The following is a 922,746-nucleotide window of genomic DNA, read 5'->3' as shown; positions in this document are numbered from 1 at the left end:
GGGGGACATATAGCGAAATAGGCCCGAAGCGCGCGCACGACGTCGGGTGAGAGTGCCCAGGCGCGTGGGTCATCCGTCTTGTTCTCGTCGAGCACCACGGCGCCGCGCTCGAGATCGAGGTCGGACGGCTCCAGCCTTCCGGCCTCGTCCGCCCGCATTCCCTCGCGAATCAGGAAGCCATAATAGATCCGATAGGACAGCGGAATATTCATCGCCGCCATGAGGCGCCTATCCTCGTCGGGATAGAGGGAGCCTTTGGCCTTGTTGTCCTCTGCCTTGGGGATCCATCCACGCGGCAGCGGATTGCTGGCGATGATGCGCGCCGGATAGGTCGCGAGCGCGAGTATCCGATGAATGACCTTTGCGACTCCTTGGCGCGAGGAGTCCTCAAGATGTCCTGGCAGCATGGAGATCGCGCGATCCGCATGATCGAGCGTCAAACGAGAGAGAGGAACGGGGCCGAGTACCCCTAGAACATGATTGAGCTTATGCCGGTATTGCTCCGGATGGCGAAGCGCTTTCACATGCAGTGGGTATTGCTCGGCGAGCCTTCCAGAAACAACCAACTCGGCGAACTCAGCGAAGGTTGTTTCCCCGGACGCGCGAGCACGCGCTTCGCCCCTGCAGAGCTGCTCGATTGCAAGCCGGACGTCGCGGAGCGCGCTGCCCTCGCGCGCAGCAGCCCGCTCCAGCAGCGGCAAGCCGAGAACGATCTGGCCGGCTGCGAGCAGGCGCCCGGCGAGGTCGGCCAGCACCTCCAAGCGCGCGTTGGCTTCCTGCTCGGTCCGGCACGTCGGCAAGCTGAACGTGGATCGACCGGCCTCGCCGAGGCTGAGGCGCGCGGTCCACGTCTTCCCGCGCAGCCGGACGGACCCGGAGCCGTTGGCGCGCTTTTCTCCTGCTGGACTGCCAGGGGCGCGGGCGGTCAGCTTCGGGCGATCCGTCGTGCTCGCCGAACTCGGTGAGTCTGCGACGGGCACAGCTGGCTCCGCGGCCGGAGAGGGGCGCCCGCCAGAGCGGCCCGAACGCGGACGCCGGTCGGTCGACGCCGGTGCAGGATGGGATGCGGTGGGGAACGAAGCCGAGCGCTTGGCGCGCGCCCGTCGCTGGGGTACGTCGGTCATGGATCGGTCTCCGGTGATGCGGGGGTCGATCAAGGGCCCGTCCGGCGTTGGTCGCGCCGAGCGGGCCCGCTCTACTTCGGCGGCAGCCTAGCACGGCGTGTTCCTGCGGGAGGAGCGCTCGCCCGGTCGGTGTTCGGGCATGGGACAGACTCTAGGCCAACAGAGGCCAGCACCGCGGCAACCCGTGTGCGCTCATCCACCTCTGCGTCACCGCGCAATGGTGGGTCACTGGCCAGCGCCTGGAGGTAGGCGACGAACGCTTCACGCTGGACGAGGCGCAGCTTGCCAAGCCTCGTGACCGGCAGCGGGAAGCCCGGTCCTCGGATCGTGTCGAGGAAGACGCGTGCCGGGATCCCGGTGACCGACTCAACGTTCTTCTGCGAGAGCATCTCCGGGTGCGGCGCTGTGAGCGTGAGCCCGTCCAGCGGGATCGCGAGCGTCGCCGTGGCCGTGGTGGGCTGGGGAAGCCCCCTCGGAGGGCGCGCTCTTCGGGCTGGCACGTCCGGGAATGTCCTCTCGACCACGCGCGTGCCGTTGTCCGCCTGACGAAGAGCAAGGGGTGCCGATACACGGGCGAGAGCCGCTCGTGTCATGATGTACCTCCATCCGTGTTGGGTTCGTTCGCAACCGTGACCGACGCCGCCAAAAGGTGCCCGAAACGGTAGTTCTGCGCTCCCGGTAGTTCGCCGCGAACTACCGGGGTACGCGCCCGGAGAGAACATCGAGCCGTATCGCGGGGTTAGGTGTTCTGGGAAGCGTCGCTGAGGGGCCGAAAACCGGGGATAACGAAGGGCTCGATTTGGTAGTTCTGAGCGCCCCCTCGGCGTCGCTCGCGGAGGTGACACCGAGGGGTGCACCGGGACCGGCTGCGATCGCGGGTGCGGCCGTGCCGTGGCGGTGGGGCCATCGGCGGCACCGAATCATCTCCATCGCACATCGGCGCACGCTGCTAACGGAACTGCGTCCATTCCGTGCGGTGTCGGCCGTGGGGCGCTCCTCGTCGGCAACGAGCTCGGGCGGCCTCCAAGCGCCCGGCGCGCTCGGCGAGCACCTCAGCCGCCGGTCGGCTCCGCCCTCGGTCCGGCACGCCGCGGTGGGGTTCAGCGTCGGCGATGCCAGGGCGCGGAGGGCGAGGCGAGCGCCGCCGCACGTTCGTCTGCCGGTCGGGCTCTGGTCCATGCTGGTGGCGAGCGCTGTGCTCGCGTGACTGTCAAGGCTCGGCGTGCCCGCGGCGCGCGTCGCGCTCGCGGGCGACGTCGTGCAGCCCAAGCCGCGCGGCGGCTAGCCCGCTCGCACGGCGACCTGCACCGGCAGCCGATGCCGGCAGGTTGACGAGGACTGGAGCCGCGCAGGCAGCGGCGCACTGGCGCACGCTCTGGACGGTACGACCCACGTCCATGGCTGTGTCCTTGTCTAGATTCCGTTTGACGCCCAATCCTGTCCTCAGAAGAATGGCCCGCGTCGCCACGTTGCTCGTGTGTTTCGGAAGACGGGGGGAGAGACGATGAGGACGACAGGCTGGCAGCTCTCATCGTGGGCGGTGTTCGCGCTCCTGCTCAGTGTCGTTCCGACACAGGCAGACGCATCCGAGCTGAGTGCCGGAATAAGCCTCGGGTGGCTCCAAGCCGGTACCGTTCCGCGCCTCGCGGTGGGGCCGCACGCTGGCATATCGTGGCCCATCCAGCGAGATATCCTGTTCACGGTGCACGACCTGTGCACGATCCTACCCCCGACCCAGGAGGACGGGCCCGGGGTCTACAACCAGACCTCGGTTGACATCGGGTACGCGTGGAAGGACGGCAACATCAGCGCGGGGCCATCGGTCGCGTTCTACGTCATGCCGGCGTGCGGCGTCACCTTGTGCGGCCACGTCGCTGGCTTGGCCGTAGGCGGCCATGCGCAGACCAACGCGTACGTTGCTGGACCGCTGGGCGTGTCGGTGAGCGTCAACGTGGATTGGGTCGGTCGGGGCAGCCTGGTGCTCCCGGGCTACGTGTCCGTCGTCGTTGTTGCTGGTCCTGTGCTTCGATGGAGTGAGAAATGAACGCGAGAAGAGTTCTGTTGCTGATCGTGACCATATCGGTTTGGACGCTGGCGGCGTGCAACTGGACGTTCGGCGACTGCTATCCTGTCGAGGAAAGGACTTCGGGTGCAGGTGCCGGTCCAGGCTCTGAGCCCCGCCCCATCTACACCTCCGCCGCATCCGGTGACTTCGGGGCCGACCCGCAAGGTGGCGGCGAGCGCAAGATCGCGTGCAACGAGTCGGATCTCGAAGACGAAGACGACGACGACGAGGAGCGCCCGAGCGACAGCTCGGAGAAGCCGACAGCTAGCCCGACGAGCCCGCCAGACCCCTGCCAGCAGAGCGGCGCTCCGACCATGGGGTGCACAGGCAAAAAACTAATCGACCCGCGGGCTTTCGATTTTGTTACCATCGTTGCCTACGATGGGGCAGTCGCGGGTGGTTGGCAGGAGGCAAAGGCATATCTGTTCTTCGGCCACAATCAAGAGGGCGACGATGCGTGCATGGTTCACATTGGGATGCCATTGCAAAGCGTGGTTTGGGGGAAGATCTCGGCGGAGAGGGCGGCCACTATCAGCGCTGATGTGGCGAATTGGTCAGCGGATGAAGTGTACAAAAAGGATGATGGCGAGAACCTCCCTCCTGGTATATTCTGTAGGACGTTCAAGGCTAGAATAACAGAGCAATTTGAGAGCGATTTTTACAAGCCCCTCGGCGCCAGACTCCAGAATCCATGAAACACAGCCTTGCCGAACTACTGGACATTGTCTACCGATACTACCCCCGTGGGGTTGGAATCACCGACGATGTCGACGAACAGCTCCGCAACAAGACCGAAGAGCACGCCCGGCTAGTGGCCGCGCGGATCCAGGCTTCAAAGGACGAGCGCTGGCACGCCATGCGGCGTCGGATCGGAGAACGCTTCCCCGGCATGCTCACGGATCAGTCGCTACATCTCCACAGCGGCGGCTGCGATGGTTGCTATTCCTTCACGATCAATCTGCCACAGTCTGCCGGCCGAACGCTCTCGTTTGAAGTGAGCTTTCTGGCTCCTTACTACATCATCCACAGTCCGCGCACGATCGAAATAGTGAAGGAGCTAAGGGAATCTTTCACGGTCTCCTTTCGGGGTATGCTATTCATTGTGTCTCGAAGCCCGCTCGATCCCTGGCTCATCTCGAACCCGGACCATGAAAACCCAAGGACCGTCACCATAACCCGGCGATACGTCACCTTCGATCTGTCGCCTGACGAGCAGCCGTACGCGGACTGGATCGCCCACGAGATCGAAGCAACGTTTGGTTGCGAGCGCATGCCGCCAGAGGTCGGAACCGTACTCGTGCCGGAGGTGGCGACGAACCTGCGGATTCCGGGGGAAGTCAGGCTATACGACTGCCTGTTTTCGGATCGCTACACATGGGTGAAACCATCGCCGTCCGAAGTGCCGGCACCTCGCGCAAAGGTCGATGAGAGCAGCCTTACAGATCGGTTTGTTGCGGTGCTTGCTGTGCTCCGGGCGCATCACCAGATTGGATGGACTCTCAGGTGGCCTGCGATGGTTAGAAGATTGCCGGAGTCAGAACGACAGTCGGCGGCGGTTTTTTTGTCAGCGTCGACGGATGGCTTTCTGCACAAGGACAAGATGCTGGAGGAGCTTGCGCGCATGCGCCCGCACGACGAATCGCCGGAGACTCTCCGCGCCATGGCTGCCAAGCGTGAGCTCGAAGCGCTGGTCGCTTCGTGGGACGGTGAAGGCGAGCCGCCGGCCTCCATGGTCGCTTGGGCCTCCAGCCTCCTGGATAGCTGGCTCGTGGACTCGGATTCCGAAGCTCCCTCGTAGCCGTCGTGGAGCTCTGCGCCGTCCTCGCCGGGACGTGACTTCGGCTATTCGGGAAAGCGAAGGGTCGGGTGGGCCTGGCCGCTCTCTCCCACCGTCGTGGTGCCATCGTGGTTCCAGCTGGTGCCGCCCTTGCCCGGCTGTCCGGTCTCGATGGAGACGCCCTCGAGCGTGAACTGGTCCTCGTCGAGGTAGGCGATGCCGATGGAGTCGCCGCCGCGCCCTGGGCCGCCGTAGCCGCCGGGCCCACCGTCGCCTCCACGGCCGCCGAGACAGGAGTAAAACCCGTCCCCCAGCGCTCCGCCCCGTACGCCTCGGCCGCCTCGGCCGCCTCGCTGGGGTTCCCCGCCGTCGCCACCGCTGCCGCCAAAGTCCGCCGTGATCTTGGTGTCGCGCACGGTCACCCGGGCATGAAGCGCGAGGACGGCGATGGACGGCTGTCCGTTCGCTCCCCCGCGGCCTCCTCGGCCTCCGCAACCTCCGGCGCCTCCCGAGCCTCCTCCCGGGCCTCCCTTGGAGGCCACGTCGCACAGGGCGAGCCCGCCCCGACGGCCGCCGCCGCCGCCGCCGCCCTGGCCTGGCGTGCCCCAGGTCCCTGCGCCCCCCGTGTTGCCCTCCCATCCTGTCTCGGTGAGGCGTCCGATACCCTTGCCGGGCGCGCCCGGCTTCCCCGGAGTCCCCGGGCCCCCCTTGGATCCGACGTAGCAACTGGCGTCGTCCTGCTCTGCGGTACCACCGCGTCCCGAGGGCGAAGCGTCGGCGGGCTCCCCGTCGCCTCCATCCTCGGCGCTGTCGGGCAGCCCATCCCCTCCCTTGCCGCCAACGCTCGTGAGCCCGCTCTCGCATTCGTTCACGACCGCAGGCCCGCCGGCAACGACGACCGCCGAGCACGCGTCGCCACCGAACATGCCGTCCGGTCCGTCCGGTTGGCTGTACTGCTGCCACTTCGCGCCAGGACTGCCTCCATTTCCTCCGCGGGTGGAGATCTCGCTCCGCAGGATCTCCACTGCCGTGTTGGACTGAATGATCACGCCGACCTCGCCCGCCGAGCGAACGTAGAGATCGGCGAGCGTCGACACCCCGTCCGCGGCCCCCCTGTCCTCGGGGCCCGCAGGCTCGACGATCACCATGGGGCCGAAGACCGTCTTGTGAGTAAACGAGGACAGCGGGATTCGGGGGTCGCGATTCCATCGCCGGCAGTCGAAGCCCCCGAGCAGATCCACGCCGGAGGGCATCCTGATCTGATTCACCTCGAATCCGTCGTTGCAGATGAACACGCGCCCTCGTCCAGTGCGCGCGAGCTCGACGGCGCGCTCGACGGTGAACACCGGCTTCGCCTTCGTGCCGGGGTTCCCGTCGTCGCCCCCACCCAAGGCTCCGGCGACGAACACGCCGCAGCCGTCGTCGATGATATCGGCCGCGACGTGCTCGACGCAGACCGACTCCGGCGGCGGCTCGCCCACGCACGAGGTGCCTTCACAAGGCGTCACGCCAGGGTCGTTCACGCCGGGCGCAGTTCCGCAGCCGATCGCCCACGGGGACAGCAGAAGGACCAAGGTCGCCGCGGTGCTCTTTTTCATGTGCATCTCCTGACGTGCGCCGACCGGCACAGTGCGGTTCACTGAGGCGGTTCCGGGGCCGGCGCATCGAACCGGTACCAAAACACCTTAGTCCCGTCATGCGCCTGGCCGGAGTGGCTTTCCGGGGTTGCATTGCCGCCGAGCCCCCCGGTGCCGGCTTGGCCGGGCGAGACCGTCGCATTCGGCAAGATGGTCACGGCGGCGCCCACGGAAGCGATGCCGAGCGAGTGGCCACCGAGACCGCCGCCGGCATCGCCCCCGCGACCTCCGTGGCCGCCATCGCCGCCGGCACACCCTCGCGACGTGTCGGTCAGAAGCTTGTTTCCGCCGAGGCCGCCGCCGACGCCAAGGCCTCCCCACTGGCCCGTTCCGCCGACCCCGCCATTGCCGCCCTTGGCCCCGAGGACCGTGCTGTCGTCATCGACCGTGAGGTCGCTCCCTTGCAAGGCCACGATCGCGATGCTCGCGCCGCCGTAGCCGCCCCCCTGGCCCCCCTTGCCCCCACAGCCGCCGCTGCCGCCCGATCCGCCGGCCGCGCCGCCCTGGGGTCGACCTGCCGGACACGCGTTCATGTCGTCGCGCCCCTTGCCGCCACCACCCCCGCCGCCGCCCTGACCGGCGCCGCCCTTCGCCCCGTCCTTCCCGCGGACGCCGACCCATCCGTCGAGGCTCAGACGACCAGGGTCAACCGCTCCGGCAGCGCGCTCCGCATCGGCGCCGTCTGCTCCCCTCTCCCCATCCTTGCACGGCATGCTGGAAGCGCCGCTGCCAGCCAGGCCGCGATTGTCCGGAGTCCCGACCGGTTCCGGCAATCCTGACGTCCCGTCACCGCCCGTCTCGAGGCCTCCATCGCCCCCCTGGCCACCCGTCGACTCGATGCCGTCATCGCACACGGTTACGACCGGAAGGGCGCCCAGCGCCACGTCCGCGGTGCAGGCGTCTACGCCGTTGTTCCCCACCACGCCGGCGCTCGCGCGGAAGCTCGGCGCGTCCTCGCCAGGCTCCCCATCCTTTCCGTCGCCTGCGAAGATCTCGCTCGCCCGCACGATTGCCCTGGCCCCAGGGCTCAGAAGCATCGCGATCGACGACTTGCCGTCGCTCGCGGAGGCGTCGGCTGCCACCGCGCGCACGCCGAAGATCACGGACGTCGTAGCGTCCGTCGCGATGACCGCATCCTCCCCCCCGAGGACCCGCACCGGGATCCCCACGGGCGGCGCGATGACGGTTAGCGCGCTCTGCCCGTCGAGCGGCCCTCCGTAGGACCAGTCACCGCCGGCACACAGACGGCCGCCCCAGAGGTCGACTCCCTGGGGGAGCGAGATCGCCTCCTTGAACGCCCCACCACAAGCGTACACGCGCCTGGTCGCAGTCTCGCCGTTTCCTCGTCCGCTTGCGGCGAGCCCGACCGCATGTTGCAAGGTCTTCACCGGCGCGTCCTTCGTGCCGGGGCTCTTGTCGTCGCCCTGCTCGCTGACGAACACCCCGCATTCGTCGTATGCCACTGCCGTTGCGGGGTCGCCGTCACAGACAGACTTCGGTGGTGTGAGGCAGAGGCGTTCTTCATAGCAGCTATCGTCGTAAGCGCACCCGGAGAGGCCGCCCGCGCCGACCGTGGAGAGGATGCCCACGGCCAACAGCAGCCGCATTCGTTGCAGTTTGCGAAGAGGCATGTCCTTGCTCCCTGATCACCACGCGCCGTAAGCCACGAAGCCGGCCTGTGTCGGTGCAATCGTCGGCGCCAGCCCGAGCCGAGCTTTGGTCGGTTCGGCGTGCAGAAAAGAGAAGTCCGTGAAGAACGAAGCCAGGGTCGCAGCGCCCACCACACCGCTCGTTACCACCATAGCCGTTCCGACCCCGGCGAAGAGATCTCGCTCTCGTCGTAGACCCGACAGCTCGGAGCACGCGGAAGGTTTCGGCGTTTCCCGACACGCCCCCTGAGAGACCCCCGCGGCGTCGAGCCTCGCGTTCCGCTCGTACAGGTCTCCGTCGGCAGTCCTCGCGCGGACCATGAAGACCGCACCGAGCGAACCTGTCGCCAAGGTCAACCCGATACCGGCGGTGCGCAGGGTGCCTGGCCAGGATGTCCAGGGGCTGGGTGGAGGGCGCCTCACAGCAGGCGAAGAGCCCACGGCCTGCAGCGTTTCCTTCGGTGATTGCGGCGCCGTCTCCTTGGGGCTGCTCGCCTCCTCGGCGCTCCCCGCCGCCGCGCGGGATAGCTCCATCGTCATCTCGTGCTCCACGCCCGCCACGCCAAGAAACCCCTGAAACGCGTCCGCGTGGCCCGGTGCACGGCCCCGCACCATGTGTTTGTCCCCCGGCTCGAAGAAGAGCGTATAGGTGCGCGCGGTCCGTCCGACGCGCTCGCCGTCGATGAGCACCTCGGCGTCGGGCGGATCCACCGAGAGCACGAGCGTAGCGACGCGCTTCACTGCCTCGCGCTGGCCTGCCTGGAATCGCCGCTCGAGCGCGTCCGGCAGCGCTTCGCGCTGTTCGAGGCTCTTGGCAAGGTGCTCGGCCGCATCGCGATACTTGTGCAACGCGACCTCGCAAAGGCCGAGCTCGCCGGCGATCTCCGCCCGCTCTCGCTCGGTGCTGGTCGTCGGGTCTGCGGCGTCGAAAGCAGCCTTGTAGGCAGCATATGCCTCGCTCAACCGCCCGGCATTGCGCGCTCTCTGACCACGGCGAACATGGTCCTTCACCGATGAGCTGTCGTTCGGTCCCGCCTTCGGGGGCGACATCGACGGCGCTGGCAGACTTCGTGAAGTCGGTTGCGCCTTCGGGGGGACATCATCGGCGCTGGCCGAGGTCGGGAAGCCTGTTGCGACCCCGAGCGTGAGAAATATCGAGAGCGAATGCGCAATGCAACGCATCCAGGGACGGTACTGACGCCGGCCGTTCGGCGTCAACCGCCGAAAATCGCGACGCCTCGGCCGTTTGGGCGAGAATTGGCGGTCGTATGACGGAATGTGCTCAGTCGTCCGCTAGACCCGCTTCCGCGTGGTCAAAGATGATGCCTTGGCTTACATTGTCCGACCAATATTGCTCGTTGGTTCTTTTTTGTGAAGCAGTTTGGCCGGCTCAAGTGTGCTGCTTACCGTGGGCAAGCCACCGACCGTCTTCCCCGGCTTCGAGCTCTTCCGGCGGCTCGCCAGGCGCCACGGCGTGCCGGAGCGAAACGCCGAGGATATCGCTCAGGAAGCGCTGCTGCGCGGGCTGGAGGCCGACAAGCGGCTCGAACCAGGGGGAGACCCAGCGCCGTACCGCGTCACGATCGCCATCAACCAGGCGCGTAATCACGTCCGTGACGCACGCTGCCGCGGCGAGGTGCTGACGTCGTTCGATAAGTGCGATATCCGAGACGAATACCCCACGCCGGAAGAGCTGCTCCGGAGACGGCAGCGGGAAAAGTTCACGCGGGAGCTGATAGACCAACTTGATCCCAAGTACCGGGATCTCGTGATCAAGCACGATCTCCAAGAGGTTCCGCTCGCCGAGATCGCGGCCGAGCAGGGACTTCCGCTGGACACGGTGAGGACGCGACACAGGCGGGCGCACCAGGAGCTCCGGCTGCAGCGGGAGCGGTGGCAGGCGCAGGAGCGCTCGCAGGGAAGGGACGATCGCCTCTGCGTGCCGCTCGCACTGGGCTTCGGGCGCCGCGCGTCGTGGGTGGCCTCGCTACGCCGCCTGGCCGTGAGGATCGTCGTTCAGGGTGCGCTCGCCGTGCTGACCGGCGCGCTCGTCTCCTCGGTGTCGTCCCTGCCCGACCTGCAATCATGGTACGGGGCGGCGGCGGGCCCTGCCACCCCGCCCGCTGCGCAGGAGGCTGCGGCGTCCCCTGCGCAAGGTGGCGCGCACAGCGCCGTAGCGCCCGCCAGCGGAGAACGCGCGCACAGCGCCGCAGCACCGGCCGCGCCGATAGCGCGCGGGATGTCGTCGCCGAGCGAGCAAGGAAGCGCGCGCGTGCAGGCGGTGGCGAGCAGCACGCCCGTTCCCTCAACGACGACAGATCGCCGGCCCGCGTCTCCGGCGAACGCCGCTCGGCCGACGACCGGCGAGGAGCGCGAGCGGAGCCTGATCAACCAGGCCCGGAGGGCCATTGAGGCGCGCAGTGTCACGGCGAACGTCGAGGCTCTCCGGCTGCTGAACACCCATGCGCGGGAGTTCCCCCGTGGGCGGTTCGTTGCCGAGCGCGAAGCACTCCTCCGGCAGCTTCGCTGAATCCTCGGCTGTCCTTCGGCAGCTCACAGGCGGCCCCTGGTGACGTCTTCGAACAGCACAAGGCGAAGATCCGCCTTGCATCCCGACATGAGCGATCACGTCCAGGAGACGAAACGCGATGAATACGATGGAGGATCTACTTGGTGCGATGTGGCTCATTTCGCCGCTCGGGCTCGCGATGATAGCCTGTGTCGCGATCGGCTTCGCGGTCACCGCGCGCGAAGCGCTGGGACGGGAGCGCGGGCTTCGCGAGGCGCGCGAGCACGCGCATGATGACGACGAGGCAGCCCTCACCGATGCGAAGGAGCAGGCCGTGGGGGACCGGGATCGATACCGGCGCCTTCTGGACTGTCACGTCGACGCGGCGCTCGCGGAGCTGACAGACGCCCGTGCGCGCCCCGTCCCCTGGCCAGGAAGGATCCTCGAGTCGTTCTGCGCAACGACGGCTTCGTGGAGGAGGAAGCTGGCCGAGAGCACGGGGTTGGAGCCGAGGGAGGTGGAACGGTTGCTGAGGAGCGACCTCCCGATGACGCCGGGCCTTGCCAGGCAGCTGGAGGCCTTCACCGGTACGCCGGCGCGGTACTGGGAGCGCCTCTGGCGGCTACACGACGACCACCGATCGGACGCGGAGGAGACCGTGGTGATCCAGGTGGGCGAGCCAGTCACCAAGCGCGAGAGCTCGGCGCGTCCGGCGTCGTCGCCGGCCCCGAGTTCGGCGCCGCCGACTCCGCCGACGGTACCTCCCCGCGCGCTCGACGTTCCTCCGCCCGTGGTGCCGTCTCCCGAGCTTGTGGCCACGAGCCCGCGGGCGAAGCTCCCGCCGCCTCCACTGCCGCGGCTTCGGTCGCCGCGCCCTGTCCGTGCCGTCGCGGGGGAAGAGCTCGCCCGGCGCGCTGCGACGCTGACGAGCTTCCCGGTACAGCGTGACGAAGGCGGGCCGGTTTCCGCAACGGCGGCCGATTGGGCGGACGTAGCGCGCTCTCCGCTGAACACGACACTTCCGGGAGTAGGGAGCCATGGGTGAGCGCCGCCGCGCCTCGCAGCTACACGCCATCAGGCGCTTGCTGGCGAGCATGCCGGCGCTATGGGAACTGAGCAGCTGCGGGTGACGTCTTCCTTTGGTAGCGGAAAGCGAAGACCGCGAACCGGTGCCGCATGAGTGCGGACACGCAGCATCATCAGATTACGGGCGGTTGTCCGAGGGGGAGGGTAAAGCCTTGGGTCGTCCGTCGAATGAAGACGAGCGCGTCGCCGCGTGCGCGCGCCTGTTTTGCCCCGCGGTGGTATGTGCCGTGCTGCGCTGGCTGCGGAGGCTGGGGATCCCACGGTGCCATCGTAGCGACGTCGCAGGCCAAGTCTGGCTCAACGCCTGGGAGAACTGGCCCAGGTTTGATCCGAAGCGTGGCAGGCCGGAACGCTGGTTGAACGCGATCACCGTACACGTTGCCTCGCACTATCAAAAGCGTATGCAGCACCGCAGGGAGGAGCTCGTCGATTCCATCGATGTAGCCGATCCAGCACCGGATACCGCTGCGGCGTTGGAATCCGACAGCATCAGATCGGGCGTCATCGACGCAGTGAACGAGCTCGATCCGCAGCTGCGCTTCGTTCTCGTGGCACACGATCTGGATGGGATCCCGATGGCCCAGGTGGCAGAAGACGCGGGGCTACCACTCTCCACGCTCTACAAGCGACGCACAAAGGCCATGGGTGCGCTGCGCGACATCATCGGACTCCGGGTCGCCATGGAGGACTTCGCCCGGGGAGTGGGGTCGCAATGAGCATCAAATGCCTGATCGTTCGCTTCCGGCGCGACTTGGACGACCATGAGGCCGAGCGAACCATCGACGCTCTCATGATGATCACAGGGATCATCATGCTATTATCTGTCGCAGCCGGTGACGAGGAGGACCTGAACCGGCAGCGGGTCAAGCGGGAGCAGCGCGACAAGATCCTCGCGCTTCTGGGCGAAGAATAGGCGTCGGGCTCGGCTCGAGCGCCGCAGAACCGAGCTCGTTCGGCCTCGGACGGCAGCGGGAAGAAGTCTCCGGTGACGCGGCGCAGCACCAGACTCTCGAGCCGATCCATGTGGCGAGCCCAGAGTGCTCCGCGATCCGCACCGCGGCGAGCAGCGGCGCGCACGGGTAGCCACGCATCATGACCGCCAGCCTGCGCAGGGTGCGCAGCGACCGGCCGCGCCGCTGGATCCGCGCGACCTACGCGATCACCTCGTCGCCGCTGCGCGAAAGCCCGCGCTCCTCGGGACGCGGCGCGTCGCGCGCGAAGACCTTCTCGCTGCGCGGCGGGCGGTGCTCGGGCACGGTAACCCGCGCGTCAAGAGCTTTGCGCCGGCGGCGACAAACTCCTCGTGCACGCACACGAGGTTGTGCTTGCACAGCGGCATGAGCTCCAGGAGCCGCTCGCGGTACGGTTCGGCCTTCTCAGCGCGCGTGATCTCGGGCACGTCCGCGGTGCCCGCCTTTTACTGAGCACCTCCTTGACCGGGCCGCGCGAGATCTCGAGCGCTCGCGTGATCGCCCGCGTGCTGTGGCCCTCTTCATTCGGCATTCGCGCCGAGCCACGTCGCGTGTACGATCGCCATCTGCTGCGTCGTCAGCCGCAGCGACGCTACCGCGTCCGCGAGCCGCTCGCCGTCAGCGCGGTTGGCGCGCGCCAAGCGCACCTGGCATTTCATGGCCGCGTGCGCTCCTAGTGTGCCCGCGCGCACATGCGCCTGCACCAACTCGCGCAGCTCCGCGACCGGCGATAGACGCCGGCTCACCCAGCTCAGCGTCCAGCCGAGTCGCTTGCTCAGCTCCTTGCCGCTGAGGCCGAATCGCTCCCGCAGCTCGCGCGAAACCAGCCCAGATCGAGCGCGTTGTCCGCGTCGCCCGCGCGCAGCATCCGCTCGAGCAACAGCGCATCCGCCTCGCCCAGAGCCCGCACCATGTCCTGCCCCAGGCGACGAAACAGCCGCACCCGCTTGTAGCCGTCGATCACCGCGGGCCGCTCGGACGAGGCCGGATTCACCACGACGATCGGCGCCTGCTGTCCGACCTCCGCGAGCGACGAGAACAGGCGCCGCTCCCGTGCCGGGATGCGGCTGCGAAGCTCTTCGTAGCCGAGGTCGAGGTGGTGGAACTCCAGATCCCATCGGGCACCGGAGCGCCGCTTCTCCGGGGCGCACGCCGACCCTCTCACACCCCGGCTCGGGTCTTCTCGGCGACCCCCGGGGTGTCCGCCCGTTTCTCATGAAGTATCCATGGCTTGCGCCTGCCTCTGGTCCTGCGCGGCTCCCACCAGGACTCGGCCGAATACCCCCAAAAATCAGCGCCTTGAACCCCGAACTCGTCTTGCGCGACGTCGCAGGGAAGTCGGTCCAGCGGCGGCACCCGCAGCGGCGCAGGCGGCGGCCACGCCATCGCCGACCGCTGCTTCAGCCGCCGCGCTACGAAGTAGTCAGGGTTGCGCTCCGGCCACGACCCCTGCGTCTTCTTCCGCCTCGCCACCTGGCACGACGGCGACGAGCACACGTGCTGCCGATCGCCAACGCGAGGATCAAACTGGAACCACCGACGGCAGACCCGGCACGGCCGCGCGCGACGCATCCCCCGAGCGCCGCACCTCGCCCGCCGTTGCGGCCCGCGCGCTCACCACCGGCTCGATATCGAACGCGCCGGCGGCGCATTCGACGCAACCACCGTCGGCCGGCGGGTGGACCAGTTTTCGCCACCCGAGGCGGGTCAGTTCTCGACGATGAAGCACGCGCTGAACTGCGGCGGCCTGGCCGTCCGCAGCCCCCTCGACGGCCCCTTCGGTCCGAGGTTGTGAACGGACCGGTAAGTGTCCGAGAACCTCCCGATGAGGCGGCTCGCGCCGTGTCACCCATGCGCGACGCCTACGGCTGCCCGTCCGCCGCACCCCCGGCCCCGCCCGGAAAGGCGGCGACTTCCGCCGGTGTTAGACGAATCTACCCTATGGCGCGGGACGCCGTTTGGGCCTTGCGACGCCGAGCCGATCCGTGAGACTTTCCGTGGGAGAGGTTACAAAAGGCGACGGTCTAGACAGACCTGGTCCGACGGCTTCCGTTGACCACTCGATTTATAGTTAGGCGGCACATCCTGCTTCGGCAGGACTTCACAAATCTCACGGAGAAGACCAACGATGGCTTGGTATGTGGACGAGAGCAACCTGAATAAGAGCGATGGCAACAAGGACTGGTGGAAACACTGGTACGGCCCATCCACGAAGGCACCTGTGTCCGGCATCTACAAGTGCTTGGGGTGCAAAAGAGAAATTACGAGCAATGCCGATGATCCGTTTCCCCCTCAAAACCATCACCAGCATTCACAAACACAAGGCGACATCCGTTGGCACCTTATCGTCAGAACCGACACTGAAGGCACCGCCTAGCAATCCATTAAATCCGATGCCGCTTTGCGGCGCGACTAAACTCAAACGTTAGGCGGATAGCGGCGGCGTCAACTTCCTGGGGCAGGAGATGGCGATATGCGGAACAACTCGAATAGCCTAACCATTATCGGAGCTCTATCGGGGCTAGTGGTCGCCATGGCTCTCCTCGGACAAGGACCGCTACCGTCCGCCGAGACAAGTTCGTCCTGCAACGCAGGGTTCGAGTGCGACTCCGGATGGTGCAACGATGGCAAGTGCTCCGCCACGAAGAGGTGACTAGGATCGCATGCAAATTGAAATATGGCTATCGCCTAACAACGGGCTCCAGCGGACAATCACCCTCCTTCGACTCGCTCAGTCGGCTGTTTGCAGCTGAGCTCCCGCCGTTGGGCGGGTAGAGCGTGGAGGGAACTTCGTATGGGTCATCGAGAGCACCCTGCGCCTGCTCGGGTGTTCCGAATCCGTCGGTCAAATGGCAAACCTCGGGACATTAACTCCCTTGACGATGCGTGTAGTTCCGTGAGATGATTGGGCACAGCGAGAGTGCAACCCCAGGATGGTGTTCAAGTCTATCAGTCGGCGTAGGGGCGGCAGATGAAGGATACGGACCGTAGGATTCAAGAAGCCATCGAAATCGGCCACGCGAACAAACGGGTCGTGGAACTGGTTGAGAATTGGTGTACGCACGTCAAAATTGAGCGGTCTGGCGGAGTTGGCATCGTCGAGCAGCAGACCGGGCTACCGATCGGTATGCGCCACCTCACCTGCCCTTACGCTCAGAACGGTGGATTCGGCGCAATGGATTTGGAAGCCGTTGCAATCGACTTTCATGATCGCAACTGCGTTGGTTGTAACCACCGCCAGCCGGTTCGTCTCCCGAACCTGTCGGAGCTTATTGGAAAACGCGATGACCGGCGGGCTCTAGCGCAGGAGCGCGCTCAACGAGAACACGATGCTGAACGTGCCGCTGTCGCTCAGCGAGCTGGTCGCCGCGTTACACTCTCGCAAGCAGGCGATGCGGCATGCCGTGGGATTCTTGCTCGAGTAGGTGAATTTGATACGGATCCGACACCTGAGCGAGCCGCGCTTCTGGTCGAGAATGCCCGTACAATCCCTGACAAGTTCGACAGTGCAATACGAGAATCCCTGATCGCTCTCATCGAACCTGGTGGAGCACGGGCGCGCACGGCGCTCGAAGTGCTCTCGATAGTCGCAAAAGGCTCAGAAGAGCTCGCTGACGCTGCGCTTCGAATGCTCGCCATGCGGGAGGCGCCGGCACTTGCAGCGGAGGCTCTCGGAGATCGCCTTAAAGAAGCTTCTTCGGACCAGATCAAAGCTGCCTTGCCGGCATTGTTCGAGCTCGCGGTGCCGCTTGATGGCTTCGGCAGATCACGCGATGGTGTACCTGAGCCGCTTCTCGCTGCTTGGGTTGCGGCTCCGGATGCCGTGCGCGATTTCATAAAATTATTCTTGCGCTCTGACGCAAAGCACTCTCGCATTATCGGATGCCGAATCGCGCTTATTCTTCTGGAACAAGATGCTGGAATAGCAACTGAATTCGCAAAAGTTGCCTTGCTGTCGGTCGGTAAGCCTGACGATTCGTATGGACCTGAAGGATCCGCCACTAACAATGTCGTGGCATTTCTCGGCGCATCATTATGCGAGCGCTTTGATGACGTTGATGCACTGCTCCAGGCGGAATGGACGACTGCGACCGAGGAACAGCGTTCCGCAGTCGTCGGGGCATATCTGAATGCGCTGAAGCATGGCAAGCACGAGGCTCCTCTCGCAGTGACAAATGTACACGAAAAGAGCTTCGAACGTGTTGTAGCAGTTGTCTCTGCGCGCATCTTGGACGATGGCTTCCGTCGCACGATTGAATTCCTAAGGTACGGAGCAAAGCAACACCCGGGGCTTGTGCAACGTCACTCTGCAGCCTTGCTGGGTGCGGCCGCACTGCTCATCAATGATATTAAGGATCGATACAGCCCTTTGCTTGATCCACGCCCCACGATGCTCAAGGCGATCGAGGCCGACAGCCGAAGGACCCGGTTGCGCTCCGCTGTTGATGCCATCATGGATTTGCTTGGCCACGCTGGTGCTGCGCGACCGGACATTGTAGGCGAACTCGTAATCAAGACGTTTCAGAATCTCCACGAGGGGCAAGAGGATCTCCGAGCGGCGCTGATGAAGTGCCTCGGTCAGATTGGGCAATCCCGGGACGGCCTTGCTCCCGTGTTGCCAGCCGTATACTCAGGGATGATGGCGCGCGAGCAGGTCGTGCGTGCCGCAGGTGCATCCGCCTACGCTGATCTCGCCGAACGCGCGGTAGCTGACCTGCCGCGACTCATGCATGAGACATTTCTTCTACTCATTCAGGATCCATTTGTAATCGTACATGCTGCTGCCGTCCACGCGCTCAGGAGGACGCAGTTGCCGAAGGACCTTAAGCCAGCGGCAATTGCGGGCGTCTGGTTGCTAATCGATGTCCATGGCAAGAGCCGCGAATATGACTGGCTCACGGCAGACTGCATCGAGACATTTCTTAAGCTGATTCACGGCCAACAATTGCCTGATGCGGCTCGATCGATCCTTAACCCGATCTTGTCCAGGATGCCTTCATACATTGCCGCACGTCTACTCGTGTCAAACGCACGCGAGCTTGCAGGCGTGCCCGAGTATGGTGATGCCGTTATCAGAGTTTTGCTAGCTGAGGACACGATCGACTCAGACCGCGATGACCTTCTCATGTGCATCGGTCACATTTCGGCTGGGGACATCGCCCGGCTCTCTAGGGATCTTGTCCAAGTAGCGCTCATGAATCATCCCGACCCGTCGGGACCGATCGATCACATGCTCGAGTTGGTGATCCCTGTGGCCGGGTGGGATGTCGGCGTGCAGATTGCCAAGGCACCATTGAGAAGACTTTCAGATGTTCCTCGGGATCGACCTCTTCGTAGGCTCGCGAATGCGCGTCTGATCACCGTTCAGTTTGAGGCCGCGATCGCAAGAGGTGCGATCGCGGATGCACTGGCGCTCCTTCCAGACTGGAGTGGAACATGTGCGGATATTGAATCCGAGTATCCCACCATGGCTGATCAGTGGTCCCTGTTGCGCGGCTTTGGTGCACGTGTTCGAGCCGTAATAGCCCTTGACGGTGTTCTGCGCGGCCATACAAATTCGGTGGACATTGCCGCTGCAGCTGCCGCAATCAAATCGGTCGCAATGAGCTTTGGAGAAACGGATGCGGCCCTGGCCTACGGAATCTATGGGAAAGTGCTCGCGGCGACGGGACTTTTGCTCGATTGGGCACAAGCAGTTAGAACTGCCGAGCAGGATGCCGACCGATATCTCAGAGCGGCAAAACAAGCGTGCAAAGATCTCCGGTCGAGTCTTGATAGAGAGAAAGCTGCGCCTTGGCACACGAAGACTCTCGGCGTGGTGGCTTCGATCGGTGCTGTTGCTGAAATCGAAGCCATTCAATCCGTTGCGGCCGCGGTACTCGCCATCGGATTGCCACTGCCGCTTCTTGAGAACAATGCCAAGACGGTCGTCCACAAGCCCCACAAGCAGGGCAAGGTTGTCGCGCCATGCGTGGTGTTCGTGTGTTTTACTGTCGATGGGGTTGGGCTAAGTGACCCCCATGTCATCACCCCAGACGAGTTGCACGATCTCGACGTGACGGTTCGCGTTTCGCGCTGGCCTGCGGGCGCGCACCTCATCCTGGATGCGCTGACCGTCGAGCCGCAGCCCGCCATCGGCGAGTTGCCCAAATTCCGGTTTGAGCAACCTCAGACAGCAACGCCTTATGAGGTGCGACAGAATGGGCGCATGCTCATCCGCGTCCGCCAACCGATCGCGGCTCGGCCGCTTGAGTTTGTTTACCGAGCATATTTCGAACCAGAGCAGCGTCATCTCGATGTCGTCGTAGAGGGAGAGCGACGCATTCGCGTTCGGAGTTATGATCCGGCGCGAAACCCGGTTACAGGGTATCAGCAGGTTGACCTGAAACTGTTGGAGATCCGGGACAAGGTGCGCTCGTTCGTCGGCGTGCAGGATAAGGAGATTGATGCGTTTCTGCTTGTGCTCGCGGCGCTCGGTCAAACCGCAGGAGAAGCCCTGCAGGACAATACATTCCCCGGACAGAAGACGGAAGCCGAGTTCCAGCAGCAGCTTCGTGGGAAGTTGCGTGCAAATCCTCGGATTGGGGCAGACCTTCAAGAGCATGCGCAAGTTGCTGGTGGGATTACAGACTTTTCGTACGGCGGAATTCCAGTTGAGCTGAAAGTCGAACCCAAGGCTCTTGTTGTCGCTGACGGCGTTGAAAGATACTCCCAGCAAGCGGCGCAGTACACGGCAGGCAACGATCGACGAATGGGGATACTTACAATCTTGGACTGTTCCCCGAAGACGTCGGCACCTGGTTCGGCCACCAACGACATATTTCTTCGGGTCGTGCAACCGCCGGGAGGCGGTGCGGGTGTCCCTCTACTCCTCGGGGTGGTGATTATTCGTGGAAATCTCCGACGCCCTAGTGACTTGTCGAAATGAGCGCAGGAGCAGGCGGCACGCTTGCGAGTACGACTCGCGCCATCGTCCGACCACAGCGTGCACTATCAGGAACCCAGGCTTTGGAAACATTGCGGCGTCGGCTGGAAGTACCGCCCAACTGCGCGCCCCGCGGGTGAGCGCGAGCGCGTTAGACTGAAAACTCGCAGTAGCGGGGTTTCCAGATGATCGTCGACGCCTTCGAAGTTCTATCGCGCGCAACTCGACGCGAACACCCGGCTTGCCGATACCACACCGAGCGTGACGAGCGCGATCTCGATCGGCTCCGGCGCGACGGCCGATGCGTCCGTCACCACGTGGACCGGCAGAAAGCGCGGTGCTTCGTAAGCGCTGCATGAGGCGCCGTCGACCCCAACGCCGGTCGGCCGGTGCAGGATGGGGGCGATGGAACCGGCTCGGTCAGCTCGTCGCGCGCTGCTCCTCCGCGGGAAGCGGAGGAGGCACGGTGATCGGCCCGAGGGGAACCTTCAGCTCGTCGACGACGAGCCGGGCGCGGGTGCGCGCCCAGTACCTGGGGGCGAGTTCGAGGTAGCGCTCGCGCGACCAGTAGGGCATCACACGGATGACGTCGGCCAGGTAGGCCTCGGGGTCGAGGCCGTGAAGCTTACAGCTCGCCACCAGCGAGAAGAGGTTGGCCGCGGCAGAGGCGTGGTCGTCGCTGCCGAAGAAGAGCCAGGACTTTCTCGCGACGGCAATGGATCGCAGAGCTCGCTCGCTGGCGTTGTTCTCCAAGCGCAGGCGGCCGTCGTCGAGGAAACGCCGCAAGGGCTGCTCCTGGTTGAGGGCGTAGCCGAGCGCGGTGGAGACGAGGCCGCGCTCGCGGGGACGTGCGTGCTCGGCCCTCGCCCAGGCAAAGAACGCGTCGACCAGCGGGCGGACGACGGTGTCACGGCGCACCTTGCGCTGCGCGGGCGCAAGATCCGCGAGCTTGCGATCGGCGGCAAAGAGGGCGTTGATACGGCGCAGCCCCTCGACACCGAGCTCGTGCTTGCAGACCGCCGCCTCCCAGAAGTTGGTACGGCAGTGCGACCAGCATCCGACTTCGGTCGGAGGCGGACCGCGCTGCTCGTTGGCAGCAGCGCCCCTCGGGGGTGTGCCGCGAAAGAGGGCGTCATAGATGGCGTGGGCGTCTGCCTGAATATACCGCGAGAAGCCGCGGAACATCTCGCAGACCGCAGCGCTGGTATGCTTGGGCTGGTATTCGAAGAAGACGTGATCCTTGTCCGCGAGGACGACGAAGAAGTGACCTTTGCGGCACGGTCCGGGCTTCTTGTCCTTGCGCTCCTGGATGGATCCAGGCTGTATAGAGACCCCAGTGGCGTCGGTGGAGAGGCAGAAGGCGGTCTCGAATGCCTCGTTCCGCGCCGCTTGGACGATGGCGCCCAAGGTCGCGCCCGCGTCTTCGGCGTAACGGCACATCGTGCCGCGATCGAGCGGCGCCCCCTGAAGCTCCAGCTGCTGTTCCAGTCGATAGAACGGGACACCGAGCAGGTACTTGCTGGTGAGGATGTGCGCGATGATCGACGGTGCGAGAAACGACCGTCGGAACAGCTCCTTGGGAAGCGGCGTCGTGATGAAGGCGGTGCACGTCTCGCCCATCGGCGCCGGCTGCGGCGTGTCCAGAGTTGTGGAGGAAGCGCTCAGCTTGCCGGCCGCCGCCCTGTTCTCCGCGCTGACGCTCGCATCGGGCGTCGGCGTCTGGACTTCCTTCGCGACGACCTGCAATGGGGCGGTTTCCACTTCCCCAGAGCTGCCCACGTCCGTGACGGACCTCTCGACCTTGTACACGACACGTGCGAGCACGATGCGGCGCATTCCGCCGCGCTCGTAGCCGAGTCGCGAGGTCTCCTCGACGCCGATGCGCGTCGCCGTCGCATCGAGCTCGGGGCAGGAGAGCTCAATGCGGACGACGGGCAGGTCCGACTCGGACAGGTCGCGACGGCCCTTGCCGCCGGACCTTCGTTTCGGCCCCTTGGGGTCGTCGTGCTGCCGCTCTTCGCCGCTGTTGCGCTCGGCAGCGTCGAGCGCTTTCTCGAGACGCTGAACCTCGAGGAACATCGAGTCGAACGCGAGCTGCTCCGCGCTCACCTCGGCGCGCTCCGCCTTTGCCACGAACAGTCGATGTCGCAGAAGCTGGAGCTGCTCGAGCGCACGGGTGTAGGCGCGCCGAAGCTGCGCGAGTGCATCGCGCGCTCCCACGAGCTCGCTCTTTGCCGCGGCGAGCTCTGCTTCGAGCTGCGCGATGCGCTGCTGCTCGGGCGTCGGCCTCGACGTGTCGGCGGCGTCGTGCACGACGCCGCTCTACGAAAGTCGGGCGTCGTTGTCGAGCGGATTCGTGCGGCTCAGTGAACGCGGCGCGGTGCGCGCTTTCGCGGTTTGGACGTGGGCGCGATCTCGATGCCGTCGAGCAGCGTCTCGAGCGTGGCGTCGTCCACCTCGACGTGGGTCGCCCCCTCGGCTGGCGGGTCGGGAAGCGCGAACATGCCGCGATCGAGGCGCTTTGAAAACAGGCAGAGTCCGCTGCCGTCGAAGAAGAGAATCTTGATGGTGGTCCGCCGCTTGCCGATGAACGCGAACAGCGCCCCGCAGCGCGCCTCGTACCCCACGCGCTCACGAATGAGACCCGAAAGCCGCTCGAAGCCGTAACGCATGTCCACCGGCTCCAGCGCCACGAACACCTGCACGCCCGCCGGGATCATCGCGCCGCCCCGCCAAGGGCGCGGACCACCTCCGCCAGCAGCGTGGGGTCGAATCCCGCGGCGACTCGCACGCGCACGCCGCCGACCTCGACGACAAGCTCCGGAGCGCTGCTCGTCACGGCGGGCGCCTTCGGCACCAGACGCAGAAAGCGCGGGGGCTCGGCCCGCGACAGTCGACTCGACCAGCCGTGCAGCGTCGAGGCCGCAAAGCCGCGGCTCCGCGCAAACGCCTCCGCTGTTTCACCGCTGTCGCGCCACGCCTGAACGCGCTCGGCCCACATCGCTTCTGTCGTTCTCGTACTTGTCATGCACACCATCATGAACTGGAGCGCGCGTCCTGGGTGAGACGGCGCTTCACGCAGCGCTTACGGTGCTTCGGTCAACGACGACGACGAGGGCTGTGCGGGCCGGTCAGCTCGCAGCTTCCAGCGCCACCAGTACAGCTGCTTGATGCGATGGGCGCACCTGGCTAAACCGGCCGGACAGGGGGATCGCATGCTCGATGTTGATCTGGCTGCCCGTCACCACGACGCGTTCGATCAAGAGCCGGACGATATGCTGCCGGTCCGCGAAGTCCAGCGTGTCCAGCCCGACGCGTAACGTGGCAGCGAACGCATCCAGGTCCTCCGCCAGCCGATCGAGCCGAGCCTGATCCTGGTCCTGCACCGCGAGCTCCTCGATGCGTGCGCGCGTGGCCTGCTTGCTGGCTTCCAGCCGTTCGCGCCTCGCCTTCAGCTCCGGAGCCGTGATCGCGCCCGCCATGTACGCGTCCACGAGGCGCTCGACTTGCGCCGCGAGTTGCCTCTCTGTCTTCTCAAGGCGAGTACGATCGCGTGTCCGCTGCGCTGCCCCTTGCTGACTCGTGCGCCACGTCTCGATCTCGTGCTGAAGCATCTCGGGTTGCTGGAGCCATGCGACGACCGCCTTCCAGACCACATCGTCGAGATCATCGCGCCGCACGTTGCGCGCTGGACATCGCTGAAGCCGACCTCGGTCTTCGGGGGCATCGGGAGGACATACGTAGTAGTCGTACGCGTGGCGACCAGCGCGGGGCGCCTTATGAATGCAGTTCATCCTTCGGCCGCATTCGCCGCACACAACGAGCGTCCGAAGCAGGTACTCCCATTGTACGTTCCGGGTTGACGTGATCTTGTTCTTCGCCAGCGCACGCCTGACCTGCTGCTGGGTCTTTTCTTCGATGAGCGGCGGGATCGGCACGATGACCCACTGGTCTTCGGGACGCCTACGCATGGAGCTCTTCTGGCGCTTGCGATAACTTCCGGGCTTCTTCGGTCGATTGGGCACGCAGGACTCCCATTTTCCGTAGCCAGCTTGCCCGATGTAGCAGGGGTTGGTCAGCACATTGTAAATGCCGCTCCAAGTCCAGAACTCTGCCTTGCGAGGAGCCACGCCATCTTTGTTCAATCGCCTCGCGATCGCGCGTGTACTCAACCCTTCTTCGATCACCCAGCGGAACATGTCCCGCACGTGCTGCCCCTCAACTTCGTTGATCACCACGATCGGTGGCACGTCTCGATCGCGCTCGAGGATCGCGTAGCCGTAGGGCGGGTTGCCTTGAAAAGGTAGCATCTGCCCGGTGCGCAGCTTGTGCAGCCGGCCGCGCCGGGTGCGTTCGAGGATCTTAGCGCGCTCGTACTCCGCGATCACCCCTTGCATCTGCGCGAGCAGTCGATCCTCGGCGCGCTCGCCCAGCGGGTGCTCCACAAAGTGCACAGCGACGCCATGTCGGTTCATCTCCTCGATCAGGACGTGCTGGTGGACGTAGTTGCGTGCAAGCCGGTCGGGGCAGTACACCAGCACCTCATCGATCAGCCCATCCGCGGCCGCATCACGAAGGGCGTCGAGACCAGGCCGATCGAGGCGCGAACCGCTGATCCCCTCATCGAGGTAGCGTCGCTCGGAGGGCACCGTCACCCCCATCGCGGCCGCAGCATGCTCCAGGGCCGCGATCTGTGAGGCGATGGTCTGCTCCTGCTCTTGATGCGACGTCGAGACGCGCGCATACAGTGCCATCCGCTCGCTCATGATCCCCCTCCCCTCCGTCGGTCTCCACGTTGCTCTGCGCGCTTGTGTATACCGCTTCCGCTTCGTTCAGTCCCAAGGGTGAGATCGCGTGGCCGATCACGATCCGCACGGCCATGCCGAGCCGTTCGTTGCCCTCGGGCTGAGGTCGAGCGGTCCACTCGACTGTCCAGACGTGCTTGCTCACAGCGCCCGGCCCTCCCTCCAGGCGTTGCTTCATGCGGGCGAACCAGCGTTGGCAGAGGAGTGGGCCGAGTGGGCGCGCGCTTGCTCAGCGGCTGAAGCTGCCGGCGGAGCACAAGCCTCAGGACAGGTTTGTCGATCGTGCCCAGAGCCTCTTCGGCTTGTACCCTTCGCGCCGCGAGAACTTCTCGGCGCTCAGCCCGCTGCGCCCCCATCGCTCCACCCGCTCGGCCCATTCCGCCCTCGTCGCCATCGCTTCCTCCTTCGTCGCGATGGGGACTGGTAACCGGCCCCGACGGGCTGGTCACGATGGCGTTGGCCGGGCGGTTACGGCGGGCTGGCCACGGGGTCGGCTCGTGCTGCCCGACGCATGGGCGAAATCGTCGCTCGCTGCTCCGAGCGCCAGCGACGCGGACGCGACCTGGACAACGCGAGCCTCGGTCGGCGACGGAGGCGGAGGTTGCCGTACCGTGCCATCTTTCAGGACTGCCTGTGCCCGCGCCGGGTCGTGGGCCGACGCCCCCCGCGCTCAGCCTCGTCGACCCCGGCGAGAGCCGCAAGGGCGGTGCCCATGGCGATGGCCGGGCGCTTACGGCTGGACCCCCGGTGGAGCCTCCTACAGCCACAGCGGAACGAGTCAGGTGCTGCTCGCCTGGAGTGCGGCCGGCTGGACGCCTCCCCTGCGGGAGCACCGGAAACATGCTCCACTTGACACGGGACGGCATCTCCGCTGGCCTCGCGGGGGATAGTTGGGGCTGCTCAGCAGACCCCGACCGCTCTGATTACGACAAATGCCCGACATGTACGGCCTACAAGATGACAATCACGGACACGGCGCCCCCCGGACCCAAGCGCGAAGCCCTCGATGGACCCGTACGAGACTTTCTCATCGACATCGCACACCGCCACTACTCTCTACCACCGCTCCACTTCGCGAAGATCCGCGGCGGAACCTGGGACCGTTTCTCGCTCGCTGGATATGTCGGCACCCTTACAGTGGCCGACTCCTCGCTCAAACTCGTCGTCGACGCATACGATTGCGAATTTAATGAACTTTACGAGATGTTGGAGCTTCGCAATCGACCAATAGTGCTCCAGCTTCAGGATGGCACCGAAGTCCACGCCGAAATTGGCCACATGAAAAGCCTCGGCGCCAACGCTGACATCTCAGTGCATCATTGGATCTGGACTGCGCCAACTGCGCCATTCGTATGGGCAGGTCGCTTGGTCGGAAAAATTCCAATGTTTGGCAACCTCACGCTCAGGGAGCACGGAGATAGAGATAGATGGTTCGTGAATCGCGAAGGATTCCGCTTCGCTGGGCGATACGTCTGGTACATCCTGCCCAAAGTGGCAGACAACTACGCCATTGCAGTGGTCGACGCCAGCGGAGATTCGCTATCCAGAGACGCACTACTCAACGACTTTGGCGCTCTGCAGTTTACACTGGGCGGCGGTTTGCGACTCGACTATCTCACCGGTGTTGATCGCGCCAGAAACGTCGCAGGGGCCATGTCTTTAGGAAGTCTTGAGCGCCCGCGTACAAGCTACCGTCCACCAGTGGCGCACGAGCTCACTGAGACTAACGTGTGGATGCCGGAATTCTTTCGGCTCCTGGCTGCGAAACTTAGCACTGACAGCCACGAAGCGCTTACTGTTGCGATCACGTCATACCTGGACGCCGAAAGCGATCATGTAGACGGAGCCTACTTAAAAGCACAGGTTGGACTCGAGGCGTTTGCTAGGCGAATCGTCAACGAGACGTCGCCGGAGCTTCTGGTTAAGGACAAGCTCGACTGGAAGCGCTGGATTTCCGAATTGGAACCCACGATCAGAGCTCATCTACTCGACCCCAAAAGCATCAGCGTTGTCAAGGGCAAAATCATCGGCGCCATGTACGCCCCCTCCGGCGACCTTGTGCGAAAAGCACTTGAGTTGTATGGCATCTCGCCGCCCGACTATGTACTGGAAGAGATTAAGAATCGAAACTATCCAGCGCACGGTTTTTTGATGAACAAGACGCTCGACTACGACATCGATAGGGATGCTCGTCGGCTCGAAATGATTCAAACGGTGCTCGTCGCCCTCGTTGCGTGCCACATTGGTTACGGTGGCCCGATTCATGGCTACGATGTGGCCGACAACGGCGGGAGACTTCTGCCGACTTGGTGGCCGATGCGAAGTCACCGAGAGGACGTGTGGGTTCATTACGTTGGTAAGAGGCATGTCGCGGGACCTCCGCCTCAGGAGCTATGTGGAGCTGCTGGCGCGGCCAAACCGGAACGCGAGCAAGCAATCCGCGAGCGAGCATACTTCCTCTGGAAAACCAGGACCGGATCCTCGTGGTGGGACCCGACGTCAAATTGGCTTGAAGCTGAGAATGCTGAGCCCACGCGCGACAACGAAGGTCAAACCTGAAGCCAGCGGCACTTCGCGGCGCGACGCAAGCTGCGTCAGATAGGCGCGCGGCGCCACCTCTTGAGCACGTGCGCAAGGCGCTTCCGTCCCCGTCGGAGCCGCGAGAACGCGGTGCCGATGGGCACCCCGAGGTTCCGGGCGACCTCCGACACCTGCTCGCCCTCGCCGACAAGGATCAGCACCCGGCGCTCCCGGGGCTCCACCGAACGCGCTCGCCCCTTCGGTGCCGCCGACAACCGGAGCCGCTGCCCGATCGCCTCGTGCACGACCCGGGCTGCGCCCGCGTCCCCGATAGCGACGGCTCGGCTCAGAGTGCCGGCGAGCGAGGCGACCACGGCCGCCCGAGGCGACGGATCGACCATCGCGAGCTCCCCCGGTCCAGGCCTCGGCGGTTGGGCCTGGGTTGGGCCCTGTTAGCGCCCAGCCTCAATAAGGCTTCAGGCCGACATCTCGCTCAAGCTCCTTGATGGAGGAGGGTACGCATCCCCGCACGAGGCATCGTCCACCGTGAGTGCAGGGGCGCCTCCTCGTGCCCGCCGGCTGCATTCCCGCGACCTATCTCAAATTCTCACGCCGTCTGCTCCTCCCTGCGCTTTTTCTCAGATCATGGGGAACGCAGACGTTCGCGTCGCCGCCCGGGCTCGCCACGCCGAGATGCATTGCTTCGTCCCGACCGAAATTGTCATGCTCATCAACACTTTTCCCGCCGCCCACGGGTGTAGGAGCGGCCGCGGAGTGGGAGCGGAGCATCGGCGCGGTGCCAGCCACAAAAGGCGACGAGGAGGCCCAGTCTTGGCGGACAACCTCCTCGTCGTGCTCCGGTTCGCGTGTCGAGGAATCGAAGCGGTCACAGTCTCGTCCACAGCGCGCTCGATATCAAGAGCTGGCAGCAGCAGTTGCCCACGGTCGAGGCGGTGCGCCCCGCTCGCTGCCCTGCGTGCGGAGCGGCGAGCCACCCCGTCGGGGGACCTCTTGGCCTCCACGGCCATGGCCTTCGCGAGCGGCAGGTGCGTGGCCCGGCCGGCCCGAACGCGCCCGCCCTTCTTCTGGTGCTCAAGCTGCGCCGTTACCGCTGCCTGCCCTGCGGGGCGGTGATCCTCGTCGGTCCACGCGAGCTTGAGCATGAGCATAAGGATGGAGGTACTTTCGCCCCGTCAACGCCAAATTGATTGAGGGACGCTCCGCGTCATTCCGCTGTGCGTCCGCACGGTCGCCCGATAATTGACGCACCTCGTCGATCGTCCCGACCTCGCTAGCAAGAGCACGAGTTCGCGGGACGCTACGAATTCGCTGGAACGTGAATGTCAAGGAGCTTGTTCTTTGAGGGCTCGGACGGCGGCCCTGCCGCGCTTCGCGGCGGGGCCGACGGCGAGCATCGCGCCGGGCGAGCCGGGTTCGGCGCGACTCGACGCACTTCCGGCGCGAAGTCTGAACATCCGCTTGTGATGTGCGACGCAGTGCATCCCTCAAAATTCGTGCTCCGAGCCCCCTCAAACTTCGAGGCTACGCTCAAGCTGCTGCCGCGGCGGCACTACAGCGCCGCGGCGATCGGCTTCGCCCTTGCGCTCTACGGGCTCGTGCTGGCGACCGCCCGCGAGGTGCGCCGGCGGATCAGCCCGCAGACGATCCTGGGCGCCACGGCTTGCACCGGCTGGGCCACGCTCCGCCGCTGGACGCGCGCCGTCGCGCATCGACGCCTCTTTGCCGCACTGCCGTCGTCTGCTCCCAGCGCGATGCTGCGCCGCGTGGCAGCGAGCGCGGCGGCCTCGCTCGCCGCCTACGCGGATCCGACCTCCCGGGGCGAAGCGCTGGAGCACCGAGCGTTCCTCGGCGCCGCGCACGCAGCGTGAGGGCGGCTGTCAGCGACGAGCCCAGAGAACAAGGCCCACCCGAGAGGATCCCTCCCTCGACGAGCCTCGGTGGCGCACAAGGGCCCCGCGCCGCAGGGCGCAGAAAGGACCCTTCGATATGGATCTCGGACCTGCCGATCACGCCGAGGCCGTCGCGATCTTTCGCGCTTCGGTCATCGGCCCCGTCATGCACCGCGAGCTCGGCCGCGGACGGCTCGCCACCGAGCTGCGCGCCTTGAGCGCCCAGCGCTTCCGGCCGCCGGGCGCCGACAGCACGCGCACCTATTCGGTCCCCACGCTCGAGCGCTGGCTGTACGCGTACCGCGCCGCAGGCCTCGCCGGCCTTCGTCCCGAGCCGCGCTCCGATCGCGGCTTCGCGCAGGAGCTGCGTGCCGAGCTGCGCGAGCTCTTGCTCGACATCCGGCGCGAGCATCCCGCGGCATCGGTGTCGCTCATCCTGAGCACGCTCGTCGACGAGGGGCGCATCGATCCGGGCCAGGTCTCGGCGCCGACAGTGCGACGGTTGTATGCGGCGGCGGGTCTGTCGCGTCGGGCGGAGCGCTCGGAGCAACAGCCCAAGACACGGCTGCGCTGGCAGGCCGAGCGGCCTGGAGCGCTCTGGCACGGTGACGTCTGCCACCTGCCGCAGTGCAAGATGGGCGGTAGGACGGTGCCTGTCCGCATCCATGGCTTGCTCGACGATGCCTCTCGCTACGTCGTCGCGCTCGAAGCGCACTCGACCGAGAGGGAGGTCGACATGCTCGGGCTGCTCGTGGACGCGCTTCGCCGTCACGGCAAACCGGATGCCCTTTACCTGGACAATGGCTCCACCTACCGGGGCGAAGTCCTCCGGACGGCGTGCTCGCGACTCGGTATCACCCTACTGCATGCGAAGCCGTATGACCCGCAGGCGCGCGGCAAGATGGAGCGCTTCTGGCGGACGTTGCGCGATGGGTGCCTGAGCTTCCTCGGCGAGGTCGCGTCGCTCAAGGACATCAACGCACGGCTCAAGGCCTTCCTCGAACGGCGTTATCACGCGGCGCCGCACGCCGGGCTGATGGGCAAGAGCCCCGCGAAGCTGTACGCGCAAAAGCCCGCCGGCGAGGGCGCGGTCGAGGAGCGGGCGCTGCGCGCCGCGCTGACCGAACGCAGCCGGCGGCGCGTGTCCAGCGACAATGTGATCTCCATCGACGGCGAAGCGTGGGAGCTCGACCAGGGCTACCTGGCTGGCCAGGTCGTCACGGTGGCTCATTGTCACGTCGCTCCGGACGCGACCCCGTGGGTCGAGCACGAGGGCAAGCGCCTGCCGCTCCGCCTCCTCGATCCGGCGAAGAACGCGCGGCGCCGGCGGCCGCCGCGCGGCGGTCCGCTCGCACAAGGGCCGAGCCGCCCCACCGACTTCGCTCCGACGAGGGCGCTGCTGCGGGCTGGAAGCGAAAGGCCGCAGGCCTCCCAGCCCGACGACAGCTCCGAGGGAGGTGCTCGATGAGCGAGTCCTTCGTCCGATTCTTCGGGCTCTCCGAGTCGCCCTTCTCCAAGGAGATTCCGGACAGCGATCTCTGGCTGCCGCCCTCGAAACATGAGCTCGTCGAGGAGCTGTGCGACGCGGTCCACGAGCGCTCCCAGGTGCTGCTCGTCGGCGAGCCGGGCGCCGGCAAGACGTGCGTGCTGCGCGCGCTGCGCCATCGCTTGCCGCAGGCCGGATTCCGCCTGACCTACTGCCACAACGCCACGCTCGGACGCCGCGACTTCTACCGGCAGCTCTGCCAGGCCCTCGGCCTGACCCCTGCCGCGACCGCGGCCGCCGTGTTCTACGCGATCAGCGCGCACGTCGAGAACCTCGGACGAGAACGGATTCACCCGGTCTTTCTGCTCGACGAGGCGCACCTACTTCATCAGGATACGTTGGACCATCTTCACATCTTGGCAAATTACGAATGGGACAGCCGGGCGCTGCTGAGTCTGATTCTGGTGGGGCTGCCCGACCTCAAGGACCGGCTTGAGCTGCGCAAAAACCGCTCCCTGTACTCGCGGATCGACCGGCGCCTGTCGATCGGACCGATGACGGCGGATGATACGAGCGAGTATGTCCGCCTGCGGCTCGGCCGTGCCGACTGCGAGCGCGATCTCTTTACCTCCGAGGCGCTGACCTCGCTGCACGAGGTCGCCGGCTCGAGCCTGCGCGAGATCGACCGCGTGGCCACCGCCGCGCTGCGCGAGTCGGCTCGGCGGAAAAAGAAGCTCGTCGAGAGGGACGTCATGGCCCGGGTGATCGGCGACGTGAAGAGTGACGCCGACTGAACGGCGTCTACGCTCACCCGTGGCAGGCGCCGGCAGCCATCGCGCCGTCGGCGCCTACGAGTCATCCGACGCGATGGCCATCGCGCGTTGAGCGCCCCCGTGCGCCGGAGATGGCCATCGCCCAGCGGCGCGGCCCGTGCAGGCGGGTGATGGCCATCGCCCTCCTCGACCTCGCCCGCGCAGGATCGTGATGGCCATCAACCAGCCGGCGCGCGACGCCATCAATCAGCCTGAGCGTCAACAGGCCCACGCCTTCCGACGGGCTGCGATCCGTCGTCGCGCTCTCCCAAAATCCCCGAGGAAGCGACGGATCGCACCGGTTCGCCCCCACGGATTCGTCCCGCCAGAAACACCGGTCGATGGCGAGTGGTCGCCGGAAACAGCAGCGATTTCCATAGCTTTCGCCTGTTTCGCCTCCGAGGGGGGCTTCGGTGTGGCCCAACGGGGCGCCCTCCGCCGCCGCATCGCCCGCGGTTAAGGGCCCGCGGCATCACCGATCGGGGTCGGCGCCTGGCCCGGCGGAAGAGCGCCGAACGAGTCTCCTTCGCTCGCCGCCCCGTTGCCGAGCCCTTCGATGCGCTGCCGCCTGTGTCGGGATCGTGCCTGCGTTCCCGCACTCTGCCGGCCAAACGCCCTGCCCATGAGCCGCGCCGCGAAGCGGCGCCGGCGCCATCGACTTGTTGGGCAGCATACCGCAATCGGGCGCGCCTTTACACGACCCACGGAAGCGTGGCGAAGGTGGAGAGGAACTGCCGTGGCAGCTTGGCATTACCGGCGGGAAGACTGAAGAGCGCGAACGCTACGTCGATGCTTCGTTGCACCTGCCGCGCGCTTTGTCCCAGTGTGAAAACGCTCCAAAGCTGCGGTCGAAAAAGACGAAGCGAGATCCGGTCCAACCAATTTGGCCCCAGCTTTGACGCTGCCTCGAACGCCAAGCGCGCTTCATTCATCGGAACCACCGGAAGCGCCGTACGAATAATTCCTTGGCCGAGGTCCAGCGCCGCGCCGCGTACACTCCCAGACCGCTTCGAAAAGTCGTTGATGTCGCCAAGGAGTGCACTAACCAACGGTGTGGTCTCTGACGCATCTCCACGTGCAAGCGCGCGCTCCGTGTCCGCGCGGCGTCGACGAACGTATGCTGCTTCGGCGCGTAGCGAGTTTATTGCCTCAGGGAGATCGGATCGGTTTTCGGTTCGTGCCATCAACGCGTCAAACCAGAATGGCATTTGGACCGGAATTTCTCGCTTCTGGTATGCCTGGGCCCACCGCTCCTGGAGCCACTGCTCTAGGAGCGGCGAGGGCATCAGCATTTCCGCGGCAGCCCGTTCGCGAGCAATGCGCATGGGCGTGCGCAGGCATCCGCCCACATAGCGCACGGGCGGGCCCTCGTGTTCCGGCCAGAATACGACGGACAGGAGGTGCGCCAAACGTTCGTAGAACAGCGCGCGCACGTCGTTGTCGAGGATCATATCATGAAGCCGCTCTGTGGATCGGGGGAGGTACCTGATTCGATTATAGTCGAAAATCATGCGACTGCCGCTGTGTCGTTGCGGCGAGCACGAGTAGCTGAGTCGCGTATCGATCTCTCGATAGTCAAGCGTGTCCATGCTGGGGACCAGCTGCTGCCACAGCTTCGCTAGGTCATCTAGCCAGTTGGGATGATAGCTGCCGGTGTTTATTATCTCGGCTAATGCAGAAGCGAAGAGCGCATCGAGAATGCGTTGCCACCTTCCCTCGGCGCGCTCTGCACCTGAGTACATATCCAACGGACGAATGACGTCGTCCAGCCACATGAGCTTGTTCGCGCGAGCTGCGGTCTCTCCGCCATCGTCCAGAACGACGACGCGATCGTAGAAGATTAGCGCGTTGGTGACGGTTGCGAGATCGAGTAGCGCCACGAATGGATCGGCGACATCATCACCCGATAGCAGCCGACAAGAGTTGTCCAACGATGTCCAGTCGACGAGTGCTACGCTATTGAAGGCGTCGGTGCCTGGACGCCCTTGCTTTCGCAGCGATGCTCTCAGAGCGGGAAGTCTGCTAAGTTCACGTGCTCGCGCATGGGGCACATATGGGGGGCCGGGATCCCAGTTTACCGTTCCAAGGAGCTCCAGAGACCATTGCGTTTCCGCGAACCGGTTGGCGACGTCAAGCCGACGGGCAAGACCGTCGTCATCGTCGTCATTGCTCATCGCGCACCCCCCATAGTGTCCTTAGTTACCGCACATCCTCAGCGGATGGAAGGGGCCTCATCCAGGCGGCGGCAACCTTCCGTCGTCGGGACACTGGCCCGAGTCTTGCTCACCGAGACATGGCTCAAGCTGGGACACGTCCGGCTGCCCAACGCCTTGCCGGTCTGGCGCGGGCGGCGCTGTCGGCGGACTCACAGCCGGAGGTGTCGCGCCGCGTCGTGCCTGGGTGACACGGCGCGGCTGCCTCATCGGGACGTCGCCGGACACAACCCGGTTCGCTCACAATCTCGGACCGAAGGGGCCGTCGAGGGGGCTTCGGACGGCCAAGCCGCCGCGGTTCAGCACGTGGGTGGTGATCATCGTCGTGCTCACGTCGCGATGGCCGACGAGTTCCTGCATGGTGCGGATGTGGTAGCCGGCTTCCAGCAGGTGAGTGGCGAAGGCGTGACGCAGGGTGTGGCAGCTCGCGTGCCTCGATAGACCGGCGGCGAGGGCGGCCTCTCGCACCGCGCGCTGGACCACCGTCTCGTGCAGATGATGCCGTCGGAGCGCACCTGTCTCCCTGTCGCGATAGGGGCGCGTCGCGGGGAAGACCCATTGCCAAGGCCATTCCCGGCCGGCGTTCGGATACATCTGGGGTGGATGTCCGCGAAGGGATGGCACGTCCGTGTCCAGGACTCGTTCGCGTTGGATTCAAAGAATCCGGCAACGAGCCCGTCCGGGCAGAATATAGCGGCAATACTGGGGATGGCGGGTAATAGCGGTTATTGTGTGGCAAATGTGCTTTATCGCGTGCCAGATGCCCGAGCAGATCGCTTCTCGGGCGCCAGCGGCTCCGCAGAGTAGCCGAGCTCACTGTTTGAGGCGCTTCTATCTGGAGGATGATGATCCCCTGGCCGAGGGGCGCGCCCATGCCGCCGACGCCGGCCGCTCCTCCTTCGGCGGCGACGTGGCCAAGCTCGACCAGGTGGATGGCCATAGCCCGAGCTCGCCGACATGCGCCTCGACCTCCGCGTCCGCGCTGCCGCGGGAGGGGAAGCTGCCGAGCTGCCTCAGCGGGCGAGCGTGACGACTTCTGCGGTGGTCATGGTGATGGCTCGGCGGTTACTTTGGATCAGCAGTCCGACCGGTGACTGCTTATCGGCATGCAGCCACTGCGCGCGGGCGATCTCAGCAGAGCCCGCGGGCGCTGGCGAGCGGCAAGGCTCCGGCAGCGGAGTCCGCGCGAGCGGCGGGCTCGACGTTCGGCCCAGACCTGCTCACCCCTCCGGTGCCACCGGCAGCCCGAGCAGCCGACCGATCGCTTCGTGAACGACCCGTGCCGCCACCGCATCCCCGAGGGCGACGGCGCGGCTCAGGGTGCTGGCGAGCGAGGCGACCACGACCGCCCGACGCGACGTCTCGATCACGGCGAGCTCCCCAGCCCCAGGGCATGACGCTTGGGCCTGGGTTGGGCCCATGCCTCCCGAGGGGGCGCGATCCGTCGTCACGCTCTCCCCAAATCCCCAGGGAAGCGACGGATCGCGACGGTTCGCCCCCGCGGAATCGTCCCGCCAGAAAACCGGGCGATAACGAGCGGTCGCCGGAAACAGTAGCAATTTTGATAGCTTCCGCCTGTCTCGCCGTCGAGGGCGGCTCCGGTGTGGCCCAACGGAGCGCCCTCCGCGGCGGCATCGCCCGCGGTGACGGGCCCGCGGCATCACCGGTCCCACAGTACAGCCACGCTGCGCGCGCTGGTTGACATACAACACCTGTAGAGGAGATCCGGGCGGAGACAGGGAATGCAGGGAGTCCGGTGGGGTGTGCACGAACAACGCGGATTGCTGCTCGGACAGCGACGTGTGCTTGAGCGGCGTGTGCCAGCCGCTCGATATCCCGCGGTGAGCAGGCTCGCCCGGCGCGGGCGCGGCCGCCCGCCGTGGGCCGGGCGCGAGGGGGGAAGGCGGGCGTCCTGAGGGTCTCCACCAGCGCGCGTGTCCTGGGCTAGAAGGTCGCCATGCTCACGCTCTTCGCTCGGTGAGGGGACCGCCCCCGACCGGCGCCGCGCAGCGTGCAGCCGAAATTGGCCACGTCAAAAACGCGCTACGCGGAGCGGCTACGTCGATGACGCTCGGCGCCCTCTTGCAAAAGCGCACGGGCGGCGAGGCCGACCTGCGACCTGCGGGGCAGTGCCGTCGTCCAGTACATCATAGCTGCCCTCGTCACCTTGCCGATGGTGCTGCTGACCGAAGGGCGGCGCTGCGGGAGGGGGGCGGCGCCGGCCTTGATCAGGTCGCCGCTGCGGCGCCGGCGAGGCGGGCAAGCCCGGCGCACCAGTCGAGCACCTCGGCGAACCGGCGTGTGATGAGGACGCCGAAGAGCGGATCGCGCGCGAGCTTGGCCTGGGTGGTCGCCGGGCTCGAGAGGCCGCAGAGGAAACGCGCCGCCTGGCGAGGATGGCCCAGGGCGCCCGCGTGCGCCGCGCGCAACGCCGTGAATGCGGCGACGTCGAGCCCCGCCGGCATCGGCGGCGCGTGCGCCGGCTCCAGCAGCGTCACGGCGACGCCGGTGCGGCAGAAGGTGCAGCGCCCGCACGCGGCGTCGAGGCGTTCGCCGAAGTACGCGGCGAGCGCGGCGGCGTGACAGCGCTCCGAGGTGAGCAGCTCGATCACCTGCAGCACGCGCGCGATCTCGGCGTCCTCGCGCTTCGCGAAGCGCGCGAGGAGCTCGCCAACGAGGGCGCCCGCGTCGTCCGTCGAGGCGACGCGCACGAAGCGGTGCCGGATGTCCGACGCCTTGAGCTCCGCGAGCCCCTGCCGCTCGAGGTACTCGAGCGCGCGCACCACCCGCTCGCGCGGCTGCTCCAGCGCGGCGGCGGTGGCGGCCGGGTCGACCGCGTACAGGACTCGCCCCTTCTTCGCATGGCCGAAGAGCGCCTCGAGGAACCGCGCCGGCTCGCCCTTCACCGACGCGATGACCTCCTCGAGCCTGCGGTGGAGCCGCACCTCGTAGCCGGCGTAGTACGGCGTGAGCTGCCGGACCGCGCCCATCAGCTCGAGGTAGGTCAGCGCGGTGCGGAGCACGAGCGGCCGGACGTCGTGGCGCGTCCCCAGCGCGTGCAGGCCGAGCTCCACTTGGGGCGCGGCGAGCACCGCGCCGACCACCCCGTGGAGCGCGTCCTCGGTCGGCGTATCGCCGTAGGCGAAGTTCTCGAGGACCGGCAGATCGTCGCCGCACACGAAGACCTCGACCACCGAGTGCGCCTGATCCCTGCCGGCGCGGCCGATCTCCTGGCTATAACTCTCAAGGCTCTTCGGAAGATTGTAATGATCGACATAACGCACGTCGGGCTTGTCGATCCCCATCCCGAACGCAATGGTGGCGACCACGATGCCGCGGTTGCTCTGCATCCAGTCGTCCTGCACGCGCGCGCGCTCCGCCGCCTCCATCCCGGCGTGATACGCGCGCGCCGGCAGCCCCGCAGAAGCGAGCTTCTCGGCCACGTGCTCGGCGGTCTTCTGGAGCGTGACATAGACGATACTGGAGCCGGGCGGCCGGGATCGCAGGCGCTCGATCAGGACCCGGTCGCGCGCGGGCGCGCTCACCGCCGTCGCGCGGAGCTCGAGGTTCGGTCGGTAGAAGCCGGTGATGACCGTGTGCTCCTCGCGGATGCCGAATGTGGCGCAGACGTCGCGCACGACCCCGGGCGTCGCGGTGGCCGTCAGCGCGAGCACGCGCGGCACGCCGAGCGCCCGGGCGGTGTCCGCGAGCCTCAGGTAGTCGGGGCGGAAGTTGTGTCCCCACTCGGAGATGCAGTGGGCCTCGTCCACCGCGAAGAGGGCGATCTTGAGCTCTTTCAGCAGCGCCATGAACCGCTCGCTCACGAACCGCTCGGGGGCGACATAGAGCAGCTTCGTCTTACCCGAGCGCAGATCCTTGTGCGCCTCCGCCGCGTCGTCAGCTGACAGCGACGAGTCGAGCCGGACCGCGGCGATGCCGCGCGCGCGGAGGAAATCGATCTGATCCTTCATCAGCGCGATCAGCGGAGAGATGACGATCGTGACCCCGTCGAGCAGGAGCGCGGGGAGCTGGTAGCAGAGCGATTTGCCGCTGCCCGTCGGGAAGACCGCGAGCGCGCTGTGGTCCGAAAGCAAGGCATCCATGACCGCGCGCTGGCCTGGGCGGAGCTCGCGGAAGCCGAACCGCGCCTCGAGGACGTCGAGCAGATCGGGGCCCGATGGCGTGGGCTGCTTCAAGGGGGCATCCTACACCTCGCGCACGCCGAGGAACACCCTGCCGTCGCGCGCAGCGCGCGACGATCGACGCGGCGCTGTCTCAAGGAGGACAGCCGGGCGTTCGGCGGCGAGGGAAGCATTCTGGGCTCCCTTCTGTTCTCCCCCTCGCATCGGCCGACGTTCCCCTGATAGCCGATCCTGAATCGGCAACGGACGAGCTGAGCACCGGCCGCAGGCTCGCGGTCGACCCCGGGTAGGCGGAGGACCTCCACCTGCTGGGCCGTCCTCGGCGTCGCCCCGCGATCGCCCTGGAACGCTCCTCGGGCGCTCGCTCGTGGGCACGGTGCGCGTGGCGGCGCCGTCGGATCTCGCGCGCAGCGTGCTCTTGCCCTGGCTCGACGAGTTCGTGGCGGCCCATCCGGGCGTGCGCTTGGCCCTGTCCGTGACCGATCGCGTGCAGGACGTGATGCGCGACGTGGTGGACCTGGCCTTACGTTACGGCGAGCTCAGCGATTCCCGGCTGGTGGCTCGGGCGCTCTCCACGACGCGCCGTGTGCTCTGCGCTTCCCCCGCGTACCTTGCGCGGCACGAGCCGCCGCGCTCGCCCGAGGACCTAGCCCAGCACAACTGCCTGACCTTCCACGTCAACCACAAGCGGCACGTGGCCTGGCGTTTCGAGAAGGACGGCGCATGGACCGAGGTGCGCGTCGACGGCGACCGCGACGCCGACGACGCGGCCATCGCCCACCAATGGGCCCTCGCCGGCGCCGGCCTGCTCTACAAATCCGAGCTTGATCTGGTGCACGATCTGCGCGAGGGCCGCCTGGTTCGCCTGCTGCCCGGCTGGCAGGGTGAGCACTATCCGCTCAACGCCATCCTGCCGAGCCATCGTTTCGTGCCGGCGCGGGTGCGCGCCCTGGTCGACTTCCTCGCGGCGAAGCTCCGCGACCTTTCACCTCAGAAGCCCGGTGTGCCCGGCGCCAGGGGCTTGAAGCGATAGACCAGGTAGGGCGGCTCGTTCCTGGCCACTCCGTCGGCCTGGAGCGCGCTGGTGAGGGACAGCTGCGCCGCGCCGGTGTACATGGCGCCGTCGCTGTTGTAGGTGACGCCGTCCGGCCAGACCATGTCCAGGTCGCTGACCAGGCGCTCGTATTTGCGGGTGTCGGACGGGATGACGCCCACGGCGCGCTCGCCGACCTCGGTGAGGTACAGGTTGTCATCCTGGTCGATGGCCAGGCCGCCGTTGAAGGGCTTGTCCGCGTAGGTCTCCACCTTCGCCCCGAGCTGCGCGGCGGTGAGCGACGTGTCCAGAAGGTCGCTCATCCGGACCCGGTACATCTTGTAAGCATTGAGCGGGGCGAAGTAGAGCCACTCGTTGTTCGTGTCGAGAGCGATGCCGTCCACGCCCACGTACAGGTCGACGGCGCCGCTCGTGGGTCGACCCACGTCCCAGCGGATGGGCTCTTTCAGAGGCATCACGCTGTGGTGGCCTTGCAAGAGGCGCCGGCTCTCGCCGGTGGATAAGTCCACCACCACGAGCGCCGCCTTGTCGCCAACGCCGCCCGAGCCTTCGCCGATGGCCTCATCGGCGAGCACGATCACCTCGTGCTTCAGGTCCACCACGAAGTCGTTGTGCTGCGACTCGGTGAGGGTGGCTTCCGGTGAGATGGATATGACGCGCTCGAGCTTGTTCTGGTGGGTGTTCCACCCAACGAGCTTGGGCACCAGGCCAGCGGGGCGCCCCGCCGCCTTGTCCGTGGATTTGGCCGAGTCAAGCAGCCAGAGGACGCCGTTCTGGTCCGTATGCAGGCCGAGCACCCAGTCCAGGCAGGCGTTGAAGTCGGATTTCCAGCTGCCGTCGGCGTTCTTGCAGCTTTGCCACTCCGTGCTCGGGTACGGTGTGGTGGACTCCCGGTCTGGGTTGAGCAGCGCGACCTGCACCTCGGGCTTGTAGAACGGGTGAAAGCCGATGATGACCCGGCCGTCGGGCATCTGGGTGATGCCGCCGACGCCGGTCGAGTCGAGCCGAGCGTAGACCTCGAGCGTGGGCTGCGGCGGCCGCGCCGGGCTGGCGCTGTCGCCGCAGGCCGTCGCGCCTGCGACCAGGGCCGCGCCCGCGGCGAGGGTCAGGCTCGCGAGCTTGAGCTCGAGATGGGAAAACCGATGCATGCTTGTCTCCTCGTCGTGGTGGTCCTCCATGCTTGAGGAGCGCGCCCTGGCGGACAAGCGGCGGCACGCGGAAACAGTTTCAGCGTTTCGTTGAAGGTGGCTTGACCCGCGCGAGGCCACGTGGCCACGACGCAGGCTTGCCGCTCGCCGACACCGCTTTCCCGATGGCCTCCGGGCGCTTCGGTATGCGGACACCGCGCGTGGGCGATCTCAGCAGAGCCTGCTCACCCCACCGGTGCCACCGGCAGCCCGAGCAGCCTGCCGAGCGCCTCGTGAACGACCCGGGCCGCCTCCTCATCTTCGAGGGCGACAGCGCGGCTCAGGGTGCTGGCGAGCAAGACGACCACCGCGGCCCGACGCGACGTCTTGGTCACGGCGAGCTCCCCAGGCCCGGGGCTTGACCGCTGGGCCCGGGTTGCGCCCATGCCGCCCGAGGGGGTGCGATCCGTCGTCACGCCCTCCCCAGATCTCCGGGGAAGCGACAGATCGCGACGGTTCGCCCCCGCGGAATCGTCCCGCCAGAAACACCGATCGATGACGAGCGGTCGCTGAAAACAGTAGCGATTTTCGTAGTCTCCGCCTACTTCGCCGCCGAGGGCGGCGCCGGTGTGGCCCAACGCGGCGCCCTCCGCCGCCGCGTTGCCCGCGGTGAAGGGCCCGCGGGATCACCGTCCCACCGTACAGCCCGCTGCACGCGCTGGACCTGCAGCCGTGGCTGGAGGCGTTCTCACGATCGCTTTGAGCGTGCTTTCTTCTTCGCCACCGTGGGTAGATCGTACGTAGGAAGTGGGCGCGCAACCGCGGCCGCGACAACACGAATCCACCTGAGACGCGGTGACGCGCGGACCCGCCGCGGGCGACCCCACGCGGGGCCTATCAGGGGTTCCGGCGCGTGCCCGAACGCCGATCGCTGGTGCTCACCGAGATGACGACACGGCGGCGTGGTCGCGACGCCGCCTGCGGCTCCCCTTGCTGCGGCGGCCCTTGCATCGCCTGGTGCTGTTGGGGCCTTTGCGGCGCCTCGTGGTGCTGCGGCTTGTGCGGCGCCTCGTGGTGCTGCGGCCTGTGCGGCGCCTCGTGGTGCTGCGGCCTGTGCGCGGACTGGCGCTGCGCGGGCCGTTGCGCCGTCGCATGCTGGGCCGGCCGATGGTCTGGCCCATGCTGCTGTGGTCGCTGGCTCGCCTCGTACTTCACCGGCGGTTGTCCTGATGGGTGCTGCGGTGGCCTTTGGCCAGGCGCGTTGCCCGCGTACTGCTGCCTCCGGTCAGGCCCGGCGTTTTGCGGCCTTTGACCTGGTCCGTGTTGCTGCGGCCTTGGCCCGCCCTCAATCCCGGCATGCGCAGCCGGCCTCTCCGCCTGCCGCGGTCGGTCCCGCGGATCGGTCGTTCGCCCCTCGGTAGTGGGCGCCTCGGGGGCGGGCGCGGGCGATTGGGCGGTCTTCGGCGCTCCCCGCATGCTGATGCCCTGACGCTCGCGGCGCTTGCGCTCGTCGTAGTTCGCGTCGCCGATGAGGTCGAGCACGGCGCGGGTATCCACCCTTCGCTCGGAGACCCGATGGCGGCCGGTCAATCGGGTCTCAGGGGTGAGCGCGCTGTTGGCGTAGAGCTCCCACATCTCCTCGCCATAGGCGGCTCGCCGTTGCTCGGGCACGAAGCGCGTGAGGAAGCGATGGAGGTTGTCGACGTCACGGAGCAGGAGCTTCTTGGCGTTCTGGTTCTTCGCGGCGTCCACCGATTGGGGGAAGTCGATGATCACCGGCCCGTCGGCGCTCATGAGCACGTTGAAGTCCGACAGATCGCCGTGCACAACGCCGGCGCACAACATCCGCACGACCTCGGCGATCAGGCGATGGTAGACCCACGTGGCCTGATCTCGGTCGAGGCTCGTCTCGGCGAGACGAGGCGCGGGGCTGCCGTCGGCGTCGGCGACCAACTCCATCACGAGCACGCCGTCGATCGCGTGGTACGGCGTCGGCACGCGGACGCCTGCGTCGCGCAGGCGGTAGATCGTGTCGACCTCGGTCGAGCGCCAGGCGGCTTCGTCCTGAGCCCGGCCGTGGCGCGAGCGTTTGTCCATCGCGCGCTGGTCGCGGCTGTTGCGCACCTTGCGGCCCTCGGTGTACGCCGCGCGGTTCTTGAAGCTGCGGTTCTGCGCTTCTTTGTAGACCTTCGCGACGCGCAGCTCGCCGCCCGACCGGACGAGGAAGACCACCGCTTCCTTTCCGCTCATCAGCGGCCGCACAACCTCGTCGATGAGCCCTTCGTCGACCAGCGACGTGAGGTTGCTCGGAATTTGCATGTTCTCGTGTATCTTCGTTTCGTCGGAGGAAGAAGCTCCCGGCGTCCTCTTGCCGCAAAAGATGGTGCGCTGCAAGGTGCGCTGCAACCGCATCGCATACTTCGGCGGCTGCGTCGCGCTCTGGCCGCCGCGGCGCGCCCACCGTCCGCGGTCCGCACGCTCACCCTCATCGAGCCCGCCATGCAGCCGCTCGCGATCCGAGAGCCGGCGGTCATGTGGTTCCTCCTCCGCACGATCACGACGCTGAAGCTGTCGTTCTCGGCAGAGACGGGCGTCAAGCGGTTCGCACGGCTCATGCACATCCCCGACGAGATCCGCGGAAGTGGTTCGCCCGCCGAGTCCGCGGCGATGGGGCGAGGCATCGCCCGCCTGAAGGTCCCGACGAAGGACCACGCTGGAGCGCGAGCTCCCGGGTGCAACGGGCGGCGTGCTGGAGGGCCGCTCGGCCTATTCCTGCCGCGGGGCCCCGGGGGCGACGGCGGCGAGGGTGGCTACGGCGGCCCGGGGCGCGGCGGCGACTCGATCGTCATCGCCTACCTCGACGAGGACCGGCTCACGGTCGAGGGCGTCACCTCCACGCTGGGGCCGCCGGGCAAGGGCGGCATCAGCTGGGACGACCAGGGCAAGATGATCTCGGGCGAGGACGGCGTCGCCGTGGAGACGCTCCGGTAGCTAGATTGAAGCTCGCCCGCGCCCGCGCAACGGCTACCCGCTCACCCGCGGGGCGTCGTGCCAGCCTACGGCCGGCGCGGGCACACTGTCGGTGTGCAGCGGGTTGTTGGCCAGCCGCATTCGTGCGCTGCCGCGCCGAGGGCACGATCATGAGAATGGTCCCCAACTGAAGGACATGAGAGAATATGTAATTCCAGCGGGTCCAGGCAAGGGCTCGCGCGCGCAATCGTGGCCCGCTGTCTGCCCCTCGATTGCCCACGATCTGATGGCTTCGACGAACGAAGACCGCAGTCCATCGAACCCGCCAACGGCGGTACCATGATCTCTGAGCCACTTTCGCAAGAAGTCGCTCGAGTATTTCTGCGTCAACCCGGAAGGCGTCACAGGCGGCTCCACAGCCAGACATCGCCGTCCTGCACCAGCAGCCCGAGCCCGAGGCCCATCGGCCCGCTGTCGAAGCCGTCGTAGTCGATGTAGCGAAACCGCGGGTCGCGCCGCCGCGCCTCGGGGAGCTCGCCGTAGAGGCGGCGCAGGTACGCCTCGATATCGACTCGCGCCAGCGCGCGCGCTCGTGGTCGACGAACGCGCGCAGCGCCGACTGCGCGTCGGTCGTGGGCGCCACCGGCTCGTCGACGGGACGGAGGTGCAGGCCGCGCAGGAAGCCGTCGACCACCGGGTCGGCCGAGGTGGTGAGCGCGGCAGCGTACCGGCAGCCCAGGCGCGCACCGGCGGCGACCAGCAGCTCGCCGAACGGCAGGTCCTCGCGGATATCGCACCAGCGCAGGAGTGCGCCGCCGTGCGACCGCCAGATGGAGCCCCGTACCCCCGCGGCGGGGGGGCGCGTTGGCCCGGCGAGGCGGGGTGGCGGCGCCGAGCCGCATTCCGTTGTCACTGCAAATGGTCGCAAATTTCTGAATCAAGTCGGCTCGCGACGGAGCACGCGCTCGATCTCCTCTTGCAAGACGCCGATTCGCGCGTTAGATACTGAACCACATGGTTCAGTATTCGAGTACCCGCCTCGATGCTTCGTTCGCCGCGCTTTCCGACGCGACCCGTCGCGGCGTTCTGGAGCAGCTCGGACGAGCCGACGCTTCGATCACGGACCTCGCCGAGGAGTTTCACATGACCCTCACGGGCATGAAGAAGCACGTCGGCGTCCTCGAGCGGGCCGGGCTCGTCACCACCGAGAAGGTCGGCCGCGTGCGTACCTGCAAGCTCGGCCCGCGCCGGCTCGACGAAGAGACGGCGTGGATCGAGAGGTACCGCCAGCTCTGGGCCGCACGCTTCGACGAGCTGGACAAGGTCATCGAGGAACTGAAACGAAAGGAGAACGTCGATGGACGCAAGTAAAGAGAGTGAGCCCCAATTGACGAGTAATCGCACGACGGTGGAACCGAAGTCCGATCGCGAGATCGTCGTCACACGGACCTTCGATGCCCCGGCGCGCATCGTGTTCCAGGCGTGGACCACGCCGGAGCTGTTCAGGCGGTGGTGGATACCGAAGTCGATGCCCGTGCCTCTACTTTCCTACGAAGCGGATATTCGCGCCGGCGGCAGCTACCGCCTGGTCTTTGGTCACGATGCCGCGCAGCCGATGGCGTTCTTCGGCACGTACCTCGAAGTGACACCGCATTCGCGCATCGTGTGGACGAACGACGAAGCGGGCGACGATGGCGCCGTCACGACCGTGACCCTCGAGGAAAAAGGCGGCAAGACGCTGCAGGTGCTGCACGAGCTCTATCGATCGAAGCAAGCGCGCGACGCCGCCCTGGCCTCGGGCGCGTACAGCGGGATGGGCGAGACGTTCGAGCAGCTCGATGAGCTTCTCGTCTCGCTTGGTACGACGGCGCGATCGTCCTGAAGCCATCGCGCGGGAGGGGCGCCGGGGAGCGCGACGAGCGCGGTCCTCCTTCTCGGCGCCGCGCATTCACGCGGGCGGCGCGAGGCGCACGAGGGCCGCCGCCTCGGCACGCGCGCGAACAGGGCGCGGAGCTCGGGCGGGATTCTCTGCAAATGCACGCGTCGTCACCGCGTTCGTTCGAGTGGATCCTCTTACGGCCACGCGCAACCGACCCGCGCTTCCAGATGGATGGGCGGTCGGGCGTTTGCGAGAACGTCGACCGACTCGCCAGGGCGGCTTCCGAGAAGGCTTGCCTCCTCCGGACCTCCTGCACGCGGACGCCAGAAGATGAGCCCCCGAACGCTTCTCGCCGCGGCCGCGCTCGCGCACTTCGGTCTCTGAGTCAGCGCGCGCGCCGGTAGTGCATCGCCACCGCGCCGCAGCGGAGCGGCTTGGCCGAGACCAGCTCGAGCTGCCGCGTGGCGGGCAGCCCGCTCTGGTACAGGGTCGGGCCGTGGCCGGCGAGCCTGGGGTGGACGAGGAACTTGTACTCGTCGATGAGATCCAGCCGATCCAGCTCGGTCGCGAGCTTGCCGCTGCAGAGGAGCACGCCGGCCGGGGTCGCGTCCTTGAGCTTCTGCACGCCCATGCGCAGATCGCCGGCGATGTGGTGGCTGTTGGTCCACGGGAAGTCCTTGCGCGTGGACGACACCACGTACTTCGGCTTGTTCTCCAGCTTGACCGCCCACTCGCGCCTCGCCGGAGGCGCCTCCTCGTCGCCGCGGGCGACCGCCGGCCAGTAGCTCTCCATCATCTCGTAGGTGACGCGGCCCCACAGCATCGCGCCGCTCTCGTCCATGAGGCGGGTGAAGAGGGCGTGCGTCTCGTCGTCGGCGATCCCCTCCTGGTGGTCGACGCAGCCGTCCAGGGTGACGTTGATGGTGAAGGTCAGCAGTCCCATGCGGCGAGTCTCCTTCGGAACGAGGCATCGGTCAATGTTCCGGTATTGCAATGCGCACCGCGAGGCTCTCGGCTTTGTCATCTCGCAAGACTCTCGAGTCCGTGGTGTCGCAAAGCACAGGCCCAATCTGGCGTTCTGGCAAGATGTGCAGCTGCAGGGATTCCTGCGAGGATGGCGAAGATCCGCTCGACCCTTCGACAGACACGGGCGATCCCATCGCCTCCGACACCTTCACCGGCCGCCGCGCGAAGGCGAGCCCCTGAAGGCGGGTCAGAGTCCGTTGGGGATCACGGTGAGGGTGCCGGATCCCCCGTTGGTCAGGATGAGATCGTCGTACCCATCGGCATCCAGGTCTGCGACGGCGATGGCGTTGGGGCCGGGCGAGGTGCCGGTCGGGACGACCGAGCCCGCGGTGAAGGTCCCATCGCCATTGCCGGTCATCGGGCGGACGCCGCCCGATGAGGTGGTGACCAGGATGTAGGCGTCGAGCTTGCCGTCGCCGTTGAAATCACTGGCCACGACCCCCAGCGCCGAGTTGGCGATCGCGCTGGATGACGCGGTGGACTGAACGCCGCTCGCGAACGTGCCGTCGCCGTTCCCTTTGAAGAAGAAGAGGAACCGGCCGGCCGCGCCGTTCGAGAGGATGTCGAGCTTGCCGTCGCCGTCGGCGTCGCCGAAGGCGATGCCCGCCGTCTGGCCGTTGGCGGAGTTGGTGTAGGCGAGTGGCGCGGCGAACGAGCCGTTGCCCTGGTTGAGGAGGATCGACAGGCGTGCGGAGCCGGGGCTCGTCACCACGAGATCGGAGGAGCCGTCGCCGTTCAGATCGCGGCAGGCGATGCTCGACTGCACGCCCCCGGTGCCCGCGATGGCGATGAGCGTGGGCGCGCCGAAGCTGCCCCCGCCGGTGCCCATGATCACGCTCACCTGGCTCAGGGCCACGCTGGTGGTGGCGATGTCGGCCACCCCGTCGAGATCGAAGTCCGCGGCGCAGAGGTGGACGGAGCCCGGGGTTCCGGTGGTGAAGCTCGTCGGCGCGCCGAAGATTCCGGGCGCGCTCGGGCCCTGGTTTCGGTAGACGCTGATGCTCCCGTTGCTGGCGGGCAGGTTGGTCTGGCCGTCGACGGTGACGGCGTCGAGCCACCCGTCGCCGTCCACGTCCACCGCCACGACCGCGTTGCTGGAGAGCGGGGCGCCCGTGGTGTAGAGCTCCGGCCGGACGGTCGCGTCGCCGTTGCCGTGAAACACGGAGAGCGACCCGGAGGGGGTCGTCGACGACCCGGATTCGGCGTTGGCCACGAGGATGTCGAGCTCACCGTCGTTATTCACATCGGCGACCGCGGGAGCCAGCGGGTTGTGGGGCACAGAGACGCTGATCGGTGTGCCGGGGACCTGGCCGGAGGGCGGGTCCTGGCAGCCACCGTTCGAGCAGATTTGACCCGCCGCGCACGCGTTGTCACAGGCATTGCAGTGGGAGGCGTCGCTCTGGAGGTTCACCTCGCAGCCGTCGGACGTGAGCCCGTTGCAGTCCGCGAGGCTGCCTTCGCACGCCTCGCAGCTGGTGCCGTCGTAGGTGGGCAAGCACTCACAGATGTAGCTGTTGATGCCGTCGACGCAGGTCCCGCCGTTCTGGCACGGGCTTTCGGCGCACTCGTCGATGTCGGTCTCGCAGTTGTCGCCGGTGAAGCCGGGCAAGCACGCGCAGGTGTACCTGTTGATGCGGTCGATGCAGGTCCCGCCGTTCTGACAGGGGCTTTCGGCGCACTCGTCGATGTTGGTGCAGGTCACGCCGTCGCCCTCGTACCCCGCGTTGCAAGCGCAGGTGAAGGAGCCCGACGTATCGATGCATGTAGCGTTCGCGTCGCAGTCGCCGGTGCCCAGGGCGCACTCGTCGACGTCGGTGCACGTCACGCCGTCGCCGGAGTACCCTGCGTTGCAAGCGCAGGTGAAGGAGCCCGCCGTGTTGGTGCACGCCGCGTTCGCGTCGCAGTCGTCGGTGCCCAAGGCGCACTCGTTCACATCGGTGCACGTCACGCCGTCGCCGGAGTACCCTGCGTTGCAAGCGCAGGTGAAGGAGTCCGCCGTGTTGGTGCACGCCGCGTTCGCGTCGCAGTTGTCGGTGCCCAGAGCGCACTCGTTCACATCGGTACATGTGCCGCTATGGCAGGTGAGGCCGTCGCAGCACGGCACCGTGGCGTCGCACGGTGCGTTCACGGCCAGGCAGCCCTGGCCGCCCGCGTCCCCGTTGTCATCGCCGTCGGCCACGGAGGGGCCGGCGCTGGTGCAGCTCGCGAGCAGCAGGCTGGAGAACGCGGGGATCGCCAGACAGCTGAAAAGAGAGCTCTTGCGATAGCTCATGGTTTGTCCTCTGTTTTTTTGTTGAAGCCCCGGGGGGTGCCGCGCGAGCCCCCGGATCCCGCGCTGAGCTCGCGCGAAATCAGTGTACACCACCTCATCGGGCCTGTTTGCCCGGTACCGCGCACATCACGGGTTCAAGCACGAGCAGCCCCCCCCGGGTCCAGGCGCGCTCCGCTGCTACTGCTGCTGCCTGAATGCCTCAGCTGCAGAGCGCGCCCCTCATCGTGCGACTGCGTACAATCCGCCGTCGATGGAGGAGTTTTCAGCTCACGTAGGATGCTCCAGCCAGGCGAGCTCACGTAGGATGCTCTGACCAGGCGAGCCACGTAAACAGAAAGGGGCGAAAAGGCGGGTCAGAGTCCGTTGGGGACCACAGTGAGGGTGCCGGATCCCCTGTTGGTCAGGATGAGATCGTCGTACCCATCGGCATCCAGGTCCGCGGCGGCGATGGCGTTGGCGCCGGGCGAGGTGCCGGTCGAGACGACGGAGGACGCCATGGCTCGGTGAGAAGGGCGAGGGTTTCTGGGGCGGAGAACATGGCCCAGTGCCTCGGTTTAGAGCGTCTAACAGAATCTCCCGTCGCCGGCCTTCGGATACGCGGCGCTCGCCGTCGTTGCTCGGGCTCCAGCGTAGCATCACTACGCTTCCGCCCTCGCGCCTAGGCGAGCTTGCGTCTCCTCGGCCGGCTCGGTCCGATTCTGTTAGGCGCTCTCAGTTCGGCAACCCAAACGCATAGAGCTTGTTGTTGGGCGTTCCGCTCCTGTAGCCAGACCCCCAGTAGAGCATCCCGTCGGATATGGCGGCCCCAGACAGGCAGGAACCACCGCTGGCGAAGTCCCACAATATGGCCCCGTTCGCCGCATCGAGTGCATACATGTGCCCTCGAGGGTCGAGCGAGCAGCCAAACACGATGCCGTTGGCCGTGGTGACTGGACCCGAGGTGCCGCCGCCCCATGGAGGGGTGATCTGCCAGAGGAGTTTACCGGTCCGCGCATCGAGCCCGCTCCACATGCCATCGGTCGTGATGGTCCCATCCGGGAGCGTCCACGGCACGAAGTTGCTGTTGGCGTTCGCGGTATAAATGCGGGTGCCATCCACGGCGGAGCCCCACTGGAGACCGCCCGCGGTGCCGCCGGGTCCTGCCTGGGTGACCCACCGGAGGTCCCCGGTATCGGCGTCGAGTTGCCAGTACTGGCCGCTTTTCTGCCCGGCTCCCACCACGTCCACCGGCTTGCCGTGATCAGCCTTCACCGTGAACAGGGCAGGCGCCTGGCCGAAGTCGAAGTCGGGGCCCGCCGGCTGCGGACAAAGGTCGCCGTCCGCACCTGGGAACGGAGTGCAGTCCACCGTCCACGCATCGTATGGAATGGCCCGAGTGGCCCAGCGGATGGCACCCGTGTTCATATCGAGCGCTACAACGCTGTCGAAGTGGTTGTCGGGCGCCGAGCACGCCGCCATGGTATCCGGATCCCCCGCATTGGCCACGCAGGCGAGAACGTCCTCTGGCACCGAGTAGTTATTGCCCGTAGCGATGTAGATCTGCTTGCGCTTCGTGTCGATCGCCGGAGAGCTGCCCCACACGGCATTGCCGGTATATCCCGCCGGGGCCAGGTACGTCTTCCAAAGAATCGCACCGGTGGCAAGGTCCAGGGCGAGCATGCTCCCCCGGAACGACAACTCATAGCCGGGCACGACTGCGGCGGCCAGCTCTTCCTGTGAGGACACGCCGACGTACACTTGCCTGCCGAACACGGTGGGTGACTGGGTGATGATGGCGGCCAGGTGTGGATCCGCCACGGTATTCCAGACGAGCTCACCTGTGAACTTGTTGAACGCGAGCACCCTGCCCCCCGGCCCGCCGCCGGGCGTGAGGACCGATCCCGGCGTTCCCTGCGTTCCGACAATCACCTTGTCCCCGGTCACCGCAGGAGTCACCCGGGCCACGTCCAAGAGCACTCCACTTGCGTCAGGAATACTGGCGACCCACTTGATGGCGCCGGTCAGCTTGTCGACAGCGTACAGGCTCCCGGCCCAGTCGGGGACGTACACCGTGTCGGCATCGACGGCCGGAGTCGCCGAGACGTCGCCCCCGGTTTCGAGGACCCACCTCGGCACGAGACCGCTCACGTTCTCCACCGTGAGCGTGTGTTCGGACTGCTGGTATCGAGTGTTCTGCCGGTTCCCGCCCGCCGATGTCCACTCAGCACCTTGCGAAGCCGACGCAGTGTCAGACACGAGCGGCACTACGGCCAGCGCTGCCAGAGCGATCGCCGCAAGCGTTCTTCTCTCCGCGTTCATGTCTCCGAGCTCTTTCCAAGCCATATCCCCTCCCCATGATTGGGTGATTCCCTAATTCGATCCCCCTGTATTCCTCAGCCCGCCCGTCAGCTGCGAAAGGCGACGGCATACGGTCGTCGCTCGTCGGCACATCAGTCATCGGAACGGCTCGAAAGGAATGTTTACCAGTAAGAGCGCCTAACGGAATCGGACCGAGCCGGCGGAGGAGGCGCAAGCTCGCCTAGGCGCGAGGGCGGAAGCGTAGTGATGCTACGCTGGAGCCCGAGCAACGACGGCGAGGGCCGCGTATCCGAAGGCCGGCGACGGGAGATTCTGTTAGACGCTCTAAAATTCGGGGGAGAGAGTGTTCTCTGGAATAGCCCCGGTCAAGCGAATTATTCGCCCGACCCCGTCCCTGCCAAACCCTTGCAAGTCACCTCCGCCGTCGGCGCAACTCGACGCGATTTCATTGGACCTGCACATGCGGGGCGTATTGAAACGTCACCTTCATGCCGAAGGCTGGCCGCGTTCCTGCGGGAAGGAGCATCGCTCAAGCCAGCGCGTAGGTAGAAGAAGCCGGATCGCAGCGCGAGGAAGTGTAGCGCGGCAGAGCGAAAAGGTGGGACCGCGAGCGTCATGATGGCTCGGTCCTGGGTCGAAAGAGCGTGGTCCGGGCGGCGCCGAGCGCTACGGGGCGCATCGGCGTGCCTTGGGCACACGTGTCCGTCCGGGCGTTGGTCTGGCCCGGGATGCGCGTCGCGAGACGCTATGCGGCGTCACCGGGCGCCTTGCGGCGCACAACGGTGCTTTTCCAGTACGGTGGTCGCCGCGTGGATGCTGGGAGAGCGTGCTGGAACATCGGTCGGCTCGCCGAGCGCGGAGAGGAAGCGGACGATGTTCCGGGGCTCAGTGACCATGGCGACGAGCTTCATCCGCCCCTTGCAAGTTGGGCACTCGAGGACATCGATCGCAAATGTGCGGCGCAAGAGTTCGGCGCGGTTTGTCGACCGCCCGATAGCCGCCACGCTTGCGTTTCGGAGCGGCGTCATCGTCCGCCGCCCTTCCCGACCACCACGATGGTGTTGTTGCTTCCGCTGTTGACGACGTCGGAGGCGTTGAAGACTTTCGCCGTGCAGGACTGCGAGCCAGGGCCCAGCAAGATGGGCTGCCCGCTGAAGTTGGCGAAGTGGTTCAGCGTCAGCAGGTCGTTCGTGCAGCGCAGCGGCGTGCCCAGGATGATGTTCGGCGCGCCCACGCTGATGCCCAGCGGAGCGCTGCCCGACAGCACGTTGTGGTCGGCCACCAGGCCTTTGCCCATCAGGTGCTCGATGAGGCTGCTCCCAAAGCCCGGCGCCGCATCGATATGGTTGTGGCGCACCGAAGGCTGGAGGTACGGAGGCGCCCCGTCGAGCTCGCTGAGGTCCGCGATGAACAGGGACGACGCGTTGAAGCCGCCTGTCGCCACCGCCTGGATCTCGTTGTGGGCGAAGCTCACCGTCGAGGGCTCCTTGGGCCAGCCGTCCGTCAGGGTGAGGCTCTGGCCCGCGATCACGCCCGCGGCGTGCGCGTTCGAGTTGAGGAAGCGGTTGTGCTTCACCGTCACCGGCGCGTTCGACGGGCTCAGCAGCAGCGTCCCGAAGGCAATCTGAAAGGGATCCGTTGCCACGCCGCGCCCCGAATCGTCGAAGACGTTGTTCTCGATATCGGCGAACGCCTGCGGGTAGACGTCCTGCGGCGGGAACGGGAAGCGGAAGGCGCTTTGGGCCTCGAAAGCCGCCAGGGAGGCGGGCGGCGACAGGAGCGTCTCCACGGCCACCGAGTGCAGCTGGGTATGCTCGAAATCACAGTTCTTCACCGTCACGAGCCCGTTCACCGGGATGTGGTCGAACTCATTCCAGCCACCGACGGCGGTGCCGGGCGTGACCGGCAGCCACTGTTCGCCGCCGATGAACACCAGGCCCGCCATCAGATTGCTGCCCAGCGTCGGGCTCAGGATCTGGCCGTACACGCCCACGTTTTTGATCGACACGTTGTAATGCTCCACCTCGAAGTCCTGCGCCGGATCGTAGCTGCCCTTGGATCCGGTCACCAGCACGGCCGCCCACACCGGCCTGACCTCGGTGCCGTAGTAAGTCAACGTTGGCCCCTCGCCCTCGACGGTGAACGACAGATTGCGCAGCGTGAGGTTCGTGCTGGTCAACTGCCAGGGCGTCTTGCACGAAGGCGGCTTGTTGAAGACCGCCAGGATCGGCGGAAAGCCCGGTGGGAACAGCTGTTTACGATACGCTTTATTCAGCATGGGGAACACGTACGTGCCGTTCGCGGCGCGGCCGCGCGCCACCAGCACGGTATCGTTCATGCCGGCGCCATGCACCTCCGCGTCCAGGCCCTCGGCCGCCAGCGTCTCGCTCACGTGGAACGTGCCGGCGTCCAGCGCGATGCGGCCGCCGCGCGCCACGTTTTTCAGCGCCCATTGCAGGTTCCTCGTGTCGGTCGCCATGCGCCGGAAATCATCTTGCAGCCCCACCGGCGTCACCCGGATGACCCTGCCGTTCCCCACCACCTGCACGTGGTCGGGATCGGGAGGCACGGGTCGCGCCATGGCATGCGTCGTGGCAGCGGTGAGCAGCACGAAGAGCGCCGCGCCGACGGCCTTGGGGGTACCTTCGTTGACTCTCGCCATTCTTCTTCCTCGCGGTGCTTTGCCGGATGCTCCCGGCTGCGGACGGGCCCAACGATGCCACTCGGCGGCGCCTGCGCCACGCCACCCTCGCCGTACTTGCCGGTCGTTCGCCTCCTGCTCCGGGTGCATTCGGAGCCTGACGGGACGTCGGGATCGTCAATTGAACGCGAAATGGCTCCGTGGCACGAAAGCTCCATGTGCTCGGTCACCTTGACAACGGCGTCCGATCGCGCGCCGCGACCTCGACCCGTCGGGCACCTTCGCCAACGCCCCCCGGGGGGCACTCCTCTCGGGGGCCTAAACTCTATTTGCGCGCTATCGCAGCCAACAGCTTACCGACCGCTGCGTGTGCGTCGCGGGCAGCCTCGATCGAGGGATTTCCAACGGGCATCCCTTGGAGCAATCGCGTCGCCGCATCGTGCGCGACGACTGCAACGTCGTGGTCGCTGGTCGTGGTGGATAAAACTTTGGCCTCGATCAGCACAGCGAGAAGAGGCGCCCGCGTGTCGCCCCCGGAAAGGGCGGCCAGGGGGCTTGAAGCGCGTAGGCAAATCAAGCCGGATCGCAGCGCGAGGAGGTGTAGCGCGGCAGAGGCGTGTAGGCAAATCAAGCCGGATCGCAGCGCGAGGAAGTGTAGCGCGGCAGAGCGAAAGTGTGGGACCGCGAGCGTCATGATGGCTCGGTCCTGGGTCGAAAGAGCGTGGTCCGGGCGGCGCCGCGCGCGCTAAGGGGCGCATCGGCGTGCCGTGGACACACGTGTCCGTCCGGGCGTTGGTCTGGCCCGGGAGGCGCGTCGCGAGACGCTATGCGGCGTCACCGGGCGCCTTGCGGCGCAGAACGGTGCTTTTCCAGTACGGTGGTCGCCGCGTGGACGCTGGGAGAGCGTGCTGCAACATTGGTCGGCTAGCCGAGCGCGGAGAGGAAGCGGACGATGTTCCGGAGCTCAGTGACCATGGCGACGAGCTTCATCCGCCCCTTGCAAGTTGGGCACTCGAGGACATCGATCGCAAATGGGCGGCGCAAGAGCTCGGCGCGGTTTGTCGACCGCCCGATAGCCGCCACGCTTGCGTTTCGGAGCGGCGTCATCGTCCGCCCTGGCGCGTTCGATGTTTTCGCGCGGCGCCCATAGGCCATTCGAAAACGCCTTCCGGCCTTTCTTCTCGATGATGGCCCACGACGGCCCGAGCTCCTTCACTCGCCGGGTGAGGCCCGCGTCGCCGGGCGGCAGGCATGCCCAACCGAGCGGTGCGCTGCGTCGGGCGCCATCTGGCGCGACGAACACGGTGGGTTCCGAGGTGGGCGCGAGCACGAGCGTCTCGTGAGACACGTCGCCGCTCTAGCTCACCGTGCGGGCCGGAATCAAGGCCGCCGCGTGAGGTCGTTCGGATGGCGCTAGGGGGCCGCGAGGAGCCCACTCGCCGCGCTCGCGCCGCTGATGGTTACAGCGGCGTCCGCGAACCAGCCACGAGCTCTCGCTCGCGTTCAGGGCTCGCCACTCTGGTTCATGCACACCGCGACGTCGGTGGTGTCGGGCGCGAAGCAGGGAACCTCTTCGCCGCCTCCTTCTTCGCCGCAGTCGTGATAGTAGATGCTGACGAAGCCGTACTTCGGGTCGAACTCGATTTCCCGCAGGTCGCAGCGGCGAGCACCTTCGGCGGCGTCGAACAGGGCTTGGACGGGATCGCCCACACGCGGCGAGTCGCCGGTTTCTTCCCAGTCCTCCGGCTCGGCGAAACGTTTGATCGAGGTGTACTCAGCGATGATCGTGTCGGCGGACACCGCGTACAACATGTGGCTGCCGGCGACACCCGTGAATCGGGTCTGAATCACGTATTCTTGCGGGCGCGCGGACGCCCATTGTTCCCGCTTCGCCTCGAAGTCCGGATCGGGATCCCCACAAGCTAAAAGACCCAACGACGACACCATCAGCAGCGAACCCAAAGCTCTCATGCCCATGACCCGTCTCTAGCAAAGACCAGGCCGGCGCAGAAAACGCGCTGAGGTCGCGCCCTGTCTAGCTTTCACCGTGATCGTCGGATCATGACGCCGTCGTCGAAACGGCACGGTCAAGGCCGCAAGAAGCCGGTCCAAACCAATGGGTCATCGGATTGGTTGAGCGCGCAGGCTCTCGTCGCCGAAGCGGTCGACCGGCCTTTCTGGCCGCAGGAGCCCCCGCCGTGCAGATGCTGCCGGACGCCGCCGGGCTACGAGACGCGCTGAGTTTCCGCGCGGGGCTTGGTCGGTTGCAGCGTGACGGCGATCGGCAGTGCCACGCCGAGCAGAATCAGCGAGCCGCCCTCGAGCTCGCGCGTGCTCGGTAGCTCCGCTAACAGCGCGAAGTCGAGCAGCAAGGTGATCACGGGAATCGCCAGGGAGAGGAGCGCAGTGGTACGCGCCGGGAGGTCGCGGGCGGAGAGCAGCAGGCAGACCCGCGCCAGGAAAGGGCCGAAGAAGCCGGCCATTCCGGCGTAGAGGAGCAGCGGTGCGCTCAGCATGCCAGGCCCTGGAAGGCGCTCCACCGCGAACCACAGGCCCACACTGATCCAGAGCCGAAGCGCGTTGAGTACGACGGGCTGGACGCGCCGGATGTAGCGGCGCGAGAGCACGGTGATCGAGCCGACACAAAAGGCCGAGCCGAGCCCGAACAGCACGCCGGCCGGACCGAACGCGCGCGCGTCGAGCTCGGGCGACTGCAGCACCACGAGCCCGCCGCCGGCGATCAACGTGCCCACCCAGAACGAAGCGCGCACCTGCTCCCCGAGCAGCAGCGCCCCGAGCAGCGCCACCCAGATCACCTCGCAGCGTTGCAGCACCGCCAGGCCGGCACCCGACATGCGGCTCACCGCCTCGGCGCTGGCCCAGCTTCCGGCCAGCGTGAAGAGGGCAAGGATCGCCGCGAGCAGTGTCATCTCGCGGATCGAAACCGCCGTGAGCTGCCCAGGATTGCGGGCGAGCGCCAGCAGCGCGCTCGCGCTGTTGAGCACGGCGGCAGAGCTCAGCATCACCAGCACCGCCGCGCTCGGGCTGGCGTGCCGCACCGATTCCTTCCAGGCAACGAGGAAACAGGCGCCCAGCACGGCCCCGAGCAAGGCGAACGCGAGGCCGCGTCTCGCTTGGCTGGATGAAGTGAAGACCATCGGGCGTGATTTTCGATTGCTTGGTGCCGAGTGCAACGTCTTTTCAAGCCGAAGCTCGCGTGTTATCAAGGCCTTGCGCCGAGAGGCGCGCGCAGGCCGTCCGGAGGAAGTTGTGAAGAGTGTCGTCGCTGCCCGGTCATCGCGGTCCTTCACCTTCGGACCCTTCATGCTGCTCCCGGAGCGGCAGCTGCTGCTCCGGGACGAGAAGGCGGTTCGCATCGGGGGCCGCGCCCTCGACATCTTGACTGCGCTCGTGCAGCGCGCGGGTGACCTCGTGACGAAGGGCGAGCTGCTCGCCCAGGTCTGGCCGGACACGACCGTCGACGAGAGCAACCTGAAGGTCAACATGGCAGCCCTCCGGCGCGTGCTCGAGGGAGGCCCGGACGCTGTCCAGTACATCGCCACGGTCATCGGGAGCGGCTATCGGTTCGTGGCTCCCGTGCAGGTCATCGCACCGGTCGATCTCCCGCTCGAGGCAAGCCCCCCGTCGACCCCGAACCACAACTTGCCGTTCTCGACGACGCGCATCTTCGGGCGCGCCGATGCGATCGCCGCCATTCGACGCGATCTCGAGCAATCCCGGCTGGTCTCGATCGTGGGCCCCGGCGGCATCGGAAAGACCACCGTCGCCCTCGCCGTCGCCGAAGCGGCGCTCGAGGCGTTTGGCGACGGCGTCTGGCTGGTCGACCTGGCGCCGCTGGCGGACGCGGATCGGACGGTCAATGCCATCGCCGAGGTATTCGGCCTTCAGGGCCACTCGGCGGACATGGCCGCCGTTGTGTGCGAGTACCTTCGCAACCGACAGATGCTGCTCGTGCTCGACAACTGCGAGCACGTCCTCGAGGGCGCGGCTGCGAGCGCAGATCGTATCCTGTCGAGCGCGGCCGGCGTGAAAATCCTCGTCACGAGCCGGGAGCCGCTTCGGTTGGCGAAGGAGCGTGTTCAAAAGCTGTCTGGGCTCGAGATCCCGCCGGACTCCTCGTCTCTCGACGCACGGAGCGCCCTCGATTTCGCGGCCGTCCAGCTCTTCGCCGAGCGCGCGACCGAAGCCCAGGGGGACTTCCCGCTGAGCGACGCCGACGCGCGCATCGCCGGCGAAATCTGCCGGAAACTGGACGGACTCGCGCTCGCCATCGAGCTGGCCGCCACGCGCGTCAGCGCGTTCGGCGTGAGCGGTCTGTTGCGCCAGCTCGACGATCGATTCCGCCTCCTCGGCGGGCGACGCGCGGGTCCGGAGCGGCAGCGCACGCTCTGGGCGACGCTCGACTGGAGCTACGGCCTTCTCGAGGAACACGAGGCCGCCCTCTTGCGCGCCGTCTCGGTGTTCGCGGGCGCGTTCGACCTCGACGGTGCAGCGGCCGTATCCGCGGCGCGCTCGGTCGCTGTGCTCGACGCGCTCGCGAGCCTGTCTGCGAAGTCGCTGCTCGCCGTGGAGCCCGAGGGCGATGGCGTGACATGCCGCCTCTTGGAGACGACGCGCGCTTACTCCGTCGGACGCCTCCGTGACAGCGGCGAGGAGCAGGCCGTGCGGAGGCGCCACGCCGAGCACGTCTGCGCGGTGCTCGACAAGGCGAAGGCCGAGTGGGCACGGCGTTCGGCACGCGAGTGGGGCGCGGCCTATGGTCCGCTGGTGGACGACCTCCGCAGCGCGCTCGCGTGGGCCGGCTCCGATGCGGCGCACCGATCGCTCCTGATCGAGCTGACGGTCGCCGGCACGTTGCTCTGGAACCATCTGTCGCTGACCGTCGAATGCCGGGCTCACGTCTCGCGCGCGCTCGAGGAGCTGGAGCACCAGGGACTGGTCGGCACGCCGAGCGAGATGCAGCTCAGGATGTCGCTCGCCGCGGCCACGTTGTTCACGCGCGGGCCAATCCCCGATGTACTCGTGGCGCTGCAGCGCACGCTCGAACTCGCCGAGCGATGCGGGGATGTCGACCACCGTCTGCGCAGCCTCCGCACCATCGGCTCCTATAACAGCTTCAGCGGCCAGTACGCAACCGCGATCGCCACGTACGAGAGGTTCGCCAGCGTCGCCTCCGAGCACGATCCCTCCGCCTTGCCGGACGGCGAGACGCACCATGGCATCGCCGAAATCTTCGTCGGTCGACTGCAGAGCGCTCGCAGGCGGCTGGAGCGCCTGGAGCAGCAAAGCTTGCTGGGCTTCGACGACTCGCGGCTCGCTCGCTTTCTCTACGACCGCAACGTCGACATCGGCAACGTCCTGTCCTACGCCCAGTGGCTCACCGGCTCCCCGGACACCGCCGCACAGACGGCCGAGGCCACGGTCAGACAAGCGCTCAAGGTCAAGCACGGGTTGTCGCTGAGCAATGCCCTCGCCGTCGCTGCCTGCCCCACCTTCTTCATGAGTCGCCGCTACGAGGAGTGTGGCCGCTACCTCGCCATGCTCGACGATCAAGTCCGGCAGCAGGGCATCGTCATCTGGTCCCGGACCGCCCGCTTCTATCGCGGCGCGCTGGCATGCGCTCAAGGCGAGCCTTCTCGGGGGGTCGAGGACCTCGAGCGAGCCGTCGTGGAGTTTCGCGCCATCAGTCAGCTGGATCGGATCGCCTGGCAGCTCGCCGTCCTGGCCGACGCGCTCGCCAGGAGCGGCCGCCTCGCCGACGCGGTCACGACGATCCAGGAGGCGGTCGACTCGGGGCGCACGCGCGATGAGCGCTGGTGCATGCCGGAGGTCTTGCGCATCCAGGCCTCCATTCTGACTGCAACGGGTCGCCCGGACGAAGCCGAACCGGTTCTCCTCGAGGCGCTGGCGGTGGCCCGCGACATCGGTGGGCTGTCGTGGCTACTCCGCGCAGCCATCGACCTTGCACGCCTCTGGCAGCTGCGCTCGCGGAGCGCCGAGGCACACGCGCTGCTACTGCCCATCTACACCGAGTTCACAGAGGGATTCGCGACCGGGGACCTCGTCGACGCCGCCGAGCTGATCGCGGCAACGGCCCCCTCCAGGAACTGACAGGCCGGGGGGAACTGGCAGGTTAATTGAGGTAAATCCCTGGCAGCGTCGCGCGCTCGCCATGGACGTGCCGGAAGCCACCTGCCAGAGTCGGTTGGCCTGACCTCGGGCATCGCGATGTATTCTCAGTTACCGAAACCTTGCGCGCGGAATTTGCCCGCTGAAGGGGGGGCTGCCGGGTCCTTTGCGTTCGGTCAGTTCGTGCTGATCCCGGAGCGTCAACTCTTGCTGGAAGACGGCGCTCCAGTCCGGATCGCCAGGCGTGCTCGCGATCTTCTGACGGCCCTCGTGCTGCGCCCGGGCGAGCTCGTGAGCAAAGACGAGCTGATCGCGCACGCCTGGCCCGAGCTACCGGTCGACGAAGGCAACCTCAAGGTCAACATCGGCGCGCTGCGGCGCGTCTTGCACGACGACCCCGACGAACCACGCTACATCGCGACCGTGGTCGGAAGGGGGTACCGCTTCGTGGCGCCTGTGCGGCGCTCCGACTCCCCCGATCCAGGGTCCAGCGCTGACGCGCTCCCGAAGCCCGCCAGCGCGTTGCCGGCACGTAGCGCGCCCATCTTCGGGAGGGCGGCGATGATCGCTTCCATTCTGCGGGACCTGGCGAGCTCGCGCCTCGTCTCCATCGTGGGCCCCGGAGGAATCGGCAAGACGACCGTCGCGCTCGCCGTGGCTCGTGAGGCCGCGGACGTCTTCGAGGGTGGAGCGTTCTTCGTCGATCTCGCCGCCGTCGACGACAACTCGCGCGTCGTCGATGCGGTCGCCGCGGCGCTCGGCCTCAACACACTTCGGGCTGAAAGTCACGCCGGGCTCGGCGAGCTCCGCGACCGCAAGCTGCTGCTTGTCCTGGACAACTGCGAACATCTGATCGACGCAGTCGCGGGTTGCGCTCATCAGATCTTGACGAGCGCGAAGGACGTTCGGCTGCTCACCACGAGCCGAGAGGCGCTCTGTCTCAAAAACGAGAGAGTGCGGCGACTCACCGGCCTGAGCACCCCTCCAGCCGCGAGTCAGCTTCGAACGGAGCAGGCCCTGGATTTCGCAGCCATTCAGCTGTTCGTCGATCGCGCGACCCACGCGAGCCCTGCGTTCACGCTCAGCGACGCGAATGCCGCCACGATCGCTGAGATCTGTCGCCGTCTGGAGGGGCTCGCTCTCGCCATCGAGTGCGTCGCGCTGCGCATCGAGACGCTCGGCCTGGATGGGATGCTCGACTGCATCGGGAACCGCTCTCTGATGTTCGTCGCCCATCCTGCCGACCCCGAACGGCACCGCACCATGACGGCGCTGATGGACTGGAGCTACAAGCTCCTGTCCGATGACGCGAAGGTGGTCATGCAAAGGCTGTCGACCTTCGCGGGCTCCTTCACGCTGCAGTCGGCCTGCGAGGTGGCTGCCAGGGACGGCGTCGACCCCATTCGCGTGGTCGAGGAGGTGGCGAGCCTTGCCGCGAAGTCCTTGCTTGCCACCGAGCCGCGCGACGGCGAGGTAGACTACCGTCAAAGCGCCGTTGTGCGCGCCTTCGCGCTCGAGAAGCTGGCGGCTCACGGCGATCGCGACGACGCGCAGCGACGCCACGCCGAGCACTTCCTACGCCTGGCAGAGGAGGCCGAAGCCGACGGCGAGACGCTGCCGAAGCTCGCCTGGCTCGCGCGCCACGGCGCGAAGCTCGAGGACATTCGCAGCGCCCTGAGCTGGGCTCTCGACCACCGCGCGAGCGCCGACCTCGCCGTCAGGCTGGCTGTCACTGCGATCCCGTTCTGGAAGCAACACGGGCTGACCAAAGAGGGTCGAGCTGCGCTCGAGCGGGTGCTCGGCGATGGCTTCAGCGCGCATCGGAGCGCGCACGATGACCAGAGGCTGAATGCAGCTCTGGCAGAGATGCACAAAGGGCAGGCAACACCATGACTGACCGCGACCGTGCTCAAGCTGGCAACAACCTCCCCCTCATGACGACGCGCATCGTCGGGCGGGGCGAGACCATCGAGCACATACGACGTGATGTGATCGAAGCGCGGCTCGTGTCGATCGTGGGCCCCGGCGGCATCGGCAAGACCACCGTCGCCCTCGCGGTCGCGGAGCAGGTCCTCGCATCCTTCGAGGATGGCGTGCGGCTTGTCGACTTTGCGCCTCTGAAGGAGCCCTCGCTCGTGCCCCACGCGATCGCGGCCGCGACGGGTCTCGTGGTGCACTCGGCGACCATCATGGCTGCCCTCTGCAGGTTTCTGCGCGACCGCCATACGTTGCTCGTCCTCGACAACTGCGAGCACATGCTCGACGCCATCGCGCCGTGCGTGACGCGGATCCTGGAAGAAGCTCCAGGCGTGCACGTTCTGACGACTGGCCGGGCGCCACTGCGCGCGGCTGGCGAGCAAGTGCATCGCTTGACTGGGCTGGCCGTGCCGTCGAACACGTCCGTCTTGACGGCGAGCGATGCCCTCAGCTTCCCCGCCATCGAGCTCTTCGTCGAGCGCGCCACCGACCGGCTGGAGTCCTTCACGCTCAGCGATACCGACGCGCCCGCCGTGGCCGAAATCTGCAGGAGCCTCGATGGCATCGCGCTCGCGATCGAGCTCGCCGCGATGCGCGTCGACGTCTTCGGGGTGCGCGGTCTGCAGAAGCAGCTCGGGGATTCGTTTCATCTCCTCGGAGAACGGCGCGCGGGCCTGGAGCGGCATCGCACCCTGGCCGCGACGCTCGCCTGGAGCTACGGACTCCTGCCCGCGCACGAGGCCGCCTTGCTGCGCGCCGTCTCCGTGTTTCCAGGCGCCTTCCGTCTCCACGACGCCTCCGCCATCGCGAACCTTGCCCCGGACGACGTGGCGACGATTCTGGCCGAGCTGGCCGCACAATCGCTCCTCTCGGCCGACGGCGATGCCCGCGACGGGATGTACCGGCTGCTGGAGACGACCCGCGCATACTGCCTGGAGAAGCTGGTCGCCAGTGGACACGATCAGCCGGTGCGGCTGCGGCATGCGGAGTACCTGTGCGAGATCATGCAGGGCGCGGCTCTCGAGCTGGCACGGCGACCTGCACGCGAGTGGGGCGCGGCGTATGGACGCTACGTCGATGATCTGCGCGTCGCCCTCTCGTGGGCCGGCGCGGATCCGGCCCGTGGGTCGCTGCTCGTTCGTCTCACGACTGCCGGGACGGTGTTCTGGAATCACTTTTCGCTCACGGGCGAGAGCTGCGCTCACCTCGAGCGGGCGATCATGGCTCTCCCTGAGACGGGCGCCGTCGGGACGGCCGTGGAGATGAGCCTGCAGGCCGCGCTCGCTGGCGCGTTTCTGTACACGCGCGGCATCGTGCCCGAAGCGCGGGCGGCCATGGGGCGAGCTCTCGAGATCGCGCTGCAGCTGAGCGACACCGAGTATCACCTCCGTTGCCTGCGGATGATTGGGACCTACGAGCTCTTCAGCGGAGACAACCAGGCAGGAATGCGGACGCTGGAGGCCTTCGTCTCCATGGCCACCGCTGCAGACCCTTCCGCCCTGGCGGAGGGCGAGACGCACCTGGGCTGCGCCGAGGTGTTCACCGGCCGTCTCGAGAGCGCCCGGCAGCGCCTCGAACGCCTCTACGCGCAGGGTCTGCAGGACCTGAACGACAGCAACTCGCTGCGCTTCTCCTACAACAACAGCATCAACGTGATGATCGTGCTGTCGCACGCGCAGTGGCTGACCGGCTATCCAGAGGCTGCGGCCAAGTCGGCAGCCAGGGTGGTCGAGTACGGCCTCAAAGCCAACCACGAGCTCTCGCTGAGCATCGGCCTCGCCTGGGTCTGTCTCGTGTTCGTGTGGGCCGGACGTGACGAGGAGTGCAGTCTCTATGGTGCGATGCTGGATGACCTCGTCGAACGCCACGGTATCGTCACGTGGCGTCCGATCGCGACGTTCTGCCGCGGTGTTCTCGCGAGCAGGCGCGAGGACACCCTGTGCGAGGGGATCGCGGATCTGGAGCGAACCGTCGCCGAGTGCCGCGCGATGGGGCACATGGCGCGTCTCCCTTACTACATGGCCGTGCTGGCGGAGGCGCTCACCAGGCAGGGCCGTCTCGCCGAGGCCGAGGCGATGATCCTCGAGGCGCTCGCCATGGCGAGGGAACAGAAAGACTACTGCAATTTACCCGAGCTGCTTCGCATTCAGGCGTCCGTGCTCGCCGCGCAGGGCCAGCTGGAAGAGCAAGAGGCGGCGCTCCTTGAGGCGATGTCGCTTGCCGAGAAGTTCGGTGCAGCGTCGTGGCGGCTTCGCGCAGCCAATGATCTCGCGCGTCTATGGCAGTCGCAAGCGCGCACACGCGAGGCGACGCGCATGCTCCAGGCGGTCTTCGACACCTTCACCGAAGGGTTTGGCACGCCTGACCTCGCGACCGCCAGAGCGCTGCTCGACGCGCTCAAGTAAGAGCGTTTTACCTGGCTTAACTCGCGGTCGCTGCGCGCCCGCTCCATGGTTGTCTGCAGACGGCAGCAGCGGCGGGCTCAGCCCGCGGTTGAGCTGGCCGTCTGTCTCGCGGACAAGGAGCGCGCAGCCATGAATACAGATCCCATTTCCAGGAGCATCGAGTCGGTCGTCCCCTTCCGTCGTTCATCCGAGGTACGGGAGGCGCGCGAGGCGGCCGTCACGGGCGAGTTGCCCGAGTGGCTGCACGGCGAGCTCGTGCGGACGTGCCCGGCCGTGTTCGAGGGAGCCCAGTGGCGAGCCCACCACTGGTTCGACGGCCTCTGCATGATCTACGCGTTCCGCATCGGTGCATCCTCGGTGAAGTTCCAGTCGCGGCTGCTCGAGAGCGAGGCGGCCCACGAGATCGCGGAGGGCCCGACGAGCATGAGCTCGTTCGGCACGCCGACGGGCCGGACCTGGTGGCAGCGCGCACTCCAGCCGATACAACGCATCACGGACAACACGAACGTCAACCTCGTCAAGTTCGGTGAAGACCTGGTGGCGCTTACCGAGGGCGACCGGCAGCTGCGCATCGATGCGGCGTCGCTGCGCTCTCTGGGCGCGCTCTCGTACGCACGCGATGCGCTGACCGGCTCCGTCGCCAGCGCTCACCCTCACTTCGACTTCCGCCGCCAGAAGGTCGTCAACTTTGCGACGACGTTCAGCGCGAACGGCCTCGTGTCGATCTACGAGCACGGCGGGGCGGAGCGCAGCCGGCGAGTCATCGGCTCGTGGCGAACGCGCCGGGTGCCTTACATGCACTCGTTCGGTCTGACGCCGACGCGCGCGATCCTCGTCGCGCACCCGCTCCTGGCCAAGCCGCTCGACATGCTGTGGTCGAACCGCGGCTACATCGACCACTTCGAGTGGCGCCCCGAGGAGGGCACGCGACTGGTCGTGATCGACCGCGGCACCGGCAGGGTCGTGGAGTACGAGACCGATCCGATGTTCGTCTTTCACACCGTCAACGCGTTCGAGCGCGACGGTGCGACCGTCCTCGACCTGCTGGCGTACCCGGACGCCGGCATCATGTACGCCCTTCGCGTGGAGCGCATGGTCGACAAGCTGCCCGATCTACGGCCTTCGCTGCTGCGTCTGGTCATGCGTCCCGGCCGAGCGCGTGCCCACGTCGAGAAGCTCAGCGATGTGGGCTTCGAGTTTCCTTCGACGAACTACCGGCGCGTGAGCGGCAGCGACTATGGGTTCGCCTGGGGCGCCTCCGACGGCCCGCATACCGACCGCAAGTATCCATCCAGCATCGTCAAGGTCGACCTTCGGGACGGCAAGTCCAGTGCGTTCTCGGATGGCGAGCACGTCTACGGCGAGCCCGTGTTCGTGGCGCGTCCCGGCGCCAGCAACGAGGACGACGGCGTCCTGCTCTCGGTGGGCACGTCGCAGCGCGCAGAGACCTCGGCCATGGCGATCATCGACGCCAGGACGATGACGCTCGTGGCCAAGGCCGCCGTACCCCAGGCGATCCCGCTGGGCTTTCACGGCTCCTTCATCCGTCAGGACACCTGAGACGCTCAGACCTGGAGCAAATCATGTCCAATCGAATCTCCATCGGGTGTCTGCTCGTTCTGTCGCTCTTCTCGACGGCTGAGGTACGCGCCGCGGGGCCTGGCCTCGAAGTACGTGTGAGCGGCGCGCGCAACGGCGCGGGCCAGATCGGCTGTCTGCTCTTTACCTCCGCGGACGGCTTTCCGGGCGACATCAAGAAGGCTCGCCGGGCCTTGCTCGTGCCGATCGTCGGCGGCATCGGCGTGTGCCATTTCGACGCTCCCGCCGGAACCTACGCGGTCGTCGCGATGCATGACGAAAACGCCAATGGCAAGCTCGACAAGAGCTTCATGGGCGTGCCCAAGGAAGGCTACGGCGCATCGAAGGGTGCGCGAGGCGCCTTCGGCCCCAGGTTCGACGACGCGCGTTTCGCATATGACGGCGGCAGCATGTCGATGCCGATCACCCTCAGGTACTGACCTTGGCACATCTACTGCGCACCGCGGGGCTCTCGTTGCTGGGAGTCGCTGCATACCTCTGCCTCTGGCCCGTTCCCGCGGAGCCCGAAGCATGGCAGGCCCCGACGCCGCCCGGCTTCAGCGGGGCCTTCGCAGCCAACACACGGCTGTCGGGACTGAACATGATCGATCTAGGCGACGAGGTCGGTCCAGAGCACATCGCGGCGGGACCGGACGGCAAGCTCTACGCGGCGATGACCAGCGGAAACCTGCTGCGCATCGACGTCAAAAACGGGCGCCGGGAGGTCTTTGCGAGCACGGGCGGACGCGTGCTCGGCTTCGACTTCGACGCCGCGGGCCGCATGATCGCGGCAGATGCCATGAAGGGGTTGCTCGCGATCAGCCCCGACGCGCGCATGACGGTGCTCGCCGATCACGTGAGCGAGCAGGACCCCATCCGCTATGCCGACGCCGTCGTGGTGGCACCCGATGGGGCGATCTACTTCACCGATGCGTCCACACGCTTCGCTCCCAGGGATTGGGGCGGAACCTACGAAGCGAGTGTGCTCGACATCATCGAGCAGTCCGCCACGGGTCGCGTGCTCGCCCATGATCCCGCGACCCGGAAGACCCGCGTCGTCGCCCATGGCTTCTCGTTCGCCAACGGCATCGCGCTGTCTGCAGACGGTCATACGCTGTTCGTGAACGAGACGGGGCGCTACCGGCTCTGGAAGGTCGACGGCCGCGCGAACGGCGTCGACGTGCGAAGCGGCGCGCCCGAAGCCGTCGTCTTGCTCGACAACCTGCCCGGCTATCCCGACAACCTGATGCGGGGACGCGATGGCCGCATCTGGGTGGGGCTCTTCAAGCCGCGCAATCCGGCCGCGGACTCGCTCGCGGAGTGGCCCTTCGCGCGCAAGGTGCTGCTGCGCCTGCCACGGTTCCTCCTCCCGCTGGGCGAGTCTTACGGGCACGTCTTCGCCATCGACGAGGCCGGCCACGTCACCGAGGACCTGCAGGACCCGAGCGGCGCCTATCCGGAGACGACCTCCGCGACCGAGACCGCGGACCGTCTCTACATCCACAGCCTGCACGCGCACGCCATCGGCTGGCTACCGCGCAGCCCATCGAAGGCCAGAGACCCCCTGGAGGAGATCTACGTCCTTCGCAGCATCCGCGAGCCGCACGAACCAAGCGCCGAAGGGTGCTCCCCGGCGGAGATCGGCTTCGCGCCCTTCCCATCGGACGCCGAGCGCTTCTTCTCGTTCTGGAGCGTTCGATCCGAAGCCGGGAAAGTCGCGGACGCGAAGGAATCGCGCGTCGCCCAGCTGCGCGGCTGCTTTGGCCCGACCAGCGAGCCCGCGCGCCAGAACTTCTACGCGGAGGTCGACCTGGGCTCGATCTCCTTCCGCGGCAACGGCGAGTGTCAGGCGCTCAGGGTCGACTTCCCGGAGAGCGGGCTCTATCCGGTTCGCTGCCAGCTCGTGCTGACCGGAACGTCGGCGCCCTACGTCGGAGGCCTCCTGACGACGAACACGCTGACGAGCAAGGCAGCCTTCGGCCCCGACACGGATCCGCCCGGGTACACCCAGGCTTCGATCGCGACCATCCGTCTGTGGAGAGCCCGCTGACGGATCAACAACCCAGAGTGAGGAGAATGACATGAGCGACTATCGAGACGACAAGGACATCAAACGGCGCAGAATGCTTCAAGGCGCGGGGGCTGCAGCGCTCGGAGCGCTATCGGTCTCCGCGGCGGCATCCGCGCAGGCGGAGGAGGCGCGGCGGATGAGCCCGGCGGCACGAAACAGCGGACCGCTCGGCGCGCGGCTGCAAGGTGTACAGCACTTCGGTCTCACCGTACAGAACATGGGCCGCGCCTTCGCGTTCTACACCGAAGTGCTCGGCGGCACGGAGGTGATGAGCGACGGCGACTTCTACGGCGAGCCCATCCACAACACACTGCTCACGGATCAAGACATCGAGGCCCGCGTGCGCAACGTCAACCCGCGCACCATGGGTATCCCGGACCTCCGAAATGGCGCACAGCGCCTCGATGTTCGCTTCATCCAGTTCGACAACGTCGTGATCGAACTCTTGCACTATCGCGATGCCGGGCAGCCCGCGGGCGGCGGCAGCGCCTTCGCCGAGCCGCTCGATCCCACGGGCCCGGCTTTCCCGCGCATGATGCACATCTGCTTCCACATCCGCGACGATGTCGACTTCAACAAGTTCATCGCGGACCTCGAGGCGGAGTCGGCGCGGCGCGGCATGACGCAGGTCAGAGCCAATCGGGTGCTCACCGTGACGACCGAGCAGGCGCGTCGCGCAGCACCGATGACTGCGAACAGCTACGGCATCACGGCCGGCAAGTCGAATGGCTGGAGGCTGATCTATTGCAAGGGCTGCGAAGGTGAGCAGCTCGAGTTCGTGCAGGCGCTCGGTCCGGTGAAGCGAGTCTTCGATGGGGCGCGCGAAGCCCGCCGGAAGCGCGTCGGCTAACGACGAACGAAAGGACAAGGCACATGAAGAGCCAGTTAGTAAGGGACAACCGACTCTACTTCCTGCACGAAGATCGCGAGACCCCCGGGCACTTCATCTTCTACGAGATCTTCGCCATGCGCGCGGACTTCGAAGCCCACAACCAGACGCCTCACGTGCGGAGCTGGTCTGCCCAGCTGTCGAAGCTCGCCGAGGGCGACGTCACGGTCAGGCGCATGCAGATCCTCGGCAACGAAGGCGGGGTACCCCAATGAGTCCGCGTACACGAAGCATCGTGGCGCGCGTCGCCGTCTCACTCTCGTTCGTCACGGCGCTGGTGCTCGGTGGCTGCGGCGCACCCACTGAAGCTCAGGAGAATATCGGCATGAAGAACATCGTACTCGTACACGGCGCGTGGGCAGACGGCTCGGGATGGCAAGGTGTGCACGACATCCTGACCGCGCGCGGCTACAGCGTGAGCATCGTACAGAACCCCGTGACCTCGCTGGCCGACGACGTGGCGGCCGTCGACCGCGTGCTGGCGCGTCAGGACGGGCCGGCCCTGCTCGTCGGGCACTCCTATGGCGGCGTCGTCATCACCGAGGCCGGCAACGCGGCGAACGTGGCGGGCCTCGTCTACGTCGCAGCGTTCGCGCCCGACGTGGGCGAGTCCGTCTCCTCGCTGATCGGGGGAGGTGAGCCACCGCCCGTGCAGCCCTCGGAAGATGGCTTCTTGTTCTTCGATCCGAAGGTCTTCCCGCAAGCGTTCGCGCAGGACGTTGCGCCGAAGCAGGCCGCCTTCATGGCGACCACTCAGGTCCCACCCGCTGCGGCCGCCTTCGAGGCCAGGATCTCGCAAGCGGCCTGGAAGACGCAGCGCAGCTGGTACGTGTTGGCCAAGGACGATCGCATCATTCCGCCTGCCGCCCAGCGCCAGATGGCGATGCGCGCCGAGGCCGCGATCATCGAAGTACCCGCAGGCCATGCGGTGTACGTCTCGCAGCCACAGGCCGTGGCCGACGCGATCGAGGTTGCCGCGCGCGCCGTCGACCGCTGAACAGGGACGCGGCGCGTAGGTAAAATCAGCGGACGCACGCTGGGCCGCGCCTGCGGGTGGTGAGGGAGCTTGGGGTGCTCACCGGAGGGGATGGAGTGCAGGCGAGCCACAAAAGGGGCTCGCCGGAACGCAAGCTCTCTCGCGACGAATGCCAGGCCCGCCGCGCGTCGATTTCGTGAGCCGGGGGACGCGTTCGGGTAGCATCGCGGCCGTGGCCCTGCTGCGTCCGCTCGCCCCGCCGTACGATCCGATCGACTGGGCGAAGCGGCCGTTCCCCGAGCGCGCACGCATGGTCTGCGAGGCGTGGGCGCTGCAGGGCTCCGGCGCGCCGCTCGCCGTCTACGTGCTCCATGCGGTCAAGCTCGCCCTCTATGCCGGCGCCTGGGTCCTGTTCTGCAGCACCTCACCGAGCCTCGGCGGCCTCTCGACGATCGGCGACTGGTGGCTGCACCCGCTCGCGTTCCAGAAGGCGATCCTGTGGAGCATGCTGTTCGAGGGCCTAGGCTTCGGCTGCGGGTTCGGTCCGCTCAGCGGGCGCTACGCCCCGCCCGTCGGCGGCGCCCTCTACTTCCTCCGCCCCGGCACCACGAAGCTCGCGCTGTTCGCGCGCGCGCCGCTCCTCGGCGGCACGCGGCGCACCCCGCTCGACGTCGCGCTCTACGTCGCGCTGCTCGCCCTGCTCGTGCGCGCGCTGCTCGCCCCCACGCTCGGCGCCTCGCACCTCGTGCCGATCGCCGCGCTCGTGCCGGTCCTCGCCGTCGCCGATCGCACCATCTTCCTCGCGCTGCGCGCCGAACACTACTGGACCACCGTCGTCGTGTTCGCGGCCACCGCCGACTGGATCGGCGGCGCAAAGGCGGTCCAGCTCGCGCTCTGGCTCTGGGCCGGCGTCTCGAAGCTCAACCACCACTTCCCGACCGTCGTGTGCGTGATGACGAGCAATAGCCCGTTCGCCCGCTTCGCATGGCTGCGGCGGCGCATGTACGTCCACTATCCGGACGACCTGCGCCCCTCGCGGCTCGCGATCGCGATGAGCCACGCCGGCACCGCGCTCGAGCTCGGCGTGCCCATCGTGCTCGCGTGCTCGACCGGCGAGACGGCGATCGCCGTCGGCATTGCGATGGCGCTCGCGCTCCACGCCTTCATCACGAGCAATGTGCCGATGGGCGCGCCGATCGAGTGGAACCTGATGGTGGTCTACGGCGTGTTCGCGCTGTTCTGGGCCCACCCCGGCGCGTACCCGTTCGACGTCGGCCCGCCGCGGCTCGGCGTGCTCCTCGCGATCATGCTTGTCGCTGTTCCGCTCCTCGGCAACATCGCGCCAGGGCGGATCTCGTTCCTGCTCGCGATGCGGTACTACGCCGGAAACTGGCCCTATAGCGTGTGGCTGTTCCGCGGCGACAGCTATCGAAAGCTCGACCGGCTCGTGAAGGCCGCGCCGTGGATCTACGACCAGCTCCACCGGTTCTACGACCACGCCACGTCGGTCGGCCTCGTCGGCAAGGTGCTCGCGTTCCGCCTCATGCACCTCCAGGGCCGCGCGCTGCCGGTCCTGCTGCCGAAGGCGATCGAGGGCCCGCTCCACGAGTACGAGTACCTCGACGGTGAGCTCGTCGGCGGCCTCGCGCTCGGCTGGAACTTCGGCGACGGCCACCTGCACCGCGATGGCTTGCTGCGCGCGATCCAGGACCAGTGCGGCTTCGCCCCAGGCGAGCTGCGCTGCATATTCGTCGAAAGCCAGCCGCTCGGCGGCGCGAAGATGGCGTATCAGATCCACGACGCTGCCTCCGGCCTGCTCGACGCCGGCGAGCTCGACGTGCGCGAGCTGCGTGGGCGCCAGCCGTGGGCGGGCCCGTGAACGACGTGGACGCCGCCGTCGTCGGTCCGCGCAGCTGATTGCGATCCTATGGGCTCGACTAGCTTTCACCCCTATCTAGCCAAGAGGCTGCGACTTTCGCTCCAGTCGCGCGGCGAGCCCTGCGGCGAGATGCTCGGTCAGCGCGCGGACCGTCGTCGATGAGAACCGTCCAGGTGGGCTCAGCGCAAAGACGGGCGCCGGCGGCGTCACGAAGTCCTCGAGCAGCGGGACCAGTCGGCCGCGCTTGATATCGTCGCGCACGAACCAGTCGGCGAGCAGCGCCACGCCGAGGCCCTGTCGCGCCATGAGCGCCACTGCCTCGCTGTTGTTCGCGGCGAAGCGACCACGGACCGGGACCGGGACACCTTTGCCGGGATCCATCCCAAAGCGCCAAACGGTCGACGCGTTCGCCTCGCCGTGAACGAGGCACTCGTGGGTCCGTAGGTCGCTCGGGGCGTTCGGGCGGCCGCGCGCTCTGAGGTACGACGGCGCGGATGGGCGCCTCCGTCGAGTCAGCACCAGGGGTGCGGGGCGCCGGCAATTTCGCTCGCGAGAGGATTCAACGTGCGCCTGAACACAACGTGGTACCGAGCAAGAAGAATGCCCCTGTCGGCGATGGCGCTGGCGATCGTCGCCGCGATTGCGTCCCCCGCTCGGGCGGACAACCCGATCGTGCAGACCTCCTACACGGCCGACCCCGCTCCCATGGTGCACGAAGGCAGGTTGTACATCTACACGTCCCACGACGAGGACGTGTCGGTGAACAACTTCTACACCATGAACGACTGGAGGTTGTACTCCACAACGGACATGGTCAACTGGACAGACCACGGCTCGCCCGCGGGCTACAGGACCTTCAGCTGGGGAACCGGCGATGCGTGGGCGCCGCAGGGGATCGCCAGGAACGGCAAGTACTATCTGTACGTGCCGCTGAACAACGCCACCGGCGCGAAGATCGGCGTGGGCGTCTCGGACAATGTGGCGGGCCCGTTCATGGACCCGCTGGGAAGGGCGCTGGCCCAGAGCGGATCCGGCAACATCGACCCGACGGTGTTCGTCGACGACGATGGACAGGCCTACATGTACTGGGGGAATGGCACCCTCCGTTACGTGAAGCTGAACTCGGACATGACCAGCACCTCGGGGAGCATCACCAACGTGTCGTTGAGCGGCTTCACCGAGGGGCCGTGGTTCTACAAGCGAGGGTCGCTGTACTACCTCGTCTACGCCGCCATCGCCGGGAGCGAGAAGATCAGCTACGCGACAAGCAACAGTCCGACGGGGCCCTGGACCGTCCGCGGCGACATCATGGGCGCTGGCTCAACCTTCACCAATCACCCAGGCATCGTCGACTACAAGGGGCGCTCGTATTTTTTCTATCACAACAACGCATTGCCGGGCGGCGGTGACTTCAAGCGCTCGGTGTGCGTGGAGGAGTTCACCTACGGCGCCGACGGCAGCATTCCGAGGCTCACGATGTCCATGAATGGACCGCCCGCCATCGCCACGCTGGATCCGTTCAAGCAAGTCGAGGCCGAGACCATCGCCTTCTCGTCCGGGCTCAAGACCGAGGTGTGCACCGACACCGGCGCCGGCATGAACGTCACGTCCATCAGCAATGGTGACTACATCAAGGTGAAGGACGTCGATTTCCTGGACGGCGTGACCTCCTTCGAGGCTCGGGTATCGTCCGCAGCCAGCAACGCGAAGATCGAGCTCCACCTCGACAGTCAGACCGGCACGCTGCTCGGGACGTGTGATGTCTCGGGCGCGTCGTCCTGGACCACCAAGACCTGTGCGGTGAGCGGGGGCAGCGGGAACCACGACTTGTTCCTGAAGTTCGTCGGTGGCAGCGGCGACCTCTTCAAGTTCAACTGGTGGCGGTTTACCGGACCCACCATGCCGGATGACGGGGGCGATGGAGGAGGCGGCGGAGGCGGCTCGGGCCAGGGAACGGGCGGCAGCGGTGGCAGCGACGGCGCCGGGGGCACGACCTCGGCCAGCGGCGGCAGCCCCGGCGCCGGGGGCACGACCTCGGCCAGCGGCGGCTCGGTCACCGGAGGCACCAGCGGAACGACCGGCACCGCTGGCTCGGGCAGCGGCGGCAGCGCCGGATCCTCCGGTGGGAACGAGGCGGCCGGCGACGACGCAGATGGCTCGTGCGCTTGCCGGACGGGCGCGAGCCCTGGGGACGGCGGACGCGCCGCCGCTCTCTGGCTTGTCGCTTCTGCGCTCGTTCTTCGGCGTCGGCGCCGGTAGGCGCTCGCGATCCGGCCGCGCTGTCTCCCCGGATCGTCCGCCGGCGCTCACCGACCTTCGATGATCAGATCGCGGAGCGTGTCGTCGAGCTCAGCGCGCGCCATGGCCACGTCCTCGACGCGCTGGGTGATCTTCTCGCCGATCTCCTCCGACTGTCGGGCCACCTCGGCGAGCCGGTCGAGCAAGGTCTGGCGGAGCTTGCCGGCCTGGGGCGTGCGCTCGATGGTCCTCAGGCTCTCGCGCAGCTCGGCGGCGCGGTCGATCAGCTCGGCGCGCCTCCGCCGCAGCGGGTCGAGCTCGTCGTTCGCCGCGTCGAGCGCGCGCCGGAGCGCGAGCGCGCGGTCCAGCCTCGCGCGGAGCTCGGCCGGGAGGCTCGAGCCCTTCAGGTAGAGCGAGAGCCGCTCGCTGTCGGCCTGGACGAGCGGGATCTCGCGCTGAGACAGCCGCGTCTCCTCGACCACGACCTTCTGGGGCGCGCCGGGCGCGAGCTTCTCCTCGACGAGGCAGGCGTCCGGCGTCGCGTCCGTGCACCCTGGGAGGCCCTGCGGCTCGAACCCCGTCGCCCTCGCGTGGCGGATGAGCAATGTCTCCGGCACGTCCCGGCCAGGCCTCACATCGTAGACCGTCACGCGCCGGTACCGATCCTCCACGCGCAGCGCGCCGCGGGACAGCGACACGACCCGCACCGGCACCTCCGTGGTCATGCTCGTCGCGCGCACCTCGGTCGAGCTGTCGATGGCGTACGGGATCGTCGCGCTCTCCCCGGGCAAAAGGCGCGTGAGCACCCCCTCGCCCACGAAGGTCCCGCCGGAGAAGATCGACACGGATCCTGGCTGGAGACCGAGCGCGCTCCGGTTCTCGATCTGCGCTGCGCGGAAGGGGTGGGTCGCGCTCGCTCGCGCCGCGGGATCGGGGCGGAACAGGAGGACGTCCTCGCCCGCGACCGGGCGGTTGATGAGCGTGATCAGCGCCGACGACTTCTTCGGGAGCGTCACCGGGTTCGCGATCGCGTACCGGAAGGCCCCGGCCACGGCGTCCACGCTCGCCGCGCCCTCCGGCGCCTTCTCCATCGCCTCGGGCGTGACGGCCGGCGCCTCGCGCCACGAGCTGGGGGCCTGCGCCTGCCTGACGTCCAGGGCGCGCAGGACGACGCGGCGGTTGCGCTGCCGGGCTTCCTCGGTGTGGTCGGGGACGAGGGGCATCTCGGCGCCGTGCGAGCGCGTCACGAGCTCGGCCGTGACCCCGAGCTGGAGGAGCGCCGCGCGCACGGCAGCGGCGCGCCGGGCCGCGAGATCCGCCGCGCCGGCCTCGTCGGACGACGCGTGCCCCTCGACCTCGAACGCGCGGAGGTGTGGGACGCTCTTGAGCGTGCGCGCGATCTCCTCGATGACCGGCCTCGCGCGCGGCGAGATGACGTCCGAGCCCCTGTCGAAGGGCACGGCGGTCAGGATCTGGATCTCGCTGCTGCTGACGACGCGGACCGCGTGCGGGCAGCCGCGCCGGTCGGGTTGCGGGCTCTCCGAGCCGGGCTCGCGCGGGCAGGCGTCCTCGTGGTCGAGCACGCCATCGCGGTCGGCGTCGGACCCGGGCGAGCGCTCCGCGAGCACCGGGGCGAGCGCGCCGCCCTCGCCGTCGTAGACGCCCTTCAGCTCCGGCCTGTCGAGCATCGCCGGCGCGCGCAGGTTCGAGACGTAGGAGAGCGGCGCGCCCGTCGCGAGCGTCACGTTGACCTCGCTCCAGTCCTCGTCGCCGATGTTGCTGATGAGCGCCCAGGCCTGGAGGAGCGCCCGCTTCTCCTTCTGCCCCTTGGCTGGCAGGATCACGCGGTAGGTCGCCTTCCAGGCGGCGGTCGGCACCGCGTACGCGATCGACACGGGCCTCCTCGCGGCCGGCGAGAAGACGAGCTCGATCTCGGTGGGATCCTCGGGCCCGCTCGCCTGCCCGGAGCGCGGCAAGAGCGCGCTCACGGTGGAGGGGGTGTCGTTCGGCCCGAGGTTTTGCTCGACGACCACCATGCTCTTCAGCACGTCGTCGACCTCGCGCTCCCGGAACCGGAGCGTGAGCCGCTCGCCCGACATGACGCCGGTGCGCTCGAAGTAACCGAGGCCGTTCTGGTACAGGACGACGTGCCGCAGGCGGAGATCGACCGACGGCCCTTTCGCCAGCGGCCCGGCGCACGCGCTGAGGGCTAGCGAGAGCGACGCGAGGAACGCGTGCTTCATGGGGGGAGCTTTCTGTGGAGAAGGAGGAAGGAGGTGGAGGCGCTGGTGCGCCGGCAGTGTACCCGACGCAGATCGACCGCAAGCGGTGGAGCACGGCGGCGGCGCAGCGGCTCCCCGTTCGCCCGGCCGCGGCGAAGGCGCATACCGCTCGGCCTATACGCCGGTCATGCGATCCAGGAGAGCGCTCACCTCGGTCCCATCGTGAGGCGCGCCCGCGGTATGCTCCTCCCCTTCCAGGAGCCCTTGCTTGTCCTCCGAAGGCCACCGACGCCAGCCATCCTCCGGCGCCGCGGCCGACGCCGCGCAGTCCGCCAGCGCCACGGCCGACACCGATAGCCTCTCCGGCGGCGGCTCCACCGCTTCCTCGCCGTCCCTCGAGTTCCTCCGCCAGATCGCCCGCGTGCCCGAGGTCGTCCCCGTGGCCTCCATCGAGGCCGACGAGAGCGGCGCCTTCCTCGCCGCCGGTGAGGATCCGCAGCGCTTCGCGCTCCGCCGGCGCCTCGGGAGCGGCGGGTTCGGCGCCGTGTACGAGGCCTTCGACGGAAAGCGCGGCGCGCTCGTCGCGCTCAAGGTGCTGCGGCGCTCGGACGCAAGGGCCATCTACCTGTTCAAGCAGGAGTTTCGCGCGCTGGCCGGCATCGTCCACCCGCGCCTCGTCCGGCTCTACGAGCTCCACCGGGACGACACGCGCTGGTTCTTCACCATGGAGCTCGTCTCGGGCACGGACGTGATCACGCACGTGCGCGGCGCGGAAGGCCCGGACGAGGCGCGCCTGCGCGCCACCTTCCGGGGGATCGCCGAGGCGCTGGACTTCCTGCACGGCGCGGGCAAGCTCCACCGCGACATCAAGCCGTCGAACGTGATGGTCGACGCGGCCGGCGCCGTGAAGGTCCTCGACTTCGGGCTCGTCGCCGACCTCGACGCCCCCACGGCCCCCGTGCGGGCGGGGACGCCGAGGTACATGGCGCCGGAGCAGGCCGCGGGGCTCGCGGTCGGGCCGGCCGCCGACATGTACGCGGTCGGCGTGATGCTCCACCAGGCGCTCACCGGCCGCCTACCCGCGCAAGGCGGCCTGGCGCCCGCGCAAGGCAGCCTGGCGCCCGCGCAAGGCGGCCTGGCGCCCGCGCAAGGCAGCCTGGCGCCCGCGCAAGGCGGCCTGGCGCCCGCGCCGCGACCGGCCGCGGCGACCGTGCCCGAGGATCTCGACCGCCTCTGCCGCGAGCTCCTGGCGCACGATCCCGCGGTCCGCCCCGCGGCCCGCGAGGTCGCGGCGCGGCTCCTCGGCCGGGCCGCCGGCGCGCCGATCGCGCGGCGCCACCCGCCGCCGGCGGCTGCCTTCGTGGGCCGCGCGGGCGAGCTGGGGCGGCTCCACGCGGCCCTCGACGAGGCGCGCGCGGGGCGCACGGTGGTCGCGCTGCTCCGCGGATCGTCGGGGCTCGGAAAGAGCGCGCTCTTGCAGCGGTTCCTGGAGTCGGCGGGAGGTGGGCCAGGGGCCCTCGTCCCGCTCGCGGGGCGCTGCTTTCAGCAGGAGTCGGTGCCGTACAAGGCGCTGGACGGCGCCGTCGACGAGCTCGGCCGGCTCCTCGCCCGCGCGGCGCCGGAGGACGTCGCCGCGTGGCTGCCCGACGACGTGGTCGAGCTCGCGCACGCCTTCCCGGTGCTCCGGGAGGTGCCGGCGATCGCGGCGGCCGCGCCGCGGGAGGGCGCGGCGCCGGACGCGGCGGAGCGCAGGCGCCGGGCCTTCGCCGCGCTGCGCGGGCTGTGCGCGCGCCTCGGCCGCGCGCGCACGCTGGTGCTCGCGGTCGACGATCTCCAGTGGGGCGACCTCGACAGCGTCGCGCTGCTCGTCGAGCTGATGCGCCCTCCGGCGGCGCCGCCGCTGCTCTTCATCGCCTCGTACCGCGTGGAGGAGGCCGCCACGAGCCCCGTCCTCCGCGCGCTGCTCGAGGCGCTGCGCGCAAGCCTCGCGGCGGACGTGCGCGTGCACGAGATCGACGTCGGCGAGCTGCCTCCCGCCGACGCCGTGGCGCTCGCGGGCGCGCTGCTCGCGGGCGCGGGCGCGCCACGCGGCGCGGCGGCACGGATCGCGGCGGAGGCCTACCACAGCCCGCTCTTCATCACCGAGCTCTCGCGCCTCGCGGGCGAGAGCGGCGACCTGGGCGGCGCCGCGCCCGACCTGTCCGCGTTGCTCGCGGGGCGCATCGGGCGGCTCCCTGCGCCGGCGCGGCGGCTGCTCGAGGTGGTCGCGGTGGCGGGGCAGCCGATCGCGCGGCGGACCGCGGCGCGCGCGGCGGAGGTGGAGGGCGAGGCGCTGGACGAGCCCGAGGCGCTCTCGCGGCTCGTCGCCGCGCAGATCGTGCGCGTGCGGGAGGCGCACGATCGCGAGGAGCTCCTCCCGTACCACGATCGCGTCGGCGAGGCCGTGCTCGCCGCGCTGCCGCGCGCGCGTCACCACGAGCACCACCTTCGCCTCGCGCGCGCGCTGCAGGGCCAGGGCGGCGCCGAGCCGTCCCTGCTCGTGCACCACCTCCGCGGGGCCGGGCTCGACGCGGAGGCCGCGGCCTGCGCCATCGAGGCGGCCGCGCAGGCGCAGGCGGCCCTCGCCTTCGATCAGGCGGCGCGCTTCGCGCGCGAGGCGCTCGCGCTGGGCGAGCGCGAGCGGCCGGCGCTCGCCCGCGACGCGCGCCTCGCGCTCGCCTCCGCGCTGGCGAGCGCCGGCCGCTCGCGCGAGGCGGCGGAGGCGTACCTCGATCTTGCGTCGCGCGAGCCGCCGCGCGAGGCGCGCGCCCACCGGCTGCAGGCGATGCAGCTGCTCCTCGCGGGCGGGTACGTGGACGAAGGGCTGTCGGTGCTCGACGGCGTCCTCTCGGAGCTGGGGCTCTCCAGGCCGGCGTCGGCGCTCGAGGCGCTCGCGCAGGCGGCCGCCCTGCGCGCGCGGCTGTGGGCCCGCGGCCTCGCGTTCCGCGAGCGCGCGGAGAGCGAGATCCCCGACCGTGACCTGCTCGTCATGGACGCCTGCCACTCGGCCGCGAGCCTGGTCGTGACGGCGCCCATCCAGAGCGCGCCGTTCTCGGCGAGGCACCTGCTCCTCGCGCTCGACGCCGGCGAGCCGCACCGCCTCGCGCGGGCGCTCACCTTCGAGGCGATCCACGCCGCGCTCCGCGGCGGCCGGCGCGACGGTGGCCGGCGCGCCGCCGCCTTGCTCGTGCTCCTCGAGCGGGTGGCCGCGCGCTCACCGCGCCCGGAGGCGCGTCATTTTCACCCGCTGGCCGAGGGCGTGGCCGCGTTCGCCCGCGGAGAGCTCGAGCGCGCCGAGCGGCTCCTGCGGCAGAGCGGCGCGGCGCTCGGGGCGCACGGCGGCGAGAGCGGGAGCGGCGCCAGCTTCGCGCACGCGCTCCTGGCGACGGTGCTCTGGCTCCAGGGCAAGATCCCCGACCTCGCCGCGACCACGGCCGATCTCCTCGCCGAGGCGCGCGAGCGCGGCGACCGCTACCGCGAGACCATGATCGGCCTCAACGGCGCGTACCTGCTCGACCTCGCCGCCGATCGGCCGGCCTCGGCGCGCGTCACGGTGGACGCCGCCATGGAGCGCTGGTCGCGCGCCGGCTACCACCTCCAGCACTTCCGCGAGGCCGTCGCCCGCGGGCGAATCGCGCTCTACGAGGGCGACGCGGACGCGGCCCTGCGCTTCATCCTGGCAGGGACGCCGCCGCTCCTCGGCTCCGGCGTGGTCGCGGTCCCGCTGGTGCGGGGCGAGCTCCACTACCTGCGCGCCCTCGCGTCCCTCGCGGTCGCCGCGCGCGGCGGCGCGCGGGCGATCGCCTTGCGCGCCTTCGCCCTCGCCGACGCGCGCGCGCTCGATCGGCGCGACGTCTTCTGGGGCCCGCCCGTGGCCGCGATGCTCCGGGCCAGCGTCGCCGGGCAGCGCGGCCGCGCCACCGAGGCCGCCGAACGCATGCGCAGCGCCGAGGCCGCGCTCGACCGGCTGGGCGCCGCCCTCCTGGCGGTCGCCGCGCGCCGCATGCGGGGGATCTGGCTCGGCGGCGACGAGGGGCGCGCGCTCGTCGCCTCGGCGGACGCGTGGATGGAGGCCCGCGGCGTGCGGCGCCCCGCGCGCTTCGCCGCCACGCTGGTGGGGTAGTACGGCGCTTCAGTTCCTCCCGGGCTCCTCGCTCCCGCGACGAGCTCCGGAAGCAGCCTAGCCGTCACCCCTCGCCGAGCAGGCCGGCGCGCCGGCCCGCCTCGACGAGCTGGTCCTTCACGACCTGAAAGCGCTTGCGCAGCCGCTGCGCCTCCCGCTTCAGCGCGGCCTCCTCCACCATCTCTTCACCGAGCATCACCCGCGCCACGTCCCTCCACTCCAGCCCCTTGTCGAGGCGCAGCACGAGCAACATCCGATCGTCCGGCGGCAGCGCCTCGCGCAGCTCCATGAGCTTGTCCTTCGCGTCGGTGCGCAGGTACGGCCGCGTCTCGGTGCGCACCTGCTGCTCGATCGCGCTGATCTCCGTCGTCCCGAGCGAGGGGCGCACCCGCCTCTCGCGGGCGCGCCTGTCGCGGGCGTGGTTCTTCGCCGCGTTCCGCGCGATCGTGTAGGCGAAGGTGCGCAGCGAGCATTCCCACGCGAAGGTCGGCAGCCCGCGCAGGATGCGCTCGCACCACAGCGAGAAGACGTCGTCGGGATCCTCTTCGCGGCGGAGGAGCGCGGTCAGGAAGCCGAGGATCTCGGGCCCGTAGCCGCGGATGGCGAGCTCGGCGGCCTGCGTGACGGCGCCGCGCTCGCAGCGCTCGCGGACCTCGCGCTCGAGGTGCTCTCGATCGACCGACATCGCGGCGTCGAGGATATCACCGTCCGCCGGCGTTCCGCGGCCGACGCTCCCGCCGCCACGCGGCGGCGCTGCATGTCCTCACGGCGCGAGCGCGCACCAGAGGCCGTCCGGCCCGCGGCCGCACAGGTCGGCGCGGCCGTCGCCGTCGACGTCGCCGAGCTGCACCGTCGCGCCGTACCGCGCGGCGAACCACCCCTGGGCATTGCCGAAGGCGCCGAGCGAAGCGGGGCGCGCCGCGCCGAAATCGAGGCGGTTCGACATGGCGCACAGCGCGCCGGAGACGCCGCGGCCACAGAGGTCGGCGTCGCCGTCGCCGTCGACGTCGCCGAGGTCGAGGCTCCCCCAGTAGCCCGGCGCCGTATCGAACTCGGACGCGTCGCCGTAATCGGGCGCGCCGCCGGCGCTGTACGACCAGACGTGCGGCCGCACGAACCCGGAGCCTGAAGCGCTCGCCACGGCGCACACCACGCCCGACGGCCCGCGGCCGCAGGCGTCCGCCGCGCCGTCGCCGTCGATGTCGCCGAGCTGGATCGTGGCGCCGTACGGCTCCGGCAGCCAGCCGTTCGCGTCGGACATCTCGGCGAGCCAGAGCGTCGCCGTCCCGAAGCTCCCGGCGGTCGTGTTGAGCGCGCAGCGCAGGCCGTCGGCGCCGCGGCCGCACACATCGGCGTAGCCGTCGGCATTGACGTCGGCGAGGTGGATCGAGCGGTAATGGCTCGGCGCGCCGGCGAACCCCTCCGCGTCGGAGAAGCTGTAGGTCCACCAGACGTCGCCGGAGGTCACGAAGGCGTCGCCGGCGGCGTTCGCGACCTGGCAGAGGATGCCCCAGATGCCGCGGCCGCATACGTCGGCCTTGCCGTCGCCGTTGATGTCGGCGAGCTGGATCGTGTTGCCGTATTTCGCGGGCTGCCAGCCGTTCGCGTCAGAGAACTCCGTCGTGTACCGCCGCGCGGGGAGGAACCCGCCTGCGCCGTTGCTGCGCGCGCAATACACGCCGTCGGCGCGCCGCACGCACGCGTCGGCCTTGCCGTCGCCGTCCACGTCGCCGAGCCGGACCGTGCGGGTTGTGGACTCGCTCGTGCCGATCTGGGCGTCCGAGAAATCATTACCGTACGACCAGCGGGTAGGCGCCGCGAGCTGGATCGCGAACCGCTGCGCCTCGGCGCCATCGCAGTCGACCATCTGCACCGGCGTGCCGTTCGCGGTGTTGCCGCCGGCGACCGCGAGGCACCTCCCCTCGAGGCCGCGGATCTGGCCGCCGTCCAGCATCGTCCACGCCTGGCCTGCGGTCTCGGCGCAGCTCTCGAGCACCACGAGCGCGCCGTTCAACGTGCTGCCGCCGGACACGCCCAGGCAGCGGCCGCCGGGGCCGCCGATGCGGTCCTCCTTGACGCTCCATTGCTGCGCGGAGGCCATGGAGCAATCGGCGAGGACCACGGGCGCGCCGTTCGACCCGCCCGCGGCCGCGAGGCATTTGCCCCCAGGCGCGCCGAGGCGGCCGGAGACGCCCGCGATCGCCGAGCGCACGTACCGGCGGTGCGCCCAGGCGCGATAGTCCGAGTTGTCCGGGTCGCAGGTGGTCCCGGTACCGCACGCGCTCATGCTCGTGCAGGTGAACCGGTCGCATTGCGCATACCACCGGAACGCGTCCCAGGTGATGTCGAACTCCTCATCGGAGACGTTCGCCTGCTCGTTCGACATGTCGTAGCCCCGGTAGGTCTGGAACGCGTGCGCGGCGGCGTAGGCCTGGTGCGCGGCGAACGCGAACATCGATGTGTAGTAATGGTCGGTGTGGTCGCCGGCGTGGCCGTGATCGCTGTTCAGCGTGCCGACGCGGCTCGCGCGGAAATCGGACATCAGGCGCGCGAGGACGTCGATGAGCTCCTCGCGCGTGTAATCGACGGGGACCTCGCCGGCGGGGTCGTCATCGACGCAGTCGTCGTCGCAGCTGTAGTCGCATGCGTGGCCGGTGCGGTCGACGCGCGTCACGGCCGGCGCGCCGCCATTCCAGAGGTCGCTCAGGAGCGCCGCGTCCGGGTACGACGGGAGCCGCAGGAACACGAGCCCGACGCGGCCGGCGCTCCCGTCGAGCGCGCAGCGCACGAGCTCCTTGCCCAGCACCGGGGCCTCGGCGCAGCTCCAGTCATTGGCGAGGCCCGCCATCGCCGCATACGCGGCCTTGATCCCGGCCTCCCGCTCGTCCATCACGTCGAGGCAATTGCCGCCGAGGCCCGCGGTGACGTAGACGGTCTGCACCGAATTCCCCGTCTGGATCGAATTCGCGATGTCGGGGTTCATGAAGAGCAGATCGTCGTCCTGGTGCGCGACCACGTAGAGATCGCGCTCGGGCGCGGCGAGCGCCTCCCGGGCCGTGGTGGCGACGCTCTCGCGCTCCACGAGGAAGATGTCCTGGGCCTCGCTCTGCCCGGAGGAATAGAGGCTGTCCAGCGTGGTGTCCGTGAGCGTGCGGACGGCGGCGGGCGGCGCCCCCGGATCGATGCGGCGACCGGCGCCGGACCCGGCCCAGATGCTCACGGTGGCGCTGTAGCGGCCGCCCGCATTGGCGGGGCCGAAGACGTATCGCGCGAGCCACGTCTGCTGCGTGGTCGCGGCGATGGCGCTCGTCGGGCCGGCGTCGTCGACGAGCAGGCCCGCGGGGCTCGACGTGTCGAAATGGAGGCCGTGGTGCTGGTGGGCTGTCGTCCAGGAGCTGACGCCCATGGGCACGTGGTACGCGTAGCCGGCGGGGGGCGCGGCCATGCGCCCTGTGACGGCGATCCACCGGGTGGCGTGCGCTGCCGACAGCGGGGCAGCGAACCAGCGGCGATGGTAGCCGCTGGTCTGCACGAGCTCGCCGTCCGCCCGCGCGAAGGGCCAATCGTTCGCCCAGCCGACGGCGCCGCCCGCGTCCCCGTCGTGCTCGTCGTAAGCGAGGATCTCGGCGCGCGCGCTGGCCGGGGCCGCCGCGGCGGCCAGCAGGCCGCCCAGCGCCGTCAGGGTCCGCGCCGCCTTGCTCCACACGTGTGCTCTCGGATCGATGCGATTCATGGCTCCGCTCCTCGGGTGAGGCCGGCCCTCCGCCGGCGTTCCCCGAGGCAGACCCGCGCCGGCGCGGGTGTGAACCGAAATCGAACGCCATGGCCGCGAGCGTCACGGCGAGCTCCCCAGGCCCGAGGCTTGAGGTCGTCCCAGTCCACCTGTGCACCGTTGCACAGCGAATCTGCCGATTCAATCAGCGCCTGAACGCGAACGACCCGCTACGTTGACTGCATGCAGCACACGGAACGCACGATCTCGACGCCGTCCGCCTCCCTCCAGCCGCCGCCTCGGGACATGAAGCGCCTCCTCTCGGCGCTGTGGGTCTTCGCGATGTTCAACTACCTGTATGCCGACGTCATGGGGCTGATGGACTCCACCCTCCTGACGCAGTACCTGCGCGGCCAGGTCGACTCGCTCCGGATCACCGGCGAATTCCTCTTCTACGCCGCCGTGCTCATGGAGATCCCGATCGCGATGACGCTCTTGTCGCGCGTCTTGCCACATCGGGCCAACCGGTGGGCCAACATCGTCGCCGGCATCATCAAGACCGCGGCCGTCGCGGGGTCGCTCTTGATCGGCGCCCCTACCGGCTATTACCTGTTCTTCGCGACGATCGAGATCGCGTGCACGATGCTCATCGTGGTCCTGGCCTGGCGGTGGGTGCCGCGCGACGAACCTGGGACAATTCGACCTTCTGGGGACGATCGAGGACGGGACGTCCTGCGAGGTGCTCTTGGCTGATGGTGAGGAGTTGGCGGACAGCGCGAAAGGAGCTCCGAACCCTACCTCGCTTGACGGCGTGCTGTTCCAGCCACCGCGTCGCGCGACGACACCGCCAGGGTGGCTCGCTTCCATCCTACCAAGGAGCGTTCATGCGACTGTCATCATCTTCGGCACATTGGGTCCTCGCCTTGGTCACCGGGCTCACGGGCATGCTCGGGTGCTCGGACGACCCTGGTGCGGGCAGCAGCGCGCCCGACGCGGGCGCGCCCAGCGATCCCGACGCGGGCGCGCCCGACGGCAGCCCGCCCTCCTCCGCGACGTTCGGTCCACTCGGCGATCGGCCGGATCTGCCCGTCGACGGGCGGCTCACCATCGACGGCCTGCTCTCTGCGGTCGATGTCGTCCAGGACAGGGACGGTAGGCCCCATATCTATGCCGAAAACCTCGTGGACGCGATGCGCGTCGAAGGGTATCTGACGGCGCGCGACCGCGCGCTTCAGCTCGAGATCTTGCGGCGCACCGCCGAGGGGAGGCTCGCAGAGCTCTTCGGCGACCTCGATCCCACCACCATCGATCAGGACATCGCTCTCCGCCACGTCGGGCTCGGTCGGATCGCCAGGGCCCAGTACGACGCGCTCCCCGAGGGGGAGCTCCGCCAGATGCTCGACGCGTACGCGGACGGGGTGACCCAGGTGTTCAGGAAGATCCGCTCCGGGGACATCCTCCTCCCCGAAGGCGCGACGGGGATACCCGCCAAGGCGTTCACCGACTGGAGCGGCGTCGACTCGCTCGTGATCAGCCGCTTCCAGAGCTACCTCCTGTCGTTCGACGCCGAGCTGGACATCACCATGCAGCAGTTCTTCGACGCCGCCCGGACGACGTTCGCGTCGAGCAGCGCCGATCCGCTCGCGAAGAAGCGCGCCGGCTTCGAGCGGGACTTCCTGAGGTTCGCCCCCTCCGAGCCCGCGGTGACCAGCAGCGGCTATCCGGCCTCCCCGGCGCGGGAGAAGGCGCAGAAGGCGGAGGACAAGGCGGCGAAGAGAGCGCCTCGCGCGCGACGACCGGGCCGCGCCGCGCCGGGCCGCGCGAAGCTCATTTCGTCGCTGACCGGCTACCTGAGCGCGGTCCAGCGCGCCAGGAGCAAGGTCGCCCCGGAGGGCTTCGGCTCGAACAACTGGGCCATCCACGCGAGCCGGAGCGCGACGGGACACGCGCTCGTGGCCAGCGATCCCCACCTGTCGCTGAGCGCGCCGGCCGTCTGGTATGCCGTCTCGATCCATGTCACCGCGCCCGAGGGCAAGGACGCGAGCCGCGATGTTCACGTCGGGGGCGTCACCTTCCCCGGGATTCCGGGGATCATCCTGGGCCACAACGAGCACGTCGGGTGGGGAGCGACGGTCGCGATGTACGATGTCACCGATGTCTATGCCGAGACGCTCACGCCCGACGGCAAGGCCGTGCTCTTCAAGGGCAATCCAGTGCCCCTCCAGACGGTCGAGGAGGTCATCGCGATCGCTGGCAGGGAGCCCTATACCTACCGTGTCCCGATCGTGCCCCATCACGGCCCGCTCCTGCCGACCATCGTCGACCACGCGGTGGTGGATCCTGACCCGGCCGTGGGCGCGCTCAGCGTCCGCTGGACGGGGCTAGAGCCAACGAAGGAGCTGGAGGCCATCTTCGGCCTGCTGCGCGCTCGCTCGGTCGATGATGCGCAGGAGTCGCTCTCGAAATTCAGCGTCGGCGCGCAGAACTGGGTGATGGGCGACGCCGCGGGCGACATCCTCTGGACGACGCACGCGGCGATCCCGACGCGGTCTCCTGAGGCGTTCGCCTGGGACGCGGCCACCTCTACGGGCGTCCTCCCCTGCATGGTGCTCCCCGGCGACGGGACCGCCGAGTGGACCGGGACGCTCCCCGAGCACCTCATCCCCTGGGCGAAGAACCCGCCGGCGGGATACATCGCCACGGCGAACAACGACCCCATCGGGGACTCCCTGGACAACGATCCATCGAACGGCACGCTCCCCGACGGCACCCCCATGTACCTGGGTTGCAGCTTCGACATCGGGTTTCGCGAGGGCCGCATCCAGGAGCGGATCGATGCCCACGAGGGACCTCTGTCGCCGGAGGATTGCGCGGCGATCCAGGGCGACATCAAGTCGGCGCTCGGCGCGAGGCTCGTGCCTCACCTCCTCCGCGCCATGGACCGCGCCGAGGAGGAGCGCGCGACGCCCGGTACTCACCCCGAGCTGAGCGCGATCGTCGCGGACGCCGCCTACGACCCGCAGCGCCTCGCCGCTCTGCGGGCGCTCCTCGACGGCTGGGGCAAGGAGGCGGACTACAAGGCGGCCGCCGGCATCGATCTCGATACCGCCACGCCGCTCGCGGACGAGGGCGAGGGCCCCGGCGCGATCGACGCCCGCGCCTCGGAGGCGACCCTGGTCTTCAACCTCTGGCTCGTCCGGGTGGTGCGCCGGGTGCTGGGCGACGAGCTCGGCCAGATGGGCTTCTCATCGTTCTCCCGGGAGCTGTCGGCGAAGGCGCTCCTCCACCTGTTCTCCGCCGATCGGGAGCAGCTCGCCACCTTCGATCCGGCCGTGCAGGACAGCACGCTGTGGGACGACATGGGCACGCCAGCGGTCGAGTCCAGGGACGAGCGCGTGCTGCGCGCCCTGCTCGACGCCCTCGCCTGGCTCCCCCAACAGGGCGGCTCCGGGGGTTTGGCGCCCCGCTGGGGCGCCTTTCACACGGTCACCTTCGACGCGCTCCTCCCCCTCTTCAGCAGCCTCAGCATCCCTCCGCCGAGCGATCCCCTCTGGAGCGGCGGCTTTCCGCGCGGCGGCGACGAGTTCGCGGTCGACTCCTCGGATTACCGCCTCTCGTGGGCGCTCGAGGAGTCACCGGATTTCCGGTACGTCCACGGCCCGTCGCAACGGCTCGTCGTGGAGCTCGACCCGGCGGGGCCGAAGGCGTGGAACGCCATTCCTGGAGGCAATGTCTGGGACGCCGAGAGCCCACATTTCCGCGATCAGGCGGAGCTCTGGCGAAAGAACCAGACGCACCTGGTGCCGTTCCTGCTCCCCGACGTGATCCAGGCGAAGGAGTCGCGCACGGTGGTCGAGGCGCCGTAGCCGGCGCGTCCTCCGAGGCCCACCCCGGCATGGTCCTGCAGAAGCGCAGCACATCCAGGCGCGTGGATGTCGCACACGTGCTATCCTCTGAAGACCCCTCGATGGAGGCCGGCCTACCATGACCCGCAGCGAGGACGAGCGCGCCATCGACGCCGTCGTACACGCCTTCTTTCAGGCCTTTGGAAACAAGGGTGGAGTCCGGCCGGACTTCGACGCGCTGCGCGCGCTCTTCCTCGCGGAGGGCGTGATCATCAAGACCTGCGGAGACACACCGACGATCTACGACCTGCGCTCGTTCATCGAGCCCAGGGAGAAGCTCTTGACGAGCGGGGAGCTGGTCGATTTCTCCGAGGAAGAGGTCTGGGGGAAGACAGACCTCTTCGGGAACATCGCGCAGCGCTTCTGTGGTTATAGCAAGTCCGGGCTGCTCTCGGGGCATCGCTTCGAGGCGAGGGGCACGAAGTCCATCCAGCTGGTCAAGACGCCCGCCGGCTGGAAGATCAGCGCGGTTGCCTGGGACGACGAGCGGGAAGGGCTGAGCGTCCCTCCGGCTCAGGACGTCACACGAGGCAGCCTGTAGCCGACAGGCGCGCTCGCTCCGCGGAAGGCCATGGCGAGGTCAGGAGCCCGTCCCTAGAATGCCGAAGCCATGCCCTTGCGCCAGCAGACACCGCCCGGCGGAGACCGGCGCGCCGCCGGCCCCGGGGCGCCCGGGCGGCTCGCCTGCCCGAGGTCCCCGTGATCCGGGCCGCTCGCCCCGAGGAGGCTGAGCTCCTCGGCGCGCTCGCCCTCCGTTCCAAGGCGCACTGGGGCTACACGCGCGAGTTCATGGAGGCGTGCCGCGCAGAGCTCTCGATCTCGCCGGCGTACGTGGCGCGGCATCCGACCTTCGTCCTGGTGCGCGGAGACGAGGCGCTCGGGTTCTACACGCTCGAGGCCCTGAGCCCGACCCGGGTGGAGCTCGGCCACCTCTTCGTCGAGCCGGAGGAGATCGGGCGCGGTCATGGCCGCGCGCTCCTGGCGCACGCGCGCGACGAAGCGCGGCGAAGAGGGTACCGCGTCCTCGTGATCCAGGGCGATCCGAACGCCGGGCGGTTCTACGAGGCCTGCGGCGCGCGGCGCGTGGGCGAGAAGGGCTCTGCCAGCATCCCTGGCCGGCTGCTCCCGCTCTTCGAGCTCGACCTGTCGCCTTGACGCGCCGCCGCTCGCGCAGGCCGAGCCTCCACGATATCGGCCACGTAAATCGATCTCCGGCGAACAGCTCTGACCGTTCGCGCCTTGCGGCACTACGACGAGATTGGCCTGCTGGTGCCGTCCGGAAGGTCCATGGGACTGGCTCGCTTTTGGGCCTGCTGGCGCTGGTTCTCACCTGCTCCGGTCCTGTGCCACCTCGGCCGCCATCTCCGATCGGACGTCGCGCGACGCGCTCACAACGCGCTCGCCGCCACGTTGATTCCAAGTGCGAGGATCGTGGTGTTGAAGAAGAAGGAGAGCACGGTGTGTGCGATGACCGTGCGACGGATGGTAGGGCTCGTGACTTGCACGTCGGAGATTTGTCCCGCAGCGCCGATGTTGATGGCGACGTACGCGAAGTCGAAATAGTCGAGGTCGCGGTCGGGTCCGGGAAACTCCAGGCCGTTCTGGCTCGACCCGGCGCCGTAGTACTCGTGCGCGTAGTGCAGGGTGAAGCTCAGGTGTACGAACGCCCACGAGCAGAACAGGGTGCCGCCGGCCAACGCCAGGTGGAGTCCGCTCGCGCTCGCTCCTTGCTTGACGGTGCTGAGCTCGAGCGCGATCGCGGCCAAGCTCGCCAACGCCGCGAGCGAGCTTGCGACGAGGATCACCATCGCCCCATCATCCTGGTCGGCCGCTCGCTTGCGGATGCGCTCCACGTCGGAGCGCAGCATCAAGACCACGACGGCGCTGAGCCACAGCACCATCGCTGCGTCCCACGCGAGGAGTAGACGCGTGGAAAGCGGGAAGCCAGCGGGCAGGAGCCAGCCTACGGCCAATCCGACGAGGACGGAGAGCAGCGTGCGCGGGTGCTTGATCACGCGTGTACTCTCGCACGAGTCCAGAACGGCGTTGACACTCTCGGTGCGCTTCAAGGTTGTTGTCGCATTCGCCTCGACTCAAGCCGCGAGCGCCTCTTTGCCTGAAGTGCCCCTGAGTTCGCCGGGCTTGCGCGGCCCGAGGCGCTGCTGCACGTGGAGCGCTGAGGCGCCCTCGAGCTTCGCCTCGGGGAGCAGGAGGATGACGCGCCCGCAGGGGATGATGCGGCCGGATCCATGAGACCGGCCGCCGGTCGCGGGTGGAAAATTATTGGCACGCCGGAATGGTTCTGCGCGGGCTATCCTTCGCAGGCTGTTGACCGTGACGCCATTTGGTTAAAGTAAGCGCTCCAACGCCGAGTCATGCGCAGCCGACGAATTTCAAATGTGATTGGGTTCGACGATGCGCCGTTCGAGCGGGGAGAGGGTGGGAAGGTAGCGCTCGTGGGGACGGTTTGTTCGGGGACGCGGCTCGACATCGTGGTGCGTGGGTACGTCGAGCAAGATGGCAGCGACGCCACGGGGGTGATGGCAGCGCTCGTGAAAGAGAACAATTTGGTTCACGTGCGCGGCGTGCTGATGCAGGGCATCACGGTGGCGGGGTTCAATGTCGTCGACATCAACGCCCTGGCGGAGGAGCTCGGGGTGCCGGTGATGGTCGTGATGCGCAAGCGGCCAAAGCTACAGAAATTCCTCGAAGCGCTCGAACAGGTGAAGAGCGCGCATGAGAAGCGGAGCGTGCTCGAGCGAGCCGGACCGATCGAGCCTTGCGCGGGCTTGTGGGTGCACCGCGCCGGCTTGTCGCTCGAGGAGGGGCGCGAGCTCATCGAACGGACCACGTTGCACGGCGCCATCCCCGAGCCGCTGCGCCTCGCGCACATCATCGCGGGAGGGACGACGCGTGGAGTGAGCCGTGGTCGAGCTTGAACGCCCACTCGGCCGGAAGGCTTACTTCAAGATTCCGCACCTGCCCGGCTCTCGCACTGGCTCGTCCGACCGCACAGCTCCGCTCGAGCTTGCCGAGCGCTGTCTGGTCGCGTCGCGCCCCGGAGAAGAGGTGCTCGTGCAAGAGAAGCTCGACGGCTCCTGCGTCGCGGTCGCGCGCCTCGGCGACGCCGTGCTGGCGCTGGGCCGTGAAGGCACGCTCGCCGCGCGCTCCGAGAACCCCGGGCGCCAGATGTTCGCGGCCTGGGTCGAGCAGCGCGCGACCTCGTTTCGCGAGCTGCTCCACCCCGGTGGGTGGCTCGTCGGCGAATGGCTCGCGCTTGCGCATTCGACCCGTTACGAGCTCCGCCACGAGCCATTCGTGGTCTTCGACGGCTTTCATGAGGGCCGACAATGGACGTTCGACGAGCTCGACGCTCGGTTGCAAGGCGCATTTCCTCGTCCGGCGCTCTTGCATCGAGGTGGCGCGCTCGGCATCTCGGCCATGCTCGAACGGTTGGGCAGAGGCGGCCACGGCGCCATCGAGCCGCCGGAAGGCGCTGTTTGGCGGGTCGAGCGCGCCGGGCGCGTCGTCGGCATGGCGAAATACGTGCGCAGTGACAAGATCGACGGTGCGCTCCTCCCCGAGAATTCAGGGCATGAAGCGGTCTGGAACTGGAAGCCATGAAGACGGTCACGTTCGTCACCGGTAACGGCTGGCGGCACGACGAGGCCAAGCGCCTGCTGTCGGGGCTGCACGTCAAACGCGCGCGCATCACGCTCGCCAAAGGCGACTCCGACAAGCTCGAAGAGATCGCCGAGGCGCGCGTGCTCGACGCCTTCAGACAGCTCGAGACACCTTGCTTCATCGAAAATACGGGCATGTACCTGGAGTCGAGCGAGGCCTTCGCGGGGGCGCAGGTGAAGCAGCTGCTGCAAGAGCTCGGGCCCGCCGCTTTCTGCGCTCGCTTCGGTGGCCTGCGCGGCGTGACCCGCGTGGTGGTGGCGTACACGGCGGACGGCCGCAGCGTGAAGCTCTTTGCAGGTGAAAACTCCGGGAGCGTCGCGAAGGGACCGCGCGGCGAGCAGGGCTACGGTTGGGACCCTGTGTGGATCCCGGACGGCTTCGAGCGCACGTTGGCCGAGCTCCGGAGCTCGAAATACGTCGTCAATATGCGACTCTTGCCTTTTCTCGAGCTCGCCGCCGAGCTGCGTGGCACGGGCTTCGAAGGCGTGTTCGAGTCTCACGTGACCGTCGCCGCCTGCGACGAAGCCGCGTTCGCCAGGACCTGCGACGCGCTCGGCGTGAGGGCGCTGTTCATCTCGCTGCCGCGCGGCCGAACGCCGCGTCAGCCGATGACGGGTGCACACCACCGCGGCTCGCTGCAGGAGGTCCTGCTGGTCGTACATCAGCTGGCTCGCGATCTCGCGCAAGCCGGCTTCGAGGTCATCCGCACCAAGGTGGAGGCCGTCGGCCCGCATCGCGATCTGCCGCTCACCGACGATGTGGCCGCGCGGGCGCCGCGCACCAACTATTTCGAGCACCACGCCAAGGTCGTGCTGCCTTCGCCGGATAGCGAGGCCGAGGTTTCGCGCGCGTTTGCCGAGCTGGGGGCCTACCTGTCGCGCGGCGCGCCGCGCGCGGACGGCATCGAGCTCCGCTTCGTCACGCTGCGCTCGTGGGGCCTGGGGCAAGCTTCGGCCGACGCGCGCTTCGATCAGGTGCTGGCGCTCGCAGCGCGGCTCGGTCTGCCTCTGCGCAATCGTACGCGTGAGTACACCGTCTATGATTCGGCGCTCGACGTGGACACGGGGTGGATGGCATGAGCCTGATCCGTTCGTGGCTCGAGCTCATGCCGCGCACCGAATTCGGCGCCGACGCCGTGCTGCGAGGCAGCCAGCTCACGGCGAGCTGGGTCCCCGGGCGCGTCGCGGCGGATCTCGACTTCGTTCTCATGGGCGACTGGAGCCTCGACCGCGCCACGCGCGTCGTGAATCGGCTCTTGGGTTCGAGCGAGCTGCCGGCTGAAGGCGTCGTCGCTGACCTCTGCGTCAAGGCGTGGGGCATCTGGCTCGAAACGCCCTGGCCTGGCCTGCGGCTCGAGCTTTCACGCGGCGAACGAAAGCTACAGGTCGACTTCGGTTGGGGCGAGGTGCTCGGCGTCGCTCCGCGCCCGTTCGAGCTAGAAGGCTTCACGCTGCCGGCCGTCGCCCCCGAGGTGATGTTCGCCTGGAAGGTTCACTCGCTGGTGGAGCTCGGTCCGCGTGGTCGCTGGCACCCGAAGACGCTCATCGATCTGGTGCTCCTGGCCCGGCACTGCACGCTCGATCCCGTGGCCACCAAGCGTTGTATCGAGAGCGCCTTCGCCAGCCGCGAAATGAGCCTCAGCGCGCTCGACGCCTTCTTCACGGCCGAGGATTGGGGGTCCGGCCGCAGCAGCCGTCACAAGTGGAAGAAGTACGTGGCAACGGCGCCGTGGGTCACCTTCTCGCGCACCGACGCCATCAGCGAAGCGCGCGAGGTCGTGCGGTCGTTCCTGCACCCCGTCAGCTGACGAAGCCGCGCCGAACACCGAGCGACGTGGACAGCCAGCGCGCCGCTCACTGCAGCTTCGGGTAGGTGACCCGCTGATCGTAGGGCTTGTACGACGCGATCGTCGTCGCATCCCACACCGTGACCTGATCTTCGGGCGTCGTGAACTTCACGAGCGGCCCCGGCTGCTGCTTGCCCTCCAGCACGTCGGCGACGATGTTGCCGAGCCGGACACCGATCTCCGTCGGCTGGATATCCCACGTGACGCTGATCACGCCCTGTTTGATGCCATTGACCCCGTTCGTCTCGCCGTTCATGCCGGTGACGATGATCTTCTTCCCTGCCGCCTTGACGGCGAGGCCAGCTCCGAGGGCGGGAGCGTCGCCCATCGCCCAGATGCCCTTGATGTCAGGGTGCTTGATCAGGATCTGCTCGGCCAGCGCGCGGGCGGTGGGGGCGTCGTCGGGAATGGCGCGCTGCCTGTCCACGATCTTCACGTCAGGGCACCCCTTGTTCAGCTCCGCCTCGAACGAGTTCCAGCGCTCGGCGAGGACGGGGATCTCGATCGCCATGATCATCGCGATCTGGCCGCTGCCGCCGGTCTTCTCGCACATGTACCTCGCGGACAGCGCGCCCATGGTGGTGTTCGGGAGATCGGCCTCGGCGATCACGCCCTCGACGCCAGGGAGCGGGCCGCCGAGGGAGAAGATCTTGATGCCCCTCTCCTTCGCCCGCTTGATCGGGCCGGCGACCGCGTTCGGATCGCCGATCAGGTTGACGACGATGGCGTCGACACCGTCGCTCGTGAGCTGGTCGATCTGCGAGACCTGCTTGTTGATGTCGAGCGAGGCGTCGGCGAACCTGAACTTCATGCCCCGGTCCGCGACAGCCCTCGCGAGCCCCTCGTACTGGGCACGCGCGCTCTCGATAGCGTAGTTGCCGCCCGCGATCCCGACGGTGAACGTCTTGCGCACGGCGCCTGTGGCGGCCACCGCGCTGCCGGCCGCGGTCGGGGCGGCCTGCGCAGGAGCGGCCTTGTCCCCGGCGGTCGCGGTCGACGCGTCCTTGTCGCCGCTGTCGCAGCCGGAGATAACGACGGCCGTCGCCAGGAGGCCGGCGGCGAGCCGGCCCGAGCGTTCTCTCTTCCCCCAGTGGTTCATCATCCCCCTCTCCCTCCGTTCCGGCATGGTTCCGGCGCTCGATGCGCTCACGACCGCTCGTCAGTGTCTTCGAATCCTGTCGAATCCGATAGCTATCACGAGGATGGCGCCGGTGGCGATACCCCTCCAGTAGGACGGGACGCCGGCGATGGTAAGGCCGTTGTCGATGACGCCGATATAGAGGACGCCGACGGCGGTACCCACGATGCTTCCCTGGCCGCCGGAGAAGCTCGCTCCGCCGAGCAGCACCGCGGCCGACGCCGAGAGCTCCAGGTTCAGGGCGGCGCTCACCGGCTGGGAGGACGTGAGCCGGCCCGTGAGCATGACGGCGGCGACGCCGGCGGTGAGGGCCGAGATCGTGTACACGGCGAGGCGGACGCGCCGCACGTTGACGCCGGACAGGCGGGCGGCAGCCTCGTTGCCGCCGACGGCGTAGACGGTGCGGCCGAACCGGCTGTACGTGAGCGCGACGTGCCCGACGGCGCCGACGGCGATGGCGATGAGCACCGGTATCGAAAGCGCGCCGAGCTTGCCGTCCCCCAGCTGCTGGATCAGATCGTGCTCGATGGTCGACCTGGGGGTGCCGTCGCTGATGACGAGCGCGACGCCGCGGAAGACCTGCATGGTTGCGAGCGTGACGACGAAGAAGTTGAATCCGCCGTAGGCGATGAGGCCACCGTTGACCGCCGCGCCGATCGCGCCGCAGGCGAGGACGGTCAGCGCGACCGCGAGCAGCGGCGGGACGCCGGCGCCGGTGAGATCGGCGAGGAGCACGCCCCCGAGGGCGGTCAGCGAGCCGACCGAGAGATCGATGCCCAGGCTGATGACGACGAACGTGAGGCCGACCGCGATGACGAAGAGCACCGCGTTGGTCCGCAGGATGTTGTCGAGGTTGTCCCACGTGAAGAAGCGGTCCTGGGTCACGCCCAGGTACGCGAGGAGGAGCACGAGCGTCGAGCCGACGCCGAGGTTCCGCCGCACGACGTCGCGCGCCCGGCCCAGCGCAGACGGGGGTGCGCCGGGAGGAGGCCTCCCCGAGGCGCGGTCAGCGGCGGTCGACATCGGCTCCCAGGACCTCGTGCGCGCCGGTGCTGTAGTACGCGATCCGCTCCTCGGTCGCCTCGTGCCGCGGCAGCTCGGCCACGATGCGGCCGCGAAACATGACGTAGATGCGGTCGCATACGCCGAGCAGCTCGGGGAGCTCCGAGGACACGACAAGGAGGCCCATCCCTGCGCGGGCGAGCGCCGCCAGCTCGGCGTAGATCTCGGTCTTCGCGCCGACGTCGATTCCGCGGGTCGGCTCGTCCAGGATCAAGACCCGCGGCGCGATCGCGAGGTTCTTCGCGAGGACGACCTTCTGCTGGTTGCCGCCGCTGAGCCGGCCGACTGGCTGATCGACGCTCGCCGCGCGCACGGTCATCCCGCCCGCGCCGCGCTTGAGCGCGGCCAGGTCGAATCCTCGCGAAATGAGCGCCCACGGGGCGCGCGCGCAGAGCGCGACGAGCGACGCGTTCATCCGGACCGGCCACTCGGGGACGATGCCCTGCGCCTTGCGATCCTCCGGCACGCACGCGATGCCGAGGCGCAGCGCGTGGGCGGGGCTCTCGATCTGCACGCGCTCGCCGTCGACCAGGATCTCGCCGGCCAGCGCGCGCCGCTCGCCGATCAGCGTCCGCACGAGCGCGCTCCGGCCTGCGCCGACGAGCCCAGCGAGGCCGACGATCTCACCCTGTCGCACGGTGAGGTTGATGTCGCGGAGAACGCCACGCCGCAGTTCGCGTACGACGAGCGCGGGCGCGCCTATCGGGACCGCTTCCTTGTGCCAGAAGCTCGCGAGATCGCGGCCGACCATCATGGAGACAAGGCAACGCTCCGTCGTGTCCGCCACCGCGACCGTTCCGACGACGCGCCCGTCCCGGAGGACCGTGGCCCGATCCGCGAGCTCGAAGACCTCCCGGAGACGGTGCGAGATCAGCGCGATCCCCACCCCTTCGTCGCGCAGGGCGCGGACGACGCCGAACAGCCGCGCCACGTCATCGTCGGTGAGGGCGCTCGTCGCCTCGTCCAGCAGGAGCACGCGCGGCTCGATCAGGAGCGCCCGCGCGATCTCGATGAGCTGCCGCCGGCCGAGCGGGAGCTGCCCCGCGGGCGCATCGACGTCGAGGTCGACGCCTATGCGGGCGAGCACCTCGGCGGCCCGGCGGCGGAGCTCGCGCCAGCGCACCCAGCCGAGCCGCGTCGGCCACGCGCCCATCATCACGTTCTCGGCGACGCTGAGCGCCGGGGCGATCTGCGGCTCTTGCTGCGCGTGGGCGATGCCGGCCGCGCGGCTCTCGGCCGGATCGCCAGGCTGGAGCACGCGGGGATTCCGGCCGCCTCTCGCGACATGGCCGCCGTCCGGCCGGATCGCGCCCGAGATGACGCCGAGGAGCGTCGACTTGCCCGACCCGTTCTCCCCGACGATCGCGTGCACCTCGCCGGGGAGAACCTCGAAGTCAACGCCGTCGAGCGCGGTCACGCCCGGGTAACGCTTCACGATGCCGACCGCCCGCACGAGAGGCTCGCCCGACATCGATCAGCTTCGCCGGATGCCGCCGTCCAACGAGATCACCGCGCCGGTCATGAAATCGGACACGGCGCTGGCCAGGTAAACGGCGATGGGGCCCAGCTCGCTCGCCATGCCGAGGCGGCCCAGCGGCGTCGCCTGTTCGACCGCGCGGCGGAAGCCAGGCGAGGCGAGCAGCTCGCGGTTCATGTCTGTCTCGAAGGCGCCTGGCGCGAGCACATTCACAGTGACGTGCGGCGCCCACTCCCAGGCGAGCGATTTCGACATCGTGATCAGCCCGCCCTTGCTCGCGCTGTAGGCCGACCAGCCCGCGCCCCCTCGGATCCCGAGATCGGAGGCCATGTTGACGATCTTCCCCCCGCCGCGCGCAAGCATGCGACGACCGAAGGAGCGACAGCAGAAAAAGGTGCCAGTCAGGTTCGTGCGGAGCACGCGGTCCCACTCGGCGTCATCGACGGCGAGCGCCGGCTTGTGCACCATGACACCGGCGTTGTTGACGAGCACGTCGACCGGGGTCTCCGACCAGATCCGCTCCGCGGCTGCCTCGACGCCATGCGAGTCCGTGACGTCGAGCACGACAGATACGCAGTCGCCGCCGGCGCCCCGGATCGCGGCGACCGTGGCCGTGAGCGCGCCCTCGTCGCGACCGCAGGCGACGACGTGCGCCCCGGCCGCGGCCAACGCTCTGGCCATCTCGCGACCGAGCCCGCGGCTCGCGCCCGTGACCACGGCACACACCCCATCGAGGGACATAGCGAGCGCGCCCATCAGGTAACCGCCAGCCAGGCCAGCGCGCGTCGCGTGCGCGCGGCGCCAATCGAGCTGCAACCACATGCGAAGCTGATCATCCGCGCCCCCATCGACGTCAACCGTTCACAGTGCGGAGTCGGGTTTCATCTGAGGCAGCGACCAGACATAGGCCAGATCGCACGCTCGTTGCAAGGGCACCGAGCGCGCTGCGCTCTCGGGCTCGTTAGGCGGCGCCCCGGCGCGACTCCCCCTCTCGCCGGAGCTACTTGGCCGATCCGACCCTTTCTGGCATCGTGGCGCCGGGGGAGGCTCCCGCGATCGCGGAGTCCTGGCCCCTGCCTGCGACGTCGCGGCCAGCCGACGCGCAGCTTTCGCCAGATTTTGCCGTTTTCTGGAGAATTCGCTCATGTTTCCACACCACTACACCGTAACGAGCGAGGTGTATGCTGGATCGCTCATGGTGCTTCATCGCGCGGTTCGGAACGCCGACGAGCTCCCGGTTCTGGTGAAGACCCTCACGGCCGACCTTACGAGCCCTGAGAACGTCGCCATGCTCAGGCACGAGGTCGCGCTCTCCCAGCGCCTCGCCGTGCCGGGCGTGGCTCGCGCGATCGCGGTCGAGGAGGACGGGGCGCGCGCCTCGCTCGTGATGGAGGACGCGGCGGGCGAGCTCCTGGCTCGCATCCTGAGCGGGCGGCCGCTGGAGCTCCGCGCCGCGCTGCAGGTCACTGCAGGGGTCGCGCGCGCGCTCGCCGCGCTCCACGAGAAGGGGATTGTCCACAAGCAGGTCAGGCCCGACAACATCCTGTTTGACACCGCCACAGAGCGGACGACGTTGATGAACCTGGGGCTCGCCACGAGAGTCCATATCGAGCCGCAGCGGGCGCGGAGCCCCGAGCTCGCCTCCGGCATGCTTGCCTATATCTCGCCGGAGCAGACGGCGCGCACGAACCGGGTCCTCGACCATCGCACGGATCTCTACTCGCTCGGCGTCACGCTGTACGAGATGCTCGCTGGCGCGCCGCCTTTCTGCTCGTCGAGCCCGATGGAGATCATCTACAGCCACATCGCGCGCCGCCCCACGCCGGTCTGCGAGATCGTGCCCTCCGTGCCACCTCTGGTCTCGGACATCGCGATGAAGCTCCTGGCCAAATCGGCCGAGGATCGGTACCAGACGGCGCTGGGGCTCGCGCTCGATGTGGAGGCGTGCCTGTCGCAGCTCGCGCAGGGCGATGCGATCGAGCCGTTCTCGCTCGGCCTCTGCGACCAGAGCTCCGAGCTCCGATTCTCACAGCGGCTGTACGGGAGAGAGCGCGAGAGCGAGATCTTGTTCGCGGCCTTCGATCGCGCAGAGCGCGGCGGGGTGGAGCTGCTGCTCGTGGCCGGCCACTCCGGGGTTGGCAAGTCGGCCCTTGTCCACGAGGTCTACAAGAAGATCGGGCAGCGCAGCGGGGCGCTGCTCTCCGGGAAGTTCGACCAGCTCAGCCGGAGCGCGCCGTACGCTCCCATCGCGCATGCGCTCCGAGAGCACGTGCGTAATTTGCTGTCAGAGCCTGAGGCGAAGCTCGCCGCATGGCGAACGCGCTGTCAGGCCGTGCTCGGCGCGAACGCGCAGATCATCATCGATCTCGTCCCCGAGCTCGCGCTGATCCTCGGCGAGCAGCCGGCCGCTCCCCACCTCGGGGCGCTCGAGGCGCAGAGCCGGTTCACGATGACGTTCATTCGCTTCCTGCACCTCCTGGTCGCGGACGCGGCGCCTCTGGTCCTCTTCCTGGACGACCTCCAGTGGGCGGACTCGGCCACGCTCAGGCTGCTTCAACATGCGCTCTCCGATCCCGAGACGCGACATGTGCTGGTCGTCGGGGCTTATCGCGACAACGAGGTCGGCGCGGCGCACCCCATGTCGCTGATGCTCAATGAGATCCGGAAAGCGAAGGTCGTCGTCACCCAGTGCGAGCTGAGCCAGCTCGATCTGCCGCACGTGACCGCGCTCGTGTCCGACATGCTGAGCACCCCCGAGGAGCGGGTCGCCCCGCTGGCAGAGGCGATCTTCGCCAAGACGAACGGGATGCCGCTGTTCGTGAACCAGCTCCTCGCCTCGCTGGCCAGGGACGGGCTCGTCGCGTTCGATGGTTCGACCCGCTCGTGGACATGGAATCTCGACGCGATCGAGCGGAGCGCGGTGAGCGACAGCGTCGTCGACTTCATGGTCCAGCGGCTGCGGCGGCTGGACGATGGAACACAGCGGGTGATCAAGCTCGCCGCGTGCATCGGGCACCGATTCGATCTGGAGACGCTCTCGATCATCGACGGGCGCGACACCGCCGTGACCGCGGCGACCCTCTGGGCGGCGGCGCGGGAAGGCTACGTGCTCCCGCTCGACGCGGAGTACAGATACTTCGACGCGGAGCTTCACCAGGGTGCGCCTGGAGGCTCGCTTAGGGTGACCACGAACCTCAGCTTCAAGTTCGTCCACGACCGCATCCAGCAGGCGGCATATGCCCTCATCGAGGACGGGGAGGAGCGCGACGTCCACCTGCGCATCGGGCGGCGGCTCCTCGCCAGCAAGGGGCCTTCGCCGCACGACGACGATCTCTTCGACGTCGTGAACCACCTGAACATCGCCGCCGCGCTGATCGTCGACCCCGCCGAGCGCACGGAGCTCGCGCGGCTGAACCTCGCCTCGGGACGGCGCGCCCGGGAGGCGGCGGCGCACGACGCGGCCGCGCGGTACTTCGAAGCGGCCGCGGAGCTCCTGGGTGACGCCGGCTGGGCAGACCAGCACGATCTCACGTTCGCGGTTCACGTCGACCTCGCGGAGTGCCGGTATGTGCTCCTCGCTTCGGACGAGGCCGAGGCGCTGCTCGCGACGCTGCTCGCGCGTGCGAAGAGCGCGGTCGAGCGGGCGCAAGTCTACAACTTGCGCGTCGTGCGTCACACCACCGTGGGCAACTTCGCCTCTGCGCTGGATGCGGGAAGGGAGGCGCTCGCGCTGCTCGGCTCGAGCTGGCCAGCGACAGAAGCGGAGATCGAAGCGGCGCTCTCGGCGGAGCTCGCTGGCATCGAGCAGGAGCTGGCCGGACGCCCAATCCAGAGCCTCGCCGCTCTACCTCTGGCCACGGACCCAGCGAAGATCGTGGAGATGCGGCTCCTCACGAGCATGATCCCGCCAGCGTTCCTGACGAGTCCGCTGCTCCATATCACGGCCGGTCTCAAGATCGCCAATCTCTCCCTGCGGTACGGCAGCTCGCCGATGTCGGCGCCCGGGTACATGACGCAAGCGTGGTACCTCGCCGTCCTCGGGGGGAAGAGGGAAGAGGCGTACGAGGTAGGGCAAGCTGCGCTCAGCCTGAACGAGAGGTTCAAGGACGTCGGGCTGAGCGCGCGGCTGCATTTCGTCCTCGGGGTCATCGGCTTCCTCTTCAGGCACCAGACGTTCGTCATCGAGCATCTGGAGCGGGCGATCCAGGAGGGGAGCGAGATCGCAGACTTCGTGTCTGTGTCCAACGCGATCATCCACCTGTTCTACGCGCGGTTCAGCATCGGCGAGGACCTCGGCTCCCTCGGGGATGAGCTCGAGCGTTCGCTGATCCTCCTGCGGCGAACGAACGACACCCTGAACGAGCTCCTGGTCCTGTTCGCCCGTCAGCTCGTGGCGGCGCTGATGGGGCGCACGTCGGATCGACGCTTGCTCCGCAGCGCGAGCTTCGACGAGGACGACGCGCTGGCGCGCGCCGAGAGCGGGGGATCGCGCTTTCCCGGGTGCTGGTATTACCTCATCCGGCTCCGCCTTGCGTATCTCCACGGAGACCTCGACGGGGCGCTCCGCGCCATGAACGAGGCCGAGGCGCGGATCGCGAGCGCGCTCGGCCAGCAGTTCTCGCTCGATCTGCCTTATCTGGGGAGTCTGACCATCCTGGCCGCCTACCCCACCGCGGAGCCGGCGCAGCAGCAGGAGCTCCTGGCCGCGCTCGCCCGGTACGAGCGGCAGATCGAGGGTTGGGCGAGGCAGTGCCCAGAGAACTTCGAGCACCGGCGGCTGCTCATCGCAGCCGAGCGCATGCGGGCCTTCGGCAGGAGCGCCGAGGCGGCCAGCTGTTACGATCAGGCGATCGAGGCGGCGCGCGCGGGGCATTTCCTGCCGGACGAGGCGCTCGCGTACGAGCTCTGCGCGCGCTTCTGGCTCGGCGAGCGGCGGGTCGCCGCAGCACGGCTGTCGATGGAGGCGGCTTATCAGGCGTACTCGCGGTGGGGTGCGACAGCGAAGATGAAGCACCTGCGGGAGTCCTACCCAGACCTCGTCCTCGGCGCGATGGAGCGGGTGACGGCGTCTCCGCCGCCGCTCTCCGCGGGCGCGGACACCCTCTCCGGACCCGACGTCGGCGCGAGGCCGGCCTCCGCGGAGCTCCTCGACATCGAGACGGTGATGCATGCCGCGCAGGCGATCTCGAGCGAGCTCAACTTCGATAGGCTCCTCGATCAGCTGATGCGGATCGTGATCAAGAGCGCCGGCGCGCAGCGGGGTTTCTTGATCTTGCCCGACGAGGACAGGCTCGTCATCGAGGCATCCATCGTCGTGGATCCGGACGTGGTGCGCGTGCGCCTGGGTTCTCCCGTCGAGGGCAGCCCGGAGCTGTCCAGCGCGATCGTGCAGTATGTCGCGAGGACCAAGGAGCCTGTCGTCCTTGGTGACGCCAGCCGGAGCGGCGCTTTCCCGGGCGACCCGTACATTGTCTCTCAGAATCCGAGGTCGATCCTCTGCGTCGCGATGACGCACCTTGGCCGCCTGGACGGGGTGTTCTACTTCGAGAACAACCTCACCGCGGACGCCTTCTCGCCGGTGAAGGTCGAGCTCTGCCGGCTGATGGCCGCCCAGGCGGCGATCGCGGTGGCGAACGCGAAGCTCTACCAGGACGTGGAGCAGATGACGCACGCGCTCCGGCGGTCGAACGAGGAGCTGGAGCAGGAGGTGTCGCGGCGAACGGAGCAGCTGCGGGACACGAACGCGCGCCTCGAGCAAGAGCTCGCCAACAACGTCGAGAACGAGCAGCTGCGGGCGGCTTTGCAGGAAAGGATCATCCGCGCGCAGGCCGAGCGGCTGGACGAGCTCTCGACGCCGGTCATTCCCATCGCCGAGGGGGTCATGGTGATGCCGCTGATCGGCACGGTCGACCGGCGCAGGGCCGAGCAGGTGCTCACGGCTTCGCTGGAGAGCGCCCAGGCGAACGCGGCGCGGGTGGTCATCCTCGACGTCACCGGCGTGAAGAACATCGATGAGAGCTTCGCGAGCAGCCTTGTCGCGACGGCTTCCGCGCTCCGGCTGATCGGGACCCAGGTCATCCTCACCGGCATCCGGGCGAACGTCGCGCAGGCGCTCGTCGATCTCGGCATGGAGCTCCGATCGATCATGACGATGAGCACGCTCAAGAGCGGCGTCGCCTACGCGCTGCGGGTGAGGACCGGCGCCGCGGGATGACGCGACACGCCGTGTCATCACCCTGTCACCACCCATCAACGACCTGAGGAGCGCACGTCGCGCGCGCCACGCGGCGCGCTCGGCGTGAGGCGCGCTGGCCGCTCCGTGCGCTCGCTCCTAGGGTCGCTCGATGAGGAAGCTGCGGGTCTTGTCGTCGAAGTTGTTTGGCGCGAGGTTCGCGTCTGTCGTGAAGACGCGCGACTCGGACGAGTATCGCCAGAGCCCGTTGTAGAGCGTCAGCCTGAAGCCGGAGGGGACCCGGACGGAGCTGACCCTCTGGTCCCATGGCGTGCTGAAAAAGAGGGAGGAGCCGAGCCCGTACACGACCGAGCCGCCCGAGAAGTTGGCGTTCTCGTACAAGGTGACCACGTCCAGCTGCGGGTCCGAGGCGTGCGAGACGACGATGCTCGAGATCGTGTCGCTGAAGCCCGCCGCCACGAGATCCGTGTCCGAGGTGAAGACGCGCGCCTCACCCCCGAAGGTGCCGTGCATGAAGGCCGTGACCCGGAGCCCGGCGGGGACCCTGATGGCGCTCGCGCGGTTGTCTCCGATGATCGTCGTGTTCGGGAGGTCGTGGCGGCCGATCCCGAAGCCCTGTGAGATGCCGGAGAAGTTCGAGAGATCGTGGAGCACCACCTGGCCGCTGGGGTGGACGGTGGGGCCGCCGGCGATCGTGGCGTCGATCCACGCGCGGTGGCGCGCGACGTCGACGCCGAGCTGCCTCGCGTGCAGGTTCGTGCCGTCCTGCCCGTTCACGCCCGAGAACACGGCGACCTGACGCCCATCGACGAACCACGGGCCGCCGGAGTCGCCGTTCCAGCCCGAGCCCGTCACGCCCGTCGCCAGGAGCTCCTCGGCGGAGTACCAGCTGTCGATGTGGAGGGTCGCCTTCTTGAGCGACGGCGCCATCACCAGCGGCGTGCCCTCGCTCCCCCAGCCGTAGGCCGTCGCGTCCCTGCCGATCGCGACCGACGTCGCCTGGGCCAGCTGGACGAACGGGCCATCGGCGTTCTCGGCCAGGTGGAGCAGCACGATGTCGGGGACGGCCGAGGGCACCTCGACGGCATCGACCGCGATGCGCCGGCCCTCGCGGTACGTGTTGCTGCCGACGCGCACCGCCGACGTCTCGCCCTCGTCCGCGATGCAGTGCTGCGCGGTGAGCACCCAGCGCGCCGCGACGAGGGTGCCTGTGCACTGGAAGAAGTCGCCGGTGCTCCCGCGCACGTCGAAGACCTGGACGGCCCAGGGGCTCGCCTCGGCGACCTGGCCGCCGACGATCGCGGACGAATGCGACTCGAGCGCCTCGAGCGGCTCGTCCGACGCGCCTTCAATCGAGCAGCCCGTGGAGAGGCCGAGCGCGGCGCCCGCGCACACCGCGAGACCAAGCTTATGACCAAGTTCTCTCTTCTTCATTCTGCCTCCACACCATGATTCTATTCAGACGATCGTTCGCGCCGAGGGAGCCCGCCTCCGCAAGGCGGCTGCCAGCGCCATTGAGGTCAAACCAGCATTCATTCGCAAGCAGATGAACGGGGCCTGTGATCACGGCGTTCCCGGCTCAGCGACGGCGTCTCCGAGGAGACCCAGGGGCGCACCGGGCCGAATACGTTGAAGGGACCGCCGGAGCGCGAGACCTGAGGCGGGCGTACGAAGCCCGCCCGCGACCGCTCAAGGATCACGTCCGGAACATGCCGCGCGACTTGGAGCGACGCCAGGCGGCGTTCTGGAACGGCCGCGTTCGAGGCGTCGAACAACGCGCCATCCCACCGTTCGCATCGAGCTGCATCTTTATGATGAGCGCGCCGACCTGTCAGCGCAGTCCACGGCGTGGCCGTCGCGTCGAGCCCGAGCGCGACGTGATCCTCCGTCGATTGCAGCAGCGTCTGCGGCGAGGTGATGCTGCGGGCGCGCCGAAGGCGATATCGCGCTCGGGCGGCGAGAGATCGCCCAGCAGGGAGAGGTGAGCGCGCGCGCGACCGTGGCGGCCCGCGCGCGCAGGTGCCACACTCGCGAGCGCGCGCGGCCGTGCACACGCCTGTCGCTGCGCCCACGCGCCATGTCGCAGAACGTCAGCCTGCAGCTGCTCCACCTCGCGCAGCGCGTCCGCGCGCGCGAGGTGGACGTTGCGCGGGCGCCCGACCCCGCCCTGCAGGCCCTCAGCCCCGCGGCGCCGCTGCGGGAGCTCGTCGCGGAGCGCGCGCGCGCCGGTGGGCTCGGCGCCGTCTTCGCGCTGGGCGACGGGCTCGACACGCTGACCTTCTCGCCGACGCTCTACCTGCTCGAGAGCGCCGCGAGCGTGGCGCAGCTCGCGCATCGCTGGAGCGCGCTCGAGCGCGCGTGGGGCGTGCGCCACCAGACGCGGTTCGCGCTCGACGGCGCCGGCGCCCTGCAGCTCGCGGCCCAGCCGTACGCCGGCGCGCTCGCCCCCGCGAGCCAGACCGTGATGATCACCGGGGTGCTCGCCGCGTTGCTGCGCCGGATGGGCCACAGCGCGCTCGTCCTCGCGGCGCGCGCCGCGCGCGGACCGTGGCGCGAGCTCGCCTGCGACGCCCGCTGGCTCGGGCCCGCGTCGCTTGCCGAGCCGCCGGTCGCGCTCCGCCTCGCGTGGTCGCGCCGGACCGCGCCGGCGCCGTCCGCGCGCCTGACGTTGCACCCACCGAGCGCCGCGGACGACCCGGTCGCCGCCACGCTCGCGGCGATCGCGCGCGAGCCGCACGCGCCGTGGACGCCGCAGGGCCTCGCGCACGCCACGCGCCAGTCGGTCCGCACGCTGCAACGCCGGCTCGCGGCGCACGGCACCACGGCCTCGGCGCTCGCGCGCCGCGTGCGCGCGCGCGACGCCACCGTCGCGATCGCCGGCTCGCTTCGGCCGCTCACCGAGATCGCGCACGCGTACGGGTTCAGCGACGCGGCCCACCTGGCGCGCGAGTTCCGCGCCGCGTCGGGCATGCCGCCGAGCGCGTACCGCGCGGTCGCGCGCACGCGCTAGCACGCGCCCACGGCGCGGTGCGGCCGACGATTGGCGCGCAGATTCAAGCCCGCCGCGCGCCCCGCTGCGAGGGTGTGCATGCACCGGCGAGCGACCCTGCCCCCCGGTGCAGAAAGGCACGCCCCCTCCGTATGAACCCCGAACGCAACAAGCAGATGCTGCTCGAGCTGTACGACGCCGTGGTCGGCAAGCACTGGGACGCCGTCCGCGCGCTGTTGACCGCCGACTTCGTCGACCACAACCCCGGCGCGCGCGCCGCGCCCGGGGCGAACGGCTGCGAGGCCTTCATCGCCTATTTCCGCGACGGCGAGACGCCGCTTCACGGCGCGCAGGTCGAGATCCAGCGCATGATCGCCGACGCCGAGTACGCCGTTGTGCACTACAAGCTCGTGAACCCGCGGCGGCCGCGCGGCGTCGCGGTGGTCGACATCTTCCGCGTCGCCGACGGGCGCTTCTGCGAGCACTGGGACGTGCTGCAGGACATCCCGGCCGACGCGCCGAACCCCCGCGCCATGTTCTGAACGCGCCGCCTCGCCCCCGCGTCCCCTCGGCGCCGCCGAGAGCGCGGCCTCATGGCTGGGGGACGACCTCGTTCGTGGGGTTGCCGTCGATGTCGCCGACCACGTTGTTGGACCAATCAGCGTACGTACACGTCGCGCACGACGTCGTGTAACCCCAGTGGCTCGGGCCGAAGACGTTGTTGCGCAGGATCATGTCCTCGCCGTTCTCGGGGTAGAAGTCGTAGGCGCCGAGCGAGACGAAGTTGTCGTGAACATCGTAGTTCTGCAGCGTCGAGCCATCGACGCCCTGGGTGAAGAGCACGGCAGTGATGGCTTGCCAGTAGTTCGGCACCTCGTTGCCCGTCGCGGCGTCGACGCCCGGCTCGAGTCGGTTGTGGCTGATCTCGAGCGGCCCGCTGCCCCCGTACGGGAAGACACCGCCCGTATGCGCAAGAGAGGGGTCCGCCAGGTGCGCGATGTAGTTGTCGTGCAACCAGCTCTGCTCGATGATGGTGTTCTGGCCGCAAAGGCACATGCCACCGGTATTGGCCACGTCCACCCGGGTCATGCGGATGGTGCACGTCGCACAGGCGTTCACGGCATGCTCGGTGAGGGCGGCGTTCGTACCTCCAAGGCCGACCGGCTCGGGGCGAATGGTGGTATCGCTGATGTTCAACGTGAGCGGCGCGGACTCGTCGGCGTTGACCAGAATGCTGCGGTTCGTGGAGCCGGGCGGCGGCGCGATGATCGAGTTGGTGATGTTGACCGTGCCGTGGCAGCCGGTGCCGATGTAAATGAACGCGTGGAAATACATGTGGTCCAGATTGACAGTGCCGTCGCAATCGTACAGATCCCACTCTTTGCTCTGGTCGTCGCTGGGCCACACTTCCGTGTATCCGGGCGGCACCGGGAGCTGGGGATCAGATTGGGCGTAGGTGCCCACGCCGGGTGCGCCGACGGTGAAGCGATCGGGGTAGCCCTTGGTGCTTGGCGCGTCGCCGCCTCCTGCTCCACCACCGCTTACGCCGCTCGTGCCTCCGCCGCCGCTCGTGCCTCCGCCGCCGCTGCCTCCGGTGCCTGAAGACATGGATGAGGAGCTCGACTTCGTCTCGCCGTCACCGCACCCTGTGAGGAGGGCGCTCAGCAAGACCACCCCCGGCAAGCTCGGTCCGAGGCCTGCTGCAGGACGATGGGTCGCTCTCTTCATGAGATCTCCTTCGCTTTCGGGGACGTCACGTCGCTCGTGATCGGAGCTGCAGCCCGAGCAGTCCGCGGCCTGTTGCACGCCGGTTCTCACCCTCATGGGCCACTCGTTTTCGGGGTCAGGGGGTCCGGAGGACGGACCGAAACGGCCGCCCGTGAACGTGCCGCGTATCGAGGGCGGCGTCGAGCCAATTCATCAACGCCCGGTGCCTCGCGGGGGTCGCGACAGAAAGCCCCGCCGGTCGGATCGAAACCCCCGCCATGTCGAGGCTGCGCGAAGGGTGATACTCCTCTGCTGAAGGCGGTCCGGGCGACCGTCCGCCGAGGAGAAGGCGTGATGAAAACGGACGAGCACGGGAAACACGCAGCGAACTTCGGGCGCGAGCGAGCATTGAGCTACGACGACCAGGTGCGCCGCTTCTGGCCGGGTTATGGCGTCATGCAGCAGGTCATCGCCGAGGTGATGGTCGCTGCGCTCCCCGACGAGGAGGCCGCGTCGCTGCTGATCGTCGGCGTCGGGACCGGGAGCGAGGTGAGGCCGTTCGCGCGCTACGCGGGGGCCGGCGTCCGTTTCACGGGCGTCGACCCCTCGCCGGAGATGCTCGCCGTCGCGAGAGAGAAGCTCGCGGCGGAAGGCCTCCTCGAGCGGACGAGCCTGCATGCCTGCGAGCTGCGCGATCTCGCGCGCGGGCCCTTGTTCGACGGCGCCCAGATGATCGGCGTCCTGCACCACGTCCCGGGCGACGAGGCGCGCCTCGAGCTCTTGCGGGAGGTCGCCGGGCGCCTGAAGCCGGGGGCGCCCTTCGTGATCGGCTGTCGAATTGGAGACGATCCGCTGCTGAGGGCCGTCGAGGACCGGCGGGCCCTCGCGGAGGGGCGGCCGCCCGAGGCGGCGGAGCAACGACGGAAGGCCATGGCGTCGTTGAAGATGCCGGCCTCGGACGCCGAGGTCTTCGCGCTCCTGGCCCAGGCAGGCTTCATTGAGCCTCGCCTGATCTTCTGCGAGCTGCAAATCAAGACGTGGGTGACGCGCTACGAGCCCTCCACGCTCGGCGCGTGACGCGGCGACACGCGGGGCCGCGCTCCGCCCGATGTTGCTCCTGGTCAACCCGGAGGTGCCTGAGCCAACACACGTTCTCCGCGGAAGCGCGTGGCGGAATGCCGCAGTGAGGCACGCGTGCGGTTCGCGCGTGGACGTGGAAGGGAATGACAGGCGATCAGGTGCGCCCATCGGGCGCAAGCGCGTTCACGCAAGCTCCTTCCGCGGGTTTCTCTCGACGAACGCTCAGCCCGCACGCCTGGACCGCGCTTTGCAATTATACAAGACATGCTACAAGACATGCTGCAAGACCTACATCAACACGCTGCGTTCATCGTGGGCGTCGTGGGTGTCTCGCTGACGCTCGGCTGCGCCGGCGAGCCTGAAACAGCCGAGGCGCTCGAAGAGAGCGCCGATGCGTTTTCAACGGCGCCGGGTGAGCCGAACCACGAAGAGATCACCAGCGCCGCCCTGTCGTTCCTGAAGCCTGCGGTGATCAGCGCTCTGAAGATCGGCAATGTGTCGACGGACGCCGAGCTCCACTTCAGCAATGCTGCCCACTTCGATGACTGCAACTTCAGCGGAGGAGCCGCCTTCATCGCCGAGGAGCAAGCCGAGGCGGTGAAGGCGCTGGGCCCGGGCATCGCGCAGCTGGATGGCGATGCGCTGGCATTGCTGGCGTTTTCCCGTTCGCTTCACGCGGTGCAGGACTTCTACGCACACACGAACTGGGTCGAGCTCGGCGGCGACGTCCTCGTGGACCAGTCGCTCACTGCGTTCCCCACATTCACGCCGTACTCCGCGGTGCCGTCGACGGGCTTCATCGTCGTGCAGGGCAAAAAGCCGAGGGGGACGGCGGTGACGCGCGACGATGATGCGCCGTACCCGGAGTACGCGATCGTGACCTTCCGACAGCGGCGGACGACCGCCTATGGCCTTGTCTCGGGCACGGTCGACTACGAGCCAGGCGACTACTGTCCGCCCCCGGTGGCGATGACCCACGATGAGCTCAGCAAGGACAAGACCTCCTTGACCGACCGCGTCGAGCAGCACCTCGCGGCGAAGTCGCTCGCGATCCAGCAGACGCGTCATGAGTGGTGCCGGCTCAATCAGCTCGCTCACGATGCGTGGGGCGACGCCGGGACCGCGCGCCTCGCCGCGTGGGTGGCTGACCCGAGCTCGGCGCCCGACTGCACCGCCGAATGAGGCGGAGGCGTTCTGGCGCTCGACCCCTTGACGGGAGCCCGGGCCGGGGTGTGCCATGGTGCCGCCGCCATGTTCAACGCCCGCCCCGATCGACCCTTGCTCCCCGCCGAGCCCTCGGAGCGCCTCATCCGGGTGGAGCTCACGGCACCCCGGCCCGAGGGCAGCCAGGCCCGCAAGCCTGTCCACCTCTCGCTGGTGATTGACCGCTCCGGCTCCATGAGCGGCGAGAAGCTCCGGCTCGCGCTGGAAGCGGCTCGCCAGACCATCCGCACCCTCCAGCCCGGCGACCGCTTCAGCGTGGTCACCTTCGACCACCAGGTCGAGGTGCCCATCCCCTCCACCGAGGCCACGCCCGGGGCGCGGCTCCGCGCCGAGGCCGCGCTCGACACGGTGACCGCGCGAGGCAACACCGACCTGGGCGGCGGCTGGCTCCGCGGCTGCGCCGAGGTGGGCGCGCACCTGCCCGAGGATGCCATCGGCCGCGTCCTCCTGCTCACCGACGGCCAGGCCAACCACGGGATCACCTCGCCCGACGAGCTGACCTCCCGCGCCCGCTCCCAGCGGCTGCGCCGGGTGACCACCAGCACCATTGGCCTGGGCGAGGGCTTCAACGAATTCCTCCTGGGCCGCCTCTCCGAGGAGGGCGGCGGCAACTTCTATTTCGCCGCGCGCGCCGACGAGCTCCCCGGCTTCGTCGGCCGGGAGATCGGCGAGGTGCTCTCGGTGGTCGCCCGCGACGCCGCGCTCCTGATCCGCGCGCCCGAGGGCGTCGAGGTGGAGTCGCTCAATGACTACCCCTGCACCCGCGACGGCGGGACCCGCTCCTTCTCGCTCGGCTCGCTCCCAGGCGGGATGGTGCTGGCCCCGATGTTCCGGCTGCGCTTCCCCGCCGGCGCGATCGGTGAGACGCTCCTGGTCAACGTCGCGCTCACGGACCGGGACGGTGCGCTGTCGAAGGAGCCCTGGACGCTGGCATGGCCTCGGGTCGCGGAGGAGCAGGTCCGCGCCCAGCCGGTGGATCGGGAGGTGCTCCGGGCCGCGGCTGCGCTCGATGCCGCCCGCGCTCGCCGGGTGGCCCTGGGGCTCAACGACGATCGCCGGTGGCAGGAAGCCGCGTCCACGCTGGCCGACGCGGCCAACCGGCTCCGAAGCTACGCCGACGGGGATCCCGAGATCCGGACCGAGGCGGACCGGCTCGACGCCGAGCGGGACTCCTATTCCAGGCCGATGTCCTCCCTGAGCAAGAAGAGCCATTATTCCGACGCGATGATGGCCATGAAGATGGGCGGCCGCGGCCGCGCCAGGCCACCGGGCCCTCGGGTCCTCGGGGTCCCCACGGCTGCCCGGCTGGCCCCGCTGCTCTGGACGGCATCCCAGGCGCTCGGCGGTGTGAAGGGGGCGCCGGCCTTCGACGTGGACCTGTCGTTCCAGGGGTCCCCGCTCCGTGCCGATCCGCTCTCGCAGCGCGACGAGGACGAGCTGGTCGCCGGCGCGGACTCGCTGGACCCCGGCGCCCTCAAGGTGGTCTTCGTGGAGCAGCCCCTGCCGGACCGCTGGTTCTCGCACTGGCATCGGGGACACCGGACGGCGGTGATCTCGCTGGCCGGCCTGGATCAGCTCATCTCCTTGCCAGCCGCGTCCTTCGTGGCCTACGAGCTGCTCCTCTACGGGCTGCACGCCCTCTCCGCCGAGTATGAGCCCGCGAAGCTGTTGCACACCGAGACCCTCGCCTGCCTCTTCGACCTCTGCCAGCAGAAGGCCGAGGTGGGGCTCAAGCTCCAGGCCGGTCACCTCTGCGCCGGGTGCCTCGGGAAGCTCTCTACGGTCGGTCTGGATCGCGACGTGGTGACCCAGCTATGGCGAGCGGTCCAGGCGCTCGCTCAGCCGGGGACGGGCCCGTAGTCGCGCCTCTCCAAAGGCGAGTAATCTGTTTCCGAGATAGCGAACACAACATGAGCACGTACGAACTTCTCCAATGGTTGGGGCTCGGGGCGGGCGCCCTGGTCCTTGTCGCGATCGTGGCGGGCGCGATCAAGCTCTCGCGCGCGACGGACGCGGTCTGGCCGAACTGTGCGACCAGGTACGGGCTGACCTTCGATCAGCAGAACGAGGGCAACGCGCTCACGTCACAGCGCAGCGTCAAGTCGCTCACCGGCGCCGTGCAGAACGTGCCGCTCCGCGTCGTCTCCACCTGGAGCATGGTGGGCAACACCAGAACCACCTCCACGGCCTTCTATGCGCGCTCGTTGTATCCGGCGCCGCATCGCTTCTCGCTCCAGATCACGCGCGGCGCGGGCGGCCCGCAGCACCACCTGGTGCCGACGGGCGACCCGAACTTCGATCGCATGATTTCGCTCAGGAGCGACTCGCCCGCCCTCTCTCGTGCGCTCATGAACTCGGCGGTGCAGGCAGCGCTGCTCAGGCTGCCCATGAATCAGGTCGGGCTCTCTTACGACAACGGCGAGTTCTGTCTCTCCTACGGCGGTCAGCCGCTGAAGCCGGCCGAGCTCGAAGCCCCCATCGACGCCCTGGTCGCCCTGGGTCACTCGAGGCTCGCATGATGGGCTCACCCTCCGACCCGCGGCAGGCGTACCTCCGAGACCTCGGAGCGGCCCACGGCTTCACGCTCGAAGAGCTCGAAATGAACCGGCAAGGGCGCCTTCATCCGGCGCAGGCCAAGCGCGGGAAGAGCTCCGGCATCGGCTGCGGGGTGTTCTTGCTCCTGCTCGGGTTACTCGTCGCCGCCGGGGGTGTCGGAGGTGCGCTCTACCTCCACGACGACTACTCGAAGCCGATTTCCGACACCGACATGAACGGGCTCTACGCGCTCGGCGGGGGCGGCGTCGTGCTGGGCGGGTTGCTCGGTATCGGCGCGCTGTTGATGTTCCGGAAGGTCAGCGCGAGGCGCAAGGCGTTCGCCCAGAGCCCCGCGCTGGTCGCCCAGGGTCCGCTCCAGAAGGTGCACGTCGACGGCCGCGGCGGCATGCCGAGCCAATGGCGCTACAGGATCGGCGGAGTCGCCTTCGTCGTCTCGCAGAAAGCGTGGGAGCTCACGACGCACGGCGCCCACTACCGCGTGTATCACCTGGCGGGCGATCTTCTGAGCATCGAGCCGCTGTGAGAGCTCGGGGCGGCCTCAAGTGTTCTCCTCGATGTCGAAGGCTTCAAAGAAGCGTGCAATGAACCTATCGAGGCCACAAGCGTCGCTCATCCCAGGCCCCGAGCGGCGGTGCTAGGGCAGGGAGTCGACGAGGGCGAGCGAGGACGCCCGGAAACCGGCCACCTGCGCGTCCACCTCGGCCTGCGACAGGAGGACGTCCTTCGCGAAGTAAACCCAGTCGACGTCCTCGGCGTACGTCCGCGGGTCGGTCTGTCCGGCGGCGAGCTCGTCGAACCATAGGTTGAAGTCGAGGTGCTGGTCCGTCTCGGGGACGTAGGTGGCGTCGTGCGTGCAGAGCCGCGCGCCGTCGATGTAGTAATGGATACCGGACGCGTCGATCTGGAGGAGGAGCCTCTTCCAGCCAGACTGGTCCCCCGCCACCTGGTTCGACTGCGTATTCTCGAGCGTGGCCGTCTCCCACGAGGTCAGCCACAGCGTGCTTGTATCGCCCTGCCCCCACCCGCCGTTGGGCATGTACTCGAAATCCTGCTCCGAGTAGTTGGGATCGACCTCGGGGTCGTTGATCCAGGGGCTGATCGTGAAGAACGTCTCGACCAGCTTGTCGCCGAGGTGCCGGGTCCCGGCCAGGGGCGTGTTGCGGAATCTCACCCTGGCGGAGTAAGTCCCGAGGCGGAACCTGTCGTCGTTGGACTGGATCTCCGCGTGCGAGGTGCTCGCGCCCGATCCGCGCGCGGTCGCTTCGAGCCGCAGCAGCCTGTTCGAGGCGAGATCGGGATCTTCGATGAACGACACATTGGACGAGAGCCATTGTGCGCCGTCGACCCCGGGCGCTCCGTCGGTCGTCCGTACCCACCACCGGCTCTTGAGACCGTCATCGGCGACGCCGGTGTAGCTGAAATCGTCGAAGAACTCGGCCGACACCGTAACGCCGCCGCCAGCGCCGCCAGCGCCGCCAGCGCCGACGCCCTCGCCGCCAGCGCCGACGCCTTCGCCGCCAGTGCCACCAGCGCCGACGCCCTCGCCGCCAGCGCCGACGCCCTCGCCGCTGCCGCCCTCACCGCCCTTGCCGCTGCCGCCCTCACCGCCGCTCCCTCCGCCAGCGCCGCTGCCGCCATCGCCGGCAGGGGCGTCGAGCTCGCTCGAGCAACCCACCAGCGCGTGCACCGCAAGGAGCGCCGCCCCCGCGGTGTGGAGGAAGCGCGCGCCGCGGGGCGCCTCGTTCGAAGCAGCGATCCTCTGGCCTTCGCGATCCGTTTTCATCGAGACTGTTCCTTCCGGGACGAGCGTTGCATCGCGGGCAGCTGCGAGGAGATCATGATGATGCTCCACCCCCGCTTCGCGAGGTCCGCGAGGATCGCATAGATCTCGTATCCAAACGCGATCTGCAACCCTCCTGTCAAAGGAGGTGCGACGAGGATTCGCGCGAGCGCGCCGGCGAGGACGTCCTCCGGCGCCGCCCTCGCCGTTCGCGCGCAGGCCCCGAGGGTGAGCTCACAGGAGCTCTTTCGGGAGCTCGCTCCCGCTCATCACCTGCCGCACCTCGATCGCCATGTTGAGCGGCTCGCCGCCGAGCCCGGGCGCGGCGGACGCCTGCGCGGCGAGCTCGTAGGCGCGCTCGGGGCTCCCGACGTCCACCATCCAGAAGCCGGCGAGGAACTCCTTGGCCTCGGGGAACACGCCGTCGGTGATGGGCCTGCCGTCCTTGCCGGCGCGCACGAGCCTGGCCTGGTCGGGCCCGGTCAGCGCTTCGATCCCCACGAGCTCGCCCGACTCGCGGAGCTTCTGGTTGAAGCTGTTCAGGAACGCGAGGTGCGCCTGCAGGTCCTTCGGCGGCCAGCTCATCAACTTGTAGGGCTCTCGGGTCGGCACGTGCATCATCAGGACGTATTTCATCGTCAGCTCCCTTTCAGCGTGCGCGCCCCGCGTCGGGCGCGCGTTCACAGAGGGGTCGGAGCCCAGGCGGCGTTCTCGACATCGCGGAGGACGATACTCGAAAAATTTCCTGGCGGCCGGCAGACGACGCGGGGGAGAGGAAGGTGAGCGCCGGGCGGAGCGTCGACCGTCAGCGCCAGTGGAAGTCCCACTCCTGGTTGGCTGCGTCCGGCCGGCACGCGTACACGCCCACCTGCGCGCCGGGAAACGAAGCGCCGCCGAGGACATCGACGCACTGCCCGAGCGACTTGATAGGACCGTTCAGGTAAAAGTACTCGTTGTAGAGGCCTCGGCCGCAACCGTCCCACAAGATGATGGGGGAGCCCGGCGCTGGCATGCCCCCGGATACGTTGAGGCAGCGGTCGACGGCGAACGTCGCCTTGATCTCGCCGGCGAGGAAGCTCAACGTCTGGTACGATGCGGTGTTGATGCACGGCTTCAGCGTCGGCCGCGTGCCGAGCGGCGGGGTGCCGGGCGGCACGTCGACGCACAGATCGGTGCCCGTCAACTGCAGCCTGCTCGCCGGCGTCGCCGTCCAGCGCTCGCGCGTCGACGGCACCTCGCCGCAGCGGCGCACCTCGAGCATCGCGCCGGCGGTCGTGCCGGTGGCGACGACGCACATGTTGCCCATGGCCCGAAGGCGCATGCCTTCGAACGAGAAGAGCTCGTTGGGCGCGCCATCGATCAGGCCCCACGAGATGAGCGGCGTTCCGGACGTCGGCGAGACCACGCCGCCGCCGACGTTCATGGCGAGCATCTCTCCGCCGATGGTCGCCCGGAGGTGGTGCCCGCCGGACGCGTGCGGCAGCTTCGACCAGGTGTCGTTGGGGGCGTCCATGCACTGCCACGCGACGATGTTCTTGCCCCACTCGGTCGTGCCACCATCGATGTTCAGACAGCGGCCTCCGAGCCCCACGATCGAGCCGCCGTGCTTGCGCCCATAGACGTTCTGTGCGCCGATGACGTCCCAGGGAGACAGCACCCGATTCGTGTCGGCCAGGTTGCTGCAGTAGGTGGCCGCCATGATCGAGTCGGTGTCGGCCACCGGCGTCGCTTTGCTGGCCCCCGGGTGGGCGACGCCGCAGTAGCCGCTCGGCAGGCAGACCTTGCCGTCACCGCTCGCACACTGGGCATCGGACGTGCATTTCATGCATTGCCCCGTCCAGTCGTCGCGATCGAACTCGTGCGAAAACCCGAGCGCGTGCCCGAACTCGTGCATGGCGACGACCTCGACGCGGCCGTCGGTCGTGTCGAGCGTCATGTGCTGCGCGCCGCTGGGCCCCGGGTAGCCCGCCCCGCTGCGGCTGCCACCTCCCGCGGTGAGGTGGACGATGAGATAGCCATTCGTGTTCGAGCCGCAGGGGCCCCAGTCTTCGAGCTTGATGTCTGCCGCGCGCTGCCACGAGTTGTCGACCGCGTCGCGGGCCCGAGCGAAGTACTCGAAGCGCCGCTGCCGCTCGCCGCTGGATACCAGATCATCGATGCGATAACACACCGGCACCCAGCCGCCGGGCCAGGGGGTGCCGACCAGCTGGAGCGCGTCGTGGGTCGACGCGATCGGCTCCTCGTTCGCGGCCGCTTCGTCGCCCGGTTCGCTCGGTCCGCAGCCGGCGAGGGCGGCGGAGACCGCGGCGATGGAGACAGCTGAATGGCGTAGGACGAGCGATGCGAAGCTGCGTTTCATTGAATAGGTTCCTTCGTTCTGCGGGCTGCATGAAATGTCGAATTGAATCACACGGACCAGCGAGCGCTCGGATGCGTTGCGCGCCCCAAGCGCCTCGCTGTCGTCGAGAGAGGCTTATGCGCGCCGCCCGCCGCGGCTGACATCACGTGTCGTCTCGTTCATCGCTCGCTCCCCGGCGGCCGCGCCGCCGCAGGCCTGAGGCGCCCCGTCGGAAGCAGGGTCTCCTCGGTGGGGTTGCGCTCGCAGGTTCCCTTACAGCCCCCGACGCGCGCAGACAGCCGACAAGGACGCGCGACCCGGCCGTCGGCGAGGCGTCCTGGCAACGCGTCGATGCGCCTGGCGACCGGCCTTGCTACGCGCCGCTCGATCCGGGGCAGCCCGATCCCAAGGATACGTCAGCCCTCATCCCACCGGCTTCTCGAGCGATCTGCCGCTCGTGAGATTCTCGGAGCCGTCCCTGATTCGTGCCGTCAGACGGTCCGGCGGGGCTCCCGCTCCGCCCAGGCGAAGCGCTCACGCCGCCGCGCGGACCGGCGGCAGGCCGAACGCGGCCCCCTCGGAGCGGCTGCGGCGGCGGAACGCGCCCGGCGCCTCGCCCGTGTGCCGCTTGAACGCGCGGCTGAACGCGAACTCCGAGTCGTACCCGACCGCGGCCGCCACGGCGGCCAGCGAGCCGTCGCCCTCGGCGAGCAGCTCGGCCGCCCGCTGCATGCGGAGCTCGGCGAGGTAGCGGAGCGGCGGGACCCCCAGCTCGGCGAGGAACCGCCGCGCCAGCGCGGCGCGGGAGAGGCCCGCCGCCTTCGCGAGCGCCTCGACGCTCCAGCGCTCGGCCGGCTTCTCCTGCATGAGCCGGAGCACGCGCGCGACGCGACGGTCGAAGACGCGCGCGCCGCGGCGATCGAGCCCGCGCGACCCGCGCCCTTCGCGCGCATGCTCGTGGCAGTGCAGCGCGTAGGCGAGCAGCGGCTCGAGGAGCGAGCGCGCCAGCTGGGCCTGCCCCGGGGAAGCATCCGCGAGCGCGGCGCGCAGCAGGCCCACGACCGCAGAGAGCCCCGGCGCGCGCCGCACCTCGCCGGCAGGCAGGTGGACCACGGGCGCGAGCGAGGCGATCGCCCCGCCGGGTGCGGCGGCGTAGGTCGCCGAGATCAGCTCCGCCTCGGCGGGAGCGCGCCCGGGCGGCGGCGCGACGCAGCGGAGGCTCTGCTCGCGGGGCCCCGCGCCGCGCGGACCGAACCCGAGGAGCACGACGTCGCCGGCGTCGAGCTCCAGGGCGCACACGCCGTCCTGCGAGAGGCGAAAGGCGCCCTGCACGACGACGTGGAGGCTCGGCGGATCGCCCGCGCTCGCGCGCCAGGGCGCGCCAGGATGGCCGTGATGCCGGGAGACCACCACGCCGCGGGGAAGCAGCCGCTCCATCTCGTCCGCCATGCCTCATGGTTGCCCCCGCCGAGGTCGCTCGTCCAGCGCTCGCTCGCGGATCGAGACGCGCGAGCATGACTCCGCGCCTCGCGGTCATGGCGCGCGGGCGAGGGCGACCGGAAGCTCGGGGCCATGACACGCCTCGATTCCACGCCAGATTCCACGCCGAACGAAGAACCGCTCCACCGCGCGCTGCCCGAGAAGGTCCAGAGCAGCCTGCTGAGGAGCCGGACCGTCCTGATCTTCGGGGAGATCACCAGCGAGCTCGCGCAGGCGACCACCGCGCAGCTCCTCGCCCTCGCGAGCGATGATGGCGAGAAGCCGATCCGGATCCTGATCCACTCGCCGGGCGGGCACGTGGAGTCGGGGGACACGATCCACGACGTGATTCGCTTCATCCGGCCCGAGGTCAAGGTGATCGGCACCGGATGGGTCGCCAGCGCGGGCGCGCTGATCTTCGTCGCCGCGCGGCGGGAGAACCGGTTCGCGCTCCCGAACACGCGCTTCCTCCTGCACCAGCCGCTCGGCGGCGTGCGCGGCCCCGCGTCGGACATCGAGATCGAGGCGGCCCAGATCCTGGCCGCGCGCGAGCGGCTCAACCGCATCTTCGCGGAGGCGACGGGGCAGGCGCCCGCGAAGATCGCGCAGGAGACCGAGCGCAACCTGTGGATGACGGCGCGCGAGGCCCAGGAGTACGGCCTCGTGCATCGCATCGTCGAGAGCGCGCTGGAGGTCTGAGCGGGCCGACGTGCTGGTCGCGGATGATGGGCATGCTGCACCTCGCTCCGTGCGGCCGCGCGGCGCGGTCAGTGGAAGTAACCCTCAGAGGCTGCCGGGGCCGGGGAAGTCGACGCCCCACCAGAAGTGGTCGCGGAACTCGTTCCAGAGCGCCGCGCGCGTCTGCCCGGTCTCAAACAATGCATGCTTGCAGCGCGAAAAAACTTGCGCGATTGTACAGAGGTGTCGAACGATCCCTTCTCGGATATCCTGCGACTGACGGAAGCGAAGTCCGTCATGTCCGGCGGCTTCGCCGCAGGGGGAACGTGGGCATTCCGTGTTCGGTCGCACGGAGAAATCAAGTTCTACACTGTCACGCAAGGAGCCTGCTGGCTGCGGGTGGATGGCCAGAAGAAGGCGGTGCGGCTGGAACAGGGAGACGCCCTCCTGCTTTCAGGGCGAGGCGGCTTCGTCCTCGCAAGCAGCTTGACGGCGTCTCCGCAGGACGCGTGCCCGGTGTTCGAAACCGGCGGCACCTTCGCAAAGATCGGCGACGGTTCCGAATGCGTCTTGCTCATCGGGATGGTCTCGCTCCATCCGTCGAGCGCAGCTCTCCTCCAAGACGTCCTCCCCGCGCTTGTCCTCGTGCACGCCGCATCTCCGGACGCGGCAGCGTTCCACTGGATGGTCGAGCGGCTCCAACAGGAGCGGAGCTCGACGCTGCCGGGCGCCAGCATCGCGTCGGCCCAGCTCGCGCAGCTCATCTTCATCCAGGTCCTGCGCGCTCACCTGGCAAGCTCGGGGGCGCTGCGTCCCGGATGGCTCCGCGCGATCAGCGACGATCGGATCAGCCGCGCGCTGCGCCTCATGCATGGTGAGCCAGGACGCGCCTGGAGACTGAGCGAGCTCGCGAAGGCGGCGGCCATGTCGCGCGCGAGCTTTGCGGTGCGCTTCAAGTCTGTCGCCGGCGTGGCACCGCTCGCCTATCTCACCGAGTGGCGGATGCGACTCGCACAGAGGACCCTTCGCGAAGAGGACACCTCCATCTCCGAGATCGCCGAGTCTCTCGGCTACGCGTCGGAGAGCGCCTTCAGCCATGCGTTCAAGCGCGTCACCGGCACCGCCCCGCGCGACTACCGAAACGCAGCGAACAACCGCGTGGCGTCTGCGCAGCGGTAGCGCTGGCAATCCACGGGTCGACGAACGCGACGAGCGCGCAAGTCCTCCGTGCCTTGGCGGGATCCGTGGTCGTCACGTCGAGACGATCGCGCAAGTTTCTCATACTCTCGCGCATCCGTGGCCGCCTCGCACGATCTATGGTTCTGGTCGTGGGCGCGGCGCCGAAGCGGTCGCCCGGATCGGCGCAGCCCGCGGAACGAGCGACATGCGAGGATCCATCACCGGTGGGAGGGGACTCACCGGCAAGGGATGCACTCCCCGAACGACCCAAACAAGATGGGAGACACAGGAGACATCAATGGCCAGACTCGAAGGCAAACATGCTCTGATTACCGGCGGCACCAGCGGAATCGGATTGGAGACGGCCAGGCAATTCCTGGCAGAGGGGGCGGAGGTCGCGATCACGGGTCGCTCTCTGGACGGGCTCGATCGGGCCAAAAGCGATCTCGGCAGCGGCGTCCTGACGTTCAGGAGCGATGCGTCCGATATCGACGATCAGGAGAGATTGGCCGGCGAGCTGAAGCGCGCTTGGCCGGCCATCGATATTCTCATGTGCAACGCTGCCAGCGCCGCGCAGCTGCCGATCGAGGATTGGACCCCCGAACGCTTCGACGCCTTGATCGCCACCAACCTCAAGGGGCCCTTTTTCCTGATCAAATCCTTGCTGTCGCTGTTTTCCCGACGATCCTCGATCATCCTCATCGGCTCGATCTCGGCCATGATCGGACATCGCCACTCCGGCGGCTATGGTGCCTCCAAGGCTGGGTTGCTGGCGCTGGCGTGCGGGTTGTCCTACGAACTCAAGGACCGGGGCATTCGCGTGAACGGGATCAGCCCGGGACCGATCGTCACCAACGCCTTGAAGGCGTTCGGACCCGAGGTCGAGGCCGCGCTGCACGAAGAATTTAGAAACCAGGTTCCGATCAAGAGGCTTGGCCAGGCCGTGGAAGTCGCCAAAGCCGCCGTCTACCTTGCCTCGGATGAGTCGGCTTTCACCGTCGCCCAAGTCATGCGCGTGGATGGCGGCCTGGGCAAGGTGGCCGTCGACTGATCTGGCTAAGGATTGGGGGGTCGGTCCGCTGCGCCGCCCAGGTGTTCGCCATCACTCACCGCGGGATGGGCTTTCTTTGTCTTATCCGCCGAGATCGTCTCTCACTTTGTCGCGAGCCGACACGTATCATCCTTTGTGCAGGCGTACGTTCGCAATTCTACGAACTTTCCGTTCTGCACCTTGTAGACGGCGATGTCCCCCTTGACATTGCCAACCGAATCGAAGTCGCACGGGCCTGATGCCCCTTCATAGTTGATGGATTTTCCGGCGGCGATGGCTTCGATCGCTTTCTTGAACTCCTCCGTTCCGGTTCGCACGATCGTCCCGGAAGGGTCATTGATCTGGTCCAACGCCACGTTGACGTCGGATCCCGTCACCTTCGACGGATCGTCCAGAGCCAGGGCTGCCTTCACGGTACCCAGAAGCGCCACCACCATCGAATCATACACCGACGAGTCATAACCAGCGGGATCGGCGCCGGTCTCTTCCGCAAAGGCCTTGGCGAAGTTGTCTCCGGATGCGTCGGCGGTCCAGCAAAGGTTCGAGACGCCCTCCTGGCCCTCGGCCATCGTCCCCAGGGTCTGCAGCATGGCGGCGCGGCGGAACGACGAGCTGTTCAACATCGGCACGGTATAGCCTGCCTGCTTATAGGCTTTGGCGACACCCACTGCGAACGTGGGACCGACCCAATTGACGATGAAATCGGGCGGCCCCTTCGGCTTACTGGAATCATCCGCGTTGATCTCGTCGAATGCCCCTGCAACCAGTCCAGCAAAATCGATGCTATTGGGATCTGTATGGGTATCCACCGCGAGGAGCTCGTAATCGACGATGCCCGGGGTGGGAGGATGCTGAGCGGACCTCAGCTCACCCGTGTACGCAACACGGTCGACGTCGGAGATAATAGACACATTGACCGTCCCATCGCCATCGAGATCTCCATCGCCCTCGGAGCCCCGGGAGAAGATATCTCTGAACATGGTTTCGGCATGCCTACTGGCCGTGATGGTGGTCCTTCTCAGCCAGTTATCCAGGTCTTGATAGCCAGGCGCGTCCGTCGGGGGCGTGGGGGCGGCGTCGGGATTGTTCAGATTCATGTTGGTGCAAGAGCCGCACACGACCGGGACCTTTGCCGGGGAATCGGCGACATAGTTCATGTTGTTGACGGTCATGCTGGTGACGCTCGTGGCCGTCACGAGCACGGGGCTCCCCAAGCCGAGCAACTCGGTGGCAAGCGGCTTCACCGTCGTGGGGTCGCTCTGGTCGTCGCGCTTCTCGAGCTTGAAGCGAAGACCTCGACTCGCGGACGTCCCCGCAAGGGCCTCATTGAATTGTTCAAACGCCATCTCGGCAGCCTGGATGAAGTAGGGGTTCGCATTCAGGCCCGTGTCCGGGAGGATCGCTCCGATGACGACGGTAGACTCCTCTGTGGAGTCACCATTGCCAGCACAGCCAGACATCGCAAGACACGTTCCCAGGATGATGCATTTTCGCACAGGGCCCCCTTTGATGTGGACTGAACGTATAGACCAAGGTCTGAACAGAAGGCTCGACCTTTCATCACCTAGACTATGGGCGGCCAGCGGCTGAACTGAACCAAGGCGGCGCTATTTTTGGTTGCAGGTTCCGTTTACTCGACCGTCTGGTCAATCGACCTGAGCGCAGACTCCTTCAAGCCGTATTGCTTGCGAGCTCTTTCGAGCGCGACGATCGTCTTGATCTCCAACGGCAGCTGGATGGCGGGGCGACGGATCTGCCAGCCGCCGTCGGCCAGATCGAACACCATGTCCGCCGTCTGAACCGCCAACGCGGCATAGTCAGGCACCATCGCGAACGTGCCCAGATGAACCGGCGTCAGAAGCGATGGGACGCCGACGATGACCGGAATGGGGCATTTCTTGCCCACCTTTGGCAACCAAATGGAGGCCAGCCATCGCGGCTTCAGTAGAATGTTGTCATTGAGCACCCAGAGAGCATCGATCTTTTCGTCTTCCACCAGCGACTCTAACGCTGTGGCGACCTCGGTGCGGCGGGGGTCCCGACCGACTTCCTGGCCGACGATCTCGATCTGCTCCACTTCTGCCAACTTCTTCTGTCGGGCCATGAATCCCGCGAACGGAGCTCGATAGACGACTCCTACACGTCGCACCGGGCGGTTGATGATGGATCGGAGCTTCACAAACTGAGTGACGCCGGGAATCTCGTACGCAATGCCGGTGGCATTCTGCACCCTGTGGTAACTGTCTTCCAAGAACGACGTCATCGTGATGACCGCAGGCGGAAACTGAGTCCCGGCCGGCTGAGCGTTCTGATAGGCGCGGTAGAGCCGCACCGCTGCATTGTCCATCAAGATCACGCTTGCAGGCCTGATCGCTCGAATATCGTTTGCCAAGAGCTCCGGGCCCGACTCTTCATTGATGCGTTGCTCGAAGACCGCGAAGTCGCCCGAGAGTTCATCCCTCAAGCCCTTCCAAACGCCTTCGACGTGCTCGCTGGCTGGCATGACGACGAGGATGGTGGGAGCGTTCGCGGGCCGGTGCATCCCCCGACTGCGATCGGACGGAGCTGCTGGGATCAGCGGAAAGAAGGCCTTCGTGGCACAAGAAAGGCCACAGCCTACCAACAGCAGGGCGGCGAGCATCATCCGCGCTCTTATCGGTTTACCCCCGGTTCTGTGTTGACTTTGGGGTCGACTTTCTGGCGAGCGCGGCATCGGGCTTCTCCTCCAAGGCGCTTTCGAAATCCCGAACTCGAATCCGACGAATCGTGGCACCATTCCCGGTCGCAGGCGGTCGTCTCGACCTCACCACAACTCCTGTGCTAATTGCATGGTGAATGTTCGTCCCAGTGTGGGCAGGTCCATGCCGACGGGGCCGGGTTCCGAATAACGGGCGCCGGTGAGGTTACGGATTGCCAGCGAGACCCGGGTTTCGCCGAGCGAAAGCGGCTTGAAGTCGTGGCTAGAGACCACCAAGTCGACTCGCATGTAGGCGGGTAGCGCATATGGCTTTCCGTCATTGAGGCGGAGGTTCTGTTCGGTCGGTCCGCGCTCGCCCACCCAACGCGCCGTGGCCGTCATCTGAAGGTACGCCTCCGGGATATCGAGCCCGAACGACGACATCCCCCAGACGTTGGGGAAGAGCGGTGGCGCCGCGAGGTCTTTGGTCGGGTCCGTTTCATCCGATTTCAGCTGCTTTTGATACGCAAGCCCAACCTCCCCATGGTACCTTCCGCCAGCCAGTCTCATGGCCAGCTCGGTGCCGACGAAGTCGCGAGTAGGCCCGTTTTTCGCAATATAGCCGAGCCCGTTCGTCGCGAAATCGATGCTGCGCTCGAGCTGCTGGTAGAAGAGCGATGCGCTGATCTCAACGGCCTCGAATGCACGGATGTTGAGAATGAACTCGCCGCTTTCGACCACCTGTGGCAAGAGCGGAAGCTGGCCCACGGCGGAACGATTGCCAATAATATTCCCTGTCGTTCCGAAGCCGGGGTTAGCAAACAGGAGCAACGCCGACGGAGCTTGGAAGGCGCGACCCCCCACCGCTCGCACCGTGACGTCCTCGAACAGTCGATATCCGACAGCTGTCCGCCAGCTCGTCGCGGCGGGGTAAAGGTTCGACTTGTCTAGCCGGAAATCGCCGAGGACAACAAGGTCCGGCGCGATCTTGAGGTTCTGAATGGCGACCTGGCCGTGCACCGCCATGTTGGTGATGTGCTGAAACTCGGCCGTGCCATCGGGAAGGAGAGACTCTTCGTAGCCTGGCGAGTGTCCTGCCGCTGGTTGACGATAAATTTGAGTGTAGAACGGAACGCGATGTCGTTCGATCGCCGCATCGAAGCCTAGCGCGGTGCTGAGCCACTTCACAGGATCGAACGCGAGTCCCAGACGCCCGTCGAAAGCGTGGTAAGAGAAATTGCGGTGGTAGGCATATTGCTGACTCCCGGACAGATACTGCAGGTCGTCCGCCGCTGGCGCCCCCTGCGACCACCCCAGCGAAGCCCATGTCGAGAACTTCTTCGACCATTTGCGCTCGCCCGTGGCGGAGGCCCAGTAGTTGTCGATGACGTACTTCGAGTTGTGCGTGAGCGCCGAGAAGGACTGGAATTCGCCATAGGCATCGTGGTGTTGCGCTCCGCCCTGCACCGTCAACTCGCCGAGTCCCTCGCGCGATAGTCGAAGATTCGCGTAGAAGCTCGCCGGACGTGCCAGATCGCCCTTGGATCTCGCTTCAAAGAAATCCTTGTACTGGACGCTTCCTGGGTCTTGCTTCGGAAACGTCTGTTGCACGGCCAAGCCTGAGCGATCGAGATTCGAATCCGATGTGGACATGAGCAAGCTCAGATGTTCCGAGCTGTAGGTGACGGTAGCCCACCGATCGAGCCCGCTCGCCCCGGACGTCGAGTAGCCCAGACCAGCAGCGCCGTGGCCCCCTTCGGTGGGTTCGCGGGTGATCACGTTGATCGTCGCGATGAAGGCGTTCGTGCCATACACCGCCGACAACGGACCACGCGCGATGTCTACTTGCTCGACCGCGTCGATTGGTACGTACTCGGGGCCGAGAAACGCCGTCATGTCGGGGCGAAATGAGACCTCGATCCCGTTGATCATGACCTTGACGATGCGGGTGGCGGACGCGAGTCCACCAGTGGTGCCGCGCACGCTGATGGTAGGCGTAACGAGATCGTCGATCACGTAGAGACCTGGGACGTGCGCCAGCACTTCCGCGAGCGAGCTCCAGCCATGTCGCTTGATGTCTTCACGCGTATAGACGAAGACGTTCGCTGAGGACAGGTCCTGCGATTCTGCCTTGCCGCCGCTCGCGGTCGTCACTTCGCGAATGTCCAGCAAGTTGGTCAGCGAGAGCTGATCGAGCGCGGTCTCGTCGAAATCCCCTGCGGGAACGGCCGGCTGCGAATGGGCTACGCTCGGCGCCATGAGCCACAGAAGACCGGCGGTCACGGTCGCCCTGTTGCGCAAGCGCTTCTGGGGTAGGTGGCTGTGTGTCCTGGTCGTCATGATTCCATTGCAACCATTCCGGAAGCGGGGGCGCGTCGACCTCATCTCCATTCGTCGACCCCCAGATCCGCCAACACGTGTTTTGGGAGCTTCCGGATCGCGCTCTCGATGACTTGACGATTGCTCAAAAACGTGACTGCCACCAGCCCGACCTTCGCCGTCGAGAGGCTGAGGAATACGAAGCGCATCGTGCTCTTGGACTCGAAATCGGAGCGAAACCGCTCCGGGAGGAGCACGGCGTCGGCCGTCTGGAACTGGAGCAGCGGCAGCAGAGCCTCGATCTTCGTGACGCGCTGGACCTCCGGCGCGTCGCTCACGCCCAGGAGCCCGGCGACGAACTTCGGGAGCGCTTTTCGCTCGACCAGGTCGATGATCCCGTACCTGTGCGATGAGAGCATGTCCTTGGTCAGCGCCTTCGTCGAGACCAGGAGGTATTGCTCCGCGTCGCTTCCCCCCTTCAGGCCCTGGAGGTCGGCTGTCCGGTTGAGCGAGGCCAGGACCGGTCTCGGCGAGAGCGCCGCGCTTGGCGGGGTGGCCTCGAGCGCCGTCCTGAAATCGCTCAGCTTCCCGAAGACCGTGACATCGACGCCGGGCATCGCCTCCTCGATCTCCTGCTCCAGCGCTCGAGCGCGGAGCGGCGTCACCGCGTAGACATAGAGCGTGGCCTCGGGGCCGGCCGTGGTCGGGGGGCTGAGCAGCAGGAGGCAGCACCCGAGCAGCAGAGCCGCCGCGAGCAGGACCGCCGACGCGCGCGCGGACCGCCGAGGTCGCCAGGGCCAGAGACCGGCCGTCCCGCTCCGAACACGCGCGGCCAGCTCCTCGACAACAGGGTGAGATGCTCCGGGTCGAAATGGAGAGATCAAGTCGTTGTCTCGCCGCGTACGCTCGTTGTCGCGCCGCGTCCATGACGGTATCCAGCGGTGCGTGGCCTGCGCTTGCTTCGCGAGGTGCTCCAGGGCAACCACGGCCGCTGACCGCTGTCCCCGCGTGGAGCGCGCGCGACACCTATCCACCCCCCTCGTGCCCTCCCGGTCATCGTGAACAGTCAGCGTATCCGAGGATCGACCCTCCTTGTCAAGCGCCCCTGGTCATGGCCGCACGAAGCGCGGTCAGGGCCAGGCGGCCGTGAAGCGGACGCGCGGTTCGGAGCGAGGAGGCGCTCCGCGGCTAAACAAGCCTCGTGCCCCGCGCGCGCCGCGAAGCGATGGTCAGCGAGCCGACAGGATCTCTGAGGCGCGGCATCGAGAGACGGCCATGTCGGGTCGAGGCGCGCCAGGCTTTACACCGGTCGCTGGCCCGCTTTCGGCGGCCTTCCTGCCCGGCGGAAGCACGAGATGGTAACTGGGGTTGCCGACACATTCTGCGTTGTTTGCACACATGTAGAACGGCGGTGCGCGTGAGGCTTGATGTCGCCACCTGCGACCACAGGAGAGGGTCGCACGGCAGCGATGACACAGGGTGGTTCGCTGCTGCGACATGAGCTGGAACACCGGCGTTCTGACCGATCCTGGCAGGGCGCTTTGACCACTTGCTCTGTCCTGCGACACCCAGGCTGCCGTGAAGTAATTCCACTTGCCGCTGGCGTCGGCGTTGAACCCGGTGAAGCCGTCGTCGAAGTTGAGCGCCCACGCCGCCGACGGGTTCCGCGCGGCCGCGTGGGAGCCCCAGTACCAGTCGTTGCTCCGGGCACCGCGCTCGCCTCGTCTCCTACAGCGGGGAGCAGGTTCGTGCGCTACGGGCTCATCCGCGTCGTTCGGCTCCCTGCGGCGTACTTTCGTATGCCTCACTCGCCTGCCTAGCGGCTGAGCCCGTATCACACGAACCAGCTCCCCGCTTTAGACTATTCCGCCAGGTCACAAAATTCTACTCCTGCGGCTCCTCCGGGATGCGCCTCAAAAAATCGAGAGGACACCTCAGAGTGGTGACCGAAAGCCAGCACCTCATCCCACATACCCGTCGAGTTCTGGAAACGGTGATCTCGGACGTTCCGTTGCGGCGGCTCAGCGGCCGCTCGGTCGAGGGGTGATCCGCGCTCAGCTCACGCACGCCACGTCCGGCAGCGCCGACGTCGGCGTTCGGCTTATTTTCGATTGGCTTGAAAGGCGAGTACTATAATGAGAGACATTGCGTACGGGACCATGGCCCTGGTCGTGGCGGGAGCCCTGAGTGCGTGCAGCGGGTCCGAGTCGGGCGATGATGGTTCCGGTGGCGCTCCGAATGCAGGCGGCGCATCGGGACAGACGTCCAGCGGCGCATCGGGGCAGACTTCCAGCGGCGCATCGGGGCAGACTTCCAGCGGCGCATCGGGGCAGACTTCCAGCGGCGCATCGGGGCAGACGTCGAGCGGTGCAGCGGGCGGTGGAGCCCCCGGCACGGGCGGCACCGACAACCCAGGCGAGTCGATCTGCGGCGTGACGCCGGCCGCCGCGGCCGGCCACGTCACGCTGGAGAACCTGTGCCGCGGCGTGGTGGCCGTGCGCTCGGGCGAAGGCAACTTCATCAGCTGGCGGTTGATGGGCTACGAGGATCCCGAGATCGGGTTCAACGTCTACCGCGACGGCGCCAAGGTGAACGACACTCCCATCACCGACTCGACCAACTACTTCGACTCGGGGGCCCCCGGAGGCGCGAAGTACACCGTCCGCGCCGTGCTCGATGGCGCCGAGCAGGGCGACTCGGCCAACACGCGTGGCGGGGACTCGGGCACACCCACGTGGCAGCAGAACTATCTGACCATCCCGCTCAAAACACCCGACAATTACGAAGCCGGGGACGCCTCTCCCGGCGATCTCGACGGCGACGGCGACTACGAGCTCGTGGTCAAGGAGCAGGACACCCCGCGCGATCCGTCGCAAGACGGCCGCACCGGCCAGCCCAAATTCGCGGCCTACGACACCGACGGCACCTTCTTGTGGCGCATCGACCTGGGCGTCAACATCCGTGAGAGCGAGCACACGACGCCCTTCGTCGTGTACGACCTGGATGGCGATGGTCGCGCTGAGATCGCCGTCAAGACCGCGCCCGGCACACGCGATGGGAAGGGAGCGTTCCTGCACACCGGTCCCGCCGCCGACGATGACGACTCGCGAGACTATCGCAACGGGGCGGGCAAGATCTTGAGCGGGCCGGAGTATCTCACGATCTTCAGCGGCGTCGACGGCTCGGAGCTCGCGACCATCGCGTACCACGCTCCCATCACGAGCGGCAGCTTCGGCGACAACAACGGCAACCGCTCGGATCGCTACAACGCCACGCTGGCGTTCCTCGACGACTCCGGCCAGCCGAGCGTCGTCATGCAGCGGGGCTACTACGCCCGAACGACGTTCGGAGCGTACAACTACCGCGACGGCAAGCTGAGCCTGATGTGGAGCTTCGATTCGTCCGCGAACGGCAACGGTGCCTACGCCAGCAAGGGCACTCACAGCGTCATGGCAGCGGATACGGACGGCGACTTGAGACAGGAGATCATCCCTGGTGGCGCGACGATCGGCCCCGACGGCAAGGGCAAGTGCGCCGTCAACTTCGGCGCGCACGGCGACGCGCTTCACATCACCGACCTGGTCCCCTCACGCCCCGGGCTCGAGGTGTTCCAGCCGACCGAATCGAACGGCGTGCCCTCCTACTTCCTCCGAGATGCGGAGACCTGCGAGATCCTGTGGCGCGGCCCCAACAGCGACGGCGAGGGACCGGGCCGCGGCGCCGCCGACGACATCTCTCCCGACAACCCCGGAGGTGAGGCCTGGACCAACACCGCCGGCCTGTTCAACGCGGCCGACGGTCGCAACATCGGCTCCCGTCCCCGCCAGGTGAATTTCCTGATCTGGTGGGACGGCGACGAGAGCCGCGAGCTGCTCGACGGCAACACCGTCACGAACTTCGACGGCGAAGGTCGGGGCTTCACCGCGAACGGTTGCACCTCGATCAACGGCACCAAATCGGTGCCGACGCTCAGCGCAGATCTGTTCGGCGACTGGCGCGAAGAGGTCGTGTTCCTGTGCGGCGACAGCCTGCGCATCTACACCACCGATCAGATCACCGAGCGCCGCATCTACACGCTGATGCACGATCCTCAGTACCGCGCGAACGTGTCGGCGCAAAACGCGACCTACAACCAGCCGCCGCACACCAGCTTCCACATCGGCGACGGCATGAGGGAGCCCCCCAGACCCGACATCACGGTGCGGTGATGCCGGAGCGCCGTCGTGCGGCCGGAGCGCTGCCGTCAGCGGCTTCGCTCCGCCGCATCGACGGGCCGAGCAAAAAAGAATAGATTCGTGCCGTGACGCGTGAGGGCTTCAGCGCCGGGCAAGTTATGCTGCCTGCGCGGGTTGAGCCGCCGGAAACCACAGCCGGAAGGTCGAGCCCTGGCCCGGCGGGCTCTCCACGGCGATGCTGCCGCCGTGCGCCTCCATCAGCCCCTTGACGATGTAGAGGCCCAGGCCGAGCCCCGTGTTCTTCTCGCGCGCCCGCGGGGCCTGGAAGAAGCGATCGAACAGCCTGCCCAGATCCGACGCCGCGATACCCGGGCCGCGATCCTCGACCGCCAGCGCCGCGCCTCCCGACTCCGGACGGAGGGTCACGCGGATCGGCAAACCGGCACCGGAGTACTTGGCGGCGTTGTCGAGCAGGTTCGTGAGGATCTGCGACAGCCGGGCCGGATCGACGAAGACCTCCGGCACACACCCCTCGACGTCGAGGGTCACCGGGTGCTGCCCGAGGGTCGGCTCGATTTCAAGGAGCAGCGCGCGCGTCGCCTCCTCCAGCGACACGGACTGGCGCTCGAGCGAGAGCCGCCCGAGCTCGATGCGAGAGACGTCGAGCAGGTCCTGGCTCATGCGCGAGATCCGGCTGCCTATCCGGCGCAAACATTGGAGTTGCTGAACCGACACGACGACCGAACCGTCCTCGCGTTTCGCGAGCAGCCCGTCCAGAAGCAGCGTCATGGCCGCGACGGGGTTGCGGAGATCGTGAGCGATGACAGCCGCGAACTCGCTTCGCAGGCGGTCCATCTCGCGATGAGCCTCCTGCGTGCGCTCGACCTGCTGGGCGTAGGCGATGGCCAGCGCCGACTGCGCGGCGAAGAGCCGGACCATACGCTCGTCCTCCTCCGCGAACTCGGCGCCACCGTCCTTGTCGCAAAGATAGAAATTGCCGAACACCTTCTGCCCGATGAGCAGCGGGACGCCGAGGAAGGACGTCATCGCGGGGTGATGCGCGGGGAAGCCGACCGACCGCGGATCGGCGTGGATATTCGCCACCCGGCTGGGCCGCGGGTCGCGGATGAGCGCGCCCAGGAGCCCGCGGCCATGGGGTAAGCTGCCGATGTCGCCGGCGACCTTGTCGGCGACGCCCACGTGGATGAAGTCCGAGAGCCCTGTGCCCTCGGCGTCGAGCACCCCCAGGGCGCCGTAACGGGCGCGGGTCAGCTCGCAGGCCTGCTCCACCAGGCGGCGCAGCAGCGCGCGCAGGGGCATGGCGGCCTCGATGTCCATGGCCACGTCGCGGAGCAAGCGCAGCCGGCGGGCCTCGCGGCGCTCGGCGTCGCGCAGCCGCGCTTGCCGCAGCCCGAGCGCGCAGGCGCCCGCCACGCCCCGGAGCAAGCGGCGCTCGATCCTGCTGAGTTTCCCCGGCTTGCGCCGCGCAAGCCCTAGCACCCCGACACGCTCGCCCCCTGCGCTCAGGGGGAACGCCGCCACCGCGTGGAGCCCGAGCTCGAGCAGGTGCATGCCGCGGAAGGCGCCCTCTGGCAGATCCTCGATGCGCGCGACCTCCTGGATGTCGCCGGTCTCGATGGCCAGCGCCATGACGCTGGCAGCCAGGTTCAGGTTGTCATCTTGCGCGAACGCCTCGGGAAGGCCGACCGAGGCGACCAGCCTGAGGCGCTCGCCGCCCTCGTGGGCGACGAGAAACACCGCGTCGGCGCGAACGGCGGCGGCCACCTCGTCGAGCAGCCCATGGGCCAGGGCCGAGGGCTCGTCCGCGCTGGGCAGCGCGGAGCCGATACTGGCCACGAGGTCGGCGAGCCGGATCGCGAAGGGCTGATCGGCGACGTTTTCGAACACGAGCAGCGCCTCGCCGGCCGACGCGCGGCAGCGCACCAGCAACAGCAGGCTGCGGCCGGTCGGTCGATCGTACCAGACCTCCTCGTCGCTGAAGGACTCGCCGCGAAGGGCGCGCCGCCACGGCAACTCTCTCTCGGCGAGGACCGCCTGGCTCCCGAGCCGTGATATCTCGAAGCGCTCCGAAAGGCGTTCCGGGGTCGGTGCCTCCATCTCCAGGAGCTCGCTCAAGGACGCGCTCGCCTGGACTCCGCCCGTGCTGGTCAGCCTCATCACTGGCCAGGGGAGCAACGACTCCACGATCATGCGGAAGCACTTGGTACGCCCGCGGGCGACCGTCGAGGTCACGCCGGCTGCGAGCGCTGGGCGCATCGAGATCGATGACGTGAGGTCGAGCGGCGGCTCCGCCAGGTCGCGCTCGGCAGGAGTTTTGACCCGCGGACCTACGGTGCCTTGGCGCAGCGGAAGCCGATGCTCCAGCCGCGCGCCGTGGAGGCGCTCGGGCGGCGATGAGCGGAGCGCACATACTGGCTCTCGACCGTGTCCCACCCGCCGCCGCGGAGCACACGGCGGGAGTCGTCGCAATCGTCCCTGTCGTAAGGGCAATAATGGCTCTCGGTCCACTCCCAGACGTTGCCGGCCAGGTCCAGGGCTCCGGCAGGCGACTTCCCGGCCAGCGATCGCCCGACGGGGGCGGTCGCCGGGGCCGCGTCGCCGTCGTTGTACATGCGAGGCCACGGCCCCTTCCCCACCTTCTCTAGCCGCTCCGTCAGCATCTGGCTGCACTCCGGTCCGCAGGCGTTGAGGCGTTCGCCCGAGGGAGGCGCGTGGCCCCAGGGGTAGGTCCATGCGTCGTTGCCGCGCGCCGCCAGCTCCCACTCCGCCTCGGTGGGCAGCCGCTTGCCGGCGGCGGCGCAATACGCCTTCGCCTGGTACCAATCGACGCAGTTGATGGGGTGGTCCAGCGCCTCGGGGCCGTTGCAGAACTGGCTCCAGAAGGAGCGGCCGCTGGGCGTGAGCCCCTCCGACTCGACGGTTTGCCGCGGGCGCTCGCAGGCCGCGCAGTCCGAGTAGGCCTTCACTGTCACCTCGGTGACGTCGAGGCAAAACCGACTCACGGTCACGCCATGTCGCGGCGTCTCGTCGCTGGGCGTCTCCGCGTCCGCCTCGGAGCCCATCTGGAACTCGGTGCCTTCGATGAGCACCATGCCGCCCGGGCAGCCGCCCGAGCCGGCCGACGGCGCGCGCAGGAAGAGGTACACCCCCGCGCCCGCAGCACACGCGGCGGCGGCGAGCGGCACGGCGCGCCGGAGGCGCGAGGCGCGCGCGCCCGAGGGGCCCCGCGCCGCGGGCCGCTCCGCGGCGCGCTGGTGGAGCACGGTGTGGCCGGCCGCAGTGTCAGGGACAGGGCTTGCCGTCCCGGCGTCGCCCGCAAGCGCGCCTGAGCTCGTGAGCGCGCCTGTTGTGACAGGCTCTCTCGCGCGCTCGTCGGCGTCGTGGGGCGCGCCCAGAAGAGCGACCGGCGCGGCCACGGTCGTGGCGAACGCGGCCGGGTGATGGCGGCCCGCGGGGGCGTCGACCTCCACGGTCCAGGCCTCCAGGCCCAGAAAGGCATCGACCATCTCGCGCGCCGACTGGAACCGGCAGGTCGGATCGACGGAGAGCGCCTTGGAGAACCAGTCGTCGATCGACGCCGGCAGGCCTGGCCTCTGCTCGCTGGCGGGGCGGAACCTCCCCTTCAGGACCGCCGCGCCGACGGCGACGAACGAGCTGCCCTGGAACGGCAGCGCGCCGGTCAGCGCCTCGTAGAGAATGACGCCGAGCGACCAGAGATCGGAGCGGAGATCGACGTCCTTGCTCCCCTCGAGCTGCTCGGGGCTCATGTACGGCGCCGATCCGATCACCATCCCGGTCTCGGTGAGCGCGGGGTTCGCCGCCGGCACCGCCGCGTCGCCCGCGACCTTCGCGACGCCGAAGTCGAGCACCTTGACGAAGAGCGGGTATCCCTGGCCCCCCTCCGTGATGAAGACGTTGTGGGGCTTGATGTCGCGGTGCACGATGCCGAGCTCGTGGGCGCTCTCGAGCGCGCTCCCCACCTGCCGCACGAGCGACCTCGCGGTGGCGAAGCTGAGGCGGCCGCCGCGCTCGAGGAGCTCGGCCAGCGAGAACCCGCGCAGGAGCTCCATCACGAGGTACGGCACGGCGCCGTCGACGACGCCGTAGTCCATGACCTGCACCACGTGCGGGTGCGCGATCCGCGCCGTGGCCCTCGCCTCGCGCTGGAAACGCGCGACGAGGGCAGGACGCTCCGCCGCCCGCTCGGGGCGGATGAACTTCACCGCGACGTCGGTGTCGAGGGCGAGGTGCCGCGCGGCCCACACGACCCCCATCCCGCCCTGCCCGAGAGGCCTCAGCAGGTGCAGCTTGTCCGCGATGACGGCGTCGGGTCGGAGCTCCACGAGGACCAGGCGGATGGTACCACCGGCGCGCCGGCGGCTGCACGGCGGCCGGCGGAGCCTGCCGTCAGGCGGTGGGGGAACTCCCCCACTCTTCCGGAAGGATGGAACCGCCAAGGCGCCATGAGACGCCAAGATTTTTGTGTTGTACTTGGCGTCCTTGGCGCGCTTGGCGGTTCAAAAGACCCCGCCTTCGGCCAACGCGGCTACGGCTTCGCCTTCTCGTCGAGGAAGCCGGTCACCCACGCGAACGGCGCGTTCCAGTTGATCGTGATCTCGTTCACGCTCCAGGCCTCGATGTTGTCCACGAAGCACCGCTCCGCGACGCACCCCTTGAGGCCGGCGCTCTGGACGTGGGGATCCTGGAGCGAGGAGTTCGGCCCGCCGGAGACGGCGCCGGGCGGCGCCTTCGGGTACTTGCTGTTCGCCTGGTGCGACCAGAACCGGTGGTGCGGATTCTCGAGCGGCTTGTCGCCGTAGCCGGTCACGTACGACTGCCCGAGCGGGTTGCGCCCGAGGAGGTAGTCCATGCCCAGCACCACGCCGTCGAGGTATTTCGGCTGCTTGGTGAAGTCGCTGGCGAGCGCCAGGACGAGCATGTTGTTCAGCACGAACGAGTTCGAGCCCCACTCGTACTTGCCCGCGGGCGTCCGAGCGACGAGCGTCCGGTACCCCTCCTTGTCCGCGATGGCGAGGTACTGGTCGGCCGCCTTCGCGATGCGGCCGCGGATCTCCTTCTGCCACGCCGCGTCCACGTGGCCGGGCACGATCGCCATCGAGATCTGGCCGAGCCCGTCCGTGATCCGCCAGTTCAACGACGAGACGACCCCGTCGACCTCCATCGGGAAACGGGCGTTGAGCGGCGAGTCCTGCAGGAACTTCTTGTACTCCGGCTTCCCCGTCGTGACGAAGAGCTCCGCCGCGGCCCAGTAGAACTCGTCCTTGACGTCGGTGTCGTCGTACGGCCCGCCGCCCTTGTCGCCGCCGGGCGGCGCGTAGAGGGCCGGGTTCTGCTTCGCCGCCGCCCACGCGCGCTCGGCGGCCTTCAGGCACTTGGCCGAGAACGCCGCGTCCACCGTCTTCCAGATGCGCGCGCACTGCGCCCCCGTGGCCGCCACGTTGAGCGTCGCCGCGGTGCTCGGCTTGTGGAGGAAGCGCGCCAGCTTGTCCTCGTGCGGCGCGAGGCCGAGGCCCGTCCACGACTCGTCGTGCATCTTGTGGTGGACCATGCCGGCGAGCGGCTTGCCTTCCGGCACCTGCATGCCCAGCAGGAACTCGAGCTCCCAGCGCGCCTCGTCGAGGATGTCGGGCACGCCGTTCTTGCCCTCGGGGATGTTGAGCTTGCCGTCCGCGAAGTCGGCGCTCGAGGCGCCAAGGTGCTTCGTGCGCTCGTACCAGTTGAGCAGCGTCCACACCGAGATGCCGCCGTTGACAACGTACTTGCCGTGGTCGCCGGCGTCATACCAGCCGCGGGACGCGTCGAGCGCATAGTCGCAGCCGCTGTCCTTCAGGCAGCGCGTGCTCTTGTCGTGGAGGTGCCCCGCCGGGCGCGCCAGCTCGGGCTTGCCGGCGAACGGCATCTTGATCTCGATGCCGCTCCGGTTGTGGTAAAAATACGCGAGCGCGTCGTACTTGAGCTTCTGGTAAAGGCCCGTTCCAATGTCGAACGGGAAGCTCTTCTCCTCCCCCACCTTGAGCACGTAGCCCTGGCCCGGCGCCTTGACGGCCGTGAAGTCGACGAGGTGGACGTGATCGCCGGAGGCGCCGTCCTTTCCGAAGACCTTGGTCTGGCCGTGGGCGACCGACTTGCCGGAGGCGTCGAGCAGCTCCCACGCGACCGGCGCGGTCGCCGCGCTGTTCACGCTGGCGATCTTGATGGCGCCAGGCAGATACCCGATCTGGTTCACGGCGACCTTCGGCGCCGCCGACTCGGTCACGGCCGCCGCGGCCTTGAACTGCGGGTCGTCCAGGCGGATGTCGTCGATGCAGACCTCGAACGGCTCCTTGGCCGACGCCATGGCGCCGCCGATGTGGAACGCGAGCTCCGCCGTGGCGTCATCGGCCTTCCCCATCGAGAACTTGCCGGAGAAGGTCTTGGGCTCGGTCCCGAGGATCACGGTGTCCGACCAGTACTCCTCGTAAGGCGGCCCCGACATGCCGACCTTCGGTCGCGCCTTCGTGGGCGAGGACGCCCACGCCTTGTACTGGAGGGTGTAGCTGTGCCCCTTCTGGATCACCATCTCCCGGTGGCGGAACTGGGCGTCCCAGTTGTTTGACCCCTTGTTCGTCACCGTGACGCAATAGGCCCCCTTCTTCACCTCGGCGCTGCCCGCGCCAGGCGCGGTGAACGAGGTGGTCCAGGGCAGGCTCTTGTTGTCGTCGAAGTTGGATGCCTTGAGCAGGTTGGTCTGCGCGGGCTCGGAGCCCCCCGCGGCGCTCGCGTCAGCGCCCGCGCCGGGGTTCGCGCCGCCAGGAGGGGCGGCCCCCGCTCCGGGGCCCTGCGTGACCACGCATCCAGCGCTCAGCCCGAGCGCGAGTGTCAGCGCGGACACCCGCCCCGCTCGGCGGAGGATCGACTGCTTGAGAAGAAGGTCGTTCATAAGTCCTCGGTTCACGGCTGGGAGCAATCGGCGCATAGAAAGCGGCGATTCCGTCCGTCTTGTCAAGCGCAATCCTCGCCGGCGCGCCGCTCGTGGGCGTCGCGCGTCGCGCGTCGCGCATCGCGGCGCCGTCCCGTCATCGTTCGCCGGCCAGCGTCCGGGGCCAGCCATCATCAGCCATCCCGCGCGGCCTGCGGCGCGCAGCGCTCCCAGGCCGCGCGGGCTGCGGCGCGCGGAAGGCCCGGCAAATTCGCGCTGGTGCCGGTGGCGAGGCCGCACTAACCTCCGCCGCACCTCGCGCCGTACCAAGACGGCGACCGAGCACCCCAGGAGACGACATGGCAAAGCACAGCTTCTCAGTCCCCTTCAACGGTCCCTCTCAAGACATCGTCGCGAAGGCCAAGGCGGCGATCGAGAAGGCCGGCGGCAAGTTCACGGGCAACGAGGGCAAGGGCGACTTCTCGGTGCCGACGCCGGCGGGGACCGTGAAGGGGACGTATGCCGTCTCGGCTCAGAGCTTCTCCGTGGACATCACGGACAAGCCCTTCATCGTGCCCGGCAGCGCGATCGAGTCCCAGGTGCGCAAGTTCCTCGAGACGGCCTGAGCCCTCTCGGAGCGCACGCCGCCGAGCGCGCCCGCCCCGGAGCGGGTGCGCGGTGGCTCGGAGCAGGAGCGCGGTGACATCGAGTCGCGACGGTCTGGTGACGGTGACGCTCAACGCGGCCGTGGACCAGACGCTGGAGTGCCCGGGCTTCGCGGCCGGCGCGGTGAACCGCGTCGCGGCCCAGACCTTCACGGCGGGCGGCAAGGGCATCAACGTCGCCGCGTTTCTGGCCGGACGCGCCGGTCGGGTCACGGCGACGGGCTTCCTTGGCAGCGACAACGCGGCGCCCTTCGAGGCGCTGTTCCGCGAGCGCGGCATCGAGGACCGCTGCCTGCGCCTGCCCGGCGCGAGCCGGGTCAACATCAAGGTGGTCGACCGCCTCGGCCCCGAGGGCCCGAGGGTCACCGACATCAACCTGCCGGGCCTCGTCGTGCCAGACGCGGCGCTCTCGCGCCTCGTGGACGAGCTCGACGCGCTCGCCCGGGAGAACCGCTGGTTCGTGCTGGCCGGCAGCGTCCCGGCCGGCGTGCCCGACGACTTCTACGCGGAGATGGTGTGTCGGCTGAAGGCGCGGGGCTGCTCGGTCGCGGTCGACGGAAGCGGCGCGCCGCTGCGGCGCGCGGTGGCCGCGCGGCCCGACCTGATCAAGCCGAACCAGCACGAGCTCCGCGAGCTCCTCGGCGGGCCGCTCCTGGAGGAGCGCGCGCAGGTCGTCCGCGCAGCGCGCGAGATCCAGCAATCGGGCGTCGGGCTGGTGGTCGTGTCGCTGGGCGCCGGGGGCGCGATGTTCGTCGACGCGGAGCGGGCGCTCCTGGCGGTGCCGCCGCCGATCGAGATCGCGAGCACGGTCGGCGCCGGCGACGCGATGGTGGCGGGCGTGCTGGCGGCGCGGCTGCTGGCCGAGGGCGGCGATCTGGAGGCGTGCGCGCGCCTCGGGACGGCGTTCGCGGCCGGCAAGCTGGCCGAGGTCGGGCCGGTGCTGCCGCCAGACGAGCGCCTCCAGGAGCTGCGTGGCGCCACGCGGATAGAGCCTCTCGACGGCACCGCGTGAGGGTTGGCGACGTGCTGGAGGCGAGAATTCAACGCAAAGGCGCAAAGACGCAAAGGCGCAAAAACGAAGAGATAGAGTTCGGGGATCCCCACGTGCTGGCCGCTGACCACGAGGACGCGCCAACCTGAGCCATCTCTCTCTGGCTCGCTCAATCCCTGTCTTTTTTGCGTCTTTGCGCCTTTGCGCCTTTGCGTTAAAATCCGCTCCGTGACCGCCGCGCTCAAGGCGACGGCGCCTGGCCCGTCAGACGCCCTCGCCGGCGAGGTGGACCTTGAGAACGCTCTCCTCCGCCGGCACGCCGAGCCGGAGGGGAAACCCATAGTGCCCTGTCCCGCGGTGGACGTAGAGTCGATCGGGGCCCCGGGCCCACAGGCCATGATCGGGCATCTTCACGAAGAGCTGGAGGGCGGTCCAGGAGCCTCCCAGGCTGACCAGGCCGAGCTGCCCGCCGTGGGTGTGGCCCGAGAGCACGAGATCGCCCTCCCCCTCGCCAAGGTGGCGGAACGCGCCCGGATCGTGGAGCAGGACGAGCCGGAGCGCTCCCTTCATGCGCGGGTGACGGGCGCAGACCGCCGCCATGCGCTCGGCGCGATCGCGGTAGTGGAAGTCCATCCCGAGGACCTGGACCGGCCCGGCGGCGGTCTCGACGAGCGCCGCGTCGTCCACGAGCAGGCGCGCCCCTGCGCGCTCCAGCGCGGTCGCGACGTGGCGGGGCGACTCGTGATCATGGTTGCCGTGGCACGCGAACACACGCCCCTCCAGGGCGCGGAGCGGGGACAGGGCCTCGGCGAGGTGATCCGCGGTGTCCTGCGACTCCATGGTCAGGTAATCGCCGGTGAGCACGACGAGATCGGGATCGCGCTCCACCGCTCGCTCGCAGATGCCGCGGAGCCGAGCGACCGACATGAACGGACCGAGGTGCGGATCGGTGATCTGGACGATGCGGAGGGGCCGGCGCGCGCCGGGCGCCCGCTCGCGCGGGAGCGGGTGGCGGCGCAGCCCGTCGACGGGGGCGCGGTCGACGATGAGCTCGATCTCCTCGCGGCGGGCCGTGAGCGACTGGAGGATACCGACGACGGCGAGGGCGAAGGGCACCCAGAGGCCGTACAGCGTGGCCCCGAGCCCGCTCGCGATGGCCCACGGGAATGACAGGAAGATCGCCGCCACGAAGTAGGACGCGGGGATGCTCACGAGCGCGCGGTAGGCGAGCGGCCGCATCCGGGGGCGCGAGAGCAGGAGGAAGTGCAGGTACACCGCGCCCTGGAGGTACGCGAACCCCGGCGCGAGCGGGCCGACGTGGCGGACGAGCGCGCACGAGATCAGGGTGTGGATGCCGAGCAGCACGCCGACGAACCGCGCGTAGAGCCCGCCCCGGCGGCGCCTCGCCACGACGATGACGACGAGCCAGGCCAGGACGGAAGCGGCCCAGAACAGGACGATGGGGGACACGAACTTCAATCGACGGCTCCAGGCGACCCAGGCGCACAGGACCACCGTGGTCTGCTCTGCCTGGACGGACGCGGAGTCTCCCGCGTCCAGCGCGTCCGCGCCAGGCGCCACCGGAGGCCGACCGCCTGATTTGCAGGGCGCCGGGGTGGACGCGCCGATCGGACGCCCCGCTCGCGACGCCCTCCGCCAGGCGCGCGCCCGGCAGCGCTGCGGCGCGAGGACTGGTACGTTCGATGAGGGGCTGAGGCCTCTTCACGTCCACGGCTCCTCCCGGCGCTCCGAGAGGGCATCGCCACAAGGGTCGCCCCGATGATCCCCTATACCAGGCGCAGTTGGCTTCCGATGCTGGTCTCGCCACGAGGCTCCTTGTCGCCGGGCGTGATGCGCCGCGTGCTGGCCTTCGGGGTCATCGCCGCCTCGCTCTGGCTCGCGCACCGGTCCATCCCCCGCGTGTCGCTCTCGATCGGCATTCATGAGGTCGCCGGCGCGGTGATCGCGCTCATCCTCGCGTTCCGCACGAACACGGCCTATAACCGCTTCTGGGAGGGCCGCACCCTCTGGGGCTCGATCGTGAACGCGAGCCGCAACATCACGCGCATCGTGAACGCGCACGCCGCGGTGGACCCGGGCGCGGCGCGCGAGGTCGCCGTCTGGGTTGTGGTGTTCGTCCACGCCGCGCGGCGCTCGCTGCGCGGGCAGGCCGAGCGCCCGGAGATCGACCGGCTGCTCCCGGCAGAGCAGATCGAGGCCCTGACGGAGCACCCTCACCCGCCGCTCCGTGCGGCGCAGCAGATCTCCGAGCGCCTCGCGGCCTTCGTCCGAGCCGGCAGCCTCGAGCGCAACATGGCGGTGTGCGCCGAGGAGCAGCTGAGCGTCCTGGTCAACTGCCTGGGGGGCTGCGAGCGCATCCTCAAGACCCCCACGCCGCTCGGCTACATCCTGCTGCTCCAGCGGGGCGTGGCGCTCTACCTGGCCACGCTGCCCCTCGCCCTCGTCGAGGCGCTCGGGGTGCTGACGCCCGTCGTGACGATGATGGTGGCGTATCCCGTCCTGATGATCGAGGCGCTCGGCGGGGAGCTCGACGACCCGTTCGGCCACGAGCCGAACGACCTGCCCCTCACGCGCATCTGCGACACCATCGAGCGCGACCTCCTGGGGTCGTCGCCGCTCAACCTGGTGATGGCGTCGAAGGCGGAGAGCTACCAGGACTGAGCGCGGCGCGGCGATGGGGGCGCCTTTCTCGCCTCTTCCCGAGGAGGGCGGTGGCAGGCGTTCTGCATCTCGGCCGCCATGGCGCCGCCGCGCGCTCCTGGCAATTGGCTGGACACTATCGTAGATCTGCGGCGCTCGCGGGCGTGGCCCCGCGTTGCTGAGGGCTGGACGCTACCATGACTGACCGCTACGCCATCATCGGCAATCCCATCTCCCAGACCAAGTCGCCGGCGCTGCAGACCGCCTTTGCCAAGCAGTGCAGGCAGGACATGGTGTACGGCGCGATCCTCGGCGAGCTGGATGGCTTCGCCGCCGCCGTGCGCGAGTTCCAGAAGAGCGGCGGCAAGGGCATGAACATCACCATGCCCTTCAAGCTCGAAGCCTTTGCGCTGGCCGACGAGCTGACGCCGCGCGGCCGCGCCGCTGGAGCGATCAACATGTTCACCTTGCGCGCCGACGGCACCATCCTCGGCGACAACACCGACGGCTTCGGCATCGTGCGCGACATCACCCACAACCTCGGCCGCTGCCTCAAGGGCGCGCGCGTGCTGCTCCTCGGCGCGGGCGGCGCGGTGCGCGGCACCTTGTTGCCGCTCTTCGATGAGCAACCGGCCGAGATCTTCGTCGCCAACCGCACCGCCAGCAAGGCCGTGGAGCTCGCCGCCGAGTTCGGCCCGCATGCCGGCGCCATCCAGCTCGCCGGCGGCGGCTTCCCCGACATCGCCGGGCGCTTCGACGTGATCATCAACGGCTCCGCCTCCTCCATGACCAACGAGGTGCCGCCCCTGCCCGCCGGCGTGTGGAGCGAGGGCTCACTGGCCTACGACATGGCCTACAAGAAGGAACCGACCGCCTTCGTGCAGGCCGCACGCGCGGCCGGCGTGGGTCAGACCACCGACGGCCTCGGCATGGTGGTCGAGCAGGGCGCAGAGTGCTTCACCCTGTGGCGCGGCATGCGGCCCGACACCGCGCCCGTGATCGCTGCGCTGCGGGGAGCCTGAGGGGCGCGCCCGAGGCGTCAGGGTCGCGCTCCGGCGCACGTTGACACAGAACACTCCACATCTCGCCGCGCAAACGCCCGAGATCACGCGATTCAGGCTCGGTATGCGCCGTGCGTTGCAGCATGCACGGCCGCGTCCGACGTCGGCACGTGCCGACCCTGGCGGCCAAGGAGCCCCCAATGCACACCCGTTTCCGCTTCGCTTTCATGGTGGGAAGCCTTCTCGCGCTGGGAGCGTGCTCGAACGCCGGAGACGCAAGCGGCGGATTCGAACTCGGCATGGCCAGCGCCGAGTCTGACGTCGAGCCTGGCACGCTCACCGCTGGCGTCTGGGACGACAACCGCAACTTCGACTTCTTCCTCTCGTACCGGAGCACGCTTTATTCGCAGCAGCTCCCGGGCGCCTTGCCCTTGACCGAGGCCGACCACCAGGCCGCGCACAGCCTCTTCGCGGCGCCTCCGGGAACAAAGGAGACGCTCGACGTCGCGCTCATCATCGACACCACCGGCAGCATGAGCGACGAGATCACGTATCTTCAGACGGAGTTCATCGCGCTCTCCGACTCCATCTTCGCCAAGTACCCGAACGCCCAGCAGCGCTGGTCGCTCGTCCTGTACAGAGACACCGAGGACGACTACGTCGTCCGGTCGTTCGACTTCCACACCGATCTCGACGAGTTCCAGGAGAAGCTCGCCGAGCAGGCAGCCGACGGCGGCGGCGACTTCCCGGAGGCGCCGGACATGGCGCTCACCAAGACGGCCGACCTCTCCTGGCGCACGGACGGCGCCACCGCGCGGCTCGCCTTCTGGGTCGCGGACGCGCCCCACCACGAGAACAACGCGGCGGCGATGGCGGGCGGGATACGAGCCCTCAAGGACCTCGGGGTGGCTGTCTATCCCGTCGCGTCGAGCGGCGTGGATGAGCTCACCGAGCTCAGCATGCGCTCTGCCGCACAGCTCACGGGCGGCCGATACCTCTTCTTGACGGACGACTCCGGGGTTGGCCAAGAGCACAAGGAGCCGACGATCCCCTGCTATTACGTGACCAAGCTCGATCGCGCGATCCTGCGAATGGTCGACATCGCGCTCTCCGGCGTCTACCGCGAGCCGGAGCCGTCCGAGATCCTCCGCACCGGCGGTGATCCCCAGGACGGCGCGTGCCAGCTCGCGTCAGGCGGCGAGGTGCTCGTGTTTTGATCCAACCGCCGCTCGCCGCCCCCGCTGCAGCAGCTGACGGCGCCCGCAGGCCCTGGAGCCAAGGCGGCTCCCGCGGGCCGCGGAGTGAATGCGGCCCCTTCGATCGCCGCAGAGACGCACGAGGTTGCACGCATCGCGTCTTCACGAGAGTGGGCGGACCGGATAAAAAATGGTCTGCGAACCCGGCGCAGATCCCGCAGTTGTGGCTTGACGCCTCCGAAACATTTGGGTTTCCTGTTCCCCGTGGACATGGGTGCGCCGCGATGACGGTGAAGGGCTTCGACGTCGTATTCGGCCGTCCGCCGAAGGTCCTGGCCGAGGCGCCGGGGCGCGTGAACCTGATCGGCGAACACACCGATTATAGCGGCGGCTACGTGCTGCCGACGGCGATCCCGCAGAAGACGCGCGTCGAGATCGCGCCCCGGGAAGACAGGCTCATCCAGGTCGCGACGGCGAACGTGGACGGCGGCGCCCAGCTCTCGTTCCGCGCCGGCGAAGAGGCGCGCCGCGGACTGTGGCTCGACTACATTCAGGGCATCACCGCGGTCCTCCGCAGCCGGGGCGCATCGATCCCCGGCTTCGACGCGAGGATCGAATCGACAGTACCGCTCGGAAGCGGCCTGTCGTCGAGCGCCTCGCTGCTCGTGGCGCTCGCCCGCGCCCTGCGGACGATGCTTGGCCTGTCCATCGACGATGTGGAGATCGCCCGGATCGCACACGCCGCGGAGCACGACTTCGTGGGCGCGCCGGTCGGGACGATGGATCAGATGGCCGCGAGCCTCGCCGACGAGAGCACGGCGCTCTTCATCGACACGAGGACGCTCGCGTTCGAGCGCATCCCGCTGCCCGCGGAGGCCGAGCTACTCGTGGTCGACTCCGGGGTGGCTCACCAGCACGCGAGCGGCGACTACAAGACGCGGCGCGCGGAGTGCGAGCGCGCGGCCGCGGCGCTCGGCGTCCCAGAGCTCCGGGACGTCGACGCGACCGTGGAGTCGCGCATCCCGTCCCTGCCGGCGCCGCTCGACCGGCGCGCGCGCCACGTCGTGACCGAGAACGCTCGGGTGCTCGCCGCTGTGGCCGCGCTCCGCGCCGGGGATCTGGGCCGCCTGGGCGAGCTCTTCGACGCGTCCCACCGGTCGATGCGCGACGATTTCGAGGTGTCCGTGCCGGCGGTCGACGAGCTGGTAGAGAGCGCGCGGGCGCAGCCGGACGTCTTCGGCGCCCGGCTGACCGGCGGCGGCTTCGGCGGCGCGATCGTGGCCCTGGTGAAGCGCGGACGCGCAGCGAGCGTGGGCCGGGCCGTCGTGGAGGCCTACGCGCGCACGCCGAACCGCCGAGCGACGCTGCTGGTAGGCGGGCCCGTCCCCTAGCAGCGAAGCTCGGCGTCGACGTGATCGCCAGGCTCGTCCACCACGGGAAGGGGCCGCCGTGGGGAGGCAGGGCCCATCAACCGGGGTACCAGGTGACGCGAGGGTCGTCGGGCGCGCGCACGTAGTCGAAGGCGGCGTCCGTGAGCCGCGCCAAGTCGTACTGCGGCCGCCAACCGAGCAGAAACTTCGCCTTCGAGTTGTCCAGCCAAGTCGAATGGAACGGCGTCTTCACCCTCACGCTCGGCAGGCCCCGCGTCGCCTCCAGGTAACGCGCCAGCTCCCCGTAGTCCACCGGCTCGTCCATGCAGATGTTGAAGGTCTGCTGGCGAGCCTTCTCATGATTGATGGCCTGGAGGATCGCGGTGACCAGATCCTCCACATGCACGAAGTTACGCTTCACCGGCTCACCGCCAGGGTCGAGCATCACCGGCACGGCGCCCGAGCGGACGTAGCCCTCTGCCGCCTCAGCACCGACCAGATCGCGCCACCTCGGCCCTCCGAACACGTCGTCACCGAAGGATAGCTGCGCCTTGAAGTCGTCTTTCTCCATGATCCACGGCGCGCGCAGGCAGCATCCGTTCAGCCCGTATTGAATATAGTACTGCTCGAGCATGACCTCCTCGAGCACCTTGGACAGCGCGTAACAGCCCGGGTAGGCGCTGTGCCGCTGCGCCTCCGTGACGGGGACGGGGTGCGGATAAAAGAAGTGGCCCATTCCGGCGTCGCCCCCGACCAGGATGAATTGCTTGAACGCAGGGCTGACGCGGCATGCCTCCAGCAGCCAGAACATGCCTTTGACGGCCACGTCCATGATGCTCTCGGGGGTCTCCTTGCTGGTCGCCAGGTGCAGCACGTGGCTCACCCCCTCGGTCGCCTCGTTGACGACGGCCCTGTCCTCGATGGCCCCACGCAGCACCTCCACGCGCGCCGACCGCTCCAGCATGCGGTTGTGGCACAGCGCACGGACCTTCCACGCCTCGAACCCGGGGTTCGACAGGAACCTGCGGATGAATGCCTGGCCGACCTTGCCCGCCGCCCCGGTGACCAGAACTCGCTTGGTCTCGATCATTCTATCGCTCCTCGCTCTCGAGCATCATCAATGACGACCGTACTCCACCCCCCTGGCTGCGGGGGCTGAGCGGATCAGGACCTGCTGCATGACGATGAAGACGAGCAGCAGCAGCCCGATGCTGATGTGGTGCCAGGGCGACGGCAGCCGTCCATCCAGGTTGATGACCGCCCGCACGATGCCCGTGATCATCACGCCCATCACGGTGCCGACGACGCTGCCAGCCCCCCCGGTCAGCAGCGTTCCACCGATCACCACCGAGGCGATGGCCTCGAGCTCCAGGCCAGCGCCGATGTTCGGCTTTCCGGCGCTGTCGATCAGCGCCGTCGTGACCCCGCCGAGGCCCGCGCACAAGCCGCACAATGCGTACAGACACACCGTCGTGGCGCCCAGCGGCACCCCCATGAGCAGCGCCGCCTGCCTGTCCCCGCCGATGGCCAGGACGTTCCGGCCGAAGCTCGTGCTACGGCCAAGAATCACGCCGAGCACGACGACGATCAAGAACAAGAGCGCCGTCGCCGGGACCCAGGTTCGGTCCAGGCCCGGGATCGTCAGCGCGAAGCCGAGCCCATCGACGAACCAGTCCAGCGCAGGATGATCGATGCCGATGGGCTGCATGCTGACGAGGAACGCCGCGCCGCGGGCGAAGAACATGCCCGCGAGCGTCACCAGGAACGGGGGCAGAGAGAAACGATGGATCAGGTGCCCCGTCATCGCGCCGAACGAGACCGACACCGCGAGGCCGATACAGAACGCCAACAGCGGGTGGCAACCACCGGCTACCAGCGTCCCCACGAGGACCGTCGTGAGCGCGACGACGGAGCCGACCGAGAGGTCGATACCCCCCGACAGGATGACGAAGGTCATGCCCACCGCGCAGAGGCCCATCGCCGCGTTACCCTTGATCAGGTCGACCAAGAAACGCAGGCTGCGCGCCGCGTCGTAACAGACCAGCACCCCCGAGTAGAGCGCGAGCAGGAGGACCGCGGTCACCATGAGCGGCAGATCCCGCCGATCCCAGCGGAGCATCGCTACTGCCACCGCTTGAGCCCGAGCAGCTCGACGAGCCGCCGGCGCGACTCCTCCGAAACCAGCAGACAGCTGAGCAGCATCACGCCGGCTTTGGGCATCGGCTCGATCTCCGAGGGGACGTGCTGGATGTACATCGTGGTGGAGAGCGTTTGTATCAACAACGCTCCTATCAGGGTGCCCCCCAGATAGAAGCGCCCGCCGGTGAGCGCCGTACCACCGATCACCGCGGCGAAAATGGCATCCAGCTCCCGCAGGCGCCCCACGCGATCGGGGTCGGCCGTGGAGATGTACGAGGCGGCCACGAGCCCGGCGATGCCGGCGCACAGGCCGGAAAAGCCGTACAACCAGAGCTTGATGCGGCGGTCGCCGACGCCTGCGAGCCGGCTCGCCCGCTCGTTGTCGCCGATCGCTTCCATGAACAGACCGAGCGCCGTCCTCCGGCAGAGCAGCGCGGCGACGACGAACACGGCGGCCACCAGCAACATGGAGAACGGCAAGCCACCGACGTGACCGTTGCCGATGAACGCAAACGTCGCATCCGTGTGCGTCACGGGCTCGGCGCGGGTGATGAGCATGGCGACGCCGCGAACACCGACCATGCTGATCAAGGTCACGATGATGGGCTGGATGTTCAGCGCCGTCACCAGCGTGCCGTTGAACAGACCGACACCGCCGGCGACGGCGAGGGACAAGAACGCAGCCAAGAGCGGCGCGCAGTGAGCCTCCTTCATCAGGATCACGCAGGTGGCGCCGGACAACGCCATGACCGAGCCGACCGACAAGTCGATGCCCCTGACGGCGATCACCAGCGTCAGTCCGATCGCGAGGAGCATCACCTCCGAGCCCTGGTTGAGCAGGTTGATGGGCGTCCCGTAATAAGCCCCGTCGCGCTCGACGATGGAGAAGAAGTTCTTGGACAGGACGGAGTTGAACAGAAGGAGCGCCAGGAGGCCGAGCAAAGGCCAAGCCTCGCGGCGCCCGCGCATGAGCAGCAGGGCGCCGGCGCACCCGGTGAAGAGGAGGATCCCGATGCCCGTGAGGTTGGCGTTCGTGCGCGCCGCTTCCGTGATCTTCTCAAGCATCGGGCGGCGCCTCCTTCTGATGGGCGATGGCCTGGATGATCGACGAAGGCGTCACGGCCTCCCCCGCGAGCTCGCCCTGCTGCTTGCGGTCTCTCAAGACCACCACCCTGGAGCAGTTGCGCGCGATCTCCTCGAGCTCCGACGAGATCAAGACCGTGGCGACCCCCTTCTCGCTGAGCGACTTCACCAGCGCCTCAATCTCCAGCTTGGCGCCGATGTCCACGCCGCGCGTGGGCTCGTCGAGCAGCATGATCCGTGGCTGCATGGCCATCCAACGCGCGAGCAGCACCTTCTGCTGATTGCCGCCCGATAGCAGCTTGACGGGCGTCTCAGGGGACGGTGTCTTGATGCTCAGGGCCTTGATGTAGTGCTGGACCAGACGATCCCGCTCGTGGCGCGGGAGCACCCGCAGCGCCCCCTGGGAGGCCTGCAAGGCGAGCACGAGGTTCTCTCGCACGGAGAGGTTCGGGATGATGCCATCCACCTTGCGGTCTTCCGGGCAGTACGCGAGGCCGGCCCGGATCGCGTGCCGTGGCGTCTTGATCTCGGTCGCACGTCCGTTCACCACGAGCTCGCCGCGATCGGCGGGCTCGATCCCGAAGAGCATCCTGGCGGTCTCGCTTCGGCCAGAGCCGAGCAGCCCCGCCAGCCCCACCACCTCGCCGGGCCGCAGGGCGAGCTCGATCGGCCCGATGACCCCCTTTCTTTCGAGGCCGCGCGCGGTGAGCGCCGGCTCCGCGGCGCTCGCCCCGCCTCCGGGACCGACAGGGCCGCCTGGCGCGGCCCCGTCTTTCGCGCCGAGCTTGACGCCCAGCATCGCCTGAACGAGCTCCAGGCGAGGCAGCGCGCTGCTCGCGTACTGCCCGACCAGGCAGCCATTCCTGAGCACCGTGATCGTATCGCTGACCGCGTAGACCTGATCCAGGAAGTGAGTCACGAAGAGGATCGCCAGCCCCTGCGCCTTCAGCCTCCGCATCACGTCGAAGAGCCGCAGCGTCTCCGCTTCATCCAGGCTGGAGGTGGGTTCATCCAGGATCAGGATCCGCGCGTCCACGGCGAGCGCGCGGGCGATCGCGACCATCTGCTGTAGCGCGGTGGGCAGCGCCGCCACCGATCGCGACACGTCGAGGTCCAGCGAGAGGCGCGCGAGGGCCTGACGAGCCTTCGCGCAGACGGCGCGCCGGTCGATCAAGCCGAAGCGCCGAGGCTGGCGGCCCAGCATGATGTTGTCCGCGATGGAGAGGTGCGGGATCAGGCTGATTTCCTGGTGTACCGCGCTGATCCCCAGCGATTCTGCGTGGCGGGGAGAGGTCGGCCGGATCACCGTACCGCCGAGGCGCAAGGTCCCGGCGTCAGGAGGATAGACGCCGGTGAGCAGCTTGATCAGCGTCGACTTGCCGGCTCCGTTCTCCCCCATCAACGCCTGGATCTCGCCGGCGCGCGCTTCGACGTGCACGTCGTGCAGAGCGCGAACTCCGGGGAAGGACTTGCTGAGGCCCTCGACAGAGAGCAAGGCTTTCGAAACAGGCATGCTGCTGCTGCTCCGTACGTGAGCGCCGCGCGACGAGCGAGCTCACGAGCGTGATGGTGCTCGCGCCGCCGCAGCGGGACGCCGGCGCCGATCCCTCCTCAGTAGGGCCGCGAGCCGATGGCCGTCGCCGCCTGCTCGCGTTCGAAGATCTGGCCAGGGACGATCGTGCGCTTCGGCACCTTTTCACCACGCACGATCTTGTCGATCGTATCGAAGAGCAGGGGGCCGTGCATGGGGTTGCACTCGACCGTCGCGTTCAGCTTCCCCTCCATCATGGCCTCGAACGCCGGCTTCACGGCGTCGATCGATATCACCAGGATATCCTGCCCGGGCTTCAACCCTGCCGCCTGGATCGCCTGGATCGCCCCGAGCGCCATGTCGTCGTTGTGAGCGTAGACGGCGTTGATCTCGCCCTTGTGGGCCGGGAGCAGCGTCTCCATCACGGCTTTTCCCTTGGTGCGCGTGAAGTCACCGCTCTGGCTCGCGATGATCTTCATGTCCGGATGCTTCGCGATGGCCTCGGCGAAGCCGGTCTTGCGCATCACCGCAACGTCCGCCGCCGGCGTGCCCACGAGCTCGATGATCCGCGCGTTGCCGTTCGTCTGCTTTGCGAGCCACTCCCCTGCCCGGCGCCCCTCCCAGACGAAGTCTGCAACCATCACCGTCTCGTACAGATCTTCCTCCGCGTCCACGCCCCGGCTCGTGAGCACTACCGGGATCCCGGCGCGCTTGGCCTCCTTCAATGTGGGCTTCCAGCCCACGGATTCTTGCGGCGCAATAACGATGATGTCGACGCCCTTGGTGATGAACCCGTTGACGGCGTTGACCTGGTTGTTGTGCACGTTCTGACCGTCTGCGAAGAGGAGCTGCACGTGGCGCTTCTCCGCTTCCTCCTGGATCGACTTGCTGTGCGCGATCCTCCACGAGCTCTCGGCGCCCGTCTGCGAGAAGCCGACCACGATCTCGGACAGCGTCTTCGGCTTCCGCCCCGCGGTATCGGCGCCCGACGCCGGCTTCTGGGCGGCGCGCGCGGCGTCGCTCTCCTCGCGGGAGCAGCCGGCGGCGACGGACGCCGAGCCCAAGATGGCCAGGAACATCCTCCGTGACACGTGGTTTTGAGGGTTCATGCTCTTCAACATAGATTACGCCGCCTTCAACTCTTGTCATCCGGCGCGTCGCCAGCACCGCCGGATCTTTGAAGGAATCATCTCCGGTGAACAGCACTCGAGACTTCACGACAGCCGCCGAACGAGCGCGGTATGCCGTGTTCTCTGGGAGAACCCTCGGCCCGATGCCAATCCCCATCGCTCAGCGATCGCTTCCGCGACGACCGAGCGAACGGAGTTGGTGCAAAAATTCGATCAGACGACGAACGCCTCGGTACGCGTGGCGACCCGAGCAAGGCGCAGCAACAAGGATACCCCTCGGCGACAATGTGAACGAGCACACGGGCACCGTCAATTCCAATCGACCGGCCCGCAAGTATCCCGAGCCCGAGGGAGCACGAGGCTGGCGGGGCTCCTCCGGAGCGCCGCGGCAAGGGGGGCGGGCGCTTTGCCGCGATCATCGCCGGCCCGCTCGAGGAGCGCGAAGCCGATCAGCGCATCGGCGGCTGGCGCGCGACGCGGGGGGTGGCGGCCGCATCGCCAGCTCGACGTCGCTCCGCCGGGCGCCGGTGGTGGCGGCGCTGCACCGCCTGTGGGATCGCGGCCCGATGCCCGCCCTCTTGACGCGGCGCTCCGGAGGACGCCTGTCTGCCATCGCCGCGCAAGGACGGTCGCTGGCGGCCGTTTCGAGTTGACATCGAAAGTTGAACGCTCACATGCCGTCTCCGGGGCCCGCTTCGGCTTTGCCCAGGACTGGGACCGTCATGAGCACCGGGACCCTCATCGTCCGGACCGACCTCGCCACCCTGCCTTGGGGGCCTGCGAGCGCATCCTCAAGACCCCCACGCCGCTCGGCTACATGCTGCTGTTGCGGCGGGGCGTGGCGCTCGACCTGGCCACGCTGCCCCTCGCCCTCGTCGCCTTTGCCAGGCAATGCAGGCAGGACATGGTTTACGGGGCGGATGACTCCGGGGTTGGCGGGGCGCACAAGGAGCCGACGATCCCCTGCGATTGCGTGGCCACACATGCCAATTGCGTACCAACGACGGAGTCCGCGTCCGGCCGGCATTTTCGCCACCACGGCGGCGCGACGCTGCTGCCTGGGAAGCAGCAGATCAGCAACTCCGATGCTCAAGGCGCAAGACGGTCATGGAGTGACCGGTCATCTGGACCGAGCGCCCGTCGCTGGACACTGAGCCCATGGCGAGGCGGCGCCGCCGCCACCAGCTCGAGAAAGGCATCGCACGCGACAAGTGTGCTTGCCAAGGCGAGAGGAGGAGAGTACTCCACACGCCAAACGCAGGAGGAACATATGTCACGAGCTACAGTCACGCTGAAGACCCGGGATGGCCAGACCGAAGCGTCCGTCTTCCGGCCCGACTCTGGCAAAGGTCCCTGGCCCGCGGTGCTGGTGTACCAGGATGGCCGCGGCATTCGGCCCGCTCTCTTCGAGCTGGGGGAGCGCATCGCGCAGGGCGGCTATCTCGTCCTGTTGCCGGATCTCTTTTACCGCGGCGGCCCCTACCAGGCGCCGGACGCCGAGGCATTCAGCCGAGATCCGGAGTTCCGTAAGCAGTGGCAGCAGAAGTACATGGCCACGGCCACCAAGGCCAACGTGCGCTCGGACACGGAGGCGTTCCTCGCCTTCCTGGCCGCCGAGCCCGATGTCCGATCGCTGTCGATCGGCACGACCGGCTATTGCATGGGAGGTGGGTTGTCGCTCGCGGCGGCTGGCAATTTTCCGGATCGCGTGATCGCGGCAGCGTCTTACCACGGCGGCAACCTGGCGACCGACGATCCAGACAGCCCGCACCTCCTGGCGCCGCGGATCCGCGCGCGCGTGTACGTGGCGGGCGCGATCGAGGACGCCTCGTTCCCTGACCAGCAGAAACAGCGCTTGACCGACGCCCTCCAGCAGGCGGGCGTGCAGCACACGGTCGAGACGTATGAAGGCGCGAAGCACGGCTGGGTCCCCTCCGATTCAGCGGTGTACAACAAGGCCGCCTCCGAGCGCCACTACCAGACATTGCTCGCGCTGTTCGACGCGACGCTCAAGTCGGCACCTCCGAAGAGCTGAGCGCTGAACCCCGAAGGTCGACCACGAGCGTGGTGTTCTCCAAGGCTTTTTTCGACCTGCAGCTCTCGTTCGCGGAGAAGGTGCGGACCTTGTCGGGGATGTCCCTGGGAAGCGCCCTCTTCGAGTACACGAACCTCTATGTTCGGTTCGGCCTCGGGCGCGAGTTCGACGCGCAAAACGAGACGTGGCAGGCCTATGTAGCCGGTCTGCCCGACACAGAAGGCGGGGAAGCCGGCCGCGAGTGGACGTACCGCTTCTATCTGAAGGATCCCGAAGCGACGACGGCGCCGGCTGTCGTCGCGACCTCTGGATGCTTTTCCTACGCCCTGTCGAGCGTCGATCGCGCTCGTTTGCACTTCCGGAATGCGGAGACGGACAGCAGCTCGCCTCTCTGCGCCGCGCGAGCCGAGCGGCGACGGGCTGACCTGTCAGCGCTCGTCGAGCACATGAAACGAACGGCAAACGAGGTCAGCCTGGTGACCGGTGGTTCGTGGCTCTACAACCTCGACGCGTACCGCCGTCTGTTCCCGCCGGCGTACGGCTCGTCTGCTCGCGCGGTTCCCGGCCGATACCAAAGCATGACGCTCTGGGGTCAGTTCCTTGATCATCACGGCCAGGTCAAGGAATCCATGACGCGTCCATTCCTGAGGTCTCTTGCGCAGCACACGAGCCTCGATCGCCTGGAAGAGTGCTTCCCGTTCCAGGTGCTCGCAGTCCAGGCTCCAGCGCAGGAGTTCTACGATTTCTACGGGGTCTGAAGCGGGGAGCAGGTCCCCCGCGCGGCGCCGTGCGGGCGGCTCGGCCTGCTGACCGGCGTTCGCCGTGTGCGCACGCAGCGCAGTGCGTCACATCGACATCACCCACAACCTCGGTCGCGACCTCAAGGCGCGCCCGAGCCGTCGGGGTCGCGCTCCGGCGCGCCTTGGCACAAAACGCATCACGTGCATCCGCGTAAGTAACTGATATCACTCGGCTTCGCCTCGGTACGCGCCGTGCATCGCAGCATGCCTGGCCGCGTCCGACGTCGGCACGCGACGCCCCTGGCGGCCGAGGAGACCCCGATGCACACCTGTTTCCGCTTCGCTTTCATGGTGGGAAGCCTTCTCGCGCTGGGAGCGTGCTCGGGCGGATCGAGCTCAGCAGAAGGCGGCGACGGGGAGATCCCGGGCAGGGGCGGCGGCGCTGACCCCGAGGCGAGCTTCGACTCAGGCGCCGCGGTCGGCTCAGCCGCTTCGGGAGGTGTGTCGGATGGAAGCGGTCCTCCGAGCGAAGGCTCCCCCGGCGGAAGCCTGGGCACAGGAGGCGGCGGAGGCGCAGGCGGCGCAGGCGGCGCAGGCGGCGCAGGCGGCGCAGGCGGCGGAGCCAGCATCGAGCCTGGCACGCTCACCGCGGGCGTCTGGGACGACAACCGCAACTTCGACTTCTTCCTCTCGTACCGGAACACGCTCTATTCGCAGCAGCTCCCGGGCATCTTGCCCTTCACCGAGGCCGACCACCAGGCCGCGCACAGCCTCTTCGCGGCGCCTCCAGGAAAAAAGGAGACGCTCGACGTCTCGCTCGTCATCGACACCACCGGCAGCATGGGCGACGAGATCACGTATCTCCAGACGGAGTTCATCGCGCTCTCCGACTCCATCTTCGCCAAGTACCCGAACGCCCAGCAGCGCTGGTCGCTCGTCCTGTACAAGGACACCGAGGACGACTACATCGTCCGGTGGTTCGACTTCCGCTCCGATCCCGACGAGTTCCAGGAGAAGCTCGCCGAGCAGGCGGCCGGCGGCGGCGGCGACTTCCCGGAGGCGCCGGACATGGCGCTCTCCAAGACGGCCGACCTCTCCTGGCGCACGGGCGGCGACACCGCGCGCCTCGCCTTCTGGGTCGCGGACGCGCCCCACCACGAGGAGAACGCCGCGGCGATGGCGGGCGGGATACGAGCCCTCCAGGACCTCGGGGTGGCTGTCTATCCCGTCGCGTCGAGCGGCGTGGATGAGCTCACCGAGCTCAGCATGCGCTCTGCCGCACAGCTCACGGGCGGCCGATACGTCTTCTTGACGGATGACTCCGGGGTTGGCGGGGCGCACAAGGAGCCGACGATCCCCTGCTACTACGTGACCAAGCTCGATCGCGCGATCCTGCGCATGGTCGACATCGCGCTCTCCGGCGTCTACCGCGAGCCGGAGCCGTCCGAGATCCTCCGCACCGGCGGTGATCCCCAGGACGGCGCGTGCCAGCTCGCGTCAGGCGGCGAGGTGCTCGTGTTTTGATCGGACCGCGCCCGGGGCAGGCATGTCATTGCGTGGCGGTGAGCTCGTCGGCGCCGACATCGTACGCGCCGCTCCGGGGCTCGCCGTCGATGTCGTCGGCGACCTCTCCCGCCGACAGGGCCACGCCCTTGTCGACGGCCCCGTCCTGCCCCGCGACCAGATGCAAATCGCCTCCCTGGGCGTCCGCGAGCAGGGAGGCAGGCGCCATCTCCAGGTTGCCAGCGAGCGTCGCCTTCGCTCCGTCGCGCTCCCTCAGCTGATGGCTCACGAGGTTGTTGGTGATCGTCGCGCTCGTGTGGCTGAACCGCCACTCGATCGAGGAGAAGGGTGCCTGCGTCGACACGACCGTGTTGTGAAGCACGCGCGCGCCGCACGCCTGCTCGATCGCGATCCCCGAGTCGAAGCCCGACTGCGACGCGAACAGCGCGGCGCTCCCCGCGAAGACCGTGTTGTTCCGGACGATCCCTCCGACATGGCCAACGGTCGAGGCGCCGGGGCACGGGTCGTCCGCGTACGTCCGCCCCTCGGTCGTCTCGCCGAGGCCGAGGCCCACTCCCCGCGCGCAATCCCGGATCGCGTTCCGCTCGACGATCGTATCACGGCTCCCTGTCCAGACGTGAATTGCATGCTCGGACAGCCCTGATTCGCACCAGAAACCCTCGATCGTGTTGTCGTGAATCCGCCAGCCGCGGGCCCTGTGGATGTCCACGCCGCCTGTGTAACAGTCGCTCACGTGCGCGCGCCCCTCGTCGGTGAGCTCGACGTGCGAGCAGCCGATGACGCCCTCGTCGGCGAACGTCGTCTGGTCTGCGCCTGCGTTCACCTTGATGCCCTGCTGGCCGGGGTCGATCACGCGGACGTTGTAGATGTGCGTGCCCTTGGTGTCGCCGGCGTCGCCGCCGATGACGTGAACAGGGTGGTTGTATGCCCGCGCGAGCGTCACGTCGGCGATCGTCACATCCGAGGCGACGATCTGCACGATCTCCGCGCTCGCATAGCCCCCGTCCAGGATGACCTTCTCCCGATTGCCGCTCTTCGAGCGGAGCGTCACCCCCGGCGCGGCGAACCGGAGGTAGGAGCCGTTCAGATCGTATGTTCCGTCGAGGAGCACGATCGAATCGCCGGTCTCCGCGCTCTGCGCGATGCCCTGGAGCTCGTCGGCCTGCGAGGGGCCGACCTCGATGACATTTCCGCTCGGCGGCGGCAGCGGCCGACAGAGCGCCGCGGGGCTGCCGCCCCCGCCGCCAGCATCACCTCCGCCGCCGGCGGGGCCGCTACCCGGCCCGGCGCTGGGAGTGCCCGCGCCGCTCGCACCTGCGCCGCTCGTGCCCGGGCCGCTCGTGCCCGCGCCGCCGCTCCCTGCCGTGCTGACCACAGCGCCGTCCTCCCCGCCGCATCCGATGGGGCTCGCTGCCCCGCCTGCGACCACAAGAACAAGAAGAAGAGCCCTGTCCCCTGTCGATCTTCGCGCCCACATGTCAGGGAACTCTACGGGCTATCTGGTGAGTTGAAAATGGCGGCCGGAGGTCCGATGCCACTCCGCAGAGCCGAGCGCACGGCGCGGCGCCAGGCCGGGCGGCTCGGTCTGTCGACCTGCGTTCGCCGTGCGCTCACTCCGTGCAGCGCGTCACGTCGCTCGTGTCGGGCTGGAAGCAGGTGACTTCCTCGCCGCCCCCTTCTTCACCGCAGTTCCGATAATAGTCCGCCACATAGCCGTAGCGGTCGTCAAAGCGAACGCTGATCGGCTCGGCGAGCCCGCCTGCGAGGCTCCCGTCGCCGAGGTCGCCGAGCGGGCCTCCCTAGAGCGGCGGGAAGCGCTCGTCGAGCCAGCCGCGGATCGCTGCGTACGCGGTGGGCGCGTTGATCTGGAGGTTCAGATCGTGGCCCGCGTTGGGCACGACCACGATCTCGAGCTCCGCGGCCGGCGAGTAGGCGGCGGGCTCCAGCGTGGTCCCGCCAAGCAGGGTACCGCACGGCGCGATCCCGCAGAATATCGTGTCGTGCCGGCCCACGACGGTGAGCACCGGCGCGTCGACCTGGAGGCTCGTGAGCGCGGTGTTGACCAGCGCAAACTCGGCGAGCTCGCCGGACGTGCCGAGCCCCTTGGTCGCTTCGTCCAGCGCGATCACCGCCGGATCCGCGTTCGGGAGGTAATAGAACGTCGGGCCGCGGGTGCCCGGCCGTGTCGTCAAGTAGCCGAGGTCGAGGCCGGAGCCCGCGAAGCTCGAGTCGAGCGTGGCCGGATAGACGTTCAGGAGCAGCTGCGGCAGGCCGGGGCCGTAGGTGTGCAAGAACCCCGTGGCCACGACGCCATCCACGTCGTGGTACGTCGCAGCCTGCTGGACGGATATGATAGATCCCAGCGAGTGGCCGACGAGCACCACCCGGCTCCATGCGTGCCCGAGCTCGCCGCTCCGGAGCGCCTCCGCGAGCTGGTGGTGGACATAGGCCTGCGCGGTCGGTGTGACGTGAAGGGAGGGCGGCCGGTCGCTGTCTCCGGTGCCAATGCGGTCGAAGTTCAGCGTGGCATAACCAGCCGCGTTGGCGTAGCGCACGAACGAATAACGCTCCGGCTGATACGGGAAATCCCAGTACACGCTCGAGTACGTGGCGCCGTGCACGGTGAGCAGCACCGTGTCCCGCGGGCTCTCCTGCGGCACGCAGAGCTCGGCGGCGACCTCGTAGTCTGGCGGCGCCCCAGGTGCGAGCGCGACTGCAACCCGGAAAGTCGTACACACCCGCGAGAGGACCGCGGCAAGAGGAGCCATATCCATGGTTCCTGCGTACCATGCCTTCTGGCGCGCCGGAAGCCCGCGGCGGAGAGGATGGCGGTGCCGTCAGACTGTCCACGAGAGCTGGGAGGAGCAGTGGTCAGGGCGGTACACCATCGTTCAAGCGAGGACGGCCCCCCTCACCAACCGCCCCGCGCTGGAGGGGTGCATGCGGAGCCGGTCGATCCCGCTGTGCTTCGAGCGACGGGCAACGAGGTCTCCTCGCAGGAAACCAGGGATACGCTGGGCCGGCGAGGCGCTCACCTCGGTGGTGGCTCGCCCCTCACGCCTGCAGCACGCGCAGCGACCCTCGCACCACCCCGTAGCTGCCCTCGGCCCGCAGCCCGCGCGTGACCTCGGCCGGCGCCACCTCCCCGGCGAGCAGCCGCCGGTACGCCTCCACCACCCGCCGCGCCCCCTCGGCGTCCTCCCGCACCAGCTCGATCCGGAACCGCCGCACGCCGCAATTCGCGAGCCTCGGCACGAGGTGCGCCGCGCTCTGGGGCGCCGCGTGGAACACCGTGTTCCGACACCCCACGTCCGCCTCGAGCGGGTGATCCATGCCCGCCCGGTCCCGCAGCGACAGCGCGTGCTGCTCGCACGGGCGGCCGCAGGTGAGGTGATCCTTGCCCTCGGACAACGTCGCCGCGATCACGCAATGCTCCATGTGGAAGAGCGGCATCGGATGGTGCACCACCACCTCGGCGAACGGCCCGAACGGCGAGTCCAGCAGCGACTCGAGCTGGGCGGCGTCGAGGTCGAACGACGGCGTGAACGCGGCGAGCCCCCGCGAGAGCACCTCGCGCGCGGCCAGCTTGTTCGTGACGTTCAGCGAGAAATCGCCGATCCGGGGCACGCCCGGCGTCTGGTCAAGCAGCGCGCCGAGGCTGCGGACCAGGATCGCCGCCGGCCCGAGCGAGAGCAGGTACCGGTCGATCTTCTCCTCGCCCGGCTTGCGGATCCGCGGCGGCGCGACCCCCACGGAGGCCCCGGCCGCCATCAGCTCGCGCGCCGCAGCGCCGAGGCCGACCATCTCCAGGAAATCGAGGTAGACGCCGCTCGCGCCGGCGTCGAGCGCCGCCCGGGCCTGCGCCACGTTGCGGCACAGCACGAAGAGGCCCGGCGCCGGCGGCGGCGCGTCCGGCGGAGCGACCCCGGCGACGAGCCCCTCGGCCGCCAGCGGCGCCGACGGATGGGGGCGGTGCGACGCCTCGATCAGCGCCGCGACGAGCGCCCGGCGGGCGCGGTTGAGCGCCGACGGCGGCACGAGCGCGGGCCCGTCGAGCGACAGCCCGACGCCGCGCAGGGCGAACGGCGTGTCGCCCAGCCGATCCAGCTGCTTCCGCAGCGTGGCCTCGTCGAGCGGCGATCGATCGGCGCGGCCGAGCGGGGTGTCGACCTCGACCGAGGCCGACGCCCCGCCCTCCGTCGCCGCCGAGAGCCGCGGGCGCTCGCCGAGGCGGCCCTCCAGGCGGACGTCGATCGCCACCCGGCGCTGGGCGCGGTCGAGCGCGTCGCGGACCTCGCGCGCGCCCGCAGGGTCGCTCGTGCGAAAGACCCGGCGCCCGCGCAGCCCCCGCGCGCCGCTCAGCACGTCCTCTGGCAGCCGCCGATCCGGCCCGAGCCAGACCTCGACGTCGCCCCCGGCCGGCGCGCGCTCGACCTCGCGGCCAGCGACCCACAGGCCCCAGATGCGGCCGCCGATCTCGCCCTCGCCGGCGAACCCGCCCTCCACGAGGATCCCCTCGCCGCGCGCGAGCGGCCGGGCGGCGCGGACGACCACCACCTCGTGGCCGCGCCGGCGCGCGGCGCTGCGCGCCTCGCCGACCTCGATGCCACGGTGATCGCAGGTGCGGCCGTCGACCAGGCGCTGGTGGTCGACGCCGCGCAGGAAGCCGGGGCCTGAGCCCCGCGAGAACGCCTGGAGCGCCGCCTCGCGCTCCGCGGGCCCCGGACCCGCCCCCGCGCCGACCGCCGCGTCGATCGCGGCGCGGTAGAGCCGCGCGGTGGCGCCGACGTACTCCGGGCCCTTGAGGCGCCCCTCGATCTTCACCGAGGCGACGCCGAGCGCGACGAGGTCGGGGATGACGTCGGTGGCGTCGAGGTCCTCCGGCGACAGGAGGTAGGCCGCGTCGCCGAGGTCGCGCAGCGCGCCGTCGACGACGAGGCGGTACGGCAGGCGGCAGGCCTGGGCGCAGGCGCCGCGGTTGGCGCTTCGACCGCCGATGGCCTCGCTCGTCAGGCACTGCCCCGAGTAGGCGATGCAGAGCGCGCCGTGGACGAAGACCTCGAGCTCGACGTCGGTCGCGCGGCGGATGGCGGCGATGTCGTCGAGCGAGAGCTCCCGGGCGAGGATGACGCGCGCGGCGCCGAGCGATCGCGCGAGCTCGACGCCGGCCGCGTCGGTGCAGGTCATCTGCGTGGAGGCGTGGATCGGGAGCCCGGGCGCGAGCGCCCGCGCGAGGCGCATCACCCCGAGGTCCTGGACGATGACCGCGTCGACGCCGGCCGCGGTGCACGCCTCGATCGCGCCGCGGACCGCCGGGAGCTCGTCGTCGAACACCAGCGTGTTCAGGGTGACGTAGCCCTTCACGCCGTGGGCGTGGAGGAAGCGCACCGCCTCCTCGAGCTCCGCCGCGTCGAAGTTCGCGGCCCGCGCGCGGGCGTTGAAGGGCGACGCCGCGCCGCCTCCCGCGGCGCCCCCCCGGAGGCCGAAGTAGACGGCATCGGCCCCGCCGCGCACGGCGGCTTCCATGGCGGCGCGATCACCGGCGGGAGCGAGGACTTCAGGGCGCGCGGGCCGCAACATGCGGGCGGTTCTAGCAAGGGGTGGCGCCGTTGTCGCTCTCTACCACCTGGCGCGGGCCAGCCCTCCCGAAGAGCCTGCCAGACGGCGCGCCTTGACCTCGCTTCGCGACGTGAGGCACGATCCGTGTAGCGGCCTACCCGGCCGAGGTGCGGTCGGGTCGACGCCGGCCGGCGCAGCGAGGCCTCGATGGCAGGGTCGGATGAGCGGAGCGACCACGTCAGCCATCAACCACCAGCGCGGAGCCCGGGAGCCGAACGCCGGAGAGGCGCTCGCCTTCTCCGCCGGCTCGCGCGCGTCGACGGCGCGTGCCGCAGGGGGATGCGGATGAACAGACACGGATTTCGCTTCGGGCACGCGCTCTCGAGGGCCGCGCTCTGGCTGCCTGCCGCGGTCCTCTCGGCGACGCCCGCGTGCGGCAGCGACGACGCCCTGGCGCCGCGCTGCGAGGCTCCCTACTCGGTCTGCGACGGGACCTGCGTGGCGCTGCACGCCGATCCGGAGCACTGCGGCGCGTGTGGCCAGGAATGTCCGGCTGGGGCGGCGTGCGTGCAGGGCGCCTGCGAGCCGCTGGGGACCGGCGGCGACGGCGGTGGCGGAAACGGCGGCGGCGGTGACGGCGGCGGCAGCGGTGACGGCGGCGGGCCATCCGAGTGCCGCGAGGGCCGCTACGTGAAGCGCTGCGGCGACGATTGCGTCGACACGCGCACGGATCCGAACCATTGCGGCAAGTGCGACGCGCAGTGCCTGCCGGGCCGCGCGTGCGCCGGCTCCATGTGCCGGCAGACCTGCCTCCCCGGCCTCACCGACTGCGCCGGCAGCTGCGTGGACCTCGCCGCAGATCCGCAGCACTGCGGCCGGTGCGATCGCGCCTGCGACCCCGGGCGCCCCTGCGAGGGCGGCACCTGCGCGTGCAGCGCGGAGCCCTCCCAGGACATCGGCTCCGCCGTCCCGCAGCGGGTGAGCGGCACGACGATCGGCGCTGACGACAGCCGCTGGCTGACCTGCTCGGAGCCTGGCGCGGCGGATCAGGCGTTCCTGTTCACCGCGCCTCACGCGGGGACCTACCTGTTCGACACCTTCGAGGCCTCGTACGACACGACGCTCGGCGCGCTGCGGGCGGACACGTGCGACGAGCTGGCCTGCAACGACAACGCGGGGAGCGTCCAGTCGCAGATCTCCGTCGATCTCGCCGAGGGCGAGCGCATCCTCGTGGTGGTGAGCGGCGCGCGCGGCGCGCAGGGCGACTTCACGCTCCGCGTGGCCGAGCCCGGGCCGGTCCAGTGCACGCCGACCGCCCTCGATCCCGTCGTCCCGCAGACGGTGACGGGCACGACCGCCTTGCGCGAGGACACGGTGTTCGCCACCTGCGACATCAGCGCGACGCCGGACGCCACGTACACGTTCACGGCCCCATCGAACGGCACCTATGTGTTCAGCGCGCACGCCCCGTCGGACCTGATCGTCGAGGTCCTCGACGGCGGCACGTGCACGGGCCCCTCGCTCAACTGCCGTTACGGCGCCGGCGAGTCGAACGCGTTCGCGACGCTCGAGGCCGGTCAGACGGTGCTCGTCGCCGTGGCGGACCCGACCGGCCCGCTGGCGAGCTTCACGCTGGAGCTCTTCGAGGCCCCTCCGTGCCCAGGCGTCCAGATCGGCGCGACCCTGCCGCAGACGGTGACCGGGAACAACGAGCACCTCCGCAACCTGATCTCGGCCTGCGCGACCTTCTCGACCGGGGGCGAGGCGACCTACGGCTTCACCGCGCCGCGCGAGGGCATCTACACGTTCGACGCGACCGGTTCGAGCTTCCCCGTCCTCATGGAGGCGCGCCACGCCTCGTGCGCCGGCGATCTCATCGCGTGCGTCGACGGCCTGTTCGAGCCGCCGCTCATCACGCTCTCGCTCGCGGCCGGCGAGACCGTCATCCTCGTGGTGGACACCGCGGGCCCGACGGGCGACTACCGGCTCGTGGTCGACGAGGTGGTGTGCCCGTTGCTCGATCTCGGCTCGACGGTGCCGCAGACGGTCACGGGCACCACCGCGGGGCTCACCGATCACCTCGCGCCAGACTGCGCCGCTCGCGGGGCCCCCGAGGCGACCTACCGCTTCACCGCCCCGGCCGACGCGCTCTACATCTTCGACACGGACGGCTCGGCGCTCGATACGGTCCTGGAGGTGCTGGACGGCTCGTGCTCTGGCCCCTCGCTCAGGTGCAATGACAACGTGGACCCCGCGGGGATCGTCACCCACTCACGAGCGAGCCTGTTCCTCTCCGCCGGTCAGACGGTGATCGTCTCCGTGGACAGCGTGTCGGCGAGCGGCGATTACACGCTCAACATCACCCAGCGGGAGACGCCGGCGTGCCCGCTCTTCGAGCTCGAGTCCACGGTCCCGCAGTCGGTCACGGGCAACAGCGAGGGGTATCCCGATCTCCTGGCGCCCTCCTGCGCCTCGGTGCCCGGCGGCGAGGCGACGTACAGCTTCACCGCGCCAGCAGATGGGTTCTACCGCATGAACACCGTGGGCTCCACGGTCGATATGGTCCTGTCCGTGCGCGACGGCGGGTGCGAAGGCGACGAGATCGCCTGCGTCAACGATAGCAGGGACTCGAGCAAGCTCGTGTGGTTGGACGCCGGCCAGACCGCCCTGATCAGCGTCGACAGCCACGGCGCGGAGGGCGACTACATGCTCAACGTGGACCTGTTCGACGGCACCGGCACGTGCGATAAACCCATCGAGCTCACGCCCCTCGCCTCCCAGACCGCGACGGGGACGACCAAGGGGAGCCTCGCCGAGGTGGACGCCAGCTGCGGCGGCTTCGACGCGCCTGAGGTGGCCTATCTGTTCACCGCGCCGGAGGCGGGGACGTACACGATCGATACGGTCGGCTCCGAATACGACACCGTACTCGCCGTCTTCGACGGGGACTGCTATGGCGAGGAGATCGCGTGCAGCGACGACGTGCTCGGGGAGGACCTGCACCTGTTCACGTCGGAGGTCACGGTGTCGCTCGACGCAGGGCAGACCATCGTCATCGTGGTCGACGGCGCGTTCGAGGAATCCGGCCTCTACCAGCTCAACATCCACCCCTGACCGCGCACCGCCGCGGTCGAGCCGCTCCGCGTATCTCCTCGAGAGAGGGAGGCTCCGTCGGACGAGCTCCTGTTCAGGAGCAACGTCCGTAGGAGCGCTACTGGTTCCGGCTTCCCTTGAGCCCCGCCGGAGGCTGGAGCCGATAAACCGATGGGGCGATGCATCGCACGCGAGGGTCCGTCCCGTGAAGGCCCTCGGCGTGCCCGAGGAACAGGTACCCTCCGGGCGCGAGGCTGGCGATGAGCTTCGCCACGATCTCTGCCTTCGTCGCGGCGTCGAAGTAGATGAAGACGTTCCGGCAGAAGATCAGATCGAACAGGCCGAATCGCTCGGGCGCCGCGTCGAGCAGGTTGAAGCGCCGGAAGGTGACGATCTGCCGTAGCTCCGGCCCGGCCTTCATCAGGCCCGCGCTTGCGCCCGTCCCGCGGAGCATGTAGGCGCGCAGGCGCTCGTCCGGGATCTCCGAGGCCCGCTCGATCGGCCACACCGCGCGTCGCGCCTGCTCGAGCGCACGGACGGACAGGTCCGTCGCCAGGACGCCGATCCCCGGAAAGCCCGTCGACGCGCCGCCTGCCCAGCGCGGCGCCCGTCCCGCCGCGCCGCTGTGATCGGGGGGGGACAGGCTGTCGAGCAGCGTCATCGCTATCGAGTAGGGCTCTTCCCCGGTCGAGCAGGCCGCGCTCCACGCGCGCAGCGGGCGGCGGACGCGCGCGCGGGGCGCTCCGCGGTCCGGCGCGCCGTGACCCGCGCTCTTCTCCCACGCCGGGAGGATCTCGCGCTCGAGGAGCGTGAACTGCTCGCGTTCCCGGAAGAAATGGGTCTCGTTGGTGCAGATGCAGTCGAGCATGTGCACGAGCTCGCCCTCGCCGCCCGCCGCGGTCACCCGGCGGTAGTACTCGCCAAAGCTGCGGAGGCCGAGCGCGCGGAGCCGGGGCCCGAGTCGGCAGAGCAGGAGCGGCTTCTTCTGGGGGCCCAGGGAGATGCCCGAGAGGCGCTTGACGAGCCTCTGGAACAGGACGAACTCGTCGTCGCTGAGCGTGCGCGTGCCCGGCTCGGCAACCGCGATCATGGCCTGTCCCCTTCCCCGGCCGGCGCGGGCTCGCTCACAAGTTCACCACCACCCCCCCTGACAACATGACCTTACCACGGGAGTCTGTGGCAGCTCCATGCGGAACTGCGCAGCACGTACACGTGCGCTCCCTGGTCCATTGTCCTGACCCCGGTCGGTCTCGGCGCCTTCCCGACACGCGCGGAGCACCTGGCATCCTCGGTGCGGGTCAACTACCTTGGGGCCATGATCAGCGGCGTGGTGGAGCCTGCCCGGCTCGGGACGACCGCGCTCCCAGACGGCCGGCGGCTGGGCTGGGCGGAGTGGGGACCGGAGGACGGCATCCCCGTCATGCTCTGCCCCGGCGGCGCCACGAGCCGGTCGATGGGGTTCGGGGGCGACGTCGTCGACGGGCTCGGCGTGCGGTTGATCTCCGTGGATCGCCCGGGGATCGGGGCGTCGGACCAGGCCCCGGGCCGCACGCTCGGCGACTGGGCGCAGGACATACGGCGCTTCCTCGAGGCGCGGCAGCTGTCCGGCGTGGCGGCCGTCGGGTTCTCGGCGGGCGCGCCGTTCGCCCTGGCCTGCGCGGCGGCCAGCGTCGTGGCTGGCGTGGCCGTGGTCGCGGGGACCGATGAGCTGGCGAATCCGCTGTTCGCTGATGCGCTGGCGCCGGACGTGCGGCGGCTCGTGGAGCTGGTGGCGATCGACCCTGGGCGCGCAGAGGCGTTCTTCGCCGGGTTCAGCGCCGAGGCGATGTGGAGCTTCGTCATTTCGACGCTCGCGGACGTCGACCGCGCGGTGTACACCGCCCCGGTGTTCGAGCGCGCTTACCGGCGCGCGATGGCTGAGGCGTTCTCGCAGGGGCCCGCCGGCTATGCGCGCGACACGGTACTGACGATGAGCGCGTGGCCGTTCGATCCGGAGATCATCCGCGCGCCGGTCGACCTGTGGTACGGCGCGCGGGACACGAGCACGGTGCACTCACCGGACTTCGGGGTGTCGCTCGCCGGCCGGCTGCGCGCGGCAGAGCGGCGTGTGCTCCCGGAGGCGGGAGGCTCGCTGCTGTGGACGCATGCGGAGGAGATCCTGCGCTCGCTGCTCGGGCGCACGCGCGGGCGGTGAGCCCCTGGCGACGCTCGGAGATGACCCCGGCCGCCGTGGCGGTCGCAGCCGAGAGGAACATCCTGCGCGCGCGGCTGTCCCGCCGGTCCATGCCTCGTCCGGTGGCCCGGTTCTTCCTCCTCGCCTACGCCATCACATGGCTCTGCCAGCTGCCCCTGCTGCTCCAGCAGTGGGGCGCGGGCATCCCTCCCGGCGTCGCCATGGCGCCGCTCGTGCTCGGCGCCGTCGGCCCCTCGCTCGCGGCCGTGGTGTGCGCCTGGAAGGAGGGCGGCCGAGCGGGGCTCTCGGGGCTCCTGTCACCCCACCGCGCCCCGACGGGCTGGGGTTACGCGCCGCTCGCGCTGTGCATGCCGGCGGCGCTGCACCTCCTCGGCCTCGCGCTGCTGGCGCTCGCCGGCGGGAGCCTGCCGGCGACGCTCCTGTACACGCCTGTCACGCCGGCGCACCGCGGTATCGCTGTCCTCGCCCCGCTGGGTGAGGAGCTGGGATGGCGCGGCTATGCCCTCCGGCGGCTCCTTCCGGCGCAGGGGCCCGTGCGCGCCAGCCTCGTCCTCGGCGTCGCGTGGACCTTCTGGCACCTGCCCGCCATGTGCCTGCCGGGCGTCCCGTGGTGGTCATGGGCGCTCAGCCTCCTGTTCATCACGTCGCTCAGCGTGCTGATGACGGCGCTGCACCTCCGATCCGGCGGCAGCATGCTCGTCGCGTGGGCGGCGCACCTCGGCATCCATTTCGATAACGTCTCTCGCGCGCACATGTCCGGCGACGGCGCCGCGCCGCTCCTGGTCACGACGATCGTCGCGCTCGTGGCCGCGGTGATCACGGCGCGGTGGATGCAGATACAGACACGGGGTGCCGCCACGGCGCAGCCCGCGCCCTCCCCGGGTTGACACGTCCGGGGTGCTGGGCTCGGGCTCGCCCGCTCGGCGACCAGCTCAGGCGCCCGAGCCGCCAGAGCAGGCAGCGTCGGCGACGTCGACAAGGAGATTGCAGTCGTTATCGATGCCGTCGTCGCAGATCTCGGCGGCGTCCGGGTGCACCTCGGCGTTCGCGTCGTTGCAGTCTTCCGACGCCTCGTAGCCGTCGCCATCTCGATCCGGGCCCGCCTCGCACGCCGTGACGAGGGCGCAGCCGAGGACGATCACGAGCCCTCGGAGAGCGTCAGTTGCCGCTGAAATCACTATAAAAGTCTCCTCGCGGGGCGTCCGCCTTCATGAGGTCCAGGAGCGCGGGCCAGAACGCCGCCTCCGCGTCGATGCCGGCGTCTCCTATCGCCGCAGCGTCGGCCGCGAAGCGCGCCAGCGCGGGCTCCAGGGTGGCAATCGCCGCCGCGCGGTCCGAGCCGTACTCTTGCGCCGCGTCGTGCATCGCTTGCACGAGGAGCGCGAGCGCCACTGTCTTGTCGACGCTCGCCTGCGGCATCACCACGCCGCGCTCGTCGAGCGCCTCGCCGTCATAGCGCGCCGAGAGGGAGCTCGTGACCGGCTCTCCCGAGCGGTCGACGTAATTCAGCGCGATCTCCACCTCCGACCCGGCGATCTCCTTCGGCGACGCCGGCGTGAGGGAAAGGAGCAGCGCCCCCTTGCGCTTGCTGAGAAACACGCTCGCCACGTCGAGCGAGGCGATCGACGTCGCGCCGGCCTCCCCCGTGGGGAAGCCATACGCGTGGGTGAGAGAGAGGCCCGGCGAAGGGGTGGCGACGAGGCTGAGATCATGGGCGATCGGCGTCGCCATCCACGGCCAGTTGTCTTGCATGAAGAGCCCTACATCGTCGGCGTGCATCAGGCTGAAGGCGTTGGCTCCGCGCAGGTGCGACATCCGGTTCATGACCTCGGCGCCGAGCCCCAGGCCCAGGCCGAAGACGGTGATCCCGATGCCGTCGTGCGCGCCCTCCGCGACCAGGCGCTCGAAATCGCTGCCGCCGGTGGCTCCCACGTTCGGCTGAACGTCGGTGAAGAGCATGACGCGGACCTCGTCGGCCGCGCCCTTCGCCCCGCGCGCGAGCTTGTACGCCTGAAGGAGGCCCGCCTCCATGTTGGTGGAGCCGTCCTCCGAGAGCGCGCCTATGGCTTCCTTGATCTCGGGGTCGTTCCCTCGCGTCCAGTCGAGCGGCGTGTCGACCGACGAACCATACGTGACGAGCGCGAAGCGATCGTCCGCGCCGAGGTGGCTCGCCACGTTCCAGAGGAGTGAGTGGGCGATCGCCGCCGGCATCCCGCCTCCGCCATCGCCGTAGCTCCACGACATCGAGCCGGATACGTCGACCGTCGCGACGATCGCCATCGACGGCCGCTTGAACGTCTCGGGATCGATGGTCGACGACATGCCGACCTGCACCCACGCGGCGCTCTCGCCCTGCGCGTCGGGGGCGATCCCCATCGCGGCGCGCACGCAGAGGAGCGTCGCGCACGGCGCGCCCTCGAGCGGCAAATCGTGCTCCGAGAACATCGCCTCGACGAGGAACGCCTCCGGCGGCGGCACCTTGCCGTTCTCGACGAGGCCCCGTGCAAAGCCCATATCCTTCACGCCCCCCGGCGTCGCGCCGAACTCGCCGGAGCCGCCGAAGGAGCTCATGTCGTTCCCGATCTCTCCGCAGCCGACCATCACGATGCTCGACGCGGCCGCCATCATGAAGCCAAAGAATCGATCCATGCCATCCCTCCTTCGAACGCCCGGGCGGACAGGTCGCGCAGGATCGCGACGCGTCCTCACCCCGCGTCCTGCCGCGGAGGGGTGCAGCTTCAGTGCCAGCGCATCGACGCGCACTTCGTCTGGTTGCAGCGCGCGTCGATGCGCCGCGCCGGCCTGATCCATGACAGCCGCGTCAGAGCGCAGGCACGCTCCGGTTGCCCTCCGAACAGCGCCATCATTCCAGCGTTGGGGCTTGCCAGTCCACCCAGTCCGCCATGCTGAGTGAGCCGCCCGAGCCCACGACGATTTCTCCGGGCGCCTCGCCCTCGTGCTTCAGAAACTTCGTGATATTCTTGACGAGGAGATCGGTGTATTCGTTTTTGTAAGAGCAATGCGGCGTCTCGGCGACCTTCGAGTGGTAGCTGACATTCTTCTCCACGCCCAACGCCTTGTAGACCGCTGCTCCGGCCACTGTCGCTGTATGACCGGCCGGGGCGCCCATCTGAGCCTGGTGCGGGTTCTCGAGGACGAGCAGGCCGCGCGGCGCCATCATCGCGATCAGGGCGTGAGTGTCAATCGGCAGCTTGACGGCGTTCGAGACATTGTTCTTGAAGACAAATGGCTCGAAATTGTTGCTGAGCCAGTTCAGCCCGAAGTAGTTGTGGTCCGTCCTCTCCTTGCCCAGCACGTCGGCGATGCGGTAGGCCGGGACCCCGGCGGTGCTCGTCTCGTGGGGGATCGTCAGGGCGATCCGATCATCGAAGACGCCGATGGCAAATGCTCCCTTACCGTTGCGCGAGCATCCCGTGACGCCGATCCCGGTGGGATCGATGATGTCGCCTCCGGACGCCTGTATGACGTCGAGGATCCTGCTGGCGCCCCAGGCCCATGCCATCAAGAGGCCCGCGGAGTGATTGCCGCCGTAGATATCATAGAACTTTCCCGGGTTGGGTTTTCCTCTGGATTGCTCCGCGGTGCCTTCCCTGCCGATCTCGTTGTGGTTGTAGTAGATGACAGCGACACCTTGATCCAGGATGCGGCTTTCACCCAGCGTGATGCCGCCGAACCCGCCCTTTCCTCCCACGTTGATGATTGCAGGAAAGGGCGCTTCCCCCTTGGAGGGCAGCACGATGTCGGCGCTGAAGTCGATCGTCTTGCCCTGGGCCTCCACGTGCACAGAGACTTTGTTCTCGGTGACGGTGCCGGTCACCACGTCAGGCGTGGGCTTCTCGCCGTAGATGTACTTCTCAGCTTGCTTGCGTATCTCCTGCCTTCGGCAATGCCATTCTGCTTTTGTGGAGACGCTGCTTCCGTCGAGCTTCGTGAACGGGTTGGGCAGCTTTGAGATCTTGGGTAGAGCGCTTGCTTCCGGCAGGGCAGCGACTTCGCAATCCGCGCTCTCGTTCTCGACAGGGGTTTCGTCCGGACCCGTACCCGAGCTGGAGCTCGACGTCGTGTCGCCGCCCGAGCTCACGCTGGAGCTCGACGTCGTGCCGCCGCTCGAGCTCGCGCTGGAGCTCGACGTCGTGCCGCTGCTCGAGCTCGAGCTCGACGTCGTGTCGCCGCCGCTGGTAGCGCTCTCGCCGCCCGAGCCGTCCGAGCCGCCGCCCGCACCTCCTTGCCCGGATAGGTTCGGCTCAGCCTGCCCGCAGGCAGCGGCTGTGAGGCAAAGACCGAGGGCAACGCGGGCGGTTCGAGTGGCAAGCGTTCGCATGGATGGACCTCCTGGAGCGAGCATAATCAACGTTCATCGGTTGGATTTGCACTCACCGGAACGGCAGCTGGGTTCGCGGCGCAATAAGACGTCCGAACGCGCTTTGATGTCAAGCACAGGGTGGTGCAACTATTCAGCTCACCGCGCAACGGGACGGCGGCCGATCCTGTCCGATGAGTCCCGGTCGAATCGCAGCTCCGGAAGATTCAGTGACAATGGCTAACTTTAGCCCGGATGACGTGCCGCCTTCACCCCACGTCCAGCGGGGCGGCCGAGCTACGTCGCAGCGGTGAGCGCCCGCGCCTGAGCGAACAGGTCGGGGCGCGGCCGGTCGTGGGACCAGCCCTCGGGGTACGAGGCCACCGCCGAGGGGCGACCTCGCACGCGGCGCTCGTAGGCGTCGAGCGCCGGATAACCGGCGAGCGACAGCCCGCGCCGCTGCATGTAGGCGAGCACGGGGTAGAACGCGCAGTCGGCGAGCGTGAAGGCGTCCGACGCGATAAACTGTGTCCTCTGAGCCCGCGTATCCCACAGCGCGAGCTCCCGCTCCACGCCCGAGAGCGCGGCCAGGATGGCCGCTCGCCGGTCCGGCGAGATGGCGTCCGCGCCGGCCTCGAAGAGGCCCTCCAGCGGATCGTAGACACACGCCGTGGCCTCGGACTCCTGCGCGAAGGCGAGCGCGCGGGCCAGGGCGCCGGGCTCGGCGCGCGGCGGGAGGAGCGGCGGGTCGGGATACCGCAGCTCGAGGTACGTCAGGATCGCCAGCGACTCATTCATGACGGTGCCGTCGGGCTCGACGAGCACCGGGGCCTGGCCCCGCGGGTTGAGGGCCAGAAACTCCGGGGTGCGCGTCTCGCGGGGCTCTCGCATCACGCGCAGGCGGCGTGGCTCGAAGGCGAGGCCCTTCTCGTGAGCCGCCATCAGGACGCGCCAGCTCGAGATCGAGCCGTTCACGAAATACACCGCGCGCTGCGCGCTCATCGGTCGCCCTCGGGCTCGTGCGAGGCGCGGAGCGTGCGAAAATTGAGCGCCTCGAAGCCCGGGCGGTAGACGGCGGCGTCGAAGGTGGGGTCGATATTCTCCGCGCGGAAGAGCTGCAACATCCGCTCTGCCTCGACGCGCTCCGCCGCCCCGCGCTCCGGCTCGGGGACCGCGGACCGGGCTCGGGCGCGCGACTCGGCCTCGGCGCGATCGGACGCGGGCGCGCCGACGCCCCAGACAGCCCCGGTCGCCGGATCGTGAAGCGTGCCGATGTGCCGGAACGTGAGCGAGATGCGCGATGGCGACATCGAACCGTCCCCCTCGCCCTCCGTGTCCCCCTCCTGGCGGATCGCATGATAAAATCGGCGATTGGTCTCCAGATCCATGACGAGCAGCGAGCCGTGCGGCAAAGGGACCTTCTGGACAGCACCCCCGTCCTCGGCGCGCTTGGGCCGGAGCACCATGGTGCGCTGTCGTCCGAGGGAGACATTGACGATGAACGACGGGCGCACGAGGTCGAGCGTCTTGTCGGAGTGCTCGCTGATCCAGTCGCGCCCCGTGCGGTAGAGCTGGAGCAGGCAATGGTTGAGCGGGTGTCCGACGCGGCGCTCGACCTCCCTGCGGATGCGGTCGACGGCGGGGGTGAAGGGGCAGAGCTCGGGCTGCTCGTCGACCGGGTGCCGATAGAGCGGCATGGCGCCGTCAGGCGAGCGCTCGCCCTGGATCGCGACGAGGCGAGGCACCTCCCCGCCGCGGTGGCGCATCGTCGTCCAGGCGACCTCGCGCTCGACAGCGGCGAAAGCGCCCGCGTCCCCGGCGACGCGCTCGTCGAGGGCGCCACACCACAGCGCCGTCTCGCCCGCGCCGATGCCAGCGATGTGCACGGGCCCGGGTCCGTCGGAGAGGAGATCGGCCCAGCTGCGGCGCCGGCCGCCGAGGCCCTCGATCTCGCGCAGCGCCACGGCTTGTTTGCCCGCGGTCCCCGCCGCGGTCGCGTCCCCGAGGATGTCGACCTCGTAGCCGAGGCGGCGCGCGTCGCGGGCGGCGGCGAGGACACACACGTTGGTCGCGACGCCGCACAGGACCACGGCGGTCACGCCCGCCTGCTCCAGCCGGGCGTGCAGCTCGGTCTCGCGGAACGCCGAATACCAGCGCTTCTCGACATGCCATTCCGCGGTCCCCGCGGGGCGCTCGGCCCGCACCGGGACGAGCGCCGGGAACAGCTCGGCGCCCCACGTGCCGCGGGCGCAGCACGCGCTGCCGGTGTGCGTCTGCCCGTGGAGCGCGTCCGGGGCCGCGTCGAGCTCGCCGTAGACCGAGGTCACCCACACCACGACCCGCCCCTGCGCGCGCGCCGCGCGCGCGAGCCATGCCACGGTCTGCGCGAGCTGGTGCGGATCGCAATGACGCTTCGAGAACGCGCCTCCCTCGGCGAGGAAGTCGTTCTGCATGTCGATGATCAGCAGCGCCGTGCGCGCAGGATCCTGGGAGGGCCGCCCAGCTCTCACGTCCATCGTGTCCTGGTACCACCGGTCGGTCGCTCGGCCAAGCTCCGGGGCCGCGACGCAGGGCGCGGAGCAGAGCACGCCAGGCCGAGCTCACCCAGGATCACCGAGGTTCCAACGTCGAACAGGGTCGCGTCGGCATCAACGACGATCGAAGAGGTCGACGCTGAGACTCGACAGCTCGTCGAGGGAGCCAATGACACGGATGTCGTGGTCTTCGCGGAGCGCGAGGCGGGTTTTGCAGCAGATGTGGCGCTGGCTTGGCCCTTGCTTCAGCTCGCGCCCGAGCTCTAGGATGAGGACGTGGTGAACACCCGACGGCGGAGCGCCTCGCGAAGGGGGGTCTTCTGGCACCTGAAGTGCCTCGGCTTGATCATGAGCGCGCGGTCGTTCGCTCAGGCGCCCGACTCGAGCGCCATGGAGCCGGCCCCCGCGCCCCCTGCACCGGCACAGCCCGCGCCCGCGCCGCCTCTACCGCCACAGCCCGCGCCCGCGGAAGCCCCGCCGCCCGCCCCCCCACAGCCTGAACCGGCGCAGCCCGCGCCGCCTCCTCCGAGCGCCACCCAGCCGTATCCGTACCCGTATCCAACTCCGTATCCGTATCCAACCCCGTATCCGTATACCTATCCATCCCAGCCTTACCCGCCCGGGCCTCCACCGTTCATGCCCCCGCCGGCCCCCACCGCCGGCGCGCCGTCGAAGCCAGCGCCTCCGGTCAAGAGGAAGCCGCGGAGCGTGCCGTTGTCCGTGTTTCGCTTTGGCTACGGTGCCTATGGGAGCGGCACGCTGGACTTTCAGGGCCAGTGCGCCGGCAGCTGCCCGCTGTCCTTGCGCTCGGGGGAGGAGGACATCGACGATCACACGCCGGTGCTGCTCGGCTTCGATCTGATGTTCGGTCCTGAGCCCGTGAGCCTCGGGTTTGGCTTCTGGTTCACGACGGGCACGACCCTGGAAGGACGAGAGGCCACCGTGCCGGAGCGGGGCATCGGCTGGGAGTTCGCGACCCCCTTCATGCTCGGCGCGGCGGTCCCCGTGGCGGAGTCCCTCGCGCTCCGATTCGGCGCCTTCGCCGGTCCGGAGTTCCTGTTCGCGCACGACGGCAGCGCGCAAGGCCGGGACGGCGATGCCTACGAGAGCTTGTGTGATGACTTGCGGGCGCGCGGGCAAGTCAGCGAGTGCGACGTGACCTATCCAACCCGCTTCAGCTGGATCTACGGGTTCCAGGTCGGCCCTGTTTTCCGCACGTCGCGCCTCAACACCATCGGCGCCGAGCTCCTGGTCCAGCATGTCGACTATCGCCTGTTCGGGATCGACGCGGAGGGACCGAGCTGGCGAGCCAAGCAGACGTACGACTACAGCGCGTGGAGGTTCTGGCTCATGGTCACCGTCGGGATAGGGAAATGACGTTGCGCTACGGGCTCTGGGCGACGGTCCTGGCGCTGGTCGTCGGGTGTGGAGACGACGGCGGCGAGTCCCCGCCGTCCAACTGCGGCCAGGGCCGCGTCTGCACCTGCGCAGCGGGAGACGACCGGCCTGAATGCAATCCATGCCAGGAGGGCTACCGGCCCGCGCTGGTCGGGTCCGACTGTGTCCCGACCTGCAACGCCCCGGACGTCGACTGCGGTGAGTCCGGCGTCTGCGAGGAGACGGCGAGCGGGGCTGCGTGTCGCTGCGATCCGGGGCACGCGGGCCCCCGCTGTGAGAGCTGCGAGCTCGGGCTCACGCGGAACGACGCTGGTCAGTGCGTCGCCGCGCTCTCGGCACCAGCGCTGCTGACGCTGTCCGTCGTCGGCTCCGAGCGCGTCCTCGGTGCGCTCGTCCCGCCCGAGTGGTCGTTCCGCCCTCTGGCGAGCGTGCCGACCACCGTGACGGACGTCGCCTATGACCCGGGCTCCGGTCGCGTGTTCGCGCTGAACGGCGGGCGCCTGGCGACCCTCGATCTCGCTTCCGGTGCGGTCGTGGATCTCACGGGCGCGGACGCCGATCTGGGGAGCGCGCTGTCGCTGGATCCAGCCGGCGGCAGGGCGCTCTCCGCGTCGGCGGACGCCATTTACGAGATCGATCTCGAGACGTTCCAGGCCGAGAAGCTCTCCGCGGTAGGCGCTCGCGGTCTCGAGTACGACCCGAACCGCGCGAGGATCCTCGGGCTGGACGGGGCGGGCGCGACCTTCGAGCTCGCGGATTCCGCACCGGAGCTCGTCGGCCAGACGCAGGGCTCCGTCTGGCTCGCCATGGCATTCGATCCCGGAATCGCGCGCGCCTACTTGCTCGGCAGCGAGGCGGAGAGCCGTGAGGACCGACTCCTTCGTTATTGCGCTGGGGCCCTGGCGCGCTTCGGCGCCGTCCCGGCGTGGCACGCGAACCTCGTCGTCGATGCCAGCGGCGGGAGCACGGCGCCGCTCACGCTGGCGTACGAGGGCGCGGATCCGGCGCTGATCGTCGCCGATCTGGGCACCCAGCCGATCGACGCGGTGACCATCGCCGTCGACCACCCCGACGCGGCCGTGTGTATCGTCGACGACGGCGGCTCGACGGCCGAGCTCGCGATCGCGCTGTCGTCGAGCCTCCGGGCGGGCTTCCTCCTGGTCGCAGCGCCGGGCCGAGCGGTGAGCGTCGACGCGACGGCGCGCCCCGCCGACGCGAGCTACAGCTTCATCGTCCACACCGACGGGGGCCTCAGCGTCTCGGGGCCGAGCGAAGGCATCACCGAGCACGACACGCCCTCGTGGGAAGCGCTGGCCCTCGACAGCATCGCGAACTTTCCCGAACGGCGCGCCGCCACCCTCGCGCTGATGGACTGGGCGTCTCAGGCCACCCTCGAAGTTCGCCTCGCGCACGAGCCTGCGGGCAAGGCGCTTGCGTGGGTAGCGGAGGTGCCATGAGGGTCCTGCGCGCCTCGTGGCCGCTCCTGCTCCTCTCCCTTCAGGGGTGCGAGGACTCGGTCTCGGGCTTTCTGAGCTGCGGCGTCGAGATGTGCAGCGCCCGGCAGGAATGCGTCAGCTCGGCTCTGGGCCCGACCTGCGTGTGCACCGAGGGGTTCGCCGGCACCGAGTGCACGACGTGCGCGTCCGGTTACCAGCTGGCCGGCAACCGCTGCTCGCTCATCCCGCTCGACTGCGCTGTCAACCCGGAGCTGTGCGGTCCGCACGGCACGTGCGTGGCGACCGCCGGCGCAGACGAATGCGCGTGCGAGGCGCTGTACGAAGGTCGGCTGTGCGATGAGTGCGAGAGCGGCTACCAGGACAACGACGCGAACGGCGACTGCCGCCCCACCTGCGCGGAGGCCCAGCTCGACTGCAAGGCGCCGAGCCGCTGTTCGGACGCGGGCGGCACGGCGCTGTGCGAGTGTCCGACGGGGTTCACCGGGGACGACTGCTCGCGCTGCGCGCTCGGCTATCGGGACAGCGGGACCGGCTGCGTGCCCACGTGCGCCGCATCCGGCTTCAACTGCAGCCCGAACCAGATCTGCGTCGACACGGAGACGGGCGCCCGCTGCGAGTGCGCCGAAGGTTACAGCGGGATCGGCTGCGCGAGCTGCGCCGAAGGCTACCTGCAGGATTCGACGACGGGCGCTTGCCTGCCCTCCTGCGATGGGACCGGCGTCCGCTGCGGCGAGCACGGGAGGTGCGACGATTCGATCGGCTTCGCGCGCTGCGTCTGCGTTCTCGGATACACGGGGGAGAGCTGTGACCTCTGTGCCCCGAACTTCGAGCAGGGCGAAGGCGGGAGGTGCGGCCGTACCCCCACGGCGAGCGAAGCCCTGGTGATGGCGGGCTCCTTCGAGGGGCGTTCGGTGCTCGCCACGCTCGATCCGGCCTCGGGCAGCGCGCTGCCGCTGACGGAGCTCGAGGTCACGGGGCTTTCGGGCGGCGCGACCCCGCAGGCGCTCTTCGTCAACCGCGCCGGGTTGATCTCGTCCTACTCGCTCGCGACCGGCGCCATCGAGGACGCCGTGGATGGCAGCGGCGCCGTGGGTCCGCTCACCTGGGATGAGGCGACGAATCGGCTCTACGCTCTCGGTGGACCGAGGTCATTCTCTCTGCTCAGCATCGATCCCGCCGCGAAGACGGTGGTGCCGCGGTTCGAGACGGGGCTGGCCGGGGCGGCGGATCTCGCCTTCGACGCCGCAAACCAGCGGGTGCTCGTGCTGCGCGACACCTTGTTCGCGGTGAGCCTCGCCGACGGCGCGCTGACCGAGCTCGCGCCGCTGCCCCCGGCCACGCTGGGCATCGAGATCGGCGCCGACGGCGCTCTCCTCGCGCTGTCGGCGACGGATGCGGATGAGGCCGCCGCCCGCGTGCAAGCCTGTCGCTCGACCGCGGCCACGCTCGGTCTCGACGGCTATGCGGGCGCTACCGGCCGCTTCGTACAGCCGGACTCCGACGTGGACCAGGTGACCCTCGCGGCCGCGACGCCGGACAAGCTGGAGGTGCAAAGCTATCTGGGCCGAGGCGGCGACAGCGCCCCGCGTACCGTGCAGATCACCGCGGACAACCCCGACGCGTTCCTCTGCCTGGCCCTCGAGGAGGCGACGCTGGTCAGCGTGGCGGCCGGGGCTAGCTTTCGGGCGCTCGTCATCTACGCGGCGGACGACCCGATCGAGCTGCAGATCGAGGACGGATTCGCGGGCAGCGCAGTGCCCCTGATCCATCTGGGCGGCTACGCTCCGGCCTTCACGCACCCGGATCGAGAGGACATCGTTGTCTACACACCGCAGGAGTGGGCCGCGCGCGGGCTGGCCGTCGATCCGCGCTTCCACCGCCCGGGGCCGGGCGTCCTGCACACGCTGGACGGCGCGTTCGCCGTGAGATCGAGCGTGCCCCTCTCGGGAGGCGTCCTTCCCAGAGGGCCGCTGGCCCGCTGGGAGCCGGTCGCGCCATGAAGCGGGATCACTCATGACGATGGAAGAAGTCGACGCTGCGACTCGACAGCTCGTCGAGAGAGCCAACGCTGCCAGGCACTGCCGTGAGGCGACGCGAAGCGCGCCTGCTCTATCGCCTCCGCCCCTGACGGCTCGCCGCACACGTGCGCCTCGCGAGCACGTCCACGTCGAACGCTACAACTGACCGCCTGCGCTCACCAGAGAACACCGTCTCCCGACTCATGGGAGCCGGGAGCTCTGGCGTGTCCGCCCACGTCGTAAGCGGTCGTACAACACCGGTGACTTTGTTGCGTCCCCTTCCAAAGGGTCTTTGCGCCTCCGCCAGACACCGACGCTATCGCCGTGGCGTCCGGCCCTCGCACCTGCGCTGTCGAGAAGGTTGAGTCCGGCGGGCCGACCCGCCGACCCGCCGGCCCGCCGGACCAATAGAAAGATGCTGTATGTCCGAGTGTTCTTGCCTCGATTGATGTTTACTTGGGGCGTGACCCGAGCGTACCTTGAGCAAAGGCGACGCCGCTTGGGGAGAGGTGGCGGTCGAGCCGCACGGGCAAACGCTCGAGTGGCCTTCGTTGCCTGCGAGGGGAGGCGGCGGTGTCTCGAAAGAAGATCCTGCTGGTGGATGACTCGGAGACCGTCCTGATGATGGAGCAGATGATCCTCAGGAAGAGCTATGACGTCGTCACGGCCAAGGACGGCGGCGCCGGGGTGGTCAAGGCGCTCGCCGAGCGGCCTGATCTGATCCTGCTCGACGTGATCATGCCGGCGATGGATGGATTCGAGGCCTGCCGGAGGCTGCGATCGGAGGAGGCGACGCGGGAGACGCCCATTGTCCTCGTCACGAGCCGAGGCGAGGTCTCGCACAGGGAAGAGGGGTTTCGCTGTGGCTGCTCGGACTACATCACGAAGCCCATCGACTCCCTGGAGCTCCTCGAGAAGGTCAAGAGCTGTCTCGGCGAATGAGGTGAAGACCGACATGTCGCGTGATGGACAAGCTGAACGCGGGGTGGAGCACGCGGTGCGCCGCGGGCGATCGCCGAGAGCGCACCTGAGCGCGCTCGAAGGGCAGAAGAAGCGGCTCGCGCGGCGCGCCCGCGCGCTCGTCCGGCTGCTCGTCCGGGTTCGGAGGGCCCGTGGGCGCCTCGAGGCCCGCGCCGTCCGCGCCGAGGCGGCGCTCTCGCTCGCCGAAGGCCGATGCGCCGAGGAGGAACAGCAGCGCTCGCAGCTCGCGAGCCTCTATGTCGCGAGCCGCCGGCTCCTGCCGCTCCGGACCCGTGAGGAGGCGTGCCGCGCCCTCCAGGACATCATCGCGAACCTCGTCGGCTCGGAGGAGATCGCCGTCTTCGAGATCGATGGCAGCGGGGCAGCGAGGGTCGTCGCGGCCTACGGCGTCGATCCATCGTCCGCCGTCCTGGTGGCGCCGGAAGAGGGCATCGTCGGGCGCGTGGCGCGGAGGATCGAGCCGTATTTCCGGCAGGGCGCCGCGCTCGGCAGCGACCCGGCCGCCCCCCAGGCGCCCTGTGCGCGCGGCGAGGGCGATGTCATGGCCTGTATCCCGCTCACGATGGACGAGCGCGTGGTCGGCGTCATCGCCGTCTTCCACCTGCTCTCGCAGAAACCCGAGCTCGGGCCTCTCGATCAGAGTCTGCTCGAAGCGCTTGGCACCCTGGCCGCCGGGCCGTTCTGCGCGGGGCGGGAGCGCTGCGGCGCCCTGGAGATGCGATGACGATGCTCAAGCCCCCGTCGCAGCGGTACGGCGCTGGAGGAGCGCGGCTGAGCGCGCCCCCCCCGAGCAGCCCGCAGCCCAACTACCTCACGCCGGGCAACGTCTTCGCGTCGGGCGAGCCGACGATCATCACCACGATCGTCGGCTCGTGCGTCGCGATCTGCCTCTGGGAGCCGGCGCTCGGCGTGGGCGGCATGAATCACTACGTGCTCCCCAGCTGCCCCAACCTCAAGCTGCCGCTCGGGCGCTTCGGAGACACCGCCTTTCAGCAGCTCCTCGATCGTCTGGCGGCCCTCGGCGCCACACCCCGCTCGCTCCAGGCCCGGATCGTCGGCGGCGCCTGCATGATCTCCGCCTTCCGGGAGCGGGACTCGCACCTCGGACACCAGAACGTGGCGGTCGGGCTCATGATGCTGCGCGCCGCCGGGATCCGGGTCGTCCAGCAGGACACGGGCGGCAGCCAGGGCCGGAAGCTCATCTTCCGCACCGACGACGGCAGCGCCGCCATCCAGCCCCTGTGATCGTGATGGATGCCGAGCGGGCCGCGCTCATGCAGATGTTCGCCGCCGAGACCGCGGAGCACCTCGACGAGCTCGAGGGCGCGCTCCTCGAGCTCGAGCGGCGGCCCGACGCCGGTCACCTGCTGGAGCGCATCTTCCGCGTCGCTCACACGATGAAGGGCAATGCCAGCTCCGTCGGCGCCCACGGGCTGAGCGAGCTCACCCACGCCGCCGAGGACGTGATCGAGGATCTCCACCGGGGCACGCTGCCGGTGACCGGCATGGTGGTCTCGCTGCTCCTCGAGACGGTCGACTCGGCGCGCCGCCAGCTCGCGGAGATGGACGGCGGAGAGGAGCCGCCGGGGTCGACCTCGCCGCCCGCGGGCGTGCTCGAGCGGCTCAGGAACGCCCGGCGCACCGAGCGCGAGGGGACCTCATCGACGCCGAAGGGGGCCACCTCGAGCGCCGCGGACGAGGGCGAGCGGAGCTCGGGCGCGAAGACCGTCCGCATCACCGTCGAGAAGCTCGATTGCATGGTCGATCTCATCGGCGAGGTCGCGATCACCCGGAACCGGATCGCGCGCGAGGTCCAGCTCGCGGGCGGCGCCGTCGGCGCGGCGCTGCGGGACGGCCTCGAGGAGCTCGACCGGCTCAATACCAAGCTCGAGGAGGCGATCCGCCGCGCGCGGATGGTGCCTGTCGGCCCCTGGTTCCGGCAGTACGAGCGCGCCGTGCGCGATCTCGCTCGGTCGCACGGCAAGCTCGCGCGCCTCGTGGTCGTGCACGGCGACGTCGAGGTGGACACCGCGGTGATCGAGCGCCTCCGCGACGTGCTGACCCACCTCATCCGCAACGGCATCGATCACGGCCTCGAGCCGCCCGAGGTGCGGAAGGCGTGCGGCAAGGACCCGCGCGGGACCATCACCCTGCGCGCCACCCACGAGGGCGGCGGCATCGCGCTCCGCGTCTCCGACGACGGCGCGGGGATGAGCCGCGCCCGGATCGCGGCGCGGGCCAGCGCGCAGGGCAGGTGCCCCGACGCCGATGCGCTCTCCGACAGCGAGCTCTACAACCTGGTGTTCGAGCCGGGCTTCTCCACCGCCACGACCGTCTCCGACCTGTCCGGCCGGGGGATGGGCATGGACGTGGTGCGGCGCCGCGTCGAGTCGCTGGAGGGCTCGATCGGGATCGAGAGCGCCGCGGGGGTCGGCACCACGCTGATCCTCCGGCTCCCGCTCACCCTCGCGACCATCGAGGGCTTCTCGGTGAGCGCCGCCGGCGAGCGTTATGTCATCCCGCTCCGCGCGGTCGTCTCTTGCGTCGGGCTCCCGCGCGGCGCCTCCGCCACGGGCCCTGGCGGCATCCTTCACGTGCACGGGCGCGCGCTGCCGTGCGTGCGGCTCCGCGACCTCTTCGCGCTCACCGGGCCTGCGCCGGCCCGCGAGAGCGTGGTCGTGGTGACCCACGAGGGGGTCCAGGCCGGCCTCGTCGTCGACTCGCTCGACGGCGAGGGCAGAACGGTCATCAAGCCGCTCGGCCGGCTCTTCCGCCGCACCCGTGGGATCACCGGCTCCACGGTCCTCGGCGACGGCAGGCTCGCGCTGATCCTCGATGTGGACGCTCTGATGAACGACCTCACCCGCGGCCGCGCCGTCGGCGGCGAGCTCGCGCCCAGGGATCGATGGCGGCGGGCTACCCCCTCGGAGGCGCGGGTAGGGGCGATGGATCCGGAGGGAAGGACACGATGAACCGACTCAGGATAGCGCTGCGTCTCACGCTCTCGCTCGCGTTCATGGCGATGCTCATGGTCGCCATCGCGATCTCGGGGCACCTCGGCCTGACCTCCGTCGCGGAGAAGACGCACACGATCCTGGTGTCGGACGTCCGGGAGCTCGCGATCGCGATGCAGCTCGAGCGGGACCTCATGGAGCTCCGCCGCTACGAGAAAGACTGCTTCCTCACCATGGGCGATCGCCCGACCCAGCAGGGCTATCAGGAGAAATGGAACGAGCTCGAGGTGCAGATCCAGCGCCGGCTGGACGATCTCGACCGCCTCGTGACGCTGCCCCACGAGCGGGAGTCGGTCGCCTCGATGCGGCGCGACCTGGCGAGCTACGTCATCGGCTTTCGCCGCGTGATGCAGGACGTGCTCGCCGGACAGCTGCCCACGGCCCAGGCGGCAAACGCCCTGATGACCGGCTTCAAGGACGACATCCACCGGTTCGAGGAATCGGCCGAGGGCTTCGCCCAGGGGAGCACGAGGGACATGGAGGCGCTGCAGGCGTCCCTGAGCGGCGACGCGCAGCGCGCCTCGCGGGAGATGGGCCTCATCGCCTTCGCGGCGCTCGGGCTCGGCGTGCTCGTCAGCGTCGTCGTCTCGCGCAGCATCACGGGGCCGCTGAGCTCGGCCGTGGGGCTCGCCAGGCGGATCGCCGACGGTGATCTGCGGCACCGGGGCGTGGCCGCGGGCCGCGACGAGCTCGGGCAGCTGGAGGAGGCGATGGCGGAGATGGCGGACAAGCTCTCGACCGTCCTCCTGGAGATCCGCACGGGCGCCGAGTCGCTCGCCGCGGCCTCGACGCAGATCTCGGCCACCTCGCAGAACCTGTCGCAGGGCACGAGCGAGCAGGCGGCCGCGGTGGAGGAGACGTCGGCGAGCCTCTCCGAGGTGAGCGGCTCGATCCAGAAGAACGCCGCGAGCAGCCAGCAGACCGGCGAGCTCGCCACCGGCGCCGCGGCGGCCGCGGAGCAGAGCCTCTCTGCGGTCCAGCGCACCGTGGCCGCGATGCGCGACATCGCCGAGAAGGTCTCGATCGTGCAGGAGATCGCGTACCAGACCAACCTGCTCGCGCTGAACGCGTCGATCGAGGCGGCCCGGGCCGGCGAGCACGGCCGCGGCTTCGCCGTGGTCGCGAGCGAGGTCCGCCGCCTCGCGGAGCGGAGCCAGGCCGCCGCCAAGGAGATCGGCGCGCTCGCGTCGACGAGCGTGCAGGTCGCCGATCGCTCGGGGCAGCTGCTCGAGGAGATGGCGCCTTCGATCCGGCAGACCTCGGCGCTCACGCAGGAGGTGGCGACCGCGTCTCTCAGCCAGGCCGACGCGGTCGGCCAGGTGAACAGCGCCATGCGCCGCGTCGACGAGGTGACGCAGCGCAACGCCGCGATCAGCGAGGAGCTCGCCAGCACGGCCGAGGAGCTCGCGGCGCAGGCGGACGCGCTCTCGGGCATGCTGCGCTTCTTCCAGGTGGGTGACGAGCTCGCGTTCCCCGAGCGCACCCGCGTGCCGCGCGCCCCTGGCGCGGGCGACGCGCGGCGCCTCTCCCCGCCCTCCCGGGAGGGCTCCCTGGCCTCGCAGGGCGCCTCGAACGGCGCCGCCGTGCTCGCGACGCTCGCCCGGACCAGGACGAACGGGGCCCTGCGCGCCCCCTCGGCGCTGCACGAGGACGCCGAGTTCGAGCGCTTCCCGGCGCGGGGCGCGGATCGGGCCCCCTCTGCGCGCGCGGAGGTCCCGTGAGCGCCGCGCCGGAGGCTCGAGCGTCGCAGTACATCTCGTTCTTCGTGGGCGCGGACGAGCTCGCGGTGGACATCCTCCGCGCGCGGGAGATCGTCGAGATCACCGCGATCACGCGGGTGCCGAGGATGCCGCAGGCCGTGCTCGGCGTGCTCAACCTGAGGGGGCGCGTGATCCCGGTCATCGACCTCGCCGTCCGGCTCGGGCTCCCGGCGTCGGTGATGACGCGGCGGAGCTGCATCCTCATCGTCGAGACGGAGTTCGACGGCGAGCTCACCCGGATGGGCCTCTTCATCGACGCCGTGGGCGACGTCGTGGACCTCGACGCAGCGGCGATCGAGCCGCCGCCGCCGTTCGGCACGCGGGCCCGCCTCGACCACCTGGTCGGCCTCGGCAAGGTGGGCGACAGGCTCCTCTTGCTGCTCGACATCGACCGGATCCTCTCGCCGGAGGAGCTCTTCGCGGCCGCGTCGCTCGAGGCCGAAGGCGGCGCCCGCGCGGCGCTGCCGGGCGCGCTCGCGCAGGGCGAGCCCGCGGGCGTCGGCGCGCTCGGCGCCGGCGAGGGCAGGCCTCGGCCTTCCCCGTAGGCGTCCGCCGCCAGAGGGGGGAGATCAGCCGTAGCTGCTCAGTTCCCGATGCGGTGGCATGCGCGCCGCTCATCGTGAGCGACAACGTTCGCGCTCAGCGGCGAGGGCGGTGCACAGCCCCGGCCTCGTCCGCCGCAGCGGGTTGTCCGGCCACACCGGCCGCCGCGGCACGCAGCTCGGACATCGCCTCGTTGTATGCAGGACTACCTGGGGCGCAGAGCGCTACACTTCGCGGACCCGACAACGGATTGCTCTCCAGTGCGCGGATGGCGCTGTCGATCGTGTCGAAGTGAGAGAACCACCGCTTTGCGGCTGCCACGACCCGAGGGGCGAGTAGCCGAAGGACCTCGACCTGCTCCGATTCCGACAGGCGAAACGACCAGGGTGTATCCTCCCAGTCGAACGAATGCGCCGGCTGCGTGCGGAACCGGCAATGCCAGGGAGCCGGATTGTTTCGGACAGCTTGGCGCAGCCCACAGCCAAACTCGACCTGGAAGATGCCGGCGCGAGGGCAATGAAACCAGACGACGTCAACGAAGTACGGGCGAAGCCGCCACATGGCACGGCCTGGGTTGTGGAACCCGAGATCGGCCAGCCGCGGGCCGACGATCTGCGAGATCAGCCGCTTCACTTCAGCCCATGAAAGCATCGCCTCCCCTTTCCTGCCGAACGACGGGGCGGTGCACCGCCGTCAGCCATCAATGATTGGCCCTCACGTGCGCTTTGATGAAGGCAACAACCTCATCGATCCCCTGCTGGGCCTCAGGGACCCACGGGGCGAAACATTGAAATGTATGCCACATACCGGGCCAGATGCTCAGACGAGCCTCGCCGCCAGCCTCCGTCAACCGGCGCTCCAGTCTCTCCCAGTCGCCTCGGAGAACCTCGTCGCCCCCGCCTTGAATGAATGTCGGAGGTAGACCGCTCAGGTCTTCGTTCAACACTTCCGATCCAGTGCGGCGCCCGTACAGGGCGGCATAAGGTCGCATGCTCTCAACGCTGTTCATTCGATCCTTGGACGCGACCTCCTTGTAAGAGTCAGCCGAAAACTCCAGATCGAGCCCCATCGGGCACAGCAGAAACGCCGCCGCCGGCATGGGCTTTCCTCGCCCTCGCAAGCGGATGAGCGACTCGAGGCACAACGTCGCCCCGGCCGAGTCACCACCAACAATCAATCGTTCTGGAGGCGTTTCGCGGAGCAACCATTCGTACGCCGCAACGCAATCGTCGATGCCGGCCGGATACGGGTGCTCCGGCGCGAGCCGGTACCGAAGGGCAAATGTCCGCGCCCCCACCCCTACTGCGAGGCGCGCCGCGAGGCCACGATGTGGCGCGCCGTATTCAAGGCAAAAACCGCCCGAATGTACATAGAGTATGGTTACTCCCTTGTCGGCCCCGGCTTGAAGCCACTCGCCCCGGATTTCGCGGTTATCGAACGCGCAGCTGACATCGGATATCTGGACCGTGGTCGGCGGCTTGGAGCGCTCGGTCATCCGCGCCCCGATCGCGCGCATTCGCTCCAAGGGGGTCGCTCGCAAGTCGAACGACTTCCTGTTCATTCCCAGCACCCACCTCATAACCATCGCGCGCATTGAAACCATCGGAAATCCAGCAGCTTTTCAGAACGGGTAGCCTCAGAGAAGCACCACAAGAACCACTGCAACGCTCGACTGTCTCACGCTATTCCAATCGCCTTCGCCCGCCCAGCGAGCGGGGCCTCTGCCGCGAGCGGGGACGCCGTGCGCGCCCGAGAGCCCCCGGGATGAGGTCGATCTGGCGTTCGGCCGGCGCGAGCACCAGGCGATCGGGGCCCGTGGTGCGCTGGAGATCCCACGCATCCGGGTACCGATGCTCGACCCAGCGGTTATCGGGTGCCAACGAACCGAGCTTGTAGGGTTGTACCTTCATGGCTAACGGCCTCAATCGAGCACCGCCGGGGCGCTCACGTAGACGTGTTCGATCGGGATCCCGCGCGCCTCCAGCTCGACCAGCAGCCCACCAAGATCGGCTGCCGACCCGGGCAGGCGCTCGATCTCGCGCCCATCCAGCGCGAAGAGCCCCAGCGCATCCTCCAGCATCTTCGACTCCGTCCAGTTGTCGTTCCGCGCGAAGCGCGCGCGCACGATGATCCCCAGCGCATGGCTCGAGCACGTGTCGCCTCGCCTGACATGGAGGGCCCCGTCCGAGAGCGACACCACGCACGGGACCCGGCTCCGGGGAATGAGACCGCGATGCTTGGCAATGAAATGCCACGGAATGAGAGCCAGCAGAGGCAGGAACGGTCCTACAACCGCGAGGACGTAGACGCCTGCGCGGAGCCAGCCCGGTGAGCGATCATTCAGGACGATGGCGAGCCCAGCCACGCTGATCGTCAAAGCGGCAAGCACCTCCTTCCAGCACCACGAGGACTCTCTGGCCATTCGCACGTCTCCCGGGACACCGATACGTTCGCCGGCCTCCTACCGTGGCTCCTCTCGCTCCCGCTGCGTCGCGTTCGAGCGCACGTCATGTTGGTCCGCCCGACGCTCGGCTACAGCGGCGGTGCGAAGCGCCGTCCGCCGCAACTCGTCGTCAGGCGCTCCACCCGTCAAGTCTGTGGCTTCTGGCATCGCGGATCCCATCTTCGATCCTCTGTTCCGTCGAGGTCGGCTCTAACCTCCCCGGACTCGTCAAATTGCCACGCTGAATATCCATAGAAGAACCACTTCTTGATCGGGATCGGTCGCATCCCGCGAAGCTCCTCTGGCGTGTGATGCCAGTGAGGGGGAATCACCGAGAAGAAGAGGTCGTTCGCAATTCGCTTCGTTCGAAGGGACATCGACAGGAAACAGTGCTTGAACGTCCCTCGCGGTGCGGCATCATCACAGTCCGGATGAGAGTAGAAATACCGGACGCCTTGCATCACTTGCCCGATGTTGAGCGCCGTGTGCTTCGCGTACTCCTCCAGAAAGATCGTCAGCCTCATTTCTCTATCCTCGAACAAGCGGCGCAAAGGTCAGCAGATCTATCCTAGAAGGTGCCGCCCCATGGGCGCCTAATGCCATCACGGATTTTGAGTCCAGCGACACATTGATTTTCGCTCATTGCTTCTACCTCCCGCTGTTCCCTCAAGACGTTGGACATCTAGCCGCGCCATCGAACTATCAGTCGCTTGGTCAACCGAAGCCGCAGGACCAGGTCTGTCTAGTTCGTTGCCTTTTGGGACCTCCCTCACGAAAAATCTCACAGATCCGCTCTGCGCCGCAAGGCCCAAATGTTGTCCAGCGCCGTAGGGTAGATCCGTCTAACACGGGCGGCAGTCGCCGCCTTTCCGGGAAGCCTGGGGCGCCTGGAGGGGGCGCCGCGGACGCGCTGCCGGGGGCGCCGCGTCGCGCCTGGCTGACACGGCGCGGCCGCCTCATCGGGAGAGCGAAGCGAGGTTGCCTGCACGGTCAGCGGCACCGAGCTGTTAGCCGGTATCCGGTCGCCCGCTGGAGCCCGGCTGGAACGCAACGCGAATGTATCCTTGCGTATGGAGCGTGATCGCCCAGTGTTCGTCAAGCCTGGATAGGCCAGCCCACCACACGCCTCGGTCCATGCGCTCGATATGCACTCTGCAGTCCTCGGCGTGAAGTGCGTCGAGGGAGCCATCAGGCGCAACGGTGACGCGCACCCATTCAGGAGGGTCGGGCTGAGGGTCAGCATAGACCCTGCCTTTCTTGGACGTCCACAGATTGAATTCGACGCACTGGGCTCCAACCAGCGTCCAACGGTACCTTGCATCACCAGTTCGAACGACGTCGACGCCCACATGGTCGACGACGAGGTCATCGAGGTTGTTGGGCCCAGAGGGTCGCGACGGTGCCGGCGCGGCCGCTGTACCCCGTTGGGACCGCCTCCAGGCGAGCAGTACCGTCCAAGCGCTCTGCCGAGAGCGCTGCGGCAGGCGCCCATCCGAACGTGCGGCGACGATCAAAGCTGCGATCTCGTCGTCGATCGGGAAACCTTGTTCCAGCCAGGCGACCGCGGCGGAGAACCAGTACGCGGAGCAAGACTGCAGTCCCGTCACCACAGCGTCCCGGGGCGTGCCCACAGGGGCGCCTTCGGGTCGAGGCAACCTGGTGACGAGCTCCTCTGCGTCGACAGAGGGGCCCTCCAGCGCTGGCAGGAGCCAGATAGGTAGTCTTATCTCGGTCACTCTCGCACCGTCTCTATCCGGCTAGCGAGCGGGGCCTCTGCCGCGCATCGGGTGCACTACGCGCACCCACGCGTCGGTCAGCAAGCCCCTGTTGGCCAGCGCGTCCATGCTCACGAGTCTCCAGTGAAGTGACCGAGCAACGAAGCATTGCACCGCACAAACGCGGCGAAAGCGCCCCGGACCGCAGACGATACTGCGCGCTTGGCTTCGGGCGTGGTCAAGCGGCTCTTCGTCGGTTCACCGTAAATAGGTTCGTGCAGCCTCACACATACGATGGCGTGCAACCCGCGGTTGACCGCCTCAGTTGCCTTTTTCTTGGGTCGGGCCTTCCAGGTGGGGAGCGCGTCTCGAAGCCCCTCGGCGAGACCTTCGACGAGCCCTTGGACGTGCGTGCCGCCGTCGGTGGTCCGCTCAATATTGGCGTAGCTCTCCACCGTCGACCAGTTACACGGGAGCCACTCGACGGCAGCCTCTACGCGGATCTCACCGACGATCTGTTCGACGAACAGCGCATTTTCAATTGGCACCAGCCCCCTTCGCGTACGTTCCAGAAAGACAACCAGTCCGCGCGGCTCGCGAAATACGTGCTCTCGGCGGTCTTGAAACGAAAGCGTCAATGTGGGCAGAAGCCACGCGAGCTCTCGCAAACGAGCGGCGATCGCACCAGCGTTGAACCAGGGGTCCGAAAAGATCGCAGGGTCTGGTTGGATCGATATACCGGTGCCGGTGCGCGTGGAGGGTCCCACCTTTTCCAGACGGCTTACCGCAAAGCCTCTCTCAAATCGCTGCGTATGGTGAAAGCCGTCTCTGCGCACGTCGAGGGTCAGGCGCGAAGACAGGGCGTTTACGACGAACATGCCAACGCCCCAAAGACCGACGTGCTCGTGGGGCGCGTGCCCATCGAACGTCGGCGTCGCGTGAAAACGAGTCAACGCCACCTCCGCGAAGGGCCGGCCGTCGACATCGACGAGAGGAATGCCCGGCCCGTCGTCCTCGACGAGGGCAGAGCCGTCGTGCTGCAGGACGACATCGATCCGACTGCAGCGCCCGGCGAGATGTTGGTCCAGCGAGTTGGCGACGAGCTCCCAGATCAAGTGAGCCAAGCCGCGCCCGTCGGCGACGTCGCCGATGTACATGCCGGGCCGCCTGCGGATGGCGTCTGCATCGGTGAAGGGGTGCTCGATCGTCATTCGTGGGTGCTCCAGGGGGTCGTCCGTGCTTCCAAGTTGGCCTCGCCAACTAACCGTCGATTGGTCAACCGACGCCGCCGGACCGGGTCTGTCTAGCTCGCCGCCTTTTGGGGCCTACCCCACGAAAAATCTCACAGACCAGCTCTGCGCCGCAAGGGCCCCATGCTGTCCAGCACCGTAGGGTAGATCCGTCCAACACCGGCCGCAGGCGCCGCCTTTCCGGGGTCGGGGGCGCCCAGAGGGGGCGCGGCGGACGCGCAACCGGAGGCGTCGCGCCAGGATGACACGGCGGCCGCCTCGTCGGAAGGTTGCCGAACACCTGCCGGTCCGTTCACAACCTCGGGCCGAAGGGGTCGTCGAGGGAGCAGCGGACGGCATTGTCCCGAAGCGCCGGAAGGACGTCCGTCCTGTCCTTGCGGCGCGGCTCCGCCCCGTTCAGCCTCGCTTGACCTCCGCGGGTCACCCGGGGACCATCCCCGCAGCCACCGGCACGGGTGCGGAGGGCACCGCCGATGGGGAGGAGAGCCAGATGATCGACCTGTACACGTGGACCACGCCGAACGGCTACAAGCCCGTCATCCTCCTCGAGGAGCTCGGGCTCGCCTACGAGATCAAGCCGATCGACATCGGGTCCGGCGCGCAGAAAAAGCCGGAGTACCTGCGCATCAACCCCAACGGCAAGATCCCCGCGCTTCAGGATCACGACCCTCCGAACGGCCCAGTCACCGTCTTCGAGTCGGGCGCGATCCTCATCTACCTCGCCGAGAAGACGGGCAAGCTCTTGCCCGCGAGCGAGCCGGGCCGGTCGCGCGTCATCGAGTGGCTGATGTTCCAGATGGGCGCGGTGGGGCCGATGCTCGGCCAGCTCGGCCATTTTCGCAGCGCCGCGCCCGAGAAGATCCCCTACGCGATCGAGCGCTATCAGCAGGAGCAGGACCGCATCTACAAGGTGCTCGACGGCCGTCTCGCCGAGTCCGAGCACCTCGCCGACGAGTACTCCATCGCGGACATCGCCACGTTTCCGTGGATCTCCGGGGCCGCACGCATGGGGGTAGCCCTCGAGCCCTATCCGAACCTCGCGCGCTGGGAGCAGGCGATCAAGGCGAGGCCGGCGGTCACGCGAGCGTTCGCGGCGAAGATCAAGCCCTGAAGGCCGCGCGCAGGTAAAACCTGCAGCGGATCGCGCGGCGCTCGCGTACACTCCGGGCGCTCGGCATGGATCAGCCCGTCCCCGGGGACAGCAGGGCGCAGCAGGCAGACGTCGCGGGCGCGCTCGCGGATCGGGCCTTCGACGCGCTCGGCGTCCTGCTCCGCGGCTTCGAGGACGCGGCCGAGCGCGACGGGACGGGCGCCCTCGAGGACGCGCTCGCCCGCGGCCCGGAGCACCTCCACGGCGGCCTGCTCACCGCGATCCTCCGGCTCGTGTTCCTGCTGCACGCGGAGGACCGCGGGCTCCTGCCGGCCTCGGACCCGTACTACGCGGCGCACCTCGGCGTGCGCCCGGGCGCGCTGCGCTGGCTGCCCCTGGGGCGGGGCTGGCAGCGATTCCCGGCGATCGTGGGAGTTGCACAGATGTGCGGCGGTCTCTTTTTGTGGTGATCCATGAGAATTTTTCGCGCGCAAAGGCAATGCGGCAACTGAGGTCGCGCGCGGAGATTAGGCTGCGTCCGCGTTCGCTCCTGTTGCAACATGGTGTAGAAGAGCAGCGCCGCGCTGGTGCTGTAAGCGCTGCATCTTTGTCCCCTTCATGCCGGCACGGTGAACGGTGGGTGCTCGTCTCCTCTTCGTCCATGCAGCGCGAGCCACCACCCTGTCCGTGGTCCTTGCCAGCGCCTTGCCTCTCGGGGCAGCGGAGCCTCCACCGCGGTCCCGCGAGGTCCAGGAGCTCATCGATGAGGCGGAGAAGGCCGCCAAGCGGCTCGAGCTCGCTCGCGCTCGCGAGCTCTGGGCGCGGGTCAACGCGATCGCTCCCTCGACGATGGCCGTGTGTCAGCTAGGGCAATACGATCTGCGCCTCGACCGCCTCGAGGAGGCCGCGGCCGAGCTGGAGAAGTGCGTCGAGCAGATGCCAGCGCCGACCGATGACATCGAGCGCCGCCGCTACGAGGTGAGGCACGCCGATCTCGCAGCGGTGCGGCAGCGCGTGGCGGAGCTCCATGTGAGCCCCCCGCCGGGCACGGCACGGCTGCTCGTGGACGGTCGCGAGGTGAGCGCGGGCAGCCCGGTCTTCGTCGCGCCTGGGCAGCACGAGGTCACGGCGATGGGCGAGCAGGGGCAGGTCGTCCGTGCGCTCGTGAAGGCCGCGGCGGGGCAGTCGCGCCGCGTCCCCCTCCCCCTCTTCGAGGCCCCGAAGGCTCCCGCCACCAGCACCCGCGACCCCTGGATCATCACCGCCGGCGCCGCCGCCTCGGTGACCCTGCTCCTCGCCGCCGGCGAGCTTCGCGAGGCCGGCGACTTCGCCGAGCGCGAAACGTCCACCAAGGTGGCCCGCCTGTCGGACGGCTCGATGGCCCCGAGCAGCGCGCAGTTCCGCAAGGTCTACGACGAAGCCAGCGCCGCCGACTCACGAGCAAGCCTGTTCCATGGCTTCGGCACGGCTGCGCTCGTAGCCGGCGCAGCGCTCGGCGCCGCGACGGTCGCGTACGTCGTCTGGCCGCGGAAAGCCGAGATCCGCCCGCGATGCGCCGGCGCGGAGGTCAGGCTCGTATGGTAGCCGCCGGCGAGATCTGGGAAGGCCACGAGCTCCTCAGAGAGGAGCGCGGCATGGTCCGTCACTTCCTCGCTCGGCAGCTCGGCGACACGGGAGCCCTCGTCTGGTTGCACGTCCGCGAGGGATCGGGCCTCGATGAAGGCGCGTTCACCGAAGAAATGGCGCGCCTTCAACGCCTCGCCGACGACGTCCCAGAGGTCGTCCGCGTGCTCTACGGCGGGGTGAACGGCTCGGTGGCGTGGGCAGCGACCCCGGTGCTCGGCGGCGCGATCCCGCTCATCGACGCCGTGCGCGGGAACGACCTCGGGCCGGCCGCGCTCAAGGTGCTGATCGACATCGGCCGTTGCCTCGTGCGCGCGCATGAGCGCTCTGTCATCCACGGCGCCATCAGCCCGGACAGGGTCTTCGTCGTGGGCGATGACCGGTACGCGATAACGCACTTCGGCTTCGTTCGTCTCTTTCAGCTTGGCGCGGAGGAAGCCAATCAAGATCCGTACGGGTATGCGCCGCCGGAGCTCATCGGCGGTGGACGCGTGGGACGCCGGACGGACGTCTACGGCTTCGGCACCATCATGTACGAGCTCTTGTGCCAGCGCCCCCTCTCGACATGGACCTGGCCCCCGAGCCTTCCCGCCGGGATGCCTCCGCTGCTTCATTGGATGATCAAGATCTCCCTCGCGGAGAACCCCGAGCGACGCCACCCGAGCATCGAAAAGATGCTCGCTGCGCTGGCTCCCTTCGCCCGGGCGTGGGAAGAGCTCGGCGAGCCTCCGGGGCCTGCCCGTGACGTCCCTGCGGAGCCGTCCGGCGCGCGATGCGAGCTGGACGAGGGCGCGCCGATCGCCGTGGAGGACGAGGCGGAGGCGTTCGCCTCGGGTGAGGAGGGGGGACGAGCCGTCGCGCCGCCCACACCGCGCCCTTCCGACGCGCCCGATACGGTCAAGAGCGCGATACCGCGGGACACGCGGGCCGGCGTCACCCACGCGCCTCCGGTCGCCACGCCGCGCTCTTCGGAGGCGCCCGACACGCTCCAGAGCGCGGTGCCACCACGGCACGCGCGGGGTGACGTCGCCCACCCGCCTCCGGTCGCACCGCCGTCGCCTCCGGCGCCCGACCTGCCGGACCCTGATCCGATGCTGCCGGTACCGCCGCCGCCTTCGATCCCTCCGCGTCCGAGCGGCACGCCAGCGCGGCGCTCCAGCGCACGCTCGATCGGCGCGGTGCTCGCGCTCGCGCTCTTGCTGGGTAGCGCGGCGGCGGTCCTCCTCTGGCGGACGCAACCCCCCCGCGCAGCCGCGCTGCACCTGGCACGGGGCGTCCTGGTAGCCGCCCTCCGAGCCAGCCAACTGCCCTCTCCTCCGCCTCCCGAGCGGCGCCCCGAGCCGCCACCAGCGGCTGCCGCGCCGCCTGTGGCGCCGCGGCCCCGCACGACCCGCCCCGCCGCTCCCCCACCGCAGGCCATGACGCCGTCGGCGCGGGAGTTCGATCCCTGCGACGGCATCATCCCTTGTCAGAAAGTCGATTACTGAGCAGCGGAAGGGCTTCACGATGCGATCCACCTCTTGTCTCGTTCTCAGCGCGGCCGCGCTGCTCGGCTGCGGGGATGACATCGAGATCCCCCAGCCCCGGACCGATGACAACCTGGTGGTGTTGTGGGTGGGCGACACGCCAGCTTTCCCCATCTGTCCGGGAGGTCGACTCGACTATTGGGATGGCTGGGCCGATGTGTCCATGAATCCTCAGTACCAGAACGCCTGCGGGCCGTGCGCCTGCGGCCCTGCCGCGTGCGCGCTGCCGGACGGGATGCTGGTGCACGAGGCGCCTCTCTGCGCGGACCAAGGTATGGACATCGACTTCGCCGGTGCAGCCGACCCGCCAGGGCACTGCGTCGAGATCTCGTCCCCTATCCCGAGCGACGCGTTCACCGCGGTTACCCTCAAGCCACCTACGATGGCTGACAAGTGCCATCCCTCAAAGGACCTTAATCCGCCGCCCCTCAGCGGGAAGTTTGCACGAGCTTGCCCGTGGACCGGTGAGTATGTGACAGACTTCAAAGGGCTCGCGTGTATTAGCCCTGAAGATGATGGCTCGTGCCGGCTGGGCTTCGACTCGCGCTTCGAGTTTCAGGAGAAACTCCGAGACGCGCGTACCTGCACGCCCTGCGAGTGCGGTAAACCCGTCGGTGGAAGCTGCATAGCGGACGTGCTGCTCTTCAGCGACGCGAGCTGCTCGAACATGATGGCCTCGTTCAACGAAGTCCGTACAGAAGATGAAATCTGCCGTGAAGCACATGAGGCTTCAGCTCTGGCCGCGGTGCGTGTGGTGTTCGCGCAGGACGAGCCGGGAACGTGCTCGCCAACAACCGATGTCTCCCTGGTTGACGGCACGATCGAGAGCGGCGAGACCCGAATTTTCTGCTGCTCCAGGGTGGAGCTTGTGGAGGTGATTCATGCCAGTGCTGACAATTGACGAAGGCCGTGGGGTAGCCGCCGCGCTGCGTTCGGTTGCGCTCTCCATGCTGGCCGCATGGGTACCCATCGGCTGCTCCTCGACGCCCCCCACCAGCGATCTGCCTGAGCCAGATCCGAGCCAGCTCATCCTGCTCTATAGCGGCTCGCCCGAGTATGCTCCGCGATGCGACCCGCACGGCGACGGCAACCTCTTGTGGGAAGGGTGGATGGGGACGCCCGGGCAGGAGGAATGCGAGCCCTGCACGTGTGGACCGTCGCGATGCGTCCTCCCTCACACAGTGCGCGTACACTCCTCGTCCGTTTGCGCCCTCAGCGACGCCGTGGCCACGATCGATCCGGGCAGCGCCTGGAATGGGACCTGTTTTCCTCTTCCCGAGCCCATTCCCAGCGATTCCTATGCCTTTGTCAGCTTCGACTATCCTATTGCGACGGACTGCCAACCTATCCCCGAGGTTCCTGCGCTGCGGCACACAAACATGCACTTCGTCCGGGCTTGTGGCCCAGACATGGAAGTCGTGTTCACGTCGTTCAGCCGCTGTTATCCGCCGCAGCCGAACGGGGAGTGCTGGGCCGGCCACGAGATACAGTGGGAGTTCCCCCTCTACAACGACACGCGCAAGTGCAGCCCGTGCTCCTGTGGCGAGCCGAGCCTCGGCGATTGCCGCGTGCAGACCAGTTTGTACCGACAGGCAGACTGCTCTGAAGATCTCGGATCCATTCTCATCTCCGGGCTGGATGAGCCGCTCTGCACGAACACGATTCAGGGGCGAATCGGCGCGGTGCGGTCCATCTTCACGAAGGACGAGCCTACCTGCGCCCCCTCGACCGACTCCACGGTGGTGAGCGGCGAGATCGTACCCGGTGACACGCACGTGCTCTGCTGCAACCGTTGAGACGAGCATCGGCCACCCTTACGCCGCGCGCCGCCGCCGGCTCACGGCCGCCGGTAGCTGCGCTCGATGGTGTCCATCCACTTCAGCACGCCGAACGGATCGCTGAGGATCGCGTCCGCGTCCATGCCGGCGCGCTCCGTCGCGCCGCGTGCGGTCATCCGGCACGGCCCGCCCAGTGTCTGACGCTCTGCTGCGAGTCGAGGCGTCGTGCGCAGCGCGGCCGCCCGACTCATCAGCAGCAGCGGCTTGTTCGGCGGCAATCGCCACAGTGGGCCCCTGTGCGAGGGGCGACGGCTGCAAATTCGGCCACGGCACGCGTCCCCAGAAGCAAACAAAATCACGGAATGGCTGCAACCTTAAGAATACCGTGACCATGATCGCCGATGGAATATCCCACGATAGACGCCGTGTCAGCGTTCAGCTGAAGATGCGTCAGAACCGAATTCCGCTTGGGCATAGGGTATTTGGACGAAAACATGAGTGCGATCGCGCCTGATGCATATGCGGTCGAGAACGAAGTCCCCCACTGATCGGCTGGAGGATTCTTCGTGGTGCCGACCGTCTCAGTTGCAGTCGGAGGCGATGCTCCGACTTGTGTTTGTCCGCCTGGAACAAGGTAGAGATGCGAATGGGTGCCTCCGTCGGCGTTCACAGCACCATAGTTACTAAAATTCGACAGAGTGCTCGAGGAGTCGATTGAGCCCACCGCGACAACCTCGTCGAACCGGGATGGAAATCGCAGTTCGCGGCGTCCATCGTTTCCCGCAGCGGCCACCACTACGACGTATTCATTCTGGAGAACATATGTGAGCACGTTCTCAAAAACAGCCGACCGCGCCGACTGAGTCTGTCGTCCGCATGCGCCGCAAATTCGATCGCGCAGGCCGAACCCAAGGCTCATATTGATGACGTTCGCGTTCTTGGCAGCAGCGAGAGCGGTGAGCACATCCCACTCGTTAATCTGGGAACCTTTTCCAGCGATCTTGTAGATCCACAGATCTGCGTCGGGGGCCAAGTCGTGAACGATTGAAGCGAGGATCGTCCCGTGTCCACGTTCATCTGCAACATCAGTATTCTTCGTTACATCGAAAACATTTAACGACTTAGTCACATTGAAGTGGGTCCCGGACTCGATGCCACTGTCGATAATGGCAACCGAGACCCCCGCGCCAGTTCCGGCCCCAAATCCACTGCTACCAATCATGCGCGTATATTTGCTGTGCGACGCGGAGAAGGTAAAGTCCACCGAAGTGAAGGAGAGGCGCGAATTCGGGAGGACGATGAAGTCGTCCGTGGTTGCAGAGTCGCTGGACGCAAGATGGGGCGCGTGCAGCCTCGATCTGGCTGAGCGTTCCGTGTAGAGCTTGTGCAGGAGATTAATTTTCCAGATCTCCTCTCCGAGAGGCACCCCGATGAGATGGATCTCCCAGGGGAGATCCTCGTGGACCTGCAGCTGCTCAAGTCGCTCTTTCATGCTCGCCAGATGGCGCACGCGAGGAATCAGATCCTTGCGAATCTCTTTGACGAGTTCGGCTGCAACGTGATCTGTAACATGATGGCTTAGAATCAGTTGCCCTTCGACGAAGTCACACATTGCCGCCCACCTTTCCGGCCACCCACTTTGCGGTGACCTTTATGCTCGCCTCCCCCGATACCTTAGTCAGCATCGGCACGCCACCTTCACCTGCCAGCTTGATGCCGAACTCCAATGTGAATTCGGCCGGCCTGATATCATTCATTCCGGACACGACCTTGCCGTATAAGGATCGACATGCCAGCGAAATCGAAGAGCCCATCTCCTCGAGTTTCGCGAGAGCTTGGTCGGGCGAACTTCCTGACTGGAGCTCTCCGTCAGCCTGAGGGGCGCCCCCACGCTCCACGATCTTCTCGTTGTCGGTCTCGATCAGAAGGACAGTAGTTCCGGACTGGATTTTAATGGCCTCTTTCACGGTGTTTGCTCCCTTTTGCACTGCGGCACTGAACAGATACGTCTGACGAAGGCGATGCTGCCCTGAGGACCCCCTCATTTTTCCCTAGTTTTCGCGCATTTTGAGAATAACCACGCCCCCTCCGGAGAGATCGGCGACTCAGCCTCGAAATGAGGGAATTCCTCAGGATGCTGCCCACAACCGATAGGCAACGCTGGAACGTCGCCCATGTCAAGTCCCGGGGGGCATTGGGCGAGCGCCCGGGAGTCTGTCTGCTGCGCCTCCGCGCTCCGCGCCGTTCGCGTCACCAATGCCCTCTCTCGCCGGAAGCGTCGCCCCTCCGGTTCGAGGCTGGGTCCGCATTGCAGGCGAGGCGACCTCGCCTCGCGCCTGGCCCATTCTCGCACAAGCCCCGACCGCCGAACTATCATTCGATTGATCAACCGAGGCCGTCGGAATAGGTTTATCTAGCTCGTCGCCTCTGGTAACCTCCTGCGCAAAAGGTCTCACGGATCGGCTCTGCTCCGCAATGCCTCCATTCTGTCCAGCACCCTCGGCAAGTTCGGCCTAACACCGGCGGCCATGGCCGCCTTTCCGGGGGTCCGGGGACGCCCGGAGGGGGCGCGACGCACGCTGGCGGAAACATCGCGCCTGGGTGACACAGAGCGGCCGCCTTTTCGGGAGGTTGCCGGACACCGACCGGTCCGTTCACAACCTCGGACCGAAGGGCTCGCCGCGGTTCAGCAGTGGGTACAGATCATCATCGTCGTGCTCACGTCGCCGTAGCGGACGCCTCCTGGATCGTGCGGCCCCCACGAGCCGCGAAGGACCTGGTTGCCCTTCAACCTCGTCAGAGCGTCGATCGCTCGCTCCGCCTCAGGGTCGCCCGGCCGCGCCGGCGTTCGTCAGGCAGAACCTGCAGCGGAGCGCGCGGCGCTCGCGTACACTCCGGGCGCTCGGCATGGATCAGCCCGTCCCCGGGGACAGCAGGGCGCAGCAGGCAGACGTCGCGGGCGCGCTCGCGGATCGGGCCTTCGACGCGCTCGGCGTCCTGCTCCGCGGCTTCGAGGACGCGGCCGAGCGCGACGGGACGGGCGCCCTCGAGGACGCGCTCGCCCGCGGCCCGGAGCACCTCCACGGCGGCCTGCTCACCGCGATCCTCCGGCTCGTGTTCCTGCTGCACGCGGAGGACCGCGGGCTCCTGCCGGCCTCGGACCCGTACTACGCGGCGCACCTCGGCGTGCGCCCGCTCTTCCTGGAGCTCGCGGCAGAGCGCAGCGCGCGCCCGGGTGCGCTGCGGCGGCGCTTCGGGGCGTGGCCGCGCCTCGTCGCGCTGTTCCGCGCCATGTTCCACGGGCTCCGCCGCCCCGAGCTGACCCTGCCGGCGCGGGGAGGACAGCTCTTCGACCCCGAGCGATACCCGTTCCTGGAGCACGCGGAGCCAGCGGAACGCGCGAGGCCGCCAGAGCACCGCGCGATGTCGGCGGAACACGCGGGGCCAGCGGAACGCGCGAGGCCGCCAGAGCACCGCGCGAGGCCGAAGAACCCCTCGGCGCCAGACGACCCCGCGACGCCGCGCGCGCCGTCGGTGGACGACGGCACGGTGCACGCGGTGCTCGAGCGGCTCCTCGTGCTCGACGGGCGCCCGCTGTCGTACCGGGCGATCGACCTCGAGCAGCTCGGCGGCCTCTACGAGGCGCTCATGGGCTACCGGGTCGAGCGCGCCGCCGGGCCGACGGTGTGCCTCCGGCCCGACAGGGTCTGGGTGGGCGTGGCCGAGGCGCTCGCGCAGCCGGCGGCGCGACGGGCGGCGTGGCTCGCGGAGCGGGCGGGCATCTCGCGGCGGGAGGCGGGGAGGCTCGGGGAGGCGCTGGTCGCCGCGCAGACCGCGGCCAGCGTCCTCGAGGCGCTCGGACCGCTGCGCGCGCGGGACACCGACGTGCTCGGGACGGGGCGGCTGTTCCTCCAGCCGATCGCCGAGCGGCGGCGGACGAGCTCGCATTACACCCCGAGGGGCCTGTCCGCGCCGATCGTCGCACGGACGCTCGAGCCGCTGCTCCGGCAGCTGGGCGAGGAGCCCGCGTCGGAGGCGCTCCTCCGGCTCGCGATCTGCGATCCGGCGATGGGCTCCGGCGCGTTCCTCATGGAGGCGTGCCGGTACCTGGCCGACCAGGTGGTGGCCGCCTGGACGCGCGAGGCCGCGCGCGGCGACGCGGCGGCGGCCGCGCGGCTCGCCCTGCCGGGCGAGGGCGCCGTGAGCCACGCGCGGCGGCTCGTCGCGCGGCGCTGCCTGTACGGCGCCGACAAGAACCCCTTCGCGGTGAGCCTGGCGAGGCTGTCGCTCTGGCTCGTGACGCGCGCGCAGGACGAGCCGTTCACGTTCGTCGATCACGCCCTCCGGCACGGCGACTCGCTCGTCGGGCTCGACCTTGCCCAGCTGCGCGGCTTCCACTGGAAGCCCGCGGCGCCGGCGTCGCCGCTGTGCGAGGCGATAGACGCCGCGGTGGCGCAAGCGCTCGAGCTGCGGCGGCGGCTCGCCGAGGAGACGGAGCGCCCGGCAGGCCTGCAAAACCCGGGAGGGCCGGACGTCCCGGGAGGCGACGACGCCGACGCCGCGCGCCGGCGAGCGCGGCTGGCCGAGGAGGCGGACGAGGCGATCGCCCGGGCGCGGCTGCTCGGCGACCTCGTCGTGGGCGCGTTCTTCGCGCACGAGAAGGACCGTGACCGGCTGAAGGAGCGCGATCGGCGGGCCGAGCTCGCGCTCGCGTGGCTCCGCAGCGGCGGGCCGCCTTCGGAAGAGCTCCTGTCGATGCGGCGGGCGCTCCGCGAGGGGGCGCCCGGGGGGCCGCCGCCGCTGCCTGCGTTCCACTGGCCCCTGGAGTTCCCGGAGGTGTTCCAGGAGCCGCGCCCAGACGAGCCCGGCGGCGCCCGCGAGCCGCGGCCGGCGCGGCTCGGCGCGTTCGTCGGGAACCCGCCGTTCCTGGGCGGGAAGCGGATCTCGACGGATCACGGCGAGCTCTACGCCGGGTGGCTCGAGCAGCTGCACGGCGCCACGAAGAACACCGATCTGGCCGCCCACTTCTTCCGCCGCGCGGCTGCGCTGCTCGGGCGCCGCGGGACCGTGGGGCTCATCGCCACGAACACGATAGCTCAGGGCGACACCCGGCGTTCGGGCCTCAGGCCGCTCGTCGAGGCGGGGGGCGCGATCATCTACCACGCCGTGCGCAGCGTCCCGTGGCCAGGAGACGCCGCGGTCCACGTCGCCGTCGTCCACCTCGCGCTGGGCATGTCGCCGGGCGACGGTCTGCCGCCGCCGCGGCTCGACGGCGTGCCTGTGGGCCACATCAACTCGCACCTGCGCGCGATGCCCGAGCGCCCCGACCCGCGCCCGCTCGGGGCCAGCCGGGATCTGTGCTTCATCGGCTGCTTCCTCCGGGGCGACGGTTTCGTCCTGACCGACGGCGAGGCGCGGGCGCTCTTCGCAAGCGATCCTGCGGCCAGCGAGGTGCTCCGCCCGTTCCTCGGCGGCGAGGAGGTCAACTCGTCCCCTTCGCACAGCCCGCACCGCCACGTGATCGACTTCGGCGAGCGCGGGCTCGCGGAGGCCGGCCGGTGGCCCGCGCTGCTCTCGATCGTGCGGAGCCGGGTGAAGCCGGCGCGGGATCGCCTGAAGGGCACCGGCATCGACGCGGGCCACCGGGCGCGTTGGTGGCAGTTCGCCAACACGCGGCCTGAGCTCCGGCGCAAGATCGCGCCGCTCGAGCGGTGCCTCGTCGCGGCGCGGGTGACGAAGCACCTGTGCTTCGCCTTCCAGCCCGCGGGCCGGACGTTCTCGGACCAGCTGTGTGTGTTCGCGATCGACGACCATGCGCGCTTCGCGGTGCTCCAGTCGCGCGCACACGAGACGTGGGCACGGCTGCTCTCCTCGACGATGGGAGAGGGCCTCCGGTACGCGCCGTCGGACTGCGTGGAGACGTTCCCCTTCCCTCGCCCGGACCACCTCGCCGAGGGCGGCCGCGTCGAGGCCGCCGGCGAGCGCCTCTACGCGGCCCGCGCGCGGTGGATGCTGGCGTCACGGCTGGGGTTGACCGAGACGTACAACCTCATCAAGGACCCGAGGTGCAAGGAGCCGAGCATCGTCGAGCTGCGCGGCCTCCACGAGGAGATGGACCGGGCCGTCCTGGCGGCCTACAGGTTCGACAACGTAGAGGTCCCCCCGTACGTCGAGCCCGCGACGCCGGGAGAGCGACAGGCGCGGAGCGCGTTCGAGGACGCGCTGATCGACCGGCTGTTCGCGCTGAACGAGGCGCGCGCCGCGGAGGAGAAGCAGGCCGGAGCAGAGGGCGAGCCGTAGCCTGAGAAGAGAGCCGAAGCGCAGAAGCAAATCTCGTTCGGCTTCCGACAGAGAGCTCTTGTCCCCGCTGGATTGACGACGAAATCGCTCTGCAATATAGCCCACAATCATGGATCTGGTCACCAACGGGGGTCACTTCGTATCGGCGCCTGGGTGTACCTAAATGAAGACAATCTGACGCAAGAAGAGCGAATTAAAATTGATGAAGCAAAATTCAACCGCGCAGTCAGAACCAGGAAGCGTTTGATCGGATACATGCAGGAGATGCACCGCAGGTGCCGCAAACGATTCAGGCTGCCCGACGAATGAACGGACGTGTTCATAACGTCATCTCCCAGGCCGTCTGGGTGGGTGGGGCGGCTTTGATGGGTGAGCGGACCAAGTCGAAGGAAGGCCAGAGGGTTTACAAGCGCCGGCACCCGTGGAAGCCCCTCGCAGACATAAACGACTGGCTCAGTCGCCGCAACGTTGCTGCAGGTATTGTCGAGCTCCTCAACGACATTGCCGTCGCAGCCGAGGCACACTTCGGAGTGCGCTAGCGTCGTCGCGCGCCGCCGCGCCGGCCGCCACGCGCTCGGCAGCGGTGCCCACCTCGCAGCCTGTGAAGCGCAGACGGGAGTCGGGCACTGCAGCCGCTCGCCTCAAGGATTTCGCCAAGATAGAATCCTGCATTGCGTATTCCGGCGCGATTCGGCCATCGATTCCGGCGCCCCGGCCACCGACGTCTGACGCTGTGTGCCAAACGCAAGCCCTGCGAGAGATCAAGAACCGCGTAGCACGCTTCCGGCGCCCGCACTCCCGACCGTTCCCCTAGCACCGCTTTCTTTTGCCCACACCACACGTACCCGCAGCCACACGTGCGCATAGTGCGCCCAAGACACCGCGAGGGCCGATCGCCGCGCGCGTATCGATGCTCGCGCCTGTCCGGCCGGTAGCGCATGGGGCGACTCTCACGCCGGAGCTATCGCGCGCGGGCTCGCGCGGCTGGAACTGGAAATCAAGCAGCCTGTAGCGCTTCGGGTGGAGAGCCTCCCCCATTTTGGATCTCCAGCCAGGCGCGGGAAGTGGTAGTCTCAGGGATCATGACAAGACTTCATTTCGCGACGCGTTGCTGCGCTGTGCTCGCAGCCATCTGGCTGCCCGTCATCGCCTGTTCATCGGGCGGCAACGGCAACACCACGGGGACTGCCGAGGTCGGCTCGGGCGCCGGCGGCTCCGGCGGCGCCAGCAGCAGCGTCAGCAGCGTCAGCACCACCAGCACCGGCGAGGATCCCGGCGGCGACATCGGGCTGAACAGCGCGGGTCCGGGCGGCGAGCCGCCGCCTGACGCCGGTCACCAGACGACCTGCGACGACGCGGGCAACTGCACCTGCATCAACATCGCGTCGATCGGCCGCGAGGGCGTCTGGGGCCCGTGCAGCAGCGACAGCACCACGGCGCTCCAGGATTGGCTCAACACGCAGAGCACAGCCCAGGTCGACAACTACGACAGGGAGAAGCCGGCGCTCACGCCGGAGTTTCTCGCCAAGTACGACGTGATCCTCCTTCAATGGATGGTGACGAAGGGCGCGCAGAACGACGACGGGGCGCCCTGGCAGTTCACGCCGGACGAGGTGAACGCGCTCAAGGACTGGGTCAACAACGGCGGCGGCCTCATCGCGCTGAGCGGTTATCAGTGCAATGGGCAGGGATGCACCATCCACGACATCACGGCGACGAACCAGCTCCTCTCGTTCACCGACATCCAGTTCAATGCCGACGGCCTGCTGGATCCTGCGCGGAACGGCTGCGCGAACTGCAACTGCTGGGGCGGCTCGCTGCCGCTCGGCGGCGACCTCCCCGTGGCCGTGGGCACCTGGAACCAGGACACGCCGATCGGCAGGAACATCCAGAGCGTGGGCGCCTACATCGCGCGCTCGATCAAATCGACGACCGCGATCGTCGATGCCACCGACGGCAGGAACAATTTCGCGGTGCACGAGGAGATCGGCAAGGGCCATGTCGTCGTGTTCGGCGACGAGTGGGTGACCTACTCGGGCCAGTGGCGCGGGACGGCGGCGTGCCTCAATCCGCAGATGTACACGGACCCGAACAGCCCCTGCTATGAGCGATCAGCGGCGCAGGCCTTCCAGATCTCGCAGTTCTGGTACAACGCGATCAAATACGCGGCGTCGTCGGTCGAGTGCTTCACGATCGAGGACCCGGCCATCATCAATTGACGCCACGCGGCGAGCGCGAAGACGGCCGCGACCGCGAAGACGGCGGCGGCTCATCGAGCGCGCCGCCCGTCGCGGACAGCCCGATCACACAGCGTGGAGCGTCATCTTGAGCCCATGGCGCGGCCGGAGGGTGGTCAGCGCCTGGGGCGACACCGGGTGACCGGGCACGAGTCGCATGCGGAGCCGCCTTAGCAGGACGGCGATCAGGATCTGCGCCTCCATGATCGAGAACAGGTTGCCAATGCATTGACGCGGGCCGCCGCCGAACGGCATGTACGAGTAGCGCGGGCGGGAGGCCGAGCGCTCGGGCGTGAAGCGCTCGGGGTCGAACTCCGCGGGGGCCTCCCAGAACGCCGGGTCGTGGTGCATGACGTACTGGCTGAGGATGACGGTCGCGCCGGCGGGCACGGGATAGCCGCAGATCTGGTCGTTCTCCTTCACCGTGCGCGGGACGATCCAGGAAGGTGGATACATGCGCATCGCCTCCTGGATCACCATCTTCGTATACTCCATCCTCGACAGGTCGGCGGCCGTCGGCCGACGGTCGCCGACGACCTCCTCGATCTCCGCGCGCAGCTTGCGCTCGATCCCGGGGTTCCTGTCGAGCAGGTAGAAGAGCCAGGTCATCGTGATCGCCGTCGTCTCGTTGCCGGCGATGAACATGGTGACGAGCTCGTCGCGGAGCTGGCGGTCGTCCATGCCGGAGCCGGACTCGTCCCTCGCGCGCAGGAGCAGCGAGAGGAGGTCGTCCCGCTCCTCCTTGTTCCTGCGGCGCTCCCGGACAAGGCGCAGGATGGCCTCGTCGATCCTGGCAATCGCGTCCCTGAGCGCGCGCTCGCCCGGGAGCAGGCGATCGGGCATGAAGTAGAGGAACATCCTCGCGTTCAGCGCCTGGAACGCGACGAGGATCGCCTCACCGAGGCTGTCGGCCTCCCGGGGGCTGATGCTGACGCCGAACATCGTCGCCAGGATGACGCGCTGGGTCAGCTGCATCATCTCCTTATCCATGTCGACGACGGCGCCGGCGCGGGCCCGCTCCTCGAGCCGCGGCAGGTCGCCCTCGACGACATCGAACATGAGATCGACCAGGCCCGCGAGCTGCCGCGACGAGAAGAGCGGCTGCATGCGCCGGCGGTTCCGGAGCCACTCGTCGCCCCCGGCCGTGACGAGGCCGTTGCCAAGGAGCCGCCCGATCGGCTTCCACATCCCGCCTTCCTTGCCGAAGTTGCGCCAGTTGTCGTGGAGCACGTACTGGACCTGTTCGGGGTGCGTCGCCAGATAGGCCCGGGTGAGCCCGAGGTCGAGCTCGATGAGCTCGCCCGGGTGCTGCCGCGCGAGCTGACGGAGGACGCTCGGCGCGTCGCGCGCCAGCGCCGGGAGGAGCCCCACCACCGGATAGCCACGGGCGCGCGGCGATGGCTTGCGCGCCGAGGGTGGGGCAGCTCGGGACAGAGGTTCGAGTTGTTCGAGCATGGTCGCGCTCTCCTGGCCCGCAGCGGGAGGTCTGCGATCGGCCAGAGAGCATCCTACGATGGTGCGCGCCGAGCGCTCCAGACCCGAGTCCGATGAGACGATGTCGCAGGATCGGCGGAGATATCGCCATACCCGCTCATGAGTGGCAGTAATCCACCCGCCGTTGGCCGGCCCCTCGACCAGCCATTGGCCGGCCAAGACAGCGCTCGTGAGTGGCAGTGAGCCGACCGCCAGTGGCCGGCCCCTCGACCAGCCGTTGGCCGGCCAAACTGGCTCGCTGCGGCGGTAGAAGCCTGCGAATCGCGGGGATCTGCGGGCTCGGCGGTTCACCATGGACGGTATGAGCATTGCCATGTCGTGGTCGAGCGCCGCGACACGACTGGCGCTCGACAGGAGACAGCACGATGCCCGTTCCCGCGGCTTCCGAGATCGTCATCCCGAAGGACATGACGCCCGCTGCCCGCCAGCACCTCGCCGACACGCTGTACGATGTCCACTGCCAGATCTTCACCGGCGTCGAGAAGCGAGCGTTCGTGAGGTACGTGATCGAGTCCAAGGCCGAACACACCTGGATCCTGCTCCACAAGGACGCGGCAGGGAACATCGTCGGCTACATCGCCCTTCACATCTTCGAACGGGTCGTCGATGGGGAGCTCGTGGCCATTCTGCGCGGCGAGGCCGGCATGCTCAGCGCCTACCGCGGCGGCAACGTGAACGCGCCGTTCGCGATCGAGCGCGTCCTCCGCTACATGGCGGCTCACCCGGGCCGCCGGATGATGCTCCTCAGCACCCTGGTGCACCCCTCGAGCTACGCCCAGATCTCCCGCTACGCAGACCGCGTGTATCCGAGCCCCGCCGCCGAGACACCGGCCGACATCGCCGGGTTGATGCGCGACCTCGCCGAGGAGTTCCACCTCGATCGCGTCGACGAGGCCAACCCGATGATCTACAAGGTCGGCTGGCGCACCATCGATTCGAGCCGCGATCGAGCCCGGTGGCAGGCGAGCGAGAACCCTTCGGTCCGCTACTTCGTCGAGGCGAACCCGGGCTTCGCCGAGGGCCATGGGCTGCTCACGGTCGTACCCGTCACCCTCGGCTGCGTGGTGCGCGCTGGCGGGCGATTCGCCGCCTCGAAGGCGTCGGCATGGCTCCGCAAGGCGACCGCCTGGGCGGGCGCGCAGGCGCCGGCCAGCGCGTGAGCCTTTCTCGTCGGCCCGGACGAGCCCTGAGCGACAACCGGGTTTAGACCGCCAGAGAAGCGCAGAATTTGGGGCCGCCAAGGCGCGAAGGCGCCAAGATAAGCTTCCGTACTTGGCGCCCTGGCGCCTCCATCATTCCGGCAGGCTGGGGACACTCGCCGTCACGGCGCCTTCGGGCGCGAGGCGAGGACCCGCGCCTTCAGCCAACCGTCGATCGCGAGGTCGATCTCCTCGAGCACGCTCTCCCTGGTCCGCCCCGCGGACTTGAGGAGATCGAGCGAGTGGTCGCCGCCCTCGATCACGCGCAGGCTGGCCCGCTCCCCGAGGCGCTTCAGGACGGGCCGGAGGAGCGCGAGATCACACAGCGGGTCGCGCGTGCCCTGAAGGAACAGGAGCGGCGCGGGGATCGCGGGCAGGTGCGCGTCCCGGAGCGGCGAGCGCTTGCCCGCGGGGTGGAGCGGATAGCCGAGGAACAGCAGCCCGTCCGCGCGGACGCCGCGGGCCGCGAGGAGCGACGCGATCCGACCGCCCATCGATTTGCCGCCGATCACGAGGCGCTCTGGCCGGTCCGCGAGCACCCTCTCGATCGCCGCCTCGAACGCCTTCTCGAGGAGCGGCTGCCGATCGGGCGCCTTCCGGCCGAGCTCCTTGTAGACGAAATTGAAGCGGAGCACGGTGTGCCCGCGCGCCGCCAGCCGCCCGGCGACATCGACAACGAGCGGCGCGTTCATGTCGTTGCCGGCGCCATGGCCGAGGACGACGGCCACGCCGGAGCGCTTCGCCCGTGTCCTCGGGGCGTGGATCACGCCCGAGACAGGACTGCTATCGACGATCGGGATCGAGATGGAGCGCTCGGCCATGGGCCCATCCATGCCATGGACCGGCGCCGCTCGTCGAGACGCACGCCGGTCGAACGCCCGGAGAGGGCGCGGCCGCGTCGTGCTCGGCAGGATTCCGACCTTCATCCCCCCGGATTCCAGGAGGTGCGCTCGCCTCGATCTGGTAGGCTGCGGCGCATGCGCGCTGGCGCGAGGGTGTTCTGCATCATCCACGCGATCCGTGGTCGCGCTGAGGATCGAGAGTACATGCAATCTTCACAGCCACTCCGCGCTTCACACGCGGCGGCAGGCGCAGGCCGTCGAGCGCGCGCAAAGGCCCTCTTCCTGCTTCCGGCGCTCGCCGCCGCCGTGTCCATGTGCGGCGGTCGGAGCGACATCCTCCTGGAGCGAGGCACCGAAGAAGCAGGCCCGGAGGAGCCAGGCCCCGGCGAGCCAGGCCCCGGCGAGCCAGGCCCCGGCGAGCCAGGCCCCGGGTGCGTCCCGGCGCCGGAGGCGTGCGACGGCCTCGACAACGACTGCGATCGGATCGTCGATGAAGGCTGCGCTTGCGCGGAGGGGGAAGAACGGAGCTGTTACTCGGGCCCTCCGGGCACCCAGGGCGTCGGGGCGTGCAAGGCCGGCGTTCAGGTCTGCTCCGGCAATGCCTGGGGTCCGTGCACCGGCGAGGGCGCGCCGGCGCCCGAGGATGGGTGCGACCTCGTCGACAACGATTGTGATGGGCAGACCGACGAGGGCACATGCCCCGCTGGAACCGCCTGCGGCGTGAGCCTCGCCGCGGACATGGCCTCACCGCCGGAGGGGTGGATCTTCAATGGAGACGCCTTCTGGGATGCCGACAGGCTGACTGGCGTGCTCACCGAGGATAGAGGCGGGCAGGCTGGCACCCTCATCTACCGGAATCCCATCGCCGCCGACGCCTTCACCGCAACGTTCGAGTTCCGTCTCGGCGAGGGCGACGGGATGGGCTTCATGCTCCAGACGACAGGAGAGACGGCCGTGGGCGACGGTGGCGGCGGCCTCGGTATGGCCGGGCTCGCCGGCTACGGCGTCGAGATCGACACCTACCACAACCTCGGTTGCACAGACTCCAACAAGAACCACGTGGGCGTGGACGATCTCACGCAGCCTTGCGACGCGGGAGTCCTCGGCTCGCTGGGCCAGGGGACGAGCGGCGTCGCGCTCGGCGACGGCGCGTTCCATACGGCGCAGATCGAGCTCAACAGCGGCGAGGTGAGCCTGAGCATCGACGGCAAGCGCCAGTTCCAGGGGTTCGCCATCCCCGGCTTCCCCGTCGGGTCGAAGTTCTTTTATGGCTTCGCCGCCGGTACGGGCGCCGCCTTCGCTCGCCAGGAGATCCGGAATGTGAAGATCACGTTCCCCTCTCCCCGCTGCCTCTGAACGCCGGCGCCAAAGGACGTTTCGTCGCGCGATCGTCGAGGTCTGCGGCGACCTCCTGCTCGTTCCGGGGAGCAGGTGCGCCCCAGGAGCACGGCGAGCCGCGTGTGGGGCGCCCTACCGACTCGGTCTCGGGCGCACATTATCCCCATGTCAAAATTCTCGAACGGCCCTGGAATTCCCGTCCGAAACCCCTTATCCTTCGGGTCCGCCTCGTGAAGCTGTATGCTTGGGAGACAGCGGCCGATATACTGCCGGTTCGGCACCACCTCGGGTGCCGCCCGCGCGCGACGTGGACCCGCGGATGATCAAGGCACCAGGTCGCGTGAGTTAGTAAATACATTTTACTTTGGAGCATGCGAGCATGAGATCAGCACCCATCACACTTCTCCTCTCGGCATTCCTGTTTGCAGCCGGCTGCTCGGACAGCGGTGACGGCAATGGAGAGGAGACGACCGGCAGCGGCGGCGCGACGGGCGGCACCAGCGGCGGCACGACAAGCGGCGCCACCAGCGGCGCGACGACCGGCAGCGGCGGCGCGACGAGCGCCAGCAGCGGCGCGACGAGCGGCAGCGGCGGCGGCGCGACGAGCGGCAGCGGCGGCGGCGCGACGAGCGGCAGCGGCGGCGGCGCGACGAGCGGCAGCGGCGGCGACGGCGCGGGCGGCAGCGATGGTGCGGGCGGCGGCGCCAGCGCCAGAGTCCCTGCGGCGAGCGCCAGCACGCTGCGGGAGGCCGGTGAGAAGGCGAACCCCCCGCTCTTGATCGGAGCGGCCATCTCCGGTGGTGGTCTCGGCAACAACGACTACAAGCGCGTCGCCGCCGCTGAGCACAGCTACGTGACAGCGGAGAACGAGATGAAGTGGGACTCGCTCGAGCCCAGCGCGGGGAACTTCAGCTGGGGCTCCGCGGACAACATCGTGAACTGGGCGCGCCAGAACAACATGAAGGTCAAGGGCCACACCCTGGTGTGGCACAGCCAGCTGCCTGGCTGGATGAGCTCCATGACCGGGAAGGCCAACGTCGAGGCGGCCATGCGCAGGCACATCACCCAGGTCATGGGGCACTTCAAGGACCGGCTCGACCACTGGGACGTCGTCAACGAGGCCGTCCAGACCGACAGCGACACCGGGGTCGGCAATCCCCGCATGAGGCCCACGGTGTTCTACAACCAGATCGGGGACAACTACATCGACCTCGCCTTCCAGATCGCGAGAGAGCAGGATCCGAAGGCCAAGCTCTATTACAACGATTACAGCATCGACGCGCGTAACGCGAAGGTCGACTTCGTCTACAACATGGTCAAGGGGATGGTCGATCGCGGAGTCCCGATCGACGGCGTCGGGTTCCAGATGCACATCGGTCCGCCGAACAACGAGGCCACTGGAGCGGATGTGGCGGTGAACCTGAAGCGCTTCACCGACCTGGGCCTGGAGGTGCTGATCTCCGAGATGGACATCAACCGCTGCGGCGGCGTGGTCACGGCGGAGGAGCAGCTCGCGTACTACCACGACATCGTCGAGGCCTGCTTCAAGCTGCCCAAGTGCACCGCCATCACCTTCTGGGGGATCAACGACGGCAGGTCGTGGCTCAACAGCTGGAGCGGCGCGCTGTGCAACGGGCAAAGCTCCCAGTCGCTGCTCTTCAACGACCAGTATGGGAAGAAGGAGACCTACAACAGGGTGATGGACGCCCTCCTGGGCAAGTAGCATCCTCCGTGAACCGCGGGCAGCGACGGCTCGCCGTCCGAGCCTGACAAATCCCCTCATCTTGTTGGCATTTTCAGGGGGGATATTGAACAGGGAGGCGGGGAGACGGGGAGATTCATGGGATTGTACTCCCCGTCTCCCCGCCTCCCTGTGAATCTTCCCGAAAAAAGCACCAGCCCTACGCCTCGCGACCTGCAGCGCGCAGCGCCTCCCCGAGGGACCAGACCGAGATCGCCAGCAGGGCCACGTCCTTGATGAGGAACTGACCGAGCGCGCCGATCGCGGGGAACCCGCCGATCTCATCCGCCCACGCCCCAGGCGTCGTGATCAGGAAGCTCAGCGTGCTCAGGAACGTGAGCACACCAAGCAGGCTGCCGGCGGCCGCGATCCGAGCGAACCACGGGCGGGACAGGATCGCGAGCCCGATCGCGATCTCCGTGACGCCGAGCAGGTTGGACATCCCCTGGATACCCAGCACAGGATACGTCCACGCGAACAGCGGGCTGTTCTCGATGAACGGGCGGATCGCCTGCGCCTCGATCCCCGTGAACTTCATGCCCCCGATCCACAGCAGCGTGAGCGCCAGACCAGCGCGGAGCAGGCGGCCGGCGAGGGCCTCGATCCGGGCGCCCCACTCGGCTAGGCTGGGCTCGGTGCGGTTCGTAACCTGGATGTCGGCGAGCTGGACGGTACGATCGGTGGTCGACATGGTGGCCTCTCCCTCGTGGATTCGGTCGCTCGGGGCTGCCTCGTCGGCGGCCCCGTCTCCGTCCCTGAGACGCCACGGGGGCTCCGGCTCTTACTTCCGGAGGGAGAATCTTCTCGAGGCGGCCGGATGAGCGAGCGGATGAACGAGGAGTGGCTGCGGCTCCTCCGCGAACCTGGCGCGCAGGCGAGCGCCGCTATCCTCGAGCTGCGACACATCGTGCGGGGAGGCCTGCAGCGGGCGCTCGCCGGACGCGCCGGCGTAGGCGACGCCCAGATCGACGATCTGACCCAGGACGCCACGCTGAAGGTGCTCGGCGCGCTCGATTCCTTCCGGGGCGCCAGCCGCTTCACCACCTGGGCGATCACCATCTCCATCCGCGTGGCGCTCACCGAGCTGCGGCGGGCCCGCTGGAAGGACGTGTCGCTGGATCAGCTCACCGAGAGCGCGGGCGAGCCGAGCGCTGTCGCGGCCCCTGACGCGAACGCTCACGTGGCCAGGGAACGGATGATCGCCGCCCTGTACCAGGTGCTCGATACCGAGCTGACCGAGCGGCAGCGCCGGGCGTTGATCGCCGAGCTCAAGGGGATGCCTCAGGTCGAGGTCGCCGAGCAGCTCGGGATGAACCGGAATGCCCTGTACAAATTGACCCACGACGCTCGCCGCAAGCTGCGACAAGGCCTCGCCGCGGCCGGCTTCAGCGAGGACGACGTGAGAGAAGCGTTCGAACTCCCCTCCCAGGAAGGGATGCCCCCGAGAGGAGCGCCATGAAGCGCCTGTCCCAGGAAGAGATCCGCGATCTGGCCACGGTCGTCCTCGCGACGAAGCCCGACGAGCTGACCTGCGATGAATGGCTGGAACACGCGCCGTGGTACGCCGAGCTCGTCGCGGAGGGCGCGCCGGTACCGGAGGCGCTGCGCGAGGCCGCGCAGCACCTCGACCTGTGCCCCGAGTGCGCCGAGGAGCTGCGCGCCTGCCTCCTCGCGCTGGCCGCGGGCTGACCGTCGAGCGTCTCGCGCCTCCTACCGTCACGCCAGGAGCCCGAGCATCTCGTGCTGCGGGCTCCCCTCCGGGGCCGGATGCGAGGACCATGACCTCGCTCGTCGGCACCTCCCTGGCGCGGCCGCGCCGGTGCCGGGGATCACCGGCTCACTGCGGGATCACGATCTGCTGGCACACCCCGCTCAGGCACACATCGCCGTCCGAGCAGCAGTCCGTGTTGGCCGTGCACTCCCCACCCGACTCCTTGCATTCCCCGCCTCCGCCAGGATCCTCGCCTGCATCGCCGCCCCCGCCGCCGGCGGGCGGGTCGTCTCCCTCACACGTCGGCGTGGGGCACGGCCCCGGCGTCACGGTGACCGTGTCCGACGGGTACTTGCTCGGAGAGGCGTGCACGTAGCTGATGGTCGCGTCGCCGAAGCCCGCCGCGCCGAACGCCGAGGCGCTCACCCACACGTCGTACACAACGCGGTAATCCCAGTCCGGTGTCTCCGAATTGGGGGTGTAGTTCTCGTCCGTCTCCGGGGAGTCTTCGAGGTACGCGCCGTACCCGCACGCGTTGAGATCGCGGTCGAGCGAGGTGGTCGCCGCGACGACGGCGCCGGCGTCTCCGAGGAGCATCTTGCCCTCTCCGCCGAGCACGCCGAGCGACGCATAACCCGAGGGGCTCGCCTCGTCTTCCGAGAGGTAGTCGACGTAGAAGTCGAGCACGAGCTCTCCCTTCCCGTCCGTCAGCTGGAACTGGGCCTTGTCGCTGCCCACGAGATCCTTGAACGTGTGGCCTCCGTGCCCCTTCGGCTTCGGCCCGTCGCCGGGCTTCGGGCCGCCGGGCTGCGGGCCACCGGGCTGCGGGCCGCCGGGCTCCTGGTCGCCGCCCCACCCGATGGCCGTCTCGCCATACGTGTTGTCGACGAACGCGGGGTTGAGCGTCAGCCGCACGTGCACGAGCTCCTCGCTCTCGGCGATCTCGACGACCCGCTCGACGAAGGCCATCGGGGTCGTCGGGTTGCTGTTCGTGTAATAGCAGTCGACCTGGGCGGTGCTGTCCACGGGGACTCCCAGAGAGCTCGCGCCGCACGACAGCGGATCGAGGTCCGCGGTGATGGGATCGCCGGCGCCCGACATGCCGGATCCCGGGAAGCTCGGCGCCGGCGCATTCCCCTCGTCGTCCGACGGGACGCAGTCTTCCCCGGGGTCTTCCCCGGAGACGATATGGCCGTCGGCGTTTCCTGTGCCCGATAGGGTACAGGCCGAGCCGAGGGCCGCGAGCGACAACAGCCCACCACAGAACCACCCTGTCAACGCGAATGAACGCATCGGGATCCTCCCAATTCGAAAGCAAGCACGACCTGGAGCGCAGCCGGCGAACCCGATCGCCGGCGCGATGATCTCCTCGATGAAGTGGAAGTCGCCGGAGGCGGCGGGAGCAGGCAGGGGTTCGTCAAAAATCGAGACGGCCTCGCGGGCGGGCGCTCACGGGCGAGCGCCGCCGGGGCGGGAGGCGGACGTGGCCTCCTCGCGCCCGAAGCCCTGCGGGTAGTCCTTGAGGTACCGGCGCGCCTCCGCCGCCGTCCGGTCCTTGTCGCCGAGCATCTCGATCGCGCGCAGGCGCTCCACGCGGGCGATCTCGGCGAGCGGCGAGTCCGGGTAGCGGCCGAGGAGGAGATCGAGCCGCTCGATCGCCCGCCTCGGCTGCCCGCGCCTCCGCGCCGCCATCGCGCCCTGGAGCAGCTCGTTCTCGGCCGTGAGCGAGGCGCGCGACGGGGCCTGGCGCGCGTCGCGCGGCGCGCGCGGCTCCCCCGCGCCGCCGTCGCCGGCCCCGTCGCCCCTGCCGCCCTCGCCGGCGGCGCTGTCCTGTCCGAGGTCGCGAGGCGGCGCCGGCGCGTCGTCCGGGCGTCCCTCGGCGGGCCGGTCCGACCGGCGCTCCTCGTCGCGGGACGACCACGTCTCGCCTGGGCTCAGGAAGCGCTCGACCTCGCCGCGGTGCACGGCGACCCGCCCTTCCACGACCGACACCCGCGTCTCGGCCGGCTCTCCCGCCGCGTCGGGCCGCCGCTCGACGGAGAAGCGCGTCCCGTGCACCGTGACCACGGCGTCCGACGTGCGCACCGACAGGCTCATGCCTGCCGGCAGCGGCGGCACCTCGACGGCGATCCTGCCCTGCTCGAGGGCGACAACGTCGCCTGCCCGGTCGCGCCCGGCGCCCGCCGGCGCGAACCTCACGCGGGTCGAGGGCCCGACCTCGACGGTGGCGCCCGTCGCGAGCGACGCCTTTGCCCGCGCGCCCTCGCCGGTCCGCAGCTCCTCGTCGCTCGCGAGCGGCACGAGGGCGAGCGACGGCGGCGAGCGGGTCGCGCCCCCGGCCGCGATCTCGACCGAGCCCTGGAGCGCCGTCACCTGCGCCGCGGCGGGCGGGGCGTCGCGCGCCCGGACCACGATGAAGACGCCGGCGGCCGCCGCGGTCAGGGCAGCCGCCAGCGCCGCCGCGGCCAGGGCGGTCCGCTTCCGCCGGGCGGCGCGGGCGCGCCGCTCCACCGCCTCGGCGGCGAGCTGGTCGATGCGGCCGGCGATCCGCTGCTGGAGGTACCTCGCCTGGACCGTGGGCAGCAGCGGCACCGGCTGCTCGACCAGCGCCCGCAGCGAGGCCTCCACGCCGTCCACGCCGGCCGCCGTGGCGCGATCGTCCGGGGTGGTGTCAACGTCGTCCTGCTTCATCGTGGCTCCTCGGGTCGAGCGGGGTCGCGTCGCGCCGCCGCCTCGGGTTCACAGCGCGCCTGGAGCTCCCGCCGCCCCCGCGACAGCCGCGACTGGGCCGCGGCCACGGAAACACCGGTCAGATCCGCGATTTCCTTGAGCGAATAGCCCATGGCGTGGAGCAGCAGCGCGGTCGCGCGGTCGCCGTCCATCGCCGCGAGGTGCCGGCGCAGGGCCTCGAGATCGCGCTGCGCGCTCACCTCGCGCTCGGGGTCGGCGCCCTGCGAGGGCGGCTCGGGCTCGGCGCCGGGATCCTGCGACCCCGGCGTGCGATCGATGACTTTCCGCTCGCGCCGGCGGGCGCGCAGCGCGCTCAGGCCGACATGGCAGGCGATGACGGACGCCCATCCCGCCAGGCTGCACTCCCCCGCGAACCGGCGTTTGGTAAGTGTGCTCACGATCTGCTCGAACGCGCCCTGCACGAGGTCGGCGTGGTCCTGTTCGCGGCAACCCAGGATCCGGTACAGGGTCCGGTCGACGACCGGCAGGAGGTGCTCGTAGAGCCGCAGGCCGATCCCTCGTTCGCCCCGCTGGAAGGCGAGCAGGAGCTCCTCGTCGCTGGCGGGCGCGGGCGAGGGCTGGCCCCCGGCGCCCTGAGAGGAGACGAGCCTGAGCCGGCGGCTTGCGGGGTGTGGCTCGGCGGTTCCCATGCTCGTGGAGTAGCCGATCCGCCCGAAAGCAGGCTGAGCGGCGGAGGATCGTCGTCGATGCCCGCCGCGCCCCTGTTTCCCCGCTTCCCTCGCTTCCCTCCGCATGGAGCCCGAGTTCCGCCGGCCGCGCCCGCTGGCCGGCGTCGCATGGAGCTCGCCTGCGTTGTTGTTGCTCGCCGCGCGCGCCTGGCGCGCTCCCGTGGCCTCCCTGCTCCGCGCACCCCTCGCTACAGCCTCTGCGGGAGGAACGGATGAAGCCCCGGCGGAAGGGGGCTCCCCGCCCGCCTGCCGCACGACATCCCCGGAAGCGACCGATGATGGAGGCGATCCTCGCCGAGCGCCGCAATACGGCGCCTGCTCTGCGTCGCCGGTACTCTCCAGCGACGTCGCGCTGGCCGCGGTCACCGCTCGCCGGCGCTGGCGACGCGCCACGGCCTGTCCGCCGCCCATCGCCGGCGCGCGCCGCTATGTGCTCTACCGAACGCGTACTGCTGGATCAGGATCATCCGGCGGGGGTGAAGCGAGGGCACATCTGGGGTTTCGTCGGGGCCGATCTCGTGGCCTTCGTGTACGCACCGGACTGGAGGGCAAAGCATCCCGCTGCGTTGCCGCAGGGCTTCACCGGCTACCCTTCGCGCTGCGATCCGGCTTCTTTTACCTACGCGCACGCGCTCCGTGGCTCACCGGATCTTGCAATAGGCCGGGAAGCTCGACGGGATGCTCGAGGCGTAGGGTCTCGGTGTGACCTTGTACGGGTGGTCCTTCAGGAATTGCCAGCCCGAGGGGGCGATGCCGGACGGGATGGTGTGGCCGCCGCCGCTGTCGCAGTCGATGACGAAGCTGCCTTTCGCCTTGATGTCGTTCTCGAACGCCGCGGTGGCTTGCGCCAAGTCGATCACGGAGACGTCGGAGCCCTCCGCGCCGTGGACCCCCATGACGGCGGGCGGGTTGGTGGTGTCCTGGAGGGGCGGTGTGCCGTAGTAGGCCGTCGTGCCGCCCGAGTACGTCACGACGCTCGCGACATAGCTCGATCGCGCATACGCCATGTGCGCGGTCTGGAAGCCGCCTGCGCTGAACCCGAGCGCGTGGATGCGGCGTGTGTCGATGTTGAGCTGCTGGATGGCGCACGCGAGCGCCTCATCGGCCGTGTTGAGGTCGCCCACGTACCACACGTTGTTGCACGTGGTCGGCGTGCCGTCCTTGCCTCCCTGACCGTCGTACGCGTTGGGCGCGAACACGACGCCTCCGCGGCTCGTGATCTCGTCGATGGCGGCCTGTCCGAGGCCGGACAGCGCCTCTATCGGCTTGGAGCTCGTGGCGTGCCAGTAGATGACCACCGGAGCCGGCGTGGCGGACCGGGCGCCAGCCCACACGCGCACTTCGCGGCCGAGGAACGTCATCGTCCCGGTGGCGATCGTCGGACACGCCTCCCGGGCCGTGGGCAGGGCGCTCGGCGCGCTCACCCCGCCCGAGCCGCTGCCGCCGCTGCCGCCGCTGCCGCCGGCGCCGCCGCTGCCGCCGGCGCCACCGCTGCCGCCGGTGCCGCCACTGCCGCCAGTGCCGCTGCTGGTCGTGCTGGTCGTGCTGGTCGTGCTGGTCGAGCCGGACGAGGTTCCGGTTCCGGTTCCGGTCACGGACGAGATCGTCGGGCGCGTGCTGCCTGTCGCGCAGAAGTTGAATGTGATCGAGGCGCCAGGCGCGATGCGCGCGTTGCTGGCGGTCGGCGTGGCTGTCAGGAGGGTGCCGCTGCTCGAAAACACGGCGCCCCAGGATCTGGTCACTTTTGCGTTCTTCACGTCGGTGACGACGCGCCATGACGTGGTCGCGTTTGTGCCGCCGTTCGACACCCTGACGGCGGCGCAGTAGCTGCCTCCCCGGAACGGCTGATAGCTCAGCTCGGCCGAGAGGCCGCTCTCGGCTGCCATCAGCGATTCGTCGCCCGGCTCGGCGTCGCTGTCCTGTCCCGCGACGCACGCGCCGAGCGTCGCGAGCAGCCCGGCCAGCGCGATCCGCTTCAGGGGATGCGTGCCTGCGAAGCTGGCCTCGATCGGGCGCGCGTTCGACGAGCCCGCGGGTCGCTCGTCCCTTGTTTGGCGCTGCTCATTGCTCCCGCTCCGGGATTGCCGACGTCGCTGCAACGAGAGCTTCTGCCGAGGTGCGAGGTTCATGAGAGTCTCCTCCATCGTTGTGATGTTGAGAGCGCGTGGCTGCGCCGGGCGCTGAACGGCCTGCGCGCGAGGAGCAACGCAAGCATCCCAGGGTCAGCCGCGCGCTTCTTGCGAGAGAAGCTGGCTCAACGGCCGCGATGACCACACCATAACAGATGCCGAATCGTTCGCGAAACGGACATGTGTTTGCGAGGTCGGAATTATCCGCAGCTATGTCTGAAATTTCCGCGGCTCATGCAAGCCACTCGCACGGTGTGAGATGCGGCGTCCGGCGGTGCTGCGCTGGGCGAAGCCTGGTTTCGTGGTGGCCAGTTGGATCCGCTGGAATCTCCGTCGGATGGAGATTGTACCGTTATTTCCTGCTATCCGCGTTCGCGTCGGAGCTGCGCCTCTTCGGGCACGCGCGCGCAGGCCTCGAGTTCGCATGGTAGCTCACGTTCGGCGTTACGCTAGAGTCTGCTTTCCTGCTTCCCTCGCACTCGCTCTCGACGTGGATCGGCGCGCATCCGTAGCTTCCGTTGCCCGGAGCACAGGATTGTCCCCTGACGACATCAGCGCTTCGAGATCCGGATCAGCTCGCCTCTCGTTGGCAGACCCGAAGCGGCTTCGTGGCGAGACCGTAGGCCCGAGGAGAGGCAGCTCGTCGCGCGGTGTTGTGGAATACCGTAGGCCCGAGGAGAGGCAGCTCGTCGCACGGTGTGGGGGAAGGGCCGATGTCTGAGCCGTCGAGTAGGGGCCCCCGGTCACCCAGGGGCCTCTCTCACGGAACCGGACTTGTGGGCCTCACATCCGGCTCCTCGGGACGTGCGTATTCCGGGCGGACGTGACGGCCGATTCCGAGCGCACGTCGCGGCGGCCGTTGACGACGACCAGGACCGATGCCGTCGCCGTGGCTCGTGCGCGCGCTCGCTGGAGGGAGCTGGGTCGCGGCGGGAGGTGGCGCCGCCGCTCACTTCACGCAGGTGCGCTTGTCCTGGTAATCACAGCTCGGCACGCCGGCGTTCACCACCGTCTCGGTAAAGCCAGGGTAGCAGATCGGGTCGCACGTCGCGTAAGTCCCGCTCGGATACGGCACCGCACCGCACGAGATCCGATCGTAGATCCCGGCGCAGTAGCTCGGCCCGCTCTGCGAGCTGCTCACGTACCAGCCGGGCGGACAGGCGACGGACGCGCCGCAATGCGCGAAGGACGCCCGCGTGGCCCAGGGGATGAGCTCACAGCGGTAGGCCTCGCCGTTCGCGCAGCCGAGCGCGCTGCCCTGGCTCAGCGACACGGAGTGCGTGTATTCCCCGCTGACGCACGCCGCGCACTGCCACCCGGTCAGCGCTTGCGCCCCCGCCACGATCGGCTCGGCCTGCGCTGCGTCCTCCCCCTCGGCCGTGCCGAGGCAGCCGGCGCCTCCCGTCAGGGCCACGATCAGCCCGAGCCCAGACACCCCCATCATCCACCGCGAGAAGCTCTCCATGCTCGTCCTCCAATGCGATCCCCCGCCACCAATGACGTGATCCAGGGAGAGGACACCGCAAGAGCGCAAGGGACGCAAGGGAGAGTGAGCGGGCGCGCGGTCGGCGGCCGGCCGTGAGGCGAGGCCGCCGGACCGCCGCTCACTGCTCCGGGCGATCGTCGCTGGCGAGCAGCGCGGCGGCGTTTCGCTCGATCTCCGCCGGCGTGAGCGCCTTCGCGTAGAGCGCCGCATAGTACAGCGCGCCCGCGAAGCTCCGCTCGCCGATCTCGCGGTTGCCGAGGACGAGGTGCCGCCCGTCGGGGAAATCGAGCGTCGTGCCCAGCGGGGGCACGCTCGCGTGCATCGCGCAATAGCCGCTGACCGAGCTGCTCCGCCGGGCCGGAATACCGTTGATGTAGAGCCGGACCCGATCCTCCGCAGGCGCCTGGATGGTCGAGTCGAACACACCGTGCACCACGGCGCGCTCCGGGAGCTCGGCGTCCCACGCGCCGCCGCAGGAATCGCCGTTCCACCAGAGCACGATCTGGCCCGCCGTCTCCGAGCGGAGCGTGAAGCGGCCAGCCTCCGAGCCCGTGCCTATATGAACGATGCGCGAGCCCTCACTGACCACCTCTGTGATGCGGAGCACGGCCTCGATCGTGCCAGCGATGGCGCCCTGGAATGCGCTCTGGACCTTGGTGCCGTCGATCAACGCAGAGGCCCGGCCGTCGGCGCCGGCCGCAGTCCAGGAGAGCCCGCTGTGCGCCGCGCCGTCCGCCGCGAAGCTCATCTCCGGCCCGTAGGTCAGCGGGAGCGGCATCGGCACCTCGGCGGCGTCCTCGACCTGCGCGGGCACGCTCCCGGTCGTGGCCTCGTCGAGGAAATACCGCGCGACGAGCCCGTCGTCGGTGAGGCAGGACCGGTCGCGCGCGCAATCGACCTCTCCGCCGCCAGCGCCGCCGCCGGCCCCCGCGCCGGAGCCAGCGGTCCCGCCGCCCGCTGCGCTGCTCGGCCCGCCACCGGCCTCCGCGCCGGCGCCTCCGCTGCCCTCTGCGCTGCTACCCCCGCCGCCCGATCCAGGACCGGAGCCCGGGAGCTCACCGAGCCGCAACTCGGGGGCACACGCCGCGAGGAGCTGGAACGAGACAATCAGCAGGGACGCCCTCATGTAGCCGCATCCTACCGCGCCGAAGATCCGCTTGAACACGAAGTCGGTCCTGGGGTCGGCGAAGACGGGGTGCACGGTCAAGCTCTACGCCCGCCGGGTACAGGAGGCCGCGCGGCCGCCCGGTGCGCCCGGTGCGCCCGGTGCCACGGAGCGGGCAGAGCACGGGGGGAGCTCCGAGCCGCGCGCCTCCGCAAGCGCTGGAACGCTGGCGCTTCGTGCTGAACCATCCGCTCGCGCAAGGGAACGTGGCCATGCGCCGGGGTCGGCACTGCGGACGCCGAGGTGGGCGGCGGCACGCCGCCGGCCGACCTGCAGGAAAGGTGGAGGCTCGGCGACAGCGCGGCGTATCCTCGGCGGCCATGGAGAGGGATCCGGCGCTGGAGGATCTGCGAGCGGCCATCGCGTCTGCCAATCCGGATGCTGCCGAGGAGTGGCTCGGCAGCCGGCGAGCGCAGGAGCGCGAGGTCGAGCACCCGGAGCGCCTCGCGTTCGCGCGCTCGCTGGCCCGGGAGCTGTTCGCCTCGGGGCGGGAGGCCGCCACCTACGAGGAGATCGCCCGCGTCATGGTCGACGTGCTGAGCGGCGAGGCACCGGATCCCGCTCCCGCCGAGGACGAGATCCGGAAAGCGGTCTTTCTTGCGTTCGACGCGGATCAAGGGCGGTTCCGCTTCGTGCATCGATCATTCCTCGACTACTTCCTTGCGGTCGACATCGCCGAGCGGCTCGACGCCGGCCGGCAGGACGCCCTCGACCTGCCGCGGATCACGCCGGAGGTGGTCACGTTCCTTTCAGGCATGGATGGCTGGGCGCGCACCAGAGAGGCGATGCGCGCGGCGCTGTCCTCGGGCTACCGGCGGCGCGTCAGCGAGAATGCCTTGCTGGCCATCTACCACGCGACGCGCGCCGAGGTGGGTGAAGGCGAAGCGCTGGGCGAGGCGCTGGACAAGGCGCTACCAGGCGAGTGCAAGCTGGCCGGCGCGGACCTGGCCGAGGTGGAGCTGCCGTGGCTCTCGCTCGCCGGGGCTGATCTCGCCGGGGCGAACTTGTCGCAGGCGAGGCTTCGGTGCGCAGACCTCCGCGGGGCGAGACTGGACCGCGCAAAGGCCGATCGTGCGGTGCTCGACGGCGCTGCGCTCGATGGGGCGTCGCTGCGAGAGGCCGATCTCTTCGGTGCCTCGCTCGTGGATGCATCGACCGCGGGCGCCCGGTGGGAGGGCGCGGACTGCGAGGGGGTGCTCCTGCTGGACGATGGGTCCGGGCCCGGGGGGTTCGCGCGGAGCGACGGCGGGGCCGCCGCCGCGCCCACCACGGTGTACCAGAGCCGCGGTGATCGCGCGATGCTCGCCTGGTCGCCGGATGGCAGATGGTTGGCCTGCTCCGCAGAGCGCGCGATCGATCTGCTCGACGCGGCGACCGGCGATATCCGCCTCGTCCTCCACGGCCATCATGGGGATGTGTACGCTGTTTCGTTTTCACCGGACGGCGTCACGCTCGCCTCCGGTTCGTCCGACCGCTCCATTCGCCTCTGGGACGCGCGCACCGGCACGCTCCGAAAGACCCTCTCGGAGCGTCGACTCACGTTCTTGGATACTTGCGAGGACGAGCGGCTCCATACCCCACACACCCCGATCTGGTCCGTTGCATTTTCCCTCGACGGCACCGCGCTCGTCTCCGGTTCGTCCGACAACTCGGTTCGCCTCTGGGACGCGCGCACCGGCGAGCTCCGAAAGACTCTCTCGGGGCATCGAACGTCGGTCCCTTCCATTGCGTTTTCCCCCGACGGCACCGCGCTCGCCTCCGGTTCGTCCGACGACTCCGTTCACCTCTGGGACGCGTGCACCGGCGAGCTCCGAAGGACTCTCTCGGGGCATCAAGGCATGGTCAGGTCCGTTGCGTTTTCCCCCGACGGCACCGCGCTCGCCTCCGGTTCGTCCGATAGCTCCATTCGCCTCTGGGACGCGCGCACCGGCAGGTGCATCGCCGTGCTCTATGCGCTGGGAGACGCCGCTCTCGCCTGCGTCGAAGGGACGCCTTTCTTCACCGGCAGCGGCGACATCTCCCCGCTCGTTCGCTTCGTCGCCGGCTCTTGCGTCATGCCGGCGGCTCTCTGGGCTCTGCTCTTCGAGCGTCCCGACCTCGTGCAGCGCGCGATCACCGGTGAGCTCCCCGATCTCGCCGCGCTCGGCCTCGCGACCTACGCGGACTGCGCCGCCGCGCTCACGGCGGAGCGCGCCCGCCGCGGCCTGGTCCGAAGGCGGCGCCCCGGCGCCGCAATCTCCCAGGCGCCGCCACCGACGTCCCGATGCCCGGCCCCGCCGTCCTCTCGATCACGGTGACCACGCCGGACGGCAGCAGCTCGCACACCGATCCGTCCAGCGTCACGTTCGTGACCGACAACCAGAATTGCTACTGTCTCCGGCGACCGCTCGTCATCCACCAGTATCTCTGGCGGGACGATTCCGCGGGGGCGAACCGTCGCGATCCGTCACTTCCCCGGGGATCTGGGGGGAGCGTGACGACGGATCGCACCCCCTCGGGAGGCATGGGCCCAACCCGGGCCCAGCGGCCAAGCCCTGGGCTTGGGGAGCTCGCGGTGACCGAGACGTCGCGTCGGGCCGCGGTGGTCGCCTTGCTCGCCAGCACCCTGAGCCGCGCTGTCGCCCTCGGGGACGAGGCGGCGGCCCGGGTTGTTCACGAGGCGATCGGTCGATTGCTCGGGGTGCCGGTGGCATCGGACGGATGAGCTAGGCTGGACGGGGCGCGGTGCATCTTGCGCCGGCGCCGGCGACCACCCGCGCGCCGACATCGAACCCCCCGCCGCCGGGGCGGGTAGCACGTCATCGCCTGAGTCTCCCGCGACAACGCGTGTTGTGCCTGGAAAAATCCATTATGAAAGGAGTCCCGTTCGATGATGCTCCAGCGTCTCGCGCGGGCTTCCTGGGCCGCGTCTGGGCACCCAAGCTCTCATCTTGACAGGGGTGAGAATCGCTGGGGAGCATGCCTGAATGGCGCGCACGGCTCCGGTCCCGAACATCCCTGCGATCCCTGGAATGAACCCTGGCGTCTGGATCATGGGCGGTGGAGGCGGCGGTGGTGGCAAGGGCGGCAGGGGAGACAGCGGGAATGGAGACGGTCAGGGCGGGAGCGCTAGCCATGGCGGCAACAACCCTGACGGCGGCGGCAAGGGGGCCAACGGTTGCGGAAATGGGCAGGGGGCCGGTGCTTGCTCCAACCCGGTCCACGGCGGCTCTGGTGGCACCTCCGCCGGCGATCCGGTCGACGTGGTCACCGGTCGCGTCTTCACGCTGCCGACGCTCGACCTCGGCCTGCCCGGTCCGCTGCCGCTCGTAGTGCAGCGGCGCTACTCGTCCTCTGCGCGCGATCGCGACATGGGCCTTGGCTTCGGGTGGAGCCACTCGCTTGCCTGGGAAATCGAGCTCTCCAGGCGCGCCGTGCGGATCGTGCAGGACGACGGCACCGTGGTGACGGCCCCGCTGCTGGAAGAGGGCGAGACGCGCCCGCTGGTGGGACAGATCGTGCTGCGCCGCGCGGCCTGGGGATTCGCGCTCACGACCGAGGACGGGCTCACGCTGTTGTTCAACGAGCGCCATCAGCTGGGGTCGCGCTATCGCCTGACCGCGCTCCTCGACCGCAACGGCAACTGCATCGAGCTGGGCTACGATGTCTCCGGCCTCGCCTGGATCCGCGATTGCGTTCAGCGCTTCGTGCGCGTCCGGCGGGAGCGCTCGGGCCGCATCGCCGCCTTCGAGGTGCGCACGGCGACGAGCCCCTCCGGCTGGCACGCCTTCTTCACGTATCGCTATGACGAGCGCGGGGATCTTGTCGAGGCTACGGACGCCGAGGGACATGTGTGCCGGTACGCCTATGACGAGGAGCACCGCCTCGTCACCCACGCATACCGCAGCGGGCTCGTGGTCCACTACCGGTACGACCGTGAGGGACGCTGCATCGAGACCTGGGGTGAATACCCCGCTCAGGAGGACCCAAGCCTCGCGGCCGGGGTGCCTGTGTTCCTCGCGGACGGCGTGACGCGAGCGCGTGGCATATTCCATTGCAAGCTGGAGTTCTCGGGAGACGGCTACTCCGAAGTAGCGGACTCGCTCCGTGTCCGGCGCTTTTTCGGTAACAAGCATGGCAAGGTGGATAGGTCGACATGGGGCGCGGGCGTGCTCTCGCATGAGTATGACTCCCTCGGAAACATCGTCGCTTTTCGGGACGCAACGGGCGCGATGACGCGCTTCGAGCGCGACGCGGCAGGGCGCGTCACAGCGGTCGTCGATCCGCTCGGCCGCCGGACGCAGTATGCCTTCGATGATCGCGGCGCGCTGACCGAGCTCGTGCGCGCGGATGGGAGCGCGCTCCGGTATACACGCGACGATCTGGGCAATCTTCTCGCGGTCGAGGACCGGCGCGGCGCCATCGTCATGTACGATTACGACGAGCGTGGGCTCGTGAGCGTGGCAACGCTTCCGAACGGGGGAGTGACCCGCTTCGACCACGACGCGCACGGCAACCGCACCGCCGTGATCGAGCCGAACGGCGCGAAGAAGACGATCTATTACGACGACCTCGGCCGCGTCGTGGGATACATCGACGCGCTCGGCGCCGTGACGCGCTACGCGTATGACGCGCGCGGCCTGCTGCGCACCGTTTCCGATCCAGCGGGCGGGGTCACCACGTTCGAGTTCGACGCCGAGGGACGGCTGGCGCGGATTGTCGATGCGGCCAGGCGCGTCGACAGGCTCACCTGGGGCGGGCTCAACGTGCTCTGCGAGGTGCAGCACGATGGTGCGGGGCCCATCCGGTACCGCTACAACCGCGAAGGCCACCTCATCGAGGTGCACAACGAGCGCGGGCAGGTTCATCGCTTCGTGCGGAGCCTCGCAGGACACGTGATCCGCGAGGAGCTGATGGACGGACGCACGCACGACTTCCGGTGCGATCTGTTCGGTCGGCTGACGCAGTGGCGGAGCAGCACCGGCGAGCTGGTCGAATACGAGTACGACTCAGCCGGGCAGTTGATCAAGCGGATCTACGACGGCGGGGTGGAGGAGTTTGCCTATGACGAAGTGGGGCGGCTGATCGATGCGCGAACGCCTGACACGGAGTGCTACCTGACATACGATGAGCGGGGCTGCCTCGTGAAGGAGGAGCAGATCACGCTCGGCGTCCGCCACACGATTGAAGCGGTCTACGACTCCATGGGGCGGAGGACGCGGCGCGTCAGCTCGCTCGGGTACGTCGAGCACATGCATCGAGACATCATGGGCAAGATCGCGCGGGTGGCGCTCGGCCGGGAGGTTGTGGACTTCCACTACGACGCGCTCGGTCGCGAGCGGCAGGCCGTCCTTCCGGGCGGCGGGCGCATTCAGTACGACTTCGATCCGGCCGGTCGCCTCGCCCAGCGGCGCGTCTTCTCCGCGACAGCGCGCACCGCGGTTGGACCGGGCGAGCCGGAGTGGGTTGGGCCCATCGCGCACGGGGTCGTTTCGGACACGCAGTATCGCTACTGCCCTGCAGGTCTTCTCGAAGAGGAGCTCGACGCGCGTCTCGGCGCGACGGGATACCGGTACGATCCTATGGGACAGCTCCTCGCCAAGATCCCTGCCCACGGGAGGGCGGAGCTCTTCGGCTTCGACGAGGTCGGCAACCTCTACGCCACCGAGGCCGGCGAGCACGCGTACGATCGCGGCGGTGCCCTTTTGCGGCGGGGGGAAACGGCCTACACCTACGACGAGCGCGCGCGCCTCGTCGAAAAGCGCCTCTCCGACGGGAGCCGCTGGAAGTACACCTGGGATGGACGCGGGCGCCTGGCCTCGGCCGTCGCGCCCGACGGGCGCCTCGTGGAGTTCATTTACGACGCGTTCTGCCGGCGGCTGGCAAAGCGGGTTCGCTCCAGCAAAGGACAGCTCCTTGCCCTGACTCGCTTCGTTTGGGACGATCAGCGCCTGCTTCACGAGGTGCGTGTGCGCGACGCGTCCCTGGACGTCCCGGTGACCGAGACGCGAACGTACGTTTTCCCGGATGGGAGCTTCGCCCCGCTGGCGCACATCGATGACGGCGGCGCGCCCCGGTTCTACGTGAGCGCGCCGAACGGATTCCCCGATCTTCTCGTGACGTCCTCGGGGCAGATCGCGGCCGAGCAGCGGGCGCGCGCGTTCGGCGCGGTGCAGGGAGAGGCATTCACGCCGCTGCGGTTTCCTGGCCAGTACGCGGACGAGGAGACCGGCCTTTGTTACAACAGGCATCGCTATTACGACCCCGACATTGGCCGCTACATCAGCCCGGATCCCGTCGAAATCGTCCGCCGCTACGGCTTCGCCGACAACTCGCCGCTCAACACGGTGGACCTCGACGGCTTGCAAGCGATGACCACGAACATCCAGCGCTCGCAGATCAACCCGGACGGCAGCCGCACGCCGTTGCCAAACGCGAGCGGTGTAAGCCAAGGCGGGCGCGATCCCGACAACCCGGTCGATATCCACCCCGCGGTCTGGAACAACATGGCGCCGCAGGTGCCCGTTCAGGCCGCAAACGGCTCGACCAACGGGCAATTCCCCCAGGCGACGCGCCATCCGGCGAACTGCTCCGAGCCGGCGGCGCTGAGCGAGCATCTCCATGATTATGAGCGACGCAACAACTTGCCGCGCGGGACATGCGGCTCGGCCAGCGATCCGAACAACCAGCATCTCCGCGGCGCGCTCCGAGAGATCGATGGGATCAGCTCGACGCAGCAGGGCGGCGGAGCGCGAAATGCCTGCCCGAACTGCGGCGTGCTTTTCCGCAACCTCCAGAATCAGGCGAACCAGGGCGCACCGCCGAACGAGCTCGTGGATCTGGTGGGCCGCACCACGCCGGGCATCGACAATCCGAGCCCCGGATGGCAACAAGCGATGAACCAGGGCGCACCGACGAGGAGCGCGAGGAGCCTCATGAACCCACGCAATGCAGCGAACATGCGGGTGCAGATGCCGCGCTGAGGGCCCACCATGGAGATTTCCCCCTTTGCCATCGAGACCCTCGCCCGCCGTGGCATCGTCCGCAGCGAGGCGCGTCGTGCCGGACGCGAACAGCTGGAAAAGTTGCTGCGTCTGCGCGGGCTTCCCACCCACGAGGCGCTGTTCGCCGCCGAGACTGCGATCGGCGGCTTCGCCGGCTCGGATCGCGCGCGGGACCCGCTGGAGCTCGCGAGCGGCGGTTCCTTCGGTCCCCCCTCGCGAGATTGGTGGGAGATCCTTCTCGGCCCAGCGGCGCTGCTGGAACGCAACATGACGAGGACGCTGTCCCGCGATGGCTTTTGGCCCATCGGGATCAGCGCCCCCTTCGCGGCGTTCGCGGGGCTCGACCCGTACCTGCACGTCTCTCATGACCGCGCGGAACGCGCCCAGGGATTGGTCGATCTCCTGGTGGCCGAGGACGGCACCGTCTCCGTGGAAGGCTCCTCGACGGGGAACACGCCGGTGCCCTACGCGGCGTCCCCCGTGATCCTGGTCGAGAAGCTCGCGCGCTTTCTCGACATCGCGCAGCGCGGCCTCCACCACCTGCGCCTCGAAGCCCGCCCGCGCGCTGGCGCCCGGCTCGCGGAGGCGCTCGGCGCTCGGCTCGCGGCGGCCGCGAGTGATGCTTACCACACGATCTGGGACGCCGAGGATCTCGTCATCGTCGACGGGCACCCTTCGGGCGCCGCGCCGGACCGGACGCTCGTCTTCGCCAGGTCGGTCGAGCGGCTCGCCCGGGCGGTCGAAGCGCTCGCGGGCTCGCCGGTGGTCGCGGCGATCGCCTGCGACGAGGTCGCTGTGGCTCTCCGCGATCCGGGCGAAGCCCCCGCGCCGGCGAGCCGCGGGCTCGTGCCCATCGGCCTAGATCGGCCCGAGCAACGGGGAGCGCTGCGCATCGATCGCAGCGCGTCAGGCGTCTCCCTCGTCCAGGAGCGCGACTTCGGCGGGCGTGTGCTCGAGCGCTACGACCTCCCGCAGGCGGGCGACCGGCTGGTGCACACGCGATGGATGCTCGCCGCCGAGGGGTTCCGGGGCGTGCTCACCGACCGCGCGGTAAACGCCCTGCGCGCGCGGGGGGTGCTCCGGGATCCGCAGCTCGCCGCCTCGCGCGCCCGCCTCGCGGAGTTGCTCGCGCCTCACGGCGTTGCGGCCAGCGAGCCGCTGTTCGCGTTCGAGCAGCACGCGGGCGGCCTCTGTGTCTCCCGCGACCACGGAGAGCACACCTGGCTGGGCCCTGCGCTCGAGCTCGAGGGCGGCGTCCTGCCCCGCAACGGGTTGGTGCCGATCGGCGCCTTCTCCAGGGGCCTGTACTTCATGGCCGCCGACGGCGCGATCCTCGCCGACGACGGGGTGGTAGAGCGCTTCGTCTTCGCGGATTCGTGGCGCATCTTCCTGGAGCGGTTCGCCCTGGGGCACGAGGCTCCGGACGTGACCCCGGGGTGGCCGGCCCGCCATAGCGCGAGCCTCTCCGAGGACGTGGGCGAGGCGCTGGCGCGGGCCCTCGGCGTCCCGCGCGCGCCCGAGCTCAGCGACCGGACGCAGTCGTTCTGGACGAGCGACGACCTGGTGATCTGGTCGACGCCCGCCTACCTCGAGTTCTGCGTGTCCCCCTGCATCCTCTACGCGGACGAACTTGCGGTGATCGAGCAGGCGCTCGCATGGATCCAGACGAACCATCCTGAGCTGAGCATCGAGCGGAGCGAGGGTTCGCGCTGATCGAGCGCCGGCACCGGCGGCCCACCCTGCTCCGGGTGCCCTGCCTGCTCCGGTGGGTGCTGCGTTTGCCCCGCTCGCCCCATTGTGGATTGAGGCGCTTGGGGCAGACGCGCGCAGCGCCGCGACGCTCCTGCGGCGCTGCTGGGGGATGCATGGATAAGTTGTTGATACAGCGTCGCTTTTTCTCGAGGGATGCGGATCGCGTAAGGTTCTCTATGTCAACCAGCGCGTGCAGCGTGGCCGTACGGTGGGACCGGTGATGCCGCGGGCCCTTCACCGCGGGCGACGCGGCGGTGCAGGGCGCTCCGTTGGGCCACACCGAAGCCACCCGCGGCGGCGTAAAAGGAGGAAACTATTAAAATTGCTGCTGTTTCCGGCGACCGCTCGCCATCGAGCGGCTTTTCTGGCGGGATTTCTGACCCGCAGATCAGCGCCCCCGGCGCAGGACCCGCGCGATCTTGCGAGACAGCGCGTCCGGCGCGACCGGATAACGCGCCACGTCCGCGGCGCCCGCCGCCACGAGCGCGTTCATCCGGTCCGAGGAGAGCCCGGACGCGCGACGGCATCCGACGGGATCCGCATCGCCGAGCTGCTGGCGCCCGCCCTTCCTGACCTGCCGCCGAGGGTCGTGTGCGCCAAGCCGCGCATTCGCTCATGACCAGCCCCACGACCGCCTCAGCGCCGATGGGCCCCGCGCGGCTGAGGGCTATCGCCCTGCCGGGGACGGAGCTGGGCACGTAGTGTGCGCGGTTCGACAGATCGCGCTGCCGACGTCCCTACGATGCCTTCTCCCTCAGAAGCGCAGGCCCAGATCGAGCGCTGCCGACGCGTAGACGTTGCTCTCGTCGGCGGCCTCGTACAACTGGGCAGAGCTACCCCCCGGCAGATCGTCGACGCGGGACGCGAGCTGGAAGGCGTAACCGGCGCCCGCGCTGCCGTCGATGTAGAAGCTGCCGAAAGGCAAGCGGTACCCCACCTCGATGTGCGGCACGCCGTAGAACGAGTGCGTCACCACGCGCTCCGCGGCCTGCTCGACGTTGGTGGCCAAGAGCTCGGCCGCGACGCCCAGGTGCAGGCCGCGCTGCGCGGGCTGAAGGTAATAGCGCCCGCGCAGCGCGACTCCATAGCTGAAAGCGAACGACCACTCCTCCTGGAGGAACAACGCGCGGCTTATCAGACCCCAGTGAAAAACGCGCGCGCTCGCGCCCACTGTCCAGCGCTCACCGCCGAGCTCCCCGCCCACACGCGGGCCGAACAACAACAACCCCGCAGGATCCACGAACGCCGAGCCGAGCACCGCGCGCTCGGGCTCGTCGCGCAGCGCCGTCTCCTCTCGTGGCGCAGCGCGCGCGGCTTCCTCTGCTCGCGCCTCGCGTCCTGTCGAAACCCCGATCGAACACACCACGACGCACGACCACGTTGCGATCCGCCGATTCATCGCGTTGCTTGCTCCTCTCGTCGCGAGCGCGAGGCACGATCGCCTGCGCGCGGCCCCTCACCCGTGCGAACGCAGCCGCAAGCGACGTGCCAGCTACTGAACCTCGCGTACACGCGGTGCTTTCAACGAGGCGCGCGCGACCCGAGACATTGCTGTCGCGGTACGCTCGAGCACACCGGCAGGAATAATCTGCCAAAGTTGCGCGCGCCCTCGCGGTGAGTCCAAGTCGGTGCCCGCAGGTCTCGGCGCGTTCGGGAAGGAGGTTGCTTTTGGTGCTGCACATGGGGCTACTTCCACGGACCAATCTGTGCCAATGTCGGGTGAGACAGGCTCGCCTCTGTGCCAAAAGATGCCAACGCCCGGTGAGACAGGCTGCCCTGGAAATCTGTGGCGAGAGGCGGAGAATGGCCCTGAGCCGTGCCGAAGCCGTCCCATCTCCGATCCGTCGATCTACCGCGCCCCAGCGGCGCGGGGCGTCGCTCCATCCGCACGATGTACCGGCTGCTCGCGGCGTCCGGCGAGAGCGGCGCGCGACGCGCACTGCGTGGGCCGATGAAGCATGCGAAGCCGACCGAGGTCCACGTGCACAAGCCCTCTTCGACACGAACTTCTACGTTCTGGACGAGGCCGGTCGATGGCAGCCGGACATCGTCGACGATTGGGTCTCAAGCGTGACACCGCCCGGCAACCTGCGAACTCCGCAGTCGGAGCAGGACCCAATGCAGCCGTTCCAGCGAGCGCACGTCATTACAAGCGACACCCGACCGATCGGGTTCGTGTGTGTCGGCCTACGACCGTTCAGATACATGCCGAACGACGTCGATTTCAGCATCGCGGAGCTCTTTTTGATCCACGGGAGCCGTGGCACCGGCGCAGGCCAAGTTGCGCTCCAGGTACTGTTCCATCGGTATCCAGGGCGGTGGCACCTCCGTGCTATACGTGACAACGCTCGAGCGATCCGATTCTGGACCAAGACGCTGCCGCTCCTTGGAGTGCGGGATCTAGGAACACAGCACGAGAGCGGCGATGTAGCCTGGCGGTTCGTGGCAGAGGGTTGACGTGCGCGGGACTGCCGAACTCTCTGACACGCGGAGCGACGTGCGCAAGGCCGAGGTCGACGACCTTGGCGACGCGCTCCCCGTCCTGCTCGGCGAGCAGCACGTTCTCCGGCTTGAGGTCGCGATGGACGATGCCGCTCGCGTGGCTGGAACGCCCTGCTCGTCTATGGAGGTTACACGAACGACGCCATGAACGGGACCGGCCTGTTCACGCCGGAGAACTACCTCGGCGACCTCTGGTGGTTCGACCTCGACACGGAGACCTGGGATCAGCTCGTCTTCGACGAGGCCGGCGGACCGGGCCACCGCGACAACGCGAAGCTGATCGCCGATGAGCACAACGACCGCATCTGGCTGTTCGGAGGCAGCCAGTTCGACGGTACCACCCTGTCCGATGTCTGGTACTTCGATCTCCACACCGGGACCTGGACCCGCGTGGACACCGCGATGACGGGGCCGGCGCCGGCGCCGAGGTTCGGCCAGTTCTACTTCACTCGCACGACCGCCACGGTCTACGAGCTCTACATCTTAGGAGGAGCGACCGCGGAGTTCGCGCCGGTGCTGCTCAACGACATGTGGAGATTGACGATCCCCCTCGCCTGCGGCGGCTGATCGCGAGCGTCGTCACCGGCCGAGCCGGACCGCACCACGCCCCGGTGCACAAGCTGACCGAAGCGGAACGCCGGCGCGCCGTCGAGACGGCCAACAGGCCCGAGTTCCGCAATCTCTCGCCCAAACAGATCGTGCCGCGCCTGGCCGATCGCGGCATCCATCTCGCTTCGGAACGGCCAGCTATCTTGACACTCCCCGCTCAGGCTTCTGGTCGAGCTGCGCGACGAGAACACGGCGCTGTCAGTATGCTCGCTTCATTGTCTCGCTCTCCCCGTCAATGCTGGGGGAGTGGTCGGCCCTCGCGCTCGATGTGCTTGCCGCTGTAGCCAACAGGGTGACGAGCGGCGGGCTGCGCCTCGGCGGGCCCTACCGGCGAGAGCTGCCTCACTTACGCGCCCGCTGTGTGCGAACAGGCGAGTTTACTCGAGGAACAGCGTGCATGGGCGACCATGACCAAAAGAAGAGATCTGTCCAAGACAGCTGGGGTTGAACGCCATTTCGGCATCACATCGCCTCGTCAAGCGCGCAGTCGATTCGCGCTTGACGCGAAGCAAACAATCTCCGATTCTGTTCCTTGAGCGGCATCCATCGGTGGCGACTCTTGACGAGGGAGGGCTTCGGTCATCGCGTAGGTCAAGTGCATGTCTTTCCTTGGGCAAGAGCTCCTGACCCTAGAGCACCGAACAGGTTGAACGTCAGCCAAATTCAACAGACTGGGTCACCTTCCGGATCCGCCGAGGAGCAAGCTGGAAGAGCACGGCATGCAGCAAGAGGAGAGGCAGCAAGGGGACAGAGATGGAATCATGTTCTTCTCTCCCCCTTGCGTCCCTTGCGATCCTCTTCTCATGAATCGATCTTCGCCGCATTTCAACGTGATCGGCGCTCTATGGGTTCCAAGGGTAGTCCGCGGGGTCCGTGGTTTCATCCACCCTGAACAAAGATCAATCTCTCGGAGGAGTCTACCATGAAGAAGCTCAACTGCTGGGCGGTCGCGCTCGGAGCTGTCATCTCGATCCCTACAAACGCCATGGCGCTGATTGGGGACAGCATTCACGCAGCATCCATCATCAACGGCCTGAGGAGGGTACCTGTCGGCACCTGGCGGTTCACGCTGGAACAGAGCGTGGCAGACGGCTTCGACGCGGCGTGTGTGTATAGCGTGCGGTGGAGCAACAACGCCGTCGAGCCATCCGACGCGAGTCTCACTGTCGAGGAGCTTGCCACATCAGGGAACATGGATTGCGAGAAAAACGCGCTGTCTCCTTTCTCGACGTCCGTTCAGCTCCGCAGGCGCGGCGTCAACACGGGTTTCGATAGCCGCCTGCAGAAACACCGCATTTCTCAGCTGCAGCTCGGAGAGGATGGCGGGTCTGGCGTGCTCAACGGCATCATTCAGTTCCATCCGGCGAGCGTCCCCTACAGTATAAGTCTGACCCCGATGTAGCGCCACGGGGCCAGCGGGCACGCCGCGACCAAGCCGACCAGGCGGTGTTCCCGCGAGGGCGGGCCGGAACATGACACCGAACGGGACAGCGCCCCCTTCCCGCGCCGGTGTCCCTGAAGAGAGAGGGACCATGCATCAGGTTGACTCGCAACCGAGAGTTTTGCGGGCGAAATCACGGCTCATGCGCTGCCTTCTCCTCGTCGCCCTGCTCGGCGCCGTCGCCTCTCTGGCGCTCCCACGGCATCGTGATGCGGATGCGGTCGCGGAGGCCGCCGAGCCCTCCGTCGATCTGCCGAAGAAGTGGCTCGCCCATAGGAGCAGAGCGATCGTCACGCCACCAGCAACGGCGAAGGAGGCAAAGGCGATGACGCGGGTGATCACCGGGTATGTTTATGGAGTCGATGGATCAGCCCTCGAGGGCGCCACTGTGGTCGCGGCGAGCTTCGAGGTCGCCGGCAACGTGCTCTCGACGGCTGCCACCTCCCGGACCGATGAGGATGGACGCTTCGAGCTTGAACTCCCGGACAATACCTACCAGCTCAGCGCCAGCAGGGAGGGATACGGCGCCGCATCGGCTGCCGCGCACAGCGGCGAGATCGTCAGCCTCGTGCTGCCGAAGAGCGGGATTATTGAGGGTCGTGTGCAGGACGAGCGCGGCCAGCCAGTGGCGCGCTTTTCTATCGACGTCATCTCGGCCGTGACCGCGGACACGCCTGCGACGCCTACCCCGCTGTCCAAAAGGTTCGAGAGCCACGATGGCTCATTCCGTGTCGAGCAGCTGCCGTCTTGGGAAATCGTGGTCCGGGCGACCGCAGAAGGGTTCGCGCCCGCATTCTCGGAGCCCTTCACGGTGAACGCTGCGGAGTCCGTCGAGGTGACCCTGACGCTCGCGAAAGGCTGTCTCATCGCCGGTCGCGTCGTGGATGCGACGGGAGCGCCTCTACCCGGCGTCTTTGTCGATGCCGAAGCGCTCCTCGTCGCTGGTGAGATGAGCGAAGTGTCTCTGGAGGCCGCGGCCCAGGCGACGAGCGAGAGCGACGGCTCCTTCATCCTTGGGGGCGTCCCGAAAGGAACTGTCGTCCTCCGCGGCTATGACGGATTGAACGCCGTCAGCTCGATTCATCTGCAGATCGCGGAGTGCGATCGCGTGCAGCCCGTAACGCTCGTGATGGCTCCCGGCGGCGGGGTCGCCGGCGTGGCGCGAGCCCCTGACGGCAGCCCCCTGGGCGGCGTAAGGCTCACGCTGCTCCACCGGGCGATCGGCTTCGTGAACACGACGAGCGACGATGACGGGCGCTTTCGATTCGACCAGATACCGGCCGGTCCAATCCGCTTGATGATGCAGCGCGGGGAGCAGGTCGTGGTCAGCGGGATTGTTATCCAGGAAGGGAAGACGATCGACGCGGACATCAGGCTTCCCCGTCAGGGTCGGGGAGAGCTTCGGGGCCGCGTCGTGGCCGGCGGAAAGCCGCTCTCCTCGGTGCGCCTCATGGTGGCGAGCTCCACCGCCGACGGCGGCGTGGAGATCCATTACCCGATGACAGCGGAGGACGGGAACTACCGAGTGTCGTCGCTCCCACCGGGCCCCTACCTGGTGAGCGTCGTGTCGACGAGCATCGGCCGGGGGACGCGGCTTCGACCGGGCGAGGTCACGACGCTGGACCTGGAGGTCGACCCCTCGGCAACGTCCACGGCCGGGGACGCGCATGACGCGTCGCCGATGTGAGCCTGTGCCCGCATGAGCCGCCGCGAAGCGGCGCAGACGTCCGGCCATCCGTGGCCGGACCTCTGGCGGGCGGAGCGAGAGACCGACGCGGGTTTCCGGGCCGAAGCACGTGACCATGCGCAGCTCGCTCGTGTAGCGCTGCCCGTCCGCGTCGACGAGCCAGCGCTGGTCGGGCTGCGGGAGCATTGATGCCGCGAGCCCTTCACCGCGGGCGACGCGGCGGCGGAGGGCGCGCCGTTGGACCACACCGGAGCCGTCCTCGGCGGCGAAACAGGCGGAAGCTACGAAAATCGCTCCTGTTCCCGGCCGCCCGGCAGGGCGGTCTCGATCGGGTAGTGGGCGGAGAGGCGTTCCATGGTCAAAGGCGGTAGAGACGGCAGGCGTTGTCGTGGAAGAGCTTGGCGCGGTTCCCCGCGGGCTCGGCTACGAGGAGCTCGTCGAGGAGCCGCACCCTGTCGCCGAGCGAGGACGTGAGGTTGCACACGGGCCAGTCACCGCCCCAGACAATCCGGTCCCAACCGAAGCAGGCGACGGCGTGCTCGACATAGGGCCGCAGCGCGTCGGCGGTGACTGCGCCCGGCTTGGCGTAGGTGACGAGGCCGGAGATCTTGCAGGCGACGTTCGGGCGGCGGGCCAGCTCGCGAAGGTCCGCCCGCCACGGGTCGAGCCCGCCACCCGCGATGTCCGGCATGCCGCAGTGGTCGAGGATGAGCTGGGTTGCCGGCGCCGCGTCGGCCAGCGCCGCCGCCAGCGGCAGCTGGCGGGCCCGCACGCAGATGTCGAAGGTCAATCCGGCCGCGCCGAGCGCGGCGACGTGGCGCCGGAAGAGCGCGCCTTGGGAGGTGGCGTCGGGCGCAACATACAGGATGCGGCGGATGGTAAGCGCTGCGTGAAGCGCCGTCTCACCCAGGACGCGCGCTCCAGTTCATGATGGTGTGCATGACAAGTACGAGAACGACAGAAGCGATGTGGGCCGAGCGCGTTCAGGCGTGGCGCGACAGCGGTGAAACAGCGGAGGCGTTTGCGCGGAGCCGCGGCTTTGCGGCCTCGACGCTGCACGGCTGGTCGAGTCGACTGTCGCGGGCCGAGCCCCCGCGCTTTCTGCGTCTGGTGCCGAAGGCGCCCGCCGTGACGAGCAGCGCTCCGGAGCTTGTCGTCGAGGTCGGCGGCGTGCGCGTGCGAGTCGCCGCGGGATTCGACCCCACGCTGCTGGCGGAGGTGGTCCGCGCCCTTGGCGGGGCGGCGCGATGATCCCGGCGGGCGTGCAGGTGTTCGTGGCGCTGGAGCCGGTGGACATGCGTTACGGCTTCGAGCGGCTTTCGGGTCTCATTCGTGAGCGCGTGGGGTACGAGGCGCGCTGCGGGGCGCTGTTCGCGTTCATCGGCAAGCGGCGGACCACCATCAAGATTCTCTTCTTCGACGGCAGCGGACTCTGCCTGTTTTCAAAGCGCCTCGATCGCGGCATGTTCGCGCTTCCCGACCCGCCAGCCGAGGGGGCGACCCACGTCGAGGTGGACGACGCCACGCTCGAGACGCTGCTCGACGGCATCGAGATCGCGCCCACGTCCAAACCGCGAAAGCGCGCACCGCGCCGCGTTCACTGAGCCGCACGAATCCGCTCGACAACGACGCCCGACTTTCGTAGAGCGGCGTCGTGCACGACGCCGCCGACACGTCGAGGCCGACGCCCGAGCAGCAGCGCATCGCGCAGCTCGAAGCAGAGCTCGCCGCGGCAAAGAGCGAGCTCGTGGGAGCGCGCGATGCACTCGCGCAGCTTCGGCGCGCCTACACCCGTGCGCTCGAGCAGCTCCAGCTTCTGCGACATCGACTGTTCGTGGCAAAGGCGGAGCGCGCCGAGGTGAGCGCGGAGCAGCTCGCGTTCGACTCGATGTTCCTCGAGGTTCAGCGTCTCGAGAAAGCGCTCGACGCTGCCGAGCGCAACAGCGGCGAAGAGCGGCAGCACGACGACCCCAAGGGGCCGAAACGAAGGTCCGGCGGCAAGGGCCGTCGCGACCTGTCCGAGTCGGACCTGCCCGTCGTCCGCATTGAGCTCTCCTGCCCCGAGCTCGATGCGACGGCGACGCGCATCGGCGTCGAGGAGACCTCGCGACTCGGCTACGAGCGCGGCGGAATGCGCCGCATCGTGCTCGCACGTGTCGTGTACAAGGTCGAGAGGTCCGTCACGGACGTGGGCAGCTCTGGGGAAGTGGAAACCGCCCCATTGCAGGTCGTCGCGAAGGAAGTCCAGACGCCGACGCCCGATGCGAGCGTCAGCGCGGAGAACAGGGCGGCGGCCGGCAAGCTGAGCGCTTCCTCCACAACTCTGGACACGCCGCAGCCGGCGCCGATGGGCGAGACGTGCACCGCCTTCATCACGACGCCGCTTCCCAAGGAGCTGTTCCGACGGTCGTTTCTCGCACCGTCGATCATCGCGCACATCCTCACCAGCAAGTACCTGCTCGGTGTCCCGTTCTATCGACTGGAACAGCAGCTGGAGCTTCAGGGGGCGCCGCTCGATCGCGGCACGATGTGCCGTTACGCCGAAGACGCGGGCGCGACCTTGGGCGCCATCGTCCAAGCGGCGCGGAACGAGGCATTCGAGACCGCCTTCTGCCTCTCCACCGACGCCACTGGGGTCTCTATACAGCCTGGATCCATCCAGGAGCGCAAGGACAAGAAGCCCGGACCGTGCCGCAAAGGTCACTTCTTCGTCGTCCTCGCGGACAAGGATCACGTCTTCTTCGAATACCAGCCCAAGCATACCAGCGCTGCGGTCTGCGAGATGTTCCGCGGCTTCTCGCGGTATATTCAGGCAGACGCCCACGCCATCTATGACGCCCTCTTTCGCGGCACACCCCCGAGGGGCGCTGCTGCCAACGAGCAGCGCGGTCCGCCTCCGACCGAAGTCGGATGCTGGTCGCACTGCCGTACCAACTTCTGGGAGGCGGCGGTCTGCAAGCACGAGCTCGGTGTCGAGGGGCTGCGCCGTATCAACGCCCTCTTTGCCGCCGATCGCAAGCTCGCGGATCTTGCGCCCGCGCAGCGCAAGGTGCGCCGTGACACCGTCGTCCGCCCGCTGGTCGACGCGTTCTTTGCCTGGGCGAGGGCCGAGCACGCACGTCCCCGCGAGCGCGGCCTCGTCTCCACCGCGCTCGGCTACGCCCTCAACCAGGAGCAGCCCTTGCGGCGTTTCCTCGACGACGGCCGCCTGCGCTTGGAGAACAACGCCAGCGAGCGAGCTCTGCGATCCATTGCCGTCGCGAGAAAGTCCTGGCTCTTCTTCGGCAGCGACGACCACGCCTCTGCCGCGGCCAACCTCTTCTCGCTGGTGGCGAGCTGTAAGCTTCACGGCCTCGACCCCGAGGCCTACCTGGCCGACGTCATCCGTGTGATGCCCTACTGGTCGCGCGAGCGCTACCTCGAACTCGCCCCCAGGTACTGGGCGCGCACCCGCGCCCGGCTCGTCGTCGACGAGCTGAAGGTTCCCCTCGGGCCGATCACCGTGCCTCCTCCGCTTCCCGCGGAGGAGCAGCGCGCGACGAGCTGACCGAGCCGGTTCCATCGCCCCCATCCTGCACCGGCCGACCGGCGTTGGGGTCGACGGCGCCTCATGCAGCGCTTACGGCGGATGCCTTTCAGCTTCGGATGACGGATCGCTTCGAGGTGCGCGGGGAAGTCTGCGTTCTCCGGCCGGCCCGACGCGACGACGCCGCGGATGCCGCTGGAGGGGTCCTCGGCGAGGGCGCAGAAGAACTTCGCCTCGTCCCCGGCATGCGCTTCGGGCACGTCGACCTCCATGAACACCGTCCCGGTGATGTCGCAGCTCGCAGCGGCCGCGCGGTACTCGGCGAGGGTGAAGGGCGCCGTCGCGAGCGCCGGTAGGCTGGCGGTCCACTTGTACGGAAAGCGGTCGCGGTAGACGAGGTGCTGGTGGCTGTCGATGCGCGGCATGGCGGGACGATGTCAGTGCGCGGCCGGCAGGGCCGCGACGCAGTTGCCGTAGCCGATAAGCCCGACGGCGCCCTGATAAGCCCGACAGTGCCCAGCAGGAACGCGATGCAGTCGAGGACGAGGAACCGGGTCGCCGCGCGGGCGGATCTCCATTCGCCGATGGCGACGCCGTAGCCGCAGCTAAGGAAGATCCTGTAGATCGTCCAGTGGAGAACTCGAGGCGGCCCATGCGCACGTGCCAGAGGCCGTAGAAGAAGAACTGGCGGGACGATTCCGCAGCGGCGAACCGTCGCGATCCGTCGCATGCCCCGGGATTTGCGCAGGGCGTGACGACGGATCGCAGCCCCTCGGAAGGCGTGGGCCCAACCCGGGCCCAAGCGTCAAGCCTCGGGCCTGGGGAGCTCGCCGTGACCGGGCCGTCGCCTCGGGCTGCGGTGATCACCTCGCTCGCCAGCGCCCTGAGCCGCGCCGTCGCCCTCGGGGATGAGGTGGGGGCTCGGGTCGTTCACGAGGCGCTCGGTCGGCTGCTCAGGCTGCCGGTGGCACCGGAGGGGTGAGCAGGCTTGGGCCGAACGTCGAGCCCGCCGCTCGCGTGGACTCCGCTGCCGGAGCCTTGCCGCTCGCCAGTGCCCGCAGGCTCTACTGGGATCGCCCGCGCGCTGCGGTTGCGTGCCGAAGCGCCCCGGAGGCATCCGGAGAGTGCGCCCATGCATGCAGGCAAAAATCTCAGACCATATCAAGATTTCAATCATGGCCGCAACGTAAAGAACGTGTTTCCAGCCAACGTACGAAATCTCGCGAATCTGGGCCCTGGACTTCCAGTCCCTGCGGCTCTCCACCCGAACAAGCCTGTTGGAATTGGGTCCCGGATGGCGACCCTCAACCGAGCCACATCAATAGCATTCTGTATAAAATTTCGAAAATCCGGCTGCGCTCGATCATTGTCATTGTTCGCAATATTAACCATCTGCTGCAGCCGACGACGAACCCCCTGATCGCAGTTCGGATAATCGGAAAACCCATCAAACTGATTGGCGGCGCGAATGATGTCGATCAAATTTTTCGCCCCGCGTGCCCCGAATTGAGAAGGATCGTGCGCCAATCGATTCTCCAGAACCCGTTGCATCCACCCCATACTATCCAATGTGTCTGCTGCCAGGTAGTCGGCGTGGGAAGGACTGCGGGCCTCCGACATCAACAGTCTGGCGACAGCTCCAGCTTCAGTAGCAGGATCCGGCAACTCTATCGCAACGTCAACCACAACCCCTAGTGTCGCCTGGATTCCGGACCGTGTCGCCGCAGTCACCGTTACAGCGCCACTGCCTGATGTTGTAGCAAGCGCGCTGAGGTAAAACGAAAAATTGCCAACGGCGCGTATGCGAGGTTTGCCATCGACGCTAACCACATCAGGATCACTGCTCGTTATTCTGGGAACACCATCCGCGCGTGGAACATCCGCGAGCTCGATGCCGGCCGAAGAGTTCCCTTCGGTACTCGATATGTGAATAGTCACAGCCGTGACATCTGCTCCATGTCGCCGAAAACGCATAGTTCACCTTCATGTAGCGCAAGGCCCAAATCGACGCTTTGCTACTGCACCACTCTCCAGACCTGTGCAAGGCCAGGGTCTCTACCAGCGACTCGCAATCCCGCGGCAACGAATCAACCCGCTTCTTCGTTACGAGATAACTGCTACCTCTCGAAGCGGCTTCGTCGGGTGAGCGAATCTGGGATTCTGTGCAACGCAAAACAACATCCGATCGAGGCTCTTGAGCTTCTTGAGTGCGCACGGGGGCACAGCCTACAGACGGCAGGCAGAACAAGAGCGCAACCCAGATGGAGCCACCGAGCGCACGGGCGAACTTATGGAGTTTGAATTCGCCGTTCCATAGACAGCGATTTATCATATTCCATTGAATAAAATTAACGCCGAAGACAGGAGGGATCCGGGTCGATAAACAGGTCAGCCATGCAATCGGATTTGTCGCCTCACTTCGATGCGGACTATCCTCCAACGAGGAGCTGCGCCCCTCCTCGACCGCCAGATTGCCCCCTGGCAGCATCTCCCTGCAGCGCTGCGATCGCGCCTCTCCGGGGAGACGTCGCCGGCTTCGCAGCCTCATGTTCCCGAACGAGTTCGACGTCTCCCCAGTATTCCCCGCCACCATCCAACGCCCCCTGTCGCGAACGGATACGCGAGCCTATCGTAGGACAGCGGCAGGGGGAAGGCAGGAGCTCCGACGGTCTCGATGCTGGCGGATAATTGGAAACATGACCGTCCGTAGCGCAAGCGCCCGACCAACGCCAGCGTGATCGTCGGCGCAGCGCCGGTTACCTGTCCCCCTTCGCGACGAAGGAGGAAGCGATGGCGACGAGGGTGGAGGGGGTCGAGCGATGGGAGCGCAGCGGGCTGATTGCCGAGAAGCTCGCGCGGCACGAGGGGTACAAGCTTTACCAGCTGTACTGGTGCCGCTGGAAGCTGCGGGCCTACGGACCTTCGCAGCCCCTGCCGTGGGCCTCGACGGAGGCGCCGCGCTTCCTGCCGGTGCAGTGGTGGCCGACGCCTCGCCGGTCGTGGCGGAGCCGCTCGAGATCGCGCTGTCCAAGAGGCGGGTGGTTCGCGTTCGGCCTGGCTTCGATCTCGCCACGCTCGAGCGCCGCGTCGGAGACGTCGTGCTGACGCTGCCGGACACCGCGGCGCTCCTACGGCGCTCGCCGAGGCGCTCCGCTCCAATCCTTCTGGGCGCTCTAGAGCGGGGAGCAGGTCCGAGGGATACAGTACCCGCAGTGGTTGAACCAGCCGCGAGCGTCCACCGGAGTGATCGCGCCGATCGCATGTCCCATCGACTTGTAGACGGCTGAGGGCGATCGAGGCGCATCCGCTCGGATCGACTCTTTGATCTTGGAACCACAATTCTCGACCGGAGAAAAGTCCGGGGAGTAGGGCGGCAGGTACATCAGCTTCGCGCCAGCACCTTCGATCGCTTCGCGAACGCCCCGCGTGCGGTGCGACCCGAGGTTGTCTGCGATGACGACTTGGCCTGGCCTCAGCGCCGGGACGAGCTGTCCCTCGACGTACGCGCGGAAGGCTACGCCGTCCGTCGTGCCTTCGAACGCGAAGGGAGCGACGGCACCATCGAGGGCCAGCCCGATCGTGAGCGTGATCGTGGGGTCGGTGTTGATCGGCACCGCACCGTGGGCACGGACTCCCCGTGGCGCCCATGCGTACCTCCGTGTCATACCCAGATTGGTCCCAAATTCGTCAATAAAAACCAGCTCTTGTGGATCGAGTCGAGCGAGCTTCTTCGCGAAGGCCTTGCGAGCCGCTGTCACACCTTCCGTGTCGCGCTCGGCTGCGTGGAGCGCTTTTTTTTCCGGGTGATGTTCAGCCGCCGCAACGCCCGGCCGACGGTATGGCGGCTGGCTACGATGTGATCACGGCGCGCGAGCTGGTCAGCCAAATCGTCCAGGGTCGCGTCGGAGGACGTCGCCACGAGCGACCTCAGGTCATCCAGGGCTTGCCCGTCGATCCTCGGTCGCGGCCCGTTGGCGCGAGGACGCGGCGCAACGCTGCCGGTCGTCCGGTAGAGCGTGAGATAGGACTGCACGGTTTTCGGTGCGACTTCGAACTGCTCGGCCAGGTCGCGTACCGATCCTGCCCCATTCTCGTACGCCTTGACGATGCGCTCTCGAAGGTCGAGTCCGCAGGGTCGCATCCTTGCTGCCCTCCCGCCATGGGGATGCAAGCAGCGTGCACCTCGGACCTGCTCCCCGCTCTAAGCCCCAGGCATCTTGAGGCCGCGCTCGTCCATCACGGCTTTGTTGCGCGCCTCGCTCTTCGCGTACGCCGGGCGGGCTTTGACCCGCTCGGCATATCCGGTGAAGCTCGGGCGCGGCTCGAGCATCTTGAAGTCGAGCATGTACGCGATGGTGCCGCCGAAGATGACGTCGGCCATCGAGAACTCCTTGCCGAGGACGAAGTCACGGCCAGAGATGGCCGATTCCATCGTCGCGATCATGTCGTCGTAGTTGCCCCAACCGGCGGAGCCGGCGCGGAACTCCCAGTTGCCGGCCTTGGCCATCGAGCCGGGCTCGATGACCGAGGGGGCGAAGAGCGACCAGCGAAAATAAGTGCCGCGCGCCGCGTCGTCGAGCTTCGGCGCGAGGCGGCCCGAGGCATAACGATCCGCGAGATAGAGGCCGATCGCCGCGGATTCGGTGACGACGGTGTCGCCGTCGACGAGCAAGGGCAGCTTGCCCATCGGATTGAGCTTCGTGACGTCCTCCTTCTTCTGGTCGCCGGCCATGATGTCGACGAACTTGAGCTCGTACTCGACGCCGACTTCCTCGAGCATCCACACCGTGTTGGCGGCGCGCGAAAACGGGTGGTGGTAAAGAACGATGGCCATGGTGGTGTCTCTTTCTCCGTTCGTTTCCGCCGGTCGGTCGGCGGCGCAGCGGAGGCTACCAGAGGCCGGCCCCGTTGGGCGCGGCGCCAGGTGCGGCAGAGTTGAATTCCTCTGCCCGCCGCGTTCATGGCTCCCGCCTCGGCGCGTGGCGACCTCGACCGCTACCCGGCGATGATCACCGGCTCGAGCCGCGGCCACACGAACGAGAGCGCGCAGGCGCCGCGCCGGCGCCTCCAAAGCTCGCTCAGCGGGCCGAGCACGCGGGCCTGCGCCGCAGGCTGCTTCGTTCAGGCGGCCCCCTGGATGGGATGAGGCAGCCCAAGCGGCGCCTGGACCCATCATGCCAACCACACCGGTGATGCCACGGACCCTTAACCGTGGGCGATGCGGCGGCGCAGGGCGCCCCGTTGGGCCACACCGGAGCCACCCTCGGCGGCGAAACAGGCGAAAACTATCAAGATTTCTACCCGGAGGACCTGCGCACCCGCTTCGACGCCGAGCGGCCGACGGTCACCCTACCGCTCACGGACGCGCCAGCTGGCGCTGCCGCCCTTCTCCTGCTGGACGCCACCGACGGGACGAGCAGGAGGAGTCTCCTTCAGGCTTCGCGCGCAGCGGGCATCAGAGCCTCCGCCTCGTCGCGTCGCCTCGTTAGCCGGGCGCGGTCGACCTCGAGGCCTCCGGCGGGTAGGAAGTCCAAGCGCTTTTGTGGATATCAAGAAATCCCACAGTTTCTCCAGCCTTTGGGTCGGGTCGAGTGGACAGAATCTCCCCCTGTGCGCTCTCGCTCGCGTGAGGAAATCCCAGAAGAATCAATATGTTATATGACCTTGTGATGAGCGAAGTCACCACCGTGAGCTACCGTGGCCCACCGAAGCCCATGCCCAGCTCCCCGTGATCGGATCGTAGATCTCAGCATCGGAGCCGCCGACGACGGCGCGATGTCGTCAGCCAGCATTCCTCGGCGCTCTGCGCGACGTACCTCTCCGTCGCCACCGCAGGCCTATCAGGGCGAACGTCGAGAGCAGGCCCGCGTGGGGTGTGGAGCTCGGCATCGTGCGGCTGAGGCTACAGCCACCCCCGCTCGGTGCGGATCCCCCGCTCGGTGCGGAGGACGAGGAACTGCTGCCGGTCACGCCGGCGCCCGCCGAAGCAGCACTGGAGCCCCCCACTCCAGCACTGCCAGCGCTCGCTCCGCCGCCGCCAGCGTCCGTATCGCCGCCAGTACCCGCTCCGCCGCCGCCAGCGCTCGCTCCGCCGGCGCCCGCTCCGCCGCCCCCAGCGCTCGCTCCGCCGGCGCCCGCTCCGCCGCCCCCAGCGCTCGCTCCGCCGGCGCCCGCTCCGCCGCCCCCAGCGTCCGTATCGCCGCCAGTGCCCGCTCCGCCGCCCCCAGCTCCGCCGCCAGCACCCGTATCGCCGCCGCCAGCGCCTGCTCCACCGCCGCCAGTACCCGGGCCACTGCCGCCCTCACGGGTCCCGCACCCGTCTGCCTCGCCTTGAGTGCCCCTGCAGACGCCGCCGCTGCAGCTATCCCCCTGCGTGCACGCATCGCCGTCGTCGCACACAGGGCCCGTGAGCTGCGCACAGACTCCATCGAACGCCGCGCCCGCGGCGACCGAGCAGGCATCGCATGGGCCTGCGTCACACGCCGATCCGCAACAGACGCCGTCGACGCAGAAGCCGGTTGCGCACTCGGCGGCAGACGCGCAGGCAGCGCCTCCCACGATGAAGCGCTCGGCGCTCGTGGTGCGCCCTTCATCCGGGTAATACGTCGGCAAGACCTGACCGCCCGCGACGAGCACGCTGCCGTCGAGGAGCAGCGTCGCCGCATGGTAGCTGCGCACGGTGGACATGGGCAGCCCGGCCGTCCAGCTGGCGCTCGACGGATCGTAGAGGTGAGTCACGTTCGTGTGCTCCTCGGTGTAGAAACACCCCTGGCTGATGCCGGGACGGCAGTCTTCCCAGAATGCCTCGAACCCTCCGGCGACGAGCACGCGTCCGTCCGGCAAGAGCGTGATCGTCCGCCCCTGGAGGGGCCTGTCCACGTAGCCCCCTTCGCCGGAAGGCTGCCGCAGGATGTGAGGCAGCCCCGGGGCGAGGGTCCACGTGTCCGCGGCGGGGTCGTAGACCTCCGCGTTGCGGTCGTTCCAGGAGGTCGCCACCACGAGGACCTTTCCATCGTGGAGCAGCGTCGCCTCGTAACCGTCTCCGTGACGAGCGTTCATCGTCGCCGCGGGCGCCCACGTGTCGTCCGCCGGGTCATAGATCGCGGCCTGATTGGCGCCGTGCGCGCCTGGTGACCCCGTGACGAGGACCTTCCCGCCCGGGAGCGGCGTGCTGGTAACACAGCACCCCGCGATGCCCGGCGTGGACCTGACAGTCCACGTGTCGACGGCAGGCTCGTAGATCTCGGCGCCGGAGGGGCTGAAGGCCAGGACGCTCCCGTCTTGAAGCAAGAGCGGCGCGTGTCCCGATCTCACGCTGGGCATCGACGCCACGGCCGTCCAGGTGCCCGCCGCCGGATCGAAGACCTCCGCCGTGTCGACGAGGGTGGAAGCATTGGCCGAGATCCAGCTCCACCCGCCGGCGACGAGCACCCTGCCGTCCTGCAGCAGCGTGGTCGAATGGCCGCTCCGGTCGTCCGTCATCGTGCCCGCGGGGGTGAACGTGTCCGTCGCCGGATCGTAGAGCTCGGCGGAGTCTGCCCTCGGCTCTTCGCCGAAGGCCTTCAGGTCTCCGCCGATGAGGAGGGCCCGGCCGTCCAGGAGGCGAATCGCCTGATGCCCTGCGCGCGGGCGGTTCATCGATGCTGCCGCGACCCAGCTCGGGTCCACGAGCAGCGCCGCCCCGGGCGCGGCGTCGACCCACAGGGCGATCGATCCGCCCTCGACGCTGAGCCGTGTGGCGACAGGCCGCCCTCCCGCCGCGTACGCGGCCGGCGCGGCCACGCGGACGCGCGCCGCGCCGCTCGCGTCGACCACCTCCACGATGTCGCCGCGCAGCCGCGGTAAGCCCCCGCTGACGCTCCACCGCGCGGCCGGCCGCCCGCGCTCGACTCCGGCGCTGAAGAACAGCCACTCTTCATAGCCGTCCTCCGTCGCCATCCAGAACGACGCGCCCCCCGGCAGCGCATACGCGACGCTGCCCTCCTCGATCCGCCCCGCGCCGTGCGCGTTCGCCTCGCGGACGTCGATCGCGAGCCCGTCGGCGAAGGCGAAGCGAAGAGCGCCCTCCCCACGCTCCGGGAGCCGCAGCCGGAGCCCGCGCCGCGCCTCCTGCCCGGGGAGCTCGAAGCCGCTCCCTGGGACGGCGACGAAGCGCTCGGCGCCTTCGAGGGCCGCCGCCGCCTGCTCGGGGAACGCCCCCCGCAGCGCGGCATGCGCCTCCGAGCCACCCTCGCCGGTGCCGGCGCAGCCGAGGCTCGCCCCGAGCGCGGCCAGCAGCAGGAGCGCCGGGCCTGCCGCCGCGGCCCTCCGGGTACATGCCCGAGCCCGCGCCTCCCGAGCTCCGCTCGCCGGCTCGTCAGGCTCCTGTCCGTCTACGGCTCTTCGCGTGCGCTCCGGCAGACCGGCTCGATCGTGCCCCTTGCGGACTCGGTGGTGACGCATCGCCATCTCCCGGAAAGTAAACGACGCTCGACTCGGAGGTTCGGGCCTCGCGAGCCGAGGGCGGGTTGCGCTCTGATTAAGCCCTTGGATGCCCGGAGCCCACGTGGCATTCACGGGACCGCGCCACCCCCTCCGGTCGTCGGGAGCGCCTTGCTTTCACCGGTCGGACTGGCGGATCTACCCTATGGCCCTGGACAGCATCTGGGCCTTGCGGCGCAGAGCCGATCCGTGAGACTTTTCGTGGGGGAGGTCACAAGAGGCGACGAGCTAGATGGACCTGGTCCGGCGGCTTCGGCTGACCAATCGGCTGATAGCTGGGCAGACTCACAACTTCTCATTGCCTTCTGTGTCCCGATAGCTGATCGGTGTTTGTACGTAGTACTCGATGGATTCATAGCCGATGGACAAGCAAGTCGATGTCGTGGTTGTAGGCGCCGGGCCGGTAGGGCTCCTGCTCGCGATCGAGCTCAAGCTGGGCGGCGCCGGTGTGATGGTGCTCGAGCGGCTCACTGCGCCAAGCGTCGCCCTGAAGGGGACTGCAGTCGGACCGCTCGGCGTGGAGGCGCTCCACCGCCGGAGCATGGGCCCAGCGCTCGCCGAGGCGGAGGATCGCCACTTCGCGGCCATGGGATCGGTGGGCGTAGAGAGGCGGGCGCAGGCACACAGGTCCAGGGGGCATTTCGCCCTTCTCCCTCTCCGATCAGAAGCAGTGGGCGAGCCCGAACGGCGCATGCTCTGGGTGAACCAGCAGGGCGTGGAGGCGATCCTGGGCGCGCGGGCGGCCGCGCTCGACATAGAGGTACGGCGCGGGTGCGAGGTCACGGGCTTGGACCAGCATGACGATGGCGTCGCGCTCCACTGGGCTTCCCCGGACGGGCCGGAGCATGCGCGCTGCGCCTGGCTGGTCGGATGTGACGGAGGGCGCAGCTCGATCCGCAAGATGGCCGGTTTTGCCTTCCCCGGTACGCCGCCGAGCCAATTCATGTACCAGGCCGTGCTCGACCTCGACCACCCCGAGCGCCTGCCGCGCGGGTCGACCCGCACGCCGGAGGGCGTCGTCATGAACGGACCTCGGCCTCGCTGGCTTGCGATGCACGACTTCAGCGGTCCGCCGGCTGATCGCGATGCGCCCGTCACGCGCGAGGAGATCGAAGGCGTGCTGCGCCGAATCAGCGGCGCGGATGTCCGCGTGACGGCGATGGAGCAGGCGAATCGCTTCACGGACAGCGCACGTCTGGTCGACACGTACCGCCGGGATCGCGTCCTGCTCGCGGGTGACGCGGCGCACATCCATTCGCCTTTGGGCGGCCAGGGGCTGAGCCTTGGGCTGGTCGACGCGGCCAACCTCGGCTGGAAGCTCGCCGCCGTCGTTCGCGGCGACAAGCCGGACAGCCTGCTCGACAGCTACACGTCCGAGCGGCGGCCCGTGGCCGAGGACGTGCTGGCCAACACGCTCGCCCAGGTCGCGCTCACGCGGTCCGACCCGCAGTCGAGCGCAATGCGGCAGATCTTCGCGAAGCTGATGGAGATCGACGCCGTGAATGGCCATCTCGACGGACTGACGAGCGGTCTGGCCACGCGCTACGACCTCGGCGCGGAGCGAGACCTGGTCGGACGCCTCACCGGCGATCGCCCGGTCGGCCGCGCCGACGCTCGAACATCGCTGTTCGCGGAGATGGCGGAAGGCGAAGGCATATTGCTCGACGCTTCTCCTGACGGGCACGCGGCCGGTCTCGCCGCCGGGTTCACGCGGGTGCGCTGCTTACCGGCCGACGCAGGCCCGTCGATGCTGATCCGGCCCGACGGGTGCATTGCCTGGGCCGGCGACGTGGGAGACGTCGAGGGGTTAGTGGACGCGCTTGAGCGCTGGTTCGCGTCCGCCGCTCCCCGGCCATGGGGCGGCGAGCGAAGGAGACTCGTTCGGCGCTCTGCCGCCAGGCCAGGCGCCGACCCCGATCGGTGATGCCGCGGGCCCTTCGCCGCGGGCGATGCGGCGGCGGAGGGCGCTCCGTTGGGCCACATCGGAGCCGCCCTCGGCGGCGAAACAGGCGGAAGCTATCAAAATTGCTACTGTTTCCGGCGACCGCTCGTCATCCACCGGTTTCTCTGGCGGGACTGTTCCGCGGGGGTGAACCGTCGCGATCTGTCGCATCCCTGTGGATTTGGGGAGGGCGTGACGACGGATCGCAGCCCCTCGGAAGGTGTGGGCCCAACCCGGGCCCAAGCGTCAAGCCTCGGGCCTGGGGAGCTTGCCGTGACCGGGCCGTCGCCTCGGGCGGCCGTGGTCGCCTCGCTCGCCAGCACCCTGAGCCGCGCCGTCGCCCTCGGGGATGAGGTGGCGGCCCGGGTCGTTCACGAGGCGATCGGTCGATTGCTCGGGGGGCCGATGGTATCGGACGGGTGAGCTAGAACAACGATCACGTTGTTCTAGCGAGAAATGAACCGCCAAGACGCCACAAGACGCCATAAAATAAAACAAATATCTTGGCGTCTTGTGGCGTCTCATGGCATTTTGGCGGTTCGAAACTCTGCGCATTTCGGGCGGTTTCAACCCGATTGTCGCTCTAGGTCGATGGGCAAAGACCAGCGACGAGCGCCGGGGTCGCCACATGCGGTCGTAGCGCTGGCGCGGCGGCTGTCGGGTGTGCTGTGGGCCATGTGGCGCGACCGCGTGGTTGACCTGCGCCTGGCGCGCCTGCCGATCCTTTGGGCGGGCCGCGTCCACGAGCGCGAGCCAGCCATCCGCCATGTCCGGGAGGTCGGTGGCATCAGGGTCAGCCTTGAGCGTGGCGACCGTGAAGAGTACCTCGTCTTCAGGATCCTCGAAGGTGCCCCGCGGATCGCGCGCCACCTCCGAGCGAAGCGCGCTTCGGAGGCGCGAGCGCCCGCGCGGCCGCGAACGAACGTCGCTTCGGCTCCTCTGCTCGAATCCCGCGGTGCCGCGTGGCACGTGCCATGCGTTATGGCGCTCGAAGTCCCACGCACCCAAAGGAGACTCCGAGATGCCAAGCAATGCCGATGGTCACGTTCTAGAGCTCTCGCCCTCACGCCTCGACGCCATGATCTCGCTCGGGAGCGCCCGAGGAGCGTCACGCTACCTCGGCGTGCCGTTGCACAATCCTGCGACCGCGGTCGATCTGCTCGCGCGGCGGGCCCGCGCTCTACTCGAGCGGACCACCCTCGCGGGCCACCTCCGGTCCGGCAGCATCGCGCTCCCGGTCTTTGTCGCGCACACGCCGCGTCGCCTGTACCGCGTGATCACCGGCCCGCTGGAGGGCGGCCGGTACCGGGTGCTGACGATCGACGTGTCGCCGGCCGCCGCGCCGCCGCCGAGCTACCTCGGTGAGCTCGACACGCTCGAGTACGATAGTCGCAACCAGCGGCCCCTGCGCCTCCGGGGGGCTCGAAGAGATCACCGACGGATGATTGACCGTGCCAGGAGAGCGGGGGTAAACACCAATGATATAGTCTATGGGCCCAGACACCGCGGGCCGCCGGACTTCTATCGCACAGGCCGGGGGGCCACATTGGTGCCAAGAGCTGTCACAGCCAACGGAAGGACGGCGACCTTGCCAGGGCTTGTTCCTGGTGACGATGCCCTTTTTCGAACGAGGATCCGGTATCACGGAACCCGACAAGGTGATTTTGCTAGCGCATGGAGCAGAACCCCGGGTCGAGTCCGACGCCGAGGCTTCAATCATCGCGGACTACGTTTGCGCCCCGACCAGCTCGTCTGGCATCATGTGCACGACTACAGACCTTCGCACGCGGGGGGCCTCGGAACCGGTACGATGGCTCTTATGCGGCGTGACGTTCACGACAACATGGCGCACGCCGGGGGCGTTTGGCAGGCGCAGCAGTACGGCCACGGAGCCTATTGATGAACCACGACGCCGTGACATTCACATCGTGAACATCCCCCGAGAGCGCGCCCGCGCCGCCGCAGAGGCCTGCGCCCGCGCCCGCTTCCCCCGGTCCGTCGCCGATCTCGCGGAGCTGATCCGCTTTCCCAGCGTCAGCGCCGACCCGAAGCGGCGCGCCGCCGTGGCCGGCTGCGCGCGATGGCTCGCGGGCCACCTCGAGGGCATCGGCCTCGACGGGGTGCGCGTGCTGCCGACCGCCGGCAACCCGATCGTGGTCGCCGAGTCGCGCGCCGCGGTGCCCGCGCCGACCGTGCTCATCTACGGCCACTACGACGTGCAGCCGGCGGAGCCGGGCCCGCCCTGGACCTCGCCGCCGTTCGAGCCGAAGGTCCGCGACGGTGTGATCCACGGCCGCGGTGCGTCCGACGACAAGGGCCAGATCATGGCGCACGTGAAGGCGATCGAGGCGTGGCTCTGCGGCGCCCGGCGCCTGCCCGTGAACGTCAAGCTGCTCGTCGAGGGCGAGGAGGAGATCGGTAGCCCGAGCCTCCCGGCGTTCCTCCGGCGCCACCGCCGCGCGCTCGCCGCCGACGTCGCCGTGCTCTCTGACATGCCGCTCCCGGACGTCGACCGGCCGGCGCTGACGTATGCGCTCCGCGGCGCGTTCGCGGCCGAGATCATCGTCCACGGGCCGCGCGCCGATCTCCACTCCGGGATCTTCGGTGGCTTCGTGCCCAACCCGCTCGAGGCGCTGGCGCGCATCCTGGGCACGCTCCACGACGCGCGCGGCCGCGTCGCCGTGCCCGGCTTCTATGACGCTGTGGCGAGCGTGAGCGCCGCCGAGCTCTCCCACCTCCGCCAGGTCGGCCCGCGTGACGAGGATCTGCTCCGCCGCGCCGGCGCCCAGGCCACCCACGGAGAGCCCGGCTACAGCGCGCACGAGCTGGCCACCATCCGCCCCACCCTGGAGATCAACGGCGTGAGCGGCGGTTACCAGGGCCCCGGCCCGAAGTCGGTCATCCCCGCGCTCGCCACGGCCAAGCTGAGCGCGCGCCTCGTCCCCGATCAGGATCCGCGCGCCGTGGAGCGCCTCCTCCGCGATCACGTCGCGCGCCACACGCCGCCCGGCGTCCACGCCGAGGTCCGCGCCGTCCTGCACGCGGCGCCGGTCGTCGTCGATCCTCGCCACCCCGCGATGATCGCCGCCGACCACGCCTACCGCGCGGCGTTCGGCGTCGCGCCGACCCACGCGCGCTCCGGCGGCACGGTGCCAGCAGCCAGCCTGTTCCAGGAGATCCTCGGAATCCCCCCCTTGCTCATGGGATTCGGCCTGGCGAGCGATCAGGCGCACGGGCCCGACGAGGGATTCTCGCTCGAGGCCTATCAGCGCGGGATCGCCGCGTCGATCCACCTCTACGCCGAGCTGGACCGACTCCCCTTCAATCGAGGTGCCGCCGCGCGGCGCGCCGCATCTGCAACGCCCGGTCGGTGACCCCTAGGCGGAGCGCGGCGCGCTGGAGGTTGCCCGCCTCGTCGTTGACGGCCACGCGCACCGCCAGATCCTCCGCCGCGCGTCCGATGTCCTTGAGCCCGGCGCCCCGCGCCAGCGCGCCGCGCACGGCGTGCTCGAGGTGCCCCTCGCGCCAGTCGCCCGCGGCGCCTGCCACAGGCCTCTCCTCGTCGGGGAGGTCTCCGACCGTGATCGGGCCCGGGCCCACGTGCCGGTGGAACATCTGGGTCACGAGCTGGCGCAGGTCGCGCACGTTGCCTGGATAGGAGCGGTTGCGCAGGTGGGCGCGGACATGCTCGTCGAGCGCCGGTGGCTGCTCGCCGGGGCGGAGGCACTCCATGAAGTGGCGGGCGAGGAGGACGACGTCGTCGGCGCGCTCGCGCAGCGGCGGGAGCTTACAGCGGGCGTTGGCGATGCGATAGTAGAGGTCCGCGCGGAAGGCGCCCCGCTCGACCTCCGCGAGAACATCGCGGTTCGTCGCGCACACAAGGCGAAAATGGGTCTTGTTCCAGGTGTTCCCACCAACGCGCTTGTAGGTCTTTTCCTGAACGACACGAAGGAGCTGGGCCTGGAGCCGCAAAGGTAGCTCGCCGGTCTCGTCGAGGAAGAGCGTGCCCCCGTCGGCGATGGCGAAGGCGCCCTCGCGTACCCCCACGGCGCCGGTGTAGGCGCCCTTCTCGTGGCCGAAGAACTCGCTCCCGGACAGCTCGGGGACGATGGTGGTGCAGTCGACGACCACGAGTTCCTTCTTGTCGGGGCGAGGGTCGAGCGCGTGGATGAGCTGGGCCACCAGCTCCTTCCCGGTGCCGCTCTCGCCTTCTATGAGCGCCGGACCGTCGGTAAACCTGGCGATTTCGACGATGCGCCGGAGAGCAGCCGTCCAGGCGCGGCTCTTGCCAATGAGGTTCTTCTCGACAAGGTTGGTGCGTAGTATCTCGTCAATGCTCGCCCAGCGCTCGGTGCGGGCCACGATCTGGCGGGCCATGATGGGGCTGTGGTCCCAGGCGAGCACGTCGGCGGCGCCGGCGTTGAGCAGCATCCAGGCATCGTCCCCCATCACGGCGTCACTCGAGACGGCCAGGGCCAGCACCCGATCGAGCCCGCTCCGGCTATGCTCCCGGAGAAACTCGCATAGATCGGGCGTGACCCGCTCGAAGGCCACGAGGCCGGGCTTCTGCGGCGCCGCCCCCAGCGGGACGAGCGAGAGTCCCGCGCTCGCCAGCATGTCCGCCATCGGCCGCTCCGCGCCCGCGCCCTCGGGACTAAAAACATGGAACCAGGCAGTCCGCATGGTTGATCCCCCTGTTTTCAAATCTACTTATTTCAGTAATACCCCAACGGACGCAGGATGTTCAAGAGACGCCATGCGGCCTCCTCCGACAATGATTGGTTATTTCGTTATCGGGATGCGCCGTCCTGGTCGGCTCACTTGCCGGGGTGACGGCGTGAGTCACGGCGGCGCGGCGCGCTCTCCGGATGAGCCGGAGCAGGTTCTCACCGAGGACGAGGCGCTGCTTGTCCGGCGCGAGACGCAAAGCTCGTACTTTGGCCAACTCGACGCCGGGATGGAGCCAGGGCCCGTCGCTGCCGAAGATGATCTTGCCGGCGCCGCCGCGGCGCACCGCTTGCTCGAGCATGTCGAAGCGGCGTACACCGGCGGTGTCGGTGTAGACGTTGGGGTGGCGCGCCAGCACGTCGACGAGCCCGAGCTGGGCGCGCCAATCGTCCGCGAAGCTGCCCAGGTGCGGGATAATGAAGGCGACGTCGGGGTACTCGGTGGCGAGCAGCTCCACCACGTGCACCTCACCCATCACGTCATAGAGGACGGGGAGCGCACGCCGCCGCGCCGCCTCGCAGACCTCGCGGGTGATACGGCCGTCGTGACGGTGCACCTTGACACCGACGAAGCCGTGCTCGACGACGGCCTCGGACAGCATCGCGTCCACGCGGCCGCGATCACGGGAGGGATCGACGAAGGCGAAGCCGTAGAGGCGCGCGGGAAGGCGCGCGACCAGCGCGGCGACCTGCCGGTTCGCCGCGCGGTAGTCGGAATGGAACGGCGCGAAGATCACGGTACGATCGATGCCCGCCCGCGCCGCGCGCTGGAGGTAGGCGCCGAGCGGCGCGGAGGTGTCCCACGGCCCGTTGAGCCCGTCGCCTTTGCCCGCGTGGCAGTGGCCGTCGATGATCATCGCGCCTCCTCCGGCACCACCGCGACGGCGCGCACGCGGCGCACGATGCGCGAGGGCTCGACGCGCGGCGCCGAGCGCGCGGCGTCCGCCGCGAGCCCGAGATCTTCGGCCGCCCGGCCCAGCGCGCTCGCCGCGCGCGCGATCGCCGAGGCGGGGTGCAGGGCGGTGATGACAAAGACCACGCGGGGCCCTTCCGCGCATGCGCCGCCGGCGAGCACCGCGCGCACGCCCAGATCGGCGAGGCGCGCGTGCAGCGCCTGCGCCGCCGCGCCGGCGAAGCCGGCGATCGGCTGCACGGGGAAGATGCGCCCCGCAGCCCGGAAGCCATGGCGACGGAGGCGCGCCTGGAACAGCGCCACGTTGTCCGCGAGGCGACGGCGCAGGGCCGCGCCGCGCTCCCGGTTCTCGGCGAGGGCGCGCTCGACGGCGCGCACGAGCGCCATCGAGGGCGGGCTCGTGTACACGCGTGTCGCGCTCTCGCGCTCGAAGCGCGCGACCGCCGCGCGGCTCCCTGCGAGCACCGCCCCGGGCACGCCGAATCCCTTGGCCAGCGAGCTGGCGAGGATGACGCCGGCGGCGCCGGCGAGCCCGTGCCAGCGGAGCGATCCTCCGCCGCCCACGCCAAAGGGCGAAGCGCGCGTCGGGCCGCCGCCCAGGACGCCGAGCATCTGGGTGTCGTCGACGACGACGATACCGCCGCGCGCTCGCACGGCCGCGAGGTAGTCGCGGAGCGGCGCCGCGCGGCCGCAGTCGGTGCAGAAGCCGTCGGTGACCACCACCGGCGGAGGCGCGCCCGGCGCGCGCCCGGCGAGGTTCTCCTCGAGCGCCTCCGCGTCGAAGTGTGGCACCACGTGGACCCTCGCCCCGAGCGCCGCCGCGCGCTCCACCCCCCAGCCCCCCACCGCGTAGACGCCGGCGTCTGCGTGGATGTCGATGGGGCGCGCCGCCAGCACGCCGAGCAGATCCCAGAACAGGTGCAGCGTCGACGGCGCGAGGGTGGCCCGCTCGCAGCCGCACAGCGCCGCGAGCGCTTCCGCCGCGTGCTCCGCCTCGGGGGGCAGGCCGAGCGCGGCCGGCCTCCCGGTGGTGAGCGAGGCCCACGCCCCGAGCGTGCTGCTCGGGTGCGTGAGGCCGAGGTAGAGGGCTGAAGTGAAGTCCAGCACGCGCCGTGCCTATCGCGGCAGCATCCGGCCGCGCTGCTGCTCGGCGAGCCGCGCGCGCAGGTGGTGGGAAGGGGGCATGAAGCGGAGCCCGCTGTTGTGGCCGTCGGTTGGGACCGCCGTGAGGTCGACCCCGGTGACGGCCCGGTAGGCGTGGATGTAGCCCTGGACCTCGGCGCGCCAGTAGCGGGCCCAGTTGGCGGCCTGCTGCGGCTGGATCACGCTGTTCCAGTTGCCGAAGCGGGTGGAGAGCAGGATCTGCTCGCCGAAGACGCCGAGGTCGCGGAAGTGCATGACGTTGGTGTTCGTCCAGCCCTGGAGGGTCTTCATGGTGTCGACCCGATCCATCCACGGCTCCGGATAGGCCACCATGGGGCGGCCGCCGATGAACTCTCGCATCTCCGGCCGCGCCAGGATCCACTGCATCATCAGCATCTCGAGGCGCGCGTTCCAGGGCAGGTCGCCGTACTGGTTATGACCCCCCTCGGTGAGGAGGATGTGCACCTCCTTGAGGCTGTTGAGGACCGGGAAGCCGTCGGCGATGCGGGTGGTGTCGTCGTCCTCGTTGTAAAACTTCATGCAATGAAAGAGCAGGTTGTGGAAAGCCTCCAGGAACTTCGAACGGCTGTCGGCAGAGCGGACGGGCGGGATCGCCTTGCCGTGCAGGCCGAAGCCGTAGTGGTGCTCGTACTCGTACGCGCGCCGGGCCACGCTGAGCCGGTGCTGCTCGTCCTGCACCCAGCCCCAGAGAAAGGAGTTGAGCGGGCGAAGCGGGTCGACCTCCATGTTGGCGAGCGGATCGCGGGCGCCCATGCGGCGGTTCTGGAAGCGCATGGAAATCGCGCTCAGGGTCTGCGCGAGCATCGCCTCCTCGTGCCAATACGACCAGATGAGCTCGATCATGGTGGGCTTGATGAGCTTCTGCTGCAGGACCTCGAAGCAGTCGCCGCTCGACATGTACGGCATCTCCTCGTAGCCGCGCGGCACCTGGTACGTGGTGGGGACGCCGAGCCTCTGACGAATCACGTCGAGGTACGGGAGGATCTTCTCGCCGTTCCAGTCGCTCGAGTAGTTGGCCCAAGCGTTCGTGAGGTCCTGGGCGCTCCAGGTGTCGCCCAGGCGGGCCATGCGTTCGGGATCCATCGTGGCCATCAGCTCGAGCACGCTCTGCTTGCGCTCGAAGGCATCGGTGACGGGGTTGATGCCGACGGAGGCCATGAGGAAGACCTCGGTCGACGCCTTGAGGAGGGCATATGCGTCCACGCCCGGAAACGGCAGGCCATGGCGCCGGTTGTCGATCTTTCGCGAGGTGGAAGTCACCTGTTCGGCCTTGTTGGCGCTGCCGTTGATAGCCCCCGTCATCACCTGTTCCATGAAGTACGCGTACGGCTCGAAGGCGATGGCCTGGGAGCTGTAGCGGATCAGCACCCAGAGCGCCTGATCGTCCGTCCGATCGTTCGCGGTTCGCTGCAACACCACCTTGGACGGTTGCACGTCCTGGCCGATAGGGCGCGCCGCGGGGAGCGTGCCGTCGCCCTCCAACTCGGATACAACAGGCTTTCCAGTGTCACTCGTAACCATGACATTTGCTCCTTTTTCACATCGCCAGTTAATCGTCATCAAGCCGCCGCCGATCGGACCCGCGGCAGCGCGGCGCAGGACGCCGAGGTCTCGAGGGCGCTCTTCAACGCCCACGACGTGAGGAGGCCCCCGATCGCTCGGCTGTCCTCCTCCGGGTTCATCACTCCATCGGCCCGGGCCTGTCCGAAGACCGCGAACACCAGGGTCGGTGTGGCGCGGTGCACGAGCGCCGGCGACGCCTTCCAGGTCTGGTAGAGAGCCGCGAGCTTGCCCGGTTGGCGCAACGCGACGGGGAACGCTTCGGCGAGCATCTTCCCTCGGAGCGCGCGCGGCCGGTGTGATAGGAGCAGCGCCACGAAGGCGGGCATCGTGGCCTCGATGGCGGCGAGTCGCCCCCGCACGGCCACGGGCAGCCCGCCCGTCGGATAGAGCTCCTCCCAGACCCGAGCGAGCCGGTCCCACTGGGGGTGCGGGAACAGGGCCTTGCCCATCGCGACGCTCAGCTTGACCCGGATCCACGGAGTGGGATGAGGGTCGTCGGCGTTCTCGCGGAAGACGAAGGCCTGCGGGAGGCTGACCACGGCCACGAGCCCCATCGTGGCCGCGACGCCGATGGTAGCCACGGACCAGAGATCGGCGACGATCTCGGAGATCCATCGGTACCAGTTCGACCACGCCTCCGCCGCCGCGCCCGTGTGCTTCCCCCGCTCGGCGTCGAGCGCCGTGCGCAGCGCGGGGAGCAGGCCAAGCAGCGCCGCGCCCTGGTGGCCGACCTCGTGGATCAGCGAAGATGCGATCCCCGTGCCCACCATCCGCTCGCGGGGGACGCGGATGATGGCGACCGGGCTGAGATCGCCCCCCGGCAACCGCGTGCGCGCGCGCCGGATGGCCGCCCCCATGCCGCGATCCAGGTAGCAGATCACCGGCGGAGTGGCGTAATACTCCCCGCGCAGCGCCAGCGCATCCCAGCACACCTCGTCGAGGCCGGCCAGCCACACGCCAACCTCGTGCTCGCTGCGCTGGCTGGTGGCTTGCGCGAAGATGTCGAACTGCGACAGCACCGCGTTGAAGCGGAGGCGGAGGAAGGTGAACCTCCGCTGCATATCGGCCGGCGTCGCGGCTCGTCCCTCGGGCTCGGCGAGCCAGCGCAGGTACCCTCTCACGTCCGCGTCGAGGCGCCGCTTGCCATCGACCATGTGGGCCTCGATGGCCGCCTGCGCAGGGCTAGAGATGGCCGCTGCCCGCACCATCGTCTCGTGGAGCGCGAAGGACCGCACCCCCGCGATGCGCGTGAGCAGCGCGCGGGCCTCGTGGGCCAGGATCCGCGATGCGAGGTGCCGGGTGTTCACGGCCGCCTCACGCTCCGACCAGGACGATGGCGTTGCCGCGGCGAAACCAGCGACCCTGCGGGTGGCGCACGCGCGGGCGGCCGCCGGAGACGACGTCCGCGGGACGGGGACCGGCCGGGACCGGGCTCGGGACAGACACGCTACGGGCCAGCGCCGGGACGATGCCAGGCGCGTAGACCTTGGCGGCCTGGAGGAGCGCCTGGCGCGCCACGGCCGATGGAGCGCCGCAGGTCGGGCTCTGCGCGGCGGTCAGGGCCGCAGCGCCGGTGAGGTTGACGAGCTGCTTCGCTACCTCGAACTCACGATCCTCGGCGGAGAGGCCCTCGAGTTCGAGGCCGAGGAGCTTGCCCGCGCTCCACGCGCGCCGCGGGCCGATCCTGCGGCCCGCCCCCGGCGCGACCGCTTTGCCGACCGCGACACGGAACCGCGGGATAGCCTGCCTGGCAATCAATCTGAGGAGGCCGATGAGCGAACGGCCGACTCTCGACGCCGCGAAGCGCCTGGTCGGCCCCGACGCGCTCCTTCTGCGCTTGGTCGTTTCCCCTACGTGCTTTCCGCGACTGGGCGCCCCCCACACGCTCCTGATGATGTTTCCAAACAAGTGGCTCAGCTCCTGCTCATTGGAGGCGGTGAGCAGCTCGGCCGCAAGCTCCATGGCCTCGTTCTCGTGGATGGGGCTCTCAGCGGCCATCTCTTGCTCGAACCCGTAGCCTTCCTGCTCGCCCTCGCCCTCGAGTTCCTGGCCTTCGAACTCGTGGCCCTCCTGCTCGTTCGCCTCGAACTCGTGGCCCTCCTGCTCGTTCGCCTCGAACTCGTGGCCCTCCTGCTCGTTCGCCTCGAACTCATGGCCTTCCTGCTCGTTCGCTTCGAACTCGTACCCTTCCTGCTCGTTCGCCTCGAACTCGTACCCTTCCTGCTCGTTCGCCTCGAACTCGTACCCTTCCTGCTCGTTCGCCTCGAACTCGTACCCTTCCTGCTCGTTCGCCTCGAACTCGTACCCTTCCTGCTCCAGCGTGGTTCGATCCAGGTTGTGCATGACCGGCGTCCTCCATATCTCGTTAGGGGCCCCGGCAAAGCGCGAGGCCGTGTGCGGGAGGGGGCATTGCAGGAGCGGTGCCAGGCTGAAACCCGTGGGGATGGCGTGGCGGGCGAAGGTGGCTTCGGAAACACGGGGGATCGACCGTAGGCGGGCGAAAATTGTTTCAGCGCGCACCGCACGGGCAGCGCGCGCCGGCTCGAGGCGGCCGGCGGCGGGCAGGCAGCCGAGGAGAATGCGGCTTCGGGGCGAGAGGCTCACGCCGGGACGGCGGGAGCTCGGGAGCCTGAGGAGGGAGGGAGCGGCGGGAGGCGGCGCGAGCGCCGTCCTACTTCTTAACTTCTTCGAGGGCGTTCTGCAGCCTTTTGAGGGCGCTTTGGACGTTATTCCAAGCCGATGGGCCCATGGTATTGGCGGCTACCTTGAGATCTTGGAGCTCGGTACTCACGACGTTCTTGAAGCTGTCGAGCTTCGCCTTGAGCGTGGAGCATTCCGTCTGGAGCTCATCATCCTTGGTCGGCGGCGGGGGCGGCTTCGGTGCGGGCGAAGGCGCCTGGCCGCACACCGACTCGGAGAGCTTGCCGATGGCGCAGACGAGGGCCTGCTCCAGCGCTTTCTGCACGCCGTTCATCGCGTCACGTCCCACGTACTGCCGGAACTCGGGCTGCTCTACCACCGCGTAGGCGACTTTGCCGGGGGACAGGATCACCACCCGATCTGCGGCCGTCGTCGCCGACGCGACGGCGACGGCCTCCGGGACCAACACCAGGAACGCGGGCCCGCTGTCGGCCTCTGTGGCGAAGCCGAGTTCGCCGAGATCCACCGAGGCATTGGCCTTGAACTTGAGCTCGACCTCAGCGGCCGCCGTGGGCCCGACCACGGGGCCCCCAGTGTCCACGCCCGTGGTCGGGTACGGGGCAGCCGCGTTCCGCTGCTGAAACTGCTTGATCATGTTCCGACTCATCATCGTTCTCCTGTTCAGGGTTCGAGCGCGGTGCGAGCGGGTCTGACGTTTGGAACGGCGCGACCCCGTGCGCACAGGGAGACTCGAAGCAACAGCTGGTCCAATAGGTCGACCGGGGGCAGGGCGTGGGCTTGACCATGAACGCGTCGGTCCCGCCGATGGCCGTGAGGTTGGCGCCGTCGAAGGACACGGCTCCGTTGGAGCCGCCGGTCACGACCTCGTGTTGCAAACGTTCGAAGCGGATCTGCACTATGGATGTTATCGGCGTCTCGACACTGCCGCGGACATGAGCCTAGTGCTGGAGCAGCCGGCGCCAGAGGTTGTCGGTCATGCCGTTGCTGAAGACGCACCCACCCCGGCTCATGGCATAGATCCCGGGCCAGATCCCCGCGTTGTTGATGGCCTATTGAAAGGACATCTCTTGCTCCACCTCGATCCCGGCCTCCCGCCGCGCGGTGCAGGCGCGGCACGCGGTCACGCGCGGGCGCGTGCCCGTGTCCTGGCGCGGCTCCCCGAGGACGCGGCCCTTGGGCGTGGGCAGCGTGGCTCCGCTGTCGCCGGCAGGGCGGCGCGACGAGGCAGCGAGCGTCGCGCTGAAGATCCGGCCGGCGCGCGGTTGCGGCAGGGGGCTGCCGGAGTCAGCCGGCCGGCTGCGGAGCGAGATGGCCACAACGGGCAGGGTGGGGAGGAGGAAGGGCGCTTGCCGGCGCATCGCGCTGACGAGGCTGCGGAAAACGATGCGGCGCACGGCATCGAGCGAGAGCGGCGCCCCGCGCCGGGCGACGCGCAGCACGGCCACGGCCACCGCCGCGCGCCGCGAAGCCCGCCGCATCGCGCGCATGAGGCGCAGTGACATGGCGAGCTGGATGTCGCGCGGGCTCGATTGCTGGAAGCTCGCGCCCCAGAGCCGCCTGCCGTACGTCCCTGAGCCGCCGAAGTCGACTTCGCCCTTGCCGCCGCCCTGGCCCCCGCCGCCGCCCGGACCGCCAGGGGCGTCGTTCGTCACCTGGGCGACGTCGGGCAGCTTGTTCGCTACCCCCTTGGAGATCTCGGGAATGGCCTTGATCGCTCCCACCGCCACCTTCTTGAGGAGGGGCGCGGCCACCTTCATCACCAGCGGCGCCACCGCCTCGAGGCCCGTCAGCGCAGGCGTGATGAGGAACGGGAGAAAGCGATTGATCTCGGCTTCGTGGGTGATCTGAAGGAGCTCGCGGGCGAGTGCCATCTCTTCTTGTTGTTGCACGGTCATGGTAGGTTTCCTCTCCGATTGCGCCGGGCGCCACGCGACGAAGACGCGCCGTTCTCCCCAGGCTCGTGGCTCCGCTGCAGCCGACGTGCCAGGGCGCGAGCCTCGTTGGCGGCGCGCTTCGGCGCGCCTCTGGCGAAGCTCGCTTCGCCGTCATAACACTTCGCGTCCCTCCGACCGCATCGGTCCTCGTCCTCGCCCCGTCGAACCAGCCTCGATTCCTCCACCAGCCCGCCTCCGGCACCGGACTTGCAACGCGCTGCCTATCAATCGAACCGGCATCACGCCGTCACTGCGAGGAGCTGACCATGAACGCGACCGAGCTGAACTTCGAATCACCCCAGGCTACGCGGCCGGCGCCCTGCGGGTGCGCGACCTGTCTGACGCGGAGGAGCACCCTGAGCGAGCGTGCGGCCAACGCGCTGGCCAACGAGCTGCTTGAGGTCACCAGTGAGGCCGAGCTAGACCGCTTCTTGGGGAAGATCTTCCGCGGCATCAAGCGCGGCATCGCTAAGATCGGCAGGTTCGCCAAGAGGGGCATATCGTTCCTCGGGAGGGGGCTCAAGGCCGTCGGCAAGCTCGCGCTCAAGGGCATCGCGAAGATCGGGTTGCCCACGCTCGGCAGGGTCGTTGGCAGCTACTTCGGCGGCTCGGCGGGGGCGCTGCTCGGGAGCAGGCTCGGCTCCTTCGCTGACAAACTCATCAGCAAAGATGAGATGGAGATGGGGGGCCTCAGCCAGGAGCAGTACGAGCACGAGGTCGCCCGCCGCTACGTACACTTCGTCGCCGACTCGACCCGCAACCTCATGCGCCGGGACGCGTCGGGCGACCCGGAGCGGGACGCGCTCGACGCGATGACGCTCGCGGCGCGGCGCTCGGCCTCCGGGCAGCCGATCGTGCGCGCGACGAGCCCCGCCGGGCGCTGGTTCCGCCGCCCCGAGGGCCTCGTGCTCGTGGGCGCGTGAGGGCCCGCAGGCTGTGGAATGAACGCGGCCCCTTAGATGCATGGATAAGTTATTGATACGACCATGCCGCGTCACAAGTAGGCGCAGAGCATCGTGTGATCGTCCCTCTCGAAGTCCGTATCACCCGTGCCGACGGCCAGCAGCGCTGAGGTGAGCACAGCGGGGCCGCACGCGCCCTAGATGTCAAGATTGTTGAGATCGGGATGAAAATCCGGCTTGTCGAACCGCTCTACCACTGATCACAAGGCAGGATCCACTGAACCGCTGGCCGGGAGGCCATCTCTCCAAATGGAGGGAAAGCTGCCAACTCATTGGCAAGGCGCCACGCGCACCCACCGGGGTTGCTACGTTGCCGCCGAACCCGGCGACGTGGGGCGGCTGTTTGGCCGCAAAGCGTGGACGTTCGATCCGTCGCTGGAGCGCCACCCGAAGCTCTTCGCCGAGCTACTCACAACGGGCTGCGACGAGCGCGTAGGCAGACGCAGCCCGCGAGGCCACCCGCGTTGCAGGGGCCCGTTCCGAGCCCACGCAGGCTCAGTCACCCCGAGCGGCAAGCCGTGCTCGATGTGTTGCACAGCGACGAGCTCGTCGACCAGCCCCCGCCGGAGGTCTACGCGACGCTGCTGTCGCGCGGCGTCTACCTTGCCTCCATCCGCACGATGTACCGCCTGCTCGCGGCGTCCGGCGAGAGCGGCGAGCGACGCGCGCAGCGTGGGCCGATGAAGCATGCCAAGCCGACGCTCACCGCCACAGCCCCCAACCAGATCTGGATGTTGGATATAACCAAGCTGCGCGGGCCGCTGCCCGCGGTCTTCCACTGCCTGTACGCCGTCCTCGACCTGTTCAGTCGCATGACCGTTGGCTGACTGCTCGCCGAACGCGAGAGCGCGGAGCTCGCCGAGCACCTCTTCGCAGAGACGGTCGCCCGCCATGGCGTCGAGCCCGGCTCGCTCACGGTGCACGCCGACCGCGGCTCCGCGATGAGGTCGGAGGGGCTCGCTCAGCTCCTCGGCTCGCTCGACGTCGTTCGTAGCTTCAGCAGGCCTCACGTCAGCGATGACAACGCCTTCTCCGAGTCGCAGTTCAAGACGCTCAAGTACCAGCCCGACGATCCGGACCGCTTTGCCTCGCTGGCGCATGCACGAGCGTGGTGCCAGGAGTTCTTCAGCTGGTATAACGACCTTCACCAGCATTCTGGTCTTGCTCTCTTCACACCTGCTGATGTATTCTACGGCCGCGTCGAAGATATCGCGGCTCGGCGCCAGGTCGCCCTCGACACGGCCTACGCCGCGCATCCGGAACGCTTCTCGAACGGTCCGCCCGTCGTCCGCAGGCCGCCCGCTTCGGCAGCCATCAACCCGCTGTCCGTCGACGACGCTGCCGACGAGGCCGCGGCGCCGCCACACACGGCAACGACCAGCGTCGCGCCCGAGCCCGTCGCTGCGCCAACCGCCGAAACGCAGCGGCCGCGACCGCTCGGGTACCAGAGCCGGAACGCGTCCCTCAATGTGATCCACTCATAGAATTCTCGTCCGGCTTGTCTCAAAGCTGTTGGCATTTTCCGGCCAGGCGCCGACCCCGATCGGTGATGCCGCGGGGGCCCTTCACCGCTGGCGATGCGGCGGAAGAGGGCGCCGCGTTGGGCCACACCGGAGCCGCCCTCGGCGGCGAAGCAGGCGGAAACTACGAAAATCGCTGCTGTTTCCCGCGACCGCTCGTCGTCGACCGGTTTCTCTGGCGGGGTTTTTGATACGCGGAATCAGCGCAGGCGCAGCTGCACCCCCAGCATCCCCGTGACGCCGCCCTTCGGCAGCGCCGTGTCGGGCTTCGGGTGGACGTGGAGGTCGGTCTGGTGGATCCGCACGAACGCCTCGGCGCTCCCGAGGAGGGCCACGCTGCCCTCGGCCGGCCATACGAAGTCGATCGCCGTGCGCGTCCCGAAGGCCCACCCGTGCCCTGTCTCTTCCGGCTTCTTCGGGTCGCCCGGGGAGGCCATCACCCAGTCGGCGGCGGCCTCGATCCTCGCCCGGACGAGCGCGTCGAGCGGCGCGATGGGCGCGGCGATGCCGCCGCCGCCCCCGAGCGCGAGCCACTGGACCGACAGCCCCGGGGCCGGCTCGCGCAGGGCCGTGGCATAGGACGCCGAGAGGGTCCCGAGGAACCCGGAGCGCCAGTCGAGCGCCGTGGCCATGACCCAGGCGCCGGCGCGGGCGGGGCCGGCGGCGCCGGCGGGGCCGCGATCGAGCCCGTTGCCGACGAGCCCGCCGGCGGCGAGGAACCAGCCCAGCGGGCGCAGCGGCGGCGCGGCGGCGGCCGGCTCGATGCCGGCCGGCTCGGCGCCGGTCGGGACGGGCGGCGTCGGGACGCCGGCGCGCTCCGACGCCAGGGCCGCGACCAGGAGCCCCGCGGTGCGGTAGCGGTCGGGCAGCGGATCCTCCTCGCGGAACTCGATCTCGCGCGACGACAGCGTGCCTTCGGGGGCGCCGAGGGAGGCGACGTCGACCCGCAGGCGGCGGTAGTCCGGGCCGTCCAGCCAGACGACGGCGAGCGCCCGGACCGGGGTCCCGGCGCGCTTCGGATCGCCGAGCGCGCACCCGCCGCCGCCGGCGGCGCGGGAGCACGCCTCGACGAGGAGCGCCGGGAGCTCGCCATGCACGGCAGGGCCCGACGCGATGTCGACGACGATCGGGGCCGGCACGAGACGTCTACCTGGGACCGACGCTACCGAGAGGGAGGGGCGAAGGCAAGCCGGAGGCGCCCTCCGGCGCGGCGCTCCCCGTTCTTCCGCGTTCACAGCCGCAGCGTGGCATGTCACGGCCGCCACGTGGCATGTCACGGCCGCCACGTGACATGTCACGGCTGCAGCGTGACATGTCACGGCCGCAGCGTGACATGTCACGGCCGCAGCGTGACAATCTCAGCTCGCTCATCAGCGCCATGGGAGGAGCGCCGATGCCCCCCTGCGCCCGACGAATGAGCTCACTTCAGCTGGATTTGCCGCATCTCTGTGCCGCAACGGATCACGCGAACACGACCGAAGCGGCGACGGAGACCAGGTTGCGCCCGCTGGCGCAGACATTGCTCGGTGTCGGGGAGGGCACGATACGAAGGAGAACAATCCCATGTCCAACATCGATATCATCCGCGCCTGGAAAGACGAGTCCTACCGCCTGAGCCTCAGCGACGCCGCACGTGCGCTCCTTCCGGAGAGCCCGGTGGGTCCTGTGGAGCTCAGCGATGCAAACCTGATGGGTGCAGGTGGCGCTGGCCCGGACCCGATGGCAAAGATCACGTATCCGTCGTCGTGGTGTCTCTGTTCGACCAAGAGCATCTGCGTCTGCTAGGTGTTCTGCTGACCGCGTTCGGCAGGGCATAAGCCATGTGTCGGATGGGCGCCGCGGCTCACGCGGCGTCCATCCGACACGCTTTTCTTTCGCACTTTGCCGGAGGATCTCCGTCATGACCCCGCGACTGTTCGATGTCCCCGACTGGCACCAGGCCACAGCCCTGAATGAACGGCTGGACCTCCTGCGCGCGAACCGCGGCGCCGGCGCAGCAGAAGATCTGCTGGAGTCGGAGCGGGCGCGGCGCTGGCGCGCGCAGGCGCCGTTCACCGACACCTCCCTCTTCGCGCAGAAGCTCGCCTCCGAGGGACTGGCCGAGGAAGAGTGGGAGCGCCTCGTGGGAGAGCCGGCCTCCATGGTGCACGAACGCGCCGGCGGGCCGCCGGCGTTCCTGGCGGGCCTCGTCGCCGCCTACGAGCATCCCGCCGATGTCTCCGTCGAGGATATCCTCCCTGGCCCCGAGCGACTCGACCATCGTACCCGCGGCGCCGCGGGGCTCTTGGTCGCCGTGGAGCCGCTGCTCCGGCAGACCCGCGCCCGCCTGCGCGAGGGCCTCCATGCGCTCGTCAAGGTGGCCCCGTTCGTGCCGTTCGATCCCGCGGTGGCCGAGCGGCTGTGGCTGCTCGATCTGGCGAGCGCGGTGCTGGCCGTGATGGATCGGACATTCGTGCTGGAGATGCACGTGGCCCGCGTGCAGGGCCTGCTCTCCGGCGACACGCCCGAGCAGCGGTTCGCGAGCTTTCTCGAGCGGCTGCGCGACCCTGCGGTCGTGCTCGCCATCTTCCGGGAGTACCCGGTCCTCGCGAAGGACCTCGTCGTTTGCGTCGATCAATGGGTCGCCTACGGCCTCGAGTTCTTCCGCCACCTGATCACTGATTGGGAGGCGATCCGCGCTGCAATCTGCCCATCCTCCGACCCTGGCGAGCTCGTCGCCATCGAGACCGGCGCGGGCGATCCGCACCGCCAGGGCCGATCGGTCGTGCTGCTCCGCTTCTCGTCAGGCCTCAAGCTCGTCTACAAGCCCAAGGCATTGGCGGTCGATGTCCACTTTCAGGAGCTCGTGGCCTTCCTGAACGCGCGCGGCCTCGATCCCGCGCTGCGGGAGCTCACGGTGCTCGATCGCGGCACCTATGGCTGGCTCGAGCACGCGACGCCCGCCACGTGCGCGTCCGAGGAGGAAGTGCACCGTTTCTATCGCCGGCAGGGCGCGCTGGTGCTCCTGTCCTACATGCTGGAGGCAACGGACTTCCATTACGAGAACGTGATCGCCGTGGGCGAGCACCCCGTGCTCATCGATCTGGAGACGTTGTTCCATCCATATCCCAACCCACCCAGGGATGTGCCCGTGCCCACGGAGGGCTCCTTCTACAGGTCCGTCCTGCGATCTGGCCTGTTGCCCTCGGCGAGCACCGACATCGGCCTTTCGGGTGTGGACATCAGCGGGCTCGGCACCCCGCCCGGACAGAAGACCACGGTAGGAATGCCCACCTGGGAGGAGGAAGGCACCGATGGGCTGCGCTTCACGCGCAAGGTCATGGGCCTGAGCGCTGGCCACAACCGGGCGACATTGAACGGCGCCCACATCGACGTGATTGACTACATCGACGACATCGTCGCTGGCTTCTCGGCGGCGTACCGGCTCGTGGTCGCGCTGCGCGACGCGCTGCTCGCCCCGGACGGCCCGATCGCCCGCTTCGCCCATGACGAGGTGCGCGTGATCGTCCGCAGCTCGCAGCGCTACGGCGTGATGCGCTACGAGTCTCGCCATCCGAACCTGCTCCGCGATGCGCTGGATCGCGATCGCTCGCTCGACAGGCTATGGAACGACGTCGTGAGCATGCCCTCCCTCGCAAAGCTCATCTCTTCCGAGCGCGAGGATCTGTGGCGCGGCGACATCCCGATGTTCTTCACGACGCCGAGCGAGACGACGCTCCGCGACAGCATGGGACGTCCGATCGAGGGCGTGCTCGACGAGCCTAGCTACCAGCAGGTCGTGCGGCATCTCCGCAGCTTCGACGAGCGCGACCTCGACCGGCAGATCTGGCTCCTGCGCGCCTCCCTCTCGACGTTGGAGACGCGCACGAGGGGGGGCCGCCGCCACCCGCGCCGGCCGCCCGCGGACACGGCGGCGCCGATCGAGCGATCGCGCTTGCTCCGGGCCGCGCGCGGGCTCAGCGAGCGTATCGGCACGCTCGCGCAGGTGGACAACGAGCTCATCTACTACGGCGTGACGCTGCGCGGCGACCGCTGGAGCTTCGGCTCGGTGGACAACAATCTCTACAGCGGCGCCACCGGGATCGCGCTGTTCCTCGGCTATGCGGGCGCGATCACGGAGGATTCGCAGGCGACCGCGCTCGCGCGCGCGACGCTCCGGCAAGCCCACCAGAGCATGGAGCGCGGCGCGGCGAGCCTGCGGGGAATCGGAGCGTTCGAGGGCTGGGGCTCGCTGCTCTACGCCTCGACGCACCTCGCGGTCCTGTGGGACGATCCCGCGCTCCTCGCCGAGGCCGCCGCGATCGCCGCGCGCATCGAGACGCTCGTCCCCGAGGACAAGCACCTCGATCTGGTGGGCGGCGCGGCCGGCGCGATCGCGGCGCTGCTCGGCCTGCACTCCGTCTCGCCGTCCGAAGCGGTGCTGCGGGCGGCGGTCGCGTGCGGCGCACACCTGATCGAGCGCGCACAGCCCGCCGGCAACGGCATCGCGTGGCCTTGCCCCGAGGAGGTCCTCGCGCCGCTCACGGGCTTCGCGCACGGCGCGGCTGGCGCGGCGTGGGCGCTCCACGCGCTCGCGAGAGCGACGGGGCAGGCCCGCTTCGAGGCGGCCGCGCAACAGGCGCGCGCCTACGAGCGCGGCACGTTTGTGCCTGGGAAAGGCTGGCCCGACTTGCGCAAGTCCGAGGGCGCGTCGCTGTCACAGCCGAGCTACGAGACGGCGTGGTGCCACGGAGCGCCAGGGATCGGGCTATCCCGCCTGCCGATCGTCGCGGCGAACGGCGACGAGACAGCGCGCGCCGAGGTGCTCGCCGCGCTGGAGGTGACGTTCCAGCAACGGTACGCGCCGGATCACAGCCTCTGCCACGGCGATCTCGGGAACATCGAGCTCTTCACGGAGGCTGCCCGTGTGCTCGACGAACCGAGGTACCGGGCCGAGGCCGATCGCCGCGCCGCCGTGCTGCTCGACAGCCTGGATCGCGACGGGCCGATCTGCGGCCTGCCGCTCGCGGCCGAGGAGCCGGGGCTGATGGTGGGTATCTCCGGGATCGGTTACGGGCTGCTGCGGCTCGCCGAGCCCACGATCGTGCCGTCCGTGCTGCTCCTCGCGCCGCCTCCCGCGCGGGCCTCCTGAGACCTCCTATCGCGTCGTTTTCCCAGGAGGCGCGCGCTGTGGAGTGAAGGCGGCCCCTTCGATGCATCGACAATTTATCAAGATAGCGTCGTTTTCCAGAAGAGCCGGATCGCATCGAAGAATAGGCTCCCCACCCAGGGCAGGTCCCGCAGTTGGGGCTTGACGCCTCCGAAACCTTTGGATCTCCTTCTCCCTCGACATGTGCGACGCCACCGAGGACGTCGGCGGCGGCGCCGTAGCACCGCAGAGCCACGACCCCGGTGAGTTCGAAGCGTTGAGGGCAACCTGAGGAGTCGGAAGGTCATGAAACGACCGATCAGCCGCAGAATTTTCCTCCGAGGCCTGGGCGGCGCGTGCGTCGCGGCGCCGTTTCTCGGCTCTCTTGCGGGCCGATCCGTCCAGGCGCAAGCGGCGACGCCGCCGCGCCGGTTGATCGCGATGTTCACGCACTACGGCTGCATCACGACTCGGTTCTTTCCGGTGACGTCCCACGGCGCCCTCACCGCCGAGGATCTCACGCGCACGACGCTCCGGCATCTCGCGCCGTTCGTCGACAAGCTGCTCATGCCCCGCGGCATTCGCGGGATGAACGAGTGGACGCCGAAGATGGAGCGGGGGCAGGGGAACGATCAACACACGCAAGTGTGCGGGTCGTACTTCACCTGTCACCCCGTCACGCCCAACAGCGACGATCCGTTCAGCTTCGCCAAAGAGACGAAGTTCAACGCCATGCCCATCAGCCGCTCGCTGGATCACGTGATCGCCGAGCAGCTGAGCCCGGGTCGCACGCCCTTGTACGTTCGGGTGGGCAACGCGACCGAGGGCGCGACGTCTCAAGTCTCGTACTCGGCAGCGGGGGTGCCGTACGCGGGGCTCGGGTCTCCCTCGCAGATTTATAGCACGCTCACTGGCCTCTTCGACGGCGGCGAGCTCACGCCCGACAGCTACCAGGCCGTGCGGGGCAAGAGCGTCATCGACCTGGTGCGGGCGGATCTCGAGACCCTCCAGCGCTTCGACATGAGCCAGGCCGATCGAGACAAGCTCGAAGCGTGGAAGGCGCTGCTCCACGACACCGGGCGCATCATCGGCTCGGCGCAGTGCACGACGGCGCTCGCGTCGCGGCTCGGCGCCACGCAGCAGACCGTGGACGCGGCCTCGGCGATCACCCCGGGCGAGGACGAGGATCTCCTCACGATGAAGATCACCGCGTCCCTGGACGTGGCCGACCTCTACTCGAACCTCGCGGCGCTGTCCGCGATCTGCAACGCCAACCCGGTCATCGTCCTCAAGTATCCTCCGATGTACACGTTCAAGGGGCTCGGGCTCAACTACGAGTCGCACTCCCTCTCCCATCGCATCACCAGCCCGACTGGACAGTGCACGACGGCGGTCATCGACATGCTGTTGACGATCGACGACTACTACGCCCGAAAGTTCGCCTACCTCGTCGGGGTCTTGAACGAGGTCGTGGAGGGCGACGGGCGGCTGCTCGACAACACCGCGGCCGTCTGGTTCCCCGAGATGTCGGACGGCAACGCGCACAACTTGAACAACCTGCCGATCGTCCAGGTTGGCAGCGCTGGCGGCTACTTCAAGACGGGCTGCGCCGTGAACGTGGACGACGGGTCAGCGACCCTCACGCAAGGGGCAAGCGAGCACTTCTGCTCGAACACGCCCTCGACCGATCAGGTCGTGAGCACCGGGACGGATCCCGCGCTCGCGAATGCGCCGATCAACAAGTACTACTGCAACTTGATGAACGCCCTCGGGGTGAAGGCAGGCGAGGATGGCTTCCCGAAGCTCGGTGGTTCGGGCGAAGTGACTCACTTCGGCATGTACGACCGGACGGAAGACTTCGTCGGCGGTGGCACCAATCCCGCCAGGATCCACAGCCCGGGCGAGTACGACGCCCTCAAGGCTTGAGCGGCCGCCCGTTCGGCGGAGAGGAAGAAGGAGAGATTCACAGGGAGGCGGGGAGGCGGGGAGGCGAGAGATGGGGCTCAGTCGTTCGAACCATCAGGTTGATGGTCTCCACCTCTCGCCTCTCCACCTTGGTCAGGATACATCTCTCGCCTTCCCGTCCCCCCTGTGTGATTTCTCCCCTCCCCGCCTCCCCGCCTCCCTGTGTACTCTCTCTTGCTCTGCCTCCGACCGCGTGTTCTGACCATCCCAGGAAAGCACCTTGACGCTCGCGTGCGTTACGGGTTAAATGGAAGGTTGTCATGAACGCGAAGCACCTCGTGGCCTACGTCGACGTTGACGATACGCTCGTCCGTTCCTTCGGCTCGAAACGGATCCCGATGTCGGCGGTGGTCGAACACGTCCGCCAGCTCCATGAACAGGGATTCGTGCTGTATTGCTGGAGCACGGGTGGCGCCGACTACGCCGAAAACTCCGCGCGCGAACTTGGCATCGAGCGTTGCTTCACGGGCTTCCTGCCCAAACCCAACATCCTCATCGACGATCAGACGCCCGCCGACTGGCGCGGGCTCGTATGCGTGCATCCGAACGAAGCGGTATCGAAGAGCGCGCACGACTACGCCGTCCTCGTCGCCGCCGGGAGAGGCGTCTGACACGGCGATGAAGGCGGACGGGCTTCGCCCGACGCTTATCGCCTGGCGCGCGGCCTCAACCCACACATCTACTGGTAGACGTTCCCGCGGGAGACTCCGATGAACGAAGCCTCGATCACCCGATATATCACCGACACGTTTGAGGGCGTCGATGTCATCGTCGCCTCCCGCGAGGCCGGATCTCCCGAGCTCGCCTGGGGCGACACCTTTTTCAGCTATGACCCCGGCCGCCAGCTCCCGCCTGCTCGCCGGTTCCCGTTCGCCACGATCGTCACCAAAGATTATGGCGATTTTGACCGCGCTTCCCAGCTAGATCGCCCGGGAGTCTTCCGGCTGAACATCGGCGTCAGCAAGGAGACGTACCGCACTTTGTTTGGCCCCCAGCCGTCTCCTCCTCCGGTTGGCAGAGCTGTGGAGACCGGCCATGACTTCACCGCCTTGGATCAACTGCTGCCGCATCCCGTGTATGCACCGCAGTCCTGGGTGTGCGTGCTCAACCCCAGCGAGGCAACCTTTGAGGCGGTGCGGCCATTGCTGGCCGAGGCCTATCAACAGGCTGTCAGCAGGTACGCGAAACGCGAGACCCGTGAATGAGGTCGAACCAACCGTTGCGCTCGACCGGACCGGCATGATGCCCTGGCGCAGGACCGCCCGCAGCGCGTCCTCCGACGCCCACTCCCGCTCGCCCAGGGAGCCCGGGTACAGGAAAAAGCACGCGGCCAGCGAGCTCACCAGCAGACAACGTCGTCGAAGGGCCAGGCGGGAGCCATCCGGGTGAGCTCGACGCCATCAAGGCGTGAGGCGACGAGAAGGCCCGCACGGCGACGATCAGGCGCGCGATCTTCCCCGGGCAAGCTCGTCGAGGCCAGGCTCCTCGCCTTCTTGGTCGGTCGCGGTGGCACGCTGTTCGACGACGACGAGGAGGAGCAGCAGCGGTGACGGACCGTGGCCCCGCGACGTGGAGACGAGGGCACCGCGAGGCAGGTTGCGGCAGCGGCGGCACCGGTGGATCGCGACGTTTCCCCCCGCAAATTCGTCCTCGTGAACACCCACGTCGAGCTCGATCCGTCCTACGGAACCACCTCGATCCACACCGACGCGCGCACAGCGGCATCAGACGCCGGATCCATCCGGAAGAGGCTCGCTCCGAGGACGCCAGTCCGGCGGTTCCGGGCGAAGGTCACGGTCGGGGCCGGGCCCGCCCGTCCTCGGTCGCGCCGCGCTGGTAGATGCGCTTGCCGCGCCGGGCGGCCGGCGTGAGCTCCTCGCACGACGCCGCCTCGCCCGCAGGCGCGTGCGCCCGGGGCGCACGTTCGTCGCGGCCGAGCGCCCACGCCGCGACCGCGCAGAGCCCCACCGCCGGCGCCACGACCAGGAGGCCGCGCCGCGCCCAGCCAGGACGGGCCCTCCGCCTGGCCACCGCCCGCGCTCCGCGCCGCAGCCCCTCGCGACGGAAGGAAGGCCCGGACCTCTTCCGCGAGGCGCCCCGGCGGCGCGATGCCCTCGACCCGTGTCCAGCGGCCCTCCGCCTCGCGCCCGATGAGCGTGATCGGCGCGCGCCCCCCGAGCGCCTCCAGCACCCGGTTCACTCGCTCACGGCCGCCCGTCAGGAACGACCAGCCCGACCGCCGGCCGAATTCCTCCGCATAACGGTTCAGCCGCTCCGGCGTGTCCATCGTGGGGTCCAGCGATGGAGACCGGCCGGACGTCCCGCTCCAGCGCGTCGCCGAGCTCGGCCTGGAGCCTGCCGAAGACGACCATCATCGGCGAGCAGAAGAGGAGCGCGCCGCGGAGGAGCGGCGACACGTGCAGGCTCCGTCGCTGCCCACCTGACAGCCCACCTCCCGTATTGCCCGGCGCCAGGACAGGCGGGACGCTCCTTGCGTGCTCGCGGGCGCCCTACACGGACGTGAAGACCCGAGCACGACAAAGACGGCGCAGCATCGCCATGGGCGCAACGATATCTATCAGCAGGGAACTCGAAAAACGCACAACCAACGAATCTCTCGCGTAATGAACAAATCCCCACAAATATAAACTCATGGCGCAAATCGAAACCACATGTCAGGAATGGGCCACTTGGGGGGGTGGCGCGCCGCGCGCGCGTTGGTCGAGAGCGGCGCGACGATTCGCGCCTCACCAGAGCCGCGACGCGTCCGCTCCCGGAAAAGAGGAACCGCGAGCATGAGCTCTCTTCTCGAACAAAGATTGTTGTCCATGACGCCCCCTCCCGCCATCTCTCGCTACCTCTCCGGGGCGGAGCAGGCGGACGGTCTCTCGCCTGAAACCCTGGCGCGATATCACGCGGAGTCGCTCAGGACGATCGTCCAACGAGCATACCGCAAGTCGTCGTTCTACCGGACCAAGATGGGCGAGGCAGGGATCGCCCCCGGCGACATCCAGAAGGCGTCTGATCTCGCCAAGCTCCCGTTCCTGACGAAGGACGAGCTCCGCGGGCATCCCTTCCGCCTCTTGACCTGCGACAGGAGGGACATCGCGCTCATCCAGGTCTCCACCGGGACCACCGGCGGCGAGGAGATCTACATGGCGTACACGTGGAACGACTACCTGCTTTACGATCTGGCGCCCCGGTACTCCAGGCTGTTTCCCGTCGGCCCCGGCGACATCTGCCTGAACGCGCTCCCGTACGAGATGAGCACCGCGGGGCTCGCCTTTCACAAGACGTTCATGGATGGCTACCAGGCCACCGTCGTCCCCGCCGGCAAGGGCGGGGCCTATTCGACGCCGCAGAAGACGGTCAAGACGATGAAGGACCTGCGCCCGAACATCGTCGTCACGAGCCCCTCGTGGGCCATCACCCTGGCCGAGGAGGCCCAGAGGAGCTCGTTCGACCTGACCAGCCTGTGCCTCAAGAAGATGTGGCTCACGGGGGAGGGGTGCTCCCCCGCCCTGCGCGGGCGCATCGAGAAGATGTGGGGCACCACGGCCAATTTCTTCTACGGCTCGCTCGAGTGTGGGGCGCTCGGGATCGAGTGCGACCATCACGACGGCTATCACGTGCCAGCAGCGCACGTCATCATGGAGATCGTCGACCCCGAGACCGGCCGCGTCCTCGATCCGGGCGAGACGGGCGAGATCGTCATAACAGGGCTGCTCCGCTACGACAGCCCGATCCTCCGCTTCCGGACCGGAGACCTCGGCTGCCTGAACACGGCCCCGTGCCCGTGCGGGGTCGCGATGCCTCGGTTCCACATGAGGGGCCGCGCCTTCGACCAGATCCGGTTCCATGGCAAGGCGATCTCGCCCATCCACCTGGAAGAGCACTTGATGCGGATGCCGGAAGTCGGGAACTGGTTCCAGTTCGTCATGCCGGCTTCGGACCAGGCGCGCATCAAGGTCCGCTGCGAGCTCGCGAGCGGCGTGGAGGCCGGCGCGCAACTGGCGGAGGCGCTCGCCACGAGGCTGCAAGCCGCGACCTCCTTGCCCTTCGACTTCGAGTTCGTGGATGCGCTACCGCGCGCCGGCGTCAAGGCGATGCGGGTCGTACGGGAGTGACAGGCAGCCAATCTGGAGATGGAGGCTATCCGATGATCATCGATGCTCACGCGCACGTTTCTCCGACGAGCTACGGGTCTGTCGAGAACTACCTGGAGCAGCTCCAGCAAGGCGGTATCCAGAGGGGCGTCGTCTGCCCCGGCGGGATGCTGGATGTGCGGCAGTTCAATGCATACGTCACCGGCAAGAGCAAGCCGGATGCGGTCCCGAAGAACGACTACGTCGCCGAGTCCGTGAAGGCGAACCCCGCGCTCCGCGGGCTCGCGTGCGTCGACCCGTGCGATCCGAGGGCCGTGGACGTCGCGGAGCGGTATTTCGACGAGGGGCTCCGCGGGCTGATGGTCACGCCGCTGGTCCACAAGTTCTCGTTCTGCGATGACGTCATGGCCCCTCTGGCCCGCCTCTGCGGCGAGCGTGAGGTGCCCATCTATTCGCATGTAGCGTTCAGGCCGGGGGCGAACACGTCCGATTACGTGGAGCTCGCGCGGCGGTTCCCGACGACGAACTTCATCCTGGAGCACATGGGGGCCGGCCACGTCGATAACGACGCGTCATCCGCCGCCGCCAAGCTGGACAACTTCTTCCTGGAGACCTCCCTCAGCAGCTATCTGCAGATCCTCCTGTCGGTGCAGCAGGCCGGAGCGAGCAAGGTGATCTTCGGCTCCGAGTACCCGCTGTCCCATCCGGCCGCAGAGATCCAGAAGGTGCTCCTCTTGCCGATCTCCTCGGGCGAGCGCGAGAAGATCCTGGGCGGGAACATCCGCGCGCTGCTCCGCCTGGAGAGCGCCTGAGCGAGGGAGCCGACCATGGTACTTCCTGATCGACTGGCGGCCATCAATCAGGTGCTGGAGCACGCGCGGAGCTCCGATTTCCATCGGCAGCGCCTGCCCGGCGCTCCGCTCCGGACGTGGGAGGAGTGGAAGAGAATCCCGCTCATGACGAAGAGCGATATGCTCCAGCGGTCGCTGTACGGCATGACGTGCGCCCCGAACCGCGAGCTGCTCCAGTACCACGAGTCCTCCGCGACGACTGGCGCTCCCGTATCGGTGTGGTACAGCAGCCGGGACCTCGCGGAGATCCGGGAGCGGTTCGCCCGGTGGGGAGTCGGGTTCACGGACGAGGACCGGGTGCTCATCCGGTTCCCCTATGCGCTCTCCACCATCGGGCCCTTCGTCCAGATGGCGGTCCAGCAGAAGGGCGCGTGTGCGATCGCCGCCGACAGCCGGACCACGATCACCCCGCTCCGGCGCGTGGTGGATCTGATGGGGAGGCTCGACGTCACCGTCCTCGCCACGATCTCGCTCTCGGCGGTGATGATCGCCGAGACGGCCGAGATGACGGGCCTCGACCCGCGCCGAGACTTCCCCCGGCTACGCGCCATCTGCTGCGCCGGCGAGCCCCTCAGCCCGCACCGGCGGAAGCTCGTCGAGGGGATCTGGGGAGTCCCCGTGTACGACAACTTCGGGATGACCGAGACGGGGCCGCAGGCCATGGATTGTGCGGAGCGCAGGCTGCACCCGTGGCAGGACTGCTTTTTCATGGAGGTCCTCGACGACCGGCTGGAGAGGAGCGTGACGCCGGGGGAGATAGGGCAGCTCGTCGTCACGTCGCTCACGCGGCGGGCCACTCCGATGGTCAGGTACGTGACGGGAGACAGGGTGAGGTGCCTCGGAGGGCCCTGCGCGTGCGGTGAGAGCACGACGCTCGAGATCCGTGGCCGGGCGGACGACACCCTGTGGGTGTGCGGCAAAGCGTTCGACCTTTGGGAGCTCGACGCGATCGTCTCCGCGCTGCCCAGCCGCCGGTTCTGGAGGGTCTCGCCGAGAGATGACGGGCTCCACTTCATCGTCGAGCGCGAGAGGGAGGACGACCGTATCGAGCCGGGGCTCCTCGATGAGCTATCGCGAGCGCACGGCGCCCCCGTGCGGGTGGCGCTGGTCCCCAAGGGGACGCTCTATGACAGGAGCGAACCGGTCTCGTTCGGGATGATGGGCAAACCGATCTATGTGAGCAAGTCCATTGCGCGCACCTGAGCGCGATACTCATCAAAAGAGAAGGGGAGGATCGAGCATGAGCATGGCACCTACGAGCAACGGCAGCGACGTCATGGCCAACGGCAACAACAAAAGCCTCGCTGTCACCATGGAGAAGCGCGAGCACATCCGGCTCGAGCGCGTCGAGGGAGATCGCAACCGGATCGCGGAGTCCGACGCCCTCGTCGTCTGGTTCGACTCGGCGAAGATCGCGACGCCGGGCGACTGCGACGGCATGGTTGAGCGGGTGGTCAACGTGGCCTATACCGGCGTCGTCCTCTATCCGGAGAACCTGTCCGCGCTCGCGCCCGCCATCCCGTCGCGGATGCTCAAGGTCCTCCACGCCGAGCGCGCCGAGGATCTGGCGCGGCTCGCGCCGCTGCCGAACGGCGGCAAGGACGTGGTGATCGCCAGCCCGGACGTGCAGCTCCTCGGGAAGGCTGCGGAGATGGGGCACAGGACCTGCTTCCGCGCCTACGTGGATGATGGTGAGAGCCTGCACAAGTCCATCGCGGAGGGGCAGCGTCACGCCTACCTGATGATCCGCTTCCGCGACCCCACCAACATCCCCTTGGAGCTCGTGATCGCCACGCTTCAGGCCACGAAGACGGTGCTCATCAAGGAGATCAACTCTCCCATCGACGTCGACGACGCCATCGTCACGTTGGGAGTGATGGAGGTCGGAGCGGATGGAGTGCTGTTCTCGCCGCGCTCCCACGGAGCGCTGAGCGAGTTCGTCTCGCGGCTCGGCCGGCTGGAGCGCGCGGCGGTGAAGCTCGAGGTCGCCACGATCGTGAAGAGCACCCCGATCGGCATGGGCGAGCGGAGCTGCATCGACACCACCACGCTCTTCTCGCCCACCGAGGGCATCATCGTTGGGTCGACCTCGCAGGGCGGGATCCTGTGCTGCCCCGAGGTCTTCTTCCTGCCTTACATGGAGCTCAGACCCTTCCGGGTCAACGCGGGGGCCGTCCACAGCTATGTCTACAACTTCGGAAACCGGACGGATTACATGAGCGAGCTCAGGGCGGGCTCCCCCGTGATGATCGTCGACCGCACCGGCACCGCGCGCCGGGGGAGCGTCGGGCGCATGAAGACGGAGGTCCGGCCGCTGCGCCTCATCGAGGCGGACTTCCAGACGGGCGAGCGTATCAACGTCATCATGCAGGACGACTGGCACGTGCGCATCTTCTCGGAGGACGCAAAGCCGCTCAACATCACCGAGCTCCGTCAAGGCGACAAGGTGCTCGGACATCCGGCCAAGCCAGGCCGCCACGTGGGCATCAAGGTCGACGAGCACATCATCGAAACGTGAACGCTCGAACAAGCGTGCGCTCAACAACCGAGAGGCTTTCGCCATGATTGGATTCTCCAAGAAGTTCCGCTGGTCTCGCTTCCTGGATCGGCGGTGCGGCCGTGGCATCATCGTTCCCATCGATCACGGGCTCACGATCGGACCGGTGGAAGGGCTGGACAGCATTTCGCAGGTGGCGCGCTGGATAGGGCACCCCGGGATCACCGGCATCCTCGCCCACAAGGGCATGGTGGAGCGGCTCGCGAGCTACGGGCTGCTCCGGGGCGCGGGCCTCATGATCCACCTCAACGGCATGACGTCGCTCGCTCAGAACCCGAACACCAAGGAGCGGCTGACGTCCGTGGAGGCCGCGCTGCGCCTCGGCGCGGACGCGGTCTCGCTGCAGCTCAATTTCGACGGGACCAATGACGCCCACAACCTGAGCCAGCTGGGGGCGGTCGTGGACGAGGCCCAGCGCTTCGGCGTACCTGTGCTCACCATGCTCTACGACAAGGTCCCGCCCGAGGGAGACCAGCAGCGACTGGCGCGGATGCGCCACCTGATGCGCGCGTGCGTGGAGCTCGGGACGGACGCCCTCAAGATCGAAGCGCCCACCCAGTTCTCGCACATGAGCCAGCTGCTCACGGGCGTCGTGGAGCACACCGCTGTGTTCATGGCGGGCGGGGCGGTGCGCTCCGAGGACGAGGTGCTCCAGCTGGCCCAGGAGGTGGTGGCCCACGGCGCGACCGGGCTGTGCGTCGGGCGCAACATCTTCCAGCGCGAGTCGGCGCCCGCCGTCCTGACCCAGCTGCAGAGGGTGGTCCTCGGCGCCGGCGACGCGCCGGCATCCGAGCCCCCCCGGTCGTCCGCGCGCGCCGGCACCAACGGCTCCGGCGCTCACGGCAAGCTTCCGTACGCCACAGGGGGGTCGGCGAAGTGAGACCTTCGTCCGATCGGCTTCCGAGCAGCGCCGACCACCGCCCGCTGCTCGTCAAGAAATTCGGAGGGACGTCGGTGGGGAGCATTGAGCGCATGCGCAACGTCGCGCGCATCTCGCTCGAGAGCCAGCGCGCGGGCAACGACGTCGTGGTGGTGGTCAGCGCCATGAGCGGGGAGACAGACCGCCTCTTGTCGCTGGCGCAAGGGGTCCTCCCGCTCCCGGACGGCCGGGAGCTCGACGTCCTCGTCTCGACAGGAGAGCAAGTGTCGGTCGCGTTGACCGCCCTCGCCATCCACGCCGAGGGGGGGCAGGCCTGCTCGTTCCTGGGGCACCAGCTGCCCGTGCTCACCGACAGCGCCTTCACCAAGGCGCGGATCCAGGCGGTGAACGACGGCCCGATCCGGAGGGCGCTCAGGCGCAAGCAGATCGCGGTGGTGGCCGGGTTCCAGGGGGTCGACGCCTCCCGGAACATCACCACCCTGGGCCGCGGCGGCTCCGACACCACGGCGGTGGCCCTGGCGGCGGCGCTCGGCGCGTACGCCTGCGAGATCTACACCGACGTGGACGGCATCTACACGGCCGACCCCCGCGCCTGCCCGGCCGGCCGGAAGCTCCAGTCCATTCCTTATGAAGAGATGCTCGAGCTCGCGTCCCTCGGGGCGAAGGTCCTGCAGGTGCGCAGCGTGGAGATAGCCATGAAGTACCAGGTACCAGTGCATTTACGCAGCTCGTTCACGGATGAAGAAGGGACGTGGGTCGTCGACCGCGAGCGCGCGCTCGAGGGCAGGGCGCTGATGGGCCTCGCCTGCGCTGCGGATCAGGTGCGGGTCGAGCTCGTCGGCGTGGCGTGCCGCCCGAACCTGATCGCGGAGGTGACAGGCATCCTGGCAGAGCTGAACGTCTGCGTGGACATGCTCTGCCATCCCACCGGCGTCCCCGAGGAGCCACGCGTGGACATCACCTTCACGCTCCCCGCGGTGGAGCTGCGGCGCGCCCGGAGGTGCCTGGAGCAGTTCGTCGCGAGCACGGGGAAAGGCGAGATGCGGGTGTCGGGCGGCCTGGCCAAGGTGTCGCTGGTGGGCATCGGCATCCGTTCGCATCCGGGAATCGCCGCCCACCTGTGCCGCAGCCTGGTCCAGCACGGCATCGCCGTGTCGGGCCTGACCGTGAACGAGCTGCGGATCAGCTGCCTCGTGGAGGAGCGCGCGGCGGACCAGGCCGTCAACATCCTGCACGAGGCGTTCGGGCTCGCGCCGACGAAGGAGTTTCCCAAGGCGCTCGACCCGGAGGCGACCCCACCGCCCTCCGCCGCCGCGAGCACGTCCCGTCGAGGCGCGGCGCGCGGGCTCAACGGCACGCACGCCGGCACCGATACGCCGGATCGGTAAGCGAGACCGAGCTCGCGTCCGGCACGCCCCGCGCGCCGATGAGAGCGCGTCGCGCCCACCTCATCGGGCACACCGACAAGCTGCTTTTACCCGACCAGGCCCGGATCATCGGTGTGCGCCGGATCGGGGGACTTCGCCGAGGGGACGACTTCCATGAAATGCGAGAGGATCTTCATCGCGCTGGTCGCGGCCAGCACCGCGTCACCGATCGTGCTTCATGCCGTGTGGCGGCCGCTCGGCACCGCGGCCGGAGCCTTCGAGGCCGTGCCGGCGCCGCTCCTGACGCTGATCGCGGTCCTGAGCCCGCTGGCCTGCGCGATCGTGCTCGCGGCCTTCGCAGGCCGCCCAGCCGGCGCGCGCGCGACGCTGGGAGCAGCGATATTCCTCGCCGGCGCTGCGGCGGTCGCGGTGGGCGCGCCTCGCGGCGCCCTGCTGCCGCTCGTGCCCCCGTTCGCCGCGGTGCTCGCGATCTCCGGCCTCGGCCTGCCCTGGGTCGCGCGCCGCCTGCCCGCCTCGCTCGACGGCGTCGCCCGGAGGCGCAGGGTCGCCGCCGGGCTGTGGGCGGTGCTCGGCCTCGTCGTGGTGCTCCAGACCGCCCGGTTGAGCGTCTTCATGGCCGACCCATCGATCACGGGCGCCTCGCTGCTGCCAAGGAGCGTGTTCTTCGTGCGCCACGCCTGCCTTGGTGCCTACGTCAACGCGGCCGAGCTCAGCCGCCAGGGCGTCGCGAACGTGTACCGGGAGCCGCGCGCGTCGAGCGGCCCTGCGGCCTCGCAGCTGCCGCCGACCATCGATGTCGGGCCGTTCATGCTCGAGGCCTACCAGTACCCGCCGCCCTTCCTGCTCTTGCCGCGCTTCGCGCTCCTCTTCACGCGAGACTTCTTCATCCTTCGCACCGCCTGGTTCGCCGTCCAGGCAGGGCTGCTCGCCTTCGCGCTCCTCCGTCTGGCCCGCTGGATCGGCGGAGAAGAAGGCAGAATCGCGGCGCTGCTCTCGCCGCTCGCGTGGATCTCGCTCCCGAGCTTCCTGGGGATGCAGCTTGGCAACTTCCAGATCACCGCGATCGCCCTGTCCATCCTGGCCATGATCGCCTTCGAGGCTCGCCGTCCGGGGATCGGGGGAGCGCTGCTCGCGTTCTGCGTCCTGTCGAAGCTCTGGCCCGGCCTGCTCGTGATCTACCTGCTCGCGCAGCGGCGCTGGCGCGACGCCGCCTGGGTCCTCGGCTCCGCGCTCGTCCTGGTCCTCGCCTCCCTCGCCGTCCTCGGACCAGGCCCCTTCGCCGCGTTCATGAGCTACCAGGTGCCGCGCCTCTCCAGCGGCGAGGCGTTCGGGTTCATGAGCAAGTCGATTGCAGCGCTGGTGGGGAACTATTCGGTCTTCGGGATCCCCTTCAAGCTGGCGGCGCTCGGCGTGCCCGGGATGTCGCCGTCGATCTCCTCGTCGCTCTCCTGGCGCTACACGCTCGTCGCGCTCGGCCTCGCGGTGATCGCGGCCCGGCGGATCGACGATCGCAGGCTGAAGGCGTGCGCCTGGCTCGCGCTGCTGAGCCTCGGCGCGCTGCGCGCCCCGTTCGCGCCCGGCTACGTGCTCGTCTCGACGCAGTGGCTCATGACGCTGCTCGCGGCCGAGGCGCGCAGCCGCCGCGCCGTGGTCGCTCTCGTCGTGAGCTGGCTCGCGATCTCGACCATGGTCCCCCCGACCGATCCGCGCGTCGCGCTCCCCCTCTCCATGGTGGCTCAGGGCGCGGGCTTCGCGCTTCTCTCCTGGAGCATCCTGCGAAGGCGCCGTCCGGTCACGGCGTCGCGCCCCGCCGACGCACGGAAGGCAGCGCTGGAATCTGCGGCGTGAAGCCCGCGCTCGGACCGCCAGGGCCCCGAGACGCCCAGGAGAAAAGAGGTCTACTGGGCGCCCCTCGCGGCTGCTCTCCTCGAACGGATCGGCGCGCTAGCGAGCCTCGATGAAGCTGGCGCCGGGGAACTCGCGCACGTACTTGAAGTACATGGAGAGGTACCGGTCAGCCGCCACCAGCGCGCCCTGGCGGAAGCGGATGGTGGAGAGGACCCTGTCGTCCTCCTCCAGCAGCCTCGCGGTGTACGCGGCGATCACGTCCAGCTTCCGCTCGAGGGCGGCGCGGTCCTCCTCGGACCGCGGGTGCGTGTTGCGCAGGCCGACCACCGAGAAGACCATGGTCTCGCCGGGCCGGAGCGGCGTCCCGCTGAACAGCGTGCCCGTCTCGTGGCCGCTGTCGTCGCGGTAGAGCGAGAACGTGTTCGTGCCCGTGACGAGGCCGTGCCGCTTCTTGTGATGCTCGGTGATGGTGTATTCGATGCTGTACTCCTTCACATCGATCCTGTCAGGCTCCGTGATCGCGATGCCGTGGAGCGCGCGGAGGTGCTGAAAGTCGAGCCCGTTGGACACCGGCAGCCACGGCTCGTAGGACACGACGCCGTTCATCTGGGTCCGATAGATCATATCGGACTCCTTCATCCTGGGGATGTACGGCAGCTCGAAGAGCGGCTTCTCGCCGGTGAACGCCCAGACGAGCCCCCACGCCTCGGCGCTGGGGTACGTGAAGACCCTGGCCCCAGGCGGGATCTTCCCCTCCGAGGGGATCCGGACGCATGTCCCCGTCGCGTCGAAGCTCCAGTGGTGGAACGCGCACCGGACCTGCCCGTCGCAGAGATCACCGACGGACAGATCGGCGCCCAGGTGCGGGCAGTAAGCGCTCTGGACGACGGGCTTACCCGAAGGGTCGCGGTAAAGGACGACGCGGCCCCCGAGGAAGTCCCGGCCGATCAGCGCCCCGACGCCGAGCTCGCTCGACATGGCCAGCGGATACCAGCCCTGATGATAGACGTGCTCGTCAGAGCGGACACGCCCGCGCTTGTTCAGATTCGCGCTGATGATGGTCATGGATCCTCCCTCTGCAGGTACAGGCGCGCTCGTCGCCACCAGCGCGCGCCCGCGAACGTTGGCGGCCGGCGCGCGCAGCCTCCCGGCCTCGATTCCACTGGAACAACCCGAGCAGCGACATCGCCGTAATAACTGGAAAGTGCCACTCTCGCAACACATTCATGACGGCCTTCAGGAAGGCGCGACAAGGTCGCAGAGAGCATACCGCACGGGCAGATCGGCAGTTCGCTCACCGTACCGGCCTGGACGCGCAACAGGATGGAGGCTGGCCGGCGCAGCGCGCATGCCTGCGACGTGAAGGCGATCGCGCCGCAAAGCGAATGGTCTTGCAAACCCTCACTGCGTTGCTAAACAGGCATATCGACATGACGTGAAACATCCGTGGAGCGTGCTCGCCTGAAGCCGCTCAGCTGATCTTTCCGCGGCACGGTGCCTTCCGGGACGCCGCCCCTCGCGACCCAGCCATCATGCGCTGGTACCGGGAGGGCGCCTCCGACGCAGCGTCGCGCCGCCGCTCTCGCGGCGAGACAGACGCTCATCCTCCGATCCGACGGACAGGAGCGCGCCAGGTACGCCGCGCGGCTGTCCAGATTGATGACGCGATCCCGCGCCGGCGCGCGGCGACGGCGAAGCCGGCGAGCCCTGACCTGAGCATGGGATCTCTGGGTGAACCACGAGGCGTGGTGGGGCAGCCGGAAGCCAGCCCGCCTCCGTCTGCTCGCCGCGGCGAGCCTCCCGGAAGACCGGACCGGCTCGCGCGCAGCGTGGCGGGCCCCACTCCGGGGCCATGAGCCGGTAGGCGCCGCGCGTGAACAACACCAACCCCGTCGCGAGCAAGCAACGCCTGCGCTTCGGTGCACGAGAGATCGCGTCTTCGAGAAAGGGTACGATGTATGGCTTCCTCCAGAAACCGAATTGTCCTGATGTTGCTCGCCCTCGGGCTGCTCATCGGTGTTCCTGCCTGGTTACCGATCACGACCTCCGCACGCTCAGTCGGCCCGCTGGAGCTCGTTCAGCCTTTCCTCATCACCTACGATCGGCATGATCACCACGTGGTCGTCTTCCTCGCCGATCACCCCGACTACAGCACCATTGAGGCGATGATCACCCTGCGCCGGGGCCAGCCGCCGCGGATCCGGGCGGTCATCAGCCAGCGCGACGGCCTCCAGGTCGATCATTTCAACGACGCGGAGCTCGCCCGCGACTGGGCAGGGATCTTCACTGGCCGGCAGACGGTGTATCGCCCCATCCATTTCGAGGCCCGAAACGTCCACGGGCTCCCCAGGCTGCGGCTGCGCTTCACCTCCTACCGCGGCGAGGACATGGACCTCTACTTCGAGGGGGCCGCGCCGCCGAGCCCCGAGGTGGGCGGGTTCATCAATCCTCTTGGCAACTCGCAGGGCGCCTCCCTGCCCCTCATGTGGGCGAACGCCAGCGCTGCTTCCACCGGCGCGACGGTGTTGACCATCGACGAGGTGCCCTTCGCGCTCGGCGGCCCGGTGCCGGGGGTTCCGGGGGGCTTCTATACGAGAGACTTCCGCATCGGCGTCTTCCGCGCCGGGCGCCTGGAGCTCGATCTGCTCAGCGCCCCGAGCCGCCTCGAGGCAGGGGAATACTGGGTGTACCGGGATCAGCTCGAGAATTTGCACCTCTACGAGATCGTCACCGTGGAAGGGGATGAGCTCACGCTCCGCAAGACCACCACATCTCCCGTCTTGACCGAGGAGGTCGTGACGGCCGAGCGGGTGGGAGAGCGGCTCGAGCTCCGCTCGGTCGGGGCCACGGGTCGCCGGGGTTATGAGTATCCGGCGTCTCCCCCGCCCCCCGCGGGGATCACGCTCAACCTGTCCACCCCCGGCCGATTCTCCGTGTCTCTCGACGAGCACGCCGACGTCGTGACGGGCACGGCCTCTCGAGAGGAGCATGCCTCCACGGAGGTATGGACGCTCGAGCCCGTCGAGCCGTCATGGGCCACGAGCCGCCAGGTGACAGCGGCGGCGACCCGAGACGGGGACGTCTATCTCATCGATAACGAGATCGGCAATCCCTGATCCGCTCGACGCGTCGACGCTGCCCGGTCGCCCTCATGACGGGGAGCGGCCGCGCTCACCGCGCCCCGTGCAGCGATGGCCAGGGTCTCTTCCGGCAAGCGCAACTTCACAGAAGAAGCCACGGGAGATCGTGCTCCGAGAAAGAAGGTCGACCCGTGCGTGTCTACAGAGACCGTTTTGCCCTGCTGTTGCTCCTCCTCGGCATCGCCGGCGTCTCCTCCGCTGAAGCCATGAGAGCGGCGCTGCCCCCGGGCAGCTCTCGCCGGGCGTTCCCTCCAGGACCTCGGCTGTCGGCGACATAAGGCTTGTCCGCCGCGAGGGATCGCCGCGACTTCATCGATGAACAGACGCCATTGCTGCTGTTCGGCGCATCTGTCGCAAGCAAACCACGTCTTCCCACGCTGACACATCGATCTGTCGCAACGCACATTGCAGCTATCCCGCGAGGTATATACAGTACAAGACGCCGCATTCGGCGGAACAGCGGGAATGAGGGGGGGATACGCATGAGGCACTACGAATCGCATCAGGCTCTGGAATGCACCCGGCTGCTCGTGGCGCTTGGCCTTGGGCTTTGCGCCGTCACGGGCGGCTGTATGGAGTCGACGGCGCCGGGGGACGCCGCCTCGTTGCTCACGGCGGAGCACGGGGAAGCCGCCACGCGGAGCACCGGCGTGGGCGACGAGCGCTGCGCCCCGCGCGGATCGGGCCAGGAGAGGTCCCCGTGGCTGGAGGCGCTCGCAGAGGACGGCCCGTACGGGTTCGCGACGCGAGATTTCGTCTTCGTGGACGAGACGCGTCCGACGCCGGCCAACGGCACCTTCCCGGGGGCGCCGACCAGGACGCTGCCGGCGCGGGTCTGGTATCCGGCGCGCCCGCTGACGGCCGTATCCCCTCCTCCAAACGAACGCGCGCCGGTGGTGTGCGGAGGGCCGTTTCCGCTGCTCGGGTACGCGCATGGGCTCACCAGCCTGGGCGACAATGCTCGCTTCTTCGCCGAGCACCTCGCCACGCACGGCTACATCACGGTGGCGCCGCTGTTTCCTCTCACGAACGCGAACGCGCCGGGCGGGCCCACGATCGGGGACGTGCCCAATCAGCCAGCGGACCTCTCGTTCGTGATGCAACAGGTGGCAGCGCTCGGCGGCGCCGACGCCGATCTCGCAGAGGCCGTCGATCCGGAGCGCAGGGGCATCATGGGCCTGTCCGCAGGAGGGCTCACCGTGCTGCTGGCCGTCTATCACCCCGTCCTGAAGATCGAGGGCATCCAGGCCGCCGTGGCCATGGCCCCCTTGTCGTGCTTCCTGGGAGCCCCGATCTACAGCCGCCCGCTGTCATCGCTCGTCCTCGCGGGCACCTCGGACGAGCTGGTGCCCATCGCGGGGCCGAGGGGCGTCTTCGAGAACGCGCCAGCGCCGGTGACGCTGATCGAGCTCACGGGCGGAATCCACACCGGGTTCATGGCCCGGGAGACTCCGTTCGTGGCGAACACCGATACGCTGGAGTGCGAGCGGCTGTTGAGCGCCGGCCCGGGCAGAGGCGGCGCCGCGCTCGCGGCGGGCATCATCAACGGCGTCGGGCCCGGAGCGTTCAACCCGACGGGCTGCACGCCCCTCTGCAGCCAGCGGTATACCCAGACCATGGGGGCGACGCGGCAGCTCAAGCTGGCCCGGGCAGCGACCCTGGCGCACTTCGAGGCGAGCCTGAGAGGGCGAGAAAACGTGGTCCGCCTCCTGACCCGGGAGCTCGCCGAGGAGGCGCAGGACGTCGAGGTCCTGACGAAGCGCTGAGCAGGCACGCGCCCGGCCGCGCCGGCTCAGCGCGCCACGGCAGGAGACCTGCGCGCGGAGAGCCGGAGCGCGACCACGAGCCCGGCGACGTTGATGCAGGCGGCGACGAAGAACGGCGCGCCGGGAATGTAGAAGTCGGCCGTGGCCGTGGAGAAGCGCGCGAACAGGCCGGCGCCGAGCAGCGGACCGGCGACGGCGGTCAGGCTCGCCAGGCTGGCCAGCGAGCCCTGAAGCTCGCCCTGCCCGGAGGGGCCGACCTCGCTGGAGATGAGGGCCTGCGTGGCCGGCACCGCGATGCCCCCGAGCGCGTTGGGCAAGATGAGCGCGTACATGGCCAGCCCGCTCCCCGCCAGGCCGAAGCCGACGCAGCTGACCGCGGCGGCCGTGAGCCCGAGCGCCAGACAACGACGCTCGCCGAGGCGCGGCATCAGGAGGCGGACCAGCGCTCCCTGGACGAGGGCCATGCCGACGCCCGCCACCGCGAGCGATACCCCGATATCGAACGGCTGCCAGCCGAAGCGCTGCTCCGTGAACAGCGCCCACACGCCCTGCACGATCTGCTGCGCGAGGTAGCTGCACACCAGCGTGCCCGTGAGGCCGAGTACGACGGGAGACCGCCCGAGGCTCGCGAGCGACGCGAGCGGGTTGGCGCGACGGAGGGAGAAGGGACGGCGGCGCTCAGGCGGGAGCGACTCGGGGAGCACGAGAGCGCCATAGGCGAAATTGAGCAGGTTGAGCCCGGCCGCGACGGCGAAGGGCAGGCGCAGGTGCACGTTGCCGAGGAGCCCGCCGAGCGCCGGTCCGATGATGAAGCCGAGCCCGAACGCGGCGCCGATGAGGCCGAAGCCCTGCGCGCGCCGGCCCGGCGGCGTGACGTCGACCATGTACGCGCTCGCCGCCGAGAAGCTCGCGCCGGTGATCCCCGCGACGATCCGCCCGAGATAGAGCCAGCCGAGCCCCGGCGCGACCGCGAGGAGCGCGTAGTTGAGCGCGGCGCCGAGCAGAGAGCTCAAGATCACGACGCGCCGCCCGAAGCGGTCGCTCAGCCCGCCGAGGACAGGCGCGAAGACGAACTGCATCGCCGAATACACGGCGACGAAGGCGCCGTAATGCCGCGACGCGGCGCCGAGATCGCTCCCGAAGAAGCTGCTCACGAGCTTCGGCAGCACCGGGAGCATCACGCCGACGCCCAGCGTGTCGAGCAGGAGGGTGATCAGGATGAAAGCGACGCTGGCATTGCGGTCTCGGCTCATGTGGTGTGCTCGCAGCGACGCCGAGGACCCCGTCCTCGGCCTTGTCTCGAGGAGAAAAAAAGACCTCGGCCCCGGAGAGAGCCCGCCAGGGCGCCGGGAGCGTCCAGGAGCTCACCGTCGCTCTCCCGGCGTCCCCGCCCGGACGCTCCTCGCCGTCCGCAGAGGCGCGGCGAGGCGCCGGTCACCGCGCCAGACAGGAGATCTGGGCGGCAGCGCTAGAAGCCGGCCGGATACCTGAAGGTGCCGCGCATGAAGCCGTTCGGGCACTTGTCGGTGCGCAGATCGATGTAGTGCTCCCCCGGCTCATACATGACCTGTTGGGCCAGGGCTTTCAGGCTCATGGTGGCGGTCGCCGTCATGCTGTATCCGAAGCCCATCCGCCCGTCGCCCGCGGCGTCGGCGATGAAGGTCCCCAGCGGCTCCCCGACCGTCGGCCCCTCCGTGGCCTCGGACAGCGAGCCGACGAGCATCGGCGGCTCGATGGGGCTGGTCTCGTCAGGCGCCCCCCTGCGGATGTCCCCCTTCGTGAACAGGAGCCTCATGTTCGGCAGCACGTGGAGATCGCTGAGGGTGACCAGGGCGGCGAAGTTAGACCTCGTGGTGTCCGTGATGTACCGGAAGGTGGTTTTGCCCGTGGGCGGCGTCGCCCCCGGCCAGGTGGCCAGACATTCAGCAGGCATCGTGAGATCCGCCTCGAGCTGTCTCGTCCGGCGCAAGGCGCCGTCCGCCGTGTCGACGAGCTCCTCGCCTTCTTCCGGCTGCCCCGGTTGCTCCGCGGCACACCCGCTCATCGTCGCGGAGATGCCGATACCCGCCAGCGCGACGAGCATATTGATACGAACGCTGTACCTGAAACCGCTCATGATGTCCTCCTGACCGGCCAGCGACGGAACCGACGAGGGGTAATCTGCCCCGGCTCGACCTCTCCCCCGCTCCGAGCCCGGCTCGCAGGAGCTCGCTGCCCGGACACGGGCGCGAGGCCACGAGCGGACGACCAGCGAAGACCGGAAGCCAGCCGGAGGCCCGCGCCGTGTGATGACCGGGCCGCGGACTCACCGTGAGTTGAGCTCAACGCCCCTCTCGTCGCCCCCGTGTCGTGAGCCCGTTTGGCTCAACTCCGGGCTATTGCCCAAGCGGCGGCAGAGGAAGGTGTAGTCTCGTGTACCCTGAAGTCAAGATAACGAAACGGAGCTCACCGCGTCTACCGCCGGAGCGGATACCCCCTTCGCGGCTCGTCGATCCACCACACCATCACGAGCCGTCCATGTGCCTGGAGCTGTCGTGGGATGGGCGTTATGGGACAACATCGATCCACCCGGACACGCGCACGGCGTCGCCAGACGCCGGCTCCAGGTGGACGAGGCTCGCTCCGAGGACGCCGGTCCGCCGGTTCCGGGCGAAGGTCACGGGCGGGGCCGGGCCTGCGTCGAAGTCGCGCAGCCGCTCGAGCGCCGCGATCAACCCCTCCCGCGTGGCGTGGGCGCCGGTGCGCTTCAGCGCCTCGATCAGGATCCGCGCCGCGACGTAGGCGCTCGCCTGTGCCCCGAGCGGCCCCGGCGCCACGCCGGCCTGGCGCAGGAAGGCCCGCAGCGCCTCGCCCGACGCCCGCGCTCGCTCGCCGAGCGGGCCGGAGTACAGGAACAGAACGCGGCCGGAGAGGAGGCGCGGGAGAGCCCCGGCGTGCTCGGCGATCGATCCCAGGGGGGCGTAGAGCGGCGCGGCGGAGCCGGCGGCGTCCAGCGCCGCCCGGGCGCTCGCGAGGTCCGCGCCGGAGCCCCAGAAGAGGATCGCCCGCGCCCCGTGCGCCCGAGCTGCGTCGGCGACGTCGCGCGGCGAGATGTGGCCGGGCTCGAAGGACAGCGCCGGCGGCGCGGGAAGGCCGCGGCTTGCGGCCTCGGCGCGGGCGCCCGACGCCCATGCCCCGCCGGCGCGGTCGCGGGTATGCACGATCAGGGCGGCGGCCGTCGCGTTCGATGAAGCGCCGGCGAAGTGCTTGATCGCCACGCGGGCCAGCACATCAGGCCCTGGTAGTACCTGGAACACCACGCCGCCGTCGCGCGCCACGCCGGCGCCCGCGGCGTCCCGCGCTGGGCCAGGGGCTCCGCCGCCCAAGCCGGGTCCGCCGCCCAAGCCGGGTCCGCCGCCCAACCCGGGTGCGCCCGCCGTCGGCCCCACGAGAGGCGCCCGCTCCTCCGAGAGGAGCGCCTTCAGCGCCGGATCCCCGCTCCAGACGCTCCCCACCAGCGCCAGCACGCCCCGGTCCAGCAGGCGCGCCGTCGCCCCGACCTCGCCCGCCGGCCCAGCGCTGTCCTCCACGCGGAGCGCGAGCCGCCGCCGGTAGATGCCGCCCTGAGCGTTGACCTCGGCAAACACCGCAGAGAGCACGTCGCGCACGGCGGCGCCCACCGCCGCGTCCGGCCCCGTCAGCGGCAGCGCCGCGCCCAGCGCCACCGAGTCCGCCGTGACGCCCGCGTCCAGATCGCGCCCGACGCAGCCCAGATATGCAATGAGATCCGATAGATCTGCGTCCGCCAGCCGGAAGTGCGGCATCGCCGGATTCAGCTGCCGGTCCGCGGACCCACGCCCCTCGCGGATCGCGGCCGCGAGCGCCCGCGCGGTGGTGGCGCCCCGTTCGCGGCCGGACGCGGCGAGCCGCTCGGGCGTGAGCGCCGGCGCCGCGATGCCCCCCTCGTCCGTCCCCTGCCCGCTCGGACCATGGCAGCTGGCGCAGGCGGCCTCGCGGCCCGACAGCGTGACGGTCCCGTCGGCGATCGCCCCCTCGACGGCGCGGCCGTCCGCGGTCGCGCCTCGCTGGTAGATGCGCTTGCCGCGCAGGGCGGACGGCGTGAGCTCGGCGCACGACGCCTCTTCTTCGCCACGCGCGCGGGGCGCGGGCGCGCGATCGCCGCTGCCGAGCGCCCGCAGCGCGAGCACGCAGAGCCCGATCGCGGTCGCCGAGGCCAGCACGGCGAACCGCAGCCGCGGCTCACCCATCGTGCGCGCTCCCCGCCGCCGGCCCTCGCGGAAGGAAGGCCCGCACCTCCTCGGCCAGGCGCCGCGGCGGCGCGATGCCGTCAACGCGCGTCCAGCGCCCCTCCGCCTCGCGGCCGATGAGCGAGATCGGCGTGTGCCGCTCCTTGATCGGCGCGCGCCCCCCGAGCGCAGCCAGCACCCGGTCCACGCGCTCGCGGCTGCCCGTCAGGAAGACCCAGCCCCGCCGCCGGCCGAACTTCTCCGCGTAGGCCTTCAGCCGCTCCGGCGTGTCCATCGCCGGATCCAGCGAGATGGAGACGAGCCGCACGTCCCGCTCCAGCGCGTCGCCGAGCTCGTCCTGGAGCCGGCCGAAGATGGCCGTCATCGGCGAGCAGATCGTGCTGCAGGTGGTGAAGATGAAGTTGACCACGAGCACGCGATCCTTCGAGAGCTCGCGGAGGCGGACGGGCGCGCCGTCCTGATCGACGAGCTCCTCGTCTGGCACAACGACGCCCTGCGCCGGCGCCGAGCGCACCGCCGCCGCGCTGTCGACGGCCGGGAGCGGCGGCGCCGCGGAGGCCTCGCCTGCGCGCTCCTCGCCGGTGCACGAGGCGGCCGCGAGCGCGCCGGCGAGGAGCAGGGCCTTTGACGCATGCAGTGAACGAGAGCGCATATCGGCCTCACTCCGGATCGTTGATGTGCTGGGCGAGGTGCGCGAGCACCTCCGGCCGCTCGGTGGCGAGCGTCTTCAGCCACACGCCGGTCGACGTATCGCCGAGGAGCAGCGTCGTCGTGTGCTCGTCCGGCCTCCGCACCTGGCCGCCGAGGCGCCGCAGCACCGCGGCGACGTTCGCGGGAGTGCCGGTCAGGAAATACCAGCCTTCGCCCACATTGAACTTCGCCGCATACTGCTTCAGCACGGCCGGCGTGTCGTTCTCCGGGTCGACCGTGATCGTCAGGATCGTCACCCGCTCTCCGCGGGCCCGGAGCAGCGCCTGCACGCGCGCGAGGTTCGCCGTCATCGTGGGGCAGGCCCCCTTGCACGAGGTGAAGGCGAAGTTGATGAGCACCTTCCGGCCCCGCAGCAATCCCTCGTAGAAGCGGTGCGCGCGGCCGCTCTGATCGACGAGCTCGACGTTGGTGAAGTACTTCGCTGCGGCGGCGTCCTCCTCCCTGGACACGCCCCCGACCCTCATCCGCTCGGGGCGAGGTGCCTTGTCCTCCGCGGGCGCGGCGCGAGGTGCCTTGTCCTCCGCGGGCGCGGCGCGAGGTGCCTTGTCCTCCGCGGGCGCGAGGCGCGCGAGCGAGAGCGAGAGCGCGAGGGCGCCCGCGGCGAGGGCGGCGCCCGGCCTCATCGCGCACCTCCCTCGGGAGCGCCGCCGCGCGCGGACACGCGCAGCGGGACGAAGGGGAGCGCGCCGAAGGGCACGCCGCGCTGCGGGACGGCGGCGAGGAAGCGGTACTGGCCCGGCGCGGGCGGGGTGAACGCGACCGAGAAGATGCCGTCTCCCTCCGGCAGCGGCGCGCCGCTCCAGCGATACCCAGCTGGGAACCGAACGATCATGATCTCCATCTCCTTCGCATCGAGAGCAGCGGCCGTATCCTTCGCAGTCGCCCTGAAGCGGAGCGTCGCCGGCTCGCCCGCCGCGAGCCGCAGGTCGGGCTCGAAGAGCGGCGAGAGCGCGATGCCCGGCGCTGGCTCCTCACCGCAGCCTCCCTGGCCGGCGTAGCCCTCGCCCTCGGCGCAGCGCGCGGGCGCCACCGTGGCCTCGAGGCACACCGCCGCGCGGGGTCGGTCGAGGAGGAGCTCGACGTCGTAAAGCCCCTCCGCGCCGAGCCGCACCGTCGTCGCGTACACGCCCTTCCGCACCTCCTTGAGCGATCGATCCTCGACGAGGATCGATATCGGCTCGCGGCCGTAGGTCGAGAAGGTGCCGCTCGGGGCCATCATGCCCTCCGTATAGAAGTAGAGGGCCTTGTCCGCCGGGCTCGCGATGAGGGCGCCGTTGCCCTCGGGCATCGGGGCGATGGGCGCGGCGAGCCCGCCCGGCCCCGTCGATGGACCTCGGCCCGCGGCGGCCGGCGCGTCCTGGCCGACCGCGACGTCGACGACCGGCGGGACCGCGGGGCCGCCGAGGCGCGCCCGGTCGATGAGCGAGACCTTCCCCGCGCCGAGGTTGCGGACGTAGGCGAAGGCGTCAGTGAAGGTCACTGCGTCCGGCGCCGCGAAGCCGGCGAGCGTATGCGCCACCGCGCCCGTCGAGGCATCGACGATGGCGACCTCGCCCGCGGCCGGGTTCAGCGCGAACGCGAAGCGCCCGCCCGGATCGAACTGCAGCGCGCCGAGCCCCGGCTTCAGGGCGACGCGCCCGGCGACGGCGCGACGCGCGGCGTCGAGGATCACGACCTCGCCGCGCGCGCCGTTCGCGACGTAGACCACCCCCGCCTCGTCGCTCGCCGCGATGGATACGGCCCCTTCACCGACGGAGATCGCTCCGAGCGGCTCGATCGCTGCGACGTCCACCACGGTCACCGCGTCTCCCCGCTGGCTCGTGATCCAGGCGGCGCGGCCGCCGCCGGTGAAGGTGATCTCGTGGTGCCCCGGGCCCACCTGCAGCGTCTTCAGCACGTCGGTCGAGCGCGCGTCGATCACGCTCACGGTGCCGTCGCCGTCGTTGCCCACCCACACCGTACGCCCGTCGGGCGCGACCGCGACCCGGGCCGGGTCCTGGCCGACGGGGACGTTCGACCGGACGAGCCCCCGCCGCGTATCCACGACGGCGAGGCCCCGGCCGCCCCGGAGCGAGACATAGAGGCTCTCGCGGTCGGGGTGCAGGGCGAGCGCGACGCCGGGGCCCGCCAGGCTGACGATGCTCCGGAGCTTCGTCTTGCCGAAGGCGACCTGCGGGTTGATGACCGACAGGGTGCTGTCCTGGTTGAGCGTCCAGAGGAGGTACGCGTTCATGTCCACCTCCGGGCGCACCGACAGGAGGCCCCCCATGAAGCGCTTGATCCTCTCCCGGCAGCCCGCCTCGTCCGGCGCCGCGCCCGCCGCGCTCGCGGCGTCCCCCCCGGGCAGGCCGTCGGCTCCCCCGGCGTCCCCCGCGCGCCTCGACATCCACCCGAGCGGCGAGAGGCCGCTCAGCGGCGCACCGGTCTTCGCATCGGTGATCGTGAACTCGGCCACCACGTCGGCGAACGCCGCCGCCGCGGTCGACTCCGCGGCGGCGGCCGCGCCGCGGCCCTGCTCGATCCGGCGCAGGGCGAACGCGATGGAGAGCCCATCGCGCTCGACCCGGCTCGCCTGCAGAGGAGGTGCCTCCAGCTGCGCAGGCGCAGGCGCGGGCGCTGCGCTGTCTCCCTGCGAGGTCGCGAGGGATGCCCTTCGCCCGCAGCCGAGCGCCGGACAGACGCTGAGACAGGCCAGCGAGAGGTAGAGTCCGTGCGTGCGAGGGAAGGTCCGTCTCATCACCGATCTCGTCCTTTCGCTCACTCCGTGACGCGCACGATGCCCCAGAGCCCGCCGGCGAGCTGGAAGCTCGCCTGATCGAGGTACAGGCGGTCACCGGGGACCTCGAACATCCCGCCTGCCCGGAAGAAGGGATTCACGTTCCAGGCGGTCATGGGGCTGATACCGCTCTGCGCGCCGATCGCGAACGACGCCGGGTTCGGGCCCATGACCCGGGAGGACGAGCCCTGCGCCCACGGGTTGTGCGCCCACTCCGCGCCCCAGAGGCTGAAGGAGTGCTGGCGCCGGTGCCCCGAGGGCTGCAGCACGCGGACGCGCAGGGTGTCGTAGCGCCCCACCGTGAAGAGCGGCGTCGCTGGATCGCCGTGCTCCACCGAGCTGAAGATGTCGCTGATATCGAGGTCCGGAAGCTCGCCGATCCGCCGCTCCGGGCGCACGCCGAGGCGCGCCCACAGCGGCTCAGTGCGGTAGTTGAATGCCTTGTGGCCGGTGCCGTCCGCGTCGGCCTCGCCCACGATGTTCCGGAGCGCGGTGCCGCAGCTCTTGGACGCATCCTCGCACTGGAACCGCGCATCATCGGAGTGCAGGGCCACCTCGTCCTGGTAGAAGAGCACGACCTCGCGGAACCACCGCTCGACGCCGGCCTGGTCCCGGTACGACACAAACAACGACGCGCGCGTGTTCGGCTTCGGATACCAGGTGGCGTTCGCGGGCTCGACGATCAGCGCGCCGATCGCGCCGTGCATGCCGTGGTTCACCACGTCCGCCATGTCCTTCAGGTTGATCGCGCCGAACTCCACGGGTTGCCACTTGACGTCGCCGAGGGGCGAGACGGAGACGTCGCCCGCGTACCACGTGTATGTCCGCCGCCCGCCCGGCGCGACCGTCTGGTCGGGGTTCTGGCCCACGTTGGCGCCGTCGCCCTTGTTCACGTCGTAGGCCACGAGCTGCGGGTGCAGCGAGACGCGGTTCGAGGTCCTCACCTGGTTGACGTTGAAGCCCTCGACGATGGGAGGGTTGTAGTTCCAGTGAGGCTTCTTCGGCGGGCTTACGGGCAGGTCGTTGACGAGCGTGACGTTGACGCACTCGCCGGCGGCCGCGCGCAGGATGAGCGGCTCCGGCGCGAGCTGGCCCGACCGGAGGGCGCCCAGGTCGGCCTCGTGGACGAACAGGATGGCGTCGGGATCGTAGAGCCCGTATTCCTTGTTGTAGGTGAGGCGACCGTCGGGCAGGTTGCCTGCCGCGGAGATCGCATGAACGACGTACGCCCTCACCTTCGCGTCCGGCGGACACACCGCGGGCGGCGAGCTCGGGAGGCGCCGCGACGCGGCGTCCGGGAGCGGCAGGAGGTCGTGGACCGGCTCGCCGTGGACGCGCATGAGCCCCCACATCCCTTCCCACAGGTCGTCCGTCGTGGCGCTCTGGTACAGGTAGTCGGCGCCGCCAGCGCTGTTCTTCGCGAAGAGTGGATCCGCGACGAGCTCGACATCCATCTGCTCCGAGACGCCGATCGGCTGCCCATTCGAGAAGCCGCTGTCCGGATCGGAGCCGTCGCTGAGCCACTTCTTCCCGTGCAGGGAGAAGACGTGCTGCTCCGACTGCGCGCCCTGGGTGAGGCGGATCACCGCGCGGTCCCCCGCGTAGGCGCGGAGCAGCGGCGTGAAGGGATCGCCACTCACCTTCGAGCTGAAGACGTTGTGCATCTCGCCGGCGTCGCCGGCTTTCGGCGTGGTCGCGCCCGTCGCGCAATCGCGGTCGGCGATGCGCAGCGGGATGGGCTCGTGCCGGTAATTGATCAACCCCGCCCCAGGATCGCGCCAGGAGACGGGCTCGCGGAGGAGCCCTCCGTGGGCGATCGCCTGCGGCAGCGGCGCCGCGAACGTGGCCGGCGAGTTTACCGGCTTGCCGCACTCGTCGTAGACGATGGCATAGTCGGCGAAGCTCAGGTTGTACTCGCGGAACGGCGTCCGCTTGTCCCCGGACGGAAACAGGATATCGGCGCGGTAGCTCGTCGGCCCGCCGTCGGAACGCGTGCCGAAGAGATCCCCCGTCGTGGGGTCGCGCCAGGTCGATCCGTCGGGCTCGACCACGAGGGCTGCATACAGGCCATGGTGCTGGTGGGAAGAGGCGGCGAAGTGATCGTGGGTGAAGGCCGTGCCGAGGGGGCGCTCCTTCCCCGTCGCGGTCACCACCGGATCGGCCCACCAGCGCTGCGTCGTGATCTGCGCCCCGAGCGGCACGCCGGCGAGGCGCGGGTGCCGCGTCGCCTCGAGCGTCACGCGCGCGCCCGACTCGCGCACCGTGCCGTCGGCGGCCAGCGCGCCGCCGAGGGCGTTGGCCGCGTTGATGCGCGCCACGACCTCCTCCGGGGCGAACGTCCCATCCTCGTAATTGAACCCGTTGGCCCCGCCGTCCGACGAGGTGACATCGTACTTCACGAGATGGATGTGCTGACCGACGATGTCGGTGGGCGTGAACATCTGGAAATCGTCCGCCTGGAGCGCATCCGGGATGGTGTTCGTGGCGTGGAAGACGACGCACTCGCCGGAGCGGGCGCGGATGAAGAGCGGCTCCGGCGGCCTCGTGCGTTCGACCGTGGCCGCGTAGTCCTGCTCGAGGACGATCATGCGCGCCTGGGGATCGTGCCAGCGGGCGCGGTTCACCATGGCGTCGACCTGGACGTAGGCCGCGCGGTAGGTGCGCACCTTCGCGTCCGGCGGGCAGGGATCGGCGAAGGGCGCGCCGGCTGCAGGGGGCTGGCCGTTCACGAGGAAGAGCGCCTCATCGCCGCCAGGGGTGAAGGCCGGATAGCCCTTGACCGGGAAGCCGTAGCGGGCCGTGGTCGAGACAGCGCCCGGGAACAGCCCCGCGTGGAACTCGGCGGCTGCGACCTCCGCCCCGGTGCCGTCGGGCGGCAGGAGCTTCACGTTGGCCCGATGGATCTGCACGTCGAAGATGCCGCGGGCGCCGCGCTCGTCGCCGCCCGGCGGGACGCTCGTGATGAGGTGGCGCGGCAGCCCGCCGTCATGCTCGATGTCGAGCGGCGGCTGCGGCGGACGGTGCCCGGCCAGCCCGGCGACGTAGTAGGGATAACCGGGCATGGCCTTGCGCACCACCTTGCGTCCATCGGGCAGCGAGACCGACGTCGGCTCGTAGGTCGGCATGGGCGCCATCGCCAGCTCCGGGATGGGCACGACCGCGGGCGTGGGCGTCCCGATCGCGATCTCGCCGTCCGGCAGGTTCCGGTCCGGCGTGCCCGCCTCGAAGACATCGTGGTTGCGCCAGAGCCCCCACATCCCCTGCACGAAGTGGGGATACAGGTGGCAGTGATAGATCGCGTCTCCCGCGGCGAGATTGCGGTTGCCGCCCCCGCCGTAGCTCATGTCGTAGGTGAAGGCCGCCCTGGGGCCGATGGTCTGGGAGTCGATGTAAGCGCTGTCGTCGTTGTTCGGCGAGCGCAGCCACTGGTGGCCGTGGGCGTGGAAGACGTGCGTCTCGGTCGGGCCAGCGTGCAGGTTCCGGATGCGGACGGGGTCGCCGAGGTAGGCGTGGGAGACGTTCGAGGGGTCGTCCGGGTAGAGGGCGCGAACCGCGTTGCCTCCCTCGTCTCGCTCGATGTTCAGCGCCGGGTCTCCGTTTGCCCATGAGCTCAGGAAAAACTCCTCGAACTTGCACTCCGCGCAGGCTCTGGTGGGACCGATCTTCCTCCGGTTGGCGAGGACGGCCCCGCCGAGGCTGGCTGCGCCGTAGTTGATGCCGAAGCCGCTGCGCACGCTGTGATAGGTCGGGTCTCTCTGGAGCTCAGGGAAGGCCTGGACGGAGCCCAGATCGTCGTGGAACATCACGGTGAACTCACGGAAGTAACCACGGCTCGCGGACCCGGCCCGGACCTCGGTCTCATCGAAGCCGGTGATGATCGCGTTGAGATCGCCGTGCACGATCTTGCCTCCATCGTTGATCATCCGCAGGATCGGCTCGCCCGACGCGTCGCGCGCGTCGTAGTTGATGCGCGGCGTGCCGTCCCGGTTCGGGGGCCCGCCCGAGGCGGCCTGGAGCTCTTCGGCCGTGACCTGAGAGCGGTACGCGACGGCGCCCTTCGGCTCGACGATGACGGCGCCGAACATCGACTGGGAGATCTGCCGCAGCGGCCTTCCGGTGCCGTCCGCGCCGGCCATGGCGCCCCCGCTGTGCATGAGGAACGCGCCCTCGCGGCCGGCGACGAGCTCGTAGGTGCGCGTTTCGCCCGGCGCCGCCAGCGAGCTCTTGTTCTGCCCGACGCTCCCTCCGAGCGCGGCGATGTTCCGGATCTGGAGCCCGACCACGTGGATGGACGCGTCACGCGTCGTCGGGGAGAGGGCCGGGAGCGCCGCGCCGCTCGGCGTGAGCCAGTTCGTGAACGACAGGACGAGGTTGTCGCCGGCGTTCACGCGCAGGACGAGCGGCCTCGGGCGCTTGTCCGGCCGCAGCACGGCGTTGCCCGGGCCGACCGGCTTCGATGGATCGGCGGCCTCGACGTCCCTCCGGAGCGCATAGACCATCCCCCCCGGGTTGAACGCGTCATAGCGATCATAGACGATCAGCTGGTCTATCGCGACGACATCGGCGTAAATGGTCCTCCCCGAAGCTGGCACATACGACGAGTCGACGATCGCCTGCTCGTCTTGCCCCGACTCCTCGTCGACGAACGGAGCATCGGCGTCCGCGCATCCCATGGCGACGCTCATCACCGCGGCCCACCTGAGCCCTCGCAAACGCCTCATCAACACGTGTGCCTCCCTATTCCGAACCGAACTAGAGGGAATCGCTCGCGCCGAACGCGCACCGTCCGGGCGCCACGAGTGGATTGCAGCATGCCCGAGATGGAATATGGTGCGATGCGCGCGATGTGCTGAGCCCATCAGCACGGGTGCTGTTCTGACCCCACAACCCTCTTAAATCAAGACTATTCCAGACTGCACGAGATTACACAGGCTCAACAAGACCTGTTCTGGGCGAATACATGCGTGTTCGACATACGCGTTTTGCCCTCGCCGCCGCTGAACATCCCGGAGAGCGACGCGAGAAGACAGCGCATCTACCGATCGATTCAGTCCGCCGACCGAGCGCTGCAGGGCAGGTGCGGCGTGAGGCGCGGATACATCGCTGGAGGATGACACGGTGGGGCGTCTTGGGCGCAGGCCGGGCGTCTGCGATGTTGGCTCTCGGCGCCCGGGGTCGCGGGTCCGCCTGAGACACCCGTCGACTCGCGAAGGGGAACCGCGCGTCACGGGCGCCGGCAGCGAGCGGGTCGAGGAGGTCAGCCCCGGGGAGGGTGCGCGGATGGCGCGCTGGCGCGGTGCGCGGGGGAGGACGGCGAGGGAGCCTCGCGATAGAGAAAGGCCCTGCTCTCCTCGGCCAGGCGCGCGGGCGGTCCGCCGTCAGAAATCGACGCAGACGGGCTCGTCGATCCGCAGCACGGACTCCTGGTTGAAGCGCCGCTTGTACTCCTCGCGGATGGCCTCGATGCTGTCCGAGGCGACCTGGCCGCCGTCGTGGAGGAGCATGATCAGCCTGCTGTCCTCCCGGATCAGCTCCTCCGTCGTCGCGAGGTACTGGCCGTCGACGTCGAACTGCGTCAGCCCGTCCCTGAAACGCGGGGTCACGACCGTATCGACGAAGTCCTGCCACTCCTCCTGCGTGACCGGCGGCTCATCGAACCGATCGAGGCCGAAGAAGAGCTCGGTCCGGATCATCAGCTCCCCGCTGTCGCAGGTCATCGCGGGCGCGCCGGGCGCGGGCTGCGTGCCCTCGTCGTCCGAGGAGCTTCCGCAGCCGGCGATCGCGAGGAGCACGGTGAGGAGGGCGCAGGGGATCGATCGGTCGGGCATGGATGCTCTCTCCGAGGTGGGGGCGTTCGGGCGCACGACGGCGCGCTGCCGCAAGCTACCACAGCCACCGCCGCGGATTAGCTCATGTTGTACGCGACCATCGCGATGCCCGCCGCGATGAGGACGATGCCGCCGATCTGCAGCGTCGTGAGGGTCTCGCGCAGGTAGTAGACGGAGAAGACCGAGATGATCAGGAAGCCGCCCGAGGACATGATCGGATAGGCGACCGACAGGTTGATGCGCTTGAGCGCCAGAACGTAGAACAGGATGTTCGAGGCGAAGAGCACGAGCCCGAGCACGAGGTGGTAGTTCGTCGCGAGCGCGAGCCCCTTCTGGACGAGCGAGAGGCCCTCCATCGGAGGGACGCGCCGCGAAGCGAGCTTCATGAGGATATTCGCGGTCGCGTTGAAGAGGAGGGCGATGATGAGGAAGAGGTAACCTTGAGCCATATCTGCTGTGCGACGAGCGCCGGGGCCCGGGGGCTCGCCATTCCCGGGAGACCTCTGGCGCAGCGGGCGGCAAGGATCAACCGTGAAGCGCGCGAGCCTTCCTCGCGCAAGATTCGGTGAAGCCGGGGAGCCCCTGACGGCGAAATCGCCGTGGTCGGCCGCCTGCCCCGGTGCGGGACTGCCGCCGGCCATGAGCGCCCAACGCGCTCGTGCTCTCGGTGCGCATCCGCGCCGAGGAGGAGGCGCTCGGGCCCTCGTACGCGGCGCAGATGGGCGGCCTTCCGCGGCGACGGCGCGGGGCAGCGGCCCGCTCGAGCGGGCGTCGGCGCGGCTCCACGACGACCGCTTCGTGCTGGTCGGCGACGCGGCGGGCTACATCGACGCCATCACCGGATCGACGCCATCACCGGCGAGGGGATCTCGCTCGCGCTCGCCTCCGCGGCGGCGCTGGTCGGCGCGGTCCTGCGCCCGCGTTGAGCTCGGCCCGTGCCTTGTAGGACCAGGACCGCTCGGATAGGCTCCCGCCGCTCAGCGCACCGGCGCGAGGAGGATGGATCCGGATGATCCGGCGAGAAGGAGCCTGCCAAGTGCAATTGCCTGCTTTGGGTGTCACAGAGGTGAGTGTGAAGGGAAGCGCCGGGGTCTCCCCTGCCCTCCGCGTCCGGACGGCGGGCGCCAGGCGCCTCCTGACCGCGCTGCTCGCGCCCGCGCTGCTCGCTGGGTGCGGCTACACCGAGTTCGAGATGCAGGCCCAGCTGGACAGGTCCGAGCGCCTCCAGCGCGAGCTGCAGCTCAGCCAGCAGCGCGTTCGCCGGCTGGAAGAGGAAACCGCGCGCGGAGGAGCGCCGGCGCGGTCGCTGGAAGATCCACTGGGCGCGGAGGGCATCGATCTCGGCGCGCCGCCTCCCGCGCGCGGCGAGGCGGCCGCGGCTCGCCCGGCGTCCGAGCGCGACAGCGGCGTGCTCCGGGCGTTCCTCCCGGTCGCCGCCGGGGAGGTCACGGTCGCGCCGCGCGACGGCCGCGTGGTCATCTCGATCCCGACCCGGGTCCTGTTCAAGGGGAACCGCGACGCGTTCTCTCCGGCCGGAGAGAAGATCCTGCGGGACATCGCCGCGATCATCCGCAACAACGAGCCGCTCAAGGGCCTCGGCTACCAGGTCGTCGGCCACACAGCGAGCGGCACGCCGGGCGTGGCGTGGCGCAACGGCTGGGACGTGACGGTCGCCCAGGCGCGCGCCGTGCTGCTCTTCCTGGCGCAGCCCAAGGAGGCCGGCGTGCCTCTCGCGCGGCTCAGCCTGGCGAGCTTCGCCGATCTGCCGCCTGCCGACGCGGGCGGCGGCGCAACCGCGCAACCGCAGGAGCCGCGCGTGGAGATCGTGATCGAGGGGACAGCGCAGCTCCCGGAGGGCCCCGCTCGCCCGGCTGGCGCAGCCCCGACGGGTGCGGCACCGGCTGGCGCGGCCCCCGCTGGCGCAGCCCCGACTGGAGCGGCACCGGCTGGAGCGGCACCGGCTGGCGCAGCCCCGGCGGGCGGCGCGGCCCGCCCGGCTGGCGCGGCCCGCCCGGGAGCCGGCACGAAGGGCGGGGACGACACGTATCCGTGAGGGCGGCGCGAGGGCTGCCGCGGCCATCCGGCCGCGGCGCGCTCGTCATGCGCCGCGCAGCGCGTCGACCTTTCTCCTGAGCGCCGCAGCGTCCCCGAGCTCGCCCAGCAGCGCGCGCACCGCCTCCGGCGCAGCGGCCGCCACGGCGTCGCGGACCTGCGCCCGCAGCCGCCGGCCGCTCGCGGCGAGGTAGGCCGCCGCGAGCGCCGCGGCCACCTCCCCGTCGGCGCCGCCGCGCTGGAGGAGCGACCCGGCCAGCGCGCAGAGCGCCTCGATCGCCTTGGCGACCTGGGCGCCGTAGATGGGGTGGGCCGAATCGACGCCCTGGTCATGGCACGCCGCGAGGCACAGGGCCGTGCTGGAGAGCCGGCCGAGATCGGTCGCGTCGCCGCGCTCCCAGAGCCCGGACGCGAGCTGCTCCTCGAAGAGGCGTCCCAGGCCGTCGCCCTGGGACGGGCTCCCCTTGGACACGACGCTCGGCGCCGGCGCGGCGGCCGGGGCCGGCGGGGGCACGAGGTGCGGCGACGCGGGGCCGCCCGGCGCGGCGGCGGCCGGGGGCGCGCCCAAGCTCACCGACCGTTCGTCCGAGCCGCCCGCGGCCGCGGCTCCTGCGCTCGGCTGGAAGAGCTGCTTGGCGCGCGCCAGCAGGCCGCCCGCGGCCGGCGCCGGCCTGGGCGGGGCGGCGGCCGCCGCGGGAGCGGGCGCGGCGAGCCTGGGCTTCATCACGACCGGGCCGCCCCGCATCGGGCCGCCCCCGCCCACCGGCATCGCGGCGTACACGGCGGCGGGTGCCGCCGGGCCGCGGTGGCTCGACATCCCCCACCCCGCCGGCGCGCTCACCGGCACGGGCCGCGCCTCGGGCTGCCCGTGGGCCCGCCGATCGCCCGTCCGCCGCTCGATCACCACGAACGACGCGTGCTTCGACGCCACCCGGTGCCGGACCGCGAGGTCCACGATGCGCTTTCGCATCGCCTCGGCGCGCTTGCCGGAAAGCCCGCGCTCCGACTCCTCTAGCTCCCGCACCCGCGCGCCCGCCCACAGCGCCTCGAGCCCGGGCCGCGACGCCTCGGCCGCGAGCTCGACCGGCACCTCGAGGTGAAAGCGCTCCCCGCGCAGGGTCCCGCGCAGCGAGAGGCGGCCCATCCCCGGCTGCCCGTAGCGGCCGTAGAGCACCCACGGCTCCCCGTCGACGAGCGCGGGGCGCTCGGCCGGCGCGAGCTCGCCAACGTCGATCCCCTCGAAGCGCGCCTCGAGCCCCGTGACCCGGACCGCCGTCGCCCGCGCGAACTGGGCCGTGACCTTCTCGTCGATGCGCTCGCCCGGGTGGATGAACTCCGCGGCGCCCTCCGTCCTGCGCGCGAGATCGCTCACCAGCACATCGCTCACGTTCGTGCCGATGCCGAACGTGTAGATCCGCACCCCCTTGCCCTGCTTGACGACGCGATCGACGATCTGCGCCTCGTTGCCCACCTGGCCGTCGGTCAGCAGCACGACCACGCGGTCTCGCTCCGCGTCCACGAGCATGCCCACGGCCGCGAGCAGCGGCTCCAGCATCTCCGTCCCGCCGTCCGCGTGCAGGCCGTCGACGAAGGCGTCCGCGGCCTGCAGGGTCCTCTGTGTGAAGGGGGTGAGGGACGGATCGAGCGCCTGGAAACCGTTGGAGAACGCGATCACCCCGAACCGATCCCCCTCGGCGAGGTGGCGGAGGCACAGCCGGAGCGCGCGCTTCGCCTGGTCGATCGACTCGCCCTCCATCGATCCCGATACGTCGACCACGAACACGACGTCGCGCCGGGAGGACGCCCGCTTCGCGTGTGCATCGAAGAGGTCCGGCACCACGGTGAGCGCAAAGGTCCCCTCCTGGCCAGGGGTCCTGTCGCACACCATGCCTGCCTGCACGCCTGGCGCGCCGGCCGCGAGCAGCACGATGTCCCGATCGAGCGCGGCCTTGTCGTTCCGGAGCGAGACCCGCTGGCGATACCCCTCCTCGCGGCGCACCGAGAGCGCGTGCGAGGGGCTCTCGATCGCGACGTCGCGCCCGAGGTCGAAGACGATATCCACGGTGATCCCGTAGTTGACCCGCGCGATCTCGGGGGAGATGCGGTCGGCGTCGGGCACGTCGCCCGTGGGCTCCTGGACGCCGTGCGCGGTCCGGTCGCCCCCTGTCGCGCCGGGGATGTAGCGGGGCGCGACGAGGGTCGGGATCATGAGCCGCAGCGCCCCCTCGTCGGCCGTGAGCGCCTGCACGAACGTGACCTCGACGACCGTCTCCTCCCCGGGCAGGAGGTTGCCGACGCTCGCCGTGAACACGTTGCGCCGCTCCTCGTCGAGCAGCGCCGCGCCATGACCGGTGGCGATCGCCTCGTCGTAGGCCTGGAACGCCTCCTCGCGCTCCTTGACCTCCCCCTCGAGCCTGCGGCCGGCGCACTCCATGGCAAAGCCCGCGATGCTCGCCTCGCCGGGGAGCGGGAAGGTGTAGATCGCCTCGATCGGCCGGCGCTCCTCGTTCCGGTAGCGCTGCCGCACGACGAGGCGCGCTGCGCCGCCGAGGACCTCGCCCGAGAGGGAGACGCCGAGCAGCGGGACCGGGTGGCCCTCGGAGGTGCGAAGACACGACATCGGCGACGGGTGCGAAGGATCGTGGGAGGGGTTCATCGCGAGCCTTTCGGGGCAAGGGTTGTGTAACGAGACTCGATATCGAGGGCGATGCGCCGCGAGCTCTCCGGGGCGTCGGTCCGCACGTGGAGCTCCACCCCATCGGCGATCTCGATCCGCTCCCAGCGCGCGCCGCGCAGCGCGCCGGCGCGCGGTGTGGAGGCAGGCAGCGGCGCGGCGGCCTCCTCCGGCCCTGCGCAGCGCACCTCCAGACCGCGCGGCGGCGCCCCCGCGGCGATGCGCTCGATCTCGTCGAGGCCCGCGCCCGCGAGGCGCGCCTGGATCTCTTCGAGCGGCAAGTGCGCCTGCTGGAGGACCTTGATGGCGCGCAGCCGTGCGAGGTGCTCTCGCCCGTAGGAGGTGTCCTTCCCGCGGAACTCCGGCGCCGGAAGTAGGCCGCGCTGCACGTAATAGCGCACCGTGCGCGGCGCCACCCCCGCCTCGCCCGCGAGCTCGTCGAGCTTGTACGTCATCACGAGGAGCATCCTGCATCGAGACACTACAACTGTCAAGTATACATCTTCAGTTCCTCTGCACCCCGGCATCTTTGGCGGAAAATTGAACAGGGAGGCGAGGAGGCGGGGAGATCTGGGATTTTACTCCTCGTCTCCTCGCCTCCCTGTGAATTCTCCCGAAAATTCGAGGAGATGCTTCAGAGCAGGTACTTGACCCCGAAGCCGAACTCGATGAACCCGAACCCAGCCGGGTCCGAGACGACATCGTCCTTCTTGTTCCAGAGGAACTTGTAGCGATAGCAGGTGCCGTCGCACCCCTCCTGCTCCTTCTTCTTGAAGGGCGCCGCCAGGCGCAGGGAAGCGCCGCCGGAGACGACGAGGTGCTTCGAGAGGGCGGGCACGCCGACCATCACCTCGATCCGAGGGGTCACGGCGTTCAGGAGGACGCGGCCCGAAGCCTCGTACTCGACCGCCTCCGATCGCCGGAGCGCGAGCTCGCTCAGCGGGGCGAGGAGGTCGATGAAGGAGGGTTGGAGGGCGAGATAATAGGCATCCGTATAACGCACGACGCCGCGCAGGTTGATGGTGTTCGCGGACGGCACGATCCTCGGCGATCCGCCCTCGCCGTCGATGTAGCTCGGGCTCCACGACACGCGCAGCCCCATGTCGGGCCTGTAGAAGGCGTGACCCCACGGGCGATCCATCCCGCCCCCCGTGCCCAGCTCCCGGAGCACCTCGACGGACGCGTCCCGGAACGCGGCCCGGTCGGCGTCCGAAGGTATCTTGTCATTGACCGTCGCGAGGACGTAGACGATGACCGACTCGGCGAAGCGCCGGTAGATCTCGACCTGATCCCCCTCGCCTCCGGGCCGCGAGGAGAAGAACGTCCTGATCGCGCGGCTCGCTGCCTCCCCGTACTCTCCCTGGCTGGCGAGCCGGATCGCCGGCCAGAGGTCCGCCTGGAGGTCGCCGATCTTCGTCAGCGCCGAGGACTGTCGCTCGATCTGAGCGCAGACCTGGCCGATCAGGTCCTTGTCACAGAGATCGCGGAGCGCGCCGCCGGCAGCGCCGATGACGTTCACGAAGCTCACAATATCCAGGTTGTTCGCGCCGCCCCGCGTGCCGATATTCCACTGGACCCGGAGGCGATCGAGGTTGGTCAACCTGGCGCGCAGCTCCCGGGCCCGAGCGGCTGCGTCTGCCTCGGCGGCGCCTGGCGCGACGGGCGCGGCAGGCGCGGCGGGCGCGGCAGACAAGAGGACAGGGATGATCTCGTCGAGCTTCTTGCCGCCGCGCAGGACGTCTCTCGTGACAAGGACCGCCTCGTCCAGGAGCTTCCGCTTGGCGGCGTCGTCCGTCACCTCGAGGGCCTCCGCCGCGGTCGCCCCGACAACGACCGCCGCCGCCCTGATGAAGTGCTCCTCCGCCAGGGCGTCTTTCCTCTGGAGAATGGCGCGAACGGCGAACGCGAGCTCACACGCGTAGCTGGTCCCTGACGCTGCGCTCGCGCCGCAGTCCTTCTCGAGCGGCGACGGTGCGCCAGCGTCGGTGACGCCCGACGCGAGATCCTCCTTGAGCACGGACACACAGGTGTTCAACGACCGCGGGTCGAGCCTGGTCCACGTCAGCTTGCTGGGCGCGGCGCGCTCGGCGCGAGCGTCGTCGGCGCTCGCGAACTTGTGCAGGAGCTCGATGCTCTGCGTACCCTGCGGCCTTCTTATCTGGCCCTCGTTCGACGTCAGCCCGACATAGACCATGTGCCCCGCGAAGCCTGCGGCCTCGTCCGCGACGCTCGTCCGGATCGCGTTGAACTGCCGCCGGAAGAGCCGCTGGAGCGTCAGAGGGAAATAGGTGAGGATCGGGAACCCCCTCCGCAGAATGGGCCTCAGCTCGTCGCGCCGCTTCTCGAGCGCGTCCTTCTCGGGGCCCGCCGCCGCGTCATCGAGCTTGTCGACGATCCCTGCGTATTCTTGCAGGTGGTGATCCACGCTCGCCAGGCGCGCCGTCTGGCACACCAGGTTGGGGGCGACCGCCTCGGCGACCTCCCGCTGGATCAGATCCTCGATGATGTCCCTCACGTCCTCGTAGACCGCGTCAGCGATCTGCGCGCGCGCCGTTCCCGCGAAGCCGGTCACCGCCATCGCAGCAGCGGCAGCGCACGAGGTCGCGATTTTCCGGTGGTGTCTTGCCATGGCGCTACAGCTTCCCCAGCGACGCGCGCACGTGCCCGATGAACACCTTGATCTTCGGTATCTCCGACAGCGCCCCCGGCACGCTGAGCCGCACAGGCCGCTCCTGCCCCACCACGTCGGGCAGCACCGGCACGAGCACGTCCGGCCCCACGTCGGGGTCGGCCACGAGCGCGTCGGGGACGAGGCCGATGCCCAGGCCGGAGATGCAGCAGTGCCGGATGAAGTGGATGTCCGTCGCGATGAGGGCCGGCTCCACGGTGAAGGGCGCGCCCCGCCATGTCCGCCAGGTGCGCGCGTCCTCGCCCGGGGCCTGCCACGCGAACAGCTCATGGTGCTTCAGATCGTCGATCGTCTGTGGCGTGCCGCGCCGCTCCAGGTACGCGCGGCTGGCGATGAGCCACTCGCGGACGCGCAGGACGACGTGCGATATCCAGTGTCCGCTCGGCGCGTCCTCGCCGAAGTGGACCGCGATGTCGATGTCCGTGAGCGCCTCCCCCAGCGGATCGTTGCTGAAGCGGCAGTGGACGTGGAGCCTCGGATACGCGGCGCGAACGGCGGCGAAGAGCGGCGTCATCATGTGCGGCGGCAGCCCCACGGGCAGGATGACCCGCAGGGTGCCCGAGGGCGCGTCGCCCACCTCCCGGATCGAGGCCAGGAGCGCGGCCGCCTCCTGCACCATGCCGCGCCCCTTCCGGGCGAGCACCTGCCCGGCCTCCGTCGGCACGACGCCGTTCCGCACGCTCTCGAGCAGGAGGACGCCGGCGCGCGCCTCCAGCGACGCGACCTGACGCCGGAGCGTCGTGCGCGACGAGCCGAGCGCGCGCGCCGCGCCCAGGAAGGAGCCGGCCTCGACCACAGCGAGGAAGGCGCGAAGCTCTTCAAGGTCCATACACCCTGCCACTGTCCGCATTCTAGCCAGGGGTGACCGTCTTCGGCCATCCACATGCGGCGCCGCTCGATAGTGTCGCGAAAGGAGGAGACAAGTTGATGGCACGAGACGATTCGCACGCGCTCACGCGCACAGGCTCGCTCGCGGCGCTGGCCCTCTCCCTCGCGGCGCCCGCAGGCTGCGGTGGAGGCGAGGAGACGAGCACGACGAGCACGACGCCGCAGACGACGTCCACGTACGAGGACCCCCCCGAGCTCCAGCCAGGCGCAGATGGAGCGTACGAGCTGCGTTTCGGCCCGAGCGAGGTCGAGATCGACGGGCGGCGGTTCTGTCTCCGTGCGTACAACGGAATGACGAGCGGCCCCACGATCCGCATTCCGAAGGGCGAGGATCGCAAGGTCCACGTGAACCTGCATAACGACTTCACGAAGAGCGACTTCCGCGAGATCGCGAGCATGATGGGCCATGGCAACAGGTCGTGCCACGACTTCAACCTGACGAACTTGCACGGCCACGGCCTGCACGTGCAGCCCAACTTCGCGACGGACGATCCAGCGGACCCGTGCGAGGGGGACGGCTGCGCGCCCGAGGCGAGGTATTTCGGCGACCACGTGCTGCACGAGGTGGGGCCGGGCGAGAGCGCCCGGTACCGCTGGGACCTCGACGAGGACGGGATCCACCACGAGGGCACGGACTGGTACCACCCTCACATCCACGGCTCCACGGCCATCCAGGTCATGGATGGGGCCGCCGGGGCGCTCATCATCGAGGGCGCGCTCGACGAGCTGCCCGGCATCGCCAAGGCCAGAGAGCGGGTGATGGTCATGACGCAGGTGCCCATCGATCACCAGAACACGGTGCCCTTGAAGGAGGGAGAGGCCTGCACCGAGGACAACCTGTCGGTGACCGACTTCCTCGCTGTCGAGTCGCTCCGGGCCACGCTGATCAACGGCAAGCTCAGGCCGCGGCTCACGACGCCGCCCGGGCAGGTGGAGCGCTGGCGCATGGTCTACGCGGGCAGCCCGGACGAGATGGGGATGAAGCTCCACGTCGCGAAGGACGCTTCGTGCTCCGATTTCGACAAGGCGCCCATCGAGACGACGCAGATCGCGCGCGACGGGCTGACGCTCCCGCAGTTCTACAGGAGCGACACGGTGTGGGTCTCCCCCGGGTACCGCGCCGACGTCATGGTGAAGATGCCTGAAGGCAAGCAGACGCTCTGCCTCGTCGGGCGCCGGCCGAACGATCTCCTGGGGAGCGTGATCGCGATCGTCGATGTGGACCCGAGCGCGGGCGAGCCCACCGAGGTGAACCTGCCCGCGGAGGCGGACGTGGCCGCGCTCGCGCCGCCCACCTCGTGGACCGGCACGGTCGACGGCGAGGAGATGGAGGTGAGCTGCGATTCGGTCGAGACCGTGCACCAGAAGGTGGTGCTCCTTGTGCCCACGCCGGGGAGCAAGCCGCCGGATCTCAGCAGCGATGTGGCGCTCATGTCCTGTGACCCGGGAGAGCACCCGCACGAGGTCGATCCGGACGCGCCGGTGTGCATCTGCCCGGATCCGAACATCAGCTGCCGCAAGTTCGACGAGCGGCGCGCCCGCGGCTACCGGAGCGATCGGGTCATGACCGTCGGGAGCTCGGAGCGGTGGGAGATCCGCGCGTTCGACGGGCACCCCTTCCATATCCACATCAACCCGTTCCTTGTGTGCCCCAACAAGTCGAACAAGGAGCCCAACTTCGCCCACTGGCGAGACACGATGTGGGTCCAGGTCGAGGACGGGCCGCGCGACGTGATCATGAACCCCCGGAGGTTCACGGGACAGTTCGTGCTGCACTGCCACAAGCTGAACCACGAGGACGAAGGGATGATGGAGCTCGTGGAGATCTGCGACCCGGGAGATGAGGAGTGCCTGTGTCAGGGGACGGACGAGAGCGGCGCGTGCATCTCCCAGGCGGGGTGTCAGCCGGACGATCTCGCGTGCCAGTTCGCGAAGACGGCGACCGACGCGTACCCGGCGCCGCCGCCGCCGAACCCCGAGCTCTGCGGGCCGTGAACTCGTAGCGGCGCGCGAGCCCATGGCGGCGCCTCCTCACGTGAGCCGCCCCGCCTGCCTGCGCCCGCGCGCATAGCGCACGCTCGCACGCGCAGCCGCGGCACGCAGCGCGCGGCGCCGCGAGGCGGCACGTTTGTCGCACGGCGCGCAGGGTCGAGCTCACGTACGAGCTCGGACTGGGGGAAATCATGGGCCAGACCGTCGGCGAGTTCCTGCTGAGGCGCCTCGTCGCGTGGGGTGTCCGGCGCGTCTATGCCTATCCAGGCGACGGCATCAACGGGATCGTCGGGGCGTTCCACCGCGTTCCGGACCTCCGGTTCATCCAGGTGCGGCACGAGGAGATGGCCGCGTTCATGGCGTGCGCCCACGCGAAGTTCACCGGCGAGGTCGGCGTGTGCCTCGCGACCTCGGGGCCCGGCGCCATTCACCTCCTGAACGGGCTCTACGACGCGAAGCTCGATCATCAGCCGGTCGTGGCCATCGTCGGCCAGCAGGACCGCGCCGCGCTCGGCGGGCACTACCAGCAAGAGGTCGATCTCCTGACGCTCTTCAAGGACGTCGCGCACGAGTACGTGCAGATGGCGTCCTCTCCCATGCAGCTCCGCCACCTCATCGACCGCGCGATGCGCATCGCCAGGGCGGAGCGCACCGTGACGTGCGTCATCGTCCCGAAGGACGTCCAGGAACTCGACGCCGTCGAGCAGCCCCCGCACGCGCACGGGACCGTGCACTCCGGCATCGGATACGCCTCGCCGCGCGTGGTGCCGAAGGAGGAGGACCTGCGGCGCGCGGCCGACGTGCTCAACGCCGGCAAGCGGGTCGCGATGCTGATCGGCCAGGGCGCGCTCGGGGCCGCGCCGGAGATCGTGCGCGCCGCCGAGATCCTCGGGTGCGGCGTCGCGAAGGCGCTGCTCGGCAAGGCGGCGCTCCCCGACGACCTGCCCTGGGTCACCGGCGCGATCGGCCTGCTCGGCACCAAGCCGAGCTGGGAGATGATGGCCAACTGCGACACGCTCTTCATGGTCGGCTCGAACTTCCCCTACCCGGAGTTCCTGCCGGAGGAGGGCAAGGCGCGCGGCGTCCAGATCGACATCGACGGCCGGATGCTCGGCCTGCGCTACCCGATGGAGGTCAACCTGATCGGCGACAGCGCCGAGACGCTGCGGGCGCTCATCCCCTACCTCAAGCTCAAGACGGACCGCTCGTGGCGGCGCAAGCTCGAGGAGAGCGTCGCCGACTGGTGGAAGGTGCTCGAGGCGCGGGCGATGAACGACGCCGATCCGCTGAACCCGCAGCGCGTCTACTGGGAGCTGTCGCCGCGGCTGCCCGACAACTGCATCCTGACCGCCGACTCCGGCTCGTCGGCGAACTGGTACGCGCGCGACATCAAGATCCGGGCGGGGATGATGGCCTCGCTCTCGGGGACGCTGGCGACGATGGGGCCCGCGATGCCGTACGCGGTCGCGGCGAAGTTCGCCTTCCCCGATCGCCCGGTCGTCGCGATGGTCGGCGACGGCGCGATGCAGATGAACGGCATCAACACGCTCATCACCGTCGCAAAGTACTGGCGCGAGTGGAAGGACCCGCGCCTCGTCGTGCTGGTGCTCAACAACCGCGACCTGAACCAGGTGACCTGGGAGCTGCGCGCCATGAGCGGCGATCCCAAGCTCGAGGCGTCCCAGACGCTGCCCGACTTCCCGTACGCGGCCTACGCCGAGGCGCTCGGGCTGCGCGGCGTGCGGATCGACCGCCCTGACCAGGTCGCGCGCACCTGGGACGAGGCCTTCCGGGTCGACCGGCCGGTGGTGGTGGAGGCGATCACCGACCCGGAGGTCCCGCCGCTGCCGCCGCACATCACCCTGAAGCAGGCGACGATGCTCACGTCGGCGCTGCTCCGGGGCGACCCGGGCGGGCGCGGGGTCGTCCGGCAGGCGTACCGCGACATGATCGAGAGCTGGATCCCGCACCGGGGCTGACGATGGCCGGCGAGGTGCATCGCGCGTCGGTCGGCGCGCTCGCTCGACCTGTCGGCCCACTGCGCCCCGTCGTTGCACCTGCACCCGGCGTGCGCGGCGCAGCGGCTCGCGCACCTCGAGTTCTTTCATGACCACGTCCGCATCGAGCGGATGCTCTTCGACGGCGCGGCGGCGCCCGCTGGCGGCGCGCTCGCCCCGGACCTCGGGCGCACCGGCATGGGGCTCTCGCTGAGGCGCGCCGACGCAAAGCGCTTCGCGGTGTGAGGAGAGATCATGCAGCACGTCGAACAGGAACAGGAGAAGGAGCAGGAGCGAGAGAGGGCGCCGGCGGAGGGCAGGCCCACCGAGGCCGTCCAGCGGGAGATCGATCGCGGCGTGATCCGCTTCCCGGGCGAGCGGCGGGTGCGGCTCGCGCCCGCGGCCGGCCCCGAGGTGGAGGCGCTCGCGGACGACCTCTCGCGCGCGATCGAGGGCGAGGTCCGCTTCACCGCGGGCGACCGGGCGCTCTACGCGACCGACGGGTCGAACTACCGGCAGCTGCCCATCGGCGTCGTCGTCCCACGCCACAAGGACGACGTGATCGCCGCCGTCGCCGCGTGCCGCCGGCACGGCGCGCCCATCCTCGCGCGCGGGGGCGGCACGAGCCTCGCCGGGCAGACGTGCAATGTCGCGGTCGTGCTCGACTTCTCGAAGTACATGCGCGGCGTCCTCGCGCTCGACCCCGCGAACAAGCGCGCCCGGGTCCTGCCGGGCACGGTGCTCGACACCCTCCGCGGCGCCGCGAACGAGTTCGACCTGACGTTCGCGCCGGATCCCTCGACCCACGAGTACTGCACGCTCGGCGGGATGATCGGCAACAACTCGTGCGGCACGCACTCGGTCCTCGGCGGGCGCACCGCCGACAACGTGCACGAGCTCGAGGTGCTGACCTACGACGGCCTGCGGCTGCGCGTGGGGCCGACGAGCGAGGGGGAGCTCGACGCCATCGTCCGCGAGGGCGGGCGGCGCGGGCGCATCTACGCCGAGCTGCGCGCCATCCGTGACACGTACGCCGATCTCATCCGCGCCCGCTACCCGCGGATCCCCCGCCGCGTGTCGGGCTACAACCTCGACGAGCTCTTGCCGGAGAACGGCTTCCACGTGGCGCGCGCCCTGGTCGGCACCGAGGGCACGTGCGTCACCGTGCTCGAGGCGACCCTGCGCCTCGTCGGCTGGCCCAGGTTCCGGACGCTCCTTGTGCTCGGCTACCCGGACGTGTTCTCCGCGGGCGATCACGTCCCCGAAGTCATGCGCTTCCAGCCGATCGCGCTCGAGGGGATCGACGACCGCCTCATCACGGACATGCACAAGAAGGGGCTGCACGAGCGCTACCTGCGCTACCTCCCGGAGGGCGGCGGCTTCCTGCTGGCCGAGTTCGGGGGCGACACGCGGGAGGAGGCCGACGCGCGGGCGCTCGACGCCGCGCGCGCCCTCGAGCGCGGGCCGAACCCGCCGACGATGAAGATCTACGACGACCCCGACCAGGAGAGCGCGCTCTGGGACGTGCGCAAATCCGGCCTCGGCGCGACGGCGCGCGTCCCGGGCGAGCCCGACACGTGGCCCGGCTGGGAGGACTCGGCCGTGCACCCCGACAACCTGGGAGGGTACCTCCGCGACCTGCGCGCGCTGTTCGATCGCCACGGCTACCGGCCCGCGCTCTACGGCCACTTCGGGCAGGCCTGCGTGCACTGCCGCGTCGACTTCGACGTGACGACGGCCGAGGGCATCCGCGACTGGACCCGCTTCCTCGACGAGGCGACCGATCTCGTGGTCCGCTACGGAGGGTCGTTCTCCGGGGAGCACGGCGACGGCCAGGCGCGCGCGCAGTTCCTGCCGAAGATGTACGGCGAGGAGCTCATCGCCGCGTTCCGCCGCTTCAAGGCGGCGTGGGATCCTTCGTTCCGGATGAACCCCGGCAAGGTCGTCGACCCGTACCGCGTCGACGAGAACCTCCGCCTCGGCGCCGACTTCCGCCCCGCGGCCGTGGAGACGCACTTCCGTTTCCCGGACGACGACGGCGACTTCACGCGCGCGACCCTGCGCTGCGTGGGCGTGGGCAAGTGCCGGCGCCACGACGGCGGCACGATGTGCCCGAGCTACATGGTGACGCACGAGGAGGAGCACACAACGCGCGGGCGGGCGCGCCTGCTCTTCGAGATGCTGGAGGGGAGCGAGCTCCAGGGCTTCCGCGATCGCGAGGTGCGCGAGTCGCTCGACCTGTGCCTCGCCTGCAAGGGGTGCAAGGGCGAGTGCCCGGTCCACGTCGACATGGCCACCTACAAGGCGGAGTTCCTGTCCCATTACTACGCGCGGCGGCTGCGGCCGCGCGCCGCCTACACGATGGGTCTCATCCACTGGTGGGCCCGCCTCGGGCAGCTCGCGCCAGGGCTCGCGAACCTCGTGACGCAGACGCCCGCGCTCGCGGCGGTGGCGAAGAGGATCGCGGGCATCGCACCCGAGCGGAGCATCCCGCCGTTCGCGCGGACGTCGTTCAGGCAGTGGTTCCAGGGGCGGCCACGGCGCAACGCCGGCGGGCCGCAGGTCGTGCTCTGGCCCGACACGTTCAACGACCACTTCTTCCCCGAGACGGCGATCGCCGCGACCGAGGTGCTCGAGTGGGCGGGCTACGAGGTGATCGTCCCGGAGCGCCAGCTCTGCTGCGGCCGGCCCCTCTACGACTTCGGCTTCCTGAAGACGGCCAGGCGCCTGCTGCGGGACGTGATGGGCGCGCTGCGCGACCCGATCGAGCGCGGCGTGCCGGTGGTCGGCCTCGAGCCGAGCTGCGTCTCGGTCTTCCGCGACGAGCTCTACGGGCTCTTCCCCGACGACCCGCTGGCGACGAAGCTCCGGCAGCAGACGCACATGTTCGGCGACTTCCTGAAGGGGGCGGCGGGGGGCGATCCCGGCCGTCCGTCGCCAGGCGCGCGCGGGCTGCCGCGCCTCGATCGGCGCGCGGTGGTGCACGGCCACTGCCATCACAAGGCGATCCTGGAGATGGACGCCGAGCGCGACGTGCTCCACGGCATGGGCCTCGACGTCGAGCTCCTGGACTCGGGCTGCTGCGGCATGGCGGGCGCGTTCGGCTTCGAGAAGGGCGCCAAGTACGACGTCTCGATCCGGTGCGGCGAGCGCGTGCTCCTGCCCGCGGTCCGGTCGGCGCCGGCGGACGCGCTGGTCGTGGCCGACGGCTTCAGCTGCCGCGAGCAGATCAAGCAGACGACCGACAGGCAGGCGCTGCACCTCGCCCAGGTCGTGCGCATGGCGGCGCTGCACGGCCCCGAGGGGCCGTCGGGCGACTACCCCGAGCGCGCCTACCTGCCTGCGCCCGCGGACGTGTACGTGACGCCGCGCGCGACGCTGGCGGCGTTCGCCGCGGCGCCCGCGGGCGCCGCGCTGCTCTGGGCGGGCGGCCGGCGGCTCGCGGCCGAGCGGCGGCGGGCCCGACGCGAGCGCTGGCTCCCGGCGGCGGGCGTGGCCGCCGCGGCGATCGCGGCGGTCGGGTTGCTCGGGCGGGTGGCGCTGCGCCGTGGAGCGCGATCGGACGCCGCGGGGCGCGCTGCGACGAAGGCCTCGCCTTGAGCAAGCCCGCGCGAGCCGAGCGCCGCGAACCGGCGAGCGCGCCGGTGCGCCGAGGGGGAACGGCGATTGCAAACGCAGAGCCCATGGAACCATCCGGTGTGATCCGGTTCGATCTGGAGAGGGTCGCCCGCTCCCTCGGCGAGCGCGGTCATGTCTGCGCCGAAGGCGTTCCCGCGGCGCCGCCGGGCCTCGCCGAGCGGATGGAGCGCAGCGAGGAGCGGCGCGCGCGCGATCGGGTCACGGCGAAGGCGAACCTGCGCGTCATCCAGGGCGGCGCCGCGCCCACAGCCAGGCGCCTCGCCGCCGCGGCGGCCGTCGTGGTCGCCCTGGGGACCGCCGCGGCCATGGCGGCAGGCGCACGTCGCGAGCGCCGGCGCCTCTGGTGAGGGCACGAGGCTCAGACGACATCAGGGAACGCGTGCTCGCCGGCTCCCAGGCCAAGACGGACCGCCGCGCAGACCTGTCACGACCGCGCGCGCACGTTCGCCAGCGCCCTCCGCCCCTCCGGGAGCGAGAGCGCGAAGGCATGGGACCAGGACGCGCAGGTCGCCCTGGGAGCCACAGAGAGTCGCAAAGGGGGCGTGTGATGGGAGCTCATGAGTCGACTCGCCGTGCCGAGCCAGGGAGCGAGCGCCGGCCGCGGTCCGGCGAAGGGATGGCCGAGCGTTCACCGGGCGAGCGCCAGGAGCGCAAGGAGCGTGTGCTCACCCAGGGCACCTCCTCGATGGCGCAGAGCATCGCGGATGCGGTCGTCCTGAAGCAGGGCGGCGTCTTCCTGCTCACCGAGCAGAGCGGCGCGATCCCCCTGCGTGGCGCGCACGGCTTTGGCCTCTACTACCATGATTGCCGGTTCCTGAACGGCTATACCATCGAGCTCGACGGCGCCCAGCCGGAGGCGCTCGCCTCGACGTCGGAGGCGGGTCATACAGGCGTCTTTCAGCTCGCGAACCCCCGGACCCAGATGCGCGACGGGCACATCATGTCCCAGCACGAGGTCGGCCTCCGGTGGGAGCGCGTCATCGACGGCGACGCAACCGCGGTCTACGAGGACATCACGGTTCACAACCACGCTCGCTCGGCGGTCGATCTCGAGCTGACATTCACCTTCCGCGCCGAGTTCGAGGACGTGTACGCGGTCCGCGGCCTCCTGCCCGAGGCGCTGGGCGAGCTCCGCGTCCCCGCCTGGGACGCCGACGAGCTGCGCTTCTCTTACGATGGAGCGGACGATCTCCAGCGCGCCGTGACCATCCGCTGGGGCCTCCGCCCGGACGCGACCGACGGCACGTCCGCCCGCTTCCGCGTCCGCCTGCCGCCGGGGGGCAGCCAGCAGATTCCCCTCGTGATCACGCTCTCCGAGTCCCCGGGCGCGGCGCCCGCCGCCGGGCGCGCGCCGGCGTGTTCGGGCGTGGACGTCGCCGCGGTGAAGCGGCGGGTCGACGAGCGCATCGCCGCCCAGGCGGCAGAGCAAGCGAGCGTCGAGACGGACAGCCTGCTCGTCAATCGCGTCCTCTCGCGATCGTTCGCCGACCTGCGCCTCCTGCGGACCCCGCTCGAGCACGACGTGTTCTTCGCGGCCGGCGTTCCGTGGTTCACGACGCTCTTCGGCCGCGACAGCCTGATCACGGCGCTCGAGGTGCTGCCCTACCGGAGGGCTGTCGCTGTGGATACGCTGCGGCTCCTCGCGCAGTTCCAGGCGCGCGAGCGGGATCCGTGGCGCGACGAGCAGCCGGGCAAGATACTGCACGAGCTCCGGGTCGGCGAGCTCGCGCGGGTCGGGGAGATCCCCCAGACACCGTATTACGGCACGGTGGACGCGACCGCCCTCTTCCTGATCCTCCTCGCACGGCACGCGGCGTGTGCGGGTCGACTCGACGTCTTCCACGAGCTCAGGGGGAACATCGATGCTGCGCTCGCGTGGCTGTCGAGCCCCGACGCGCATCCGGAGATCAACGGCTACCTCGCCTACGACTCGACCTCGACCTCGGGCCTCGTCAACCAGGGGTGGAAGGACTCCGGCGACGCGATCGTCGATGAAGAGGGGCGGATCGCGGCGCCGCCGATCGCGCTGGTCGAGGTGCAGGCCTATGTGTACCTCGCCAAGTCGGGGCTCGCCGACCTGTTCGAGCGCGCGGGCGAGCCCGAGACGGCCGCTCGGCTCCGGCGCGAAGCTGCGGACCTGCAGCAGCGCTTCGAGCGCGATTTCTGGCTCCCGGAGCGAGGGATCTACGCCCTGGCGCTCGTGGACGGCGGCCGCCGCGCGGCGGTGTGCTCGTCCAACGCCGGCCACGCGCTGTGGGCGGGCATCGCCGAGCCGTCCAGGGCGCGGAGCAGCGCCGAGCGGCTCATGTCGGAGAGCATGTATTCGGGCTGGGGCATCCGCACACTCGCGGCGGACGAGAAGGGCTATAACCCGATGTCCTATCACCGCGGGACGGTGTGGCCCCACGACAACGCGCTCATCGTGGCCGGGCTGCGCCGCTATGGCCTCGACCGCGAGGCGCGCGCCCTGTTCGGCGGCATCGTGAGCGCCGCCATGCGCTATCGAATGCACCGGTTACCGGAGCTCTTCTGCGGCTTCCCGCGCGCCGAGCAAGGCGCTCCGGTCCGCTACCCGGTCGCGTGTCACCCGCAGGCGTGGGCCGCGGGGGCAGTCCCGTACATGTTCGCCTCGCTCCTCGGGCTCGAGCCCGAGGGCTTCGACCGGCGCCTGCGCATCGTTCGCCCGGTCCTGCCCCGGCTCGTGCGCCGCGCGACGGTGCGCGGGCTGGCGGTGGCGGACGGCCGCGTCGATCTGGAGTTCCGGAGGAGGCGGGGCGGCGCGGTCGACGTCGACGTGCTCCGGGTCGAGGGCGACGTCGACGTCGTTGTCGAGGAGCGCTGAGCCGGGGTCAGACCGCCGGCGGCTCGGTCTGGCGTTGCCACGCGCGGTGCATGGCGATCGCCTTGATGAACGCCGGCGCCGCCGTGGCCACCGCGTCGTCCGGCAGGACGAGCAGGCCCGGGTCGGCCCCCGCGGTGGCCTTGATGCCGGCGGCCTTGGTGAGCGGCGCGGCCGACGCTGGCACGAGCAGCGGCTTGCAGTGGCGGTACTGGAGCTGGACGAACTCGACCGCCAGCCCATCGCGCGCCAGCGCCGCCGCGCCTCCGCCGGGCAGCAGCGCCGCGGCGTCGAAGAGGACGCTCGGGGCCGCCTCGATCGTGACCTCGACCGGCAGCTCATCGCCCTCGGCGGTGCGCACCCCCCCGAGGCGCGCGCCGACGTAGCGGGGCACCGCGCCCGCCAGCAGCAGCGCCTCGTAGAGCGCGCCCGCCTCCGCCCCGCTCACGCCGTCGGCGACGACGAGCGCGACGCGGCGGCCGAGGATGCGGCCATCGCCGGGCCGGGCGAACAGCGACAAGGCAGGCGACACAGCGACTTCAGGGTCCTTGACGGGCGGCGCCACGATCGAGAGCGGCTCGGGGAGCGCCATGCCGAGGTCGGCCGCGACGCGCGCGGCCAGCCCCTCGTCGACGTTCCGCAGCATCCGGACCATGCGCTCGCGGATGGCCTGCGTCTGCACGCGCGTCAGCTCGAAGCGGAAGGCGCGCGCGATGTGCTCGCGCTCGACGGGCGCCTGGCTCGCCCAGAAGAGGCGCGCCTGGGTGTAATGGTCCGCGAACTTCTCGGGCTTCGCGCGCAGCTTGCTCGGCTCGGTCGCGGCCTGCTGCGCCAGGAGCCGCTCGGCGACCGAGCCGAAGCCGCGCGCGCCGGCCTGGAAGGGACAGCCGCCAGCGAGCGAGTTGGGCTCATAGTTCACGCGGCCGCGGTTGATCGCCTGGCGGTGGAGCCCGTCACGCTGGTTGTTATGCACCTCGGCGATCGGCGCGTTGATCGGGATCTCGTGGAAGTTCGGCCCCCCGAGGCGCGAGAGCTGCGTATCGAGGTACGAGAAGTTGCGCCCCTGAAGCAGCGGGTCGTTCGTGAAGTCGATTCCGGGCACGATGTGCTGCGTGCAGAACGCGACCTGCTCCGTCTCGGCGAAGAAGTTGTCAGGGTTGCGGTTCAAGACGAGCCGGCCGACGGTGCGCAGGGGCGCGAGCTCCTCCGGCACGATCTTGGTGGCGTCGAGCACGTCGAAGCTCCACCGCTCGGCCTCGGCCTCGGTAAACGTCTGGATCTGCAAGAGGTACTCGGGGAACGCGCCGCCCTCGATGGCCTCCCAGAGATCGCGACGGTGGAAGTCGGGGTCGGCGCCCGCGATCTTCACCGCTTCGTCCCAGTCGAGCGAGTGTGTGCCGAGCACGGGTGTCCAGTGGAACTTCACGAGCGTCGCCTCGCCGGCCGCGTTGACGAGCCGGAAGGTGTGCACGCCGAAGCCCTGCATCGTGCGGAAGCTGCGCGGGATCGCCCGATCGCTCATGTGCCACAGGATCATGTGCATCGACTCGGGCATGAGCGAGATGAAGTCCCAGAAGGTGTCGTGAGCGCTCGACGCCTGCGGCATCTGGTGGTGCGGCTCGGGCTTGACGGCGTGCACCATGTCGGGGAATTTCATCGCATCCTGGATGAAGAAGACAGGGATGTTGTTGCCGACAAGATCCCAGTTGCCCTCTTCGGTGTAGAACTTCACGGCGAAGCCGCGCACGTCGCGCACCGTGTCGGCGCTGCCGCGCTCTCCCGCCACGGTCGAGAAGCGCACGAAGACGGGCGTCCGCTTGCCGACCTTGGCGAAGGGTGCGGCCTTGGTGAGCGAGGTGATGTCTTCGGTGCACTCGAAGTAGCCGTGCGCGCCCGAGCCGCGCGCGTGCACCACGCGCTCGGGGATGCGCTCGTGGTCGAAGTGGGTGATCTTCTCGCGAAGGATGAAGTCCTCGAGCAGCGTCGGGCCACGCAGCCCCGCGCGCAGCGAGCTCTGGTTGTCGCCCACGGGAACGCCCTGGTTCGTCGTCAGCGCCCGACCGAGCGAGTCGACCCGATGCTTCTGCAGAGGCCCCTGGTTCGGATTTTCGCCCGGCGCCGCCTTGCCGCCGTTCTTCTCGGACTCATTGCTCTCGGTGATCGTGCTCGCGGTCGCGTCGAGGTTCTCGGGCTTCGCCGTGGCACCTTGCGGCGGCTGTGGCATTTTGCCGCGTAGCGCGTACTCAGCGCGCTTGTTCACGTTCTCGGGGATCGCAGCGACGAGCGCTTCGGTGGCGTCGACCTTCGCGTCGAGGCGGTCGGCTGCCGCCACGTGGCGCACCCGGGCGTCGTCGCTGCTCGTCCCGCTGCCGAGCGCGGTCGCCGCGCGCTCGAGCAGGCTGCGTTTCGGCCGTGCCGCTCGCGGCTTCGCCGACGGGCCGCCCATCGATTGCTTCGCGCTGCCCGCGCCCTTTTCGGTCGGCGCCGGCTCTCTGGACGACAGCTTCGTGGGGTCTTTGCGATCGGTCATGACATGTCCTCCGGGGAGCCGGGGTTTCAGCAAAGGGCGCACCAACACGCGAGCTTCAGGCAAGCGCAGGCGACCGACGCGCGGCCGAGCCCGCTGCGGCGCCTCGGTCAGCCCGCCGTGAGCGCCCGACCAACGCCATGAATAGCCAGGCTGTCGCCGTCTCGCGGTGAGACGCTCGTGGCGAACGGCGTGTGTCGAGGGAGCTCGTGGCGGAGGCGTGGAGGTCCCCGTTCGGAGTGGCCACGGCAGAGGTGTCGCGGTCGGCACGCCCGCACACTCCGCGAGCACCCCAGATGGGGAATCGGCGCACATCGGATCGCGCTCGAGAGCAGCGAAGGCAAAGTCGAAATGCTGCTGCAAATCATCCGCGAGACGCTGCCCATCGCCGCAGACGCAGGACAACCGAAGTAAGCGGCCGCGGTGTGGCGCCCCGTTCACGCGTCGCGTCTCGCGCCGCAATTTGGGCGAAAAATCCACATGGATCGGGGAGGTACGAGCTTTGCTTTCCACCGCCGTCATGAGGTACTACCTTCGTTCGCTGGTTCTCGTGGGGGCTCCTTTCATCTTCGTCGCGGGCTGCGGCGGATCGGACGACGACACGATCGCTGAGTCCACCGCGGTGCCGGCAACCCCGTCGACTCCGGCGGAGGTAGACACCACCTATCAACAGATCGGGCGCGGCTGCGGCGACAACGGCTCCCTCGTTCGCTCGCTGACGCACGTCCCCGCGCTCACAACCGACAACCTCTGGATCGCCCCAAACAACGACGCCGCCGGCCTGGCCGCGTCCAAGAACGACAATGGCTGGGGAGCGAGCGTGGGCGTCTACGAGCTCGGGTTCGAGTCGACCGGGGACAACCTGGAGAGTCACTCCGCCGAGCAGGCCGCACGATGCGACGCGGTCAGCGAGATCTTCGACCCCGCCGGGGACGGCGCGCGGCAACGCTTCCTCAACGTCCTCGTCTACGCCGGCGATCACCCGCACGCCGAGGCGATGCCCGCCGAGGGTCTCCCCGCCGCGGTCGAGGCGCCGGTCCGCCTGAAGGGCTATCTGGACGTGGCCGCGGGCACGCGCGAGGAGATCAAAGACGGCGTCGTGTACCGGGACGCGCACCACCAGTACCTGCCCATCTACGTCCGCTGCGAGAAGCCCATGAAGATCACCTACGAGGAGGGCCTGTTTTCGCGCGCGGAGGTCGAGGTGCTGAAGATCGACACCCGCATCTGTCGCCCCGTCGCCGAGGACGGCTACAGCTGCCTCTTCGAGCGCCAGCAGCCGATCGAGGGTGCGTGCACGTTCGTGGCGGCCGACGCGAAGTACGTGGCGACGAGCGGCGAGGAGCACAACATATCGCTCGGCGGCCGCATCGAGCGCGGCGAACAGCTCAGCTACAAGATCACGGTCGACCGCTTCGCCTTCCGCTGAACGAGGGTCCTCGGTCAGGGAGCGTGACGTCGGAGCGCGTGCACGTGCACCGGGGTGCGCTCGAGGGCGCACCGACGAGCAGGCGTTTCACGAGTGGAAGGCCTGCCTGATCGCATAAGGCCCGTTCTGTCAATGAGCTCGTACGGTCGGACGTTCACCGCAATCGGGTACACCAGGCGGCATGGAGCCTGCGTCCTGCGCCGTTGAAGTGCAGCACCCTCGCACGTCCACCTCGCCAGCGCGCGCCGCTGCCGCCGTCAGGCTCGGCCCGCTCGGCGTGCAACTGCACGTTGTAGGAAGGGTCGAGCGCGACGTCGGCCCCGATGCTGGCGAGGGCGAGGTTGAGCGCGGCCTTCTGGCGCCACCCGACGTCGCGGCGCCCATGCACCCATTGCACGATCCCGGCGGATGAGCGGAGCCACCCATCGACCGCCTCCAGACCCACGCGGTCGGCCACGAAGAGCCCGTCGTTCACGACGTGGGGATACGCCGCGAGGGCGGGGTCTCCGCGCGTCAGTGAAGCGATCTCCCCGGCGGTTCCATGGTAGATCGACGTGAGGGCAGCACCGAGGCTCACAGGGCGGCCGGGCATGGACTCGGGCGCGATGAGCACTTTCCCGGCCGGCAGGCGAGCGTGCTGCTCGAAGAGCTCGGCAAGTGAGTCGAGCACGAGCAGGTCGGCGTCGAGGCAGAGGTACTGCCGCGCATCGACGGCGCGAGCCATCGAGTAGAGCGCGCCTTTCAGCGCGGGGGACGGCGCGCGCGTCGCGCGGCATCGCACGACCTCGGCGCGGTGCTGCGCGGCCACCCGCTCGCAGCCCGGCGACACCCCCTCGATGAACACCACCTTCAGCGCGTCCGGGATGCAGCCGCGGCGTTCGATGGAGTCGAGAAGCGCATCGAGAAGGCGCGCCTGCCCCTCCCCCGCGACGACGGCCACGCAACGCTCCGCGCGGAGGGGCGCGTCGGGGAGCGTCACGTTCGCGGCGTCGAGGCAGTCGCGGAAGGCGTCGCGCCCCGCCGGTGGCGGCACATCGCGCGCACGTGCTGCCCCCGAGGCTGCGGCGCGGTACCGCTCGACAGCGGCGTGCGGCATCGTCGGCGGCGCCTCGACGCGGCGCCAGCCCGAGATATCGAGGAAACGGCCCGCGTCGAAGCGCCACGCGTTGCGCCCGTGGCGCACATACACGAACACGCCGCCGTTCCCCACGCGCTCGAGCCGAGCCCCGCGGGTCGTGAGCGCCCGGAGCAGGGCGGCGTCCTCAGCGAGGTTCGCGTCGGGATATCGGACGCCGCCCTCGAAGAGAGACCTGCGGAACATCAGTGTCCCTCCGTGCACGTCTTCCACGAACATCCGCTGATGGAGCCGCCTCGACGTGCCCCAGAACTCCCCCTCGGGCAGCTTCAGGGTGTAGGCGTTCTCGAGCCCCGTGACGTCCGCGCGCCCCGCCGCGATGGGCTCGGCCTGGAGGCGCAATCGCTCGGGGCCGTACCAGTCATCGTCGTCCCAGTGGGCGATGAGCGCCCCCGTGGCGCTCTGGCACGCGACGTTGCGCTTCGCGCCGATGGACATCTTCTGCGGAAGGCGCAGATAACGCACGCCCGGAGCGCCCTCGCAGAGGTCGCCCACCGGATCGTCGCCGTCGTCGACCACAACGAGCTCGCGATCCAGCAGCGTCTGCGCGGCAAAGAGCTCGAGCGCGAGCGTCACGAAGGGCCTCCGGTCGGCCGTGGGCATGATGCACGACACGCGAGGCAGCCTCGGTGAACGCTGCGGCTGCCCGTCCGCGCCCCTCGCCGAGGGCAGCGCGTCGGGGTCCACCCGCGTCCACGCGCTGCTCGCGGGGCGCTTGGGCGACACGTTGCCCGGGTGCACCGTGGCGACGCAGAGGCCAGGGTCCGCGAGGTCGACGAGGCGTCCGCGCGGCACCGAGCGCACAAAGCGGGTGTCCTCGCCCACCTGCACCTCGGCAAAGGGGTTCTGCTCCCAGAAGGCCTTTCGGTACGCGAGGGTGTTGCCGGTGACGTACGCGTCGGCGCCGCGATACTCATAGCGCCACGCGCGCCCCGTCGCGGGCTCGTGGTACCAGGTCGTGCGGCTGCCGCACGCGTCGGCGTCGCGCGAGCGCAGCGCCTCGAGCTGTACGCGCACGCGCCACGGGGGGTACCAGTCGTCGTCGTCCCAGTGCACGATGACCGCGCCCCGCGCCTCGCGGCCAAGCGCGTTGCGCTTGGCGCCCAGCGAGAGCTTCCGAGGATGGCTCAGGTAGCGTATCCGCGGGTGCTCGGGCACGAGGTCTCTCACCGCGTCGGCGCCGTCGTCGAGGATCACGAGCTCGATCGCGTCAATGTCCTGCGAGAGAAAGCTATCAATCGCGCGCGGCACGAAGGCGCGTCGATCGTGCGTGGGCATGATGCAGGTGGCGAGCATCGGTCGGCAGCGTCGGCGCTCCGCTCACGGCGGCGTGGCGGCCTCACGGGTGCGGCGGTTCTCGATCACGGCGAGACCCAGACGGTCATCTTCGTGCATGCCGGAGTCCGCCGTCCACAGGCGCGTCACATCATACCCCGCGGCCTGGATCCGCAGGAGGGCTTTGCCGACCGTGCCGTGCGCATAGGTCGCGTCGTGGATCAGGATCAGGCCTCCTGGGCACACCAGGCGTGACGCCAGCTCGAACTCGGCCCAGACGTGCTCCTCGGTGTGGATCGAGTCGAGCAGCGCAGCCTCGTACCGCTCCCCGGCCTCCAGCGCGGCGGCCATCCCCTCGAGCGAACCCACCGTGCGCTCCTCGATGCACCGACGGATGGATTCGGGCAGGATCTTCCACAGCTCGCTCCGCTCCGCGTGGCGGTAGGGGTCGAGGGTGACCACCCGGCCCTCGGCGCGGTGAGCCACCGCCGACGCGAGGCAGGCGGCGGAGATGCCGCGGGCGGTGCCCGTCTCGAGGACGCGCACGCATCCATTGGTGCGCACCAGGTAGTGGAGCAGCGCCAGCAGAGGGAACGTCGAGGGGTCGGCCACCCGAGCGGTGGTTGCGTCGGTGACGCCGTAAAACGACCAGGCGAGCGATGCCAGTCCGAAGCGCCCGATCCACGCGCGCAGCGCGTCGAGAAACGCCCCGTAGTGGTCGCCGCCCCCTGGACCCGTGAGGGGGTCGGCGACCCGCACGAACTGGTTGCGCTGCTCCGGGTACTTGCGCCTGCCCACGCCGCTGAAGTGCAGCACCCGCACCGGCCGGCCGTGCCACTCGGCGCGCGCGCGGCCGTCGCGCTCGGCCCACTCCACGTCCTGCGCGTGGAGCTGAAGGTTCCAGGTTGGATCGAGCTCGACGGCGCAGTCCATCCGGGCCAGCGCCAGGTTGAAGATGAACTGGTTACGCCACCAGTTGTCGCGTCGCTGGTCCACCCACGCGACCGCTCCGGGGAGCTCTCTGATGAAGCCGTCGAGCGCTAGCATCGTCGAGCGTTCGGCCGCGAATAGCCCGTCGTTGACGGCCAGCGGATACGCGAGCTCGGCGTCGGTGATCTTCAACGCCTTGAGGTCGTTCGCGTTGCCCCAGTACGCGTCGCGGAACGCGTGGCCGAGGTTCGCGAGCCCTCGACTGTTGGCCTCGCGGCACACCAGGATGCTCCCGCAGGGCGCCGCCTCGAGCGCGGCGAAGATCGGGCGCAGGTCGCCCAGCACGAGCATATCGGCGTCCAGGCAGAGGTACCGCTCCGCGTCGACCACACGTGCGACCGTGTAGAGCAGCGCCTTGCTCGTCGCGTTGATGCGCGCGTGCGACCGGCATGGGATGAGCGTCGCGCCGTACTTGCCCGCCACCCTCACGCACTCCGCGTCGGCGTCGAGCGCGAACACGACGAGCAGCGCGTCCTGGCAGCCGCCGTGGGCGTACAGCGACCCGAGCATGTCGTCGAGCAGCTCGGTGTACCCCGGAGACACCACCGTCGCGATGCAGCGCCGCGCGGACGGCACCACGCGAGGCAGGGTGATCTCGGCGCGTCCCAGGCAATCGAGGAGGTGCTCCGCGGCGCGCGCCGGCGGCGCCTCGTCGAGCACCGGGTCGAGCCAGACCGCGTGGCAAAACTCCCAGCGGCTCGTGCGGATCTCGAGCTCCAAGGTGTTCGCGCCGCGCAAGTCGGCGACGAGCTCGCGTGGCGGCGCTCCCGCGCGCACCTGAGGCACGACAGCGACGAGGCGGCCATCGGCGAATACCGAAAAATCCGCGTAGGAGCGGCCCGGCGGCACGTCGTCGTTGAGCGCTACGTGGCAGCGGAGAGCGCCGTAGCGCCCGTCGAGCGCGAAGCGCACGCGCGAGGGCGGGTGCGCGCTCAGGGCGTGCGCGTACGAGCGGTCGGCGACGCGCACGGGCTTGTTCTCGTAGCCGAGGCTGCCGTGAAGACCGAGCTGGCCATAGCCGACACGAACTTGGGTAGGCGTGAGGTCGGTGAGATACACGGGAAGGGGCTCCATCGCCGCGGGGCGTCTCCTGACGCCGATGGTCGTTGAAATGCCCCTCGCGTTCAAGCCACAAGGTGGCCTGGGCCAGAGTTTGACCGCGGGCGTGACGATGCCTCCCACGGGCTTCGGCGACGGAGGCAACAGCCGCGCGGCGCCGGGTCATGCGCCAGCGCCAGATGCCGTTCGGTTGGTGGGTAGGTTACTATGTGGCGGAGGTTGCTTCATGCATAAAGAAAACCGACAACCTCGATCTCCACTCCATAACGCTGGCGTGCGCGCTCGGTGCTGGCCGGATCTTCCGTGGCATTGACCGGATCGATGCTGACGCGATGCACCGTCTTTCGTTCGGTGCGCGCCCTCACGAGGCGGGTCCAGGCGTCGTCGCCGATCGTGGCTCGCACCTGCGCCCAGCCGGCATCTACGTGGGCGAGGAAATGAAATGCGTCGACGTCGCTGTCGAGCAGGAGGGGAGCCTGCCAGCGCACGCCCATGTAATGATGCACCAGGACCGACTCAGCGGTGAGCTCGACCGCATCGAAGCCAGGTACTTCGGTGACATCCTGGCGCCACACGCCGTCGGAGGTTCCGCCGCGCCGCTCGTAGCAGAGCTCGCGTGGCCGAGCGTCGCCGCCTTGTCTGATGAATGCTCCCAAGACCTCAAGATCCGGCGCAGTCTTCCCATGGGCCAGAGCCTCATAGGCGAGCGGAACTACGCAGCCGAACAGCCGGCCCCAGAGCGGCCCGTCGGGGACGAGCGCCACCTGCGCCGGAACAGGCGGAGCCGCGCGCTCCGCGAGCTGCCGGAACTCGGCTTCATCTTCGGGATATCCGGTCGCGCTTGGCTGGTCGCGCGCTCTTCGCACGGCGAGGATCCGCTGAAGCGCGGCTTGCACGACCCGCGTTGATGCCTCTTTGTAGCCCTTCAGGTTCGCGAGCTTGGCGAGCTCCCCGTCGACCTCCTCACCGCTGCAACGCCGAAGCAAGAGCGATGCAGCCAAGGTACGGAGCAAAAACTCTGGCGGGTGCGCGAGCATCCGCGGCGTTAGGTGTGTAGGTCGCATCAGAATGGCAATCTCATCTCGAATCGCCTCGACGCCACCGCCGATACACGCCGTGATGACATTCAGCGCGTTGAATTCGGTGACACCCGAACGCGCACGCTCAGCTCGAACCTCCTCGATGCGGCTCGTGAAGCGCTCTCGCGCCGCCACGACTGATATCCATGCCATCGCCGTGCTCCCGCTTCCGTCTTTAGGGTGGATCCCACTCGACTCGGATACTCTTTACCACTTGCTCGACCTTTAATCCGGCATAGTTCGCGACCAAGAAATCCTTGAAGTTCTTTCGGATCGCCCGCTCGATCTTCGCCCTTGTGGAGAGCTTCCTCCCGGCTGCCTGCTTGCCCACCTGCACTCCGCCGGTCAGCTTGATCTTGATGACGACGTTCCCTGACTTGAGCGCGCCTTCGACGTGGCTCGCCTCGGGGCCGGCAAGCAGGCCTTCCAGATTGGACTGAAGGCTCGTCGTCAGCGCTGTGAACTTCTCCTTCGGGACGTACTGCGTGCCTTGAGTGGGTGCCGATCCCTTGACTTCTCCGATCACGAGCTGCGACTGGGCCGGAGTCGCGCCAGGGACGACCCCAGCGGCGTCGAAGCCCGGTGCATTCGCGGGCTTCGATGCGTCAACGAGCTCCTTGTAGCCTGGAATCTGGCTGGCCAGTTGCTGGCGAAGATCCTGCTCGGCCTTCTGAATGGCGGTGTCATCTTTGAGGGGATGCCACCGTGTCTGCTTCACGACGTAGACGAAGCGCTTCCCGCCCTTCAACAGCGCATACAAGCGCTTGTTGCCACGCTCTGAGGCAAGGAACTGCTTGGAGTCCACTCCATCGGGGGGCGGCGGGGCCTTTGCCTGCTCCGCGATCGCGACCGGGTTCTTGTCGTCCTCGACCGGCTTCTTGACCTTGGGCTTGTTCGCAACAGGGTTGACCTCTCCGTGAACGTGGTATTCGGCGTCACCCCCACTCTCACCGTCCTTGACGATATCAAGGGCGGTCATCTTGTAGCGCTGCTTGATCGGTGAGAGCTGCGATCGGACCTTGTCGACCTCGGTGTCCTGGCGCGCAAGCAGCGCCTGAGCTGCATCGAGGCCAGCATCGAGATCTGCCTGCTTCTGTCCCTCGGTCCGCGTGTCGTCCTTCTTCTTGTCCTTTCCTGTGACCTTCCCGATGATCTTCTTGACGACGTTGAAGACCTTGTCGATCACGAAATCCACGGCCTTGCCGACCTTGGCCTGCACCTTCGTGATAAAGCTCTTCACCTTCGCCGCAAGCCCCCCGAGGCCGAGCAGGCTCGCGAGGAAGCCGATGAGGATCGGGATCATCCTTGCGAGCGCCTGCTCGATCCACGCCGCGGCGCCCCCCACGTCGCCGTTGGCGATGCGGTCGACCGAGTTCACCACCGACTCGATGAAGTCGAGGATGCGGCTGAGGTTCGCCGCCAGCCACGCCCCGACGTTGTAGACCATGATGATGGCCTGAATGATCGCGCCCGCGGGGTTGAACATCGACGCGATCTTGGTGATCGCCGACGTGATCACCTTGGTGATCACCCAGTCGAGGATGGCGTCGATCACCATCCCCTTCAGGTCGCCGACGAACGCCTCCATCTCCGCCCAGAGCGCGGCCGGGCCGGAGGTGAAGAGCTTCATCAAGATCTCGACGACCTTCTCGAGCACCGTGACGGCGCGCTCGCCGATCTTCTTGACGATCTTCGGCCGGATGTTCGCCCACGTCAGGCCGAGCACCCCCAGCACCAGCTTCAGGATCGACGGGAGCGTCAGGTCCGACGGGATCTCGACGCCGGCCTTCGTCAGCTCGCCGAAGAGCCATGTCATGAAGCCCTTCTTGATGTGCGTCCAGATGTTGCCGACGAAGCGCGAGATACCCTGTTTGATCGCGGAGAGCAGGTTGCCGAGGAACCCGATGGGGTCGGCGACGATCTTCTTGACGACGCCGGCCGCCTTCTTGAACAGCGACACCACGCGATCGGCAAACTCCGCCAGGATCTTGACGATCTCGCCGATCTTGTCGGCCAGGCCCTTCAACGCGCCCTTGTTGGCCTCCTCCATCTCCTTGGCCGCGGCGTCGGCCTTCTCCGAGGCGTCCTTGTATTTCTGCGCGAGCTTCTCGGCGAGATCCTGCGCCTTGTCGTCGATCGACTGCTTCAGCTCGTCGAACCTCGACTGCACGTCCGCCTGGGCCTGCTGCCCCACGGCCCGGAGGCTCGGCGACAGACCCGCGACATAGGTCTTCACCTCGGCCTGACCCGCGGCCACGATGGCCTTCGCCTCGGCGAGGCGCTGGTCGACCATGCCGGCCACCCGCACCGCGAGCGCGTCCATTTGCGTGGTGAAGCGCTGGCGCGCCCGCGCGATGATCGCCTTGATCTCGGGCGGCGTGTCGCGGAACAGGTCGGCGATCCAGCGCGCCCCGCCCGTGATCCCGCTGTAGCGGTCGGACTTGAAGCGGTCGATCTCCGCGTTGGCGCTGCTCTTCATCGCCGCGAGCGCCGCGTCGGCGCCGGCGTCGAACACGGCCATCACGTCGGCCTCGAGCGTGCTGAGCTTCGACTCGACCTTCGCCTTGGTCTTGTCGAAGATCGCGGCGATCGTGTCCGTGACCTTCTTGCGCTCGGCCTCGTCCTTCTCCTTGGCGAGCTGCTGCCGCGACTTGGCCTTGTTGCCCGTCGACCCCTTCGTCGCCGTCAAGGCCGCGAGCCCCTTGCCCGAGTCGCCCGTGGCGCCCGCCTTCGCCTGCACCAGCGCCTTCTGCTCGTTGGCGCGGTACTTCGCGGGCCCCGCTGCTGCCGTCTCCTTGGCCTTGTCCCGCGCCGTCAGCACCGCGCTGAAGCGAGGATCGTTGGCCTTGGTCATCTGCTCGGAGGAGAGCTCCGCGTCCTTCATCTTCTGGTCGGCCGAGGCCGACGCGTCCTTGGCGGTCTTATCGACCTGGGCCTGCGGCTTGGGCGCGGGCATCGCCTCGGCGCCCGCCACCGGCGGCGCGACGGTCGCGGGCTCCGACGGGAGCGGCGTCACCTCCTTACCCTCGACCTTGCCCGTGTCGGGCGGCGCCTTCGTGGCCTGCTCCGTCGGACCGGAGGCGCCCTCCTTCTGCTGCTTGACGTTGCTCGCGACCGAGCCCTTGATCTGCCCGCTCTCGCCGCCCTTCATGAACTTGTCGGCGTCGTCGAGGTTCTTGGGCATCACCTTCTCGATCTCGGCGCGCAGCACGGCGAGGAAGCCGCCCGTTGTGGGCTTCTCCGCCTTCGCGTCCTTGATCTCGTCGACCTGGTTGGCGCGCGCCCCTGCCACCTTCTCGTTCGCGGGCGCCTTCGCTGCGGCCTGCGCCTCGGCCGCCAATCTCGCGGCCGGCGGGCGCTGACCGACCTTCTTGGCGCTCGCCTGCAGCTGCGCCATCACCTTCACGAAGCGCGCGTCCTTCGCGGCCTTCGCGACCCGGACGCGAGGCGAGCGCACCGCAGGCGTGACGATGCCTCCCGCGGGCTTCGGCGACGGAGGGAACAGCCGCGCGGCGCCGGGCATGAGGTCAGCGACCCCCTTGCCTTGCGACGGCCGAGAGGTGCCGCAGCGGGCACTGCCCGCCCGACTTGCGGTATTCGCGCACCACCGCGGCCTCGAGGTGTGGATTGCTCACGACCGCGCCGCCCTCCGCCGCGAGCAGCGTGGCGTGGAGCACCGCGTTCCGGATCTGCCCCCCCGTGAGCTGGCACCGTGAGGCCACCTCGGCGAGGAGCGCCCCGTCGACCGCGTGCTCGATCGGGAGGTGAAGCTGCCAGAGCGCGTGACGCTCCGAGGCGTCGGGCGCGCGAAAGTCCACAACGACATCCATGCGTCGCTGAAAGGCCGTGTCGATGTGCGAGCCCGCGTTGGTGGTCACCACCACGATGCCCTCGTACGCCTCCAGTCGTTGCAGCAGGAAGTTGGTCTCGAGGTTGGCGTAACGATCGTTGGAGCTCTGCACCCCCGTGCGCTGCGCGAGCAGGGCGTCGCCCTCGTCGAGCAGGAGGATCACGTCGAGCTCTTCGGCGAGCGTGAACACCTGGTTCAGGCTCTTCTCGGTCTCGCCGATGTACTTGTTCACCACCGAGGCCAGGTCGACGCGGTAGAGCTCCATGCCGAGCTCCGCCGCGAGGACGCGCGCCGCGAAGGTCTTGCCCGTGCCGCTCGGCCCCTGAAACATCGCGCGCACGCCCGGGTTGAGCCCGCTGCGCAGCACCGGCCCCACGCGCTCGCGGATCGTCTCCCGCTGGCGGCAGCGCGCCTCCAGATCGCGCAGATCGCGCAGCGTCTCGGGAGGCAGCGCGAGCGACGTCCACGCGCCCTCGCACGTCACCCTGGCGGCGAGCGTGTCGAGCGCCTGGCGGTGCAGCGTCTGCGCGGCGCGGCGCACGTCATCGAGGGCGACCTCGCGGCGGCCGTCGAGCCGGGCGAGCGAGCGCGCCACCGGGGCGGCGCGGCGGATGTGCCCGCTGGTCATGCGGAAGCGCGACGCGAGGTCGTCGAGGGCGGGACAGGGCGCGTCGCCGAGCGCCGCGCGCCAGTGGGCGCGGCGCTCGCCGGCCGCAGGCATCGCCAGCGTGAGCGTGAGCGCGCCCTCGACGCCGGGGCCCCGCGCTCCCCCCTGCCGCCCCATGACGACGCCGAGCAGGTCGCCTCGCTCGGAGAGCGACGGTACATCGATGGTCTCGCCGGGCCCCGCGTCGAAGACCGCCACGGGGACGGCGTTCAGGAGCGTCGCGAGGGACCCCAGCGTTCGCCAGCGGTCGTCGTCGCGGGCGAGGCCGCGCGCTTCGAGCACGCCCCGCCCCACGGCGTGCGCGACCGCGCCGAGGAGCGTCCGGCGGCCGCAATGGCGAGGGCCCCGGACGAGCAACGCCCTCACCTCCCCCGACGCGAGCAGCTCGGGCAGGCGCGCGAGCTCGCGGCGCAGCGCCTCGGGTGCAATGAGCCCTCCGAGCGGCACGAGCGCCTCGCGAGGGTGATGCGTGAGCCACGCCGCGACGCCGTCGCTCGCCTCGCCGCGAAGCGCGTCCCACACGGGAGCATGCACATGAAGCTGCCATTGCGTGCGCGGCGCGTCCGGGTTGAGCACGCCGACGAGCCCGAGCTCGCGCAGGCGCCGGAGCCGGGCGCGCACCTCTCCGCGATCGACCTCGCCGCGCCACCACGCATTGACGAGCCCGAGCGTGGGGCGCTGCTGCCCGGAGGTGCCCTGCGCGGCGTCGAAGAGCAGACCGAAGCGCGGATCTTCTTCTTGAAGGCCCAGCGCAAGGAGCAGCGTGAGGGCGTCGTGATCGAGCCCCGCGGCCTCCCGCAGCGCGCGCAGCGGCAGGTGCTCGCCCGTGCCGCGCTCGAAATCGGCGATGGCCGCGGGCCACCACGCGGGATCCTCGATCGACCCCTCGGGGAGCTCGTCGCGGTACCCCGCGAGAAAGGGGAGCTGTTCGAGGAGCGCGTCGACGCTGTCGAAGCCGCGGGCGGCCTCGCCGATCACCCGCGCGACCGCCGCGAAGAGGTGCAGCCGAAAGTGATCTGCGGCTCCCTCGCTCAACATCGATTCCGCTACCCCTCCGACCTGCGCCGGGCGCTGGAAGCGCCGTCGTTATGCCCCGTCATTCTACGACCGCACGCGCTCCCAAGGCCATCAGGTTCATCGCCGCGGGTCATGAAACTGATTGACCGGGCGCAATCGAATGTGGCACGGTGACGGCCGACATTCAGTAGGTGAAGAGGGTTCTGGGGCTTCACGACCTTCGCCGGGTGCTGCACCTGCAACGAAACGCAGGCGACGAGGTGTCGATCGCTCGGGACCACCGGAGCCTCCTCACGGAGTGCACGGTTTCAGCTCTTGCGAAGGAGACGAGCGAATGGCCACGGTGTTCCCGCGCGTTCGGCCGGGCGATCTCATCACCGCCCAGCAGTTTAACCTCCTCCTTGATGCGTTGGAAGCCCTGGCCTCACGCGTTGAAAAGATCGAAGGGGAGGAACCGACGGCCGTGCGCATCGACGCGTTCGAGCCCGCCGGGCAGCAGGAGGTCGGGCGCAACGTGACGATCCGCGGCGCCAATTTTGTGGTGCCCATGTACGATCCGGTCCTGGGCACGCTGCGCAATATCATCCGCATCAACGAGACCCCGATTCCCGTGGAGAGCTATGTGTTCACCTCCACGGGAACCAGCGCGTCGAGCCTCACCTTCCGCGTGCCCGATACGGTGCTGTCCGGGGTGGGCGCGTCGGGCGCTTCATTCGCCATTTCGGTCGAGAACGAGAACGGACGCTCCTCACGCAACTACGCCTTCGTCCGATCGACTTCGACGCAGCCCTCGCCGACAATCAGCGAGGTGAGGGGCCCCGGCTCGGGCACCAACCTGATCATCGGCCAGCCGGTGACGGTGCGTGGGGCGAACTTCATCGGCAGCCAGACGCGGATCGAGCTGCTCTACGTGGACGGCTCAACCGAGGTCGTCTACCCCAGCGCCACAGGCGAGCAGCCCATCGCAGTCACCGGATCGAGCACAGAGCTCAGCTTCACTTTTCCGGACACAAGACCACGGATTGGCGTCAACCTGACGGGTCGCGAGGTGTCCGTGCGGGTATCGGTCACCGGTGCACCGCAATCCGCCCAGGCAGACGCACGGGTCTTCCCTTCAGGCTAGGACACCGATCACGTTGATCGAGCGAGAAATGAACCGCCAAGACACCAAGGACGCCAAGATAATTCTCCGTTCTTGGCGTCCTTGGCGGCTTGGCGGTTCGAAATTCTGCGCTTTTCAAGCAGTTTCAACCCGTTTGTCGCTCTAGGAGTTCACGAGGTACCATGCGGTCGCTCAAAAAGTTCCTCGTTCTCACGCTCTCGTTCCTCGCGGCAGCCTCGGGGGCTGCGTGCGCCAAGAATCTCCTCAGGGTCACAGTCCCTGCGCGCGCTGCGAACAGCGCGTCGATTCACGCGGTCGACATCTGGATCGACCAGACGCCCATCCGATATGAAGATGGTGGGCCCTTGAGCACGGGCGACGACGGCACGCCGTTCGAGGGCCCGCTCAGCATGGAGATCAAGGACCATACGGGGAGCGGGCCCACGCAGTTCCTTCCTGGGGGCTCCGACTTCGCCGTGAATTATGGCGCCCCGACGGTCACGGCGCTCTTCGCGAGCGGCGCGAGCGCGGTGTTGATCCCTCCCGCGAACATTCCTGCAGATAGCCCGACCAACAACACCCGCCGCAACCGCTACCGCCTCAGGCTCACCCTGGCTCACGCCGCGCGCAACGCAGCGACGTGCGAGATCACCGACCCAGCGCCCCCTCAGAACTGGGAGATCGTCCTGAAGAGCACCGTCCCGAGTCGGTTCTGCATCGTGAGCATGGCGCCCGCCGGACCGCCCTGCGCAGGTACGCCTGCGGTGCTCACCAGCGGGAGCCTCGCCGGGCTCCAGGTGATGCAGCTCGAGAACAGCAGCGGCCCCATGCCCACGATCCAGAGCGTGAACGATTGCCAGGACGTTCTCGCCGACAATCCGCTGCCCCCCTGACGCTCACGCCTCAAACCAGAACGCCACGTACCTCCCCGCCGCGGGCACCCAGCCCACATCGCGGTCGATCCCCGCGCGCCTGACCTCGATCGGCAGGTCGGCGAGCGACATCGTCACATCCACTCGGCTCGCCGTCGCGCGCACGCGAGCCCTCCGCAAGAGCATCACCTCGACGACCTCGCCCCGCGCCACGCCCAGCGCCTCGGCGAGCCGCGCGCGCACGTGCGGGATCAGGCCCGCGATCCAGCGGTCGATCGCGCGCCCTCCCGCCGCGCTCGAGCGCTCCGCCAGCGTCACGCCGTCGTCCACGAGCCACTCGTCGGGGAGCGTCCACCCCTCGGGCGCATCGAAGCCCTCCCCGGGTGCCTCTCCATTTGCGCGCCCCGCGAGCGCCGCGAGCAGACCCCACAGGGGATCGTCTTCGTGCCCCTCCCCGAGCAGCGCGCGGCCGGCGAGCGCGAGCCAGTCCCACAGAGGGAGCGAGATGCCCGGCTCTCGCGGCGTGAAGCAGTCGCCATAAAGGCCCAGCCTGATACCCACGTAGACAAGGAAGAACACGCCCCCAAGCGCTGTCTCGATCTCCCATGTGTCGATGGCCTCGTAACTCGGCTCCTCGTCGCCGCGCTCGGCGTGCTCGGCGCGCTTCTGCCCGCGCGCGGGCCTGGGGCGCGGCTCCGCGGGCTCCGCACCCCTCCCTGCTGCAACGTCGTCTCGCGCCCTCTCGCGAGACCGCGAGACGCCCGCGGCGGCCTCGACAGCATCGCTCCTGGGCGCCTCCCGGACGCTGCGCGCGTCGCTGGTCTCTCGCGCGCCGGCCGCCATCGGCGGCGGCGCCGCGGCCGCCTGCTCCGAGCGACCGCCGCGCGGCGCGAGCTCGCGCGCCCGGTCGACCTGCGTCGGCGCGGTGGTGCCCGGCGCCTCCTCAAGAGCGCTCGCGGCCGTCCGCCCGTCCGTCGCCGTGGACCGCGCGCCCCCGCTCGAATCGCCGGGCTCACGCGCCTCCGCGCCCGCCTCACCCGCGGGGGAAAGAGCGCGCACGGCGACGCCCGCGCCGCGCTCCGGCCGCGCGCCGTGCACCCACCGCCGCGCGGCCTCTGCAAAGGCGCCGCTGCGCACCCGCGACGGCGCGCGCACCAGCATCAACCCCACCAGCACCAGCGCGTCAGCGTACGTCTCCCCGGTCCTCCGCTCCGGCACCACGGCACGCCACGTGAGTTCGCCCAGGTCCTCTCCGGGCGCACGCTCGCTCGTAGCGCCTTCCGGCGCCGCTTCGAACACGGCGCGCAGCGCTGGAAGTCCGTGCACCTCGAGCATCGGGAGCAGCACCGCCCGTCGCTCTTCGACCGTCAGCGCCTCGACGAAGCGCACCGCGTCGCCGCTGCGCGCGAGCACCGACAGCGCTCCAGGGACGTGCTCTGGCGCCTCGCGCCAGGCCCCCGCCACGAGCCGCTCGGCGCCGCCGGCGTGGAGCCGCCCAGCCCACCACCAGCGCTCCGCGATCACCCCATCACACGCGTCGCGCGCAAGGCACGCGAGCATCTCGGCGTGGTCGTTGAAGAGCACCGCCTCGGCCCCTGCGGGCACGGCCTCGCGCGCGGGCCGCGCCGCGCCGCGCGCCACGCGATCGACCTCGGCCTGGAGCGCCCGCTCCCAGGCGCGCAGCACGGACGCGTCGATGCCGCGGTCGAAGACGGCCGACGAGCGCACGCGCAGCGAACGCACGATCAGCACCGCCGTCGGGGGCAGCCACGAAGGGCGCAGGTCCACGGCCCCCAGCAGCGACTCTGCGCGAAGGCGCACGGCGAGCGGATCGCGGGCGCCCCGCACCCGCATCCGCTCGACCGTAGTGGCATCTCCGCGCAACAGGGCCATATCCCCCCGAGATCAGGAGTACGTGGCGTAGCCCCAGTGAGACACATTGAATGGCGCGCCACCGTGGTAGGGCACGGCTCCGCGCGCGAAGATCACGTAGGGCTGCACCGCGCTCCCGGGCGCGCGCACCGCCTGGATGTTCTCGCGCACCTGGTAGATCCAGAACATCTCGTCGGTGGCGGTCGACACGGCCGCGTGGCGCAGCGCCTCTTCGAGGAGCCCGCGGACCCGCGAGCCTTCGATCACCGTGTGCGCCTCGAACGCCGGCGGCCCCTCGGGGATCGCGCCGCCCGTCGGTCGGAGCGTGAGGCCATGGAAGAACTCCGCGACGGAGAACCCTCCCCGGGAGGGATTGCCCACCACAGGCAGCACGCCCACCGGCGGGAGGTGCGTGAAGAACCGCGACGCCCTGAGCTCATCGGCCCGCACCTTGCGCTCCGCGAGGCTCATGTGCAGTAGATCGTCGATCTGCTCCTGAAACTGCACGAGCAGCGCCTCGGACTCCGCCCTCGACGCGTCGGAGAGCAGCGGGCTCCAGCGGTCGCCGCGGTCGCGGAGCGCGATCCGCCTGCGCACCGACCATCGGTCGACGAAGACGAACCCCACCCCCGCCTTCCAGTAGAAGACCGCGAGCGGCACCTCGGCGTCGGGGATCACCCCCTCCGCGCGGAGATCGTCGACCAGCCGCTGTCTCGTCGGCGTGCCGAAGGGATCGCGGGCCATGTCGAGCGCGTGCTCGTGGTCGAAGCACCGTGACGCCAGGCGGCTCCGCAACCTGTCTTCCTCGTCGGCGCCGAAGGCGCTGGCCGAAAGGCGCCTCGTGATGCAGCGCGTGCGGAAGGTCACGCCGTCGATGAGATACTTCGCGTTGCACGCGCCAGCGCTGCTCCCGAGGCCCGTGACCGGCGCCCGGCCGCGTGTCCCTTGCGCCGGCCCGATCGTGACGATCCAGAGGTCACGGCCGCTGAGGTAGTCGCCGCGCGCGGGCTCGTCGCATACGTGGAACAGCCCCGCGCCGCTGCCGCCGGACACGGGGCTCCCCGAGGACTGGGACGTGGGGGAGAGCGAGATCTCCAGGGCCTCGGGGACATGAAGCGGCACCCCCTCGCGGTTCACGGCCAGGCCTGCCTCGACGCGCAGCACGGGCTCGGTCGCGGCGCCCGCGCGCGAGACCTCGAGGCCGTGCACGAGGCCGTCGCCCAGGGCCACGCCGAGCAGCGCCCGCGCCTCCCGCTGCGCCTGCTGCTCCTGCTGCAGGTCCTCGGCGGAGAGCAGACGCCCATTGAAGAACTTGATGGACTGGATCCCGCCATCGAGCAGCGGTTGCAGCAGTTGCGCGGTGTTCATGACGCTGGTTGCCTCCCGCTAAGGCGCGATCCTCCACGCCACGATGTCGATCTGTAAGACGAGCTTGGTGACGTTCTCGCCGTTGCGCTGGCACCGCAGCAGGAACCTTCCGGCGCCCCGATTGGGTTCTGTGAACGGCTCAGCGATGTTCACGACGATGTTGGCGCCCCGGTCCTCAGGATTCAGCACCGGCATCGCATGCACCGCGAAAAAGAACTGCGCCGGATCGATATCGGGCATCTTGAAATCGATCTGCACGAGCGGCCCCAGTAGCCCGCCCGCGATGGAGATGGCCCGCATCCCATTCACGTCCGGTCCATCCACGATGACGTTGCCAGCCGTGATCGTCACCGTGCGCGAATCCCCAGCTGGACCGGTTGCGCCCGTAGCCCCAGTGGGTCCAATGGGCCCCGTAGGTCCAGTCGCTCCAGCGGCCCCTGGCGCGCCGTTGGCTCCGGTAGGCCCCGTGGCCCCGGCAGCCCCCGTCGCGCCGTTGGCTCCAGCAGGCCCCGTAGGTCCAGTGGCCCCCGCAGGCCCCGTCGCGCCGTTGGCGCCGGCAGGCCCCGTAGGTCCAGTGGCCCCGGCAGGCCCCGTCGCGCCGTTGGCGCCGGCAGGCCCCGTAGGCCCAGCGGGACCCGTAGGGCCAGTGGGCCCCGCAGGTCCAGTCGCTCCAGCGGCCCCTGGCGCGCCGTCGGCTCCGGCGGGCCCAGTGGGCCCGGCAGGCCCCGGCACGCCCGGCCCCGCGGCGCCCTCGCGCATCACGTCGGCCGTGCACAGCAGGTATTCCTTGTAGAAATCCGAGTGCAGGAGGAACGGCCGCTCGCTCTCGTCGATCGTCACGGAGAGCGGGTCTGGCGACAGCTCCCAGCGCGCCGCGGCGTCGAGCACATTGCGCACCACCTGCACGTGCAGCGTCGCGAGCAGGATCCCCGAGGGCACGTTGCGCTCTCGCGAAGGGGGCTCCCCGGTCGCGTCCTGCCCCAGCGCGAGCCAATCGGCGTTCGACCGCAGCTCGGTCACGTACAGCCTCAGCGCGGCCCGCAGCCAGCGCTCGGCCTCGCTCCGCGGGATGGTGAGGCTGGCGGGCGGCGGCGCTTGCATGAACGGCGGTCCCGGAGGCGAGCTCGCGGCCGCGGCCGCGCGGATCTCATCGAGGAAGTCCTCGAGCTGCCCGTCGACGGGCGACGTGTCGACGATGGGGACCCTCGCGAGCCAGCACGCGAAGCCGTGCGCCCCCTGAAGCTCGAGCTGCTGCGGTGGGCGGAGCGAGAGCGTGAGCGAGAAGGCGTCCTTGATGCGCGAGTCGACGAGCACGTCGTCCTCGCTGCGGCAAGGCTCGCCTGGGATGGGCCGCTTGTCGGTTGTGCACTCGGCGTAGTCGAGCACCACGTGAACGGTGAGCGTGCCCGTGTCGGCGGGAGAGGCCGCCACCACCGCCTCCGCCACGGCATTGCGGTGCGCGCTCCGCTCTCGCTCCGACGCATACCCCCCTGACCCGAGCCAGGTGTCGAGCTGCGCGCACTGCTCTGCGGCCACGCGCACGATCTCGCCCCGGGGCGTGGCCGCGACCCCCGGGCGCACGACCACCTCGAGCGCGCTCGCCGCGCCCCGGGTCGTCACCTTGAGCCCGCGCACGGTCCCGTAGCCCAGGAGGTCGCGCACCACATGGCGGAGCGACTCGGCGTGCCAGGTCTGCTCCTGCACGAAGTCGTCGACGCCGAGCACCATCCCCAGCGTGTAGTTCACGCGTTTGTGGGGATCGATCACGATGGGCCTGAGCCTTGACGACGGTTCGAACACACTCATGCGCTCGTCTCCTGTGAAACCCCTTGAACCTTCTGAAGCGTGCTCTCCGAGATGCGCCTGCGGTCGACGGCGCCGTCGGGCAGAGCGGTGGCGACGTACGCCTGCGCCAGGTAGCTCCTGCCGGCCACCGCGGGGGGCAGGAGATCGGGCGCACGCCCGCCGAGGTCGACGAGGGTGTCGTACCCGAGCCGCGCGCGCCCCACGCGGAACATCGCCCAGTAGAACATCACGTTGAAGGTCGTGTGGGCGGGCTTCTCGAGCGCCACGACGCGCTCCGCGACCCTGAGCCGCTCCCGGAGCGCGGCCTCGTCCGCGGCCCCACCCGGCGGCACCGGGACAAGCACCGTGAAGCGATGGGCTGTCCTCCGCGTGGGGCGCACCGCGGACTCGTAACGATACCAGTCGTCGAGCAGCCGCGCGTTGCCTGCCAGAGGGTCGGGGTACATCACCGCATCGAAGCCCGCGACGTCGGTGCCATGCGCAGCGCGGAGCGCATCGATGCTCCGGTACCGGCTCTCGAGGTAACCGCGCCAGCCAGGCTCATCGACCCCATCGGGCAGGTCGGGCAGCGCCAGGACACCGCGCACGAAGGCTCGCCACCCGTCGGCGTCGGCGTCGCCATCGCGCGCGCGCGTGGGAAAGGTCTCGGGGATGGGCGCCTCGGGCTCGCCCGCGCGGCGCGTGCCGTCGGACGGCTCACCTCGGCGCCAGCGGTCAAGGAAGATCCCATAGCGCTCCAGGAGCGCCCCGAGGCCATCCGAAGGCTTCCAGTGCTCTCCCGGGGCCACGACGGCGAGGGTCTCTTCGGGGTCGCGGCCGCTCGCGTCGCCCAGCAGCGCCCCGGGGAACTCCCGTGCCCTGAACTGCTCGACGACCCGCACCCCGAAGGGCCCATACGCGTCGGCCCCCTCGTCCGAGAAGAGCCGCTCATCGACGCATTCGCTCGTCGCGAGCGCGACCGCCGCGCGCAACCCCCGCACCGTGCCCCGCATCTGAAAGAACTGCATCGCGTGGCGGATGAAGAGCCGCCGGCGCTGGTCGTCCCACGTCGGGTCGAGCAGCACGCCGAACCATGAGGCGAGCCAGTCGAGCGCGTCGGGCGGGCACGAGCGCACGTCGAAGAGCATCTGCCCGGCCGCGATGCGCCCCTCGATCGCGGTGAAGGTGCCCTCGAAATTCGCCATGAAACGCTCGAGGAACCCGCTCACGTCGTGATCGCGGTACACCCCAGGAAGGTATCGGTCCCGGTAAGAAAATCGCGGGTACCATACCCGCAGCGCGCGCAGCGAGGGCGACCGCACGCCGTCGCCCGAGAGGCGCAGGCGCAGCTGAAGGTACCGCCCCCGGGCGTTCTGCAGGAGCACTTCCCAAGTCCCCTCGCCCTCGCGCTTGCCCTGCGGCACGAACGGCAGCTCGGAGCCATCGCGCCGCTTGTACGTGAACGCTGGCTCGCGCTGCCACGCGCCGAGCGCGAGCGCGTCAGGCTCATCGTTCGCCCGGCTCCACACCTCGACCGAGGCCCCGCCTGGAATGGCCCCGTCGAGGTCCAGCTTGTGCCACACGCACCCAGGCTCACGGCTGTCGAAGCTCCGGGTCTCGATCTCACCCTCGGATTCGAAGCGCGGCCGCTGCTGGATCACCAGCGGGATCCAGCGCCCGCCAGAGTCGTAGTGCACCCGCCCCGCGGCCGTCACGAGCCCGAGCCCCGCGTGGAGGCGCATCGGCACGTAATCGGTGTGCGCCACGAACCGCACAGGCGGCGGAGCGTCAGGGGCGTCGGACAGAGCGCCCTCGGGTTGGATGACCTCGAGCCTCACGCGAAACGCCTGGTTTCCATGGCTCGACGTGAGGAACACGTCGCCTGTCCACGGCCACGGGCAGCCCGCGTCGGGGACGAAGGCCACGTCGAGCGCGTGCGGCGTGAGCTCGGGCACGTCACCCGGCGATCCCATCGCCTCGTCGCGCGTGCCCTCCCAGAGGAGCTCCTGAAAGCGTGAGATCGAGAGCTCGGCCACCTGGGCGCTCGTGACGGCGCCCCCGGTCGTCATGTGCCGAATCAGCCTCACCCGCGACTCGGACCCGCCATGGTCGAGGACCATCACCGACCCGTCGGGCAGCCCCTCGATCGCTATTGGATCGGCCGAGAGCGCGTCGAACGCGTCGCTCGCGTCGACAGGGCGCGCGGGCTCGACGCTTTGTTCGCTCGATGCCGGCGCCGGTGTCGACGGCGAGAAGCCCCCCGGCGCCGAGGCCGTCGAGGAGGCGCGCCGCACGACGCGGACGTGGCGGTCGAGGCGCCAGTAACGGCCACCAACCCCTCGACCGGGATCGCCCCTGTCGAGGATCCACAGGCCTCCTTGGGGCGCGAGCGCGATATCCCGGATCCGGAGCGGCAGCGCGCTGGGCCACAGCATCTGGATCGGCTCGCCGCCGCCGAAGAGGTCGAACACGAGCAGCCGCACGGAGCCGTCGTCGCCGTGCGCGCCCACGACGAGGTAGTGGTCGTCGGTCACCGCGAGGCCCGACAGCAGCCAGCGCGGCGGCGCCGCGTCGGAGGCCGCGGGTCCGAACGCGCCGGTCTCGCGCTCCGCGCGCGCCTCGGCGGGTACGGGCCAGAACGTGGCTGTCTCGCGGCTGCCCGACGAGGTCACCACGATCGCGCGCTCGGAGGGATCGATCCAGTACCAGTTGCCGTGATGGTCCATGGCGGCGCCGCGGTGGTCGCTCACGCTCGGGATGCGGTCGCTCCGGCCTGTACGAAACCTGAATGTCTTCGCCCGGAGCGAGACCTCGTTGCGCGCGCCATTCCACACGACCCGCTCGTTCGTGAGCGGCGACGACTCGGTGCCAGGGACGCCCCAGTCGTCCTGCCCGAGAAGGAGGTGGTACCTCGTTCCGTTGACGTCCTTCATATCAGCCGCACACCTCGGGCACGACGGGCACAGGCAGGTAGTCGCCGCTGGTGGTCGGCCCGCCTCGCAGCTCGCTGAGCGGCAGCGGATCGCCGTCGATCACCGAGAGCGCCGCGAGCCTCGGGAGCTGAAGCCCCACGAGATCCACCGACGGCGCCGGCGTCGTCTCCGCGCCTCGCCCGAGCACCACGGGCTTGACCAGCAGCACGCCGGGAACGCGGCTCGCGACCGCCATGATCTCGAGCGCCAGCACCGATTTCCGCAGCGGCCAGCCGCGGCGCACCTGCAGGAACGTGGGCTCGGGGGGCGCGAGCAGCGCCACTTCCTTCTCGATGTTCTCGACGCCGGGCGCCGGCAGCGGCGAGAGGAAATCCCTCACAGCGAGCCGCACGGCCTCGACGACATCGTGGACGCTCGCGCCGGGCACCGCCTCGATACCGATCGAGACGGTCACGTCCACGTACTCGGGGCCCCTCAAGATGAGCTCGGTCGTGACGAGCCTCCGCGGGTCGAGCCACGCGCACACGGCGTCGATGAAATCGCTCGTGGCTTCCGGGGCGTCGGCGTGCAGCGGGTCGAAGCGCGGCACCACCATGACGGTCACCACGCCGGGCGCGTCGGTGATCGGCTCGCCGCCGCGCACGGGGCGGAACGACGGCAACACATCGACGCGGCCTATCGCGACGCCCGGGGTGCGCCACGTGATCGCCTCGAAGTCGGCCACGGTGACCAGGCGGTCGCGGTGCTGGAGGTACCGCGTGATCTGCTTCTCGCCGTCGTCGACGCGCTCGGCGTCGGCGCCCCCCCAGGTCGCGACGGGGTTCGAGACGGTGACCCCCGCCGGGAGCGCGGGCGCGCTGCTCACGGCCGAGGCGCCCACGTTGCCCGCGGCGCCGACCGAGCACTCGTAATCGACGACGAGCCTGGCGCCGCGCGGCGGCCTCGCGCCGCGCTGGCCGTCCCCGAAGCGCAGCTCACCCGCCTCGGCGTCCTCGACGAAGACCTTCGACGGCGCAGGCGTGACCTGCCGCCGCCCAGGCGGGAGCCTCGGATCGGGCGCCGGCACCTCGGGACCTGCAGCAAGGAGGTCGTCGATGGACGCCCACGCCTCGAACGCGCTCGCCGTCGGGGCGCGCACGCGCAGCCGCACGCTCCCCGGAAGAAAGGGCCTGCGCGCGACAGTCACCGCCTGATCGGGCTCGCCCGTGCCATCGGGCAACGCCTCGTTCAGCACCCGCTCGCGCTGCGCCACAGGCACGGTGTTGACCCCGGCCCACAACACGCGCGCCGCCGCGGAGCCGACCATACGCACGCGGAGCCAGGTGATGAGCCGCTCCTCGAGGGTTGTGTCCTCGAGCGACGGCGGAAATTCCCCAACACCGGCCTCCGTGGGCTCGATGTCGTCCCACATGCCGAAGCGGCCCTCGGGCGGGAGCATGACCTCGACGACCCCGGGCTCGAGCAGCACGTTGCCCGACGGGCTAGCCGTCAGCGGCCTGTACTGCGGGGTGCGGAGACCGCCGACCGTTTGCACTGACCTGTTGGTCTCGTCGATCCACGGCACCTCGTAAAGGAGCCTCGCCGTGGAGGCGGCGCCCGCGCCCGTCATCGGCGTCACCGCGCGCCCTGCGTCGTCGACGACAGGCACCCAGCCCAGCGTGAGCACCTTGCCTGCGATGAGCCTTCGCGCCTGCTCGACGTCGTCCTTGGGGCGCGCGAGGAGGGCGATCCAGAGCGCGTGGCCCACGGTGCCCCCGAGGTCGACGCCGGAGGGCCCCGCGGTCTCCAGCGGCGTCGTGCGGTAGAAGCGGGCCGCGGCGCCCGCTCGCTCCTCGGTAGCGGATCGGTAGAGATCTTCGTAGTACCCCTTCGCCTCGGCGGAGAGATCGGTCACGTCGGCTTTGTAAAAGGCCTTTGCTTCGATCGGGAGCACGTCCACGCCGCGCCCCGTCACGAAGGGCACCGCGCCTGCGCGCACCTCGACGCCCCGGGTGAGCGTGTGCACCGCGAGGGGGCCTTTGTCGTTGGCGAAGGCCACCAGGCCCTGCGCCGCCGACGCGGGCTGGAGCGGCACCCCGAGGAGCGACAGGAACTTCAGTCGATTGCGCTCAGGGATGAGGTTCGCGCGATAGAGCAGCGACTCCGTGAGGAACGCGAAGACCTCGATGAGCGTGACGCCGGGGTCGCTCTTGTTGAAATTGGTCCACTCGGGGTTGTGGACGGGTACGCGCGCGAGCGCCTCGTCAACGAGGTCCTGGAACTTGCGTTCATCGATCGTAGGAATGCGAACAGGCACCGCGCGCCTCCTCTTATCCAGCCACGCCCACGCTGAGGCTCACGCGCTCGACCGCGCTGGTCGCCACGAGCCTGTAAGTCACCGTCGCCAGCACCGCGCGCGGGTCGTCGGGCTCTTCTTCCACGATCACGGACTCCACGGCGATCCTCGCCTCCCAGTCCTTGAGGGCGGTGGTGATCGCGTCCTCGATGGCTCTGCGGGTGGTGACGGTGTTCGGCTCGAAGAGGAAACGCCTGAGGCCCGCGCCGAAGTCGGGCCGAAGGAGCCTCTCGCCGGGCTCGGTCAGGAGGATCACCCGGATCGCGTCGCGGATGTTCTCTTCCCCCGCGGACCACGCGACCCTCCCGTCCTCGCCCACGCGAGGCGGGAACGAGATGCCACGACCATAGAGTTTCCCTGCGTCCATGACCGTCGTCACTTTCTCTTGATGATGGGGAAACAGAAGCGCAGCAGCGGGAGCCACCAGAACACGAAGTTCAGGAGGATCATGAAGATCATCAGCACGATGAAGGCGCACAGCGTGATGATCGGGATCGAGAACGAGCAGATCTCGCCGAGCGTGAAGGGCTCCTCGGAGCCCGCTTTGCCGTCGAGGAGATCCTTCATGTTCGACGCCTGGCTCATCTGCTTGCGGAGCTGATCGGACAGGAGGAAAGCCACGCCCTTCCTGAACTTTCGCAGCCCCTTGAGCGACGTGTCGACCGGCAGCGCGATGCGCACGGCCCGCGCTGGCGCGTCGGGATCGAAGAAGGGCGCGATGGTGAACTCCGCCGATCGCGCGCTCACGAGGTCGGGGTGCGGCGGCCGGCACCTGGTCCGCCGGTACACGCAACGGAGGACGTAACGCGCTTCGCTGTCGTCGAGCTGCGGCAGCTCCATGGCCCCGGGGCGCGCCGGCTCGCCCCCAGCGGGCGTCGGCGCCGGCGTGGCCGCGAGGTGCTCCTTGATCGCCTCATCGAGCGCGCGCGCGAAGGTATACACATTGAGCGCGACGTTCCGGAGGTTCACGGTGATCGAGCTCGTGCCCTCGCTCTCACCGGTGATCTGCGCCCACTGCGAGAGCGCCGCCGCGAGCTGATCGCGCACCCCGGCCGCGGGGAGCAGGTTATAGAGCGCCCGGGCCTTCGGGGCCGTGGAGGGGGGTAGTGAGGAGCCCATCACCGAAGGCGCGTACCTCGTGAGCAGGTCGGCGAGGTCGAGGAGGAAGAAGCGCGTGACCTCCTGCTCCATGAGCTCCTCGGCGTGCCGCTCGGCGGAGGTCTGCGCGAGCGTCGTCCGCGGGGTGACGAGCGCCTGGAGCCCGCCGATGACACGCGCCCGCGCCTCGACGAGCTCGGGGTCCGTGAAGGGCGGCTCGGGGACGTTGGGATGCGGCGCGCCGGGCGCCGGCGCGGCCTCATCCGGGAACACCTCGGGCACGGCCTCGCGCGTCGCCACGAACGTCTCGCGGCTCGACGTCGGGATGAGCCCCGCCCACAGCCTCCGCGTGCGCCCGTTCTCGGTGAAGGGCACCATGAACAGCGGCAGGAGCTGCTCCCCCTCGGCCACCTCGCCGAGCTTCGCGTCGCCCGCGATAGGCGACCACACATGGCGCTTCTGCGCGTCGGTCACCCAGGCCATCTCGCGGGCGTCGCTCTTGCGGAGCCGCCGGAGCACGAACCACGCCTCCTCGCCCTTCGCCGGGTCGACGCCGTGGTCGGGGAGCCCCGGCGTATGGCACACGAGGCTCGCGATCACGAGGTTGAAATGCCCGTGCACAGGTTGATAGAGCCTCAACGCGGCGGGCGTGGGGGGCCAGCCCTCCGGCGCCCCGGGCGGCCTGGCGCGGTAGGTCTTCTTCGTGGCGATCTTGCCGGCGAGATCCGCAGGGCGCTTCGCGAGGAGCGCCGTGAGATCGTCCATGAAATCATCGGAGTCGAAGCGCAGGAGATCGGGGGCCGCGATGACCCCAGGCGCCACCGCGCGGCCTCGCCACAGGGGCGCCGCGGTCACCCAGCCGATCTCATGCTTCGTCGTCACGCGCGCCTCACCAGATGTTCCCCGCGCCGGGCGTGTACGACGCGCTCACGGTGGCGTTGGTGATGTTCGTGTCGGACTGAACTACCCCGCTGAACTTCGACATCCCTGCGTTGACGTTCACCATCCCTGCGGTCACGTCCATCTTGGCCCCCGCGTTGATCGTGAGCTTGCTGGCCGTGAGGGTGACCCCGCTCGCTTCCATCTTGAGGGTGTTCCCGTTTCCGTCCGCGATCTCGACGGTGCCGGGTCCATCGCGCATCGTGAGCTTGCACCCGCCGGGGGTCTCGAGGATGAGCTTCTCCTGCCCATCGGTGTCATCCAGGGTGACCTTCACTCCGTTGCGCGAGCGGAGCACCTTGAGCGGGTTCTTCCCCGCGCCATCCATCGACTCGGGCGGGTCGTCCTTGCCGTTCCAGAGCCCGCCGATCACGTAGGGCCTGCGCGGGTCGCCGCCCTCGAAGGCCACGAGCACCTCGTCGTCGAGGTCAGGGATCCACCACGCACCTCGTTGCTTCCCCGCGCCCATCGCCGCGATGCGCGCCCATGCCTCGTAGCCGTCGCCTCCCGACGGATCGGGCGACCATGGGAGCGCGACCTTGACCCGCCCCTTGCCCGCAGGGTCCTTGATGTCGCGCACCTGCGCGGGGTAGACGCCGTACCACCGACCGCCCAACCCCGAGGGGATGCGCTCATCGATCGTCGACTCCAGCGGGTCACGTTGCGACATCGGTCTATGGCCTCCCAATCCCAGCGCGCTCGGCGCGAAACTCCACCCTGAGCCCGCCCTCATCGAAGAGCCATCGCACCTCGGCGAGGTGGTAGGTGCCGTTGAACAGGGCCCCGAGGCCATCGAGCTTCACCCTCGCCCCTGCGCGGAGCTGCGCGTCGGGCGCGGCCACCCCCTCGCCGACGACGAAGCGCCTCGCGCCATGGCGAAAGTGCGCTTCGGCGCGCGCCTGGGTCTCCCCGTCGCTCCAGGTCACCCCATGCGCGACGACCTCCTTGCGCTCCGAGAGCTTCGCGCGCAGCACGCTCGCGCCGCTCTCGTCGTTCCCGAGCTCGGCCTGGATGGCGCTGTCGGTGGCCTCGTACGAGAGCGCCCGCTTGTCCTCTGGATCCCACCCGGTCGCCTTCACCGCGGTCCGCTGGTGGGCGAGATCGGCCGTCACCCTGAACGACCGGAGCGCCGCCCCATAACTCAGCTCCACAGGGCTCGACGACGCGCGCGCGCGCGACTTCGCCCGCAGCGTTCGCCCGCCGACGTGAAGCTCGGCGTCGATCGCGCGGGCGCGCCCCTGCAAGAACGCAAGATCGCTCTGGTTGACCTGCGCGAGCACCTTGTGGGTTGGCCCCTGGAGCTGCACGTCGGGCTGCAGCCCGTGGTCCTGCGCGACGCGCTGGAACACGGCGGCGTCGCTCATGTCCTCGAACACCCGCGAACGGCGGGTCATGCGGAGGTCCTGGAGCCTGTCGTCCGCGAGCACGACGATCTCGGGCGCCGAGCCCTCGGGGAAATGCCCCTCCAGCGCCATGATCCGCCCGTCAAAGACAGTGTCGGTCCCGTAGCGCACCTGCATCCCTTTGCCGAAGTCGAGCGTGCGGCGATCGAAATACAGAAAGTCCTTCGTCTGATCCTTCGTGCCCCAGTTGCCGAAGGTGGCCTCGCAGCGCGAGGGGCCGCCGGCCTCCTCGATGATCGAGAGCGCGATGAGCCCCCGGCCGAGCTCCACCTCCTCGCTCCCCTCGATGAGGAACGTCGGCCGAGCATCCTTGATCGTCGCAGGCGCGTTCATGGCGGCTCAGTACGCCCTCACGCGCAGCGCCCGCCGGGCTTGCCAATGCAGCGCTCGCCGCAGCTCGTTCGGGTCGACGGGGGGCGGCTTCCCGGGCGGCGCCGCCTGTGACGTCGGCGCGGGCGCAGCAGGCGCGGGGGCGACCTCGAACTCCTTGATGACGACCGACATCAGCGCTCCCTCCTCAACGCCTCAGCCCCACGCGCGGCGGCTGCGGTAACAGCGGCTGCGATACCGTGATCGACGGTGGCTGCACCGAAGGCACACGCACGTTCAGGTCGAGGAGCGTCCCTGGCGCGAGGCTCCTGGGATTCTCGATCTTGTTGGCCGCCGCGATCGACTGCCAGTCGTTGCCCTTGCCCTTCGCCGCCGCCATCTGCTGCACGGACCCGTTGCTCGGCGCCGCGTCGAGCGGCTTTTGACCCAGGTTGGGCGCGCCCGGGGGCGCCGACGCTGCCTTCGCGCTGCCGAAGACGAACTTCGTGATCCGTTGCTGCGACAAGGTGAAGGTCACGCTCGCCCGGAGCGGCCGCCCGTCGTTGGAGAAGAACTCCAGCGACTCTTCGAGCGACTCCATGATCCCGTCGTATTGAAAGGTGCCCCACCCGAAGCGCGCCTTCGGGGGCACGAACTTGTTCTTGTCGCTCTTGTCCTGTTCGGGCGTGATGAAGGCCGCGACCTTCTCGGTCAGCTTGCGCACGTCGTTGACGCCATCGGTGCGCACGGTCACGTCGAACCAGAGCTGCACAGCGAGCTTCGTCGTCCCCGCGCCGACGAACTGCTGCGGGTCCTTCTCGCTCTGGTTGCCGCCGCCCTGGGGCTGGGCGATCTGGTTGGCGAAGCTCACCTTGAGGCTCTCGGGGTTGAACTGCACGACGACCCGATCGCCCTGCTCCTTGCCCGCCGTGTCGACCGCGACGAGGAAAGCCTTTTCGAGCACCACAGGCGCTGGCATCGCTCAACCTCCTCCCTGCCCTCGCGGCCGGAGCCGCAGGGACTCGTATGCGAGCTGGAACTCTTCGATCGCGACCATCCCATCGCGCGCGTTGAGCGGCGGCGCCTTGAGCTTCACCGGCACGCAGCGCGACAGCTCCCACGACGCGCTCACGGCCCGCTGGGCCTGCGGGCTCTCGGTCTGTCCGGCGGCGTAGAGCACGACAACGGCGTCGGCGCGGAGCCCGGGGGTCTCGACCAGCTTGTCGAACCACGTCCACAGGTCGAAGTTCGCGGTCATCCCGCGCTTGAGGGTGAGCGTGCCGAAGCCCATCGGGCCGGTGAGGCGCACCTGCCGACCATTGTCGCCGCCCTGGCGGATGGTCTTCACGTCCATGGTCATCTCCAGCCCGTCGCACTCCGCGAACGCTGCATTGCATACGCGCGGCACCGTGCCCGGCACCGAGATCTCGATGGCGAAGGCGAAGCCCATGAAGGGCCGCGCAAGGGGGTCGGTCTCGCGCTCGGCCATGGCGTCAGCGCACCTCCGCGACCGCGGTGACGTCGCCGCGCTGCGTGAGTCGTACAGTGATGAAGCTCAGGGGGATCGACGGCGCGACCTTGAGCTCGATCACGAAGCGCCCTTGATTGACGGCCGCTGGCGGGTTGAGCGTCGTGTCCGCCCGCACCTGGTACGAGCTCTCGGGGGTCCGCCCCGCGAAGGCGCCAGCGCGAAAGAGCTCGGAGAACAGCCGTTCGAACGAGCCGATCACCTCTCGGCGAAAGAAGTCGTCGTGCGGCTCGAACACGTACTCTGCGCCCTTCTGGAGCGCTACGCGGCGCAGGAAGCAGAGGAGCCTCCGGGCGGTCACCGACACGAGGTCGGGATCGTCGGAGAGCGTATCTGCGCCGAGCGCCACGAACCCGCGCGCCTCCTGGCGAAGGACATTGACCCGCGCGTCGAGGAGGGCCTCCCATCGCGACGGGGAGAGCGCGGGCGAGAGGGCAACCACGTCGGCCAGGGCCTCGTTCGCAGGGGAGATCCACGCTCCCCGGCGGATCGCGCGCGAGGCCAGCACGCCGCACGCGGCGCCGTCGGGCGGTGTGCGCCGGGCGTTCCCCCGGTGCGTGGGCTCGAGCACGACGGGCCAGGGGTGGACGAGCATGCCGTAGCTCAGCGCTTCGGGAGGGAGCCCGGCGCGGTCAGCGGGGTCGTCGTAGGAGCGCAGCCGCGCCGCGTGCTCGATCGCCTCCGCCTCGCGGAAGCGCTCGGGCAACGAGAGCACAGCCAGCACGTCGCCGCGCGCCGCGCACATCCTCAGGAGCACGCGCTGCACCCGCACGAGCCCGTTCCCCCCGTCGTCGACGTCGCTCAGGAGCGCGCGTTCGGGGGTTGTCACCCTCACGGAGACGATGCTCGACCAGCGCCCTGCGACGCCATCGACCACGGCCCGCACCTGATAGTGCCATATGCCCGGCGAGCGCCCGAATACGGGGAGAGCGCGCACGTGGGCTGTCGCATCGACCCCCGCGCCGGGTCCCTCGTACAGGACGATCGGGTCGTGGAGGCGGATCTCCCCGCTCCCACGCTCGAGCGTGGTGCTCTCCCGCACCACATACGTCGCACCCTCGGTATGCGTCCAGCGCAGGGTGAACGCGCGCGCGCCGACAGGGAGCGCGACCGGACCTTCGGGCGGGCCCTCGCGCGGCTCGACCGTGAAATTCTGGGGGGCGGCGGGCCCGCGATCGGACGGGCCGAACGCGCCAGCGGGGGCCTCTTCAGGGGGGCATCGCGGCGGGGTCGGCAATCGGCTGTCGTCGCAGCCGCAGCGCGCGACGACGGGCGGCTCGCTGGGCGCCGCGACGTCGAAGCCGAGCGCGAGGTCGTCGGGCGCGGAAGCGGCTTCCCAGCCGCGGTGAGCCGCGTCAGGCGCCGCGATCAGCGTCACCTCGTCAACCGCCCAGACCGCGTGCACGCCCTGAAACGGTGCGCCTTGCGCGCGGTTGTGCACGCGGAGCACGTGTTCGGCCTCGATCGCCACCTGATGGGGCAGGAGGTCCGCGAGGCCCTGAGCGACGAAGATGGCGGCGTCGAAGCGCGCGAGGCCATCGCGTGTGAGCGCTGGTGCGGCGTGCTCGAGGGGGGCGCCGTACGTCGGCCACGGCCCCATGGCGAGGGGGAGAGCGGCCGTGTCCGTCGCGCCGACATCACACGGGCGGCTCGATGCGAGCGGGAACCTCGGCGCGAGGAGCTCGCGGCGAAAGGTGGCATGATGTTCGAAAGGCCACGGATCATCCCGCTGGAGCAAGTCGAGATCGCGCGGGAGCGCCTCCCACCACCGCGGGTGCGCGCGGTGGAACCCGAGACCACCGAGCCTGAAGCGCTCCTCGCCTTCAATACGCACCCTGAGCTCCATCTCGATGCGGTCGATGCGCACCACGGCGCCGGACGGCAGCTCCGCCGGGGCGCCGGAGAGGGTGGTTGTCGTGGGCGCGTCGCCGCTCGCGGTCGCGAGGCGGGTGAGCCACCGCGCGGGCGTGGCGCCCACGATCTCGATCCTGCGCGAGCCCCTGGCCGCGCTGCGGTCTTCCTCGATGCGATCGACGAAGAGCCACGCCTCCCAGCTCGACGTGGCGCCGGGCCAGTGCGAGACGGTGACGCGCACGAGGTCACCCGCGGAGACGCCCGACGCCGCGTCGACCACGAGCGCGAGGCGGGGCGTGGAGGCGGCGATGGCAGCGAGCCATGAGGCCGTCCCCGGGGCGTGGGCGGGGTCCGGGCGCAGCGCGGTGGCCTCGAGCGAGGCGCCCACGACCACCCGGTCGGACCAGCTCCCCGGCGAACGCGCCTGGAGGGTGATCCCTGGGCCCGCGGGGTTGTTCGTGTCGATGAGCCCCGGCACCACAAACTGGTTGGTGACGGCCTGAGCGCCTGCGACGCGCACCACCCAGCAGCGCTGGCCCCCATTGCGGAAGAAGTCGCGCACGGCCGCGCCGAGGCGTGACGTCACGACCTCACCGCGACGGCCGTCCCACGCGAGCTCGAGGTCGTCGCCGAACAGGTCGGCGAAGCGCCGCGGGTCTTCGATGAGCACGGGGAGGTCGCGCGGCCCCGACGCCGCGAAGCCCACGAACGCCGCCACGTCCATGCGCGGTAACGCGCCCGGGCGGGGAGGCGGCGCTTCGAAGCGTACGCCGGGCAGACGTCGGGGCGCGCGGGAGCTCATCCTCGGGTCAGGACTCCAGCACGAGCTGTTCGTAGGCGAGGGTCATCTCTTCCATCGCCACATCGCCGCCCTTGGCGTTGAAGGGCCCCGAGACATACTTGATGATCCTGGCGTTCTTGAGGGTCCAGGTCATCACGGTCTCGTGGGCCTCGTTCTGGAGGCTGATGGTGATGGACGGGCGGACGGCCTCCTTGTCGCCGCGGCGCACCTGCTCGACCCAGTCGTAGAACGACCGGTACCCCACGATGCCGCGCTTGAGGGTCACGTCCGTGGCCTTGTTGAGGCCAGTGTACTTCCGGACGTTGTTTTCCTTGTCGTTGCCCGCGCGGTACTCGGCCACGGCGAACTCGGTGCCGAGGTTGCTCACCTCCTGGAACGCGGCGTCAGGCCCGTCGGTGCCCGTGCCGAGGTCCACGAGGAAGTTGAACTGCATGTACGGTCGTTCACGCTGCACTGGCATGGATCTCACTCCCTCCGTTGCGAGCTGGCATCAGACCTTGCGGTCGCCCGTCCACTGCCCGATGCGAAAGATCACGAACTCCGCGGGCCTGAGCGGCGCCACGCCGATGAGGCACACGAGCCGCCCGTTATCGAGGTCGTTCTGGGTCATGGTCGACCGGTCGCACTTCACGAAGAACGCGCGCTCGGGCCGGTCGCCGAGGAGCGCGCCGTTCTGGTACTCGTTGAAGAGGAAGTCCTCGATGGTGCGCCGCACGTTGGCCCAGAGCCGCTCGCCGTTCGGCTCGAACACGGCCCACTGCGTGCCCTTGTCGATCGAGTGCTCGAGGTAGGCGAAGTAGCGCCGGAGATTGACGTACTTCCACTCCGGGTCCGAGCTGATCGTGCGAGCGCCCCAGAGCCGGTTGCCGCGGCCCTCGAAGAAGCGAAAGCAGTTGACGCCCTCGGGGTTGAGCACGTCCTGCTGGCTCTTGTTGAGGGTGACCTCGAAGCCGAGCGCGAGGCGAACCACCTCGTTGGCGGGGGCCTTGTACACAGCGCGCTCGACGTCGTTGCGCGCGTAGATGCCGGTGACGAACCCGCTCGGCGGGAGCGCGATGGGCGCCCGCGTGATCGGGTCGAGCACCTTGACCCAGGGGTAGTAGAGCGCTGCGTAGGTCGAGTCGAAGCGCGCACGGTACGCGCGCACGGCGCCGATCGCCTGGTTGTTCATGCTGTCGAGCACCGCGATGCGGTAACGCATGGTCGCCGCGTGCGTGACCAGGTGGCCTGCGATGGTCGCGGCGACGTCCGAGTCGGTGCCAAACGAGGACCCCGGCGCTGCCACGATGGAGATGTCGTCCAGGTCCTCGAACTGCTTGAGCCCCGTCTTGCGCGCGTTGGCAGCGTTCTCGACGCCCTCGTACTCTCCGGGCTCGGGCAGCGCGCCATCGTTACCGCCCTCGAGGGTGACCTCGAGCGCGCCGTTGTCGGCAAGCGCGTTGACGTATGTGGTCACGGAGGCGGCCGCCGCCAGCGCGGAGGAGAGGCCGAGGTTGCTGTTGATCAGGGCCTCGATGATGCCGACGCCGTGATCGAGCGCAGCCCCTGCGGTGATGACGATAGGCAGCGCGCGCAGCGGCGACGGGTCGTCGGAATCGAAGCCGAAGCGCGAGGTGAGCGAGTCTGCCGCCCCGTCGCGCTGGTGCGAGGGGTCGAGGGCGAGGCCGTCCCAGGTCTCGTCGGCCCCGGTGCCGTACGACACCTGGACGCTCACGGTGGCCAGCCGCACGTCGCTCGTCGCGGTCAGCGACGTGAGCAGGATCTCGCCAGCCCCGCGCTCGCCGTCGCGCGTGAACGCCCACACCCCGTCGGCGCTGCGGCGGGCGACATAGAAGGGGCTCTGGCCCGGGGAGAGGGGCGCGCTTGCGTCCTGCCACAGGAGCACCACGTCGCGGTCGGTGGCGCCGCGCAGGCGCGCGTCGGCGCCGCTGCCGGTGCGCACGTTCTGCCCGGCGCGCAGCGTGAGCCGAACGCGGACGTTGCCGCCCGATCCGGGGTACCGCGCGCGGATGGTGAGATCGTCGTCGACGGGGCTGCCCGCGGCGAGGGTGGCATGCGCGATGCCGTCGTCGGTCGTGGACCTGGGCCTGAAGATGCGGGAGACGTAAAGCCGCCGGCCGCCCTCGGCGAAGAACGCCCTCGCCGCGTGCCAGAGGAAGTTGTGCCGCTCGTCGCCGCCAAAGTCGAGCTTCTGGCCGTCGCCGTAGATGCGCTCGAACTCGCCCAGGCTGGTGACGATCTCGGGGACGAGGTCGAGCGGCCCATAACGCGAGGGGCCGACGAAGCCCGCGGTCGAGGTGCTCACGCCCTCGATCGACTTCGACCGGAACGATGTCTCTTCGACATAGACACCGGGTGACAGGTACTCGGGCATCTATTCTTCTCCCTCGTCGATGAATGGTCAGATCACGGTTCGAATCCAGAGCCGCCCGTCGGAGGCGCCTTCGGTGCGCAGCACCTGCTCGTCCCTGTGGCGTAACTCGAAGTCTCTCAAGGGCTCCTCAGGGCTCAGCCGGAGGAGCGCCGTGGCGGGCGGCTGCGCGAACACCGCGGCGAGCTCGGGCGCATCGGCGCGGCGTGCGCCGGCGACCGCCGGCGCGTAGCGCACCACCACCTCGATGTTCCAGCGCCATTCGGACGGGCTCGCGCCCGCCGAAGGCGACCCGAGCGGAGAGCCCGACGACACGACGAGCGTGTCGGGATACGGGAAGATCACGGCCACGCGGCCGCGCTCGTCCGACATACCGCGCCCCACGAGGCGCCCCGAGGCGAACACCTCGACGAGGGCGCTGGCCGCGGGCTCATCGCCGTCGACCGCAAGCTCGGCGCGCACCACCGCGAGCGCGCGCACCGAGCGCGAGGGCGCGACCGGCAGCGGGATCACCCCGGGCGGCGCCCCCGCGGAGAGGGCGCGCGCCTCGGCCGCGAGCCCCGCCGCCGCAGGCCAGTCATAGAGCCCCCGCACGGGCAGCGTGACGCGCAGCCGCACGGGCAAAAAGCGCCTGGCGGTGTCGCGCACCTCGACGACGAAGGGCCTGCGCGGGGAGAGCGCGGGGTCGGCTCCCGACGCTACCGCCTCCCAATACCTCGCGTCGCCCGCGCCTCGCTCGAACGCAGCCATGAGGGCGAGATCGTGGAGGGCCCACACCCCCGAAGCATTCACGCTGGCGGACCGAGGGCGCGAGGGCAGCGACTCGGGCCACGCTGAGACGGCGAGCCCGTCGCGCACGAGATCGCGATTCACCTCATCCCAGAAGCGCAGGCCAAGCGGGGCGACGCGGGTCACCACGTCGGCCGTCACGGCGACACCTGCGGCCCTGCGACAAACTCCCTGGTTTGCACCGGGCCGTGCCGCGATTCGGTCTCGGTGGTGTCGATGGGCACCGCGCGCGCGACATAGGCCGCGGAGGTCTGCATGCTCGCCTTGGCGACCTCCCAGACGTTCACGTGGTCCTGGAGGGTCAGCGGCTCGAACGTGACCTGCACCTCTTCGTCTTCATGAAACGGGGCTGCGGTGGTGCCATAATGGTGGTTCAGCACTGCAGCGCGGAGCGGGCCGAGGTCTTCGAGCTGCCGCATCACCCACACGAGCAGGGCGCTCTGCTCCCGCGCGTCGCGCCCCCAGGCCGTCACCAGGTAATGGAAGTCGATCGGCAGCGGCGCGCGGAATCGCTGCCCCTGGGCGTTCGTGCGTGCCTGAAAGTTGTGCCGAGACGGGCTAACAGACACGCGGTAGAGGTACACCGTCGCGCCCTGCGCCGGCGGGCTGCGGAGGTCACGCACGAATGTGAATGGCGCACGCTGAAACGTCTCGGAGCTCTGGAGGGCTGCGCCCTCAAGGAGCTTCGCGAGCGTCTCGCCAATCGCGGCTGCAGCGTGGTGCGTAGCCAAACCAGCCCCGCCTCCCAGAGAAAGGACTACCCCCTCGGCGAGGTCTCCCAATGACCTCGCACACACACTCAGAGCTGTCCGCAATGTAACGTGGGGGGCGCGCTTGGTGTCAACCAGGAAATCGTCAGGACGGACACCCGTGAGTCGATGACGATGACATCCGCCGCCCCGAGCGGGTCAGCGTCTCCGCAATCGCAATCGCAATCGCCAGCTGGCCGCTGTCGGGTTCAGGTAGGTGATTTCCGATCCGCTGCCTGGGCGAGGACGCGAGGGCCTGCCGCATTCGGGGTCGCGATCGGCTCGGCATGCTGACCTGGATGGGCGCGTTCGATGTCCGTCGCGGCAAGCTGCTCGGCTTCGTCTCCGAAAACCACAGCTGCATGACGTTCGTCGCTCTGCCCGACGTCGCCGATGCGTATTACCCCGAAGGCGACGGCCACATCCTCCGCGACGAGCAATGCGCTCACGATACGAACGACGTGATCGACTGGATCGACGAACACCCCGGTGAAAGCGCGACTTCGGTGCGCGCCTGCAGGCGCAGCTCGCTCGTCAGGCCGCCCCCTGGCTTGCTCCGCCGGCTCGAAGGCGGCGGCAACACGCGCTCGAGCGCCACGGCGACGCGCGCTGCACCTCGGCGATCGGGTCCTCCCAGGCGTAGCGGTTCCCGCTGGGCCCGCGAGGAGAGCGACGGCAGGCAACGAAGGCGCCGCGTCGCTGGAAGAAGCACCTCACCGCCGCGGCGGGCCATGGGCAGATCGAGCAGCCCACAATCGGCCCATGGCACGTGGGCTCATTCTCGTAAGTGCCCGAAATCCTTCGGCACCCCCGGCAAGAATTGAACTTGCGACCTTCGGTTTAGGAAACCGCTGCTCTATCCACTGAGCTACGGGGGCAGGGGCAACAGCCGCTACGGGCGCCGGACCCTGGCACACCTCGCCGCACGCATCAAGCCAGATCCCCCGCCACGCCCTCGTCCAGCCCGCTCTTCCGCCGCGCCTCGCCGGCCCGCGCTCCTCCGCTGGCCGAAAGCCCGCGCTCTTCCGCCTTCCGCCGCCCTCCGCGCGCATCGATCACATCCACACCTCGCCCCAGAGCGCCGCCCCGATCACCAGCGCGCCCGCGCCCCGCATCAGCCCTGCCCGCAGCGCCGCGACGGCGCGCTCGCGGTTCCCCAGCACCACCCGGGCGATCTGCTGCGCCCCGCGGTACGCGTGGGTCGGCCTCACCACGTCGACCTGCACCTCGTCCCCGAGGCCGAGATCGATCCTCTCCCCCGTCCCCTTCCCCCCGGCCCGCGCAACGCCGCTCGCCCCGCCGTCCTCTCCGGCCCCCGTCGCCCCCGCCTCGATCTCCGCTGCGATCCGTTCCGCGACCTCGTCCCCCGCCCCGCTCCGCTCCCGCGGCAGCTTCAGCACCCTCGCGATCTCCAGCGCGTCCAGCGCGCACAGCCCCGCCATCACGGCGAACCCCATCACCGCCACGAGGCGCCCCGCGTCGGGCGCCGCCGCCCCCGCCAGCCCCGACCCCAGCTGCAGCGCCACCGCGATCACCGCCGCCGTCGCCGCCCACACCGCCCGCCGATCCGAGAGCGCCACGATCGAGCCGGCGCGCGCCCGCCCGACGCGGTTCGCCGCGATCAGCACCACCGCGAGCGCCGGAACGAACGGCAGCGCGAACACGGCGCCGAAAGCCGCGCCGATGATCATCCCTGCCGGCCCCGCCACGAGCCCGATGGTCATCCCGTTCACGACGCCGGCCACCACGATGGCCCACAGCGCCAGCATGCCCGCCATGAACGGCCCCCGCCGGGTCCACTTCCCCGGCGCGTCGACCCACGGCGCGCCGTCCACCGGCGCCTCGCCCGCGCCGAACGCCGTCGATCCATCGCCCCTGACGCCCCCGATCCGCGGCGTCAGGTAGTGGCCCAGCAGCGCGGCGACGATCGGGGTAACACCCGCGAGCAGGAAGCGGGGCACGAGCTCGTCCATCTCGAGAACGTCGGCCGTGAGCCAGCCCCCCACGAGCCCGATCGCCCCGCAGGGGAACACGAGCGACACGGGCACATCAGGCGACATGGAATCGGACGTTGAACGCGGCATCTTGAAACCCTCCGGCTCGTTCGTTCCTCTTCGACGCGCAGGCCCTCGAGCAGCTTCCAGCTCCCTGTCGCGCCGCCCGACCTTCCATCATCTCACCACGGCGCTCCACGCTCACTGCACACGGTCCGCGCCCTCAGCCCGGCCCCGCCTGCGGGTAGTGGCTGAGCGCCACCAGGTTCCCGTCGGGATCGCGCGCGTACATCGTGTAGGCGCTCTCCCGCTCGACGATCACGCCCCCCGCGGCCAGCCGGCGGCGCCATGTCTCCCGCTCGGACGGCGCGATCCCCAGGGCGACGCAGTGCCAGCCTGGCGCCTCGTCCGCGCGCATCGGCCCGGCGGCGCCCGCCCGCTCCACGGCCAGAAAGGCGCCGCCCCCGAGCTCCAGCCACACCGACCGAGGCGCTCCGGCCTCGTCCGTCCAGCGCCGCACCACCGGCAATCCGAGGACGCCAGCGTAGAACGCTTCGGCCCGCGCCAGGTCGCGCACGACCACGGCCAGGTGATGGACCGACAGCGACGCTACCGTCCCGCTCATACTGCGCCCTCATCTCAGCGCCTTTCATGAGGCGGCGCACCTGAAAAGCCACGCGGGCGCCGCGCGGCCGACGCCTCGCCGACGCCGGGCGCTCGTTCGGCCGACGCCGGGCGCTCGACGCGCTCGGCGCACTCGATGCGGTCGACGCGGTCGACGCGGTCGACCATCGATGCGACCTGTCTTGCCCCGGCAGGGCGCCTCGTCTATGGTCCCGCTCGCGGACGCGCTCTGCCCGGGGAGTCGCACAGTCCGGTAGTGCACGAGCTTTGGGTGCTCGTTGTCGCGGGTTCAAATCCCGCCTCCCCGACCCTCTCCGACGATCCTCGCCCCTCGCAGGCCCGGCGGCCCCGGAGCCCGGTGGCCCCGGCCCTGCGGCTCAGCTGGATCGCCGCTCGCGTCGCCATCGCCCCCGCCGCGCGCATCGAACTTGGCCTCCTCGGGTCCGCTGCGCATAGTCCCGCCGATGTCGACGCCCGTAAGACTCCTGCTCGGCGCATGCCTCTCCTTGTCCGTCCTCGCAGGGTGCGGCGGGCCGCAGACGGCCGCCCCGGCAGCGGGTCCGGCGCCGCGCGCGCAGAGCGCGACACCGCCCACGCAGGCGGTGCCCGCCGGGCAGCTCGCCCGCGCCGACGTCGACCGGGTGCTGCTGCAGGGGCCGCCCTGGATCCTGCGGCGCGTGCCGGTCGAGGAGGTCGTCCGGGCGGGCGCATTCATCGGCTGGAAGATCCTCGCGCTGCCCGCGGACTGGAGCAGCATCGAGCTCAAGACCGGCGACGTCGTCACCCAGGTCAACGGCACGACCCTGGAGCGTCCGGACGACCTGTTCGCGGCCTACCGCGCCCTGGCCAGCGCCAGCGAGCTCAAGATCGCGTACGAGCGCGAGGGCGCCGCGCGCGAGCTCGTCATGCCCATCTTCGGGGCCCCGTCCAAGGAGACCGTCGAGGCCTTCGCGAGCGACAGCCCCCCGCGCCGCGCGACGACCGCCCGGCCGCGGGGAACGACGGTGATCGAGGAAGATGACGGCGGCGCGCCGCTCGACGGCAGCGCGCCGTGAAGCGCGTACCGGCGCCGCGCGTCCATCGCGCGGCGCCGCGCCTCACATGTCGAAGGCCAGCCCCAGGATCCACGTCGAGGTGCCGACGTGCATCTGCGGGCGCGAGCCTAGCCCGTCGAGGTTCGCGAACATCCACTCGCCGAACAGGTACGTGTGGTTGATGCCCGTCGTCTCATCGAGCTGGGAGGCCGAACGGCGGTCCAGCCAGTTGAGCGCGAGCATCCCGCCGAACGCGAGGTGCGTGCCCCACGTGATGCCCTCGCCCCGGACGCCATCGGGCACCGGCGTGACAGGGCCCGACGTCGTGCTCCATAACCCCATTCCCAGGCCCACCTTCGCGTAAGGCACGATCGGGACGCCCGTCTTGCGCATCAGCTCGTCGGCGCGGAGGACGGCGGACAGGTGCATCGGCATGATGGTGAGCGAGGTCTCCTCTGCCTCGGCCCTGTCGTCGCTGCCCGCCACGAAGGCCTTCGCCGACGCCGACGTGTACCCCCAGCCGAACCCTGGGCCGATCGCGCCGACATACGGGATCCGGAGCGGCAGCCAGTCGACCTCGACCCCGAAATAGAAATTCTGGCCGTCGCCGAAGGTCTTCCCGTAGGGGCCCGCGCCGGAGAACTCCTCGTCGACCTGGGGAGAGTACGGGGCGAAACGGAGCTCGAACGCGAAGCTCTGAGGAGACGCATAACGCTCCTCTCGCTGGATCCTCGAGCGATCGTGCTGCCGCCAATCGCCCATCCCGTAGCTCGATTGCGCGCCTGCGACGGAGGCGGTGAGGAGCGCCGCGCTCCCGGCGAGGAAGGCGGCCGCCTGATGACGGAGATGACAGCTCATTCGCTCTCCTGCGTGAAGGAACACGCGTGCGCGTGCGCGTGGCGTCGACGACGACGGCTCCTGCGCAACAACCCGAGCGCCGCGCCTGCCGCTACGGCGGCGAGCGGCGCAGCGGCCCACCGGCCCGCCCCAACCGGCCCTTCGATGCTGCAAAAGCCCCCACCGGCTTGCCCGCCGGCGTCCCGGTACTGCTCGAAGAACCCGTCGACGTCGGTCGCGGTCGCACAGGAGAGCGCCGACAGCGGCCCGGCATTGCCCACCAGGTCATAGGCCGCGACGCCGACGACATACGACGTGCCGTTGTCGAGATCCGTGGCCTCGCCACGGCTGGCCCTCCCCACGCTGCCGCACCGGTACTTGGCGTCCGGGATCTCCCCTGGAACCAGGAGCGACGACTGGCACCCGGCGCTGCCGCCGCTCGTTGCGCCGCCGCTGCCGCCGGCTCCCCCTGTGCCGTCGCCGCCTCCGGCTGCGCCGCCGCCAGTACTGGATCCCCCTGCGCCGTCGCTGCCTCCGGCGGCTCCGCCGCCGGCGCTGGATCCCCCTGCGCCGTCGCCGCCTCCGGCTGCCCCGCTCGAAGCTGCAGCGGACTGCCCCCCATCATCGCAGTAGAGGTAGTAGCCCTGCACGTCCTCGTCCTCGTTCTGCTTATAGTCGACGAGGAGACGACCATCCCCGGGGTGCGCCGCCACGCCGGTCGGCGGCTTCGGGCCCTGGAGGTCCATCTTGCTGGTATCCCACTTGGCGTGATCCGGATTGTCCTGGTCCGAGGATTCGAGCCGCAGGAAGTAGATGTTCAGGGGGACCGCGCCGGTGCTGGCCCTCGTGCTGTCGCAGCCCTCCGCGCCGAGGGCCTCCGCGATCGCCTTCGCCGACACCTTGACGACCATCGTGTCATCCAGGTTGGACTCGGCCGACACCTGCTTGCACCGCGTGCCGGTGTCGCGGTTCGAATACGCAAGGCAGTCCAGCGACTCGCTGACCCAGACGGCGAGCGTATTGCTGGTCGAGAAGCCGCTCAGCGTGAGCGTGAACTCGAGATCGTTGTTCGTCAGGCAGTCCTCGCGGCTGATCCAGAGCGGGTACTGCGCGTCTGGCCGCTGCGTCTCGGTGCGCTTCACGTCGGTGCTGATGGTCACCGTCGCGCCGGCCTGTCGCGCGCCTCCGGCGAGCGCCACCGCCGCGAGGGCCACCGCGCACAGCCGGGGGAGGTGCCGCCGCCCTCGCGGCCGGAGCCGCACGGGATACCTTGTTGAGTCCATGGGCGCGTCCTTTCAGCACAGCTCGTACCACGCCGCAAATGCCTCGCACAGCCCTTCGAACGGCGGGGAAAACGGTCGTGCGCCCGCGTGCGCCCAAGCCGGAGGCCGCGTCGAAAGCGCCCTCAGAGGCCCCTGCGGTCCCGTCGGAGGCGTCCTTGGAGGCGTCCTCGACGCTCACCTCGGAGGCGCGCTGCAGGCGCGCTGCATGACGAGCTGGCCATGGTCGCCGTCCGTTCCTGACAAGTTGGCATCGACGCCGCGGAGCAGCAGGGTGATCGGACCGCCGCGCGGCGCCATCGCGCCGACGGGCGAGCTGCGTGGCCCGAAACACGCGCTCTTCGAGAGAGCTCGGCTAGCTTGAGGAAGGTGGACTCGACCGACGCCGCTCCCCCAGAGCCGGGCTCGAAGGCAGGGCCGAGCGCGAAGGAGCGCGCCACGGCGCCGGAGACGGCGCGCGCAGGGCAGCCCAGCGCGCGCCCGGAGGGCACGCCCGCGTCCCCAGCGTCCGGCGCCACCCCGTCGGTGCGCCCGGCCTCGAGCCGGCCCAGCCGGCTGCAGCCGAGCGGCGCCGCTCCTGACGCCGACACCGCCGTCCTCGGCGTCCCCCTCACCCGCGTCGAGCTGCACCGGACCGCGCTGCTCTTCTGCCTGCTCTTCCTGGCCGCCCTCCTCTTCGTCGTCGGCCGTTCCGCGCGCGACGCGCTCTTCCTCACCAGGTTCCCCGTCACCTGGATCGCGCCGATGTGGATCGTGTACGGCGTCGCCTCCGCCGTCGCCGCGCTCGTCTACGACCGCATCGCCCGCCACCTGCCGCGCGCCCAGCTGTGCGTCGCCTTCGCCCTCTTCGGCGCCGCCACGTTCGCGCTGCTGCGCGTCCTCATCGGCCAGGAGGTGCGCGCCGCCTACCTGGTCTTCTACATCTGGTCCGAGATCATCGCGAACTTCACCGCCGTCCTCGTCTGGGCCGTCGCCCAGGACCTGCACGACCCGCGCAGCGCCAAGCGCCTCTTCGGCCTGATCGGCAGCGGGCGCGTCGTCGGCACCGTCGCCTGCGGCCTCGCGACGGGCGCCGTCGTCCGGTGGATCGGCACCGAGAACCTCATGTTCGTGCTCATCGCGGCGCTCCTCGCCATGGCCGCGCTCACGAGCGCGCTGGCGCGGCGCCACCCGCTCGGGCGGCCCCCGTCCGGCGACGAAGAGCTCATCCAGGCCCGCCTTCCGCGCATGGAAGTGTGGCGATCGCGCTACGCCCTCACCGTCGCGCTCCTGACCTTCCTCCTCTTCACGGTCCTCACGATCGGCGACTACCAGTTCAAGGCGATCGCCCTCACGGCCTACCCCCACGTCGACGACCTCACCCGGTTCATGGGGTTCCTCTACGCCGCCGTCGGCGTGGTCGGCCTCCTCGTGCAGCTCATCGCGACCCCCCGGGTCCTCCGGCGCCACGGCGTGCTCGGCGGGCTGCTCGCCATGCCGGCCGCGTTCACCGCGAGCACCGTCGCGCTGCTCGCGGCGCCGTCGCTCGCCTGGGGCGCGATCCTCAAGCTGAGCGACAACGCGCTGCAGCTCACGATCTACGACGCGACGATGCAGCTGCTGTTCTTCCCGTTCCAGCCGGCGCTGCGGGAGCGGGTGCGGACGCTCGTCTCCGCGATCGCCAAGCCCCTCGGCTACGGGCTCGGCGCGCTGATCCTGCTCGCCGTGGCGCCCACCGCCGCGACGGGCCCCGCGCTCGTCGAGGAGGCCGCGTGGATCGGCGTCTACTCCCTCCCGCTCTGCGTCGCGTGCATCACCCTCCTCCCGCTCGTGCGGCGCGGCTACTTCGACGCCATGCGCCGGACCTTGATGCGCCGCCAGATCGAGCCGGACAGCGTCGCGTACGGCCCCCAGACGCGCGCGATCCTCAAGGAGGCGCTCTACAGCCGCGCCATGATGCAGGTGCTCTTCGCGGTTGAACAGCTCCAGCAGCTCGACCCGCCCCTCGTGCGCGAGGCCGTGCCCGCGCTCGCGCGCCACGGCTCGGCCAGGGTGCGCGCGCTCGCTGTGCGCCTCGCGGCCGAGCTCGAGCACGAGGAGGGCGCCAGCATCGCGCGCGCGGCGATCCACGACCGGAACACCGACGTCCGGGTCGCCGCCGTCGACGCGCTCGCCGCGCTGCTGCGGGAGGACGCCCACGACGAGCTGCTCGCGCTCGCTCGGGAGAGCGCCGCGCCCCGCGCCGCCGCGGACGCGACCGGCGGCGAGGAGCTCCGGGCCGCCGCGATCGCCGCGCTCCTGCGCTACTGCGGCCTCGACGGCATGCTCGAGGGCGCGCCGCGGCTGCGCGCGCTGCTCGACAGCCCGTCGCCCCGCGATCGCGTCGCCGCCGCCCGGATCCTCGGCCTGATCGGCCACGCGTCGCTCCAGCGCGCGCTCGCGCGGCTCATCGGCGATCCCGACCCCGCGGTGCGGCGCGCGGCCGTGCGCTCCTCGTCGAGCGTCGCCGACCCGCGCCTGCTCCCCCTGCTCGCGGACGCGCTCGCCGAGCACGCCCTCGCGCCGGCCGCGGCCCGGGCCATCGAGGCGCTCGGCGACGACGCCATCCCGGAGCTCGCGGCGCGCCTCGGCGACGACGGTACCCCGCGGGCCGTGCGGCTCGCGATCCCGCGGGTGCTCGCGCGGCTCTGCAGCCACGACGCGCTCGACGTGCTGCTCGCCCGGATCGACCACCCGAACGAGGCCCTCCGCCAGAAGGTGCTCGCGTCGGCGTCGCGCCTGCGCCTCGCGCTGCGCGCGCCGCCGGCGCCTCTCCGCGTGATCCGCGCCTGCATCGACGACGAGACGGTGGAGCACGTCCGCACGCGCGAGGCGTACATCGCGGTGCGCCCCCGCGTCGCCGGCGCCCTGCTCGATCAACACCTGCTCCGCCGCCTGCGGAAGGGGCTCATCCGCGTGCTCCGGCTGTGCGAGCTCGCCTACCCGCGCGAGGTCGTCGCCCTCGTGCGCACCCACGTCTTCGGCCCGGATCCCGCGCTGCGGGCCAACGCGTTCGAGGTGCTGGAGTCGCTCCTCGACCGCCCGCTGCGCGAGCGCCTCGTCTCCCTCGTCGAGCGCCTGCTCGAGCTGTCGGCCGCGTTCCCGCGGAGGCCCGTACCGCCGGAAGCCGGGGTCATCTCCTGGATCCGCCACGAGATCGTGCGCGGCGACCCCTACAGCGCCGCGCTCGCGCTCGACGCCGTCGCCCGGAATTCCATCTCCGGCGCCTTCGGGGACGCGCTCGCCGCGACCTACGATCCGGACCCGCTGGTCCGCGAGGCGGCCGCCATCGCGGTCGCCGTCACGTCGCCGCCGGGCGCCCGCGAGCGGCTGGACGCGCTGCGGGCCGATGAGGATCCCGCGGTGGCCCGTTACGCACGATACTGGGCGGTCACCGGCGGCACCGGCATCGATCCCGAGGACGAGATGTACACGACGATCGAGAAGGTCTTGTTCCTGCAGCGCGTTCCGCTCTTCTCCCGCGTGGCCGGCGACGATCTGGTGGCGCTGGCGCGCGGCTCGCTCGTGGTGTCGCTGGCCCAGGGCGACGTCATCTTCCGCCAGGGCGAGCCTGGCGGCGCGCTCTACTCGATCATCTCGGGCGAGGTGAGCCTCACCCTGGACGGCCGCGAGATCGCGCGCCTCGGCGCGAACGACGTGTTCGGCGAGATGTCGCTCTTCGACAGCGAGCCGAGGGCCTCGACCGCGGTGGTGACCGAGGACGCGGAGCTGCTCCGCGTCTCTGCCGAGGATTTCCACGAGGCGGTGCGGGAGACGGCCGAGATCGCGGACGCCGTGATCCGGGTGCTGAACCGGCGCCTGCGCGAGGCCGACCGCAAGCTGGCCGACGCGCACGCGCGGCTGTCGCTCCTTCCGAGGCCGCCGGCGCTGCCCGGGAGAGCGTCGCCCCCGGGGGACGAGACGCCGGCGCTCGACGACAGCGACCTCGACTGAAGAGCGCCGCTCACGGCTTCGATCGAGCGAGCGCTGCCGGGCCAGGCCGCGTGGAGCGCCGGCGCGGGCGATGCGGAACATCGTTTGCAGTGCGGCTGCAACGATCGAGCACCCAGGGACGTCCAAGGGCGGCCGAAGAGGTCTCGGGACCCCCGAGGCCAGCCTGACCTCTCCCTGGCACCTCTCTCCAGAAGGACCCGCATGGTATCGATGTATTTTCCGCTGTTCGCTTCCCTTTCGCGCTCGTCGACCGCGGCGCCGCGCCTCCTCGGGGCGCGGCTCCGCCGGCTCGGGGGCGCGCTGCCGCTGGCCGCCGCGCTCCTTGCCGCGCCCGCGTGCGCCGCCGCCGAGGGTACTCCGCAGGGCGCGAGCTACGCCCCGTACGGCGCTTACGAGACCTTTCCTTCACAGCCCGCCGCGACCCCGCCGGTCCAGGTCGAGGTTCGCGTGGGCGCGCAGACGCCGATCGAGGCGAACGAGTACTACGAGGACACCGATCCGAGCGCCCTGATCGAGTTCTACCGGCCGCTCGCCCCCTACGGCACGTGGGTCGACGATCCGAGCTACGGCACGGTCTGGGTGCCTTCCTGGTCCGAGGTTGGCCTCAATTTCGCGCCCTACCAGACCGACGGGCGCTGGGCGCTGACCGACGAAGGCGAGTGGCTGTGGGTCAGCGACTACGCGTGGGGTCACATCCCCTTCCACTATGGCCGCTGGATCTGGACGACCGGCCACGGCTGGGCGTGGATCCCTGGGCGCGCGTACGCCCCGGCGTGGGTCGTCTGGCGCGTCGGCGGTGACGGCTACGTCGGCTGGAGCGCGATGCCGCCCACCTACTCCTGGCGCAACGGCGTCGCGGTCTCGCTGAGGCACGTTCCCGCTGAGGCGTATGTCTTCTGCCCGACGACGTACGTATTCCACGATCACGTCGACATGCATGTCGTCCGCGATCGCGATGAGATCCGGCGCATCACCAGGCGCTCGCGCACCTACAGGCCGGCGCTGCCGACCGCGGGCAGGCCCGAGCGCAGCTGGACCCGCCCTGATGGGGCGGAGCGTTCGAGCTCGTCGCATGGGATCCGTGCTGGCAGCTATCGCCCGGCGTCGCCGTCGCTCGTCGAGATCGGCATTCCGTCTTCGGACGCGCCGAGGTTCCGCGGCAGGCCGGACCCGCGCGCTCTTGCCTATTCGCGCAAAGCGGCGACGCCGAACGCGCACGTCGCGCCCGCGCCGGTGCCGCGTCTCTCGGCGCCCCCTGCGCCCTCGGGCGGCGACCGGCCCCAGGCGCCGACGCTGCGCGCCCCGAGGAGACCCGCGTCTCCTGCCCCGACGCCGGAGCCGCGGGGCTTCCAGCAGGAGCCGCGCGTCGGCGCCACGCCGCACGTCATCACGGCGCCGCCGGCTGCCGCCGCGCCGCGCGTCGGCGCCACGCCGCACGTCATCGCCGCGCCGCCCGCTGCCGCCGCGCCACGCATCGGCGCCACGCCGCATGTCTTCACGGCGCCGCCCGCTGCCGCCGCGCCGCGCGTCGGTGCCACTCCGCATGTCTTCACGGCGCCGCCCGCTGCCGCTGCGCCGCGCGTCGGTGCCACGCCGCATGTCTTCACGGCGCCGCCCGCTGCCGCCGCGCCGCGCGTCGGTGCCACGCCGACCACGTCGCACGCGGTCCCGCATCGCGCGCCGTCGGTCTCGGCGCCGCGGCCGGTGCGACAGGCGACACCGCCGCCGCAGCCGAGCGCGACGGTCGCGAAGCCGCCCGCGCTCCCGAGCGCGCCGTCATCGCCGGCGCGCCCCAGGATTCACCTCCCGTCAAGCCCGGCTGCGGAGAAGGCAGCGCCGGCGCCTGCATCCGGCCGCCCGCAGTCGAGGTGACGCGTGGTCTACGTATTGCGACGTCCGCGCGCAGGAGAAGAACCGATGACTGCTTCCGCCGACTTTACGAAGCGTCGTTCACTGGGGCTGTGGTCGTTCCTGCTCGTCGCTGCGCCCCTCGGCTCGGGCGGCTGCGTTCTCGCCGACGACGAGAATGCCCGTCGCGATGAACCCCCGCTGCACAACGGCGACGAGGACGAGGGGAACAGCCGCGTCCCTCCGCCGCGTGCACGTGCGGGCGAACCCCGGCTCGTCGCCATCGACACGGGCGCGGTCCTGAGCAGCCCGCCGGGCGAGGGCATCGGCATCTTCATCGAGTACACGACCGGCGGTACGTGGAAGCTCTGGACGACCTGCGACACCAACACCTCCAAGGTCATCTGCAGCTTCGATCTCTATGTCTCGGTGGACACGTCGTCCCAGCTGTTCGACATCGTGGGGATCGAGCTCGAGACCAAGGACTCGACGCGCCTCGTGAGCGATGGCGTCGCGCATCTCCACGCCGAGACCGGCTCGGACATCGACGCGATGGAGTTCACCACGACCCAGGGCGCCATCATCCGGCTGGAGGCCTACGTCGACGGGGTCCTGCAGCCTCGCTTCGTCTACTGGTTCGGCAACGGCGTCCTGCACCAGGGCGCGCCCAGCAACCCGCTCGACTTCAAGCCGACCGCACCCTGAAGGCGCGATCCCGCCGCTCCTCCCGCTGCCCGCACGGCGGGAGGAGCCCCCGGCGAGGGCGCGCGCCGCTGCCTCAACCTCGGTCGGGCGCCGACACCTCAACCTCGGTCGGGCGCCGACATCTCCGCCGACACCTCAACCTCGGTCGGGCGCCGACATCTCCGCCGACACCTCAACCTCGGTCGGGCGCCCCGACGCCTCAACCTCGACGCCTCAACCTCGGTCGGGCACCGCTGCCTCAACCTCGGTCGGACGCCCCGACGCCTCAACCTCGGTCGGGCACCGCGACGCATGGCACGCCAGCGCGATGTTCCGGATGGTGGCCTGCAATGTGCAACGTCGGGCGCGCAGGGACGTCTGAAGAGATCTGAGGGCGCCCGAGGCCAGCCCGACCTCTCCCTGGCACCCCCCTCCAGAAGGACCCATCATGCTGCCGATGCCTTTCCTGCTGTCCGCTTCCCCCTGGCGCCCTGCACCCGCGGCGCCGGGCATCCCCGGGGCCCGGATCCGCCGGCTCGGCGGCGCCCTGCCGCTGCTCGCCGCGCTCATCGCCGCGCCCGCGAGCGCCGCCGCCCAGCCCGCCGAGGCCCCGCCGGTCCAGGTCGATGTCCGCGTGAGCGCCGAGATCGAGGCGGACGAGTACGAAGACACCGACCCGAGCGCCCTGGTCGAGTTCCAGCAGCCGCTCGCCGCGTACGGCACCTGGATCGACACCCCAGGCTACGGCACGGTCTGGGTGCCTTCCGCGGTCGTGGTTGGCTCCGATTTCGCGCCCTACCAGACCGCGGGCCACTGGGCGCTGACCGACGACGGCGAGTGGCTCTGGGTCAGCGACTACACATGGGGCCACATCCCCTTCCACTATGGCCGCTGGGTCTGGATCTCCTCCCACGGCTGGGCCTGGATCCCGGGGCGCACGTATGCCCCGGCGTGGGTCGTCTGGCGCGTCGGTGACGCCGGCTACGTCGGCTGGGCCCCGATGCCGCCCACCTACTACTGGAGCAGCGGCGTCGCGGTCTCGCTCTGGACCGTCCCCCCTGCGGCGTACGTCTTCTGCCCGACGACGCACGTGTTCCACCGCCACGTCCACACGCACGTCATCCGCGATCGCGAGGTCGTCCGGCGCGTCGCCGCGCACTCGCACACCTACAGGCCGGCGCGGCCGACCGCGGGCAGGCCCGGGCGCGCCGACGTCCGCCCGGGCGGCGATGGGGGCGGGGGCCGCTCGAGCCCGCCCCACGGCATCCGTCCTGGCGGCTACCGCCCGGCGTCACCGTCGCTCGCGGAGGCCGGCGTTCCCTCCTCGGCCGCGCCGAGACACCGCGACAGGCCGGATCCTCGCGCCCTCGCTTACTCGCGCCGGAGCACGACGCCGAGCGCGCGCCTCGCGCCCCCGCCGGCGCGCCGTCTGGCGTCGCCCGCAGGCGACGACCGTCGCGCAGCGCCCTCGCTGCGCACGCCGCTGCACCCGCGGGGAGCGCCCGACGGCGGCGCTCCGGCCCCGGTCGCCAGGCCCGGCCTCCCGGCGCGGGGCGTCTCCGATGCGGGCGCGCTGCCCCGCACCGGCGCGAGCCCATCGCACCGGCCCTCGCGGCCGACGGTCACGCCGCCGTCGCCCGTCCCCGCCCCGGAGCCGCCGGCCGCCACGCGTGCCCTCCCGCACCGATCGCCGTCGGCCACGGCGCCGCGGCCGCTGCCGCAGGCGACGCCGGCGCCGCAGCCGATCGCGAAGCCGCGCGCGCTCCCGAGCGCGCCGTCGTCCCCGGCGCGCCCCAGGATCCACATCCCATCAGGCCCGGCTCCGGGGAAGACGGCGCCGACGTCCGGTCGCCCGCGGTCGAGGTAGCGCTTGGTCCACGTCTTGCGACGTCCACGAGCAGGAGCAGATCCGATGACTCTTTCCGCTGACTTTGTGAAGCGTCGTTCACTGGGGCTGTGGTCGTTCCTTCTCGTCGCTGCGCCCCTCGCCTCGACCGGTTGCATCATCGTCGACGAGGATGGCGACCACGATGGCCATCACGTCCACGATGACTGGGACGACGGCGACGACGAAAGCGTTCCCCCGCCGCCCGCGGACGACGTGCGGCTCGTCGCCCTCGACACGGACGCCACCCTGAGCACCGAGCCGGGCGAGGGCGTCGGCATCTTCGTCGAGTACACGGAGGGCGGGACGTGGACGCTCTGGACGACCTGCGACACCAACACCTCCAAGGTCGTCTGTAGCTTCGATCTCTATGCCTCGGTCGACACCTCGTCCGAGCTCATCGACCTGGCGGGGATCGAGATCGAAAAGACGGACGCGACGCGCCTCGTGGACATCGGCGTCGCCTATTTCCACGCCGAGACCGGCTCGGACATCGACGCGATGACGTTTGCCACCACCCCGGGCGCCATCGTCCGGCTGGAGGCCTACCTCGACGGGGCGGAGGAGCCCCGCTTCGTCTACTGGTTCGGCGACGGCGTCCTGCACGAGGGCGCGCCCAGCAACCCGATCGACTTCAAGCCGACCGCGCCCTGAGGGCGCGATCCTGTCGCCCGCTCCTCCCGCTGCCCGCGCGGCGGGAGGAGCGCCCGCCGAGGACGCGCGCCGCTCAGGGCTCCTTCTTCGGCGGGATCGGCTGCCCCTCGACGTCCCACGCCTCCGGCTCGCCGAGGCCGATCGCCTGGAGTTGCGGCAGGATCTCCTGCCGCGGTCCGACGACCACGACGGTCGCTCCCTTCGGATCCACGGCCCTCGCGAGCTCCGCGAGGCTCGCCAGCGTCGCGCTCTGCCGCGCCTTGCTGGCGTCGCCATCGAACGTCTCCGGCAGCTTGAGCCGCGCCAGCGTCCCGAGGCGCTGGGCGGTGCGGTTCACGGTCTCGTAGGCAGAGACGAGCTCCGCGCGGTCCTGCGCCTGCACCTTCGCCAGCTCGTCCCGGGTCAGCCCGGAGTCTGCCATCTTGGCGAGCTCGGCGAGCATCTCCTTCAGGGCGGGTCCTGTCGCCTCGGTGACGACGGAGGCCCGCGCCACGAAGGCGCCCGGCAGCCTCGTCTCGGTGAACGCCGAGGCGGCGCCGTAGGACCAGCCGTGATCCTCGCGCAGGTTCTGGTTCAAGCGCGACGTGAACGAGCCGCCGAGCGCGGAGTTGATCAGCTGCAGCAGCGGCCGCCGAGGATCGCTCGCGGCGACCCCCTCCCGCACGGCCGCGATCACCGACTGCGGCGCCCCCGGGCGGTCGACGAGCACCAGCCGCGGCGGCTTCCACGCCGGCGCGGCCGCCGCGCCCTGCGCTGCCGGCGCGCCCTTCGTGGCCGGCGCGGCGCTCGCCGTGGCGCCCTTCGCTGACCAGGTCCCGAGATCGCGCGAGAGCGCCTGCTGCAGCTCGTCCCGGGTGATGTCGCCGACCACGGTGATCACCGCGCGGTCCGGGCGCCACACCGCCTTGTAGAACGCCTTCACGGCCGGGAGCCCGATCGACTTGGCGTCCGCGACCAGGCCGTCGACGGGGTGCCCATACGGCGTGCCCGGCCCGTAGAGCGCGGCCATCGAGACCAGCCCCGAGACCCGCGTCGCGTCGTCTCCGCGCTTCCTGAGGTCGTTCTGCCAGAGCTCGCTGACGCGCTTCCACTCCTTCGCCTCGAACCGCGGGCGCGCGACCACGTCGGCGAGCAGCGAGAACGCCTTGTCGAAGTTCTTCTTCAGCACGGAGAGCGTCGCGACGCTGCCGTCGGCGCGCGCCCCGACCGAGAGCGTCGCGCCGAGGTCGTTGATCGCGCTGGACAGCTCCACCGCGCTCCGCGTCCCCGCGCCCTCGTCGAGCATGTCCGCGGTGATGTGCGCGAGCCCCGCCGCGCCCTTCGGATCGTCCGCCGATCCCGACGCGACGCCGATGGACACGGACACGATCGGCAGCGTGTGGCGCTCGAGCAGCCACACCTTCGATCCGTTCGGCCCGTCGAGCACCACCGGCGCCGGCGGCGTGAACGGCTGCGGCTTCGGCAGCTCCGGCTTGGGCCCGAGCGGGTCCGCGGGCTTCGCGGCCGCCGGCGTGGCGCTCGGACGCGGCGCCTCCGCCCGGGCTGCGGACTGCGCCGGCGTCCTCGGCTCGCAGCCGAGGGCCGCGGCGACCAGCGCGATCATCGCGCCTGCGTGTGTCGCTCTCATTTCGTCACCGCCTTCTTCGCCTCTTCGCTGCCCTTCGGCACGACCCGCAGGATCACCCGGGCGTCGGGATCCAGCGTGCTCTTCGCGTACGCCTGCAGCGACTCTGCGGTCGCGTCGCGGTAGCGCTTCAGATCCTGCTCCACGAACCCGGGCTGGCCCTTCGACGTCTCGTACCGGTTGAGCATCGAGGCCCGGCCGGCGACCGACTCGAGCGCCGTCACGAAGGCGGTCTCGTACTGGTTCTTGGCCCGATCGAGCTCCTCGCGGCTCAGCTTCGCGTCCCGCACCTTGGCGAGCTCGGCGTCGATGGCGGCCTCGACCTTCTCGAGCGGCACGCCTGGCCGCGCGATCGCCTCGACGGTGAACGTCGAGCCGAGATCGCCGGAGTGCTGCACGGCGCTCACCTCCTGGGCGAGCTGCTTGTCGTAAACGAGGGCCTTGTAGAGGCGGCTCGCCTTCCCCTGATCGAGCGCCGTGGCGAGGAGATCGAGCTCAGCGTCGCCCGGCGCGAAGTGCGCGGGGCTGTGCCAGGCCATGATCACCTTGGGGAGGTTCACGTTGTCCTCGATCGTCTTCCGCACGACGCCGCTCAGCTTCACCGGCGAGGGCGTGGTCGCCGCGGGGACGGGCCGCTCCGGGATGCCGCCGAAGAACCGCTCGATGTAATCGCGCGTCTTCTGCGCATCGAAGTCGCCGGCCACGACGAGGGAGACGTTGTTCGGCACGTACCACCGCCGGAAGAACGTCGTGACGTCGTCGACGGTCGCGGCCTGGAGGTCCTCGTGTGAGCCGATCACGGGGTGGTGGTAGGGGTGTCCCTGCGGGTACATCAGCGAGGGCATGAGGAGGTCGACCTTGCCGTAGGGCTCGTTCTCGCTCGTCTGGCGGCGCTCGTTCCGCACGACGTCGCGCTGCGCGTTGAGCTTCGGGAGGTCCATGCTGTCCGCGAGCGACGCGAACCGATCGGCCTCGAGCCAGAGCAGGAGCGGCAGCGCGTGCGCCGGCGCCACCTCGTGGTAGGCGGTGCGGTCCTCGCTGGTCCACGCGTTGTTCCAGCCGCCCTCGGCCTCCATCCAGGCGTCGAACTGCTTCGTGGGGACGCGGCGCGTGCCCATGAACATGAGGTGCTCGAACAGGTGCGCGAAGCCGGTGCGACCGGGTTCCTCGAACCGTGAGCCGACCTTGACCATGAGGTTCAAGGCGACCATCGGCAGGGCGCGGTCCTCGTGGAGGATCACGGTGAGGCCGTTCTTGAGGGTGTACTTGGTGAACGGGATGTCGAGCTTCGGGGGCTGGGAGGCCGCGGACTGAGGCGCGGTGGGCGCGGAAGCCGGGGCCGCGGCTAACGCGGGCGCCGGGGCCGTGGCTGGTGCGGACTTCGGCGGCAAGGGCGTGGTCTCGGGCGGCGCTGCTGGTGCGGGCTTCGGCCCGGACAGCGAGAGGGCCACGGCCACGGCGGCCAGGATCGGCCCGGTGGAGCGCGGGAGCGGCGAGTGACGCGCGCGGGTCTGCATGAACCGGAGCGTTGCGCCGGTCTCGGGCGGGGCGCAAGCGGGCGGGAGCATGGATGCGGAGGCGCGCCCGGCCAACGGGTGTGGTTGTCAAGTTGTCACGGAGGACGGACGCGCCGCAGATGCGAAAGGAGCGCGCGGCGCGGACGGGGGATGGCGGGGCTTACGCGGGCTGAGCGCCGACCGGCGGCGCGGACGCCGCGGGCGGAGGCGGAGGCGCTGCCCCCAGCCGGTTGTCAACCGCCTTGCCCGCTGCGGTCTTGCGGGCCTTTTCCCGCCGCGCTGCAGCGCGGCGGCGCCGCTCGTAGGCGCTCGTGACCTCGCGGACGATCTCCGGATGGCGGCGGAAGACGTGCGCCGCCGTCTTCCGGATGGCGCCAACGCGCTCGATCATGAGGTGAAGGAGCTGATTGCGGATCGCGGTCGCGGCGGCCGAGGTGTCGCCGTCGGGGATCGTCTCCAGCGCTCGCCGTTGCAGGTCTTCCGCGAGCTTCCTGGCCTCGACGATGAGGCGGACGTCGAACTCCTCGTCTGCCTCGACCAGGCGTTCATCGAGCGACACCGCGAGCCCCGCGTAATCGCGGAGCGCCTGGGAGAGGGCGCTGGAGCGCTGGCCGTCCTGCGCGTGAAACTCCTTGATGCGCGCGAGCTGCGCGTCGGCGGGCTCGTCGACGTCATCGTCGAGCAGGAACTCGAGGGCCGACTCGAGCTCATCGATCACGAACCTGGCGCGCTCTCCGAGGTCGGCCACGGCGGGGTCCACGATGAGGAGCAGCCGGGTCTGCGCCTCCTGCACGGCGTGGACGATGGAGAGCAGATCGTCGCTGCTCGAAGCGGGCAGGCGATTCTTGACGCGCTTGAGGCCTGGGCGCTCGCCGTCCGGATCCCAGTACTTCTTCACGAACGCCGCGGCGGCGACCGCCTCGCGCACGGCGACGTCGTACGGCAGGCTCAGCGGGTTATCGGTCCGCCCCTGCTCGGCGGCAGCCTCGACCCACCGATCGTAGTCCTTCCCCTGCTTTGCCATGATGATTGCTCGACCTCTCCTCCTGCGTCCCTCGCCCTCTCCGGGCGCGGCGCGGAGACGCGAAGATGAGTCCGCTCGAAGCGCTGTCCAGAGCAGACGCACGATCCGGACGCGATCGAGGTGCACCGGAGGGAAAAGGGTCGGGGTGGGATGTCCTGATGGCCGGCTGCGTGTCCTGATGGCCGGCTGCGTGTCCTGATGGCCGGCTGCGTGTCCTGATGGCCGAGTGCCCTGTCCTGATGGCCGGGTGCCCTGTCCTGATGGCCGAGTGCCCTGTCCTGATGGCCGGGCCAGGCGCAGCTCAGAAGGGCGATGGGCTAGTTCAACCGCACGAGCCGCCCTACGAGACGGAAGAGTCCCCGCGACACCACGTTGACGGTGCTGCCGACCAGCTCGATATCGCCGCTCTCCTGGATTCGGAGCGCACCGAAACCCGAGCGGAGCAACACTTCCTTGCTGCCCTCGATCGAGATCTTCTCCCCGCGGAGGCGGAGCTCGCGCGGCCGCCGCGTCCTGAGCGCGGCGATTATCAACGGCGGCTCATCTTCGCAGATCTCGACGAGCACGGCGTCGCCGTTAGCGCGCGCGCCCTCGATCACCTCGAGATCGACATCGGGTGCGATCTCGGCCAGCACGGGCATGTTGGCGCCCCGGGCGAGGATCGACGCTCTCCGCGTCTTGCCCTCCATCGATACGACGCGCGCCGTGCACATTGAGACGGCGGCGATCGCCGGCGCCTGCCGTTCCGGGAGCACCGCCGCCGTCGTCTCGACGATCTCGTCCAGCGTCACGCCGGTTGTCGCGAGCTCTCCGGCCGCTTCCACCTTGCCCTCGGTCTCCGCAGCGCCCGGCGAGACCTGCTCCGCCTTGGAGCGAGTGTTCCAGTTGCTCATTCCCCTACCTTGAAGGCACGCATCAGCAGCTTCAGTGCCGACGCGGCAACGCCTGCGCCAGCGTACAAGGCCGTATCGCTACCGGACACGGCCACCTCACTCCTGCCGCATCGAACCACAGCCTCTACCGTTGGCCAGCCGTTCGGGTCGCCGGGCCACCGGTGTGCTTGACAGCTCGGAGGAGCTCGGGCCTGCTCCGAGTTCCTTACCAGAGGTGCTCCCTTGGCGCGAACCGCTCCCGTACCCAACATCCCCGCGATTCCCGGCATGAACCCCGGCATTTTCGTGATGGGCGGAGGGGGCAACGGAGGCGGGAGCGGGTCGGGCGGCGGCAAGGGGTCGAAGAACGGCCAAGGCTCCGACGGCAGCGGCGGAGGCAGGGATGCTGGTGGTGGCGGCAAGAGCGCCTGCGGCTCGCCAGGGAAGGATGGCGGCGGATGCCCGCAGCACCACGGCGGCAAGAACAGCGGCGCGGCGTCGCACGGCGACCCCATCGACGTGATCACCGGCCGCGTGTTCACCGCGCCCGTCGTGGACCTCGACCTGCGCGGGCCGCTGCCGCTCGAGATCGCGCGCTCCTACTCCACGACGAGCCGCGAACGGGACATCGGCCTAGGGCACGGCTGGACGCACACGTTCGCGTGGGAGGTGGAGCTGAGCCGCGGCGGGAGCGCCAAAGTCTGGACGGAGGACGGACTCGACGTACCCTTCGGCGTCGTCGAGCGGGATACGGGCGTGATGGGGCCGCACGGATGGGTGCTCCACCGGCACGAGGAGGGGTTCGCGCTCGACATGCCCGACGGCACGCGGCGGATCTTCGAGCCGGACCTGGGCGAGCCGACGCGCCGGCGCCTCCGCCTCACGGCGGTCGAGGACCGCGCCCGGAACCGGATCCAGCTCCACTACAGCGGGGCATCGCTGTCGCGCATCGTGGACTGCGTAGGCCGGACGATCCGTGTCCTGACGACCCGCGAGGGGCGGATGGCGGCGCTCGAGGTCGTGTGCGCCTCCGGGCGCGTCGTTCGCTTCGCGACGTACGAACACGATCCAGCAGGAAACCTCGCCAAAGTGACCGACGCAGACGGGCACGCGACGGCATACGTGTACGATGACGACCATCGCCTCGTCTCTTATCGCTTGCCGACTGGCCAGGTCTTCTTGTTCCGCTACGATGACGAGGGCCGCGGCGTCGAGTCGTGGGGCGAGCATGAGAGCGGCATCGACCCCTGCCTCGCGGACGACCTGCCCGAGTTCCTCGCCGACCGGCGCACCAGGGCCAAGGGCATCCACCACGTCAAGGTCGAGTATGGCCCTCACGGCTACAGCGAGGTCGCCGACGCCGCGTGCACATTCCGGTACGTCGGCAACGAGCACGGCAAGGCCGACAAGGCGGTAGCGAACGGGCGCGTCTTCGCCCGGACCTACGATGCGCGCGGCCACCTGACCTCGTACACGGACGCGATGGGCGCGACCACGCGCTGGGAACGCGATCTGTTCGGCAACGAGACGCGTGTCGTCGACGCGCTCGGGCAGGTGACGTGCATCGAGCGCTTGCCGAACGGGGACATCACCCGGATCCTCGATCCGGACGGCGGCGAGACGGTCGTCGAGTACCTGAAAGACGCACTGCTCATCAAGGAACCGACGGGCGCGCTGTTCGAGGTGCGCTACGACAAGCGCGGGTTGCCCATCGAGACGTTCGCGCCAAACGGGCGGGAGCGGCGCTATCGGTACGACGACCACGGCAACGCCGTTGAGGCCTCGGACGAGCGCGGCGTGGCGCTCTGGCAGGCGACATACGACGAGCTCAGCCGATGCATGTCGGTGCGCGATAAGGACGGCGCGGTCACCCGCTACCGGTACAGCGAAAAGGGGCTGCTTCTCTCCGTGGAAGAGCCTGACGGGCGCATATGGCGGTTCAAGCACGATGGTCTGGGCAACATGATCGAGGAGGTCGATCCCAGTGGGCGACAGACGGTCCTCGTGCGGGGAGGCACCGGCTCGCTCGCCGAGGCGCGGCTGCCCGGCGGGAGCACCGTCCGGCTGCGGTACGACCGCAAGGACCGGCTCGTCCGCATCGTCAACGCGCACGGAGAGGCGTATGCGTTCGAGCTAGGGCCGACCGGCCTAAAGCTGGGCGAGCGCACGTTCGATGGGCGCGAGATCCGCTACGACCACGACCTAGCGGGCCGCGTGGTACGCGTCTCGTTCGCGAACGGTCACGAGGTGTTCCTCGAGCGCGACCTCCTCGGGCGAATCGTGAAGCGGACGCGAGCCGACGGCAGCGAGGAGACGTTCGAGTACGACTTCCGTGACGACGTGCTGGCCGCCGAGAATGCGTCCGGGAGGGTGGAGTTCGTGCGCGACGCCACGGGCGCGATCGTCAAGGAGCGGCAGATCGTCGACGGCGAGGGGTTCGAGGTCCACGTCGAGAACGACGCCATCGGCCTCCCGGTGCGCCTACGGACGTCGTTCGGCCACAGCGCGGAATGGCGGCGGGACTACGCGGGGCGTCGCTTCACGGTGCGGCTCGACGGAGCCGAGGAGATGGCGGTGCGGCTCGACCTCGCAGGGCGCGAGATCGAGCGCGCGCTCTCGCGCGGCGGGCGTGTGCTGCTGCGCTACGATCTCGCGGGCAGGCTCGCCGAGCGATGCGTGACGTCGCCGGCGTTGGAGCAGCGCGCGCGCCCAGGGGAGCCCACGTGGTTGGGCGCGCCCGAGGCCGGGGCGACCATCCATCAGCGCATGGAGTACAACGGGTCGTCTGAGCTCACAGCCCTGTGGGACGCGCGCTTCGGATTGACCCGCTATCAGCACGACGCGCTCGGACAGCTCGTCGCCGCGGTTCCGGAGGGCGCGCGCGGCGAGCTCTTCGCGTACGACCCTGCGGGCAACCTGCACGACGCGAACGGGACGGGCGCGGGCCGGGAATACCGCGGCGGCGACGTGCTCCTACGCGCGGACGCGACGGCGCTTCTTTGGGATGAGTTCGGAAGGCTCGTCGAACGGCGCACCCAGACCAGCGCGGGCGAGCGCGTCACATCCTACAGGTGGGCGGAGGCGGGCACGCTGTCCGAGGTGATCCTGCCCGACGGGAGCGTGGTCAAGTCCACCTACGACGCGTTCGCGCGGCGGCTCAAGAAGGAGGTGTACCGGAGAGCGGTCGACGGTCGCTGGGCGCTGCTCCGGCGCACACGCTTCTACTGGCACGGAAACACGCTGCTGCACGAGACCGTCAAGACCGACGCGGTGAGCTTCGAGCGGCGCTACAACTTCGGTCCGGACGGCGAGCCGTGGGCGCACCGGGAGATCGTGCGGCGCGGCGGCGAGGTCCACGAGGGGGCGTGGGTCTACTACGTGAACGATCTGGCGGGTTTCCCGGAGCGGCTCGTCGACGGAGACGGCCAGATCCTGGCCGAAATCGCAAGGACGGCGTGGGGAGCAGCCGCGATGCGGGAGGGGGCGCAGGCGGCGACGCCGCTGCGGTTCCTGGGACAGTACGCCGACGCGGAAACGGGGCTCCACTACAACCGCTACAGGTACTACGACCCCGCGCTCGGCCGGTACATCTCGCCGGATCCGGCGGGACCGCTCGGCGGACTCAACGCGTTCGCCTACGCCAGGAACAACCCGTTCGACTACGGGGACCCGTGGGGGCTCGTCTATACGCGCATCGTCGACAACAGCACGCGGCCGGCGACCGTGCTGTATGAGGGGTACAACATCGACGAAGCAAGGCACAAACGACCTGAGGCGGGCGGACAGATCCCGCACGACTACCACAAGAACTCGTGCGCAGAGACCCAGGCGCTCCAGCGCATGAAGAACGACATCAAAGCCGAGGTCGAAAGCGAGCAGAACGCGGCGAAAAAGAAGGGAAGCAGGAAGAGCCCGTTCACACCGATGACCCCTGAGGAAAACGAAGCAGAAGTGAACCGCCGGCTCAAAGCGAAATTCGACAACCCCAACATAGCGATCGAAACGTTTCAAACAAAAGGGGGCAATCGCGTCAACCCCTGCGACCTCTGCCAACAAATGTTCGCAAACCTCGAGATCAGCCATGCGGTCGTCGGCGAGGAGGGGAAGCGCGGCAAATTCGGCAAGTACAGACGAAGATGACGATGCATCTTTCTCATGCTGAGGAGAGCCCGATGGTGGGACGGTTCTTGGGAGAAGGCCAGTCCAGAGCGCTGAGCGCTCTCCGTTCCTGGCACGAGGCAGGGCGTCCAGCGGCGTGCGTCGTCCACGGCCCACCCGGCGCGGGAAAGAGCACGATCGTTGAGCGCTTCTTTGGCTCGATCACGGATCCTGGGACGTTGAAGCTCCTCGTGCACGCCGGACGCGTGTTTGACGCCGCCTTCGAGGAAGAGGCGCTCGCGCGGCTCTCGGCCGGCCCCTGGCCCGAAGGAACAGGGTTTGACGAATTTCACTTCGGCGTTCGATCGAGCCTCAGAAATCGGATCATGAACTGGGATGGCGACGACGGCCAGCCGCAGCTCCTGATAGGTCTCATCTCCCCCGACGCTTGCGTGGACTGGCCGGATGACGCCCGCTGCTCGGTGCTTGGCGAATTGGGGCCAGCCGCCCGTGTCGTGGTGGCCGTCTCTGGCGCGCGAGACGTCGCTGAGCGGTGGGCAGAACGGTGCGGTTTCCACCCCGAGAGCGTGGCGTATGTCTTGGTCGACGGGTTCCGCATGGACGAGATCGACCCGCCTCTCCGCGACCAACTCGCCTGGGCGGCGATCGATGGGCCAGGTCCAAGCGCCTATGTAGACACGGCGGCGACGTCGCTCGGCGACCGCGGCGCCGAGCGGCTGGCGATGCCCGTATCCCTGGTCGCGTGCGCGTTCGCACCGCTCGACATCGCCGAACTTGCGTCGCTCCTCGACATACAGTCAGACGAGGTAGCCAGATGGCTCGACGCGCACGGCGACATCATCGGCTCGGTGCTCCAATGGCGCACGGAGGATCACCGGCTCCGCTTTCATCACGAAGCGTTGCGCGCCGCGTGGGTGGCAGCGAGACCGGAGCAAGCCGCGCTCGCCGCGCGGCGGTTCGCAGAAGCTGCCCGAGCGTTCGTCGGCGCCTGGGAGAACATCCGCTCACCTGAGCTCGGCGCGGCCACCTATCTCCGCCGTTACGCCGGCGACCACCTCGTCGGATTTGGCGCGCGGGACGCCGATCTCCTCCCGCTCTGCGATCCGCGGTGGGCCTGGCCGCGCTCACGAGAAGATCTCGCGGCGCGCCGTACGGAGCTTGTGCGCGCGCGACGCTCGATGGCAGCGCAGCTTCACGCGTCGGGCGCACTGACGCTCCCGCCCGAAGCGGTGACCAGCGTCGTGAGGCTCGCGATCGCGCAGGGCGCGCTCGCAACCCTGCATCACGCGTGGCCCCCTGGAGCGGACCAGCCCGACCACGAGGCGTGGAACGACACACAGCGAGCGCTCTCCGTCGCGCTCTTCGGGCTCGCGGCGCACGCGCCTCCGCCGATCCGCGAGCGTATCACGGGGCGCGCGGTGGGCGTGGTGCGGCGAAACGGCGCGTCCTGGTGCGGTGATGGATGGGAAGACGCGTCTGCATTGCTCACTGCGGCGCGCGCGGCATCGGGCGATGAGGCAGCGATGTGCGCGCGGTGGGCAGTCTCGGCCACGTGGCGCGCAGAGAAAGGGCCCGACATCTACTTGGATGCGTGGCTCACTGCCGCCAACATCCTGCCGCCATCCGAAGCCGAAGCCCTCGTCCAGCAAGCCATCGAGCGCGCGCTGTCGAGCGCGAAGCCAGGGCACGCGCTCGCGCGCCTCGCCGCAGCGGCGGGGCTCGACCAGGACCAGGCGCTCGCCCTCTTTCGCGCGGCGCTGCCTCTTCCACCGACATCGCGAGCGAACGCGCTGGCGCCGCTTTTGCGAGTACTTCCCAACGAGGAGCGAGTCCTCGCGGTCTCGATGTCGCTCGATGCGTTCTTCGTCGACTACGACGAGGACGCCGAGAGGCACGACACCGACGCGTGCACCGCGGCGCTGCTTCCGTACCTCGGGCTCGCCGAGCTTTCCAGGCTACTGGAGGAGGCCTCCCCTCTCCCCAGCGCCGTGGCTGTGCGCTTCGCCGAGCTCGGCGCCACGGAGCGCGCGCTCGACGTCATCCGACAGCTCTGTGGCGGCGGCGTTCACGGCGCTCGCCCGCTGCTCTGCGCGGCGGCGACCGAGGGCGGCCGCTCCCTCGTGCAAGCAGCGCGCAAGGCGGTGGCTGCGCTCGATCCCGCATGGGTCGCCGCGAAGCTCGTCCGCGAACACCCAGCCGAAGCCATCCAGGTGCTCGGCCTCGATGCTGCGGTCGAAATCGCTGAACGAGCAGGCGGAGATGGCTCCGAGGCCGCGCGCATCATGGCCCTCGCGGCGCTCTGCCGCGCTGGTCCGGAGCCGTCGCGCCCCGCGCTCGCCGCGCGTGCCGTCGCTGCCTACCACGACGATCGAGATACCGACGGGCTGGAGAGCGTGGTGCGCTGCGCACCCTGGATGTCACTGGCGGACGCAGCGAAGCTGTTCTCCGTGAGCCTCGGGGACGCAGCCGAGCAGGTCACGCTCGTCGCGACCCTGAGCCGCTGGGGCGGCGTGGAACAGCTCGCGCCCCTCATCGCGCGCATCGGCGGGGAGGACGCGCTCGCCGCCGTCGCCGACGTCCTGCCCGAGGCGCTCCGGTGGATCTCGTAGGCGGAGGCCGGCTAGAACGTCGACTCGCACCCGCAACCCTCGCTTCGGGTCCGAGGTGGGCGATCCGCTGACGGAATGGAGTAACAACCTCGTCTACAACCGGGCGTTCCACTGCGGATACACCTCGGAGAATCAGAGGTTCCACTGGAACCTGCGCGGCAACTACCACGTCGCCGGTCCCTCGACGCCGGTGGCTCGACCCGAACGACGCGAACCGCAACCGCCGATGGCGAAGCGCCCGCAGCCTGCTGTGAAGAACCCTGCGCGCGTGGGTAATGCATTGCTCCCCATGCAGCGGTCGCCGCGCTGACCGCTTCGCACCTCGCCCTCGCGAAGAAGTCGGTACATTCTAAATTCTCGGAATTTTCGGCATGCGCGGCGCGCGCTCCGACACCGTGTCGCAGGGCACGACGCGTGCTTTATCGCCGCCGGCGCCCGCGAAGCGCCTGGTGAATCGCTCGCGTACAGCGCGGGCGGCTTTGCCGCCGTGGAGCTCCTTTGCCTCGTGAGGGTGCTTTGAGACAGCGTCTGCCTCGAATTCACGCGTTGCTCGCCCCCCTGTCGGCGGCGATGCTCTGGTCCGCGCCTGCTCGCCCCGGCGAGCCGCCGCAGCTCTCCTGGGACAAGCCGGTTCGCTGCATCCGGTCGCCAGACGGCGGCGCGGTGCGCGTTCAATGCGAGCCAGGCCCGGAAGGCGAGCGCTGCCTCGTCGCGCCCGATCACCTGGCCTACGACGGCGGCGCGCTCGACAAGGTGCAGCCGTGCAACGTGGTTGAAGACGCCTCGGCTTACCGGGCCCTGACCGCGCGCGGCGCCCGCCTCGTCGCCGCGATCCCCGAGGCGCCGCCGGGCTACGCGCGCTCGGCCGACGGCAAGGCATTCCAGGTCAAGTTCGATCTCCTGAACCGGCTTTACCTGGGCGCGTCCTGGCTGCCCACGTTCCATGGCAACAACGGGCTCCCCGTGCCCGCGAGCTTCCCCCTGGGCCGCGGGAGGGCCGAGGCCGGCATCCACGTGAGCGTGCTCTCGACGCGCTCCCGCGCCCGCCATGACCTGCGCATCCTCGAGGGGACAGCCACGTTCGACGATCTCGAGCTCTCCGGGGTGCTCCTCAGCTACGATTACCAGCACCTGCACCGGCGGCCGGCCCACTGGCTCAGCACCTTCGTGGGCAAGCCGCGGCTTTATCCGATCTCGCCGCGGATCGGCTGGGGCTTCCGGGTGGTGTCGGTGAACGACCGCCCTCCCGCGCGCCGCGACACGCTCGACGTGGAGTTCGGCGAGGTCCATCTCGCGTGGAATCCGTGGCAGTCGAACGACATGTACAGCCACATCCGGCTCGAGGCCGGCGCTGATCTGGGGGAGTACTGGGAGCATCGATCGGAGATCGACGACGGCCTGGACACCGGCGCTCTGTACGTCGGCCCGACGAGCGCCCTCAAATCGCGCTTCAGCCTCGGCGAGGGCGGCCTCCACGCGCTCTCGACCGCGTTCACCTACCGGCGCCCGAGCATCGCGGCCGGGAGCGGGAGGGGAGAGGTGATGAACCGAATCGAGGCCACGATCGCCTACGAGGGCATCCTCCTCGCGATCAACGATCAGCCCATCTCGCTGCGGCTCGCCGCGATGGGGGTGAGCCGCAACGACCTCGACAGCGACATTCGCGACGTGGAGGTCAAGGCCGCCGCGGGCCTGCGGGTGTCGTTCTGGGCTCCGCCACGGGTGTTTGAGCCGATGCCCGTCTTCGAGGACCCGTGACGGCTCGGCGCCGCCTCGCCGCGCTGCTCGTCATGGCGGCGGCCGCGGCGCTCTCCCCGCGCGCCGGCCGCGCCGAGCCGGCGCGCGAGGAGAGCGAGCGCGCGGGCGGCGGCGATACCGCTGTTTCCGAGGAGGGGCGGCGCTTCCGCGTGCGATTCGACCCGGCGAGCCGGGTGTGGCTCGGCGTCGCGTCCGCGCTGCACCGGGGCGCGGGCGGGGCGATCGAGATCGAGCCCGAGATCGACGCGGGCCTGTCCTACCGCACACGCAGCGTGACGGGCTCCGGGCCTGGCCGCGTGATCTGGCAGTCGGATCACCGCGTCCTCGCCGGCCGGGTGTCTCCGATGGGGCAGGCGCTCGACGGCGTGCCCGCGCTCGACGCGGCGCTGTACGGCGCATCGTTCTTGCGGCACGACGAATCGCCGCGGGTGGTCTTGCCGATGTCGCCGCCGATCGCGGTCCCCTTCCCCTTCGACATCGGCGTGGAAGCCGAGGTGGGCCGGGTGAGCATCCCCTCGATCCCGCAGCGCCAGGGCGATGGATCGCCGGCGCCGCTGGTCCGGGTCGGCGTGGCGCGCGCCACGGCGATCCTCGATCCGTGGCGCACGGGCGAGGCGGGCCGCAGCTTCGAGATCGGGCTCGGGGTCCGTTACGACATCGACGCTTACGCCGAGTCCCCCGCTCCCCAAGCCGCGCCCGCGCGCCGCACGCTCGGTGAGCCCAGGGTGGTCCACCGGATCGCCCCCATGACCGCGGGCTCGCTGCGGCTGCGCCTCCAGAGCGGCGACGGGCTGACGGTCTTCGATGGTCGAGGCGACGTCGTCCCACACTGGACGAGCGAAGAGCGATGGCGTGTCCTGGTGCGCTCAGCCGCGCACGTCGAGAGGATCCTGGCCGCAATCGACGATCAACCCATCGCTGCGGTGCTCGAGGGCGAGTACCGGCTGCTGCCGCCCGCCCTGAATGTGCAGGCGGTCCATGATCTGCGCGTGAGCCTCGGGCTCGCGTTCACGCTGGCGCTGCGCTAAGGCGACGACCGGGTTGAAACCGCCTGACGACCGCGTCTCGCCCCCGCGCCCGTCCCCCGCGGCGCGCCGCGGGCGATCCTTTGCAGCTCACCGCCGCACACCTCGCGTCGGATGAACCATGGCGCTCGCGCTCGTCGTGGGGTTCCTGCTCGGTTATCTCGGATCGATCCCGGCGGCGGGGCCGCTGGCCGTCCTGCTCGTGGCCGCGGCGCTCGCGGGACAGCCCCGGCGCGTCTTGCTGCTCGCCATCGGAGGAGCCTTCGCGGAAGGGCTCTGGGCGCTCGCCGCGGCGCGCGGGCTCGGGTGGGTCCTCGAGGCGCACCCCGCGATCGATCGCGCCCTGCGAACAGGCGGCGCGGCGCTCGTCGTGGGGATGGGCCTCGCCCTGGCGCTCGCGCCTCGGCGCGTCTCGGAGGCTCCCTCCTCGGGGCGAGCGACATCGGCGCTCCTGACCGGGTTCGTCCTTGTCGCCTTCAATCCGTCTTTTCTGGCGTCGTGGATCGCGTCGTGCGCCGTGCTCCGCGCGTACCCTGCCCTCGCGCCCGCGGTCGCGCCGGGCCACGCGGTAGCGCTCGCGGTGGGCGCAGCCGTGGGCGTGGTGAGCTGGTTCGCAACGCTCGGGCGCTTGCTGGCGCGCTACCGCGAGCGGCTCGGCGCATGGCACGGGCACCTGGTGCGCGGCCTTGGGTGGGCGCTGGTGGCGCTGGGGCTCGCAGGGCTCCTGCAGCATCTCGCGTGAGATCCGTGCCCTGTGTGGACGCCGGTCACGCGCCCGCATAACGTCGATCGGATGCGGGTAGGCGCCGGCAGCCTGCGTCGTCCGGTCGTATGAACGCCCTTCATACTCCGGCATCGGACCGCGCAGCGAGCCATCGGTCGCACGCCTCGGACGCGTCGCCGCGCGCAATCTACCGCAGGCTGCGGGCCGGCTCGCCGGCCCCGGAGGATCTCGCGGACGAGCCCGCGCCGGAAGCCTCAGCCCCCGGCAGCCTCGACGCGTTCTTTGCGGCCCTGACCGCGCTCCGCGACGAGGACGAGCGATGCGGCGCGCCCAGCTCCGAAGGCGTCGACCCCGCGCGGGTCCTGCTCGGCTATGCGCCGACCGCGCTGCTCGACGGGTGCTGGCTCGCTGCGGCGGTGCGCGTGCGCCACGCGGACGGCGCGCTCGGCGCGGCCTGCCTCGACGCGTTCTATCTAGAGTGCGGCGAGGGCGACCCCGCGCGGCACCACGGCGCCCTGTACGGCGCCGCGCTGGCCGCCGCGGGGCTCGCGCTGCCCGATCTCGCGAGCCCCGCATTCGAGCGCTCCGCCGGCCTCGCCGACGCGGATTTCGCGCTCGCGATCCCGGGGCTCCGCGCCGCGCACCGCGGGGCCGCGAGGTTGCCCGAGGCGCTGGGCCACCACGCGGCGGCCACGGTGCTGGGCCCACCCGCCGCGGTGCGCCGGGCCGCTGCACGCGCGCGCTGCGACGGCCTGTATTTCGCCGAGCACGCGGAGGGCGCGGAGACCGCTCGCCGGGCCCGCGAGCTCGCGCGGCGGTGCCTCGAGGCGCACGCCGCGAGCGGAGCGCCGGACTGGTCGCGCGTGTGGCGCGGTGCCTGGTCGCTCTGGGCCGCGCGACGCGCGTGGCTCGCGTCGCTCCGTCCCGCCGCGGCGCCGTCCGCGTGGGAGGCGATGCTGGCGCTCGTCGAGGCGAAGGCGCGCCACGCGTTCGGATTTCACGGCCGCGTCCGGATCGACGGACAGGCGCTCGACGACGCGCTCGATCCGGCGCGGCTCGATGCGCGCCGCATCCTCCTGCGCCTCGCGCGCTCACCGTGGATCGTTCCGGGGAGGCCCGACGAGAGCCCGCTCGTCACGCGCTCGGTGCAGTTCGGCGGGCCGATGTTCGGCGTGTTCACCGACGCAGAGGTCGACGTGATGCGCGCCTGGATCCGCGCGCTGATCGAGGCGCCGGAGCCTCCGGCCTCCGCCCGCGCGACGCACAGCGCGGAGGAGCGTGAGGGCTCGCCGCGCGTCGATCACGAGGGGCCCTCGATCGACGGGAATCGCCGAGGAGGATCCACCCCTCGCGCACAGCCGCGCGCAGAGCTCCCCCTGCCAGAGCTGTACCACCGGCTGCTCTGCGCCCGCGGTCCAGGGGACGCGGACCGCGAAGCGGGCGAGCTCGCACAGGCGCACGTCGAAGGGGTGCTCCAAGAGGTGCACGGCGAGGCGTCCCCCGCCCGGCTCGCCGCGGATGGGCGCTGGCCCTGGTCCGCCGCGGGGCTCTCGCGCTGGGTCGACGCGCGGCTGCGCGAGCAGATCTTCGAGGAAGGGCACGCCCACGCGCACTCCACGGCAGGACCGCATTCGGCCCCACACCCCGCGCGCGACCACACGCAGCCCACCGGCGACGCGGGCATCGCGCGCGAGATCACGCGCGACGAGGCCGTCTGGCTGCTCACCCAGCTCGCGCCGGCGGCCGTGATCGACGGCGCGTGGCTCCAGGGCGCGACGGCCCCCGGCGCGTTCCACACACCGGTCGCGGCGCTCTTGCTCCGGATCTACCGCGACGAGCTCGGGGCGGGCGTGCCCGCCCAGCACCACGGCAACGTGCTGCGCAGGGCGCTCGCGGAGCAGGGTGTGACGCTGCCGCCGTGCGACGCGCGCGCGTTCATCGAACGGCCCGACTTCCTCCCGCAGGCGTTCTCGATGCCCGTGCTCTGGCTCGCGTTCGCGCAGCGATCCACGGAGCTCTTGCCCGAGCTGCTCGGCCTCAACCTGGCGATCGAGATGGCCGGCATCGGGCGCGGGTACGCGATGGCCGCCGCGATCCTGCGGCGCCACCGGATCGACCCGTACTTCTTCGACCTGCACAACACCATCGACAACGCCGCGTCGGGCCACACCGCGTGGTCGATCGAGGCCATCACCCGGTTCATGGACGCCTGCGCGGCGCCCGGCGATCCGCTCGCGATCGAGCGCGCAGCGCTGCGGATCTGGCGCGGATACGCCGCCTACGCGCGCGCGAGCCGGCCGCTCGTGCGCGCCGTCGCGGTGCGCCTCGGCCCACGGATCGGCTGGCGCTGGCTCCGGCGACATCTGCTCGGGGACACGGGGAGGTAGCGCTCGATCATGTGCGGCATCGTCGGAGCGCTGGATCTCGCCGGGCAACGCACGTTCGATCCGGCGCGCCTCGACCGCATGGCGGCGAGCGTGCGGCACCGCGGCCCGGACGACGGCGCCTCCTTTTCAGCGCCAGGGATCGCCATGGCCACGCGGCGCCTCGCCATCGTCGACGTCGCGGGCGGCCGCCAGCCGATGGCCGACGCGGGCGGCCGCGTGTGGGCTTCGTACAACGGCGAGCTGTTCAACCACGCCGAGCTGCGCCGCGAGCTCGCCGCGCGCGGGCACACGCTGCGCACGCGGTGCGACACCGAGCTGTGGCCCGGGCTCTACCTCGACGCGGGCGAGGGCGCCTTCTCCCGCGCGCGCGGGCAGTTCGCCGTGGCGCTCTGGGATCGCGAGGCGCGCACGCTGCTGCTCGGCCGCGACCGGATCGGGATCTGCCCGCTCCACTACGCGATGGCCGACGGCTGGCTCCTCTGGGCCTCGGAGATCAAGGCGATCCTGGCGAGCGGGCTCGTGCGCCCCGAGGCCGATCCGGCAGGGATCGACCACGTCTTCTCGCTGTTCGCCGCGGGCACGCAGCGGACGTGCTTCCGCGGCGTGCGCTCGATCTGGCCCGGGCACTACCTCCGCGTTCAGGGCGGCGCGGTGGAGCAGCGGCGCTACTGGGACCTGGATTTCCCGGCCCAGGGCGAGGAGCGGCGCGTCGCCTCGCTCGATGCGCTGATCGAGGAGACGCGCGCCTGCCTGCGCGACGCCGTACAGCGCCGCCTCGTCTCCGACGGCCCGGTGGCGACGTACCTGAGCGGCGGGCTCGACTCGACGCTGGTGCTCGGCCTCACCCGGGAGGCCCGCGGCGACGCGCCCATCGCCTCGTTCACCGTCGGCTTCGACGGCGCCGGGCCCGACGAGCGAGGCCGCGCGACCCGCAGCGCGGCGCGCCTGGGCGCGCGGCTCGAGACCCTGGTGCCCTCGCCGGCGGAGATCCTCGAGGCCCTCCCGCGCGTGGTGGAGGCCGCCGAGGGCCCCGTGATGGACACGGCCGACGGGTGCGTGCTGCTCCTGGCGGAGCGCGCCGCGCGCCGGGGGTTCAAGGTCGTGCTCACGGGCGAGGGCGCGGACGAGGCGATGGGCGGCTACGTCTGGCACAAGACCCACCGCGCCATGGAGCGCCTCGCCCGCGTCCACCCAGCCCTGCCGCGCGCGATCCGCACAACGCTGGCCGAGCTCGCGGCGCCCGGCACACCCGCGCCCACGTTCCAGGAGCACTTCGGCGACGTTCGCCCGAGCCTGCTGGACCTGTACGAGCCGCTCTCCCGCGCGCGCTGGCTGTTCTATTCGGATACGATGGGCGATCGCGTCGCGGGCCACGATCCGTTCTCCGAGCTCGACATCGCGCCAGCGCGGATGCGCCGCTGGGATCCGCTGAATCGGTCGCTCTACGTGGAGTACAAGCTGATGCTGGCCGGACACCTCCTGGTGGGCAAGGGCGACCGCGCGGCGATGCGCTCGGGCGTGGAGCACCGCTACCCCTTCCTCGACGAGTCCTTCGTCGACCTCGCTAGCGGCCTCTCGCCCCTGTACAAGCTCCGCGGGCTGCGGGAGAAGTGGCTCCTGCGCGAGGTGGCGCGGCGGGTGCTCCCGCGCGACGTCGCCGACCCGCCCAAGGGGATGTTCAAGGCCCACGCGCTCTGCGCGCTCGGGCCCCAGCCCCGCTGGATCGCGCAGCTCGTGAGCCCCGAGTCGCTGCGAAAGACGGGCTACTTCTCGCCCGCGAAGGTCGCTCGCGAGCAGCGCTTCCAGCGGATCCTGCCCGCGCTCGCCCCGCGGCGGATCGTCGCCGATGGGAGCTACACCGCCGTGGTCACCACGCAGCTGTGGCACCACCTCTTCCTCGGCGGAGGGCTGTGCGAGCTGCCCACGTGGTCACCGCCAGCGCCCGCGGCCGGCCCAGCGCCCGCGGCCGCAGACGAACGCGCGGTCGCGTCGACCGAGAGGATGGTCCCATCGTGAGCCTCCAGCTCTCCACCGATCCCGCGCTCCCCGGCCACGAAGGCAGCCCCCGCACGCCGCCCCACGACGGAGCGGCCGCCGCGGGCGAGGATCGGCTCCACGCGGCGGTGCGCCGGCGCTGGGACCGCATCGACTGGACGCGCCCGATCCCGCCCGAAGCGCTGGTGATCCCCGAGGCGCACTACATGGACGTCGCGGGCCTCGGGCTCACCGAGCGCCAGCGCGTCGCGATCAACCGGCTGTTCGCGTGCTTCACGTGCGAGCTGTTCATCCACTTCGAGGGCTACGTCATCCGGTACCTCGAGCGGTCGGCCCACCGCGCGCCGTACCTGTCCGCGCCCCTCGTCGCCCGCTTCCTCGCCGAGGAGCGCACGCACGCGGAGATGTTCCGCCGGCTCCTGCACAGGCTCCGGCCGGATCTCTATCCGACCGACGCGGCCCCGCCGCGCTTCCTGCGCTGGGGCCGCGGCGACGACGCGGCGCTGCGCCTCGCCCCGGCCGGCACGTTCTTCCTGCTCGCGTGGTACTTCGAGGAGATCACGCTCTTCGTGCCACGGGCGATCGAGGCCCGGCCCGATCAGAGCGCGGCGCTCGTCGCCGAGATCATGGCCCTGCACGCGCGCGAGGAGGCGCCGCACGTCGCCATCGACGAGCGTGTGCTCCTGCACCTGAACGAGCGCTGTCCGCGCTGGCTCGCCGCGATCCAGACGGCCCTCGCGCTGCCCTTCCTTGTGTACGTCGACGGCGTGGTCGGCGGCGCCTGGCGCCGCCTGGTGGCCTCGGCCGGGAGCGAGCTGGGCCTCGACGCGGCGCAGCGGCGGCGGCTCGGCGCGCGCGCCCCGACGCAGTCCGATCGCTGGGGCACCGAGAGCTTCACGCGCAAGCTGGAGGGCCGCGGGCTCGCGGGGGCGCGGCCCCTCTGCTGGGCGCTGCGCCACGCGCTGCGCACGGATCCCGCGTGAGCTCCGGGCTCGCGTACATCGGCGACAGCCACGGCATCCTCTCCGCGTGCCGCGACCTCATCGAGGCCGCCGAGCGGAGCGTCGTCCTCCAGATGTACCTCTTCGCGGCAAACGGCGACCAGACAACGCTGCTGCCGCGCCCGGGCGCGTTCCCCTACGCCGACACGGTCGCCGACTGGCTGATCGCGAAGAAGCGCGCGCGGCCCGACGTGACCGTCGTGGTGATCCTGGACAGCAACACGCCCGCGAACCCCGCCCTGACGCGCCGCCGCGGCGCGCTGGTGCGGAGGCGCCTTGCGGACGCGGGCGTCCTCGTGCTGAACGCTTGCCTGTTCGGCGCGCGGTTCGACCGGCGCCGCCGGCTCCTGCCCCGGATGAACTTCCACCTCGACCACGCGCGCGTGCGCGTGCCGATCGAGGACTGGGTCGAGCACCAGAACCGCTGGCAGGTGCTGCACAACGTCGAGGATCACCGGAAGAACCTGGTGATCGACGGCGGGCGCGCCGGCGCGATCACGTCGCACAACTTCATCGACGCGGCGTTCGACTGGCACGAGAACCTGTTCTGGCTCACGGGCGCCGTGGCCCGCCGGCTCTGGCGTGTCGCGGTGGCGGCGATCGACGAGGCGCTCACCCTCCCGCAGGCGATCGGCGACGAGGGCCGCGCCGCGCTCCACGCGCTCGTGTCCGACGCCGCGCGCGCCGCGCGCGGGCCCGACGATCCCGGGACGGAGGGCGCCTCCCCGACGCCCACGCTCGCGCCGGTGCCGGGGTACGCCGGCGGCCTGCGCGTCCCCCTCCCCCCGCCCGGCGCGCTCACCGCCGCGGGCGACGAGACGTGCGCGCTCGTCGAGCACGAGGCGATCCGCGCGCGCCTCGCGGACCTGTTCGACGGCGCGGCGGCCGGCGACGAGCTCCTCGTCGCGACCACGTACCTCTCGGACCTGCCGGTGCTCGAGGCGCTCGAGCGCGCGGCGGCGCGCGGCGCCCGGGTGCGCGTGCTGATCGACTCCATCGACGCGCTCCCGCTGCCGCCCGCGGCCGCCTGGCTCATCCGCAGCCTGGTCAACCACCACGGGATCACCCGCGCGATCGAGGCCGAGGCGCGATGGCCCGACCGCTTCGCGCTGCGCGTGCATGACTCGCGCGGCGGGGCGATGATGCACCTCAAGACCGCGGCGCGGCTGGGCGCTCGGCCGATGCTCGTCGGCGGCCAGGCCAACTTCACGCCCAACTCGTTCTCGCGCGCGTGGCTCGAGACCGACCTCGAGACCCGCGATCCGGCCTTCGTGGCCGCGTTCGCGGCGCACTTCGAGCGGCTCTGGGATCTGCCTGCCTCGCGGCGCACGTCGGGCGGCCGGGGGTCGTGGGCGCGCTCGGCGCTGCTGGGCGCGTTCGAGCTGCTCGGCCTCCGGCCCTGACGCGCTCAGCGGAGCATGCCGATCACCAGGGCGGCGATCGTCGCGTCCGCGACGATGTGCGCGAGCACGGGCGCGAGGAGCCCGCGGGAGTGCTGCCGCAACAGGCCCAGCATCACGGCCCAGCTGCCCGCCAGGAAGACGCCCAGGAGCCCCCGCGGGAACCCGTGCGCGTGCTGCGCGCCGAACGAGGCGGCCTGCAGCACCACCGCGATGCGCGCGCCCCACGCCGCCGCGAGGCTGGGCTGGAGCACGCCGCGCCAGATCACCTCCTCCAGCGTCGCGTTCAGCACCGCGAAGAGCGCGCCTCCCGCGATGAGCACCGGCGTCGCCACCTGGAGCAGCGCCGAGCCGGTGATGTCGCGGAGATCGGGCTGGGCAAACGCGAGCCACCCGACGAGCGCGACAGGCGTGACGCCGCCGACGAGCGCCGTCCAGCCCTTCGGGAGCCCGCCGGCCGCGCGCCAGCCGTCGGGCGGACGCAGCGCGGGCGCGAGCCGCGCGAGGCCGCCGTAGGCCGCGAGCGCCAGGATCATGGCGAGCTGCCAGACGACGCCGAGGCGCATCGCCACCACGATGCACGCCGCGAGCGCGGCGACGGCGCGCGCCGGCCCCTGCGCCACGCGGGCCGCGAGCAGCGCGACCAGGGCCGCGGCCCCGGCGACGGCGAGCGTCGCGCGCGGAAACGCGGGCGCGTCGAGCGCGGCCTGGAGCGCCAGGAGGCCGAGGGAAACCAGGCTCAGCGCGCGGTCGGCGTGCGCCTTCGGCTCGGAGAGGGCCATCGAGGACTCTTGCATCAGGACCGCGATGATGCCTCTTTCCCGGGTTCAGGAGAGCGCGATGGTGGGACGGTTCTTTGGAAAAGGTCAGTCCAAAGCGTTCGAAGCGCTGCGATCCTGGCACGAAGCGGGCCGCCCGGCGGCGTGCATCGTCCATGGGCCGCCAGGCTCGGGAAAGAGCACGGTCGTCGAGCGCTTCTTCGGCTCGATCACGAGTCCTGGGACGCTGAAGCTCGTCGTCCACGCGGGGCGCATCCATGGCGCAGCCTTCGAGGAAGAGGCGCTCGCGCAGCTCTCGGAAGGCCCGTGGCCCCAGGGCACGCCGTATGACGCGCATCACTTCGGCGTCCGCACGAGCCTCGTGAACCGGATCATCAACTGGGACGGCGAGGACGGTCAGCCACAGCTCCTGGTCGGCCTCATCGCGCCCGACACGTGCGTGGACTGGCCGGACGATCCCGGCCGCTCGGTGCTGGACGAGCCAGGGCCCGCCGCGCGCGTGCTGGTGGCGGTCTCCGGTAGCCGCAGCGTCGCCGAGCAGTGGGCAGAGCGGCTCGGCTTCGGCCCCGAGCGCGTGGCGTACATTCCGGTCGACGGGTTTCGCCTCGAGGAGATCGACCCGCAGCTCCGCGAGAGGCTCTCCTGGGCCGCGGTCGACGGTCCAGGTCCACGCGCCCAGGTGGAAGCGCTCGCGACCTCGCTTCGGGATGTCGGCGCAGCGCGGTCAGACATGCTCATGGCGACCGTCGCGTGCGCCTTCGCGCCGCTCGACGCCACCGAGCTGGCGCCGCTCCTCGGCGCGCGGGTCGTCGAGGTGACCGAGTGGCTCAACGCGCACCGCGACGCCGTCCATGCCGTGCTCGAGGGGTGCGAAGAGGGTCGCCGGATCCGCTTCCGTCACGAAGCGCTGCGCGTCGCCTGGACGCAAGCGAATCAGGAGCACGTCGCGCTCGCAGAACGACGGTTTGCCGAGGCTGGTCGAAAGCTGGTTCGTGCATGGACGAGCGCCGACACAGCCGAGCGGGGCGCAGTCACGTACCTCCGTCGCTACGCCGGCGATCACCTCGTCGCCGCGGGCGCGCCGCACGCCGACCTCCGCCCGCTCTGCGACCCACGCTGGGCGTGGCCGTGCTCACGCGACGATCTCGCTGCGCGCCGAGCGGAGCTGGCCCGCGTGCGGTGCACCCTGGCGGCGCCGCTCGACGTGTCGGATGCGATCGAGGTCCCGTCCGAAGCGATATCCAGCGTCGTGAGGCTCGCGATCGCGCAGGGCGCGCTCACGACCTTGCACGACGCATGGCCCCCACAGACGGACCAGCCCGACCAAGGTGCGTGGAACGATACGGAACGCGCGCTCGCCGTCGCGCTCTTCGCGCTCGCCGAGCGTGCCTCTCCATCGATCTGCGAGCGCATCGCCGGGCGCGCGCTCGACCTCGTGAGGCGGACCGGCGCGGCATGGCGCGGCGATGGCTGCGAAGATGGGCGGGCATTGTTCGCCGCGGCGCGCGCTGCATCCGGGGACGAGGCAGCGACGTTCGCGCGATGGGCGGTGTCGGCCACATGGCGCACGGAGGAAGGGCACGACATCGACCTGGCCAGGTGGCTCACCGCCGCCAACTTCTTGCCGCAACCCGAGGCCGAAGCGCTCCTCCAGCAAGCCATCGAGCGCGCGCTCTCGAGCGCGAGGCCGGGGGGCGCGCTCGCGCAGCTCGCCACGGCAGAACGGCTCGGCCCGGACCAGGCGCTCGCCCTCTTTCGCGCCGCGATGTCCCTTCCATCAACGTCGCGCGCGAACGCGCTGGCGCCGCTCCTGCCACAGCTGGTCAGCGAGGAGCGCGCCCGCGCTGTCTCCGCGTCGTTCGATGCGTTCCTCGCCGACCACGACGAGGGCGCCGAGCTGCACAACATCGATGCGTGCACCGCGGCGCTGCTCCCCTTTCTCGGGGTGGCCGAGCTCCGCAGGTTGCTGGACGAGGCCCTCCTGACCCCCGGCGCCGTGGCCGTGCGCTTCGCCGAGCTCGGCGCGCCCGGGTGCACGCTCGACGTCATCCAGGAGCGCTGCGGAGGCGGCATCTTCGCCGCTCACCCGTTGCTGCGCGCCGCGGCGACCGACGGCGGCCGCTCCCTCGTACAAGCAGCGCGCGAGGCGGTGGCTGCGCTCGATCCAGCCTGGGTTGCCGCGGGGCTCGTGCGCGATCACGCGGCCGAGGCGATCCAGGTGCTCGGGCTCGACGCAGCGGTGGACGTCGCGGAGCGCGGCGGAGGCGGCTCGGAGTACACGCGGATCACAGCGCTCGTGGCCCTCTGTCACGCCGCCCCCGAGCCGTCGCGCCCCGAGGTCGCGGCGCGCGCCGTCGCTGCCTATCACGAGGATCAGGACACCGACGGTCTCGCGAGCGTGGTGAGCTGCGCGCCCTGGATGTCGGTCCGGGACGCAGCGAGGCTGTTCGCCATGAGCCTCGGCGAGGAGACCGATCGGGTCGAACTCATCTCGACCCTGAGCCGCTGGGGCGGCGTGGAGCAGCTCGCGCCGCTCATCGCGCGCATCGGCGGCGACGATGCGCTCGCCGCCGTCGCCGACGTCCTCGCCGGCGCGCTCCGGTGGAGCTCGCGGGCGCGCGCCGGATAGCGCGGTCCCCTCCGGCCCCCGCCGCGCTACTCGCGCGGCACCAGGCGCGACAGGACGACCCCGGGGATCGACGCCGCGAACGCGATCGCGAAGAACGCCGTGAACCCCGCGCTGGCGGCCAGGTAACCGCTCACGCTGCCGGCGAACGTCGCGGAGACCGACATGAGCGCCGACCCGATCGCGAAGTGCGACGACTTGTACCCGTCCACGCAGCGCCGCATCAGGAACACCGCGAGCACCGCCGTCCCGACGCCGGCGGCGAGCTGCTCGAGCGTGACGAGCGCGACGACCCACGGGAGCGCCGGCCGCGCCCACGCGAGCGCCACGTACAGCAGGATCGCCAGGCTCTGCACGAGCGCGATGGGGAAGATGGTCCGCGCGAGCCCCCACCGCTTGATGATCACCCCGCCGAGGATCGAGCCGGCGATCGAGGCGACCGTCCCGACCCCGCCCACGTTGCCCCGCGCCGCCGTGTCGAGGCCGAGGCTCTTCAGCAGCGGCGACGACATCGCGAACATGAGCGCGTCCCCTGCCCGGTAGCAGAGGATGAACGCCAGGCTCGACGCGATCCGCGGCTGCCGCAGGTACGCACGGAACGGCTCGATGTAGCGCCGCAGCCCGGTCGCTCCGGGCGCGGCGCCGGCTCCGGGCGCGGCGCCGGCTCCGGGCGCGGCGCCGGCTCCGGGCGTCGCGGCCGGGCGCGGCAGCCCCGCGGCGTGCGCGATCGCGAGCAGCGCGAGCCCGCCTGCCGCGACGGCGAACGCCGCGCCAAAGGACGCCCAGCCCGCGAACGCGACAAGCAGCGCGCCCGCGAGCAGCGCGAGCCGGTACGCGCCGACCCGCAGCCCGGAGAACGCCGCCTGCGCGTCCTTGTCGAGCGCCTGCAGGTAGAAGCCATCGACCGCGATGTCGTGCGTCGCCGCGGCGACGGCGACGACCCCGAACAGCGCCGCCACGAGCCAGATCGCGCCGCTGTGCGCCGCCGCAGCGAGCCCGAGGACGATCGCGGCGAGCGCGATCTCGGCCCCCACGAGCCAGCGCCGCGGGCTGCCGTGGAGGTCGACCAGCGGGCTCCAGAGGAACTTGAGGTTCCACGGGAGCCCGTAGAGCGACGTCAGCCCGATGATCTCCAGGCTCGCCCCCGCCGCCGTGAAGAACTCCCCCGCCACCTTGTGCGCGATCGCGTAGGGCAGGCCCTCGGCAAAGTAGGTCGACGAGATCCACAGGCCCCGGCTCGCCCCTCCCGCCGCCGCGTCGGGCGCCGCCGCCACGCCGGACGACGCCGCCTCACCGGGCGCCTCCGAGGAGGCGCCACGCCTCGGCGCCTCCGCTCCCTGCTCGGGCAGCGCGGCGCGCGCCGGGGCCGCGGGCTCGACGGGCTTGTGGGATGTAACGGCAGCCTCCACGCCTTCTCCGCACCCTTACACGATGCGCCCCGGGACGGAGCAAGTTCCGGGACACCCGACCGCCGCGCCCGACGGCGGAAGCAAACACGACGCCGTGAGGCCGCAACACCGCACCGCCGTGAGGCGGCGAGGACGCAGCGGACTCCATCGCGAGCGACGCTGTGGTATCGGTCCGGCATCTGGTTTAAACGGTGAACTGCATGCGACGGGCTCACGCTCCCTCGGTGTCCCCCTGCCGTCACGGCGGCGACGCCGATCGTGGCGCTTCGTGCCGCTCCGGCCGTGCGGCCGCGCTCGCGCGCGCCGACCTCGCGCCGAACCGGCCGGCGCCTTGCTCATCTCCGGTCTTTCCGAGGGAGCCAGCGTGAACGAGTACACCCGGCGCGAGGAGGTCCGCGCCACCTTCATCGCCTCGGCCATCCTCGTCCTGTGCATCGCCGTGGCGGTCCTCCGGCTCGTCACCGTGGAGGGCAGGCTCGTCCCCGACCCGGGCGCGCGGCGCCAGGCCGAGGAGGCCGAGGCCCGCGTCGCGCCCGCGCGGGCGTGCGCCCTCGCCGGCGAGAAGCTGATCGTCGAGATCGACCTGTTCAAGGCGGCCGCGAAATCGGCGCGCATGCCCGACCCGGGCGAGGCGCCCCCCGCGCCGCCGCCGCCGGCGACGTCCACGAAGGGGCGCCCGCCGCGCAACGCGCCGCCGCCGCCGAAGCCCAAGGAGCCGGACAAGCAGGGCGCGTGGGCCTCCGCCCAGCCGCTCTACAAGCAGGTCAAGACGCTGTCGGGCTGCCGCGAGGCGACCGAGGCGCTCCTGGGGGCTCGGGTGAACGCCATCCCCGCCTGGGAGGCCATCGCCAAGGCGGCCGCGATCACGCCGCCAGGCGCCGCGGAGGCCGAGCAGTTCGAGGCGGCGAAGCAGCTGCTCTCGCTCGTCGCCGACATCCCGGCCGACAAGGTCGCGCAGGCCACGAAGGACGCCGAGGCGGCGTTCAAGGCGAACGCGGAGCGCGACCGGGAGCGCGCGCTCACCGCGATGGTCCGGGAGCCGCTGCCTCAGGGCGTCTTCTCGCGGCGCGTGGCCGTGAGCGTCGGCGTCGGGCTGACGGTCTGCGCCCTCTTCATCAGCTACCTGGGCGTGCGGGCCGCCTCGATGCGCCGCCTCGCGACGCTGCTCCCGCTGCGCGACGCGGTCCGCAGCGGGCGCCCGGGCATGCAGGCCGCGGAGATCCTGAAGACCGCCGCGGCGCACAACAGCGGCGAGCCAGGCCTCGTGATCGGCGCGGCCATCGGCGGGTTCTCCGCGGCCCTCCTCGCCCCGAGGGACGCCGACCTGTTCGTCGCGGGCGTGATGGCGGGCCTCCTCATCGGCCTCGGCGCGCAGTGGGCCTTCCGCCTCGCCCTCGGCGCGGGCCGCTGGCGCGCCCGCACCACGGAACTCGCCGAGGTCGAGAAGCCGGCCATCCCCATCGTGCTCGTCCTGAGCGGCGTGAAGCCCGGCCTCGAGCTCGAGTTCATCCAGTTCCTCCGCTCGCTGCCCCCCGCCGACGCCGCCGCGGCGGTCGAGAAGCTCGCTTCCCAGGCCGAGGAGCGCATCCTCGCCGCCGCCGACGCGGGCGCCGCCCTCACCCACGGGAAGCCGCCGCCAGGGTGACGCCGGCCGGCGCAGGGGGGCGCGCCTGCCCCCTGCACGGTCACGGAACTCCCGCGGGGTGTCGCCGCGAACACAGCGCGGCGACGGCCCTGCACCGAGCGCTCGATCCGCACGCCGTTCCATGGAATGGAGGCGCTCCCGACATGAGACACCCCCTGCAGGCCCGCCGGCCGTCCGGGCGATGGGCGCTCCTCTCGCTGCTCGCCGCCACCTGGTGGCTCGCCGCGCCCCCTGCAGCGGCGCAGGACACGGCCGCTCCGAAGGCCGCCGCGCCGCAGGCGGACAGCCCTCCGCCTGCGACGCACGCCGCCTCGCTGCAGGCCGACAGCCCTCCGGCCGCCGCGCAGGCCGCCGCGCCGCAGGCCGACAGCCCTCCGGCGGAGAGCGGCGCGCCCCCGACGGACGGAGCCGCCGGGGCCGGCGCGCCGTCGAGCGGCGCGGGCGGCGCCGGCGGCGCGGCCTCGGACGCGCGCGATCCGGCCGAGCGCAGCGCGGCGCGGCGCGACAGGCCCGGCGCGACGAGCAGCCGCGCCACCCCCTCGAAGAAGCGCCGCGGGGACATCAACCCGTGCATGACGCCCGATCCGGGCTGGGGCGTCTACGACCGGTGGTCCCGCGCGCCCTCGATCGGGCAGATGATCATGCCCCACCGGGGCGGGGTCACGAAGCGCGGCGGCTTCGACGTCATCATCCACTTCCACGGCCACGAGGCGCTCCGGAAGGAGTTCGTGAAGACCGCCGAGGGCGCCGTCCTCGTCGGCATCGATCTCGGCATCGGCTCGGGCGCGTACTCGAGCGCGTTCTCGGCGCCGTACGTCTTCGAGAACCTGCTCGACAGCATCGAGCGCGCCGTCGCGAAGAAGACCGGCAAGAAGAAGGCCTACATCCGCAAGCTCGGCCTCTCATCGTGGAGCGCCGGCTACGGCGCGATCGAGCAGATCCTGCGGCAGCCGGCCGGCAAGCGGGTCGACGCCCTCGTGCTGCTCGACTCGCTCCACGCGGGGTACGCCGACGAGCAGCAGCACAAGCTCAAGGTCGCGCAGATCGAGCCGTTCATCGCGTTCGCGAGGCGCGCCGCGGCGGGCGAGGCGTTCATGTTCATGAGCCACTCCTCCATCCTGCCGCCCGGCTACGCGTCGACGGCGGAGACGGCGAACTTCGTCGTGCAGCAGCTGCGGGGCAAGCCGCGGGGCACCTCCCGCGCCGACGTGCTCGGCCTCGACATGATCCAGCGCTTCGACCGCGGCGATTTCCACGTCCGCGGGTACACCGGCGACGACAAACCCGATCACTGCGCCCACATCGGCCTGATGGCGGACGTCGTGCGGATCCACCTCAACCCGCGGTGGAAGTCGCCGCGAGGCCGGCGCTAGATGGGCGGCATCGGCGTCATCATCAACCCTCGCTCGCGCCAGAACCTGAGCGATCCCCGCGCAGCGGTCCGGCTCGCGCGCGCGCTCGGCGACCACGGAGTCGTCCGCGCCGCGCGCTCCCGCGAGGACCTCGCCCGCATCGCGGAGGACTTCAGGAACCTCTCCATCGACGTGCTCGGCATCTCCGGGGGCGACGGCACGAACCACGTCACCATCACCGGCTTCCTCGACGTCTACGAGAACGAGCCGCTGCCGCCGATCGCCTTCCTGCGCGGCGGGACGATGAACACCGTGGCCAACGCCGTGGGCGTCCCCCGCGGGCGCCCCGACGGCCTGCTCGCCGGGCTCATCGCCCGCTACACCGACCGCGGCCGACAACCGCTGCGCTGGATCGAGCGCCACGTGATGCAGATCGGCGCCCACTACGGCTTCATCTTCGGCACCGGCTGCGTCCACGGCTTCATCGCCGAGTACAACCGCAGCGAGGAGCGGAGCGCGCTCTGGGCCGCGAAGGTCCTCGCCCGCGCGAGCGCCGCCGTGCTCCTCAACACGGGCACCCAGGTCGCGGCGCGCTGGCAAGGCCGCGTCCACTTCGAGGACGGCTCGTCGTTCCCGGACCGCGACTACCTCGCCGTCGCCGCCGGCACGGTGGACCAGATCGGCCTCGGGTTCCGCCCGTTCCACCGCCACGACGAGCGCCCGGAGAGCTTCCACATGCTGGGCATCCACACCTCCGCGCTCGGCTTCGTCAGGAAGCTGCCCGATATCTGGCGAGCGCGGCCGATGGGCGAGGCGCACACGTTCGAGAACATCGCCCAGCGCGCGGTGCTCGAGGCCAGGTCGGGCGTGGTCCACTATGTCTGCGACGGCGACGTGCACGAGCACGCAGGCCCGCTCACCGTGCGCATCGGCCCGCGGGTGAAGATCCTCGTGGAGCACAAGTCCGGCCATCGCCCCGCCCGCGCTCGGCGCACGTCGCACGATGTGTGCGCCCGCGGCGAGCACGCGCATCCCTGCGGAATCGTACGCTGATCATGCATGGATCACGCGCTGACCATGCGCCGCCGGCGCGCCGGCGCGCCGGCAGGCAGCGGCGCGCGGACAGGCAGCGACGTACGGGTGCGCGAGACCATGGCTGTGGGAGGCCAGCAAAGTTAGACTGCGATCGCTCCATGCCGCCGCGCTCCTCCTCCGCGCCCGCCTCGTCGACGGACTCGACCCCGCGGCCCGAGAGCGCGAACCGCTCGTTCGCCGCTTCTGCGGCGTTCCCGCGCGGCAGCGCTCCGGACTCGCTCGACCCGGAGCTGATCGATCCGTCCCTCGTGACACCGCCTCCGGAGGCCAGCGCGCCGTCGCCCGCTCCGGGGACGGCGGCGCGGCGCATCTACCGCGAGGGCGACGTGATCGGCGGCAAATACCGCCTGCGCTACGTCCTCGGCGAGGGCGGCATGGGGATGGTGTGGCTGGCCCACAACGACGTCCTCAACATCGACGTCGCCATCAAGTTCATCCGGCGCGAGGTCAACTCGACCGAGGCGACGGTGCGCCTTCACCAGGAGGCGCGCGCCGCCGCGCGGATCGATCACCCCTCGATCGTCCGCGTGATCGACTTCGGGGAGTCCGAGCACCGCGACCCCTACATCGTGATGGAGGTGCTCCGGGGAGAGCAGCTGGTCGAGGCGATCGAGCGCAGGAAGCGCTTCTCGCCCACGGCGGCGCTCCGCATCCTCCTGCCCATCGCGAGCGCCGTCGCCGCGGCGCACGACCGCAGGATCGTCCACCGCGATCTCAAGCCCGAGAACATCTTCCTCGTGAAGAACGATCGCGGCGACATCACCCCGAAGATCGTCGACTTCGGCATCGCCAAGGTGTGGAGCGAGACGGCGAGCGGCGAGATGACCAAGGCGGGCACGGTGCTCGGCAGCCCCGACTACATGTCGCCCGAGCAGGCGCGTGGCATCACCGACGTCGACGGGCAGACCGACGTCTGGGCGTTCGCCGTCGTGCTCTACGAGACGATCACCGGCCAGAAGCCGTTCCAGGGCGGCAACTACCACGACCTCGTGGCGGCGATCCTCGTCAAGGATCCGACGCCGATCACCGCGTTCGGCGTGGGCGACGAGGCGCTGTGGGCCATCATCGCGCGCGGCCTCGGGAAGGAGCGCTTCAACAGGTGGCGGACCATGCGCGAGATGGGCGTTGCGCTCGCGCGGTGGGCGACCGAGAACGGCGTCGTGGAGGACGTGACCGGGACTTCGCTCGCCGTGCACTGGCTGAGCGACGGCGAGCAGCGGCCCCTCTCCGAGCGGCCGGCGGTGCGGGCGCAGAGGAACAGCGAGGACCATCAGGAGGTCGCTGTACACCCTGTACACCAGGAGGCCGCTCGCCCGACCGGGGACCGGCGGCGCGTCGCCGTCGTCGCGGCGGCGGGGCTGGCGACGCTCCTGATCCTCGGCGCCGCGCTGTTCTCCCTGCGCGCCATGACCGCGCGGGACGGCAGCGCCGAGCCCGCGCCTGCGGCGCCGCCCGCGGCGTCGCAGGGCGCCGCCGCACCATCGATCGCACAGGGCCCCGCGCCCGAGAGCCGCCCCGAGCCGGCGCGCACGGCCGAGCCGCAGCCCTCCGCCGGCGCGCCCCGCCGCAGCCCGGCGGAGAGCCCCACCGCGAGCGCCAACGTGCGGGAGCCCGCTCCGGCCTCCCGGAGCGCCGGCTCGCGACGGACCGCGCCCCAGCGGGCGGGTACGAAGACCTCTGGCGCTGCCTTGCCGGTCCCGGCGCGGCCGAACTTCTAGCGTCGCGATGTCTCCCCAGGAAAGCTCCGCGCGCGAGACGCGACATCGAAGGCCCACGACCGGCGCGCGCTGGCCGCTGCTGCTCACGCTGGCCGTGCTCACCGGGGCCTGCTCGCTGCTCGCGGAGAGCGCCCTCTCCGACAAACGTTCCGAGGGCGGCCTGGACGCGACCGCGACGGGCGGCGGCTGCGCGCCCGACTGCCCGGACGGCGCCTGCTGCGGCGGCACGTGCGTCGCGCTGGACAAGGACCGGGAGCACTGCGGCGCCTGCGGCAACGCATGCGGTGACGGGGAGTCGTGCTGCGGCGGGACGTGCACCAACGTGCTGAACGATCCATCGCACTGCGGCGCGTGCGGCGGGACGTGCCCGAACACCCTCTGCGTGGGCGGCCACTGCTCGTCCGAGTGCGTCTTCGGCTTCGACAACTGCGACGGGAACGTCGTCACCAACGGCTGCGAGGTCGATCTCACGAGCGATCCCGAGCGCTGCGGCGGTTGCTCGCTCCGTTGCGCCGCGGGCGCCATCTGCAACGCGGGGGAGTGCGCCTGCGCGCCGCCGCTCCTCGACTGCGACAACCTCCACGACACGGGGTGCGAGATCGACGGCTCCTCGGATCCCGCGAACTGCGGCGCCTGCGGCGTCACCTGCGGGCCGAACATGGAGTGTCAGGCCGGCGTGTGCGGTTGCGCTCCGGGATACGCCGACTGCAACCGCTCGCCCGACGACGGCTGCGAGGCCACGCTCGGGACAGAGGTGGACTGCCGGGGCTGCGGGGATACCTGCGCGAGCGGCATGATCTGCGATGGCCGCAGCGGCTGCGCCTGCGCGAGCGGGCGCCTCGACTGCGACGGCGCGCCTGGCTGTGAGGCGATCGCCATCGACCCGACGACCTGCGGAGCGTGCGACGTGCGGTGCGCGCCGGAGAAGCCCTACTGCGACGGCGCGGCGTGCGCTGCCGGCTGCGCCGGCGGCCTCGCCGCGTGCGACTACTCGTGCGTCGACACGCAGAGCAGCCCGTTCCACTGCGGCGCGTGCGGCGTCGCCGCGGGGCTGCACCAGCGCTGCGACCGAGGCGAGCTGGTGTGCGACGAGGGCTTCGCGGACTGCAACCCGAACGTCGCGGGGTGCGAGTCCGACGTCTCCAGGGATCCGCAGCACTGCGGCGCGTGCGGCACCGCCTGCAAGCCGGGCGCCGTGTGCGTCTCCGGCGCGTGCACATGCGGGGCGCTCACGCCGCACGACTGCGGCACGGCCTGCCGCGCCTGCTGCTCGGACGAGGATTGCTCGGACGGCGACGGCTGCACCATCGACGTGTGCGAAGGCGGGACGAGGTGCAAGAGCACGGGCTGCGCCGACGGAGAGCAGTGCTGCAGCCTCGTCGCGTGCCGCCAGTGCTGCACCAGCGCCGACTGCAGCGGGGGCGAGATCTGCTCCGGCGGCGCGTGCATCGCGCCCTGCGGAGGCGGCCTCGTGGCCTGCGAGGGCGAGTGCGTCAGCCTGGGCTCGACCGATCACTGCGGCGCGTGCGGGAACGCCTGCCTGAGCGGGCGCGATTGCCGCAACGGCGAGTGCACGCCCGCGTGGGCCCCGATGACGGCGACCGGCGCGCCCGCGCCGCGGCAGATGCCCGCGGCGACATGGATCGGGAACGCGCTCTTCCTGTGGGGCGGCCGCACGTCGGCCGGGGACGTGAGCGATGGGGCGCTCTACGATCCGGCGCGCGACACGTGGTCGACGCTGGGCAACGAGGGCGCCCCGTCGCCGCGCGTGCTCGCGGCCGCGGCGTGGACGGGCTCCCGGGTGCTCGTGTGGGGTGGCGGCTCGTTCGGGAGCTTGCTCGGCCTGTCCACCGGCGGCGTGTACGACCCGGCGGCGCGGACCTGGCGCGCGATGAGCGCCACGAACGCCCCCACGGCGCGGCGGATGCCGATCGGCGTGTGGACCGGCACGCGCCTCCTGATCTGGGGCGGCTCCGCGGGCGGCGCCCCGGTCGCCGGCGGCGGGCTCTACAACCCGGTCGCGGACGCATGGACGCCGGCCTCCAGCGCCGGCGCGGCCCCCGCGCGCGAAGGCGTCGCGTGGGCCTGGTCGGGCACGGAGCTCTACCTGTTCGGCGGGCGAGCCGGCGAGGCGACCACGAACGAGGGGTACGCCTACAACCCCACGACCGACGTATGGCGGTCGCTGCCCAGCGCCGACGCGCCGAGCCCGAGGACCGAAGCGTTCGCGGTCTGGATGGGCGATCGGCTGCTCGTCTGGGGCGGGCAGGACCAGGAGGGCACCGCCCGCAAGGGCGGCGCGATCTACGACCCGGCGGCCGACGCGTGGCGCGGGATCGACGACAAGGGGGCCCCCTCGGATCGCAGCCGCGTCGAGCGGCGCACCGGCTGGACCGGGTGGACCGGCGCGCAAGCCCTCATCGCCGGCGGGCGGAGCGGCGTGACGCTCAGGCGAGACGGGAAGCTGTACGATCCGATGATGATGGGGTGGGACGCGGGCATGTCGGCCGCGAGCAAGCAGCACACCTACGGCGTGGGCGTGTGGACGGGGACGGAGCTCATCTTGTGGTCCGGGCTCGACGGGTTCTCGCTGGTGCCCGACGGGGAGCGGTTCAGGCCGTGACGCCGCGACGGAAGCGCGCGCTCTCGGGCGTCCTGGCGCTCCTCGTCGCGGCGGCGATGCTCGCCGCACCCGCGCCCGCCGCGGCCCAGAGCGCCGCCGACGTCGCCGTCGCGCGCGAGATCTTCATCGAGGCCTCCGAGCTCGCCAGGCAGGGCCGCTGGGAGCAGGCGCGGGAGCAGTACGAGCGCTCGCTCGCGATCAAGCGCGCGCCGATCACCCTCTACAGCCTCGGGGTGGCCCAGCAGCAGACGGGACAGCTCGTCGAGGCGCTCGAGAACTTCCGCGCGTTCCTTGTCGAGCCGTCCGCTCCGGCGACGAAGGCGTACGAGAAGCTCGCGCGGCAGGCGATCCAGGAGCTCGAGCGAAAGGTCGCGGCGCTCGAGCTGCGGCTCTCCCCGGGCGACGCCGCCGGCCTCGAGGTGAAGATCGACGGCGTCGTGGTGCCCACGGCGGCGCTCGATCGTCCGCGCCCGGTCAACCCGGGGGATCACACGGTGACCGCGAGCGCGCCGGGCTACCGCGCGGCGGAGCGGAGCGTCGCAGCGGCGCCGGGGAGCCGCGCCGTCGTCGTGCTGAGCCTCGAGCGCGAGCTCGTCGCGCCGGCAGCGCCCGCCGGGCCGCGGGTGTCCTCGACGAGCGCTCCAGCGGCGAGCGTCGCTCCGGCCAGACCGGTCCTGCGCGGCGCCCCGCCGAGCGCCGCGCCCGATGCTGCGCCGAGCCGCGTGGTGCCGATCGTGCTGGTCGCCGGCGGTCTGACCACCGTGGCGGCCGGCGCGGCCATCGGGTTGCTCGGGGTCGCGAGCGCGTCGGACGCACCGACGAGGGACGGGGACGCGGCCGACGCCGCGCGCGCCCAGGCGCTCGCGGGCGACATCGTCGCGGGAGCCGGCCTCCTCGCGGCGGGCGTCGGCGTGCTCGTGATGGTCTTCGACCGCGATCCCGCCGGCGCCCCGCGCAAGCAGCCCTCGCCGCGCGCCGACCTCGACCCGTTCCGCCTCACCGTGCGCTTCTGACTTCTGACGCGGGAGCTAGGCCTTCGGCATCTCCCTGCGGTCGAGGTTCACCACCACGAACGCGCCGTAATTCAGGACCGTGAGCGAGTCCTCGTCCACGATGAGCACGCGGACGCACTGGGGCGGAGATGGCGCGAGCAGATCGACATACGGATCGAACGGCGCCTCATCCGTGGGCGGCAGCACGGCGTGCAGGAACTCGTGGAGCCGGGCGCGGTGGCCGACGATGACGCTCGCGCCCGGCGCCTCCGCGCTGCCCCGCGCGTCGATCCGGAAAAACGCTCGGCGCGCCGCCGGGGACACGACGAGGATCGCCGCGTCCGTCACCTCGATCTCGCTGGACGTGCACAGCCGCTCCACGCGACGGCTCACGGCCTCCTCCACCGTCTGGAACAGCCGCAGCCGCCGGCGCTGCCCTTCCGTCAGGCCCGGCTCCTCGATGTAGGCCTCGAGGCTGCACCCGCGCATGTTCCGCTCGCACCCGTACGTCATGCGTCTGCACCGTGGCTCGGTCTGCTCCCCCGCCTCTGGCAGCCGGGTCGGACAGCCGTCACGCCTCCCCGCACGGGCGCTCATGCACGGGATTAGCCAACCCCCCCTGCAGCGCGGCGCCGCTCCAGGGTTGGCCGCGGATGCCATGGTTTCCATGGCTCGCGGGCAGCGACCGGGACGCACACCTGCGTCCTGGAAGGCAGCGCGGCAGCGCGGCGGGAGATGCAGGCGCGAACGCCCGCACCTTAGTGCACAGCCGCCAGGGCGATGCGCTCACACCGCCCGATGCGCGAGAGCCGTCCTGTCTGCCCCGGGCGGCAGGGCGTGTCCCTGGCGAGGGCACCGCGCCCTCGCCCAGCGGACCGGCGCTACTGCGTCGCCGGCGGCGCGAACTTCGCGGAGAGCTCCACCTGGGCCACGCTGCGCTGAGCGGCCTGCTGAGCGGTGGCCCCGGGCGGCACCAGCAACGCCTGGAGCCGCTGCGAGGCGTCGGCGACGCCGGGCACGAAGCTCGAGGGCGACCAGGTGAGCGTGCCCTTTCCGGAGGAGTCGAGCCGGTCGATGGTCATCGTGATCTCCCCGTTCGGGCCCGGCAGCTTGAGGTCGGCCCCTTCCGCGTACTGGCGCGTGTCCACGCTGAGCGAGACGACGCCTCCCTCCACCTTCTCGATCTTGAAGACCCGGTACCGAAGCACCGGCAGCTGCGCGCCCGACGCCACCAGGCGATCGGTGACCATCCAGTAGGCGCCTGCGCCGACGGGCTTGTCCGGGAGCGGCGGCGTGAGGAGCGCGACGGCCTCCCCGAGCGCGCCGATCAGCGGCTGGAGCCCTGGATCGGCGTCCTTGGAGAGCTCGAATTGGAGGTTGCTGACCGCGTTCGCCGGCGAGAGCTCGTACCGCAGCGCGCTCCCCTTCAGCTTCGCGAGCGCGTCCGCGAGCTGCTTCGGCGGGCCGCCGATCGACATCGAGGCGAGCGTCGCCGACGTGATCTTCGCGATCACCTTCGTCGGAGCCGCGCTCGCCGTCGACGCCTCGCGCGCGGCCGCGCCCTCCTTGGGTGCGTCCGCCGGCTTCTCCGCCTTGAAGCTCACGCCGAGCTCCAGGTTCGGCAGCCCCTGCGGCCCGCCCAGGCGCAGCCCGAGCGTGATGTCGAGCTTCTGCTCGGATTTCGGGTCGATCTTCGAGGCGAGCCTGGTCCGCGGCTCGCTGCCGTCGCCGATGACCTCGATCTTGTAAGGCACGTCCTTCGGCAGCGCGGCGGCCGCTTCGGCGACCGAGAACACGCCGCTCTCCGGCGGCCCGTCCGCCGCGCCGCCCGCCGCTGGCCCCTTCTTGCCGGTGCCGCCCGCCGCCACCTCCGCGAGCGCCGCGCCGAGCTCGCCGCCGACGACAGGCAGCGGCGGGCCGGCGTCGAGCGCGCCGGCGTCGGCGGCGACCTGCGCCTTGCTCTTTTCCCCCTCGCAGCCCGCGAGCCCCGAGAGGGCGACCGCCGCGAGCGTCGAAGCCATGACCCAGCGCCACCGAGTGTGCATGACGGCCGGGTGTAGTCAAAACGGGCGCCATCTTCCAGCGCTCCGTTGCATCGCGCCGGACGGAAGGCTCCCCTCGGGGCGGGGCCCCGCTTCAGGCCCGCCGCGCGGCCTTGAGCCCGCCGATGTGCTCCAGGAGCTCGAGGGGCCGGAACGGCTTGGCGTAGTAGGCGGTCGCGCCGAGCTTCAAGGCGCGGGCGCGCGCCTCGTGATCGTCGAGGGCGCTGATCACGATGATCGGCAGGCTGGAGGTGCCCGGGTGCGCGCGGAGGCGCTCGCAGACCTCGAAGCCATCCATGCTGCCGGGCAGCATCAGGTCGAGCAGCAGCACGTCGAAGGGCTCGGTCAGGGCGCGCTCCACCGCCTCGCGGCCGGTGCCCACGCCGATCACCTCGTGACCACTCGCTCCGACCAGCGCCTCGATCATGCGCCGGATCGCGTCCTGATCTTCGCAGAGGAGGATTCGCATGGTCGCGAGCACGGGGAGCGTTGCACCCGCCCCATCGCGCGGTCAAGCGGGAACGCTACGCGCGGCGAGGGCGGGCCTCGCCGTCTGCTCTGTCTGCTCTGTCGGCTCCGTTTGCTTCCCTGTCGCGTCGCTGTGGGCGCGCGGCGCTGGTTGGCGGACGCAGCGCGAGCTCGATGCCGACGCGCGCCCCGCCGCCCTCGCGGCGCTCGGCGAACGCGCGGCCCCCGTGCGCCTCGGCGATGCGCTTGCACAGCGCCAGGCCGAGGCCGAGCGAGCCGCGCTCGGCGCCGCTCTCGCCGCCCTGCGCCCGCTCGCGCCGGAAGAAAGGCTCGAAGATGCGCGTCTCCTCCCCCTCCGTGAACCCGGGCCCGCGGTCCTCGACCTCGAAGACGACGCCGCCCTGGCCGCCGGGACGGACCCGCAGCCGCTCGGCCCCGCCAGCGTGCGCGCGCGCGTTCTCCAGCAAGTTGGCGAGGGCGCGCGCCAGCAGCGTCGCGTCCGCCTGGAGCGCCGGCGTCCCCTCGACGACCTCCAGAAGCGTCGGATCCAGCCCGGCGCGCTCCAGGGCGCGGATCCCGGCCTCGGCCGGGTCGAGGCGGGCCACGGTGAGGGCCGCGAAGTCGAGGCGCGAGCTGGCCAGGAGGTCGCCGACGAGCGCGTCGATCTCCATGACCTCGCGGTCGAGGTCGTCGAGCACGCAGGCGCTCGGCCCGCCGTCCCCGCGGGCCATCTCCGTCAGCAGGCGGATGCGGGCGAGCGGCGTGCGGAGCTCGTGCGACACGGCGGCGAGGAGCTCCCTCTGGTCGGCGATCTGGCGCTCGATGCGCGCGGCCATGTCGTTGACCGCCTCGGCGACGATCCCGACCTCGCCCTGCTGCCCGTGGCAGTCGAGCCGGACGCGGCTCGACAGCTTGCCGGCGCCGATCTCGTGCGCGACGTGGGCCAGATCGACGAGCGGGCGGGCGAGGCGGCGCGCGATGAGCCCCGAGGCCCCCCACATGACGATGGCCACGGCGAGCAGCGGCAGGGCGAACCGGAGCGAGCCGCCGGAGCGGCCGCGCGCGGGGCAGAGGAGCACGGAGCCGAGCGGCCCCCGTTCATCGCGGACCGGGGAGACCAGGGTCTGCGCCCGGCAGGGCTGGCCGTACCTCGCGAGCCGCCGCCCGGTCGCGTCGACGAGCTCCAGGTCGATGTCGAGATCCTCGGCGAACCCGCGGGCGAGGGCGTCGCGGGCCGCAGGATCGGCCCACACCCGCTCGAACTCGTGCGCCACGAACGACTGGGCGCGGGCGTGCTCGCGCCGCCAGCCGGAGTTGCCGACGCGGTCGATGGCCCCGATCGTCGCGACCGCGGCGAGCGCGGTGATCAGGATGGTCGCGCCGAACCACATGAAGAGCCGGCGGTGCAGCCGCGCGCTCAGGAAGCGGCCGATCGAGACCTTGCGCCCGTTCTCGTAGAGCCAGGACCGGTACCTCCTCCTCACACGCGGTCCTTGGCGAGCACGTAGCCGACGCCGCGCACCGTCTTGATGAGCCTCGGCGACCTCGGGTCGTCGGACAGCTTCTGCCGCAGGTGCGAGATGTGCACGTCGACAGTCCGCCCGCCGACGTTGACGTCGCCGCGGCCGGCCTCCTCGAGGAGCGCCTCGCGGGCGACGACGCGGCCGGCGCGCCGCGCGAGGGCGACGAGGATGTCGAACTCGATGCCGGTGAGATCCGTGGGCTTGCCCGCGACGGTGACGACGCGGCCGGGCACGTCGATGGCGATGTCGCCGGCCACGATCCGCTCGCCGGCGGCGTCGGGCGTGGCCCGCCGGAGCACCGCGCGGAGGCGCGCGAGCAGCTCGCGCGGGCTGAAGGGCTTCGCGATGTAGTCGTCGGCGCCGATCTCGAGGCCGACCACGCGATCGGCCTCGTCGCCGCGGGCGGTGAGCATGAGGATCGGCATCGAGCTCTTCTGCCGGATGCGGCGGACGACCTCGATGCCGTCCATGCCCGGCATCATCACGTCGAGCAGGACGGCGTCGAAGGTGCCCGCGGCGAGCGCCGCCAGGCCGCGCGCGCCGTCGCACGCGACGGTCACCGCGAACCCGTTCTGCTCGAGGTAGCTCGCGAGCAAGGCGTGGAGCCGAGTGTCGTCGTCGATGAGCAGGAGCCGCAGCGCCATGGAAGGACCCGGGGGGCAGGTGCGGCAGCGACCGGCCGCCGCTCACCCCTTGTATAGCTCAGGGACCCGCGCCGGTGTCGGCGTCGGCCGCCGCGGGCGCGTGGTCAGCCGCCGCGGGCGCGTGGACAGCGCGCGCGGCGCTCCGCGGCCAGGAGCGCTCGGCGTCCCGCGCGGCGTCCACGCAGATGGACGCGACGTGGCGCTGGAAGGCGTCGCGGCGGGCCTCCGCCCGGCAGCGCAGCGAGGAGAAGCCGGAGGCGAAACCGGCGACGGTGCCGAGCGCGAGCAGCGCGATGGTGATCTGGCGTCGCATCATGGTCTTATCGCCCTCCTTCACGCCCACCGGCCGTGGGTCCTGTAGGGATCGTCGCCGCGCCACCCGGCCCTGCCGGACCACATGTCGCGGAACGCGGCCGGCCCGATCTCGATGAGATCGGCGAGCTGCTCGCGCTGGCGGTCCTCGAGCACGGCGTGGACCTTCCCGAGCGCGCCGACCGCGGCCCTGCGCAGCGACTCGATGGCCGTGTCGTGGCGCGCGAAGAGCTCGCCGAGGCGCGTCTCGTCAAAGCTCGGGCTCCGCATCGCCGCCGCGACGTCCGCGCGCGTGCTGCGGATCTCGCTCCGCTGCGCCTCTGCAGCGGATCGGAGCTCGTCGATGGCCGCGACGATGACCTTCTCCTGCGTCGGCGTGGTGCCGAGCCGATCGAAGAGGAAGGACAGGAAGAAGCGACGGCGGAAGCCGTGCCCCCCGAAGCCGCGCCGCCCGAAGAAGCGCGGCCCAGCGCCCCAAGGCGCCCCGCAGTCGTACCTGCAGCCGCGCTTTAACGTCATGACAAGGCCTATCAGACAGGCCGTTCCAACCACGAATCCCAACATGATGCGTACCCTCCGTGAGCGTCTCCGCCGTCGATCCGTGCACGGGGCGTATGCGCGCGGCTTCGGTTCGTCCGAACGCGGGCGCCGCCCCGGGCAGCAACGACCGGAGCCGCAGACGCGCGGCTCCGGGACACCTCGAAGCTGCGCAGCGCGTGTGAAGGATGTTCAGGAGCGTGTGTGAAGAAACATGAAGGCTGCCGCGGGCAGCGCGGCGCGGCGCCATGACGGAGCGGCGCGCCCAGCGGGTGCGGAGCGGCGCGCCATCCGCTCGCGGACGGCGCTTCGCGCTCCGGCTGCCCTACTTCACCGACTCGACGTCGCCGATGTCGTCGAGGTCGTCCTTGGGTTTCCCGTCGCCCGAGGTCGCCCACGGATTCGTGCGCTCGCTCTCGGGTGCGCCGCCGCGTCCGTCTTCGTCGTCCTCCTCCTCTTCGAGGTCGTCGAGCGACTCGACCTTGGCCCCGGCCGGCGAGGCGCTCGGCGCGGGCGGCGTCGACGCGCGCGGCGCCGGGGGCGCAGGCGGCGTCGACGGGCGCACCGCCGGGGGCGCGGGCGGCGTCGACGGGCGCACCGCCGGAGGGGGCGGCGTCGACGCGCGCGCCGGCGAGGTGCCAGGGTCGCTCGGGAGCCTGCTGCGCGGCGCCTCACCCCCCTGCGGCGAGACCGACGCCGCGGCGGCGGCCGCCGCTGCAGGCGGCCTCGCGGCGATCGCGCTCGGCGGCGTGACGCTGCCGGCGGCCTTCGGCCCCGCGGGGGAGCCGGCCGGCGGGCTGCTCACCGACGCCGCGAGGCCTCCCTGCGGCGAGCCGGCCGCCCCGGAGGGCGCGGCGCTCGCGGCGGCCTTGCCGGCCTGGGCCGCGTCGGGCGCGCCGCCGGACGAGCCGGAAGCAGGCGCCGACACGGGCCCGCCGCCGGACGACACGGGGGCCGACGCCGCCGGCGCCGACACAGGCCCGCCGGAAGCCGCCGACGGCTTCGACACGGGAGCGGAGGCCCCCGGCGCCGATGCAGGCGCCGCCTGCGGAGCGGCGGCGGGCGCGCCGCCGCGGCCGGACGACAGCTCCACCGGCGCCGCCGCCTTCGGCGTGGCGGCCCGCGGCCCGTCGAAGCGCATCGCCTTCTGCGCGAGCTGCACCACGGGGAGGATGTCGCGCGGCGGGATGTTCGCGGCGATGACGTCCGGCCCGGCGATCGCGAGCTCACCGTCGGCGTGGAACGGCACGCCCGGGCGCTCGCGCTCCTGCTTGAGCCGCGCGTTGTCGATGGCGACGCGGATCTCGAGCGGGATGCGGGTCTGCCACAGCCGACCGTCGATCGCCGTGCGCACGTCCCACGGCGTCAGGATCGGCGTCCTGCCAATGCCCTCGAACGGGCTGCGATCTGCGAGCAGCGCCTTGAGCAGCCAGGCGACGATCTCCTGGAGCTGCGGCGTGTCCTGATCCCACGGCACCGAGTCCCGGAAGAACTGCCAGTAGCCGCCGGCCGGGCCGTACACCGCGAGATCGCGCGGATCGAACGCGTCCTCGAACGCGCGCAGGGGGATGTCGCCCTCGTCGATGACGGAGTCGATGAGCGCGCCCTGGAAGTCGGGCGTCTTGCGGCGGGCGGCCTTGGGCGAGAGGCCGGTGAGGGACGTCGTGATCTGCTGGCGCACGTCGCTCCGCTCGCGGAACCAGCCCATCCGCTCGACCGCGCCGAACTGCTCGCGCAGCTTGACCGGCGTCCACCACGGCAGATCGAGCTCGCGCAGGCGCGCGATCAGCTCGGCCACGAGCTGCAGCGCCGGCTCGCTCGCGAGGTGCACACGCGCCTCTCTCCTCAGCGTCTCGTCGTCCTTGCTCTCGGGATCCCGGTGCTGCAGCGATCGCTCCGCCATCGTTCCTCCGTGCTCCCCCGGCCGCACTGCTCAATACCAGAACCGGATCCGCGGCGGACAGCCAGCCCACGCGCGGCCACGCAGAGCGATCCGCGCGCCGAGGCGGCGCGCTCGACGCGACACGGCGCGCGCCTTCAGCGGACCGTCAGGATGTCGTTCTGCAATGGCACGCGAACAGCCCGTCCGCGTGGCCGAGCCAAGCGCCCGGGATCACCCGACCACGTCGCGCGCCGCCTTGGACCTCGGCGCTGCGTCGATCCGGGCTAGGCTCTCGCGGCCATGCAAGAGGACGGGGGAGGGAGCGCGCCCGAGCGCGCCGCGCGAGGGATCGAGCGGTGGGAGCGCGCCGGGCGCGGGCTCTCGCCGTGGGCGCGACGCGTCGCGTGGGCCGCCGCCGAGGCGATGCTCTGCGACGAGGACGAGCGCGGGGAGCTCGCCCCGCCGGGCGCCGAGGTGTGCGAGCGCGCGGTCGCGGCGCTGGATCTCTCCCTCGGGCAGAGCAGCCCCGAGACCCGGCGCAGCTTCGCGCTGCTGGTCGTCTGCCTCGAGCTGTTGCCGCCCTTCGTGATCGGCGCCTTCGGCCGGATGAGCCGGCTCTCGCTCGGCCGGCGGCTCGCGTACCTGGAGGCGCTCGAGTCGAGCCGCTCCGGGCTCCTCGCGATGCTGCTCCTCGCCTTCAAGGTGCCGATGTGCATCGCCGCCTTCGAGGAGGGCGCGGAGCTCGCGCTGACGGGCTTCGACCGCGAGAGCACGGCGGCGCGGCGCAGGCTGCCCGGGCTCGGCGCCGGGGGCGGCGCGTGAACGGCGGCATCGCGTCGAGCGAGCCGATCGTCAGCGGGCGCGACCTCCCGGCGGGGTTCGACGAGGCGTGCGACGTCGTCGTGGTCGGCTCCGGCGCCGGCGGCGCGGTCGTCGCCGCGCTGCTCGCCGAGGCGGGGCGGCGCGTGATCGTGCTGGAGGAGGGCCCCTACGTTCGCCCTGACGACTACCAGCGCTGGAAGCCCAGCGCGTCGGTGCGGCGGCTGTTCCGCGAGGCCGGCCTGTTCACGGCGTTCGGCGTGGGCCAGACGCCGATGATCTCGCTCACCCTGGGGCGCGCCGTCGGCGGATCGTCGGTGGTGACCGGCGGGGTGTGCTTCCGCATCCCGGGCAGCGTCCACGCGCGGTGGACGCGCGACCTCGGCCTCGATGAGCTGTCAGAGCGCGCCCTCGAGGCGGCGTACGAGAGCGTCGAGCATCGGCTGCAGGTCCGCGAGGTCCCCGAGGCGATGCGCTCCGCCTCGACGGCGCGGCTCGTCGAGGGCGCGAGGCGGCTCGGCATCCCGATGCGCCCGCTCCGCCGCAACACCGGCGACGCGTGCGAGGGCAACGGCCGGTGCAACTTCACCTGCCCCGCCGGGGCGAAGCGCTCGGTCGACGTCGCCTACCTGCCTTCGGCGACCGCGCGCGGCGCGCGCGTGGTCGCCGACGCGCTGGTCGAGCGGATCGCCGTGAAGCGCGGGCGCGCCGTCGGCGTCGAGGGGAGGCTGCTCGGCGGCGAGCCGGGGGCCCCGCCGCGCCGGTTCCGGGTGCGCGCGAAGGCCGTCGTCGCCGCGTGCGGCACGCTGCACACGCCGCTGCTCCTCCGCACGACGGGCGCGTTCGAGGCGCGCTCCGGGCTCGGCGACGGCGTGACGCTGCACCCCGCGGTGCGCGTGGTCGCCCGGTTCGACGACGCGCTGAACGGATGGGATGGCGCGCTCCAGAGCGTCTACTCCGACCACTTCGACGCCGAGGGGATCAAGCTCGTCGGCGTCTACTCGGCGGTCAACGTGCTCGCGGCGGGCCTCCCCGGCGTCGGGCCCGCGCTGCGGCGGCGGGCCTCCGCGCTGTCGCGCTGCGCCGTCTTCGGCGCCATGATCCACGACGAGGGCGGCGGCCGCGTCCGCCCCGGCCCCGGCCGGGAGCCGCTCGTCTCGTACGCGATGGCGCCGCGCGACCTCGCGCGGCTCCGCCGGTCCATCACGATCCTCAGCGAGATGGCGCTCGCCGCCGGCGCGCGCGAGGTCTACACCGCGCTGCTCGGCGCGCCGCCGGTCACGTCGATGGACGCGGCGCGCGCGGCCGAGCGCGCCCCCATCGACGCGCGCCGCATCGAGTGCATGGCGTTCCACCCGCTCGGGAGCGCGCGCGTGGCGAACGATCCGCGGCGCGGGATCGTCGATCAGAGCGGCGAGTGCTTCGCGCTGCCGGGGCTCTTCGTCGCCGACGGCTCGATCCTCCCCACGAGCATCGGCGTGAACTCGCAGGTGCCGATCATGGCGATGGCGACGCGCATCGCGTGGCGGATGGCCGAGCGGTTCCCGCGGCTCGCGGCGGCGAGCCCCGCGTAGGGGGCGCGGCGCGGCGCGGTGCTACAACGTCGGCCGACGCCGACAGCCGAGGTTCCAGGATGCAAGCGACGATCGATCTCCGCTCCGACACCGTCACCCGACCGACCGCGGCCATGCGCGCCGCCATGGCCGCGGCCGAGGTCGGCGACGACGTGTACCGGGAGGACCCCACCGTGCGGGCGCTCGAGGAGCGCGTCGCGGAGCTCACGGGCAAGGAGGCGGCGCTCTTCGTGCCGAGCGGGACGATGGGCAACCAGATCGCGCTCCTCTGCCACACGCAGCGCGGCGACGAGGTGATCGCGGGCGAGGGCGCGCACTGCGCGTTCTACGAGAGCGGCGCCGCGCCCGCCTGGAGCGGCGTGCAGTTCGCCTTCGCCGGGCGCGGCGGCCTGTTCAAGGCGGCCGACGTCGAGGACGCGATCAAGCCGCCGCAGTACTACCTCCCGCGCACGCGCCTCGTCGCGATCGAGAACACCCACAACCGCGCGGGCGGCCGGGTCTTCCCGCAGGAGGACGTGCTCGCCATCGCGTCGGTCGCGCGCGCGCACGGGCTCGCGCTGCACCTCGACGGGGCGCGCCTCTGGAACGCGGCGGTCGCCACCGGTCGAACGCCCGCCGAGCTCGCCGCGCCGTTCGACACGGTGAGCGTCTGCTTCTCGAAGGGCCTCGGCGCGCCCGTCGGCTCCGCGCTGTGCGGCAGCGCCGACGTGGTCCGCGCCGCGCTGCGCTTCCGGAAGATGCTCGGCGGCGGCATGCGGCAGGCCGGCGTGCTCGCGGCCGCGGCCCTGTACGCGCTCGCGCACCACCAGGGCCGCATCGCCGAGGACCACGAGGCCGCGCGCGCCATCGCGCGGGCGATGCGCGCGGCGGCCCTTCGTGCGATGGCGCCGCCCGCGACGATCGAGGAGCCCGAGACGAACATCCTCTACATCGAGACGCCCGGCATCCCGGCCGAGCGGCTCGTCGAGGCCGCGCGGCGGCGCGGCGTGCTCGTGGGGGCGACGGGCCGAAGCGCCGTCCGCGCCGTGACCCACCTCGATCTCGCGCCGGAGCAGGTCGCGCCCGCGGCGAGCGCCCTCGCCGAGGCGCTCGCCGAGGTGCTGGCGCTGCCGCGCGATCGCGGCGCCGAGGGCGCGCGCGCATGAGCCGCCGCCCTGCGAACGCCCCCGCACCAGCGCTCGCCCTCGCCCTCGCGATCGCCGCGCTGCTCGGCCCCGCGTGCGCGCCGACGCGCGGCGACGCCTACCTCGCCGCGATGACCGCCGGCGAGCGCGCCTACCATGCGGGGCGCTACCGCGATGCGGCCCGCTCGTTCGACGACGCCGCGTCGCAGGCGCTGCGCGTGAAGGACCGCGACGAGGCGCGCCTCATGCAGGCGCGCTCGTTCGAGCGCGTGGAGTCCTGGGGCGAGGCGCGCGCGTCGTACGAGCGGCTGCTCGCCGACTCGCCGCGCGGGCCGCGCTCGGAGCGCGCGGAGTTCGAGCTCGCCGATCTCGCGATCGAACACGGCGACGCGGACGCGGGCTACGCGATGCTGCTGAAGGCGACGCTGCGCCACCCGTCGCACGGGCTCGCGCGCAACGCGCTGAAGCGGCTCATCCAGCGCGAAGACGAGCGCGCCGGCGCGGCGGGCGCGCTCGCGTGGCTGCGGCAGCACGGCCCCGCGCTCCGCGGGACGGAGCTCGATCAGGACCTCGCCTACCGCACCGCGCTCCTCCTCGAGCGGAGCGGCGATCGCGAGGCCGCGCTGCGCGCGCTCGTCGCCGCCGCGCGCGCGCACCCGTACCCCGTCGGCAGCTTGACGGACGACGCCCTGTTCCACGCAGCGGAGCTCGCCGCGTCCCTCGGGCGCCCCGAGGAGGCCATCGGCTACCTGAGGGAGATGCTCTCCGCGCGCGAGCCGGCCGTCACCGGCAGCTACGACCGCGAGAAGTTCGACGACGCGCAGCTCGAGATCGCGCGCCTCTACCGCGACGCGCTCGGCGATCGCGCGGCCGCGCGCCGCGAGCTGCGCAAGCTGTATACGGACCACCCCGCGTCCATCCTGCGCGACGACGCGCTCTGGGCCGAGGCGAAGCTGTGGCGCGAGGAGGGTCGGAGCAAGGAGGCGTGCGCCACCGCAGCCCGGATTGTCCGGGAGCTCCCCGACTCGCGCTACGCGCGCTGCGCGCACGCGCTATGTCCGTCGCTCCCGGCGGCGCCTCGCCCGTGCGCGGACTACATCCTCCGCGAGCTCGACGGCGGGAAGGACCCCTGACGCGGGGACGCCGCGCGGCGCACCGCCGCAGCGGCGCGCCGACCGCGCTCAGTCGTCCTCGTCGTCCTCGGGCTCGAGCTCGGCGTCGTCGTCGTCGCCGTCCTCATCCTCGTCGTCGGCGAGATCGTCCTCGTCGGCCTCGTCGAGGTCGTCGTCGTCCTCGCGCGGCTCGTACTTCAGGTCGATGCCGATGTCGCCGAGCTGGGTCTCGAGGAGCTCGAAGAGCTCGTCGACGTCGTCGCCCCCCCACTCGTCGAGCACGTCGGTCAAGAACTCAAAAAAATCACCGCTGTCCAGACGACGCTCGATCTCTTCGACCTGCTCCTCCGAGAACGCCTCGAGGACGTCCTCGCGCAGCGCTTCGGTGTCGCCTTCCTCAACGGCATCCGCCGCAGAGAGGCGGATCTGCTTTACGGCACGCTTGTCGAGGTGAATCTCCATGAAGGTGGCTTCGTTTAGGCGACCCTCGCAGCTGCCGTCAAGCGGCGTATGGTGTCGAGCTTCAAGAGACCGCTCGCCTCCCCCTTCCGTCGCGTCTTTTCCTGGGGAGCGCGGCGGGGGCGCGGCGAGACGCGAAGGGGGCGCGGCGGGCACGCAGCGGCGCGGAGGTGCCCCAGGCGGCCACGCGCGCGCCCACGTCGGAGGTCGGCGCCGGTGCGCCCCCGCGCCCGCGCGTCGGAGGAGCGTTGCGGGCGGCAGATCTCTCGCGTATCTCAAACAACTCGTGCGTTTGCGATCTCCGCCCGGCGCGCTCTCGGCCGCGACCATCGCGGCTGGCGCCCTGCTGTCCTTGACAGCGTGGGCCGCGCCTCCGGCCCCTCAAGCCGACGGCGCGCTCCACGTCGCCGCGCCGGGCGCTCCCGCCGGCGGCCGGACGAGAGGAGGCCCCGGCGAACGGGCCGAGGACGGCCGCGCCACGCCCGCCGGGAGCGCTCAGCTCGACGCCGCGGGGAACGAGGCCGCCGCCGAGCAGGAGCCATCGCCTGCCGTCAAGCCGCGCGTCGAGCTCGCCTCCCGACCGCCGCCGCTGCACGTCGAGTACGTGCAGTACGGCGTCGCGCTCGTGGCGGAGATGAGCCTCGATCCTGGCGCTGCCTGCCCGCGCTCGGGGCCCTTCTACGCGTGCATCCTGGGCAGCGGAGGCGGGCTCGCGATCCGCGGTGGATACCGCTCGCCAGGCCCCTGGTACTTCGGCGGCGCGTACCAGTTCACCAAGATGGACTCGAGCAACCTCTACCGGCTTGGAATCTTCCAGCAGCTGCGGGCCGAGATGAGGTACCTGCCGGACATCGGCTACCGGGCGGCTCCGTACTTTTCCGCCGGGATCGGGGGCGTCGCGTACGGGAACGAGTGGGGCGTCGAGACGGGCGGCGCGCTCATCTTCGGCGGCGTCGGGGTCGAGCTGGAGGTCTCGCGCCGCGCGGTGCTCGGCGTCAGCTGCGTGTACCGGCCGGTGCTGCTCGCTGGCTGGAGGGACACGGCCAACTACGAGCGCGCCACCGCCATCGCGCAATTCGTCGGCTTCGAGCTCCTTCTCGAGGTGCGGACCGAGGTCGGCCGGCGCTGAGCGGTTCCCCTGTCCGCTCGAGAGAACGCACCGGCTACTTGACTCGACCGTCGCTCCGCGGTCCCCTCGGCAGCGTGATCTGCGATGTGTGCGGTCGCGACAACGCTGGCGATCTGACGTTCTGTCAGGATTGCGGTCGACGGCTGAAGGCTCGAGAGGCGCGGGTCGTCCCGCCGACGCCGCCGAGCGGCTTGCCGCAGGTGTCGCTCCCGGCCCTGCCGGCGCCTGCGCAGGCCGAGACGCCGCCCGCGAACGACGCCCGCGCGGCCGCCAGGTCGCCGGGGCCTCGCGGCGTGCCGGGGCGCCTTCGCCCGGAGGCGCCCGTGTTCTCCTTCAGCCCGCTCAGCTCGGCGAGGACGGAGCCAGCGATGCCGGCGGTGCACGGCCGCGCGGAGGGCGCCTCGCGCCCGGCGCGCGAGGGCGCCGCGACGCCGGCTGCTGGCGCGCTGGACAGCGCGATCCAGATGGTGCCCGCCCTGCAAGGGCCGAGGGTCACCGAGCGGGGTGACGCGCCCGCGACGCCCGCGACGCCCTCGATCACCGACGCGATCCTGGGGCTCTCCTGCCCGAACTGCGACGGGGAGAACCCTCCGGGCTACCGCTTCTGCGTGACGTGCGGCGCGCCGCTGAACAGGCGAGATGGCGGAGCGCCGGCGGGCGCCCCGCAGCCGGTGAGCCAGGTGTCGAAGCGCGCCAGGGCAGAGCGCGGCGAGCCAGGCGGAGCGCTCTCCCCTGGCGCGCCGTACATGGCGCCCCCGCCCCACGAGGAGATCGGGACGACCGCGCGAGGCCTCCACGACATCACGCACGCCGCGCCCCGGCACGCACCGCCGGCGGAGGCCGCGCCGCCGTCGGCGGCGCGCGACGAGCGCTCCGGTGCCGGAGACGCGCAGCAACGGGTCGGCGCGCCGGCCAGGCCGGCTCCGCCCCCGCTGCCGCCGGTCGCCCTGCCCCCAGCGCGGCTGCCCCCGCCCGCGGCCAGCGGGAGCAGCGCCGACAAGATCGTCGGCTCGCCGGTGGTCGACATCGCGTCGTCGCAGCGGGCGCCCGTCCCGCCGGTCGAGTGCGCGCGCTGTCGCGGTCAGTGCCTGGCTGGCACGCGGTTCTGCAAGTATTGCGGCGCCCCGCTCGACGGCGAGCGACCCGCGTCCGAGCGCCCGGCCAGACCCGCCTCCGAGCGACCGGCCAGACCCGCCACCGACCGCCCGCAGCCAGCGCCCGCGCTCGCCCCGGACGCCCGACGCGACCCGCAGCGGCCCCCGCAGACTGCCGAGCCCGCCGGGCCGATCTCGGCGGAGGCGAGCAGCCCGCCGCCGCCCTCCCAGCAGGCGCTCGCGCCGCTGCGCGCGTCCCTCTCGGTTCGCCCACCGGCGTGGGTTCCGGCTGACACCCAGCCGACCCGAGCGCCCGAGGGCAAGCTCATCGTGATCGTCGAAGACGGGACCGAGGGGAAGAGCTTCCCCCTTGCGGGCCCGCAGATCGACATCGGCCGCACCGAGGGGGATATCGTCCTCGAGGACGACCAGTACGTCTCGCCGCGGCACGCGCGGATCATTCCGCAGGAAGGGTCCTGGGTTCTCCGTGACCTGGGCAGCGTCAACCGCATCTACCTTCGCATCCGGAAGACGCACCCCCTCCGAGATGGCGACTTGCTCCTCCTGGGCCTCGAGGTGTTACAGTTTCAGACCGTGAACGACGGCGAGCGAGGCCTCGGCCATGCCATCCAGCATGGAACGTTGCTGTTTGGCTCGCCCGCCATCCACCGCCGGGCGAGACTCTGCCAGCGGACGGTGGAGGGCGTGACGCGGGACGTGTACCACCTCTACCGGGATGAGACGGTGATCGGACGGGAGACGGGAGACATCGTATTCACGGCCGATCCGTTCCTCTCGCGACGCCACGCCGCCATCCGGAGGAACCCGGCCACGGGGGAGTTCACGCTCAGCGACCTGGACTCGTCGAACGGGACCTACGTCGCCATCCGCGAGGACGTCAGCCTCCTCGATCGCGATTTCGTGCGCATCGGGCAGCACCTGTTTCGCGTGGATCTCCCCCGATGAGCGACCAGACCGTCCGCGAAACGCCGACCGAGGCGCTGGAAGTCGAGGGGCTCCCCGGCGCGGCGTCGGCAGGAACCGACTCGAGCAGCCACGCCGGCAAGGCGCTTCATGACTCCCCGCACGGCGCCGCGTCGCTCGAGTCCGGCAAGGCGGGGTCTGTGGAAGCAGGCAAGCCCGTGAACTGGAAGCCCCCGACGCCCAAGACGCGTCCGGCAGCGAACGCCACACAGAAGGCTGGCATCGCCGTGAAGCCCGTGAAGGCGCCCAGCGCATCGAGCCAGGCGAAGGTCGGGCGGAAGCTCCCCCCGCCGCCGCGGGTGCGGCTCACCGCCGGCGGGTCGCGCGAGGAGGACACGGATGGAAGCGCCACACGCTCGGACGATCTTGGAGACGCTGTGACCCCCGATGCGCCGCCGGCCGCCGCTCAGGCGCACGCCTCCCTCGCGGCCGCGTCGTACGACGGCGCGCTCGACGAGACCCCCGCCGCGGAGGCCGCCCACGGCGACGCGGCCGGGCGCTTCGCGGGCGAGGCGCCGGGGGGCGGCGAGCCGGACGAGGGCGGGCAGCGCCCCGACGGCATGGACGGCGCGGCGACACCGCCCGACGAGCCGCGTCGCCCCGAGGTCGTGCTGCGGCTGTTCGGCCGGACCGACGTGGGCCAGGTCCGCGAGCACAACGAGGACAACTTCATCGTCGCGGATCTCACGAACGCGAGCCGCGGCCTGATGGAGATGGACCGCTACCAGGTCGTCGGCGAGCGGGGCGCCCTGCTCGGCGTGTGCGACGGCATGGGCGGCGCCGCGGCCGGCGAGGTCGCGAGCCAGCTCGCGGTCGACATCATCTACCAGCGGATGAGCGCCGCCGGTCCCCCGGAGGACCACGACGAGCTCGCGGCGCGGCTGGTGCAGGCGATCGAGGCGGCAGGCCTCCGGATCTTCAGCGAGGCGAAGCTCGATCGGACCCGGCGGGGGATGGGGACCACCTCGACCATCGCCGCGCTCATGGACGATCACCTGTTCCTCGGCCAGGTCGGCGACAGCCGCGCGTACGTCCTCCGCGGCGATCGGCTCGTGCAGGTGACGCGCGACCAGTCGCTCGTGAACCAGCTCATCGAGGCAGGCCAGCTCACCGAGGAGGAGGCCGAGACCTTCGAGCACAACAACATCATCCTCCAGGCGCTCGGCACCGCGGACTCGGTGCAGGTCGACCTCACCTACGTGGAGCTCAAGCGGGGCGACACGCTGATGCTCTGTTCCGACGGGCTCTCGGGCATGGTGCGGAACGAGGAGATCCGCGAGGTGCTGCGGACCGTCGACGATCCGATCGACGCCTGCAAGGTGCTGACGGATCGGGCCAACCAGGCCGGCGGGCACGACAACATCACGGTGGTGGTCGCGAAGTTCGACGGCGACGGCCTGGCCCTGCCGGAGCTCGAGGACATCGAGGACCTCCGCTACCAGAAGTACGCGCTGCCTGAGCACCTCCTGGCCCAGAACGCCGCCGCGTCCGAGCCGGCGCGCAAGGTGAAGGAGCTCGACGAGAAGAAGATCTCGCAGCGCCCGCCTTCGCCGAAATCGTGGCTGAGCAGCGCGGACAGCGACATGGACGATGACGGGGACGACTACGACCACGTCGCCTCGCCTCCGCCGGCCGACGACGCGCTGGACGAGCGGAACGCCCGCGCGCCCGTCCAGGGCGACGAGCCGATCATGATCCCGACCGACGGCGCGCCGCAGTGGCTGGTGATCTTGATGATCGTGAGCGCCGTCGCGTGCGTTACCATCGCCGGCTACTACCTGCTTCGTTAGGGTGCGCGTAGCGCACGTGCGCGCGCCCCCCACCGCGATGCTGCGCAGCAACGACAAGCGTGGCCGGCAGACTCCGGCCGCCCCGCAGGAAGAGTGGCCCCCCGGGCGCCCTGGCGCGGACGGCCGCGTCGACGTCGAGACCGCGCAGCGCATCGTCAAGGATGCCGTCGTGCAGGCGATGCGGCGCGAGGAGAAGGCGCTCGCCCTCGTGCGCGCCAAGGCGGACGAGGCGAGGCGCAAGGTGTCGCGCCACAACCTGATCCTCGGGCTAGGCGTCGCCGCGGCGCTCGTCGCCGTGGCCGTGGCGTTCGTGGTCACGTACCGGTCGCGCCAGGCGGCCGACGCGCTGGCGCGCGAGGTCGGCCTCGGGATCGCGCCCGCGGCGCGCCCGTCGGGCGCGATCCCGGAGCAGGTGCTCTCGGGGCGCGCCATCTTCGAGCAGAACAGGCTGGCGCTCTACGTGATGGGCTACAAGGTGGACAACCGCATCGGCGGTTGCTGCTCGGCGTTCGCCATCGCGCCCGATCTGCTCGCGACGAACGCGCACTGCGTCCGCGACTGCCGCGCCCGCGGCGGCACCTCGATCGTCACGCAGAACGACTCGATGGGGAAGATCCGCTTCCCCATCGTCGCGATGTCGGCCCACCCGGCGTACAAGCCGGGGCAGGCGGGCGCCGGCTCGCCGGACGTCGCCCTGCTCCGGATAGCCGGCAAGGCGACGCCCACGGTGAAGCTCGCGAACGACGCCGAGCTGCGGGCCATCGGGCCGGGCGACGACGCCTACGTCATCGGCTTCCCCGGTCGCCTGATGGACCCGCTGAGCCCCTCGGCGACATTCCTGGAGGGCCGCATCGGGCGCGTGACCGGCATCGACGAGCAGGCGACGACGCCGGACCGAGCCGTCCTGATCCAGCACGACGCGGTCACGCGCGGGGGCAACAGCGGGAGCCCCATCTTCAACCAGTACGGGCACGTCATCGGCATCCACGCAGCGCACATCGACGACGAGGACGACGTCACGATCGACGGCCGGAAGGCGACGGTGACGCAGAGCTCGCCGTTCCGCATCGGGATGCGGATCGATCTGCTGCAGGGGGTCCCCGCGCCGTGATGCTGCGCGTCGTACACACCTTCGGGCGCAACGCCGGTTCTGTGGAGATCCATGACCGGCGCGCGGTGCGCTTCGGTCGAGCGCCGGACAACGACGTCGTCTTCGACCCGAACCACGATCGCGACGCGAGCAGCCACCACGCCGAGGCGCGCCTCGAGGCGGCGGGCTGGGTGCTCTACGACCTCGACAGCCGCAACGGGACCTACGCGGGCGGGCAGCGGATCAAGCGGCACCCGATCGCGTCGGGCGACGAGATCACGTTCGGCGCGAAGGGCCCGCGGGTGCGGATCGAGCTCATCGAGCGCCGCACGTCGGGTCCGCCGCAGGCGCACGTTGTGGCGCATCACCCCTCTCCTGCCGCGGCTTACCCTGCGCCCGTGACGGGCCATCCCGCGCCCCCTGCGTACCCCGTGCCTACTGCGGGCTACCCCGCGCCCGGTGCGTACCCTGCGCCCGCTGCGTACCCTGCGCCCGCTGCGTACCCTGCGCCCGCTGCGTACCCTGCGCCCGCTGCGTACCCTGCGCCCGCTGCGTACCCCGCGCCCGCTGTCGCCCCCCCTGGGCACGTCCCGGCCGCGCCGCCGGCCGGCGCTCGGCGGGTCGGCGAGCGGACGATCGCCATGATGATCTCCTCCGCCGTCTCGGCCGCCACGGGGCGCGCGAAGCCTCGGGGCACCGTCGAGATCAACGCCATGCTCCACAAGGAGGTGCACGCCGCGACGGCAGGCCAGCGCCGCACGACCTACATCCTCGCCGCGCTCCTCGTGATCGCGCTCGCCAGCCTCGCCGCGCTCATCGTCTACAACCGCTCCTCCCACGACGAGATCAGCCAGCTGCGGGAGGAGCTCGCGGGCCTCTCGCCGGAGGATCCCCGGCGCAAGGAGATCGAGCGACGCCTCGGGACGCTTCACCCCTCGAACGCCAACTTCGGGCGCAACCTCCACGACCGCTCCAGGAAGGGGATCTTCATGCTCGCCGCCGGGCGCGAGGGGTTCTGCACGGCGTTCGCGGTGCGGCCCTCCGTCCTCGTGACGAACGCCCACTGCATTTCCGCGGCCAAGCGCCGCGGCGGCGCGATCGTGGCGCTCGAGAACGAGGGCCGGGGCCAGATAAGCTTCGCCGTGACCGGCATGCGGACGCACCCGCAGTACCGCGACAGCGCGGATCAGCTCACCCCGGACATCGGCACCGTGACGATCGCGGGGCGCGCGGCCGCCGTGCTCGAGCTCGCGACGCGGGAAGAGCTCGCCGCGGCCGGCGCCGGCGACGACGTGTACCTGATTGGCTTCCCGGAGCGGCTCACGGACACCGCGAACCCCGTCGCCACGTTCCTCGCCGCCAACATCGGCCGGATCACGGGCGCGAACGGCCGGCCCGCGCCCGCGGCGGAGGCCTGGCTGATCCAGCACGACGCCCGCAGCACGAGCGGCATGAACGGGAGCCCCATCTTCAACGGCCAGGGCAGGGTCATCGGCATCAACGCCGGCGGGTACCTCGAGGGCAACGACGAGACGATCTCTGGTCAGAAGATGGAGGTGGTAAAGGCCTCCCCCTACAAGTTCGGGATGCGCATCGACCTGCTCGACGCCATCCTGCGCTGACTGCCGGCCGAGAGAGATGCTCCGCCACGCGCTCCGCAGGCTCCTCTGGACGCTGCCGACCCTCGTCGGCGTCTCGCTGCTGACCTTCTTCGTGCTCTCCTTCGTCCCGGATCCGACGGACGACCCGCTCCTCGCCAGCTCGCTCTCCAGCGCGGAGCTCGCGCGGCTCCGCCGGGAGCGCTTCCTCGACCTGCCGCGCTTCATCAACCTGGAGCCGCGCGACGTGCGCCTGCGCGCCCTCGCGGCCGCGCAGGCCATCGCGGCCGGCGGCGATGACGCTGCCGCCGCCGCCGACGAGCTGCGTCGCCTCGGCGGCGCCGCGCTGCCGCACATCCTGCCGCTCGACGCGCTCGCACCCGAGCCGCGCACCCGCGTCGCGCTCGCGCTCGCGCCCGTCGCGGCGCGGATGGGCCTGCCGCGGGCCGACGACGCCGCGGACCCGGCGCACGCGGTCGCGTTCTGGACGCGCTTCTGGGATGACCGCGGCATCGAGTTCCGGAGCGCGTCGGTCCGGAGCGCCGTGCGGCGCCTGGTCCGCTATGGCTCCGCGTCGCGCGCCGCCGAGCTGCTGGAGCTCGACACGTTCGCCCTGCAGGCGGTGATCGGCGCGCTGCAGCCACCGCGCGACGCCGAGACGCTCGAGCAGGCGCGCGCGCTCGTCGACGTCGCGGCCCACATCGCGGAGATCGACGACCGGATCGCCCCGGGCGACGACCTCGCGGAGGCCCGCGCGTGCGTCACGCGGTGGAAGTCGTTCTGGAACGTGTACCGCAGCGACTTCGAGGTGTTCACCGGCCCTGCGCAGCTCGCGGCGACCGTGCTCGAGACCCGCTACGGCAAGTGGGCGCTCGGCGCGGTCACCCACCGGCTCGGCGTCGCGGCGACCGGAGAGCCGGTGCTCGATGAGCTCGCGCGGCGCGCGCCCGTCACCCTCGCGCTCGTCTTCGGGGCGATCGCGCTGGCCTACGCCGTGGCGATCCCGCTCGGCGCGCTCAGCGCGGCCTCGCAGGGCCGGCGGAGCGACTCCGCGATCGCGGCCGCCGTGCTCACCGCCGCCGTCCTCCCGACCGCCGTCGTGGCCGTGGCCGCCGTGCTCCTCTCGGGCGGCGCGCGGTCCCTGCTCCTGCCGACGTGCCTCATCGCGCTCTCGCTCGTCGCCGCGCCGACGCGGCAGCAACGCGCCGCGCTCGTCGCGGTCCTCACGCAGGACTTCGTCCGGGCCGCGCGGGCGCGCGGCGCCGGCACCGCGCGCGCCATCGCCGTCCACGGGCTCCGCAACGCCGTGCTCCCGGTCGTGACGCTCGCCATGCTTGAGCCGCCGATGGCGCTCGGCGGCGCCTTCGTCGTCGAGCGCGTCTTCGAGCTCCACGGGCTCGGCGAGCTCACGCTCCTCGCCGTGCAGGCGCGCGACGTGAGCTGGCTCATGGCCATCTCGATCGGCGCCGCGGCCATCGCCGCGCTCGGCGTGATCGCGACCGATCTCGCCTATGTGCTCGTCGATCCGCGGCTCGGCCCGGCGGTGCTCTCGCGGAGGAGCGAGGCGTGACCCACGCGACGGCGTTCCTCCGCCGGATGGTGGGCAGCAAGCGCGTCGCCATCGGCGCCGTGCTGCTCGGCGTCCTCGCCCTGCTCGCCATCTTCGCCGAGCTCCTCGCCGCCCCTGCGCCCATCGCCTGCTTCGGGCCCGACCGCGCGGAGATCCTGCCCGCGGTCACCGAGGGCGCCGCGCTCGAGTCGCTCACCGAAGCCGAGCTCCGGGTGCGCTTCGAGGGCTTCGCGATCTGGCCGCCCATCCGCTACGGCCCGGAGCAGCGCACCGACGCCGGCCCGAACGCGTCGCCGTCCCTCGACCACCCGCTCGGCACGGACTTCGAGAGCCGCGATCTCGCCGCGCGGCTGATCTACGGCGCGCGCACGGCGCTCGGCCTGTCGCTCAGCGCGGTGCTCGTGGGCATGTTCCTCGGCGTCGTGCTCGGCGGGCTCGCGGGCACGCTGCGCGGCTTCTGGAACGACGGCCTCGTCCGCCTCGTCGAGACGGTCGACACCTTCCCGGCGATCCTCGTCGTGGCCATCGTGCGGGCGATCGAGCGCGAGCCCTCCGCGCTGTCGCTGGTGCTCGCGGTCGCCTTCGTCCGCTGGGCGGAGATCGCGCGCCTCGTGCGCGCCGAGGTGCTGCGCGCGTCGAGCGAGGAGTACGTGATGGCCGCGCACGCGCTCGGCAGCACCCGGCTGCGCGTCTTCTACCGCCACATCCTCCCGAACGCGCTCGGCCCCGTGATCGTGAGCTCGGTGCTCGGCGTGGCGTCCGTGGTCCTGCTCGAGGCGGCGATCTCGTTCCTCGGGATGGGCGCGCCCGCGCGCGTGGCCTCGTGGGGGGAGACACTGGGCCAGGCGGCGCGGCACCCGAGCGAGATCCGGCTGCTCGTCTTCCCTGGCGTGCTGCTCCTGGCGACGGTCGGCGGCTCTTACCTCATCGCCGACGCGCTGCGCGACTCCATCGATACACGCACCGTGCGCGCGCGCGTCCCGCGCTGACGGGGCGGGACGCGAGGGCCGTACGTCCGCGCGCCAGCCGCCGGCCGTGCAGCGCTCTCGCGCGCCGAAATTGCGCCGAAATCACCTTCATCTCCGCGATCTCGGCGGCGGAGCCCTCGCGCCGCTCGATCTCGCAGGAAAGGCCCGCTATGAATTCGCCCGCCATGGCCGTTCCCGAGATCAACGAGCAGGAGTTCGAGCGCGAGGTGCTCCGCAGCGAGTTGCCCGTGCTCATCGATTTCACCGCCACCTGGTGCGGACCGTGCAAGACGGTCGCCCCGGAGGTCGACGCCATCGCGCGCGAGCTCGAGGGCAAGGCCAAGGTGGTCAAGGTCGACATCGACCGGTCGAAGCGCATCGCCACCACGCTGCGCATCCAGGCCGTCCCGACGTTCATGGTCTTTCATCGAGGCCGCCCGGTGGCCGCCGAGCAGGGCGTCCTCAACCGCAAGCAGCTCCGCGAGTTGCTCGATCCGTTCCTCCCGCGCGCCGAGGGCGCCATCCGGGCGGCCGAGCTGGCGCAGCTGATCCGGGAGGGTCAGGTGGTCCCCGTCGACACGCGCGAGACCCCCGCCTACGGCCGCGCCCACATCCCGGGCGCGGTGCACATCCCGATGGAGGAGATCGAGGGCCGGCTCGCCGAGCTCCACATGCTGGCCGGCGCGCCGGTCCTCTACTGCCGCTCCGGCGACAAGTCGAAGGACGTCGCCGCGAAGCTCGCCGAGGAGGGCGTGCCCGTCGCGTTCCTCGAGGGCGGCTTCCTCTCGTGGGAGGCCGAGGCGCTCCCGATCCAGCGCCCCGACTGACCGCTGCCGCAGGGTGACGCTACGCCGCTCGGCGAGCTCGGCGCCGAGCGGCAGCACCTGCACGGCGCGGCGTCACCCCTTGGCGGCCGACAGCGCCGCCGAGACGACCTCGCGCACCGGCACGCCGTGTGTCCTCGCCGCCGCGGCGCAATCGTCGAACTCCGGCTTGATCTGCGGCGGCCCGAACGGCCCCTCGCTGATCTTCACCCGGATGGCTCCGTACGCCGTCTGCACCGTGATGATCCGCCGCGGCCGCTCGGTGCGCGCGACCGGGATCTTCCGTAGCCCGATGCTGGTCGTCTCGCGGAGCAGCGCCGTCGCGACGGCGTCGGCCTGGGGGGCGGCCGCGAGCGCCGCGATCGTCAGGGCGGGGCGCCCCTTCTTCATGGTGATCGGCGCCGCCCAGGCGTCGAGCGCGCCAGCCGCGAACAGCGCCTCGATCGCGTGCCCTGCCACCTCGCCCGTCAGATCGTCGACGTTCGCCTCGACGATCACGTGCGACGCGCTGCCGAGGCTCTCCTCGCCACCCGTGCGCGTCCCGAGCACGACCCGCAGCAGGTTGGGGCGGTCCGGCAGCTCGCGCTGGCCGGCGCCGAAGCCGATCCGATCGGGGGCGAACGTCGGCCAGCGCTCGAACCGGGTCGCCAGCGTGGCGATGATGGCCGCGCCGGTGGGCGTGACCAGCTCGGCGTCGAGCTCGACGCCGTAGGTCGGGACGCCGCGGAGGCACGCGACCGCCGCGGGTGGCGGCAGCGGGAGGATCCCGTGCCGCGCCTTCACGAACCCGCGCCCCATGGGCAGCGGCGATCCGACGACCTCCGCCCCGATGTGCACGATCGCCGCGGCGGAGCCCACGATGTCGACGATCGCGTCGACGGCGCCGACCTCGTGGAAGTGCACGTCTTCCAGGCGGATCCGGTGCACGGCGGCCTCCGCCTCGCCGAGGCGCCGGAAGATCCGGCGTGCCAGCGCGGCGACGGGTGGATCGAGCGGCGCGGCGGCGAGCATGGCGTCGATGGATCCGTAGGTGCGCTCCGGCTGCGGCGCCTCGACGTGCACGTCGAACGAGGTCGCCACGATGCCGCTCCGATGGGCGTGCCCTCGGTGCAGGTGGAACCCATCGAGCGGCAGCGCGGCGACGGCGCGCTCGATAACGAGGAGAGGCACCCCGAGATCGAGCAGCGCGGCGATGGTCATGTCGCCTGCGATCCCGCTGAACGCATCGAAGAACAGGACCTTGCCCGTGCCCGCGCCCTCCTCGAGGAGCGGCGCGCGCGGATGGTCGTGCCCGTGGTGGTGATGGCCCCCGTGCGCATCCCCGTGCTCGTGGTGGTGATGGCCCCCGTGCGCATCCCCGTGCTCGTGGTGGTGATGGCCCCCGTGCGCATCCCCGTGCTCGTGGTGGTGATGGCCCCCGTGCGCATCCCCGTGCTCGTGATGGCCCCCGTGCGCGTGCTCGTGGTGGTGATCGTCCCCGTGCGCGTGGTCGTGATCGTGCCCGTGTCCCATCTCTCGCCTTCTCCGTTCCCCGGGCGCCTTCGCGGCGCGGCGCTCCCGCGGTCGCGCTCGTTCCGCGCTACTCCTTCGGCAACATGCGATGCACCACCATCGCCGCGCCGAAGCCGCTGTCGATGTTGACCACGGCGACTCCGGAGGCACACGACGTGAGCATGGAGAAGAGCGCGGTGAAGCCGCCCAGGGCAGCGCCGTAGCCGACCGACGTCGGCACCGCGATGACCGGCGCCGCCACGAGCCCGCCGACCACGCTCGGCAGCGCGCCTTCCATGCCCGCGACCACGATCACGGCGGACGCCTTGCGCAGCTCCTCGACGCGATGAAGGAAGCGGTGCAGCCCCGCGACCCCGACGTCGTACAGCCGCTTCGCCTCGAGGCCCACCGCGCGCAGCGTCTCGATGGCCTCCTCGGCGACAGGGAGATCGCTCGTGCCCGCGGTCACGACGGCGACCGCCCCGGCAGCGCGCTTCGGGAGCGGCGCGACCTCGATGCTGCCGGTCCGCGCGAGGGGCACATAGCGGAACGCGGGCAAGAGCGCCGAGACCGCCGCGCCCTTCGCGGCGTCGACCCGGGTCACGAGCACGTTCTGCCCCGCCCCCGAGATCTCCCCGGCGATCAAGGCGATCTGCTCGGGTGTCTTCCCTTCGCCGAAGATCACCTCGGGGACGCCCTGCCTGAGCGCGCGGTGGTGATCGACGGTCGCGACGCCCAGGTCCCGGAAAGGCAGCCCTCGGAGGGCATCGAGCGCCTCCTCGACGGCAAGCTCGCCGGTCCGAACGCGCTCAAGCATCTCCCGGACGAGGCGCGGCTCCATGTGCGCAGCCGCTTAGCGCGGTGGCGTCCCCAGAGCAAACGTTCCGCCCCGCCTGCCCAGCCGCGCCCGGAAGACCCCTGGTGTGGGCCGATCGAGCCGCCCTGGTCAGGAAAAGGTCCAGGCACTTTGCGCAGGAGGGGGCGACAGGACTACTTTCGGCGTCGCGTGCCCGCCTTCGTCGCTCCCCTCGTCGGCTTTGCTCTCGGTGCGCTGCTCGCCTGGTTCAGCGCTGCAGCCCCTCACCGCCTGGGCGCGCTGCGCGCGGCGGAGCGGCTAGCGCCTGGCGCGCGCAATCGGCCGCTCGCGCTCGTCTCCTTGTTCGCCTGCCTCGTCTTCGCGCCGGTCTGCGCGTACTTCCTCGTATTCGCCCCTGATTGGAGCTTCGCGTACCTCGTCGACACGCGCCGCATCCCGTCCGCCGTCGACCTCGTGCTCGTCCTCGTCAACGCCGCCTCGGTGCCGGCCGGGTTCACCGCCGCGAATCGCTTCGCCGGGAGCGCTGGCGGCAGGTGGACCGCGCAGCGCGCGGTCCGCGCGCTCGCCGTCCTCGCCGGCGCGCCGCTGTCGATCGCCCTGGTCGCCGTCCTGGCCCTGTCCCGGCGGCTCGCGCTCGACGGCACGTACCGGCAGGTCGAGGGCGACTTCGGCGTCCACCCGGTCGCCGGCGGTCCGCTCGGTTATGCGCTCCTCTGGATGTACACCATGCTGGCCGCCGGCTTCGCGGTCACCGTGAGCGCCCTCCTCCGGCGCGAGCCCGCGGGCGCCGCGCCGAAGGCCGAGCCCTCCCCCGGCGCGCGCCCCCGCGCCGTCCCGAGTGAGCCTGCGCCTGAGGTCGTTCCGCCCCGGCCCGCCTCGACACGCCCTCAGCGGCGGCTCGGCGTCGGCAGCGGCGGGCGCTCCAACCGGCCGGGCTGAGACGCCTCTTGTGCGCGCGGGAAGGCCACCGCGTCACCGCGTTGACGGAGCCAGCCCGCTCCACCACCCTGTCGCCCCATGTCCGAACGAGCCCGCGTGGAGCAGCAGGTCGAGGAACTCATGGAGCTCGCCGAGCAGGTCGTGACGCGCGCCAGGAAGGGCGGCGCCGACGTCGCGGAGGCGATCGCTCGCTCCGGCTCCGAGCTCACCACCAAGGTGCGCCTCGGCGAGCCCGAGCTCGTCGAGGAGGCCGTCCACAAGGGCCTCGGCATGCGGATCATCAAGAAGCAGCGCGTCGCGCTGACCTCGACGTCCGACCTCACGCCCCGCGGCATCGATCGCTTCGTGGCGGACGCGCTGGAGCTCGCCGACATCTCCCAGGAGGACGCGTTCGCCGGCCCCGCCGATCCCGAGCTCATCGCCAAAGGGCCTCTTCCCGCGCTCGATCTCTACGATCCCTCGGGCGGCGAGGTCACGGCCGCGCAGGCGATCGACATCGCGCGCCGAGGCGAGCAGGCTGCGCGCGACGCCGACCCGCGGATCACGAACAGCGAGGGCGCGACGTTCTCGCGGAGCGCGGGCGCCTTCGCCCTCGTCCTGTCCGGCGGCTTCCGCGGCGGCTTCGCCGGCTCCTACGCGCAGCTCGTGGTCTCCCCGATCGCCGACGACAGCGGCGACAAGAAGCGCCGCGGCTTCTACTTCACCGGCCGCCGCCACCTCGCCGACCTGGACGCCCCGGACGCCGTGGGCCGCGAGGCGGCGCGCCGGACGCTGCGCAAGCTCGGCGCCCGCAAGGTGGCGACCTGCGAGGCGCCCGTCGTCTTCGACCCGGACGTCGCCCGCTCGATGCTCGGGTTGCTCGGCTCCTGCATCATGGGCAGCTCGATCTGGCGCAAGTCGAGCTACCTCGTCGGCCGCGAGGGGACGCGCATCGCCAGCGATCTCATCACGGTCGTCGATGACCCGCTGATCCCGCGCGCGCCCGGCTCGCGCCCGTTCGACGGCGAGGGCCTCCTCGCCCGGCGCAACGTCGTGGTCGAGCAGGGCATCCTGAAGACTTACCTCTGTGACAGCTACAGCGGCCGGAAGCTCAAGCGCCCGCCGACCGCCAGCGCCTCGCGCGGCGCTGGCGGCGGAGTCGGACCGTCCACGTCGAATTTCCTCCTCCAGCCCACCTCCACGCCGGCGGCGGAGATCGTGCGTTCGACGCCGCGCGGGCTGTACGTCACCGAGATGATGGGCTTCGGCTTCAACGCCGTGACCGGCGACTTCTCCCGGGGTGCGTCCGGCTTCTGGATCGAGAATGGAGAGCTCGCCTATCCCGTGAGCGAGGTGACCATCTCCCTGAACCTCGACGAGCTCTTGCAGCGGATCGATGCCGTCGGAGACGACCTGGATCTCCGGACGTCGACGTGCTCGCCGACGTTCCGGGTCTCCTCCATGACCATCGCTGGAAGCTGAGGCGCCTCCGTCCGAGGGGCCGTGCTCCTCGGGCGCGCCTTCCTGCGGAGACTCAGAAGCGGACTCGACAGCGGGGTTGCAAGCGACCCATCAACCGGCCCCGGGTTGTGCTGCAGGAGGGGGTTCTGACCTCAGCGGCTCGCTTTGCAGTGCTGCGGCTCCTGGCGGAGTCTCCTCGGGCGCGGCCGGCCGTCCCAGCCCAGCCTCTTCTGCTGGGCGTAGGACGGCCGGGGCCCTGGTTCAGCGCGACGACCCGCCTGCAGCGAGGCTCCGCGGCGGCTCTTCCGACGCCGGACCGCTCGCCGCCTGGAGGGGCGTCGCCGTTTGCGCGGCCGCTTCGGGCACGAGGAAGCCCTTCAGCTGCTGCGCGTCGCTCCGGCCGATCCGGCCGACGAACGACGGCAGGCTGATCGGCTCATCCGACAAAGCGACGAACGTCCCCTGCGAGTTCGCTCGGTGGAGCGCCTCGAAGAGGGAGGGGACGTCCACGTCGCTGGACACCGCCCGCACGTCGACGATGTACACGTCCGCGGGGTCCGCCCCCGCGAAGATCAGCGCGTCATACGGGTGGCTCGCGTGCCGGATGGGCACGCCTTCCCCGAGGGCTCGCGCCACGTGGGCCATCGTATCCTTGGTGCCGATGGCCATCATCGACTTGGAGGTCGCCTTGGCGAGCTCCCGGGGCACCGAATAGCCCCATGCACGGAGGAACTCGGCCACGTCCGCAGCCTTGAAGCGCAAGTGTCTCCCCGGCGTACGGAAATGGGCAATCCTCCCCCGATCTACCCAGTTATGGATTGTCTTCAAGTCGACCTCGCACAAGGCTGCGAGGTCCGATGCCGTCAACAGCTTTTCACGAACACCAGCCATCGCCGAACTCCACGCGAAAGGCACCTGCCGCACAGCTCGCGTTCACAGCGCGGCAGCGTCTCCTCAGGTGGCGGCCCCCCCACCCGTCTGTCTACTCGATTGAAACCTAGCTCTCATAGACGGGTCCGTCACCCGCTTTGCTCGAATTTTCTCGGCCCCATGGCGAGTTCGCCCCGCGCGGAGGCAAACTCCCCATCCTTCAGGGGATCTCCTGGTTCATTATGTTCACGCGACCGGGCGTCGGCCAGCTGGTCGCGAAGGAGCCAGCCGAGCCGTCTGGAGCGTGCGAAACGACGCGGGCCAGGCTCATTCCCGGCTTTGGCACGGGCGCGGCGGGCGACCTGGACAAGACAACACCTCCTCGATCCTTCAATTTGAGCGGTTCTCCCGAGTTCGACAGCCCGTGGTTGCCAAGTTTTGGCACGCGGAGAAGAAGCGTCTCGGGAGGAGACGGAGGGTCGAGCTCATCATCAGAAACGTAGTCCTCGTTGACGACCAGAGCATACGCGCCGGGCATGAGGGAAATAGGGGGCAATTCGGTCTCGCCACCCACATCGGCGAGTACAACCCCTGTGAGCTCAGCAGGGACATCACCGTCATTGTAGAGCTCGACCCACTCCTGTCCTGGCTCTGGCCCGACGGGGTTTGCCAGCACCTCGTTGATGACCACATGGGGCATGGGCGCCAGCGTCATGGTCGAGAACGTCCGGCGCTCCACGACCCCGGCGTTGTCGACGGTGGCAATGGCGAGCTCCACGGGGCTCAAGGGCGGCAGGGGAGCCAGGACGAACAGCTCGCCCGGCGGCACCGCGAGGACTTCGTCGAAGCCCGCGCCCGCGATCGCCCAGAGCAGCGGCGCATCCGCCGATCGAACGAGGATTCGATCGTCGGCGATCTGAGCACAGCCTGGCCCGATGGCGAGCTCGTCCGGCGCGCATGCCGCCGCGATGGCTGGAAGCGGAACCGATTCCAGCACAAACGGACGAGGATCCAGGCTCACCGCCGTCGGCTCGCCGGGGAGCGCGTCGGGAGGCCCCACGAGGCGCACGCCGTCGGCTTCGGGCGGCGCCGTGGCGGTTGGCTCGCCTTCGAAGCGCAGGCAGCGCGCGCCGATGTCGTCGACGGCGCCGCGGCGCAGCTCGCCCGCCGGTCCGCCAGGCGCGAGTGTCGCCGCAGCGACCACCTCCGGGAGGGGCGCGTCGCCGCACCACACCCCCAGGCCGAGGGTCGCGCCGGCGTCGGGCGGCGGCCAGAGCCGTGAGAGCACGGGCGGCGAGCCCTCCGTCGCGATCTGGATGTGATGCGAGAACACAGGGCTGCCGCTCGCGATGGCGTAGGTCTCCCCGGGCGCGAGCGGGGCGAGCGGCGCAACGGTCAGCGAGAGGTCGCCAGGGGGTGTCCCGTTCAGCCAGGCGATCGAGGGGACGACGCGCTCCGACAGCGCCGTCGACAGCTCGCCTCGCTCTATCTGCCGGAGGTGCGCCGCGCTGAGCTTGCCGCGGACGACCAGCGCACGGGCGGGATCGACGCTCCCGAGAGCGGCGCCAGGGAGGAGCACGCGCACCCGCAGCACCGGAGGCGCGGCGTCCAGCGGCGCGGCGGGCTCGATCTGGAGCTCGGGGCCCGCGTCTGCAGGGCCGGCGACCCCGGCGTCCTCTTCGTCGCCGCCCTCATCGAGCTGCGGGGGGACGACGAGCTCTGGCGCGCAGGACAGGGGTGAAGCCACGAGCGGCGTGAGCGCGAGCGCAAGCGGCAGGGCGCGGAGCGCGCGGGGAGTCCACGAGGGGCGAATCGGGCAACAATGGGTCATGACGCGGAGTTCGGCGGGAGCTCGCTGCCGGTTGCTCGACGTCGCTTTCTTTTTTCGAGGCCGCTACCCTCGCCCCGCATGGCCCCCGAGGACATCAAGAAGCTCCGGCAGGAGCTCAGCTGCACGGCCCGCGAGCTCGCCGGAGCGCTGGGCATCGAGCAGGAGACCGTGCTCGCGTGGGAGCACGGAGATCTCTTTCCCACGAAGCGCTTCGTGGGAATGATGGAGGAGCTGCGACGAAAAGGTCCGGAGGCGATCCCCCGCAAGAAGCGGAGACAGGTCGCCACCTCGCCGCTCCAGATACTCGCCGATCCCGAGCTCTGGAGGCTCTTCCGCAAGCTCCTCGCCCACCCCGAGCTGAGGAGCGCCGCAACGAAGCTGGCCGAGGCCTATCCGGATCCGACGGATGCTCCGCCGCCGTAAGCGACGGGGCGACGCGCTGGACGTTCAGACAAGGGTGAACGTTCAGTCCTCGTCGTCTTCGTCGTCCTCGTCCTCGTCGTCTTCGTCGTCCTCGTCCTCTTCGTCGTCTTCGTCCTCGTCATCCTCGTCTTCGTCGTCTTCGTCCTCCTCCTCGTCCCCATCCTCGTCTTCGTCGTCCTCGTCCCCGTCCTCGTCCTCGTCGTCTTCGTCCTCCTCCTCGTCCTCGTCGTCTTCGTCCTCCTCCTCGTCGTCCTCGTCGTCCTCGTCGTCTTCATCCTCGTCGCGCCGTTCATCCGCGACATCGTTGGCGTGCTGGAAAGCGTCCTTTTCAGCAGGCTCATCAAGCGCTGCGTCCGCTCCCACGACAGAGATCTCTTCAGGCATTTCGTCTTCCCTTGCTTCCATCGCGACCTCTCCCTCCCGCGGCGCAGCAGACGACGCGCCGACGTCTTCCGATAGGTTCTCCCCCGCACTGGCGACGCTCGTCCGGATCGATCCCTCCGCGCCGGCGAAGCTCTCTTGTCCCGATGTCACCACCCCCGTCTCGGGCGGCTCTTCGCCGAGCTCGCGCTCATAGGCACGGCGCGACTCATCGGTCAGCTCGGTGAACTCGCGCAGGGTGGGCAGCTCGCCGAGCGCCTTCAGGCCGAAGAACTCGAGGAACTGTGCCGTCGTGCCGTACAGCATCGGGCGCCCAGGCTCGTCCTTCTTGCCCAGGATCCTCACGAGATCACGCTCCAGGAGCGACTTGAGCGCCGCGCCGGAATCCACACCGCGGATCTCGTCGATCTCGGGCCGCGTGATCGGTTGCCTGTACGCGACGATCGCGAGCGTCTCGGTCTGGGCGCGAGACATCTTGACCGGCTTCTGCTCTGTCACCTCGCGAACGAAGGGCGCAAATGCAGGGCTCGTTCGAAAGACGTACCCTCCGGCGACCTCGTCCAGACGAAATCCTCGTCCGTCGTACTCCGCGATGAGCTCGGCCAGCAACTCTCGCACGACGCGGTGCTCTGCATTCGCCGAACGCGCGAGATCACGGGCCGGCACCGGTCGCTCCGCCACGAAGATGAGCGCTTCCAACACGCCCTTCAGGTGCTTGCGCGCGACGGCAGAGAGCCCGGGCACCGTGGTTGCGCTCCGGACAGGAACGTCGGCGCGGCGCGCCGGATGACCGAGCTGGTCCCATGCGCCAGCGCGGAAGCGAGCGACCGGATCTTGCTTCGTCCCTCTCGGTGCGCGCGGCTCCTTCTTCCCGCCCCTCGGCCTCTTCGTTCCGCCGAGCCACGCGTGCGCAGATGCCCTCAGCCGCGCCGGTGTGGCCTGCGCGCTCGCCCTCGCCGGCGTGCCCTGCCCTGCCGTCTTCGGTGCGCGCGGCTCCTTCTTCCCGCCCCTCGGCGTCTTTGTTCCACCGAGCCACGCGTACGCCGCTGCCCTCAGCCGCGCCGGCGTGGCCTGCGCGCCCGCCTTCGCCGGCGTGCCCTGGCCCGCCGTCTTCGGTGCACGCGGCTCCTTCTTCCCGCCCCTCGGCCGCTTCGTTCCGCCGAGCCATGCGTGCGCCGCCGCCCTCAGCCGCGCCGGCGTGGCCTGCGTGCCCGCCTTCGCCGGCGTGCCCTGGCCCGCCGTCTTCGGTGCGCGTGGCTCCTTCTTCCCGCCCCTCGGCCGCTTCGTTTCGCCGAGCCATGCGTGCGCCGCTGCCCGCAGCCGCGCCGACGCGCCCTGTCCTGTCGTCGTCTTTGCTATGCGCCGCCGCTTCGCCGCGGCATCAGCCACCGTCACGGCCACTCCCTGCGTCTACCTCATCCACCTCTGTCGGCGGCGATGCGAAGTCCTCTGCGGTCGAGTGCGCGTTCGGGCCCACAACCGCATCTCGCTCCGCCTCTTCCGGAGCCGGACCGGCATCGGCTTCCGCCGCGTCCACCGCAGGCTCGCCCCCGGCGACGTCGTGCGCACGGCTCGTCTCCTCCGCGGTCCCGGGAAGCTCCGTCCCCGATGCTTCACCGCTCGATTCCTCAGTTGGCTCGGCCAGCTCCGGGCCCGTCGGTTCGCCGGTCGGTGGCTCCACGGCCTCCGCGAGGTCCACGTCACGCGCCTCGACGTTGCGCTCTTCCACGGGCTCCGCCAGCTCCGACCACGCCGGTTCGCTGCTCGACGCCTCCGCTGCCTCCGCAGGCTCCGGTTCTGCCTCCGCGACGCTGACGTCCTCCAGCCGCTCCACGGGCTCTGCCAGCTCCGACCACGCCAGTTCGCTGCTCGACGCCTCCGCTGCCTCCGCAGGCTCCGGTTCTGCCTCCGCGACGCTGGCGTCCTCCACCTGCTCCACAGGCTCCGCCAGCTCCGACCACGCCAGTTCGCTGCTCGACGCCTCCGCTGCCTCCGCAGGCTCCGGTTCTGCGGCCTCGGCGCTGATGTCCTCCGCCTGCTCCACGGGCTCAACCGGCTCCAGGCTCTCCGGTGCGCCGCTCGGCGCCCCCGCTACCTCCGCAGGCTCCGGTTCTGCGGCCTCGGCGCTGACGTCCTCCGCCTGCTCCACGGGCTCAACCGGCTCCAGGCTCTCCGGTGCGCCGCTCGGCGCCCCCGCGAGCTCCGCTCCCGACGGTTCTTCGTGCGTCGGCTCAGCCGGCTCGACGAGCTCCGGCCCAGCCGGCTCGCTTCGCCCCACCTCGACGGCCTCCGCGACCTCGCCCTCAGCGGCAGCGGGCGGCGCTCCTGCCTCCTCGCTCCCCGCCGTCTCGATCCGCTCCGCCGCCGGCGCGCCGTCCTCGAATCCGTCATCCGCCACCGGCGCGCCATCGGCTACCGCGAGCTGGATGTGAATCGGCGCCAGCGTGTCCGTCTGATGGACCCGGATGAGCCTCAGCTTGCACATCTCGAGCACGGCCAGGAACGTGATGACGACCTCGAAGCGAGGGATCACGCCCCCCTTCGAGACGCTGTCGAGCAGCAGATCCTCGAAACGCATGGCGCGCCGCACCGAGAGCTTCTCCGTGAGCTCGACGATGCGATCCGTGATGCTGATGCGATCGAAGACGACCTCATGATCAATCTGGACGTTCGTCCGCTTCAGCACCCGCTCGAACGCGTCCAGCAGGCTGAAGATGGCCGTCTGCGCGAACGGAGCCGGGCCCTTTGGCACCTCGCTCTCGCTCATGCCGCGCGTGAACACGTCGCGCCCGAGCGTCCCGCGCTCGGCCAGGTCGGCTGCGGCGACCTTGTACTTCTGGTACTCCAGGAGCCGCCGGACGAGCTCCGCCCGCGGATCCTCCTCCTCACCCGGCATCCCGTCGTCGTCCTGCCCCGCAGGCACGCTCGGCAGGAGCATCTTCGACTTGATGTGCGTCAGCGTCGCCGCCATCACGAGGTACTCGCTCGCGAGGTCGATCGACAGCGAACGCATGATCTTCAGGTACTCGAGGTATTTTTCCGTGACGAAGCTCACGGGGATGTCGAGGATGTCGAGCTCGTGCTGCTGGATAAGGTGCAGCAGCAGGTCGAGCGGCCCCTCGAACGTGGGAAGCGTGACGACGTACTCGCCCTCGCGCGGCCCTGCATCGGCCGCCGGCGAGGCGACCTCCCGGGGCGGCGAGGCGGCTTCCCGGGCCGGCGAGGCGGCGGCCTGGCGCGCGGCGGGCGCAGGGGAGGCACCCGCGTTGCCGCGCCCTTTCCCGTTGCGCGCCCGTGCTGCACCCGCCTTGGAACCGCTCACGCCGCGACCGTAGTCGCAAGGCGCCGGTCGGTCCACGTCCGAGCGTCCTCGGGCGCTGCGGCGCGCCGAAACGCCGCTCCCTCCGAGAATTTATGGCGGGAGCGGTGCTAGGATCAGCGCCGTCGATGGAGCCGTCCCCCGCGAAGAGCTGCCCCTCGTGCGGCGAGCGCTACGACGCGGGCGTTCTCTACTGCCCGCGCGACGGCACCCCGCTCGCGAGCTCGCGCAAGAGCCCCACGTTCGGCGCTGCGGAGCGCGACCCCTACGTGGGCATCACGCTCGGGGGGCAGATCCAGACCCGCCACCTCATCGGCATCGGCTCGATGGGCCGCGTCTACCGCGCTTTCCAGGCCGGGATCGAGCGCGACGTGGCCGTGAAGATCCTCCACCGCGAGCTCAGCAGCAACGCCGAGCTCGTGAGCCGCTTCCACCGCGAGGCCAAGATCGCGAGCCGGCTCGTCCACCCGAACGTCGTCCAGGTCCTCATGACCGGGAGCGTCCCCCCCACGACCGACCCCCGGATCGGCGGGGAGCTCTACCTCGTCATGGAGCACCTCGACGGCATCTCGCTGCTCTCCGCGCTCGCCGCGGCAGGGGCAGGCGGCGAGAGCGAGGCGCTGCCGCTCCCGAGGGCGCTCCACATCGCCCTCCAGGTGTGCGACGCGGTCGGCGAGGCGCACGCGCAGGGCATCGTTCACCGCGATCTCAAGCCCGAGAACATCATGCTCGTCCGCCGCGGCGAGGACCCGGATTACGTGAAGGTGCTCGACTTCGGCATCGCCCGCCTCGACTGGGCCGACAAAGCGATGACCACGCAGGCGGGGCTCATCTTCGGCACCGCCAAGTACATCTCGCCCGAAGGCGCCGAAGGGCAGCGGGTCGGTCCGCCGGCGGACGTCTACTCCATCGCGACGATGCTGTACCAGTGCCTCGCGGGGCGCGCCCCGTTCGAGGGCGACTCGCCCGTCGCGCTCCTGGTCCAGCACACGCACGCCCCGCCGGCGGACCTGCGCAGCATCGCGCGCTCCAGCTACGTGCCCGAGCCCATCGCGCGGATCGTGATGCAGAACCTCGCCAAGAAGCCCGCGGACCGGGCCCCCGACGCGCGCGCCCTCGGCCGCGACCTGGCCCTCGCCGTCCGGGCGAGCGGGCTCGACCCCGATGAGATCGCCGCCCAGCCCGGGCTCCTGCGCGCCAGCGCGGTCATGAAGCTGGCCTCGAAGTCGCGCACCAAATCGCTCGATCTCTCCCCCGCGCTCGCCGCCCAGATCGGCGGGATCGCCGCGCCGACGCTCGAGAGCGCCCACATCGGCGACCTCGAACCCCGCCTCCCGGGGGGCGAGGCAGCGCGCTACAGCGACCCCGCGTCGTACCGCCGCGAGGAGGAGCGCTCCTCCTCCAGCGGCGTCGACCGCGCTTCGTCCAGCGCGATGAGCTCGGCGCCCTCCTGGACCACGCCGCTCGCAGCGTCGTCCCAGGCCGAGCGGCCTTCGAGCGGCGCGCGGTTCGGCGGCGCGCTCGTCGAACCGGTGGAGCGGCTCGACGCCGGAGCGCGCGCATCGTGGAGCACCGCTCGCCACGGCGTCGCGGCGGACGAGCCCGCGCGCACGGCGATCGGCCTCGGCATCGATCCCATGCGCGACGCTGCGCCCGTCCCGTCGACCATGCAAGGCGTCGAGTCCGCCACGCGGCCGCTCCCCCGTCGGGCGATGATCGCGCGCGCGACCGCCCTCCTCGCGTGCGCCAGCGCGGTGGGGTTCGTCGTGTTCCTCGGCGGGCGGCACCTCGGCGCCTTCGGGGGGCCGACCGCACACGACACCCTCGAAGAGCACATCGAGCGCGCGCGTGACTGCATGGGCAGGCACGCCTGGGACACCCCGCCCCGCGAGAACGTCAAGGAGATCGTCTCGCAGGCGCTCGCGCGATGGCCAGGAGACGCGCGCCTCGCCGAGCTCCGCCGCGAGTCGTCCGAGCGCATCGTCGCCGACGCCCTCGGGCGGAAATACGCCGGTGACAAGGCCGGCGCCATCCGGCTGGCGAAGCTCGCGCTCGAGCTGCAGCCGGCGCTCACCACCGCCCAGCACCTCGTCGCCGAGCTCTCCGGCGGCCCGCCGGGCGCCTCCCCGGCGCCGCCCCCTCAGGTCGCTCCGCAGAGCTCGGGGCCACAGGCCGCAGTCCCCGACCGCAGGCCTGCGCCGCGCCGCCCCGCGTCGGCCGAGGTCCGCGGTGCTCCCCAGGGCCAGCCGCCAGCGCCCGTCCCCCGGGGCGCGCCGGCCCCGTCCCCGACGCCGGGCGGCGCGGGTTCGCCCGACAGCACAGGCGCCGCCTCGCCGCCGGCCAGCGCCGCACCTGCGCCGGTCCTGCCGCCCTCGCCGCCGCCGCTGCCCACGGACGCCGCCTCGCCGCTCCCCTCGTCGACGGGTCCTTGGCTATAATCCAGAGAAGGTGAGTCGAGACGGCCGGTACCCGACGTCGCAAGCCTCCGCCAACGCCCGCGCCGGGCACGGCGGCCGGGCAGCGCTGGCGGGCCGTGACAGCGCGCGATCGACGAGCGCGCACGGCGCCGCGTGCGCCGCCGCGCTCGCCGCGCTCCTGATCTCCGCCCCCGGCCGCGCCGACGAGAGCAGGGCCGCCCGCCGCGCTGTCGCCGCGCGCGAGCGCGGTTTCCCTTACACCATGGTGGAGGTGAGCAGCGGCGTGATGACGCTCCCGGGCGCCGACGTCTGCCCTGTCGCGGCGTCTCCGAGCGCCTGCGAGCAGGGCGAGACGAGCGTCTCCCTCGGCATCCACAACCTCTACCGCTGGCGCGACATCGGCTTCGGTGCAGGCATCTTCTGGGCGGCGACGCTGACCTCCGACGCCGCGCGCGGCGCGCGCAGCCTCGAGCGCGATCACGCGCGCAGCTACTTCATGCTCGATGGGCTGTTTCGCTACTACGCCCTCCGCATCCACAGCTCGGAGTGGTGGGCCGGCGTGACGGTCGGCGGCGTCGTCGTCAACGATTCGTGGTCGGTCGAGGCCGATCGCAACCCGTACTCGGACACGGCGTATGTCGGGCCCAGGGCGGCGACGATCGGCACCGAAGGTGTCGCCGCGGGGCTCGCGTTCGGCGGCGACTGGGCCTTCGCCGACAACTGGAGCGTCGGGAGCCACATCCGCTACTCGAGCTGGTTCCTCCCCGAGCAGCGCAAGGTCTCGCCGACCGGCGATCTCGCCTCGCTCTCCGAGCGCGTCGACATGTTCAACATCGGCGTCCTGATCGCGTACCGCCTCGCGCTCTGACGCCGCGCCAAGGCGCCGCTGGCGGCACCGCACGCTCGGACCCCGCGCTCCGCTCGGCGGGCGGCAGTTGACGCGACATCGCCAGGTCGGTACGCCTGCCCGGCCGTTTCCATCCTGCGAGGAGCCCCCGATGCCGCTGAATCTCTCGAAGGTCGGCTACACGACCCAGCCCAGCGCGTTCACCTTCAACTGGAAGACCCTGGCGACCTACGCGCTCGGGATCGGCGCCAAGCGCGAGGAGCTCGAGTACCTGTACGAGGGCACGCCGGGAGGCATGAAGGTCTACCCCACGTTCGGCGTGATCCCCTCCCAGGGGACCGTGTTCGAGGCGCTCGAGGTGGCCGGGGCCGAGCTGGCGCTCATCGTCCATGGAGGGCAGACGCTCCGGGTGCACCGCCCGCTCCCGACGAGCGGGACGCTGTTCACGAGCGCCACGCTGAGGGGTATCTACGACCTCAAGAAGTTCGCGCAGGTGATCGTCGAGACGAAGACCACGCTCAACGACGAGCCGCTCTTCGACACGGTGTGGTCGATCATCGTGCGCGGCGTCGGCGGCTTCGGCGGGCCGCGCCCGCCGCACGCCGAGTCGGAGGCCCCCGTGCCGAAGGACCGCGAGCCCGACTGGGTCGTCGAGCAGGCGACGACGCCCGAGCAGGCGCTGCTGTACCGGCTCTCGGGCGACGACAACCCGCTGCACGCCGATCCGGAGGTCGCGGCGAAGGCGAGCTTCACGCAGGGCCCCATCCTGCACGGCCTCTGCACGTACGGCTTCGCGGCGCGCGCGATCATCCAGAAGGCGGCGGGCGGCGACGCGAGCCGGCTGCGGGCGTACGGCGCGCAGTTCCGCAAGCCGGTGTGGCCGGGCGACACCCTCATCACGCGGGGCTACGCGCTCGACGGCGGCAAGGTCGCGGTGGTCACCTCTGTCAAGGATCGCCCCGATCCGGTGCTCACGAGCGCGTGGGCGGAGATCGGCTGACGGCCGGCGTGGTCGCGTGCTAAGGGCCGAGGCCCGGATCAGGGAAGCGTTATGAGCAAGACGAGCGAGAAGGACAGGGCCAAGGACGACGAGGACCTCGACGACGAGGCCGGGTCGACCGACGAAGGCAACGACGACGGCGAGGAGGAAGAGGCGAAGGCCACCGCGCCCCGCGGCCGTGGACACGGCCACGGCCATGCGCACGACGACGACGACGACGCAGAGGACGACGGCGCCGAGCCGGAAGATCCGTACTGGTGGGCGCCGCACGCCGTGCTCAGCGCGCTCGTGCTGATCGGGCTCCTCGGCTTCTTCGGCATGTTCAACAAGACGCCGCTCGCTCGGCTCGCGGCCCCCGTCGCACCGGAGCCCGACGAGCACGAGCACGCCACCGCCGCCGCTCCGCCGCCCGCTCCCACGCCCCGCCCGGCGCAGGCGGCGCAGGCGCCGAGGGAGATGTTCGGCGCGAAGCACCTGCTCGTCATGTACAAGGGGAGCCGCCGAGCGCCCCCGACCGTCGAGCGCACGAAGGACGAAGCCAAGGCCCGCGCGACCGAGGCCATGACGAAGGCCAAGGCCGATCCGAGCAAGTTCGCGGACATCGTGAAGGAGTACTCGGACGAGCCGGGGGCGGACAAGCGCGGCGGCGACCTCGGCAAGTTCCCGAAGGGCGCGATGGTCCCGGAGTTCCAGGCGGGCCTCGAGAAGATCAAGGTCGGCGAGGTGAGCGAGCTCGTCGAGACGGCGTTCGGCTACCACGTCATCCTCCGCACGCAGTGAGCGCACGGCGCCGCCGGGGCCGCGGCGCCGCAGCGTCGCGAGCCCCGGGCGGCTCGACCCCGCCCGCTGCGGTCAGCGCGCCGGCGCGGTGACGAGCTTCTTCAGCCTCGCCGTCTTCTCTTCCTTGGTCAGCGTCAGCTTGGCGTGCTCGTCGGCCGTCATGCCGTTGCGGAGCACGCGGGCCTCGTCGCCGATGCCGTAGACGGTCTTGTCGGCGCGCGCGAACACCCACTCGGTCGCGGAGCCCTCGCCGTCCTTGTTCATGAGGCGCACCGAGCCGTCGCCGATGCCCTTCTCCCTGGCCGCGCCCGGCAGCTTCGCCAGCGTCGACACCACGTCCTTGGCCTGGTCGACGTCGTCGCGAACGATCGCGACCACCCGGTAGCGCTTGTCGACCTCCTTGTAGTAGCCGAACGCGCCGGGCCCGGCGCCATCCACCCCGAGCACGTCCTTGGTCTCGTAGCGGATCCCGAGCGGGATCATGTTGTCCCTGGGCAGCGCCGCCGCGGCAGGCGGCAGCGACGGCTCGCCGGGCAGCTTGGCGCCCATCTCCTTCACGAGCCCAGGCAGGACCTTCTCGCTCGACGACTTGAGCGCCGCCTCGGCCAGCGCCTCGTCGTTGTAGGTGATCTCGGCGAGGTACTGCCCGCGCCAGAGGTACACGTTCCCGACCCCCATCGCGGCCGCGCCGCCCCCCTCGATCGGGCGCGGCGTCGCCTCATCGGCGGGGTCGCCGTCGCCCACGGTGCGCTTCGTGAACATCCCGTAAGCGCCCTCCGTGGATCCGAATTTCGAGAGATGCACGTCGACGGTCGCGGAGCCGCCCTCGCCGCTCACGTACCGCGCCTCGACCACCCGCCGCACGCCGAATCCCTTGTAGATCTCGCACTCCCCGTCGAACATGTCGCAGATGCTGTCGAGCGGCAGGGGCGCCGATTCGCCGAACGTCTTCTCCCCGCCGTTCGGGTCGAGGCAGAACCCGCCCGTCGTGCGCGGGAAGAACGGCGCGCTCGCCGCGTCGCTGATCGTCCCCCCGCCGCCGGCGCAGGCGGCCGGCTTCGCGGCCGGTGGAGGCGGCGGCGGCGCGCCGAGGGGCTCTTCCTTCTTGCTGCAGCCCGAGGACAGCGCGGCCACGAGCGCGCCAGCGAGCAGCGCGCAGCTCCACGCACGGGAGCGCAACGGCCTCGCGGGGCGCGCGCGCGTCGTCGCAGCAGGCGCGCTGTGGTCCAATGGGCCTCTCGGTGAACACCTTTCGGGCGGGAATCGCATGGCCTGTTCGCCTTGCACCTTTTTTCATAGCGCCGCAATCGTTAGCGCCCGCGGCGAATCGCTTTGAGAGATTCACCATGAAGTTCAACGACTTAGCGCCACCCGTCGAGGGCATGCAGCTTGCCTTTGCCGAGCCTTTGGTGCGCCCTCCCTCCTGTTCGCGACCTCCTCCTCGTGATTCCGATCGACCGCGGGCTTGCTCTCCGGGGCAGCGCGCGCTGCGCCGCCGTGGCGCGCGCGGCTTCACCCTGCCGGAGCTGCTCGCGGTGGTGGTCCTCATCGGCATCCTGGCCGCCGCGGCGTCGCCGAGCTTCGTGAGCGGCATGCGCGATCGCCGCGTGAACCGCACCGCGATGGAGATCAGCGGCATCTACCGGCTCGCGCGCTACCAGGCGATCGGGCGCGGGACAGCGGTCCTCGTGCGGTGGACCGCCTCGACAGGCGAGTTCCAGGTGCAGCAGGCGCTGGTCGATAGCACCCCCGCCGGCCCGCTGATCGCGAAGAGCTGCCTCAGCGTCGTCGACTGGATGAATCCGGCCGAGACCGAGCCGGTCACGACGTTCCACACCCAGGGCATCGATCTGGCGGCGATGCAGCTGCTCGATCCCACCGGCGTGGCGCGCGCCAACGCCGACGTCTGCTTCACGCCGCGGGGGCGGACGTTCGTCCGCTACGACACCGCCGCTGGGTTCGCGCCGCTGCTCGGTGCGCTCCGGGTCGATGTGACCAACACCAGGACCGGCCTCCTGCGCTCGGTCTTCGTCCCGCCGAACGGCGTCGCGAGGCTCGGGCTGTGAGCGCGGCGCGTGCGAAGAGGGCGGCGAGCCGCGGCTACACGCTCATCGAGGTCATGGCGGCGCTCGGCGTGCTCGCGATCGGCGCCACCGGGGTGCTCGCGCTGCAGAAGGCGACGCTCATCAGCAACACGAACGCGCGCAACCTCGCGATCGCCAACAGCATCGCCATGACCTGGGCAGAGCGGCTGCGGGTGGACGCGCTCCAGTGGAACGATCCCATGCGGGTGCCCGACATCAACAGCGACACGGACTGGCTCGCGCTCAGCACCACCGCCCCGTTCACGAAGGTGACCCCCACGGAGATCGCCGCGCTCGGGTCGCCGAGCGCCGACGTGCTCGGGGCCGACATCTACACGGGCGACGCGTCGCCGTCCGCGTTCTGCACGCACGTCCGCTTCCGCCAGTTCACCGATCCCGTGTCGGGCGTGCTGATCTGGGACAGCCTCATCCGCGCCGAGATCCGCGTCATCTGGGAGCGCAACGGGGACCCGATCAACTGCGGGATCTCCCCGATCGACGTCGACGAGCATCCGGAGCGCTTCGGCGCGGTCTACCTGACGACCGGCGTGCTCCGGAACACGAGCGAGGACAGGCGATGACGACGAGCCGACGCACCACCCGCCCGCGCGCGCGGGCATCAGGACAGCGAGGCTTCACGCTCGTGGAGCTGCTCGTGGCGATGGCGGCAGGCCTCATCGTGTCGCTGGCGGCCTTCCTGCTCTCGAAGAACGCGACGCGCTTCTTCCAGAACGAGGCGAGGGCCTCCGCCTCCCACCTCGCGGCGACGCTCGGGATGAACCGGCTCACCGCGGACCTGCAGCGCGCGGGCTACCTCTCGTCGCCCAACATCCTCCAGGATCCGGAGGTCTGTCAGGTCCCGGCCTCGCCGGTCGGCCTGAGGCGCCTCGCCGGAATCTCGATCCTGCGCCAAGGGTCGGAGCTCCTCCATGGAACGGAGCTCAGCCAGAGCTCGGTGGCCAATGACCTGCATCCTGACTCCATCATCATCGGCGGCAGCTTGAACAGCACCGAGCTGTTCGAGTTCAGGAAGATCAGCGATGAGTCAGGCGACTGGGTCGTCGAGCTCAACCCGAGCAGCACCGCCGTGCAGCGCACGCTCGAGCGCGCGCGGGGCGGCGGGCAGAGCCTGACCCAGATCTTCGCTCCTCGCCGCTTCCTGCGCATCATGGTCCGCGGTCAGGAGAAGTTCCTGTATGGCGTCATCGATCAGGTCAACGTGATCGGCGATCCGCCCATCCAGATCTCCATCACGCTGAAGGCTGATCCCGGCCTGCCAACGCTGGTCGGGCTCGCCGATTGCGGCGTGACCCCCGGCGGCTCCACCGGCGACGGAGGATGGGTGAACGTCGTCTCCCGCGTCCGCTACGACATCCGGAGCCTCGTCGGCAAGGCGACGGCCTACGCCCCGCTCGTGGCGCCCGTCACGCCGGCGCTCACCGGCGACAACGGCCGCACCGAGCTCGTGCGGGTCGAGCTCGACGAAGAGGATCAAGAGCTCCCGGACACGCTCGAGCTCATCGCGGAGTACGCCGTCGATCTGAAGTTCGGGATCTCCACCGCAACGGCGGGCGCCGTGCCCGGGGTGACCAATCCGCAGATCACGCGGTTTCCGATCACCACGATCGACAACGCGTTCGTGTACAGCACCGCCGCCGCGATCGATGCTGGACCGCCCGGCACGCCGCAGCGCGTGCGGTCGGTCCAGATCCGGCTCTCGACCCGCACCCGCGCGCCCGATCGCGACGTCGGCTTCCCCTTGGGCGCCGATGGCCGCAGGCTCAGGTTCCTGATCCCTGGCATCGTCGCCAGCGCCAACACCCTCGGGGACACGGCGCCCTCCGGATCGCCGCCCGTCTATGCCCGGATGCGCACGCTCTACGCCGACATCGCGCTCCCCAACCAGGCCTACGTCCAATGGTGAACGCAAGCATCGCCCGGTCCCGCCGGCGCTCCCGCGAGCGGGGCGCCGCCGTCTTCATCGTGGTGCTGGTCATCACGATGCTCACCGCCATCGGCCTGTTCGCGGCCCACGCGGCCACGCTGTCGACCATCGCCAGCGGTCACGAGCGCCGGATGACGCAGACCCACTATCTCACCGAGTACGCGATGCAGCTCGCGATCGCCGAGATCGAGCAGAAGGGAGGCCTGGAGATGATCCCCAGGTCGACGAGCTGCTCGGTCATGGCCGACGAGTGCTGGCCGCTCCTGCCGCACACGTTCGACGCGGCAGAGCCGCTCCTGGAGCTGCCCACGGCCGGCCCCCCAGAGACGCCCGGGAGCCTTGGTCGCGCCCCCGTCCAGTGGATCGCCAAGGTGGAGATCACTGATAAGATAAGGCCTGCGATAGGGAACCGCGCCGGCAGCGACATGGGCGGCCCGAACCCGGTGAGCGTCGATTACTGCACGGTCACCATGAGCGCGCGTCTCATCGCATGGCCCGGCGGCTCCGCCATCGCGACGGCGGGCAGCCAGGAATCCATGTCTGTAGTTGCCGATATCCTCTGCTCGAAGTGACGAACCGGAGCGCACGATGCGAAACCTGACGAAGGTCCTTGTCACCATGAGCTCCGCGGCGACGCTCGGCCTCGTTGCGGGGCGCGCGCGCGCGCAGGCCATGGATGTGGAGCCGCCGCTGCCCAACGTGCTCTTGCTTGTCGACACGTCGGGCTCGATGGAGAAGACGGTGGCGGGCGGGGAGCCGGACTGCAACCCAGGCACTCCCCCTGCCTCTGAGGCCCTGAAGAGCCGCTGGACGAAGCTGGTCGAGTCGCTCACGGGCCCGATCCAGAACTTCAGCTGCGTCGCGCAGCCCCGCACGGGCACCGCGTTCGTCAGCGAGTTCAGCCTCGGGGGAGAGCCGCCCTACGACCGGAACTACTACATCCCGTTCCATCGCATGATCTCGGGCCACTGCACGAAGGGCCCGGGGGCAACCTACGATCTGGTGGGAGAGCATCGCTGGGACAACGCGGCCACGCCTTGTACGACGCCGTTCACGCAGCTCAACGCCGGCCTGCTCGACGTCTATCAGGACCGGATCCGGTTCTCTCTCATGACGTTCGACACGCTCCCCGACGCGAGCACCGGGCTCCTCTCCGGCGTCCCCGATCCCGTGGGCGGCATCGAGGGGATGTGGAGCTACTTCCTCGGGTTCGAGAGCGGCGCAGGATACCCGGCGCGGGGCAACCCGCCCGCCTGCGCTGCCGCGGACATGGAGGTCGGCGCCAGGAACCCGGGCGCGCCGCTCTGGGAAGGGCCGCTCATCCCCTTCCCGTCCTACACGGCGGACAACACCGAGATCCGCAGCGTGAACGACAGCATCCAGAACGCGCTCATCGCGGCGCGCCCCTACGGCGCGACGCCGCTCGCCGGCATGCTGTCGGACGCGCGCGACTACATCCTGAACGAGGCCTCGACCTGGAAGAGTCGGCCGCTCGGGCCGCGCGACGATCCGTTCATCAGCGGCGGCTGCCGCAAGACCTCGATCGTGCTCATCTCCGACGGCGAGCCGAACCTCGACCTGCGCCCGACCTGCACACAGGGCGCCGGCCCCGGCCCGGAAGGGACGGGCTGTCCCTACGAGGAGCCGCAGGTCATCGCCCACTCACTCAACACGCACGTCAACCCGAACCGGCGCGTGCCGACCTATACCGTCGGGTTCGGCCTCTCCACGGAGGCGGGCACCGACTGCTCGACGATCTCCTCGTCCGATTTCCTGGCGGGCGGGCGCTGCGACGGCGCGTCCGGCGCGCTCAAGGCGTGCTGCACGCTCTCGCGCATCGCCATCGAGGGCGGGACCGACCGCGGCTACTTCCCGAACGACGCCAACGAGCTCTCCGCGGTGATGTCGCGGATCTTCGCGCAGATCGCCGCGAACTCGACGAGCCGCACCCTCCCCGTCTTCGCCAACGCGGTCACGGACACGAACACCGGCAGCACCGCCGCGGGGGTCGCCTACCAGTTCGCCTCGTCGTTCAGCCCGCCGCCGGACGGCTCGCTGTGGAGCGGCAACCTCGAGCGCAAGCGCTTCGTCTGCGAGTCCGTGAGCGGCGTCATGACGACGCAGCTGGAGGACATCGACCCCGGCAAGGGCGATGACTTCGCGGCCAACGTCAACTCGAACACCGGGCAGCCGCGGCGGTTCTTCACCGTGATCGGTGATCTCGACACCACGGCGCAGCGCATCTGGTCGAGCCGGAGCATCCGCCCCGCCACCGTCGCCACGGACGGGCTGGGCAGCTACACGGGCACGATGACCAACAGCGGCGCGCTCGCGCAGGGGTCGATCTTCGCGAACGCGTTCTCCAGCGCGTCCCGCGCGCTCGACCTCGATCCCAGCGCGGCAGTCCCGCCGCAGTGCTCGGGCGGGCTGCAGGCGACCAACGCCGCGGACTGCGCCCGGCGCCTCATCGAGTGGGAGGTCGGCGAGCCGATGCCCTCGGGCGTCGCCTCCCGCGACGGCAACGAGCTCGGCAGCATCTATCACTCCACGCCAGTCGTCGTGGGGCCGCCGAACGACTACATCCCCGACGAGTCCTACCGGGCCTTCGCGGAGCACCCCGATCAGGCGACCCGGCCGCTCGTGCTCTACACGGCGACGACCGACGGGCAGCTGCACGCCTTCCAGGTGACCGCGGCGACCGCGTCGGACCCGCTCAAGGTGGACGAGGTCGAGAACAACGAGCTCTGGTCGTTCCTGCCGCCCCACGTGCTCCCCCGGCTCCTCGCGACGTTCAACCAGCAATCGCTGCTGCTCGACGGCGCGCCCGTCGTGAAAAACGTCGTCTTCGAGCGCACGTCGGCGCAGGTGAGCAGCGCCAACGCGACCTGGAACACCGTGCTCCTCGCCAGCGGCGGCGCGGGCGGCAGCTTCTACTACGCGCTCGACGTGACGAACCCCCGTGCTCCGCGGTTCCTCTGGCAGCTCTCCACGGACAGCAGCGGCGCCCCGCTGTTCGGCGAGGCGGCGCCGACGCCGGCGATCGGCATGGTGGAGATGGAGTCCGGCGGCGCGATCAAGGAGATCGCGGTCGCCATCCTGCCCGGCGGCTCTGCTCCGCTCGACACGAGCCAGCCCGCGTGCAACCGGAAGAACACGACGCACCCGCTCTTCTATCCGACGGGCACCCTGGCGGTCCGCGACTCGGTCCGGTGCTGGGGCAGCGCGGGCACCGGCGGCCCCGTCGGCCCGTCGCGCTCGCTCACGATCGTCCGGCTCGACACGGGCGAGATCCTCCGCACGTTCCGCGGCCTCCCCTCCGAAGCCCCAGCCGGGCTCGCCTCGCGGACCACGGAGGTCGACTTCGACTCGCCGATCACCGGCGTCCCCGTACCGTTCCCGGCCGGCGTCGGCGAGGTCGCGGAGCGCATCTACGTCGGCGACGCCGACGGGACGCTCTGGCGCGTCAGCCTGACGAGCACCAACCCGGACAACTGGACCGTGGACCTCGCCTGGGACGCGTACTCGTTCCCGACCGACAGCGCGGCGAGCAGCCAGCCGATCCAGACGACGCCGATCGTGAGCACCGATCCGCTCGGCAACAAGGTCATCCTGTTCTCCACCGGCGATCAGGAGGCGTTCACGGCGAGCGGCGCCATCGAGACGCGGGTCTGGTCGATCACCGAGCGACCGCACAACACAAGCCTCCGCTTCAGCGAGAACTGGGCCGTCCCCCTCCCGGGCGGCCAGCGCGTGACCGGGCCCATCTCCCTCTTCAACGGCTGCGCGTACTTCGCGACGTTCACGCCCGTCGCGCCCGGGACCTACGCGTGCGCGGACGGGCGCGGCGCCATCTGGGGCGTCGACTACCTGCTCGGCGAGGCGGGGACGTCGCCCGCGCTCCCGAACGGCTGCCTCGTCGTCGATCCGCTCGCGCCTCCGGAGCGCTTCGAGCTGCAGTCGCCGGGCACGATCGTCTTCGGCGTGGCCGTGACCCAGAAGCCGACCTGCACGGATACGGAGAACTACACCGATCCGTACTTCGGCCCGCAGACGATCGTCCGGCAGTCCACCCCGCCCGAGTACCAGCTCGTGTTCCACACCGGCGCCGCCGGCGACGCGGACGCCCAGGGGGGCGCGACGCGAACAAGCACGAGGACGCTGCAGCGGCCGCGCAAGGTCGTTAAGATCGACTCGTGGGCCACCCTCATCGAATGACGCGAGCCGGCCTGTCGCGCGCCGCCGGCGCGCTCGCCGCGCTGGTCGCGTGCGCTTCGGCCGCGCCCGCCTGCCGCAGCGACGCCAGCGCGCCAGCGCCGGCGCCGCAGGCGAGCGAGGCCTCAGCGCCGAAGCCGCCGGTCGACCAGGCGCTGCCGGGCGAGCTCGCCGAGGGGGCGGAGCAGGCGTTCGGCTTTCCCATCCCGCGTCGCATGAAGGTGAGCGCGCGCTTCTCCGATGCCGTCTTCGCCGTCGGGGAAATCCCTGCCGAGCGGGTGGCGAACTACGTGCGCACGCGCGTCCTCGCCGGAAATGTCGAGACCGGGCCTGCGAAGACGATCTTCTCGCGCGCCACGGTGAAGAGCGCGCCGCAGCGGATGATCCGGATCGAGGTCGTCTCGCGCGCGCACATCTCGGAGCTCGTCGTCCGCGACGAGACCCGGCCGCCTGCGGAGCAGGGCCTGTCGGTCGAGGAGCGCTGGCGCCGCAGCGGGCTCACGCCGGACGGCAAGGTGATCGATCCCACCCGCCTCGAGTGAGCGCGGCGGCGGCGGCCTCGACCTCCAGCGCCGCGGGGCCGCTGCGCCAGTCGGCGCCAGTCGACATCTCCGACCTTTCGAAGTAGATCGCGGCCGTGTCGACCAAGCCGCTCCCCACCGCTCCGCTCCGAAGGACGCCGCTCTACGACGAGCACATCAAGCTCGGCGGCCGCATGGTCCCGTTCGCCGGCTGGGAGATGCCGGTCCAGTACCGAGGCGTCACCGAAGAGCACAAGGCGGTGCGCTCCGCCGCCGGGCTGTTCGACGTCTCGCACATGGGCGAGATCATCCTGAGCGGCGAGCACTCCGGACAGGTTGTCGACTACCTCGTCACGAACGACGTGAAGAAGCTGGAGGACGGACACGCGCTCTACACGTGCGCGTGCAACGAGGCCGGAACGATCCTCGACGACCTCATCGTGTACCGGATCGACGCGCGCCAGTGGCTCATCGTCTGCAACGCATCGAACCGCGACAAGATCGCCGCCCACATCCGGGGCGCGGCGCAGGGCCACTGCAGCTTCGAGGACGCGTCGGATCGCACGGCGATGATGGCGCTCCAGGGGCCGAAGGCGCTCGACATCGTCGCGCTCGCGGGCGGCGACGGCCCTGCGCTGCGCGAGCTCGCGCCGTTCCACTTCCGCGACGCGACGCTCGCCAACGTGCGCTGCACCGTGGCCCGCACCGGTTACACCGGCGAGGACGGCATCGAGATCTTCTGCTCGCCGTCCGACGCGCAGCGGCTCTGGCGCGCGCTTGTCGAGCTCGGCGGTCCGCTTGGCATCGAGGCGACGGGCCTCGGCGCGCGCGACACGCTCCGCCTGGAGGCGCGCCTGTCGCTGTACGGCAACGACATCGACGAGACGACGAACCCCATCGAGGCGGGCCTCGGCTGGGTGGTGAAGCTCGACAAGGGCGATTTCGTGGGGCGCGCGGCGCTCCAGCGCATCAAGGACGAGGGCCCCGCGCGCAAGCTGGTCGGCTTCGAGATGACGGGGCGCGGCATCGCGCGCCACGGCTACCCGCTCCTCGACCTGAGCGGCGCGAAGGTCGGCGTCTGCACGAGCGGCAGCCCGGGGCCGACCGTCGGCAAGAACATCGGGCTCGGCTACCTGCCGGCGCCGATGGCGGCGATCGGGACCGCCTTCCAGGTGGACTGCCGCGGGCGCTCGGTCGAGGCGGTCGTGGTCAAGACCCCGTTCTACAAGCGGGCCTGACCCGCGCCGAGGCGCGCCGCGGCGGGTCGATCCGAGCGACACACACGCGGCGACCAGACGACCAGAGACCCAGGTTGGCAAAGGGAGAAGAAGTCACATGGCGAGCGACAATGTCCGAACGGACCGGCGGTACACGAAGGATCACGAGTGGGCCAAGCAGGAGAACGATCTCGTCGTGATCGGGATCACCGCCTTCGCGGTCGAGCAGCTCGGCGACATCACGCTGGTCAACCTCGACGTGAAGCCGGGCGACACGATCACCGCGGGCACGGCGTTCGGCACGATCGAGAGCGTCAAGACGCTGAGCGATCTGTTCGCGCCGGTGAGCGGCAAGGTCCAGCGCGTGAACGCGGATCTCGAGAACCGCCCCGAGCTGGTCAACGACGACTGCTACGGCAAGGCGTGGATGATCGAGGTCGTGCCCTCGGACCAGGGCGAGCTCGGCACGCTCATGGATCCTGAAGCGTACAGCGAGCTCCTGAAGACCGCGGCGCACTGAGCGCCGCGCCCCTCCGCATTCCGCATCACCCTTCCCGCTTCCCGCTGCACAAGACCATGCGCTACCTGCCCCACACGCCCGAGGAAATCAGCGAGATGCTGCAGGCCGTCGGCCTGTCGTCGCTCGACGAGCTCTACAGCGCGATCCCGGAGGAGGCGCGCCTCACGCGCCCGCTCTCGATGGAGCCTTCGCTCGACGAGGCCTCGCTCATGCGGCACCTCGAGGAGCTCGCCCAGAAGAACCGCGCAGGGCGCATGCTCTCGTTCCTGGGGGCCGGCGCCTACGAGCACCATTTCCCGCCGGCCGCCGATCAGCTGCTGCTCCGCAGCGAGTTCTACACCGCCTACACGCCGTACCAGCCCGAGGTCTCCCAGGGCACGCTCCAGGTGATCTTCGAGTTCCAGACGATCGTGAGCGAGATCCTCGGGCTGCCGATCGCCAACGCGTCGATGTACGACGGCGCGAGCGCGCTCGCGGAGGCCGTGCTGATGGCCCGCCGGCTGACGGGGCGGGAGCGCACGGTCCTGTCCGGGGGCGTGCACCCCGACTACATCGGCACGGTCGAGACGTACGTGCACGGCATCGGGACCGGCAAGGCGTCGCTGGTCGGGATCGACGTCGGCCGCGACGGCACGGTGGACGTCGAGGCGCTGACCCGGGCGATTGACGAGACGACCGCCTGCGTGGTGGTCGGCTATCCGAATTTCTTCGGCGTCGTGGGCGACATCCGGAAGGTGGCCGAGGTGTGCCACCAGAAGGGCGCGCTGCTGATCACGGTCACCCTGGACCCGTACGCGCTCGCGCTGCTCGAGTCGCCGGGCGCGCTCGGCGCCGACATCGCGGTGGCGGAGGGCCAGCCGCTCGGGCTGCCGCCGCAGTACGGCGGCCCCAACGTCGGGCTGTTCGCGTGCCGGAACGACCGCAAGTACCTCCAGCAGGTGCCCGGCCGGCTTGTCGGCGAGACGGTCGACAAGCACGGGACCCGCGGGTACGTGCTGACGCTCGCGACGCGCGAGCAGCACATCCGCCGCGAGCGGGCGACGAGCAACATCTGCACGAACAGCGGCCTCTGCGCGACGGCGGTCACGATGCGGATGTGCATGCTCGGCAAGCGCGGGTTCGTGGAGGCGGCGAAGCAGTGCCTCGCGAAGGCCGAGCACCTGAAGCGGGAGATCGCGCGGCTCGACGGCTACTCGCTGCCGATGTCGGCGCCGACGTTCCACGAGTTCGTCGTGAAGGTCCGCGGCGGGGACGCGGGGAGGCTCACGAGGGCGCTGGCCGAGCAGGGGATCATCGCGGGGCTGGATCTCGGGCGGATCGACGCGCGGCGGCGGGATGAGCTGCTCGTCGCCGTGACCGAGCGGCACAGCCGCGCGGATCTCGATCGGCTCGTGGAGGGGCTCGCGGGGTTCACGCCCTGAAGCGGAGGAGGCGGTTCCGAGCCAAGCGTGGCGGCGGCTGAGCGGAGCGAGACGCGGCCGCGAGAGCGTGTGCCGGGCTGCACGGCGCCCGGCGAGAGGGAGCCCCGCGCGTGGCCGAGGGCACGTCGGCCGGTCGAGAGGCACGCCGGACGGTTCTGAAGGCCCAGGGGCGCGGTGTTGCGGGCATGTCGGGCAGGCCCGAGGGTCTCGCTGGCCGGCCGGAGGGCTGGATGGCCGGGATCTGAGCCGGATTCGGCGTTCTGGAGGGCATGTCGGCCGGACCGACATACCTCCGGAGCGACCGACATGGCCTCCGGACCGCGGCGGGTGGCCGTCTGGACCGCCCGACAAGGCTCCCGGAACGTCCGACATGCCTTCGAGAACGGCCGACATGGCCTCCGGACCGCGGCGGGTGGCCTTCCGGAGCGCCCGACAGGGCTTCCGGAGGGTGACGGCGGCCCTGCTGTGCGGGGCGGGAGCGCCTTCAGACCGATCCGCCGGGCATCGCCTGCCCAGCCGGGTTACGGTCAATCGCAGGTCCTGCTGACCGGATTGCAGTAACACGAGATGCAATCGCCGTCTCTAACGCACGTCTCGCCGCCCAGGGAAGAGCCCGGCGTACACGAGGGGTCGACCGGCGCCTCGGGGCAGAGGGCTTCACCGATGGCGGCGGCGACCGAGCAGCCGCCGCACGCCAGGTTGAGGCAGTCCGCCGTCGCACCCGAGGTGAACGACGCCGCGCCGCAGTGCTCGGGGCTGGTGCACGTCTCGACCGAGTTCCCCTGGTAGAGGCAGCCGACGAGGCAGGAGCAGTTCGTATCCTGGGAGCATGCTTGGTACTGCTCGCAGCAAAAGCCCTTGGCGCACGCCACGCAGCTGTCGTCCGCCGCGGTCAGATCGCAGGACGTGACACCCTGCGGTCTGTACTTGGGCGGCTTGAAGTTGAGCGGAGCCGTCGTGTCTCCGGTGTCCGTGCACGTCGTGCCGACGATGTTCTGGTCTTGCGGCTTCAGTCTCAATATCGCTTCTTTGTTCGCCGCAACAATCGCAGTTTGCATGTCGGCGGCGCACACGTAGTTAACATAGGCCATGTGACACGCAGTCGCCCGAATACTGCATTGCCATCTGGTTTGACCCTCGGGGCAATATGGCATCATGTCACACGCCGAGAAGCTCGACAACGCGATGACAGCCAGGCTCAGGGCAAACCTGCATCCACCAGGTCCGCTCGCTTCAATCCATCTCGCTGACATACACAGACCCCCTCCTGTATCCTTTTGTGCCAGACGCATAAGACTCCATTGGGGGGCGGACAGTCCATCGAAAGGCACTCCGCATCGGAGAGACACCTGGGATTGTCACGAGTTCGATGCCAGAACCATTCCCGCTCGGCATTGCACCCGAACAAGGCCAGCGCAACAGCGGCGAAGACGGTATAGCTTCGACGGCGCATCGCCAGCTTGTTTAGCCCTCGGGGCACTGTGGAACCATGTCGCGCGCCGGCAGGGTCGAGAGCGCGATGAGAACCCTGCTCAGGGCGAACCTGCATCCACCAGATCCGACGGCTTCAATCCCAGCCCATTCTCCTGACACACACAGACTCCGTGCTGTATTCTTTTGTGCCAGACGCATAAGACTCCATTGGGCGGTGGACAGCCCATCGAGAAACACTCCTCGTGGTAGTAACACCTGGGATTGTCCCGGGTTCGATACAGGAGCCACTCCCGCTCGCCCTGGCACCTGATGGAGGGCAGCATCACGGCGGCGAGGAACGCGGCGCATGCTGGCGCCTTCCGCGCGGCACCTAGCAATCGCTTGCGGAGCTGCCTCTCGGCGCCCCGCCCGAACGCACGAGAGAACGCCCTCCGCAAGCCGCCCGCCGCGGCGAGAATGCCTGACAGGATCCTCTGCTTCAGAGCGAGGCGGGGGAACGGTGCGCCGCGGACGGGAATGGGCGCCGTTCGGTACTTCCCTACCCACGCCAGCACGTGTCGCCGCGCGCTTGCCCCGTGCGCCTCCTCCTTCTCGTCGACGACCCGCCGCACAGGACGTCTCATCGCGCGGAGGGCGTCGAGCGCCGCGATGACTCCCCATGGCGACCTCTCGGCTGCACGCTATCGGGGAGCGCTTTACCGGTCAAGCGGCCTCCGCAGCGCCAGCGCGCTGTAACACGCCCGGTTCTCGACAGCTCACCTTCCTAATCGAGCGGCCCGCCGTCGTGTCAGGAGCGAGGCTCCGGCGCGCCCCTCAGCGCGAGGCGACGTCCTGCCCGCGCTGCTGCGCGGGGAACGGGTTCGGCCACAGCGGCAGGAGCGACTGCCGGTAGACGGTGAGGCGCAGCAGGTCGATGCCCGCGATGGCGGCGAACGCCATGGCGTTGTCGGTCCCGTAGCTCCCCTGGAGCGAGAGGCTGATGCCGAGCGGCGCCCCCAGCGTGAGCGCGCCGGCCACGCCTGTGGAGCCTGCGCCCCAGAAGCGGCGGTAGCCGCCCGCGTCGAGGGCGAGGCCCAGCTGGCCAGCCTGGAAGCCGCGCGTCGCGACCCGGGCGAGCAGCGCGAGATCGATGCCGCTGTCGAGGATCGGCGTCGCGCGCATCAAGCCGCCGACGATGACGGGCGCCTCGGGCGTGGTCCCGACGCCGACGTCGCACGACAGCGCGCCGTCGAAGACGAGATCGCTTTCCCCCTGCTTCCAGCCGACCGCGCCGGCGCCCACGAACGTCCACGCGGAGGCGTCCGCGCGCGACGGCGATGACCAGGCGAGCGGGGCGAGCAAGGCCCCGAGGGCGGCGAGGCAGGCGATGGGCGAACGCACGCGAGCGAGCTACCACGAAGCGCCGAGCGGCGATAGGTCAGCGCGCCTTCAACGCAAGGTGCCGCGCCGCTCGACGATGTGCCGCGCCACGAGCGCGGCCACCTCGGGATCGAAGAGGAGCGTGTTGTGCCCCCGCCCCTCCATCACCCGCACCTCGCCGCCAGGCAGCGCGTGCGCGATGGGCGAGCGGACCAGCGTGTCGGCCCCCGCGACGATCGACAGGTGCGGGATGCTCGACCGCGCGGTCCCGAGGAGGACGCGCCGGAGGACCGGGCTCGACGCGTCGAGATCGCGCGCGCCGCCGAAGCCGAGCAGCGCCGCGCGCGGGATGCCGCCGAACGGGCTCGCCATGGAGATGGTCTGCACGATGCGCGGATCGCCGGCCTCCTGCGCGAAGAAGCGGCACACGATGCCGCCCATGCTGTGGCCGACGAGGTGCAAGCGCGCCCCGTCCGGCAACGCCGCGACGAGCGCCGCGAGGCGCGCTGACAGCGCCTCGACGCCGGGCCCCGGCGCGTAGGACATCGTCGCCGTGTGGACCGACCACGACGGCTCGGCGCGCGCCGGGTCCGTCCGACCACGCGCCCGCGAGGCGCGAGACATCGCGGCGTGGCGCTCGATCGCCGTGCGCAACGGCCGGAGGACGCCGGCGGAGGCGAAGAGCCCGTGAAGGATGACCACCACCTCGTCGCCGTCGCGCGCCCCGTCAGGGATCACCGGCGCGAGGGTGTCGTACGGCAGGAGGACCGCCTGCCTCGCGAACGAGGCCACCTCCCTGCCAGCTGTCGCCGCGAAGGCCGACGCACGGAACCACCTCGCCACGTGGTGGCTCTTACCATGGATCCGTCGCGCGACGTCCTCGTGGCTCGCGACGCGCTGTGTCGCGGGCGCGCGCCACGAGGACGCCGCGCGGGCGGCAAGGAGGCCGATCACGGCCGCAGCAGCCAGACATGGAAGCTGCGGAACGTCCCCCGAAGCGCGCGGATCCGGACCAGGTCCCCCGGCGCGACGTCGCGCAGCGGCACCCGGATCTCGGACCAGCGGTCCAGCGGGCGCTCTGGCACCTCGACGCGCGCCTCGTCCGCGGCGCGCTCGACCGCGACGCCGATCGCGATCGGACCGCCCCCGTCGGTGCGCAGCGCGAGCACGGCGGGCCCGCGGGCGCTCGCGGCGACCGCTCCGATCGCGAACGACTGCTCGCGCCCCTCGGGGATGATCCTGCCGGCGTCGAACCGCGGCGCACCGCCGCCGTCGCTCCCGTCCTGCAGCACGGCGCCGACGACCCAGCCGCCGCGCGGCGACGGGAACGCGTAGCCGTGCGCTCGCTCGTCGACCAGGTCGGCGATGTCCACCTCGTCGATGGCCCCGTCGCGGCGCTCCCCCGGCAGGGCGAGCGCCGACCAGTCCGCCTCGTAGATCACCTTCTCGTCCGCGGCGCACATCACGTTGTCCTCGATCTTCACCGCATCGACGCGCCGGCCGAAGACGTCCGCGAGCCCGCCCCACCACGAGGGGTACAGGGCGAAGACGTCAGGCCGCTCGGCGGCGTCGAGCCGCTCGATGAGCTCGACAACGGCCGGCACCCCGTGCACCGAGGCCCGCGCGAACGGCATCCCCCGGTACCCGCCGAGCCCGAGCCCGTCGATGGCCGGGATCCCCGACAGGTACGGGATCGCGCCCGCGTCGCCGAGCAGCACCCGCCGAGGCCGCGGCACACGCGCGGCGAGGCGCCGCGCGACCTCGACCTGCTGCCCGGCGATGTTGGCCGAGGAGCGGGCGAAGTGGTCGATCTGCCGCGCGAACCACGCGGAGGGCGCCGCGAGCGCCGCGAGCGCGAGCGCCGCGGCGACGCCGGCCGCGAGCCGCCCCCGCCGCGCGAGCGCCTCGGTCCCGAGGGCCGCCGCGACGAGCAGCATCGCGAGCGCCGGGGCGGCATAGCGGAGGTTCTGGTAGCGCGCCGTCGCGTTGAGCGCGACGAGGAGCAGCGAGCCGTAGGCGCCGATCAAGAGCGGCACGGCGACGCGCCGCGCGCGCCGGTCGAGCGCGGCGATCGCGCCGAGCAGCGGCAAGAGGAAGGCGTAGGACGGACCGCCGAGCGCGCTCTCCAGCGCCTGCACCCGCAGCGCAGCGAGGTTCTTGATCACCTCCACCGCCTTCTCGAGCGGCGCCGGATACGGGTTCGAGAGGATGAGCTTGCGCACCGCCCCCGCGGCGCTCCACTCCCCCGTGAGCGCGCGGTTCGCGGCGGCCTGCGCTACGAGGAGCAGCGCGGTCGGCAGGGACGCGCGCGCGAGCGACGCCGCCGCGCCCAGGGAGCCCGCCGCGTGGGCCACGGCGACCGCGAGCGGCGCCGCGAGCGCGACGGCCTCGGGCCGGGTCGCGACGAGCAGCGCGGCGAGGAGCCCTGCCCGGAGCTGCTCGGCCGGGCGCTGCGTCGGCGGGGCGAGCTCGGCGCGCCGCACCGCGACGAGCGCCCGGCCCATCACCGCGCCGAGCAGCGCGAGCTCCATCCCGGAGAACCAGCTCCAGTCGAGCAACGGCACGGCCACGACGAAGAGCGGCGCGGCCCAGGCGACCCAGCGGGAGGAGGCGGCGCCGGGTCCGCCGCGCGGATCAAGGAGCTGCCGGAGCGACCGGCAGAGGTCCAGCAGCGCAGCGCACGCGAGGAGCGCGGCGAAGAGGCCGAGCCACGCGCCGCGAAACCCGAGCAGGTACCCGGGCGCCAGGACGAGGGGGTACACCAGGCTGGTCCCGCCCGAGGAGTAGCCGTTGCCAGGGATCCACGAGAACGGGTGGCCCAGGGCCGCGGCGCGGGCGAACCCGAAGTGGATGTAGACGTCGTCGAGGGGCGCCGGCCAGACGCCGCCCGTCCTGGCGAGCGCGGGCCCGTAGAACGCCGCGGCGGCGCCGAGCACCGGGATCGCGGCGCTCGCGTGCCACAAGAGCAGCCGGATCCGCGGCAGGCGCCTCACCGCCCGGCCGGTACCACGAAGGAGCCCAGGACGGCGCGCCGATTCTGGCTAGACTGCGGGCCATGGTGCTCAGAGCCGTGGTGGACGAATCGATCGACGCCGCCCACTGGGAGGCCGTCGAGGAGGCGGCCGAGCTCCTGCAAGAGGAGCAAGTCCAGGAGGCGCTCGTCGCGCTGCGCGACGTGATCAAGGCCTCCCCGTCGAACCCGTACGCGTACAACCTGCTCGGGCACGCGCTCTACGAGCTCGGCCAGCTCGAGCCGGCGCGCGATGCGTACCGCGCCGCCGTGCGGCTCGCGCCGAGCTTCCTCGGTGCGCGGGTGGCCCTGTCGCACGCGCTCCGTCGGCTCGGCGACACGGAGGGCGCGATCGCGCAGGCGAAGGAGGCGCTCCGCCGGTTCCCGAAGGACGGCGAGGCGATGCACGCGATGGGGCTGGCGTACGCGGCCCGCGGCAACCGCGCGCTCGCGCGGAAGCACCTCCAGGGCTTCCTGGACGCGGGCCCTGAGGTCGAGGCCGCGATGGAGGTGCGGCAGATCCTCGAGATGCTCGGCGTCGGGAACGACGACGAGCCGCTCCAGTTCGAGTAGCCTTCTCCGGCGCGCGCGGCGCGCCGGAGGCAAGGAACTCGATGGTGACCACCCCGCACTTCGATCTCATCATCATCGGCACGGGGCCGGGCGGCGAAGGCGCCGCCATGACGGCCGCGAAGCACGGCAAATCGGTCGCGGCGATCGAGCGCTACACGCGGGTCGGCGGGGGCTGCACCCACTGGGGGACGATCCCCAGCAAGGCGCTGCGCCGCGCGATTTACCACATGAACCTGATCAACCAGAGCCCCATCTACAAGCGGATGGATGTGGTTCCGGAGTACCCATTCGCCGAGCTCCTCGCGACCGCGAACCGCGTCATCGACGAGCAGGTCGACCTGCGGGAGAGCTTCTACGACCGGAACCGCGTCCAGCTCATCCCGGGGCAGGCCAGGTTCGTCGATCCGCGCACGATCGAGGTGGAGAGCGACGGCGGCCAGCGCCGGCGGTACACGGCCGACAGCTTCGTCATCGCGACCGGCTCGCGCCCGTACCGGCCGGCCGACATCGACTTCAGCCACCCGCGCGTCTTCGACAGCGACACGCTGCTGCGCATGGATCACACCCCCCGGAGCATCACCATCTTCGGGGCGGGCGTCATCGGCTGCGAGTACGCGTCGATGCTGCGCAACATGCAGGTCGCCGTGAACCTCGTGAACACGCGCTCCCATCTCCTGGAGTTCCTCGACGACGAGATCACCGACGCGCTCGGGTACCACTTCTGCGACAAGGGGATCCGCGTCCTGAACGGCGAAGAGCACGAGACGGTCGAGGCCACGAAGGAGGGCGTCGTGCTCTCCCTGAAGAGCGGGAAGAAGCTCCGGAGCGAGGTCTTCCTCTGGGCCAACGGGAGGTCGGGCAACACGGCCGAGCTCGGCCTGGAGAGCGTCGGCATCACGCCGAACAAGCGCGGTCAGCTCGAGGTGAGCGAGACCTTCCAGACGAGCCAGCCGCACATCTACGCGGTCGGCGACGTGGTCGGCTTCCCGGCGCTCGCGAGCGCGAGCTACGACCAGGGCCGGTACGCGGCCAGCCACATCTGCGGCGACGCCGACGACAAGCTGGTCCGGGACATCCCCACGGGCATCTACACGACGCCCGAGATCTCGTCGCTGGGCAAGAGCGAGCGGGAGCTCACGGCGGAGAAGGTGCCTTACGAGGTGGGGAAGTCGACATTCAAGACGCTCGCGCGCGCGCAGATCACAGGCCAGCAGGTCGGGATGCTGAAGCTGATCTTCCACCGCGAGACGCTCGCGCTGCTCGGGATCCACTGCTTCGGCGAGAACGCCGCGGAGATCATCCACATCGGGCAGGCGATCATGTCGCAACCTGCGCCGCACAACACGATCCGGTACTTCGTGAACACGACGTTCAACTACCCCACCATGGCCGAGGCCTACCGCGTCGCGGCGCTCGACGGGCTGGGGCGCGTGTTCTGAGGACGCGGCTCCCGAGCGCACCCGGGCCCGCCCCTGGCAGCGTCCGGCGAGTCCATGGCGCGCGTCAGGGCCGTCCAGCGGGGCGGCGGCGCGTGGGCGCTCGGATCGGCGGTTGCCAGCGCGCGGCGCGGGGGTGATACTCCCTGGAGGAGCACGCTGTCATGGCCGCCGCCGCACCCCTCCTCGTCCCCCCTGCCGGCGCCGCCGACGCGGGCGCGGCGAACGGCTCGGAAGACCAGCTCTTCGTCGTTCATGACGTCTCGTGGGAGGCGTACGAAGCCATCCTGGCCGCCCTCGGCGACCGGGCTGGCGTGCGGGTGACGTACTGCGAGGGAGTGCTGGAGCTGATGAGCCCGGGCGGACCGCACGAGGGGCGGAAGAAGATCCTGGCCCGTCTCGTCGAGGCCTATGCGGAGGAGGCGGAGCTGCCTCTCAGCGGGTACGGCAGCATGACCGTCCGCAAGAGGCTCGCGGAGCGGGGGGTGGAGCCGGATGAGTGCTACCTGCTCGGGACGGTCGAGGACGGGGAGATCCCGGAGCTCGCGATCGAGATCATCGAGAAGAGCGGGACGATCAACAAGCTCTCCGTCTATGCGGGGCTCGGCGTGCCCGAGGTCTGGTTCCTGAAGAAGGGGAAGCTCTCCATCCACCTCCTCGGCCCGGACGGCTACGCGGAGGTGGGGCAGAGCCGGCTCCTGCCGGGGCTCGACGTCGCGGGGCTGACGGAGTTCATGCTGCGCAAGGGCGATCAGACGACCGTGGTGCGCGCGTGGCGCGCAAGGCTCCGGGAGCGGGGCGCCCGGTGAGCTCGGTCCGCTGAGCGACGAAGCGCCGTCGACCGAGGCGCTTCGAGGCCAGCCCCCTACCTCCCGCCGCTCGCCCGCGCCACGCACACCGCCGCGATCACCTCCGACCCCGCCTCCCGCGCCGCGATCTCGCACGCGCGCCACGCCGCGAGCCGCTCCGGCCCCGCGGCGCCCCGCGGCGCCGCCGCGACCCGCGCCTCGACCGAGCGCGCGAAGGCGTCCAGCGCCGCCTCGTCCCCGCGCGCTGACAGGAGCCCGCCCAGCGTGAGCGCCGCATGCGCGACCTGCCGCTCCGCGCCCGGGTACATCTCCTCCGCGAGCGCCTCGACGAGCGCCGGGAGGTCGCGGCGCGCCGCGGCCTCGCGCGCCCGCACCTCGGGCGCCGCGGCCTCGGCCCCTGCGACGCCGAGGCGCCGCTCCAGGTAGCCGACCACCGAGCGGGCGACGCGCTGGAACGAGGCCAGCCCGTCGGTCGGCGCCTCGAGCACGCCGCCCCCGGCGCGCGCGCCCGCGACGTCGAGGTCGAGCACGATGACGAGATCCTCCCGCTCCCCGATGACCAGGAGGTCGTGCGCCCAGTCGAGCGAGCGCTCCTCCGCGAGCCACGCCGTCGCCCGCGCGACGTCGCCGCGCGGCAGGATCAGCGTGCCGTCCGGGAGCGCGATGCCGTCCGCCGCCGCGTAGAGGGCCGCGAGATCCGGCGGCTCGGCCAGCGCGAGGGACCACGCGCCTGCCCCTGCCGCCGGGGGCCGCGCCTCCACGCCGGCGCATGCGAGCAGCGCGGCGACGCGCGACGCGAGCACATCAGCCGCGCTCATGGCGCCGGCACCCGCCCGCAGGGGGCGTCCGCGAGGTTCTGGAGGAAGCCGTGGGCCTGCGCGGCCGCCGCCGGCACGTCGAAGATCACGAAGTGACCGTCGCTCCCCTCGGGGACCGGCCACTGCGCGAGCAGCCCCGACGCGCGGCCGCCGGCGAGGTTGCCGGCGAGCCCTCCGGGCGGCACCTCGACGGGCGCGGGGCCGCCGAAGCCGTACTCCCGGATCGGACGCTGCGCAGGCAGCTGCAGCGGCAAGCCCATCGCCAGGGCGTGCATCTCGATGCCGCGAGGCGGCGCAAAGCTGTCGCCGGTGCCATCCGGGTTGATGCCCTCGGTCATGTAGATGCTCTTCGGCGCGAAGCCGTCGCGGGGCGCGACGAACAGGCGCGCAGCGTAGTGGATCGGATCGACCACGTCGACGATCGACTGCGCGAGCGAGATCGCGGGGTGGAACTCGTTCACCTCGCCCTCCTCCTCGCCCATCAGCCCGAGGAAGACCGACTTGACCAGCGCCGCGATGTTCGGCGGCGGGTTCGTCTTCTCGAGCAGGGTGACCGACATGACCGCCGATGCCCCGGAGAGCACCCCGCCCCGCGCCGAGTCGTCCGCCGCGAGGTAGAGCGGGCCGTTGAGCCCGCCCTGGGAGTGCCCGAAGAACAGGATCTTCGACGGGTCGAACCGGATCTCCTCCCCCGTGGTGGACACGGCGGCGGGCACCATCATCCGTGACTCGGTGAAGAGGCGCGCCCGCTGCACCTCGTCGAGCGCCGACTGCCGCGCGTTCGTCCGCGCCGCGGCCACGTTCTGCACGTTGTAGTAGAGGAGCCCGGCCTGCGACGGATCCTGCGGCGCCTCCGGGCGCGTGCCGTGGAAGATCTGGTCCACGCCCATGACCGCGAGGCACCGCTCCGCGAGCTCCTGGCCGGTGCCGCGGCGGACGTAGGAGCGGTAGTCGCCGCCGGTGCCGTGGGCGAAGAGCACGACGGGGTAGCCGGCCTCCGGCATGGGGCAGCGGCTCGCGGCGGGGACCGTGAGCGAGAAGCGCAGGTCGAAGTAACTCGCGATCACCGGCTCGCCGGCCTTGCTCCCGAAGCCGCCGCCGTCGTCGTGGCTGAGGTACGGCGCCCGGCCGATCTGGTAATTCGGCGACGGGCCGTACACGCCGGTGTACTCGTCCCACGTCGCCTGGTGGCTGAGGAGCTGCCAGAGCGCGGGCCGCGCGTCCGGCGGCGGGACGCTCGCGAGCAGGTGGTCACGCAGCGCGAAGAGCTCCGCGGTGGGGTCGGAGGTGGTGAACACCGTGAGGTGAACGATGCGCTCCCGGTCGACGCCCGCGGCCTCGATCTCGTCCACCGCCGGCGCGAGCGCCTCCCTGACGGCGTCGGGCGTGACGCTGGCCTGGCCGATCCCGAGCGCCTCGCGCAGCTCCGGGCTCGCCTCCACCGCGCCGCCGCCCTCGCCGCGCACCGCGTCCGTGACGACGAGCGCGTACCGGGTCCGCGGCCGGAGCGGGAAGCCCATCACGGGCATGATGGCGAGGGTGTTCGCGGGCCAGTAGACGCCGGCCTCACGCCGGAAATGGATCGAGATCGGCCGCCGCGCTCCGCGCTCCGGCGAGCCCGGATCGACGTCGATGAGCTGCACCGTCCCGAGGGGGCTCATGGCGAGCGCGGGCGTCGACGGGAGCGAGGACACGTCGATCGGCCCGGCGAACCGCAAGAACCCCGCTGCGGCCGGAGAGAAGCCGTCAAGGACCGAGTCCATCTCGCGAATGTACTCGTCCAGGATCCTGAGGCGACGCGGGTTGTGGTAGCCGTCGAGCCGGACCGCGCCGCCCTCGCGGCGCAGATCGCTCGGCCACGGCGCGTCGAAGAACCGCTCTCCGCGGAGCTCGCCTTGCCGCGCAGGCGAGACCCAGATCGACGAGACGCTCGGGGGCGCATCGCCGCAGCCGAGCGCCGCGACGAGCGACGATGCCGCGGCCGCCATCGCAGCGAGGGAGGGGCGCATGAGGGCATGGTGGCGCACGCGTTCGTCGAGATCGACGGTCCGAGCTCGCGCTGAAGCAGGCAGACCGCCGCGGCGCGCGCGGCGCTTCGTCACGAACACGCTCGCCTTCGTCGCGGGCGCGCACGCAGCTCCGTCGCGGACGCGCGCGAGCCGGAGCGCACGGCACGCCCGCTCTGGTCGTAGTCGATGCTCCCCGCCCACTACGTTCCAGACGACCACGCGTAGCGTACGCCGAGCGCGGCGAGCGCGGCGAGCGCGGCAAACGCGGCAAGCAACCAAGCGCCAGACGAGCGAGGAGAGCGAGGAAACCAGGGCCGAGCCGCGCGTTCCGTCGCGAGATGGCCGGCTCCGACCTCAGCGAGCGGCCGCCGCAGCGAGCGCCGACGAGGGTGACTTCGGCTTGTGCTTCATATATATATGATTTAGGTGCTCCGGATGTCGCTGGAAGGCAGGATCGCGCTCGTCACGGGTGGGGGTCGCGGCATCGGCCGGGCGATCGCCGAGCGGCTCGCGCAGGGCGGCGCCCGCGTCGCCGTCGCAGGCCGCACGCAGGCCGAGATCGAGGAGACGGCGGCGGCCATCGGGGGCGTCGCCGTCCGGCTCGACGTCGGCGATCGCGAGGGCGCGCCGTCGGCGATCGCCGCGCTCGAAGGCCAGCTCGGGCACATCGACGTGCTCGTCAACAACGCGGGCGTCGCCGAGAGCGCGCCGTTCGACAGGACCAGCGACGCGCTCTGGGACCGCATGCTCGCGGTCAACGTGACCGGCGCCTTCGCGCTCTGCCGCGCCCTGATCCCGAAGATGATCGCGCGCGGGTTCGGGCGCGTCGTCAACGTCGCCTCGACCGCCGGGCTCGTCGGGTGCGCCTACTCGACCGCGTACTGCGCGTCGAAGCACGCCATGGTCGGCATGACCCGCGCCATCGCGCTGGAGATCGCCCGGACGCCGGTGACCATCAACTGCGTCTGCCCCGGGTGGGTCAACACGAAGATGGCGGACGAGGCGATCTCCCGCATCGCGGAGAAGACCGGGCGGGGCGAGGATGCGGCGCGGCGGTCGCTCGAGTCGATGTCGCCTCAGGGCCGGATGGTCGAGCCCGCCGAGGTCGCGCTCGTCGTGGCGATGCTCTGCAGCGACGAGGCGCGCAGCATCCATGGCCAGGCGATCCCGGTCGACGGGGGGCAGGTGATGCGGTGAACGGCGATCTCGAGATGGTGCAGCCGGCCGGGTGGCCTGCGCCGCGAGGCTACACGAACGGCGTCGTGACGCGCGGCAGGACGCTGCACATCGCGGGGCAGATCGGGTGGGACCCCGCGTCCGGGCAGTTCCGGAGCGACGATCTGGCCGAGCAGTTCGCCCAGTCGCTCGACAACGTGCTCGCGGTCGTCGCGGCCGCCGGCGGGGAGCCGGCCGACGTCGCGCGCATGACCGTCTACGTGACCGATCTCGATGCGTACAGGAGCTCGCTCCGCGCGATCGGCGCCGCGTGGCGGGCGCGGTTCGGCAAGCACTTCCCTGCGATGGCCCTCGTCGGCGTCGCGGGGCTCGTCGAGCGGCGCGCGCTCGTCGAGATCGAGGCCGTCGCGGCGCTCGGCGCGCGCGGCGAGGCCGCGGCCCAGGGCGCGGTTGTGGAGATCGACGCGGCCGCGGCGGCGCCGCCCTCCACGAGCGCGCGGGGTGGGGGCGAGGGCGGCCCGTGAGGCGCGGGGCGCCGGCGAGGCGGCCGCTCGCCGTGGTCCCCCCGCCGGAGAGCGCGCGCGGCGACCAGGCGGCCGTGCGCGCCTGGGTGCGCATCCTCGCCGTCCACAAGCGCGCTCTCGCCGCCATCCGCGAGGACCTGGAGCACGAGATGACCCTCCCGCGCTTCGACCTCCTGGCGAACCTCGTGCGCAGCGACGGGCAGACGCTCGCGTCGCTCTCCCGCAGCATGCTCGTCACGGCGGGCAACCTCACCGGGCTCGTCGATCGCGCGGCGCGCGACGGCATGGTCGAGCGGCGGGCCGACCCGAGCGACCGCCGCGCGTGGCGGGTGCACCTGACCGCCAAGGGGCAGCGCGCGTTCCGCGACGCCGAGCGGCGGCACGCCGCGCGCGTGGCGAAGGTGTTCTCCGGGCTGAGCCCGGCCGAGCTCTCCACGCTGACGCGGCTGCTCGACAAGCTGCGCACCACGCTCCGCGAGCCGGACATGCCCGTCCCGTCGCGCCCCGGCAGCGCCCGCGCGCACGCCGAGCGCAGCGCGCGGAGCCCCCCGCGGCGCACGCGGACGAAGCCCTGATCGCGCGAGGCTCGCGTCCGGCGCGCACCGGACCCAGGAGACCCCCATGACCCTCACACCCCGCTCCTTCCAGCTCGAGCTCAGCCGCGGCGTCGCGGAGATCACGCTGAGCCGCCCCGACCGCCTGAACGCCCTCACCTTCGAGGTCTACGGCGAGCTCACGGCGACGTTCCGCTCGCTCGAGCGCTCGGCCGCGCGCGCGGTCGTGCTCACCGGAGCAGGGCGGGGCTTCTGCTCGGGCGGCGACGTCGAGGGCATCATCGCCGAGCTGTTCGCGCGCGACGCGCGGGGGCTGCTCGAGTTCACCCGCGTGACCGGCGCGCTGATCCAGAGCATCTGCGAGCTCCGGCGCCCGGTCATCGCCGCCATCAACGGGGTCGCCGTCGGCGCGGGCGCGGTGATCGCCGCCGCCTGCGACCTGCGCATCGCCGCGGCGAGCGCCCGCTTCGGGTTCATCTTCCCCAAGGTCGGCCTGTCCGGCGCCGACATGGGCGCCTCGTACCTCCTGCCGCGCATCGTCGGCCAGGGGCGCGCCGCCGAGCTGCTCTTCTTCGGCGATCTCATCGGCGCCGACGAGGCGCTCCGCATCGGCCTCGTGAACCGCGTCGTCGCCGACAGCGACGCGCTGGGCGTGGCGCGCGGCTGGGCCGAGCGCCTCGCGCGCGGGCCAGCGTTCGCGCACGCGATCACCAAGCAGATGCTCGAGAGCGAGCGCACGATGCCCCTCGCCGCCGCGATCGAGGCCGAGGCGCAAGCGCAGGCCATCTGCATGGCCCACCCCGACTTTCGCGAGGCCCACGAGGCGAACAGGGCGAAGCGCCCGCCCCGGTTCGAGGGCGCCGACCTGGGCGACGCGCCGGCCGCTCCCGGCGACGCCGACGCGCCCCCCACCCCGCGGTCCACCGGCCAGGAGACGCCCCGCGTATGAGCAGGCTCGCGCTCTCCTCCGCCGAGCTCCCCGTCTTCTTCGAGGAGCGCCACGCCGCCCTCGCCGCGCGGCTGACGCCCGAGGCGCTCGCGCCCCTCGCGCGGCTCGCCGAAGCGCACGACACCGCCGCCGTGGCGCGCAGCATGGGCGAGCCGCTCGGGCTCTACGCGCACCTCGTCCCCGAGGCGCTCGGCGGCGCGCCGAGCGGCAGCGGCCTCCCCGCGGACGCGACCGCCATCGACGTGCGTTCCCTGGTCCTCATCCGCGAGGCGCTCGGCCAGGTCGCCCCGCTCGCCGACGCGATCTTCGCGGTGCAGGGGCTCGGCTCGTACCCGATCGTGCTGGCCGGCAGCGACGCGCAGCGCCGCGCGATCCTGCCCGACGTGCTCTCGGGGCGGCGCATCGGGGCCTTCGCGCTGACCGAGCCCGAGGCGGGCAGCGACGTCGCCTCGCTGAGGACCGAGGCCTGCCGCGAGGGCGACGGATGGGTCCTCGACGGCGAGAAGGTGCTGATCTCGAACGTGCCGCTCGCGCACCACCTCGTGGTCTTCGCCCGCACGGGCGCGCCGCCGCGCGACAGCGGCGGCACAGCGGGCGAGCGCGGCGGCGGGCGCGCCGCGATCACGGCGTTCCTCGTCGACAGCGGCGCGAAGGGCGTCGCCTCGGAGCCGCTCCCGATGTCGATCCCGCACCCGATCGGCCGGCTCCGCTTCGAGGGCTGCCGCGTGCCGGACAGCGCGCGGCTCGGCGAGGTGGGCGGCGGCTTCAAGCTCGCGATGCAGACGCTCGACGCCTTCCGGATCTCGGTCGGCGCAGCGGCGAACGGGATGGCGGCGCGCGCGCTCCGCGAGGCGATCGCGCACGTCACGCGGAGGAGGCAGTTCGGGGCGCCCCTGTCCGAGCAGCAGATGGTGCGCGCCTACCTCGCCGAGATGGCGACCGAGCTCGACGCGGCCCGCCTCCTCGTCGCCCGCGCGGCCCACAAGCGCGACACGGCTGCGGCCGGCGCGGCGGCGCGCGTCTCGACCGAGGCGGCCATGGCGAAGATGTTCGCCACCGAGGCGGCGCAGCGGATCATCGACCGCGCGGTCCAGCTCCACGGCGGCATGGGGGTCATCGAGGGGACCGAGGTCGAGCGGCTGTACCGCGAGATCAGGCCGCTGCGCATCTACGAGGGGACGACGGAGATCCAGAAGCTCATCATCGCGAAGGGGATCCTCGAGCGCGCCGCCGCGGAGCCCCCGGCCGACGGGCCCGCTCGCGACGGGGCGCGGTAGCCATGTGGAAGCCGCCGGAGCGGATCCGCCACGCGCTGCCCCGCGAGGAGCCCAAGGCCGCGGGCGAGGCGGCGCGCGCGCGCCTCTTCTCGCCGCTCCGCCTCGCCTCGGGCCTCGAGCTCGCCGAGCGCTCGTGGGTGCCCGCGATGGTCCCGTGGCGCGCGACGGAGGAGGGCGTCGTCACGCAGGACGTGCTCGACTGGTACGGCCGCTTCGCCGATGGCCAGCCCGGCGCCCTCGTGGTCGAGGCGACCGGGATCCGCGACGTGCCGAGCGGTCCGCTGCTCCGCGTCGGACACGATCGGTTCGTCCCGGGGCTCCGGGAGCTCGTCCGGACGGTCCGCGCGCGGAGCGCCGGCCGGACGCGCGTGTTCCTTCAGCTCATCGACTTCCTCCGCATCCGCAGGCGCCCGGCGAAGGACAGGTTCCTGCGGGAGTTCCTGGAGATCACCGGCGCGCACCGGCGCGCCCTGTCCGAGGCGCTCGGGGAGCCGCCGCTCGGGGACGCGCCGGAGCTCGAGGTGCGCGCGCGGCTGCTCGCGCTCGACGACGCGCGGCTCGAGGCCGTGCTCGCGCCTCGCGAGCTCGAGGCGCTGCGCTTCGGCGAGCGCGAGCGCGTCACCGACGTCGCGCTCCCTCACATCCGCGACCTGCCGCGGACGCTGCCGGGCCTCTTCGCCGAGGCCGCCGTGAGGGCGCGCGAGGCGGGCTTCGACGGGGTCGAGCTCCACTACGCGCACGCCTACACCATGGCCTCGTTCCTGTCCGCGCTGAACACCCGCTCGGACGGCTACGGCGGCGATCGCGAGCGCCGCGCGCGCCTCCCGCTCGAGGTCTACGCGGCGGTGCGCGCCGCCGTCTCCGCTCGCTTCACGGTGGGCTGCCGCTTCCTCTGCGACGACATCATCGCGGGGGGCAGCCGGGTCGACGACGCGGCGTTCTTCGCGCTCGCGTTCGCGCGCGCTGGCATGGACTTCCTCTCGCTGTCGACCGGCGGCAAGTTCGAGGACGCGAAGCAGCCCAAGGTCGGCGAGGCCGCGTACCCCTACACCGGCCCGAGCGGGTACGAGTGCATGCCGACCGCGCTCTCGGACGCGGCGGGGCCGTTCGGGCGGCAGGTGCCGAAGCAGGCGCAGATCCGGCGCGCCCTGCGCGAGGCCGGCCTCGGCACGCCGGTCGTCGTCGCGGGGGGGATCTGCACGTTCGCCCAGGCCGAGGCGATCCTCGCGCGCGATGAGGCCGATCTCATCGGGGCGGCACGGCAGACGCTCGCGGATCCCGACTGGTTCCTGAAGGTGCGGCTCGGCCGCAGCGGTGAGGTCCGGCGCTGCATCTATTCCAATTACTGCGAGGCGCTCGATCAGCGCCACCGACCGGTGACGTGCCAGCTCTGGGATCGCGAGGGGCTCGACGAGCCGGGGGTCGCGACCACGGAGGGCGGAAAGCGGCGGCTCACGGCGCCGCGATGGAGGCGAGAGGAGGCGTGACGATGACCGCACCGACGTTCCCTGACGAGTTCAACCTCGCCGACTACTTCCTGTTCGATCGGCTGCGCGAGGGGCTCGGCGACAAGGTCGCGCTGCTCTTCGGCGATCAGCGGCACACCTACGCCGACGTCGCCGAGAAGGTCCGGATGCTCCAGGCGCACCTCGCCGTCGAGGGCGTCGCGCTCGAGCAGCGGGTGCTCATCGTCCTGCACGACTCGCCCGCGTTCGTCTGGGCCTTCTTCGCGGCGCTGAGCCACGGCGCGGTCGTGGCGATGGGCAACCCCGAGGCGCCGGCGCCCGACCTCGCGCACCTCGTCGAGTACACGCGGGCCGCCGCGGTCGTCACGATCCCGCGCGTGGCCGAGGCGCTCGCGCTTCAAGGCGCGCTCGAAGCCACGAACGTCCGCACCGTCGTGCTGGTGCCCGAGGTCCCGACCGGCGGCGATCTCGAGGCCGACCTCCCGGTGTCGCCGGCCCTCGCGGCGCTGCGGGGCACCTCGCTCCGCGGCGCCCTCGCGCAAGGGCGCGCGGCGCTCGCGGCGAAGCGCGCCCCGGCAGGCCCCCGCCCCACCCGGCGCGACGACATCGCCATCTGGCTCTTCACGTCCGGCTCCACCGGCAGGAGCAAGGCGGCCATGCACACGCACCGCGACTTCGCCTTCAACACCGAGCGCTACGCCAAGGCGACCGTGGGCTACCGCAAGGACGACATCACCGTCTCGGTGCCGCGCCTCTTCTTCGGCTACGCCACGGGCACCAACCTGATGTTCCCCTTCGCCGTCGGCGCGACGTCAGGCCTCTTCGTCGAGCGGCCGACGCCGGAGTCGCTCGCGCGGTACATCGAGCGCTATCGCCCGACGGTCGTCACCAACGTCCCGACGATGATGGGCAAGCTGCTCGATGACGACGACGCCCGCGCGGCGCGCGGCGAGCCGCGCCTCGATCTCTCCAGCGTCCGCTTCCACCTGTCCGCGGGCGAGGCGCTGCCGCCGGCGCTCCTCGAGCGCTTCCGCGCGCGGTTCCACGCCGACATCTATGACGGCATCGGCTCCGCAGAGATGTTCCACATCTACTGCACGAACCGCCCTGGCGATGTGCGCCCGGGGTCGCTCGGCCGCGTCGTGGAGGGGTACACGATCAAGATCCTCCCCTCGGACGCGGCCGGGCCGGGCGCGCCCGAGCTCCCGCCCGGCGAGACCGGTGTCATGTGGGTGAAGGGCGACTCGGTCGCGCTGGGCTACTTCCAGGATCGCGAGAAGAGCTGGGGCACCTTCCACGGCCACTGGTGCCGGACTGGCGATCTCTTCCGCATGGATGCCGAGGGCTACCTCTGGTTCAGCGGGCGCGCCGACGAGCTGCTCAAGGTAGGCGGCGTCTGGGTCGCGCCGGTCGAGGTGGAGGAGTGCCTGACCGAGCACCCGGCCGTCAGCCTCGCCGCCGTGATCGGCGCCGAGGAGGCGGGCCTCGTGAAGCCGAAGGCGTTCATCGTGGTCCGCGACGACGCGCGCGGCCGCGTCGCCACCGACGAGGGGAGGGCCGAGCTCGCCCTGGAGCTCAAGGCCTTCGTGAAGGACCGGCTGAGCAAGCACAAGTACCCGCGCTGGGTCGCCTTCGTCGATGACGTCCCCAGGAACGACCGTGGCAAGGTCGATCGCAAGGCGCTCCGGCAGCGCGAGGCCGCTGGCGAGAACCCGGCGGGCCTGTAGCCCATGCAGGCCGCGCCGCGCCTCGCGGAGCTCACGACGGAGGAGCTCGCTGCGCTCCTGGTGGCCGGCGCGCCTTGCGTCGCGCTCGTGCCGGTCGGGTCGGTCGAGCCGCACGGCCCGCACCTGCCGCTCGGTACGGACACGCTCATCGGCGAGGCCGCGGCCGAGCAAGCTGGCCGCCGGCTATGGGCGCGCGGCGTCGCTGCGCTCCTCGCCCCGCCCGTCGGTTATGGCGTGACCGACTTCGCGGCGGGCTTCGCCGGCGCGATCTCGATCCCGGCGCCCGCGCTCACCGCCTTTCTGCGCGCCGTCGCCGAGGCCTACCTGTCGGCGGGCCTGTCGCACGTCTGCTTCATCAACAACCACCTCGAGCCGGAGCACGACCGCGCCGTGCGCGCCGCCACCAGCGACCTGCCCCCGGGCCGCGCCTCGGTGGCGTGCCCGCTCGCGCGCCGCTGGGCACGGACGCTCTCCGCGGAGTTCCGGAGCGGCGCCTGCCACGCGGGCCGTTACGAGACCTCGCTCGTCCTCGCCGCGGCCTCCGCGCTCGTCCGGCGAGACATCGCCCAGGCCCTGCCCGACCTCGGCCTGAGCCTGTCGGAGGGCATCAAGGCAGGAGCGAAGACCTTCCGCGCGCTGGGCATGGACGCCGCCTACACCGGATCTCCGCGCGAGGCGTCCGAGGACGAAGGCCGCGCGTTGCTGGATCTGCTCGCGACGATGATTGTCACCGAGGTCGAAGAAGGCCTCTCCAGCGCTTCCGGCCACGAGCCCGCGCCAGGAAAAAGCCGCGGGTAAGCCAACGAGCGGCCAGGTAGACAAAAGCAGGCATCTCTGCTCCAGCACCACCCCCCTCACGCTCGCCTGAACGGCAGAATCCGCCATCGACTCACGCGCCTCGGCAAGCTGAGCAGGTCACTCAGGCCGCCCGTGCCGCGCGAAACGCAACGCAAACGTGAGCGGCAGCACAAATGCGCTTCACGGCGCTCGACAATCACCATCGACTTGAGCAATAATATTTAGTTTTGCTCTGACACCACAAGCAAGATCATCAGATTTTTGACAACAAACCTCGATTCCCAATTGACGCGTTCAATTCCAAGCCGTACAACGGTATCGTTTTCCTCGCGCGCTGTTTAACGCCAGAACGATCCGACGGCTGACCTGATGAAGGTGATGCTTTACGGCGCGCAGGCAGATGGTGGTTTTGGCGGGGGCGCTCTCTGGCGTTCCTGCGCGACGGCATCACATGCAGCCTCGCGGGCGGAGCTGGCCCGACGACGCGGATCGGAGAGCATCATGAGGAATCGAACGATCATGAGAGGGTCTCGGCATCTGCTCCTGGCCTCTTTCGCCGCCGCCTCCGGCGCGGCGCTCGCCGGGTGCGTCGGCGCACAAGACGAAGGTGGCGAACTGCTCGGTGAGGCGCAGCAGGCCGCGACGGTCTGTGTGACTCTCCAGCGCACCGGGACGACGGGCGTGGTCAAGGATGCCCTCATCAATTCGACCTATCCCACCTACACCCCCACCGGCGCCGACATGTACGCCGGAGAGAGCTCCGGCTCCACGCTGCGTGGGCTGATCGCGTTCGATCTCTCGTCGATCCCTGCCAATGCCACCATCGTCTCGGCGGATCTCAACCTCAACATGGGCGCCTCGACCCCCGACGTGATGCGCGTGCACCGGGTCACGACGGCCTGGGACGAGAACACCGTGACGTGGAACTCGCACTCGACCGCCTGGGATCCTACGGTCCTGGGAACGCTCACGGCGAGCGCGGGATACACGTACGCTTACCACACGCTCAGCCTCACGAGCACCGTACAGAGCTGGGTGAACGGCACCGTCCCGAACAACGGCGTGTTCTTCGAGCAAACCTTGAATCGCACCCACATCCGAACGAGCGAGAGCTCGGCGGATCGGCGGCCGTATCTCCGCGTCTGTTATGACAGCGCGACGGGCGGCACGGCGTCGACGTCAAGCAGCTCAAGCTCCACGACGGCCTCCAGCTCAAGCTCCACGACGGCCTCCAGCTCAAGCTCCACGACGGCCTCCAGCTCAAGCTCCACGACGGCCTCCAGCTCAAGCTCCACGACGGCCTCCAGCTCAAGCTCCACGACGGCCTCCAGCTCAAGCTCCACGACATCGGGCTCCGGTGGCGCGGGCGGCGCCGGTGGCGCGGGTGGTGCCGGCGGCGCGGGTGGCGCGGGTGGTGGGGGCGGCGGAGGCGTGCCTGGCCTGCCGATCAGCTGCAACAGCAGCACGCCAGGCGCAGGTGCCAATTGCGGCGTCGAGGGGAGCGATAGTTGCTGCTCGACCCTTCCGGTCCCGGGCGGCACGTTCAACCGGCTCAACAATGCGGGCCTGCCGGCGACGGTCAGCAGCTTCTACCTCGACAAGTACACGGTCACGGTGGGGCGCTTCCGGCAGTACCTCGAGCAGACCGGCGGCCCGACCCAGGCCAACCCGCCGGCCGCCGGCGCGGGTGCGCACCCGAAGATCGCGAACAGCGGCTGGGACCCGTCGTGGAACGCTCAGCTCACGGCCAACACGAGCGCGCTCAAGACGGCGCTCATCTGCGATCCCTATGGATGGCCGTCATGGAGCGACACGCCGGGAGGCAAGGAGAAGAAGCCGATCGTCTGCGCGACGTGGTACGAGCTGTTCGCGTTCTGCGCGTGGGACGGCGGCCGGCTGCCGACCCAGGCGGAGGTCAACTACGCCTCTGCGGGCGGCAACGAGCAGCGCCTGTACCCGTGGGGCGGATCGAGCGTCTATGATATCACGCTTCAGGACGCGTCCTGGTGCTGCCAGGGCGACGGCTCGGTGGCGGGCGACTGCGTCACGGGGTATCCGTCGCTCTATCCCTGTTCGCAGACGGACCTCACGGACGTCGGCAAATTCCCCCATGGCGCAGCGCGGTGGGGTCACCTCGACCTGGCCGGCAACGCGTACAAGGCCACCCGCGATGGCTCGGATATCTATCAGCTGCTGACGCCCTGCAACGACTGCTCGCGACTCGACAACAGCTCGAACACGCGCTTCATGCACGGCGGCAGCTTCCTGGCCGCCGCCTTCAAGCAGACGACGGACTATCAGGTCTCCTACGCGGGCAGCTCGCGGCGCTACTACGTCACGGCGACGTGCGCGCGCGATCTCCCCACGCCGTGACGCCGCTCCAGCCGGCGGCCCGGCGAGGCGACTGCGCGCCGCCCTGGTGAAGCCGGCGGGCGCGGATCCGCCGCGCACCGCGCCAAGGCGCCCGCCGGCCCTGCTGGGCCTCCAGGCGGGCGCCTCCTGCCGGCGAGCCGCTCGCTCCCGTGCCCTCCCGCTCTCCTGAACTCCCCTTGAACTTGGCCCCCGCCGGCGCCTCCTGATACGCGCGCTCCATGCGCGTGAGAGGCGTCCTCCTCCTGCCGGCGATAGCGCTCGCGACGCTGAGCGTGAGCTGCCCGCGCCCTGCCTCCGAGCCCGCCGCGACGTCCCCGGCCCCTGCGCCCGCCTCCGCCGTCACCGCGCCGCTCGCCGCAGCCGCGCCCACCGTCGCTGCCCCGGCGCCCGCCGCCAGCGCGGAGGACGCCGCGCCGCCCAGCGCGGAGGCCGCGATGCCGCCGGGCGCTCTCGCCGCGGCGCCGGGCGGCGACCCGCTCGCGTTGCCGGCGCTGCCGCCGGAGCTCGTCGATGACGGATCCGACAAGCTGCCCGAGATCGATCCTCCCCCGGCCACCTCGCCGACGGCGGCCGAAGAGGAGGTCCACGAACTCGCGAGCATCGCCAGAGAGACGTGGATCTTCGCCGAACCGCGCTGGACCAGCCGGCGCATCGGGTACCTGCGCGCCGGCGCCGTGGTCGCGCGCAGGCCGGAGCCGTCCGGCAGGACATCGTGCGCCGAGGGCTGGTACCACATCGAGCCGAACGGCTACGTCTGCATCGGCGCCAGCGCGACGCTCAACATTCACGACCTGGCGGTCGAGGCATCGTCTCGCCGTCCAGTCCGTCGGTTCGCTTCGCCCACCCTGCCGGTCGTTCGTGGCGAGGCCGCGCCTGCCGCGACACAGGCGGGCGAGGCCACACTTGCCGGGACGCAGCCGGGCGAGACCGCACTTGCCGCAACGCAGCCGGGCGCAAACGCACTTGCCGCAACGCAGCCGGGCGCAAACGCACTTGCCGCAACGCAGCCGGGCGCAAACGCACTTGCCGCAATGCAACCGGGCGCAAACGTACTTGCGGCAACGCAGGCAGGCGACGCGACAACGCTGCTCGGCGGCCTGCCCTACGCGTACGTGATGTCTCGCTCCCCCACCCCACCGCTCTATGCGCGCCTTCCCGACGAGGACGAGCAGCGCGGCGCCGAGCCCGACCTCGCCGCGCACCTGCTCCGCGCCGCGACCGCCGCGCGCGCTCCGGACTTCGTCGCGCCGCCGCCTCCGGACGCGACCCCCTCGGTGCTGCTCTACGGGCGGCCGGCGCCCGGGCTCGCCGGCGATCGCCGCTCTCCCGACGCGCTCGTCCTGGGCCGCGCCCGGACGCGCTCCGGCTTCGCCCTGCTCTCGACCTTCGACCACGACGGGCGCCGCTTCGGCCTGACGACCGACCTCGCCGTCCTGCCGCTCGACCGCACCCGCGTCATCCGGCCGAGCGCCTTCGCCGGGCTAGCGCTCCCGGAGGACGTCACCTTGCCCGTGGCCTTCGCCAGGCGCCGCCACGCCGCGCGCCTCGTCCCAGGCGAGCGCGGCGGCGTCACCCGCGCCCCGCTCCGCTTCCGCGAGGCGATCCCCCTGTCCGGCGCCTCGCGGCGCCTCGGCGGCATCGACTACCTCGAGGCGCGGGACGGCTCGCTCGTCCGCTCGGACGAGGTCGTGCGCGTCGACCCGCTCCCCCGGACCCCCGCGTGGGCGGTGCGCGGGCGGAAGTGGATCGACGTCTCCATCGACAAGCAGAGCCTCGTCGCCTACGAGGGCGCCCGCCCGGTCTACGTGACGCTCGTCTCGACGGGGGCGGACGGCCTCGGCGATCCCAAGACGACGCGCTCTACCATCCAGGGGCTGTTCCGCATCCACACGAAGCACGTCACGGTCACGATGGACGGCGACGAGGAGGAAGAGGATCCGTTCGACTTCCGCGACGTGCCTTTCGTCCAGTACTTCACGGAGGGCTTCGCGTTCCATGCGGCCTACTGGCACGACGATTTCGGCACCGCGCGCAGCCACGGCTGTGTGAACCTCTCTCCGCTCGACGCCGCCTGGCTGTTCGAGTGGACGACCCCCGAGGTGCCGGCCGAATGGCACGGCGCGCTCTCGCTACGGAAGGGCACGCTCGTCTCCATCCGCCCCTGAGCCGGCGGCCTCCCGGCGCTGCCCCTTCCGCGCCGCGCGAAGGCACGCTACACGCTCGCTCCATGGCCACCCAGGAGCCCCTCTCGCTCGATCAGCTCATGGCGATCGATCCGCTGCTCTCCGAGGAAGAGCGCATGATCCGCGATGCCGTCCGTCGCTTCGTGCGCGAGCGGTACCTGCCGCGCGCCGCGGACCTGTTCGCGCGCGAGGAGTTCGCGACCGACCTGATCCCCGAGATCGCCGCGCTCGGCCTGCTCGGTGGCTCGCTGACCGGCCATGGCTGCGCCGGCATGAATTCGGTCGCTTACGGCCTCGCGCTGCAGGAGCTCGAATATGGCGACAGCGGCCTGCGCAGCTTCGTGAGCGTCCAGGGCTCGCTGGCGATGTTTCCGATCTGGAAGTACGGCTCCGAGGCGCAGAAGCAGCGCTGGCTGCCGAAGATGGCCGCCGCCGAGCTGATCGGGTGCTTCGGCCTGACGGAGCCCGACAGCGGGTCGGATCCGAGCTCGATGAAGACCCGCGCCCGGAAGGACGGGAGCTCGTACGTGCTGACCGGCACGAAGATGTGGATCACGAGCGCGCCGATCGCAGACCTCTGCGTGGTGTGGGCCAAGGTCGATGACGGAGGAGCCGAGTCCATCCGCGGCTTCGTGGTGGAGCGCGGGATGAAGGGCCTGGAGACGCCGCTCATCCACGGCAAGATGAGCCTGCGCGCCAGCCCGACCGGGGAGATCGTGCTCAACGAGGTGCGCGTCCCGGAGGAGAACGTGCTCCCAGGCGTGGTCGGCCTGAAGGGCCCGCTCGGCTGCCTGACGCAGGCGCGCTTCGGGATCGCGTGGGGCGCGCTGGGCGCCGCGCGCGCCTGCTACGAGACGGCGGTCTCCTATGCGCGCGAGCGCACGCAGTTCGGCCAGCCGATCGCGTCACGGCAGCTCATCCAGTCGGAGCTCGTCGAGATGGCGATGGAGATCGCGAAGGGGCAGCTCATGGCGCTGCACTTCGGGCGGCTGAAGGACACGACCGGCATCAGCCCGGTGCAGGTCTCCCTGTGCAAGCGGAACAACGTGGGCTGGGCGCTCAAGATCGCGCGGACCGCGCGGGGCGTGCTCGGCGCCAACGGGATCCTGCTCGATTACCCGGTCATCCGGCACATGCTCAACCTGGAGAGCGTGTACACGTACGAGGGCACCGACGAGGTGCATTGTTTGATCCTCGGCAACGCGATCACGGGACACAACGCGTTCTGAGCGATGCCGCCGGCCCTCAGGGAGCGACGTCAGTCGAACTCTGCTCCCGGGGCGGCTTCCAGCGACGTGCGCATGTAGTTCAGCGGCGAGTGGTGACCCCAGGAGAATGGCAGCCTCACCCCCTGCAAGGGGATCACGTCCTGCATGAACCAGGCCAGGACGCCGATGAGGTTGCTGAGCCCCAGGGTGATCGCCTGGCGCACGGGCCTCGTTCCATGGATCCAGCCGGCGTCCGACGAGTCGTACCGCTGACCGAAGTGCGCGAAATCACCCATGATGCGCGGCGGTAAGCGCGGCACGATGTCCCGCCCGTAGACATGGCGGAAGAGCTTCTTCCCGAGCTCCTCGTTCACGCGCTGGAAGGCCGTATCACCCACCATGGGCTGGCCGTACGTGTACACGCCCCGGAGCCAGCTCCTGACGGTTTGACGATTCCTGTCGAACACCCCGGCGTCCGCCTGCGCATAAAGGAGCGCCGCGGCGAGCGCCGCCAGCGCGCCGCCGAGGCTGTGGCCGGTGATGTACAGCGCCGGGGTCAGCGCCCGCTCATCCTCCTCGGGGAACGCAATCGTGGATGCGAGCGACGCCGCCGACTCGCTACCTCCAGGCTTCGCCACACCGCACTGCGACAGGTACTTCTCCTGCGTGCTCTCGAGCTGAGCACAGATCGATTGCCCCCCCAGGCCTGCCTTGAGGAGGTCCTGGAGCAGCGGCCACACCGAGCGGAGGGCGCGCTGGAAGCCGCCATGGACCCTCCCGCCGGCCGTGAAGTTCTCCGCTCGGGCGCTCACGTCCGTCAGCCAGTTGATGGCATTTTGTGGTTGTGTCCCCCGGAAGCTCAGGATGGTCAATTTCCTGCCGGGGCTCTGGATCAGGAGGGCAGAGGTATCGAAGAAGAGCGCGTCGTTCCTGGTGACGATCTCGACGCAGTCACACCCCTCCAGCCCACGACGCGACATCGCTGCGCAGAACGTCCCCGCGTCTGAATACGTCCAGGCCGACAGGAAGGAGAAGGTCCGAGCGTGAGCGCGATCGTACACGCCCTCCTCGGTCCTCAGGAGGCGAAGGATGTTCTGCTTGGACGCCTCGGATATGGGCTTTCCAGACTCCGCCCCCGTGGCGCCGATGCCCATCGCGTGAATGCCTCTGACGATCATGATCTCTTCGCTCCTTCTGGATGGCTCGAGCCGCTCGACAGCGAGGCGCCGGGGCGCCCCGCAGATCACAGGGAAGATGTGTCCCGGCCGATTCGGGAGCCGCGGGCCGCTCCGGTGGGCGACCGGGGCAGCGCGAGCAGGCCTCTCGCCTGCCGCCGCCCCCGGTTGCGTCCGCCTCCGGCAGCGCTCGTCAATTCAACAGGACGATCGCTTGCTAAGACTACCAGTCTGGCAATTCCATTCAATGTTGGAGCACCACGTCGAGCCTCCTTCGAGGGTTTCCGACGCCGGCGATCTCCAGGGGGGCACGCTCGCCGCGCGCCGTCGATTCCGGCGCGAGCGTGCCCGACATTCCGGACGTCCGCCGGCCTGCAGAGCCCTCGGGCAGAATCGGGCCGCGTATCGCGCTGCGCATCGCGAACGGCGTCACGCGGGCGTCGAGCGAGCGGCCTATGAGGCGCCGCCGGCGAGCTTTCTTATCCATTGCCGACAGCGGCGCCGGACTCGCGACGAAGAGAACCACGAGAAGCCTGCTGCTTCGGGGCTGGTCGTTCGGATACGAACGATTGGGAATAGACCGTGATGTCCATCCGCTCGAATCCCGGACACCGGCCTCGCGGCGGGCGAATGGGGCTGCGGCGGCACGATGGGTTGGATGGGTTGATCGAGCGCTGACCCGTGCGGCGCGGTGCGCCGCCCATGACATCGATACGGAGCCTGGGGAGAGCGGCAGCCCGATCTGGCTGGATCAATGCGCGCGGAGGTTCGTGGCCGTCGGCATCCACACAGGGTTCGCCGACAGCGGCGAGTCACCAATCAACAGGGGAGTCCGGGTCACGCAGGAGGTCGCCGACACGCTGACCTCGCTCATCCGGGAGGTCGAGTGCGGGACCTCCGACGAATGGATAAACCGGTACTGGTGCGACGGCGTGAAGCGGTGACGACGAGGCGCGCAGCGCGGGCCTCCCCCGGGACAGACAGGCCGCCGAGCCCTCCTACCCCGCGTTCCCCGACCCCGCCGCCTTCCGCTTCAGCCCCACCAGGAAGATCTCCACGCTGTTCGCCCGCGTCCCCTCGGGCCGGATGCTCCGGACCTCCTCGCAGAGGTTCCGCAGCGCGTCCCGGGCCTTCACGAAGTCCTCGCTCATGAAGATCTTGCCGACGAACGCCCCGCCCGGCGCCAGCAGCGCCTCGGCCACGGCCACGGCGCGCATGAACAGCTCGTAGCTCCGGGCCTGGTCGGCGATCTTGCTGCCGCTCGTCGCGGGCGCCATGTCCGACAGCACCACGTCGTACGGCGCGAACTGCGCCAGCGCCTCGTTCGTCAGCGACAGCGCGTCCCCCTGCACCACCGTCGCCTGCGGGCCGAACGCCGCCGTGATCGGCGACAGATCCACCGCGAGCAGCTTGCCCCCCGCGCCGATCCGCTGCGCCGCGTACATCGACCACGAGCCGGGCGCGGCGCCCAGGTCGAGCACCCGCTGGCCAGGGCGGAGCAGCCGCACCCGGCGATCAATCTCCTCGAGCTTGAAGACGCTGCGCGCAGGATAGCCCTGCGCCTTCGCCGCCTTCGTGAAGGCGTCAGGCCGCTTGTAGGGGTTCTTCGGCTTCTGCGACACGGAGGGACGCTCGGCGGGCACGACCGGCGGGGCGCTCGCTCATGGGAGCTGCCCCGCCGACGGCCGGGATCAGCCGCCCTTCTTCTTGGTCGGCTGCTGCACCGGCACGATCCCCTTGCCGCCGCGCTTCTTCACGGCGCCGCGGATCGTCACCACCTGGTTCTTCGGGCCGGGGACCGGACCCTCGATGAGGATCAGGTTGTCCTCGGGGAGGAGCTTCACGATCTTGAGGTTGAGCGCGCTCACCGTCTCGTCGCCGTAGTGGCCGGGCATCTTCAGGCCGGGCAGCGTGCGGCCGGGGGTCATGTTCGTACCGATCGAGCCGCCGTGGCGGAAGTACTCGTGCGTGCCGTGCGAGCTGACCGCGCCGGCAAAGCTCCACCGGCGGATGACGCCGCTGAAGCCGCGGCCGCGCGAGCGGCCCTGCGCGTCCACCCGCTGGCCCACCTCGAAGATCTCATCGACCTTGAGCGTGCTCCCGATCTCGTACTTCGCCGCGTGCTCCGGGCTGCAGCGCAGCTCGCGCACGATCCGCTTCGGCGTCTGACCCGACTTCTTGAACGCGCCGGCGACCGGCTTCGTCGTGTGCTTCTCCGCCCGCTCGCCGAGGCCGAGGATGAGGGCGCTGTAGCCGTCCTTCTCGAGCGTGCGCTTGCCGATGACGACGCAGCCCGCCTGCACGACCGTGCAGCGCAGGACCTCGCCCGTCTCGTTGAAGATCTGCGTCATGCCGATCTTCTTGCCGATGATGCCGGGATGCTGATTCATGATGGGATCGCCTTGCTCGCTCCGTCTGGGGTGGCTGGGACTGGGCTCCGCGCGGCGCGCCGCGAGAGCGATCCCCTCGGCGCGCCTCGTCACGAGCCGGTTCGGAGCGAAGAACCGGGGCGGTTTCCCGCCGGGCACGTTGGGGGGCGCAGAGCTTACTCACGGGGGCCTCAAAGGGAAGCGAAAACCACCACCACAAATGTAATTCAGACCACATAACAACGAGACGCATCGCGTCGCGTCCGCTCGGACATTGTCCTTCTGGGCGGACATTTCCTGTCTCTCCCTGGCATCGAAGTTCAGAGGAGCGGGCCTCACATTGCATCATCGGAGGTCATGGATGACAGACATCATCGCTCACGGGGAGCCGCACGACGTCGAGCGCCTCATGGATCGTTACTGGTTCCTGCTGAGAGGCGAGGCGCACGGCGCCGCTGAGGACAGCGCGAGCGCGGCCCGGACCCGGGTGGTCCGCGACGGCGAGTTCGTCGTGGTGAGCATCGAGGCGTCGGCGCTTGGGTGGCCCGAGGGGACGCTGCTCTTCAGGTTCCGATCGGAGGTGGCCCCCTGCGCCGAGTGCATCGAGCGCGCGGCCGCGATCGCGCGCCACCGGACGCGCGGCATGCTCGGCTCGGGCGACGTGCGCGAGATGCTCCGCTTCGCCGTCGCCCGCTGCGCCGCCTCCGGCATCGACCTGGCCCACGCCGGCGCGCGCGTTCGAGGCGACGGAGCGCGCCAGGACGGCGAGCCCGCCTCTGGGAGGCGCCGCGCGGCGCAGGACGCGGGCGGCGGCGCGAAGCGCTACGACGCCGAGCTCTGGCTCATGCTCTGACAGCGCGCGCGCTCGCCCCACGATAGGCGCGGCATCGTCACGAGCCGACCACGTTGATGGTCGCCTTGACCATCGCCATCCAGCACTGAAGCACCATCTTCCCCTCCTTCTGCGGGGTGACGGCCACCTCGACCGGCGTGTTCAGCGGCAGGTCCTTCTCGATCTTCAGATCGGGAATCGCGATCGCCTTCAGACACTCGCTCTTCGTCGTCCGCGTGAAGCGCAGCACCACGGGCTCTCCCTTCTTCAGCTCGATCGTCGACGGGGAGAAGCCGCTGTCGTTCACCGCGATGTCGATGCGCTTGACGTTCGCCGGCGCGGCGAGCTCGGCGGCCGCCACCGCGGGCACCTCCTCGGCGGGCTTGCTGCAGGCGAGCGATGAGAGGGAGAGGGCAAGCGCGGCGACGAGGAGCTGCAGGCTCATGGTCAGCGCGTTCTTACTCGGCCCAAATGGCGCGTCAAGCCGCCCTCCGGCCGTCCGCCCCGGGCAAGAGACCCGAGGACGGTCAGCGCAGGAGCGCGCGCGCCGTGAACGCGGCCGGTTCAGCCCGTCAACCGCGGCCCGAGAGGATCTGCAGAATCGACGAGAAGAGGTTGATGAAGTTGAGGTAGAGGTCGAGCGCGCCGCCGACGGGGTCCTCTTCGTTCGAGTGGAGCAGGCGCGACGTGTTGTAGAGGACGTATCCGCCGAACACGAGGACGGACACGCTGGCGATCGCGAGGCCGAGGAGCGTGCTCCCGAGCAGGACGTTCAGCAGCATCGCGCCGAGGACGACCATGGCGCCCATCACCAGCCCGCTGGCCAGGAACGACAGGTCCTCCCTCGAGAGGAAGACACCCAGCGTGAGGCTCCCGAACGTGAGGACCGTCAGGATGAAGGTGTCCCGCACCGGGGCCGACGACAGGGTGCCGCCGAGGCCCGCCGCCGCCTGGGCCATGTAGAGCGCAGGCGCCGTGGCGACGCCCAGGATGGCCGCCATCCCGAAGAGCGCGAGGACGTTGACGCCGGGGATGTTGCGCACCGCGCGCGCGCCGAACATCACGCCGAACACGACGCCCATCGAGAGGATCGGGTGTTGCGCGAAGAGCTCGACCAGCGGCGGCATCGCGCGCCCCAGCGTCTCCTCCTCCACGTCCGGCGCCCCGATGTACAGCGCGCACATGGCGCCCAGGGCGGAGACCACCAGGCTCGCCGTGAAGAGCCCGTAGACCTTCTTGAGAAAGTCGATCCGCAGCGCCAGCTTCGGGCTGGCCGCTACGCTCGCCCCGAGGGGACTCGCCTGGCGTGAGTTCATCTGCTGCGCTCCTCCTTCAGGGCATTTCGCCGCGGCTGCACGAGCGCCTAGTCGTGCACCATTCACCACGGACATGCAACACCGCCATGGCGACGCCCGCGGGCATCTGCTGCCCGCAAAAAATCACGTCCCCGCGGCATCGCACGCGCTACGGAGAGGCCGGCGCGGCGTGAGCGGCGCGCCGACATCGTGCTCGCTTCCGGCGAAGAGCAGCCCGGATCCAGAAAAAAACCTCTTTCTTCCGGCTAAGTGTAACCTGGTTCCAGAGAACAAACTCGCATTTTCAGCTAAAGTAAGCCTGATTCAAGAGAATTAACTCTCGATTCCGGTTAAATACAGCCTGGATCTAGAGAAACATCTCTCGATTGCGGCCAAGAGCAGCCCGGATCCAGAGAAAAACTCTCGGTTCCGACGACAACCCGCTCGGCTGCGACGAAAACGCGCTCGGCTGCGACGAAAACGCGCTCGGCTGCGACGAAAACGCGCTCGGCTGCACCGCCGGGACCGAGGGCAGCGCCGTCGACCTGGCTGCCCGCGCCCGCCATGGGAAGGATGTGAAAAAGGTCCAGAGCTCGTCTCAGAGGTCCGGAAGCACGACCGCACACGCCTCCCAGCGGACCCAGAGCACGACCGATCACGACCCATCGCCAATCGATGGCTCGAGACAAGCACCTTGCCGGGCCCCGGCGCTCACGCCGGACAGCAGAAATGTGCCGCGCCCGGGCACGCTCCTTCCCATGCAGTGACGCCGCGGTGGGCGCCTGCACGCGGCCCGTTGTCGCGCGCGGCACGCTCGTGTACGAAGGACAGCGAAGGATCACGAGCGCGCCGCGCAGCCTGGGGAGGACGAGGTTTCATGAACGTCACGACGATCGCCGTTGCCGACGTCGAGCCCGCAACGGCGCCGTTGCCGGGATTCGGTAGCGAAGCTGCGGTGCAGAGCCTGCTCGTCTCGCAGATCGAGGCCTCCTACCGCCACCGCTTGCCCCTCGTGGGACGCACGGATCTCCACCCGCTCGTCCAGGCCGCGTATACCGCCTTCACCCAGCGCTATCCCCTCGTGCTCTCGCCCGACGTGGTCTGGTTCTGCCTCGCGCGCGGCTTCACGTTCCACCTCGCCGCGAACGACCAGCATCGGCGCCGCTTCCTCCCCGACGATCACGAGTTCGCGCTCGTCGTCGATCGCCCGGACTTCACCCCCGGCGAGGTGAACCCGTGGCCAGCTTTGTTTCCGGACTTTTCCAGGCAGGTTTCGGCGCGGGTCGGCTCGCTGCGGGACCTCGTGACCTCCAATTTCTCCACCACGGGGCCTGTCGAGCGGGTGTCGTCGGAGTTCACGGTCGCGACCCCGCTCGCGCCGCACTACACGTGGGAGCCGCCGTTCCCGGGCGACATGGTGTTCCCGCAGCGCGGGATCCCGCGCGTGTACCTGCTCGGCACGTCCGACGACTGGCGCTGGGTGCGCCAGCGCGTGGCGATGCTCGGCTCCGTCGGGCAAGATCGCTGGACCCGCGCGCTCCTGCCCGTGCTCGACCAGATCGCCGCCTCGGCGGAGGGGCGCGCCGACACGATGTTCTGGCGCGCGTTCTTCAGGTACGAGAACTCGGCCGACGAGCTGACCGGGTGGATCCACGTGCTGTTTCCCTACCTGCGCGCCTGGCCCAACGACTACTTCGCCCCGAATCCCTATCTCGAGAGCTGGCACGAGCGATGGCTGACGGCGGAGGCCCGGAGCGACGCGCTCGGGGGCCTCGGGAACCCGCAGGGACCGGGGCTCTCCGAGATGCCGCCCGGCCTGACCAGCGCCCAGCTCCGCTTCATCGACAGGAGCAGGCGCGAGCACCCGATGGAGTTCATCAGCGGCCTCATCGGCGTCACGCAGGATCCGCACTCGCTCGCGCTCCTCCCGGAGTTCGTCTGGGCCATCGCGCACCAAGCCCCCGAGTCGGCAGCGCAGCGCCCCGCCGAAGCCTCATGATCCACGCGGCCCCGTGAGCCGCGCGCTCGAGCAGCACGACCGCGGCGAGCGGTTCGGCGTGGACGGGCGGCTCACCCTGACATAGGATTGTGCGGTCCGCGACACGGCGACGCCTTGCGTCGTCCATCACGCTCGGAGGCTCCAGTGTCCGGAGGCAAGTTCGCGCTCCTCGAAGTACCGGATCTGAATGGCGGGGAACCGTCCTACCTGCGCCTCGGGGCCGCCGCGCCGCTCGGCGAGAGCGCGGGCGACGATCTCGCCGAGCGGATTCAGACGTTCACCGACGACGACCGCAAGCGGGACGGCTCGCCCAATTTCGTGCCTGTGGGCGAGCGAAAGGCCGAGACCGCGAAGCTGCACACGAAGGGCGGCTGGCGCGATCACACCGACGGCAACCGCATCTCGACCACCAAGGGCGACAAGGTCGAGGTCATCGGGGGGAACTACCGCCTGCTCATCCTCGGCCGCGGGGAGCACCAGGCGGGCTGGGACGTGTCGGGAGGGCACGTCACCGAGGTCAGCGAGACCTTCGGCGGCGGCACCACGATCGAGTGGGTGCAGAACTACGGCGGGACGTGGAAGGTGGTCGAGACGACCATCAAGGGCGAGGTGCACACCGTCTACCACGGCGACGTCTACGACTACTACTTCGGAAAGGTCAAGGAGAGCCAGACCGGCACCGACACGTTCCCCACGCTGAATGTCACCGACGATTTCATCGATGACAAGAATCCGCCCTCGCCCCAGGCGATCCCGACGGAGAACCCCACGATCGTCGACAGGACGTGGGCCAAGAGCATCTCGTCCTATACCGGCTCGGAGAAGCTGCCGGTGCCGTCGATCACGGACGAGACCTGGGCGGAAGTGATGGTGACGAAGACGAACGCCACCTCGATGACCGACGAGACGACCGTCAAGGAGGAGTCAAAATCCACCATGCACGCCGCGTCGATCACGTCCTCCACCAAGGTCGACGGGACCATGGATGACCACACCGAGGCCGACATCATCAAGAGCTATACGAAGGCGAGCAAGATCATCTCCGAGACCCACGCCGACACCGAGGACAAGATGTACGGCGACGCGGACTCCTACACGCAGGGCAACAGCAAGACCGTCGTCGATGGGATCGAGACGACGATCAACCTCGGCATGGTCAACGAGGTCGTCCTGGGGGGGATGATCGAGGCGACGCTCGGCGCGGAGGTGACCTTCACGGCCGGCGGCATCGTCGACGTGACCGTCGGCCTCAAGGCGGATTTCAGCTTGACCGGGAGCATCGACGTCTCCGCCGGCCCCACGCTCGAGATCAGCCCGGCGGGCGTGGAGCTCCACATGAGCAAGACGGAGATCGCGCTCGCGAACAAGATCGTCTCGGCGTTCAACCTCTTCGTTTGAGGGCGCGAGCACCACGCTCCACGCGCCACCGGATACGGAGCTCCCATGGCCGGTGATGGCAAGTACGGTATCCTCCATGTGCCTGATTTCGGCGACGGCATGTCGTCGTACCTGCGCATCGGCGCGGCCGAGGGCGACGAGTACAGCTGGCGAGATCACACCGACGGCAACCGGGTCATCACCACGCGGGGCGACAAGGTCGAGGTCATCGGGGGCACGTACAAGATGACCGTCCTCGGGCACCGCGAGTTCGAGAGCGGCTGGAAGGCGGAGGACGGGCAGATCAACGAGAAGAGCATCACCTTCCACGGGTCGGGAGAGTTCGACTTCATCCAGGGCCCCCGCGGCGAGAAGCGCCTGCGCGAGAAGACCGTGAAGGGCGAGGTGCACACCACCTACCACGGCGATGCCTTCGAGTTCCATTACGGCAGCAAGCTGGAGAGCGTCACCGGACACGACAGCCCGCCGCGCGACCTGGACGCGCTCACGGCGCCCTGGGGTCTCCCTCCGTCAGGCGTCCTCGGGGAGAACCCCACGATCGTCGACAGGACGTGGGCCAAGAGCATCTCGTCCTATACCGGCTCGGCGAAGCTGCCGGTGCCCTCGATCTCCAACGAGACCTGGGCGGACAAGATGGTGTCGAAGACCCACGCCACGTCGATGACCGACGAGACGACCGTCAAGGGACCGTCGAAGTCGACGATGAAGGCGGGGTCGATCACGACCTCGACCACGGTCACCGGGACCGTGGATGACCACACCGAGGCCGACATCATCAAGAGCACTACGAAGGCGAACAAGATCATCTCCGAGACCCACGCCGACACCAAGGACGAGAAGTACGGCGACGCGGACTCCTACACGCAGGGCAACAGCAAGACCGTCGTCGACGGGATCGAGACGACGATCAACCTCGGCATGGTCAACGAGGTCGTCCTGGGGGGGATGATCGAGGCGACGCTCGGCGCGGAGGTGAGCTTCACAGGCGGCATCTCGGCCAGCGCCACGATCGGCCTGGAGGCGTCCGTCACCGTCGCCGCGTCGCTCGAGGCCAGCATCGGGCCCACGCTCTCGATGGGGACGGAGAACTTGAAGGTCACCCTGGACCGGGGCAAGGTCGCGCCCGTCCGCACGAACATCGCTGCAGTCCACCTCATGACGTGACGCGCAAGCGCGGCGACCCTCACGGATGGCGAACAAGAATCTCACCCCGTTCCTCTTCGGCAGCAAGGTCACCTCGCGGAGGCCGCCCCAGCCGGAGATGACCCTGATCGTCCGGGCAAAGTTCATCCTCGAGCCCGGAGCGCCGCTCTCCCTGCCCGAGGGCCACCCGGCGCTCGCGCAGGAGACGCTGCGCGGCGACGTGTTCCACGACGACGATCACGAGCATACCGGCGAGTGCCTGTACCCGAGCGATCTGGCGGACTTCAAGCCCCACGCCGACGTGCTCCTGATCGGCACGTGCCACACGCCGGGCAAGGCGCGCATGACCGAGTGTCCGGTGCGGTTCGGCGTCGGGTCCTGGTCGAAGATCCTGCGCGTGGTCGGCGAGCGCGTGTGGATGGATGGCCTGCTCGGGCCCGCCATGAGCGATCCCGTGCCGTTCGACCGGATGCCCCTCGGCGATCGGCGCAGCTTCGGAGGGCCGGGGCACCCGCTCAACCCGGCGGGAAGGGGCCACGGGACGCGCGAGCTCCCCAACGTCGAGGGCGCGGACGATCTGCTGCTCTCGCGCTCGGATCGGCCGGCGCCCGCGGGGTTCGGGCCCCTGTCGCCGAACCGGCCCGATCGGCGCGCCCGGGTCGGGAAGAACTACGGCAAGGCGTACCGCGAGAAGCGAGCGCCGTACTTCGCCGACGACTTCGACTGGACGTACTTCAACTCGGCCCGGCCCGACCAGTGGCTCCCGTACCTGCGCGGCGACGAGGATCTCCTGTTCCAGAACCTCCACCCGGACGCGGAGGTCTTCCGATCGCGGCTGCCGGGCCTCCGGATCCGCGTCTTCGCGAACGACGCGGAGCGCGGGTTCCGGGAGGTGCCGATGCACCTCGACACGCTGCTCGCCAACCTGGACGAGAAGGCCCTGTTCCTCACGTGGCGCGGCCTCACGGAGGTGACCGACGACGACCTCTCGCGCGTCACCACGCTCGTCGCCTCCGAGCCGCTCGACGGGCCGGCGCTGCCCGAGGAGCATTACCGGGAGATCCTCGCGCGCTTCGAGGCCGATCCGCTCGAGATCGAGGAGCAGCTCGCGCCGGAGCTCAAGGAGGAATGGGGGGCGCTGCAGGCGCTGCAAAAGAAGGGCGACGGCGCCGACGCGGCGGGGCTCGACCCGCTGTCGGCGCTGCTCAAGGCGCGGCTCGGCGACGTCGCGAAGCCGCATCAGGAGAGGATCGGCCGGGCGATGGCGGGGCTCGCGGGCGTCGCGTTGCCGGGGGGGAAGGTCCTCGGTAGCGTCATCGCGGAGGCGCTGCGCAACCTGCCGAAGGCCTCGCAGGCCCTGCCGCCGATGAGCTCCGCCGCGTCGCCCATGCTGATGGACGCGGCGCTCCGGACGGCCTTCCGGCGCGTCGCGCGGGCGGTGGAGGAGGCGAAGGCGCTCGCGACCGCGCGCGGGACGCAGGTCCCGGCGCTCGCGGCGTGGGACAAGCTCGCCGCCGATCCGAAGCTCGCGTCGATGGGCCTCTCCACGGCCCCGCCGCGGCCGCCCGGGCAGATCGGGCCAGGGAGCGACCTCCGCGACCAGGACCTGAGCGAGCAGGACCTGAGCGGCCGCGACCTGAGCGGCGCGAACCTCACGGGCGCCATCCTCACGGGCGCCAACCTCCGGGGCGCCAGGCTCACGCGCGCCATCCTCAAGCAGGCCGTGCTGTTCGACGCCGACGTGCGGGAGGCGGATTTCACGGGCGCGGACCTGACCCTCGCGACCCTGCAGAGCGCCTCGGCAGAGCGCGCCGTCTTCCGCGGCGCCACGCTGGAGAGCGCCACGTTCGACGGCGCGCGGCTCATGGAGGCCGATCTCTCGGGCACGCAGGGGTCGAACCTCGTCTTCTCGAGGGCGGACATGACGGGGGCCGTCGCGCGCGGGGCGGCGTGGGCCGTGGCCTTCCTGGAGGACACCGTGCTCGAGCGCGCGGACCTGTCGCAGGCCTCGCTCACGCGGTGTTTCGTGTCGAAGGTCAAGGGCGCCTCCGCCACGTTCGCGGGCGCGACCCTCGCCGGCACGAGCTTCTCCGGGTCCGACCTCACCGGCGCGGTCTTCGCTGGCGCCCGGGGCGACGGGAGCGTGTGGATGGGCGCGACCCTCACCGGCGCGGATCTCAGCCTCGCCGTGCTGACCGGCGCCCTCTTCATCGAGGCCACGGCCGACGGCGCGAGCTTCTTCGGGGCCAACGTGCGGGGCGCCCGGTTCGATCGGGCAAACCTCACGCGCGCCGACTTCACGCGGGCGAACCTCTTCGAGGCGGACCTGCTCAGGGCGCGGGTCCCGGAGGCGAAGTTCGTCGACGCAAACCTCTACGATGCAAAATTCTACGAGACCTCGGGATCCGGCTGTGACTTCAGAGGGGCGAACCTGAAGAAGTCGACCCTGGAGCGAGATCGATGACCCCGGACGAGCTGAGGGCGCTGCTCCAGGCGGGCGAGGCGCTCGAGGGCAGGACGCTCGGCGACATGGATCTGCGGGGGGCCGACCTCCGCAAGGCGCGGCTGCGCGGCGTGAAGCTCGGGCGGGTGCAGCTGGAGGGCGCGGACCTCTCGGGGGCCGATCTCCGCGGCATCAAGGTGGCCTGGTGCGCGCTCCGCGGCGCGGACCTGTCGGGCGCCGATCTGGAGGGCGCGGCCATCGCCCAGAGCGACCTCTCGGGCGCGAACCTCGCCGGCGCGAACCTCACAGGCGCGAGCCTGATCCGCGGGCAGCTGACCGGGGCGAACCTGCGCGGCGCGCGGCTGCAGGAGGCGAACCTGGCCGAGTCGAAGCTCGCGGGGGCGGAGCTGTCCGGGGCGACCCTGAAGGGCACGCGGCTCGACCTCGCCGACCTGTCGGGCGCGGCGCTCGACGGCGTGACCGTCTCGCAGTCGTCGTTCACGCGGGCGGACCTCTCGGGCGCCTCGCTGTCGCAGGCGCGGATCGAGGGCTCGTCGTTCGCCGAGGCGAACCTGACGCGGGCCGATCTGTCGGGCGCGGAGCTCGACACGGTGGTGTTCCTGAGGGCCGATCTCCGGGAGGCCGTGCTCCCGAAGAAGCTCACGAAGACGGTGTTCGACGGCGCGCGCCTCGGCCGGCTGGACCTCTCCGGGGCGGACCTCGCGGGCGCGGCGCTGGAGGGGATGGACTTCGCCGGGGTGAGCTTCGAGAACGCGAACCTCACGCTGTCGTCGCTCCAGGGCACGGACCTCCGGGGCGCGAGCTTCCGGGGCGCGACGCTCGACCAGACGGTGCTCGCGAACTGCGACCTCACCGGCGCGGACTTCCGGGGCGCGACGGTGAGGTCGTGCATGCTGTACCGGGCGCGGCTGCCGGGCGCGGATCTCTCGGGCAAGGACCTCGAGATGGTGGTCTTCAAGGAGGCCGATCTCTCGGGCGCCGACCTGTCCGGTTCGCGGCTCGTGCGCTGCGTGCTGGAGGGGGCCAACCTGACGGGCGCGAACCTGACGCGCGCGCTCGTCTCGCAGACCACGCTGCGGACCGCGGTCGTGGAGGACATCACCTTCGAGAAGGCGATCTTCGACTGTGTGGACTTCTCCGGCGTGGACCTGACGCGGGCGTCGCTCTCCGGGCTGACCATCTCGCGGTGCTTCTTCGCGCTCGGGAACCTCTCGGGGATGGACCTCTCGGGGTGCAACCTGTCGAACTGCGACTTCACCTCGTGCAACCTGGAGCGGACCCGGCTCGACGGCGCCATCCTGGCGAACGCGAACTTCAAGGGGGCGAACCTGCGGCAGGCCTCGCTGGCGGGCGTGATGGCCAAGGCCGCGTTCTTCGGCGAGGGCGTGCTCGCCGGCGCCGGGCTGACGCAGGCGATGCTCCGCAATGCGATCTTCGTGAAGGCCGATCTCTCGGGGGCGAACCTCGCGGGGGCCGATATCCGGGAGACGGTGATGCACGAGGTCCGCGCGGCCGAGGCGCTGTTCGTGGGGGTCAAGGCGCACCACGCCGATCTCTCGCACGCGGACATCTCGGGCGCCGACTTCACCGGCGCGGATCTGCACTGGGCGAACCTGCACCACGTCCGCGACGAGAAGACACGTTATCTCGATGCCAATCTCGCCACGGCGAGGCGCACGGACGTGGATCGCCTGGAGGCCGAAGCATGGATGCCGCCCGAGCGGCGCTCGCAATGAAGGAGGAGCGATGTCGATGGGAGCCATGAAGGAGAGCGATCGCGCGGCGGCCGTGCGGGTGGATGCGCCGGCGGGCGAGGAGCAGACCCTTCGGCCGCGCGGCGCGGACGTGCTGCGGATCGGCCTCTCGCGGGCCGGGGTCGCGGCGGCCGACGACGCGGGGCAGGACGGCGCCGTGGCGCTCCCGAGGGAGTACCTGGGCCCGGGCCGGGTCACGGCGGCGGAGGGGGGCGCGATCGCGGTGGAGCTGCCGGGCGGCCAGCCGGTCGCCGTCGAGATGGCGCTCGCGCTGCCCTACGAGCCCGCCGTGGGCGACACGCTGCTCGTCATCGGCAGGGAGGAGCGCTACTACGCCATCGGCGTGCTCCACGGCGCGGGCCGGACGGTGCTGTCGCTCCAGGGAGACGTGGCGGTGCACGCGAGGGACGGAGAGCTCTCGCTGTCCGGGGACAAGGGCGTCGCGATCCGGGGGCCGGAGCTCGAGGTGCAGGCCGGCAAGATCCGGATGGTGGCCGACGCCGTGGTCCAGAAGTTCACCTCGATGTACCAGCGGGTGAGCGCGCTGCTGAGCGTGCAGGCGAGCGAGTCGCACACGGTCGTGGAGAAGACGGCCTTCACGAAGGCGAAGAACGCCACGATCCTGACCGAGGAGACGGTCACGGTGAACGGCAAGCAGATCCTCTTGGGATAGGAGGCCGGCGCGATGCTCCCTGCAAACAACAAATGTACCGGAATGAGCGCCGGCTACCCCGACGTGTGCCTGTCGCCTGCGTTCGGCCCGTTCCCGTTCCCCAATTTCGGCCCGAACGCGGTGAAGTTCCCGTTCTCGTTCAACGTGTGGTTCTCGATGGGGCCCGCGCTGAGCCTCCTGGCGCGCGCGATCATCACGATGGGCGACTGGCTGGGCACGCTGCACTGGACCTTCATGGGAACAGGCCAGTACACGTTCGGCAACGTGAAGGTCTTCGTCAACTTCGTCCCCTCCACGTCGCTGCTCTCTCCGAGGTCCGGCAACAATTACAACTGCTTCATCGGCGTCCAGGTGTTGCCGAGCGTGACCAACGTCTTCATCACGTACAACGCGGGCAGGGCCGAGGGCGCGCGGCCCGCCGGCGCACCGATGCTGGCGGATCTGGACGCGCTGGTCGCGTCGCTCCACCCGTGCGGCGGCGCCTCGCCGGTCGAGAGCGTCCAGCTCGAGCCGGGGGTCGGGTACGTGAAGATCCGCACCTTCTCGCTGGACGTGCCCGCCCGGGTCCACACGGCGGTGAGGGCGCTCGAGGCCGAAGGGCTGGAGAAGCTCGTGCTCGATCTGCGGGGCAACCCCGGTGGGGAGCTGACGGCCTTTCTCGAGCTCGCGGGCGACTTCCTGGAGCCGGGGAGCGTCCTCGGGAGGGCGATCGACGCGGACAGCGATGAGATCGTGTACCGGTCGAGCCACCGGGATCCGTGCCGCGTGCCGCTATGGATCCTTGTGGATGGCGGGACGGCGTCGGCGGCGGAGCTCTTCGCCGGCTGCCTCCAGTGGCACGGGAGGGCGGTCGTGGCGGGGGAGCGCACGTACGGGAAGGGGACGGCGCTGAAGGTCGCGGCGGATCCGGAGGATCACGCGCCGGTGCTCGCGCCGGCGGCGAGAATGGTCCTGCCGGGCGGAGAGCCGATCCAGGGGACGGGGATCCGGCCGGATGTCGAGCTGGGGGCGATTGAAGGGGCTGATCGCGGCGGGGAGCGGCGATCGCTGATGGACTTGATCGCCGGCGCAAAGGCCTGAGCGCTAGTTCCGCCCGCCAGAGGTCCAGCCAGGGATCCGGAGAGAGATCTCAACGCAAAGGCGCAAAGGCGCAAAGACGCAAAAAAGAATAGAATTGTGTATTTTGGCGTCTTTGCGCTCTTGGCGTCTTTGCGTCAAATCTCTCTTCTTTTGCGAGACAGATCCCTGGCAGGATTTGCGACACGCGGAGCTAGCCGCCGCTCGGCTCAGGGGCGTACCGCGAGGTACACGGTGCTCCAGAGCTGCACCGCGTTCGACTCGTCGTGGTGCAATCGCTCCGCGCCGAAGGGCACCAGCTTGTAACAGCCGTCCTCGAAGGCCCAGCTCCAGAGCTCCCGCGTGCTCGCCTCGCGCGTCGCCGCGATGACCTCCCAGAGCGCGCTCCGCGCCCGCTCCAGCGCGCCCCGCGCGCGGGCCGGCAGGTCGCCGCGGCCGAGCTGCCGCTCGACGCCCGCGGCGAGCATCGCCTGCTGCCACGACCATGTGACCGTCCCGTGGTAATGGGCCGCCGTGAACTCCCTCCAGAGCGCTGGATCCTGCGCGAACGCGGGGTTCGCGACCAGGATCCCCACCGGCGTCCGCAGGCCGGCCGGGAACGGGCGGATCAGGCGGCCCGCGATCTCCTCCAGCGCAGCGGGTGGCGGCTCCGTGAACAGGAGGACGAAGCTGTCGTCGGAGTGCATGATGGGAATCGGCTTCCCGCCGCTGTCGAGCGCGACGGCAGGAAACGAGAGCGTCCCCGAGAGCGACGCGAGCGCCAGCGCCGCGTCCAGGCCCAGCGACGCCGCATAGGACGACACGCGCCGCCTGGCCTCGTCCTCCGGCAGCTCGACCTGGAAGAACACGCCGGCGTCCTTCCACGCGCGCGCGAGCCGCTCCGCCCGGCCGGCGCGCTCCGCGTCCGCGCCGAGCAGCGGGCTCGCGAGCAGCCGCGCCGACGCGCGGAGCGCGGCCGGAACCAGCGCGGCGTTCACGTCGTAGGGGATCCGGCCGCCCGCGAGGCCCTCCTCGCTGTCACGCCACTCGCCGACCTTCGTGCCCGCCTTGAGCCCGATCAACTTCATCGGATCCCCCGTCTCGGCGAACGGGGCGGCGAGGTGGAGCACGAGCGCCACGTTCCGAGCGAGCGCCTCCGCATACGTGTCGCCCGCCGGCGTCCGGCGCGACAGGAACTCGGCGGCGCGCTCCCGGCCGGCCGCGCTGCCGAGGAGATACTCGGCGGCGACGGGCGCGAGGAGGAAGTCGCCGTCGATCATCTTGTAATCGTAGATGGGCTCGCGCAGCGCCCCGGGGATGCCCGAATCGAGGTGCATGAGCGCCGCGTACTCGCCGATCGCCTCCTCGTGCGCGACCTCACCGGCCAGGCTCAGCCGATCGAGGACCGAGCCGAGGCCCGCCTCGACCACCGCCGGATCGAGGACGGGCAGGAGCATCCTCACCGCGAGCAACGTGTCCCGGCCGAAATACGTAAGGAAACGCCAGGACCCGGCCAGCAGCTTCTCCCGGTATGCGAGGAAGCCGAGCGCCTGGCGGTGGCGCAGATCGTCGCTGGCGCGCTCCGTCACGAGCTCCTCGAGGGGCACCGGCGTGAGCGGCGCCTCGTCCGAGAGCGCCGTCACCCTGACACGGAGGCCGCTCGGCCCTGCCGCCAGCTCGATCCGTCCGTCGTCCCCGACCGCGGCCGTCGTGCCTTCCTGCGGCTCGATGAGCAACTCGAGATGGTGCTCGCCGTCCAGCGTGGTGCGCCGCACGGCGATCGCCGCGCCCCGCGGCGAGGCGATCGCCTCGACGTCGTTCCCGAGCCAGGCCGGAACCTCGGCGTCGCGCCCCACGTCGCGGAGCGTACGGACACTCCCGAGGAGCACCCGATGGACACGCAGCGCCGGCGCCGCGCTCGCGAGGAGCGCCGACACGCCGCGCATGACGCCGGGCCGCTCCACGCGCTCCACGCCAGCGACGTCCCCCTCCACCGAGAGATCGACCGGCGCCGGCAGCTCGTCGAACCACACCGCGATTCCCATGTTACCTGCCGGAAACGCGACGATGAGCCGCGGCGAGACGCCCGACGTCGTCAAGAGATGGGCTGCGATATGACCACGACGGAAGAAGTGGTTGTCTATCTGCCCTTCTTGCAGATCGAAGGCCAAGAGCTCAGCAGGTGGCGGCGCGGAGGGCGCCTCGCCGTGCGGTGCGCCGGAGACGCAGGAGGCGGCAAGAAGCGTGGACAAGGTGGTTCCCCTCAGAAATCGCTCGATCTTCGTGGGCCTCGTGGGCACCGCGGGACCGTACCCAGCCGAGGCGCGCCTGCCAAGGACCAAGGGCCTTCGGTGGCCGCCAGCTTACGTCTCCGACGCGCTGGCCGTTTATCGCGTATTTTCAGCCAAATTTACCGAGGTAGAGAGGATTCGGCAGGACGCCTGGGAGGGCGCCGCCACGGCCTCACTCCGCGCGGCACGTCTGGCCCCGGGAACGGACGCGACGAACGCAACCAACGCGACGAACGCGACGGACGCAAGATGATGCAACGGACGCGACGGACACGACGGATGCAACGGACGCGACCGACGCGACCGACGCGACCGGCCAGAGCACCAGAGGGCGCGATCGCGAGGACGAGATGACAAAGAAAGAGTTCACGCCTTTGTTGCCCTGTGATAACCCATCCGAGAACTCAGTTGTTGATAGTAGGTTCGCAGCAGGCGAATGGCCTGCGAGCCAATTTGAGGAAGGGGGTTCGAGATGAACGAGAGCATCTCCGGCCAGGCCGCGGCCGGCAGCAATGGTTCTGAGCGCGCGAAGCTCAGCATTCCGCAAGAGGGCCTGATCTACACCTGGGTTGATGGCAGCCTCGGCGTCGTCGAGGAGGTCGTGCGCGCGGGGTTCGGCTTCCTCGAGGACGTGCGCGTCGAGACGCAGGAGCGGCTCGGCGCCACACTCGACCTGCTCGAGGGGGTCGATCGCAGCGTGTTCCGGGTCGCGCGCAAGGCGCTGGCCCGCGTGGACGGAATCAGCGAGCGCGCCATTTCGAGCAGCCAGATCGGCTGGTTCGCGTTGCTCGGCACGATCCGCCGCACGTCGCAGGGCGCGGCGGGGCTCGCCTCCGAGACAGTGGTCGCCGTCGTGGGCGAGCGCAAGGCGACGCAGCAGCTCATCATGCGGTCATCGTGAGTCTGGCGAGCCCACAACGCTGCTCGATCCGTCGGCGATAGAACCCTCTTCAAAGAGAGCGGGGTGCAGGTTCGTGGGATACGGGCTCAATCGCTAGGACACCGATCACGTTGAACGAGCGAGAAATGAGCCGCCAAGGCGCCAAGGACGCCAAGAACAAAACACAATCTTGGCGTCCTTGGCGCGCTTGGCGGTTCAAATTCCTGCTCTTTTCTGGGGTTTCAACCCGTTTGTCGCTCTGGGCAGGCGAGTGAGGCGTACGGCGGTCAGCGCCCCTCGGTCCCCCGCCCTGGCTTCCCCCGGCGGTAGAGCCCGATGACCAGCACGAGCACGGCGGCGCCCAGCCCGGCGGCGGCGATGAGCCGCGCCGTCGTGCTCCAGCGGCCGAACGGCCACGGGCTGGCCTGTCCTGCGCTGTCCGCCTCGCCGCCCGCGCGGGGGAGCGGGACGAGCGCGCGGCGGGCCGCCGCCGCCTCGGCGAGCGCGCGGCGGACGCCGGCGGCGTCGAGCGAGGCGTCCGCCGGGATCAGGGCGCGCAGCGCGGAGCGCGCCCTGAAGAACGGGGCGCCGTCGCTGCTCCACGCGGCGGGCGCGCTGTCGAGCGCCTCGTCAAGCGCAGCCGGGATCACCTCTTTGACGATCGCGTCCACCGCGCCGGGCGACGCCGACCTCGCGAGCGCGATGTAGCCGGCGTCCTGGATCCCGCGGCGAAGGCTCTTCAGGCGCATCGAGGGGAGCACGCCGGGAAAGCCGACGGATCGGGAGGAGAACGCGCCCCGCTGCGTCCCGGGATAGAGCAGCATGCCGTCGCCGAGGCACGCGTCGCCGTCGCGGTTGTGGAAGTTCTCCGCGACCGTGAACGGGTCGATGGGCCCTTTGCCGCCGCGGTTGCCGTCGTGCCAGAACGCCGTCTCCCACAGGAACCAGCGGCCCACCTCGTGGGAGGCCGCGATCCAGCCGTCGGCCATGAGCCCGGTGAGCGGCGCGTCGATCATGAACGTGCCGGTCCGCGGCAGCGCGCCGTTGTACACCCAGAGCCGCTGGCCCTTCTCGCGCGCGGCCCGCGCCCACGTCGAGTCGAAGCGGTTCGCCGGCGTCAGCACGAGGTCGACGTCCTGCTCCACCGGAGGGACCTCGCCGCACGAGTGCCCCACGAGGACCCGCGACGACAGGCGCGAGCCGCGGATCAGCCGGCGCCAGCCGGGCCCGCGGGGGCTCTCGCACTGCTCATCGACCGCGTAGAGCATCACGTCGTCCACAGCCGGCGGGAGGAGGTCCGCGACCGCCTCGACGCGGCGGAGGGTCGCTTCCCCGGGATCGCCGAAGCTGCCATAGGCGCCGAGCGCAACCGCCCCGGGCGGCACGCCCGCGCCCGGCCCCCGGTAGCCGCGCGCCTCCGTGAAGAGCGAGCCGTCGATCGCCGCGCGCAGCCGCTCGACCTCGTCGGGGCTGCGGACCGACGCGAAGCCGTCGACGTGGTGCTCGTGGAGCAGCTGCCAGAGCTGCTGCTCGACGGCGGGCCCGTCGCCGACCCGCTCGGTGACGCTATCGACGTCGTAGAACGCGATGAAGTCGACCGCGCCGTACGGCAGCATCGCCGGGGCGACGTCGAGCTTCAGATCGAGCGACGCGAGCTCGCCGTGCGACGCCGATCCGACCACCACCCTCCCCTCGTAAGCGCCGGGGATGGCGCCCTCCGGGACGTGGAGATCGATCCAGACCGCCCGGGTCTCGCGAGGGCCGACCTCGATCGGGTACGGCGCCCAGGGGGGCGCGAGCTCGACCGGGATGAGCGCGTCGGGGAGGAACCCGAGGTGCACGTCGTCGGGCGGCCGCGCCGCTGGGCTCCACCCGAGCGACTCCCGGGGGCGCTGCTCGTTGCGCGAGCGCTGCGTGATCTCGACGTAGTGCTCGACGAAGCGGCGGATCGAGATCGCCCCCGCGGGCGCCGCTCCCTGCCCCTGCGCGGGCTGCTGCGGCGTCGGCGGTGCCTTGGCCGGCGCGCCCGGGCCGGCCGCTGGGCGGAGCGCGGAGAGCTCGACCGTGACGCCGCGCACGGGCTCGGCGCCGGCCTCGATGACGACCTGGAAGGCGACGACCTCCGCGCGGAGCGCGCCGAGCCGGATCGGCTCGCCCGGCCGGAAGACCGCGTTTCCTTCGCCGCGGGAGAGCGGCAAACCGACGTCCTCCCGGCGGATACGCGTGCCGTCGTCGGCCACCCAGACGCGCGCGGGCCCGGGCTGCCCCTCGCCGGCGGCAGCCGCCGGAGCGAGCGCGCCGCACGCCATGGCGGAGAGCAGCGCGGCGGGGAGGTGCGGGAAGGATCGCGGCATGTCGCTCGGCTCTCCGAGGAGGAGCGACCGCCAGGGTCGGCCGCAGCGCCATCCTAGTCCAGAAGGCCGGCCAGGGATCCGGAGGAGGGAGAGTTCAACGCAAAGACGCAAAGTCGCAAAGACGCAAAAATGCACGAGATTTGTTCTTTTTTGCGCCTTTGCGTCTTTGCGCCTTTGCGTTGACTCTCTCTCCGCTCGCGAGACAGATCCCTCAGGATTTCTGACCCGCGGTACCGGGGCGCTGCGCCCGCCTCCTCAAGCGCAGCGTGGCCAGCGGCGCGGCCGTTGACAGGCCGGCGGGGCTCGGGCGATCTCGCGCCGTGGATCTGACCAGAGCGGCACTCCTCGCCGGCGGCGCCGCCGTGGCCGGCGCCATCAACGCGGTGGCCGGCGGCGGCACGCTGGTGTCGTTCCCCGCTGCGATCGCGGCGGGGCTGCCCCCGCTCGCCGCGAACGCGACGAACGCCGTGGCGCTCACGCCGGCGTCGCTCGCGTCGGCGTGGGCGTATCGCCGCGAGCTCTCGCGGGACTACCGGGTCCTCGGCGTCCTGTTCCTGCCGTCGCTGCTCGGCGGCGTCGTGGGCTCGGCGCTCCTGCTCGTGACGCCGCAGCGCGTGTTCGACGCCGCGGTGCCGGGGCTCGTGCTCGTCGCGACGCTGCTCCTGCTCTGGCAGAACCTGCGCCCGGCGAAGCCCTCCGCAGCGCCATCCTCCTCGGCCGATCCCGGCGCGGAGCGCTTCGCGCTGCCCTCCCGGCCGTGGCTCGTGTTCCTCCTCCAGTTCCTCGTGAGCGTCTACGGCGGCTACTTCGGCGCCGGGATCGGCATCATGATGCTGGCGCTGCTCTCCTCGTTCGCGGGCAACGTGGACATCCACCGGCTGAACGGGATCAAGACGGTGCTCGCGAGCCTGATCAACGGCGTGGCGGCGCTCGCGTTCCTGTTCGCGGGCGCGGTCGACGCGGTCGCCACGCCGATCATGATGGCGGCGGCGGTGGTCGGCTCGCTCGCTGGCGCCGTGGTCGCCCGCCGCATCGAGCCCAGGAAGGTGCGGTGGTTCGTGGTCGCCCTCGGCCTCACGCTCACGGCCAAGCTGGCGTGGGGCCGGTTCGGCGGCTAGCTCGGCGGCTAGCCCGGAGGTTACGCGACCCGCGGCGCCTCTAGGCTCATCATGAAATGGGAGGCGGGCATCCTGAGGGTGTCGCCCACGAAGCGCTCCTCGATCCGGCCGAAGGACCGGTCGGCGAGCCGCCGGAACGCCTGCGGGGTGCGGATGTAGTCGCCGCGATCGTTCTTCGCGATGAGCCGCGCCAGCGAGGACTGGCCGTCCCAGAAGGCGGTGTCGAGCGTGATCACGCGGCCCGAGGGGCGGATCGAGCGCGCGACCAGGGAGAGCAGCGAGCTCGCCACCTCGTCGTCCACGTGGTGCAAGAGGCCCAGCATCAGGACCCGGTCGAAGGGGGCCAGCGCGCGCGCGTGCAGCTCGCCGAACGGCTCGTCGTAGAACCTGGCCCGATCCCCGTGGCGCGCGCGAGCCGCCGCGATGTGGCGGCGATCGGTGTCAAACCCGTGGTAGTCGACCGGCGGAAGGCGATCGAAGTAGTACGCAGGGCCGCAGCCGATATCGAGCACGCGATCGCCGGGGCGCAGATCGAGCGCCTCGAGGCACGCGCGCCGGGCCAGGTCGGCCCCGACGAGGCGCTGGGAGAGGACGTACAGGGCGGCATGGCCGCGATCGAGCAGGTGGGAGGAGAGCGCCATGAAAGGGCGGCGAGCCTAACCCGCGCCCGGCGACGAGGGTAGCCCCTGCGGCCTCACGTCCTCGGCTGGATTTTCCGCGAACGCCTGGCTCAGCGGCGCCCCCTCCACCGCGAGCGCGATCGCGGCGAGCAGCACCACGAGCCCGACCTGCAGCGAGTAGGTCAAGAAGACGAGCGCCGAGCCGGGGCCCATCACGACCTCCGGCGCCAAGTAGAGCGAGAGCCCCGCATAGACCGCCATCTGGAACGTGCCGAAATACCCCGGCGCGTTCGGGAGGAGGACGCCGAGGTGGAGCACACCGACGAGGACGGCCGCCCGCGGGAAGTCGATGGGCAGAAGGCCGCACCCGAAGGCCACGATCTGCATCGCCCACACGTTCAGGAGGAAGTACCCCGCCGTCGCCAGGAGGAACGGGGCCGTGTACCGGAGCCGGGGCAGGAAGCCGAGGCCCGAGGCGACCCGCTCCACGGCGTCGGCCAGGCGGCCCGCGAGCTTGGTTGAGACGAGGCCGACCACGCGCTCGGTCGCGCGCCGCGCCCAGGCCCTGCGGAAATAGAAGACGCCTATCGCGACGAACGCGGCGCCGAAGACGGCGAGCGCCAGGTAGGCGGCGCGCGGGACGGCGGCGGCGGGGACCGCGAGATCGCCGATCCGATCCGGGAGCGGCTCGCGGGGGCGCGCGAGCGCGAGCCCGGCGAGGAGCAGCGCGCTGAGGAAGAGGCCGTCGATGATCCGCTCGGCGGCCACCGTGCCCGCCGCCGCCCACGCGGACAGGCCGCGGCGGCGGATGAGCAGCGGGCGCACCGCCTCCCCGGTGCGGAACGGCATCAGCACGAGCGCGCCATAACCAATGAAGGAGACGGCGATGACGCGCCGGAGCGGCACGGGCTCGATGGGCTCAAGCAACCACGTCCAGCGGTGAGATCGCAGGTAGAGCGCGCCGACATAGAGCACGCCGTGCAGCGCCACGGCCCACCACGTCACGCCCGCGAACGCGGCCCTGTCCGGCACGACGGGCAGCCCCCCGACGCGCAGCACCCACGCGCAGCCGAGCGCGACGAGGAGCGACGCTGCGATCGCGAGGCGATGCCTCTGCAAGCTCTGGGACCGGAAGAGGCCTCGCAGCGACGCCGGCTTCGCCATGCTCATGCGGCCGCGTCTACCACGGCCCTGCTGCCCGAGGTAGCGAAGCACGATCGCCCACAGTTCGCGCCGTGTAAGTTCTGTCGTTCTGATCTATCCTCCCGCGCCCCATGGAACCCATGAAGGTCGTCCTGCTCGCCGGAGGCTTTGGAAGCCGGCTCGCCGAGCATACCGAGGCTCGCCCGAAGCCGATGATCGAGATCGGCCCGTATCCGATCCTCTGGCACATCATGCAGATCTACGCGGGCCACGGGTTCAACGATTTCGTCGTGGCCTGTGGCTACAAGGGCGAGGTCATCAAGGATTACTTCCACAACTTCTACGTTCGCAGCACGGACTACGTGGTGAATCTGCGAGACGGCGCCCAGCGCTTCGTCCGGAGCGCCGCGCCGGACTGGACCGTGGCCCTCGTGGACACCGGGCTCAACACGATGACGGGCGGCCGGCTCCGGCGGCTCGACGCCTGGCTCGACGGCCCGCGCTTCATGTGCACCTACGGCGACGGCGTGGGCGACGTGGATATCCGCCGCCTCGTCGAGTTCCACAAGTCCCACGGCAAGCTCGCCACGGTCACGGCCGTCCGCCCGCCGGCGCGCTTCGGCGGGCTCTCGCTCGAGGGCAACCTCGTCCGCGAGTTCTCGGAGAAGCCCCAGTCCGGCGAGGGGTGGATCAACGGCGGGTTCTTCGTGTTCGAGCGGCGCGCGCTCGATTACATGACCGACGACACCACCGTGCTCGAGCGCGAGCCGCTCGAGCGGCTCGCCTCGGAGGGCCAGCTCGCGGCGTACCGGCACGACGGCTTCTGGCAGCCGATGGACACGCTGCGGGAGAAGCGGCTCCTCGAGTCGCTGTGGGAGTCCGGCAAGGCGCCCTGGAAGACCTGGGCATGACCGGCCGCGGCGGCTCGTTCTTCGCCGGGCGCGCGGTGCTCGTCACCGGGCACACGGGCTTCAAGGGCAGCTGGCTCTCGCGCTGGCTGACGCTCATGGGCGCGCGCGTGGTGGGCTTCTCGCTGCCGCCGGAGGGGCGGCCGAACCTGTTCGAGCTCGCGGGCATCGCGGGCGACGTCACGTCCGTGACCGGCGACGTGCGGGATCTGCCGGCGCTGCTCTCCGTGGTCGAGGAGCACCGGCCGGAGATCGTGCTCCACCTCGCGGCCCAGCCGCTCGTCCGGCGCTCGTACCGCGAGCCCGCGGAGACGTTCGCGACCAACGTGCTGGGGACGGTGAACGTGCTCGAGGCGTGCCGGCGCGTGGGCTCCGCGCGCGCCATCGTCGTCGTGACCTCGGACAAGTGTTACGAGAACCGCGAGTGGGTCTGGGGCTACCGCGAGGACGAGCCCATGGGCGGGCACGACCCGTACAGCAGCAGCAAGGGCTGCGCCGAGCTCGTCACGGCGGCCTACCGGCGCTCGTTCTTCTCCGGCAACGGCGCGGCGGTGGCGTCCGCGCGGGCGGGGAACGTGATCGGCGGGGGCGACTTCTCCGAGGATCGGCTGGTGCCCGACATCGTGCGCGGCGTCGCCGCCGGGGAGACGATCGTCATCCGCAACCCGCTCGCGACCCGGCCCTGGCAGCACGTGCTCGAGCCGCTCGGGGGCTACCTCCTGCTCGCGCGGCGGCTGTGCGAGGCGCCCGCGGCCCACGAGGGCGGGTGGAACTTCGGGCCGCGCGACGGCGACACGTGCGCGGTCGGCGGCGTCGCCGAGCGGCTCATCCGACAGCTCGGGCGCGGCGAGCTCAGGCTCGTGCCGCCCGAGCACCGCACCGGCCCGCACGAGGCGCAGCTGCTGCACCTCGACATCAGCAAGGCGCGCGCCCGGCTGGGCTGGACGCCGCGGCTCACGCTCGACGAGACGCTCGCGCTGACGGCGCGCTGGTACCGCGCGTACCTCGACGACCCCGCGTCGAGCCGCGCCGAGCTCGACGCGCAGATCCGCGCGTACGGGGTCGACTTCGCATGAGCGCCGGGCTCGGCGCGGTCCTCGTCACCGGCGCCACAGGGTTCATCGGCGCGGCGCTCGCGGCGCGGCTCGCGGCGACGGGAGCGCGGACGGCGTGCATCGTCCGCGCGGACAGCCCCCGCCTGGCGCGGCTCGCGGGCATCGCCGGAGTGGAGATCACGCCCGTCGCGTCGCTCTCGACGCCGGAGCTCGCGCGGGCCGTCGCGGCGATCCGGCCCGAGGTGGTCTTTCACCTGGCCGCGTCCGGGGTGAACCCGAGCGAGCGGGATCCGGAGCTCGTGGTGGACGGGAACGTGGGCTTGACCACGCGCCTGCTCGCGGCGCTCGAGGCGCACCGGCCGGCGCGCTTCCTCCACGTGGGCTCGTGCTCCGAGTACGCCCCGGCCCCGGAGCCCGCGCGCCTCCGCGAGGATCACCCGCTCGAGCCGGCGTGCGTCTACGGCGCGGCCAAGGCGGCCGCCTACCTCTGCGGCAAGGCCGTCGCGGCGCGGCTTCAGATCCCGTTCGTCGCGCTGCGGCTCTTCGGCGTCTACGGCCCGGGCGAGGGCCCCGCGCGCCTCATCCCTCACCTCATCGCGCGCTTCCGGGCGGGTGAGGCGCCGGCCCTGACGCCGGGCGCGCAGGCGCGCGATCTCACCTACGTCGACGATGTGGTCGAGGCGCTGATCGCCGCCGCGACGTCGAGAGGCCTCGAGTCCGGTGTGTACAACGTGTGCTCGGGCGCGCCGGTGCGCGTCCGTGAGGTGGCTGAGCGCGTCGCGCGCGCGGCGGGCTGGCCCGGCGGCGATCTGGGCCTCGGGCGCCTCCCCTACCGGGACGGCGAGCCCATGTGGATCGTCGGGGATCCATCCCGCTTCGCGGAGGCGACCGGGTGGCGGCCCCGGGTCCCGCTCGACGAGGGGGTGCGGCGCATGATCGAGGCCGCCGATGCAGGGGGGGCGCCGTGAGCGACGCGGAGAGCGGGCGCAGGCTGATCTCGATCGTCGTGCCGGTCTACAACGAGGAGCGCAACGTGGCCCCGTTGTACGAGGCGGTCACCGCGGTGATGGGCCGCATCGCGGATCGGTACGACCACGAGCTCGTCTTCACCGACAACCGCAGCACCGACGCGACCTTCGACGAGCTCGTGAAGCTGGCGGCGCGGGACGAGCGGGTCCGCGTCTTCCGCTTCTCTCGCAACTTCGGCTTCCAGCGCTCCATCTACACGGGGTACATGAAGGCGCGCGGGGACGCGGCCGTGCAGATCGACTGCGACCTGCAGGACCCGCCGGAGCTCATCCTCGATTTCGTGAAGGAATGGGAGGCGGGCGCCCAGGTGGTTTACGGGATCCGCCGCAGCCGCAAGGAGGGCTATCGCATCACCCTGCTCCGGCGGGTGTTCTACCGCCTGATCGATTTCCTCAGCGAGGATCACCTCCCCCACGACGCGGGCGACTTCCGGCTGGTGGATCGCCGGGTGCTCGAGGTGCTGCGCCAGGTCGACGACACGAAGCCCTACCTGCGCGGGATGCTGGCCACGCTCGGGTTCAAGCAGAAGGGCATCGCCTACGATCGGGCCGCGCGGGAGCGGGGCGAGAGCAAGTTCCGGATGAAGGATCTCGTCGGGCTGGCGCTCGACGGCATCCTCAGCCACTCGACCGTACCGCTCCGGGTCGCGACCTACACGGGGCTCGCGGTCTCGGCGCTGACGCTCCTCGCGATCGCGGGCTACGCCGTCGGCAGGGTCATCTATGGCGCGGACTGGCCTGCTGGCTTCGCGACGACCACGCTGCTCATCCTGCTCTCGCTGAGCATCAACGCCCTGTTCCTGGGGGTCATCGGCGAGTACGTGGGCCGCATCTACCAGCAGGTGCGCAGGCGCCCGCTCACGATCATCGACCAGAGCGTGGACCGGGCGCCGCCGCGCGAGGCGGGCGCGGCGCCCCAGGCCGAGATCCGCTATTCGCGGACGTCGAGCACGGTGAACCCGCTGTTGGAATAGACGGTCTTGTACCGGCCTATCTCCTTGTTCTGGCCGCGGCGCAAGACGACGTAATCCACGCCATAACGCTCCCGCAGGGTCTGGACGCGGGCCTCGTCGAGGCTGTCATAGCCGTCCAGATCCTTCTGGCCGCGGACCTTGCGCCCGGTGACGTCCTGAAGCCGGCGAAGCCACTCGAGCACGTCGGCCGGGACGATGGGGTTCGACTTCCAGTCGACGACGATCGGCCGCTGCCCGTGGAACCGCATCTGCGCGCTCTCCGGCGGCGTCAGGAAGATCGCGTCGACAGGGGTGCTGGCCTGCATCCAGGCGTACAGGGCCCGCTCGTCGGCGCGCAGGCCGGAGAGGACGCTGGAGTTCCGGCGGATCTCCTGGAGCTTCGGCACGAGAAAGACGAGCGCGATGGCTAGCGTGCCGGCGAGCCCCACGAGCGCGCCGCCGCGCTGCCAGAGCGCGCGGGCGCGGGCGAGGCCGGGCTCCGGCGCGAAGCGCCGGGCGGACTCCGAGGCGAGCCGCGACAGCGCGGCGGCGGCCACGACCCCGACGGCCAGCGCCGGGACGCGCGCAGACTTCTCGACGCTGCCGTACAGGGCGAGGACGCCGAGGCCGCCGACGACCAGGGCCATCGCGGTGACGCTGTAGCGACGCCCGGCGGAGGGATCGAGGATGACGCGCACCGCGCCCGCGCACCCCAGCGCCGTGAGGAGCAGCTCCGCGTGCGGGGCGACGCGCCACGCGAAGAGCTGCGTGACGGGGCGCAGCCCCGCGAGGGCGGAGAGGCCGACGCAGGTCCAGATCACGAGGAGGAGCGCGAGGATCAGGGTGACCAGCCGCGCCGCAGGGCTCCTGCGGTTCCTGGTGAGCGGCAAGGCCGCGCCCAGCCCGAGCAGGTGCCACGCGATGAAGCTGAAGAACTCGCGCTCGCGGCCCTGGATGACGAAATGATGAGGCGCCCGGATGGTGGTGTAGATCTCCTGTGCGAGCTTCGCGTCCTTCGCCCCGGCGGTGGCGAGGATCATCGGCGCAAAGAGCGCAAGGACGGCGAGCGGCGGCAGGAGCTGCCGCGCTGCGCGGTGAAAGAGCTCTTTCCGGTCGCGCACGCCGAGCCCGAGGTGCGCGAGCGCGTAGGCGCCGAAGAAGAGGATCAGGTAGTTGGCGTGGAAGAGGCCGCTCGCCGCGAGCGCGATGCCGGAGGCGAGCCACTGGCCCCGCACGAAGAGCGGCACCGAGATCAAGAACGCCGCGGAGCCCAGCGAGGAGGGCTGGAGGATGAAATCGAAGACGTAGGTATCGCAGGGACCCCAGGTGCGCGTGAGCGTGGCGAACGCGACGAGCAGCAGGAAGCTGGGCAGCGCGAGGCGGCGATCGACGAGGGTGCGCAGCAGGAAGTAGACGGCTGTCGTGCCGACGCCGATGACCACGGTCTGGGCGATGCCGACGCCCCACCCCTTCTCATCGAGCGCGAGGAGCCCGGCAGCCAGGTACTTGAACGCGGGGTGATAGTGGGTCGTGCTGGTCGCAAACCAGTCCCGCGCGAGGATGTCGGGGTGCACGAGCCGCAGCGACCCGAGCATGTACACGACCTGATTGTTGACGCCGCAATTCCACCCGAACGAGGCCCCGAACAGCAGCGATACCACCGCCGCCAGCGTGACCTCAGCGCGATCCCTGATGCGTTCCAGCACGGACATGGCGGCGCGAGACTACCGCGCGGTCGAGCGCACCGCCAAGGGGCAGCTCGCTCGCTCTCGCGGCGTGTCTGCCGGCGCCTTCGTCGGCCTCGTCTGCTTCATCTGCTTCGTCCCCCTCGTCCGCCTCGTCTGCCTCGTCTGCCTCGTCTGCTTCGTCTGCTTCGTCCCCCTCGTCAGATTGCGGGCGGCGACGTGACGACGGCCCGGCCCGGCCTCGGGCCCACGAGCACCGGATAGAGGACGCCCGCGAGCACGCCGCCGGCGAGCGGGGCGAGCCAGAAGAGCCAGAGCTGAGACAGCGCCCCTCCGCCGACGAACAGGGCAGGACCGGTGGAGCGCGCCGGGTTCACCGACATGTTCGTGACCGGGATCCCGATGAGGTGAACCAGCGTGAGCGCGAGCCCGATGGCGATCGGCGCGAACCCGCGCGGCGCGCCGTGATCGGTCGCGCCGAGGACCACCATCACGAAGCCGAACGTGAGGACGATCTCGGTCAGGAGGCTCGCGAAGAGCGAGTATCCGCCGGGCGAGCGCCCGCCATAGCCGTTCGACGCGAAGCCTGCGTGCACGGCGAACCCGGCAGCGCCGCTGGCGATCGCATAGAGGATCCCGGCGGCGACGATGGCGCCGGCGATCTGGGCGAGGACGTACGGCAGGAGGTCTCGCGCGGGAAAGCGCCCGCCGGCGATCAGGCCGAGCGTCACGGCGGGGTTGAAGTGCGCTCCCGAGATGTGGCCCACCGCGTAGGCCATCGTCAGGACGGAGAGCCCGAACGCGAGCGCCACGCCGTGAAAGCCGATCCCCAGCCTGGGATACCCCGCGGAGAGCACGGCGCTCCCGCAGCCGCCGAGAACGAGCCAGAACGTTCCGAGAAACTCTGCGGCCGTACGCCTGGACAACGACATCTCCATCTCTTCATCTCCCCCTGCGGCAGGCCCCCTCGGCGTGGATCGGGGCGCGGCAGCGGCCGCGCCCGACCGTGGAGCCATCCCGACGGCTGGCGCAGGCCGCACGGTCGACCGGCGGGCACCCCGCTCAGGCGACGCTCCACCGGCCCTTCGTCGTGATTGGATGAGCCCCGGCCCGCCGCGTTGCGGTCGGACCGTTTCGGGTCGGTTCACCTGGTCGAGCGCGCCTCCCCGGCGGCGGCCGGGCGGGCCGCGCGGCCCAGATGACATGAGGCTCTCGCCGGCGGCGCCTTCGGGAGCCTCGCGCTGCGGACGATCGCCGCAGCGACCTCGCGAGATCGAGGGGTCTTACAGACCGACGAGCTGCGGCGGGCAGCTGTACGCGTTGCCCATGTGGGTGACGTCGGTCTGCTGGCCAGAGATGCTGCCTCGGTCGCCGGAGATGGTGGTCCCGGCGTTCGTGTTCTCCAGGACCACGTAGTTGCCGCCCAGGTCATGGGCCTTGTTCTTCATGTCGTTGACCGCGCCCTCCTGCAGGTTCGCGTTGCTTGTGAACGCTCCAGACACGGAGCCGCCCTGCTCCCCGACCACCGTCCCCAGGAACCGGCACCCCTGCGGGGCCGACTGCTTGGTGACGATGACCCTCTCGGCGCCCGGGTTGAGCTCGACGGCGGCACAGGCGGGCAGGGTCAGGCAACACAGGAGGAGAGCAAACGCACCGTAAATCGATGTCTTCATGGCAAGCACCTTGTGTCGATTGCTACGTGTGCAGGCGAGCGCTTCTTCCTCGCTGAACCGCCGGGCCGGCAGGATTTCGACAGGCCTCGTCCTCCGCCGGCCTTGTGTCGAGCTCCCGCGTGACGTCGCGGGTCGAGCGCCCCTCACCGGTGCTCGATCTTCCGCAGCCGGTACGCCCGCGCGTCCCACAGCGAGAACGCCCGCTCGCCGCTCGCCAGGACGTCGAACCCGTGGCGGGCCGCGAGCCGCGCTACGTCGGCCGCGTCGCGCGCGGGGTCGCCGCGGTACGAGTAGCCCAGGATGACGAGCTCCCCGCCCGGCCGCAGCGCCCGGCGCGCCTCCGCGACGAGCCGATCCACGACCTCCGCGCCCGCGGCGACGGCGTACGGGAACGAGTCGACCGCGTACACGAGATCGAAGCGGGCCGACGGCGCGTCGCCCAGGTCGACGCCCGACGAGACCGCGAGCACGACGTTCGAGCGCCCGGCGCAGCGGCGCCGCGCGGCCTCGATCATGCGCGGCGAGACGTCGAGCCCCCACGCCTCGCGCACCCTCGGCGCGAGCGCCGCCTCGAAGCGGCCGATCCCGCAGCCGATCTGCAGGATCGCGCGGTCCTCCCCGATCGCGCCCCACCGCTCGAAAAGCCCGACCACCTCCCGCGTCGCCCGCTCGAGGATCTCCGGATCGCCGAGCGAGTACGCAGCGACGCTCGCCTCCTCCGACCGCTCGCAGAGCTCGTCGAACAGCCGCGCGGCGGATTGACAGGCTCCCCGCGCGTCCTCCCCGGCGACGCGCGCATCCCGGTGCGCGCCCAGCATCGCCGCCACGGTCGCGCACGCGGCGCGCCGCTCGTCCAGGCACCGGCGCAGCGCCTCGAGGCGCGCCGCCCGCTCCCCCTCCCCCGCCGCCGGCCGTGCGGCGTCGATCGCGCGCGCGGCGGCCGCGAGGTCCGCCGCGGCGCCGAGCAGCCGCACCAGGCCGACCTCCGGCGACGCCTCGCCGGACATCACGGCCTGCACCGCGCCCTCGCCCTCCCCGACCTCCCGCCCTGGCCCGCGCGCGCCCCGACGCCGTAGCCGCCGGCGGAACGTCCAGCGGTCGACGGCGCCCCAGTCGTACTTGTACGGCTCGCGGCCGCGGAGGAAGTCCACGTTCCGCGCGCCCTCGCGCGCCGCGTGCTCGATCGCGCTGGCGAGCATCACGAGCCCCGGGCTGTACCACGCGAGCTCTGGATCGAAGCCGGTGATGTACGACGCGAGCCCGCCGCGCTCGGCGAACCCGTAGAGCGACGCGATGATCCGCCCGTCGAGCCGCAGGCCGAAGAGCCGCAGCGCGCCCCGCCCGCACAGCGCGCGCGCGGCCTCGCGGTGGAACGGCCGGAGCGCCTCGTCGAGCACGCCCCCCTCGCCGCGCGAGCGCCAGCGCGCCTGATGGTTCGCGAACAGCGCGTCGAGCAGCTCGTCCACGCTCGCCGCGTCGGCCACGTCGAGGCGCAGGTCCCCGGCCCGCGCGAGCCGCTTCCGCGCGCGGGCGACGCGCGCGCGCATCCCCGGCGGAAACAGCTCGTCCGGCCCGGCGCCCTCCGGGATCGTCACCGCCGGACACGCCTCGTGCTTCTCGACCTCGTCCGACCAGCCGGGGGGCGCCTCGGCCAGGAGCAGCGGCGACGACGCGCGCAGGTCGTGGAGATCGGCGACGTCCCACGCGTCGGCGCGCTCCTCGAGGCAAGCGAGCGCCGCGCCCGCGACCGCGCGCTCGTACCCGGAAGCGGCCAGGACATCGTTGTAATCGGAGATCCCGGCGCCGAGCAGCGCGACGACGCGCTCGTCGCCGATGCGGTGAACCGCGAGGGGCGCGAGGCCGACGAGCCCCTCGTCCGACCGGAAGACCAGGGCGAGCACCTCCTCGGGCCCGAGCGCACGACACCACGGGATCAGCCACTCCGGCCGCTGGAACACCGTCGCCGCCGGGCAGCGCTGCCACAGCGCGCTCCACGGCTCCCGCAGCGCCTCGAGCTCCTCGCGGCGGCTCAGCACCTCTACGTCGAGTCGTTCGCTCACCTGCCCTCCGAGCGGCGGGCTCAGCGCTCTTCGGCGATCCTCGGTCCTTGTCGAGCGCGCGCGGGCGCTCACCGGGCTCCCCGCCCCTGCCGGTGCCGTACCCTCGCAGAGGCGCGCGGCCACGCAACCGGCGCGCGCCATCTCGCGAGGACCACGGGCTCCCCGCGCTACGGCGTTTACCTCATGCGCACCGTCCGGGTCGGGCGCGGGCGGCTCGCCTTCCGACGCAGACCACACGGCGAGCACGGGCGGGGCACGGCGGCGCCTCAGCTGTGGCCGAGCACCGGGTGCGGCCGGTACGGCTCGGCGAGCGCGCGCAGCTCCTCGGCGTCGAGCTTGAGCTCCACCGCCTTGGCCGCGTCGTTGACGTGCGACAGCTTGGTCGCCCCGACGATCGGCGACGTCACCCCCGGCTGCTGGAGCAGCCATGCGAGCGCCACCTGCGCGTTCGGCACGCCGCGCTTCGCGGCGATCTCGGTCACCTTCTCGACGACGGTGAAGTCGGAGTCCTGGAAATAGAGCCGCTGCGCGAACTCATCGCTCTTCGAGCGGACCGTCTCCCCCTTCCCGTCCTTGCCCCGGTTGCCCGCCAGGAACCCGCGCGCGAGCGGGCTCCACGGGATGACCCCGATGCCCTCGGACTTGCAGAGCGGGATCACCTCGCGCTCCTCCTCGCGGTAGACGAGGTTGTAATGGTTCTGCATGGCCACGAACCGATGGAGGCCCAGCCTGTCCGAGGCGTGGAGCATCTTCGCGAACTGCCACGCGAACATGGACGACGCACCGAGGTAGAGCGCCTTCCCTGCCTTGACGACCTCGTTCAGCGCGTCGAGCGTCTCCTCGATGGGCGTGTTCGGGTCGAAGCGGTGGATCTGATAGAGGTCGACGTAATCGGTGCCGAGCCGGCGAAGGCTGTCGTCGATGGAGTGCCGGATGTGCTTGCGCGAGAGCCCGCGCTGGTTCGGGTCGTCGCCCATGGGGCCGTTGACCTTGGTCGCGATCACCAGCCTGTCGCGCGAGGGGCCGAGATCCTTGAGCGCGCGGCCCAGCACCGACTCGCTCTCGCCGAGCGAGTAGACGTCGGCCGTGTCGAAGAAGTTGATACCGAGGTCCAGCGCTCGCTTGATGAGCGGGCGGCTCGCCGGCTCGTCGAGCACCCAATCCCGCCATTTGGGCGAGCCGAAGGTCATGGCGCCGAGACAGATCCGCGAGACCTTGAGACCAGTCGAACCGAGATGGGTGTACTCCATGGGCGAGCTCCTCGTGCCGCCGCATGGGGAAGGATGTCCGGAAGGCAGGGCGGCGGCGGCGCGGCCGAATGCAGGGGCTGTGCCCGAGTCGCCCCGGGATGCCCGCGCCGCGCTGATCGCGGTGGCTCGGGCTGCTGCTCCGGGGGCAGCGCTTGCTGCTTCGATGGTGCTCCGAGGGCAGCGCGTGCTGCTCCGATGGTGCTCCGGGAGCAGCGCGGGGGCGCGCAGCGGCCGGCGTCCCTCGCGCGGGCGTGGTCCAGCATTTGGATGAGCTCGCGCCGAGGGAGATCCATCCATGGCCGACGCTCCGATCACCTTGCTCTTGAACGCCGAGAGCCCGTCGGCCGTGGTTTCCCGCGTGCGCGACGTCTCGCCTCGGGTGCGGGTGGTCACGGCCGCGCAGCACCGCGCGCGGCCCGAATGGCTCGCCGAGGCGGAGGTGCTGCTCACCTCGGTCGCCGACGGCCGCCTCCTCGCCGGGGCGCGGCGGCCGATCAGTCGTCGGCGCGCGCCACGGCGAAGATCAGGTGGCGTTGCAGCCGGATCCCCTCCGGCGCGCGGCGGCGCTCGAGCTCGGCCGCGAGCGAGGCCTTGACCCGCTCCGCGTCCGCCGGAGCGAGGTTGGACAGGAAGTTGCCAAAAGAGCTGGCCAGATAGAACGCGACCACGTCGTCCGTGGCCGGGAAGTGGTCCGTGAAGGAGCGTATCTGGAGCTTCGGATCCTGGAAGCCGGCGCGCACGAGGGTGAGCTTCAGATCGTCCGAGGTCACTTTGTAAGTCGTGCTTCCGAACGTCTCCGCGGTGCCGGTGAGGCCGAGAGAGGACCGCACGCCGTCGAGCACCACCTCGAACTCGTGCGGCCGCTCCTTCGCGGCCGAGGTGATGCCGATGCGCCCCCCTCGCGCCCCCCCTTTCAGCACGCGGCGCGCCTCGCGCAGCGGACCGAGCTTCTCTGGCAACCAGTGGAGCACGCTGTTCAGGAAGACGACATCGAAGCTCCCGCCCGCGAACTGCGATAGATCCTCGGCGTTGCCCACGCTGGCACGGAAGTTCGACGTGCGCTTCGTGTTCGCCAGCTCGACGCGGAGCGGCAGCGGATCGACGCCGATCACCTCGCCGGAAGGGCCGACCCGCTCGGCGACATGGACCCCGAGCCGGCCGGTCCCGCACCCGACGTCGAGGACGCGCTCTCCTGGAGAAACCCGGAGATCTTCGATGAGCAGCTTCCCGTGGTTGAACTGCCGATCACTGACACGATCGTACGTCTCGGCCAGAGCAGCCGAATCGAGCGCAAGGCTGACCATCATGGCTCCTTGTGAGAGGAGGTGGAGCTCGGCGGAATCGCCTCCGAGCGCCACATGTCTGTTATCGAGGACAATAGTCCGCCATAGCGGAACGAGCAAGCGAGATCTCGGCCACTGCGCGCAGGGAAGGCGGTGTGTCTGAGGCGCCCGGCGAACCACGGAAGAAAACGGAGAGGCAGGGGGGGCAAGGAGGGCGAGGCGAACCCGGGATCACCGGGCAGCGCGCCGCCGGCCGTGCTGTCGCGCCTGGCTCGCCGCCCTGACCTCGACGAGCGGATTCCGCGCCTCCGCGGCGCGCAGCCGCTCGAAGCGCTCGATCCGCGCGCGGTTGCCGCTCTGCCGCAGCGTCCGCGCGAGCACCACGCTCTTGGCGAGCCGGATGAACCGCAGGCGGTGGGCCGAGTCCACGTCCTCGACGTCTCTCCTGCCCGCCCGGGGCCCGAACTCGCGATCGTAGGCGGCCCGGAGCCGATGCTCGCCGTGGAGGCCCAGCGCATCCGAGAGCCCCCCGAGGGCGGCCCGCTCCGCCGGGGTCGACCACGAAAGGACCCTGGAATAGGGCGTCGCCATGGTCTCGTGATCGGGCTTGTTGACGAAGCGGCGCAAGAACACATCGGACGTCGCGACCGGCACATCGCCCGTCTCCTGGTGGAGGAGGGCGTACGCGAACGCCTCGTTCATGCCCACGAGCTGGTTCCGGTCGTAATCGGCGCCGTCGACGCGCTTCCCGAGGCGATCGACGCCCGAGAGGGCGGCAAAGAAGAAGCTGCTGAAATCGGTGTAATCCGCCTCGTCGATCTCGGGCGTGCAGCCCGACGCGGGGCGGTCCCGGGTCGCCGCGAAGAAGCCGACGACGTCACGCTCGACCAGCTCGCCGTCGGGCCTGCCGCCCTCGAAGAGGAGGTTCGCGAAAGAGCCGGAGTAGCACTGGGCCATGACGAGGACGACGGGGGTGCCGGCGGGCAGCTCCTTCATGCGGGCAGCGAGATCGCGCACGGACAGCGCGCCGCCGCCCCAGAGGTCAAATACGTTGTTGTCGAGGTCGTGCCCTGGATCCGGGCTCCCGTGGCCGGCGAAATAGAGCAGCAACGGGTCGGCGGGGCGCGCGTGGACGAACCTGCGCCAGATCGCGTCGAACCCGGGGCGGGTGGTCGCCCCGTCGATGCGCGGCAGCCTGGGCGCGCGGTAGCGCGTGAGCTCGCCGTCGAGGAACTGCACGCTCCGCGTGCCCCGGCGCCCGTCGGCGAAGAGGACGCGCCGCTCCGCCGCGGCCGGGAGCAACGACTGGAAGTACCGGATGTGGCCTTCGATGGCCACCTGGTTCATGGGCGGCCTCGGGCCTCCGCCCACGACGAGCGCGCGCCAGGCCGCGGGCTCAGGGGAAGCCGGGGCAGGCAGGGCCGGGGGCGCCGGCGGGGCGGCTGGCGCAGGCAAGAGGGCCTGCGGGGCGGCCGGCGCAGGACGCGGCGGGCGCCCCGGCGAGGGGGCTGGCGCGGGGCGCGGCGGGCGCCGTGGCGAGGCCGCCGGCGCAGGGCGCGGCGGGTGGGCCAGCGAGGCCGCCGGCGCGGGGCGCGGCGGGCGTGCGCCCGCGGTCGCGGCGGTCGCCGTGGCGACGGCGATCACAGCGACCCTTAGGAGCAGATGGTGCGCGGCGGTCACGTCCTCGGCCTCGGCAGCGCGCATCGCGGCGCTCGAACTTAGGTAGCACGACCGGCTCCCCCGCGTCGACACGCGCTCTCTCGATCTCTCGGCCGCGCCGCCCACCCGGGTTTGGCCCAGCCCACGTGGGTTACATCGAGCGCGAGCTACAATGGGGACGCCTGGTTCCGTGGCGAGCGCCACCGGGATGCCCTCGCAACCCACGCGTGTGCCTCCGTGAGAGCGCAGCGCGTCGCCTGTCGGTCTGTTTCTGTCAGCCAGGAAGTCTGTCTGTCTGCCGTCAAACAGGCTTTCTACCAGGCAGTCTGTCTGCCTGTACGCGTCAAGTTCAACCTGATCCAGGGTAACGCGATCGTCTTCGACGAGGACCTGCGCCAGCTGGCAGCATTTCGCCGCAGGCGGGGCAGATTGCATCGCCGAGCCCATCCTCGACCACAGCAGAGCTCCCCTTCTTTCACAACGGCCTCGGCCTGGTGACCGCGACGCGTCGCATGCACGACAGCACGGCTCGGTGGCGGGCTCCGCGGCGCGCCGCGCCCGGTCCAGGGAGCAGGCGATGGCCGAGGTCGGCCATCGCCTGCTCGGATCTTCTCATCGACCTCTGGCACGCAGATTGCCGTTCCCCACGGCATCGATGCACGAGCACAGGAGGGAAGACCATGTCGGCCAGCTCATCAAAGACGACCATCGTTCATGACGAGATCCGCCAGTGGGCCGAATCTCGCGGAGGCCGCCCGGCGACGGTGAAGAGCACCGAGGAGGGCGGCGAGCCTGGCATCCTCCGCATCGATTTCCCCGGGTACAGCGGGGAAGACACCCTGGAGGAGATCTCGTGGGAGGACTTCTTCGACAAGTTCGAGGAGTCGAACCTCGCCTTCGTGTACCAGGAGAAGACAGCGGACGGGCAGCCGAGCAACTTCTCCAAGCTGGTGAGCCGCCCGGACGACATGGTCCAGCAGGGCGAGCCGACGTCGCGCGCGGCGAAGGGCAGCACGGAGAAGGCGAGCAGCGCCAGGAGCACGAAAGAGGAGCGTGAGAAGGCCGAGCTCGACGTCGAGGTGGAGGTCCAGCTCGATCTCGACGAGGAGCCCGGCGGCGCCGACCAGCGTCCTCGCGGGAAGCAGGCCCGCCCGAGAGGCGCCGAGGGCGAGCACGCGTCCCACATGACCATCGACCATGACGAGATCCGCGCGTGGGTCGAGGCGCGCGGCGGCCACCCGGCGACGGTGGCGCGCACCGAGAAAGAGGGTGAGCCCGGCGTCCTCCGGATCGACTTCCCAGGGTACAGCGGGGAAGACACGCTGGAGGAGATCTCGTGGGACGATTTCTTCGACAAGTTCGAATCGTCACACCTGGCCTTCGTGTACCAGGAGGCCAAGGCGAGCGGCGAGCCGAGCTACTTCTCGAAGCTGGTGAGCCGCCCGGAGGACATCGGCGGCAAGAAGGCGAAGCAGAGCAAGCAGAAGTCGAGAAAGGCGGCCTGAGCCCGGAAGCCAGAATCCGGGAGGGAGCCGGCAGGCGGCAGGAAGAGCGATGCTGAGGCTCAGCGCCGGCGCGCCGGCGCTGTCGGGGCGGCGTCGGGCGCGCTCGACACGTCCGACGCGCTCGACGCGCTCGACGCGCTCGACGCACGGCTTCTCTGCCACCCCGCGGCGTGCGCGAGCAGCGCGTCCCGGAGCTCCGCGGTTGCGCCCTGGAGCTCGCCGCCGCGCCGGCGGACGAGATAGAAGACCTTGCGCGGCAGCTCGGGCAGCGGGCGCGCGACGAGGCCCCGGGGGAGGCGGCAGCAGGCGTTGACCACCGCGATGCCGACGCCGAGCTGGACGAAGTGGAGCATCAGCTCCCAGCCGTTCGCCTCGACCGCCGGCTCCCAGGGGACCCCTGCCGAGAGCAGCGCCTGAGCGAGCAGGGCCCGGTGGGGCCGCGACGGGCCGGGGACGACGAGCCGCGCCCCCTCGAGGTCCCGCAGCCGGACCTGGCGCTTCCGGGCGAGCGGGTGGCCGTCGGGGACGACAAGGACCTGCGCCACCTCGGTGAGGCGATCGGCGGCGAGCCCGTCCGGCGCCCCCTCGAGCGGCGCGACGCCGAGGTGCGCCTCGCCCGCCGCGACGGCCTCGAGCGTGCCCTCGCGGTCGCGCGTGAGCAGCCGGAGCGGGGCGGCGGCGCGCGCGGTGAAGGCGCGGATCCCCTCGCCGAGCAGGTAGAGGTACGAGCCCTCCCCGGCGCAGAGCACCACCGGCTCCCGGCTCTCGCCGTGGCGGAGGACGTCGAGGAACGAGCGCGTCCGCTCGCCGACCTCGCGCCCGAACGCGGCGACGCGCTTGCCGTCGGCCGTGAGCTCCAGCCGCTGCCCGCGCCGCTGGTAGAGCGTGACGCCGAGCGCCTCGCCCAGCTTGCCGATCTGGGCATGCAGCGCCGGCTGTGAGACGTGGAGCGCCCGCGCCGCGCGCGTGAAGTTGAGGTGCTCGGTGAAGACCACGAAGGCGCCGAGCCAGTCGAGGTTGAGCATGGCGGGAAGCTATCGCAAAACGCGATAGCGACTCCAGAAATACTTCTTCCGGATGATAGCCGGGCGTCTATTCTTTCCTCGTACCGATTCCCTTCACGGTTTCGGTCCCGATCCCTGCACCGTCCAGGGACCCTCTGGAGTCTTCTGCCCGCGCCGATCGCGGGCCGTGACTCCGGTTCACGCGACGAGAATGGAGCTTGACGATGGGCCGCGATCGCTTGACCGACACGAGCAAGAAGCTCTCCTGGCTGCTCCGCCACGCGGCGCCTGCGCAGGGCGTCGCCATGGACGATGCCGGCTGGGTGGCCGTGGACGACGTCCTCAAGGCGCTCCGGATCTCCCGGCCGGTGCTCGACGAGGTGGTGGAAAACAACACGAAGAACCGCCTCGAGGTCCGCGGCGACCGGATGCGCGCCTCGCAAGGGCACTCGCGCGACGGGATGCCGGTGACGCTCGCGGGCCTCGAGGCGTCGTGGGAGGAGGTCCACGGCGACGCGTCGATCTGGCACGGCACCAGCGTGGACGCCGTGAGGGGCATCGCGCGCGAGGGGATCCGCCCGGTGGCGCGCACGCACGTCCACTGCACCGACGCGCTGGGCAGCGCGGTGGGCAAGCGCGCGAAGGTCGACGTGATGCTCGAGATCAGCCCGGAGAGGCTCCGGGCGCGCGGCGTGCGCGTGTTCCGCAGCCAGAACGGGGTGATCCTGGTGCGAGAGGTGCCGGTCGAGTGCCTCGTGGGGCTCTTGCCGATCGCGGCGCGGGCGCAGCGGGAGGCCGAGGCGCTGCGGGCGCTGATCCTCGGGGGGTGAAGGCGGTGCTGGTTCGGCCCGTCAGAGGTTCGGCCAGGGATCCGGCGAGAGATTTCAACGCAAAGTCGCAAAGACGCAAAGGCGCAAAAAAGAACAAGTTCTGTGCATTTTTGCGTCTTTGCGCTCTTGGCGCCTTTGCGTCAAAATCTCTCTTCGTTCGCGAGACAGATCCACGGCAGGATTCCTGACACGCGGAACTAGCGTGCAAGCGCCTCCCGCATCTCAGCGTCCCCCTGTCAGCCTCGCCGGGGCTTCGTCGCCGCACTTGCTGCTGACGCCGAGCAGCTCGCAATACCTGTCGCCGATCCACCGCTTCTCTTTGTCCTCGCAATTGCACAGCGAGAGCGTGGGCACAAAACTGAAGTCGTGCTCCTGCACCTCACGATGGCAGCCAAGGCAGCTGGACGACCTCGCCACAGGTTCGATGTCGCAGGGCCCTCGCGGGGCGTCCCCGCGTGACGCGCTCGATCCCACGATATAGGTCTCGATCACCGAATTCCGCAGCGTCGCCGGCTCCGGCTTCGATCCCTTGTGCGGCTTGTACTGCACGCCGATGAGCTGGTAATGCTGGAGCACCGTATTGTTGGACTTCAACCAATCGCGCGCCTGCGCGTTGAGCTTCTGCACTTCCGGCGTTATGGGGTCGACCCGCGTGATCTGTGTCCTGCACACGGCGAAGCCGTTCACATGCACCTGCTTGCTCGTGTTAGGACGGCACGTCGACGCGTCACACCTGGGATCGTTGAACGAGGGCCCGCTGGGCGCCTCGGCAGGCGTCAGGTTGTCCACATGTTCGAACGTGGACCAGATCCAGTCCCCGTAGGGCTTGGATTTTTGCATGATGTGAAATCCGATCAGGCCCAAGCTGATCTTCCCGTCCCCGGCTCCCGGGCCGGACGGCCGCGGCGAGGCGAGCCTCTGGAGGAATCGACCGCTCTTGCTCTCCGCTTCGGACAGCCTCTTCCAGGCGAGCTTGATCGCGATGGTGCCGACGAAGTCGAAGGTATCCGCCCCGGAGTCGGGACCTCGGGACTTGCACTGGCCCGTCCTGAAGTCGACATAAGAAGCAGTCGCACCCGTAGGCGGCGCAGACGCCTTGGCCTCCAGCGCATTCATGAGCGTTTCGTGCCACCTGTCGTCCAGCCTGACTTCATAGAGCACCGTTTGCCCGTTCTGATCGTACACGACCCGGTGCGGCCCGGAGGCCTCGCCCGCGCCCCGTCGGAGCGCGTCCGTCAGGCAATCGCCATGGCAACTCCATCCCAGCGGGTCGTCCAGCTCCGGCGAGTCGTCGTCGGGATCATCGTTCAGACTCGTGTAAATCTGCTCTGGCGTGTACCAGCTATTCCAGCGGGGATAGACATCCCGAGCGTTCAGCGACTTGAGCTCACGCTCGGCCGTCCAGCCGCCCGGATAGGGAAGCCGGCCAGGCCAGTTGAGCGCGATGAACAGGCGCCAGGCGAAGAGCTCCATTCCTCGACGCTCCTGGCCGGGATCCGCGCTCCATGGCGAGACGCAGTACCAGGTGGCGGGCAGGTTGATGAGCTCATAGCCGCTCACGAAGGGGAACCCTGGTGCTCTTTGCACGGTCGCCCCGCCGGCGGCCGCCCCGGGGCCCTTGTGGTCGGTGGGGAGGCTGCCCCCACGTCCGCTCACCGTCAGGCACGCGCTCCCGGCGAGCAGGGTGAACAGTGCACTTACGATCGTGATCGCGCGCATGTAAAACCTCTGTCTCTGCGTTTCTTTGTCAGAACACCGAAAGAATCGGCGCGAAGCCCAGATACCCCTTGGCGCCGAGGCCTTGCCCCGCATGAAGCGTGATCTTTACGTCAAGCCAGCGATGAATACGGGCCTCGGTCGAGACGGAAGGGCTCGACTCGCGAGCGCTCCCCGGCCAGGCCTGTAGCGCGCGCCGCTTGTCGGGAGCACAGAGCCCATGCTCCTCGAGCAGCTCCAGCAGCGCGCGTCGCTCGGGGTCCAGCCGCGCCGGGTGGTCCATCTGAAGCTGCGAGAAGGCGACCGCGGCGTAGGGCAGGAGCGCGTCGTCAAGCGCGAGATCGAAGTATACGGTGTCGTCGGCCGTCTCGTGAGTCGAGAACGTGCTCATGAGCTGCTGCAACGAGTCGAGCGGACCGGGCCAGCCGAGATCCTTCAAATAATCTACCAGCTGCGCCCTCGGGACGACACCGTAGAGCTTGATCGTCGCCGGCTCTCTGGCCAGCATGAACGATACGTGGATGATGCGACCCGAGAGGGGGAGGCCCCGGAAGCAAGCCTTCATCGCGCGCCGGTTGCTCGCAGACAGCACCCCCTCGAAGGCGCGAGGGAGCGCAGGCGCCAGGAGATCCAGGCAGCTCTCGTAGGAATCCTGAGGGTCCCAGGGAGCCGAGGAGGGCTCCGTGCTCAGGTACCCAGGGTCGACGCAGACGCAGAGCGATGGGGACTGCCGCGCCGCCGGGCGCGTATTCACATGGTCGAACTCGAGCCACAGGAAGGGCATCCTGCTGGGCCCTTCGTGGGCGAGCGTCGACCAGCGACGGATGACCTCCCAGGTGAATTGCCAGGCCGGGTCGCGCGTGAGCTCGTCCGGTGGCCGGTCGGCCACGGCGCGGATCCGCCGCAGGGCGTCGTCGTCGCGGGAAGGGGCCACGCAGGCCAGGAAATCGACCTGGTCCTGCTCCGCCGAGAGGCGACACTCGATGTAGTACGAAGCGAACAGGTCGGGGAGCCGCGCCGTGAGCGCGCCGATGTTGGACCTCACGGCGTGGTCAACACACGCGCCGGGGATCCTCGGCGCGATCAGCTCGCTGATGTCATGAGTGGACCACATATTGGCTCCGAATCCGTCCCGTGGTGAGGTGTCACGGCGCTCGAGACGTGCACGTTGCGGCCAGGGTCACCAGATCGGCGGGATCGGCTCTACCAGCTCCTCGACCAGGAACTTCTGGCAGAGCGCCTTGAGCGCGCGCTCGTAATCCGCGGGGCTCGTGCTCACCTTGGCGACCTTCACAATCTCCGTGGCCACCGCGCTCCCCCTCGGGATACCGAACTGGCTCTCCATCGTGGCCAGCATGTCTTCGTGAAAACGCGCACGAATCCTGGCGTCGTTCTTCACCCAGTACATCAGAGAGAGCAGCCCCTTCGGCTTCTTGCCAGGACCAACCACCATCTCTTCGCGCTTGGCATCACCATGATTCGAATCACTCACGGCAGACCTCCATCCTGTCAGAATCATCCACTCGGAGAGACGAGCTCTCCGGAGAGCTCATCGAGCATCGCCTTGGCCGATCTCAGGTGCGAGGTGTCGAACCCCTCCGTGAACCACGTATGGGATTCGACCAACAGCTGTCGAGCGGCCGCGCCTCTCCCCTGACGATGCCAGAGACGTGCCAAGCTGAGCGCGGCGCGCAGCTCCAGCGATCTGGAGTGAGCGCGGCGAGCGATCTCGACGGCCTTGAGCAGGGACTCTTCGGCTCGGTCCGCCCCCGACGCGGTCGGGTCAGCGCGCAGGCTCAGGTCGCCTCGGAGGCGATGAAGCTCGGCTTCGTAGAGGAGGCCCTGGGTCTTGACCGCTTGATCGAGGGCATCGTCGACGGTCGCCAGCCCTTCTTCAACCTGGCCGAGCTCCCCGAGGGCCTCGGCCAGCCCTACCGCGAACTCGGGGTAGCCGCAGCGCTCGCCCGTATCCCGTATCCTCTGGAGCCCCGTGCGGAGGTCCTCGATTCCACGGGTCGCCTGCCCCTCCAGGCACAGGGCCCGGCCTCGCAGGAAGATGCTCGCGGCGTGCCACAGCGGAAACCCTTTCTCTTCGGTGAGCGCGAGGAGCGACGGGATCTCCTCGAGCACCGCGCCTCCTTCGCCGCGCAGCGCGGCGATCTGGAGGGCGCGAAACAGGCTATGTACATAGCTGTGCACGTGCCCCCGTGCCTTGGTCTGGGCGACCGCGGTGCGCGCCTTCTGGATCGCTTGATCCGGATAGCCCAGAAACCAGAGGGTCATGGCCAGGTACGCCATGCTCGCCGTTCCGGGATCATAGGAGTAGACGGCCGCCAGGGGGCCGTGCGCAGCGGCGTCGTAAAATGACATGGCTCGCTCCAGGTGCTCCTGCGCGGTCTGGAGCTCGCCCCGCCACATGTGATTGCCTCCGTGCAGCAGGTGGGCGGGCACGAGGAGCGCCGGATCGCGCTCCTTCTCGGCGACGCTCAGGGCGCGCACCGAGAGCTGGACAGCCGTGTCCAGCTGCGCTCGTACGCAGTTGAACGCGCTGAGCCCCCAGATGACCGGGAAGTTTTGCCTGGAGTCGCCGAGCTCGTCGCACAGCTCACGCGCCCTCTCGAACGCCGCGCCCACCGCCGGCGCGCCATAGCCATGGGCCCCCATGAGGGCCACCGACAAGGAGAGCCGCAGTCCGAGCTCCTGAGCGGCGCGGGCCGGCGTATCCGGCTGGGTCGCCAGCAGCTCGAGCGCGCGCTCGAAATGCCGGATCGGCTCCAGGCTGGCAGATTGCTGGAGGGCCTTCTGCCCTGCCTGGCTCCAGTACGGGATCGCTTGCTCGACGAGCTCGGCCTCGGTGTAGTGATGAGCGACGAGCTCCGGATGGTCGGTCGCCCACTGGGGATAGCTCGACTCCAGCACCCCCGCGATCCGCGCGTGGACCTCCCTCCGCATCTCCCGTGGCAGCGACTCGTACGCCGCGTCCCGGACGAGCACGTGCTTGAAGGCCCACGCCTGAGCCTTCATCCGGCGCCTGCGTATCAGGAGCCCCACGTCGACCAGCTGATCCAGGTGCTCCTGGAGCGCAGCCGCGTCGAACGGGCTTATCGCCGAGAGCACCTCCACGCTGAATTCCCGCCCCAACGCCGCAGCGAGCTGCGCGGTCTTCTTGGCGCGACCCAGCCGGTCCAGGCGCGCCATCAGGAGATTTCGTAGCGTGCTCGGGATCTCCTCCCGCGCGAGCGGGCGCGCCAGCTCGTAGTGTTCGTCCCGCTCGATCAGCACGCCCGACTCGACAAGCATCTCGGTCAGCTCCTCCACGAACAGCGGCACCCCGTCCGTTCGGGTCACGACCTGATCGATCACCTCGGAGGGCAGCGGCTTTCCGCCGAGGAGCGCGGTGACCATCTCCGCCGCCTGCGCACGCTCAAGGCGGCTCAAGGGGACCTGTTGAACGCCGGAGGTCGAGAACGGGGGAGAGAATTCAGGTCGTGCGGTCATGAACACTGACACCGGTGCGGAAGGGGCCTCGTGGACGAGATGCGTGAGCAGCTCGAGGGTCGTGGTATCCGACCAGTGCAAGTCCTCTGCCACCAGCATCAGCGGGCGCTCCTCGGACATCCCGAAGAGCAGCACCAGGACGGCGTTCAGGGTCAGCTCCTTGAGCCGCTGGGGAGAGACGTCGAGCGGGGCGTAGGGCGGCCCCATGGGCAGGGAGAAGAGCGGCAGGAAGAGCGGCATCGCGTCTGCCAGCGTGAAGGCGTGGTCCGAGAGGAGCCTTTCGAGCCGCGCGATCCGGCCCTCGGGCGAGGCCTCTTGATCGAGACCCAGCGCGCGCCCGAGCATCTCGACGACCGGGAAGAGCACGCTGTTCTGCGTGTCCGGCGCGCAGCGGAGCTCCAGGAAGGTGTGGGGATCGTTCGCCAGCCTGGCGCGCAGCTCGCGCGCGAGGCGGCTCTTGCCGATGCCAGGCTCCCCCGTGATCAGGGTGCATTGCCCGGCGCCTGCGCGCGTCCGGCGCCAGCGCTCGAGGAGGATCGCCATCTCCTGCTCCCTGCCGAGGAGGGGCGCCCCGCGGCCATCTTCGTCCGGCGTCGGCCGAGCGACTCGCTCCGAGCGCAGCAGGAACATCTCGCGGGGCGCGCCGTCCCCGCCGGCGCGCCGCGGCCCCTCGCCGTCGAACTCGAAGGCGCTCCGCAGCAGCCGGTGGGCCTCAGCAGAGACAGCCACGCCGCCTGGCGGCGCGAGCGCCGCGATGCGCGCGGCTTTGCTCGGCGTCGCGCCCACGTTGAGCCCGATGTCGGTGCCGAGATCCTGGGCGACGAGGACGCCGGTGTGAACCCCGAGGCGCGCGTCGAGCCGCACGCCTCGGGCGGCGAGCCGCTCGCGCTCGGCCTGCGCCTCGGCCGCGATCTCCAGCGCCGCGCGGGCGGCGCGCCGCGCGTCGTCCTCCTCGGCCCGCGGATAGCCGAAATAGATCAGCATCCGATCGCCGAGCGCGGCGGCCACGTACCCCCCGTAGCGGGACGCGATCTCGGCGCAGCGCCCGAGCTGCGCGCGCAGCAGCTCGTCGGTTCGCTCCACATCGAGCGCCTGGGGCGCGTCAGCGAGCACCCCGATCGTGCAGCACACCGCCGTGAGCTGCCGCCGCTCCCCATCGTATGCGAGCCGGGGCGGAGCGCTGGACCGGGCCACGACGGTGGCCTCGAAGAGGGCGTGCGCCCGCCGCGGGCCTCCGTGGAGGCTGCCACGGAGGGGCGCGCCGCCGCCGACCATCATCTCCCGCGACAGATCGTCGAGCTCGCAGGCCTCGAGCGCGGGGACGAGCGCCGAGGCGCGCGCGTCGCGCGCGTTTGCGTTCTTGTCGGTCACGTGGCGGAGCAGCCCGCCCAGCCAGTGCCCCACGAGGGCGGGAGGGATCGACACGGGGTCCGGGCTGAACTGCGCGTACAGGATGTCGGCCGGTGAATTCCCGGTGAACACGGGCTTTCCGGTCAGGCACTCCAGGAACACCAGCCCCCACGAGAACAGGTCCATACGAGGCGTCGGGTCCAGGCCGCGGAGCTGCTCGGGCGCGGCATAACCCACCGTGCCCAGCGCCTCGCCCGTGCCGGTCAGCTGGACCATCTGCTCGGCGTCGGAGCCGACGAGCGCGCCGATGCCGAAGTCGAGCACCACCGCGTTGCGGCGCGCGCCCGAGGGGAGCACCATGATATTGCGCGGCTTGAGATCGCGGTGGATGACGCCTTGCGCGTGGGCGCACGCGAGCGCGTCGAGCACCTGCAGCATCAGGTGCCGCGCCTCCCGCGGCGCGAGCGCGCCCTCCCGGGCGAGCACGTCCGCCAGCGTGTCGCCGGGCACGAAGGAGAAGACCGTGTAGAGCAGGTGCTCGCCGACCTGCCCGAAGTCGACGAGCTGGACGATGTTCGGGTGGTGGAGCTGCGCGCAGAGCCGCATCTCGCGGATGAACCGCGCGATCCGCCGCTCGATCTGGGCTGCTCCGTCCTGCTCGGGCAGCCGCATGATCTTGAGCGCCACCTCCTGCCCCGTGGTGAGCTGCCGCGCCTTGTAAACCGCGCCGAAGCCGCCCACCCCGAGCTCCGACAGGAGCTCGTACCGATCGGCAAATGCAGCTCCGCCCGCGAGCAACGACTTGCTTGGATGCATGCCCGTCTCTTCCGTGGTTTGTCGTCCGCGATTCCCGCGCGACGCGACACGGCGCGCAGCGCATCCGCCAACGCCTCAGCATCGATGAAACCGCCGCGCTTCCTCGAGCGTCAGCTCGGTGCGCGGCCCTCTCCTCCCCTCCCCTCCCGCCCAGCGCGGCGGCGCGTGGGTCAGCGCCCCTCCGCCGGCGTTTCGACCTCCTCGTTGAGCAGCGCGGCGAGATCGGGATCGATCTCGTATCCCAGCTTCTCGGCGAGCTCCCGGACCCGGTCGAGCTCCCGCCGCAACGCTCGGTGGTGATTGCGATTTTTGAGGAGCTGCTGCTGGCCGAACAGGGTGAATGCCTCCTCGCGGCTCCCCGTCCGCCGCACCGCCGCGCCCAGCACGAGCCCTCGGAACGCCTCGGCGAGCTCGAGCGGCAGCGGCGTGCCTTCGCGCGCGCGCCGCTCTGCCTCCTGCACGAAGGCGTGCGCCGCGCGCCAGAGCTGCGTGAGCAGCGCGCCTTTGTCCGGCGCGCCCTCGTAGGCGAGCGCGCGCTCCAGGTGGCCCCGCTGGAGCACGAGCTCGCCGCCCGGGCCGCCGCGCTCGGCCAGCGCGAGCGCGTAGGCGCGGCGCAGGATGTTGTCGAGTTGCCGCAAGTTGCCCGGCCAGGGGACGTCGCGCAGGAGCGTCACCGCCTCGGGCCCGATGCGCGCGACGCCCTGGCCGCCCCCTTCGCGGTGGCGCCGGCTCAGCATGTAGTCGGCCCAGAGCGGCACCTCGTCGAGCCGCTCGGCCAGGGGCGGGAGCCGCACGGGCAGCACGTTGATCCGGTAGTAGAGATCCTCGCGGAATCGGCCTGCGCGCACGGCCGCGCGCAGGTCGGTGTTGGTGCCGATGATGAAGCGCACGTCCGCGCGGCGCTCGCTCCCCTCGTCGCCGAGCGGCCGGTAGCGCCGCTCCTCGAGCACGTGGAGCAGGCCCGCCTGGGCCTTCAGCGAGAGCTTGTCCACCTCGTCGATGAAGAGCGTCCCCTGCGCGGCGCGCGCGATCGCGCCCGGGTTGTCGCGGATCGCGCCGGTGAACGCGCCGCGCTTCCAGCCGAAGAGCTCGGCCATCTGCAGGTCCTCAGGCACGCTGAGCAGGTCGAGCGTCTCGAACCGCTGCCCGCGGCGCGCCGATTGTTCGTGGCACCAGCGCGCGAGCCGGGACTTGCCGGCGCCGGTCGGACCGCTGATGAGGATCGTCTCCTCCTGCCGCGCGAAGACGCGGAGCAGGTCGATGAGGCTCGCGGTGGTGGGGCCGACGACCGGCAGGAACTCGTCCGCACGCGCCACGCTGGCCGGCCGAGGCGGCAGCGCGCGCAGGTAGGGCGCCGCGGCGCTGGCGAGGAGCTCGAGGAGCTCGTAGCACCCGCCCCAGACGAGCTCCCCCCCGACCGCCTGCTTGCAGCTGACCTCCAGCGCGATCATCCCCTCGACCGCGCCGCCCGGCGCGCGCAGCGGCACCACATGGACGTGCGTGGCGTCGCGCCCGAGCATCCGCTCGCGCGTCTCGCTGCCGGGCAGGCCGGCCCCCTCGCGCCGCTCGACGTGCGCGGGCGCGCCGTCCGGCAGCCAGGGGCGCAGCACGCCGAGCTGGACGTCGATGGAGACCGAGCAGCGGTGCTCGACGAGCCAGCGCCAGACGCTGCCCGAGGTGAGATACCCGGTGCCCTCGACGCGCGCTCCGCTCCGGTGCTCGAGGCCGAAGAGGCGCTGATAGCCGCCTTCGGGGCGAAGATGCACCACCCCGCGGAGCACGCGCCCCTGCCCGATGAGCGGGCTCGCGGCCAGCGCCGCTTCGGCGCCGGTGAGCATGTCCTTCAGCACCGCGGTTGCGGCGTCCTCGAAGCAGCCGGCCCCCATGAGGCTAGTGATCAGCTCAGGGAGCAGGTCATGGAGCATGAAGACGTAGGCCAAGGTACACGTACTCCCCCCGGCCCGGACGAAAATTCATGGCGGTCCTCTGGCACCCGGGCTGGCGCATTCGGCAAACCGGAGTGCACGTCCGGAGCCGCCGGCGTCTTGAGGAGACGCTTGCGCGTCCCGCCGGGACACATGCGCTTGCCCGGGCAGCTCGCGCGTCGCGAGTCAGGTCGACCCCGGCTCGTCCTCGGGGAGGAGCGTGAGGTTCAGGGCGGTCGATGCCGCCGCGTCCCCGCGGGACACGCTGCCTCCTGTGGAGACGCGAGCAAATGTCATCTGGCCAGCAAATCGATCGGGCCCGCCCGGGGCGAAGGTCAGGTGAAAGGCGCCCCGCGCCTATCCCACCTCCGGCATCGGCTTTGCCTATGTTTCGTGAAACGATCGTGAAACGATCGAGGTTGTTGCCATAGAACCTCACCACCTCCCCTGACGGAAGCTCGATTGCGCTCCAGCGAAGCGGGTTCAGGGCTCGCGATCGGAACCCTCGTTCCGATCGTGTTCCCTATCCCTTGACCGTGACCAGCGGCCACAACCGCGCCACGCGCCGCGCAATCCCTGCGTCCTCCACGGAGCGCACCACCGGTGTGATGGGCTTGTAGGCATAGGGTGCCTCCTCCTTCATCCGCTGGTGGTACTTCGCGAGGATGTCACGCCGCCGCCGCACGTGGGGCGCGTCGGGGTCGAGCGGCGTCACGACATGCAGCTTCTCGACCGCGCGCCGGTAGAGGTCCTCGTCGGCGTGCGCCGAGCGGCCGCGCGTGAGGCTGCGGCCCGCGCCGTGGCACGCGCTCGCGAGAAGCGCCGCGTGCCCTGCGCCAGCGAGCACCCAGCTCGAGTCGCCCATCGAGCCGGGGATGATCACCGGGTGACCGGTGTACGAGAACGCTCCGCCCTCGCCATCGGGTCCCCCGGCGGGTGTCGCGCCCTTGCGGTGCAGGTAGCGCGGCTCGGTCCCGTCGGGCTCCCAGATGAGGTTGTGCGGCGCATCGTACACAAGCGTGCTCGTGACGTGACGGCCAAGGACCTCCCGCAGCGCCCGCACCACCATGAGGCCCAGGAAGAGGCGGTTCGCGAACGCGAAGTTCGCGGCGTTCCGCATCGCGTCGAGGTAGACGGAGGCCTCGTGGGCGTGGGGGCCCACCGCCGGCAGCACATAGAAGCCGTGCGCCGGATGGGGCACCCCCGCGGGGTACAGCGCGCGGGCGCGCTCGTTGAAATAACCGCCGACCGCGTGTCCGAGCCCGACGGAGCCCGCATGGGCCATGATCGTGACGGCGTTCTTCGTCAAGCCGAACGAGCGCGCCGTCGCGCCGTCGACGAGCTCGTCGACAGCCTGTATCTCGACGAAATGATTGCCGCCGCCGACCGTGCCGATCTGGATGTCACGCCCGTCCGTCCGGCCCGACGCCTGGATGTACGCGTCGAACGCGAACGTCCCACGCGCGGGCAGCCCGCCGTGGAAGTGCACGCGATCGAGATCCGCGCGCTGGGCCCGAGGATCGTAGTGCGCCCACAGGCCGGTGCGGGCGTTGTCCGCCGCCGTCTCGTGCAGCCCGGACAGGCCGTCACGGAGCATGGCCGCGCGCTGGCGCGGTGACATGGGGATATCGCGCTGCCCCTGGAAGAAGATCGCGCGGAGCCGCTGCTTCAGGGCGCCGACGTGCGGCGCGAGCTCGTCCCGGTCCACGTCCGTCGCGAGCAGGCGCATGCCGCAACAGACGTCGTTGCCGACGGCCTGCGGCACCACGAACCCGCGCGCATCCACGACAGTGCCCACGGGGATGCCCGCGCCCTTGTGAAAGTCGGGCGTGAGCACGATGGAACGGATCTCGCCGGCTGTGCCGCCCCAGAACGGGGCAATCCTGCCGGCCTTTTCCCATGTCTGAAGATCGCGGAGCGTGCCTTCAAGCGAGGCGAACCGGAGGAGCTCCTCGATGCCGTCGGCCTCGACGACGACATCCTCCCTCGCCACGAGGGTGATCGGAATACCGAACGGATTGTCGATGCGGGCCGTCGCGCCATCCAGGCGACGCACCACCGCATCGAGATGCAATTTGCCAACCATGCTGCTGTCCAATCCACGAAGACGCACGCGTCCGGCGCGATCACGCGACGGGCCGCGGCTCACTCTCCCCCGATTTGGACCCGGTGCGCGAACGAGGGGATCGCACACCGCAGCAGCGGGGCTCACTATAGACGAGGAACGCCGATCGTCAAGCGGCGCCGGCCGGTTCCACCTGCCCGGCTGGCGCGGGGCCCGGGCGGCGCGTTCGATCGCCGCCGGCCCCGCGCTCATCGCGATCAGTGGACGCTCAGCAGCGGCAGCCGCAACACCTGGAAGGGTGGGATTCCAACGTGGAACGAACACGACTGGTTCGCGAGGCTCGCGAGAGCCTGCTTGCGGTTGTCCATCTCCGCGAACGAATGGCTGAGCCCACGATTGTCCGTCACCGTCAGCGGACCTTGCAGGAAGGCCGAGATGCTGGGAACGGCGCCGGGCCCCGCGGGGCGAATGTGGTAGAAGAGCGTATCCGTCTCGCCCGTATGGCAGCCGCTGCACGTGTTGGAGGAGAACCGAAAGCGCGCTTCGAGCTCCGCCGGCGTGTCCAGGTCCTCGTGATCCCAGAAGGTCCCGGCGTTGTAGGTCGACGCGCCGCCCATGAAGGGCACGCCCCCGGGGGCCTCGGGCATCGTGTAGCCGGGGCTCATGGAGGCCAAGATCTCCGTGAGCAGCGCGTCGCTACCGTTCAGATCGATCGGCGCCGGGGTCGTGCCCGGAACCGACGTGAAGCTCGCCTGGTGCTCGCGGGGGTTGTTCTTGGTGGTGGTCTGCTGCAAAGGTCCGCTCCCGGGGCGGATCACGAACTCGCGCATCTGCCAGATCCCCGTGAGATCGATCTCGTTCGTGCGCAGCTGGTTGAGCGCGTTCTGGTTGGGGTTGCCCGGCGCGGCGCCGTTCCTCACCACCTGCTCGGTCAACGCCTCGAGCGCCGTGCCGTAGGCGGGGTCACCGGGGAGCAAGGCGCTCAGGTTGACCCACTTGTTCGCCCAATCCTTGATGTCGCCGCAACTCGTGATGGGCACTCCGTACTCGAAGATCGCCGCGGCCTCGATCGACTGGCAGGTGTCCACGCCGTCTCTCGCGTCGCCGTCCCGATTGCCGTCGCGAACCTCCATCAGGCCGAACACGAAGCGGAGCTCGCCTCCGTTGTTGCCGGCAGCCCCGCCGAGGTAGGGCGAGCTCTGCGCGAGGTCGGGGCGATACAGGATGGCCTGCAGCCGAAACGGCGCGATGCTGAGGTTCAACGCGCCTCCGCCGCTCCTCTGGCGCCAGGGGTTGATGATCATGCTGTCCACGTTCGCCGCGGCGGCCGCGCTCGTGGCATCGAGGACCAGGCTGCCCGAGCTCGCGTTGACGATCTGCTGGGTGCGCCAGGAAGCCAGCCACTGCTCGACGAACTGGCTCGCGGTGAGCCCGGACCCGATGGCCATCTGTTCCATCAGGTAGCCGAAGGTCCACTTCTTGAGCGGGGCGTTCGCGGCGCTCGAGTCGCACGGGTTCATGGTGCGCCCCGGGTCCTCGATCACCGGTAGTGAACGGATCAACAGCGATTTCTGCGGGTTGATGGCGGCCGTGGTCACGCCGCCGAGGGTGCGCAAGGGGCCGAGCTCCGCGAGGTTGGGCAAACGGATGGTCGCGCCCTTCTTCAACGCTTCGATGTCGATCGCGTTGGTCTGCGGGATTTCGACGGGCTTGGAGGCGAAACGCGACCCCGGCTCGAACGTCTGGAGCGTGCGGGTCTTGAGCTTCGAGATCTCGCTGTTGATCTGGCTCAGCCGTTCCAGGTCGATGGGGACCGCGGCGGAGAACAAGCCGTCTCCGGCCTTGAGATCCGGCTTCGTTCCCGAGTCGTTGAAGGTGACCGCCTTCTCGCGCGCGTCGAGGCTCAACTGGAACGTCGCGCCTTTGTTCTCTTCGATCACACGCTTACGGTCGCTCGGCGCGAACTCGAGCGAGAGCACCCCGACGCCATCCGACGTGAGCCGCAGGTGCAATTGATCGACCTTGGGCGCCCGCTTGGAGGGCGCCACGATGAGCGAGTCGCTGTTCGATCCGGCGAGCTCCGGCTCTTCCGGCTCGGTCCCGCAGGCGGTCAACAGCAGGGCGCAGGTCAACGCCGCGCCTATCGATCGATTCCTCATGACATTCTCCATCGCTGGTTGTTGGTGCGCGCGAGGTGAAGGGCCTCCGCGCATGAGAAAGAAATCCAGACGTCTCGGCACGTGGAGCCCCAGCTGCGGGGTCCTCCCAGGCGCCTGACAGCCCGGGCGGGGAGACGCTCGCCCGCACTGCAGCTCCGGTGCCAACCGGACGATTGCTCGCACGTGACCAGACCTGGCCCTTCAAGCTCGTGGCAAGTGCGGACGCCCGCGCCTCGACGAGGTGATGCCGGAGGCTGGACGTGCCCTTCTATGGCGGCGCATCGTTCGTGGCTTCACGCCGAAACGGATCACCGGCCCGGCGCATCCTTACCGTCGGCCTCCTGCAACGCCCCCCTGGCTCCGCGCCACGCGATGCAACAGCGGGGCGCCCGACCTGTTACGGGGAGACGCGCGCGGCGCGGATTTCCGCAGCGCAACACGGTGTATCACCGGTGTAACATCCCGCTTTATCGCGGGCGCTGGGCGTGGCGAGCCCGGCTCACCGCGCCGGCGCTCTGGGCTGCCTCGATGGGACGGCGAACGTGCCGCCCGCGGTCAGAACCAGGCATCCCGCCACGCTTGTGGACAAGGGCGCGCAGCGTATGCTATGGCACAAAAGGTGCCTCCGCGGCGGCCAATGCCAGTCCGCATCGATGGGGCCTGCTGGTCAACGCCTGCACGTCCATGTCAGGATGCGCGCCACCAGCAACGCTGATCTCGCGACTCAAGTTCAGGAGAAGGAGAATACCTGTGGCCATCAGCCGCTTGTACATGGCGCTTGCCTGCATCGGCGTGGGTTCTTTCCTGGGGTGCGGCGGATGCGTCATTGTGACGACTCCCGGCGGGCCTGTGACGCCACCGCAATCCGCTGGGCAGACAGCGCCGGTCGCTCCCCCGGGGCAGCTGCCTCACAACGGCATGCCCAAGAACGGCATCAGCGCAGAGGCGCTCCGCGCGAACAGCGAGCTGCTCGAGCGACTCAGGACAAGCAAGCTCAACAGCCTGAAGCTCGACGACGTCAAGCCTTTCAGCACGCAGGACCCGACGCTGGAGCCTCTCGCTGTCCAGCTGATGCACTACATCGTATCTTTTGCCCTGAATGAAGGCCAAAAGGTGTCGGTCCGCGTGGGAAACAAGCGCTATGAGTGGAACGGGCAGATCGGGGCCTGCGCCCGTGGGGGACCCGTGGGTGACTGGTTCAATCAGCTTCCATCCCCAGAATGTCTTCAAGCGGTCTCCGCGGGCGTGCTCGCCAGGGTGAACGCGCTCAACAAGGTGGTCGTGTTATCCATGCGCGGCCCAGGAGATCTCGTCGCGCTCCATGACAAGGTCCCCGCCGAGACCATGTCTCGAGAGAGAAATACCAGCACAGGTCAAGCCACGACGATCGAGAGCTTCGCCGCTTGCAACCCTGTCGGCAGACCGAATCAGGCGACGAGCGACTGCGGGTGGTCGGCGCGTTACGTCGGGCAGTGCCTGGCCCAGAGGTCAGGCGATACCGGACCGAGGACGGTCAGGCTCAAGCTCAACTCGGCCCACCCCCGCTCATTTCCGGTGTTTGTGCGTGTATGCGCGGGCATACATGGATGCAACCACGTGGACTACGGCGCGGCAGATCCTCGGAGCAGGTACATCAAGCACATCAAGAGCGATGCGCTTGACGGTCCGGGCGACACGGTTGATTTCACGTGCCCCGCGAACGGTCCTGCTGGCGTAGGCATTGTTGACGAGGCGAATTCCACCTTCGAACAGGTCGGGTACTTCAGCGTGATGCTGTCGGAGCCAAATTTTTCAGTCGACGTGAAGTTTGCGGGCTCCAATGGCGATGGCGTGAGGTATCCGGCGAAGGAGGCGGAGCTGTTCAGGTACCGTGAGGGCGCGTTCTATGGGAATATCTTCGATTCAGTGCCCAACGACGCTCGGCCCGACGGGGTGCTCTTCGACAAGCAGTACGCGTGTTATGGCGAGGACTGGGATCAAGGCGCGGCGAACCTCGCCGACAGGCTCTGCGCCCTCCCTGCGTCAGACGCGGCTGCGCAGTGCTTCGTCCATGAACCGAAGCCTTGCTCGCCTTTCAACGGGAATCCGGGCGCTTGCATCAGGTCTGCTGGCGGCAGGCGATCCATCTACACGCCGTGCGATGAGACGGGCGCAAACTGGAAATACCCCGTCACGGTCTACTTGAACCATCCATGCGATCTCAGGAGCGATTCCGAGTGCTCTTCGTTCAAACGTTGGTTGATCGACCGTTCACTCAGGTAGCCTCGCCACGAGCCGCCTCATCGACTCGACCGCCGGGACAGGGGCGTCCACCGCCGACCAGGCCTTGATCACCTGCTGGGCCAGCCCGAGGGCCCTCTGCTTGTCCCCGCGCCTCGCCGCGCGCTCCGCCTCGCGCACCGTCTTCAGGCTCGCGCCGTTCAGGGCTTCGCTGTCGTCCGGGATCGCCTGCTCCAGCCGGTCCACGAGCTCGTGCTCTCCCTCGCGCTCATAGGTCGCGACCATGGCGTCGCCGAGCACCTCGACGAACGGCTCGGGCTCCTGCAGCAGCGGGCGCCACGCCAGCGCGGCGCCCCTCTGGTCTCCGCTGGCATAACGCTCGGCGCCCGTGATGAAGCTCTCCGTGTTCGGCAGCTCGCCTTCCGGGAACCTGACCCGGAGCTTGCGAAACCGCTCGAAGCAACGCCGCGATACCGCCCGACTGGCACGGGCGCAGACGGCTCCCATGCGCAGCGGGACGCTGATGTGGGTGCCCTCGAGGAGGGGTGGCTCCGGGTCGAGGAAGCGGGCGACGATGAGGTCGGCTATCTCGCGCTCGCGCCCGAGGACGAGCGCGAGCTCCAGCGCGCGCCAGGCGATCTGGAGGCGTTGCACGCGAACAAACCCGGAATCCCCGGGGGAAATGGCCATCGCGCGCCTCGCCCGCTCGAGAGCAGCGCCGATGCCGGCCTCGCTCGCCTCGACGCGGAGGAGGAGGAGCTCGCTGCCGACCTTGTGCAGTACCTGGCTTCCCTGGCCCACCGCGAGCGCTATCCCGCGCGCCTCCTGCCGCGCGCCATCCTGGAGGAGCCGATCGACCAGGGTGTCGGCGACGTTCATGTCCAGGGGGGAGAGGACATAGGCGCGGCGCGCGAACGTGAGGGCGCGCCTGCGAGCATCCTGCGCGGGAGCCTCGGCCGCTCCAGGGTCGGAGTCCTCGAACAGCCACCCATACGCCTCCCACGGCATCCAGGCCCGCATTCCCTGCAACGCGCTCGCTGCGCTCGGGGTCCCGTGGGTCACCGTTGCCAGCTGCACCCAGGGCGCGCACCACTCCCCGATCGGGTTCTTCGGCTCGGCCTGCACCGCGCTGAACGCCATGTCCTTGGCGAGCGTCGTCATCTCCGCGGCGCGCTTCTTCTCGGGCGACGGCAGCAGGCAGGATATCGTCGCCGCGAGGGTCGAGCGCCCCCAGGCCGACGCCTCGCGATCGTGCAGGCGCTGGAGCTCCGCCACCGCCATCGGATCGACAGTACGCCGCATCATGAGATCGACGCGGGCGCGCGCGGCCAGCTCACCCGGTGAGGCATTGGCGCTGACCGGTGGGAGCGCGCCCGCAGGAGCGGGCTCGCCGAGCGTGTAGGCGCAGCGGAAGCGCTCTCCTGGTCCCATCTCCGCGAGCCCGCCGCCGCGCGCCTCGAACCGGGCGCACTCCTGCCGGAGCCCGCCGGCGTTGTGGGTCATGGCCAGCGTCAGGTCGAGCAGATCCAGCGCCGCGTCGACCGTGCGCGCCCTCGAGAAATCGGCCACGGCGTCGTCGAGGCGTGGGGCCTTTGGCAACACCCCTGCATCGACCCAGGGATCCATGGCATTCCTCACGGCTTCGTAGAGCGCGCTCGCCCTGCCGACCGAGGACGCGAGCTCCCTGCCGTCGGCGGCTCGCAGCGTGACCGTGAGCTGAAAGGCACGGGACGGCTCCAGGACGATCGCCCCGTCCACATAGGCCGCTCCCCTCCTGCGCGCCGCGTCCAGCGATTGCGCGCGAGCCTCCGGCCCGGCATGGGGATCGATCGGAACCGTGTCCGCGTGCGGCCGTGGGAGCGAGAGCAGCTCCGCAGGGATCAACGTGCGCTCCGCGCGGCCTCCGAGGAGGACCCGAGCCCGCTCACACAACGTCGCCGCGGCGGCCGCTCCCAGCCACCCGGCCGGCTCCTCGACCCCGGAGGCCTCCAGGATCGGGCAAGCGAGCACCGTGTTGTCGGGCTCCAGCGGAGATCGCACGACGGTGGGTGGAGGAGCAGGCGCGGGCCGGTCAGGGAACGCCCACCGGACGGTGCCCAGACCCACGGCGGCCAGCGTGACGCTCGAGGCTGCGATCCAGCGCCACCGGCGCGACCGATGCACGATGGCCTGCGGCTGCCGAGGGGAGCTCGGGTTCGGCGCGTCGCTCTCGGGCTCGGAGCGAGGCGGCTCGGGGCCGGGCCCCCCTGCGCCGGCGCCCACCGAGTCCGTGCGTCCTACTCCCTTGCTTCCGCCCGATTGCCCGTCGGATTGGAACGTGTCGGTCCACGTCGACTGACCGTCAACGGGTGGCGTCCCCTCGCGCGCCTCGGCGCCGGCGGCCTGCTGTGCTGGCAGCTCGTAGCCAGGCACGCCGAGCGCTCGCGCGAGCGCCCCCACGGCGGCGCCCGCGGTCGGGAAGCGCTGGCTCGGCGCGAGCGCCGTCGCGCGCGCGAACCATGCGTCGAACGCGGGCGGCAACGTCAGGCCGTACTGCGCGGCGCGCTCGCACGCAGGCTCCTTGGGGCCCTGCAGCGCGACGAGCGCGAAGGCGACGGGGCTGTCGCCAAGGGCCACTTCGTCCTCCCAGTAGGGCCTGCCGACGAGGAGCGTGTACGCGATCAACCCGAGCGCATAGATATCGGCGGAAGGTGTGATCCTGCCGCTCTGGAACTGCTCCGGCGCCATGTAGATCGGCGTCCCGGCCGCGCCGGTCGAGCCGCGGGTCGCGCCCTCGCGCAGCACCTTCGCCACGCCGAAATCGAGGATCTTGATGCGCGGGGCGTCGTTCTCTCGCTGCTCCAGGAACAGGTTGCTCGGCTTCAGGTCGCGGTGGACGATGCCAAGCTGGTGCATCTTGTCGATGGCGGGCGCGGCCTGAGCGAGATAGACGAGCACCTCCTCCGGCGCGTGGCCGCCCACGCGCGCGAGCCGCTCGCTCAAGGTCTCCCCCCGGAGGAGCTCCATCACGAGGAACGGAGTCCCCGTGGCGTCATCGACGCCCGCGTCAACGACGTCGACGAGCGCGGGGCTGTCGACCTGACCGGACACGCGAGCCTCCAGCGCGAATCGCTCCCTCAGGTCGGCGCGGTCGATCGTATGCGGGTGCATCACCTTGAGCGCCCGCCGGCGCTCCGTCTGAAGGTCGATCACCTCGTAGACAGCGCCCATCGCGCCCGCGCCCAGGCGGCGCAGGACGCGGTAGCGAGCTGCGACGACCGTGTCCGGCGTCATGCCCGCCTCACCCCAAGGCCCCGGCGCAGCACCTCAGTGGCGGAAGTCATCCGGGTCGATCTCGTAGCGCTTCAACCAGCGATGGATCTGCATCCTGGCTTTGCCCATGGCGCGCGCCACGCCGGCGATGTTGCCGCTGTGCGCGCGCAGGAGCGCCTTGAGCTCCTCGGGCCGGGTAGGATCGTCCCCCTGCTCCGCGGCATCGGCGGTGTTGCGCCTCAGCGCGCTGTTCAGGTGATCGAGCTCGATCGTACCCCGCTGCGCCAGCACCGCCGCGGTCGTGATGCACTGCTCCAGCTCGCGCACGTTGAGCGGCCAGCCGTACGTGACGAGGGCGCGGGCGGCGCGAGGGTGCAGCTGGATGTGCTCGGCGCGCTCTCCGTCGACGCGCTGGAGGATCGCGCCGAGGATGAGCCCGAGGTCCTCCCGGCGAGCCCGGAGCGGCGAGAGCTCGACGGTGTGACCGGAGAGCCGCGCGAGCAGGTCGGAGCGGAAGTCGCCCGACGTCGCCATACGCTCGATCGGCCGGTGCGTGGCCGCCACGACGCGAAGGTCCACGGAGATCGGGCGCGTGCCGCCCACGGGGCGCACCTCGCGCTCCTGGAGCACGCGGAGCAAGGCCACCTGGGCGGACAAGGGCAGGTCGCCGATCTCGTCGAGGAAGAGCGTCCCGCGATCGGCGCTGCGCACGAGCCCGGGGCGATCCTCGGTGGCCCCGGAGAAGGCGCCCTTCCTGTGCCCGAAGAGCTCGCCTTCGACCAGCTCCCGCGGCAGCGCACCGCAGTTGATCGCCACGAACGCCCCCGGCCTGCCCGAGAGCGAATGGATGGCGCGCGCCATGACCTCCTTGCCGGTGCCCGTTTCGCCCTGGATCAGCACGGGGATGGTGGAGGCCGCCACCACCCTGAGCTGCTCGAACATCTCGAGCTGCGACGGGATGAGGGAGAGCAGCCCAGGGACGTGCGCGGCGAGGCTCGATGCTTCCAGCAGAGTGACCTGCTCGGCGCCGCGAGGAATCGCCGCGCGGTAGAGGAAGAACGTGCGGCCCAGCTCGAGCACGTCGCCCTCCGCGAGCTCGGCGTGCTTCCTCGGCGCCCCATTGAGGACGCTGCCGTTCTTGGAGCCGCGATCCTCGAAGCACCACCGGCCGAGGACCCGCATGATCCGCGCATGCCTCGACGAGAGCCAGGGGTCGTCGAGACGGATCTCGACGCGCCGGCGTGAGCCGCTGTCCGTGACCTCCAGCCTCCGGGCATTGCCGCGGCCGATAACGACCTCTTCCACGTCATCGAGGGCGATCCGCGCCGACGACGCAAGCGGCCGATGGCTGTCCGCGATCAGGAACAAAAAGCTGCCGTTGCCTGATTTGTCCAGAGATCGCTGTCCGCCCGTGGCGGATAGCGTGCTTCGGAAAGGTTCACCAGGCACAACCCCAGTCGTACTCAGTCGGGCAGACGCGGTCAATATGCCACGGGCGGCATTCCGAGCGGCTGCCACGCGGGTTGCTCGTGGTCCGCGGGCGTGTGCGGCATCTGGTCGCCGATCGACCAGGAACGCCGCGAGCACCTTGCACGGCGCACAGGAGCACCCGGATGGGGGCTCGATCGACCGGTCATCCGCGCTGCGCGCCTTCATCGCGCGGGCACGTTCGGGCGAGGCATCGGCGCGGCGAGCGGCGCGCGTCGCGAGAGGATCGGCTGGCCGATTCGACCAACTCCCTGGCCGGCGCGACCAAGCAGGCCCTGGGGCCAATCGCTACATCAACCTCACGTCCAGCCGCGGAGGCGCGTGCGTCGCGCTTCGCCGGACGCGTGGAGGCTCAAGCCATGATCGATCGAATGAAGTTCTCGCGAAATTCAGGGAGAGGCTCAATGGCCCTTGCGCTCGTCGCCACCCTCGCCGTCGCAGGGTGCTGCCATGACTCGGATGACGATGATCATGGCGGCGGCTCGACGAGCGCAGGGCACGGCGGCTCATCGAGCTCCGGCGAGGGCGGCTCCTCGAGCTCCGGCGAGGGCGGCTCATCAGGCTCCGGCGAGGGCGGCACCTCGAGCTCCGGTGAGGGCGGCTCGGTCCGCTGCCCGGTCGCGACGCACAACGGGATCATCTCGATCCAGGATGTATCGATTCAAGGCGCTCCGCAGGCAGGCCACGGCCTCACGGTGCAAGTGCTGTTCATCCCATCCACGCCTCCCGCTTACGAGCAGATGCCCGGGGAAATCGAAGGGTGCAGGGCGTGGGTCTACGACACACAGGACAATCCGCCGCCGGCGCTGACAGATCAGGGGGTGATCACGATCGCCGGCCTCGAAGGCGGGCCCCTCGCGTGCCGCTTTGCGGGCTCGGGTTATGTGTGCCCGACGTCGACGGGGGCCGGGCAGGCCAGCGTCGCTCCAGGGCAGACGGGGACCGCGGCCTACACGATCGAGGGCGCGACGTTCTCCGCAGCGGATGTCGGCCGTTACCTGCGCGTCACCGGCGCGGCGAACGCAAAGAACCAGGGCGCGTTCCCCATCGTCGCCGTGGAGTCGAGCACGACCGCGATCGTGGTCAATCAGGGCGCGGCGGAGGAAGCCTTCGCCGCCGAGTACACCGTCCTCGCCGGGGCGGGGCCCGTTCCGAACAACCCCGTCGACCCGATCGAGGGCGGCGACGAGGTCGTCGTGGGCATCTCACCCGGCGGCGAGATGGCCTTCGACTTCCCCGACAGCGCGCCGATCGTGGCCGGCGAGGCGTTCACCCCCGACACGGCGTCGGCGGCAGCCCTCGTCGCGGTGCCGCTCGACGGCAGCCCATTGACGCTCGGCTGCGGCGGCCCGGGCGGCAGCTGCGGGCCGGCGCAGGCCACGATCGTGCGCCTCACCAGCACGGATGGCGATGTCGAGGGCATGTCGCCGTTCGCGATGCCCCCGCCCGCGCGCAAGCAGGTCGAGATTCAATGCGTCACCCTGGGAGGTGATGGCACGCTGACCATCCCGGCAGAGGCGATGAAGCTGCTCCAGGAGGCCCACCAGGTCTCCCCGATCTCGCGCATCCGGACGGCGCTGATGCGCGAAGGATGGGCGCGCACCACGAACGCTGCCTCGCTGCCTCCGAACAGCGCGACCATCGTCGTCGGCCACGGGCTCCTCGGCTTCACCAGCCCCTGATGCCCGCGGTGCCTGCGCCCTGATCGGCGCGTCAGAGCGCGCTCGCCCCCGCGCTCTCGCGCCGCGGCGAACACCGGCGAGCGACCGCCGGTGCGGATCCTGCATGATCCCGGGCACATGCACCGCCCGCTGCCCACCGTGATGACGTCCGTGGCCAGGCTGGTCGTCGACCTCGGGCTCCGCGACGGCATACGGCTGGGCGCGATGGAGCGCGCCGCGCGCCTGCCGTCGCTCGCCGCCGATCCCGACAGGCGCATCGAGATCGACCGGCTGCTCGATCTCTGGAGCTATCTGGGTCAGACGCTGGACGACCCGTCGCTGCCGATCCGCGTCGCGCAGCGGGCGAGGGTGGAGGACCTGCACGTGCTCGGCTTCGCCATCATGACGGCGCCCTCCATACGCGATGCGTTCGGCACGGCGGCGCGGTACAGCGCGCTCCTGACCGACTCGGGCCGATGGGAGACGGTCGAGACCGCGAAGCGCGTCGAGGTGCGGTGGCATCGCCTGCGGCCGCTCACGCTCGGCCACCGCCTCTCCAACGAGACCGCGCTGGCGCAGAACCTCGGCTGTCTGCGGCAGATGACGGGCGACGACCTCACGCCGCTGGAGGTGAGCTTCCGCCATGCGGCGCCGCCGCGCCGGACTGCGCACATGGAGTTTTTCCGTTGCCCCGTGCGGTTCGACGCGCCCTGGGACGGGATGGTGTTCCGCCGCGAGGTCCTCGACATGGTGCCTGCTGGCGCGAACCAGAGGTTATGGGAGTACCTGTGTCGGAGCGTGAGTGCCCTCTGCGAGCAGCTCGCGCCGGCGTCGATCGCGGAAGGCGTGCAGCACCAGCTCGTCCGCGCGCTCTCGAGCGCCGAGGGCGGGCTCCCGACGCTGGACGACGTGGCGCGCTCCCTCGGCACGACGGAGCGGACGCTGCGCCGGCGCCTGCAGCTCGAGCGGACGAGCTTCCGCAAGCTGGTCGAGGAGGTGCGCCGCGACCGCGCCGCCGACCTGCTGGCGAGGAGCAGCGTGACCGAGACGGCGCTCCGGCTCGGCTTCTCGGACACGACCGCGTTCAGCCACGCGTTCCGACGCTGGTTCGGCTGCCCTCCACGCGAGCTCCGGGGTGCGAGGGGGGCTGCGGGCAATCAAGGAACGTGAGCGGGGGCGAGCCCGGGACGAGACGGCCACGGCTGCCGCGCGAGCCACGATGCGGGTTGACCAGTCGAGCACGCGTTAACCAGATAGAAGTTCACGTCTGCAACATTCGGAAAATCATGGACGACAACGCCAAGGTTTTTGCACGCAACATGCTGCGGTTGCGCGTACACGAGCTGCGCGCGCCGTCCTTCGGCCGGCGTGCTTGATCAGGATGGCCGCAGCTGATTGCAGCGTTGGGTGGAGAGGAAGATGGAGAGGGAGAGATTCACAGGGAGGCGGGGAGGCGGGGAGGCGAGAGCCGGGATCAGTCGTTCGAACCAGCAGTCTCAGCGCCGGCCGCTGCGGGTTGGGTCGATGCGGGGCGGCTGGTAGTGCCGGAGAGGTCGTCTTCGATGCGAAATCGGGCGAGCCGGACAGCCTCCGCGCCGCGGCGTACCAGGCGGCGGATCCCGCGGCGGAGCACCGGCGTGTTGAAGTTGACGAGCAGTCCGACGTCCAGGTCCGTCAGCTTCAGGTACGTGAGCACCTGAGCCTCATGGACTGGCAGCAGGTGATCGACGGCCTTGAGTTCCAGCACGAGCTTCTCCTCGACGACAACGTCGAGTCGATAACCACAGTCGAGCATGACTCCCTTGTAGATCACCGGCAGCGGCCTTTGTCTCGCGAAACTCAAACCGATGAGCGACAGTTCATGACACAAGCATTGTTCGTAGGCGGACTCCAGAAGCCCGGGACCGAGGTGGCGATGCACCTCGATGCACGCTCCGAGGACTCGCTCGGACAGATCCCACAATCTCCCTATCATCAACTCTGTGTTCATACCCGTATGTCGACGCGGGACCAGACCCAGTTGTGCAGAATTGACGTCCCCGGCGCCCGACCTACAAGACGAGCGACCTGAAGGCGGCCGGCCCCGAGCGAGTTCGAACGATGGTCCCCGTCTCTCGCCTCCCACCCTTGTCTGTACTCTCTCGCCTCCCCGCCTCCCCGCCTCCCTGTGTACTCTCTCTTTCTCTGTCTCCCGCCCAACAAGCCGTTGCTGCCGCGGCAGATCGGCAGGACGTTGGACAGACTAGCGGTGGGCAATTGACGAAAGCGCTCGAACCTCTACGGATTCTCATCGAACTCGCGATCTCGTACCGAGTACCGGCAGGGATCGTTGCCGCCGTAAACATTGCCCTCGCGATTGGCGTGTACTCGGTGTTTCCGAAGCGTGCTGCCGGCTCCCCCGCCCGTGTCGGCGCTTTCGTTCTGGCTGGTCTACTTGGCGGGCCAGCAGCTGTTGCGGAAACTCTTATCGCGATCGAGCTTCTTGATTACCGGCACGAAGCCGCCGGCCTGGCGCTCGCCTTCCTCCCGGTCCTGCTGGTACCAACGACGGTAGCCGTCCTCGTTTGGCTTTTCGGCGACTCCCTCGCCGGTGGCAGCAGGCGCCCCGCCTTGACTCTGCTGGGCGCGATCATGGGGGCCACCACCATGGCTCCCCTGTTGGTCGTCGCACTCGAGCACTCGCCGCCGCTGCTGCGCGAGCTTTCGCGATTGCTTTCGGAGGACGTCGTACCATTCGTGTGGCACGCGTTTCTCGCGCTTCCAGTGGCCGCTGCTGCGGCTTGTGGGTCCACCGTTCTACGTCGCGCGCCTCGCTAGAGGCAGAACCTCTCGGCCGGCGGTGCCGGTCCACTGCTTGCCCTCGGGGTCTGCGGATCGCTTGTCGAGCAGAGCGGCTCGGCGCTCCACGAAGCGGACGGTTCAGTCCCGTTCGCCCTCGGCCTGGATGCGCCCGCTCTTCACCGCGGCCGCCAGCGCCTGGTGGTCGCGCTCCGTCTGGTCGGCGTAGGCGACCGCGAACGCGGCGATCGCCTTGTCGAAGGTGTCCGCCTTCCCGAGGTAGGCCGCTATCGCGATCCGATCACCCGAGCGCGCGTGCGCGCGCGCCAGGGTCCAGCCGCAGAGGCCGCCGTACGTCGTGAGCAGGACCCGATCCAGCGCGGCGATGTCCACCGAGAACTTCCAGTCGCGCAGCTGGCGCACGTAGAAGTCGCGCTCGATCCCGTCGGCGCCCTTCACGCGCTGCCAGCCGAGGAAGATGTCGCTCGCGGCCTGCATCAGCCGCTGGCCCGCCACCACGCGCTGGCCGCTGTTGGGGTACACGCTCTTCCCAAGGAACCGCTCGAGGACCGACGCTTGCGCCTCCTTCGCCTGAAGGAAGAGCGGGTCCTGGTCGTCACGGCCGAACAGCAGGATGATCCAGGCGCGGGCGCCGACGCTCCCGACCCCGACGACCTTGTGGGCCATGTCCGCGAAGTTGTACCCCTCCAGCACGTGCCGCCGATCGGGCTGGAGGGTGCTGCGATAGCCGCGCAGGATCTCGCGCACCTGCTGCTCGAGCGCCTCGCGGTCCCCGCCCTTCACGAAATCCTCCATCGGGACGATCAGGGGAGGATCGCTGATGATTCGCCGCCGGCCGCCGACCTCGCGGGTCAGCTTCTCGTAGGCCTGAATGCTGTCCTTCGTCCGAGCCTTCGCGACGTTGCGCTCGGTGACGTTCAGACGATCGCGGCCCACCTGCGAGCGGAACCGGTCGAGGATCTGCTGGATATCGAGGCTCGCATACCAGACGTCCAGGTTGCGGAGCGCCGCGAAGCTCCGCATCGCGTCGCGGTACGCGCGGACCGTCGTCAGGACGATGTCGAACCGCGCCGCCTTCGAGAAGCCGTTGTCGCGCCCGGCCAGCTCCATGCTGGCGGCCAGCCGCTTCACGTCCCAGTCCCACGGTCCCGGGAGCGTCTCGTCGAAGTCGTTGATGTCGAATACCATGCGCCGCTCTGGGGATCCGAACACCCCGAAGTTCGAGAGGTGCGCGTCGCCGCAGAGCTGCACCCTCAGGCCCGAGCGCGTCGTGGCGGCCAGATCGGAGGCCATCACGCACGCTGCGCCCCGGTAGAACGTGAACGGAGAGACCAGCATCCGGCCGTAGCGGATCGGCACGAGGTCTGGCACGCGGGTCTTCGCTTGCTCCTCCAGGAGCGCGATCGGATCGGGCCGGTAGGGCAGCGCCTCCCAGCTCGCGTGCGCGGCACGTGGGATCTCCGCGCGCTCCGCCTTGCCGCGAGCCGCGTGCTCCTCGGCGGAGAGGTGCGGCATCGCCCACTCCCCCGTGACCGTGGATGATCCGTCTACCGTGGCCATCTCCGTCTTCCGTCCCTTGCTCGATATTCATCGTCCCGCGGCAGCGCGGGATGCGCCGTTCAGATCCTCGTACGTCCGCGAGACGCACGAGGGATGCTCAATCACCGATCTTACGCCTCAGCTCGGTCATCGCGTGCTGGCTCACCTGCAAAGCCCCCTCCTGCGGGCGGTCGAGGTCGGCGGTCAACAGCATGACGACCGAGAGGCTCATGACCAGCGTCGCGACCGCGGGGGACCGGCGCGTCTTGACCAGACCAGCGTGATAACCGACGGCCATCAGATTCAGGATCGCGACCGCGAAGAGCGCCGCCCACAGGACCTCTGGAATACCGCTCCGGACGGCCACCCTGACGCGCGTCGTGTGGAGTTCGATCGTCCGGTTCAGCGACTCGATGAAGAGCGCCACGACGGGCGAGCTGGGGTGGTCTCGTCCGGCGACCTCCGCCTCTTTCCAGAGGTCCCGGTGCAGCTCCTCCGAGCGCCGCACCGCTTGCTCGAAGTCGCCGAGCCTCGCCCCCTCCAGACGCGACTCCACGTAGTCACGCAGCAGCTCGCGGACCTTCGCGCCGCGGTCGCCGGGGAGCAGGCCGGCGCGCAGGTAGGTCGTCTCGATGGCGTTGGCCTCGTCGACGACCATATGTTTCCTCGCCTCGAAGCGGGTCGCCGCAAAGCCGAACGTGAACGCCAGGACGAGCGCCAGCAGGCCCATCGTCGTTGTGACGAGGGCGAGCACGTGGGCCCCGCCCTCCCCCTCGGAGCGCCGCAGCCGGTACCCTCCCAGCCGGTAGCCGCCCTCGACGGCGAGCACCAGGATCACGATCATGATCCCCAGGAGCAACCAGAGCGGAATTCGTTCGAGCGGTCCGGGCACGGGCATCGACGCACCTCGCTTCAATCACGGCTCTTCGCCGTCGCGAAGACGGAGCATGTTGTCGCGGCGCCGGCCTGGGCGGTCGCCTTCAGTCCGACAGCCCGGCTGGCGCTGGCTTCATGGTTGCGATTCCTGGCGAAAGGTCAACCAACCCGCCATCGTTCTGTCAAGCGCTTTCAGCGCGAACACAGGCCTGCAAGATCCGGAGTTTCTCCGATCGCGGTAGGGGCAGCTCGACCTTTCGGTTGCGACCCGACGGACAGCGAACCTACACCGCCCACCATGAGGTCATCCGCTTTTCTGTATCGGACGCTCGCACAGGCGGCGGAGCCGCGGATAGCGTGGAAGGATGAAGAACCATCTGCAATTACCCCTGGTGATCGCGCTGTTCCTCGCTGCCTGCGACTCCACGCCGGGCTCCGGCGGCGACGGCGGCTCAGGGCCGGACGTGCCCTCGCCACACACCGGCGGCGGCGGAACGAGCAATGGCGGCGGCGGCGGCGGAACGAGCAATGGCGGCGGGGGCGGCGGCGACACCTCGCCGTCCGGCACGCTGAGCGAGCGCTACCCGGACGACGTGGGGATCGCCGGCGACCCCGCCGTGCTCTTCCACGATGACTTCGAGCAAGGCTGGGGGCGCTGGGACGGGCCCACCGCCGACACGCGGTATCTGCACATCGAGGCCGACGCGGCGACTGCTCACGCCGGGCAGGGCTACCTCCGCTCGACCGTGACGACCGCCGATCTCGCGGAGGAGACGTACATCTCGTCGTCCACGTGGATCACCCACGAGCGCGTCGACTCGATTTATTGGCGCTTCCACGTGCGCTTCCCCGAGCTCGCCCCGAACCCGCACCACTGGGTGCGCATGGCAGCAGGCACCGAGAGCTGGGACAGCAGCGGCCTCGCGAACACGGTGCCGCCAGGCGACGAGGGCTTCTGGTTCGACTTCGACACAACCACCGACGACGCCTTCAACTTCTACGCCTACTGGTACAAGATGCGCTCCGGGCGCTGCAACGACGGAACCGCCACGCCCGGCTGCGCGGGCGATCAAGGCACGACATACTACTACGGGAACGTCTTCCAGCCGCCGGGTCAAGCGCCGTTCCCGCGCGATCGATGGTTCTGCGTCGAGATGCACGCACGCGCCAACAGCGTCGGCCAGAGCGACGGCGCGCTCGCGTTCTGGATCGACGATGTGGCGGTCGGCGACTACCGCCCCGGCTACCCCGACGGCACCTGGCTCCGCGCTCAGTTCCACACGGGAGGGTGCGACTTCAGCGCGTGCACGCCGCCCGAGCCGTTCGGAGGCTTCGACTTCCGCTCGAGCGATGACGTGCGCTTCAAGACCCTCGTGCTCGACGCCTATTACGAGCGCGACTCCGACGCTCGCCGGCGGGAGGAAATGGAAGAGCTCGGCATGACCGTCTCCGACACGCACACCATCCTCTACGACGACGTCGTCGTCGCGACCGAGCGCATCGGCTGCCGCCGCTGAAGCGCGCCTCTCGCGCCCTCTCCATGGTAGGCTCCCGCGCATGGGTACCGCGAACGCCCCCGCCCCCCAACGGCGCTCGGCCCTGCGCTCCGCCGCATGCGCGTCCCTGCTGCTGGCCGCGTGCGGCCCCGCGCCCACGCTGGCCGAGCCGCGCGCGCCGGAGCCGCCGCCCGCCGAGACGGTCTACATCGTCCTCCAGGATCCGCCCCCGGCGGCGGCGCCAACGGCGGCCGAGGGCTGGGTGCCGGAAGAATTCCCCGGCGACAACCCGTTCGAGCGGACGCGGACATGGATCGGCGATTACGACTGCCCGCAGGGCACGACCGAGATGACGTTCCGGATCCTGGAGGTCAAGGGCGACAGGATCAAGGCCGTGTTCGGCTTTCATCATGCCGAGTCGGGCGCCGCCGGCAAATACCTCATGAGCGGCCGCTACGACGCCGAGACGCGGACCGCATCGTTCTTGCCCGGCGCCTGGCTCGAGCGCCCGCCCAACTACGTCACCGTGGGCATGAAGGGCGACCTCGCGTTCGACGGCTCGCTCTTCGCCGGGCGCATCGAATATCCCGACTGCGGCGCATTCCGGCTCCGGCCGGCGGGGTAGCGCCGCCCGTCGCGCTGCTCGTCGCCGGGCCGCGCCGAGCGACGAGCAGCGCTTCCGTCATGTGGGCAGTCGCGCCAGCGCGGGGCGCGGCGCGCCCCTCAGGGCGTGCTCGACGGGTCTGCCGGGTCGCTGCCCTCGTCTTCCTCGTCGCCGTCGCGGAATCCATCGCCGTCGCGATCCAGCCCGATCCGCTCCCCCGAGCCCGGCGGCGCGCATGTGTACGTCAGCTCGCCCCGATTGCGCGAGGCCCGGTGCCGCAGCGCCGCGTCACGGATCGTCGCGTCGCAGAGCCGGTCGCCGACGAACAGGCCCGCGCCGACGTAGAGGAACCCCGCCGCCTCCTGGTCGTGCGATCCCTTGACCACGAGATCGCACTCCCCTGCATCAGCCCGCGCGCGGAGCAGATCGATCCTCGGCCCAACCACGGCCGCGTTGTGCCGGGTGAGCGTCACCTGCTGCCCGACGATCGGCGCCAGGTTGCTGTCGAACGCGAGCAGGAACTGCTCCACTTCGCGCCGCATCACGTCGCCCTCCGGCCCCGGCGGGAACCCGCCCGGGGTGAGCGGCGACTGGTTGAACCCCATGTCGGGGGTCGCCGAGCTCACGAAGCGGAAGAGCGTCGGGACGCCCCCTTCGTTGTTGAAGCCGAAGCCGCGGACCTGGTCGCCCAGGAACGCGTCGCTGCCCGGGAAGAGATCGTTGTTCGCCATCCCGAACATGCCGACCTTCTGGTACAGATTGCGGAAGTGCGGCGACTTGAAGGCCTCGGTCTCCAGGTCGAACGTGTACCGGCCATCCCCGCCGAAGAAGCCCGGCGCATCGACGCCGAACTCCTCGTTCGCGTGGCGGTCGAGCACATGGCACGAGACGCAGGTGCCCTCCTCGCTGAAGTCGGACACGTTGTTGAAGAAGAAGCTGCGCCCGGCCTGCTGCGCCGGCGTGAGCGAGTTGTCCAGCGCCCGGTTCGGGTTGGGCGGATAGGTGACCTGCAGGATGAAATCGGCGAACGCCTGCATGTCGGCCTCGGGGATGAACTCGCTCCTCCCCACGAGATCCGTGAACGCGGCCTGGAACTCCATGAACGCCCTCACCTCGTCGAACGTCCCGCTGTCCGGGTGCGCGCTCGGTTCCTCGTCGCCACCGGTGCGATCGCCGCGCCAGTGCATGGGCCCGTGGTTCGCCATCCCGCGGAGGCTCTGCGTCGTCATCGGCCCCTTCATCGGGTGATGCGTGTCGGGTATCCCGAAGTCCAGCGGGTGTGACTCGAACGGCCCCGGGATGTCGACGACCGCCCCGTCCGGATTGCCGAGATCCCAGGCCAGGCTGTCGAAATCGCCGTAGACATGGCAGCTCGCGCACGACGAGTCGCCGTGGCTCGACTCGAACGACGCGTCGTAGAGGAACCGGCGGCCGGCGACAACGCTCGGCGGCTCCGGGTTGTGCATCGGCACGTGCGCGATCTCGGCCTTGGTCGTCGTGCTGAGGATCGAGATCGCGTTGTCGAAGCGCGTGATTGTGTACAGGCGCCGCCGCGCCTCGTCGAGCAGGAGCCCCGTCGGGCCGCCGCCGGGCACAGGGATCTGCTTGGACGTGCTCGGCACGAAGGTGTTGTTCTCCAGGGCGGCGGTGCTGAACACCCCGATCTTGGACGAGCCTATCGTCGCCACGTACAGCGTCTTGCCGTCGCTCGTGACGGCCATCTGCTGCGGGAGGGCGAGGCTCTTCTGGTTCTCGGCGTTCGGGACCGGGGCGCAGCAGGTGTTGTAATCGATGTGTTTGTTGAGGTGCCTCGGCGTGACGCTGCCCGCCGGGCCGAGGACGGTGATCCTGCTCTCGTGCAGGTGGCCTCGTATCGTGTGACCGGCGAAGATCCCCGGCCCCTCGAAGCGCTTCTCGTTCCCCGCCTCGGTGTTCGACACGTACACCTTCCCGCTGACCGGGTTGACCACCATGTTGTAGAGGATGGTGCCGACGCCGGTGTAGAACCCCGCGGCGCCGGGCAGCTGCCTCGGCGGGCTCGCGTTCGCGTCGATGACGAACACGTCCTTGTCGGGCAGCGAGAGCCGGACGGAGCTGTCCCAGACACGGTTCAGCTCATCGACCCAGTGGGCACCGTTGAACTTGACGATGAGCCCCGTCTCCGGGTGCGGGATCCCCTCCGCGTTGGTGGCCGGCCCGGGCACGCCCCCCGCCGCCTCTCCGCCGTTCGGGATCAGGCCCTCGTGGAGCGAGGTGGTGCGGTTCCCGGAGTGGAAGGCCGCCGCATACACCTTGCTGCCGTCCGGCGTCACCGCCAGCGCCCGCGGGGTATCGCTGAACAGCGAGACGATCGTGAGGGGCGTGCCGGCGAGCGTCGGCCCGAGGTGATCGGCGTCGAAGACCCATACGTCCGCCCGGCCCACGCCGGGGGTGGTGAGCTGGGGGTCGAACGGGACGTTCTGTCCGCGGTGCGCCGTCGTGATGAACGCGCGGCGCCTTCCAGGACCTGCGAACACGATATCGCGCGGCTCGTCGCCCACGAGCAGCGTCTGCACGACCCGGCCCGCGCGCGCCCCCTGGGTCAGCTCGACGACGCTCACGCTGTCCGAGAGGTGGTTGACGACCCAGACCTCGGTATCGCTCCGCGCCGCCACGGCCACCGGCTCGAGGCCGACGGGGATGGAGGCGCGGTGCTCGATACCCTGGTCCTTGACCCGATACACCTCGAGGTGATTGTCGGGTGTGTTCACAGCGAATAGCAGCTTTCCGTCGGGCGAGAGCGCGAGCGGACGCACATGGCCGCTCTCGAAGAGGGTGAAAGACGACGCCGCCTCGGCGGATCCGCCGGCCGCGAGGCCCACGAGCAGCGCCGACGCCGCGACAAGACGGGAGAGGACGTCGCGCACGACAAAGTACGAGGCCATGAGTCACCTCCGATGAGTGGGGTTCTCCTCACATGATTTCGAATGGCAAGCAGACGATAAGGCGCGAAGGTTACGTTAAAAGGTAGTCGTGGCTGGGTCGCATTGCAATCTCGCAATGGTTTTGCTTCAGCAATCGACGCCTTCGGCACACCTGCGCCGAGCTACCTACCGAGGGGCCGCGGCTGTGCGAGGCAGTCCGGTCGGGCAGACGGCGCCGGCGCGCCGCGATGCTCGGCCCCCGGATCGCCGTGATCCGGTCGCTGAGCATCGCGGCGCCGCGGCGGTTCATGGTAGGCTGCGCAACATGCAGGGGGGCCTCGCAGTCGTGCCGTCGTCTCGGCGCCGGGAGCGCGGCGCGCCGCGCGAGCCCGTCGCGCGCGCGTTCGACACGCGTTCTCCACGCCCCGGGAAGGAGCCGCGAGAGACCATGAAGACATCGGCTGTGCGACGCACCATCGGCTGGCTCCTGGTCACCGCGCTGTCCGTCCTCGCCTCGGCGTGCCAGCCGGATCCCTCGCTCGGCGATCGGGGCAAGGAGGCGCGGCCGCCGCTCCGCTTCAGCCACGGCTACTGGCTCGGGTACTTCCCGCTGTCGATCGCCGAGGAGAAGGGCTTCTTCGACCAGCAGGGCGTCGACGTGGAGCTCGTCTTCAACCCGGATCTCTACGGCATGATCTCCGATTTCACCGCGGGCAAGGTCGACGGCCTTCCGTGGACCATGGAGGTCGTCGTGCGCATCCTCGCGAGGGAGCCCGATGCGCGGGTCGTCCTCTACTCCGGCCAGACGGCGGGCGCCGACGTCATCATGGCGCGGCCGGAGATCCATTCGATCTCCGATCTCAAGGGGAAGAAGATCGCGGCCAAGACCGGCGCCATGGGCGAGATGCTGGTCAGCGAGATGCTGGAGCGGAACGGGCTCGCCATCGACGACGTGACGCTTGTCAATGTGAGCGAGACGGACGTCGCCCCGTTCCTGGCGAACAATACGATCCAGGCTGGGCACACCTGGGAGCCCTATGTCACGCAGGCGGCGAAGTCCGGCGCCAAGGCGATCTTCTCGAGCAAGGAGACGCCCGCGCTGTTCGCCGACTTCACGCTCTTCCGCAGCACGGTGCTGCGCGACCGGCCCGATGATGTCCGCGCGTTCATCCGGGCCTGGTTCCAGGCCGTCGAGTTCTGGAAGGCCCACCCGCAGGAGGGCAACGAGATCATCGCGAAGGCGCTCAAGATCCCGGCCTCGGACATCAGCACGGACGGATATGAGCTCTTCTCGCTGGAGGAGGTCCGACGGCGGTTCGCCCCGAACAACGACCCCACGTCGCTGGCCCCGCTCGTCAACAAGCACATCGATTTTCTCGTCCAGGACGGGCAGCTGGGGCGCCGTCCGGACCTCAACAACATCTTCGATTCGTCCTTCCTGCCGCCAGCCACGAACCGCGAGTGATCGCCGCGGCCCGCGGAGCACCTGGACAGCATCGCCACGGAGGTTCGACGAACGCCATGAGTCGCGCAATGCAGCAGCAGGCCCCGCTCATCACCCTCCGCATGAAGCTGATCGTGGCGCTCTTGACGGTCGCGCTCGCGCCGCTCTCGATCCTCACGCTCCTGAACAAGCGGACCAACGAGACGGTGCTGACCGAGAGCGCCAACCAGGCGCTCGCCGCGGCCGCGTCGCAGGCGGCGACCAGCGTCGACGATTTCATCGAGAGCAACCTGGACGCGGTCCGCGTCGAGGCCCGCCTGCCCGGGCTGACCAGCTACCTGAGCCTCGACGACGAGGCCCGGAGGAGCGGGAGCGAGGCGCATGCGTTCGCGTCGAGGACGCTGCACGGGCTCATCCGGAAGGACACGATCAACATCCTCTCCTATGCGCTGCTCGACCAGCGCGGGCACAACGTCCTCGACACGGTGCAGACGCCCGTGGAGAGGGACGAATCCCAGCGGGACTACTTCGTCCGCGCGATAGAGACGGGCCTGCCCTACGCGTCGTCGGTCGTGTTCGCCGGCGAGGTGCCCCAGCTCGTCTTCAGCAGCCCCGTCCGCGACGCGCTGAACAAGAAGAAGACGATCGGCGTGCTCCGGTGCACCTACAACCTGTCCGCCGTCCAGCGGATCATCCTCTCCCAGACGCAGCTCCTGAAGGCGTCGGACGCGTTCGCGATCCTCCTCGACGAGCACCACGTCCGCCTGGCGCACGGCCGCTCCCCGGAGCTCGTGTTCAAGTCGCTGGTGCCGCTCGCCCCGGAGCTCGAAGGCCGGCTCAAGGCGGAGCGGCGGCTGCCGGACAAGCCGGCCGCGGAGCTGTCGACCGACGTGCAGGCCTTCGACGAGGGGCTGCGCCGGTTCGAGCGCGAGCAGGACCCGACCTCGACAGCGAGCCGCTTCCTGCAGGCCCGCATGGCCGCGAGGGACGCCCCCATGAGCGCGGTGGCCCTCGCGCGCGTGAGCGCCTTCGACGGCATGAAGAAGCCGCCGTGGACCGTGGCGTTCGTGCGGCCGGAGGCGGCGTTCCTCGAGCCCATCGAGGAGAAGACCACGCGCGACGCGCTGCTGCTCGCCTCTCTGATCGCAGCGATCGTCACGGCGGCCGCCGTCCTGATGGCGCAGGTCCTGACGAGGCCGATCACCCACCTGGCCCAGGCAGCGTCGCAGCTGGCGAGCGGAAAGCTCGACACCGCGGTCGAGGTGCGATCCCACGACGAGATGGGCACGCTGGCGGAGTCCTTCAACCAGATGGCGCGCCAGATCCAGGGGTCGTTCGAGGAGCTCGAGCAGCGCGTCGAGCAGCGCACGGCCGAGCTGAAGGAGGCGAAGGTCGCCGCGGACGCCGCCAACAAGGCGAAGAGCGACTTCCTCGCCAACATGAGCCACGAGCTCAGGACGCCGCTCAACGGCATCCTCGGCTACGCGCAGATCCTCCGGCGCTCGCGGGGGCTGAGCGAGCAGGACCTGCGCGGGATCGACATCATCCATCGCTCCGGCGCCCACCTGCTCACGTTGATCAACGACATCCTCGATCTGGCGAAGATCGAGGCGCAGGCGATGGAGGCCCACGCGAACGATTTCCACCTCCCCTCGTTCCTGCGATCGACGGCCGAGATCTGCCGCATCCGCGCCGAGGAGAAGGGCATCGCGCTGGTGTACACGCCCGATCCCGAGCTCCCCACCGACGTGATCGCCGACGAGCGGCGGCTGCGGCAGGTGCTGATCAACCTGCTCGGCAACGCCGTGAAGTTCACCGAGAAGGGCCGCGTCTCCTTCACGATCAAGCGGCTGGGCGACGGGCCGCGCCCGCCGCACGCCTCCGCGCCGGACTCCGCCGCGATCCAGAGCACGCCGCGCAGGACGCACCGGGTGCGCTTCGAGATCGAGGACACCGGGACGGGCATCAGCCCGGATCAGCTCGACCAGATCTTCCTGCCGTTCAAGCAAGCCAGCGACGGCAAGCGCCGCGTCGACGGGACCGGGCTCGGGCTCGCGATCAGCCAGCGCATCATGAAGCTGCTCGGCAGCTCCATCGAGGTGAGGAGCGAGCCCGGCAAGGGGAGCGTCTTCTGGATGGACGTGATCCTCGCCGAGTCGCCCCGGCGAACCCAGCCCACGGCGCTCCGGCCCGCTTCGGCGGTCGTCGACTACGAGGGCAGGCGGCGGCAGGTCCTCGTGGTCGACGACCAGCCCGAGAACCGCGCGGTGCTCGTGAAGATGCTGGAGTCCGTCGGGTTCGAGACGTCCGAGGCCACGGACGGCAACGAAGGCCTCGCGGCGGCGTCGTCGCGCGAGTTCGACCTGGTGATCACGGACCTCGCGATGCCGGAGCTCGACGGCTGGGAGATGATTCGGCTGCTCCGGAAGGCGCCGGACCGAGCAGGGTTGAAGATCATCGCGTCGTCCGCGAGCGTCTTCCTGTCCGATCAGGACAAGAGCCTGGCCGCGGGCGCCGACGATTTCCTCCCGAAGCCGCTGCAGCTGGAGGAGCTCTTCGACAAGATCCAGCGGCACCTCGGGCTCTCGTGGATCTACGAGCAGCAGGGCGATCCTGGCGCAATGGGCGAGGCGCCCGCCCACCGCGACCCGAGCTCACCCGACCTCGCCGGCGGCGCGGATCTCCCGATGACCGCCCCCGCCGCCGAGGATCTGCGGCTCCTCTTCGATCTCGCGCACAGGGGGCTCTTCCACCAGCTCCAGAAGCACCTCGACAGGCTCGATCGCGCCGATCCGAAGCTCGCGCCGTTTTGCAGGCACCTGCGCCGCCTGATGCAGGATTTCAAGATGGAAGCCGTGGAAGATTTCATCAAGATGCACCTACGCGATTGACATTGCTTGGACGGCGCGCGCCTCGGTTGTGGCAATGGGAGCGCGCGCTTCCTGGAGGGTAGAACGATGGATGCCAGTGAAGCCGGGACGATACTCATCGTGGACGACAACCCCAGGAACCTCGGTCTCTTGTCCGATACCCTGACGGGCTCAGGCTTCGAGGTCGCGGTGGCGGTGGACGGCGCGCGCGCCCTCCGGCTCGCGAGGGAGGGGATGCCGGATCTCATCCTGCTCGACGTGAAGATGGATGGGATGGATGGATTCGAGACGTGCCGCCGGCTGAAGGGCGACCCGGCCACGGCCGCGATCCCCGTCATCTTCATGACGGCGAGCACGGACCTGTCTGCGGACCGGGTGAAGGGCCTGAACCTCGGGGCCGTCGACTACCTCGCCAAGCCGTTCCTGGACGAGGAGCTGCTCGCGCGCGTCCGGGTGCACACGAAGCTCAGGAAGCTGACGATGCACCTCGCCGCGCAGGTGGACGAGCGGATCGCGGCGGAGGCGGCCCTGCAACGGCTCACGCAGGAGCTGGAGAGGCGCGTGGGAGAGCGCACGGTCGCGCTGGAGGGCGCGCTCGCGGGGCTCACGCAGGCGCAGGCGCAGATGGCGACGGTCATCCGCGCGGCGCAGGCGGTCTCGGGCGAGATCGTCCTCGACGACGTGCTCGACCGGCTGATGCGGCTCACGCTGGAGCACGCCGGCGCGCGGAAGTGCGTCCTCGTCCTCTCGCGCGAGTCCGGGCTGGTGATCGAGGCGTCGATCACGAGCGATCCGGACACGGTGGTGCTCGGGCTCTCGACGCCGGTGGGCCCGGGCGCCGATCTCGCGGCGTCGCTCGTGGAGGAGGTCGCGAGGGCCCGTCAATCGATCTTCGTCTGGGACACGAGCCGCGACGCTCGCCCGGCGGACGCGCGGTACCTCGCGAAGAAGGGGCCGAGATCGATCCTTTGCCTGGCGATGATGTGCCAGGGCGAGCTGATCGGCGTCCTCTACATCGAGGGCGACGCGGCGCCGGAGCCGCTGCTCGCGGCGCAGCTGGAGACGCTCGGGCTCCTGGCCTCCCAGGCGGCGGTGGCCGTGAAGAACGCCCTGCTCTACGGGCACCTGGCGGACATGACGTCCGAGCTCCGCCGCTCGAACGAGCGGCTGGAGACCGAGGTGGCGCGCCAGACGGAGGAGCTCCGCCAGACGAACGAGCGCCTGCAGCGGGAGCTCGTGGAGCGCGCCCGGGCCGAGGAGGAGCGCGCCGCGCTGCAGGCGGAGGTCATCGAGGCGCAGAGCGCCCGGCTCGCGGAGCTCTCGACGCCGCTCATCCCGATCACCGATCACATCATGGTGATGCCGCTCATCGGGACGATCGACTCCACGCGAGCGCAGCAGGCGCTCGAGGCGGCGCTGAACGGCGTCCAGGCGAACCGGGCGAAGGTCGTCATCATCGACGTCACCGGGGTGACGGTGCTCGACTCGGCGGTGGCGAGCACGCTGATGAGCACGGCGACGGCGCTGCGGCTGCTCGGGTCGAAGACGGTGATCACCGGCATCCGCGCCGAGCTGGCGCAGACGCTCATCGATCTGGGCGTCGATCTCGGCGCCGTGGTGACCAAGGGGACGCTCCAGAGCGGCATCGGCTATGCACTTCATCAGGCCGGCGACGGCGGGGCGAACCTGCACGTCAACGGCAGGCAGGCCCGCAACGGCGTCGCTCTCGGGCGCAAGAACGGCCATTAGCGCCCGGCAGATCGCTGCCATTCACTCGCCGCGCCGGGGAGCGCCGCGCGGTATCCCAGGTAGCGCCCGAACGCGCGCATCGCCTGGTTCCAGTGCTTGGGCTCCTTCACCAGCATCTCCTTCACGCCGACGTCGGCCAGGGCGTCGCCCACCTCGATCCACCGCGGATCGCGCGTCAGCGCGTAGGCAGCGCCGAACACGGGCACGATCAGCAGGTTGAGATCGGCGGTCCCGCTGTCGTCGTACGCGTCGGTCTCGCAGCCCCACAGGTAGCGGAACGCGCGCCGGTCCGAGGTGATGGCGCGCTCGGCGAGCCAGCCTGCCGCGCGCGCGACCACGTCGCGGACGCGCGGGTCGCCGGTGAGCGCGTGGTAGTCCATGAGCGCGTCGACGAGCAGCGCGGTCATGAACGGGGAGCCGCCGCGCGGGCCGCGCTCGCACTCCGACGGGTCGGCGCGGGTCAGGTCGTGCTCGAACGCGCCCGACGCGCCCTGCTGCTGCCACGCGACCGTGCGATCCGCGAGCCCGCGCAGCGTCGACAGGAGCTCCGGCCGCGGGTCGAGCGCGTAGTAGCTCGACAGGGTCATCATCACCCAGGCCATGTTGCGCTCGGTCACGCGCAGCACGTCTTCCCTTCCGCCCGTGAGCGCGGCCTGGTTCTGCCGGAGGGCCTCGCCCATGGCGAGGACGGCCTCCCTGGCCGCCGGATCGCCGGTGAGCAGGTAGTCGTCGACCATCCCCTGGCCGAGCATGCGCCGGAGGACTTGCCAGGAGAGGGGCGCCGCCGGGGTCCAGTCCTCCCGCTCGCAGACGTGGACCGCGAGGCGGCGATCGGGCGAGAACCGGAGCTCGTGCTGCCGGTACCAGACGGCCTCGGCGCGCGCGCGCCGGTAGCGCGCGGCGTCGCCGTTGCGGAGGAAGCGCTGGTAGAGCGCGTGCGGGCCGTCGTAGTACGTGCGGTACGGGGCCGAGCAGGTGACGCCGTACGCGTCGTAGGCGGGCGTCATGCGGGCGAGCGCGCCCTCGATGCCCGCCTCGAACCCGGGGAAGCGGCGATCGTCCATGACCGGCAGCTGCGGCCCGGACACCAGGCTCGCCGCGTACCATGACGGCGGCAGCACCGCCGCGATCGGCCCGTCCGGGTTCGGCAGGAGCGCCTCGTCGAGCACGGCGGCCTGCGCAGACTGCGCGGCCGGCGCGCCGGCGCGCTGCGGGGGTGCTCCCGGCGGAGGGGCGCCGTAGTCGAGGGTGTAGATCGCCCGCCCGCCTGCCGGAAGCGCGGCGCGAAAGGCGACGAGCGCGCTTCGGATCGAGCGGCCCTGGGGCCAGACCGCGAGCGGCTTCGCGCGGCTCGGGACCGCCGCGCCATGGTCGTCGAGCAGGCGGAGGAGCTGGACGTCGCGCAGCGCGCCCGGCGCAAACGGCACGGCCGCCGACACGGCGACCTCGGGCAGCGGCCCCGCCGCTCCCTGCGGGCCCTTCTCGGGCGCGGGCGCGCTCCCCGCAGCGTCGGCGACGAGCAGCAGCGGGACCTTTCGCTCGCGCGGGAGCGCCGGACGCGCGGCGCCGACGTGCGCTTGCAGGACGGCGCGGACCCGCGGCTCCACCCGGCGCGCGGTGGGCGACCGGGCGGACAGCCGGCTGCAGCTCGCCGAGAGGAGCGACGCGGCGAGGAGCAGCGCCGCGAGGACGCGGCAGAGGCCGGTCGGCGCCGTGCGCCGCGCGTTTGGAGGTGGCGTGGCCATACAGCCTCCGATGACCCGGCGCCCGCGCGCGTCGCCCTCCGCCGCGGCAGCGGGTTGAGCGGCGCCCTGCGCAATTCGAGCAATTCTTCCTCGATCGGACCGCTGCGCGATCGAGGCCGCGAGCCGATCAACGCGATCGCGGACTTCACCGGGACGACGGGCTGCCCGCGCGGGGTGGCGAACGACAACTACGTGAACGAGCTGTCCGATTTCGGCGAGGGGATTCACATCGAACAGAGCACGACGTTCAAGCAGAGCGAGGCCCGGCGCAACGCGCTCGCCGAGGCCGTCGCCCGGTACGTGCTCGCCTACAACGAGACGCAGCTCACCCCGGCGCTCGGCGGGCAGGCATCGAGCGCGCTTTCGGCGACGGACGTCGGCCTCGGCGCGACCTGGACGGTGCCAAACAACACGCGGATCCGGTCCGGCGGGGCGTACGGCACCTGCCGATCGAGCGACGACCGGGGCCATGTCGACTGGCTCGTCCGCGCCGGCGCCGGGCTGATCCGCGTCGGCGGGGGCCCGCTCGTCTGCAACGGGAGCCTGCAGTTCGCGCCGGGTCCCGGCTTCCAGCCGGTCGATCACCTGAACTCGACGGGCGCCGCCGTGAAAGCCCGCGTCGTGGGCGTGGCGTACACGAAGAACACGGCCGCCGCGAACATCCAGCTCCAGGCGACGCTCAGCGCGATGTGAGCTGCCGTGAGGGGCGCTCCACCTCGGACCTGCCGGCCAGAGGCAGGGCCCGTTATCGGCGCGGGGTGGAGCGCCGTTGTTCGAACGATCGCTCGCCACGATCGAGCCGCTGTCTCCTCTCCAGCCGCTGCGTGTTTGCCGGGCTCGCCATCCTCTCTTATCCTATGCGGTTCGTCCGCTTGCGCCGCTTCCATGCAGCGAGCCGGGACGAAGGGGGGTTGTAATGAACAGAAAGATGCTGGTCGCTGGGTCGCTCCTCGCTCTCACGGGGTGTGCTGGGAACGTGGACGCTCCCGGCGCAGACGGAACCGACGACCCCGACGAGTTTGAGACTGCGCCCGGGCCGCTCCGGGCGGGTGACGTCATCGCGTATGCGGCCGAGACGTCCCACCCGTACGCGGGTGGCTGGAAGCAGGCGATCTCGTCGCCAGGCGCCACGTTCGTGCGCGTGCACTTCAACGACTTCTCGCTCGCGAAGGGTGATTTTGTCACCGTCTCGAGCCCCGACGGCACGCAGTCGTTTCGATACGAGGACCGCGGCCCGAACGGGGACGGCGACGTCTGGGCGTTCGCCATCGACGGCGAGACGGCGATCGTCGAGCTGCACAGCAGCACCGGCGGTGGCCACGGGTTCTCGATCGCAGACATCGGCCACGGGACGCTCGCGCTCGCCCCGGATGCTGTGACATCGGGCGAGGCGACGCCGGGCAGCATCTCTCTCGCGAGAAGGCCCAGCGCAGGCACGCCGGATATCGTGTGTGCCACGGAGGGTCGCGAGAACATCGCGTGTCACTCCGAGCTCGACACCAAGCAGAGACCTGTGGCGCGGCTGAGCTTCGTGAGAGGCGGGGGCGTATACCTGTGCACGGGCTGGCTGATCGCCGGAGACAGACCCAACATGCTCATCACCAACAACCATTGCATAAGCACCCAGGCCGAGACGGACAGCCTCGAGGCCCGCTTTGGCTATCAGAATACGACCTGCTTGGGCTCGACGGTGGCGGCAGGCGTGAGCGTCAGGGGCGGCTCCCTCCTCAAGACGAATAGCCGGACCCGCGCCCGCTCCACAGGCGGCCTCGATTACACACTGATCCAGCTGTCGGGAGACTCGATGGGGAACCCGGAGACGACCTGGGGCGAACTCACCCCGACAACGAGGGCGCCCAGCGTCGGCGCTGAGATCTACTTCATTCAGCACCCGGGCGGACGCCCGAAGCAGGTCGGCTTCTGGAAGGATGCTGCACATACCCTCCCCTGCGTGGTCGACGCGATCGATCAGACGTACTCCGGCACGGTCGTGGGATCGCAGATCGGCTACTCGTGCGACAGCGAAGGCGGATCGAGCGGGTCGCCGATCATCGATGCCACGTCGGGCGAGGTGGTCGGCCTCCACCACCTCGCCGACGTCGGTTGGTTCACCTGCCGGAACGGGGGAACAGAGATGTCCGCGATCTGCGCGGACGCGGGCGCGCTCCTCAACAACTGCCCGAGCACCAGCCCTTGAGTCGGACACAGTCGTGTCGCGTCCCTGTCGCTCCACGCCAAGGGCGCCAGTGTCGAGCGCCGTGAGGCCCCTCGCCCCCGAACCGCGGTCAGGCGACGGCGGCGTTCGTGCGCACCAGGCGTCGTGATCAGCGTCGCCGCACCATGCAGGCGCCCGACACCGCCCCCTCGTCGTCACTTACCTGGATCATCGCGACCAGCTCAGCAGCAGCACGAAGATGGTGAAGTCGGCAACGACGTGCGCCACATACGGCGCCAGGAGGCCACCCGCGCGGCGCCGGAGCGCGCCGAGCATCACCCCGTAGAGCGTCGCCAGCGTCACGCCGACGGCCCCACCCGGGAAGCCGCGCAGGTGCGATAGCCCGAAGGCGGCCGCCTGAATGAGCACCGCGATCCAGCCGGAGGGCGTCACGGCGTCCAGCGATCCGAGGAACACCAGGCGGTAGACAGCCTCCTCGAGCAGCGCATTGAACAGCGCGAAACCCAGGCCACCGAGGAGCAGCAGCGGCAGCGAGATGGGCGGCAGCAGGTCCTGCATCTGCGACAGATCGGGCCGTATCCACTGAACCCAGAGCACGAGCGCGAGCGCGGAGACAGCCATGATCGCCGCGATCCACCCGAGGACCGCGGGTCCGAAGGCGCCACGCCGCAAGGGCGGCGCTGACGACCGGAGCGAGGGCACGACGCGCGCGAGCAGCGCATAGAGCGCAAACGGCGCGATGCGCGAGTACGGCCAGGGCGCGGCGACCCCCGCGATCGCGGGGAGGGCCATGAGAACCGCGAGCAGCGGCCCGTGCCGCGCCGTCCGGCTCGGCTCACGCGCCGCGACAAGCAGCGAAGCGAGCGCCACACCGAAGCAGGCGAGGGCGAGGCCGCGGTCCGTCGCGACGAAATGGTACGCGGCGTAGGCGAACGCGGCAGCGGCGACCGCGGCGAGCCCCGGCGCGCTGAAGCGGTGCCCGTCCGCCCGCCCAGCGACGTCGCTGCCCCCGGCCGTGTCGATCTCCCCGCCGTCGTCAGCCCGCATCCCGAACGGAGCTTTCATCAGGATTTTGTCGAATGCTTGCGCAGACCGTCAAGCGCGCTCCGCGCGCTGCGCGAGCAGAGCCTCGATCTTGGAGATGCGCGAGGAGAGCGCCCGCGCGTCGCGCCGCCCTCGAACGACAGCGGCGATCGTCCGCGCCAGGCGCCGTGTTAAGCGTCGCCGCACCATGCAGGCGCCCGACACCGATCCCCCCCCGCCCTCGGAGCCGCTCCAGGACCACGCCCCCCCGGCCGAATCCCCGACGCTCGCCAGCCGCGGCGCTGCCTCCCGGCGCCCGCACGCGCGCCGCTGGGCCGTCGGGCTGCTCAGCGCCCTCCACGCCCCCGTCTTCGCCTGGGCCGCGCTCTCCCTCCCCTTCCGGCCGTGGACGCTCTTCGCCGTGGTCACCGCCGCGCTCGCGCTGCTCCACGCCGCGACCGCCGTCCTTTCGCTCCTCCCCCACCCGCTCGCGCCGCGCGCCTTCCGCGCGGCGTCGTTCTGCTCGCTCGGCTACCTCGCCTTCCTGAGCTTCGGGCTCCTCTCCTCCGCCGTCTACGTCGCCTCGCTGAACCGCGGCCTCGGCACCGGCATCGCGGCGGCGCTGCTCGCGGTCTGGGCGGTCGTCGCGCTCCTCACGCTGCCGTTCGCGTGCTGGGGCGTCGCCTCGACCGGCGGCCTCCGCCTGCTCCGCCCGAAGAAGCGCCGGCCCTCGCCCGCGCTCTCCGCGCTCGCCGCGCTGATCGTGCTGGCCGCCCTCTCGCTGCTGTTCCGTCACCGCGTCGCCAAGGCCGACGTCGTGCCCGTGCCAGGCGGCGCACCGTCGCGCACCGGGGCGGCGCTGCGCGAGGCGCTCTCTTCCTTCGACGCGCTCCCCGCGCCTCCGGACAAGGCGCCCTCGCTCATGACCACGGCGCCGGCCGCGTGCGCGGCGCCCCCGGAGCCTGGCCGCCCCACCCTCGTCGTCACCCACCTCACCCGCGACCGCGACCCCGAGCGCGCCGCCGTCGCGACCCGCTGCCTCCAGCCCGGGCCGGGCGAGGACGCCGCGGCGGCGCTGCGCGGCGCGCTCGCCGAGGCCCTGCGCGGCCCGCTCAAGATCGACGTGGTCTCAGCCACGCAGCCGCTCACCTCCCCCGGCCCGGGCCTCGACGGGCTGTCGCTGCGCCCCGGGCTCGACGGCCTCTGCCTCGCAGAGCGGTGCCTCATGCCGTGGCAGCTCATCGCGCTCGACGCGTTCAACACGAACGCGCCGCTGGCCGGCGTCCCCGACTTCCGCTTCGGCGTGGATCTCGCGGTCCTGCGCCGCGCCCTCGGCGAGCCCGAGCCGCCTGGCGACCGCGGCGGCGCCGCGCTGCGGGACGGCCTTGTGCGGATCGAGACGCTCAGCTACGCCGTCGACGCCGAGGGCGCGCTCCACCTCCTGTCGCGGATCGGAGAGCCGTCGGTCCCGCTCACCGAGGCGACCGCGCAGCAAGCGGCGGCCGCTGCCCAGCGCTACATCCTCGGGGCGCAGCGGAAGGACGGCATGTTCCGCTACATCGTCGACCCGTTCACCGGGCGCGCCTCGTTCGACGGGTTCTCGATCGCGCGGCAGGCCGGCACGACGCTCGCCCTGTGCGAGCTCGGGGGCGGCGCCGAGGGCGCGACCGTGACGCCGGAGCTCGCGAAGGTGGTGCAGCGCTCGCTCGGGCTGCTCGCGAAGCTCGAGCGCAAGGCCGCCAATGGCAACCCCGTCGGCGCGCTCTTTTACCCCGCGGACAGCCCCGGGACGATCGCGAGCCTCAACCCCACGGCGCTGAGCCTTGTCACGTTCCTCACGTGCCGCGACGCGCACGGCGCGCACGATGCGCTCATCGGGCGGCTCGCCCGCATGGTGCTCGCGACGCAGCGGGACGACGGCGGCTTCGCGCCGCAGCTCGACCTCGCGCGCGTCACGCCCGTCCTCGGCCCGACGCAGCTCTACGAGGGAGGCCAGTCGGTGCTCGCGCTGTCGCTGCTCGAGGCGCTCGCCGCCCGCGAGCCGAAGCGCGAGTTCCCGCCCGCGACCACCGTACGCGCCGCCGTCGATCGCGCCATGGACTACTACGCGAACCGCTATTGGAACCATTTCGCCAGTGATTTCGTGTATATGGAGGAGAACTGGCACTGCCTCGCGGCGCGCGCGGCGCTCGGGCACCACCGCCGCGACGACTACGAGCGGTTCTGCCTCGATTACGTGGCGTTCAAGTCGCGGCTCGTGCTCGACGAGGACAGCGGGGTGACGCCCGATCTCGTGGGCGGGTACGGGTTCGGCAACGTGCTCCCGCCGCACAACACGGCGACGGCGGGGTTCGGCGAGGCGCTGGCCGCGGCGATGGCGGTCAAGGAGGCGCGCGGCGAGGATCTCGCGCGGGACCAGGCCTTGATGCGGCGGGTGCTCGAGTTCCTCGTGCGGCAGCAGTGGTCGCCTGCGACGTGCTTCGCGTGCAGCCGCGACGTGATCATCGAGGGGGGCTTCAGCGAGAGCATGGCGTCTCCCCGGATCCGCATCGATTACGTGCAGCACGCCTGGGCCGCGCTCGGCCACGGCGGTCGGGTGCTCGGGCTCGTGCCTGGGCGGAGCGCGCCGGCGGCGGGGCCTCTGTGAGCGCGGGCGGCGAGGGAGAGGCCGTCGTGAGCGCTGGCGCCGGCGGTGGATCGAGCCCGCAGGGCGCCGCCGTGAGCGCCGGTGCCGGCGGTGGATCGAGCCCGCGCGGGGCCGCTCGCTTCGGCGAGCGCCGGGCGTACGCCTACGGCGTGACGGCCGCGTTTCTGCTCCTCATGCTCGCCCCGCTGCTCCGCCGCCCTCCGGTGGACAGCTTTCCGCTGTCGACCTACCCGATGTTCTCGTGGGGCCGCCACGACGCGCAGACCGCCGTGGAGCGCGCCGTCGGCGTCGACTCCCGGGGCGGGCGGCGGCCGATCCCGCCGCGCCTCGTGGGCAGCGAGGAGGTCCTGCAGGCCAAGGCCACGCTGGCGCAGAGCATCCGGCAGGGCGCCCGCGCGGCCCGCGCGCTCTGCCGCGGCATCGCGTCGCGCGTCGCGGCGCAGGACGGCTACGCGGATCTCGTCGCGGTCGAGATCCGGACCGACACCTTCGATGCCGTCGCGTTCTTCGAGGGGCAGGAGGCCCCGAGCGACTCCAAGCTCCACGCGACGTGCAAGGTGGGCGCGCGATGAGGCGGCTCTTTGCGAGGTTCGACCGCGCCTTCTTCGCGGAGGCGCCCGCCGAGCGGCTCGCGCTCTTGCGGCTCCTGGTCGGCGGCTTCGCCCTCGTGTACCTCTGCGTCCGCGCGGTGCACTTCCAGCGGGTGAGCCACCTGCCCCCGGAGAGCTTCAGGCCCGTCGGCGTGGTCTCCCTGCTGTCCGCGCCGCTCCCGCTCTGGGCGGTGCGCAGCCTCCTTGGCGCGGCGATCGCCGCCGGCGCGGCGTTCGTGGCGGGCTACCGGTTCCGCGTCGCCGGGCCGGTCTTCGGCGCGCTCCTGCTCTGGGTGCTGAGCTACCGGAGCTCCTGGGGCATGGTGTTCCACACCGAGAACCTGCTCGCGCTCCACGTCATCGCGCTCGGCCTCGGGGCCGCGGCGGACGCGCACTCGCTCGACGCGCGCGCGGCGCGCCGCGCCGGCGCCCCCGCGCCGGCGCCGGACGGCCGCTATGGCTGGCCGATCCGGCTGCTCTGCGCGATCACGGTGATGTCGTATTTCATCGCCGGGATCACGAAGCTCCGGAACAGCGGCCTCGACTGGGCGACGAGCGACATCCTCCGCAACTACATCGCTTACGACAACGTCCGGAAGATCGCGCTCGGCGACACGCACTCCCCGCTCGGCGGCGCGCTCGTCCGCTACCGGTTCCTGTTCCCGCCCCTCGCGCTCGCCAGCCTGGCGATGGAGCTCGGCGCGCCGCTCGCCCTGTTCAGCCGGCGCGTCGCGGTCGTCTTCTGCAGCGCCGCCTGGCTCTTCCACCTCGGCGTGCTGCTCACGATGGCGATCCTGTTCCCGTACCCGCTGCTCGGCGTGGCGTTCGCGGGGTTCTTCGAGCTGGAGAAGATACGCGATCTGAGGCGCCCGCGCCGCGCGAGCGCAGCCATCGGCGACGGGAGGTCGTGAGGGGCGCTCCCGGGCCCGAGCGCCACGCCGGTGCGTGGCGCTCACCCGGTCGCGATCACTGCTCGCCGAAGGCCTCGAGCATCAGCGCGCCGTAGCGCTGCCCGAGCGTGCGCTGGCCCGCGAGGTCGAAGTGATACTGATCCATGGCCGCGAGCCCCTGCGCGGAGGCCACGAAGGAGTTGGGGATCTTGCCCGGGATCTGGTTCACGATCGTGTTGTGACCGCTGCAGCAGCCGCTGTAGAGCAGCTCTCCTGCGATGAACGGGACCCGCTCTTGCAGTCCGAGGTCCGTGTGCAGATCGGACACGATCCCGGCCACCTTGTCGAGCCACGCCTGCTGGCCGCTGTCGGACTCGCCCTGGTGGAAGAGGATGCCGCGGATGGGCCCCTTCTCCTGTGCGAGCTTCGCGCGCTGGATGAGCCACTCGTAGGCGCCGTCCCAGTGGTTGTCGGGCGGGATCTGGAACTCGCCGCGCCGGGTCGATCGGACGCCCTTCTGGAAGAAGGCGATATCGACCCCGGAGATGGCGCAAGGGACGAGCCAGATGTTCGTGTTGGGATATGCCTCGGCAAGCGTCTTGGCGAAGTAGTCGCCGGGCCCGACGCCCCCGTTGCAGCTGTGGAGCGGCGGAACCGCCGTGTACCACTGGTTGTACGTCTCCCCGGGACAGTTGTTGTAGGCGAGCACCTTGACCCGTTCGTTCTCGACCTTGTCCTGGGCCTGGGGCTGTGGGACTCCCTCCATGTTGGACTGGCCGAAGAGGAGGAAGACCATGTTCTCCTCATCTCCAGGGCCGCCCGCCCCGCCGCCGTCACCACCACCGCCGCTGCCGGTCGTCGCTGGTCCCGCGTCGCTGCCGCCGCCGCCGCTGCCCGCCGAGGAGGCCGCGCCGCCGCCGCTGCCCGCCGACGTCGCGCTCGCCGCGCCCGCGCCGCTCGTCTGCGCGCCCGTCGTCGCCCCTTCGCCGCCGCTCGACGCCGTCGCGTCGCCGTCGTCGGAGCAGCCGACACCCCACAGGAACACCGAGACGACGAGGCCAAGGTACGCTGACTTCATGCTCATGGACTCCGATGGAAAGATGTTGTCCCCCTCAACTCCCGAGGGACAACACCATGCTCTTCGCGGAGGCCCGGCTTCAACATCGAACGCCGCGCGACGTGAGCTCGCTTCGGGCCACGCGTTACCGATCGTAGCGCGCCATGACGAAGTGTTACCTATCGTAGCGCCGGCCGCGCCGAGCGCTCCCCGGGCTCACGTACCGCTACGCGCGCTCGATCGGCTCCTCATCGAACGGCTCGCAGACGATCCGCTCCTCATCGAACGGCTCGCATACGAGATAGACCTTCTTCCCGCTCGGATGGATCGCGAGCGTCGCGTAGCGCGGGCAGGCGAAGCACTCGCGCGCGTCCACCGTCGCCGCCCGCCGCGGGCAGCACACCCTTCGTGGCTCGGTGCCGCCACCCTCGACCTCGATCCACACCAGCTTGTCCGATTCCTCCAGATGACAGGCCATGGTGACCTCCTCCCGCGGCCATCTGCCGATGAAGGGTGTTTTGCAATCGCCGAGCCGAAGGGTGTCGAACCGGGGCGCCGCCGCGGCGAGCCGCCAGGACCGCCCCCGGATCGCGCCTGTTGCGGTCGATTCCCGCGCTTCTTCACGGCTCCTCACGTCCTCTCTCAGCGGCGGAGCGGGCTGCTGCTCCTGGCCCCGGGTTCCGGGGCGCACGCCCTGCGCCGAGAGGCGCGCGGAATGCACCTACGATGACACGAGGAACGGGCCCTGCCGCGCCGGCTGGGCCCACGCGTCGGCGCGGCGCATGGCGCACCCCTTGCTGCGTCGTACGTGCTGCGGTGGACGTCGCAGCGCTCTTCACAGGGGGTCGCGATGACAGACTGGCTCGTCGTGCTGCTGGCGGCTGCAGGCGGTGTCGGAGCGCTGATCGTCGGGACGAGACGCCTGCTCGCCCGGCGGCATTACCACACCTCGGAGGTCACCCTGGTCTGTCCACGGACCGGGGCCCCCGTGCGGTGTCGGCTTGTCGTCGACGGGCGCTCCGAGCAGCCCGTCGAGGTCGCACGCTGCTCGCTTGTCCCCGGCGGGCGGCCCACGTGCGACCAGGACTGTGTGAAGCTCCTGAACCTGGGCATCCGGCTCGCGCCCGTCGAGCCAGCGCGCCCGCCACGAACGCACGAGCGCCCTGACGCAGGCGGGCCCGGCGCCGGCGACGAGCCCGGCCCGCCCTCGCCCTGACGCGACCGGGGGATCGTGGCGCGCAAGGCGTGCGCCGCCCCGCACTCCCTGCATCGCGCAGCGCGCCGGGCGGCCCGTCGCCGCCCGGGAACCGTGATGGCACATCGCGTGCTGTCGTCGCCAGAAGCATGGCTTTCCAGACACCGAAGATGACGACCCGCTCCTCGGCCAATCTGCCGATCGCGATGGTCCTCCTGGGGACTGGCTCCCTGCTGTGGATCCGCGCCGCGCTGCGCACGCCGGGCGCGCTGGACGTGACCCCCAGCGTCGAGGGCTGCCTCACGGTGGGGATCGTCGGCGTGCTGCTCGCGTTGCTTCACGGCATCACGTACCCGACAGCGCTCCTGTCGGTCGCGGCACCGATCGCCCTCGTGCAGCTCCTTGCCACCGGGGGTTCGGGGTTCGCTTTCGTGCCCGTGCTGGGGATCGAGCTCACCGCGCTCGGCCTCTTCGGCCTGCCGCTCTCACGGCTGCCTCGCCGCCGCCCTGCTGTGACGGCGCCGGCGCGCTCGCTGAGCGCGGCGCACTCGTCGCCTTCGTGAGCAGCCAGCCGCCTGCGGGAAGATCGACGCGCCGCGGTGTCGCGGCGAGGATAGACAGGCGTCGCTCCGGCCCCGCGCGAGCGGGGCCGTCGCTAGAGCGGGGCGCATCTTCGTGCGCTACGGGCTCATCCGCGTCGTTCGGCTCGCTGCGGCGTACTTTCGTACGCCTCACTCGCCTGCCTAGCGGCTGAGCCCGTATCCCACGAACCTGCTCCCCGCTCTGTCGTCGCGGATCAGAACTCGAACTTGTCGAACGCGTTCAGGTCCTTGCACGCGTCGACGAGGCGCGCCGCCACGCCCTTCTCGCCGAGGTGGAGCCAGCCGCGCGGGTCGATGTACTTCTTGTTGGGCTTGTCCTCGCCCTCGGGGTTGCCGAGCTGCGACTTCAGGTAGGCGCCCTTGTCGTCCATGTACTTCTTGATGGGCTGCGTGAAGGCCCACTGCGTGTCCGTGTCGATGTTCATCTTGATGACGCCGTAGGACACCGCCTCGCGGATCTCCTCGCGCGACGAGCCGGAGCCGCCGTGGAACACGAAGTCGACCGGCTTCGCGCCCGTCTTGCGCTCCTTCTGGATCGCGTCCTGGGAGTTCTTCAGGATGGGCGGCCGGAGCTGCACGTTGCCCGGCTTGTAGACGCCGTGCGTGTTGCCGAACGACGCGGCGATCGTGAAGTTGCCGATCGGCTTCAGCGCGTCGTACGCGGCGAGCACCTCGGCGGGCTGGGTGTACAGCTTGGAGTTGTCGATGCCGCTGTTGTCGACGCCGTCCTCCTCGCCGCCCGTGACGCCGAGCTCGATCTCGAGCGTCATCTTGAGCGCCGCCATCTGCCGCAGGTACTTCTGGCAGATCTCGAGGTTCTCGTGGAGCGGCTCCTCGGACAGATCGAGCATGTGAGAGGAGAACAGGGGCTCTCCGTTCTTCTCGAAGAACTTCTTGCCGTGCTCCAGCAGGCCGTCGATCCACGGCAGGAGCTTCTTCGCGGCGTGATCGGTGTGCAGGATGACCGGCACGCCGTAGGCCTCGGCGAGGTTCCGCACGTAGTGCGCGCCCGCGACGGCGCCCGCGATGGCGGCCTTCTCACCCTTGTTGTCCAGGAACTTGCCGCCGAAGAAGTGGGCGCCGCCGTTCGAGAACTGGATGATGATGGGGCACTTGGCCTCTCGAGCCGCCTGGAGCGCGGCGGTCGTGCTGTGCGAGCCGATCACGTTCACGGCCGGCAGCGCACACTCGACGCTCTTCATGTACTCGAACAGCTCCTGAAGAGCGGAGCCAGTGATCACGCCGGGCTTGAGCTTCATCTTGGACATGGCAGCTTGAATCCTTGTTCCTTGCTCGGGTCTCGCCCGAGCATGCAACGCGGCGAAGGAAAGCGGAAGGGTGGATCGGATCCGCAGGGCGGCGCGGTCCCGGTACCATCGCCAAAGCTCCGGGAGCAAGCGGATTCTCCCGTGCTAAGGCGGCGAACTGGAAGCGTCGCGTCACCGTCGCTCACGGGCCCCAGCCGAAGCGGATTCGAAACCTTCCTGAGATGTCAAGCGCAACCTGCGCCCCGGGCCTCCCCACGGGAAAACCATTCAATTTCAATAGCTTACCATCACCGTGGGCGCGGCCAACAATTGACACCGCCGGCGAGGTGGGCCATGTCGCACGCCTTATGAGGGGCGGATGCGACCACGGGGTCATGCACGATGTGCATGTCCATGAAGCCGACCGAGCGGGAGCGCGCGTATCCCAACGTCATGATCCGCGCGTGGCTGCGCGGCATGGAGGGAGCTCGAGGTCTGTGACCGTCGCCGACGTAACGTGCGCCCTCGGCGAGGCGTTCGTGTCCATGCAGGCGCCACACGCCGCTGGCTTCACGGTGGAATGATCATCCCACGGCGAGCTCGCCCTCGCCGTGCAGCCTCCCGGAGATCCGCATGCAGGCCTCATCCATGTCACCCGAAGAGCTCCTCGCATCCCTCGCGGAGGCCGCGGAGGGCCTGCTGTTCCCGAGCGAGTCCGATCACGAGCTGCGCCCGTTCCGGTCGCGCGGGGACGCGTCCTCGCCAGCGGCGCTCCTCGCGGCCGAGGGCCTCGGCGCGGCGACGCCGGTCGAGGTCACGACGGCGGGCGACTTCTTCGCGCCCGTGATCGACGTGCCCGGGGACGCCGGCGACGCGGCGCTGGCCGAGGCGGGGCGATACCGGCGGCTCGTGGACCTGCTGGAGCGCCACCTGACCGACGTTCGGGTCTACCGCGTCGGGCGCGTCGCGATCGATGTCTACGTCGCCGGCCGCCATCCGTCGGGCGCGTGGCTCGGCCTCGTGACGAAGGTCGTCGAGACCTGAGCGCGCCGCTCAGCGGCCGCCGGCGGGCCCGTCGTCGACGCGCGCCTCCAGCGTCCGCTGCGCGGCCTCGGGGAGGGCGGTCATGAGGTCGTAGCCCGCGCGCCGCTCGATCTCGTCCACCGTCGTCCGGTACTGCCCCCAGCCCTGATCGAGGATGCCCGTCTCGTTCGGCATCACCACCGCGATGACCCGCGTCGCCGGGCCGATGTCGTCGGGCCCCTGCCCCGGCTCGAGGACCACGGCGACCTTGAAGAACGCGTCCGGCACGGCGACGCCCTTGCCGATGGTGGCGGCCGGGCGCTCGCGCTCGTCGAAGAGGCCGCCGGCGATCAGGAACAGCACCCGCCGCTCCTTCTGCGCGAGCTCCTGGCACGCCTCCTCGAGCCTCAGCCACGGGCCGGCGTTGAGCTCGTGCCGCTGCGGCAGGATGTTCGTGAGGAGGAACGTCGCCTTGTTGTCGTCGGGGGTCCGCGTCCGCTCCTCGGAGCGGACCATGTGGCCTCGATCGAAGCCGGAGCCGGTGTAGTCGTCGTGCTGCACGCGGTACCAGCCGTCCGGCAGCGCGCTGTCGGAGAGGAACTTGCCCCGATGGCGGGGCGCGTCCCCGAACGACGCGGCGTCGAGCCTCCAGCTGACCCAGTTCGCCACGTTCCTGGAGCGGTTGTAGGAGAGGGCGTACTGGGGCTTGATCATCAGGTGATCGTCGGACGCGTCGGCCCGCGCGGCGCGCGCTCCCGTGGGGGCCGGGACGCCGAGCTCGAGATGCGGGCTCGGCGCGGGCGGGCGCGAGGAGGGCGCGTCCTTCGGCGGAGCGCCCTTCGGCGGAGAGCCCTTCGGCGGCGAGGCGCTGCCGGATCGGCCGGGCGTCGGCGATGGCCTGGAGGGGCGATCGCCGCCGAGGTCCAGGCCGAGCTCCTCGAGCCCGCGCTCGAGGCCGCACTTGACCCCCACCGCGCTGAGCCCGGTCACGAGGAGCGCGACGAGCACGCGCGAACCCCAGGACTTCTGTTGTCGCTTCCTGTTCGAGCCCACGTCAGCGCTGCCAGCTATCTACGGCACGGACGGCGCGGTCGTCCAGCTCGACCTCGGCGAGGCGCGCGGCGCTCGGCCCGCCAGGCGCGCCGGTACGTTTTCCTTGAGCGTGCCGCCGCGACTCTCCATGGTTTCCGGAGAGCCGATGGCGGAGCCGGAGCACAGCGATCTGCGACGCCGGAGGACGCGCGGCTCCGCGGCCGTCGCGGCGCCTTGCGCCCGCCCCGCGGCGGGGCGCCGCGCCTCGCTCGACGGGCGCCGGGCCGCCGCGGTGGCCGCAGCGACCGGCGCGCTCGTGGCTTTCGCGGAGGGCGAGGCCACGGCGACTCCAGCGCAGGAGCAGGCCCCTGCGGCGGCCACGCAGGCACCCGCGGCAGCCACGCAGGCACCCGCGGCAGCCACGCAGGCCCCCGCGGCGGCCACGGCCACGCAGGGCTCCCGGGTCACGATGCCGTCGCCGCTCGGCCCCATCGAACCGCCTTACCCGCCCGGCGGCGTCGGTGATGCGACCGTGGTCGCCCGCATCACGGTGTACGCGGACGGTACCGTGGGCGCGGTCGAGGTGGAGGGCGAGGAGCCGTTCGCGAGCGCGGCCGCGCGCGCGGCGCCGTCGTGGCGGTTCGAGCCCGCCCGGCGCGACGGGCGGCCCATCGGCGCGCGCATCCTGCTGCGCGTGAGCTTCCGCGATCCTCGCGCCGCGGCGCCGGCCGCGCCGAGCGCACCGACCGCGCCGGCCGGGCCTCCGGAGGCGCCCGCAGGGCCCGCGCCGCCCCGCGAGAGCGTCGCGACGGCGCCCCCCTCGCCGCCGGCTGCCGCGCAGGCCATCGACGTGGTGGTGGTGGGCGAACGCGCGGCGCCGATGACGACCTCGATGACGCGCGAGGAGGTTCGCCAGGTGCCCGGCGCGTTCGGCGATCCTTTCCGCGCGATCGAGGCGATGCCCGGCGTGACGCCCATCGCGTCCGGCGTGCCGTACTTCTTCGTGCGCGGCGCGCCGCCGGGCAACGTCGGCTACTTCGTGGACGGCGTGCGCGTCCCGCTGCTCTATCACGTGGCGCTCGGCCCCAGCGTGATCCACCCGGCGCTCGTCGAGCGGGTCGATCTCTACCCCGGCGGCTTCCCGGCGCGCTTCGGGCGCTACACGGGCGGCGTCATCGCCGGCGAGACCCGGGAGCCGTCGCGCCTGTTCCACGGCGAGGCCAACCTCCGGCTCTTCGACGCGGGCGCCCTGGTCGAGGCGCCCTGGGCCGACGGCCGCGGCACCGCGCTCGTCGGCGGGCGCTACGCGTACCCGGGCGCGCTGCTCGCGCTCTTCTCGCCCGGCATCGAGCTCGGCTACTGGGACTACCAGGCGCGCGTCACCTACGACGCCTCGCCGTACGACCGGGTCGGGCTCTTCGCCTTCGGGTCGCACGACTACCTCGCCCAGATCGAGGACGACGGCGACACGGACGTGGTGCTCGCCGGCGACTTCCACCGGCTCGACCTCCGCTACGACAGGTTCTTCGCGCGCGGCGGCCACCTCCGGCACGCGATCACGCTCGGCCACGAGGAGAGCGAGAACCAGGACGGGGAGCGGGCCGGGCGCACCCGCCTCCTCGGCGCGCGCGTGGAGCTGTCCGCGCCGGTCTCCGAGCGGCTGACGGCGCGCGCCGGCGCCGACGCGCAGCTGGAGCGGTTCGACATCGACATCCGCGAGAACGACGGCGACTTCCCGAGCCGGAACGACAGGGCGCTCGCGCGCCTCTTCACGAGCCGGGAGGACCTCGCCGCGGGGCTCTGGGCCGACGTCGTCGTCCGCGCCGCGCCCGGGTTCGAGGTGGTCCCGGGCCTGCGCGCCGACCTGTTCGCGTCCGGCGGCGCGACGAGGGCCACGGTGGATCCGCGGCTCGCGACGCGGCTGCAAGCGACCCCGCGCGTCGCCCTGCTGAGCGCCTTCGGCATGACGCACCAGCCGCCGAGCTTCCTCGGCGCGGTGCCCGGCCTGCAGGTGGGCGGCCTGCGCGGCGGCGTGCAGACGGGGCTGCTGGCGAGCGCCGGCGTCGAGCTCCGCCTCCCCGGGGAGATCAAGGCCACGATCACCGGGTTCCGGAGCGGCTTCTTCGACCTGAGCGACGCCCTCGGCAACCGGCCTCCCGGCACCGACGTCGGCCTCGCGCAGCGGGCCGAGCTGCGCGGCACCGGCAGCACCCACGGGCTGGAGATCCACGCGCACCGCAGCCTGTCGAAGCGCGTCGGAGGGTTCGTGTCCTACACCCTCTCCCGCTCGACCCGCCATGTCGGCCGGGAGAGCTTCGACTCGGCGTTCGACCGCCGCCATGTGCTCAACATGGCGGCCGCGGTCGACGTGGGCCGCGGCTGGAAGCTCGGGGGCAGGGCGGTGTTCTACAGCGGCATTCCCATGACGGTCGATTACGACCTCTGGGACAACGACGGCGTGGACGGGCAGCGCCCGGATGGCGACGACGACCGCCCCGACACGGAGCAGGACATCCAGCGCCGCGAGCAGCTGCGCGAACGGATCGCCCAGGTGGTCCGCCGGCTGAGCCTGCCGGAGCGGCTGCCGGCGTTCTTCCGGCTGGACCTGCGGCTCGAGAAGCGGTGGATCCTCAGGGAAGGACGGACCCTCTCGCTCACGGTCGAGGTGCTCAACGCCACCGCTGGAAAAGAGACGCTCCAATACGAATGCTCGCTCCTGCGCGGATGCGAGCCGGAGACGCTCGGACCCATCATCATACCAAGCCTCGGCGCCGAAGCGACCTTCTGAGCAGCATTGACGTCGCCTCGCCGCGCGCGGCGCTCACCAGGAGCGCCGCGGCTGCGCGCCCGCGCCGCGCCGCGCCGAGGATCACCGGGAATCGCTCGCGGGGGCGCGATCACCCGTGCACCCGCGAGCACAATGCAGCAGAGCCACAAAAATCGAACATCAATTCAGCGAGAGATGTTCCGTGCTGCGATGACGTCTCCTGGCCATGACGTCCAGCAGGAGCCGTAAAGCACGGGGAGATTTGTTCGCCAGCACAGAAGCGGTCGTGATGACGCCTTCGCCGGCACATGTGCCAGGACCTGCAGCCGGCGTCACCCCCCATGCAAATCATTGCGGCATCACGCAAAGACGCGTGCAGCGTCCACTCCTCAGGACGGGCTGCGAGGGCCCGGCGAGCCCACGGTCGAGCCGCAGGAGACCAAACAGCGCTCCGAAATGCGGGCAAACGGCGGCACGGGCGGAGATCGTGCGCTATCCTGTTGACATAGACGCTTTCTGGTCCAATGTTTGCGAACATGGCGTGGCAGCGCTGGAGCTGAGAGACCACGGGCTATCGCACCGCGATAGACGTTGCCTCACCTCCAATCACCTGCCGTAACCATGAGGGTCAATTCATGAACTTGTATTATCGCGCACTCAGCACGGTACTCTTCTCGGCGACGCTCGCGACCGCCGGGCTCTCTTCGGGCAATGCCGAGGCGTCGTCGTCGAGGCAGCCCACCAAGGTCGAGCGTCTGGTGTTCCCGGTGACCCTCTCCGACGGCAACACGTACGACGTCGTCGGCTACCTCTACTATCAGGGTCAGACCAAGTACCGCCCCCTTCAGGTGCTCGTCCACGGCCTGACCTACACGCACGAGTACTGGGATCTCCCGTCGTTCGGCGGACACGATTACTCCTATGCCCGGCACATGGCGAAGGAGGGATACGCCGTCCTGGCGCTCGACATGCTCGGGGCCGGGGAGAGCAGCCGGCCCGACGGCGACTTCCTCGATCTGGCCGAGACCGCCGACAGCGTCCATCAGATCATCACCGAGATGCGCACGCCGGGCGGCGTCTACAGGACGCCTTTCACGCGCGTCGCGCTCGTCGGCCACTCGAACGGCGCCATCATCAGCACGTTCGCTCAGAGCACCTACAATGACGCGGACGTCCTCGTGAACACCGGCCTGGCCTTCACGCCTCACCCGATCCCGGTCCCCCCGGAGGGGATCTCCGCGCTGCTGCAGACGCCCTATATCGCGATCCCGCCGGAGCTGCGGACCGCCATCTTCTACGACACCGCGAACGCGAACCCGGCGCTCATCGATTTTGACAACACCACCATCGCCGACACGTTCACGCGCGGGCAGTTCCTGAGCCTCCTCGCCGTCTCCGAGGACCCCACGCTCTCCGGCATCGACGAGGTGACGAGCCCGGTGCTGATCCAGTTCGGGGAGACGGACGCGCTGCAGCCGGCGTCGTACGCGGACTCCGACGCAGCGCTCTATGCCAGCGCCGAGAGCGTGACGACCGCGATCGTCCCCGACACGGGCCATATCCTGAACGGCCATCGCAAGGCGCGGGTCGGCTGGGAGCAGATCGACTGTTGGGTCCACCATAACATGGGCTGGTAGGGCGCGATCGGAGCCTCGGGCCGCGCCGCCTGCCCGGACCGCCGGGGCCGGCAGCCGCCGCCCTCCCTCGCCCGGGCGGCGGCTCGCAGGCTTGGCGGCCGCTGTCCGGGGCCTATGCTGCCCCCATGCGCGAACAGCTCGCCAAGACGCTCGGGGAGGTCTTCTGGACCGATCTCCGCACCCACACAGTGCGCGATGCGGTCATCGTCGTCGCCGCCGATCTCGACCTCCTGGACGTCGGCGAGGCCATGGCCGCGAACGACACGGCCGCGGTGGAGGCCTGGATCGCGGCCGGCAAGCTGACCAAGCCGACGGCCGCCGATCTCGCGCGCTGGCCGCAGCAGCGCGATCTGCGCTTCCTGTCGCTCGTGGTCGCGCCGTTCGTGCTGGTCCGCCAGCCGGCCACGCCGCCGCCCTCTTGAGGCGCGCCGCCAGGGCGACGTGATATCGTCGCCCGCATGCGCCGGTTCGAGTTCGTGCAGGGGACGAGCGCCAAGTTCTGGATGGCCGACGTGGACGACACGACCTTCATCGTCGTCTACGGGCGGCTGGGGACGGCCGGGCAACGCAAGGAGAAGGCGTTTCCCACCGCGGATGCCGCGCAGCGCGAGTGCGACAAGAAGGTCGCGGAGAAGCTCAGGGAGGGCTACCAGGAGGTGGCCGCCGCCGGGGGCGGCGCCCCCGCTGGCGGCGCCCCCGCAGCCGGCGCCGGAGCGGCCGCGCCCCCGCAGCCGCCGAAGCTCGATCTGCCGCCGCGCGTCCAGCCCGGCGAGGCCACCGAGGCGCGGCGCAAGGCCGCCGTCCACGCGCTCGCCGCGGTCTCGGCCGCGCGCGGCCGGCGGAGCTGGGTGCTCGGGCGCGCCGTCCGCCGCGCCCGCCGCGCGCTCGAGTCGCTCGGCGGGCTCGATCCCGCGGCCGACGGGGCGCTGTCCGCCGCGCTGGACGCGCTCCTGGCCCGCGTCGTCGCGCCGAGCGCGCGCGATCGCCTGCCGCTCGTGCGCGCGCTCGAGCTGCTCTCGGAGCTCGACGCCGCGGCGTTCGCGCGCGCGGTGCGCGACACCTGGAAGGCCCCGCCGGCGACCTCTCCGGCCGCCGGGGCGCTCGCCCTCCTGAAGCGGCAGCTCGAGGAGCTCGACGATCCCGAGCTCGGCCTCCGGCTCGGCGCGCTGCTCGTCGATCGGCCGCACCACGGCTCGATGAGCGCCGAGGCCGGGTGGGCGCGGCGCTGGAAGGCGCTCTCGCCGCACCTCGAGGCGCACCTCGCCCACCGCGGGAGCTCGCTGAAGGACCTCCTCGCGAGCATCGACGCGGGCGGCGATCCCCACGTCGCCGAGCGGGTAGCGCGGATGCGCGCGGCGTGAGCTGCTCGGCCTGAGCTGCGCGGACTGAGCTGCGCGCCCGGCGCGCGCCCTGGAGCGACGCTCCGGGCGCCGCGCGGCACCTCGGCACCCGCGAACACGCCCCACCCACAGGCGCACACCGCGGGGAGGCGACGACGCTTCCGTCATCGTCAGATCGACTCTGGCTTGACCTGCACCGCGGGGCTCGCGATTCTCCCAGGCCATCCCGCAAGGGGAGGGCGCCTTGACGAGCTCACCGAACCCGATCGACATCGCGAACGTCAAGCAGCTCGCCACGAGCGGCTCACCCACCCTGGCCGAGGTCGTCGAAACGTACCTCGGGCAGCCGGATCCCAAACCGGACGTGCCGCCGCGCGAGGGGGCGCTGACCTTCGCTGCGTTCCTGCAGCTGCTCTCGCGCGCGCAGGGCATGCGCTCCCCCGAGCAGCGGCGAGAGCAGTCGACCGACGCGTGGAAGCGCTTCCTCGCGCAGGTCGACGCCGCGCCGCCGCCGCGGCTCGAGCTCGCGGACCTGCTCGTGCGCATCTACGAGGAGGGAACGGACGCAGGGCGCAGCGCGCTGCGCGACATCGCCACGAGCGCGCCGCTGGTCTTCGGCGTGTGGGGCGGGCTCAAGCGCATCTACAAGCTGGCCGAGGCGCGGCTCGACGCGGAGCTCTTCGGGGCGCTCGCCTTCCGCTTCGACGTCGAGCTCTCCCGCATCCGGCGGCGCGAGGTCTCCAAGGGGACGTTGATCTACATGCGCCGCCGCGCGTGGCGCTTCCTGCGCGAGCTCGGGCGGAGCACGCCGGAGCTCTACCCGCAGTTCGCGGTCGAGGTCCTCCGCCACTACGCGCCGGGCACGAGCTTCGGCGACCTCTGGGTCGCGAACCACATCTGGGCGCACGGCACGGGCAAGTACGACGGGCGCTCGTTCCACGGCAACGTCCCGCCGAACGACATGGTGAAGCACCGCGCCTTCGATGAGGCGTGGAAGCGATCGCCCGATCCGCTGATGCTCCTGCTCTCGGCCTGCCAGGCCGATCCGCCGGCCAAGTTCGCGATCCAGGGGCTCAAGAAGGACTTCGCCGAGACCTTGCGGAGCGTCACGCCCGCGTGGCTTTCGCGCCTCGCGTACCGGCCGCTCGCGAGCGCGCACGAGTTCCTGATCGAGACGCTGCTCGGCTCGCCGGAGCTCCACCAGAGCAAGCTGCGGGGCCTCGGGCTGCACGACGCGGCGCTCGCGCTGCTCGGCTCCCCGAGCCCGAAGGCGCGCACGTTCGCGATCGAGTACGCCCGCGCTCACGCGACGGACCTCGACCCGGAGCGCCTCGCCGCGCTGCTCGACTCCGAGCACAAGGACACGCGCGCCTTCGCGGCGTCGGCGCTCCAGGGCAAGAGCCCGCGCGCGCTCGGCCACGCGTTCCTGGGGCGGCTGCTCACGCACAGCGAGACCGAGGCGTGGGCCGGCAAGGCCCTGAGCGAGAGCTTCGACCGCGCCGAGCTGCCCGAGGGCTTCCTCATCGACATGCTCTACGGCGAGTCCGAGCAGAAGAAGTGGGCCACCGCGTACTTCAAGGCCAAGTACCGGCCCGGCGAGCCCGGGGCGGGCTTCTGGGTTCGCGTGCTCGACGACCCGCGCCACGAGGACGACTACCAGGCGACGAACGCCGCGCTCGGCGCGCTCGGCAGGTACCCGATCGCGGAGATCGGGACGCCGTGGCTGCTCGGCGCGCTCACGCGCAAGCGCATCGGGGCCACGGTCGCGACCTGGCTCCAGAAGGCCGACGCGCTGCCCGACCTGACCGCCGAGGGCGTCGAGCGCCTGAAGGGGTTCGTCTTCAGCGCCGAGACGCGCGCGGTCGCGCTGGAGGTGCTCGGCAACCCGAAGATCGTGTCTCCGCGGCAGCTCACGCTGCCCTGGCTGCTGGCGCTCGCGCGGCGCGCCGATCCGACGCTGAACGGCTTCGCGCGCCGCTACCTCCTCTCGCACATGAAGCCGCAGGACTTCGACGCGGGGCAGGACGCGAGCGGCCGCGGCGACCGCGAGGCGGGCACCGCGAGGCTGTTCGCGCTCGCGCTCGGCGAGAAGGAGCCCGAGCCGATGCGCGCGTTCGCGCAGACGTACCTGCGCTGCCACCACCCGGTCCTCGGGCCCGAGCAGAGCGAGGCCAAGGAGCTCGAGCTGAAGCCGGCGCTCAAGCGAGGCGCGTTCACCGCCGAGCGCATCTGGCCCGCGCTCTCCGACAAGCGGGACGACGTCCGGCGCTTCGCCGCGCTCATCACGCGCGCCGAGCTCCGGGCGTGGGGCTACCAGACCCGCGTCTACGAGCTCGCGCACAGCGACGCGAAGGAGGTGCGCAACATCGCCTTCGACGCGCTCCGCAAGGTCGGCGATCCGTCGGCCGATCCGGCGATCGCGCTCACGCCGGAGGAGCTCGATCCGGCGCAGGTCTTCGCGCTCACGGAGAGCCTGAAGAAGAGCGCGCGCGAGCTCGGCCTCTCGCTCATCCTGAAGCACTACGCGCGGCTCGGCGGCCCTGAGCGCCTCGGCTGGCTGATGCAGAGCGCCGACCGCGAGGTGCGCCTCTTCGCCGTGCGGATGCTCTGGGAGAAGCACCGGCCGCGCGATCTGCCGCCGGGCTGGCGGCCGCGCGGCGCGCGAGGAGACGACGCGCGCCCCGCGGCGGAGCTGCCCGAGGACGCCGGGCGGTTCGCGGACGTCGAGGCGCTCCGGCGCTTCCTGCGGTACGTGCTGTCCGGGATCCCCGCCGGGAGGTCGCCGGAGCCGGGCGACGACGCGGGCGCGCGCAGGCGCCTGTCGGCGAGCGAGGCCAAGCGGCACGTGATCGAGGTCGTGCGCGATCTCGCGGTCGAGGACGCGGCGTTCGCGGCGCTCGTCGCCCCCGTCATCGCCGAGTTCACCGGGTCGATCGCGAAGGGCGAGTGGCAGGCCTGCCTGGCGGCGCTCCTGCGGCTCAGGCACGCGCACCCGGGGCTCGAGATCGAAGGCCTCGAAGCGGCCGGCGATAGCCGGACGCTCCCCAGCGTCGGACAGGAGAGCGCATGAGCCACGCGATCGGCCATTACGAGAAGGTCCGCGCGCTCGCGATCGGCCCGCGGCTCCTCGCGGTCGGCGGCGTGCGCGCGCCGGCGCCGAGCGAGGAGCGCGGGACACGCGAGACGCAGACCGCGCAATCCCCCGCCAGCGCGAGCCAGGTGACGCTGTTCGATCACGTGGCGAACAAGCCGGTGCGCTCGATCGACGTGCCCGCGCACGTGCTGGGCCTCGCGTTCGCGGGCGACCTGCTCGCGGCGGCGTGCTCCGACGGCGCGCTGCGCTTCGTCACGGGCAGCGGGGCCGACGTGCGGGCGATCGACGCGCACCCAGGCGGCGCAACGGCGATCGCCGCGGGCGTGTCGCTCAACGCCGGCGCGCGCCTCGCGACCGTGGGGGTCGACGGCGCGCTGCGGATCTGGCGCGTCGGCGATGCCGCCGGATCCCCTGCCCCGCAGCACGGCGCCGCGGCCGAGATCTCGTCGTTCGCGCTCTCGGCGGCGCCGCTCCGCGCCGTCGCCTTCGATCCTGCCGGCGAGCTCTGCGCAGCGGCAGGCGACGACGGCGTCGTCCGCGTGGTCACGCTGTCGACGGGCGCCGTTCGCGACATGCCGGGCCATGACGGACCGGTCACGGCGCTCGCGTTCACGCCGCGCGATGGGCGGCTGGCGTCGGGCGGCGACGACGGCACCGTGCGCCTCTGGTACCTCGTCGGCGCCGTCGAGTGCGAGGTGCGCGGCGCGGACGGGAGCGGTCACGCGGGCGGCGTCCGCGCGCTCCTGTGCCTGCCCACCCCGCCGCCCCAGGAAGACGGCAAGGAGAGCGGCGATCGCCTGCTGTCCGCAGGCGCCGACGGCGCGATCCGCATCCACCGGCTCGAGGACAAGCGCAAGCCGCGCACGCTGGAGACGAGCGCGCTGTCGCTCCACGCGCTCGCGCTCGCGCCGGCCGCCGCGCGCAAAGGCGCGCGCGCGCAAGCGGGCCGCGGCGGGGCGGACGCGAAGGACGGGCTCGGCGCCGTCTTCGCCGCAGGGGATCGGCGCACGGTATGGCGCTTCCCGATCGACGCCGCCGGCGCGCCCGCGGACGGCACCGCAGAGCTCGCGCACGGCTTCGATGTCCTCGCCCAGGCGCTCTCGGGCGCGCGGCCGGCCCGCGAGAGCGCCGTCAAGACGCTCGCCTCGCTCGACGAGCCCGAGGCGCTCGAGGCCGCGCTTTCCGTGCTCCGATCGGACCGGGACGCCGAGGTGCGCGCGCTCGCCGCCCGCGAGCTCGGGGCGAAAGGGCGCCGCGGCGCGCGCGCGAAGCTGCGCGAGGCGCTCGACGACGAGAGCCCGAACACCCGCATGGCCGCGCTCGAGGCGCTCCGCGCGATCGAGCGCGACGCGCCGCTCGCCCCGCTCCGGGCAGCGCTCGGCGCCCGCGCCGCGGACGTCCAGCGCCGGGCGCTCCTCGAGCTCGGGAAGCTCTACGGCAGCTCGCCGCTCATCCCGGGGCTCATCGCCGAGAAGCTCGCCGGCCGCGACGCGTCGGTGCGGCTCACGGCGCTCGACCAGCTCCAGCAGATCCACCCGGACGGCCCGCAGCCGCTCCGCACCGCCTTCGAGCGCGGCCCGGCCGACCTCCGGGTCGAGGCGCTCATCCGTGCCGCGCTCGCCGGCTGGCTCTCGGCGCCGGAGTTCGCGCCGATCGCGGCGCGCGCGCTCGACGACGAGGACGCCGAGGTGCGCCGCATCGCGTTCGCGGCGAAGGTGATCGAGCGGCGCGCGCTCGCCCACGCGCTCGAGGCGCGCGACGAGGATCTTGGCCGCGCGGCGATCGACATCGCGCGGCGCGCGGCCGAGGTCCTTCGGCGCGCCGGCGCGGGCGGCGCGGAGAAGCCCGCGGCGAACGCGAAGGATGGGGCGAAGGACGGGGCGAAGGCGGCCGACGAGGCGGCCATCAAGGCGGCGCGCGCCCGGATCCCCGGCGTCGGCAGCCCGGGGGCCGAGCTCGCCGAGGCCGACCTCGAGCCGCTGCTCACCGCGATGGCGTGCCGCACGCCGGACACGGCGGTGCGGGGGGCGCGCGGCCTCGCGCAGCTCGGCGACACGCGCGCCCTCGGCGCGCTGCTGCAGCTCACGCGCGAGCAGGACCCATCGCTGCGAAGGCAGGCGGCGACCGCGCTCGCCGAGCTCCGGGACACCCGCGCCGAGAAGCGCCTCATCTGGATGCTCGACGACGCGGACGGGGCGGTGCGCGCCGCGGCGCACGACGCCTACGCGCGGCTCCAGCCGTCGGCCCCGCTCACCGTGGCCGAGGCGTCGCTCCGCTCGTCGCAGGAGGACATCCGCGTCCGCGGCCTCGACCGGCTCGTGGCGCTCGCCGGCGAGGGCAAGGGACCGAGGCCGCCCGAGGCCGAGGCGCTGCTCGCCGACGCGATCGAGGACGAGTCGCCCAAGGTCCGCCGCGAGGCGTTCCGGACGCTGTGGTCGTGGCACACCTCGGATCCGCAGACGGCGCTCGACCGCGCGCAGCTCGCGCGCTTCCCCGACCTGCGCCTGCGCGCCGTCGAGGAGCTCAAGGCGCACGGCGAGCAGCCGTGGGCCGCGGAGCGGCTGCACGCGGCCATCGGCGACCGCGACGCGAGCGTGGCCCAGGCCGCGTACGACGCCGTCGTCAAGCTGCGCGGCAAGGAGGCCGCGGAGCCGCACCTCGCCGCGATGGCGTCGATCCACCCCTCGGTCCGGGAGAGCGGCGCGCGCGGGGCCGCGCTCCTGCCGGCGGGCGAAGACGCGCGCAGCGGCCTGCTCCGGCTGCTCGCCACGCGCGTGCCGGTGGGCGACGCCGCGCGCAGCGCCCTGAGCAAGCTGCTCGAGGACGAGCACGCGGGGCCGCGCACCGCCGCGATCGAGGCGCTCGACAGGCTCCTGCCAGGCGAGGCGGGGCCGCTCCACATCGGCCTCCAGTCGAGCCACCTCGACCTCCGGGTGCGCGCGGCCGAGCTCTGCGCCGTCCGGCGCGACGAGCAGCTGATCAACCCGATGCGAGCGCTCCTCGCCGATCAGTCCCTCTTCAAGCAGCTGCCGATCCAGGTCCTCGGCCCGCTGCGCGCCCGCGCCGCGACCGCGCTGGCGACGCTCGGATCGCCGCGCCTCGTCAAGTACTTCGCCACCGAGCTCCTCAAGGACGAGTACCCCGACGTGCGCGAGCAGGCCGCGCGCGGGCTCGCGATGGCCGCCCGCCGCGGCGAGGAGGGCTACCTGCTCGACGCCATGGGCCACGCCGACGTCGCGGTGCGGTCGTGGGCCGCCGACGGGCTCGCGCGGCTCGGCGACGTGCGGGCGCTTCCGGTGCTCACGGGCACGCTGCGCCACGAGCACCCGCCCATCCGCGTCGCGACGATCATGTCGTTCGCGGCGCTCGGGCCCGAGGGCTACGGCGGCATGCTGCAGGGCCTCGAGGACAGCTCGCGCGAGGTCCAGGAGATCGTCTTCGCGATCGTGCTCGCGCGCGACCTCCGGGCTTTCCGCCGCGGCGACCCGCCGGACCTCCTGACGAGCGCGCTCTCGTCGCAGCGCTCGGACGTGCGCTTCGCCGCGGCGCGCGCGCTGGAGCTCCGCACCGATCCGGAGGCGTACCTCGCCCACCTCATCGAGGCGCTGATGCCCCCGCGCCCCGACACGGCGGAGCAGGGCCGCGCGGCCGACGGCGAGAAGCCCGCCGGCATGAAGGACTGGCCGCCCGAGGTCGCGCGCGGGCGCATCCTCGTCGGCCTCGCCGAGGCGCTCGCCAGCGACGACCCGCAGCAGCGCTACGCGGCCGCGCAGGTGCTCCGCATCCGGCGCAAGCCGGTCGAGTACTTCCGCGAGGCGAAGCGCGTGGCCGCGCTGCGCCCCGCGGGCGCCCACGTCGTGGCGGACACGACCCCGCGCGCCGCGGAGGAGAGCGACACGAAGCCCGCGAAGGGGTGGCTCCGCCGCCTCTTCGCGCAGCCCGAGCCGAGCGGGCAGAGCGGCCAGAAGCCGAGCGACAAGCCGGCCGGCGACGCGGTCCCGGAGGGCGAGCAGCGGCGGCTGCGCTGGCTCGCGTTCGGCGCGTACATGGGCCTCCTCCGGCAGGTCTCGGCGGGCGACGACGAGGCGCACCGCACGCGCCGCGACGCCATCGATCGCATCGTCGACGTCTGCGCCAAGGGGCACGTCAGCAGCACGGCGGCGGTCCCGCCGCTCGTCCGGGCGCTCGACGACCCGCACCACCTCGTGCGCAAGGCGGCGTTCGCGGGGCTCAAGGCGCTCTTCCCTGCAGGGGCGGGCGAGCCGCTCGCGCTCGGGCTCGCCTCGGCGTCGGCCGACGTGGCGCGGACCGCGCTCGACGAGATCGCCGCGCGGGGCGGCGACGCCCGCCCCGAGATCGTGCGCGCGCTGAGCTCCGCGCTGCCCGACGTGCGCCGCTACGCCTTCGAGCTCTTGGAGCGGCTCTCTCCGAAGGGCAGCCTCGATCCGCTCCTCGCGGCGCTCGGCAGCGAGCACGCCGACCTCCGCCTCGGCGTGCTCGAGCGCCTCGCGTCGTCGAGCGATCCGCGCATCGTGCCCGCCCTGTGCCGCGCGATGGAGAGCGATCACGACGACCTGCGCCTGCGCGCCGCGGAGCTCCTCGCCCGCAGCCGCGACGATCGCGCGGTCGACGTGCTCTCGGCGTTCCTGCGCGAGGGCGCGGCCGCGTCGGCGACGCGCGCGCGCAAGGCGCTCGTCGCGCTCGCGAGCGACGCGGCGGTGCAGGCGCTCGCGGCGCGCATGGATGAGGCCGGCACGCCGGCGGACCGCGCCGCGCTGGCGAGCGCGCTCGGGAACACGCGGAACCCCGCGGCCACCGGCCCGCTCGCGGCGCGCTTCGACGACGAGGCGGCCGAGGTCCGGAGCGCCGCGCTCAAGGCGTGCCTCGAGATCGTCGACAAGGGGCGCGAGCGCGAGAAGCGCGAGGCGGCGCTCGCGCTCGCGTTCCTCGCCGCCGCGACGCGCGCGAAGGACCCGGCGCTCCGCCTCGCCGCGGCGCGCGAGCTCGATCTCGGCGACGATCCCGCGCAGAACGACCTCCTGGTCGCGCTCTTCGCGGATCGCGATCTCCCCGCGCGCGTCGCGGCCGTGACCTCGTACGCGAAGCGCGTCAAAGACAAGGGCGCGCCCTCGGGGCCGCTCGAGGCCGTGCTGCGCGCGGGCGCCCGCGAGCTCGTGCTGCCCGCCGCGGAGGGGGCGGCCGAGCGGGGCCTCGCGTCAGCGCTCCGGCCGCTCCTCCTCGTCGTGCGCGCGGGCGAGCCCGGGGAGCGGGAGCGCGCGCTGCTCGCGCTCGGCACGCTCGGCGACGCCCGCGCGCTGGAGGAGCTCGAGGCGGTGGCCGCCGGCGGCACCAAGGAGGCGCCCATCGAGCCGAGCATGCAGGCCGCCGCCACGGAGGCGCTCGGCCGCATCGCCCCGAAGCTGGGGAGCGCCGAGCTGCGCAAGCGCGCCTCGGAGCGCGTCGAGCAGGCGCTCCACGCGGACTCCATCGATCTCCGCGAGTCGGCGGCGAAGGGCGTGCGCTGGATCGGCGGCGAGCGCGCCCGCGTGCTGCTCGAGGAGCTGGTGCGCGCCGGCGATACGCCCGACAGGCTCCGCGTCGTCGCCGTGAACGAGCTCGGCCTGCTCGGCGACAGCGCGGCCGAGCCCGCGCTCACCCGCGCGCTCGACGCGCGGAACAGCGAGGTCCGCAAGAACGCGCGCAAGGCGCTGGAGAAGCTCTTCCCTGGCGAGCGGACGCGCGTCGAGCTCCTCGCGGTCGGGAGCAAGTACGACGACATCGCGGGCCCGGCGGCGAGCTACCTCGCCGCGGAGGCCGACCCGGCCGAGCTCTTGCCCCGGCTCGCGGCGCTCAAGGACAAGGACCTGCGCCAGCGCCTCGCCATGGGCCTGCTCCGCCGCGGCGCGCTGCCGGTGGCCGCGCTCCTGCGCATGCTCGAGGACGAGCGCGCCCCGGCGCGGCAGGAGGCCGCGCGGCTCATCGCCGCCGGCACCGTGGCCGGCGATCGCGGGGCGCTCGCGGGCGCGCTCGCCGCCGCGGCGCAGCGCACCGCGGAGCGCTGGTCGGCCGCGCACGGCGACGAGCGCAACGCCGAGGCCGCGGCGTGGCGTGAGCTCCTCTGGGCCGCGGGCCGCGCCGGCGCGACCGCGACGGCCCCCGCGCTGCGCGCGCTCCTCTCGAACGACAGCGCTCCCGGCGAGGTCCGCCGCGAGGCCGCGCGCGCCCTCGGCGCGCTCGAGTCGGCCGCGAGGTCCAGAGGCGCCGCGCCGCCCGCGGGCGTCGTGGAGGGGCTCACGGCTGCCCTGAAGGACATGGACGCCGGCGTCCGGGCCTCGGCGTCGGCCGCGCTCGCCGCGCTCGCGCCAGACGGCTCGGCCGCGATCGCGGCGGCGGTGAGGCCGTTCGACCCGGTCGCCTTCGGGCCGACCGCGCGCGTCGCCTCGCCCGAGGCGCTCGCGGCGCTCGCCGCGACCGAGCCGGGCCGGCGCCTCGCGCTGCCGGCGATGCTCGCGCGCCACGACGTCGCCGCGCTCGCCCCGCTGATCTCGCTCGCGCAGGGCAACGGCGGCGACGCCGCAGCGCGCCTCGACGCGATCGCGGTGCTCGGCCGCGCCGGCGGCGAGCGCGCGCTCGAGGCGCTCGCCGCGCTCGCGTTCGGCAAAGAGAAGAAGGCCGACGTCGCCGTCCGCAAGGCCGCGTACCGAGCGTACCGCCGCGCGAAGCGCAAGGCGGCGGATCCTCGCGCGGCGCGGCTCGCGGCCGCGCGCGCCTCCAGAGAGCCCGAGACCCCCGAAGGAGTCAACGCATGACGGCCGCACTCGCCCGCCCGATCCTCCTCCGGTACGCCGCGCCGAGCGAGCTCGCCGCCGCCCCGCTCCACTCGAGCGTGCGCCTCTCCCTCGACGGCGCCCGCGGCACGGTCGGCGTGCGCGGCACCGTCCGCGACGCGGCGCTCTTCCGCGACGCGGTGGCCGCGCTGGCGACCATCCTGGAGAGCGATCTCCGGTACAAGGGCCGGGATCGGACCGCGTACCTCGCCTACCTGATGAAGCAGGGCAAGAAGGCGACGGCGGCCATCTGGGAGGCGCAGAAGGCGTTCCTGGATGGCGCCTTCCCGGACGACGCGGCGGCCCAGGGAGACGGCTCCGCCGCGAAGCCGAGGGCCTCCAGCGCGCTCGATCCCGTGCTCACGGTGCACCCGGACGAGGTCTCGATCGAGGTCTTCTCGCGCGACGAGAGCGCCTACGCCCGGCTCGCCTTCTCCAGCGACCTCTTCGAGGGCCGCGAGGCGGCGCACGGCACCGCCTTCGTCGATCTCTCGCCGCGCGTCGTCGAGCAGATCGATCGCCTGCGCGCCTACGCGAAGGTGGAGCTCGACGCCGGCGTGGCGCGCGGCGACGCCGCGGCGGCGCGCGCCGCGCCGATCGAGCGCTCGCTCGAGGTCCCGACGACCTGGCTCCGCGGCTTCCTGCAGGTGCAGTCGGCGGCGACGCTCCCCGCGGTCTCCTGCGAGCTCGCGCCGATCGATCTCTACAACGCGCTGTTCGTGCTCCGCACCCGCAAGGCGAAGAAGCCGCCCCGCGGCCTGCGCTTCGAGCTCGTCCCCGGCAAGCCGCCGCGCCTCATCCTGGAGCCCTGGGAGATCTTGATCGAGGGCCACGGCCCTCCCTACGAGGGTCCGCCGCGCGTGGTCCGGACCTTCGGCCGGCAGCGGCTGCTCGCGCTGTCGCGGCTCCTGCCGCACGTGCAGCGCGTGCGCGCCGAGCTCCGGGGCCCCGGGCTGCCCGTCTTCTGGGTGCTCGATCTGGGCCGCGCGACGCTGACGATCGCGCTCACGGGCTGGACCGACAGCAGCTGGGCCAGCGCCGCCTCGTTCGACGCCCTGATGCCTCGCGAGGGGAAAGGCGGCGACAAGGCGCGCGCGGCGCTCGACGCGCTCGCGGCCAGGCAGATCGCCCTCCTCCGCGAGCGCGGGCCGCTCCCGCTCGCGGCGCTCGCGGCCGGCGGCGGCGCCGAGGACGCCCGCGCGGCGCTCCAGCTCGAGTGCCTGCGCGGCCGGGTGCTCTACGACGTCGCCCGCCGCGTCTACCGCCCGCGCGAGCTGTTCGCCGATCCGGTGGACGAGCGCGACATCCGCTACAGCTCGCCCCGCGAGGCCGCGGCCCACCGCCTGCTCGGCGCGCCCGGCGCGGTGAGGCCCACCAAGGTGCACGAGATCGCCGGCGAGGGCACCGAGATCCACGGGGAGGTCGCGGACCGGGAGGCGCACCGCGACTTCGCGCCGCGGTTCACGATGGACCTCGAGGGCCGCGTCTCCGACGCGTGGTGCAGCTGCCCCACGTTCCGCCGGAGCGGCCTCCGCGAAGGGCCGTGCGAGCACATGATCGCGCTCCGCGTCGCCTACGCGCGCGAGCGCGCCGAGCGGGACGCCTTGCGCCAGACGGCCGAGGGGCGGTCGCTCATCCGCGCCGAGACGCGCACGTACGTGCGCCGCGAGGCCTCGGGCGCGGAGGTCGTCTACCGTGTCTCCCTGGACGACCGCGTAGTACACTTGTCGTGGGGGGCGCGCGCCGAAGCGCCTCGACACCAGCGCATTTGGTTTGACACGGACGGCGAAGCGCGCGACGCGTATTTCAAGAGACTGGATGCGTTGACGTCCTCTGGGTTCGTGGACGCCGACGCGTCGTCAGCATGAGAAAGGAAAGGAGGTCAAGAAAAAGAGATTGTTCGTGTTGCCAGGAGAGGTTCTGAACGCACCAGCCTCCACGCCTCGAGCGTAGGAGCGGCGTCGCGCCGCTCTGGAGGAACCGCCAGTCACTCTCCGCAAGGTAGCCTGTTCTTGGTTCTCTTCGGCTAGACGAGCCCTACGGCGTCGGGAGAGCTGAGACAACCTCGCAAACGCCGTTTCTCCCGACGCCGTAGGGCTCGTCTAGCCGAAGAGAACCGGTGAGGCTACCGTGCACCAAGCGATGAAGGTGATGCGCTTGGAGCCTCTCTTGGCGACATGACAGCGATCGACGGTCCGGCGTCCTCAAGGACCGATCGCTCCCATCGTGACTCACCACCACGCTCCCACCGAGACATGACCGCGAAGATCGACGCGACCGTTCCAGCCCGAGCCCCCGTCGTTCTCCCCATCACGACGCCACCTGCACCTGGCGGCGCGGCGGCCCGCGGCGGCGTAGAAGCGCGCCGGCTCGCCCACGAGGAGCGCGTCGCCCGCTGGAAGGCGATCGACGAAGCGGGCGGGATCGACGCGTGGGTGAGCGCGGAGCTCACGTCGAAGGGCGCCCTCGCGACCGGCGATCCCAAGGCGATGTCCGACCGGGAGCGCGCGCAGTGGAAGGAGCGCAAGAAGGTCGAGGCCAGGGAGCGCCGCTCGCTGCGCCGCCTGGCCTGGGAGGCCTACGTCGCCACGCACGTCAACCACCTTGGCGCGGGCGTGCACTGGAGCGATCGCGTCGGGCCGGACAGGCTCGATGTGCCTGGGCTGAGCGAGCGCGCGCGGGCGCACGGCCTCCCCGACCTGCCGGGCGCGGCCGAGCTCGCGACCGCGCTGGGGCTGTCGATCCCGCGGCTCCGCTGGCTCGCGTATCACCGCGAGGTCGACACGGGCACCCATTACCGGCGGTGGCACATCCCGAAGCGCGACGGCAGCGCGCGCACCATCTCGTCGCCGAAGCGGGAGCTGAAGCGCGCGCAGCGCTGGGCGCTCCGCAACCTGTTCGAGAAGCTGCCGGTCCACGCCGCGGCGCACGGCTTCCTGGCGAGCCGATCCATCGTCACGAACGCCGCCGCGCACGCCGGCGCCGACACGATCGTCAAGGTGGATATCAAGGACTTCTTCCCGACGATCACGTGGCGCCGCGTGCGGGGCCTGCTCCGCAAGGCGGGCGTGGCCGAGGGTCCCGCGACGCTGGTGGCGCTCCTCTCGACGGAGGCGCCGCGGGATGTCGTGCAGTTCCGAGGGCAGACGCTCTACGTGGCCACGGGCCCGCGCGTGCTCCCGCAGGGCGCGCCCACCTCCCCGGCGATCACGAACGCGATCTGCCTGCGGCTCGATCGGCGCGCGTCCGGCCTCGCGCGCAAGCTGGGGTTTCGTTACACGCGGTACGCTGACGATCTCACGTTCTCGTTCCGCGTGCCCGAAACGCCCGTCCTCGCCGGCGCTGCGCGGCCGCGCGCGCCGGTGGGCGCGCTGCTCCGCGGGCTCCGAGAGATCCTGAGCTCGGAGGGCTTCCGGCTGCATCCGAGCAAGACCGTCGTGATGCGCAAGGGCAGCCGGCAGAAGGTGACAGGCCTCGTCGTCAACCAGGCCAGCGAGGGAGCGCCGGCGGCGCGCGTCCCGCGCGAGCGGGTGCGCGAGCTGCGCGCGGCGATCCGCAACCGGGAGCTGGGGAGGCATGGAAAGGGCGAGACGCTCGCGCAGCTCAAGGGGCTCGCGGCGTTCGTCTACATGACAGATCCGGTCAAAGGCCGCGCGTTCCTCGGGCGCATCGAGGCGCTGGAGCGGAATCAGCCTGCGCCTGCCGGCGAGGCGGGCCCCCACGACGCCCGCCCCGTGCTCACGTAGGGCGGGCTACTCCGCGGCCGACGAGCCCTGGGCCGGCAACGCGGCGTCGGCCGTGCGCCCGCCACCGCCTCCGCGTGTGCCGTCAAGCGCCGCGCGCCGGTAGGCCGCGGGCGTCGTGGCGAAGTGGCCCCGGAACAGGCGCGTGAAGTGGCTCGTGTCGCGGAAGCCCCAGCGCGCGGCGACCTCGGACACGGCCTCGATCGGGCGGATCGAGAGCTCGCTCGCCGCCCGTTCGAGGCGGCGCCGCCGGATGTGCGCGGCCAGCGAGCAGCCCAGCTGCTCTGCCATCACGCCGTCGAGGTAACGGCGGCTCACCCCCTGCGCCCGCGCGATATCCGCCGGCTGGAGCGTCGGATCGCCGAGGCGACGCTCGATATCGGCCAGCGCCCGCTCGACCCTCGCCAGCGGAAGCTCGGGCGCGCGGCCGCACATCCCGATCGCCTCGAGCACCACGCCGACAGCCGCCACGCAATCGCGCTCCGACAGCGAGGAGCTCTCGCACAGGATCTGGCGCAAAAGCCCCGCCACGACCCGCTCACCCGCGTGCCCTTCGCCGCGAGTGACGGCCGTCCGGAGGTCGACCCCTGGGTGCCGCTGCTGCACCGCCGAGAGCGGCAGCCGCAGCAGCAGCCGCCGGCCCCGGCTCATCGTCAGCTCGAAGGGGGTGTCCGACTGAAACCACGCGAACGTCCCTTCGCGCAGGATTGCCTGACGCCCCCCCTGCGCGATCACCCCCTCCCCCTCGGCCACGGCGACGATCTTGAGCAGCCCCATGGCCTGTCTGGGCTCGCAGCGGACCTCGAAGGGCTCGGCGCCGAGCCAGAGCAGCTCGCCCGGGCCGACCCGCACCGCGCGCTCGAGGATCGACTCCGGAGGCGTCGCCACGTGGATCAGTTCCATCGTGGACCATCCGCCGCGTCGAATCGGGCCAGGCGAGCGCCGCCCCGACACACCACCTTGAGGCCAGCCGTTCGACCCCGGAGGAACATCATGTCTGCCGCCCAGATCATTCGCGTGCCCATTCTACCCTTTCGCATGCTCAACGCCCACCTGCTCGTCGGCGCCACGGGTTGCGTGCTTGTCGATGCCGGCGTGACGGACGCGGCGCCCAGGGTGGGCGAGGCGCTGGCGCGCGCGGGCCGCGGCTGGTCCGACTTGAAGGCGATCGTGGTCACTCATGCCCACGTCGACCATGCGGGGAGCGCCGCCGAGCTGCGCGAGCGCTCTGGAGCGCTGGTCATCGCCCACGAGGCCGAGGTCGAGCACCTCACCGGACGTGCCCCGATGACGTTCTGTCCGACGGGTTGGTTCGGTCGCTTCTTCGTCCGGACCCCTCTCGTGCACGAGCCCTACGCCCCCGTCGCGCCCGACATCGTGCTGTCCGGCAACGAGCCGCTCGACCTGGCTCCCTACGGGGTCGCGGGTCGCGTGCGCCACACCCCCGGGCACACCCAGGGCTCACTCTCGGTCGTCCTCGAGTCGCGCGAGGCGCTGGTCGGAGATCTGGTCGCCTCCGGGCTGATGCTGGGCGGGCTCGCGCGGATCGGCCACGCTATCCGGCCCCCCTTCGAGCTGGATCCGCGCGCCGTCGGCGTCGAGCTCACGCGGCTGGTCGACGAGGGGATACAGACGTTCCACCTGGGCCACGGAGGACCGCTCGGCGCCGACGAGGTGCGGCGGCACGCCCGCGTGTTGGCCGGATCCCTTGCCGGCGTGCCCCACCTGCAGCGGATGCCCCAGCTGCGGTGAGCGACGCCCCATGCCCGATTCTGTTTCGGGACGCTCGCGTCAAGCGCGAGCCTTGCCTCGACGCTGGGCGAAGGAAGGAGCAGGGGGCCGCTGGCGTATACGCTCCATGGCCCGATCCCAACAAGGGAGTGGTGAATCGACCGATCACGGCCGTTGCACAAGGAGACAACAGCGCTCCCTCGCTGCACGAGGACACTCCCCGTCAGCGTCGAGCGGGCGGCATCCCGCTTTCGTGAACCACGCGAACCCCGCGTGAAGCCATGCCGCTGCAATGCTGCTTTCTCCGCGAGGTGCCTGGACATCGCAAGTGTGGAATGAATAGGATGGTCGGCTATGCGAAAGCCATCTGCTCGTCTCCTTGCGCTTCCGGCCGTCCTGCTCTTCGGCGCCCTGCTCTCGGGCTGCCCCAACCCGAACTCCTACGGAACCCCGCGGACCGTGGCGCCCGGCAAGGTCGCACATTCGGTGTCGCTCGAGAGCTTCGGCTACATCGGCGAGACCACCGAGCTCGTGGCGAATCCGGATACCGGCGAGTCGGAGGCGAGGACGACGACGACCAGCGGGTTCGTGCCGACGCTGCCCTCGTATCAGCTCCGGACGGGTTTGACGGACATCCTCGACATCGGCGCCCACGTCCATAACCTCAGCTCGTTCGGCGTCGATCTCAAGGTGAACCCGGTCCGAGGCGTCTTTGATCTCGCCGTCGATCCGGGGGTGCAGTACTTCTACCTTGCGTCCGACGAGGCGTCGGTACACATCGTCTACCTTCATGCGCCGGTGATGCTCGGCGTGAACCCCACGGACTGGTTCTCGATCGTGGTGACCCCTGGCGTCACCTACGGCCTCGCCTCCGGCAATATCGTGGACGACGGCGAGGCCGCTTCGACCGCGGATGGCCTCCTCCTCCGCGGCAGCCTCGGGTTCCAGTTCCGGACCTCCGACAACTTCGCGATCCACCCGGAGCTCACGATGATGAAGAGCCTCGAGGGGCCGGGGCTCGTCTACAACTTCGGCATCGGGTTCAACTTCGGCGCGCTGCCGAGCTACAAGGACCTTCAAGAGCCGATGTGACGCGCCCGCCGGACTAGCGGGCTGGACCGGTCGCCGAGAAGAGGCGGATCGCGTCCTTCGGGGTGCGCATCGTGACCATGCTCGAAAGATCGATGCCCAGCGAGGTCATCGTGTGCGCGACCGCTGGCTGGATCCCCGTGATCGCCGCGCGCGCGCCGAGCAGGCCTATCGCGCGGACGATACCTACCAGCCGGTCGGCGGTGCGCGTGTCGATCGTCTCGAGCGCCGAGAGGTCGAGCACGACGCTGCGCACCTGCCGCGTCGCGATGATGTTGAGCAGGCGCTCGGTGAGCGTGGCCGTCCGCTCCTCATCCATGGCGCCAATGAGCGGCACGCCGACGACGCCATCCGCGACCTCCAGGATCGGCGCCGAGAGCGCCAGGATCTGCCGGTGCTGCGCCTGGATGACAGCGAGCCTCCGGTCGAGCTCCGCCGCGAGCGCCGACTTCTCGTCCGCCTCGCGCCGGGCCGCCGCGGCCATGGCCTCGAGCTCGCGCGCCGAGCTCTGGAGCGCGTCCTGCGCCCGCTGACGCTCGGTGACATCCACGCAGAAGCAGGCGACCTGCACCTCGCCGCTCCTGCGGACGAGGGGCTTCTTGACCGTCTCGTACCAGTGCACGTCGCCGTTCGGCCGCGTCTCCTTCTCCTCGATGACAACGGGCTGTCTCGTGTCGATGACCTGCCGGTCGACGCTGGTGAAGCCAGAGGCCTCATCCGCGCTCGCGGTGAGCTCGTGCTGGGACGCGTGGACGACCTGCGCCGGCGTCATCCCGTAGCAGCTCGCGAGGGCGCTGTTCGCCATGACGTAGCGGCTGCGCCGGTCCTTGATGAACATGAGGTTGGGCGCGAGGTCGATGAAGTTGCGCAGGAGCTCCAGCTCCTCGGCGAGCGCCTCCTCGCGGCGGCGCTGCGCGGCGTCGTCGGCCGCATGAGCGTGGACGAAGACGAGCGGCTCTCCCTCGGATTTCGAGCACCGCAGGAGCGTCCAGCGCTGCGGGCTCGCCCCGTTGCTCGCTGTGGCGTCGATCTCCGCCCGGCTCTGGGCCCCGCCGAGCAGCGCGCGAGCGGCCTCCGCCGCCTCGGGCGCAAGGAGCGCCGCCTCTCCGAACGCGTTGCGCCAGGCCAGGTTGGCCTCCCGCAACTGGAGGCTCGCGTCGAGCACCGCGAGCGGTTCAGGAAATGCGTCCAAGTCTGCGTGCATCCATACCTCCCCGGCGGCCCGTGCGGCGCAGCAGACGCACCATGCCGCGATCGTTGAAGATGCCTGTGCTCCTGCGCCTTGTCTACGGCGCGCGCCGGTGCCCGCGACGAAAGTCACCGTCCCTCACATCGGATGTTCCGTGAGTGACGGACGGGCGAGCAGCGCTGGACGGACTGGGCCTGTAGCGCGATGTAGAGCGATAGGCCATGACGGCGCAGGACTCTGCCCGTCCACGGCGTTCCCTTCGACGGCTGGAGAGTACGTCGCGGGCGGGGCGTGGACGTGGGCGTGCTCGCACCTGCGCGAGCCAGGAGAGCGACACGCGGGTCGGGCTCGCGATTGCCGACTACGGCGCTGCCGTGTGCGGGGCGTGGCTCCCCTTCAGGGGCAGCCGCGCCGCGGGATCGCCGAGAAGCACATAACCCCGCAGATCGTTGCGCAGCATGAACGCGCTGCCGCGCTGCATGGGATCGACCGGGGAAGGCCGGTTCCACACGCGCGCGTCCTCCTCGGCGTGGTAGCCGGCGAGCAGCTCATCGTTGACCTCGCGGTAGGAGCGCATCAGCGCGTCGAGCGCCACGCCGGCGCGGCTGCCCCGGGCCATGGCCTGGATGCTGCTGAAGATCCGGGAGGCGCGGCTCTGGGTCATCCTGCTGGGATCGACGAAGCCGAAGGTCCAGGCCAGATCCAGATGGGCTATCACCGAGAGCGGCCCGTCTGGATTCCGTAGCGCGGCCTGCGGCAGCGCGGCGAGAAACGGACGCTCGCCGCCCTGAGGCAAGCTCGCCAGCACCCGCTGGACCTGGCCGCTGTAGGCGCCCTCGCGCGTGAGGAGCGAGAGCCAGGGATAGAACGCGCTCTCCTTCGGCGTCCCGGCTCCGAAGCAGGCGAGGCAGAACCACAGGCCGCCTGGGAGGAAGGGGGCGTGTTGCAGCATGTCCGCCGTGAGCAGCGGCGCGGAGCTGCCATGTGCGCCCACGAGAAGCGCCCCCTGGAGCGCGCGCTGCTGATCGACGGAGGTCCACCCGCCGCGGGGCCGGCCGAGCCCGTGGCTCACGGACAGGAGCACGGAAGGCCTCGGCGTGCTCCCCGCGCGGACGAGATCGTCAGCGCTGTCGGCGCCGGGGATGTCGATGACGTTCGCGGCCGGGAAGGGTCGCCTACCTTGCCTCTGCGCCATCGTGACGCAAGGCTCGATGAGCAGGCTGCGGCCGAGCTGGGTAGCGGCGGTGCCGTCGCCCGCGACGAAGAACAGCGCGTCGGGCCGGTCGTGGCCAGAAGGCTCCTTGGCCCAGCGCACCACCTTGTCTGCGTACGCGGCATAGCCGCTGGGATCCGGCTTGCCGTCGGCGCCCGCAATGTGGAGACGGCCGACGAACGCGCCGTTCGCGAGGACGTGCTGGAGCTCGGCGGAGACGCCGTCGAGATCCCCGAGGAGGAGCAGATACCGGGGCCTCTCCTCTTCCGGAATGGATTCGTCGCGCAGCACGTCGGTCTTCCAGCGGAAAGCTTCCGCCATGCCCATTCCGGGCTCGACGCGGTAGGGTGTCACCGGCGCGCCTTGCTCCGCCTCCCGGAGCCGGAGGAGCGGCGCGATCGCCTCGAGCGCCTCGTCGCCCAGCGCGCCTTTGGGCGCGATCACCGACCAGCGCTGGAGGGCGAGATCGTTGGGATCTGCGTCGGGCATCTCGCGCGTGAGCGCGTCCACACGACGAGACGTCTTCTCCGGCCGCGGCGCAATGCCCGCCGCGACCTCGGGCAGGCCCGCCGCGAGGGTGGGGCGGAGCTCGGTGGCGTCCGCGAGCAGGAGCTCCAGGGTGCTGGGGAGGGCAGCGCTCATGGCATCCGCAGGGTGCCAGGGGCATGTGGGTAGGTCAATGCGCGGTGGGGGTGTGATTCAACCTCTCTCTTCGCGCCACGCTCTATCCTGTGTCGCGCTCTGCTCGGTGTGCTCGGGGGCCGGGCGAACGGCCTGGATCTCGTGCCGTGCGATCGCGAAAGGCGCTCGCCCTTCCCCCTCGGCGACGAGCACATCGTTGACGCGGAGTTCGAGGATGCGGACGCGCTGCGCTCGCGACCAGGGCTCGGCCCAGCCAGGCGCCGCGCCGATCACCAGGTCGATGGGCGTGCCCGTCTCGCTGGCGCTCTTCAGCTGCTGGTAGAGGCTCACGTCGCCGGGCAGCGCCCACTCGGTGGTCAACCCCTCGTCGATGAAGCCCCAGCGGAGCCGGACGAAACCTTGGATGACACCGTAATGGTAGAATGCGTACAGCGCCTTGACGTCGCTCTCGAGCCGGCGCGCGAGCTTCGAATGGTCTCCTTCGACCAGGTAACCCGCCACCTTCTCGAGATCGCCGAGCGGGCGGCTGATTCCGGTGGTGCCGGCGATGAGGAGCTCCGGCGTGATCTCCAGCGTGCGGCCCGCTCGGTTCAGCCGTCTCGACTTCTTCGGCGGCCTGAGGTCCACGACGCGGCGCCGGTCGGCGTCGAGCCCGAGCGCGCGCAGCGTGTCTCGGATGTGGAGGCCGGCGATCACGTCGAACCGATCGAGCACGCCGGCGAGCTCTGCGATGTCGCGGCCGATGAAGACCCGGATCGATCGCTGGCCGACGTCGAGCACCGCCGCGGCCTGCGGTTCCTCCGCGAAAGGCACCACGCGAACGATGGCACGGCGGGCCGTTCGCGCGATCTCGGCGTCGCGTCGTGCCTCCGCGTCGAGCTCCGCCCGCCGGACCGCGATTCGATCCGCGGACGCCGCGCGCTCCGCCCGCCGGATGAGCTCCGGCTGCGACAGCTTGCGGATCGCCCGCCGCATCGCGGTGAGGCCGGGCGCGAGCGGGTCGAGCGTGAGCCGTCCGCCGTCACCGAGGAGGAATAGGTCGCTCTTCTCTGGCCCGTTGGTTTCGCGGAGCGGCGTTCGGTGTCTCGTGATCGCCGCGAGGAAGGCCTCGATCTCCTCCGCCGTCATCGCCGTCTGCCGTGCGTCGAGCACGGCCGCGGCCTGCCGGACCCAGGAGAGGCTCGTCATGAAGCGATCGCGGAATGCCGCGTCGAGCTCCTCGGCGGACAGCGGGACGTCGTCGCCGGGCGCAGGAGGTGTTGGCGCGGGGGGCGGCGGCGCCGCGCGTTTCTCGATCAGGCCGGTAGCCCGCACGATCATGCGGAGCGCAAAGGCGTCGAGATCGAGGCCGAATTGGCCCGTCGCATCGCGGTACACCGGCGCCATGCCGTGCCACGCCTTCCTGAGCGAATAGGCGAGATCGCCGGTCTCCGCGACCACGCCCGCCGATTCGAGGCGCTCCGCGATTTCGTCGAGGGTCATGGGGGCACCGCGCTCGAGGAGGGTGACGATCATGAGGTGGAACAGCTTCGCCGTCCCCTGCGCTGCGACGTCGTCGACCCGTGGAACGGCGATGCCCAGACGTTCGCAATACCTGTTCTGCACCGGGGTCATGGCACCTTCCGGATGGGCCGTGGCACGCGACATGTCGCTCGATCGATCGGACGGAGCTCGGGTTTCCTCGTGATTCTCGTGGTTCGGGGCTTCGGCCTCGGCATGGGTGCGCAGCCTACCGCAAGACCCGAGTCGAATGGCCGGCAGCAGGCGTGAGAAAATCGTGAGCGAAAAGGCAATGCGCGCTGGATGCGCCGGTGGCATTCCGATGAGCCGTATCAATTTTCCATGGGATCGGCGCGACGTATGGGGGTGGGGTTCCGAACGGGATGCGCGCTCGCGGGTGGCCGTTGCGTGGGCGTCGTCGTGGATGGCGCGCTCTTCAGCGCTGCCGCTCGACGCCCCGGTAGATCGAGGCGGCGTCCTCGCCCCCGGCTTCCAGGAATTTCTCTCCCTGCATCCTCGGCTCGAACCAGACGGTCATCACGCCGGCCACGTGCCCGGCCCGGTCGACGACCGGCGCGCCGCTGAAGCCGCGGACGTCGACCGGCGGGTCGATGTCGTAGCGGAAGCGATGTCCGTTCCGCGCGGTGACCTTGCCGGCATAGACGTTCTGCTTGCACGCCGCCTCGTCGTAGGGACAACCGACGAGATAGACGTCCTCGCCGACCTCGACCGGCCTCTGACGCAGCCGCATCGGCGTTGCGGGGAGGGGCTTCCCCCTGTCCTTGAGGGTCAGGATCAGCCAGTCGAGCCTCGGGTTGTCGAGGCCGTCGGCGGCGACCTTGCCTGCCTCGGCGAGCTGGTCCGGGAGCGTGCGCGGGAACAGGCGCCAGGATCGGATGGCGCCGTCGAACGCGGCCACCGAGACCTCGGGTTCCACGCCGCCGTTCTCGCCGATGAGGTGCTTGGCGGTCGCGGCCAGCGTGCGCCCGTCCTGGGTCTTGATGAGGAAGGCGCTCGCGCCTTGGAGAGGGCTGCTGCCCTGAAACTCGGCGCGATTCGTCAAGACGAGCTGAGGCCATTCTCGTGGCGGCCGGGACGCCCACGGCTCGGCCGGGGGAGACGGGGGCGCCGGCCGAGGGGCGGGTTGAGCCGACGGCGGATCGCTCGGGGTGGGTTCGGAGCGCTGGCACGCCGCGGCCATGAGGAGAGAGAGGGCGATCGAGAAGGAACGAGGATTCATGTGGTGATCCCTTCGGCAGCTGCCGAACGTCAGGTATCCCGTAGGCCTGGTGCCACGACGGGGCTCCACCGTGCCACTCTTAGACCACTACAGTCCACATTTGACTCGAAGTCACAAGCTGAGCAACAGACGGCGAAGCCCGCTCGTCACACTCAGCCACGCATCGTCTTCGTTAGGCCATTTGGCTATGAACTGACCATTCTCGGGGAGCGGCTGGAGTGCGCCGAGCTGAGACTCTCGCCAATCCGACGGCCGCGCAAGGACCGGGACCACCACCGGCGCTCCACTCTCGCGGCTGCGCCTCAACGCACGCTCCATCTGTTCAACGCACTCGTCGTGTGCTAGGAACGAGGCGCTGACGAGGCACACGACGATATCGGCATGATCCAGGCGCTCCGTTAGGGTATCGGCGATTGGATGGCCAGGCAGCACATCTTCGGGGCGGAAGGTTTCGATCAGCCCTTGTCGGTGTAGAACACTCAGATTAATGCAGAGTTCGTTAGCATATTTCAGATCGGCGGGAGCATAGCATACGAAGAGTCGGCGCGGAGGGGTCGCTGTCTCAATCTTATCCGCCCCGGGCAGCGCCGGATGCTGCCATGCCCAGCGAAGCGGGGCAGGGCCCGGGGCCTCGGAGGCCGGGGCATCGACCAGCGCACCTACAGAGGAGCCAGAACTTGCGACTGGCGGAGGCGTTGGCGAATCGCGAAGCTCCATCCGCGCAAGCCGCCGGCCGAACAGATCGTCGAGGCCGCCCTTCAAAGTTCCTGGCAGAAGCACGTCGGCCATGCGCACGAGCGCCCCCTGATGTGTCTGCACCTGCTGCCATACCTTTAGATAGAGGGCCTCGGCGACGCGCTCTAGATCAGCGCGACAGGAACCGCACAGGCGCACGATGGCGGTCTCGCCTTGTACGCGGTACTCGGCCACATAACAATCAGTATCCCGGCCGAGTACGCCTACGATCATCCCTTCCACAATCATTTTGTCGAAGGCACTCAGCCGCGTGTCGAAGCACAACAACAGCCCCTCGCGCTCGCCGGCCAACCGGTCCTGCGCTGCCCTGGGGAAGGTCTCCAAGGCGATGATCTCGATGCCTCGTCTGTAGAGGTCGACAAGCAGGTCCGGTGTGAAGTCGCTCCGCTGATAGGTTAGAGCATCGATGCGCGCGTCAGCCAGATCCGCGCCTTCGAGCGATGCCTGCACCAACACAGTGCCACGGAGGTCTGCTCCACGAAGGATGGCGCCACGCAGATCGGCACCGCCGAGGTCGGCGTCGGAAAGATCGATCCCCTCCACATGCGCACGGGTAAGACGAGCGCCTCGCAAATAAGTGCCACGTAGACGCATCCCTCCAAGGCTCAGGCCGGCGGCATCGCCCTTGGCGAGGAGTTGCTGCACCGATAGGAGACGCATGTGGCCCGGATCGAAACGCGCCCACTCGAGCTCACGCGCACCGCGAAACCGTGTGCGCCGAAGTCGAGCCCCCCGAAGATCAGCCCCACGTAGGCAAGCGGCCTTGAAGTCGGCGTTCCGCAAGTCTGCCCCAGCAAGGCGGGTGCCTCCAAGGCATTCGAGGTCGATTGCGAGCTGACGGGCCCAAGCATGGTGCGTGGCACCACGCAATGCTCGGCGACGTACCGAGAGGCCAACGACGAGCTGAAACGTCGCGCAGATCACGGCAATAGACATCGACGTGAATGACAAATAAGCCCCGAGAGAAATAACATCGTCATCAATGAGAATAAGCACACCGAGAGCGACAGCAAAAGCGAAAGCGCCAAAAAAGTCACCGGCCACCGTAATAACGCCAGCAATAGAGAATACGCACGCCAAAGCCAGAACAACGAGGAATGCGCTGAAGCTCTGCCCAACGAGAACGACAGCGACAGCGACGGCGAGCGCGAGAGCGAAAGCGCCAAGACCGCGGCGAATAAGCACAACGTGTGCCAAAGCAAAGAGTGTCGCAACAAAGAGACCAGGGAGCATATGCTCAAAGGTGCTGATGTCCAAAAAGGAGCCGATAGCGAGCCCGGCAAAGGCCATCATGAACCCGCTCAGCCCTGCTGCGATCAGCTGTGCCCCATGGCGCAGTACGACGGCATGCGGCCGAGGGCCCAGCCGAGCCTTGCGATAATTTGCCCCTCGGAAGTCTGCACCACGTAAATCGAGCCCCCTTAGATCTGCACCTATCAGGTCTGAGCTCCGAAAGTCGCGCTCCCCACGGCCATAGCGCTGCCTCAGCTCGGCTCCAGTCATAAAATGCAGCCTACACGTTTCCGTGAGAGCTCGGTTCTTGAATCGTGGAACCGCAGGTGCGCAGTGTCGGCAGCACCGGTACGCGCTTGCCCTAGGTCATCCTGAATCCAGTCAGAACGGTCCCTACAAAGTCGCGCCTATCGTGACGTTCGTCTCCGCGACTTACTCACCAGCGAGGACAGGCCGCCCCTTGCGCCCGGCCCTCAACCTAGTACAGCGTTCCCGAAGTTCGTACCTGGATCTGCGGTACACCAGGCCAGGCCCTCGCGATGGCTCGCAGCCCGAGCGTGGCGAGCCTACACGCGACGCATTCCGGTCTACGGGGCGGGTTTGCCGGTTCATCCACGATCGCCTGCGCTTTTGAATCCATCAGCACGGGGCAGGTCCCACGCGCGTAAGTGCCCCGAGCTCGCGCAAAAGCCGTTCTGTTGCCCGCGTCGCTGCGCCAGAAGCTGCAGCACGCGGCGCGCTCGCCCAAGACCCCGCAGCGCGATGCGCAGCGTGCCCGGATCGCGCTCTTGGCCGACGAGGGCTGGAGCAACGAGCGGATCCAGCTTGATGTAGGCTGCGACATCAAGACGGTGCGCAAGTGGCGCAACCGGATCGCGGCGTTTGCTGACGAGGCGGTGCTGCAGGACAGGATGCGCAGGGGCCGACCGCCGCGCGTGGCCACCACAGTGCACTACGACCTTATCAAGTTGGCCTGCAGTCGCCCCGATGAGCACAAGGTCCCGTTCGAACAGGTCTGGACTCTGGAGCGGCTGGCGAAGGCCCTGAAGCTCGAGACCAAGGTAGAACTGAGCCGCACCGAGATCTGGCGCGTGCTGCGGGGAGCAAGCCTCCGACCGCATCGCGTCCGGCTGTGGCTACACAGCCCGGACCCGCATTTCCGCCCCAAGGTCGAGGCGATCTGCAAGCTGTATTTGGAGCCTCCCGCAGGCGCCACCGTGCTCTGCGTCGACGAGAAGACGGGCATGCAGGCGCTGAAGCATCGGTTCCCCATGCAGCCGTGCCGTAGCCGAAGAGCCGCGCGCAAGGAGTTCGAGTACCAGCGCCACGGCACGCGCACACTGATCGGGGCCTTCAATATCAAGACGGGCGAGGTGGTGTCGCGCTGCGGACCGACACGCACCGCCGCCGATCTGCTCGCGTTCATGGACGAGGTGGCGGAGCGCTACCCCACGGGCGACGTCTATATCATCTGGGACAATCTCAACATTCACCACGGCGCCAGGTGGAATCAGTTCAACGCGCGGCACGGCGGACGCTTTCACTTCGTCTACACGCCCATCCATGCGTCGTGGGTCAATCAGATCGAGCTGTGGTTCAGCATCCTGAGCCGTCGGGTGCTCAAGCACGCCTCCTTCGCGTCCGCCGAGGAGTTGAGCCGTTGCGTGCTCGCCTTCGTGCGCCACTGGAACAAGCACGAAGCCCGGCCCTTTCGCTGGAAGTTCCGCGGCCAGTGGAGGGCGACCTTGCCGTCCTACGCCGCCTGAGCTTCCGTGCGGTCCGATGTCGAAGCCGTCCGCCTCCCCGGAGCACGCCGCCTCCGTCCGCGCCTACCTCGCAGCCGAGGGAATGTCCCATCTGCGGGCCCGCAAGTACGGGCAGCTCGTGATCATCGAGTCGGGTCCTGGAGCGGGCCCGATAGCCCACGCCAGGCTCCGCCGTGACACTGTCCACCTCTGGACGCTCGAGATCGCAACCCACACCGGTAGGTGGGAGAAGACCGGCTTCCGCGGCCCGTGGCAGGACTTGCTCAAGCTGTTGATGACCGACTTCCCCTGGACGCTCGCGCCGATCGAGTAACTCGCTCCGCGGCGTTGTCCCGCGACGAGCTCGCTCCGTTTCAACGCCCGGCCAGCCCGGCTCGCGGCCGGGTGGCACAGCGCCGATCCAGGGACGAACTTGGGGAACGCTGTACTAGGACGGGTCCGCCCTTCCTTGAGCCGCGCGAGCCCGACGCGGCCAGAGGGTGCGATCGGAAGCACGCGCACCGCGCCGCGCACCTCGCAGGGCTGCCACGGCTCGGTGGTCGTGACGCCGCGCACGGGCAGCAGTTCCGGCGAGATCCCCTGAAAACGCATCGCTTCGCCTGGCGCCGCGAGCGCCTCCCAGGGGTCCTCTTGGAGCTCGGGATCGCGCACCACGAGGCGCACAAGGAACGGCCCACCCGCGGCCTCGCCAAAGCGCACCCGGAGGTCCGCGATGCCGTTGCAGAGGACGGCGCGATAGATCGCCTGCGCCGTCTCGACGCGCGCCCCGAACGGCCGCCCGCGCGCGGCTGCCTTGCGCAGCGCGTCGCTGAAGCTGCCGAGGTGCTCCGCCCCCAGCTCCGGGCCGAACGAGCGGGCCGTCGTCTGCTCGCCTCGGCTGCCTCGAGCGGAGGCCTGCACCTCGCGTCCGGCGCGGTCGAGCACGATCTCCAACCATGGGCTGGGCGCCCCGGATCGCTGCATGCCCATGGAGATTACTACGCTCGGCCTCGCCCGCTCCCGCGGGCAGCACCGAAGTTCATCCGCGGCGGAGATCACGCCCGCTCCAGGGCACCGTCACGTCGAGCCCATTACCGTGAGGTCACTGCCGCAACGCTGCACACCGGCACGGTAGCAGACCGCAGGCCGGGTGAGCTCCACGAGTTCATCGATCAGGCCCGCGCCTTCAGGTTCGCTTTCGTGCAGAGAAAGCGCCTTTGCGGCTCACGGCAGGTCGACCTCGGCGTAGAACGGAACGCGGCCGTACGAACGCTCGCAGGACTCGTATCCCCGATGCGCGTCTTCGTCGCTCTCGCCGAGGTAGCTTCGGCGCATTTCAGGAGAAATGCAGTCGCTGGTGGCAGCGCGAAGGGCCTGCCGAAGCGCGCCAGCAGAGATGGCCCACACCCGCGCCGTCTTGTCCGAAGTGGTGACCACGCGCTGCCCGTCGGCGCTGAACGCCGCCGAGAGAAGCGAAGCCTCATGGCCCCAGAGCACGATAGGCGTCCCGCTGCCGTCCGCGTTCCACACCCGCGCCGTCCTGTCGTGCGAGGCCGTCACCACCCGCTGCCCGTCGGCGCTGAACGCCGCGAAGCTGACTCCTGCCTCGTGGCCCCGGAGCACCACCGGCGCCCCGCTGCCGTCCGCGTTCCACACACGGGCCGTCTTGTCGTGCGAGGCCGTCACCACCCGCTGCCCGTCGACGCTGAACGCCGCGGAGAGCAGCGAGCTCTCATGGCCGCGGAGCACGACGGGCGCTCCGCTGCCGTCCGCGTTCCACACCCGTGCCGTCTTGTCCCACGACGCGGTGACCGCCCGCCTCCCGTCGGCGCTGAACGCCGCGGACCAAACCGTGTTCTCGTGGCCCCGGAGCACGACGGGCGGCGCCTGCACGCTCGTCCCGCTCCCGGTACCAGCGGAAGGCTTTGTGGGCTTCGCGCTCGGCCTCGGGCGCGAAGGGGGCGTCGAGCCACATCAGCCCCGCGCGAAGATGCGCTTCCGGGCGTCCTCCCAGGGGATCGGCTGGGTGCGTCCTGCGCGGAGATCCGCGAGCCGGCGCAGCGCCTCCTCGGTCCACGCGCGCTCGATCTCCTCGGGCGGCTCCTCTCCCACGCTGTCGAGCAGGCGGAGCGCGATGAGGCGCCGCTCGCTCTCGGGGAGCTTCAACGCCTCCTCGAGGAGCTTCTCGGCCGGATTGCTCATGGAACGCAGCGTAGCAGCGCCGGCCACGCTTCGGGAGGTTCAGAGCGGCCGAGCTGAGCCCCCGCGCAGCGTGGCGAGCGCACACGCCGCACGTCGCAACCTGGGACGCGCCCCGGCCTCGACCCCTCGGGGGCGCTCCACGTTCCACCGCGCAGGGGTCCCAGCCCTCCCGCGTACGCCCCGCGTTGGGTAGTGGTCCAATTTGAACATGAAGGCGGGAAGGCGGGAAGAGACCATGAATGATCTTCCCGCCTTCATGTGGACTCTCTCTGGGCAAAGTTGACCACTGTACGCCATCGAGCCGGATGGGCCTCGGCCGATCGCGAGCATGGGCGGGCGCTGATCGCTCGCCGAGCATCCACCGCGAAGCACGACCTGGCGGCGCGCCGAGAGCGCTCACGAGGCGCTCCGGTGATCTCCCGAGTTTCCGTCGCGTGTCGTCCAGCGGCTCGGGGGGGCCTCGTGCAAAGGCGATTGACCCGGCTCGGCGCCTCGACTCCGATGCGCCGCCATGACTACCGCCGTGACCCCTCTGCAGATGCTCGCCGGCACGAACCACTTTGGCAAGGCGCAGCCGCACTGGAACCTGCTTGGACCGCCCAGCGAGGGCATCGATCGGGAGTTCTCGGCACGCGTCGAGTTCGAGCGCGAGTTCAATAGCCCGCCGGTCGTGCACATCGGCATCGCCGGTCTGGACGTGGAAGGCAGCGACGCGGTGCGCGTGCGCGTGCGCGCGCGCCACATCGATCGCGCCGGCTTCACGGTGCTGCTCAGCACCTGGTTCGGCAGCCAGGTGCACGGCGTCGACGTCAACTGGATCGCGCTCGGCACCTGAGCCGACGCCCCTCCTCCGGACCGCACGATATGGCTCGCTCTCCCAGGGGCTGTCACCGACGCGAGCGCGCTGTAGAACATGACATCCCGCCGTCCGCGCGCTCCGTGCTAGAGCGCCGCCCGTCGTAGGCGTGCTCCCCGACCGGCCCGTCCCCGCGTCCTTCTACGACCGGCGTGTCCCGCAGCTGCCCGATTCGCTGCCGGGCGGCCGACCGGTCGATGACATCCGGGGCGCGGGCGCGCGGTTCGGCTGCGCCCCTCGCCCGCGCTTTCAGGTTCGATGTCGAGCAGGCACCTTTGCGGCTCACGGCAGGTCAACTTCTGCGTAGAACGGGACCCGGCCGTACGAGCGCTCGCAGGACTCGTAGCCCCGACGGGCGTCTTCGTCGCTCTCGTCGAGGTAGGTCCGGCGCATTTCAGGAGAAATGCAGTCGCTGGTGGCGGCGCGAAGGGCCTGCCGAAGCGCGTGGGCAGAGATGGCCCACACCCGCGCCGTCTTGTCCGAAGCGGTGACCACGCGCTGCCCGTCGGCGCTGAACGCCGCCGAGAGAAGCGAACCCTCATGGCCCCGGAGTACGATAGGCGTCCCGCTGCCGTCCGCGTTCCACACCCGCGCCGTCCTGTCGTGCGAGGCCGTCACCACCCGCTGCCCGTCGGCGCTGAACGCCGCGAAGCTGACCCCTGCCTCGTGGCCCCGGAGCACCACCGGCGCCCCGCTGCCGTCCGCGTTCCACACACGGGCCGTCTTGTCGTGCGAGGCCGTCACCACCCGCTGCCCGTCGACGCTGAACGCCGCGGAGAGCAGCGAGCTCTCATGGCCGCGGAGCACGACGGGCGCGCCGCTGCCGTCCGCGTTCCACACCCGCGCCGTCCTGTCGTGCGAGGCCGTCACCACCCGCTGCCCGTCGGCGCTGAGGGCCGCAGACCAGACCGGCGCCTCGTGGCCCCGGAGCACGACGGGCGTACCGCTGCCGTCCGCATTCCACACCCGCGCCGTCCTGTCGTGCGAGACGGTGATCACCCGCTGCCCGTCGGCGCTGAACGCTGCAACTCTGACCCAGTCCTCGTGGCCCCGGAGCACCACCGGCGCCCCGCTGCCATCCGCGTTCCACACGCGCGCCGTCTTGTCGTTCGAGGCCGTGACCACCCGCCGACCATCGAGGCTGAACGCCGCGAAACCGACCCCTGCCTCGTGGCCTCGGAGCACGACGGGCGCGCCGCTGCCGTCCGCGTTCCACACCCGCGCCGTCTTGTCGTGCGAGGCCGTGACCACCCGCCGCCCATCGATGCTGAACGCCGCCGACCAGACAGGGGCCTCGTGGCCCCGGAGCACGACAGGCATGCTGCTGCCGTCCGCGCTCCACACACGCGCCATCTTGTCGTTCGAGGCCGTGACCACCCGCTGCCCATCGATGCTGAACGCCGCCGACCAGACAGGGGCCTCGTGGCCCCGGAGCACGACAGGCATGCTGCTGCCGTCCGCGTTCCACACACGCGCCGTCCTGTCGCGTGAGGCCGTGATCACCCGCTGCCCATCGGCGCTGAACGCCGCGTATCCAACCCCGGCCTCATGGCCGCGAAGCACGACCGGCGTGCCGCTGCCGTCCGCGTTCCACAACCGCGCCGTCTTGTCGTGCGAGGCCGTGATCACCCGCTGCCCATCAGCGCTGAACGCCGCGTACCCAACCCCTGCTTCATGCCCGCGAAGCACGACCGGCGCGCCTCCGTCCTCCGCGTGGTCGTGGTCGCAACCGGTTTGCTCGTGCTCGGACTCGTCGGCATGAACAGGGCCATTCCGGGCACTCCCCGCGTTCCACACCCGGGCCGTCTTGTCGTTTGAGGCCGTGACCACCCGCTGCCCGTCAGCGCTGAACGCCGCGGAGCTCACCTCGTCCTCGTGACCCCGGAGCACCACCGGCGCTCCGCTGCCGTCCATGTTCCACAACCGCGCCGTCTTGTCGTTCGACGCCGTGACGACCCGCTGCCCGTCAGCGCTGAACACCGCAGAGCTCACCGCGCCCTCGTGACCGCGGAGCACCACCGGCTTTCCGCTGCCATCCGCGTTCCACAACCGCGCCGTCTTGTCGTTCGACGCCGTGATCACCCGCTGCCCATCGGCGCTGAACGCTGCGGAGCTCACCGCGCCCTCATGGCCCCGGAGCACCACGGGCGTGCCGCTGCCGTCCGCGCTCCACACCCGCGCTGTCCTGTCGTGCGAGCCCGTGACCACCCGCTGCCCATCAGCGCTGAACGCTGCAAACACAACCGCGTCCTCATGGCCTCGGAGCACGACGGGCGTACCGCTGCCGTCCGCGTTCCACACCCGCGCCGTCCTGTCGTGCGAGGCCGTGACCACCCGCTGCTCATCGGCGCTGAACGCCGCAAACACAACCGAGCCTTCATGACCCCGGAGCACCACGGGCATGCCGCTGCCATCCGCGTTCCACACCCGCGCGGTCTTGTCGCTCGAGGCGGTGACGATGCGCCTCCCATCGGGGCTGAAGTCGGCAACCAACACGTCGCCCCGATGGCCGCGCATCGTGAGCATCGAAGGAGCCGAGGCCAGCACATCACGTGTCAGATCCGTCCAGCCACGTACTCCGTCCGCGTCCCTTACCTCGAGCAGCAGCTGCACCGCTGACTCCGGCTGGTTTCGCGCCAGCAGCTCACGAGCGCCAGCCATCAGCGAGGAAGCTCGCGCTCGCGCCGCCTGGGCCGCCGCCTCTCGCTGCGCATCCTCCGCCCTTCGCGCTGCAGCCTCCGCATTCCGTGCCGCGCCCCGCTGCTCCAGCGCCCAGGCGACGAGCACCACCATCACCACGGCCACCGCGGCAGCAACAGCCGCAATCGCCACCAGCCTCCGCCGCGACACACGCTCCCGGGCCACCCGCCGCTCCTCTTCCACTCCCTGCTTCAACTTGGCCTCTTCCCGCTCCCGTTCCTGTTTTCGCTCGCCCTCTCGCTCGCCTCGAGCGCGACGGTAGCAGGACGCAACCTGGTACGCGCCCCGGTCCCGCTACCCCGGGAGCGCCCCACGCTCCGCCAGCGCTCTGTGTTGGGTGGCAGGGAAATTCTCCCACCGTACCGGAATCATGGAACCGCCAAGTCGCCATAAGACGCCAAGATTTTTGTGTTGTTCTTGGCGTCTTATGGCGACTTGGCGGTTCAAACTCGTTCCGGGACCGGCGGGAGGCACGGGCCGGGCGCGGCGTGCACCGGTCGCCGCTGCTGCAAGAGACCACCGATGTCCCTCCCTCGGCGGTCGCATGACGACACGGCATCGCGCTCGTGTCATCCCGCGCGGGCGCTTGCTGTGCGGTCCGCGCTCGACGTACGACGCCACGATCGCCCCCGGGAGCAAGCCCATGTCCAGACCGTCGATTCCAGCGCTCGTCACCCACCGCTGCTGCGCCGCCGCCGCCTTTTCCGCCATCGCCCTCACCGCCGCGCCCGGCTCGGCGGCCTCGAGCCGCACGAGTTATGTCGTCACCGAGATCACGAGCGCCAACGCGGGCCTGCCCTCGAGCGCGCGATCCGAGAAATACGCGGAGATGAAGGCGTCCCCCTTCACATTCTTCCGCGGCTCGAACCACCTTTACTGGAAGGATCTCGGCAGCTCGTCCCAGCTCCTCACGTATGGCGGCGCGAGCTCCACCCGGACGTGGCTGGGCGGCGACATGCACGTCAACAACATGGGCTCGTTCGATGACGACCAGGGCGACGTCGTTTATGCCATCAACGACTTCGACGAGGCGGTCATCGGCGACTACCAGCTCGACGTCTGGCGGCTCGCCACGAGCCTCGCCCTGGTCGCGCGCGAGAACGGCGGCTTCAGCCTCGCCAACCAGAGCTCGCTCCTCGACGCGTTCACCGAGGCGTACCTCGACGCGATCGCGAGCTACGCCGGGAACAGCCAGGAGACCACGCTGAAGTTCACGGCGAGCAACACCTATGGCCTGCTCGACGACTTCCTCGACGACGTCGAGTCGTCGAACAGCCGGACCGAGATGCTCGATGATTTCACGATCAAGGTCGGCGGCGTGCGCACGCTCGACACGGGGGGCAATCCGGATCTCGCCGCGGTGACCGCGGCCGTCGACACCGACGTCCGGGGCCACATATCGGCCTATCGCGCCACCCTGAGCGGCGGCGGCGCCGGGCTGCCGGCCGCCTACTTCGCGGTGAAGGGCGTGGCCCAGCGGCTTCACAGCGGCATCGGCTCGCTCGGCGTGACGCGGTATTATGTGCTGATCGAGGGGCCGACCACGGGGCAGGACGACGATCGCCTCCTCGACGTCAAGGCCCAGGGCGCGCCGAGCGCGTTCGCCGGCATCGCCGCCGCCGCCATCTCGCAGACGAACGCGGCGAGCGGCGGCAATCAGGCGTACCGGACCGTGCTCGCGTACAAGGCGCTCGGCTACCGGGTCGACGACCTGCTCGGCTGGATGACGCTCTCCGACGGACAGAGCTACAGCGTGCGCGAGCGCTCGCCCTACAAGGACACCTTCGACACCGCGGACCTCTCGACGATGACCCGCTTCACCAACCTCGCAGAGCAGTGGGGCGAGATCCTGGCGACGCAGCACGCGCGCGCTGACAACGACTGGGACGCGGCGGTGTTTCCGGGCTCGGTCGACGTGCAGATCGACGCCCTCACCGACGGGGATCACGCGGGCTTCCGCGCCAAGGTGCGCGCGATCGCGCTCGATTACGCCGACCAGGTCGCGCTGGATTACGCGAGCTTCTACGCCAACTTCTAACCGGCTGACCGGCGCGCTGGCGGCATCCGGCCAGACTCAGGCAGAGCGCCGCCGCCGGGGAGCCTTCTGCACAAGCGGCTCGAGGCGACCGGTGCCGGCGAGCCGGACGATGCTGCGAAAGCGCGGGCACTCCATGTGGCTCGGCGCGGTACACGCCGCTGCGTGGCGCAGGCCGTCGCGCAGGGCGACCAGGCGCTGGATGGTCCGGTCCAGCTCCTCGGCCTTGGCCGTCAGCCGCTCTCGCTCGATGCGCGGCCGGCCGTCGGGCGAGAACATCCGGGCGATCTCGTCCAGCGAAAACCCCGCCACCTGGCCGAGCGCGATCAGCGCCAGGCGCTCCAGCACCCCGGGGTCGAACAGGCGCCGCAAGCCCCGCCGCCCGGTGGACGCGATCAGCCCCTTCTCCTCGTAAAACCGCAGGGTCGAGGCGGGCACGCCGGAGCGCCGGGCCACCTCCGCGATGTCCAGCTGTTTCACGCTTGACCTCAAGTTGACTTGAACTTGCAAATTACGGCACATGAGTTCCGACTGCAAACCGAAGGAGACTCCGATGTCCGAAGCCCATCAGCCGAATCGCGACCAGGCCGCGCTCTGGAACGAGGCCAGCGGGCGCACCTGGGTGGAAATGCAGGAAGTGCTCGATGGCATGATGGCGCCGCTCGCGACGCCGCTCATCGACGAGGGCTTCCCCGGCGAGGGCGGGCGCGTCCTCGACGTCGGCTGCGGCGCGGGCGCCACGACCCTCGCGATGGCGCGGCGCCTCGGGCCAGCGGGCCTCTGTCTCGGCGTGGATATCTCCGGGCCGCTCGTGGCGGCCGCCAGGGCACGCGCCGCCGCGGAGGGCCTGGCGTCCGCCGTGTTCGTCCACGCCGACGCGCAGACCCATGCGTTCGAGCAGGACACGTTCGACGCGGTGATCTCGCGCTTCGGCGTGATGTTCTTCGACGATCCCGCGGCGGCGTTCGCCAACATCAGGCGCGCCGCCCGGCGCAAGGCGAAGCTCTCGTTCGTGGCATGGCGCAGCGCGGACGAGAATCCGTTCATGACCGAGGCCGCGCGCGCTGCGGCCCCGCTCCTGCCGACCTTGCGCGTCCCGGACCCCGACGCACCCGGCCCGTTCGCCTTCGCGGACAGGGAGCGGGTGCAGCGGATCCTGGACGCGAGCGGCTGGACCGACGTCGACGTTCGCGCGATCGACGTGCCGAGCGGCGTCGCGGAGAAGGACCTGCTCGCCTACGTCACCCGGCTCGGACCGGTGGGTCAGGCGCTGCGGGACGCGGACGAGCCGACGCGCGCCCGGACGGCCGAAGCGGTTCGCGCTGCCTTCGACGCGTACGTCCGCGAGGGTGCGGCCCGCTTCACCGCGGCCTGCTGGCTCGTGAGCGCGCGCGCCTAGAGAGACCCTGCAAGAAAAGCCGGTCGACAACGAGCCGTCGCCGGAAACAGAAGCGATTTTCATGGTTTCCGCCTTGATTTCGTTGCCCGGAACCCAACAGGTGTTTGACTCCGACCGCTGGCATCGCCCGCGGGTCCCCTGCGGCGCACGGAGGCGAAGATGGTCGACTACCCGATCGGTTACCGGTCCTTTCACCGCGACGTGGCGCTCAATTACCAGCTCAACCGCTGGCTCCCGGTGATGGAGGAGGCGGAGGTCACGAAGCTCGCCGGGGAGGTGAGCTCCGCGGCCGACTTCAGCCGCGCGATGCGCGCGCTCGCCGAGCGCACCGGGGCGGAGGGCCGGCACCTCCACGCGTCGAGCTACTTCCGCGCGGCGGAGTTCTTCTTGCCCTTCGGCGATCCCGAGAAGGGTCGCTGCTACGAGGCCTACCGGGCGCACTTCGATCGGGTGGCCGCGGCGCTGCCGCTGGAGCGGCGCGACGTCCCGTTCCGGGGCGGGGTCCTCCCCGCCGTGCGCTTCGCCGCGCCCGGGCCGGCGCGGGACACGATCGTGCTCCACGGCGGCTTCGACTCCTACATCGAGGAGTTCTTCTTCTGGGGGCCGGATCTCGCGGCCCAGGGCTTCGACGTCGTCATGTTCGAGGGGCCGGGCCAGGGCGCGGCCCTGCGCCGGCACGGCCTCACCATGAGTCCGGCCTGGGAGGAGCCGGTCGCGGCGGTGCTCGACCACCTCTCCATCCAGCGCGCGAGCCTGATCGGGCTCTCGCTGGGCGGCTGCCTGGGGATCCGCGCGGCGGCCCACGAGCCGAGGATCGAGCGCGTGGTCGCCTGGAACATCCTCTTCGACTTCTACGACTGCTTCGCTGCCCGCTTGCCCCCGGCGCTGGCCCGCGCCCTCGCCGAGAAGAGCGACGCCGGGGACGACGACGCCGTGAACGCGACGCTCGCATCGCTGGCGAGCGCCGGCCCGGAGGCGGCGTGGGCCCTGGCGCACGGGCAGCACATCAGCGGCTCGCGGACGCCGGCGGACTTCGTGCGCTGGCTGCGCGCCATGAACACCCGCGCGGCCTCGCCGCGCGTGCGGCAGGACGTGCTCCTCCTCGCCGGGACCGCCGACCACATCGTGCCCCTCCACCAGCTCACGCAGCAGATGGAGGCGCTCACGGGCGCGCGGTCGGTGACGGCCCGCATCTTCACGGCCGCCGACCACGCGGCGAGCCACTGTCAGGTGGGAAACCTGCCGCTCGCGCACGAGGTGATAGCGCGGTTCCTGGACCTCCAGCTCCGCCCCCGCGACGAGCAGCGCTGACCGCGGGCGCGCTCAGTTCGGTGAGCGCCTCGAACAGCGCGCTCACCTCGTCCGCTTCAGGGCCGCCTTGAGCACGTGCTCCGCGATGAGGTAGCCGAACCCCTCGCCCTCGATCCGCCGGATCAGCTGGTCGCGTGTGGTCCGGAGCGCCGCCGCGGTGGCGACCAGGTTCCACCCGTGCGCCGCGAGCTGCTGGAGGAGCCGGGCGCGCCTCACCTGACCCGCCGAGAGCCGGTACGTCTTCGCGTACTCCAGCGTGCCGTCCTCGCGCACGATCGCCTCGCCGATGTGGTTGTCCAGCGCCGGATCGAGCTCGGTCATGAACCGCTGCAGCGAGAACGGGCCCGCCCGGTACACGCGCTCCGCCGCGATCGGCCGGCCGAGAAGCCCCGCGGCCGTGTCCACGTGCAGCGCGCCGGCCTCCGCCCGCGCCCGGCCGAGCGCGGCCCGCAGGTCGTCGAGCGAGCCGATCTGCGCGGCGTCGAAGGTGTGCTCGAACGCCTGGCTGTCGCCGTTGTGGCGGGCCGCATAGAGCAGCGTCTGCTCGTAGAAGTCCTCGATCAGCGTGCGGTGCAGCGCGCGGTAGTCGTCGGGGTGCGACACAACGAACACCGACGCGAGCAGCTCGCCGACGAAGAGCAGGACGCCGCACTGCCCCTCGTGGATCTCGAAGACGCGCAGCGCGTCCTCCAGGCTCGGGATCGCCCGGCCCGAGAGCGACATCTCGGTGCGCGGGTCGAGACCGCGGGAGATCGCCCGCCGCGAGTACTCGGACCAGGCGATCTCGGGGGCGTTGAAGTGCAGGGCGAGGAAGCCCTCCATCGCGAGGTGCAGCGGCAAGAGGCGCAGGCGGTTCCGCTCGGCCGGGTCCTCGCCGCGGGCCTCGCGCCGGGCCATGCGGTGGAGCAGCTGGACGCCGCAGCCCCACTTGCTGAGCGGGTTTCGGACCTCCGGCCCCGCGAGCGCCGCGCCGTAGGACGCGACCGGCGAGCCGTCCTCGGTCCACCCGATCACGAGCGCGTGCGGCACGTAGGAGCAGTAGGCCCTGCCGTCGCCGAGATCGACGATCGACCAGGCGTCCTCGTGTCTGCGGCCGGCGATGCGCAGGTCGTCCCGCGGCGCGTCCCGGAGGAGCGGGACCAGGCGCACGCCCGCGAAGACCTGGGCGTGCGTTGCGGAGAGGCCCCGGAGCGAGAGCGACCGGAGCAGGGCCGGCGCCTTGGCCATCAGGGCACCTCGAGCGCCGCGGCGGGCGCCTCTTCTGCGAGCTCCACGGCTTCTGCCGGCTCCGCGGCGCCTGCCGGCCCCGCATCCGCAGCTGGCTCCGCGGCGCCCGGCGTCCGGGCGTGCCGCGAGAGCAGCGCTGTCGCGCGCTGCGCGAGGTAGCGCTCGAGCTCCGCGAGCGGCGCCGTGCCCTCGGCAAAGCGGGCGAAACCGAGGACCGTCGGCAGGTCCTCGGCGTCGCGCAGGCCGACCGTCGGGATCGACGGGCCGAGCGCGCGGGGTGCGTAGCGCTCGCTGTCGAACACGGGGTTGATGTGGACGATCGACGTGCGCTGCCCCGGGTCGAGCCGCGCTCGGAAGCAGCGGGCGACCTCGGCGGCGGCGCCGGGTGGGTCGTTCTCGAAGCCGTCCGAGAGGACGACCACGACGTCGGGTCGCCAGGCGAGCGCGTCGAGCAGCGGCGTCGCGAGATCGGTCTGGCCGCGCGCGCCGACGAGGATCTCGTCGGGCGTGGGCGCGGTCCAGAAGGCGCGGTACTCGCGGGCGGCGGCGCGCAGCAGGTAGCTCACGCCGAGCGCGACGGCGAGCGGGCGGCGGCGCTTCTCGCTCGATCCGGACGCCGAGTAGCTCCGGTCGAGCACGGCGGCGACGCGCCCGAGCGCGGCTGGGCTCTTCCTGAGCGCGCGGGCGGCGGCGCGCTCGAGCGCCGCGTGGAGCTCGTCGCGGCGCTCGCGCCGCACCTTCTCGGGCAGCGAGAGCGCGTAGAGCGCGACGCGCGTGAGCGGGGCGCGGCCGAGGTCGACGGCGAGGTCGACGTCCTCGCGCCCGGCGGCGCGCTGGAGCCGAAGGCGCTCGCCCTCGGTCATGCGCGGCGCGGCGCGGCGCAGGAGCTCTTCGCGAGAGACGCCGCGGGCGGCGGCGAGCCCCTCGGCGACGGTCAGCGGCAGGTCGAAGATCGCCTCTTTCGCATAACGCGCCTGCCGCGCGCGCTCGAGGAGCGGCGTCTCGAACGGCGCGCGGCGCTTGGGCTCGAACAGGAAGGGCCCGATCTCGCCGGGGAGCTGGAGGTGGGCGTGCACCGCGAGCGCGCGGACGTGGCCGCGGTACTTGACGGCGTCGAACGCCGGGTCGGGCCGCCCGGCGAGGTAGCCGCGGATGACGGCGCGCGCGCGGCGGTTGTTCACGCGGCGCTCCCGGAGCTCGCGCAGCGCCCGGAGCGCGCGCTGCGGCGGGAGGTCCCGGAGCGCGGCCGCGATGAGCGAGCCCTCCTCGCGCCGGTCGGGAGCGGGCGTCTCGGCGCCGGTCGCGAGGAGGTTCACGGCGATGCGCGCCTGGTTGAAGTGGTTGATGCCGGCGGCGAGCGTGCGCGCGTAGAGGCGGCGGTAATTGCCGAGGATGTACTCGTGGAGGAACTCGATGGAGACGGCCTGGCCTCCGGAGGTGCCATAGAACTCGGCCTGCCCGGTGCACGCGAAGCAGGCGTTGATGAACATGACGAGGTCCTCGCGCTCGACGCGCTCGGTGTGGAAGCGTGCGGGGGGCGCGGGAGGGGCGGTGAGCATGGCAAAGAGCCGCCCGGGGAATGGTGGGGCGATCAACCTACGACAGTTTCCAGACTGGGATCGGAAATCGCCCCGGAGTCCCACGGGCGGCACGGGCAGAATACCTCGGGAGGGGCGGCTCGCAGAACTGACTGGAGCGCCACGCGGAGCGCGGAGCCTGTTTCCGACGCCGGTGTGAGACCATCGGAAGCGCGCCCACATGATACCGTCGCCTCGGCCAGTGCGCGGACGGGGCTCCCTCTCTCTGCTGGCAGCATTCCTCCTCCACGCGGGCGGCATCGTCGCGGCTCGTCTGCTCGTGCCGGAGAGCCTCGCGGTGCCGGCGCGGGCCGGCGCGGATGGCCCGCTCGATCCGCTCCTGGTGCTGGACCTCGACGTCTCGTTGGACGAACCCAGGACGCCGGAAGCCCGAGCGGCGGAGCCCCGCCAGGACCTCGCCCTGGCAAGGGGCATCGATCCTGGCTTCTCCCGTGCCGCGCCGAGAGAGCGCGGCAGAGCGCTGCCCGAGGCGCCTCCTGCACGAGTATCGCGCTCCGGCCCGGCGACCCACGATCACGCGCCCCCGGACGCTGCCCAGGTGCATCCGGACGCTGCCCACGTCCCCCCGAACACTGGCCTTGCGCCGCCGAGCGCGCCCGACGCGCCTCCCCCCGCCGCGGCACCTCCGGGCCTGGGCGGCGCGCCGATCTGGGCATTGCCAGGCGTCTTGCCGGTGGAGCCCCCGGTGAATCCCCGCGCTCCCGAGCGCCCCCTCGCCCCGGTTCGCCCGGTCCAGGAGCGCCCCGCGCGGAGCGACGCGGGCAAACACGAGCGAGAGCCGGTCCTGGTCTTCCCCGCGGCGGGCGTGCTCGCCTCGGCGGTCGCGGAGGAGGTGTCGTCGTCCGTCGTGCCGCCGGACTCGGAGAGCTCGTTCGAGCTCACGCTGGACGCGAAGGGCCGGCTGGTCTCGGTGCGCTTCCTGGAGGCAAACACGGGGACCGGCGACGACTATCGGCGCGTCGCCCAGGCCGTGTTGAAGCGCTTCTCCGGGCGAGCGCTGGCGATGAACGGGGATTTTGCCGCCGGGAGCAGGGTGACCGTCCACGTGACCAGCCGGGTCGTCATGCCGGATGGCACGTCGCGCGGGATCCCGACGCCGACGATGAAACCTGGAGCCGGCAGGCCGATCATCCGCGAAGACTCGCTGGACGATCACCTCAGGTCACCTCATCTCGCGCCGTCGCCTGGCCTGAAGCTGCCCAAGCTGACGTTTCTCCTCGATCTCGCGAACATCGGCGCGCAGCGCCGGAGGGTCGTCAGCACGCGGGTCGAAGCGGTGCCTGCGGCGTTGCCCTAGAGCACCGACGATGAGCCAGCCCCGAGGAAATCAACAGGAGGGAAGAGAAACCGCAAGGGGCGCAAGGGAAGACAAGAAAATATCTCGTCTCTGGTCCCTTGCGCCCCTTGCGCCCCTTGCGGTTTAGCTCTTCCCGCCTTCCTTGCCCCTGGAGCTTGCTTCCCGGCAGATCGGTCGGGCCTCGCAACCCATTGAGTTCAGGCAACTTCCGGCCAGGCCCGTTCCGGCGTCCAGCAGGCCTCTACTCCGGCCAGACCTCGATCCAGACGAACAGCACCTGTCCGGCGGCCTGGTTGTCGACCGCCACCGGATAGACCGTGCGCGCTCGGAGCGCCTCGATGAGGTGGCCGTGGTGGATCGCGAACCTCCCGATGAAGTCGTCGTTCACGAGATCCCTGTCGATGAGCTCACCGCTCAGGTGGACATCCGGCGTGAGCGGCACGCGGTACCAGGTCGGCGGACCGTTCCATCCAGGCGTGCAGGTGTCGCGTTGCCCCGGGCGATCCAGCGCGCGCCTCCCCAGCGATCGGCCGCCCACGAACAGCTCCGCCGAGCCGAAGGGCTCCGGCGGCTCGGTCCCCGCCCCTGCCGCCTCCGCCGCGAAGCCGGCCACGCTGGCGGCCGCCGCGACAGGGTGCTTCGTGCGGAGCAGGCCGCCGATGGCGGTGAGCGCCTCCGCCGGGACCGCGCTCATGCCGTCCCATTGACGGCCGTCCGCCTTGGCCGGGCTGATGACGGCGCCGTCGATGGAGATGCGGACATGCGCCGGCAGCGGCGGAGCCGCCGGCTTGCACGCCGCGCAGCCGAGGGCGATCCCGCACAGCGCGGCCGCTCCGAGAAGACGTGACGCCATGCCTCGAGAGCGTATCCCGGCGGCCGCGCCGCACCAACACCGAAGCGCGCGCGGGGACGCGGCCGGGTGCGCTGGTCGCGCGGTGACATCTCGCGGCAAGCCTGCATCCCCCTGATTCGGCGACGTGGCGCGCCCCTGCGATCACGACGCCCTGGGCTTGCCGCATGGACGGGCCCTACCCCGGAACGTATGCTGATCGAACTCACGGAGGCGTTGATGCAAGCCCAATGCGTCAGAATACCGCTGTTCGCCGGAAAGACCCAGCGCTTCGTCGACTGGATGCGGGAAGCAAAGAGCAGGAAGCGAGAGATGCTGGAGTCGATGAGCATCGAGGGCGTTTGCGCAGAAGCCATCTTCCTGGAGCAGGGTGAGACAGAGGACTCGATCGTATTCTATATGCGCGCACACGACCTGGCGCGCGCACAGCAGGCATTTGCCTCGTCGGATCTCGCGATCGACAAGGCCACCAGGGACATCATCGCGGAGTGTTGGGACGTCGCACGCGCCCGACCTCTCGACGTGTTGCTCGAGCTCGAAGCCCCCGAAGCATCGGGGCCCGGCTCTCCATAGCCGGCCTCTCGAGAAGAGAATGCTGCCCCTTCATGCAGGCAGCACGCCGCCGGTCTAACTCGGAAACCCAGCGAACGTGCCTGTCCATCACCTGCGCGACGCACGACTCGCGTCGAGGGCGTTCATCCGCGCAATCGCCTCGGCCAGCGCGCCGTCGTCCGCGCCCTCCGCGTCGCCAGAGAGCGCCGCCTCCGCGGCGGCGAGCGCCGCGTCGCGGAGGCGGTAGAGCTCGGGCTCGGGGATGCGCTCGCGCGCGGCGAGGACGCCCGGCGGAACGCCGCGCAGCATCTCCAGGACCAGGCCGACACGGCGGCGGGCCTCGGGCGGCGGCGGCGCGCCGAGGCCGAGCCGCCGCTGCGTGGCCCGCGGCCCTTCGGCGAGGCGGCGGGCGGCGGCCTCGGCGACCTCCGCGGCGAGCGCGTTGTACGCCGGCGGCGACGGGAGCCGCGCCTCCGTCCAGACGAGCAGCCGCACGAACTCGCGCGCCCCCTCGAACGCCCGCCGCCCGTGCAGCATGCGCCGGTTGTCGACGACCAGGATGTCCGCCGGGCCGAGCGACAGCTCGATCACCTCGCGTCGCGACGCCTCGACGAACCGCGCGAGGCGCGCGGCGAGCGCGTCCCCCGGCGGCACGACCGGCGCGTGCGTGAGCGCGAGCGCGCCGCCGCGCAGCGACACCGTGGGCCCGAAGAAGTCGCCGAAGACGAACGGGATGCGCCTGTACACCGTGAAGAGCGCGCGGAAGAGCTCGGGATCGGCGCGCTCGATCGCCGAGAGCAGCGGCCAGCCGTCGAGCAGGAGGCAGCCGCCGCCGCGCTCCGCCGGCCTGACGCAGGCCATGATCTGCACCGCCGGAGGCGCGCCCGCGAAGCACTGGCTGTCGGTGTGGAGCGGCGCCGCCGCGGAGCTCGCGGCGAACGACCTGCCGCCCGGCACGGCCTTGATCGGCTGCCGCTCCACCAGGAGCGGCCTTGCCCCGAGGAGCCGCTCGGCGAAGCTCCACGGCGCCCGCGCGGCCTCCTCGGGCGCCAGCGCCGCGTCGCCGCGGAGGACCGAGAAGCCGCGCGCCGCGAGCTCGCCGAAGAGCCTCGCCGGACCGCCCTCCGGCCCGGGCCAGATCCATCGCTCGCTCATGGGCGCGCTCCGCCAGGGCGCTCGAAGGGCAAAATCATGATGTTTATCCAGTACATACAGACCAGATGGCCGCGCCGTCCGCCCCGCTCACGCATCGAGGAAGCGGGCCTCCCGGAAGCCGGCCCGGAGCAGATCGCGCGGGATGGGCACGATCCGGAGCAACGGCGCGCCCTCGGGCACCTCGATCGGCGCCCCGAGCCGGCGCACGTGGAACACCGCCGGGGTCGCGAAGAACGCGTCGGTCGCGACCACGCCGCGCATCACGTCGTAGCCGTCGCCGTGGACGCCGTCGAGCAGGCTCGACCAGCCCGGCGGCGTCCGGGTGAAGGCCCACGGCTTCACGAAGAAGTGCGGCTCGCCCGGTGGATGCGGCGTGAAGTATTTCGTCAGGTACCAGAGCGCCCCGCGGTTCGCGGCGATGAAATCGTCGCCGAAGGTCCGCGCGAACGTGCGCTCCACCGCGGCCGCCCCCTCGGCGAGGCGCGGCGCCTCCGGCGCGACGGCGAGCGTGTGCCCGTCGAACGTCGCGCGGAACGGGACGGCGTTCCTCACCACGATCGACGCAAGCCGCCGAGCACCCCCGCGCCAGGGGACCGGATCCGGCCCGGCCGCGGTCGTGACCTCGGTCACCTCGGCGATCTCCGGCGCCGCCGGCCCGGCGACGACCAGCCGCACGCGCGCCGGCCCCGCGCTCGCCTCGCCGCCGCTCCCCTCGCCCGCGCTCCCCTCGCCCGCGCTCCCCTCGCCCGCGCCCGCGTTCCGCCCACCCGCCGTGCCCCCCACGAGCCGCCGGTACTTGCGGGTCACCTGGCCCTTCTTCACCGCGAAGTACTTCGCGTCGTAGAACTCCGCGTGCGCCCGCCCCACCTCGGGCGCGTCCGCGAGCGAGCACGCCTCGATTTGCACGTCGGGGAGCACCGGCGCGATGCAGCCGATCTCCCCCTCGAGCTGCAGGTGCTGCGGGGCCTCATCGCGGACGCGCAGCTCGACCACCAGCGGGACGAACGCGCCGTCGTCGGCGAGGTACGCCTCGCTCACCTCGATGAGCGCGTTCCGGCGGTTCGCCGCCCCCGCGACGCGCAGCCACAGGCCCGGGTCGGGGCGCACCAGGAGCCCGGTCCACAGGCGCAGGCGGGGCGGCCCTAGCCCCTTCCGGCTCGTCCAGGCGAGGCCGCCGCGCAGCGCCCGGTGCCATGCCCCTTCCGGCGCCAGGAAGCCCTGCGAGACCAGCCGGGTCAGCGCGGCGCGGTGGGCGCGGGCGAGCGCCTCGCGGTGCTCGCCCGCCGGCTCGGCGCGGAGCGACCCAAGGCGCCGCCGCACCTCGATCGGCCGCGCCAGCGTGATCTGGAGCCCGAACGCGTTGCCCTCGAGCAGCGGCACGCACGCCTTCGCCACCCGGAGCGGCACCGCGCCGTCGAGATCGCCGGTGCGCCGGGTGAGCCGGCACAGGCCGAGGGCGTCGAGCACCTCGAAGCGGGCGTCACCCGCCGCAGCCACCACCACCGCCGCAGCCGCCGCCGCCGCCGCAGCCGCCGCCGCCCCCGCAGTTCGACGAGCTGCAGCTCGATCCGCCGGACGAGCCGCCCGTCGAGACCGGGGGGGGCGGGGTCATCGCGTAGACCATCGGCCCGAAGAGCGGCGACATCGCGAGCGCCGCCGTGCCGCTCGCGGCGACCGTCAAGCCGATGTCCACCGCCTCCCGGCGGCGGCCGCTCGCGACGTCGGAGCGGAGCGAGACGGTCGAGTCGTCGAGCCACCGGAGGTAGTCCGACTTCATGGTGCTGTAGGCGCTCGCGGTCCGCGCCACGATCCACGTGGCGACGAGCAGCGCGATCATCTCCACCACCAGGAACGAGTACGGCCTGTCGAGCTCCTCCGCGCGGATGGCGCGGATCAGCCCCACGCCGAGCACGCCGATACCGATCGCCCACACCACGGCCGAGAGGGCCGTCATCGTCCCCCGCGGGCGGAGCATCCCTGCGGCGGCGAGCTCCAAGCGGAGCTCCTGCTCGAAGCGGGCCGCGATCTGGTTGGCGGAGGTGCGCACCTGATCGAGCGAGAGCGTCACCGTCTGCTGGCCGTGCGCGCCCCTCGACGAGAGCGAGCTGAAGAACGCCGCGAGCACCCGGTCCGGCGGCGGCGAGCCGACCACGAGGTGGAGCGCCTGCGGCGCGTCCTTCGCGTCGCCCGCGGGCACGAGCCAGCCCGCGCCCATCGCGACCGCGATCAGCGTGGCGGCGACGCCCTTGTTCTCGTCGCGGAGGTACGCGATCGCCCAGTACTCGTCCGGCTGAGGGATCCAGCCCGCCGAGAGCCGCCGCCGCCACGCCGGTGAGCGGTACGACGCGCCCCCCGCGGGGACGCTCGCCTGCCCCGCTCGATCCAGGGAGGCGCCGACGGCGCTGCGCACCAGGATGGCGACGATGAGGCCGGAGATCGAGAGCGCCAGATAGAAGAACAGGAACGCCGGCCCCGATCCCATGTTGAACGGGAAGAAGTCGAAGATCTCGTGGATCATGGCGCCTCCTCCGGGTGCTCCAGCCGGTCGACGTCGTCGACCGCGCGCGCGAGCAGCTCTGCCAGCGCCGCGTAGGCCGCGCCCGGCGCCTCGTGGACGCGCTGCAGCGGGGCCACGTCGACGCCAAGGAGCTTGCCCGCTCCGGCGAGCACCGCGCCCAGATGATCGTCGCCCTCGATCCCGTGCAGGCCGAGCAGGGCGTGGAGCGGGCCGCGGATCTGCTTCACCTTGCGGGAGACCGCGCCCTTCAGCGCGTCGTCCGCGCCCATCCCGTCGACCACCGCGCGCCGGAGGCGGATCTGCGCCTCGCGCAGCTCCTGCTCGACGCGCAGGCGGCGGTTCTTGCCGTCGATCACGAGCGCCGAGAACGGGTCGCGGCCGGAGAGGAGCACGTGGCACCGGCGGATGTCGTCGTAGAGCAGCGGGAACACGTCGGCGGCCCTCGGGATCTCGGCCTCGGTCAGGATCATCGCCTCGATGCGGGCAGCGTAGCGCGCGATCTGGAGCGCATTGGCGATCGCGTCGAGGCTCTGGCGGGAGGCCTCCTTGAGCACCACCATCAGATCGACGTCGCTCTGCCCGTCGCGGTAGCCGCCCCGCGCCGCGCTCCCGTACACGAGCAGGCACGAAAGCTCGTCGCCGAGCGTCCGCCCCAGGCTCTCCTTGAGCTCGACGAGCCGCGCCTGCACCGGCGCCGGCAACCTGGAGACGGCGCTCCCCGTGGCGATGGATCCCTCGTTCATGGTCTACCTTCGCGGCTCGATGAGCCGGACCTCGGCGCTCGAGCCAATCCCCTTGATCGCCCAGACTACCCGACCTCCCGGCAGCCGCTCTCGCCGAATGAACGGCAGGAGCCTGGGCCTGACGCTCCCGTCGCCCGCGGGCCCGACGAAGCGGGCGCGGAGCAGCAGGCGGTCCACGATCGCCTCGGACGCGAGCCGGGCGTCGTCCACCGCCGCCGCGGCGATGCGGAGCGCGTCGGCGACCGCCGTGAGGCTCGGGGCCCGCGGCGACGCCTCGACACACCGGGCCCCGAGGCGCGCGGCCGCCTCGCGGTGAGACGAGAGCCGCGGCAAGAGCGGGAGCGCGTCGTCGACGCGCTTGCGCTGGAGGATCGCGCGCGACCGGGCGACATCCTTGGCGTCAAACGGAGCCACGGCCTCCGGCGGCGGATCGACGGGTGAGGTGAGCAGCTCGGCCACGCGGGCCTGGACCTCGGCGAGCGCCGACGCCTCTGAGGGTGAGGCGTCGGCAGAAATTTGCAGCAAGGCGGCGCGAGAGGCGGGCAACCCCGGTCGGGTCGGCGCCAACGTGGGTTCGGCCGGCGTGGGCCCGGCCAACCTGGGTCGGGTCAACGTCGGTCGGGACGGCGCGGACCGGGCGATCGCCCTCGCGGTCGCGATCTCGGCCGCGAGCGCGGCAAAGGGCGGGAAGTCACCGTCGCGCTCGAGGAGGATCGGGAGCGGCCCGGTGCGAGCAAAAACCTGAGCAAGCAGATCGAACACCGGCGCGGGGACCGGATGGGCATGCGTGTCGAAGTAGAAGCCGTGCTCCACGACGCCGCCGGCGATGTGGAGCATCGCCACGCGCTCGAGCGGGTAGGAACCGACGAGCTCCCCGGGATCGACGCCTGCGTTGACGGCGTTCGCATAGACGTTGCCGACGTCGAGGAGCAGATCGCACCCGGTGCGGGCGACGACCTCGGCATAGAAGTCCCCCTCCCCGAGGGCGTCGCCGGGGAACCGCAGCGTGCACGCCGCGTTCTCGAGCAGCAGGGGGATGTCCGGGAGCGCCCGCCGGGCGGCGGCGACGTTCCGCGCGACGGCGCGCGCCGCCTCGAGCGTGTACGGCAGGGCGGTGAGGTGGCCGATCTCCCGGCCGCCGCCGCGCACGAACGCGACGTGCTCGCTCACGACCGGGGCCGAGAGCTCGCGGCAGAGCGCCCCGAGGCGCCGCGCGCGATCCATGTCGATGCCCGAGGCGCTGCCGAGCGAGAGCTTCACGCCGTGGGGCACGACCGGCCAGATGCGCGCGATGGCCGAGGCCTCGCGCCGCGCGGCCGGGCTCGCGAAGCAGGCCTCGGCGACGACCTCGACGAAGTCCACCGCGCCGGGCGCGGACAGCAGATCGGCGGCGAGCTCGGGGCGGAACCCGACGCCGACGGCGCCGACGCAGGAGAGGGGCGAGCTGGGGGCGGGCACGAGCACGCGGAGACCTGCCTCAGTCTGCCCTCGCGGAGGGATCCGGAACAGAGGACATCGGGATCGGCTAGAAGTCGAGCTCACCCGAGATGCGAGAGGCAGCACCGATGCGCGAGGAGGGCTATCGCCTGCTCTATGGCCAGGCGGTCGAGGACATCCGCGCGTTCCTCGATGGCAAGGTGCTGCGGCCCTTGAACCAGCTCCCGGTCGATCCGACCCTGCTCGGATAGGCTCCGCCGCCGCGCCCCGCGCGTCAGAGGAACTGACTGCTCCACTTGCGGAACGTCATGATGCCTTTCTCCCCGGCGCACAGGACGGGCTGAGCGCGGTAGATCTTGTTCTCCCAGATCGGGATGTCCTCCTCGAGCTGCCGGCAGATCTCCGCAGCGAGGGCCTGGCCGAGGCGCTGCGCGCCGTCGTTGCGCAGCCAGAACGCGAAGCGAATGTCGACGAGCTCGTCGTCGATCGGGGTGACCGTGTTCACGAAGAGGAGCTCGACGATGCCGGTGAAGCGGATCGTCCCGTACCCCATGCCGTGGCCTTCCCATGTGATCGTGCCGTCGACCACCTGCCCTCCCGGGCCCTTCTGCTTCACCGCCGACCTGGATCGGATGACGTGGCCCTCGATCTCGATCTCGGTCCGGGGCGGCTCGAGCATGCTGTGCACCGTCACGAAGTGGGCCGGATCCACGATGTTCTCGAGGGTCTCCTGGATGTGCGTCCGGACCCTCCAGCGCTTGCTCAGCTTCGGGGACCACTCCGTCGAGCGCGCCTCGGCGAGCGGCGGGATCTCGAAGGCAGCGGGCTCGCCGCCGAGCGCGTGGTGGACCAGGATCAGGCCGTCGAGCTCCCGTACCTCCCAGGCGCGGGTCCTCGCTTTCGGCGGGATCGTGTCCGCATAAGGGATGTGCACGCACTTCCCTTCGCCGGAGATCACCCATCCGTGGAACGGGCACCGGATGCCGCCCTGCTCGACGCGGCCGCCCACCCCGAGGTGCGCGCCCATGTGAGGGCAGTGGGCGTCGAGGACCCGAGCCTCGCCGTCCTGCGTCCGGAACAGCACCAGATCCTGCCCGAAGCAGCGGAGCGAAATGGGCCCGCCCGTGGACAGCTCGTCCGAGGTGGCGACCTGGAACCAGCCTCGGGGGAAAGGCTGAAGAGGGATTCGAGCGCTCACGTGGGTCTCCTCGGCTCAGCGTCTGTCGGGGCCGCCCGCGCGCTCGTGCAGCGCCGGGCGGAGGGGCTTCATCGTGCCGGTGATCGTGGCATGAGAACGTCACTCTACCAGCAAACCTCGCAGGCGTGAGTGTGCCGAGGCACTGGCACGCTCACGCGCGGCGCGCTGCGCGCCTGGCGAACGGCCGGCCGCGAGCTGCTGGGCAGCCCGGGCGGGTGGCGGGGCACCTCCCCCACCGTGCCGGAATGATCGAGCCGCCAAGACGCCAGAAGACGCCAAAATTTTTGTATTTTTCTTGGCGCCTTCTGGCGTCTTGGCGGCTCAAAAGTCCCTACCTTCGGCCAAAGTACCCCACCGCCCGTGGGCGAGCTGCGCTCGCGCCGGGAGTTGCCGAGCGCAGTACGCTGATGGCCCTCATGCGCGGCGCACGGTAGGCTCGTGGGCGTGCCAGGACCGCGTTGGGCTCGCCGCGCGAGGAGGGCGACGCAGGCCGCCGTCGCGGCGACGGGGCTCGTGCTGCTCGCGCTGCGCTACGTGATCCCCGTCCTCATGATGCAGGCGCATCCCATCGGGTCCACGGCGTCGCCCTACGGATATGTCGAGTACGTGCCGCCGGAGCCGGGGCCGCGCCCGCTCCTGCTCGTGCTGCACGGCGGGAGCAGCCGCGGTGACGGTAGGGACCCGCGCGCCATCATCCACCGCCTGCCTCCGCTGCGTTACCTGGCGCGCGCGCGCCTGTTCGGCACGTCGTCCCCGCTCGTCGACGCCGGCGTGCTGATCGCCGCGCCGCAGTCGCCCGGCGAATGGGACCCGGCGACGATCGACGCCTTCCTCGACTACCTGCTCGCAACGCACGAGATCGATCGCGACCGCATCTATCTCACCGGCTTGAGCATGGGTGGATGCGGAACGTGGCGCTACGCCGCTGTCCATCCGGAGCGGCTGGCGGCGGCGCTGCCCATCTGCGGTGCTTGCCCGCAGACGGGTGAGCTCGCGGCGGGTCTGCGCACGCTGCCGGTGCGCGCGTTCCACGCCTTCGACGACGAGATCGTGCCGAACTACATGTCCGCGACCTGGGTGTCCGCCATCGCCGCGCTGCGGGGTGCCCCGAGCGAAAATCCGATGCTGAGCTATCCGCCGGGGTCCGATTCGACCGCGGTGTTCGATGGCGGCCGGGTCGTCTGGCGTCCCGGTACCGACGCGTCCGCGGACGATGCGCTCACGCTCACGGAGTTCGCGCGCGGCGGACACGCCGTGTTCATCGATGTCTACGCCGAGGATGCGACCTGGCGCTGGCTGTTCGCGCAGCGCCGCGGCGCTCGTGCGAACTAAAAGCACCCCTCAGCGCGCCGCCGCGAGCTGGTCCAGCCCCTCTTCCACGCCGATGACAGGCGCATACCCGAGCTCGTCGCGGGCGCGGTCGGTCTTCACGGTAACCGAGCGCGACATCATGGCGATGGCGAAGCGGGTCATCGGCGGCGCCCGGCGGACGCCGAGGAGGCGCCATGCGCCCTCGATCGCGGCCGCGAGCGGGAGGGCGACGGCGCTGGGGACGCTGCGCCCGGGCAGCGCCACCCCTTGCGTCCGCGCCAGCGCCGTCAGGAACTCGCGAAACGTGTGGGTGCCGTCGTCGGCGACGAAGTAGGCGCGCCCGCCCTGGCCGCGCTCCAGGGCGAGCAGCAGCGCGTGCACGAGGTTCGCGACGTGCGTCGTCGACGTGCGCGCGCCGCCGCCGTTGAGCCAGGCGAAGCTCCCCTCCCGCGCCATGCGCAGCACGATGGGCAGCACCGTCGCGTCCCTTGGACCCCAGACGAGGCGCGGGCGAATGGAGACGGTGGTCATGCCGCCTGGATCGTTCGCGGCGAGCACGCGCCGCTCCGCCTCTGCCTTCGTCTCCGAGTACAGGAAGCGTTGCCTCTCGGGATAAGGGTGCGTCTCGTCGATATCGACGAGATCGTGGCCATCGAAGAGCGCCGCCTCGGTGCCGACGTGGACGAACCGACGCACGCCGGCGGCGCGCGCCGCGTCGAGCACCCGCGCCGTCCCCTCCACGTTGCCCTCCCAGAACTGCGCGCGCGTCCCCCACTCCTCGACATACGCGGCGCAGTGCACCGCGGCCTCGGCGCCCGCGAGGTCCTCGCCTTTCAGCGTCCCGAGGTCGGCCGCGACCGGCGCCGCGCCATAACGTCGCACGACGTCGGCGCTCTTTGGCGAGCGCGCCAGCGCGCTCACCTCGTGACCGGCGCGCACGAGCCCCTCGATGAGATGGCCTCCGATGAACCCCGAGCCCCCTGTAACGAAGACCTTCATGGCCGCCACGATGCCCGCTCTCTCACCGGATGTCCAATGCGGCCAGCGGCGGCCCCGGGACGGGCGCAGTGGTCGAACGGCTCGAACGGCCGGGGAGGAGTTGACTGAATCGATGTGCCCGCGGTCAATCGGCTGGCTGGACCGCCCGGTTGCACGAATGTACATCTCTGGAATGGCGCGTCGCTACTCCGTCGCAGAGGCTCGGGCGCATCTCCCCTCCATCATCGAGCAAGCGGAAGCGGGTGAAGTCGTCGAGCTCACCCGGCAAGGTCGCCCCGTGGCGGTCGTCCTGTCCCGGGAGGAATTCGAGCGGTTGCGCTCGGCTCGACCGAGCTTCGGCGACGCGTACCGTGCGTTCCGGAAGAGGCACGCCCTCGAGGAGGTGGGCCAGGAGCGCGACTTCGCCGCGTCCGTTCGCGACCGTTCGCCGGGTCGTCAGGTCAAGCTGTAAGCCGGCGCTCCTTGCTCGAAACCTCCACGATCTCGGAGCCGATGAAAAGCGGGTCGAGCAGAAAGAAGATGTAGGCGCCGAATCACCGTATCGACAGCGAAGTCAGGTATCGCCGCGCAGCCCCGCGCGACAGCCGCTCAGAGGCGGCGCAGCTCAGCCGAGGAAGTCGAGGACATCCTCGTTGAGCTTCTCGGGGTTCTCGAGCCACATGAAGTGGCTGCCCCCCTCATCCGCGCCGAAGAGGATGAGCTCGGCGCCGGGGATCTGGTCGGCGACCCACTGCTGGGAGATGGGGTTGAAGATGCTCGCCTCTCCGCCGACGACGAGCGTGGGCACGTCGATCCGCGGGATCACGTCTCTCCAGTCCTGCTCGGCCTGGTCCACGAGCAGCTTGGCGGCGTACTCGCGCGGGAGCTTCAGGTTCTGCTCGACGACGAGGGCGAGCTGATCCGCCGGGTAGCCGGGGGTGAACATGGTGGCCAGGAGCCCGTAGGTCGTGGGGATCCCGTCGGGCCCGCGCAGCGCGGCGGCCGTCTCGTGGAGCGTCTGCGGGGTGAACAGGGCCCCCGCCTCGGCCGCCTCCTCCGCGGACCAGTCGGGCCAGGCCGTCATCGCAGGGCCCACGTCGACAAGGATCAGGCGGTCCAGGTCGCGACCCCCGTAGTTGTCCCAGTAGCTGTAGAGCGCGCCGCACCCCATCGAGTGCCCGAGGACGGAGAGGTGCTTGAACCTCATCCCGCAGATGAACTCGTGAAGATCCCTGCTGAAGCGCGCGATGCGGTAGCCGTGCTCGGGCTTCTCCGACTCGCCATGTCCGCGCCAGTCGAGCGCGAAGACATGGTGGTGCCGCGCGAAGGCGAGGATCTGCGCACTGTACAGCGCGGCCGACTGGGACCACCCGTGCAGGAGGAGCAGCGGCCTCCCCCTCCCCGCCTCCAGGTAGTTGAGGGCGATCCCGTCGCTCGTCGTGAAGGTCCCCGAGCGGATGCGCGGCGCGGCCGAGGCCTCTCCACCGAGCAAGCTCGTGGCGGCCAGCCCCGCGCCGAGGCCCACCGCCTGCTTCAGCACCTGGCGACGGGTGGGGGTCGAGTTGAACGAAGGCGCTCCTTGCTTCTTGTCGGTCATGGCTCTTGATCTCCACAGCCGGCCGCGCGCGCGAGGCTGCCCCTCGAGAACACGCCGCCACGGCAAAAAGGAAGAGTCTCAACGCGACCGCGGCGATCGCCTGGATTGACGATCCTCTCGGCCGCGCCGTCGAGCTGATTGTTCACGAACGGACCACGACCGCAAGTAAATACTAATTATAAACGACCTAAGCAAATCTCCGACGCCGGCGCGTGTCGACACAGGAGACAGGCCGCGCGGCGCCGCGTTCGCGACGGCGCGCGTCGTGTCATGCCATGGACCGGACGCAGTCAATCGGAGGGAAGTGGCTTGAGATCGATTGCCATGAATCACCTTGATCCTCGGTGATCCAGGGCGACCCCGTGGTGGACCCGAACGCGAGGCGATCGCCGCTGTCATCGATGTCGAGGGCGTGCCGGAACGTGAGGTCGTACGCGTGGCGCTGCGGGAGCCCATTGCGGAGCACGTCCCAGGTCTTGCCGCCGTCGCGCGTGCGGGACACGACCACGTTGCCGCCGGCGGGCGAGCCCGCGGCGCGCCCCCCTGCTCCGGGCGCGTGGTCGATCCGGATCGAGACCGATGCAAGGCCGATGGCGGGGCCCGCCTGCCCGTGACGGGCCTCACCGCCCTGGCGCCTGCGGCTGAAGCGGTCCGGAGCGGCGGCCCGCGGGTCGAAGGGTCGCGCGCTCCCGCGACGCCTGGCTGGCGCGAAGGCTGCCTGGCTGGTAGTAGCGTCGAGCTGGTAGAAACCTCGTGAAGCCCCTCCTCTCCACCGCGGTGTCGTGGGAATGCGCATCACGCCGCCTGTTGGCTCGAGCCGAGAGGGGCTATTGCCTTGGAGCGCAGACATGTTGAAGGTGGCGATCATCCTGGGGAGCACGCGGCCGGGCCGCAACGGCGAGGCTGTCGCGAAGTGGGTGCACGACGTGGCGACGAAGAAAGGCGGCGCCGACTACGAGCTCGTCGATATCAAGGATTTCGACCTGCCGTTGCTCGATGAGCCGGTGCCCCCGTCGATGGGACAGTACACGAAGCCTCACACCAAGGCGTGGGCGGCAAAAATCGATTCGTTCGACGCCTTCGTGTTTGTCACGCCGGAGTACAACCACGGCACCTCGGGCGCGCTCAAGAACGCGATCGATTACCTGTTCAAGGAGTGGAACAACAAGGCAGCTGGCTTCGTGAGCTACGGCAGCGCGGGAGGCTCACGCGCCGTCGAGCACCTCCGGCTCGTGATGGCCGAGCTCCAGATCGCGGACGTGCGCGCGCAGGTCATGCTCTCTCTGTTCGACGACTTCGAGAATTTCAGCGTGTTCAAGCCCCGCCCCCGCCACGAGAAGTCCGTCGGTGCCTTGCTCGATCAGCTGCTCGCGTGGGGCGGCGCGATGAAGACGCTGCGTACCGGGTGAGCAAAGCGCGCTCGCGGAGCCTCAAGGGCCCTGTCAGGCGCGCCAAGCCGCGTCGCGACGGAATTGTTTGATGAAATGGTAGCGAATCACGGGATGTCTCGTGGCATTCGCCGATTCTACCGCGGACGGTGCAGGAGGGTACGAGGAGGACCCTGCGGAGAGGAAATCGGCGCCTGAGACCGCGGTGAGGAAACCGGCGCCGACCTCGATTGTGTAGGGTGTCAGATGGCGCAACTCTTGGTCGGCTCGTGGGGCTTCACGGCGGACGGGACCCTCGCTCGGAGGCGCCGGTGAACCTCGCCGCGCGGCCTCATTTCGAGGGCCAGACCCGGGCGGAGGAGCTGCTCCCCCCTCCGGCGGACGGAGGCCGGAGCCCTCCGCCGGACGACATCGCCGTGCCATCGGAGCGGAAGCCTCCACCCGCCGTGACGCAGCGCTCCGGCGAAGAGGCGCTGGAGCTCGGCGCGCTCTACCGCAACCACCATCGCCTGGTGTACCGCCTCGCGCTCCGCTACGGCCGCGGCAACGTGGCCTGGGCAGAGGACGTGACGCAGGACGTCTTCCTCGACTTGATGAAGGCGCTCGAGAACCTGACCGAGCGAGACAACCTCGAGGGGTGGCTGTACCGGACGACCTCGAATCGCTGCCTGAACCGCCTGCGGCGGGACCGATTCCTCGCGCTCCCGCCCATCCGCTGGCTGCTCGGGCAAGGCGAGGCCGAGCGCAGCCCCCTCGATGAAGTGACGATCGCGCGCGACGATCTGCGCCGCGCGCTCGAGACGCTGGGCACGCTGCCTCCCAAAGAACAGGTCGCTTTCTCGATGTTTTATCTCGACGGCAAGGAGCAGGAGGAGATCGGGAAGATACTCGGCCACTCCAAGGGATACGTTTGCAAGCTGATTCAAAAGGCGGTTGCGCAGCTCCGCGACGCCGGATGGGAGGTGGGCCATGACGCGAAACCGTGATCTGCTCGCGTTGCTGCGCGAGGTGGACCAGCAGCTCGCCTCGGTGAAGCCGTCCCCTCAGCTCGAGGCGCGCCTCGTCGCGGAGCTCGATCGGCGCGGGCGGCGGCCTTTCACGGCCGGGAGCGGGGGGCGCTCGCTCGTGCTGGCGCTGGGCGCCAGCGCGAGCATCGTCGCTCTCGGCACCGCGCTCCAGCGCCTCACCCCCGGCTCGATCTCCACAGAGCGCCCCGTCGAGCCAGCGGTCGAGCTTATGGGCGATCCCCCTCCCGCGGACGGCGGGCTCCTGGAGCGCACGCCGGCGCACGGCCCGACAGCGCCGCCTCCCCGGATCCGCGCCCCGCTCCTCCAGGAGCCTCCCCGCCGGCTCGCTCCGGCGCCGCCCGTGCCGCGCAGCGCCGTGCCGCCGCGGGACGCGAACGACACTCCATGGCTCCTGCACGACAGCCGACTCCCTGTCGACCGCGCCTCGCCTCCGCCGGCGCGCGGGCACGTCGAGCCGCTGACCCCCCCGCAGACGCTGGGCCGGAGATGGGTTGATGGCCCGGAAGGGCTGTCTCCTCTCGCGCAGCGCGGCCCTCACGCCGCGCTGCGCCGAGGCTCCGGGGGCGTCCCCGCGGAAGCGGCCGCGCACGAGGGCGAGAGCGGAGAAGGCACCCGAGCCACGGACACTGAACGACCCGCGACCGAGGATCCGGCGGCCCCGCGGGACCAGGCGCTCTGCCAGTCGGCGGACACGTTGCGGCGTGAGGCCAGGGCGCAGTGCGAGGCGCAGGGCCTCATCGTCGCAGATCTGACGCTGCTCGATCCCTGCGATCACGGGAGCTACCTCGACGCCGAGTACACGTGCGGGAAGATGGCGCTGACCACGTGCTGGAAAGGGGTGCTCGGCGACGGCGTCACGTGCTTCGACACGACGTATGTCAAGGACGAGGTCTGGATGATGTGCAGGGACAGGGGCACGGAGCTCCGCTCCCTCGAGCAGGAGCAACCTGACCGGGACTGCGGGGATCACGAGACGACAAGGGTCTACTACGAGTGCTGCCCCTCGGGGGATCCGCTGCCTTCGCCGTCGTGCTGGGCGAGCGAGATCGACTTCGGTGAGGCATGCCAGCCGTACGAGACGCTGGATGCCGAGGCCACGGCGCTCTGCAGGGGCAAGGGCCACTATCTCTTCCGTCGTGTCTACGGGGACAAACACGTCGCCTGCACCGACGCCACGGCCACGAGCCTGAGCTACACCTGCTGCCCCTTCTGATCGCGAAATCGCCCGCCCGAGGAAACCGCCGGCCTCGTCGCGGTTGGTAGATGAGAGCGACACGACGGAGAGGGCGCGCTGACCCGAGCACGAGCGGCGCGCGTTCGGAGCTGTCCGGCGCAACGCCGGCTTTCACGGAGGATCACGATGCGGACTTCCCTTGCGATAGGTCTATTGCTCAGCGTCTCGATATCCAGTCTCCTCGTCGGCTCCGGGTGCACCATCACCATGGCGCCGGATCCCGATCCACCAGCGGGCTCGACGGGCGGGGAAGGCGGGAACGGCGGGGACGCGAATCAAGGGGCGGGCGGCGGCGAGGACCCGGGGTCGGAGGGCGCCGGGGGACGCTTGCCTCCCCCGCCCTCGGCGTGCTGGCTCGGGGATATGGGCGACGGATTCACGTGCCACGACACGGCCACGCTCCGGGATCACGCCCAGGCGAGGTGCGCGAGGATGGGCGCGGAGCTCGCGAGCTTCGTGAGCGACACCCTCAACCCGAGCTGCGCCGAGCACGAGAGCAGCGAGGTGGTCTTCGAGTGCTGCGGCGGCGAGCCGCCGCCTCCGCCGCCGCCGAACTCGTGCTGGAAGGGCGAGCTGGGCGACGGGTCCTCCTGCATCGACATGGGCGCCATCAAGGATCGGGCCTACGCGATGTGCGTGAGCGCGGGCGCCCAGCTCACCTGGCTCGACGCCCCGCCGGACCCCGGGCGCTGCGGTCCGAACGAGGCGACCCAGGCCACCTTCGAGTGCTGCGGCTCCACGCCGCCGCCCCCTCCGCCGCGCGCGTGCTGGAAGGGCGAGCTCGGCGACCGCAAATCCTGCGTCGACCCCACCGACCTCAAGGGCCAGGCCTATGCGGCGTGCTCGCTCAAGGCCGGAGACCTCACCTTCTTCGATTACGAGCGGAACAACCCGGGCTGCGCAGCCCACCAGACCAGCTGGGGTTACTTCGAGTGCTGCGGTAACGAGCCGCCGCCTCCTCCGCCGCCTCCTTCGTCCGGCGTGTGCTGGAAGGGCGAGCTGGGCGATGGCCTCTCCTGCGTCGACCGCACGGTCATGAAGGATCGGGCCTATGGGACGTGCGCGAGCGCAGGCGCCAAGTTCACCTCCTTCACGTACGAGGAGGAAAACCCGCGTTGCACCGGCAATGAGACCAGCAAGGCCTTCTTCGAGTGCTGCGGCAACGAGCCTCCTCCTCCGCCGAGCGCGTGCTGGAAGGGCGAGCTGGGCGATGGCAAATCCTGCGTCGACCGCACGGCCATGAAGGACAAGGCCTATGCGACATGCGTGAGCGCAGGCGCCAAGTTCACCTCCTTCAATTACGATGAGAGCAACCCGCGCTGCACCGGCACCGAGACCAGCAAGGCCTTCTTCGAGTGCTGCGGCGCCGAGCCGCCGCCTCCTCCGCCGGAGACGTGCTGGGGCGGTTCTCTGGGCGACGGCACCTCGTGCATCGACGCGACCGTCCTCAAGGAACGGGCCTACGCCACGTGCGCGAGCGACGGCGCAGAGCTCGCGGCGTTCGACCTCGGGTACGATGGTCGCTGCGCCGCCTACGAGTCGAGCCACGCAAAGTTCAGCTGCTGCGCTTCGAAGACGCCGCCCCCTCGGTAGCGCCGGCGCGACCGCGCGGAACCCCGGGCGAGCGCTCTCGATCCTCGAGCGCTCGCCGCTGCCGTCGACAGGTCGTGTAACCCGCCGGCTCCTCCGGTGAGCGTACCGAGCGAGCCCATCGAGCCGTGCGTACATCCCAGGGCCGTACGGCCGACAGCGGCCGCTCGGGATCGCGTCGCTTGACGAGGCATGAGCAGCCCGCGACATGCGCCGGGCGCAGCAGGGCCGGGGCGCAGGCGGCACATCGCACCTGCACCGCACAGCTCGCCCGGCGCGGCCGGCCCGCGCAACGTGTTTGCACATCGGCGCGACATCGGCTCTGATGGCCGAACTTCTTCCGAGGTTCTCATGGCCGTGGCACCGCCCCTCGTCCGCGCACGACTCACGATCGATGGACTCAAGACCTCGCTCGAGGTGAAGGATCTCTCGGGTGCGGAGGCGATGTCGGAGCTCTACGCCTTCGATATCACCGTCGAGTGCGCCGACACCGACCTCGACCTCGACGCGCTCGTCGCCGAGTCGGCCGTGCTGACGCTCGATCACGGCACGAGCGCCCGCCACCTGCACGGGATCGTCAGCCGGTTCGAGCAGGTCCACACCTCGGAGCACCACGCCGCCTACCGCGCCACCCTGGTGCCCGAGGTCTGGCTCCTCGACCAGCGGTACGATTGCCGCATCTTCCAGGGCGTCACCACGGCCGAGGTCATCGAGCGCGTGCTCAAGCTCGGCGGCGTCCGGCGTTACCAGATCGTGCTCCAGCGCAGCTACGAGGCGCGCGACGTCTGCGTCCAGTACCGCGAATCGGACTGGGCGTTCCTCAGCCGCCTCATGGAGGAAGAAGGCATCTTCTATTACTTCGAGCACACCGAGGCTGGCGCGACCCTGATGATCTCCGACACGGCGCAGGTCCACTCGCCGATCTCCCCGAAGGAGCTCCGGTATCGGCCGGTGACGGGGGCGCTCCACACCGGAGAAGGCATCGATTCGTTCCGCTTCTCGCAGCGGGTCCGGCCGGGGAAGGTCACGACGCGCGACGTGCCGTTCGAGAACCCCGCCTCGGTCGTGGACACGGCGGCCGAGAAGGGACGGCACACGGACCTCGCCGTGTTCGCGTACCCGGCCAGCCCCGCGGCGGAGGTCCGCCTCGACGCGCTCCAGGCGACCGCCGCCGTGGGACAGGGCGAGGCCTGCTCCGTGCGGCTCGCGCCCGGGGCGCGGTTCCGGCTCGAGGATCACCCGAGGGGGAGCTTCAACGCGGAGTACCTCATCACCCGGCTCCAGCACGCGGCGCGGTTCGACAGCAAGGAGGGGTACCGCTGCACGTTCGAGTGCGTGCCTGCCGGCGTCGCCTTCCGGCCCCCGTGCAGGACGCCAAAGCCGCGAATCGCCGGCCCGCAGGCCGCGACCGTCGTCGGGACGCAGGGGGCCGAGATCGAGACGGACAGCGATGGGCGCGTGAGGGTCAGGCTGCACTGGGATCGCAACGGCAGCGCCTCGGAGAACGCGTGCTGGGTCCACGTCGCTCAGATGGCGTCGGGGGCCGGCTACGGGGCGATGCACATCCCGCGCGTCGGGAGCGCGGTGCTCGTCGAGTTTCTCGACGGCGATCCGGACCGGCCGATCGTGACCGGGCGGGTGTACACGATCGTGAGCCCTTACCCGTACGCGCTCCCCGCAGAGAAGAGCAAATCGGCCTTGCGGACGCAGAGCACCCCGGGAGGCGGCGGGTACAACGAGCTCCGCTTCGAGGACCAGTCAGGCCGGGAAGAGGTCTACCTCCGCGCCCAGCGCGACCTCAAGGTCGAGGCCCTGAACGACGCGCGCCGCAACGTGGGCGGCGACGATGCGCTCGCGGTGACGGGCGACCGCACGAAGACCGTCGGCGGCGCGGAGACGGTGACGGTCGCGGGCGCGCGCACCGTGACCGTGGGCGCGGCCGAGACCAGGACGGTGGCCGCAGATCAGACCACCTCGGTCGGCGCCGACAGCTGGCTCTCGGTCGCGGGCGATCACACGGCGAGCGTCGTCGGGGACCGCCGCGACATCGTCGTCGGGGACCGCAGCGCGTGCGTCGGCGGGGACGAGTCGGTCAAGGTGACCGGCGATCGGACGGTCACCGTCACCGGGGCGCACGCGATCTCGTCCCTGGACGACGAGTCGAGGCGTGTCACGGGCAACCTCACCCTCTCGGTCGGCGGCACGATGCAGCAGGTCGTCGACGGGCACTGCACGCTCAGCGCGGGCTCGATCGAGTGGGCGGTGACCGACGGCGCGCTGGAGATGACGTGCGCTGGAGAGGTGCGCGTCGAGTCCGAGCAGGAGGTCCAGATCGGCGGACCCGATCTCGCCCTGTTCGCCGACTCGACGATCCGGATCCGGGCCCAGAAGAAGATCATCCTCGAGATCGGCAATTCGACCGACGCCGAGGGCAAGTCCGCGAAGATCGAGATCACCTCGGACGGGATCTACGTGACCAACGGGAGCGCCACGGAGAAGCTCGATGGCGGCACCGTGCGCCTGAACTGCTGAGCGCGGCGCCGCGGCGGAGAGGGCTCGATCCGTGAAGCTTCGCAACGAGACAAGGCACCCGGCGCGCCTCCTCAGGACGGCGTCGGCGCGCAGCGACGACCACATGCTGGGCTGCGCGATCGCGCGGCCCACCTTCCGGGTCGCCGGCGGCGCGCTCGTCGCCACGCCCGACGAGCCGTGGCCGATCTCGGGCGAGCCCGTCGCGACGGCGCTCGGCAAGATGCCCGGAGACAAGCCGTTCTACATGGGCGGGGTCGACGTGCTGCTCGGCGGCAAGGTGCGCCAGCCCGGCGGCGCGGCGAGGCCCCACCTCGACGTCGAGCTCGAGGTGGGCCGGACCTTCCGGCGGCGGATCGCCGTCTTCGGCGACCGCTCCTGGGTGCCCGGGGCCGGCGGCGCCCTGGTCCCGAGCGAGCCGGAGTCGTTCGTCTCGATGGAGCTCGACTACGGGCGCGCCTTCGGCGGGACCTGCCCTACCGACTACGGGCTCGACATGCCCTTCACGCCCAACCCGGCGGGGCGAGGGTTCTACCTCGACGCGAAAAACGCCCTCGGGAAGCCGCTGCCCAACCTCGAGGACCCGAACCGGCTGCTCCGTTCGTTCGGCGACTCTCCCGATCCCGTCGGCCTGGGTTATTACCCGGGCGAGGGCGCGCTCCGCGTGAAGGCCGCGACGAGCGCCGCCGCGCCGGACCCGAGCCGGCTCACGCCCGACAGGGCGCCCGAGTTCAAGGTGGGGCACAGGGACATCCTCCCCACGTTCTTCAACATGGGGCACCCGGGCATGATGATCGAGGCAGGCGGCGAGCCGAGGCCGGGCGACGGGATCCGGCTCACGCACGGCCTGCGCGGCGGGGACCTCGCCTTTGCGATGCCCGACCTGCGGATGCACATCCATGTGCAGCTCGAGGAGCGAGAGTATGTCTTTCCCATGCACCTCGATCAAATAGGGATCGTCGCGGGGGAAGGGCGGGTGTTCTTCTCCCTCCGCTGCGTGTTCGAGTACCACGTCCGCAAGGAGGAGCGGCGCATCGCGACGCTGTACGACGGGCCACCGCCGGCGGTGATCCCGGCGAGTTACCGGATCGCGCACGGCCGGTGAGGCCGGCACGCGCCCCCCTGCCGCCTGACCCCGGTCCAGGGCGAGCGGATGTTAAAGTACCGAACAAAACAACCACGCGTAGGGCATGACGACACGCTCGTGGAGAGCATGTGACAACCAACGCCGATCGCGGTCCATCGGCCCGGCCGTGCTCGTCGAGGCTCGTCTCGAGGCTCCAGAGGTGGACGGTGTCACGGCGCAGCCTGGCATGAGTGTTCGGGTCCGCTTCAGGACCCGACTCGATGATCACCAACATCGATCCGATGAGCTGCTCCGATTTCAAGGAGCTCGTTTGTTCGCAGTCGGATGCGTCCGCGGCCTACAAGTGAGATTGACGTTCTCGCGCCGGGGGCCGGGCCCGTCCAGCACGCTGCGCGGTCGCGAGGGGCGCGGGCGCCAAGCCCCCGCTCAGCTCACGGCGGGCCCTCGCAGGGTCCGGGGCCGAGGTGCACGGCGATCGCGGACGTGGGCCATTTCGCCCCGATGCAACCTCGTTGTTCGCCGGCTGCCTGCGGTCGGCGGCAGGCTCAGCGTCGGAAGACGGAACGGCCCGCTTGCGGACGACGATGCACCGGGCTAGGATGCCCTCCTCACGACCGTCCCTGGCCCTCTATAACGACGCTTTCCCTCTTCCCTCCCTCGTGAGGGAGATTGCAGCTCGCTCGGACGACTGGACGACGCACCGTGTGATCGCGCGGGAGTTCCGCGCCGCACGTCTCCGTTCGATCCGTCACGGCTTCGTCGAATGGCAGGCTGAGAGCGCCGCAGAGCGCACCAGAAAGCCGTAAAAGAGCAGGATGGCATGGGAAATCGTCTCTACGTAGGAAATCTTTCGTTCAGCACCACCCGCGAGACCCTCGAGTCCGCGTTCGCCGCGGCCGGCGAGGTCCGTGAGATCGCGATGCCGACCGACCGCGAGACGGGGCAGCCGCGCGGCTTCGCGTTCGTGACCATGGGCACGGCCCAGGCCGCGAACAGCGCCATCTCGCAGCTGAACGGCGCCATGCTCGATGGCCGCGCGCTGAAGGTCAACGAAGCGCAGGAGCGTCCGGCGCGCGGCTTCGGCGGCGGCGGTCGCGACCGGTACTGATCACGGGCGCGGCGTGGCGGCGCTCGTGCGCCGCCATGCCTGCGCTCTCAGGACGCACCATGAGGTGCTGAAGAACGCGCCAGGAGGCGCCGAAAGGCCTGTTCCGCATGCAGAGGCAAGGAGCATTGAAGCGGCAAAAGGAACGCGAACGGCAGGAGAAGCAGCGCGAGAAAGACGCGAACCGTCTCGCGCGCCGCATGGAAAAGGGCTCCGGCGTCAGCGGGACACCGGGAGAGGATCCGGACATCGCAGGGATCGTCCCGGGGCCTCAGCCTGCGGTCACCGAGTGAAGCGCGCAGCGCCGAGCCAGGGCGCCGAGAGCGCCCCGTCAGAGCCAGCAACCGACCAAGACGGCTCGGCGCAGGCGACCGTACGGCAACGATTCATCGAGCAGAGCGCAAACGCGCTGGGCCAGGCGTGGGCCAGGCGTTGGCGTCAAGACCTCCATCGAGAAGGCCGCCCCGCCGCGGGCGGATGGCCCGGCACGCTGCGTGAAGCACGAACGCAGGTGGAGATCACCCTTCCCGGGGAGCTGCGCCATCGCAAGATGCCCGCCATCACCGGCGTGGAGCGCGAGTTCGCCGCCCGGACCGCCAACTCAAGCGCGCGGAACGAGTGGCGAAGGCACACCGACCCCGAAATCCCCTAGAGCGGGGTCGACTACCTCGGCCCCCCACAGATCCGCACGTGCGGAATTCCCGCATCCGGCTCTTCGGGCAGTGGATGTCAAGAGTGTTGGCCGTTGAGACGGCGGGCTCGTGCAGCACTCGACGGTCTTGAGCTCGAAGTCGAAGCCGACGATGGGGATGTCCAGCGCGCCTGCGGCGTCTACAGCCATCGAGGAGGCGTCGAGCGCACCTGGTCGAGCCTGAGATCCAGCCGGATTGAAAGACGAATGCGCGCGAGCAGAGTTTGTTAGGCTGGTCGCATGATTCCAACGAAGAACAGTTGGCGGGTTTTCAGTCTCGTTGCGATCGCCGCGAGCTCGACGTTGGCGTGCACAATCGAGACCGCGTCGCCCACCGGCACCTCGGGCACATCCGGCAGCGCAGGCACCTCCGGCAGCGCGGGCACCTCCGGGACCGGGGGCGCTGGTCCGAGCGGCTCCTCCGGCAACACCGGCACATCGGGCGGCGCAGGCGCTTCCGGCGGCGGTGGCTCGTCCACCGGCGCGGGCGCCCTCCCCGCCGGCACGTTCCTCTACGTGCGCGCAGAGACCGCCGATCACGATCATCTCATCGCGCGAGACTTCGCGACCGGCGCCGAGCGCGTGGTCACCGATCAGCGCGGCGACGGCAGTGAAGGTTGGGAGATCCGGGGCCACACCCTCTCGCCCGACCGCACCCGCATCGTCATCGCTTCGCTCTACGGCCCCACCAAGGAAGACAACGACACCCACCTCGCGACCCGCCGCCTCTGGAGCCTCGCCACCGACGGGACCGACTTCCACCGCCTCACGCCGGTGTTTCCCAACAACGGCGAGGGCCGCACGGCCTTCGAAATCTCGGTGGACGCACCGATGTTCACGGCCGATGGCACCGGCATTCTCTATGACTTTGGCAACTGGTGGTACGAGGGGACAAGCCTCCAAGGAGGCTCGTTCCCGTGGAGCGTGCCCGCGGGAGGAGGTGCCTTGCCGGAGCCCTTCCCCACGGTGCAGAGCTGCACGGTGATAGAACCTTCGGTCAACCCGGCCACCGGCGAAGTCCTCCTCATTCACAGCGTGTGCGTGAATTCGGAAGATGAGGGCATCTTTCTCTATCCGAGCGCGGGCGGCACCAACCCCACGAAGCTCGTGGATGAGGGCTATGGAGCAGGCCAGATGCAGCTCTCCCTCACGCCGGCGAGCTGGCTCGGCGACGGCAGCGGCTTTGTCTTCGTCGGAACCATCGAACTTCCGGTCGACGACACCACGGTAGCGACAAGCGCCCTCCTGGTCTACGACATGGCCACAGCCATGAGTTCCCCCCTCGTGCTCGCCGAGCCCGGCACCTACATCGACAGCGTGACGATCGCTCCCGACGCGACGTCCCTCGTCTACTGCCTGCGCCATGACGACGTGACGGATCTCCACGCCATCGACCTCACGCAGGCCGAGCCCGAGGACAGACCGATCACCACCGACGGCAAGAGCTGCTACCCGGCCTTCTGAAGCGTCTAGAGGACCGAACCACCGCCGAGCTCGCCGAGCAGCACGCGGGGCGTCACGCCCGCGATCGCGCGGAACTCGTCGATGAGGTGGGCCTGATCGCAGTAGCCAGTCGCGGCGGCGACGCGCGCCCAGCTCGCGCGACTGCCCTCGCGCGCGGCGGCGACCGCGCGATCGAAGCGCACGAGCTGCGCGAACGCTTTTGGGCCCACGCCGACGACGTCACGGACCACGCGGCGGAGGTGCCGCGCGCTCACACCGAGCTCGGCGGCGACGTCGTTCACACTGGCGCTCGCGAGCCTCGCGGCGGCCGCCAGCGCGAGGTCCGCTTGCGCGCGGCGGGGCTCCGCGATCGCGAGCCGCTCGGCGATCGCGGACTCCACGATCGCGATCGCTCCGAGCGCGTCGTTCGCTGTCGCGAGCGGATCGAGGAGCCTCCGACTCGCGGCGTCGCCCCACAGCTCGTCGATCGCGACGATGCGCCCGGCGAGCGCGGAGGCCGGCACGCCGAGCACCGCCTCCGAGGCGCCGAGGTGCAAGCGTGCCGTCACCGCCCGCTGTCCGCCGCGGATGAGCTTTCGATGCACCGTCCGGCGGCCGCCCATCGCGTACACGTAGACGCCACCTGGGACGCATGGCCCGACGCGAGCGACGAGCTGGATCTCCGCACGCGGAATCGAGACGAGGGACCTGTCGCCGTCGCACTGTTCGACGAACAGCGCGGCCACGGCGGACGCGGTCGACGCGCTCGGCGCGATACGTGTGCGGTCAGCGACGCCCGCGGGCATACACAATTGTTGGCGCCGACGCGGCGAGCGCGCAAGCGTCGCTCCGCGAATGTCCGCTTCTGCCAATTTCGGACAAGCGCCGAGGGCTACGTTGCTCCCATGAAGATTCTCATCACCGGAGCCACCGGAAGGATCGGAAGTCGCCTCGCCAAACGGCTCGCGCAGCGCGGCGATCAGGTGCGCGCCCTCGTGCGCGATCGGACGCGCGCCGCCGACCCAGGCGACGCTGGCATCGAGCTCGTCCAGGGCGACCTGCTCGACGCGGAGTCGCTCGCGGCTGCGGTGCGCGGAGTCGAGGCCGTGGTCCACTGCGCTGCGTTCCGCGGCGCGACGGCCGAGCAGGAGCACGCGATCAATGGACTCGGCACGCAGCATCTCGCAAGCGCAGCTCGCGCTGCCTTCGTGAAGCGCTTCCTCTTCATGAGCGCGGGCGTGGTCTACGGCTCGACGGGCGGGCGCCTTGCCGGCGAGGACGACCCGTGCGCGCCGATCGACGCCTACGCGGTGAACAAGCTCGCCGCCGAGCGCTTCCTCCTGGCGCTCGAGGGTCTCGACGCGCGCGTGCTGCGGCTGCCGTTCGTGTACGGCGATGGCGATCCGCACATCGCCGAGGCAGTGCCGATGACGCGCGCATTCCCACCGACGCAGCGCCTGTCGATCGCCCACCACGCGGATGTGGCGCAAGCCGTCGCCCGCTTGCTCGCTGCGCCTTCCCCTGCACATCGAATCTACAACGTGGTCGACGACGAAGCCCCGACATTGGCGGCGCTGTTCGCATCGGTGTCCGAGCCGCCGCCCGACGGCTCGGACGCCGAGCGCGCGCGCACCATCGACGCGCTCCTCGACGGTCGCCGGATCCGCGCGGACGTCGGCTTCACCCCCGCGTTCCCCCGCCTCGCAGACGCGATCGCCGCCGGCGCCGCGTGAGGCTGGAGCCGGCTTCTTTTACTTGCGCGCCGGGATGCGGAAGACGAATCCGCTCGTGCTCGGCGACGCGACGGGACCCGAGCCGACGTCGATGGAACCGTAGAAGGTGCCGGCGACCCAGAGCGTGCCGCCGGAGGTGAGCGCCATGCCTTCGGAGGAGCCGGCGCTCGACGCATAACGGTGAAGCGCCGTGACCTCCGAGGACGCGCTCGCGTGCAACGCGAACGGGGTGTAGTCGAAGGTGACGAGATCATCGTAGCGACCCGCCGCGTAGACGCCGCCCGCCATGTCGGGCGCGAGGCCGTACATCGTGCCGCTCGGCTCCGGCGTGATCACCCACTCGGCGGTCCCGCTCTCCGTGAGCTTCGCGACGAACGGCGTGCCCTCGACGTCCGCGTCCACCGTCGTCCCCAGCACCTCACTCTCGCCGCTCACCGTGCCTGCGAGGAACGTGCCCTCACCGACGGCGATCTCGTTGCCCATGTCGAATACCGGCCCGCCGAAGCGCCGCGCGAACCGGCCCTCCCCCGCGCTCGAGAAGCGGGCGACGAAACCCATCATCGTCGAGCCTGCAGGCAGCGACAGCGCTGTGCCGTCGATGGCCAGCGCTCCGTCGGCATAACCCGTGATCGACACGTCGCCGCCCTCGTGGACGGCGATGCCGGCCACGGCGCTGCCGGCGCCGCCGGTGTTGTTGAACACCTTGGCCCAGGCGACGTCGCCGTCCGGCGTGAGCTTCAGGAGGAACGGGGACTCGCCATCGACCGCCACGAGGCCGTCGCCAAAGTCGATATCGTCGTCGACATAGCCACCCACGTACACATTGCCCGTGGCGTCGGTCGCGATCGCAATGCAGCGATCCGCGGCCGCCGAGGCGAAGCGTTTCGCCCAGAGCACGCTGCCGTCGGCGTCGAGCTTGGCCACCATGGCGTCGGGATCGTCCGTCGCGCCGGACAGCTTCGTGCCCCCGATCGTGACCTCGCCATAGAGCTCGCCCGCGATGAGCACATTGCCCGCTCGGTCGACGGTCACCGCCGTCGCCGAAGATTGCTGCGCCGTGACGATGGGCGCCGACCAGAGGAGATCGCCCTCGGGATCGAGGCGGATGAGGAACGCTCCCAGCTTGGTGATCGTCTGGTCGCCCAGCTTGACCTCGCCGAACCCCTCGCCGCTCACGTAGGCGCCGCCGTCGTCGGCTCCGGCGATCGCGATGTGAAACACCATATTGGTCGTCTCCCCCGCCGGGTGGAGGAAGATGGCGTCAGGCGCGGCGAGATCGACGCTGACCCCCGACCCTCCGCCGGTCGCGTCGCCCCCGGCCCCTGCGCCGCCGCCGGTGCTGGCGGCATCGCCGCCGCCGCCACCCGCACCGCCGCCGCCCGAACCGCCGCCGCTGCCCGCGGTCGCCGCGGCGGCGCCCCCGGCTCCGCCTCCTCCCGGGCCGGGCGGATCGCCATTATCACCACACGCCGCGCACAGGAGCCCCAGAGTCAACAAGGTCAAGATTCTCATCCACGCACCGTAGACGAGCGGAGCTCGCCGTCGCGCGCCCTTTGCGCTCCGGCGCTCGACAGAGCACGTTTGCCGCGCCAGATATCGCTGAATTTTGTCAGCAAGGGTGAAGAACCAGGGACAGACGCGCGCCGGCGCTCGATCTCGGTCTGTCGAGCGTCGCATCAGGCGCGTGCGTGAGGAGCGGGAGCGGCTCGAGCCCTGGTAGCTCCGGGAAGTAGGACGCGCCCCGTCCCACGACGAGGAGCTTGAAGACCGAATTCCCCACGAACTCGGCGAACGGGCGCTGATCGGTGGATGCGAGGACCCGAGGAAACTCGCGGCCGGCGATCGCGCGCTCAGGACCGAAGTAGACGTACTCGAGCCCGGCCTCGCGAGCCGCCAGCGAGAGATCGGTGAAGTTGACGTCGGCGGTCAGGTCCTGCGCGCCTGGACGCGCGTACGGGGTGTTGGGGCGCGGAAGATAGCTCCCTTCATCGCAGTAGATCCGGAAAGGAAACTGGCCCTGCCTGGCCCCCTGGATCAGGCCCCAGGTCGTGTCGCCGTAGTCGATGGTGAGGACCTGCCCCAAGCGCAGGACCGTGGCGAGCTCGCCGATGAAGCGGGTCGCGTGCACGTTCACATAGGTGATCGCTCCGGACGGCTCGGCCGCCAGGGATCGAGCCATTTCGGACGCGCCACGCCGCAGGACCGCCGCGAGCGAGTCAAAGCAGGCGGCCGGCACGAGCACCTCGTCGAACCAGACCTGGTCGATCAGCGGCTCGCGCTGGTCCGCGGGGAGCTGGTAGAGGGCGGTCATCAGATCTCCCAGGCAGCTCCGATCGAGCAGGAGTTCACCGCCGTGGCAGGTCTCGCCGAGCAGCTGACGAAGATGAACGTCGGCCTGGCGGCAGGCGTCTCGGAGCTCTGGGCGGAGCGCTTCGAGGAGCTGTGACTCCATGCGCGGGACGACCAGGACCGCCTCGACGTCCCCGCTGGCCGAGAGACGGACCTTGTGGACTCCGAAGGCGTCCGGCAGCTCGTTGGTGACGACGAGCCCCACGAGCCCCTCAGGGAAGTCTCGGCGCAGGCAGTCCGCTGGCGCTCGCGCGTCTCCCTCAAGCACGCGGGCGTCGGCGCCAAGCAGAGCCTGCTGCTTCTTGCGCAGGGAATCCGAGATCTCGTAGATGCAAACGTCGAGGACCTCCCGGAAGCAACGCCAGTCGTCGCTCGATCCGCTCAGGCTCCGGACCGCATCCAGGACATCGCGGGCAAGGCGCCCGTTGCCCGCGCCGAACTCGACGAGCGAAAAGGGCTCATCCCGCCCCAGCTTGCCGCTCCCGCAGAGCTCTCTCCACACCTCGAAGGCCCAGGCGACCACCCAGCGGCCATAGTGCGGCGTCAGGTTCTCGGGATGGGTCGAGAAGTGACCTTCTTGTCCGATGACGACTCGGTTGGCGTAGTAGCCCCAGCGCGGGTCGTGGAGGGCGTCATCCATGAAGGCCTCGAAGCTGGGCAGGAGCGACACGGCCGTGGCGACGGCTTCCGGTGCGAGGCGCCGTCCTCCGAAGAGCTCCGGGTTGGCCAGCTCGCGGGCGGGGCGAGCGCGGGACCAGCGATCCAGAGCGGCGAGCGTGCCCTCCTCCTCGGCGGGCGCGACGCCTGGACACACCAGCTGGCTCGGTGGCAAGGCGGCGAGCCTCGGCAGGCGCGCTTCGAGCTCGGCGCGACTCCGGTAAGGCCAGCTCTCGAACCAGGTATCGGCAGCGGACGCGCGCGCATCGGCCCTGACGCCGGCGCTCTCGAGCAGGTCGAGCACCTCCCCGCGATCGACATCGTTGACCGAGGGCACCGTGCCAGCGTCCACGGGCTCCGCGACGCCGACCACCCCGAGCAAACGTTCGATGAGGGTGCTGAGCGGCGCGGCCGCTTCCTCTCCGCGCTCGAGCCGCAATCGGTCGCGGCGTTGTCGCAGCTCAACCAGGTTCCACCAGGGCCGTCGCGGATCATCGGACGCCAAGGGTGGTGCGGAATGGGGATCTCGGTAGCGCTCGACCCAGGGGCGATAGGCTCTCCCTTCTCGAGAGCGCGCGAAGGAATCGAGGAGCGCCCGAGCCTGCGCGACGCCGCGCGCGGGATCCTCGCCGAGGTCCAAGCAGCGCAGGCCCCTGCCCCGCGTGAATCCAGCGAACGCTGCCTCGGGATCGGTGAGCGGAACGGGGAGCCCCAGCAGCTCGCCGTCGACCTCCCAGTCCTCGTACGCCATGAGCTGCAGGAGATAGAGCAAGAACCGTTCGGGGCCGACGCCGCTCTCCAGGGTGCGCGCCGTCGTCCACCGGAGCGCGAAGCTGCCGTCGCGATCCCGTTTCACCAGGAAGTCGCCGTCGTTGATCACGACGTCGGCGATCATCGTCCCGCTCTCGAGGTCATAGTGGTAAGCCATGGCCGCGCAGAGCTCGACGAGGATCGCTCGGGTCGAGCGTGCCCCGAGGCTGATCCCCCAGGCACCGTCCTCGCCGATGACGTCGACTCGGGCGCGACCCAGGCCGAAGGTCAGCGGGAGATAGCCGCTCGGCAGCCGGAAGCAGGCCCCCGCTCCGGCGCCCCGGGCCTCGACGATCTGATCCGGAGCCAGGAGATAGCGATCCAGCCGGCGCTCGGCGAAGGTGCGCGCATGCTCGAAGCAGCGCTGAGGCACGCGCGCCTTGCTGCGTCCGCCGACGCCCGCCTGGTCGATGCCGAGCGGCAGGACCAGGTGGACGGGGCCGCGCCGATCCCGGCCGCGGACGTTCCAGGACAGCACACCGAGGCTCGCCTCCTCCACCTCGAAGTCTCCGAGCACCGAGGTCAGCGCGTCGACCTGCTCCTGCAGCTGCTCGACGCCGATGCGCGCCGAGAAGGGGCCGGTGTAGAGGCGAGACGGATCGGGGGTGATGAGGTTATCCCGCGACCAGCGGCTCGAGAGGAGGGCCGAGGGAACCAGGGGCACGAGCCCTTCGCCGGGTTGAGCCACGGAGGCGAGTCTACAGAGATCGCCCGGCGCGGGCGAGCGCCTGGAGCTTCGAGGTCCGGGCTCGATGGGGCGCAGTGTGCATGCAAGATGCTTGCACCATTGGAGTCTCGGGGCGGCGAGCCCTGGAGGCCAGAATCCTCCATGGAGTCCAGTCTCGACTTGGACACCGCTGGCGCCACGCATCGCACACGCGGCATCGAATCGCTGCGCGTCTCGTAGTTGGTCGGTTTGCCGCAGCATTCTCGGCGCCGCGACGCGGATCGCTCGCGCGCCTGCGCGGTCCATCGTCAACACGGGTTATGCCTGGCGCTGGCTTGGAAACGGGGGTGGCATGGGTGTCGCGTTCTTCATGGTCTACCCCATCTTCGCCAGAGGGCGTGAGGTCGTCCAGGCTGCCGTGAAGTACGGCGTCTTCATCTGGACATGCCTCCTCATCACGGTGCTCGCCGCGCCCCATGGCGAGGAGCTGCTCTTCCGGCTCACGCCGAAGACGTTCGTTCTGAGCCTCATCGGTCACCTGGTGTTCGGCGCCGTCCTCGGCCACCTCATGCGCTGGACCGGCCTGAACGTGCGTCCGTACCCGGCGGATCGCGCGCCCCGATCGAGCCAGGGCTAGCCGGCCCCAGCGCGCTGCGCGGGACCGTTGCGCTCCAAGCCGAGCCGGAGCAGCGCCGCGCGACCGAGCGGACCGGGCCTCCCGTCGGAGCCACAGCAGCGAGCAGAAGGCGGCGTTGCTCAGCTGCCAGAAGGTTTGTTACGCTGGCCAGCACGATGGCCCGTGTTCTCCTCGCATGGATCGGGAAGACCGATATCAAGGCGGCGTCGGGCGACGCCAAGGTCGGCGAAGGCCCCATCGCGCACGCCGTCGCCGAGCGCGAGTTCGACCACCTCGTCCTGCTGAACAACCATCCAGGAGAGGAGGTCGCGGCGTTCACGCGATGGCTCAGGAGCAAGACGAAGGCGAGCATCGTCCTCCGGCAGGAGACGCTCTCCACCCCGACGCACCACGCGGACATCTACCGCGCCGTCATGGACGCTGTGGCCTGGTCGATCGAGCAGTACGGGAAGAGGGCCAAGCGGACCTTCCACCTGAGCCCGGGCACGCCGGCGATGGCGGCCATCTGGATCCTCGTCGCGAAGACGCGCTTCGAGGCGGAGCTCATCGAGTCATCGCCCCAGACCGGCGTCCAGACCGCCGACGTGCCCTTCGAGCTTGCCGCGGAGCTGATCCCCTCCGCGGTCCGCCGCACCGAGGAAGACCTCGCCCGCCTCTCGGACGGCTTCCGGCCCGACGAGCCGGGGTTCTCGGACATCGTCCACCGGAGCGAGGCGATGAAGCGGCTGCTCCACCGCGCGCGGCAGGCCGCCGGCACCACGGCGCCCGTCCTCATCCAGGGCGAGTCCGGGACCGGAAAGGAGCTCCTGGCCCGCGCCATCCACCAGGCGAGCCTGCGCGCCGCGGACCCGTTCGTGGCCGTCAACTGCGGCGCCCTGCCCCGGGAGCTCGTGGACTCCGAGTTCTTCGGGCACACCCGGGGCGCCTTCCCGGGCGCCACCGCCGACCACCAGGGGCACCTCGCGCGCGCGAGCGGCGGGACGCTCTTCCTCGACGAAGTCGGCGAGCTGCCGCCCGATGGGCAGGCCAAGCTGCTCCGCGCCCTCCAGGAGAAGAAGATCCGCCCCGTCGGCGGCAGGCAGGACGTCCCCGTCGATGTGCGTGTCATCGCCGCGACCAACCGGGACCTGATGCGCGAGGTCGGTCAGGGCCGATTCCACGAGGATCTCTTCTACCGGCTGGCCATCCTCGTCCTGCACACGCCGCCACTCCGCGAACGCGAGGGCGATGTCGGGCTGCTGATCGACCAGTTCCTCGCCCGCCTCAACAACGAGGCCCGCCCCGGAGGCATCCAGAAGAAGCTCTCTCCCGCCGCAAGGAACCACCTGCTCCGCCACCCCTGGCCGGGGAACGTCCGGGAGCTCGAGGGGACCCTCTGGCGCGCCTTCGTCTGGGCACACGGGCCGGTGATCGATGTCGTCGAGGTCCGCGAGGCGCTGTTCGTCCGCGAAGACACGCCGCGGGACGCGGTGCTGGGCCAGCCGCTCGGCGACGGCTTCAGCCTCGAGGAGACCATCGCCCACGTCGTCCGGCACTACCTGGAGCGGGCCCTGAAGGAAGCGAACCACAACAAGACGCGCGCGGCGGCGCTCATCGGCTTCAGGAGCTACCAGCGCCTGAAACAGTGGCTGGACAAGTACGGCGTGGAGGCGTGACGGAACGGCGCGTGCTCGGCCGAAGGGCGTGATCACCGCAAGGGTCGGCGAGAGGATGAGACGCTCTTCTCTACGTTTGACGTTCTAGCCGTAGGTCGCAGCGCCATTGGCGTAGGTGATCGTCCCTGTTTGCCCGAATTTGCGCCCATGGTTCGCGGCGTAGCCGGCATGATCGTCCGTGATGGTCACCGTGATCGTGCGGCCAGAGGACGCGGTGAGGAGGCGCTTGTGACAATCGTGGTACCGTTCGCCCGTGCACGGCCAACCGTTCATTTCTACGACGAGGTTTGCCGTACTACTGACGGAAGCGAGCATGATCTCTTCCGCATGGTAATGACCGTCGCTCTCGTACTTCTTGCCTTTAACTGTCACTGTAATCGGCATGTTGCCCCTCCAAGATACTTTCGCACTCGAAACGATGCCCTTGTCATGCATTGTTTCGTTGCAGCGCATAGCATCTCAGGCTGGTTTACGAGCGTAAAGAGAATTCGAACCACGGTCTGTTCGGTGCAAGACCCATGCGCCGACCCCTCCCGACGCCCGCTCGCCGCCCTGGGGCTCCGCCAGCCGGCCTATGCCGCGTCCACGATGCGAATTCCTGCAGCACATGGGCGCTGGTTCTGGCCCGGTTGGTGTTCCCGATCACCGTCGTCGATGCCGACGGCGCACCTGGATCCAGCCCCTTGATGGTGGGGCGATCGGCCCGCCGCGGAGCGTCATTGTCGATACGTATCGCACCCGACAGCGACGGTGTCCGGGGCGAAAATTTCCAAGGGCCGTAGGCGTGCCGTGAGGGAGGGCGCGCGACAGCGGGACGAGGTGGTCAGTCGAGCTCGGAGGCGATGTGCGCCTGCAGGTGGTGGACGAGGTGATCGAACATCAGCCGCACGCGGCGGCTGTTCTTGAGGTCGCGGTGCATGACGACCCAGACGCCGAAGTCGAACTCCAGAGCGTCGGGCAGGACGCGCACCAGCCGGTCGCGCTTGGCCAGGGCGACCTGGCAGGCTCCGATGCCGAACCCCGCGCGCAGGGCGGCGTACTGACCGATCTCGTTTTCGCACCGGAAGCTGAACATGTCGCGCGTGACTGGGATCGGGAGCTTGGGCAGCGATAGCTGCGGAGGTTGTTTGTCGAAGCCGATCAGCGGATGATCGCGCAGCTGCTCGAGGGTGTACGGCGTGCCGTGCGCCTTCAGGTAGCGTGGGTGGGCGTGAAGCCCCACGTGGAGGACGCCCAGCTTGCGCGTCACGAGGGCGCTCTGCGTCGGGCGCACATTGCGGACGGCGATGTCGGCCTCGCGACGCAGCAGGTCCTGGTTGCGGTTCGAGAGCACGAGCTCCACGGCGATGCCAGGGTGCGCTTCGCGGAAGGCCGCAAGCGCTGCAGGCAGCACCTCGGTGCCGAGCATCTCGCTCGCCGTGATGCGCACCGAGCCCCGCAGCTCTTCTGCTTCGCCGGAGACAGCTCGCCTCAGCGCGCTCTCGGCGCTCGCCATCGCCTCGGCGTACGGCACGAGGGAGACAGCGGCCGGCGTGAGATCCAGACCCCGCTGTGAGCGCGTGAAGAGCGCGATGCCGAGCGCTCCTTCGAGCGCTTGAAGGTGGCGCCCGATCGTCGGCTGGGCGAGCCCGAGGGCGCGCCCGGCGCCCGAAAGGCTGCGCTCGCGGACCACCGCGAGAAAGGATCGATAGAGCTCCCAGCTGGGTTCCGCGGCCATACAGAAATGAATAGCAGATGTACGTCTGTGTAGAATCCCATTCCGCGAGGCGGTGCGCTACGTGTGTGGGCAAGGAGATCTTCTATGAAGTCCACGAGCCTACAGCCCGAGCAACTTTCGAGCGTGTCCGCGGTTGCCACCGACGGCCCCAACCCCCGAGCGGATCGGATCGGGCGCGGGCTGATGGCCTTGAACGCGGTCCTCACCCTCGGCGCATTCGCGGACGGTGTACGGATCATGGTCAGCGCGGCCGACGACCGCGTGGTGGTCGAGATCTGGCGGACGTTCGCCTACGTCGTCTTCGCCGGCATGTGGGCCCTGATCGCCGCCTGGCCGCGACGGGTACCGGGCGTGTGGGAGCTGGTGCTCTTCCAGAAGTTCGCGATCACCGTGTACTACTTCGCGCTCGGCGACGTGCCCCACGCGCAGACGGCCGCGCTGGTCGACCTCTGGCTTGTGTCGACGACCGCGCTCGCCTACGCGCTGTGCCGCGGCTGGTATTCCTGGAGGACCGTCACCTCCTCGCCGGGGAGCAGCGGACAGCCCGCCCGTACGGCCGGATGAGGCTACCGCATCCTCTCTCGACGAGCGGATCGGACGTCGCTCAATCTGTTCTTTTTTGCGACTTTGCGACTTTGCGACTTTGCGTTGAAATCTCTCTCCGAATCCCTGGCCGGACTCCCGGTGGGTGGAGCTACGCGCCGGACGTGGCGGCGTCGCTCACCATCCAGGCAAAGCGGTCATCCACACTCGCGCTCCCGCCGCTCTCATCGCTCCGATCGGACCACGAGAAGCGCTGGCTCACGCGCACCATCCCGCTCGCGCTCGCGTCGCCCCTCCAGGCGAACCGATCGCCGACCGCGGTCTTGCTGATCTCGTCGTCATCGTCGTCGTCGCCCGTGTCCCCCACGGGGTCGCCGAGGTCGTCGTAGACGCCGCTCCTGCTCCCGAGCGCGAACGGTCCGAAGCTGTACCCGTCCGAGGCCGCGTCGAGATCCCCGGGGTCGTGGTACTGCGCGTCGATGGAGCTGTAGACCTTCCCGCCGATCTTCTTCGAGTATTTGAACCCGTTCGCCAGGGCCGTGTACTTGAGGATGCTGCTCACCTTCCGTGACTTCAGGAGGTTCTCCTCGGTCACCTTCTTCCACGTCTTCACGGCGATGATCGTGTCCTTCGCCGACTTCGCCGCCGCGCCAAGGCTCTTCCCGAGCTTCTTCATGCGATCGGCGGCGCTCTCGCCGAGCTCCGCGGCCCCCTGCTTGAACGACTTCCACAGGCTGCCGTCCGCGGCCTCCGCGAGCTCCTCGAGCAGCTCGTCGCTCTGCGATCGCAGCCGGCTGAGCGAGTCCGAGAAGCTCTCCGCCGCCTGCTTGCCCACCTTCGACGCGACGTCGTCGGCCGCCTCCTCGGCGGACTCCTTGAGGATCTTCGCGAGCGTCTCCTCGGCGCTCTCCCGCGCGAGGGCCTTGCCGGCCCGCTTGAAGAACGGCTGCGCGAGATCCGCGCTCTTGGCGGCGGCCATCTTCGCGCCCTTCACCAGCCCCTTCCCCGCGGCCTTCGCGCCTTTCCACAGCTTGCCCGCGATCTGGCCGCCAAACTTCATCAGGATGTCCATCGCGATCTCGATCGCGATGTCGACGAGGCACGCAATGAAGTCGGTCCAGGTGAAGCCGGCCTTGGCGGTGCCCCAGACGATGGTGAAATCGAGCGGCAGGCTGACCGGGCTGTTGCACGCGAGGTGGAGCGAGAACGGCACGGTCTTGAACGGCGAGCACGCGAGATCGCAGGTCGTCTCGCCGAAGATCGGGTTATCGCATCCGATCGCGACCCCGCTCGTCCCCCAGACCGAGATGGAGCTCCCGAAGAGGATGGTCCAGGGCAAGAGCGGATTCCACCCCTGGACCACGTCCACGTGCGGGACAACGAGGCTCGCGTCGCTCCCCCGCCCTATCCAGTGCACGCCGTCGAGCTGTATCTCGTGCTTGTTCTGCTCCGACCAGAACGAGAAGAGGTGCGTGCCGCTGACCAGCCCCGTCTGGAAATGAGGCCAGTACTTCATGGGCACGTAGGCCCCGGGCGGCGGCATCGGCCACCAGAACATGGCCTCATGCCACGAGAGGCCGAGGAACACGTTCCACCGCGTGACGGTCAGGCAGCCGTACGACATTGTCCGCGCTCCTTCATCCTCATCGAGCTCATCGAGCCGCCGAGGTCCAGCGCACCTCGCGCCGCAGGTTCATCATCTGCTCCTCGGTGAGATCCAGGGCCACGGGGGCCCGGGCGCTCCAGACCACCACGACCTCGCCCGGGACCGGCCGCACGACCACCGAGCAAAGGTGGGATTCCGCCTCGGTGAGCGTCCGGCCGGGCGCGAGCTCCAGCATCACCCGGGGCACCTCGCCGGGCAGGTGGAAGGAGTAGACTTGCCGGTTCGGGTGCACGTGATGCAGCTCGAAGTACTCGTCCGGCGCGAGGTCGGAGACGCTCATCCCGGGCGACGCGACCTGCGCATACTCCAGCCGGAGCGGGCCGCCGGGGTCCTGGTAGAGCGGCGGAATCGAGAGGATATCCCGGGCGGCCCAGCCGCGCTCGACCTCGGCAGGGAGCTTGCCGTCGCTCTGGCAGGTTGGGGCGAGCCCGAGGTAAGCGAGCCGCGGAAACCAGGCCATGGACTGGTAATCCCAGCCTGCCGGCAGCGGCGCATGGATCCACCGGTATGGCTTGCCCACGGCGAGGCGCTGGGGCGTCAGCGGGTCGAACGGGAACTCGAGGTTGGGGATCGGCCGCCCCGCGAAGCTCTCGGCGTCGAGCTCCATCAAATACCCGTAACCACATGGATTTCTCGGATAGTGGTACACCGTGTCGGCGAGCCTGTCGGTGCCACGCCGGGCCTCCTGGACGAGCTGCGCGAGGACGTCGCCGTTCCTGCCGAGCGCCGTCAGATCGACGCCGCCATAGGCGTAGTCGTAGCGGATCGGGACCACCTCGATCGGCGCAGGCTCGGAGAAGCGCGGCCGGCCCGCCCTGTCGATCTCGCCCACGCGGTCGCCGTGGACCACGATCTCGCGACGGTGCTTGCCGAACTGGACGCTCGCGGTGAGCGTGCGGGTGTCGGGCTTGTAGGCGTGGGCGAAGGCCTGGATGACGACGTCGGTCGCGCGCCGGAAAGGGAGCATCTCGTCGACGGCGATCGGCGGAGAGACCCGCGGCGGCTTGCGATCCTCGCTGTAGGGGATCTCGTCGTCGTGCAGGACCTCCTGCTGCCCGGGGGCGTCGAGCTCGCAGCGCCCGTTGTGGATCCGGTAGGTGCGCTTCGAGATCCAGGCGATCCACCGCCTCCCGTCGGGCTCGCCCTGCAGGAGCAGCTCGGTCTTGCGGCGCGGTCGGCGCGGTCTGTGCGCAGGCGCGCGCGCGGCGGGCGGCGTCGGGTCGTTGCTCACGGCCGCTGCTCCCCGCTCACTCTGCCTCGTAGATGCGCCAGCGGCCCCGCCAGAAGTTCTTCTCCGGCTCCTCCGCGTCGCCTGGCTGGCGCCGTGTGTCGGTGAGCAGCGGCTCCATCTGATCCCAGAAGCCCTGACCCACCGCGGGGCCGAAGATCGCCATCACCGTGTCGCGCATGAGCTCGTGGCGCTGCGCCTCCGGCAGCACGTGAAAGGGGTCGGTGAGCCTCTTCATGCGGTCATGGTACTTGGCGCGCGCGGGCGGCCACTCGGTATTTTGTTGTGATCTCCCGCCGCCGGCGCGCACCTCTGGCCGAGCTCGGCGGCCAGGTTCCGAGGCGATCCGCGCACCGCCACACACCAGCGACGACTCCAATGTACGTCGCGGCCAGCGATCGCCCGCGCTCGCTGGATGAGCCCTTGACCTCGGGAGGCGCGGTTGCGACCGTGCATGCCGGGGACATGAGCGAGCCGAAGGGGACACTCCCGGTCGACGACGCGCAGGCCGCGCAGTTCGCGGCGCGCGCCTTGCCGTTCTTGCCAGGCACCGCGGGCGGCGTCGCGTGCGCGTCGCTCACGCCGGCGGCGTCGGCGACGGCGGCGCAGGCGACCATCGACACGGTCCCGTGGCGCCACGAGGGCAAGCTCCGGCTGACGGTCGTCGTGAAGGCCAGCTTCTCGCTCGACGCGTCGCCGATGCGGCCGGCGGAGGTGGCGGCGCCGTTCCAGACGAAGGATGTCCACGACCGCCGCGGCCCGATGACCCACGTGACCGCGGCGAGCGACCGGGTGCCGTACCGCCAGTACGTGGACGTGACCGCCCTCGGGCACGCCGCCGCGCCGGGCGGCCGCCCTGTCGCCGAGATGAATGCGCGGTTCGCGCTCGTCCAGCGCGAGGTGCCCGGCCTCGACAAGACGGTGCGCGTCGTCGGCCGCCGCAAGGAGGCCGCGGCGGCGCCGGAGCCGTTCGTGCGGATGCCGATCGTGTACGAGCGCGCCGCCGGCGGCGTCGGCGTGCCCGAGAACCCCCTGGGGTGCAGCGAGCGCGACGGCGAGCTGCCGAACGTGCTCGACCCCGTCGATCCGCAGAAGCCCGCCGGCTTCGGTCCGCTCGCGGCGGCGTGGCCGGCGCGCAGCCGCCGCCTCCCGGCCGGCGCGCGCGCCAAGCTCGACGCCGAGGTGATGGATGTGCCGGGCGCCTTCGACTGGTCGTACTTCCAGTGCGCCCCGCGCGACCAGTGGGTCTCCGCGCTGCAGCCGGACACGGTCGTCGTGCTCGAGGGCTTCCACCCGGATCGCCCCCGCATCCAGAGCGCGCTGCCGGACGCGCGCGTCGCCGGCGCGGTGTACGGCCTCGACGACGCCGATGCCGACGCCCCGGCGCGGCTCGTGTTCCACGCCGACGGCCTCCACGTCGACGCGGATCGGCTGCTCTGCACGATCACCTGGCGCGCCCACGTCGAGCTGCGCGACCCGGCGCAGCGGGAGCGCCTGATGGCCGTCGCCGGCGTGGGCGTCGGGAGCGCGCCAGCGGTCCCGCCGCGGCGCCCGCCGGTCCAGCGCCCCGCGGCGGCCGCGCCGTCGCGCTCCAGCGAGCCGCGGCGGCGGGAGGGGTCCGCGGGCGGCACGCTGGCGCTCGACGGGCCCGGCAGCGCGCCTGCGTCGGGCACCTTGCCCACCACCCCTCCGGCGGCCACGACGCCCGGCCCGGCGGCGGGAGCGGTGCTCGCCGCGCTCGACGTCGACGGAGCTGCATCGCAGCCGCCCGCCCCCGCGGGCGTCGCGCCGCGCCCTCCGGCCCCCGCGCCGGCGCCACAACCGCCGGCCCCGCTGAAGGAGCCGCCGGCGCCGAGCGCAGCGCGCCCGGAAGAGTCGGTCACGATCGAGCGGTACGCCACCATCTGCGCGGAGCTCGCCGAGCGGGGCGCGCTGCGCGGCGAGGTGCTCTCCGCACACGACCTCGACGAGGCCAGCTGGCGGAAGGCCGAGCGGCGCTGGCGAGACGAGCTCGAGCGCGCGTTGAAGCACGGGGACCGCGCGCTGCGCGAGCGCTTCGACGACGCGTACGTGAGCACCTGGGAGCGGCGCCACCCGGACCGATTCGGGGCCGAGCAGTACGCCCGCCTCGTCAGGGCCGAGCGGCGGGGCAAGCTCTCGCTCGAGATCGCAGAGCAGGGGCTGGACGCGCCGCTCGGCCTGCGGCTGAAGCGCGTGTGGCAGCGGCGCGTCGCCGCGCAGGCCGCGCTGGCGGAGCAGGTCGAGCGCGCGCTCTCGGCCCTCTGACGCGCAGTCGACCTCGCGCGCGCCGCCCGCGGCACGCCCGGGGTCGACCGCGCGCGACACGCCGCGCGCAACGCTCAGCAGTTCAGCTTGATCCGCTCGCCGAGCAGCTGGACGTCATCGTTCGCCGCGATCTGCACGTCGCCGCGCGTGGCCTCGAGGTTCACCTGACGGGCCTCGGCGCGCAGCTCGCCGCGCGCCCGCGTCGTCACGTCGCCGGCGACGGTCTGCGCGAGGTCGCCGCCCGTCTCGTGCACGATCCCGTGCTCCGCGCGCACATGGAAACGATCGCAGTCGACGCGCACCGCGCCCGGCGACTCGAGCTCGAGCTCCGCCGCCCGGATCCGCAGCACCGGCCCGCGCGCGGTGAGGCGCACGTCGAGCTCGATCTCCCCGGAAGCGCTCCGGATCGTCACCCGCTCCTCGTCCCCTGCCGCGGATCGCACCTCGACGACGCGCCCCGACGGCAGCTCCACCTGCCGGCCCTCGGCATCGCGCCGCGTCTGCTCCGCGATCCGCTCGATCAACGCAGGCAGCTGGTCCACCTGCTCGGGCTCCGTCACGATCTCTGGTGCACGAGCTTCGTACAAAGGCTTCATCGCGGCGCGCTTGCGGGAGAGTCCCCGCTTCCTGGATCGAAGAAGAGCGCACCCGGGCGCGCCGGGCAATCGCAATCTGAACCTCCCAGGTGACCCAGGCAGCCATTCACGCTTTCTTCCTGCCTTCATGTTCAAAGGACAGCACCGCCCACTGCGAAGAGGCCCCCCGCCGGCGCGAGGCGGCGGCCGCGCTGAGGGCGAGGAGCAAGCCGAGCACCAGCGGCGACGAGCCTCGCCCCGGCGCCGCAGGACTGTACGAGCACCACCAGGACGAAGTCCCCGCACACACGCCCTCCGAGCATGCGTCGCCGTCCGTATCCGGATCGCCATCGTCACACGCCGTACCCCGAGGCCGAGGCGCCACCGAGCACGACGCCGTGTCTGGCTCGTAGACCCCGAGGTCGCATGCGCTGGAGAGTTCCCCGCAGAGGCGCAGCGAGGTCTGCGCCTCGTACAGGTTCGCCGGCTCGAGGGCGCTCACGGTCTCGTACCACTGAGCCTCTTCCGTGAGAGCGTCGGAGACGATCAGGCCTTCGCCGACGACGTTCGACTGGACGTGGCCCCACAGCAGGGGAACGTCCATGGGGGCCGCGAGGTTCCAGTAGGTGTTGCGCGCGCCGCCGTGCGGCCCCGTGCAGTCCTCGCCCCCGCTGCCCACGAACGTGTACGCGCTGAGCTGCGTGAACAGGTTCTCGAACGGCGAGTCGCCGTGGTGATCGAGGACGAGCACCTCGGCGCCGGTGCCGCGGGAGAACACATTGCCGCTCGCGCGTGCAGACACCGTGAGCGAATGCGTCCAGGCGTTCGCTATGTTGAAATCGCGCACCAGGATGTCCGCCGAATAGCTCAACGCGATGCCATGGTGCCCCTGGCGCCCCTCGAGCGCGATCTCCTGGAGCGTGAGCCCCTTCACGTAAGACCCCGTGAAGATCCCGCTGTCGGCGTCGACGATGGTGACGTCGCGGACCCAGCCGTCGGCCACGGCAGTGAAGGTGATCGCGTTGTAGCCGGGCTCCTTCAGATGCCCTGCGTAGGGGACCGCGATGAACTCGATGCGCAGGTGCTCGACCCCGACCTCCTCCACCACCTCGTGTGTCTGGAGCTCCGGGCTCCAGGTGAGCGATACGTCCGTGCGCAAGGGCTGCGTGAACGTCACGACACCGCCATCGATCGAGCGGATGCGCAACGGTGAATCCAGGTTCAGGGGGACCATATAAGGGCAATCTCCCGCCTCCGCCTGGTCGTTGTGCAGGTGCCTGCCGAGGCTCCCCGATCCGTCGTCGACCTGGTGCAGCTCGACGAGCTGCCCTTCTGCAAGGCCCGTGGTGGACGCCACGGTCAGGGAGGTGTCGCCGCGCGACGCCGCGGTCATCACCGCGGTCGCGGTCGTGGCGATCACCTCCTGGGAGGGACGTAGTTCAATGAACGCTCCGCTCCAGGACCACGACCGGCTCGGTCCATAGATATCCGCGAGGCTCTTGCTGACGAAGAGAACACTGCCGTCGGGACCGGAGCCCTCGCCGCGAAGCACGACGTTGCTCTTCGAAATCCGGAGGACGTCGGTGATGACATAGCGTCCCGCCGGGATGAAGACAGCCCCGTTCTCGGCCGCTGCGATGGCTGCCGCAAAGGCGTCGGTATCATCGGTCATGCCGTCGCCGACGGCGCCAAAATCCGTGACATTCACCACCACGGGCACCTCGGGGAGCGGCGCCTCGCCCCCGTGGTACCCCGCGTGAGAATAATCCGGGAGGCGGCTCGTGGGGGTCCACGCCTCGCCTGCGGCGCCCCAGAGCTTCGACGTCCCGCCCGAGGCAGGCGCCGACGCAAGCAGCAAAGCCACGCCCGCCGCCCAACCGCGTCGCACTATCCCCAGACCAAGCCCACGAAAGGTCGATTCGGTCATGGATGCTCCTGAAAGGGAGACCGACCGCGCATGCCTGCACGATCTCGATCCAAGCGGAGCACAGCGCTCCGTCGACAGCAACTGGAAGCTGCGCGTCGCCTGAAGCGTCTTTGGGCACGTTCAGGGCGGCGCGCTCGTGGCTGTTCATGCACGTGACGTGCAGCTTGCCTTCGCTCGTTGGTTCGTTGTTGATGCCGGCAATCAGATTCGAGAACGGGCGCTCCTCGACGTACGTGGTGCAGCAGCGCGTTCGAAAATGGTGATGTGGTCAGCTCCCTGGGTGACGTCGCAGCTGCCGCCCTGGACATCGGAGAGGTCCTGGTACGCTGCTGACGCCACGCTGTCAGCAGACGCGAACTACATGGGCGGAGCGTCAACTCCGCAGCCGCGGCTGCGCATGGAGGCCGTCATGGATTTCGTCTCGATCCGCATCATCACCGATGCCACCCGACGTCTGGTCGCGTTCTACGAGCAGATCACGGGCGTCGCAGCGACCTGGTACACCGAAGACTTCGCCGAGCTGACGACGCCATCGTGCACCCTCGCCATCGCGCACCGGCGCACCATGGAGCTCTTCGCGGCGGGAGCAGCGCACCCCGAAGGCAACCACTCCGTTATCGTCGAGTTTCGCGTGAGCGACGTCGACGCGGAATATCGAAAGCTAGCGTCTGTCATCGGCAAGGTCGTGCAGGAGCCGACGACCATGCCCTGGGGCAACCGTTCGCTCCTCTTCCGCGACCCGGACGGCAATCTCGTGAACTATTTCACTCCCGTCAGCCCGGGAGCGATCAAGAAGCTCGACAGGCAGCGCTGATTGGCCCCGGCGCGGGCGCGAAGAAGCCCTATCCTCGATGACGGGAGGCGTGCATCGCGACGGCAATGCCGTCCTGGAGCGTGCCCTTCGTGACGATGCCTCGCAGGGGTGCGTCGAGATGCACGAGCGTTCGGGCCACCTCCGAACCTATCCCGGTGATCACCGTGCGCGTCCCCAGGAGCCGCAGGCCGCTGGCCGCGACGACGAGCATGCTGGCGACGCTCTCGTCCACATGTTTGAGGCCCGTGATATCGATGATGACGAACTCGGCGCCTCGGCTGCTCGCGCCGTGGAGCATCGCATGGTTGGCCTGCTGAGCCCGGTCGCTGTCCATCGTACCGATGAGCGGCATGACCAGGATGCGATCCGTGATCGGAATGAGCGGCGTGGAGAGCTCGAGGAGCCGGCCGCGCTGCGCGGCGATGATCTGCTCGTGCAGCGCCGTCCTCTCCGCGTTCGCGTGCCCTTTCTCGACGAGCTCGCGCTCGAGCCCGTCCTTGGCCTCGCGCAGCTCGTCGGTACGGGTCATGAGCTCGACGACGAGCGCCTCGCGCGCGGCCTCGACGGCGACGCGCTGCCGGACCTCCGACTCCAGGCTCGCGTTCTTTTCCTGCAACGCTCGCGTCATGCGCCGGACGGCGATGTGCGGGCGTATCCGCGCAAGGAGCTCCTCCGTGTCGAAGGGCTTGCTTATGTAATCCACGGCGCCCGCCTTCAACCCTTGCAGCCGGTGCTCGCGGTTATTCAAGGCGGTCATGAAGACGATCTGAGTGTCGGCGGTTTGCGGGTTGGCCTTCAGGCGCCTGCAGACCCCGAAACCGTCGATGTCTGGCAACATGACGTCGAGGAGAACGAGATCCGGCTGCTCGCGCTCGATCAAGCTGATCGCCATGCTGCCATCCGTGGCAATGGCGAGGTCCAGATGCTCGCTCGACAATGCGTCGAGGAGCGTGTCGAGGTTGGCGGGATTGTCGTCGACCGCGACCACGAAACCATTGAATTGCGTCAATTCGTCCCCCCAGTGCCTGAAAAACGCAGGGTGGACCCTATCAAGGAGCGTGACGACTGTAAAGGGCCACGCATGCAGCGTCGCTCTGGGGACTGCGGTTCTGACGATCCATGCGAAGTGCTCACACGACGTATCTGTAACTTGCTTCACGTCGACAATACCAGGCCAGATCGAACTGTACGTGTGCCAACGTGTACGGCTTTGCGCAACGCTGGTCACGATCTGGAAACGACACACTCGGGTGTGCCCGCGCACGCGTAGAGGGTGCGCGAATGTGGCAGTCGCGAAGCGTCTTTCACATTTGCATTGACTTGTGTTGCTCTGCGCAGGCTAGTTTAGCGCACACTCGGTTATCGTGCCGTGGTGCAGATGCACGGGAGGGGGTTCTGGCATGGAACTGGCAGAGTATGCACTGGGGGATATCGCATACGAGGGAAGCGAGACGCGCGTCTGTCGCGCGGTGCATGTCCCCTCGGGCGCGCAGGTGGCGATCAAGTTCCCGCTCGCCGAGGTGCCCAACCCGCGCGTCATGGGGCGGCTGGTCCACGAGCATCAAGTGCTTCAGCAGCTCGCGGCCGTGCCAGGCGTGGCGCGCGTGCATGCGTTCGAGCAGCGGGACGGCACGGCGGCGCTGGTGCTCGAAAACCCTGGATCGAGCTCGCTCGATCGGGTGCTCGCCAAGCACGGTCGTTTGCCGGTCGCGGCCGGACTGCGGTTCGGGAGGCACCTTGCTCGGGTGCTCGAGGGCGTGCATGCCGCCGGCGTGATGCACAAGGACGTCAAACCGCAGAACCTGCTCGTGGATGACACGTACGAGCAGGTCACCCTGCTCGACTTCGGCATCGCCTCGCTGCTGTCTCAGGAAGCGACCGAGGCGAGCATTCCCGAAGCGCTGGAAGGGACCCTGGCGTATATCTCGCCAGAGCAAACGGGGCGCACGGCGCGCGCGCTCGATACGCGCACGGATCTCTATTCGCTGGGCGTGACGCTCTTCGAGGTGCTCTCGGGGCGGCGGCCGTTCACGGACCGCGATCCGCTCTCGCTGGTGCACGCGCATCTGGCCAAAAACCCGCCTCCCCTCGACACGGTCGCGCCGGAGGTCCCGAGCGCCGTGTCGGCGATCATATCGAAGCTCCTGGCGAAGGATCCCGAGCGGCGGTACCAGACCGCCAGAGGCGCGGCCGAGGATCTGGAGGAGGCGCTCCGCGCCCTCCACGAGCGTGGCACGGCAGCGCCCTTTTCGCTTGGAAAGAAGGACTTCTCACGGAAGCTGCGGTTGCCGCAGGTGCTCGTGGGGCGGGAGCAGGACGTCGAGCGGGTAGGCGAATCGTTCGCCCGCGCCGAGCGCGGCGCGGCGGAGCTCTTGCTCGTCGGCGGACCGTCGGGCATCGGCAAAACGGCGCTGGTGCGCACGGTCTACCACGACATCGCGAAGGCGGGGCGCGGCCTCTTGATTGCAGGAAAACACGACCAGCTCGCGCGGTCGACGCCGTACGCCGCGATAGCCCAGGCGTTCGGTGGGCTGATGCGTCAATGGATCTCGAGCCCGAAGACGGTCCTGGAGACCTGGCAGGATCGGATCCGGAACGAGGTCGGGGACAACGCGCGGCTGATTGCAGATGTCGTGCCGGAGCTCGACCTCGTCATGGGCAAGCTGCCGCCGGTGCCGCCGGTGGAGGGCGAGCAGGTGCTCAATCGGCAGAAGCTGACGTGGCTGAACTTCGTTCGAACCGTCACGACACCGAACCCGCCGCTCGTCGTGTTCCTGGACGACATGCAGTGGGCAGACAGCGCCACGCTGATCATCCTGCAGACGCTGCTGACGGACGTGGAGCGGAGGTCACTGCTGGTGATCGCGGCCTACCGTGACAACGAGACACCGCCCGAGCATCCGCTGTGGAAGCTCGTGGAGGCCGTGGAGGCGAGCGAGGCCAAGGTATCGAGGCTGACGGTGGGCCCCCTGTCGGAAGAGCAGGTGCAAAAGTGGCTCTCGCGCACGCTCGAGAGCGACCCGAGGCGCGTGGAGCCGCTCGCGCGCGTGCAGTGGCAAAAGACGCGTGGAAACCCGTTCTTCCTGGAGCAACTGCTGTTCTCCCTGCACCGGCAGAGGCTCCTGGTGAGGGACGCGGAGAGCGGCGAATGGCAATGGGACCAAGCGGACCTGGAGCGAGCGCAGATCACCGACAACGTGGTGGCGTTGCTGACGGACAAGGTTCGACAGATGCCGGACGCGACGCAGCAGCTCATGGGGCTCGCGGCGTGCGCGGGGCACACGTTCCATCTCCACGATCTGGAGCGATTGAGCGGGTGGGAGCCCGCCCGGGTGACGGGAGCGTTATGGCCGGCGCTCCAGGAGGAGCTGGTCGTGCCGGTCGATGGGGCTTATCGCCCCGCGCAGGCGCTCGGCGGGGTGGGCGACGGCGCGCTGGACGCCTCGTACCGGTTCTTGCACGACCGCGTGCAGCAGGCGAGCTACGAGCGGATCTCGCCGGAGCAGCGCGTCCTCGCGCACCTCGAGATCGGCCGGCGGCTCTGGGCGCGGTACCGAGCAGAAGGGGGCACGGCGCAGCAGCTCCTGGAGCTCGCGCGGCACATGAACCAGGGTTCGTCGCGGCTCACGTCCGTGGAGGAGCTCGATGACGTCGCGCGGATGAATCTGGAGGCCGCTCGCGTCGCGAAGGCCGCGAGCTCCCACCGACTGATGGCCACCCTGCTGGAGAACGCGCAGGCGCTCCTCGGCGAGCGAGCCGAAAGCGAACAGCGAGCGCTCTCGGTGGAGATAGCCCTGGAGCGCCTGGAGGCGGCCTATCTGCTGCGAGACTTCGACGACGTCGAAGCGCGCGCGCTCGGCTTGCTCGCGAGACCTCTCGGGGCGGTGCCCTGGCTGTCGGCGCAGGAGATCCGCGTCCGGTGCTGCCTGGCGACGGGCCAGTATGCGCGGGGAATCGGGCTTGGCATCGCGGCGCTCGCGGAGCGGGGCTTCACCTTCCCCGAGACGGACGAAGCGTGTCAGCCGGCGCTGCTCGAGGAGTCCGCCGCGCTGGATCGATGGCTGGAGCAGGACCTCGGCGCGTTCGATCGAATGCCGCCCGAGCAGTCCCCGGAGCACCGGCTCATCGACGCCCTGATGACGCAGACGCAGCTCTGCTCCATCTACGGCGGCCGGCCGATGCTCTACACGCTCATCATCGTTCGCCTGGTCTCCGAGGCGGTGCGGCGGGGGGCCCTCACGCCAGCGGCCACCCTCATGCTCTGCAGCTTCGCCAATGTGTGGTCGGTGGCCACGGGCATGTACCGCCGCGTCCTGCGCTGGGTCGAGCCCGGGGTGCGCGCTGCAGAGCGCGTGGGGTCCCCGATGCTCCCCGAGTGCCTGGTGCTCCATGGTATCTACATGGTCTATTCCAGGCCTGTCGACGAGACGGCTGTCCTCTATGAACAGGGCATGGCGGCCGGCCTGAAGATCGGCTCGTTCCAGGGCACGAGCTGGGGCCTCCTCGCCGAGCTGTTCTATCACCGCGTCTGGCGTGGCCTGCCGCTCGGCCAGGTCGACGCGCAGGTCAAGGCGCGCTGGGATCTCGTGCAGCGCGCGGGCGACGCCGTGGGGAGGCACCACTTCGAGGCGATCGCGTCGTATTGTGAGGTGCTGATGACCCCTGAGGGTGCCCCGAAGCTCCTCAACGACGAGCCGTTGTCGCGAGGTTCGCACTCCCTCCTGGCCGACGGGGACGGGTTCACGGGCGGGCTCGCTCGTACCCTGGAAGCCTATCTGTTCTGTGTCACGGGGAGGTGGGAGCGAGCGCTGTCGCGGGCGCGCGAGGCAGACAAGTTTCGAGCAGACATCCTCGGCATGCCGCCGGTGACGGATATCCCGTTCTTCCTCGCGCTCTCGGCGGCGAAGTGCTGGCATGACACCGCCGGCGCCGAGGAGCAGGCGCGGCTGCGGGAGCACATCGAGCACGGCCTCGAGCGCCTGCGCTACTTCGCGGAGGGTTGTGCGCCGAACTTCCTCCACAAGCTGCGCCTCGTCGAGGCCGAATACGCCCGCGTCCTCGGCAAGACCGAAGAGGCCATCGCCAGGTACGACGAGGCCATCGAGCTCGCGCGCGAGCACCGCTTCCTGCACATCGAGGCGCTCTCGATCCAGCTCGCCGCCGAGTTCCGACTGCAAGCGGGCAAGAGGCACATCGGTGCCATGTACCTGCGCGAGGCGCGCGACGCCCATGCGCGCTGGGGCGCGGTCAACCTGGTCGCCCATCTGAACGCGAAATACCCTGCCTTGCTCAGGGCGGCCATGCAGGGCGCGCCAGTCGAGCGCACGATGATGGCGGCGGCGACCACGGCGACCACGGGCGCCTCCACGGGCGCGAGCCTCGACGTGAACACCGCGGTGCGCGCGGCGCAGGCGCTCTCGAGCGAGCGCGACCCGGAGCGCGTCGTGGGCCGGCTGATGGAGCTTCTGCTGGCGAACGCGGGGGCGCAGCGCGGCGCCCTCGTGCTCCGCGAAGGGGAGGCGCTCACCGTCGTGGCGCGGCTGTCGGTGGAGGGGGCTCGCATCGAGACGGGGCTGTCGGAGCCGCTCGGGCAAAGCCACGACGTGCCGGCGACCATGGTGCAGTATGCGGCCCGCACGGGCGAGCCGGTGGTGACAGGCGATGCGACGAGCGAGGCGCGCTTCGCCGCCGACCCTTACCTCGCGTCGCGCGTGGTGCTCTCGCTGCTGGCCCTGCCCTTGACACACAGGGGCCATCTCGTGGGCGTGCTGTACCTCGAGCACCGCGACGTGCCGTCGGCGTTCCCTCCTGCGCGCGTGGAGTTCCTGTCGGTGCTGGCCTCGCAGGCGGCCATCGCCGTCGAGAACGCCGTTCTGTACCGGGACCTGGAGGCCAAGATCAAGGAGCGCACGGCCGAGCTCCAGGTCGCCAAGGAGGCGGCCGATCGGGCGAACCGGGCGAAGAGCGATTTCCTCTCGAGCATGAGCCACGAGCTGCGCACGCCGCTCAACGGCATCCTCGGTTATGCCCAGGTCCTCGCTCGCGCGCCCGAGCTCTCGGTGAAGAGCCGTGATGGGGTGCAAGTCATCAAGAAATCGGGCGAGCATCTCCTCTCCTTGCTGGAAGACGTGCTGGACCTCGCGAAGATCGAGGCCGGCAAGATGGATCTCGTCGCGAAGAAGTTCGATCTCCAGGCCCTGGTGCGCACGGTGGTGGATCTGTGCCGCGTACGCGCGGACCAGAAGGGCATCGCCTTCACCCATGAGATACGCGGTGGAACGACGCCTGCGTTCTACGGCGACGAGAAGCGCCTGACGCAGGTGCTGTTGAACCTCCTGAGCAACGCCATCAAGTTCACCGAGCGAGGAAGCATCACCCTCGTCATTGACGAGCTGAAGCGCGGCCCCGGTGAAGCGAGCACGTTGCGGCTCCGGGTCGAGGATACCGGCCCCGGGATCGCCCCGGAGCACGTCTCGCGCATCTTCGATCCCTTCGAGCAGCTCGGAGATCACAAGGCGAAGAGCGCCGGCACAGGGCTCGGCCTCGCCATCACGAAGAAGATCGTCGACCAGATGGGCGGCACGATCGAGGTCGAGAGTGAGCTCGGCCGAGGCAGCGCCTTCACGGTGACGCTCGCGCTCGCGGAGGGGCCTGCCTCCGCGCTCGCCGACAAAGCCCTCGGGTGGCATACGATCACCGGGTATCGCGGGGAGCGCCGCACGATCCTCATCGTCGACGACAACCCGCACAACCGCGCCCTGATGAACGATTTGCTGGCCCCGATCGGCTTCGATGTCGTGGAGGCCGAAGGCGGTGAGGCGGCGCTCCGGCTGGCCATGGAGCGGAGGCCGGCGCTCGTCGTGATGGACCTGGTCATGCCGGGCATGGACGGCCGTGAGGCGACGCGCCGCCTGCGGCAGATGCCCGAGCTCGGCGAGGTCGTCATCCTGATCTCGTCGGCGAACGTATCCGGAGCCGAACAGCAGGAGGGCGTCAGCGCCGGTTGGAACGACGCCTTGCACAAGCCCGTGCAAGCGGGCGCGCTCTTCGACAAGATCCAGCGCTTCCTCGGCGTGGAATGGATTCACGCCGAGGAGAAGGCCCCTGTCACGGCGGCGAGGGAGAGTGGTCCGCTGGTGCCGCCCTCGGCCGAGGAGCTCGCCCTTCTATCGCGGCTGGTGGCGTCGGGACGCGTCCGGAACGTGGTGGCGGAAGCGGTGCGGATGGAGGAAACCGACGCGCGACTCGGCCCGTGGCTCGAGCAGCTCAGGGGGCTCGTGCGGACGTACCAGATGCGAAAGCTGCAAGAGTTCGTCGATGGCTCTGCCGCAGGCACGGCCCTGCCCGGCAACAGCAACTAGCGTCACATCTCGGGGCCATCGTCGCTCTTCGCCAGCGTCGCGGCGTTGGCCCTCACCTGCTCGAGGGTCAACGGCTTGTCGTACAGCGCGGCATACTGGATCGAGCCGCGAAAAGAGCGCCCGGCCTTCCGCGAGTTTCCGAGCACGAGATACCACGTCGGCTCCGCCCACGTGAAGACGAAGTCGGCGGGCGGCCGATCCGAGATCGCATTCGTTCGCGCCTCGCCGTTCACGTAGAGATCGACGACGCCCTCGGGGGCGTTCAGCACGAGGTGCAGGACGCACGGCTGCTCTAGCTCCTCGAGGGGAATGAACCACTGCCCCACGAACAGCGTCTGGGAGTTGGCGTAGATGTGGAACAGCACCTCTCGGTTTCCCATCTCGTCGGGGTCGCCGGCGCTCAGCGAGTACTTCCCGAACTCTCCGGTATCGGTCCCGAGGTACAGAATGCGAGCCGGCACGCCCTCGACCGCCGCGGCCGTCACGCTCACCACGGTCTCGAGCGTGAGCTCCGCCTTCGAGACGAGGAGCTTGCTCGGGGGCGTGGCGGTGGACGGAAACGCGGCCTCGACGCGCGCGTTGCCGCCCAGGTTGTTCCACCAGATGCCCACGTGCCCCGCCTCGCCTTCCAGGTTGAGCCTCTCTCCGTCCGACACCGCGTCGAGCGAGAGCCCCGGCTTCGGTCCCGAATCGACGAGCTTGCCATCCGTGCCGTACGCGTCGAGGAAGTACCGCGCGAGCAAGCCATCATCGACAAGGCAAGTCGAGATATGGCTCCCCGGCCCATCGCAGCCCTCCTGGGGCGCCCCGCCGCAGCCGCCATCGCCCTGCCCGCAAGGCTCCACGGTGCCACCGGCGCTGCCGCTCGTTCCGCTTGTTCCGCCGGTTCCGCTCGTTCCGCCGGTTCCGCTCGCGCTGGGGACGACATCCTCGTAGCTGAAGAAGACGCAGCTACCTCCGCTGAGCGCGACCAGCGGGACGATCGTCGAGAGCGCCCGGCCCATCCACCTCCAAGATACGATGCGCACCATCGGGAAGATCCCTCTCTTCGGAAACCTTACCAGCGCTTGCTGAGCACGAGCCCGCCCGGCATGGGGATCACCGACAGGCCGGTCGCCGTCGCGTCCCGCGCGTCGGGCTGTCCTGTCAGGAGGATGTACGCGGCCGTGCCGAGCCCGGCCGCGCCCGCGGCCAGGAAGCTCCAGACCGCCGCGTTCGCGAGGTCTGCCTTGGCGTGTCCCAGGTCGTTGTACTCGCGCAGGTCGAGCCCAGGGCAGCGCGCAGGGTCCGTGCAGGCCGGCTCCAGGAGGCGCTGCTGCGAGCTCGCCTTCCCGTTCGAGAGGAGCACGAACGCGACGCCGAGCCCCGTCCCCGCGGCGGTCGCGGCGAGCCCCGTGAACACGACCGCGGTGCTGCGCGGGCTCGGGCGTCCATCCGCCGCGTCGCCGCCCTCCTCTGCGCTGCCGTCGGCCGCGACCTGCCCAGGGCCGAGCGGCTCGCCGCCCTTCTGGGCGCTGCCGTCGGCCGCGACCTGCCCGGGGCCGAGCGGCTGTGGCTCGCCGCCCGCGCCGCGCGCGGTCCTGTCGCTCTCGATCCGCACCTTTCCGGCCGCGAGATCGACCTCGACCTTGGCCCTCATCCCCTCCTTGAGGACGATCTCCTTCGTCAGCCCGCGCCGTCCAGGCGCCCCCACAGCCAGCGTGTGGCTGCCCGGATCGCGCGCGACGGGCGTCGACTGCGGCACGTCCTGCCCGCCGAGCGCCACCTGCGCGCTCCCCGAGTCCGCGCCCGTCACGGTGATCTCCACGGTGGGGATGCGCGACGAGACGGCCTCGAGCTCCGTCCTCGCCTCGGTCTGCGCCTGCTGGAACGCCTGCGAGGCGTCGGCCGGGAGCTGTTCGTCGACGATGAGCTGGTAGACCGAGCGCGCCTCGGTCAGACGGCCGAGCTTGTGGCAGGAGCGCGCGACCATGATCAGGAAGGTCGGCGCATGCACTGTGGCCTCAGCTCGGCGGAAGGCCTGGAGCGCTTCCCGGTACCGGCGTGCTCGGTAGGCCGTCCACCCCTGGTTGGCGTACCCGACGGCCGCCTGTCGCGCCTTCGCCGACGGGGGCGCCGCCTGCGCGGACGCCTCCGCGCAGGCGAGAGTGACCAGGAGGAACGTACCCATCACCGCCGCTCGGAAGCGCATGCTTGCTCTCTGGGGACGCGGAGCCACCCGGCTAGAGCCCCCAGTCCGGCCCGCGCCCGGCGGACTTCTTGCGAGGACTCGGTACTGCCTTGCGCGGCGCCGGCGCCGACGCGGTCCGAGCGGTGGCCGGGGACGTGGGGCGCGCGGGCGCGGCGCGTCGCGCCGCCGCCGTGGAGGGGACGGGCGATGCCTGGGCCGACCCGGAGGGGACGGGCGATGCCTGGGCCGACGCCAGGGAGGCGGCGTCCGACGCGCCCGCGCCCGGGTCGAGCGGCAACGGGGCCGGCACCACCGCGGGAGTCGCGGCGGGGCGCGCCTCGGGAGCGCTCGCGATGGCGGGGACCGTCGTGAGCGCGGCCGGCGCGCCGCTCGACGGCGCGGCGAGCTCGGGCACTGCGGCGGCCGCGGACGCCTGGGTCGCGCTCTGGCCGCCGTCGGTCGATGCGCCCTTGAGCGCGGCGACGAACAGGCCGCCACCCACGACGACGATCGTCACCCCCATGGCGACGCGCCCCGCGACCCGCGCGATGGCACCGCGCGCCGTGTGCGGCGCCGACAGGTTGATCGCGTCGGTCAAGGTGCCCGGCAACGATTGCGGGTGCGGCGTCGAGGCACGGACATCGTTCGGGTCCGAGCGCCGCTGGATGGGCATCGTCGTCAGCTGCGCCACCGGCGGCGTACCGGGGTCAGCGAGCCCCGGCTCCCCACCGAAGCCCCGCGATGACCACCCGGCGCCCAGCGAGGTGTCCCCTCCCACGAGCGAAAAGAACGGCGGCGCGCCCGCGACGCGCGCGAGCTCGTTGACCATGTCGCGCACGTTCTGGAACCGCTTGTCCCGATCGCGCGCCAGCGCCCGCGTGAAGAACGCGTCGATGCCGCTGGGCAGATCGGGGGCGATCTCGCGCGCCGACGGCACCGTGCCGAGGATCACCTTCGTGACCACGCGGCCGATCGCGTCGCCCGGGAACGGCAGCTGCCCCGTGAGCATCTTGAACAGGATGACCCCGAGCGACCAGAGATCGCTGCGCGCGTCCACGTCCCGCTCGCCGTAGAACTGCTCCGGGCTCATGTAGTTGGGCGAGCCCATCACCTCGCCCGTGGCCGAGATGTCGGCCGCGAGCGCCGCCGAGACGTCCTTCGCGATCCCGAAGTCGAGCAGCTTCACGATCTCGCCATCCTCGCCGTCGACGCGCGCGAGGAAGAAGTTGGCGGGCTTGAGGTCGCGGTGCACGAACCCCGCTTCGTGGACGCTGCGGAGCGCCTTCCCGGCCTGAACGATGATGTGCAGCGTCTCCGGGAGCGAGAGGCGGCCGCACCGCTGGAGGCGCTTGCTGAGATCCTCGCCTTGCAGGAGCTCCATGACGAGGTAGGGCACCTCGTCGTCCTCCACGAAGCCGAAATCGTGGACCTGCACGATATGGGGGCTCTTGAGCTGCGCGGCGGCGCGCGCCTCCCGCTCGAAGCGCGCCCGGAGCACCGGCAGGCGCGAAAACGAGTCGCGCATGAACTTGACAGCGACGAGCGTGCCGAGCTGTACGTGCTGCGCCACCCAGATCGAGCCCATCCCGCCGTGCGATAGCTCTCGCTCGAGGCGGAATTTGCCGGCCAGAAGGACGTCTTTCTCGAACTTCATACGCCCGCGCACCTCCCGAAGGGGGAGTCGAGAGGATACCGAATCCCGGTCGAGACGCGAAGCTTCGTGTGGTCGATCTGGCGCGGGGAGCAGCACCTCGTACGACCGTCGCGGGGGGCGGTATGCAAACAGGCGACACCGCGCCAGAGCGGGGTCGCGGGGCAAGGACGACTCGAGCTGCGCCCGCAGGCGTGCCTGCGCCGGTCCGTCCCCTGGGCGGAAGGCGAGGCGCGAGGCGACGCGTGGGACATTGAGGAAGCAGCTGGGGACCCTGACGCGCTGCAACGCTGCAGGTACCGCAGAGGCGCAGCGGGGGGAGCGGTGCGAGAATGTGAGGAAAGCAGGCTCACCCAGGCCGTGCCGGAGCGGCCTCCCTGATCCCCTTGGCGGCGCGCCCGCCGTGACGAGCTCGTTCAGATCACAGGCCGACCCCTGCTCCATCGAGCGATGGTGATGGCACCCGAGGAAATCAGCAGAAGGGAAGAGAAACCGCAAGGGCGCGAGGGGCGCAAGGGGCGGGCAAGAGAAGCTCTCGTCTCTGGTCCCTTGCGCCCCTTGTGTCCTTGCGGGTTCTCTCTGTTTCGCATTCCTGGCCCTTGGATCTTGCTTCCCGGCAGATCGGTCGAGCCTCGCACCCCATTGAAACCATGCAATGTTCAACCTGTTCGGTGCGCTAGCCCGGCGCTCAGCCAAGCTTGATACAGCCCCGCTCTAGGCGCCGCGCGCGTACTGGCCTGGCGTCGTGCCGACGATGCGCCGGAAGTGCCGGTTGAGCTGGCTCTGGTCGTAGAGGCCGATCTGCGGGGCGATGTCGCGCGGCCTCACGCCGGCGACGAGCATCTCCTTCGCGCGCATGATCCGCAGCCGCGTCAGGTATGCGTACGGAGACATGCCGACCTGCGCGCGAAACGCGCGGCAGAGGTGGAACTTTTCGAGGCCGGCGTGCGCAGCGAGGTCGTCGAGCGTCACCGGCTCGGCGAGCTGCTCTCGCAGGAGCGCGATGGCGCGGCGCACCGGTCGCGTGTACTCGCACTGCGCGTCACCAAGCGCCCCGAGCGCGCCGATCGCCTCGGCGACCGCGACCTCGAGCACGAGACGATCGGCGCCGGCGCGCACCGCGTGATGCAGGCGGTGGAACGCCGCGCCCCGCTCGTCACCGGCGGCGAGCTGTGGATGGACGCAGACCTTGCCGATCACGCTCTCGACCATATGCGCCGAGAACGCGACGCACTGGCCCGTGCCCGGGCCGTCGCGCGAGATGTCGCGGTACACGTCGCCGGGTTGCACGATCTGCAGCGAGCCCGGGCCGCAGCTCCACACCTTTCCGCGGCTCCACCACTCCGAGCGCCCGACCTCGATGCGAGCGATCGCATACATTTCCTTCATGCCGCCGTAGAGCTCGTCGGTCGACCAGCGCGTAGCGCGCACGCCGGGCACGGGGACAGCAAGGAGGTCGGCACGCGTCGCCACGCCCCCATCCTAGGACCGACGCGCCCCCTCGGCTTGGGCATTCTTGGCCGCCCGCTCGACCGGCCAAGAATCACCAAGGCAGCGCCCGCGGAGATCCCTATCCAGGGGACATGCAAGAAGCGCCGCACGGACTCGGGTCGATCGCGCCCGACGCGGACGTCACGAAGCGCTCGTGGGCCGATCGGTCGCGCACGCCCGCGAGTCTCTGAATCTGGCGGCGCGCGGCGACTCAGTTTCACTGAATCGGGAACAAGAGGACGAGTGAAAAATGGGCAAACTTGACGGCAAAGTCGCGGTCGTGACCGGAGCCTCCAAGGGCATCGGCGCAGCGATCGCGAGGCATCTGGCGGCGGAAGGAGCTTCCGTCGTCGTGAACTACGCTTCGAGCAAGGCCGGCGCGGACAAGGTCGTTCGCGAGATCGCCGAGGCGGGCGGCAAGGCCATCGCCGTCGGCGCTTCGGTGGCGAGCGAGTCCGACGTCATCAAGCTCTTCGACGAAACGAAGCGGACATACGGCAAGGTCGACATTCTCGTGAACAACGCCGGGGTCTTCAGCTTCATGCCGGTGGAAGGTGTCACCGTGGAGGAGTTTCATCGCCAGTTCGACACCAATGTCCTTGGGATCTTCCTCGCGATCAAACATGCGTCACCGCTCTTCCCCGAGACGGGCGCATCCATCATCAATGTGAGCTCGGTGGTCAGCACGCTCGCACCGGCCAGCGCCAGCATCTACTCCGCCACCAAGGGTGCTGTGGACACGATCACCAAATCGCTGGCCAAGGAGCTCGGCCCCCGCAACGTTCGCGTGAACGCGATCAATCCTGGAATGGTAGCGACCGAAGGCGTTGAGTCTCTGGGCGATCTTGGTAGCGAGTTCTTGAAGCAGGGAGCAGCCATGACGCCGCTCGGACGCCACGGGCAGCCAGACGATGTCGCGCTGCCCGCAGTCTTTCTTGCCAGTGACGAGGCTCGCTGGATCTCGGGTGAAACCATCTACGTTTCTGGAGGCGCTTCAGTCTAGAATAGCGATCACGTTGATCAAGCGAGGAATAAGCCGCCAAGACACCAAGGACGCCAAGATAAGATTCTCTCCTTGGCGTCCTTGGTGTCTTGGCGGTCGAAATTCTGCGCTTTTCAGGCAATTTCAACCCGTTTGTCGCTCTGGTCCTGGGCGACTTCGTCCCCCTTGGACGAGGCGCTCCCCGAGCTGAGCGTCAAGGGCGGCTCGGCAGCAGCCGTGCCAGTCTTACTAGGACGCTGGCCAGTCCATCGCCCGTCGCTGTTCCCATCCGAATCGTCCGAACAGGCGCGGGGACGGGCGGACCCCGAGCGCAGGCCCCTCACGGCGCCGCCTCGCGCTGCGGCCTGTGCGGGCAGGTTCCAGCGCGGTGCCGTGCGAGGGAACCCTCTTGATAGGATGAGCTCGATGGTCGCAGCTCGTCGTCACGGACGGAACGGCACGCGGCGAGGACATAGGAAACGAGGCAGACGGATCGTATCCGATGGGCTCCAATTATGATCGTGAGCTGGCTTCCCGCCTGGCGCGCCGCGTTGTACAAACAGCGCATGGAGTTAGTTGTTGTCCTCATCGCCCACTCCACACTCGCGGTCTTCTTCCAGACCTTCTTCCTCCACCGGTACGCGTCGCATCGGATGTTCACGATGTCGAGGCGCTCGGAGCGAGCATTTCACCTTCTCACGTACCTCACGCAGGGCTCCTCGTACCTCGTCCCCTGGGCCTACGCGATCCTGCACCGCACGCACCACGCGTACAGCGACACGCTGAAGGACCCTCATTCGCCGCGGTACTTCGCCGAGCCCGCCTCGATGATGTGGCGGACCAAGAAGCTCTACGATGCCATCTGCGATGGCACCGCCGACGTGGAGCCGCGCTTCCTCGGTGGCTACCCCGAGTGGCGCACGCTCGACCGCATCGGCAACTCGTGGATCAGCCGCATCGCGTGGGGCACGGGTTACACGGTCTTCTACATGGCCTTCGCCTCTCACTGGTGGCAGTTCCTGTTCCTCCCGCTGCACTGGACCATGGGCCCGCTGCACGGGGCGATCGTGAACTGGTGCGGCCACCGCTACGGCTACCGCAACTTCAACAGCGACGACGACTCGCGCAACACGCTCGCCCTCGACTTCGTGACGCTCGGCGAGCTATTCCAGAACAACCACCACAAGTACTCGATGAGCCCCAACTTCGCGGTGCGGTGGTTCGAGTTCGATCCGGCCTATCAGGTCATCCGGGTGTTCGCCTGGATGGGCATCCTCCGGACGCCCGACAAGCGTCAGGTCGCCCGGCTGGAGGCCGACGTCGCGCGGACCGAGGGGTAGGCAGCCCGCTTCGGAGCAGAGCTCTCTCGGCGCCCGTCGGGCCTGTGCAGGCGGCGGGAGCTTGGCTCACGGGCTCTTGACTACCGCAGGCCGAGCAAGAACTCCTGTATGCGGGCCGATACCACGCCCCCTGCCTCGAGGAGCATCGCGTGGCCTGTGCGGGGCACGATCATCCACTCGGCACCCGGGATGAGGCGGCGCAGCGTGTCGAGATCGGCCCGCAGCGCCATCACGTCGCGCTCGGGCGCGATCACCAGGACCGGCACCCGCACCTGGGGGAGGACGTCCGACGCGCTTGCCGCCATCAACGACCGCAGAGACTCCCAGTAAGCGCGAAGATCCATGGTCCCGACGGCGCGGAGGAAATGCTCCAGCTCGTCCCGAGGCGCCTCGGGCCCGAAGACGCCTGCGGCCTGGCCCAGGGGGAAGAGGGCGCTGGACGCCGTGACGCGGCGCACGACCGGCGCCATGCGAGGAACGATGGGGGCCGCCGTCCGCAGCGTCAGACGGAGGGCCGCGCGCGCGCCGGGGATCCGGAAGGCGGCGCTCGACGCGTAGGGGTGATCGGCGCCGCCGGCGATGAGCACCATCGCGCGCACGAGATCAGGACGGCGGCGATAGAGCTCGAGCAGCACCGTGACGCCCATGGAAAAGGCGATGTGCACCGGCGCGCCGGCGAACGTGCTACGGGCACGGACCGCCTCCGTCACCCGGAGAAGGTCGTCTGCGTGGGTCGGAATGGCGTAGTCGCCCGAGCGCGCCGTCTCGCTCTGCCCGTGACCCCGGTAGCTCCAGTGGACCAGGTGGGTCGTCGTTGCGAGCGCGCTGACGAGGTGCTTCCAGAAGTTCTCCGTCGTGCTGAGGCCGTTCGTGAGGACGACGGGCGCTCGATCTCGCAGCTGCACCTCGTCGCCTGGGCGCTGGTGCGTGTGCCACGCGATGCGCGTCCCATCGCTCGCAACGATGTGCCGAAGGATCGAACCTACCATGATCGGAACGGACGGTAGCATGCGCGACCTCGCGACCAGCGATCGACAAGGTCAGCGTTCGACCTGCCGCCTGGCGTCCCAGGTCCGTGTCGCCGTGGTCGGTCTGCCGTGCAGCGCAGCCTCGAGCGCCATGGTGCCCGCCGTGAGCCGTGCGTTCCGGTCGCTATCGCTGAGCGGCGCGGCCCGGCCTCGCTGGCGCGTTCAGGCGTGCGCGCGCCCCGGGAAGCCCCGCGCACCGCGATGACGTCGGTGCGCCCGTGAGGTCATTGAGATTGTTGACCTTTCTGTTGTCCGCTGTCCGGCACCAAGGAAGAAGCCCGAGTTCCTCCCTGGTTCTGCGCTTCCGGTAGGCCCCCGGGCAGTTCGGCAAGACCTCACGCGGAGCCAAGGACGAACGTCGGCGACGAGGTCCTATTTCGCCAGGCTGAAGTAGCAGGTCAGGCGGAGCTTGCCGCGGATTCGCACATAGACCTGGCCCAGGTAGAGCCCCGGGGAGAGCTCGCGCAGCTCGTCTGCGACGTTCCTGACGAAGGAGGGGTTCTCGGGGCAGTCGTAGTCGAGGTGGAGCGCGTCGAAGTCGCCGACCCGGGAGCGGCCGATGGACGTGTCGAAGGGGAACCTTTGGCGCGTGTCGTTGCGCAGGCGGTTGTATCCTTCTCCGCTGCGGTCGTCCCGCACGCGGAAGGTCTTGCCCGCCCACCAGGTCGTCTCGCGGACGAAGTCGCTTATCCAGCGCGCGAACGGCGGCTGGAGACCGCAGATCATGACCACCTTGCCGCTCAAGTCGCCGCGGACGTCCGTCAATCTCGGCGTGGTCGCGCCCCGGTAAAGCTCGAGCAATGCGTCGCTGTCGAGCTGTTGCAAGCCGTCCGCGGTGCAGGCGCGGATCGTTCGAGCGGACCGAGCGCTGTCCGAGCGCTCCTGTGCGGAGTTCATGGAACCTCCTGGGTTGTCCAGTCAAAATTGGCAGGGGATCTACTCGACTCGAATGTCGATCAGGTGACATCGTCGTGGGTCCCTGACCATCGGATCCACCGATGGAGTGCCGGGCGACACGACGAGACGAGCGCCGACGGGGGTCCGCAACGCAGAGTTCACACAAACGCCTTCCCCGCGGTCACCTTGGACGAACCATCGGCGACACGCCCCCAGGCGCCCCGGCGCGGTGTGCTCTACACGTGGGGAGACGCCGCTTGCGGAGCCTCCCCGAGGTGTTTCCTGGGAGGCGGCGGGATGAGGCCGAGCGAGCTCAGGTGCTCCAGGCAGCGGTGGAGGAACGCCTCGCCGAGGTCCGGCGCGCTCCCGAGCGCCGTCTGCTCCCGCAGCGCGCGGTGGAATAGCGTGGCGTCCATCCTCGGTCGCGGCACCGTGCCCAGCGGGTGCGCCCACGTCCCGAGGAGCACCGAGATCGCCTGCTGCTGCCGCTGCTCCGCGAGGGCCAGGAGCTGCTCGCGGAAGCGCGCGAACCAGGCGCCGTGCTCGGCCACGTGCGTGACCGGGTAACCAGCCGAGCGGATCCAGCCGACGAGGGCGTCGATATCGCTGGAGGTGCCGATCACGTGATAGGTGCGGTGGGCGCGGTCCGACCCGAGCGCGAGCGCAGTGACGGCCTCGGCCACGAAGTCGACCGGCAGCCCGCCGAAGGCGTGGCGATCGCCCTCCGGAGTTGCATAGAACGACCTCGGCGCGATCCCGGTGTTCACGAGCCCCGAGAGCAGGTGAGTGAAGTAATCGCTCGCGTTGATATACCCGACGTGGGTGCGGTGCCCGAGGATCAGGCCGCAGCGGAACACGTTGATCGGCGCGCCAAAGCGCTCGTGCAGCTCGCGCAGGAGCACCTCGCCGGCCCACTTGCTGGACGCGTAACCGCACGCATACCCTCCGTCGGCGGGCCGCTCCGCGAGCAGCGGCGCGTCCTCACGCACCGTCTCCATGCACCCCGGAAGCGCGGTCGAGGCCACGCTGGACACGAAGTGAACCGCCTTGATGCGCCGCTGGATCGCGAAGCGCACGACCTCCGCGGTACCGAGCACGTTGGGCGCGAAGAGCTGAGCGTAGGACAGGGCGTGGTTCACCATGGCCCCGTTGTGCACGACGCTGTCCACCTCGCCACAGAGCGCGTCGTACACCGAGGGCGCGAGCCCGAGCTGGGGCCGCAATAAGCTCCCAGCGCGCACCTCCAGTCGCTCGCCCGTCGCGTCGAGCCGGCGCACGAGCTCGTGCGCGCCCGCGCCGAAGCTCCGGCGCAGCCGCTCGCGGGCCACGCTGTCGCTAGGCGCGCGCACCAGGCAGACCACCTTGCCTCCGGGCGGCAGCCGCTCGAGCAGTTCGAGGAGCAGGAAGCGGCCGAGGAAGCCGTTGGCGCCGGTGAGCAGCACGACCCGCTGCTCCTCGCGCGCCGGCTCCGCCTCGGCGCCCGCGCGCAGGTCCTCCGCCGAGAGCAGCCGATCGAGGCGCAGATCCGCGGCCCGGACGACGTCGGCGCCTTCGCCATGGATCGACGCGGCGGTGATCGCCGCCGTGCCGCGTGCGCGCGAGGCCCCCGCGTGCTCGCCGGCGCCGCCGTCGAGGTGGATGTGGTCGAGGAGCTGATCGGCCAGCTCACCCACGGTGGCCGCGTAGACCTCGGCGAGAGGCAAGGTGACGTCCAGACTAGCCTCGATGCGGGCCACCATCTCGACCACCGTGAGCGAATCGAGGCCCGTATGCGAGAGCGGCACGTCGGCGATGCTCGCGCCCATGGGGCGCTGTCCGGTGATCTCCGCGACCAGGGAGTCGAGATGCTCGAGCAGCAGCCCTCTCCTCTCGTCGGCGGCCGCGCCCTGGAGGCGATCGAGGACGGGAGCAGCGGAGACGACCGGTCCTCGCTGCCTCGTGACGTGGGACTTGCCGGGGCGCCTCCCCGCCGGCTTCCTGGCCCTCCCTGCCGCAGGCGAGGGCGCGCCATCGAGCGAGCGCAGCTCCATCTCTGCAGCGAGAACTCCGCTCGTCGAGAGCTGGAAGAGATAGGGGGCCGCCTCGCGGGTCCGCGCGAACGCCTGCCCATGGACAAGATCCGGGAAGTAGAGCGAATGCATGCGCAAGGGGCTGAGGACCGCCTGAGCCTCTTCCGGATGGAAGTCGGTGAGCAGGTCGGCCACGGCCTCCAGACCGGAGATGCGGCCAAACTCTTCGAAGAGGGACCGGAACCAGAGCCGGGACAGCCGGAGGCGCTCCTCGTGCGTCAGGTCCAGCGCCGCGAGGTGGGCCGCGTCGGTGACCACGTGCTGGATCTCCTCCTGCCGATGCGCCGCATGAGCCGCGAGCCACCCAGGCTTGATGCGGCCTTCGTCGGGCAGCAGCTGCTCGAACAGGTGAATGGAGCTCTCCTCGAAGAAGACCGCGTACAGCCAGAACATGTAATGAGCCCCTGCCGCGTCCACGTCGAAGAGAGGGACGCTGCGTCGATGAGCCGCGATGCAGGGGGCGATGTACTCGTCGAAGCGAGCGACGAGCTCCGGCTTCTGCCGGCGCAGGTGCTCCGCGTAACGGCGGAACAAGAGGACGTGCTTCTCCTCCTCTTCGCGGAGGAGCGTCATGCTGCGGGTGGAGATCATCCTGTCCATCTCCCCGCCGGTGAAGCGGAGCACCTCCTCCTCCACGCTGATGAAGACCTCGCACGTCGAGAGCGCCATGGCCCACTGGAAGAGCTCGTTCGCGGCCGGGTTGCGCTGCAGCCGCTCGCCGTCGACGCCGAACGTGTGGAGCCATGTCGGGCCAAAATGCTCGCCGGGGGCATCGAGATCGGCCCAGGGGATGTCCTGCTCGAGATCGAAGCGGTAACGCGTGCTCCGGCGCTCGATCTTCGCCCAGATGTCGGGCGACCCGCTGTAGAAGGCGGACGGCGCGTCATCCGGCGTGACGCGCGCGACAGGCGCGCCCGGGTCGTCCGGGCGCTGCCACGTCAGGAGCGCGTCGAGGCTGCTGGCCAGAAAGCCCTCCTTGCAGGCATGGCGCTGGATCTTCCCGCTCGACGTCTTGGGGATGCTGCCCGGCGTGAGCAGCGCCACCGCGCGCGGCTGGACGTCATGCTCCTCGGCGACCGCACGGCGAACGGCCGCGCTGACCGCGTCCAGGGCAGTTTCATCGCGCTCCCCGCCGCGGCGTAGATCGATCTCGGCGACCACGATCAACTGCTCCTGATCGCCCAGCTCGACGGCGAACGCGGCGGTGCACCCCGGGCGCACCGACGGATGGCTCCGCTCCACCGTCTGCTCGATGTCCTGCGGATAGTAGTTCTTGCCGCGGAGGATGATGAGGTCCTTGCAGCGACCGGTGACGAACAGCTGACCTCCGCGCAAGAAGCCGAGATCCCCGGTGCGCAGGAACGGACCCTCCCCGCTGTCCGAGAGGCGCGCATCGAACGTCTCCGCCGTCTCCGCGGGGCGGTTCCAGTACCCCTGGGCCACGCTCGGCCCGGCCACCCAGATCTCCCCCACCTGCTCGCCCGAACAACGGGTCTTCCACTCCGGATCGACGATGATCACCTGCTGGTCCGGCGCCACTGGGCCGTTGCCGACCAGCGGCTGAGCCCCGCCCTCGCCCTCCTGGGCCTCTTCGATGCGCCCTTGCTGGAGGGCGTCTTTCCGCACCGAGAGCGTGCCTGCATTCGAGCCCAGCCAGCCTCCGGTCACCATGAGCGTGGCCTCCGCCAGGCCATAGCAGGGGAAGAAGGCCTCTCTCCGGAAGCCGCACTCCCCGAAGACCTCGGCGAAGCGCTCCAGCGTCTCCCTCCGGACCGGCTCGGCGCCGACGAACGCTACCTGCCAGCGGCTCAGATCGAGCGCAGCGCGCTCTGCCGGAGAGATCTTGCGCGCGCAGAGGTCGTAGGCGAAGTTGGGTCCGCCGCTCGTCGTCGCCCCGTAACGGGAGATGGCCTGGAGCCAGCGATAGGGGCGCTTCAAGAAGTCGAGCGGAGAGAGCAGCGTGCAGGGAGTGCCCGTGTACAGCGGCTGGAGCACCTTACCGATGAGCCCCATGTCATGGTAGAGGGGCAGCCATCCGACGCCGATCAACGCCTCTGTATGGCCAAAGTTCGCCTGGATGGCGTGCGAGTTGTGTAGCAGGTTGCCGTGGCTGACCATCACGCCCTTCGGCGTCCCCGTCGAGCCGGACGTGTACAGCAGGAAGGCCAGCGCGTCGTCCTGGAGCGACGGCATGCGCCAGTGCGCCGCGCCGTCGGCCAGCATGTCGGTGGCCACCCAGCGCATCGCCGCGAGGTCCGGGGCGGTCTCCCCGAGCGCGCCAGCCAGCGCGGTGATGGTCGAGGTCGTCAGCGCGAGGCGAGCCTCGGAGTTCGCGGCGATGGCGGACAGGCGCGGCAGGGTGCGAGCGAGGCGTGACGGGTCGGGCGGATAGGCCGGGACGGCGATCGCGCCGGCGTAGAGGCAGCCAAGGAAGGCAGCGATGAAGTCGAGCCCCGGAGGATAGAGCAGGAGGACGCGCTCGCCCTGCGCGCCGAGCTCCTGGAGCGACGCGGCGATGCTGCGCGCCTCCCGGTCGAGCTGCGCGAAGGTGCGGGTCACCTCCGCTGACTCGCCATCCACGAGGAAGCGGAAGGCGAGCGCGTCAGGCCGCTCATCTGCCCAGCGCTGAAGGACGTCGATCCAGTTCTTGGGATTGCCAGAGGTGCCAAAGGAACGAGGGTCCATTGTCTTTCCTTGTTGCTGCGGTGCCAGACGGCGCATTGCGCTACGCGCCCCCCTTGGGAACCCCCTCCGTTTACCTTTTGGACCATCCACCTCGGATGGGCATCTCGGGCTCTCCTTATACTGTGCGTTCATCGCAGCCGAGCCGAGAGACGTATCATGGCGAGTCTCTAGCCCAGACAGAACGACAATGTAAACACCTTCAACACACAGAAACCGCGTCCTCACCAATCCGTAACCGTCGATGTGCCAGACCTCATTCTTGTGCCAACTGAAACCCGTGCGAAACCCGAGCAGCACTCAGCGGAGAGAGCAGGTGCGTTGGTTATCCAGACGACAAACTCATCACCGGCGTTGACGATTCGGCCCGATCATGCAATGTGAAGAACACGCGCCTGCTCGCCCGCGCGTGTCCGCGATCGTTGCGATCTGCCGTCGTCGACACGCCGCGCAATACGACACCCTACCTCGCGGTTCCGGGTTGAGCTGCGCTCGCTGAGCAAGAGTAGCCATGAACGACCACGACGCGGTGACGAACCCCGATTTCAGGGCGGTGTTCACGAAGCCCAGCCCCGCGGCCGACCGCGCCCCCGGCGGCGCGCCGGAAGCGGGCCCGGCCCCTGGCTCCGTGCTCGTGGAGCTGCGGCCGATCGTGACACGACAGCCTTTCTTCTGCGTCAGTGGGCTCCTGGGGCTGGCGACGGGGCTGTGGCCGCTGGCGTGCTTTCTGGGGGACGAACGGCCCTTCTACGCGCTCCAGGCTCCGGGACTCGACGGAAAGGAGAGGCCGCTCCAGCACGTCGAGGAGCTCGCCGCGCGCTATCTCCAGGAGATCCGCAAGGTGCAGCCGAAGGGGCCGTACATCGTCGGCGGCTACTCGTCAGGGGGTCTCGTCGCCTACGAGATGGCGCGGCAGCTCCGCGCGCAAGGACAGGACGTCTCCCGGGTCGTCCTGCTGGACACGATGCTACTCGAGAGCGCAGCCCGGTTCACCGAGGCTAGCCGGAGCGCCTCGATCTTCGAGCTCATCGAGATGCTCCGCCTCATCCGTGGCGAGCCGGCGGCGCTCTCGTACGACGATCTCTCTGGCATGAGCTCCAGCGCGCAGATCGAGCTCCTGCGAGAGAGCCTGAAGCGCTCCAGCCTCCACCTGACCGGACCGCAGGTGGAGACCGTGCTGCAGGTCTACGAGGCGAGCGGGGAGACGATGAACCGGTACGACCCGCCTCCTTCTGATCTGCCGGTGACACTGTTCACGGCCGACGTCCGTATCCCCCTCTTCGGACACCCGTCACGGGGCGACATGCGCCCTCACGCGGCGCCCAGCTTCGGATGGGAGCGCGTGTGCGGCGAGACGCTCACGATCCACAAGGTGCCTGGCAACCACCTCAGCATGGTCAAGTCTCCTCACGTCGGCCGGCTCGCCGAGCTGCTGAGAGAGGACCTGAGCGATTGCTCTGCCGCGGTCAAGCTCCGCGCCGCGCCCGCCTTGAACGAGTCGTTTCCCTACCGGTAGCGCGTCAGGACGGCATGCAGACACGGCCCCTCCTCGAGCCCCACCCGCTCTCGGCGATCGATCACGCCTTCGCGGGGCTCTCCGTCAGCATCGTCCTCCGCTTCGGCGCGCGCCTCGATGCGGAGCGGCTCTCGCGCGCGCTGGACACCGCGCTGAGGGCGGTCCCTCCCCTCACGAGCGGACTCAGAGAGCTCCCCGACGAGCGCTGCGCCTTCGCGCCCCTCGCGTCGCCGCCGGCGGCGTGGCTCGACGTGCGCGACGCGCCCGAGCTCCCCGAGGAGCCATGTCTCCCCGACGCGCTCGACGCGTGGCTCCCGCGGCTCGCGGCCGGGCTGGACCAACCGCTGTTTGCCGCGCGGCTGACGCGCGCGCCGTCGGGCAGCATCCTGGCCGCGACCGTCTCGCACGCCGCGGCGGACGGGTACAGCCTCTTCCTGCTGATGCGCGCGTGGTCGCAGGCCGCCCTCGGGCGCGCCATCCAGCCGCCGCTCTGGGATCGGCGCCTGCTGGACGTCGCCCCGGAGCCCTCGGCAGCGCTCACGCCGGGAGGGGTCTGGGAGAGAACGGGCCTGTCGTGGGTCCCCGGGTGGGGAAGAGCGCCGGCGGACGCGCAGCCCGCGTCGCCCGCCGAGCGGCTCGTCCCGCCGGACCCGACGGCGCTCGGCGCCGGCCTGCCGCTCACGAAGAACGCGTTGCTCTGCGCCTGGCTCATCCAGGCGCTCGCCCCGCAGCTGGCCGGGCCGGATGGCCTCAAGGTGGCGTTCCCTGTCGATTATCGCCGCTGCTTCGGCGGGCGGCTGGACGCGTATTTCGGCAATGCGGTGCGCATGGCGCCGCTCGTCGTCGACCGAGGGCGGCTCGAGCGCGCGACGCTCCCCGAGCTCGCGGCCGAGGTGCAGGCCGCCGTCCACGGCGTGCTCGACCAGCGAGGCGCCCGCGCCTCGCTCGCGTGCCTCGAGCAGCTCCGGCGCGAGCGGGGGCTCGCGGGTGTCCGCGAGCTTCACCCGGTGGATCCTCACGACGGCCTCCTCGTGACCAACATGTCGCGCCTGCCGCTCGCGATGCTCGACTTCGGCGGCGGGCCGCCCGCGCGCGCGCTCTTGCCGGCGACCTGGGAGCGAACGGCCGTCATCCAGCAGGGCGAGCGAGGCATCGAGGTGTCGCTCAGCTGGCGAGATCGAGCGTGAGCTGCTCGATCGCCGGGCGGGAGCGGCGAGCGACGAGGGCTCCCTCGCCGCCGCGCCACCCCGCGACGTGGTGACCCGGAGCGACGTTGCCGGCGCTTCCGCAGTGGCCATGGACGCACCCGAAGGCGTCCGGTTGGGCCCGCGTTGGGCCATGTCGGAAGAGGACCTGGTCGGCCGCAAGCCGAAACCAGTTGAAATCGTTGTTGTTTCTTCCGATCGCTCGCCGGCACCAGGGAAGAAGCCCAAGGTCGTCCCTGGTTCCGCGCCCACAGCCGACCCGGCGCTACCTGACGCTCACACCCAACCAAGGAGGAGACCTGGACCGCGCCGTCCTAGCACTCCGGCAGGTTGACCCCCACCTCCACCGGCAGCTCGATCACGTTGATCGCGAGCCCCCCGCGCGCCGTCTCCTTGTACTTCGACTCCATGTCCGCGCCGGTGTCACGCATCGTCTTGATCACCTTGTCGAGGCTCACGAAGTGCGCCCCATCGCCATGCAGCGCCATGCGCGCCGCGCTGATCGCCTTGATCGCGGCCATCGCGTTGCGCTCGATGCACGGCACCTGGACGAGACCGCCCACCGGATCGCACGTCAATCCGAGGTTGTGCTCCATCGCGATCTCGGCCGCGTTCTCCGCCTGCGCCGGCGTGCCGCCCAGCCCCTCGGCCAGCGCGCCCGCGGCCATCGAGCACGCCGAGCCCACCTCGCCCTGACATCCCACCTCCGCGCCGCTGATCGACGCGTTCTCCTTGTAGAGAATGCCTATCGCGCCCGCCGTGAGCAAAAAGCGGATGACCCCCTCGTCCGTCGACGTCGGCACGAAGCGCCGGTAATAGTGCAAGACTGCCGGGATGATCCCCGCCGCGCCGTTCGTCGGCGCCGTCACCACGCGGCCCCCGGCGGCGTTCTCCTCGCTCACCGCGAGCGCGTAGAGGCTCACCCAGTCCATCGCCGTCAGAGGATCCCGGAGCCCCGCCTCGGGGCTCTCGATGAGCTTGCGGTACAGGGCCGGCGCGCGGCGCACCACCTTGAGGCCGCCGGGCAACACGCCCTCTGCCCGGAAGCCGCGCCGCACGCACTCCTGCATCACCCCCCAGATCCGCAGGAGACCCGCCCGGGTCTCCGCCTCCGGGCGAAAGACCTTCTCGTTCTCCAGCATGACCTGGCTGATCGACAGGCCGCTCGCCGCGCACGCCGCGAGCAGATCCGCGGCGCTGTGAAACGGATACGGGAGCGGCGTCGTGTCCGCTTCGATCGGGTTCTCCCCCTTCGCCGCCGCCTCGTTCACCACGAAGCCGCCGCCCACCGAGTAATACACGCGCACGCGCAGCGGCGCGCCCCCCTCGTCCAGCGCCGTGAAGCGCATGCCGTTCGGATGAAACGGCAGGCTCCGGTGCAGGAAGGCCAGGTGTCCCCTCACCTGGAAACCGATCTCGTGGCGGGAGAGCAGCGACAGCCGGCCGCTCTGCCGCACGCCCTCGACGATCGCGCCCGCCCGCTCGACGTCCACCCCGTCCGGCGTCTCGCCCATGAGCCCGAGGATCACCGCCTTGTCGCTGCCATGGCCGCGGCCGGTGGCGCCGAGCGACCCGAACAGCTCCACCGACACCGCCGCGGTGCGGGCGAGCAGGCCCGCCTCGTCGAGATCCACCGCGAACATGCGCGCCGCGCGCATCGGCCCGACCGTGTGCGAGCTGCTGGGCCCAATACCGATCTTGAAGAGGTCGAAAATGGTGACTGCCATGTGCCCTGGAACGCAGAGGCGCTCTCGCCGGATGGCCTCTCGACGCCCGTGGACACTACGAGATCGCGCGTGCCCCCGCCACCGCTGCGCGGGCTGGGTGCAGGGCCGCTCACCGAGGGCGCGCGCCCAGGAACACGCGACGCCAGCGCGCCGCGCGGGAGCAGCGCGTTACTCGAACGCCTCGACGATGAACGCCCTGCTCGGTCGATCCCGATCGAGCGCCAGCGTGACGCGCTGCCCCTCGACGAGGCGTCGTGTTGACGCCGACAGATGCACGAAGTGCACGTGGCGCTGCGGCGCCCCGCCGCTGTCATGTTCGTAGTGCACATACGCGCGGTCGTCGAAGGCCACGATTCGCGTGATCACCCCCTCCACCCGCCCCCCCGCGAACGCCCTCCGGATCACGCGCACACGCCACGCGGTGACCAGCGCGCCCAGGACGGCGAACACCGCCGACAGCGCGAGGGCGATCCGCGCCAGCTCCCCGCGCGGCACCTCGGCACCCTCCCCCGGGAGGAGCGGGACCCGCCCCGCGTTCACCCGCGGCAAGCCGATCCACGCCACCAACGCCGCCAGCACGAGCGCGACCAGAGGGGCGATCAGGGCCATGAGCGTCAGGAGATCGGTCCGCGCAATGCAGCGAAAGCCAGGCATGGCCCATGATAACGCGGAGCGGCGCGCCGGACCGAGCCGGTCGCATCGAGCCGCCGCGGCGCTCGCCAGAGCGCCCGGTCGCAGAGGAAAGGCGCAGCACGCCCGACCCCCGCCAGCGCCGCGCCCGCTCCTCGGTGGTACACTCGTCCCGTCTTCCCCCCCACTTCCCTCACCCTCCAGAGATGGGGATCCCCATGCGCCATGCCCCGGCCGTGCTCCTCGCCGCCTCCCTGCTCGCCCCCGCCGCCGCGCACGCCGACGGCCCCTCGCCCGCGCCCCCGCCGGCGCAGAGCGCCCCGGCGAGGCCGCCCGCGCTCGAGGTGACCATCGACAGGTCCAAGGTGGACCTCAAGGGCCGCCAGATCGAGGTGAAGCTGTCGCGCACCGCCAGCAAGGTGCGCATCAAGGTCCTCGGACAGTCGGGCGCGGTCCTGGCCGAAGAGGAGAAGCCGTTCAGCGGCGCCGCCGCCGGCTCGCCGCTCGCCGTGACCTGGTCGCCCTCGAGCGACGAGCCCGTCGCGCGCATCGAGGTGTACGGCTACGACACCGAGGGTTACTGGGCGGGGATCGCGATCATCCCCTGGAACGTGAGCATCCCCCACGAAGAGGTGCAGTTCGAGACCAACTCCGACGTCATCCGCGCCCCCGAGGTGCCCAAGCTGGAGGCGAGCCTCCAGAAGATCTCGGAGGTCGTGGCCAAGACCAGCGAGCTCGGCAAGATCACGCTGTTCATCGTCGGCCACACGGACACGGTCGGCAGCGTGGAGCACAACCTCACCCTGTCGCGGAAGCGCGCCCGCGCGATCGCTGCCTGGTTCAAGGGCCGCGGCGTGAAGCTCCCCATCGCCTTCGAGGGGCTCGGCGAGTCGGCGCCGCTCGTGAAGACCGCGGACCAGGTGGACGAGCCGCGCAACCGCCGGGTCGATTACATCCTGTCGGTCGAGCCGCCGCGGCTGCCGTCGGGCGACGCGTCCTGGAAGGCGCTCTGAGGCGAGGCGGCCCCATGAAGACCACCATCCTCGCCCTGGGCACCCGGGGCGACGTCCAGCCCACGATCGCGCTCGGCAAGGCGCTCGCGGCCCGCGGCCACGCGGTCCGCGTCCTCGCCGGCAAGAGCTTCCAGCGCTGGATCGAGGGGCACGGGCTCACGGCGATCCCGGGGAGCGTCGACATGGTCGAGGTCATGGAGAGCGACCTCGGGAAGGAGTGGGTGTCGCGCGGCACGGACCCCATGGCCCAGTCGCGGATCCTGCAGCGGCTCATCGATCGCTTCGGCGCGGAGATGACCGACGACGCCCTGCGCGCGTGCGAGGGCGCCGAGCTCATCCTGAGCAGCTTCACCTCGGACACGTACGCAGCCTCCATCGCCGAGGCCTCCGGCGCGGCGCAGGTCAGCATCCCGTTCCAGCCCTCGATCCTGGCGACTCGCCATGGGCCCACCGCGGTCGCCGCGCCCTTCCCGCGCCGCGACAGCCTGCTCAACCTCCTGTTCGGCAAGCTCCTGATCGAGCCGACGGTGTGGCGCTGGTACGGCGGCGTGACGGCCCGCGTGCGGCAGAGGCTCGGCCTGCCGCCGCAGGATCGGCGCGCGTACATGGCCGCGCTGCGCCGCATGCTGGTCGTCCACGGCTACAGCGCCCACGTCGTCCCGCACCCGCCGGACTGGCCGCCCAGCTACCACACGACGGGCTACTGGTTCCTCGACGAGGGCGAAGAGTACCGGCCGCCAGAGGCCCTCGAGCGGTTCCTCGCGGCGGGCGAGCCGCCGGTCGCCCTCGGCTTCGGCAGCATGACGTCCCACGATCCCGGCGCCACGACGAGGCTCCTCGTCGACGCGGTCGCGCGGAGCGGCCAGCGCGCCGTCCTGCTCTCCGGCTGGGCCGGGCTCGGCGACGTGGCGCTGCCCGACACGATCCTCCGGATCGACGGCGCGCCGCACGACTGGCTCTATCCGCGGGTCGCCGCGGCGGTGATCCACGGGGGCGCCGGCACCGTGGCCGCGTGCCTGCGCGCCGGGCGGCCCGCGGTGGTCGTCCCGCACCTCGGGGACCAGCTCTTCTGGGGGCGCCGCGTCGAGGAGCTCCGCGTCGGCCCGCGCGCGATCCCGCGGCCGCGCCTCACCGCCGACGCGCTCGCGGCCGCGATCCGGACCGCCGCGACCGACGCCGGCATGAAAGAGCGCGCCGAGGAGCTCGGACGCAAGATCCGCGGCGAGGACGGCGTGGCGGCGGCGATAGACCACATCGAGCGGCACCTCGCCGCGCGCGGTCGTGTGACAGCGTAGGAATCCACCGTCCGAGGGCATCGCCCCTCGGCCGCTCACGCCGTCGCGTGGGCCTCGCGCGTCCACACTGTGGGCGGCGAGGGCGCGCGGTGAAGGAGCCTTTCCAAAGTCCTCGTCGCCGGGCTCCGCGCTCATGTACGCTCGTCCGATCAGCGCAGCGGGCGCTCCATCCGGCGAGCGGCTCGGATACCGCCCCTCCCTCGGATACGCCCCTTACCTTGACGAGGCCATGATGCAGCCCGACCTTCTCTCCAGCACACCCGCCAGCGCCACCGCCAGCGCCGCCCCCCGCGCGAGCGTGCCGCCGTCGGCGCGCGGCTTTCCGCTCGTCGGCGTGCTCCCGCACCTGCTCAAGGATCGGCTCGATTACCTCCTCTCGGCGAGAGAGCAGCTCGGGGATCTGTACACGATCGATCTCGGGTTCGCGCGGATCGTCGCGCTGAACCACCCGAGGCACGCGCAGCACGTCCTGCGCGACAACGCGCGCAACTACCGCAAGGGAGGCGCGATATGGGAGAGCATACGCTCGCTCATCGGCAATGGGCTGCCCACGAGCGAGGGTGATCTCTGGCTGCGGCAGCGGCGGATGATCCAGCCGGAGTTCCACCGGGACCGGCTCGCCGCGATGTGCGACCTCATGGTGCAGGCGATCGACGACGGCATGGCCGGCTTCGGCGTGGCCGCCGCCGCGGGGCGCCCGGTCAACGCCGAGCGGGAGCTCCCGCACATCACGATGAAGGTCATCCTCAACACCATGTTTGGCTCGGGGATCACCAAAGAGGAGGCGGACGCCGTCGGTGGCTCGATGCAGTACGCGATCGACTACATGCTCCTCGGGGCCGCGCTCCGGGCGCTGCCGAGCTGGATACCGGCCCCCGGGCGGCGCCGCTTCGAGCGGTCGGTGAAGACGATCGATGACAACGTGTTTCGCTTCATCGCGCAGCGCCGCGCGCAGCCGGGGCGGGGCGGCGATCTGCTCTCGATCCTCCTCGCCACGGTGGACGCCGAGACGGGCGAGCAGATGTCCAACCAGCAGCTGCGGGACGAGGCGGTGTCGATGTTCCTCGCCGGGTACGAGACGACCTCGGTCGCCCTCGCGTGGGCGCTCCACTTCCTTGTCGAGAACCCCGACCTCTTGGAGGCGCTCGCGGCAGAGGTCGACGCGGCGCTCGGCGACAGGCGGCCCAGCTTCGCGGACGTCCCCAAGCTGCCGCTCGCGCTCGCGGTCGTTCAGGAGGCCCTCCGGATCTACCCGCCGGCGTACTGGATACCTCGCACCGCGGTCGAGGACGACGAGATCGACGGCTTCCACATCCCCGCCGGCACCCTGGTGGGCGTCATGAGTTATGTCCTGCACCGGCACCCCGACCACTGGGAGGCCCCGATGCGCTTCGACCCAGGCCGGTTCACGCCCGAGCGCGCGCGCGCCCGGCACCCGCTCGCGTTCATCCCGTTCGGGATCGGACAGCGGCAGTGCATCGGCAAGGAGTTCGCGCTCATGGAAGGCCAGCTCATCCTCGCGCGGCTCCTCCAGCGCTACCGGGTCAGCGCGGTACCGGGGCGGACGACACGGCTGCACGTCGCGACCACGCTCCGCACGTCCGGCGGCGTGTGGCTCCGGCTGGCGCCGCGCGCGGGCAGATGACCGGCATGGCCGTGAGCGTTTGCCTCACGCCGGCGGCGCCGAGCCCGGCGCCGATCCCTTACTCCACCATGGGCCGCCGGCGACGATCGATGAGCGCGGTCACGATCGGGAACAGCGGCAGCGCCATCAGCACGTAGAACCCCGGCTCATCGAACGCAGGCCCGCGCGGCCGGTAGACGCCGCCGCTGAGCAGGCACGTCGCGAGGTACGCCACCAGGATAGCCGCCCCGCACAGGCTCCACAGCCGCAGGTCGATCGGCGCGGGTGACGAGGCACGCGCGGCCCGCGGCGTGGCGTCCGGCGCGTCGAGGACGCCGCGCCACCGCTCCACGTCCCACAGCGCCAGCCCGACCAGGCCCGCGAACATCAGCGTGACGACCGTCGCCGTCGGGACGACCGCCGTGCTCCAGCAGAACGCCAGGATCGCGCCCGTCACCGGCAGCGCCATGAATGCGCCGGCCGTCGCGAACCGCTGCGTCATGAGCAGCGTCGCGGCCACCAGCTGAACCACGCCCACGAACGTGTAGAAGTGCCCGGTCGCGTGGAACGCGTGCAAGAACTCGTGGAACGGGCCGCGATTGCCCGGATCCGTGAACGGCTCGCCGAGGATCTTCTTCAGCCCCGCCGGCAGGAACGCGAAGCCTATCAGGATGCGCAGGTTCACCACGGCAAGGTGCGCCCACCGGCGCTGCCGGAGCCAGGCGACCATCGCCTCGATGCGGTCCATCACGGAGTCCACGGGCCGCGCAGTGTAGCCGCCCCGCGCACGCCGCGGATCTGAAACCGTGGAATTCTCGGCCGTGTCAAGCCCAGCGATGACCGCCCCGCCCCGCAGGAGAAGCCCTCGTCTGGGCTCAGCGCGCAGGAGGGGAGCAGGAATTCCAAACGTTTCGAAAACATCAAGCCCCAACTGCGCGACCTGGCGCGGGTGGAGAGAACATTCTTCTTGTCGAGTAGCCCCGGCGGACTCCTCCGGGGCCCTCACCAGAACCGGACAAGGAGATTGCCACCATCCGGCTGTTCCACTGCTGAGTCTCGCGGTTACGTCCCCCAGCTCCGGACCTTGATCCGAGGACGTGGGGGGGAAGCTCCGAAACGGCTCTCCAAAACCCATTTTGATGAGTGAAGGACCGTCCACAGGGGGCCACGCCCATGGCGAAGGTCGGGCGGTTACGAGCTTCCCCTGGATGGATGGCCAGCACGCCAACGTGGTACAGGTGCGAACCGTTTCGGGCGCTGTCTGGAGGCTGCGGGCGCCATCGGCTGGTGGCTGCAGCCTCCGCGTTCACCAGCCTCCCTCCATGGCGCGCGCTCCGAACGCCGCCCAGCCGCGCTCGCAGGCGCAAGCATCCTTGCGCATCGACGTGCGCTTTCGGGCACGTCGTTTGCTTGCCTCAGCACAGACCCGCATCGAGCTGCAGAGCCCTCCCTGTCCGGTCTGGACGGGGCGGCCGACGCGGCATGCTGGCCCCCAGAACCCGCCACCCGGTGAGGACCACCATGTATCGACGTCATCGTTTGCTGTTGTGCCTCATGAGCTGTGCTCTCTCTTCGACTGCCTGTGTGATCGAGCCCATCGATCAAGCGGGTACCGAGGGGAGCGATACAGATCCCGAGCCTGTGCTGCTGGAGCAATCCGCCGGAGGAGTATCGACGGACGGCAGCGGTTTTCCCGTTTGTGTCGCGATGGGGGTACCCACCCCGGATCTCACGTTCATTACCGAGTCCGGTCCATACTGCGACCACAGTGATTGGCTGTCAGCCCCGGCCGGCGCTACCAGCTACACAGTGAAGTTCGTTCCTAGCCCCAGCAGCGATCCTGTAAACTGCAACCACACCTTCAGAATCGTCCTTAGGAGCATAAAATCCATGTCTCCATCGGAGTGCGCGACCGCGACCGGCCAGCTGAAGATCTGGAAGAAGGGCTCATCCGGCTGCTGGTATCTTGCTAGTGCGATACAGCATCCTGGCAGCTACACCGCCAACACCGGTCGTTGCGGCGTCGTAGCCTTGTACGACGCCCCCGCGGACACGCCGGCCATCATAGCGTCGGGATCGGCGAGTTCCTCGTCGGGACCCATGCCGCTCGAGCTGATCTCGGATTGGAATTAACCATGTGCGGCAAGCCGAGAGGGAGGGGGTAGGAAACCGTAGAACGTTCGCCTGCGTCAAGCCGTTGAAGGGACGCGGCCCGGACACGAGCTGCGCGCGGTGCCTCACGTGAAACGTGGGCGACGGCGGAGGGGCGCTCCGCGCGACCACGCTGCGCACGTCCGGCGGCGTGTGGCTCCGGCTGGAGCCGCGCGCTGGCAGGTGATCGAGGTGCGCGGCCGCCCTGCTTTCCTGTGCGGCTGGAGCGTCCGTGATCCTCGTCAAGAATGGCAATGAACTAGTACAGCGTTCCCGAAGTTCGTACCTGGATCTGCGGTACACCAGGCCAGGCCCTCGCGATGGCTCGCAGCCCGAGCGTGGCGAGCCTACACGCGACGCATTCCGGTCTACGGGGCGGGTTTGCCGGTTCATCCACGATCGCCTGCGCTTTTGAATCCATCAGCACGGGGCAGGTCCCACGCGCGTAAGTGCCCCGAGCTCGCGCAAAAGCCGTTCTGTTGCCCGCGTCGCTGCGCCAGAAGCTGCAGCACGCGGCGCGCTCGCCCAAGACCCCGCAGCGCGATGCGCAGCGTGCCCGGATCGCGCTCTTGGCCGACGAGGGCTGGAGCAACGAGCGGATCCAGCTTGATGTAGGCTGCGACATCAAGACGGTGCGCAAGTGGCGCAACCGGATCGCGGCGTTTGCTGACGAGGCGGTGCTGCAGGACAGGATGCGCAGGGGCCGACCGCCGCGCGTGGCCACCACAGTGCACTACGACCTTATCAAGTTGGCCTGCAGTCGCCCCGATGAGCACAAGGTCCCGTTCGAACAGGTCTGGACTCTGGAGCGGCTGGCGAAGGCCCTGAAGCTCGAGACCAAGGTAGAACTGAGCCGCACCGAGATCTGGCGCGTGCTGCGGGGAGCAAGCCTCCGACCGCATCGCGTCCGGCTGTGGCTACACAGCCCGGACCCGCATTTCCGCCCCAAGGTCGAGGCGATCTGCAAGCTGTATTTGGAGCCTCCCGCAGGCGCCACCGTGCTCTGCGTCGACGAGAAGACGGGCATGCAGGCGCTGAAGCATCGGTTCCCCATGCAGCCGTGCCGTAGCCGAAGAGCCGCGCGCAAGGAGTTCGAGTACCAGCGCCACGGCACGCGCACACTGATCGGGGCCTTCAATATCAAGACGGGCGAGGTGGTGTCGCGCTGCGGACCGACACGCACCGCCGCCGATCTGCTCGCGTTCATGGACGAGGTGGCGGAGCGCTACCCCACGGGCGACGTCTATATCATCTGGGACAATCTCAACATTCACCACGGCGCCAGGTGGAATCAGTTCAACGCGCGGCACGGCGGACGCTTTCACTTCGTCTACACGCCCATCCATGCGTCGTGGGTCAATCAGATCGAGCTGTGGTTCAGCATCCTGAGCCGTCGGGTGCTCAAGCACGCCTCCTTCGCGTCCGCCGAGGAGTTGAGCCGTTGCGTGCTCGCCTTCGTGCGCCACTGGAACAAGCACGAAGCCCGGCCCTTTCGCTGGAAGTTCCGCGGCCAGTGGAGGGCGACCTTGCCGTCCTACGCCGCCTGAGCTTCCGTGCGGTCCGATGTCGAAGCCGTCCGCCTCCCCGGAGCACGCCGCCTCCGTCCGCGCCTACCTCGCAGCCGAGGGAATGTCCCATCTGCGGGCCCGCAAGTACGGGCAGCTCGTGATCATCGAGTCGGGTCCTGGAGCGGGCCCGATAGCCCACGCCAGGCTCCGCCGTGACACTGTCCACCTCTGGACGCTCGAGATCGCAACCCACACCGGTAGGTGGGAGAAGACCGGCTTCCGCGGCCCGTGGCAGGACTTGCTCAAGCTGTTGATGACCGACTTCCCCTGGACGCTCGCGCCGATCGAGTAACTCGCTCCGCGGCGTTGTCCCGCGACGAGCTCGCTCCGTTTCAACGCCCGGCCAGCCCGGCTCGCGGCCGGGTGGCACAGCGCCGATCCAGGGACGAACTTGGGGAACGCTGTACTAGTGGACTGTACGACAGATCTTTCAACATAATCCGCGGTGGCCAGTCGTACCCGCAACCGGCGGCGGGCCGCGATCGGACGGCGCTGCTTCACGACCATGTTGAAAGACTTACCGAACTGTCCACTAGCGCATCGTGCAGGTGAGCATGTGCCGTCCAACTCGGCGTTGCTACCGATGGGCCCTTCGCTTATGCTCAGGTCTCACGGCCGAACACCCTTTGTTGGGCGAAAAAGGACAAAAGCTGGACTCTGCCTCGGCCGTGGATGTGGAGATTCCCATGACGACGCTGCAGGAGCTCCTCGGAATCGATTTTCCAATCATCCAGGCACCCATGGCCGGCGTGCAGGGCAGCGCGCTCGCGGTCGCGGTCTCCAGCGCTGGTGGGCTCGGTTCGCTGCCCGGCGCCGTGCTGGGCCCGGACGCCCTGCGCAAGGAGCTGGCAGCCATCCGAGCGCAGACCACGAAGCCGTTCAACGTGAACTTCTTCTGTCACACACAGCCCGAGCCCGACGCCGAGCGAGAAGCGATCTGGCGTGCCCGGCTCTTGCCGTACTTCGCTGAGCTCGGCGTCGATGCAAGCGCCATCCCGACGGGCCCCGGCCGATTGCCCTTCAGCGATGAGGCCGCTGATGTGCTCGACGAGCTCAGACCTGCTGTCGTGAGCTTTCACTTCGGCCTGCCCTCGGAGGCCTTGCTCTCGCGGGTGCGCCGCTGGAGCGCGAAGATCCTGTCCTCTGCGACGACGGTCGACGAGGCGCGCTGGCTGGAGGCGCGCGGAGTCGACGCGGTCATCGCCCAGGGCATCGAGGCGGGCGGTCATCGCGGCAGCTTCCTGTCCGACGATCTCAGCGTCCAGCTCGGCACCTTCGCGCTGGTGCCCCAGATCGTGGACGCCGTGAAGATCCCCGTCATCGCTGCGGGCGGCATCGCAGACGCGAGGGGTGTCGCAGCCGCCATGGCGCTCGGTGCGGCCGGCGTACAGATCGGGACGGCCTACCTGTTGTGCCCCGAGGCCACCACGAGCAGGGTGCATCGCGCGGCCCTCGAGAGCCACGCAGCCAGGAACACAGCGCTCACCAACCTCTTCAGCGGGCGACCCGCTCGGGGCATCGTGAACCGCATCATGAGGGAGCTGGGGCCGATGAGCGACGCCGTGCCAGCTTTTCCCTTGGCGACGTCGGCCATCGCGCCCCTACGCGCCAAGGCCGAAAGCCAGGGCAGCGGCGACTTCTCGCCGTTGTGGGCGGGGCAAAACGCCAGCGGGTGTAAGGAAGTGCCAGCGGCCGATCTCACGCGACAACTCGTGGGTGCACTCCCAGGTGCACGCTGACGCCGCCCAACCTGCCGATGGATCCGACGAACCGACCAGCTGCTGTCGGAGTTCCTGACTCGATCGAAGCCCTGACCGGGGCGTCAGCGCCCCGCGCGCCGGCGACGATCGAGGAGCGCGGTCACGATCGGGAACAGCGGCAGCGCCATCAGCACGTAGAACCCCGGCTCATCGAACGCGGCCCCGCGCGGCCGGTAGATGCCGCCGCTGAGCAGGCACGTCGCGAGGTACGCCACAAGGATGGCCGCCCCGCACAGGCTCCACAGCCGCAGGTCGATCGGTGCGGGTGACGAGGCACGCGCGGCCCGCGGCGTGGCGTCCGGCGCGTCGAGGACGCCGCGCCACCGCTCGACATCCCACAGCGCCAGCCCGACCAGGCCCGCGAACATCAGCGTGACGACCGTCGCCGTCGGGACGACCGCCGTGCTCCAGCAGAACGCCAGGATCGCGCCCGTCACCGGCACCGCCATGAATGCGCCGGCCGTCGCGAACCGCTGCGTCATGAGCAGCGTCGCGGCCACCAGCTGGACCACGCCCACGAACGTGTAGAAGTGCCCTGTCGCGTGGAACGCGTGCAAGAACTCGTGGAACGGGCCGCGATTCCCCGGATCCGTGAACGGCTCGCCGAGGATCTTCTTCAGCCCCGCCGGCAGGAACGCGAAGCCTATCAGGATGCGCAGGTTCACCACGGCGAGGTGCGCCCACCGGCGCTGCCGGAGCCAGGCGACCATCGCCTCGATGCGGTCCATCACGGAGTCCACGGGCCGCGCAGTGTAGCCACCCCGCCGCGCCGCGCACTCGGGCCGGGTGCCCACCTACACCGCGTCGAACCCGAACGCCATCGGCTGCCACGTTGGATCGCGCGCGGGTGCTGCCGTTCGGGGCTGCGAAGGCAAGCTCAGAGGATCGAGGATGCGGCCCACCACCGCTGAGTCGGTGTTCGTGGCGAGTGCGAGCTGGGTACACGCATCGAGCGCGGAGGGCTCGATGGCAAGCGCGAGCGACCTGAACGACGCCGCGAGGGCCTTCGGACCTCCGGGATGCCTAGCCTCATGAGCATGAATACGACCCTCATTCGAGCACAAACGCTGCGCGCTTGCGGGTATCAGAAGAGGAGCAGAGAAGAGAGAGGGGCGGCGAGGTGACGATCAGGGTGCGCGATGGACTGGGGGGTTGCTGCGCAGCAGCGGTGGTGTTGGCGCTGGGTCAGGCGGGCGCGATGGAACCGCCGCCCGGTTCCGCGCCGCAGATCTCGCCGGCACCACCGTCTCGGCCTGCGGCGGCGGACTTGACCACGGCGCCGCCGGTCGTCGTGCCGCCGGCTGCTGGCACCGCCCCGCCCTCGCCGCTCGCGCAGCCTGCGGGCGAGGCGGGGGGCGTACCATCGCAGCCTCCGTCCGGCGTGAGGAGCATGCCACAGGCGGGGTTTCCGCCGCCCGGGTACGCCCCGCCGCCCGACGGCTGGCGCGCTGGCCCATGGCAGCCCGGGAATCACTGCCCGGGCACAAAGGGCACGTCGCAGCTCGTCTGGTATGGGTGGAAGCACGTCATCGTGCTCGGCGGGAGTCTCCTGCTCGTGCCCTTCGCCATCGGCGCCGAGACCCCGGAGCTCCTCGTGGTGAGCCTCAGCGGCATGGTGGTCGGCGGCCCGATCATCCACGGAGGTCACGGCAATTCCGGCAAGGCCTTGGCCAGCCTCGGCATCAACATCGGGGGCACATTGGTCGGCGGCCTGATCGGAGCGGAGGCCGCCGGCAAGGCCGATGAAGGTGATTGGGTCGATCCTTCGGTCGCAGGCGCGATCCTCGGCGGCAGCCTCGGCCTGCTCGCGGCCAACATCGTCGATATCGCCGTCCTCCCGTACGAGGAAAGCGAACTGGAGAGCGATCGTTCCGCCCGCCTCCGGCTCGAGCCCCAGATCGGCCTCGCGCCCGGCGGCGTCACCTTCGGCCTCGGCGGCACCTTCTGAGTCGCGAACCGCTCAGGCTGTGGGGCCAGGGTCGAGAGGGTCCCCTGGGCAACGGGGAAATCCCCGCGCTGGACAGCATGTAAGCCTTGCGGCACGAAACCGATCCGTGAGATTCTCCGTGGGGGGAGGTCACGAAGGGCGACGAGCTAGACAGACCTGGTCCGGCGGTTTCGGTTGACCAATCGACGGATAGTTAGCCAACACATGACCATGCTTCCCGAAGACCTGAACCCAAGCACGGCCTTTGATCAATCGCGCGCAGTGCTACGCGGTGCAGTCCATGCGGTGGATGTTCCCGATGTGCGGAAGATGGCCACGATCATCTTGGCTCCACCGCAGGTCGACGTGAGCATATCCCGTGGCGGCTTCCAGGTGGACTTCGGATTCAGCCAGGGATCGCTGTCGTATTGGCCAAAACTCGCGGCACCTACGCTGTACGCTCTGTGCCGCTCTCATCTTGGCTCACCGTCCGCGCGCTTCTCTTTGAACACCGCGCAGCTCAGGCAGATCCGGATCGGGGAGAGCAGGTCCGACCGCTGGCTATGGCTCTATGAAGAGCCTCGTCGCATTCTCGTTTTCTGCAGAGAGGCGACCCAGGAGGTCCAACCCGAGAACCCAGGCCAGCTCGAACGGTGGTTGTCGGCGAGAAAGGTGTGGGCCGTGTTCGAGCAGCCCATGACCTGCCCGCACTGTCGCGTCAGCGCGGCGCGCTTCCGTGCCGTGGAACGAGCTCTCATCTGCCAGGCATGTGGATGCTCGTGGGCCGTAGCTCGCGGCGTTCTGGAGGGCGCAGTCCTTGAGACAGGTGGCTAACTCGCCGTTGCTGACCGACGGTCCGCACAGCCTCGCTCCGCTCGGCGACGCGGCCCGCGGCAGAACGGCAGTCGGTGGGCTGGCAGAACGTCGCGCGGCAGGAGGCTGAGTCGATATGTTGTTCGGGGATCGGCTGGACTTCGCCATCGAAGCGGACGTGGAGCCCAACCTGGAGCCGCCGAGCGCAGTGTGGGGGCGCATGTGCGTCTGGTGCCGCGGGGTGGCCCTCGGAGATCTCGGGGAGTCGCACTGTGCGCTGTACTCGGCTTACCTCTCCTTTCGATGGCTGCCCTCCAACCTCGACCGCCTGTGGGCCGAGAAGCTGGCCGGATTGGACGACATCGCTGCCTGGAACTTCCTCGACGAGCTATTGTACGGCCATCATGGAGACGTCGAAGTGCCCGATACCCGAACAGCCGAGGAGCGCCGCCGGGACTGGACGTTCTGGAGCGCCCACGATTTCCTGACCAACTGGGGCGAGCAGTTCGGCGGGTGCAAAGCATTCATCCTCTGTCCGCCCGGCGGCTCGGTTCGCATCCTCTCTCGCGAGCTACCCGGGCACATGGGCCACGGCGCCGAGGTGTCGCGGGCCGGGTTCGTTGCAGCCGCCGAGGGGTTCGCCCGCTGGTTCGAGCAACAGGCGCGGCGTCTGGAAGGCGGTCGGGTCTAATGCGTGCCGATGCGGCCCAACAAGGGCGTGCTGACCGATGCGTGGGCGCGCTGCGCGCCCCCATGGGCGGCAGAAGACCGAGTCGTTAGCCTAAGGACGGGGACCTGATTGATGGCTCCTGATCGGAACGTCCGCAGCCTCCGACCTGGCGAAGCGTCGCTGCTCCGGGATCTGCGCCTCCGAGCGCTGAAGGACGCGCCGGAGCAATTCGGAGAGACGCTGGAGGAGGCGCTCGCTCGGACCCGAGCAGGCTGGGAAGCGCTCACCGCGTCCGTCGTACCGCCCAGCAACCAGGCGATGTTCATCGCGGAAGTGAACGGTGCCCCGGTGGGCAGCGTCTTCGCCCTCAACGATGTCGAAGCCACGGAGGTTGGTCGTCTCGGTGGAATGTGGGTCGCGCCCGAGCAGCGGCACCAAGGGATCGGGATGGCGCTGGTCGAAGCCGTGCAGATCTGGGCTCTGAATCTGGGGAAGCGTCATCTCCGCCTGTGGGTCGCCTGCGACAACGGCGCCGGGCGCAGACTCTACGAGCGGGCCGGCTTTCAGCTGACCGGAGCCCAGCGGGCCTTCCCTGGAGACCTGCTGCGCGTTATTGTTGAAATGGATCTCAGGAACCGGCCCTGTGATGAAACCACAGGCCAACATGCGGCTGGAGCCGACGACGCCCGCTGATTGATGATGCATTGGTGGCGCTGCCCCGTGCGTCTCCCTTGACTCCGTCTATTTGCTGTGCGCTCATAGGCACGGCATGCGACGACACCTTCACGAATATGCGGTGTTCTATCCGCTTGGGGCTGGCCAGGTGGCCACGGGGGAGTACGAGTCTGCAGCGCGGTGGTCGAGCGCGTTCGAGAAATACCAGGACGCACGCGCCGCTGGGCATGCCATGCCCATCATCTTCGGCGACGCCAGCAACGACTCCGGGCATCTCTACAAGTGGGGGTTGCTCGACAGTCTCACGGTCGACGACTCCGGCACCAAGGTTCGCTTCTCTGGTGTCCGAGACCTCGGCGGACATTTCTCACCGGAGCTTGTCAAGGTCAGCAATCGCGAGCCGGTTAGCCGCGATGTTCGAAGGGGATGCTCCATCGTTTACACCCCGGATTTCGTGACAGAGGCGTATGAGCAGGCTGCTCTATCGGCGCTCAATAGCGCTGATCGCAACGGCGACGAATGGCCGGGGTCGACGCGAATGGTTCCGCAATCACATGCGCGGCCGACCATGCGGGTCTTCATCGCCAACTTTGGCCTCGAAAACTACCTGTGGCCAACGTGCCTCAATCATTCGACCGTTGCAACCTTCGAGGACGAGGACCTGAGACCGTTCTGGGTTGCCGGTGACCGTGACGGGTACATCGCTCACTGTATCAAGACGAAGAAGACCGCGGCTGGCATCACGCCGACAGCGCCGGTCGCCTCGCGCTGGTACAACCTGGGGCACATCATCTCCTCGACCGAGGGAGATATGTGGATTCACCGCGAGAGGGATGACCTCTGGTGGACGATTTCGCGTCCAGGCCAGGTCATGGTCACGCTTGAACCGGCGTTCAAGCCCGCCCACAACGGGCGACAGGTTTATGTCTTGCAAAAACCGGCTGATTCCTGGTCGAACAAGAACAAGAAGAAGGTTCCGCTCAAATGGAACGCGCTGCATGCCAAGGCACGTGAGTTCCTGTTTACGGAGGGAACGCTCCAGCAGCTTCGGCCCGACAATGCCGCATATGCGATCGCTCTCGTCGATGGACGGGACCTTGCAGCCTGGCATGCGGACCCCGCATGGAGAGCAAAAGAGGCCACTGCGAAGAAGGGACCGGTCACCATTTTCAGCGCACGACAGCGTGCCGTTGTGCGCATGGTCAGGACGGCCCAAGCCACTGCTGCGGGCGCTAACGGACAACAGGTCCTCCGTACCGTCAAGAACAAGGATGTCCGGTTCGCGAGCCCGCTACAGTTTGAGCAATATGTCGCTGCGTTGATCGCGAGCCAGGACGAGCTCTGTGCGATCACGGGATTGCAGCTGCAGTTCGACGGAGACGATGACGACCCCGAGCTTCTCTGCTCGCTCGATCGGATCGACAGCGATGGCCACTACGAACCTGACAATCTTCAGGTCGTTTGCCGGTTTATCAATAGGTGGAAGAACAACGGAAACGACGCCGAGCTCCGAAGGCTGATTCATCTTGTGCGCACGGGAGGATGATCTCGGCTGACCGGTGTGCGAACTGGGGCGGCCCAACAATGCTATCCGACGGATGGGCACGCTGCGCGCACCCACGCGCGGCAGAAGCCATGGCCGTTGGTCAGACAAGAGGAAGGCAAGGACCGAGCTCGCCGTTCTCCGTCGACTCCCGGACAGAGCCACCTCCGAGTTGAACATCGCGCGGTCAACGCCCGATCCACACATCGTGACGACCGTCGCGTCGTCGGATGAGTCTGCGAGATGCTCCCAGCCCCGCTCGTCCTGTTCCCGAGCAACCCGCTGCGCCCGACCGCGCCGGACAGCGCCTTCGAGGAGGAAGCCCGGCATGCTGCCGCCGCGGGCTTCGACGTCGGCCATCCCGTTCGGGATCGGGCAGCGGCAGTGCATCGGCAAGGAGCTCGCGCTCATGGAAGGGCAGTTCATCCTCGCCCGGCTCCTCCAGCGCTACCGGGTCAGCGCGGTTCCAGGGCGCACGACGCGGCTGCACGTCGCGACCACGCTGCGCACGTCCGGCAGCGTGTGGCTCTGGCTGGACCCGCGCGCGGGCAGGTAACGGGGCGCCGCGCCGGGGCCATGGGGTGAAAGGCTCCTGTTCGTGTATCCTGCAGCGACCATGTGCTGCACCTTCTCCCCCGCGAGGCTCTCCAGCACCCTCCTCTATGCCGGCGATGCGCAGTGGAACGGCCTTTACGTCCACGTCCTCGCCTACCAGAACACGGCGTCGACCTCCGGCCCGAACGCCATGATCCTGCCGATCCCGGCCACGCGGCTCGACCCGCAGAACGCGGTCGACACGCGCCCGTTCCGCACCTTCCTCGAGGACATCCGCGAGGCGACGCGCCGGCCGATCCCGCCAAGCTACGGCCCGCCGCCGCTCGCCGCGCCCCCCGCCGCCCGGGCCGTGGTCTTCGACGTGGGCAGCTATGCGGTGGTGCTCGCCGAGTCGCCGCGCGCGGTGCTCTCCGTCCTCGGGCAGGTCCCGAAGCCCAAGCGGCCTGCGCTCAACGACCGCATGCTTCAGGCGTTCGAGGCCTGCTACCCCGGCTGGCCGGTGGCGGTCTGTTGCTGGAACGGCAACCTCAAGCCCGAGCCGCTCCTGTGGTGGTACGAGCCCAGGTACCCGGAGTGGCTGTTCGCGCCCGCGCTCGATGCGCACGACGGCAACCCGCCCGATCTCCGGGCGGCGGTCGAGGTCGATCACCACATCGCCTTTGGCTCGGCCCTGAAGCCCGAGGGCCAGCCGGTCCGTTACCGCGATGATGCGGGGGCGCACCGGTCGCTCTTGCCCTCGAGCGTGCACGGCACGAAGCTGCAAGCCCGGATGAGCAACGGCGATTTCTGGTCGCGCCGCGACCAGCTCAGCGGGCCGGCGCTGCGTTGCGTGCCGGGCGACAGGGCGGGCGCGCCGATCGCGCTGAACGGCTGGGAGGGACCTCCACCGACCTGGCTACCGCCGGAGCCCATGGTGTCAAACTGGAATCCGCCGCCGCCCCGCCAGCCCATGCCGCCGCCTCCCGACGGAAAGAGGTACTGCTCGAGCTGTGACTTCCTGCCCGATGCCTCGGCGAAGCTCTGCACCATGTGCGGGGCGTGGATGACTGTCGAGGGAGCAGCCCAGAGCTGAGCTCGGCGACCGCGGGCACCCGGCCCCGCGCGCTTCGAGGATAGGATGGTGGGATGATACGTCTGATCGTCGCCGGCGCTGTGGCGTGGACCAATGTCGAGGCGATCCGCCGCGAGCTGGCGAAGCTTCCGGTGGGGGCAACCGTGATCCACGGCGACTCGCCGGGCGCGGACGCCCTCGCCCCACGCGTCGAGGAGCTCGCGCCGAGGAGCACCGAAGGCGCGCTCACCCCGGAGGAGCAAAGGGAGTACGCAGAGATCGTCCGCTTGAACGACAGGCTCGGCCTCCTCAAGCTCGAGGCCGAGGACATCTGGACCATGCGCGCGCCTTCATGAAGCCCTCGAACGCCGAGCAGGAGCCTATGAGCGCAGCGGACAAGATGACCGGGTTGCTGGCTCGGTTGTACCGCGCTGCGGATCGCTGGCCGAGAATGAACCCGCAGGAGCTCCAGCATCTCGAGCGGCTGGTTGCCAACCTTCCTCCCGATGACCGCTCGTACGTATTACTCCGAGCGTTTGTTGCACCGCCTGCTAATGCGTACCTCGCGCAGCAGTACGCGGGAGAATTGCTCATGCGCCTCCGCCCACCGTGCTCCAGTCCGCTCCCAGACCTGCTGCGCAGCGTTCTGCCGAATTGGAACCGGTCAGTAGAGCAGCTCCCCTGGTACCTTGCCGACGTCTTCGGATCGAAGGCGTTCGTCGAGTGCCTCGACGAAATCGATCGTTGCGGCACGATCGATCGCAAGCAAATCGCTGCGGTGCGTTTTTGGCTCGAGGGCCTCGAAAATGGAGCGTGATGTGGCCAACAACCCGTTGCAATGGACGATGGCGTCGCCGCGCGCCACCGTCGCCGCTGAACGCGGCATTACCGCGATGATGCGGGGGCAGCCACTTGGATTGCCGCGATGTGTCAACACGCGCATTCGGGGCCGTGGTCATCGCATTATGCATTCGGGGCCGATTTGCGTCGTCGACCTGATATCGGTGGCCGCGGCTCTGGTGCACGAGAGCCGCACAGTTCCGGAGGTAGCCGTGGGTGCGACACTGGGTATGGGCAACAATCTTCACTTCGTCCGGCCGGACGACGGCAGCCATTGGCCGGAAATCTCAGGTGAACCGTTTGACGTGACAAACATAACCCACTCTTCCGTGGAAGAGGTGAAGGCGCTTGCCAAACAGACGCTCGGCATTGAACCCTCGTGTTGGCCCTTCTACACAGAGATCGAGCTGGAGTGGGAAGTCCCGCTCGACGACGCTCACCGAAAATGCGATCATTTGCGCGAGGTTTTCAGCCAGTGTCCTCAGGACGAGCTCCCCGATGACCACTGGCTTCGCTTCTTTGCAACCATTCTTCGTCGTGGTTGGGACTTCTACACGCACGTGTAGTGCATTGGCCCAGGATGATGTCGGCCAGCGGGCTCAAAGCCCTCTGGAAAGAAGTCGCCCAACCCGGCGATGGTATTACCGCGCGCTCTCGTTGATGCCGCAGCCCATCGCATCGAGCATGGTGCGTGATGGTGAGGGGTTCCGCCCAAAGAGGCCGGGAATGCTGTGCTAGAAAGTCAATCCGCTGCTCGGAGTGACTTTCTGGATCCTGCCGTCTGCATCGAAGCTCAGCTTGTCCACAGCGACTTCCCGCCGGTAGGTGCCGCCGCCGTTCGGGCCATTGCTGATGTGGTAAGCGATGTACCACTGGTCAGCGAACTGGACCACCGCAGCGTGATTGGTGGGCCAATCCGTGTTGTTGGCGGCCTTCGGGAACGCGTCGAGCACGCGCCCACCATAGGTCCAGGGGCCCAGCGGGCTGTTCGACGTGGCCCAGTCGATCGTCGCGGGGTTGCTGCCGGCCGCGTAGATCTCGTAGTACACGTTGTTCCGCCGGATGAGGTAGGGGGCTTCGAAGAAGCCCCGCGGTGTTGCTTCCTTCATCACGCCGTCGATCGAGATCATGTCGCTCTTCAACTTGGCCACGACCAGCCGCCCGAAACCACCATAGTGAAGGTAGGCCTGTCCGTCGTCGTCCACGAGCACGGTAGGATCGATCGTGAACGGCGTGGCGGGCGGATCGGGGAAGCCCATGTTGGACATCTCGAAAGCATCGTTGATCAGGGGCTTGCCGATCGCGTCTTTCCAGGGACCTTCAGGGCTATCTGCCACGGCCACGCCGATCGTCATGCTGCCGTCGCTCGCTTGCGCGACCGGCACATACCAGTAGAACTTTCCATTCGCGCCGGCGACCATCTGCCCGGCCCATGCGTTCGCGCTGGCCCACCTGAAGGTGCTCAGATCCATCGCGACGGACTCGGTCCAGTTGACCATGTCCTTGGATTTGAGGAGGAACCACTCCTTCAGGATGAACGCGTTCTGCCCCTGCGCCGCTTCATCATGGCCGCACTGGATGTAGAAGGTGCAGTCATGGACCATGACGCCTGGATCGGCCGTGAATTGGTCTGCAAAAAGCGGGTTCTGTCCTTGCGACCCCGGCCGCGGAGGCACGCAGCCCGCTGGGCCACCGGAACCACCCGCGCCACCGCCGCCGCCCGCGCCACCGCCGCCCGTGGCCCCGCCGCCCGCGCCGCCGCTGGCCCCTTCGCCGCCGCTGCCCGAGCTGGTGCTGCTGCTGCTGGCGGCGCTGCTGCTGGCGCTACTGCTGCTGGCGCTACTGCTGCTGGCGCTGCTCGCCGTCTCCGACTCCTCCTCACCGCCGCTGCAAGCCCCGAGTAAGGCCAAAAGCCCAAGACTGACAACTAGCTTCGAACGAGCGCAGTGCATGCTGAGCACCTCTCCATCTCTCTATCCAACACGACAATTGTGGTTTCGGACGTCGCTCGGCCGCGCTCAATAGAACAGGAACGGCCACCAGTTCTTCATCGGCCGGCCGTCGACCTCCTTGGCCTGGTTCTGGTAACCGGGAAAGCTCTGGCGCATGTACGTCTGCCAGCCGCCGCCGCAGTCGTTGAGCGCGCTGTCTCGGTTATAGGCTCGGTAGACATCGTAGTCGATGTCGGTCGTCGCGTCGTCGCCGCCGGGCCCCGCGCCGAGACCGTAGCCCTCGCACGTAGCGCGCCCCGTCACGCCTGCGGATGAGTCCTCGTAATCGTAGTGACCGCGCGAGTGCGGCGCGAAGTGCACGTTGCCGCAGCCGATGCCGAAGTCTTCGATGTCAAAGGTGTTGCCGTTCGACGCGGAGCCGTTCGTCAGGTGCGTCGGCGAGAGGTACCGAATGCACTGCGTCGTCTCGTACGGGCACATGTAGAAATCGCCGAACCGCGTGCCGTAGCTCTCGTTCAGATCGAAGTTGAAGAAGCGCGTGGCGTTTCGGGCAAAATACGGGATCTGGTTGCGCTTCACCTGGCTCTCGATGCCGTGGCCGTAGGCGTGCGTCGCGCACCCTGGCCCGCGATCGAGGTTGATCTCGCCGAGCCGGACGCTCACACCGCACTCGAAGCTGTTCACGCAGCCGTTGCCTGAGCAGTCGTCGAACTGCCCCGCCTTCTTGCTGAAGTCATCGTTGTACTTCTGCCCGCGAGCGAGCATCTCGTAGAGCTTGTCCGGATCGTCGCTCGCCTCCGCCACCCAGGCTTCGTTGATCAGCCCCTGCTCGAACAGCTCGCAGACCGTGAGGTTCTCCGTCCCGCCGGGCGCCTTGAAGCCGACCTTGTCAGCGAAGGTCTGGCTGGTCATGAACTCGGCGTAGCCGAAGCCGTTGCCGCTGCGCGTGGGCTGTCCACCCAGATCGACGAAATGCACGATCTCGTAGTTGAGGAAAGCGGGCGCGTTCGCATCCGCGTAGCCGTGATAACGCGAGCCCTCCGCCAGCGCCGCCGCATTGTCCTCCGCCGCCGCGCGCACCTCTTGCTCGTTCCGCCCCGCCACGAAGTTCACCAGCAACACCCGCGGCCTCAGCTCCGTGATTTCGTCGTGGTGCTCCACCAGCCAATCGTCGGAGTTGGTGGAGCTGAGCTCGTTGGGCCAGATCAACGGGCCACCCGCACCCGCGCTGCCCCCGTCGCCTGCGCCGCCGCCCGCATCGCCACCCGACCCCGATCCCGCGCCCCCCGCGCCGCTGGCCGACCCCGAACTACCCGGATCGTTGCCCCCCGCGCTCGCACCTCCGCTCCCAGCGCTCCCAGCGCTCCCGCCGCTGCCCGCGCCTGCGCTCACCCCCGCGCCCCCTCCCCCACCCGTTCCCATCGGCGCATCGCCGTCCCCGCAGCCCACCACGGTGCCAGGCGCCACCGTCAGCATCACCACCAACAACGCCGTCTTCTTCATCCGCTTGGCCCTCAAGGTGAAGTGAACTACCCAGCCCCGGACCCGTCAGAAAACGCGTCCGCTCGTCGATTTTCTCACCTTGAACGAATTTTGAAGCTCCGGCGGCGCGGGTATCCTCCAACCCGAGGGAGGACAAGGCTGGCAGGGCTCCTCCGGAGCGTGGCGTCAAAGAGGATGGTCCCCACCTCTCGCCTCTCTTCTTGTTCTCTATATATCTCCCTCCCGCCTCCCCATTTCCCCGTCTCCCTGTGCACTCTCTCGTGCTCTGTCTCTCGCTCAACAAGCCGCTGGTGCCGACCACGCTCCGCGCGGCGGCACACGGGCAAGACATTGGTCGGACGAGAGGAAGGCAAGGACCCAGCTCGCCGTTCTCCGTCGACTCCCTGACGGAGCCGCCTCGGAGTTGAACAACGCGCGGTCATTGCCCGATCTACACCCTCGTGACGGCCGTCGCGTCGTCGGATAGAGTCTGCTAGATGCTCCCAGCCCCGCTCGTCCTGTTCCCGAGCAACCCGCTGCACCCGACCACGCCGGACAGCGCCTTCGAGGAGGAAGCCCGGCAAGCCGCCGGCGCAGGCTTCGACGTCGGCTTCATCGACCTCGACGTGTTCCTCGGCGGCGACGTGAAGCTCCGCCGGGTGCCGGAAGGCCCGGGCGAGGTGCTCTACCGCGGCTGGATCCTGGGCCGCGATGCTTACCGATGCATGAGTGAGGTCGTCGCCGCGCGTGGCCGGCGGTTGATCACGGAGCCGGCAGCGTACCAGCACTGCTACCATCTGCCCGAGTGGTACGAGGCGATCGGCGGCGCCGAGCACACCGCGCGATCGATCTGGATCCCGGGCTCCACGTTCGACCTCGAAGCCGTCGTCGTTCAAGTGCGAGAGGCGTTCGGCTCGGGCGCCGCGATCCTCAAGGACTATGTGAAGTCCCGCAAGCACGAGTGGTTCGACGCCTGCTTCATCCCAGCGGCGGACGACGAGGCCAACGTGCGGCGCGTCGTGGGCAACTTCCTCCGCCTCCAGGACGACCAGGTCGTCGGCGGGCTCGTCTTCCGCGAGTTCGTCGAGCTGCGACGCATCGGGCTGCACCCGAAGAGCAGGCTGCCGCTGGTGAACGAGCATCGCTTCTTCGTGCTCGATGGCCGGCCGTTCTACTCGGCGCCGTACTGGGCCGACGGTGACTACCCAGGTGAGCCGCCGAGCGCCGACGTCCTCGCGCCTGTCCTCGGCCGCGTGCGCAGTCGTTTCTATGCGGCCGATGTCGCCGAGAAGGAAGGGGGCGGCTGGATGCTGGTGGAGCTGAACGATGGCGGGTCGGCGGGCATCCCCGAGGGTGGGGCCGCGGACGCGTTCTACCGGAGCCTGCGTGCGGCGCCCGGCTGAGGAGCGCCTCGCCACGATCACGACACCGATGCGGCTTTTGCCAGCTACCTGACCAGCCGCACCACGACGACTCCCCGCGGCGCATCGACGGGTCCGAAGCCGAAGTCGCTGGGACCCTCGATCTGGCCGGCGAGGTAGACGGAGTGCTCTCCTCCCGTGCAGATGGCGAAGAAGCTTCCGAGAGCGTCGAAGACCTCCGGTTCGCCCGGCGTGCCGTCGGCGGCGAGGCGGACGAGCATCGGCTTCTGCTCGATGCCGTAAGCGCTGCCCGTGATGAACACGCTACCGTCAGCCGCAAAGGCGGAGGCTCGTGCGAGGTAGTCGGCCCCGCCGCCCACAAGGGAGCTCCATAGCGGCTCGCCACCGGGGCCGAAGCGAGCAGCGAAGAGATTCGTGGAGCCGCGCGTGGTCCGCGGGCCTCCGCCGAAATCAGCCGTCCCGTTCATGTAACCGACGATCAGGGGGCCGCTGCCCGTCGCGGCGTTGATGTCGGTTGCCAGCGTGTAGCCATCATCGCCGAAACGTCTGCGGGTCAAGCGCTGTCCGGTCGGTGAGAGCTGCGCCAGGTACGAGGCATCGGCGAACGACTGGCTGGCGAATCCCGTGAGCCAGACGGTCCCGTCGCTGCCAAGGGCCATTCCGGTGGCGTTCCTCATGCGCCAAGCATCGAGGTCACCGCTCGTGGAGAACACCTTGCTGGCGACGTAACCGCCATCGGCGTCGAGCGTCAGCAAGAAGGCCGTGTCTTCACCGGCGTCGTGGGCGCCGCCTCCGAAGTCGATCGCACCGCTGGCGTAACCCGAGACGTACACGTTGCCGTTCGGCGCCACGGCCGCGCTCTCCGCCCAGTCGTACCCGACACCGCCGTAATGGCGCCCCCAGATCACGTCACCGCTCGCCGCGACCTTCATCACGAACATGTCAGGGCCCCAATTCTCGTTCGTGGGCAGCCAGATCTCGTCGCGGATGACGACCCTGGTGCGGTACGTGCCGACCACGATGATCGACCCGTCGGCGAGCGGAACAATCCCGTTCACCTGCGTGTCGTAAGCGGCGCTGCCGAAGCTCTTGGCCTGCAAGAGCTCGCCGCTCGGCGAGAGCCACAGCAGCATGGCGCCCGCGTGGTCCTCGCCCCCCAACGAGTAGGTTCCATTCGCGCCGCCGCCGACCACGAGCCGCCCCTCTGCGTCGACCGCCGCCGCGTAGAAATTGCCGTTGCCGTCTCCGGGGAACACGACGCTGTAACCAGGACCGTCACCTCCCGGACCCGGGCCCCCCGAGGAGCTGGTGCCCGCCGCGCCACTCGTGGCGCCGCTCGAGCTCACTTCCTCGCTGGAGCCGCCCGAGCCGCTGACCGCCACGCTCGCTGGCGCACCGCCCATACCGGCCCCGCTCGAGCTCACTTCCTCGCTGGAGCCGCCCGAGCCGCTGGCCGCCACGCTCGCTGGCGCGCCGCCCATACCACTTGTTCCCGCGGCGTGACCGCCGACAGCGCTTCCTTGCGCGCTGCCCTCGCCCGCGCCGGCGCTCGGCGCCGGACCGCTCTCCTCCTCGCCGATCGGTCGCACGACCCTCCCATCGCACGCGACCGTCACGAGCGCCGCCGCAAGGAACCACCTCGCGGGCGGCCCCCACCGGAGCCGAAGCCTACGCCCGTCACTGCTGCTCGGCCCGATGATCGCTACCACCATGAGGCCAAAGCTATCACGGATACCCGAGCGCCCCACTACGCTCCCCACATATACGCCCAGGCGAAAACGTTACCGTTCCGGCATCCTCCGGCGCTCACCAGAAATGACCATCTGCGTTTTTCAGAAATGGTCCGGGCGCGGATCAGCAATCGCTGCGTGGACGTCGAGCGCAATCGATCTTCGCTGGGTGGAGGTCGATCTCCCGGCGATCCTCGCCGAGAAGACTGGCCTTCTCGCTGACGAGCGCGCCGCCTGCTCCGTGGAGCGGGTGGGCCTGGATCTCGCACGGGGAGATGAGCGGCGGGACCTCTTCGCGCGCATCGGCGCCGCCGCCAGGCGCGTGCTCGCCGTCAGCGAAGGGTTGCCCGCCGGGCGCGGCGGCGCAAAGGGTGTCGGCCATGGCGCAAGAGACAGCGTTCGCTCTGTGGCTCATCCCCGGCGGAGCGCCGGCCGCGCGGCTCGAGGAGCTCATCGAGGCGCTCGCCCGGGAGACCGGGGGCCCGGCGTTCGCGCCTCACCTCACGCTGCTCGGCGGGCTGCGCGGCGACGGCGGCGCGCTGGCCGCGAAGCTCGGCAGGCTGCGCGGCGACGGCGGCGCGCTCCGCCCCGTCGCGCTCGAGGCGCGGGGCCCCGCCACCGGCAGCACCCGCCACCAGTGCGTGTTCCTCGACGTGGCGCCGTCCGAGCCGCTCGCGGCGCTGCGCCGCGCGGCCGAGGCCGCGCTCGGCGCGAACGAGGCCCCCTTTCGCCCGCACGTGAGCCTCGTGTACGGCGAGCTGACGGCCGCGCGCCGCCAGGAGCTCGCCGCGGATCCTCGGGTGCTTGCGCTCGCCCACGAGGTGTGGTGGGCCGACCGGCTGGAGCTGTGGACCGTGGAGGGGCAGACCGAGCGCTGGCGCTGCGTCGAGGGCGTCCCGCTGGAACGCCCGTGAGATCTCGCCTGTGCGGGTGTCATGCCTGCCCACCACGCGCCCAGACGCACGGTTCCGCCGGTGCGGAAGCCTCCGCGAGGGATTTCCGCCCTCCACGCAGAGCGCGGCTCGCCGAAGTATGTGATCTCGCGGATCTCGGCTAGCCTAGGGCGCATGGCGATGGCTCCCGTTGCTGTGGGCGACGTTCTGGCGGGCAAGTACCGCGTGGAGCAGATCGTTGGCGCCGGTGCGATGGGCACGATCGTCGCCGCGTGGCACCTGGAGCTCGAGCAGCGGGTCGCGATGAAGTTCCTGCACTCGTTGCGGTCGGACGGCGGCGACCCGGCGGAGCGGTTCCGGCGCGAGGCGCGCGCGCTGGCCAGGATCAAGAGCGAGCACGTGGCGCGCGTCCTGGATGTCGGCTCGCTGGAGGGCGGGATGCCCTACATGGTGATGGAGTTCCTGGAGGGGAACGACCTCGCCCACGAGATACGGGCGCGCGGTCCGCTGCCCGTGGTGGAGGCCGTCGGGTACATGCTCCAGGCCCTCGACGCGATGGCCGAGGCGCACGCCACGGGGATCGTGCACCGCGATCTCAAGCCGGCCAACCTGTTCCTCTCGCTCCGGCCCGACGGCGATCGGGTCATCAAGGTCCTCGATTTCGGTATCTCGAAGTCGCTGCTCGGCATATCGCGCGACCAGGTGGCGCTGACCCAGACAGCGTCGCTCCTCGGGTCGCCGCTCTACATGTCTCCCGAGCAGGTGCGCTCCGCGCGAGACGTGGATACGCGCGCGGATATCTGGTCTCTCGGCGTCATCCTGTACGAGATGCTGACCGGGCGGACTCCGTACGACGGCGACTCCGTCGCTCAGCTCTTCCACGCGCTGCTCTACGAGAACGCCGCTCCGGTCGCCCAGCTGCGCCCCGACGTCCCGCGCGAGCTCGACGTCGTGGTGATGCACTGCCTCGCCAAGGACCGCGAGCAGCGGTGGAGGAACGTCGGCGATCTGGCGGCCGCGCTGCTCCCGTTCGGCCCCGCCACGGGCCACATGCACGTCGACCGGGCGCGCCGCGTGCTCGGCAGCTCCTCGGACATCGCACGGCCGTCGCTCCTCCAGACCGGCGTGCCGAGCGGGGGCGCTCAGGGCACCGGATCGCGCCCGTCGATACCGCACGGGGGCCCGCCCTTCGCGCCGGGCATGCCGTCTTCGCCGTCCTTCGCGCCGGGCTCGCCGTCCTTCGCGCCCGGCATGCCGTCTTCGCCGTCCTTCGCACCGGGCACGCCGTCCTTCGTGCCGGCCTCGCCGACCTCGCCCAACGCGGAGACGGGGCCCACGGTCAACTCGTGGAGCAACTCGGGCCATCCGGTGCGAACGGTCCGCAACGGGGCGCGCGTCTTCCTGGCCATCGCCGCCGGCGCCGTCCTGGCAGGCGCCTCGCTCGGCGCCTTGTTCTTCCTGCGCTCCGGGCTCGCCACCGACCAGGGACAGCCCCCCGCCGCCGCGGCGGCGCCCACCGCCGAGGCCACGGCGGCGCCCGCGTCCGAGGCCACGGCGGCGCCCACCGCCGAGGCCTCGGCGAAGAGCGACGCGCACGAGGCTCCCGGCGCCACCGGCGCCGCGCCCGAGGTGGCCGGCGGTTCGCCGGCCCCGACCGCGCCGGCGGCCTCCTCCAGCGCGCCCGCGACGCCGCCAGCGGCGTCCTCCGGCCCGGCGGCGCACCTTTCCACGCCGCCGGCACAGGGCACGCCGCGGGCGACCGCCACGGCCCGGCCCGTCGAGCGCTCGCAGCCCGGCGCGGGGGCGCGCCCGGAGCCGACGCAGAGCAACTCGATCAGCGACTTCGGCGGGCGGCGCTGAGCGTGGCGCTCGCGTCGATCCGGCGACGGCCCTCGGGGCCGCCGTGGCCAGCTTGGAGGAGAACACGGGACGTATGAGGCGGTTGAAACGTCGTCAGCGAAGCATCGCACACTGCGTGGGCCTGGGCCTGTGCGCCGCGTTGATCTCCGGGGGCCTCCCCGCGCGGGCGGAGCCGAGCGCCGCCGACAAGGCGACGGCGGAGGCGCTCTTCGACGCGGCGCTCGACCTGATGAAGCAGGGGCGCAGCGCAGAGGCGTGCCCGAGGCTCGAGCAGAGCCAGCGCATCGATCCGGGCATTGGCACGCTCCTCTACCTGGCCGAGTGTTACGAGAACACCGGCCGCACGGCGAGCGCCTGGGCCACGTTCCGGCAGGCCATGTCGGAGTCGCAGGCCGCGGGGCAAGCCGACCGCGCCCGCAAGGCGCAGGCGAGGGCGGCTCGGCTGGAGCCGGGCCTGTCGAAGCTGAGCATCGGCGTCGCGGCGGAGAACCTCGCGATCGAGGGGTTCAAGGTGCGCTCCGCCGGAAAGGCCGTCGATCCTGCGGTCTTCGGCGTCGCGATCCCCGTGGATCCGGGCGAGATCGCGATCGAGGCGAGCGCCCCGGGCCACGAGACCTGGACGACGACCGTGAAGCTCGGGAGCGACAACAAGGGCCCTGCGAGCGTCGATGTCCCGGCGCTCAAGCGGCTCGAGGGGCCGCCGCCTGCGCCCCTCGAATCGCCGCCCGCCCAGGGGACAGGCCCCGCGCCCGCGCGCGGCACCTCTCCGCCGGCGCCGGCGCCCGCGGCGTCCGGGGGCAACACGACGCGCTTGATCGGCCTCGTCGTGGGCGGCGCGGGCGTCGTGGGGCTCGGCGTCGGGACGTTCTTCGGCGTGAAGGCCATCTCGAAGAACAGCGACGCGGAGGGTTACTGCAAGGGCGGCAACACGTGCGAGGATGAGCGCGGCGTCACGCTGACCGAGGAGGCCAAGAGCGCCGCCACCGTGTCGAACGTCGCGTTCGGGCTCGGGGCGGCGGCGGCGATCGGCGGCGCCGTCCTTGTGTTCGTCGTCGCGCCGAGGCAGGCCCCGCCCGTCCAGGTGGGGGCGTTCGTGGACGCGCGCAACGTCGGGTTGCGCGTGGGAGGTACGTTCGAATGAGACGCATGACAGGGCTCCTGTCGCTCGCCCTGCTCGCCCCGCTCTCGAGCCTCGCGTGGCTCGGCTGCCAGGCCATCGCCGGCATCGAGGACCGCACCTTCGACCCAGGCGGCGCGGAGACGGGGGGCGGAGGGGCGGAGCCTCCTCCCGTCAGCGAGCAATGCGCGTCGTACTGCGCCGACGTGATGGCGAACTGCACGGGAGAGCACCAGGTCTATGCCACGCTGGCGACGTGCCAGGGCGTGTGCGCGCTGCTCCCTGAGGGCGATCCCCTGGAGCCCGTGGACAACACGGTGGCGTGCCGCGCCCGCCAGGCGGAGCTGGCGGGCGCCACCGGCGAGGTGGGGGTGCACTGCCCGGCGGCCGGCCCGGGCGGCGGCGGCGAGTGCGGGAGCAACTGCGAGAGCTACTGCGCGCTGCGGGCCGCGGCGTGCACGCTCGAGGTCCCGACGGAGGAGGACTGCGTCGCCATGTGCGCGGGGCTCAAGGACGCGGACAGGTTCGACGTCATCAAAGACCACGACGGCGACACGCTGCAGTGCCGCCTCGTGCACGTGAGCTCCGCGACGGTGGACCCCGAGGAGCACTGCCCACACGCGAGCCTGACGCCTGTGCAGCCCTGCGCCGATCCGGACGGGACCGAGCCGAGCTGCGAGGACTTCTGCCAGGTGGTCATGACCTCGTGCACGGGCGATCTGGCCGTCTACGAGTCGAGAGCGCAGTGCCTCGCGGTCTGCGCGGCGCTCCCTCCCGGCGCGACGGAAGACAGGACCGAGAACACCGTGGGCTGCCGCAAGTACCACGCTTACAGCGCCATGCTGGCGCCGACGACCCACTGCCCGCACACGGGGCCGGGCGGAGACGGCCATTGCGGGGTCGAGGAGCCGGGCTCTGACGTGACGGGCAACTGTGTGTCGTACTGCACGCTGTTCGAGGCGGCCTGCAAGGAGGCCCTCGGCGAGGCGTACGAGGGCTGGGGCGCGGCGTGCCAGGGCGAGTGCAGCACGATGACGGGAGCCGCCCATGATTCCCGCTACTCCGTGGCGAGCGCCGAGGGCGGCGACATGGTCTCTTGCCGGCTGCTCCACGTGAGCCGCGCGCTCGAGAACCCGGACGAGTGCTTGGCGCTGGCCGACGGGACCGCCTGCCCGTGATGGCCCGCGGTGGGCCCCACCGCGTTCAGGAGGGCATGTCGGCGGTCCCGGAGATGGGTCGGGCCGCTCGACACGAGCTTGATGCGGCAGCAGGGTTAGCCGGCCCCGGCCGAGCCGCACAGCGCGAACGGCGCGCGAGAGGGGGGCGATACCAGAGACGCCAAGGCTCACAGCATCGCGGGCCGAGAGGCGCTCGCGCTCACCGATCCCGCGCAGCTCCAGGCCATATTGGGCGGAGAGGGAGAAGGAAAGATTCACAGGGAGACGGGGAGGCGGGGAGGCGAGAGATGGGGATCAGTCGTTCGAACCATCAGCCTCGGCGCCGACTGCTTCGGGCGGCATCGATGCGGAGCGGCTGGTGGTGCCGGGGTGGTCGCCTTCGATGCGGCATCGGGAGAACCGGACAGCCCCGCGGCGTACCAGACGTCGGATCCCGCGACGGAGCAGCGGCGTGTTGAAATTGACGAGCAACCCGACGTCCAGGTCCGTCAGCTTCAGGTACGTGAGTACCTGAGCTTCATGGACTGGCAGCAGGTGCTCGACAGCCTTGAGCTCCAGGATGAGCTTCTCCTCGACAACAACGTCGAGTCGATAACCACAGCCGAGCGCGACCCCCTTGTAGGTCACTGGAAGTGGCCTTTGCCTCGCGAAGCTCAAGCCCATGAGCGACAGTTCATGACACAAGCATTCTTCGTAAGCAGACTCCAGTAGCCCGGGACCGACGTGACGGTGCACCTCGATGCACGCTCCGACAACTCGCTCGGACAGATCCCACAATCTTCTCGTTTCCCTGTCTCCCTGTACCAAATCCGTGCTCATGCCTATCTATCGACGTGGAACGAGCTCTGGTTGCGCGAATTGATATCACCGGAAACCGCCCCGCAAACAAGCAACCTGGAAGCATTCGCCTCAAGCGAGCAGACTCGAACAATGGCCCCACCTCTCGCCTCTCCACCTTGCTCTCTCTCTCTCTCCTCCCCGTCTCCCCGTCTCCCTGTGTACTCTCTCAAGCCACGATCAACGCCGACCCCTACGCCCTCAAGCTCCGCGATCTCTTCGCCGCCTGGACCCCCGACGCGACCGTGCCGGCCGCGATCCAGAACAGCGCGCCGCGCTCGACATATCCGCCCCCCGGGAAATGGCACCGATTCGAGGAGGGTGCTGCATCGAGCTCGCCGTAGCGCCGCCCGCCGCTTCACGGCCGCGCGCCGCCTCACGGCGGCATGACGAACGACGCCGGCCCCGCCACGGCGGGGGACGGGTCCTTCCGGTAGCGCTCCAGCAGCTCCCGCCGCTCCGACGTCCAGCCGTTCTTCGGCGACGCCGCCTGCACGAGCGCCTCCAGCGCGAGCCGGCGCAGCCGCGGATCGGGGCTCTCCCGGAGCTCCTGCTCCAGCTGCGACGGGTGGACGCAGCCGTGCACGGCGGACATCGCCGCGACCATCGCGTCGTGGTGCAAGAGGTCCCGGCGGCCGAGGTCCGCGAGCGCCTGCCCGAGCGCCTTCCACGGGAGCAGGCGCGCCGCGAGCCCCAGGTACTGGGGCACGGCCAGGGCGTCCTCCTTGAGCGCGGCGAGGAGCCCCTCCGCGACGGCGACGTAGTGCTTCGCGGCATACGGGCCGAGCCGCTGCGAAAGCGCGGGCAGGAACGCCACGAGGTGCCGGCGCCTCGGCAAGAGCTCCGCGAGCCGCTGGACGACGATCGCGACCTCCCCCGGCTGCATCCTCGCGAGCACGGCGGACAGCGCCTCCGCCGCCTCCTCGGGCGCGGGCGCGGCCATGTGCTCGAGCAGCCGCTTGAAGAGCGACCGCGCCTCGTCCCGGAGCGGCAGGTGCGCGGTGCGCCGGAGCAGGTCGAGCCGGGCCTCCGGCTCCGCCCGCCCGAGGATCGCGGCGAGCAGGTCCACCACGCGCCGCTCGGCCTCGGTCGACAGCCTGTCGAGCGGGATGTCCGCGAGCTTCGAGGCCACGATCCAGTCGGGATCCTGCGCGGCGCGGCCGAAGACGTCCCAGGTCTCGGGCTTGTCCAGGTGGTCCCAGAGCGCCCGCAGCAGCGCGATCCGCACGTCGCGGTGGGTCTTCGGGCCGTCCAGCCGGAGCAGGTCCCGGTAGGCGTCGTCGCCGCCCAGCTCGCCGAGCAGGCGCACGACCTCCTTCGCGACGGTCACCTTCGTGGTCGGCACCGCCCGGAGCTCGGCGAGCACCCGCTCCCGGGACATCTCGGCGAAGGCCTTCCGGAGCGCGTAGATCGCCCAGCGCGCGCGAGCGTCGCCCAGGCACTCGATCAGGACCGGGACGCCCTGGCCGGCGTCGAGCCACGGCAGCCCCCGGATGGCCATCTCGCGCAGCGGCGGCCTCGGATCCGAGGCGAACGGGGTGATCGCCGACGCGTCGACGTACGCGAGCCGGACCAGCGCGGAGATCGCGAACCGCAGCGTGGGGACATCGCTGGTCTCGTCGCCGAGCAGCGCGCGGAGGCCGGCGGCGTACAGCTCCTGCTGCCTCGCCGTCCAGCGGCCGTGGCCCCCGCCGAAATCGAGCACCCAGCGCGTCTTGCCCGTCGCGAACCTGCCGGTCATCGGCTTCCCCCGGTCCAGCAGGGGGTCCAGGAGGTCCTGGCGCTTCTGGCTCACGTGCCGGGCGACGGTCCCGATCAGCACGAAGCTCCTGTCCTCGCGCAGCAGCGCGGGCACGAGCCGCGCGAACCGCGGCCTGTCGTGGGCGCGCAGGAGGCCGAGCGCGCCCGCCGCGACGCCGACGAACGGGAGCTCGCGGGACAGCCGCTCGAGCGCCTCGAGCAGCGGCGTGACCACCTTGAGGCGGATGCCGAGGCTCTGCGCGAGCGAGAGCACAGCCCCTGCCCGCTCGCCGGTGCACCACGCGCCCGCGAGCTGCGCGAGCGCCGGGCTGAGCCGCTCGGCCTCCGCCGGGGTCAGCTCCTCCCCGAGGCCCTCCGTCGAGACCGAGCCGCGCACCGCGAGGATCTTCGCGAGCCAGCGCGCCCCCCACGCCCCGTCGATGCGGAACAGGCGGACCACGAGCCGCTCCACGGCCGAGGCCGTGGCGTGGGACAGGTCCGCGGCGTCGAGCGCGTCCTGCGCCACGGCGCCCGCGGCCTCCAGGTGCTCCTGCGCGAACCGGCCGAGGGGCAGCGCGGCGAGCGCGCCGATCATCGCCCGCCGCACCGGATCCTGCTCGAACTTGCGGGCGCGCACGTTCGCGAGGGCGTCCGCGAGCGCGCCCCGGTCGTGCAGGACGCTCGCGATGAGCAGCGCCTGCGCCTTCGCCCGCTCGTCGCCCTCCGGGTGCCCGAGGAGCGGCGCGAGCACCTCCTTCGCCTCGGCGAAGGACAGGAGGCGCGCGTAGCTCATCCGCCGGTCCGGCTTCGAGACGAGCGACGGGCAGCTCGAGAGGTGCCGCCTCGCCTCGCGCTCGCGCAGGTCGCGGGGCAGCGCGTCGAGCACATCGGGCGCGATCGTGCCGTCGGTGGCCTGCGCCGCGCACGACCAGCGCACGAAGGCCCGCTCCCGGAGCGCCTGCTCCTTGGCCGACTCGGCCTTCACGTAACGGAACAGGAAGGCGCCGTAGCCCCCGGCCCCTCCGAGCAGGAAGGCCCGCAGGACTGCCTTCTGGTCGTCGGGGCCGAGCCGCAGGAACCACCGCGGGCCCAGCTTGCCGTCGCTCAGCGCGCCCCAGGCGTGGCGGATCAGGTAATCGAGGCGCTCGGCGCCGAGGGCGGGCGCGCCCTTGTCGAAGCGCACCACACCGAAGACGCCGGGCGGCGGCGCGGGTCGTCCGCTCTCGTGGCGCGCCTTGAGGAGGTCGAACGTGGCGGCCGGGCGCGATCGGACGAGCAAGCGCAGGGCGGCGGCGACGTACGAGGGCTCCTCGCCGCGCTCGAAGAGGGCCTGGACCAGCGGCAGCGCCGCGTCGGGCGCGCGCCGGGCGAGCGGGGCGAGCAGCAGCTTGAGGCGGTAGCGCACGCGGGCGTCGAGGGACTGGGAGGGCGCGATCGCCTCCCCGAACCAGCGCGCCGCGGCCGCGGGGTGCCTCACGCCGAGCCGCTCGAGGCAGCTCGGGCCGCCCGCCTCGTCGATGGCGCGCCGGTGCGCCGACACGAGCGCCTCGGAGCCGAACGGGAGCAGATCCACGATCAGGGGATCGCGCCCCGCCTGCATGCGCGCGCCGAGGAAGGCGTCCACGGCGGCCTGGCGCTTCCGCCGCGCGAGCTGGGCGACGGTGCGCCGGAGGGTGCGGCGCTCGACAAGGGCGCCGAGCGCCGCGAGCGCCTGCGCGTCGTCGCAGAAACGGGCGACCATGCGGGACGCCCGCCGCCGCACGCTGCGGGACGGGTCGGAGACGGCCGCGACGACGCGCGCGCCGTCGCCCGAGCCGTAGACGCTCATGAGCGCGAGGAGGCGCTCGTAGGGCTGAGCGCTGCTCCTGAGCGCGTCGAGGAGCGCGCTTGCTCCGGCGTCGCCCCGCGCGGCGGCGCGGCCCAGCTCCACCACGCGGCGAACACGGTCGTAATGGGTCAGCGGCTCGATGTCGGCGAGGAAGGAAGCAGCGTCCATGGACGCGATGATAGCGCCTCGCGATGGGATGCTCGCAAGGCCGAGCGCAGCGACGCTCCGGTGCGACGAGCGCTCGAATCACCAGGTGCGCGCCGCTGCGATCGACACCCCTCGGTTCGAGCTTCAGCTATCCCGGGAGGCTGTCGACCCCCTCCGGGTGAAGCTTCAGCTCTCCCCGGAGGCTGTCGACAGGTTCGGGCCGCGATGGGTCAACCCGGGCCGGGTCGCGCGCGTCTCACTTCCAGTTGACGGTGGCCCAGCCGCGGGCAGGAACGCTGAACTGGAGCTTCTTGGAGGCCACGCTGAGGGTGGTCGTCTTCGCGGAGCTGCCGGAGTTGTACACGATCGTGACGATGGTGCCGTCAGGGTTCTTGAAGGCCAGCGCATCACCACCGGTCGTGTTGACGCGCATCGCTCCAGGATCGACGTATTGCGAGACGTGGCGGAAGACGTAGTAGGCAGGGGTCAGGACCAGCTCCTTCGTGTCGGCTTTCACGTTGAGGAGCGCGTTCTGGGGCCACGGCCGCTGCGAGTCGATGTTCTTCCCCACCGGGTCCAGCACCATGTTCCAGGCGTTGTACGAGTTCACCCCCGCCTTGATCCAGTCGCGGATGAGCCCCCAGCTCTCCTGCCCGTAGGCGTGATCGTTCGCTGCCGTGTTCGGGTTGTACGGCGGCGCTCCGGCAGGGTTCCAGTTGTAGTTGCCGCACTGGTGCTCCGTTTGCACGATCGGCATATTCCGCGATTTCAAGCCGTTCACGCTGCCCCGCATGTTCCACTGCAGCCCGAAGCCCTTGACGTACTTCATCGCGGTGGCATCGCCGGTCACGGCGCTGAGGATCCCCGGGTCTGCCGCGTCGTTGGACATCGTGCCGAGGAAGATCTGAGCCTTGATCCCGCGTTCTTCGAACAGCGGCCCAAGGTGGGTGCCAATGAACTTGGCCATGAGCTGCCCCGTCCAGGCGCAGCTCGGATACCTCGTCTCGTAGGTCGGCTCGTTCTGGGGGTGGACCGCCTCGATGGTCATGCCCTCTGCGGCGTACGCTTCCACGAACTTGGCAAAGTACAGGGCGTGCGCCTTCAGGGTGTTCGCGTCGTCCTTCATCTTGCCGCTGTCGAAGGCGCCGTTGCTCTTCATCCAGGTGGGGGGCGTCCAGGGGCTGGCCCAGAGGTGGAGCCCGGGCCTCACGGCGAGCGCCGCCTTGATGTACGGGATCAATTTCTCCTTGTCCCGCGCGATGGAGAAGCTCTCCATCGTGAAATCATCTTTCTTCTCGTTGAGGGTATAGCGGTCCATCGCATAGTCGCTGGCCCCCATGGGGATGCGCCCGTAGGCGAACCCTGCGCCCTCGTTCTTGTCGAAGAGAAGCTTGATGGCTCGCTGCCGCTCAGACTCGCTGAGCATCGACAGCATGTTCCAACCCATCTCGTTGAAGGAGCCGCCGAAGCCATCCCATCGCTGCTGCGTTGCCGCTTCGTCGACGGTCACATCGGCATTGCCGCTCGTCACTTCCGTCGGCGTCCCGACCTTCCAGTACTCATTCGCGCCCGAGGTGATCAACGTGGGCTCGACCACGTCGGGCTCACCGCCGCCGGTACCGGAAGATGAGCCGCCGCCGCCGTCTCCACCCGGATCGCCGCCCGCACCGTCCGAACCGGTCGAGCCGCCCGTCCCCGCGCCGCTGCCTGTCGTCCCGCTCGCGTTTCCGCTTCCGCTCCCGCTCCCGCTCGCGTTTCCGCTTCCACTCCCGCTCCCGCTCGCGTTTCCGCTCCCGCTCCCGCTGCCGGTACTGCCCGCACCCGCCCCCGGGCCGCCCGAGCTCTCGGGTTCTTCCGGGCCGCTCGAAGAGCCGCAACCCACCAAGAGAAACGCGAGCAAAATGCCGACGGTCGAAGCTCGTGCCCTGTTCATCACAAAAATCCTCCATCCCAGGGGGTGCAACCCCTTGGCGGTGCCTGCAGCAGGCGTCAGAAAGTGGCCGTCCTATATGCCCAGAAGGCCCCACGGTGATCGGGCGGGTAGGATAAAAGGCGGCAAGCTCCACGTCGATGACCCAGCGCGCGCAGGCGCCATGCGCTCGCGTCACGCCTCGCATGCCGAGGGTCCGCGTCGACGCCGACGGATGGCAGGTCGGCGGCATGCCTTCCAGATCATGCACGGCAGATCCAACCCGACCGTACGATTGCTGTGCTTCGATACGCGTGTTAGCGTCGGCCCCCCATGCGAACCGCGGTTCTCGCCCTCGCCTTCCTGGCCGGCTGCGGAGGCGCATCCGGGGCGGCGCCCAGCTCGGCCCTCTCCCCGTCCTACGCGACGAGCCTGGGCTCCACGTCGGCGAGCATGTCCAGCATGCCGTCCGCGCCGGCGTTGCCCAGCCGGGGGGCGGTCCAGGCCGATCTGGTCGTCCGCCCCGACGTGCTCGTCCTCGGCTTCGCGCTCCAGGAGACCGACGCCGATCCGCAGCGCGCCCTCACCGCGGCGCAGGCCGCGGTGGAGAACCTGGAGCGGCAGTTCAAGGAGGCGACCGGCGGCGCATCCACGGTGAAGATGCTGGGCGCGTCGTTCAGCACGGTCTTCACCGACAAGGCGGAGAGCGACGGCGACGCCGTATCGGCCGCCGTCGACGGCGTGATCGAGGTGCGCCTCGCCCCCGAGCTCGACTTCTGGGCGAGGAGCCGGCTGGCCGCAGCCGTGGCGCAGGTCAGGCGCGAGGTGAGCGCCGCGGTGCAGGCTGCGAAGGACGGGCGGCGCGGGGCCACCTTCGGCCAGCCTCGGGCCGAGGTGAAGGAGCCGGAGGGGCACCGCGCGCAGCTGACCGAGCAATGGGTCCGGAGGGCGCGGTCGTTCGCAGAGGCGGCGCAGGCGGCGTCGGCGCCGCTCTCGCTGGTGGACTGCGCGCCGCCGGGGGCCATCGAGCAGCGGCCCATCTCGCTGCTGGAGGTGGGGCTCTCGCTGTCGGTCGCGTGCCGCCTGGACGCGCTCTCCGCAGAACCGAAGCGCGACTGACGGCCACCGGGCGGTTCACCCCCGGACATCCGTCGTCGGGAAGAGCGTCACCCGGCGATGAGCCGAAACACGGGGAGCTCTGGACGACATGTGAACCGCACAGGCAGGACGCTTGTGCCGACACCGCGGCTCACGTACACCCTGCCATGGGCCGTGTCGTACATACCCGAGCGAAATCGGCCCGATCCAGGCGGAACCCACACCGCCGTTCCAAGCGCTCGGACCTGTCCTCCATGCGTATGCCCCGCGAGGCCCAGATCGAAGCGCGGCGCGCCGGGAGGGAGCGTCTCGAAGACGCCGGGCGCGTGCGTGAGAAAGAGCCGAGCCGGAGCGGACGGCACGTTCCCCAGGGCGGCGCGCAGGTCGTGGTTCCCACTGCAGAAATCGTCCGTCGCGACGATGGAGACGCCACGCTTCAGCAGCACCGACTCGTTCCCGAGGAGCCTGGCTCCGGCGCGCGCGTACACCTCGCTCAGCCTCCGCAAGGGGACGTGCCCCCAGTGTTCCCAGTTGCCGACGGTGGCGAGGACCTCACGCCCCGGCGCGGCGAGGCTGCGGCAGAACTCCTCCAGCACGCCGAGCGAGCCCTCGCCCTCGATCGAGTCGCCGGTCAGCACGACGAGATCAGGCGCCAGCCTGCGGATGGCGTCGATGGCCTTCTCGTGAACACTGCCTGACGCGCGCAGGTGGATGTCAGAGAGGTGAGCGATCCGAAACCCCTGAAGCGCGGCTGGGAGCCGGGGGATGGGGACATCGTGCTCGGCGACATCGAGCCAGGAAGGTTCGATGGCGATCCCATCCACGGCGGCAATTCCCGCAGCGCAACAGCTGGCGTGGAGGAAGGCTCGGCGGGTGATCGGTCGGACCATTTCGGAACCTTAGCAAACTCAGCTCGAAGGCCGCGGCTTGCGCGTGAGCCGGACCAGCCGCTCCGGGGAGTCGAGCCCGGGATCGGGACCGTCGAGCTCCTCCAGCACGAGCTCGAACAGCCCGTTATCGAACGGCCTCCCCGCGGCCGGCTCGGCGGGGACGAGGCGCTCGCGCTTGCCCTGCGCGGCCAGCGTGCGCGCCCGGAAGTGGCAGTACGGGTTGTTCCCCGGCCGCCCGAAGAGCGCGTGCGCGGTGAAGGTGCACCCGCCCATGCACACCTCTGCGAACGCGCAGCTCCGGCAGAAGCCCCAGAGATCGTCGACCGTCCGCGCCCGCGCGAACGCGAGCCGCGGCGCCTCGTCCCAGATCTCCTGGAGCGCGCGCCCGCGCAGGTTGCCGCCCACGTAGGCGTCGCTCTGGAGCGACGGGCAGCCCTTCACCGCGCCGTCGGACTCGATGCCCAGCACCAGCTTCCCGGCCTGACAGCCGCGAAAGTGGTCGCGGCCGCCCTCGCGCAGCGAGCGCAGGAGCGCCTCCTCCGGGCCGAAGTAGCCCAGGTTGTTGCCGGGCATCACCGTGATCCCGTCCCGGAAGGCCCGCCGCTTCAGGTCGGCGATGCGCGGGAGCACGTCGAGCAGGTCGTAGGGCTGGAGCAGCATCGCCGGCCGGTCGGCCGCGCGCCCGAGCGCCGCGGTGATCTGCACCTGCCACGCCTTGATCCCCTGCTCCCGGAGCAGGTCGTAGAGCGCCTCCAGATCGCCCTGGTTCACCCGGTTGAGGTTGGTGTTGGCCGCGGTGAGCAGCCCCGCGCCCCGGAGGTGCCCGAGCGCCGAGAGCGCGCTCCGGTGGCTGCCCGGGGCCTTGCGGATCAGGTCGTGTGCGCGCTCCAGCCCGTCGACGCTGACCGAGACGCTGTGCAGGCCGGCCGCCTTCATCTGCGCCGCGATCTCCGCGGTGATCCCGCGCCCCCCGGTGGTCATGGTCGGCCGCACGCCCGCGGCCTTGAGCGCCGCGATGATCTCCAGAAAGCCGTCGTGCAGGTAGGCCTCGCCGCCGATGAGCACCACCTCGCGCGCGCCCATCGCCGCGAGCTGCTGCACCACGCCCAGCGCCTCCTCGGTGCCGAGCTCCGAGGGCCGCGCAGCCCCTGCCCGTGAGCCGCAGTGCCGACAGGGCTGATCGCAGCGGAGCGTCAGCTCCCAGACGACGTATGCCGGGAAATGCTCGCCGGGAACCACATCGAGACGGCGCAGCGCCATGCCGGAGCCTACCGCGAACTCCGCCGCCGGCTCCCGCTCTCCGGCGCCCTTTCGACGCGCGGGGGGATGGTGACCTGCGCACGCGCACGCCGGGTCGCTGCGCCATTCGCCTTCATTTTCCTTGCACGGCGCCAGGGCGCCTTGCCATAGAACGGGACGGTCTGACCTCCCTGGCTCGGCCTTCCGACGTGCGCCAGGGCTCGGCTACATGGCCCAAAGGCGGAGATCCTCATGCTCACCCTCGGCGCTTGTCCTTGCTGCGATGGCTTCGTTCCTCCCGGCGCTTCCGCCTGCCCGCATTGCGGCGCGACGCCGACGGCCGAGCGCGTCAGCTGCGCGCAGGCGCGCCACGGGATCGCGGGCCGGCTGCTCGCGGTGGCCTCGGGCGGCATGATGGCTGTCACGCTGATGGCCTGCTACGGCATGCCCCCGTGCGACGAGCCCGCGACCGACAGCGACGGCGATGGCTACCAGGCGACCTGCGAGGGCTACGGGCCCGAGGAGGACTGCGACGACGGCAATCCGGCCATCCACCCCGGCGCGACGGACGTGGCAGGTGACAGCATCGATCAAGACTGCAGCGGCGACGACACCCCGCTCGGCACCGGCGGCGCGGGAGGCACCGGCGGCGGAGGCGGCGCGGGCGGCGCCTCCTGACAAATCCCCTCACTTTGTTGGCATTTTAACGGGGAATTGAACAGGGAGGCGGGGAGACAGGGAGATTGATGGGATTTTACTCCCCGTCTCCCCGCCTCCCTGTGAATTTTCCCGAAAACGGAGCGGCGGCCCATTCGGACAACACACCGCGGACGCGCTCGAGATACCCCGCCTCGCGCACGACTTCGCGGTATCCCGGCACGGCGCCGACCCACTCCCGCATACGAACGTTCGACGCCTCGGTGAGATACATCGTGGGAAGCCCCATGAGCGCGGGCCCATCCATGCCTGCGGTCGTGACGCCGAGCTGGCCGACGAGGCCGTGCGTTCGCTTCAAGTGCTCGAAGAACTGCAGCTGCGCCCGGCGCATGTCGAGCTGCCGAAAGGTGGGGTCCTTCCAGAAGAGCGTCATGTCGATCGCGCCCTCGGGGACCTGTGTGTCTCGAAGGGCGTCGCCTGTCAGCACAGGCACGAGCCCCGTGCGTTGAACGAGGTCCGTCAGCTCGAGCAGCTCGGTGAGCGTCGTGTTGCGGTGCGCATGATGGATCCCCTCGCGGATCCAGAGCAGCACCTTCTTCCGGCATGTCTCTCCTGCCCGCGCTTCCGCGAGCCTGCGATCGACCCAGGCGATCACCGATCCCGGAACCGGCGCGTCCGCCAGAAACGCCGCGCGGAGTCTCCCCTGGGCGGAGGACGGATCGGCCTTGAAGGCGCGCGCGACGATCTCCGTGGTCTGCTTCACCGCGCGCGGGCGCGAGCGGTACGCCTGAAGGTGATCGCTCAGGCCCGCATCGCGCAGAAACACCTCGGCTTGCGGCGTCCCCGCTTTGCCCGGCTCGACCTGGATGGCCGCGCCCGCGAGGACGGCGGCCGCGGCGACGTACCACCCTTCGCCGAACGAGAAGCCGCTGTCCGTGTGGAACGTATATGCGTGGTTTCGCTCCTCGATGATCCTGCGCGCCGCGCGGGCGGCGACCTCGGCCTTGTGAGCCGCCGCGCGCGCCGCGCGGGCGGCCTTTGATCGCGGAGAGCCGCCCTCGATCTCTGAGGCGCTGATCGCGGCCGCGCGGGCCGAGGCCTCTGCGCCGGCCACGATCGCCTCCACGCGCCGCCAGCCGTCGTCGCAAGCTTCGCGCGTCGGCGCGCGCTGCGCGCTCAACGAGAGCTGGCCCGCCCCGTGGAGCGCGTCTGCTGCCCGCGCCGCGTGGGCCCTCGCCAGCGTCGAATGGGCGCCCATCGCCGTCGCGACGATTCGTTCTCTTCCAGCGGCGCCCTCATGTTCCTGGAAGGCGGCGCGCTCCTGCTCGGCGGCGGCCAGCGCGCGATCCGCCTGCTCGATCGCAGCTTCGAGCAGACGCCGATAGCGCTCTCTCTGCCCCGGCGTGTGCAACGTGGTCGCCAGGGCGAGCGCGGCGTCAAGGCTGCTCTCGGCGTCGCGCTCGACGTGCTGCGCGGCGAGCGTCTCGGCGACAACCACTCCCATGCTCACCGGCTCGAGTCCCTCGATCATCGTGACCTACGCCGGACCGACAGACCGGTCAAGCGCGATCGCCCGCTGGGAGCTCCGCGTCGGTGAATCCATCACGGATATCCCGGAATACATGCTCGCGCGTGGGAACAAGCCGCCGGACGCTCGCAGCTGGAACGCCGGCCGCCGGCGCGGCCGAGCACCGGCGGTCTGCGTCCAGGAAGGTTCAGTAAGGGTATCCGGGGATGTTCATCTCCATCGCGTAGAGCGACGCGCCCGACGTGATGTAAAGGGTCTTTCGATCGGCCCCGCCGAACGCGACGTTCGACGCGCCGCCCACCCCGGTGATCGTGCCGAGCTTCGCGCCGCTCGGCGCGAGCACCTCGACGCCGTCGCGCCACGCAATGTAGAGATTGCCCGCGCAGTCGACGCCCATGCCGTCGGCCTTCGGCAGGTTCGTGGCGAAATCGGACGAGGCGCCGGGCGCTCCGTCGGCGCTCAGCGGATAACGATGGATCCGGCCCGGGGTGAACTCGCCCACGTACAGCACGCTCTCGTCCGGCGAGAGCGCGACGCCGTTGGGGGTTTCCAGCGTGCCGATGAGGCTCACCGCGCCGGACGGCGACACGCGGTAAGCTGCTGTCGGCAGCTCCCGCCTGCCGCTGAGCTGAAAATCGGGATCGGTGAAGTAGACGTTGCCGTCGCTCCGCACGACAACATCGTTCGGGGAGCTGAACCGCTTGCCCATGTACGACCCGGCGATCTCGCGCCGCGCCTTCGTCCCGAGATCGAACACGGAGACGCTGCGCGTGTCGTGGGTGCATGCGATGAGGTTCCCGTCGCTGTGAATGCCCAGCCCGTTCGTCCCGCTGTCCTCGAGGAACACCTCGATCGCGCCCGGCGACGTGAGCCTGTGGATCTTCGCCTTCGGGCCGTTGAGGGGCGGAGCGTTCTCCGACTGCATGTTGATCTCCGAGAAGAACAGCGCGCCGAGCTCGGCGACCCATACCGGGCCCTCGACGTACGTGAACCCCCCTTTCACCAGCTGCGCTCGGCCGTTCGCCGGCAGCGGATTGGCCGCATACGGGCCGCCCGGGCAGATGGCCGACACGTCATCACCGCCGCCTCCCCCGGCGCCGCCCGCCCCCGCGCCGCCGCTGCCGCTCCCCGCCGCGGCGCCGCCGCTGCCGCTCCCCACGGCAGCGCTGCTCGTCGCGCCCGCGCTGCCCGCGCTGGTGCCGCTGGAGCTCGTGGCGCCCACGCTACCCGCGGAGCCGCTCGACCCGCCAGCTCCGGCGCCGCTGGAGGATCCGCCCCCGCCCTCGGACGAGAGCGGCTCGTCGCCCCCGCCACAGCCATTCGCCGCGACGAACACGATCCAAGAGACAACGAGCGAATACCTGGCCTTCATAAGCAAGTGCCTCCAAGCGCCCCGGCTGGTGTGCCGATCGGGCACGCTCATCATCGTCAGCTCGTCTCGCGCCGCAAGGGCCGAGGCGACCGAGCGGCACAGCGCCTCGATCGCGCGCTCCGCGCCAGGCCAAGGACCGGCGCGCCGCGGTGCGCCGTGAACGGCGGCGGCGGGCGAGGAGGCAACCGACGGTTCGCAGCGATAGGATGCAGGGACATCATGAAAATTGCTGTTTACGGCTTCGGATCCATCGGCGGATTGCTCGGCGCCCGGCTGGCCACGGCCGGCTGCGACGTCAGCGCCGTCGCGCGCGGAGAGAACCTCGCCGCCTTGCAGAAGCGCGGCTTGCTGCTGCAAGTCGATGGAGAAATCACCCGCGTGCCGATCCGCGCTGCAGAGGATCCGGCCGCGCTAGGCGCGCAGGACGTCGTGTTCATCGCGGTCAAGGCCACCGCGCTCGCCGACGTCGCCGCGCGCATCGCGCCGCTGCTCCGCGAGGACACGATCGTCGTCCCCGCGATGAACGGGGTGCCGTGGTGGTTCTTCGCGCCCGAGAACGTGCCGTATGCCGGCGCTCGGCTCCAGTCGCTCGACCCGGGCGACGTCGTGCCGCGCGCCATCCGGCTCCGCCAGGTGGTCGGGTGCGTCGTGCATCTGTCGGGCTCCAGCCCGGAACCGGGGCTGGTGCGCGTCGGCCTCGGCAACCGCCTGCTCCTCGGCGAGCCGGCCGGCGGACCTTCGGACCGGGTGGGCGCGCTGGCCAAGCTGCTGCAGAGCGCCGGCTTCGAGGCCAGGGCCAGCGCCGACATCCGGACCGACATCTGGTACAAGCTGTGGGGCAACATGACGATGAACCCGGTGTCGGTGCTCACCGGTGCGACGTGCGATCGGATACTCGACGATCCGCTGGTGCGCGGCTTCTGCCTTCATGCGATGCAGGAAGCGGCGGCGATCGGCGAGAGGATCGGTTGCCCTATCGCGCAGAGCGGAGAAGACCGGATGGAGGTCACGCGCAGGCTCGGCGCGTTCAAGACATCGATGCTGCAGGACGCGGAGGCCGGCAAGTCGCTGGAGATCGACGCGCTGGTGACCGTGGTCCACGAGATCGGCAAGCTGACCGGCGTGCCGACGCCGACCATCGACAGCTTGCTCGGCCTCGTGCGCCTGTGCGGCCGCACGCGCGGCCTGTACGCCGGATGATCCGCTGCCCTGCGTCGTCGACGCCGCCGCGTCAGAGCGCGTCGCATGTAATGCCGAGCCGCACCAGCGACACGGGCACGAGCGTGGTTCCGATGGAGATGAGCCGAGGCTCGCCCATGGATTCGGGGTCATGAATGGATGAGTAAGGGACTCGCTCCTTCGTCACGTCGTGCTCGACGGCAACGGCGAGGCCAAGCTCGAAGTGCACGGGGCCTGGACCGAAGATCCAGCTCGCCCCGGCGCGAGCCCCGACGAAGGTCGCGTCGCCGTCGACGCCGGGGCCACTGTCCCAGCCGGCAGATCCCACCCCCGTGTAGGTGTGTCTCCCGAAGGAGCCCGCGAGCGAGAGTCGAAGTCCAACTGGCGATCTCCACGCGACGCCCGCTGTCGCGCCGACGCCGTTGAAACTCTCCCCGAGAGGCTCACCCCCTGTCTCGGCGAAGCCACCTACCTCGATGATGCCGATGCGGTACGTGAGCGCAAGATCGAGGCGCAGCCCATCGCTGTCCGAGCTCGAGTAGAGGCCGGCGCCCACCTGCACGTTGAAATCCATGCTCGGCGCAGATCTACGCGCAGGAGCGACGTGAGGCGCGCTGCCCTCCTGCGCGCCGGCCGTCCCGGCGCAAAGAAAGAGGGCTGTCGCGAACCATCGAGTCGAGTTCGATCGAAGTGAGCGCATGTCGCGCCCTGGAGCATCCCCTGTACCAGGTGCGTCGTATTCATGCGGCCCGCCGCCGGGCACCGCCGCGCTGGCCTGTCCGACGCGAGATCACGAGTCCTCCATCGCTCCCCTGGGCCGCCGGCCGCTCTGGTTCGCCTGCGGGCGTGCGCTGGCGCTCGCGTGGCCCGTGACAACCTGGTCGCGGTGTCGCTCGAGCAGCACAGAGTGTATCGCGATCACAACAACCTGGGTCGGGCCGCTCAGGGCCGGGCTCCACCGCAGTCGCCCGGGCAATTGCAGTCGTTCTCACCCGCGCCGCAGGCCCCGTCGCCGCACTTCGCGCAGAGGTGCGCGTCGGGCGCCGTGGTCACGCACGCACCGTCGGCGCGCGTCATGCTCTCGATGGGCGTGAGACCCGGGCAGCAGGTCGTGAACGACTTGCTCGACGCCATCCCTCCTTCGCCCGAGCAGCGCGACGCGAGCGCTGCGCACGAGCCGTCGGCTTGCTGGACATACCCGGGCAAGCAGTCGCACTGCGGCCGCCGGGGGCGCAGCACCGGCACCGTGCCGGCCGGACCTCTCGGCCCGGGCTGAACTGCTGCCGCGGCCGGAGACCGCGCCGGCGCAGCGCCATCCGGGCTCGCCGGCGGCGGGGGACTGGCTCCCTCCGGGCCCGTCGGCCCCGCGGGAGGCGTGGCGATCTTGCCGTCGGGCGTCTGGGACTCGATGGGGATCCAGTCGACGATCTGGCCGTCCGGCGTGACCGTGGTGGCCACGACGTCCTTGCGGGGAGGCCGCGGCGTTCCCCCCGGCGCGCAGGGGTTGTCAGCGCCCTGGCGCGGGGGACCCGCCGGGTCGGGCTCCCTGGCGGCGCAGCCCATGGCGAGGAGCAGCAGGGGGCACAGGAGCAGAGCAAGCGCTTTCATGGGCATGGAACACAGGAGCCCGCGGGATCTTACGGCGCCGCGCCGCCTGCGGCGGCGGAACGGTGCGAAGCGGCGGCAGAGCGGCCAGCGTCGCGCGGGTGCCTCGGGGGTGACGCAGCGTCGGGGGTGTTGTAGCCGCAACGATGGCTGTGCGGCGCTGTGTACCTGGCCTCGGCTTGCTGATCGCGGGCGCCCTCGCGGGCGCGTGCGCTGCCGCGCCGGACGCGCCCGCGAGGCCGACAGGCGACGTCGAGGCGCCGGCCGCCAGCGCCCTGCCTGGGGCCGCGGAGGCGGCGCGGGTGCCCATGCCGAGGCCGGCGCGGGCGCGGCTCGGGGCGGCGGTGATCGCGAACCAGGCCTGCGAGGGGTGCCACGAGGAGGTGGCGCGGGAGTGGCGCGCGTCACTCCACCACCGGGCGAACACCGAGCCGGCCTACCGGCGGGCGTTCGCGATCGAGCCGATGCCGTTCTGCCGGGCCTGTCACGCGCCCGAGGCGAGGCCGGAGGAGCCAGAGCCGGAGGCGCTCGGGGCGCTCGGGGTGGGGTGCGTGACGTGCCACGTGACGAGCGACGGCGAGGGCGAGCTCGCGGGGCAGGCGGTGGCGCCGGTGCTCGCTGCGCCGTGGGCGGGGCGCGGGGCGCCACCAGCGGCGCCGCACGCGGTGATCCGGGACGCGCGGTTCGGGGGCGCGGACGCATGCGCGGCCTGCCACGAGTTCGCGTTCCCCACGGCGGGAGGGCGATCGGCCGCGGAGCTGATGCAGTCGACCGTCATCGAGCACCGCGCGTCGCCGGCCGCGGACCAGCCCTGCGCGGCGTGCCACATGCCGCGCGGGCCGGCAGGGCGGCGCGGCCACGGGTTCGCAGGATCGCGGGACGAGGCGCTCGTGCGGAGCGCCGTGGCGGTGACGGCGCGGCGGCTCTCGGCGACGCGCGTGGCCGTGACGCTCGCGCCCGCGAACGCGGGGCACGCGTTCCCGACGGGGGATCTGTTCCGGAGGCTCGAGGTGTCGGCCGAGGCGCTCGGGCCCGACGAGCTGGTGCTGGGGCAGGAGGCGCGTTACCTGACGCGACACTTCGCGCTGCGGCCCGGGACGATCGGACGGAAGCTCGTGGCCGACGACCGGGTGCACGCGGAGCCCGTGACGGTGGAGCTCGACGTCGGGGCCGCCGGCGAGGGGCGGACGATCGCGTGGCAGGTGGCCTACCAGCGGGTGGCGCACCCGAACGGGGTGGACCTGCGCGACGCGGAGATCGAGGGCGAGATCCGGGTAGCGTCGGGGAGGCTCGCGCCGTGAGCGGACGAGGGATCGGCGCGAGGGGGAGCAGGCCGGCGCGGCGCGCGGTCCGGGGTGGTGAGCGGCTGAGCAGCCGGCGGGTCGACGATGGAGAGCATGGGAGCGCGGCGCGGCAGTCAGGCGCGGCCGCGCCTGGAGGAGGACGAGCGATGATCGGGCAGAGGGCGTGGTGGGGGCTGGGCGGGCTCGTGATGGCGATGGTAGGGTGCGGACCGGCGCCTGCGCCGCAGGTCGCGGGCGGGCCGCGCACAGAGGCCGCAGCGCAGGGGCCGGGCGCGGCAGGCGCGGCGGGCGCATCGAGCACCGCAGGCGCGGCAGGCGCGGCGGGCGAGGTGAAGGCGGACGAGGCGAAGAAGCCGGCGCCGCCGCCGAAGTCGGCGTTCGCGCCGGTGGCGCAGATCCCGGAGGAAATCGAGCTGCGGCTGCACCCGGTGGAGGGCGCGCTGCTCGTGTCGACCTCCAACCTGACGGTGCTCGAGGGGGAGCAGACGGAAGTGGCCGCCGCCGTCGGCGTGCTGAAGGATGGGAAGATCGAGTTCCCGAAGCGGCTGCACCTGCCGGGGTGGTGGGTGTCCGTGATCGGCGTCCACGGGCGCTATCCCGACCAGCTCGATCTGATCGCGACGGGCACCACGGGCCGCACCGGCGTCGCCGAGCACTACGCGCTGGGGCCGAAGGGCTGGGTGCGGCGACTGAGCAACACGGGGCAGTGGTTCACCGGGGTGGCGAGCATGGGCAGCTCGCTCGTGGGGCTGGCGGGGCCGACGATGATCGGGCCCTCGAGGTTCGTCACGCTGCGCGGGCCCGGGCTGGGACTGACGATCACGCCGGCGCCCAAGAAGGGGGAGTGCCGCGGGTTCGACGTTGAAGGGGTATCACCTTACGCGGAGGCCGAAGTCCGCCCGGAGGCGTTCGGGGCGACGCGCGATGGGACCGCGCTGAGCTACGGGCACAATTGCAACGGGGACAGCGCCCTGGAGGTCTGGAAGCCGGGCGAGAAGCGCTCGACCATCCTGCCCGTCCCGGCGCCGTCCGAGGAGCAGAACGCCGACGATGTACGCACGCTGATCCTGCCGGGCCCCGGCGACGGCGAGGCGTGGATCGTGGACGGGGCCGTCCTCCGCTACCAGGGCGGGGAGGCGAAGAAGATCGACCCGCCGGCGCAGGGCGCGCGCGTGCTCACGGCGTCGGCGGCGCCGGACGGGACGCTGTGGGCGCTCACGGAGAGCGCGCTGTTCGCGCGCAAGGGCGATGCCTGGGAGCAGGCGCCGCTGCCCGACGGGGCGAAGGCCCGGGACGTGGCCGTGGGGAGCGACGGGGCGGTGTGGGTCGTGGCCGGCGGGGCAATCCTGAAGCATGGCGGCGCCAGCGAGGCCACGGGCGCGGCGCCGGGGACCCTCCAGATCCAGAAGGGGCCGCCGCCGAAGCCCAAGGAGAACCGGACCTTGCCCAGGCCCGGCGGGCCGAAGTGCCCGCAGAACCTCGTGGTGCTCTACACGTTCAGCAAGACGGCGCCGGACGACTACGACTTCCCGCTGACGCGCAAGGCGCTCAAGGGACGCACGGAGTTCTCGCCGGCGCGCTTCGTGGTGACGCGCGACATGGGGCAGCGCTTCTTCGCAGCGTTCGTGCCGACGTGGGATCTCGCGAAGAAGCTGGAGGAGCGGATCAAGACCGATGTGCAGGGCTCGACGCCGCAAATCGTGTGCGCCAAGCCGGAGGTGGTGCGGGAGCTCAAGCTGGATCTGAAGACGGGAGAGGTCGCGAAGTGAAGGCGGTGCGGCGGGGGCGCCGGCGTGCGGCGGCGCCTCCGCCGGTAGGCCTCCGTCCCCCGCAAGCAGCGGCAGCGACGTTTACAGGTGCCGGGTCTCTCCCGGTGGCGCGCCCCAGTTGTTGTTGCGTCCGTCGGCGTATCGGATCGGCGCGGAGATGAGCTCTGCGAGATCCACGTCGTCCAGCGAAGCGAGCTGGACCGCCACATAGTCGCCGCCGATCGCCTCGACATACCCGCGCCCGAACGAGCGCACGCCGCAGTGTCGACAGAACAGGTGGTGCCCGGCCTTCATGCCGAACTGGTAGTCGCTCAGCGCGTCCTCTCCCGCGAGCAACCGGAACGCGTCCGGCTTGAGGATCACGTTCCAGTTTCTCGTCTTGGTGCAGATGGAGCAGTTGCACTTGTTGGTTCCAGCGCTCAGGTCGATGTCGGCCTCGAAGCGGACCGCACCGCAGTGGCAGCTCCCTGTATAGGTCTTCTTCATGTGCAAACCTCCTGGAAGGACAGGCGTTCACGTTCGAACGCTCGACGGCCTGACGGTACCCGAATCCGCACCGATCGGAGCCCCCTTCGAAGCGCCGCCGCGCGATCTGGAGGCGCGCTGCACCGGCGGCGCCCAGGCGTCCGCCGGCCGAGCCGCAAGCTCATTGCCCTGACACCCCTGTCATGCGCCGCTCGGCGGGCACCTGGCACAAAGCGCTGGGAGAACCGGCTCCTCACGCCCGCACAGGTGGCCTGCTCGTTGCTTCGCCAGCGCCTCCATCCACGGCGGTTCCGCCGGAGAGAGGATGGATCCATGACCTTATCTCTTTTTTCCCTCGTCCCACTCCGCCATTGCGCGCGCAAGGCCGCCGCGCTCGCCGCCGGGTTCGCCGTGGCCGCCGCGACGACCGGCTGCCTCACGAAGGAATGCACCGCGGTGGGCTGTAACGACGGCTTCTCCATCACCGCCGCGACAGCGGACAAGAGCTGGACAGCGGGAGAGTACACGCTGGAGCTCACGGTGGACGGCAACGCGGTGTCGTGCGCCTACAGCTGGACGAACACACCGGATGTCGGCGGCAGCGGCGTGTTCGTCCAGTGCAGCCCGACCGTCCGTGTCTCGATCAATGCGGTGACAATCTGCACGGAGACGAGGCACGGCGACGCCGTCTCCCAGAGCTGCATCCCGGCCCCCGGGCAGTTCACGCAGCTGCTCGCGATTGATGGCACGCCGGCGCGCGTCGACGTCGTCGTGCGGCGGGACGGCGCCCTCCTCGGAGAGCAGAGCTTCACCCCCGCGTACCGGACATCGTACCCGAACGGCGAAGACTGCGGCCCTGCGTGCCGACAGGACGCACAGGACTGGCCACTCCCGTAACCGTCGGCGCCGAAGGCGCGTTCTCTACAGCGGTTTCCGCCCACCGTTGCTACATGCCGAGCAGAGCGGCGGTCACCCGCACAGGAGACGGGCCCAGATCGGCGTTTTCGGCGCGCAGGCGTGCTCCAGCACGCCGAGCACCGAAAACGTCGAGGTGGGCCCGTATCCGAAGCGGGTGACCGTCGCTCTAGTCCCAGCGACTGGAGAGGACGGCCCTCATCCGGTCGATCCGCAGCGCCCTCTCCAGGGCGCGCCCCTCGTAGGCGCTGAGCAGCGCGGGGAGCGCCTGCCGGGCCAGCGCCAGCAGCGCGCGGCGGCGGACCTCGGGATCGAGCCTGCCCTCGACGACGATCTGGCTGAAGGCCAGGGCGAGGATCGCCTCGTCGCGGGTGAGCAGGCCATACTCGTCGTCCTCGCCGAGCGCCTCGACCTCGGCGGCGTCCACGGCGTCCCAGCCGGTATTGCCGACCTCCCAGCGCTCGAGGAGCGCGTCGAGGAGCTCGAGCGGGCTCTTCTTCGGGTGCTCGTCGCGGAAGTCGCGGAAGGCATTGAGGGTCTCGTGCGCGGTCTCGTTGCCGAACGGAGCGGTCTCGTCGGTGAGCGACCAGAAGAACGGGTCGGCGAGGGCAGCGACGGCCCGGGGGTGGCAGTCGTCGGGGGAGAGGTCGGGGAGATCGGGCGCTTCGGTCATGGGAGAGGGCTTTCCGTCGGGTGAGGCGCGGGCGCGCCGCGCCGCCACCTTACCGCGTCGGCGCGCCCCCTCCGAGCGCGGCGCCCGCCTCCACCGTCATTTCCAGTGCCACTTGCCCTTCCCCTTGCCCTTGTGCTTGTGCTTGTGGATGACGATCACCCGGCCGTCGTCGTCATCGTCGTGCACCACCACGGTCGGCTTGACGTCCACCTTCACGGCCCACGTGGTGGCCACCAGGATGCCGATCACGGGCGCGCTCGGGCCGACCACGATCACCGCGCCTGGACGGTAGCCGCAGAGGACCACGTGCGTGTGCCCGCCTTCCTTGAGCACCACCGTGATCTTGGTCGGATTGACCTTCACGTTGAGCTTGCCGGTGAAGTAGAGCCGATCGGGCCCAGGCGCGAGCACGATGACGTCCGGCCCCGACGCCGTCTGGATCGCGAGCTTGATCTCGCGCTCGCCGATCGCCACCGGCTTGAGGTTGAGATCCAGCACGTACACGCGCAGATCGCCGCTCTCCTTGTCGGCGACGATCTCCACGATGTCGTCTCCGACCTGCTGGAGCACGCCCCCGCTCGGCCCCTTGGTCCCGTCGAGCTGGGTCGTCTGGTGCTCCCTGGCGCTCTCCTGGAGCTCCCGGGTCCCGCCGCGCGGCACGTGCAGCACTCCCTTGAACGGCTCGCCCTTCACCTTGAGCTCGTAGCTGACCTCGGTCAGGTCGTCCTCGAGCGGCGGGAGCTTGGCGAGCAGCACGCCCCCCGACTTGGGCTCGGGCACGAGCGCCGCGTTCATGGGGGCTCCGCCCTTGCCAGGCACCTTGACCGAGACGTTGCCCGACACATCCGCTTCGATGGGCTTGCCGTCGCGATCCTTCACGAGCGCCGTCACCTGCCCGTCCTGAGCCACCGTCATGACGACGGACCCGGGCTCGTGCTGCTCCGTCAGCGCCCAGTTGTCCTCGATGCTCTCCGCCGTGATCTGCGGCGACTTGCTGCAAGCGGGCGAGACGAGCGCCGCGGAGGCGACCCCGAGCGCGACGACCATGGATCGGAGACAATGTTGGATTCGCATACACCCCTCTGTTGCAACACCTTGAAGGCTCAATCGCCTCATACCTGCTTGCGCGTCACGGACCAGATGAAGCCGTCGTACCAGAAGTGCATAAGCGCGACGGTCTGCGTGATCGACCACAGCGCGCGGTCGTCCGCCGGCGCGAGCTCGGCCCAGGCCCCGTACACAAGGACGCCCCCGAGGAAGACCGCCAACGCGATCGGCGTTCCGACCCGGAGCGCGTCGAGCCGCAGCCGGCGGCGGAGGCGGGCGCCCTCCGACCACCAGACGAGCGCCAGGTACTGCACGGCGTGGAACAGGTTCATGATGAAGAAGGCCTGTCCCCAGGGGTTGAAACCCCACGTGTAGATCGAGCAGAGACCCGTGCTGACGAACAGCCACACCTTGGGGAACGACACCCGATAACCCCGCCGGTACAGCGCGCGGTATGCGAGCGCGTAATAGAGCAGGTACGACGTGCCCGCGGCGATGACGGCCCAGCTGACGGCGCGGTGGCTCGACGTCATGAGCGCCGGGACCGCGGTGAAGAAGGCGGGGCCCACGCCCTCGAAGGCGTCGAAGCTCTGGAAGTGGAGGAGCATCGTCGCGCCGCCCAGGATGGGGCCGGCATAGAGGACGAGGTTGAGCCACAGATCCAGCCGGCGGCCGAGCGCCGGCGCGTTCCCCTCGCGCGCGTCGTACATGCGCCCGAGGCCGAACGTCTGGAGCGCCGAGTGGTAGACGTCCCAGAACACCACGAGGACCGACACGCAGGCGACAGCCCACATGGACAGCATCATCGCGGCGAACAGGGCGACTGGCGCCACGAGGAAGCGGAGCCGGTGCTGCCGGAAGATGTCCGCATTGCCGTGGCTCCGGAGGAGCACCGCGGCGAGGTGGCCGTGGATGAGCGTGCCGATGAAGAGCCCCGCGCACGTGACCTTCTCCCCGTGAAGCCTGAACGTCGCGTCGGCGAACGGCGTCCCCGCGATCAGGGCGCCCGCGGCCAGCGCGACGAGCGGCGGAAGCAGAAAGAAAGCCCAGTCGTACCAGGGGCCGACGATGTACGCAGCCCGGCCCACACCGAGCAGCGCAGCGGACACGGGCTCGGCCCGTGCGCTCATGTGGGATACTCGACCGCCGCGGGCCGCTGCCCCGGTGCTGCTTGCGAGAAGCCGATCGTCCACCCCTGCACGGCGAGGTGATCGACGAGCGACAGCAGGAAGAGATTCACGCCGAGCATCTCCATCGCCTCTTCCACGAAGTCGATGAGCGCGTAGATCAGGTTGTCGCTCCCGGCCCGCTCGGTCCAGTACCCGAGCGGCAGCTCGAGGACGAGGGCCCCGGTGACATAGATCCCGCCCGAGAGGAGGAATCGATTCCGCGTCTCTCGCGGGAGGTGCGAGAGGAACGGGAGGTATGCGACCGCGAACACCGCCACCACGGCGGCCGCCGGGATCACCCAGCTGAAGTACAGCACCCCGCGCAGATCGAGCCAGGAGCTCGCCGCTTCATGGATCTCGACCACCTCGTCGAGCGAGATGTAGAGGAACGCCGCGGAGAGCCCCCACCAGTGCTTCACGAACTTGCCCGTGCGGCGGGCGCCGACGGCAAGGACAGCGAGCGTGAGTGAGCACACGAGCAGCAAGGACGAGGTGTACCACGTGGGCACATTCTGTTCGTAGCTCAGCGAGAACAACGGGACGACGCCGCTCTGGCTCCTCAGGTGGAGAAGCGGCTTGAGCACCTCGACGGCGAGCCCGGCGCCCGCAATCACCGCCATCACGGCGAGCAGCGCGACCTGGAGCCGGGCCCTCGAGAGGGTGATCTGCATCGAATGAAAAGAACTACGCCAGGACGCCGGACACGGTCAATGTGTAAAGCAGCTGGCGCAGAGGGGAGCGCAGCGCGCCCTGGCGAGCGGACTCTGGAGCGCTCACCACGCGCTCTCGAGGCCACCTTCGGTGCAATGCGGTGAGGGCGAACGGGCGCCATCCGCCGCGTTCGCCCCTGCTGTCCAGCTGCCCGCAATCACCGCCGGACGCGCGCTCAAGGAGCGCTATAGGACACGATCTCGCCTTCGAAGCGGTAGTCACCGCCGTTGGTCCAGAACACGTCCTGACCTTCCGGGGCGATGATGCGCCAGGCGAAGTGCTGGCCGAGCGCGAGCACGGAGGTCTTGTTCTTCACAAGATCGTGAGCCTGAACGCTGCGGTTCCGGCTCATGTCCGTCGAGAAGAGCGTCGAGCCCCTGAGCGCAAGCCCCGCCATCGAGCCCCCCTGGTAGATCAGCGTCTTCGCCCCTCCGGCGATCGGCGCCTTGAACACGCCGCCGTCACCGGCGTTGGCCCAGTAGACGAACGCCGCGTCCACCGCGATCCCGGCCGGCTCGCCCTCGTTCTCGGCGATGACGGTCACGTCCCCGCCCGCTTTCGCCACCTTGTAGACCTTGTTCGTCGTGGCGCCGCCGGTCCAGTAGATATTCGCGGTGTCCTGCGCCAGGTACTCGGCCATGCCGGCCTTGGCCGCGAGGACGACGGGCTCGCCGCCGTCGAGGGGCATCTTGTAGATGTTGTGTCCGTCGCCATCGCCGAAATAGACGGACGACTCGTCTCCGATGACGCTCAGCACGTAGCCGATCTCGACCAGCGTCTCCATCTCCAGGGTCGATTTGTCGACGCGCTTGAGCGCCGAAGGGATGACCGGATCGTTGTCTCCGCCGCTCGCCCAGTACACGTGGGAGGCGTTGACCCACAGCGCCCTGGGGTCGGGATCCGCAGGGGTCATCGCCTCCACCTCGGTGGTGCTCGGCTTGACGCGATAGATGTAGCCGTCGTTCGAGTCCGCGGGCGCGGTGGCCTCGGTGCCGCCGCTCGCAAAGTAGAGGTAGGTGTCATCGGCGGCGAGCGCCATCGGGTAGGCGTGCTGGCTCGCCATCGCCGCCGGCGGGACCATCCCGGCCTGGAAGCGGGAGAAATGCGGGGTCTCCGTGACGACGCCGGCAGGGAAAACGTCATGACGCTCGAGCCGCGTGAAGTCGTCGGAGTCGGCCGGCGCGGTGAACGCATAGGCGTCGAGGAAGGTGTTTTCCCCGAGCTCCGCCTCGAGCTCCACGGTGATCGGCAACGTGAGGGTGATCGGCTTGTCGAACGTCTGCCCCTCCGGGCCGAGGAGGTACATGGGCCCCACCCCGCCCTCGCGCGCGTCCTCGACGCGCTCGATGGTGATGTCCGTCGCCGCGCTGACCGCGCCTGGCGGCACTTCGATCTTGAACCCGTCCCTCACGGTGAACACGCCGCCCTGCGCGTCGACGGAGAACTGCGGCTCGGTCCCCTGCGTGGCGTCGTCCGCCTCCGCCCCCCCGCACGACACGCTACCCAGCCCGGCCGCCGCACACGCCAACACCATGAATGAGGTTCTTTTCATCGACTTGCTTCTCCGCGGGCGGTCGCCGCCGCCCATGATGGACAGGGTTGCAAGCAGGGGAACGGCCGGAGTCTCCACGGTCGCGAGCCGATGAGATACGAACATGCCGCAGCGGCGCCTCTTACGAGATGATCGTTGGAGTTGAGATCGGGTGTTCTCGGATCAACGGCTTCCTGGTTCGATGATCCGTCCCGGTGGCCAACGCGCGTGGTTCCGCCCCGGCCAACATGCGCTCGCCATGAAGACAAAGACACCGTGAGCGCTCTCCGCACTGGCAGTGAAGACGATGGACTCTGCCGAGCTCACTGCGCGCGGCCCCGGTGCCTCCGTCGCGTCAACGCGACAGCGGAGCGCCAGATTCGCCGAAAGCGAAGCCAAGCATGAGCATGCGGGACCACCCCCCTACCCGTCACGCTGGTCCCGGGTGAGCAGTTGCACCGCGGCTCATCGGCGGCTCACAAATCGGCGGCCCAAAAATCGGGGCGACCTTGCGTTCGCCCCTGCTGTCATGCTGCCCGGCATCGCCGCCGGAGGCGCGCGCTCAAGGAGCGCGGTAGGACACGATCTGGCCTTCAAAGCGATAATCACCGCCGTTGGTCCAGAACACGTCCTGACCTTCCGGGGCGATGACGCGCCAGGCGAAGTGCTGGCCGAGCGCGAGCACGACGGTCGTATTGCTCGCGAGATCGTGGGCCTGGACGCTGCGGTTCCGGCTCATGTCCGTCGAGAAGAGCGTCGAGCCCCTGAGCGCAAGCCCCGCCATCGAGCCCCCCTGGTAGATCAGCGTCTTCGCCCCTCCGGCGATCGGCGCCTTGAACACGCCGCCGTCACCGGTGTTGGCCCAGTAGACGAACGCCGCGTCAACCGCAATCCCGGCCGGCTCGCCCTCGTTCTCGGCGATGACGGTCACGTCCCCGCCCGACTTCGCCACCTTGTAGACCTTGTTCGTCCGGGAGCCACCGGTCCAGTAGATGTTCTCTGCGTCCTGCGCCAGGTACTCCGGCGCGCCGGCGTCGGCCGCGAGGACGACGGGCTCGCCGCCGTCGAGGGGCATCTTGTAGATGTTGTGTCCGTCACCATCGCCGAAATACACGGACGACTCATCTCCGGTGACGCTCACCACGTAGCCGATCTCGACCAGCGTCTCCATCTCCAGGGTCGATTTGTCGACGCGCTTGAGCGCCGAAGGGATGACCGGATCGTTGTCTCCGCCGCTCGCCCAGTACACGTGGGAGGCGTTGACCCACAGCGCCTTGGGGTCGGGATCCGCAGGGGTCATCGCCTCCACCTCGGTGGTGCCCGGCTTGACGCGATAGATGTAGCCGTCGTTCGAGTCCGCGGGCGCGGTGGACTCGGTGCCGCCGCTCGCAAAGTAGAGATAGGTGTCGTCGGCGGCGAGCGCCATCGGGTAGGCGTGCTGGCTCGCCATCACCCCCGCCGGGATCATCCCGGCGTAGAAGGTGCCAACGGAGGTGGTCTCCGTGATGAGCTCAGCGGCGGAGACCTCGTGATGCTCGAGCGGCGTGAAGTCGTCGGAGCCTGTCGGCGCGGAGAAGCCGTAGGCATCGAGGACGGTATTCTCCCCGAGCTCCGCCTCGAACTCCACGGTGATCGGCAGCGTGAGCTTGATCGGCTTGGCGAACGTCTGCCCCTCAGGACCGAGGCGGTAGGTGGGACCTACCGCGCCTTCGCGGGCGTCCTCGATGTTCTCGATGGTGAGCTCCGTCGCCGCGCTGACCGCCCCCGGCGGCACTTCGATCTTGAATCCATCATCCCCGGTGAAGACCCCGCCCTGAGCGTCGACAGAGAACTGGGGCTCAGTCTCCTGCGTGACGTCGTCGCCCGCGTCCGCCCCCCCGCACGACACGCTGCCTAGCCCGCCCGCCACGCACGCCAACACCATGAATGAGGTTCTTTTCATCGACTTGCTCCTCCTCGGGCGGTCACCGCCGCCCAAGATGGCCAGGGTTGCAAGCAGGGGCACGGCCGGAGTCTCCACGGTCGTGACCTGTTAAGAATTGAACATGCCACAGCGGCGCCTCTGTGCGAGATATTCTTTGAAGTCCAGGGCGTGGGTTCAGATCAAATGCATCCTATATCGATGTTTCGTCCCGATAGCCAGTGCGCGTGATTCCGCCCCGGCCAGCGTGCGCTGCCCCTGTAGACGAAGACACAGTGAGATGTCTCCGCACGAGCGCTCAAGACCATTGAATTCGCCGAGATCGCTGCGCGCTGCCGCGGCGTCGCGGTCGCGCCCAGACACAGCGAAGCGCCAGCCACGCCGCAGGCGACGCCGAACCTGAGCACGTGAGAACACACCTCCCTACCCGCCAAGGTCGTCCCGAACATGCAGTTGCGCCGCGGCTCACCGGCGGCTCATGAATCGACGCGAACGGAGAGAGTCCGTCGACGGGATGGCGCGACGCGCGCCGCGCCATCACCGGCAGCAGTGGAGTGCGTCGTTCGCCGGCGGGGGCCCGTCGGCGGCGCGTCAGCGCCCGGGGAGCGGTAGCCCGGCCTGCGCGGAGAGCCGGGCCATCGCGAGCTTCGCGGCGACGAGCGCCTCCTCCGGCGTGCGGCCCGTGGCGGAGAGGTGGCCCATCTTGCGGCCGGGGCGGGCGACCCGCTTGCCGTAGAGGTGGAGCCGGACGCCCGGGATCTCCAGCGCGGCCTCGAACGGCGGCGGCGCGCCGCCGAGCCACACGTCGCCAAGCAGGTTGAGGATCGCTGCGGGGCGGACGATCTCGACCGAGCCGAGCGGCAGGTCGCACACGGCGCGGACCGCCTGCTCGAACTGGCTCGTCGCGCAGGCGACCTCGGAGGCGTGGTAGCTGTTGTGGGGCCGCGGGGCGAGCTCGTTGATGAGCAGCCGGCCGTCCCTCAGCAGGAACAGCTCGACGACGAGCAGCCCCTCGACGCGCAGGCCGACCGCGAGGTCGAGCGCGATCTGGACCGCCTGCCCCGTCACCGCGGCCGAGAGCGGGCCCGGCAGCAGCGACCAGTCGAGGATCTGGTCGACGTGGTGGTTCAACGCCGGCGGGTAGACCGCGAGCTTGCCGCTCGGGCTCCGCGCGACAAGCACCGAGAGCTCGGCCTCGAGGTCGAGCGCCTGCTCGACCACGCAGCGCTGGCCGCCGAGCGACGCGAAGAGCGACGCGGCCTCGCCCTCGATGCCGCCGGCGCCGCCCGGCGACGCGTCCCCCGAGAGCCGCAGCTGGCCGCGGCCGTCGTACCCGCCGACGCACGACTTCACGAAGCACGCCCCGCCCATGGCGCGCGTCGCCTCGAGGAGCTGCTCGCTCGTCGCGACCTCGCGGAAGGGCCCCACCGGGAAGCCGTTGCGCGAGAGCCAGCCCTTCTGGACGCCGCGATCCTGCACCATGGCCAGCACGTCGGCCGACGGGCGCACCGGCGCGAACCGGGCGGCGGCCACGAGGCCGTCCGTGGCGATCTTCTCGATCTCGAGCGTCACCACGTCGCACTGCGACGCGAGCTCGGCCGCCTGCGCTACGTCGTCGAACGAGGCGACGATGCAGCGATCGAGCACCGAACGGGCCGGGCAGTCCGGGTCAGGGTCGAGGGCGTGGACCTTGTACCCGAGCGTGCGGGCGGCCAGCGCCGTCATGCGGCCGAGCTGGCCGCCACCGAGGATACCGAGCGTAGAGCCGGGAGCGATGGGCATTTCCGGAGGACCTGTACGAGGGGGAGCGAAACGAGGCCTGACGAGGCCTGATGAGCTAGACGATGACCGAGTCGCGTAGCACCGCCGCCTCCTGCGCGCCGCGGAAGGCGGCGAGGCGCTCGCGGAGCTCCGGGTGCTTGCCCGACAGGACCGCCGCCGCGAACAGGGCCGCGTTGGCCGCCCCGGGCTTGCCGATCGCCATCGTGGCGACGGGGACGCCCTTCGGCATCTGGACGATCGAGAGCAGCGCGTCCATGCCGTTCAGCGCCGTGGCGGGGATGGGCACGCCGATGACGGGCAGCACCGTCTTCGCGGCGACCATCCCGGGCAGGTGGGCGGCGCCGCCGGCGGCGGCGATGATCACCTCGATCCCGCGCTCCGCGGCCGTGCTCGCGTATTCGAACATCCGGTCCGGCGTGCGGTGCGCCGAGACGACGCGCACCTCGTGCGGGATGCCGAGCTGCGTGAGCAGCTCGCTCGTGACGGCGAGGTGCTCGTAGTCGCTCTTGCCGCCCATGATCACGCCGACCCAGGGCTTCTCGGCCGAGCTCGCTCCCATTTCCGCTGGGGTCCGGCCCTCGCCGGCCCCTCCCTGCGCCATCGTGCTCATCGTTCCACCGCTCACCGGCTCATCATCCATCCGTTGTCCGTCATCCGTCGCCCCCCCGCCCGCGTCAGCGCGTGAGCTGATCCAGCAGGCTCAGGCTCTCGCGCTCTTCCTCGCCGATCTCGCCGTCGGACGAGATCATCTCGCGCGCGGCGTTCAGGAAGAGCTGCCGGTGCGCGCGCGGGATCTTCATCGGATCCACGTCGTCGGCCGCGGGCGGCACCTCGAGCCAGCTGCGCACCTGCTTGGCTTCCTCCGCGTCCAGGTGGAGCCGCAGGATCATCTTGCGCACGAACTCGCGCTCCTGGTCGCGCACCTGGAGGTCGGCCCAGGCGAACGAACAGATGAACCGCATCAGCTGGAGGCGTTCTTCGCGAGAAAGCTTGTCGAGCATGGGCGGGGACTCTAGCCCGGATCCGCCTGCGTTTTGTGTGGAAATCAGCGAGCCGCGCGCCGTGTAAGCCGTGTAAGGGGATTCCCGGATCCGCGTCGCCTACCCGCGCTCGCGCTGCCGCGCTCCCACGTGCGCGTTTCCGCCCGCGCGTCCTCATGGTGGGCTGGTGGGTGGGGCCGCGCTCTCCAGCGCGGTCGCCGCAGCACCCGCCCGGGCGCCCGGTCTTCGCCGCTCAGCGGTACGGGCGGGCGACGCGCGGGCCGCGCAGGAGCGCCGCCACGTGCAGCTGCGCCCCGAGCAGCTCGCGCAGGGTCGAGGGGTCCTCGAGCGGGGCCGGCAGCGTGATCACGATGGCGTGCGGGGCGATACGGAGCGCGCGCGTGCGGGCCTGCAGGCCCTTGACCGCCTCGCGCGCCCTGGGCGAGGCGGCGCGCAGCTGCTCGGGATCGTCGGGATCGAGCGCCGCGTCGAGGGGCGGATCGACCACCAGCGTGATCTCGGAGCGCTCGGGGTGGGGGCCTCTCTCGAAGCAGGTGTCGACGTGGAACGTCGCGCCGTCGACCTGCGCGTCCCGGATGCGCATGCGGCCCACCTCGAAGCGGCCGTGGACCTCGGCAGCGAACCGCTCCCAGGCCGCGCGCATCCCCGCCATCGGCGTGGGCGGCGGGATGCGCTCGTTCGCGGCGCCGATCTCGGCCGCCAGCGCCGCGAGGTGCTCCAGGAACGCGCCGAGCCATGGCTGATCGTGGCCCGGCGTCCGCGACCGGACCGACACGTGCTCGTCGTCCAGCCGGACGTCGTCGAAGGCGAGCAGCGCCCGGCGCAGCGGCCCCGCGACCACGGCGCGCACCTGGCCGGGATCGCGCCCGCGCACGCGGTAACGGCGGCCGAAGCCCTCGTCGTCCTCGGACGACAGCGCGAGCAGGAAGCGCTTCACGCCGACCTCCAGGTCGAGCCCCCACGACGGCCAGCGCAGCTCGCCCACGAGCGCGCCGCTCGACGAGGAGCCCGCGTCGATCCACACCGACGCCGCGGCGCCGGAGAGCGTGCCCGAGAGGCGGAGCTCCAGCGCGTCGAGGGACAGGCCGTGGCGCGCGCCGACCGCTTCCCAGACGGCGCGCCACCTCCCGGAGCCGATCTGCCGCCGCATCGCGCCGAGGCCGGGGGGGCTGTCGAAGACGCCGAGCACGAGCGGCGTCGTGTGGACGACGCCGTCCGCGCGCGCGAGATCGACGCGCACCTCGAGCCCCCAGACGAGGGCGACCCAGCCGGCGTCAAACGACGGCGCGACGGAGCGGGGGATCCGGAACCGGAAGGGCAGCTCCCGCCCCTCGTCGCGGCTGTCCGCGCGGCGGAAGGCGGTGAAGCGGTGCGCCTCGGTCGCGCGGTTCGGCGCGGAGCGGTCGGCGCTGAGGAGGCGCTCGACGCCGACCAGCGAGATCTCGATCCCGCGCGCGCCGCGGCCCTGCACGTTTCCGAGGGCCACCGCCCCCGAGATCTCGTCGCCCGGCGCGAAGATGCGATCGTCGAGCGAGACCTCGACGAAGGGGCTGTCGCCGCGCGCCGTGGTCCCCGCGGCCGGCGACCTCGCCGGGCGCGTGACGGGGCGGGGCGTGACGAGCACCTCGTAGGACTCCTGGACGTCGAGCCACCACGGGATCGCGATCGAGAGCGTGATGCCGTACCGGATCTCGGCGCGCGTGCCGAGGTACGAGCAGGGCGCGTCGGCCGGGAGCGGGAAGCTCGCGCGGTAGCGCTGCTCGCCCTCGGGGAGCGTCGTCGGCCCCGAGACGCGGGCGACGAGCGAGAGGAAGTGGGGCGGGACGAGGACGCGCTCCTCGACGCGGGCGACCTGCATGCCCTCCAGGTGGAGCTCGATCGCGTCGACCGGCGTCCTCGCGCGGCAGCGGAGCACGAGCTCGACCAGGACGACGTCGCCCGGGTGCACGGTCCTGGACATCCGGAGCTCGACGTCAGGTCGGGTTCGCATGGTGTCCGGCTCAGCGCGGCGGGCGCGGGCTCACTTCACGAGCGGGGCCGGGACGGTCAGGCGGATGGCCCCTCGGGGAGCGCCGCGCTCGAAGAGCTCTCCGCGCCGGTCCGCGACGCCGAGGCGCATGAGCCCGTCCGCGCGCACGAGCGCGAAGGGCGCGCGCGGGGCCGGCGCGTCGCGGACCGAGCCGCCCCGGCCCGCGTCGAACGGGACGATGAAGACCACGACGTCCTCGGCGCCGGCGACCGGCGCGCGGGGCGGCGCGGCGCGGGCGCAGCGCCCGGCGACGGTGGCGTTCCTGTCCTCGGTGGCGCAGCGGGCGAGCGCGCGGCGATCGTCGTCGGCGCCGCTCCGCGCGAGGTGGTCGGCGGCCGCGAGGCGGACCGCCTCGGCGGGGTCGCGCGCGAGCAGGTCCCGCGCCGCGTCCCCGTCGCAGCGGGCGCCGGCCACGGTGAGGGCCGCGAGCGCGTTGGCCCGCACGTAGGGGCGCGCGTCGGGGAGCGCCGCGCAGAGCGCCGCGGCCGCGCGGGCGGGCTGCCCGGCGCGGCCCGCGGCGCGCCCGATCGCGCCTGCCGCGTTGCCCGCCACGGCGACGTCAGGGTCCTTGAGGAGCGGCAGGAGCAGCGGCAGCGCGTCCTTGTCCCCCGCCGCGCCCAGCGACCAGACCGCGTTGGCGCGGACGCCGGGATCCGGATCGCCCGCGAGCTTGCGGAGCGCGGCGGCGGCCTCCGGATGCCCCGCGAGCGCCTCGGCGATCTTGCGGCGATCGTCGATGGGCGCCGCCGAGGCCATCCGCGCGAGCGCGGCGCCCGCGGCCTGCCCGGGCATGCGGCCGAGCCCCTCGATCAGCGCGTCGCGCGCGGCGTCCGGCGCGCTCGCGATCGCGGCCGCCACGTCGTGGACAAGGCCCTTTCCGCTCGCGTCGTTCGCGGCCTTCGCGTCCGTCGCGCTCCCCGCGTCGTCCGCGCGCGACAGGGCGCCCGAGAGGGCGATGCCGAGCGCGCCGCGGTCCTGCTCCGCCGCGACCGTGAGGCGCTGGAGCAGCGGCCGCGCGCTCCCTGGGCCGGCGACGCGGGAGAGCGCGATCGCCGCCCGGAGGCGCACGTCGGCCGACTCGTCGTCGAGCGCCGCGAGCAGGGCGGCGTCCACGGCCGCGCCGAGCGTCCCAGCCGCGCGCGCGGCCCCGAGCGCCTCGATCACGGCGAGGCGGAGCGGCGTGGAGCGCGCCTTGGCGAGCGGCAGCAGCGCCGCCTGCGCGCGCGGCGATCCGGTGCGCCCGAGCAGCTGGACGAGGGCGAGCTTCTCGTCGGGCGCGGTCGCCGGGTCGATCAGCAGGGCGCGCGCCGGGTCGACCGCGCGCCCGTCGGGCCGCGCTGGATCGAGCAGCGCGGTCGCGGCGCGGATGGCCTCCGCGCGGACCGCGGGGTCGCCGTCGCCGAGCAGCTCCAGCACGCCGGGCAGCGCCGCGGGATCGCCGAGCGCGCCGAGGGCGCGCAGCCCGTGCCGGAGCGGGACGACGCCCCGCTGCATCCCCCGGACGAGCGCGGGCAGCGCTTCCCTGGCCTTGAGCTCGCCGAGCACGAGGGCGGCGCCCGCCGCGGTGTTGGCCGACGGCGCGGCCGCGAGCGCGGCGATGAGCGCGGGGACGGCCGCGGCGCCGGCGCTGACGAGGGCGTCGCGGACCGCGGAGCGCGGCGCCGCGGGGTTGTCCTTCGCGAGCGCCGCGAGCAGCGCCTTCACGGCCGCCTCGGAGCCGATGCGGCCGAGCGCCCGGAGCGCCGCCTCCCGCACGTCGTTGCTCGAGGTGGCGCTGTCGGACGGCCGCGCCCCCGGGAACGCGCCCGCGGCCCCCGGCGACGCCGTGACCAGATCGGCGATCGCCGACGTCGCGTCGTCCGAGCGCAGCCGGCCGAGCGCGGTCACCGCCTCGACGCGCACGTCCTGGGATGCGTCCTGGAGCGCGAGCAGCAGCGCGCTGACCGCGCGCGGGTCTCCGAGCTCTCCGAGCGCGCGCGCCGTGGCCTTGCGGACCTCCGGCACCGAGTCCTGCACCTTGCCGATCAGCGGCACGACGGCGCGCCCGTCGCCGATCCGGCCGAGCGCGCGCGCGACCTCCGCGCGCACCTCCGGCGCGGTGTCGTCGAGGTGGCCGAGCAGCGGCGAGACCGCGTCCGGCAGCCCCGCCGCGCCCATCGCGGTCGCGGCGGCGAGGCGGACGTGCGGGTCGGGATCGCCGAGCACCCGCCCGAGCGCGACGACGGAGCGGTCCGTGGGCGCCGCGCGGATCACGTCGCAGGCCGCGAGCCGCAGGCGCGCGTCGCCCTCGCCGAGCCACTCGATCACGAGGTCCCCCGCGCGCGGCATCCGGAGGCGCACGGCCGCCCCGGCGAGGTGCAGCCGCACCTCGACGTCCGGATCGCTCATGCCTCGCTGGATCAGCCTGATGGCCGTCTCCGGGGCGAGCTCGCCCACGCGGGTCGCGGCCAGGCGCCGCTCCAGGGCGTCGCCCGACGTGAGCGCACGCGCGATCTGCTCCGGCACGTTGGGCCAGAGGGTCGCGGCCGCTCCCCCGGGCGACGCGACCGCGGCGGCCGAAGCGGCGACGACGAGCAGGACCTGCGGCAGGCGGCGCAGCGGCGAGGACGAACGGCGCACGAGCCGAGGGTAATACAGCGGGCGCGGCCACGTCATGGCGTTCCAGACGGCTCGTGCGCCGCGGGGCAACGCCCCGCAGGGCGCGCGCTGGCGAGGAGGGGCGCCTCCTCGCCGCGCTCGCGCGCGGAGGCCGCGCACGCGCCGCGCCGGTCCCCGGGCGCTGCCGCAACCGTCCGTGGCGTGCAACAGTCTGGCGAGGTGTCCAACATGATTCCTTTCTCCGTTCTCGACCTAGCTCCGATCGTCCAGGGCGGAGACGCCGCGCAGGCGCTCCGCAACTCGCTCGATCTCGCGCGCCACGCCGAGCGGCTCGGCTATCACCGCTACTGGCTGGCCGAGCACCACAACATGGGCGGCGTCGCCAGCGCCGCGACGTCGATCGTGATCGCGCACGTGGCCGCCGGCACCTCGACGATCCGCGTCGGCGCGGGCGGGATCATGCTGCCGAACCATGCGCCGCTCGTGATCGCCGAGCAGTTCGGCACGCTGGCGTCGCTCTTTCCAGAGCGCATCGATCTGGGCCTCGGGCGCGCTCCGGGCTCCGACCCCCTCACCGCCCGCGCGCTCAGGCGCAACCTGGCTGGCGACGCGGACGGCTTCCCCCAGGACGTCCTGGAGCTGATGGGCTACTTCCGCCCGGCGGAGCCTGGCCAGCCGGTTCAGGCCGTGCCCGGCGCCGGGCTCCGCGTGCCGATCTGGATCCTCGGCTCCAGCCTCTTCGGCGCGCAGCTCGCCGCGGCGCTCGGCCTCCCCTACGCCTTCGCCTCGCACTTCGCGCCGGGCCAGATGACGCAGGCGATCGCGCTGTACCGCAGGGAGTTCCGCCCCTCGGACGAGCTCGCGGAGCCCCGCGTCATGCTGGGGGTCAACGTGGTCGCAGCCGCCACCGACGAGGAGGCGCGCCGGCTGTGGACCTCGCTCCAGCAGGCGTTCGTCAACCTGCGCCGCGGCCGGCCGGGGCCATTTCCGCCGCCGGACGACGACTTCGAGCGCGCGCTGAGCCCCCTGGACCGCGCCGGCCTCGAGCAGGCGCTGGCCTGCTCGGTCGCGGGCGCTCCCGAGACCGTGCGGCGGTGGCTGGACAGCTTTATCGTCCGCACCCGCGCCGACGAGCTCATCGTGAGCTCACCGATCTTCGATCACGCCGCGCGGGTGCGCTCGCTCGAGCTCACGGCAGCGGTGCGCGACGAGCTCGCCCGCGCCGGGTGAAGCGCTGCCTCGGCACGCAGCGCTCTCCGTCCGGCTCATTCGCGGGACGGTGCTCGACCACCTCCGGACAAGCCCGCCGCACTTCCCCGACGGTCGAGACCGCCCGCGGGCCCCTCGACGTATTTCGCTCAACCGGGCGCGCTCGCCGAGCGGAAAGGTGCCCCCGCCGATCACCGCTCGAGAGCGAGAGAGCGAGAGAGCGATCTCGGAGCAAGGTTCGGGGCGCCCTCGCAGTACTGCGAGGGCGCCCAATTGCGCTTGGTGCAGACGCCGGCAGCGGTCTGCGCCGCAAAGCCCTCTCCCCGTAGACGCCCAAAGACGCCAAAAACAAAATAAAAATCTTGGCGTCTTTTGGCGTCTTGGCGGCTCAACTTCTCGCTGTTTGCGTGCCGCTTCAACCCGTTTGTCGCCTAGGGGGTGAGATCGCGCATCTCGTCGGTGTCCTCCAGGGTCACGGAGATCTCCGCGCTCAGGCCGGCACCACCGGCGAACGCCGGTGCATCGATGCGCACGGCGCACGTCCCGTCGGTGATGACCTCCGCGGAGCGCGTCACCAGATCCCCCAAGGGGATCTGGTTGCTCTCGCAGAAGAGGCCATCGACGGCGCAGGCCTCCGGTGTGGAGGACGTCACCTCGAAATCCTCGGTCCTCGCCTCGCTACACAGCGGAACACCGCCGGACGCAAGCCCGGAGATCACGGCGACCACCCGGTTCCCCGTGCGTGCGAACCCACCAACGTACGTCTCGCCATCCGCGAGGAGCCTCCCGCCCCCCGCGGCGCCCGGGATCGCGAACACCACGTCCATGGCGTCGATGCGGGCGGCAGGGATCACCGAGACCTCGCGCGGGTCGCCGCCGTCGGCCGCGGTGATCACGACGCTGCCGTCGCCGGTCGCGACGATCTCGGAGGGCGCGCCGCCCTCGATCACCCGGAGCCCCACGCCGGTCCCCACCACGTCGACCGCCGGATGCTCGACGTTCTGTGGAGAGAAGGGCTGGCCCGCCGCGTCGAGCGCCACCGGGATGATCGGGAGAGGCCGGTTCGACTGGATGACGGCGCGCGCGCCGCAGCTCGCCGGGATCTCGAACTGCCAGCGCGGGCGCGCCGCCTGGACGGTCATCAACAACGTGATGGGGAGCTCGCGGGTGTCGTCGTACATGGTGCACACGTCGAGGCCGCCCTCCGGCACCGCGATCACGCCCGAGACCTCGAAGGTCGATGTCCCCTCCTCGCTCACGCTGACGGCGAACGTCGTGGGCCCCGTCTTCTCGACGGCGATCGCTCCCTGGATGTCGCCGATCTCGTCGATGGTGATGTCGCCAAGGATCGGCCCGCAGCGCGGATCGAGGACCGAATCCAGTCTCATGGTCACGGTGCTCGGATAATCGGGGCCGATCGCCAGCGCGGCCCGCTCCTCCACGACCACGCGCGTCGGCGTCGAGCGCTGGGCGCTCGCGAGGTGATCGCCGCGGATCAGCGTCGATCTCGTGCGCGCCGGGAGTGAGAGTGCCACGACCGCGCTGGTGTCCGGCTCGACGGGGCCGGGGCAGAGCGGGTTGGGATTGCCGCCGTCGTCCGGGAGCGGCACCTCGCCGTCGTCCGGGAGCGGCACCTCGCCGTCGTCCGCGAGCGGCACCTCGCCGTCGTCCGGGAGCGGCACCTCGCCGTCGTCCGCGAGCGGCACCTCGACGCTCGTGTCCGACGCGGAGGGCGTTGGCTCCGGCTGGCATGCGAGGCCAGCGCTCATGAACAAAAGTAACTGGAGTAAGCCTCTTCTCATGCCGTAGAAGTAACAGAAGCAACCTGCGGAGCTAGGCAGTGGCAAAGATGCGACCGGGGTGATCTGTGAACGAAATTCACGGCTCTTTGTCGCTGTGCTTGAATCGTCCGTCGCGATCGAGCGCGGTCCGGGCCTCGCCCCGGGCCCACCGCGACGCGCAGCCGATCCACGAGGGCGGCGTCGTCCTCGCCGACCCCGAGCCATGTCCGCTGGCCCGCAAGGACGACGTAGAGGTGGGTCGTGTGCGCGGGCGGGGCGTCCTTGGTGAGCGGCGTGGAGCGGAGCTCGACACGGAGCGTCCCCGCCGGCAGCGAGGCCGGCGCGCGGGCGATCGCGTGTGTGGCGCGCTCCTTGTCCTCGTCGTCCTCGATGGCGCAGAACCCCGCTCGCCACCACGACGCGGTGAAGCGCCTGGCCGGTGGCTCAGGCCTGTGCGAGGGGCCAGAACAGCCACACCCAAAACAGATTATTCTCCCCAGAACGAAACCGGGTCGCCTCCGGCCTGCCACAGGCACCGCCGCGCTTCCGTGCGCCCCTCGGGGCCCGGTCACCTCGAAGTTCAGCAATTTCGGTCAGGCACGGCGTGCGGCGGCTCGTTACCTTGCCGCTCGCCGAGGAGGACGCCGCGTTGACCGAAGCCGCCGAGAACGCGTACATCGCCAGGTTCCGCAGGGTGCTCGAGCATGTCGACGCGCACCTGGACGAGGACTTGACGCTCGATCGGCTGAGCGGCGTCGCCGCGTGCTCGAAGTACCATTTTCACCGGCAGTTCTCCGAGCTGTTCGGGATGGGAGTCCACGAGTACGTGAAGCTCGTCCGCCTGCGGAGCGCGTCCTACCGGCTCGCGCTCCCGGACCGGGAGCACGCGCGGATCATCGATATCGCGATGGCGAGCGGCTACGAGAGCCCCGAAGCCTTCTCGCGCGCCTTCAAGAGGGCGTTCGGGCAGTCCCCCTCCGAGTTCCGGGAGCAACCCCGGTGGGATCCTTGGCACGCGACCCATGAGCGCCTGAGAGAGACAAGGGCCCTCCCCATGAAGGCCGCTCATCGCGCCGAGGAGGTGGCCATCGTGCGGTTCAACGAGACGCGCGTCGCGGCCTTCGAGCACCGCGGCGACCCGAAGCGGATCCTGGAATCGGTGCGCCGGTTCATCGCGTGGCGCAAGGAGAACAAGCTCTCGCCGAGGGTCAGCGCGACCTTCAACATCCTGTACGACGACCCGGCCGAGTCCCCTCCGGAGGCCTACCGCACAGACCTCTGCGCGGGCATCGGCCGCCCCATTTCGGAGAACCCGCACGGCGTCGTCGAGAAGGCGATCCCCGGCGGCCGCTGCGCCGTCCTGCGGCACGTCGGATGCGACGACACGCTCTACGTGGCGGTGAGGTACCTCTATGCGACCTGGCTCCCCATGAGCGGAGAGGAGCTGCGGGATTTCCCGCTCTTCCTGCAGCGAGTGCGCTTCTTCCCGGAGGTGCCCGATCACGAGGCCGTCACGGATGTCTTCCTCCCGCTCCAGTGAACTTCCCGTGAACAGACAGGCATCGTCCTGGGTCTTCCCATCCCCCCGACACCGTCCGGAGAAACGCGTATGAATCGATTCGTGGGCTGCCGCAGCCTGACCGTTCGAGACCCGATGAACGACCTCTCGTTCCCGGTCCTCGTGATGTACCCGACGCACGTCCCTGCCGAGGTCGTCGCCATGGGGCCTTACTCGATCGATGTGGCCTTGAATGCGCCCCTGCACGGCGGCCCTCTCCCCTTCGTCCTCATCTCGCACGGCGGCGGCGGGACGCCCCTCGCGTATCGGACGCTCGCGTCCCACCTCGCACAGAGCGGCTATGTCGTCGCGATGCCCGAGCACCCCGGGGACAATCGCAACGATCGGTCCCTGACCGAGGCGGTCGAGAACCTGGAGCGTCGGCCCCGCCACGCCCGGCTGGCGGTGGACGCCGTCTGCTCCGACGCCGAGCTCGGGCCTCGCCTGCAGGGCGACGACATCGCCGTCATCGGGCACTCGATGGGTGGCTACACCGCGCTCGCCCTCGCGGGCGGGCAGCCCTGGACGGGGCCGGGGCAGAGGGTCGCGGTCACGAAGGACCCGCGCGTCAAGGCGCTTGTCTTGATGGCCCCCGCGGCGTGCTGGTTCGTGCCCAACGACGCCTTGAAGGACGTCGAGGTGCCCATCCTCCTGCTCGTGGCGGAGCACGACCGCATCGCGCCGAGATGGCAGGGGCAGCTCGTCCTCGACCTCGTCCCCGACCCGGCCCAGGTCACGTTCAAGGTCGTCGAGAACGCAAACCACTACTCGTTCCTGAGCCCGTTTCCTCCCCAGATGCGGCGCCCGGACTTCTTGCCCGCCGTCGATCGCGCCGGATTCGATCGCGAGGCGTTCCACCGTCAGCTCGAGCGCGACGTGCGCGAGTTCCTCGACGCGGCGCTGCGGCAGAGCCCTTCATCGCCGCCACATCGACAGCCCGTCCCGGAGAAAGCAGGCGACGCGCCGACCGCCGTGGAACACCTCACCCCGGATCAAGCCGGTAGACGCGCCCCGTGTTGAACATCACCACATAGACCTCCCCGGCCGCGTCCTCGCCGAACGAGGACGGGAGTCCATTCGGGTTCAGCGCCGAGGTCAGCTCGACGGGATCGGTCGCTGCCTTGCCGTCCCACACGAAGGAGAAGAAGCGGCCCGTCACGTAGTCGGCATAGAGATAGCGGCCGCGCAGACACGGGATCTTCGCCCCGCGGTAGACATAGCCGCCGATGATGGAGCCCGCCTCGCTCCGCGGGTGCTCGACCGCGGGGGGGAGGCCGCGCGGCTTGCACGTCGCGCCAGGAGGGTAGCAATGGGTGCCCTCCATCGCTTCCCAGCCGTAATCGTTCCTGCCCTGGCCAGGGCGCTCCACCAGGATCTCCTCCCAGCTCTTCTGGCCGACATCGCCGATGTACATGTCCCCGGTGAGCCGGTCGAAGCTGAATCGCCACGGGTTCCGGAGCCCGTAGTCCCAGATCATCGGGTCCCCGCTCGTCATGTTGCCCGCAGGCGCCTTGCCCGGCTGATCGACGTCGATGCGGAGGATCTTGCCGAGCTTCGAGGTGAGATCGGCCGCGGGGCTCGGAGATCGCGCGGAGTCGCCGATCGCAGCGTAGAGATAGCCGTCCTTGCCGAAGGCGAGCATCCCGCCGACGTGGTTCCAGGCGCCGTGCTTCACGTCGACAAGCGACCTGACCGGCTCGGGATGGGCGGAGTCACCGCCCTGCGCCGCGCGCTTCCACTCCTCGATCACCACGTTGCCGCGCGGGGCCGACGAATAGTGGAGCCAGAAGCGCCCGTTCTTCGCGTAGTCCGGGTGGAACGCGAGCCCGAGCAGGCCGCCCTCCGCGTTCGGCGCCGGAAAGAACACGCGCGATCGCACGTCGAGGAACGGCGCCTGCTGGAGGGCGCCGTCCTTGATGAGCCGGACGACCCCGGTCTTTTCGAGCACGAGGAGGCGCGACGGATCGCCGGGCGGACCGGCCACATACGTCGGCTGGTCGAGCATGGTCGCCACCATGGTGAGCTTCAGCTGCGGGACGCCCCCGCACTTCGCCGGGCGAGCGAGCTCCGCGGCGCTCGCGGGAGCCCCCTGCGCCGCGGGAGCCCCCTGCGCCGCGGGGGCGCCTTGCGTCGCGGGCGCACCCTGCGCGGCCCGCGTGTCTTGCGCGGCGAGCGCCGCGCCAGGCGCCCCCGTGCCCCCCTGAGCCGCCTGGACCGGGTTCCCCGCCGCGGCCTGGCCGGGAGGGCCGCCCTCGCGAGGCTCTTCGGGCGGCCCGGCGACCTGCACGCGCCTGTCGCAGGCGGCTACACTGCCTGCGAGCAGGAGGCACCAGGCGGTCCGATGGCACGCTCTCGTCACATAGGCAGCGCGCCCCACGACGCGCTGGTGGCTCGGTCTCTCGGACAAGCAGGCACCTCCCTCTCCACCTTCACCACGAGAGGCCGCGCCTGGCAAGCCGTGGTCGCGTCGCTGCTGCTGACCGGCTGCGGCGGCTGCGGCGCGCAGGAGACGCCCCGGCCCGAGCCTCTCCCCACCCCACCGGACCGTAGCGGCCCGGCGGCCGCGACCACCACGCGCGCAGCCGGCACATTCGATCGCCCCGGCCAAGGCGCGGCCCAGGCGCCCGGAGGCCTGCCGCCATGCAAGGACGGCGACACCGATCCTCCCGATCTCCGCTGCACCGGGCTCTACAGCGACCCCGGCGCGCGCTCGCTCGCGGCGGGTGTCCGCGAGTTCAAGCCCGCCTTCGAGCTCTGGAGCGACGGCGCCGAGAAGACACGGTGGATCTACCTCCCTCCGGGCGCGACCATCGATGTCTCCCGGATGAACGACTGGACCTTTCCTGTCGGCACCAGGCTGTGGAAGGAGTTCCGTCTGCCCGTCGCCGGCGCGAGCCGCCGTATCGAGACGAGGTTCCTGTGGAAGACCGCGGAGGATCGCTGGACGCGCGCCACCTATGTCTGGTCGGAGGACGGAGCGAGCGCGACGCAGGTGAAGGCCGGTGTCCCTCACGTCCCCGGTTCGCCCGACTATGCGATCCCGGCGCAGGTCGACTGCATCCGTTGCCACGCTGGCAAGACCGACAACCCGCTTGGATTCGAGGCGATCCAGCTCGCCGCGCGGGGCGCCAGCGGCCTGACGTATGCCGAGCTCGTCGCGCGCGGCCTGTTGTCGACGACGTCCGGCGGCCCGCTCCCGGACGCGGCCGCGCTCGAGGTGCCGGGGACCGCGACGGAGCGGCGCGCCCTCGGCCTGCTGCACGTCAACTGCGGCGTCTCTTGCCATCACCCGCTCGGCGTCGCGACGCACTTCGAGATGCGCCTCAACATCGACGCGGCCGGCCGGGTGGGCGACGTGCGCGACACGCGCGTCTACAAGACGGCGATCAACCAGCCTGTGAAGGTCCGCCCGCCCGGAGCGCCGCCGGGAGCCGGCTATGACCGGCTGAGGCCCCTCGATCCGGATCGCAGCGCCGTGCTCCGCAGCATGTCCCGGCGCGACGCGCCCGGCGCGCCGCCCGAGCAGATGCCGCCGCTCGCGACCCGGCGCGTCGACGAGGAGGCCGTCGCCGCGATCCGCGCCTGGATCGAGGCGATGACCCCTGCCGCCGGCTACCCGCGACCCTCCCCCTGATCGCCCGCCGGGATTGCCCGGCGCGTCGCGAGCACGCCGCCTCGTGGCAGCACCTCACGCCGCCGTCCGAGGCGCCGAGGGGAAGGGAGCACCGGAAGCGCGCGAAGGGAGCGCGCTGGAAACGCCGTCGCGCGCGCGCCGGCCCGTGGTGATCGCGGCCCCCGAGCTTCATGCTCCCGGCGGGTCGCAGCGCCGCGCGGCCTCGACCGACCTCGCGCTCGCCGCGCGCACGGCGCCGGCGGATGCCCCGCCTTGCCCGACGAGCGCCCACGACCACGGGGGGAACACGTCACGTGAAGCAGCCGAAAGAGATCAAGACCGCGGAGGGCAAGCTCGGGGTCCTGCTGCCGGGGCTGGGCGCCGTCTCCACGACGACCATCGCGGGCACCCTGCTCGCGCGGCGCGGGCTCGCGGCGCCCATCGGGTCGCTCACGCAGCTGGGCACGATCCGACTCGGCCGGCGCACCGACAACCGCGCGCCCAGGATCAAGGATTTCTTGCCGCTGGCGGCGCTCGATCAGCTGGTGTTCGGCGCGTGGGACATCTTCCCCGACAACGCCTACGAATCGGCGCGGCACGCCGACGTGCTCGATCACCGCCACCTCGACGCCGTCCGCGAGGAGCTCGAGCGGATCCGCCCCATGCCCGCGGTGTTCTACCCGCAGTATGTCCGGCGGCTCCACGGCAACCACGTGAAGAAGGGCGCGAGCAAGGCCGCGATGGTCGAGCAGGTCCGGGAGGATATCCGCGACTTCCTGCGCGACAGCGGCGCTGCGCGCGCCGTCGCCGTCTGGTGCGGATCGACCGAGGTCTACATCGCGCCCGCGGAGGTCCACTCCTCCATCGCGCGCTTCGAGGCGGGCCTCGCCGAGGACCACCCGGCGATCTCGAGCTCCCAGATCTACGCGTGGGCTTGCCTGAAGGAGCGTGTCCCGTTCGCGAACGGCGCACCGAACCTGACGGTCGATTTCCCGGCTGCCTGGGAGCTCGCAAGAAAGCAGGAGGTCCCCATCGCCGGCAAGGATTTCAAGACCGGCCAGACCCTGATGAAGACGGTCATCGCCCCGGGGCTCAAGGCCAGGATGCTCGGCGTCGCAGGGTGGTTCTCGACGAACATCCTCGGCAACCGCGACGGCGAGGTGCTCGACGACCCCGACTCGTTCCGATCGAAGGAGGTCTCGAAGCTCGGGGTGCTCGAGCACATCCTCCAGCCGCACGTCTACGGAGAGCTCTATGGCAAGCTCTTCCACAAGGTGAGGATCGAGTACTACCCACCTCGGGGCGACGCCAAGGAGGGGTGGGACAACATCGATCTCGTCGGCTGGCTCGGCTACCCGATGCAGGTGAAGCTCAACTTCCTCTGCCGCGACTCGATCCTCGCCGCGCCCCTCGTGCTCGACCTGGCGCTCCTCCTCGATCTCGCGCAGCGCGCCGGGCTGCGCGGCACGCAGGAGTGGCTGAGCTTTTATTTCAAGAGCCCGATGACCGCGCCGGCCCTGTACCCGGAGCACGATCTCTTCATCCAGTCGATGAAGCTCAAGAACACGATGCGCTGGCTCATGGGGGAGGACCTCATCACCCACCTGGGCAACGAGTACTACGACTGATCGCCCGGCAGCTCCGCGCCGACAGCGGCGCTCACGGCCTCGCCGCCCTGCTCACGGCCTCGCCGCCCTGGAAGAAGAAGAGCTCGATCCACCCCGCGTCCCCGCCCCCGCGGTGACGTCACTGCCAGCGCAGGTGCACGTCGACGACCGCGCCCGTCCGCGTTGAGGCGCCCTCCGAGAACGTGAACGAGGCGCGCTCGATCTCGCAGTTGCCGCGCACGTCACAGCGCCGATCGCGTCCATACGAGAGCTCGATCGCGACGAGCCCGCGCGACGCGAGCGGCTCGAGCTCGCCGGCGCTCGACGCGCGGTTCGCGTCCCGGTCGCTCCAGAGCACGAGCCGCGACCACGCCTCGTCCCGCGCCGTGATCCGGCCGTCTCCGTCGGTGTCGAGCTCGCGGAGCGCGGTGAACCCGTTGTCCGCGCGGGCGCCGCTCGAGAGCACCGTCGCCGAGCCGAACAGCTCCTCGCCACCGTCGATCGCCCCGTTGCCGTCCCGATCGAACGCGAGCCACGGCGTCGCCGCGGTCGGCCAGTCGGTGGCGATCGTGGCCCCGAGCCCGCTCAGATCGAAGGCGCCGCTCATCGCGGTCACGTACTCGACCGGCCGCTGCTCGAACGAGAGCACGAGCGGCGTGCTGGTGACGCTGCCGCTCTCCTGGCACCCGGTCCAGGTCGCCACCCCGTCGATGTTCTCGCACTGCTCGAAGCCCTCTGTGCCGTTGACGGTGCAGTTCCGGGATTCGCCGATCTCACACGCCGCCTCGACCTCCTCACCTCCGGCCTCCTCGCTTCCGGCCTCCTCGCCTCCGGCCTCCTCGCCTTCGAGGGCGCCCTCGTCGGTCCCCTCACCACTTTCCCCACCGGTCGTCACCTGTGCGGCGCATCCAGTGCCGATCGACCCCCCGCCGAGGAGGAGCGCAAGCGAGGCAATTCCCACGGAACCGGAGCGAAGAATGGTCAGCTTGATGTTCATGGCACAGACCCAGAGCAAGCGTTGCGCCAGCCCCGCCCTGCGCGCTCATCCCGCGAAATCCCCCGGCAGTCATGGCACCAGGAGCCCCCGAAGCGCCTCAATGCGCCACCATGCGCCAGGAGCACGACGCGAGTCGTGCCAATCTGGTCCAACCCGAGTCGCCTCGCGCCCTGCCGGACGGCTGAGCCTTATCCGCGCGGCGGCGCGTAGAAATCGACGATCCGGATCGGCTCGGTCAGGCGCACGCGCACCCGCGATCGCTCCCCGCGGACGTCGCCGCCGATCTGGAAGCTCGTCGCCGGGTCCATCTCGATCGTGACCTCATCCACGAAGTAATCGAACACCGTTTCCAGGTCGTCGAACTCTCCGCTCCAGATGCTCGAGAAGTTCCGCACGAAGGTGAACGGCGACACCACCGAGACGCGCAGCTGCATCCGGTCCTGGCGATCGTCCGCATAGGGGAACATCCGGAAGCCGAAGCCGTAATAGGGGATCGTCGACAGCGCCGCGATCTTCGCCGGCCCTTCGTAGATGACGCCGCCCTTCTTGATGGGCGCCCCCAACATCGCCCCCTTCTCGCCGACGCGGATCGCGTCGTTGCCCTCGTTGATGATGCGGCAGTGCGGTGTGCGCCGCACGAGGTAGCTCGGGATCGTCCGCGTCGTCGCGGCGACGGCGTACGCCACCGGCCCCGGCGCGAGCCGCTTCAGCGGGCCGCGCGCGAGCGCCGCCTTCACCGCGTTGTAGTCGCGGAGCATCACCGCATCGATCCCGAAGCCGCAGAACGGCGACAGGATGTCCTCGGCCTCCACCAGCCGCAGGTTCCGGCTCCCGGCCTCGGCGCGCAGCCGCTGGAGGTCGACCGCGAGCCCGGGCTTCGCGCCCGCGCCGCCGGACGCGCCGAGCACCCACGCCAGCGAGTTGCCCGTCCCCAGGCGGAGCAGCCCGAACCGCGGCAGCGGCAGCCCGCGCCGCTTCGCCTCGTTCACCACGGCCGTCACCACCACCGTGAACGTCCCGTCGCCGCCGCCCGTGAGGATCGTGCCGTAACCCCGGTCGACAAGGATCCGCGCGATGCCCTCGCTCTCCTCCACCCGCCGCGAGACGAACAGATCCCCCGTGTCAAGGATCTGATCGAGCGTCTCGATCACCTCCGCCGTCACGCTCTTGGCGTTGCCGTTCACCACCACGGCAATCCGGCTGCTCGCCGCGCCTCGCGGCATTTCGCTCGCACGACGCGGCGCATCAGCGACCACGGCCTTGGGGACGTCATCGGTGGGGCCGCGACCGGCGGGCGGAGAGGTCATACACCGCGATCTATCACGACCCACCCCTGCACTTGGAGCGCGGGATGACGCGGGATCATGCGGGATGACCAACCGACCGGCCGGCGGCCGGCGCGCAACGGGCGTCGCGGGCGCGATCTTCGCCGAACCGCAGCGCCGAGCCCGCCGAGCCCGCCGAGGCCGGCGATTGTGGACCCATGTGGCCGGCGCGACCCAGCGGCGCGCCCGACGACAGCTTTCCGGGAGGCTCGATAGCGTGCGATGCTCGCTGGTTTTGGCTCCCGGACCGATCTTGGGTCATGCTGCCCTTCGGGAAAGCGAGGAGCCTCCCCGAAACTTAGTGGACGGGGTGGTCGATTTTTTGGTAAGGCGACGACCTGGTGAGCCAATTGGGCTTGACAGCCGTGCGGGTCTTTACCGCCGCGCGGGCGGCGCGCGCTTGGCGAAGGGCCGCGACGATCTCGTACCCAGCGGGGGACGCAGCGACATGCCGAAGATCACAAAGCAGGGCAGCTCCGAGAAGGCGACGGGTATGAAGAAGAAGGCCTCTTCGAGCAGCAAGGGGGGCGCAGAAGCTCAGCTTGCGAAGCCCGTGAATCCGGTAATCAAGGAAGATTCGAAATCGGCGTCGAGCGCGTCGAAGCGTAAGCTCGGCCTCCGTGGCGCTGCGCCCTGGGCTGCGCGGCACGCCGCGAAGCACGCCGCCGAGGCGCGGGCCCGGGCCGCGGAGCCGGCGCCCCCTGGCAGCGCCCGGGCGACCATCCGCGTGCCGAGCGGCGCGGAGGAGATCAAGGCGAAGATCGCCGAGCTCCACAACCAGACCCAGAAGATCCGCACGCTCCGCAAGCGGCTCGACAAGGGGTTCTTCGATATCGGGGTGGTGCTCGCCGAGATCCAGCAGCAGGAGCTGTATCAGGCGAAGGGCTACGGCTCGTTCGAAGCGTTCCTCGAGCGCGAGATCGACCTCGGCAAGCAGACGTCGTTGCGCCTCATCAAGGTCGCCCACGTCTTCCAGCGCGAGGTGGCCCTCGACTACGGCATGGACCGGCTGTTCGTCGCGCTCGCCGCCCTCGAGGGCGAGGTGCCCAAGCCGGCCCCCTCCGCGATCCCCTCCGCCCCCGGCTCCAAGCCCCCTCTCCCGTTGAAGCCCCCCATGCGTATCGTGGGCTGAGCGCCGCTCACCCGCCCCGTCAGGCGCCAGCGCCGCGGGGCGGGGTTGAGCCGACCGGGCGCTCGATGGGCTCGGGGACGAAGCGGGGGAGCCTCACCCGGACCGTCGTGCCGTCGGCGGCGTGCGCGTCGACATCCACACGGCCCGCGTGCTGGTCGACGATCTTCCGGACGATCGCGAGCCCGAGGCCCGTGCCCGCCGCCTTCGTGGTGAAGAACGGATCGAAGATCTCGGCGAGGATCGTCGGCGCGATCCCTGGCCCCGTGTCCCCGATCGACAGCCACACCTCGTGCGCATCCCCCGACGCGCACGCCCGCAAGACCCCACCGTCGGGCATCACGTCGAGCGCGTTAACGACGAGGTTCAAGACCACCTGCTTGAGCTTCTCCACGTCGCCGAGCGCGAAGCAGTCGTCCGCGAGATCGCGGACGACCTCGACATGGTGGCTCGCGAACGCCTCCTCCTCGAGGTCGAGCACGTCGCGCACGACGCGGGCCAGATCGACGGGCTCGCGGTGGGGCGCGCGCGGCCGGGCGAGCTCGAGGAACTCGCCGAGGAGCCGGCCCAGGCGGGCGATCTCCGCTTCGACGATGCCGACGCGCCGCTTCATGGGCTCGCGGATCGCCTCGTCGGAGAGGCGGTCGATGCCGCGGCTGAGCAGGTGGAGCTCCAGGACCGCGGCGTTCAGCGGGTTCCTGATCTCGTGGGCGAGCCCGAGGGCGAGCGGGGCCATGGCGTTCAGGGCCTCGGCGTCGGCGGCCCGCCGCTCGAGGGCGCGCCGCTCGGTCACGTCGATGCCGATGCCGTAGACGAGGTCGGTCCTGCCGCCGCGCCCGCCGCCGCGGACGCCGGAGAGGTGCCAGCGCACGCGGCGGATCGCGCCCACCGCGTCCCTGACCCCGACCTCGACCTCGGCGGCGGCGTCGCCCTCGACCACGCTCAGGAACGACTGGTTGAACCGGCGCTGATCGGGCTCATCGACGAGCGCCTCGCAGAACGCCATGCCGAGCGCGGCGTCGCAGGACACGCCCGTCAGCGCGGAAAGGCGCGGGTTGAAGAGCGCGACGCTGCCGCCGGCGTTCAGGCCGAGGATGAGCACGTCCGCCGCGTCGATGATCGCCCGGTACCGCCGCTCGAGCTCTTCCCGCTCCCGCTTCAGCGAGATCTTCTCGATCGCCTGGGCCACCGTGGAGATGAGCTCCTCGGGGCGGAACGACTTGAGGATGAAGGCGAAGGCGCCGGCGCGGAGCGCGGCCATGGCGGCGTCGACGGTCGCGAAGCCGGTCACGAGGACGATCTCGCCGTGGGGGGCGGCGGCGCGGAGCGGGGCGATGAGCTCGAGGCCGCTCGCGTCCGGCAGCTTGACGTCGACGACCGCGACGTCGAACCCGTCGCGCCGGGCGGCCGCGAGCCCCTGCTTGCCGTTGGGCGCGAGGGCGACCTCCACGTCGAGCTCGCGCGCGCCCTCGAGGACCTCGCGGAGGTTTCCGGCGAGGCTCGTGTTGTCGTCCACGATCAGGATTCGAGCGGGCACCTGGGGTCTCCTGGGCGAGCGGTCCGGCGGGCGGCCCGAGGCGCGGGGCGTCCTTCCGCTTTGGGGTCTTTCCTAAATTGTATGCTATGAGCCGCCGTCATGCGGTTCGTCGATCGGTGCCGTCTGAAGGTGATCGCCGGGGATGGCGGCAATGGAGCGATCGCATTCCGTCGTGAGAAGTACATCCCGTTCGGCGGCCCCGCGGGTGGAGACGGCGGCCGCGGCGGGGACGTCGTCTTCGTGGGCGACGGAGGCCTGTCCACGCTACTCGACTTCACTTACGCGCGCACGCTCGAGGCCGACCGGGGCGAGCACGGGATGGGCAGCGACTGCCACGGGCGCGCCGGCGCCGACAGGGTCGAGAAGCTCCCCGTGGGGACGCAGATCTTCGACGCGGAGAGCAGCGAGCTGATCGCCGACGTGACCGAGCACGGCCAGCGGGTCATCGTCGCCCGCGGCGGCAAGGGGGGCCGCGGCAACCTGCACTTCAAGTCGCCGCACGACAGGGCTCCGCGGCGCTCTGAGCCGGGCGAGCCGGGCGAGGCCCGCGAGCTTCGCCTGGAGCTGAAGGTGCTCGCCGACATCGGCCTGCTCGGCTTCCCCAACGCCGGCAAGAGCACCTTCGTCGCGGCCGTCTCGGCGGCCCGGCCCAAGATCGGCGACTACCCGTTCACGACGCTCACCCCGATCCTGGGCATGGTCGAGATCGGCGGCGGCGTCCGGGCGGGCGGGTCGAGCTTCGTCATCGCGGACATCCCGGGGCTGGTCCCGGGCGCGAGCGAGGGGGTCGGGCTCGGCATCCAGTTCCTGAGGCACGTCGAGCGAACGCGGGCGCTCCTCCACCTCGTGACGCTCGACGCAGGCGAGGGCCGCGAGCCGCTCGCCGACTACCGGGCGCTCCGCAAGGAGCTCAAGAAGTTCAGCCCGGAGATCGCGGAGCGCCCGGAGATCGTCGTCCTGACGAAGGCCGATCTGACCGAGGTGCGCGAGGCCTACCCGAAGCTCAAGGCGCGGTTCGCGAAGGCGAAGGTGAAGCTCCACCTCATCAGCGCCGCGACGGGCGAGGGGATGCCGGAGCTCGTCCGCGAGCTCGCGGCGCTCGCGCGCAAGCGGGAAGAGCCGGCAGAGCAGGACGGCTGAGCGCCTCGGCCAGGACGGCGAGCGCGGCGCGCACCGATGGCGCGGCGTGAGCGCCGCCGTCCGCGCGTTGTGAGACGGCCGAGCTCGCTGGCTCGCTGCCTTGAATGGGCGCTCGCTCACGGAACGCCACAGGCGGCGAAGAGCTAGCGCCGCGCGGCCGCTCGTCATCACGCGTCATCAACATCACGCGTCGTCACGCGTCATCAACATCACGCGTCATCAACCATCTTCCGGCACACGGAAAAAGGGGATCACTCGTCTTCGCGCGTACAGACACACAGTGTTCTCACGTGCGTTGGGCATCCACATCCGTCGTTGTTTGGTTCGATCGGGCGCGCGCGCCGCCTGGACAGGAGAGCAAAACTCGAGTCCAATTTACGATCCGGACTCACATGTCCTGTCGGAAGGAGAAGCCCTATGCGCTCGTCGACCCCCAACAAACCTTCTGCTCTGGCGTGGCGTGTGGCCCTCCTGGCGGCGCTCGGCGCGGTCGGGACGGCGCGCGCGGATGTGGTGCAGCCGAACGGCACCGTCGTCCCTGTGATCACGAACCGATTGAGCGATCTGCTGAACGGCTCCACGAAGAACGACAAGCTCGACGAGATGATCGACGTCGTGGCCGACGCCGCGGTGGAGCCCCAGGTGTTCTCGCCGCTCTGCGAGTTCAGCGGCAAGTACATCGACAAGGGCGGCGGCGCCAACTTCGCGGTCGGCTGGTACAACGTCGACGATGGCCGCGACAGCGACGACCCGCCGCTGTACGTCCCCGTCGACACCCGAGACGACCTCAGCACGCCGGCGCCGGAGAGCGATATTCAGATCCTCTTTCCGTTCTCGGGCTCTCTGCCGCCTCCCGAGAAGCGCGAGCTGACGGCCGTCTCGATCCGGGAGAACCCCGCCTACGCGGGAGGCCTCATCGGCTTCGTGCTGATCCCCAACCCGAACGGCACCGGCAATGGAAACGCCACGCAGTACCATTACACCGAGCACCGGTTCAACGTGGAGTGTACGGCGTGCGAGAGTCCTGGGCCCTGGTACTCCGACCTCATCTACAGGTCGAACCAGCTCGCGAACACGTTCTACCTGGGGTTCGAGGATCTCGATTTCCGGAACGCCGACGGCAGCGCGGGCGTCAACGGCAATGATCTCGACTACGAGGACTTCCTGTTCCGCTTCTCCGGCATCACGTGCCCCGCGGCCGGCCAGCCGTGCGAGGTCGAAGAGAACGTGGGCGCGTGCCGCGCGGGCGTCTCCGACTGCGACGCGCAGGGACAGGCGATCTGCACGCCGATCGTCGCGCCTGGCAGCCAGGCCGAGCAGTGCGACGGCATCGACAACGACTGCGACGACATCGTCGATGAGGAGGCGCCCTGTCCAGAGGACCAGGTGTGCAGCCGCGGCCGCTGCGTGAACCGCTGCGGATCGGCCGAGTTCCCGTGCGAGCCTGGGCTCGTGTGCGTGGAGGGGCTGTGCGTCGAGCAGGCCTGCGTCGACGCGATGTGCGACGTCGGCGAGGTGTGCCATGACGGCGAGTGCCGCGCCCCGTGCGACGGCGTGGTGTGCCCGCACGGCCAGACCTGTCGCGGGGACCGCTGCCTGGATCCGTGCGACGGCGTGGCGTGCGGCGCGGGCGAGGTGTGCGAGAGCGGCGTCTGCGTGGTCCAGTGCGGCTGCCGGGGCTGTCCGTCGGACGGCCGCTGCGCCGCGGACACCGGACGGTGCGTCGAGGCCGCGTGCGCCGACGTCGCGTGCGGCGCGGGCACCTATTGCCGCGGCGGGGCGTGCGTCGACCTCTGCGACGGCGTCGTGTGCCCCGCGGGCGAGCGGTGCGTGGCAGGCGTGTGCGCCGCAGAGCCGCCGTCTCCTGCCACCACGGCGTCGGCGGGTCCGACGCTCGACGTGGCCGCCTCGGTCGGCGCGGGCGACGCCGGATCGGGCTCGGGCGGGGACGCCGCTTCAGGCTCGGGTGGGGCTCCCTCCACCGGCGCGGGCGGGGACGCGAACGGGAGTGGCGAGTCGGCGGGCTGCAGCTGCAGCCTCGGCGGCGACGCGCCCTCCGCCGGCGGCGTCGCCGCGTTGCTCCTCGCCGTGAGCCTCGGGTTCCGCCGCAGGAGGGGCGGAGACCCGGGGCGCTCGGCTCTGGGCCTCCGTATCCGCCGCTCAGGGTGATTCGGACGTCGGCCCGAAGAACTCGACATCATCGATCTCGATGGTGCCCGAGTCGACCTTGTCCTTGCCGAGGAAGCCGTTCGCGCGGACGCCGTTCATCTCCGCGCTGAAGGAGAGGCCGACGATCGATCGGAGCACGTCGTTCACGTCGTCGCCCGGGTCGCGCCCCTGATCGATGGCCCACCCGGGGAGCGCCATGTCGGCGAACCTGAGCTCGATCAGCGTCGGCTCCGCGGTGAGCCGCACGTCCCATCCGTGGCGAACGCCCGTGAGCCCTTCGCTCTGCGCCGGGCTCTCGACGTCGAAGCGCATCCCGCGCGCCGCCTCCGCCCGCGCCCAGAAGCGGACCCCCTCGAGCGCCGTCGCGTCGATCGTGCCCTCGGCGAGAGGCACCCCGAAGTACACGTACTGCCCCCAGGGAGACGCCTCGTCACGGAAGTCGAAGCGGAGCAGCATGCTCTGCGCGCCGTTCAGCGGATCTTCCTGTGAAAGGCCCTGCACGGCGCTCGACGCGTTGTTGGTGGACAGCACCGTCCCGACGTACAGCCCGAGCGTGTCCGCCGCCTCGAAGTCGTTGATCCCCGTCGCGATGAACGAGAAGGGCGCGAGCGGCGTGTCGCTGGCGAAGCGCCCCAGGCGCTCTCGCAAGATCGGCAGCTCGTTCCTGAGGCGCTCGACCGCGGGCTCCCACCCGGCGAGCCCGGGTCCGAGCGGATCTTCCTCGACGGCGGTGCGGATCAGCGCCGCGTACTTGTCGACCTGCTCCTCGAGCCGCCCGTCGCTGAACGGGCCCTCATAGAGCGCCTGCAGCGCGGCCTTGTAGCCCGCTGCGTCCTGGTTCAAGGCGCCGAACAGCGCATCGCAGCCCGGCGGGCGCACGTGCTCGGAGCCCATGAACACGGGGACCAGGGCGCTGCAGTCCGCCGGCGTCTCCGTCCAGCGCGGCACGTGGCCGAAGTAGGTGCTGGCGCCGAGGGTCTGGTCGAGATCCCACGGGATGAGGTGGAACTTGCCCGACGAGGGCTCGTCGTAGAAATAGAAGTTGTGGTTGGCGCCAACGCCAGCGTCGTTGGCATAGTAGGTCGTGACGCCGTCCCAGTTCAGGATCGTCTCGTCGACGGCCATGTAGCGCTGCAGCTGCTCGAGGTCCGTCCACTCCGACAACGCGGTGAGCCGCTCCTCGCCCTCGGCGGACGCGAGGGCGGTCGAGAACGAGATGAATCGCTCGTGCGTGGCCACGTCTTCGTTCGTCTCGATCCGCTCCGCGTAGTAGCCGGCGTCGTCCGAGACCGGCCACGCTTCCTTGTAGAGATCGCCGTCCGGCCCCTCGGAGAAGTGGTGTTCCAGGAAGCGGCCGTCCACGTCCTCGACCATCGAGAAGAGCCCCTGCGACTCGCCGTTCACGTGCAGCGTCGCCCACGCGCTCCTCGGGGCGGCGACGCCCATCTCCCGGAACAGGCCATAGGCGATCCGCTCGTGGAGCCGGGTGGGGTCCCAGATCATCGAGTGGAAGTTCAGGCGCTTCTGCGCGTAGAAGCGCTGTCCGTCGACGTACTCGTCGAACTTCACCTTCATGCTGAGCTTCGGACAGGTGAGGTTCCCCTCCCCGTCGAAGCACATGTCGAGGGTGCCGTAACCGCCCTTGAAGCGCAGGCCCACGACGCCGAGGCTCTTGCCCTTGTAGCAGGCCTCGGCCTCGACATACTGCTCGTCGCGGGCGTTCTCCTTGAGCTCCGCCCAGCGCTCTTCCGGAAGGTAGAAGTCGAAGCGCGGAACCTCCTCCGCCGCGTACAGCTCGTCCGCGTCGCGGTCGGCCAGCGCGGGGTCGGACGGCTCGCACCGCGGCGTCGGGGGCTGCCCGCCGCTCCCGCCGTCGCTCGTGCCGCCCTCTCCACCGGCGCCTCCGCCTCCCGCGCCTCCGGCGCCAGCCCCGCCCGAGCCTCCTGGCCCGACGCTGCTGCTCGCGCCCTCGTCATCACCGCAGCCCGCGCCCACCGCGGCAGCCGCAAATGCAAGCACCATCCAATACCCAAGCTTCATCCAACGATCCTCCAAGAGCCTCGACCCTAGTCGCGGCCATCGCGTCCGTCGATGCCTGATTTTCACGGCAGGCATGAACGCCTCGCTGGACGTCGTGCGTCGCGGCGCCGCGCCGTGCAGGCGCGCCGCGTGAGCCCGCGACCCCGCTCATGAGCCGGCACGAGGCGCGCCGTGATGGTAGCTTTCGAGACGTGAGCCAGCGCCCGTATCCCGAGCCCCAGGCAGCCCGCCTCTTGTCCGTCGCGGAGTGGGCAGCGCTGCCGGAAGACGAGGCCGGTGAGCTCATCGATGGCCGCCTGGTCGAGGAAGAGATGCCCGATTGCGTCCACGAGCTGGCCGTCGCCTGGCTCATCCACACCCTGCGGGCCTGGCTCATCCCGCGCGGCGGCTTCGTCTTCGGCTCCGAGGTGAAGTACGCGCTCAAGCCGCGGCGCGGGCGCAAATCCGATGTATCGGCGTTCCTCCCGACCTCGCGGAGGCCCCCGGCCCGTGGCGCCGTCGGCATCCCGCCGGACATCATGGTCGAGATCGTCTCCCCCTCGCCGCGGGACAGCCGGCGCGATCGCGTCGAGAAGGTCGAGGAGTACGCGGCGTTCGGGGTGCGCTGGTACTGGCTGCTCGATCCGCAGCTCCGCACCCTGGAGATCCACGAGCTCGCGCGCGGCGGGCTCTACCAGCGCCGCCTCAGCGTGCCCGGAGGGGTGCTCCGGGAGGTTCCGGGCTGCGAGGGGCTGACGCTCGATCTGGACGCGCTCTTCCGCGAGCTCGACCGGCTCGACGCGACGGAGTCGCAGGAGCCGCCGCAAGGCAGCGCAGACGACGAGGCGTAGCAGCGCGAACGGCGAACGCGGCCGCGCGGCGGTTCACCCGCGATGCAGGCGCGGATCACCCGCGGTGCCGCGGGGCGCGCTCACTCGCGGCGGGGGCCGGCGCCGCGGCCTCGACGGCCAGGCACGCCTCGAACCCTTCGCGGTAGCTCGGGTAGAGCAGCGCCATGCCGAGGGCGCGCTTGATCTTCGCGTTGTCCACGGCGCGATCGTGACGGAGCGTCTCGTGCAAATCCTCCCGCGGCGCACCGGCCGGCAGCGCGAGGCCGAGCCGCGCGCAGAGCCAGCGGACGACCTCGATCTGCGGCACGGGCGCGTCGTCCGCGACCAGGAAGGCCTCGCCGGGGGCGGCGCGCTCGATCGCCGCGAGCGCGAGGCGCGCGAGGTCTTCGACGTGGATGCGCGAGACGACGTTCCTGCCCTGCCGATCGCCCTCGCCGGTCATGCGGAAGTCGCCGCGCAAGAGCCGCTGGTGCAGGCCGCGGCCGGGGCCGTAGATGCCAGCGGCGCGCATCACCACGGCGCCGCGCGCGCGGTACACGTCCTCGGCCGCGAGGCGCGCCGCCGCGCGGGGGCCGTCGGCCGACGTGGGCGTCGCCTCGTCGATGCGCCCCGTCGCGTCGCCGTACACGGCGGTCGACGAGACGTACGCGATGGCACGCGCGCGGCGGAGCGAAGGCGCGATCGCGGCGTCGGTCGCGCCGTCGGGCGGGAAGGCGACGAGCACGTCCGCGCCGTCCGTCACGAGCCGGTCGACAGCCTCGGCGGTGAGCGCCGGGAGGACGCTCACCTCGATGCCCGCCTGCGCGAGCTCCGCGGCGCGCTCGGACGAGCGCGTCGTCGCGACGACGCGGCCGCCGGACGCCCTCCGCAGGCCGGCGACCACCGCGCCGGTGAAGCCGCAGCCGAGGACGATGAGCGGGGGAGAGGTGTTGAGCATGGGTGCTGGGCAGCCCTTTACCAGCGAGAGAAAGCGGGCGCCTCACCGCTGCGCGGACGACCTGCGGTCGCGCTGTCGAGGACCCGCGCCGCGTCTGGTAGCCTGATCGGCGCGGAGCGGGCGGCCGAGACGCGAGCGAGCTCGCCGCCGCAGCGATGCCCTTAGCGCATGGCAGTCAACGTCTTCATCTCCTACGCCCCCGCGGATCGGGCGCACCTCGAAGCGCTCGAGGCGCACCTCGCCTCCCTCAAGCGGCAGGGCCTGGTGAGCACCTGGCACCGCGGCCGGATCGGCCCAGGCGCGATGCGCGATGAGTCGATCGCGGCCGAGCTCTCCTCCGCCGAGGTGGTGCTGCTGCTGGTGAGCGATGCATTCCTTGCCTCGGACAGCTGCTACGAGCGCGAGCTCGGGCGAGCGCTGGAGCGGCATCGCAGCGGGGCGGCGCGCGTGGTGCCCATCCTGGTGCGCGCGTGCGACCTGGTGGGCACTCTGCTGGCGGAGCTCCAGGCGCTGCCTCGCGATGGAACGGCGGTGGCGAGCCGGGCCAACCCGGACGAGGCCTGGAGGGAGGTTGTACAAGGCATCCGCGCGGCGGTGGAGGAAGCCGCCGCGAGCGCGCGCCCGGAGGCGGCGCTCGCCAGCGCAACCGCGCTGCCCGGCGTGAGCCTGCGCGAAGCAGACGAGACGATCCGCGCTGTCGACAAGCAGATCGCCGCCGCGCAGAAGCGGCGGGTGAGGCTTAGAGCCGCCGGCGCGAGCACGGAGGAGGTGGACCGGGAGATCGTGGACCTCCGGCGCAAGCGCCGGGAGGGCGGCCAGCTCCACGTCGGCGAGGAGCTCAGCGACGGTCGGTACCTGCTGCTGGAGCGGATCGGGCGCGGCGGGTTCGCGACCGTGTGGCGCGCGCTCGACGCGGGGCGGGGCGACCTGCCCGTGGCGATCAAGGTGCTGCACCCGAACCTGGCGGGCGACGAGAGCCGGCAGGAGCGGTTCTTCCGGGGAGCGCGCGCAATGGCGGAGCTCGACCACCCCGGCGTGGTGCGCATCCTCGATCCCAAGGGCGAGGACAGCGGCTGGCACTACTTCGTGATGGAGCTCGTCCACGGCGAGGACGTGCGCAGCGCGGTCATCGGGAAGCGACTGCCAGCAGAGCGGGTGATCCCGATGCTCCTCAGCGCTGGAGAGGCGATCTCGTTCGCGCACGGGAGGGGGCTCGTACACCGGGACGTGAAGCCGGCGAACATCCTGCTCGACGCGGACGATTTGCCCCGGATCACGGACTTCGATCTGGTGTGGGCACGCGACACGACGGGGGGCACGGGGACCGGCGCGATGGGGACGTTCCTCTATGCGGCACCGGAGCTGATGCACCGCCCGCAGGAGGCGGACGCGCGCGCTGACGTGTACGGGCTCGGCATGACGGCGGTGTTCTGCCTGCACGGCGCGGAGCTGCCGCCCGTCATGATGCGGTATCCGGGGCGGGTGCTCGAGCGGCTGCCGTGCAGCGCTGCGGTGCGGAAGGTGCTGGAGCGGGCGATCGAGTTCGAGGCGTCCGAGCGGTTCCCAGATGTGGCGGCGTTCTGTGAGGCGCTGCGAAGCGCCGCAGGGAGCGGGGGTGAGGCGCCGCAGACCGCGACAGAACATACGGCGACGCTCGAGAGCGGCGAGCCGAGAGAGAGCACAGCGTCGAGCGAGCGCGTGGCGCAGCTCAACGCGACGGATGGCGTGCAACGGTCACATGGCGGCCTCTCGCGCACGGTGCTGCGAGGCTTCGAGCAAGGCGGTCATGCGTACGCTGCGATCCGAGATGTCATCCTGGCCCCGCGGGAAGCGCGGGTCAGAGATCCGGTTGAGCTGACCGTCGTGGGGTTCGAGATGAACGGGGAGCAACTGATCGTGTCGGGAGGCTGGAGCCTGCCATGGCCGAAGCACCCGGTCCCCGGATCGGCCGAGGCGCCATTCCAGGAGCACGGGACGTTCCGCTGCACCCTCATCGGGAAACCAGGCAGCAGCGGAGCCACGAAGGTGACCTACCGGAGCGACTTCTTCGAGTCGCTCTTGCCATGGGTGGACATCTCTGGTGGCACGTTCCTCATGGGCAGCCCCGATGACGACACGGAAGCCCACAGGGCCGAAAGACCCCAGCGCCAGGTGGACGTCGAGGGGTTCACCATGGCCGCTACGCCGATCACGGTAGGGCAATACGCGGCCGTGACAGGCCTGGCCGCCGAGCAGGAGGATCCGGATCGGCCGATCAGGAACGTATCGTGGGGAGACGCCATCGAGTTTTGCAATACGCTCTCCCAGTTGGCAGGAAGGCAATCCTGCTACACGTCGACGCCGACGGGTCTGGCGTGGTCAGAGGACATAGACAGCTTCCGGCTACCGGATGAATCGGAATGGGAATACGCGTGCCGCGCCGGCACCACTACCCGATACTCCTTCGGCGATGACGAGCGCCAGCTGCGCGAGGTCGCATGGTACCTTGAAAACAGCAATGGCCAGATCGCCACGGTTGGGCTGAAGAAGCCGAATCCATGGAACCTTTACGATATGCATGGGAACGTGTGGGAGTGGACCTGGGACTCATTCCTTGACGTCAACGGCGAAGCCGCGGTGGGCAAGAGCAAGGTGCTCCATCTCGTCGAGAGGGCGACCGCCGACACGAGCAAGAGCGTGTCGGCTCGCCCTCGGACCGACAGCCTCCGGGTGGTGCGGGGCGGTTCGGCCATCGAGAGGCCCAGGTGGCTGCGCTCGGCGAGCCGGCTCGGATGCGTGCCCAGCCACAAAGACGAGCACCTCGGCTTCCGCTGCGCCGGTCCCGCCCGCCGAAAAGGCTGATCTCCGTCTCCCCGCCCTCACCCCCCCGGCTTGCGCGTATACCGGTGCTTCACCCCGAGCGGGAAGTACTCCGGATCCCCCGCCGCCCTCAGCGTCACTCGCGGGGCCCGCTTCCCTGCCGGCACGTAGTTCCTGAACTCGCTGTTCAGCCGGACGAGGTGCTCCTCGATCGACCGCGCCGCCGCCTCGCGCCGCGCCTCGCTCTCCCCCTCCCCCGGCGCGAGCTCGACCACCACCGAGAGGTATACGTCCCTGTCCGCGCCCTCGCGGACCTCCAGCACGAACTTTCCGGTCACCCACTCCTTCACGCCGGGCTGCTCGATGCCCACGACCACGTTCTCCGGATAAATGTTCGCCCCGAAATACGACACCGTGAAATCCGAGCGCCCGAACACATAAACGAACGGCAGCTCCCGGGCCCCGCGGTCCCCGTCGAGTTCCCGACGCGGGTCGAAGCCGAAACCGGCGAGCGCCGCCATCAACTCCGCGTGCGGATAGACGCCCCCGCTGTCGAGGATCGCGTAACGGACGAGCGGGACGCCGTTGTCACCCGAGAAGAGGAGCATTCCGTCGCGCTGCTCAAAGAACCTCTCCGCCGGGTCGTACTGCACGAGCGTCGGGAGCCGGTCCTGCCCGAACAGGGCGCGCGCGGCGTCCGGCCTCCCCGCGAGGAACCGGCGGATCGTGACGCTGAGCGGCGTCTCGTTGCCCAGCACGCCGGCGTCCGCCGTCCCGTACAGGGAAGCCGAGTCGTAGCAGGGCGACGTCGACCCGACACGCTCGCCGACCAGCGTCCGCCACTCCTCGCTGAACACCTCCCCGGCCATCACGAGCTTGATCCGGAAAGGAGCCCAGTCGACGCCCCGGGCCCGCCCCGTGTCGATGACGTCCTTCAGGAACGGCGGATAACCGAGCAGGACGACCTGCTCGAACGCCGGCCCCAGATCCTGCACGACGCGGAAGATCTCGTCCTTGTTGTTGCCCGGCGTGACGACCGTGATCGGATATCCCTTCGCCGCGAGGTGACGGCAGCACGCGGCGGTGTACATCCCGCCGACCCACGAGCCGAGCGCGAAGCACACGACCGCGAGCGTGCGGCGCGTGTCGGCCCGGAAGCCGTCGTGGAACACCTGCTCGAAGCGCCGGGCGACCGAGAGCTCATCCGTGACGGAGCGCGGCCAGAACGTCGGCTTGCCCGTCGAGCCCGAGGAGACCGCGATCATGTCGCACGGCTCGACGCGCCCGCCGCGGCACAGATCCGCGATGGGGTGCCTGAGCACGTAGTTCTGCTTCGTGATCACCGGCAGCGCCGCGAAATCCGCGGGCGTCCGGACCGCCGCCGGGTCCACGCCGTGCTCCGCGAGGAAGCGGCGGTAGGCAGGGACAGCGGCGGCGACCTCGTGGAACAGCGCGAGCGCGCGGTCGGCCGGATCGGCCTCACGGTGCCGCGAGAGCGCCGCGTCGAGCGGCGTGCTCAGGAAGGCGTCGATGGCCGCCAGGACCCGCTTGGGTTGCACATCCTGCATCGCGAGATCTCCCTCCGTCCGATGGTTCGCAGGAACCCAGAGGCCGGTCCAACCCCCGCCTGCCTTCCTCTCCCTCGCCTCGCGGGCTCCAGCGCCCGCGCAGGGTCAACGTTCTCCATCCCCCGCCGCGCCGGAGAGCTCCGCCGCGAGCGCGATCTCCTCGGCGCGCTTCTCGTAGCCGTCCGGCGGCTCGGAAGGCGGGTTCGCGAGCAGCGACGTGATCACCGTCTCCAGCCAGCGCCGGAGCGGCGTGTGCTGGAAGCCGAGCTCCGCCCTCGCCTTCGCTGGATCCAGCAGCGACATCCAGCGGTCGCTGAACGGCGACATCGCGATCGGATCGATGCCGCGGGCCCTGATCGCCGCCGACGGGATCGGCGCGAGCCGCGCCGGCGCGCCGAGCAGCGAGGCGATGAGCTCGAGCAGCTCGGTGAGCGTCGGCGTCTCGTCCATGCAGAGGTTGTACGCCTCGCCGAAGGTCGACGGCACGAGGAGCAGCTTCACGATCGCCCTGACGACGTCGCCGCTGTACACGTGCCGCACCGGGTGTCCGCCGCCGTCCGGGACGAGCAGCGGACCGCCGTCGAGCATGCGGACGATGTACCGATCGAGGCGGCGGTAGGGATCGCGCTCCCCGTTCACCATCGGGATGCGCAGGACGGTCGCGGGGAAGCGGTCCGTCTGCCAGGCGGCGGCGATCTCCTCCTCGCAGCCGCGCTTGTTCACGCCGTAAGACCACGCCTCGCGGTCCTTTTCGCCCGCGGGCTCCGGGAGGAGCGGGCCGTGGTAGTCGCGCTCGCGCGACGGCCGCGGGCACCCCTCCCGGACGAGGTACACCGAGCCGGTGCTGATCATCACGTAGTGGCCGATGCGCCCGCCGCCGAGCGCCTGGGCCACCGCGCGGCCGTCCGCGGCCGTGTACGCGGTGAAGTCCACCGCAGCGTCGAACTCGCGACCTCCGAGCGCCTGCGCCAGATCGCCGGCCGCCCGATCGCAGCGGACCCGCGCGACGCGATCGCCGAACGCGTCGGGCGTCGCGCCGCGGTTCAGGAGCGTGACCTGGTGGCCCGCCGCGAGCAGGCGATAGACCAGGAAATGACCCATGAATCGAGTGCCGCCGAGCACGAGGACGCGCATGCGCGGCAACCTATCACCGCGGCGTGCAATGACGATGACGATGACGTGGACGCCGCCGCGCGCGGGCAGGCGCCGCGCCGCCGCCGGGCGGCCTCGCGCGCGGCGCGTACCGGGACCAGGTCGACCCCCGGTCGTGCTAGATAGCGGGTCGTGCCGTTCTCCCACATCCTCGGCCAGGACACCGCGGTCGGCACGCTCGTGCGCGCGCTCGAGGCGGGCCGCGTGCACCACGCCTACCGCTTCGAAGGCCCGCCGGGCGTCGGCAAGGAGCTCGCGGCCGTCGCCCTCTCCCAGGCGCTCGTCTGCACCGGGGGCGATCCGCTCGGCTGCGGCCGCTGCGACGCCTGCCGGCGCGCGGCCGCGCGCTCCGACGGGCGCCCCGCGGCGCCGCTCCACCCCGACGTGCAGATCGTCGCGAAGAACTTCTACCCCGCCGCCGTCATCGGCCGGAGCCGCGACGAGCTGACCGAGATCTCGGTCGACCAGGTCCGCTCCATCGTGCTCGCCCACGCCGCCTACCCGCCCCACGAGGGGCGCGCTCGGGTGTTCATCGTCCGCGACGCCGAGGATCTCAGCGTCGGCGCCGCGAACGCGTTCCTCAAGACGCTCGAGGAGCCGCGGCCCGGCACGCACTTCATCCTCTTGACCTCGCGCGGCGATCGCCTGCTCAACACGATCCGCTCGCGCACCCTGCCCGTGCGCTTCGCCCCGCTCTCCGAGGCCCTCATCCGCCGCGTCCTCCGCGATCGCGGCGTGCCCGAGGGGCGGCACGACCTCGCCGTCGAGCTCGCCGCCGGCAGCGCGTCCACGGCGCTCGAGCTCGCGGACGAGGAGCAGACCGCCTCGCGCGACGCCTTCGTGAAAGGTGTCCTCGAGGCCGCGGCCGCCCGGGACCTCGGGCCCGCCGTCGCGTTCGCCGAGTCGGTCGACCGCGACAAGGGCGCCCTCAAGGACGACCTCCGCGCGCTGAACGCCGCGCTCGCCCGCGAGGCCCGCGCCGCGGTCGCGTCCGATCCGCGCCACGCAGGCGTGTCGGCCCGGCGCTACGCGGCGGTCTCCCGCGCCGTGGCGCAGCTCGAGCGCAACGCCTCGCCGAGCCTCGCGATGGCGTCGCTGATCGCGGAGCTGCGCAGCGTCGTCGGCTGACAGGCGCCGCGCGACCCCGCGAGCCGGCGTCAGCCCTCGCCGCCTCCGCCCAGCCGCTCGTATCCGCCGTCCTCGATGCGCCGCCCGGCCCACGCGTGGATCCGCCCCTCGCTGGCGAGCACCACGGCCGCGTCGTGCCCGGCGCCGTCGTAGAGGGCGAAGATCCCTGCGTCGCCCACGGGGGGCGCGCCCTGCCCGCACCGCTCGAGCGCCGCCGGCAGCCGCGCCCGCCGCCTCATGGTAGCGCCCGCGATCTCGAGCGTCGCCGGCGGTTCATCCGGCGAATCGGCCGCCGCAGGCGCGAGCCACAGGATCTCGCGCCGCGGCGCGGGAAAGGCCACGACCGCCCCGTGCGCGCCGCCCTCGGGCGCGAGGAACACCGCGGCGACGATCTCGCCCCGCTCGCGCGCCACGATCGCGCCGGAGAGCCAGCGCTCCTCGCTCCCGGCGAGGACCACGTCGCCCAGCGCGAGCGGCAGCTCGTGCCATGGCGCGTCCCCCGGGGGCGCCGCCGGCGCGTCTCGCGCGCGCTCGCCGCCGTTCCCTCCCGGCGCCTCCCGCTCGCGGCGCGACGCCATGTAGCCCACGGTCGCGGCCACCGCCGCGGCGGCTGCCGCGAGCAGCGTGAGGCTCATCGCGCGCCCCTGTCCACCGGCGCCGCGCGCGCGCCCGCCAGCGCGAGCGCCCCCTGGAGCGCCCGCGCCCGCGCGCTCACCTCCTCGAGGGCGCGCGGCGCGGGCGTGCCCTGATCCGGCAGCAGCGCGGCGATGATCGCGGCGGCGGAGCAGTGCGCGCCCACCTCGGCCGCCCTCTCCAGCGAGATGCCGCCGATCGCCACGACCGGGAGCCCGGGACGCACCTGCTCGACCAGGGCGCGCAGCGACGCGAGCCCCTCGAGACCGACCACGGCGTCAGGCCGCTCCTTGCTCGAGGTCGCGAAGATCGGCCCGATGGCGACGTAGTCGAGGCGCTCGAGGGAATCGCCGGAATCTCCGGCATCGCGGAGCTCGCTCGACGCCCGCAGCGCGGCCTCGATCTGCGCGGACGTGTGGGTCGAGAGCCCGACGCGGAGCGGGACGGAAGCGCGCTGCGCCAGCCTGCGAACCGCGGCTACCGGGAGGTCGTCCTGGCCGACGTGCACGCCGTCGCAGCGGGCAAGGATCGCGAGATCCGCCCTGTCGTTCGCGAACAACGGCACGCCCGCGCGCGCGGCCAGGGGCTGGATCGCGCGGAGGAGCGAGAGCGTCTGGGCCGCGCCGCTCCGCTTGTCGCGCAGCTGGATGGCCGCGGGGCGCGCGTCGAGGACGGCCTCGGCGAACGCCACAGGATCGAGCCCGCGGCGCGCGAGCGAGTCGGTGTCGACGATGGCGTACAGGCCGCGCATGACCACGCTTCGAGCGGTGGGAGAGCGCCCGGGCGCTCCGGAGGAGGCCAGGCTCGCTGGCTACGCTAAGGTTGACGCCCCCGGAAAGAAAGCGGAAGCGTTCGCTCCCGAACGGATCCTCCATGCGCATACGTCTCGTCCGGATCGCCTGTCTGTTCACCTCGATCGCTCCTGTTGCAGCGGCCGTGATGGGGCTCGCGCCGAGCCCTGCGCTCGCGGAGGAGAAGTCGAGCCCCGCGCAGCAGACCGAGGGGCCGGGCTCCGCGGTGCCCGCGGAGGGGCCGAAAGCTGGCGCGGCCCCGCCGCCTGCAGGGAGCAAGGTCGCCGCGCCCAAGGCGAACGTCGGCGCGTCCAAGGCGAGCGCGAAGAAGAAGGCGCCCGAGGTCCCGCCGCTGCCGCCTTCGCCGGCGCGCGTGTGGCTCATCGCGCCGTCGCCTCACGGGCCATGGACGTTGCGGATCGACAACGAAGGGGAGCGGCCGATGCGCATCCCGGCGGACGTGCGGCTGCTGCGCCTGGAGGTCGACACGCTGAACAAGCGCACGAAGAAGACGGTTCGCTGCGCCGCGCCCGCGGGGCTCAAGCCGAGCGGCTTCCCGGAGCGGCGCGCGCTGCTTCTGGCGCCCGGTCAGTCGTACATGGAGCATTTCGACCCGCGCCTGCTCTGCTTCGGCAAGGACGAGGCGGCGCTCGCCGGCGGCTCGGTGGTGAGGAGCTGGTACGGCTGGGGTCCGCCGCCCAAGTGGTCGAAGAAGCCGCCGGCGGCGCCGTTCGCTGCGGAGTCGACGGACCATCCGCCGGCGTTCGCCCCTGCGCCCGGCCTCGCGGCGCCCACCGTCGTGCTGAGCTACGGGCTGCCCTCCAAGGAGGCCGCCGCGGACGATCCGGGCGGCACCGAGCCAGCCTCTCCGGCGGACGAGACGGCTCAGCCTCCGGGCGACAAGGCCGCTCAACCCCAAGGCGACAAGGCAGCTCAACCCCAAGGCGACAAGGCAGCTCAGCCCACGGACAACAAGGCAGCTCAACCGTCGGACGACAAAGCGGCCCAGCCGTCCGCGGACAGGCCAGCTGGCGAGTCCGCGGAAAAGCGCGTTCCGTCGGACAAGGACCACGGCGCCGGTCCGCGGGGCAAGCCGATCGTGGACGCCAACGCGCCTCGCCTGGAGCTCACGAGCGAACCCTGGTCCGACGCGGCGAGCCCTCGCTCGATCGTCGTCCGGGTGAGCGCGAAGAACGCTGGCAGGCGCCCCATGACCGTCGCCATCCGGTCTCGGATGCTCGAGTTCCACGTCGCCGGACCGAACGGCGAGACGGTGTGCACGGCGGCCCCGCCGACGGGGGCGATCCCGCGCGATCTCTTCAAGACGCTGAAGCCCGGCGCATCGGTCGACGTCCCGCTCCTCCTCCGGGAGATCTGCCCCGCCGACACGTTCAACCGCGAGGGCCTCTACGAGGTCACGGCCACGCTGCACGCGAACGAGCCGGGCACCGAGCTCGGCCTGGACGCGTATACGGCCGTCGTCCCCGCCAAGAACACGACGCTCCTTCGCGTGAAGAGCGCGCCAGAGCCGTTCTACGCGGCCGCGCCGAGAGCCGTGCCGACGCCGAAGCCCGAGGCCAGCCAGGCGTCGGAACACGAGGATCACGACCAGTAGAACGAACGGGACCGCGCGTCGGTGCGGCAGGGACGCTCCGAGACCCGACAGGGACACGCCAGCACGCGCCCGGGACCCCCTGAGACGGGGCACGCGGTCCCGGGTGCGCTCTACACCGGCAGGATCCCCCGCTTCTTCTCCGGCCGCTCCACCCGCTTCTTCCGCGCGAGCTCCAGCCCCCACGCGATCGCCCTCCGCGTGTCCCGTGGATCGATCACGTCGTCGATGAGCCCCCAGCCGGCGACCTTCATCACATCGATGTTCTTCTGGATCGCGTCGACCATCCCCTGCTTCACCTCCGGCGGCGGCGGCGCGTCACCGAATATCTTCCTCGCCGCGATCCCGAGCATCCCCTCCGGCCCCATCACGCTGATCTCCGCGCTCGGCCAGCCGACGATGAGGTCCGGCTCGTACGCGCGCCCGCACATCACGTAATAACCCGCGCCATACGCCTTGCGCACGACCACCGTGATCTTGGGCACCGTGGCCGCCGCCATGACGTGCAGCATCTTCGCCCCGTGGCGGATGATCCCCTCGTGCTCGACCTTCGAGCCGATCATGAACCCCGGCACGTCCTGCAGGAACACGAGCGGGATGTTGAACGCGTCGCAGATCTGCATGAAGCGCGCGGCCTTGTCCGACGCGTCCACGTCGAGAATGCCGCCCATCTGGGTCGGCTGGTTCGCCACGACGCCGACCGGCTGGCCGCCGATGCGCGCGAGGCACGTGATGATCGATCGCGCCCACCGCGGCTTCAGATCGAACCGCTCGCCGTGATCGACGATGGCGTCGATCAGCTTCAGCATGTCGTAGGCGCGCCGCGGGTTCTCCGGCAGGAGGTCGAGCAGCGACTCCTCCCGCCGGTCGATCGGATCCGTGACCGGCAGGCGCGGCGGCTCCTCGTCGCAGCTCGAAGGGAAGAACGACAGGTACCGCTTCACCGCTGCGACGCACTCCGCGTCGCTCGGGTACTCCGCGTCCCCGACCCCGCTCTTCGTCGCGTGCACCTTGCTGCCGCCGAGCTCCTGCTCGGAGATGTCCTCGCCCGTCATCGCGCGCACGAGCGCGGGGCCGCCGAGCGCCAGCGAGCCGACGTCCTTGACCATCGGCACGAAGTCCGCGAGCCCCGGGATGTACGCCGTGCCCGCGGCGCCGGGCCCCACCATGGCCGCGACCTGCGGCACGACGCCGCTCATGTGCACCTGCTCGCGGAACAGGTGCCCAGAGCCGGCGAACAGCGAGATGCTGTCCGGGTGCATCGAGCCGGGGTCGATGCGCGCCCCGCCCGAGTCGATGAACCACACGATCGGCCAGCGGCCGCGGAGCGCCATCTGCCGCAGGCGGGTCACCTTCTCCTCGCCCGTCTGCCCGATGCTGCCGCCCTTCACGGTGAAGTCGTACGCCGCCGCGCAGACCATCCGCCCGTCGACCTTGCCGAACCCGCAGACAACCGCGTCCGCCGGCGGCCGGTCGCTCCCGTCCGGCCCGGCCGCGAGCCCCATCTGCGTGCCGTGCATCCCCACCTCGAAGTGCACGCCGTCGTCGAAGAACGCCGCGAGCCGCTCCCGCGCCGTCATCTTCCCGCGCGCGTGCTGCTTCGCCACGCGCTCCTCGCCGCCCATCCGCCGCACCTGCTCCCGGCGGGCCTCGAGGTCCTTCACGAGCTCTCGCATGTTCACGGGCCACCTCTTCCTGCGCGCCCCGGCGCGCCTACCTGCCCGACCAGCGGGGCTTTCGCTTCTCCAGAAAGGCCAGGAGCCCTTCCCGCGCGTCGTCCGTCGCGAGGCAGCCGGCGAGCCGCTCGCGCAGGAGCGGCAGCGCCGACTCGAGGTCGAGATCGTCCTGCGCCGCGAACGCCTCGAGGCCGAGGCGCACCGCGATCGGGCTCTTCGAGGCGATGGCGGAGGTCACCTCGTCGACCGCGGCGTCGAGCGCGCTCGGGTCGACCACCGTGTTGAGGAGGCCGCACTGCGCGGCCTCGTCGGCGTCGAGGCGCTGCCCGAGGAGCATCATCTCCAGCAGCTTGCGCCGGCTCACGAGCCGCTGGAGCACCGCCATGATCATCATCGGGAACAGGCCGACGTTGATCTCCGGCGTCCCGAGCTTGGCGCCGCGGGCGCCGATCGCGAAGTGCGACGCCGCGACGAGCCCGAGCCCGCCGCCCAGCGCGTGCCCGTTCACCCGCGCCACGATCGGCTTGCTCGAGTTCGCGAAGGCGAGCAGGAGGTCCGCGTAATCGCCCTTCATTTCGGGCGGCGGCGCCCCCTCGGCGCCCGCGATCTGCGCGAAGTCCCCGCCCGCGCAGAACGCGTCGCCCGCGCCGGTCAGGACCACGCAGCGCACCGACTCGTCCGCCGCGCCCGCCGCGAGGGCGTCGAGGAGCTCGCTCACCATCGCCGGCCCGATCGCGTTCTTGCGCCACGGGTTGTTCAGCGTGAGCCTGAGGACGCCCCCCGCGGAGAAGGCCTGGACAACCGTGTACGCGCGCGCCGTCACGAGGCCGCCCCTCCTGCCGTGCCGGGCGCGCCGCCGTCGTGCAGGCCCAGGATCTGCCGGGCTTCCTCGACCGTCGCCGGCCTGCGGCCGACGTCGCGCACCATGCGCACGGCCACCTCGCAGAGCTCTCCGTTGCTGCGCGCCATCTCGCCGCTCGGCAGGTAGAAGTGGTCCTCGAGCCCGCACCGCACGTTACCGCCGAGCACGAGCGCCGTCGCCAGCATCCTCCACTGCCCGTGGCTGATCCCGATCACCTCCCACTCCGAGCCGGGCGGCATGATCTTGGTCTGGAGCTGGAGCGACTCCACGTGCGCGGGGATGCCGCCCAGCACGTTGACGATGAACGAGAACTGGAGCGGTGGTTTGAGGAGCCCCATGTCGACGAGCGGCCAGGTGCCCTGGGTGTGCCCCGTATCGAAGCACTCGAGCTCAGGCTTCGTCCCGGCCTCGTTCATGGCGCCAAGGAGCTTGCTGATCTTCGCGTACGTGTTGGGAAACACCATATCGAAATCGAAGGTCTTCCGCGCGCGCGAGTACTTCGAGTAGTTCATGGTGCCCATGTTGAGCGCCGCGATCTCGGGGCGGCTCTCGCGGATGGTCGCGCACTGCTCGCTCACGTCATCGAGGAGGGTGCCCGTCGAGAAGTTCAGGATCACCGGGCAGCGCTGGCGCACCTCGTCTTTGATGCGCGCGAACACGGCCGGAGAGAACGTCGGTGATCCGTCGTCGTTGCGCGCATGGATGTGCACCGCCGCCGCCCCTGCGTCGTACGCCCGCTTCGCCTCCTCGGCGATCTCGACCGGCGTATACGGGATGGCGGGGCACTGCTTGCGGCCGGCGAGCACCCCTGACAGCGCGCAGGTCACAACGCAGATATCGGGATCTCGGCCGTTCGGATCCCTCAGTTCCCCGGTGAACGTCGGCTTCTCTCTCATGCCCCCTGCCTCCCTTTCGCGTCCTCAGCGCCGTCGCTCTTCCTCGGTCCGGTTCTGTCCGACCCGGGACACCACCTGCTTTTGCAGCTTCGTCAGGATCCGGAGCAGATCGCGCAGATCGGTCGAGCTCAAGCTCAGCAGCGCGCTCCGGAAGATCTCCATGGGTTCGACCTGGATCTCGCGGGCGAGCCGCGCCCCCTTCTCGCTGAGCCGGATGTGGACGACGCGCCGGTCGGCCTTCGAGCGTTCGCGCCAGACGAGCCCTTCTCGCTCCATGCGATCGACGATCCCGGTCACCGTGCTGTTCTGCGCCCGGATGCGCTCCGACAGCGTGGACAGCGAGAGATCCTGGAACGACTCGAGCAGCTTGAGGATGGTGAGCTGTGGTCCGGTGAGGCCGAACCCGCTCGCCATGCCCTTCGTGAGCCTGCGCGACTCCGTGTAGAGATAGATGATCATCTCCACGATGGCGTCGATCTCCGGCCTCTCGGGCGGCGGCAGGGTCGCTGTCACGATGCTTCGTGTACGAAATATTCGCTCCCCGGGGGTGCGTCAAGCTCCCGCGCCCCCCGCCGACCGAGCGGGCCCTGTCCCACCCCCGTCCATAGGCGTTAACCAAGCTCGTTCGGTCACCGAAGCCCGCCCCCCACCATCGGTCACCAACGTGGACGTTTACGTGAACGTGGACGTGAACGTGGACGTGGACGTGGACGTGGACGTGGACGTGGTCGTGGTCGTGGTCGTCAACGATAAGCCGTGAACGACCACGACCACGACCACGACCACGTAAACATCCACGTCCACGTAAACGTTCGGATGTAGGAGGACGCGGCGCGAAGCGGGATTTACCGCCGTTCCCGCCGCCGCTTCTCTGACCCCCGGTCTGCCCGGAGCTCCTGGATGCACCACCTCAGCGCCTCCTGGAGGTCCCGATGCACCTGGACGGACGAGAGCTCGACGCCGAGCGACGAGGCCGTCTGCGCCACCTGCGGCTGGACTCCAGCCACGACCCCTTGCGCGCCGAGCAGCTCGATCGTCTGCAGCATGCTGATGAGGTGCTGCGCCGTCGTGGAGTCGACCTCTTCGACCCCCGTCACCTCGACGATCGCGTAGCGCGACTTCGTCTCGACGATCGTGTGCAGCAGCTTCTCCGTGATCTCTGTCGCCCGGTGGCGATCGATGGTGCCGACAAGCGGCAGCACGAGCACGCTGTCCCAGACCTGGATGATCGGCGTCGACAGCGTCTCGATCGCGGACTCCTGCCGCGAGATCACCGCGCGCATCGACTCCTGCTGCTCGACCACCTCGCGCAGCGACTCCTCGGCGCGCATGCGCTCCAGCGTGATCGCGAACATCTCGCCGATGACCTGGAGCAACGCCCGGACGCTCTTGTCCCACGCGCGGGTGGATCGCACCGCGTCGAGCCCGACGACCCCCACGAGCCGCCCCGCGTACGCTGCAGGCACCCGGACGAGCGAGGCGATCCCGAGCTCCGTGAAGGCCCGCCGCTCGCTCGCTGCCTCATCCGGCAGGTCGGCCACGCGCGGCACGTCGCACACCTCGAGGCGGAACAGCCGCTCGACGAGCCACGGATACACGTCCCTGGACACGATTCCCCGCTCCGCGCGCAGCGACGGCACCCCTTCGGCGCACCACTCGTGCATGTTCAGGAACCGCCGCCCGTCCTCCGCGAGGAGGAACAGGGTCGTCCTGTCGGCGCGCAGCGCCTTGCCGAGCTCCGCGAGCGCCGCGTGGAAGCCGCGGTCGACGTCCGCCAGCTTCACGTTGATGAAATGGGCCGAGATCGACGCGACCAGCATCTTGGTCTCGATCCGCTGCATCAGCGCCCGCTCGAGGCGCTTCTGCTTGCCCACGTTCCGCGCCCAGCCGTACACGAGCCCCTCGCTCGGTACCGAGAGCATCGACCACGACAGCCAGACGTAGAGGCCGCTCCTGCTCCTGCACCGGTTCTCCAGCCCGAGCGTGACGGACCCCTGCCGGAGCCGATCCATCTGCTCCCTGGTCGCGACGACGTCGTCCTGGTGCACGAGATCGAGGAGGCTCCGGCCGACGAGATCCTCGGTCCTGAGGCCGAGCGTCCGCTCCCAGGCTCCGCTCACGCGCAGGAACGATCCATCGCTCCGCAGAACACACAGCGGATCGGGACAGACAGCGAAGAACCTCTCTACGTCCGCTTCGTTCGAAGGTGTGTCCATCGCCGGTCGCCTTACCCAGCCCACACCCCCACGCTTAGGTCTCCTTGACGTCCTCGAACGTCGTCCGCGCGGCCACGTGCTCCTCGTTCAGGTTGAGCAGGATGGGCAGCGTCTCGTGCTGCCAGTCATCATCGAGGATCCGCCGCACGGTCACTCGACCGGGCACCAGGTTGTACACGGCGTCCACGATATCCATGATGACGTAGAAGCCGTTCGAGTTGCAGAACCGCATCTTCACGAAATCCATCACCGTGGACGTGATCGGGTGCTGCGGCAGGACTCGGGCCAGCTCGTCCAGGTAGCTCGACAGGTACCGGTACGGGTTGTCGATCCGGATAGCGCCCTCGAAGGTCAAGACGAGGCGGTTGTCGTCGTCGAGCCGGGCGACCGACTGAAAGACGCTCAGCCCGCCATCCGTGATTTCGCCATAGCTGAGAGCCTTCATACGCGACCTTTCGTGGAAAACATACGCAGCCTTTTCAAGGGAAAGTAGCCTGGACGACGAGGATTCCATCGACGTACTGCGTCGAGAGATGGAATTTGTTCTCGGCGGTCAACCGAATGAGCCCTAGACCGCCCCTGCGTCGATCGTTGCGCCGCTCGCGCACCGTCCTGGCAAAGAGCTCTCTCGGGTCCTCCGCGGCGAAGATCTCGTCGAATACCGCCTTGACGGTCCGGTATTCTTCCGGCGTAACGCGGTTGGATACCTTGATGAGCAATCGATCCGGATCGATGCTCAGATCGAGCCGCACCTCGCTCTCACGCTCGGTCCCGTGCTGGAGCACGTTGGTGACCAGCTCCGTGACCACCACGTTGACCTTCTGGCAGATCCGTCTGGGATAGAACCTCACCAGAAGCGCGTCCAAAAAGTTCGCAAGCAGGCCGGCCACGTCGCCCGTGATGTGATCGATCGGAGATATATATATCGATGCACCGACCGACGTCTGCGAATGATTCTTCTCGGGCTTCATCAGGCGCACCTTCGCAGGATGATCAGTGTGATGTCGTCGGCGTCCGCCACCCGGAACCGCGTGTAGTCCTCGATGCACCGGTCGAGGATCACCTGCACCGGTTCCTCGCTGTGCTTGACGACGATTTCGTTGAGACGTTGCACGGAATATATCTCCCCGCTCGCGTCCTGCGCCTCGAACATCCCGTCTGTGTACAAGGCGAGGACGTCATCCTCCTCGAACGGCAGCTCGAACTCGTGAAATGGCTTGATGCGCAGACCGATGAAGTTGCTCACCCGGTTGAACGAGCGAGGCGTACCGCGACGGACCAGGAGCCCGTACCCTCCGCCCGAGACGTAGCGGAGGAATCGGTCAGTAAACATGACGAAGTTCACCGTCGCGTACCGGCGAACCTCGCGGAGGAACGAGTAAGCGCTCCGGTTCACCCAGTCCACGATCGCCCCAGGGCTATCGAGCCGCTTGGTAGCGTGGGCGAACTGCGCCTTCAGAAACGCCATGATGAGCGCCGACGATACTCCGTGACCTGAGATATCGTAAACACCTATCGCGTGGCGCTCGCCAGGCAGGTAGAAGAAGTCGTAGTAGTCCCCGCCCACCTGAGCGAGCTGCTTGTGGAAGATCGCCATGTCGAACGACGAGGCGATGGCCCCGCTCGCCTCCGGAAGGAGGGCGCGCTGGACCTGCCGCGCCACCGCGAGGTCGTCGTCGATGGCCCGGTTGTATCCTTCGAGTTCGTTCTCGATGCTGGTCGCGTGTTCCAGGATCGCCTCGTGCACCAGGGAGAGGTCGTCGAAGTCGAGCTTCAGCTTGTCGACGTACTCCAGCAGCGCGCTGCAGCGCTCCATGAAGTCTGTGAAGTTCCCCTCCTCGCGGAGCAAGGTGTTCCACGCTTGCCGCTCCTTCACGATCGCCCTGATGGCATCCAGATTGCTCTGCTTCTGCAGGAAGCCTCTGGAGTGCATCGAGCTGATGTCCTTGGGTGCAGTCATGGCTCGACCTGGACGCGATTCGGGTTGGACGGAAGAACCCATCCGATCTCAATCACAGAGTATCATCTCGAAGTTCTGATTGAACTTCTTGAGGTTGGGCAGCGACTTCCCCTGCCACGGGATGGACTTCGACCCGCGGACGATGAGCTGGAGCTCACCCTTCTTCCGGGTGGCGATGGCGAACTTGTAGAGGACGTTGATCCCCGAGCTGTTCAGGAAGTTCAGCGCCCTGACGTCGAGTGTGATGGTGGGAGGGTTCGTGGCCAGGACCTTGTCGAGCAGCTCCTCGATGGGGGCGTACTCGGTGGTGCCGCCAAGACGAAGGATTCCTTCCAGGTACACCACCACCTCAGAGGGATCGTACCAAACCCGATAGTTACCACCTTTGATTTCCATTCTCGACCTTTCATTCAAAATAGGAATCCTGGCCATCGTCTTGATGCTGAAGCTGTTGACCGAGATCGGGTCCAGCTTCCACCCAAGACTGACACCGTAATCATTCATGATGATGAGATACCCGAGCCCCGACCCGGCGTTCTCCGCGTCTTCGGCGTTCGCCTCCGCCTGCCGACGCAGGAGCTCACCAGGGTCCTCCTGCGTGAGCTCGAGGAGCTTTTCACGAAGCGAGGGGACGGCGGCGTTCGTGATCTGGTTGCTGACGAGGCACACCAGGTCCTCACGCCCGATACCCACGGTCACGGTGATGTCACCGTGCTGATTGAACTTGACGGCGTTCTCAACCAGTTCGTTCAGAACGTACCCGATGGCGCCTGAGACTTCGTCTCGGCTGATGAGCCTGTCCTCGCCGTCTATCTCCGGAAAGAGCTCGCCGAAGTACTCGGCCATGAAATTGGCCGTCAGGTTACAAAGGCTCCATCTCACCGCGAACGAGTCGGGGTACAACGTCAGCGACATGTGTTCGCTGAACGAATCGTCTAAAGAGTAGACGCCGATGATTTCGCTCATGGTAATGCCCAGTCTCCCCCTTGCTCATACCCTCTTAATGACAAGTACAGTGATGTCATCATGGATTTTGTTGTAGCCTACGTGCGCCAAGACGTCCTCGATGATAGCGTCCTTGATCTCCCGCGAGGTTCTTTCGTGGTTTCGCGAGATCACCTGACACAGACGGTCGATTCCGTACTGCTCCTCTGAAGAGTCCTCCGCCTCGGTGATGCCGTCGCTGAAGAGCGTCACGACGTCCCCGGGCTCCAGCTTCACCTCGATGCTACCGATGAAATCGCTGATATCCAGGTCGATGCCTATCGGCAACCCGAGCCCCATGGTCTCGACACGATCGAGGGTCCCGTCCTTCCGGACGATGATCAGATCCTCGTGCTGGCCGGTGAGCTGGAGCTCGCCGTCGCTGTAGTCGAGCAGGGTCAAGGACAGGTTCTTGTCCGACCGGATGCGCTGGATGTTCTGGTAGATGACCTTGTTGACGATGCTCAGGAACTTCTTCGGATCCCGCTCGTTGCTCGCGAGCAGCGTCCGGACGGCCGTCTGGACCATGAGCATCAGCACGCCGCTCTCCAGCCCGTGGCCGGTGACGTCGCCGATGCCTATCTTGACGAGCCCGTCGCTCCGGAGCACGTCGTAGTAGTCCCCGCCGACCTCGTCGGCAGGGGCCATGTAGCCCGCGATGTCGAGGCCCGGGATCTCCTGGAGCTCGCTCGGCGCGGGGAGCACCATGAGCTGGAGCTGCCGCGCGACGTTCAGCTCGGCGCCGAGCCGGATGTTCTCCTGGGCGAGCTTCGCGTTCAGCTCGCTGATCTCCTCGTTCGCCTTCTCGAGGGCCCTCGTCCGCTCGCCGACGAGCTCTTCGAGGTTGTTCGTGTAGGCCTCGATCTCGCTCGCCATCTCGTTGAACGCGACGCCGAGCTGCCCGATCTCGTCCGCGGAGTTCACGTCGATGCGAACGCCGTAATCGCCCTCGCGCATCCGCGTCGCGCCGGTCGAGAGCGCGACAAGGGCGCCCGTCATCTTGCGGGAGATCAGGTAGACGCCCAGCATGAGCACGAGGAACGAGGCGATCGTGATGAGGACCTGGGTCCCGACGATCACCGTCCTGCTCTTCTCGATGCTCTTCTGCGCCGCGAGGAGCGAGGCGTACATCTCCTTCTTCGGGACGACGAAGCCCATCGTCCACCGCTCCTTGGCCACGCGGGCGTCCGGCCCGGCCCAGCCGTTCACCGGCGCGAGCCGCTGGAGGGCGATGATGTAGGTCTCGCCCGATATCACCATCTCCCGGTAATCGACTTTATCATCGTTCGGGAGGACGATGCCAGACACCCCCGAGTCCTCGCTGTCCTTGAAGAACCGCTGCAGCATGCCGACGCCGGAGTTCTGGCCGGCGCCCGCGTCCGTGCGCAGCCGCAGCGTCTTTGCGCCGAGCTCGTTGACCGCGAAGACGTTCCCGTCCGCCTGCGCCAGGAAACCGAAGCCCGCGGTGGCCAGCTTGACGTCCTTGATCGACGCGATGAGCTGCGCGAGCGTAAGGTCGAGCCCGACGGATCCCACGAAGCTCTTGCGGTCCTTCGCCCAGAGCGGGTGGAACGCCGTCATCACGATACCGCCGCCCGCCGCGTCGTCGTACGGCGCCGTGACCGTGGTCTGATCCGGGTGCGCGCCCAGCCCGGCGGGGTCCTTCGCCCACTCGTTCCAGCTCTCGGCGATGCCGGGGAAGAAGAACTTGTACCACCCCTGGTCGTTGTGCCCCGGATACAGCTTGTCGAAGGTCGACGCCATGTCCGTGTACGGCGTCAGCCGCACATACGGCTTGTCCTCAGGACCGATGTAATAGATCTGAAGCTTGTCGGCGCCGTACTTGCCGAACGAGGGCAGGATCAGATCCAGAAACGCGGTCTCGTTGACGGCCCGCTGGACCTCGGGCAGGATCGTCCCGTCCTTCCCCAGGTAGCCCCAGACGCTGACGACGCTCGGCTCGCTCGGATCGTTCTGGTACCAGTTCCCCTTCGGGTTGTACTTCATCTGATCGCGAAAATACGGGAAGTCGGCGGCCGTCTGCAGGAACGGGGCGACGTCCTCCTCGCGATCGACCACGGTCTGCAAGACGCCGGCGAGGGTCTGGAGATCCCTGTACGCCTCGCCGAGCCTGAGGTTGACGTGAGTGGCCTTGTCCTCCAGGTGATTGGTGAGGTACTCGCGGTTCGCCGAGTTGAGGCCAGCCTCGATCTCCGCGGCGGCCTCGCTGCTCAGCCGGTGGATGCCTTGCCGCCCGACGACGACGTTCCACACGGCACCGAGCAGGACGCTCACGCCCGTCACGAAGATGATCTTGGTGCTGAACTTCCTGAACCTGAAGAGCAGGCTCTGAGCCTGCTGTTCGCCAGGGTTCCGAGGTTGAATGCTCACGGCTGGCAATCTCCTAACGGCACGGCCCTGGGCCACTCGATCGGCATCACGACGCGACGGAGCATGACGACCCGGCCTCCCCTCACATGACCCGCATCGGCTTGCGGCCCGAGCCGGCGTAGATCGGCCACGAGGCGAGGCCGTGCGGGTGCGTGATGGCCGCCATGTGCGCGCGCAGCCCGGTGCTCAGCTCGGCGTGGTAGTCGGGCGGGGCGCCGGCGGTCCGGGCCATGTTGGCGGTCACCGAGATCCAGCACTCGACGACGCGCGCGAAGTCGAAGCAGTCCGTGTTCATGTTGTTGATGTCGATCAGGTTGACGCGGATGTCCTCGAGGCCGGCCTCCCCCATGATCTGCCGCGTCTTTATCCCCGTATCGAGATCCATCCCGATCGACCTGCCGAGCTCGACGAACCGCTTGTAGGTCGCGCGGATGAGGTCCTGCTCCGGATAGCCGTACGCGCACGACAGGAGCTCGTTCGTGATGTAGATCCGGCCGCCTGGCTTGCAGATGCGATAGAGCTCCTGCATGATGCGCTCGGGCTGCGGAAAGACCTGGAGAGACAGGCGGCAAGACACGAAGTCGAACGAGTTGTCCGGCAGGAGCAGCGCCGCGGCGTCCCCGTACTGATACTCGACGTTCTCCAGCCCGAGCCGCCGCACGTGGTCCTGCGCGTAGCGGAGCGCGGGCCGGGAGTGATCGACCCCGACGACGTGCTCTGGCTTGAACTCCTTCTGGAGCAAGATCGCGAAGTCGCCGAAGCCGCACGCGATGTCGGCGATCTTCATCCCCGGGTAGAGGCCGTGGTTCGTCAGCCCCGTCTTCTCGTGCTCCCAGATGATGCGCTCCTGGAGGCGGAGGACGTCGATGAACTCGGCATCTTCGAGCATTCCCTGGCTGGGGTAGAACGCGACGTCGTAGATCTCGACGGAGACGCTCGAGTAGATCTCCGCGATGACCTGAAACTTGCGGATCGCCCAGGGGATGACGCTGGAGATGATCAGCCTGATCTTGAGGTTGGGGCGCGCCTCGACGGCCCAACGGACAAACCTGTTGATCTCCAGGAATGCCACGTTGTTCATGTACTTGAGCCGCTTGAAGTCCAGGCAGAGCTCGCCGCTCGCGTTCTTGGCCGCGGTCTCCAGCGTGCCGCGGATGGCCCTCATCTGATCGGCACCGAACGGCCGCAGCATGCCCGAGAGCGCAACCTCCTGGTCGGTCTGGTCGACGCGCATGCTGAAGGTCACCTGCGAGCGCCACGAAGGGAGGCCGCTCGCAGATGAGGGCGGTACGGCGGATTCGCGACCGATCGGAGCTGTCATAGTTCTTCTACCTCAGTGAACGGGAACTGAATCGCCAGGAGGAGCCAGTCCCCGCTCGTGGGTTCGGAGATACTGAGCTTCGAGCCGTAGACGACCGCGAGTTCGAGCAGCCCGAGCGCCTGAGCGTCATCATCCGGAACGTCGTGCTCGAGCTGCTCTCGATACCAGGCCATCGGGTCCGGCTGATTGGCCAGCTGGACGGCGTGGTTGTAGAACTTGGCGCTCTGCTCGTTGATCGGGACCTCCGCCTCGACGAGGATGTGGTTCTGCTTCTTGCGGAACCGCATCTTGATCTCGCCGGTGGAGCCGTGATTCCGGTATATCGCTTCCAGCAATTCGTTGAAGAACGTCGAGAGCAAGGTCGCGTGGCGCTCGGGGTCATCCTCATTGGCGCTCGCGTACCTCGCGAGGAAATTGGCTAGCTGATGACAGTGGTTCCACCGTTTACTGAAGCCACCGACCGAGAAGTTCGCGGAAATGACCATGCCGTCCGCCGGTAACGCGGGCGGCGGTCGCAAGGTCGGAGCTATGTCGGCCTGCTTGGAAACGGACATCAAAGCCTCGGGGGTTGGTTGACAAGTGAGGCACGAACGAGGTTACCCGGGTTCGGGGTGCCCCGTCGAGTGCATCGCGAGGTTTCCAGCGAGCGCCATCCGGGCCTTCACGCGGCAGAAACGTCAGCGACCGCCCGGCCGGTTGCACCAGGCATGCCACCGCGCCGTAAACTTTCTGTAATACAGCTCGCATTTATCGAAGATCACTGGTCCCATGACCAGGTGAACCGATGTAGGGCACCGCCTGCTGGTCGACGGTTCCGTTCGGTCGTTTCGCGCTTATCCGGGTGAAACGGGCTCCGCTTGCCTCAGCACGCGACGTTCGTGGGTCACCACGACAGGCAGCCATTTTGTCCACAGAGCACCCGCGCCGGCGGCGCCATTTGTAGTTCGCTATACATGTGCTCCCCGCTGCCTCGAGCGGAGCGCACGGTCGTTGACCATCAGACCCTTTGGAGCAGCAGAAGAGAGGTAATCGAAAGTGCGTCGCTGCTGTCAACCCCTTCCTGCGCGCGGCGAAGGTGCGCTCAGACATCGTGTGGTCCCGCGAGTCGCGGCGGGAGTGCGAGGAGATCCGTGCGCTCACCTACCACCTAGCCCATCGCGCGCCGGAGCCGAGTGCGTCTCTCGGACGCGGATTCGGTATGCGGCCCTCTCGCGCGAGAGTCGGCGTCTCGGGGCAGCGCCGCGGCGAGTCCCACGCCGGGCGAGCGCTCGCGGCTGGCGCCGGGTGTCGTCTGGCGTCCGGGAGCGCTTCACAACATCGATGGTCCCGCAGCCCTCGTCCTGCTGCTGAGCACCGCTCGACCGAGCGCCCTCACCTTCGGCGCGAGCGGCGCGAGCGGCCCCAAAACGCACGAGGTCGGCCATGGCAGCGATTGAGCTTGACAATCATCCATGCAGGCCGCGTGTGTTCACCGTTGCGCTTCCCGACGCGGCTGCGCGCCGCCTCCCGAGCGCGGCGCGCAGCGCGGCCTGGCCGAGGGCTGGCGCCGCGCAGCGCCGCTGTGGCGCACGCGATCGGCGCCTCGGCGTCACCGCGGCGGAGCGCCGCGCCGCTCGACGGCGTCGAGCTCGTCCATCACCGCCTTCACACGCGGATCCGTGGGATCGACCGCGCGCGCCTTCTCGTACGCTGCGCGCGCGTCCTTCAGCTGGCCCGACTGCGCCAGCGCGTTGCCCAGGTTGATCCAGGCGCTCCCGAGCTTGTCGTCGAGCTTGAGCGCCTCGCGGTAGAGCGCGGTCGCCTTCTGCAGGTCGCCGCGGAGGTGGTACGCATACCCGAGGTTCGATCGGTACGTGGCGCGCGCCGGATCGCGCGCCACAGCCGCCTCGAGGTGCGGAACGGCGCGCGCGGGATCGTTCGCGGCGAGGAGCGCCGTCCCGAGGTCGTTCTGCAGGCGCGCATCCGCCGGCGAGAGCCTCGCGGCGCGCTCGTAAGCGCGGATCGCGTCGGCCGTCCTCCCCGCCGCCAGGAGCGCTGTCCCGAGGTTCGCCTGCCGCTCCGTGTCCCCGGGGGCGAGCTCCGCGGCCCTCGTCAGCTCGCGGACGGCGTCTTGCAGGTCGCCGAGCGCGAGGTGCGCGACGCCGAGCGCGGAGTGTGCCTCGGCGTCGCTCGGGGCGAGCTCTGCGGCACGTGTCAGCTCACCGAGCGCCGCGTCGGCCCGGCCGAGGACAAGGAGAGTGCGGCCGAGCTCGAGGTGCGCGAGCGCGTGGTCAGGCTCGAGCGTCACCGCGCGCTTCAGCTCCGGGAGCGCGGCGAGCAGCGTCCTGTCGCCCGGCGCCCCGTTGTAGTCGGTAGACACGCCTGCCCTGGCGATCGCCGCGCGCTGGGTGCCGACGATCGCCGCAGCGTCCTTCTTGTCGAGCTGCGCGGCCGCGCGATAGGCCCTCTCGGCAGCGGCGAAATCGCCGTTCGCATAGGCGGCGTCGCCCTCTTCGAGCTTCCTGTCCGCCGGCGTGCCGGTGCCGCGCGCGACGCGCGGAGGAGGGCTCGCCGCCGCTGCCTCGCTGGTGGACGGCGCGTCGAGCGGGACGCCCGAGCCGACCGGCGCGCCCGCCGCGCCCGCGGCAGCGCCGCTCCCCGGAGGCGGCGCGGGCGCCGCGTTCGCCGGCGGATCGAGCCGGGCAGACGGCGCAGGGGCCTCCGCCGATGGTCGCGGCGCCGGCGCCGGCGAGCGCGACGCCGGCGCCCCAGGGGCGCAGCCGGCGAGCGCGAGCAGGACGCCGAGCCGGCGGATCGCTCCGCTGGCGCTCACAGCTTGTACGGGGTCATCGCGTGCTCCTTGCCGTCGTACCGGAGCAGCACAGGCTTGTTATCCATCTTCGTCGCCACGCCGACCGGCCGCTTCCAGCACCGGACGAGCGCCACGAGCGTCTCGCGCGCGTAGTCGGCGCGGAGGTCGAAGCCGCCGTGCACGTGCTCGAGCAGGAGCTCTCCCCGGTTGCCGTAGTTGGCGTCAACGACACGGATGTACGGGTCGCCGAAGTTCGTCAGCTGGAAGAGGAGCTTCTCCTTCACCTCCTTGAACTCGCGGCTCTCGATCTCGAACCTGTCGTTCCGCCCCGAGAAGCCGAACGTGTACATCTTCTGCTCGATCACGAACTCCGGCGTCAGGAACTCGTCGATGAAGGTCACGTCGTTGTAGAGCGCGCGCACCTGGAAGATCTTCTCGCGGCCGAGGCCGAGCCGCATGTCCCAGGTGCGCTTCGCGTCGAGGTCCGCGCACTCCTCCCACTCGCGGCCGAAGCGGCCCTTGTTCCATCGCTCCTCGATGTAGCGATAGAGCTCCACGCCGACCTTGTAGGGGTTGAAGCGCCCCGGCGCCGTCGCCATGACACCGGCGTTGTTCTCGGCGTAGTCAATGATCTCCGACGCATCGAGGACCTTCTCGGTCATCATCTTCGAGTGCCAGTACGAGGCCCACCCCTCGTTCATGATCTTCGTCTGGCGCTGGGGGACGAAGTAGTAGGTCTCCTCGCGGATGATCTCGAGCACGTCGCGCTCCCACCGATCGAGCGGCGCGTGGTCGAGCAGGAACTTGAGCACGTCGCGCTCCGGGCGCTCCGGCACCTTGCGCTCCGGCTTCTTCTGGTCCTGCCGCTTCTTCCGCTGCGCCGCGAGGATCTCCTCCGGGTTGATGAAGGAGTCCATGTACTCCTTGGCCCGGAGCTTGTAGGTGTCCATCGGCTCCTCCGTGGGCTCCTCGTCCTCCTTGGCCACAGGACGGCCGGTGAAGGGGGCCCACGGGTCGATCAGGTTCTCGAGCGAGAGGCAGTGGTCGACGAACGCCTCGACCTTGTTGATGCCGTAGCGCTCGATGTGGCGCGACACGCGCGCGCCGTGGTTCGCCATCTTGTCGATCCACTTGCGGTCCGGATCGTAGGCCTCGGTCTTCCGCACGGGGTCGACGATCGGGCCGCGATGGTCGAGATCGGTGGACCGGAAGCAGAAGTTGTTCTTGAAGAAGTCGACGTGCGCGTACACGTGCGCCATGACGAGCTTCTGGTCGGTGAGCGAGTTGCCCTCGAGCAGGTAGGCGTACGAAGGGTTGTTGTTGATGACCATCTCGTAGATCTTCGAGAGGCCATACTCGTAGCTCTTCGAGAGCTGCTCGTACTCCATGCCGAACCGCCAGTGCGGGTAGCGGCTCGGGAAGCCGCCGTACGCGGCGATCTCGTTCATCTGGTCGTACGTCAGCATCTCGAAGATGACGGGGAAGAAGTCGAGCCCGTAGTCCTGGGCGATCTTCTCGATGCGCTCCTTCTCGGTGCGCAGGTAGCGGGGAAGCGCGGTGTTCAGGGCGAACTTGCTCATACCGCTCTACTTCCCCTTCCCCAGGAAATCCTTGATGCTGCCCACGATGGCGTCCTTGTCCCTGATCTCGCTCACCACCACCCGATCGTCCTGCGAGAAGTGCTCTTTCAGATCCTTGATGAACTGGCCCGAGCCGTACGGGCTCTCGACCTGCCCGTAGGCGAACATGTTGACCCGCGGCAGGATCTGGGTCTTGAGCACGTCCACGCAGGAGAGCGTGTCGTCCATCGACCAGTTGTCGCCGTCGGAGAAGTGGAACGGATAGATGTTCCACTCGTCCGGCGGGTAGTCGTTGTCGATGATCTGCGAGCAGAGCTTGTAGGCGCTCGAGATCATCGTGCCGCCGGACTCGCGCGTGTGGAAGAACGTGTCCCGGTCGACCTCGCGGGCGATCGCGTCGTGGATGATGAAGCGCGACTCGAGGCCCTTGTACTGGCGGGTCAGCCACGCATCGATCCAGAACGACTCGATGCGCACGATCTCCTTCTGCTCGTCGCCCATCGACCCGGAGACGTCCATCATGTAGATGATGACCGCGTTCGCGACGGGCTCGGTGATCGTCTTCCACGAGCGGTACCGCTTGTCGTCCGGGACAGGAACGACGACGGGCGCCGTCGGGCGGAACGTCCCGCTCGAGATCATCCGCTTCAGCGCCTCGCGGTACGTCCGCTTGAAGTGGCGCAGCGACTCGGGGCCCACCCTGCGGATGCCGGAGTAGCGATCGTGGGCGTTCGAGATCTTGCTCTTGCCCTTGTCCTGGATGTCGGGCAGCTCGAGCTCCTCGCCGAGGATGCCGGCGAGCTCCTCGAGCGTGACGTCGACCTCGAGGAGGTGGTCCCCCTCGCCGCTGCCCGCCTGCCCCTGGCCGGGCTGCTTGTCGTCCGAGCCCCCCACGGGATCGCCGGGGTTGCCGTCGCCCTGCCCGACGCCGCCGCGCTGCTTGTCGCCGAAGCGGAAGCGCGGGATGTCGATCTGAGGGATGGGAATCGAGACGAGGTCCTTCCCCTTTCGTCCGATGAGCTCGCCCTGCGAGATGTACTTGCGCAGGTTCTCGCGGATGCGGCCGCGAACGATCTGACGGAAGCGCCCGTGATCCTGGTCGATCTTCAACGACACGCTCGCGAGTGTAGCATCGGAAGCCGCCTCGGGTCCGCACGTTCGGCGGGCCGCCGAGGTCTCCCGCCCCGGCGGCGCCGCTTCGCCGCTTCCGTTCGACATCTCTATCTCCACTTCCCCACGTCCCCGCCGTTGCCCCACCGCCACGCCCGCCCGTCGTGAACTGCCCCCGTGTTAGCCTCGGCGCCGTGCTTTTCCGAGCGCGCTCCCTCCTCGTGTTCCTCGTGCTCGTGGTCCTCGCGGCGCTGGCCCTCGGGTGCGGCTCCCGAGAGCAGCTCGTCGGGCTGCCCGAGCTCGTGGGCGCGGGGGGCGCCCCTGACGCGCCGCCCCCGGACCCGCCGGTGTGCCAGGAGGACGGGCTCCCCTGCCAGGGCGCGGCGGACTGTTGCAGCGCCATGTGCGCACAGGGGATCTGCGGCGGCGACAGCTGCGCGCGGGACGGCGCGCCGTGCGCCGCCCCGGGCGACTGCTGCGCCGGCCTGTGCACCGACGGGCTCTGCGGGCAGGGCTGCTCCGCCGACGGGGCGCCGTGCCAGAGCGCGGCGGAGTGCTGCGCCGGGGTCTGCATGGGCGGGGCCTGCGGGCGGGGCTGCTTCCAGGACGGGAGCGCGTGCGGGTCCGCGGGGGAGTGCTGCTCGCTGAGCTGCGTGGAGGGCGCATGCCGCGCGCCGTGCATCCCGAACGGCGCGCGCTGCAGCGCGGGCGACGTGTGCTGCAGCGGCGCCTGCATCGCGGGCGTCTGCGCCGAGGCGTGCGCGCCCGACGGCTCCATGTGCGGCCAGAGCGCGGACTGCTGCACCGGGCGCTGCAACGCGGGCATCTGCGGCGGGTGCAGCTCGGACGGGGTCGCGTGCGGCTCGGCCGATGCGTGCTGCTCCGGCGTCTGCGAGCAGGGCGTGTGCGGGGGCGCGGCGTGCTCGCACGCGCCCTGCGAGATCGGCGCGCCGCTCGCAGCGGACTGCGGCGGGTGCGCGGCGGCGCTCTGCCAGTTCGACCCGTTCTGCTGCACCACCAGCTGGGACGCGATCTGCGTCGGCGAGGTCCCCGAGCTCTGCGGCCTGGTCTGCGTCGAGTGCGCCGCAGACGGCCGCCGCTGCGCGTCCGGCGAGGCGTGCTGCAGCGGCGCGTGCGAGGACGGCGTCTGCCGGCCCCCGTGCACGCGCGACGGCCAGCCGTGCGCGGACTCCGGCGAGTGCTGCAACGGCAGCTGCCAGAACGGCCTCTGCGGCGGCCCCGCTTGCCCATCGGACGGGACGGGGTGCGGAGGATGCGTGGCCGAGAGCTGCTGCGCGGAGCTGAACCAGTGCCTGCTGAGCCCCGCCTGCGCGGACGACGTGGCGTGCTTCTTCGGCTGCCTCGACGAGGGGAGCGGCCCCGCTGTCTGCGGGTTCCAGTGCATCCACAGCCCGGAGACGTTGCAGCTGCTGCGCTGCGTGGGCAGGAGCTGCGGCGGCGGCACCTGCTTCTGACGCGCGGCGCGGGGCGCGATGGCGGCGCGAGGGGAGAGGGCCTCGCGCGGGCGTGGGGCTCGCCGCGCCCGCGGCTCCTCCGCGTGGGTCTGGAGCGCGGATTTGCCGAGCGCCTGACGCGCAATAGGCGCTTCCGCCGGGGTTGGCTACAGCAGATCCTGATTTCGATTCCGGTGCTTCCCGCCGACTTTCCGACCGGGAAAGAGGGAAGGCTGTGGCACCATGAGTCCACGAGCGAGCTCATGTCGAGAGAGCTCGGGGGGAGGGCTCAATGCCGAGAGGCGAGACAGCAAAGGATACGTCCAAGCAGAGGAAGCGGGTCCAGAGCAGCGAGCGCGAGCAAGCTGCGCCCGCGATATCCCAGGGCGAGGCGGGTCAGAAGGCGCCGCGCAGGCGGACGAAGTCCGCTGCCGGCGCACGGATGGCCGCTTCGTCGACCCGGCGGGTGACCCGGGCGAAGAAGGGAGCGAGCAAGGCAGGAGCGAGCGCCGCGGCGCGGCCGGGCACGGCGCGGAGCACCGCGGCGGCGCAGAAGAAGAAGACCAGCAGCGCGCCGAGGAAGACGACCGCCGGACAGACGAGCCGGCAGCAGAGCGGCGCGGCCAAGAGGGCGGCCACGACGAGGAAGCGGACCACCACCGGTAGCGCGGCGGGGCGCGGCCGGAGCTCAGCCGGGGCGACGCCGGCCGGCGGGCGCAAGACGACGCGCGCGGCGGGCGCGAAGCGCGCAGCGGGCGCGAAGCGCGCGGCGCCGCAGCGCGCAGCAGCGATGAGGAAGCCGTCGGCCAGCGCCCGCGCCGGGCGCGGAGCAGCGCGGCGGACGAAGGCGGCGCAGCCGGGCGCGCAGAGGGCGGGGCAGAAGCGCGCGACCGCCAGCAAGCGGTCGGCGGCCAGCTGAGCTGCAGCGTCGGGCGCGCCGCTCGCCGCGGAGCGCCCAGCCGCACCTTTCCCATCGCATCCCATCCCAAACATCCCAAGAGGGCGCCGGCAGATGCTCGGCCGTCGCGCACGACGCCGCGCCTGGGCGCGCTCAGGGCGGTGGCGGCAGCGGCTCACCGACCATGAGGACCACCCAGGTGGCGGTCAGGAAGGGATACGGCGCCCCGCCGAGGCCTGGCACCGTCGACCGCGCGCGCCGCGCGCAGAGCGCGCAGCCCGCGTCGCCGCGCCGGCCGAACAGGTACCGGCGCGAGGACGGCGGCGGCGCAGGACAGACCTGAACTTCATCGCCCTCCATCACTCCGCACATCCCCCCCATCTCGCCCTGCAGCGGAAGCGCCTCCGTGCGCCCGGTCTCCTGCGACGCCCCGCGCGAGCGCGGAGCGCGAGCGCCCTCGCGAAGCCAGCGCTCGATGGCCCGATATGCAGCCGCTGACGTAGGGCGATGCTGGACCATCGTAGGAATGTTCCTTCTGCCGAGCCGAAGACCAGCGACCCAGGCTCCAGATGTAACCCCGCACTGCGGGCGAGATTCATCCTAGCAGGATCCCCGGACCACGCATGGATGACATTCCGTATCTGCGTGGTGCTTCCCACCGCGACAGCCTCTTGTCTCGGCTGTCGTCATGATTGTCGTCTTCGTACGCTTCCGTCTGCTCCCTCTGCTCAATCGATATCTCCGAGGCGCACACGGAGGGCAGGGCGGCGAATGACTGCGCAGCGCGGCAGCGTGCCCCGCCGCCGGCCCGCGCGCAATGGAGCACAAATGCTCCCCGGCTCGCGGTCTCCCGCGATCAGGCGAGGCGGATAACAACAGGACATCCCGGAGAGGCACGAAGGCAAAGCCCGATGGCGCGCGGCGCTCGCCGGGTCGAGCGGAGAAGACGCTCTCCGCCCATCATCAAGGATCGTTTGCGGGGCAGCTCGGGATGCAGACGACGTAGTTCAGGAGAATACCGACATGCGTCCTTCAGCCCCGGCGGGGCTCCGAGGCCGGCGCACGAGCGCCGGCCCGATGGAGGCGAGCGAGGCAGGTCACTGCGGGATGGGGATCGGCGGCGGCTCGTCGTCGGGCACGATGCAGGACGACAGATCGAACAGCATGAAGAGCAGCGCCTTCTCCTGAGCGCTCAGCTCCTCCGTGGAGCACCCCTCCGGGAAGGGCGGGCCCGTGAGGTCCGCCGCAGAGACATGGATGTCCGTGAACACGAGACGCCCGCACTGCTGATCTTCTGGGACGTCGACAGGCGTGTTGAATGTGAAGTACTGGACCCCGGCCGGCTCGGGCTCGTTGTAATAGATCCACCGGGTCGAGATGTCTTCGGTCACGTCGCTCACCGTATGCTGCGCGCCGTTGATCACGATCTCGCCGGGCACGTCCGACGCGCCGACATTGACGAGCCACTCCGCGAGGGCTTGCCCCTTCGGGAGCGTGGTGTCCACGAGCGCCGTGAGAGGGCTCTCCGGGTCCGTGACGTCGTTGTCCCAGACCGCCGTGTCCGGGAACGGCGCCGGCCCCTTCTTCAGCCAGACGTTGTGCCAGTGGGACGCAAACACGCGCCCGCCGAGCGAGGTATATTCGAACATGGCCTGGCGCGCGGGCCCGGGTTTGTCTTCCTGGTGCGGGTCGCCCTCGCAGGCGAGGATCACCATGTCGTACAGGCGCAGGGCATCGACGGTCCCCCAGAGGCTCGTGGCCGGCGTGAACTCCACGCCTTGATTCAGGCCATCCGCATAGCGCGTCGTCACCGGGTGATCGTCGTCACCGCGGCCGGCGAACAGGTTGATCCGTCCCGTCCCGGTCTCCGGCGTGAACTCGCTCTCATCGATCCCGAGCTTGTGCAACAAGCACTCGAGCGGATCGGCGCCGCCCGTCGTGAGCGCGATCTTCGGGATGTGCCCCTCCGATTGGTTGCGCGGCAACCGGATGATCCCGGCGTCCGTCGCGGTGTCCTCGCATCGCGAGACCACGGGGAGCGTCATCTCGCGGCGCCATTTGCCCACCTGCACGACGAGCGGGATGTTCTCGCCGACCGGCACGTCCTCCAGCACGAACTTTCCTTCCGTATCGGTCAGCGCCGTCACGAGGGGTGAGCCGGAGAGCGTCGCGCTGCACTGATCGCAGGTCGCGCCGTCGGGGATGGGATCGAGCGGCGCATTGGGGACGTAGACGATCACGTTGTAGAGCGGCAGTTTGCCCGAGGGGTCGTATACGGTGCCGCTCACCGTCGTCTTCGCCCCGTTCTCGCATTCGACCTGCTGGCATTCGAGGCCCTCGCAGCCGCCTTCGCCTCCGACACCGCCCCCGCTGGCGATCGCCGGGAAGCCGCCGAAGCCACCGCCAGTTCCACTCCCGCCGCCAGGCCCCGCGCCGCCAGGCCCCGCGCTGCCGGATGCGATGGGCGCAGTGCCCCCGGTATCTCCGCAGGAGCAGCCAGCCATGACGCCCGGTGCTACAGCGATCGCAGCCATCAAGACTCCCGCCTTGCCCGACCAAGTCACCATTTCGAGCCTCCCGGCGACGCGAGCAAAGGTGCTCTGCTGCCGCCCAGTCTCTATCGTATGCCAGACTGTAGAAATCGGGAAGTATGTCCAGCAAAGAGCAGGAATGGAGCGATGGGTTATTAGGGCGAGCCCTGATACCTCTGACTACCGCGTCCACGAAGGACACGCGTGTCGTGCGGTCGGACGGCCTGGACAGTGAATCTGCGTGCGTCCGACATGGTGCGTGACGCAATGACAAGGAGGATTGACGGATCGATGATTTGTGACGAGCGCGTTGCTGCTTTTCGGCTCTGCGCTCCGCGCAATCGCGCCGTGAGCGAGGTCCCGCGACGAGCGCCGCTCGCGCCTCCGGCTCGCCTGAGCCCGCTTCGGGCCGGGATGGCGGATTACTGCGAATCGACGCGGGTCAGCCCGAACCAGAGCACAGCGTGCCACCGCTCGTGCCACTTCAGCAGCATCGGCCCGATCGCGAGCCCGGCCTCCACGGTCCTCAGCTCGTCCTTAACCGCGCTCACCGGCCAGGGATTGCCGAACGCCTTCTCGCCATACGTCAGCGCGAGCGTCGGCTCGCCGTCGAGCTCCGAAGGGATCAGCTGCGCCTTGAAGCGGCACACCCGGCTCCCGAAGACCACGTTCGTGCCGGAGTTGCCGCCATGGTCGAACTCGTTCCCTTTCCAGGGCATCCAGCGCGACGCGAGCGCCGTGATCAGCGGGCGCGTCGCCAGGTGGATCCCGGCCGTCGGCTGCAGGGCGAGCAGGCGCCCTCGCGGTAGATCGCCGAGCTCCGCCGGATCCGCCGGCTTCCCTGCCTCGTAGAACTGCCTCAGCGTCCCCGGGTGCGCGCCGACGAGGCTATCGAGGGGGGTCGTCCCGGTGACATGACGGTGCCCGACGGACGGGCGTGCGCTCTGCTCGCTCTGGGTGGTCATCGGAACGCCTGGCATTCCACCGCGTCCGACAAGGGTCAACGGCAACCGTCAGCGCTCGTCTTCGCCCGTTTCCCCTGCGCTCGCCGTGTTCGCCTCTCGCGCCTCGCTCGCCTCACCGGTAGACGCCGCGCCGCCCGCGACGATGGCCTCGTACGCCCGGCGTACGCGCTCGGTGATCGCGCCGTAGCGCGCGAGCAGCTCGCGCGCGGCCTCGGCCGCGGTGCGGCCCCGGATGCCCGTCCGACGCGCGAGGGTCGGGACCCCTGGCGCGTCCTCCTCGAGGAGCTGCGAGGCGTCCGCGTGGACGATGCGGATCCGTTGCTCCAGCTTGCGCAGGAACGCGTGGCCGTCCCGGAACGTCTCGGCGTGCTCGGCCGACAGGTGTCCGGCCGCGGCGAGCGCGTCGATCGCCGCGAGCGTCTCGGTGGTCCTGACGCGCGGATCGGCGCCGTGCCGGATCTGCAGGAGCTGCACCGAGAACTCGATGTCCGCGAGGCCGCCCCGCCCGAGCTTGAAGTCGCGGCGGCCGTGGCGCTCGTGCGAGAGCTCGCGCTCCATGCGCAGCCGGAGCCTGTGGATCTCCTCGGCGATCCGATCGAAATCGTCCGCCTGGAGGTACGCGGCCTCGTGCGCGATGGCGATCGCCTCCGCCCCGAGCTCGGGATCGCCGGCCGACGCGCGCGCCCGGATCAGCGCGAGCCGCTCCCAGATCGCCGCGCGCATGTGCCGCGCGCCGGGCGACGACTCCGGCTCCGCGAGCGCCGGGGAAGCCGCGTCGGCGCGGCGGATGCCGTGGTAGCGAGCGAACGAGTCGACGGACGTGACGAGCAGCCCCTGGCTGCCCGATGGGCGCAGGCGCGTGTCGAGCTCGTAGCCTGGGCCCGCCGCGTGCGACATGGAGATGAGCCGGATGATCTGCCGCGCGCGCCGCGCGTAGTACGTGCCCGGGTCCGACGCGGCCCCGTGCTCACCGGGCGGCGCACACGCCGGGTCGAACAGGAAGAAGACGTCCAGATCCGAGCCGTAGCCGATCTCGCGGCCGCCGAGCTTGCCCATCGCGATCACGGCGAGCCCTCGCACGGGCTCGCCCGGCGGCGTCCCCAGCGCGAAGCGCGTCGCGGCATCGAGCGACGCGTCGGCCAGATCCGAGAGCGCGAGCGTCGCCTCGCGCGTGCCGACCTCGCCGCTCAGGTCGGCGAGGCCGACCTCGATGGTGACGCGCGCCTTGGCGCGCCGGAGCGCCCCGATGAGCGCCTCCTCCGGATCCTCGTCCGGCGACGCCTCGCTGAGGCTGGCCTCGATCGTGTGTCGGATCAGCTCGGCGCTCGGCGCGCCGCGCGCGAACAGGACGGCGTCGACGAGCTCGGGGTACCTCACCATGGCGTCGCCGATGAACGCGCTCGACCCGAGCGCCTCGACGAGCCTGCGGAGCGCGCGAGGATCGTCGCCGAGCATGCGCGCATAGACGGAGGAGTGCCTGATGCGGGAGAAGCACAGCCGGAGAAAGCGCGCGGCCTGCTCCGGATCGGCGGCGTCGACGACCGCGGCGAGCAGCGTCTCCGCGAGGGACGAGGACGCCTCGCGGCTGCGCGCCCCGAGCAGGCCGTCCGGGTGGCGGGACAGCTCGAAGAGATCGTCGGCGACGTCGCGGAAGCGCGCCGTCAGCGAGGCGTGCGGCTCTGGCGGCGCGGCGAGCTCGGGGGCGGCGCCGCCGGCGGCGGCCGCCGGCTCGCCGCCGAGGACGAGCACAGCGTGCTTCGCCAGCGCCTCGGCGAACGCGTCGCGATCGCCGTGGTCGAGCGCGGCCATCGCGTCGATCCACCGCGACGGCCGGGCGCTCCCCTTCGGCAGGAGCGACAGGAGCCGGGCCTTGATGCGCCCCCGGCGCTGCGCGGTGTCGGCCAGGAACGCCGCGGCGTCCTCGAAGCGCAGCGTCCGCGCGAGGCGCGCGATCTCCGCCTCGCTGTCGGGGAGGAGGTGCGTCTGCACGCCGGTCGCGGACTGCACGGCGTGCTCCGCGCGCCGGAGCGCGAGGTAGCCCTCCACGAGCTCCCGCCCCTCCCGGTCGGTCACGTACCCGAGGGTGCGCATGCGCCGCAGGCCGTCGAGCATGCCCTGCGCGCGCGCGCGGGGCTCGCGCCCGCCCCAGATGAGCTGCAGGGCTTGCACGAAGAACTCCGCCTCGCGGATCCCGCCCGGGCCGAGCTTCAGGTCGCGCGACGCGTCGTGCGGGAGCTCCGCGCGAGCGCGATCGACGAGCTCGATCATGTCGACGGCGAGCTGCGGATCGACCTGGCGCCGCCACACGAACGGGCCGAGCACCCCGAGCGCCTCGGCGCCAAAGTCGAGATCGCCGGCGATCTCGCGGGCGCGGAGCAGCGCGGCGCGCTCCCAGAGGCGGCCGAACGACTCGTAGTAGCGCTCGGCGGCGGCCAGCGAGTTGACGAGCGGACCGCTCCGGCCCTCGGGGCGGAGCCGGAGATCCACGCGCCAGACGAAGCCGTCCTCCGTGACCTCCTCGAGCGTCGACGTGAGGCGGCGCGCGACGCGGGCCCAGAAGTCGTGCAGGGTGACCGAGACGGCGCGGTCGCCGGGGAGGCCCACGTGCCCGTCGTCCGTGTCGTAGAGGTAGATCAGATCCACGTCGGAGCCCGCGTTGAGCTCGTCGCCGCCGAGCTTCCCCATCCCGAGCACGACGAACTTCGAGCGCGCGCCCGTCGCGGTGCGTGGCTCTCCGAAGCGCGCGGTCACGGCGGAGATCGCCTCGGCGAGCGCGACCTCGATCGTGGCCTCGGCGAGCGCGGTGAGCTCGCGCGCGGTGACGTCGATGTCCGCGCCGCCCGCCGACGGCGGGAGCAGCTCGCGCAGCGCGACGCGGATCCGCTCCTCGCGCGCCACGCGCCGGAGCTCCCGCCGGACGCGGTCCGTGTCCGAGACGTCGCCGACGCGGCTCCGGATCCGCGCCAGGTACGTGGCGCGATCGCGGGCCGTCTGGTGGCCTTCCGCCGCGAGCCGCTCCACGATGTCCGGATTTGCCTCGATGATCGCGCCGATCGCGGGGTAGGCGGCCGTCAGGAGCGCCGCGATGGCGAAGGCCATCGTCCCGGGACGAAGCCGAGACGACAGCCGCTCCGCGCGGTCCTTCACGCGTTGCTCATCGATCGCGCTCGCGATCTCCAGGAGCCTCGAGACCTGTTGCATGGCGGGAGGCTAGCAAGACCGTGGGGGCGTGAACGGCGGTTCCGCAGGGCCCGACCGCCGGTTTATCGCGACCTGGCCCCACCTCGCGCCTTGGCGGCGTCGCTCTCAGATCCTATGCTCGCCGGGTGCGATTGCTCTGCGTCTCGGATATTCACGGCCACGCCGACGCGCTCGCGGCGGTCCTGGCCACGGCCGAGCGCCGAGGGTACACCCAGCTCCTGGTCGCCGGAGATCTCTGCTTTCCCGGCCCGAAGCCGCTCGAGACGTGGCGCCGGCTCACCCAGGCCAAGGCGGTTTGCGTACAGGGCGTATCGGATCGCGCCCTGGCGACGCTGGACCTCGACAAGGTCAGGGCGCGGAGCGAGCACGAGCGAGCGCGGCTCGATCGCCTGTCCCAGACGCGCACCGAGCTCGGCGAGCTGATCCTTGCGCGGCTGGCGCGGCTCGCCCCGACGTACCGCCTGCCGCTCGAGGACGGCGGCGAGCTCGTCCTGGTCCATGGCTCCCCGGCGGATCCGCTCGAGCCGATCTCTCACGACATGACGGATGAGGAGGTGCTCTCCCTGCTCGGCGACGATCCGGCGGATGTCGTGATCTGTGGTGGCTCCCACGTCCCGTTCGATCGGATGGTGGGCGGCGTGCGCATCATCAACGTCGGCTCGGTGGGTGAAGCGCCGTGCTCGTCGATGCGGAGTGACGTCGACCTGGTGCGCGTCGGTGCGCGCGCTCCTGGCGAGCTTGTGCGGAGCGGTGCCGTCTCCGCGTATGGCACGGGGCACGCCGACGCGACGTTCATCGAGCTCCGAGCGGGCGAGCTCTGGGTCGAGCAGGTCGTGGTGCCGCTCGGCAGGGCTGCGTGAGCGCGCAGGTGCGCGGGAGCGCTCCGTCGGGAGTGACGCGCAAGTGGTGGGAAACGCTCGAACCTCGCGAACCTCGCGCGACGCTCCGTCACGCACCCTACCCGACAGGGAACATCGCCTGTGCCATGCCCTCCCGCTTGAACCTATTTCAAGGATTTAGGATCATCCTCAGGGAGCATGGGCAGCTACCTCCCCGACGATGACTTCGAGGCCACGCGGGTGGCCAACGTTGGGGAACTCCACAAGGAGCTCCCGGCGCGCTCGCCGAAGGACCGCGCCTACCTCATCGTGCTCGCTGGCTCGAACGTCGGCGAGATGTACCGGGTCGAGGGCGCCGAGATCGTGATCGGCCGGGCATCCGGGGCGACCATCCGGCTGAACGACGACGGCATCTCGCGGCGCCACGCGCGCCTCCTCCAGATGGACAGCCAGGTGCTGATCGAGGATCTCAACAGCTCGAACGGGACGATGGTGAACGGCGAGCACATCACGCGCCTCGCCCTGCACGACGGCGACAAGATCCGCCTGGGCTCGACGACCATCCTCAAGTTCACCTACCACGATCACCTGGATGAGTCGTTTCAGCAGCAGATGTACGACGCCGCGCTGCGCGACGCCCTCACCAAGGCCTTCAACAAGAAGTATTTCCTGGATCGGCTCGAGACCGAGGTCTCGTATGCGCGGCGGCACGGCGCGCACCTGTCGCTGCTCATGTTCGACGTCGATCATTTCAAGAGGATCAACGACACCTTCGGGCACCTCGCCGGCGACTACGTGCTTGCGAGGATCGCCAAGATCGCGAGCCACACGGTGCGGACCGAGGACGTCTTCGCGCGCTACGGCGGTGAAGAGTTCGGCATCCTGTGCCGCGGCGTAGCGCTCGAGAACGCGGGCATCCTCGGCGAGCGGCTGCGCCTGCTCATCGAGGGGTCGGTCTTCGAGCACGAGGGCGTTCGCATGCCGACGACGATCAGCGTCGGCGTCGCGGCGCACCCCGAGCTCGCGGTGCAGACCGGCATGGAGCTCATCGCGGCGGCCGATGAGGCGCTCTACGAGGCGAAGCGCACCGGTCGCAACCGCGTGCTCCTGAAGTTCGGCCCGAAGCCGTAGAGCGGAGCGGGGTGCAGGTTCGTGCGCTACGGGGCCATCCGCGGCGTTCGGCTCGCTGCGGCGTACTTTCGTACGCCTCACTCGCCTGCCTAGCGGCTGACCCCGTAGCGCACGAACCTGCACCCCGCTCTGAGCCTGGGGCCCCGGATCATCGCAGCGCCGACCCGCGCGGCTGCGGCAGGGCTCCGCGTCGCCCAAGCGACCGGCGCGACCGTGCGCCCGCTGACGCGGGCGCCAGCGCGCACGTCAGTCGATCTTGAGGAGCTCCTTGACCTTGGCGATGACCTGCGGGGCCTGAATGGGCTTCGTGATGTACGCGTTCGCGCCGAGCTGCAACGCGCGCTGACGATCCTCCTGAGACCCCTCGGTGGTGATGATGATGATCGGGGTGTCCTTGTGGACCGGATCCGTGCGCACGCGCTTGACGAGCTTGAGCCCGTCCATGATCGGCATGTTGATGTCGGTGATGATCACGTCGTACTTGGTCGAGGCGAGCTTGCGGAGACCGTCGACGCCATCGTCTGCCTCGGTGACGCGGAGATTCTTCACGCGCGCCAGCGCGAAGACCAAGAGCTGCCGCATCATGGGCGAGTCTTCAACGATCAGACACGAGTACTCGGCCATGATCAGTCCTCCAGGTCCAGGAATGCCTGGACGCCAGGCACCTTCCGGCCGGCGTCGGTGAAGAGCCGCGCGTTGATGAGGGCGGGGGCGGCCTGGGCCCCGAGGAGCTTGAAGAGCTCGGTGTCCACGTTCACGAACTCCGTCTTTTGCGGGAGCGTGCTGAAGATCGCGATGACACCCACGGTGCGCCCGTTGAAATCGAGCGGGATCACTGCAGCGGGATCCTCGATGCTCCCCTTGGAGACGTCCTTGGTCTCGTCGAAGAAGATTTCCCCCTTCGAGAATGCCTGGCCGACGACGCCTTCGGTCACCGGCATGCGCACGATCTCCTCGACCGCGACGCCTTCGCTCGCGATCGAGACGAGCTCTTTACCATCGGGAGACGCCAGGTACACGGAGAAGGCGCCCGCGCCGAGGAACTGCGCCAGCAGCTCCTTCAGGTTGCGGAGGACATGGCGCACGTTGCGCGCCGCGTGCAGCTGCGACAGCGCGACGTACAGGTTCGCGAGGTTCGCGAGCTCTCCCTCCGCCTCCGAGTAGCGGCTGTTGAAGCGGTCCGAGGCCGCCACCATCCGCACCGACTGCGTCACCAGGTCGCGTTTCTCCTGCTCGAGCTCCTCGATCTTGCGGAGCAGATCGCGGATGGCCGAGTCGCTCGCGAGGTGCGCGCGGAGCTTGCCGTTCTCCGACTCGAGCTCGGAGATCTTGTCACGAAGGCGCTCGTTCTCGCGGAGGAGCTCCTCGGTCAGCTGCGCCCCCTTGCGGAAGAACTGCTGAATGAAGGCATCGCGCTCCTTCTTCAGGTCCTCGGGGGGACGATCGCTCGGACGCCCTTTTTTCTCCGTCATTTTATCCCGGGGTTCTCCAGAGCTTCGGACCGTATCATGCGGGGCTGACCGGACGGAAGCGTCGAGCGCGGGCCAGAGGCGTGCCCGGCGCCCCCGCCAAGGACAGCGACCGCTGGGCGCCTCGCCGGCCCCGCCGACAACGTCGGTTCGGCCCCGCCGGCCCTACCCCGGGGACCGGACCCCGCCGTCTCGGCCCCCCTACCCCCGTCACCCCCACCGCCACGACTACGCCTTCTCCATCTGCTTCATCTGCTTCAGCAACCTGCTCCACCTGCGCAGCTCCCGTCCGAGCAGCACAGGTGCCTTCTGGAGCGACGCGATGTCGCGCGCCCCGACGAGCAGCATGACCGCCCGGAGCTCGGCCTCGACGCTCTCGAGGTACCGCACCGCTGCGTCCCGTCCCCCCGAGACGAACGCCTGGAGGACCGGACGCGCGATCCCGGCCGCATGCGCGCCGAGCGCGAGCGCTCGAGCGATGTCAAGGCCGCTCGTGATGCCCCCGGTCGCGATGATCGTCTTGAAACGAGGACGGATAGCGCGGGCGATGAGCACCGAGGCGGCCGTGGGTACCCCCCACTCGCGCAGCGCCTCACCCAGGGAGCGGGCCGCACCCTCGGCGCGGGCCGCCTCGACGGCGACCCAGGAGGTGCCTCCGGAGCCGGAGACGTCCAGATCGCGGACGCCCGCCCGGACCAGGCGGTACGCTGTCCCCGGGCCGATCCCGCAGCCGGTCTCCTTCGCGATGACCGGCACGCTGAGGCCGCTCGCGAGCCGGCCCATCGCGTCCAGCGCGCCGGCGAAGTCCCGGTCGCCGCCCGGTTGGACCAGCTCCATCGCGGGGTTCATGTGGACGCAGAGCGCGTCGGCGCCGACCTGGGCCACGAGCTCGGCGACCGCCTCCGTCGACAGCGATCGCGCCTGCACGGCGCCGATGTTCCCGAGAAGAAGCGTGGTCGGAGCGTGCGCGCGGACCTCGTAGGTGGCCGAGGCGTCGCCGTTCAGCATCGCCCGCTGGCTGCCGAGCCCGAAGCCGTACCCGCGCTCCTCGGCGATCTGCGAGAGCTCCCGGTTGATCGCATGCGCGCGCTCCGTCCCGCCGGTCATGGCCGCGATCAGGAGCGGGACGCGGAGCCGCTTCCCGAGCAGCAGCACCGACGTGTCGATCGCGTCGAGGGAGAGCTCCGGCAACGCGTCGTGGATCAGCTCGACCTGCTCCAGCAGCGTGGTCTTGGCGCGGAACCCGACATCGCCGGTCGCGCAGAGCTCGATGTGATCCGCTTTCCTCTCGGAGATGTCCTTCGCCTCTTCCGTCATGGGGGCACAACTTTACGCGGTCGCCGACCGCCGTCGAAAAGGAAGTGGCATGGACAAAAAAACGCCAAAATTGGCGTCCCCGAGCCAGGCGTTGCCGCCCGGCCCGCCTTCTGCTGTAGCTACGCGGGAACTACCGCGCGACCGCCGCGCTGCGGTGGCATACAGTAGCTGTATGGACCTCCCGGACGAACCGCAGATCCGCTGGATCCTTCGTACGACCGCAACGCTCCTCCAGCACGGCGCGGAGCCGGTGCGCGGGCTGGTGCAGCCGACGGCCGAGTTCTTCCCGGACGCGTTCGACGGCTCGCCGAAGACGGTGGCCGCCCTGATGCTGCGGGTCCAGGAGCAGGCCGGGCTCCAGGATCTCCCGGTGGAGCTCGCGGTGGTCACCCCGGAGGGGCAGGCCAGCACCGTGAGCTGCTCGAGCGGCGCCTGCGGCGGGATGGCGCTGGATACGAAGCTGGAGCGCGTCGCCCCGCGCGGCGACGGAGGGTACCGGGTCGCGCTCTCCGCGGGCGAGCTCCGCAACCCCACGGTGCTCACGACGGCGTTCGTGCGCGCCGTCGCGTACATGTTCCTGAGCGAGGCCGGCGCCTTCGACGCGCTCGCGCCGTCGGACCGCGAGCCCGCGGTGGATCTCGCCGCCGTCCTGCTCGGCTTCGGCGTCCTCACGACGAACGGCTCCTACCTGTACGCGAAGGGCTGCGGCGGCGTCCAGGTGCACTCGGCGACCAAGATGCCGGTCGACGAGCTCGCGCTCGCGCTCGCCGTCTACTGCCGGCTGCACGACGTGCCTGACCGGACCGCCGCGCAGCACCTCGACGTGACGCCGCGCGCCCATTTCGACGAGTCCGCCGTCTGGGCCAGCTCCAACGCCGCGCTCGTCCGCATGCTGCGCGCCGCGCCGGACCGGATCGCCGCGGACGACTACGCGATCGGCGAATCGAGGAGCTGGCTGGCCCGCGCGCTCGGCCTCGGCAAGCGCCGGCCGGCGCGGACGGCGGAGGACGATCTGCGCGAGCTCGAGCGAGAGCTCGCGCCCGCGGCCGGCGCGGTGAAGCCGCGACCGCTGGACGAGGGCAAGGCCAAGAAGCTTGCCGAGATCCGTGCTCTCGTGGACGAGAGCCTGGGGAGCTGAATGAGCGTACGACTCTGGGACAAAGGGGGCGCGACCGACGCCCAAATGCTGCGTTACACCTCGCGCGACGACTGGCAGCTCGATCAGCGCCTCCTCGCGTACGACCTGCGGGCCACCATCGCGCACGTCCGCGGGCTCGCGCGGATCGACGTGCTCAGCGAGGCGGAGCGGGACGCGCTCGTCCGCGAGCTCGAGGTGCTCTCGGCGCAGAACGAGGCCGGCGAGCTGCGGCTCACCGAGGACGACGAGGACGGCCACAGCGCGATCGAGGCCGCGCTGGTCGCCCGCATCGGCGACGCGGGCAAGAAGGTGCACACCGGCCGGAGCCGCAACGATCAGGTGCTCGTCGCCACGCGCCTGTACGAGCGCGACGCGCTGGACGAGCTCACCGAGAACGCGACCGCCGGCGCCCGCGCGCTGCTCGATCTCGCCAGGCGCGAGGCGGAGACGCCGATGCCCGGCTACACGCACCTGCAGCGGGCGGTGCCGTCGTCCGTCGGCTACTGGGCCGCCTCGTTCGTCGAGGGGCTCACCGACGCGATCGACGTGGTGCGCTCGACGCGAGCGCTCGTCGATCGCTGCCCGCTCGGGGGCGCCGCGGGCTTCGGCGTGAACCTCCCGCTCGATCGCGTCGGCGTCGCGCGCGAGCTCGGGTTCGCCGGCGTGGCGCTGAACCCGCTCGCGTCCCAGACGTCGCGCGGCATCATCGAGGCGCAGATCCTCGCCGCCGCGTGGCAGGTGATGGCCGTGAGCCGCCGGCTCGCGTGGGATCTCAGCCTGTTCGCGATGAGCGAGCTCGCGTTCATCCGCCTCCCGGAGGCGTTCACGACCGGCTCGTCGATCATGCCCCAGAAGCGCAACCCCGACGTCGTCGAGCTCATGCGCGCGGCGTGCTCCGTCGTCCAGGGGGCGCTCGCCGAGGTGCAGTCCATCGTGGCGCTGCCGTCGGGCTACCACCGCGATCTCCAGCTCACGAAGGGCCCCACGATGCGCGGGCTCGACGAGGCGCTCGCGACGTCGCGCCTCTTGCCACGGCTCGTCGAGGGCCTCGCGTTCGACCGGGAGCGCATGGCCCGCGCGATCACGCCGGAGTGCTTCGCCACGGATCGCGCTGTCGAGCTCGCCGTGGAGGGCGTCCCCTTCCGCGAGGCCTACCGCAAGGTCGCGGCCGAGATCGCGGCGCTGCCGGCCGGCGACGCCGCGGCGAGCCTCCGCGCGCGCGTGTCGCTCGGGGCTCCGGGCAACCTCGCGCTGGACGACCTGGCCCGCAGGCTCGATCGCCACGCGCGCTAGCTCCGCCTGTCAGAGGTCCCGCCATGGGCAGGCGCGCGCCGCGCTGGCGCCGCCCGCCCGAAGCCCTGTTCCCTGGCTTCGCGTGTCAGCGATCCCTGACGGGATTCGTGACACGCGGAGCTAGCGCTGCCGCGTTAGCTCGCGGACGGCGCCCGGGTCCGCCACCAGCACGAGGGTCGCCATGTCGAGGAACAGCCCCGTGTCGACGACGCCGGGGATCTTGCGGATGCGCGCGTCGACCGCTGCGGGCGCGTCCATCGGGCCGAACGCGGTGTCGAGGATCCAGTTGTGGTTGTCGGTCTGGAAGGGGTACCCGTCCGCGTTCTTGCGGATCGCCGGCTTGCCCCCGAGCGCGGTCAGGTGCCGCGCGGCCGACGTGCTCGCGAAGGGCACCACCTCGATGGGGATGGGCACGCGCGAGCCGAGCTTCTCGACGAGCTTCTCGGGGGTCACGAGGATGATGAACTGCGCGGCCTCGTAGGCGACCACGCGCTCGCGGAGGAGCGCGCCGCCAAGGCCCTTGATGAGGCCGAGATCCGGCGCCACCTCGTCCGCGCCGTCGACGGCGACGTGGAAGCGCTCGACCTCCTCGAGCGACACCATCGGGATGTTCTCGCGGCGGGCGAGCGCCGCCGAGCGCTCCGACGTGGCGACGCCCTTGATCTGGAGCCCTCGGCGGACGCGCTCCCCGAGGCGGCGGATGAAGGCCTCGGCCGCGCGCCCGGTGCCGAGCCCGAGCAGCATCCCGCTGTCCACGCGCGCGAGCGCGGCGTTGGCGATTCGATCGAGGTCGGAGGGGTCCGGTCCCGCGGTGCTCATGCGCTGCTCATCGGCGATCGGGACCGTCAGCGCAACGGGATTTTGTCGAGCTGGTCGAGCGGCCCCGGGCAGAGCGGCCGGAGCCTGCAGCCCTTGCACTCGGCGCCGGTCCAGATCGCCTCGAACGTCGCCTGCATCTCGTCGAGCAGGAGGTCGTCGTCGGTGAGCACGCCCGCCTCGAAGTTCCGCCGCCCCTCGCCCTTCGCCCCGAGCCCGGCGCCGGTGAGGTTCGCGGAGCCGAGGTAGAGGAGCGCGCCGTCGACGGCGATCATCTTCAGGTGGACCCGCGGGCAGCGCCGCATCTCGATCGGCGGCCGGGACCGCCGGCGGAGCTCGGCGCGGAAGGCGCGCGACGGGACGCCGGCGTGCAGCAGGCGCAGCTCGACCCCCCGGGCGGCGAGCGCGTCGAGCAGGTCGAGGAACGACATGTACCGGCCGCGCGCCCGCGCCCTCGATCCGATGGGCGCCTCCACGCGCAGCTCCTTCACGTTGGCCGTCGCGATCCACACGGAGACGCGCGCGTTCGCGACGGCGCCCATCACGAGCGCGTCGTAGTGCGCCCTGTCGCGGAGGAGCGTCAGCTCGACGCGCCGCTTCAGCAGCGATCGCGCCTTCGCCTCGGGTTCGGTCCTCGTGCGTGCCCGCGCCCGCGGGCGCGCCGGCCGAGCGCTCACGCCCGCTGACCGGCGCTGGAAGGCGCCTGATCGAGCTCGAGGTGAGCGCTGAGCAGCGCTCGGATGTCCTCCGGCATCGGCACCGACACCAGCTGCACGAGATCGGTGGTCACCACCGTGTGCCGCAGCTCGGCCGATAGCACGCCGTCGTGAGCGCGGTGCATGCGGTACCGGAGCGTGGCGCTCCGCCGGCCGATACGGACGACCGACGTCTCGATCCGGAGGGCCTGGCCGTAACGCACCGGCGCCGCGTAGTCGGCCTCGACCCGCACCGCCGGCAGCCCGATCCGCCGCTCGAGGATGAGCCCGGCGTAGCCTCCCTCGAGCGGCGCGAAGAACCGCTCCATCGCCTCGTGCGCGTAGTTGAGAAAGCGCGCGAAGAAGACGATGTTCGCGGCGTCGACGTCTTCGAACTTGATGGGGCGCTCGAGGGAGACCATCGCGGCTAGGACAGGTCCTCGGCGAGCTTGTCCAGGGTCGCTCTCCCGAGCGGCGCCTTCACCGCGTAGCGCGGGTGCCCGACGACGAGCGATACCGTCGCCCTCTTCGCCTTGATCGCGGCCTGCGCCTCGGCCGGGAGATCCGCCTTGAGGTAGTGAACCGCCGTCGTGCGGTCCTCCATCGACCCGTCGCGCTTGCCGAGCGCCCGCGCGGCGACGCCGTCGACCTCGATCGACACGGTGTCCTCGAGGCCCACCAGATCGACGAGCATCCGGTCGCGCAGCGCTCGATCGGGGATCTCGACGAAGAGCGTCAGGCTGAGCTGCCCCGCGCCTGGGATGAGATCGTTGTACGTCTCGATCTCGTGGAGGATGCCGCTCTCGCTCGTGATGCGCTCGGTGCGGAGCATCTCCTGGATCTGGAAGAGCACCGAGTCGCGGTTCTCGAACACCGCGGTCAGGTGGTCTCCGATCCGCACGCGGCGGGGCCGCTTCTCCTCGATGATCCGGCTGCGGAATCGCTCGCGGATCACCTCGTATTCGCCGATCCCGAGCACCTCGTTGCGATCGATGGGACGCATGACGCTCCTCTCCTTGACGACGTCGGACCGAGACTCACGGCGTCGGGCCGAGCCCGTACGCGTGGGCGAGCGCCTCGACCGGGTGAAGCACCTTCGCGCCGTTCTCCTTGACCATCCTGAGCCCCGCGAGCGTGCAATCGCTGACGATGACGTCCGCGCCGCCGACGCCGCGCACGAGCTTCGACGCGTACTTGCGCCCGGTCTCGTAGTGGGCCGCCTTCATCCCCCACGTGCCGTCCACCGCCGAGCACTGCTCGATGACGCGCACGTCGGTGTCGGGGACGACGCCGAGCACCCTGGCGCCGGGGAAGCCGATCTTCTGCGCGCGCAGGTGGCACGCGGCGTGGTAGGCGATCGTGCCGAGCCCCTTCTTGAACTCGCGGTTGAGCTTCTTCTCGCGGCCGAGCTGGACGAGGAACTCCATCATGTCGACCGTCGCGGCCGCGACCTCGCGCGCCTCTGCCGTCTGCAGGTACTCCGGCCACTCCTTCTTCATCGTGTAGCCGCACGTCGGGCCGATCACGACGATCTTCCTCCCCCTGCGCACGTGCGGGAGCAGGAGCGCGACGTTGTGCTTCACCTTCGCGGTGAAGGCCGCGAGATCGCCGCCGTCGAGGTTCGGCATCCCGCAGCACGTGAGCGCTCCCGTCGGCGTGTCTCGCGGGTCGTCCGCCGGGGAGCAGCCCGGAACGTGCACCGCGTAGCCGTTGTGCTCGAGGACGCGGACCGCCGCCTCGGGGACCGCGGGCGTGTTGTACTCGCCGTAGCAGGTCGCGAAGAGCACCACGTCGCCTTGCTTGCCGGCGTCGGCCGCGGCGCCGTGCTCCGCGAACCAGGACGAGAACGGCTTGCGCGCCATCTCCGGGAGCGGGAACTCCGACGAGATCCCGGTCACCTTCTCCTGCACCTTGCGCAGCAAGCGGCTCGCCTGCACGAGGTTCGCGAGCGGCGCGACGGCGCCGGAGCCCAGCTCGCCGATCAGCTGCGGCTCGCCGAGGATCCTGTCCACCAGCGGGATGCCCTCCCGCTGGGCGCGCACCGCGCGCTCTCGCGCGAGCACCCGCGGGAAATCCAGGAGCTCGTAGGCGTGCTCGTCGGCCGTGTACGGGCACTTGATGTAGCAGAGCTTGCACTGCCAGCACTCGTCGCCGACGGCCTTGAAGTCATCGTAGGTGAGGGCCTCGGCGCCTTCGGCGACGCCGGCCTCGATGTCCCTGTCGACGCGCGCGAAGAGCTCGGGAAACGAGCCGCAATACCCGACGCACATGCGGCATTCGTGACAGATCTGGAACGTCCGCCGCAGCTCTGCCTCGAGATCGCGGGGCTCGAGATATCGCTCGTCGTTCGGCGATGTCGCCGGTGGACGGTCTGGTGCACGCCGGATGACGCTCACTGGTCGGTTCCTCTCAACATCGTCAACTTGGGGTACGGCGCGAAGGGACGGCTCGCCGCGCGGCCCGGCGCCGGACGGCGGTCGGGGCCGCGATGGCGCGTGCGCCCCGGGTCGAGTCGCCGTCGGTTCGGCGCGCCCCGGAGCGCTCGCGCTCTCGCGTCGGTCGCTCTCAGAAGTCGAGCGACTGCAGCGCCTTCGTGAAGCGCCCGGCGTGAGACTTCTCGGCCTTCGCGAGCGTCTCGAACCACTCCGCGATGTCCTCGAAGCCCTCGTCGCGGGCCTCCTTCGCGAAGCCTGGGTACATCGTCTCGTACTCGTGGGTCTCGCCGGCGACGGCGGCCTTCAGGTTCTTCTCCGTGCTGCCGATCGGCAAGCCGGTCGCCGGGTCGCCCGCCTGCTTGAGGTAGTCGAGGTGGCCGTGCGCGTGGCCGGTCTCGCCGTCCGCCGTGTCCTTGAAGAGACCGGCGACATCGGGGCGACCTTCGACGTCGGCGACCTTTGCGAAGTACAGGTAGCGGCGGTTGGCCTGCGACTCCCCGGCGAACGCGTCCTTCAGGTTCTGGTGCGTCTTCGTGCCCGTAAGCTGCTTGGTTGTCATGGGTTCGCTCTCCTTCCTTCGGTTGAACGGCTCGGATGATAAGCCCCTGGTGCCCGCGCAGGTCAGCTCGGCGGCGCGGTCGATCCGCTAGACACGTCCAGGACGCCGCGCCCCTCGAGCCCCTGCAGGGCGGAGTCGACTGCTCGCCGCGCTTTGCCCGGCATCTTGCGCCTTGCCCCGCGCGCCTTCGCCACCCCGGGTGCCCTTCGCGCAGGCAGCGCAGAGCCCCCGGTAGATCCGCTCGACGGCGCGGACCTCGAAGCCGGGCGCGGCCGCGAGGGGCGCTGGGCCGATCTCGTCCGAGCGCTCGGCGGACGGGCCTACCGGCTCGCACGGCACATCGCGGACGAGCCCGCAGCGATCGCAGACCGCGTGATGATGCGCCGCCATGTTCGGGTCGAAGCGCGAGGCGCCAGGCGACAGCGACAGCGCGACGCACAGCCCCGCCGACGCCAGCGCGTCGAGCGTGTTGTAGACGGTGGCGAAGCTCATGGTCGGCAACGCCGGCCGGAGCCGCTCGAACAGCTCCTGAGCCGTCGGATGCGTCGGATCGGCCGCGAGCTCGCGCACGATCGCCAGGCGCTGCGGCGTCAGCTTGAGCCCCGACGCTCGCACGCACGCCAGCATGGAGGCGATCCGGGTATCCTCCTCGACCACGCTGCGCTCGAAGCCGACCGCGCGCCCCCGGACATCGCGGGACGCGGCCCCCTTTGCAGCACCTGTCCGCGAGGTGGCCACAGCGAGATGTGTACTTAGAAAGTTTCTCAGGTGCAAGTCCTAATAATTACCAACGGACGGCCAGAGAAATCCGGCGCAAATTGCGGATTCAGGCGAAACCTGGCGAACAAGACGAGCCAGGTGAGCCTGGCGAGCGTTGCGAATCAGCCCGGACGGCGCGCCGCGACGTCGTGCTCCGCGGCCGCCGGGAGGTCTTGCGAGGCTAGAAGGCCTCTGCCATAGTGCGCGCCCCGCGATGCCGGCCCCCGCCGGCTTGCATTCCGCCCGCCAACTGGGCCAGTTTTTTTCCCAGCAGAGGACGCTTCGAGACATGCCGACCGACGCCATTCAGTGCAAACCGCTCGAGGTCGCCGTGGGCGACAAGGGTATCGAGCGCGCCATCAAACATCTCAAGAGGAAGATGGCCGCCGAGGGGATCCTCCGCGAGCTGAAGCGGCGTCGGCACTACATGAAGCCGTCCGTGAAGCGACGGAAGAAGGCCTCGGAAGCCGCTCGTCGCCGCCGGAAGCGGTCCAAGATGGACATGGTCGCATAGAGCGACCGCCCTTCACGCGACAGCAGCCGGCCAAGACGCAGAAGACGCACACGGACGCTTGATTCGAGCGGCCGCGGCGTGCTCTGCGTCTTGTCATTTTGTTCGTCCAGCAGTGCCCCGGCGGCGTGATGCCACCGCGGCTGCGCGCCTGAGCGGCGCGGAGGCTGTGCCCGTGCCGCGTCCAGCCTGGTGAGGTCCCGATGCGCGCCGTGGTGGTCACGACGTCCTATCCGGTCAGCGACGAGGATCCATCCGGCCATTTCGTGCGGTCGTCGGCGGAGGCGCTCGCGCGCAGCGGCGCCGAGGTCCACGTGATCGCCGCCGGGGGCTCGGTCCTCGATCCACCCTCTCGGGACGGCCGGCTCGTCGTCCATCGGGCAGGCGGGGGTGCGCTGTTCGCGTGGCCCGGCGCCGCGGCGCGCGCGCGCGAGTCGCCGCTCCGGCTGCTCTCCGCAGCGCCGTTCGCGGCCGGCGTGCTCGAGCGGCTCCGTGAGGTCGGGCCGGTCGATCGCGCGGTGGCGCACTGGATCATCCCGTGCGCGTGGCCGCTCCTGCTCACGCTTCCGCGCACGCCGCTCGAGGTGCACGCGCACGGCGCCGACGTCCGGCTCCTGCTTCGCGCGCCGCGCGCGGCCCGCGCCGCAGTGGTGAGCGCGCTCCTCCGGCGCGACGCGCGCTTCGTCTTCGCGGCGCGCGCGCTGCGCGACGCGCTCGCAGGCTCGCTCCATTCGGAGCAGGCTCGCGCGCTGGACCTCGCCTCGCGCGTCGAGCCCTCCGTGTTCGATCTGCCAGCAGTGGCCGGGCGCGCTGCCGTGCTCCGTAGCGAGATCGTGAAGGGCCCCGGCGAGCGCCTCGCCGTCGTCGCGTGCCGGCTGATCCCGACGAAGCGGGTCGAGCTCGCGATCGAGGCGGTGCGCGCTGCGGGACCCGGGTTGCGCCTCGTCGTCGTCGGAGACGGTCCAGAGCGCGGCGCGCTCGAGCGCCTCGCGAGCCGCGGCGACCTCGATTCACGGAGCCCGCGCGGCGCGGGCATCAGGGCGACGAGCGAGGGCAGCGCAGCGGTGCGCTTCACGGGGACGCTCCCGCGGAGGGAAGCGCTCGCATGGATCGGCGCAGCCGACGTGCTGCTGCACCCTTCATCGCACGAGGCCGCCCCCACGGTGGTCCGCGAGGCGCGCGCGCTCGGCGTGCCCGTCATCGCCTGCGACGCGGGCGACGTGGTCGCATGGGCCAGGAGCGACGATGGAATCCTCGTCGCAGACGGCACGGCGCAGAGCCTCGCGGCCGCGCTCCGCGGCATCTGACCGCGCCGCTCGGATCGCGCGCCCGCGACGTCGCGCTGAGAGCCCCGGCGATCTCGCCGGACGATCCGCGCCCCGCGCCCGGCTGCAGCCAGCGCCAAACGCCCCGTCTGGAGTTAGTCTGCGATCCTCGATGCGATGTCCTTGCAATTCCCAAGGCTTCGACTACGGTGCGCCCTCGCTCCGCACCAAAACAAGGCGACGGAGTGGCTCGGGGCGTAGCGCAGCCTGGTTAGCGCACTTGACTGGGGGTCAAGGGGTCGGTGGTTCGAATCCACTCGCCCCGACTGGTCCGGCGGAGAGGTTCTCCGGCGGACCTTTCGGCTTTGTAGGGCTTCAGCTTTTGTCGACTGTGGACGCGCCGGACAGCGGCCACGCGGCGGCATCATCGAGTTCCGGTGTCGTCCTGGTCAGCCGGCACCCGGCGTTCGCCGCGTCATCCGGCGAGCGAGGGCGGTGAGACAGGCGTGACGGGCCGATCGGTCTCGCCGGCGAGCTCGTCCTCGATGGCGATCATGGCGGCCATCACCAGGTGCTCGGTGAAGGGGAAGCCGACCACCTGCACCCCGACAGGCAGCCCCACGCTCTTCGCATCGACCTCGGCGGCCCGCTTCTCCAGCCGGTCGCGCCGCCGCTCGCGGCGCGCCTCCTCGGGCCGCACGCGGGTCACGGGGACGACGCCGGCCGGGAACTGCGTGAGGTTCCAGAGCATCGCGGCGCTGCCCGCGAGGACGAAGTCGCGCGACGCGGCGTGCGGCAGGGCCGGCGTGGCGTACGGCGGGCAGAGCAGCAGATCGAGCGCTTCGGCGCGCATCGCCGACGCGATCGCGGCGCGCGCCTCGCGCAGGGCGTGCGTGGTGCGCCAGAACTCCGAGACCGACTTCGGCCCGGTGACCTCGAGGAGACGCTGGAGCCGCCGCTCGCCCGCGAGGCCAGCGATGCGCGCGGCGGCGCGGCGCGCGAACGGCGGGAGCGAGGCCATCGTGCGGAGCGAGCGGAGCGAGACGTCGATGTCCGTCCCCTCGCTGCCGTCCTCGCCAGCGTCGAGGAGCGACAGCGCCGTCGTGCCGCCGTCCGCCGAGAGCGCCGCGAAATACGCGTAGACGGCGTCGGGGATCCCGGGCGGCGTGAACGGCACGACCGTCGCGCCCCGCGCGCGCAGGGCCGACGCCGCCTTCGCGACGGCGCGGGCGACGGCCGTCGAGGGAGGGACCAGCCCGTCGTCGCAGTAGAACCCGACACGCAGGCGCGCCACCTCGACGCTCGCCGGCTCGACCAGCGGGAGCGGCGGCACGCGCACGTCGAGCTCCGCCATCGACGCGGGGTCGAGCTCGGACATGACGAGCGCGATGTCGCGGGCGCTCCTGGCCATCGGCCCGATCTGCGCGCGGATCGCCTCCTGCCCGAGGAGCGCCGTGTTGCTCCCCTTGTTGGTCCAGCGATCGAGCGTGGGCTTGAGGCCGACGATGCCGCAGCAGTGCGCGGGGACGCGGATGCTGCCGCCGATGTCCGTTCCGATGCCGAGCGGCGACATCCCCGCCGCGATGGCGGCCGCCTCGCCGCCGGACGAGCCGCCGGGGCTGTGATCAAGGCTCCACGGGTTCGCCGTCTGCCCGAAGAGCGGGTTGCGCGCCTCGTTGTACAGGAGCAGCTGCGAGACGTTCGTGCGCCCGAGGATCACCGCCCCCGCGCGGCGGAGCAGCGCGGTCACCGTCGCGTCGCTGGCCGCCCGATGCCCCTTGCGGGAAGCGACGCCGAGCGTGGAGGCCATGCCGGCCATGTCGAGCGACTCCTTCACGGTGATCGGGAGCCCGTGGAGCGGGCCGCGGATGTCCCCGCGACGGCGCTCCTCGTCGAGGCCGCGGGCGGCCGCGAGCGCCTCGTCGCGGAGCACCTGGGTGAAGGCGCGGAGCCGCGGTTCGAGCGCGTCGATGCGCGCCAGGTGCGCCCGCGTGAGCTCCTCGGAGCTGATCTCGCGCGCCGCCAGGAGCGTGGCGAGCACGGTCGCTGAAAGATGGGTCGGATCGGTCGATGCGCTCACGGCAATTCGACGAGTATCACAGGTCCGCGCGCGCCAAGGATTGCTAGGCTCCGCTGCCGCGCGCCCATCGCGCGGAGAGCGCCGAAGCCATGCAGCCGCTGCCGATCGATCCGATCCTCCCCGATCTCTGCGCCGCCCTGCGCGCGCGCCCGAGCGTGGTGCTCGAGGCCCCGCCCGGGGCGGGCAAGACGACGCGCGTACCTCGCGCGCTGCTCGACGCGGGCTTCGCGGAGCGCGGCGAGATCCTGGTGCTCGAGCCGCGGCGGCTCGCGGCGCGCCTGTCCGCGCGGCGCGTGGCCGAAGAGCTCGGCGAGCGCGTGGGCGAGACCGTGGGCTACACGATGCGCTTCGAAGAGGCGTCCAGCCCGGCCACGCGCGTCCGCTTCGTGACCGAGGGCGTGCTGACGCGGCGGCTCCTCGTCGATCGCGAGCTCCGGGGCGTGAGCGCCGTGGTGCTCGACGAGTTCCACGAGCGGCACCTCGCCGGCGACGTCGCGCTCGCGCTGCTGCGGCGCCTGCAGCGCGGCGCGCGGCCCGATCTCCGCCTCGTGGTGATGTCCGCGACGCTCGACGCCGGGCCGATCGCGGCGTTCCTGGGCGGGCCGGAGGCGCAGCCCGCCCCGGCGGCCGAGGCCGGACACGGCCACGACGCGACGGCGGCCGGAGCCTCGATGGCCCCGACCCTGCGCGCCGAGGGGCGGATGTTCGACGTCGCGATCGAGTACCTTCCGAGCGCCCGGGTGAGCGCGTCGACCCACGCCGCGGGCGACCGCCGCGCCCCGGCGCACTGGGGCGACAGGACGCTCGAGAGCCTTGTCGCGTCGTCGGTGCGGCAGCTCATCGAGGAGGGGCTCGACGGCGACGTGCTGGTGTTCCTGCCAGGCTCCGCGGAGATCAGGCGGGCGATGGACGCGTGCGCGGCCATCGCGAAGAGCGAGGATCTGCTGCTCCTGCCGCTCCACGGCTCGCTGTCCGCGGCGGAGCAGGACCGCGCGGTGCGCCCCGCGGATCGGCGCAAGATCATCCTCTCGACCAACGTGGCCGAGACCTCCGTGACCATCGACGGCGTCGTCGCGGTCGTCGACAGCGGCCTCGCGCGCGTGGCCGCGCACGCGCCGTGGTCGGGGTTGCCGACGCTCCGCGTCGCGCCCATCGCCCGCGCCTCCGCGGCGCAGCGCGCGGGGCGCGCCGGGCGGACGCGGCCCGGCCGCTGCCTCCGGCTCTACACGCGCGGGGATCTCGCCGCGCGGCCGGAGCACGAGGCGCCTGAGATCCGCCGGCTCGACCTCGCGGAGACGGTGCTCGAGCTCTGCGCCGCGGGGGTCACGGATCTCGAGGGGTTCGGCTGGCTGGAGGCACCGCCCTCCGCCGGGCTCGCCGCGGCCGAGGCGCTGCTCGTGCGGCTCGGCGCGCTCGACGAGGGGCGGCGCGTGACGCCGACCGGACGGCGGATGCTTCGCTTCCCGGCGCACCCGCGCCAGGCGCGGATGATCGTCGAGGCCGAGCGGCGCGGCGTCGCCGACGACGGGTGCACGCTCGCGGCGCTCGTCGCGGAGCGCGACCTCGGCGCGCCGTCGGGCGCGCGGGAGCCCCACGGTCGGAGGAGCGACGCGCGTCACAGCTCCGACCTGCTCGCCGCGCTCCAGGCCTTCGAGGAGGCGGATCGCGCGCGGTTCGCGGCGGACCGCCTGCGGTGGCTGGGCGTGGACCCGGCGCGCGCGCTCACTGTCGAGCGGACGCGCAAGCAGCTCTCGCGGCTCGCCGATCACCGGAGCGCCGCGTCGCCGGAGACCGTCGAGGCGCGCGAGATCGCCCAGCGCATCGCGATCCTCTCCGGATACCCCGACCGGGTCGGACGCCTCCGCCGGCCGACCAGCGCGACGGGGCGGACCGGACGGGAGGTCGTGCTCGCCGCCGGCGGGACGGCCGCGCTCTCCGAGGCGAGCGTCATCGACGAGGTCGATCTCGTCGTCGCGGTCGACATCGAGGAGCGCAGCGAGGGGCGCTCGGCGCGCACGGTCGTCCGGGCGGCGAGCGCGATCGAGGCCGACTGGCTGCTCGACCTCTTCACAGACGCGATCCGGGACACGACGGAGGCGACGTGGAACGCCGCCGCGGAGCGCGTCGAGGTCGTGCGCCGGCTGTCGTACGACGCGCTCGTGCTGGAGGAGGCGCGGCCGGCCGCAGGCGCGGGCGGTCCGCTGTCGGAAGCGGCGGCGCGGGAGCTCGCGGCGCAAGCGAGGGCGAAGGGGTGGCGGGCGTTCGTGAAGGGCGACGCCCTCGAGAGCTGGCTCTTGCGGGTCGCGTTCGTGCGCGCGCACTGCCCCGACGCAGCGTTACCCGACGTGGGCGAGGACGCGGTGCTCACCACGCTCGAGGCGCTCTGCGACGGGCGCAGGAGCTTCGCCGAGCTCCGCGACGCCGATCTCTCGAGCGCCGTGCAGGCCTCGCTGGGCCCCGCGAAGGCGCGGGCGCTCGCCGAGCTCGCCCCCGAGTCGATCGTCCTGCCCGGCGGCCGGCGGGCGCGCCTCGAGTACACGGCGGGCGCGCCGCCCTCGCTCGCATCCCGGCTGCAGGACTTCTTCGGCATGGCGGAGGGGCCGCGCGTCGCCGGCGGCCGGGTCCCTGTCGTGCTGCATCTGTGCGCGCCGAACCAGCGCCCCGTGCAGGTCACGACCGATCTGTCGGGGTTCTGGGCGCGCCACTATCCCGCCATCGCGAAGGAGCTCCGCCGCCGCTACCCGAAGCACGCGTGGCCGGACGACCCCGCCCACGCCGCGCCGCCCTCGCGCGCGCCGCTCCGCAAGGCTTGAGTCAGCGCACGAGCGCCACGCTCCGCGCCGTCTCGGCGACCGTGCGGAGGAGCATGCGCACGATCCCCTCGCCGAGGGGCAGCGTGAACGCGACGTCGCTCTCGCGCTGCGCGACCTGCATCGGAGGGACCGAGCCGTAGCCGAAGCCCCACGAGGAGAGCAGGGTCGCGATCCTGGCGATCTGCTCGAGGTTGCGGAGCGCCACGGCGCCGTTCGCCGCGCTCTGCGGGTCCGTGTACGTGAGGGCGCCGGCGAAGTTGACCCCGGGCGGCTGGAAGTTGCCGATGACGCGCACGTACTGAAGCCCCGCGAGGAAGGGGAACTGCCCCGCCGCAGACGCGACCGCCGCCTGGCTCGAGAGGTCGCCGGCCACGGCGAACGACCCGCCCTTCGTCCCGAGCAGCTCGACCATCCACGAAGGCACGGAGCGCTTCAGCTTGCCGGAGCGGAGCCGATCGAGGGCCCGCCGCATCCCCGTCTCGTTGCCGGTGAGGATCGTGTGCGGCGTGAGCACGACGAAGCCCACGTTGCCGGCCGTGAAGAGATCGTTGTCCGCGTAGCGCGTCTTCACGAGCGGCGCGCCGATGACTGTGACCGACCTGGCGTCGGCGGAGCGGCGGATCGCGTCGACGTCGAAGTTGCCCTGCATCACGGCGCAGAAGTCCGCGCCCTGCATGGCGTAGAGACCGCCGTAGACCTTCACGATGTCGCGCGACGGGACGAAGTTCGACTCGGGGCCCAGCGGGAGCAGGCTCGTGACGATCTGGTTGACCTCGCCTCCCAGGCCGGAGGTGAACATGGCCGCCGCGTCGAGGTAGCCGAGCATCACCGCGCCGCTCGGAAGGACGGCCAGGGGGTCGCGATCGATCGCCGTCGCGTCGATCTTCTCTCCGCCGACCAGCGCGAGGCTGTCGTCGGCGCCGCCGCAGCCGCCGAGCGCCTGGAGGGCGAGCGCAGCGATCGCGATCACGCCCGCCGCGCGGCGCAGGGCGGCAGCGCCTCGGGAATGGAACAGCGTCCGCACCATCGCGCTCGCCATCAAGCTCGCTCGTGCGGCGGGTCGGGGCGCTCCAGCGGGAAGGAGCCGATGATCTTCAGCATCTTCGTCTCGCGCTTCACGCCCTCGAGCGCCGCGACGAGCGCCCGATCGGTCGTGTGTCCGCTGACCTCCACATAGAACACGTAGTCCCAGCCCTCGCCGGGGACGGGGCGGGAGTGGACCCGCCGGAGGTTGCAGCTGCGCTCCTTGAAGTGCTGGAGGATGTCGTGGAGCGCGCCGGGCCGATCGTGGACGCTGAAGAGGATCGCCGTGGCGTCGTGGCCCGAGCGCGGCGACGGGAGCCGGGACAGCACCGCGTAGCGGATCCGGAGCTCCCCCTCGTCGCCCACGTTCTCGCGGGCGACCCTGAGCTCCTGCCCGCCCGCGAAGCCGCGGGGGACGATGGCGGCGCTGCCCTCGTTCTCCGCCGCGAGCTCCCAGGCGGCCTGCGGGCCCCGCACGTCGAGCACCAGCGCGCGCGGGTGCTGGAGCTCGAGGTAGTTCACGCAGGCCACGTGGTCCTGGGGCGAGGAGTACACCCGCTCGACGTCGGAGAGGCTGCCCGTCCGGTTCACGAGGTCGAGCGCCTGCACCAGCTGGCGCTCGCCGACCACCTTGAGATCGGCGCCGCCGATCGCCTGGATCGTCGGGAAGATCGGCCCTTCCTTGAGCGATTCGTACGGGACCACCGCGAAGTCTGCGCGCGAGCGCGCGACCTCTTCGATGGCGGCGAGGGGGCTGTCGGCGCGGACGAACTCGCCGCCGATCCCGAAGTGATCGTGCGCCGCGGTCCAGCCATAGTCGCCCTCGGCCCCCAGGTACGCCACCCGGGGCGCCACCTCGAACGCGCGCGAGGCCGCGTCGATGGCGACGAAGATCGGCCGCACCGCGCGCTGCGGGAACGGCGACGTCACGGCGCGCTCGAGCGCCTGCATGTGGGCCGCGTCGGCCGTGGGGGCGAACCGGGCCGTGCCTGTCCTCAGCTTGGCAAGCTCGTGCGCGATGCGAGCCCGCCGCTCGATGCTGCGAAGGATTTCTTGATCCAGCTCCGTGAGCTGCCGGCGGAGCTCCTCAAGTCGCTTTCTCTCATCCATCCAGGGCACCCTAGCACCGCGCCCGGCGCCGGTGGGCACGCAGCACTGCCGGCGCACCACGACGGCGCCACTGCGCGCTGCGCCGCGCTGGCCATACCCCCGTCGCTGCTCAACGAGTTGGCGTCAGGCCGCCGCGGAGGAGGCGGACGACGCGCTGGAGTCGCTCTTGGTGCTGCCGCCCGCCGGCGAGGCGCTGCTCGACCCGGAGTCCGAGCTCGCCCCTTCCGACCCTGAGGAGCTGCCCGACCCGCCGTCCGACTTCGCGGGCGGCTTGTTCGAGCCCGAGGAATAGAGGTCGGAGTACCAGCCGCTGCCCTTGAGGATGAAGCCCGTGCCGCGTGAGATCTGCCGCCGGGCTGTCGCGTTGAGGCACGACGGGCACTCCGAGAGCGCCGCCTCCTTGATGGACTGCTCGGCCTCCCATTCATGCGCGCAAGATGTGCAGGCGTACTCGTAAGTGGGCATGACGTTTCTACTCCTCGGAACAACCCGAGGAGTATGGCCACGTTAGCCACCTGTCAAGGCGGCTGCCAAAAGCACACCTTGCGCCTCGGACATCGCTGCACCAGCGAGATGCGCAAGACCTGGTCCGCGGTGCGTGCGAGCAGCCAGGATTCCGATCTTGCCGCGCGACGCCAGCCCACGTAGACCCCGAGACGCCAGTTGTGACGGTACGTGGCGTGCTGTGACGATACGTTTAAGCCCGCCCGGCCGGTCCCGGGGACGTCATGCGCATTCGTAAGCTCGAGATCAGCGGCTTCAAATCGTTCGTCGACCGGACGGTGGTCCATTTCGACACGGACGTGGTGGGCATCGTCGGTCCCAACGGCTGCGGCAAGTCGAACATCGTCGACGCCATCCGGTGGGCGATCGGGGAGCAGAGCGCGAAGCACCTGCGCGGCAAGTCGATGTCGGACGTCATCTTCAACGGCTCCGAGACCCGCGCCCAGCACGGGATGGCCGAGGTGACGCTCACCTTCGACAACAGCGAGCCGACGGCGGCGTCGCAGCTGCCGCTGGAGTACCGGGACTACGCGGAGATCGCGGTGACGCGCCGGCTCTTCCGCGACGGGACGAGCGAGTACCTCATCAACAAGACCCAGGTCCGGCTCAAGGACGTGACCGACCTCTTCCTCGGCACCGGCGTCGGCACGAAGGCCTACTCCATCGTCGAGCAGGGCAAGATCGGGCTCATCGTCTCGGCGCGCCCCGAGGACCGGCGGATGCTCATCGAGGAGGCCGCCGGCATCACGAAATACAAGGCCAGGAAGAAGCAGGCCGAGCAGAAGATGGACCAGACGCGGCAAAACCTGCTCCGCGTGGGGGACATCGTCTCCGAGATCCAGCGGAACCTCGCGTCCTTGAAGCGCCAGGCGGCCAAGGCCGAGCGGTACGTCAACTACCGCAAGGAGCTGGAGGACCTCGTGCTCCACGAGGCGTCGCACAAGCTCCTCGAGATCACGGTGCTCACGCAGCACGAGTCGCTCGGCAGGACCGCGCACGCGGAGCGCGAGCAGGCGTCGCGCACGGCGCTCTCGGCGCGCGAGGCCGAGATCGAGGTCACCCGGCTCGAGGCCCTCGCCTGCGAGGAGCGGGCCGAGCGCGCGCAGAACGAGGCGTTCGCGGCCGACAACCAGGTGCGCACCCACGAGGCGGAGATCGCGCGGGCGCGCGACCGCCTGCGGCACCTCGAGGAGCGGCTCGTCACCGCGGCCAAGGAGCAGGGAGAGCTCGAGAAGACGGTCGAGGAGCTCACCACAGAGAAGGCGCAGCTCGAGGCGCAGCTCGCCGGCGTCGACGAGGAAGAGGCGCGGGAGAGCGAGCTCGCGCTCGAGCAGCACGAGCGGCTCGAGGAGCTGCGCCACGGCGAGCGGACCGCCGAGCACGAGGTCGCCGCCCTGCGCCGGCGGGCCGCTGAGGCCACCGCGGCGGTCGCGGCCGCCGAGGCGTCGCTCGCCGGGTTCGATCGGCGCATGACGGAGATGAGCCAGCGGCGGGCGAAGCTCGAGGACGAGCTCGGGCGGCTGATGTACGAGTCGGAGGAGCTCGAGCGGCGGCGCTCGTCGCTGACGCGCAACGTGGCGGAGCTCGCGGACGGGAAGCGGATCTCAGCGGAGGAGCGGACGCGGCTCGACGCAGAGATGAAGGCGCTGCGCGAGCAGGCGGTATCGAGCGACCGCGCCGTGGAGCACGCCAAGAACGAGCTCGGGCAGCGGCGCAACCGGCTCCGCGCGCTCGAGGAGCTGCACGCGCGGCTGGAGGGCGTCGGCGCCGGGGTGAAGAACCTCCTCAAGACCAAGGACCCCGCGCTGCTCGGGCTCGTGGCCGACCGGATCGAGGCGCCGGCTGAGCTGACCGCGGCCTTCGCGGGGCTGCTCGGGGACCGGCTGCAGTGCGCGGTCGTGAGCGACGTCGAGCGCGGGATCGCGCTGCTCGCGGATCTGTCGAAGAACAACCGCGGGCGGGCGAGCGTGATCGCGGCGCGGCCCTCGTTCGTGGCCGGCGCAACGCGGCGACCGCCGCGCGGAGAGGGCGTGCTCGGGCCGCTCGTGGACCGGCTCGTCTTCGCGCCCGAGGACGAGGCGCTGGCGCGCGCGCTCGTGGGGGATGCGGTGGTCGTCGCCTCCGCCGAGGTCGCGGCGCGGCTCGCGGCGGAGGGCGCGTGGTGCACGCTCGTGACGCTCGACGGCACCGTCCTCCGCGAGGACGGCGTGGTGAGCGGAGGCTCGGGCGACGCGGTCGCGGCCGGCATGATCGAGCAGAAGCGGGAGATGCGCGCGCTGCACGAGTTCGTCGCGACCAAGTCGGAGGAGGTGACGGCCCTGCTCGACGCGCAGCAGAAGCTCCGACTGCGCATCACCGAGGTGGGGACGGCGCTGGAGCGGGCGCGGAGCGAGGCGCACGAGGGAGAGCTCGCGCTCGTGACGGCCGAGAAGGATCTCCGCCGCGCCGAGGAGCAGCTCGCCGCGGCGCAGAAGCGCGAGGGCGTGGTGCGCTCCGAGCTCGAGGACCTCGCCGACAACCTCGACGCCGGCGGGAGCGAGCAGCAAGCGGCGCGCGACAAGCTCGAGGCGGGGCGAGCCGCGCGCGAGGCGGCGGCGGCCGGCCTCGATCACGCCGAGCAGGTCGCGGCCGAGTGGCGCGAGCGGGTGCTCGGGCAGCAGTCGGTCGTGACCGAGCGCAAGGTGAAGCTCGCGCGCGTGCGCGAGCGCGCCGCGGCGGCGCGGGGAACGGTCGAGCGGCTCACGCGGTCGTGCAACGAGCTCCGGGGCCGGATCGCCCGGCTCGACCAGGAGCGGACGGAGAGCGCCGTGGGCGCGGGGAAGGCCGCGGCGACGATCATGATCGCGCGCGAGGCGCTGGTCCGCGCCGTCGCCGAGGCGCACGCGGCGCAGGCCGCGCTGACCGAGGCGCGGCGCTCGCTGGACGAGGCGCGGCAGGCGCACGGGGTGCGGGAGGCCGACCTGCGGGGGCTGCGCCAGGAGCTGGCCGAGGTGTCGGAGCGGCTCCGCAAGCACGAGCTCGCGCTGGAGCGGCTGCGGGTCGAGCACGACCACCTCATCGAGGGGGTGCGCGAGCGCTTCCGCGGGCTGGAGCTCGCCCGCGTGGTCGGCGACTACCACAAGCGGCCGCCCGCCGACGCCTCGCACCGCGCGCGCATCCAGGAGCTGACGGAGCTGCTCGACCGCATGGGCCCCGTCAACCTCGACGCCGTGCGCGAGCACGCCGAGGCCGAGGAGCGGTACACGTACTACTCGGGCCAGAAGGCCGACCTCGAGAAGGCGCTCGACGACCTCGAGAAGGCGATCGCCCAGATGAACCGCGAGTCGAAGCGGCTCTTCAAGACGACGTACGACGGCATCAACGCGCGCTTCAAGACGCTGTTCCCCAAGATGTTCCGCGGAGGGCAGGCGGAGCTCCGGCTGACGAACCCCGACGACATGCTGGAGACGGGGATCGAGATCCTGGCGCAGCCGCCGGGCAAGAAGCTCGGGAACATCGAGCTCATGAGCGGCGGCGAGAAGGCGCTCACCGCGGTGTCGCTCATCTTCGCGATCTTCCAGTTCAAGCCGTCGCCGTTCTGCATCCTCGACGAGGTCGACGCGCCGCTCGATGAGGCGAACGTGGCCCGCTACAACGAGGCAATCCGGAGCATGACGAGCCACTCGCAGTTCATCCTCATCACGCACATCAAGCGCACGATGCAGTCGGTCGACGTGCTCTACGGCGTGACGATGCAGGAGCCCGGCGTCTCGAAGCTCGTCAGCGTGAAGATCAACGAGACGGCGAAGCGCCCGGAGCGCGAGGCGACGCCGGCGGCGGCGGTGGCGTGAGCACGGAGAGGGCGGCCGCGCAGCGCCTGTCGCGCGGCGCCTCGGGGCTCCGGCACCTCCGCTGGGCCCGCGAGGTGCTGGCGACGCTCGAGGCCCACGTCGAGCACAACACGGCGCTCTCCGGCGCCGATCGCGAGGCGCTCCGGGGCGAGGCGAGCGCGCTCGCGGCGGCGGTGCAGGCGCTCAGCGGGGCGGTGAAGCCGTACCGGGATTTCCTCGAGCGGACGCGGGTCCGCTACCGCGGGCGCGTGCGCGTCGCGGAGTACCTGGTCCGAGAATCCGACGCGGGCGAGGCGGGCAGCGCGACGCGCGCGCGCCTTGATGCGGCGCGCGCGCACCTTGAGGAGGCGCTTGTGGAGCTCGCCTGGATGGAACAGGCGCAGCGCCAGCCGCTCAAGGCAGCGCTCTCGGACGAGATCGATCGGCTGCGCGAGGCGCTGGCGCGGATGGATGCACACCTCGCGGGGCGGCTCTCCGGGAAGTTCGTCGAGAGCCTGTACCCGCCGCTCACCGACAGCGGGACGAGGGTCGCCGACGACGGCGATCCGGACGACGACGCGACATCCCGCCCCCGATAGTCGCGCGAAGCGGGCGAGCCGACCGGCTGGCGAGCGGCTCGAAGGAGACCGGCGACGCGGCGAGGTGCATGGCAGGCGCAGCGGAACGGATCACCATGCCTGCACGCCGGGATGGAGATGCGGTAAAGGATCTTCGAAGGACACCTGAAACGGGTCTTCGAAGGACAGCTGAGAGGACGTCGATGGGCTGCGCGGAGCCGGCCGCCATCCTGCTCCTCCGCGGGCGCGCCGCGGCGAGCGAGCGATTCGAAGCGCTGATCCGACGTCACGTGCCGGACGTCGGCGTCACCTCCGATCCCGCGCGTGCCCTGGAGCGGTGCCTGGGCGAGGCGCCGCCGGTGCTCGCCGTCGACTGGAGCGAGCCCGCCAGCGCCGCCGCGTTCTGCGGCCGCGTGCGGGCGCAGCCCGGCGGCGATGCGGTGTTCGTCCTCGCGATCACCGAGCGCGACGCGGACATCGACGGCATCCTCGCGGCCGGCGCGAGCGATTTCCTGCTCGCGGGCGGCGACGGCGCGGGCCCCCGGGCGCGGCTCTCCGTCGTCCTCGAGCGCGCCGCACGCGACGCCGTATCGCGCCAGGCGCTCGCGCAGACGCAGGCCCGCCTCGTCGGCGCCGGCCGCATGGCGAGCGTCGGCACGCTGGCCGCCGGCGTCGCCCACGAGATCAACAACCCCCTCGCCTTCGTCATCACGAACGTCGACGCGGCCATCCGGCGCATCGGCTCGCTCGATCGGCGGAATAGCGCTGCGCGAGGCGGCCCCTGGGCTCGCTCTCACGGCGACGGCCGCGCGCCATCGAGCGAGCTCTCCGACGTGCTGAGCCTGCTGGAGGACGCGCGCGAGGGCGCCGAGCGGGTGCGGCTCATCGTGCGCGATCTCCACAGCTTCTCGCGCGCCGAGGAGGACCGACGCGGGCCGGTCGACCCCCGGCGGGTGCTCGACTCCTGCGTCCACATGGCGATGAACGAGATCCGGCATCGCGCCCGCGTCGTCCGGAGCTTCCAGGAGGTGCCGCCCGTCCAGGCGAACGAGCCGCGGCTCGCGCAGGTCTTCCTGAACCTCATCGTGAACGCCGCGCAGGCGATCCCCGAGGGGCTCGCCGAGCAGAACGAGATCGAGCTCTCGACGCGCTGTGACGCCGAAGGGTCGGTCGTCGTCGAGGTGCGCGACACGGGCGCCGGGATCGCGCCCGAGTCGCTCGAGCGGATCTTCGAGCCGTTCTACACGAGCAAGGGAGCTGGCGAAGGGCTCGGGTTAGGGCTCGCGATCTGCCACTCCATCGTCACGGCGCTGGGGGGTCGGATCGAGGTGGACAGCCGCCCCGGCAAGGGGAGCACGTTCCGCCTCGTCCTCCCCGCCGCCACGGCCAGCGAGGCGCACGCCTCCGCGGCGCCCGGCTCGGGCGCGTCGAGGTGGCCGCGCGAGAGCGGTAGCCTCGCCGCGCTCGCGCCGGAGGCGGCGCCGCGGCAGCGGGTCCTCATCATCGACGATGAGCCGCTGCTCACGCGGGCCATCGCGGGGACGCTCGAGCCACGGCACGAGACGACCGCGACCGCGAGCGCGCGCGACGCGCTCAGCCGGATCCGCGCCGGAGAGCGCTACGACGCCATCCTGTGCGATCTCATGATGCCCGATATGACGGGAATGGATTTCTACACGTCGCTTGCCGAGCACGCGCCCGAGCAGCAGCGCCGTGTCGTGTTCCTGACCGGCGGCGCCTTCACGGAGCGCAGCAAGGCGTTCCTGCAGCAGGTCAACGCCCGGCTGCTCCTGAAGCCGTTCGACGCGGCGACGCTGCTCTCGCTGGTCGACGAGGTCGTCGCCGCCCGCTGACGAGCGCGCTGGTCGACGAGGTCGTCGCTGCCCGCTGACGAGCGCGCGTGCTCTCCTCACGCGCCGCCGATCGCCCCGCGCTCCGGAGACGCGGCGTCAGCGCACTCTCAGCGGTAGTCGCGCGATTTGAGCGCGATCTCCTCGCCGCTGGGCAGCTCCAGCCGATCGAGCTCGCGCGCGAGCACGTGGACGACCTCGCCCTGCCGCTCGATCCGCCCGGCGACGAGCAAGAGCGCCGCGTTCCTCGCCACGTGCTCGTACTCCGCGAAGACCTGCCGCTGGACGATGACGTTGACCACGCCGGTCTCGTCCTCGAGCGTCATGAACGTCACGCCGCTCGCGGTCGCCGGCCGCTGGCGTCCGACCACCATCCCGGCGACCCGCACGCTCTCCCCGTCGCGCGCGGCCTTGATCTCCTCGGCGGTCCGCACGCGCCCGGCCCCGCGCCGCCGCTTGAGCACCCGCCGCACGTGCCGCATCGGGTGGTCGTGCAGCGACAACCCCACGCGCCCGTAGTCCAGGGCGAGCTGCTCCAGCGGCCTGAGCGGAGGGAGCCCGACGTCCCGGTCCTGCTCGATCGGAACGCCCTCGAACAACCCCTCCACGCGGGGGGCGCGCGCGCGCCAGAGCGCCTCTCTCCGGGCAGGCACCAGCGCGGCGAGCGCGCCCGCTTCTGCGAGCGCCTCCACCTCGTTCTTCTTCAGCTCCGTGCGCCTCACGAGATCCGGGAGGCTCGTGAACGGCGCCTCCTCGCGCGCCGCCACGATCGCCGCCCCCGCCGCCTCGCCGAGCCCCTTCACGAGCCGCATGCCGAGTCGCAGCGCCGGGCCCGCCGAGGGCTCGGCGAAAGGCTCCAGGGTCGCGTCCCACGCGCTCTGCACCACGCACACCGGCCGCACCTCCACGCCGTGCCGCTGCGCGTCCTGCACCAGCGCCGACGGGCTGTAGAACCCCATCGGCTGCGCGTTGAGCAGCGCGCAGGTGAACGCCGCCTGGTGGTGGACCTTGAGCCAGGCCGACGCGTACACGAGGAGCGCGAAGCTCGCCGCGTGCGACTCCGGGAAGCCATACTCCCCGAAGCCCTGGATCTGCTGGTAGAGCATCTCCCCGAACTTCGCCGAGATCCCCCGCTCGGCGAAGCCCTGGATGAGCCGCCCGCGGTGCCGCTCCAGGCGCCCGTGCTTCTTCCACGCCGCCATGTCGCGGCGCAGCTGGTCAGCCTCGCCCGGCGTGTAGCCCGCGCCGACCATCGCGATCTGCATCACCTGCTCCTGGAAGAGCGGAACGCCGAGCGTGCGCTCCAGGATGGGATCCAGGCACGGGTGCGGGGACACCGGCGGCTCCTGCCCCGTCCGCCGGCGCAGGTAGGGGTGCACCATCCCGCCCTGGATGGGCCCGGGGCGCACGATCGCCACCTCGATCACCAGGTCGTAGAACTTGTTCGGCTTCAGCCGCGGGAGCATCGCCATCTGCGCGCGGCTCTCGATCTGGAACACCCCCACCGTGTCGGCCCGGCCGATCGCCTCGTAGACAGCCGGGTCCTCCGGCGGGATCTGCGCGAGCGCTGCGATCGGATCGAACGCGGCGCCTCGGCCCGCATGGAGCGAGCCCCCCCCGGGCGCAGGGTCCCCTGCTGCGCCGACCGAGGGACCCGCGGACGTAGGATCCCGTGCCGCGTCGACCGAGGGACGCGCGAGCCCGGCGTACCGGTCCGAGTGGATCAAACCGAGCGCCTTGCGGATCGCCGTCAGCATGCCGAGCGCCAGGACGTCGATCTTGAAGAAGCCGAGATCGTCGAGATCGTCCTTGTCCCACGGGATCACCGTGCGGGCCTCCATCCGCGCAGGCTCGACCGGGGCCACCTTGTGCAGCGGCTCCGACGACAGCACGAAGCCGCCCACGTGGATCGAGAGGTGGCGCGGGAAGCCCTCGAGCGCGCTCGCCATCATGACGGCCTGCCGGACGCGCACGTCATCCGGATCGAGGCCCGCCTCGCTGACCCGTTGCTCGGTGATGTCCGCCTCGTGGTGGAGCACGAGGCCGCTCAGCCGATCGACCTGATCCGCCGAGAAGCCGAACGCCTTGCCCACCTCGCGGAGCGCGCTCTTGCCGCGGTAGGCGATCACCTCCGAGACCATCGCCGCCCGGTCGCGCCCGTACATCTCGTAGATCGCCTGGATCACCTCCTCCCGGCGCTCATGCTCGAAATCGACGTCAATGTCCGGGGGCTCGTGGCGCTCCTCCGACAGGAAGCGCTCGAAGAGCAGGCTCGACCGGGCCGGGTCCACCGCCGTCACGCCGAGCACGAAGCACACCGCGCTGTTCGCCGCGCTCCCGCGGCCCTGGCAGAGGATCTGCCGCGCGCGCGCGATCTTCACGACCTGCTGCACGCTGAGGAAATAGGGCGCCACGCCGAGCTTCGCGATCAAGGCGAGCTCCTTCTCGATCTGCGCGCGCACCGGAGGCGGCGTCCCCTCCGGGTAACGGTCGCGGCAGCCCTCCTCGGTGAGGCGGCGCAGCGCCTGATCCGACGTCTCCCCCGGCATGCAAAGGGCGTCGCTCGGGAAGCTGTAGCGGAGCTCGGACAGCGAGAAGCGGCAGCGGGACGCGACCTCCACCGTGCGCGCGACCCAGGCCGGATGATCGCGGAACAGCGCCGCCATCTGCGCGCCGGACCGCACGTACGCCTCCGCGTTCGGCGCGATCCGCGTCCCCGCTTGATCGAGCGTGGTCTTGGTCCGGATGCACGCGAGCACGTCCGCGAGCGGCTTGCGTGACGGGTGATGATAGAGCGGGCGCGCCGTCGCCACCACGCAGGGGCCGTAGCGGCGCTCCGCCGCGAGGGCCGCCGCGACGCGCTCGCCGTCGCGGCGGTCGAGGTGCTTCCAGGTCGCGACGAGCGCGCGCTCGCCGAACGCGTCCCGCAGCGTGCCGAGGAGCGCGCCGGAGACGCCCGCGGGCACGAGAGGATCGAGCGGCACGATCGCGGAGAGGCCCCGCTGCGCCGCTGCGATCGCCTCCGCAGAGATGCTCGCCATCCCCTTCTCGCACTCGGCGTGCGCGATCGTGAGCAGGCGGCAGAGGTTCGCGTAACCCTCGCTGTCCTCGACCAGGAGGACCACCGACGGCCGGACCTCCGGCGCGCGCTCGGCGCCCCCGCGCGGCGCGCCCAGCGTCAGCTCGGCCCCGACGATCACCCGCTGCTCGACCTTCTTCGCCGCCGTGTGCGCGCGCACGCTGCCGTAGATCCCGTCGCGATCGCAGAGCGCGAGCCCCTCGAGGCCGAGCTCCTTGGCGCGGTGCACGAGCTCCTCGGGGTGCGAGGCGCCCTCCAGGAAAGAGAAGCAGGAGCGGCCGCAGAGCTCCACGAACGGGACCGACGCGCCGGCGCTCACTCGCACCACCCCTGCAGGAAGGCCTCGCCCGTCGCGCGGTCGACGTAGATCCACGCTTCGCCGCAGGAGCTCGCGCTCGCGCCGTCTCGAGGAGAGCGCAGCTCGCCGAGGCGCGCCGGGGCGGCCTTGCCGGACGGAGAGCCCGAGACGAGCCAGGCGCGCGCGTAATCGCGCGACGCTGGCGTGGGCGTCCACCACTCCACCGCGTCGATCCGCATCACGAAGGAGAGCCGCTCGATCGCGTAGAGGTGCCGATCGACGGCCACGATCGCCCCGCGCCCCACCCGGCCGAGCGGGATCGGCTGCGCGAGGAGCCGCGCGGGCTCCAGCGCCGGCGCGTCGGCGCCCCCCGCCTGCTCCGCCGCGCCCCGATCCGCCGCGGCGCGCGCGCGGGCCGCGGCGGACGCGCGCGTCATGGCCGCCTCGCCAGAGGCCGGCACGAGCCGCGAGCGCGCCTCGGGGCGGTGCGCGTCGGCGATCTCCAGGATGCCCACCCGCTCCTGGCCGATCTCCGCCGAGAGCTCGGCCAGGAGCGCCGGCAGGCTGTCGGGATCGACCGACCGATCGCGCGACAGATCGAGCTGCACCCGACGGGCCCGCGCGATGCGCGAGGCGATGACGTGGACCCCCACCGCGGGCGCCGCGAGCTCGATCCGCTCGAGCCTCGCCTTCAGCGGGCGGAGCAGATCGCCCGCGTCCGAGAGGGGCACCGGCATGTCGACGTGGAAGCGCAGCGAAGGGCCGCGCCCGTCGTCTTCCAGGAGCGCCGCGGCGGCGCCGTCGTCCTCGCGCTCTCCGAGACGGAGCCGCGCGATCGAGCGATCGTAGGCGATCGCCACGTTGAGCCGCCCGCACGCCTCCCCCCGCGCGGCGAGCCGCGACGCGATCCGCGACGTCATGCCGCGCAGCACGAACAGGAGCGACTCGGCGCTCTCGACCGGCTCATCGAAGAGCACCTCCTCCTCGAGCAGCCGGGGCACCTCGAACGGCAGGAGCGGCACGGGATCGCGGCCGGCGAGGAGCTCCATCACGTCGGCCGTCCGCGGCCCCAGCCGCGCCGCCACCTGCGCCCGCGGCAGGCGCGCGAGATCCTCGACGCGGAGCACGCCGAGCCGGACGAGGAAGCTCGCCACCTCGCGCTCGACAGGGAGCGCCTGCACCGGCAAGGGCCCGATCGCCTGCGCCCCCTTGCCTGGCGGCGCGATCGGGGCCTCCGCCCCTCCCCCGCCGTCCGCGTGCGCGCCGAAGCGCGCGAGCGCCTGCGCGAGCCGCGGCCCGTCGGCGATCGCGAGCCGCGCCCGGTGGCCGAGCGCCGCGACGCGCTCGCCGAGCTCGCCGAGCAGCGCCTCCTCGCCGCCGACGAGGTGCGACGCCCCGGTGATGTCGAGCCACACCGTGTCGTACGGGCCGTCGCCCCAGGGGCTCCGCGCCTCGCTCGCGGCGCGCTCGGGAGCGCGGCTCGCCCGCGCCGCGCCGGCGCGCGGGGCGCCCTGCTCGCCGAGCTGGATCGCCGCCGTCGCCCCGAGCCCGAGCGCCACCTCGGCGACCCGGCCGAGCGCCGCGTCGATCTCGGCGAACGTCACCCGGTGGATCGCGAGGTGGGCGACCAGCGCCGCCGCCTCGACGACCTTCTGCCCCGGCCTCACCCCGTACCGCCTCGCCTCGTCGTCGACCACGTCGATCACCGCCGCCGGCGCCTGCGGCTCGCGCTCGGGCTGCGGGGCGAGCGCCGCGCGGCGGTCCTCCTCGCCCCCGAGGATCACCGCAAGCGGCGCCTTCCCGCTCGGCGAGACCGGCCCGCGCTGCTTCACCAGCTCGCACGCGAGCTGCGGGAGCACGATCGCCACAATGCGCCTCACCGCCATCGCCTCTCCTCCCTCACGCCCGCGACAGCGCGGGCCGCGGCTCGCCGCCCGCCGTCCGCTCTGCCTTGTCCCCAGGACGCTCCCCGAGCACCACCGGCGTCGGCGAGGTCACGCGCCCTCGGCGGTCCTTGGCGACGCGGACCATCAACCGGTTCTCGGCGACCTGCTCGAGCTCCAGCCGCATCGCGACCGGCAAGGGCATCGGCCGCGCCGCCTGGCGATCGGTGAGGAGCAGGATCGTCCCGTCGCTCCCCTCGATCGCCAGGGCGAGCTTGCGCACCACGTTGACCCAGCGCGCGAGGTCCTCCTCGCGGCGCCCCGCCCCGGGCGCGTTCCGCTCCCCCTTCCCCGCGCCCTGGCCGAAGGCCCCGGGGACCCCGGCCACGTCGATCACGAGCACAGCGAACGCCCGGCTCATCGCCATCCGGACCGCGACCTTCGCGAGCACCTCCGGCGGGGGCCGCACCACGAGCAGCCGGCTCAGATCGACCTGCGCGCGCGCGACCGCCGGAGCGAAGAGCGAGCCGCTCGGGTCGATCCACGCGCACCACGCCCCCGCCGTCGCGCTCGTCCCGCGCAGCCGCGCCTCCGCTTGCGCCGACGCGCACGCGGAGAGGGCGAGCGAGGTGGACCGCCCCAGCCCCCGCGGCGCGGCGAGCTCCACCACGCCCCCGCGCGGCAGCCCCCCTTCCGGGAGCGCATCGTTGATTTCCCGCAGGCCGAGCGGGAGCGTCTTGGCGCGCGCTTCGAACTCGGGGAGGGTATGGCGCAGGAGGTCCCGGGCAAGCGGAGCGGCAAGAGCGGCGGACGACATACTGAACACGATAACAGTACCCCCGCGAGGCTGCCAACTTTGCAGGACGAACAACGTCCTACCTGCGCCCGTGGCGTTCTCCTTTTGCCCTCCCAGGGCTCTGGAACGGCGTCTCCGGCAATTTCTGTGCGGATAGGATGGCAGGATGACGGGGATGAAGCGAATGCCGTCACGGACTCTTCAATAAGTCCGACCCGGGCAGGTCGACCTCATGGCCAGCGACGACCAGCGCTCCTGCCAGCAGCCTCGCCGCGCACGCGGCGGGCCTGACGCCTCAATGCGGCGGAGCTGCCGCTTCGGGGACGCCCCCGATGTAGCGTGAGCTCGGGCGAATGAGCCGCCCCACGCGCCGTTGCTCGTCGATGTGCGCGCACCAGCCGGCGACCCTGCCCACCGCGAAGGTCGGCGCGAAGAGCGCGCGTGGCAGCCCGAGCGCGTCGAGCAGCACCGCCGTGTAGAACTCGACGTTCGCGCGCAGCGGGCGATCCGGGTGCCGCGCGCGGAGCGCGGCCTCCGCCGCCCGCTCGACCTCACGCGCCAGCGCAAGCCGGGCGCTCCGCGCACCGCCTGCCGTCCGCTCGAGCCGCTCGATCGCCCGCTCGAGCACCGCCGCCCGCGGGTCCCTCACCCGGTAGATCCGGTGGCCCATGCCCATGATCCGCCGGCCCGCCGCGAGCTCGGCCTGGATCCAGCGCTCGGCGCAGCCCGGGGGCGGCGCGCTGCCCTCGCCCGCCTTCGCCGCGATCGCGTCCAGCATGTCGAGGACCGGTCCGGGCGCGCCTCCGTGAAGCGGCCCCTTCAACGCGCCGATCGCCGCGACCACCGCCGAGATCGCGTCCGACCCCGTCGAGGTGACCACGCGCGCGGTGAAGGTGGACGCGTTCATGCCGTGATCCGAGACCGTCACGAGGTACGTGTCGAGCTCGCGCGCCTCGGCCTCGCTCGCCGCAGCCCCCCGCGCCATGCGCAGGTAGTCGGCCGAGAGCCGGAGCGCCGGATCGGGCGCGACCGGCGCCTCTCCCGCGCAGCGCCGCGCCCACGCCGCCGCGAACGTCGCGACCGCCCCGGCGATCGCCGCGGGCGGGACGTCGCCCGAGAGGTGCGCGACCGCGGCGCGGATCGCATCCATCCCGTCGCCCACCTGGAGCGCGTCCCCGAGCCGCCCGAGCAGCGCGAAGGCCCTCGTCCGCCCCTCGGCGATCGCTCGCCGGAGCGACTCCCGCTCCGCCTCCCCGGGCAGCGCGCCGCCCCAGAGCAGCCCGCACGCGTCCTCGAAGGTAACCCCGCCGCCGGCGAGATCCTCCACGTCGTGGCCCGCGAGGGTGAGCCTCCCCCGCTCTCCGTCCACCTCCGAGAGCCGCGTCTCCGCCACCACCACGCCCTCCAGGCCGCTCGCGAGCGGCGCCGCCACATCCCTCATTCCGATCACCTCCGCTGACGACATCTTGGGCACCGCACGAGGTTGATCAACCTTGATTGTACAATCAACCATGCACGGCCTCGAAGCGCGTCGAGGAAGAATCCCGGAGGAAGCCGAGGAGGGCGGTGCTAGGAGGGACGGGTGTCGCCGGCGCGCGCGACGCTGGCGTCTCGTGCATCGGAAGACAGGATGGATGCAACGTTGATGGGCGCTCATGGTGGATCTACCTGACTCGGGTCTGCGGCCCTCGGCGTACGTGACCGGCGCCGAGGCGGCGGAGCTGCTCGGCGTGAAGCGGGAGACGCTCTATGCGTACGCGAGCCGGGGCGTGCTCCGGGGGGTGCCCGGCGGGCGAGGGCGCGCGCGGCTCTACCTCCGTGCGGACATCGAGCGGCTCAAGGCGCGGCACGACGCGCGCGCGGGCCACGGCCCGGTCGCCGCCGAGGCGCTCCGGTGGGGCGAGCCGGTGCTCGAGTCGGCGCTCACCGCGATCGGCCCGCGCGGGCCCGTCTACCGGGGCAAGGAGGCGGTCGCGCTGGCGCTCGACGACGTGCCCTTCGAGGCGGTCGCCGAGCTGCTCTGGACCGGCGAGCTGCCGGCGGAAGGCGCGCCGACGGCGCGGCCAGGCCGGCTGAGCGTCCGCCCGGCCAAGCTCGCGGCGCTCTTGCCGGAAGGCGCGCCGCCATTCGTCGCGCTCGCGCTCGTGGTGCCCGCGCTCGGCGCGCACGACGCGACCCGCCACGTGGGCGCGCCCTCGGGCGACGGGCGCATCCCCACGGGCGACGCGGAGCGCGCGCGGGCGCGGGCCCTCGTGCGATCGCTCGCGGCGCTCGTGGGCCTCGGGCGGGACGCGCGCAGGGCGACCGACGCACTCGAGGCCGACGGGGCTGCGCGGCGGCTGCTCCTCGCCCTCGGCGCGAACCCCTCGAAGAAGGCCGAGCGCGCCGTGAACCGGGCGCTCCTGGTCTCGGCCGATCACGAGCTGAACGCCTCGACGTTCGCGGTCCGGGTGGCCGCCTCCACCGGCGCTGACCTCTACGCCTGCGTCAGCGCGGGGCTCGCCGCGCTCTCCGGCCCGAGGCACGGCGGCATGACCGACCGGGTGGAGGCCCTGGTCGCCGAGGCAGGCCGGCCCGAGCGCGCCGCCGCCGCGGTCCACGAGCGGCTGCGCCGCGGCGAGCCCATCGCCGGCGTCGGGCACAGGCTCTACCCCGAGGGCGACCCCCGCGCCCAGCTGCTGCTCGACACGGCCCGCGCGCTCGCCCCGCAGAGCACAGCCTTGCGCACGGTGCTCGCGCTCGTCGACGCGCTGCGCGACGCCGGCCTCGATCCGCCGTCGCTCGACCTGGGCCTCGTCGCGATCGCGGCCGCGCTCGGCCTGCCGGCCGGCACGGCGGCGGCCCTCTTCGCGGTGGGGCGCGCCGCCGGGTGGATCGCCCACGCGTTCGAGCAGCGGGAAGCGGGGTACATGCTAAGGCCGCGCGCCCGGTACACGGGGCCTTGAGCCCCGCGCTCACCCCTAAAAATCGACCTGCATTCCGAGCTCGACCACGCGGTTCGGCGGCAGACCGAAGTACGCCGTCGCCGGCCGCGCGTTCCGCGAGATGAAGGCGAACAGCCCCTTGCGCCACCGGGACATCTTCGAGCGCCCGGTCGTCAGCAGCGTCTCCCTGCCGAGGTAGTAGCTCGTCCTCCCGAGATCGATGTCGAGCCCGTGCCGCTTGCACCCCTCGAGCACCGAGGGCGCGTTCGGCGTCTGCATGAAGCCGTAACACGCCGTGACCTGAAAGATCCCCTCGCCCCGCGGGATCACCGTCGTGCGCCGCTCCGCCGGCACCTCGGGCACGTTCGTCACCTGGATCGAGAGGAGCACCACCTGCTCGTGCAGCACCTGGTTGTGCTTCACGTGGTGCAGCAGGATCGGCGGCGTGCCCTCCGGGCTCGACGCCATGAAGACCGCCGTCCCGCGCACCCGGTGCGGCTTCACGCGCTTCACGTCCTCGAGGAACATGTCGAGCGGCAAGATCGCCGACTTGATCGCCGCGGCCAGGTGCTTGCGCCCTGTCTTCCAGGTCGTCATCACCGTGAAGATCGCCGCGCCCATCACGATGGGCACCCAGCCCCCGTGGAAGAACTTGGCGCTGTTCGCCGCGAAGAACGCGAGATCGATCACCAGGAAGAGCCCGGCCAGCGGGAGCGACTTCCAGACCGGCCAACCCCACGTCTTCCGGGTGACCACGTAATAGACCACCGTGGTGATCCCCATCGTCCCCGTGACCGCGATGCCGTAGGCAGCCGCGAGCGCGCTCGAGTTCTTGAAGGTGAGGACCAGCACGATGCACGAGATCAGGAGCCCGCTGTTCACCTCGGGGACGTAGATCTGCCCCGCCTCGTCCTTGGACGTGTGGACCACCGTGACACGCGGGAAATACCCGAGCTGCACCGCCTGCTGGGTCAGCGAGAAGGCCCCGGAGATGAGCGCCTGGGACGCGACGACCGTCGCCGCGGTGGCGATCGCCACCGTGGGGTAGAGCGCCCACGACGGGACGAGCGCGTAGAACGGGTTCGCCGCCGCGGTGGGGTCCGCGAGGAGCTTGGCGCCCTGGCCGAAATAATTGATGAGCAGCCCGGGCCAGACGATCGTGTACCAGGTGTACTTGATCGGCACGCGGCCGAAATGCCCCATGTCGGCGTACAGCGCCTCGCCGCCCGTGATGCAGAGGACGACCGCGCCGAGGATCAGGAAGCCATGCAGTTGGTTCTCGACAAAGAAGCTCACCGCGTAGGTCGGTGAGACGGCCCGGAGCACTCCGGGGCTGCTGATGATCTCCTTGGCCCCGAGCAGCACGAGCGTGACAAACCACACGAGCGTCACCGGCCCGAAGATCGACCCGACCCCGGCCGTGCCGCGCTTCTGCACGAGGAACACGGCGAGCAGCACGCCGCAGGTGATGATCGGGACGACGGCAGGGTCCAGCTTCGGGATCGCGACCTCGAGGCCCTCCACGGCCGAGAGTACCGAGATCGCAGGCGTGATCACGCCGTCGCCATAAAGGAGCGCTGCGCCGAAGAGGACGAGGAGCACGAGGAGGCCGCGGCTATCGCCCTTGCGATCGCCGCTCGGGACGAGCGCGAGCAGCGCGAGGATGCCGCCCGCGCCCTCGTTGTCGGCCCGCGTGATGAACGTCACGTACTTGACGGTCACCACCATCATCAACGACCAGAACATCAGCGAGAGCACCCCGAGCACGTTCTCGGGCGTCGGAGCGACGTGATGCGGGCTGCTGCGGCTGAAGCACTCCTTCATCGCGTAGAGCGGGCTCGTCCCGATGTCGCCGTAGACGACCCCGAGCGCCGCCAGCATCAGCGGCCACATCTTCTTCGAGCTCCCCAGGTGGGCGCGCTCGGCCATCGGAGACGGCGTGGGGCGCTCTGCGGCAGGGACCGGTCGTGGGCTCATCGTCATCGGGGGCGAATCCTACTCCATCGAGAGCGCGCCTCGCGAGGAGGCGGCGCGCGCCGGCTCAGCCGAGCGCGCGCGCCGCCACGGTGAGATCCTCGATGAAGCGGGAGAGCTCGGCTCGCCTCGTCGCTTCGTCCGGCATGCGGAGGATCGACGCGGGATGCACGGTCGCCAGCACGCGCGGCGCGAGCGGCGAGGCGACGATCCTGCCGCGCTCGCGCGTGACCCGAAACGAGCCGCCGAGCAGCGCCTGCGCCGCCGTCGCGCCGAGACATACCACGATCGCCGGCTGCACCGCCGCGATCTCCGCGGCGAGCCACGGCAGGCACGCGCGGATCTCGCGCGCGTCCGGCTTCATGTGGATGCGGCGCTTGCCGCGCGGCTCCCACTTGAAGTGCTTCACCACGTTGGTCACGTACGCCCGGCGCCGCTCGATCCCCGCCGCCTCGAGCGCGCGATCGAGCAGCTGCCCCGCTGGCCCCACGAACGGCTTGCCGGCCAGATCCTCCTTGTCGCCCGGCTGTTCGCCGACGAGGAGCACGTCCGATCGCGCCGCGCCCTCGCCGAACACCGTCTGCGTCCCCCGCTCCCAGAGCGGACACGCCCGGCACCGCGCGGCGGCCTCCCGCAGGCTCGGCAACGACGGAGGGCTGGGGACGAGAGCCGCCGCCGTCGCCTCGCCGACGCCGCGCCCTGCTGCATTTCGTCTCGCCACGGTCGCCATGACCGCCTCCGCAGCATCGCGCGTGCCATGGGCGACGCGGCGCGGTCGAACGCGCCGCGTCGCGAGGAGCGCGGCCGACGAGCGTCTTGACGGCTTCCGGCAGCCTTCCCATAGTGCCACGGTCCTCCGACGTTGACCGACCAGTCAGAATGCCCCGCCTCGCCGATCGCCGCGCCAGGATCGAGCTACTCCGCGCCGCCGAGGCTGCCTTCACCGAGCGCGGCCTGGCCGCCGCGAGGGTCGAGGACATCACCGAGCGCGCAGGCGTCTCGAAGGGCGCGTTCTACCTGCACTTCCAGAGCAAGGACGACTGCTTCAAGCAGATCGTCGAGACCTTCATCGCGCGCCTCGCCGACTGCGTGGAGCCGCCGCCCATCGTCTTCGAGGCCGAGCGAGCGTCGGTGAACGAGTACTTCAAGCGGCTCCTCGCCCACGACCTCGAGGTGCTCGAGTTCTGCTGGCAGAACCGGGCGCTCCTCAGGATGATGCTGGCGGGCGGCGGTGGGACCCCGTACGCCTACCTGATCGACGAGTTCGCCCAGCGCGTCGCGCGGCAGGTGGAGGGCCGCGTCCGGTACGCGATCGACATCGGCCTCTACCGGCGCGATCTGGAGCCCAGCGTCATCGCCGCGCTCATCTCCGGCGCCTTCGATCGCCTGGTGCGCAAGCTCATCGACGCGCCGTCCAGGCCAGACATCGCCACCTGGGCTGCGCAGGTGCTCCAGCTCTTCACGCACGGCCTGCTCGCCCCGGAGGTGCGCGCCGTCGCTGACCTGTCGGTCATGGAAGCACCCCCGCGCAGCGCGCGGCAGACCGCCGACCCGGCGCCTGCCTCAGCGTCGAGCAGCGAGCGCCGGCGCTCCAAGGCCAAGACGACCTAGGTACCTACGTCGTGAAGAGGGCGCACCAACCGCCCACGGCCGTCGGCGCACACTTCCCCCATCGGAAACGTCGGAACCGCCGGAATCGTAGGAACGGTCGAAACCGTCGGTAACGCCGGGGGTCTTGGAACTTGGAACTTGGAACTTGGAACTTGGAACTTGGAACTTGGAAACCGAGAGCCAGCCGCTGCCAGATGTAGGGCCTTGCCTGAATGAAACGGCCGGAGGCTCGGCGGTCCCAGGACACCTTACAGGGATTCCCTGACGAGCGATTCCATATCGCCCTAGCGGTCGGTCGGGCAGCAGCTGAGCTACAGCTAGCAGTCAACGGGATTTTCGGCGGGACAGTGAGGGGGTGGGTCGGGGAGCCGGAGGGGGAACCGCTCGGGCAACTCGGGAGGAGCGCAGCCTTGGGGAGCGGTCCTGCTCGTTCAATCGCGCCAGGCTGACCGTCGCGCGCTCTGGCCGGTCGCGGGCACTCTCTGGACGGCTCTCCGCAGGACAACGGAACTGTCGAGAGGGGGCGGAATGGGCAACCAGGCGGGTCGTGATAGACGGTTAATCCAGGAGCTGCTCCGGCAGACCTGCCGATCGATCCAGTGGCGTGCGGACACCGCAAGGTCGATTGCGGACAGGATCGAGGTCGCCCTCGCCGAGCACGCGCTCCACGTCTCCACGCCGGACGTCGACCTGCGCGTCCAGCTGACCAAGGACTTTGCGCTCGCCATCGCGATACGCGTGCTCTCCTTCGGCGACGACGCCGAGGAGTCGCTGAGCAAAGCCCTGTGTCAGGACAGGTCGCTCATGGCGGAGCTCGTGAAGGCAGAGTGGCAGCTCGTGCGCACCGCCTGCAGAACAGCCGAGCAGACCGCCGGGAGGCTGGTGCTCCTGACGGCGGTACCGGGGGCGTGAGACCGCAAGCAGGACGCGCGCCGAGAACTCGCGCCCTGGGCTCACGGCGAGAGATCCGTGAGAATCTCATGGAGCGAGGGGCTCGCCCGATCGGCCCGGCGCCCTGGCGAGCTGCACCCTGGAGGCCGCGATCAAGAAGAGCGCAGACACCGTATGACGCGACCGGGCCCACGAGGCGATAGAGATGGCGCCCCAGACCAGCTACAGCATTTACGTTCGCTTCCGGGGCAGGCGGCTCGCGCTCACGAAGCACATCCGCTCGCTCGAGACGGCGCGGTCTTCGCTGCGGGCCTTGCGGGCAGAGCGGTTCCACGACGCCGATCAGGTCTTCCTCGTCAACGACGCGACGAGGCAGATCGTCGACGAACGGGGGTGGGAGGACGCCGGAGCGTCCGGGGAGGATCAGCAGATCAGCGTCAGCATCGGCCTTCCGACCGATGACAAGCGCACGGAGCGCCCGCACGACGCGGGGAACGAGGCGGCTCGATTGCTGCGGGGGGCGCAGGCTCCCGCGCTGCTCGCGGCGCCCGAGGCGCTTGCGGCGCCGCTCGCGGCGCCCGCCGATCACCTGGCGCGAGCCGAGGGCGAGGCGCGGCACGTCTCACCGGAGAGGAGGTGGGCCGGGGTCGAGGACCCGGAGCCGCCGCGCGCACGCCTCCGCCGCGCGATGGCGGCAGCCCAGGTCGCCCGAGCGCGCCACGACGCCGCGCTGGAGGCCCTGACCAGGCTCCAGCCCGGCGGGAAGATGGATGAGATGACACTGATGAGGCTCAACGATTCTGCCCGAATGGTATCCGACCGATCCGCACACATCATCGAGCGGCTCGAGCAACTCCTGAAGCGCCTGGAAGGCGCGCGCTGATATGGTGAGATGACCGTGAGGTGCCGTGTCCCATGCGCGACATGGACGACGACAGCCATCGTTGACCGACCGCTCACCGGAACCCTGGCTTAGTCCCTGTCAGGCTCTCGCCGTCGCGAGACGCGCGAGAGAGCGCCCAACCGTTCAAGCCAACAATGCCCGAACAGAAGAAGTCACGCCGGACGCAACTCGGGGCACCGGGCCCGAGCGACGCCGCGCCCCAGGCCGGCAGGGCATCCGTGCCGGGGCGCGCGCCAGTCCCGCTCCAGGACGCCGGCGAGAGCGCCGCGGCGGGCGAGCCGCGCCCCGAGGGCGAGCTGCGCTTTCCCGTGGTCTGTGTCGTCGCTTCGGCCGGCGGACGCGGCGCGATCGCGGAGCTCCTCCGGCGGTTGCCCAGCAGAGATACCAGCCTCTCTCTCGTCCTGATTTACAGCGCAGATCCAGGAGAGCTCCCCCTCCTCGAGCTCGTGGCGCAGAGCAGCCCTCTCCCTGTGGCCGAGCTCCGATCGGGGATGAAGCTCGCGCCTGGTCGCGTCCAGGTCCTGCCCCCGGAGGCGCAGGCGACGCTGGCGGGGCTCCGCGTCGAGCTCGCGCCGCGGGGCGAGGGCGGCCCGGGCCCTGGCGATCTCTTCCTGCGCTCGCTCGCGGGCGAGCTGGGGTCGGGCGCGGTGGCCGTCGTGCTGTCCGGCGCCGGGAGCGACGGCGCCCTGGGGCTGAAGGACGTGAAGGCCGAGGGCGGGGTCACCTTCGCGGAGAACCCGCGCGGCGCCGAGCGGCCAGCGCTCCCGCGGAGCGCCATCGCGGCCGGAGGCGTCGACTTCGTCCTCAGCGTCGAGGAGATCGCGGCGGAGCTCGTGCGGATGGGTCGCCCCGGGCACGTGCTCGCTCCATGGCTCAGGCAGGGTACGCCCCTCGGGATGGACGCCGATCTCAGCAAGCTCCTTCGGCTGCTTCACGCCGCGGTGGGCGTCGACTTCAGCCAGTACAAGAAGAGCACGCTGAGGCGGCGCATCCAGCGGCGAATGACGCTCCATCGGCTCGCCACCCTCCAGGAATACCTGGCTCATTTGAAAGCGCACCCCGGCGAGATCGAGGATCTCTACCAAGACCTCCTCATCAAGGTCACCACGTTCTTCCGCGATCCGGGCGCCTTCGCCGCGCTGAAGACCCACGTGTTCCCGGTGCTCATGCACAGCAGGCCGCAGGACTCCCCTGTTCGCATCTGGGTACCGGGCTGCTCGACGGGCGAAGAGGTCTACTCTCTCGCGATCTCGTTGCTCGAATTCCTCGAAGCCGACGCGACCGATCATGCCATCCAGATCTTCGGCACCGACCTGAGCGAGGCCGCCATCCAGCAGGCGCGGTCCGGGATCTACATCGAGAGCATCTCGATGGACGTCTCTCCCAGCCGGCTGCGCCGCTTCTTCGTCAGGGTACAAGGCGGCTTTCAGGTCAACAAGTCGGTCCGCGATCTGTGCATCTTCTCGCGCCACAACGCCGCGGCCGACCCGCCCCTGTTGAAGCTCGATCTCACCAGCTGCCGCAACCTGATGATCTACCTGGAGCCGAGCCTGCAGCGCCGGCTGCTGCAGACGTTCCACCAGGCCCTCAAGCCCACGGGCTTCCTGCTCCTCGGCTCGTCCGAGAGCCTCACCACGACGCCCGATCTGTTCGGGGTCGTGGACAGGACCCACAGGATCTTCTGCAAGCGCGCCGCGTCGGAGGCGGCGCACTCGCTCGCCCTCGCCGCGCCCGCTCTGCCCGGCGCGCCGGTGGTCGCGCTGACGACGGAGAGGCCGCGGGAGCCCGAGGGGCTCGGCATGGATGCGGTGCGCAGGGAGGCCGACGCTATCGTCATGGCGCGCTATGCCCCCGCCGGCGTGGTCGTGGACGAGGCGATGCAGATCGTCCAGTTCCGGGGCAAGACGGGGCCCTACCTCGAGCCGTCACCGGGCGACGCTAGCCTCCACCTCTTCAAGATGGCCCGAGAGGGGCTCGTCCTCGGCATCCGGGCCGCCATCGATGCGTCGATGAACTCGGGGACGATGGCCCGCAAGGAGCAGATCAAGGTCAGGCAGGACGAGAAGATCCGGTACGTTGACGTCGAGGTCTGGCCGCTCAAGATGCGGCTCCCGCAAGGGCGCTGCTTCCTCGTCACCTTCTCCGAGTCGGGCGCCGCGCGGCTGGACCGGCCGGGCAGCGACCCGGCCCCCAGCGACGCCCAGAAGGATCTGGAGATCGTCCAGCTCCGCAGGGAGCTCGTGACCACGAGGGAGTACCTCCAGTCGCTCATCGATGAGCTCGAGGCGACGAACGAAGAGCTCCTGTGCACGAACGACGAGCTCCTCGCGGGCAACGACGAGCTGCACAGGGTGCACGACGCGCTCGAGGGCGCCCACGACGAGCTCCAGTCGGCGAACCAGGAGCTGACGACCATCAACGAGGAGCTCCGCAGCAGCAACGTCGCGCTCGGCCTGGCCAACGACGAGCTGCGCAAGCTTTTCGGCGGCATGAACATCCCGATGCTGATGGTCGACGCGGACCTGCGGATCCGCCGCGTCGCCGGCGCCGCCGACAAGCTGCTCGGCCTCGCCGCGAGCGACGTGGGCAGGTCCATCCTCGAGGTGAAGTCGAGGAGCGTGGCCGACATCGCGCCGGTCGTCGCCGAGGTGCTCGGCACGATGAGCACCGTCGAACGGCACGTCGAGGACCGCGACGGGCGCTTCTATCTCATGCGGGCACGCCCTTCCCGGACCACCGACGACGAGGTCGACGGCGCGGTGATCTGCTGGCTGGAGAGCGAGGCGCCGAGGCGCGCCGCGCGCGAGCTCGCGGGCGCGCGCGACGGCCTCTCCGCCGTCTTCGAGGTGCTGCGCCATCCGTTCCTCCTGCTCGACGGGGAGCTCCGGATCCGGGCGGTCACCCGGCGCTACTGCGAGCAGTTCATGGTCCCGCTCGGCGACATCGAGGGGCGATCGCTCTCGGCCATCGATGCCGGATGGAACACCCCGCAGCTGGAGCAGCAGCTCCGGGACGTGCTCCACCGCCGCGCCGCGCTCGTCGACTTCCGCCTCGAGGCCGTGCTCGCACGCGCCGGCCGCAGGACGCTCTCGTTCTCAGCCTTCCGGCTCCAGGCCGACGAGGGCGAGCTCCCGGCCCTGCTGCTCGTCGTCGAGGACAGGACGGCGTCCGAGATCGACCCGGCCGGTCCACCCGGGCTGCGGCCAGCGCGCCGCGCCGGCCCCGGCTGAAGCGCTCATCGCCGCCGTGTCCGCCAGTCCCCCGAGGCGATCCGAGGCCACCCCAGCGCCTGCTCTGCGGGCATCAGGTAGGCCTCGCAGAGCGCGCCCTCCTGGAGCTCGATCGGCTCACGCCTGAAGAGATCGGGGCAGTCCTCGTAGAGGTCGAGCGAGGGCAGCGTCTCCGGGTCCGGCTCGTACAGCTCCCCGAGGACCGCGACCGAGCCCCCGCGCACGAGCGCCGGGTAGGCGCCGAGATCGGCGAGCTCGAACGACGGGGCGGTGCGGGCGGGCCCGAGGCACCGCGCGCGCCCGAGCAGCGCGTGCGCGCGCTCGCCGTGCATCAGCGTGCCGTAAACGAACAGGCGCGCCGTCACCGGCAGTGCTGTTCGACCGCGGCGAGCAGCTGCTCGAGGTTGATCGGCTTCTTGAGGAACTGCGCTGCGCCGAGCGAGGACACGAACTCGTCGCGGCCCGTCGCCGAGATGATCACCACCGGGATCGCGGCGAGCTCCGGATCCTTCTTCTGCTCCGCCCTGAACTGCCAGCCATCCATGATCGGCATCATGAGATCGAGCAGGATGAGCCCGGGTCTCGGATCCGTTCTCAGCGCGCTGAGCGCCTCGCCGCCGTGCGCCGCCGATGCGACGGCGTACCCCTCCTCCTGCAGGAGCTCGGCGAGGGTCTCTCGAATATCCGGATCGTCATCGACAACGAGGATCCTCTTCAAGGGAGTGGCAGGCACGGTGCATCAACCACTATGCGAAAGCCTGACGTCACGGCGAAACAGGGAAAGCCCTGAATCCCTGCTCGGGTTCCGCTTGATGAGGCTCTTTCTACTCTTTCTGCGAGGAAGGGGGCTCATGAAGGTCTCTCTACGTCTCTCTCCGGCAATCAGCGCCGCAAAGGCGCCTTGGAGCGGAGCCCGCTCCCGCGTCGCCCGTGCGGCCATGCAGCCGCGCGGGGTCGACGTCGGTTGAGCCGGGCAGCTCTGGCAGGCGGGTTCGGGCGTACGCATTACGGGGATCGATCGTCGGCGGTCGAGCCCGATGTTACAGCACGGTGGCGCTCCGGCGAAGCCGCTCTGTACCCGATCTGCGGCCAGCCAGGGTGAGCGCAGCGCGGCTTCTTCGCCATCCACCACGTCATGAGCTGCGATCCTACCACCGGCGCCGGGGGGCGCAGCAGCCCGGCGTCCGCCGGAACGATGGCCCGAGGCGCTCACGGCGTGGTCCGAACGGGCAGCATCAACGGTCGATATCTGTTGAGCCGGGCGAGCCGAGCGAGCCGAGCACCACCTTCGAGAGGGTGCCCAGCAGGACGTCGATGTCCACAGGCTTCGGGATGAGCGCGGCCGCATGCAGCCGCTCGGCGATCGCCTGCATCTCGTGGGGGAGGCGGGCGGAGAAGATCATGAGGGGCGAGGGCGTGCCGAGCCCCTCGATCTCGGAGACGAACCGGTCCGTCGTCATGCCCGGCATCGTCAGATCGAGGAGGACCGCGTGGAAGCGCCGCTCCGCGAGCGCATCGAGCACCGCGCGCGCGGTCGCGGTCAGCTCGACCTCGTACCCTTCCAGGGTCAGGAGCTCTTCCAGCATCGTCGCAGTGTCAACGTCGTCCTCCGCAACCAGGATCACGTGCTTGCCACACATGGCTCCCCTCGGCTTTCTTCAGTAGCGGGGGTCGCTCGCCAGGGCAGCGCGCCCTCTCTTCCCCATGCGGGGGGAGGACGGGATGGGCGCTCGACGCTGCCCGAGCCTCCACTGGCCAGCGGCCAGCGCAGCGCAAGCAATCGCGGTGATGCACCCGGTGTGACGAATCGCCCGGACACACCGGAGCGCTCGCCGCGGTGCGCCACACCTGCGACCACGCCGCGAAGTGCGCAGCCCGACAGTCCGCCGCTGTCTGCCGATCCGGTACGTTCCGTTCCCCCTCTCCCGCCCAGGGCACTATGAAAGCCCGACTGCGCGCCGGATGCAACTCCGGGCAGAACGAGCAACTCCGGGCGCAAGGAACCGACCGGGGGGGGCGAGGAGCGCGAGCAGCGCGAGCAGCGCGAGCAGACAGAGAGCGCGAACGGACTCCCCGACAGGGGAGACACCCTGGTAGACTCTCATGGATGCCTGGCGAACGCCGCGTCGCGCTACTCGCGATGGAGCCAACCATGCCGGACGGTGGGGGAGCGCCGTCCAGCCATGGAGTCCGTCGTGTCGAGGCCTCCTTGCTCGCCGATCCGGACCTCGCCGGCGTGCCGATCCACGTGATCGACGCGCAGACGAGGGATCTCGACGCGTGGGTCGCGGAGGTCGAGACCGTGGACGCAGACGTGGTCGGCCTCGCCGCGCACGTCTGGTCGTTCCCCACGTTCATCGAGGTCGCGCGCCACCTGCAGCGGAACCGGCCGGGGCGCACGATCGCCCTCTGCGGGCCCCTCGCGCGCCCCGCGATGTTCGCGCTCGCGCCCTGGCGCGACGCGACCGCTTGCATCGACGCCCTCGTGCACGGCAACGAGCTCACGTTCCGGAACATCGTCCGGTTGAGCGAGCGCTCGCCCGAGGCGCTGCGCGCCGTGCCGGGGCTGCACGTCTCCACCGCCGGCGGCTGGGTCTCGACGGGCGAACCGCCTTACGTGGGGCCCGACGAGCTCCCCTCGCCGATCCGGATGAAGCTGCTCCCGACCGATCGCATCGTCCCGCTCGAGATCTGCCGCGGGGGCGCCATGAGCTGCGCGACGTGCGGCGTCTCCCCGGGCGACGCAGGCGGCGTCTTCTCCGAGGCCTACCTCGTCGAAGAGCTGAGCGCGCTCCTCGCCGCCGGCGCGCCGGGCGCGCAGATCGTCGACGCCCCGCTCAACCTGAGCGCGGAGGCGTTCCGGAACCTGGTGGCCGCGGAGAAGCAGGTCGGCTTCTTCAAGCAGGCGACGCTGACAGCATCGATCGATCCGGAGCACGTGCACGACGAGCACCTCGAGTTCCTCCGCGGCGTCGCGCGCGTGTCGCTCGACGCGCGGCTGCCGCCGCTGAACAAGGAGACGGGCGACGGCACGCAGCGCCCCTTCAGGGAGTCGAAGTTCGCGAAGGTGATCGAGGAGCTCTCGACGTTCACGGACATCGAGGTGGACATCCTCCTCGGCCTCCCGGGCGACGGTCCGATCACGTTCCGGCGCACGCTCGAGCGCGCGCGCGAGCTCCCGTGCAAGGTCCGCATCTTCCACAGCCTCGTCCTTCCGGACGACCTCATGGTCCGCGCGCCGGCCTCGTTCGAGCTCCGCTTCGACCCCTTCACGCTGATGATGCGCTCCTGCCTCGGCTGGTCCGAGGACGCGCTCTCTCGCGAGCGTAGCCGCCTCATCGAGATGGCCTACCGAGAAGGCGGCGAGATCACGCCGGACATGTGGTCGTTCCCCGGGCCTCGCGAGATGCGGCGGCCGGCGATGCCGCTCGGCAGCGGCGTGATCCCGCCGGGCGCCGAGATCCGGGTCGAAGGCGCGACGACGCTCGCGCCGGCAGGCCAGGACTTGCAGCGCGTGCTCGAGCTCGGGATCAAGGAGGCGACCTCCGGCGGGTGGACGTTCGTGGAGGCCTCGGCGCGCCCGGGCGAGATCGTCGTCATCATGAAGACGCGCGACGGCGCGCTGGTCGTCGAGATGCGCCCCGCCTCGCCCACGGAGAACGCCTACAAGGTCGTGGACGGCGTCGCGTTCGGCTACCGCTCGCCGCGCGGCGTGAAGATGAGCGACGGCGCGCTCCGCCTGCTCGATCGCGTCCTCCAGCGCCTCCACGCGCCGGCGCGCACGGCGCTCGGCCTGTCGGCGCAGGACGGCGGCCCCGGCTCGGCGCGCGTCCGGCGCTTCCGCGCCACGCCCTCGTGACCCCCTCGCCCCGATCGCGCAGCGCGCCGCGAACCTTCAGCTACTCCTTGCCGCGCAGGGCGGCCGGCGCCCGCGGCGGTATCGATTCCATGGGACGGACCCTCGAGAGGAGCTCCCTCCGGAGCTCGCTCAGGCGCGCGGGAGAGAGATCCATGTGGTCCACGATGTACGGGTGGACCTGACGGCTCTTGCCTCGGATGCTCAGCGCGCCGGTCGGCTGCGCCGGGACGCAGTCGTCGAGGGTCGCGTACGTCGTCTGGCAGATGATGATCTTGGAGCCGAGCTCCTTGTTGAACTGCTCGAGGCGCGCGGCCGTGTTTACTGTATCTCCGATGCAGGTGTACTCCATGCGCTGGAGTGAGCCGATGTTGCCGGAGATGACGGTGCCGGTCGCGATCCCGACGCCCATCTGGATCTCGCCGACGCCGAGGAGCTTCCGCTGGTTCATGCGCTCGAGCGCCTGCACCATCTCGATCGCCGCGATGACGGCGCGCTTCGGCGCGTCCTCGACCGAGAGCGGCGCGCCGAACACCGCCATCAACCCGTCGCCGATGTACTTGTCGAGCGTGCCCCCGTAGCGGAACACGATCTCGACCATCTCCGTGAAGTACTCGTTCAGGAACGAGACCACGGCCTCCGGCTCGACCGACTCGGTGAGCGGGGTGAAGTTGCGGATGTCGGTGAACATCACCGAGACGTGCCGCCGCGTGCCTCCCAGCTTGAGCCGCCTCGGATCGGACAGGACAAAGTCGACGAGATCCTTCGATAGGTACCGGCCGAGCTCCTGCTTCTCGCGCTCGAGCCGGAGGCGGCCCATGGACTCCACCTCGGCCCGCACGACCAGGTTGCGCGACATCCGCGCGATGATGCCGGCGACGACGCCGGGGAGCGCGATGAAGAGGATCTGCTGGCACTGGTCCGCGATGTTGATGGCGTTCTTTCCGTAGACGGACACCGCGCTGATCGGGACCGCGCCGGAGCCGACCGTGACGGCGAGCACGATCGAGTTGAAGAGGGCCGACAGCCCCGCCGAGTACAGGCACGCCGCGAGGCTGTAGCGGAAGCCCGACATCAGGTTCCAGAGCACGTAGACGGTCGCGAGGTAGCTCGTGAAGTACTCGATGATCCCGGAGTGATTCCTCGCGTTCCCCAGGGCCGTGAGCGTCAGGAGCGCGAGGTCGACGAAGATGCTCACGTACTTGAGCCAGCCCACGTAGACGCCGGGGCGCAGCCGGAAGAACGCGTAGAGCACGAGCGAGTAGGCGAGGTACCCGCCGGTCAGGATCGCGAAGATCTGGTTGGCGGCCAGCGTGTTGATCGTCCACACGTGCATGAACGTGGCGGCGCTGAGCAGCGCGAACGCGAACCGGATGTGGTTCACGATCTGCTCGCCGCGCATCTCCTGCGCCTCCATGATCCGCACGATCTCGGGCGATTTCTCGATGCTCATGTGCGCCGCTCCTCTCCGCGCCGCAGCCGAGATCGCGCCGCGGCGAACCCACGCGCGCAGAGCGCGGTCGTCAGCGCTCCGCCCTGGTGGTACCCCTCGCGACCGCGCTTCATGGGCACCCGGTAGAGCGGCTCCGCAGGCCAGGAGCCGTCCACGAGCTGGCGCTCGCCGAGGTAGCGCAGCCCTCGCGTGAGGAGCAGCGGATCGGGCCGCTCCCTCATCGCCGCCCCCTCGAGGCACGCAGCCGTGCAGAGCGGCGCACCGAAGCCGCCGTCGAGCCGCTGCGATCGGAGCATCCGCGACAGCGTCGCGGCCTCGACCGCCGCGACCTCGTCGGCCCACCGCGCGCCCCCCGCCCTCTCCCGGTAAAGCCGCGCGAAGCGGAGGAACGCGAGGTCCGTGTACGAGGCATCGTAGAAGCAAGCGCCCTCGATGCCGTCCTCCGAGGCGGCGTCGAGCACGCGCCGCGCGTTCGCGTCGATGAGCCACGCGAACCGCGCCGCATCGAACGAGAGCAGGCCCACGAGCAGGTTCAGCCGGACGACCGCGCAGTCGTCGCCGGCCCACGCCACGCCCGGCGAGGTCGGCCCCGCGGGCCCGCGGTAGAACCAGGTCGGAACGACGCCATCCTCACCCACGTTGGCCAGCATGACCTCGATCCACGACTCCGCCCGCTCCTTCGCGGCGCCCGTCTCGGCGACCAGCTCGAGCACGACGCCGAGGAGGTCGGCGTCCGGCGGGACGTCGCGGAACGCGCCAAAGTAGCGGAGCTCTCCCGCCGGGATCTCATCGAGCAACGCCGCGGCTTCGGCGCGGACGTCGCGCCCGACCTCCCCGATCTCGATCAGCGCTCTCAGGATCGTCGCCCGGACGAACCAATGCCCGACCGGCTGCTCGCTCGATCCGAGCACGCCGAAGCGCTGCACTTCCCAGGACTCGCGCCACGGCGCGGCGTTCAGGAGGAACGCGACCGCCGCTTGCAGATCCACGCGCGCCTCGTCGGGCGGCGCCGGCTCGCCCTGCGCGCGCGGCGGCCCGAGCGCCGCGCCGGGGCCGAGGAGATCGCGGAAAGACATCAGCCCCTCGAAGAAGCGGAGGCGCTCGCCGAGCGCGTCGAGGAATTCGCGCTGCGCCTCGGCGAGGCGGCGCGCGCTCGGGCTCGTGCGAGGAGAGGTGGCCACGACCTCACGGGCCGCCGCGAGCGTCTCCTGCATGCGCGCGGCGAGCGCGGCGCGGTACGGGCGGGTCGCGAGCAGGCTGTGGATCTCGCCGCGGCGCGCGCGGGACGCGCGCTCGCCCGAGAGCGCGCGGAGCAGCGGAGGAGCGAGCCCCGGGTCACGCAGCCAGAGCGCGAAGAGCGGCGTGAGCGTCGGCGCTGCGAGGTCAGGCGCGACCGGATCGATCCAGAGGCGCACGAGCCCATCCAGCAGCCAGATCGGCTCGGCCACGGCCTCTCCGAAGCGACGGGCGGGCGCGAGATCGTCGCCTGCGACGAGCGCGGGCGCCGTCCAGAGGGCCACGGCCTCGCGCGCGCTGGCGGCGGTGGACGCCGCCATGGCGCCGGAGCCGTCGATCTCGATCACCGGGTTCTCGCGCCACGAAGCCTCCGCCAGCTCGGCCAGGCCCAGGAGCCACCCGTGCGCGCGCGCGTCGTCCGCGTGCCGCGCGAGGAGGCGCGCGGCGATCGTGCCCCGCGTGAGCGCGTCCGGAGCGCCTTCGATGCCCCCGGCGGCCACCGCGGCGACCGCCACGGCGGCGTCATCGGCTGCGTCGGGCGAGGACACCCGCCCGCAGAGCCGCAGCGCCCAGCTGGCCCACGGGATGCTGTACCCCGGCGGTGCGCCCACGCCGCGCCGGATCGCGAGCGCTCCCCACGCCGCTTCACCGCGCTGAAGCGCCCCCTCTGACAGATGCGCCGACCAGGCGCGCTCGCACACAGCCCGGTCACCCGGGTCGAGCCATGGCCAGGCGGCGGTCACCCCTCCAGCAGGGGACAGCGTCACATACCGACTCCGCCCTCACGCGCCGCGGCCGAGATGGCCGCATCGACCGCTTCGGGCGTCGAGGTCGCGGCATCCCGGATGCGCTGGAGCGTCTCCGCGCCGACGTCGTATCCCTCCGCCTGGATGGTGCGCTCGGGATCGGCAAGGAGCTGCTGGCGGAAGCTCGAATCCACGACGGCACGACCGATGAGCTCTGCCTCTGATTTCTTCGACGTCACGACTCCTCGCTTTCTCGCTCGGGAGGCTAGGAGACCTCCAAACGGCTAGCAAGTACAAGCAGGCGCGTCCGCGCGTCCTCGGGGGGTGTTGCGTCCGCGCACGACACACCGGTTCATCGCGGCGCGACGACGGGCTCGCCGGCGAGCGCGCTGAAGAACGCGAGGAATACCCGCCGCTGGATCGCGACCATGTACTGCTCGCGCTCTCTGCAGAAACGCGCAGCCTCCGGTAGCCCGAGGGCCCCGGCGGCGACCGCTGCGCGAGCGAGCTCACAACGCGCCTCCTCCAGGATGGCGTCGAAGCCGCCGCGCGCAAACAGCCGCGCGCGCAGCGCCGTCGCGCTGCGCATCTCCTGATCGCGACAAGGCCCGCTGTCGGAGACGACGGCCCCGCTCGACGGCGCCACATCTGCCTCAGCAAGCGCCCAGAGCCGGGAGAGCACATACGTTGTGTTGCCGAACGCACGATCCTTCTCTGCATGCAGCAGGTCCGCGAACAGCTGATGCGCTGCAACAAGGGCGGAAACGAACTCCTCGAGGGCGGCCAGGTGCTCGGCCTGCGACAGCGCAAACAGGGCCGCCGCTGCCGGGAGCACGAGCGGGCGCGAGCGAGCGAGCACCCGCCGGAACGTGGCGCCGTCCCGCGGGCCTGCGCCGCGGTGGAGCCGCCGCTCGAGGAGCATCGCCTCGCCGTACGCGAGCCAGACCTCTTCGAAGAGGCCCCAGAACGCGCTCCCGCCGGGCAGCGTGCGGGCGAGCAACGTCTGATGGCGAGCGAACAACGCCCCGGACAAGAGCACCGTCGCTCCAGGCTCACCGACCCCTTCGTCCAGCAGGTCGTCCTCGATCCGGACGTGCAGGTACCCGACCGCTGCCGCCTCGGCGAGGTCGACGGCGAGCGGCGGAAGCGCCGGCGATCCAGCGTCCCGCGCTGGCGCCGGCCCGCCGGGACGCGTCGCGACCCAGAGCGGCAGCTCGAGCACCGGGAGCGCCATCGGGTGCGAGAAGTAGCCCTCGCCCGGCTGCCCCTCGAACAGCCTGAGGCGCGCGGCGAGCTCATCGAACAGCGCGCCGAGCTCGCTCCCCAGCCGAGCCCGGAACGACGCGAGCCGCCGCAGCACCTCGGCCTCGAGCGCCGCCTCGATGGCGCCGCGCGCGCCCTCGCCTCCCCCTGCGCGGCTGTCCTCGCTCATCCCACCTCCGGACGGCGCTGGCGGCGCCGGCTCGGGCGACGCTAGCACGAGCCGCCTCGTCCGAGGGGGCGTGCGCCGCCGACTTTGCCCCGCGCGCCGCCCGTGCGACACTCAGCGACTTCACGAGATCAAAAACAATGATCGATTCCGAGCGTTTCGCTGGGCGTCACGGGGACATCACGACCGACGCGCGCGCTGACGTCCTCGATTTCCGCGACACCCTCTATCGCCCCACGATGGTGGAAGTGCCTCCGATCATGCCCCCGGAGCGCTTCGTCGAGCACGGCGTGCCCGTGCTCGATCAGGGCAAGAACAACGGCTGTACCGGCTTCGCGGTCGCCACCGTGGCGCACTACCTGCTGCGCAAGCGCAGGGTCTCGCCGGACCGCTGCCTCGTGAGCCAGAACATGGTGTACACGATGGCGCGCCGCTACGACGAGTACCCCGGCGAGGACGACGCGAGGGGATCCAGCCTGAGGGGCGCCATGAAGGGCTGGCACAAACACGGTATTTGCTCCGATGAGCACTGGCCGTGGGACGCGAATGATCTCCACGGCACGCTCACGCCGGAGCGCGCAGCGGACGCGATGCTCCGGCCGCTCGGCCTGTATCAACGTGTGAACCACAGGGACCTCCCGGCGATGCACAGCGCCCTCGCGGAGGTCGGGATCATCGCGGCCTCGGCGCTGATCCCGTTCAACGGCTGGTATTATGGGACCCAGAGGAACGGCATCATCCCGACGGTCGACAAGACGAATCCGTTCATCGCCCCCTGGGGAGGTCACGCGTTCGCGATCATCGGGTATGACGCGGAGGGCTTCTGGCTCCAGAACTCGTGGGGAGTCGGCTGGGGCAAGGGCGGCTTCGGTCGACTCTGCTACGACGACTGGCTCCAATACGGCTTCGACGCGTGGGTCGGGCGGCTCGGCGTCCCGATCCGCCTGAACCAGGCGCGCTCGCTCCGCCCGCTCACGTCCACCAGCCGGACGTTCGCCAGCCTGCGACCGCACCTCATCAGCGTCGACATGCACGGCCAGCTCCAGCAGCGCGGAGCCTACGGCACGTCCTCGGAGGACGTCCGCATCATCATGGAAGAGGATTTCCTGGGCGCGACCGCGACCTGGAAGCGCCGCCGGCTCCTGCTGGTCGCGGGCGGCGGGCTGCGCCGGCAGATCGACGCGATCAACCGGATGTCGCGCCTCCGGCCGAAGCTGCTTGGGCACGAGATCTACCCCATCGAGCTCCTCTGGGAGACCGACCACTACCCGCGCCTCCTCGAGATCCTCCATCGCGCCACGGAGGGGCGCCGCCACGACGGCTACGATCCCAGGGCGTTCGGGTTCATGATCGATCGGCGCGACGACGCCCTCGAGCCGCTCGTCCGCCGCATGGGCGGCAAGGCCGAGTGGGACCGCATGAAGCTGGCCGCGGGCGACGCGACGATGGACACCGACCACGGCGGCGTCCGCGAGATGATCGGCCGCCTCGCGTCGCTGATGGACAGCGATCCGAGGATCGAGCTCCACCTGGTCGCCCATTCGAGCGGCACATTCCTGCTCGCGCCGCTGGTCCAGCTGGTCACCTCGGAGAAGGGCAAGAAGATCGAGGGCGGCCCGATGCGAGGTCAGCTCGGGCTCGGGCTCCCCATCGAGTCGCTCTCCCTGCTCGCGCCGGCGAGCGCCATCGACGCGTTCCGCGACACGTACATGCCGCCTATCAAGAGCGGCATGGTGCGCCGGTTCGCCCTGTTCACGCTCACGGACGAAGCGGAGCTCCAGGACCACTGCGAGGTGTACGGCAGGTCGCTCCTCTACCTGGCGTCGAACGCTCTCGAGCGGCGCCCGCGGGTGCCCGGCACGAGCGGCGTCTCGCTGCTCGGCATGGAGGCGGGGCTCCTCGATCCGGAGAACGCCGACGTCCTTTCGCTCCTCACGGAGACCAAGGACGACCGGCCCGTCGTGTTTCCGAGGGCGGAGTGGATCAAGGGGCCCAACACGAGGCCGCCTCCCCACGGCTCCGAGGCGCGGCGGCATGAGGACTTCGAGAACGACGCGACCACGTGGAAGTCCGTCATCGCCCGCATCCTCAACCAGCCGTTCGCCGATCACCTGCCGCCCATGTCGGCGCGGGATCCGTGGTGAACGCGCGCCCCTCACCCCTCCGGGCGGCGCCGCTCCACTGAGCTCAACCCGCGGAGGGCCGGGGCGCCGAGCCGGGCGGACGTGAGCGGCGGCGCGCTCGCGCCGCTCAGGAGGAGCGCGAACGATGCCCGGATCTCCTCGCCGAAGTTGATCCGGAAGAGGCCCATATCGGGGCGGCTGCGGATATCGCGGATCACGTCGCTGGGATCGCAGACCTGGCGCATCCCGATGAGCAAGGCGTACATCCGGATGAGGGTCGGGCCGCCATGGCCGGGAGCGAGCGACGGCAGGCACCGCTCGAGCAGCACCCCGGTGCGCTCGATGTGACCCAGGAGAGAGAGCTTGAAGCGGAGCGCGGCCTCGTAGCTGACGTTCTGCTCGAGCACGCTGTGAAGGATGCCGAGCAAGCGTGTCATCGCGTCGCGCGCGGCGAGGGTCGTCGACAGGATCGAGGCGACGCTCGCCGAGGCGTCCTCGGCGGACGCCCCGGGCGCGCCGCGGCGGGCCCGCGGGGGCCGAGGGCGCGACGCGCTCGCGTCGCCGCGGGAGGCGCAGAAATGCGTCAGATGGATATCCACATCGTGGAACCACTTCGCGAGCTCTTGATCGACGACCGCGAGAAAGAGCTCCTCTTTCGTGGTGAAATAGAGGTAGAGCGTGCCCTTTGCGAGCCTGGTGCGCTCGGCGACCTGAGCCATGGTGACCTCGGAATAGGGGGTCTCCTGGAACAGCTGCCAGGCTGCGTCGATGATGAATCGCCGCCGCTCCTCCTTCTGCTCCTCCTTCCTCGCCCTCCGCGTCGAGCTCATAGACTCCCCGGTCTACGATGTCTCCAGAAGCGCCGCAATCCAGACTCAGCGGTCACCACACAGCGCGAATTCGAGCCGACGGGCGCGACCAGCGCTCGCCGCGATCGCTCAGCGGACCAGCGAAACGCATGTTGCAGCCGCAGTAGCCGCGTTCATCACATTTCGCCGGACACGGTCACACCGAACCCGTGCAGACCAAGGAACATCGGGGCGATGCCCGACCGCGCCACCCGCTTGACGGTGCTTGAGAGGGCGCGCGCGACCCGCGCTGGAAGCCAGCCCGAGCCCTCGGGTACGCCGGGACGTGTGGCGGCGCGCGAGACGCGCGAGACCCGCGGCGCGGGCAGCGCGAACAGGCCAGCGCCATCGTTACAGGGCAGCGCGAAGCAGAGAGGAGAAGAGACCAGGGTCGCCACCGTGACGACCACCAATCCCCTCATGATCGCCGAACCAGCGCTCACCCTGGCACCCACATCTAACCTAGCGCTGCAACCGGCGATTGTCGTGAGCGGCAGGGCAGCAAAATAACGTTGTTGCTGTCCAACAATGGAAGTTCGACATGGAGAGTCGCTCTTTCTGCGACATCCCACCTCGTCCACGACCGCGCCAAGTCGGGCGCTCCCTGGATCGCGCTGTTTCAGCCGGCGGCCGCCATCGCCAGGGCTTTGTGGATCACGCGGAGCGCGACGTCGGTGAGGCCGTAGGCCGGCAGCTCGGGGACGGGCACGAGGGCCACCTCGGAGGCGTCATCTCCTGGAGAGAGGGCGCCTCCGATCGACTCGCACAGATAATCGAGGATCACATAATGATAGGGAGTCGCCACGATCTCCACGACCTCCACGAGGGGGCCGACGCGGACGTCGAGGCCCGTCTCTTCGCGGATCTCGCGGGCAACGGCGTCCGCGAGCCGCTCTCCGGGCTCGACGCGCCCACCCGGGAGCGACCAGGAGCCCTCGAGGGGGGGACGAGCGCGCTTGATGACGAGCACGCGCGGCGCGTCAGGCGCATCCGGCCGGCGATCGATGACGACGGCGCCCACCGCGACGCGCGGGGGCGAGAGGGCGCATGCCGGCGCGTCGCTCACGGGGCGGCAGCTTCCGTACGGCCGGCCTTGCAGCGGACGTCGCCCGGCGTCGCGACCGCGAGGTCGTACTCGCCGAGCGCGAAATCGCCGGGGATCACGACGGCCCCGTCGTACCGGCCGCGGTCGTCGGTCGACAGCGAGCCGACCGTCACGCCCTGCGGCGCCGCGGTCCCCGTCAGGATCACGTCGACGCGGACGTGCCCGCACGGCGCCCCGGCGCTGCTGACCTGTCCCTGGAGGTGGAGGGGAAAGCCGCGGCGGATGTCCTTGTCCAGCGCGGTCACGACCACGTCGGTGCTCTCCGCCGCGCGCCCGGCCGCATCGCTCGTTGGCGTGGGCGCAGGAGGCGGCGGCGCGGCGGCGGCGCTGCTCCCGGCCCCTGGGCCAGCGGGCCCCTGCTGCGCCTGCTCAGCGCGCGTGCGGTCGGCGAGATCCTGGCCCGAGTCGCGCTGCTCCGGCCAGCTGTAGGGATCCGGCGGCGGCACATGGGGCGGGCGGCTCGGATCGACCTCCTGGTCCATGTTGAGGGCGGCTCCACCGAGGTCGATGCGGTGCCAGAGCGAGCCATCGAAGATCTCGACCCAGGCGTGCGCCTCGTTGACGACCATCCGCGCGGGGATCCCGATGTGCAGGGCCGTGACGAGGAACGCGAAGGCGCGGTGGCGGCAGACGCCTTTCCGCGAGAGCGCGAGATCCAGGTAGATGTCGCCGTTCCCCTTGGGCGGGTCGTCCGACGGGGTGAACGACCGGAAGTACTCGACCATCTTCTGTACGACGTCGCGCGGCCGCATCGCAGACGAGATGCCGATCGCCTGGGCGACCTGCCTGAACGCCGCCTCGTGGGAGGCCTCCTGCGGCGCGCGGAAGGGCTCGAGCTTGCTCCAGCTGACGTCGGCGAACTCGCTGCCGAAGGTCGCGCGGGCGATGGCGAGTTGCACGATGAGCCGGACGCGCGCGCTCTTCGTGCCGCGCACGAACCAGTTGTCGGCGCCGTCACGCAGGACGACGGCCGGGGTATCGGGGTTCACATGCATCCGCACGAGCCGCGTGTCCGGTCCGACCGTCGGGATCCGGACCGGCTCGTTGGGCACGAGATCGACCGCGATGTCCCCGTAGAACGCCTCGTCGCCCGCCGAGACGGCGCTGTCCGCCTTGACGGTCTTCAGGCTCCGATCTCGGACGACGAGCGAGTAGTCCGCCCTCACGGCGTCATACGCTTGCAGCCGCTTGAACGGCGCGGTCGCTGGGGAGAACGGATCGTCGTAGCGCTCGACGTTCGGCCGGCGGGTGTCTCGATCCGGCTCGTAGGACGCGTCGGGGCCGGCGTCGGATCCGACGTTGCTGTAGACCTGCTGCTGGTTCGACGGCGGGCGCTGCGGGTCGGGCGCCGTGGCCAGGCCGCTCGGCGTCTGGATCGCCGCGGGGAGCCCGCCGTCGAGCGTCGTCGTGGCGAGCGACACGTCCTCCGCGGGATCCGGCGCGATGAACTCGTGCAGGAGCGACGCCTGCGCATCGGCGAGCCGCGATACGGCGCAGGCGAGCGCGAACACGAGCAGGCTGCGCGCCGAGCCGCCGAACCGGCGCCTGGACACGGGGACAGCCGGCGGAGCAGCAGGACGCAGGCGTGCGACCGGAGAGGACATCAGGGGTCTCTTATGAAACCAGAAACCCCGGTGATGTTCCACGGCGGCTGGTCGGTCGCCGTCAGCTACCTGCCCGACGGCCACCTTCGATCGCGCCGCCCGCGGCGCTGGCGGCGCCCACGTCGATCACCGGTCAGCGCCGGAACTGCGCGGCGTCGGCGTGCTGGCGCCGCGGGTGCGGGGCGGAGCGCAGCCGGTCGATCGCTTCCGTCGACTCACCGCGCGCGGTGAGCTCGGCGGCGAGCACGTCGAGGGCGGGCTGGAAGATGTCCGTCCGCGCGAAGCGGCCAGCGCGACCCCCCGCGAGCCTCGGCAGGACGGCGACGATGCGCCGCATGCCGTCGGCGTAGCGGCGGGAGATGGCCAGCCGGTCGATGAGAGGCTCGAGGAAATCGGCGACCGCCGCCGCGCGGTCGCGGACGCCGTCGCAGGCCTCCTTCATCGGCTCGAGGAGCAAGAGCGTCCAGAGGACCGTGTCGTCGAGCGGCCGATCCGCCGCGGTGCGCCGGTCGACGTAGTCGAGCACGCGCCAGAGGCGCTGGCCGGGGCCGTCATCGCCGCGATCGTCGTAGAGCAGCGCCGAGACCTCCGGCAAGAGGACGTCGAGCACCCCGGTCTCCCACGCGAGGTAGATGGTGCGGCGCGCCTGGCCGCCGCGCAGCAGGCGCAGGATCTCCTCCGAGAGGCGCGGGCGCGCCGCGAGCGCGAGCGCGTCCCGGCAGTAGACGACCGCGTCGTAGACGTCGGGGGTGATCGCGAAGCCCAGCCGGCCAGCGAACTTGAGCGCGCGCAGGATGCGGATCGGGTCCTCGCGGAAGCGCGTCTCCGGATCGCCGATCGTGTGGACCACCTGGCGGCGCACGTCCTCCATGCCACCGACCCAGTCGAGGATCTGCCGCGCCTCCACGTCGTAGAAGAGCGCGTTGATCCGGAAGTCGCGGCGAAGCGCGTCCTCGTGCGCGACGCCGAACGCGTTGTCGCTGCGGATGAGCAGCTCGCTCCCGTCGTCTGTGTCCTCCTTCGGGTTGCGGCGGAAGGTCGCCACCTCGATGACCTTCCCGCCCTGGAAGAGGACGTGAACCAGGCGAAACCGCCGGCCGATGATGCGCGAGTTGCGGAACAGCTCGCGGACCTCTTCCGGCCGCGCGCTCGTGGCGACGTCGAAGTCCTTCGGGCGCCGATCGAGCAGCAGATCCCGCACACAGCCGCCTACCAGGTAGGCTTGGAAGCCGTGGCGTACGAGGCGTCGCACGACTTTCTGGACGTCCGGATCGATCCGCGCCTCGTCGAAGACGACCTGGTAGCGCCGCGGGGTGGGGATGTCCTCGTCGACGAACTCGACGCGGAACGGATCTTCGTCGAGGGCGCCTGTGTCCGTCGGCATGAGCTCGCCCTCGGGCCCAGCGCGTGGCCCGAAGGCGCTGCGGCTCTCGTACATCGGGAGTTCGGCGTCGTGAAACGCCGCTGTGCCGTTATCAGGTGATGGGGTCGCGCGACCCATAGTCAGCAACCGAGAAAGCGCCAGGCAAAGCCTGGAGGGAGTGGAGGACGACTGGCGCGCGATTCTGGGATTCCAGTACTCGCTGGAGAACCGACCCGCGCAGATGAGGCCCGCGCCCGCGGACCTCCGAACCGAGCCGGCTCGCTCGCCGCGGCCAGAGTCGGCCTGACGAGCGGATCCGGCTGTCGCCCGGAACAAGAGATGGTAACGGCCGTCTAGCAGGGCTTCGCCGTGAGAGCAAAGCCGAGGCGCAGGGAGGCCGACGGAAGCCTCCGGAGCGAGCGGGCTTCACGGTTTGGTGCCCCAGTGCCCGCCGCCGGGGGGCGGCGGCGCGCCGGCGTCGGGCGGAACGGCGGACGACGTCCCGGCGCGGGCCTCGGGCGTCGCGAGCAGCGCCTGCCGCAGCTCCGCCATCGAGGCGAACCGGCCGCGGGGGTCCTTCACGAGCGCCTTGCGCACGACGGCGTCGAGCTCGCGCGAGATGAGCAGCCCCGGGTGTACCCGGTGCAGCGGCGGCGGCGGCTCGCGCCCGTGCTTCTCTGCGATGGCCGGGTACGGACCCTGGAAGGGGACACGGCCCGCGAGCATCTCGTAGAGCACGATGCCCAGGGAGTAGACGTCCGCGGCGGGCGCCGCCGGCGCGCCCTGCGCCTGCTCGGGAGCCATGTACTCCGGCGTCCCCACGACCCGGGGGAGCAGCGCGCCTTCGGCGCCCTGGCCCTGGATGAACGAGAAGCCGAAGTCGAGCAGCTTGACGATCTCGCGCCCGTCGGCCGCGTGCACGAGGAACACGTTCTCCGGCTTCACGTCGCGGTGGATCACCCCGGCGCGGTGCACGGCATCGACGCCCGAGGCGAGGTCGGCGGCGATCCGGACCGCGCGAGACGGGACGAGCGCTCGCGTGAACGTCAGCGTGTCGGCGAGATCGAGCCCGACGAGCAGCTCCATCGCGAAGCACGGCGCGTCGCCGGCGCGCTCGAGCGCATCGACGCAGAGGACGTTGGGATGACGGACGCGCGACGCCGCGCCGGCCTCTCGCTCGAACCGCGCGACGAGCAGCGGATCGTCGCGGAGCTCTGCCCGGAGGACCTTGAGCGCGACGCGCGACGTCGCGGCCTCACGCGGCCTGCCGACGCGATCCGCGAGGTAGACGTGCCCGACCCCGCCGCTGCCGAGCAGCTGCACGACGCGGTACTTGTCGCAGAGGAGCTTGCCCACGAGCGCTTCAGCGGCGACGCGAGCGGGAGGCATGGGATCGATCGTAGCGCAGTCGCGCCTGGCGAAGGGCACAGAGGGCACACGGACGTCACGGCGGCGCAGAAGAGAGCGCTGGCCAGCCCACGCGCAGCCAGAAGAGGTTCGCGCCCGTACCATCAGGCGGCCGCATCGCGCGCCCTGCTGCAGCGCAGCGCTCCGACCGCGACCGTTTCCACCGACCGGGCCGACGCCACAGGAGGAACGTGGCGCAGGGGGATGACGCGCAAAGTCATCGGTGTGCGCGCAGACCTGGTCGAGCCTGCAGCGGGCGTGGTGCGGGCGTGATCAAGGGTCCCGGAACCAGACGAGCAGCGCACCGCCACCGCGGGACCGCGCGCCGCCCAGCAGCGCGGCGTGCGCTCCGATAGCGCGGCGAGCTGCCCGCCCTGAACGCAGGCGCGCGTGGATCGCTTGAGCGGCGACGAGGAGGCGGCCACGCTAGGCGCCGCATGACCGACGACCGTGGATCCTCCACCCCGAGCACGCTCGACCTCGACGCCGAGCTGGCGCCTGCAGCGACGAGCTCCGCGGAGCCAAGCGCAGCAGCAGCCGCTTCGCACCCGCCCCCGCTGCGATGGAAGAAGAACCTCGCGCTCTTCTGCCTGACGGTCATCTCGGTGTTCGTCGCCGGCACCCTCTGGACCCCGATCACGACGGACGACGACAGCGCGCTCTCGTTCGTGAAGGCGCTGCCGCAGACGTGGCCGTTCGCGGTGCCGTTCCTGTCGATCCTGCTGGCGCACGAGTTCGGGCACTACTTCGCGGCGCGCGCGCACGGAGTCGAGGCGTCGCTCCCCTACTTCATCCCGCTCCCTGTGGTGAGCCCGCTCGGCACGATGGGCGCGGTGATCTCGATGGAGGGCAGGATCAAGTCGCGGAACGCGCTGCTCGACATCGGCGCCTCCGGCCCGCTGGCCGGCCTCGCGGTGGCGCTCCCGGTCCTCTTCGTGGGCCTCATGCACTCGGAGGTGCACGCGAGCTCCGGACCTGCGCTACAGGAGGGGCGCAGCCTCCTGTATCTCCTGCTGAGGCGGCTCGCGGTCGGCCCGATCCCCGAGACCCATGACGTCTTCCTCGGCCCCACGGCGATGGCAGGGTGGGCCGGGTTGCTCATCACGGCGTTCAACCTCTTTCCCGTCGGTCAGCTCGACGGAGGGCACGTTGCGTACGCGTTGTTCGGCAAAGAGCAGGACCGCTACAGCCGCGCGGCGCACTTCCTGATGTTCGCGCTCTTTGTCGGCAACGTCGCCTATTTCACGCCGCACTTCATCGCAGAGGGGCTGTCCGACGCGCTCATCTCCGCGGCCGCGAACGGGATGCCCTGGCTCACGTGGTTCGGCTTGGTCCACCTGATGTTGCACCTGGGTGGGCGGGAGCACCCTCCCACGGAGGCCGGCGAGCTGTCGCCGGCGCGCAAGGCGATCGCGGTGGTGACGCTGCTCTTGTTCGTACTGCTGCTGATGCCGACCCCGTTCGGCACCTACTGAGCGCGCGGGCGCTCAGGGTTTCGCGGCGCCGAACTTCGCCCGGAGCGCGTCGCACACGGCGGCGGGCGCGTAGTGGCTGACATCGCCGCCGTGGCTCGCGATCTCGCGCACGAGCGACGCGGAGACGAAGCCGTAGTGGGTGCGCGTCGGCAGGAAGACCGTATCGACGCCGGGGAGCATGTCCGCGTTCGCGTGGGCGATCTGCAGCTCGTACTCGAAGTCGGTCGCCGCGCGCAGGCCGCGGACGATCACCCGCGCGCCGACGCGCTGGCAGTACTGGATGAGGAGCCCCTCGAACGAATCGATCCGCGCGTTCGTCACCTCGCTCGTGGTCTGGCGCAGCAGCTCCAGCCGCTCCGAGTACGTGAACAGCGGGTGCTTCGTCGGATGCCGGCCGACGGCGATGATCACCTCACCGAACAGCTTCGACGCCCGCTGGATCAGGTCGAGGTGACCGAACGTGATCGGATCGAAGCTCCCCGCGTAAACTGCCAACAGATCCTTGGACATGACGCTCACTGGTCCGGCGTCCGCTTGGGAGCGCCCGCGGGCGGCGCCGACTTCGGAGCGGCCGCCGGCGGAGTCAACTTCGGAGCGGTCGCGGGGGGTGCCGTGGGGGGGGTCAGCGGCGCCTGGAGTGCGGGCCCCTGGGGCGCAGGTGTGCCGGGCGCGCCTGCTGGACCGGCGCCCTCTGCTGGCGACACGGCGGGAGCCTGCCCTTCGTTGACGGGCGCCGGCGCGCCGCCCCGGAGCACCTTGTTCACGGCGGTGTCGTCCTCGATCCACATGAGCCGACCGCCGTCGCCGAAGGTGACACGGAAGTAGGCGAGCAGCCCCGCCCCGATCACGCCGTCCAGATCGAGCTGGAGTTGCTTCTCGACCGCCTGGAGCGGCGCCCCGTACACGCCCGGGACCTTGGGGATCTCCAGCGCGCCGAGCCGCAGCATCGGCACGACCCCCTGCTTCAGCTTCTGCTCCGGATCTTGCTCGACCCGCTTCAACCCATCGGCCTCGAAGCCGGCCTTCTTCCAGCCTTCCTTGTCGAGCGCGATCGGGAACGTCATCGACGTGTCGATGAGCAGCGGCCCCTGCACCGACTTGTCGGGGCCGAGGCTGCTCCTCAGCACCATGCCGCCGCCCTTGATGAAGGCGACGTCGACGCGCGTCGCGTCGGGCGGCGCCGGCGGGGAGAAGCTGCGCACGACGAACTGCCAGCCGCTGTAGTCGATGGTCGCGTTGAGGCGCCGGAGCAGGTTCACGCCGAGCAGCGCCTTGACCGGCGCGCCGATCTGCTTCGAGACGCCCGACAGGTCCTGCGTGAGGGCGGGCACGTCGTTGATCTCGAGCTTCTTGCCGAAGCGGAGGGAGACCCAGCTCGGCTCCTTGCGCGTGCTGCTGTCGAGGACCACCTCGCCTGTACCGGTCGACACCATCGCGAGCGCCGACTCGCCGTCGATCTCGAGCGAGACGACGAAGAACGGGGCCGCGGGGCTGACGTGCTGCATCTCGATCGCCGCGAGGAGCGCGCCCGAGACCGTGAACGGCGCGCGCCCCGCGCCGCGCCTCGCCAGCTTGGCGATCGACTTCGCCCAGTCGTCGACGACATCGGGATCGTCGAGCATCGCCTCGAGCTCGTCGGCGGCGGCGTCGAGATCACCCTTGTACCAGAGCGCGCGCCCGCGGAGCCCTGCGGCCTCGGAGCCAGCGACGCCCTTGAGGAGGCGCAGCGCCTCGGCGTAGTCGAGCCGGGCCAGCGCGATGCGCCCCGCGAGCAGCCGGGCCTCGGTGTCGGTCGGGACGATCGTCAGCGCCCTCGAGACCGCATCGCGCGCGTTCTCGACGTCGGCGGACTGGAACTCCTGTCGAGCGCGGGCGAGCCATTTCTCGGCCGCCGGCGGGCGGGCGGACTCCGGGCCGATCATGCTCGAGCACGAGGCGAGGAAGGTCGCAGTCAGGAGGCCGCCGAGGCGGACAGCGAGGGAGCTTCTCGTCGGCGCGTTTCGGTTCGAATGGATTCGCACGTGGATCTCAGGCCTTTTGCGGCACACCGTCCGGCCCGAGCTCTCCCGGCGAAATCGGCTCGATCGCCAGGATGCGATCGGCCCGTAGCTCGCGACGGCTGCGCGACGGGAGCAGATAGCCGAGAACCCGGGGTGGGTCGAGGTCCGTTCGCACCCCCGTTACACGTACGACGAGCTCCTCCGGCCCCCGGCGCGCCGGACGGTACCGCACGCGCACGGTGGCGCCATGCTCGGCCGCGCGCACCGCCGATGCCACCAGCGCCGGGCGGGCGTGGCGCTCGCCGATCCGGACATGCCACAGATCGCGCGGCGTCCGCGGCGCAAGGACCTCCACGACCTTGCGGAACACGGCGCGCAGGGCGTGGACGTCGTCTTCGGCGCGGTGAGCGCGCTCGCGGTGCACGCCGAGCTCCCGGCAGAGGGAGGCGAGGCTGTGGCTCGGCAGGGCGAAGGCCCGGCGGGAGAGGACGAGCGTGTCGAGGTAGTACGGGAGGCGCCTCGCCCTGCCCGCCCGCGCAAGCTCGGCCTCGAGGAACGCCACGTCCCATACGGCCGCGTGCGCGACGAGCACCGCGCCCTCCGTGACCTGGTCGATGCGATCGCAGAGCTCGGCGAATGTGGGCGCGCCCGCGAGCTCTCGCGGATCGATGCCGTGCACGTGCGCGTTGCCGAACACGCCCGGCTCGGGCCGCACGAGCGACGTGATCGCGTCCTCGCACGCATCCCCCCGCGTCCGCTCGGCGCAGACCTCGATCACGCGATCGCTCTCGGGGCGGAGGCCCGTCATCTCGAGATCGAGGAACACGAGCGGCGCGCTCTCGATCGGATCATCCCAGGGCGAGCCGGCAGGAGGCTCCGCGCCGGTCGCCCGCTCGGGCCCCGCCCCTTCGCGCTGCTCCGTCATCCGACCCGCTTCCCCACCACGGCGGCTCGACCCAGGAGACGACCGTCCCTCGACATGGACGCGTCTTAGCGAATACGGCGCCCGATCGAAAGCGATCCGCGCGGAGCGTCGAGCGCGGCACGCCCGGCCCGTGACATCCGGGCTCCGGCGTCGTGGCCTCGCGCAGCCCGAGCGTCGACAGGGCGGGCGCGGGGGGGTTCGAGGCGATGCCCTGACGGCGCAGGGCGCGGCGTCGCGCCCGATCCGCCGCGCGGCAACGGCAGAGATCCAGCAGAAACGCTGCCGTGCAGCGCCGGATGTTCACCGGAGCTTTCGTTGCTACACTGCCCAGCGTGCCGGACGGGGTAGCTACAGTCCCGGGGGGCTCTCCTCACGAGGAGCTCGATCTCGGCGACGGTTTTTCGGGGTTCCGCTGCGAGCGTAGGACCGAGCCGCTCGATCTCCCGGTCCTCGTGGTGAACCGCTTCTTCCAACCTGTGCAGATCACGACGGCGCGTCGCGCCTTCCTGCTGCTCTTCGGCGGGGCCGCCCTCGCCGTCGACGAGGTCGGCGATCTCCACGATTTCTCGGCGTGGCGGAGCTTGCCAGTGCGCGAAAAGGACGACGGCCTCCCCGTGGTCGGCGGCTCGCTCCGCGTGCCGCGTGTCCTCCACCTCCGCCGGTACGACCGCATGCGACGCCCGACGATCCGGCTGACGCGAAAGAACGTGATGCTCCGCGACACGCACCAGTGCCAATACTGTGCGCGCCGCCCGCCCGTCCGCGATCTCAACATCGACCACGTGCTCCCCCGGTCGCGCGGCGGCGAGGACACCTGGGAGAACCTGGTGACCGCGTGCCGCACGTGCAACCTCCGCAAGGGCTGGCGCACGCCGGACGAGGCCAGCATGCGGCTCATCCGCCAGCCTCTGCCGCCGCGGTGGTCAGCGACGATGCAGATCCTGATCGGCTTGCCGCATTCGTTCGACGAGTGGGGCCCCTTCCTCAGGGCCGGCTGACCGCTCCCTCGTGGGTCTCCCCTCGGCGCCAAAGGCAGGCGCCGACGAGCCGAGCGTTCACCTCCGAGCCGAGCGTTCACCTCCGAGCAGGCCCGGGCGTTGAGGCAGGCGCCGACGTGCTGATCGTTCACGGCGCCACGATCACGCGCCCTTGCTCGTCGCAGTAGGCGATCGCTCGCCACCCCTCCTCGGTGCAGAGGAAGAAGTCGATGCAGCCGGTCCAGCACGCGGTTTCCACGCAGGTCTCCGCGGCATCCGCCGGGCAGTCCGGCTGCTGCAGGGCGGGCGTGCAGCCCGCGGCCTCGCCGCTGTGATCGAGCGCAACGGCCTCGCACGCGCCGGGGTCGCCACCCACGCCCGCATCCCCGTCCTCGGCGGGCTCACCGGCGGAATCGCAGGCCGCGGCCTCCGTCCAGGCCCCCTCGAGGCAGTCGTAGAGCGCACGACACGCGGTATCATCGCAGGTGCCCCCCCGACCGACCGGGCACCCTCCCTGGGGGATCTGGCCGCACAGCTGCGGCTCCGCGATGGGATCGCAGCCTGCCGGCGCCAGGACGGCAGCGGCGGCGGCCGCGACGAAGCACAGCGGGATCTTCAAGACGGCCGTCGAGAAGAGCTCAGATTGCCGGCGCGAGGGGAGAAAAACGCAAGGCGCCTCGCCTCCGCTCAGCCGAACCGTTTAGTATGCGCGCCATGCGTCCCTGCGCCACTGCCAGCGCCGTGTTCACCGGAGTCCTCCTCGCCGCGGCCCTGTTCGCGGCCTGCTCGAGCGGCAGCGCGCCGCCGCCTTCGCCGCCTGACAGCGCGACGCTCGGCGCTTCGCCGCCGCCTGCCTCGCAGCCGACGTCCCCTGGCGCCGCGGACCCGGGCGTCACGGCCGCTGGCACCGCGGAGCCGGGCGCCGCCGCGACCGCGCAGCCGGACCGTCCTGCGAGCCGCAAGAAGGCGCCCGAGACCGTCGAGGACTGCAAGGTCATCGCCTCCGAGATCACGAACGAGCTGCCGGACGGCGGGGTCGTGATGAACAACGCGACGACCTCCGCCGACGCCGGATCGAGCGATCGCCTGCAGCCGCTCGTCGACGCGATCAAGGCGAGGCGCGACGGCTTCCGCTGCTGCTTCGATCTCTACGCCCGCAAGCACCCGGGCGCGCAGGGCAGGATCACCTGGCAGCTCAAGCTGAAGCCCGACGGGACGTTCGAGGAGGCGAGCATCGTGCGCGACAAGAGCGACGTGACCGCGCCGCAGGTCGAGTCCTGCATGGAGGAGCTCGCGAAGTCGATCACCTGGGCGCGCTCGCCGAGCGGCAAGGAGACCGTGTTGACCTACCCCTTCGACTTCAAGCGACGCAACTACTAGCAGCGCGCCGTCGGCGAGGAGCACGTCAGTGTCGAGCGACGCTTCGGGGATCCTGCGCGGCTCGGGCCACCCCGGCCGCAACGCCTACGCTGAGCTGCTCCGCGACACGCGCGGCCTGAGGCGCGAGCAGCAGCAAGCGCGCGAGGCGTGGTTCGCGCGCCTCGCAGCCGACAAGAAGGACGAGACGCTCTTCGAGCTCGAGATCCTCCTGAAGGGCGTCGCCTGCTTCGCGAACCCGCGGAACCACCCGGGCGCCGGGCAGCGCCAGACGATCGTCAGCCACGATTTCCGCGAGCATCTCCAGCACGCCCGCGACGGCATGGCGCGCGTCGTCCAGCTGACGCGCACCATGCTCGGCGATCGCGATCGCGCCTTCGTCTTCCAGCGCTACCTGGAGACGGTGCTCCCGGAGGACACGGCGCGCACGCGCCTCCTCCACGCGACGATGGCGCAGGAGTCGCCGGAGTCGAGCCTCTTCGTGCTTCGGCACGGCTTCACGAACCTCATCGAGGTCGCGGGCGGGCTGCTCCGGCTGCCGAGGGTCAACTTCAGGCTCTTCTACGCCCACCTCGCGACGTCGATGCGCGAGATCGCGCAGAGCACGTTCTTCAACCCGCTCCACGCGCTCGAGTTTCGCCCGGAGTTCGACCGCATCCCGTCGACGCAGGTGCTCGAGCTGATCCACCGCGTGCCCGGCGAGCAAGCGCACCGGCTCGTGGCGCTCACGTTCCTCGCGCTGTTCAGGATGCTCCGGTACCTCCGCCTGCTCGACGCCATCGCGCTCGATCACTCGGATCATCGCGTGGCCGGGCGCGGGTACCTCGTGCTCGCGGTCCTGCGCAGCGACGCCCGCGCGCTCTCGAACTACCTCCGGCGCCGGGCGGGCTCGCTGCTCGCGGACAGCTTCGAGCGCGATCTCCTGCGCGTGCCCGCGAGCGACATCGTCGCCCGCCACGACGAGCTCGCCGCCGAGGGGCACCGCCTCCTCTCCACGAAGGCCGCGCTGACCGGGCTCGCCGCGAACCTGCGGCTCGAGATGCGCCGCGCCTTCGAGCACGACCTCCCGCCCGCGGACGCGCTGGTGAGCGAGTCCGAGTACCGGCTCCGCCTCCGCGCCGTCTCGCACGGCCTCCGCCCCGCCCTGCAGAACGCGATCCTGTTCCTCGGCAGGTCGCTCGGCGCGAAGCTCGAGGAGGGCCGCGTCTTCGACGATCAGGCCGCGCGGCGCGCGACGAGCGATCGCCTCCGACGCGACGTGTGGATGTTCGCCCAGATCGCGCGCGCGTTCGCGAGCAAGGCGCGCAACACCGGCCCGGCGCCCGATCGCTGGACCGGCATCGCGAGCTTCGCGTTCGTGCGCGAGTTCCTCTCGTACTTCCGGGCGATGGGCTACCCGCTGCTCCGGGTGGGCGACTATCCCCACGTCGACGCGTTCGTCTCCGCGATGACGGCGCTCGAGGAGAGCGATCTGCTCGATCCGCAGCGGCTCGACGCCGCCATCCGCGAGTGCGAGGCGTTCTTCGAGTTCCTGATGAAGCTGTTCGAGCAGATCTCGAAGCGCGAGGACCTTGCCGGCGTCCCGTTCGATCGCAAGGGCGCCGCGCGCGCTCTCCGGCTCTACCTCGGCGAGCGCACCTGAGCGCCCCTCGCGGGCCGCGCCCCCGCATCCTCAGAGCGCGCTGAGGGCACGGGCGCCGCTCGCAGACCCAGGAAGCTGCCCGCAGCCCGCCGTCGCCGAGCGGGGCATACGCGCCCCACCCGCTGCTCCGGCACCCCGGCGAACAGGCGCAGCGCGCCGCACGCCGATGCCGGCCGCCTCGGCCGCAGGCGGTGGCGCCGCCGCGGGGACATCGTCCACCCGCGCGCGCCTCCGGCCTGGACCCGCGCGTCCGGATCCGCGGCGTCCTCACCCCCCGAGGGTCTTCTAAGACGGATTATCTCGTCGCAATCGGCGGGTCGGCTTGCTGCGCCTCGTTCTGTTGGAAGACCCGAGGCGCTCCCGTGTCGCCTTATTCCGATTCGTCGGACGGGCCGGTGCTCGCAGGAGCAGGAGCCGGCGTGCTCTTGCGCGCGCCGCGGGTGCTCGCGCCCTTGGCCGGCGCGCGCTTGGCGGCGGCGCGCCCTCGAGGAGCGGCCGCCTTCTTCGGCGCAGCCGCCCGCTTGCCAGCGGCCTTCGCCTTGCGCTTCGGGGCGGCCTTCTTCGCGGCCGGCTTCTTGGCGGCGGCGCGCTTCGGGGTCTTCTTGGCGGCGGCGCGCTTCGGGGCGGCCTTCTTCGCTGCCTTCCGCGCCGGCTTCTTCGCGACCTTCCCGGCCTTCGCGGCGGCCGGCTTCTTGGCCGACTTCGTCACCTTCTTCGCAGGCTTCTTCGCGGTCTTCTTAGCAGCCATTGGAAATCCTCCTGCATTCGCCCCGGCACGGCACGGCGGACATCGCCGAACGTCCTCTCCGCTACAGTTTCCTTACCGAGGCAACAGATGTTGCACGACGTATATTGCCACGCATGGTGATGGTCAAGGAAAATCTTGCAGGCCCTAAACTGATGTATCCCATGTGTTCCAGGCAAACTGGTCCGCAAGCGTTGCGAGGGTAAACGTCGGAGCAGGCCATGGTGAAGCAACCAGACCGAACCGTACGACTGATTTTTGTTGACAGCTGATGGGATGTCTGTCTTGGCCCTCTGCGCTCCTTCCTGGCGATCGCGCGCCTGCACGGCGCGGCAAACGGCGCCGGTGCGCTCATGGTCGCACGGAGCACCAGCGTTGCGCAGGCTCTAGAGAGCCTTGTGCGGCGCCATTCGCCTCGCTACGGTCGCGCCGCCTGCGCGGCGCCCCTCATGGCCGAGCGCCGCGCTGCTCTAGGCTGCTCTAGGAGGAAAGGTATGTTGGTTCGTCGCTCGACGTCGTGGTTGTTGCTTGGCGCAACGCTCCTTGCGGGCTCGGGGGCGCTCGGGTGCGGCTATTCGGAGGAGGAGATGCAGGCGAAGATCCGCGAGATCGAGGGCCTGAAGACCCAGCTGAGCGCCGAGCAGGCGCAGAACAAGAAGGCCAAGAGCGAGCTCGACGAGGCGGCGGCCCGGATCGAGCAGCTCAAGTCCCAGCTCAAGGCGGCAGGCGTGGACATCTCCAACCTGAACGCGAACCTCGAGCAGCAGGCGCGCGCGCTCGAGGACTTCCGCCGCCGTGCCCAGCAGCTCGAGGACATCAAGAAGCGCTTCGAGGTCCTGCGGGACAAGCTCCAGGCCCTCACCAAGCTCGGGCTCAGCGTGACCGTCCGCAACAACCGGATGGTCATCCAGCTGCCCGGCGACGTCCTCTTCGACTCGGGACGGGAGACGCTCAAGAAGGAGGGGCAGGAGATTCTGATCAAGGTGGCCGAGGTCATCCGCAACGACTCCGGCCTCTCGTCGCGCTCCTTCCAGGTCGCCGGGCACACGGACAACGCGCCGCTGGCCGGCGGCCGCTTCAAGGACAACTGGGGGCTCAGCGTGATGCGCGCCCGCGAGGTGCTGGCGTTCCTGCTCCAGCCCGAGGACAAGGGCGGCGGCGGCCTCAAGCCCGAGCGGTGGAGCGCCTCCGGCTACGGCGACACCGACCCGGTGAAGCCGAACGACACCCCGGAGAACAAGCAGGCCAACCGGCGCTGCGAGCTCGTGGTGCTGCCGAACGTCGAGGAGATGCTCGACCTGAAGACGCTCACCCAGTAAGGCTCGGGGCATGAGCGTCGCGGCCATCGACATCGGCACGAACTCGGTCCTCCTCCTCATCGCCGAGCGCCGCGGGGGTGAGCTCGTCGCGCTCGTCGAGCGCGCGACCATCACCCGGCTCGGCCAGGGGGTCGACGCGGCGCGGGCGCTCGCGCCCGAGGCCGTGGAGCGCACGCTCGCCTGCCTCGCCCGCTACGGAGAGGAGCTCCGGTCCCGGGGGGTCGAGCGCGTGGACGCCGTCGGGACCAGCGCGATGCGCGACGCCGCCGGCGGCGAGGCGTTCATCGCCCGTGCCCGAGAGCTCATCGGCGTCGCGCCGCGCGTGATCTCCGGGCCGGAGGAGGCGGAGCTCACCTACGCCGGCGCGTTGACGGGGCTCGATCTACCGGCCCGCGGTCCCACGATCGTGTTCGACGTGGGCGGCGGCAGCACGGAGATCATCGTCGGCAGCGCCGCCGGCGCGGTGGAGCAGGCGGTGAGCCTCGACGTGGGGAGCGTCCGTCTGACCGAGCGTCACGTACACACGGATCCGCCGGCCGCCGCGGACCTCGAGGCCGTCCGCGCCGACGTTCGGGCGGCGCTGGCGACGGTTCCCGCCGTGCCCCAGCTCGCTGCGCCCACCCTGGTCGGCGTCGCGGGCACGGTGACGACCCTCGCCGCGCTCGTGGGCGACGTGGCCCCCTACGACGGCACCCGCGTGCATGGCGCGCGGGTATCCGGGGCCGAGATCGTGGACGTCACCTCCCGCCTCGCTTCCCTGCCGCTCGCCGCGCGCAGGCAGCTGCGCGCGCTGGATCCAGCGCGCGCGGACGTCATCGTCGCGGGCAGCGTGCTCATCGAGGAGATCCTCGCGTGGGCCTCGCGGCTCGCCGGAGCTCCTGTCGATCTCGTCGCTTCGGATCGAGGCGTCCGGTGGGGGCTCGCCGAACGCCTCAGCGCCGCCTGAGCACCCTGGCTCGTTTGAAGGCCGGACGGACGTCAGGCCTGCGGCCCGTCGCGTCCGTCACATTTTCGAGTCATCCCACCCAGGTCAGGTCCGCCACCTCTCCCGGAGAGGCCCGCTCTGCCCTAAACTAGGCGGGTGAGCCGGCGCGCACCCACGCCGATGCCTCCATCGGTACACACTGTAACCCCGCCCGACCCCGAGGAAAAACCAGAGTGATCACGCCACGATGGCTCAACCACGGGGATTTTCGTTGACGTATCTCGGCCGGCTCACTAGAGTGCGCGCGCCTGGCGCAAACCGGCCCTTTTTCAAAAGGGCCGTTCCCCCAACCTCAATCCCTTCCGCCCGCAACCGTCCGCTTCAACCGCCGCTTCTCAAGATTCCGCCGTGCACGCCAGAGCACCGACCTCTCGCGGGTCATGGCGGGTGCTCGCGTTCCTGCTTCTCGCACAGCGGTCTCGAGCGGCGGCTCATGGTTCTTTTCTCGGAATGCGTGACGGTGTGTGTCGGTTCTGCGGGTCCAGGTTCAACCGCATGTGCAACGTACGCCCCCCGAAGGGATTTCGGGAGGCAGACGAAAAACTAAAAGGACGGCGGGGTGGAAGGCAAAGGAGACGATATGCAGGCTCGTTCGGAGATCCAGTTCAAGGTGGGCGACAAAGCCGTCTACCCGGCACAAGGCGTGGCCGAGGTGGTCAACATCGAGGAGAAGGACATCGCTGGCAACCGTCAGCGATTCTATGTTCTCCGCATCTTGGACACGGATCGAAAGATCATGGTTCCAGTCAGCAACGCGAGCGCGGTCGGCCTTCGCCAGGTCATCTCTGAACAGGAAATCCGGGAAATTTTCGACATCCTCCGCGAGCGTACCATCGCGTTCGACAACCAGACCTGGAACCGTCGGTACCGCGGCTTCATGGACAAGATCAAGACGGGTTCTATTTACGACGTCGCCGAGGTGCTCCGCGACCTCTATCGCTTGAAGACGGACAAGCAGCTCTCGTTCGGTGAGCGCCGCATGCTCGACACCGCCCGGACGCTGATCGTGAAGGAGATCGCGATCGCCCGAGGTCAGACGGAAGAGCAGGTGAAGACCGAGATCGAGGCGATCTTTCTCGCCAACTGAGGCGTTACCTCATGGTTAGCGGCCCTGCGGCCGCTGCCGATGGAGGCCGGCACTGCCGGCCTCCGGGCTTTTGTGGGCCTGTTGTGGGCCGAAAATGCCGCGCACCGTCGGTTCGGGCGCGTTCAGAGATCGCTGCCCGGACGCTTCTGCACGGGAGGGAGCGGCGGCAGCGCCACATCGACGCGCCACCCCGCGTCCTCGTAGACGCAGGGCACCTGGACGCGCTCTCCCGGGAGCAGGCCGGCGACGTCCACGAGGGCGTGGGCGCCGGCGATCTGGGCGGTGTAGCGCTGCGGCTCGAAGCGCAAGAGGAAGCGGGACGGCGTGATCATCGCTTCGGGCGCGATCGCCTTGCCGGTCGCGGCGCTGTAGCGCTGCGCGCGCGACGCGAGGTTGTCCCGAGCGCGGCGCGACAGGAGCTCGAAGGCGGCCTTGGCGTCAGCCGGGTCGCCGTGCAGCTGGCGCAGGCGAGCGACCAGCTCCCGGACGGCGCCGTCGGGCGTGCCGCTCGGAGGCCGCCTGCTGCATCCGGCGGAGGCGAGCGCCGCGACCGAGAGCGCGACCGCCACGCCGGCCCGGACGAGGCGCGCGGCTGGCCGTCGGACGTCACGTCGCGCGGGTTGCCGGTGCATGACCATGCCGCCCTCTCCTTAGAACGACGCGTCGCCGACGTCCACGGCGCGCGGCCGCCGGCGCCGGGGTGACGTCGCGGCAGATCGCGCTCTTCCCCGCGGTTACGCACCGTTACGCGCCGTTATCCCGGCGCGGCGCCGGCGAGCGCGCCCACCTGGCGGAGCGCCTCGTACAGGACGATGGACACCGCGTTGGCCAGGTTGAGGGAGCGCACGGGACCCAGCGTGGGAATGCCGAAGACGTCGTCCGGCATCCGGGCGAGGAGCTCGGGGTCGAGGCCCACGCTCTCCTTGCCGAACACCAGCGCGTCGCCTGGCCGGAAGTCCGCGTCGAGGTAGCTCCGCGGAGCCACCGCGCTGAAGAGGCGGAGCCGAGCGTTCGGGTGATGGTGGCGAAAGTGGGCGATGTCGAGCTGCTGCTCGAGCGTGACCAGGTGCCAGTAGTCAAGCCCCGCGCGGCGGACGCTCCGCTCATCGATGCGGAAGCCCAGCCTCCCGAGCAGATGCAAGGGGCTCTGCGTCGCAGCGGCGAGCCGCGCGATGTTGCCTGTGTTCTGCGGGATCTCCGGCTCCACCAGCACGATCCGGAACGGCGGATCGAGCGGCGCCGCACGGAGCCGGGGGCGACCATCTTTGAGCACGCCCTCTCTTTCCGCGACGAGGCCGCGCGCCGCAACCCCCGAGCGGGGGATCGCGCGCGCGGCCTGGCTCGCCAGCGCCGCCTCGAGAGATAGCCGGCCCACGCGGTCGCGCGGAAAACGCGAACCGAACGGACGGAGGCCCCTCTGTTCGCTTGACGGCTGTACGAGCGGACACGTAGCCTCCCGCCTCGGAGACACGGAATGCGCGCATCGTGCTGGATCGCTTCGGCTATTGCCCTCGCAGGAGTGGCGTCGTCCTCGCTCGCGGCCGCCGACGCCATGGATCCGGCGCTCGCGCGGCTCGTGCGCGACCCGGAGCCGGGCGTCGGCGGCGCCGTGCCCTGCCGCATCACAGGGCCGAAGAATGGCCTCTACTACAACCCCGCCTCCCGTTATCAGCGCTGCCTGACCGACGACGCTGCGTTCGCCAAGCTCATCGCGCAGTACGGCTTCGCGGTGGCGCCGTCGGCGATGCACTCGGCGCGGACCACGGGCTATGGCGGATTCGAGATCGGCATCGAGGCCAACTACACGAAGATTGACAGCGACGCCGATTATTGGAAGCAGGGCACGCAGGGACCGCAGGATCCGACGAGCAAGAACTTCTCCATCGAGAACCGGAGCCCGGACTCCTTCCTGCAGCACTACTCCCTCAAGGTCCGCAAGGGCTTTCCGTTCGGGTTCGAGCTCACGGGCGCCGTCGGGTTCCTCGCCAACACCAGCCTCGTCAGCGCGGGCGCTGACGTGCGCTGGTCGCTGTTCGAGGGGTTCCGCCGAGGGCTCCCCGCGATCCTCCCGGAGCTCGCCGTCGGCGGCAGCGTCCGGACCGTCACCGGGACCGAGGAGTTCCAGCTGACCGTGGCCGGCGCCGACGCAGAGATCTCGAAGCCCCTGCCGATCGCCGGCACGGTCGTGCTCACCCCCTACGTCGGCTACCAGTGGCTCCGCATCTTCGGAGACTCGGGGCTCATCGATCTCACCCCGAACACCGACGCCGTGAACTTCTGCAACTTCCGAGGGGTGAACTCGCCTGCCAACCCGGTGCAGGGGCAGGACGGCAACCCGCTCCCCCACGACGGCCAGCCGGTGTGCGAGGGCGGCTCCCAGGCCGACTTCAACAACACCGTGGTGTTCGACGCCGTGCGCATGAACCGCCACCGGCTCCATTTCGGCGCGCAGCTGCGGTTCCAGATGGTCAAGCTCGGCGCGCACTTCATCACCGACATCGTGAGCCCCGAGGACGCCAACCAGGGCGCGGCGAACGAGATCGACGGCGAGAACAAGTTCGCCGGGCTCGGGTCGCAGTGGACCCTCGGGATCGATCTCGGCGCGATGTTCTGAGGCGCGCTGCGCCGGGGTCGCTCGCCACGGGCCCCAGCGCCGATCCGTTCCGCTCGGACGCGGCTCGCTCGGGGCGCGCGCGGCCTGAGCTGCCTCAGCGCTTCGAGCTCAGATCGGGCAGCGCGTAGCCGAGCTCGGCGAGGATCGCACGGAATGCGCGGTCCTCGTTCCGCGCCACGGTGAGGTACTCCACGAACTTCTTGAAGTTGCCCTGAGCCGCCGCGTCGGCAGCGCGCTCGCTGTTCTCGAGCACGAGCAGGAGGTGCGGGTGCGCCTTGGAGACGGAGCCAGGGCACTCCATCTTGCTCGCCACCCTGGCGCGCGCTTCCGCGAGCGCATGCACCACCATGACGAGCTCCTTGTCATGGGTCCGCGGCAGGAGCATGTCGCCCTCCCTGCGCGCCTCGTCGAGCAGCAAGCTCGCTCTGTCCAGGTAGCTCCCGGCCCAGGCCGGCAGCGCGACGAAGAGCGAGCAGAGCGCGAAGGTGAAAGCAAGCATCAGGTGACGGATCATCGACTGGGTCCTCGGTCGTTCACGGTTTGCTCGGAGGACACCCCGCCGGACGGCGGGCCCCCCCTGCCCTCGGGTGCATCTTGGAGGGCCTCGACAGCTGCCCGTCCATCGGATGCGGCGGCCGCCGGTTCTGGTGCGGCACACGAAAGGAGCGCGGCACGCGCGGCCGCCTGCTCCGCAAGCTTCTTCGATCGGCCCCGGCCGGTGCCGATGACCTGGCCGTCGACCTCGACGGCGACGAGAAACGCGCGGTCGTGGTCGGGCCCCTCCGTGCCCGTCAGGCGGTAGCGCGGCGACGCCGCGCCGCGCGCCTGCACGCGCTCCTGCAGCTCGCTCTTCGCGTCGCGCCCGAGCATGCTGCCGCTCGCGAGCTGCGCGAGCGGGCTCGCGGCGATCTTCCGGCTCAGCGCCCGCGCGCTCTCGAAGCCGCGATCGAGGTACAGGGCCGCGACAAGCGCCTCGGTGGCGTCGGCGAGCACGTTCGTCTGGTCGCGCTCCCCGGCGACCTCCGCGCCGCGCCCGACCCTGAGCGCAGCGCCGAGCTCGATCCCCCGCGCCCACGCCGCCAGCGCGTCCGTGTTGACCAGGGCCGAGCGCATCATCGAGAGCTCCCCCTCCCTCGCCCCCGGAAAGCGCTCCATGAGGAGCTCCGTCACGCACAGGCCGAGCACGGCGTCCCCCAGGAACTCGAGGCGCTGGTTGTCCACGCGCCGGCCGCCTCGCTGCTCGTTCGAGAAGCTCGGATGCGTCAGCGCCTCCTCGAGGTGCGGCAGCTCCCCCTCCAGCCCCAGATCCAGACGTTGCAGCAGCTCGCTCGGGAGCATCCCCAGCACCTTGCCCACGCGCAGCGTCAGCCCGCGCTCAAGCGGTCGGTCAGCTCGGCCAGCTCCAGATCGAGCGCTGTCAGACCGCCAGCGTCATGCGTGGACCACACGACCCGCACCTTGCCCCATGACAGCGCGATGTCCGGGTGATGATCGCGCCGCTCGGCCAGGAGGGCGATCCGCATCACGAAACCCACGCTGGTCCCGTAATCCGGAAACGAGTAGCTCCGCTCGATCTGCTCGCCCGCCAGCACCCAGCCCGGGTGAGCAGCGACGAACCCGGCGATCTCATCGTCCGAGAGCCGATCACGCTTGCCCATGGGACGCAACTATGGGCTAAGCCCCGCCCCGGTGGAACCCCGGAATGCGGCCCTGCCCCGCGCGCGCCGCTCGCGCGCGCGCCGCTCGCCGTGCGCTATCCTCCCGCCTCGATGACCGGGCTTCACGCCTGCCCCTTCTGCCGGGAGATGTTCGAGGCAAAAGAGGCGTCCACGTGCCCCGCCTGCGGCCTCCGGCTGGAGTCGCTCGCGAAGCTTCCCCCCTCGTACGACGCGCTCCTAGAAGAGCCTGACGAGCCGCTCCCGCCGCACATGGAACCGCTCCCGTGGACCTACGCCGGGCGCGGCCGGGGCGCCCTGCTCGCGCTCGCGCTCCTCGGGCTCGCGGCGTTCTTCGCGCCGTGGATCCACGAGACGGCCCCCGAGCTCCGCGACCTCAGCGGCTTCGGCCTCGCGCGACGGCTCGGCTGGATGTGGGCCCCCGCGGTCGCGTTCTTCGTGATGATCCCGCTCGCGCTGACCCGGCGGTCGATCCACAAGATGCGCGGCGCACGCGTGGCCGTCGCTTTCCTCGCCGCGGTCGCCCTCGTCACCGTCGCGATGCGCCTGCTGTTCACGCCGGGCAGCACGCTGCTCCGTCCCGTCCGCTTCACGTGGGGCTACGGGCTCTACGCGACCGGGGCGATCGCGCTGCTCGCGCTGTTCACCGCGGCGTTCTTCGGAGGAAGGATCGACGACCTCCCCACGGGGCAGCGGCGGCGGGGCGACGAGGTGCTGCACTGAGCACGTAGCGCGCACGCCCCGCGCCCTGACCAACGACGCCCGGCGTTCCGACGTCGCCATGTCAACCGATGGCCGTCGTCCGCGATGAGACATCTTGCGCGCCAACGCCGACGCCGATCGACGCTGCCAGGAGGACGCACCGGAATCGCGCGGCGCGGGAAGCGGGAAGCGGGAAGCGGGAAGCGGAAGGAGAGAGCAAGCCAAGCGCGTGGTCGGTGGCATCTCGGGTCGACAGGCCCGCTCGTGCGACGTAACCTTGATGGGAGTGGCCTTTGTCCGCTGCTCGAAGGTGCGCAATGGCCAAGAGATCTGCCAGCGTACGCCGTGAGCTCGCGCGGGACGACGAGGCGTTCGATGTCCCCGCGGCGGTGCTCTGCGCGTGCTGCGGACAGCCCGACTGCGCGGGGTGCTCCGCGGCGAGCGACGAGGGCTCGGGGGTCGTCGCGATCGTCCCGTGGGAGCGCCCGATCGGCGGGGTCTGGTCGCGGCTCTGGGCCACCTCAAGGGCAACCACGCTGGGGGCCGAGACGTTCTTCGCGACGATCCCCGACGGCGCGCTCCCCGCGGCCATGCGCTTCGCCCTGCTGGCGGAGACGCTCGCGATCCTCTCGATGATCGCCGCGCTCCTGCCCCTCGTCGCGCTGGCGCTGCCGGGCCTTACGCTGGAGCTCGCTCGCAATCCGGCCGCACGCGCGAGCGCCCTCCAGTGGCTCGCGATCGGCGTTCCAGCGGTCACCGTGTGGATGGTGCTCGCGCACACCTTGCACGGCGCCGCGCTCGACCTCGGTGCGCGGCGCCAGGGCGCGCGGCCAGAGCGCCGGCGCGCGCTCCGCTTCGGGCTCTACGCGTGCGGCTGGGATCTCATGGCTGGCCCGCTCGGCGCGCTGGCCATGCTCATCACGGGCGGCACCAAGGGAGCCGAGCAGGTCCTCTCGGCCTCGCTTCGGGTACCGGGCAAGGCCTCCATGGCGCTGCTCCTGGGCGTCTACGCGCTCCACCCCGATGCGGCCGAGCGCGCTCGACGCGCCGGAAGCATCGCCGCGCTCGCGCTCACCATCGCCTCCGGCTTCGCCGCCATCGCGCTCGCCATCGCCTTCAGCTGACACGCCGTTCAGCGCCCTCGGGGGCGGCGCCCCCGAGGGGTGTCGAGCGCCCGTCCGTGCGCGCCGGCAGCCTCAACGCATGTCGTGACGCGGCACGGGCGAGGGCGGAGGCGCGCCTGGACGCCGGCCGCTCGCGAGGGTGCCCGGGCGCTTCTTCGGCTGCAGATCGCCCGTTGAGGTGATGTCGATGAGGTCCACGAGCTCGGGGGCGTGACCGGAGACGTCCTGCGCTCGCAGGCGATCGAGGAGCTGCTTCACCTGCGCCTCCGCCTTGCCGTGCGCGAGGATCTGACGGATCGATGGCGCCTCCTGCTCGAGCGAGCGGCTCACGGGTTTCCTGCTCTGGCGCCGCCACAGCACAGCAAAGCCATCGCCCTCGGGCACGGGTTCGGGCACGAGCTCCGCGTCCTTCACCGCGGCGGCAGCCGAGAGGAGCCCCGGGTCGACCTTCAGCCCCGGCTCGGACGTCGTGCCATCGGACGCCACGAAGCCGAGATCGCCGCCGCGCATGCTCGTCGCCTTGTCGAGCGACTTCTCGCGCGCGATGTCCTTGAAACGCTGGGGTGACGGGTCCTTCTTCAGCTCGGCCAGGATCGCCTCGGCCTCCCCGCGCGTCGCGACGAGGATGCGCCAGAGCGCCACCATCGCCGGGGAGCTGAACCTGTCGCGGTGGGCCTCGTAATAGGCACGGACCTCCTCGTCCGTCACCGGGGAGCTCGCCGCCGCCTCCGCCTGGATCCGCTGCAGCAGCGCGGAGCGCAGGACGCCGCGCACGCGATCCTGCACGTCGGCGCGCTCCGTGAGCTTCTGCGCGGCGGCCCCCTGGGCGAGGAGCAGCTCGCGCACGAGGACCTGGCTGACGAAGTTCTTCCGGATCGCTTCCGGGGTACGCCCGAAGGTCTGGAGCTGAAACGGCGGGACCTGGGCGAGCCTGCGCTCGACCTCCGACGCCGTGATCGCCGCGTCGCCGACGCGCGCCACCGGGGCGTCCGCGGCGGCCGCTGGCTGGGCCTCAGCGCGGAGCGACAGGCCGGTCGACGCCGCGCACACGGCCGCCATGGCAGCCGCGCCGAGGGGGAGCTTCAGCGTTCTCGCGCGCATCGGAGCGGGTTATCCCCGCGCCGGCAGGCAAGGTCAAGCTGCCCCGCGGCGCGCTGCCTCGGCGGACACGCCGCGCTCGTCTCCGCGCTCGCCGCCCCGCAGCACCCCGGCTTTCCGCAGCGCGTGCGCGTCGAGCCCGACGAACCGGTACACGTCCGCAGAGAAACCGTAGGCGCGGTGGAGGTGCCTCAGGCCCTCCACGAGCTCGGCCGTCACCTCGACCGGGGGCGGGGGCGGATACGCCTTGCGGATCGAGGCGAGCGGCTCGCCCAGCTCCAGGAGCTCCTCGACGCGCGACAGCACGTCGATCGGCTTGAGCGCACGCTTGCCTCGCCGCGCGACACCCTCGGCCAGCTCGGCGAGCAGGCGCCGGCGCCGGCGCTCGGTACGGCCGTCTCCGGCGCGGCCGCCGCCGCCCAGGAGCAGCTCGTTGAACCGGCGCGCGGCCCGGCGCTTCTCGACCGCATCCGGACTTCCCCGGCGGTTCTGCGCACCGCCACCCCGTTTGGCTGGACGTGGCGCTTTGGTGGACCCGGCCGTGCCGGCCGGCGAGCTCTTCGTCTTCACGATCCTCGGCAAGAGCACAGCGCGCTCGAGGAGCCGGTATTCCCCGGCACATCTTCTTGCTGTCCCAGCAGTATAGACAGCTCATCCTCCTGCTTCGAAGAAAGCGGCGGGCGCATGGTTGCGCTCCCCGCGCGGCGCTGGACGTCAGCGCCCGCCAGCGCACCACGCGAGGGCCGTTCCGACGGCCGCGATCAGCCAGGCCGGCCACGTCGCGCGCACGAAGCCGGCGACGTCCGACAGGGCGCCGCGCCGGGCGCGCCGCACCGCCTCGGCGTGGCCCACCCGGCGCAGCTCCTCGCGCGTGATCTGCTCGTGCTCCTCGTCGTCGAGCGGATCGCTGCCAGCCAGATGGTGCAGGTGATGTGTCACCTCGTGGTCGATCGTCTCCTCGATCTCCGCGTCGATGTCGAAGCCGGGATCCTCGCGAGCTTCCAACCGGAACGTCCGATAAAAGATCCGGATCTCCGGAGGATGGGCGATCCCGAGCGCATCCGCGGGTGTCCCGGGCGTGTAGCAGCCGAGCAGCGGCTCGCCTCCGTCGTCGCAGGCCGGCACCCCAGCATCGATGAAGAGATCGATGTTCCGCACGCCGCGGGCCTCGTAGGTGCGCTCGGCCGCGGCGCGGACGCGCGCCTCGAAGCCGTCGAGATCAGGAAAGGCGCTCGAGGCGTTCGCCCGTGCCCTCGTCGAGCGGGGCTCCCCGAGCTCGTCCGCGTCTGCGCCGGGAGCGCGCAGCGGGGCGCGCGCGAGCTCCCGCTCGAGCGGCACGTCGAGATCGTTGCGGGCGCCGCAGCCCTGGCAGCGGTGGACGGCGAGGAGCCGCGCGGGGTAGCGCGCCTCGTGGTAGAGGTCGACGATCGCCGCCCACGCCTCATCGGGAGCGCTGGCGAGCGCGTCGGCGATCACCGGCGCGCGACGCTCACGGCCGAGCGCCGCGATCCCCATGGCCACCACCAGCGATGGCGTGACGCGGAGGACGCCGTCGTCGGGCAGGCGGAGGAGCGGCATCGCTTCCTCGACCGTGCGCTCCACGAGCCGCACGGCGCGGCAGACGGCGCGACCCACGCGCAGCGCCGGGATCGGGTGCGACACGCCGAAGTCGAACGGGCGATCGAGCTCCAGATCGTCGAGCTCGCCATCGGTGAACGGCCCGATCTCCAGCAGGCTCGACGGAGCGACCTCGAACGGGGCGCTGCAGTTCTCGCAGGTGTAGGCGCCTGGCTCCTCGGGCACGATGCCGGCAGACGCGAGGAGCGCGCGCAGGACATGAGCGTCGGCGAGCGGGAGGCTGAGAGGATCCAGCGGCATGCCGCGCGCGTCGGCCAGGACCGACGGGCCCGCGAGGACCTGCACGTCGAGCGCGCACCTGCCGATGGCTGCGCGCTCGCCGCCGCCGCGGCCTGCGGGAGCGCCGAAGACGGACGAGGCGCGAGTGCGCGCGGCGGCGTCCGACAGGCGCGCCACGCCGCCGGAGGGAAGGTGGACCTGAGCGGGGAGCAGGCGTCGCGCGGGCGCAGGCATCGCGGCGGCCTATATAGCGGGTGGCTCGCCTCAGGGGTCCTCGGGACGCGGCGGACCGCCGGCGGTGCCCTCGTCGGTCGGAGCGAGCGATCCCCACGGCTCGCGATCCCTGTCGGTATCGGACGGCTCGCCCGCCGCGCGGCTGACGTCGAGGCCGGCGGCGCTGGCGAGCTCGGCGGCCACCGCGGCGGAGAGCGAGCCTCCGCTGAGCGGGGACGCGCCGGCGACGGTCGAGACGGGCGACGGCTCCGAGGAAGGACGATCTCGGCGGCGACCGCGAACGAGCACCGGCGCGCGCTCCCCGTCCCCGGCCGGATCCGGCGCGGCCGCGCCCACGCGATGGACGGTCGCGCGCAGCTGCACGCGCCCGAGCGACAGGCTCGCCGCGCTGGCGGGCGGCACGCTCGACGAGAGCTCCGCGCCCACGGGCACGCCTGTCCCGAAATCGAGATAGCGGGTGATCGCCAGGGCGTAGACGATCTTGCGCACGGTCGGCTCGGGCGCGACCCCGGATCGGAGGAGCGCGGCGAGCGTCGGCGTGGAGCTCTCGAGGGCGTCGATCACGGCAAGCTCGCCGTCACGGAAACCGAAGCGGCCGGGCTCGATGGCGGGGTGCAGGCGGAGGGGCACGGCCCCGATCCGCTCCAGGGTCCGCTGGAGGCGCGTCGAGCGCTCGCCATGCTCGCGCAGCCCCGCCCAGAGGAGCGCGAGGGGATCGACCTTCGCGGGATCTCCCCCCCACTCGGCCAGCGCGTCGAGGCCGTCGAAGTAGCGGTACTTCGTCTCCGGAGGCAGCTCGAACAGGCGCACCATCCGTCGCACGAACTGGACCTGGGCAAGCCAGTCGATGGTCGCGGCGTCGACGCACCCCGACAGCAGCAGCACGTCCCCCAGGAGGCCCCTTGTCGCGAGCGCGTCCGCCAGGATCTCGGCCGTGATCACCCCCTCCTCGAGCAAGATCTCTCCGAACCGGGCATACCCGTCGCCCGGACGGATCTTGACGGGGTTCCCTCGGACGATCCGCAGCGTGTGCTCGGCGCCCGTGGGATCCACCAGGATGAGCGCGCCGGTCAGCCGGTGCTCGACGGCATAGACGAAAAGATGAGCGAACGGCGTCCGCTCCAGATCTCCTTCCGCCGTCGCAAGACCGTCGGGAGACATCCTGGGCCAAGCTACCATAGCGCGCGCAAGCCGGATCCCCCTTTCTCCACGCGCGGCGGCGCGGAAGCGCGGCTGGCGTCGCCGGTCCCGGAGAGCGCGGTTTTCACGCCGCCTCACGCCACCTCGCGCGTCGGGTCGCGGCCATGGATTCTTGCCGGCGCCGACGCGCACTCGACGCACTCTCCACGCCCGTCCACCCACTGGTTCCGGCGGAGTGCGCCTGCGCTCCAGCGTCGGCGCGCAGCCGGCGGGCATCGGCCGCGGCGGTTCCGCGCTACGTTGGCAAACATGCCGCGCGGACATGTGCTGGTGCTCGACGACGAGCGGGCGATCTTGACGACCCTCCAGAAGGCCCTATCGCTCGAGGGCTACACGGTCGACGTCGCCGGCGGCATCGGGGTGGCAGAGGAGAAGCTCGCAAAGCGGAGCTACGACATCGCGCTCTTCGACGTCTCGCTGCCCGACGGTGACGGCGTGGAGCTGCTCCAGCGGATACGCGTGCTGGGCTCGGAGCTGCCCGTCGTGATGATGAGCGGCCATGCGACGGTCGACGCTGCCGTCCGCGCGACGCGGCTCGGGGCGATCGACTTCCTGGAGAAGCCGCTCTCGACCGATCGGCTGCTGCTCGTGCTGGAGAACACGCTGCGCCTCGTCCGCGCCGAGGCCGAGGCGAAGGCGCTGCGGACGCAGACCGGCCAGGTCGGCGAGCTCATCGGAGAGAGCCGGGCGATGCTCGACCTGCGCGAGCAGATCGCGCGCGCGGCGAAGGCGACCGCGACGGTCTTCGTGACGGGCGAGCGCGGCACTGGCAAGGAGCTCGTCGCGCGCGCGATCCACGGCGCGTCGAAGCGGGCGCGCGGGCCGCTCGAGAAGATGAACTGCGCCGCGGTCCCGAGCGAGCTCATCGAGAGCGAGATGTTCGGGCACGAGGCCGGCGCGTTCACGGGCGCCACGAAGCAGCGGCGAGGCAAGTTCGAGCGCGCGAGCGGCGGGACTCTGTTCCTCGACGAGGTCGGGGACATGCCGCTCGCGATGCAGGCGAAGCTGCTCAGGGTGCTTCAGGAGCGGGAGATCGAGCGCGTGGGCGGGCACGAGACGATCAAGGTCGACGTGCGCGTGGTGGCGGCGACGAACCGCGACATCGAGGCGGCGTGCCGGGAGGGGCAGTTCCGGCCGGATCTCTACGATCGGCTGAACGTGCTGCCGCTGTCGCTACCGCCGCTCCGCGCGCGGCGTGAGGACGTGCCGCTGCTCGCGCGGCATTTCCTCGCGCTCGCGACGCAGGCGAACGATCGGCCCGGGATGGCGTTCACGGACGGCGGGATGAGCATGCTGGTCGCCTACAGCTTCCCGGGGAACGTGCGGGAGCTGCGCAACATCATCGAGCGGCTGGTGATCCTGACGCCGGACGAAATGATCGACGAGGGCGACGTGAAGGTCTGCCTCGGAGGGCAGCAGGCCGCGATGAAGGGCGGGCTCTTCCGGCCGGGGGTGCCGTTCCGGGTGCTCGCGGAGGAGGCCGAGCGGGCGATCCTGGAGGAGGCGCTCGGCCATCACGGAGGGCAGATGGCCGCGACGGCCCGGGGGCTCGGGCTCGAGCGGAGCCACCTGTACAAGAAGTTCAAGGCGCTCGGGCTGCGAGGGGACAAGGGGGAGGCGGAGGACGAGTAGGGCGCCGAGGGGGCGGTCCTTCCGGGGGGCCGCGCCGAGGGGAGGGTCTGCGCGGCGGCCGCGGGTGGGCGCTCGGCCATCCGCCGAGGCGGGAGCGCGGAGCTTGCGCATGAACCACCACCCGGCATGTCTCCCTTCGGGCCTTGCCACCTGGGACGTTTCGTCGCGCGCCACACAAGGCGCGCCTGAGACGTGGAGCCCTCCCGGGACCTTATGGCACCTCGGTCGGTGCTCGCCGCGCCCACCCCCGGCCGCCGCGCAGACCCTCCCCTCGGCGCTACGGGTGTGGACGTCGGGCGAGATGGCGGTGAGACGCTTGGCCGGGGCCACTGGGGGTGTGGTACGCGGAACCAGGATGCTGCGATCGCTGCACTTGGAAGGCGTGGGGCCGGCCGACCAGCTCGACCTGGAGCTCGGCCAGCGGCTCAACGTGCTCACCGGAGACAACGGGCTCGGCAAGAGCTTCGTGCTCGAGGTCGCATGGTGGGCGCTCACCGGAACGTGGACGGATCGGGCCGTGCTGCCGCAGCCGGGTAAGGAAGAGAGCGCGCGCATCTCGGGGGAAGCCGATGCGGGTGCTCGATCGGAGGAGTTCGAAAGCAAGTACGAGCGCGTTGCTCAGCAGTGGCGCGACAGATTTGGGCGCGACATGGGGCGCGGCTGGACCAACACTCCTTCCGGGGTGGTCATCTCTTCGTGGGTGCGCGGCCTTGTCCCGGTGCTCCACATCCGCACGAATGGCGCGTGCTCCGTCTGGGATCCCTGTCGAAATATTCCTTCGATGAGCAGCGCTCTGCATCGGCTCTCGTCGTCGCCTTCGCCTGACCCCCAGCCCTATCTCTTCGAGGAAAGACAACTTTGGGACGGGCTCGTTCACGAGGGCAAACCCGTCTGCAACGGGCTCGTCCAGGACTGGGTGACGTGGCAGCTCGAGGCAGCGGACGGCGACGAGGCCCACCCGTTCCAGCTCCTCTGCCGCGTGCTGCAGCAGCTCTCCCACCCCGAGGAGACGATGCGGCCCGGCAAGCCGGTGCGGCTCTACCTCGACGACGTGCGCAAGTTCCCAACCATCGAGCTGCCCTACGGCACGATTCCCATCGTCCACGCTTCGGCCGGGATGAAGCGGATCCTCGCGCTCTCCTACCTCATTGCGTGGTCCTGGTCGGAGCACGTGCAGGCGTCACGCCTCATCGGCTGGGAGCCCTCGGCTCGCATCGTCGTGCTGATGGAGGAACCCGAGACGCATCTGCACCCGAAGTGGCAACGCCACATCGTCCCCGCGCTCCTCGGCGCCCTGAGCGGGCTCTCTCCCTCGATGCGCCCGCAGGTGCTGCTGACGACGCACTCGCCCCTCGTGCTCGCGTCGATGGAGCCGCATTTCAAGCCGGCCAGGGACAAGCTGTTCGTGTTCGAGCTCGACGGCGCCGACGTTGCCGTCCGCAAGCTCCCCTGGGCGAAGCGCGGCGACGCGATCGGGTGGCTCACGTCCCCGGTGTTCGGCCTGGAGCAGGCGCGCTCGATCGAAGCGGAGCGCGCCATCGAGGCCGCCGAGGCGCTCATGCGCGGCGAGACCGGCGCGCTGCCGGAAGGGCTCAGGAGCGAGGAGGAGATCCATCGGGAGCTCGTGCGCGTCCTGCCGGATCAGGATCGCTTCTGGCCGCGCTGGATCGTGCGCCAGGAGCGAGAGGGCGCATGATCCCGTTCGAGCGCACGCCTGAGCCCGCGGACTTCGATGTGAGAGTGCGACAGCCCGGCCAGCGGTGGCTCGCCGAGGGCGGCGCCAAGAGGATGCCGGACTACTGGCGGCGCGCTGCGCGCGACCTTCAGGCAGCTTTCAAGGACTTGTGCGGCTACACGGCGATGTGGCTCTCGACGCCTGGAACGGTCGACCACTTCGTCTCGTGCGATGAAGATCCCAGCCTCGCCTACGAGTGGACCAACTTTCGGTACGCCGCGGCATGGATCAACAGCAGCAAGAGCGCGCTCCGCTCCGATCAGGTGCTGGATCCATTCGAGGTCGGAGACGGCTGGTTCGAGGTGCTCCTTCCCTCGTGCCAGATGGTGCTGACCGATCGCTGCCCGCCCGAGTTCCGTGATCGCGCGCAGACGATGCTGAAGCGGCTCAAGCTCGGCGATGGCGAGAGCGTCGTCGACGTCCGGCAGCAGTGGTACCGGATGTACTGCGAGGGAAAGCTCAGCCTGGAGGGCCTCGCGCACTGGGCGCCCCTCCTTGCGCGCGCGGTGCGGAAGCAGCGGGAGCAAGCAGCCGCCAAGCCGGTGGCTAGCGACGGGGCCCCGCGCTCTACGCAAGCCGGAACCTCGGGCTCATGACTGCTGCTGCGCCGTAGGGCCGTTTCCGGTTCCTCAGGGGCTCCCAGCTACCTCTCCCGAACCGTTTCCGGTTCCTCGGGGGCTCCCAGCTGCCTCCCCCGAACCGTTTCCGGTTCCTCGGGGGCTCCCAGCTGCCTCCCCCGAACCGCTTCCAGTTCCTCGGGGGCCCCCAGCTGCCTCTCCCGAACCGTTTCCGATTCCTTGGGGGCTCCCAGCTGCCTCCCCCGAACCGTTTCCGGTTCCTCGGGGGCTCCCAGCTGCCTCCCCCGAACCGTTTCTGGTTCCTTGGCGGTTCCCAGCTGCCTCTACCGAACCGTTTCCGGTCTGCCGAGGGCAAACCGTGCTCCTCGAGCGCGAGGCCGGGGGGAGCGTTGTGTTGCGGTGGTCAGCTCTGGCGCATGGCAGCCCGATCCGGCACCACGTGAGCGCCGGAGGGGGTCTCCGCGCGGCAGGGTGCGGGTGGGCGCGGCGAGCACCGACCGAGGTGCCATAAGGTCCCAGCGGGCTCCACGTTTCAGGCGCGCCTTGTGTGGCGCGCGGCGAAACGTCCCAGGTAGCAAGGCCCGAAGGGAGACATGCCGGGTGGTGGTCCATGCGCAAGCTCCGCGCTCCCGCCTCGGCGGATGGCCGAGCGCCCACCCGCGCCCTGCCGCGCGGAGACCCCCTCCGGCGCGTGCAGCCGGGATCTCCGTCCTCTCCTCGCCGCCCTCCCCCTCGCCCCGAGACCTTCGCCTCAATCCGGCATCGCCCGCGGTGCAGGCGGCGACGCGCCCTTCATCGTCTTCTGGTACTCGAGCGCCTGCTTCGCGTAGTCGTCCCGCTTCATCTTCGCGTACGCCTTGGCGAGCTCCCCGTAGATCTCCGCCACATCCCCCGGCTTGGGCCCGGACAGGAGCGCGCTGTTCAGCTCGTAGATTGCCGACACGTGCCGCCCCGTGCGCGCCAGCGCCCGCGCATAGAGCCGGTGGATCTCCGGGTTCGCCACGTCGACGAAGATCGCGCCCTCGCCGACCTTGCGCGCTTCCTCCCACGCGCCGCGCTCCACGAGCAGCCGGAGCAGCCGCCGCCAGACACGGCGATCGTGCTGATCGAGGAGCGCGAGCCGGCGCAGCGCCGAGAGCTCGCCCGCCGCGTCCTTCTGCCGGCGCGCGAGATCGTAGAGCCCCTGGAGCGGCTCGGCCTGCGTGGGATCCTGGCGCGACGCCGCCTCGAGGTTCGCCTTCATCTTCGCCGCGTCCTTCTTCAGCTCGGCGAGATCGGCGAGCTTCATCCGCACGACGTAGCCGTCGTTCCCGTCGGCGACCATCTTGCTCAAGAGCCTCGCCGCCTCGTCGGGCTTCTTCTCGGCGAAGGCCGCCCGCACCTTGAGGTACGTCGCGTCAGGCTGCTTCGGATCGACCCGGAGCGCCTCGGCGAGCACCGCCTCGCCCTCCTGGCGCTGCCCGTCCTCGAACAGCGAGAGCGCGAGCTCGACGAGCCGCTTCGCGTCCTTCGGAGCGCGCGCGGCCGCCTTGCGCGCCTCGTCGAGCGGCGGCGCGTGCAGATCCGGGACGTACTGCTTCTCGTAGCGCTCGAGGCGGGGCTTCAGCCACGCGCGGAAGCGCCGATCGAGCTCCTCCGCGCTGATCCCGAGCGACTCCTTCACCACCTCCTGCGTCCGCTTGCCCGCGGCCCACCGGGGCAGCATCGAGACCACCTTCGGGAAGCCGAACTCGCCCGCCATGAAGACCACGATCTGGCTCGCCGCGAAGTAGGCCATCGTCACGTCCTCGATGTCGTCGACGTGCGTGAACGCCCGGTTGAACCCTTCGACCGCCGGGATCCTCCCGCCTTTCAGGGCGGCGAACAGCGCCGGATCTTCCTCGCGGTGCCACTCGGGCCGCCGCACGATCGTCTCGTACTCGCTGAGCCCCTCGGTGAACCAGCGCGGGACGTGGTTCTTCGAGAGCTGGATCGCGAAGACGTGCCCGAGCTCGTGCCACAGCACGTTCCCCCAGTTGAACTCCCCCGCCGCCGGGCTCAACGCCGCGAGCGTCTGGCCGAAGCAGACGCCCTGGATGCCCACGTTGGGCAGGCCGCTCGTCCTGACGCTGAAGTTCTCCGTCGACGCGTAGAGCTCGATCGAGACCGGGACCTTCGGCGTGAAGCCGTACCGCTTCACCATCGAACCCCAGGCCTCCTCGAGCATCCGCGGCACGTACCGCTCGAGGATCGCCCGCTCCTGCTTGTGGTAGCGGACGCGGAACGTCTGCCCCTCCACGGTCACGTACTGCGTCGCGATGTCCTTCTCGTAGAGGTTCAGCGTGTTGAAGACCCGCACGTTGAAGCGGTCCTTGTCCCACGCCTTCTGGAGCGAGAGCACGCCGCTCTTCTCGTCGCCGGAGCGGATCAGGTTCAGGCCGAGCGTGGCGTGCGCCTTCGCGTCGTTCGGATCGACCTGCGTCGCCTCCCCCATCATCTTGACGATGTCGTCGTAGCGGTGCTCCCACTCCGCGAACTCGCCGACGATCTGGAAGAACCGCGAGAACTCCGGGTTCAGGCCGAGCACCTTCGCCTTGATGGCCTCGAAGCCGGCCGCGTCGTCGGCGAGGAAGCGGCCCGCCGCCTTGATCGAGAGCAGCGCGAGGTCGTTCGGGTTCACCTTGAGCCCGCGGTCGGCCGCAGCGTCCGCGGCGTCGATGTCCATGTCGCGGAGCGCGAGCCCGGCGCGGACGAAATAGGCCTCGGCGAGGTTCGGATTCACGGAGAGCGCCTGCGCGACCTCGCTGTCGGCGCCGCCGAAATCCATCGCGTTCTCGAGCTTGATGCGCGCCATGGCGACGCGGCATAGCGGATCCTTCGGGGCGAGCTTGAGCGCCTCCTTCACGACCTGCCCGGCGTGGCCGGGGTCGTATTTGTCGAGGAACAGCTCGGCCCGCCAGAGCAACGTCTCGATCCGCTGCTTGCCGCCGACCTTCTCGGCCGCGTTGAACGCGTCGTTCGCGTCGCGCGCGCTCCGGAGCAGGTGCGCCGCGCGCCCGACCAGCGACAGCCCCTCCACGTCGCTCGCGGTGATCTTGTCGTCGTTGTAGTCGTCGATGATCGTCATCAGCGGCGCGCGCGCCTCGCCCCGCTTGCCCGACTCGATCAGGAGCTCGCCGAGCACGAGCCGCGCGCGGCGGGCCTCGTCCTCCCGCTCCACCTCGCGCACCGCCGCGATCGCCTCGGCCATCTTCCCGCGGCGCGCGAGCGCCTCGGCCCGGAGCGGCGCGGCGGCGATCCGCGCCTCCTTGCCGAGCGCGGCGGCCGCCTTCGCCGTCTTCGCCGCGTCGTCGTAGCGGCCCGTGAGCAGCTCGATCCGCGCCTTTGCGAGCAGCGCCGCGGCGCGCTCCTTCCCGCCCTGGAGGCTGAGGATGATCTTCTCGGCCTCCGCGTAGTCGCCCTGCGCGAGGAGCGCCTCCGCGCGCGAAAGCGAGGAGGGCGGCTCGCCGGAGGCGGGAGCGGGGGCCGCGCAGGCGGCGGCGACGAGGAGAGCGGCAAGAGAGCGGCGGATCGAGTGGCTTCGCATGTCACCCCGTGCGCAACCGTGCGCGACCGTTCGTCATCGTGCACAACCGCACGCAAACGAACGCAAACGAACGCAAACGAACGCAAACCTACGCTGAGACGCGGCGCCCGGTCGAGCCGGGTCAGGCCATCGTAACCGACGCCACCGGCGCGACCGAACGGCGAAAGGCCGAGCATGAGCGAGCGCGCGAGGGCGCGCCAGGGCGCGCGCTCCCGCGATCGTGGTATGCGGGCGTCCATGGGAAGCAAGCTCGCCGGTCGGGTCGTTCTCATCACGGGCGCGTCGTCGGGGATCGGCGAGGCCCTCGCCCGGGAGGTCGCCCGGCGCGACGGCCGGGTCGTCCTCGCGGCGCGACGGGCCGAGCGGATCGAGGCGCTCGCGACGGAGATCCGGCGATCCGGCGGCGAGGCGCTCGCGACCCCGTGCGACGTCACGCGCGACGGCGACGTGGAGCGCGCCGTCGCGCAGGCGAGCGAGGCGTTCGGGGGGCTCGACATCGCCATCGCGAACGCCGGGTTCAGCGTGGCTGGGCGCGTCGAGGATCTCGCGCTCGACGATTTCCGCCGGCAGCTCGAGACCAACGTCTTCGGCGCGCTGCGCACCGTGAAGGCTGCGCTGCCGGAGCTCAAGCGATCGCGCGGCGGCGTCGCGCTCGTCGGCAGCGTGAGCGGCTACCTCGCGGTCCCCGCGATGGGCGCCTACACCATGAGCAAGTTCGCGGTGCGCGCCCTCGCCGAGACGCTGCGCGCGGAGCTCCACGCCGAGGGCGTCGCGGTCACGCACGTCGCGCCGGGGTACGTGGCGAGCGAGATCCGCCAGATCGACAACGCGGGCAACCTGCACGAGGGCGTCCCGGATCCCGTGCCGCGCTGGCTCGTCATGCCGGCGCAGACGGCGGCGCGACAGATCATGGACGGCATTGTCGCGCGGCGCGCCGAGGTGATCGTCACCGCCCACGGGAAGCTCGGGGTATCGCTCTCGCGGCACGCCCCGGGGCTCCTCCGCGCGACCGTGTCGAGGCTCCCGCGCAAGCGCCGCGTCAGCGAGCGCTGAGCCGGCGCGGCGCGGCCTGCGCGAGCTCGCGCCGGACGAGCGCCTCCAGGGCGTCGATGAAGCGCGGCCGTGTGTTCACGGCCGGCGCCCGGGAGAGCCGCGCGAGGCCCGCCTCACGGGCGAAGACCTGCGCCTCCACGTCGAGATCGTAGAGGGTCTCGACGTGATCCGCGACGAAGCCGATCGGCGCGATCAGCGCCTCTTGCACGCCGCGCGCGGCGAGGCCGTCGAACGTCGACCGCAGATCCGGACCGAGCCAGGCGTCGCCGGTCATGCCCTGGCTCTGGAAGGCGACGAGCACCGGGTTCCCGCGGGAGGCGATGCGGCGCTCCACCTCGGCGGCCATCGCGCGGAACTGGCGCTCGTACGGATCTCCGGCGGCGATGATCCGCTGCGGGAGGCTGTGGGCCGAGAGGATCACCGCCGCCTGCGCCCGGCTCTCCTCGGGGACGCGCGCGAGCGCCTCGTCGATCACCTCGACGAAGGCGTCGATCAGCGCCGGCTCGAGCCCCCACGCGGGCACGCACCGGACCTCCATGCCGTCGAGCTCGGCAGCCGCGTCGCGAACGACGGCGTGGTAGACGTCGACGGACTGCGGCGCGAGCGGCAGCGAGACGACGAGCCTCACGCCGCTGCGGTGGAGCGCGCCGAGCACCTCGGCCGGATACGGGTGCCAGAGGCGCCCGGCGATGGCGACCGGGAGACCGAGCCTCGCGGCGAGCGCGTCCGCCTGGGCCTGCGTGATGCGCATGAGCGGCGAGCCGCCGATCGCCTCGAAGCGGCGACGCACCTCGTCGATCACCTCTGGCGGGGCCGGCCTGCCGCGGCGGATGTTGGTGAGGAATGCGGGCAGATCGTCGAGCCGCTCGACGGTGCCGTGGCAGCTGAGGAGGACGGCGGTGGTCACGGCGCCACTCTACATCGCCGCCGCACAAGCAGCGCAGCCCTCGCCGGCGCGCAAGCACCGCAGCCCTCGCCGGCGCGCAAGCACCGCAGCCCTCGCCGGCGCGTGGGAGGGGCGCCGCCGCTCGCTGGCGCTGGCTCAGTCCGCGTCCCAGGCGACGACGATGCGATCGTGGCCGATGAGGCCGTTCTTCTTGCGGGCCAGGTGCTGCGCGACGACCCGATCGCCGGCCGCGTAGATGCGCACCTCCATGTATGCCAGCCCCTCGTCGGTCTCGATTCCGTCCAGTATCTCCGTCGAGTCGAGCTGGCGCGCCCAGCCCGAGATCGGATCGTGGAAGAGCTCGCTCTTGAGCCGCTCCAGGATCGCGTGCCTCCCGCTGGTGACGCTGGGGTGGGCCGGCGGATCGCGGCTGCTCACCTCCTCGATCACGGCGTCTTCCGCGTAGATCCGGGAGAGGGCCTCGATGTCCTTGCCCCTCAGGGCACGGGTGATCTCTGCGAGCAGTCCACCGTTCACCCGCTGGGCCGAGGGCCGCGTCCGCGCCGAGCCTTCCATGCACGCTTGCATGGGACGCAGCGGCGCAGGCGTCGAGCCCGTGCCAGGACCGCGCCGCAACGGTAACGGTCATGAAGCGCGGCATCCGCAACGACATCGGGCCGCGACGCGGCCGTGACGGATGTGACAGACGCGCGCTGAGCTCGGTGGGCGGCCCTCCTCCACACGGCCACCAGCCGAGATCGCGCGGCTGGCGGCGAGTTGCAGCGCCCGGACGGACGTGATGGATAAGGAAGGTTATGACGCAGCGCCGCACGGTCGTGCTCGCCGATCTCCATCTCGTGCGCCAGACGCCACGCGATGTGACCGCCGATCTTGCCCGGTTCGTGGAGGCCCACCGGGGGGCACGCATCGTGGTCGCCGGCGATCTGTTCGATCTCTCCTCCGAGTCGCCCTGGATGCCCCGGCCGCGTGCGCTGCGCGAGGCGCTGCTCGCGCATCCGACCGCGCGGGCGGCGCTTGCCGAGCACCTCGACCGGGGCGGCGAGCTCTGGCTGGCGGGTGGCAATCATGACGCCGAGGTCGGGGCGCCCGACTTCCCCGTGGCGCTGGCGGAGGCGCTCGAGGTGATCGGCGAGGCCCGGTCGCGGATCCGGACGACGCCCTGGTTCTTCCGCGAGGGTGCGATCCACCTCGAGCACGGCCACCTGTACGATCCAGACAACGCCCCGGCTCACCCGCTCGTGGTCGGCGAGCGCAGCCTCGGCGTTCACTTCGTCGAGGAGTTCATCGCGCCGACCGGCGCGCACCGTTATCTGCAGGCGAACGATCAGACGCCGCTCAGCTTGTTCCTCTCGGCGTTCACCTGGTACGGCCCTCGCGCGCCCTACGTCATCTACCGCTACTTCCACGCGGCGATCGGCGCGATGTTGAAGAGCGGCCCGCTCTACCGCGCGGGAGGCGAGTCCACGGTAGGCGCCGCGGCGATGGAGCGCTTCGCGCACGAGCTCGGGGTCTCACGCGCGATGGCAGACGACCTTGTCGGGCTCGGGGCCACGCCGACCCTGGAGAGCGCGGCGCGCACGTTCACGCGGCTGTACTTCGATCGCGTGATCGCGACGTTGTCGATGGGCGCCGGCATCGCGGCGCTCGGGCTCGGCGCGCGGGGGACCGGCGCCGCGGCGCTCGGGCTCGGCGCGCTGCTGATGGGCGCGAGCTGGGCGAGCGGACACAACCGCTACGCCGGCACGGTCGCCGAGCGGCTGGCCGAGGGCGCTAGCCGCGTCGCGAGGACGACAGGCGCGAAGCTTGTCGTCTTCGGCCACACGCACCGCGAGGCGCTCGGCGACGGCTACGCGAACACCGGGAGCTTCTCGTTCCCTCGCGCCGCGCCCGGCCGGCCCTACGTGGAGATCGAGGGATCGTCCGAAGCACCGCGCGCGGTGACCCGCTTCTGGAGAGCCGTGGCGTAACTCTCCGAATGGCTAGAAGCGCCGCCGAGCGGCGACCACCCGCACAGGAGACGGGCGGCCGTCGCTCTAGCCCCCGCTCGCGTGCGCCGTGAGCGCACCTTCCACCAGGTCGAGCGCGAGCGGGACGTCATCTTCCGGGATCGGCGCGCCGCCGAGCATCGCTGCCAGCAGCCGCTCCCTCGGCTCCGGCCGCAACACGACAGGGCCGCCGCCGCAGGCCCGGCAGACGAGACCGCCGCGCGCGGGGTCGGCGCAGGCCGACTGCGTCGTGTCGCAGGCGCGCCCGCAGCGGACACACTGCGTGAGCTCGAGGCCCCAGCCGAAAGCGACGAGCAGGCGCAGGCCGGTCTCGGCGAGCAGCGCCTGGGGAGGGGCTGCGGTGACCTCGTCGAGACGGTCGAGCAGCTGGTTCAGCTCGCGCCACGCCGCCGGCTCGGCGGTGTGCGCCGGCGCGATCTCGCGCACCCAGCGCAGCGCGCGCCCGGCCACCTCGAGGCGCCCGAGATCCCCCGCGAGGCGCAGGCGCGGGCGCTCGATCGCCGCTTCCGTGAGCTGGGCGAGCTCCGCGCCCGGACGGATCTCCAGGGTCACGCGGAGCAGGTGCATCGGCTCGAGCGCCGGGAAGCGCTTGGCCGAGCGGCGCGCGCCGCGCGCCGTGGCGGAGATGAGCCCACCCTGCTCGGTGAAGAGGCCGACCAGCAGGTCGGCTTCACCGAAAGGAACACGCCGGACCAGAAGCGCCCCGGTCCGGAGGCGCTCCGTCCGCGGGCGAACCGATCGAGGCATGGCAGGTACCGGCGGGTTATGGCGCGAACCGCGCGCGAGCGCTCGGCGAAAATTTGGCCCTCAGGCCGAGAGGGAGGTAATCGCCCTCGCGAGGGTGCCCTCCGACAGCTCCGGCGGCATGTCGTGGCCGCGGGGCCTGAGCACGATGCTGAGCGCCAGCGTGAAGAGGATGAGAAGCAACACGAACGCGATCGCGACCCCGAAGCGCCTGCTCTGGGTGCGGCGCGCTGGTGCCGCGATAGGCAGCGGTGTCACCAGCGCGATCCGGCGGCTCGCCGTGTATCGGGCCAGCACCTCCTCCATCGGGAGCGAGACCGCGCGAGCGTACGCCTTCAAGAACCCGCGAACGAACACCTCGCCTGGCAGGTCGTCGAAATGATCAGCCTCGATTCGCTCGATGGAGATCACCGGGATGCGCGTGGCGCGGGCGACTTCCTCCACGCTCATGGCTCGGGCCTCACGCGTGCGTCTCAGGTAGCGTCCGATCGACTCCATCCCATTCCACCCATCGTCATTCGGTCGTCACTCTACTCACCCTGAGAACCGTTGCTCAACCCCCTAGCGCACCCCGCGGTATTTCTCGGAAAGCGGCGCGCCGAGGCCCTATTGCAACGTCTGTAACTGTGCAGCGCAGCGCTGCCCTACCGCCGTCGTCGCGTCGATCTCCCGGCACCGCTCGAGATCGGCGCGCGCGTCGTCCACGAGCCCCCTCTTCTCGGCGATGCGGGCGCGCGCGTCGAACGCGTCCTGCAGCCGCGTGCACTCCGGCTGGTCGGTCTCGACCGCCCTCGTCAGCGCCTCGCGCGCCAGATCGAGCTCGCCCCGCTTCTCATAGGCCAGGCCAAGCCGGTACTGCCCCACGCAAAAGAGCGGCTGCGCAGCGACCGCGCGGCGTAGCGCGTCGATCGCCTCGTCGTTCCTGCCCTTGAGCAGGTACGCCCAGCCCAGGTTGCCCCACGACTTCTCCGGCGAGGCGTACAGGATGTCCTCGGTCAGCGGCTTGAGCACCGCGATCGCCTCGTCGTAGCGCCGCTGATGCACGAGGATGACGCCCAGCGCGTTCTTCGCGTCCCGCATCTCCGGGTTCGCCTCGAGGGCCCGCCGCGCCATCTTCTCGGCGCTGTCGAAGCGGCAGTCGCTGGAGTGAGCATCACCCGCGCAGAAGCCGAGCAGGATCAACGCGCCGAGATAGGACGCCTCGGCGTTGTCCTCGTCGTGCGAGAGCGCCTGCTCGACGTGCGCCAGCGCCTCCCGCAGGCGGCCGCGCTGGAACGAGTCGCGCGCGAGATCATACTCCGCGAGCGACCGCGCGTCGCTGGTCTGCGCCGAGGGCTGCGCGCCGCCGCACGACGCGAGCGCGAGCGGCGCAAACGACGTGAACGACAACAGCGACCCCATCGACACGACAGCAGCCGCGCCGCGGATGCACCCCGCGCGGGTCGCTGCTGTCCTGTGTCGCTGCGAGGTCATGTGCGATCTTGAATCCGCTGCCGAACGATGCCGCGGCGCGGCACATTGTCAGGACGGGACTTCGCCCGCCCTGCGGGGACCCCTGAGTAAACCAGGCCGCTTGTCACGTCAACCTGCGAATCTCCCTGGAAGACGCAGCGCGTTCTCAGGATCCCGATTCGGCTTCCAGCAGTTGTCAGGTCAGCGTAGGATGGCGGTGCAGGCGGTTCTTGCTCGTCACTGTTCGCCACGGATCTCGTCCTTGAGACCCAGCAGGCCGAACAACCTCCGCAGCGCTTCGATATCGGGGATCTCGAGGCGCTCGTCAGCGACGCGCAAATACTGGCCCTCCCGGAGCTGCTGGACGGCGCGCTTCACCGTGTCGACGTCGAGGCCGACGCGGGTGGACAGCTCCATCGGCGAGATCGCGAACGATGCGCCGCCGGCGGTGGCGCGCGACTGCTGCGCGAGCTTGAGGAGCGCGTTCACGACCTTCGACTGCGTGTCGTTGAGCATCATGATCTCGATCTGATCCTCCGCGTCACGGAGCCGACCGACGAGCTGCTTGATGATGCGCATCGCGACGGCCGGGTTGCGCTCGACGAGG

696 protein-coding genes, 3 tRNA genes and 10 pseudogenes (2 of these 709 cut by a window edge) are annotated in these 922,746 nt (G+C 70.3%); 341 read left to right on the top strand and 368 right to left on the bottom strand.

Features of this window, described 5'->3' with window-relative positions:
- Positions 1–980: the 5' portion of a tyrosine-type recombinase/integrase gene (locus WME79_RS12720; protein WP_437535081.1), read on the bottom strand. 628 nt of this gene lie to the left of the window's left edge; only the first 980 of its 1,608 coding nucleotides appear in the window; it begins with the start codon at positions 978–980; its stop codon lies beyond the left edge, outside the window.
- Positions 981–2,628: 1,648 nt separating this feature from the next.
- Here WME79_RS12720 and WME79_RS12715 point away from each other — a divergent pair.
- From WME79_RS12715 to WME79_RS12705, 3 genes are read left to right on the top strand one after another with little or no spacing between them, the layout of a single operon-like run.
- Positions 2,629–3,168, top strand: coding sequence for a hypothetical protein (locus WME79_RS12715; protein ID WP_437535080.1), 540 nt, complete (start codon positions 2,629–2,631; stop codon positions 3,166–3,168).
- Positions 3,165–3,884: a hypothetical protein gene (locus tag WME79_RS12710; RefSeq protein ID WP_437535079.1), complete on the top strand. Its 720-nt coding sequence runs from the start codon at positions 3,165–3,167 to the stop codon at positions 3,882–3,884. Before WME79_RS12715 ends, WME79_RS12710 begins: the two co-directional genes overlap by 4 nt.
- Positions 3,881–4,987 (top strand): hypothetical protein, encoded by a 1,107-nt coding sequence (locus WME79_RS12705; protein ID WP_437535078.1) that lies wholly within the window; start codon positions 3,881–3,883, stop codon positions 4,985–4,987. The genes WME79_RS12710 and WME79_RS12705 overlap by 4 nt, the downstream gene beginning before the upstream one ends.
- Positions 4,988–5,031: 44 nt before the next feature.
- On the opposite strand, the gene WME79_RS12700 is transcribed toward WME79_RS12705, so the two are convergent.
- Genes WME79_RS12700 through WME79_RS12690 form a run of 3 tightly spaced genes read right to left on the bottom strand, consistent with a single transcriptional unit; the run spans position 5,032 to position 9,302 of the window.
- A complete protein-coding gene (locus WME79_RS12700; protein ID WP_437535077.1) occupies positions 5,032–6,564 on the bottom strand; it encodes a hypothetical protein in 1,533 nt (510 codons plus the stop codon).
- Positions 6,565–6,602: 38 nt separating this feature from the next.
- Positions 6,603–8,234, bottom strand: coding sequence for a hypothetical protein (locus tag WME79_RS12695; protein ID WP_437535076.1), 1,632 nt, complete (start codon positions 8,232–8,234; stop codon positions 6,603–6,605).
- Between the two features lie 15 nt (positions 8,235–8,249).
- Entirely contained in the window at positions 8,250–9,302 is a 1,053-nt protein-coding gene (locus tag WME79_RS12690; RefSeq protein WP_437535075.1) for a hypothetical protein, read from the bottom strand.
- 358 nt (positions 9,303–9,660) lie between these two features.
- Between WME79_RS12690 and WME79_RS12685 the strand changes: the two genes are divergently transcribed.
- On the top strand, positions 9,661–10,782 hold the full coding sequence (locus WME79_RS12685) for an RNA polymerase sigma factor (RefSeq protein ID WP_437535074.1): 1,122 nt from the start codon (positions 9,661–9,663) through the stop codon (positions 10,780–10,782).
- A gap of 136 nt (positions 10,783–10,918) precedes the next feature.
- Here WME79_RS12685 and WME79_RS12680 read toward each other — a convergent pair whose 3' ends face one another.
- Positions 10,919–11,137 (bottom strand): hypothetical protein, encoded by a 219-nt coding sequence (locus WME79_RS12680; RefSeq protein ID WP_437535073.1) that lies wholly within the window; start codon positions 11,135–11,137, stop codon positions 10,919–10,921.
- Between the two features lie 793 nt (positions 11,138–11,930).
- On the opposite strand from WME79_RS12680, the gene WME79_RS12675 reads away from it, so the two are divergent.
- Positions 11,931–12,563, top strand: coding sequence for a sigma-70 family RNA polymerase sigma factor (locus WME79_RS12675; RefSeq protein ID WP_437539833.1), 633 nt, complete (start codon positions 11,931–11,933; stop codon positions 12,561–12,563).
- Complete coding sequence (locus tag WME79_RS12670) at positions 12,560–12,760, top strand: hypothetical protein (protein ID WP_437535072.1); 201 nt, start codon at positions 12,560–12,562, stop codon at positions 12,758–12,760. The genes WME79_RS12675 and WME79_RS12670 overlap by 4 nt, the downstream gene beginning before the upstream one ends.
- A 579-nt stretch (positions 12,761–13,339) precedes the next feature.
- On the opposite strand, the gene WME79_RS12665 is transcribed toward WME79_RS12670, so the two are convergent.
- Positions 13,340–13,564 carry a hypothetical protein gene (locus tag WME79_RS12665; RefSeq protein WP_437535071.1) on the bottom strand — a complete coding sequence of 75 codons (225 nt, stop codon included), beginning with the start codon at positions 13,562–13,564 and terminating at the stop codon, positions 13,340–13,342.
- Positions 13,565–13,593: 29 nt separating this feature from the next.
- Positions 13,594–13,983 carry a hypothetical protein gene (locus WME79_RS12660; protein WP_437535069.1) on the bottom strand — a complete coding sequence of 130 codons (390 nt, stop codon included), beginning with the start codon at positions 13,981–13,983 and terminating at the stop codon, positions 13,594–13,596.
- A 963-nt stretch (positions 13,984–14,946) separates the two neighbouring features.
- Here WME79_RS12660 and WME79_RS12655 point away from each other — a divergent pair.
- On the top strand, positions 14,947–15,195 hold the full coding sequence (locus WME79_RS12655) for a protein L (protein ID WP_437535067.1): 249 nt from the start codon (positions 14,947–14,949) through the stop codon (positions 15,193–15,195).
- A 594-nt stretch (positions 15,196–15,789) separates the two neighbouring features.
- Positions 15,790–19,746 carry a hypothetical protein gene (locus WME79_RS12650; RefSeq protein ID WP_437535066.1) on the top strand — a complete coding sequence of 1,319 codons (3,957 nt, stop codon included), beginning with the start codon at positions 15,790–15,792 and terminating at the stop codon, positions 19,744–19,746.
- A gap of 417 nt (positions 19,747–20,163) precedes the next feature.
- Here WME79_RS12650 and tnpC (WME79_RS12645) read toward each other — a convergent pair whose 3' ends face one another.
- The 5 genes from tnpC (WME79_RS12645) to tnpA (WME79_RS12625) all read right to left on the bottom strand — a co-directional run bounded on the left by tnpC (WME79_RS12645) (position 20,164) and on the right by tnpA (WME79_RS12625) (position 24,942).
- Complete coding sequence (gene tnpC, locus WME79_RS12645; RefSeq protein ID WP_437528960.1) at positions 20,164–22,056, bottom strand: IS66 family transposase; 1,893 nt, start codon at positions 22,054–22,056, stop codon at positions 20,164–20,166.
- 50 nt (positions 22,057–22,106) lie between these two features.
- Complete coding sequence (gene tnpB / locus WME79_RS12640) at positions 22,107–22,436, bottom strand: IS66 family insertion sequence element accessory protein TnpB (protein ID WP_437528963.1); 330 nt, start codon at positions 22,434–22,436, stop codon at positions 22,107–22,109.
- Positions 22,437–22,459: 23 nt separating this feature from the next.
- Positions 22,460–22,771, bottom strand: a complete 312-nt coding sequence (gene tnpA, locus WME79_RS12635; RefSeq protein WP_437528966.1) for an IS66 family insertion sequence element accessory protein TnpA — start codon at positions 22,769–22,771, stop codon at positions 22,460–22,462.
- A 103-nt stretch (positions 22,772–22,874) separates the two neighbouring features.
- Positions 22,875–24,509 carry a recombinase family protein gene (locus WME79_RS12630; protein WP_437535064.1) on the bottom strand — a complete coding sequence of 545 codons (1,635 nt, stop codon included), beginning with the start codon at positions 24,507–24,509 and terminating at the stop codon, positions 22,875–22,877.
- Between the two features lie 301 nt (positions 24,510–24,810).
- Positions 24,811–24,942, bottom strand: a complete 132-nt coding sequence (gene tnpA / locus WME79_RS12625; RefSeq protein WP_437535062.1) for an IS66 family insertion sequence element accessory protein TnpA — start codon at positions 24,940–24,942, stop codon at positions 24,811–24,813.
- A gap of 563 nt (positions 24,943–25,505) precedes the next feature.
- On the opposite strand from tnpA (WME79_RS12625), the gene WME79_RS12620 reads away from it, so the two are divergent.
- Positions 25,506–27,107: a hypothetical protein gene (locus tag WME79_RS12620; RefSeq protein ID WP_437535061.1), complete on the top strand. Its 1,602-nt coding sequence runs from the start codon at positions 25,506–25,508 to the stop codon at positions 27,105–27,107.
- Between the two features lie 35 nt (positions 27,108–27,142).
- Here the strand turns inward: WME79_RS12620 and WME79_RS12615 are convergent, their stop codons facing one another.
- The gene (locus WME79_RS12615) at positions 27,143–27,469 is read right to left on the bottom strand and encodes a sigma factor-like helix-turn-helix DNA-binding protein (protein ID WP_437535060.1); all 327 of its coding nucleotides are present in this window, start codon (positions 27,467–27,469) and stop codon (positions 27,143–27,145) included.
- A 1,113-nt stretch (positions 27,470–28,582) separates the two neighbouring features.
- Between WME79_RS12615 and WME79_RS12610 the strand changes: the two genes are divergently transcribed.
- The 3 genes from WME79_RS12610 (at position 28,583) to WME79_RS12600 (ending at position 31,258) form a co-directional block, all read left to right on the top strand.
- Positions 28,583–28,957 carry a hypothetical protein gene (locus WME79_RS12610; protein ID WP_437535058.1) on the top strand — a complete coding sequence of 125 codons (375 nt, stop codon included), beginning with the start codon at positions 28,583–28,585 and terminating at the stop codon, positions 28,955–28,957.
- Positions 28,958–29,075: 118 nt separating this feature from the next.
- Positions 29,076–30,446: a DDE-type integrase/transposase/recombinase gene (locus WME79_RS12605; protein ID WP_437535056.1), complete on the top strand. Its 1,371-nt coding sequence runs from the start codon at positions 29,076–29,078 to the stop codon at positions 30,444–30,446.
- Complete coding sequence (locus tag WME79_RS12600) at positions 30,443–31,258, top strand: ExeA family protein (protein ID WP_437535054.1); 816 nt, start codon at positions 30,443–30,445, stop codon at positions 31,256–31,258. Before WME79_RS12605 ends, WME79_RS12600 begins: the two co-directional genes overlap by 4 nt.
- A 710-nt stretch (positions 31,259–31,968) precedes the next feature.
- Here the strand turns inward: WME79_RS12600 and WME79_RS12595 are convergent.
- Positions 31,969–33,450: a hypothetical protein gene (locus tag WME79_RS12595; RefSeq protein WP_437535052.1), complete on the bottom strand. Its 1,482-nt coding sequence runs from the start codon at positions 33,448–33,450 to the stop codon at positions 31,969–31,971.
- Positions 33,451–33,729: 279 nt separating this feature from the next.
- Positions 33,730–34,080, bottom strand: a pseudogene (locus tag WME79_RS12590) (tyrosine-type recombinase/integrase); the annotation flags it as partial.
- A gap of 229 nt (positions 34,081–34,309) precedes the next feature.
- Between WME79_RS12590 and WME79_RS12585 the strand changes: the two are divergent.
- Positions 34,310–34,519 (top strand): hypothetical protein, encoded by a 210-nt coding sequence (locus WME79_RS12585; RefSeq protein ID WP_437535051.1) that lies wholly within the window; start codon positions 34,310–34,312, stop codon positions 34,517–34,519.
- A gap of 190 nt (positions 34,520–34,709) precedes the next feature.
- Here WME79_RS12585 and WME79_RS12580 read toward each other — a convergent pair whose 3' ends face one another.
- Both WME79_RS12580 and WME79_RS12575 read right to left on the bottom strand, forming a co-directional pair.
- A complete protein-coding gene (locus WME79_RS12580; RefSeq protein ID WP_437535050.1) occupies positions 34,710–34,859 on the bottom strand; it encodes a hypothetical protein in 150 nt (49 codons plus the stop codon).
- 858 nt (positions 34,860–35,717) lie between these two features.
- Positions 35,718–37,685 (bottom strand): RecQ family ATP-dependent DNA helicase, encoded by a 1,968-nt coding sequence (locus WME79_RS12575; protein ID WP_437535049.1) that lies wholly within the window; start codon positions 37,683–37,685, stop codon positions 35,718–35,720.
- A 304-nt stretch (positions 37,686–37,989) separates the two neighbouring features.
- Here WME79_RS12575 and WME79_RS12570 point away from each other — a divergent pair.
- Positions 37,990–38,664: pseudogene (locus WME79_RS12570) on the top strand (substrate binding domain-containing protein); the annotation flags it as partial.
- Here WME79_RS12570 and WME79_RS12565 read toward each other — a convergent pair.
- The 3 genes from WME79_RS12565 to WME79_RS12555 form a co-directional block, all read right to left on the bottom strand.
- Complete coding sequence (locus tag WME79_RS12565; RefSeq protein WP_437535048.1) at positions 38,622–39,833, bottom strand: L-dopachrome tautomerase-related protein; 1,212 nt, start codon at positions 39,831–39,833, stop codon at positions 38,622–38,624. The pseudogene WME79_RS12570 and the gene WME79_RS12565 overlap by 43 nt on opposite strands.
- Positions 39,834–40,057: 224 nt before the next feature.
- The gene (locus WME79_RS12560; RefSeq protein WP_437535047.1) at positions 40,058–40,207 is read right to left on the bottom strand and encodes a hypothetical protein; all 150 of its coding nucleotides are present in this window, start codon (positions 40,205–40,207) and stop codon (positions 40,058–40,060) included.
- A gap of 502 nt (positions 40,208–40,709) precedes the next feature.
- Entirely contained in the window at positions 40,710–42,131 is a 1,422-nt protein-coding gene (locus WME79_RS12555) for a PA4780 family RIO1-like protein kinase (protein WP_437535046.1), read from the bottom strand.
- A gap of 180 nt (positions 42,132–42,311) precedes the next feature.
- Here WME79_RS12555 and WME79_RS12550 point away from each other — a divergent pair, with 180 nt between their 5' ends.
- The 3 genes from WME79_RS12550 to WME79_RS12540 all read left to right on the top strand — a co-directional run bounded on the left by WME79_RS12550 (position 42,312) and on the right by WME79_RS12540 (position 44,664).
- Positions 42,312–42,803: a hypothetical protein gene (locus WME79_RS12550; RefSeq protein WP_437535044.1), complete on the top strand. Its 492-nt coding sequence runs from the start codon at positions 42,312–42,314 to the stop codon at positions 42,801–42,803.
- Positions 42,804–43,796: 993 nt separating this feature from the next.
- The gene (locus tag WME79_RS12545; protein ID WP_437535042.1) at positions 43,797–44,153 is read left to right on the top strand and encodes an ArsR/SmtB family transcription factor; all 357 of its coding nucleotides are present in this window, start codon (positions 43,797–43,799) and stop codon (positions 44,151–44,153) included.
- Positions 44,140–44,664, top strand: coding sequence for an SRPBCC family protein (locus tag WME79_RS12540; protein ID WP_437535041.1), 525 nt, complete (start codon positions 44,140–44,142; stop codon positions 44,662–44,664). The genes WME79_RS12545 and WME79_RS12540 overlap by 14 nt, the downstream gene beginning before the upstream one ends.
- A 382-nt stretch (positions 44,665–45,046) precedes the next feature.
- Here the strand turns inward: WME79_RS12540 and WME79_RS12535 are convergent, their stop codons facing one another.
- The 9 genes from WME79_RS12535 to WME79_RS12495 all read right to left on the bottom strand — a co-directional run bounded on the left by WME79_RS12535 (position 45,047) and on the right by WME79_RS12495 (position 56,056).
- Positions 45,047–45,604 carry a dihydrofolate reductase family protein gene (locus WME79_RS12535; protein ID WP_437535040.1) on the bottom strand — a complete coding sequence of 186 codons (558 nt, stop codon included), beginning with the start codon at positions 45,602–45,604 and terminating at the stop codon, positions 45,047–45,049.
- A gap of 270 nt (positions 45,605–45,874) precedes the next feature.
- Positions 45,875–47,959: an FG-GAP-like repeat-containing protein gene (locus WME79_RS12530; protein WP_437535039.1), complete on the bottom strand. Its 2,085-nt coding sequence runs from the start codon at positions 47,957–47,959 to the stop codon at positions 45,875–45,877.
- Positions 47,960–48,312: 353 nt separating this feature from the next.
- Positions 48,313–48,456: a hypothetical protein gene (locus WME79_RS12525; protein ID WP_437535038.1), complete on the bottom strand. Its 144-nt coding sequence runs from the start codon at positions 48,454–48,456 to the stop codon at positions 48,313–48,315.
- Between the two features lie 214 nt (positions 48,457–48,670).
- Positions 48,671–50,257: an outer membrane protein assembly factor BamB family protein gene (locus WME79_RS12520; protein WP_437535037.1), complete on the bottom strand. Its 1,587-nt coding sequence runs from the start codon at positions 50,255–50,257 to the stop codon at positions 48,671–48,673.
- A gap of 755 nt (positions 50,258–51,012) precedes the next feature.
- Positions 51,013–51,168 carry a hypothetical protein gene (locus WME79_RS12515; protein ID WP_437535036.1) on the bottom strand — a complete coding sequence of 52 codons (156 nt, stop codon included), beginning with the start codon at positions 51,166–51,168 and terminating at the stop codon, positions 51,013–51,015.
- Positions 51,169–51,281: 113 nt separating this feature from the next.
- Positions 51,282–52,919 (bottom strand): hypothetical protein, encoded by a 1,638-nt coding sequence (locus WME79_RS12510; RefSeq protein WP_437535035.1) that lies wholly within the window; start codon positions 52,917–52,919, stop codon positions 51,282–51,284.
- Between the two features lie 943 nt (positions 52,920–53,862).
- Positions 53,863–54,246, bottom strand: coding sequence for a hypothetical protein (locus WME79_RS12505; protein ID WP_437535033.1), 384 nt, complete (start codon positions 54,244–54,246; stop codon positions 53,863–53,865).
- Between the two features lie 155 nt (positions 54,247–54,401).
- Entirely contained in the window at positions 54,402–54,875 is a 474-nt protein-coding gene (locus WME79_RS12500; RefSeq protein WP_437535032.1) for a hypothetical protein, read from the bottom strand.
- A 248-nt stretch (positions 54,876–55,123) separates the two neighbouring features.
- A complete protein-coding gene (locus tag WME79_RS12495) occupies positions 55,124–56,056 on the bottom strand; it encodes a DMT family transporter (protein WP_437535031.1) in 933 nt (310 codons plus the stop codon).
- 166 nt (positions 56,057–56,222) lie between these two features.
- Here WME79_RS12495 and WME79_RS12490 point away from each other — a divergent pair.
- The 11 genes and pseudogenes from WME79_RS12490 to WME79_RS12440 all read left to right on the top strand — a co-directional run.
- Positions 56,223–57,143, top strand: a pseudogene (locus tag WME79_RS12490) (ATP-binding protein); the annotation flags it as partial.
- A 219-nt stretch (positions 57,144–57,362) separates the two neighbouring features.
- On the top strand, positions 57,363–59,030 hold the full coding sequence (locus WME79_RS12485; RefSeq protein ID WP_437540141.1) for a hypothetical protein: 1,668 nt from the start codon (positions 57,363–57,365) through the stop codon (positions 59,028–59,030).
- Positions 59,031–59,147: 117 nt separating this feature from the next.
- The gene (locus WME79_RS12480; RefSeq protein WP_437535030.1) at positions 59,148–60,941 is read left to right on the top strand and encodes an ATP-binding protein; all 1,794 of its coding nucleotides are present in this window, start codon (positions 59,148–59,150) and stop codon (positions 60,939–60,941) included.
- A complete protein-coding gene (locus WME79_RS12475; protein ID WP_437535029.1) occupies positions 60,938–63,430 on the top strand; it encodes an ATP-binding protein in 2,493 nt (830 codons plus the stop codon). The genes WME79_RS12480 and WME79_RS12475 overlap by 4 nt, the downstream gene beginning before the upstream one ends.
- Positions 63,431–63,559: 129 nt before the next feature.
- Complete coding sequence (locus WME79_RS12470; RefSeq protein ID WP_437535027.1) at positions 63,560–64,990, top strand: carotenoid oxygenase family protein; 1,431 nt, start codon at positions 63,560–63,562, stop codon at positions 64,988–64,990.
- A 23-nt stretch (positions 64,991–65,013) separates the two neighbouring features.
- On the top strand, positions 65,014–65,448 hold the full coding sequence (locus WME79_RS12465; protein WP_437535026.1) for a DUF2141 domain-containing protein: 435 nt from the start codon (positions 65,014–65,016) through the stop codon (positions 65,446–65,448).
- Positions 65,449–65,450: 2 nt separating this feature from the next.
- On the top strand, positions 65,451–67,058 hold the full coding sequence (locus tag WME79_RS12460) for an SMP-30/gluconolactonase/LRE family protein (protein ID WP_437535024.1): 1,608 nt from the start codon (positions 65,451–65,453) through the stop codon (positions 67,056–67,058).
- A gap of 31 nt (positions 67,059–67,089) precedes the next feature.
- On the top strand, positions 67,090–67,929 hold the full coding sequence (locus WME79_RS12455) for a VOC family protein (protein WP_437535023.1): 840 nt from the start codon (positions 67,090–67,092) through the stop codon (positions 67,927–67,929).
- A gap of 23 nt (positions 67,930–67,952) precedes the next feature.
- Positions 67,953–68,183, top strand: a complete 231-nt coding sequence (locus WME79_RS12450; RefSeq protein WP_437535022.1) for a putative quinol monooxygenase — start codon at positions 67,953–67,955, stop codon at positions 68,181–68,183.
- 110 nt (positions 68,184–68,293) lie between these two features.
- On the top strand, positions 68,294–68,965 hold the full coding sequence (locus WME79_RS12445) for an alpha/beta hydrolase (protein ID WP_437539831.1): 672 nt from the start codon (positions 68,294–68,296) through the stop codon (positions 68,963–68,965).
- A 211-nt stretch (positions 68,966–69,176) separates the two neighbouring features.
- A complete protein-coding gene (locus WME79_RS12440) occupies positions 69,177–70,823 on the top strand; it encodes a DUF3556 domain-containing protein (RefSeq protein ID WP_437535020.1) in 1,647 nt (548 codons plus the stop codon).
- A gap of 75 nt (positions 70,824–70,898) precedes the next feature.
- Here the strand turns inward: WME79_RS12440 and WME79_RS12435 are convergent, their stop codons facing one another.
- The gene (locus tag WME79_RS12435; protein WP_437535019.1) at positions 70,899–71,342 is read right to left on the bottom strand and encodes a substrate binding domain-containing protein; all 444 of its coding nucleotides are present in this window, start codon (positions 71,340–71,342) and stop codon (positions 70,899–70,901) included.
- Positions 71,343–71,423: 81 nt separating this feature from the next.
- Between WME79_RS12435 and WME79_RS12430 the strand changes: the two genes are divergently transcribed.
- Positions 71,424–73,082: a family 43 glycosylhydrolase gene (locus tag WME79_RS12430; protein WP_437535018.1), complete on the top strand. Its 1,659-nt coding sequence runs from the start codon at positions 71,424–71,426 to the stop codon at positions 73,080–73,082.
- 47 nt (positions 73,083–73,129) lie between these two features.
- On the opposite strand, the gene WME79_RS12425 is transcribed toward WME79_RS12430, so the two are convergent.
- A complete protein-coding gene (locus WME79_RS12425; protein ID WP_437535017.1) occupies positions 73,130–75,304 on the bottom strand; it encodes an OmpA family protein in 2,175 nt (724 codons plus the stop codon).
- Between the two features lie 247 nt (positions 75,305–75,551).
- Here WME79_RS12425 and WME79_RS12420 point away from each other — a divergent pair, with 247 nt between their 5' ends.
- Positions 75,552–79,445 (top strand): serine/threonine-protein kinase, encoded by a 3,894-nt coding sequence (locus tag WME79_RS12420; RefSeq protein WP_437535016.1) that lies wholly within the window; start codon positions 75,552–75,554, stop codon positions 79,443–79,445.
- A gap of 64 nt (positions 79,446–79,509) precedes the next feature.
- On the opposite strand, the gene WME79_RS12415 is transcribed toward WME79_RS12420, so the two are convergent.
- On the bottom strand, positions 79,510–80,130 hold the full coding sequence (locus WME79_RS12415; protein WP_437535015.1) for a sigma-70 family RNA polymerase sigma factor: 621 nt from the start codon (positions 80,128–80,130) through the stop codon (positions 79,510–79,512).
- 78 nt (positions 80,131–80,208) lie between these two features.
- Complete coding sequence (locus WME79_RS12410) at positions 80,209–83,178, bottom strand: FG-GAP-like repeat-containing protein (protein WP_437535014.1); 2,970 nt, start codon at positions 83,176–83,178, stop codon at positions 80,209–80,211.
- Positions 83,179–83,400: 222 nt separating this feature from the next.
- Here WME79_RS12410 and WME79_RS12405 point away from each other — a divergent pair, with 222 nt between their 5' ends.
- From WME79_RS12405 to WME79_RS12390, 4 genes are all read left to right on the top strand, one after another.
- Entirely contained in the window at positions 83,401–83,910 is a 510-nt protein-coding gene (locus tag WME79_RS12405; RefSeq protein WP_437535013.1) for a DUF6326 family protein, read from the top strand.
- Positions 83,911–84,041: 131 nt separating this feature from the next.
- Positions 84,042–87,023: a penicillin acylase family protein gene (locus tag WME79_RS12400; protein ID WP_437535012.1), complete on the top strand. Its 2,982-nt coding sequence runs from the start codon at positions 84,042–84,044 to the stop codon at positions 87,021–87,023.
- A 118-nt stretch (positions 87,024–87,141) separates the two neighbouring features.
- The gene (locus WME79_RS12395) at positions 87,142–87,603 is read left to right on the top strand and encodes a DUF4440 domain-containing protein (RefSeq protein ID WP_437535011.1); all 462 of its coding nucleotides are present in this window, start codon (positions 87,142–87,144) and stop codon (positions 87,601–87,603) included.
- Between the two features lie 158 nt (positions 87,604–87,761).
- Positions 87,762–88,217, top strand: coding sequence for a GNAT family N-acetyltransferase (locus WME79_RS12390; RefSeq protein ID WP_437535009.1), 456 nt, complete (start codon positions 87,762–87,764; stop codon positions 88,215–88,217).
- 233 nt (positions 88,218–88,450) lie between these two features.
- Here the strand turns inward: WME79_RS12390 and WME79_RS12385 are convergent, their stop codons facing one another.
- A complete protein-coding gene (locus WME79_RS12385) occupies positions 88,451–89,131 on the bottom strand; it encodes a DUF1345 domain-containing protein (protein ID WP_437535008.1) in 681 nt (226 codons plus the stop codon).
- 306 nt (positions 89,132–89,437) lie between these two features.
- Between WME79_RS12385 and WME79_RS12380 the strand changes: the two genes are divergently transcribed.
- Genes WME79_RS12380 through WME79_RS12365 form a run of 4 tightly spaced genes read left to right on the top strand, consistent with a single transcriptional unit; the run spans position 89,438 to position 92,553 of the window.
- Positions 89,438–90,001 carry a DUF99 family protein gene (locus WME79_RS12380; RefSeq protein WP_437535007.1) on the top strand — a complete coding sequence of 188 codons (564 nt, stop codon included), beginning with the start codon at positions 89,438–89,440 and terminating at the stop codon, positions 89,999–90,001.
- Complete coding sequence (locus tag WME79_RS12375) at positions 89,988–90,686, top strand: RNA ligase family protein (RefSeq protein ID WP_437535006.1); 699 nt, start codon at positions 89,988–89,990, stop codon at positions 90,684–90,686. Before WME79_RS12380 ends, WME79_RS12375 begins: the two co-directional genes overlap by 14 nt.
- Positions 90,683–91,825, top strand: a complete 1,143-nt coding sequence (locus WME79_RS12370; protein WP_437535005.1) for a non-canonical purine NTP pyrophosphatase — start codon at positions 90,683–90,685, stop codon at positions 91,823–91,825. Before WME79_RS12375 ends, WME79_RS12370 begins: the two co-directional genes overlap by 4 nt.
- Entirely contained in the window at positions 91,822–92,553 is a 732-nt protein-coding gene (locus WME79_RS12365; RefSeq protein WP_437535004.1) for a nucleotidyl transferase AbiEii/AbiGii toxin family protein, read from the top strand. The genes WME79_RS12370 and WME79_RS12365 overlap by 4 nt, the downstream gene beginning before the upstream one ends.
- Before the next feature lie 46 nt (positions 92,554–92,599).
- Here WME79_RS12365 and WME79_RS12360 read toward each other — a convergent pair whose 3' ends face one another.
- From WME79_RS12360 to WME79_RS12345, 4 genes are read right to left on the bottom strand one after another with little or no spacing between them, the layout of a single operon-like run.
- Entirely contained in the window at positions 92,600–93,694 is a 1,095-nt protein-coding gene (locus WME79_RS12360; protein ID WP_437535003.1) for a sugar ABC transporter substrate-binding protein, read from the bottom strand.
- Between the two features lie 57 nt (positions 93,695–93,751).
- Positions 93,752–94,753: an ABC transporter permease gene (locus tag WME79_RS12355; RefSeq protein WP_437535002.1), complete on the bottom strand. Its 1,002-nt coding sequence runs from the start codon at positions 94,751–94,753 to the stop codon at positions 93,752–93,754.
- Positions 94,737–96,263, bottom strand: a complete 1,527-nt coding sequence (locus tag WME79_RS12350; RefSeq protein WP_437535000.1) for a sugar ABC transporter ATP-binding protein — start codon at positions 96,261–96,263, stop codon at positions 94,737–94,739. The genes WME79_RS12355 and WME79_RS12350 overlap by 17 nt, the downstream gene beginning before the upstream one ends.
- Before the next feature lie 3 nt (positions 96,264–96,266).
- Positions 96,267–97,091 carry an SDR family NAD(P)-dependent oxidoreductase gene (locus WME79_RS12345; protein ID WP_437534998.1) on the bottom strand — a complete coding sequence of 275 codons (825 nt, stop codon included), beginning with the start codon at positions 97,089–97,091 and terminating at the stop codon, positions 96,267–96,269.
- Between the two features lie 322 nt (positions 97,092–97,413).
- On the opposite strand from WME79_RS12345, the gene WME79_RS12340 reads away from it, so the two are divergent.
- Complete coding sequence (locus WME79_RS12340) at positions 97,414–102,483, top strand: AAA family ATPase (RefSeq protein WP_437534997.1); 5,070 nt, start codon at positions 97,414–97,416, stop codon at positions 102,481–102,483.
- Positions 102,484–102,600: 117 nt separating this feature from the next.
- Here WME79_RS12340 and WME79_RS12335 read toward each other — a convergent pair whose 3' ends face one another.
- Positions 102,601–103,896: a S1 family peptidase gene (locus WME79_RS12335; RefSeq protein WP_437534996.1), complete on the bottom strand. Its 1,296-nt coding sequence runs from the start codon at positions 103,894–103,896 to the stop codon at positions 102,601–102,603.
- 643 nt (positions 103,897–104,539) lie between these two features.
- On the opposite strand from WME79_RS12335, the gene WME79_RS12330 reads away from it, so the two are divergent.
- Positions 104,540–105,472, top strand: a complete 933-nt coding sequence (locus WME79_RS12330) for a helix-turn-helix transcriptional regulator (RefSeq protein ID WP_437534995.1) — start codon at positions 104,540–104,542, stop codon at positions 105,470–105,472.
- A 131-nt stretch (positions 105,473–105,603) separates the two neighbouring features.
- Positions 105,604–105,993, top strand: a complete 390-nt coding sequence (locus tag WME79_RS12325) for a nuclear transport factor 2 family protein (RefSeq protein ID WP_437534994.1) — start codon at positions 105,604–105,606, stop codon at positions 105,991–105,993.
- A 49-nt stretch (positions 105,994–106,042) separates the two neighbouring features.
- On the opposite strand, the gene WME79_RS12320 is transcribed toward WME79_RS12325, so the two are convergent.
- The gene (locus tag WME79_RS12320; RefSeq protein WP_437534992.1) at positions 106,043–107,179 is read right to left on the bottom strand and encodes a hypothetical protein; all 1,137 of its coding nucleotides are present in this window, start codon (positions 107,177–107,179) and stop codon (positions 106,043–106,045) included.
- A 333-nt stretch (positions 107,180–107,512) separates the two neighbouring features.
- Between WME79_RS12320 and WME79_RS12315 the strand changes: the two genes are divergently transcribed.
- The 5 genes from WME79_RS12315 to WME79_RS12295 all read left to right on the top strand — a co-directional run bounded on the left by WME79_RS12315 (position 107,513) and on the right by WME79_RS12295 (position 112,541).
- Complete coding sequence (locus WME79_RS12315; RefSeq protein WP_437534991.1) at positions 107,513–108,235, top strand: SAM-dependent methyltransferase; 723 nt, start codon at positions 107,513–107,515, stop codon at positions 108,233–108,235.
- Positions 108,236–108,514: 279 nt separating this feature from the next.
- The gene (locus WME79_RS12310) at positions 108,515–109,420 is read left to right on the top strand and encodes a hypothetical protein (protein WP_437534990.1); all 906 of its coding nucleotides are present in this window, start codon (positions 108,515–108,517) and stop codon (positions 109,418–109,420) included.
- A 69-nt stretch (positions 109,421–109,489) separates the two neighbouring features.
- Positions 109,490–111,322, top strand: coding sequence for a vWA domain-containing protein (locus WME79_RS12305; RefSeq protein WP_437534988.1), 1,833 nt, complete (start codon positions 109,490–109,492; stop codon positions 111,320–111,322).
- Positions 111,323–111,372: 50 nt separating this feature from the next.
- Complete coding sequence (locus WME79_RS12300; RefSeq protein WP_437534987.1) at positions 111,373–111,981, top strand: hypothetical protein; 609 nt, start codon at positions 111,373–111,375, stop codon at positions 111,979–111,981.
- A complete protein-coding gene (locus WME79_RS12295) occupies positions 111,978–112,541 on the top strand; it encodes a hypothetical protein (protein WP_437534985.1) in 564 nt (187 codons plus the stop codon). The genes WME79_RS12300 and WME79_RS12295 overlap by 4 nt, the downstream gene beginning before the upstream one ends.
- A gap of 111 nt (positions 112,542–112,652) precedes the next feature.
- On the opposite strand, the gene WME79_RS12290 is transcribed toward WME79_RS12295, so the two are convergent.
- The 4 genes from WME79_RS12290 to WME79_RS12275 form a co-directional block, all read right to left on the bottom strand.
- Complete coding sequence (locus WME79_RS12290; protein WP_437534984.1) at positions 112,653–113,801, bottom strand: glycoside hydrolase family 16 protein; 1,149 nt, start codon at positions 113,799–113,801, stop codon at positions 112,653–112,655.
- Positions 113,802–114,032: 231 nt separating this feature from the next.
- Positions 114,033–114,434: a YciI family protein gene (locus WME79_RS12285; RefSeq protein ID WP_437534983.1), complete on the bottom strand. Its 402-nt coding sequence runs from the start codon at positions 114,432–114,434 to the stop codon at positions 114,033–114,035.
- Between the two features lie 169 nt (positions 114,435–114,603).
- A complete protein-coding gene (locus WME79_RS12280) occupies positions 114,604–116,157 on the bottom strand; it encodes a hypothetical protein (protein ID WP_437534982.1) in 1,554 nt (517 codons plus the stop codon).
- A gap of 513 nt (positions 116,158–116,670) precedes the next feature.
- On the bottom strand, positions 116,671–117,585 hold the full coding sequence (locus WME79_RS12275) for an AraC family transcriptional regulator (protein WP_437534981.1): 915 nt from the start codon (positions 117,583–117,585) through the stop codon (positions 116,671–116,673).
- Between the two features lie 123 nt (positions 117,586–117,708).
- Here WME79_RS12275 and WME79_RS12270 point away from each other — a divergent pair, with 123 nt between their 5' ends.
- The 3 genes from WME79_RS12270 to WME79_RS12260 all read left to right on the top strand — a co-directional run bounded on the left by WME79_RS12270 (position 117,709) and on the right by WME79_RS12260 (position 120,523).
- The gene (locus tag WME79_RS12270) at positions 117,709–118,314 is read left to right on the top strand and encodes an ATP-dependent Clp protease proteolytic subunit (RefSeq protein WP_437534980.1); all 606 of its coding nucleotides are present in this window, start codon (positions 117,709–117,711) and stop codon (positions 118,312–118,314) included.
- 126 nt (positions 118,315–118,440) lie between these two features.
- On the top strand, positions 118,441–119,472 hold the full coding sequence (locus tag WME79_RS12265) for an AraC family transcriptional regulator (RefSeq protein WP_437534979.1): 1,032 nt from the start codon (positions 118,441–118,443) through the stop codon (positions 119,470–119,472).
- Positions 119,473–119,770: 298 nt separating this feature from the next.
- Positions 119,771–120,523, top strand: a complete 753-nt coding sequence (locus WME79_RS12260) for an SDR family oxidoreductase (RefSeq protein ID WP_437534978.1) — start codon at positions 119,771–119,773, stop codon at positions 120,521–120,523.
- A 101-nt stretch (positions 120,524–120,624) separates the two neighbouring features.
- Here WME79_RS12260 and WME79_RS12255 read toward each other — a convergent pair whose 3' ends face one another.
- From WME79_RS12255 to WME79_RS12240, 4 genes are all read right to left on the bottom strand, one after another.
- Positions 120,625–121,983 (bottom strand): ABC transporter substrate-binding protein, encoded by a 1,359-nt coding sequence (locus tag WME79_RS12255; RefSeq protein WP_437534977.1) that lies wholly within the window; start codon positions 121,981–121,983, stop codon positions 120,625–120,627.
- A gap of 170 nt (positions 121,984–122,153) precedes the next feature.
- On the bottom strand, positions 122,154–123,167 hold the full coding sequence (locus tag WME79_RS12250) for a hypothetical protein (RefSeq protein WP_437534976.1): 1,014 nt from the start codon (positions 123,165–123,167) through the stop codon (positions 122,154–122,156).
- Between the two features lie 159 nt (positions 123,168–123,326).
- The gene (locus WME79_RS12245; protein WP_437534974.1) at positions 123,327–125,483 is read right to left on the bottom strand and encodes a TonB-dependent receptor plug domain-containing protein; all 2,157 of its coding nucleotides are present in this window, start codon (positions 125,481–125,483) and stop codon (positions 123,327–123,329) included.
- Positions 125,484–125,581: 98 nt separating this feature from the next.
- Complete coding sequence (locus WME79_RS12240) at positions 125,582–126,505, bottom strand: hypothetical protein (protein ID WP_437534972.1); 924 nt, start codon at positions 126,503–126,505, stop codon at positions 125,582–125,584.
- A gap of 1,446 nt (positions 126,506–127,951) precedes the next feature.
- Between WME79_RS12240 and WME79_RS12235 the strand changes: the two genes are divergently transcribed.
- Positions 127,952–129,727: a rhamnogalacturonan lyase gene (locus tag WME79_RS12235; RefSeq protein WP_437534971.1), complete on the top strand. Its 1,776-nt coding sequence runs from the start codon at positions 127,952–127,954 to the stop codon at positions 129,725–129,727.
- Positions 129,728–129,850: 123 nt separating this feature from the next.
- Here WME79_RS12235 and WME79_RS12230 read toward each other — a convergent pair whose 3' ends face one another.
- From WME79_RS12230 to WME79_RS12220, 3 genes are all read right to left on the bottom strand, one after another.
- Entirely contained in the window at positions 129,851–132,148 is a 2,298-nt protein-coding gene (locus WME79_RS12230) for a sensor histidine kinase (protein ID WP_437534970.1), read from the bottom strand.
- Positions 132,043–134,058: a bifunctional serine/threonine-protein kinase/formylglycine-generating enzyme family protein gene (locus tag WME79_RS12225; RefSeq protein WP_437534969.1), complete on the bottom strand. Its 2,016-nt coding sequence runs from the start codon at positions 134,056–134,058 to the stop codon at positions 132,043–132,045. Before WME79_RS12225 ends, WME79_RS12230 begins: the two co-directional genes overlap by 106 nt.
- A gap of 203 nt (positions 134,059–134,261) precedes the next feature.
- Positions 134,262–136,655, bottom strand: a complete 2,394-nt coding sequence (locus tag WME79_RS12220; RefSeq protein ID WP_437534968.1) for a glycoside hydrolase family 9 protein — start codon at positions 136,653–136,655, stop codon at positions 134,262–134,264.
- Between the two features lie 338 nt (positions 136,656–136,993).
- On the opposite strand from WME79_RS12220, the gene WME79_RS12215 reads away from it, so the two are divergent.
- A complete protein-coding gene (locus WME79_RS12215; RefSeq protein ID WP_012234867.1) occupies positions 136,994–137,260 on the top strand; it encodes a hypothetical protein in 267 nt (88 codons plus the stop codon).
- Positions 137,261–137,333: 73 nt separating this feature from the next.
- Complete coding sequence (gene pfkB / locus WME79_RS12210) at positions 137,334–138,311, top strand: 1-phosphofructokinase (RefSeq protein WP_437534967.1); 978 nt, start codon at positions 137,334–137,336, stop codon at positions 138,309–138,311.
- Positions 138,312–138,554: 243 nt separating this feature from the next.
- On the opposite strand, the gene WME79_RS12205 is transcribed toward pfkB, so the two are convergent.
- A complete protein-coding gene (locus WME79_RS12205) occupies positions 138,555–139,871 on the bottom strand; it encodes a metallophosphoesterase (protein ID WP_437534966.1) in 1,317 nt (438 codons plus the stop codon).
- Between the two features lie 198 nt (positions 139,872–140,069).
- Here WME79_RS12205 and WME79_RS12200 point away from each other — a divergent pair, with 198 nt between their 5' ends.
- From WME79_RS12200 to galK, 4 genes are all read left to right on the top strand, one after another.
- Positions 140,070–140,972: a bestrophin family protein gene (locus WME79_RS12200; protein ID WP_437534965.1), complete on the top strand. Its 903-nt coding sequence runs from the start codon at positions 140,070–140,072 to the stop codon at positions 140,970–140,972.
- A gap of 176 nt (positions 140,973–141,148) precedes the next feature.
- On the top strand, positions 141,149–141,973 hold the full coding sequence (gene aroE / locus WME79_RS12195; RefSeq protein ID WP_437534963.1) for a shikimate dehydrogenase: 825 nt from the start codon (positions 141,149–141,151) through the stop codon (positions 141,971–141,973).
- Positions 141,974–142,152: 179 nt separating this feature from the next.
- The gene (locus tag WME79_RS12190; RefSeq protein WP_437534962.1) at positions 142,153–143,169 is read left to right on the top strand and encodes a vWA domain-containing protein; all 1,017 of its coding nucleotides are present in this window, start codon (positions 142,153–142,155) and stop codon (positions 143,167–143,169) included.
- A 263-nt stretch (positions 143,170–143,432) separates the two neighbouring features.
- Positions 143,433–144,539 (top strand): galactokinase, encoded by a 1,107-nt coding sequence (gene galK / locus WME79_RS12185; RefSeq protein ID WP_437534961.1) that lies wholly within the window; start codon positions 143,433–143,435, stop codon positions 144,537–144,539.
- Positions 144,540–144,615: 76 nt separating this feature from the next.
- Here galK and WME79_RS12180 read toward each other — a convergent pair whose 3' ends face one another.
- From WME79_RS12180 to WME79_RS12160, 5 genes are all read right to left on the bottom strand, one after another.
- Positions 144,616–145,608, bottom strand: a complete 993-nt coding sequence (locus tag WME79_RS12180) for an NAD-dependent epimerase/dehydratase family protein (RefSeq protein WP_437534959.1) — start codon at positions 145,606–145,608, stop codon at positions 144,616–144,618.
- 27 nt (positions 145,609–145,635) lie between these two features.
- Positions 145,636–146,637 (bottom strand): ABC transporter permease subunit, encoded by a 1,002-nt coding sequence (locus WME79_RS12175; protein ID WP_437534958.1) that lies wholly within the window; start codon positions 146,635–146,637, stop codon positions 145,636–145,638.
- Between the two features lie 2 nt (positions 146,638–146,639).
- A complete protein-coding gene (locus WME79_RS12170) occupies positions 146,640–147,599 on the bottom strand; it encodes an ABC transporter permease (protein WP_437534956.1) in 960 nt (319 codons plus the stop codon).
- Positions 147,600–147,714: 115 nt separating this feature from the next.
- Positions 147,715–149,253 carry a sugar ABC transporter ATP-binding protein gene (locus tag WME79_RS12165; protein ID WP_437534955.1) on the bottom strand — a complete coding sequence of 513 codons (1,539 nt, stop codon included), beginning with the start codon at positions 149,251–149,253 and terminating at the stop codon, positions 147,715–147,717.
- A 98-nt stretch (positions 149,254–149,351) separates the two neighbouring features.
- The gene (locus tag WME79_RS12160) at positions 149,352–150,380 is read right to left on the bottom strand and encodes an ABC transporter substrate-binding protein (protein ID WP_437534953.1); all 1,029 of its coding nucleotides are present in this window, start codon (positions 150,378–150,380) and stop codon (positions 149,352–149,354) included.
- Positions 150,381–151,671: 1,291 nt separating this feature from the next.
- Between WME79_RS12160 and WME79_RS12155 the strand changes: the two genes are divergently transcribed.
- The 3 genes from WME79_RS12155 to WME79_RS12145 all read left to right on the top strand — a co-directional run bounded on the left by WME79_RS12155 (position 151,672) and on the right by WME79_RS12145 (position 154,700).
- Positions 151,672–152,436 carry a dienelactone hydrolase family protein gene (locus tag WME79_RS12155; protein ID WP_437534951.1) on the top strand — a complete coding sequence of 255 codons (765 nt, stop codon included), beginning with the start codon at positions 151,672–151,674 and terminating at the stop codon, positions 152,434–152,436.
- 32 nt (positions 152,437–152,468) lie between these two features.
- Positions 152,469–153,194, top strand: coding sequence for a hypothetical protein (locus tag WME79_RS12150; RefSeq protein WP_437534950.1), 726 nt, complete (start codon positions 152,469–152,471; stop codon positions 153,192–153,194).
- A 303-nt stretch (positions 153,195–153,497) separates the two neighbouring features.
- Entirely contained in the window at positions 153,498–154,700 is a 1,203-nt protein-coding gene (locus WME79_RS12145; RefSeq protein ID WP_437534948.1) for a vWA domain-containing protein, read from the top strand.
- 25 nt (positions 154,701–154,725) lie between these two features.
- Here the strand turns inward: WME79_RS12145 and WME79_RS12140 are convergent, their stop codons facing one another.
- From WME79_RS12140 to WME79_RS12130, 3 genes are all read right to left on the bottom strand, one after another.
- On the bottom strand, positions 154,726–156,075 hold the full coding sequence (locus WME79_RS12140) for a right-handed parallel beta-helix repeat-containing protein (protein ID WP_437534947.1): 1,350 nt from the start codon (positions 156,073–156,075) through the stop codon (positions 154,726–154,728).
- Between the two features lie 424 nt (positions 156,076–156,499).
- A complete protein-coding gene (locus WME79_RS12135) occupies positions 156,500–157,468 on the bottom strand; it encodes an alpha/beta hydrolase (RefSeq protein ID WP_437534946.1) in 969 nt (322 codons plus the stop codon).
- Between the two features lie 286 nt (positions 157,469–157,754).
- Positions 157,755–160,226, bottom strand: coding sequence for a DUF3656 domain-containing U32 family peptidase (locus tag WME79_RS12130; protein WP_437534945.1), 2,472 nt, complete (start codon positions 160,224–160,226; stop codon positions 157,755–157,757).
- A gap of 378 nt (positions 160,227–160,604) precedes the next feature.
- Between WME79_RS12130 and WME79_RS12125 the strand changes: the two genes are divergently transcribed.
- Positions 160,605–163,373 carry an MXAN_6577-like cysteine-rich protein gene (locus WME79_RS12125; RefSeq protein ID WP_437534944.1) on the top strand — a complete coding sequence of 923 codons (2,769 nt, stop codon included), beginning with the start codon at positions 160,605–160,607 and terminating at the stop codon, positions 163,371–163,373.
- Positions 163,374–163,470: 97 nt separating this feature from the next.
- Here the strand turns inward: WME79_RS12125 and WME79_RS12120 are convergent, their stop codons facing one another.
- Positions 163,471–164,442 (bottom strand): CheR family methyltransferase, encoded by a 972-nt coding sequence (locus WME79_RS12120; RefSeq protein ID WP_437534943.1) that lies wholly within the window; start codon positions 164,440–164,442, stop codon positions 163,471–163,473.
- Positions 164,443–164,667: 225 nt separating this feature from the next.
- Here WME79_RS12120 and WME79_RS12115 point away from each other — a divergent pair, with 225 nt between their 5' ends.
- Both WME79_RS12115 and WME79_RS12110 read left to right on the top strand, forming a co-directional pair.
- Positions 164,668–165,546 carry an alpha/beta fold hydrolase gene (locus tag WME79_RS12115; RefSeq protein ID WP_437534941.1) on the top strand — a complete coding sequence of 293 codons (879 nt, stop codon included), beginning with the start codon at positions 164,668–164,670 and terminating at the stop codon, positions 165,544–165,546.
- Positions 165,547–165,566: 20 nt separating this feature from the next.
- Positions 165,567–166,433 carry a CPBP family intramembrane glutamic endopeptidase gene (locus tag WME79_RS12110; protein WP_437534940.1) on the top strand — a complete coding sequence of 289 codons (867 nt, stop codon included), beginning with the start codon at positions 165,567–165,569 and terminating at the stop codon, positions 166,431–166,433.
- Positions 166,434–166,478: 45 nt separating this feature from the next.
- Here the strand turns inward: WME79_RS12110 and WME79_RS12105 are convergent, their stop codons facing one another.
- The 5 genes from WME79_RS12105 to WME79_RS12085 form a co-directional block, all read right to left on the bottom strand.
- Positions 166,479–166,688 (bottom strand): putative metal-binding motif-containing protein, encoded by a 210-nt coding sequence (locus tag WME79_RS12105; RefSeq protein ID WP_437534939.1) that lies wholly within the window; start codon positions 166,686–166,688, stop codon positions 166,479–166,481.
- A 16-nt stretch (positions 166,689–166,704) separates the two neighbouring features.
- Positions 166,705–168,195 carry a vWA domain-containing protein gene (locus WME79_RS12100; RefSeq protein WP_437534938.1) on the bottom strand — a complete coding sequence of 497 codons (1,491 nt, stop codon included), beginning with the start codon at positions 168,193–168,195 and terminating at the stop codon, positions 166,705–166,707.
- A gap of 214 nt (positions 168,196–168,409) precedes the next feature.
- A complete protein-coding gene (locus WME79_RS12095) occupies positions 168,410–169,888 on the bottom strand; it encodes a glucuronyl esterase domain-containing protein (RefSeq protein ID WP_437534937.1) in 1,479 nt (492 codons plus the stop codon).
- Positions 169,889–170,164: 276 nt separating this feature from the next.
- Positions 170,165–170,869, bottom strand: a complete 705-nt coding sequence (locus WME79_RS12090) for a glutathione S-transferase family protein (protein ID WP_437534936.1) — start codon at positions 170,867–170,869, stop codon at positions 170,165–170,167.
- Positions 170,866–172,383: an isochorismatase family protein gene (locus tag WME79_RS12085; protein WP_437534934.1), complete on the bottom strand. Its 1,518-nt coding sequence runs from the start codon at positions 172,381–172,383 to the stop codon at positions 170,866–170,868. Before WME79_RS12085 ends, WME79_RS12090 begins: the two co-directional genes overlap by 4 nt.
- Before the next feature lie 726 nt (positions 172,384–173,109).
- Between WME79_RS12085 and WME79_RS12080 the strand changes: the two genes are divergently transcribed.
- From WME79_RS12080 to WME79_RS12040, 9 genes are all read left to right on the top strand, one after another.
- Positions 173,110–173,778: a hypothetical protein gene (locus WME79_RS12080; RefSeq protein ID WP_437534933.1), complete on the top strand. Its 669-nt coding sequence runs from the start codon at positions 173,110–173,112 to the stop codon at positions 173,776–173,778.
- Positions 173,775–175,256, top strand: coding sequence for a calcium-binding EGF-like domain-containing protein (locus WME79_RS12075; RefSeq protein WP_437534931.1), 1,482 nt, complete (start codon positions 173,775–173,777; stop codon positions 175,254–175,256). Before WME79_RS12080 ends, WME79_RS12075 begins: the two co-directional genes overlap by 4 nt.
- Positions 175,253–177,256: a hypothetical protein gene (locus WME79_RS12070; RefSeq protein ID WP_437534930.1), complete on the top strand. Its 2,004-nt coding sequence runs from the start codon at positions 175,253–175,255 to the stop codon at positions 177,254–177,256. Before WME79_RS12075 ends, WME79_RS12070 begins: the two co-directional genes overlap by 4 nt.
- A 591-nt stretch (positions 177,257–177,847) precedes the next feature.
- Positions 177,848–178,216 (top strand): response regulator, encoded by a 369-nt coding sequence (locus WME79_RS12065; RefSeq protein WP_437534929.1) that lies wholly within the window; start codon positions 177,848–177,850, stop codon positions 178,214–178,216.
- Between the two features lie 55 nt (positions 178,217–178,271).
- A complete protein-coding gene (locus WME79_RS12060) occupies positions 178,272–178,979 on the top strand; it encodes a GAF domain-containing protein (RefSeq protein WP_437534928.1) in 708 nt (235 codons plus the stop codon).
- Positions 178,976–179,500 (top strand): chemotaxis protein CheD, encoded by a 525-nt coding sequence (locus tag WME79_RS12055; protein WP_437534927.1) that lies wholly within the window; start codon positions 178,976–178,978, stop codon positions 179,498–179,500. The genes WME79_RS12060 and WME79_RS12055 overlap by 4 nt, the downstream gene beginning before the upstream one ends.
- 5 nt (positions 179,501–179,505) lie before the next feature.
- Positions 179,506–181,227: a chemotaxis protein CheA gene (locus WME79_RS12050; protein ID WP_437539829.1), complete on the top strand. Its 1,722-nt coding sequence runs from the start codon at positions 179,506–179,508 to the stop codon at positions 181,225–181,227.
- Positions 181,224–182,990 (top strand): methyl-accepting chemotaxis protein, encoded by a 1,767-nt coding sequence (locus tag WME79_RS12045; protein WP_437534926.1) that lies wholly within the window; start codon positions 181,224–181,226, stop codon positions 182,988–182,990. Before WME79_RS12050 ends, WME79_RS12045 begins: the two co-directional genes overlap by 4 nt.
- Complete coding sequence (locus WME79_RS12040) at positions 182,987–183,574, top strand: chemotaxis protein CheW (protein WP_437534925.1); 588 nt, start codon at positions 182,987–182,989, stop codon at positions 183,572–183,574. The genes WME79_RS12045 and WME79_RS12040 overlap by 4 nt, the downstream gene beginning before the upstream one ends.
- 94 nt (positions 183,575–183,668) lie before the next feature.
- Here the strand turns inward: WME79_RS12040 and WME79_RS12035 are convergent, their stop codons facing one another.
- From WME79_RS12035 to WME79_RS12015, 5 genes are all read right to left on the bottom strand, one after another.
- Positions 183,669–184,223, bottom strand: a complete 555-nt coding sequence (locus WME79_RS12035) for a hypothetical protein (protein ID WP_437534924.1) — start codon at positions 184,221–184,223, stop codon at positions 183,669–183,671.
- A gap of 49 nt (positions 184,224–184,272) precedes the next feature.
- Positions 184,273–185,133, bottom strand: a complete 861-nt coding sequence (locus tag WME79_RS12030) for an alpha/beta hydrolase (protein ID WP_437534923.1) — start codon at positions 185,131–185,133, stop codon at positions 184,273–184,275.
- A gap of 360 nt (positions 185,134–185,493) precedes the next feature.
- Positions 185,494–185,772, bottom strand: a complete 279-nt coding sequence (locus tag WME79_RS12025) for a hypothetical protein (protein WP_437534922.1) — start codon at positions 185,770–185,772, stop codon at positions 185,494–185,496.
- Between the two features lie 389 nt (positions 185,773–186,161).
- Entirely contained in the window at positions 186,162–186,539 is a 378-nt protein-coding gene (locus WME79_RS12020; RefSeq protein WP_437534921.1) for a hypothetical protein, read from the bottom strand.
- A 1,322-nt stretch (positions 186,540–187,861) separates the two neighbouring features.
- Positions 187,862–188,941, bottom strand: a complete 1,080-nt coding sequence (locus tag WME79_RS12015; RefSeq protein WP_437534920.1) for an ATP-binding protein — start codon at positions 188,939–188,941, stop codon at positions 187,862–187,864.
- A 529-nt stretch (positions 188,942–189,470) separates the two neighbouring features.
- Between WME79_RS12015 and WME79_RS12010 the strand changes: the two genes are divergently transcribed.
- The 6 genes from WME79_RS12010 (at position 189,471) to WME79_RS11985 (ending at position 195,015) form a co-directional block, all read left to right on the top strand.
- Positions 189,471–190,091, top strand: a complete 621-nt coding sequence (locus WME79_RS12010) for a glutathione S-transferase family protein (protein ID WP_437534919.1) — start codon at positions 189,471–189,473, stop codon at positions 190,089–190,091.
- Positions 190,092–190,156: 65 nt separating this feature from the next.
- Positions 190,157–190,540 carry a hypothetical protein gene (locus tag WME79_RS12005; protein ID WP_437534917.1) on the top strand — a complete coding sequence of 128 codons (384 nt, stop codon included), beginning with the start codon at positions 190,157–190,159 and terminating at the stop codon, positions 190,538–190,540.
- Positions 190,541–190,706: 166 nt separating this feature from the next.
- Entirely contained in the window at positions 190,707–191,654 is a 948-nt protein-coding gene (locus WME79_RS12000; protein ID WP_437534916.1) for a hypothetical protein, read from the top strand.
- Positions 191,655–191,704: 50 nt separating this feature from the next.
- On the top strand, positions 191,705–193,180 hold the full coding sequence (locus WME79_RS11995) for a serine/threonine protein kinase (protein WP_437534914.1): 1,476 nt from the start codon (positions 191,705–191,707) through the stop codon (positions 193,178–193,180).
- A 19-nt stretch (positions 193,181–193,199) separates the two neighbouring features.
- A complete protein-coding gene (locus WME79_RS11990) occupies positions 193,200–194,120 on the top strand; it encodes a hypothetical protein (protein WP_437534913.1) in 921 nt (306 codons plus the stop codon).
- A 508-nt stretch (positions 194,121–194,628) separates the two neighbouring features.
- Positions 194,629–195,015 (top strand): hypothetical protein, encoded by a 387-nt coding sequence (locus WME79_RS11985; RefSeq protein WP_437534912.1) that lies wholly within the window; start codon positions 194,629–194,631, stop codon positions 195,013–195,015.
- 41 nt (positions 195,016–195,056) lie between these two features.
- On the opposite strand, the gene WME79_RS11980 is transcribed toward WME79_RS11985, so the two are convergent.
- From WME79_RS11980 to WME79_RS11970, 3 genes are all read right to left on the bottom strand, one after another.
- On the bottom strand, positions 195,057–195,275 hold the full coding sequence (locus WME79_RS11980; protein ID WP_437534911.1) for a hypothetical protein: 219 nt from the start codon (positions 195,273–195,275) through the stop codon (positions 195,057–195,059).
- 77 nt (positions 195,276–195,352) lie between these two features.
- Complete coding sequence (locus tag WME79_RS11975; protein WP_437534910.1) at positions 195,353–196,609, bottom strand: S8 family peptidase; 1,257 nt, start codon at positions 196,607–196,609, stop codon at positions 195,353–195,355.
- Positions 196,602–196,964 (bottom strand): CU044_2847 family protein, encoded by a 363-nt coding sequence (locus tag WME79_RS11970; RefSeq protein ID WP_437534909.1) that lies wholly within the window; start codon positions 196,962–196,964, stop codon positions 196,602–196,604. The genes WME79_RS11975 and WME79_RS11970 overlap by 8 nt, the downstream gene beginning before the upstream one ends.
- Before the next feature lie 940 nt (positions 196,965–197,904).
- On the opposite strand from WME79_RS11970, the gene WME79_RS11965 reads away from it, so the two are divergent.
- Entirely contained in the window at positions 197,905–201,297 is a 3,393-nt protein-coding gene (locus WME79_RS11965) for a DNA methyltransferase (protein WP_437534908.1), read from the top strand.
- Positions 201,298–202,379: 1,082 nt separating this feature from the next.
- Positions 202,380–203,516 (top strand): hypothetical protein, encoded by a 1,137-nt coding sequence (locus tag WME79_RS11960; RefSeq protein ID WP_437534907.1) that lies wholly within the window; start codon positions 202,380–202,382, stop codon positions 203,514–203,516.
- 84 nt (positions 203,517–203,600) lie between these two features.
- Here WME79_RS11960 and WME79_RS11955 read toward each other — a convergent pair whose 3' ends face one another.
- Positions 203,601–204,989, bottom strand: coding sequence for a cytochrome P450 (locus WME79_RS11955; RefSeq protein ID WP_437534906.1), 1,389 nt, complete (start codon positions 204,987–204,989; stop codon positions 203,601–203,603).
- 404 nt (positions 204,990–205,393) lie between these two features.
- Here WME79_RS11955 and WME79_RS11950 point away from each other — a divergent pair, with 404 nt between their 5' ends.
- Positions 205,394–206,188: a hypothetical protein gene (locus WME79_RS11950; protein WP_437534905.1), complete on the top strand. Its 795-nt coding sequence runs from the start codon at positions 205,394–205,396 to the stop codon at positions 206,186–206,188.
- Between the two features lie 161 nt (positions 206,189–206,349).
- Here the strand turns inward: WME79_RS11950 and WME79_RS11945 are convergent, their stop codons facing one another.
- Positions 206,350–207,048 (bottom strand): alpha/beta hydrolase family protein, encoded by a 699-nt coding sequence (locus WME79_RS11945; protein ID WP_437534904.1) that lies wholly within the window; start codon positions 207,046–207,048, stop codon positions 206,350–206,352.
- 225 nt (positions 207,049–207,273) lie between these two features.
- Here WME79_RS11945 and WME79_RS11940 point away from each other — a divergent pair, with 225 nt between their 5' ends.
- Positions 207,274–208,425, top strand: coding sequence for an L-type lectin-domain containing protein (locus tag WME79_RS11940; protein ID WP_437534903.1), 1,152 nt, complete (start codon positions 207,274–207,276; stop codon positions 208,423–208,425).
- Positions 208,426–208,786: 361 nt separating this feature from the next.
- Positions 208,787–210,130 (top strand): endo-1,4-beta-xylanase, encoded by a 1,344-nt coding sequence (locus tag WME79_RS11935; protein WP_437534902.1) that lies wholly within the window; start codon positions 208,787–208,789, stop codon positions 210,128–210,130.
- A gap of 178 nt (positions 210,131–210,308) precedes the next feature.
- On the opposite strand, the gene WME79_RS11930 is transcribed toward WME79_RS11935, so the two are convergent.
- Positions 210,309–210,839: a YkgB family protein gene (locus tag WME79_RS11930; RefSeq protein WP_437534901.1), complete on the bottom strand. Its 531-nt coding sequence runs from the start codon at positions 210,837–210,839 to the stop codon at positions 210,309–210,311.
- A gap of 126 nt (positions 210,840–210,965) precedes the next feature.
- Between WME79_RS11930 and WME79_RS11925 the strand changes: the two genes are divergently transcribed.
- Both WME79_RS11925 and WME79_RS11920 read left to right on the top strand, forming a co-directional pair.
- Positions 210,966–211,607 carry a sigma-70 family RNA polymerase sigma factor gene (locus WME79_RS11925; RefSeq protein ID WP_437534900.1) on the top strand — a complete coding sequence of 214 codons (642 nt, stop codon included), beginning with the start codon at positions 210,966–210,968 and terminating at the stop codon, positions 211,605–211,607.
- On the top strand, positions 211,604–211,837 hold the full coding sequence (locus tag WME79_RS11920) for a hypothetical protein (protein WP_437534898.1): 234 nt from the start codon (positions 211,604–211,606) through the stop codon (positions 211,835–211,837). Before WME79_RS11925 ends, WME79_RS11920 begins: the two co-directional genes overlap by 4 nt.
- A 148-nt stretch (positions 211,838–211,985) precedes the next feature.
- On the opposite strand, the gene WME79_RS11915 is transcribed toward WME79_RS11920, so the two are convergent.
- The 7 genes and pseudogenes from WME79_RS11915 to WME79_RS11885 all read right to left on the bottom strand — a co-directional run bounded on the left by WME79_RS11915 (position 211,986) and on the right by WME79_RS11885 (position 220,094).
- Positions 211,986–213,152: a hypothetical protein gene (locus WME79_RS11915; RefSeq protein ID WP_437534897.1), complete on the bottom strand. Its 1,167-nt coding sequence runs from the start codon at positions 213,150–213,152 to the stop codon at positions 211,986–211,988.
- Positions 213,153–213,308: 156 nt separating this feature from the next.
- Positions 213,309–214,550: a FecR domain-containing protein gene (locus WME79_RS11910; RefSeq protein ID WP_437534896.1), complete on the bottom strand. Its 1,242-nt coding sequence runs from the start codon at positions 214,548–214,550 to the stop codon at positions 213,309–213,311.
- Positions 214,547–215,239, bottom strand: a complete 693-nt coding sequence (locus tag WME79_RS11905) for an RNA polymerase sigma factor (RefSeq protein ID WP_437534894.1) — start codon at positions 215,237–215,239, stop codon at positions 214,547–214,549. Before WME79_RS11905 ends, WME79_RS11910 begins: the two co-directional genes overlap by 4 nt.
- A gap of 680 nt (positions 215,240–215,919) precedes the next feature.
- Positions 215,920–216,639: a hypothetical protein gene (locus tag WME79_RS11900; RefSeq protein WP_437540139.1), complete on the bottom strand. Its 720-nt coding sequence runs from the start codon at positions 216,637–216,639 to the stop codon at positions 215,920–215,922.
- 282 nt (positions 216,640–216,921) lie between these two features.
- A pseudogene (locus WME79_RS11895) lies at positions 216,922–217,164 on the bottom strand (cellulose binding domain-containing protein); the annotation flags it as partial.
- Between the two features lie 1,192 nt (positions 217,165–218,356).
- Entirely contained in the window at positions 218,357–218,872 is a 516-nt protein-coding gene (locus tag WME79_RS11890) for a hypothetical protein (protein WP_437534893.1), read from the bottom strand.
- A 139-nt stretch (positions 218,873–219,011) separates the two neighbouring features.
- Complete coding sequence (locus WME79_RS11885) at positions 219,012–220,094, bottom strand: LamG-like jellyroll fold domain-containing protein (protein WP_437534892.1); 1,083 nt, start codon at positions 220,092–220,094, stop codon at positions 219,012–219,014.
- Between the two features lie 284 nt (positions 220,095–220,378).
- Here WME79_RS11885 and WME79_RS11880 point away from each other — a divergent pair, with 284 nt between their 5' ends.
- The 4 genes from WME79_RS11880 to WME79_RS11865 all read left to right on the top strand — a co-directional run bounded on the left by WME79_RS11880 (position 220,379) and on the right by WME79_RS11865 (position 228,754).
- Positions 220,379–222,355, top strand: a complete 1,977-nt coding sequence (locus WME79_RS11880; RefSeq protein ID WP_437534891.1) for a WD40 repeat domain-containing protein — start codon at positions 220,379–220,381, stop codon at positions 222,353–222,355.
- Positions 222,322–222,762, top strand: a complete 441-nt coding sequence (locus tag WME79_RS11875) for a hypothetical protein (protein ID WP_437540137.1) — start codon at positions 222,322–222,324, stop codon at positions 222,760–222,762. Before WME79_RS11880 ends, WME79_RS11875 begins: the two co-directional genes overlap by 34 nt.
- Positions 222,763–223,024: 262 nt before the next feature.
- Positions 223,025–227,020 (top strand): RHS repeat-associated core domain-containing protein, encoded by a 3,996-nt coding sequence (locus tag WME79_RS11870; RefSeq protein ID WP_437534890.1) that lies wholly within the window; start codon positions 223,025–223,027, stop codon positions 227,018–227,020.
- Between the two features lie 9 nt (positions 227,021–227,029).
- Positions 227,030–228,754, top strand: a complete 1,725-nt coding sequence (locus WME79_RS11865) for a hypothetical protein (RefSeq protein WP_437534889.1) — start codon at positions 227,030–227,032, stop codon at positions 228,752–228,754.
- A 793-nt stretch (positions 228,755–229,547) separates the two neighbouring features.
- Here the strand turns inward: WME79_RS11865 and WME79_RS11860 are convergent.
- Complete coding sequence (locus WME79_RS11860) at positions 229,548–230,192, bottom strand: hypothetical protein (RefSeq protein ID WP_437534888.1); 645 nt, start codon at positions 230,190–230,192, stop codon at positions 229,548–229,550.
- A gap of 933 nt (positions 230,193–231,125) precedes the next feature.
- Positions 231,126–231,383 (bottom strand): phosphotransferase, encoded by a 258-nt coding sequence (locus WME79_RS11855; protein WP_437539827.1) that lies wholly within the window; start codon positions 231,381–231,383, stop codon positions 231,126–231,128.
- Between the two features lie 56 nt (positions 231,384–231,439).
- On the opposite strand from WME79_RS11855, the gene WME79_RS11850 reads away from it, so the two are divergent.
- Positions 231,440–231,862: a Kelch repeat-containing protein gene (locus WME79_RS11850; RefSeq protein WP_437534887.1), complete on the top strand. Its 423-nt coding sequence runs from the start codon at positions 231,440–231,442 to the stop codon at positions 231,860–231,862.
- Between the two features lie 964 nt (positions 231,863–232,826).
- A complete protein-coding gene (locus WME79_RS11845; protein WP_437534886.1) occupies positions 232,827–233,306 on the top strand; it encodes a hypothetical protein in 480 nt (159 codons plus the stop codon).
- A gap of 172 nt (positions 233,307–233,478) precedes the next feature.
- Here WME79_RS11845 and WME79_RS11840 read toward each other — a convergent pair whose 3' ends face one another.
- The gene (locus WME79_RS11840; RefSeq protein ID WP_437534885.1) at positions 233,479–233,619 is read right to left on the bottom strand and encodes a hypothetical protein; all 141 of its coding nucleotides are present in this window, start codon (positions 233,617–233,619) and stop codon (positions 233,479–233,481) included.
- Between the two features lie 51 nt (positions 233,620–233,670).
- On the opposite strand from WME79_RS11840, the gene WME79_RS11835 reads away from it, so the two are divergent.
- Positions 233,671–235,032: a carboxypeptidase regulatory-like domain-containing protein gene (locus tag WME79_RS11835; protein WP_437534884.1), complete on the top strand. Its 1,362-nt coding sequence runs from the start codon at positions 233,671–233,673 to the stop codon at positions 235,030–235,032.
- A gap of 358 nt (positions 235,033–235,390) precedes the next feature.
- Here the strand turns inward: WME79_RS11835 and WME79_RS11830 are convergent, their stop codons facing one another.
- A complete protein-coding gene (locus tag WME79_RS11830; protein WP_437539826.1) occupies positions 235,391–235,897 on the bottom strand; it encodes an amidohydrolase family protein in 507 nt (168 codons plus the stop codon).
- Between the two features lie 74 nt (positions 235,898–235,971).
- Between WME79_RS11830 and tnpA (WME79_RS11825) the strand changes: the two genes are divergently transcribed.
- The 5 genes from tnpA (WME79_RS11825) to WME79_RS11805 all read left to right on the top strand — a co-directional run bounded on the left by tnpA (WME79_RS11825) (position 235,972) and on the right by WME79_RS11805 (position 241,663).
- Positions 235,972–236,283: an IS66 family insertion sequence element accessory protein TnpA gene (gene tnpA / locus WME79_RS11825; protein WP_437528966.1), complete on the top strand. Its 312-nt coding sequence runs from the start codon at positions 235,972–235,974 to the stop codon at positions 236,281–236,283.
- Between the two features lie 23 nt (positions 236,284–236,306).
- Positions 236,307–236,636 (top strand): IS66 family insertion sequence element accessory protein TnpB, encoded by a 330-nt coding sequence (gene tnpB, locus WME79_RS11820; RefSeq protein WP_437528963.1) that lies wholly within the window; start codon positions 236,307–236,309, stop codon positions 236,634–236,636.
- Positions 236,637–236,686: 50 nt separating this feature from the next.
- Positions 236,687–238,579 carry an IS66 family transposase gene (tnpC, locus tag WME79_RS11815; RefSeq protein ID WP_437528960.1) on the top strand — a complete coding sequence of 631 codons (1,893 nt, stop codon included), beginning with the start codon at positions 236,687–236,689 and terminating at the stop codon, positions 238,577–238,579.
- 811 nt (positions 238,580–239,390) lie between these two features.
- A complete protein-coding gene (locus WME79_RS11810; RefSeq protein WP_437534882.1) occupies positions 239,391–239,540 on the top strand; it encodes a hypothetical protein in 150 nt (49 codons plus the stop codon).
- Positions 239,541–241,348: 1,808 nt separating this feature from the next.
- Positions 241,349–241,663: a hypothetical protein gene (locus tag WME79_RS11805; RefSeq protein WP_437534880.1), complete on the top strand. Its 315-nt coding sequence runs from the start codon at positions 241,349–241,351 to the stop codon at positions 241,661–241,663.
- 68 nt (positions 241,664–241,731) lie between these two features.
- Here WME79_RS11805 and WME79_RS11800 read toward each other — a convergent pair whose 3' ends face one another.
- The 4 genes from WME79_RS11800 to WME79_RS11785 form a co-directional block, all read right to left on the bottom strand.
- Positions 241,732–242,316: an IS630 family transposase gene (locus WME79_RS11800; RefSeq protein ID WP_437521138.1), complete on the bottom strand. Its 585-nt coding sequence runs from the start codon at positions 242,314–242,316 to the stop codon at positions 241,732–241,734.
- Entirely contained in the window at positions 242,313–242,699 is a 387-nt protein-coding gene (locus WME79_RS11795; RefSeq protein ID WP_437521135.1) for a helix-turn-helix domain-containing protein, read from the bottom strand. Before WME79_RS11795 ends, WME79_RS11800 begins: the two co-directional genes overlap by 4 nt.
- 60 nt (positions 242,700–242,759) lie before the next feature.
- Entirely contained in the window at positions 242,760–243,392 is a 633-nt protein-coding gene (locus WME79_RS11790) for a glutathione S-transferase family protein (RefSeq protein WP_437278563.1), read from the bottom strand.
- A 947-nt stretch (positions 243,393–244,339) separates the two neighbouring features.
- Positions 244,340–247,000, bottom strand: a complete 2,661-nt coding sequence (locus WME79_RS11785) for a Kelch repeat-containing protein (protein WP_437534879.1) — start codon at positions 246,998–247,000, stop codon at positions 244,340–244,342.
- Between the two features lie 400 nt (positions 247,001–247,400).
- Between WME79_RS11785 and WME79_RS11780 the strand changes: the two genes are divergently transcribed.
- The 4 genes from WME79_RS11780 to WME79_RS11765 all read left to right on the top strand — a co-directional run bounded on the left by WME79_RS11780 (position 247,401) and on the right by WME79_RS11765 (position 252,355).
- Positions 247,401–248,963, top strand: a complete 1,563-nt coding sequence (locus WME79_RS11780; protein ID WP_437534878.1) for an FAD-dependent monooxygenase — start codon at positions 247,401–247,403, stop codon at positions 248,961–248,963.
- 291 nt (positions 248,964–249,254) lie between these two features.
- Positions 249,255–249,404, top strand: a complete 150-nt coding sequence (locus WME79_RS11775) for a hypothetical protein (protein WP_437534877.1) — start codon at positions 249,255–249,257, stop codon at positions 249,402–249,404.
- A 343-nt stretch (positions 249,405–249,747) separates the two neighbouring features.
- Positions 249,748–250,881 carry an HNH endonuclease gene (locus WME79_RS11770; protein WP_437534876.1) on the top strand — a complete coding sequence of 378 codons (1,134 nt, stop codon included), beginning with the start codon at positions 249,748–249,750 and terminating at the stop codon, positions 250,879–250,881.
- A 28-nt stretch (positions 250,882–250,909) separates the two neighbouring features.
- Entirely contained in the window at positions 250,910–252,355 is a 1,446-nt protein-coding gene (locus WME79_RS11765; RefSeq protein WP_437534875.1) for a dipeptidase, read from the top strand.
- On the opposite strand, the gene WME79_RS11760 is transcribed toward WME79_RS11765, so the two are convergent.
- The 8 genes from WME79_RS11760 to WME79_RS11725 all read right to left on the bottom strand — a co-directional run bounded on the left by WME79_RS11760 (position 252,303) and on the right by WME79_RS11725 (position 261,904).
- Entirely contained in the window at positions 252,303–253,607 is a 1,305-nt protein-coding gene (locus WME79_RS11760; protein ID WP_437534874.1) for a sigma 54-interacting transcriptional regulator, read from the bottom strand. The two genes, WME79_RS11765 and WME79_RS11760, sit on opposite strands and share 53 nt — an antisense overlap.
- A 118-nt stretch (positions 253,608–253,725) precedes the next feature.
- Entirely contained in the window at positions 253,726–254,565 is an 840-nt protein-coding gene (locus WME79_RS11755) for an amidohydrolase family protein (RefSeq protein ID WP_437534873.1), read from the bottom strand.
- Positions 254,562–255,728, bottom strand: coding sequence for an aminotransferase class I/II-fold pyridoxal phosphate-dependent enzyme (locus WME79_RS11750; protein WP_437534872.1), 1,167 nt, complete (start codon positions 255,726–255,728; stop codon positions 254,562–254,564). Before WME79_RS11750 ends, WME79_RS11755 begins: the two co-directional genes overlap by 4 nt.
- Before the next feature lie 9 nt (positions 255,729–255,737).
- Positions 255,738–257,306 (bottom strand): hypothetical protein, encoded by a 1,569-nt coding sequence (locus WME79_RS11745; protein ID WP_437534870.1) that lies wholly within the window; start codon positions 257,304–257,306, stop codon positions 255,738–255,740.
- A gap of 38 nt (positions 257,307–257,344) precedes the next feature.
- Complete coding sequence (locus WME79_RS11740; RefSeq protein ID WP_437534868.1) at positions 257,345–258,655, bottom strand: hypothetical protein; 1,311 nt, start codon at positions 258,653–258,655, stop codon at positions 257,345–257,347.
- 7 nt (positions 258,656–258,662) lie between these two features.
- Positions 258,663–259,691: a hypothetical protein gene (locus tag WME79_RS11735; protein ID WP_437534866.1), complete on the bottom strand. Its 1,029-nt coding sequence runs from the start codon at positions 259,689–259,691 to the stop codon at positions 258,663–258,665.
- A gap of 328 nt (positions 259,692–260,019) precedes the next feature.
- On the bottom strand, positions 260,020–260,643 hold the full coding sequence (locus tag WME79_RS11730; RefSeq protein ID WP_437534865.1) for a hypothetical protein: 624 nt from the start codon (positions 260,641–260,643) through the stop codon (positions 260,020–260,022).
- 415 nt (positions 260,644–261,058) lie between these two features.
- Positions 261,059–261,904, bottom strand: a complete 846-nt coding sequence (locus WME79_RS11725) for a hypothetical protein (protein ID WP_437534864.1) — start codon at positions 261,902–261,904, stop codon at positions 261,059–261,061.
- Between the two features lie 305 nt (positions 261,905–262,209).
- Between WME79_RS11725 and WME79_RS11720 the strand changes: the two genes are divergently transcribed.
- The 3 genes from WME79_RS11720 (at position 262,210) to WME79_RS11710 (ending at position 264,389) form a co-directional block, all read left to right on the top strand.
- On the top strand, positions 262,210–262,866 hold the full coding sequence (locus tag WME79_RS11720; RefSeq protein WP_437534863.1) for a hypothetical protein: 657 nt from the start codon (positions 262,210–262,212) through the stop codon (positions 262,864–262,866).
- A 557-nt stretch (positions 262,867–263,423) separates the two neighbouring features.
- Positions 263,424–263,732 (top strand): hypothetical protein, encoded by a 309-nt coding sequence (locus WME79_RS11715; protein ID WP_437534862.1) that lies wholly within the window; start codon positions 263,424–263,426, stop codon positions 263,730–263,732.
- Between the two features lie 114 nt (positions 263,733–263,846).
- Entirely contained in the window at positions 263,847–264,389 is a 543-nt protein-coding gene (locus WME79_RS11710; RefSeq protein WP_437534861.1) for an integrase core domain-containing protein, read from the top strand.
- A 236-nt stretch (positions 264,390–264,625) separates the two neighbouring features.
- Here WME79_RS11710 and WME79_RS11705 read toward each other — a convergent pair whose 3' ends face one another.
- Positions 264,626–265,564, bottom strand: a complete 939-nt coding sequence (locus WME79_RS11705) for a hypothetical protein (RefSeq protein ID WP_437534860.1) — start codon at positions 265,562–265,564, stop codon at positions 264,626–264,628.
- Positions 265,565–265,988: 424 nt separating this feature from the next.
- Here WME79_RS11705 and WME79_RS11700 point away from each other — a divergent pair, with 424 nt between their 5' ends.
- The 5 genes from WME79_RS11700 to WME79_RS11680 all read left to right on the top strand — a co-directional run bounded on the left by WME79_RS11700 (position 265,989) and on the right by WME79_RS11680 (position 272,723).
- Positions 265,989–266,210: a mersacidin/lichenicidin family type 2 lantibiotic gene (locus tag WME79_RS11700; RefSeq protein ID WP_437534859.1), complete on the top strand. Its 222-nt coding sequence runs from the start codon at positions 265,989–265,991 to the stop codon at positions 266,208–266,210.
- Positions 266,119–269,556 (top strand): type 2 lanthipeptide synthetase LanM family protein, encoded by a 3,438-nt coding sequence (locus WME79_RS11695; RefSeq protein WP_437534858.1) that lies wholly within the window; start codon positions 266,119–266,121, stop codon positions 269,554–269,556. The genes WME79_RS11700 and WME79_RS11695 overlap by 92 nt, the downstream gene beginning before the upstream one ends.
- A gap of 303 nt (positions 269,557–269,859) precedes the next feature.
- Positions 269,860–271,479 (top strand): DUF1552 domain-containing protein, encoded by a 1,620-nt coding sequence (locus WME79_RS11690; RefSeq protein WP_437534857.1) that lies wholly within the window; start codon positions 269,860–269,862, stop codon positions 271,477–271,479.
- Between the two features lie 299 nt (positions 271,480–271,778).
- Positions 271,779–272,129, top strand: coding sequence for a DUF705 domain-containing protein (locus tag WME79_RS11685; protein ID WP_437534856.1), 351 nt, complete (start codon positions 271,779–271,781; stop codon positions 272,127–272,129).
- A 99-nt stretch (positions 272,130–272,228) separates the two neighbouring features.
- On the top strand, positions 272,229–272,723 hold the full coding sequence (locus tag WME79_RS11680; RefSeq protein WP_437534855.1) for a DUF6194 family protein: 495 nt from the start codon (positions 272,229–272,231) through the stop codon (positions 272,721–272,723).
- Positions 272,724–273,309: 586 nt separating this feature from the next.
- Here WME79_RS11680 and WME79_RS11675 read toward each other — a convergent pair.
- The gene (locus WME79_RS11675; protein WP_437534854.1) at positions 273,310–273,549 is read right to left on the bottom strand and encodes a hypothetical protein; all 240 of its coding nucleotides are present in this window, start codon (positions 273,547–273,549) and stop codon (positions 273,310–273,312) included.
- A 797-nt stretch (positions 273,550–274,346) separates the two neighbouring features.
- On the opposite strand from WME79_RS11675, the gene WME79_RS11670 reads away from it, so the two are divergent.
- From WME79_RS11670 to WME79_RS11640, 7 genes are all read left to right on the top strand, one after another.
- Entirely contained in the window at positions 274,347–275,645 is a 1,299-nt protein-coding gene (locus tag WME79_RS11670; RefSeq protein ID WP_437534853.1) for a phenylacetate--CoA ligase family protein, read from the top strand.
- Positions 275,646–275,677: 32 nt separating this feature from the next.
- On the top strand, positions 275,678–276,436 hold the full coding sequence (locus WME79_RS11665; RefSeq protein WP_437534852.1) for an amidohydrolase family protein: 759 nt from the start codon (positions 275,678–275,680) through the stop codon (positions 276,434–276,436).
- Positions 276,437–276,451: 15 nt separating this feature from the next.
- A complete protein-coding gene (locus tag WME79_RS11660) occupies positions 276,452–277,678 on the top strand; it encodes a phenylacetate--CoA ligase family protein (protein WP_437534851.1) in 1,227 nt (408 codons plus the stop codon).
- A gap of 37 nt (positions 277,679–277,715) precedes the next feature.
- A complete protein-coding gene (locus WME79_RS11655) occupies positions 277,716–278,993 on the top strand; it encodes a 3-dehydroquinate synthase II (protein WP_437534850.1) in 1,278 nt (425 codons plus the stop codon).
- Positions 278,994–279,036: 43 nt separating this feature from the next.
- Positions 279,037–279,912 carry a class I fructose-bisphosphate aldolase gene (locus WME79_RS11650; RefSeq protein ID WP_437534849.1) on the top strand — a complete coding sequence of 292 codons (876 nt, stop codon included), beginning with the start codon at positions 279,037–279,039 and terminating at the stop codon, positions 279,910–279,912.
- Complete coding sequence (locus WME79_RS11645; RefSeq protein ID WP_437534848.1) at positions 279,909–281,300, top strand: aspartate kinase; 1,392 nt, start codon at positions 279,909–279,911, stop codon at positions 281,298–281,300. Before WME79_RS11650 ends, WME79_RS11645 begins: the two co-directional genes overlap by 4 nt.
- Positions 281,301–281,453: 153 nt before the next feature.
- Complete coding sequence (locus WME79_RS11640; RefSeq protein WP_437534846.1) at positions 281,454–283,148, top strand: glycosyltransferase family 87 protein; 1,695 nt, start codon at positions 281,454–281,456, stop codon at positions 283,146–283,148.
- Between the two features lie 96 nt (positions 283,149–283,244).
- Here WME79_RS11640 and WME79_RS11635 read toward each other — a convergent pair whose 3' ends face one another.
- On the bottom strand, positions 283,245–284,213 hold the full coding sequence (locus tag WME79_RS11635) for a Rieske 2Fe-2S domain-containing protein (protein WP_437534845.1): 969 nt from the start codon (positions 284,211–284,213) through the stop codon (positions 283,245–283,247).
- A gap of 893 nt (positions 284,214–285,106) precedes the next feature.
- On the opposite strand from WME79_RS11635, the gene WME79_RS11630 reads away from it, so the two are divergent.
- Together WME79_RS11630 and WME79_RS11625 are read left to right on the top strand one after the other, a co-directional pair.
- Entirely contained in the window at positions 285,107–286,264 is a 1,158-nt protein-coding gene (locus WME79_RS11630; RefSeq protein WP_437534844.1) for a hypothetical protein, read from the top strand.
- 506 nt (positions 286,265–286,770) lie between these two features.
- Positions 286,771–288,054, top strand: coding sequence for an alpha/beta hydrolase family protein (locus tag WME79_RS11625; protein WP_437534842.1), 1,284 nt, complete (start codon positions 286,771–286,773; stop codon positions 288,052–288,054).
- A 26-nt stretch (positions 288,055–288,080) separates the two neighbouring features.
- On the opposite strand, the gene WME79_RS11620 is transcribed toward WME79_RS11625, so the two are convergent.
- The 9 genes from WME79_RS11620 to WME79_RS11580 all read right to left on the bottom strand — a co-directional run bounded on the left by WME79_RS11620 (position 288,081) and on the right by WME79_RS11580 (position 302,065).
- Positions 288,081–289,307, bottom strand: coding sequence for a TCR/Tet family MFS transporter (locus WME79_RS11620; RefSeq protein WP_437534841.1), 1,227 nt, complete (start codon positions 289,305–289,307; stop codon positions 288,081–288,083).
- A 215-nt stretch (positions 289,308–289,522) separates the two neighbouring features.
- The gene (locus tag WME79_RS11615; RefSeq protein WP_437534840.1) at positions 289,523–290,170 is read right to left on the bottom strand and encodes a hypothetical protein; all 648 of its coding nucleotides are present in this window, start codon (positions 290,168–290,170) and stop codon (positions 289,523–289,525) included.
- Between the two features lie 430 nt (positions 290,171–290,600).
- Positions 290,601–292,301, bottom strand: a complete 1,701-nt coding sequence (locus tag WME79_RS11610; protein ID WP_437534839.1) for an ABC transporter substrate-binding protein — start codon at positions 292,299–292,301, stop codon at positions 290,601–290,603.
- Positions 292,294–292,953 carry an SCO family protein gene (locus WME79_RS11605; protein WP_437534837.1) on the bottom strand — a complete coding sequence of 220 codons (660 nt, stop codon included), beginning with the start codon at positions 292,951–292,953 and terminating at the stop codon, positions 292,294–292,296. Before WME79_RS11605 ends, WME79_RS11610 begins: the two co-directional genes overlap by 8 nt.
- Positions 292,954–292,960: 7 nt before the next feature.
- Positions 292,961–293,635 carry an SCO family protein gene (locus tag WME79_RS11600; protein ID WP_437534836.1) on the bottom strand — a complete coding sequence of 225 codons (675 nt, stop codon included), beginning with the start codon at positions 293,633–293,635 and terminating at the stop codon, positions 292,961–292,963.
- Positions 293,632–295,749 (bottom strand): YncE family protein, encoded by a 2,118-nt coding sequence (locus WME79_RS11595; RefSeq protein ID WP_437534835.1) that lies wholly within the window; start codon positions 295,747–295,749, stop codon positions 293,632–293,634. The genes WME79_RS11600 and WME79_RS11595 overlap by 4 nt, the downstream gene beginning before the upstream one ends.
- A gap of 20 nt (positions 295,750–295,769) precedes the next feature.
- The gene (locus WME79_RS11590; RefSeq protein ID WP_437534833.1) at positions 295,770–300,461 is read right to left on the bottom strand and encodes a copper oxidase; all 4,692 of its coding nucleotides are present in this window, start codon (positions 300,459–300,461) and stop codon (positions 295,770–295,772) included.
- Positions 300,462–301,166: 705 nt separating this feature from the next.
- Entirely contained in the window at positions 301,167–301,616 is a 450-nt protein-coding gene (locus WME79_RS11585) for a DUF3574 domain-containing protein (RefSeq protein WP_437534831.1), read from the bottom strand.
- 77 nt (positions 301,617–301,693) lie between these two features.
- Positions 301,694–302,065 (bottom strand): DMT family transporter, encoded by a 372-nt coding sequence (locus WME79_RS11580; RefSeq protein ID WP_437534830.1) that lies wholly within the window; start codon positions 302,063–302,065, stop codon positions 301,694–301,696.
- 623 nt (positions 302,066–302,688) lie between these two features.
- Here WME79_RS11580 and WME79_RS11575 point away from each other — a divergent pair.
- A complete protein-coding gene (locus tag WME79_RS11575; protein WP_437534828.1) occupies positions 302,689–303,669 on the top strand; it encodes an OmpA/MotB family protein in 981 nt (326 codons plus the stop codon).
- A gap of 45 nt (positions 303,670–303,714) precedes the next feature.
- Here the strand turns inward: WME79_RS11575 and WME79_RS11570 are convergent, their stop codons facing one another.
- The 4 genes from WME79_RS11570 to WME79_RS11555 form a co-directional block, all read right to left on the bottom strand.
- Positions 303,715–306,324 carry a VIT domain-containing protein gene (locus tag WME79_RS11570; protein WP_437534826.1) on the bottom strand — a complete coding sequence of 870 codons (2,610 nt, stop codon included), beginning with the start codon at positions 306,322–306,324 and terminating at the stop codon, positions 303,715–303,717.
- Positions 306,321–306,797 (bottom strand): helix-turn-helix domain-containing protein, encoded by a 477-nt coding sequence (locus tag WME79_RS11565; RefSeq protein WP_437539824.1) that lies wholly within the window; start codon positions 306,795–306,797, stop codon positions 306,321–306,323. The genes WME79_RS11570 and WME79_RS11565 overlap by 4 nt, the downstream gene beginning before the upstream one ends.
- Positions 306,798–306,976: 179 nt before the next feature.
- Positions 306,977–308,971, bottom strand: coding sequence for a hypothetical protein (locus WME79_RS11560; protein WP_437534824.1), 1,995 nt, complete (start codon positions 308,969–308,971; stop codon positions 306,977–306,979).
- Between the two features lie 4 nt (positions 308,972–308,975).
- Entirely contained in the window at positions 308,976–309,860 is an 885-nt protein-coding gene (locus WME79_RS11555; protein ID WP_437534822.1) for a LysR family transcriptional regulator, read from the bottom strand.
- Positions 309,861–309,958: 98 nt separating this feature from the next.
- Between WME79_RS11555 and WME79_RS11550 the strand changes: the two genes are divergently transcribed.
- The 6 genes and pseudogenes from WME79_RS11550 to WME79_RS11525 all read left to right on the top strand — a co-directional run bounded on the left by WME79_RS11550 (position 309,959) and on the right by WME79_RS11525 (position 320,389).
- On the top strand, positions 309,959–311,914 hold the full coding sequence (locus tag WME79_RS11550) for a multicopper oxidase family protein (RefSeq protein WP_437534821.1): 1,956 nt from the start codon (positions 309,959–309,961) through the stop codon (positions 311,912–311,914).
- Between the two features lie 188 nt (positions 311,915–312,102).
- On the top strand, positions 312,103–313,890 hold the full coding sequence (locus tag WME79_RS11545) for a thiamine pyrophosphate-requiring protein (RefSeq protein WP_437534819.1): 1,788 nt from the start codon (positions 312,103–312,105) through the stop codon (positions 313,888–313,890).
- Between the two features lie 45 nt (positions 313,891–313,935).
- Positions 313,936–314,154 (top strand): annotated as a pseudogene (locus WME79_RS11540) (enolase C-terminal domain-like protein); the annotation flags it as partial.
- 9 nt (positions 314,155–314,163) lie between these two features.
- Positions 314,164–317,508 carry an FAD-binding and (Fe-S)-binding domain-containing protein gene (locus tag WME79_RS11535; protein ID WP_437534818.1) on the top strand — a complete coding sequence of 1,115 codons (3,345 nt, stop codon included), beginning with the start codon at positions 314,164–314,166 and terminating at the stop codon, positions 317,506–317,508.
- Positions 317,509–317,591: 83 nt separating this feature from the next.
- A complete protein-coding gene (locus WME79_RS11530) occupies positions 317,592–317,894 on the top strand; it encodes a hypothetical protein (protein WP_437534816.1) in 303 nt (100 codons plus the stop codon).
- Between the two features lie 269 nt (positions 317,895–318,163).
- Positions 318,164–320,389 carry an amylo-alpha-1,6-glucosidase gene (locus tag WME79_RS11525; RefSeq protein ID WP_437534815.1) on the top strand — a complete coding sequence of 742 codons (2,226 nt, stop codon included), beginning with the start codon at positions 318,164–318,166 and terminating at the stop codon, positions 320,387–320,389.
- Positions 320,390–320,396: 7 nt separating this feature from the next.
- Here the strand turns inward: WME79_RS11525 and WME79_RS11520 are convergent, their stop codons facing one another.
- Positions 320,397–322,916 (bottom strand): catalase, encoded by a 2,520-nt coding sequence (locus WME79_RS11520; protein WP_437534814.1) that lies wholly within the window; start codon positions 322,914–322,916, stop codon positions 320,397–320,399.
- 547 nt (positions 322,917–323,463) lie between these two features.
- On the opposite strand from WME79_RS11520, the gene WME79_RS11515 reads away from it, so the two are divergent.
- Positions 323,464–324,342 (top strand): hypothetical protein, encoded by an 879-nt coding sequence (locus tag WME79_RS11515; RefSeq protein ID WP_437534813.1) that lies wholly within the window; start codon positions 323,464–323,466, stop codon positions 324,340–324,342.
- 154 nt (positions 324,343–324,496) lie between these two features.
- On the opposite strand, the gene WME79_RS11510 is transcribed toward WME79_RS11515, so the two are convergent.
- The 5 genes from WME79_RS11510 to WME79_RS11490 form a co-directional block, all read right to left on the bottom strand.
- On the bottom strand, positions 324,497–326,773 hold the full coding sequence (locus WME79_RS11510; RefSeq protein WP_437534811.1) for a glycosyltransferase family 2 protein: 2,277 nt from the start codon (positions 326,771–326,773) through the stop codon (positions 324,497–324,499).
- A 24-nt stretch (positions 326,774–326,797) separates the two neighbouring features.
- Positions 326,798–328,816, bottom strand: coding sequence for a CmcI family methyltransferase (locus WME79_RS11505; RefSeq protein WP_437534810.1), 2,019 nt, complete (start codon positions 328,814–328,816; stop codon positions 326,798–326,800).
- A gap of 209 nt (positions 328,817–329,025) precedes the next feature.
- Positions 329,026–330,015 carry a hypothetical protein gene (locus tag WME79_RS11500; protein WP_437534809.1) on the bottom strand — a complete coding sequence of 330 codons (990 nt, stop codon included), beginning with the start codon at positions 330,013–330,015 and terminating at the stop codon, positions 329,026–329,028.
- A 40-nt stretch (positions 330,016–330,055) separates the two neighbouring features.
- Positions 330,056–333,403, bottom strand: a complete 3,348-nt coding sequence (locus tag WME79_RS11495) for a phage tail protein (RefSeq protein WP_437534808.1) — start codon at positions 333,401–333,403, stop codon at positions 330,056–330,058.
- A gap of 4 nt (positions 333,404–333,407) precedes the next feature.
- Positions 333,408–335,435: an ATP-binding protein gene (locus WME79_RS11490; protein WP_437534807.1), complete on the bottom strand. Its 2,028-nt coding sequence runs from the start codon at positions 335,433–335,435 to the stop codon at positions 333,408–333,410.
- Positions 335,436–335,748: 313 nt separating this feature from the next.
- Here WME79_RS11490 and WME79_RS11485 point away from each other — a divergent pair, with 313 nt between their 5' ends.
- Both WME79_RS11485 and WME79_RS11480 read left to right on the top strand, forming a co-directional pair.
- Entirely contained in the window at positions 335,749–336,537 is a 789-nt protein-coding gene (locus WME79_RS11485; RefSeq protein ID WP_437534805.1) for an IPT/TIG domain-containing protein, read from the top strand.
- Between the two features lie 161 nt (positions 336,538–336,698).
- The gene (locus WME79_RS11480; protein ID WP_437534804.1) at positions 336,699–337,409 is read left to right on the top strand and encodes a hypothetical protein; all 711 of its coding nucleotides are present in this window, start codon (positions 336,699–336,701) and stop codon (positions 337,407–337,409) included.
- 3 nt (positions 337,410–337,412) lie between these two features.
- Here WME79_RS11480 and WME79_RS11475 read toward each other — a convergent pair whose 3' ends face one another.
- The 21 genes from WME79_RS11475 to WME79_RS11375 all read right to left on the bottom strand — a co-directional run bounded on the left by WME79_RS11475 (position 337,413) and on the right by WME79_RS11375 (position 362,142).
- Positions 337,413–339,281: a hypothetical protein gene (locus WME79_RS11475; RefSeq protein ID WP_437534803.1), complete on the bottom strand. Its 1,869-nt coding sequence runs from the start codon at positions 339,279–339,281 to the stop codon at positions 337,413–337,415.
- A 12-nt stretch (positions 339,282–339,293) separates the two neighbouring features.
- Positions 339,294–340,628 carry a hypothetical protein gene (locus tag WME79_RS11470; RefSeq protein WP_437534802.1) on the bottom strand — a complete coding sequence of 445 codons (1,335 nt, stop codon included), beginning with the start codon at positions 340,626–340,628 and terminating at the stop codon, positions 339,294–339,296.
- An 18-nt stretch (positions 340,629–340,646) separates the two neighbouring features.
- Entirely contained in the window at positions 340,647–342,434 is a 1,788-nt protein-coding gene (locus tag WME79_RS11465) for a collagen-like triple helix repeat-containing protein (protein WP_437534801.1), read from the bottom strand.
- Positions 342,431–345,346 (bottom strand): phage tail protein, encoded by a 2,916-nt coding sequence (locus WME79_RS11460; protein WP_437534800.1) that lies wholly within the window; start codon positions 345,344–345,346, stop codon positions 342,431–342,433. The genes WME79_RS11465 and WME79_RS11460 overlap by 4 nt, the downstream gene beginning before the upstream one ends.
- 1 nt (position 345,347) lies before the next feature.
- Positions 345,348–347,642 (bottom strand): baseplate J/gp47 family protein, encoded by a 2,295-nt coding sequence (locus WME79_RS11455; protein WP_437534799.1) that lies wholly within the window; start codon positions 347,640–347,642, stop codon positions 345,348–345,350.
- Between the two features lie 13 nt (positions 347,643–347,655).
- A complete protein-coding gene (locus WME79_RS11450) occupies positions 347,656–348,048 on the bottom strand; it encodes a GPW/gp25 family protein (protein ID WP_437534798.1) in 393 nt (130 codons plus the stop codon).
- Between the two features lie 8 nt (positions 348,049–348,056).
- Positions 348,057–349,661, bottom strand: coding sequence for a hypothetical protein (locus WME79_RS11445; protein WP_437534797.1), 1,605 nt, complete (start codon positions 349,659–349,661; stop codon positions 348,057–348,059).
- A 7-nt stretch (positions 349,662–349,668) separates the two neighbouring features.
- A complete protein-coding gene (locus tag WME79_RS11440; RefSeq protein ID WP_437534796.1) occupies positions 349,669–350,388 on the bottom strand; it encodes a phage baseplate assembly protein V in 720 nt (239 codons plus the stop codon).
- Positions 350,389–350,392: 4 nt separating this feature from the next.
- Positions 350,393–351,454: a phage late control D family protein gene (locus WME79_RS11435; protein ID WP_437534794.1), complete on the bottom strand. Its 1,062-nt coding sequence runs from the start codon at positions 351,452–351,454 to the stop codon at positions 350,393–350,395.
- Between the two features lie 6 nt (positions 351,455–351,460).
- Positions 351,461–351,625, bottom strand: coding sequence for a hypothetical protein (locus WME79_RS11430; protein ID WP_437534793.1), 165 nt, complete (start codon positions 351,623–351,625; stop codon positions 351,461–351,463).
- Between the two features lie 13 nt (positions 351,626–351,638).
- On the bottom strand, positions 351,639–352,409 hold the full coding sequence (locus tag WME79_RS11425; RefSeq protein ID WP_437534792.1) for a CIS tube protein: 771 nt from the start codon (positions 352,407–352,409) through the stop codon (positions 351,639–351,641).
- Positions 352,410–352,412: 3 nt separating this feature from the next.
- Positions 352,413–352,919 carry a phage tail protein gene (locus WME79_RS11420; RefSeq protein WP_437534791.1) on the bottom strand — a complete coding sequence of 169 codons (507 nt, stop codon included), beginning with the start codon at positions 352,917–352,919 and terminating at the stop codon, positions 352,413–352,415.
- Positions 352,920–352,923: 4 nt separating this feature from the next.
- Positions 352,924–355,536: a hypothetical protein gene (locus tag WME79_RS11415; protein ID WP_437534790.1), complete on the bottom strand. Its 2,613-nt coding sequence runs from the start codon at positions 355,534–355,536 to the stop codon at positions 352,924–352,926.
- An 85-nt stretch (positions 355,537–355,621) separates the two neighbouring features.
- Positions 355,622–356,074 (bottom strand): phage tail protein, encoded by a 453-nt coding sequence (locus WME79_RS11410; protein ID WP_437299152.1) that lies wholly within the window; start codon positions 356,072–356,074, stop codon positions 355,622–355,624.
- Positions 356,075–356,104: 30 nt separating this feature from the next.
- Positions 356,105–357,988, bottom strand: coding sequence for a phage tail sheath family protein (locus WME79_RS11405; RefSeq protein WP_437534789.1), 1,884 nt, complete (start codon positions 357,986–357,988; stop codon positions 356,105–356,107).
- Between the two features lie 27 nt (positions 357,989–358,015).
- The gene (locus WME79_RS11400; RefSeq protein ID WP_437534788.1) at positions 358,016–358,915 is read right to left on the bottom strand and encodes a hypothetical protein; all 900 of its coding nucleotides are present in this window, start codon (positions 358,913–358,915) and stop codon (positions 358,016–358,018) included.
- Positions 358,912–359,571, bottom strand: coding sequence for a DUF4255 domain-containing protein (locus WME79_RS11395; RefSeq protein ID WP_437534786.1), 660 nt, complete (start codon positions 359,569–359,571; stop codon positions 358,912–358,914). The genes WME79_RS11400 and WME79_RS11395 overlap by 4 nt, the downstream gene beginning before the upstream one ends.
- 161 nt (positions 359,572–359,732) lie before the next feature.
- Positions 359,733–359,972, bottom strand: coding sequence for a hypothetical protein (locus tag WME79_RS11390; RefSeq protein WP_437534785.1), 240 nt, complete (start codon positions 359,970–359,972; stop codon positions 359,733–359,735).
- Between the two features lie 356 nt (positions 359,973–360,328).
- Positions 360,329–360,401: transfer RNA gene (locus WME79_RS11385), tRNA-Arg, on the bottom strand.
- Positions 360,402–360,578: 177 nt separating this feature from the next.
- Complete coding sequence (locus tag WME79_RS11380) at positions 360,579–361,583, bottom strand: hypothetical protein (RefSeq protein WP_437534784.1); 1,005 nt, start codon at positions 361,581–361,583, stop codon at positions 360,579–360,581.
- A 157-nt stretch (positions 361,584–361,740) separates the two neighbouring features.
- Positions 361,741–362,142 carry a VOC family protein gene (locus tag WME79_RS11375; RefSeq protein ID WP_437534783.1) on the bottom strand — a complete coding sequence of 134 codons (402 nt, stop codon included), beginning with the start codon at positions 362,140–362,142 and terminating at the stop codon, positions 361,741–361,743.
- Between the two features lie 233 nt (positions 362,143–362,375).
- On the opposite strand from WME79_RS11375, the gene WME79_RS11370 reads away from it, so the two are divergent.
- Both WME79_RS11370 and WME79_RS11365 read left to right on the top strand, forming a co-directional pair.
- Positions 362,376–362,449, top strand: a tRNA-Pro gene (locus WME79_RS11370).
- Between the two features lie 198 nt (positions 362,450–362,647).
- Positions 362,648–363,196, top strand: coding sequence for a serine protease (locus WME79_RS11365; RefSeq protein WP_437534782.1), 549 nt, complete (start codon positions 362,648–362,650; stop codon positions 363,194–363,196).
- Between the two features lie 42 nt (positions 363,197–363,238).
- Here the strand turns inward: WME79_RS11365 and WME79_RS11360 are convergent, their stop codons facing one another.
- Positions 363,239–364,033, bottom strand: a complete 795-nt coding sequence (locus WME79_RS11360; protein WP_437534780.1) for an MXAN_2562 family outer membrane beta-barrel protein — start codon at positions 364,031–364,033, stop codon at positions 363,239–363,241.
- On the bottom strand, positions 364,030–365,295 hold the full coding sequence (locus WME79_RS11355) for a hypothetical protein (protein WP_437534778.1): 1,266 nt from the start codon (positions 365,293–365,295) through the stop codon (positions 364,030–364,032). Before WME79_RS11355 ends, WME79_RS11360 begins: the two co-directional genes overlap by 4 nt.
- A gap of 366 nt (positions 365,296–365,661) precedes the next feature.
- Between WME79_RS11355 and WME79_RS11350 the strand changes: the two genes are divergently transcribed.
- The 5 genes from WME79_RS11350 (at position 365,662) to WME79_RS11330 (ending at position 374,335) form a co-directional block, all read left to right on the top strand.
- A complete protein-coding gene (locus WME79_RS11350) occupies positions 365,662–369,264 on the top strand; it encodes a HEAT repeat domain-containing protein (RefSeq protein ID WP_437539822.1) in 3,603 nt (1,200 codons plus the stop codon).
- Positions 369,265–369,465: 201 nt separating this feature from the next.
- Entirely contained in the window at positions 369,466–371,136 is a 1,671-nt protein-coding gene (locus tag WME79_RS11345) for a DUF6600 domain-containing protein (RefSeq protein WP_437534777.1), read from the top strand.
- Between the two features lie 45 nt (positions 371,137–371,181).
- Entirely contained in the window at positions 371,182–371,817 is a 636-nt protein-coding gene (locus WME79_RS11340) for a hypothetical protein (RefSeq protein WP_437534775.1), read from the top strand.
- A gap of 427 nt (positions 371,818–372,244) precedes the next feature.
- On the top strand, positions 372,245–373,663 hold the full coding sequence (locus WME79_RS11335) for a DUF6600 domain-containing protein (protein ID WP_437534774.1): 1,419 nt from the start codon (positions 372,245–372,247) through the stop codon (positions 373,661–373,663).
- Between the two features lie 45 nt (positions 373,664–373,708).
- Positions 373,709–374,335 (top strand): hypothetical protein, encoded by a 627-nt coding sequence (locus WME79_RS11330; RefSeq protein WP_437534773.1) that lies wholly within the window; start codon positions 373,709–373,711, stop codon positions 374,333–374,335.
- Positions 374,336–374,408: 73 nt separating this feature from the next.
- On the opposite strand, the gene WME79_RS11325 is transcribed toward WME79_RS11330, so the two are convergent.
- The 4 genes from WME79_RS11325 to WME79_RS11310 form a co-directional block, all read right to left on the bottom strand.
- Positions 374,409–375,962 carry a M16 family metallopeptidase gene (locus WME79_RS11325; protein ID WP_437534771.1) on the bottom strand — a complete coding sequence of 518 codons (1,554 nt, stop codon included), beginning with the start codon at positions 375,960–375,962 and terminating at the stop codon, positions 374,409–374,411.
- Positions 375,959–377,476 carry a M16 family metallopeptidase gene (locus WME79_RS11320; RefSeq protein WP_437534770.1) on the bottom strand — a complete coding sequence of 506 codons (1,518 nt, stop codon included), beginning with the start codon at positions 377,474–377,476 and terminating at the stop codon, positions 375,959–375,961. Before WME79_RS11320 ends, WME79_RS11325 begins: the two co-directional genes overlap by 4 nt.
- 160 nt (positions 377,477–377,636) lie before the next feature.
- Positions 377,637–378,500 carry a hypothetical protein gene (locus tag WME79_RS11315; RefSeq protein WP_437534769.1) on the bottom strand — a complete coding sequence of 288 codons (864 nt, stop codon included), beginning with the start codon at positions 378,498–378,500 and terminating at the stop codon, positions 377,637–377,639.
- A gap of 317 nt (positions 378,501–378,817) precedes the next feature.
- Positions 378,818–379,393: a hypothetical protein gene (locus WME79_RS11310; RefSeq protein WP_437534768.1), complete on the bottom strand. Its 576-nt coding sequence runs from the start codon at positions 379,391–379,393 to the stop codon at positions 378,818–378,820.
- A gap of 267 nt (positions 379,394–379,660) precedes the next feature.
- On the opposite strand from WME79_RS11310, the gene WME79_RS11305 reads away from it, so the two are divergent.
- The 9 genes from WME79_RS11305 to WME79_RS11265 all read left to right on the top strand — a co-directional run bounded on the left by WME79_RS11305 (position 379,661) and on the right by WME79_RS11265 (position 396,393).
- The gene (locus WME79_RS11305; protein WP_437534767.1) at positions 379,661–383,512 is read left to right on the top strand and encodes an RHS repeat-associated core domain-containing protein; all 3,852 of its coding nucleotides are present in this window, start codon (positions 379,661–379,663) and stop codon (positions 383,510–383,512) included.
- 197 nt (positions 383,513–383,709) lie between these two features.
- Positions 383,710–386,100: a hypothetical protein gene (locus WME79_RS11300; protein WP_437534766.1), complete on the top strand. Its 2,391-nt coding sequence runs from the start codon at positions 383,710–383,712 to the stop codon at positions 386,098–386,100.
- A 546-nt stretch (positions 386,101–386,646) separates the two neighbouring features.
- A complete protein-coding gene (locus WME79_RS11295; protein ID WP_437534765.1) occupies positions 386,647–387,858 on the top strand; it encodes a hypothetical protein in 1,212 nt (403 codons plus the stop codon).
- Complete coding sequence (locus tag WME79_RS11290; protein ID WP_437534764.1) at positions 387,855–388,886, top strand: hypothetical protein; 1,032 nt, start codon at positions 387,855–387,857, stop codon at positions 388,884–388,886. The genes WME79_RS11295 and WME79_RS11290 overlap by 4 nt, the downstream gene beginning before the upstream one ends.
- 118 nt (positions 388,887–389,004) lie before the next feature.
- On the top strand, positions 389,005–389,625 hold the full coding sequence (locus tag WME79_RS11285) for a LysE family transporter (RefSeq protein WP_437534763.1): 621 nt from the start codon (positions 389,005–389,007) through the stop codon (positions 389,623–389,625).
- An 89-nt stretch (positions 389,626–389,714) separates the two neighbouring features.
- Positions 389,715–391,994 (top strand): iron-containing redox enzyme family protein, encoded by a 2,280-nt coding sequence (locus WME79_RS11280; RefSeq protein WP_437534761.1) that lies wholly within the window; start codon positions 389,715–389,717, stop codon positions 391,992–391,994.
- A 9-nt stretch (positions 391,995–392,003) separates the two neighbouring features.
- Positions 392,004–394,010, top strand: coding sequence for an asparagine synthase (glutamine-hydrolyzing) (gene asnB, locus WME79_RS11275; RefSeq protein ID WP_437534760.1), 2,007 nt, complete (start codon positions 392,004–392,006; stop codon positions 394,008–394,010).
- On the top strand, positions 394,007–394,972 hold the full coding sequence (locus tag WME79_RS11270) for a diiron oxygenase (RefSeq protein ID WP_437534759.1): 966 nt from the start codon (positions 394,007–394,009) through the stop codon (positions 394,970–394,972). Before asnB ends, WME79_RS11270 begins: the two co-directional genes overlap by 4 nt.
- Positions 394,969–396,393: a phospholipase D-like domain-containing protein gene (locus WME79_RS11265; RefSeq protein WP_437534758.1), complete on the top strand. Its 1,425-nt coding sequence runs from the start codon at positions 394,969–394,971 to the stop codon at positions 396,391–396,393. Before WME79_RS11270 ends, WME79_RS11265 begins: the two co-directional genes overlap by 4 nt.
- A 5-nt stretch (positions 396,394–396,398) precedes the next feature.
- On the opposite strand, the gene WME79_RS11260 is transcribed toward WME79_RS11265, so the two are convergent.
- A complete protein-coding gene (locus WME79_RS11260) occupies positions 396,399–397,172 on the bottom strand; it encodes a CPBP family intramembrane glutamic endopeptidase (RefSeq protein ID WP_437534757.1) in 774 nt (257 codons plus the stop codon).
- 58 nt (positions 397,173–397,230) lie between these two features.
- Here WME79_RS11260 and WME79_RS11255 point away from each other — a divergent pair, with 58 nt between their 5' ends.
- Positions 397,231–399,798: a hypothetical protein gene (locus WME79_RS11255; protein ID WP_437534756.1), complete on the top strand. Its 2,568-nt coding sequence runs from the start codon at positions 397,231–397,233 to the stop codon at positions 399,796–399,798.
- A 26-nt stretch (positions 399,799–399,824) separates the two neighbouring features.
- Here WME79_RS11255 and WME79_RS11250 read toward each other — a convergent pair whose 3' ends face one another.
- Positions 399,825–401,204 carry an MFS transporter gene (locus WME79_RS11250; RefSeq protein WP_437534755.1) on the bottom strand — a complete coding sequence of 460 codons (1,380 nt, stop codon included), beginning with the start codon at positions 401,202–401,204 and terminating at the stop codon, positions 399,825–399,827.
- 364 nt (positions 401,205–401,568) lie between these two features.
- Between WME79_RS11250 and WME79_RS11245 the strand changes: the two genes are divergently transcribed.
- From WME79_RS11245 to WME79_RS11220, 6 genes are all read left to right on the top strand, one after another.
- Complete coding sequence (locus tag WME79_RS11245; RefSeq protein ID WP_437534754.1) at positions 401,569–402,849, top strand: hypothetical protein; 1,281 nt, start codon at positions 401,569–401,571, stop codon at positions 402,847–402,849.
- A gap of 143 nt (positions 402,850–402,992) precedes the next feature.
- Positions 402,993–404,222 (top strand): hypothetical protein, encoded by a 1,230-nt coding sequence (locus WME79_RS11240; protein ID WP_437534753.1) that lies wholly within the window; start codon positions 402,993–402,995, stop codon positions 404,220–404,222.
- On the top strand, positions 404,223–405,254 hold the full coding sequence (locus WME79_RS11235) for a diacylglycerol/lipid kinase family protein (RefSeq protein WP_437534751.1): 1,032 nt from the start codon (positions 404,223–404,225) through the stop codon (positions 405,252–405,254).
- A 140-nt stretch (positions 405,255–405,394) separates the two neighbouring features.
- Complete coding sequence (locus WME79_RS11230; RefSeq protein ID WP_437534750.1) at positions 405,395–407,014, top strand: protein kinase domain-containing protein; 1,620 nt, start codon at positions 405,395–405,397, stop codon at positions 407,012–407,014.
- 7 nt (positions 407,015–407,021) lie between these two features.
- Entirely contained in the window at positions 407,022–409,637 is a 2,616-nt protein-coding gene (locus WME79_RS11225; protein ID WP_437534748.1) for a Kelch repeat-containing protein, read from the top strand.
- Complete coding sequence (locus WME79_RS11220; RefSeq protein WP_437534746.1) at positions 409,634–410,650, top strand: hypothetical protein; 1,017 nt, start codon at positions 409,634–409,636, stop codon at positions 410,648–410,650. Before WME79_RS11225 ends, WME79_RS11220 begins: the two co-directional genes overlap by 4 nt.
- A gap of 15 nt (positions 410,651–410,665) precedes the next feature.
- On the opposite strand, the gene WME79_RS11215 is transcribed toward WME79_RS11220, so the two are convergent.
- The 8 genes from WME79_RS11215 to WME79_RS11180 form a co-directional block, all read right to left on the bottom strand.
- On the bottom strand, positions 410,666–411,142 hold the full coding sequence (locus WME79_RS11215; protein ID WP_437534745.1) for a hypothetical protein: 477 nt from the start codon (positions 411,140–411,142) through the stop codon (positions 410,666–410,668).
- Between the two features lie 368 nt (positions 411,143–411,510).
- Positions 411,511–412,650: a hypothetical protein gene (locus WME79_RS11210; RefSeq protein WP_437534743.1), complete on the bottom strand. Its 1,140-nt coding sequence runs from the start codon at positions 412,648–412,650 to the stop codon at positions 411,511–411,513.
- Between the two features lie 115 nt (positions 412,651–412,765).
- A complete protein-coding gene (locus WME79_RS11205; RefSeq protein WP_012234686.1) occupies positions 412,766–413,140 on the bottom strand; it encodes a response regulator in 375 nt (124 codons plus the stop codon).
- A gap of 55 nt (positions 413,141–413,195) precedes the next feature.
- Positions 413,196–414,623 (bottom strand): ATP-binding protein, encoded by a 1,428-nt coding sequence (locus WME79_RS11200; RefSeq protein WP_437534742.1) that lies wholly within the window; start codon positions 414,621–414,623, stop codon positions 413,196–413,198.
- Positions 414,620–415,306, bottom strand: coding sequence for a response regulator (locus tag WME79_RS11195; protein ID WP_437534741.1), 687 nt, complete (start codon positions 415,304–415,306; stop codon positions 414,620–414,622). Before WME79_RS11195 ends, WME79_RS11200 begins: the two co-directional genes overlap by 4 nt.
- 58 nt (positions 415,307–415,364) lie before the next feature.
- Positions 415,365–415,622 carry a hypothetical protein gene (locus tag WME79_RS11190; protein WP_437534740.1) on the bottom strand — a complete coding sequence of 86 codons (258 nt, stop codon included), beginning with the start codon at positions 415,620–415,622 and terminating at the stop codon, positions 415,365–415,367.
- A 17-nt stretch (positions 415,623–415,639) separates the two neighbouring features.
- Positions 415,640–416,137 (bottom strand): Spy/CpxP family protein refolding chaperone, encoded by a 498-nt coding sequence (locus tag WME79_RS11185; RefSeq protein ID WP_437534739.1) that lies wholly within the window; start codon positions 416,135–416,137, stop codon positions 415,640–415,642.
- Between the two features lie 343 nt (positions 416,138–416,480).
- Positions 416,481–418,058 (bottom strand): hypothetical protein, encoded by a 1,578-nt coding sequence (locus WME79_RS11180; protein ID WP_437534738.1) that lies wholly within the window; start codon positions 418,056–418,058, stop codon positions 416,481–416,483.
- Positions 418,059–418,337: 279 nt separating this feature from the next.
- Between WME79_RS11180 and WME79_RS11175 the strand changes: the two genes are divergently transcribed.
- The 4 genes from WME79_RS11175 to WME79_RS11160 are packed head-to-tail and all read left to right on the top strand — an operon-like array spanning position 418,338 to position 422,687.
- On the top strand, positions 418,338–418,859 hold the full coding sequence (locus tag WME79_RS11175) for a hypothetical protein (protein ID WP_437534737.1): 522 nt from the start codon (positions 418,338–418,340) through the stop codon (positions 418,857–418,859).
- Complete coding sequence (locus tag WME79_RS11170) at positions 418,856–420,430, top strand: GMC family oxidoreductase N-terminal domain-containing protein (RefSeq protein ID WP_437534736.1); 1,575 nt, start codon at positions 418,856–418,858, stop codon at positions 420,428–420,430. The genes WME79_RS11175 and WME79_RS11170 overlap by 4 nt, the downstream gene beginning before the upstream one ends.
- Before the next feature lie 59 nt (positions 420,431–420,489).
- Positions 420,490–421,575 (top strand): low-specificity L-threonine aldolase, encoded by a 1,086-nt coding sequence (ltaE, locus tag WME79_RS11165; protein ID WP_437534735.1) that lies wholly within the window; start codon positions 420,490–420,492, stop codon positions 421,573–421,575.
- Positions 421,572–422,687 (top strand): tetratricopeptide repeat protein, encoded by a 1,116-nt coding sequence (locus tag WME79_RS11160; protein ID WP_437534734.1) that lies wholly within the window; start codon positions 421,572–421,574, stop codon positions 422,685–422,687. The genes ltaE and WME79_RS11160 overlap by 4 nt, the downstream gene beginning before the upstream one ends.
- A 48-nt stretch (positions 422,688–422,735) precedes the next feature.
- On the opposite strand, the gene WME79_RS11155 is transcribed toward WME79_RS11160, so the two are convergent.
- Positions 422,736–423,281, bottom strand: coding sequence for a hypothetical protein (locus WME79_RS11155; protein ID WP_437534733.1), 546 nt, complete (start codon positions 423,279–423,281; stop codon positions 422,736–422,738).
- A 130-nt stretch (positions 423,282–423,411) separates the two neighbouring features.
- On the opposite strand from WME79_RS11155, the gene WME79_RS11150 reads away from it, so the two are divergent.
- The 8 genes from WME79_RS11150 to trxA all read left to right on the top strand — a co-directional run bounded on the left by WME79_RS11150 (position 423,412) and on the right by trxA (position 434,175).
- Positions 423,412–424,254 carry a hypothetical protein gene (locus WME79_RS11150; RefSeq protein WP_437534732.1) on the top strand — a complete coding sequence of 281 codons (843 nt, stop codon included), beginning with the start codon at positions 423,412–423,414 and terminating at the stop codon, positions 424,252–424,254.
- A 38-nt stretch (positions 424,255–424,292) separates the two neighbouring features.
- On the top strand, positions 424,293–426,314 hold the full coding sequence (locus tag WME79_RS11145) for an FHA domain-containing protein (RefSeq protein ID WP_437534731.1): 2,022 nt from the start codon (positions 424,293–424,295) through the stop codon (positions 426,312–426,314).
- On the top strand, positions 426,311–428,122 hold the full coding sequence (locus WME79_RS11140) for a Stp1/IreP family PP2C-type Ser/Thr phosphatase (protein WP_437534730.1): 1,812 nt from the start codon (positions 426,311–426,313) through the stop codon (positions 428,120–428,122). Before WME79_RS11145 ends, WME79_RS11140 begins: the two co-directional genes overlap by 4 nt.
- A gap of 16 nt (positions 428,123–428,138) precedes the next feature.
- A complete protein-coding gene (locus WME79_RS11135; RefSeq protein WP_437534729.1) occupies positions 428,139–429,233 on the top strand; it encodes a S1 family peptidase in 1,095 nt (364 codons plus the stop codon).
- Positions 429,233–430,834 carry an FHA domain-containing protein gene (locus WME79_RS11130; protein WP_437539820.1) on the top strand — a complete coding sequence of 534 codons (1,602 nt, stop codon included), beginning with the start codon at positions 429,233–429,235 and terminating at the stop codon, positions 430,832–430,834. The genes WME79_RS11135 and WME79_RS11130 overlap by 1 nt, the downstream gene beginning before the upstream one ends.
- A 16-nt stretch (positions 430,835–430,850) precedes the next feature.
- Positions 430,851–432,380 carry an ABC transporter permease subunit gene (locus tag WME79_RS11125; RefSeq protein WP_437534728.1) on the top strand — a complete coding sequence of 510 codons (1,530 nt, stop codon included), beginning with the start codon at positions 430,851–430,853 and terminating at the stop codon, positions 432,378–432,380.
- On the top strand, positions 432,377–433,369 hold the full coding sequence (locus WME79_RS11120) for an ABC transporter permease (RefSeq protein ID WP_437534727.1): 993 nt from the start codon (positions 432,377–432,379) through the stop codon (positions 433,367–433,369). Before WME79_RS11125 ends, WME79_RS11120 begins: the two co-directional genes overlap by 4 nt.
- 164 nt (positions 433,370–433,533) lie before the next feature.
- A complete protein-coding gene (trxA, locus tag WME79_RS11115) occupies positions 433,534–434,175 on the top strand; it encodes a thioredoxin (RefSeq protein WP_437534726.1) in 642 nt (213 codons plus the stop codon).
- A gap of 72 nt (positions 434,176–434,247) precedes the next feature.
- Here trxA and larC read toward each other — a convergent pair whose 3' ends face one another.
- The gene (larC, locus tag WME79_RS11110) at positions 434,248–435,684 is read right to left on the bottom strand and encodes a nickel pincer cofactor biosynthesis protein LarC (RefSeq protein ID WP_437534725.1); all 1,437 of its coding nucleotides are present in this window, start codon (positions 435,682–435,684) and stop codon (positions 434,248–434,250) included.
- Between the two features lie 67 nt (positions 435,685–435,751).
- Entirely contained in the window at positions 435,752–436,504 is a 753-nt protein-coding gene (gene larB / locus WME79_RS11105) for a nickel pincer cofactor biosynthesis protein LarB (RefSeq protein WP_437534724.1), read from the bottom strand.
- Between the two features lie 165 nt (positions 436,505–436,669).
- Between larB and WME79_RS11100 the strand changes: the two genes are divergently transcribed.
- Both WME79_RS11100 and WME79_RS11095 read left to right on the top strand, forming a co-directional pair.
- On the top strand, positions 436,670–437,419 hold the full coding sequence (locus tag WME79_RS11100) for a hypothetical protein (protein WP_437534722.1): 750 nt from the start codon (positions 436,670–436,672) through the stop codon (positions 437,417–437,419).
- A 78-nt stretch (positions 437,420–437,497) separates the two neighbouring features.
- On the top strand, positions 437,498–438,880 hold the full coding sequence (locus tag WME79_RS11095; protein WP_231864778.1) for a TldD/PmbA family protein: 1,383 nt from the start codon (positions 437,498–437,500) through the stop codon (positions 438,878–438,880).
- A 240-nt stretch (positions 438,881–439,120) separates the two neighbouring features.
- Here the strand turns inward: WME79_RS11095 and WME79_RS11090 are convergent, their stop codons facing one another.
- Entirely contained in the window at positions 439,121–439,750 is a 630-nt protein-coding gene (locus tag WME79_RS11090) for a helix-turn-helix domain-containing protein (RefSeq protein ID WP_437534721.1), read from the bottom strand.
- A 199-nt stretch (positions 439,751–439,949) separates the two neighbouring features.
- Complete coding sequence (locus WME79_RS11085) at positions 439,950–441,560, bottom strand: lamin tail domain-containing protein (RefSeq protein WP_437534720.1); 1,611 nt, start codon at positions 441,558–441,560, stop codon at positions 439,950–439,952.
- Between the two features lie 78 nt (positions 441,561–441,638).
- On the opposite strand from WME79_RS11085, the gene WME79_RS11080 reads away from it, so the two are divergent.
- Complete coding sequence (locus WME79_RS11080) at positions 441,639–441,983, top strand: helix-turn-helix domain-containing protein (RefSeq protein WP_437534719.1); 345 nt, start codon at positions 441,639–441,641, stop codon at positions 441,981–441,983.
- Positions 441,984–442,025: 42 nt separating this feature from the next.
- Here the strand turns inward: WME79_RS11080 and scpB are convergent, their stop codons facing one another.
- Together scpB and WME79_RS11070 are read right to left on the bottom strand one after the other, a co-directional pair.
- Positions 442,026–443,066, bottom strand: coding sequence for an SMC-Scp complex subunit ScpB (scpB, locus tag WME79_RS11075; protein ID WP_437539818.1), 1,041 nt, complete (start codon positions 443,064–443,066; stop codon positions 442,026–442,028).
- Positions 443,067–443,745: 679 nt separating this feature from the next.
- Positions 443,746–445,686, bottom strand: a complete 1,941-nt coding sequence (locus WME79_RS11070) for a segregation/condensation protein A (RefSeq protein ID WP_437534718.1) — start codon at positions 445,684–445,686, stop codon at positions 443,746–443,748.
- A 125-nt stretch (positions 445,687–445,811) separates the two neighbouring features.
- Here WME79_RS11070 and WME79_RS11065 point away from each other — a divergent pair, with 125 nt between their 5' ends.
- From WME79_RS11065 to WME79_RS11050, 4 genes are all read left to right on the top strand, one after another.
- On the top strand, positions 445,812–448,121 hold the full coding sequence (locus WME79_RS11065; RefSeq protein WP_437534716.1) for a serine/threonine-protein kinase: 2,310 nt from the start codon (positions 445,812–445,814) through the stop codon (positions 448,119–448,121).
- Between the two features lie 10 nt (positions 448,122–448,131).
- The gene (locus tag WME79_RS11060) at positions 448,132–448,968 is read left to right on the top strand and encodes a hypothetical protein (RefSeq protein ID WP_437534715.1); all 837 of its coding nucleotides are present in this window, start codon (positions 448,132–448,134) and stop codon (positions 448,966–448,968) included.
- Between the two features lie 130 nt (positions 448,969–449,098).
- Entirely contained in the window at positions 449,099–449,947 is an 849-nt protein-coding gene (locus WME79_RS11055) for a MaoC/PaaZ C-terminal domain-containing protein (protein ID WP_437534713.1), read from the top strand.
- Positions 449,948–449,998: 51 nt separating this feature from the next.
- The gene (locus tag WME79_RS11050) at positions 449,999–450,727 is read left to right on the top strand and encodes a peptidylprolyl isomerase (protein WP_437534712.1); all 729 of its coding nucleotides are present in this window, start codon (positions 449,999–450,001) and stop codon (positions 450,725–450,727) included.
- A gap of 72 nt (positions 450,728–450,799) precedes the next feature.
- Here the strand turns inward: WME79_RS11050 and WME79_RS11045 are convergent, their stop codons facing one another.
- Complete coding sequence (locus WME79_RS11045; protein WP_437534711.1) at positions 450,800–451,906, bottom strand: DUF6599 family protein; 1,107 nt, start codon at positions 451,904–451,906, stop codon at positions 450,800–450,802.
- A gap of 50 nt (positions 451,907–451,956) precedes the next feature.
- Between WME79_RS11045 and WME79_RS11040 the strand changes: the two genes are divergently transcribed.
- From WME79_RS11040 to gcvPA, 9 genes are all read left to right on the top strand, one after another.
- Entirely contained in the window at positions 451,957–452,793 is an 837-nt protein-coding gene (locus WME79_RS11040) for a pilus assembly FimT family protein (protein ID WP_437534710.1), read from the top strand.
- Positions 452,790–453,392 carry a type IV pilus modification PilV family protein gene (locus WME79_RS11035; RefSeq protein ID WP_437534709.1) on the top strand — a complete coding sequence of 201 codons (603 nt, stop codon included), beginning with the start codon at positions 452,790–452,792 and terminating at the stop codon, positions 453,390–453,392. The genes WME79_RS11040 and WME79_RS11035 overlap by 4 nt, the downstream gene beginning before the upstream one ends.
- The gene (locus WME79_RS11030; RefSeq protein ID WP_437534708.1) at positions 453,389–454,735 is read left to right on the top strand and encodes a PilW family protein; all 1,347 of its coding nucleotides are present in this window, start codon (positions 453,389–453,391) and stop codon (positions 454,733–454,735) included. The genes WME79_RS11035 and WME79_RS11030 overlap by 4 nt, the downstream gene beginning before the upstream one ends.
- Entirely contained in the window at positions 454,729–455,328 is a 600-nt protein-coding gene (locus tag WME79_RS11025) for a hypothetical protein (RefSeq protein WP_437534707.1), read from the top strand. Before WME79_RS11030 ends, WME79_RS11025 begins: the two co-directional genes overlap by 7 nt.
- Positions 455,329–455,344: 16 nt before the next feature.
- Entirely contained in the window at positions 455,345–458,971 is a 3,627-nt protein-coding gene (locus WME79_RS11020) for a hypothetical protein (protein WP_437534706.1), read from the top strand.
- Positions 458,968–459,510, top strand: coding sequence for a hypothetical protein (locus WME79_RS11015; RefSeq protein WP_437534705.1), 543 nt, complete (start codon positions 458,968–458,970; stop codon positions 459,508–459,510). The genes WME79_RS11020 and WME79_RS11015 overlap by 4 nt, the downstream gene beginning before the upstream one ends.
- 95 nt (positions 459,511–459,605) lie before the next feature.
- Positions 459,606–460,727, top strand: coding sequence for a glycine cleavage system aminomethyltransferase GcvT (gene gcvT / locus WME79_RS11010; RefSeq protein WP_437534704.1), 1,122 nt, complete (start codon positions 459,606–459,608; stop codon positions 460,725–460,727).
- A gap of 97 nt (positions 460,728–460,824) precedes the next feature.
- Complete coding sequence (gene gcvH, locus WME79_RS11005) at positions 460,825–461,226, top strand: glycine cleavage system protein GcvH (protein WP_437534703.1); 402 nt, start codon at positions 460,825–460,827, stop codon at positions 461,224–461,226.
- A 56-nt stretch (positions 461,227–461,282) separates the two neighbouring features.
- The gene (gene gcvPA, locus WME79_RS11000; protein WP_437534702.1) at positions 461,283–462,647 is read left to right on the top strand and encodes an aminomethyl-transferring glycine dehydrogenase subunit GcvPA; all 1,365 of its coding nucleotides are present in this window, start codon (positions 461,283–461,285) and stop codon (positions 462,645–462,647) included.
- 527 nt (positions 462,648–463,174) lie between these two features.
- Here gcvPA and WME79_RS10995 read toward each other — a convergent pair.
- From WME79_RS10995 to WME79_RS10980, 4 genes are all read right to left on the bottom strand, one after another.
- A complete protein-coding gene (locus tag WME79_RS10995) occupies positions 463,175–463,738 on the bottom strand; it encodes a hypothetical protein (protein WP_437534700.1) in 564 nt (187 codons plus the stop codon).
- Between the two features lie 1,156 nt (positions 463,739–464,894).
- Positions 464,895–465,461, bottom strand: a complete 567-nt coding sequence (locus WME79_RS10990; RefSeq protein WP_437534698.1) for a hypothetical protein — start codon at positions 465,459–465,461, stop codon at positions 464,895–464,897.
- 48 nt (positions 465,462–465,509) lie between these two features.
- The gene (locus WME79_RS10985) at positions 465,510–466,283 is read right to left on the bottom strand and encodes an esterase/lipase family protein (protein WP_437534697.1); all 774 of its coding nucleotides are present in this window, start codon (positions 466,281–466,283) and stop codon (positions 465,510–465,512) included.
- 107 nt (positions 466,284–466,390) lie between these two features.
- A complete protein-coding gene (locus WME79_RS10980; RefSeq protein ID WP_437534696.1) occupies positions 466,391–468,433 on the bottom strand; it encodes a hypothetical protein in 2,043 nt (680 codons plus the stop codon).
- Positions 468,434–468,495: 62 nt separating this feature from the next.
- Here WME79_RS10980 and WME79_RS10975 point away from each other — a divergent pair, with 62 nt between their 5' ends.
- From WME79_RS10975 to WME79_RS10965, 3 genes are all read left to right on the top strand, one after another.
- Entirely contained in the window at positions 468,496–469,023 is a 528-nt protein-coding gene (locus WME79_RS10975; protein WP_437534695.1) for a tetratricopeptide repeat protein, read from the top strand.
- 41 nt (positions 469,024–469,064) lie between these two features.
- Entirely contained in the window at positions 469,065–470,462 is a 1,398-nt protein-coding gene (gene sthA, locus WME79_RS10970) for a Si-specific NAD(P)(+) transhydrogenase (RefSeq protein ID WP_437534694.1), read from the top strand.
- Between the two features lie 161 nt (positions 470,463–470,623).
- Positions 470,624–471,268 (top strand): Uma2 family endonuclease, encoded by a 645-nt coding sequence (locus WME79_RS10965; protein WP_437534693.1) that lies wholly within the window; start codon positions 470,624–470,626, stop codon positions 471,266–471,268.
- 56 nt (positions 471,269–471,324) lie between these two features.
- Here the strand turns inward: WME79_RS10965 and WME79_RS10960 are convergent, their stop codons facing one another.
- Both WME79_RS10960 and WME79_RS10955 read right to left on the bottom strand, forming a co-directional pair.
- Complete coding sequence (locus WME79_RS10960; protein ID WP_437534691.1) at positions 471,325–472,086, bottom strand: hypothetical protein; 762 nt, start codon at positions 472,084–472,086, stop codon at positions 471,325–471,327.
- A complete protein-coding gene (locus WME79_RS10955; protein ID WP_437534689.1) occupies positions 472,083–474,095 on the bottom strand; it encodes a hypothetical protein in 2,013 nt (670 codons plus the stop codon). Before WME79_RS10955 ends, WME79_RS10960 begins: the two co-directional genes overlap by 4 nt.
- A 435-nt stretch (positions 474,096–474,530) precedes the next feature.
- Here WME79_RS10955 and WME79_RS10950 point away from each other — a divergent pair, with 435 nt between their 5' ends.
- The 9 genes and pseudogenes from WME79_RS10950 to WME79_RS10910 form a co-directional block, all read left to right on the top strand.
- Positions 474,531–475,292, top strand: a complete 762-nt coding sequence (locus WME79_RS10950; protein ID WP_437534687.1) for an SDR family NAD(P)-dependent oxidoreductase — start codon at positions 474,531–474,533, stop codon at positions 475,290–475,292.
- Positions 475,289–475,795 carry a RidA family protein gene (locus WME79_RS10945; RefSeq protein ID WP_437534686.1) on the top strand — a complete coding sequence of 169 codons (507 nt, stop codon included), beginning with the start codon at positions 475,289–475,291 and terminating at the stop codon, positions 475,793–475,795. Before WME79_RS10950 ends, WME79_RS10945 begins: the two co-directional genes overlap by 4 nt.
- A 32-nt stretch (positions 475,796–475,827) precedes the next feature.
- On the top strand, positions 475,828–476,370 hold the full coding sequence (locus tag WME79_RS10940; RefSeq protein WP_012234634.1) for a MarR family winged helix-turn-helix transcriptional regulator: 543 nt from the start codon (positions 475,828–475,830) through the stop codon (positions 476,368–476,370).
- Positions 476,371–476,413: 43 nt separating this feature from the next.
- Positions 476,414–477,298: pseudogene (locus WME79_RS10935) on the top strand (enoyl-CoA hydratase family protein); the annotation flags it as partial.
- On the top strand, positions 477,295–478,575 hold the full coding sequence (locus tag WME79_RS10930; protein WP_437534685.1) for an acyl-CoA dehydrogenase family protein: 1,281 nt from the start codon (positions 477,295–477,297) through the stop codon (positions 478,573–478,575). The pseudogene WME79_RS10935 and the gene WME79_RS10930, both read left to right, overlap by 4 nt.
- A 2-nt stretch (positions 478,576–478,577) precedes the next feature.
- Positions 478,578–480,062, top strand: a complete 1,485-nt coding sequence (locus WME79_RS10925; RefSeq protein WP_437534683.1) for an NADH:flavin oxidoreductase — start codon at positions 478,578–478,580, stop codon at positions 480,060–480,062.
- A gap of 2 nt (positions 480,063–480,064) precedes the next feature.
- The gene (locus WME79_RS10920; RefSeq protein WP_437534681.1) at positions 480,065–481,768 is read left to right on the top strand and encodes a benzoate-CoA ligase family protein; all 1,704 of its coding nucleotides are present in this window, start codon (positions 480,065–480,067) and stop codon (positions 481,766–481,768) included.
- 3 nt (positions 481,769–481,771) lie between these two features.
- A complete protein-coding gene (locus WME79_RS10915) occupies positions 481,772–482,566 on the top strand; it encodes a creatininase family protein (RefSeq protein ID WP_437534679.1) in 795 nt (264 codons plus the stop codon).
- Positions 482,567–482,935: 369 nt separating this feature from the next.
- Positions 482,936–483,652, top strand: a pseudogene (locus WME79_RS10910) (DNRLRE domain-containing protein); the annotation flags it as partial.
- Between the two features lie 59 nt (positions 483,653–483,711).
- On the opposite strand, the gene WME79_RS10905 reads toward WME79_RS10910, so the two are convergent.
- Complete coding sequence (locus tag WME79_RS10905) at positions 483,712–483,909, bottom strand: hypothetical protein (protein WP_437540136.1); 198 nt, start codon at positions 483,907–483,909, stop codon at positions 483,712–483,714.
- A gap of 88 nt (positions 483,910–483,997) precedes the next feature.
- On the opposite strand from WME79_RS10905, the gene WME79_RS10900 reads away from it, so the two are divergent.
- Positions 483,998–484,939, top strand: a complete 942-nt coding sequence (locus WME79_RS10900) for a formylglycine-generating enzyme family protein (RefSeq protein ID WP_437539816.1) — start codon at positions 483,998–484,000, stop codon at positions 484,937–484,939.
- Here WME79_RS10900 and WME79_RS10895 read toward each other — a convergent pair.
- Positions 484,902–485,675, bottom strand: coding sequence for a hypothetical protein (locus WME79_RS10895; RefSeq protein WP_437534678.1), 774 nt, complete (start codon positions 485,673–485,675; stop codon positions 484,902–484,904). The two genes, WME79_RS10900 and WME79_RS10895, sit on opposite strands and share 38 nt — an antisense overlap.
- Before the next feature lie 379 nt (positions 485,676–486,054).
- On the opposite strand from WME79_RS10895, the gene WME79_RS10890 reads away from it, so the two are divergent.
- Positions 486,055–487,104: a L,D-transpeptidase gene (locus WME79_RS10890; protein ID WP_437534677.1), complete on the top strand. Its 1,050-nt coding sequence runs from the start codon at positions 486,055–486,057 to the stop codon at positions 487,102–487,104.
- 62 nt (positions 487,105–487,166) lie between these two features.
- A complete protein-coding gene (locus WME79_RS10885; RefSeq protein WP_437534676.1) occupies positions 487,167–488,351 on the top strand; it encodes an acyl-CoA dehydrogenase family protein in 1,185 nt (394 codons plus the stop codon).
- A gap of 29 nt (positions 488,352–488,380) precedes the next feature.
- Here the strand turns inward: WME79_RS10885 and WME79_RS10880 are convergent, their stop codons facing one another.
- Together WME79_RS10880 and WME79_RS10875 are read right to left on the bottom strand one after the other, a co-directional pair.
- The gene (locus tag WME79_RS10880) at positions 488,381–489,508 is read right to left on the bottom strand and encodes a lipase family protein (RefSeq protein ID WP_437534675.1); all 1,128 of its coding nucleotides are present in this window, start codon (positions 489,506–489,508) and stop codon (positions 488,381–488,383) included.
- Between the two features lie 241 nt (positions 489,509–489,749).
- Positions 489,750–490,031: a hypothetical protein gene (locus WME79_RS10875; protein WP_437534674.1), complete on the bottom strand. Its 282-nt coding sequence runs from the start codon at positions 490,029–490,031 to the stop codon at positions 489,750–489,752.
- A 244-nt stretch (positions 490,032–490,275) separates the two neighbouring features.
- Here WME79_RS10875 and WME79_RS10870 point away from each other — a divergent pair, with 244 nt between their 5' ends.
- Entirely contained in the window at positions 490,276–490,449 is a 174-nt protein-coding gene (locus WME79_RS10870; protein WP_437534673.1) for a hypothetical protein, read from the top strand.
- A gap of 54 nt (positions 490,450–490,503) precedes the next feature.
- On the opposite strand, the gene WME79_RS10865 is transcribed toward WME79_RS10870, so the two are convergent.
- Together WME79_RS10865 and rplC are read right to left on the bottom strand one after the other, a co-directional pair.
- Complete coding sequence (locus WME79_RS10865; protein ID WP_437534672.1) at positions 490,504–491,127, bottom strand: SAM-dependent methyltransferase; 624 nt, start codon at positions 491,125–491,127, stop codon at positions 490,504–490,506.
- 69 nt (positions 491,128–491,196) lie between these two features.
- Entirely contained in the window at positions 491,197–491,895 is a 699-nt protein-coding gene (gene rplC / locus WME79_RS10860; protein WP_437534670.1) for a 50S ribosomal protein L3, read from the bottom strand.
- Positions 491,896–492,235: 340 nt separating this feature from the next.
- On the opposite strand from rplC, the gene WME79_RS10855 reads away from it, so the two are divergent.
- Positions 492,236–492,727: a hypothetical protein gene (locus WME79_RS10855; protein ID WP_437534668.1), complete on the top strand. Its 492-nt coding sequence runs from the start codon at positions 492,236–492,238 to the stop codon at positions 492,725–492,727.
- 37 nt (positions 492,728–492,764) lie between these two features.
- On the opposite strand, the gene WME79_RS10850 is transcribed toward WME79_RS10855, so the two are convergent.
- Together WME79_RS10850 and WME79_RS10845 are read right to left on the bottom strand one after the other, a co-directional pair.
- Entirely contained in the window at positions 492,765–493,151 is a 387-nt protein-coding gene (locus tag WME79_RS10850; RefSeq protein ID WP_437534666.1) for a cupredoxin domain-containing protein, read from the bottom strand.
- A gap of 127 nt (positions 493,152–493,278) precedes the next feature.
- Positions 493,279–494,022: a Bax inhibitor-1/YccA family protein gene (locus WME79_RS10845; protein WP_437534665.1), complete on the bottom strand. Its 744-nt coding sequence runs from the start codon at positions 494,020–494,022 to the stop codon at positions 493,279–493,281.
- 856 nt (positions 494,023–494,878) lie between these two features.
- On the opposite strand from WME79_RS10845, the gene WME79_RS10840 reads away from it, so the two are divergent.
- The 7 genes from WME79_RS10840 (at position 494,879) to WME79_RS10810 (ending at position 504,512) form a co-directional block, all read left to right on the top strand.
- On the top strand, positions 494,879–496,000 hold the full coding sequence (locus tag WME79_RS10840) for a DUF4419 domain-containing protein (protein ID WP_437534664.1): 1,122 nt from the start codon (positions 494,879–494,881) through the stop codon (positions 495,998–496,000).
- A 144-nt stretch (positions 496,001–496,144) separates the two neighbouring features.
- Positions 496,145–497,398 carry a hypothetical protein gene (locus tag WME79_RS10835; protein WP_437534662.1) on the top strand — a complete coding sequence of 418 codons (1,254 nt, stop codon included), beginning with the start codon at positions 496,145–496,147 and terminating at the stop codon, positions 497,396–497,398.
- 45 nt (positions 497,399–497,443) lie between these two features.
- The gene (locus WME79_RS10830) at positions 497,444–498,562 is read left to right on the top strand and encodes a hypothetical protein (protein ID WP_437534661.1); all 1,119 of its coding nucleotides are present in this window, start codon (positions 497,444–497,446) and stop codon (positions 498,560–498,562) included.
- Positions 498,563–498,587: 25 nt separating this feature from the next.
- Positions 498,588–501,005, top strand: coding sequence for a DUF2169 domain-containing protein (locus WME79_RS10825; protein WP_437534660.1), 2,418 nt, complete (start codon positions 498,588–498,590; stop codon positions 501,003–501,005).
- Entirely contained in the window at positions 501,002–502,741 is a 1,740-nt protein-coding gene (locus tag WME79_RS10820) for a pentapeptide repeat-containing protein (protein WP_437534658.1), read from the top strand. Before WME79_RS10825 ends, WME79_RS10820 begins: the two co-directional genes overlap by 4 nt.
- Before the next feature lie 10 nt (positions 502,742–502,751).
- Entirely contained in the window at positions 502,752–503,432 is a 681-nt protein-coding gene (locus WME79_RS10815; RefSeq protein WP_437534656.1) for a DUF3540 domain-containing protein, read from the top strand.
- Positions 503,433–503,444: 12 nt separating this feature from the next.
- Positions 503,445–504,512: a S41 family peptidase gene (locus WME79_RS10810; RefSeq protein WP_437534655.1), complete on the top strand. Its 1,068-nt coding sequence runs from the start codon at positions 503,445–503,447 to the stop codon at positions 504,510–504,512.
- Between the two features lie 206 nt (positions 504,513–504,718).
- On the opposite strand, the gene WME79_RS10805 is transcribed toward WME79_RS10810, so the two are convergent.
- Complete coding sequence (locus WME79_RS10805) at positions 504,719–506,740, bottom strand: hypothetical protein (protein ID WP_437534654.1); 2,022 nt, start codon at positions 506,738–506,740, stop codon at positions 504,719–504,721.
- A gap of 511 nt (positions 506,741–507,251) precedes the next feature.
- Here WME79_RS10805 and WME79_RS10800 point away from each other — a divergent pair.
- Positions 507,252–507,680 (top strand): hypothetical protein, encoded by a 429-nt coding sequence (locus WME79_RS10800; protein WP_437534653.1) that lies wholly within the window; start codon positions 507,252–507,254, stop codon positions 507,678–507,680.
- 266 nt (positions 507,681–507,946) lie between these two features.
- On the opposite strand, the gene WME79_RS10795 is transcribed toward WME79_RS10800, so the two are convergent.
- Positions 507,947–510,013, bottom strand: coding sequence for a hypothetical protein (locus WME79_RS10795; RefSeq protein WP_437534652.1), 2,067 nt, complete (start codon positions 510,011–510,013; stop codon positions 507,947–507,949).
- 320 nt (positions 510,014–510,333) lie between these two features.
- Here WME79_RS10795 and WME79_RS10790 point away from each other — a divergent pair, with 320 nt between their 5' ends.
- On the top strand, positions 510,334–511,131 hold the full coding sequence (locus tag WME79_RS10790) for a sulfite exporter TauE/SafE family protein (protein WP_437534650.1): 798 nt from the start codon (positions 510,334–510,336) through the stop codon (positions 511,129–511,131).
- 20 nt (positions 511,132–511,151) lie between these two features.
- Here the strand turns inward: WME79_RS10790 and WME79_RS10785 are convergent, their stop codons facing one another.
- Complete coding sequence (locus WME79_RS10785) at positions 511,152–511,772, bottom strand: SAM-dependent methyltransferase (RefSeq protein ID WP_437534649.1); 621 nt, start codon at positions 511,770–511,772, stop codon at positions 511,152–511,154.
- 15 nt (positions 511,773–511,787) lie between these two features.
- Positions 511,788–512,921, bottom strand: a complete 1,134-nt coding sequence (locus tag WME79_RS10780) for a lysylphosphatidylglycerol synthase transmembrane domain-containing protein (RefSeq protein ID WP_437534648.1) — start codon at positions 512,919–512,921, stop codon at positions 511,788–511,790.
- 113 nt (positions 512,922–513,034) lie between these two features.
- Here WME79_RS10780 and rfbF point away from each other — a divergent pair, with 113 nt between their 5' ends.
- The 4 genes from rfbF to WME79_RS10760 are packed head-to-tail and all read left to right on the top strand — an operon-like array spanning position 513,035 to position 516,859.
- Positions 513,035–513,805, top strand: a complete 771-nt coding sequence (rfbF, locus tag WME79_RS10775; protein WP_437534646.1) for a glucose-1-phosphate cytidylyltransferase — start codon at positions 513,035–513,037, stop codon at positions 513,803–513,805.
- Positions 513,802–514,878, top strand: coding sequence for a CDP-glucose 4,6-dehydratase (rfbG, locus tag WME79_RS10770; protein ID WP_437534644.1), 1,077 nt, complete (start codon positions 513,802–513,804; stop codon positions 514,876–514,878). Before rfbF ends, rfbG begins: the two co-directional genes overlap by 4 nt.
- Complete coding sequence (locus WME79_RS10765) at positions 514,875–515,825, top strand: NAD-dependent epimerase/dehydratase family protein (RefSeq protein ID WP_437534643.1); 951 nt, start codon at positions 514,875–514,877, stop codon at positions 515,823–515,825. The genes rfbG and WME79_RS10765 overlap by 4 nt, the downstream gene beginning before the upstream one ends.
- Positions 515,822–516,859: a glycosyltransferase family 2 protein gene (locus WME79_RS10760; protein WP_437534642.1), complete on the top strand. Its 1,038-nt coding sequence runs from the start codon at positions 515,822–515,824 to the stop codon at positions 516,857–516,859. Before WME79_RS10765 ends, WME79_RS10760 begins: the two co-directional genes overlap by 4 nt.
- On the opposite strand, the gene WME79_RS10755 is transcribed toward WME79_RS10760, so the two are convergent.
- On the bottom strand, positions 516,817–518,550 hold the full coding sequence (locus tag WME79_RS10755) for a DUF6798 domain-containing protein (protein WP_437534641.1): 1,734 nt from the start codon (positions 518,548–518,550) through the stop codon (positions 516,817–516,819). The genes WME79_RS10760 and WME79_RS10755 overlap by 43 nt on opposite strands.
- Between WME79_RS10755 and WME79_RS10750 the strand changes: the two genes are divergently transcribed.
- Positions 518,549–518,746, top strand: a complete 198-nt coding sequence (locus tag WME79_RS10750) for a hypothetical protein (RefSeq protein WP_437534640.1) — start codon at positions 518,549–518,551, stop codon at positions 518,744–518,746. The genes WME79_RS10755 and WME79_RS10750 overlap by 2 nt on opposite strands.
- Here WME79_RS10750 and aqpZ read toward each other — a convergent pair.
- The 6 genes from aqpZ to WME79_RS10720 form a co-directional block, all read right to left on the bottom strand.
- Entirely contained in the window at positions 518,724–519,455 is a 732-nt protein-coding gene (aqpZ, locus tag WME79_RS10745) for an aquaporin Z (RefSeq protein ID WP_437534639.1), read from the bottom strand. The two genes, WME79_RS10750 and aqpZ, sit on opposite strands and share 23 nt — an antisense overlap.
- A 351-nt stretch (positions 519,456–519,806) precedes the next feature.
- Positions 519,807–520,196, bottom strand: a complete 390-nt coding sequence (locus WME79_RS10740; protein ID WP_437534638.1) for a DUF4156 domain-containing protein — start codon at positions 520,194–520,196, stop codon at positions 519,807–519,809.
- Positions 520,197–520,339: 143 nt separating this feature from the next.
- Positions 520,340–522,256 (bottom strand): GNAT family N-acetyltransferase, encoded by a 1,917-nt coding sequence (locus tag WME79_RS10735; RefSeq protein WP_437534637.1) that lies wholly within the window; start codon positions 522,254–522,256, stop codon positions 520,340–520,342.
- 266 nt (positions 522,257–522,522) lie between these two features.
- Entirely contained in the window at positions 522,523–523,506 is a 984-nt protein-coding gene (locus WME79_RS10730) for an aldo/keto reductase (RefSeq protein WP_437534636.1), read from the bottom strand.
- 494 nt (positions 523,507–524,000) lie between these two features.
- Positions 524,001–524,813, bottom strand: coding sequence for a class I SAM-dependent methyltransferase (locus WME79_RS10725; protein ID WP_437534634.1), 813 nt, complete (start codon positions 524,811–524,813; stop codon positions 524,001–524,003).
- A 207-nt stretch (positions 524,814–525,020) separates the two neighbouring features.
- Positions 525,021–526,493: a hypothetical protein gene (locus WME79_RS10720; RefSeq protein ID WP_437534633.1), complete on the bottom strand. Its 1,473-nt coding sequence runs from the start codon at positions 526,491–526,493 to the stop codon at positions 525,021–525,023.
- Between the two features lie 635 nt (positions 526,494–527,128).
- On the opposite strand from WME79_RS10720, the gene WME79_RS10715 reads away from it, so the two are divergent.
- Positions 527,129–527,953 carry a hypothetical protein gene (locus WME79_RS10715; RefSeq protein ID WP_437534631.1) on the top strand — a complete coding sequence of 275 codons (825 nt, stop codon included), beginning with the start codon at positions 527,129–527,131 and terminating at the stop codon, positions 527,951–527,953.
- A 59-nt stretch (positions 527,954–528,012) separates the two neighbouring features.
- Here WME79_RS10715 and WME79_RS10710 read toward each other — a convergent pair whose 3' ends face one another.
- A complete protein-coding gene (locus WME79_RS10710; protein WP_437534630.1) occupies positions 528,013–528,978 on the bottom strand; it encodes a LysR family transcriptional regulator in 966 nt (321 codons plus the stop codon).
- Positions 528,979–529,181: 203 nt separating this feature from the next.
- Between WME79_RS10710 and WME79_RS10705 the strand changes: the two genes are divergently transcribed.
- A complete protein-coding gene (locus WME79_RS10705; protein ID WP_437534629.1) occupies positions 529,182–529,787 on the top strand; it encodes an RNA 2'-phosphotransferase in 606 nt (201 codons plus the stop codon).
- Between the two features lie 222 nt (positions 529,788–530,009).
- Here WME79_RS10705 and WME79_RS10700 read toward each other — a convergent pair whose 3' ends face one another.
- The 7 genes from WME79_RS10700 to WME79_RS10670 form a co-directional block, all read right to left on the bottom strand.
- On the bottom strand, positions 530,010–531,260 hold the full coding sequence (locus WME79_RS10700; RefSeq protein ID WP_437534627.1) for a hypothetical protein: 1,251 nt from the start codon (positions 531,258–531,260) through the stop codon (positions 530,010–530,012).
- A 274-nt stretch (positions 531,261–531,534) separates the two neighbouring features.
- A complete protein-coding gene (locus tag WME79_RS10695; RefSeq protein WP_437534626.1) occupies positions 531,535–532,617 on the bottom strand; it encodes a hypothetical protein in 1,083 nt (360 codons plus the stop codon).
- A 66-nt stretch (positions 532,618–532,683) separates the two neighbouring features.
- Positions 532,684–532,995, bottom strand: a complete 312-nt coding sequence (locus tag WME79_RS10690; protein WP_437534625.1) for a hypothetical protein — start codon at positions 532,993–532,995, stop codon at positions 532,684–532,686.
- Between the two features lie 23 nt (positions 532,996–533,018).
- Positions 533,019–537,167, bottom strand: a complete 4,149-nt coding sequence (locus WME79_RS10685; protein ID WP_437534624.1) for a TOMM system kinase/cyclase fusion protein — start codon at positions 537,165–537,167, stop codon at positions 533,019–533,021.
- Positions 537,168–537,337: 170 nt separating this feature from the next.
- Positions 537,338–539,107 (bottom strand): sigma-54-dependent transcriptional regulator, encoded by a 1,770-nt coding sequence (locus tag WME79_RS10680; protein ID WP_437534623.1) that lies wholly within the window; start codon positions 539,105–539,107, stop codon positions 537,338–537,340.
- A gap of 508 nt (positions 539,108–539,615) precedes the next feature.
- A complete protein-coding gene (locus tag WME79_RS10675) occupies positions 539,616–541,178 on the bottom strand; it encodes an RtcB family protein (protein WP_437534622.1) in 1,563 nt (520 codons plus the stop codon).
- Positions 541,179–541,414: 236 nt separating this feature from the next.
- Positions 541,415–543,316, bottom strand: a complete 1,902-nt coding sequence (locus tag WME79_RS10670) for a hypothetical protein (RefSeq protein WP_437534621.1) — start codon at positions 543,314–543,316, stop codon at positions 541,415–541,417.
- A 918-nt stretch (positions 543,317–544,234) separates the two neighbouring features.
- Here WME79_RS10670 and WME79_RS10665 point away from each other — a divergent pair.
- Positions 544,235–545,578, top strand: a complete 1,344-nt coding sequence (locus WME79_RS10665; RefSeq protein WP_437534620.1) for a hypothetical protein — start codon at positions 544,235–544,237, stop codon at positions 545,576–545,578.
- On the opposite strand, the gene WME79_RS10660 is transcribed toward WME79_RS10665, so the two are convergent.
- Both WME79_RS10660 and WME79_RS10655 read right to left on the bottom strand, forming a co-directional pair.
- Positions 545,567–548,809 carry a serine/threonine-protein kinase gene (locus WME79_RS10660; RefSeq protein ID WP_437534619.1) on the bottom strand — a complete coding sequence of 1,081 codons (3,243 nt, stop codon included), beginning with the start codon at positions 548,807–548,809 and terminating at the stop codon, positions 545,567–545,569. The genes WME79_RS10665 and WME79_RS10660 overlap by 12 nt on opposite strands.
- A gap of 33 nt (positions 548,810–548,842) precedes the next feature.
- Complete coding sequence (locus WME79_RS10655) at positions 548,843–550,093, bottom strand: sigma 54-interacting transcriptional regulator (RefSeq protein WP_437534618.1); 1,251 nt, start codon at positions 550,091–550,093, stop codon at positions 548,843–548,845.
- A gap of 587 nt (positions 550,094–550,680) precedes the next feature.
- Here WME79_RS10655 and WME79_RS10650 point away from each other — a divergent pair.
- The gene (locus tag WME79_RS10650) at positions 550,681–551,958 is read left to right on the top strand and encodes a hypothetical protein (protein WP_437534617.1); all 1,278 of its coding nucleotides are present in this window, start codon (positions 550,681–550,683) and stop codon (positions 551,956–551,958) included.
- Positions 551,959–552,075: 117 nt separating this feature from the next.
- The gene (locus tag WME79_RS10645; RefSeq protein ID WP_437534616.1) at positions 552,076–553,107 is read left to right on the top strand and encodes an AraC family transcriptional regulator; all 1,032 of its coding nucleotides are present in this window, start codon (positions 552,076–552,078) and stop codon (positions 553,105–553,107) included.
- 433 nt (positions 553,108–553,540) lie between these two features.
- Here WME79_RS10645 and WME79_RS10640 read toward each other — a convergent pair.
- Positions 553,541–553,912 (bottom strand): annotated as a pseudogene (locus WME79_RS10640) (GxxExxY protein); the annotation flags it as partial.
- 281 nt (positions 553,913–554,193) lie between these two features.
- Here WME79_RS10640 and WME79_RS10635 point away from each other — a divergent pair.
- The gene (locus WME79_RS10635; protein WP_437534614.1) at positions 554,194–554,754 is read left to right on the top strand and encodes a hypothetical protein; all 561 of its coding nucleotides are present in this window, start codon (positions 554,194–554,196) and stop codon (positions 554,752–554,754) included.
- 102 nt (positions 554,755–554,856) lie between these two features.
- Here the strand turns inward: WME79_RS10635 and WME79_RS10630 are convergent, their stop codons facing one another.
- The gene (locus WME79_RS10630; protein WP_437534613.1) at positions 554,857–556,296 is read right to left on the bottom strand and encodes a DUF2252 domain-containing protein; all 1,440 of its coding nucleotides are present in this window, start codon (positions 556,294–556,296) and stop codon (positions 554,857–554,859) included.
- A 97-nt stretch (positions 556,297–556,393) separates the two neighbouring features.
- On the bottom strand, positions 556,394–557,173 hold the full coding sequence (locus WME79_RS10625; protein ID WP_437534611.1) for a hypothetical protein: 780 nt from the start codon (positions 557,171–557,173) through the stop codon (positions 556,394–556,396).
- Positions 557,174–557,543: 370 nt separating this feature from the next.
- Here WME79_RS10625 and WME79_RS10620 point away from each other — a divergent pair, with 370 nt between their 5' ends.
- A complete protein-coding gene (locus WME79_RS10620; protein WP_437534610.1) occupies positions 557,544–558,668 on the top strand; it encodes a hypothetical protein in 1,125 nt (374 codons plus the stop codon).
- A 40-nt stretch (positions 558,669–558,708) separates the two neighbouring features.
- Positions 558,709–559,272 (top strand): hypothetical protein, encoded by a 564-nt coding sequence (locus WME79_RS10615; protein ID WP_437534609.1) that lies wholly within the window; start codon positions 558,709–558,711, stop codon positions 559,270–559,272.
- A gap of 98 nt (positions 559,273–559,370) precedes the next feature.
- Here the strand turns inward: WME79_RS10615 and WME79_RS10610 are convergent, their stop codons facing one another.
- The gene (locus WME79_RS10610; RefSeq protein ID WP_437534608.1) at positions 559,371–562,175 is read right to left on the bottom strand and encodes a hypothetical protein; all 2,805 of its coding nucleotides are present in this window, start codon (positions 562,173–562,175) and stop codon (positions 559,371–559,373) included.
- 427 nt (positions 562,176–562,602) lie between these two features.
- Here WME79_RS10610 and WME79_RS10605 point away from each other — a divergent pair, with 427 nt between their 5' ends.
- The 3 genes from WME79_RS10605 (at position 562,603) to WME79_RS10595 (ending at position 568,217) form a co-directional block, all read left to right on the top strand.
- Positions 562,603–563,619, top strand: a complete 1,017-nt coding sequence (locus WME79_RS10605; RefSeq protein ID WP_437534607.1) for an ABC transporter substrate-binding protein — start codon at positions 562,603–562,605, stop codon at positions 563,617–563,619.
- Between the two features lie 56 nt (positions 563,620–563,675).
- Entirely contained in the window at positions 563,676–566,489 is a 2,814-nt protein-coding gene (locus tag WME79_RS10600; protein WP_437534606.1) for an ATP-binding protein, read from the top strand.
- Positions 566,490–566,555: 66 nt separating this feature from the next.
- Positions 566,556–568,217, top strand: a complete 1,662-nt coding sequence (locus tag WME79_RS10595) for a response regulator (RefSeq protein ID WP_437534605.1) — start codon at positions 566,556–566,558, stop codon at positions 568,215–568,217.
- Here WME79_RS10595 and WME79_RS10590 read toward each other — a convergent pair.
- Positions 568,214–569,962, bottom strand: a complete 1,749-nt coding sequence (locus tag WME79_RS10590) for a hypothetical protein (protein ID WP_437534603.1) — start codon at positions 569,960–569,962, stop codon at positions 568,214–568,216. The two genes, WME79_RS10595 and WME79_RS10590, sit on opposite strands and share 4 nt — an antisense overlap.
- A gap of 54 nt (positions 569,963–570,016) precedes the next feature.
- On the opposite strand from WME79_RS10590, the gene WME79_RS10585 reads away from it, so the two are divergent.
- Positions 570,017–570,655: a hypothetical protein gene (locus WME79_RS10585; RefSeq protein WP_437534602.1), complete on the top strand. Its 639-nt coding sequence runs from the start codon at positions 570,017–570,019 to the stop codon at positions 570,653–570,655.
- Positions 570,656–570,878: 223 nt separating this feature from the next.
- Positions 570,879–572,159, top strand: a complete 1,281-nt coding sequence (locus tag WME79_RS10580; protein ID WP_437534600.1) for a trypsin-like serine peptidase — start codon at positions 570,879–570,881, stop codon at positions 572,157–572,159.
- A 186-nt stretch (positions 572,160–572,345) separates the two neighbouring features.
- On the opposite strand, the gene WME79_RS10575 is transcribed toward WME79_RS10580, so the two are convergent.
- Positions 572,346–573,203 carry a CPBP family intramembrane glutamic endopeptidase gene (locus WME79_RS10575; RefSeq protein WP_437534599.1) on the bottom strand — a complete coding sequence of 286 codons (858 nt, stop codon included), beginning with the start codon at positions 573,201–573,203 and terminating at the stop codon, positions 572,346–572,348.
- Between the two features lie 166 nt (positions 573,204–573,369).
- On the opposite strand from WME79_RS10575, the gene WME79_RS10570 reads away from it, so the two are divergent.
- The 3 genes from WME79_RS10570 to WME79_RS10560 are packed head-to-tail and all read left to right on the top strand — an operon-like array spanning position 573,370 to position 577,309.
- A complete protein-coding gene (locus WME79_RS10570) occupies positions 573,370–575,808 on the top strand; it encodes a hypothetical protein (protein WP_437534598.1) in 2,439 nt (812 codons plus the stop codon).
- Positions 575,809–575,834: 26 nt separating this feature from the next.
- On the top strand, positions 575,835–576,380 hold the full coding sequence (locus tag WME79_RS10565; protein WP_437534597.1) for a hypothetical protein: 546 nt from the start codon (positions 575,835–575,837) through the stop codon (positions 576,378–576,380).
- Complete coding sequence (locus WME79_RS10560) at positions 576,377–577,309, top strand: HTTM domain-containing protein (protein WP_437534596.1); 933 nt, start codon at positions 576,377–576,379, stop codon at positions 577,307–577,309. The genes WME79_RS10565 and WME79_RS10560 overlap by 4 nt, the downstream gene beginning before the upstream one ends.
- A gap of 55 nt (positions 577,310–577,364) precedes the next feature.
- Here WME79_RS10560 and WME79_RS10555 read toward each other — a convergent pair whose 3' ends face one another.
- Positions 577,365–578,372, bottom strand: coding sequence for a sialate O-acetylesterase (locus WME79_RS10555; RefSeq protein WP_437534595.1), 1,008 nt, complete (start codon positions 578,370–578,372; stop codon positions 577,365–577,367).
- Between the two features lie 199 nt (positions 578,373–578,571).
- Positions 578,572–578,823 carry a hypothetical protein gene (locus WME79_RS10550; protein WP_437534593.1) on the bottom strand — a complete coding sequence of 84 codons (252 nt, stop codon included), beginning with the start codon at positions 578,821–578,823 and terminating at the stop codon, positions 578,572–578,574.
- A gap of 372 nt (positions 578,824–579,195) precedes the next feature.
- Here WME79_RS10550 and WME79_RS10545 point away from each other — a divergent pair, with 372 nt between their 5' ends.
- On the top strand, positions 579,196–579,561 hold the full coding sequence (locus tag WME79_RS10545) for a hypothetical protein (protein WP_437534592.1): 366 nt from the start codon (positions 579,196–579,198) through the stop codon (positions 579,559–579,561).
- Between the two features lie 149 nt (positions 579,562–579,710).
- Positions 579,711–580,103, top strand: coding sequence for a hypothetical protein (locus tag WME79_RS10540; protein WP_437534591.1), 393 nt, complete (start codon positions 579,711–579,713; stop codon positions 580,101–580,103).
- 233 nt (positions 580,104–580,336) lie between these two features.
- Here WME79_RS10540 and fbaA read toward each other — a convergent pair whose 3' ends face one another.
- Complete coding sequence (gene fbaA / locus WME79_RS10535) at positions 580,337–581,410, bottom strand: class II fructose-bisphosphate aldolase (protein WP_437534590.1); 1,074 nt, start codon at positions 581,408–581,410, stop codon at positions 580,337–580,339.
- A gap of 627 nt (positions 581,411–582,037) precedes the next feature.
- Between fbaA and WME79_RS10530 the strand changes: the two genes are divergently transcribed.
- Entirely contained in the window at positions 582,038–582,433 is a 396-nt protein-coding gene (locus WME79_RS10530) for a nuclease A inhibitor family protein (RefSeq protein WP_437534589.1), read from the top strand.
- A 9-nt stretch (positions 582,434–582,442) separates the two neighbouring features.
- Here WME79_RS10530 and WME79_RS10525 read toward each other — a convergent pair whose 3' ends face one another.
- Positions 582,443–583,420, bottom strand: a complete 978-nt coding sequence (locus WME79_RS10525; protein ID WP_437534588.1) for a DNA/RNA non-specific endonuclease — start codon at positions 583,418–583,420, stop codon at positions 582,443–582,445.
- Here WME79_RS10525 and WME79_RS10520 point away from each other — a divergent pair.
- The 8 genes from WME79_RS10520 (at position 583,374) to WME79_RS10485 (ending at position 602,855) form a co-directional block, all read left to right on the top strand.
- A complete protein-coding gene (locus WME79_RS10520) occupies positions 583,374–586,232 on the top strand; it encodes a TonB-dependent receptor plug domain-containing protein (protein ID WP_437534587.1) in 2,859 nt (952 codons plus the stop codon). The two genes, WME79_RS10525 and WME79_RS10520, sit on opposite strands and share 47 nt — an antisense overlap.
- Before the next feature lie 614 nt (positions 586,233–586,846).
- Complete coding sequence (locus WME79_RS10515; protein WP_437534586.1) at positions 586,847–587,848, top strand: alpha/beta hydrolase; 1,002 nt, start codon at positions 586,847–586,849, stop codon at positions 587,846–587,848.
- Positions 587,849–587,973: 125 nt separating this feature from the next.
- A complete protein-coding gene (locus WME79_RS10510; protein WP_437534585.1) occupies positions 587,974–588,270 on the top strand; it encodes a DUF2288 domain-containing protein in 297 nt (98 codons plus the stop codon).
- 36 nt (positions 588,271–588,306) lie between these two features.
- On the top strand, positions 588,307–589,209 hold the full coding sequence (locus WME79_RS10505; RefSeq protein ID WP_437534584.1) for a WGR domain-containing protein: 903 nt from the start codon (positions 588,307–588,309) through the stop codon (positions 589,207–589,209).
- Between the two features lie 223 nt (positions 589,210–589,432).
- A complete protein-coding gene (locus WME79_RS10500) occupies positions 589,433–592,258 on the top strand; it encodes a hypothetical protein (RefSeq protein ID WP_437534583.1) in 2,826 nt (941 codons plus the stop codon).
- A complete protein-coding gene (locus WME79_RS10495; protein WP_437534582.1) occupies positions 592,255–599,091 on the top strand; it encodes a HEAT repeat domain-containing protein in 6,837 nt (2,278 codons plus the stop codon). The genes WME79_RS10500 and WME79_RS10495 overlap by 4 nt, the downstream gene beginning before the upstream one ends.
- The gene (locus WME79_RS10490) at positions 599,088–600,977 is read left to right on the top strand and encodes an SWIM zinc finger family protein (protein ID WP_437534581.1); all 1,890 of its coding nucleotides are present in this window, start codon (positions 599,088–599,090) and stop codon (positions 600,975–600,977) included. The genes WME79_RS10495 and WME79_RS10490 overlap by 4 nt, the downstream gene beginning before the upstream one ends.
- 387 nt (positions 600,978–601,364) lie before the next feature.
- The gene (locus WME79_RS10485) at positions 601,365–602,855 is read left to right on the top strand and encodes a reverse transcriptase family protein (protein WP_437534580.1); all 1,491 of its coding nucleotides are present in this window, start codon (positions 601,365–601,367) and stop codon (positions 602,853–602,855) included.
- Positions 602,856–602,861: 6 nt separating this feature from the next.
- Here WME79_RS10485 and WME79_RS10480 read toward each other — a convergent pair whose 3' ends face one another.
- Positions 602,862–603,755 (bottom strand): helix-turn-helix transcriptional regulator, encoded by an 894-nt coding sequence (locus WME79_RS10480; RefSeq protein ID WP_437534579.1) that lies wholly within the window; start codon positions 603,753–603,755, stop codon positions 602,862–602,864.
- Positions 603,756–603,845: 90 nt separating this feature from the next.
- On the opposite strand from WME79_RS10480, the gene WME79_RS10475 reads away from it, so the two are divergent.
- Positions 603,846–604,604, top strand: coding sequence for an MBL fold metallo-hydrolase (locus tag WME79_RS10475; RefSeq protein WP_437534578.1), 759 nt, complete (start codon positions 603,846–603,848; stop codon positions 604,602–604,604).
- A gap of 333 nt (positions 604,605–604,937) precedes the next feature.
- Positions 604,938–605,675, top strand: a complete 738-nt coding sequence (locus WME79_RS10470) for a hypothetical protein (RefSeq protein ID WP_437534577.1) — start codon at positions 604,938–604,940, stop codon at positions 605,673–605,675.
- A gap of 13 nt (positions 605,676–605,688) precedes the next feature.
- Here WME79_RS10470 and WME79_RS10465 read toward each other — a convergent pair whose 3' ends face one another.
- From WME79_RS10465 to WME79_RS10440, 6 genes and pseudogenes are all read right to left on the bottom strand, one after another.
- On the bottom strand, positions 605,689–606,876 hold the full coding sequence (locus tag WME79_RS10465) for a PAS domain-containing protein (RefSeq protein ID WP_437534576.1): 1,188 nt from the start codon (positions 606,874–606,876) through the stop codon (positions 605,689–605,691).
- Positions 606,877–607,222: 346 nt separating this feature from the next.
- Positions 607,223–608,716: a hypothetical protein gene (locus tag WME79_RS10460; RefSeq protein WP_437534575.1), complete on the bottom strand. Its 1,494-nt coding sequence runs from the start codon at positions 608,714–608,716 to the stop codon at positions 607,223–607,225.
- Between the two features lie 57 nt (positions 608,717–608,773).
- Positions 608,774–610,363 (bottom strand): hypothetical protein, encoded by a 1,590-nt coding sequence (locus WME79_RS10455; protein ID WP_437534574.1) that lies wholly within the window; start codon positions 610,361–610,363, stop codon positions 608,774–608,776.
- Positions 610,364–610,652: 289 nt separating this feature from the next.
- Complete coding sequence (locus WME79_RS10450; RefSeq protein WP_437534573.1) at positions 610,653–611,456, bottom strand: S1 family peptidase; 804 nt, start codon at positions 611,454–611,456, stop codon at positions 610,653–610,655.
- A 111-nt stretch (positions 611,457–611,567) separates the two neighbouring features.
- Entirely contained in the window at positions 611,568–613,505 is a 1,938-nt protein-coding gene (locus tag WME79_RS10445) for a toll/interleukin-1 receptor domain-containing protein (RefSeq protein WP_437539814.1), read from the bottom strand.
- 99 nt (positions 613,506–613,604) lie between these two features.
- Positions 613,605–613,715 (bottom strand): annotated as a pseudogene (locus WME79_RS10440) (pentapeptide repeat-containing protein); the annotation flags it as partial.
- Positions 613,716–614,143: 428 nt separating this feature from the next.
- On the opposite strand from WME79_RS10440, the gene WME79_RS10435 reads away from it, so the two are divergent.
- Complete coding sequence (locus tag WME79_RS10435) at positions 614,144–615,211, top strand: IS630 family transposase (protein WP_437523247.1); 1,068 nt, start codon at positions 614,144–614,146, stop codon at positions 615,209–615,211.
- A gap of 63 nt (positions 615,212–615,274) precedes the next feature.
- Here WME79_RS10435 and WME79_RS10430 read toward each other — a convergent pair whose 3' ends face one another.
- The 3 genes from WME79_RS10430 to WME79_RS10420 form a co-directional block, all read right to left on the bottom strand.
- On the bottom strand, positions 615,275–616,180 hold the full coding sequence (locus WME79_RS10430) for a hypothetical protein (RefSeq protein WP_437534572.1): 906 nt from the start codon (positions 616,178–616,180) through the stop codon (positions 615,275–615,277).
- Positions 616,181–616,414: 234 nt separating this feature from the next.
- Positions 616,415–617,083 carry a WD40 repeat domain-containing protein gene (locus WME79_RS10425; RefSeq protein ID WP_437534571.1) on the bottom strand — a complete coding sequence of 223 codons (669 nt, stop codon included), beginning with the start codon at positions 617,081–617,083 and terminating at the stop codon, positions 616,415–616,417.
- Between the two features lie 81 nt (positions 617,084–617,164).
- Positions 617,165–617,392, bottom strand: coding sequence for an addiction module protein (locus tag WME79_RS10420; protein ID WP_437534570.1), 228 nt, complete (start codon positions 617,390–617,392; stop codon positions 617,165–617,167).
- 511 nt (positions 617,393–617,903) lie between these two features.
- Between WME79_RS10420 and WME79_RS10415 the strand changes: the two genes are divergently transcribed.
- Positions 617,904–618,227 carry an H-type lectin domain-containing protein gene (locus WME79_RS10415; protein WP_437534569.1) on the top strand — a complete coding sequence of 108 codons (324 nt, stop codon included), beginning with the start codon at positions 617,904–617,906 and terminating at the stop codon, positions 618,225–618,227.
- Positions 618,228–618,530: 303 nt separating this feature from the next.
- On the opposite strand, the pseudogene WME79_RS10410 reads toward WME79_RS10415, so the two are convergent.
- A pseudogene (locus WME79_RS10410) lies at positions 618,531–620,765 on the bottom strand (WD40 repeat domain-containing protein); the annotation flags it as partial.
- Positions 620,766–621,591: 826 nt separating this feature from the next.
- Between WME79_RS10410 and WME79_RS10405 the strand changes: the two are divergent.
- The gene (locus tag WME79_RS10405) at positions 621,592–622,986 is read left to right on the top strand and encodes a DUF2252 domain-containing protein (RefSeq protein WP_437534568.1); all 1,395 of its coding nucleotides are present in this window, start codon (positions 621,592–621,594) and stop codon (positions 622,984–622,986) included.
- A 36-nt stretch (positions 622,987–623,022) separates the two neighbouring features.
- On the opposite strand, the gene WME79_RS10400 is transcribed toward WME79_RS10405, so the two are convergent.
- The gene (locus WME79_RS10400; RefSeq protein ID WP_437534567.1) at positions 623,023–623,463 is read right to left on the bottom strand and encodes a helix-turn-helix domain-containing protein; all 441 of its coding nucleotides are present in this window, start codon (positions 623,461–623,463) and stop codon (positions 623,023–623,025) included.
- Positions 623,464–623,536: 73 nt separating this feature from the next.
- Between WME79_RS10400 and WME79_RS10395 the strand changes: the two genes are divergently transcribed.
- Together WME79_RS10395 and WME79_RS10390 are read left to right on the top strand one after the other, a co-directional pair.
- The gene (locus WME79_RS10395) at positions 623,537–624,382 is read left to right on the top strand and encodes a class I SAM-dependent methyltransferase (RefSeq protein WP_437534565.1); all 846 of its coding nucleotides are present in this window, start codon (positions 623,537–623,539) and stop codon (positions 624,380–624,382) included.
- A gap of 159 nt (positions 624,383–624,541) precedes the next feature.
- Positions 624,542–625,693: an alpha/beta hydrolase gene (locus WME79_RS10390; protein WP_437534563.1), complete on the top strand. Its 1,152-nt coding sequence runs from the start codon at positions 624,542–624,544 to the stop codon at positions 625,691–625,693.
- A 42-nt stretch (positions 625,694–625,735) separates the two neighbouring features.
- Here the strand turns inward: WME79_RS10390 and WME79_RS10385 are convergent, their stop codons facing one another.
- Both WME79_RS10385 and WME79_RS10380 read right to left on the bottom strand, forming a co-directional pair.
- A complete protein-coding gene (locus WME79_RS10385) occupies positions 625,736–626,920 on the bottom strand; it encodes an ARPP-2 domain-containing protein (RefSeq protein ID WP_437534562.1) in 1,185 nt (394 codons plus the stop codon).
- Positions 626,920–628,479, bottom strand: a complete 1,560-nt coding sequence (locus tag WME79_RS10380; RefSeq protein ID WP_437534561.1) for a hypothetical protein — start codon at positions 628,477–628,479, stop codon at positions 626,920–626,922. Before WME79_RS10380 ends, WME79_RS10385 begins: the two co-directional genes overlap by 1 nt.
- Positions 628,480–629,203: 724 nt before the next feature.
- On the opposite strand from WME79_RS10380, the gene WME79_RS10375 reads away from it, so the two are divergent.
- Positions 629,204–629,815, top strand: a complete 612-nt coding sequence (locus WME79_RS10375) for a hypothetical protein (RefSeq protein ID WP_437534560.1) — start codon at positions 629,204–629,206, stop codon at positions 629,813–629,815.
- A 241-nt stretch (positions 629,816–630,056) separates the two neighbouring features.
- Here WME79_RS10375 and WME79_RS10370 read toward each other — a convergent pair whose 3' ends face one another.
- Positions 630,057–630,668, bottom strand: coding sequence for a hypothetical protein (locus WME79_RS10370; RefSeq protein ID WP_437534559.1), 612 nt, complete (start codon positions 630,666–630,668; stop codon positions 630,057–630,059).
- A gap of 189 nt (positions 630,669–630,857) precedes the next feature.
- Here WME79_RS10370 and WME79_RS10365 point away from each other — a divergent pair, with 189 nt between their 5' ends.
- Positions 630,858–631,238, top strand: a complete 381-nt coding sequence (locus tag WME79_RS10365) for a DUF6176 family protein (protein WP_437534558.1) — start codon at positions 630,858–630,860, stop codon at positions 631,236–631,238.
- A gap of 87 nt (positions 631,239–631,325) precedes the next feature.
- Here WME79_RS10365 and WME79_RS10360 read toward each other — a convergent pair whose 3' ends face one another.
- The 5 genes from WME79_RS10360 to WME79_RS10340 all read right to left on the bottom strand — a co-directional run bounded on the left by WME79_RS10360 (position 631,326) and on the right by WME79_RS10340 (position 637,097).
- Positions 631,326–632,372 carry a TauD/TfdA family dioxygenase gene (locus WME79_RS10360; RefSeq protein WP_437534557.1) on the bottom strand — a complete coding sequence of 349 codons (1,047 nt, stop codon included), beginning with the start codon at positions 632,370–632,372 and terminating at the stop codon, positions 631,326–631,328.
- Between the two features lie 87 nt (positions 632,373–632,459).
- A complete protein-coding gene (locus WME79_RS10355) occupies positions 632,460–633,869 on the bottom strand; it encodes a hypothetical protein (RefSeq protein WP_437534555.1) in 1,410 nt (469 codons plus the stop codon).
- Complete coding sequence (locus WME79_RS10350) at positions 633,853–634,890, bottom strand: hypothetical protein (RefSeq protein WP_437534554.1); 1,038 nt, start codon at positions 634,888–634,890, stop codon at positions 633,853–633,855. Before WME79_RS10350 ends, WME79_RS10355 begins: the two co-directional genes overlap by 17 nt.
- Positions 634,887–635,633, bottom strand: coding sequence for a nucleotidyltransferase domain-containing protein (locus WME79_RS10345; protein WP_437534552.1), 747 nt, complete (start codon positions 635,631–635,633; stop codon positions 634,887–634,889). Before WME79_RS10345 ends, WME79_RS10350 begins: the two co-directional genes overlap by 4 nt.
- A 3-nt stretch (positions 635,634–635,636) precedes the next feature.
- Positions 635,637–637,097 (bottom strand): DUF692 domain-containing protein, encoded by a 1,461-nt coding sequence (locus WME79_RS10340; RefSeq protein ID WP_437534551.1) that lies wholly within the window; start codon positions 637,095–637,097, stop codon positions 635,637–635,639.
- An 83-nt stretch (positions 637,098–637,180) separates the two neighbouring features.
- Between WME79_RS10340 and WME79_RS10335 the strand changes: the two genes are divergently transcribed.
- Positions 637,181–637,321 carry a hypothetical protein gene (locus WME79_RS10335; RefSeq protein WP_437534550.1) on the top strand — a complete coding sequence of 47 codons (141 nt, stop codon included), beginning with the start codon at positions 637,181–637,183 and terminating at the stop codon, positions 637,319–637,321.
- Positions 637,322–637,344: 23 nt separating this feature from the next.
- On the opposite strand, the gene WME79_RS10330 is transcribed toward WME79_RS10335, so the two are convergent.
- On the bottom strand, positions 637,345–638,268 hold the full coding sequence (locus WME79_RS10330) for a Rieske 2Fe-2S domain-containing protein (RefSeq protein WP_437534548.1): 924 nt from the start codon (positions 638,266–638,268) through the stop codon (positions 637,345–637,347).
- Between the two features lie 444 nt (positions 638,269–638,712).
- Here WME79_RS10330 and WME79_RS10325 point away from each other — a divergent pair, with 444 nt between their 5' ends.
- Positions 638,713–639,600, top strand: a complete 888-nt coding sequence (locus WME79_RS10325) for a hypothetical protein (RefSeq protein WP_437534546.1) — start codon at positions 638,713–638,715, stop codon at positions 639,598–639,600.
- A 9-nt stretch (positions 639,601–639,609) separates the two neighbouring features.
- On the opposite strand, the gene WME79_RS10320 is transcribed toward WME79_RS10325, so the two are convergent.
- The gene (locus tag WME79_RS10320) at positions 639,610–640,578 is read right to left on the bottom strand and encodes an NAD-dependent epimerase/dehydratase family protein (RefSeq protein ID WP_437534545.1); all 969 of its coding nucleotides are present in this window, start codon (positions 640,576–640,578) and stop codon (positions 639,610–639,612) included.
- Between WME79_RS10320 and WME79_RS10315 the strand changes: the two genes are divergently transcribed.
- The gene (locus WME79_RS10315; RefSeq protein ID WP_437534544.1) at positions 640,577–641,029 is read left to right on the top strand and encodes a type II toxin-antitoxin system Phd/YefM family antitoxin; all 453 of its coding nucleotides are present in this window, start codon (positions 640,577–640,579) and stop codon (positions 641,027–641,029) included. The genes WME79_RS10320 and WME79_RS10315 overlap by 2 nt on opposite strands.
- 153 nt (positions 641,030–641,182) lie before the next feature.
- Here WME79_RS10315 and WME79_RS10310 read toward each other — a convergent pair whose 3' ends face one another.
- Together WME79_RS10310 and WME79_RS10305 are read right to left on the bottom strand one after the other, a co-directional pair.
- A complete protein-coding gene (locus tag WME79_RS10310; protein ID WP_437534543.1) occupies positions 641,183–642,154 on the bottom strand; it encodes an alpha/beta fold hydrolase in 972 nt (323 codons plus the stop codon).
- Positions 642,155–642,422: 268 nt separating this feature from the next.
- On the bottom strand, positions 642,423–642,656 hold the full coding sequence (locus WME79_RS10305) for a hypothetical protein (protein ID WP_437534541.1): 234 nt from the start codon (positions 642,654–642,656) through the stop codon (positions 642,423–642,425).
- Between the two features lie 346 nt (positions 642,657–643,002).
- On the opposite strand from WME79_RS10305, the gene WME79_RS10300 reads away from it, so the two are divergent.
- The 9 genes from WME79_RS10300 to WME79_RS10260 all read left to right on the top strand — a co-directional run bounded on the left by WME79_RS10300 (position 643,003) and on the right by WME79_RS10260 (position 654,270).
- Positions 643,003–643,563: an NADPH-dependent FMN reductase gene (locus WME79_RS10300; protein ID WP_437534539.1), complete on the top strand. Its 561-nt coding sequence runs from the start codon at positions 643,003–643,005 to the stop codon at positions 643,561–643,563.
- 290 nt (positions 643,564–643,853) lie between these two features.
- Positions 643,854–644,528, top strand: a complete 675-nt coding sequence (locus WME79_RS10295; RefSeq protein WP_437534537.1) for an RNA polymerase sigma factor — start codon at positions 643,854–643,856, stop codon at positions 644,526–644,528.
- On the top strand, positions 644,512–645,783 hold the full coding sequence (locus WME79_RS10290; protein ID WP_437534536.1) for a hypothetical protein: 1,272 nt from the start codon (positions 644,512–644,514) through the stop codon (positions 645,781–645,783). Before WME79_RS10295 ends, WME79_RS10290 begins: the two co-directional genes overlap by 17 nt.
- Before the next feature lie 147 nt (positions 645,784–645,930).
- Positions 645,931–647,397 (top strand): hypothetical protein, encoded by a 1,467-nt coding sequence (locus WME79_RS10285; protein ID WP_437534534.1) that lies wholly within the window; start codon positions 645,931–645,933, stop codon positions 647,395–647,397.
- Positions 647,398–647,751: 354 nt separating this feature from the next.
- Positions 647,752–649,926 (top strand): type VI secretion system Vgr family protein, encoded by a 2,175-nt coding sequence (locus WME79_RS10280; RefSeq protein ID WP_437534533.1) that lies wholly within the window; start codon positions 647,752–647,754, stop codon positions 649,924–649,926.
- A 31-nt stretch (positions 649,927–649,957) separates the two neighbouring features.
- Positions 649,958–651,028, top strand: a complete 1,071-nt coding sequence (locus tag WME79_RS10275; protein ID WP_437534532.1) for a DUF2169 domain-containing protein — start codon at positions 649,958–649,960, stop codon at positions 651,026–651,028.
- 802 nt (positions 651,029–651,830) lie between these two features.
- On the top strand, positions 651,831–652,118 hold the full coding sequence (locus WME79_RS10270; RefSeq protein ID WP_437534531.1) for an RNA recognition motif domain-containing protein: 288 nt from the start codon (positions 651,831–651,833) through the stop codon (positions 652,116–652,118).
- Between the two features lie 107 nt (positions 652,119–652,225).
- Positions 652,226–652,408: a hypothetical protein gene (locus WME79_RS10265; protein ID WP_437534530.1), complete on the top strand. Its 183-nt coding sequence runs from the start codon at positions 652,226–652,228 to the stop codon at positions 652,406–652,408.
- Between the two features lie 701 nt (positions 652,409–653,109).
- Positions 653,110–654,270 carry a hypothetical protein gene (locus tag WME79_RS10260; RefSeq protein WP_437534529.1) on the top strand — a complete coding sequence of 387 codons (1,161 nt, stop codon included), beginning with the start codon at positions 653,110–653,112 and terminating at the stop codon, positions 654,268–654,270.
- 5 nt (positions 654,271–654,275) lie between these two features.
- On the opposite strand, the gene WME79_RS10255 is transcribed toward WME79_RS10260, so the two are convergent.
- The gene (locus tag WME79_RS10255; protein ID WP_437534528.1) at positions 654,276–655,055 is read right to left on the bottom strand and encodes a helix-turn-helix domain-containing protein; all 780 of its coding nucleotides are present in this window, start codon (positions 655,053–655,055) and stop codon (positions 654,276–654,278) included.
- 99 nt (positions 655,056–655,154) lie between these two features.
- Between WME79_RS10255 and WME79_RS10250 the strand changes: the two genes are divergently transcribed.
- Positions 655,155–655,982: an NAD-dependent epimerase/dehydratase family protein gene (locus WME79_RS10250; protein ID WP_437534527.1), complete on the top strand. Its 828-nt coding sequence runs from the start codon at positions 655,155–655,157 to the stop codon at positions 655,980–655,982.
- Positions 655,983–656,000: 18 nt separating this feature from the next.
- Here the strand turns inward: WME79_RS10250 and WME79_RS10245 are convergent, their stop codons facing one another.
- Together WME79_RS10245 and WME79_RS10240 are read right to left on the bottom strand one after the other, a co-directional pair.
- Entirely contained in the window at positions 656,001–657,485 is a 1,485-nt protein-coding gene (locus WME79_RS10245; RefSeq protein WP_437534526.1) for a hypothetical protein, read from the bottom strand.
- A gap of 106 nt (positions 657,486–657,591) precedes the next feature.
- The gene (locus WME79_RS10240; RefSeq protein ID WP_437534525.1) at positions 657,592–660,486 is read right to left on the bottom strand and encodes an SAM-dependent methyltransferase; all 2,895 of its coding nucleotides are present in this window, start codon (positions 660,484–660,486) and stop codon (positions 657,592–657,594) included.
- A gap of 331 nt (positions 660,487–660,817) precedes the next feature.
- On the opposite strand from WME79_RS10240, the gene WME79_RS10235 reads away from it, so the two are divergent.
- Both WME79_RS10235 and WME79_RS10230 read left to right on the top strand, forming a co-directional pair.
- Positions 660,818–661,102 (top strand): hypothetical protein, encoded by a 285-nt coding sequence (locus tag WME79_RS10235; RefSeq protein ID WP_437534524.1) that lies wholly within the window; start codon positions 660,818–660,820, stop codon positions 661,100–661,102.
- A gap of 155 nt (positions 661,103–661,257) precedes the next feature.
- The gene (locus WME79_RS10230) at positions 661,258–662,757 is read left to right on the top strand and encodes a sigma-54 interaction domain-containing protein (RefSeq protein WP_437534522.1); all 1,500 of its coding nucleotides are present in this window, start codon (positions 661,258–661,260) and stop codon (positions 662,755–662,757) included.
- 84 nt (positions 662,758–662,841) lie between these two features.
- Here the strand turns inward: WME79_RS10230 and WME79_RS10225 are convergent, their stop codons facing one another.
- Positions 662,842–663,141 carry a hypothetical protein gene (locus tag WME79_RS10225; RefSeq protein ID WP_437534520.1) on the bottom strand — a complete coding sequence of 100 codons (300 nt, stop codon included), beginning with the start codon at positions 663,139–663,141 and terminating at the stop codon, positions 662,842–662,844.
- Positions 663,142–663,580: 439 nt separating this feature from the next.
- On the bottom strand, positions 663,581–664,474 hold the full coding sequence (locus tag WME79_RS10220; RefSeq protein WP_437534518.1) for a LysR family transcriptional regulator: 894 nt from the start codon (positions 664,472–664,474) through the stop codon (positions 663,581–663,583).
- An 84-nt stretch (positions 664,475–664,558) separates the two neighbouring features.
- Here WME79_RS10220 and WME79_RS10215 point away from each other — a divergent pair, with 84 nt between their 5' ends.
- Positions 664,559–665,038, top strand: a complete 480-nt coding sequence (locus tag WME79_RS10215) for a hypothetical protein (RefSeq protein WP_437534516.1) — start codon at positions 664,559–664,561, stop codon at positions 665,036–665,038.
- Positions 665,039–665,168: 130 nt separating this feature from the next.
- On the opposite strand, the gene WME79_RS10210 is transcribed toward WME79_RS10215, so the two are convergent.
- Genes WME79_RS10210 through WME79_RS10200 form a run of 3 tightly spaced genes read right to left on the bottom strand, consistent with a single transcriptional unit; the run spans position 665,169 to position 668,149 of the window.
- Positions 665,169–666,641 carry a hypothetical protein gene (locus WME79_RS10210; protein ID WP_437534515.1) on the bottom strand — a complete coding sequence of 491 codons (1,473 nt, stop codon included), beginning with the start codon at positions 666,639–666,641 and terminating at the stop codon, positions 665,169–665,171.
- 28 nt (positions 666,642–666,669) lie between these two features.
- Positions 666,670–667,914: a DUF2169 domain-containing protein gene (locus WME79_RS10205; RefSeq protein ID WP_437534514.1), complete on the bottom strand. Its 1,245-nt coding sequence runs from the start codon at positions 667,912–667,914 to the stop codon at positions 666,670–666,672.
- A gap of 16 nt (positions 667,915–667,930) precedes the next feature.
- The gene (locus WME79_RS10200; RefSeq protein WP_272101560.1) at positions 667,931–668,149 is read right to left on the bottom strand and encodes a hypothetical protein; all 219 of its coding nucleotides are present in this window, start codon (positions 668,147–668,149) and stop codon (positions 667,931–667,933) included.
- 227 nt (positions 668,150–668,376) lie between these two features.
- Here WME79_RS10200 and WME79_RS10195 point away from each other — a divergent pair, with 227 nt between their 5' ends.
- A complete protein-coding gene (locus WME79_RS10195; RefSeq protein WP_437534513.1) occupies positions 668,377–670,197 on the top strand; it encodes a DUF2169 family type VI secretion system accessory protein in 1,821 nt (606 codons plus the stop codon).
- Positions 670,198–670,271: 74 nt separating this feature from the next.
- Here WME79_RS10195 and WME79_RS10190 read toward each other — a convergent pair whose 3' ends face one another.
- Both WME79_RS10190 and WME79_RS10185 read right to left on the bottom strand, forming a co-directional pair.
- Positions 670,272–670,793, bottom strand: coding sequence for a hypothetical protein (locus tag WME79_RS10190; RefSeq protein ID WP_437534512.1), 522 nt, complete (start codon positions 670,791–670,793; stop codon positions 670,272–670,274).
- A gap of 106 nt (positions 670,794–670,899) precedes the next feature.
- Positions 670,900–672,636: a glycosyl hydrolase family 28-related protein gene (locus tag WME79_RS10185; protein WP_437534510.1), complete on the bottom strand. Its 1,737-nt coding sequence runs from the start codon at positions 672,634–672,636 to the stop codon at positions 670,900–670,902.
- 472 nt (positions 672,637–673,108) lie between these two features.
- On the opposite strand from WME79_RS10185, the gene WME79_RS10180 reads away from it, so the two are divergent.
- Entirely contained in the window at positions 673,109–673,513 is a 405-nt protein-coding gene (locus WME79_RS10180; protein WP_437539813.1) for a VOC family protein, read from the top strand.
- 28 nt (positions 673,514–673,541) lie between these two features.
- On the opposite strand, the gene WME79_RS10175 is transcribed toward WME79_RS10180, so the two are convergent.
- Entirely contained in the window at positions 673,542–674,741 is a 1,200-nt protein-coding gene (locus tag WME79_RS10175; protein ID WP_437534508.1) for a response regulator, read from the bottom strand.
- A gap of 172 nt (positions 674,742–674,913) precedes the next feature.
- Here WME79_RS10175 and WME79_RS10170 point away from each other — a divergent pair, with 172 nt between their 5' ends.
- Positions 674,914–680,874 (top strand): protein kinase domain-containing protein, encoded by a 5,961-nt coding sequence (locus WME79_RS10170; RefSeq protein WP_437534506.1) that lies wholly within the window; start codon positions 674,914–674,916, stop codon positions 680,872–680,874.
- Positions 680,875–680,876: 2 nt separating this feature from the next.
- Here WME79_RS10170 and WME79_RS10165 read toward each other — a convergent pair whose 3' ends face one another.
- The 4 genes from WME79_RS10165 to WME79_RS10150 form a co-directional block, all read right to left on the bottom strand.
- Positions 680,877–681,878 (bottom strand): hypothetical protein, encoded by a 1,002-nt coding sequence (locus WME79_RS10165; protein WP_437534504.1) that lies wholly within the window; start codon positions 681,876–681,878, stop codon positions 680,877–680,879.
- A gap of 53 nt (positions 681,879–681,931) precedes the next feature.
- Positions 681,932–683,065 carry a tetratricopeptide repeat protein gene (locus WME79_RS10160; protein WP_437534503.1) on the bottom strand — a complete coding sequence of 378 codons (1,134 nt, stop codon included), beginning with the start codon at positions 683,063–683,065 and terminating at the stop codon, positions 681,932–681,934.
- Between the two features lie 31 nt (positions 683,066–683,096).
- Positions 683,097–684,698, bottom strand: a complete 1,602-nt coding sequence (locus WME79_RS10155) for a protein kinase domain-containing protein (protein ID WP_437534502.1) — start codon at positions 684,696–684,698, stop codon at positions 683,097–683,099.
- A gap of 711 nt (positions 684,699–685,409) precedes the next feature.
- On the bottom strand, positions 685,410–686,168 hold the full coding sequence (locus WME79_RS10150) for a helix-turn-helix domain-containing protein (RefSeq protein ID WP_437534501.1): 759 nt from the start codon (positions 686,166–686,168) through the stop codon (positions 685,410–685,412).
- A gap of 268 nt (positions 686,169–686,436) precedes the next feature.
- Here WME79_RS10150 and WME79_RS10145 point away from each other — a divergent pair, with 268 nt between their 5' ends.
- Both WME79_RS10145 and WME79_RS10140 read left to right on the top strand, forming a co-directional pair.
- Entirely contained in the window at positions 686,437–687,189 is a 753-nt protein-coding gene (locus tag WME79_RS10145; RefSeq protein WP_437534500.1) for an SDR family NAD(P)-dependent oxidoreductase, read from the top strand.
- Positions 687,190–687,734: 545 nt separating this feature from the next.
- On the top strand, positions 687,735–688,508 hold the full coding sequence (locus tag WME79_RS10140; RefSeq protein WP_437534499.1) for an acyl-CoA desaturase: 774 nt from the start codon (positions 687,735–687,737) through the stop codon (positions 688,506–688,508).
- A gap of 80 nt (positions 688,509–688,588) precedes the next feature.
- On the opposite strand, the gene WME79_RS10135 is transcribed toward WME79_RS10140, so the two are convergent.
- The 3 genes from WME79_RS10135 to WME79_RS10125 form a co-directional block, all read right to left on the bottom strand.
- Positions 688,589–689,497, bottom strand: coding sequence for an alpha/beta fold hydrolase (locus WME79_RS10135; protein ID WP_437534497.1), 909 nt, complete (start codon positions 689,495–689,497; stop codon positions 688,589–688,591).
- Between the two features lie 411 nt (positions 689,498–689,908).
- A complete protein-coding gene (locus WME79_RS10130; RefSeq protein ID WP_437534496.1) occupies positions 689,909–690,433 on the bottom strand; it encodes a hypothetical protein in 525 nt (174 codons plus the stop codon).
- 236 nt (positions 690,434–690,669) lie between these two features.
- Positions 690,670–695,187 carry a thioester reductase domain-containing protein gene (locus tag WME79_RS10125; protein WP_437534494.1) on the bottom strand — a complete coding sequence of 1,506 codons (4,518 nt, stop codon included), beginning with the start codon at positions 695,185–695,187 and terminating at the stop codon, positions 690,670–690,672.
- A gap of 508 nt (positions 695,188–695,695) precedes the next feature.
- Here WME79_RS10125 and WME79_RS10120 point away from each other — a divergent pair.
- Complete coding sequence (locus tag WME79_RS10120; RefSeq protein WP_437534492.1) at positions 695,696–696,700, top strand: alpha/beta fold hydrolase; 1,005 nt, start codon at positions 695,696–695,698, stop codon at positions 696,698–696,700.
- Between the two features lie 14 nt (positions 696,701–696,714).
- Entirely contained in the window at positions 696,715–697,887 is a 1,173-nt protein-coding gene (locus tag WME79_RS10115; protein ID WP_437534491.1) for an acyltransferase, read from the top strand.
- A 332-nt stretch (positions 697,888–698,219) separates the two neighbouring features.
- Here WME79_RS10115 and WME79_RS10110 read toward each other — a convergent pair whose 3' ends face one another.
- Positions 698,220–699,632: an L-serine ammonia-lyase gene (locus WME79_RS10110; RefSeq protein ID WP_437534490.1), complete on the bottom strand. Its 1,413-nt coding sequence runs from the start codon at positions 699,630–699,632 to the stop codon at positions 698,220–698,222.
- Positions 699,633–699,800: 168 nt separating this feature from the next.
- Positions 699,801–700,286 (bottom strand): hypothetical protein, encoded by a 486-nt coding sequence (locus WME79_RS10105; RefSeq protein ID WP_437534489.1) that lies wholly within the window; start codon positions 700,284–700,286, stop codon positions 699,801–699,803.
- Between the two features lie 194 nt (positions 700,287–700,480).
- Here WME79_RS10105 and WME79_RS10100 point away from each other — a divergent pair, with 194 nt between their 5' ends.
- The 3 genes from WME79_RS10100 (at position 700,481) to WME79_RS10090 (ending at position 704,215) form a co-directional block, all read left to right on the top strand.
- On the top strand, positions 700,481–701,275 hold the full coding sequence (locus WME79_RS10100) for an OmpA family protein (protein WP_437534488.1): 795 nt from the start codon (positions 700,481–700,483) through the stop codon (positions 701,273–701,275).
- Between the two features lie 14 nt (positions 701,276–701,289).
- A complete protein-coding gene (locus WME79_RS10095) occupies positions 701,290–702,570 on the top strand; it encodes a glycosyltransferase (protein WP_437534487.1) in 1,281 nt (426 codons plus the stop codon).
- A gap of 229 nt (positions 702,571–702,799) precedes the next feature.
- Positions 702,800–704,215, top strand: a complete 1,416-nt coding sequence (locus WME79_RS10090; RefSeq protein ID WP_437534486.1) for a cytochrome P450 — start codon at positions 702,800–702,802, stop codon at positions 704,213–704,215.
- 58 nt (positions 704,216–704,273) lie between these two features.
- Here WME79_RS10090 and WME79_RS10085 read toward each other — a convergent pair whose 3' ends face one another.
- Positions 704,274–704,942, bottom strand: a complete 669-nt coding sequence (locus tag WME79_RS10085) for a hypothetical protein (protein ID WP_437534485.1) — start codon at positions 704,940–704,942, stop codon at positions 704,274–704,276.
- 1,882 nt (positions 704,943–706,824) lie between these two features.
- Between WME79_RS10085 and WME79_RS10080 the strand changes: the two genes are divergently transcribed.
- The 3 genes from WME79_RS10080 (at position 706,825) to WME79_RS10070 (ending at position 709,652) form a co-directional block, all read left to right on the top strand.
- Positions 706,825–707,892 carry an IS630 family transposase gene (locus WME79_RS10080; RefSeq protein WP_437523247.1) on the top strand — a complete coding sequence of 356 codons (1,068 nt, stop codon included), beginning with the start codon at positions 706,825–706,827 and terminating at the stop codon, positions 707,890–707,892.
- A 16-nt stretch (positions 707,893–707,908) separates the two neighbouring features.
- Positions 707,909–708,205: a hypothetical protein gene (locus tag WME79_RS10075; protein WP_437523245.1), complete on the top strand. Its 297-nt coding sequence runs from the start codon at positions 707,909–707,911 to the stop codon at positions 708,203–708,205.
- A 394-nt stretch (positions 708,206–708,599) separates the two neighbouring features.
- Entirely contained in the window at positions 708,600–709,652 is a 1,053-nt protein-coding gene (locus WME79_RS10070; RefSeq protein ID WP_437539811.1) for an NAD(P)H-dependent flavin oxidoreductase, read from the top strand.
- Positions 709,653–709,735: 83 nt separating this feature from the next.
- Here WME79_RS10070 and WME79_RS10065 read toward each other — a convergent pair whose 3' ends face one another.
- Positions 709,736–710,467 carry a hypothetical protein gene (locus WME79_RS10065; RefSeq protein WP_437534484.1) on the bottom strand — a complete coding sequence of 244 codons (732 nt, stop codon included), beginning with the start codon at positions 710,465–710,467 and terminating at the stop codon, positions 709,736–709,738.
- A 761-nt stretch (positions 710,468–711,228) separates the two neighbouring features.
- Between WME79_RS10065 and WME79_RS10060 the strand changes: the two genes are divergently transcribed.
- The 10 genes from WME79_RS10060 to WME79_RS10015 all read left to right on the top strand — a co-directional run bounded on the left by WME79_RS10060 (position 711,229) and on the right by WME79_RS10015 (position 718,313).
- Positions 711,229–711,621, top strand: coding sequence for a hypothetical protein (locus WME79_RS10060; protein WP_437534483.1), 393 nt, complete (start codon positions 711,229–711,231; stop codon positions 711,619–711,621).
- A 204-nt stretch (positions 711,622–711,825) separates the two neighbouring features.
- Positions 711,826–712,434 (top strand): hypothetical protein, encoded by a 609-nt coding sequence (locus WME79_RS10055; RefSeq protein WP_437534482.1) that lies wholly within the window; start codon positions 711,826–711,828, stop codon positions 712,432–712,434.
- A 115-nt stretch (positions 712,435–712,549) separates the two neighbouring features.
- The gene (locus WME79_RS10050; RefSeq protein ID WP_437534481.1) at positions 712,550–713,104 is read left to right on the top strand and encodes a hypothetical protein; all 555 of its coding nucleotides are present in this window, start codon (positions 712,550–712,552) and stop codon (positions 713,102–713,104) included.
- Positions 713,105–713,215: 111 nt separating this feature from the next.
- Positions 713,216–713,776 carry a GNAT family N-acetyltransferase gene (locus tag WME79_RS10045; RefSeq protein ID WP_437534480.1) on the top strand — a complete coding sequence of 187 codons (561 nt, stop codon included), beginning with the start codon at positions 713,216–713,218 and terminating at the stop codon, positions 713,774–713,776.
- A 103-nt stretch (positions 713,777–713,879) separates the two neighbouring features.
- Positions 713,880–715,304: a hypothetical protein gene (locus WME79_RS10040; protein WP_437534479.1), complete on the top strand. Its 1,425-nt coding sequence runs from the start codon at positions 713,880–713,882 to the stop codon at positions 715,302–715,304.
- A 325-nt stretch (positions 715,305–715,629) separates the two neighbouring features.
- Entirely contained in the window at positions 715,630–715,857 is a 228-nt protein-coding gene (locus WME79_RS10035; RefSeq protein ID WP_437534478.1) for a cytochrome P450, read from the top strand.
- A 42-nt stretch (positions 715,858–715,899) separates the two neighbouring features.
- Entirely contained in the window at positions 715,900–716,928 is a 1,029-nt protein-coding gene (locus tag WME79_RS10030; protein ID WP_437534477.1) for a hypothetical protein, read from the top strand.
- A gap of 53 nt (positions 716,929–716,981) precedes the next feature.
- Positions 716,982–717,263: a hypothetical protein gene (locus WME79_RS10025; protein WP_437534476.1), complete on the top strand. Its 282-nt coding sequence runs from the start codon at positions 716,982–716,984 to the stop codon at positions 717,261–717,263.
- Positions 717,260–717,724: a hypothetical protein gene (locus WME79_RS10020; protein WP_437534475.1), complete on the top strand. Its 465-nt coding sequence runs from the start codon at positions 717,260–717,262 to the stop codon at positions 717,722–717,724. The genes WME79_RS10025 and WME79_RS10020 overlap by 4 nt, the downstream gene beginning before the upstream one ends.
- A gap of 1 nt (position 717,725) precedes the next feature.
- Positions 717,726–718,313: a hypothetical protein gene (locus WME79_RS10015; RefSeq protein ID WP_437534474.1), complete on the top strand. Its 588-nt coding sequence runs from the start codon at positions 717,726–717,728 to the stop codon at positions 718,311–718,313.
- 168 nt (positions 718,314–718,481) lie between these two features.
- Here WME79_RS10015 and WME79_RS10010 read toward each other — a convergent pair whose 3' ends face one another.
- Together WME79_RS10010 and WME79_RS10005 are read right to left on the bottom strand one after the other, a co-directional pair.
- Entirely contained in the window at positions 718,482–719,699 is a 1,218-nt protein-coding gene (locus tag WME79_RS10010; protein WP_437534473.1) for a family 43 glycosylhydrolase, read from the bottom strand.
- Positions 719,700–719,765: 66 nt separating this feature from the next.
- Entirely contained in the window at positions 719,766–721,202 is a 1,437-nt protein-coding gene (locus WME79_RS10005; RefSeq protein WP_437534472.1) for a hypothetical protein, read from the bottom strand.
- Between the two features lie 476 nt (positions 721,203–721,678).
- Here WME79_RS10005 and WME79_RS10000 point away from each other — a divergent pair, with 476 nt between their 5' ends.
- Entirely contained in the window at positions 721,679–722,584 is a 906-nt protein-coding gene (locus WME79_RS10000; protein ID WP_437534471.1) for an ATP-grasp domain-containing protein, read from the top strand.
- A 44-nt stretch (positions 722,585–722,628) separates the two neighbouring features.
- Here WME79_RS10000 and WME79_RS09995 read toward each other — a convergent pair whose 3' ends face one another.
- Together WME79_RS09995 and WME79_RS09990 are read right to left on the bottom strand one after the other, a co-directional pair.
- The gene (locus WME79_RS09995; RefSeq protein ID WP_437534470.1) at positions 722,629–724,275 is read right to left on the bottom strand and encodes a hypothetical protein; all 1,647 of its coding nucleotides are present in this window, start codon (positions 724,273–724,275) and stop codon (positions 722,629–722,631) included.
- Positions 724,276–724,417: 142 nt separating this feature from the next.
- Complete coding sequence (locus tag WME79_RS09990; RefSeq protein WP_437534469.1) at positions 724,418–724,675, bottom strand: hypothetical protein; 258 nt, start codon at positions 724,673–724,675, stop codon at positions 724,418–724,420.
- On the opposite strand from WME79_RS09990, the gene WME79_RS09985 reads away from it, so the two are divergent.
- The 4 genes from WME79_RS09985 (at position 724,674) to WME79_RS09970 (ending at position 729,341) form a co-directional block, all read left to right on the top strand.
- Entirely contained in the window at positions 724,674–725,207 is a 534-nt protein-coding gene (locus WME79_RS09985) for a 2'-5' RNA ligase family protein (RefSeq protein ID WP_437534468.1), read from the top strand. The two genes, WME79_RS09990 and WME79_RS09985, sit on opposite strands and share 2 nt — an antisense overlap.
- 159 nt (positions 725,208–725,366) lie before the next feature.
- Positions 725,367–727,046 (top strand): protein kinase domain-containing protein, encoded by a 1,680-nt coding sequence (locus WME79_RS09980; RefSeq protein WP_437534467.1) that lies wholly within the window; start codon positions 725,367–725,369, stop codon positions 727,044–727,046.
- Positions 727,047–727,161: 115 nt separating this feature from the next.
- Complete coding sequence (locus WME79_RS09975) at positions 727,162–728,187, top strand: tetratricopeptide repeat protein (RefSeq protein WP_437534466.1); 1,026 nt, start codon at positions 727,162–727,164, stop codon at positions 728,185–728,187.
- A complete protein-coding gene (locus WME79_RS09970) occupies positions 728,184–729,341 on the top strand; it encodes a hypothetical protein (protein ID WP_437534465.1) in 1,158 nt (385 codons plus the stop codon). The genes WME79_RS09975 and WME79_RS09970 overlap by 4 nt, the downstream gene beginning before the upstream one ends.
- 294 nt (positions 729,342–729,635) lie before the next feature.
- Here the strand turns inward: WME79_RS09970 and WME79_RS09965 are convergent, their stop codons facing one another.
- The 3 genes from WME79_RS09965 to WME79_RS09955 form a co-directional block, all read right to left on the bottom strand.
- Entirely contained in the window at positions 729,636–730,160 is a 525-nt protein-coding gene (locus WME79_RS09965) for a GxxExxY protein (RefSeq protein ID WP_437534464.1), read from the bottom strand.
- 394 nt (positions 730,161–730,554) lie between these two features.
- Complete coding sequence (locus WME79_RS09960) at positions 730,555–733,914, bottom strand: HEAT repeat domain-containing protein (RefSeq protein WP_437534463.1); 3,360 nt, start codon at positions 733,912–733,914, stop codon at positions 730,555–730,557.
- 235 nt (positions 733,915–734,149) lie between these two features.
- Positions 734,150–735,826 carry a glycoside hydrolase family 30 protein gene (locus tag WME79_RS09955; RefSeq protein WP_437534462.1) on the bottom strand — a complete coding sequence of 559 codons (1,677 nt, stop codon included), beginning with the start codon at positions 735,824–735,826 and terminating at the stop codon, positions 734,150–734,152.
- Positions 735,827–736,135: 309 nt separating this feature from the next.
- On the opposite strand from WME79_RS09955, the gene WME79_RS09950 reads away from it, so the two are divergent.
- Entirely contained in the window at positions 736,136–736,921 is a 786-nt protein-coding gene (locus tag WME79_RS09950) for a hypothetical protein (protein ID WP_437534461.1), read from the top strand.
- A 47-nt stretch (positions 736,922–736,968) separates the two neighbouring features.
- Here the strand turns inward: WME79_RS09950 and WME79_RS09945 are convergent, their stop codons facing one another.
- Positions 736,969–737,724 (bottom strand): metallophosphoesterase, encoded by a 756-nt coding sequence (locus WME79_RS09945; RefSeq protein ID WP_437534460.1) that lies wholly within the window; start codon positions 737,722–737,724, stop codon positions 736,969–736,971.
- An 84-nt stretch (positions 737,725–737,808) separates the two neighbouring features.
- On the bottom strand, positions 737,809–739,050 hold the full coding sequence (locus tag WME79_RS09940) for a radical SAM protein (protein ID WP_437534459.1): 1,242 nt from the start codon (positions 739,048–739,050) through the stop codon (positions 737,809–737,811).
- Between the two features lie 231 nt (positions 739,051–739,281).
- On the opposite strand from WME79_RS09940, the gene WME79_RS09935 reads away from it, so the two are divergent.
- Entirely contained in the window at positions 739,282–739,707 is a 426-nt protein-coding gene (locus WME79_RS09935) for a putative metal-binding motif-containing protein (RefSeq protein WP_437534458.1), read from the top strand.
- A 76-nt stretch (positions 739,708–739,783) separates the two neighbouring features.
- Here the strand turns inward: WME79_RS09935 and WME79_RS09930 are convergent, their stop codons facing one another.
- Together WME79_RS09930 and WME79_RS09925 are read right to left on the bottom strand one after the other, a co-directional pair.
- A complete protein-coding gene (locus tag WME79_RS09930) occupies positions 739,784–741,190 on the bottom strand; it encodes a hypothetical protein (protein WP_437534457.1) in 1,407 nt (468 codons plus the stop codon).
- Between the two features lie 211 nt (positions 741,191–741,401).
- Positions 741,402–742,586, bottom strand: coding sequence for an SMP-30/gluconolactonase/LRE family protein (locus WME79_RS09925; protein ID WP_437534456.1), 1,185 nt, complete (start codon positions 742,584–742,586; stop codon positions 741,402–741,404).
- A 219-nt stretch (positions 742,587–742,805) separates the two neighbouring features.
- On the opposite strand from WME79_RS09925, the gene WME79_RS09920 reads away from it, so the two are divergent.
- Entirely contained in the window at positions 742,806–743,786 is a 981-nt protein-coding gene (locus WME79_RS09920) for a 2-dehydropantoate 2-reductase (RefSeq protein WP_437534455.1), read from the top strand.
- Between the two features lie 31 nt (positions 743,787–743,817).
- Here the strand turns inward: WME79_RS09920 and WME79_RS09915 are convergent, their stop codons facing one another.
- Together WME79_RS09915 and WME79_RS09910 are read right to left on the bottom strand one after the other, a co-directional pair.
- Complete coding sequence (locus WME79_RS09915) at positions 743,818–744,339, bottom strand: hypothetical protein (RefSeq protein WP_437534454.1); 522 nt, start codon at positions 744,337–744,339, stop codon at positions 743,818–743,820.
- A 368-nt stretch (positions 744,340–744,707) separates the two neighbouring features.
- Positions 744,708–745,373 carry a hypothetical protein gene (locus tag WME79_RS09910; protein WP_437534453.1) on the bottom strand — a complete coding sequence of 222 codons (666 nt, stop codon included), beginning with the start codon at positions 745,371–745,373 and terminating at the stop codon, positions 744,708–744,710.
- A gap of 143 nt (positions 745,374–745,516) precedes the next feature.
- Between WME79_RS09910 and WME79_RS09905 the strand changes: the two genes are divergently transcribed.
- Both WME79_RS09905 and WME79_RS09900 read left to right on the top strand, forming a co-directional pair.
- A complete protein-coding gene (locus WME79_RS09905; RefSeq protein WP_437534452.1) occupies positions 745,517–746,671 on the top strand; it encodes a multiheme c-type cytochrome in 1,155 nt (384 codons plus the stop codon).
- Between the two features lie 149 nt (positions 746,672–746,820).
- Positions 746,821–748,443: a hypothetical protein gene (locus WME79_RS09900; RefSeq protein ID WP_437534451.1), complete on the top strand. Its 1,623-nt coding sequence runs from the start codon at positions 746,821–746,823 to the stop codon at positions 748,441–748,443.
- 81 nt (positions 748,444–748,524) lie between these two features.
- Here the strand turns inward: WME79_RS09900 and WME79_RS09895 are convergent, their stop codons facing one another.
- Positions 748,525–748,929, bottom strand: a complete 405-nt coding sequence (locus WME79_RS09895) for a GFA family protein (protein WP_437534450.1) — start codon at positions 748,927–748,929, stop codon at positions 748,525–748,527.
- A gap of 312 nt (positions 748,930–749,241) precedes the next feature.
- On the opposite strand from WME79_RS09895, the gene WME79_RS09890 reads away from it, so the two are divergent.
- Positions 749,242–749,805, top strand: coding sequence for a hypothetical protein (locus tag WME79_RS09890; RefSeq protein ID WP_437534449.1), 564 nt, complete (start codon positions 749,242–749,244; stop codon positions 749,803–749,805).
- Between the two features lie 187 nt (positions 749,806–749,992).
- On the opposite strand, the gene WME79_RS09885 is transcribed toward WME79_RS09890, so the two are convergent.
- From WME79_RS09885 to WME79_RS09835, 11 genes are all read right to left on the bottom strand, one after another.
- Positions 749,993–750,496: a hypothetical protein gene (locus tag WME79_RS09885; RefSeq protein ID WP_437534448.1), complete on the bottom strand. Its 504-nt coding sequence runs from the start codon at positions 750,494–750,496 to the stop codon at positions 749,993–749,995.
- Positions 750,497–750,592: 96 nt separating this feature from the next.
- Complete coding sequence (locus WME79_RS09880) at positions 750,593–751,570, bottom strand: hypothetical protein (protein ID WP_437534447.1); 978 nt, start codon at positions 751,568–751,570, stop codon at positions 750,593–750,595.
- Positions 751,571–751,608: 38 nt separating this feature from the next.
- A complete protein-coding gene (locus tag WME79_RS09875; protein ID WP_437534446.1) occupies positions 751,609–752,673 on the bottom strand; it encodes a hypothetical protein in 1,065 nt (354 codons plus the stop codon).
- Positions 752,670–753,383: a hypothetical protein gene (locus WME79_RS09870; RefSeq protein WP_437534445.1), complete on the bottom strand. Its 714-nt coding sequence runs from the start codon at positions 753,381–753,383 to the stop codon at positions 752,670–752,672. Before WME79_RS09870 ends, WME79_RS09875 begins: the two co-directional genes overlap by 4 nt.
- A 215-nt stretch (positions 753,384–753,598) precedes the next feature.
- On the bottom strand, positions 753,599–754,975 hold the full coding sequence (locus tag WME79_RS09865) for a DUF5050 domain-containing protein (protein ID WP_437534444.1): 1,377 nt from the start codon (positions 754,973–754,975) through the stop codon (positions 753,599–753,601).
- Between the two features lie 541 nt (positions 754,976–755,516).
- Complete coding sequence (locus WME79_RS09860; RefSeq protein WP_437534443.1) at positions 755,517–756,896, bottom strand: DUF5050 domain-containing protein; 1,380 nt, start codon at positions 756,894–756,896, stop codon at positions 755,517–755,519.
- A gap of 570 nt (positions 756,897–757,466) precedes the next feature.
- Positions 757,467–758,657, bottom strand: a complete 1,191-nt coding sequence (gene purK, locus WME79_RS09855; RefSeq protein WP_437534442.1) for a 5-(carboxyamino)imidazole ribonucleotide synthase — start codon at positions 758,655–758,657, stop codon at positions 757,467–757,469.
- Between the two features lie 55 nt (positions 758,658–758,712).
- Positions 758,713–759,216 carry a 5-(carboxyamino)imidazole ribonucleotide mutase gene (gene purE / locus WME79_RS09850; protein WP_173427451.1) on the bottom strand — a complete coding sequence of 168 codons (504 nt, stop codon included), beginning with the start codon at positions 759,214–759,216 and terminating at the stop codon, positions 758,713–758,715.
- A gap of 115 nt (positions 759,217–759,331) precedes the next feature.
- Positions 759,332–759,658, bottom strand: coding sequence for a TerB family tellurite resistance protein (locus tag WME79_RS09845; protein WP_437534441.1), 327 nt, complete (start codon positions 759,656–759,658; stop codon positions 759,332–759,334).
- A 232-nt stretch (positions 759,659–759,890) separates the two neighbouring features.
- A complete protein-coding gene (locus WME79_RS09840; protein ID WP_437534440.1) occupies positions 759,891–761,648 on the bottom strand; it encodes a hypothetical protein in 1,758 nt (585 codons plus the stop codon).
- Between the two features lie 30 nt (positions 761,649–761,678).
- Complete coding sequence (locus tag WME79_RS09835; protein WP_437534439.1) at positions 761,679–764,342, bottom strand: HEAT repeat domain-containing protein; 2,664 nt, start codon at positions 764,340–764,342, stop codon at positions 761,679–761,681.
- Positions 764,343–764,513: 171 nt separating this feature from the next.
- On the opposite strand from WME79_RS09835, the gene WME79_RS09830 reads away from it, so the two are divergent.
- Positions 764,514–765,515: an LLM class flavin-dependent oxidoreductase gene (locus WME79_RS09830; protein ID WP_437534438.1), complete on the top strand. Its 1,002-nt coding sequence runs from the start codon at positions 764,514–764,516 to the stop codon at positions 765,513–765,515.
- Between the two features lie 410 nt (positions 765,516–765,925).
- Here WME79_RS09830 and WME79_RS09825 read toward each other — a convergent pair whose 3' ends face one another.
- On the bottom strand, positions 765,926–767,263 hold the full coding sequence (locus WME79_RS09825) for a hypothetical protein (protein WP_437534437.1): 1,338 nt from the start codon (positions 767,261–767,263) through the stop codon (positions 765,926–765,928).
- A 661-nt stretch (positions 767,264–767,924) separates the two neighbouring features.
- On the opposite strand from WME79_RS09825, the gene WME79_RS09820 reads away from it, so the two are divergent.
- Both WME79_RS09820 and WME79_RS09815 read left to right on the top strand, forming a co-directional pair.
- A complete protein-coding gene (locus WME79_RS09820; protein WP_437539808.1) occupies positions 767,925–768,815 on the top strand; it encodes an AraC family transcriptional regulator in 891 nt (296 codons plus the stop codon).
- Positions 768,816–768,884: 69 nt separating this feature from the next.
- Positions 768,885–769,853 carry an alpha/beta hydrolase family protein gene (locus tag WME79_RS09815; RefSeq protein WP_437534436.1) on the top strand — a complete coding sequence of 323 codons (969 nt, stop codon included), beginning with the start codon at positions 768,885–768,887 and terminating at the stop codon, positions 769,851–769,853.
- Here the strand turns inward: WME79_RS09815 and WME79_RS09810 are convergent.
- Complete coding sequence (locus WME79_RS09810) at positions 769,816–771,240, bottom strand: PQQ-dependent sugar dehydrogenase (protein ID WP_437534435.1); 1,425 nt, start codon at positions 771,238–771,240, stop codon at positions 769,816–769,818. The two genes, WME79_RS09815 and WME79_RS09810, sit on opposite strands and share 38 nt — an antisense overlap.
- Between WME79_RS09810 and WME79_RS09805 the strand changes: the two genes are divergently transcribed.
- Together WME79_RS09805 and WME79_RS09800 are read left to right on the top strand one after the other, a co-directional pair.
- Entirely contained in the window at positions 771,220–772,467 is a 1,248-nt protein-coding gene (locus tag WME79_RS09805; RefSeq protein WP_437534434.1) for a hypothetical protein, read from the top strand. The genes WME79_RS09810 and WME79_RS09805 overlap by 21 nt on opposite strands.
- Positions 772,468–772,760: 293 nt before the next feature.
- Positions 772,761–774,074 carry an inositol-3-phosphate synthase gene (locus tag WME79_RS09800; RefSeq protein ID WP_437534433.1) on the top strand — a complete coding sequence of 438 codons (1,314 nt, stop codon included), beginning with the start codon at positions 772,761–772,763 and terminating at the stop codon, positions 774,072–774,074.
- Between the two features lie 118 nt (positions 774,075–774,192).
- Here WME79_RS09800 and WME79_RS09795 read toward each other — a convergent pair whose 3' ends face one another.
- Positions 774,193–775,050, bottom strand: coding sequence for a calcium-binding protein (locus WME79_RS09795; protein WP_437534432.1), 858 nt, complete (start codon positions 775,048–775,050; stop codon positions 774,193–774,195).
- 188 nt (positions 775,051–775,238) lie between these two features.
- Positions 775,239–776,357, bottom strand: a complete 1,119-nt coding sequence (locus WME79_RS09790) for a diacylglycerol/lipid kinase family protein (RefSeq protein ID WP_437534431.1) — start codon at positions 776,355–776,357, stop codon at positions 775,239–775,241.
- A 466-nt stretch (positions 776,358–776,823) separates the two neighbouring features.
- Here WME79_RS09790 and WME79_RS09785 point away from each other — a divergent pair, with 466 nt between their 5' ends.
- Complete coding sequence (locus WME79_RS09785) at positions 776,824–777,507, top strand: hypothetical protein (RefSeq protein ID WP_012234436.1); 684 nt, start codon at positions 776,824–776,826, stop codon at positions 777,505–777,507.
- 19 nt (positions 777,508–777,526) lie between these two features.
- Here WME79_RS09785 and WME79_RS09780 read toward each other — a convergent pair whose 3' ends face one another.
- Positions 777,527–779,041: an ATP-binding protein gene (locus WME79_RS09780; protein WP_437534430.1), complete on the bottom strand. Its 1,515-nt coding sequence runs from the start codon at positions 779,039–779,041 to the stop codon at positions 777,527–777,529.
- Positions 779,042–779,140: 99 nt separating this feature from the next.
- Here WME79_RS09780 and obgE point away from each other — a divergent pair, with 99 nt between their 5' ends.
- Positions 779,141–780,181 (top strand): GTPase ObgE, encoded by a 1,041-nt coding sequence (gene obgE / locus WME79_RS09775; protein ID WP_437534429.1) that lies wholly within the window; start codon positions 779,141–779,143, stop codon positions 780,179–780,181.
- A gap of 417 nt (positions 780,182–780,598) precedes the next feature.
- On the top strand, positions 780,599–782,350 hold the full coding sequence (locus WME79_RS09770) for a hypothetical protein (RefSeq protein WP_437534428.1): 1,752 nt from the start codon (positions 780,599–780,601) through the stop codon (positions 782,348–782,350).
- Here WME79_RS09770 and WME79_RS09765 read toward each other — a convergent pair.
- The gene (locus WME79_RS09765; protein WP_437534427.1) at positions 782,342–784,390 is read right to left on the bottom strand and encodes a CotH kinase family protein; all 2,049 of its coding nucleotides are present in this window, start codon (positions 784,388–784,390) and stop codon (positions 782,342–782,344) included. The two genes, WME79_RS09770 and WME79_RS09765, sit on opposite strands and share 9 nt — an antisense overlap.
- Positions 784,391–784,581: 191 nt before the next feature.
- On the opposite strand from WME79_RS09765, the gene WME79_RS09760 reads away from it, so the two are divergent.
- Entirely contained in the window at positions 784,582–785,220 is a 639-nt protein-coding gene (locus tag WME79_RS09760; protein ID WP_437534426.1) for a Uma2 family endonuclease, read from the top strand.
- A 55-nt stretch (positions 785,221–785,275) separates the two neighbouring features.
- Here the strand turns inward: WME79_RS09760 and WME79_RS09755 are convergent, their stop codons facing one another.
- On the bottom strand, positions 785,276–786,157 hold the full coding sequence (locus WME79_RS09755; RefSeq protein WP_437534425.1) for an NAD-dependent epimerase/dehydratase family protein: 882 nt from the start codon (positions 786,155–786,157) through the stop codon (positions 785,276–785,278).
- 168 nt (positions 786,158–786,325) lie between these two features.
- On the opposite strand from WME79_RS09755, the gene WME79_RS09750 reads away from it, so the two are divergent.
- On the top strand, positions 786,326–788,998 hold the full coding sequence (locus WME79_RS09750) for an SUMF1/EgtB/PvdO family nonheme iron enzyme (protein ID WP_437534424.1): 2,673 nt from the start codon (positions 786,326–786,328) through the stop codon (positions 788,996–788,998).
- A gap of 17 nt (positions 788,999–789,015) precedes the next feature.
- Here WME79_RS09750 and WME79_RS09745 read toward each other — a convergent pair whose 3' ends face one another.
- Together WME79_RS09745 and WME79_RS09740 are read right to left on the bottom strand one after the other, a co-directional pair.
- On the bottom strand, positions 789,016–790,524 hold the full coding sequence (locus tag WME79_RS09745) for a phenylacetate--CoA ligase family protein (RefSeq protein WP_437534423.1): 1,509 nt from the start codon (positions 790,522–790,524) through the stop codon (positions 789,016–789,018).
- Between the two features lie 105 nt (positions 790,525–790,629).
- Positions 790,630–791,658: an NAD-dependent epimerase/dehydratase family protein gene (locus WME79_RS09740; protein WP_437534422.1), complete on the bottom strand. Its 1,029-nt coding sequence runs from the start codon at positions 791,656–791,658 to the stop codon at positions 790,630–790,632.
- 150 nt (positions 791,659–791,808) lie between these two features.
- Here WME79_RS09740 and WME79_RS09735 point away from each other — a divergent pair, with 150 nt between their 5' ends.
- Positions 791,809–792,804, top strand: coding sequence for an ATP-binding protein (locus WME79_RS09735; RefSeq protein WP_437534421.1), 996 nt, complete (start codon positions 791,809–791,811; stop codon positions 792,802–792,804).
- Between the two features lie 29 nt (positions 792,805–792,833).
- Here WME79_RS09735 and WME79_RS09730 read toward each other — a convergent pair whose 3' ends face one another.
- Both WME79_RS09730 and WME79_RS09725 read right to left on the bottom strand, forming a co-directional pair.
- Complete coding sequence (locus WME79_RS09730) at positions 792,834–793,439, bottom strand: hypothetical protein (protein ID WP_437534420.1); 606 nt, start codon at positions 793,437–793,439, stop codon at positions 792,834–792,836.
- A complete protein-coding gene (locus WME79_RS09725; RefSeq protein WP_437534419.1) occupies positions 793,436–794,188 on the bottom strand; it encodes a thiamine phosphate synthase in 753 nt (250 codons plus the stop codon). The genes WME79_RS09730 and WME79_RS09725 overlap by 4 nt, the downstream gene beginning before the upstream one ends.
- 122 nt (positions 794,189–794,310) lie before the next feature.
- On the opposite strand from WME79_RS09725, the gene WME79_RS09720 reads away from it, so the two are divergent.
- Entirely contained in the window at positions 794,311–795,843 is a 1,533-nt protein-coding gene (locus WME79_RS09720; protein WP_437534418.1) for a hypothetical protein, read from the top strand.
- A 110-nt stretch (positions 795,844–795,953) separates the two neighbouring features.
- On the opposite strand, the gene WME79_RS09715 is transcribed toward WME79_RS09720, so the two are convergent.
- From WME79_RS09715 to WME79_RS09645, 15 genes are all read right to left on the bottom strand, one after another.
- Positions 795,954–797,516: an acyl-CoA carboxylase subunit beta gene (locus WME79_RS09715; protein ID WP_437539806.1), complete on the bottom strand. Its 1,563-nt coding sequence runs from the start codon at positions 797,514–797,516 to the stop codon at positions 795,954–795,956.
- Positions 797,517–797,553: 37 nt separating this feature from the next.
- Positions 797,554–798,339 carry an enoyl-CoA hydratase/isomerase family protein gene (locus WME79_RS09710; protein ID WP_437534417.1) on the bottom strand — a complete coding sequence of 262 codons (786 nt, stop codon included), beginning with the start codon at positions 798,337–798,339 and terminating at the stop codon, positions 797,554–797,556.
- Positions 798,336–799,274 carry a 3-keto-5-aminohexanoate cleavage protein gene (locus WME79_RS09705; RefSeq protein ID WP_437534416.1) on the bottom strand — a complete coding sequence of 313 codons (939 nt, stop codon included), beginning with the start codon at positions 799,272–799,274 and terminating at the stop codon, positions 798,336–798,338. The genes WME79_RS09710 and WME79_RS09705 overlap by 4 nt, the downstream gene beginning before the upstream one ends.
- 24 nt (positions 799,275–799,298) lie before the next feature.
- Complete coding sequence (locus WME79_RS09700) at positions 799,299–799,787, bottom strand: MarR family winged helix-turn-helix transcriptional regulator (protein ID WP_437534415.1); 489 nt, start codon at positions 799,785–799,787, stop codon at positions 799,299–799,301.
- A 332-nt stretch (positions 799,788–800,119) separates the two neighbouring features.
- The gene (locus tag WME79_RS09695) at positions 800,120–801,490 is read right to left on the bottom strand and encodes an STAS domain-containing protein (protein WP_437534414.1); all 1,371 of its coding nucleotides are present in this window, start codon (positions 801,488–801,490) and stop codon (positions 800,120–800,122) included.
- Positions 801,491–801,524: 34 nt separating this feature from the next.
- The gene (locus WME79_RS09690) at positions 801,525–801,935 is read right to left on the bottom strand and encodes a hypothetical protein (RefSeq protein ID WP_012234416.1); all 411 of its coding nucleotides are present in this window, start codon (positions 801,933–801,935) and stop codon (positions 801,525–801,527) included.
- Between the two features lie 34 nt (positions 801,936–801,969).
- Positions 801,970–802,461, bottom strand: a complete 492-nt coding sequence (locus WME79_RS09685) for an ATP-binding protein (RefSeq protein ID WP_231864758.1) — start codon at positions 802,459–802,461, stop codon at positions 801,970–801,972.
- On the bottom strand, positions 802,461–803,450 hold the full coding sequence (locus WME79_RS09680) for a PP2C family protein-serine/threonine phosphatase (RefSeq protein ID WP_044964406.1): 990 nt from the start codon (positions 803,448–803,450) through the stop codon (positions 802,461–802,463). The genes WME79_RS09685 and WME79_RS09680 overlap by 1 nt, the downstream gene beginning before the upstream one ends.
- Positions 803,451–803,498: 48 nt before the next feature.
- Positions 803,499–804,416: a slr1658 superfamily regulator gene (locus WME79_RS09675; protein WP_012234413.1), complete on the bottom strand. Its 918-nt coding sequence runs from the start codon at positions 804,414–804,416 to the stop codon at positions 803,499–803,501.
- 24 nt (positions 804,417–804,440) lie between these two features.
- Positions 804,441–806,825 carry a PP2C family protein-serine/threonine phosphatase gene (locus WME79_RS09670; RefSeq protein WP_437534413.1) on the bottom strand — a complete coding sequence of 795 codons (2,385 nt, stop codon included), beginning with the start codon at positions 806,823–806,825 and terminating at the stop codon, positions 804,441–804,443.
- 82 nt (positions 806,826–806,907) lie between these two features.
- Positions 806,908–808,071, bottom strand: coding sequence for a methyltransferase domain-containing protein (locus tag WME79_RS09665; protein ID WP_437298817.1), 1,164 nt, complete (start codon positions 808,069–808,071; stop codon positions 806,908–806,910).
- Positions 808,072–808,142: 71 nt separating this feature from the next.
- Positions 808,143–808,700, bottom strand: a complete 558-nt coding sequence (locus tag WME79_RS09660; protein WP_437534412.1) for a hypothetical protein — start codon at positions 808,698–808,700, stop codon at positions 808,143–808,145.
- A 1,034-nt stretch (positions 808,701–809,734) separates the two neighbouring features.
- Positions 809,735–810,958, bottom strand: coding sequence for a tetratricopeptide repeat protein (locus tag WME79_RS09655; RefSeq protein WP_437534411.1), 1,224 nt, complete (start codon positions 810,956–810,958; stop codon positions 809,735–809,737).
- Entirely contained in the window at positions 810,955–812,517 is a 1,563-nt protein-coding gene (locus WME79_RS09650) for a SpoVR family protein (RefSeq protein WP_437534410.1), read from the bottom strand. The genes WME79_RS09655 and WME79_RS09650 overlap by 4 nt, the downstream gene beginning before the upstream one ends.
- 6 nt (positions 812,518–812,523) lie before the next feature.
- The gene (locus tag WME79_RS09645; RefSeq protein WP_272101451.1) at positions 812,524–813,633 is read right to left on the bottom strand and encodes a DUF444 family protein; all 1,110 of its coding nucleotides are present in this window, start codon (positions 813,631–813,633) and stop codon (positions 812,524–812,526) included.
- Positions 813,634–813,821: 188 nt separating this feature from the next.
- Between WME79_RS09645 and WME79_RS09640 the strand changes: the two genes are divergently transcribed.
- A complete protein-coding gene (locus WME79_RS09640; RefSeq protein ID WP_437534409.1) occupies positions 813,822–815,102 on the top strand; it encodes a hypothetical protein in 1,281 nt (426 codons plus the stop codon).
- A gap of 375 nt (positions 815,103–815,477) precedes the next feature.
- Here WME79_RS09640 and WME79_RS09635 read toward each other — a convergent pair whose 3' ends face one another.
- The 5 genes from WME79_RS09635 to glnE all read right to left on the bottom strand — a co-directional run bounded on the left by WME79_RS09635 (position 815,478) and on the right by glnE (position 822,676).
- Positions 815,478–816,065, bottom strand: coding sequence for a hypothetical protein (locus WME79_RS09635; RefSeq protein ID WP_437534408.1), 588 nt, complete (start codon positions 816,063–816,065; stop codon positions 815,478–815,480).
- Positions 816,066–816,132: 67 nt separating this feature from the next.
- Positions 816,133–816,498, bottom strand: a complete 366-nt coding sequence (locus WME79_RS09630) for a hypothetical protein (RefSeq protein WP_437534407.1) — start codon at positions 816,496–816,498, stop codon at positions 816,133–816,135.
- Between the two features lie 578 nt (positions 816,499–817,076).
- Positions 817,077–818,513 carry a carboxypeptidase-like regulatory domain-containing protein gene (locus WME79_RS09625; RefSeq protein ID WP_437534406.1) on the bottom strand — a complete coding sequence of 479 codons (1,437 nt, stop codon included), beginning with the start codon at positions 818,511–818,513 and terminating at the stop codon, positions 817,077–817,079.
- Between the two features lie 419 nt (positions 818,514–818,932).
- Complete coding sequence (locus tag WME79_RS09620; protein WP_437534405.1) at positions 818,933–819,475, bottom strand: hypothetical protein; 543 nt, start codon at positions 819,473–819,475, stop codon at positions 818,933–818,935.
- Between the two features lie 48 nt (positions 819,476–819,523).
- A complete protein-coding gene (gene glnE / locus WME79_RS09615) occupies positions 819,524–822,676 on the bottom strand; it encodes a bifunctional [glutamate--ammonia ligase]-adenylyl-L-tyrosine phosphorylase/[glutamate--ammonia-ligase] adenylyltransferase (RefSeq protein ID WP_437534404.1) in 3,153 nt (1,050 codons plus the stop codon).
- Between the two features lie 125 nt (positions 822,677–822,801).
- Here glnE and WME79_RS09610 point away from each other — a divergent pair, with 125 nt between their 5' ends.
- A complete protein-coding gene (locus tag WME79_RS09610) occupies positions 822,802–823,536 on the top strand; it encodes a metallophosphoesterase family protein (protein ID WP_437534403.1) in 735 nt (244 codons plus the stop codon).
- A 177-nt stretch (positions 823,537–823,713) separates the two neighbouring features.
- On the top strand, positions 823,714–824,646 hold the full coding sequence (locus tag WME79_RS09605; RefSeq protein WP_437534402.1) for a diguanylate cyclase: 933 nt from the start codon (positions 823,714–823,716) through the stop codon (positions 824,644–824,646).
- A 246-nt stretch (positions 824,647–824,892) separates the two neighbouring features.
- Here WME79_RS09605 and WME79_RS09600 read toward each other — a convergent pair whose 3' ends face one another.
- The 3 genes from WME79_RS09600 to fni form a co-directional block, all read right to left on the bottom strand.
- A complete protein-coding gene (locus WME79_RS09600) occupies positions 824,893–825,270 on the bottom strand; it encodes a response regulator (RefSeq protein WP_012234398.1) in 378 nt (125 codons plus the stop codon).
- Between the two features lie 2 nt (positions 825,271–825,272).
- Positions 825,273–826,118 carry a GAF domain-containing protein gene (locus WME79_RS09595; RefSeq protein WP_272101442.1) on the bottom strand — a complete coding sequence of 282 codons (846 nt, stop codon included), beginning with the start codon at positions 826,116–826,118 and terminating at the stop codon, positions 825,273–825,275.
- Between the two features lie 225 nt (positions 826,119–826,343).
- Complete coding sequence (gene fni, locus WME79_RS09590) at positions 826,344–827,432, bottom strand: type 2 isopentenyl-diphosphate Delta-isomerase (RefSeq protein ID WP_437534401.1); 1,089 nt, start codon at positions 827,430–827,432, stop codon at positions 826,344–826,346.
- A gap of 172 nt (positions 827,433–827,604) precedes the next feature.
- Between fni and WME79_RS09585 the strand changes: the two genes are divergently transcribed.
- A complete protein-coding gene (locus WME79_RS09585) occupies positions 827,605–828,570 on the top strand; it encodes a hypothetical protein (RefSeq protein WP_437534400.1) in 966 nt (321 codons plus the stop codon).
- Positions 828,571–829,863, top strand: coding sequence for an argininosuccinate lyase (argH, locus tag WME79_RS09580; RefSeq protein WP_437534399.1), 1,293 nt, complete (start codon positions 828,571–828,573; stop codon positions 829,861–829,863).
- Positions 829,864–829,983: 120 nt separating this feature from the next.
- On the opposite strand, the gene rpiA is transcribed toward argH, so the two are convergent.
- The 7 genes from rpiA to WME79_RS09545 all read right to left on the bottom strand — a co-directional run bounded on the left by rpiA (position 829,984) and on the right by WME79_RS09545 (position 835,025).
- Positions 829,984–830,682 carry a ribose-5-phosphate isomerase RpiA gene (rpiA, locus tag WME79_RS09575; protein ID WP_437534398.1) on the bottom strand — a complete coding sequence of 233 codons (699 nt, stop codon included), beginning with the start codon at positions 830,680–830,682 and terminating at the stop codon, positions 829,984–829,986.
- Between the two features lie 26 nt (positions 830,683–830,708).
- Positions 830,709–831,356 (bottom strand): phospholipase D family protein, encoded by a 648-nt coding sequence (locus WME79_RS09570; RefSeq protein ID WP_437534397.1) that lies wholly within the window; start codon positions 831,354–831,356, stop codon positions 830,709–830,711.
- The gene (locus WME79_RS09565; RefSeq protein ID WP_437534396.1) at positions 831,353–831,796 is read right to left on the bottom strand and encodes an acyl-CoA thioesterase; all 444 of its coding nucleotides are present in this window, start codon (positions 831,794–831,796) and stop codon (positions 831,353–831,355) included. Before WME79_RS09565 ends, WME79_RS09570 begins: the two co-directional genes overlap by 4 nt.
- A gap of 5 nt (positions 831,797–831,801) precedes the next feature.
- Positions 831,802–832,377, bottom strand: coding sequence for a DUF3501 family protein (locus tag WME79_RS09560; protein WP_437534395.1), 576 nt, complete (start codon positions 832,375–832,377; stop codon positions 831,802–831,804).
- A 34-nt stretch (positions 832,378–832,411) separates the two neighbouring features.
- Positions 832,412–833,644: a hypothetical protein gene (locus tag WME79_RS09555; protein WP_437534394.1), complete on the bottom strand. Its 1,233-nt coding sequence runs from the start codon at positions 833,642–833,644 to the stop codon at positions 832,412–832,414.
- Positions 833,645–833,939: 295 nt separating this feature from the next.
- Positions 833,940–834,368 carry a rubrerythrin family protein gene (locus WME79_RS09550; protein WP_012234388.1) on the bottom strand — a complete coding sequence of 143 codons (429 nt, stop codon included), beginning with the start codon at positions 834,366–834,368 and terminating at the stop codon, positions 833,940–833,942.
- Between the two features lie 87 nt (positions 834,369–834,455).
- A complete protein-coding gene (locus tag WME79_RS09545; protein ID WP_437534393.1) occupies positions 834,456–835,025 on the bottom strand; it encodes a Fur family transcriptional regulator in 570 nt (189 codons plus the stop codon).
- A 391-nt stretch (positions 835,026–835,416) separates the two neighbouring features.
- On the opposite strand from WME79_RS09545, the gene rpsU reads away from it, so the two are divergent.
- From rpsU to WME79_RS09530, 3 genes are all read left to right on the top strand, one after another.
- The gene (gene rpsU / locus WME79_RS09540) at positions 835,417–835,641 is read left to right on the top strand and encodes a 30S ribosomal protein S21 (protein WP_012234386.1); all 225 of its coding nucleotides are present in this window, start codon (positions 835,417–835,419) and stop codon (positions 835,639–835,641) included.
- A gap of 200 nt (positions 835,642–835,841) precedes the next feature.
- Positions 835,842–836,945, top strand: a complete 1,104-nt coding sequence (locus tag WME79_RS09535) for a glycosyltransferase (RefSeq protein ID WP_437534392.1) — start codon at positions 835,842–835,844, stop codon at positions 836,943–836,945.
- A 209-nt stretch (positions 836,946–837,154) separates the two neighbouring features.
- Positions 837,155–837,229, top strand: a tRNA-Pro gene (locus tag WME79_RS09530).
- A 149-nt stretch (positions 837,230–837,378) separates the two neighbouring features.
- Here the strand turns inward: WME79_RS09530 and WME79_RS09525 are convergent.
- Positions 837,379–838,983, bottom strand: coding sequence for an amidase (locus tag WME79_RS09525; protein WP_437534391.1), 1,605 nt, complete (start codon positions 838,981–838,983; stop codon positions 837,379–837,381).
- An 89-nt stretch (positions 838,984–839,072) separates the two neighbouring features.
- Between WME79_RS09525 and WME79_RS09520 the strand changes: the two genes are divergently transcribed.
- On the top strand, positions 839,073–841,796 hold the full coding sequence (locus tag WME79_RS09520; RefSeq protein ID WP_437534390.1) for an ATP-dependent RNA helicase: 2,724 nt from the start codon (positions 839,073–839,075) through the stop codon (positions 841,794–841,796).
- Between the two features lies 1 nt (position 841,797).
- Here WME79_RS09520 and WME79_RS09515 read toward each other — a convergent pair whose 3' ends face one another.
- From WME79_RS09515 to WME79_RS09505, 3 genes are all read right to left on the bottom strand, one after another.
- The gene (locus WME79_RS09515; RefSeq protein WP_437534389.1) at positions 841,798–842,835 is read right to left on the bottom strand and encodes a hypothetical protein; all 1,038 of its coding nucleotides are present in this window, start codon (positions 842,833–842,835) and stop codon (positions 841,798–841,800) included.
- Positions 842,835–843,929: a bifunctional chorismate mutase/prephenate dehydratase gene (locus WME79_RS09510; protein WP_437534388.1), complete on the bottom strand. Its 1,095-nt coding sequence runs from the start codon at positions 843,927–843,929 to the stop codon at positions 842,835–842,837. The genes WME79_RS09515 and WME79_RS09510 overlap by 1 nt, the downstream gene beginning before the upstream one ends.
- A 123-nt stretch (positions 843,930–844,052) precedes the next feature.
- A complete protein-coding gene (locus tag WME79_RS09505; RefSeq protein ID WP_437534387.1) occupies positions 844,053–844,394 on the bottom strand; it encodes an FmdB family zinc ribbon protein in 342 nt (113 codons plus the stop codon).
- A 263-nt stretch (positions 844,395–844,657) separates the two neighbouring features.
- Between WME79_RS09505 and smc the strand changes: the two genes are divergently transcribed.
- From smc to WME79_RS09490, 3 genes are all read left to right on the top strand, one after another.
- Positions 844,658–848,263 carry a chromosome segregation protein SMC gene (gene smc / locus WME79_RS09500; RefSeq protein ID WP_437534386.1) on the top strand — a complete coding sequence of 1,202 codons (3,606 nt, stop codon included), beginning with the start codon at positions 844,658–844,660 and terminating at the stop codon, positions 848,261–848,263.
- Complete coding sequence (locus WME79_RS09495; protein ID WP_437534385.1) at positions 848,260–848,841, top strand: hypothetical protein; 582 nt, start codon at positions 848,260–848,262, stop codon at positions 848,839–848,841. Before smc ends, WME79_RS09495 begins: the two co-directional genes overlap by 4 nt.
- A gap of 182 nt (positions 848,842–849,023) precedes the next feature.
- The gene (locus tag WME79_RS09490; RefSeq protein WP_437534384.1) at positions 849,024–850,673 is read left to right on the top strand and encodes an ATP-binding protein; all 1,650 of its coding nucleotides are present in this window, start codon (positions 849,024–849,026) and stop codon (positions 850,671–850,673) included.
- A 107-nt stretch (positions 850,674–850,780) separates the two neighbouring features.
- On the opposite strand, the gene WME79_RS09485 is transcribed toward WME79_RS09490, so the two are convergent.
- From WME79_RS09485 to WME79_RS09470, 4 genes are all read right to left on the bottom strand, one after another.
- Positions 850,781–854,068, bottom strand: coding sequence for an error-prone DNA polymerase (locus tag WME79_RS09485; RefSeq protein ID WP_437534383.1), 3,288 nt, complete (start codon positions 854,066–854,068; stop codon positions 850,781–850,783).
- Positions 854,065–855,933 (bottom strand): DinB/UmuC family translesion DNA polymerase, encoded by a 1,869-nt coding sequence (locus WME79_RS09480; RefSeq protein WP_437534381.1) that lies wholly within the window; start codon positions 855,931–855,933, stop codon positions 854,065–854,067. Before WME79_RS09480 ends, WME79_RS09485 begins: the two co-directional genes overlap by 4 nt.
- 13 nt (positions 855,934–855,946) lie before the next feature.
- Positions 855,947–856,747: a recombinase A gene (locus tag WME79_RS09475; protein WP_437534379.1), complete on the bottom strand. Its 801-nt coding sequence runs from the start codon at positions 856,745–856,747 to the stop codon at positions 855,947–855,949.
- A 274-nt stretch (positions 856,748–857,021) separates the two neighbouring features.
- Positions 857,022–858,167 carry a citrate synthase gene (locus tag WME79_RS09470; protein WP_437534377.1) on the bottom strand — a complete coding sequence of 382 codons (1,146 nt, stop codon included), beginning with the start codon at positions 858,165–858,167 and terminating at the stop codon, positions 857,022–857,024.
- A 214-nt stretch (positions 858,168–858,381) separates the two neighbouring features.
- Here WME79_RS09470 and WME79_RS09465 point away from each other — a divergent pair, with 214 nt between their 5' ends.
- Complete coding sequence (locus tag WME79_RS09465) at positions 858,382–859,671, top strand: citrate synthase family protein (protein WP_437534375.1); 1,290 nt, start codon at positions 858,382–858,384, stop codon at positions 859,669–859,671.
- A 15-nt stretch (positions 859,672–859,686) separates the two neighbouring features.
- Here the strand turns inward: WME79_RS09465 and WME79_RS09460 are convergent, their stop codons facing one another.
- The gene (locus tag WME79_RS09460) at positions 859,687–861,633 is read right to left on the bottom strand and encodes a potassium transporter Kup (protein WP_437534373.1); all 1,947 of its coding nucleotides are present in this window, start codon (positions 861,631–861,633) and stop codon (positions 859,687–859,689) included.
- A 58-nt stretch (positions 861,634–861,691) separates the two neighbouring features.
- Entirely contained in the window at positions 861,692–862,354 is a 663-nt protein-coding gene (locus tag WME79_RS09455) for a UdgX family uracil-DNA binding protein (protein ID WP_437534371.1), read from the bottom strand.
- 149 nt (positions 862,355–862,503) lie between these two features.
- Between WME79_RS09455 and WME79_RS09450 the strand changes: the two genes are divergently transcribed.
- The 4 genes from WME79_RS09450 to WME79_RS09435 all read left to right on the top strand — a co-directional run bounded on the left by WME79_RS09450 (position 862,504) and on the right by WME79_RS09435 (position 868,260).
- Entirely contained in the window at positions 862,504–863,235 is a 732-nt protein-coding gene (locus WME79_RS09450) for a TetR/AcrR family transcriptional regulator (protein WP_437534369.1), read from the top strand.
- Between the two features lie 528 nt (positions 863,236–863,763).
- Complete coding sequence (locus tag WME79_RS09445; RefSeq protein WP_437534367.1) at positions 863,764–864,147, top strand: hypothetical protein; 384 nt, start codon at positions 863,764–863,766, stop codon at positions 864,145–864,147.
- Between the two features lie 184 nt (positions 864,148–864,331).
- Positions 864,332–865,009, top strand: a complete 678-nt coding sequence (locus WME79_RS09440) for a hypothetical protein (protein WP_437534365.1) — start codon at positions 864,332–864,334, stop codon at positions 865,007–865,009.
- A 155-nt stretch (positions 865,010–865,164) separates the two neighbouring features.
- Positions 865,165–868,260: a CheR family methyltransferase gene (locus WME79_RS09435; RefSeq protein WP_437534363.1), complete on the top strand. Its 3,096-nt coding sequence runs from the start codon at positions 865,165–865,167 to the stop codon at positions 868,258–868,260.
- A gap of 5 nt (positions 868,261–868,265) precedes the next feature.
- On the opposite strand, the gene WME79_RS09430 is transcribed toward WME79_RS09435, so the two are convergent.
- The 3 genes from WME79_RS09430 to WME79_RS09420 all read right to left on the bottom strand — a co-directional run bounded on the left by WME79_RS09430 (position 868,266) and on the right by WME79_RS09420 (position 869,900).
- Positions 868,266–868,625: a gamma-glutamylcyclotransferase family protein gene (locus WME79_RS09430; RefSeq protein ID WP_437534361.1), complete on the bottom strand. Its 360-nt coding sequence runs from the start codon at positions 868,623–868,625 to the stop codon at positions 868,266–868,268.
- Entirely contained in the window at positions 868,622–868,993 is a 372-nt protein-coding gene (locus WME79_RS09425; protein WP_012234363.1) for a response regulator, read from the bottom strand. The genes WME79_RS09430 and WME79_RS09425 overlap by 4 nt, the downstream gene beginning before the upstream one ends.
- A 502-nt stretch (positions 868,994–869,495) precedes the next feature.
- On the bottom strand, positions 869,496–869,900 hold the full coding sequence (locus WME79_RS09420; protein ID WP_437534359.1) for a response regulator: 405 nt from the start codon (positions 869,898–869,900) through the stop codon (positions 869,496–869,498).
- A 512-nt stretch (positions 869,901–870,412) separates the two neighbouring features.
- On the opposite strand from WME79_RS09420, the gene WME79_RS09415 reads away from it, so the two are divergent.
- On the top strand, positions 870,413–872,119 hold the full coding sequence (locus WME79_RS09415; RefSeq protein WP_437534357.1) for an oxidoreductase: 1,707 nt from the start codon (positions 870,413–870,415) through the stop codon (positions 872,117–872,119).
- 40 nt (positions 872,120–872,159) lie between these two features.
- Here the strand turns inward: WME79_RS09415 and WME79_RS09410 are convergent, their stop codons facing one another.
- The 4 genes from WME79_RS09410 to WME79_RS09395 form a co-directional block, all read right to left on the bottom strand.
- Entirely contained in the window at positions 872,160–873,569 is a 1,410-nt protein-coding gene (locus WME79_RS09410) for an adenylate/guanylate cyclase domain-containing protein (RefSeq protein ID WP_437534355.1), read from the bottom strand.
- A complete protein-coding gene (locus tag WME79_RS09405; RefSeq protein ID WP_437534353.1) occupies positions 873,566–875,572 on the bottom strand; it encodes a hypothetical protein in 2,007 nt (668 codons plus the stop codon). Before WME79_RS09405 ends, WME79_RS09410 begins: the two co-directional genes overlap by 4 nt.
- Positions 875,569–875,790, bottom strand: coding sequence for a Franean1_4349 family RiPP (locus WME79_RS09400; RefSeq protein ID WP_437534351.1), 222 nt, complete (start codon positions 875,788–875,790; stop codon positions 875,569–875,571). The genes WME79_RS09405 and WME79_RS09400 overlap by 4 nt, the downstream gene beginning before the upstream one ends.
- A gap of 113 nt (positions 875,791–875,903) precedes the next feature.
- On the bottom strand, positions 875,904–877,031 hold the full coding sequence (locus WME79_RS09395; RefSeq protein WP_437534349.1) for a geranylgeranyl pyrophosphate synthase: 1,128 nt from the start codon (positions 877,029–877,031) through the stop codon (positions 875,904–875,906).
- Positions 877,032–877,120: 89 nt separating this feature from the next.
- On the opposite strand from WME79_RS09395, the gene WME79_RS09390 reads away from it, so the two are divergent.
- Positions 877,121–879,124: a C1 family peptidase gene (locus WME79_RS09390; RefSeq protein ID WP_437534347.1), complete on the top strand. Its 2,004-nt coding sequence runs from the start codon at positions 877,121–877,123 to the stop codon at positions 879,122–879,124.
- An 11-nt stretch (positions 879,125–879,135) separates the two neighbouring features.
- Here the strand turns inward: WME79_RS09390 and WME79_RS09385 are convergent, their stop codons facing one another.
- The 6 genes from WME79_RS09385 to WME79_RS09360 form a co-directional block, all read right to left on the bottom strand.
- A complete protein-coding gene (locus WME79_RS09385; protein ID WP_437534345.1) occupies positions 879,136–879,933 on the bottom strand; it encodes a TetR/AcrR family transcriptional regulator in 798 nt (265 codons plus the stop codon).
- A gap of 155 nt (positions 879,934–880,088) precedes the next feature.
- Complete coding sequence (locus WME79_RS09380; protein WP_437534343.1) at positions 880,089–880,361, bottom strand: hypothetical protein; 273 nt, start codon at positions 880,359–880,361, stop codon at positions 880,089–880,091.
- A 209-nt stretch (positions 880,362–880,570) separates the two neighbouring features.
- The gene (locus tag WME79_RS09375; RefSeq protein ID WP_437534342.1) at positions 880,571–881,017 is read right to left on the bottom strand and encodes an NUDIX hydrolase; all 447 of its coding nucleotides are present in this window, start codon (positions 881,015–881,017) and stop codon (positions 880,571–880,573) included.
- Positions 881,014–882,609 (bottom strand): transglutaminase-like domain-containing protein, encoded by a 1,596-nt coding sequence (locus tag WME79_RS09370; RefSeq protein WP_437534340.1) that lies wholly within the window; start codon positions 882,607–882,609, stop codon positions 881,014–881,016. Before WME79_RS09370 ends, WME79_RS09375 begins: the two co-directional genes overlap by 4 nt.
- A 184-nt stretch (positions 882,610–882,793) precedes the next feature.
- Entirely contained in the window at positions 882,794–884,044 is a 1,251-nt protein-coding gene (gene pcnB, locus WME79_RS09365) for a polynucleotide adenylyltransferase PcnB (protein ID WP_437534338.1), read from the bottom strand.
- 405 nt (positions 884,045–884,449) lie between these two features.
- Complete coding sequence (locus WME79_RS09360) at positions 884,450–885,412, bottom strand: serine/threonine-protein kinase (protein WP_437534336.1); 963 nt, start codon at positions 885,410–885,412, stop codon at positions 884,450–884,452.
- A gap of 455 nt (positions 885,413–885,867) precedes the next feature.
- Between WME79_RS09360 and WME79_RS09355 the strand changes: the two genes are divergently transcribed.
- Positions 885,868–886,905: a site-2 protease family protein gene (locus WME79_RS09355; RefSeq protein ID WP_437534334.1), complete on the top strand. Its 1,038-nt coding sequence runs from the start codon at positions 885,868–885,870 to the stop codon at positions 886,903–886,905.
- A gap of 12 nt (positions 886,906–886,917) precedes the next feature.
- Here the strand turns inward: WME79_RS09355 and coaD are convergent, their stop codons facing one another.
- The 3 genes from coaD to WME79_RS09340 all read right to left on the bottom strand — a co-directional run bounded on the left by coaD (position 886,918) and on the right by WME79_RS09340 (position 889,830).
- Positions 886,918–887,415: a pantetheine-phosphate adenylyltransferase gene (coaD, locus tag WME79_RS09350; protein ID WP_012234349.1), complete on the bottom strand. Its 498-nt coding sequence runs from the start codon at positions 887,413–887,415 to the stop codon at positions 886,918–886,920.
- Between the two features lie 5 nt (positions 887,416–887,420).
- A complete protein-coding gene (locus WME79_RS09345) occupies positions 887,421–888,827 on the bottom strand; it encodes a tetratricopeptide repeat protein (protein ID WP_437534332.1) in 1,407 nt (468 codons plus the stop codon).
- Between the two features lie 106 nt (positions 888,828–888,933).
- Entirely contained in the window at positions 888,934–889,830 is an 897-nt protein-coding gene (locus WME79_RS09340; RefSeq protein ID WP_437534330.1) for a 3'-5' exonuclease, read from the bottom strand.
- A 296-nt stretch (positions 889,831–890,126) separates the two neighbouring features.
- Between WME79_RS09340 and WME79_RS09335 the strand changes: the two genes are divergently transcribed.
- Complete coding sequence (locus tag WME79_RS09335; RefSeq protein ID WP_437534328.1) at positions 890,127–890,828, top strand: HNH endonuclease; 702 nt, start codon at positions 890,127–890,129, stop codon at positions 890,826–890,828.
- A gap of 127 nt (positions 890,829–890,955) precedes the next feature.
- Here the strand turns inward: WME79_RS09335 and WME79_RS09330 are convergent, their stop codons facing one another.
- Complete coding sequence (locus WME79_RS09330) at positions 890,956–891,426, bottom strand: hypothetical protein (RefSeq protein WP_437534326.1); 471 nt, start codon at positions 891,424–891,426, stop codon at positions 890,956–890,958.
- A 95-nt stretch (positions 891,427–891,521) separates the two neighbouring features.
- Here WME79_RS09330 and WME79_RS09325 point away from each other — a divergent pair, with 95 nt between their 5' ends.
- Positions 891,522–892,187, top strand: coding sequence for an AgmX/PglI C-terminal domain-containing protein (locus WME79_RS09325; RefSeq protein WP_437534324.1), 666 nt, complete (start codon positions 891,522–891,524; stop codon positions 892,185–892,187).
- 28 nt (positions 892,188–892,215) lie between these two features.
- Complete coding sequence (locus WME79_RS09320) at positions 892,216–893,826, top strand: hypothetical protein (RefSeq protein WP_437534322.1); 1,611 nt, start codon at positions 892,216–892,218, stop codon at positions 893,824–893,826.
- Between the two features lie 370 nt (positions 893,827–894,196).
- On the opposite strand, the gene WME79_RS09315 is transcribed toward WME79_RS09320, so the two are convergent.
- Entirely contained in the window at positions 894,197–894,574 is a 378-nt protein-coding gene (locus WME79_RS09315; protein WP_012234342.1) for a hypothetical protein, read from the bottom strand.
- Between the two features lie 491 nt (positions 894,575–895,065).
- Between WME79_RS09315 and WME79_RS09310 the strand changes: the two genes are divergently transcribed.
- From WME79_RS09310 to WME79_RS09300, 3 genes are all read left to right on the top strand, one after another.
- On the top strand, positions 895,066–895,890 hold the full coding sequence (locus WME79_RS09310; protein ID WP_437534320.1) for an OmpA family protein: 825 nt from the start codon (positions 895,066–895,068) through the stop codon (positions 895,888–895,890).
- A 10-nt stretch (positions 895,891–895,900) separates the two neighbouring features.
- On the top strand, positions 895,901–896,836 hold the full coding sequence (locus WME79_RS09305) for a Ppx/GppA phosphatase family protein (RefSeq protein WP_437534318.1): 936 nt from the start codon (positions 895,901–895,903) through the stop codon (positions 896,834–896,836).
- A gap of 619 nt (positions 896,837–897,455) precedes the next feature.
- The gene (locus tag WME79_RS09300) at positions 897,456–897,962 is read left to right on the top strand and encodes a CarD family transcriptional regulator (RefSeq protein WP_012234339.1); all 507 of its coding nucleotides are present in this window, start codon (positions 897,456–897,458) and stop codon (positions 897,960–897,962) included.
- A gap of 122 nt (positions 897,963–898,084) precedes the next feature.
- On the opposite strand, the gene WME79_RS09295 is transcribed toward WME79_RS09300, so the two are convergent.
- Positions 898,085–898,594, bottom strand: a complete 510-nt coding sequence (locus tag WME79_RS09295) for a hypothetical protein (RefSeq protein ID WP_437534317.1) — start codon at positions 898,592–898,594, stop codon at positions 898,085–898,087.
- A gap of 122 nt (positions 898,595–898,716) precedes the next feature.
- The gene (locus WME79_RS09290) at positions 898,717–899,235 is read right to left on the bottom strand and encodes a tRNA (cytidine(34)-2'-O)-methyltransferase (RefSeq protein ID WP_437534315.1); all 519 of its coding nucleotides are present in this window, start codon (positions 899,233–899,235) and stop codon (positions 898,717–898,719) included.
- Between the two features lie 246 nt (positions 899,236–899,481).
- On the opposite strand from WME79_RS09290, the gene WME79_RS09285 reads away from it, so the two are divergent.
- On the top strand, positions 899,482–900,576 hold the full coding sequence (locus tag WME79_RS09285) for a hypothetical protein (protein ID WP_437534313.1): 1,095 nt from the start codon (positions 899,482–899,484) through the stop codon (positions 900,574–900,576).
- Between the two features lie 94 nt (positions 900,577–900,670).
- On the opposite strand, the gene WME79_RS09280 is transcribed toward WME79_RS09285, so the two are convergent.
- From WME79_RS09280 to WME79_RS09270, 3 genes are read right to left on the bottom strand one after another with little or no spacing between them, the layout of a single operon-like run.
- Positions 900,671–901,075: a hypothetical protein gene (locus WME79_RS09280; RefSeq protein WP_437534311.1), complete on the bottom strand. Its 405-nt coding sequence runs from the start codon at positions 901,073–901,075 to the stop codon at positions 900,671–900,673.
- A gap of 11 nt (positions 901,076–901,086) precedes the next feature.
- On the bottom strand, positions 901,087–901,914 hold the full coding sequence (rnc, locus tag WME79_RS09275; RefSeq protein ID WP_437534310.1) for a ribonuclease III: 828 nt from the start codon (positions 901,912–901,914) through the stop codon (positions 901,087–901,089).
- Between the two features lie 26 nt (positions 901,915–901,940).
- Entirely contained in the window at positions 901,941–902,234 is a 294-nt protein-coding gene (locus WME79_RS09270; protein ID WP_437534308.1) for a 4a-hydroxytetrahydrobiopterin dehydratase, read from the bottom strand.
- A 111-nt stretch (positions 902,235–902,345) separates the two neighbouring features.
- On the opposite strand from WME79_RS09270, the gene WME79_RS09265 reads away from it, so the two are divergent.
- A complete protein-coding gene (locus WME79_RS09265; RefSeq protein ID WP_437534306.1) occupies positions 902,346–902,975 on the top strand; it encodes a hypothetical protein in 630 nt (209 codons plus the stop codon).
- A gap of 296 nt (positions 902,976–903,271) precedes the next feature.
- Entirely contained in the window at positions 903,272–904,078 is an 807-nt protein-coding gene (locus WME79_RS09260; RefSeq protein ID WP_437534305.1) for a hypothetical protein, read from the top strand.
- A gap of 72 nt (positions 904,079–904,150) precedes the next feature.
- Here WME79_RS09260 and WME79_RS09255 read toward each other — a convergent pair whose 3' ends face one another.
- The 4 genes from WME79_RS09255 to WME79_RS09240 form a co-directional block, all read right to left on the bottom strand.
- Positions 904,151–905,179 (bottom strand): peptidyl-prolyl cis-trans isomerase, encoded by a 1,029-nt coding sequence (locus WME79_RS09255; RefSeq protein WP_437534304.1) that lies wholly within the window; start codon positions 905,177–905,179, stop codon positions 904,151–904,153.
- 33 nt (positions 905,180–905,212) lie between these two features.
- Complete coding sequence (locus tag WME79_RS09250) at positions 905,213–905,746, bottom strand: hypothetical protein (RefSeq protein WP_437534302.1); 534 nt, start codon at positions 905,744–905,746, stop codon at positions 905,213–905,215.
- Positions 905,747–905,890: 144 nt separating this feature from the next.
- The gene (locus WME79_RS09245; RefSeq protein WP_437534300.1) at positions 905,891–907,267 is read right to left on the bottom strand and encodes a metallopeptidase family protein; all 1,377 of its coding nucleotides are present in this window, start codon (positions 907,265–907,267) and stop codon (positions 905,891–905,893) included.
- Between the two features lie 30 nt (positions 907,268–907,297).
- On the bottom strand, positions 907,298–908,428 hold the full coding sequence (locus tag WME79_RS09240; protein ID WP_437534298.1) for a hypothetical protein: 1,131 nt from the start codon (positions 908,426–908,428) through the stop codon (positions 907,298–907,300).
- A gap of 288 nt (positions 908,429–908,716) precedes the next feature.
- Between WME79_RS09240 and WME79_RS09235 the strand changes: the two genes are divergently transcribed.
- The 3 genes from WME79_RS09235 to WME79_RS09225 all read left to right on the top strand — a co-directional run bounded on the left by WME79_RS09235 (position 908,717) and on the right by WME79_RS09225 (position 912,430).
- On the top strand, positions 908,717–910,099 hold the full coding sequence (locus WME79_RS09235; protein ID WP_437534296.1) for a sigma-54-dependent transcriptional regulator: 1,383 nt from the start codon (positions 908,717–908,719) through the stop codon (positions 910,097–910,099).
- Positions 910,100–910,454: 355 nt separating this feature from the next.
- The gene (locus tag WME79_RS09230; protein WP_437534294.1) at positions 910,455–911,795 is read left to right on the top strand and encodes an AAA family ATPase; all 1,341 of its coding nucleotides are present in this window, start codon (positions 910,455–910,457) and stop codon (positions 911,793–911,795) included.
- Between the two features lie 44 nt (positions 911,796–911,839).
- Positions 911,840–912,430, top strand: coding sequence for a hypothetical protein (locus WME79_RS09225; RefSeq protein WP_437534292.1), 591 nt, complete (start codon positions 911,840–911,842; stop codon positions 912,428–912,430).
- A gap of 733 nt (positions 912,431–913,163) precedes the next feature.
- Here WME79_RS09225 and WME79_RS09220 read toward each other — a convergent pair.
- The gene (locus WME79_RS09220) at positions 913,164–915,977 is read right to left on the bottom strand and encodes a tetratricopeptide repeat protein (RefSeq protein ID WP_437534290.1); all 2,814 of its coding nucleotides are present in this window, start codon (positions 915,975–915,977) and stop codon (positions 913,164–913,166) included.
- 237 nt (positions 915,978–916,214) lie between these two features.
- Here WME79_RS09220 and WME79_RS09215 point away from each other — a divergent pair, with 237 nt between their 5' ends.
- Positions 916,215–917,030 carry an SDR family oxidoreductase gene (locus WME79_RS09215; RefSeq protein WP_437534288.1) on the top strand — a complete coding sequence of 272 codons (816 nt, stop codon included), beginning with the start codon at positions 916,215–916,217 and terminating at the stop codon, positions 917,028–917,030.
- On the opposite strand, the gene hemH is transcribed toward WME79_RS09215, so the two are convergent.
- Complete coding sequence (gene hemH / locus WME79_RS09210) at positions 917,017–917,937, bottom strand: ferrochelatase (RefSeq protein ID WP_437534286.1); 921 nt, start codon at positions 917,935–917,937, stop codon at positions 917,017–917,019. The two genes, WME79_RS09215 and hemH, sit on opposite strands and share 14 nt — an antisense overlap.
- Positions 917,938–918,072: 135 nt before the next feature.
- Positions 918,073–918,492, bottom strand: a complete 420-nt coding sequence (locus WME79_RS09205) for a hypothetical protein (protein WP_437534285.1) — start codon at positions 918,490–918,492, stop codon at positions 918,073–918,075.
- 239 nt (positions 918,493–918,731) lie between these two features.
- Here WME79_RS09205 and WME79_RS09200 point away from each other — a divergent pair, with 239 nt between their 5' ends.
- Positions 918,732–919,904, top strand: a complete 1,173-nt coding sequence (locus WME79_RS09200) for a hypothetical protein (protein ID WP_437534284.1) — start codon at positions 918,732–918,734, stop codon at positions 919,902–919,904.
- A 66-nt stretch (positions 919,905–919,970) separates the two neighbouring features.
- Here the strand turns inward: WME79_RS09200 and recO are convergent, their stop codons facing one another.
- The 4 genes from recO to WME79_RS09180 form a co-directional block, all read right to left on the bottom strand.
- A complete protein-coding gene (gene recO, locus WME79_RS09195) occupies positions 919,971–920,690 on the bottom strand; it encodes a DNA repair protein RecO (RefSeq protein WP_437534282.1) in 720 nt (239 codons plus the stop codon).
- A 60-nt stretch (positions 920,691–920,750) separates the two neighbouring features.
- Positions 920,751–921,185, bottom strand: coding sequence for a helix-turn-helix domain-containing protein (locus WME79_RS09190; protein ID WP_437534280.1), 435 nt, complete (start codon positions 921,183–921,185; stop codon positions 920,751–920,753).
- 108 nt (positions 921,186–921,293) lie between these two features.
- Positions 921,294–922,160 carry a tetratricopeptide repeat protein gene (locus WME79_RS09185; RefSeq protein ID WP_437534279.1) on the bottom strand — a complete coding sequence of 289 codons (867 nt, stop codon included), beginning with the start codon at positions 922,158–922,160 and terminating at the stop codon, positions 921,294–921,296.
- A gap of 216 nt (positions 922,161–922,376) precedes the next feature.
- A protein-coding gene (locus WME79_RS09180) for a Crp/Fnr family transcriptional regulator (RefSeq protein ID WP_437534277.1) crosses the window boundary here: on the bottom strand, positions 922,377–922,746 show its end. 467 nt of this gene lie beyond the right edge of the window; only the last 370 of its 837 coding nucleotides appear in the window; the start codon falls outside the window, past its right edge; its stop codon occupies positions 922,377–922,379.

The sequence above is a fragment of the Sorangium sp. So ce726 genome (assembly GCF_051521405.1).
Taxonomy (GTDB): Bacteria; Myxococcota_A; Polyangia; order Polyangiales; family Polyangiaceae; genus Sorangium.
Note: the sequence above shows the minus strand (reverse complement) of the source record. Positions and strands in the feature narration are given on the sequence as shown.

Coding starts and splice junctions, on each gene's coding strand:
- WME79_RS12715 (WP_437535080.1), top strand. CDS start 2,629: ATGAGGACGACAGGCTGGCAGCTCTCATCGTGGGCGGTGTTCGCGCTC.
- WME79_RS12710 (WP_437535079.1), top strand. CDS start 3,165: ATGAACGCGAGAAGAGTTCTGTTGCTGATCGTGACCATATCGGTTTGG.
- WME79_RS12705 (WP_437535078.1), top strand. CDS start 3,881: ATGAAACACAGCCTTGCCGAACTACTGGACATTGTCTACCGATACTAC.
- WME79_RS12700 (WP_437535077.1), bottom strand. CDS start 6,564: ATGAAAAAGAGCACCGCGGCGACCTTGGTCCTTCTGCTGTCCCCGTGG.
- WME79_RS12695 (WP_437535076.1), bottom strand. CDS start 8,234: ATGCCTCTTCGCAAACTGCAACGAATGCGGCTGCTGTTGGCCGTGGGC.
- WME79_RS12690 (WP_437535075.1), bottom strand. CDS start 9,302: ATGTCGCCCCCGAAGGCGGGACCGAACGACAGCTCATCGGTGAAGGAC.
- WME79_RS12670 (WP_437535072.1), top strand. CDS start 12,560: ATGAGCATCAAATGCCTGATCGTTCGCTTCCGGCGCGACTTGGACGAC.
- WME79_RS12655 (WP_437535067.1), top strand. CDS start 14,947: ATGGCTTGGTATGTGGACGAGAGCAACCTGAATAAGAGCGATGGCAAC.
- WME79_RS12650 (WP_437535066.1), top strand. CDS start 15,790: ATGAAGGATACGGACCGTAGGATTCAAGAAGCCATCGAAATCGGCCAC.
- tnpA (WP_437528966.1), bottom strand. CDS start 22,771: ATGACAAGTACGAGAACGACAGAAGCGATGTGGGCCGAGCGCGTTCAG.
- WME79_RS12630 (WP_437535064.1), bottom strand. CDS start 24,509: ATGAGCGAGCGGATGGCACTGTATGCGCGCGTCTCGACGTCGCATCAA.
- tnpA (WP_437535062.1), bottom strand. CDS start 24,942: ATGGCGACGAGGGCGGAATGGGCCGAGCGGGTGGAGCGATGGGGGCGC.
- WME79_RS12620 (WP_437535061.1), top strand. CDS start 25,506: ATGACAATCACGGACACGGCGCCCCCCGGACCCAAGCGCGAAGCCCTC.
- WME79_RS12615 (WP_437535060.1), bottom strand. CDS start 27,469: ATGGTCGATCCGTCGCCTCGGGCGGCCGTGGTCGCCTCGCTCGCCGGC.
- WME79_RS12605 (WP_437535056.1), top strand. CDS start 29,076: ATGGATCTCGGACCTGCCGATCACGCCGAGGCCGTCGCGATCTTTCGC.
- WME79_RS12600 (WP_437535054.1), top strand. CDS start 30,443: ATGAGCGAGTCCTTCGTCCGATTCTTCGGGCTCTCCGAGTCGCCCTTC.
- WME79_RS12595 (WP_437535052.1), bottom strand. CDS start 33,450: ATGAGCAATGACGACGATGACGACGGTCTTGCCCGTCGGCTTGACGTC.
- WME79_RS12565 (WP_437535048.1), bottom strand. CDS start 39,833: ATGCATCGGTTTTCCCATCTCGAGCTCAAGCTCGCGAGCCTGACCCTC.
- WME79_RS12555 (WP_437535046.1), bottom strand. CDS start 42,131: ATGCAAATTCCGAGCAACCTCACGTCGCTGGTCGACGAAGGGCTCATC.
- WME79_RS12550 (WP_437535044.1), top strand. CDS start 42,312: ATGCAGCCGCTCGCGATCCGAGAGCCGGCGGTCATGTGGTTCCTCCTC.
- WME79_RS12545 (WP_437535042.1), top strand. CDS start 43,797: ATGGTTCAGTATTCGAGTACCCGCCTCGATGCTTCGTTCGCCGCGCTT.
- WME79_RS12540 (WP_437535041.1), top strand. CDS start 44,140: ATGGACGCAAGTAAAGAGAGTGAGCCCCAATTGACGAGTAATCGCACG.
- WME79_RS12535 (WP_437535040.1), bottom strand. CDS start 45,604: ATGGGACTGCTGACCTTCACCATCAACGTCACCCTGGACGGCTGCGTC.
- WME79_RS12530 (WP_437535039.1), bottom strand. CDS start 47,959: ATGAGCTATCGCAAGAGCTCTCTTTTCAGCTGTCTGGCGATCCCCGCG.
- WME79_RS12525 (WP_437535038.1), bottom strand. CDS start 48,456: ATGGCGTCCTCCGTCGTCTCGACCGGCACCTCGCCCGGCGCCAACGCC.
- WME79_RS12520 (WP_437535037.1), bottom strand. CDS start 50,257: ATGAACGCGGAGAGAAGAACGCTTGCGGCGATCGCTCTGGCAGCGCTG.
- WME79_RS12515 (WP_437535036.1), bottom strand. CDS start 51,168: ATGAAGCTCGTCGCCATGGTCACTGAGCCCCGGAACATCGTCCGCTTC.
- WME79_RS12510 (WP_437535035.1), bottom strand. CDS start 52,919: ATGGCGAGAGTCAACGAAGGTACCCCCAAGGCCGTCGGCGCGGCGCTC.
- WME79_RS12500 (WP_437535032.1), bottom strand. CDS start 54,875: ATGGGCATGAGAGCTTTGGGTTCGCTGCTGATGGTGTCGTCGTTGGGT.
- WME79_RS12495 (WP_437535031.1), bottom strand. CDS start 56,056: ATGGTCTTCACTTCATCCAGCCAAGCGAGACGCGGCCTCGCGTTCGCC.
- WME79_RS12480 (WP_437535030.1), top strand. CDS start 59,148: ATGTATTCTCAGTTACCGAAACCTTGCGCGCGGAATTTGCCCGCTGAA.
- WME79_RS12475 (WP_437535029.1), top strand. CDS start 60,938: ATGACTGACCGCGACCGTGCTCAAGCTGGCAACAACCTCCCCCTCATG.
- WME79_RS12470 (WP_437535027.1), top strand. CDS start 63,560: ATGAATACAGATCCCATTTCCAGGAGCATCGAGTCGGTCGTCCCCTTC.
- WME79_RS12465 (WP_437535026.1), top strand. CDS start 65,014: ATGTCCAATCGAATCTCCATCGGGTGTCTGCTCGTTCTGTCGCTCTTC.
- WME79_RS12455 (WP_437535023.1), top strand. CDS start 67,090: ATGAGCGACTATCGAGACGACAAGGACATCAAACGGCGCAGAATGCTT.
- WME79_RS12450 (WP_437535022.1), top strand. CDS start 67,953: ATGAAGAGCCAGTTAGTAAGGGACAACCGACTCTACTTCCTGCACGAA.
- WME79_RS12445 (WP_437539831.1), top strand. CDS start 68,294: ATGAAGAACATCGTACTCGTACACGGCGCGTGGGCAGACGGCTCGGGA.
- WME79_RS12430 (WP_437535018.1), top strand. CDS start 71,424: ATGCCCCTGTCGGCGATGGCGCTGGCGATCGTCGCCGCGATTGCGTCC.
- WME79_RS12425 (WP_437535017.1), bottom strand. CDS start 75,304: ATGAAGCACGCGTTCCTCGCGTCGCTCTCGCTAGCCCTCAGCGCGTGC.
- WME79_RS12415 (WP_437535015.1), bottom strand. CDS start 80,130: ATGTCGGTCGATCGAGAGCACCTCGAGCGCGAGGTCCGCGAGCGCTGC.
- WME79_RS12410 (WP_437535014.1), bottom strand. CDS start 83,178: ATGAATCGCATCGATCCGAGAGCACACGTGTGGAGCAAGGCGGCGCGG.
- WME79_RS12405 (WP_437535013.1), top strand. CDS start 83,401: ATGCAGCACACGGAACGCACGATCTCGACGCCGTCCGCCTCCCTCCAG.
- WME79_RS12400 (WP_437535012.1), top strand. CDS start 84,042: ATGCGACTGTCATCATCTTCGGCACATTGGGTCCTCGCCTTGGTCACC.
- WME79_RS12395 (WP_437535011.1), top strand. CDS start 87,142: ATGACCCGCAGCGAGGACGAGCGCGCCATCGACGCCGTCGTACACGCC.
- WME79_RS12380 (WP_437535007.1), top strand. CDS start 89,438: ATGCGCAGCCGACGAATTTCAAATGTGATTGGGTTCGACGATGCGCCG.
- WME79_RS12370 (WP_437535005.1), top strand. CDS start 90,683: ATGAAGACGGTCACGTTCGTCACCGGTAACGGCTGGCGGCACGACGAG.
- WME79_RS12365 (WP_437535004.1), top strand. CDS start 91,822: ATGAGCCTGATCCGTTCGTGGCTCGAGCTCATGCCGCGCACCGAATTC.
- WME79_RS12360 (WP_437535003.1), bottom strand. CDS start 93,694: ATGATGAACCACTGGGGGAAGAGAGAACGCTCGGGCCGGCTCGCCGCC.
- WME79_RS12355 (WP_437535002.1), bottom strand. CDS start 94,753: ATGTCGACCGCCGCTGACCGCGCCTCGGGGAGGCCTCCTCCCGGCGCA.
- WME79_RS12350 (WP_437535000.1), bottom strand. CDS start 96,263: ATGTCGGGCGAGCCTCTCGTGCGGGCGGTCGGCATCGTGAAGCGTTAC.
- WME79_RS12345 (WP_437534998.1), bottom strand. CDS start 97,091: ATGTGGTTGCAGCTCGATTGGCGCCGCGCGCACGCGACGCGCGCTGGC.
- WME79_RS12340 (WP_437534997.1), top strand. CDS start 97,414: ATGTTTCCACACCACTACACCGTAACGAGCGAGGTGTATGCTGGATCG.
- WME79_RS12335 (WP_437534996.1), bottom strand. CDS start 103,896: ATGAAGAAGAGAGAACTTGGTCATAAGCTTGGTCTCGCGGTGTGCGCG.
- WME79_RS12330 (WP_437534995.1), top strand. CDS start 104,540: ATGTCGCAGAACGTCAGCCTGCAGCTGCTCCACCTCGCGCAGCGCGTC.
- WME79_RS12325 (WP_437534994.1), top strand. CDS start 105,604: ATGAACCCCGAACGCAACAAGCAGATGCTGCTCGAGCTGTACGACGCC.
- WME79_RS12320 (WP_437534992.1), bottom strand. CDS start 107,179: ATGAAGAGAGCGACCCATCGTCCTGCAGCAGGCCTCGGACCGAGCTTG.
- WME79_RS12315 (WP_437534991.1), top strand. CDS start 107,513: ATGAAAACGGACGAGCACGGGAAACACGCAGCGAACTTCGGGCGCGAG.
- WME79_RS12310 (WP_437534990.1), top strand. CDS start 108,515: ATGCTGCAAGACCTACATCAACACGCTGCGTTCATCGTGGGCGTCGTG.
- WME79_RS12305 (WP_437534988.1), top strand. CDS start 109,490: ATGTTCAACGCCCGCCCCGATCGACCCTTGCTCCCCGCCGAGCCCTCG.
- WME79_RS12300 (WP_437534987.1), top strand. CDS start 111,373: ATGAGCACGTACGAACTTCTCCAATGGTTGGGGCTCGGGGCGGGCGCC.
- WME79_RS12295 (WP_437534985.1), top strand. CDS start 111,978: ATGATGGGCTCACCCTCCGACCCGCGGCAGGCGTACCTCCGAGACCTC.
- WME79_RS12290 (WP_437534984.1), bottom strand. CDS start 113,801: ATGAAAACGGATCGCGAAGGCCAGAGGATCGCTGCTTCGAACGAGGCG.
- WME79_RS12285 (WP_437534983.1), bottom strand. CDS start 114,434: ATGAAATACGTCCTGATGATGCACGTGCCGACCCGAGAGCCCTACAAG.
- WME79_RS12280 (WP_437534982.1), bottom strand. CDS start 116,157: ATGAAACGCAGCTTCGCATCGCTCGTCCTACGCCATTCAGCTGTCTCC.
- WME79_RS12275 (WP_437534981.1), bottom strand. CDS start 117,585: ATGGCGGACGAGATGGAGCGGCTGCTTCCCCGCGGCGTGGTGGTCTCC.
- WME79_RS12270 (WP_437534980.1), top strand. CDS start 117,709: ATGACACGCCTCGATTCCACGCCAGATTCCACGCCGAACGAAGAACCG.
- WME79_RS12260 (WP_437534978.1), top strand. CDS start 119,771: ATGGCCAGACTCGAAGGCAAACATGCTCTGATTACCGGCGGCACCAGC.
- WME79_RS12255 (WP_437534977.1), bottom strand. CDS start 121,983: ATGTCTGGCTGTGCTGGCAATGGTGACTCCACAGAGGAGTCTACCGTC.
- WME79_RS12250 (WP_437534976.1), bottom strand. CDS start 123,167: ATGATGCTCGCCGCCCTGCTGTTGGTAGGCTGTGGCCTTTCTTGTGCC.
- WME79_RS12220 (WP_437534968.1), bottom strand. CDS start 136,655: ATGAACGACCTTCTTCTCAAGCAGTCGATCCTCCGCCGAGCGGGGCGG.
- WME79_RS12215 (WP_012234867.1), top strand. CDS start 136,994: ATGGCAAAGCACAGCTTCTCAGTCCCCTTCAACGGTCCCTCTCAAGAC.
- WME79_RS12200 (WP_437534965.1), top strand. CDS start 140,070: ATGATCCCCTATACCAGGCGCAGTTGGCTTCCGATGCTGGTCTCGCCA.
- aroE (WP_437534963.1), top strand. CDS start 141,149: ATGACTGACCGCTACGCCATCATCGGCAATCCCATCTCCCAGACCAAG.
- WME79_RS12190 (WP_437534962.1), top strand. CDS start 142,153: ATGCACACCCGTTTCCGCTTCGCTTTCATGGTGGGAAGCCTTCTCGCG.
- galK (WP_437534961.1), top strand. CDS start 143,433: ATGACGGTGAAGGGCTTCGACGTCGTATTCGGCCGTCCGCCGAAGGTC.
- WME79_RS12180 (WP_437534959.1), bottom strand. CDS start 145,608: ATGATCGAGACCAAGCGAGTTCTGGTCACCGGGGCGGCGGGCAAGGTC.
- WME79_RS12175 (WP_437534958.1), bottom strand. CDS start 146,637: ATGCTCCGCTGGGATCGGCGGGATCTGCCGCTCATGGTGACCGCGGTC.
- WME79_RS12165 (WP_437534955.1), bottom strand. CDS start 149,253: ATGCCTGTTTCGAAAGCCTTGCTCTCTGTCGAGGGCCTCAGCAAGTCC.
- WME79_RS12160 (WP_437534953.1), bottom strand. CDS start 150,380: ATGAACCCTCAAAACCACGTGTCACGGAGGATGTTCCTGGCCATCTTG.
- WME79_RS12155 (WP_437534951.1), top strand. CDS start 151,672: ATGTCACGAGCTACAGTCACGCTGAAGACCCGGGATGGCCAGACCGAA.
- WME79_RS12145 (WP_437534948.1), top strand. CDS start 153,498: ATGCACACCTGTTTCCGCTTCGCTTTCATGGTGGGAAGCCTTCTCGCG.
- WME79_RS12135 (WP_437534946.1), bottom strand. CDS start 157,468: ATGGCTCCTCTTGCCGCGGTCCTCTCGCGGGTGTGTACGACTTTCCGG.
- WME79_RS12130 (WP_437534945.1), bottom strand. CDS start 160,226: ATGGAAGCCGCCGTGCGCGGCGGGGCCGATGCCGTCTACTTCGGCCTC.
- WME79_RS12125 (WP_437534944.1), top strand. CDS start 160,605: ATGAACAGACACGGATTTCGCTTCGGGCACGCGCTCTCGAGGGCCGCG.
- WME79_RS12120 (WP_437534943.1), bottom strand. CDS start 164,442: ATGATCGCGGTTGCCGAGCCGGGCACGCGCACGCTCAGCGACGACGAG.
- WME79_RS12115 (WP_437534941.1), top strand. CDS start 164,668: ATGATCAGCGGCGTGGTGGAGCCTGCCCGGCTCGGGACGACCGCGCTC.
- WME79_RS12110 (WP_437534940.1), top strand. CDS start 165,567: ATGACCCCGGCCGCCGTGGCGGTCGCAGCCGAGAGGAACATCCTGCGC.
- WME79_RS12100 (WP_437534938.1), bottom strand. CDS start 168,195: ATGGATCGATTCTTTGGCTTCATGATGGCGGCCGCGTCGAGCATCGTG.
- WME79_RS12095 (WP_437534937.1), bottom strand. CDS start 169,888: ATGCGAACGCTTGCCACTCGAACCGCCCGCGTTGCCCTCGGTCTTTGC.
- WME79_RS12090 (WP_437534936.1), bottom strand. CDS start 170,869: ATGAGCGCGCAGCGCGCGGTGTATTTCGTGAACGGCTCGATCTCGAGC.
- WME79_RS12085 (WP_437534934.1), bottom strand. CDS start 172,383: ATGGACGTGAGAGCTGGGCGGCCCTCCCAGGATCCTGCGCGCACGGCG.
- WME79_RS12075 (WP_437534931.1), top strand. CDS start 173,775: ATGACGTTGCGCTACGGGCTCTGGGCGACGGTCCTGGCGCTGGTCGTC.
- WME79_RS12070 (WP_437534930.1), top strand. CDS start 175,253: ATGAGGGTCCTGCGCGCCTCGTGGCCGCTCCTGCTCCTCTCCCTTCAG.
- WME79_RS12055 (WP_437534927.1), top strand. CDS start 178,976: ATGACGATGCTCAAGCCCCCGTCGCAGCGGTACGGCGCTGGAGGAGCG.
- WME79_RS12050 (WP_437539829.1), top strand. CDS start 179,506: ATGGATGCCGAGCGGGCCGCGCTCATGCAGATGTTCGCCGCCGAGACC.
- WME79_RS12045 (WP_437534926.1), top strand. CDS start 181,224: ATGAACCGACTCAGGATAGCGCTGCGTCTCACGCTCTCGCTCGCGTTC.
- WME79_RS12035 (WP_437534924.1), bottom strand. CDS start 184,223: ATGCTTTCATGGGCTGAAGTGAAGCGGCTGATCTCGCAGATCGTCGGC.
- WME79_RS12030 (WP_437534923.1), bottom strand. CDS start 185,133: ATGAACAGGAAGTCGTTCGACTTGCGAGCGACCCCCTTGGAGCGAATG.
- WME79_RS12020 (WP_437534921.1), bottom strand. CDS start 186,539: ATGAGGCTGACGATCTTTCTGGAGGAGTACGCGAAGCACACGGCGCTC.
- WME79_RS12015 (WP_437534920.1), bottom strand. CDS start 188,941: ATGACGATCGAGCACCCCTTCACCGATGCAGACGCCATCCGCAGGCGG.
- WME79_RS12010 (WP_437534919.1), top strand. CDS start 189,471: ATGATCGACCTGTACACGTGGACCACGCCGAACGGCTACAAGCCCGTC.
- WME79_RS12005 (WP_437534917.1), top strand. CDS start 190,157: ATGGATCAGCCCGTCCCCGGGGACAGCAGGGCGCAGCAGGCAGACGTC.
- WME79_RS11995 (WP_437534914.1), top strand. CDS start 191,705: ATGGTCCGTCACTTCCTCGCTCGGCAGCTCGGCGACACGGGAGCCCTC.
- WME79_RS11990 (WP_437534913.1), top strand. CDS start 193,200: ATGCGATCCACCTCTTGTCTCGTTCTCAGCGCGGCCGCGCTGCTCGGC.
- WME79_RS11985 (WP_437534912.1), top strand. CDS start 194,629: ATGGAAGTCGTGTTCACGTCGTTCAGCCGCTGTTATCCGCCGCAGCCG.
- WME79_RS11975 (WP_437534910.1), bottom strand. CDS start 196,609: ATGTGTGACTTCGTCGAAGGGCAACTGATTCTAAGCCATCATGTTACA.
- WME79_RS11965 (WP_437534908.1), top strand. CDS start 197,905: ATGGATCAGCCCGTCCCCGGGGACAGCAGGGCGCAGCAGGCAGACGTC.
- WME79_RS11960 (WP_437534907.1), top strand. CDS start 202,380: ATGACAAGACTTCATTTCGCGACGCGTTGCTGCGCTGTGCTCGCAGCC.
- WME79_RS11955 (WP_437534906.1), bottom strand. CDS start 204,989: ATGCTCGAACAACTCGAACCTCTGTCCCGAGCTGCCCCACCCTCGGCG.
- WME79_RS11950 (WP_437534905.1), top strand. CDS start 205,394: ATGCCCGTTCCCGCGGCTTCCGAGATCGTCATCCCGAAGGACATGACG.
- WME79_RS11945 (WP_437534904.1), bottom strand. CDS start 207,048: ATGGCCGAGCGCTCCATCTCGATCCCGATCGTCGATAGCAGTCCTGTC.
- WME79_RS11940 (WP_437534903.1), top strand. CDS start 207,274: ATGCAATCTTCACAGCCACTCCGCGCTTCACACGCGGCGGCAGGCGCA.
- WME79_RS11935 (WP_437534902.1), top strand. CDS start 208,787: ATGAGATCAGCACCCATCACACTTCTCCTCTCGGCATTCCTGTTTGCA.
- WME79_RS11930 (WP_437534901.1), bottom strand. CDS start 210,839: ATGTCGACCACCGATCGTACCGTCCAGCTCGCCGACATCCAGGTTACG.
- WME79_RS11925 (WP_437534900.1), top strand. CDS start 210,966: ATGAGCGAGCGGATGAACGAGGAGTGGCTGCGGCTCCTCCGCGAACCT.
- WME79_RS11920 (WP_437534898.1), top strand. CDS start 211,604: ATGAAGCGCCTGTCCCAGGAAGAGATCCGCGATCTGGCCACGGTCGTC.
- WME79_RS11915 (WP_437534897.1), bottom strand. CDS start 213,152: ATGCGTTCATTCGCGTTGACAGGGTGGTTCTGTGGTGGGCTGTTGTCG.
- WME79_RS11910 (WP_437534896.1), bottom strand. CDS start 214,550: ATGAAGCAGGACGACGTTGACACCACCCCGGACGATCGCGCCACGGCG.
- WME79_RS11905 (WP_437534894.1), bottom strand. CDS start 215,239: ATGGGAACCGCCGAGCCACACCCCGCAAGCCGCCGGCTCAGGCTCGTC.
- WME79_RS11900 (WP_437540139.1), bottom strand. CDS start 216,639: ATGACGTTCCTCGGCCGCGAAGTGCGCGTGTGGGCTGGCGCCCGGTCC.
- WME79_RS11890 (WP_437534893.1), bottom strand. CDS start 218,872: ATGGAGAGCTTCTCGCGGTGGATGATGGGGGTGTCTGGGCTCGGGCTG.
- WME79_RS11880 (WP_437534891.1), top strand. CDS start 220,379: ATGGAGAGGGATCCGGCGCTGGAGGATCTGCGAGCGGCCATCGCGTCT.
- WME79_RS11875 (WP_437540137.1), top strand. CDS start 222,322: ATGCCCGGCCCCGCCGTCCTCTCGATCACGGTGACCACGCCGGACGGC.
- WME79_RS11870 (WP_437534890.1), top strand. CDS start 223,025: ATGGCGCGCACGGCTCCGGTCCCGAACATCCCTGCGATCCCTGGAATG.
- WME79_RS11865 (WP_437534889.1), top strand. CDS start 227,030: ATGGAGATTTCCCCCTTTGCCATCGAGACCCTCGCCCGCCGTGGCATC.
- WME79_RS11860 (WP_437534888.1), bottom strand. CDS start 230,192: ATGAATCGGCGGATCGCAACGTGGTCGTGCGTCGTGGTGTGTTCGATC.
- WME79_RS11850 (WP_437534887.1), top strand. CDS start 231,440: ATGAACGGGACCGGCCTGTTCACGCCGGAGAACTACCTCGGCGACCTC.
- WME79_RS11845 (WP_437534886.1), top strand. CDS start 232,827: ATGAAGAAGCTCAACTGCTGGGCGGTCGCGCTCGGAGCTGTCATCTCG.
- WME79_RS11840 (WP_437534885.1), bottom strand. CDS start 233,619: ATGGGCGAGCCACTTCTTCGGCAGATCGACGGAGGGCTCGGCGGCCTC.
- WME79_RS11835 (WP_437534884.1), top strand. CDS start 233,671: ATGACGCGGGTGATCACCGGGTATGTTTATGGAGTCGATGGATCAGCC.
- tnpA (WP_437528966.1), top strand. CDS start 235,972: ATGACAAGTACGAGAACGACAGAAGCGATGTGGGCCGAGCGCGTTCAG.
- WME79_RS11805 (WP_437534880.1), top strand. CDS start 241,349: ATGGCGACGAGGGTGGAGGGGGTCGAGCGATGGGAGCGCAGCGGGCTG.
- WME79_RS11795 (WP_437521135.1), bottom strand. CDS start 242,699: ATGCGACCCTGCGGACTCGACCTTCGAGAGCGCATCGTCAAGGCGTAC.
- WME79_RS11790 (WP_437278563.1), bottom strand. CDS start 243,392: ATGGCCATCGTTCTTTACCACCACCCGTTTTCGCGCGCCGCCAACACG.
- WME79_RS11785 (WP_437534879.1), bottom strand. CDS start 247,000: ATGCGTCACCACCGAGTCCGCAAGGGGCACGATCGAGCCGGTCTGCCG.
- WME79_RS11780 (WP_437534878.1), top strand. CDS start 247,401: ATGGACAAGCAAGTCGATGTCGTGGTTGTAGGCGCCGGGCCGGTAGGG.
- WME79_RS11770 (WP_437534876.1), top strand. CDS start 249,748: ATGTCCGGGAGGTCGGTGGCATCAGGGTCAGCCTTGAGCGTGGCGACC.
- WME79_RS11760 (WP_437534874.1), bottom strand. CDS start 253,607: ATGGCGGACATGCTGGCGAGCGCGGGACTCTCGCTCGTCCCGCTGGGG.
- WME79_RS11755 (WP_437534873.1), bottom strand. CDS start 254,565: ATGATCATCGACGGCCACTGCCACGCGGGCAAAGGCGACGGGCTCAAC.
- WME79_RS11745 (WP_437534870.1), bottom strand. CDS start 257,306: ATGGTTACGAGTGACACTGGAAAGCCTGTTGTATCCGAGTTGGAGGGC.
- WME79_RS11735 (WP_437534866.1), bottom strand. CDS start 259,691: ATGCACAACCTGGATCGAACCACGCTGGAGCAGGAAGGGTACGAGTTC.
- WME79_RS11730 (WP_437534865.1), bottom strand. CDS start 260,643: ATGATCAAGCAGTTTCAGCAGCGGAACGCGGCTGCCCCGTACCCGACC.
- WME79_RS11725 (WP_437534864.1), bottom strand. CDS start 261,904: ATGACCGTGCAACAACAAGAAGAGATGGCACTCGCCCGCGAGCTCCTT.
- WME79_RS11720 (WP_437534863.1), top strand. CDS start 262,210: ATGAACGCGACCGAGCTGAACTTCGAATCACCCCAGGCTACGCGGCCG.
- WME79_RS11710 (WP_437534861.1), top strand. CDS start 263,847: ATGAGGTCGGAGGGGCTCGCTCAGCTCCTCGGCTCGCTCGACGTCGTT.
- WME79_RS11700 (WP_437534859.1), top strand. CDS start 265,989: ATGTCCAACATCGATATCATCCGCGCCTGGAAAGACGAGTCCTACCGC.
- WME79_RS11690 (WP_437534857.1), top strand. CDS start 269,860: ATGAAACGACCGATCAGCCGCAGAATTTTCCTCCGAGGCCTGGGCGGC.
- WME79_RS11685 (WP_437534856.1), top strand. CDS start 271,779: ATGAACGCGAAGCACCTCGTGGCCTACGTCGACGTTGACGATACGCTC.
- WME79_RS11680 (WP_437534855.1), top strand. CDS start 272,229: ATGAACGAAGCCTCGATCACCCGATATATCACCGACACGTTTGAGGGC.
- WME79_RS11670 (WP_437534853.1), top strand. CDS start 274,347: ATGACGCCCCCTCCCGCCATCTCTCGCTACCTCTCCGGGGCGGAGCAG.
- WME79_RS11665 (WP_437534852.1), top strand. CDS start 275,678: ATGATCATCGATGCTCACGCGCACGTTTCTCCGACGAGCTACGGGTCT.
- WME79_RS11660 (WP_437534851.1), top strand. CDS start 276,452: ATGGTACTTCCTGATCGACTGGCGGCCATCAATCAGGTGCTGGAGCAC.
- WME79_RS11655 (WP_437534850.1), top strand. CDS start 277,716: ATGAGCATGGCACCTACGAGCAACGGCAGCGACGTCATGGCCAACGGC.
- WME79_RS11650 (WP_437534849.1), top strand. CDS start 279,037: ATGATTGGATTCTCCAAGAAGTTCCGCTGGTCTCGCTTCCTGGATCGG.
- WME79_RS11640 (WP_437534846.1), top strand. CDS start 281,454: ATGAAATGCGAGAGGATCTTCATCGCGCTGGTCGCGGCCAGCACCGCG.
- WME79_RS11635 (WP_437534845.1), bottom strand. CDS start 284,213: ATGACCATCATCAGCGCGAATCTGAACAAGCGCGGGCGTGTCCGCTCT.
- WME79_RS11630 (WP_437534844.1), top strand. CDS start 285,107: ATGGCTTCCTCCAGAAACCGAATTGTCCTGATGTTGCTCGCCCTCGGG.
- WME79_RS11625 (WP_437534842.1), top strand. CDS start 286,771: ATGAGGCACTACGAATCGCATCAGGCTCTGGAATGCACCCGGCTGCTC.
- WME79_RS11620 (WP_437534841.1), bottom strand. CDS start 289,307: ATGAGCCGAGACCGCAATGCCAGCGTCGCTTTCATCCTGATCACCCTC.
- WME79_RS11615 (WP_437534840.1), bottom strand. CDS start 290,170: ATGAGCGGTTTCAGGTACAGCGTTCGTATCAATATGCTCGTCGCGCTG.
- WME79_RS11610 (WP_437534839.1), bottom strand. CDS start 292,301: ATGGGTGAGCCGCGGCTGCGGTTCGCCGTGCTGGCCTCGGCGACCGCG.
- WME79_RS11605 (WP_437534837.1), bottom strand. CDS start 292,953: ATGCGCTCTCGTTCACTGCATGCGTCAAAGGCCCTGCTCCTCGCCGGC.
- WME79_RS11600 (WP_437534836.1), bottom strand. CDS start 293,635: ATGAGGCCGGGCGCCGCCCTCGCCGCGGGCGCCCTCGCGCTCTCGCTC.
- WME79_RS11595 (WP_437534835.1), bottom strand. CDS start 295,749: ATGAGACGGACCTTCCCTCGCACGCACGGACTCTACCTCTCGCTGGCC.
- WME79_RS11590 (WP_437534833.1), bottom strand. CDS start 300,461: ATGGGATGCGCGGACGCCGATGCTCCGTTCGTCGACGAGGAGTCGGGG.
- WME79_RS11585 (WP_437534831.1), bottom strand. CDS start 301,616: ATGCCCGACCGATCGATCCCCTGCGCCCTCCTCACCGTGCTCCTCGCG.
- WME79_RS11580 (WP_437534830.1), bottom strand. CDS start 302,065: ATGGCTCAAGGTTACCTCTTCCTCATCATCGCCCTCCTCTTCAACGCG.
- WME79_RS11570 (WP_437534826.1), bottom strand. CDS start 306,324: ATGAACCCCTCCCACGATCCTTCGCACCCGTCGCCGATGTCGTGTCTT.
- WME79_RS11565 (WP_437539824.1), bottom strand. CDS start 306,797: ATGACGTACAAGCTCGACGAGCTCGCGGGCGAGGCGGGGGTGGCGCCG.
- WME79_RS11560 (WP_437534824.1), bottom strand. CDS start 308,971: ATGGCAAGACACCACCGGAAAATCGCGACCTCGTGCGCTGCCGCTGCT.
- WME79_RS11555 (WP_437534822.1), bottom strand. CDS start 309,860: ATGGACCTTGAAGAGCTTCGCGCCTTCCTCGCTGTGGTCGAGGCCGGC.
- WME79_RS11550 (WP_437534821.1), top strand. CDS start 309,959: ATGGCACGAGACGATTCGCACGCGCTCACGCGCACAGGCTCGCTCGCG.
- WME79_RS11545 (WP_437534819.1), top strand. CDS start 312,103: ATGGGCCAGACCGTCGGCGAGTTCCTGCTGAGGCGCCTCGTCGCGTGG.
- WME79_RS11535 (WP_437534818.1), top strand. CDS start 314,164: ATGCAGCACGTCGAACAGGAACAGGAGAAGGAGCAGGAGCGAGAGAGG.
- WME79_RS11530 (WP_437534816.1), top strand. CDS start 317,592: ATGGAACCATCCGGTGTGATCCGGTTCGATCTGGAGAGGGTCGCCCGC.
- WME79_RS11525 (WP_437534815.1), top strand. CDS start 318,164: ATGGCCGAGCGTTCACCGGGCGAGCGCCAGGAGCGCAAGGAGCGTGTG.
- WME79_RS11520 (WP_437534814.1), bottom strand. CDS start 322,916: ATGACCGATCGCAAAGACCCCACGAAGCTGTCGTCCAGAGAGCCGGCG.
- WME79_RS11510 (WP_437534811.1), bottom strand. CDS start 326,773: ATGCTCGCCACCTGCATCATGCCCACGCACGATCGACGCGCCTTCGTG.
- WME79_RS11505 (WP_437534810.1), bottom strand. CDS start 328,816: ATGGAGCCCCTTCCCGTGTATCTCACCGACCTCACGCCTACCCAAGTT.
- WME79_RS11495 (WP_437534808.1), bottom strand. CDS start 333,403: ATGCCCGGCGCCGCGCGGCTGTTCCCTCCGTCGCCGAAGCCCGCGGGA.
- WME79_RS11490 (WP_437534807.1), bottom strand. CDS start 335,435: ATGTTGAGCGAGGGAGCCGCAGATCACTTTCGGCTGCACCTCTTCGCG.
- WME79_RS11485 (WP_437534805.1), top strand. CDS start 335,749: ATGGCCACGGTGTTCCCGCGCGTTCGGCCGGGCGATCTCATCACCGCC.
- WME79_RS11480 (WP_437534804.1), top strand. CDS start 336,699: ATGCGGTCGCTCAAAAAGTTCCTCGTTCTCACGCTCTCGTTCCTCGCG.
- WME79_RS11475 (WP_437534803.1), bottom strand. CDS start 339,281: ATGGCCCTGTTGCGCGGAGATGCCACTACGGTCGAGCGGATGCGGGTG.
- WME79_RS11470 (WP_437534802.1), bottom strand. CDS start 340,628: ATGAACACCGCGCAACTGCTGCAACCGCTGCTCGATGGCGGGATCCAG.
- WME79_RS11465 (WP_437534801.1), bottom strand. CDS start 342,434: ATGAGTGTGTTCGAACCGTCGTCAAGGCTCAGGCCCATCGTGATCGAT.
- WME79_RS11460 (WP_437534800.1), bottom strand. CDS start 345,346: ATGAAGGACGTCAACGGAACGAGGTACCACCTCCTTCTCGGGCAGGAC.
- WME79_RS11450 (WP_437534798.1), bottom strand. CDS start 348,048: ATGGACGCAGGGAAACTCTATGGTCGTGGCATCTCGTTCCCGCCTCGC.
- WME79_RS11440 (WP_437534796.1), bottom strand. CDS start 350,388: ATGTCGCAACGTGACCCGCTGGAGTCGACGATCGATGAGCGCATCCCC.
- WME79_RS11435 (WP_437534794.1), bottom strand. CDS start 351,454: ATGAACGCGCCTGCGACGATCAAGGATGCTCGGCCGACGTTCCTCATC.
- WME79_RS11430 (WP_437534793.1), bottom strand. CDS start 351,625: ATGTCGGTCGTCATCAAGGAGTTCGAGGTCGCCCCCGCGCCTGCTGCG.
- WME79_RS11425 (WP_437534792.1), bottom strand. CDS start 352,409: ATGCCAGCGCCTGTGGTGCTCGAAAAGGCTTTCCTCGTCGCGGTCGAC.
- WME79_RS11420 (WP_437534791.1), bottom strand. CDS start 352,919: ATGGCCGAGCGCGAGACCGACCCCCTTGCGCGGCCCTTCATGGGCTTC.
- WME79_RS11415 (WP_437534790.1), bottom strand. CDS start 355,536: ATGGACGTGGCGGCGTTCGTGGGCTTCGCGGCGTCGGGGCCGCGCGAC.
- WME79_RS11410 (WP_437299152.1), bottom strand. CDS start 356,074: ATGCCAGTGCAGCGTGAACGACCGTACATGCAGTTCAACTTCCTCGTG.
- WME79_RS11405 (WP_437534789.1), bottom strand. CDS start 357,988: ATGCCCGAGTACCTGTCACCCGGTGTCTATGTCGAAGAGACATCGTTC.
- WME79_RS11380 (WP_437534784.1), bottom strand. CDS start 361,583: ATGTCGCCTGATGTGCCCGTGTCGCTCGTGTTCCCCTGCGGGGCGATC.
- WME79_RS11375 (WP_437534783.1), bottom strand. CDS start 362,142: ATGAGCGGGACGGTAGCGTCGCTGTCGGTCCATCACCTGGCCGTGGTC.
- WME79_RS11360 (WP_437534780.1), bottom strand. CDS start 364,033: ATGAGCTGTCATCTCCGTCATCAGGCGGCCGCCTTCCTCGCCGGGAGC.
- WME79_RS11355 (WP_437534778.1), bottom strand. CDS start 365,295: ATGGACTCAACAAGGTATCCCGTGCGGCTCCGGCCGCGAGGGCGGCGG.
- WME79_RS11345 (WP_437534777.1), top strand. CDS start 369,466: ATGGTATCGATGTATTTTCCGCTGTTCGCTTCCCTTTCGCGCTCGTCG.
- WME79_RS11340 (WP_437534775.1), top strand. CDS start 371,182: ATGACTGCTTCCGCCGACTTTACGAAGCGTCGTTCACTGGGGCTGTGG.
- WME79_RS11335 (WP_437534774.1), top strand. CDS start 372,245: ATGCTGCCGATGCCTTTCCTGCTGTCCGCTTCCCCCTGGCGCCCTGCA.
- WME79_RS11330 (WP_437534773.1), top strand. CDS start 373,709: ATGACTCTTTCCGCTGACTTTGTGAAGCGTCGTTCACTGGGGCTGTGG.
- WME79_RS11325 (WP_437534771.1), bottom strand. CDS start 375,962: ATGAGAGCGACACACGCAGGCGCGATGATCGCGCTGGTCGCCGCGGCC.
- WME79_RS11320 (WP_437534770.1), bottom strand. CDS start 377,476: ATGCAGACCCGCGCGCGTCACTCGCCGCTCCCGCGCTCCACCGGGCCG.
- WME79_RS11315 (WP_437534769.1), bottom strand. CDS start 378,500: ATGGCAAAGCAGGGGAAGGACTACGATCGGTGGGTCGAGGCTGCCGCC.
- WME79_RS11310 (WP_437534768.1), bottom strand. CDS start 379,393: ATGAGCAACTGGAACACTCGCTCCAAGGCGGAGCAGGTCTCGCCGGGC.
- WME79_RS11305 (WP_437534767.1), top strand. CDS start 379,661: ATGAACCCCGGCATTTTCGTGATGGGCGGAGGGGGCAACGGAGGCGGG.
- WME79_RS11285 (WP_437534763.1), top strand. CDS start 389,005: ATGGCGCTCGCGCTCGTCGTGGGGTTCCTGCTCGGTTATCTCGGATCG.
- WME79_RS11280 (WP_437534761.1), top strand. CDS start 389,715: ATGAACGCCCTTCATACTCCGGCATCGGACCGCGCAGCGAGCCATCGG.
- asnB (WP_437534760.1), top strand. CDS start 392,004: ATGTGCGGCATCGTCGGAGCGCTGGATCTCGCCGGGCAACGCACGTTC.
- WME79_RS11260 (WP_437534757.1), bottom strand. CDS start 397,172: ATGGCCCTCTCCGAGCCGAAGGCGCACGCCGACCGCGCGCTGAGCCTG.
- WME79_RS11255 (WP_437534756.1), top strand. CDS start 397,231: ATGGTGGGACGGTTCTTTGGAAAAGGTCAGTCCAAAGCGTTCGAAGCG.
- WME79_RS11240 (WP_437534753.1), top strand. CDS start 402,993: ATGAGACACCCCCTGCAGGCCCGCCGGCCGTCCGGGCGATGGGCGCTC.
- WME79_RS11235 (WP_437534751.1), top strand. CDS start 404,223: ATGGGCGGCATCGGCGTCATCATCAACCCTCGCTCGCGCCAGAACCTG.
- WME79_RS11230 (WP_437534750.1), top strand. CDS start 405,395: ATGCCGCCGCGCTCCTCCTCCGCGCCCGCCTCGTCGACGGACTCGACC.
- WME79_RS11225 (WP_437534748.1), top strand. CDS start 407,022: ATGTCTCCCCAGGAAAGCTCCGCGCGCGAGACGCGACATCGAAGGCCC.
- WME79_RS11215 (WP_437534745.1), bottom strand. CDS start 411,142: ATGACGTACGGGTGCGAGCGGAACATGCGCGGGTGCAGCCTCGAGGCC.
- WME79_RS11210 (WP_437534743.1), bottom strand. CDS start 412,650: ATGGCTTCGACGCTCGCGGCGGTCGCCCTCTCGGGGCTCGCGGGCTGC.
- WME79_RS11205 (WP_012234686.1), bottom strand. CDS start 413,140: ATGCGAATCCTCCTCTGCGAAGATCAGGACGCGATCCGGCGCATGATC.
- WME79_RS11195 (WP_437534741.1), bottom strand. CDS start 415,306: ATGGCGCTGCGGCTCCTGCTCATCGACGACGACACTCGGCTCCACGCC.
- WME79_RS11190 (WP_437534740.1), bottom strand. CDS start 415,622: ATGATGCGACGCCAGATCACCATCGCGCTGCTCGCGCTCGGCACCGTC.
- WME79_RS11185 (WP_437534739.1), bottom strand. CDS start 416,137: ATGACGTTAAAGCGCGGCTGCAGGTACGACTGCGGGGCGCCTTGGGGC.
- WME79_RS11180 (WP_437534738.1), bottom strand. CDS start 418,058: ATGGCGGAGCGATCGCTGCAGCACCGGGATCCCGAGAGCAAGGACGAC.
- WME79_RS11175 (WP_437534737.1), top strand. CDS start 418,338: ATGCAAGAGGACGGGGGAGGGAGCGCGCCCGAGCGCGCCGCGCGAGGG.
- ltaE (WP_437534735.1), top strand. CDS start 420,490: ATGCAAGCGACGATCGATCTCCGCTCCGACACCGTCACCCGACCGACC.
- WME79_RS11160 (WP_437534734.1), top strand. CDS start 421,572: ATGAGCCGCCGCCCTGCGAACGCCCCCGCACCAGCGCTCGCCCTCGCC.
- WME79_RS11140 (WP_437534730.1), top strand. CDS start 426,311: ATGAGCGACCAGACCGTCCGCGAAACGCCGACCGAGGCGCTGGAAGTC.
- WME79_RS11130 (WP_437539820.1), top strand. CDS start 429,233: ATGCTGCGCGTCGTACACACCTTCGGGCGCAACGCCGGTTCTGTGGAG.
- WME79_RS11125 (WP_437534728.1), top strand. CDS start 430,851: ATGCTCCGCCACGCGCTCCGCAGGCTCCTCTGGACGCTGCCGACCCTC.
- trxA (WP_437534726.1), top strand. CDS start 433,534: ATGGCCGTTCCCGAGATCAACGAGCAGGAGTTCGAGCGCGAGGTGCTC.
- larC (WP_437534725.1), bottom strand. CDS start 435,684: ATGGGACACGGGCACGATCACGACCACGCGCACGGGGACGATCACCAC.
- larB (WP_437534724.1), bottom strand. CDS start 436,504: ATGGAGCCGCGCCTCGTCCGGGAGATGCTTGAGCGCGTTCGGACCGGC.
- WME79_RS11095 (WP_231864778.1), top strand. CDS start 437,498: ATGTCCGAACGAGCCCGCGTGGAGCAGCAGGTCGAGGAACTCATGGAG.
- WME79_RS11090 (WP_437534721.1), bottom strand. CDS start 439,750: ATGGCTGGTGTTCGTGAAAAGCTGTTGACGGCATCGGACCTCGCAGCC.
- WME79_RS11085 (WP_437534720.1), bottom strand. CDS start 441,560: ATGACCCATTGTTGCCCGATTCGCCCCTCGTGGACTCCCCGCGCGCTC.
- WME79_RS11080 (WP_437534719.1), top strand. CDS start 441,639: ATGGCCCCCGAGGACATCAAGAAGCTCCGGCAGGAGCTCAGCTGCACG.
- WME79_RS11065 (WP_437534716.1), top strand. CDS start 445,812: ATGGAGCCGTCCCCCGCGAAGAGCTGCCCCTCGTGCGGCGAGCGCTAC.
- WME79_RS11055 (WP_437534713.1), top strand. CDS start 449,099: ATGCCGCTGAATCTCTCGAAGGTCGGCTACACGACCCAGCCCAGCGCG.
- WME79_RS11050 (WP_437534712.1), top strand. CDS start 449,999: ATGAGCAAGACGAGCGAGAAGGACAGGGCCAAGGACGACGAGGACCTC.
- WME79_RS11040 (WP_437534710.1), top strand. CDS start 451,957: ATGGGCCTCTCGGTGAACACCTTTCGGGCGGGAATCGCATGGCCTGTT.
- WME79_RS11030 (WP_437534708.1), top strand. CDS start 453,389: ATGACGACGAGCCGACGCACCACCCGCCCGCGCGCGCGGGCATCAGGA.
- WME79_RS11025 (WP_437534707.1), top strand. CDS start 454,729: ATGGTGAACGCAAGCATCGCCCGGTCCCGCCGGCGCTCCCGCGAGCGG.
- WME79_RS11020 (WP_437534706.1), top strand. CDS start 455,345: ATGCGAAACCTGACGAAGGTCCTTGTCACCATGAGCTCCGCGGCGACG.
- WME79_RS11015 (WP_437534705.1), top strand. CDS start 458,968: ATGACGCGAGCCGGCCTGTCGCGCGCCGCCGGCGCGCTCGCCGCGCTG.
- gcvH (WP_437534703.1), top strand. CDS start 460,825: ATGGCGAGCGACAATGTCCGAACGGACCGGCGGTACACGAAGGATCAC.
- gcvPA (WP_437534702.1), top strand. CDS start 461,283: ATGCGCTACCTGCCCCACACGCCCGAGGAAATCAGCGAGATGCTGCAG.
- WME79_RS10995 (WP_437534700.1), bottom strand. CDS start 463,738: ATGGCCTATGTTAACTACGTGTGCGCCGCCGACATGCAAACTGCGATT.
- WME79_RS10975 (WP_437534695.1), top strand. CDS start 468,496: ATGGTGCTCAGAGCCGTGGTGGACGAATCGATCGACGCCGCCCACTGG.
- sthA (WP_437534694.1), top strand. CDS start 469,065: ATGGTGACCACCCCGCACTTCGATCTCATCATCATCGGCACGGGGCCG.
- WME79_RS10965 (WP_437534693.1), top strand. CDS start 470,624: ATGGCCGCCGCCGCACCCCTCCTCGTCCCCCCTGCCGGCGCCGCCGAC.
- WME79_RS10960 (WP_437534691.1), bottom strand. CDS start 472,086: ATGAGCGCGGCTGATGTGCTCGCGTCGCGCGTCGCCGCGCTGCTCGCA.
- WME79_RS10955 (WP_437534689.1), bottom strand. CDS start 474,095: ATGCGCCCCTCCCTCGCTGCGATGGCGGCCGCGGCATCGTCGCTCGTC.
- WME79_RS10950 (WP_437534687.1), top strand. CDS start 474,531: ATGTCGCTGGAAGGCAGGATCGCGCTCGTCACGGGTGGGGGTCGCGGC.
- WME79_RS10930 (WP_437534685.1), top strand. CDS start 477,295: ATGAGCAGGCTCGCGCTCTCCTCCGCCGAGCTCCCCGTCTTCTTCGAG.
- WME79_RS10925 (WP_437534683.1), top strand. CDS start 478,578: ATGTGGAAGCCGCCGGAGCGGATCCGCCACGCGCTGCCCCGCGAGGAG.
- WME79_RS10920 (WP_437534681.1), top strand. CDS start 480,065: ATGACCGCACCGACGTTCCCTGACGAGTTCAACCTCGCCGACTACTTC.
- WME79_RS10915 (WP_437534679.1), top strand. CDS start 481,772: ATGCAGGCCGCGCCGCGCCTCGCGGAGCTCACGACGGAGGAGCTCGCT.
- WME79_RS10895 (WP_437534678.1), bottom strand. CDS start 485,675: ATGTGGTACCAGCCCTCGGCGCACGATGTCCTGCCGGACGGCTCCGGC.
- WME79_RS10890 (WP_437534677.1), top strand. CDS start 486,055: ATGTCTCGCTCCCCCACCCCACCGCTCTATGCGCGCCTTCCCGACGAG.
- WME79_RS10885 (WP_437534676.1), top strand. CDS start 487,167: ATGGCCACCCAGGAGCCCCTCTCGCTCGATCAGCTCATGGCGATCGAT.
- WME79_RS10880 (WP_437534675.1), bottom strand. CDS start 489,508: ATGATCGTCAGAGGCATTCACGCGATGGGCATCGGCGCCACGGGGGCG.
- rplC (WP_437534670.1), bottom strand. CDS start 491,895: ATGAATCAGCATCCCGGCATCATCGGCAAGAAGATCGGCATGACGCAG.
- WME79_RS10855 (WP_437534668.1), top strand. CDS start 492,236: ATGACAGACATCATCGCTCACGGGGAGCCGCACGACGTCGAGCGCCTC.
- WME79_RS10850 (WP_437534666.1), bottom strand. CDS start 493,151: ATGAGCCTGCAGCTCCTCGTCGCCGCGCTTGCCCTCTCCCTCTCATCG.
- WME79_RS10845 (WP_437534665.1), bottom strand. CDS start 494,022: ATGAACTCACGCCAGGCGAGTCCCCTCGGGGCGAGCGTAGCGGCCAGC.
- WME79_RS10840 (WP_437534664.1), top strand. CDS start 494,879: ATGAACGTCACGACGATCGCCGTTGCCGACGTCGAGCCCGCAACGGCG.
- WME79_RS10830 (WP_437534661.1), top strand. CDS start 497,444: ATGGCCGGTGATGGCAAGTACGGTATCCTCCATGTGCCTGATTTCGGC.
- WME79_RS10825 (WP_437534660.1), top strand. CDS start 498,588: ATGGCGAACAAGAATCTCACCCCGTTCCTCTTCGGCAGCAAGGTCACC.
- WME79_RS10820 (WP_437534658.1), top strand. CDS start 501,002: ATGACCCCGGACGAGCTGAGGGCGCTGCTCCAGGCGGGCGAGGCGCTC.
- WME79_RS10815 (WP_437534656.1), top strand. CDS start 502,752: ATGTCGATGGGAGCCATGAAGGAGAGCGATCGCGCGGCGGCCGTGCGG.
- WME79_RS10810 (WP_437534655.1), top strand. CDS start 503,445: ATGCTCCCTGCAAACAACAAATGTACCGGAATGAGCGCCGGCTACCCC.
- WME79_RS10800 (WP_437534653.1), top strand. CDS start 507,252: ATGAACGAGAGCATCTCCGGCCAGGCCGCGGCCGGCAGCAATGGTTCT.
- WME79_RS10795 (WP_437534652.1), bottom strand. CDS start 510,013: ATGCCGCGATCCTTCCCGCACCTCCCCGCCGCGCTGCTCTCCGCCATG.
- WME79_RS10785 (WP_437534649.1), bottom strand. CDS start 511,772: ATGGCGCTCTCCTCCCACCTGCTCGATCGCGGCCATGCCGCCCTGTAC.
- WME79_RS10780 (WP_437534648.1), bottom strand. CDS start 512,921: ATGAGCATGGCGAAGCCGGCGTCGCTGCGAGGCCTCTTCCGGTCCCAG.
- rfbF (WP_437534646.1), top strand. CDS start 513,035: ATGAAGGTCGTCCTGCTCGCCGGAGGCTTTGGAAGCCGGCTCGCCGAG.
- rfbG (WP_437534644.1), top strand. CDS start 513,802: ATGACCGGCCGCGGCGGCTCGTTCTTCGCCGGGCGCGCGGTGCTCGTC.
- WME79_RS10765 (WP_437534643.1), top strand. CDS start 514,875: ATGAGCGCCGGGCTCGGCGCGGTCCTCGTCACCGGCGCCACAGGGTTC.
- WME79_RS10750 (WP_437534640.1), top strand. CDS start 518,549: ATGGCGGCGCGAGACTACCGCGCGGTCGAGCGCACCGCCAAGGGGCAG.
- WME79_RS10755 (WP_437534641.1), bottom strand. CDS start 518,550: ATGTCCGTGCTGGAACGCATCAGGGATCGCGCTGAGGTCACGCTGGCG.
- aqpZ (WP_437534639.1), bottom strand. CDS start 519,455: ATGTCGTTGTCCAGGCGTACGGCCGCAGAGTTTCTCGGAACGTTCTGG.
- WME79_RS10740 (WP_437534638.1), bottom strand. CDS start 520,196: ATGAAGACATCGATTTACGGTGCGTTTGCTCTCCTCCTGTGTTGCCTG.
- WME79_RS10730 (WP_437534636.1), bottom strand. CDS start 523,506: ATGGAGTACACCCATCTCGGTTCGACTGGTCTCAAGGTCTCGCGGATC.
- WME79_RS10725 (WP_437534634.1), bottom strand. CDS start 524,813: ATGATGGTCAGCCTTGCGCTCGATTCGGCTGCTCTGGCCGAGACGTAC.
- WME79_RS10720 (WP_437534633.1), bottom strand. CDS start 526,493: ATGCGCGCTGCCGAGGCCGAGGACGTGACCGCCGCGCACCATCTGCTC.
- WME79_RS10715 (WP_437534631.1), top strand. CDS start 527,129: ATGTCGGCCAGCTCATCAAAGACGACCATCGTTCATGACGAGATCCGC.
- WME79_RS10710 (WP_437534630.1), bottom strand. CDS start 528,978: ATGCTCAACCTCGACTGGCTCGGCGCCTTCGTGGTCTTCACCGAGCAC.
- WME79_RS10705 (WP_437534629.1), top strand. CDS start 529,182: ATGGGCCGCGATCGCTTGACCGACACGAGCAAGAAGCTCTCCTGGCTG.
- WME79_RS10700 (WP_437534627.1), bottom strand. CDS start 531,260: ATGGAGCTCTTCGCCTGGCGCCTGTTCATCGCGCTCAACTGGCCTGGC.
- WME79_RS10695 (WP_437534626.1), bottom strand. CDS start 532,617: ATGTGGTCCACTCATGACATCAGCGAGCTGATCGCGCCGAGGATCCCC.
- WME79_RS10685 (WP_437534624.1), bottom strand. CDS start 537,167: ATGCATCCAAGCAAGTCGTTGCTCGCGGGCGGAGCTGCATTTGCCGAT.
- WME79_RS10675 (WP_437534622.1), bottom strand. CDS start 541,178: ATGGTTGGCAAATTGCATCTCGATGCGGTGGTGCGTCGCCTGGATGGC.
- WME79_RS10670 (WP_437534621.1), bottom strand. CDS start 543,316: ATGAGGAATCGATCGATAGGCGCGGCGTTGACCTGCGCCCTGCTGTTG.
- WME79_RS10665 (WP_437534620.1), top strand. CDS start 544,235: ATGCCCAAGAACGGCATCAGCGCAGAGGCGCTCCGCGCGAACAGCGAG.
- WME79_RS10660 (WP_437534619.1), bottom strand. CDS start 548,809: ATGACGCCGGACACGGTCGTCGCAGCTCGCTACCGCGTCCTGCGCCGC.
- WME79_RS10650 (WP_437534617.1), top strand. CDS start 550,681: ATGGCCCTTGCGCTCGTCGCCACCCTCGCCGTCGCAGGGTGCTGCCAT.
- WME79_RS10645 (WP_437534616.1), top strand. CDS start 552,076: ATGCACCGCCCGCTGCCCACCGTGATGACGTCCGTGGCCAGGCTGGTC.
- WME79_RS10630 (WP_437534613.1), bottom strand. CDS start 556,296: ATGGCCACGGTAGACGGATCATCCACGGTCACGGGGGAGTGGGCGATG.
- WME79_RS10625 (WP_437534611.1), bottom strand. CDS start 557,173: ATGCCCGTGCCCGGACCGCTCGAACGAATTCCGCTCTGGTTGCTCCTG.
- WME79_RS10615 (WP_437534609.1), top strand. CDS start 558,709: ATGGGTACCGCGAACGCCCCCGCCCCCCAACGGCGCTCGGCCCTGCGC.
- WME79_RS10610 (WP_437534608.1), bottom strand. CDS start 562,175: ATGGCCTCGTACTTTGTCGTGCGCGACGTCCTCTCCCGTCTTGTCGCG.
- WME79_RS10605 (WP_437534607.1), top strand. CDS start 562,603: ATGAAGACATCGGCTGTGCGACGCACCATCGGCTGGCTCCTGGTCACC.
- WME79_RS10600 (WP_437534606.1), top strand. CDS start 563,676: ATGAGTCGCGCAATGCAGCAGCAGGCCCCGCTCATCACCCTCCGCATG.
- WME79_RS10595 (WP_437534605.1), top strand. CDS start 566,556: ATGGATGCCAGTGAAGCCGGGACGATACTCATCGTGGACGACAACCCC.
- WME79_RS10590 (WP_437534603.1), bottom strand. CDS start 569,962: ATGGCCACGCCACCTCCAAACGCGCGGCGCACGGCGCCGACCGGCCTC.
- WME79_RS10580 (WP_437534600.1), top strand. CDS start 570,879: ATGAACAGAAAGATGCTGGTCGCTGGGTCGCTCCTCGCTCTCACGGGG.
- WME79_RS10575 (WP_437534599.1), bottom strand. CDS start 573,203: ATGAAAGCTCCGTTCGGGATGCGGGCTGACGACGGCGGGGAGATCGAC.
- WME79_RS10570 (WP_437534598.1), top strand. CDS start 573,370: ATGCAGGCGCCCGACACCGATCCCCCCCCGCCCTCGGAGCCGCTCCAG.
- WME79_RS10560 (WP_437534596.1), top strand. CDS start 576,377: ATGAGGCGGCTCTTTGCGAGGTTCGACCGCGCCTTCTTCGCGGAGGCG.
- WME79_RS10555 (WP_437534595.1), bottom strand. CDS start 578,372: ATGAGCATGAAGTCAGCGTACCTTGGCCTCGTCGTCTCGGTGTTCCTG.
- WME79_RS10550 (WP_437534593.1), bottom strand. CDS start 578,823: ATGGCCTGTCATCTGGAGGAATCGGACAAGCTGGTGTGGATCGAGGTC.
- WME79_RS10545 (WP_437534592.1), top strand. CDS start 579,196: ATGACAGACTGGCTCGTCGTGCTGCTGGCGGCTGCAGGCGGTGTCGGA.
- WME79_RS10540 (WP_437534591.1), top strand. CDS start 579,711: ATGACGACCCGCTCCTCGGCCAATCTGCCGATCGCGATGGTCCTCCTG.
- fbaA (WP_437534590.1), bottom strand. CDS start 581,410: ATGTCCAAGATGAAGCTCAAGCCCGGCGTGATCACTGGCTCCGCTCTT.
- WME79_RS10530 (WP_437534589.1), top strand. CDS start 582,038: ATGTCACCCGAAGAGCTCCTCGCATCCCTCGCGGAGGCCGCGGAGGGC.
- WME79_RS10515 (WP_437534586.1), top strand. CDS start 586,847: ATGAACTTGTATTATCGCGCACTCAGCACGGTACTCTTCTCGGCGACG.
- WME79_RS10510 (WP_437534585.1), top strand. CDS start 587,974: ATGCGCGAACAGCTCGCCAAGACGCTCGGGGAGGTCTTCTGGACCGAT.
- WME79_RS10505 (WP_437534584.1), top strand. CDS start 588,307: ATGCGCCGGTTCGAGTTCGTGCAGGGGACGAGCGCCAAGTTCTGGATG.
- WME79_RS10495 (WP_437534582.1), top strand. CDS start 592,255: ATGAGCCACGCGATCGGCCATTACGAGAAGGTCCGCGCGCTCGCGATC.
- WME79_RS10490 (WP_437534581.1), top strand. CDS start 599,088: ATGACGGCCGCACTCGCCCGCCCGATCCTCCTCCGGTACGCCGCGCCG.
- WME79_RS10485 (WP_437534580.1), top strand. CDS start 601,365: ATGACCGCGAAGATCGACGCGACCGTTCCAGCCCGAGCCCCCGTCGTT.
- WME79_RS10480 (WP_437534579.1), bottom strand. CDS start 603,755: ATGGAACTGATCCACGTGGCGACGCCTCCGGAGTCGATCCTCGAGCGC.
- WME79_RS10475 (WP_437534578.1), top strand. CDS start 603,846: ATGTCTGCCGCCCAGATCATTCGCGTGCCCATTCTACCCTTTCGCATG.
- WME79_RS10470 (WP_437534577.1), top strand. CDS start 604,938: ATGCGAAAGCCATCTGCTCGTCTCCTTGCGCTTCCGGCCGTCCTGCTC.
- WME79_RS10465 (WP_437534576.1), bottom strand. CDS start 606,876: ATGCACGCAGACTTGGACGCATTTCCTGAACCGCTCGCGGTGCTCGAC.
- WME79_RS10460 (WP_437534575.1), bottom strand. CDS start 608,716: ATGAGCGCTGCCCTCCCCAGCACCCTGGAGCTCCTGCTCGCGGACGCC.
- WME79_RS10455 (WP_437534574.1), bottom strand. CDS start 610,363: ATGTCGCGTGCCACGGCCCATCCGGAAGGTGCCATGACCCCGGTGCAG.
- WME79_RS10450 (WP_437534573.1), bottom strand. CDS start 611,456: ATGAATCCTCGTTCCTTCTCGATCGCCCTCTCTCTCCTCATGGCCGCG.
- WME79_RS10445 (WP_437539814.1), bottom strand. CDS start 613,505: ATGATGGCCTTTGCCGGGCTCGCTATCGGCTCCTTTTTGGACATCAGC.
- WME79_RS10430 (WP_437534572.1), bottom strand. CDS start 616,180: ATGGGCATGCAGCGATCCGGGGCGCCCAGCCCATGGTTGGAGATCGTG.
- WME79_RS10420 (WP_437534570.1), bottom strand. CDS start 617,392: ATGAGCAATCCGGCCGAGAAGCTCCTCGAGGAGGCGTTGAAGCTCCCC.
- WME79_RS10415 (WP_437534569.1), top strand. CDS start 617,904: ATGACTACCGCCGTGACCCCTCTGCAGATGCTCGCCGGCACGAACCAC.
- WME79_RS10405 (WP_437534568.1), top strand. CDS start 621,592: ATGTCCAGACCGTCGATTCCAGCGCTCGTCACCCACCGCTGCTGCGCC.
- WME79_RS10395 (WP_437534565.1), top strand. CDS start 623,537: ATGTCCGAAGCCCATCAGCCGAATCGCGACCAGGCCGCGCTCTGGAAC.
- WME79_RS10390 (WP_437534563.1), top strand. CDS start 624,542: ATGGTCGACTACCCGATCGGTTACCGGTCCTTTCACCGCGACGTGGCG.
- WME79_RS10385 (WP_437534562.1), bottom strand. CDS start 626,920: ATGGCCAAGGCGCCGGCCCTGCTCCGGTCGCTCTCGCTCCGGGGCCTC.
- WME79_RS10380 (WP_437534561.1), bottom strand. CDS start 628,479: ATGCTCACCGCCCCTCCCGCGCCCCCCGCACGCTTCCACACCGAGCGC.
- WME79_RS10370 (WP_437534559.1), bottom strand. CDS start 630,668: ATGGCGTCACGTCTTCTCGGAGCGGCCGCGCTGTGCGGGATCGCCCTC.
- WME79_RS10365 (WP_437534558.1), top strand. CDS start 630,858: ATGCTGATCGAACTCACGGAGGCGTTGATGCAAGCCCAATGCGTCAGA.
- WME79_RS10360 (WP_437534557.1), bottom strand. CDS start 632,372: ATGAGCGAGCGATGGATCTGGCCCGGGCCGGAGGGCGGTCCGGCGAGG.
- WME79_RS10350 (WP_437534554.1), bottom strand. CDS start 634,890: ATGATCCACGAGATCTTCGACTTCTTCCCGTTCAACATGGGATCGGGG.
- WME79_RS10345 (WP_437534552.1), bottom strand. CDS start 635,633: ATGAACGAGGGATCCATCGCCACGGGGAGCGCCGTCTCCAGGTTGCCG.
- WME79_RS10335 (WP_437534550.1), top strand. CDS start 637,181: ATGCGAGAGGCAGCACCGATGCGCGAGGAGGGCTATCGCCTGCTCTAT.
- WME79_RS10315 (WP_437534544.1), top strand. CDS start 640,577: ATGGCCGCCACGATGCCCGCTCTCTCACCGGATGTCCAATGCGGCCAG.
- WME79_RS10320 (WP_437534545.1), bottom strand. CDS start 640,578: ATGAAGGTCTTCGTTACAGGGGGCTCGGGGTTCATCGGAGGCCATCTC.
- WME79_RS10310 (WP_437534543.1), bottom strand. CDS start 642,154: ATGACCGACAAGAAGCAAGGAGCGCCTTCGTTCAACTCGACCCCCACC.
- WME79_RS10300 (WP_437534539.1), top strand. CDS start 643,003: ATGTTGAAGGTGGCGATCATCCTGGGGAGCACGCGGCCGGGCCGCAAC.
- WME79_RS10290 (WP_437534536.1), top strand. CDS start 644,512: ATGACGCGAAACCGTGATCTGCTCGCGTTGCTGCGCGAGGTGGACCAG.
- WME79_RS10285 (WP_437534534.1), top strand. CDS start 645,931: ATGCGGACTTCCCTTGCGATAGGTCTATTGCTCAGCGTCTCGATATCC.
- WME79_RS10270 (WP_437534531.1), top strand. CDS start 651,831: ATGGGAAATCGTCTCTACGTAGGAAATCTTTCGTTCAGCACCACCCGC.
- WME79_RS10265 (WP_437534530.1), top strand. CDS start 652,226: ATGCAGAGGCAAGGAGCATTGAAGCGGCAAAAGGAACGCGAACGGCAG.
- WME79_RS10255 (WP_437534528.1), bottom strand. CDS start 655,055: ATGCCCGCGGGCGTCGCTGACCGCACACGTATCGCGCCGAGCGCGTCG.
- WME79_RS10250 (WP_437534527.1), top strand. CDS start 655,155: ATGAAGATTCTCATCACCGGAGCCACCGGAAGGATCGGAAGTCGCCTC.
- WME79_RS10235 (WP_437534524.1), top strand. CDS start 660,818: ATGGGTGTCGCGTTCTTCATGGTCTACCCCATCTTCGCCAGAGGGCGT.
- WME79_RS10230 (WP_437534522.1), top strand. CDS start 661,258: ATGGCCCGTGTTCTCCTCGCATGGATCGGGAAGACCGATATCAAGGCG.
- WME79_RS10225 (WP_437534520.1), bottom strand. CDS start 663,141: ATGCCGATTACAGTGACAGTTAAAGGCAAGAAGTACGAGAGCGACGGT.
- WME79_RS10220 (WP_437534518.1), bottom strand. CDS start 664,474: ATGGCCGCGGAACCCAGCTGGGAGCTCTATCGATCCTTTCTCGCGGTG.
- WME79_RS10215 (WP_437534516.1), top strand. CDS start 664,559: ATGAAGTCCACGAGCCTACAGCCCGAGCAACTTTCGAGCGTGTCCGCG.
- WME79_RS10210 (WP_437534515.1), bottom strand. CDS start 666,641: ATGTCGTACGGCTGCCTGACCGTCACGCGGTGGAACGTGTTCCTCGGC.
- WME79_RS10200 (WP_272101560.1), bottom strand. CDS start 668,149: ATGAAGAGGCTCACCGACCCCTTTCACGTGCTGCCGGAGGCGCAGCGC.
- WME79_RS10195 (WP_437534513.1), top strand. CDS start 668,377: ATGAGCGAGCCGAAGGGGACACTCCCGGTCGACGACGCGCAGGCCGCG.
- WME79_RS10190 (WP_437534512.1), bottom strand. CDS start 670,793: ATGAAGCCTTTGTACGAAGCTCGTGCACCAGAGATCGTGACGGAGCCC.
- WME79_RS10180 (WP_437539813.1), top strand. CDS start 673,109: ATGGATTTCGTCTCGATCCGCATCATCACCGATGCCACCCGACGTCTG.
- WME79_RS10170 (WP_437534506.1), top strand. CDS start 674,914: ATGGAACTGGCAGAGTATGCACTGGGGGATATCGCATACGAGGGAAGC.
- WME79_RS10165 (WP_437534504.1), bottom strand. CDS start 681,878: ATGGGCCGGGCGCTCTCGACGATCGTCCCGCTGGTCGCGCTCAGCGGA.
- WME79_RS10160 (WP_437534503.1), bottom strand. CDS start 683,065: ATGCGCTTCCGAGCGGCGGTGATGGGTACGTTCCTCCTGGTCACTCTC.
- WME79_RS10155 (WP_437534502.1), bottom strand. CDS start 684,698: ATGAAGTTCGAGAAAGACGTCCTTCTGGCCGGCAAATTCCGCCTCGAG.
- WME79_RS10145 (WP_437534500.1), top strand. CDS start 686,437: ATGGGCAAACTTGACGGCAAAGTCGCGGTCGTGACCGGAGCCTCCAAG.
- WME79_RS10140 (WP_437534499.1), top strand. CDS start 687,735: ATGGAGTTAGTTGTTGTCCTCATCGCCCACTCCACACTCGCGGTCTTC.
- WME79_RS10135 (WP_437534497.1), bottom strand. CDS start 689,497: ATGGTAGGTTCGATCCTTCGGCACATCGTTGCGAGCGATGGGACGCGC.
- WME79_RS10130 (WP_437534496.1), bottom strand. CDS start 690,433: ATGAACTCCGCACAGGAGCGCTCGGACAGCGCTCGGTCCGCTCGAACG.
- WME79_RS10125 (WP_437534494.1), bottom strand. CDS start 695,187: ATGGACCCTCGTTCCTTTGGCACCTCTGGCAATCCCAAGAACTGGATC.
- WME79_RS10120 (WP_437534492.1), top strand. CDS start 695,696: ATGAACGACCACGACGCGGTGACGAACCCCGATTTCAGGGCGGTGTTC.
- WME79_RS10115 (WP_437534491.1), top strand. CDS start 696,715: ATGCAGACACGGCCCCTCCTCGAGCCCCACCCGCTCTCGGCGATCGAT.
- WME79_RS10110 (WP_437534490.1), bottom strand. CDS start 699,632: ATGGCAGTCACCATTTTCGACCTCTTCAAGATCGGTATTGGGCCCAGC.
- WME79_RS10105 (WP_437534489.1), bottom strand. CDS start 700,286: ATGCCTGGCTTTCGCTGCATTGCGCGGACCGATCTCCTGACGCTCATG.
- WME79_RS10100 (WP_437534488.1), top strand. CDS start 700,481: ATGCGCCATGCCCCGGCCGTGCTCCTCGCCGCCTCCCTGCTCGCCCCC.
- WME79_RS10095 (WP_437534487.1), top strand. CDS start 701,290: ATGAAGACCACCATCCTCGCCCTGGGCACCCGGGGCGACGTCCAGCCC.
- WME79_RS10090 (WP_437534486.1), top strand. CDS start 702,800: ATGATGCAGCCCGACCTTCTCTCCAGCACACCCGCCAGCGCCACCGCC.
- WME79_RS10085 (WP_437534485.1), bottom strand. CDS start 704,942: ATGGACCGCATCGAGGCGATGGTCGCCTGGCTCCGGCAGCGCCGGTGG.
- WME79_RS10075 (WP_437523245.1), top strand. CDS start 707,909: ATGTCGAAGCCGTCCGCCTCCCCGGAGCACGCCGCCTCCGTCCGCGCC.
- WME79_RS10070 (WP_437539811.1), top strand. CDS start 708,600: ATGACGACGCTGCAGGAGCTCCTCGGAATCGATTTTCCAATCATCCAG.
- WME79_RS10055 (WP_437534482.1), top strand. CDS start 711,826: ATGACCATGCTTCCCGAAGACCTGAACCCAAGCACGGCCTTTGATCAA.
- WME79_RS10050 (WP_437534481.1), top strand. CDS start 712,550: ATGTTGTTCGGGGATCGGCTGGACTTCGCCATCGAAGCGGACGTGGAG.
- WME79_RS10045 (WP_437534480.1), top strand. CDS start 713,216: ATGGCTCCTGATCGGAACGTCCGCAGCCTCCGACCTGGCGAAGCGTCG.
- WME79_RS10035 (WP_437534478.1), top strand. CDS start 715,630: ATGCTGCCGCCGCGGGCTTCGACGTCGGCCATCCCGTTCGGGATCGGG.
- WME79_RS10025 (WP_437534476.1), top strand. CDS start 716,982: ATGATACGTCTGATCGTCGCCGGCGCTGTGGCGTGGACCAATGTCGAG.
- WME79_RS10020 (WP_437534475.1), top strand. CDS start 717,260: ATGAAGCCCTCGAACGCCGAGCAGGAGCCTATGAGCGCAGCGGACAAG.
- WME79_RS10010 (WP_437534473.1), bottom strand. CDS start 719,699: ATGCACTGCGCTCGTTCGAAGCTAGTTGTCAGTCTTGGGCTTTTGGCC.
- WME79_RS10005 (WP_437534472.1), bottom strand. CDS start 721,202: ATGAAGAAGACGGCGTTGTTGGTGGTGATGCTGACGGTGGCGCCTGGC.
- WME79_RS10000 (WP_437534471.1), top strand. CDS start 721,679: ATGCTCCCAGCCCCGCTCGTCCTGTTCCCGAGCAACCCGCTGCACCCG.
- WME79_RS09995 (WP_437534470.1), bottom strand. CDS start 724,275: ATGGTGGTAGCGATCATCGGGCCGAGCAGCAGTGACGGGCGTAGGCTT.
- WME79_RS09985 (WP_437534468.1), top strand. CDS start 724,674: ATGGCGCAAGAGACAGCGTTCGCTCTGTGGCTCATCCCCGGCGGAGCG.
- WME79_RS09990 (WP_437534469.1), bottom strand. CDS start 724,675: ATGGCCGACACCCTTTGCGCCGCCGCGCCCGGCGGGCAACCCTTCGCT.
- WME79_RS09980 (WP_437534467.1), top strand. CDS start 725,367: ATGGCTCCCGTTGCTGTGGGCGACGTTCTGGCGGGCAAGTACCGCGTG.
- WME79_RS09970 (WP_437534465.1), top strand. CDS start 728,184: ATGAGACGCATGACAGGGCTCCTGTCGCTCGCCCTGCTCGCCCCGCTC.
- WME79_RS09965 (WP_437534464.1), bottom strand. CDS start 730,160: ATGAGCACGGATTTGGTACAGGGAGACAGGGAAACGAGAAGATTGTGG.
- WME79_RS09960 (WP_437534463.1), bottom strand. CDS start 733,914: ATGGACGCTGCTTCCTTCCTCGCCGACATCGAGCCGCTGACCCATTAC.
- WME79_RS09955 (WP_437534462.1), bottom strand. CDS start 735,826: ATGAACAGGGCACGAGCTTCGACCGTCGGCATTTTGCTCGCGTTTCTC.
- WME79_RS09950 (WP_437534461.1), top strand. CDS start 736,136: ATGCGAACCGCGGTTCTCGCCCTCGCCTTCCTGGCCGGCTGCGGAGGC.
- WME79_RS09940 (WP_437534459.1), bottom strand. CDS start 739,050: ATGGCGCTGCGCCGTCTCGATGTGGTTCCCGGCGAGCATTTCCCGGCA.
- WME79_RS09935 (WP_437534458.1), top strand. CDS start 739,282: ATGCTCACCCTCGGCGCTTGTCCTTGCTGCGATGGCTTCGTTCCTCCC.
- WME79_RS09930 (WP_437534457.1), bottom strand. CDS start 741,190: ATGGGAGTGGTTGTCGCCGAGACGCTCGCCGCGCAGCACGTCGAGCGC.
- WME79_RS09925 (WP_437534456.1), bottom strand. CDS start 742,586: ATGAAGGCCAGGTATTCGCTCGTTGTCTCTTGGATCGTGTTCGTCGCG.
- WME79_RS09920 (WP_437534455.1), top strand. CDS start 742,806: ATGAAAATTGCTGTTTACGGCTTCGGATCCATCGGCGGATTGCTCGGC.
- WME79_RS09915 (WP_437534454.1), bottom strand. CDS start 744,339: ATGGATTTCAACGTGCAGGTGGGCGCCGGCCTCTACTCGAGCTCGGAC.
- WME79_RS09910 (WP_437534453.1), bottom strand. CDS start 745,373: ATGAAAGCGCTTGCTCTGCTCCTGTGCCCCCTGCTGCTCCTCGCCATG.
- WME79_RS09905 (WP_437534452.1), top strand. CDS start 745,517: ATGGCTGTGCGGCGCTGTGTACCTGGCCTCGGCTTGCTGATCGCGGGC.
- WME79_RS09900 (WP_437534451.1), top strand. CDS start 746,821: ATGATCGGGCAGAGGGCGTGGTGGGGGCTGGGCGGGCTCGTGATGGCG.
- WME79_RS09895 (WP_437534450.1), bottom strand. CDS start 748,929: ATGAAGAAGACCTATACAGGGAGCTGCCACTGCGGTGCGGTCCGCTTC.
- WME79_RS09890 (WP_437534449.1), top strand. CDS start 749,242: ATGACCTTATCTCTTTTTTCCCTCGTCCCACTCCGCCATTGCGCGCGC.
- WME79_RS09885 (WP_437534448.1), bottom strand. CDS start 750,496: ATGACCGAAGCGCCCGATCTCCCCGACCTCTCCCCCGACGACTGCCAC.
- WME79_RS09880 (WP_437534447.1), bottom strand. CDS start 751,570: ATGCGAATCCAACATTGTCTCCGATCCATGGTCGTCGCGCTCGGGGTC.
- WME79_RS09875 (WP_437534446.1), bottom strand. CDS start 752,673: ATGAGCGCACGGGCCGAGCCCGTGTCCGCTGCGCTGCTCGGTGTGGGC.
- WME79_RS09870 (WP_437534445.1), bottom strand. CDS start 753,383: ATGCAGATCACCCTCTCGAGGGCCCGGCTCCAGGTCGCGCTGCTCGCC.
- WME79_RS09865 (WP_437534444.1), bottom strand. CDS start 754,975: ATGAAAAGAACCTCATTCATGGTGTTGGCGTGTGCGGCGGCCGGGCTG.
- WME79_RS09860 (WP_437534443.1), bottom strand. CDS start 756,896: ATGAAAAGAACCTCATTCATGGTGTTGGCGTGCGTGGCGGGCGGGCTA.
- purK (WP_437534442.1), bottom strand. CDS start 758,657: ATGCCCATCGCTCCCGGCTCTACGCTCGGTATCCTCGGTGGCGGCCAG.
- purE (WP_173427451.1), bottom strand. CDS start 759,216: ATGGGAGCGAGCTCGGCCGAGAAGCCCTGGGTCGGCGTGATCATGGGC.
- WME79_RS09845 (WP_437534441.1), bottom strand. CDS start 759,658: ATGCTCGACAAGCTTTCTCGCGAAGAACGCCTCCAGCTGATGCGGTTC.
- WME79_RS09840 (WP_437534440.1), bottom strand. CDS start 761,648: ATGCGAACCCGACCTGACGTCGAGCTCCGGATGTCCAGGACCGTGCAC.
- WME79_RS09835 (WP_437534439.1), bottom strand. CDS start 764,342: ATGACGTGGCCGCGCCCGCTGTATTACCCTCGGCTCGTGCGCCGTTCG.
- WME79_RS09830 (WP_437534438.1), top strand. CDS start 764,514: ATGATTCCTTTCTCCGTTCTCGACCTAGCTCCGATCGTCCAGGGCGGA.
- WME79_RS09825 (WP_437534437.1), bottom strand. CDS start 767,263: ATGAGCGCTGGCCTCGCATGCCAGCCGGAGCCAACGCCCTCCGCGTCG.
- WME79_RS09815 (WP_437534436.1), top strand. CDS start 768,885: ATGAATCGATTCGTGGGCTGCCGCAGCCTGACCGTTCGAGACCCGATG.
- WME79_RS09795 (WP_437534432.1), bottom strand. CDS start 775,050: ATGAACATCAAGCTGACCATTCTTCGCTCCGGTTCCGTGGGAATTGCC.
- WME79_RS09790 (WP_437534431.1), bottom strand. CDS start 776,357: ATGACCTCTCCGCCCGCCGGTCGCGGCCCCACCGATGACGTCCCCAAG.
- WME79_RS09785 (WP_012234436.1), top strand. CDS start 776,824: ATGCCGAAGATCACAAAGCAGGGCAGCTCCGAGAAGGCGACGGGTATG.
- obgE (WP_437534429.1), top strand. CDS start 779,141: ATGCGGTTCGTCGATCGGTGCCGTCTGAAGGTGATCGCCGGGGATGGC.
- WME79_RS09770 (WP_437534428.1), top strand. CDS start 780,599: ATGCGCTCGTCGACCCCCAACAAACCTTCTGCTCTGGCGTGGCGTGTG.
- WME79_RS09765 (WP_437534427.1), bottom strand. CDS start 784,390: ATGAAGCTTGGGTATTGGATGGTGCTTGCATTTGCGGCTGCCGCGGTG.
- WME79_RS09755 (WP_437534425.1), bottom strand. CDS start 786,157: ATGCTCAACACCTCTCCCCCGCTCATCGTCCTCGGCTGCGGCTTCACC.
- WME79_RS09750 (WP_437534424.1), top strand. CDS start 786,326: ATGGCAGTCAACGTCTTCATCTCCTACGCCCCCGCGGATCGGGCGCAC.
- WME79_RS09745 (WP_437534423.1), bottom strand. CDS start 790,524: ATGCAGGATGTGCAACCCAAGCGGGTCCTGGCGGCCATCGACGCCTTC.
- WME79_RS09740 (WP_437534422.1), bottom strand. CDS start 791,658: ATGCGCGTCCTCGTGCTCGGCGGCACTCGATTCATGGGTCATTTCCTG.
- WME79_RS09730 (WP_437534420.1), bottom strand. CDS start 793,439: ATGAGCCTCACGCTGCTCGCGGCAGCCGCCGCGGCGGTGGCCGCGACC.
- WME79_RS09725 (WP_437534419.1), bottom strand. CDS start 794,188: ATGCGCGGCCTGTACGCCATCGTCGACACCGACTCGCTCGCGCGCCGC.
- WME79_RS09720 (WP_437534418.1), top strand. CDS start 794,311: ATGCGCATACGTCTCGTCCGGATCGCCTGTCTGTTCACCTCGATCGCT.
- WME79_RS09715 (WP_437539806.1), bottom strand. CDS start 797,516: ATGCGAGAGCTCGTGAAGGACCTCGAGGCCCGCCGGGAGCAGGTGCGG.
- WME79_RS09705 (WP_437534416.1), bottom strand. CDS start 799,274: ATGAGAGAGAAGCCGACGTTCACCGGGGAACTGAGGGATCCGAACGGC.
- WME79_RS09695 (WP_437534414.1), bottom strand. CDS start 801,490: ATGGACACACCTTCGAACGAAGCGGACGTAGAGAGGTTCTTCGCTGTC.
- WME79_RS09690 (WP_012234416.1), bottom strand. CDS start 801,935: ATGAAGGCTCTCAGCTATGGCGAAATCACGGATGGCGGGCTGAGCGTC.
- WME79_RS09685 (WP_231864758.1), bottom strand. CDS start 802,461: ATGAAGCCCGAGAAGAATCATTCGCAGACGTCGGTCGGTGCATCGATA.
- WME79_RS09680 (WP_044964406.1), bottom strand. CDS start 803,450: ATGACTGCACCCAAGGACATCAGCTCGATGCACTCCAGAGGCTTCCTG.
- WME79_RS09675 (WP_012234413.1), bottom strand. CDS start 804,416: ATGAGCGAAATCATCGGCGTCTACTCTTTAGACGATTCGTTCAGCGAA.
- WME79_RS09660 (WP_437534412.1), bottom strand. CDS start 808,700: ATGTCCGTTTCCAAGCAGGCCGACATAGCTCCGACCTTGCGACCGCCG.
- WME79_RS09650 (WP_437534410.1), bottom strand. CDS start 812,517: ATGAGCAAGTTCGCCCTGAACACCGCGCTTCCCCGCTACCTGCGCACC.
- WME79_RS09635 (WP_437534408.1), bottom strand. CDS start 816,065: ATGGGATGCGATGGGAAAGGTGCGGCTGGGCGCTCCGCGGCGAGCGGC.
- WME79_RS09630 (WP_437534407.1), bottom strand. CDS start 816,498: ATGGTCCAGCATCGCCCTACGTCAGCGGCTGCATATCGGGCCATCGAG.
- WME79_RS09625 (WP_437534406.1), bottom strand. CDS start 818,513: ATGGCTGCGATCGCTGTAGCACCGGGCGTCATGGCTGGCTGCTCCTGC.
- WME79_RS09620 (WP_437534405.1), bottom strand. CDS start 819,475: ATGACCACCCAGAGCGAGCAGAGCGCACGCCCGTCCGTCGGGCACCGT.
- glnE (WP_437534404.1), bottom strand. CDS start 822,676: ATGCAACAGGTCTCGAGGCTCCTGGAGATCGCGAGCGCGATCGATGAG.
- WME79_RS09605 (WP_437534402.1), top strand. CDS start 823,714: ATGGGCAGCTACCTCCCCGACGATGACTTCGAGGCCACGCGGGTGGCC.
- WME79_RS09600 (WP_012234398.1), bottom strand. CDS start 825,270: ATGGCCGAGTACTCGTGTCTGATCGTTGAAGACTCGCCCATGATGCGG.
- WME79_RS09595 (WP_272101442.1), bottom strand. CDS start 826,118: ATGACGGAGAAAAAAGGGCGTCCGAGCGATCGTCCCCCCGAGGACCTG.
- fni (WP_437534401.1), bottom strand. CDS start 827,432: ATGACGGAAGAGGCGAAGGACATCTCCGAGAGGAAAGCGGATCACATC.
- WME79_RS09585 (WP_437534400.1), top strand. CDS start 827,605: ATGGACCTCCCGGACGAACCGCAGATCCGCTGGATCCTTCGTACGACC.
- argH (WP_437534399.1), top strand. CDS start 828,571: ATGAGCGTACGACTCTGGGACAAAGGGGGCGCGACCGACGCCCAAATG.
- rpiA (WP_437534398.1), bottom strand. CDS start 830,682: ATGAGCACCGCGGGACCGGACCCCTCCGACCTCGATCGAATCGCCAAC.
- WME79_RS09565 (WP_437534396.1), bottom strand. CDS start 831,796: ATGGTCTCCCTCGAGCGCCCCATCAAGTTCGAAGACGTCGACGCCGCG.
- WME79_RS09560 (WP_437534395.1), bottom strand. CDS start 832,377: ATGCGTCCCATCGATCGCAACGAGGTGCTCGGGATCGGCGAATACGAG.
- WME79_RS09555 (WP_437534394.1), bottom strand. CDS start 833,644: ATGTGCGTCGGGTATTGCGGCTCGTTTCCCGAGCTCTTCGCGCGCGTC.
- WME79_RS09550 (WP_012234388.1), bottom strand. CDS start 834,368: ATGACAACCAAGCAGCTTACGGGCACGAAGACGCACCAGAACCTGAAG.
- rpsU (WP_012234386.1), top strand. CDS start 835,417: ATGCCGACCGACGCCATTCAGTGCAAACCGCTCGAGGTCGCCGTGGGC.
- WME79_RS09535 (WP_437534392.1), top strand. CDS start 835,842: ATGCGCGCCGTGGTGGTCACGACGTCCTATCCGGTCAGCGACGAGGAT.
- WME79_RS09520 (WP_437534390.1), top strand. CDS start 839,073: ATGCAGCCGCTGCCGATCGATCCGATCCTCCCCGATCTCTGCGCCGCC.
- WME79_RS09515 (WP_437534389.1), bottom strand. CDS start 842,835: ATGGCGAGCGCGATGGTGCGGACGCTGTTCCATTCCCGAGGCGCTGCC.
- WME79_RS09510 (WP_437534388.1), bottom strand. CDS start 843,929: ATGGATGAGAGAAAGCGACTTGAGGAGCTCCGCCGGCAGCTCACGGAG.
- WME79_RS09505 (WP_437534387.1), bottom strand. CDS start 844,394: ATGCCCACTTACGAGTACGCCTGCACATCTTGCGCGCATGAATGGGAG.
- smc (WP_437534386.1), top strand. CDS start 844,658: ATGCGCATTCGTAAGCTCGAGATCAGCGGCTTCAAATCGTTCGTCGAC.
- WME79_RS09490 (WP_437534384.1), top strand. CDS start 849,024: ATGGGCTGCGCGGAGCCGGCCGCCATCCTGCTCCTCCGCGGGCGCGCC.
- WME79_RS09480 (WP_437534381.1), bottom strand. CDS start 855,933: ATGGCGGTGAGGCGCATTGTGGCGATCGTGCTCCCGCAGCTCGCGTGC.
- WME79_RS09475 (WP_437534379.1), bottom strand. CDS start 856,747: ATGTCGTCCGCCGCTCTTGCCGCTCCGCTTGCCCGGGACCTCCTGCGC.
- WME79_RS09470 (WP_437534377.1), bottom strand. CDS start 858,167: ATGAGGGATGTGGCGGCGCCGCTCGCGAGCGGCCTGGAGGGCGTGGTG.
- WME79_RS09465 (WP_437534375.1), top strand. CDS start 858,382: ATGGTGGATCTACCTGACTCGGGTCTGCGGCCCTCGGCGTACGTGACC.
- WME79_RS09460 (WP_437534373.1), bottom strand. CDS start 861,633: ATGACGATGAGCCCACGACCGGTCCCTGCCGCAGAGCGCCCCACGCCG.
- WME79_RS09455 (WP_437534371.1), bottom strand. CDS start 862,354: ATGGCGACCGTGGCGAGACGAAATGCAGCAGGGCGCGGCGTCGGCGAG.
- WME79_RS09450 (WP_437534369.1), top strand. CDS start 862,504: ATGCCCCGCCTCGCCGATCGCCGCGCCAGGATCGAGCTACTCCGCGCC.
- WME79_RS09445 (WP_437534367.1), top strand. CDS start 863,764: ATGGGCAACCAGGCGGGTCGTGATAGACGGTTAATCCAGGAGCTGCTC.
- WME79_RS09440 (WP_437534365.1), top strand. CDS start 864,332: ATGGCGCCCCAGACCAGCTACAGCATTTACGTTCGCTTCCGGGGCAGG.
- WME79_RS09435 (WP_437534363.1), top strand. CDS start 865,165: ATGCCCGAACAGAAGAAGTCACGCCGGACGCAACTCGGGGCACCGGGC.
- WME79_RS09420 (WP_437534359.1), bottom strand. CDS start 869,900: ATGTGTGGCAAGCACGTGATCCTGGTTGCGGAGGACGACGTTGACACT.
- WME79_RS09415 (WP_437534357.1), top strand. CDS start 870,413: ATGCCGGACGGTGGGGGAGCGCCGTCCAGCCATGGAGTCCGTCGTGTC.
- WME79_RS09410 (WP_437534355.1), bottom strand. CDS start 873,569: ATGAGCATCGAGAAATCGCCCGAGATCGTGCGGATCATGGAGGCGCAG.
- WME79_RS09390 (WP_437534347.1), top strand. CDS start 877,121: ATGATCGATTCCGAGCGTTTCGCTGGGCGTCACGGGGACATCACGACC.
- WME79_RS09385 (WP_437534345.1), bottom strand. CDS start 879,933: ATGAGCTCGACGCGGAGGGCGAGGAAGGAGGAGCAGAAGGAGGAGCGG.
- pcnB (WP_437534338.1), bottom strand. CDS start 884,044: ATGCCGACGGACACAGGCGCCCTCGACGAAGATCCGTTCCGCGTCGAG.
- WME79_RS09360 (WP_437534336.1), bottom strand. CDS start 885,412: ATGCCTCCCGCTCGCGTCGCCGCTGAAGCGCTCGTGGGCAAGCTCCTC.
- WME79_RS09355 (WP_437534334.1), top strand. CDS start 885,868: ATGACCGACGACCGTGGATCCTCCACCCCGAGCACGCTCGACCTCGAC.
- coaD (WP_012234349.1), bottom strand. CDS start 887,415: ATGTCCAAGGATCTGTTGGCAGTTTACGCGGGGAGCTTCGATCCGATC.
- WME79_RS09345 (WP_437534332.1), bottom strand. CDS start 888,827: ATGATCGGCCCGGAGTCCGCCCGCCCGCCGGCGGCCGAGAAATGGCTC.
- WME79_RS09340 (WP_437534330.1), bottom strand. CDS start 889,830: ATGACGGAGCAGCGCGAAGGGGCGGGGCCCGAGCGGGCGACCGGCGCG.
- WME79_RS09335 (WP_437534328.1), top strand. CDS start 890,127: ATGTTCACCGGAGCTTTCGTTGCTACACTGCCCAGCGTGCCGGACGGG.
- WME79_RS09325 (WP_437534324.1), top strand. CDS start 891,522: ATGCGTCCCTGCGCCACTGCCAGCGCCGTGTTCACCGGAGTCCTCCTC.
- WME79_RS09315 (WP_012234342.1), bottom strand. CDS start 894,574: ATGGCTGCTAAGAAGACCGCGAAGAAGCCTGCGAAGAAGGTGACGAAG.
- WME79_RS09310 (WP_437534320.1), top strand. CDS start 895,066: ATGTTGGTTCGTCGCTCGACGTCGTGGTTGTTGCTTGGCGCAACGCTC.
- WME79_RS09305 (WP_437534318.1), top strand. CDS start 895,901: ATGAGCGTCGCGGCCATCGACATCGGCACGAACTCGGTCCTCCTCCTC.
- WME79_RS09300 (WP_012234339.1), top strand. CDS start 897,456: ATGCAGGCTCGTTCGGAGATCCAGTTCAAGGTGGGCGACAAAGCCGTC.
- WME79_RS09295 (WP_437534317.1), bottom strand. CDS start 898,594: ATGCACCGGCAACCCGCGCGACGTGACGTCCGACGGCCAGCCGCGCGC.
- WME79_RS09280 (WP_437534311.1), bottom strand. CDS start 901,075: ATGCTTGCTTTCACCTTCGCGCTCTGCTCGCTCTTCGTCGCGCTGCCG.
- rnc (WP_437534310.1), bottom strand. CDS start 901,914: ATGCTCCCGAGCGAGCTGCTGCAACGTCTGGATCTGGGGCTGGAGGGG.
- WME79_RS09270 (WP_437534308.1), bottom strand. CDS start 902,234: ATGGGCAAGCGTGATCGGCTCTCGGACGATGAGATCGCCGGGTTCGTC.
- WME79_RS09265 (WP_437534306.1), top strand. CDS start 902,346: ATGACCGGGCTTCACGCCTGCCCCTTCTGCCGGGAGATGTTCGAGGCA.
- WME79_RS09260 (WP_437534305.1), top strand. CDS start 903,272: ATGGCCAAGAGATCTGCCAGCGTACGCCGTGAGCTCGCGCGGGACGAC.
- WME79_RS09255 (WP_437534304.1), bottom strand. CDS start 905,179: ATGCGCGCGAGAACGCTGAAGCTCCCCCTCGGCGCGGCTGCCATGGCG.
- WME79_RS09245 (WP_437534300.1), bottom strand. CDS start 907,267: ATGCCTGCGCCCGCGCGACGCCTGCTCCCCGCTCAGGTCCACCTTCCC.
- WME79_RS09240 (WP_437534298.1), bottom strand. CDS start 908,428: ATGTCTCCCGACGGTCTTGCGACGGCGGAAGGAGATCTGGAGCGGACG.
- WME79_RS09235 (WP_437534296.1), top strand. CDS start 908,717: ATGCCGCGCGGACATGTGCTGGTGCTCGACGACGAGCGGGCGATCTTG.
- WME79_RS09230 (WP_437534294.1), top strand. CDS start 910,455: ATGCTGCGATCGCTGCACTTGGAAGGCGTGGGGCCGGCCGACCAGCTC.
- WME79_RS09220 (WP_437534290.1), bottom strand. CDS start 915,977: ATGCGAAGCCACTCGATCCGCCGCTCTCTTGCCGCTCTCCTCGTCGCC.
- WME79_RS09215 (WP_437534288.1), top strand. CDS start 916,215: ATGGGAAGCAAGCTCGCCGGTCGGGTCGTTCTCATCACGGGCGCGTCG.
- WME79_RS09205 (WP_437534285.1), bottom strand. CDS start 918,492: ATGGAAGGCTCGGCGCGGACGCGGCCCTCGGCCCAGCGGGTGAACGGT.
- WME79_RS09200 (WP_437534284.1), top strand. CDS start 918,732: ATGACGCAGCGCCGCACGGTCGTGCTCGCCGATCTCCATCTCGTGCGC.
- recO (WP_437534282.1), bottom strand. CDS start 920,690: ATGCCTCGATCGGTTCGCCCGCGGACGGAGCGCCTCCGGACCGGGGCG.
- WME79_RS09190 (WP_437534280.1), bottom strand. CDS start 921,185: ATGGAGTCGATCGGACGCTACCTGAGACGCACGCGTGAGGCCCGAGCC.
- WME79_RS09185 (WP_437534279.1), bottom strand. CDS start 922,160: ATGACCTCGCAGCGACACAGGACAGCAGCGACCCGCGCGGGGTGCATC.